Source organism: Bradyrhizobium erythrophlei (assembly GCF_900129505.1).
Lineage (GTDB): Bacteria > Pseudomonadota > Alphaproteobacteria > Rhizobiales > Xanthobacteraceae > Bradyrhizobium > Bradyrhizobium erythrophlei_D.
In genome coordinates, this window is sequence record NZ_LT670818.1 from 5,207,469 (window position 1) to 6,130,214 (window position 922,746).

Below are 922,746 nucleotides of genomic sequence, written 5' to 3' on the forward strand. Positions count from 1 at the left end.
GTTTACCGCCCCCCGAATTAGAAGATGCCCAAATCGCCGAAGCCACTTCCGGTGCAGCGATGAAAATGGTCTTGGGGCGTGAAGAGCGGGGTGCGCTGAAGAAAGATGAACGCATTTCCGACTTCGTCACCGACGCTTACGCTACCGTAGGCATTGCATACCATCGCGCAGCAGGTGTCTACACGATGGACAAAGAGATGCAGGAATTAGGAACTGCTGCTGTTCACCTTCTCACCATGGCGACCTCATACATGAGGGCGCAAAACGACTGACGGGCGAGTTCGGTTCCGAGGCCGTTCAGCGGAATCGTTGTTGATGTGCTCTAATTCCGGGTCTGGGTGTCAAGCTCCCCAATGATCGTCCTTGCCGGGCCCACTGTTCTCTCCGCGATAGGGGTGGACCCTCCGCATGATGGCGCAAGGTGACGCTGGCGGTTCAATGTTGCAATCGCGGTCGCCCTTTCAGGCGCTCGCAAAGAATCGGTCGAACTCACCATCGCCATCGTCCCGGCAGGGACGTCTTTCCCCGCCTGTTTGGCAGATCTCGCTAATGTCCTCGCTAGGCAGCAATTTCCTTCTTCGACCAGTTGAACTCGGTTCCATCGATCCACATGCGATGCAGAATGACCGCGAGCTTGCGCGCGACCGCAACCTCGGCCTTGCGGAGCCCGTTGCGCTTGGCGAGCCTTACACTCGAAGCCTTAACGGCGGACCATTTTGGGACGCGCGTCAGCAGAACCCCAGCTGCTTCAAACAGGTAACTTCGTAGCATCGCGTCGCCGCACTTAGAGATGCGACCTGTCCAATCGACCTCTCCGGACGCATGGCGTCTACTGGTTAGCCCGACGTAAGCACCTACGCTTCTCGACCGCGCAAGCCGTGCCTTGAAGGCGAGCGCAGTGATCGGACCGACCCCAGGCACGGTTATAAACCGACGGACCTGCGCATCATGGCGAGCCAGTTTCATAACCTTGCGGTCAAGCTCACTGACCTGCTGCCCGACGGCATCGCGCGCTTCGAGCCGCGGTCTGACCGCAGCTATCAGCTCAGGACGGCCCTCGATCAACTCCTCGGCTCGCACGGCGAAGACATTGAACTTGGCACGGCCGATGACAAGGCCGAGATTCTTGAGAAGGCCGCGGACATGGTTCTCGAGATCGGGCTTGATCTTGACCAGAAGAGCCCGGCTGGCCAGCAGCGCCCTGACCGAGTGGCAGTCGATATCCTTGACATGCACCTCCTTGAACCAGCCGGTCTGCATGATGCGGGCGATCCCGATAGCATCGTTGCGGTCGCTCTTGTTGATCTGCATCTTGAGCACGGCCTTGGCATGGCGCGCGTCGATGCAGATCACCGGTAGGCCAAGTTGCTTAAGCTCTGTCCATAACCAGGTGGACGTCGGTCCGGTCTCGAGGCCGATGCGTACCGCGCCCGGCGCCTTCGACTTCACGTAAACCGAGATCGTCTCAGGATCTGAATCGACCACACCCTCTCGCACGACCGACCCCGTCTGGTCCACCACGCAGATCGATGTCTGCTTCAACGACACGTCCAGTCCGACATAGTATTCCATTGCCGCTCTCCATCGTTGCGAGGCCACATGAGGCTGGCCTCATACGTTTCTGGAGAACTGATTCCCTTGCCTTTGTCTGGCTCGATCCCGGAATTACCCCATGTTGCAAAAGTCCAAAATCGAACAACCCAAAAAATCTCACGAAAGTCACGTCGCCTCGCACAAAACGCATCAGCGGCTCTGAGAATTCTCGTTCGTCACTCAAAAAAGACGTTTCAACAATATCGGCGCAATGCGGGCATCAGGTAGACGCCGGGTCCGCCGTTAATCACCTTTTCGCTTTGGTTTTTTGGGTTAACACATTAGTTATTTTTTTGCGGGCATTTTGCGCTTCCATTTATCAGGGAGGCACTATGTCTGACGTCACCATTCCCGGCGGCAAAATTCGCGCGTTCGTTGAACGGATCGAAAATCTGGACACCGAATTGTTGGAGTTGAACGAACAAAAGAAGGAAGTGTTTGCGGAGGCTAAAGGGGAGGGGTTTGACGTGAAGATCCTCAAAGAGATCATCAAACTTCGAAAGCAGGACCAGGAAGAGCGCGACGAGCGCGAGGGTCTGCTCGATCTCTATATGCGCGCCATGGAGCAGGCCGGGCCGGAGAAGGTCGCCAAGGCTGCATGATGAAGTAGGGCTGGTTCGTTCGCCGCAACTGTGGGTAATTCCATCACACCCTAGACAGGCGCCTCCACCCGCACACTATGCGCCCCGAGACGGAATCTCTGGAGGGCCTAGGGGGACAGTCTCGCAAAGGCCATGCGGTGTAATGCCCGCGTGGCCTTTGTTTTTTATCGTCTGGCGTAGGGACTCTGGGTAAAGGGCCGCTTCTGGCGCAAAGCGGTCATTGGCCAAAGCCCTAACGTCAGCCAAGTGCAACAAGAGAGACGCGCACCCGGCGATCGATCGGCTCGCACATGAACCAATCCGTACCAGAGAATTGGTAGAATCGTTGGAGGTCTGCTCGCTTGAGCAGATGTCCGTTCTACCCTCGACAGCAGACATCGCCAGGCCGCTCCGGCATGTCCGTTTCGTGCCAGTTTCGGACTCACGCACCGCAACAAAGGAGCGCCCTCTGCGTGAGGGCTGGTTTGAAACGCTGGCGACGCGCGCCGCCATCTCCGTCACGGCCCGAGAACCTGCAGTATATCCTCGGCGAAATTCTCTGCTGAGTCGACGTCGAGCACATCTCCGCCGTTCGGCTGGAACCCCACACTACCATGGCCCGCCCGGTGCAAAGGCCGGGCGGGTTTTCTGTTTTCATTCTCATCACATTGTCGCTTGATCGGGTGACAGCCTGCTTACGATTAGTCGTCGTCATCCTCGCGGTCGCGGCGCCAACCGCCGTAACCGCCCCAATAATGTGGATGTGGACCATAGTAGCCGTATCGATAGCGATAACGGCGACGCCAATCATCATCGTCGTCATATCGATAGCGATAGTCCCCTTAGGGACGATAGTAGTTCGGTTGCCACCAGCATCGTCCCCATTCGTTACAGACCCAGCCGACCTGTTCCACGCTCGACGTCGGCACCAAGGGTAGCGCGATCGGCATGGCGCTGGCGCTGGTTGCAGCAAATGAGGTGAACGCTGCGGCAGAGAGAATGCGAATAATGGGCTTTCCCATCAAAGCCTCCGGTGAGTTGATTGGTGACACAGTGTGGCGATGCCAACATAACCGTGGTTGAACAGTTGGCTCTGAAAACACGCCGACAGGGCCTGACCTTCAACAGGATATTGGCGTAGACGCCGCAACGGCAAAACATATCTGGAAGGTCCGGTCCGTAGGAGATGAGACCTCCCGCGTCCACGTGCGCAAGACAAGAGCTTTCGAACGCGGCGCGAGGCCACATTGGTTCACCAGTGACATCCTGGTCAGACAAGTCTCAGCGGTGTTCCTTTGCGAGCCGCGCGGATAATTCGCGACTCGCAAAGCAGATCGGGCCGACGCTTGATCGCTGGCCCGATCGCTCCCCCAGCCTAAGGTACATACTCGACCCAAGACGAATCTACGATCACGTAGTCGACCGGGAACCAAATGTAGGTATCGGTAAGATCGTCATAGACCCAATAGCCGTAGTAGTAGACGTCGGCCTGTGCGAGCTGCATGCTGGCAAGCGTTATCCCAGGTGTCGCCTCAGCCAGCTTCTGACGAGACTTCACTTTCTTCACCTGCATTCCGACGGCGGTAACAGCGGTTACCTTGCCGTTGTTCACTTCAGCGAACACATCGACTTTTTTTCCAGTCGTATGGATCTTGTGCTTGCCATTCTTTTTGATGTTTTCGCCAAGCAGGTCTTTTCCATTGAGATGGTGCTTCTCCTTCGCGAACGCGATGCGAGACGCGTCGATCGTGGTAGCTGCCGCGATCATTCCGAGTACGAGACGCCGATTAATCATGAACTTGTTTCCTTTGGAAAGTGGCTCTGCGCCTGACAACGTCGGCAGGATTTCCTGCAGGCGTTGCGACCAGGTGAGTTTTGTCATTTGCACTGAACCCATGATGAACGGGACGACCACAGATAAGTCCCAAAGATTTCCAACTAAGTGCGAGTGCCGAGGTCACCTTCAATCACCTTGACGAAGGCGACATTCCAATACGGCAATAAGCATGAATTTTTGCGTGAGAACCTCCCTTGCGCCGCTGATCAGAGTAATGAACTCGCGCCCCTGCATGTCCGTCCCCATGCTCTGGACACAGCATTGTATTGGCTTAAACGACTTTTTGATGGGGGTGATATCGGCATCAGAACCGTTGCCGCAGTGCACCGCGAATGTCGCAGTTGGGTCAAGCTTGGATTCTTGCTGGTCTGCAGCTCGGACTTCCCGTTCGCCGAGGGTCTTGGCCCCGACACAAAGCTCACACGCACACAAACCATCATGCAGGGCGCGAGCCACTGCGATTTTCGCTACGGGCGGCAGAAAGACTGATGGTCGCATTCGGGTCAAACTGAGAAATACTCGCACCGAGCAGATGTTGTCCGCTGTTCATCCAATAGCGGACTCACGTCGGACATCGTCCCACGTCCGTTTGGTGCCAAAAGCGCCATACGTTTGATTAAGGCGCGCGGACAAGCGATTTCGCGACTTCCCGCGTACAGTCGATGAACGCTTCAACCGCGGGGCTGAGTGTTCGATTTTTCAGGAACACGATCTCTGCCGAAATTCGCGGGCCCGGGGATTTCAGCGGCAAAGCCCGCAAAGAGGCCTGATGCGCGCTTAATGCCGCGACCGACATCGGAAGAATTCCGACAAATTCCCCGCTCGCAATGAGCGAGACCGTGAGCTGGATAGCTATGGTTTTGACCAGCGGCCTCGGTGGTGAAAAGCCGTTGGCCCGAAATACCTCAGCAACCAATGTGCCCGGCGCGCTGTCATATGGCGGCAAGACCCAATTGCCCTTGATGATTTCCGCGAGGGCAATTCGGCGCTTTCGCGCCAATTCGCCGTGCGCTCCAACAACGAACACAAACGGCTCATCGAACAGAACTTCGGAATGAAAGTCCTCCTGCTGTCCTGTGGCCCTCGTAATCAGCAGATCGATCTTGCGCTCAAGCAGTTCCTGGACCTGATGTTCACCAGGATTGGTCAATCTTACGTCCAGCTGCACGCCGGGATATTTCGCTGAAAATTTTCGCACGGTAGGCGGCACCAGACTGTGAAGAATGATGTCGGTGCATCCAAGCCTCACCTCGCCGGAGTTTGGATCGGATAGATGTTCGAGCGAGCGAATGCCTTGCTGCATCTCGTCGAAGACATTGATGCCGCAACGAAGTAGTACTTCGCTATGGGCGGTGAGCTCGGCGCCCTGCGAGTTACGATCGAATAGTCGCACGCCGAGCGTGCCTTCGATTTCGGAGATCGCCTTAGAGACGGCGGGATGTGAAATCCTCAGCCTGGCGGCCGCCTTCGCCATGCTGCCGGTATCGGCAACCGCCATCAGAACATGAAGGTCGCGCAACTTGACGCGGCGGCCAATTCGATCCGACCAGTCCATTGCGAGCCTTAACCTAGGGGTTACAGGGATGCCGCAATTTTCGGTCTACCAGATAATGCTCCGGCCGGCCAGAGTGACGGCGGTTCGGTGATCGCCGGACCGAGCCCAACATCAGGACGATCCTATGATCACGAAACGAGGGCTTGTATCGCTGGCGTGCACCGGTGGCCTCGCTGCCATTTTTCCCGACGCGATACGCACCGCTGCCGCCGAGACCGCTTCGCGCATGCTGGTGGGCTTCGGCGTCGGCGGCTCCATCGATCGCCCGGATGCTGGTCGAAGGAATGAAGGATTACGCCCCTTCGTTCATCGTCGACAATCGTCCCGGCGCCGGCGGTCGTCTCGCGCTCGGGGTGCTGAAAAGCAGCCCGGCCGACGGCACCGCCATGATCCTCGCGCCGGCCTCGAACTTCGCCGTGTACCCGCATGTCTACAAGACGCTGGGTTATGACGCGTTCGGGGATTTCGTTCCGGTCACGACCGTCTGTTCTTTTCCGTTCCTGATCACGGTGGGTCCGATGGTGCCAGCCGACGTCAGGACGCTTGCCGACTTCGTGAAATGGTGCGCGGCCTATCCCAAGCAGGCGAGCTATGGCACAGCGGCGGCGGGATCGATGCTGCATTTCACCGGTGTGACCCTGGCCAGGATCGGCGGGTTCGAATTCGTGCATCTGCCCTATGGCGGCCCGGGCGGCATCCAAGACCTGATCGGCGGTCGCATTGCCGCAACGATCTATCCGATCGGCACGGCACTTCCGCATGTGCAATCCGGCGCCATCCGGGCGCAACGATCCCCACGGCTAATCGATGTGCCGACCGTTCGGGAGGCCGGATATCCGGCGCTGGAGGCTAATGAATGGTTTGGCGTCTTCGTTCCGGCAAACACGCCTGCCGCAACGGTGAGCCGCCTCAATGTGGCAATCCTCGCGGTGGTGAATACCGACGGCTTCAAAACCGCCTTGGCCCAGCTTGCGATAGACCCCGTCGGCGAAACGCCACAGGAATTCGTGCAAATGGTCAAATCCGATTTCGATCGCTGGGGGCCGATCGTGCACGCCTCCGGCTTTACGCCGGAAGACTGAGGCGCGTCATGGTCAGCACAACGGAAACGGACGGAATGCACGCGAGCGAGAACCGGCACCGGACACCGGACCAGATTCTCGGTCCGTACTTCCCGATGGGACATACGCCGGTCACGCAAGCCGACCTGACCTGCGTCAACGGGGTCGATGGGTTTGCGCAGGGAGAAATCATCGAAGTCACGGGGAGGATACTAAATCTCGCTGGCGAGCCTGTCCGCAGCGTACCTGTGACGATATGGCAGGCCAATACTTTCGGCCGCTACGACCACGGCAATGATCCCAATCCCGCGCCGCTGGACCCCAACTTCGTCGGTTGCGTCGGGGTTCAATCCGATGAGGACGGCATCTATCGGATTAAGACGGTAAAGCCGGGCGCCTATCCGGCAGGGCCCGACTGGGTGCGGCCGCCGCATATTCACATCGAGGTCCACGGCCGGTTCGAACGGCTGATCACGCAGATGTATTTTCCTGACGAACCGCTAAATGCTTCGGACCGGCTGCTCAATACCGCGCTGCGTCCGGATTTGCTGATCGCAAAGCCGGTTTCATCGGAGGATGGATGCGGTCACCGCGTGCTGAATTTCGATATTGTCCTGTCAAGGGGCTAGAGGCTGTTTAATAGTCATACTTCGATAAGCCACACGAGTTCAGGCGAAGGTCGAATGTCCGCATCGCGTCAAAAGGCGAAATACTCGCGCCGAGCAGATGTTTTCAGCTTTACCTCCGAGAACGGACATCCGGCGGCGGCACCGCAATGACCGTTTCGTGCCAGAACCAGACGTCGCGATGTGAGCTTATTCACATTCCCGATCGACTGAGTGTTTTAGTCTTTGGCTTACGTCCGGTCTCTTGCGGGAGCAGATGGCGACTTACTCGATCGAGCGACACAATTTCATCTGTCTTGTCAGCTGATGGCTCGCTTGCCCCTCGCTCGCAGCAACCAAATCATACTTTGGCAAAATGACCGATGCCGTACCTCTTCGACTGTCGTCTATTGCGGCAGCGAGGAGGACGTAATTTCGACGCTGCGGTTCGATTTCCGCTTTTCCGCACAAGGAGGATATGGATTCGTCAAACAACGCCTCATTGGTTTGTAAGATCACGGAGAAATCAACCGGCGCAACATACCTAGTGACCGGCGATAAAGAAAATGAGCGATGGAAGCGTATCGCGGCAATCTTCGGCAGCCTCATCAAATGCGATGTCTTGGATGCCCCGCATCATGGCTCAAAGAACGGCATAACCAGCGAAGCATTTAAGCTCATGAAGCCCAACGTCGTTCTAATTAGCGCTGGTGTTGGCAATAAGTTTGGCCATCCAGACGCAGAAGCGGTCAAAATATTCGGCTCGCTGGGAGCAAAGGTACATTCCACAAACGACGGCAATGGGCAGTCAATACGGACAGAAATCACAAAGAACGGAGCACAATCTTTTTTGTATACGGTGAAATAACGGCTGACGCTTCGCGGATTGAATATTCAATCATACCAATCCTTTCGATCACGTGGCAGCGTCCTGGCCTCCTCGAACAGCTTCCTACGTGCGTACCCCGTCGAGACCGCAGCCTTTAGTTTCGCCAGACCAGTTTCGAGAAAATGGTTGGCGACGATCAGCGCCTTGACGGCCTCGCGGGCATCGCCGCCACACGCCGCGATGGCCTGATCGGCAGCGGCCTCCAGCTGGTCCGCGTCCGATTGGGGGTTGGGTGCTGAAGACATTTGGAAAACCTTGGCAGATGGGAGGCCTGAGAATGTTCACGTTTTGTTGCCATCTCAATTCGGTACTGGTCGGATAAGTGACTGGTCTGTTTTGATTTTTGTGGTGGTCCCTTTTGGTTGATGAGGCTCCGTATAACTCCGGAATGTCGTCTTAACGACATCGGAACGTTTCGGGATCGGGTGCGTATGTGTTGCCCTAAATCCGCTATGATCACTTTTATACATTCCGCCCGGAACGATCTCCCCCATTCAGCGTCAAGCGTTCGCGCTGAGCAACCACGGGGAAAGTCAGTGATCGGCAAACCGTACTTCGTGCGTCAAGCCGCGATCCTGTTTGGGATCGCCAAGGCAACCAAGGACCCCAAGATTTCCGCCGCTCTAATGGACAAGGCGGCTGATCTTAAATCGAAAGTTGATGAACCGGCCGCGACGCTCGATATAACGCCGCTGGACATTGAGCCGCCACCCGCGACATGACGCAAGTCTGATTGTACGGTCGCAGCGCTTGGCGTCGGCAAATGATTGAGAAGTTCACTTCCCCGCAGGTATTCATCCGACGCCATAAAGCGTCCAAGATTTGCGACGTCGTGGTTTCAGTTCGGGGCCAGGAGATCATCCTCCGCTGTCCGGACTATTCTCAGGCACTCAAATGGGCTCGTTTGGAATGCAAGTCTTACAAAATTTCGAAGCCACTCATTTCAGACTCTGAGATTGAGCCACATATTCCAGAGCCCGAGATTGAACCAATTGGCGGGCTGGACGATGACGAGGAGCTGCCGTTATTTTTGCGCTCTCCCCGAAACAATTGAGTGACGCCTGCTCACGACGTTTCAGCCATTCGATAAGAGCCGACGACGCCTCTTAGGAGCGCGACGATCTCATTTTCTATTCCTGTCTACAGGCTTCCGTGAATTCCCTGAGTTGGTCGTATTCCTCACTGCGCGCTTGCACGCGCCGCCTCAACTCATCGAATGTTCTGTTGGGCTCTGCATAGGCTGCGATGATCCCGCGCATTACTTCCTCGGCGCATTTCACTACCCTGCTCGACGATACCAGTCGCATGCGCTCAACCACAGAGTAAAGATTGCTGATAACCTCTGGTCCCTCGGCTTGGTGACTCCATGCTTCCGCTAAGCATCTCGACGCTTCAATAATGAATTCGGAATAGAGCTTTTGGCGCTGTCCGACATGGTGCATACGTGTCTGAGTACCGAGCAGTTTGTGCTGTGTGACCCAGGAAGCGGCAAATGTCGACAATCCGCCGATCAGTGAGCCGATTAATCCGGCGCTTGCGGAAAGGATTGCAGTATCCATTTCTAATCTCCTGGGCTGGATGCTTGACTGGTGAGCACACATTACTCTGGCAGACTTCCGGCGATCGCTTGCGCATCCGGCTGAATTCTTGCGGGCTGCTCGCGAAGTTCTAGAAGCCAAGGCGCGTTTGTGGTCGGCGAAGCGTCGTCCGAGTCCAGAAGATCGGGAGCATGATATCGCCAGCCCGACCGACCGACTGGCGCTCAACGCGACGATCGAGGCAGCTCGGATCGGTGAGGCGAGCAAAGGATTCGCCTTCGTGGGGTCAAATCGCTCGCCAGGCATAATGCGAGCGCGGCCGAAAAAGATCTTAGGCGTTATCCAAAACATCCGGGCAGCGGCGCAGCTTTAGTCGAAACCTTCAACTGCAACGCGCTGAGCGCCTTCGCGGCCGGGCATGGGCCGGAGAGTAGAGCGCGAAGACCACGAGAGCAGCACAAAACACCTGGCGCATGTCAGGCCCCCATCACGCCGCGTCGCCGACGATTTCCGCGACCAACCCGTTCGTTGTTGTCATGAAAGGCCACGCTCCTCCAGCCAGTCGACATAGAGCCGACGTTCAGCAAACAACCACACGCCGTCCATCTTCACGAACCTGTCGAGATAGCGGAGCGAGGCGACCATCAGGCGGCGGCTTCCACCATCCGCCGTCACGTGATGCGCCAGGCAGTAAGTTTCGCCAGTTCCTCTGTCGCCCGTCAGCGTGAAGATGGTGCTCTGCCCGAGGAAGTGTGTGGTCGCGTCATACTTGTTCAACTCAGCGAACACGGGCGCGAGCGCCTCGCGCGAGTGCAGCTCCTGCGAGGGCGTCGGGTCTTTGGCGTTCATGTACACCACGAAGTGGGTATCGGCAGTGAAGAGGGACATCTGACCTTTCGCATCGCGGCGATCGGCGCAGTGCGCGTAGCCCTCGATGAGCTCCCGGATCGCAAGACGGTCCGCGGCTTCCTCGGGTGAGATGGCGACGTGTTTGCTCATCCGTGTTCTGCTCAGGTTTCAAGAATGGCGCGGGTTTCGAGAAACGCCTCGATCCCGTACCGGCCATATTCCCGGCCGATGCCGGAGTATTTGAATCCACCCCAGGGCGCCTGAGGATCATCAGTCATGCCGTTGATCACGACTCGGCCGGCCCGCAACTGAGAGGCCACGCGGCGCGCGCGTTTGATGTCGGTCCCGAGGACGGCGGCGTGAAGACCGTATTTGGAGTCGTTGGCGATCGAGACCGCTTCGTCCTCGGAGTCGTAGGCGATGACGCTGAGTACAGGGCCGAAGATCTCTTCCCTCGCTATCGTCATGTCGTTATTCACGTTGACGAACACCGTGGGCTTCACGAAGAACCCCGCTTTGAGCCCTTCCGGACGGCCCTCGCCCCCCACCAGCACCTCGGCGCCTTCTTCGATGCCCTTACGGATGTAGGATTGCACGCGCTTGTATTGTTTCTGCGATGCCATGGGTCCAACAGCAATCTTCGGATCGGCCGGATCGCCGACGGTGAAGGCGCGCATGGCGTCTGCGATGGCTTGCTTGACGTCCTCGAATCGCGTCCTTGGCACAAGCAAACGCGTTCCCGCGGCACAAGCTTGGCCACTGTTCAAAAAGGCCAGGGTGAGGGCGGCCGGGATCGCCTGAGCGACATCGGCATCATCGAGCAAGATGGTGGGCGATTTTCCGCCCAGCTCGAGCGTGATGCGCTTCATCGTCGCTGCGCCATCCCGCATGATGGTTTCGCCCACAGCAACCGAGCCGGTGAACGAGATCTTGTCGACGTTCGGATTGCGGACGAGCTCCGCCCCAACGACATCCCCTCGGCCCGTGACGACGTTCAGAAGACCCTTCGGCAGGTTGGCCTCATGGAGGGCCTCGATCAACACCTGCGTCTGCAACGAGCTTAACTCGCTGGGCTTGATGACCACCGTACAGCCTGCGGCAACCGCCGAAGCCAGTTTCAGGCAAATAAACAGCGCGTTTGCATTCCATGCGGTAATCAGGCCGGCCACGCCGACCGGCTCCAAGGTCACCGTCGTCTTGTCCCAGCTACGGGTCAGTGGCATCTCCTCAAGCGCTTTTTCGGCTGCCAGAAACGCGTTGATGCCGGACTGCACGATCAATCCGGCGAACTGTACGACGCCGCCGTATTCTTCCACCATTGCGGCTGTCAGGTCATCGAGACGCGCCGAGGCGGCCGCATGCAGGCGGCGCAAGATCTTCGCGCGCTCTTCCTTCGTCGAGCGGCCGTAGGTCGCGAAAGCGCGCTTGGCCGCGGCGATTGCGCGCTGCGTATCCTGCTCGTCCGCCAGCGTGACGCGCGCGATGACTTGACTATCGGTTGGCCTGACAATGTCCATTAGCTCCCGACCGTGGGATTCAACAAACGCCCCATCAATGTAGTGGGTGATGATTGTTTTCACGCGGCTCTCCTTGGCTACCATTGCGGGAATGAAGTCGTGACAACACGCTTGGGCTAGGCGTCCCGCAGAAGGGCGCAGATGCCCACCTCGTTCACTGGCAACGCCAGGCAGCGCGTCGGCTGTCGCTCCCTGCGTCCTGTGCCAGCGGCCGCTCCGCGGCCGGTTGAAGTTAGGGGCAACAAGCTGCGCAAATCTTTTGAAAATCTGCTGCGAATTTAGTGATTCGGTCGCAAATCGGATTGCTCCCAGAACGACGGGAGAGTCGCTCTTGCCAATTCAGTTCGACGAAGCGAACTCTAGGGCTGGACTATCGGGTCAAAGTCCAAAATTGTGGCGTTGGAGTCGCGAAGGGGGGCAGATGGTGACTGAGCGCGTAGAGCGCCGGCTGGCGGCGATATTGGCTGTCGATGTCGCGGGCTATTCGCGCCTGATGGGTTCTGATGAACTTGGAACCCTTGCCGCCCTGAAGGCCGCTCGGCGTGACATCGTCGATCCCGCCATTGCCGCGCATAGTGGCCGGATCATTAAGACAACAGGGGATGGAATGCTGGTCGTATTCGCCAGCGTGGTCGATGCCGTCACCTGCGCGATGTTCGCGCAATCTCAGATGGCACAACTAAAGGGCGTGCCGCAGAGTATCGCATTTCGGATCGGCATCAACGTGGGTGATATCATTATTGAGAGCGACGATATCTTTGGTGACGGCGTCAATATCGCGGCAAGGGTCGAGAATGAGTGCGAGCCAGGGGGTGTTTGGCTATCCGACGACGCCTATCGGCAGGTGCGGGGGAAGACAACATTTGCGTTTGACGATCTCGGTGAGCGCTCGCTGAAGAACATCGAGCGGCCCGTTCGGATCTATTCCGTGCGTTCGGCCGGGCATTCCCCGGCCATGAGGGTCGCGTCGCCATCAGAATCCAAGAAGCCCCCGTTGCCTCCCGACAGGCCCTCGATCGCGGTGCTGCCGTTCTCCAACATGAGCGGAGACCCCGAGCAGGAGTATTTCGCCGACGGCATGGTGGAGGACATCATAACCGCGTTGTCGCATTTCAAGTCGCTATTTGTAATCGCTCGCAATTCGAGTTTCACTTATAAAGGCAGGGCGGTGGACATAAAGCAGGTGGGGCGCGAACTTGGCGTTCGTTATGTGCTGGAAGGTAGCGTGCGCAAGGCGGGCGGGCGGATGCGTATCACCGGCCAGCTCATCGAGGCGGTTACCGGTGCACATCTTTGGGCGGACAAGATCGACGGCGCCTTGGAAGATATATTCGATCTCCAGGATGAAGTCACAACTAGAGTAGTGGGAGCGATTGAGCCTTCCATTACGCGGGCAGAAATCACTCGGGCGCATGTGAAATCGACTTTCAGCGTCGATGCCTATGACCTCTATCTGAAAGCCCTTGCAGCCCACTATTCGCAAACTCGTTCCGACATCGACAGGGCGCTGCAATTGTTGGAGGAGGCGCTCCGCCTCGACGCGTCTTACGCCTGGATCAAAGCATTTGCTGCCTACATACTTTGCATCAAGATAGGTCAGGGCTGGGGTACCCCCGAGGATCGAGAGAAAGCGACGCGCTTTGCTCGTGAGGCCCTGCTGTCCGGGAGTGATGAACCGAAGACGAATGCATTTGCCGCTCACGCGCTCGGATGGCTTGCGGGAGAGCATGACGTCGCATTGGCTGCCATCGGAAGAGCGCTGCATTCAAACCCGAATTGTTTCGACGTTCTGATCCGAAGCGGTTGGGTGCACGCATGGACCGCCGACTTCGATCCTGCCGTCGAGCATTTCTTGCGCTGCGTTCGATTGAATCCGGTTGATCCCCTGCTGGGACATGCGTATTGCGGGCTCGCCTTCGTCCACAATCTGAAAGGGGAATACGAAGAGGGGACCGAGTATGCCAAGCTTACGGCCCACAATATGCCAGGATGGATTTTTGGTTGGGTTCACTTGGCCATTTCGTCGGCTTACATCGGCAATTTTCAGGAGGCGAGAGCAGCCGTCGGCCGCATTCTGGAGCTCAACCCGTCGTTCTCTGTGAAGCAGTACTGCGTCATTTCGTCGTCCAAGCATGATTGGATGTTGGAGAAGGCCGCCGAGGGTCTACGTCTGGCCGGGATTCCCGAATAAATACTTGTAACTATTGGTGGATCGGGAGCCCGCGTTAGGGTAGCCTCTTGCGATCGGGCAATTGCGTCTTGATACGATTGAGTGTACCGACACCGACAAGCCTCAACTCGGGAGGTCTGCTATGGCGTCGATTGAAGGTTACGGGCAAGGACTTGCCGAGCGGCTTCATATGGAGCGAGCGCCAGCGATCCTTTCGCGAGTATTGCGCACGGCCGACATGGCCGTCACGGAGACGCGATGCGATGTCCCGGTGCAAGAACTGAGCGCTTCCTTTCAACCCGAAGATGCTTTTCTGATCACTTTGACGCTTCGTGACTTTCCCAATCGAGAATATTGGGAGGAAGGGCGTCTAGTATCCGTATCCGACGTACGTGTCGGTCAAACTTGTATCCATGATCTGAAGCGCAACCCCACAGCCCGTCTCGACAAGCCTCACCACGTTGTGTTTTTTTATCTACCTCGCGGCGCGCTGGACGCGATCGCTGAGGACGCGGACGCGCGACGAATTGGCGATCTGTACTACAAGCCAGTGGCGATCGATGATGCCACGATTTCCGGTCTCGGCACGGCAATGCTGCCGGCGCTAAGCCATCCCGATCGAGCGAACCAGATGTTCATCGACCACGTCCTCTTGGGGCTCGGGATACATGTTGCTCAGACTTATGGGGGCATGCGACCGCTGTCACCGCCGATCCGGGGTGGGCTCGCGGCCTGGCAGGTGAGGCGCGCCAAGGAAATTCTCACTGCCAACCTTGATGGTCGTGTGCCACTCAATGAGGTGGCTCGGGCGTGCGGCCTGTCGGCGAGCTATTTCGCGCGTGCGTTTCGCCGTTCCGTAGGAGTCGCACCGCACAACTGGCTTCTGACGTTTCGCGTCGAGGTCGCCAAGCAGAAGCTGCGCGATGGCCGGTTGTCCTTGCGGGATGTAGCCTTGGCCTGCGGCTTTGCAGATCAAAGTCACCTGACGCAGGTCTTCACCCGCTCAGTTGGCGTGAGCCCTGGCGCGTGGCGTCGAGCGGTCGACGAATAGAGGTGGATGCCCGTACAATTCACCGGAGAATGCGACAACCAACGGAATTTGGCCGTTTTTCCGCAACCGATATCCTGTGTTAGCCGGTGCCGATGACCTTGCGGCTGCCTTCGTGCGACTCGGGCCGCGCAGGATTGCTGAACAGCCGTTTCAAGGCGCAATTTGCAGGACAGACGCCGCTCCGATCCAGGTATCGCTGGTCACGGCCACCCGGCACACCGTGCCTCGTCTTGCTTCGCACATTGCCACGAGCACGGACGATCTTTGCTTTGTCAATCTCCAGCTCGAAGGGGTGGGGCGTACCGCGCAGCGCGGTCAAGAACAGATCAGTGCGATCGGCGACGCAGGCTTTGTCGCAGTTGCGACAATCGCACGCATAACAGTCGCGTAACGTCGTAGCGCCCGTCGCTCGGGCCGAAATCAGGAAAACGGAGAAAGCAATGTTCTTTGAACATGTCGAGGCGAGCTGCATTTCCGACGAATCGATGCCTTGGATACCGCTTGGCATCGCGCCGGGCGTCGAGGTCAAATTCTTCAAGGCCGACCCGATCCGAGGCGAGGTCATCGCCCTGCTGAAGGCGCCGGCGGATGCCAAATTGCCTCGCCATCACCACAGCGGAACTGTCGTTGTCTACACCTTGAAGGGTAAGTGGAAATACAAGGAGCACGATTGGGTCGCGGGCCCCGGCAGCATCGTCTACGAAATCGCCGCGTCGACTCACGCGCCGGAAGCCGTGCCGGACGGCGGGCCTGAAGTGGTTGTCCTTAACATCGTCAGCGGAGATCTCGTGTATCTTAACGACGACGACAGTGTGATGGCCACGGCGAATTGGCGCAGCGCCGCCAAGCAATATTTTGGCTACTGCAAGAAAAACGGCATTGAGCCCCGCGACATCACGGCGTTCGGCTAAAGTCGCGCGGCATCCGACTCGACGCCTGCAGTCACCCCTCGGTAACCGATGAGGAGCAGCGAACATGGATCAGGTCACCGTCGCCGGATCAGGCGTCCTGGGCTCTCAAATTGCGTTCCAATGCGCATACAAAGGCTGCGACGTGCGCATCTACGACATCGATCCTGCAGCCATCGCGCGGCTCTCGCAGAAATGGCGCGAGCTGAGCACCGTCTATCGGAAGGATCTGAAAGCCGACGATGCTGCGATCGACGCGACCGTCGGTCGTCTCCGGGCGGGATCGGATCTTGCGGAAGCGGTCCAAGGGGCGGATCTGGTGATTGAGGCCGTACCCGAGAGCGTGGCGGTGAAACGCCGCTTCTATGAGGCGCTTTCTGTTGTCGCGCCCAAGACGACGATATTCGCAACCAATTCGTCTACGCTTCTTCCGAGCCTGCTTGCGCAATTCACGGATCGGTCCGAACGGTTTCTTGCGCTCCACTTCGCCAGTCGCGTCTGGAGAAACAACATTGCCGAGGTCATGCGACACTCGGGAACCGATGACAAGACGTTTGACAGCGTGATCGCCTTTGCCGAACGGATCGGCATGGTTCCAATCGCCCTACACAAGGAGCAGCCCGGCTACGTCATCAATACACTTCTGATCCCTTGGGTGCGCGCCGGAATGAGCCTTGTCGTGAAAGGCGTCGCTAGTCCGCATGACGTTGATCGGACTTGGATGATCGCCGGTGGTGGCGATGCGGGCCCCTTCGCCGTGCTGGACCTCGTCGGACTGCGGACGCCCCTGCAAATCCTCACGGCCGCGGCCGAAGCGGGCGACGCTGCCGCTGCAGAGGAAGCGACATGGTTGAGGCGCGAATACATCGACAGGAACAAGTTGGGAATCGAAACAGGCGAGGGATTCTATAAATATCCCCATCCCGCCTATCGCCGCGCCGACTTCGTCCGACCGCGCGCAATGAAAGCCTGAAACGGGCGTCAGACCTAACCGAAGGAAGCTTTGATGGGTCTGACTCAGTCCAAACTTGCGGTCGGCGATCTCATTTTCGACGCGCGCTTGTGCGGTGACGGTCCACCTTAAAGTCACACTTCGCCCGGATCCTCGCTCGCCCTGAGCCGCTCAAGGGCCTCTACATTCTGGATCGTGAGAGAGGTGTAGCTCGTGGTGACGATACCGTCCTGCTCCAAGCTTTTCAGCAAGCGATTGATCGTTTGACGACCAACGCCGATCATCACTGCGAGATCCTCTTGCGATAGCCGCATTTCGATGACGACTCCGTTTTTTGTCCTCTTGCCATGGCGGTCAGCCAACCTCAAAAGTTCATGCGCCAACAAATAAAGAGGCCGATGGTTGCGGTGAATGATCAGGTACTGGGTCGTGATCCGAAAATGATCGCATAGAAGCCTGACAAACGCCGAGTAATGCTCGACACTCGCGCCTGCCAGCGAATTAAAGCGCTCCTGACTGAGTTGAAAAAGAACGGTCTCGCCGATCGCGAACGCGTCGTAACCATGCGGCCTTCCGTCCAGCGCCGACGTGGTACCGATCCACGAACCCGGCGAAGTCAGTACCAGAAACGAGGGCTGACCCGACATGGAAAAGCTCGTCAGCCGAATCTGCCCCGAGATGAGCGCAATCATGCCGTCGGCGCAGTCGCTCGCCGAATAGATCAAGGTATCGTTCAGTCTGCGCACACGACCGAGCCGGAGGATGCTGTCCGCCAGTTCGGGCGGCAATCCAGCAAACCACTTGTTCCTCCCCAGAACAGTCTTCAGGACTGTCTTGTTCATCCGTCGTTCTTACCAAGAAAAAACCGGAAAAGATTGTCGTTTCAGCGACAATTTGGGTCTCTGAGGCGAACTAGCCATTGATCTCCGGCCGGCGAATGGCCGGGTTACTTTCGCTGACGATCGGCTCGCGATGCTGGAAGGCGAGCTCTGGCCGTTCCGCGACCATGGGCCGTTCGGAATGGCCTATGCGTCTCCCGAGGGAAAGTTGAGAAACCGGCCCAAATTTCAGCAGTTGGGAGTCGTCGGAAATGGCCCGAACCATCCGAAAGCTCACGGCAATCGACGCATCCTACCTCTATATGGAAACACCGGAGGTCCCCATGCACATCGGTAGCATGGCGATATTCCAGTTACCCGACAACCATCGAGAGGATTTCTTCGAGGGCTTAAAGGCGATGCTCGGACGCCGTCTGCACCTCGCGCCGATGCTGACATGGAAGCTGGCCCACACCCCGTTGGACATCGATCATCCGAGGTGGACCGAAGACGAACAGTTCGATATCGACCGCCACATATTCCGTGGCGCGCTCCCGGCGCCATCGGATCACGCGACGCTTCAACGCATCGTCGGCTGGCTGCACGCGAAGTTGCTCAATCGCGCTCGGCCGCTATGGGAGGTCTACGTCTTCGATTGCCTGCCCGACGGCCAGGTCGCAATCTACTCCAAAATGCATCACGCATGCATCGACGGCGGCGCAGGTGCTGCCATGGCGCAGCTAATCTACGACGCCTCGCCCTCGCCCAGGGAAGTTGACGCTCCGCCGCCCCGCAAGCCGTCAAAGGACGACGAGCGCGACTTTGTGTCGGCGCTAGTGGCTTCGTCGCTCGAATTTTGGACATCAGGAGAAAGAGACAAGTTGAGCGCGTCGGTCGAAGTCCCGCGGACCGGAAAGACCGATCTTGCGTCGGTGCTCGTCGACTCGGCGATTCAGGAACTTCACCAGCGAAGCAAGTTTCTCGCTAGACTTCCCCAAGTCCTGAAAATGGCGAATGAGCTTGGCAACAAGCTGATCGGTGCGCCAAGTCTCGACGATTTGAAGAAACTGGTCGCGCCGCCGACAATTATCAACGGCTCCATCTCCTCCGAGCGCAGCTATGCGGCCGTTACCCTGCCGATGTCGCGCATGAAAGCGATCGCCGCGAAATCGGGGACAAAACTGAATGACGTTGTGCTCGCCGTTTCGAGCGGCGTGCTTCGCGAGCACCTTCTCGGGCAAGACGCGCTCCCTCAAAAGTCGCTTACGGCGTTCGTGCCGGTATCTATCCGAGAAGCAGGCGACACGTCCGCGAGCAACAAGGTCATGGGCATGATCTGCAGGCTCAACACCGAGATCGAGGATCCGAAACTGAGACTTGAGGCAATCGTCGCCGATTCGGCGAAGTCGAAGGAACTAACCAGTCCCTTCAGACAGCTTACCCCTCTGGTCGAGGATTCGATCGCATTGGGCTCGCCCCTGGGAATCCAATTGATCTCGCTCGCATACAGTCGCTCGAATCTGCCGGACTTACTTCCTCCGGCCGTCAATGTCGCCATCTCGAACGTGCCCGGGCCGAAGGTGGCCCTATACGCCAATGGAGCCGAACTTTTGCACTCCTACCCTGTATCGATCGTGACGCACGGGATTGGATTGAATATTACGTTGCAAAGCTATCGGGACCATTTGGATTTCGGATTCACCGGGGCAGCGAACATTCTTCCGAACGTTAAGGCTCTTGCCGACTCCATGCCGACCGAGTTGGATCGACTGGAACGAGCGTGTGGGCTTGCTGCGTTCTGAAGGGGGACGGCTCGCGGCGGTTTTGCGGAGCGCGCGCGTGGCGCCTGCGGGTGACGAGCGGGTCCTACGCGCGCTTGGCGCTGGGAGTGTCGGCGATCGCGGTTGGCAAAGAGCATCCTGACGATTGAGGATGCGATCTCCAAAAAACGGAAAAGATTGTCGTCTCAGCGACAATTGGGGACGCCGAAGCGAACTAGCTTTGCCGATAAAAGCACCACGAGTTGATGCTGAAAAAATGCGGGACATTGCCGCAACAATCGGGAGGGAAACGCTCTGACATGGACGAGGCTGTTGACCGTTCTAAACCGTCGTCGCGGCTGCTGCTCGCGCTCGAAGTGCGCGGGATTTGGGAATTCCAGGCCTTCCTTGCTGCCTATCCGCTGCTGCGGGGCGCGCCCCGGGGCGATGGGCATCCAGTGCTCGTGCTGCCCGGTCTTGCCGCCAGTGACGTTTCGACCAAACCGCTGCGAACATACCTGAGCGCGCAGGGCTATGCCGCCCATGGTTGGAAGCAGGGTCCGAACCATGGCCCGCACTCCGGCGTCGAGGCACGAATAGACGCCAGGCTCGCCGAGCTCGCTCAGCGCTACAACCGTAAGGTCAGCTTGATCGGATGGAGCCTCGGCGGCGTCTTTGCGCGCGAGGCGGCGCGGCGATCGGCGGACCTGGTACGTCAGGTGATAACCCTCGGCAGCCCCTTCGCCAATGAGCCAAAGGCGAGCAATGCCTGGCGACTCTACGAAGTCTTAAGCGGACGCCGAGTCGATGACTGGCATGGCCGCGAAGCCATGAAGCTTCCCCCGCCGGTGCCGAGCACGGCAATCTATAGCCGGAGCGATGGCATTGTCGCGTGGCAGGGCTGTTGCGAACAGGAGAGCGCGACGACGGAGAATATCGAGGTCGAGGGCAGCCATTCGGGGCTCGGATACAACCCCATGGCCTTGTACGCGATTGCCGACCGGCTTGCACTGCCGGAAGGCGATTGGCGGCCATTCGATCGCAGCGGGCTCCGCGGCCTCTTGTACTCCGATCCGCATCGCCGCGATGGCGATGGCGATAGCGAGACCACGCCGCGACCCGATCCAACCGTTGAGCAGTTTGCTCGACACAGCGCCTGATCACTCATCGCAACCTCCAACCCAGAAGGACGAAATCCATGGAGACGGACAGCAGGCAATCCACCAGCCCGGATGCGAGCGTGTTTCCCGGGATTGAGGATCTCAAGAAGCTGATCGAGAAATTCCAGTTGCCGAGCGTTGATATCGACGCGCTTATCGACTGGCAGCGCAGGGACATGGAAGCTCTGACAGAGGCGAATCGCCAAGCTTCCGAAGGTCTCAAGGCGCTTGTGGAACGACGCAACGAGATCCTCGGCGAAACGCTGGCGGAATGGCAAGCGGCAGTCAAAGACGCCACAAGCGCCGAGGCGATCACGAAGCGGGCCGAGGCCGCAAAGCAGGGCGTGCAGAAAGCCATCGCGAATTTCCGTGAGCTTTCCGAGATGGAAGCGCAATCGCGCAACAATGCTTGGAAGATCGTGCAGGAGCGCATGCAGGAGAATATGGCAACCCTGCAGAAGCTGCTGCAACCAAAGTAAGAGTCGTAGTCGCATCAGACCGCTCACCTGAGGGCCGCCGGGCTGTCTGCGCCTCGACCGGTACGCGGCGGCACCCGTCGCTTCCGTCGACTGCATCATTACAGTCAGCTAGACGCTGCCGCGCGACGGTGAGCTTACGCGGTCTGAAACCCGATCACCAAGGAGGGAGGGAAACGTCATGAACGACAAGCCCTGGATCAACTCCTATCCCCCGGGCGTCCGCTGGGATGCCGAGATCGTGCCTGGACCGGTGCAGGGCATTCTGGATGATGCGGTGGCCAAATGGCCGGATCGCCCGGCGATCGACTTCATGGGCAAGCGGATTGCCTACCGCGATCTTGGCGACCTTGTGAACCGCGCGGCCAAGGGCTTGCAGCAGCTTGGGGTGAAGCCGGGTGTCCATGTCGGCCTGTATCTGCCGAACTCCCCGCACTATGCCATTGCGTTTTTCGGGGTCCTGAAGGCCGGCGGCACGGTGGTCAATTACTCGCCGCTCGACGCTGCTCAGGTGCTTGAGCACAAGATCGAGGACAGCCGCACCGACTTCCTCATCACGCTCGATATGACATCGCTCTATCCGCAGATGGCGGCCATGCTCGGCAAGACGCGATTGAAGAAGCTGGTGGTTGGCACTCTCGCCGAACTAACCGGCAATCCCGACGCTGTGATGACCGAGCTGAAGGCCAGCCGGCAACTGAGTGATATCGCGTGGGGCGATCGCCAGATCAGGTTCGCCCAACTGCTCGACAATGATGGAGCTTTCCAAGCCTATCCTGTCGCCGATCCCGCCGAGACGATCGCAGTGCTGCAGTACACCGGCGGGACGACGGGTCAGCCCAAGGGCGCGATGCTGACGCACGCCAATCTCACAAGCACGTGCCAGCAGTACAGGGCAACCACCGCCGGAACTCCTCCGATCCTTGTCGAAGGTCAGGAGCGCTTTCTTGCGGTGCTTCCGCCGTTCCACATCTATGCGCTCGCGGTGAATGTGCTGTTCGCTATTCTCCAGGGAGCGGAGATCATTCAGCACGCGCGCTTTGATCCGAAGGCCGCGCTCGAGGATATCTCAGCGAAACGGGTAAGCGTCTTCTGCGGTGTGCCCACGATGTTCACCGCGTTGATAAGCCATCCCGAAACTCCCAGGCACAGCTTGCGTACGCTCAAATATTGTGGCTCAGGCGGGGCTCCTTTGCCGCTTGAGGTCGCGCAGCAATTCGCCGCGATCACCGGCTGCAGTCTGAGCGAAGGCTGGGGTATGACGGAGACCTCGCCGGCAGGCACTTTCACGCCGGCCCAGAAGGATGGCACGCGAAAGGCTGGATCTTGCGGAATGCCGATGCCCGGAATCGTCATCAAGTTCCTGAGCCTTGACGATCCAAAGCAGTACGTCCCGCGCGGCGAACGCGGCGAAATCTGCATCGAGGGCCCGAACGTGATGAAGGGCTATTGGAACAACACGGATGCGACGGCCGAGGTGACGACGTTCGACGGCTTTTTGCGCACCGGCGATGTCGGTTACATGGATGAGGACGGCTTCGTCTTCATCGTCGACCGCACCAAGGACATGCTGCTGTGCAGCGGCTTCAATGTCTATCCGCGCGTGCTCGAGGAGGCCATCTACAAGCACCCTTCGGTCGGGGAGGTCGCGGTGATCGGAGTCCAAGACCAATATCGCGGACAGTCGCCGAAGGCCTTCGTTAAGCTGAAGCAGGGCGCGGCGACGCTTACGCTCGACGAGCTGCAAAAGTTCCTGAAGGACAAGCTCGGCAAACACGAAATGGTGCAGGCGCTCGAAATCCGCGATGACCTGCCGAGAACGCCGGTCGGCAAGATCTCAAAGAAGGATCTGTACGACCAGGAGGAACGGAAGACCACGGCGGCCTAGTCGGACTTTCGAAAGCCGGCGAATGCCGATCCTCCGCAACGCCGCGAGGCGCATTCGACGCAATGGCGGATCGGCTCAGCCTCGCTGCCGCGGGGAAGCAGGTCTGAAACTCGAGGGAGGCAAGAAGATGGACCAACTGAGCGGCATGGACGCCTCATTCCTGCATCTCGAAACGCCTGAGACGCCGATGCATGTCGGCAGCCTCATGCTCTTTGAGCTGCCTGAGGGTTACACGGGCGATTACTACGAGGCCGTCAAGGCGCTGCTTGGCAAGCGCCTCCACCTGTCGGCGTTTCTGAACCGCAAGCTGGCGCAGATGCCGTTCCAGCTGGCCGAGCCGGTCTGGATCGAGGACGACGACATCGACCTCGACTATCACGTTCGCACCGTCACGCTGCGCCGGCCAGGCACCATGGCCCAGCTCGAACAGCTCGTCGCGCGCCTGCACGCCTCGCTGCTCGACCGCAGTCGTCCGTTGTGGGAGATGTACGTCATCGATGGCCTGGAAGGCGGACTGGTCGCCTTTTATACCAAGGCTCATCACAGCGGGGTCGACGGTAAGGCCGGCGTCGAACTCGCGAAGGTGCTCTATGACACCTCGCCACAGATACGCGAGGTCCCGCCGCCGCGGCGCAAGCGCGCGAGCGGCCAATATCAACTCGGCGTCACCGAATTGCTGCAGGCGGCTGCCACCAATGCGGCCCAGCAATATCGCAAGCTTGCCGAGTTGTTGCCGGCAGCAGCCAAAGCGTTGGATACGGCGGCCAGAGTCGTTGCCAGCCAGCGGACGGAGAAAGGCGAGCGCTCGTTGAATCTCGGTCTCGCGCCGAGCACGATATTCAACGACTCGATCACCAATCAGCGCTCATACAGCACGATGTCGCTGTCTCTGGCCGACATCAAGGATCTGGGCAGGCGCGTTGGCGGCACCGTCAACACAATCGTGATGGCAATGTGCAGCATCGCGCTGCACCATTTCCTGAAGGAGCGGGATTTGCTGCCGAAGGAGCCGCTGATCGCGATGGTGCCCGTCAGCCTGCGCGTTGAGGGTGACGCGGCGATGAACAACCAGGTCGCCGCGGTTCGCGTGGATCTGGCGACCGACATCGAGGACTTGCCCGCCCGCTTCAGGGCGATCCACGCGTCGTCTGAAGCGGCCAAGGCCGTTGTGAGGGAGTTGAAGCCAGTGCTCGGGGTGGACATCCCGATCACAGGATCGCCCTGGCTTATGACCGGCTTGGCCTCGCTGCTCGGCCGTTCCAATCTCGTGAGCCGCTTTCCGCAGGTTGGCAACGTCGCAATCTCCAACGTCCCCGGACCACCGATGACGCTCTACATGGCCGGGGCGAAAATGGCGCACTATTTCCCGGTTTCGATCGCCTATCACGGCAGCGCCTTGAATATCACGGTGCAGAGTTACGCCGGATTGCTCGAATTCGGCCTTACGGCTTGCCGTCGCATTCTCTCGCAGGACGAGTCCTATGAGTTGATCGACCACCTGCGCGCGGCGCTGCGGGAGATTCAGGCGCTGCCATCCGTCGCTGCGAGCGCTACGCCGCCAACAATACCGTCGAACGAGCCGGCCGCGGTTTCCACGAAGGGGGCATCGATAACGCCGGCGCCTCCCGTAGCCGCGCGTCAGGAGCTGCCAGCGGCAAAGGAAGCCGCAAGCGTCCAGTCGAGCAGCGAGGTAACGACGCCGCGACAGGATTGACCCAAATATATCTCGCCGCGGCGGGCGGGCGAATGCCGCGCGCGGGTGATTAGAGTCTAAAGAATATTAGGGAGAAGAATATGCATCCGCAGCCTGCACATAATGTATTGTCGTCGGCGCTGGAAAACCCGTCTGTCAAGGCCGTATTCTTGAAGATCGACTGGCGTCTCCTGCCGCTGCTGCTCGTTGCGTACATGGTCGCCTATCTGGACCGTATCAACATCGGATATGCGCAGCTGCAGATGAAGCAGACCTTGCCGTTTGACGACGCGGTCTACGGCCTCGGCGCGGGCATGTTCTTCATCGGATATTTCCTCTTCGAAGTGCCCAGCAATCTTCTTCTGGACAGAATCGGCGCGCGCAAGACGTTGTTACGCATCATGGTGCTCTGGGGCCTGGCCGCGTCCGCCATGATGTTCGTATCAACGCCTCTCCAGTTTTACGTCGTGCGATTTCTGCTCGGCGTCTTTGAGGCGGGCTTCTTTCCGGGCGTCATTCTGTATTTCACTTACTGGTATCCGTCAGCGCGGCGCGGGCAAGTGATTGCGATCTTCATGTCGGCGACCACGATAGGATCGCTTGTGGCGGGACCGCTGTGCGGATTCATTCTGAAATACTTCGATGGTTTCGCCGGTCTTCATGGCTGGCAATGGCTGTTCCTGGCGCAGGGATTACCCGCGATTTTTATCGGCTTTTTGGTTTACCTTCTGCTGAAGGACAAACCTGACCAAGCCCCCTGGCTCTCGACTGAGGAAAAGGCGGTGGTCGAGAATGCCTTCCGGCATGACATTAAGGAGGTCGCGGGTAAGGCTGACGGGACATTCTTGCAGATGCTGCAGGATCCGAAGGCCTATTTGCTGGCACTAGTCTATTTCTTTCTGCTGGGCGCCACTTACACAATGGTGTTTTGGGTACCGACCCTGATCCAGAGCTGGGGCGTCAAGGATCTGTTCCTCATCGGAATCTACGCGAGCATCCCAAATGCCGCCGGCATCATCGGTATGATCCTGATTGGCCGCCATTCGGATAAGTGGCATGAGCGCCGATGGCACTTCGCCGTCTGCGTCGTCATTGCGGCGGTCGGTCTTTTCACAACCACCCTGTTCCAAGGGAATTTGGTCGGATCGATCCTGGCGCTCGCCGTCGCTGTCATCGGGATCGCCTCGGCGACTCCGCTCTTTTTTGCGCTGACGAGCGAGTATCTGTCGGCCGGGGCCGCCGCCGGCGGTCTTGCTCTCATCAGCAGCCTCGGAAACCTCGGTCCGGCGGTCAGCCCGTCAATCAACGGGTTAATCCTGAGAAGCACCGGCGACAATATATACAGCACTTACTTCGTGATGGCTTTGTACCTGCTGTCCGGAACGCTTCTATTGCTGGCGATGCGTCCAGCCTCGGTCAGAGGTCTACCGGCGGCCGCGTCCGCGCATTGAGCGGCACGTGGTGCACGAACACTGCGAATGATCCAAGGACTTGTCTATGGGACTGAGCGCACCGACGCGTGAGCTACACGCGAACGAACGACCACAATTGCTCACCCATTTGCTGGCCCTTGACGCGGAAGATCGCCGCCTCAGGTTCGCGCATATGCTGTCAGATGATGGTATACGCCACTACGTCGAAGGTATCGACTTGACGCGTGGCGCCGTCTTTGTCGTCACCGGCATCGATCTCGAAATCATTGGCGCGGCCCACCTCGCGCGCGAGGACGGACATGCCCAATTGGGTATTTCCGTTTTGCCGCGGAGCCGAGGCCAAGGTATCGGCGGCGCTCTGCTCGAACGTTGCGCGGCACGTGCCCGCAACTGGGGTATGCGCGTGATGTTCATGAACTGCCTGGTCGAGAATGCCGCCATGATGCATTTGGCGCGCAAGCAAGGTCTGAAGATTGCCGTGTCCGGCGCCGACGCCGAAGCATACGTGCGCTTGCCGCGCGCCGACCTGACCAGTCTGGCCGCGGAGGCAGTCGCCGAGCAGCTCGGGTTATTCGACCACGCCCAGAAAGCCTATTGGGTGGCGCTGCAGGCCCGACTTCCGCAATGAAAGATTTTCGCGGAAGAACTTCAAAACAAAACCGCGGACTACAAGAGGCCGATGTCTGCTTGTCTCCATGCCGGCGGTCTTAGCGGTGGTCGTCCGGGGCGGTGGGGTTCACGGCCGCGAGGGTTCCTCGACGGCATCGAGACCAAGCAAGGTGCCTGCGCGTAAGCAATCTGGAGAAAATCGTCGCCGCGCCATGCACCCGAGGAACCTAGGCGGCCAAGTGGCTTGGATGAGCCACGATGGATTCCGTGAAAAGATTGGAGGCGAAACGCCAGCTTTCGGCCGTAGCCCAAACGGTGGGTTTTGGTCTAGGAAGGTCGAAAATGCTTGATCTTTCAATGGCAATTGACTGACACTCTCTCCGCCACGAATGCGTGATATCATTTTGTTTTGGTTGATGTATTCTCTCCTAATAGCCGACCGGCCCCCAAATTGGACCCCAAATTGTCACCCAATATAGCGTTCCGATACGCTGAATAGCTCGTCGGAAACGGACCGATCGCTGGGCCTTCGGGCGCGAAACCGCGCCGCCGAGGCCACCAGAACCAGAAAGCGCCGCCCCGCCAAACGTGGTGAGCGCGGTGTCAGCGTAGAATACCTCAATGCCGACGCCCGTCACCGGGTGGATGTCGAAAATGGGCTCATGTCGATTGCTGGATACTGTCATGCCGCAATCTCCGCCGGCTCCGCGAGAGCCAAGCCGCGCAGGTAGTCGGCGGCCTTTGACGCCTGGCTGCAGGCTGTAAAGAATGCCCGTTTGTCAACCTTCAGAAGCTCAATCCATGAGGCGATATAGCCCGCGCTCCGCACGTCACCATCAAAGCCAAATTCCGCACATAGGAACGCGGCGCCCAACTCAGCAATCAGTTCCTCGGCTGCGTAATTGCGTGAGCCAAACCGGTTCTTCAAATCTCGATCGAGGCGCGACTTATGGCCCGACCAATGCGTCAACTCGTGGAATGCAACATTGTAGAAGTGATCCGCGCCCTTGAACCTAGCGAAGGCGGGCATCGAGATAAAATCTCGGCTTGGGATGTAGCAGGCTTCGCGGATGTCGGCGCCGGTTGAGTGTAGGAATGCGTCGGCAAGCTCGTCGCGCGTGTCAGGATTGCGAACGCGCATCGGCCTCCCGGTGCTGATGCCATCGGGAAGGTTCTCGCACTGGTCGACATTGAAGACGGTATACTCGCGCATCATTGGGATCAGGCGCGTTGCGGAGTTATCGTCCGCGCCTTGGTCCCGGACCTGCAATTGCTTCACGAAATAAACCTTGGTGCCGCGCTCGCCCTTGCGCACGTTGCCGCCCAACTCCAAGGCCTGCTTGAATGTGAGAAAACGCGGCTTGCGATAACCGGCCGCCTTCGCCATCCACAACAGAACGACGTTGCATCCGGAGTAGGGGCGGTTGCTCACGGCATTGCATGGCGTATTCGCGCCGGGAGTTGCTGACCAAGGCTTGATCCAGGGCGCCGCGCCTGCTTCTAGCTCGGCAATGATGCGCGCAGAAACCTGCGAATACAGATCGCGTTTCATGAGAACTCGCTGGCTGTGGCTGATGCGACCAAGCGAGGTCGCGTTGCCATAGCCGCGTCGGGTCCTCAGGGCGCGGGCATCGAAATTTCACCCCCCCCCCCCCCGGGGGTACATGGACAGGCCCCCCGTCTCGCGCGCGCGAAGACGGAGCTGAGAAATATCCCCGGGTCAAAAAGCAATGTTAAGAAAGTATTAAGGTTTGACGGAAGCGCAGTATCGTCATTTGATCTCAGAATGAACCCACGATCGGACTGTACCGCGGCGAGACAGGACGATGAAAAAGCCAAGCAAAACAGTTGCCGAACTTGAAGCCTCTATCAAGGTAGAAATGGAGGATATCTGCGATTGGCCTACCGACATGGCGATTTACGTTCAGGCGACAGTTGGAAGGTGGCGGATATGCAGGAAGGATCGGAAGACGATGCCGATCGTCGCGAAATGGTGGAGCAAATCGCTGAGCGGCTCAGAACCGAATATGACTTGAAGGGCTGACCTCGCCGTGCCGGCTCATGTCGCCAACGCTCCATTGGGACGGTGACACCGTTCAATCTGCCGACCAAATCGAGAGGTGTTTGCAATGCAGCTTGTCCCACTCACATTCAAATCCATCACGGCGAGAGCAGTTGTGCTCAAGCTGAAGCGTCCGGTTGTCGCCCGGATTGCAACCATCACCGACTGGCCGCTGATCCTAATCGACCTTTTCACTGAAGAAGGCGTCGTCGGGCGGAGCTATCTTGAGCCTTACACCATCAAGACGATGAGATATCTGATCCCGGCCCTTCAAGATTTCGGCGCTATGCTCAAGGGGCGCCGCGTCGCACCGGTCGAACTCTACGATCTCGCGCGCAAGGAGCACCGCATCGGCGATCTGCGCATTATCCGCCTGTCTGATTCGCCGGCAACCATTCGGACGTCGGCGGAAGCTACCTGGAAAACGAGTCCCGGCTCTCCGATATTTCGCTGAAATGGATGGTGCACGCGGCGACCGCGCTTCCGGACGAGACCGGACCGAACGGCGCCGGCATCAAGGTCAACCCGCTCCTGTTGCAGCTTCGGCCGGATCCCCTGGGACCTCAGCACGACGAGCGCGAACCCGGCTTCTGGGGCATCCGATGGCCGAAGGGGCTCAGGCACGTCGATCCGGAGGCCATCTTGCATTCATCCGTCTACGCGAGGGCAGCCGCGGAGCGAGTCCCGCATTTCTACGCCGCCGAGGAATACTCGCCCGACAACTTGGCGGACCACATCAAGTTTCAGAGGGAAAAAGCCGACCGAAACGCGCCGCCGCCGCAGGCTGCCGCAGATCACGCATCAAAGTAGCTCAATCTGTTGTCCCGTTGTTGGCGGTTCGAAATCGAATCCAGAAATCGAAACGCCGAGCAATCTGACGGCCTTTTGCATCGGGAAGAGCGGTTTTTAACAGGTCGGCCGACACGTTCTCAAATTCACTGCGGCTGTCGATCGCGCGGGCCACCGTCCGGCTCCGCGAGATCAATTCGAAGTCGGCGAATTTCACCTTGAGCGTCACGATCCGGCCCCGCGTGCCCTTGTCCTCACAATGCCGCCACACCTTGTCGATCAGCGGCTGCAGTTCTGACACCATCGCCTCCAACTCGGTGAGATCGGTGAAGAAGGTGTTTTCGGCACCGACGGATTTTCGGACACGGTCGGGCCGAACTTCGCGGTTATCCACGCCGCGCGAGATCTAGTAGTAGCTGCCGGCCTTGCCGAAATTGGCCTGCATGAATTCAAGTGACCGGTTGCGCACGTCCAGGCCGGTGTAGAGGCCGAGGGCATTCATCTTGGCGCTGGTAGCCGGCCCGATTGCAGTCAGGCTGTTATTCGGCGTGGGGTCTGACGCTCGATCGGCGTCCAAGTCGGACCCCAGTCCACGCATAGCAACGCATGGTATCACGAATTAATTGTGCGGCCGACCAGGGTCACGGTTGGGAGCCGATTAGGGGTCAAATCGCAAGCCGTTTCACAGTCGAAGGCGAAGCGTAAGCCCGCTCCAATTGCCGTCACCGTGCCTGACTGCAACATCGACCTCCTCCCGAACGAAGTCGATATGATGGCTCAATGCTGATAGGCGTCGATCTCGGCCCAAACCTGTCTGTTACGGGCTCGCTCGCGACCATCCTGTGGCTCGTCGCGCTGCGCAGGGAGAAGATCGAGATCAGCGCCTGGCGCTTCCTGTGGCTCGGTTTCCTGGTGATGCCGCTCGCACTGTGTGCTGCCTTGGCCGCAGCGATCAGGTGACGGTTATCCGCGCTATCCAGTCAGCCCGTCGTGCCGCCGATATTGAGAAGCTGCGAGACCGCGGTCACGAGCTGGGCCGGCGCGAACGGACCGGACCGATTGAACGAGCTCTGATCGAGATGTGGAATCGGCGGATGTGCTGCGGTCTTGCTCATCCGTTGACCTGAGGAAATATACACCCGCCGTCGCGGACCAGCTCTTTCACCTCTCCGCTCACCTTTTGGACGCTTCGATTCAGGCGAGCAACGAACTCCTTGCGTCGTCGCGTGTACGACTTCGGATCGTGCTTCGCGCTCCAAAGGACAATGTTGAGGAGAATGGGAATGAGGTCCAGACCCTTCTCAGTCAGAGCATAGAAGTCCTTCCGTCTGTCGGCGGAACTAGGTGTCTTGGAGAGAATTCCTTGCTCCTCGAGAAAGGCGAGGCGGGAAGCCAGGACATTTGTTGCGAATCCTTCTTCCGATTTCAGAAACTCGCCGTAGGTCTTCTTGCCAGCGAAAACGATATCGCGAACGATCAAGAGCGACCACTTGTCGCCGAAGATCTCCAGGCCGTAGTTCACCGAGCAATGGGACCGAACGTCTTCTTTGCACGTCGTCTTCATGGCGGCGTTTTACCTCACTGGTTTGTTACAAGTAAATATCCATAACTAACTTGTGTTTTACAAGTGAACTGGTAGCTCTAGCTAGGAACGGCGAGCTAGTACCTATCGAGGCGGAATCTCAGCCGGACGAGAGGCAATCGAAGTCAGTAGGAAGCCAGTACCTGAAGGAATTGAGATCGAAGAGAAGAGGGAGCTGGTCAAGGACATCTATGAAGCCATGCTCGAAGCCTATCCATTCCCGCCCGATCATCGGATCTATATGCGTGAGTGGACCTTGAGCAGCGTGAGCCAAGACAGCCAATTGGGGCTTTTGTCATGGGAATTGTTCGCTTCGCACTGAGATTTCCGTACACCTTTTACGTGCTGGCGGTGCTGGTGCTGTTCCTCGGCTCGACCTCGATTGTGTCGATGCCGACGGACATCTTTCCCGAGATCAACATCCCCGTCGTGACCATCGTCTGGCAGTACACCGGGCTGTCGACGCCCGAGATGGAGCAGCGCGTCACGACCTACAGCCAGTTCGCGCTGTCCTCCAGCGTCAACGGCATCCAGGACATCGAGGCGCAGACGTTGAACGGCATCTCGGTGCAGAAGGTGTTCTTCCAGCCGGACGTCAACCTCGACCTCGCGATTTCGCAGATCGTCTCGGCCACCAACTTCATCCGCGTGCTGATGCCGCCGGGCATCCAGGCGCCGGTGGTGGTGCAGTACAATGCATCCAGCGTGCCCGTGCTGCAGATCGGGCTTTCGTCCGACACGCTGAACGAGCAGCAGCTCTACGACTACGGCATCTACCGCCTGCGCCAGCAGCTCGCCCCGATCCACGGCGTGACGCTGCCGACGCCAGCCGGCGGCAAGTACCGCCAGATCATGGTCGACATCGACCCGCTCAAGCTGCAGGCCAAGGGGCTGACCCCGCTCGACGTCGTCAACGCCGTCAACGCCCAGAACCTGACGCTGCCGTCGGGCTTCGCCAAGATCGGCGACACCCAGTTCACCGTGCGCACCAACGCAGTTCCGACCTCCATCGACGACCTCAACAACATCCCGATCAAGTACGCGGGCGGTGCCACCGTGTTCGTCAAGGACATCGGCCAGGTGCATGACGGCAACGCCGTGCAGCAGAACGTGGTGCGCACCGACGGCCACCGCTCGGTGCTGCTCTCCATCATCAAGAACGGCAACGCCTCCACGCTCGCCGTCGTCAATGCGGTGAAGGACGCGCTCGTCACCTCGCGTGCCGCCGCGCCCCCGGGCATGACGATCAAGGAGCTGTTCGACCAGTCCATCTTCGTCAAGGCATCGATCGTCGCGCTCTTGAAGGAAGGCGCAATCGCCGGTGTGCTCACCGCGATGATGATCATCCTGTTCCTCGGCTCCTGGCGCTCGACCTTGGTGGTGATGATCTCGATCCCGTTGTCGATCCTCACCTCGCTGGTCATTCTCTATTTCATGGGCGAGACCATCAACACCATGACGCTCGGCGGGCTCGCGCTGGCGATCGGCATCCTGGTCGACGACTCCACCGTGACGATCGAGAACACGCACCGGCTGCTCACCGAGGAGCACATGCCACTGCCCTCGGCGACGCTGCACGGCGCCGCCGAAATCGCGGTGCCGACGCTGGTCTCCACGCTCGCGATCAGCTGCGTGTTCACCTCGGTGGTGTTCCTGCACGGGCCGGCGAAGTACCTGTTCACGCCGCTCGGGCTCGCGGTCGTGTTCGCGATGCTCGCGTCCTACGCGTTCTCGCGGACGCTGACGCCGATCACCATCGGGCTGCTGCTGAAGAGCGAGAAGCACGGCGCCGCGGAGGCCGGAAACGGCTTCCTTGCGCGGGCGTTTGCGAAGTTCGAGCACGGCTTCGAGAACATGCGCACGGCCTACACCGAGATCCTCACCGGCGTGCTGAAGTACCGCTTCATCATCCCTTGCATCGCGGTGCTGATCCTGGCGCTCGGCGGCACGCTGTTCTTCTTCGTCGGCCGCGACTTCTTCCCGCTGATCGACGGCGGCCAGATCCAGCTCCATGTGCGGGTGCCGGCCGGCACGCGCATCGACAAGACGGAAGCGATCTTCCAGCAGGTGGAAGACAAGATCCGCGAGGTCATCCCGGAAAACGAGCGCGACCTGATCGTCGACAACATCGGCCTTCCGGCGCGCTCCTACAACTACGCCTTCGGCGACGGCACCGCGATGGGCGTCAACGACGGCGTGATCCTGGTGGCGCTGAAGGAGGACCACAAGCCGACCGCGACTTACATCAAGAAGCTGCGACAGGTGTTGCCGACGGAATTCCCGGAAAACATCTTCTATTTCCAGGCCGCCGACATGGTGACGCAAATCCTCAATTTCGGCATCCCGGCGCAGATCAATGTGCGCACGGTGGGCTACAACCGCGCCAACAACCTGCGCATCGCGAACGAACTGCAGCAGAAGATCGCAGCCATCCCCGGCCTTGCCGACGTGCACCTGCAGCAGGAGATCAACGGGCCGGAATTCTTCGCCCAGATCGACCGCGCCCGAGCCGGCCAGTTCGGACTGACGGTGAACGACATCGCGCTGAACCTGAATACCTCGCTGGCGTCATCGGAGCAGGTGTCTCCTAACTTCTGGACCGATCCGGCCAACGGGACGCCCTACTATCTCGCCGTGCAGACGCCGGAATACCGCACCGACACCTTTAACGACCTGAAGAACACGCCGGTGACCAAGTTCACGGTCGGCAACAACGGCAACCCGGTGCCGGGGCTGCTCAGCAACGTCGCCACGCTGAAGCGCGACTCGATCGCCACCAACACCAACCAGGCCAACGTGCAGCCGCTGTACGAGATCTACGCCAATGCCGACGGCCGCGACCTCGGCTCGCTTCAGACCGGGATCCAAGAGGTGATCGACCAGTACAGGCCGCAGCTGACACCCGGGAACCGGATCGAGGTGGTGGGCCAGATCGGCAGCATGAACTCGGCGTTCCGCGACCTCGGCATCGGTATCCTGTTCGCAGCGGTGTTTGTCTACCTGCTGATGGTGGTGAACTACCAGACTTGGGGTGACCCGTTCGTGGTGATCCTGGCGCTGCCGGCGACCTTCTGCGGCATCGTCACCATGCTCTACATCACCAACACCACACTGAGCGTGCCCTCGCTGATGGGCGCGATCATGGCGATCGGCGTCGCCTCGGCGAACTCGATCCTGCTGGTGACCTTCGCCCGCGAGCAGCAGCTCGCCGGCCACACCGCGTTCGAGGCGGCGATCGCCTCGGGCCGCACCCGCATCCGCCCGGTACTCATGACGGCGACCGCGATGATCGTCGGCATGATCCCGATGGCGATCGGCGGCCCGGGCGAGGAACAGAACGCGGCCCTGGCCCGCGCTGTGATCGGCGGGCTGCTGTTCGCCACCCCGGCCACCCTTTTCGTGGTACCTTACCTTTTCGCGCTGCTGCGCAAGGGCAATGACGGCAAGCTGGCGCAGGGCGTCTTCGCAGAGGACCCGGTATGAACGAGCTCGCCCCGCCCCCGGACAACGGCGTCCCGGTGCACGAACACCCGGTTGATCACCGGTCCGTGCAGACGTCCACGCAATCGAAGGGCAAGGCCGGCCGCATCATCCTGGCCTTCCTGGTCATTGCGCTTCTCGCCGGCGCGCTCGGTTATGGCTTCTGGAAGCACTACACGCTGCACGCCGAGGTGATGGCGACCGCAGAGGCGCGGCGCGACTTCGTGCCGTCGGTGCGCAGCGCGTCGGTGCGCGCCAGCGATCCGTTCCGCATCGCGAGCTGGCCCGGCACCACCGAAGCCTTCGAGCAGGCCAATATCTATGCCCGCGCCAGCGGCTACATCTCCAAGCGCAATGTCGACATCGGCAGCCGGGTGAGAGCCGGCGATCTTCTCGTCGAGATCACTGCGCCTGAGATCGAGCACCAGATCGCGCAGGCGGAAGGCACACTGACGCAGGTACGCGCCAACCTTGAGCAGGCAAAGGCCAACCGCGACCTCGCCCAGGTGACCTGGGACCGCGACCGCAAGCTGGTGCAGCAGGGCTGGACGACCCAGCAGCAGGGCGACACCGACCGCCTGACCCTGCAGTCGCGCGAAGCTGCGGTGGGGGTCGCGACCGCCAACATCGTCGCCCAGGAGGCGCAGCTGCGGGTGCTGAACCAGCAAAGGGTGTATCAGCGCGTGGTGGCGCCGTTCGACGGCGTCATCACCCAGCGCAACATCGACGTCGGCAGCCTGGTGCAGGCGGACGCCGCCAGCGGCACCTTTCTGTTCGCACTGGCGCATGCGGACGTCATCCGCATCCAGCTCTACGTGCCGCAGGACGACGCCATCGGCGTCGTGCCGGGCACGCAGGCGGTGGTGCGCGTGCCGGAAATCCCGGGCCGCGACTTCTCCGGGAGCGTCGCCCGCATCGCCGACGCGCTGCAGCCCGGCACCCGCACGCTCCTGACCGAGATCGACGTGCCCAACCCGGACCGCGCGCTGTCGCCGGGGATGTACTGCCGGGTGGAATTGAAGATCCCGCGCAAGACGCCGTCGCTGATCGTGCCGTCGGAGGCGATCATCTTCAACCGCAACGGGCTTTCCGTTGCAGTGGTCGAGAACGACACCGCGCGGATCCGCAATGTCACGGTGGTGCGCGATTTCGGCACCTCGGTAGAGGTCAGCGAGGGCGTCGCCGCGGGCGACAAGGTGATCCTGAACCCGCAGGTCGATCTCGCCGACGGCCGCAAGGTGACGATCCGGCCGGATTCGCCGAAGCCAGACCAGACAAAGAAGTCGTAGGGTATATGGCGTCGTCCTACGGGACCAAACAAAAGCGAATCGACTAAGTCATTGATTTCTCGTCCGTTGCCAAAAATTTGCTTGGCAATCCCCGCAACCTTGGCCGCCAGTATGCTCCGCTATCGCTGTTGCGACAGGCGCGGCGTGTCGGCGCGATGCTGATCGTCGCGATCGCTGCAATCCTGATCCTGATGAAGGGCCACCGTGCGGTGTACGAGTCTATGCAATGGCCGCTGAATACCGATGGGCTCGGCGGACTGGCCACGATCGGCCCCGCGGCAGACGGTTATGCATTCGAGGTGGCGCTCGTGGTCGGTATCCTCGGTTGGCTGTATACCGTGAGCCGCCGGGCCGCGCCGACATTCAGTGTCGGCTACCAGCGTCAGTTGAGGTGCTGTCTGTCGCTGTCGGCGGCTGCCGCCGTTTTCCTGACTGGATCTGTCATTTTGGACGCGATCCTGGGCGGAGCGCGCATTGTCGGCGCCGGGATGTCACTGGCCACCCTGGTTCCGTTGTTGTCGATCGCGTTCGAAGTTGCTTTGATCACCGCAATCGTCGCAGAGCTTCGCAAGACTATTCAGCGCAAAGCCCTGGTCTCCGCCTTGTTCATCGACAAGAACGCGAGCTACTAGTGAACTTCAACAGCGCCAATATGCGACGCAATCGGGGCACGAAATGATCCGCACCTATATGAAAAAGTGAGGATGCCCGATGTCCGCTGTCGGCGGAAGTCGTTTCTCGACTCGCTTCCATCATTAAGGGTGGCTCGCTTCTTGGTCGCAAGTCCGAAAATATTTCGAACGTAGATGATGATTGTCAATGAAGGACCGCTCTTGGCACGAAGCGGACGTGCGGCCAGCGCTCTCTTCAAGTTCGCGTGCGCTGATTTCTAGAGCCAGACATTTTTGTCTTTTCGCGGCCGCAATTCATTGGTGCGTACGCGCTGCTCCACATGCGAAATCCGCCGATAAAGGCATAGGCATTGTTGCCAGCCCGGCATCCTTTCGGCAGTTTAGTCAGGTGCACGAGATTTCCGCCGCCGATGACTACATCCTCGGGTTCGGTGGCTGCGATCAATCGTTCGATCACATCCGTTGCGAGCTTCCGCCAGCGCTTTTTACCGACCCGTTCGAGGCCCCTGTCACCAACGTAATCTTCATAGGTGCCCTTCTTGTAGGGCAAATGGCCGAGCTCCATCGGTTCGACAATGCCGTTCACGATCATTGCAGAGCCGAGTCCCGTTCCCAATCCAGGAACAACATCTTGCCGCCCCGGTAGCTGCCGAGAGCCTGCATCGCTGCATCGTTGACGACCCTTACCGGCAGGCCAAATGCCGGAGCAAAATCGAACCCCATCCAACCAGGTCCGAGATGGTGAGGTTCGGCGACGGGGCGGCCGTGGAGAACCGGTCCGGGAAAGCCGACCGATACCACGTCGTAGGCCCAATCCTTCGCAAGTTTCTTAACGTCGGAGACCATTTGCCGTGCCGTCATCGTTGGTCCGGAGGCGATCTCTCGCTTCTGCTTCTGGCCGGTGGCAAGTATTTTGACGTGAGTCCCGCCGACATCGACAGCTAAGATGTTCATACACGAAGCTCGTTAACGGTCATCTGCATTGGCAGTAACAAAAACTTGTCGATCACATTTGAGGCGGCGCTAAACCACAGCCTAGGAGCGAAGTTCCTGACACCTGCCATTGTCGATGAACCTACATAAATTGAAAAAGTTCCGCCTGCGAAACAAACATTGGATAGGTCGGGGACTGCCGGCCGCTGCTGGCGCAATGCGGACATGCTGCCAGCTCCCTCTTCAAGTTCGCGTGCGCCGGGCCGCGGTTGATTGATGCGTACGCGCTGTTCCACATGCGAAATCTGCCGATAGTGATTCCTTGAACCAGACGGTTTTGTCTTTAGCGAAAGCGCCGGAATGAGTTCGTTCTTGTTGCAATGCTCAGAACTTTCGGCGCCTTGCATCGGTGGTTGCAAACCTTGTCACCGGCGGCTTATCCTGCGTGGTCCGATGGCGTTGAAGGAAGCCTTTGCGCCGGAAGCGGTCGCGCCCGATTTTGCGGTCGGCACCGGCGGACTTCTCGGTCTACGTCCGAGAGACCTCTATGCCACATCTTCTGACCTCGTCGCGATCAACAACGTGCTGCGGAGTCGAACGAAATGGTCATTGCTGCGGATTCCGCAGGAGTAGCGACTGCAATTGCACCATCACCATCTGTCGCCAGCTTGCGTGGTCTCGATGGCGTCAACCTGTTTCTCGCTGGAGCGTTGTCGGGCTTCGGTCCATACGTTGCTGCGTACCTAGCCGAACAAAAGTGGACCCAACAGAGCATCGGCTTTGCGTTGACGGCAGGTGGATTCGCCGGATTGGTGAGTCAACTACCCGGCGGTGCATTGCTCGATGCTATCCGATCCAAACGAATAGTGGTCGCGCTAGGTGCCGGTATGGTTGCAGCAGGCGCGCTGATTATTGAAGTTTGGCCCAGTTTTCCATTAGTGTTAGCAGCTCTCGTGCTCCAAGGGATCACCGGTGGCTTTCTGGGGCTGGCGATTACCGCCATCAGCCTTGGTCTAGTTGGCAATGCAGCGCTTGCCGAGCGACTAGGACGTAATCAGCGCTTTGCATCGGCGGGAGGGGTATTGGCGACCGGCTTCATGGGCTCCATCGCCTATTTCCTTTCGTATCGCGCGATATTCATCGTCGCTGCCGCACTGGTGCTTCCGCTGCTCCTTGCTCTCAGCCGGGTCCAGCCTTCAGACATCCATTTCGGCCGCGCCTCATGCATCCCGGATCATCAAGGACCGGGCCCGCCGCCGAGAGCCCAGCTCCGAAGCCTTTGGAAGATCAGCGGCCTGCTCATATTCGCCGGCTGCGTGTTCTTATTTCAGATGGCTAACGCGTCGATGCTGCCGCTCGCCGGCGAAGCGTTCGCGTACAACGAGGAACCGCTTTCCTCGCTCATCGTCACCGCGCTGATCGTAGTGCCTCAGATCCTCGTGGCGACAATGGCGCCGTGGGCTGGACGCCGGGCGGACACGTGGGGCCGCCGACCACTGTTGCTCGTCGGCTTCACAGCATTGCCGATCCGCGCGCTGGTGTTTGCCTGGACTACCAATCCAACGATTCTCATCGTCGCTCAATTGCTGGACGGAGTCAGCGGAACGATGCTTGGCGTGCTCACGGCGCTGATAGTCGCCGACCTCACAGCGGGTACCGGCCGGTTTAATCTCGCGCAGGGATTCGTCGGAACGATATCCGGGATCGGCGCTTCGCTCAGCACCACACTTTCAGGTCTCGTGGCCGGGAACCTTGGCCGTGCGGCTGGATTTCTGGGCATTGCGGCGGTGGCCCTGGCCGCTCTATTTCTCCTGTGGTCGCTAATGCCTGAAACCCATCCGTCAAATAGGAGCGAGCACCTATAACCGCTCATCACCTTCATTAGGCGCGCATGATGGACGTCAGGATGGCGAACAACCTCGTCTTATTGGGTACTATAACCATTTTCGATGAAGGACTTGCGGATGTCATTCAAGGTTCAGGTCGGCCCAGCACAGATCGCCATTCATCAGGGGCAGACGGTGTTGCTCACCGAAACCGACGGGCGGGTGCACTGGCCAAGCAACCGCGGACTTTATTTCCGCGATACCAGGGTGATCAGCGCCTGGGCAATTTATGCCAACGGCGAGCTGTGGGACCTGCTAAATGGTGGCGCTATTGCTCCCCAGGCGGCTCGCATCTTCCTGACCAACCGCGCTTTCGAAACCGAAGACGGGCCCGTCGCGGCACGCACACTGGGCTTGGTGATCGGCCGTCAAGTCGATGGCGGACTGCACGAAGACATCGAGATCACCAACAACAGCCAAAGACCAGTTCGTTTCAACCTGGAGGTCGCCGTGCGCGCCGATTTCGCCGACATTTTTGAGGTGAAGGGCGACAATATCGTGCGGCGTGGCCACATCATCACCTCGTGGTCGGCCAAGCGGGAAATACTTCGGGTGACCTATCACAACAGGGATTTTTGCCGTGAATTAATCGTACGTACTGGTGAGGGCGACGGCAGGCCGACGGTATATGCCAACGGACGTTTAAGTTTCGACGTCGCACTGAAGCCAGGGCAGGCCTGGCATCGCTGCCTGATCTACGATCTCGTGGACGGCTCGAAGCGCTTTCGAGCATCGAAGGAATGTATTCATTCCAGCGAAACGTCGGACCACTCTCGCAATATAGACGAATGGCAGCGAACGGTCCTGAAAATCGCGACCAGCAACGAGGAATTCTATCGCTGCTATAATCAGGGAGTGCAGGACATGGCGGCCTTGCGGCTTCCGTTGCAGGGTACGGATCACATGGTGTTCGTCCCGGCCGCCGGATTGCCGTGGTTCGTAGCGCTGTTTGGCCGCGATACCTTGATCGTCTCGTTGCAAACGATGATTGTTTATCCGGAATTCGCTGCGGGCACGCTGGAGGTTTTGGCGCAGTATCAAGCGACGGAGCGCGACGACTACCGTGACGCGGAGCCAGGTAAGATCCTGCACGAGCTCCGTTACGGCGAGCTGGCGCATTTTAAGCTGATCCCACACACGCCATATTACGGCACGGCGGACGCGACGCCCCTCTATCTGATCGCGCTGCATTCAGCGTGGAAGGCAACCGGCGATCAAACCCTGATCGAGCGGCATTTGCCGAATGCCGAAGCGTGCCTGATCTGGATCGACAAATACGGGGATCGTGACGGCGACGGATTTCAGGAATATCAGACGCGGTCGACAGCCGGCTACGAGAACATGGCGTGGAAAGATTCCGGAGATTCCGTGATGTATCCTGACGGTACGCTCGTGCGCGGCCCTAAAGCTCTGTGTGAATTGCAGGGCTATGTCTACGACGCTTGGCTGCGCATGGCCGAGATCTACGACGAACTCGACAACAACCGACGTGCGAACCAGCTGCGCAAGAAGGCTGCGTTGCTATTCAAAAAATTCAACGAGCTGTTCTGGGACGAAAAATCAGGCTTCTATGCCTACGCATTGGACGGAGACAAGAAAAAGGTGCTTTCGGTGACTTCCAATGTCGGGCACTGCCTCTGGTCCGGCATCATCGCGCCAAAACGTGCTGCAACCGTTGTAAACCGGTTGATGCAGAAGGACATGTGGAGCAGTTGGGGAATCCGCACGCTCTCATCGAATCATCCCTCGTTCAATCCGTACAATTATCAAACCGGCGCGGTGTGGCCGCATGACAACTCGCTGATTGCACTGGGAATGCGACGCTACGGCTTTGATGCGGAAGCGGCGGCGGTGGCACGTGACATTAGCGGTGCCGCCAGTTATTTTTTACTGAACCAATTGCCCGAACTCTATGCTGGATTGCAGCGCGATCCGACAGGTTTCCCGGTGCAGTATCTCGGTGCCAACGTGCCTCAGGCCTGGGCGGCGGGGACGCCGTTTGCGTTACTACAGGCGATGCTTGGGCTTCAGCTGGATGCCCCGCGCGGAAAGCTATACGTTGATCCAGCGCTGCCTGCCTGGCTGCCAGACATGACGTTGATCGATCTGCGGCTAGGGCGGCGACGGTTCGATATCCGGTTCTGGCGTGACGGCAAGGAGAATCTATTCGAAGTTCTTAGGGGAAATCGCAGTGCGGTAGAACGGAAAGCCGTGTCTGAACTTCGCAAAAATAATGTGAACCGCGAAGCATCTCCGTGATTGCGAGATTGTCTGCTTGGGTCTCATCGTTCCCAACGGTGATCGTCGACTACCGGCCAATGCAAGCAAGAATCTGCAAGAGTCGTTGCGTCTCCTTAACTCTAATCTACCGGATTCTAAGGTGTGATCTCGTTCGACAATGCGAGGATTGGCAAAGCCGGTCTTTGTCGAGGAATATCGGCTCGCAAAAAACGAGCGGCTGAGGAACGGCCGCTTGTGGCGCGAAGCGGCCATTCACTAGGTCTCAGGCCGCTCATAGCCTAGCGCTGAGTCGTCTATTCCGCTGAGGCTTTCGACATGAACGCAAGCTCCGGTCCTACCGGAACGATGCCACTCGGATTCAATTTGCGGTGGCTCTGATGGTAATGGCGCTTGATGTGCCCAAGATTGACAGTCGCTGCGACGCCGTCGATCCGGAACAGGGTGCGCATATAGTCAGAAAGGCGCGGATAGTCGGCAATCCGCCGGATGTTGCATTTGAAATGGCCGACATAGACGGGATCGAACCGGATCAGCGTCGTGAACAGCCGCCAGTCGGCCTCCGTGATTTCCCCGCCTGTTAGAAAGCGCCGGGATGACAGGCGATCCTCGAGCCAGTCTAGTGTCTGGAAGAGGGGGCCGACGGCCTCCTCATAGGCTTCCTGCGTCGTTGCAAAACCGGCCCGGTAGACGCCGTTGTTGACCGTCGCATAGATGCGCGCATTCAAGCCGTCGATCTCGGTCCTGAGCGCCTCGGGATAATAGTCGCCTGCCTTCGCGCCGATGCCGTCGAAGGCAGTGTTGAACATGCGAATGATCTCGGACGACTCGTTGTTCACGATCGTGCCGGTCTTCTTGTCCCACAGAACCGGAACCGTGACATGGCCCGAGTAGGTCGGGTCCGACCTCGTGTAGACCTCGTGCAGATAGTGCGCGCCGCCGATAGGATCGGGAACCACGCCATCGCCTGCGGCGAAGCTCCAGCCCTGCTCGGCCATGAGCCAATGCACAACCGAGACGTCGATGAGTGGCGTAAGCCCCTTCAGGGTGCGGAAGATCAGGGTCCGATGCGCCCAGGGGCAGGCCAGGGAAACATAGAGATGATAGCGCCCGGGCTCGGCCCTGTATCCGCCGACCCCCGTCGGGCCGGGCGTACCGTCAGTGGTAACCCAACTGCGGAAAACGCTGTCTCGACGCACGAAACGTCCGCCGCTGGCCGAGGTATCGTACCACTGATCGTGCCAACGACCGTCAATGAGCAATCCCATTTCATTCTCCTTCCAAATCGTCGCCGAGGCGTACGGCCCCCACGGCGGCGAGCCCGGGCGGTGCGACGTTGACGACTTTACGATTAGTGTCGTTCGCGAGTGCGATCGCCTCCTTCTCATTCTCGACGCGTAGAAGGACGCGACAGGACCGAATAGTTCTTGCGAGACCGGATTCCCTTGACGGTACCGGTCAGAATGGTCGGCTCGATGTAGAAACCGGGCCGGTCGATGGCTCTCTATTCCCTCTCGCGGTGGGCTTGCGGCAGCGCTCATTTACACATGAACCTGATGATTTGCTCGGCGACAGCGCGGGGGGCTTCTTCGGGCATATAGTGCCCACAGCCAGCAAACACAGCACCCTGAACATCCGCCGCGACCAAGCGCATCGTGTCGAGCAGCATGGCGCCGACTCCGCTCTCCGCGCCGACAGCGAGTACCGGCATGGCGAGCTTGCGCTCGGCGCGCGCCCGGGTGTGCGCGATTCCTTCGGGTCCGAGATTGTGTCGCTGGTAGGAAAGCGCCGCCCGCGTCGCGCCGGGGGCGGCATTGACGCGTACATATTCACCGAGATCCGCCGGCGTGATCGTCCAGGGACGAGTGGATTTGGCCCTGAACAGCCAAGTCAGGAGCTCCCGCTCGCGTCCCTGCAGCAGGATCTCCGGCAGGTCATCGAGCCGATTGAAGGCGAGGTGCCAGGTCTTCACATTCGCCTCCGCCGAGGGAATGCCGGCCGGAGGCGGCGGGGTGATGCCGGGCAGCGCCGCGTCGAACACGGCGAGCCGCTTCACGTCGCCGGGCCATTCGGCGGCATAGGCATAGCCGATCCAGGTGCCCATATCGTGACCGACGATGTCGACAGGCCCGTTCGCCGTCAGTCTCAGCGCCTCGACGAAGTCATGAAGCTCGGTGGCCACGGTGCGCATCTCGTAGCCAGAGGCGGGCCGATCGGAGTCGCCCATGCCGCGCGGGTCGAGCGCGATCACGCGCCGGCCGGCCTTGGCGAGCAGCGGCATCACATAACGCCATGCGTACCAGCTCTGCGGCCAGCCGGGCAGCAGCAGGATCGGCGCGCCGCTGCCGCCTTCGACGAAATGCAGCCGCACGCCCTTGATAGCGACGGTATCGTGATGGAACTGCGTCCAGAACGTCGCAGGGTCGAAAGGCGGCAACGTGTCCGCGGCGGAGGTTTGAACAATGTCATGCGTCATGGTGTACTCCTTGGTCGGGTCTGCCGAGTTGCGTCAGCGTCACGACGAGGCCCACCGCCGCCGGCGTGAGGCCGAGCGAGGCGCGGCGAAAGGAGCTGTGAAGGCCTGGTTTCGGTCGCGGGGTGGATTGGTATGGTTGGTTCCATATAGAAAGAGACCTCTTCCAAATTAGGCAAATGCTCAGTCGAGTAGCTTCAACGTGCTATCGACGAGGCTCGACATCTCCTCACGGGAGCGGCCGGTCTTGCCCAGGACACGCATTCCCTGCACCACGCAGAGCAGCAGGCGGGCGGTGACGGCGGCATCGACCCGCGAGGAAACGGAGCCATCTTCCTGTCCCTCTCGAATGAACTCGACGAGACGCCTTTCTTGGCTCGCGAGCACGGCGGCGACGCGCTTCGCCATTGCGGGATCGGAGCTTGCGAGATCGACAGCACAGCCCACGACGAGGCAGCCGCGCCGGCCGGTCTTGCCGTGGCTGTATTCGGCATAGACGGCGAGTGTGGCCCTGACCTTGTCGCGTCCGGTTCGTGTGTTTGCCAGCTCCTGCGCCAGCAGCTCGCTGCGCAGCATGACGTAGCGCTCGAACGCAGCCAGGAAGACGCCACGTTTGTCGCGGAAGGCCTTGTAGAGGCTGCCCTCGGCGATCTCCATCGCAGCCGTGAGTTTGCCGAGCGAGGTGGCGTGATAGCCGTTCTCGCTGAACGTGCCGATGGCCTTGTCCAGCGCGTCATCGAGATCGAACTCCCGTGGGCGTCCGGGACTGCGAGGCCCCGGAGAAGGTGTGACTGATCTGTCCATAGGCGGGATAATAGGAAGAGATCACTTCCTAATCAAGCCTGATTTAGACTTAGTTCGTCATGCGACATAACCACCGTCTATCGTCTGGCTGGAGCCGGTAATGAAACCGGCCTCGGGGCTTGCGAGATAGGCCACTAGCCCAGCGATCTCTTCAGGCTTACCCATGCGTCCGAGGGGCACCAGTGGCTTCACCATCTCGGCGTAAGCAGCTGTCATGTCTGTTTCGGTGGGTCCGGGCTGGACGTTATTGACGGTAATCCCGCGCGGCGCGAGATCGATAGCGATGCCCCGCACCAGCGAGGCAACAGCGCCCTTTGTCATCGAGTAAACGCTTGCTCCCGGGAATGCAGTTCGAACAGCCGTATTGCTGCCGATTGTGATAATCCGTCCGCCTTCCCTGAGATGGGGGCACGATGCCTGGATCGCGACGAAGACGCCACGCACATTCGTCGCCATCATACAATCGAAGTCGGCAAGATCATACTTGTCCACCGTGCCGCGTATTAAGATCCCGGCATTGACGACCAGAATGTCCAGATGGCCAAAGCGTGCGATCGTCTGTGCCACCGCATCCACGACGGCTTTTGGATCGGCGCTGTCGGCTTTGATCGCGATCACGGGCTGGCCATGCGCTTCCGCCGCGCGGGCGGTTTCAGACGCCTTCTCCGCCGAGTTGGCGTAGGTCAGCGCAACCGACGCGCCGTTCGCAGCAAGTCGCCTCACGATCGCCGCACCAATGCCCCGAGAGCCCCCAACAACAAGGGCGACCTTATCGATTAGCGTAGGTTCGTTATACATATGCTCTCTCCGTTATTGACTAATAAGTCCAAAAGTGTCCAGGCCTATGCTCGCAGCACCGCCGCGAAACTACTGATTTCTCAAACTTGCGATCGCAAAGGCGGCCGTGTCGCGCAGAGATTGAAGAGAAGCTCCTGCCTTTGCTGCGACCTGGAGTCCGAACATCGTTGTTTCCACGAAGCGCGCGGCACGCTCGATATGGACATTCGCTCCGATTTCGTTTGCCGCTTGCGCGTGCCGTAGCCGCTCGATCAGAGCCTTGTGCTGCGGGCCACCGCTCTTGGCGCGCAGTGCTGCCAGGTCGGTGTCAGTGTTTCCGAATTCGCAGATGGAGCCGACACCCATGCAGCCCCTCTCGCGCGTGGATTTATCTGAAGCAATGATGCCGATAACAAGCGCTTCAACGCCGGCCAGCGGCGAAGCGGTCGATCGCAGTCGCCTGATGTTCTCGGCAACGCTCTCTCGCTGATATCTCTCAAGCGCTTCCAGATAAAGGCGGTGTTTGTCGCCAAACGTGTCGTACATGCTCTGCCGGCCGATATTCATTGCACGCAGCAGATCGTCCGTAGAAGTTGCAGCATAGCCCTTTCGCCAGAAAACGGACATCGCCCGTTGCACGGCTGCATCGCGGTCAAATTCCCTCGGCCTTGCCATGGCCGTGATTAGCCAATTTGGACTGATCTGTCAATAACGGCGCATCCGGCAATGGAAGCATTCTAACGGCTGTTGTTGTGAAGGGTTTCGGATGCCGGCCGCATGATGGACGGCACCGCGAGTTCGGCGGCCGGCGTCCGAAAGCCTTGTGTGTACCGAAAACCTTATCCGAGTTGATGACGTGATGGAATCGCATAAGCTGGCGGAATGATCGGGCTGCTCTGTTACGTTCTGGCCGTCCTAGCCTTTCCATTCAAGTCGAAGTTGCGGCTTGAAGCTGAGAACGCGGTGCTTCGACATCAGTTGAATGTCTTGAGGCGTAGGCTGCATGGTCGTGTCCGACTCACGAACAATGATCGCTGGTTCTTTATCCAGCTGTATCACTGGTTTCCATCAATCCTGAAGGTTCTCACAATCATCCGGCCCGAGACGCTCGTGCGTTGGCACAGGGCCGGCTTTCGCTGCTACTGGCGTTGGAAGTCGCGCCCACAGGGAGGGCGACCGCAGATCGAAACGGAGCTGCGCGTATTGATCCGGCGGATGAGCGTCGAAAATCCGCTTTGGGGTGCGCCACGCATCCACGGCGAACTGCTCAAGCTCGGGTTTGAGATCGCGCAGTCGAGCGTCGCCAAGTACATGGTCAAACGACGGGGACCACCCAGCCAGGGATGGCGAACCTTCTTGCGTAACCACGCGCCGGACATTGCCGCCATGGACCTGTTCGTTGTTCCAACTATCGGTTTCGACCTGCTCTATGCCTTCGTCATCGTCCGGCTCGACCGCAGAGACCTTGTCTGGATCAACGTCACGACGAATCCCACGTCAGAATGGGTCGCACGTCAAATAACGGAGGCGTTTCCTTGGAACGAGGCTCCGCGCTACATGATCCGGGACCGCGATCGGATCTATGATGCCGTCGTCACACGCCGACAGCGTGCCATGGGTATCCGGGACAAGCCTACCGCACCAGCCTCGCCCTGGCAGAACGGCTTTGCCGAACGGCTGATCGGATCGATCCGGCGTGAGTGTCTCGATCATGTTATCATCCGGGGCGAAGCGCATTTGCGTCGGATTCTAAAATCCTATGCCGACTACTACAACGGCGTCAGAACGCATCGGTCACTGAACAAAGATGCGCCGGTCTCTCGCCCGCTTCAGCTGACTGGAATCATTCGTTCACATCCGATACTCGGCGGGCTTCATCACCATTACGTCCGGGTTTGAGGTTTCGGTACACACAGGGGCCACCTTGCGCACGTAGGCGATTTCAAGCTTGTCCGCCTTCGTCAGGGTGTCCTGCGGAACGCCTGAGCCAGCGGTCGTTTGATCCGGTAGGGGTTCGATAGCCGGAGGACGCGACGCTGCCGTCCCAGCCTTAATCGCTATTGCCGCTAGGAGGACCAGACAACCAATTGAGAGCCCCACTATCCTCATTGCCAATCCCTCAAACCGAGCAACTCGGTCATCGTAAGCTCGGGATGGATTCAGGCTGTTGAAGGGCAGGCTCGAAAAGATGGAGGAATTGGAAAAGTTGTTTGTCGTACGGTTAACGCAGCTCAGAGCTATCACCGTTTGGTGGGTGCCGGACATTAGTACCGGTTGAGGCCCTCCGGCTCCCGAGCGTACGTCCCAACTCGCCTTTCATGGTGACAGATAGCCCGCGTGCTTCGCGGTCCGCCATAGCGCGGTAGCGCATCGCGGCGGGAATGACCGGCCGTGCGGAGCCGATCGCGAATTGCGCCAAGCAGGCGGCCGCTACCTTAGGTGCAGCGCTTCGGCCAGCCGATGAGCAGGGCCATCGGAAGCGGCCGCCGGCTTTCGTCCGCTCCGCCTGCAGGCGCCGGTAGCCCGGGAGGCGGATAGCATCGACCCGAAGAAAATATTTCCACGCCTGCAGTCACCCCACGGCGATCGGTATGTTCGGGCGGCTGATTGACATCGCGCGCCTGCGGGCGCAATTTTCTGACCATTGCGCAAGGGAGTTTAAGGTGACTTCCAGCTGCTGGCTCTGCGAGCAACGCCAAGCGGGAACGCGCCCGGTGCGCGGCGGTGGTCGCGCTTGCGTTGACGCCTCCGGTTCACGCGCAGGAACACTGCGAACTGGGTGTGACGATCGCCGAATTCATGATCGGCCAGATCATTCCTTAGGGTGGGCTGGCCTCGCCTTCTTTAGCCTTTGCCTCATGCCGGACCGTACAACAGCTTGTTTTGCAGCGCGCCGTCGCGTTGCGAAGACCGGCTTCAGATATGGTTGCCCTCGGCTCTTTTAGTAGCTGGGGCCGTCGCAATGACCTTGGAAGAAGACCTTGAACCATCTGAGGGAGCAGCGATCATGAATAAAATGACTATGGCGGCAAGTCTCGGTCTCGCTTGCCTGCTCAGCACTGCAACGGTTGCCCTTGCGGCGGATCCGGGCGCCGAAGACCCCAACAATTGGCCGCAATATCATCGGACGAGCAATGCGTGGCGCTACAGCCCGCTCGACCAGATCAACAAGGATAACGTCAGCAAACTTTCAGTCGCCTGGATCGCCCAGGGCGGCGATATCACGATGGGGATTCAGGAAACCCCGTTGGCCATAGACGGGGTAATCTATTCGATAACGGCTGGCAATCGGGTGGCGGCGCTCGACGGAAAGACTGGGCGGGAACTCTGGAGCTATGAGCCAAAGCTTGATCCGCTCACGAAGAAGGTGCTGTTCTCGCCTTATAGCCGTGGCGTCGCGGTGGGCCACCGCATGGTCTTCATCGGGACTGTGGATGGGCGCGGCATCGCTCTAGATCAAAAAACCGGCAAGGTAATTTGGGAGGTCCAATTAACCGATTTCACGAACTGCCATGGCTGCAATTTCACGTCGCCGCCCGTCGTTGCCGGCGACATCCTGACTTTCGGCTCGACAGCCGGCGAACTCGCGACCCAAGGGAAAATCTACGGGGTCGACGCAAAAAGCGGCAAGAAGCTCTGGGAATTCAACACCATCAAGAACGACCCGAAGAGTTGGCCGGGCGAGAGCAGCAAATATGGGGGCGGCGGCGCCTGGATGCCGGGTACCTATGACGCGGAGACAAACACTGTCTTCTATGGCACCGGCAATCCGGGAAAGGACTTCATCAACGCAGACCGGGAAGGCGATAATCTCTACACCGATTCAGTCGTCGCGCTCGATCCCAGGACCGGTCAGCTGAAATGGCACCGGCAGGAGATCAAACAGGATGTGTGGGATTACGATTCGGCTTACGAGGTGATGCTGTACAAGAAGGACGGCAAGGACTTGATCGTCCACATGAACAAGAGCGGCTATGCTTTCGTCCTCGACAAGAATGACGGGAAAATCGAAAACATTTGGCCGCTCAGCGACGTCAAGAATTTTGTAAAGGACATCGACAAGAAGACCGGAGAATTGATCGGCCGCCTCGAACTGCCAATGAACGAGGAGACGCTGGTCTGCCCGTCGACCTTTGGCGGGCGTAGCTGGAATGCGGGCGCCTACAACCCGAAGAGCGGGTTGTGGTACAACAATGTACTGGATTTCTGCGGGTACCTAAAACCGGTCGCCCAGAAGGACGACCCGAAGGACTACGCCACTGGTCACACCGGCTCCAATGATTTCGGGCGTCTGGTGCTGGCGCCCGATGGTCGCAAGCCTGGTCGGCTCGATGCGCGCGATCCGTTTACGGGTGAGCGCAAGTGGAGCTATGAGATGGAAATCCCCGGCTTTGCTAGTGCCCTGACCACAGGCGGCGGCCTGGTGTTCAACGGCGACCCTCTGGGCACGCTGCGGGCTCTCGACGCCGACACCGGAAAGCTGCTGTGGAGTTTCAATACGGGCTCTGGAATGCGTAGCGGCATCATCAGCTACGCGATCGACGGCGAGCAGTACATCCTGGTGCCAAGTGGTTGGGGATCCTACGCCGCGATCCTGCTTCCACCGTTGTTCCCCCAACTGGCAAACATTCCAGCAGCTTCGACCCTGATCGCCTTCAAACTTCCGAAATAGGCGAGGTAAGCAACGAAGGGCGGCCGACTCCCGGCCGCCCTTCGCGCTCAACGGTCGGGGTCGTTGCCATGACGCGCGGATTCTTGATAATGGTCGTTGCCGGGATCCTCGTCAGCGAGGTGGCCTTCGCGGAAAAAGACGTTCCGAACCTCAAAGACCCGAAAATGATTGCGGCGGGCCATGATCTTTTTTTGGCCAAGCAGTGTGCCCATTGTCACGGGGCTGACGGCAGAGGCGGCGTTAATCTGACGCAGCGCGGGCTTGACCCCGAGGACATCTTCCAATCGATTGCCGATGGCCGAGAGAAGAGAGGCCTCCGTATGCCGGCCTGGCGAGATGTGCTGACCGATGAAGAGATCTGGCAAGCGACGGCGTACGTCATGTCGATCAGCCAGCAACCGAAGTAGCCGCCGGCGGACGCCCCGGACACCCGCCGAAAAATGGTGCATCCGAGCCGACCTGATCCTGTCTCTGTTGCGGTGGCCGCATGGCTCGTCATCGAGACCGATACGGTCCGCGTACACTTCGACAGCGGCCGTGCCGATCAATCCTGAGAGCGACGCGAAGTGCGACGTCCGGACGGCGGACTGAGGCTCCGGATGGCATTTCGATCAAAAACGGGTAAGATCGCATCTGCTTGTCGCTGCGGCCGGAAGCGCCGCCAGTGTAGGAGCTCATCGCTTGGCAGGTGGCGGAAGCGGCCCAACTCAGCGCGATGGCGGGCGCCCACTTGATGGGCGAGGCCAGCAGTCGACGCGATCTTCTTGGCTCGACGCTCTTGGGGATAGCAGCCGTCAAGTCTTATCGGAAGACGGTGACCTCCTCTTATGCAGAATATCGTATCGAGGCACCGATGGCGGACGCAGAGCCGTGCTGGCGGTGTTGCCCGCCTCCGAAAGCCCGCGCGCTGCCACGCTCGATCGACTCGCTCACGAATACAGCTTGAAGGATGAGCTGGACGGTACCTGGGCGGTGCGGCCGCTCGAGTTCGGGCGCAATGGCAGTCAGCACATGTTGGTGCTCGAGGATCCTGGCGGCGAGCCGCTCGATGGGCTGCTCGGCGCGCCTCTGGAGCTGGGACGCTTCTTGCGCCTCGCCATCGGCATCGCCACCGCCCTGGGTAAGGCGCACCAGCGCGGCCTGGTCCACAAGGACCTCAAGCCGGCGCATATCCTGGTGAACCGCGCGACCGGAGAAGTCAGGCTTACCGGGTTCGGCATCGCCTCGCGCCTGCTCCGCGAGCGGCAGGCGCCCGAGCCGCCCGAGACCATTGCAGGCACGCTCGCCTATATGGCCCCCGAGCAGACCGGACGCATGAACCGCTCGATCGACGCCCGCAGCGATCTCTACGCGCTCGGCGTCACGCTGTACCAGATGCTCACCGGCTCACTACCTTTCACCGCGGCCGATCCCATGGATTGGATCCACTGTCATATCGCCAGAAAGCCAGTGCCGCCAAGCGAGCGGCTGGAGAATGTTCCGGCCCCGGTCTCGGCCATCATCATGAAACTGCTCGCCAAGACCGCCGAGGAGCGATATCAGACGGCGGCTGGCGTGGCGAGTGATCTGCGGCGCTGCCTGGCCCAATGGGAAGCCCAGGATTACATCAACGACTTCCCGCTCGGCCGAAAGGACACGCCGGACCGGCTGCGGTTGCCGGAGAAGCTATACGGGCGGGCGCGCGACCTCGACACCTTACTCGGCGGCTTCGATCGCGTCATCAAGAGCGGCGCGCCGGAGCTGGTGCTAGTCTCGGGATACTCCGGGATCGGCAAGTCCTCGGTCGTCAATGAACTGCACAAGATGCTCGTTCCGCCCCGTGGGCTTTTCGCGTCGGGCAAGTTCGACCAGTACAAGCGCGACATTCCTTATGCGACGCTGGCCCAGGCTTTTCACAGCCTTGTTCGGCCTCTCCTCGGGAAGAGCGATACCGAGCTTGGCGGTTGGCGCGACGCCCTTCTGGAGACGCTGGGCCCGAACGGCCGGCTCATGACCGATCTCGTTCCCGAGCTGAAGCTCATCATCGGTGACCAGCCGCCCGTCCCTGAGCTTCCGCCGCAGGACGCGCAGCGACGTTTCCAGCTGGTGTTTCGGCGGTTTATCGGCGTGTTCGCCCGGCCGGAACATCCGCTGGCGCTCTTCCTCGACGATCTTCAATGGCTCGACGCGGCGACGCTCGACCTGCTCGAGGATCTCTTGACCCCGTCGGATCTGCAGCACTTCATGCTGATCGGCGCATATCGCGATAACGAAGTCGATGCCGCCCATCCGCTGAGGCAGAAGCTCGATGCCTTGAAGAACGCCGGCGCCAAGGTGGCGGAGATCACGCTGGCGCCGCTCGCCCAGGAGCACCTCGGGCAGCTGATCGCGGACGCGCTTCGCTGCGAGCCGGAGCGCGCGGCGTCGCTCGCGCAACTGGTGCGCGAGAAGACGGGCGGAAATCCGTTCTTCGCCATTCAGTTCGTCTCTTCGCTCGCCGAAGAGGGAATGCTCGTCTTCGACCATGATGCCGCGCGCTGGTCATGGGATCTCGATCGCATTCACGCCAAGGGTTACACCGACAACGTCGTGGACCTCATGGTCGGGAAGCTCACCCGCCTGCCGGCGGACACGCAGAATGCGTTGCGGCACCTGGCCTGCCTCGGAAACAGCGCCGAGATCACGAGGCTTTCGATCGTCCTCGATAGGTCGCAGGAACTGGTTGACGCGGCTCTGTGGCCGGCCGTGCATCAGGAATTGGTCGAGCGCCTGGCGGGCGCCTACCGGTTCGCCCACGATCGCGTTCAGGAAGCCGCCTATTCGTTGATCCCGGAGGAGCTGCGCGGCGAGGCGCACCTTCGGATAGGGAGGCGGCTCGCGGCGCACATCCCTCCCGAGAAGCGGGAAGAGGCAATCTTCGACATCGTTAGTCAGCTCGACCGCGGCGCGTCGTTGATCACCTCCCGAGACGAGCGCGAGCAGCTGGCCCAGCTCAATCTGCTCGCGGGTAAGCGCGCCAAGGCGTCTACAGCATACGCCTCAGCGTTGACATATCTGGTCACCGGCGCGACGCTGCTGCCGGAAGACTCCTGGGAGTGCCGCCACGAGTTTACCTTCGAGCTGGAACTGCTCCGGGCCGAATGCGAGTTTCTCACCGGTGCGATGGCCACCGCGGACGAGCGGTTGAAAGGGCTTTCCACCCGCGCCGCAAATACAATGGAACGCGCCTCGGTTGCCTGCCTACACATCGATCTGTACACGACTCTCGCTCAGAGCAGCCGCGCCATTGCCGTCGGGCTCGACTATCTCCGGCATCTGGGTATCGAATGGTCGCCGCACCCGACAGACGAGGATGTGCGACGTGAATACGATCGGATATGGTCGCGGCTCGGGAGCGGCTCGATCGAGGATATGCTTGAGCTGCCGTTGATGACTGATCCAGCATCCCTGGCGACGATTGACGTTCTGACGAAGGTTGCGCCAGCTGCATTCACGCTTATGGAAGCAAATTTTCATGCCCTCGCCATATGCTGGGCGGCGAATCTCAGCCTCGAGCGTGGTAACAGCGACGGTTCGTGCGACATCTATGTGAGGCTTGGCTTCATCGCGGGTGACCGATTCGGCGATTACAAGGCCGGATCTCGCTTCGGTAAGGTCGGGTGCGAGCTGGTCGAACGACGCGGGTTGAAGCGTTTCCAAGCCCGGACCTATATGTTGTTCGCGCATTTCCTGATCCCATATACGCAGCACGTCCGGGCTGCACGTGATCTCCTGCATCGTGGATTCGAAGTCGCGAACAAGATCGGCGACCTCATGTTTGTGGGGTGGTACAGCGGCTTGTATCTAATCGAGAATCTTCTGGCATCGGGAGATCCGCTCAGCGAGGTGCAGCGCGAGGCCGAGCGTGGTCTCGCTTTTGCGCAGAAGGCGCAGTTGGTACACGTCGCTTCCATCACCCGATCGCACCTCGAGCTCGTCCGGACGCTGCGCGGCTTGACGCGGAAATTTGGCTCCTTCGACGATGAAGAGTTCGGCGACGCGCGGTTCGCCAAAAACCCGAACTCAGCGTTTGCCGAGTGGCTGTACAGGATTCGAAAGGTGCAGGCGCACTTTCATGCCGGCGACTATTCCTCGGCCATCGAGGCGGCAACGAGGGCGCAACGGCATACGGCGTCGGGGTATATTTACCAGGTCGCCGATCTTCGCTTCTACAGCGCTTTGTCGCATGCCGCAGTTTGTGACACCGCCGACCAGCGGGAAGCGCATTTCGCAGCGCTGTCCGCCCATCACCGGCAACTCGAGATCTGGGCCGAGCAATGCCCGGAGAACTTCGAAAACCGCGCCGCGCTGGTCGGAGCCGAGATCGCTCGCCTGGAAGGCCGTGACGTCGATGCTATGCGGCTCTATCAACAGGGCATCCGCTCTGCCCGCGTCAATAGCTTCGTCCAAAACGAGGCGCTCGCCTACGAACTTGCTGCGCGCTTCTACGCGGCCCGTGGCTTCGATGAAATAGCGCATCTCTACCTGCGAAACGCCCGGTACGGCTACCTGCGGTGGGGAGCCGATGGCAAGGTGCGGCAGCTCGATGAGATGTATCCGCAGCTCCGGAAGGACGAGCCAACGCCCGCTCCAACGAGCACGATCGGGGCGCCCGTCGAACATCTCGATCTCGCGACCGTGCTCAACGTCTCACGGGCCGTCTCCGGCGAGATCGTCCTGGAAAAGCTGATCGACATGCTCATGCGCACGGCCATCGAACAGGCGGGTGCCGAGCGAGGTCTGTTGATCATTCTTGGCGCGGCTGAGCCCCGGATCGGGGCAGAAGCGACGACGAGTGGCGACACGGTTGTCGTGCAGCAGCGGGATCAGCCCATGACCGCGGCCGTCCTACCGGAGACGGTGGTCCATTTTGTCCTGCGCACGCGCGATAGCGTCATTCTCGACGACGCCGTGGCCCAGCCCACGTTTGCCGAGGATCCCTATTTCCGTGAGCGCCAAGCGCGGTCCGTTCTCTGCCTGCCCTTAATCACCCAGGCCAGGGTCATCGGCGTGCTCTACCTCGAGAACAACCTGAGCCCCGGGGTCTTCGCACCGAGCCGGATGCCGGTGCTGAAGCTGCTTGCCTCGCAGGCGGCGATCGCGCTGGAGAATGCTCGTTTGTACCGCGACCTCGCAGAACGCGAAGCGAAGATCCGGCGCCTGGTAGATGCCAACATCATCGGAATCTTCCTCTGGGAGCGAGAAGGTCGGCTTCTCGAGGCGAATGACACGTTTCTCCGCATGGTGGGATATGACCGCAAGGATCTCGTGTCGGGGCGCGTGCCCTGGACGGACCTGACGCCGCCGGACTCGTTCGACCGCACGGCGCGCGCCAAGGTGGAAATAGATATGACTGGGATCGCCCAACCCTTCGAGAAAGAGTACCTCCGCAAGGACGGCAGCCGTATTCCCGTGCTGATCAGCTCCGCCGCCTTCGACGAACAAGGAGACCAGGGCGTCGCGTTCGTGCTCGATTTGACCGAGCGCAAGCGGGCGGAAGCCGAGGCCCGCGAGAGCGAACGGCGCCATGGCGAGATGCAAGTGGAACTGGCGCACGCGAACCGGGTCGCAACGATGGGCCAGCTCACAGCCTCGATCGCCCATGAAGTGAAACAGCCCATCACTTCGAGCGTCCTCGGCGCTCAGGCCGCCCTGCGCTGGCTGAATCGACAACCGCCGGATATGGAGGAGGTGCGGCAGGCACTCGCTCGCATCATTGACGCCGGCACTCGGGCGGGCGACATCGTCGACCGGATCCATGGCCTCGTAAAAAAGGTACCGTCGCGGAAGGATTGCGTGGACATCAACGCAGCCATCCGCGAGGTGATTGAGCTCACCCGAGGCGAAGCCCTGAAGAACGGCGTTTCAGTGCACACAGAACTCGCGGCCGGCTTGCCGCTCATCGAAGGAGACCGCGTCCAATTGCAGCAAGTGGTCCTCAACCTCATTGTTAACGCGGTCCAGGCCATGGACGCGATCACGGATGAAGTCCGAGAGGTGCTCATCACCACCGATCCGGCGGAATCGAATGGCGTGCTCGTTGCGGTGAAGGATTTGGGGTCGGGCTTTTCCCCGGAAAGTCTCGAGCGTATTTTCGACCCCTTCTACTCGACCAAGCCCGGCGGTTTGGGCATGGGGCTGTCAATCTGTCGTTCGATTATCGAGGCTCACGGGGGACGATTGTGGGCGAGCGCGAACGTGCCTCGTGGGGCTATCGTTCAATTCGCCGTGCCCGCCTTCGCGGATCACGTATTGATGAGGTGCTGAGACCGTCACGCGGCGACATATGCAGCCAGCCAGTTAAATTAAACGTCGCCGCAGTTAAATGATGCTCGGCTGCGCACAACGCTCCGAGGTCAGTTCGGCGTCAATCGCATCATTTTAGACTGTCGGCCGCCACTTCCGGTCTTCCCTCGGAAACGGACTGTGAGGAGCAAGTCGCCGAGATCTCCGGCAAACTCATGGCCTGGCACAAGGCTGACGAATGCAGCCGGCGTCTCGCCAGGATTCCTGGCATCGGCCCGATCGGCGCGGCGTTGCTGATGATGAAGACCCCGGCGCCGGAGCTATTCCGATCGGGGCGCCAGTTCGCAGCCTGGATCGGATTGACGCCGAGGGACCATTCAACAGCCGGCAAGGTCAAGCTCGGCGTCATCACGCGAGCTGGCGATGAAGCTTTGCGCGCCGTGCTGGTGTCGGGGGCAACCGCCGTAATTAGGCATGCCGTTGGCCGCAAAGGACGCGCGTCGCCCTGGCTCATCGACCTTCTCAAGCGCAAGCCGCCGAAGCTGGCTGCCGTAGCGTTGGCCAACAAATTGGCCCGCATCGCATGGAAACTGATGGTCACAGGCGAAAACTACGCGGCGACATCCACGCCTATTGCTTCGGCGGCCGCGGTGTAAGAATCAGCCAGACACGGGGAGTAACCTAACCGCAACCGTGCTGAGCCGATGTCAGAACTTGCAAGGTGACGAGCAGATGGTGTGATCGATCGATCCTAGACGCGAGACACCCCGTGGACCCCACTGGCCGCAAAGGTCGCCGGCGTGTCTGGAACTCGCGTCGCGGAAACCATCTTGGCCAGCGTTCGTATGCGAGGGCGCCAACAGGCCGGACATATGGACGCAAGCGATCTGATCAAATCATTGCAACGACAGCCTTGCGAGGAGGGGGCCGTCCACATATGGGGTCCCGACGCCGATTGGCAAGCCAAGCTTTTGATCTATCAAGCGATGGAGGGGTCAATCTTAGACGCTTATTTACACCTTGTGCACGTGGAGACGCTCTTTGCGCGGAACCTGGGAGGTCTCATCCATGCCCGGACTCGTGTGCCGGGCCGGCTTGGGAAGGCGACAAGCCGCACGCCGAGCATGTGTACGTGGATGAGAAGTCGGATGAGGCCATAGTACTTGCGAAGCGACTGAACAAAGGGAGGCAACTCCCGGCGGAAGTCGTGGAGGGAAGGGCCTCACTCAAGGGGAACAGCCGTCAGGCGGCCGCGGTTCGGACACTGAGCCGAAATGCCGCGTCGATCCGAATGATGGCTGCACGGCGGGCGACGAGCGTGACTACATCGTTCGTTGCACGACGTCTGACCCGAGGGAGGAGCCCGGTGCGTTAGCAGCGCACGCCGGGATCTGTGCGGGTTGCGCCTTGCAAGCGCGTTGAAGTCTGCCGTCTGCGATGACGGCCGCGGCAAAGCCTAGCAAGCAGCCGCGAACCGAGTCTTGCGTGGCGTCCGGTAACGGCCGTTGCGAAGCGTAGACAGGGAGGTTGTAGGCCGGAACGACAGTGAACGGGAACATAGCCCCGAAATCGATCGTGATCGGAGTAGCCGACCCTACACAATCACTTTCCCTGCCAGACAATTCCCGCCGGTGGACGCCTTTTGGTCGGTGACTATGTATGATGGCAAAAGCCAATTTCTGATCGAAAACCCAATCAACCGCTATCTGATCAATTCGCCGATGTTGCCGGGCATGAAGAAGAACGCGGACGGCTCATTAACCCTCTATATCCAGAACAAATCACCAGGCGCCGACAAGGAGTCCAACTGGCTGCCGGCTCCGGATGGCCCGATCTACCTGGTGATGCGGCTCTATTGGCCGAAGACCGAAGCACCTTCGGTATTGCCCGCTGGCAATGGCACCTGGAAGCCGCCGGCCATCGCGGTGGCGAACTAGCACTCATACCGGCCGCCGTCATGGCGCGGATGACGCGGCCGGCGCTTTGTTGCGATTCGCAGGCCGAGACCGGATTCCATGTATCCAGATACGCCATCCGTCAGTCAGCTATCGCACGTCATTTCGCAGGCCGCGGCGCCCGCTGCCGCGTTTCCATTTCAAAATTGTGGAATGTCTGTTGCGGGTGTGCGCCGTGACAAGGCGGCGCTTTCCAGTGGGTGCGAACCCCACCCAGCAACCGCTCCAGCGGGAAGCAATCGGAGCAGTCATGGAGGCAACGAAGTGGCTGAAGCCTTCGATTAGCGTGTCACGAATTGGTGACGGCGCGAGTGTGCAGGCCGTAACGCGAGTGAGTGCGCCGGGAGACTGGCAAGGAGTATGTGGTGAAAGTCCACTGCGATGAGGGAGTAGCAATCCACGTCGGCCCCGATCTGTGCGCAGGCGTCCGCGAGGACGTCGGCGAAGCGTCAGTAGGGGAGCGTATAGGCCAGCCATTGAGCCGCGAAATCGTTAGCAACCCGGGTGCCGACGTTGTTCACTTGACGGAAGGCAAAAATCGGCAGGCGCGCTACTGCGATCGCCTGTCGGACCCGGCGTGGTCTGAGACCCTGGCATGTACGGACGCTCCTTGCGCGGGAACCGGGAGATCTCTGGATCGGCCGTAGGCCCTGTTGGGTTGGATGGTCCGTAGCGGGAAGGTGAGGAGCCGTAGCCGTTGATGCACGATTCAGAGAAGTCTGACTCCGGCATAGTAGTGTCGAAGCCGACGAACAAAACCGGGCGACCCGTGGCGGAGCCGGTTGAGCCAAGGCCGGGGACCAAGGGGAACGCGGATCAGCAAAGCACGCACCGGGCGCAGAGCCGGGCTCGCGTGATCCAGGCGCTCGGCCGCGTACGGCAAGCCGCAAGGCAGAGGAAGAAGGAACAGTTCACCGCGCTCCTCCACCATATCAGTACCGATACGCTCCGGACGGCGTTCTACGCGCTCAAACGTAAAGCCGCCCTCGGCGTGGATGGTGTGACATGGCACGACTACGAGGCGGATCTCGAACTCAGGATCGAGGATCTGCATGGACGGGTCCACCGAGGAGCCTATCGGCCGCAACCATCCCGCCGGGCCTACATAGACAAGGCGGATGGAAAACAACGGCCGTTAGCGATCGCCGCGCTCGAGGATAAGATCGTCCAGGGCGCGACCGTCATGGTGCTCAATGCTATCTACGAAGGCGACTTCGTCGGCTTCTCTTATGGGTTCCGACCCGGACGAGGACCGCATGATGCGTTGGACGCACTTTCGACAGCGATCAAAACAAGAAAGGTGAACTGGATACTTGACGCCGACATCCGGAACTTCTTTGGGGCTGTTAGCCAAGACTGGCTAGTTCGCTTCCTTGAACATCGGATCGGTGACAAGCGCATCATCCGCCTCATCCAGAAATGGCTGAGAGCGGGCATACTCGAAGACGGGGTCGTGACAGTCGATGACCGGGGAACTGGCCAAGGCTCGGTGGTCTCGCCGATCCTAGCCAACATTTACCTGCATTACTGCTTCGACCTCTGGGCTGAGCGCTGGAGACGGCAGGAGGCCCGGGGCGATATGATCGTCGTGCGATATGCCGACGATCTGGTTGTCGGCTTCGAGCATGAGGGCGACGCACGTCGCCTCCTTGATGCGATGCATGACAGGCTCGGGGAATTTGCACTGTCGCTCCATCCGGACAAGACGCGCTTGATTGAGTTCGGCCGCTTTGCTGCGAACGATCGCAAGCTGCGTGGGCTTGGAAAGCCGGAAACCTTCGCGTTCCTGGGTTTCACATTCATTTGTGGTCGATCTCGCCGCGGCAACTTCCAGCTTCAACGGAAGACCCGACGCGACCGCATGCGGCGGAAGCTCGGGGATATCAAGGCGGAGCTACTGCGCAGGATGCATCAGCCGATTCCAGAGCAAGGGAAATGGCTGAGGCAGGTCGTGGCTGGCCACTTCGCCTACTACGCGGTTCCGACAAACAGTCGGGCGCTCTCGGCGTTCCGGCATTATGTGACCGATCTCTGGCGACGAACGCTTCGGCGGCGCAGTCAGAAAGATGGGTTCACATGGGAACGCATGACGAAGTTGGTCGCCGACTGGCTTCCCCCGCCGCGCATCCTTCATCCTTGGCCCGACGATCGCTTTGACGTCAGACACCCAAGGTAGGAGCCGGATGCCTTAGTCGGGCGAGTCCGGATCTGTGCGGGGGGCGGCCAGTAATGGCCGTCCCTACCGCGATACGCTGAGCAATCCTCGAAAAGGACAATGCACAGGCCAACCCGACAACCCTTTCGGGGAAGGCTGATACGGTTGGGAGAAGCAGAGCGAAGAGTACGCCCAGCCGCTGCGCCGGGGTAGTGGCGACAGCATGTACACAAGGAAAAGCGCAGCGCATTCCGAAGGGCACTGCGGCTTGCTATGCAAGGGCATAGATAAATCTGCTTCTCACTTACGCCTTAGCCGTCCAGCGACCCAATGAAAGCAACCCGTTAGGCTTCTGTTGCGACATCGTCAAATCAGTGTTAGGCAGCGTCTTATCGCATCTGGCCTGGCAATCGCGCACCGCTTCGACGCGATAGAGCGGGCCGCCACCCCTGGGGAGGCGGTAATATCCAGCGCAGCCATCTCGTTCATCGCCCATGACAGCAAGACCTCTGGGCGGGCGAGAGCACTCGAGCGCATGTTCTATCGATAGATAGAGATTGACAGAGTTCAGCAGGAGTCGTATTAAACAACGATCTATCGATAGATAGTCTAGCTGCGCAGCGGCGCGTGGCAGTTGATCGTAGCCCGCCGCTCAGTGCTGCGCGGCGGGTCACGGTCGCCGGCGTGCGCAAGCAAGACTTCGACTCCAAGTCTGTCTGCGATTCGCCATCGTGCAATCTATTGAACGGAGGATGACCGTGAGCCAGACCAAGAAAGCTAAACAATTTGCCGCCCTTCACGTCAAAGGGACGCCAGTGATACTTTACAACGCGTGGGATGCAGGCAGTGCAAAAACGATCGTCGATGCCGGCGCGACGGCGATCGCGACCAGCAGTTGGTCTGTCGCCAGTGCGCAGGGATATGAGGACGGCGAGGACCTTCCGCTTCCTCTTGCCGAGCAGATCGTCGAGCGGATCGCGGCGGCAGTTGACGTGCCTGTGACCGTGGACTTCGAAGGCGGGTATAGCGACGATGATCGCAAGCTGGCCTCGAACATTTCCAGGCTTCTCGATCTTGGAATCATCGGGATCAATTTCGAGGACCGCGTGGTCAAGGGCAGTGGGCTCTACGACATTGTTCGACAGGCGAAACGGATCGCAGCGATTCGCCATGCTGCCGAGCGGAAGGGCGTTCCTCTCTTTATCAATGCACGGACCGATGTGTTCTTAGGTAACAGCGGCGATGTCGACGAAGCCCTGGAGAGAGCGAAGGCATACGCGTCGGCCGGCGCGTCCGGCTTCTTCATTCCCGGGCTGACCGAGGCCGACCATATCCGTCGGATTGCTGAGGAAGCGACGCTGCCGGTCAACGTCATGGTCATGGAAGGCGTCCCATCGAATGACAAGCTCGCGAAACTGGGTGTTGCCCGCGTGAGCTACGGGCCGATTCCGTTCATCGAGACGATGGAAGCCCTCCAGAAGAAGGCGGGCAAGCTCTTTTCGTAATGTGCCCGCAACGCCTGGAGGACGGCCAATCCTGCGACGCCCTTGCAAGGATTGTGAGTAAACTTGCGCCGCGAAGGATACGCCAATTCCGCGGCGCCGTTTGCCCAGATATCCTCATCTTCGTCTCGTGGACGTGGACCAGGACGCTTTCTATAGGGCCGTTTGAGCACGCAACGGCCCCCTTTTACGACGGCATGACAAGTCGTCGGTAACACGACACGGTGGGCGTTCGCCCGCTGGATCGAACGGACGCGGAGCGGCAATGAGCCACGTATCAGAAGGCATTGACCCTCACGCCGTTCCAAGTGAAACGGGATGTGTCGAGTGTCTTGCTGCTGGCCAATGGTGGCTCCATCTGCGGCGCTGCGCCAAATGCGGCCACATCGGCTGTTGCGATACGTCGCCAAACCAGTACGCCACTGCGCACTTTCGCGAGACTGGCCACTTTATGATAACAAGCTTCGAGCCTGGTGAGGACTGGTTCTGGAATTATGGAACCGGAAAGCCGTTCTACGGCCCCAGGCTGGCGCCGCCGCGATCTCGACCCCTCGACCAGCCTTCGCCTGGACCAAAGGGGCGCGTCCCTGCGGACTGGGAACATCACCTCAACGAATGAGCATCCGGTTTATAACGACGGCAGCACGCCACTAGCGCAAAGTCTACCGAAGGGAGATCCCATGTATTATCAAGTCGTTTCGCAGTGCGTCCAGTCCTTGAAGACTGTAGAGGTCTTGCTCGACAAGGCCGACCAATTTGCATCTGCCAAGCAGTTTGACGTCCGTGTGCTGTTGAACGGTCGTCTCGCGCCCGACATGAAGCCCTTGATCTACCAGGTGCAGAGCGCTTGCGACTATGTCAAAGCCGCCGCCGCCTGGCTTTCGGGGCAGACGCCTCCAAAGCACGAGGACAATGAGCAGACCCTCGAAGAGCTGCGCGCTCGCATTCGGAAAACTGTCGATTTCGCCGAAACCGTAGGCAAGGCACAATACGAAGGTGCACAAGACCGCAAAATCAGCCTTTCGTGGGTTCCCGGGAAGGTCATCGGCGGCGAAGATTATCTGCTTCAGATGACGATTCCGAACGTCTACTTCCACATTGCGATGACGTACGCGGTCCTCCGCAACGGCGGCGTCGACGTCGGCAAGATGGACTTCCTTGGGCCAATGAATTTTGTCCAAGCCTGACGAGACAGGCATTCTTTTCTTGCCCGGACCCGCTCGGCACCGGTTGGTGGCATGGTTGCTCGGGGGCGGGCCGCCCGTTCACCAGGTTCGATGCCCGTGAAACGCGCTTCAGCGAAGAAGCACACCAGCAATCCTATTAGCGGTATGGGCGACCTGTTCGGGGAGCCTGAGCTACCTGCCGGTTTCCGCTATATCCCGGATGTTATATCGACCGCCGACGAAAAGAGCCTCGTCCAGCGATTCGAAAAACTGCCTCTGAAGCCCTTCGAATTTCACGGGCATCAGGGCAATCGCCGCATATACACCTTTGGGCACGGGTATGTGTTCGCAGGCCAGGAGCCACGCGCCGATGCGAGCATTCCCGATTACCTTCTGCCGCTCACCGACGTTGCAAGCCAGATCAGTGGCGTGCCGGCCGACGCGTTTGAACAACTCATGGTGACGGAGTATGCGCCGGGCGCTGGAATCGGCTGGCACCGCGACCGACCGTCGTATGAAGATATCGTCGCAGTATCGTTTCTCGCGCCTTGCACCTTACGGCTGCGTCGGAGGGTGGAGGAGGGCTGGGAGCGCCGGTCCGCGCATGTCGAGCCACGATCGGTGTATTTGCTCCATGGCCCGGTGCGGAACAGCTGGCAGCACAGCATCGCGCCGATGGACGCTCTGCGTTTCTCCGTGACCTTGCGTACATTTCGCCCTGGCCGAAGCTCCTCGAGCGATTAGCGTTCCACCATTGCGGTTGTCAGATCGGCGAATAGATGGGCGAAGTGATCAGACAAAACGTCCGCGGCGATGGTGAGGTCGCTTCAGCCCGAAGCCGGGATCATGACAGCGCGATTTCGCGCGATCATCAGGCGACTGCGAATGTGGGCCCGGTAAGCCCGGCAGTCGCCTGATCGAACGCAGAGATGTCGCCATAGGCGCGCGCAAGAATCAAGCCTCCTTCCAAGGCCGCCATCACATGGAACGCCCGGGCCACAGCATCCGCTCCGCCAATTCTGCTCGAAAGGTCATCGATGCAGCGTCGAAAGAACATCTCGATTTCCTGCACGATCTCAGGCGGTAGACCGCCCGCTTGAGCGCCAAGCATGCCGCCTAGACACATCCGGCCATCCCGTTCGATCGCGCTGCGAAACGCGGATCGATAGATCACAATCACCTCGTCGCCGCTCTCATCATGCCGCCGCGCGACCAGTTCGAAGAAGCGATCCCCGTACCGGCGCGCGACCGCAGCGGCCATTCCCGCCTTGGTCGGGAAATGGTGGTGGACACTGGCGCTCTTGATGCCGATCTCGGCTGCAAGATCGCGGAAGCTGAACCCCCGGTAGCCCGCTTCGCGGATGCGAGCCTCGGCCAGGTCCATCAGGCGCTCTGCCGTTTCGTTCATCGCATTTCCTATCTCTACTGATAGATAGACGTTGACGGCGGAGATTTCCAGAGTTATCCCGTGCTCTACCTATCGATAGAGCAGAGTAGGGCCTCATGAGCAACGAACAGGATACGCCGGTCGTTCGCCACGTCGACACGCCGTCAGGCCGAATCGGTTACGTGGAAGTGGGATCAGGACCTGCCGCTCTCTTCGTCCACGGCGTGCTGCTGAACAAGCACATGTGGCGCCACCAGATCGGCGCGCTTTCAGATTTGCGGCGCTGCATCGCGGTCGATCTGCTTGCGCACGGCGACACGGAGATTGCAGCGGCTCAGGATGTGTCTGTGACCGCCAACGCGAAGATGCTGAAGGAAGTGCTCGACGCGCTGCATATAGATCAGGTCGATCTGATCGGAAACGATAGCGGCGGCGGAATTTGTCAGATCTTCGCCGCGCTCAACCCGGATCGCGTCCGGACGCTGACGCTCACCAACTGCGATACCCATGACAACTGGCCGCCCGAAGCGTTCAAACCTTTCGTGGAAATGGTGGCTGCCGGCGGGCTGAGCAAAACCCTCAACGCAATGCTCGGCGACAAATCGATCTATCGCTCGCCGGGTGCGCTTGGCCCAGCCTACGAGCACCCCGAAGCCGTCAGGGATGAAGATATCGAAATCTACCTCCGGCCACACCTGCGCAACGAGCAGCGTACCCACGATCTGGAGCGCTTCGTCGGCGCATTCGACAATAGGCACACTTTGGCCATCGAGCCCCAATTGCGCCAGCTCAAGGCTCCGACACTGATCGTATGGGCCACGGATGATGTCTATTTCCCGGTGAAATGGGCGCACTGGCTGGCCGAGGCGATCCCAGGAGCGAAGCCGCCCGTCGAGCTGTCCGGAGCACGGCTTTTCTTTCCCGAGGAGCGGGCGGACGCGCTCAATCAGTTGCTGCGCGGCCATTGGGCCGGCTGACCAATCTGACCCGCACGATTCAGCGTCGCACAAACCGAAATCCCCATCAGCGAGGCACTTGGTATGCTGCTGGACGACCGCATGGCTCAAATCGTTCCGACGCTGACTCCGGCTCAAATACAGTTCGCTCTTCGTTTCGCGAGCGGTCCTGAGCGGCGTTTTGCACCGGACGAAAAGCTTCTCGATGTCGGCGATCGGGACATGGCCGTGTGGCTGGTCGTCGAGGGGGGCATCGTTGCGAGCCGACGGGATGGTCTGGGCCGGGAGGGGATATTTGCCACCGGCGGACCGGGTCAGTTCAGCGGAGAAGTAAGCGATCTTGCCGGGCATGCCTCCTTGGCCATGGTCTGCGCGGGACCGGACGGGTGCACAGCCTATCCGTTCGATCTCCCTCACCTTCGAGCTCTGCTCATCAGCAGCGCGGACATCGGTGAACTGATGATGCGAGCCTTTATCCTGCGGCGCGCCGCGCTGTTGGAGGGGGACAGCGTTGGCTCGGTCATCCTTGCAGAAGCGGGATCGCCGGCGACGGTTCGCCTTCGGGGCCTGCTTACCCGGAACAGCTACCCGCACTCGCTGATCGATGCAGGTGGTACTGAAGGTAAAGCCCTTGTCGAGCGCCTCGGCGTGCAGGCGGCCGATTTGCCGATCCTGATCTGCCCGAACGGGACGGTGCTGCGGCGGCCCAGCGATACTGAGGCGGGAGTAGGGCTGGGAATCGTTCCCGATATTAAGCCTGGAACGACGTACGACGTGATCGTCGTTGGCGCGGGCCCGGCAGGCCTCGCTGTTGCCGTGTATGCGGCATCGGAGGGGCTCTCCGTTCTGGTTGTCGATAGCCGCTCGTTCGGTGGCCAAGCGGGCGCCTCCTCGAGGATCGAGAACTATCCGGGATTTCCGACCGGCATTTCCGGCCAGGCGCTTACGGCGCGCGCATTTCTTCAAGCTCAGAAATTCGGTGCTCAATTTGCAGTCCCAGTCTCGGTCGTCGAACTCGATTGCTCGCAGCCACCGTTGCACCGCGTGGCACTCGACAATGGCGTTTCAATTTATGGACGGACGGTTGTGATCGCGTCGGGCGCGCGTTACCGGCGGCCAGAGATCGAAAACCTCGACCGCTTCGAGGCAACCAGCGTCTCGTGCTGGGCGACGACGATCGAGGCGGCCCTGTGCGAGGGCCGCGATATCGTTCTCGTCGGAGGAGGCAATTCTGCGGGGCAGGCGGCTGTCTTCCTCGCCGCGCACGCGCGCCAGGTACATCTGGCTGTCCGCTCATCGGGCCTCGATGCCTCCATGTCCCGCTACCTGATCGACAGGATCAAGGCGACGCCCAACATCGACTTGCGGGTCCGCACCGCCGTCACCGGATTGTCGGGTACGGCAGATGGTACACTGGAAAGCATCGACATGACCTGCCGTGAGAGCGGCGACAGTCGCCGGGTCGACGCACGGCACATGTTCTTGTTCATCGGTGCCGATCCCAACACGCAGTGGCTCGATCGGCGTATCACCCTGGACAACAAGGGCTTCGTCGCCACCGGTAGCGATCCGCAATTGCCGTTGGCAACCAGCAGCCCCGGTGTTTTTGCGATCGGAGACGTGCGGCGCGGATCGGTGAAGCGCGTGGCGGCCGGCGTCGGCGAGGGTGCCGCGGCTGTGGCTCAGATCCATGCCTACCTCGCCACCCTTCATTCGTAGTCCATGGTGACTTAAGCGGATGGAGCGTCGGCGGCTTGTCGCAGGCAGGTGAGGCAGTCGAACTGCCTTTGGTCGGCGTACCCGGACCTCCTGCTCGACCTGCACATCGACCCCGCCACCTATGACGACGCTGCACGAAGCGCGGTGCCGGCAGGTCGGTGGCAAACATATGCTGCGTGTCCCGCTCTAGGATGAGCGCGTTCCAGCCGCCCGGATGAGCCGCCAACTCGCCAGGCTTGCAAAAACTGCGACGACCGCGGCAACGGAGAGTGCAGCACCGAAGCCGGCTGCTACGCTGGCGTGCACCGTGCCTTGGAGGGCGATTCGAATCGGATCTGATAAAGCAGACAAAGCACCGCTCGCGTCGCCGCCCACGATCCGAAGGCTCAGGTCGTGCCAATCGATCCTCTGATCGAGCACGAGGGGCTTTCCAAGCCTTCGAAGGTTGGCCTCGGCCACGCCCGCGAGCACTGCGCCCAGCCCCGCGACACCGGCGATGATGCCAATGAACCGCGTCGTACTTGCCAATCCGGAGGCCATTCCGGCGCGCTCTGGCGGAACGGAGCTGACTTGAGCTTTCGCCGTCTCGCTGTTGAGCAGGCCCGCGCCGGATCCCGTGATGAACATGCCGATCGCAGCCGTCCAATATGCGAGGTCCGCCAGCACGGCTGCTGCCGCGATCGCATTGCCAAGCGCGACCAATCCAAGACCAAAGCTCAGGATCGCACGGCTCGACATGCGCGTCGCGAGCCTGCCGCCCACGCTGGGACCGATCAGCAGCGGCAATGCGAAAGGTATCATTGCGAGACCTGCGATCGCCGGCGAAAGAACAAACGCATCCTGGAGATAGAGCGGCAGGATCGTCATCATGACCTGTGCCGCGGCCGCGTAACCCAGCATAGCGACGGCTGCTCCGGTGACGGTCGGATCGCGGAATATCGACAGGTCGATCATCGGGCGTGGGTGTTTGCGTTCGGCAAAAACGAACGCCACAAGCAGGACCGCGCCCACGGCTAATCTGATGATTGTCGGCGCACTCTCCCAGCCGATGCTATTTGCATCGATCAGAGCCCACACGACGCTGAAAAGACCGGCGCCAAAGAGGAGGATTCCCCGATAGTCCAAGCCTGACGCTTTCGGGTCGCGAGATTCCGCGACCGACGTCAGGGCGAGGACGATCAATCCGGCGCCCAACGGCAAATTGATGTAAAACGCCCATCGCCATCCCAGATAGGACGTAACGAGGCCGCCGAGGATCGGACCGAGAGGCGGCGCCATGCCCATTACGGTGCCCCAGATCGCGTAGACGCGGTCTCGTTCGTGAGGTTCGAATCCGTGTGCGACGACGGCCAGCGACGACGTCAGCTGGAGCGCGGCGCCGACCGCCTGCAATGCGCGCGCCCCGTTCAGCGTAGCGAGATTGGGTGCCGCACCGCAAAGAAAAGAGGCGAATGTGAAGATCGACAGCCCGATAAGCAGCATGCGCCGCCGCCCAAGACGGTCGGCCAAGGCGCCTGCTGGCATCAGCAGTGCTGCGAACGGAAGGATATACGCGCTGACGACCCATTCGACATCAGTGAATCCGCCGTGCAGGTCGCGCGCGATGGACGGCAGCGAGACCGCGACAATGTTGGTGTCGAGCATGATGAGGAAGGGCGCGCCGGCACAACAAAGCAACATGCGCAGCTTCCGGCCAGAGAACCGAGCCGTCGGAGACGGTGGCATAGCGTCAGTCTGCGGCTGTCCCGCTGCATTACCGAGGATATTTTCGCCATTTCTGAGCACGAAACCATCCATTCCGCTATTCCGCGACCTGCGCGATGAGCTCGGCTACGTAGATCAACTAGAAGAGGTCCTGCCGACACGCGGACGATCGGCAGGGCTTTCGAAAGCTCGATCAGGACGTGGGAAGCCGATCCTGTGCGGACGTGTCGTAGGCGGGATAGTCGGTGTAGCCGCGCGCGGTGTAGCCATAGAAGGTGCTGCGGTCATAGGGGTTCAGTGGCAGGCCGAGCTTGATCCTCCTGGGCAGGTCGGGATTCGCGATGAAGTGACGGCCGAAGGCGATCAGGCCGGCATCGCCGTTCGCGATGCTTGCCTCTGCTGTCTCGGGATTGAAACCACCGGCCGCGATCACCGGTCCCTTGAAGATCTTGCTCAATTCCTGGGCTGCGACCGGTGCCTGCGTTTCGGCAATGGTCTCACCACCCCTTACCCGCGGCTCGATGAGGTGAAGATACGCGAGCCCGAAACCGCCCAGCCCCTCTGCCACCGAGCGGAACAGCGCACGGGGATTGCTGTCGCCCATGTGATTGAACGTCCCGCTTGGCGCGAGCCGAACCCCAACCCGATCCGCGCCCCAGACTTGGATCAACGTCTGGACGACCTCGACGAGAAGACGCATTCGATTCTCGACCGTACCGCCGTATTGGTCGGTCCGCTTGTTGGTGTTGTCCTGTAGAAACTGGTCCATCAGGTGGCCGTTGGCCGCCATCAGCTCGACACCATCGAAACCCGCTTTCTTGGCGTTGCGCGCGGCGGCGCGATATTGATCGAGGATGCTGGCGATTTCCGCCGTCTCCAGCGCGCGATGCGGCGACGTCTGGCGAAACCCGTCAGGCGTATCGACGACGATGCCAGGATCAGCCCAGTAAGTCGGATCGACAGACGCCGTAACCGGCTGCGATCCTGTGATCGAAACGTGTGTCGTGCGGCCAGCATGCCAAAGCTGCGTGAAGAAGTATGCGCCCTTGGCGTGAACCGCATCCGTGATCCGTTTCCAGGCCGCCACATGGTCGTCCGCGTAGAGACCGGGCGCATGGTAGTAACCTCGCGCGGATGCCGCGATCGCCGTCGCTTCCGTGACGATCAGCCCGCCGTCAGACGCACGCTGCGTATAATATTCGAGCTGCAAGTCGCTCGGAATGCCCGTCCCTGGCTGCGCCCGTAGCCGGCTCATCGGCGGCATGACGACACGGTGTTTCAGTGTGATGGGCCCGATTTGAACGGGCGTGAAGAGTTTCTTTTGAACGTTTGTACCCACTGGGATTCTCCGTTCGTGACGGGCCTGCGCCGGAAAGGGAAGGGAGGGGCGTGATGGGGAGGTTGGCCCCGCGCGGTCAAGCGCGGGACGGATCACCGATGTCGGACGTCGACCTGGTCACGAGCGATCACTGCCTGCCAGCCATGACGCCACCGTCGACCGGAAGGATGACACCGGTGATGAAACTCGCCTGATCCGAGGCAAGGAACAGAAGCGCCTCGGCCGCGTCTGCGGGCTGACCGTTGCGGCCAAGAGGGTGCATCGCATTGAAGGTCGGCAAAACGGTCTTCACCTGTTCTGGTGTCAGGAACGTGCTGAAGACCGGTGTCTCGATCACGCCGGGCGCGATCGCATTCACGCGGATCTTGTCGTGGGCGAGCTCGATCGCGAGGTTCTTGACCAGCGCATGGACGCCACCATTGGCTGCTGAATAAGCGGACGAGGGCGTGGCACCGATCGCCTGCAGGCCCCACATGGATCCGGTCTGCACGATCGCGCCGCCGCGGCCCGCAGCCTTCATGGCCTTCGCCGCCGCCTGCGCGATGAAAAACTTGCCCTTGAGGATGATGCTCAGGAAATGATCGTATTCATCTTCGGTGACATCGAGGAATGGCTTAGGCCCGAAGATGCCGGCGTTGTTGAACAGGACGTCCAGACGGCCAAAGCGATCGAGCGCTGTCTTTACCGCTGCTTTTCCTGTCGCCGGCAGGGAAATGTCGCCCACATGGGCGATAGCGCGCTTTCCGGTCGCGTCGATTTGCTTGGCTGCGGCCTCGGCTTTGGCGGCATCGCGTCCGACGATGACAACAGAACCACCTTCTGCGACGAATCGGGTCGCCACTTCCTTGCCGATGCCTGAACTGCCTCCTGTGACGATCGCGACCTTGTCCTGAAAACGCATGGCAACTCTCCTGGGTTATTCTACCTATCGATAGATTGATGAGCTTCGGAGAATTAACTCTGGAAACTGGATGCGTCAAGCCTGATCTATCGATAGAGAGGAACAACGTCGTGACGGGCGGCGGAAGAATTGCTGAACGACTTCCCTCGATGTCGCTTCGCCGAGCTGAGAGAGGGATGCAAGCCGCGAGCACGGAACGGCCGATCCATGACTTGGGCCCTCGAATGCCTGGGTTCCTCGGACTTGCGGCAAGCTTTGTTTTTCGCGAACGACGGAGTCCTATCTGCGCGTCGTCGGGCCACGTGGAATGTCAGGATAATATTGTGGGCTTTCACGTCGATCGAACATGCCGTAGTCACGCACGATGCGCACGACGCGATGACGAACAGCGTCGGCCTCGGTAGGGAGCTGTGGTTCAAACTGCTCAGCGGAGTTGCGGTCGCGCCAGCTCGCCAACAATGCAAGCTTTCCCGCATTGTAGATGCTTGAGAAAACGTCGTGGTCGATCAGGGCCGAGTGTGTTCGATCGAGCGACAAGCGGTCAGCGAGCTCCGACGGAGCCAGTGATCCTGGTCCAGTCGGCGCCGGCAAAATCTCGATAAGCGTCGCATACTTCCCGGCGCCGACCTCCGTCTCGTCCAGACGTTGTTCAACCAGACGTACGCCCTCGGGAGGCGCCGTATCCGACACGATTTCGCCAACCCGCAAATGATAATCTTGAAAGACGTCGTCGCGCCCGCGTTGTTGAGTCTCGTGGTGTCTGGCGACGGTGCGCCATCTCACAACGGACTTTTCGTCTCGCCATGTGGAATGCGACAGAATCCACCCCGGCCGACGCGCGCTTTCGAAGCGCTCGTTGTCGATGAACCCGTCGATGCCCTCTAGGATCGGCTTCAAGTCTTTCGCAAGGGCGAGGTAAAGGTCGAATTGCTCTTTCTTGGGATGGACTTCGAAGATCACCGAGAACATCTTGATCACCCAGCTTGCTTGAGGTTCGTGCCCGAGGGAGGGTTGATGTCTTCCTGCCGCGATCGACGGGCCGAAGCCCGGCCAAGGGCCCGAAGATCAGGCTTGCGACAGACGTTCGCTGCTTTGCTTAGCATAGTGCCCTATCGATAGATAGACTGACAGGCATTGTTTTTGATCTCTGTAAGCCCTACCTATCGAGAGGTAGCCACGGGAGCAGACTCAATGAGTGACGTCGCCGCCGCCATCATGGACGCCGCTGAGCGGCGAATGCGGAAGGGCGGCTTCAACGGTTTCAGTTTTCGAGAGATCGCAGCCGACGTGGGCGTCAAGAGTTCCAGCGTCCACTATCATTTCCCGACCAAGGAGAATCTCGCGGCTGCCGTCATCCAGCGCTATACCGCACAGACGGCGGATTTGATCGAACGGGAGCTCCAGAAGGAGCCAAACCCGGTGAAGGTTTGGGTGAAAGCGTTCCGAGGGACCCTGCACTCAGCGGATCGCATGTGTCCATGCGCCGTGCTCGGCGCATCATCCGTGGATCTGCCGCCGGAAGTATCGGCGGAAGTGAAGAAGTTCTTCAAGATGTGCCATGAAAAGCTCGTGGAGGAGGGCCTCTCGTCGGATGACGCCTCCCAACTGCTGGCGACGATCACGGGCGCATTGGTGGTCGCCAACGCCGTAAATGACCTCGCGACATACGATCGAGCTACGCGTGAGTTTACCCGAGCGTGGAAACCTGCGCCGGCGAAAGTTGGTCGCCAGCGCTCGAAGTAAGCTTCGAACTCGTGCCGCGTGTATTCTGTTTCGAGATCACGGCTAACGAGGGACCGCTCGGCAGGAGTGCGATCCGTTGCCGGGCCGCGGTAGGAGAAATACCGCTCCCCTTCATATTCGCACGCCCTGTTCGGCCCGGCCGCCTGATTCTGGCTGTCTAATTCGCGGCCCATTGTCGCCACCCACTCCGTAAGAAATCTGCGAGCGACCGATACGAGAAGCCGCCGCGAAGTCGCAGATTCGGCACCACAGCTAGATTATTTTTGATGAGTTTTGGTTTCAGCCCCATCGGAGGCATTAGATCTAAGTATTTTGATTTTATGGCGCACCCGACACGATTCGAACGTGTGACCTTTGCCTTCAGGGAGCAAAACCAATCACATCATACCGATCCAACCACCTGATGAATAAGCTTTTTTGAAATCCTCCGGACGTTCAAATCGCGACTTGAAGCGAATGTCGGTATCGGTGGTTGCGTGTCCCCGCAAACAATTTCATATACCCGACCAAAAGGCCGCTCTCGTAGAGCGGCCTTTTGGTTTTTGTCGCCAACGACAGGATGCAGGCCAGATGGCTGTGCGGATCCGTGGACAGCGTTTGCGGCCGTGATCAATGCGGCTTTTTCGCCTCGTGGAAACGCTCCCAGCGATCAACTGGCTCCAGACGGTCGGCTCCCTGGAATGGCAGCACCCACCCTGGATATTCAGGGGGAAGCACGCTGACCTCATCCAACTGCCTAAACTCGTCTTGGCCGGGGTAGACCGGACGTGGCCGGCGCACTGCCAAAGTGACGTGATTGACCCATGTCGGACATAAAGACCGCGCGAAAGGAAGCCTGAGCGGCCAGTTCCAAGTCAATTCTTATCCGTGCAGCAAGCAGCTCGGCGCGTGGAGCTACGCGGGCGTGTGCACCCATGCGCCGACGAGCGGCGGCCGTGGTCATCGGCGTCGACGGCGTCTCCGACTTCAACGCGCTGCATTCCGGCAAGCACAATGAAAAGGTACAGCTCTGCGCGTTCGATGTGCTCGCGCTGGACGGCGACGATTATCTGGATGCGCTTCCGCGCCTCCGCCCCTTACCGGACCGATCGCGTGGGCCGGACTAGGTCAGCCGCGAACGGCGAGGGCGCGCTCTTACCGAAGCTGTTGATCTTTTTCCGTTACGGACAAGCCGATGCAGAGAAACGATCCAGGGCGTGCTTGGCGCCGAACCTCGGGTTGATAAGGATGGCGACGGGCGTGCGACTCGGCAATCATGCCCGGGCTGCATGGCGATGAAAGGCGGCCATCAAATGCCGTACAAAAATTTGCGCAACAGTGCATCCAGATTGTCGGCTTCCGACTAGAAGTAGCATGGCAGACGTTACAGTAACTTGCATCGAAGGAGAGCAACGTGGCGATGCCTATGCCAAATTGGTTGCCGACGGTAGTGCCTTACGGCGCTGATCAGACCGTCTACCTTGTGTTCGATAGTTTCGGAGCGTCACGCAGTGATTGCCCTGAAAAAGAGATCGAGCGGGACGACCTCGAAACGACCATCTCCGATCTCCTAACCGGCCAATTCAACGCTCCGGTTCGCGTCATGGCCTTCAACACACTTGAGCACTGGATCGAGGATGTTTCCAACCAAGTAGCCGAAGATATTCAAGCCCGCTGCGATATCGATGGCGTACCAGTACCCGAACACGTCAGGGACTTTGTTGCGAGCCACACCGGCTTGCGGCAAGCGGGGTGCTGATGTGAGGCCGGACTTCAATTGGGACAGGCAGGCGGTCGCGAGCAGCACAGCTGAATTTCCTGTGAACTCTGCGTACTCGTGATTTTGTTGAGGGCGTGCTGGAGCAGGAGCAGCCGGAGGCGATGATGATTCGGCTTCTGCTTTTCCTTTTACTGTTCTGCGGACTAGCGCTTCACCAACCATTTGTTCATTTCCACCGACCAAGCTGCCTAAGTGATTTTTCTCATTTCGGAGGCCCCCTTTGAGAGCGCTTCGCAAGGCACGATCGCGATGCCCAGATCAACTCCCAGTTTTTGAGTTGGCCTTGAAGAAACGCGGCCGAACTTGGCGGTGGCGCGTTTGCACATCTGAGGGGGCCGTCGTCATGCAGGGCTCGGAGGCCAGCCGACCCGCTGCCAAATACAAAGCTCACAGGGCGCTCTTCCTATTGCTGCTGTCCGCGCCGTATCGATCGATCCAGCTCAGCACGCCTTGGAGTCCTCAAGAAACTATTTGAAACTTAAAATATTTAGAAATAGATAGGCTCCAATCTTGAAGCCGAGGCTTAGGGTCCAAAACTGGAGTACCCGGAGGAAGAACGGGCCGCGCGCTGAAGTTGCGCTTTTTTGCCTTCGCCAATATCTAAGCAAAGTGTGAATTTGGCGGGCCTCGCCCGCGTGGTATCTTTTGTAAAAGTGGTATCTTTTGTAAAAGGTCAGTATCTAATGCCATCTTCCTCAAACAAGATTGCGCTGTTCATCGATGGCGCCAACCTTCATGCGACGGCCAAGACGCTCGGTTTCGATATCGACTACAAGCTCCTGCTCAAGGAATTCCAAAGTCGCGGAACTCTATTGCGCGCGTTCTACTACACCGCAATCATTGAAGATCAGGAATACTCGTCGATCCGCCCGTTGATCGACTGGCTGGACTACAACGGCTACACCGTCGTCACCAAGGCGACCAAGGAATTCATCGATGCCAGCGGCCGTCGCAAGGTGAAGGGCAATATGGACATCGAGCTTGCCGTCGATGCCATGGAACTCGCCCAACATATCGACCAGATGGTGCTGTTCTCCGGCGACGGCGACTTCCGCTCGCTGGTCGAAGCGATGCAGCGCCGCGGCGTCCGCGTCACCGTTGTCTCGACCATTTCCAGCCAGCCGCCAATGATTGCCGACGAGCTACGGCGCCAGGCCGATGTCTTCACTGACCTCATGGAATTTAAGTCCACGATCGGCCGCGATCCGTCCGAGCGCCCAGCTCCGCGCGAACCGCGCTATCACACCCCACAATTCCTGCAGCGCGCGACCACGACGGCACCGAGGGACGATGACGACGATTTCGACGATTGAGAGAAATGCCGCAACGCCCCAGGCATGGCTGAGGCATGTGCAGTCTAGGACAAGTCCACCAGACCTGACGACGACAGAGGGGCGGCTCGCAAGGGTCGCCCTTTTTGGCGCAGCTATTTCACCATAGGACAGCAACGCTAGCTGATAGGGCCCCTTGTGCGGATACAGGTGGCGAGAACCACATTTGTTCGGGAATCGGGTGGCTACGGTCGGTAGCGGGTGCGAAAGTGATTTTCACCTAAAAAGGAACAACACCCATGACCTTTCGTATCCTCGGGCTGCCAGCTGAAGAATTCACTCATCTTTTCGACCTGTCTGACTTCGATCTTGCGGCTCAAGGTGGAGTGCGCCGGACAGTCGACGCCAAATATCCTTGCCGAGTTAGCCTCACGGACTCGCAGCCAGGCGAAGAGCTTTTGCTGATCAATTACGAACATCATCCAGTCGAGTCGCCTTATCGGATGCGGTTTGCGATCTTTGTGCGTGAAGGCGATCAGACCTACGACAAGGTGAATGAGATTCCGGAACAGCTGCGCAACCGCATCCTTGCAGTGAGGTCTTTCGATACGAACGCTATGATGGTCGATAACCGATTAGTTGATGGGAACGAGATCGAACCGGCCTTGGAAGAGATGCTCGCGCCTTCAAACGTAGACTACCTGCATATTCACTTTGCGGCAGCTGGCTGTTATGCCGCGAAAGTGGAAAAAGCCTAGTTAACCTGCCGAAGGCAAGAACAGCAGCCGAGTGATCTGGATCATCGACATGTTACCAAACGATCTTGCCGGATTGATCGGTTCGAACTTGGACAAGGGCCTGAGGGTTATGAAGCAGACGATGGAGTGCCCAAGGGCGTGTATTCGACGAGGTTGAATCATTGGTCGGTGAACGTCGCACCTTTGATCGGTTCTGGAACGATGCCGGGCTTGGGGATTGGATCACACTGTCAAGCTCTAGAGTCAAAAGGACCCTGCCACCCGAGTGATCCGGGACAATACGATCCGAAATCACCATCGTGAGAAGTCGATCTTAGCCAGCGCTTCACCCGGGTTACGATCGGTGTCGCCCTTGCCGCAGTCGTCGGACAGCTTGGGGGCGCAATTCTCCTTCGGCAGCAGGCAGTCGTGCTTGTGCGGCTTGCAGTCGCCGTTCTTGGCGTCCTTCCAGCCACCATCGTGCTTGGAGTAGTCGCCCTTGCCGTCCTTCGAGCGGTCGTCCCTCCCGGCATGCGTCGAATAATCGCCTTTGCGGCCGTCATCGGAGCAGTCGTCGTAGCCCTCCGCGGCCTCGGCCGATTTCGCACCTTCGGCGGCAAACCCGGTGAGACCAGCATCGCACGCAGGCGCCGCTGTTGGTCTGCGGCTTGTAACTCCGACCTGCAACGGCCCGGCCGCCGGGGCAAGATGGATGATCATATCCGCTCCGTGGGTGATTTCGGGGCGGTGTGCTACACTTATACGAGTCATATTGAGATACCGGAGAGTCGCATTGATTTCTTTTTCCTTCTCGGTGTCTAGATGGGCCGTGCCCTCGTCCAGAAACAGGATCTTTGGTCGGCGATAGAGCGCGCGCGTAAGCAGTACTCGCTGTTTCTGCCCGCTAGATAACGAGCTTCCCATATCACCGATCAAGCTGTTGTAGCTCATCGGCATTGCCATGATGTCGTCGTGAATGCCGGCAATCCGCGCGCACTCGATCATCCGTTGCGGATCGAATGTTGTCTCAAAAAAGCAGATATTGTCGGCAATAGATCCCGACACAAGTTGATCCTCCTGCATCACTGCGCCGATTTGTTCGCGATAAACGCGCGGCCCGATCTGGCCTAGCGGGAGCCCGTCGATCAGAACCTCCCCGGCCGTAGGCTCGAGCAGCCCAAGCATAATCTTGACAAGGGTTGTCTTGCCGCAGCCGGAGGGTCCCATGAACGTCACGAATTGTCCCGGAGCAACGCACAGATTGACGTTATTAAGAATCAAAGGCTCTGCTTCCGCATAGCGGAAGCACACGTTGCGCAGTTCGATTGCGCCGCGGATCGGTCGCATATACGACAGGTCCTGGTCGTGCCCCCGCTCGAGTGGGGTGAGCGCAATATCGGCGAGGCGCTCCAGGTGAAGTCCGAGAATGCGCAGGTCCACCAGCTTCTCGATTAGCAGCGCTGTCCGCTCGGCGAACTGCAGCTTGTAGCTGACGAACGCGAATATCATGCCAACCGTGATGAGGTTGTCTAGTGCGAGGCGAGCGGCGAGGTAGATTGTGATGACGTTCTCCAAGCCGAAGATCGTGTCGTTCATCGCTTTGAAGCTGATCTTCGCCCGACCTAGCCGCACGTTGGCATTTACGTACGCAGCATAACGGTTCAGCCACTGGCTCTCCCGCTCGTTCTCTCGATTGAGCAACTTGAGGCTCTGCACCGCCCGCACAGTTTCGATGAAGGTGGAGTTTTCGTCTGCCTTACTGTGAATGGCCGTTTCGCTCCGTTGTCGGAACATCCTGAACAGGGCGAGCCGTAAAACGGCGTACAGCGCGAACGCGAACAGTACGACAAATCCGAGCTGGACGCTGTAGGTGAACATCAACGCCAGCATCAACACCGACATGAGACCGTCGATCAAGCCCGTGATCAGTCCCTCCGCAAGCATGTTGCGGATGGGCTCGATCGAGCCGAAGCGCGACAGGATGTCGCCGATGTGCCGCTTTTCGAAAAAAGAGAGTGGCAAACGCACCAGATGATGAAACAGCCGGGCGCCGATTTGAAAGCTCAACGTGTTCTGCAGAATAAGAATGATGAACGAGCGGGTCGCAGTCGAGGCGACTTTGATCAGGAGGAGGAGCGCGAATCCAAGCCCGAGTACGAGCATGAGATCGACGTCCCCCCTGGCGATGACCTCGTCAACCGTGAGCTGCATGTAGAAGGGGGCGGCGAGGATAAGAATCTCGGTGACCACTGACAGAACTAATATTTGCACTAGGACGTGAGTGTTTCCGCTCATTCCGCTAAAGAATTCGGAGAAGGGCAATCGCACTCTCTCGTCGGTGCGGCAGAACTCTCCGGTGGGTGAGAGTTCGAGCACGACGCCGGTGAAATGTCTCGCTACTTCGGTGATCGGAAACCATTTCTCGCCGGCGGCCGGATCGTGCACCACGATCCCGTTTTTCTTGTATGCTTTCAGGACAACGAAATGAACCATGTCCCAGTGTAGGATAGCCGGGAGGCGCAATTGGCTGAGATGATCAAGCTCGATTCGCAGCGGCCGGCCTGCAAGCCCCAGGCGAGCTGCTATTTCCATGAGGTCACGGAGAGTAACACCTTTCAGCGACACCGGGTGCCGACGCCGCAGGCTATTCATGTCAGTTCGATGGCCATGATAGGACGCTACCATCGCAAGGCATGCCAGCCCGCATTCCGCCGCTTCTGTCTGCCTGATGAGCGGGAGGGATCTGCGCCCGCCGAAATTCAATAGCTCCTGCATGAGGCTACATCCTTGCGCTAAACACGGGATCAAGCAGCCACCTCATCAGCGAGCGCTGCTCAAGAACGACGTCGGCCTTAAGGAGCATGTCCGGTTGAAGCGGCATCTTATGCCCATAGGCATCGATGTCGGGACGCTCGAGAGCCACACTCACGCGGTAGGCCGGCTCCTTGAGGGTGATCGGCCCGGTAGTTTCGTTGCCCGTCAGAATCGTGTGAGAGACGTTTTTCACGGTGCCGCGGTAGGTGCCGAATTTCTGATAGGGAAATGCATCGTAAAGTATCCTGACCTGCTGGCCGGGGCGCACGAATCCGAACGCGCGCGTCGGAAAGAACAGCTCCGCCTGCAAGGTCGCATCAAGCGGAATGATTTCGAGCTGCATATGCCTTGGATCAGCGATCTGGCCGACAGTCGCCTGCAGTGTGGACACGCGCCCACTCGTCGGCGCCTTGATAACGTAGGCCCGCCGCCCGTTCACTTCGGCGACGCGCTGTTCGATCGAGGAGAGATCATTGCGCACTACGCGAATCCTCTCTGCGGCGACGATCGGAAGTTGCTCGAGCGTATGCCGGGTGTCGGTCAATTGGGTGCGTCGCGCGGTGATCTGCTGATCGAGCGACACCAAGTTCTGCTTTTGCTCGAGTGCGGCCTGCTCGCGGCGCCTCAGCTCGATGGTTGGCAACGCCCCGCTCGCCGTTAGCTTTTCGCCCGTTGATACGAAACTCTCGGAAAGCTTCAGCCGCTGGTTCTGAATCTCTCGCTGGTCCTCGAGCTGAGCAACCTCCCCCTCAGCCCCTTTGATCGTGGAAGCGAGGCGATCGTGTTCCGAGGCGGTCCGGCGCTCCTCCGCAGCGATCTGTCGCTCGACCACATCGCGTTGCTGCGCCAGCACTGCAAGCACGGTGGCATTGACGTCGTCGCCATTGGCAGTGATTTGGGAAGTGACTACGGTCAGGAGCGGGTCGCCCTCCGCAACCTCCTGACCCTCGTTCACCTGTAGCTTATTGATGAAACCCTGTTGTGGCACGAAAATTTTGGCCGTGCCGAAGGTCGGCGTTAGATAACCGGTGACGGTTTCCTTGCGCGCGTATTGAGCAACTGAAAGAAAGCACAAAATGAGGACAACGACTCCCGCAAGAGACCAGCTAAGGATCGTGCTCGATACTGGCTGCAGCGATACAACCCCGCCCCAGCTGTGACGCTGATGCGAAAAGTCGATTGCTTCCTGGCGAAATAGAGCTGGTTGGGTCGCCATGGACGCACCTTAGTTACGCTTTCATTCGTCGATTCAAGGATTGCGCATGGTATCTCTCCGCCGCGCCACGGCTGCGGATGGATAACCGCACAATGCGTTGGAGAACCGCTCCTTGCCATGCAGAAGCGGTTCACCCACGCATCTTGCCTTTAAGCGCGTTGGGACTGGAACCCGAGGATGTTGACTCCGACGTTGACGTCGTTGATGTTGACCAGGCCGACTTGTGTGTTGCTTTCGCCCTGGTGGCCACAGCCACATTCGTTACTCCAGCCAGCGGCTACGAGATCGAGTTCCTCATTGGATAGCTCGATGGGGTGAGTGAAATTGGTCATCTCTTGCATGTTGGTCTCCTTTCGGTTTTCGATGTCAGTGGCGGGATTGCTGTAACTGCTGCCACGTTATCACTAGCTGCAAGACGCCAATCTGGATGCACTGTCGCGCAAATGTTTTTTTGAGGCACGTGCTGGGCGCTCGTTTATTCTATTGCCACGGTATCCGGGGAAGCGACTGCCGAGTTGCGCGCCGCTAACATTCTCGTCGACTCGATGCTCTGCATCGACGCCTTCCTCTGACAGGTTCTGCACCAAGCACGCATTGATTGTTTCGCAGTATCGGCCTGTCCGTGTCAAAAAATCAACTAATCGCAGTGAAAGCGCGCGCTCGGATGCGCAGGTGACACAACCTTTCGCCCGCCCGCCGCACGGCCCGAGTATGATCTCAAAACGGCCCTGCTGGCGTGCGCAGAAGACAAAACTGCATTAGAGAATATTTATGGACAGGAAGCGCCCTGGCTGCTGCGAGCGGCGTACCGTATCGTGTGCCAGCTCGACATCGCAGATGATGTGATCCAAGACCCATTCATTCAGGTCTGGCATGAAGCGCACAGCTTCGACTCCTACCGCAGGTCGGGGGGGTGGATTTACAGCGTTGTTGCAATCGCGCCTTAAAGCGTGTTCTTGCCCGGACCTATTCCGGTGACTGTATTGCGTGAATCGTGGAGATGCGAGGCATAGCGGTGCTCCTTCTTTTAATAATCCTCGCTTCTGGGGGCAAGGGCGCGCCCGATCCATCCCATTCGCATCGATAGCGCTACGTCCCTTGCGCCGGTCTTGCTTGGTGCCCAAGCGATGTCATGTAGCCACAAACCGTTTGCGTTTGGCTCTTTGGGGCACGAGTTCGCTGCACCGCCGCCAGCTGGAAAAGTTCGGGAGTGACTCACGTCGTATGGTCGAAGCTTCAAACTATGCGCCCTGCGATTGCGCTTCACGGCTTAATGATACCTCCGCCGGGGATTTGGTGAGCAAATTGAAAAAATGTTGGGAACAAAGTTCGTGTCGCTGAGTTTGACGAGCTCATCACTAGTTCGTTTCGCAATTGCCTGGAAATGCAAGTCACCAATATTCCTATTCCCTACAAGGGGAATAGTGGCCGTCTTTTTTTCGACGGGATGAATTGACTATGCCCCACCAAGGCGCCGGTTTCGCAAAGGCAGAGTTTCACTCCCGCGCAGCGCAGGGTGACACAAATCTCGAGGCGGCTCTCAACTACGAGTCAGCTCTGCTCGAGTGCGCCTCCGGATCGCGGTCGGGCGTCGGCAAGATCTACGCCCGGGAGAAGGACCAGTTACGCGCCGTAGCGCGCCGGATCGTCCACGACACGTCGCGTGCGGAGGACGTCATTCACGATGCATTCGCGCAGATCCTCCGAAATGCCAAAAACTTCGATCCTGCACGCGGATCCGCCCGGGGCTGGATCTACGCGATCGTCCGCAACACGGCACTCAAGATGCAGCGGAACGCCAAGCGGGAATTCGCGATCGAGGACGACACGCTGAACGCCATTTGCGAGCGGGAACGGACCGTCCCGAACCCCGCGTCCTGCATCCCGGACAGCATGACGCTACGGACCATGCTCGATCAACTCGAGCCAAAGCGCCGCGCGAGCCTGCTTCTGGCGATTATCGACGGACACACGCACGAGGAAATCGCTGAATACCTCCGGGTTCCGGTCGGAACCATCAAGGCGTGGATCCGGAGAGAGCTCGTGGCCATGCGCCGGCAGCTGGAATGAGGCGTGAATTTGTTTTGCGCGCTGCATCCATCGGCGTGCGTCGGCGACAGTAGGGATTAGGGATGACGGCGTGGTGATCCGGACAAGGCATGTGCCCGTCGCCAACCCGAAGCGAGGAACGAAACCATGTCTATACTGAGCAGCGTCATGAGCATTCTCGAGTTGATAAAGATTCCGGGAATCAGTGTCCCAGGCGAGGAATCCAAGCCAACCCAGCCCGACGACTGCGGCAGCGGCAAGCACTCCCAGTGGAATGACGATCACAAGGGTCGCGATGACTACTCGAAAGACGGCGACAAGGACGATTATTCCAAGCTCAGCGGAAAGGACGATTATTCGAAGCACGGGCAGGACGACTACTCGAAAGACGCCAAGGGCGACTACTCCAAGCACGATGCTGGCTGGAAGGACGCCAAGAACGACGACTGCCAGCCGCAGAAGGACTATTTCGAACCCAGGCCGTCCGACGACAGCGGCAAGGGCGACACCTATCGTAACCCGGGTGAAGCGCTGGCCAAGTTCGACTTCTCACATGGTGATTTCGGCTCGCATGGTCCGGATCATTCGGGTGACATGCAGGGTGCGCTCGCTTCGATGTCATCCGACGATGCGCTCGAGTACGCCATCGGCCAGATGGGCCCGGCGGATCACTTCGACGTGGGGCATGTCGACGGGCCGGCGGAATCGTCGCACGACACGGATGCCTGATGCGCCGAAAAGACTCGCCCCGCAGTGTGCTGTCGGGCGAGAGTTGTTTTTGAGTGGAACGAGATAGACGGTGGCGATCATGAACGAGATAGAAAAACGGGAACTGTTCGAACAAGAGCGGAAAATCTTCGAAGCCGAGCCGCAGCGTGCGGACAAGCGAACCGGCTCTTTCAGTTTCTTGACCCGGCCGTTCTTCATTGCCATGGCCCCGCTGATTGCCAGGGAAGAGTTTTTCGCTGCCACGTTCAAATCCGCGGCGGCCGAGGAGGGGGACGCGAAAGCCGCTCAGGCAGGCGCGGCGCCGCAGGCTGCGAACGATGATCCGCCGGCGAGTGATCCCTCGAAACCGGGCGCAGAGGATGAGAAGGCCAAGGGGCCGGCCGCCTCCTCGGATGCGCAGGCGGCCCAGCTCAATCAGAACGGGCTTCTGGCGCAGCCGCATGAAGACGCGCCCAAGCCGAGCACCGCCCGCAGCGAGGCGGTCGCCGACGCGAGTGCTGGGGGCGGCGGAGGCGGCGATGAGGCCGATTCCCGCCACCATGACGCTCACACTTCAATCGACGATAGCTCCGTTAACTCGCCGTCAGCGGATTCCCAGTTCGGAAGCAGTCCATTCCCGGGCGGGTCAACGCTCGAATCCGTTCAGTCCATTGCACTTGGCGACTCGTTCAGTCCGGCGATCATCGGCTCCGCTCCCCCGCTTGGAACCGTGGGCAGTCTGAGCAATGACGGGGCGGGAGGGATCGCGCCGGTCGAGGCGGCGGCGCAGCCGGTGCTCACGACGGTGACCGACACCATGGGCACGCCGACCCATGACGTGGTCGGCACGATCGCGCCGGTCGAGGCGGCAGTGCAGCCGGTGCTCGCGACGGTGACGGACACCATGGGCACGCCGACCCATGACGTGGTCGGCACGATCGCGCCGGTCGAGGCGGCAGTGCAGCCGGTGCTCGCGACGGTGACGGACACCATGGGCACGCCGACCCATGACGTGGTCGGCACGATCGCGCCGGTCGAGGCGGCAGTGCAGCCGGTGCTCGCGACGGTGACCGACACCGTGGGCACGCCGACCCATGACGTGGTCGGCACGATCGCGCCGGTCGAGGCGGCAGTGCAGCCGGTGCTCGCGACGGTGACCGACACCGTGGGCACGCCCCATGACGTGGTCGGCACGATCGCGCCGGTCGAGGCGGCAGTGCAGCCGGTGCTCGCGACGGTGACCGACACCATGGGCACGCCGACCCATGACGTGGTCGGCACGATCGCGCCGGTCGAGGCGGCAGTGCAGCCGGTGCTCGCGACGGTGACCGACACCATGGGCACGCCGACCCATGACGTGGTCGGCACGATCGCGCCGGTCGAGGCGGCAGTGCAGCCGGTGCTCGCGACGGTGACGGACACCATGGGCACGCCGACCCATGACGTGGTCGGCACGATCGCGCCGGTCGAGGCGGCGGCGCAGCCGGTGCTCACTACGGTGACCGACACCGTGGGCACGCCGACTCATGACGTGGTCGGCACGATCGCGCCGGCCGAGATGGCCGTGCAGCCGGTGCTTGCCACTGCGACCGACACCGTGAGCACGCCGACCCATGACGTGTCACATCCGGCCGACACTGGGAACTTGGCCAGCGATGCTCTTCCGAGTGCGGCGCCGATTGTTGACACCACCGAACCGGTGCTCGCCAGCGCCGGGGTCTCGCACAGCAACCCCGTGACCGACCTGTTGCCGCCGGCCGGGCCGGACACGAGCACCGGTCAAGCCCCCGGACCAGCCGACACCCTTCTCGCGCTCGCCACCGCTCCTGGATCCGCGACGACGGCTGCCCCGGCCGGGGTCGTAACGGACGTATCGCATGCCGCGGCGCCCGTCGACTCGACCGCCATCACAGGCGACGTGATCGCCTTGAACGACGCGCCACCACCGCCAGCCCATGCTCTGTTCACCGGAAACCAGTATACCGACTACGGCGTCACGCTGAGCAGCGACATCGCAGTTCCCCCGCAGCATGCCGTATCTTCGGCCGCCACCGCATCGGCTCATGACACTATGGTACCGGTGGGTGCAGACGTCCAACAACACACGCCACCGCCTCCCGACACCATAGATACGACTCATCCAACCGATCACCTTGGACATGCCATCCTGTAGCGGGGGGCCAACATGGCGGCCGTCGAGACATTGAGCAATCCGCCGCGCGGTCATTCTGCGGATCAGCTTCGTGTCGCACCCAGCGGCGAGGCCCGCGATCATGTCGGACCTGTCAACCCGCTGGCCGCCTGGCGTTCGGTCGCGCGCACGAACATGATCGCGGTCGCGGCATTTTCGCTGGTCGTGAATCTGCTGATGCTCACTTTGCCGATGTACCTGTTCCAGATATCCGACCGCGTGCTGACGAGCCGCAGCCTCGAAACACTGCTGATGCTCTCGGCTCTCGCGCTGGCGTTCATCGGCATCCTCTCGATCGTCGACATTCTGCGTCGGCAGGTGCTGGGGCGTCTTGCGACCAAAATGGAGGCTTTGCTCGGCGGCGCAGTGCTGGCGAGCAGCATCAACAACGCCAGGGCCGGCGAGGGCGGGACCATCCAGGCAATCCGCAGCCTTCACCAGGTGCGCGGATTCGTCTCGAGCCCCGTCATGCTTCTGGTGATGGACGCGCCGCTCTCGCCCCTCTACTTCGGGGTCATATTCCTCGTTCACCGAGATCTCGGCTTCATCGCCGTCGTGTCGGGCTTGGCCCTGGCGCTGATAGCACTGATCAACCAGAAAGCGACCTCGGAGCGTTTGGGCGAGGCAGGTCTGCATGCTGCCGAGGCCGATGCGGCGGCCGAGTCGCTGGCGCGAAATTCGCAGGTGATCAATGCGATGGGAATGCTGAGCGAGAGCATTCTCCATTGGGGTCGCCGGCAGGCGCCGGCCCTGACGGTGCAGAGCCAGGCTCTCGACCGGAATTTCTGGATCAGCGGTGCGTCGAAATTCGTCCGGCTCGTGACCCAGATCACGATCCTCGGCACGGGCGCCTATCTGGCCCTCCATGCCGAGATCACCGGCGGCATGATGATCGCGGCCTCAATCATTGCCGGCCGCGCCCTGCAGCCGCTCGAGGGCTTGATCGAGGGATGGCGCAGCTGCGTTCAGGCGCGATCGGCCTATGCGCGCGTCAAGCAGGCGGTCGAGTCATTCCAGCGCGAGACGCCAAAGCTGCGCCTGCCCAAACCGCAAGGGCGCTTGACCGTGGATCGGGTCTTGTATCTGCCGCCCGGCTCGAAGGAGCCGGTGCTCAATGGTGTGTCGCTCGAGCTCGCGCCCGGAGAGTCTCTGGCCATTGTCGGACCGTCCGGATCGGGCAAGTCGACCCTCGCGCGCATTCTTGTGGGCTGTTTGGTGCCTACCGCCGGTAAGGTCAGGCTGGACGGAACGGAGCTGCGCAACTGGGATCGCCGCCAGTTCGGGGAATATTCCGGCTACCTCCCCCAGGAGATCGAGCTATTTCCCGGGACGATCAAGCAGAACATCTGTCGCATGCGCGACGACCTTCCCGACGCGAGCATCTATGAGGCGGCGATGTTCTCGGGCATCCACGACATGGTCTGTCAGCTGGCGCAAGGATACGAGACCGTGCTCGACCGCGGCGGCGGGCCGCTCTCAGGAGGACAGAAGCAGCGCATCGCGCTCGCACGGGCTTTCTTCGGTAATCCGTGCCTTGTCGTCCTCGACGAGCCCAACTCGAATCTCGATGCGGCGGGAGAGCAGGCTCTGACCGAGACCCTGCAGCGCGCCAAAAAGCGGGGGGTTACCGCAGTGGTCGTAACTTTGCGCCCGGCGCTGCTGAACAGCGTGGACAAAGTGCTCATCCTGCGGGGTGGACGCGCGGAAGCATTCGGATCTCCGAGCGACGTGCTGCATCGCCTGGTTCGGTCGCCCGGCGGAGCCGGCGGAGACAAGCCGGAGCAGCCGCGACGAATCGAATCCTCGGGCGTGTGAGGTGAACAGCGCGGGAGGACAGCATGAGGGCGGAAAAGGACAGCATCGGCGAGTGGTACCGCGGCGTTCCGCTGAGCGCCAAATGGCCCATCTTCACCGGCCTCGCCACGCTGGTCGTTTGGCTCGGTTGTTTCGGTGTTTGGGCCGGAGTCGCTCCACTGAACGGTGCGGTCGTCGCCCCGGGCACGTTCGTAGCCACCGGACAGAACAAGCTGGTCCAGCACTTTGAGGGCGGCATCATCCGCGAGATTGCGGTCAAGGACGGTGATGTCGTCGAGGCGAACCAGGTCCTCGTTCGCATGAACGACACCGCTGCCAAGGCCAAGCTGAGGCGATTGGTTTTAAAGAAGTATCGACTGCTCGCCATGAAGGCGCGTCTCGAAGCCGAAATGAGCTCTTCGGAGACAATCGAAACTCCGGCCGCACTCGGCGAGAGCGCACGTGATCCGGAAATCAAAGCGATTCTTGAGCGGCAGCGTGCCGAGCTGTGGGCACGCCGGGCTAGTCTCGCGACCGAGGAAAGCGTACTTGCGAAGCAAATCGCCGGGCTGGAGGAAAGCATTCGCGGATATCAGGCGCAAGTGCAGTCCACCAAAGAGCGTATTACCCTGTTCGCCGAAGAGCTGAAGGACAAGACTTCGCTTCTTGGCCAGCAGTTGGTCCGCAAGTCGGATGTGCTGGCGCTGCGACGCTCCGAGGCGAGCCTCGGGGGAGAGCTCGGCGAGTATCTCGGCCGCATCGCCGATTCGAAGGAGCGGATCGCTCAGGCGAACGAAAGAATAGCCCAGCTCCACTCGACGGCGCTCCGGGATGCAATCAAGGAGCTGCGCGAGACCGAGACGGATCTGGACGACGTGGAGGAGCAGATTCGCGCCGCCCAGGACGTGGTCGACCGGGTCGACGTCCGTTCGCCCGTCCGTGGCATCGTGGTGAAGAAGAACTTCCATACGCCGGGCGGCGTCGTCTCTCCTGGCGCCGTGATCCTTGAGCTCCTGCCGATAGGCGAAGAGCGCATCATCGAGGCACATGTGAGTCCCAAAGACATTTCGCACGTTAGCGTAGGCCAGGAGGCGCTGGTGCGGCTGTCGGCGCTCAACCAGCGCATCACGCCCATGGTCGGGGCGAGCGTCATCTACGTGTCAGCGGACGCGTTGTCGGAGCAAGTGCAGATGAAGGCCGAAACACGCCCCGACAGTGACACGCGTCGGGAATTCTATGTCGTTCGGGTGCACCTGGACCAAGACGATATTCTCAGGCGCATGCCTGAATTCATTCCGACGCCCGGGATGCCCGCCGACGTTTACATCAAGACAGGAGAACGTACGTTTTTCGAGTACATGATGAAGCCGGTCTTCGACAGCTTCTCCCGCGCTTTCCGCGAAACCTGAATGGATGAGCAATCTGGTCTTAGTGCCGAGCACCCGCCAGTGCCCGCAATGGGGCATGTGGTTGACGAGGTTCGAGCAACTTGCTTTTGTGCGATGGTGATCAATGCTTCCGCTATGGCGCTCGCGCACCGCCGAAAACCTGAAGGGGGTCGATCAGCGGGTGTAACGCAGATTCCAATCGGACCTTGGACGCGCGCTGGCACCATTTGACCGAGTCCAACTGACCACGTCCGATTCTGGCAGAAAACAGACGTGCCGGTGCCGATGATGAATGTCCGCTATTGAGGGACGAGCGGCCTCGGAGGAGCGGGACTCGCATTGTCGATTCCCAGCTGGCTCAAGACATAAGCCGGATGCTGTTCGCATCTGGAATTAGCCGTTTGTCTGTTTCAGATTCCGCGGGCCGGCTCCGGACTGCCACATCAAGGTGTTCGGCAAAATGCCGGCCACGTAGAGCACGCCCAGTGCCGTCATGCCCGAGCGCAGCCGCGAGTCGCTGCCGTAGGCCGCGTCCATCAATCCGACGCCGCGCGGCAGGCCCGCTTCGCACGCCCACTGGATCTGCTCGAGCGCGATCTCTGGCTTGGTCTTGAACTTGACGTCCTTCGGCACGCCAGCCTTCTTCCGGCGCGCGCGATCCTTGGTCCAAGCCTCCGGTAGGTACAGCCGGTAGGCCACTGGCAGGCTGGCGGAGCGGTTGGCAATCGACAACGACACCGTCACCTGGCAATTGGCCTGCTTGCCGAGTTGGCCGCAATATTGATGGTGCACGCCGACCGAGTGCTTGCCCTGCTTCGGGAACGACGTGTCATCGATGATCCAGGCCTCGATGGGCCCGTCCTTCGTCATCGCCGGCAGCACCATCTTGCGCACCTTGGCCAGCACCCTATCGTCCGACCAGGTTGCGACACCGACAAAGTGCAGCAGCGACTGATGCTGGGCCGCCGTCCGCGCTGGCGCCGTCCTCGTCGCCATCGGCTCGACGCTCTTGCGTTCGCCAGGCAGCATCAATCCGGTGCAATAATCGCGCAGCGGACCCGTCCGGTCCGCATGACCAATAACGCTCGAAAGCCCCTCAACATACGCCGCAAACCGTGCTTCGCTGACGTCGCCGTGCTTGAGATTCATCTGGCCCTCCACGTGCCAAAATCTGAATCCCTTCAATTATTTGATTCTCAGCCTCGACGGCTGCGACCTTCTGACTCAGTAAGATTAGCGGTCCCTTCATCGCCGTTCCTTGAAACATCGAGGGAAATTGCTCATCGAGCGCCTCTCCGTACGCTTCAGTTTGTCCAGGCCGCCGAGCGGGCGACAAAAGACGGAGAATCGCGGACTCCGTTCGTCCGCGCTGAAGACGTCGTCGCCGGCCCAGCTGAAGCCTTGGATGAAAATTTCTGACCCGATGAGCGGGGCGTGAAGAAATTTCGCTCCGGCTTTCTCGACTGCTTCGAATCGTGCAACCGCTCTCGGGTCTGGAGCGGGACGCGCTTTGTCCGTTCCGGCAACGCGAGGTAGCTCAGCTTGTCTTCAAAACTGAGGCATTCGATAAAGAGCGTTGCCTCTGAAACAAACCCCGAGGCTCTACCGTCCTGGATAGCCTCGAACCTTGCGAGCGTGGTCGGGATCGACCTGATCAGGCCATCGGCCGGGATCGTGGATCGAAACGAAAAAAAGATTTTGAGTCCCATTCCGTAGATTTTCACCTCGAAAACCGGGACCGCGGAGCTTTGCGATCAATGACTTAGGAGTAACAGCTCGTTAAGGAAAACAATTTGTGAAGAGCGATCGCCATATTCAGGGCAATCCGTGCCGCAACGGGCCACAGTCCCGATGGCCCTGGCGGCGCGGTGAAATCGGAAGGCGCGCCGCCAAATTAAGATGCCGTTAACCACGTCCTGATCTTAATGATGGCATGTCGCGGGCCGGTTCGGGCTTGAGCGGCAACCAGAGAGACGAGCTAGACATGGGCACCATCATTGAATTTCCGGCGGATGCGGCGTCGCGGCGGCTGGGCTCAACCATGGATGGCGCGCCTCGCGAAGGTATGGGAACCATCCTGATCCTCCCGGTGGTCCGGATCGAACGCGAATCCGACGATACCAGCGGGGGTCGCGGACCGGAAGAGGGCACCGCCCCGGGCCGTCGCCGCCGCCGCCGCTGATTTCAGGACATTTCGATATGCCGGCGATGCGCCTTTCGATCCGGACAAGCCGGCTGAGCCGGCGTTCTTCGCCGGCGTTGGCGCTATTTCTCGTCGCGGCCGCGCTCGGCGGCTGCAGCGGCGGCGATTTGGGCCGCACCCGCCAGGATTTTCTCAACGACGACATGCACCGCTGGATCGGCGGCGAGGTGACGGGCAGCGTCGGCCTCAGGGCCTCGCAATTCCAGCTCACTGACCTTGAACGGCAGCTGCGCGATCTGGCTTACCCCCTGATCGAGCCGCCGCATTCGCGTCCCGCCTGGCGCAGCGTGTTCGGCGACTACGCCGCGCTGCCGTCGCCGTGGCGGCAGCAGGTGGTGTTCGACCGCACCGCCTACGGACGGACCCTGATCGACGAGCCGCACCGCTCCCATACCTCGCGCTATGCGCAGCTGATGGAAGACGTGCGCGACGACACCACGAGGTTCGAGCCGTTCTTCGCCGCGGCGGTGCAGGTGATCGATCTCGACAAGAAGCGCAATGCGGCGATGGCGCACATTTCCGAACTGTCGCCGCGGGAACGCGCCGACGCGGTCGCCCGCATGCAGGAGAACAGCCTGATCGTGCAGTGGGTGCAGCAATGCCTGGAGCGCAGAATCTCCTCGTACCGCTGGGCGCTGGAACGGCTGGTGCTGCAGGCCCCCGACAGTCTCGCTGCCGACGCCGATCGCCTGATCGGCGAACTCGCCGCCCAGACCGCGAACCCGCCGGTCGCCGCGCAACCCGTGATGGGGCAGGCGCTGAGCGTGCGCGGTTAGACGCGCCGTGTTATGGCGGCGGGGAACCGATGCAATTCCTGAGATGTTGTTCCCGGCCGTAGAATTTCATCTCATCCTGCTTCGCAGCAAGGGCCGGGGCAACTGCCGTGATCAAATCCGACCTCCGCGACATTTACCGGGACTACATCGCCTGCCTGAACAGGCAGGATTGGCCGAAGCTGGAACAGTTCGTCGGTGATGACGTACACTACAACGGCCGGCCGATCGGGCTGTCAGGCTATCGCGAAATGCTGGAGCGGGACTATCTTGAAATTCCGGACCTCCGTTTCAACATTGATCTGCTGATTTCCGATCCGCCTTACATAGCGAGCCGGCTGCGCTTCGACTGCACGCCAAGGGGAACGTTCCTTGGCCTCCCTGTAAACGGGAAGCGCGTCTCGTTTGCCGAAAATGTATTCTACGAATTCCGCAACGAGAGGATCGACCAGGTGTGGTCGGTGATCGACAAGGCGGCTATCGAAGCCCAGCTTTAATTACGTAATTACGGAATTACGGTGACAGTGCACTCAATTGACAGCTAGCCTCCGGTACGGCATCATGCCGCATGGCCCGCCTTGCCCGCGTCGTGTTTCCCGGTCACCCGCACCACGTCACCCAGCGTGGCAATGGCGGCGGGCGGACGTTCTTCGGCGATGACGACTATGCGCTGTACCGCGACCTGCTCGCGGAGAACTGCCGCGCCGCAAAGGTCGATGTCTGGGCCTGGTGCCTGATGCCGAACCACGTGCATCTGATCCTGGTGCCGTCCGATCCGGACGGGCTGCGCCGCGCGCTGGCGCGCGTGCACCGCGCCTATGCCGGCGTCATCCAGGCGCGGCGCAAGCGCACCGGTCATTTCTGGCAGGGCCGTTTCGGCGCCGTCGCCATGGACGAGGCCCATCTCGCGGCGGCGCTGCGCTACGTGTCGCTCAACCCGGTGCGGGCGCGACTAGTCGAGCGCGCCCAGGACTGGCGATGGTCGAGCACGCGTGCGCATTTGCGCGGCAAGGACGACGGCCTGACGGCGCTGGCGCCGATCAGGGATCGCTTTCCCCGGTTCGCCGATCTGCTGGATACCGTGCCCGAACAGGACCTGTTCGAGCCCCTGCGCGCTGCGGAGAGCATCGGGCGGCCACTGGGCAGCGATCGCTTTCTCGCCCGCATCGAGCGGCTGACCGGGCGCGCACTCAAACCGGGCAAGCGCGGCCCAAGACCGTCAGATGCCGGTACCGAAAAATCGACAAAGAAGGTCGCACGCTGAACCAGGAAGCTGAGGATAATTAAGTGCACTAAATAGCATGTCGCGCCTTCATCCTGCCGGATGTTCCGCATCGCGCGCCTCGAGTCACCGCAACCCGTTAGCTTGATTCGGGCTGCGGGTCTTCGTGCGCGCCTCCAACGGACTTGCGCGTAAAATCTAATTTCCCAAGCCGGATCAAGCTGTTTCTACCTGTCCAGTCCCATTCGAAAAAATATTCTGGTTTTCCGAAATCGCAAATCACTTTATACCCCCCGCCATCCACCCCACTCGAGGGGCGTATCGCGATCGTCACGGACGCGGGGCTGGATGCGATGGACGCGGCAGCGCTTTTGACGAACAGCGCTAAAGCGGACGGAGAAGTCGTGTGGTCCTGACGCCTCGACGCTGGCGTCAAGTTTGCGGATTCATCCGCAAGCGACGGTGACAAAAAAGCCCGATCACCGGGGAGAGCTCGAAGGAAGCCGTAAAACCATTGCGTGCGGGGATGCCGGGTGATTTCCGGTGCGACCGCTGTGAATACTCGTGTGCATCTTGAACTAACCACTTCGCACACGAGGCTGCGGGTGCGCTGGGCACCCGGCATTCCCCACGCCCTCTCTTGGGGCGCGAAGGTTTTTGCAAAACCTCGGGCGCATCGCGCCGCGAGACTTGTACTTATGTCCAGAGGCCGTCATTGCGACCCGTTGGCTCGCATTGACGCTGTCAGGCTGTTTGAAAATTGAATCAGTTTGCGTTCGCCCGCCGAGGCGGCAAGCGTAGCGCGGCTAATCACGCAAGGATCAACCCGAGCATTGTGCGCTATCGCTTGCCCCGCGGCGCTTCCGCCTGCTTGGCCGGGGCGTCGGTCTGCACCTTGCAGCTCGAGGCGGCCAATGAGGCTTGCGCCTGCGGCATCAGGCCGGGCTCCGCCGCCAGCGCCTTCAGCACGATCAGGCCGGTCGCGGTCGGGGAATCGATGATCAGGCGGTCGGCCGCGGTGACGTCCTCGTCCTCGGGCAATTCGTTGTGCTGGGCTTCGGTCATCAGATCGAGCTCGATCACCTTCTTGCCCGCGGAGCGGTCGTTGATGGCGTAATAGGCGACCTCGTTGCGGGTGTAGAACGACACCGAGGTGTAGGCCTGGCTCACCGGCACCGTCAGCTTGATCGAACCGCCGGACAAATCATAGCGGCAGACGGCAAGCGCGAAGGCGGGGTCCATGAACGGCATCGGCGCGTTGTTCGGATCGGCGAGCGGCAGCGGAGTGACGGCATTGAGTTTCGTCATCGGCGTCAGGCGCGAATAGGCGTCGTTGGTTGCGATCCGCGGCAACGCCAGCACGGCCACGAGGTGGACGATGCCGCCGAGCAGCACGCCCGCTATGATCGTGAAGAGGATGCGGATCATGGGCACCCCGCCGTCGCGATGGTGGGCATCGGCGCGTCGCGCTGCGTTCGCGTCGCAACCCCGACCGGCGTGTCGTAGAGCCGCAGCATCAGCGCGTAACGCTCGATGCCGCCGGTCGGCAGCCAGTTTCCGGCGCGCGATCGCGACGCCACGCGGATCTCGAAGGCGCCGTCGGCGCCGCGGATGATCTCCTGGCTGGTGAAGCCGTAACGCTGCAGCGAATTGGCGACCAGGCGGCCCTTCTGGTCGTACAGCGTCAGCGTCCAGAACCGCGCCGCCGGCGTGACGCCGCTGACGATGACGTCGCAGCGCCCGTCCAGCGGCTTCTTGCGGTCGTCAGTTGTGGCCGAGAAGGCGACGCCGTCGCCGGTGCCGACCGGGAGCTCGCCGCTGCGGGCGATGGTGGCGCGCGAATAGGGATCGACATCGGCGGTGCCGGTCTTGGGACGGGCGGTCCAGGCGCCGATCGTGAGCGTGCCGAGATCGGTGCCGCGCGTCGCGGTCATCCATGTCGCGCCGAGGCCGACGGCAGTGGCGATGACGAGCGCCAGCAGGGTGACGAATATCAGCCGCACCGGGTCAATTCTTGCGCGGCGCTGGGGTCGCCGCATTGCCCGGTGTCGCCGCCGCGAAACTGTCCGGGAATGGAACGGAGGTCGACGAGACCGGCTTGACTGGCTTTGCCGGGTCGCCCGCGGTCTTGGCGGCGTCGTCGAGCATTTTTTCTACCTGCACCAGGATGTCGGCGCCGCGCTTGGTGAGCACCGGCGGCGGCCCCGGCTTGATATCGGGAGCTTTTGGAACGCCGTTGGCGGCCATCGTCGCGGGAGTGGGGGCGGCGGGTTTGCCCGCCGCCGGGTAACCGGCGATATCCTTGACCTCGACGCCCTGGTGGGCCGCGACCATGATGTCGTGCCAGGTCTGCGCCGGCAGCGAGCCGCCGGTCATGCGGTTGGTCGGCGAATAGTCGTCATTGCCGTACCAGACTGCGCAGGTGAAGTTGCCGGTATAGCCGACGAACCAGGCATCGCGATAGGCGTTGGTGGTGCCAGTCTTGCCCGCGGTCGGAATGCCGTCCATCGCGGCGCGCCGCGCGGTGCCTTCGCTGACGACGTGGCTCATCATGCCCACCATGTCGGAGGCGACCGAAGCCGGAATGGCCTGCCTGGGCTTCGGACCGTCGCGGTCCCAGCGCCATACCAGGTCGCCGGCGCCGGTGCGGACTTCCAGCACCGAATGCGGGGTCACCGATTTGCCCTTGTTGGGGAAGGTCGCATAGGCCACCGCATGCTCGATCACCGTGACCTCGTCGGCGCCGATCGGCAGCGACGGCGTGTCGGGCAGCGGCGCCTTGATGCCGAAGCGGCGCGCGACTTCCACGATTTTGGCGCGGCCGACCTTGGCCGGATTGGGTGACTTGCCGCCGAGTGCGATCGACAGTTTGACGGGAACCACGTTGATCGAGCGGGTGATCGCCTGCGTCAGCGTCACCGCGCCGGAATAAGAGTGGCCGTAATTCTGCGGACACCAGTTGCCGATGCAGACCGGGCCGTCGACCACGATGGAGTTAGGCGTGAAACCGTTCATCAGCGCGGTCGAGTAGACATAGGGCTTGAACGACGAGCCGGGCTGACGGTAGGCGTCGGTGGCGCGGTTGAACTGGCTGGCGCCGTAATCGCGGCCGCCGACCATGGCGCGAATGCCGCCGTCGAGATCCGACACCACGGTGGCGGCTTGGGTGGCGTGATAGTCGCGGCCGAACTGGCGGAGCTGGTTCTCGATGGCGTCTTCCGCCGCCCGCTGCACGTTCATGTCGATCGCGGTGCGGACCACGAACACCCGCTCGGTGTAGGATTTCGGAAACGTGTCGACCAGCCTGCGCATCTCGTCGAACGCCCAGTCGAGGTAGTAGTTCGGCGAATTCTCGTCGCGGCGGTCGACCGCGGTGGCCGGGTTGCGCCGGGCGCCGAACACCTGGCCCTCGGTCATGAAGCCGGCGTCGACCAGATTGTCCAGCACCACGTTGGCGCGGGCGCGGGCGGCGGGCAGGTTGATGTGGGGCGCGAATTTGGTCGGCGCCTTGAACAGGCCGGCCAGCATCGCGGCCTCCGCCAGATTGACGTCGCGCACCGACTTGTTGAAGTAGAAATGCGCGGCACCATCGACGCCGAAGGTGCCGCCGCCCATGTAAGCGCGGTCGAGATAGAGCTTCAGGATCTCGTTCTTGGTGAGCCGGGTCTCGAGCCAGATCGCCAGAAACGCCTCGTTGACCTTGCGCTCGATGGTGCGCTCGTTGCTCAGGAACAGGTTCTTGGCGAGCTGCTGGGTGATCGAGGAGCCGCCCTGCCGCACCCCGCCGGCCTGCGCGTTGGTGACGAGGGCGCGCGCCGTGCCGGCGATGTCGATGCCGAAATGGTCGTAGAAGCGGCGGTCCTCGGTGGCCAAGGTCGCCTTGATCAGATTGTCCGGAAAATCCTCCAACGGGATGGAATCATTGTGCTTGATGCCGCGGCTGCCGATCGGATTGCCGTAACGGTCGAGGAAGGTCACCGCGAGATCGGACTTCTTCAGCCAGTCGTCGTCGGCGGTTTCGCGGAATGCCGGAATGGCGAGCGCCAGCATCAGGATCAGCCCGCCGAGGCCGATGGTGGCGGCTTCCGACAAGGGCTCGATGAAGACCCAGCGCTTCCAGCGGCCGACATAGAAGCGGTCCATGAAGGTGGAATAGCGCTCATAGAGCTCGCGCAGGCCCTTGCCGGTCGAGAACAGCGTGGAGTCGATACGCGCGTCGAAATCCAGCATCCAGTGCCGGATTTTCCTCTTCCATTCCGTTGGCACGATCTTGCGCACCGAGGCCCTTGGTCAGTTCGAAAGCCCTCAAACACCCGGCGGGGGCGCCCGTCGAGACGTCTTGCGGGAATGTTGCGGCAAACCCAAGGCGCGCTTGCGCCAATGGGGACTCGGCTTGTGTTCTAACCGAGCGGAGGCCATAAACCAATGGTCGGGCTCGCGATTTTGATCGGCAGCACTAACGCTGTCCCGGGCTTTTATTTCAATGCCGCCGCCCCACTTGCACCTTTGCCATGGCAGCCCCTAGAAGGGACGCTAGCCGAAACCGCCGGAATCGCTGGGATACATGACCGCCCGACCCAAGCCGCCGCCCTCGGGTCAAGAGGGATTCTTTTGGAAAACCAAGACGTTGGAGGAGATGTCCAACGCCGAATGGGAAAGCCTGTGCGACGGCTGCGCGCGCTGCTGCCTGGAAAAGCTCGAGGACGAGGATACCGGCAAGATCTATTTCACCCACGTTTCCTGCAAGCTTCTGGATGCGGGGCTATGTGCTTGCAAGGACTACGGGAACCGCTCCGACAAGGTTCCGGACTGCGTCAGGCTGACGCCCGAAAACGTCCGCACCCTGAACTGGCTGCCGCCGAGCTGCGGCTACAAGCTCGTCGCCGAAGGCCGCGATCTCTATTGGTGGCACCCGCTGGTATCGGGAGATCCTGACACCGTGCATGAAGCGGGCGTTTCCGTGCGCGGACGGGTGCAGGGAACGGAAAACGAGATCGCGGACGCCGATCTCGAAGACCACATCGTGCAATGGCCGGCGCTGTTGCCCAAGCGCGCGCGGCTGAAGAAGCGGCCGCAATCGTAAGAAAAGCCGATCACGCGATTGCGATTGTCACGGCGCGGGATGCACCCATGCATGTAACCCGCTGCCGTGGTTGGGATTTGCGGCCTAAAGTCGGTCACGAATAGCGATTCCACGCGAGCTTCCCTCCCGCGCAGCCGACAAAAATACACCCGCATGAACAAGTTCGAACGGCAGAGCCGTGACCCGGCCGACCAACAGGTGTTGCCGGAAGCCATCGCCGGCGAGTTGTCGAAAATCCCCACAGAGGTGCTGGAAATCGGCGATGCGCCGCCGATCGCGCCCAAGGCGCCGCTGACCCCAAGCGAGGTCCGCACCATCCTGATGAGCCTGTTGCTGACGATGTTCCTGGCCGCGCTCGACCAGACCATCGTGGCGACCGCGCTGCCGACCATCGGCCGGCAGTTCGGCGATGTCTCCAATCTGTCCTGGGTGATCACGGCCTATCTGCTGGCTTCGACCGCGGTGGCGCCGGTATTCGGTACGCTCAGCGACATCTACGGCCGCCGCGCCATGATCATCACCGCGCTCAGCCTGTTCATCGCCGGCTCGATCCTGTGCGCGCTGGCGCCGAACATGCCGGTTTTGATTCTTGCACGCGGCCTGCAGGGGCTCGGCGGCGGCGGCATCATGCCGATCGTGCAGACCGTGATTTCCGATGTGGTCAGCCCGCGCGAGCGCGGCCAGTACCAAGCCTATTTCAGCGGCGTCTGGATGGCTGCTGGGATCGGCGGACCCGTCCTCGGCGGCCTGTTCGCCGAGCATCTGCACTGGTCGATGATCTTCTGGATCAACGTGCCGCTCGGGATTGCCTCGCTGGCGATGCTGCTGCCGAAGATGGCCAAGATCCCGGTATTCCACCGCCGGCGCAGGATCGACTGGCTTGGCGGCGTGCTGCTGATGGCCTCCGCGGTCGTCTTCATGCTGGTGCTGACCTGGGGCGGCAACCGCTATTTGTGGCTGTCGCCGACGATCATGGCGATGGTGGGGGCGTCGGTGGCGCTCGCGCTGGCCTTTGTATGGCAGTCCGGGAAGGCCGACGAGCCGTTCCTGCCGCTGTCGCTGTTGGGCGGGACGGTGGTGCCCTACGCGATGCTCGCCGGCGGCTTCGCGCTGGGTGCGATGCTGGGGCTGACCGTGCACCTGCCGCTGTATTACGAGGTCGTCTATCACCTCAGCGCCAGCGAGGCCGGACTCGGGCTGATCCCTCTGGCCGCCATTTCGACTTTTGGCGCGGCGTTGGCCGGCCGGACCATGGCCCGGGTCAAGCACTACAAGCGGGTGGCGATCATCGGCACCTCCTGCGCGACCCTGATGGGGATAGCGCTCACGACGACGGTGCTGCCGCTGTGGGCGCTATTGGCGCTGCAATCAGGATTCGCGCTCGGCCTCGGCACGGCATTTCCGGTCAGCGTGGTTTCGATCCAGAATTCGGTCGCGCGCTCCCAGGTCGGCACCATCACGGGTGCCCTGAATTTCTTTCGAGCGCTGATGGCCTCCTTCACGGTGGCGGCGTTTAGCGCCATCCTGTTGATGGCGCTGGGCGCGGATATCTCGCTGGTCGGCGAGCATCGGGGACCGGTGAATTCGATTCCTGCCGCCGACATGATCATCGCCTTCCGCTACGTGTTCGGCGCCGCCACCGCGATGATCGCCTGCGCGGCGCTGTGCATGATCCTGATGGAAGAAAAGCCGCTGGCCGGCCCGCCGAAGCCGGTGGCGATGGCGGAGTAGCGCGGCGGCCCTGCGCGCAACGCTTTGGCTATCCCTGCGCCGCGATTTGATCTAAAGGCGGCGCCAGCAAGTCAGCCATTGAAATCGACAAGGAGCCGGTCATGAGCAAACCCACCATCGAGCAGACCAGGATGGGCACCGAAGGCATCGCCTTTTGCATCGCGCGGACCCTGATCGAACGCGATCCTTCGCTGAAGGCGCCGATGCGCGCCAATTTGCGCAAGATGTGGGAGCTGCTGGAGGAACGCGAGGAACATGCCGCCGCCGACATGGTCGACACCATGATCAAGGCGCTCAACGATCCCGCGTTCTTCAAGCCGTAGGTTCGAGCATGATCCGGAAAAGTGGACTCCGGTTTTCCGAAAAGATCATGCTCCAATAAAAAACGGCTCAACCGGCCTGCTGTACACGCGTATCGATTTCTTCCCGCAGCAGGGTGAAGTCGATCGGCTTGGTCAGCAGCCCGCTGGCGCCGCTTTCGAGCGCCTTGCGCCTGGTATCGGGATCGCCATAGGCGGTGATCATGATGACGGGAACGTCGGGCCGGATCTCCTTGACCTTGGGGAGCATTTCCAGCCCGGTCATGCCGGGCATGTTGATGTCCGACAGGATCAGGATCAGCGACTGCTCGATGGTATTGGCAATCCGCGCCAGCGCGTCCGCCGCCGAAATCGCGAAGTCCATCACGAAACGCTGCGCGCGCAAATCCCGGCGGAATTGCTGGCGGAACAGCGCCTCGACATCCGGCTCGTCGTCGACCACAAGAACCAAAACGCTCACGTCTGACCTCACTCCTTGTCTGAAAGTCGGCTCGTCCGCGGCAGCACGATCCGAAACTCGGTGAACTCGCCGGGTTCGGTTTCGACGTCGATCCTGCCACCGTGTTGTTTCACGATGATGTCGTGGCTCATCGAGAGACCGAGCCCGGTTCCTTCGCCGGCCGGCTTGGTCGTGAAGAACGGATTGAACATCTTTTCCTTCACCTCGGCCGGGATGCCGATACCGTTGTCGCGGATGCGGATTTCCACGGTATCGCCGAGATCTCTGGTGGCTGCGCTGAGCATCGGCTCGAAGGCTGGATCGCGATCTTCCGTCTTGCGCTTGGTGACGGCATAGAAGCCGTTGGAGATCAAATTCAGCAAGACGCGGGTGATCTCCTGCGGGAACAATTCGATCGTGCCCGCCATCTGGTCGAAATCCCGCTGCAGAGTGACGTTGAACTGCGGCTTTTCGGCGCGCGCGCCGTGATAGGCGAGGTTGAGGCTCTCGTCGAGCAGCGCGTTGATATCGGCGGGCCGATGCTCGCCGGAGCCTTCGCGCGAATGCAGCAGCATGTTCTTGACGATGGAGTCGGCGCGCTTGCCGTGCTGGACCACCCGTTCGAGATTGTCCTTCAGCATTTGCGTCAATTCCTCGACCTCTTCCCGGATCTTGCCGGTGAGCGAGGCGGAAGCGAGGACGTCCTTCAGTTCGTCGGTGAGTTCCGCCGACAGCGCCGCAAAGTTGTTGACGAAGTTCAGCGGATTCTTGATTTCATGGGCGATGCCGGCCGTGAGCTGGCCGAGCGAGGCCAGTTTCTCGGTCTGCACCAGGCGATCCTGCGCGGTGCGCAGTTCGTCGAGAGAGGCGGCGAGCTCCTTTGTGCGTTGCTGCACTTCATCGAACAGACGGACGTTTTCGATCGCGATCACCGCCTGATCGGCAAAGGTCGTAACCAGTTCGATCTGCTTGTCGGTAAACGGTTGCATCGTCTTTCGCAGCAGCACCAGTGCCCCAACCGGATTGCCCTCGCGCAGAAGAGGTACGCCAAGAAACGTGCGGGGGTCGCCGCTTAGCTTCTGGGCTTTTGTGAAAGTGTAGTCGGGGTCGGCATGCACGTCCGGAACATGGATCACCTTTCCCTCAAGCAGGGTCCGTCCGGTGATAGTCGCCTGTTCTGGCCTGACGGGAATGTTCTTCACGTAATCCATAAATTCCGACGTGAAGCCGTACGAGCCTGCGCGAAAATATTCATCGCCTTTCTGGCGCGTGATGGCCGCCATGTCCGCCTCGCACAGTCGTGCCGCCGATTCGACAAGGGTGTCGAGCACCGTTTGCAGGTCAAACGCCGAGCGGCTGATCACCTTGAGCACGTCGGCGGTCGCGGTCTGCTGTTGCAGCGACTCTTGCAAATCCTCGGTGCTCGCGCGCAGCTCGCGAAGCAACCTTGTGTTCTCGATGGCGATGACGGCCTGAGCCGCGAACTGCTTCAGCAGCGATATCTGCTTCTCCGAGAAGCGCAGCGGCTCCTGCCGGAAAATCATCACATTGCCGACGACGGCTTCGTCCCGGAGCAGGGGGACGGCCAACAGGCTGCGCGCGCCCCCGAGATCAACCAGAGCGCGGCGATTGGGCTCGCCTTTGCGATAGGCCCCCGACTCCTTGAGATCGAAAATCTCGACGATTGGCTCGCCTTGCAGCAGGCGTGCCGGAGCCGTTTCCGGACCGTATTCCAGCGGCTGGCTCCGCCGGTATTCATCGTAGACCGGAGGCAGCCCGCGCGTGGCAGCGGTATGGAACAGCTTGCCATCAAAAGTGTTGAGCACGCCGAAATCGGCCCCGCAAAGCTGCATCGCCTTGCCTAGCATCGCGTCGAATACCGGCACCAGGTCGCCTTCAGAACTGCTGATGACGCTCAGGACCTCCGAGGTCGCGGTTTGCTGCTCCAGCGACACCGTAAGTTCCTGCGTCCGCGCCTGAACCTCCTCGAACAATCGTGCATTTTCGATGGCGATCACCGCCTGGTCGGCAAAGGTCCGCAGCAACTGGACATGGTGGTCGGCGAAACTGCCGGGCTGAACGCGTGTCACCGCAATGAAGCCGATCGACACGCCATCATTTATCAGCGGTGCGAACAACATGCTGCGGAAGCCGCGCGCCCGCGAGATGCCCAGAATTTCGTCCGACAGGGCTTCGGTGTCGGGGATTTGCGTGACCTCGCCGGCTTGCGCCATTTGAAACGGCGGGAAATCGCCAACGGGCCGCGGAAAGGTGGCCTTCAATATTTCATCCGCGGCGGGGGTGGTTGGTGTGAACGCCTTGAGGTAAGCGATGCCATCGATGAAGCGGAAGACGGTGCTCGAGAAGCCGCCGATCAGCCTGTTGGCGCTGGCTGCTATGGCCTCGAAGACCGGCTGCACGTCCGATGGCGAACTGGCGATGACCTTCAGGATATCCGCCGTAGCGGTCTGCCGCTCCAGCGCCTCTCTGGTTTCGTTGAACAGCCGGACGTTCTCGATCGCGATGACAGCCTGATCCGCAAAGGTCCGGAGCAACGCGACCTGTTGGTCGCTATAGGCGCCAGGGTCGGCCCAGCCAATCGTGATCGCCCCGATCGGCTCTCCGCTGCGCAACATCGGCACGGTCACCTGGCTGCGCGTGCCCAGCGCTTCGATCATTTGCCGCGACAGCGCTGGCACGGACCCGTCGGTTTTGATGTCGGTGACAAAGTAGGGCCGCCGCGACAGGATGGCGCGTCCCGCGGTCGTGTCGTCCGCGGCCGGCCTGGGAAACACCTGCTGCACGGTGCTGAGACCGGGCGCACTCAAACCGTGCCCCGCAACCAGGTGAATAATGCCATCATCGTAGCGATAAACCCGGCCCATGCGTCCCCCGCACAACCGGACCGCGCGTTCGACGATCACATCGAACACCGGCTGCACGTTCGACGGCGAGCCGGCGATAACCTTCAGAATGTCGGACGTCGCGGTCTGCCGCTCCAGTGCCTCCCGCGTCTCGTTGAACAGCCGCACATTCTCGATCGCGATCACCGCCTGGTCGGCGAAAGTCGTGACGAGTTCGACCTGTTTGGGGGTGAACGGCTGTACGCGCCGGCGCGCGAGCACGATGGTTCCGATCGGTTCGTTTTCGCGCAACAACGGCACGCAGAGGGCGGTGCGCTGATCTGCGAGCGAAGTTGCCTCGTGAAGCGTATATTCGGGGTCCGCCGCTACGTCGAGGATTTGCACCGTATGCCGTTCGAGTACGGCGCGGCCTGTGATGGTGCCCCTGTCCACGGCGAGTGGATGTCGGTTGAGAAATTCGACGTATTCCCCGGAGAAGCCGACGGCGGCGCCGGCCCGATACACGTCGCCGTCGCGGCGCATGATGAAGGCCATCTCCGCGTCACACAGCCGCGCCGCGGTTTGGACCAATGTGTCCAGTACGCGCTGCAAATCGAAAGTCGATCGGCTGATCGTCTTGAGGACATCGCCGACGGCGGTCTGCCGCTCCAGGGCTTCCTTGGTCTCGTTGAACAGCCGTGTGTTCTCGATCGCGATCAGGGCCTGGTCGCGAAAGGATTCGGCCAGCGCGATTTCGCTGTCGCCGAAAGTATTGGCGCGCTTGCCGGCGAATCCGAGCAGGCCGATGCAGTCGCCATCGCGCAGCAGCGGCAGGTACAGCGCCGAATTGAAGCCGCGTTGCTCATGGTAGTTGCGCTCGTATTCGGGCAGCTCGATCGCCGACCAGTCCGGCAGATGCAGGTTTCTGCGAGAGACGATGGCACGCGACGGGAAGTTGACGTCTGGATCGATCGGCGCCGGCTTGGGGTTGAGGACCTTGCGCGGACCGTCCGGGCCCGCCGCGGCGACGGCCGTATAGGTAGCGCCGTCGCAGCGCAGGATGAACGAGTTGTCGCATCGGAGCAGTCGCACGGCGGTCAGCACGATGGCGTCGAACACCGGCTGCACATCGGTCGGCGATTGGCTGACGACGCGCAATATCTCGGAAGTCGCGGTCTCCCGCGCCAGCGATTCCTTCGTTTCGTTGAACAGCCGCGCATTTTCGATGGCGATGACGGCCTGTTCGGCAAATCCCTGAAGCAGGGCGATCTGCTCGTCGGTGAACGCGCGTACCTCCCGGCGTGCCGCCACAATGCGCCCGAACGTAATGCCGTTTTTCGCCAGCGGTATCGTGACCATGGTGCCGATGCCGCCGAGTTCGACCGCGGCGCGGAGGGAGGGTTCATCGGCGCGATGTCGGAGAAATTCGGCCAGGTCGATGTGCTGGGAAGGGCAATCTGCGAACAAGCCTTCCCGAATGCCCTCCGTCATCGGATACCCGCCGCGGAGAAACTCGGCAAAAGCAGGTGTCATGCCGCGAATGGCGACGGGAACGACACGGTCGTGTTCGTACAGTTGCAGACTTCCGCAGGGCGCTCCGCAGAGATCATGGGCATGTTGCAGGATACATTCGAACACCGGAGTGAGATTGCCGCCGGAATTGTTGATCACGCGCAGGATCTCGGACGTCGCGGTTTGGCGCGCCAGCGCTTTCCTTGTCTCGTTGAACAGCCGCGCGTTCTCGATGGCGATCGCTGCCTGGTCTGCAAAGGTTTGCAGCAGGCTAAGCTCCTCGACGGTGAATGGAGCAAGCCGGTCGCGATGCGCGATGAGAACGCCGATCGCACGGCCTCCATGGCGCAGTGGCGTTCCGGAAAGCGTACGCGTGCCCGCGCCGCGTGCTGGCCGCAGGCCGGGCCAGTCGGCTATTGCCGGATCGACATTGTCGATGTCGGGGAGATGGATCTGCCGGTTTTCGCTGAAGACTGCGCCGGGCAGACTATGACTCCCGATCCGGAGCTGGGCAACCGGGACTTCGGCGCCAATCCGTCGCGAGCTTGCACCGTCGTGGATGATCTGCTCCCACCGGTCACCATCAGCGACAAAGATAGTTACGCTGAATGCCTCGAAGAGGCGCTTGGTCGTCCCAGCGATGCGATACAGCGCCTGTTCGGCGTCGCCCGAGGCGTTACCGATCGCGCGCAGGATGTCGGCGCTGGCGGCCTGCCGATCCCGGGCGGCACGCAGTTCAGCCTGCAGCCAGGCATTCTGCTCGCTGAGATCGGCCGGCACTTCCGGGCGAGGCGCGGTCATTCACTTAAATCCGTTCGCGCGGACCTGGAGGCACCGCGCCCAACCAACAAAATAGGCCCGACCAGAGCCTGATGGAGGGGCCGACCAAGGGCCGGCCGGCAAATCCGACAAAATAGTATCCGAGTATTCCATCCCGGGCGGTTCCCGGCCAGCGCCATCTTTGGTCGCGGTTAAGCGGAAAAATCAGTCGGGCTCAGGTCCCGGGCCTGGAAACCTCGGTTTCCTTGGAGGTGATGAACTCCAGCAAAACCGGGATGCCTTCCCTGGTCTTCTGGATGCCGCGCTTAATCGCGGGGATGATGTCTTCCGGCTTCATCACCCGCTCGCCATAGCCGCCGAACGCCCGCGCCATCGCGGCATAGTCGCCCGAAATGTCGGTCGAGCGATATTTCTCGGTCGAAATCGGCATCACCTTCAATTCGATCGCCATGCTGAAATTGTTGAGCAGGATCGACATGATCGGGATCCGTTCGCGCACCGCCGTCTCGAAATCCATGCCCGTAAAACCGATCGCGGCATCGCCCCAGACGTTGATGCAGAGTTTGTCCGGTTTGGCGAGCTTTGCGCCCATGGCGAGTCCGAGCCCGTAACCGAGCTGGGTGGTCTTGCCCCAGCCGATATAGGACAGCGGCTCGACCGACTTCCAGAACGGCGACAGCTGGTCGCGCGGGCTGCCGGCATCATGGGTGATGATGGTGTTCTTGATGTCGACGGTGTGCTGCAAATCCCAGAGCACGCGATAGGGATTAAGAGGCGCGTCGTTGTGGGTCAGCTTCGGCATCCATTTTGCGAGCCACTCCTCGTGCGAAGCCGCGATCTCGGCGGCGACGGCGGACGAGTCACGGTCCGATGTCACGCTCTTGCCGATCTCTTCCAGCAGCGCGTCGAGCACCAGCCCGGCATCGCCGACCAGCCCGATCCTGGCCTCGACATCCTTGTTGAGATGCGCGGGGTCCAAAGTCGAATGGATGATGGTCTTGCCCCTCGGCATGGCGATCCCGAACGAGGTTTCCGTGAACGAGCAGCCGATGCCGAAAATCACGTCGGCTTCGCCCAGAAATTTCGGCACCGCGCGCGGCATTGCCAGGCCGCCCGAGCCGAGCGAAAGCGGGTGCGTCTCGGGGAAGGACGATTTGCCGCCCAGACTTAACGTGACCGGGATGGCCAGCCGTTCGGCGAGCCGCTTCAGCTGCGGCCACGCCCTGGCGTAGTGCACGCCCTGGCCGGCATAGATCACCGGCCGCCTGGCCGCCATCAACAGTGCGGCGGCTTCCTTCACATGCACGGGATCGGCGCCGTAGCGGGTGCGCAGCACCGGCGTGTAATTCAGGGGCTCCGGCACGTCCTCGTTCCACATGTCGGCCGGGATTTCGACGATGACAGGTCCGCCGCGGCCGTTTTTCAGTTTCGTGAAAGCGCGGCGGAAAATGTTGCAGACTTCGGAGGCGAGGTTGATCGGTTCGGAAGACTTGGAAAAAGCCCTCATCGCCTGGCTGGAATTGAAGTTCGGGTCGATATTGGCCAGCCGCCGCGCATAGCCCATCGGCAGCACCAGCACGGGCACGGATTCGCCGTAACATTGCGCCACGCCGCCCATGGCATTTTCCGCGCCAGGGCCGTGCTGCATGCAGAACGCGCCGATGCTGCGCCCGGACGTGACGCGCGAGATCGCGTCCGCCATGTGCAGGCCGATGCGCTCCTGCCGCACCATGACGGGGCGGATGTCGGCGTTGGCGGCGTATTCGATGAGATGATTGACCGGATAGCCGCAGAGAATTTCGATTCCCTCGCGCTTCATGATTTCCGCGATTGCTGCGCCGAGTTTCATGCCGATTCCTCCCGGGATTGGCCGATGTTGGGCTCGGCCTTTAATGGATAGTTGGAACAGGAATCCGTCGATTGGTAAAGTGTGTGCACCGCCCTCCCGGGAAGCTCTGATATGCATCCAGGGGCGTTGGCGCAATCCCGGCGTTTGACTTAGGGCGTGAACTCAGAAGTCCATGGCGTTGGCGGACGTCGGCTTTGGTACGCATTACAGAATGAAGTTGGACGTCGCGCGACATCCGAAAAGCTGCCCAACCGAGAGTCTTTCGTCGCTGCAATGACAGGGATTTGGTTTGACCATCATCTGCACGCAGCAATAGCGCGGCTGGTGTGTGACGCCAATTTCGAACTCTAACGGTTGCTGAATGGGCACATCGGCAGCCTCAGCGCCTTGCAAAATGCCGGACCGCGCGGCTGAGAAATTCAGTCTTCGCTTGAAGCGGGCGGAAATATCTGGCAAATATCCGGGTGCACATATTTATTCGCAATATATATAATCGCGCGCAGTATATACGTTAACCATTACCAATATATTCCCCCGCGCGCCGATCCAGATAATTGGCACGTTCCGATGATGCGTAGATGGCGGTCCAAGTATTGGTTTTCGACAGTCGTTTGTCTCTTCGGCATCGCCGTGCTGGTAGCGCTCGCCTACGCCTGCTTGTTGTTAGGGGTCGTTTTCGCAACGGCAGGATTCTTACTTTTGGTCGTCGTTGTCGTGCTGTCCACCGAGGGAAACTACGCCTGTTCGGTCATACTCTCGCTCGCCGCCGTAGGATGTTTGGTTTACTTCTTCAGTCCGCCGCTGTTCGACTTTCGTGTGGAGAAGCAGGAGGATTTGGTAGCGTTGCTTGCTTTTCTCACAACCTCGATGATCATCACGGGTCTTTCGGCCAAGATCCGCAGGATATCGGAGGAAGAACTCCAGCAAACCCGTGGCGAACTTGCGCGATTCGCCCGCGTGGCGATTCTTGGTGAACTAACCGCTTCCGTCGCGCATGAGCTTAACCAGCCATTGGCGGGGTTGGCGAGCAGTGGGGATGCCTGCCGGCGCTGGCTTGCAAGCCAACCGCCCAATATCGAACGTGCAAATCAATCTCTCAATCGGATCATCAGGGATGCTGACCGGGCAAGCAAGGTCGTCGAGCGCGTCCGCGGTCTTGCTAAAAACACTCCACCCCAGAAGGCCGCGGTGAGCGTCAAAGAGGCTTTGCGCGAAGTCATTGTGCTGACGCGCGGCGAGGTTGAGCAGAATCATATCAGGCTCGAAACACAATTTGCCGATGGCTTGCCGCTCATCTGGGCGGACCGGATCCAGTTGCAGCAGGTTTGCCTGAATTTAATCGTCAACGCCATCGAGTCCATCAAGACCCTACGCAGTGGCCCACGAAACCTGTTGGTGCGAGCGGAGCAAGGTGCGTCGGATGGGGTGCTCGTGACCGTCAGCGACACAGGCGCAGGGTTCGATTCTACGAGCACGGAAGACATCTTCAACGCCTTCTACACCACCAAGCCGGAAGGCATGGGCATGGGACTCGCCATCAGCCGCTCCATCATCGAAGCCCACGGTGGGCGGCTGTGGGCTTCGGGCAATGTTCCCCGAGGCGCGAATTTTCAGTTCATGTTGCCGCACTATCGTGAAGGGGTGGCGTGACTTGAGCATTGAACAGCCCCTCGTATTCGTCGTCGATGATGACACGTCCGCGCGTGAAGGCGTCGTAGATCTTCTTCAATCGGTAGGTTTGCCCGTGATATCGTTCGGATCCGCGCAGGAGTTTCTCCAAGGCCCGCGTCCCGATGCACCCGGATGCATCGTGCTCGACGTCAGATTGCCCGGCACCAGCGGACTCCAGTTTCAGAAAGTGCTGATCGAGGCCGACGTCCATCTACCCGTGATATTCATTACCGGTCATGGCGACATTCCCATGTCGGTCATGGCGATGAAGTCGGGAGCAATCGAGTTCCTCACAAAGCCGCTTCGCGAGCAACCACTGCTCGACGCCGTCAATGCCGGCATCGAGGGAGACCGCTTGCGGCGCCAGACATCGGAACATGTTTCGGAACTGCGGCGACGCTTCGAGCTATTGACGCCGCGCGAACGTGAGGTTTTCGCACGTGTAGTCACCGGCCGTCCGAACAAGCACATCGCGGCCTGTCTAGTTCCTTCGGTTGGGGACCCTTTGCATAGGCGCAGTGGCCTTCGGCGGCCCGCGACATTAGCTTCTACTTTCGGTTGGAGGCACAAATGCCGAGTCCTGTAGTCTCGATCATCGATGATGATTCGTCTGTACGAGAAGGTACGATGGATCTTTTGAACTCGGCGGGTTTCGTAGCCGAGGCTTTCAAAGATGCCGATGAATTCCTCAAATTCGGTCGGGTCGACGACGCTTTCTGTGTGGTCGCGGACGTGCGGATGCCCGGCATGTCTGGGCTCGAGCTTCATGATCACCTGCTCAGGGTAGGAAAAAGCATCCCCACCATCGTGATCACGGCCTTTCCCCGGGATAGCGACCGGACTCGCGCGCTCGAGTCCGGCGTATCCGGCTACCTTTCAAAGCCTTTTAGTGACAAGGATTTGCTTTCGTGCGTCCGTCTGGCTCTTTCGTCCCGGCGCGATAGTCGCGACGCGCCCCAGACCCTTGCGCCGTCTACGAATGCCACTCTTCACCCCTCGGGAGTTGGACGCGGGTATCTGGAGCCCTCAAACCCGATTGATGCGGCGCGGACGCCTTACGAAGCGCCACTGCGCATTGAGGAACTGAAGGGCCCCGGCGCACTCGATAAAATCACCCCCGAATGGGAGTCGCTGGACGCACAGGTATCGCCGCGCACTCCCTTTACGTCGCCACTCTGGGCCAAGCTTTGGTGGCAGCACTTGCGGCAGGTGCGATCGATGGTCCGCCAAGAGTTCTTTGCCCAAATCGTGCGCGACCAGGCCGGCCGGCTCGTGGCGATCGTTCCAATGGTGATTACCCACAGACCTGGTTACGGTCCATTGCGGATGCGTCTGGTGCAACTCTTCGGCGGGGGCGACGGAAGTATAACCGAGCATCGTTGCATAGTTTGCCGGGAGCATGACGAACAGGAAGTTATCCAGGCGCTTACCAGCTATCTGTATGATCGAAAAGACAAGTGGGACGTGTTCGTTTGGACCGGTCTCCGCCAAAGCAAGATTGCTGCCGATCGCCCCGGAAACCTGCTGCATGTCTTCAAGGATATGCCCTACTATCTCGTACCCTTACCAGATAGCTGGGAGAAATTTCGTTCAGGCCTGTCAACCAATATGAAGGAAGCGATACGCAAGTGCTACAAGAACCTTGCAAGGGATGGCCATGCTTTCACTTTTCGTGCAGTGGAGCGCCCCGAGGATATGCTGGCCTCGCTCGATCGTCTCCTTGCGTTGCATTCGGAGCGAGCTCAGTTCAAGTATGCGACCAGGCATCGAGACCTTTTCGCGAAAGCGTCGCATCGCGCATTTATTGTTGAGTTAGCCCAGCTCATGGCAGGGCGTGACCAGGTGCGGATATTTGAACTCGAGGTCGACGGCAACGTCGTCGCATCTCGAATGGCATTCCTGCTCGGCGACGAACTGTATCTCTATTATTCAGGCTATGACTTGGCGTGGCGCAAGCACAGCATCATGACCACGCTCATGTGCGAATGTTTCAAATGGGCCATCGAACGCGGTGTGAAGGTCGTCAACCTGTCGAAAGGCAAGGACCCATCCAAGTTGCGGTGGCGAGGCCGCGAAGTCATGTTTCACGACGCCCTCTTGATGTCGCCAACGCGGCGCGGGCGCCTGATCTCTCGTGCCTATAATTTGCTTAGCCGCCGACCTGACCTCTTCGTGAGGGTGACAGAGCTTCTGACAGTGGTTGGAGCCTTGGTGGATCTGTGGCGGCTGGAGGCTATCGCCATCTGATAACCGAAGAGGTCGGTAGCCGTCATGGATCTATGGAACCAAATCAATTTGGTAATCGCCCAGGCAATAGGATTCGGTAGCCAAAGATGACCCACGATATTTTCGGATCCATCGGAGCCGCTGCTCGCTCGCAGATCGTGCCCTTTCGAAGATCCGGCGCCGGGTCTCCTCTATTCTGTTTTCCTGGCTCTGGCGGGAATCCCAATATATTTCGGGAGATGGTTGCAGCTTTGCCAGAAGGCCAGCCCGTCTATGCGATCGATATGGAATGGCTCTGCGAAACGAACGAGGATTTCTCCATCGAGCAGCTTGCGGCATTTTACCTTGATGCAATTCGCAAGATTCAGAAGAGCGGGCCTTATTATCTTTGCGGATACTCTTTCGGTGGCCTCGTGGCGTACGAAATGGCAATGCGGTTAATCGATGAAGGCGACAGGGCAAGCTTGGTTGCGCTGCTGGACGCGCCCAATCCTGCTTTGATATCGAATCTTTCGGGAGCCGATTCGATGCAGTATCGCAAGGCTTACCTGATCGATAGACTCAAGAAATATGCCCTCAGCCTGGTGCGGGGCGATATCAAGGCATTCATGGGCAGGGGGCTCGCCTTCATCGTCTCCCGGGCTGGAAAGTTCTTCATGCCCGCAATCAAGATCGGGTTTCGAATGGCAAAAAGGCCGTTGCCTGGAAATTTACGTGCCAACGATCCGGGGTTCTTGAGGGCGTGGAACTTGTACATTCCAAAGCGCTATCCGGAGGGTGTAGTTTGTTTTCGGGTGCAAGATCGCGGGCCGGAACATGATCGGGATCCATCGATGGGTTGGGACGCATGTGCGATGGGGGGCGTTGAAGTTCACGTTGTGCCGGGAAGTCACGTTGATATGATGGCGACACCTTCCGTACGTGTCGTTGCCGACAGACTTGCGGACCATTTGGATTGTGGTCCGAATCGCAATCAGCTGCCGGTTGCGGGTGTGTCCTGACCCCTTCGCAAGGCGATCGCTGCCCATCGTGATAGTGCGGTGGCTCCGAATTCCGCCTTGTGGTGATCCCGCGGATCGCTTCGAACGAGGGAGACTTGCACGAAAATGATCGCGCACGTGGTGGCTACCGCGGAGAGATGTGTTTCCCCAATCCTACATGCCAGAACTCGTACATGGGCAAGCTGAGGCAAACGAACACGAGGAGCCATGACGCGAATTGAATTCGCGCTGCGCCTGGGCCGATATAAATTGTCTGCCATAAGGTGGGCTTTCGGCCAGGGCGACGGCATTGACACCAGACATTTCCCGATGCGAGCTAAGAAATTTAGCGATGCGGAAACGCTGACCGATAGTTCAAAACATCCTGAGGACGGTTCGAGTAAATAGCGCCAGAGCATAAAATTCCAGCGCTCCATGCTGCTTACGGTACTTCGCTTGCATTTGCCGGTGTCCCAGACGTTCGCCTTGCTTTTGCGCTTCTGTTGGATTGGGTGAATGCATGAGTGAGGGGCTACCGACACGGTAGCGGATCGCCGTGCGGTCTAGAAAAAGCGCACCGCATTCCCGCATGGCGCGAACGTGAAAATCGGCATCCTCCATTAAGCGGATTGACGGGTCAAAGCCGTTTAGCCGTGCCGCGCATTCGCGTCGGATGACGGATGAACTGCAAACGAGCAGGGTCTTGTCGAATAGCATTCGCCCGGTAAACGCGATACGGGGCCCAAATCGACCACTCAAGGCAGCTTTCCTCGCCGCATCGGCGAAGTACTGCCTTTCGTAATCGAGCTGTGACGCCGGTCCCACGCCGAAGGGGGCGATTCCTCCAAAAACGAGGCCGATGGCAGGATTCGCTGCAAACGCCGCCTTGACGGCTGCGTAATGTCCTTCGGTGACTACGTCGTCGTCATCCAGGAAGTGTACGAACGTGCCCTTTGCCATGGGCCATCCGATATTCCGAACCACGCTGGGAAATCCCCCGGTCGGCTTGGGATTTTTTAAATAGGTTACCCTGGGGTCCCTAAGCCCCTTTGCCACCGCTTCCGCGGATCCCTCAGGGCTGTCATCGATCACAAAGACCTCGATGGTCGCGCCTTGCTGTTGAAGCACGCTGGATATTGCTTCGATGAGCTCGCTCGGACGGCGAAAGGTCGGAATGATGACAGAAAAATCGATGGACACGTACCGACCCCTCGTATGATGCGCTATGGAATCCTACGGAAGCGCGAGATCTCAAACAAGCACCTTACCGAAGACAGCCCGCGAAGGTCACATCAGCTGATGTGAACCTCGGACGCGGTTACTGAAGGATTTGATAGTAGTATCCGGAATTTTGAATTTGGGTCCAACCGGTCGTGCTTACCCCTGCGGGCACGCCGCTCGCAACAACGATACGCGCCCCCGTTCCTCGGAGCGCCCGGAGGACTAGAGCTTGTCGATCAGGCGAGGACTGCCAAAATTGCTTCCGCTCATCACTCGTTTGGGCAACTTCGCTCACGACATGGACCCGTGCCAGGCGGGCCCAGTCGCTGATGAGTGCTGGAGGCCAATATTGATAGCCCCGCTGATAATCAATCGCAGCAACCGGTGTACCCGCTTGCACGCCTAACTTTTGAAACTCTTCCGCGACGAGCCACCTTTCGTCGCGAATATCACCGTGCGTGCGAACCAGCACGGCCGTCGCTCGAGCCAACCGTGGGCCGCATTGAAGAGCTACGCAAACGGTGAAAATCGCCACGAGTGCTGTTCCAACGTTACGTGCCGAATTCCGAACCCGAACAGCGGCAAGCGAAAGGATTGCCAATAAGGGCAGGCAGCCAGCGAGATAGCGTCCATCGATTACCACGACGAGATATATTCCGACGTTTGCGATCCCAACCAGCCAGAGCGATCTGAAATAGCGAAAAGTTGAGCCCAAGACGCGGCCCTTATATGCGAACAGCAAGACCACTAGGGGGACGACCATCCACAAAAGTTTGGCCAACTTTCCAAGGTTTCTTGCAACCGCCTCCGCTTGCTTTCGCAGGTCAAATCGTACTGCGGCTCCCGCGTTCCAATAGGTCGTGCCGAACCAGGGTGGATAAGTCGACACTATTGGCGAAGCGAATTCGTAGACGTCCGGATCCTGAAAAATTTTTCGAGTTGGATGTTCTGGGGCTCCGGATTTTGGCGGATCACCTTGCCAGTGAACATAGCCCGGGTTTTCCTGAAGTACTTCTGTCCAATAAGATAACTTGCCGGATTCCCCGTAGGTGAGATGATCGTATTTCATGGACAGAGCCGCGATCAGCGGCGACGCGATCAACAGAAACGTCGCCACACTCAATAACAGTCGCCCTTTGACCGCCCAGACCCGCGGCTCCAACGCCGCCGCGATCAGAAAGATAAATGACAGCGGGAAGAAGATGGTTTTGAACAGATAGCCAATGCCCAATACCGCTCCAAAAAGTATAAACTGCAGGCGCGAAACCCGACCATCTTTGAACGAAAGTAAGATCGCCGCCGCGGCGAACGTCGTCCCAATCACGCACATATCCGGGTTGACCCGGGAAACCATAGTCAAGCCAAAGAAGCTCCATCCAAATATGATGTAGGAGACGATGGTGAACTGAAAGCGCGACATGGGCGGCGACGAATCGGGTGTCGAGCCGAATTGCCGATAATATTGGTCGAGGAACCGCGACAAGAAGGCTTGAAACAGTAAAATTGCGACAACGAAAATTAGATAATTAATGGCGCGGACGACCGAAAATTCGAGAAATGAATCCGACTGAAAAGGTCGAATAAAAACAGACAGAATAATCGGATAAAGAGGACTGAAATGTCCGTTCACGGCGTAGCTGGGATCGCCGCCGGCTATCCCACTCGCCATATCCATGTAACTGACGGTATCGCCGGCGACGTAGCTTCTTCTGCCTGCCCAGGCATCGATAAAGCCAAGCACGAGCAGAATCGCCATAATCGCGAACGGCGGTCGTTTATTAATTGAAGTCACAATCAAATCTTGCCAATATAGTTAAATATTTGGAATTGCCAGCAGCGTAGCAAACAGTGGTGGCCTCCGAAAGGCTTTAAGTCCATTGGATCGTTGGTTTCACGTGCGTAGCCAAATTTATCGGTGGTGCTCGCAGTTATGGCGCAGACTATCCGTGACCTATCGGTTTGGGGCGGGCTAATTCCGGCCAAACGTTCCCGGGCGCGGCTGCGCTAAGGGCCTTTGGCGGGATACTGGACACCTATCCAATCCGGCGACAACAGTTGCGGTCGACGGCGACGTTCGACGTGAGGTTGCATCAACGATTGCCATCCACGCGTGCGGATAGCCGCGAATGGCCGTTGCGTGCTTGCGGAAGGTTTGATCACCCCGCACCCCGTTCCGAGGCGTCTGTCGTGTTATTGCAGGCCTTTGAAGTTGTTGCCGCGTAATATTCTTCTCGCTCACGTCGAAAACGCTGCTGGTGCTCCTTGAAGGTGGCGACACGTCTCCGGATGTCGGCAAGTTCTATGTCCAGCCGTTCTTCCGGCGAAAGCTGCCTGATAGGGGGCTGCTCCGGTAAAGACTCTGCGCTCTCCGTTGTCAGCGCGGCTGGCGCTCCCTCCAACTCTGTAGGGTGCACCCGATCAGGGGAAGGTGGTTCCACTTGGGCCAACCGTTTCAAAGAGCGCAGCGCTTCTTTTGAAACGGATTTATTAATTGGTTGCTGCAGTAGAAGCGGTTCGGTCCCACCCATGTTGGGTGGTGACTCTGCTTCAATCACATCGGTTTCGCCGATAGGAGCGGTTGCTGTTAAACAGGGCATATGATCGACTAATGCTTCGGATTGCAGAGCTCCGGTCGGAGTTCCGAGAGCGGGTTTGTCACCGGGCGATTGCAACGAATGTGACGTGGCCTCAACCCCGCTGAATTCTGAAATAGAGATCCTTTTGACGAGAAGCGTTTTTCGTTCAGAGACGACAACGCTTTTGACCAGAGTAAGTGTGTTGTCGAACAGAGCAGGCTCTCCCTGAACCGGGTGTGCTGATGGCAAAATGTCTGGGGGAGAGGGTTCGTCAATCGGCTTTCGCAACGGTCCGGCGGCTTCAGCATGATTAGCCGAAAACGGGGAGACTGCTTTAACTGGGTTGGGTTTGTCGTCGGCAGTCATCCACTTCGCTTGATCGGCCAGGGAATCAGATGGGGCATTCACAATCGGGTTTTCCAGACCCTGCTTGGGGCAGGGCTGCAACGAGGGGCGGGGAATTTGAGCCATCGTAGGCTCGGAAATGAGGAGCTGCTTGATCAGGACCGGCTTTTGCGCAGAAACAACGTCCTTGTTGACGACGAGGGAGTGCGCGTTCTTGATCGCAACGGGCGATCCCTCTCGGGTCGGTTGTCCTGGAGGCCACGCCACTGAAGCCGGCTTGGTAATTGCGCCGATGTCGGCCGTGTTAAGCGAAGGTGGCACCTTCGATTCGATGGGGACGACCGCGACCATCGATGGTGGCTGATCAACTCGCGGGTCAAATCGCTCGTCACCAGCGGGTCTTTCCATAGCATTTCTGGCAACTGACTGAGGATGATTGAGATCGATCGGGGTGGCTGTTTTCTCTTGGGTGGGACTTTCTAACGACAGCTCGTTTCTGGAAATTTGCTTGCCAACCGACTGCCTCAGCGACGCTGCGGCGCTATTAATAACGGGCAGCTGCGACGAAGGTGCGGTTTGAACCGCGGTAGATTCAAAACCGGCGATAGTCCTGGCAAAGGCAACGATATCGCCGATCAAAGAGCCTGCTCGTTTCTCCGGAGGTTTTGAGAGTCGCAAGTCTTTCCCCTCAACAGCGCAATCAAACCGCGCAGGAGGTGCAACCGCCTCAGATTCTGCTATGGCATTTTGGAACAAACGCAAAGTCTGATCTATCAGTCGGCCTTCGTCAATTTCTCGCTTTTCCACCATCGCTAATACCCATTGAATACAACAATGGCCCTGGCACGAGCCCCTCAAATCTACCGCACGGGCGAACGCAAATGCCCCATCAACTCGCTCTTAAAGCAACAGTCATCGCAATGTAAACGCCCAAGCCTATCAGCACGGGCAGAGCCAGCGCGACCGCCACGCCGATTGCAAAACGACGATCGGCCTGACGCTGAATTGTTGGATCTGACGCGTTCGACGTGTCCGCTGACAGTCCGTCGCGATTATCTAGGAATGCGACATACAATGCCGCAAAACTGGGCCCCGGGGTCGCGACATCACCTACGTTGACATTAGTTTCACGCTCAGTTCGATCAGCGCGATTTGACACGATTGCCGGCGTCCAGTTCGACCGAGGCCGCATGGCTGCAACAACTCCGCGAGCAGTCTCACCTACTTGGGCTATTCGAAAGCAACGCGATTAATTCCGAGCCGCGGCGCGGTGAGCCGAGGCCGACACGCAGGCCCCGAAATCAAGCATTTGCCCAGTTGATGGCGACAAAATGACTGCGGAGAGCAGGGGAAACGGCCCAAGGAGCGAAATTGGCTGCCGTCACGGTTCAACGTATGTGAACTCGCCGAGCGGCTGCGAGCGGACGATTTGGCTTGGGAATTGCCTTGGATAAGGCGGAAGCCGGCCACCGGACCGACGCTGAAGGGAAAGACCGCCGGCTATTCCCGTTGTCATCGGGCGATGTAATTTGCATCACGGCACAGACCGGGACGGCGCCGCATTTCTTCCGTGCCGCCGTTAAAATCTGGAGCATCAAGGTTTCGGAGACGGGGCGTGTTTGAATTAGGCGGCAGCGAGACTGGCGCCTGCCTTTCGCTGTCTGTAAAAAGTAAGTAGTCCAAGCGCAGCCAAACCTGTAGCCAACAGGGGTAGAGTGGCGGGAATCGGCGTAGCGGCTACGGTCGACCCATCGGTATAAATGGACAAATTGCCAAAGGTCAGGGGATGCCCGTCGGGGCCAAGCAAGCCCGCAATGTAAAGCCTGCTCACGATTTCGAGCGTCGTCGCGTCGGCGGGAACTGAAAGTCCGATGGGCCCGGCACCAATTCCGTGAGAACTGCTGTAGAGGCTGTAGTAGAGATAGTTGGTCTCGTTGACCGACTCCAGCAGAGCCCCTGCCTGATTGAATAAATTGACGGTATAATTGTCAGAATAGGAGCTATTGCAGCTGCCGCATAACGACGTATCGCGAGGGCCAAGAGCGTTGATATTAATTACAAGGGATGAGGTGTTTGCGCCGAGCTGAAATACGCTGTCCGAATATCCGACAGGCAGTTCGCCAAAAAAGCTCGAAGCCATGGCGGGACCATATGCCAGCCAAGCAATCGTGAAGACGACAACCTTAGTAGCGATTTTGCCGTGCCGTGTCATAACGCCCTCTCTTGTTGCCTGCTGTGTCCATGGAAGATGATTGCAGAAATCTACGCAGAACTGTCTTCCACGCTTGAAAATAGAATAGACGTGTAAATTTCAGATACGCAAGTTGGTATCCCTCGCTTTGGTCATCAAGCTTAATACTGGACGGTCGGCGGGAAGCTCGTTTTATTCACTGCCGAAAACGTGCGGATGATCGAGGTTCGCCGTTAACGTTAAAAAGTTGGTTTGCGCGCGACACAGGTCGCTTCTGGAACCGCCGGCACAAAGCTTTGACGGTCGAACCGTCGAAGAAGTCGGGCATCGCGCCAAGTGGCGGCTTCTATGGCCTGTTAACCTGGTTCGTCCTCTCCAACGAAAGAAGTCCTAAGTTATTTCTTCGTCGTTAGTCTCGCGCGCCAAATGCAAAGCCGCTCACAGGAGGCTCGCCGCGAGTTGCGCGCCAGAACATTCGCTGCATTTGTGATTTCAGTAATGCCGCGCCGGCGCCAGTTCCCGTTCGACGTCACCGCGCCCGCTGGAGACCACGGGGGAACCGGCAACGGCGTTCCGCGCAGAACGAGGCGAGAGGCTAGGTTGGCCTAGTATGGTACGCTAGGTCCTAATGGGCTAGCTGCGGTCTAGTTGTATGCTCACTACCGGTGGGCGCCTTGGCCGGCGTCGCGATGTAGCTCCAGCAAAAGAGCGACGGCACGGACGGGCGACCAACTGCAATCGGTGGATAGGTCGACCGGATGTTTCACGATTAGGCGACAACCTGCGGCATTGCGCAGCCTGTCAGTGTGACTGTCGGACCCGTCCTCGACTGTTATTTGTATTAGCGTCACTGATCAAAAATTCTTCAATTGTGTGCCCGGAATTGAGCGCGGCAGCCAGCCAGCGAGGTTGTTTCCCGCGACCCGACCAGGTTTCAGAAGGCTCCCTCGGATTGCGGTATTTCGGAAATACACGCGGATATTTGCGCTTGGTGGATTGCAGTTTTGCGGGCGAGGTTTCGCTTTGCGCCGATCGACGAATTTCATTTTCACGGCGAAGCTGCGCCAGACGATTTTCGAGTTCGCGTCTTTCCGAGGTCAAACGGACCGACAAGACGCGGCTAATCTCCTCGTGAAGGCGCCACATTTCGTCAACGGACATTCCATCGAAGTTCAATTTCCTGCTCATTCGCATCTCTGGATTGCTATGAATTAACTAATATAATAATCGTCTCACTTTGGCGTTTATTAGCAAGGGTGTCGAGAGGACCGAAACTCCTGGACTATCAGACATGCCGGCCGTGCTGAGCGTCTAAGAATCTATGGTCGCTTACGATTCGTGGAAACGCCATCCTTCGGGCCGTGGCTCCAAATCAGCTTTATTTAATTCGAAGATGAGGTCACGGGCCAAAAAAACCGCCGGGGAAATCTTGGATGACCACGGCCAAAATGAGGACGTCCCGGGCGGCGAGTCCTTAAGCGAATCTAACCCGCGGCGTCGACGAGATCGAGCTAGTTGGCGGTGACGTTGCCGGTTAAGTCGAGCATCACATTCGCAGGAATTCCGTCCTTCACCGCCTTGCCGCTCCATATTCCTTTGGCGTCTCTTCGCAGCCCAGTAACGCTCGAATATCCTTTCGCCTCTATTTGCGACTTCGCCTGATCTTCAGTGATAGCGGGGACGGCGGTTTGCACGTGCGTGGCGGCCTTTGGTGGCGGCGCCGCCGAAGGCGGGGAGGTAAGCGTGGTCGTGGTGGAACAGGGGTCGTTGGTCGCGGAGTAACAGGGATTTCGAGGGGACTTCGCCGAGTAACAAGGACTGCTTGGATTGGTAGGGTTGCAGGGACTATTGGGACTTGTCGACGAGGAGGCCGGAATGGACGAGCTGGTCGAAGCGGCGGATGGATTTGTGCGGGTCGTCTGGCCGAATGCGTAGCCGGAAACCAATACAAGGGCGGCAGTGGCCAAGAGAAGTGAATACCTGTTCACTCGCTTGTCGAAACGAATCTCCAGCGACCCGTCGTCCCGGCGTGCGAAATCCAGTTTGGACGATTCGGTCCACTGTTTCGATGCAAGCAACATATAAATTCGCTTCATTTTCATGACCTTATGGCAGCTCCGAAGAGACTGACGGTAGCGAGCAATCGGGTTCTGCGATCGATGTAATAATGATGGCAAGCGCCAATAGGGCAGTTTACGCTGGGAGCACACGGTTGGCGAGATCGGTCTTGCACGCGAACTGCCCGTGCCAGGAGCATCTCAACCGCTGACGTTGGACGAGAAACCTGTACCGGCCGCGCGCGCGAAGCGACCGGGGTGTCCGGCGTGAGCATGGATTCGCCGCAGGCGGAACGCGAAGCCGATCGGAAAGCTCCTGAAATCCTCCGAAATCGGGCTTGAGTCTGGGCGGTCAGATTGTGGTCGTCGCCGGACCCCGCACGTCGTACCTCTTGCCGGTTCCCTTTACAACTTCTGAAATGCATTAAATTGCCGAAATTAAAACATCCGATTGTCCACATTAATAGATTTTGTTGCGGATGGTCTGAGGAGTATCAAATGAAGCGGGCGTTTGTACGATTGGCTTTTTGCGCTTTTGTCGGGTTGGCGGCCAGCGCCGGGCTAATAACCCGTTCCTCTGCGGTCACATTATCCTACGAATATTCCGGTGTGGGCAATGTGAGTTTTCAGTCGAACACTACACTCAACATCGGAGGTACTTGCTCATCTCCGTGCGTTTTTTCTGCAATAATGACGATAAGCGGTAACGGCCCGGTATGGGACCCCAGCATGCCCTCCGGATGGGGAACATTTGCATCTGCAACTGTTACCGACAATCTCAATGACGTAGTGTCACTGGGAGTAAATACGGGTGACTACACAAACGGTACCAAACACGAAATATTTGGCGCCGTCTTTTTCCCTTCTGTCTTGCCAAGCACTCTTGGTATCTCAACTTCAAGCCTCGCCAGTATCCTTGGTGGTCTGGGGACCGTGGACTACTCAATAGCAATCAACCTTCCCGACGGGGCTTACGTCACGCCTCTACCTGCTGCTCTCCCGTTATTCGCCGCGGGCCTCGGTACCCTGGGTTTGCTTGGCTGGTTCAGGAGGCGGAAGGATGCGCCTGCCCCAAGGCCTACAACGATGGCGACCTAATCCGCGCTCATCAGGTTTTTGTCCCGGACCGCGGCTATTAACCCAGCCCTTACGCCAGAAACGCGGAGAAGGGGCTGCCATTTGGCGATAGCCATCGCGGTCAGTCGTCAGCGGATGGAAGTCATGTTCATGACCGCCTAATGGTTGAACAAGTTAGTTCACAGAACGCTGTAGTTCTGGCGCCAACCTCGTTTTGAGTCTCCTTCGACGCACCTCGCTTGCTACTATAACGGTGCTGATGCCGCCCATTTCTAAGACCCAATTCCAACGGAGTCCCAGGATAGTCGCACCAAGAAACCTGTCGATATGATGAAAGGACGCCGCTCGAATCAAAATAAATGCGAGAACTGTTGCTGTGCCAACAAGGGCGAGCCAGGTCGGAGGAGGGGCTCTTCTGCTCAAGGTGAGCAACACGCAGGTTATCAAAACGCAGACGACGGCCACGCCTACGATGAACCATATCTGGACTGTCTGACGTTCATTGTACCAGCCTTGATGGTTCGCAACGATGCGACCCAACTTGGTCATCGCGGTTTGAAGATCAAGTTGTTTGTTGATACCGAGCGCGCAAAACATAATTGAGATGGAGCGCCATGTGTATCTTTCTCCAGCTACGAATCGCTCCCTTGCCCGGACGATGTTTGTTGTCTTCCACGTAGTCACAACTGCAAGAAAATAAAGGACAACCGTTACCCAACCTCCTATGGTTGGATCGCCAAATCCTGGACTCCAATTGAATGCGTTCATTCGACGATAGTGCAACTAGTGTTAGTAGCTGGAAGCTGTACCGCTAGAATTAGCCAAGCTGCGCCGCGGCCCTAACGGCGTCCGCAGCTATTGTTTTCCGCTCCTGACGGTGTTTTGCCGGTGTTTAACCTTTGGATCGTTATTTGGTGTCTAAATTGGACGGTTAACGATAGCAAATCAGTAGGAAGAAGCCATGGCTGACAATCCTGAGACCAAGAAATTACCGGTTGTCCCTCATCACGAAGTTAGAGAAACGTTTGCCGACCAAGTTGGGTTTATCATCTGTGACGGTTCAACGCTTAAGCTCGATTTCGAGGCTGTTCGCATGACCGAGCCCACTTCGCAAACTCCACCGGAAAAGCAACGTCACGTAGTTGCACGTTTGGCGCTATCGATGAATTGCGCAATCGACCTAATAAACCAAATAAGCCGACTTGCAGAAGAGTTGACCAAATCAGGACTCATAAAGTCCGAGCGAGGCCAAGTCACACGGCAGAATAAGCCAAGTTAAAGCATCAGCCGTCTGCTCGCTCGGGGAGAGTAAAGCTGATGAGCCTTGCCGGTTTCATGCCGGATTCTTCCGGTTCACAGCGAGGGCAAACTGGAAACGCTCGGCGCGAGCATGTGTTTCCAGCTGTTTGCCGGCGAACGTCGCACCGCTCGGGCGCAAAAAAGCCGGTCTCTAGTCGATGCGCTTCAACCGAACAGCGACAATCGATCGACTCCTGCCGTGGGCCTACCGAAAGCAAGAACTTAAGGCCGTGGCCAACGACGCTTACGGTTGTCCGGCCCAGCCGCCCTCAGGATTTCAGCCCTTACACCGCCTGTTCCTAGGCGTCCCGAGCCGCTACGTCCCTGCTTTTTTGAGCGCAGCCCTTATCTGATCCGCCAATTCGTTATTTGGGCCCAGCTTTAGCGCCTTCCCAAGCTGCTCCGCTGCCCGGCTAGGCTGGCCGGTCGAGATGTAGCCCATGCCGAGATGGTAACGAACCGCGGCTTGATCGGGGAGGGCGGCTGCGGCCTCTTCGGACAGCGAAACGGCGGTCCTGTAGTCGCCTTGAAGATAACTGACCCAGCCGAGGGTGTCTTTGAACTGCGGTATCGGCGAATTCCGCAGACCAGCTGCCAGCGATTGGGCTTTTTTTAGGCTGGCTTTGTCGGTGCGCCGGTCCAGCAGCAAGCTGGCCAGATTATTGGCCGCGATCAAGTTAGCCGGCTGCTTGTCCAACACGAATTCATATTCCGAAATGGCGGTTTCGTAGTCCGCCTTCCGCTCCAATGCACCGGCTAGGATCATGTGCAAGTCCATCATAGCGGGCTGCTGCTGGATCGCGGTTCGGACGACGTTGATTGCCTCATCGTAATTTTTCTGACCTAGATAAAGATCGGCCAACGCTTGGTACCCGATAAGGTCCTTCGGCTGCGCTTTGACGGCCGCCAAAAAACTCGCGAGGGCCTGGTCGCCTGCGCCGCTCGCAAGCTGTATTGATCCCAGGAGAACAAGGGCATTTGCGTTGCCGGGATTTCTCGCCAGCACGGATTTCAGGAAAATTATTGCCTGATCCTTCTTGTTCACCTTCAGAAGCACGGCAACCAGAGAGTTCACTGGCTGGACAGCGGTCGGAGCGGCGTCATAGGCCTTTTGCAAGGCCGCAATCGCCTCATCATATTTCTTGCTTCCTATCAAGGCCGCGCCAAGTATCTGATCGGACGTGCCACCGTCGTTGCCAATTCGCCGGATCGACTCAGCGATTTCCAGTGCGCCGCTCCAGTTCCGGCGCGCCAACCTAACCTGAGCCAGCGTCGACAAGATCTGAATGTTGTTGGGTCGCCGCTTGTTCAATCCAGTCAGAATATCCTCCGCGCGAGCGATGCTTCCTCGACGCTGCAGGAAGGCTGCGTATTGAAGGCCGATAGCAGAATCGAAATCGGACGTCCTCATCGCATCCGCGAACTGCTTGTCGGCAAGTTCGATCAAACCGTTGCGCTCATACGCTGTCGCCAACAGCAACATCAGATCGGTCGAGCGCGGTTGATAGTTAAGAGCGTCCAGCAGGTCGGCTGTGGCCGCATCCAACTGGGCACGTTCCAGGTGGATAGACGCGCGAAGCTTCAAGGCGGGGACATTGTGAGGATCATCCCGTAGAATATCAGCAATTAACGTCTCCGCCGGATCGAAATTTTTCTCGCTCAGATATATTTGACCCAGCGCGATTTTTGCCGCCCGTCCGTGCTCTGGTGAACTGCCGGCACCGCTAAGGTTTTCAAGCAGCTGCTTCCCGTCGGTAAACTTGCCCTCGGCAAAATCCATATCGGCCAGCGCCATCTGATATGGAAAAACCTCTCCCCCGGCGCTGATGCGGGCATTGAGTTCCTGCCGTGCGGCGGCCGGGGCCTTTTTGATCGCGTACAGAAATCGGGCGACATCAAGTTCGGCCGCCGAGTCGGCGGGGTTTGCGGACGCCAAGGCTCGCATTTCCTTCTCCGCGTCGTCGGTGCGACGTTGTTCGATGTAGAAATTGATCAGAAGCTTGCGAAAGCTGTGTTCCTGCGGATTTAGCTCGACGAGCCTCTTGAGAGCTGCCTCGACGCTGTCTAAGTCTCCTGTCTGCCTGAAGAGTTTGATTTTCAGCAACTGAACACCGAGATTATTTTCGTCGGCACCGGACTTGTCTTCCAAAATCGACAATGCGCCCTTGGCATCGCCCTTTCCTAGCCGGTCAAGGGCCAGAACCATCCGAGCGTCAGCGTTGGCTGGATCGAGCTCAAGCGCGGTCTCTGCTTCGCGAACGGCGACCGCACGGTCGTCCAGCTTGAAGGATGTCGCTGCCTTCAGCGCATGAAGTTCTGCATTGCGATTGTCCAACTCGATGCCAACGTCGGCCAATCTAAGGGCCTCATCCGAGGACCCGGCAAGCAGCAAAAGCTTGCCGAGTTTCAACCTCGCAGAAATGTCGTTCGGGTTAAGCTCCACGATTGTTCGCAAGTCCGCGACGACGCCCGGCCAATTGCGATTGATCTCGTCAATATCGGCCAGTGCTTTCCACGCTCCAAGCAGCCCCTTTTTGAGCCTGACAGCATTTCTGAGTTCTATTGCCGCCTTTGCGTTGTCATGCTCTGAAAAAAGTTGCATGCCGTGCTCGTAGTAGGTCTGCGCGCGCTCATCCGGTGAACCACAGCCGGCGAGCTGAAAAGCCGTCAAAACGAGAACCGCTGACCTAATCGTGGTGCCATAACATTCGAACAATTTGAACATGATGCTTCCTACCGGGTCGTACTCTCAGGTCCATACTCTACTGTCGTGGTGTTAGGCGCGACGTCCGATGGCAAATAGCCACTCAGGCTCGGCAAAAGGTCGTGCATAAACAACCGCAAGCGGTTATCGGCATCACGCTCAAGCTCGCTGGGCGAGACTGTCGTGATCAGACGGACCAAAGCCCCATCGGATCTATTTTTGATGATAGCGTCTGAAAGTAAGTACCACTTTGATAAATATTCGTTTGCGATCTTTCTGCCGCGTTCCTCGTACCAGTAGTAGACAAGCTGCTTTGAGCCATTTCGCTCGATAATCGCCCGGTTGAATGGGTGTTCGGCGCCATAACTGGTTCGTTCGAACTTTGTTATCAACCAGCCCTCGCCAGGGATGCAAACCAACGGTGAATGAGGGGATTCACCCGTTCTCTGCGAGGCATAATAGGCCACATAGAGGTTGACCGCTTTGCCGTCGGACTTGCTGTAATCAGAAAGGACGTAATCCTCCAGAGCCAGGCTGTTTACGACTTGTGGCTCGAGCAGGGCAGCGTGCCCATGCCATTCTCCGATCGCCGCGGGAAAGGATACGAATCGGCTGCGCGCCGGAAGTACTTCTGACCGGTGGGAGATCAACGGTCCTGTGAGTACGGTCGCGCCCAGCAGAAGCAAACAAGCATACAGCGGTGTACGACCGGTCGGTTCCGATTTTGCTCCAGAAGGCAGTCGGACTGTGTCCGCTGGCACGCCGAAGGCCTCAAAAAAACGTTTACCCGATATGCGCGCGAGTAAAGAGACTTCCACGGTCAGTAGAAACACAGATGCGACGAATACGATCCAGCCTTCGAAAAAATGAAGAACTCCCTCGGCCATTCGGGGACCCCATTTATCCACGGTCACGCCAACCATGCCGATCCTGAATCCATTCATTAAAATGGTGATGGGAATGCTGGAAAACAGCACTAACGCACGCTGCCAGATTGGTGCACGAAACAAATATGCTGCCAGAAAACTCAAGCCGAGGAGGGGAAACAGGTAGCGCAATCCACTGCAGGCGTCGACAACCTGCAGCTTGTAGGTACCGAGATCGATGACGTTTCCGTCGAGATAGACGGGGATCTGAAATAACCTGATGAAGAAAACGCCGAGCTGCGACGAAATGAGCTGAAGTTGCAACGACAGGTTGGCGTCAATGAAATACGGAAGTGGAATTGCGAAAATCAAATATATAATGGGAATAAGTGTGGCGCGGAGCAGAGAGAACCCGCCGGCCGCTAATACGATTCCCAGCAGCGCTATAATGAATGCCAGCTGCGAGAGAATGAAGATCGCACTCAACAGGCCAACAACGTGCATGGCCATCGCAAGCAGCATAAGGACAGCTCCGGACCACGCGGGCCGTCCAACGCTTGCGAGCAGCGCGTCACGCCGTGTCCATAGGAGCCATGCCGTAACGAGCGGTATCAGAAAGCCGTGGCTGTACTCCTCTTGCGTGGCCCAGCGCTTGACTAGTTCAGAGAGCGCTCCGCTGAATCCAATAGCCGCCAATAGCGCCGCCAGAAATACGAATATCCACGCCCGGGTTGCAGCGGTTCCAGGGAACTCGATGGATCGTACCGGCATTACAACGCCTTGTTTGACTTTAAGATAAAAGCCTTTTGAAATGGCACATTCACCGCAGCAGCGACAAAAGCGCAAGGGATTTCAGGCCGGCGGCGCAACTGTCACTTGGCTTCATTAACGCGTCGACAGCACTGGTAAACAGAGCGTGAAGGTAGTTCGAAGGAGTTGAATAGGTGCTGTTTTCTTGGGCCGTTGTTTCACATTCAGGCGTACAGTGCTCCAAGGCCTTCGCGATGCCTTTGCAAATATTGCGGCGATTTTCAAGCAAAGGTTGTGGCGACGATCTTAGATTTTTAAAGACCTGACCCCGGGGACCCTCATGAGTTCCGCGGCTTCGCTGGCACCACGAGCGGTTCCGGGCTAGGATTGGCAAACGCGAAATTTGCGAAGTTTTAAAAGTTTAGAATGAATATTCAGGGACCAATATGGGGCGAATTTGTCGGCTGGTACGCATTGCCGGAAAAAGAGGTTCATGTCTGGCGAACCACCCTGGATATGGCACCATCCGGCTTTACCAAATTTTGGCAGATTCTTGCCCCGGACGAACGGGAGCGTGCGGATCGATTTCACTTTGAAAGGGACCGCCGGCGCGCGGTCATCGCACGTGGATATCTGAGATTGCTGCTTGGTCAATTCCTGGATTTGCCGCCGAACAAAGTGCAGTTTGAATACGATGAATTCGGCAAACCGGGCCTGTTACCAGAACAAGGTCCATCAGTGCAGTTTAACGTATCGCACTCAGGTGACCTGATTCTGATCGCAATTGGGAGGGGCCTTGCGGTGGGCGTCGATGTTGAGAGAATTCGGACCGATTTGGACGTGGCCGATATTGCGGCGCGTTTTTTTTCAGCCAATGAAAACGAGCTGCTGGCCTCGCTTGGGGGGCCGCTTCGATACAAGGCGTTCTTTAACTGTTGGACCCGCAAAGAAGCATACCTGAAGGCAAGGGGTATCGGCCTGTCTCTGCCGCTTGACCAGTTTGATGTTTCGTTTCTCCCCGGGGAAGAACCCCGGCTGCTGGCGACCAGGCCTGACCCTGCCGAGGCAAGCCAGTGGAGGGTTCGCGCCCTGGACCTATCAGGTGACTATGCGGCAGCTTTGGCAGCCCCAAATTCGAAATGGGGGCTTAAATGCTGGGATTGGGATCCGCTTATATTGGTTGATGGCGCCAAATCGGCCTAACCAGTTGATATTTCTCGGCAGTAACAGGGCTTTCCATGTGCGATTTTTTGGGGTGTGACTTAACTGATACAGCCTTGATCCAATCTAGGCGGTACAGTGGCACGAGCCGCCGGACATAGAGAGCACCTTTCCCATGATCGTTAGACACCTGAAATTGGCGATCGTTCTGCTGACCGGGCTCCAGTTGGCGGGCTGTTACACCGAATATGGGCCCGTAGAGGTCGAGACCAGGCCGGTTTCCCTCTCGTCAGGGAGCGGGGTGGCTGCGGTTCTGCAATCGGGCGAAAGGATAAAGATCACCGTTTACGGCGAGGAGGCGCTGACCGGCGAATATGACATCAATCCAAGTGGTTATGTGTCTATGCCCTTGATCGGTGCAATCAAGGCGGCGGGGCGTTCGCAGGCGGAGTTCGCACGAGACGTCGCGAGTAGATTTAGTCGTGGTGGGTTCCTGCAGGACCCCCACGTTACCGTAGCAGTCGTCCAATTCAAACCGTTCTATGTGTTGGGGGAAGCAATTAATCCCGGCGAGTACCCGTTCAGAAGCGGTCTTACCGTGCACACGGCGGTCGCAATGGCGGGCGGATTCACCTATCGAGCCAGCAAGTCTCTTGTCCTCATCCGACACACCGGAGACGAGGTGTGGAAGGAATATCCCCTGACGGAAGCCGTTCCCATCGCGCCTGGAGATTTGATTCGAGTGCCCGAAAGATATTTCTAGGCCGTGCTGGGCCTGGTTCGCCCTCAACTCCGAGGCGTGATAAGCGGGTCTCGATATTCCATGCTTCAGGATTCAATTCGATCGAGAAAGTTTGCTACGCGCCTAGCTTTTAGTGTGCTCTTTTTGATCGCGTGGATTCCGCTGGCTTTTGCCCAAGAGCCACCTTTGGATGTTGCGGGGAACGGCAGGCTCCCGGCGAGGGACCCGGATGCGATCGCTGTCAATGGGTGGTTGCTCTATCCAACGCTGCGTATCTATTCTCTCTATTCGGATAATCTGTTCCTGAGCCCGCAACGTCCGATCGCTGCGGCAGCAGTAGGCGTAACGCCGAGTATGTCGGCCGTATGGAGCAACGGAATTCATACGACGACGCTTTATGGGAATATCGACCGGCAAGCTTATCCCACCGATAATGATATCAATACCTTGGACGGGCGTGCGGGCTTTACCCAACGGTATGAGGCCCTGCGAGATCTGATTTTCACCGTCAACGGGAACTACACCCACACAACGCTGACTACCGGTCTGCAGAGTTCAATTCAGACTGCGGCGGTAGCGCCGACAACCACGCTGTTGCCAAATGGTAATACGCAATTGCCTAACGGGACAATTCTATCACCCACAGGACAGATAGTCGGACAGGCCAATCCCGCGTTTGGCGGCAACGTGCCGCTGCTGGTAAATCCCTCCGATCAAGTCGCGGGCACATTCTCCGTCGAAAAAATCTTCAACCGCGGCATGCTGAACTTGAGCGGCACGGTCAACCGCACCGAATATCAAAATACTCTGACTTTACCGAATACCAGCAGCAGAAGTTTTACGGAAAGCGCCGGAGTTTGGCTTGGTCCAGTGTTCTATGCCTATTCCAACGGCTCGATCGGGACCGTTGTGACGGATGCAACAAACGTAGCGAGCGCAACAATCCCAACAAACACCTCGACCACGTCATACCGAATTATCGGCGGATTAGGCACGCGCCAGTTCGGCCTGTTTCGCGGCTCCCTGTATTTTGGACATCAAGGCTCCGGGGGCGGCAGCACAACAGCTGGAGGCGAGGTGTATGGCGGAGCGCTCTCCTATTATCCAACCCCCAGATGGACGCTCACTGGGTCGGTCGACGAAACGGTAAACATCGCGTCACAGGGATCGGCAACGAATCTGGCGCTGACCCTTCCGGCATTCAGCCCCGTACAAGTCGCATTGGGCACTTCAACGCGTATTACTTCCGCTTCATTACAATCCGGCTACGAGATCACACCGCTGTGGTTCGCGAATTGCCAATTGGGGTACAATCGAATCCAATATTCCGGCAGCCCAAGACTTGATAACGCCTGGGTGCTTGACACGACTCTCCGATACGACATCTGGCGGAACATGTCGCTCACGTGGGAGTATCGCTATAGAACCATCCAGTCCAACGCGCCTCTAACGAGCGCTACCAGCAACTACGTCACGATGGGCACAACATACAAATTCTAATGCGGCTGGTTGGAGTGGGGCGTCCCGATTTTCTCAGCGGATGTTTCGAGTTGCAAATGGCAGTGAGCCGCGATCGGTCGAGGGACGCCTGGTGCAGCAAAATCCTTCGGCCAATGCTGGGTGCGATGTCATCGTCGAAGAGCGCCCAGCAACCGCCGGCTCGATATTTCCAGCGGCAATGATGACCTGCGCGAAGCCGGCCGGTTCGTCCTGACGGCATTGGACCAATCCGGCAAGGCGGCCTTCGCCACGAGCGCCGCCGAATCCCATGAAGCACTTAGCGGCAAGCGTCTTACATCGTGATTACTCGCCGTGTGTATCGCATGCGAGCTTCGGCGCATGGTCCTTCAAACGGCCGAAAAATGATCCACACCGGAGCAAATCCGACACCCGGCGTCGGATATTGCGGCGCAGTCGCTCAACAATAGGCATATCCCGCCTCGGATTCGGGCACCTTGTTGAGAACAAAGCGAACCACGTCTGTCGTCTGTAGATGCTTGTTGCATTCCTCAATTTCCGAGATCGTCGAAGTGCCTACGGCCGCGACGAGCAAAACGCAATCCACCTGCGGCAGGATCGTAATTACATCGTGGCCGGTGAGCAGCGGAGGCAGATCAAGGATTATGATCCGAGACGGCCCATGTCCGGTAATATCGTGCAGAAGATTCTTCATTGCACTGGAGCCAACCAAATCGGATGAATCTGATGTCGACGCAGTCGGCAGAACTTCCAGTCGGCTACCACCTGCGCGTGCGCAGATAATCGCCCTGTCCACATCTATACGTCCCTCAATGACACCAAGAACGCCTTCTCGGCACTTCAGGCCCAAACTGCCTGCGACCTGAGCTTTTCGAAGGTCCAGGTCCGCCAAAAGCACCTGCCGCTCAGGTTGCCGCGCCATGCTGAGAGCCAGGTTGATGGCAGTCAGAGTTTTTCCGCAGTTCGGTGTTGGAGACGTAACAGCCAGAGTTTTCCAGCCCTTGAGGTCCATCGACCGCAACACTTCGGTCCGCAGCATATCAAAGTGCCTTGAATGTAGGTCCTTTCCATCATAAGCGACTATGCGCTTGGAGTGCAGGTGCGCAAGATCGAGTTCGATTTCTTCAGCCCGCTCCTTCGGCTCGTTGGTATCGCCAAAACTGCGCCTGTTCGGCTGCAGCGAAGGCTCAAAGCCAACACCGCCATGCTGCTGCGGGCGTCCTTTGGCGCGCTCAACTGCTTGCCGGATGTTTTCCATTCGATCTCTCCAACGCCACAAGGGCGACTTCTAATGCGCGATCTCTCAACAGCTATCGGTCGGCCGTGCGAAAGCCAACTGCGGCCTTGTCAATCAGGGACAAATCGATCGGCAAATGTAAAACAGCGGCCGTTGCCAATCCGCCCAACACCGCCACGAGTAAAACTACACTCACAACCCCAAATATGATTTTCAATCGCGCTCGGGTAATATCGGCGCGCGTTGTCATATATGGAACGGTGACGATGAGGTGACGCGCGACCACTCCAGTCAGCTGGTGGCGGCTGCGTATCGTCCCGTCAAGAAGCTCGATCGCGATGACGGTGCCAATACCCATCATTGCGGCGGCAGCAAAGGCGATTCCGACCAACTTAAGCCTGTTCGACTTGATCGGTTTTTGCGGGAGGGGGGGCGATTCGATTACCTGCAAGCGTTCAGATTGCTGATCTCGATCCAATCTTTCACCGAGACGCGCGGTCGCAAGTTTGCCATTGGCTTCGGCAAGTCGCGTCTCGAGAGCTTCCCTTTGCCGCTTGAGAGCCTCAATGTCATCCGCTTGTGTCGATTGAGCTTTTGCTGGAGATTGTGTCGATTGCGTTAGAGTTTTTTCCATCGTGGCTATTCGTTTCTTCAGCGCAGTCACGACGGGATGCGCATCCGAATATACCGATGTCTTTTGAATGAGTTCCGCTCTGAGCGCAGCCAGTGCGGTCAATTGCGACTTCTCCTGCTCGGGAATTTCAGGAACCGCTTCGCGTGGCCGGCGCGCGATTTCAAGTATCTGCGCTTGTGTGGACTCCAGCTTGTCTTCGATGTCCTTAGTTTCGCTCGTCAATATCTTGACCGCCTCCGTCGCGCGACTGGTCCGCGAACGTGCGTCCTCGTTGACTATCAGCGTGACAAACTCGCTCGCCACCCTCATGGCGAGTTCGGGTATTCCGTATTCGAAGCCGACCGTAAACGCAATTGTGGGGGTGCCTTGCCGCGGTGGCCCATCGACCTCTGAAGGCTTGATCTGAACACTTTGGCGCATCAGGTCGAGAATTCCGGGCTGTTGGGGAAACAACCCGAACTTGTTGGCGATCGAAAGAAGATTGTCCCTGGTCATAATGCGCTGCTGGATGAGTTGGATTCGCTCACTAGCGGTGGCCGTGACGATGGGGCGGACGAGATCTGGGGCAATCACCTGAGATTCCACCAGTATCTTTCCCTCAGATAAATAACTTGGCTTCTGAATCGCCGCAAAATACAGGCCAAGAATTGAAATCAGTCCGAACGGGACCAAGAAGTAAAAGAAACGCCTCTTAAGTATATCGATATAATAACTAAAATTGAGGCTCTGAGCTTGATCCTCGCCAAAGGCGGGTTCACTGGAGCGATAGGAATCATTTGAGCCAAGTGTTTGAAGCACTGCGGTTACCTCGGTCGGATTAAATCGCGCCCCCCTTAAACCGCCGCTCCGTTAAAAAAGAGCTAGCCAAAACCCAGCCACCCAAGCCTTCTATAGATTGTCTACGCCTCAAGTACAAGGAGAAATCTATCAATGATTAACGCGACATAGGTCTCGGTCGGCACGTGGCCGAGTGGCGGCGATGGGGCGCATCCATCGTGATCTAGCGGCCAATCTTGAACCCCGTCGGAACATTACTATAATTTGCGTTGCTTTAACATTAACTGGTTCCAGGTTTTGATCGCCACGAATCTTAATCAACGTACCCGCAAAGGTTTCCCTTCAGGATGCTTTTCGTCTATTCGTCTGCGTTGCGCAGTCATATCGCATTCTTCAAGGTCTTCCGATGTATGAGGCGTTTTACAGACTTCGAGAGAAACCGTTCTCAATCCTGCCAGATCCAGATTTGATCTACTGGTGCCAAAACCACAGACTGGCGTTCGCCATGCTGGAGTTTGGCGTAATGAACAGCGCCGGCTTTACTGTAATCACTGGCGAGATCGGCTGCGGCAAAACGACGCTTGTACGCTATCTTTTGCGAAAGCTGGACGATCACGTCACGGCATGCCTGATTTCCAATACGCCGCGCAGTCAGGATGGGTTGCTGGCGTGGGTTATGATGTCCTTGAACCAACCCTTCGAAGGTTCCTATCCGGCATTGTTCAAACAATTCCAGCGGTTCCTGCATGATCAATTTTCAAGGGGGCGCCGGACGATATTGATAGTCGACGAGGCGCAGAACTTGGGTATGGAGGCACTCGAAGAGCTTCGAATGCTGTCTAACGTCAACACTGACAAGCAGCAGTTTTTGCAAATTATACTCGTCGGCCAGCCGCAGTTGAAAGACCTGCTTCGCGCGCCTCAACTGCTGCAGTTTGCGCAACGGGTGTCATCGGATTTTCACCTCAGGCCCATGAATGCTGATGAAGTCAGCGAATACATCGACTTTCGTCTGAGAGCTGTAGGATCTCACTCCGAGTTGTTTACGGCGGACGCGTGCAAGATCATCGCCGATACCAGCCGAGGGATTCCGCGCACGATCAATATCCTTTGTGACACCGCGTTGGTTTACGGATTCGCCGCCGGGGTAGACCAAATAACGGCAGAACTCGTCGACACCGTAATCCAAAACAAGGCACAGTTCGGCGTGCTTCCTTTTGGCCTGCAGGCCGTTTAGTGGAGTCGTTAGGCCGCGCAAGAATGCGAGTACTGCAGGCAATCAGGAGTCGGCACCGCCGGCACGGAATTCAATTAACAAGCACAGGGCGCCAATGACGTGAATTCTTGCGGTATTTGGCGCGAAATCGCTTATTCTGACCGTCGCGGGATAGCGCCCAAGCTTCTCGGACGATAACCATGCTCATTGAAAAATTCCGCCCAGGCGCCGCGCAACATCTAAAGGATGCTGAGAAATTTCGGTGTTGGCTAGGGTTCAGTCTAGGGTCAGCTTGTAGTAAATGCATCACATACATTAGTCTCGCGCCGCACGCTGCAATCTGAGAAGTGTGGTGCAGATACTTCGCGACCGGTACCATGGGCAGGGTGAAACACTTTTGAGTAGGCGTCTGTCCGTGCTTTTGGCGTCGGCCGCGTTCGGTGGCACCATTGCGGCTGTTCGCCATCTAGGGGCGAATAAAACCGACGTCCGCGTTGTGTCGAGCCATCGTCTTGGAGCGGCGGCGTGGTCACGTCACGTCGCCGCTGTCTTTTCGGCGCCGCCCGAGGGCGAAAGCCAACGGTTCCTCGAGCGGTTGCTTGAGATTGGGGCCGCCAATCCGGGCCAGGTTCTGCTGCCGACATCAGACGAGACCGCGTGGTTGTATACCGAGAACGCAGCCGAGCTCGGACGATACTTCTGCCTCCTTCAGCCCTCGACCGCGACACTCCTGAACATCCTCGATAAGAAGCTGTTTGCGGACGCCGCGACCAGAGCTGGGCTCGACGTCTTGCCGAGCTGGGATCCGCGAAGCATCGACGATGTCGCCGCGCTCGCGCCGATCTTGCCCTATCCGATCCTGATCAAGCCACGCACGCATGTCCACCGCCTCCGCAACGACAAAGGGGTCGTTGTTTATTCGGCAATAGAGTTGATCGATCAGTATCAACGTTTTGTTGATCGTGAGCAGGCTCGGGCCGCTGATAACTCTGTAGTGCCCGATGCCAGCCTGCCCATCTTGCAGCAGTTTGTCCGCGTGGGGAGCGAAGGCGTCCATTCGGTGACGGGCTTTATAGACCGGACGGGCGAACTGTTCGTTACGCGCTGCGCAACCAAGGTGTTTCAGCGATCCCAACCCGTGGGAGTTGGAGTTTGCTTTGAATCACGACCGTCTTCTCCTGCGCTCTCAGATGCCGTTCGCCGGCTCTGTCGAACGCTCGGCTACTTCGGCATCTTCGAAGTCGAATTTCTCTGGTTCGATGGGCGCTGGGCGGTTATCGATTTCAACCCGCGCCTGTTTAATCAGATCGGGATGGACATCCGCCGAGGCATGCCGCTTCCGCTCCTCGCCTGCCTCGATGCTGCTGGGGAGACCGCGTTGTTGCGCGATGCGGTTGCGAAGGCACAGGAGGAAGACGACGAACAAACGGTCTTTTGCGACCGGTTCACGCTCCGTGCAATCCTTCTTGCCAAGACCGCCACCGGACAGATATCGGGTGCGGATCGTGCATATTGGCGCGCGTGGATGAAGCAGCACGCCGCTAATACCGTCGATTTCACCGCCGACAACAGCGACCCCATCCCAGGGGTTGTCCACGCACTCTCGGAAATCTATCTGGGCCTCAAATCCTTTCCGCGCTTCGTGCGCTCGACGCGGCGTGGTTTACCTTCGACGCCAAACGCGCTTACACAGGAGCCGTCGTGAGCAGGGTCGCCGTCGCAATCATCGGGGCGGGACCCTATGGTCTTTCGCTCGCCGCCCATCTTGCGGCGCGGAACGTAGAACATCGTCTCTTCGGTCGCCCGATGCAGTTCTGGTCGGACGTGGCTGAGGCCGGCGGCGGACGCTACCTGAGGACCTATTGCTTCGGGACCAATATTTCGACGCCCAATCGCGGCTTTTCCTTCGCCGACTACAGCAGCCCACGCGGTCTGGAGACGTTTGAGCCATGTTCCATCGGCGATTTCGCCGCCTATGGGCATTGGTTCCAGCAGGCGAATGTGCCCTGGGTTGAGCCAGTTGATGTCGCGCACGTAGCGGGTCAGGCCAAGCGCTTCAAGGTCACGCTTGCCGACGGCCAACATCTTGTCGCGGATCGCGTGATTGTCGCGATCGGGCTGAGTTGCTTTGCTTATGTTCCGTCCGCGATAGCTTCGCTGCCGCCGCCTCTTGCCCTTCACACGTCGCAGATCACGAACTTTGCCGCCTTTAAGGGACGGGATGTCGCCGTTGTCGGAGCAGGTCAATCGGCGCTCGAGGCGGCGGCCATACTGCACGAGGCCGGCGCACGGCCGCAACTTCTGGTGCGTGAGGGCACGATAGGCTGGATGAACCGCGTCCCGCACTCGCGCAGCCTGTGGCGACGGTTACGTTCGCCCATTTCGTCGCTCGGAAGCGGACCCAAGGCCTGGGCTCTTGCTCATTTCCCGGGTGCGCTGCACCGCCTGCCGGCCGAATGGCGATCCCGTTTGGTCGAGAATCATTTGCCGCCTGGAGGGGCGTGGTGGCTTCGGGAGCGGATTGAGGATCAAGTGCCCGTCCATATCGCGACAACAATCGATGAGGCGCGCGAGGTAAACGGTCGCGCGGCTCTTCGGCTACGCGTTGGAAACAACGGGAGCGTGCGCCAGCTCATCGTCGATCATGTCGTTGCGGGCACGGGCTATGATATCGATGTCGAGCGCCTCGCTTTCCTGGATCCGAGCCTGCGGTCCGAAATCCAGCGCCTTGGGCGCGCCCCAGCGCTGAACGCCAATTTCGGGACGTCGGTGCCCGGGTTGGGCGTCATCGGCCCAGCATCTGCATTGAGCTTTGGCCCGCTCTTTCGCTTCGTAGCGGGATCCGAATACACCGCTCTGGTTGTTTCAGCGCATCTGGCGTCGCAGGCCTTGCCAACGCCATGACTGATCTCGCAGGGATGATTGCGCCTTAAATGGCGTCGAAGACCCAATAGTGATACGGCGCATAGGCATCCAGAAAGAACGGCGTCACGCCGTGTGCACGCATACGAAATCGCGCCGAACCCTCGATCACCGTGGCTGCGGCGCGTAACGCGTCCGGCATGGTTCCCGAAAGCACAAGGCACAACGGATTATTGTTGGCCTCTCGGGCCTTGACGAGAACGGGTACAAATCTCTCCCATATTTCGGCGTTGAAGGGATTAAAGGAATAGATCAGCAGCGGCATGTCTGACGGCAATACAACTGCACTAGCATCCGCATTGACGATGGACCATTTGGCAGGTCTTCGGCCAGAAAAATGGACAAGATTCTGTTCCGCGACCTGACAGATAAGGGGCGCAAACTCAATTCCGAGAATCGTGTCAAACCCTTGCAAGGCGGCTAACATTAGAACGCGACCTTTTCCGCAACCGACATCAACAAACCTGAATCCCTTCCAATCAGTCGGGAAAAAAGCCGAGAGAATCGCGTACGCGCTCGGAGACGTGGAGACGGAAGAGTATCCGCCGTCCTTGTTTGACCCGACAACGTCTATATCGATCAGATCGATCTGGCCCGAGGTATCGACGCCGTACTTGCGGTCCCACCGCGCACCGAGAAACGAACACACGTGATAGCGAAGTTGGCGCTTTATAAATTCTGACGTTCCCCGGATCCCGGCCGCCCGCACCTTTGCGAACAGCCCGCTGATCCCGTTCTGCTGCAGAAATTCAATCGATCGCCTTTTTCTCGATGCCCAGCGATCCACGGCCTGCAATTGAGCGCCCAGGTCTTCTTCAGCCATGATCCTTCTTCCTAAAAAATATCTTGGCCACGTAACAACAATAAGGTCAAGCTAGTGAGCCTGTGACAAGGCCGACGCCGCAGCAGGAATCTTGGCGTCGCTTGGGGGACAAAGCCCCGTTCGCAAGCCGTGAAGCTACAGCATGATATTGACACCAGCGATCAGCAATGCAGACAATTCGCTGCAGTCTCGCATCGTGACAACTTCATAGGGGGTACGCATGACATGCTTCGAAGCCTACGGGTTTGCCGTGATCGGGGCAGGCCAACCGGCGGCCGCGCGGCTCTGCTAGCAGCATGACGGTTTCAGCGCCTCCTATTATCTTTCTACCCGGTTCAGGCGGTGGTACGCCGGACTTTAGCGTGTTCAGAGCGGGCCCCAATGATATGACCAGTTTTGAGCCGATTGCTTATCCCGATTGGCGACGCAGTGCTGCGGAGGGTTTCTCGGCAGAAGCTCTCATTGTGGAGTTAGTGGCGGAGATCTTGACGAGGGTTCCGCGGGGACCCATTCACATTGTTGGTCTTTCGATCGGCGGGCACTTCGGGTATGCCGCTGCGCTTCGACTTCAGGCAATGGGACGGGAAATCGCGGGTCTCTGCGCGATTGACTCGTTCATGATCATATCGGCCGAGCCGTCGGCCGGTTGGCAGGGCCGTGCTCTAGCAGAGGGTCTAGAATTGTTGCGCGGGGGACGCTTGAGCGACTTCACCCGCTTTGTACGATCGAAATTCTGGCGGGCGCTGCTTAGACTTGCCGGGGATCATTTGCCGAGGTTGTTCCAAGCATTTTCGTCGTCCGGCAAGCTGCCTTCGGTTTCTGGATTGGATCCGATTCTCGAAAAAGAATTGACGATGCGCTTGTTGGTCCGGGAAACGGCACCCTGGATCGCGTCGCTTGATCGAGAGCCAGTGGTGCTAAAGGCGCCGACAGTTTTGCTCCGGACCGGAGTCACTGCCGGCGATGACGACGCGTGGCGGCGCCGATGTCCGAATATCGAGATCTTCGAAATCAGAGGTCAGCACCATACCCTTTTTGAGGCTGAAAACATCGGCTCATTGCGCGAGGCCTTTCTCACTGCGACACGTGATTGGCGAAGGTGAGCACCGCGGAATTAGAGCCTTTTTCCGTTTCGATGGAATCGAAACGGTCCTAAACTAGTACAGCCGCCAAGCCGCTCGAGGCGCCTGCGCCGTTGAAGCTCTTCATAGAGGTGGGAATGCCGAGGGCAACGGGTTTGGTTTGCGCGGGCTGGCGAGGTGGGGCATCATTTTATTCATCACGGCGTAAACGTGCGGCTTATTCATCATCGTGCCGTGATCTTGATCCCCATGAACAAAATGAACGTCAAGGCCCTCCATCGCCCTTACGTGCCAGCCAAGAGTCTGATCTTTTAACTTTCTTTCGAAGGAATCGTCTGTGCGGATGAGCATAAATCGCTTTGGATATGGCTTCGGAACGAAGGATTTTAGAACGACAATGGACTCGGCCTGTTGCATGCCTTTCGGAACAGGCTGGCTTGCCGTTCGAAAAACCCGTCTGGCTACTCGCCAACTGAACAATTTTACTCGCTTAGAGATAGCCTTCCGCACCACTGCAACGGTATCAGAAAAGTTCCCTTGAATCAGGCTGCGTGCGTTTTTGTTCAATCGATCCACAATATGCAAAAGTCGAAATTGAACTAGTTCGCCCCGCGTGAGATTACTTTCGTATCCCGGATGCCAAGTGTCGAAGAGAGCCAAGAACGATACCTCCTCGCCTTCACTTAACAGCAGTCTAGCTATTTCGTACGCAACGAGACCGGCCTTGGAATATCCGCACAATTGGTAAGGGCCGTGCGCTTGAATCTTGCGAAGCTGTTCAAGAAAAGTTAGAGCAAGTTGCTCTACGGTTGGAAAATTTGATGCCCCATCCAATCCAGTGAAATAGAAATCGTACAGCGGCTGATCTTCCGGCAAGATGTCAGCGAATTCGCTAGAACCGGGCGGACCGGGAAAAATACAAAATAGGGGAGGTCTTTCGCCGGACGTTCGGACGGGTACAAGATGCGAACGACGGCTCGCTGAATTGCCATCTTCAGCACCTGCAGGATTTAGAGGCAGCCTTGCAAGCTGCGAGCAGGAAAGGGAGGCTTCTGAAAGCGCCTGACTACACCCTGTCAATTTGCTGTTTTCGCTTATCCGATTTCGATGCATAGCGAAGTTGCTTATGTTCATAGAGAATCATCCAAAACTTTCACACTCAACGCCATCGAATAAGGTGTGCTCTCGTCGTCCAATCGGCTCGCCATCTGCCTATAAGTTTATGTCCTTGGTGTTATCGATATCTACTTACCTAGAGCTGCCGATTTTACTGCCGACAACGTTTTCCGACATGGGATCCAAACGTCCATCGCGTCCGCTTTGAAAGCATCCAGGCGAGGATGAGCGCCGGGAGGGCTAGGCTGTGCGCCTATCTTCCGCAAGTAATGGTTAAAGCCGCGCGTCCTGCTGATTTTGCGTGCCGCCAAAGTTTCGAAGAAGAACGAGTAGGAGATAGAAATATCTCCGTTTGTCTCTACCCAGTGAGGCGCATTTTGCGGCTGGTGGAGGCCCTTGCCGGCGGAGAGCTTGAATACGTGCTCCAGCTTGGGGTCGCGTCTATTCAATTCCACCTGTGCTATGTCCACCATTCCGCGAAAATAGAACTGTTCCATTTCAGGCTCGGTCAGTGCCGACGGAGGATAGAGGTGGTAAATCTTTTCGCCGGCGATCTGGAAGAAGAATACGGCGGAGGGGTCGAAGTGGAAGGGAGTCAGGGTTTTCGCGGATGTCAGGAAGATCGACGATTCCAAACGCATGATGCGGTCAGTCTTTAGTCCTCCTGATAACGAGACGACCTGCTCGGTCAGTCCGTCCAAGAGTTCTTGGAATCTTGAATCATAGTCTTGCGGGCGCTTCAGAAGTATCCGAACGGATTCGGTTTTCAGGCGGTCTATGGCCTGGGATGGATTTAGGTTGGCCGACTTTACCGAACGAAACTTTTGGTCGGGAGCAGACGCGCTCGACGCAACCATATAGTCGGAATCATGCCCTTGGTATTTTTCCGCCAGAGTTCGGAGCGAGTCCAGACCGAAAAGATCCAGTGTGCTAAGATTGTGATCGAAGCCGATCGGCTCGCGATTGAACGATCGGTCCAAGGCCTGGGGAGCCAATTCAAGTCGGCCCATGTACGAATTATTTTTCATCGCCGAAAACCCCATTTAATTAAACTCGAGGCTCTGATTAGGAAAATATACGAATAATCGTCCCGAATGTCGATGCTGCGATATCTTGGTTAAGGCCAAGAAGGCTCGTTGAGCTCAGGAGGCGCTGGTGCCGTGGTCCGCCGTCGGTCGGTCTCCGAACTATTAACCTATCCAATTTGGCCAACGGCGTCAGCTTTTACACCTTCTGGCAAAACGACAGCGAACCCTAATTCCAGATCCGGTCGCCTCGATGCCCCCTGCGAATTATCCTCCGGGCGGCTAGCGCACAGCTCATCGCGAATGACTTCGCAGCGTCCCGGGTGTGATGCAAGCCCGGTAGTGACGGCTTCAGACCAAGTTTGCGAAGGTAATAATTTGAACGGTAAAGATTAGCCCTCATTGAATCCAGAAATTGGAAGTTTACGCTCAGGGATACCGAAATATTGTCGTCATTCTGCACCCAATGCGGAAAGTTGACAGGGATGTGAACGCCGCTTCCTGGCGTCATTTTGTAGGACGTCGCGCGGTCTTGATATTCGGGCCGGAACACCGGAGCATTATTATCGACAGCCCAGAAACGTTCGATCTCTTCCTCTGGAAGTAAATCTCTATCCTCACGATCGAACACGTGAATAGTTTTCGTACCCCTAATCTGAAGCAGAAAATTGCATTCTCGATCGATGTGATACGGTGTCACGCGCTTGGGTGACGTCACGAATATTAGGATGTCCTCCTGCCGAATATGGGCATCGACGCAGTTCCCCGTGATTTCCTTGATCTCCTTGAGGCCGCGGTCAAACAGCTCCCTGTACTCGGGATCGCGTTGAGTGTGCCTGAAGAGAAACCAGGCATCGGAGCTTTCGAGCTGCTGCATCGCCTCGACGGCCGAAAATTTTGCCTCCGGGATTTGATCCCAACGCTGGCCGGTTCGGACTTGGCCCATGTCGAAGTAAAGGTCATCGGGGCGCGATCTTATCGTTCGTTCCGCAAGCTCCAACAGCTTCGGGAGCTGAAAAAGCGGATGTGACGAGAGCCGGTGTGAAACCTCAAAACTTTGCCGATTAAATTTCTCTCCGGCCACGTTCGGATCGGTTGAAATCCAGCGCGGCTCACTCTGAAAATCGGATCCAATTGCAACTTTATCCAACATGGCTTCCTCCGAAGAAGACTAAAAATTGCGCAATCTTACTTTCGAACGAGTTCGGAATCAACGTCGCCCAAGCTTGGCGGCTCCGGGACAGAGCCATCAACGTTTGGACCTTCGGCGCCACAGCACGGTTAGGCAAAAACTTCCAGGCCAATCTAGCCGGGCGAAATGGGGGAAAGCAGGTATTCCAACTCGCTAAGGCGGAAGTTTCTCTTTGTCGCGCGCGTTACACCGGTGAATATCAGCTTCGCTCCTCGGCTCTTGAGCTCCTTGCGCAACATGATCAGAAGCCCGAAAAACCGGGCGTCAATCAGGCTAGCGTTCGATAGATCGATGATGATGGATTGCTTGTTAGTTAGCGCCTCTTGGAAACATGCTGTGGCCTTCGGGACGTGCAACTCGGAAGCTGCGCCGCATAGGCTGATCAAGATCGATTGATCATCGTGGGTTTTCTTGATCAGCAGGTCTTGTTGGTGTTTGCGCCTGAACTGATGCCATCGTGTCATGACCGCCAATGGCATAACGCGAGTTAACAGCAAACGCAGCAGTACAAGACCGTCATTCCGATAGCGTTTCCAGAGATGGTGCTCCTCTTTGATGCGCCACAACCACTCCAAGCCCCAGGTGCGCAGCATTGGGGGGGCCCGTTTAACAATTCCTGCCTGAAAATTGATCGCAGCGCCCAAATGGGCGCGTATTGGTATCGTCAGACGAGCATGGTTCCGTTGCAACCACAGCTGACCCTTTTTCGCCCCCAAAGATACAGCCAAAAAATCTGCACCGCTGGAATTTACCGCGTCGATAATATGATCGTCGCTCATTTCGCTGACTTCGCAGAAGCCGGGATCCATCGTTCCCACGCATTTCAAGCCACCCGGTACTGCGTTAAGTTTATTGGCAGCCGTCTCGGCGACGCCTTTCGCGCCTCCGAACAGGAAGATGCCAAGTCGACGCGTCCCCTTTCCCCGGGCTTGGAGGCGATCAAGCAGGTCAGCACCCGCCGCTCTCTCGGTGATGGGTAAACCGAGAAGCCGGGCGATCCAGACAATCGGCGTGCCGTCCGGGGGACAAAGATCGCTGTCCAACAGCGTCTCCCTGAATTCCTGATCCGACAGGCTGTTCACCAGGAAGTTGAGGTTCGGGGTTGAGATGAGAAAAACCGAGCGGTTGGCCGCAGCGGCCTCAGTTCTCTGCACGACCGTTGCCACGTTGATCGCGTCAATCGGCATACCCAGGACGCAATAGACCGAACGGGTAAGGTCGGATTGCGAAGTCGCATCTGCGAGCGCCGGGTCGAAGGCCGGTTTTGGTGCAGTCACGTCAGCTTCCTTGTACAACGCATGGCGGCGTGGTCGCGCCTGCGACACGGAATTATTTTGGTCGATCGCCATTTCGAAATCGGCCATCAAACTGTTGCCCGATAAAACTGTCGCCCGATAAGGAGTATTTGCCGCACTATCATAAGCCCGTACGTTTTATGCACCTGCTTATAGTCGGCTTTGAGTGATGTTTCCAATGGATGCTGTCGTGACTATACAGTTCCTTTGTGATTATTTGGGGGGTATTTGGCCAATTCTTTTATGGTTTCCGGAGGCGGCATGGAGGCATGCGGGCTCCGACAGCCAGCCAAATTCGGTAGTTATTCGAGCCGCTTGTCACAGCAAACACGTCGTGCCTGAATCGCCCCGCAAACGATTTAAGGTCAACCCGTTGCCGCGGACGATATTAACAACGTCTCTTTAGGGTAAATCTAATTAATTGCTGCGCGGAGCGGCTTCGAAAATTCAGCGGCCGACGAAGTTGCGGCGCCGAAGTTCCGCGGCAACAAGTTTCGCCATCGTCGTGTTCCCCGCGGCGCTGTAGTGGCCACCACAGGGTACGGGCGAAGTGAGCAGTCCAAATCCAGAGCGCGCGTTAGTATAGAACTCGCACGCGGACCGGCCTGCGAGGTCGTCGATCATCGCCTGGCCGGGATCGAAAACTTCGATGCCTTTGGCCTGCAGAGCCGCAACGAGTGGTGCGTATTCAAATTCGCCGTAATTCGCCTTTTCACGAAAGCTGTGGGAGAGCGGAAGCATGACGATAAGGGGGCGCTGACCCCGAGCCTTGGCCAAGTCGGCAAAGGCCTGGCATATAGCGGCGATCAATTGCAACGCGCCCGAGGGATGATCCGCGGAATATAGACTACTCCACGCGGCTCGTCGCACGAGAATGTTATGCAGGCGCGGCATGAGCGCGACCCGCGCGAGGGTCATGGTGTAGGGAAAGTGGAGAGTAACCGGCCCGTCGCGTGTGTCCGGCAAGAAGTAGGAATGCGGTAGCGTCTGTGCCGGGTTCCGGTTCATGGCAATAAAACCTTCCCTGTCGAGGCGCGGTCGAGGCAGCCATTTGAGCTGACCGGCCGAATCAAGCAGGAATCGACCCTTCAGGGCAGTCGGCTCGAGTGCAGACCCCAGCAAGCCGTCATACTGATTGATGTTATCCTCCACGTTGTTCGGATTTATTCCGAGTAACGCGATAGGCGAGGCATCATGAACCTGACGAAAGCGCAAATAGGCTTGGTCGGTGCCGTAGTTGCCGACCGCGTAGTTGGTCACGCGGCAGCCTAACAAGTGCGAAAGCTGCTCAATCCAGCCCTTGTCGTTTGCGACATCAGCACCACCAACGTATGAGTCGCCATAGGCGGATCCGCAGGAATGTCTGTTATCGGGGAATTCGGAATTGTTTTTGGCGCCCGACACGCGGTAGCCGCCAATTTCATCATCCGCGACCGATGCAAGGGCATCCCAGTTTTTGCGCGCCTGCTCAAGGTCTGGATTCCAGATCAACGGCGCCACTAGAAACCGGCAGATGAGAGCCGCGCCGCTCTCGACGATTGCGACCACAAGCAACACGAGCATTAGTCGACGCCAAATTCGACCGGAACGTTTAGTCATCGACCCGAACCGTGGTTGCGGATGAACAGGTCAATGCATTTCAAAATAGCAAAGTATAAAATACGTCTATGCTTAGGGGGAGAAAGTAACGGGTATATGATCGATGGCACAACTTTAACCTGTGTAATAGGTTGCGGGGACGTTTGTGCTAGATCAACCTTGTCCCTTAGGACACTAAATGAGCCGCGATTTTAAATCGCTACCGCTGCAGGGACAAATTAAAAAATTTACATGCTACCGAAAAGTGTGGTATTCTTCAATTGTTTCAATAACCTGGGGTGTCTTAATTTTAAATTTGAGGCGGCCAAATCGCGGCTAGCAGATAAATAGCTGAAAGAGACAGATGTTAGTTCTGCACGCATGATTGATCCAAATTTCCATGGTGTCCTTTACCGTAGGGGTTAACCAGGGTCCGAAATAGTGCATCTTCTCGACGGGCGAAAGGCTGACAAGACCACAATTCGCTTGGTATAGTTTTGTGAAAAGGGCGGCCGTGGTTTGCAGAACCGTTTGGGTGAGAGCCACGAGACCGTCATAGCAGTCCCCCGAATTTAGTTGGATTGCAGAGGGGTAGTGACCGATGACGCCAGCGGACGTTAGTTTGCTCGTCGCGAGATGGAATCCGCACCCGGTGGCGTCCCTCCAGTGCGAGACGATAGGCCGCTCCTTCGAGCGGCAGGTTGAGAGTACGCCTGACGGAATTGCGATCCAGCTCGGCTGCGATTGCATGACTTACCGCGAGCTCGATCGGCGCTCGAACCAACTTGCTCGAACCCTGATGAGTTACGGTCTCAAGCCGGATTCGCTGGTGGCCGTTTGCTTCGAGCGCTCGCTCGAAATGATTGTATCGATGCTTGCAATTCTCAAGGCGGGCGCCGGATATCTCCCGATTGATCCGTCATATCCTTCCGAACGAATCCAGTTGATCCTGGAGGATGCAAATCCATCGGTCATTTTGACCCAACGAGCGTTAGCCGCAAAGCTGCAGCAGGCCTCTGTACCGATCCTCTGCGTCGACGAAGAGCGAGTTTCGATCGCGAAGGAAGACCCCGGCAGGTTAGCAAGCGTCGCGTGCGTGGATGATCTCGCATATGTAATCTACACTTCGGGGTCTACAGGGAAACCGAAAGGCGTGATGGTAACCCATCACAATGTTGGCCGCTTGTTGAAGTCGACCGAGTCCTGGTTCAAGTTCGACTCGACCGACGTGTGGACCCTGTTTCACTCCTCTGCATTTGATTTCTCGGTTTGGGAAATCTGGGGCTGCCTGCTCACCGGCGGGCGCCTTATTTGCGTGCCTTACTGGGTCGCGCGTTCACCACGAGATTTTTACGGGCTGCTTGCGAAGGAGCAGGTTACGGTATTGAATCAGACGCCGGCCGCCTTTTATCAAATCATTCAGGTTGAAGATTCAGGATTGGTTGAACCGCTGGCGCTCCGTTACGTCATTTTCGGCGGGGAGGCCCTCAATTTCGTAAATCTGCGTCCCTGGTTCGATCGTCATGGCGACCGGAAGCCGCAACTGATCAATATGTATGGAATTACGGAGACGACGGTCCACGTTACCTACCGACCCGTAACTACCCAGGACTCGCTGACCGAAACCAGGAGCTTAATAGGCACTCCGATTCCAGACCTTCGTCTCTACCTGCTCGATTCTCAATTGCGGCCGGTTCTCCCGGGCGTCGCTGGTGAGCTCTATGTAGGTGGGGCAGGCGTGGCGAGAGGCTATCTGAACCGACCCCAACTTACCGCTGAGCGATTTGTTGCAGATCCCTTTGCCGGACAGCCGGGCGCTCTGATGTACAAGTCTGGAGACCTCGCGCGCCTTCTCGATAACGGTGATATCGAATATCTCGGGCGCGGAGATATGCAGGTAAAAATCCGCGGTTTCCGTATCGAACTGGGAGAGATTGAGGCGACACTGGTAGAGCATCCGGGCGTGCAGCAAGCGGTGGTGTCGGCACGCAGGGATGGCCCAGGAGAGCAGAAATTGGTCGCGTATTTCGTAAAAGGGGCGGCCGGCTCACCAACCGCGAGGGACCTGCGGGATTTTCTTCGGGCAACGCTTCCGGAACATATGATCCCATACGCCTATGTGCAGCTCGATGCGTTGCCCCTGACGGTAAACGGGAAGATCGATCGGGCTGTTTTGCCGCCCCCGACGGTTGCCATCCCCGCTGAGCCTGACGCGACGGCAACGCAACTGGAGCGCGAGATCGTTGACATCTGGTGCCAGACCCTCGGCAAGCAGCGGATCGGGCTGGGCGATAATTTTTTCGATCTCGGAGGCGATTCCCTTCTGCTCGCCACCGTACATACCAATGTGCGAGAGAAATTGAAAATCGAGATCTCCATAACCGACTTGTTCGAGTTTCCTACGGTCCGGTCGCTCGCTCGCCACTTGGGCACCAAATCGTCAGCGGAGCCTTCTTTCATCGACGCGCAGCGGCGAGCACAAAAGCAACGTGCCGCATTCGCCCGTAAGCACGTAGGTCGCATAAGAGGTACATCGTGAGCGACCAGGAGACACAGGGCGCAGCTCTAGAAGGCGTCGCCATCATTGGTATGGCCGGACGTTTTCCGGGCGCGCGCAGCGTTGCCGAATTCTGGCGCAATCAGCTCGAGGGCATCGAATCGATTTCTCATTTCCGCGTCGAGGATCTGGAGATCTCGAATAGAGCCGGCGTCGCCAACGACCCTCGTTACATCAGGGCGCGGTCGGTTCTCGACGATGTTGATCTCTTCGATGCGGATTTTTTCGGCATCTATCCACGCGAAGCCGAATTGATGGATCCGCAACAGCGGCTCTTTCTCGAATGCTGCTGGCAGGCGATCGAAGACGCGGGTTATGTTCCAGATACATATCCCGGACAGATTGGCATATATGCCGGTTCCAGCGTCTGGTCGTATTTTCTGACCCGGCTTTGCACCGCGCCCGGATTCATCGAAAAGTTCACGTCGGGCTACCAGGTGTCGAACTACTTCGAGATGATGGGAAACAGTCTCGATTTTCTGTCGACCCGCGTTTCCTATAAGCTGAATCTGCGCGGCCCGAGTTTCACCATGGTGTCGGCATGCTCGACCTCGCTGCTTGCCGTTACTCAGGCGTGTCAGTCGCTTTTGACCTATCAGAGCGACATGGCGCTGGCCGGGGGTGTTTCGATCACGTTTCCGCAGAAGCGCGGCTATTACTACCAGGACGGTGGCATGGTGTCGCCGGATGGTCATGTTCGGGCATTCGACGCCGATGCCCAGGGTACAGTTTTTGGCAGTGGACTCGGCGTGGTACTGCTGAAGCGGCTGGACGAAGCGATACGCGACGGCGACCAGATCTACGCGGTCATTCGTGGTTTCGCCGTCAACAATGACGGCTCGGCCAAGGTCGGCTACACGGCGCCGAGCGTCGAGGGGCAGGCCAGCGTCATTGCGATGGCGCAGGAGGCCGCGGGAGTCGAGCCGGAATCCATTGGATACATCGAAGCGCACGGAACCGGGACGCCTCTGGGCGATCCGATCGAACTCGCTGGGCTAACACGGGCTTTCCGCGCACGAACCGACCGAACGCAATTTTGTACAATCGGGACGGCGAAAACCAATGTCGGACATCTGGACATCGCGGCGGGCGTGACTGGGCTGATCAATGCCACGCATATTGTGCGAGATGGCATGTTTCCGCCTACGCTCCATTTCAACCAGCCGAACCCGAATTTCGATTTCAAGAGCAGCCCGTTCCGGGTCATCAGCAAGCGCACCGAATGGAAGACGGACGGCGGGCTTCGCCGCGCTGGCGTCAGCGCTTTTGGCGTTGGCGGAACGAACGCACACGTCGTGCTCGAGCAAGCTCCCGAGCGGCATTCCTTGCCGTCAGCGCGGCCCAATCATCTTCTTGTGCTGTCTGCACGCTCACTGGCGGCGCTCGATCAGGCTACCGATAATCTGGCCGCGCATTTGAAGTCCCACCCGGACCTGAACCTCGCCGACGTCGCCTGGACCCTGCAAGCCGGCCGGCGATCGTTCGATTGCCGCCGCGCGGTGGTTGCCGCCAATGCGACGGAAGCGATTGCCTCGCTTTCAAAGCGCGACCGCGAGCACGTGCAGACGCGATCGAAGCCGAACACTGAGCCGGAGCTCTATTTTCTCTTTCCGGGGCAGGGATCGCAGCACCCGAATATGGCGCGCGAGATTTATGACACAGAGCCGGTATTTCGCGAAGCGGTCGACCGCTGCGCACAGATACTGCGTCCCCATCTCGATACCGATCTCCTGACATTGCTCTACCCGCCGGACGGCACCGGCGACGAAGTGAAGCGACGCGTCACGGAAACCGTTATCGCGCAACCGGCGATTTTCACGATCGAGTATGGCCTGGCGCAGCTCTGGATGAGTTGGGGCATCCGGCCCAAGGCCATGGCCGGTCACAGCATTGGAGAATTCGTGGCGGCCTGCCTGGCAGGCGTGATTTCGCTCGAAGATGCCCTTACGCTGGTGGCGTTGCGCGGGCGGATGATGCAGGGGCTCCCTGCGGGCGGGATGCTCTCGGTGCGCCTCTCGGAGGCCGAGGTCCGCAAACGCCTCCCCGATACGCTGTCGCTCGCGGCTGTCAACTCCCCGTCCTTGTGTGTCGTTGCCGGAGCGCTTGAACCGCTTGGACAATTCGAACACGAGATGACCGAAGCAGGCGTTGCGTGCCGCCGGTTGGTGACCTCGCACGCTTTCCATTCCGGCATGATGGATCCGCTGATCGATCCGCTGACCGATGCTTTGTCGAAGGTGCAGCTTAGCCCGCCGCAGATCCCCTATGTGTCCGGTGTAACCGGCGCCTGGATTACCGCGGACGAGGCTACCGATGCGCGATACTGGGCGCGGCATGCGCGTGAAGCGGTTCAGTTCTCCGCTGCAATCAAGGAGTTGCGAAAGAACCCGCAAGCGATCCTCCTCGAGGTCGGTCCGGGTAACGTGTTGGCGACGCTTGCGCGCCAACATGGCGGGTTTCCGGCTGATCAGGCCATCGTCTCTTCGCTCTCCGACGGGTTTTCCGGCGAAGGCGATTTCGAAGCACTTATGACGGCTTTGGGAGCTCTATGGCTTGCCGGCGAAAAGCCGGATTGGACCGTGCTTAACCGGGGCGGGGCCCGTCAGCGTGTTTCATTGCCGACCTACCCGTTCCAACGCAAGCGCTATTGGCTGGAAAGCATCGCGGTCCCGGCGGAGACACCGGTCGCGATACCATCTGCGGGCGAAGCTACGACGAAATTCGCCGTAGCGGAGTCCCAAATCAATCAGGGAACAGAATCCGTGAACATCGTGCCGAATATTCCCTCCGTTCCGCAGCCGACGTCGTCTGCAGATCGTGCAACTCGGGTCCAGGCTGCGCTCGTCGAGATGTTCGCAGAGCTGTCCGGTATCGACCTCTCCACGTTGGACAGCGCGACAACGTTTCTGGAACTGGGTTTTGACTCCCTGTTCCTCACGCAGGCTGCCCAGGCACTGCAGGAGAAATTCGGCATCAAGGTCACCTTCCGGCAGCTTCTCAACGATGTAGCCAGCCTCGACGCGCTGACCGAATATGTCGAGAGCCTTCTCCCGCCCGAGATCTTTGCCGCACCCGCGACGGCCGAGGCGCAACTGGCGCCGGTGCAGCCCGCTCTTCCTGCGGCGGGTCCCGTCGCGTCGGCAGTTGCGCAGCTAACATCGGTCCCTGCCGGGACGGCGTCTGAATCTTTGGTTGAGCGTCTGATGCGCGAGCAGCTTCAGGCGATGAACCAGCTATTCGCGAAGCAGCTCGAAACTCTCCAGGGCACCCCGTCCAGGCCGGCTACGTCCCCGCCGTCGAGCGCGGCGATCTCCGCGCCGGTGACAAAGGCGCCCGCCAAGGTGGCCGCGAGCGCCGTGGACGCGGGGGCGGCCGCCGCTGCGAGCAAGCCGCTCGGCGACGAGATCAAGCCGTTCGGGCCATATAAGCCGCCGCAAACGGCCGCGTCGAAAGAATTGACGAAAAAGCAAGAGAAGCACCTCAACGTTTTGATCGACCGTGTCACGCGACGCACGGCCAAATCGAAAAGTTTTACGCAGGAGTATCGCAAGGTATTGGCCGACCCGCGCGTCGTGTCGGGTTTTCGTCCCCAGTGGAAGGAGATGGTCTATTCGATCGTGACGGACCGTTCGAAGGGCTCGCGTATTTGGGATATCGACCGCAACGAGTACATCGATCTCGTCAACGGTTTCGGACCCATCATGCTGGGTCACCGGCCGGACTTCGTCGAAAAGGCGATCGAAGCCCAGCTTCGCGAGGGATTCGAGACCGGTCCGCAGACGCCGCTCGCCGGTGAAGTGGCAAGAATGTTTTGCGAAATGACCGGCAACGAGCGCATGGCGTTTTGCAATACGGGTTCGGAGGCCGTCCTTGCGGCCATGCGCGTGTCGCGGACCGTGACCGGCCGGAACAAGGTCGTCATGTTTAGCGGTGACTATCACGGAATGTTCGACGAGGTACTCGTCAAAGGCTTCAAGAACAAGGCTGGTGAGCCGCAATCCGCCCCGATCGCGCCGGGCATTCCGCGACAAAGCGTCTCCAACATGATCGTGCTCGACTACGGCACGGAAGAATCGCTCGAATGGATAAGGCAGAACGCAAGGGATCTGGCCGCGGTTCTGGTCGAACCGGTGCAGAGCCGTCATCCCGACACACGGCCAGTGGAATTCCTGAGGGAGGTTCGCAAGATCACCGAGGCGTCCGAAACCGCGCTCATCTTCGATGAGGTTGTGACCGGTTTTCGCGTCCACCAGGGCGGTTGCCAGGCGTTGTTTGGAATTCGCGCCGATCTCGCGACTTATGGAAAAGTTGTCGCCGGCGGCATGCCGATCGGTGTCCTCGCCGGCAAGAGCCGGTTCATGGACGCTCTTGACGGCGGCATGTGGCGGTATGGCGACGAGTCTTATCCTGAAGTGGGGGTGACTTTCTTCGCCGGCACCTTCGTGCGCCATCCGCTGGCGGTAGCGGCCACGAAAGCTGTGCTGCAGCATTTTTGGGAACAGGGTCCTGCTTTGCAGGAGCGCCTGAACGAGCGGACTGCCCGGCTGGTGCGAACGCTCAACGAAGCGGTCGAGCGGCATGGGCTTCCGACTCGTATCGAAAGTTTCGGAAGTTTCTTCTATTTCAGCTTCCCCGCAGCAGAGCGCTTTGCCAGCCTGTTCTATTTCTATATGCGCGACAAGGGCATCCACATTCGCGAAGGCTTTCCGTGTTTTCTGACGACCGCGCACAGCGATGCGGACATCGAGGCCATTGCTCGAGCCTTTGAAGAAAGCGCGGTGGAGATGTTAGAGGCTGGCTTCTTCGAGCAGGCGGGAGCAAGGGATATTGCTCTGCCGGCGCCGACGGCCACGAAATCCGGGCGTGAGGAGGCTCGGGAAGCGCCAGTAACGGAGTCCCAACTCGAGGTTTGGCTGTCTGACCAGTTGAGCGAGGAGGCGTCCTGCAGCTACAACGAGTCCTTTTCGCTGCATCTGCGCGGAAACGTCAACCAATCGGCGCTTAAGCAGGCGCTTCAGTCTATCGTGTCGCGCCACCAGGCGTTTCGCGCGACCTTTGGTAGCGAGGGTGAGCTGCAAAACTTTGCTACGGAGCTGAGGATCGACGTACCGACTGTCGACCTGACATCCCTGACGCCGAGCGAACGAGAAGGGCGGCTGCAGCAGATCGTCAGAGATGATGCACACTTGGCTTTCCAGTTGAGCAAGGGACCTCTGGTTCGCGCCCAGTTGGTGAAGATGGCGGCCGAACATCAGGTTCTGATTTTCACCGCGCACCACATCGTCTGCGACGGCTGGTCCACGAACGTCCTGCTTGATGAGTTGTCCCAGGCGTACAACGCGATAAGCGGGGGCGCGGCGTGGAGTCCGTCGGTCCCAATGCCTTTTGCGGAATATGCGAATTCGCAGGCGAAATTCGTTGATAGCCCCGAAGGAAAGAAAAACGAGCAATATTGGCTGGAGCAGTTCCGGCAGCCGGCGCCGCTGCTCAACCTTCCCGTCGATCGCACGCGGCCCGCCATCAAGGAGTTCAAGGGCGCAACCCACCGGACGAGGATTGCTGCGGAATCCTACAACCGTATCAAGAAATTCGGCGCAAGCCAGAAGTGCACTCTATTCGTGACGCTGCTTGCCGGTTTCCAGATTTTGCTCAGCCGGTTGAGTGGCCAGGACGACATCGTGGTCGGAATTCCGACCGCTGGCCAATCATTGTTGGACGACGCGGTTCTGGTCGGCCACTGTGTGAATTTTATCCCTCTACGCGGTGGACTTGCGGGAAATCCGACTGCTGCGGAATTCCTGGCGCAGATGAAGCAGACCGTCCTGGCAGGTTACGAACACCAAAATTACACCTATGGACGGCTGGTTCGCAAACTTGCGCTGCAGCGCGATCCGAGCCGTTTGCCGATCACGGAGATCCAGTTCAATCTGGAGCGAGTAGGGGGCGCGCTGGGTTTCGACGGGCTGGAGGCTGAGGTCGACCCCAATCCGAAGGGCTTCGTGAATTTTGATATTTTCCTCAACATCATGGAATCAAAGGACGGTCTTACGCTCGATTGCGACTACAACACTGGGCTGTTCGACGAGGAGACGATCGGGCGTTGGCTTGAGCACTACAAGGTACTGCTGGAAGGAATGGCGGCGCGGGCCGATCGGCCCGTATCCGTGCTTCCTCTCCTGTCGGCATCCGATGTACGGCAGTTTGAAAGTTGGAATGAAACGCGCGTCGAGCGCGCGGGTGGGCTGACGGTCCATGGCCTTTTTGAAGCGCAGGCAAAGGACACCCCCGATGCGGTTGCCGTTGTTTTTGGGCCAAGCCAGTTCACCTATGCGGAGCTGGACCGCAGGACGAACCAATTGGCGCACCATCTGCGCAAGCTTGGTGTGAAGCCGGGTGTGCTGGTCGGGGTGTTCATCGAACGCAGCCTGGAGATGCTTGTTGCATTGCTGGGAACCCTGAAGGCGGGCGGGGCCTATGTGCCGATCGACCCGACATTCCCGCCCGAACGGGTCCGCTTCGTTCTCGAGGACGCCGGCGCATCGGTCGTCCTGACGCAAACGGCGTTGACGAAGGAATGGTCCTTTGGCGATGCGCGGGTCGTGCAGCTCGACGGGGATTGGGAGTTGATTGCCCGTGCCGATACGAAGAAGCCGGATGCTATCGCCGCCCCAGAGGATCTCGCCTACGTCATCTACACGTCAGGCTCGACGGGCAAGCCAAAGGGTGTCGAGGTCCCGCATCGCGCGGTGGTGAATCTGCTGCAATCCATGCTGGTGCAGCCGGGTTTGGCCAGGACCGATGTGCTGGCGGCGGTTACCACATTATCGTTCGATATTTCGGGACTGGAGCTGTTCCTGCCGCTTTGCGTCGGCGCCAAGTTGGCGATTGTCAGCCGTGAGACGGCACAATATGCGGTCCAACTGCTGGAGTATCTGAAGGAGGTCAGCGCCACCGTCGTCCAGGCGACTCCGGTCACGTGGCAGCAGCTGCTGGAGGCCGGCTGGCGCGGCGAGCCTGCGCTCAAAGTCTTGTGCGGCGGCGAGGCGTTCCCTCGCGAACTTGCCAACGAGCTGGTGAAGCGCGCCCAGTCGGTCTGGAACATGTACGGGCCGACCGAAACGACGATCTGGTCGGCCGCGGTGGAAGTGAAGGCCGGAGATGGGCCGGTGCCGGTTGGACACCCGATCGCCAACACGCAGCTTTTCGTGTTGGATCGTGAGCTTCAGCTTGCTCCTATCGGCGTGCCGGGTGAGTTGTACATTGCGGGTCTTGGCCTGGCGCGCGGGTATCATAATCGACCGGAACTCACGGCGGAGAAATTCGTCGCAAATCCTTTCGCGAAGGAGCCGGGCGCCAAAATGTACAAGACCGGGGATCTCGTGCGGCGGCGCAGCGATGGAACATTGGAGTTCCTTGGCCGCCTGGACAACCAGATCAAGCTGCGCGGCTTTAGAATCGAATTGGGCGAGATAGAGAGCGTGCTGGGAAATCATCCCGGCGTCGCTCAGGCTGTCGTCTTGCTCCGCGAGGACGTCCCGGGGGAAAGACGGCTGGTTGGGTACCTTGTCGCTGCCAAGGGCGCGGTGCCCACGACGGCGGATCTGCGCGACTTTCTGGTGAAAAACCTGCCGGCCTACATGGCGCCAGTGGCATACGTGACCGTTGAGGCGATGCCGTTGACGCCCAATGGCAAGATTGACCGCGGTGCACTTCCTGTTCCAAACTGGTCAAAACAGCCGGAGGGGCTCGCCTACGTGGCGCCCCGGAGCCCGGGAGAGGAAGCGATGGCGGGAATCTGGGCCGAGGTGTTGCGGCTGGAGCGCGTCGGTATCAACGATAATTTGTTTGAGTTGGGGGCTGACTCGCTCCACGTGTTCCAGATCACGGCGCGCGCCAACAAGGCAGGCATTCAGGTAACGCCACGACAGGTATTACAGTTCCGGACGATTGCGGCGATCCTAGAGCAATTGGCCAGCAGCTCGCAAAATCAGGCACAGCCCCCGAAGCAGGCCATAAAGCCGGTGCCGCGGCACAAGTACCGGCTGGCGCCGCAGCCCGTCCGCCAGGTAACGTAGATGGCCACAATCATCAAACTTCCTCATGTGGGCCGGGAGGTCGATCACCGAGAATCCGGGGGCAACCAGTTCAATCTTGCTTTCCCGCTTTCGCCGGCGCAGGAGCGGGTTTGGCGAGCTGACCGGCAGGATCCGGGTGATCCGGCGTATAATTGCGCGTTCCGCTGGAGCCTTGAGGGTCCGTTGGATGTTCCTGTTCTCGAGCGTGCCTTTGATGAGATTGTGTGTCGTCACGAAATTCTGCGTGCCACCTTCACGCAAATTGGTGTTGATCCCGTTCAGCTGATCGCACCTTCGATTGATCTCAAAGTCGTTGTCAGCGACCTCCGCAGAATACCTGAGGCAGAGCGCGAATCCGAAACAGACCGCATTTGCAGGGAAGAGGCGACGCGTGGGTTCGATATTGGAACGGGACCGCTCATCCGCGTCAGACTAGTTCAAACCGGCGAGCGACGCCACTTTCTGCTGCTCACACTGCATCTTCTGATTGCCGACGGCTGGTCCATCCGCGTCATCATGGGGGAGTTACAGAAACTCTATAGCGCCTTCAGCGAAGGGCGCGATTCGCCTCTGCCCGACCTCACCATTCAGTACCCGGACTACGTCGTATGGCAGCGCGAAGGCCAAGGGGAGAGGGCGCATCGCGATCAGCTTGCTTATTGGAAATCGAAGCTCACTGACTACCGCCGGCTGGACCTACCTGGCGATCTTCCGCCATCGAGTGGGTTCACCCGCGACAGCGATATCGTCTCCCAGGAGTTGCCGCGTGAACTTACCGACGCGTTGAACGGATTGAGCAACCGGCAGGGCGGTACGATGTTCGTCACCGTCCTGGCCGCATGCAATGTTTTGCTCCGTCGCTACACCGGGGAGACCGATATTGCGGTGGGATCGGAGCTTGCCGGACGCAGCCGCACTGAACTGGAGGGGCTGGTCGGCCTTTTCATAAATCACATGGTGTTCCGGACGAATGTTTCCGGCGATCCCACGTTCCTGGAGCTTGTAGATCGCATCCGGGACACGACGTGGGACATTTTTGCCAATCAGGACGTGGCGTTCGAAGACGTGATCAAAGCACGGCGGGCTGACGGTGAGCCGTGCCCGGAACCCTTCATCCACGTCAATTTCAACTGTTACCGGGCCTATGGCGGCAATTCCAATTTTTTTCTTGAGCCGTCGAAAATTCAGGTGGTACCGGTTCCGTCGATTTCGCAGGGGGCGCTATACCGGTTGAACTTCTTCATGATCGAACGCGAAAGCGGCTGGAGATTGTCGGTCGACTACAACAAAGACTATTACAGCGCAGAGTTCGCCCTACGGCTGCTGAAGGATTTCGGGGAGATCTTGGAGGGAGTTGCGGCCAATCCTGAACGGAGGATATCCGAGTTTCAACTTTCTGAAGCATCGTCTGGAAAAAGTCTTTCGGCGGTTGTCGCACCTGCAACGCCGGCTGTGGCGGCGACGACAGCGGCCAGCGACGTCGCCCAGGAAGAGTTCTATACCCTGCCGGCGAGCGTCGTGCAGGAACGTTTTTGGCTCCTTGCCAAACTCGATCCAACCTCACCTAAATTTCACATGCGCGCGACCGTTCACCTGACGGGCTCGCTCTCAGAAGATGCACTTGAGAAGAGCTTTCAGAGTCTGGTTGATAGGCACGAGATCCTGCGTACCACGTTTGCCGAGGAGGATGGAGGCCTTGTCCAAGTCATCGCAAGCCAGACGAGATTCTCGCTGTCGATTGTTACCCTCCTCGAGACCGCCGATGCCGCTCGCGAGGAAAAGCTGCAGGAATTGTTGCTCGAAGAGGCCAGGCATCCCTTTGATCTCGTGCGCGGCGCCCTTTTTCGCGCCTGCCTATTTCGCCTGCAGCCCGACGATCATGTGCTGATCATCACGACACACCACATCATCGCCGATGGGTGGTCGCAGCGCATTGTTCAAAACGAACTATGGTCGATGTACGAGGCGCTGGCGAGCAATCGTTCACCCCCATTGTCTCCCCTGCCGATTCAATACGCCGACTTTGTGGCCTGGCAAAAGGACTGGTTGAACTCAGAGGAGGCCACCCAGCACCTGAATTACTGGCTGAAGCAGCTGGAGGGGCCGCTCAAGATCCTTAATTTTCCCACAGACCATCCACCGGCTCTCAAGATAAGCTCCAACGGGGGGATCGAGTCTCTCGCTGTACCGGGGGATTTGCTGCTGGCTTTGAAGAAATTGGGCAGATCCGAAGGCGTGACGATGTTCACCCTGACGTTGGCCTGCTTCGCGATCCTCATTTATCGGTATTCAAATCAGGTGAATATGGTGATCGGCTCGCCAGTGGCCAATCGGAAGCCGGAGACCGAGCCGCTCGTTGGGCCTTTCGCCGGCCCGGTGCCGTTCCGGTTCGATTTGTCGGACAATCCGACTCTGCACGACGTCATCAGCCGCGTCAGCCAAATATCGCTGGAAGCGCTTGACCACTCCGATCTTCCATTCGAGGCTCTGCTTCGGCAACTGCGGGTGCAGTCGGTCAACGGACGCACCGCGTTTTTCCAGTTTTATTTTCTTTATCAGACCGCTTTTCTCCAACCCCACAAATTGCCGGCACTCACGATAACCCCTATGCCGACCTTCAGCGTTGGCACACCGTTTGAATTGCAGCTCGCCATGATCGAACGGCAGGACGAAGTGCGTGTCAATCTGGAATATAATGCCGACTTGTTCGAGCCGGCGTCGATTCGAGCGCTGCTGCGGTACTACGAGATGCTGTTGCGAGAGATGGTGTCGAACCCGAATCGACCCATTGCAGATCTCGCGGCGCCCGTTGTTGGAGAAAGCTTTCGCCGGTCGTCCAATGCGACCGCGGAGGTAACCCGTGTGTATGAAGCGCCGCGCAACGATGACGAATTCAAGCTGACGGAAATCTGGCAGGCCATCCTCAAGGTACCTCAAATCGGAGTGCACGACAATTTCTTCGAGCTCGGCGGTCATTCGCTCTTGGCGGCTCAACTTGTGTCTCAGGTTAAGGCGCAATTCGGGATCACGATCGATCTATCGATTTTGATGGTCGCTCCGACAGTCGAGCGACTGGCCAGAAAATTGCGCCAGTCGCTACAGAAGGACCAGGCACACATCGTAGTGATCCGGGAAGCGGGCGCGAAGCCTCCGCTTTTTTGCGTACACGGCGGTGGCGGCCATCTGCTCGATTATCGTGACTTGATCGCGTCTTTGCCGGAGGACCAGCCTGTCTACGGATTGCGCGCTTCAGATGTGAACGAGGTTTATCCGGAGACAGTGGAGGAGTTGGCGGACCAATACCTTTTAGAGATCCAGAGAGTGCAGGAGCAGGGACCTTATCAAATCTGCGGGTTGTCGTTTGGCGGCCTGGTAGCATATGAGATCGCACGGAAGTTGATCGAAAAAGGTCAACCGGTCGAATTCGTCGCTCTTTTTGACACCGGAAACTGGGCCTATTACCGAAATCTTCCGCCGCAGAGAATGGCGCAATTCCGGCGCACCTATATAATCGATCGGCTTCAGAAGTACGGTCGAAATCTGATACAGGGTCGGTTCGATGAGTTCGCCGCGGACGCGCACCAGTTCGTGACCAGCAGACTGAATGCGGTTCTCTGGAAGGTAACTCGACAGGCCTGTCGGATGATGAACCTTCCAGTGCCAAAAATCGTGCGCAGCAATATCGTCGTATTCACTGCGGTTGGCCAAAACTATGTTCCGAAGACCTATCCAGGGCGACTGCTTCTCTTTCGCGCAGAGGGCAGAACTGCGGAATATGGAGATGACTTGACGCTCGGTTGGACTGATATCGCTCGGGATGGTGTTGTGGTTCATCAGGTTCCGGGCAGCCATCTGTCGATCATGCGAAAACCGCACGTAGACCGGTTGGTCGAACAATTGATTCCTTATCTGGCTGATGCCCGTAACGGCACCGCGGATTTAATTTCACGGGCCGCTCCTGCTATGGGCGCACAAATAAAAACCCATAATTGCTCGAAATAAAGAAGCTTGCGATGCGGCGGTTCGAAATTGCGGGGACGGTCGGTCTCTTGCTGTATGTGCCGCACCTGTTTCGTCTGTCTGTTGGCCACGAAGCGATATTCGGGTTCCTTCTAAGCCTAGCAGTGCTCCTGATCGCGTGTCACGTTTGGCTCGAAGGGTATCGCTGGCAGATGGTCCCTGCCTATTTTCTCGCAGGCAGTCTTGTTTTGTATGAATGCGTGCATTGGCTATGGGGCTTTCAGACGACCTATCTTGCCGCAGTTGCTGCCTTCCTACTGGAGCTGGCAGCGGTCGTCCTCTGTATCTTGTTGCCCGTGTTCAAGCTTCCCGCGCCGACGGGACCGTACAAGGTCGGCACGCAAACCCGCCACCTGGTGGATGAAAGCAGGCGAGATCCGTTCTCCGATAAGCCCAACGGAGCGCGGGAACTGATGATTCAAATTTGGTATCCTGTAGATCCGTCTGTGAGCGATCTGCCATTGGCGCCATATCGCGACAGAAGAATAACAACGCTAAAGAGTGCGCATCTCGCGCTGGTTAAATCAAACTCGATGCTGGGAGCGCGGCTCCTACAGTCAGAGAGCCGCTATCCCATAGTGCTGTACACGCCATCTTGGAGTGGAATACGGACGGAGTGCACCATTCAGGTGGAGGAGTTGGCTAGTCACGGTTATGTGGTGGTGGGCATCGACCATCCGTACAGTTCGGGGGTAGTGGCTTTTCCTGACGGTCGTATCGTTCGCCGAAAATTTGTGGGCAACGAAGACTATTCGTCGGACGCAGCGGTCGAAGCGTTTGCCAGGACCGCGGATCAACAGGTCAGAATCCGTGCCCAAGATGCGAGCTTTGTTCTGGACACCCTTGAACATCTGGATGCCCACGATCCCGATGGACTTCTGACAGGAAGTCTGGATCTCGCTCGTGTCGGTATCTTTGGCTTTTCCCTGGGCGGGGGAACCGCCGCCCAGGCATGTTGGCTTGATCGCAGATTCAAGGCTGGTCTCGACATGGGTGGAATGGTAGCCGACGAGTCAGCGAAGCAGGGTACATTCGTTCCCTTCTTTTTCATGTTTGAGGGGATGTACGAGTCGTTCCCGTACGCTTCAGGAGCGGATATTTCCGGAGTGGGTCCCCGCAAACGGCGCGATATTGAATTCACGCGGAAACAATTTGAGCAGATGAAAAGCTCACTCTCCAGGTTTGGAGGTTATTGGATGTTGATACACGGAATAAAGCACCTGGAGTTTTCCGACGTTCCTTTCTTCTCTCCGTTGCGCCGAGGTTCTGCCGATCCAGCGAGAATAGCGCGGATTGTCGGCCGCTACGCACTCGCCTTCTTCAATAAGCAGTTAAGGAATAAAGAGCAGTCTTTGCTGGATGCTCAATCGCCCGATATGCGGGAGGTACGCTTCGAGGTGTGGCAGGCGAAGAGGCCATCGCAGCACGCGGGGTAACAATTCAAGCTGGCAATGCGCAACGGTCCTTCATGCGATGTCCTATCGATGCGTCCCAATCGCTATTTTGAGCGATCAGTTCTGGTCCACTGTGAATCGATCTTGCCGAAGAGGAATTGACGATAGAGTTTGAGCTTCCGGAAAGCGTAGGATGGCATCAACATGAGTGCGCTGGGAGGCACAACATCGCGGCCGCACTTTAGCCACGCAAGGAAAGTGGCTGCGGTGAAAGCCAGAAGGCTGGCTGTGCTGATGGTAAATGCCGCCAAGGAATAGCCGGAAACTGCATACAGCAAGGAGAATCCAAAGATTCCGAGAACCAGCATTCCGAGCAGAGACAGTGGGGGAACCGCCAGGTCGAGCGTGATTACGAGAAGGTCCCAGTCCCGCCGCGTAATGGCGCTCGTGAGCAGTCTCGGGGCGGTTTTGAGAATCATTTCAAGATGGCCTTGCTCCCACCGCTGGCGCTGGCTTCCGGCTCCCTTGACGGATGATGCGAACTCGCTCGTTACGCGGGCGGAAGGACAGAATACCGGTGGATGTCCGGCCAGGGTTAGATCGAGACCAAGTTTTAGATCTTCCACGATTTGTCCGTTGCCAAGATCGGCCGAACGTATGACATCCCACGGGAATGCCATGCCGGTGCCCATCAACTGGCAAGGTAAATTGAGTGCGCGAAGCCCAAGCGGGCGCAACCAGTTCTTCACGCGCCAGGAAAATTCGGCGACCTGATGATTGATCTCGGAGTTAACAGGCGCAGTCATCAGATACAGCGCCTGTACCGGCCGGCCGGTCATCGCGCAGGTCGAGGCCAGGCTATCGATGGCGCCCTCTGCAAGTCTGCAGTCGGCATCGATGATGATGACGATCTCGGGCGGGTTCGAGCCAAGGTGCCGAACACCCCAGTCCAGGGCGTAACCCTTGCCTCGTTTCGTGGGATCGTTTCGCTCGACAACCTCGGCACCTCCCGCCCTCGCCAAGGCAGCCGTGTCATCTGAACAATTATCCGCAACCACAAGCAACCGATCGGCCGGGAGCAATTGGCCCTGTATGTTCGCGAGGGTCGGCAGAAGCCCTGGGCTTTCGTTATGGGCGGGCACCAATACGGCAACGGGCCGGCGAGCGCCGAGGTTCGGCCTCATTGGACGTTGCCATCGGGAGGCTGCGGATGCCGCAACGATCTCGAGAAAAAACACGATGGTTGAGATCGCGAGAAGACTTGCGACGATCACCAATAGGCAGGAGACTAACGTCCCCATTCACTATGCACCTTCCTCGTGCCCGCCACGACGCTTCCAGCCCTGAGATACTCCAGAGGCCGGATATAATCAACGGCGGATCTTGTTGCAGAACGGCTCGCTTTTCATCGGGCGTCGATGACCCAGTGTCAATCTAATGGCTAAAAGCGATCATTTAAACCACCTAAGATTGCAGGTAGCCATACCACGTTCCAGTGTGATCAACTTAAGTGTTTCGGGGGCTGAAACTGCTGTTCCGGAAACACTTTCGAGGGCTATTGCGGGAATGGTAATACGAGCCTCCGGCTGATCGGAGAAACGACATCTGGGCTGGTTAAAACGGGTCGCCAAGTTTAGCGCTGGCACTTGGCACCACCAAAGATAGCGAAAATACTATGAATGGCTGAGACACGAGTGGTTAGGATATTGACGGAGCGCGAGCAGGCCATTAACGATTTTGTCCAAACTTCAGCCGTCGATGGATGCTTCAGGGTACTTCCCATGTTAAGCCATGAAGCTGAAGTTCAATATGGCTATCATCGGCCAGCGAGTTGCCGACGCCTAGAAAACGGGCGAATGACCGAATGATGCTCTGGAGCCTGCATTGCTGTTAAGCGCGCGCCCTTCTACTCAGCCATTCGCCACGCACTTGGGGCCTCGACGTGGATCAAGTCTTACGGTCCAGGCGATGGGCAGATGTTCCGCGGGTGTCACGATATTCCTAACATAGTGATGACAGTTTTCTTAATCGTCATCTCGACAAACAATCGGCAAGGCAGTGGATGGGTAAGCTAACAGGTGTTCTAATAGGCTGCGGTGCTATTGCACGCGAGCATCTATTGGTGTTGCCCGAGCTAAATAACGTCGAAATCGTTGCCGTTTGCGACATTTCAGATGCTCGGGCTGAAGCTTCTGCGGAGCGTTTTGGAATTGCAAAATGGTACACGAGCCATCGTGAACTTCTTGCCGATCTTCAGCCTGACCTTGTCCACATTACCACCCCGCCTGCCTCTCACTTTCCGATCGCACAGGATTGCCTTGCCGCCGGCCGTAACGTCTTCTGCGAGAAGCCAATCACAATTCGGTATTCGGACTTTGGCGCTCTCAAGCAGCTCGCCCGTGACAAGGGCAGCATGCTTATGGAAAATCAGCAGTTTCGATTTCATTCATCGATTCAGCGCATCGAGGAACTCGTCAGGTCGGGGGAGCTCGGCGAAGTTATTGAAATGCAAATTTGTCTGTCACTCAATATCACGGGTGCCGGCAGCCCTTATGTTGATCAGAACGCACCCCACTTCGGACTAACTTTGTCCGGTGGCGTCATTGGCGATTTCCTACCTCATATCGCGTATCTCGTGTACATGTTCACCGGCAAAGTAATTGACGTGCATACCGGGTGGTTCAAACATAAGAGCGACTCGCCGCTGCCGGCTGACGAGTTTCGCGGCCTGATAAAGGGTGAGCGCACGACTGCGTATGTGAGTTTCAGCGGGAACGCACAGCCGGACGGATTTCTGATCAGAGTGGTTGGAACCCGAATGCGAGTAGAGGCGAATTTATTCGAGCCGCCACGTTTAATAATAAAGCGTTCCCGGTCGGGCGAGCCCGCGGTAATGACCCTTGTTGACGGCATTGCCGAGTCACGCCAGGTGCTGGCTGGAAGTGTCGTGGGATTTTTGCGAAAGCTGGGCGGTACGAGCAGCTACGACGGTCTGAAGGAAATGATCTCGAGGACGTATCGCGCTATAGAACTGCGCGAACCGCAACCCATCCCACTCGACGAAATCGATGCGGTCGCGCGTCTCGTTGAGCAACTTGCCGCTACGGAGAACTCATGAAAGTTCTTGTGTCTGGAGGGGGCGGCTTTTTGGGCCGTTCCGTCGTGGATCGCTTGTTGGAACGGGGCCATCAGGTGCGCGCCATTGTGCGACCCTCGTCACCAAGGCCTCCTTGGCCGGACACAGTCGAAGTATTTCGCGCTGACCTTCGTGTTCAGGAAGATCTTGTGTCCGCATTTGATGGCGTTGATGCGGTGCTGCATCTGGCAGCGGCGACGAGCGGCAATGAAGACATTCAGTTTGCGTCGACCGTCGTTGCCACGGAGCGTTTTTTGGGCGCGATGGCGAAATCGACCGTCAAACGACTGGTTCATGTCAGCAGCCTGGTTGTTTACGACTGGTCGAAGGCACGATCGTGTATGGATGAGTCAACACCGCTTGAAAATAATCCCTACGCGATGGGCGGATACACGATTGCCAAGATATGGCAGGAGCGTGTGGTTTCCCGTTTTGCGAAAAAGCACTCGTGGGATCTCACGATTGCTCGTCCCGGATTTATTTGGGGCCAGGGCCATGCGCAAATTGCTGGAATGGGAAGGCAATTTGGTCGAATTTACCTACTTTTCGGTCCGCTTACCCGGCTCCCGTTGAGTCACGTCGACAATTGCGCCGACTGCCTGGTAACGGCCATCGAAAATCCGGCCGCGTCGCGTGAGATATTCAACGTTATCGATAGTGATGACATTCGGGTGTGGCGCTACGTCAAGGAGTATGCGCGCCGATCGGGCCAGCGGGGTCTCTTACTGCCGCTGCCCTACCGAGTAGGGCTCGGGGTCGCCCAATTGGCGGCCCTAACCAGTCGAACTTTGTTTGGCGCCAAGGGAAAGCTGCCGTCGTTGCTGACGCCGCGCCGCTTCGAATCTCAATTCAAGCCGATCAGATTCAGCAATCGGAAGTTGAAAAGTATTTTGAATTGGAAGCCGCGCTTTAGCTTCGACGATTGTCTTACAGCATCCTTCAATGCAGAACGTCCGCATGGCGAAGGATAGTATCCTGCCTAATGTTAAATGACGGGCGGCCTAGTTAGCGTATTCCTGATACTGTCTTATAGGGGTAGATCCTGACCACGCGCCAGTCGTTTTGAAAGCGAACAAACCTCAATTGGGAAGCCGCGCCACTGTCTCAGTAGAGGCCGCATATTTGCCATGATATCTTGTGCTTTACCCGAGGTCTCCCCGGAAATACTCAATCGTATGCTTGAGGCCATCGCGGAGCGGAATCGATGGCGTCCACCCCAGCTGAGTCTGGGCGACTGAAATGTCTGGCTTGCGTTGCTTGGGGTCATCTTGCGGCAGTGGCTCGTTGATAAGTGTAGACGTTGACCCGGTTTCGGAAACAATCAATTCGGCCAGTTCCTTCATTGTGAATTCGACCGGGTTACCCAAATTCACGGGACCAGTGAACCCTGTCGGGCTAGCCATCAGCTTGATTAGGCCGTCGACCAGATCATCAACGTAACAAAACGACCGAGTCTGATTTCCATCGCCGTAAAGTGTAATCGGTTTGCCCGTTAGCGCTTGAATGATGAAATTTGAAACGACTCTGCCGTCCGCTGGATGCATTCGCGGGCCATAGGTGTTGAAAATCCGTGCAACCTTGATTTCGAGACCGTGTTGCCGATGATAATCGAAGAATAAAGTTTCGGCGCAGCGCTTGCCTTCGTCGTAGCATGAGCGAGGCCCGATTGGATTGACATTGCCCCAATAGGACTCCGTCTGAGGGTGGATAGCAGGATCGCCATAGACTTCGCTGGTAGAGGCTTGCAAAATACGGCATCCGAGGCGCTTCGCTAGACCCAGCATATTGATGGCGCCGTGCACCGATGTCTTCGTCGTCTGCACCGGATCGTGCTGGTAGTGAACCGGGGATGCTGGGCAGGCTAGATTGTAAATCTCGTCCGCCTCGACGTAGAGTGGGAACGTGACGTCATGGCGCATAAACTCGAAGCGCGGATTGGAATGAAGATGCTCCATGTTCCGCTTTGTGCCCGTGAACAGGTTATCCACGCACAGCACCTCGTGTCCTTGTTGCAGCAGGCGGTCAATTAGATGGGATCCGAGGAAGCCAGCGCCCCCTGTTACTAGTATCCGTTTGCGGCTGTCATAAAGGCGCGGCATCAAATTCGTCTCCTAGTAGGGGCGCACGATTTGCTGTTAATGTGTATAGAATTCGGCAATCCGCCGTCCAACACTCGCACGCTGATGTTTGTTCGTTGCGTTCCTGGAATTCCGATCGGCACAATCCACTAGAACTGAAATTGCTTAGACGCGGTGCTCGACCCGGAGGCCTGTCCAGTCAGCAATCCCAAATCTATCGCGAGCATATATTGAGTTTCAAATAATACAAAATCCATTCACAGAGACAGTGAATAAATACTATTAACAAGGTCACCCGGGCCTACCAGGAGTTCCTGCGATCAAGACGAATCCAGCATGCCCCTGTTTCGGCTGCAAGCAGAACTTAAGCACCCCGGACGTCCGCGTCTCCACTCGATTGGCGGCCACCAGGTCGCCAGCGGTTAATGTCAATTTGAGCTCTCAATGACCTTGACAAGCGCGCGGGCCAATTTGTCGTCCACCTCCTCTGTGAAGTGACTGTCAGGAAGATAACCACGCGGATCGTCTGGGGATACGATGGTATGCGAACTCAGATAAGGGACGTTATCTTGTTGTAACGCCGGACTGAGAGCCTTGAACAGATAGTCAGAATAGCCGAGATTGTTCGCGATAAAGATGACCGGTATCATGCCATCTCCTCTCGCCCGCTGTGCGAATTCATGGATCATCGCTCGTGCGACCTTGACCTGTTCACTGTCGGACCGAAAGCCATCTGCGGTGAGTATTGCATTTCGTGCGTTTCTTAGAACACGTTGGGCGTATGCGCGACGGATGAGCCGAAACAATGACGAATGATCGAGAATGCTCGCGCGCAGGATGAAATCGTTGTACATTGCATCATACTTGGCGAAATAATCGCGTGCAGCTGACCACTTGGCTGGATCGCTGAACGCTCCAACGTATTGCTCGAATGATGTATAGGGAGGGCGAATTACTCCGAGGTGATCGCCATCCAGATAAAATCGATCAGACGTGTAAGGCATTGGCAAGTCAAAGGTCCATGTCATCGCCGAAAGCGTCGTGATCATCGGGAAATTCTGCGACATAAAGGCGAGCACAACAGCACGGCTCTTGCCGCCGCCGCGATCTCGAAGAAACGCCCCAAAGGACCAGTTCGTGCTGGCACCTGGTGCGCCAACCGTGCGAGGTGTGAACCGGTCGGACGTCCGGCTCAACGCCTGACCGAGTCGGACCGCGTGAGACATTCCGTATATGGTAACAATCGGATTCTGGGCTTTTGCTGGATAGTCTTGGACTTCCAGCGGATCATACCAACCCGACAATGTAATTGGGGCGGTCTCGGTTCTATCCGCCCTGGTCATTCGCGCTAGCTGGCCCTCCGTCGATCTTCCGTATTCGAAATACAACCGCAAGCGAGACGGATTGGTTACCTTCGGATCGCTTGGATAGGCGAATACGAGGTTAATCAGGACATCAATGACGACGAGGCTGATGCAGACCCACAACGGCGCTTTTAGCGCGCGAAAAACGCTCCGGACACTTGAGGTTCTAGAATTGGAAATAGATGAACTGAGCTGGCTCATTGCTCATGCCTATCAAAGTAACGACGATCATGGCGGCAATCAGTAGACCCCGGATTGGTACCGGAAACCGTAGATAAAAATGTGTGTCTGCTCTCCAGTATTGCGTAACTTCCATCGCCAACAACAGACTCATGCCTAGCAGCGCAGAGAGCCGCGGTGTTCCTGCGCCATAGTTGAGGTTGCCGAAGTCGGTGGCTAACAATGAGGAAAACTTTACGATCTGGGCCAGCGAATGAGCTCGGAACAAAAGCCATCCGTAACAGGTGATTACGAAGAATGCTGCCATTGCCCCCAGATGACGGAGCGGATGTTTCCCCTCGGCGCGGGACACGGGTGCCTGTCGCGCTTGCGCGCCCAGATTGTTTTTGTCGATCCAAATCCGGTAAATGCATAAGGTTAATCCCTGGTAGAAGCCCCATAGGACGAAATTCCACGCCGCCCCGTGCCAGAGCCCGCCGAGGATCATTGTTATCATCAGATTTCGACAAACGAAGGCCACGCTGCCGCGATTGCCACCGAGCGGCACGTAAAGATAGTCGCGCAGCCAACTTGATAGGCTTATATGCCAACGTCGCCAGAAATCTTGCGGATTTGTCGCGAAATACGGTTGATTAAAATTCACGACTAGATTGATTCCGAGCAGCTTTGATATGCCGCGCGCAACGTCGGTATATCCGGAAAAGTCGCAATAAATCTGCATGGCGAACAGCACGGTCCCGATGACCACATCGATCCAGGATACATGGCCACTGGTCGCAAAGATCTGATCGACGATCGGCGAGACGCCGTCGGCGATTGCTACTTTTTTGAAGAAGCCAAGTACAACCAGGTACAATCCGCGGGAGGTTTGATCCAGCGTGATGTGCCGCGGATTGGAGAGTTGAGGTATGATTTGACGAGCCCGCTCGATTGGCCCCGCCTGCAACTGAGGAAAATAGGCAACGAAAAGCGCAAAATCGAAAAAGCGATCGGTGGGTTTAAACTGCCGACGATAGATGTCGATGGTATAGCTAAGCGATTGGAAGGTGTAGAAGGAAACGCCGACCGGAAGCACGATATTCAGATGCAGCGAACTGCTTTGTATGCCGATGGTGTCCAATGCAGCGCCGAGACTTTCAGCGAAAAAATTGAAATATTTGAATACGCCGAGCAACCCGAGTTGAGTAACGAGGCTGACCATGAGGCAGTAAGTTCGGCGCGCCGGCTCAGCCATTCGCGTAAAGAGCCAGAACAGGAGGGATATCACGGCGATGAATGCCAGAATTCCCGCGAACGACCATCCGATCAAAGGAACTCTTATAAATTCGCTCAGATCGAAGTGCCGACCGTGCAAGAGATCCAGCATCGGTGAAGGGTTCAGACCTAAAAACACAACCGCGGATATAGTCAAAAACAGCGACGGTAGGATCCACTCGCCTGACCGCAAACGGCCGTTTTGAATCATCAATCCGACCCAGAAATCAATCGTCGTCGAAAGAGCAACCAAAAAGAGAAAGCGAGTATCCCACCATCCGTAGAAGATGTAACTCACGACCAAGAGCATGTAGTTTTGGAGTCTAAACGGGAGTGCCAGATAAAGGGCATAAACCAGCAGGAAAAAAACTATGAATTCCGGAGAGTTAAATAGCATCTGGGTACCAAAATATCCTGCGGTCCGGACGGTTCACAATTTCTTATATTCGATTAGTTTAAACTCTTGTTGGCGCCAGTTGCGCCAGTAGAATTTCACTATCCCCTGTAGCTCAGCGAATTTCGCAGCAATGGACAGAATGGCGTACCACCAGTTCTTGGAGGAGGTGGGACCGCGGCGAATAGCGAGCCTGACTACGTGAAGAGGATAGGCTAGCACGAGCAAGAGTGCGATCGGATGGATCAAAGCACCCACCACGATGAACAGCGGCAGAAACCCTGCCCAAACAAGTGCTCTAGCGATCTCTCGTCCCCAAGTGACGTGCGGTGATGCGCGATGGAGTCGAGACACCTCGGCAAAACCGTAACCGCTTCTGACGGAGCGCATCCACCACTGACTAAAAGTGTGCATGGCAGCGTCGTGTTGTGTCATTTCCTCATTCAGGCGCCAAATCTTCCATCCGTGCTCTCGTAGCCGAAGGCACAGTTCCGGTTCCTCACCAGCCATCAATCCGGGACGAAATCCGCCGACGGTTTCGAACGCCGCTGTTCGAACAAGTGCATCACCACCGCATGCAGCGGCATCACCGATGGGCGTATTCCACTCATCGTCAATAAGCCGGTTGTAGATTGATGCTGTCGGATCCCGCTCTCGCCGACGCCCGCATACGATCGCGACGTCTGTTCGCTGCTCCATGAAAGCGAGCGCTTTTTCAATCCAGAGGTGAGCTAATGAACAATCGCCATCGATAAATTGAACAAACCGAATATTCGGCCTGAGGGTGATGAGGGTCGCAAAGCCTTCATTTCTTGCGCGTGCTGCCGTGAAAGGCCGCGTCAGATCAAGCTTCACGACGCGCGCCCCGATTTTTTCTGCCGTAGCGACGCTACTATCGGTGGACCCTGAATCGACATATACGATGTTGGCTGTCGCGGATCGTACCGATGTCAAGCAGTCGACGAGACGCGACCCTTCGTTCCGGCCAATGGCGACAACGCCGACGTCAAGTGAGGCGACTTGGGCCATGGGTCGCCTGTCTAGGGATGCCAAACCTTACTGGATCGCATTCAATTAACATTCTAGAGATCGCTGCAAGAAGGCTAAGCCAAGCTTAGATTGCCACAGAGATCATGATTTCTTGCCTCTGATACCCACAAGCCAATATATCATGGGCGATAGCTTGGCAATCTGCCTTCGCAGGTAACCATATGAGTTCTTCGGGGTAACCATAAGAGGTTTGACGCGGCTAAAGGGCTCTGACAAAGTCTAGCTAATTATTAGGTTTTGTTTTAATTTGCCGCCCGCTCGCTTGTTTCGAGTGGCAAATTCTCAGCTGATCGACATGACTAGCACTCAGCTGGCATTTGGCCAATTTTCACCCCGGCTCGCGATGGCGCGGAAATGCTTGTATGAAAGTGTTGTTCGCTCTGCCTGGCCTGCATCGATATAACCGCGGGGCCGAGACGGCATTCATTTCTGTCGCGAAGGAACTCGTCCTTGCCGGCGATTCCGTGACACTTATCGGCTCGGGAGACTCGCAATCACTAGTCCCTTACCGGTTTTTGCGCGCGGATAGCGTGGCGCGGGAAACTTTTGAATCCTTTCCGGCAATGCCCCTTTTGCGAAATGAATGTATCTACGAAGAGCTGACCTTTGCTCCAGCGCTGCTGCGTCGCTATCGGCCGTCAGAATACGATGTTACGGTGACGTGCAGCTATCCATTCGTCAATTGGGTGTTACGCCGACCCTCGTTACACGGTCGGCCTCCCCACGTTTTTGTGACCCAAAATGGTGACTGGCCAGTTCATGCCAACAATTATGAATACCGGTTTTTCGGCTGCGAAGGCGTTGTCTGCACAAATCCAGATTTTTATGAGCGGAACAAGGACCATTGGTTCTGCCGAATGATTCCTAATGGGGTCGATTGCGAGCGTTTTCGGCCGGGCGAGCCCCAAAGGTCGGAATTCGGTCTTCCGACAGATCGTCCGATTATCTTGATGGTTAGCGCCCTTATCGCCAGCAAGCGTGTCGAATGTGGGATTGAGGCCGTCGGTCGAATTCCAGAGGCGCACCTGGTGATTGCGGGTGATGGTCCTCTGAGAGGCGCTATCGATGCGTTGGCCGACCGTGTGCTTCCTGGCAGATACACGCGAGTGCAGGTCAGTCCGGGGCGAATGCCGGCTTTGTACCGATCGGCCGACGTGTTCCTACACCTTTCAAAGGAAGAGTCCTTCGGCAATGTTTTTGTTGAAGCAATGGCTTGCGGTATCCCCGTCGTTGCACATGACTCGCCGAGGTCGAGATGGCTTGTTGGCGAGACCGAGTTCCTTCTCGATACGGATGATCCAAAGATGCTCGCGGAACATATCGAGCTCGCATGTCGTGCGACTGAAGCCCAGCGGGAAGCCCGCGTGAAAAGGGCTCAGGCATTTTCTTGGCCGACGATTGGAAAAATGTACCGGGAGTTTTTGGGTGACGTTATTGCTAATTCAAAGTCTAATGAATCCAAAAAAACCGGCAGAATCTGATAAGGTCGGTGCGAGGAATTTCTCGGAATACCGTCGTCGCCACAACGTTCGAATAACACCATCTTGAACAATTCGAAAAGACGCTTGGTGCAGTTTTGATCGCGACCCGTCGTCTGCGTGCCACTCTCGAAGGCGCAAGGTTCAAGTATGACAGCTGATGAAGATTTTGATGCGGATCTGTCTCGCTATCCGCCGAGACCGTTTCTGAAGGAGCAATCGATCTGGGCTATTTGCATATACCGCTATGGACGACGTGTGCTAAACCGGAAGCGAGGAATCCTGCGGACAACCCAATTGAAGTTCTATTGGCTGTTGTCTCGCATTGTCGAAACGCTCACCGGAATAACGCTTCCTTTGGAAGCGCGAATTGGACCGGGATTGAGGATCTTTCATTTCGGGAATATTGTCATTCATTCGCAGGTAGTCATTGGTCGCAATTGTACACTTCGCCACGGTGTTACAATCGGAAATCGAGTGCCAGACGGTCCGGCGCCGGTGATCGAGGACAATGTGGACTTCGGGGCATACGCCCAAGTATTGGGTGGGGTCCGGATCGGAAACGGTGCGAAGATTGGTGCAATGACGGTGGTGCTTTCTGATGTACCGCCAGGTGCGACGGCGGTGGGGGTTCCGGCCCGAATTTTGCAACCAAGAGGAGCGGCCGGATAAGCCGCCGTGCGCGCTGCACTCGGCTGAAGAGCTTTTGCCATGCCCGATCATTTGACGATCAAATCTGCCCAGCTTGCCAGCGCAAAAGGCCCGATTGAGGCGGCAGATGGCGGGGTGCGCCTGCGCGTGGCATATATGACAGGAGAATATCCGCGGGCGACAGACACGTTCATCCAGCGCGAGGTGGCAGCTTTGCGCGCGCTTGGTCACCACGTCCAGACTTTCTCCGTCCGGACGCCGCCCGCGAGCGAAAATGTGGAAGCGGAGATATTGGCAGGGAGAAAATCGACGATCTACCTGCTGCCTCCACAAGGGTTGATAATCGCGCACCTTGCTCAGGTGTTTTCCTCCCCAGGACGGTATTTCGCCGCTTTGGCGTTGGCTTGGAATATCTGTCCTCCAGGCATCAGAGCAATGGCGCGACAGGTCGCGTATTTTGCCGAGGCGGCGATGCTGGTGCGGCTGATAAGGAAACACGACCTCTCTCATTTGCATAACCATTTTGCGGATTCGAGTTGCTCCGTCGCCGTGATCGCTGCGGCAATGGGCGAGATCACGTACAGTTTTACTATCCACGGGCCGACTGAGTTTTTTGAGCCGAAATATTGGCGTATCGACGAGAAAGTTCGCAGGGCCCTGTTTGTGAATTGCATTAGCCACTTTTGTCGCAGTCAGGTCATGCTATTCGCTCCGCTGGATTGCTGGAAAAAATTGCGGATCGTCCATTGCGGCGTCGATCCGGAGGCTTTCGAGGTCAAGAGACATCAGGGGCGGGGAGGGCGGTTGCTCTTCGTGGGACGGCTGGCAGCCATTAAAGGTCTGCCGATCATTCTGGAGGTGCTTGCCAGATTGGAAGACGTGACTCTCGATATTGTGGGCGACGGACCGGATCGGCAACTTCTAGAGGAGCAAGCTCGGCTCTTGAACATTTCCTCTCGCGTTAGGTTTCTCGGCTATCAATCGCAACAGCATATCCGCGGTTTATTTAAGCAGGCCGACGTGTTTGTTATGAGCAGCTTTGCCGAGGGGGTGCCGGTGGTGCTGATGGAGGCCATGGCGGCTGGTATACCGGTCGTCGCCCCGCGCATTGCTGGCATTCCGGAGTTGGTACGGGATGGTCAAAGCGGGTTACTGGTGGCGCCAGGGGACGTGAATGAGATGGCGAGCGCCGTCGATAGGTTGCTCCGAGACGCTGGATTGCGAAATCGGTTTGCGATCGCCGCGCGACACGACGTTGAGCGCGATTTTAATATTCAGACGGAGTCGCGCTGGCTTGCAGAAATTGTGAGCAGCGCGATCGCCGGGCGAAGCATAGGGATTCGGCCATGAGCGAGTGTCGCTCGCCTTGGCGGAGCCAGCTTGGGGACCCTCGGGGAAGATCGCGTAGACATCGCGCGGCACTGACGCTATCGCATCTGCTTTTCCCATTAAGGAGTGGCTGGTGGCTGTCGCCTATCGATTGAAGAATTGGCTAAAGGGGTTGTTGAGGAAGCCTCGGAAAGCCCTTCTGCGTATGCCGGATCGCCTGAGGCTGATTGTTGGGCGCGTAGCAGTTCGAATTGTGCCCCAAATAAGGATCGATCGGGATATTTTATATCCACCGACGGGTGTCTGTGCTTCAACCGCCGAGTGGGTTTCGGGCATTGGGAAGACGTTGAGTGCAGAATTCCGGCCAGTGGATGCCTGTTACACCGCCGACCATCTGCTGCCGAGGACAGTTCATCAACAGGTCCGTCGGCAGTTCTTGATGGACGAGGCTTATCCCTGCCCGGCGACTTTTGTCGCCCGGATTCCTGGGGGGCGGGTTCTCAATGAGGGCCTCGTCATCACGCCTGACAACGTGTTGCTTGACGACGTATCGATCAATTTCGGCGAGCCCTTGGAGGCGAAGTTGGAATATGTTCGTCGTGAATGGACATGGCGCCCGCTTACCGATGTCAAGGGTACCGTCGCGGTCCTGTCCACGACCGGCGCAATGCTCTATTATCACTGGTTGTTTCAACTTCTTCCTCGGTTCGAGTTGATGAAGCGCTCCGGCGTTGATCTGAATTCGATCGACTATTTTCTCGTCAACAGCAGGAAGGCTCCGTTTCAACGGGAGTCGCTGGCAGCGCTCGGGATTGATCAGCGCAAGATCATCGAATCGTCGATGGTGCCTTACCTGCGGGCAAGCACTTTGGTAGTGCCTTCGGTGCCGCTATCGGGAGGCTGCTACGCGCCCTGGATGCGCGAGTTTCTCAGGAACACTTTTCTTCGAGGCGTCGACAACGAGATGGAGCCAGCAACCCGGCGGCTTTACATCAGCCGCGGAAGTGCCGGTTACAGACGCGTTCTTAATCAGGGAGACGTTGTTCGGTTACTAGATCAATTTGGTTTCGAAGAAGCAAAATTTGAGACAATGTCCGTCCGACAGCAAGCTGCGACAATTGCGTCGTGCGAAGCTATTGTCGCTCCCCACGGCGGTGGACTTAGCAATCTTATATTCTGTAGACCGGCAACGAAAGTGATCGAAATTTATTCTCCCGAACTTGTCGCCGGTTACTTTTGGAAGATTAGTGCATTGCTTGGGTTGGATTACTATTACCTGTTGGGAAAAGGACCGTCTTCGTCCACCGACGTAGATTACCCCCAAAGTTGGAATGCTAGCGCTGACATCGAAGTTGATTTGGATCGTTTGAGAGAGACACTTGAACTAGCAAACGTTCGTCCGATCAAGGATGATCGCACGCAGTCTCTTAAGGTCCGATCTCGATGAAGCAACTTCTATCGATTGGCCATTTTTCGTCTCAGCGGGGTTGGACACCGAAGATCTCGTTCCGCGAGGGCCTCAAGCCGACGATCAAGTATTTCCAAGCCAACCTCGGAAATTGAGCTCCAACATCAGCCGGATTTTGGAGGCATTAACCCAGACCTGATGTTGAAACAAAACACACTTCAGTCGCGAGACTGCGACTGCCAATCCGGATTGGACCTCTCCGGGAATACCACGAAACGTCGCCCAGCGAAGTTCAGAACTAAACCAATACCCGTAGCGAAAATTTTTGCTAGCGCAGGACTCATTCCGATGGCGACAAACGAGCGGGTGATAAACACATCGACTAGGCCGATCACAATAACGACTCCGATGTAGATAAGAGGTTCGGTGATCGTGCTCCATTTTGCCTTATGTTGAAAAATGAACGTGACCGAAAGATAGTAGTTGACGCCTGCGGCTATGAAGAACGCCAACAGGGCCGACGGCACAAGTCCCGCTCCGAGCCCAAGAAGCCCCAAAAAGCTCACCAAATTCACGATCGCGGAGAGGCCGCCGATGAACGTGTAGAAGACGAACTGTATCGGTATCGGGACCGCGTGCAGGTTGTATTTGAGAATGCAATACAAAGCCCGCCAACCGTCCTTCATAGAGATTTTTTTTCCCTCAGCATACGTACGGCCACGATAGGATATTCCCATTTCGTAAATACGCAGTCGCTTTTGCGCAATTTTTGCAACCACCTCTGGCTCAAAACCGAAACGATTTTCCTCAATCGCGATACTTTGAATTATCTCGCGCCGGAAAACCTTGTAACAAGTCTCCATGTCGGAAAGGTTCAGATCGGTGAGCATATTGGAGAGCGTGGTAAGGAATCGATTGCCAAGCGAATGCCAGAAGTAAAGCACCCGACGCACGTCCGATGATAAGAAGCGAGACCCCAGAACAACGTCCGCCACACCGTCACGAAGTGGAATCAATAACTTCCTTAGGTCCATCGGATCATATTCGAGATCCGCGTCCTGAATGGCGACAAAATCACCAGTTGCATGCGCGATGCCGGTCCGGAGGGCCGCTCCTTTGCCCCTGTTCACCTCGTGCTGCAACAAGACTAAGCCAGGTGTGCGCTCCGATATTCGACGCGCGATTTCCGGGCTCTTGTCCTTTGAGCAATCATCAACAATGACAAGCTCTAACTCCAATGTCTCGTCTTGAATTGCAAGGACACGGTTTACACATTTTTCAAGAGTTTTTTCTTCATTGTAACACGGGATAACGATACTGAGTTTTACCCTCGTTACTTTACTAAGAAGCGATAAATCTCTCGGCAGCTCTCCAGGGAGAGAGAACTCGTGGGCTGAACGGTCAGACATCAAAAATTCCGACTCCAAAAGCAAGATCAATTAATTTCTATAATAACCGGATAAATGCCAAACTACACGACGAACAGTACAAATTGCAAGCGGGCAATTCGGAATTATTTAAAGCAATTAACTGTTGCGCGAAGCGCTTTGCCTGCTACCCAATGGGGTGCTAAATTTGATTTCCGAGAAACCAGTGGTTAGTGCTGAACTTGTTTAGCACCTGCGGGCTGTCATTCCCTTGACATTTATCATGCGGAGCAAAGCTTTGGGCAGTAATCAATCGTTGCTAGAGAAAGAATGCGTTGATGCCAGATCGATGAAGTTCTTTTTGTACGTACCGCTCTTAGTTCCAATCATCTTGTTTTTGGTATCATTGCAAATTCGACCGACAGTCGGCCAAGATAGCGGCATCGGTTTCGTCACACTTCGCAGCATGCTGCAAGGTGGGGGGGTCAATTATTTTATATCACCTGACCCAGCAAATATTGCGAATGATTTATCAACGTTTCTAACTTGGTTTAGTCCAGGACAATATCTCGTTCCAGGCGCTTTTGTTTGGCTTGGTATAGATTATAAGTCCGCGATCTCACTGACCGTGTTGATTTCATCGGTTGTCGGCGTCATTGGATGGGCTAAGGTCGCGCAAACGTTTGCGGCGCGTCCTTCTGTTATTTTCATCTTTTTGTGCGGACTCGTTTTGTTTCGGTACGGCACGCTGCCCTTTCAAATGTATACAGGCGGCGAAGTCCTCCTATTTGCGGCGGCGCCGTGGAGTTTTTGTTGGCTCTGGTCCGCAATCGAAAAACCGCCTGTGGCGTGTTTTACTTTCGCTCTAATGTCGCTCGCGATTTTATTCTTCGCAAAGTTAACCGGTTTAGTCGTTTTCGCTGCCAATGTCTTGGCCATAAGTCTATTGGAATTGCTACGGAAGCGCCGTGTGACTTCGGCGATGCTCGCTTTATGGACAGCCAGCGGCGTTGGCGTGATTTCCTTTATATTCTTTTGGCATTCGCATGGCGGCGTTCCAGCAGATGGCTCACGTTTTGCTGTCACTTTGCCCGCAGTCTGGTTTCCTCTGGCCGGTGCGGCCCTTTCGGGCGTTTCCGGTGTCGATCTCCTAAATTGGATTTTGCACCATCGATCGACTCCGATGCTCTTAGCTCTCGCAATTTTGGTGGGGCTGATTGGTGTGCTGGTGGTATTCTGGAAATGGAATCGAATACCCGAAGCGCGCTACAAGGTGGCGGCCATCATTGGACTGCTTGCCGTTGCTACGCTTTTTTCGGGCGTGTTCGCCGCATTCTATGTCTGGCACAATCCGTTTTCGTTTGACCAACGTAACCTTCGGGATGCAGGGCTTCTCGCCTCTGGATTGTTTGGCCTGGTACTAACGCTCTGGGTGTGGGGTCAACTGCGGAGCACCCGTTATCGACCGATGACGATCTGTTTTTTTGCGATCATAGCGTTTTATACGATCGCATTTATCCTAATGTATAGCGGGGGATCATCTATTTCACTCGAGGAACGTCACCTCCGCTACGCGGGAATCCTATTCTTTCTTATGATCTTAGTCGCTCTTGATCTACGGCGTGAATTTTTAGCTAAGGGTCTTACGTTGATGATTTTTTGTGGCTCTGTGATTTATAGCTTAGCTTCATATGTTGTCGATGCTCGTGAACTCACAAAAGGCCGCTATTATGAGCAACTTAGCTTCAACTTGTTGCAGATGGTGCCGTCGAGCGTTCTGGAATACTTACGGTCACAAGCAACGGAGAACAATTGGCGGCGTCCAGTTGTCGTGATTTCACCCCAGGTCGCCCTTGATCTCCCAAGCTTCCGCATCATCGAAGCTGATCTCGATTTCATTCCCATTGAAACAATTCATGATTTTAAGTGGGCCGGCCACGCCGAAAAGATAATAATGGTCGTACCAGATCAGATGGCAGCTAACGGTAAGGCAGAAGCCCTATTGAAGCGTTTTGTCGATTACGATCAAAGCAAATGGAGCCAAATGCGGGTTGATGGCATGGTTATCTATTCACAATAATAATCTTCCTGAGGCCGCTAAGAACGCGCACATCGCCAATCGGCAAGCCGCCAATAACATTTCCGAACCATGATGACGCAGCCAGCCCGGCATCGTGAGAGAGCCGGAAAACTCTAGCTGCCGGCGATCGAGAGTTCGGTCTCAAAGCACTTTGTCCATCGCTGGATGAGTCGAGCGCCTCAGGTCGGGAACACCGAAAGGGGGCAATCTGGCGGTTTGTTCTCAAAGTTTGGAAGATTGTCCCGCTTGGCATACTTTGCAAATGCGCCACTTGTCAGTGCCTTCAAGAAGGGACAATATCAACTTTATAATTAGCCATATTGTTCTAAACGCAAGCTGAGAGCGTCGGATGCAAGTATTCCAGGTAGTGCCTCCCGTATTGAGAGACATCGGGAATGGTCTGGAGATCGACATCGATTTCTTGGAGAGCCTCAGAGTTTATTTGGATCATTTCGACAGTTTCGCCGTCGCCTGTCCGGTCAAAACTTCGCAGATCAAAGGGTCTGGGTTAGAGCACTGCCTTCCGGTGCGCGATTTGCCGTGGGGTCGAGATCGCCTTAAACTCATTCCATTGCCAACCACCTACAATAAGCCCATCGAATTCGTACGACAGCTTTCCGTTGTGCGACAGATGCTTCGCTCAGAAATTAGAGATGCTAAGTACTTGTTATTTTCTCCCTACTCGCTGATCGGCGATTGGCCTACCGTAGCGTTACGTGAAGCAGTGAAGCTTAAGCGCCCCTACGTTATCGAAGCTGACGGCGTTCACGGCAACATTATGCGGATGCGTTCAAATACTGGCGCGGCATGGAGGCGGTTCATCAAGAAGAATGTGTTGCTTCCATTATTCAACCGCTCTTACAAATATTGTCTTGTACATTCCAGCCTGGCAGTATTTCAAGGTCAAGATGTTTACGATGCCTACGCACCGTTCTGCAATAATCCATACAAGCTGAACCATCATATTCCAGTCTATGCTGGCGACCATATAACCGAAACACAATTGCAGGCGAAGCTTGGCAGCCTCGAGGAAGGTGCACCCCTAAGGCTGTGCTATGCAGGCCGGGCAATCGACATGAAGGGCCCGCTGGATTGGGTAGAAACGCTGCATGAGCTGACTAAACGTGGTATAAAATTCCATGCAACGTGGCTCGGCGACGGGCCTCTGCTCGATGCGATGCGTAACAGAGCCGTGGCGCTCGGCATATCTGGCAGCATCAAATTTCCAGGTAACACATCGGATCGAAATATCGTTCTAGATGCTCTGAAAGAGTCGCATATCTTTTTGTTCTGTCACACGACGCTAGAATCAGCGAGAGTTTTAGGAGAAGCTTTAGCTTGTGGGTGCCCTCTCGTAGGTTATTGGAGCGCCTATCCATCTGATCTTATCCGAGAACATGGTGGCGGAGTTTTCTCGAAGATGGGCGATTGTGGCGCCCTAGCTCAGAATGTCCAAGATTTAGACAAAGACAGACAGAAGCTACGTACCCTCATTCGTCACGCAGCAAGATCAGGACAAGATTTTGATCGTGGCGCCGCATTGTTGAAGCGCGTCAATTTGGTGAGGCAGCAGCCCCTTGCGATGGGCTATCCTCTTGAAGAGAGTGTCTCGAGCCCAATTAATTCGTAAATCTTGGCCACCAAAAAGCGCGACGCACCTTGATCTTACTCAAAGAGGCAAGTATGGCCGCATCAAGGTCGGCGCGAAAATTAGCGTGCGGGTCCGGCTTGAGGTTAAAACACCTGCCAAGGCCAACGTCGTTTCTACATCACGTTAATCAATTTTATTCCACTGCATCTCAAGGTACTTGCGGTATCGCATCGGGTCAATGCGGTCTTTGGAGTGAATCATAACCGCCACGGTTCTTGGGTCAAAATCGGCGAAAAATGCTTCGATGTCCGAATCCGTTAGCAGCGGTATGTGCCAAGAAGGCTTGACAAGCGGCACCGACGACGGCGCATGGTCGACGCGATCGTATCCCAGCACCTCACAAACGAAAATTCCATAAATCATATACTCAGAGAAATGTGTTGTCCGCGCGAGAGCAAGTTTCCAGTCTAGTCCTGTGCTTTGTTCGATTCTTTGCTGCATCGCCTTTATGATTTCGCGGTTCCAGCAGATCATATTGCCGACATGGGTACGAGAGCCGATACCGTGGTTTTCGGCAAGGCCTAACAAGCGGCGGGCCGTAGCGGTCCACTGGCGTTCTCCGGCGAGGTCTACATCAAGCAAACCGACCTTCCCATCGACAAGAAGGTCCTCGCGGCTAAATTTACGAAAGAATGCCGTGTCAGAGTCGCAAAAGACCAATATTTGTTCGGGAACGGCCTCAATCACCGCGATCTTTAAAATCTGCTGGATGATCCAACCCCGCACTGGCGGTGCCTTTAGACTTAGCCAGAAACTCTTTCGACCCGGCATTCTCCAAATCCATTTACCCAATAAAGTCTCGGACTCTATGAGGTGTCGCCTGTGCCCCTCTAAATGTCGGAAGGCTGCGAGATCTCGTCGGTCGACTATGAGGTAGTGTGGTACATCTGGCGTGGTACGATCGAGAGATTCCGCAAGGAGTTCACATCGCTTAAGATCCGGCAGGTAGGTTGGGGTCACGATGGCAACACTACTTATCTGGGTTTGAGCCAAGAGCGTATCTCTCTAATTAGAGTCATTCGACATGACGACGAATTACCTCCGTTGCGGCTTGAAATATACCTCATTGGTTCGGACGATCTAGCGCGATGTCGCACAGCAATGTGGGTAGACCTCGTGATCGGCGGGTCTTCTACCGGGGCCGAGCGCCGTGATGAATGCATTGCATTATCTTTTGTCCTCGCTCGTGATGGTTGCGCCAGCCTGCCATGCACAGCACCAACGTATTTCGTGGGCGAGCCACAGAGCGGGTATCGGTTCTGACGTCGCCCCCCGCGAACACCGCGTTCGACCAAACAACTTAGTCACAAATGCCGAGTCCATTTTAAAAATTCGAAGTGGCTCCAGTCGATAGGCAGGGTATCGAACGAAGTTCCAAAGCCGGAAATCCAACGTAACCATTCCAATGACCCGACGATCAGGACGACGGCCATCGTCAAAAGCAGATCTTGCATTCCGAACGAAAACTTCTGCCGCCTTTGTCCGATCAGGATAGGAAAATATCTGGCCAGATCGGCGAGGGCGACCACCATGACACCCCCAAGCAGGCCGAAGAGCCCGACCATTAGAGGCAGGCCAACGGCTAGAAAAGCGAGCTTCGTTCCATTCGAAGCTGCACCATAAGAGGGTTTCCCCAAACCAAGGACTATCGATTCATTGACGTAGGCTAAGACTGAGAACCATGACCCCATGACAAGGAGCGGCAATATCCAGCTGGCTGATTGATAGCGCTGGTCGTAAAAAATCCGGATTGCAAAATCCGCTGTGGCGACAAACACCGCGAAACCACTGGCGGCTAGGAGGAGAAATTTTACGCGAAGTGGAGCTAGCAAATCGTGTAGCTTGGCACGAGGTGTTTGCGCATGGGATGAAACAAACGGGAATAGCACGATGTTTCCAAATCGCATGGTCAAGTTCCCCGTCAGATCGGAGATCGATCGTGCAATTCCGTAGACGCCCAGTAGCTCGACGGGAATAAATTTTCCAAGATAAAGGCGGTCAACATACATTGAGAGAAAGAAGACGATAGAGGAGGCGAAAATCCACTTCCCGTAGCTCAGGATCTCTCTTGCAAAATGCTTCGAGATATAAAACCTGTGCCTGACGTTGGTGAGAAGAAAGTAGCTTCCGACCATGGAGGCCGCCGAGCTAAAAAGGCCGCCGAAAACCAGAGCCCATATCGTAGGGTCGAGATAAGCGAATATAATCGTGGCGCCTGAGCCGATGACCGTCATGATTAGGTCGTAGACATTCAATTTTGCAATCCGCATTCTCTTCTGAAGCAGAGATTTGCTTAGGGATGTAAGGCCGGAAAGTACGAGACTGAATGATGTTATAGGCACGACCACGGCCAATATCGGGGAATTATAAAACGAGGCTATTGGCACTGCTGCAGCGATGAACAAAAGCCAAAGAGCTATGCTGCGCAAAAGCTGCAGAGTCCACGCCGTATTGTAGAATTCAGGATTGTCCGCGTTTTTGTTGTAGACGATGTTTTGGTTGATGCCGACATCCGAAATCAATTCGATACCCATCCTCAGGGTATAGACGATCAACATCGTGCCGAAGATGTCGGGCGCCAACAAGCGCGCCAGGACGATGTTTGTTACGGTTCGGAGGACTGTACCTACGCCGTAGGCGCCGATCGTCCAGACGGTGCCCTTAACGAGAGTTCGTGTCGAAATAGTCATGACTGGTGATTCAACGCCTATCCGGTTTGGAGTTCATCTCTTGCTAAAAGGCCTGGCGCCTCCCGACGTCACATTTATTTACCCGCCAAACTATGCAGGCTTGGCAGCCCGAAAACGATCACTCCGACTGTTTCATAGAGAAAAAGCGTAATGAGGGAAGCCAAAAAAACTCTCATTAGTCATAGGGTCCTTTGTAACATGCGCCCACTGCCCAGTTTTCTAACAAGCAAACCCTGCTCACCAGCCTTCGTCATTTCGGAAGGTTGTTTCGCGAATAAACCATAGTCGGCTTAAGCCCATCGACCAATCGGATCCCCAGGAGAGCGGCAGCTTCTTTCGCGAGAACGCGTTTGGCGCTGTCATAGGAAGTAGGCATCAAGCCATCTTCCGTGGACTTTCGGTTAGGTTGCAATCTTAACGGGCGCGCGTTGACGTTCGATCGGTAGATGTTTTGCGCGAAGCGAGCTCGGATTGATTGAGGATCGAGTGAAATAACCCAGTTGGACCGCGAGGCCAGCCACCAATCCCAAGTCCAGCGCGAACATATACTGGGTTTCTTCCAGTACGAAGATCCATTCGAAGAAATTGTGGACGTATACAGTTAATAGGGCCACCCCCAGGCCAATCAAAAGATCTCCCCTGCGGTCGTTGCGATGATCCCAACCACAAAGCATGGCCACAACAAGGGGGCGCAACAGCATTAGAATGAAAGCGATCAATCCGGGATATCCAGTCTCAGCAGCGACAAGAAAGTAAACATTATGGACATTGGCGCCCTCGCTTCCGGTGGACATTGCGACACCCGCGCGGTTGTTGTATCCGCCGAGGTTGGCAGCGATGACATAATGATTGGCGCCTTGGCCCAGCGGATTGTCGGACAGCATCATTCTCGCGGCTTTCTCAAAGGCGGCGCGTTCGTCATAGTCAGAGGTTATTGCCTCAGCTTGGTAGTCAAATCGCTTGTCTAACGACATGATCGCGACAGGAATAATCACCGCTAGCCCAGCGGCTCCAAACATGAGAATTTTGCGCTTCCGAGCCGTCCAACTGCGCAAGCTGGAAAGAACGAAAAGGATCGCATATCCGAGGAGTGAAAAGCCAAGTGTGCCCCGCGATCCCGTCAATACGGTGACTGCGAGACCCGCTGGGACGGCGGCCGCCAAGAGGCGCCCGGACTGCCCGCTCATCAGCAAAGCAAATGCTGGGAGATCAACGAAGTGGATGATCATACCGAGAAGATTTTGGTGATACATGGTTCCTGGCGCTTGCACCATCCCGAGTGCCAAACGCTGCCACGACGAAACCACGAATTCCAAAAGAAGACCAGCAGCCATGCCTTTAAGTACCGCCACGGGGACGCGTGGGTCGGCAGACCCTCTTGCGACTGCAGCGAAGACCAGAAACATCCGCAATAGCTGCCACGAATAAAACAGCGCTCCCATCGGCTCCGCCGATGTAAATGCTGAGATCACGGTAGCAAGGATATACAGTCCTATGACAAATCGGAATGGGATGGGCCCCCGTGTTCCCGGCGAGCCGCGATAGAGAGCAATTGCAAGGGCGTCCACAACAGAGAACTCGGCTCCCTTTACATAACCAGGCCAGCCAAGCCAGGAAATAAACGCCATGTTCAAGTGCAAAAAACTCAGCGCGAAGGGAAGAAATCCTAGAAGCATCCAAAGTATCGGCGCTTTGCTTGGATTTCGGCGCAACCAATTCGAAAGAGGGAGTACGGTGGCCAAAACGATAGCCAAGCTAACCCATTTCACAGATTTACGTCCTCAGATGAGCGTTTGATAGATTAATCCGCCGCGGCGCGGAAAGCAGCTTTATGCTCTGGAGATTCCAGCATCGTTATCTTAGCATGTCCAATGTCGGTATGCATCTGATCTCACGCTGAATCAGAGAGTTAGGCTTTTAAATGTTGCGAAGGCATTTCATGATGGGCGCGGCGGCGGCCGCGCTGTTTCTTCCTGACGTTTCGCAGTCGCGTTTATTGCGCGGCTCGGCTGCTGCTGTCTCCGCTTCCACCTGGAATACCCTGCTAGTCGGTGGTGGCGGGTTCATGCGCGGGATTGATATCGTCCAGTCCAATAACACCCTGTTGGTCCGAAGCGATACGTACCCCGCGCTTTGGCTTTTCAACAACAGTCAAAATAAGTGGCTGCCGCTGATTAGTGCGTATTCAATGCCGCGTGCCTTTGTCACGAACCCTTTCGGCGCCAAGCCGGTTGTAGGTGTTTGGGAAGCACGGATATGTCCCAGCCTCACCACCAAACTTTACATGATGTACTGCAACGCTGCATTCGTTTCTACGAACAGCGGCGGCACTTGGACTCAGTTGACCAATTTCCCTTCGGTCACTTTCGATGCGAATGCCAGCGATGCGAACAAGAACTACAAGATGGCCGTCGATCCGGTCAACGACACCATCTGTTTCGTAGGTACTCCGGGAACAGGGCTTCAAAAAACAAGCAACAGTGGCACGTCGTGGACCACCGACAGAACAGTTCCTTCTGCCGCCACCCAGGGTATCGCAATTGCATTCGACCCGACATCCCCAACAACCGGCGGGTTCACGGAAGGAGTTTTTGCCTGCTCGAATGGCCACGGAGTTTTTCATTCCACCGATGGCGGCACCACCTGGACCTTCCTGAACACCGCGAATATGCCAACTACTTTTTATCAAATGATCGTGGACCAAAACGGCAAGTTGTGGATCACAGACGGAAGCCACATCACCACTTGGACGTCTGGCAAAGGTTGGTCGGTTAATTCATTAAGCGACAATCCGGGGCCTATAGCTGTCGATCCCAACAATGCTTCGAACGTGGCCACCAGCAGCTCGCAAGGCAGAACCTACCTTTCCACAGACGGCGGCTCCTCTTGGACGGTAAGGGAGATATCGACCACCGTCACCACAGCCAATGACGCCGCATGGATGGGTTGGGGGCCGACACAGGGATGGAAAGCTGCTGGATACGCGCCGCCGCCGACGGCAGGGTATTCTCCAGGATCCTACGGAATTTCGATGGGGGCTTTTGCATTTGACTCGTCATCAAATCTGTACGCGTCGCACGGCTTTGGGATTCTGAAATCGACCAGTCCGTTCGCGACCCCATCTAGTGCGATAACGTGGCAAAGTTTCTCACGCGGAACCGAGGCTCTCGACACCACTTACATCATCCACCCACCGGGCGGGAATCCGATCGGTACCGCATGGGATTTGCCGATCTGGAACTTCCCGAACTACTCGTCCAACCCTTCTGCCTACCCCGCGTACTATGGACCCACCACCGATTTTAACGGACCGATGCCGAATTATGGCATCAACGGCGTTCGCGGCTGGAATATAGAATACGCATCTGGCACCACTTCCTTCCTGACTGCCATCACTTCCGTCGGAGGTTTTTGGTCATCTGACGGCGGAGTTAGCTGGACCATATTCGCGAACTCCAGCGGCGTGAATCCGTTTACGAACGTCCTCAACGGCGGGTGCATAGCTTCGTCCACCACGACGAACCATGTCGTGATGTGTTCCAGCACTTCGCCCGCCTACACCACGGATAATGGAAACACATGGACCAGTTGCACCTATGCCGGTAGGGGGTTTAGCAATTTCCCGTTCGACAACAGTATTTTCGTTTGTGCGGATCGGGTGACTGCCAACAAGTTCTATATGTATTCAACTACTGATGGCTGGTATTCTTCAACTAACTCCGGAGCAACATTTACCAAAATTTCCAGCTTTAAGGCTCGTATTGGGACCGGATTAAGCCGTGCCAAATGCGTCCCCGGAAATCCTGGACACATTTTCTGGGCAACTGGTTTTGGTGAGATCCCGTACCCCATACCGGGGGACCAATTGTTCTGGTCCACGAACTCGGCGGTTACCTGGAGTTCGGCACTCCATGACTTCAATACCATCAACGATTTCGGCTTCGGCACGGTTGTTTCGGGGCAATCGTACCCGACGATCTATCTCGCTGCTTATCGGGTTAGCACAGGTATCTTCGGCGTTTACAAATGCATCAACTTCAATCCGGCTACCGGATCGGGAACGTGGACGCTCATGACGAACGCAGATGGCACAAACTATCCCGAGGGATGGTTTGCTCCCATTGTTGGTGTGGCTGGTGATCCGGCGGTTGACGGGCGATGCTCGATATCCTTCATCAATGGAGGCTTCAAGAGGTATGTGTAAAGTTCCAGTCACGGCGCATTAAGCGCTTGATCGATGGCTCCCATAATGCACAAACTATCCAACTGATGGCGATGGCTGAAAGCACGCTAACAACAAGAGCGAACCATTTTCCGGCAAAAAGGAAATGTCGCTCAATCGTAAGCCCGACGATATGGTGAACGAGATATAGTGGATAAGTCATCAAGCCAAGAGTCCGGATGCGCCGTGAGGCTGCCTCGGAAATGGGCTTACCCGGTCGGGAGAATATGAAGATGCAGGCGACGGCTGCGAACCACACGACGACCGGGGATAGCATCCACTCCATTTTGCCGGCAGGAAGAAATTCCCGCCCACGCAAGTAAATTTCGCCGATGCAGGCGACAATCGCGACCGTCAATGCAATGCGCTCCCAGGGTAATAATCGTCGCGTAGTCGATATCCAGATCCATGCTCCCAGCGCAAAAAAGCAACCGTGACGTGCTAGCAATACGTTACCGCGTTCGACCAATCCAACCGGGCCATATTTCGTCGCGAGGATTATGAGCGATATTGAGCTGAATAGCGTGAGTGCCAATGCCGCGCGACTTAACTGCGAAAACATGCGCGCCAATAGCAGTAGGAAGACCAGGCAGTAGAAGCCGACTTCTACTGCAAGAGTCCAATAGACATCGTCGATCCATGGCCCCTTCGGAATCAGCATTATTGATCTAAGATAGGCTGGCAGTAAGTCAGTTTCGCTAAACGACCTCACTATCAGCGTCAGCGTCGCACAGAACCAGACAGCCGGATAAAGCCGCAGCGCTCGGCCTCTCAGGAATTGGGCAGGTGTTTTGCCGTTCGCAGAATTGGCAATGACAAAACCAGAGATAACGAAAAATACCTCGACGCCGATCCAGCCGAACCATGTGACGAGCCAGACCGGCGTGAAGTCCGCAATGTCGTTCAAGTAACCGAGATGAAAACCGGCGACTAAGAACGCCGCAAGAAAGCGCAGAACGTCGATGCCGTAAAAGTAGTTTTTCACCGTGCGGAAGTGCCCGGGGGAGGTCTCATGTCATCATTTTCGGAACATCGCATCCACAACCGCGATCAACATGGCGTTCGGGAATATATGCGACAGCTTGTAATCCATCCTGAAGAAACTACCCTACGTCCCATCCTCCGCCAAGCCCCCAATCCCAAAAAGGTTCAATTAATCAGGAGCCATGAATAGCGAGCTATTGTAACCCTCCGGTGAGGGCCGCGGTGGCGATCAATTGAGCCCGCAGCATTTCTTGTATTTCTTGCCTGAGCCGCATGGGCATGGCTCGTTGCGACCAACCTTTTTTCTCGGGGATGCGATGACCCTTGGGTCGCTGCCCTGCACTGGTTCGGTGTTGGCAAGGCGCCATTCGTTGAGGATGACGACCCAGTCGGCGATCTTGTCGGGTGCGGCCGCCATGAGCGCATCACAGTCGTCCACCTCCTTTTCTCCTCGGGCGATGTCCGCGAGCAGAAGCATTCCGCTCATTGCCGCCGCCGTATCCACATCGGCGTCGAGCAGCTTCGTCCAGGCTGGCGGGCGTAGCGCGACGGCCTTCTCGAAGCCCTCGATCCACAGCTCCCAGAGGATATCGCCGTTGCGAGTGTCGACGGAGAACAATGGGCTATAGCGGTCTGGACGCTCCATCAGTGTGCGCGCGACGTTGTTGTAATGCTCCATGACGAGACCGAGAACACGGTTGGCATGGTCAAGGTCTTCGAAGACCGGCTGCTGGTCAGCGCCGTCCTCATGCCACACGAGCGGAAGCCAGTCGCCGGGCATGATCAGCTCCGGGCACGCCAGCAGGCCGGCGATGAAGCCATCAAGCTCTTCGAGCAGCATCGTTTCCTCGCCGAGGGCGAGCAGTTCCTCGTCAAGCTGCTTGATGTGGCGCGACAGTCCGGACATGGGCGTTCCAATTCCATGGCAGCAGTTCATGAAGCCGTCCCTGAGGGAGGTTGGCGATCCGGGCAAGCACGTCGGCAAGCCAGGCCTGTGGGTCGATGTCGTTGAGCTTGGCCGTCATGATCAGGGTCGCCATGGCGGCAGCACGCTCGGCACCACGATCGGAGCCGGCGAACAGCCAGGATTTGCGGCCCAGGGCAAAGCCGCGCAAGGCCCGTTCGGCTGCGTTGTTGGTCAGGCAGACCCTGCCGTCATTGATAAAGTGAGCGAACCGATCCCATCGCTTGAGCATATAGTCGATCGGCTCGGCAACCGAGGCCGAGCGCGACAGGCGGCCACGCTGCTCGCGCAGCCAGGCTTCCAGAGCCTCCAGGAGCGGCGCGCTCTGCTCCTTACGGATGCGCAGCCGCTCGGCAGCGGCAACCCCGTTGATGCCGCGCTCGATCTCGAACAGGGCGTCAATCCGCCTGACTGCCTCCAGCGCGATCGGCGAGATCGCTCCTGCATTCTTGCCCCGCCTTGCATTGGCACCGATGTCCGCCAGCTCGAAGAACTGCCTCCTGGCATGAGCCCAGCACAGCGCCGACGTGATCGGCCCCTTCGCGCGCGAGGGATCGTACAACTCGTTGTAGCCGTTGTAGGCATCGGCCTGCAGGATGCCGGCGAAGCCCCGAAGATGCCGCAGGGGATGTTCGTGCCGCCGGTCGCGTGAGGCATAATACAGCGCCGCCGGCGGCGCCCGGCCGCCAAAGGGGCGGTCGTCGCGGACATAGGTCCAGATGTGTCCCTTGATCGTCTTGCCCTTCGCCAGGATCGGTACATGTGTGTCGTCGCCGTGCAGGCGCTCGGCACCGAGCACATGTGCCTCGATCAGTGCGTGCAGTGGCTGCAGCACGGTCGTGCAGGCCCCGACAAGGTCGGCCAGCGTCGACAAGCTCAGATCGACGCCTTCCCGGGCATAGCGCTCGCTCTGCCGGTTCAAGGGCTGATGCTGGCCGTACTTCTCGAACAGGATCATCGCCAGCAGGCTCGGCCCGGCGAAGCCGCGCGGCGTCACATGGAACGGCGCCGGAGGCTGGGCGATCGTCTCGCAGGCCCGACAGGAGAACTTCTCGCGCACGGTCCGGATCACCTTCCACTGCTGCGGAACAACTTCCAGCGTCTCGGTGATGTCTTCGCCAAGCTTCGACAGCCGGTCCGAGCCGCAGCAGGGACAGCTGGCCGGCGCCGGAATCACCACGCGCTCGCGCGGCAGGTGGTCGGGGAACGGCCTGCGCGATGGCCGCTTGCGCTGGAACGACTGGACGGCCTGGGATCTGGCCGCCGCCTGCTCGGCCGCCAGTTCATCCTCGGTGGCGGTTGCTTCCAATTCCTCAAGCTGAAGCTCCATCTGCTCCAGCAGGCGTGCCGTGCGTTCGGAACGGGTGCCATAAAGCTGGCGACGCAGCTTCTCGATCTCGAGCTTGTAGTGGCTGATCAGCGCTTCCGTGCTCGACAGGTCCGCTCTCGCATTGGCGGCCTCGGCCTCGGCATTCACCGCCGCAGCCTGCGCCCTTGCCGCCAGCGCTTCCGCCTCAACCCGTGCGGCGCGCTCGGCGATGATCATCGCATGCGCAGCAGCAAGATCGGTGGGGAGCGATTCAGATGTATCGGTCACGGTCCGATGGAATCACATCCATCGGCCGCCGCAAGCAGAATCCTCATCCCATCGAGGTCGGACGCCAGCTCTCCTGCGGATGACGCCAGTCGATCCCGGACAACAGATAGCCGAGTTGTGCCGGTGAGATCGTCACGACGCCGTCGGCCACGCTCGGCCACAGGAACCGGCCGCGTTCCAGACGCTTGGTGAACAGACAGGCACCCTGGCCGTCATGCCAAATCACCTTCAACAGATCGCCGCGCCGGCCCCGGAAGCAGAACAAATGGCCGCTCAGCGGATCGCGCTTCAGCACCTCCTGCACCAGAAGCGCCAGGCTGGCGAAGCCCTTCCGCATATCGGTATGGCCGGTGGCAAGCCACACCCGAACCCCGCTCGGCAACGGGATCATCGGGCCCGTCCACCCGACAGCGCAGCCACCGCCGCCGTCAACGTCGCGGGATCGACCGCGCCCGTGATCCGAAGTTGCACCCCGCTGGCAAACGCGATCTCGATCGTCCCGCCAGTTCCGGCACAAGCCGCCCATGCCGACGGCTCCGGCGCAACCGAGACAGCCGCAAATTGCACCTCGCTCTCCTGCCGCGGCGCCCCCACGGCTCCTAATGAACCCGTTCGGGCCTGTCGCCGCCAAACCGTCAGCAAATTGGGATGCACATCATGCTGGCGTGCCACTTCGATAACGCTGGCACAAGGCGCAAGACTTTCCTCGACGATCCGACGTTTCTCGGCCGGCGTCCAACGCCGCCGTCGCTCCGGACCCGACAGAATCGAAACCTTGCTCACGTTTGCTCATTTGCTTGCAAATCAATCAGCAAACTATCGCAGGCAAAGTGCAGCCCGGAAGGCGGCCCTCACCGGAGGGTTACGAGCTATTTAAGATACGTGGCGATTGTGATCGTAGCCATCCTAACAGGGAGGATAGAGATGGAGATATACCACGGGCACGCCACAGGAGATGGAAATCTATGAGAAGTTCTACAGCACGTGGATGATGGCGAGTAATCGCGATTTCCGTGCTGCCATAACGAAGATTGCTCGCCAGCGGAATCCAAATTTGAGAACGGTTATTGGATGGCGTGCAAGGCAGAACAACCCGAAATCATGCCCACGCCCGATGCGGCGGCGATGACGCCGCCATGCGTGCAGTCCGAAAAGTTCGGGACCGTGCTGAAGCGGCTGCGGCCGCGTGGGGACAAGGTCGCTCCGGCTTGCTCAAGGGGATAATTGGGCTGGCCCATGCGCTGCGGAGGGCGCTACCGGTTGCCAACTGCGAATGCAACTTTCCTCCTCTGATCTCAGCGAAAAAGTAAAGCTAAAATTAGCGATATCGGCATGAAGGGCGCCGCATTAATTTGGTTTATTCTTCGGGATGACTTGGCCGTCCGCCACCGAAGTGAGCATGACGGGTCGAGCTTGTGATGTATCACCATGCGGACTGCCAAATGGAGTTAGATCCGTCAGAATCACGCTTCGCCGCCGATGGCGGAGCGATAAGATTGGCCGCTCGACAAAGTAATGTATGCAGATCCCTCCGACGATCGACAATGTCAGCGCGATGACGATGTAGGTTGCATCAAACGCCTTGCTCACTCCAAAGAGCGACAGACGTTGCCCAACTAGTTCCGTCGCTCTCAAGAAAAACAGGTGGCTCAAATAAATCGAATACGACGCGCTTCCAATGGCGAGAAACACCAAATTTGGACGGCGCTTTGCGCCTGCCTCCATAGCAAGTGCGCCAGCGACAATTGACGTTGCCGAGAAACCTAGCAAGTCATCGAGCCTGGCAAAGCTGCTGGTGGGAGCCGCAAATAAGGAAAGGAGAATACCCGCTGCGATCAAGGCGGATCCCAATTTTGGAAAATTCAACCAGCCGGCCCGGTAGATGACTGCAAGGACAATACCATCGAGGAACTTGAGCAGGTCGGGGTTGGTATAGGTTGAAAGCAGGGCGCCCGTCGGCTGAAGTGCAAAGCCCAGCAAGACAAGACCTGAAAGACAAAGTCCGAGGATAGTGGCCCGAAGCCCCCGCGACGGGAGGAACATGACAAGTCCAAACACGAGATAAAAAAACATTTCGTAGTCGAGCGACCAGCCGGGAATAAGGATTGGTGCGATCAATCCTGTCTGCACGACGTGAAAGTGTGGAATGAATAAAAAAGATTTCGTCACGTTCTCCGGCGTTATCGCCGTTGAGTGGAATAGTTGGGGAAACAGCAGCGCAGTTAGCACGAGTAGGGAGAGAAAGAACCAGTACAGCGGTACAATGCGAACAACCCGGCGACGCCAGAATTCGATCGACGAAATGTCCGAAGTGGCCGTTGTGTGCCACATGATGAACCCGCTGATGACAAAGAAGATCTCGACGCCAAATCGTCCCAGGCCTGGAATGGCGATATAGTCGATCTCGGTGGTCGGGCTTAGCATATGATGGAGAACGACCATGATTGCCGCGCCCCCCCGCAAATATTGGATCGTGACGACTTCTTTGCTCATAATACTTTATCCTGGACCATCGTCCGATTTGCTGTCCGGCCCTAGAGGCACGCGCGAGTAGATCTTCCGCGCTGCGCTAGTCCAAATCAAAAACAGGAAATCTACATTTCGTAATCACTAGCGTTACGTCTGAGTATTCTCTGGTCTCGATATTCCATCCAAAGACGATATTCCAGAATCGGGCCGAGATCGACGTAACGGATTCAATTTGCGTGCCGGATTCAGGTCGGCATCGAAGATGAGTCGCACTACTGTCGACGCATAAATGCCCTAAACCCTGGCGCCTCACTTCTCTGCCCCAACATTGGTCATTCTTTTCAACCGCTTAATGGGGTGTGGCCAATCAGCTGACAAGTCAAGAAAAAGCCTTAGGCTGTCGTTAACCGTATTGACTAGGGCCGTGCGGGACGGCGCTATGGGGGCGGACGGTTTCGGGGACTTCACGAGACTTATCGGTTTTTGTCGATTTGCGAGCCGCAGGACTTATCCGCCTGGCGTGTTCGACGATTTTTGACAAATAGCTTTTGAATCGGATCAAACTTGGGGAAAGTAGGTCTTATTTTGCATCGGAGCATCACCAGGTCGCGCCTAGGCCGCGGAGACACCCGGGCTGACAAACCGGCCGGTTTGCTCGCGAAGGACAAGGTAATATTGCACCTCTATTACCAAGATGCCAACTATCGCCTTAAAACTACTCATCAATTCTTCGGTTCCATCCGAACCACTCTTAAACACGTGCTCTCTAGCGTCGGCCGTGGTCTGAAGGCATTCGCGCCAGCAGGCCCCGGACATCTCCGATCGATGAGGCCATCGTGTTGAAGCTGCCATCTAGCAATTTCTCCCAGCGGCTGAAAAATCAGCAAGCGCTCGACGACGGCGTTTCTGATAGCGATCCGCTGGCGTGGTATGAACAGGCCATAGCGAACAACCCCGTAACTGTCGGCGCTCCGGCCGGTTCCGCTTTGGTATCGCCCAATGGTGCTTCGGCCGCGCTCAATAATCGCGATGCGACTGCGGTTGATACGTTGGAAATCGTCCAAGCCGCAATGACATCGCCCAGCGTCGAAATCGCACCCGCGGTGACGATCGCGGACGGCGCCAGCGTCGAAATCGCCGGAGTTAGCGCGCAGTCCGTGAATTTCACGGGGACGACCGGCACTCTCAAGCTCGATAACTCACTCGCCTTCACGGGTGTAGTCACGGGACTGGCGGGATCTGACGGGATCGACCTTGCCGACGTGAACTATGGAGTACAGACCCAGGTAACGTTCCTGGGTAACACCGCTGGTGGTACCCTCACGATTACGGATGGAATGCACACCGCCGACGTCGCGTTGCAGGGCGACTACCTGTCTTCGACATGGACTCTCTCGAGCGACGGCAATGGCGGCACGATCGTTGTCGATCCAGCAGTGAACACAAACTGGCAAACGCTTAAGGTGGGCGCGGGCGGTTACATTCGAAACTTTGACATCGCGCCCGACGGAACCATGGTTGGCCGCACCGATTCCTACGGCGCCTATCTTTGGAACGGCACCCAGTGGGTGCAGCTCGTCACCGCCACGAGCATGCCAGCGGCATTTGTGGCGGCAACTCAAAATACCGGAGACACCGCGCAAGGGGTCTACGAAATTCAGATTGCCGATAGCAATACCCAAGTTCTTTACATGATGTACGACGGCTACGTGTTCAAGAGCACGAACCGGGGAACGACATGGACGCAAACTTCATTTGCTCAGGTCAATGCCTATCCAAACGGGGGTACTGCCCAATACGGGCAGAAGATGGCTATCGATCCAAACAACCCAAATATCGTTTATGTTGGGACACCGTCGAACGGCCTGTGGGTGACCACAAACGGAGGAACCACCTGGCAACAGGTAAGCCAGTTTCCAGCCGCGACCGGGCTGGACAGCGGCAATTCTCCTATCGGGATCACAGGTATGTTGTTCGATCCTGCCGTCGGCGGCGTCGTTAACGGCGTCACCCAAACGATCTTTGCGGAGAGCAACGGCAACGGCGTCTATATGAGCACCAACGGGGGTGCCTCATGGACGCTGCTCAGCGGCGGACCGACGACCGTAACAGACGCGGCTGTCTCGTCGACCGGCATTTATTACGCTTCTGACGGCAATAACCTTTGGAGTTACGCGAACGGTCAGTGGACTGAACAGCCAACCGGGATGAACGGGCAGGGCATTCAAGCAGTTGCCGTGAATCCCTCAAATCCCAATGAAATCGTTGTGGTGTCGCCAGGAGGAACTCTCAGTGTAACTTACAATGGCGGCGCAACCTGGAGCGGCATTGATTGGAACAGTAACCAGGTCAGCGCCACCGACATCCCCTGGTTGCAAGGTGCTAATACAGGCCCCAATTTCAATTTTCTGACCATTGGCGGAGTGTCTTTTAACCCACTGGTACCGAACCAGCTCATCGCATCGGCCGGCACGGGCGTCTGGAATACGACGATCCCGGCCAACGTTGGAGGCTTTACGCCGATCACCTGGATTGACCAAAGTGTCGGTATCGAGCAGCTGGTCGCCAATGAAATCATTGTGCCGCCAGGTGGCAATCCGGTTCTGGCGTCCTGGGATCGTCCTTTCTTTTACATCAGCAATCTCAACGCCTATCCCTCGACCTACGGCCCTGTCGACAGCGTCAATATCGATGCTGGATGGTCGGTCGATTATGCGTCGTCAAATCCGAGCTTCGTCACGGGTCTCGTCCAAAACGGAGTTGCGGTCTACTCGACCGATGGCGGCCAGACCTGGAGCAACTTTGCAAGTGAGCCGGTATTTCCGGGCCAGGCAAATGGAGGAACCATCGCCGCTAGCACGCCACAAAACATTATCGACGCGCCAGGGGATGGAGTCCAACCTTATTACACCCTCGACGGTGGCGTGAGCTGGCACCCCATCACTTTGCCGGGGGTGAGCAGCTGGAGCGGTTTTGAAGGCTCCTATTACCTCGACGAGCGCTCCGTCACCGCCGACCGCGTGTCTCCCAATACGTTCTATCTCTATTATCCGGGAAATGGCGTCTACAAATCCACCGATGGTGGGGCATCATGGACCCAAGTCTATAACGGCAATGATGGATTTGGCAGTCAGTGGAACGGCTATATCACCCCGTTTAACTGGTACAATAATGAGATCATGTCGGTCCCCGGTGAGGCCGGCAACCTGTTTTTTACCGGCGGAAACCAAGGTACTGGCCCAGGCACACTAAATCCCTTTATGGTTTCGACCAACGGCGGCGCCGCCTGGACAGCCGTTCCCAACGTGATGAACGTTACTTGCTTCGGATTCGGCGCGCCGGCAACCGCGGGCGGATATCCCGCCATATATATCGTTGGCTATGTCAATAACGTCTATGGCATCTGGCAATCCGTCAACAACGCCCAGTCCTGGACCCAGATCGGAACCTACGCGAACAACAGTCTCGATACCATCAAGACGATTTCAGGCGATCCCAACATTTTTGGTCAGGTATATGTCGGCTTTGCGGGCTCAGGTTACGCAGTATTGGAGGCGCAACCTACCGGGCCTGCGGTCACCGCCATCGTTACCACGCCAACAACTGGACATCTGAACGCCGGAAACACCGTCACATTGACGCTAGATATGAGCGTGGCAGTGACTGTCGCTGGCGGCACCCCGACGCTCTCGCTCAACGATGGCGGCATCGCAACTTATACGGGTGGTTCCGGAACCAATGCGCTGAGCTTCACTTACACTGTTGGGGCCGGGCAAAATACGGCCTCCTTGGCCGCGAGCGCGATCAACCTCAACGGCGCGACGATCCAGGACAGCGGAGGAAATGCCGCCTACCTGCCACTGAACTCCGTAACCCAGACCGGTCCGCAGATCGATACGACGACACCAACGGTAGCGTCCGTATTGGAATCTCCTTCAACCGGCCACCTTAACACCGGCACCACGGTCACGCTGACGCTCGCCATGAGCGAGATAGTAACGGTCAATACAACAAATGGCACCCCGACGCTGACGCTCAACGACGGCGGTACGGCGACCTACGCCAGCGGCTCCGGCAGCAACAACTTAGTCTTCACCTACACGATAGGAGCCGGTCAGGTCACTACGTCGCTGGCAGCGACGTCTTTTAATCTCAACGGTGCCACGATTGCTGACGCAGCTGGCAATGCCGTCAATTCCTCGCTCAGTGGCCTGACCGAGGCTGGCCCGCAAATCAATACCACGGCGCAACCGTTGGGAGTGGACGGAAACGGCTTCTCGAATGCGCTTGGCGTGTCTTCGGCCCAGGTTACGTTGACCACGACGAACGCCAACGACGTTTTAATTTTGAACATTCTCGAAAATGGCACGTCGATCAGCTCGATTTCCGACACGGCTGGTCTGACTTGGACGCTGAAGGCGGTTGCCGGTTCGGCGAGCGGCCCGCTGTATCAATATTATGCGATTGCGCCGAACGCTCTTCCATCTGATGCGATCACAGTCAACTTTGCGGCCGCGGCCGCTTACGTCGACTTGAATGCGTTTGGCATTAGCGGCGCGAACACATCTTCACCGTTCGATACCAACGCCTCACTACCGGGGACCTCTAACAGCTCGACCGTCTCGGCGACCACTAGCAACGCCAACGATTTCATATTTGCTACCTATCGTTTTGGATCGACCTCGAGCCCGACCGCGGGCTCTGGATGGAACACCATCAATGCGACCGGTAATTACTACCTGTCGGAATACCAAGTCGTATCGGCGACCCAGGCTGGGCTTGTGGCAGGGGCATCAGCGGCGGACCAGGACGGAGGGATCATTACTGCAGTCGTGGCCGCAACTTTGTCGACTGGCACGACGCCAACCTCAATTGTCGAATCGCCGTCATCTGGCGATCTGAAAGCCGGCAACTCCATCACGCTCACGCTGAATTACAGCGGTGCGATGACGGTTGCGGGCGGCGTCCCGACGCTCACGCTCAATGACGGCGGCACCGCGACCTACACAGGTGGCTCCGGCACCAGCGCGCTGACCTTCAGCTACACGGTTGGGGCGGGCGAGAATACGGGATCGTTGGCGGCGACGGCGATCAGCCTCAACGGAGCGACGATACAGGACAGCGGTGGGCACGCCGCCAGCGTTTCGCTGTCTGGCGTTACTCAGACCGGCCCGCAAATCGATACCACGACGCCGACGGTGGCGTCGCTGGTAGCGTCCGGGAGCGGCATCACCGCCGGCACCGGCGACCTCGGGGTGGGCAAGGTTGTAACGCTGACCCTCAACCTCAGCGAAGCAGTGACTGTAGCGGGCGGGAGTCCGACGCTGACGCTCAACGACGGCGGCACAGCGACCTATACCGGCGGCAGCGGAACCAATGCGCTGACCTTCAGCTACACGGTGGCGGCCGGCCAGAACACCGCCGATTTGGCGGTGACGGCATTCAATCCGGGCACGGCCACCGTCAAGGATGGCGCGGGCAATGCCGCCGACCTCACTGGCGGGGTGACCAACCCGGGTGGCACGTTGCAGATCGACACCACGGCCCCGACGGTGGCGTCGCTGGTGGCGTCGGGCACCGGCATCACTGCTGGATCAGGCGATCTCACGACTGGCAAGGTTGTCACGCTGACGCTCAACCTCAGCGAGGCGGTGACGGTTGCGGGCGGCACGCCGACGATGACGCTGAACGACGGCGGCACCGCGACCTATACCGGCGGCACCGGCACCAATGCGCTGACATTCAGTTACACGGTAGCGGCCGGCCAGACCACCGCCGACCTGACCGTGACGGCGGTCAATCTCGGTACTGCAACCGTCACCGACGGCGCCGGCAATGCCGCCAATCTTGCCGGTGCGGTGACCAACCCATCCGGCACCCTGCAAATCGACACCACGGCGCCGACGGTGGCGTCGGTGGTGGCATCTGGCACCGGCATCACCGCCGGCACCGGCATCCTCGGGGCTGGCAGCGTGGTGACGCTGACCGTGAACCTCAGCGAGGCGGTCACGGTTGCGGGCGGCACGCCGACGCTGACCCTCAACGACGGTGGCACCGCGACCTATACTGGCGGCACTGGCACCAACGCGCTGACCTTCAGCTACACTGTAGCAGCCGGCCAAAATACCGCGGATCTGGCGGTGACGGCGGTCAATCTGGGCACGGCGACCGTCAAGGACGGCGCCGGCAATGCCGCCAACCTCACCGGTGCTGTGACCAATCCGGCCGGCACGCTGCAGATCTCCTCCACGGGGCCGACCGTGTTGTCGCTCGTGGCGACGGGCACTGGCATCACGGCCGGGGCGGGCGACCTGGCGGTTGGTAGTGTGGTGACCCTGACGGTTAATTTGAGCGCGGCGGTGACGGTTGCCGGCGGCACTCCGACGCTGACCCTTAACGACGGCGGCACCGCGACCTATACCGGCGGTACGGGCACCAATGCACTGACCTTCAGTTACACGGTCGGGGCAGGCCAGAACACCGCCGATTTGGCGGTAACGGCGGTCAATCTGGGCACAGCGACCGTCACGGACGGCGCCAGCAATCCCGCCAATCTCACGGGTGCGGTGACCAACCCGACCGGCACCTTGCAGATCGACACCACGGCGCCAACCGTGGCGTCGCTGGTGGCATCCGGCACCGGCATCTCGGCTGGTGCCGGCGATCTCGGGGCTGGCAAGGTTGTCACGCTGACGCTCAACCTCAGCGAAGCAGTGACGGTTGCGGGCGGGACTCCGACCCTGACCCTCAACGACGGTGGCACCGCCACCTATACCGGCGGGACCGGCACCAATGCGCTGACCTTCAGTTACACGGTGGCGGCCGGCCAGAACACCGCCGACCTGGCGGTGACGGCATTCAATCCGGGCACGGCGACCGTCAAGGACGGCGCCGGCAATGCCGCCGACCTTACCGGCGCGGTGACCAATCCATCCGGCACGCTTCAGATCGACACCACGACGCCGACAGTCGCTTCGGTGGTGGCATCGGGCACCGGCATCACGGCCGGTGCTGGTGACCTTGGGGCCGGCAGCGTGGTGACGCTGACCGTGAACCTCAGCGAGACAGTGACGGTCGCGGGCGGCACGCCGACGCTGACGCTCAACGACGGCGGCACCGCGACCTATGCCGGCGGCACCGGCAGCAACGCGCTGACTTTCAGCTACACCGTCGGGGCCGGCCAGAACACGGCCGACCTCGCGGTGACGGCGGTTAACCTCGGCACGGCGACCGTCAAGGACGGCGCCGGCAACGCCGCCGACCTCACCGGCGCGGTGACCAATCCATCCGGCACGCTTCAGATCGACACCACGACGCCGACAGTGGCTTCGGTGGTGGCATCGGGCACCGGCATCACGGCCGGCGCCGGCGACCTTGCGGCCGGCAGCGTGGTGACGCTGACCGTGAACCTCAGCGAGGCCGTGACGGTTGCGGGCGGCACGCCGACGCTGACCCTCAACGACGGCGGCACCGCGACCTATACCGGCGGCACTGGCACCAACGCGCTGACCTTCAGCTATACGGTGGCTGCCGGCCAGACCACTGCCGATTTGGCGGTTACGGCATTCAATCCGGGCACGGCGACCGTCAAGGATGGCGCCGGCAATGCCGCCAACCTCAGCGGTGCTGTGACCAATCCGGCCGGCACGCTGCAGATCGACACCACTGCGCCGACGGTGGCGTCGCTGGTGGCCTCCGGCACCGGCATCACCGCCGGGGCGGGCGACCTCGCGGCCGGAAGCGTCGTGACCCTTACGCTTAACCTCAGCGAGGCGGTGACGATTGCGGGCGGCACGCCGACGCTGACGCTCAACGACGGCGGCACCGCGACCTACACCGGCGGCAGCGGCAGCAATGCACTGACCTTCAGCTACACGGTGGCTGCCGGCCAGAACACCGCCGACCTGGCGGTGACCGCGGTCAATCTAGGGACGGCCACCGTCAAGGATGGCGCCGGCAATGCCGCCAATCTCACCGGTGCGGTGACCAATCCGACCGGCACTCTGCAGGTCGACACCACGGCGCCGACGGTAGCATCGCTGGTGGCATCGGGCACCGGCATCACGGCCGGCTCCGGTGATCTCGGGGCTGGCAAGGTTGTCACGCTGACGCTCAGCCTCAGCGAGGCAGTGACCGTTGCGGGCGGCACGCCGACGCTGATCCTCAACGATGGTGGCACCGCGACCTATACGGGCGGCACCGGCACCAATGCGCTGACCTTCAGCTACACCGTCGGGGCCGGTCAGAACACGGCCGACCTGGCGGTGGCGGCGGTCAACCTGGGTACGGCGACCGTCAAGGACGGCGCCGGTAATGCCGCCAATCTCTCCGGCGCGGTGACGACCCCGGCCGGCACGCTGCAGATCGACACGACAACCCCGACGGTGACGCAGGTCGTCGCCTCACCGGGGAGTGGCATTGCAAATCCGGGTACAACGATCACGCTGACGCTCGACCTGAGCGAGGCGGTGACAGTTGTTGGCAGGCCGACGCTCACCCTGAATGACGGCGCCACAGCGACCTATATCGGCGGTTCTGGCACCAATGCGCTGACCTTTATTTATACAGTCACGCCGACAGACGCCACCGTTCCAACTCTGGCAATTACCCAAGTCAATTTGCCGGGCGGAGCAACTGTAACTGACGGCGCTGGAAACGCAGCCGATCTTTCGGGCGCCGTGACCTCGTTCCCAGGGTTGGGAATCGACCCACCGCCAAGCTTTATTTCGCTCGCGATCTCGCCGTCGACCGGTGACCTGCGCGCCGGAAACACGGTTACGCTGACGCTCGGCCTGAATGATGCCGTGACGGTTGTAGGCGGCATCCCGACGCTGACGCTCAACGACGGCGGTACCGCGACTTATACCGGCGGCTCCGGTACCAACGCGCTGACCTTCAGCTACACGGTTGCAACTGGTCAGAATATCGCGGCTCTGGCGGTGACGGCAGTCAACCTCAACGGCGCGACGGTGCAATTCAGCGGTACTGACGCCGACCTGTCGTTGGCCGGACTAACCCAGACGGGTCCGCAGATCGACACTACGACGCCGACAGTGTCCTCCGTGGTCGCGTCGGGCAGCGGGATCACAGCCGGGTCCGGCGACCTGCCAACCGGCCGCGTGGTAACGCTGACGCTCAATTTGAGCGAGGCCGTAACGGTTGCGGGCGGTACCCCGACGCTGACCCTCAACGACGGTGGCACCGCGACCTATTCGGGCGGCACCGGCAGCAATGCGCTGACCTTCAGCTACACGGTGGCTGCCGGCCAGAACACCGCCGATCTGGCGGTGACGGCCGTCAATCTGGGCACGGCGACCGTCAAGGACGGCGCCGGCAACGCCGCCAACCTTTCCGCTGCGGTGACCAATCCCACTGGAACGCTGCAGATCGACACCACGACGCACCTTACGCAAGCTGGGAATACCTATTTCCTTTACAACAGCGTTGGATCGGGACCTCCGCTTAGATATGGTGGCACGCTCGTGACTCCCGGCGAGTTTGGCAGCTACACGCCGATCGGCGCGGTGCAGGTGGCAGGCGGTTACGACGTCGCGTGGAAAAACACGAGTACCGGTCAGTACACGGTGTGGAGCACTGACAGTAACGGCAATTACCAGTCGAATCTCACGCCCGCCGTATCGGGAAACACCACCGCGTTAGAAGCGCTGGAGACTACCTTCCAGCAGGACCTCAATGGCGATGGTACCATCGGTATTGTCACTACCGTGATCCGGACCGATGGATCGACCGCGCTCACGGAAGTCGGGAATAATTTCTATCTTTACAATGGTGGCACGGGCCCCGAACTGACATATGCCGGCGCGGCCGTCACCGTTGGACAGTTCGGCAGCTACACGCCGATCGGCGCGGTGCAGGTGGCGGGCGGTTACGATGTTGCGTGGAAAGATCCTAACAGCGGTCTGTACACGGTGTGGAGCACCAACAGTAACGGCAAATACCAATCGAATCTTATGCCCGCCGTATCGGGAAACACCACCGCGTTGGAAGCGCTGGAGACTACCTTCCAGCAGGACCTCAATGGAGATGGTACCATCGGTGTTGTCACTACCGTGATCCGGACCGATGGATCGACCGCGCTCACGGAAGTCGGGAATAATTTTTATCTTTACAATGGTGGCACGGGCCCCGAACTGACATATGCCGGCGCGGCCGTCACCGTTGGCGAGTTCGGCAGCTACACGCCGATCGGCGCGGTGCAGGTGGCAGGCGGTTACGACGTCGCGTGGAAAGATCCTAACAGCGGTCTGTACACGGTGTGGAGCACTAACAGTAACGGCAAATACCAATCGAATCTGACGCCCGCCGTATCGGGAAACACCACCGCGTTGGAAGCGCTGGAGACTACCTTCCAGCAGGACCTCAATGGCGATGGTACCATCGGTGTTGTCACTACCGTGATCCAGACCGATGGGCCGACCGCGCTCACGGAAGTCGGGAATAATTTCTATCTTTATAATGGTGGCACGGGCCCCGAACTGACATATGCCGGCGCGGCCGTCACCGTTGGAGAGTTCGGCGGCTACACGCCGATCGGCGCGGTGCAGGTGGCGGGCGGTTACGATGTTGCGTGGAAAGATCCTAACAGCGGTCTGTACACGGTCTGGCGCACCGACAGTAACGGCAATTACCAGTCGAATCTCACCCCCGCCGTATCGGGGAACAACACAACGCTGCAAGCGCTGGAGACCACCTTCCACCAGGATCTGAATGGCGATGGGGTCATGTTCACGTCCGGCACCGGGAGCACTGTTAGCGCTGGCAACCTCTTAATCGGGGCGGGTGCGAGTGTGGAACTGACCGGTGCATATTCGGGAACAATTACATTCGCAGGCTCAGCCGGCACGCTCAAGATCGATAATTCCGCGAGCTTCACTGGTTCGATCGGCGGGCAGCTTGCGATTGGTGACGTGATCGACCTGCCGAACATCACCGCTGGGGCGGGTGCCACACTCGGCTATTCAGGCAACAACGGGCCCGGCACGCTGACGGTCAGTGATGGAACCCACACGGACAGCATTGCTCTTCTCGGCAATTATTCGTTGGCGAACTTCACCGCTTCGAGCGATGGCAATGGTGGAACATCGTTCATCGACCCGCCGCTGCCAACGAGCCAAAGCGACACCGCATTGAACCAACAATTGGCGCTATTTTCGCAACACATCGCCTCGGCATTTCCGTCTTCGGCGTTTAGTGACGGTAGCCCGTCCACACTTGGCATTTCTGAATCGGGAATTGGCCAGCCGCCGCCATTGACCCAACCGGTTGCAACCCAGCAGCATGCCTGAGTAAATCAATAATCCCGGACAGCCGAGCTTCGTCACAGCAGCGTTGCAGTCGGTGGCCCGCAGGTACGCGGGATGGCAGCCTGACCAGACGGAGATCACTTATCGACAGGGAACGTCGGTTGGGGTAGCGCTATCGAATGCAGTGGATCTCCTTGCGGCCAGCGGCCTTTAGAGCGATGTTGCGCATTTTCGCATGAGAGCCTGAAGATGCAGGGTCCGGTACGCCGCATTTTGAAGATGCCATTATTTTTTCTGGCCTTCCTCGCCGCGCTGTCCTTGTCTCCAGCAGGCGCAGCGCCGTCGGAAAAGCGTTTGGCGCTCGTCATTGGGAACGCCTCGTACAAGACTGGAACTCTAGCTCGCCCGGCGAACGATGCGGCCCTCATCGCCCAAACGTTGCAGGCTGCGGGTTTCGATGTCATCGGCGCCCGCGATCTGGATGGAGATGGGTTGGGCCGAACTTTTCGCGATTTTATCGACAGAGTTAGAAGCGCGGGACCGAACGCGGTAGCTGCCGTGTATTTCGCCGGCTATGGGCTGCAGCTCGAAGGCGAGAACTATCTGGTCCCGATCGACGCCGATATTAGTAAGGCTTCAGACGTGCCCCTGCGGGCTGTGCGGCTGTCCGAACAAATGCTTGCGCTGGCGATGCTTCATTTGAAGGCGAGCTTCATGATCCTGGATGTCGCCCGCGCGAGCCCGTTTTTATTGTCAGGTCAGCCGCCGGCTGGGGGCCTCGCCTGGATCGAGCCCGAAACCAATATGCTGATTGCGTTCAGTGTCGCGCCAGGCACGGTCTCCCCCGATGCAGGGGACGGTTACGGCCCCTATGCCAAGGCGCTCGCCGAGACAATTCGAGAGGGTGGCCTGACGCCTGCCCAGGTGTTTGACCGCGTGCGCTTGCGTGTCAATGAATTGACGAAGGGCGCACAGGTGCCTTGGGACGTCTCGAGTATCGAAGCGCAATTCATGTTTTTCGAACGCGGGCCGGGCGCGCCGCCTCGGGCGGATTCGCCTGAGCGGACTGCCTGGATGCGCTCCCAGCCGATGCGCAAGCTCGGCCCCAACGATGCCTATATGGTGGCTTTGATCCGCGACACTTTCGATGCTTACACGGATTTTCTAGCGGACTATTCGCGTGACCCCATGACGAAGCGCGTCCGTGCCCTCCTTACGGTGCGGCGCGAGGCGATCACTTGGCGACGGACTTACCAAGCCAATACCCCCGATGCCTATTGGTCATATTTGGAGCGCTATCCACGCGGATCTCATGTGGCAGATGCCCGCCGCCTTCTGACGCGTTTGGGCGCCACGACCGCGCTGCCTCTAAAATTCGCAAGGATGGATTACGACATACCCCCGCCTTTGCCCGACGAAGCGGAGTACGTCGAACGGACGGTGTTAATGTTCGACGATCCGGCTTTCGCGTTCGAGCCGCCACCACCGTCGCCAGTTCATTTCCTGGAGCCGCAGCCGTCCGAAATCGTGGCCTTGGCGCCGCCGGCAGCTCCATCTGGAGCACACACTCTTCCGACGCCAATGTTCGTGTCGTTGCCGGACTATGTCGATGTACCGGCTTACGTCGTGATACCGCCGAACTCGTTCATCTTCAACAACGCCCACAAAGCACCGGCCGTGAATGCCACCACCAACGCCCCCAACAAGCCAGACGGGAAGGCCATATCCTCGTCAGCGTCGGCACCCGGCACGGCTGGCAAGAATAACCTTGCAGAAATTTCCCATCTTCCGCCCTCGGTCGCGACAACGAATATGCTGAACGACGGTCCGAACCCGCCACCGCTTCCCGCCAGTCCGGCGGCGCGGGAAGTGATCAAGGTGCCTCAGAGCCCTGCAGTATCGGCGGCTTCGACGCCTCTCTGGGCCGACCTGAATCCGGCGGCACGGCAAGAGATCAATGAGCCTCCGAGCTCGCCTTTGCCGCCGATACCTTTGTTGCCTCTCTGGGCAACTGACTACAAGACATCGGCAAAGCCAGGCATGGTCCCCACAATGCTCGCGCCGCAGCCAACCGGCGTGCCGCTGAGAAGTCGAAGCGCCGCAACCCAGTCGCCGATTCCCCCGGCGCAAACGTTCCCGGCGCCAACGGCCAGCAACCGGCCTACGCCGATTGCGCACCCGCCGCCGAAAGCAGCTGATCGATCAGGACAACCTCTTGCGTCTTCGGTCGATGGGCTCGCGCCATCGGTCCAGCGCCGTCCCCAGATCGCGCCCGGCGCAGCTTCGCCGAAGCCGCTGGCAAAAAAACCATGCCCCATCGTGAACGGACAACCAGGCTGCAGCTGACGGATAGGTCGTTCGCAGGGGAACGCAGCGGCCGCGAATGCTTGCGACCCTTCCGGTCTATCTTTCGCGCAGGCTCTCTTGCTTGTACTTCATCAACGGTGACAACAGATAGCTGATGATCCGCCGGGAGCCTGTCTTGATCTCGGCGGTGACCGCCATGCCGGGCGAAAGATTGACGACCTTGTCCTCGACCTGCATCTGCGTCTGTTCGACCGAGATCCGCGCCGCGTAGCTCAATTCCTGTCCTTTGGGTTCGCTCGTGGCGCTGGGGGAGCCGGCCGGATTGTCGTTCGATTTTTCGCTCGAAGCATCACGCGCGATTGAATCCGATGAGATGCTACGGACCTTTCCGTGCAGCAGCCCGTATCTGGTGAAATCAAAAGTATCGACCTTGATTTCGACTTCATCGCCGGTGTGCACGAAACCGATGTCACGGTTGCTCACCGTGGCTTCGATCTCGAGTTGACTGTCGCGGGGCACAATCACCATCAGCGCCTGCGCGGGCGTTACGACGCCGCCGACCGTGTGTATGGCCAACTGCTGCACCATGCCCGACACCGGCGCGGTCAGCTGTTGAAGCTTGGTGCGCTGCTCGGCCTTCGACAGATCGGCCGCAAGGCCGGCGGCTTTCCGCTCGGACTCGGCCAGTTCGCCAAACAGTGTTCGACGATACTCGGCCTTGGTCTGGGCGCGCGTCTCGATGATAGCGGCAACTGCCGCCTGTGCTTCCTTCAAATGGCTTTTCTGGACCAACCGTTCCTGCTGGCTCTCGGTCAATTGCTGTAGCACCTCGAAATATTGCAGCCTGGAGCCGTATTCACTGAGCGTCTTGCGAATGTTGACGCGCTCCTCAATCGTAGGAATGACCGCCTCCAGCTTATCGACAGTCGCCGAGATTGTAGCGAGTTCAGCCTCCTTTTGGGCCCTTTGTCCGTCCAGGGCCGCGATCTTGGCTTTGTGCTCCGATACCTGCGCCTGCAGAAACTGGCGCTGCATGGCGACCAGCGCTCGGTTGGCTCCTTCCGGAGGATGGAATGCCGCCATCGGATCGTCGGTATCGGCGAGCGCCGCACGCAGTCGAGCGGTATCGAGCTGCGCGGATTGCAAGTCACCCTGGAGATGATTGGCCTCGCCTTCGTTGATGGTTGGGTCGAGTTCGACGAGTACATCGCCGGCATTTACGTTCTGGCCGTCAGCGACCCGTATCGCGCGCACGACGCCGGTCTCAAAGGGTTGAATCACCTTGCTGTGGCCGCTTGGGATAATCTTACCGGTCGCAGTCGCCACGATATCGACATGGCCGAGGCTCGCCCAGGCTAAGGCCAGCACAAACACCGCAATAAGGGTCACGCCGATCGCCCGACCGATGGGGGAAGGCGGAGTTTCGACGATTTCCAGCGCGGCCGGCAGGAAGGCGAGTTCCTCCCGGTCCCGCAGCTTGGTCCCTGCAGGAAAGGGAATAACCTTCTTGTCCGGATTGATGAAATCCTGCGCAGAACGCAAAAGAGATCGCTTACCTCCTGCGTCCTTCCGATCGACTAACAAGACATCTCCACTTCGTTGGCAAATTGTTCGACTAAACGCCTGATTCTGGAGGATATCCGAGGGCGTAGCCGGCGTTTGCTTATATCTGCTGACCGTGAATTTTTTGCCATTCCAATGTGAAAGTTGTGGCGCCAGGACATTCCTTAAACTATGGCTAACAGCATCAAAAGTATAGAATATTAATTCGATTAGGATAGGTTTCCCAGGCGCCCGGTAGTGGCAGGATGACAGGACGCTAGTTGAATGACGGCACAGCCGGAAATACCCGGGCCGAATGATCCAGGTCTCACGGCGTTGGTCATGCTGCTGCGCTTTCACGGCGTCGGGGCGGACCCTGCCCAAATTCGCCATCAGTGCGGGACTGCGGCGATCGGTACTTCGGACATGATCCGATGTGCCAGAGAGTTCGGCCTCAAGGCGCGGGAGCTGAAAACAAGCTGGGGCCGCTTGGCGAATACCCCTTTGCCGGCCATCGCGGGGCTCAAGGATGGCGGATTTCTTCTGCTCGGCAAGTTCGGCGGCGACAAGGTCGTCGTGCAGTCGACGAAAACGCCGCGCCCCGAACTGATGACGAGGGACGACTTCGACGCGGTCTGGGACGGCCGCATCGTTCTGATGACCCGCCGCGCCAACCTGGTGGACCTGGCGAGCCGCTTCGATATCACATGGTTCATCGGCGCGATTCACAAATATCGCCACCAATTGGTCGAGGTGCTCGTCGCATCTTTCTTTCTTCAGCTGTTTGCGCTCGCCTCGCCGCTGTTCTTCCAGGTGGCCATCGACAAAGTTCTGGTCCATCGCAGCATCGGTACACTCGATGTACTGATTATCGGGTTGCTCGGGATAGCGGTTTTCGAAACCATTCTTGGCATATTGCGGACCTATCTCTTTTCGCACGCCACAAACCGCATCGACGTAGAACTCGGTGCACGATTGTTCCAACATTTGCTGGCGTTGCCGACGGCCTATTTCCAGGCTCGCCGCGTCGGCGATTCTGTGGCGCGCGTGCGTGAGCTGGAGAGCATCCGGACTTTCCTGACCAGTTCAGCGCTGACACTTGTGATCGATCTCTTCTTCACCTTTGTCTTTCTTGGGGTCATGTTTCTCTATTCGCCGCTATTGACGGGTGTCGTCCTTGCCGGATTTCCGTTCTATGTGGGGATTTCCGCCGGTGCGACGTCGCGGTTCCGCCAGCTGCTCGACGACAAATTCAAGCGCGGCGCGGAGAACCAAGCATTTCTGGTTGAATGTGTAACGGGGGTCGAGACCCTCAAGGCGATGGCAGTCGAGCCGCAGATGCAGCGACGCTGGGAAGAGCAACTTGCGGGCTATGTGGCGTCAAGTTTCCGGGTCTTGCGGCTCGGCAACACCGCGAGCAACAGCGTGCAACTCGTCAACAAGCTCGTTATGGCCGGCATTCTGTATTTCGGCGCCCGGCTGGTGATCTCCGGCAGTCTAACCGTGGGCGAGTTGGTTGCATTCAACATGCTCGCAGGACGTGTGAGCCAGCCGGTGTTGCGGCTCGCCCAGATCTGGCAAGACTTTCACCAGGCAAAGCTCTCGGTGGACCGGCTCGGTGACATTCTCAACACGCCGCCTGAGCCCAGGTTCAATCCGGCCCGTGCCGCACTGCCGTCCATTCGCGGCGACGTCACCTTCGATCATGTGGTGTTTCGTTACCGCATCGACGGACCCGAGGTGTTGCACGATGTCAGTTTTAGTGTGTCTGCTGGACAGGTCGTCGGCATCGTTGGACCATCGGGCTCCGGCAAGAGCACCGTCGCCAAGCTCATCCAACGCCTCTACATTCCCGAACGCGGGCGTGTGCTGGTCGATGGCGTCGATCTTGCCATGGTCGATACGTCCTGGCTGCGCCGCCAGATCGGAGCGGTGCTGCAGGAGAACGTGCTTTTCAATCAATCCATCCGTGACAACATTGCGTTGCCGGATCCGGCCATGCCGATCGAACAGGTCGTGGAGGCAGCCAAGCTCGCTGGCGCCCACGACTTCATATTGGAGCTTCCGGAAGGTTATGACACGGTTGTAGGCGAGCGCGGCGCCAGCCTTTCAGGGGGACAGCGTCAGCGTATCGCTATCGCGCGGGCGCTGGTGACCAATCCAAGGATTCTGATCTTCGACGAAGCCACCAGTGCGCTGGACTATGAAAGCGAGCGCATCATTCAGGATAACATGCAGCGCATCGCGCAGGGGCGAACGGTATTCATCATCGCGCACCGCCTTTCGACCGTGCGACGAAGCCATCGAATCATTACAATTGATCGTGGCCGGCTGGTGGAGGATGGGACGCACGATGAACTGATCAAGAAGGGCGGCCGCTATGCAACGCTTCACCGGGTGCAGGCGGATATCCATGAAGTTCGTTAGAGGCCGTTCGGAAAATGTCACGCTGCAAGGAGTAGCTGAGTCCGGTCCAACCGTTTGGCGATTTTGACGGGTTGACCTTGGCAAGCCAACTGTTGCTGGTCCTTCAAGAGCGTCGCAACCTGCAGGCGCGCGCTTGAGCGTAGATATCGCTCAATGTGCTCAATGTAACGTAGAGCCGCGATAGGCGATAGCGTTCAGCGTGCGTTAAACCGCGCCGACGTCGTCGAGGGGAGGTGCGACGACCTGCTTGATATGACGCCCGCCCATACATGACGAACGCCGCTTCCAATAATAAGGTAGCCGATCTGCATGCTCGTAGCGGCCGTGCCAACCGTCAAGATCGTCGTCCAGGCGGTATGAGCGTGCGTCACTCCGGTGCCGAACGCAACGCCAAGTACAATCGCGGTTGCCGGGATCAAGACCAAAACTTTGAAGCGCTGCGCCAGTAGGGCACCGACCAACAGGCTAACCATGGCGAGTAAAATCACGGTTTCACGCTCCCTACGCTCAACCTATACTCAATGGCCGCGTTGCAACTAGTTTCCGGGCTCACCGGTTAACTTTCCGTGAAACGGATAAGCAGCTTATTTGCCCTTTACGCTGCATCGCAGTCTTCCGAAGGGCTTCAAGTCCCTTCATTCCCGTCTCACCTTGGTTGTCGCGTTCCGGCAGAATTCGGGTCCCGAGGGGGGAGTTTGTGATCCCGCCGTTCGAAGTCGATGCATGAGTCCCCTGGACGGCCTATCGCGGAGCCACGTGGACGCAGGGATCGCATCCCGGGCCAAGCATAAATCCCGTTGAGCTAAATAATGAAGACCAGCAGCGCACCAGCGCTATTGAAGCGTTTTCGAAGAGGTTTTGCTTCGCACGCCATCCAGTTAAAAATTAAATGCCACCGAATCGGAATCGCGGGAGCTCCCGAAACGGGAAGTAAGAGCAAGCGATACAACCGTTCTAAAATTGTGCGGTCTAACAGATTAATATTGCGCTGCGGCCTTACCCGGCATATAACCGCCGTTGGTTAACGAAGCTTAAATTGACGCACGGGGATAAATTGGGCAATTTAGCTCAAAAAATAGTTAATGTTTAATTGGAGCAGGAACGGGGTAAGTTAGCGCATTCGGTCGATCTTTCTAATCCAAAATAAATAGTGAAAAAATCATAACCGAAAGTTGGCGTAGAAAATTATGTCTATCGGCTCCGATATTCGCGACGAATTGCACCAGCTTGGTGACTCCTCGAGGCAGCCGCCCGCGAGTTTTTCCAGCGACGCGATTTCGCCTCTTTTGGCGACGGTCGACGCATTAGTTATTCTGTTGTCGAGCCTGGCAGGCGGGATTGGCTACCAATGGTTGGTGGGTTATCCGATATCCAGTATCCTGCCTTATTGTGCTGTCGGCTTGCTCGCGAGCTTCATCCATATATTGCGCATGAATCGGAGCGGTTATTACGATTTTCCAGACTGCGCAAAACCACGAGTCGAGGTTGTCGAAGTGCTGGTCTGCTGGCTGACGACCGGGTTGTTGCTCGCGTTTCTCGCTTTCCTCCTCAAGGTTGGCCTCGACTATTCTCGCGGTGCCTTTGTCTTGTTTTACTTTATTGCACCAATCGGCTTGCTGGGGGTGCGCAAGTTTACCAAGACCGCTCTGGCCGCAGCTGTTTCGCATGGAGCAATCGGACGCCGCGACGCTGTGCTGATTGGCGAATTCAACGAGCTGGCCGGGTTGGGGCCGCAATCTCTGCTAGCTCTTTTCGGTTCGGCTGAAGTCAATCGCTTCGTGTTGAGCAGAGAAGATGACGCTTCAGCGCGCACGGCGGCAGACGCCCGGATCATTGATTCCGTCGCTAACTTTGTGCGACGTCATGATTGCCGAGAGATCCTGCTCGCGCTGTCTTGGGGCGATGAATGCCGCCTTGAGTTCATCCGGGATCGTGTCAAGACACTTCCCGTGGCCGTTCGGCTATTGCCGGACATCCGTGTTCGGTCGTTGACGAATCTTTCTTCGTCAGCGCGCCCGCGAGTATTGGCCATCGAAATCCAACGGGCGCCGCTCGGCGGAACTCAGCGTTTCGTCAAGCGAATGATCGATATCGCCCTGGCTTCTCTGGCGTTCATATTTTTCTTGCCGATCATGACTCTTACCGCGATCGCAATCAAACTTGATAGTCCAGGACCGGTGATTTTTCGGCAGAACCGGAAGGGATTCAATGGCAAGCAATTCGTCATATTCAAGTTCCGGACGATGGCGGTCCAGGAGAATGGACCAGCCGTTGTACAAGCGACCCGCAACGATGCGCGAGTGACAACCATCGGGCGGTTGTTGAGGTCGGCGAGCATCGACGAGTTGCCTCAACTATTGAATGTGTTGAAGGGCGACATGTCGTTGATCGGGCCGCGTCCTCACGCGTTGGCCCACGACAACTATTTCGAAAGCGTCTTAAGCGATTATGCTTTTCGTCATCACGTCAAGCCGGGGATCACCGGTTGGGCTCAATGCAACGGCGCGAGAGGCGCGACGCCGTCAATCGAACATATCTCGGAGCGTGTGAAGCTTGATCTCTGGTACATCAACAATTGGAGTCTTTGGCTGGACATCCACATTCTGATCAAGACGTGTTTTGAGGTGCTGCGAAAGCGCAATGCCTATTGAGCATCACGCTGCAATGTTGCGGAAACCGGAGGATGTAGAATTAACACCGTCCGGTCTATCGAGCATTGGATTAGTGGGGCCAAGTCCAAGTTGCCGGTGATGTCTTGATAAATTCATTCTTGAGAACAGTTACTTAAGCTATATTTGGCGAGACGGCGGCCAGGGTGGCCGAATTAGAAAAGTGCCTCCGCGGCATTGACGCTGGAAAACCTCTCAATCTCACGTTTATATAGTTGGCTTACCGAATCGCGAATGCCTGAAAGCTGACGGATGAGCAAGAAGTCGAGTTTTGACGCCATGTCGGTTGACGAGATGTGGCGGCTGCATGAGGAGATCGGCCGGATCTTGTCCGTCAGGCTGACGTCCGAAAAGCGCGAGCTCGAAAAGAGATTGGCGCAGCTTCATCACGAGGAAGAGTCCCAGCCGAATTTGGCGGATAAGCAATTGGGAACTCGACAGGCGCGCAAGTATCCGAAAGTATTTCCAAAATACCGAAACCCGAACGAGCCTACGGAAACCTGGTCGGGTCGGGGAAAACAGCCGCGCTGGCTGACGACCGCTCTTGCGATGGGTCACACCATTGAGGAATTCGTGATTGGCGATGCCGAAGCCGCCAAGAACAATCCGCGCCGTAATGGGCATAAATGGCAAGCCGAGAAGTAGATCTCCATTGGTGAGTCGTGCGCAGTGGCGACCGAAACTCGAAAGTGGGATTTGCTTTCAGAGGGATGATGAAGCTGACTTCATCGCGAAGCCATGGCATACTTCTTCGGCAGCCTGCAAAGCCCCGGAACCAGGAGCAACTTCATCGCCGGCCCTTCGTTCAGGTGAACGACGCCAAAGACGGCGACTTGATCCGTTCCCGACCCATGACTTGCCCGGACTCGGCGATTTTTACCCTTTGCCTAAGGCATTGTAGATCGAAGTAGCGCTGGGCAAGCTCTTGCGAGGACGGTGTCGGTTTGGCGCCCGTCTTACGTTTCGTGCTTTCCACCGTGATGATGCGGCTATCCAATTGCCGGGCCATCTTAAACCCCTCTGTTCGCGGTTGCCTTCAATGCCGAGCATGCAACGGGCATGCCACTCCCCAATCGCAAGGCATGAATGCCAATTTGCCTGCATTGGACGTCCGTGGCTCGCAAAAGGTTCAAACCAATCGGCCACGACCATTGATCCCGACCGGCCACTAACCTGTATCGAGCTGACGTGTCCGGCGTATGAACTCGATCACATGTCTTGCTAAAAGCTTGGCTTCTCTCCGCCGCCGGTCCAATCCCCTTACAAATGAACGGTTTTTTCTCCAACGCTCATTCTTTGACATTGCTGGGGTATCCAGCGAGGGGCGTCGCTTGGGACGGTCGGATTGCGCAGCCGGAGCGCATTTTCGTCAGCCTGCGTGACGACCGGCTCACCTAGTGCCCACGCCACGATCTGAATCCGATGCCACCCGCTAACCGGGTTGGCCGCACGCTTGTTCGACGCGCACGACTCAGAGAACGTCGTTCGTAACCCTTGGTCCACGTCGGAAGTTTTCGTCGCGCCAGTTTCTCGGCGCAGGGCTCCAGCACGCCGTGCGTTGCACAACAGATGCCCAAAACTTTAGCTAGAAATTCATTTTAGTCACAACCATACTAGAATCGGTTGCTCCAATTAACGAGGGCAAACTTGGGGAGACACGCGATGGCGGTTGCGTTGGAAATCAACTTCGCTCTTTGGATCATGATCGGCTGCGCGGCCATGAAAGCTGTGCAAGCCGCGATCTGACCTCGAAAGAGGAGGCAGTTTCCTGCCGATATAGCTGCCTGACCAAAATCACCGGGCGCCGCTAACTACTTTCGTAGGTCGCCGACGCGGTTGAAAATGGCAGCCAGCAGACCGAAAAGGGATTTCGTCGTGAGGCGAACGGATTTCGCTGCCGAATCGATGGCGCGGTGTTCGTCGGTCTTGTCAGAGACGATGCCAATGTAGTTCTTGTTCAATTCCCGCGGCCTTGGTGGCATCTGCGCTAACTCCAGGGGACGCCGATCGAACCACCATGTTGGGGCAATCCGGAATCGAAGGTTAATTTTTCGTACCGTAGGAATACTGGCGTGGCGGAAGATCCGCCTCTGCGAGGGGCATGCCGCACACACCATAAATCTCGACCTCAGGCTTAATCGATCGTTGACCGCGTCTGTGAACACGGCGGCAACCAATCCACTCTAGATTTCGTGCTTTAGCGTCGGTTGGGGTTGAGGTCCGGGGCAACGTCAAAGGAGTTTTGAATGCGGCAGCTTTTTTCAAGGTTCCTGGCCGATCAATCCGGCGCTACCGCCATCGAATATTGCCTGATCGCGGCCGGGATCAGCATCGTTATCGTCACCGCCGTCAATGGCATCGGATCCGCCCTCAACACCAAATTCACCTCGGTGAACTCATCGCTGAAATAGCGGCGGGCCGGAAGGACGCCATGCAGGAGATATTTGGCACCTGGGGTCCCGAACTGATGGCCTACAGCCATCAGTTCCCGTTGCGCGTGGTTACCGCCGCGCTGGGCGCAACCTCCCTCGTACTGACACTGGTATTTGGAGAACTGTCGTCGTCGGGCGACGGTGGCGAATCCGGTGGATTTTATTTTGGCGATGGCGACGGCGGGGATTGAAGTCTTCGCGGCCGGATTCCTTCATCTCCGTTCAGCGCCCGCAGCACCCCGATCCGCGCGAACATCAGCCAGCCGTTGCCGGTCTCCGCGGCATTGATCAGGTTTTCGACGGCGATTTGCCAGCGGTCCTGTTGCTGGACGTCTTGCGGCAGTTTCATGATGTAGTCGGCGGCGTCTTGCAACGTTAACAGTCTGCGGCCGCCGCGCAGCCGGATCGGCTCCTCGAACGGCGCCGTCCACGGCATTTCAGGCGTCGCCCGGGATGTTCGCGCGTCGCCGCAACGGCTGTTGCACTATCCCGCCTTTTTCGAACGGGCGGCCGTCGTGCGCACCGGCTTTTCCGCCTTCTTCGGCTCTTGCACCCTTGGCTCTTCCTTGGCGCGCTTGCCGCTGATCGGTAGCAGCATCTCGCGCTGGCCGGAGGCGACCTTGCGCGGCTTCTTGCCCTTTGCCTTGGCAGCGGCGGGGGGAGCGGCCTGGCGCTCGCTGGCGAGGCTCTTTTTCAGCGCGTCCATCAGGTTGATGACGTTGCCGCCCGTTTTCGGCGCGGCCTTGGCGGTCAGGCGAACGCCGCTGCGCTTCTTGTTGATCAGATCGACCAGCGCGGATTCGTAATGATCCTCGAACTTGCCGGGCTCGAACACGCCGGATTTCTTCTCGACGATGTGCTTGGCGAGATCCAGCATGTCCTTGGTGACCTTCACGTCCTGGATGTCGTCGAAATATTCCTTTTCGCTGCGCACCTCGTAGGGGTAGCGCAACAGCGTTCCCATCAGGCCCTTGCCGAGCGGATCCAGCGCGATGATGTGCTCGCGATTGGTCAGCACCACGCGGCCGATCGCGACCTTGTTCATGCTGCGGATGGTTTCGCGGATCACCGCGAAGGCGTCATGGCCGACCTTGCCGTCGGGCACGAGATAATAGGGGCGGATCAGATAGCGGCTGTCGATGTCCGTTTTCGGCACGAACTCATCGATCTCGATCGTGTGCGTCGATTCCAGCGCGATGTCGTCGAGTTCGTCCTTCGACACCTCGATGTAGGTGTCGGTATCGACCTTGTAGCCCTTCACGATGTCGTCGGAGGCGACTTCCTCGCCGGTGTCGGCATCGACCTTGGCGTATTTGATGCGATGGCCGGTCTTGCGGTTGATCTGGTTGAAGGAGACCTTTTCGCTATCCGACGTCGCCGGATAGAGGGCGACCGGGCAGGTCACGAGCGAAAGGCGCAGGAAGCCTTTCCAGTTGGCGCGGGGGGCCATGGGATACTCCGAAACGCAACAGACGACAGGCGAGGATACCACCGGGGAAGGCGCTTTCAAAGCTGATGGGCGGGGGAAACTTCGGACGGAGTTAACCGTGGCGGGAGCGGGCAGGGCGGAGTCCGTCAAACCGCTCGGACGGCGCGACCGGGCGCGGCAGGTCCCCAAGAACCCGGAACACCCGGAACATCGCACGGAATCAGACGTTGCCACCGACATGTTGACGCCGCGAGGACTTGGCAGGCGTTCTCCCGCGGCGGTGCAAGGAAACGAGGACCCCCCATGGCGACAAGGCGTCCGCAGATCATCGAAACCCCGACCGAGGCCCGGCAGGCCGAACCCGGACCGTCGGTGCTTGCGCTCTTGGCGGTTTCTACCGGGCTGGCGATGCTCGTCCTGGGCGTCGTCTGGTTCGTGTTCTTCCGCACCTGACGCGAAGGACAGGGTCGGCCGCCGCATGGGAGGCAGAACTACCGCGAAAAAGAGTTGCGGGAACGTTTGGCTTGATGGCGGAGATCGATTGGACTAGGACCCATGTAAGCCCGCCGGGAATGCAGCCGTCCTATGAGCCTGACCTACGTCATTCCCGACATTCATGGGTGTTCCGATCTGCTCAGCGAGGCGCTCGCCGAGATCAAACTGCGCTCCGGCAGTGACGCGGGCGCGATTGTCACGATCGGCGACTATGTCGACAAGGGTCCCGACAGCAAAGGCGTGATCGATCGGCTGCTGGCGGGCGTCGACGCCGGGTGGAAGTTGGTGACGCTGAAGGGCAACCATGATGACATGATGGTGGCGGCGCTGCGGGATCCATCGAAGATGGCGGCATGGATGGGAAAGGGCGGCGACGCGGCGCTGGCCTCCTACGGCGGCGACCCTGCAGCGGTGCCGCCGGCTCATATCGACTGGCTCGATCGACTGCAACTGATGCATGTCGACGCGCACCGGGTCTACGTTCACGCCGGCGTCGATCCCGGGATTCCATTGGGGCAGCAGCGCGAGGTGACGCTGCTGTGCAAGCGTTATCCCACAGAATTTTCAGACGGCTTCGGTGCGCTCCACGTCGTCCACGGCCATGACAATCACCCCGACGGCCCGCTCCTGTACAAGGGCCGCACCAATCTGGATACGCTCGCCTGGCGCACGGGGCGGATGATGGTCGGGGTGTTCGATGATGACCGGCCGGGCGGGCCGATCGATTTTATCGAGGTGAAGCGATCGCCTGCCGGACGCTAGCCCGGCCGCGCCTCGTCAGATTGCCGTTGGATGCTGATCGAGTTTGCGACCGTCGGAACCACTCACGGGTGCAAATGGATGCCGGTGCGTTAACGGGTTGAGGAACAACGGCACTGGCAGCATAGCGGGGATACCAATTGAGATTTAGCTATCGATGTGGTCTACTGGTGCTGTTCCTCGGTACGCGTTTTTGTTGAGGAGTCTTGGTCTTGCAAGGTATTCTGGCTGCCATTTTAGTGGGCGTTATTGTTCTCATTTTGGGCAGGCTTCATAGCTATTATCTCGACGAGAACGAGAAGATCGCAAAAGGCTTGCGTAGATTCGATTGCTGAACTCGCCTGTCGCGCGTGTGACCAATCGCCGATACCCTCAAGCGCATGCTGGTAACGTTGACCGGTTAGGTTAAGGCCCGCTTGGCATTGCGGGATCGCAATCCTCTCTTATTATACCCGAAATATCCACTCGCGCGGCATTTGCAGTTGGTCCCTCAAATCGTCACTGGAATTTGGGTCGGGTGTGATTGGGCTAGGCGTATTTCGGGGAATATTTAATGGGCTGGTTCCTGTTTCTGTTTTTAATCGTGATCGGCGTTCCGGTCTTTATGCGCGTCTACGAGCGGCGCCTCGATGTTCTGACCGGGCCCTGGATCGCAAACGAAACATCGCAAAATGAATGATCCGGCGCACCACCTGCCGCGGCGTTATTTTGTCGACGAAAACGGTCGACGCGTTCTCATTGGTCTATCGATCGAGGAGACCTTTGAATTCGAAACCCTCGACAATTTGCCGGCAGTCAAGGAGGGCGGCGAGCGAGCCGCTTGGGAGGAAAACGGAAGCCCGACGACCACGCGGGAACGGCGCTGGCTGGAACTCTACGGCAAGCACGATCGGGCCTGGCGGCAATGGATGGTCGAAACCGAAGCGGACCGTCGCGTAAGTTTACCCTTTGTTAACCAACTTAGAGTGACCTAAAGCCTGGATTGCGCCGATGACCGTGACTTTGGACCGGACATACCCCGATGTTTCAGCTTTTTCTGCCGGCCCGCGCGCATAGTTATTTCAGGAGCAAGCTGGGCAACCAGCAATTTAAAGCCCGCTCGGCCGATCGCGACGCGGAAACCGATCAGTTGCGCGTTAGCTCCATTTTGGGGGCGATCGAAAACGCGCTTCACGCGGCGGAACTCGAACAATCTGGCCTCAACCGGCGGGTCGAAGACGTGCTGGCACGCGCAGCGGTAACGATGGGCAACGGCACCGATGAATATCTGGAGCGCGAACCGCTCGACAGCCACCATCAAGACTTGTTCAGCGCCGAGATCTCCAACGGCCAACGGCGCCTGAAAGAACTCGCCACCGAGATCACGCATTTCAAGTTTATGAAGGCTGCAGTGCTGAGCAGGTTTCCGGACATTAGGCCGCCAGCGGCGAGCGATAGTCGCCGCGGTGCCTAAATCGCGCCGCCGTCCATTCAGTCCCTCAGAATTCGTCGCTCCACTCCGTCTATGGAATTATTGACGAGGATGCGCGACGCGCATGTGAGGGCCGCAGATAGCCGGAAAGGGATCGAAAGCACGAACGATCAGGGCGCGTTGCTTCGCGTGCGTCCGACGCTCTCGTATAGAAATCCGTGTCCAGTCACTTCCTCGGGCCGATAGATGTTGCGGAGGTCGATAATGACAGGGCAAGCCATGGTTTGCTTCAGGCGCTCCAGATCGAGCGCACGGAACTGCTCCCATTCTGTCACGATAACCAAGGCATCGGCGCCCTCGGCACAGCTGTAAGGCCCGTCGCAATAGCTGATTTCCGGTAGTTCGGTCTTTGCCTGCTCCATGCCCTCCGGATCATAGGCTTGTATTTTCGCGCCCATATCCTGAAGCGCCGTGATAAGCGGGATCGAAGGCGACTCCCGCATATCGTCGGTATTCGGCTTGAAGGTCAGACCGAGCACCCCGATTGTCTTGCCCCGCAGATTCCCACCGAACGCTAAAGCGACCTTCCGAGCCATTGCGCGCTTGCGGTTCTCGTTGACCGCGAGCACGGCTTCGACGATGCGCATCGGGGCTTCGTGGTCCTGCGCGGTTTTGATGAGTGCGCGGGTGTCCTTGGGAAAGCACGATCCTCCGAAACCCGGCCCGGCATGGAGAAATTTCGAACCGATGCGATTGTCGAGACCAATGCCGCGCGCGATCTCCTGCACGTCTGCGCCGACCTTTTCGGCAAGATCAGCGATCTCGTTGATGAAGGTGATCTTCGTGGCCAAAAAGGCGTTGGCAGCGTATTTGATGAGTTCCGCTGTGCGGCGGCCCGTGAACATGATCGGCGCCTGATTGAGATAGAGCGGCCGGTAGATCTCGGAGATAACCTTCCTTGCGCGTTCGTCGTCGGTGCCGACGACGATCCGATCGGGCAGCTTGAAGTCGCGGATGGCTGCGCCCTCGCGCAAAAATTCTGGATTGGAGGCGACAGCTACATCGGCGTTTGGATTCGCTTCGCGAATGATTCTCTCGACTTCGTCGCCGGTACCCACCGGTACTGTCGACTTCGTAATGACCACGGTAAATCCATCCACGGCTGCCGCGATCTCACGCGATGCGGCGTACACATAACTCAAATCTGCGTGGCCATCGCCGCGGCGGGACGGTGTTCCGACCGCGATGAACACGGCGTCCGCATCGCGCACCGGCGCATTCAGATCTGTATCGAAATCCAAGCGGCCGTTCTTTGTGTTGTTCTGGACAAGTCGATCAAGGTCCGGTTCGAAGATCGGGATTTTGCCATTCTGAAGTGCTGTAATCTTGGCGGCGTCCTTGTCGATGCATGTGACCTGATGACCAAAATCAGCAAAACAAGCCCCTGATACAAGACCAACGTATCCTGTTCCAACAACTGCGATGCGCATTAACGCGTAGCTCCCTTAGTCTAGCCCTGTCTGGTGTTTCGTTGGTTGTTTAGTACGGCGGAACTTGATAGTCCATAAAGTCATTTAAATACCTGAATAATATGATTTAAAGGCGTTTTATTGCGATTTTTGATTAATTTTGGGGCTTAGTTGATCGTGACCGGATACGGCAAGTAATTTAGCAACACCCCCCGGCCGTTAGTCGGGCAGCGTAAACCGAAATCCGAGCCGCTGCCGGCCCACTCAGGAGGCTGCCGTCGGCGTGCGAGAGGCATCGATGTCGCTCACAAAGAGAACCAGAACGGCAGCCGAACTGGCGCAGACGATCGTGACCGATCCAGCTGCATCTGCCGCGCGAAGACTTCGCCGCGACGGTCTATGGCGCCGCGCTGTGGCGCGCGTTGCTTACCATTACGCCGGCTGCAGGCATGGTGCCCAATCCCCAGGAGTGGCGCGACCCCACTGAAGAGCTCGCGGAGCGACTGCCGGGTTTGCGGGGCGCGCGTTAAGCTTGATCATTCAGCTTAACGGCGAGCTTTCGTTGAAGAAAGGTCAGAGCTAGGCTTGCCTTGGGCGACGCCACAGGCAAATCGGTTTCCATTCGCTTGCGGTGCTTTTCGTCCCGATGGAGCGCAGACACCGATGGCTGAACGGCGGCAGGTTGACAGGATCAAGACGGCGAACGGCACGCTGATCTTTTCCGACAGGCAGCGTGGGGTGCGCTCCTGTGCGGTGCGCGACATCAGCGATGCCGGCGTCGGGCTTCGGCTCAATGACCGGGATGTCATCACCCCGATTTTCAAGATGACACTGGACAATTTCAGGAACGTCCGGACCTGCCAGGTGATCTGGTCGCGCGGCCGCTACGTCGGCGCAACCTTCGACGCGGACACCGAGCGCTAGTGTCCTGAACCAAAAGTTCGTGCCATTTTAGGCCTTTTTTGCATGGCGCTGAGAAGCCGGTGCGAGCCGATCGCATTGTAATCGTAATATTTCAGCAGGCCGGTGACCGATTCCCGGACTGACTTCAGGCCGGCGAAATGCATGACGGCGGTACACCCGTATTGGGTCAGAACGTGCTCGAGGGCTGCTTGGGCGCGGTTACCGCCATCGACGAAAACCAGCGACTTGCCACAAATCGTTTGGACGCGTGGGCTAGCCGGCGCGCCTGATCTGCGTCCGCAACACCAGCTGTGCCAGCTGACCAATGCCGATCCCGCAGACGCCGCCTGCCGCCTTCACCAGCGCATCGAACAGGCGGGCATGGCGGTCGGGTGTCAGCAGTTGCAGAGCTTCAAGCCCGAACGCGCTGGTCAATATGAGGGCGGCCACCAGGAATACGCGCTTGGGATAGGCCAGTCCGAACGCGAGTCCGACCAGGGCAAAAGCCGCGAAATGTTCGTGGTGCGGGCCCGCTACGACGGGACGGTCGTCGATCGGGGACAACGTCGCGTAGACGATGAAGGCGAGCGCGAGCCAGCCGGCTATGGCGGATACCCTTTGAACCATCCCCGCTAGATAGGCTACTACGCCACTGATCTCAACCTGTTCGCGGCCGCACGAAATGGCTCGATGGCGCGGTTGTTGAACATCGTTAACCCCCCGGGGCGTTCTAGCCCCGAGGGTGGCGCCCGTTTGCACCGATTCAGGCGCTTCGGTGGCCGGTGCGCCGGCTGGCCGAAAGGCGAGTCAAAACGCCCATGACGAAAAAGTAACATTGCGGTATGTGCCTGTTCATAGCCCGTTCACGCCGGCAGGGATCAACTTGACGGAACTCGTACAGCTCTCATGCGGAGGCCAATGTGCGCCTGCTCGTCGTTGAAGATGATCCCGATCTCAATCGCCAGCTCACCACGGCGCTGAGCGACGCGGGCTATGTGGTCGACCGCGCGTTCGACGGCGAGGAAGGGCACTATCTCGGTGACAGCGAACCCTACGACGCGGTCGTCCTCGACATCGGGCTGCCGAAAATGGACGGCATTTCGGTGCTGGAAGCGTGGCGCCGCAACGGGCGCACGATGCCGGTGCTGATCCTCACGGCGCGTGACCGCTGGAGCGACAAGGTGCAGGGCTTCGACGCCGGCGCCGACGACTACGTTGCAAAGCCGTTTCATCTCGAGGAAGTCCTGGCCCGGATCCGCGCACTGTTGCGCCGCTCTACCGGCCACGCCCAGTCCGAGCTGACCTGCGGCCCGGTTTCGCTGGATACCCGCACCGGGCGGGTCAGCGTATCCGGCAATCCGATCAAGATGACCTCGCACGAGTACCGGCTCCTGGCCTATCTCATGCATCACACCGGGCGCGTGGTGTCGCGCACCGAACTGGTCGAGCATCTCTACGACCAGGACTTCGACCGCGACTCCAATACCATCGAAGTGTTCGTCGGCCGCATCCGCAAGAAACTCGACGTCGACATCATCCAGACGGTACGGGGCCTCGGCTACCTGCTGACGCCGCCGTCGCCTCCGAACTGACCGGCCGATCAAGGGTGTTGATCGGGCAGCCTTCTTGCTCTTTGGTGCGGGCATGATCTCGTCCGGTCAGCGGCATCCATTCGGCGGGCCTTCGTCCGGGGAGATGCGTTTTAGGATCCCGCTTTGATGCGCGCCAGCTCGCTCGCCACCCGGCTGTTTCTGTCCGCGACCGCCTGGGTGGTGGTGATCCTGCTCATCACCGGGATCGTACTGTCGTCGGTGTACCGCGCCGCCACCGAACGCGCCTTCGACCGGCGCCTCAACCTCTATCTTCGCACGCTGATCGCCGAAGTCGCGACGCCCGACGAGCCGCCCGACCACCAGTTCCAGTCGCTGGGCGAGCCGTTGTTCGAGCTGCCGCTGTCCGGCTGGTACTGGCAGATCACCCGCACCGACTCCGAAAAGCCCGACATCCGCGCCTCGCGCTCGCTATGGGACAAAAAGCTGCCGAAACTCGAAGAGCAGGGCGCCGACCTGACCGCCGCCGGCATCCGGCTCGGCTATGTCGAAGGTCCCGAGGGCCAGAGCTTGAGGATGGTGGAACGGCCGGTCGATCTCGGCGCCGACGGCAAGTTCCTGGTCAGCGTGGCCGGCGACGCCAGCGAGATTTTCGACGAAACGCGCAGCTTCGACTACTATCTCGGCGGCACCTTCGCCGCGCTGACGATCGTGCTGGTTCTGACCACGATCTTCCAGGTCCGCTTCGGCCTGGCGCCGCTGAAACGCATTTCGGAATCGATCGCCGATATCCGGTCCGGCCGCGCCGAGCGGCTGGAGGGCGAATTTCCGGTCGAGATCGCGCCGCTGGCGCGCGAGACCAACGCGCTGATCGACGCCAACCGCGAGATCGTCGAGCGCGCGCGCACCCATGTCGGCAATCTCGCGCACGCCATCAAGACGCCGTTGTCCGTCATCGTCAACGAGGCCTCCGCGCACGGCGCCGATCCGTTCGCGAACAAGGTCCTCGAGCAGGCGGACGTGATGCGCGACCAGGTCACCCATCATTTGGAGCGTGCCCGCATCGCGGCACGGCTCACCATCATCGGCACGGTTACCGAAGTCGCGCCGGCGATCGAGGCGCTGCGCCGGACCATGGAAAAGATCCATCGTCATCGCGGCATCGCCATCACGGTCGACGCAGACCCGAGGGCGAAGTTCCGGGGCGAGCGGCAGGATCTCGAGGAGATGGCCGGCAACCTGGTCGACAACGCCTGCAAATGGGCGGCTTCGCAGGTCTTCATCGAGGTGCTGGTGGAGCAGCCCGCCGAACCCCGCGCCGGCCCGATGCTGCGGATCATCGTCGACGACGACGGGCGCGGGCTGTCGGCGGCGGAGCGCGCCCAGGTCTCGCGCCGTGGCCAGCGGCTGGACGAGTCCAAGCCCGGCTCCGGCCTTGGACTGTCGATCGTGGTCGATCTCGCCGCACTCTATGGCGGCAGCCTGAGCCTCGGCAGTGCCCCTATCGGCGGTTTGCGGGCGGAATTGGTACTGCCGGGGGTTTGAATGCGGCCGGACGAGCCCGTCGGGATTGTTCCTAAACGACTTCTTAACGGGGGCGCTTCTATGATGATCGGTGGATGGTTTTGCCGTCCTCCGACACAAGCACGCCTACCGGACGCATGAGCCAGACATCGATCGAGCGGCTGAGGGATTATCTCGCACAGCTTCCGCCGCAGTCGCAGGCGCTGCTGATGCGGGAGTTCGAGCGCGCCATCGAACGCGGCGAGGAGACCACGATCGCCACGCTGGTGCTCGAACAGTTGCGTCGCGTGGTCCGAGGTCCGGAGCCTGCCGCCCCGAAACCCGAGGAAGTCGAAGATCGGGTGGAAGGTGTCAGGCGGCGCAGCGGCGAGGCAGCGCGCCTGGTGTACCGCCCATTGGATCCATTTCTTGTCGGAGGCAATTCGACGCGGCCGGGCCAGGTTCGTCGCTCATCGCTGTTGCCGGTATGGCAGTGGCTGGCCCGCGACGGCGCGCCCGAGCAGGTGCGTGAATATGAAGCGACGCTGGAGCGGTCATTCCAAACGGGTAGTTCGCACGAGGTGGAAGCGTCCGTCCGAAAATTGCAACTCGCCGCCGCAGACGTCATTCTCAAGATCGCTGGCCCGTCGCCCGGCGGCGACAAGCAGCGCGCGCTGTCGCGGGTTGGCGCGCCCAATGTGATCGAGGATTTACTGCCGATCGGTGCCGTCCTTCAGGCCCGCGAGGGGCTCGACAACTTGAACGGCAGGCTGCCCAGTCAGTTGCGGGTTTTCGCAGATTCGCAGATCGCCTCGGTCAGTTCAGCTCTTAACGCTCCCTCGCTGCAAACCCCGCAAGTGCTGCCCTTCGCGTTGTCGCTGATCATGCAGCGATTGTCGGCGCCATGGCAGATTATCCGCCTCGCCATCAAAATGGCGGCGTCCGACGACGAAATCCGCGTTGCTGCAACTCCTTACGGAATTGCCGTCACCATCGCGCTTCACGATCTGTCCAGCCTGGCCGCCGACTTGCGGATGGATATCAAGCGCGGCCATTTCGACAACGTCGCCGAGCAGCTCAAGATTCTCCATGACGGCGTTCGTGGCTTGCGGACCGAACTCGATCTGCGCAATGATTCCGCCTGGGGCCGGCAACTGACTTCGATTCGGGCCGACATTTCCAACTCCCTGCAATCGGAAATCGACAGCGTGCCGGGTCGGGTACGGCGCATCCTGCGTCAGCGCTCTGACAAGGACATCCCGTCCGCCCCCAGGATCGACGCCGGCGAGGTCGACGAAGCCGCCGCCTTGATCGATTTCGTCGCGGTGTGCCGCACCTATGCCAGCGAGCTCGCGATCAACGAGGTCACGCTGCGGACCTATTCGGACCTGCAGCAATATGTCGAACATTCCACCGAAGCGCTGGTGCAATCGCTGCGTGGCGGCGACGCCAAGGCGCGTGCCTACCGGCAGGCGCAGGTCGCCGCGGCAATCCGCTTCTGCGACGTCTTGTTCGGCCATGACTACGCGCAGTTGATGAGCCGCGCGGCTGAAAATGCGGTGACGGGCGAGCGCAAGCCTTCGCGAGCCGGCTGAAAATAGTGCAGCGCCCTGATCACAATTTATAGTTGACATCGATCGGCGAGGGAACATACCGTTTTGGCGCGAACCCGATCATTACTTTTGTGATTTTGAAATGAACCCAGTCATTAATTTTGTTGAATATGAAAACCGCGTCATCTCAGCGATATATCGAAACCTGATGGTTAAGGCGAAGGTCGTGCTTGTCAATAAGACGAGCGGAGAGCCGTTGCCCGATCCGGTGGTCACGATTTCATCGCCTCTGCCCAACGGCTCGCTAAGGATGAGGCTGCCGGACTCCGTCAGACCGGGAACCTATTATCTGAAAGCGCTGAACGGGCACGGCCAACACGCCGCGCAAAGTGTCGATTTCGACGTCGCCTAACACTTCCGGCTGACAGCGGTTTTCGAAGATTCTCAGGCTTCCCCGGCCGTACCGGCGAGCCCTCGAATTGTCGATTGCCGGGCTCGGCGCCGGTAGTGTAAAGCGGCGGGTCGGCGCTTTTCTCGAGCATGGCGCCGTTTGGTCGGAACCTGCTGGATGATGTTGTGGTTTGTGTTCGCGCTAATGACGGCCGCGGCGAGCTTCGCCGTGCTCTGGCCGCTGCGCCATCGCGACCGCCAGCCCAGCGGGGGCAGCGAGGCCGCCGTCTACAGGGATCAGCTCGCCGAAATCGATCGTGACGCGGCAGCCGGGCTGATTGGTCCGGCCGAAGCGGATGCCGCGCGCGTCGAGATCAGCCGCCGTCTGCTGGCAGCAGCGGACGACCGCCGCGCGCCGCCCGCGGCATCGTCGAGTCTCAAATGGCGCCGCTCGGTGGCCGTCGTCGCGCTGGTTGGACTGCCGCTCCTGGCGCTTGCGATCTATCTTCCGCTCGGCTCTCCGCAACTCGGTGATTTTCCGCTTGCCCAGCGCGCCCATACGCCGGTCCTCGCGCAGCCGCTCGATAGTCTGGTGGCGCAGGTCGAAGCGCACCTTGCCAAAAATCCAACCGATGGCCGCGGATGGAACGTGCTGGCGCCGGTGCTGGCGCGGCTGGGCCGCTACGACGAAGCGGCGAAAGCCTATCGCAATTCGATCACTTATAACGGCGACAGTGCCGAGCTGAGGGCCGATCTCGGCGAAGCCATCGCCGGCGCCGCCGGAGGCGTCGTCACCGCGGAGGCCAAAACCGAATTCGAGCGCGCGATCGCCTTGAGTGCCGACGACGCCAAGGCGAACTACTTCCTTGGGCTCGCGGCCGAGCAGGACGGCCGCAGCTCCGACGCCGCGTCGATCTGGCGAGCGATGCTGGCGAAGGCGCCGCCGGATGCGCCGTGGCGCCCATTGGTTCAGGATGCGCTGGCGCGGGTTGGCGGATCCGGCGCGCCGGCGCTGTCGGATGATGCGGTGGCAGCGGCAAGGGAGATGAACGGAACCGATCGCGACGCGATGATCCGCAGCATGGTCGAACGTCTCGCCGGTCGATTGAAACAGAATGGCAACGATGTCGATGGATGGCTGCGGCTGGTCCGGGCCTACATGGTCTTGGGCGATCGCGACAAGGCAAGAGGCGCGCTCATCGAGGCCCGTCAGGCCGTCGCCAATGACGCCGAGCGGCTGCGCCAATTGAACGATGGCCTGAAAAATCTCGGGCTCGACGGATGAGCGATAATGCCGAAGGTGTGAAGCGGTTTTCTGATCATATTGTGCGAAAAATTGCGGCGCATGATGGCGAGGGAGCGGACCGGGTTTCGCGCTCGTGGCGACCGCAAGCTCGTCGCGCTCGCAATCCGCAATCCGTTGCGCTCGCAATCCAGAGGCTACACATGACGCGCAAGCAGCGGCGTTTGACGATGATCGGTGGCTCGCTGGTCGTGCTTGCCTGCGCGGCGGCGCTGGTGCTGTACGCGATGAGCGACTCGATCGTATTCTTCTCGACACCCTCGATGGTGGCCGAGAAACATATTGCAGCGGGCCGGCGGTTCCGCCTGGGGGGCCTGGTGCAGCCGGGCTCGCTGGTGCATGGCGACAACCTCGCGGTCAGCTTCAGGGTTGCCGACGGCAGCGCGACGCTGCCTGTTTCCTATGACGGAATTCTCCCGGACCTGTTTCGCGAGGGGCAGGGCGTCGTCGCCGAGGGCGCCCTCGATGCCTCCGGCGTGTTCCGGGCCGACACGGTGCTCGCCAAGCATGATGAACGATACATGCCCAAGGAAGTCGCGGACGCGTTGAAGCAGCAGGGGCGCTGGAAAGAGGGATACGGCAAGGAACCGGATCGCAATGCAAGGTCCGCGAGTACCGAGGGAGCGTTGCGGTGAGCGCACAAGCCGGACATCGCGTGCCGGTGCCAGTGCGGGCCGCGGCGTCGATCCAGTCCATCCTCGAGCGGCGGAGTGATCGATTGAAGAAAATCCTGGTTCTCGTCTTTACCGTGGCCGTGATGTCGGCATCGTCACCCGCTTATGCCGTGCAGCCCGACGAGATCATGGCTGATCCCCTCAAGGAGGCGCGGGCGCGCGAGTTGTCACGCGAACTGCGCTGCATGGTGTGCCAGAACCAGTCAATCGACGATTCCGAGGCGCCGCTGGCGCGGGATCTGCGGCTTTTGGTGCGCGAGCGGATATCGGCCGGCGATAGCGATGCCCAGGTGATTGATTTCCTGGTCGCGCGCTACGGCGAATTCGTGCTGCTGAAACCTCGACTGGAGCCCCACACGCTGCTGCTGTGGCTGCTGCCGCCACTGGTTCTGGCCGGCAGCGGACTCGCGCTGTGGATGCACGGCCGGCGATCCAGACCGGCGGCGCCGGACGTTACCCTGACCCCGGACGAGGAAGCGCGGCTGTCGGCGCTGATGGCGGACGAGGCGTCTCCGGAGAAGCCCGCCTGAAGCTCCGTAGCGTTACGGAGTTCGTTACAAATGCGAGTGAATTGCAGGGTCGACGATGCGGGAACCGGTAGCGGGACCCGGGTCGGACCCTAACCCGTTGGCACCCTGCGATAAACTGCCGCATTGGCTTACCCCTTCATTACAAAAGTTTAATTCCGCCGCCAGCGCGCGGTAAGGCGGAAATACCCATCTTCAGGCCTAATGCCGCCCGGCATATCAATTCAGGCTTTGGAGATTTTTGAATGAACGACCGTCAGACCGACCTTTCCTCCCGTCCGCCTGTCCAGGCGGCCCGCCGTTCGCTGTTCTCCGCACGCAAATTCGCGCTGATGGCCTCCGTCGCCGCCGGCCTCGGCGTCGCCGTCTACGGCTTCGGCCCCTCGAAAGGCCCGGTCGACATTTTCAGCTCGGCCGCGCATGCGCAGGTTAACAACGAGGTCAGCAAAGTCGAAAAGCCTGTCGGCTTTGCCGACATCGTCGAGCGCGTGAAGCCGTCGGTGATTTCGGTCAAGGTCAACATCAACGAGAAGGTCGCCAAGGACGATAGCGGGAACGGCAACGATGACTCGCCGTTCCAGCCGGGCTCGCCGATGGAGCGCTTCTTCCGCCGCTTCGGTGGACCTGATGGGTTGCCCCCGGGCATGCGCGGCATGCCGAAGGGACGCGGCGTGGTGACCGGCCAGGGTTCCGGCTTCTTTATCTCCGCCGACGGCTACGCCGTCACCAACAACCATGTCGTCGATGGCGCCGACAAGGTGGAGGTGACGACCGACGACGGCAAGATCTTCAAGGCCAAGGTGATCGGCACCGACGCCCGCACTGACCTGGCGCTGATCAAGGTCGAGGGCGGCTCGAACTTCCCGTTCGCCAAGCTTTCCGACGGCAAGCCCCGGATCGGCGATTGGGTGCTGGCGGTCGGCAATCCGTTCGGCCTCGGCGGTACCGTGACCGCCGGCATCGTCTCGGCCCGGGGCCGCGACATCGGCAACGGCCCCTATGACGATTTCATCCAGATCGACGCGCCCGTGAACAAGGGCAATTCCGGTGGCCCGGCCTTCGATACGTCTGGCGAGGTGATGGGCGTCAACACCGCGATCTATTCGCCGTCCGGCGGCAGCGTCGGCATTGCGTTCTCGATCCCGGCTTCCACCGTGAAGAGCGTGATTGCCCAGCTCAAGGACAAGGGCTCTGTCAGCCGCGGCTGGATCGGCGTCCAGATTCAGCCGGTCACGCCTGACATCGCCGAAAGCCTCGGGCTGAAGAAGGCGGAGGGCGCGCTGGTTGCGGAGCCTCAGGCCAATGGTCCGGCGGCCAAGGCCGGTATCGAGTCCGGCGACGTCATCACCAAGGTCAATGGCGAAGCGGTCAAGGATGCCCGGGAACTCGCCCGCACCATCGGCGGTTTTGCGCCCGGCAGCGCGGTGAAGCTCGACGTGGTGCATAAGGGTCAGGACAAGACCGTCAACCTCACCCTCGGCCAGTTGCCCAATACGGTGGAAGCCAAGGCCGACACCGACGACAACAGCGACAAGGGCAGCGCGACCCGCGGTACCGATGTGCCGAAGCTCGGCCTCACGGTCGCGCCCGCCAACAGCGTTGCCGGTGCCGGCAAGGACGGTGTTGTGGTGACCGAGGTCGATCCGAACAGTGCGGCAGCCGACCGCGGCTTCAAGGAAGGCGACGTGATTCTCGAAGTCGCCGGAAAGAGCGTCGCCAGCGCCGGTGACGTACGCGATGCGGTCAACGCGGCGCGCACCGACAACAAGAACAGCGTTTTGATGCGGATCAAGAGCGGCGGTTCGTCGCGCTTTGTCGCAGTCCCCCTGGCGAAAGGCTGAACGTTTTACCAGATGGAGGGTGTCGCCGGCATCAGTCGCCCCCGCCGACGGCTCTTTCCGGGGGGCGGGCCAAAGGCCCGCTCCCACGAGTTCCTTCCGGTGGAACACGCCCCCCTCCGTCGGAAGGTTCAAAGGGCGGTGAGGTCCCCCCAGCTTCACCGCCCACTTTTTTTGCCGAGCGGAAAGACGGCAGGTCGCCTTGCATGAGTATGCCGACCGCGCCATGGTGATGGAAGGCCAGCCCATTTGAGTGCACCCGACCCAAAAATGCGCCTGTTGATCATCGAAGACGACCGCGAATCGGCCGACTATCTGGCAAAGGCGTTTCGCGAAGTCGGCTATGTCGCCGATCTCGCCGGCGATGGCGAGGAAGGGTTGTCGCTGGCCGAAACCGGCGATTACGACGTGCTGGTGGTCGACCGGATGCTGCCGAAGCGCGACGGCCTGTCGCTGATCGGCTCGCTTCGCGACAAGGGCAATCGTACGCCGGTGCTGATCCTCTCGGCGCTCGGACAGGTCGACGACCGCATCAAGGGCCTGCGCGCCGGCGGCGACGATTATTTGCCAAAACCATATTCGTTTGCCGAATTGCTGGCGCGGGTCGAAGTGCTGTCGCGCCGCCATGGCGGCCCGGCGGAGGAGACCACCTACCGCGTCGGCGACCTCGAACTCGACCGGCTTTCGCACCGGGTAGCGCGCGGCAAGGACGAATTGACGCTGCAGCCGCGCGAGTTCCGGCTTCTGGAATATCTGATGAAGCACGCCGGCCAGGTGGTGACGCGAACCATGCTTTTGGAAAACGTCTGGGATTATCATTTTGATCCCCAGACCAATGTCATCGACGTGCATATTTCAAGGTTGCGCTCCAAGATCGACAAGGGGTTCGAACGGCCCTTGCTGCATACGATCCGCGGCGCGGGATACATGATCCGTGACGGCATTCGGTAAGCTGATCCGCACCACCGCGTTTCGGCTGACGCTGGTTTATCTATTCCTGTTTGCACTCTTTGCCGCTTCGCTGCTCGGCTATTTCGCCTGGAACACGCGCCGCCTCATCACCGAACAAATCGCCACCACGGTCGCCGCGGAGACCGGCGAGTTGTCCGATATCTTCACGCGCCGGGGCTTGCACGGGCTGGTTTTCAACATCGAGAACCGGGCGCTGCGGCCCGGCGCCAACCTTTACCTCGTGACCACGCCGGCGGGACAGGCCATCGCCGGCAATGTCGGCTCGCTGGGGCCGGGCGTGATGGCAACCATCGGCTGGTCGGAGACCGCCTACCGGCGGCTTGACGAGCAGGACAGCGCGGATCATCGCGCGCTGGTGCATGTCAGCGAGCTCAGCGGTGGCTTCCGGCTGTTGATCGGGCGCGATCTGGAGGAACGGCGGCGGCTGTTCGGCATCGTCGCCAAGGCGGCGCAATGGTCGGTGTTGATCGTGGTCGTGCTCGGCCTCGGCGGCGGCATCTTCGTCGCGCGGCGGGTATTGCGGCGGATCGATGCCATGACCGGCACCACCCAGCGCATCATGGCGGGCGATCTCAGCGGGCGGCTGCCGGTTGGGCGCAGCGGCGACGAGCTCGATCGCCTCGCGGGAAATCTCAACGCCATGCTGGAGCGGATCGAGGCCCTGATGATGGGGTTGAAGGAAGTCTCCGACAATATCGCCCATGATCTGAAGACGCCGCTGACGCGATTGCGCAACCGCGCCGAGGAGGCGCTCGCGAAATCCGCCAGCGAAGCCGAATACCGCAGCGCGCTGGAACGCACCATCGAGGAATCCGACGGCCTGATCCGGACCTTCAACGCGCTGTTGATGATCGCGCGCGCTGAGTCCGGGCAGGCGCGCGGCAATATGGACGATTTCGACGCCGCCGAGGTCGCCAGCGGCATTCACGAACTCTATGAACCGCTCGCCGAAGACGATGGCATGACCTTGCGTGTCAAGACCGCCTCGGCGCCGCTGCACGGCAACCGCGAGTTGATCAGCCAGGCGCTGGCCAACCTGGTCGAGAACGCGATCAAATACGGCAAACCGAACCCGGTCGTGCAGCCGCTGAATGCCGCTGCCGACGCCAGGGAAATCCTGATCGAAGCCCGCCGCGAGGGCAGTTCCGTGCTGCTCAGCGTCACCGACCACGGCCCCGGCATTCCGGAAGGCGACCGCAAGCATGCGGTGGAACGCTTCGTGCGTCTGGAGGCGAGCCGCACCCAACCCGGCTCCGGCCTTGGATTGAGCCTGGCATCGGCGGTGGCGACGCTGCATGGCGGCGAACTCAGGCTCGGCGACGCCTGTCCCGGCCTGATTGCGACGCTGAAGATACCGGCGGCGGCGGGTGTCGCCGACAGGCTTGCGGCTCAAACGCCGGATGTGCCACAGAAGGTGGCATGACCCTATCCGCGACGGGCGACGCGGACCGGCATTGTCTGGCCGCGGGGTTCGTGGACGGACCGCATGTGTCCGCTCCCGAAAATGCCGAGCAGCGACTGGCAGACTGGCTGAGCGATCTGGCGCCGGAGCAGGCGGCTGCGCTCGATGGTCTCCTGACCCGATTTCCCCGCGCCAAAACCATTCTCTTGGGCATCGCGGAAGCCTCTCCATATCTATTTGACCTCGTACGCGCCGATGTGGCGCGGTTGATCCGGCTGCTGCAATGCGAGCCGGAACCGTATCTGGCCGCGCTGATCGAAACGACCTGTCGCGACGTGTCGGCGCTCACCACCGAAGCCGACGCGATGCACCGGCTCCGGCGCATGAAATCGGAAGCCGCGCTGCTGATTGCGCTCGCCGACATCGGCGGCGTCTGGCCGGTGGTGCGGGTAACGGCGGCGTTGACCGATCTCGCGGTCGCTTCGGTGCAGACGGCGCTGCGCTTTGTGCTGCGGCAGGAGGCCGCGCGCGGGCGGCTGTCGCCACCGGACCCCGACAACCCTGAGGACAATAGCGGCCTGGTCGTGCTCGCCATGGGCAAGATGGGCGCAGGCGAGCTGAACTTCTCCAGCGACATCGACCTGATCGTGTTTTTCGATCCCGCGGCGCCGACGCTCGCGCCGGACATCGAGCCCGCGCCGTTTTTCGTGCGCGTCACGCAAGGCATGACGCGGCTGTTGCAGCAGCGCACCGGCGACGGCTACGTGTTTCGCGTCGATCTGCGGCTGCGCCCGGATCCATCCTCGACGCAGGTGGCGATCTCGACCGACTCCGCGCTGCATTATTACGAGCGGGAAGGGCGGACCTGGGAGCGCGCGGCCATGATCAAGGCGCGGCCCTGCGCCGGCGACGCCGAGGCCGGCGAGGCGCTGCTCGCGGACATCGCGCCGTTCGTCTGGCGCAAGCATCTGGATTTCGCGGCCCTTGCCGACGTCCACGACATGAAGCGGCAGATGCAGACCTATCGCGGGCAGAGCGAGGTCGCGGTCGAGGGCCACAATGTCAAGGTCGGGCGCGGCGGCATCCGCGAGATCGAGTTTTTCGCGCAGACCCAGCAACTGATCGCCGGCGGCCGGCATCCCCAATTGCGGGTGCGGCCGACCCTCGAAGCTCTGAACGTGCTGGCCTCGAGCAACTGGATCACGTTCGCCGCGCGCGACGAACTGACCACCGCCTATGAGTTCCTGCGGCGGGTCGAGCATCGGTTGCAGATGGTCGCGGATGAGCAGACCCATAGCCTGCCCGACGATGTCGAGGCCGTGGAACGGTTTGCCCGCTTCTTCGGCTACGACAGCCGCGCGGCCTTCGCAAACGACCTGCTCGGCCATCTCAATACCGTGCAGGGGCACTACGAAAAGCTGTTCGAGGGCGATCCGACCGGCACCGCGCAACTGCCGGCGGTGGACTTTCGCGCCGGCCCAGACGACCCGCGGCTGCTCGAGTATCTGGCGACGCTCGGTTTCAAGAAGCCGATCATGGTGGCGGAAACGGTGCGGCACTGGATGACCGGCGATTACCGCGTGTTCAGGTCGGACTCCACGCGCAGCGCGTTCGTTGAGTTCGTCCCGGCGCTGATCGACGGCCTCGCGCATGCCGAGGAGCCGGACGGCGCGGTGGCGGCATTCGATCGCTTCCTGCAGGCGTTGCAGCGCGGCGGCCGGCTGATCTCGCTGCTCAGCCAGAACCGCGACCTCGTCGCGCTGGTGGCGCTGATCCTCGGCGCCGCCCCCCGGCTCGGCGACATGCTGGTGCGGCAGCCACAGATCATGGACGGCCTGATCGATCCGCGCTTCTTCGGCGCGATGCCGGACCAGCGCGAACTTTCCGCGCGGCTGGCCGCGACGCTGTCGGATGCGCATTCCTACGAGGAGTTCCTCGACCGGTTGCGGCTGTTCGGCCAGGAAAGCCTGTTCCTGATCGGCACCCGAATCCTGTCCGGCACGGTTTCCGCGCAACAGGCCAGTATTGCGTTCGCCGACGTCGCCGAGGGTATCGTCCATACCGTGCATGGCCTCGTCACCGAACGTTTCGCGGACCAGCACGGCCGGATCAGGGGGCAGCAGACCGCGGTTGTCGCGATGGGCCGGCTGGGCAGCCGCGAGATGACGGCTTCCTCCGATCTCGATCTGATCCTGCTCTACGATTTCGATCCCGAGTACCCGGATTCCGGAGGCGCCCGGCCGCTGCACGGTGCGCATTATTTCGCGCGCTTCACCCAGCGGCTGATCAGCGCCTTCACGACGCGGACCAATTACGGCGTGCTCTACGAGGTCGATATGCGGCTGCGCCCCTCGGGGCGCGCGGGTCCGGTGGCGTCCCACATCAAATCCTTTGCCGAATACCAGGAGCATGAAGCCTGGACCTGGGAGCACATGGCGCTGACCCGCGCGCGCGTGATTTCGGGATCGCCCGGCTTCCGCGCGCATATCGAAAACATCATCCGCGAGGTGCTGACGCGGCCGCGCGACGCCGCAATTGTCGCCAACGATGTCGCGGAGATGCGCCGCGCCATCGCGCTGGAAAAAGGCGAGGGCGACGTCTGGCAGCTGAAATATGCCGCGGGCGGCATGGTCGATATCGATTTCATCGCGCAGTATCTGCAGCTGGTCCACGCCGCCGACAAGCCCGGCATTCTCGACGTCTCGACTCTGCATGTGCTCGACAACGCCGCGCGGCTCGGTGTGCTGGCGCCGGCTTCGGCCGAAATCCTGCGCGCGGCGACGCATCTCTATCACGACCTTACGCAAATTCTGCGGCTCTGCGTCAGCGACCGGTTCAAGCCGGAAAGTGCTGGCGAAGATTTGCTGCGCGTCATGGCACGCGCCGGCGACGCCCCGGATTTCTCCTCGCTGCAGGCGCGGGTGAAGGAAACGCAAGCCGAGGTGCGGCGGGTGTTTTTCGAGATCGTCGAGGGCAGGGTGGCGTAGCTCTGGTGAAGGGGCTTCGTGCATATCCCGGTTCAACTTTCGAAGAGCAAGCAAGGTCCCTCGGGTCGTCATTGCGAGCCAACGGGTCGGCGCGAAGCGCCGCCCGATGACAGGCTCCGCGAAGCAATCCATTCTTTCTTCATGCCGCGAGATGGATTGCTTCGCTTCGCTCGCAATGACGGTTTCAACAGCCGCATGACGACCTCTAGGCATGCTTTTAACTCCCGCCGCGCAATGCGCCCGAGGCTTTGATAAAATTTCCGCCCCAAGAGAGGGCGTGGGGAATGCCGGGTGCCCAGTGCACCCGCAGCCTCGTGTGCGAAGTGGTTAGTTCAAGATGCACACGAGTATTCACAGCGGTCGCACCGGAAATCACCCGGCATCCCCGCACGCAATGGTTTTAACGGCTTCCTTCGTACTCTCCCCGGCGATCGGGCTTTTTTGTCACCGTCGCCCGCGAAAACTTGTTTTCGCGAACTTGACGCCAGCGTCGAGGCGTCAGGACCACACGACTTCTCCGTCCGCAAGCAAAACGCTCTCGTCAGCAGCGCCGCTCGCGTCCATCGCATCCAACCCCGCGTCCGTGACGATCGCGATACGCCCCTTAAGTGGGGTGGACGGCTGCGGATATAAGGTGATTTGTGATTTCGGAAAACCAGAATATTTTTTCAAAGGGGGACTGGACAGGTAGAAACAGCTTGATCCGGTTCAGGAAATTAGATTTTAGGCGCAAGTCCGCCGGGCGCTCTTGAAGCCTGTAACGGGCTTGCGCGCCATTGCGAACCAGCGGGTCGGCGCGACGGGGTAATCGAGTGCACTTTTCACCGTAATTCCGATGTCGGCATTGCAGTCACTAACGGGGGTAAACCGGACACGCTGCGTACAGCCCAATTCGGTCGCCAGTGACCCACAGGAACCAAATGAGGGTTGCTTTCAGCAGGCCCGCGGCGTCGCGGCATTCGGCAAGGGCCTCGGGAACTTAGGCGTGCTTGCGGTCCGTCGAGGCCGTGAAGCGTTGTTTGGTCGGCGCGGGCAGGTTCGTATTGTCTTCCGCAAAGCAGGATAATGTCCTAGGCTTGGCACCCTCGCGATGCGGAGGGTGCCACGATGCAATTCCGCGTAAGAAAATTTGCCCATGTCCTGGAACGTATTGGGCTTGGGATGGCTGGAGCGTCAAGCGGATTGTTTGTTGGCGCCCATGTGGGGTCGATCTTCGCGGCGCTCACTTCTCAGGGGTTTTTAGTCGTCATGATGATTGGTGGCGCAATTGGATATTACTTGGGAATTGATACACCGCCGCTAGCTTTTCAGGGACCAAATGGTGAGCCTTCAAGAGGCCGCTCGGGTGGAAAGATTGATGCTGCAGAATTTCTCAGTGCCGCCGGCACATTTCTCGCGACGTTGACGGCTTTTGTATCGGTCGGTGTGATTGTGCTTCGTGAAAATCCGCATACATTTTGGACAATAATAATAATGCTGGGATGGGTAGTTGGCGTAATGATGCAAATCGTTGCCGGAGCTATTGCACGCACTCGCACTTGATATGCCATCGCTTTCGCGCCATGCCCGCTTTGCTTTTGTGCGCTGACTTCACGCAAACGGATCCTGTGTCCGCTTATTCGGCAAGGCCGGCAACTCGGATCGGCGAGTTTAATTCAACCGAGAATGATGCGAGACCCGCCGGTTCACCGCCGGCGGGCTCGTCTCTCAATCGGCTGTGGTGCTCAATAGCACGCTTTGTTGCGGGCGTAAGTCCCGCAGCCGCCTGAATTTCCGGTCACCGGGAAAGATTTCCCATTATATGGGCCTACAAAAACGTTCGATTTTGAGCAACTATCTCCGGCGGCCGTGCATTTCGCGACCTTGTCCGGAGCGGTGTTATTCTTAACGCAATTGCTAGTCATAGCGGCGCAGCTGGCTGAAAACGCGGGCGAGCTAAGCGCCAGGGAGGTCGCAATGGGAACGCCCACCATTAGAATTGCCGCCAGAAACGTGCGCTGAGATTTTATCATGTTACCCTCCGAAATTGTTTTAGGAATAAGGGTGAGGCTATCAGCGCCACCGGACGCATTCAACGGGGAGGTTTCAAGCGGGCCAATGCGCACACCTCTTGCTGGCACAAACCGAACCAGCCGGGCCGGTTCGTTGATGTCCGTTCCTCGGGATAGGCCGGAAGTGGCGTTCGGAGTCGGTGAGCACCGGTTTTGACCCAACGCAGGTATTCAACGCTTGGATATCTCCCTTAAAGGTTCTACGTTGTAGTGATATACAGCAGAGGCACGCACCGATGCGGCGGCGGTACCTCATTGCGATAATTGCTGGCATTGCGACTTTGCCGCTCGCGGCGCTCGCGCAGCAGGCCGTTCCCTCGATCGCGCCGCAGGTTCACGAGGAGATGTGGGCGATTCCCTCCTCGCCTGTCCCGATGCTGGCCTATTTGATCCGACCCATTGGGGGCGGTCCATTCCCACTCGTTGTGATGAACCATGGAGTTTCGCTTGACCCGACAGGGCGAAGCTACTTTCCCGTAATCGAATTTCGTGACGCCGCACTTTGGTTTGCGCGACAGGGCTACGTTGTGGTCGCGCCAGTCCGGCCTGGATACGGTGCGACGGCGATCGAAATCCCCGAACGAGGCCTGTTCGGGGTTTTTTTCTCGGGCGTGGGAAAGTGTTCGGACGCTGAGTTTCGCGAGGCGGGGCTTGCCGTCGCGTCGATTGACAAGTGGATCATCGACTACATGTCAACTCAGTCATTTATCAAGCGCAATGAGGTCATCATCGTCGGCCAATCGGGGGGTGGATGGGGGGCGATTGCGCTTGGCAGTCAAAATCCGAAATCTGTGCGGGCGATCATCGGGTTTGCAGCCGGCCGGGGTGGTCATCTCAATGGCAAACCTAACAACAACTGTGCCCCCGATCAGCTCGTCGATGCCGTGGCCGAGTTTGGCCGCACGGCGCGCATTCCAATGTTATGGATCTACACCCATAACGACAGTTATTTTGGACCTGATCTATCAAAGCGGATGGTCGAAGCATTTCGGGCCGCAGGCGGCAATGTCGAGTATCGTCTGTTATCTGATTTTGGGGCGGACGGCCATTTTTTGATTGACTCGGCCGATGCCGTTCAACTCTGGGCGCCTCTTGTCAGCGAATTCCTGGCCAAATATCCATGAAAGGAATTGGTATGAACATTCGGCTTCTGGACTCATCGGCAAGGTCAACCTGGGATCCATTACTGGCAACTGGACTCCTTGCGGTGTTCATGGCGACCGCAGCAATGAGGGTCGATGCGCAACAATTAGTGCCATTTGGCGACGTCCCGGCGACCGGTAATTTTTCTGAGGCAGAGATCGCTACTCGGGGACGACAGCCAGATCGCCCGCTAACGTACGCGCCGTGGCGCAAGGTGTGTTTCAAGGCCACCCAAGAGACCGGGTCGAAAATGGTTTGTCGCACGACCATCAACGGTAGATGGGACACGGGTCAGATTGCACTCAGAGTCGATCTGATCGAACGAGAGGGCGATTCCGTTGCTCGTCTGCAGATTTTCGTGACCCCCGGATCATTCCTGCAGCCCGGCATCAAATTGACTGTTGACCAAGGCTCGCCCTTGCAAATCCCCTATGTCATTTGTCTCACTAATGGTTGCGTAGCCGGAAGTGTAGCGAATGCAGGCCTGGTTCATGACCTGGAGTCAGGTCAGATGCTGGTCTTGGAGACCGTTAATTCCAATGTCGTGGGTGTAACCACCTCGCTGCCGCTCAAGGAGTTTGCCAAAGTTTACCAGGGGGCACCGGCGCAACTGTTTGAGCAGAGGCTTGAAGGAGATTGGGAACAATTGGGTCGATGAAGCGTGCCACGTTCAAGTTGCGCCGGGCTTCGGCTTAGTCGTCGGCTTGATCGACCGATCCACCAGCCGAACATCCAACAGGCGCGGCTGTAGCCGCGAGAGTCCACAAGTGGCACTTTTCGGACCTCGTGCGATGTCCGACATGAGTCCGTTATGCGCAGCAAAGCGGACGCTGGCTATTTCGAACCTGTTGCCTGGTCCGAGTCGCGCAAATCCGCTGGGCGCTATTGAAGCTTGTAACGGGCTAACATCATTGCGAGCCAAAGGCTCGGTGCGAAGCGCCGCCCGATGACAGGCTTCGCGAAGCAATCCATCGCGCGACAAGCAAGAAAGTATGGATTGCTTCGCTACGCTCGCAATGACGGTTCCAACCGACGTGCATAATTCCCGCGGCTCCCGTCCTATGGGCATACGGGGAAGCCCTGTTGGCAACGCACACGGCGCTCCCTGAACTTGCGTTTATGTTAGGGCTGCGTCTCTACGCTCCTGAGCGTTGCGAGAGCCTCGCGCACCTCGGGATCGAGCCCCGTTCCACCGGCGTCGAGGTGCGCCAGAATCTTCGTCCGCATCCTCGGGTCCCAGAATTTCCTGATGTGCTCGGCGATGCCCGGCACTGCCTTGTCATGGCCCTGGCTCTGAAAAAATTTGCCGATCTGGTTGGCCATGTAGATCAGGCGGTCAGGCGACATGGACGGCTCCTTCCGCGGCAGTCTCGGCGACAATTCGCGTCGCATGTGTAAAAACCTCAAAGCCGTCGGCGCGGGCGATGGCGGCCAGCGTAATGCCGGCGGCGTCCGCCATCCGCACCGCCAGCGCGGTCGGCGCGGAGACCGCGACCATCAGCGGTGCGCCCATGGCGGCGGCCTTCTGCACCATCTCGACCGAGACGCGGCTGGTCAAAAGCACCATGCCGTCGCCGGCGGCGACCTTGCCCTGCGCCAGCGCGCCGGCGAGCTTGTCGAGCGCGTTGTGGCGGCCGACATCCTCGCGAAGGGCAGCGATGCCGCGTCCCGGCATCCAGAACGCCGCCGCGTGCACCGCGCGGGTTTCGATGTTGATGGTTTGGAGCGGGGCGATGGCCTGCATCGCGGTCATGATCTGTTGTGGCGAGAACGACCGGCCTTGCCGGACGATCGCGGCGGGACGAACCGCCTCCGCGATCGAATCGATGCCGCAGATGCCGCAGCCGGTGGGACCCGCGATATGCCGCCGCCGCTCGTTCAGCCGGTTTGCCAGCGAAGGTTCCAGCCACATCCGCAGCTCGATGCCGTCGTCGAGAGGCACGATATCGAGCGAACGGATATCATCAGGGGATTGCACGATGCCTTCGCTGAGGCTGAATCCAATTGCAAAGTCCCGCAGGTTTTGCGGCGTGCCCATCATCACGGCATAGGTGCCGCCGTTGTAGGTCGGGGCCAGCGCGGTCTCCTCCGGAATCGTGCGCAGGCCCTCGCTGGTGCCGCTCTCGCGCCAGACCTGACGGCTAACCGTGTGTACGGGGGCGTGCATGTCGGCTACTCCGCGGCTTCCACCGGCCGTGCGATGCGCCGGGAATGGCGGGCCTGCTCGTCATAGGCCTTCTGCCAGTCCGATGGACCGTTCGAGGGCGAGATCTGCACCGCCGTGACCTTGTATTCCGGGCAATTGGTCGCCCAGTCGGAATATTCCGTGGTGATGACGTTGGCCTGCGTGTCCGGGTGATGGAAGGTGGTGTAGACCACGCCGGGCGCGACGCGGTCGGTGATCAGCGCGCGCAGGGTGGTTTCGCCGGCGCGGCTGGCCAGCCGCACCCAGTCGCCGTCGCGCACGCCGCGCTGCTCGGCGTCGTGCGGGTGCATTTCGAGCAGGTCTTCGCTGTGCCAGACCACGTTTTCGGTGCGGCGGGTCTGGGCGCCGACATTGTACTGGCTAAGGATGCGTCCCGTCGTCAGCAGCAGCGGATACCGTGGGCCGGTGCGCTCGTCGGTCGGGATGTACTCGGTGATGACGAACTTGCCCTTGCCGCGGACGAAGCCGCCGATATGCATCACCGGCGTTCCCTCCGGCGCCTTCTCGTTGCAGGGCCACTGCACCGAGCCCAGCTCTTCGAGCTTGGCGTAGGATACGCCGGCGAAAGTCGGCGTCAGCGCCGCGATCTCGTCCATGATTTGCGACGGGTGATCGTAGTGCATGTCATAGCCCATCGCCTTGGCGAGGCGGATCGTCACTTCCCAGTCTGCCAGGCCATTGCGGGGCGTCATCACCTTGCGGACGCGCTGAATACGGCGTTCGGCGTTGGTGAAGGTGCCGTCCTTCTCGAGGAAGGTCGACCCCGGCAGGAATACATGCGCATAGTTCGCGGTCTCGTTGAGGAAAAGATCATGCACGATGACGCATTCCATCGACGACAGCGCCGCCACCACATGCTTGGTGTTGGGATCGGACTGCAGGATGTCTTCGCCCTGCACATAGAGGCCCATGAAGGTGCCTTCGATCGCGGCATCGAACATGTTGGGAATGCGCAGGCCCGGCTCCGGGTTGAGCTTGACGTTCCACATCGCCTCGAACTGATCGCGCACCGCGTCGCCGGAGATATGGCGATAGCCGGGAAGCTCGTGCGGGAACGAGCCCATGTCGCAGGAGCCCTGCACGTTGTTCTGGCCGCGCAGCGGGTTCACGCCGACGCCGGGCCGGCCGATATTGCCGGTCGCCATCGCAAGGTTGGCAATCGCGATGACGGTGGTTGAGCCCTGGCTGTGTTCGGTGACGCCGAGGCCGTAATAGATCGCGCCATTACCGCCGGTGGCGAACAGCCGCGCCGCGGCGCGCAATTCCTTCGGCTCGACGCCGGTCATGATCGCGGTCGCCTCGGGGCTGTTCTTCGGCAGCGACACGAATGCCGCCCAGTCCTGGAATTCGCTCCAGTCGCAGCGTTCGCGCACGAAGGCTTCATCGACGAGGCCTTCGGTGACGATGACATGGGCCAGCGCCGTCAGCACGGCGACGTTGGTGCCGGGCATCAGGGGCAAATGGCTCGCCGTGAGGTGCGGCCCTTCCACCATTTCGGTGCGTCGCGGGTCGACCACGATCAGCTTGGCGCCCTGGCGCAGCCGCTTCTTCAAACGCGAGGCAAACACCGGATGCGCGGCCGCCGGATTGGCGCCGATGATCATGACGACGTCGGTATGTTCCACCGAGTCGAAATCCTGAGTGCCGGCCGAAGTGCCGAAGGTCGTCGACAAGCCGTAGCCGGTCGGCGAGTGGCAGACCCGGGCGCAGGTATCGACATTGTTGTTGCCGAAGCCGCCGCGGATCAGCTTCTGCACCAGATAGGTTTCTTCATTGGTGCAGCGAGAGGAGGTAATTCCGCCGACGGCATCGCGGCCGTATTTTTCCTGGATGCCCTTGAACCTGGCTGCGGCGAAGTCGAAGGCTTCGTCCCACGTCACCTCGCGCCAGGGTTCGGCGATGTCGTCGCGGATCATCGGCTTGAGGATCCGCTCCTTGTGGGTGGTGTAGCCCCAGGCGAAGCGGCCCTTGACGCAGGAGTGCCCACGGTTGGCCTTGCCGTCCTTGTAGGGCATCATGCGCACGACTTCCTCGCCGCGCATTTCCGCCTTGAACGTGCAGCCGACGCCGCAATAGGCGCAAGTGGTGACCACCGAATGCTCGGGCTGGCCGATCTCGATGACGGATTTTTCGGTGAGCGTCGCGGTCGGGCAGGCCTGTACGCAGGCGCCGCAGGACACGCATTCGGAGCCCAAAAAGCTTTCGCTCATGCCGGGCGAGACGCGGCTGTCGAAGCCGCGGCCGGAAATGGTCAGCGCAAACGTGCCCTGCACCTCCTCGCAGGCGCGGACGCAGCGCGAGCAGACGATGCATTTGGAGGGATCGTAGGTGAAATAGGGGTTGGATTCGTCCTTCGGCATCCAGGCATCGTTGGCCGCGCCGCCTGCTTTGGCGAACACGTGATTCTCGCCCTCATAGCCGTAGCGTACGTCGCGCAGGCCGACCGCGCCCGCCATGTCCTGCAGCTCGCAGTCGCCATTGGCCGCGCAGGTCAGGCAATCCAGCGGATGGTCGGAGATGTAAAGCTCCATCACGCCCTTGCGAAGTTTTTTCAATCGCTCGGTCTGGGTGTGGACCACGAGGCCTGCCATAGCCGGCGTGGTGCAGGACGCCGGCGTGCCGGCGCGGCCCTCGATCTCGACCAGGCACAGGCGGCAGGAGCCGAAGGCGTCCACCATGTCGGTGGCACAGAGTTTTGGGATTTGCGTGCCGGCCTCCATCGCCGCGCGCATGATCGAGGTGCCCTCGGGCACCGTGACGCTCTGGCCATCGATGGTCAGCGTCACCATGGCTTCGGATCTGGAGCGCGGGGTGCCGAAATCGGTTTCCTGGATCAGCGACATGGTGATCTCCTTTGTTATTCCGCGGCTTCGAGCCGCGTCGGCGCGGGGCCGAAATCTTCCCGAAAATGCTTCAGGGCGCTCATGACGGGGTAGGGCGTGAAGCCGCCGAGCGCACAGAGCGAGCCGAACTTCATGGTGTTGCAGAGGTCTTCGACCACACCGATGTTTTCCGCCACGCGGTCGCCGGCGCGAATCTTGTCGATCGTCTCGACGCCACGCGTGGAACCGATCCGGCAAGGCGTGCACTTGCCGCAGGATTCGATGGCGCAGAACTCCATGGCGAAGCGGGCCTGGCGGGCCATGTCGACGCTGTCGTCGAACACGACGATGCCGCCATGGCCGATCAGGCCGTCGCGGGCGGCAAACGCTTCGTAATCGAACGGCGTGTCGAACAGCGCACGCGGGAAATAGGCGCCGAGCGGCCCGCCGACCTGCACCGCGCGGACCGGGCGCCCGGTAAAGGTGCCGCCGCCGATATCGTCGACCAGTTCGCCGAGGGTGACACCGAACGCGGTCTCGAACAGGCCGCCATACCGGATATTGCCCGCAAGCTGGATCGGCATGGTGCCGCGCGAGCGTCCCATGCCGAACTCGGCATAGGCCTTGGCGCCGCCGGCGAGGATGAAGGGGATCGTCGCGAAGGACAGCAAATTGTTGATGACGGTCGGCTTGCCGAACAGGCCCTTGTGCGCGGGCAGCGGCGGCTTGGCGCGGACGATGCCGCGGCGGCCTTCCAGGCTTTCCAGCATCGAGGTTTCCTCGCCGCAGACATAGGCGCCGGCGCCGACCCGGACTTCCAGATCGAAGCTGTGATGGGAGCCGCCGATGCGCTCGCCGAGATAGCCAGCGCGCCTAGCCGCCTGGATCGCGGCGTTCATGGCCGCCACGGCATGCGGATATTCCGAGCGGACGTAGATGTAGCCCTTGCCGGCGCCGACGGCGATGGCCGCGATCGTCATGCCTTCGATCACCACGAAGGGATCGCCCTCCATGATCATGCGGTCGGCGAAGGTGCCGCTGTCGCCTTCGTCTGCGTTGCAGACGATGTATTTGCGGTCGGCGGAAGTCTGCGCCACGGTCTTCCACTTGATGCCGGTGGGGAAACCGGCGCCACCGCGGCCGCGCAGGCCCGAGGCAGTGACGTCGGCGATAATGGCATCCGGCGTCAGTTCCAGCGCCCGCTCGAGGCCCTTAAAACCCTGATGGGCGCGGTAATCCTCGACCGAGCGGGGATCGACCACGCCGCAGCGGGCGAAGGTCAGGCGGGTCTGGCGCTTCAGCCAGGGAATATTCTCGGTGACGCCGAGCCGCAGCCGATGCGGGCCGTCGGTCATGACAGCCTCGAGCACGGCAGATGCGTCGGCCGGGGTCAGAGGACCGAACGCGACACGGCCTTGCGGGGTTGCGACTTCGACCATCGGCTCCAGCCAGTACAGGCCGCGCGAGCCGGTCCTGACGATATCGACGGCAACGCCGCGTTGTGATGCCGCCTGTTCCAGAGCGACCGCCACTTCATCGGCGCCGACCGCAACCGCGCCGGCGTCGCGAGGGATGAAAATCCGTAAATTCATCGCTGCGCCTCCGCCACCAGCGCATCGATGCGCGCTTCGTCCAGCCGTCCGACGACCCGGCCGTCCAGCATCGCCGACGGTGCCGTCGCGCACAGGCCGAGGCAGTAGATCGGCTCCAGCGTCACGCGGTTGTCGGCCGTGGTATTTCCGATTCCGATGCCGAGCTTGGCTTCGGCGCGCGCGGCCAGCGCATCGCCGCCGGCGGCCTGGCAGGCCTCGGCGCGGCACAGTTTCAGCACGTGCCTGCCGGCCGGCTCGCGGCGGAAATCGTGGTAGAAGGTAAACACACCGTGAACTTCGGCGCGCGATAAATTCAAGGCGGAGGCGATCATGGGAATGGCCGGCTCCGGCACATAGCCGAAGGCTTCCTGCAGCGCATGCAGCATCACCAGCGTGGCGCCTTCGAGATGCGTGTGTTCGGCAATGATTTCAGCGCCGCGCGCCGCATCCCAGGGTTCGTAAACGGCTGTCATTCCTGCGTCTCGCTGAACGTCAAACTAAGAACGAATGAAAGTTGGAAAACCTCAAAAGATCAATAAAGCAGTCCCGTGCGGCGATACTGAAATGCAATCAATAGGCGTATGAAATCGAACGATATGAAAATACAATCAGCTGCGCGGCAGCCGTCAGAAGCGGCGCCGCGCGCATCGGACGCGCCCCTTTGGCATACGTGTCCGGCGCGGACCGTGATATCTGTGGTGCTGGAATTGTGAGATGTCTTCGTGATCGACAAGCTTGAACTGCTGCTGGCTCTGGCCAAAGAGCGTCACTTCGGACGCGCCGCGGAAGCCTGCGGCGTCACCCAGCCGACGATGTCGACCAGCCTCAAGCAGCTGGAAGAAATCCTCGGCGTCATGCTGGTGCAGCGCGGCTCGCGGTTCCAGGGCTTTACCCCGGAAGGCGAGCGCACCCTCGACTGGGCCCGCCGCATCGTCGGCGACGCCCGCGCCATGAAGCAGGAAATCAACAGCCTGAAGGACAAGCTATCGGGCGAGATCCGGATCGCGGCGATCCCGACCGCGCTTGGCATGGTGGCGTCGCTGACGACGCCGTTCCGCGGGCGCTATCCCGACGTGCGCTTTCGCATCCAGTCCTGCACCTCCGCCGACGTGCTGGGCTTGTTGGAAAATCTCGAGGTCGATGCCGGGCTGACCTATATCGAGAACGAGCCGATCGGCAGGGTCCGCACCATCCCGCTCTACAACGAGAGCTACCGCCTGCTGACCTCGCCCGACGCCATGTTCGGCGATCGCGACGTCGTCACCTGGAAGGAAGTAGGGCAGGTGCCGCTGTGCCTGCTGACGCCCGACATGCAGAACCGGCGCATCATCGATCGCGCGCTGCGCTCGGTCGGCGCGGAGGCCACGCCGACGCTGACGTCGAATTCGCTGCTGGTGCTCTATACCCATGTGAAGACCGGACGCTGGGCCAGCGTGATGCCGGCCAAGCTCGCGGAAACGCTGGGCCTCGCCGATAAGGTGCGCAGCATTCCGATCGTCGATCCCGAGGTCAATTACAGCATCGGGCTGGTGGTTCCGCAGCGCGATCCGATGACGCCGCTGATTGCGGCCCTGACCCAGGTCGCGCGCGAAGTCGCCCCGACGCTGGAGAGCTGAGCGCTCTACGCGGCGGCCGAAATCTTCGCGGCAGCGTTGCTGGCGTCGCGCGGCAGCGACACGCAGACGACGGTGCCGGCGCCGAGCTTCGAGCGCAGCCGCATCGAGCCGCCATGCAGCCTGGTCAGCGAGCGCGCAATCGCCAGCCCCAGCCCCGAGCCGTGATAGGTCTTGGTGAGCTGGCTCTCGACCTGCTCGAACGGCCGGCCGAGCCGCGTCAGCGATTGCGGCGCGATGCCGATGCCGGTGTCGGCGATCAGCAGCAGGATGGAATCGTCGAGCACCCGGCTGCGGACCACCACCCTGCCGCCGTCAGGGGTGAATTTGACGGCATTGGACAACAGGTTGACGATGATCTGCTTGATCGCGCGGCGATCGGCCACCACCGGAATGCTGCCCTCGATATCCGCGTTGAGCACCAGGTTCTTGTACTCGGCGCGGCCCGACACCACGCGCAGCGACTCCGCCAGCGTCTTCGACAGGTCGAGCTGCTCCATGTCGAGTTTCATCCGGCCGGCCTCGATCTTCGACATGTCGAGGATGTCGTTGATGACCTCGAGCAGATAATGACCGCTGGTCAGGATGTCGTGGCAATATTCCTGGTACTTCTCCGAGCCGAGCGTGCCGAACATGCCGCTTCCCATGATCTCGGAGAATCCGATGATGGCATTGAGCGGCGTGCGCAGCTCGTGGCTCATATTGGCGAGGAATTTCGACTTGGTCTGGTTGGCTTCCTCGGCGCGGGTCTTTTCCCTCGAGTATTTTTCCGCGAGGTCGGCGAGTTCCCCGGCCTGCCGTTCGAGTTCGGACTGCGAGCGTTTCAGGTCGATCACGGTGGCGCGCAGGCGCAGGTCGTTGTCGATCAGTTTCTGCTCGTGTTCCTTGATGCGGGTGATGTCGGTGCCGACCGAGACGTAGCCGCCGTCCTTGGTGCGGCGCTCGCTGATGTGCAGCCATTTGCCGTCTTCGAGCTGCGCCTCGAAGGTGCGCGCGCCCTGCGCCTGCGCACCGGTTTCGTGCAGCCGGGTACGGACCTCCGGCATGCTGCCGACCTCGATCACGGTCTCATAGGAGGTGCCCGGCGTGACCGCCGAATCCGGCAGCTTGTGCAGGCGCTGGAAATGCGAGTTGCAGAGCACCAGCCGGTCGCCGGCATCCCACAGCACGAAAGCCTCGGGGATGGTCTCGATGGCGTCGCGCAGCCGCAAATCGGCTTCCACCGTCTTCTCGGCCAGGCTCTTCTGCTCGGTGATATCGACGGCGATGCCGATCAGATGCAGGCCGGAATCGGCGCCGCCCAGGCTGAGCTCGCAGCGGACCCGCAGCCAGATCCAGTGACCGTCGGTGTGCTGCATGCGGAAGGTCTGGTCGATGTGATTGATCTGCCCGGAGATCAGCTGGTCGGCGATCGCGAACAGGTCGATGTCGTCGGATTTCACCAGCGCGTTGACCTCGCCGAAGGTGAGGAGGTCGCTGCGGTTATCGAGGCCGAGCATGGTGAACATCGACTGCGACCAGAAGATCCGGCCGCGCGACAGGTCCCAATCCCACAATCCGCAGCGCCCGCGGTTGAGCGCGGTATCGATGCGGCCGCGCACGGCGTCGTTGATCAGGTCGCCTTCGCGGGCGCGCGTCGATTGCCAGTGGAAGGCGAAGCCGAGGATCAGCACCACAAAGCCTGTCGTCGCCGACAGAGTCACCGACAGCGCCGCGTCGGATTGCCAGAGCGAATCGACCCTTTCCTGGATGATGATGACCTGGCCGGGCAGCGCCCTGACGATGTGCGCAATGGCCAGCGCGCTGCTGCCGTTCGGCAGGATGATGTCGGTCACGCCCTGGAGCTGCCCGGCCGAGGACACCGGCAGCGCCGCGCTGACGACGTCGAGAATGCGGCTGGTGTCGCCGATCCCGGCATCGATCGGCACGCGGGCGAGCACGCGCTGGTCGGTGCCGACCACGATGACGTGGCGGCCGGCGGCCGTGCCCCAGGATGGAATGAGGCCGGGCAGCAGCAGCTGCAGGCGCTCGAACGGCACGTTGCGATTCTGCCGGACTGACGCGACGCGGTCGATGCGCTCGGCCAGCACGTCGGCGAGGGCGGCGAGGTCGCGCTTCATCGCGGCGCGTTTTTGCCGGTTCTGGTCGACCACCTGCACGAAGGCGCCGAGGCAGATCGTGATCAGGAACGCAATGATAAGGGTGGGCACCGCGCGGCGAAGCGCGGGCTCCGCGATCAACAGCCGATGGTAGGCCGGTTTTGCGATCGATTGCGCCAATCCCTTGATCGAATCGGATTGGACACACGCGTTCGCCGCGTGAGCACGCGCCATGCCTTAAGCCCCCTCGGATACTTGCTTGCATCCTGTTCGGAAGGACCCCAGTCCCTTTCCGAATCAAGGCGATTTGAATCCAGTTTTCGCGGGCTGTCGAGAGTCAACAATTCCTTAAATCAAATAAAACTTGTCCAGCGAGAATCGCAGCCCCGAAATCTCCGCCGAAATGCCTGCCAGACGAGTCCGAAACGGGAACGCGTGACGTTCGGATTGAGCTCAGGCGTCGGGCGGCTCGGCGTGACTGATGACGCGCTTCACGGTCGGAAACGCGCGGCGCAGCGCGCGCTCGATCGCGTCGACGTTCTCGTGGACCTTGATCACGCTCATCGAGGGCGCGGCGCGGCAGTGGAAATTGACGATTTCGCCAGCGTCGGTATCGCGCACCCGGACGTTATGGATGTCGTGGATCGCGGTATCGGCGGCGTAACGCGACAGCGCGCTCTTGATGGTTTCGACGCGGTCGGCCGCGGCATCGGTGCCGTGCGGCAATCCCGGCTCCAGCGGTTCGATGTGGGTATCCACCTCGACATCCTCGCCGAACTCGTCGCGGATGTTCCGTTCCAGCTCCTGGGCGATGTCGTGGGCGGCGTTGAGGGCCATCTCGCCGTCGACCTCGAGGTCGATCGAGACGGTGAGCTTGTCGCCGAGATCGTGCACGGTGACATGGTGGATGGCGAGACCGGAGTTGCGCGCGATCACCATGATGCGTTCGCGCACGCTCTCATTGTCGCGCGCGACCGGCACGGCGGTAAACGTCAGGTCGGCATCGTCGAGCGCTTTTTCGACCGCGGCCTGCGCCTTGCGCTTGATCTCCTCGACGCGGTCGATCGGAAAAGTGCGGGGAACCTCGACGATGGCGTCGATGAAATGGGTCGCGCCGACCATCCGCACCCGCAGGCGTTCGACGCCGACCACGCCGGGCACCGACCGGATGGCGGCGGTGGCTTTCTCCGACGCGCCCTCGGGCGCGCGGTCGAGCAGGGTCTCCACCGTCGAGCGCGCCATCCGCAGGCCCAATAGCGCGATCATGACCGCGACGGCGATGGCGGCGGCGGCGTCGCCCCAGGCATAGCCCAGCGCGGAAAGCGCAAGGCCAACGATGACCGCGATCGAGCCGAGCACGTCGGAGGCGAAATGCAGCGCGTCGGCGGCGAGCGCCTGGCTCTTGGTGTCGTGCGCGGTACGATGCAACGCCCGGGCGCGCCAGAAATTCACGGCGATGTCGATCAGCAGGACAACGAACGGGATCGCCGAGATGGTCGGCGGCGGCGCGCCTTCGCGCAGCCGGCTCCAGGATTCCACCAGAATGCCGCCCGCCAGCACATAGAGCAGGGCGATGACGCCGAGCGCCGAGATGCTTTCGAACTTGCCGTGGCCGTAATGATGTTCCTCGTCGGCGGGGCGGTCGGAGACCCGCACCACCATCCAGGTGATGATGGTCGCCACCACATCGACCGACGAATGCAGCGCCTCCGAGATCAGGGCGAGACTGCCGATGGCGATGCCGACCACGAATTTGGCCGCGGCCATGCCGGCGCTGGCAAAGACCGAGATCGCCGCGACGCGGGCTTTGAGGGTGTGGGCGGGTTCGCTCATGGGCGGCGGTTTAGCAGCCCGTCCGTTAACATCAAGCGCCGATCTCAGGCGCAATCGCCACTCACTTGCAGCAGCGGTTTGAGCACGCGCGATTTGTTGCGAATTGTTCCGAATTAAGGGCTCGTCATTGCGAGGAGCGACAGCGACGAAGCAATCCATTCTTCCTTTTGCGCGGAAGAATGAATTGCGTCGCTTCGCTCGCACTGACGCGGCTTCCATTGAATACAGCCCCGCGATCTCGCGGCGCGATGCGCCCGAGGTTTTGAAAAATCATTCGCCCAAAAAGTGAGAGGGCGCAGGGAATGCCGGGTGCTCGCTGCACCCGCGGTCTCGTGCGCAAAACTGTGCAGAAAACGCACACGAGCATACAGGTACAGACGGGGGCATCCCGACATTCCCTGCGCAATGGTCTTACGGCTTATATCGTGATCTCCCCGGAGAATCGGGCTTGCTTGCCTCCGTCGCCTTCGGATTGAGGCCCTCCGCGCCCGGTCGGGCCGACAGACCTCCGAAGACTTGACGCCAACCATTGAGGCGTCAGGACCACACGGTTTTGCCGTACGCAACAGCGCCGGTCGTCTGCGCGCTGTGTTCGCTCACGGACCGAAGCCCGCCCTGCCAACACGACACGCGCCCGACGCTGCCGCGTCCACCGCATCCCGCCCCAACGTTCGTGACGATGGCCAACGCCCCTCTAAGCGGGACGGGATGGCGAGCGATATAGTTTTGATTTGCCCGACGGCGAAAGCGAAATATTTTTAATTCTGGGGCTTGACGCGATTTCTGAAAATCCGAATTGATTTGCCCGTCGGGCTAGATCTTGTGGTATGTGGCACGACAGAGCAGCGCGACGTCCGGGTATTGTGTCGCGCTGCCCTCACGTCGCATGCGCTCATACGGGCTCTCGCTTACCGCCTGCGTCCACGTCCAACCGTCTTTCCCACGATGCGTTTCACCCGACCAGCTAGCTTTTCCGGATTATTCTTAATGTCATGCTCCCAGAAGCGGATGACTATCCATCCCTCGTCCCGCAACGCCGCCGCAACTCGCTCGTCCCGCGCCCTGTTTTTCCCGATTTTTGTTTTCCAGAAAGAAGCATTCGTTTTGGGGCTCACGCTGTGGTGCGGACAGCCGTGCCAGAAGCAGCCGTCACAGAACACGGCCACGCGGGACCCTGGGAAGGCAATATCGGGCCGTCCCGTCACGCTGTGGTGCAGGCGGTACCGGAGACCCGCAGACCAGAGGGCCCGACGCAGGATCAGTTCGGGCTTGGTGTCTTTCCCCCGTATCCGCGACATACAGTGGCTTCTTTGCCGCGGTGTCAAAACATCCATCATCCGGCTCCATTTAGTACCTGGTCAGGCCGAATCGGACCTGGTAGCCTGGCCCGCGTTCGTAGGATGGGGCGCGCGAATGACCAGGACTCTTGACATTTTCAGCGGCGGCGGCGGCAGCAGTTACGGCGCTCGCAACGCCGGAGCAGAAATTGTCTGCGGCATCGACCTTTGTGAAGTGGCCACCGCCACTTATAAAGAGAATTTTCCAGAAGCCACCACGATCACAAAAGCCCTGGAGAACATCAACCCCAGAAAGCTTCACGACTCTATCGGCGACATCGATCTGTTGCTGGCGTCGCCGGAATGCACCAACCACACATGCGCCAAGGGTTCTGCCCCAAGGTCCGAACAGAGCCGCGCCACGGCTATGCAGGCCCTCCGTTTCGCCAAGGAGTTCAAGCCGCGCTGGCTGATCCTTGAAAACGTCGTTCATATGAGGCCGTGGTCCCGCTACGGCGAACTCAAGGAAGCGCTGGAAGACCTCGGCTACAACGTGTCGGAATTTGTGCTCGACGCCTCGGATTTCGGGGTCGCCCAGAGCCGCCGCCGGCTCTTCGTTGTCTGTGACCTCGAAGACGGAGTGGAGGAAATCAAACGCCCACGGCGCACACGCAAGGATGTCACCGACATTCTGGATCCCCCTGGAAAGTGGGGGACAACAAGCCTCTACAGTCCGAAAAGGGCCAAGCCGACTCTGGAGCGGGCCGAAAGAGGGTTTGCCGAAATGGGTAAACGTGCGAGCTTTCTGCTCGTCTACTACGGAACAGATGGCGGTGGCGGGTGGCAGCGTCTGGACCGTCCTTTACGCACTATAACGACGGTTGACCGTTTCGCCCTGGTCGAGCCGGGCGATGACGGCCATCAGATGCGCATGCTACAGGTACCGGAACTGAAGCGCGCCATGGGCTTCAAAACCGACTACATGATGAACCACGGCACGCGGCGGGAGAATATCAAGATTTTCGGCAATGGAGTCTGTCCGCCCGTGATGGAGGCGATTGTCGAGACGATAACTTCAGGATGACCATGGCCGTTACGGCGCGAAAGAAATCCGGCAGTGAAAAACTGATCTTCAAGGTGCGGCCGCGCCTGCTCACCCTTCTTGGCGATCAGCTTATCAAGGACGCCAATCTCGCGGTCTTTGAACTTGTCAAAAACGCATATGATGCGGACGCCACAGTTTGCGCTGTCACGCTTGAACATCCCACCGATCAGTCAAAGGCGCGTATCACCGTTGAAGATGACGGTGTCGGGATGGACGAAGAAACGTTGCGCGACGTATGGATGATGATCGCCACTGACTTCCGCGCCTTGCAGCGTAAGGAGGATAGGCGGACGAAGAAATTCAATCGCTTTCCGCTCGGGGAAAAGGGTCTTGGGCGGCTTTCGGCGCACAAGCTGGGGCGTTCGATCAAGCTGATCACACGCAGACGCGGGGGCGAAGAACTCGTTCTTGATTTTGATTGGGACAAGATCGAGAGCGCGGAAGACCTGGAAAGCGCCGGTATTGAGCTGGAGGTCCGCGACCCGAAGACATTTACCGGCAACGGGCACGGTACGTGTTTTGAAATAACACGGTTGAGAGAGACCTGGAGCCGCGGCCAGGCACGACGCCTTCACCGCGCGGTCAACAGCCTTTGTTCACCTTTTAAGGGACCCGAAGATTTTGAAGTCATGCTGTCCATCCCCGGTCACGAGGAATGGCTCAAGAATCTTTTTACCGCCGAGGATGCCAACAAGTGCGCCCTCTATCACATACGGGGATCGTTCGAGGCAAAGTCCGGAACGTTTGACTACACATTCACACCTCCACCCGGCCATTCAAAGCAGCTCACGAAAGCGACAGAAAAGGGGAAGGAGGTCGCACTTCAGAAGAAAGTTGAGAACAGCAGAAAGAGCGAAGCGCTCGACCTTTCAAAGCACAAGATCGGCAAAGTGAGTTTCGACTTCTGGCTCTTTGACCGCGATCCCGCGGTGCTGGGCGATGTGACTGATGACGTGAGAGGCCTCAAAGACTACCTCGATGAAAACGGCGGCATCCGGATTTATCGCGACGGCATCCGCGTCTATGACTTTGGAGAACCTGGAAATGACTGGCTCAACCTCGACCTCCGACGCGTCAACACCCCGACCGCACGCACCAGCAACAATCAGATTCTAGGCGCATTATGGCTTGATGCGACCAAAAGCGGTGATCTGCGGGAAAAAACTAACCGCGAGGGTTTCATCGAGAATGACGCCTTTGAGGATTTCCGCGCGGCGGTCATAAGCATGCTGACCCAGGTCGAGGCGGAGAAGACCAAAGACCAACGAAGGTTGCGCGAAGTTCTGGGAAAAGGCACGGGAAAGCGGGTTTTCGCAAAACTGGCAGAGGTCCGCGAAGTGCTGGAGCGGAAGGGCGTCCTGGCGGAGGTCGAGCCGAGGCTTCGGGAAGCGGAAAAAGAGATGGAAATCTACCGCGACCAGCTTTTGCACGCAGCCGTTCCAGGCCTCTCAATCGGTATGATGCTGCACGGCGCAGAAAAGATTTTGGACGAGTTGCGGGCCGCAACGAACAAAGGTGCCAGCGCTGAGAAGATAAAGGGGCTCGTGGAACAGCTCTATCGCGCCATGCGTCCGGTTACAAATCTTCTCAAGAACCCGACCCCAGGAAAGACCTCGGCCAGTGTCCTGATCAAGGAGGCGATCTTCAGCGCGGAGTTTCGGCTGAAACGGCACCACATCATCCTGATAAACGGCATGGACAAGGGCTGTCTCGATTTTAGAGTCGAGGGCTCCAAACAGATGCTGATTGCATCGATCAACAACCTGATCGACAACAGCATTCATTGGCTGGAAACAAGAGACCCGAAGCAAAAGTACATCTACATCGGTACGACAAAAGAAATTGAAGAGGGGCCCGCTATTGTCGTTGGGGACAACGGACCGGGATTTGGAAAGGACGACCCCGAAGACCTGACAGCGCCTTTCTTTACACGCCGTGCAGGCGGTATGGGTTTAGGTTTGTATATTGTGAGCGAAGTGATGCGCGTGAATAGAGGACGGATCGTTTTTCCCAGCGACGGCGATGTCGAGCTTCCCGATCAGATCAGCGGAGCAGTCGTCGCCCTTCAATTTCTGGAAACACCATGATCAACCAACTCGCCTCGCCGTCGGTATGCGTAATCGATGATGATGAAAAAGACTATGTTCACATAGGTAACGCACTAAACGAGCTCTTTGTGAGCTTCATCTGGCTTTCAGGTGCCGTCGACCAACTGCCGGCACGGCCCTTTAACAGAGTTCAACTGGTGTTTCTTGATTTGCACCTGACGAGTTCGTTAGGCAAAGACGCCGCTTCTTACACCGCCAACGTTTTTACTAAAGTTGTTTCTGCCGATACCGCGCCCGTCGTCGTCGTCATCTGGAGCAAATACGCGGATGACAAAGTTGCCGAAGCCGGTGTTCCTCCTGAAGACCAGGAGACTGAAAGCGAATTGTTCAAGCGGACTTTGTTCGAGGCCGAGCCAAAATTCAAGAACAGGCTTATTTTTCTTGAAATGGACAAACCGAAGAAGGACCGGCCCGCCGACTGGAGCGACCGACTTCAAGAGGAGATCAAAACCGCGCTCGGTGACCAATCCGCCATCGGGCTTTTGTGGACGTGGGATGGCTTGGTCAAGGATGCGAACGCGGCCCTTACGGCAAGCCTGACCGATCTTGCAGAGGAAACAGCGGGGGGCGCTGATACGCAACTGACCGACGGTCACTTGAAAGAAGTGCTTCAACGTCTGTCGAAAGCGCAAGGCGAGTCCGATCTATCGGAAACCACTGCTCCCGGTCACCTCGTGGCAATCCTTTCGCAGCTTCTGATGGATCAACTCGAACACGCGGGCGGGCGGCAGGCTCTTGCGGCTCATGGTGCTTGGCTCAACGCAACACCGGCCGGCAGAACCAAAGCCAGCGTCAGTTCGAAGATGAATGGTTTCCTTCTTACGGCCAGCTGTCCGGACGGTGCGATCCCGTATTTGCCAGGTACTGTTTATGTCGCAAACGACATTGGATCATTTCTCTCAGTGTTCGGTTCGGATCGGGAACATCTTGAAGAGACCTTCTGCAGTGTAACGCGATCTGCAACCAATTCGGCACAGATGGACGAGTGGTACGCCGCAGTTCGGCCGGTACTGCTCGAAATATCGCCGGTCTGTGATGTTGCCCAGAACAAGAGGCGCAACGCGCGTCTTGTCGGAGGACTGGTTATCCCGGCTGCAAAAATCGGCGCGATGAAAAAAGGCGGTGACGCCTGGATCGTTCTTCCGCCGGGGAAGGCAACCGTTGCCCTCAGATGGCCTTTAGACGGATTTGCAGCCGATGAAATCAAATTGGTTTTTCATCACAGCCTTAAGGTCACGCTGAACGCTGCCGCGGAACGGCAGTGGTTTTCACCCTGGTTCAGATTGCGCGAGCTGCCAACCACCGCGATCAGAAACCCGCACATGTCGCATGGATCGCGCGTGGGCTATGTTTCTGTCGCGTGACCCCCTCGCATCGCGTCCGCTGCACGCACCACGAAATTCCACTAGATTGCGCTTATGACCGGTGTTGCCGAACCGATTTTGCAGGCGAAGGTCATGTATCTCCCTCACGGATTTCCCGCACCGGCCACTTCCACCTCGACCACATCAATACGCGACGATGACTTCCGTTGCCGCAGTTCTTCGTACGACGTCGCGGCGCTGAGGCAAAACAGCGTCCGCCGCTCGGGGCCGCCGAGCACGCAGGCGAGGGCGCGGCGGCCGGGTATTTCGATGCGCTGCAATTCGCGCCCCTCGCGGTCCAGCCGGATGAAGGCGTCTTCGTCGAAGGAGGCGACCCAAACGGCCTGCTTCTGATCGAGGCAAATGCCGTCGGGCGATTTCATGGTTCCGAAGCGGCGGCGAAAATTCAGGCCGCCGTCGGCCGCAATGTCATACTCGGCCAGGCCATCGCCATCCATTTCGGCCACGACCAGCCGGTTGTTGTCCGCCGAAACCGCAATGCCGTTGGGAAACCGCAATCCATCCGCGACGACGCGGGCCGCGCCGTCGGGCATCACCAGAAGGAGGCGACCGACTGCGCCCCGATCCGGCGGCGGCGGTAAATCGAAACCGAGATCTCCGACATAGGCGCGGCCGAGGCCATCGACGATCATGTCGTCGATGGTACCCGTCGCGATCCCTGACAGGTCGGCGTAGAGTGAGAGCTTGCCTTCGCTGTAAGCCAGCAGGCGCTTCCTAGACATGGTCAGCACGATGATGCTGCCGTCCGGCAGGACGCCGAGGCCGCACGGCGTGTCGTCGTCGAATTTCGCGTGCTGCTCGCATTCGCCTGACGGCGCGAGGCTCAGCAGCGTCCGCGCCATGCAGTCGACGAACCAGAGCCGGCCCGCGTGCCAGCGCGGACCTTCGAAATAACGTCCGCCGTCGTGTACGGTATTTGGCTTGGGTGAGGTCATCGTTGCGGTCGCCTTCGCTTCACCTCTCCCCGACGGGGAGAGGTCGATTTGCGCAGCAAATCGGGTGAGGGGACGCTGCTCTAACGAGAGACCGTAACCCCTCACCCGGCGCGAGCTTGTGCTCGGACGGCGCGAAGCGCCGATCCGGGTGTGCCGACCTCTCCCGCCCAACTCGGGTTTACCCGAGTTGGGCGTCTAAAATCGTCGAAGTCGGATAAATCCGACTTCGATGGGAGAGGTGGAGTTCCCGATGCCGTTCCTTCTCAACCCAACACGAAGCTACAGCGTCACCACGATCTTGCCGAGATGCTTGTTGGCTTCCATGTGCTCGAACGCCCTGCAGATGTCGTCAAAGGCGAACACCTTGTCGATCGGCAATTGCAGTTTGCGCGATTCGACCGCCCCCCAGATATCCTTCCGCACCTCGTCGAAGATCTCGCGGATCTCCTCGATGGTGCGGGTGCGGAAGGTGACGCCGATATAATTGATGCGGCGCGCGGCGTGCAGGTCGAAATTGAAATCGCCATGGGTGCCGCCGAGCCGGCCGACATTGACGATGCGGCCCTTTATCCGGGTGGCGGCGAGGTTCTGGTTGGCGACCTTGCCGGAGACCTGGTCGACGATCAGGTCGACGCCTTCGCCTCCCGTGGCCTTCAGCACCTGTTCGACCCAGCCGGGATCGGAGGAATCCACCGCCAGATCGGCGCCGAATTCCTTCAGGCGGCCGCGGCGCATCGCGTCGGTCGAGGATCCGATCACGAGTTTTGCGCCCTTGAACTTCGCGATCTGCATCGCCATCAGGCCGACGCCGGAGCTCGCGCCCTGGATCAGCACCGACTGGCCCGCCTGCAGCGCGCCATTGGTGACGACGGCGTTGTGCATGGTCGCGAGCGCCACGGGGAGGGTGGCCGCCTCCTCGAAATTCATGTTCGAGGGGGAACGAAACAGCCGGCCGTGATCGGCCAGCGTGTACTCCGCGAACGCAGCGGCGCCGGAGCCCATGACCTTGTCGCCGACCTTGACGCCTTTGGCGTCGGGGCCGAGTTCGGCGACTTCGCCGGCCCATTCCATCCCGAGCACGGTGCCGACGCCGCCGGCGCTGCCGTGCACATGGCCCTTGGTCATGCCGAGGTCGGCGCGGTTGAGGCCGCAGGCGTGCACCTTGACCAGCACCTGGGTGCCCTTCGGCGCGGGTTTTGCAACGTCGGCGATGGCGGCGCCGTTGGCGCCGTAGACATAGGCTTTCATGAGCTCTTCTCTTTTTCTCCCTCTCCCGCTCGCGGGGAGGGCTGTTGCATATGATGGAGCCGTTTGTTCGACGCAGCTATCTCTCCGCGGCTCACGTGCGTTCCTCTCCCCTCCCACCCGCGCAGCGGTGGGGAGGGGTCGGGGGTGGGAGGGGACGACTCTCCGCTTGCGGCGCGCGAGCATTTATTCGGCGGCTTCACGCTGGGCGCCGGACATCATGCCTTCGAGCCGGCTGCGAATGATGGTTTCCGCCTCGCGCATGATGCGCGACACCAGTTCGGCGCAGGAGGGGATATCGTGGATCAGGCCCTGCACTTGCCCAGCGGACCAGATGCCTTCATCGGCATCGCCTGACGCATAGACCATCTTGCCGCGCGCGCCGGCCACGAGTTCGCGGACGTCCTCGAATTTCGCGCCTTCCCTTTCCATCGCGACCACCTTGCTGCTGATGGCATTCCTGGCGACGCGGGAGGTGTTGCGCATGGTGCGGAAGATCAGCTCGGTCTCGCGCTCGTCATTGGCGACGATGCGTTCCTTGACGAGCTGGTGGATCGGGCTCTCCTTGGTGCACATGAAGCGCGTGCCCATGTTGATGCCCTCGGCGCCAAGCGCCAATGCGGCAACCAGGCCGCGGCCGTCGCCAAAACCGCCGGAGGCGATCATCGGGATCTTCACCTTGTCGGCGGCGACCGGAATCAGGATCAGGCCGGGTGTATCGTCCTCGCCGGGATGGCCGGCGCACTCGAAGCCGTCGATCGAGATCGCGTCGACCCCCATGCGCTCCGCCGACAGGGCGTGGCGGACGCTGGTGCATTTGTGCACGATGATGACGCCGTGCTTCTTGAACTCGGTGACGTGTTCCTGCGGCTTGTTGCCGGCGGTCTCGACGATCTTGATGCCGCTCTCGATGATCGCCTGGCGATATTCCGCGTAAGGCGGCGGCTTGATCGAGGGAAGAATGGTGAGGTTCACGCCGAACGGCTTGTCGGTGATGCCGCGGCAGCGCGCGATTTCTTTTGTCAGATCCTCCGGCGTCGGCTGCGTCAGCGCGGTGATGAAGCCGAGCGCGCCGGCATTGGCAACGGCTGCGACCAGTTCGGCCCGGCCGACCCACTGCATGCCGCCCTGCACGATCGGGTGCTCGACGCCGACCAGTTCAGTAAACCGCGTCTTGATCATGGTTGGCCCTCTTCCCCCGGTGCGGACTTTGCGCGCCACGTCTTCTGTGTGATTTCGAGGGGCAGGATGCCGTCACCCCCCGCAAATGTCCACGGGGGGCGAAGCCGGTCGGGGCAGCGCGATCATGCAAAAACGGGGGTTTTTGTTTCCGCCGGGCGGACAATTCCCTCATGCAGCGTAAGGGATGCGCCGGACTTGAGCGGCAGCTCAAGACCAGGGCAGTCGTGGGGGCAGGGCGCGCGGGTCAGGCGACGGATCGCGTCGCGGCGGTGGTCTCGTCATCGAACGCGCTCGAAATGTCGCGCATGCTGATGACGCCGATCAGGCTGTAATTGTCGATCACCGGCAGATGGCGGATGTGGTGCCGGTTCATCAGGTGGCGCACATGCTCGACCGTATCGATCGACTTGCAGGACACCAGCTGCTGCACCGAGATCAATTGCGAGACCTTCAGATTGACGCCGGCGGCGCCATGCTCGGCAATGGCGCGCACCACGTCGCGTTCGGTGAACATGCCAACCGCGGTGTTGCCTTCGGTCCGCACCACGTCCTTGACCACGAGCGCGCTGATATTGCTGGCGCGCATCAATTGAGCCGCAATGCCGACCGTCTCGTTCATTCTAATCGTCGCAACGCGGGCAGTTTTCTTGCGCAGAATGTCTCCAACTTGCATCGCAACCTCCGTCAGATGAGGACGTCTCTAGTCTAGATTGGTATACATTATGCCAATTGTCAATTTGGTCCCGGAAGAAATCGGGGGATCTCGAAATCAAGGAAATGGGCAGTATTATTGACCTTCTCGGCGATTCGACTTTGCAAACCATGGACCTCTGCGTGGAGATCGCAACAGGAAAATACGTCGTGGTATGCCTGAGCCTTGCCCGCTTCAGGCAAAAAAGAGGCGCACCGGGGTGCGCCTCTTTGGCCGTCATAGGGAGAGATGGTCTGTTTTCGCCTGTGGCGAACCGCGAGCGACCCGTCACTCCGCCGGGTGGGCGTGCTCGACCGCGGCCTTGTTCTCCGACGCGCTGATCGAGATTCGCATCGGCCGCACCACGAACAGCGCCATCGCGACCACGATGAAGTTCATCACCGCGGCAACCGCGAACACCGCATACCAGTTGCCGGTGTAGGCCTTGAGAAGGTTGGCCAGCGGCACCACGAAGGCCGACAGTCCCTTGGCGGTATAGAGCAGGCTGGTGTTGGTGGTGGCGTATTTCGGACCGAACATGTCGGTGCAGGTCGACGGAAACAGGCTGAAGATCTCGCCCCAGGTGAAGAAGATAAGCGCCGCGCAGATCACGAAGGTCCATGGCGTCGTGCCCGCCGTTCCCAACAGCCAGTAGGCGATGCCGCCGGCGGTGAAGGCGATCGCCATGGTGTATTCGCGCCCGATCTGATCCGACACCCAGCCGAAGAACGGCCGCGCGCCGCCGTTGGCGAGGTTGTCGATCACGCCGGCCACGATCAGCGTGGAGGCGCCGAACAGGATCACGGTCTGCGAGACGCCGTAGTCCTTGGCGATCAGCGCGATCTGCGCCGCCACCATCAGGCCCGAGGCGGACACCAGCACGAACATGACGTAAAGCAGCCAGAAGATCGGGGACGCGAGCATCTGGCCCGGCGTGCTCGAGTTCCTCGATTGCAGCACCTTGACGGCGGATCCGCTCGGAACCTCGCCGGGCTGCGGCGAGCGCAGCAGCCATGCCAGCACGAAGATGATGCCGCCCTGGCCGAGCGCGAACCAGAAGAAGGTGTCCGAATATCCGATCGAGGCGATCATCATCTGGATCGGGATAACGGTGACGGCGGCGCCGGCGCCAAATCCGGCCGCCGTCAGGCCGACCGCGAGACCGCGGCGATCGGGAAACCATTTCACGGCATTGCCGACGCATGTCGCATAGATGCCGCCGGCGCCGATGCCCGACACGATTGCGCCGACATACAGCATCTCCAGCGATCCCGCCCAGGCATTGATGAGCCAGCCGAGTGCGACGAAAACGCCGCCCGCGGCAACCATCAGTTTCGGGCCGCGGTTCGGACCGAGCGTATCGACGATCCATCCCTGAAGCGGGGTGAGCCAGGTTTCCAGCGCAACGAAGATGCTGAACGCGACCTGGATGCTGCCGACGTCCCAGGAATGGGCCTTGGCCATTGGGCTGACGAAGTAAGTCCAGCCGTACTGGAGATTGGCGATCATCCCCATGCAAACGACGCCGATGATGAGTTGCATCCAGCGGTAGCCGTTGGATGGTGCCTGAACTTGCGCGGTGGCTGCGTTGGTCATCGTTTCCTCCGAATGCGCGCTTTTTTGAAACTGACCCTCAAGGCCGCCGGCGCTGCATTGTTAAAATTCTGGTATATTATATTCCAATGCGCAAGCACGATTTTGCCGCAAGTTGGTTTATGTGCACCCGGGCCGATCTGTGGGCGGACATTGTGGGACCGCGTGCTGAGAGCGGCAAGAACGTTTCGCACGCCTGACGTGAGCAATTCGTCGCAGACAACTCAACGGCAAGGCGTTTCGCAGCGCAGCGCGACGCTCGGCCGGAAACGGGCAAAAAAAATGGCCCCGAAGATCGGGGCCATACCGGCTTGTTTGGACCGTGCGCGCTCGATCGGCGCGGCTTTGACGGGGGAAGATCAGACGCAGCAGCGGGAAACGTCACCGTTGCGGATGGTCGATTCCGCGTAGGCCAGCAGCAGGCGGTCGACCGATGCAAACAGGCGGCCGAACAGGGTGCTGGTGGGCGCGAAGGCGATGGAAGCAGTTCTGGACATTGGGTTCCCTTTCCTGGAAAGCGGCCAGCCGCCGCCTCATGATCTGGGAAGAGATTATGTATACCAGATGCCACTCACAACGACTTTGTTTGCATAGCACCATTTTTTATTTTGCATTGCAACATATGGTGATAGGGATCGCCTATCAAAGGTATTCAAGTAGCGAAAGAGGGCCGCCCGGACGGGTGGCCCTCGAAATCTGCCAGCGAGCGGGAACCCTTATTCGGCCGCCTGTTTGCGCGGCGGGTCGAGTGCGCCGGAATCGTGGATCTCGGCGACCTGATGATCGCTGAAGCCCAGCACCTGGCGCAGGATCTCGTCGGTATGTTCGCCCAGCAGCGGCGAGCGCAACACGTCGGAGGGGCTGTCGGACATCTTGATCGGATTGCCGACCGAAAAATACTTGCCGCGGGTGGGGTGGTCGACCTCGACCACGGTGCCGGTGGCGCGCAGCGACTCGTCCTCGATGATCTCCTTCATCGACAGGATTGGGCCGCAGGGGATGTCGTCCCTGTTGAGGATCTCCATCGCCTCGAACTTGGTCTTGGTCATGGTCCACTGCTCGATGCGCCCGAAGATCTCGTTGAGGCGCGACAGCCGGGCAGGCGGCTTGGCGTAGTCGGGATGGGTCTTCCAGCCGGGCTCGCCGATCACGTCGCAGATCTTCTCCCAGACCGGGGCCTGGGTGATGAAGTAGATGTAGGCGTTGGGATCGGTCTCCCAGCCCTTGCACTTGAGAATGCGGCCCGGCTGGCCGCCGCCGGAATCATTGCCGGCGCGCGGCACCGCGTCGCCGAACGGAATACCCTCGCCATACTGGCTGTATTCCTTGAGCGGGCCGTGGGCGAGGCGCTGCTGATCGCGCAGCTTTACACGCGCGAGATTCAAGACCCCGTCCTGCATCGCGGCGGTGACCTTCTGGCCGCGTCCGGTCACGGTGCGCTGGTAGAGCGCGGTGACGATGCCGAGCGCCAGATGCAGGCCGGTGCCGCTGTCGCCGATCTGCGCGCCGGTGACCAGCGGCAGTCCATCGCGAAAGCCCGTGGTCGACGCCGCGCCGCCGGTGCACTGCGCGACGTTCTCATAGACCTTGCAGTCTTCGTAGGGGCCGGGGCCGAAACCCTTGATCGAGGCCACGATCATCTTCGGATTGATGCTCTGGATCTTTTCCCAGGGAAATCCCATGCGGTCGAGCACGCCGGGCCCGAAATTCTCCACCAGCACGTCGCAGGTCTTGATCAGCGCGGTCAGGACTTCCTTGCCCTTGGGGTTCTTGGTGTCGAGCGTGATCGAGCGCTTGTTGTGGTTGAGCATGGTGAAATACAGGCTGTCGACATTCGGGATGTCCTGCAGCTGACCCCGCGTGATGTCGCCGACGCCGGGGCGCTCGACCTTGATCACGTCGGCGCCGAACCATGCCAGCAATTGGGTGCAGGTCGGTCCCGACTGGACGTGGGTGAAATCGAGAATTCGAACGCCGTTCAGCGCCTTGGTCATCAGTTTTCTCCATAGATAATGTTGTCGTCATGCCCGCGACGGCGGGCATCCAGCAATCACCGTAGATTCAGTTGGGCACGGTCTTTGGTCTCACGATAGTTCGGTGGCTACTGGATTCCCCGCCTGCGCGGGGAATGACGCCGATGGGTTGTCTGGTCACTTCTTCTTCAGAACGCTTTGCGGGTTGAGGTTGCCGATGCGGCCGCTCTCGGAACCGGCCGCCGGGTCGATCACCGCGTTGATCAGCGTCGGCTTGCCGGAATCCATCGCCGCGTTGACCGCGCGCTTCAGTTCATCCGGCGAGGTCGCGTTGACGCCGACGCCGCCGAAGGCTTCCATCATCTTGTCGTAGCGCGACCCCTTCACGAACACGGTGGGCGCCGGATCGGAACCCGCCGAATTGACGTCGGTGCCGCGATAGATGCCGTTGTTGTTGAAGATGACGATGCAGATCGGCAGATCGTAGCGGCAGATGGTCTCGACCTCCATGCCGGAAAATCCGAACGCGCTGTCGCCCTCGACGCAGAGCACCGGCTTGCCGGTTTCCACCGCTGCCGCGATCGCGGTTCCCATGCCGATCCCCATCACGCCCCAGGTGCCGACGTCGAGCCGCTTGCGCGGCTGGTGCATGTCGATGACGCCGCGGGCGAGGTCGAGCGTGTTGGCGCCCTCGTTGACCAGGATGGCGTCGGGCCGTTCCTTGACGATGGTGCGCAGGACGCCGAGCGCGCCGTGATAATCCATCGGCGAGTTGTTGTTCATTAGTCGCGGCGCCATCTTCGCGACGTTGTCGTCGCGCTTGGCCTTGACGGAATTGAGCCAGTCGGCCGGCGGCGCCGGCCAGTTGCCGCCCATGGCATCCAGGAGGGCGGCGACGCAGGAGCCGATGTCGCCGACCAGGGGCGCCGCGATCTCGACATTGCTGTCCATTTCCTTCGGCTCGATGTCGACCTGGATGAATTTCTTCGGCGCTTCGCCCCAGGTCTTGCCCTTGCCGTGCGACAACAGCCAGTTGAGCCGCGCGCCGATCAGCATCACGACATCGGCGTCCTTCAGCACGGTCGAACGCGCAGCACCGGCGCATTGCGGATGCAGGTCGGGCAACAGCCCCTTGGCCATGCTCATGGGGAGGAACGGCGCGCCGCTCTTTTCGACGAAACTCTTGATAGCGTCGTCGGCCTGCGCGTAGGCCGCGCCCTTGCCGAGAATGATCAGCGGGCGTTTTGCGCTTTTCAGCACGTCGAGCGCGCGCTTGACGGCGCTGGGGGCGGGGATCTGTGCCGGTGCGGCGTCGATCACCTTGACCAGCGATTTCCTGCCGGCGTCGGCGTTCATCACCTGCCCGAACAATTTGGCCGGCAGATCGAGATAGACGCCGCCAGGGCGCCCCGAGACGGCGGCGCGGATCGCGCGGGCGAAAGCGATGCCGATATCGGCGGCGTGCAGCACGCGGAACGCGGCCTTGCAGAGCGGTTTTGCCACTGCGAGTTGATCCATCTCCTCATAGTCGCCCTGCTGCAGGTCGACGATCTCGCGCTCGGAGGAGCCGGAGACCAGGATCATCGGGAAGCAGTTGGTGGTGGCGTGGGCGAGCGCGGTCAGGCCGTTCAGGAAGCCGGGCGCGGAGACGGTGAGGCAGATGCCGGGCTTCTTGGTGAGGAAACCGGCGATCGCCGCGGCATAGCCGGCGTTCTGCTCGTGGCGGAACGACAGCACGCGGAGGCCTTCGGCCTGCATCATGCGGCCGAGGTCGGTGATGGGGATGCCGGGCACGCCGTAGACCGTGTTGAGGCCGTTGAGCTTGAGCGCGTCGATGACGAGATGAAAGCCGTCCGTCAGCTCCTGCGGGGCGTCGGCCGCCTCGGTCTTGGTCGCAGTGTTCAGCATCGGCATGGTCTCCCTGATCGTTTCTCTGATCGTTTCTTGGCGAGACGAGTTCGTCGTCCTCGGGCGTCGCCCAAAGCAAGGGCTGTCGCGGTTAAAACAATTCCTGCCCGTGGGCCTCGACATAAGCGGCGAGGCCAAGGGTGTGATCGCGCGCGCGCTTTTCGGCGAGCTCGGTGTCACGCTCCTCGAGCGCCTCGATGATGGCCAGATGCTCGGGCAGCGATACCGCGGTGCGGTCGACCCGTCCGATGGTCAATTGCCGGTAGCCGCGCACATGCAGCAGGATGTCGTTGGTCATGTCGACCAGCACCGGTGACTCCGAAAGCGAGATCAGGGCCTGATGGAAGGCGATATTGGCCTTCGAATATTCCTCGACGTGATCCTGCGGCAGGCGGTCCTTGCCGAAATTCTTGAAGAAGTCGCGCAGCGCCGAAATGTCCTTCTTGCGCGCGGTGGTGGTGATCAGGCGGGCGGCCATGCTCTCGAGGGCAGCCCAAGCGCGGATCATGTCGACGATCTCGGTCTTGGTGCGGCGCACGACGACGATGCCGCGGCGTGGCACGGTCTTGACGAAGCCGTCCTGCTCCAGCATCGCGATCGCCTCGCGGATCGGGGTGCGGCTGACGCCGAGGCGCTCGGACAGTGCGCGCTCGTCCAGCATCACCGGTTCCGGCGTGGCGTAGATGTCCATCTTGAGAATGGCTTCCTTCAAGGCCTCATACGCCTTGTTCTTGAAGCTCGTCTCTGGGGCAATCCGGACGATTGCAATTTCTGCCTCGGCCATGATGGGATGCGCCTTGGTTTGTTTCCGTGACGGCACGATGATCTCCTCCAAAGGGAGACCCCTCTTATCAGATAATATCGACATTATTTTTGGCATACCAAATGCCAGAATGTCAAGTTGCCTATATTTTCAGGGCTTCCAGCCGTTACCGCGCCTTGACAAGTTCGTTTCTGGCATACCAAATGCCATGCCGAACCAATCAGCGGTCGCAAGGAGCGTTGCGGCGGACGCGGGCCCCGCGTTAGCCACACCGATTGAGAGCGCAGGTCAACGCGGTCGTGAAGCCCGCGTACGTCGCCGCGATTAAAAATAGACGTCAAGGAGGAAGCTAATGTCGAATTCCAAAGATGCGGTCCGCAAAATCCTCGATTCCGTCAAGGCGGACAAACGCACGAGCCTGACCGCGCCGGAAGGCAAGCTGGTGTGCGATGCCTACGGCATCCCGGTGCCGAAAGAGGGCGTCGCGAAATCCGCGGCCGAGGCGGCGAAGATCGCGACCGACATGGGCTTCCCGGTCGTGATGAAGATCGTCTCGCCGGACATCCTGCACAAGACCGAAGCCGGCGGCGTGATGGTGGGCGTGAAGACCGCCGCCGACGTCGAGAAGAATTATGCGACCATCCTGGCGAACGCCAGGAAATACAAGGCCGACGCCAAGATCGAAGGCGTCCAGGTCCAGCAGATGCTGGCCGGCGGCACCGAGGTTATCGTCGGCTCCATCACCGACGGCTCGTTCGGCAAGCTGGTGGCCTTCGGCCTCGGCGGCGTGCTGGTCGAGATCCTGAAGGACGTTACCTTCCGTCTCGCGCCGGCCACCAAGGACGACGCTTTGTCGATGCTCGACGGCATCCAGGCCCATGACATGCTCAAAGGCGTGCGCGGCGGCGACCCGGTCAGCCGCGATGCGCTCGCCGACATTATCGTCAAGGTATCGCAGCTCGTCAGCGACTTCCCGGAAATCGTCGAACTCGACCTCAACCCGGTATTCGCCACCAGGAAGGACGCCATCGCCGCCGACGTCCGCATCGTCGTGGACTTCGACTACAAGCCGCGCCCGGCGCCGCGTCCGACCGAGGAAATCGTCACCGCGATGAACCGCATCATGCAGCCGAAAGCGGTTGCCGTGATCGGCGCCTCGGCCGAAGACGGCAAGATCGGCAACTCCGTGATGAAGAACCTGATCAACGGCGGCTACAAGGGCGATATCTATCCGATCCACCCGAAGGCACCGGAGATCCTGGGCTACAAGGCCTACAAGAGCGTCAAGGACGTTCCCGGCGTGATCGACACCGCGGTGTTCGCGATCCCGGCCAAATTCGTCGCTGGCGCGCTGATCGAGTGCGGCGAGAAGAAGATTCCCGGCGCCGTCCTCATTCCCTCCGGCTTTGCCGAAGCCGGCGCGCCGGAATTGCAGGCCGAAATCGTCGAGATCGGCAAGAAGTACGACGTCCGCCTGATGGGGCCGAACATCTACGGCTTCTACTATACGCCCGCCAATCTCTGCGCCACGTTCTGCACCGCCTACGACGTCAAGGGCCATGCGGCGCTGTCGTCGCAGTCCGGTGGCATCGGCATGGCGATCATCGGCTTCTCGCGCTCGGCCAAGATGGGCGTCTCCGCGATCGTCGGTCTCGGCAACAAGTCCGACATCGACGAGGACGATCTGCTCGCTTTCTTCGAGCAGGACCCCAACACCAACCTGATCGCCCAGCACTGCGAAGATCTGAAGGACGGCCGCGCCTTCGCGGAAGCCGCCAAGCGGGTTTCCAAGAAGAAGCCGGTGATCGTGCTCAAGGCCGGCCGCACCTCCGCCGGTGCCAAGGCCGCGTCGTCGCACACCGGCGCGCTCGCCGGCAACGACAAGATCTACGAGGACGTGCTCAGGCAGTCCGGCGTGATCCGCGCCCGCAGTCTGCGCCAGTTGCTCGAATTCGCGCGCGGCATCCCGGTACTGCCGACGCCGAAGGGCGAGAACGTGCTGATCATCACCGGCGCGGGCGGCTCGGGCGTGCTGCTGTCCGACTCGGTGGTCGACAACGGCCTGTCGCTGATGGCGATGCCGCCGGACCTTGATGCTGCGTTCCGCAAGTTCATCCCGCCGTTCGGCGCCGCCGGCAACCCGGTCGACATCACCGGCGGCGAGCCGCCGATCACCTATGTCAACACCGTCAAGCTCGGCCTGTCGGACGAGCGGATCCATTCGCTGATCCTCGGTTACTGGCACACCATCGTCACGCCGCCGATGGTGTTCGCCCGCAACATGGTCGAGGTGAAAAAAGAGATGGAGGCCAAGGGTTTCGTCAAACCGATCGTTGCCTCGCTTGCCGGCGACGTCGAGGTCGAGGAGGCCGCCGAATATCTCTACCAGAACGGCATCCCGGCCTATGCCTATTCGACCGAACTGCCGGTCGAAGTGCTCGGCGCCAAGTACAAATGGGCGCGCGGCGCGGGGCTGCTGTAAGAGCGAGAGCATCTCTCCATAAGATTCGTCATTCCGGGGCGGCGCGTAAGCGCCGAACCCGGAATCTCGAGATTCTCCGAAGTGCAATTGCACATCGGAGTTCGATGCTTCGCATCGCCCCGGAATGACGGGCCTTAAATCACATCGCCTCGCGCACGCCCATGCCCAGCATGAATCGTTCGCGGATCTGCACGGGGTCGCGGCGGGTGGCGCCGACGCCCGGCTTGTCGTCGATGCGGACGCCGATCAGCGTCGGCTCCGAGGCCGACATCGATTGCTCGACCAGCCGCTCGAAATCCTCTTCGTCGGCCGCCCAGGCGCTGCTGGACAGGCCGCAGCCGATCGCGACCGCGACAATATCCGTGGTCGCGGCGGCCGGCGTCGGCTGCGCGCCGGTGATCTGGTAGACGCCGTTATCCATCACGATCATGGTCAGGTTCGCAGGCTTGAGCGTCGCGATCGTCGACAGGCACCCCATCTGCATCAGCAGCGAGCCGTCGCCCTCCAGCGCGAACACGCGGCGCTTCGGCTGCGCCAGCGCGACGCCGAGCGCGATCGGAAAGGCCAGCCCCATGCTGCCCAGCATGTAGAAATTCTGCGGGCGGTGGCCGGCGCCCCACAGGTCGAAATTGGTGTTGCCGATGCCGCCGATCACGGCTTCCTCGTTCTTGAGTTTTGCCACCAGCCGTGAGGTGAGATCGAACCGGTTCATCACCTTGGTGTTGCGGGCAGGGGTCGTGCATGCGCTGTTCATGGCTGATCTCACTTGTCGAACACTTTGCCGCCGGTCAACAGCGGCGACAGGATCAGCGCCACCGGCGCCTGGGTGGTGACGGCCTGCTTGATCGAGCGATCGACGATGAACTCGAACTCGTCGAGCCGGGTGCAAGTGTGATGCTCCACGGCGAGCGAGTCGAGCACCGGCCGCATGGTGCGGCAGACCAGCGCCTGGCCGTAATTGAACTCACCGAGCGTGCCGCGTTCGGAGACGAACATGATCAGCGGGATCTGATAGGGGACCGCCAGCGAGGCCAGCACATTGGCGAGTGTCGCAAAGCCCGAGGTCTGCATCAGCACCGCGCCCTTCATGCCGGCCATCCAGGCACCGGAGACGATGCCGACCGCTTCTTCCTCGCGCGCGGTGGGAAAGCAGGTGAAGAACGGGTCGGCGTGAATGCTCTTGATCAGCGTCGTGAGCACGCGGTCGGGAACGTAGGGCACCAGCCGGATGTCGTTGCGCTTGAGGGTTTGGCGCACCACCTCGTGCCAGCTTTGGGTCGAGGTTCGTTCCTCGGCAGCCGTCATCAATCACTCCCCCTGATAGGCGTTCGGCTTTCGCAGTACGTCATCGCTGACGGTCGTATCCGTAGCAGCCAGCCTTGACCTGATCAACAAAATTGTTAACAATATTGGACATTAAAGATCCGGCCCCGCGGGGCGGCCACACTGGCAAAGTCGCAACGGTGGTTGATGGAGGCGCACGTACTCAAGCAGAATGACAAGAGCGATGTGGCGGTGCGTCTGCGCGAGTTCATTGCGACTGGACGGTTCGTGCCCAACGAGCGTTTGGTCGAGGCGGATCTTGCGACGGTGCTGCAAACCAACCGCGCCAACGTTCGGATCGCGCTGGCGATGCTGGACCAGGAGGGTCTGGTCATTCGCGAGCGCAATCGTGGCGCGCGTGTCCGCCTGGTGTCCGATCGCGAAGCGATGGAAATCGCCGATGCGCGCCGTGCGCTCGAAGGCGTCGTAGCACGGCAGGCTGCTTCGTGTGCCGGCAAAGCGGATGCCGGGAATCTGCGCAAGATCGTCACCGCCATGCGGAAGGCGTACGCCGCCTCGGACTTCATCCAGGTGTCGCGGTTGAACGGGCAGCTTCATGCTGAGATTCAACGCATCGCAGGCAACAAGACGGTGGCGAGATTGCTGGAGACGTTGAAATCGCAGATCGTTCGACAGCAGTACCGCGCCATCCTGCTGCCCGGCAGGGCCAAGGCTTCAGTGCAGGAGCATGCAGCAATCGTTGCAGCGATCTGTGCGCGTGACGAGGCGGCCGCCGAAGCCGCGATGTTGCGACACATGGACGGCGTGATTGCAGCGCTGAAACAGGCGATCGCGTTGAATGCGGGAATGGTATGAGGGGCGGGGACTTCGGGAGTACGGTTCGGGACAAGATATAGACGGCATAATCATAATCAAAAGACTGTAAGGGAGAGGGATCATGGGCAAACGGCTCAGGATGTGTGCGGTAGTCGCGGCGGCGGTGTTGAGCTCGGGCGCTGCGTCGGCGCAGAGCGGATTTCCGTCAAGACCCGTGCATATTTACGTGCCTTATCCCGCCGGGGGTGCGGTGGACGTCCTGGCGCGCACGCTGGGCGATGCGGTCTCCCGGCAATGGGGGCAGGGCGTCGTCGTCGAAAACCGGCCCGGCGCGGGCGGGGTGGTCGCATCGCAGGCGCTCGCCGCGGCGGCGCCCGACGGCTACACCCTGATCGTCGTCGCCAGCGGCCACGCGACCAATCCATTCCTGTATGAAAAGCTTCCCTACGATACCCTCAAAGACTTCACACCGATTTCGCTGCTGGCATCGTCTCCGAATATCCTGCTGGTGAAAGCCGACTCTCCGTTCAAGACGCTGGCCGATCTGATCGCGCAGGCGCGCGCCAAACCCGGTAGCCTCGCCTATGGCCATGCCGGCAACGGAACCTCGACGCATCTTGCCGGCGAACTCCTGAAGAATCTCGCGAAGATCGACATCAATCCCATCCCTTACAAGGGCGGCGCGCCAGCAATCAACGATCTCCTGGGCGGGCAAATTCCGATGTCGTTCAACAATGGGCCGGAATCGGTCGGCCAGCTTGCGGCGGGCAGCGTCCGGGCGCTAGCGGTCACGACGGCGTCGCGGGCGTCGTTCCTCCCCGACGTGCCGAGCATGTCCGAGACCGTGCCGGGCTACGACACCGAAGTGTGGTGGGGCCTGCTCGGACCGACCGGCATGCCGCCCGATCTCGTTGAAAAACTCTCGCATGATTTCGTCGTGGCGTTGAACACCGACGCCGTCAAGCAGCGCCTGGGCAAGCTCGGCGCTTCCCCGATCGGCAGCTCGCCGACAGCATTCGACGCCAAGATCCGCGCCGACTACGACAAATGGGGGCCGATCATCAAGGGCGCCGGCATGAAAGCCGAATGAACCCGATGATTCCCGCCTGCCTTGCGCCGCGCGACGTCAGCCGGCCGAAAGTACCGCCGCCGCCCGGCGCCTGCGATACGCATGCCCATGTGTTCGGACCCGCGGCGCGCTTCGCGTACGCCGACGATCGCAGCTATACGCCGCCGGACGCGCCGTTGGAAAAATATCTGGATATGCTGGATGCAATCGGCTTCGCGCGCGGCGTGCTGGTGCAGGGCAGCGCGCATGGCCACGACAATTCCGCAATGCTCGATGCGTTGAAGCGGCGGCCGGACCGTTTGCGCGGCGTCGCGGTGGCCGATAGCGAGGTCTCACCGGCGGTCTTGCGCGAATGGAACAGCATTGGCGTCCGCGGCCTGCGCTTCAATCATTTCTTCCGCGACGGCCAATTGCATTATCGCGGCGGTGTGCCGCTAAAGGAGGCCGAGGCGCTCGCGCCGGTCATGGCCGAACTCGGATGGCATCTGCAGCTCTGGATCGATGTGAAGGACCTGCCGGAGACGATGCCGGAGCTGAAATCGCTCGGCTTGCCGGTGGTGATCGATCACATGGGCCGCACCGACGCCCGCGCCGGCACGGGCACCGCGGGTTTCCAGAGTCTGTTGCGCGCGGTCGGCGACGGCTGGTGCTGGGCCAAGCTGTCGGGCGCGCATCGCCTCAGCCGCAACGCGCCGGATTATCCGGATGCGCGGCCGTTTCACGAAGCGCTGCTGCGGGCCAACCCCGAACGGCTGGTGTGGGGCGGCGACTGGCCGCATCCGCGCGTCGAGGGCGAGATGCCCGACGCCGGACATCTGTTCGAATTGTTCCAGTTGTGGACGCCGGACCTGCCGACGCAGCACCGCATCCTCGTGACCAATCCCACCAACCTCTATGATTTCCCGAACTGAAAGCACGTCAAAAATGTCCGTCAACAACAAGCGCGTGTTCTACGTCAAATATCTTGCGAACCCGATCTATGCCGACATCCTGCGGGCGCGGCCCGACGTGCGGCTGGATCGGCTCGAGAATGAAAGCCCCGACGATATCGCAGCACCCATTCTCGCGGCGGCGCATGCCTATCAAATCGGGGCGGCGCGCGACGAACTGGCGCCGCACTTTCACGTTCATGCCGATTTGCTGCGCCGCGCACCGAACCTGTTGATCGTCTCGAGCAACGGCGCGGGCTTCGACCCGGTCGACGTCGAGGCCTGCACGGCGGCAGGCGTGCTGGTGGTCAACCAGTCTGGCGGCAATGCGCATTCGGTCGCCGAACACGCGCTCGGCATGATGCTGACGTTGTCAAAGCGCATCATCCAGTCCGACCGCGCGCTGCGGCGCCAGGCGAATGTCGACCGCAACGCCCTGATGGGGACGGAAGTGCAAGGCAAGACCATCGGCATCGTCGGGCTCGGTAATGTCGGCCGCCGCATCGCCGCGCTTTGCCGGGGCCTGCTCGGCATGAACGTGCTGGCCTATGATCCCTATCTGTCGGCGACCGAAATGGCGGAGCGCGGCGGCGAGAAGGTCACGCTGGACGATTTGCTGCGCCGTTCGGATTTTGTCTCGATCTCGTGTCCACTGACGAAAGAAAGCCGTGGCATGATCGGCGCGCGTGAATTCGCGAGCATGCAGCCGCACGCTTTTTTCATTACCACGGCGCGCGGTTTCATCCACGACGAGGCGGCGCTGGAGGAAGCGTTGCGGGAGAAGCGCATTGCGGGGGCCGGGCTCGACGTCTGGGCCAAGGAGCCGCCGCCGCCGGACCATCCGCTGCTGCAGTTCGACAACGTGCTGGCAAGCCCGCATACGGCCGGCGTCACAAAAGAAGCGCGCGAGAACATGGGCCGGATCGCCGCCGAGCAGATGCTGGACGCGCTCGACGGCAAGCGGGCGCCGCGCATCATCAACCCGGAGGTCTGGGGCGACTATGCGAGGCGTTTCGAGCGCACCTTCGGGTTTACGCCGGGATAACAACTGTGACGCGTGGATGGAGGCCTGCGCGCCGATTTTTGGCGGAGAAGATTTCGACCGCCAGCGGCGCGATCACGGCAATAAATCCACTGCCAAATCGCGACCAGACGACGCGCGCGTTGCTATTTTCGCACGCGTCTCGACACGTTCGCCCGGCAGGCCCATTTTTCCGGAAGCGCTACTTGCGCGGAGCATTGTTCCGCCGGCGCGGAAGGAACTGGCGATATGCGAAAACTCGGTTCATTGCTGCGCGCGACGCCATCCCGGCTTCGACGCCGGCTTGCCCAGATCGTCGCCATCGCGGCCGCGAGCCTGCCGGCCGCCGGCGCTTAAGGGCAATCCACACCCATCGCCGACGCCGTGACAGGCGTGCGCCTCACAGGCAGGATTTCGGCAGCAACATGTGGATGCCCTTGTTGCCGTCGACGAGCTGGGTCACCCGCAGATTTCCGGCAAGCGAGCACAGCATATAGGCCTGGTTGCGCGACAGGTTGGTTCGCGCACAAACATGCTTCACCATCTCCCTGACCGCCTGCTTGGCGGCGTCGTCGAGATCTTCGTCCAGACCAATCGACATCAGATGGGTTGCGCTCTCGGCAAACGGCCAATTGAGCTCCATATCCTTGCGGACGGTGAGACGGAAGGTGCCGGTGACGCCGGTTTCCAGTGCGGTAATGCACACCTCGCCGTCGCCCTGGACGGCGTGACCATCGCCCGCGAAGAACAATGCGCCTTCATTGAAGACCGGCAAGTAGAGGGTAGTGCCGGCCCGCAGCTCCTTGTTGTCCATGTTGCCGCCGAATGCGCGCGGCACCGGCGATCCGCAGCGTCCCCAACGTGGCGGCGGGGCCGTCGCGATGATGCCAAAGAAGGGATCGATCGGGATTTCCGTACCCCAAGGCATCACGCAGACGTTGCGTTGCCGATCAATGGCCGGATGGATCGTTTCGTAATCGGTGAACTCGTCGGGCAGCGTGCCGAGCAGCGGCAGGATGGATACGAAACCCCAATCCTGCCGCACCTTGACGTCGAGAATATCGATCTGCAGGGCGTCACCGACATGCGCTCCCTTCACATAGACCGGTCCGGTGATGAAGTGTGGGCCCGGCCCGGGCGGCAGCGTCTCCAGCGCCTTCATGTAATCGGCGGCAACCAGGCTGAGGTCGTCCGGCAGGGTTTCCTTTCCGCCGGCCGGGAAGCTGTGCAGGGTAACGGTGTCGCCCGAGCTGACCTCGAGGATCGGCGGCGTCGAACAATCGAGGTATCCCCATACCATAGCTTCAGGCGTGCTTGGAATTTCATGACGACGCGGCATGGCAATACTCCGGAAATTTGATCAAGCAAATCAGCTCCCAATCATGCGGGCAAGGCCGGGACCATTGCGTCGCGGTTCGGACTGCCTTGCGACGAGACCTGTTTCGAAATTCTAGAGGCCGGTTCGTATTCAGGCTATCATCTCCAGTGCGTGGGTAGGCATTGGCGCATGCCGCGCCGCCAGTGGCGCGTCGCCGGTGTGTGTCGGACGTTCGAAAGGGGCACCTGATGAGACGTTCCCAATTCACCGAAAGCGAAATTCTGCATCTGCTCTATGAAGCGAGCGCGGGCGTCTCGGTGGCGGAGATCTGCCGCACCGCGGGGGTGTCGCTGCGAACCTTCTATCGTTGGCGCCGGCGCTTTGGCGGTCTCAATGCGCCCGCGGTCATGCAGATGAAGGAACTGGCGGCGGAGAATGCGCGGCTGCGTGGATTGGTGAGCAACCTGTTCGAACGGTTGCGGGATCCCGGCGAAAAGGAGCTTTCGCAGGCCGCGCCCGCGGTCGCTTCGTCCGACGACAGGGAACGCAAGCAGAAGCAGGCGATCCGAAGTGCTGCGGAAAAATGCGGCGGCGCCCTGACGGGACGCTTCGCTTCGCTGCGGGTCAATCCCTGAAGAACACGACCGCTCAGGCAATCAGCCGCTCCATGTGAAGGAGCCGGATTTCCCGCGACGGCGAGAAGCGACGTTTCTTTGGGCGGCCATAATGTCAAAAACGACATAATGATATTTGGCATGACGCGCGATTGTTCATCGAGGCGTTTCCTGAAGCATGCAAACGGCAAATTGCAGTCACCGATTGAATTATTGTGGCAAGCCGGTGACACAATGAATTGCCTTTCGCTGCACCGAGCAATTGCTGTCGCTTCTTTCAACTTGCTGCTTGTTGAATGAGCGGACTACTCTTCCCTCCATCCGTTGCCGGGTTATCAGTGGAGGAGATAAGAATCATGACCGATCGTGTTCGCCATCGCTTCAATTCACTGACTCGCCGAAACTTCCTGACGACAACGATGTCCATCGCGGGCGGCATCGGTGCCTCGTCACTGATCAGTTCGAGCGGCGCGCGTGCGGCGGAGCTGAAGACCGTGCGTTTCAGCGAAGCCGTGCACAATCTCGGCTACATCAATCTGTATGTCGGCATGCACGCCGGCATCTTCAAGAAGAACGGGCTCGACATGCAGGTGAGTGCCGCCGGCGGCGACACCCAGACATTCGCGGCCGTGCTCGGCGGCTCGGCGGATTTCGCCATCGGCGATGCGACGATGGCGCAAATTTCGCGCGAGAATGGCGGACCCGGCGTCGTGGTGGGAACGGTCGTCCAGCGCGCGCATTATTTTGGCGTGTCGAAGACGCTGCAGCCGATCACCGATCCCAGGGGTTTCAAAGGACTGAAGATCGTCACGTCGCCCGAGCCGAACACCAATTACAGCGTCGCCAAGCGGCTGCTTGAAAAGGCCGGCCTCAAGGTCGGTGTCGATGCCACCATCGTTCCCGTCAATCCGGGCACCGAGATCGCCGCAATGTTGGCCGGCCAGGCCGACATTGCCATCGCCTATCAGCCGAGCGTGGCGGCGGCCGAAGCGCAGGGCGCCATGGTCGTGTTCGATTTCTCGAGCTACATCGGCCCGTTCTGCAACACCGGGATCATGGTGCTGCCCTCGACGATCCAGAAGGATCCGGAGATGGTGCAGGCGCTCGTGACGTCGTTCGAGGAGGCCTCGCGCAAGACCTATGCGGATCCGGCTTTCTCAAAGGAGGTCGCGCGCAAGGAATTCCCGGATCTGCCGGGCGATGTCGTCGACAAGGCGATCGATGCGGAGCTCAAGTTTCTGATTCCTGCGCAGTCGGTGGTGACCAAGGAAGATCAGTGGAAGAACCTGATGGACATGCAGATCTATCTCGGCAATGCCAAGGGCAGCATTCCCTTCGATCAGATCATCGACAATTCATTCGCCAACAAGGCGGTTGCTAGCCTCAAATGACGGGTGCCGGCGTCGTTCAGAACGCAGGGGATTCAGGGAACGTAGTCAGCGGCGCACCGGTTGCGCCGCTCGTCGTGGAGCATGTCGCCAAGAGCTATGAGGTCGGCGGCCTGATGGTGCCGGTCATCGGCGACCTCAGCCTGACCTTGCGGGAAGGCGAGATCGTCAGCATTGTCGGGCCGTCCGGCTGCGGCAAGACGACGCTGCTCAATACCCTGTGCGGGTTGCTGACGCCGGATTCCGGGCGTATCCGCTGGCATGGCCGCGAGGTGTCCGGTCAGCCGCAGAATGTCGGCTACATGCTGCAAAAGGATTTGCTGCTGCCCTGGCGGACGGCGCTCGGCAACGCCATGCTGGGGCTCGAGATTCGCGGTGTCGCCTCGGGTGAGGCCGAGGATCGCGGCCGCGCGATGCTCGACCAGCTCGGACTTCATGGCTTCGCCGACCACTATCCTTCCACGCTCTCGGGCGGCATGCGCCAGCGGGTGGCCCTGGCCCGCACCCTGGTCCACGAGCCCGACGTGTTGTTGCTCGACGAGCCCTTTGCCGCCCTGGACTTCCAGAGCAAGCTTTTGATCGAGAGTGATACGGCGGCGCTGGTCCGGCAAAGCCGGCGCTCTTTGCTGCTGATTACGCATGATATCGAGGAGGCGGTATCGCTGGCCGATCGGGTCATCGTATTGTCCAAGCGGCCGACCCGTATCAAGGCCAGCTACGACATCGAGCTGGGCGCCGAGCGCACCGACATGATCGGCCTGCGCCAGAGCCAGGAATTCAGCCAATATGTCCGGCGCATCTGGGCCGACCTTGACGTGGTCCTGCAATGACTGCGGAAGTGGATACCGGCGTGGTCCGATCAACGACTTCATCGCAACCGGCGCTGGTCCCGGCCGCGAGCCAGCGATGGAAGAGGCTGCGCCGGACGGCGCTCGTGGTGGCAACGCAGATCGCGATCCTCGCCGTATTCCTCGCCTTCTGGGAGTACATGACGTCGCAGAGCCGCGCGGCCGCCTTCATGTTCGGATCGCCTTCGGCGATCGCAGGCTTCCTGCTGCAGATGGCGCGCGACGGCAGCCTGTGGCGCGACACCTATGTGACCGGGATCGAGACCCTGCTCGGTTTCTTCGTCGGCAATTTGTTCGGCACGGTGTTCGGCCTGTCGCTGTGGTACTCGCACTTCGTGTCCCGCGTCGTCGAACCCTTCGTGATTGCGGTCGGCTCCATCCCCATTATCGCGCTGGCGCCGATCATCATCATCTGGTTCGGCACCGGCCTGATCTCGAAGGTCGCGATGTCGACCCTCTCGGTGGTCATCGTTGCCCTCGTCACGTCCTACAAGGGCGCGGTCGGCGTCGATCCGGACCAGATCAACCTCATGCGGACGCTGGGGGCGTCGAAGTTCCAGATCTTCCGCAAGCTGGTGGTGCCGGCCTCGCTGACCGATATTTTCGCCGGGCTGAAGCTCACCGTCGGCTTCGCGCTGATCGGCGCCATCGTCGGCGAGTTCATGTCGTCGTCGGAAGGGCTCGGCCACGCCATCTTCAAGGCCGGCTCTCTCTACGTGATTCCGAAAGTATTCGCGGCACTGGTTGCCACCATCGCGCTGGCGCTGATCCTGACTTTCATCGTCGGCAAGGTCGAGCGGCTGCTGATGCCGTGGCGCCGTCATCTCTGAATTCCTGAAACGGTCATGAATAACCCGGGAGCGAACATGTCCAAGCGCGTCAGCAAGGCCAACAACATCAAATACGCGCTGTCAGGGGACGATCGCTACATCGCCGCCGTCGATCCAGGCGAGACCTTCGTGGTGGAATGCGCGATCAACGTCAATGACGGCACCATCCGCCATCTCGGACAGCAGTTGACCGAGGCTGACGTCACCATGCCCTTCGTCAACGGGGCCACCGGACCGATCGAGGTCCGCGGCTCGAAAGCCGGTGACATGCTGAAGGTGGAAATCGTCAACATCGAGCTCGACAAGCTCGGCTTCACCGCGCTGTGGCCGGGCATCGGCATGTTTCCCGATTGGGTCCGGCGCAAGGAATTCGGCATCCAGACCCGGGTGGTCGAGGTCAAGGACGGCCGCGTGCACTGGAACGATCATCTCAAGCTGCCGGTAAAGCCGATGATCGGCGTGCTCGGCGTGGCGCCGGTTCATGGCGCGGTGCTGACCGTCGACAACGGTCCGCATGGCGGCAATCTGGACGTCCAGGAAATCACCACCGGCAACACCGTGATGTTCCGCGTCAACAAGGACGGCACGCATCTGTTCATGGGCGATTGCCATGCGATTCAGGGCGACGGCGAATGCAACGGGATGGGCGCGGTCGAGATCGCGACGACGCTGACCGTGAAGGTTTCGCTCGAGAAGGCGCCGCGGCGGTTGAATCATCCGCGCATCGAAACGCCGACCCATATCTGCACGCTCGGCTGCGCCCGCCCGCTCGAGGACGCTATGCGCATTGCCTTCGAGGAAATGGTGTACTGGATGGAAGACGACTGGAAGATTCCGGCGCCGGAAGGATACATGCTGCTCGGTCAGATCGCCGAAGCGCGTTGCACCCAGGTGGTCAATCCGAAGTACACCTATATATGCAAGGTCGATAAGGGCATCCTGAGCCGTTACTTCGGCTGATGCCGCGGGAAGATCGGAAAATCATGCTCGGTATTCACGAACTCTGGCTCTTCATCGTGTCCGGGCTGCTGCTCAACGTCACGCCCGGACCCGACACGGCCTACATCATCGGCCGCTCCGTACAACTGGGATGGCGCGGCGGCGCGGCCGCGGCGCTCGGCATCAGCGCCGGCTGCCTCGTTCACGTGTTCGCGGCGGCGATCGGACTGTCGGCGCTGCTGGCGGCGTCATCCGCCGCGTTCACGTTGGTGAAATGGGTTGGCGCGGCCTATCTCTGCTTCATGGGGGTGAAAATGTTGCTGTCTCGCCCGCAAGCGCGCGCGGATGATGCGGTAGCCCCGAGCGGCGCGATTTCGCTGCGTCAGGTGTTCGTGCAGGGCGCGCTGACCAACGTCCTGAACCCGAAAGTGGCGCTGTTCCTTCTCGCCTTCCTGCCGCAATTCGTGACGGCGGATTCGCCGCACAAGGCCGTTGCGTTCCTGCTGCTCGGGCTGATTTTCATTTTCAACGGCACGCTCTGGTGCCTTGGCGTCGCGGCGTTCGCCGCCAGCGCCGCCGGTCGCATCAGGCAGTCCGGTCGCGCGCTGGCCTGGATCAATCGCGCGCTGGGCGGGCTGTTCGTCTATCTCGGCGTTCGCGTCCCCATGCTCGCGCGCTGAAACGGGCAATCACATAAGCGCCGCCGCCGCGGCCTGCGCGTCCGGCACCACGTCGTGGTCGTAGAGCCGCTTGCGGAATGCGGCGTGCGCGGTGATCTCGGCGTCTCTGACACCGAGATCGGAATGGGCGGAATCATACCGCAGCCCGTTCTCGCGGGCGCCGCGCTGGACCTGGGCCACGCGTTCCCGGCGCAGCCGCTCATAGGCGAGCAGGGCGGACGGCGCGGTCGTCCGATCCGCGCGCGCCAGGATGGTCGCCAGCGCGATGCCGTCTTCGATCGATTGGTTGGCGCCCTGGCCGAGATGCGGAAGCATCGGATGCGCGGCATCGCCGAGCAGGCCGAGCCTTTGCCTGGTCCAGACCGGCAAAGGCTCGCGGTCATAGAGTGCCCAGCGGAACGTCACCTCAACTTCGCTCAGCAGTTGATGGATGCGCGGATCCCAGCCCGCAAAGGCCTGCCGCAGCACGTCGGGATTGCCGGGCGCGGTCCAGGATTCCTTCATTTCCTCGTCGGTGGGAACGAATCCGACATAGTTGATGAGCTTGCCGGCGCGCACGGGAAAGGCGAGGAAATGCCTGCCCTTGCCGAGCCACATCTGCCAGCGGTCGGTCGGCCAGTCCGGAACGCGCTCATGCGGCACCAGCCCCCGGTAGGCGACCGATCCTGAAAACACCGGCTGCGACGCCGCGAAGACATGGGGCCGAAGCTCCGAGTGGATGCCGTCGGCGGCGATGACGATATCGCCCTCGGCGGTGGCGCCATTGGCGAACGATACAAGGGCGAGCTCGCCGTCCTGCTCGAAGCTTGTGGCGCGATGTCCGGTACGAACCGTGCCGGGAGGCAGGGCGCCGGCCAGCATCTCGACCAGATCGGCGCGGTGCATCCCGAACGTCGCGTTCCAGCCCGAGGAGTCCGTGACCTGGACCGGCGCGATCGGCGCCCCGTCGTGGCGGAAGTAGTGGGAACCGGGGCCGACCCGCGCGCCCCATTTTTCCACAGCAGGCTCCAGTCCGATCCGCTGCAGGTGCCGCACGCTGTTGGGGGTGAGAAACACGCCGGCGCCGACCTCGGCGATCGCAGGCGCCTGCTCATAGATCGCAACCCGCATGCCCTGGGCCGTGAGCGCATTGGCCGCGAACAGGCCGCCGATGCCGCCTCCCACGATCACGACATCAAGACGAGAGGGCACCATTCAACTCCTTGGCACGTGCGGCTGAAAACTGCGCGATTGTAGTCTCCCACAGACCAAGGCATTTTGCCATCAAGCACGGGTCAACCGTGGACTAATCGGGGAAGGAATCGGATGCCCGGCGCGTACACGCATTTGTTGAGTCTACTCGGCCGAACCGTGGCCGCACTGGCGTTTGTGGCGCTCCTTTCCACGCCATCAGCCACGCCGGCGCGTGCCGAAGGCTATCCGGACCGGCCGGTCAGGATCATCGTGCCGTTCGCCGCGGGCGGCACCGCCGACGCCGTCCCGCGCCTGGTCGCGGACTGGCTGTCGCGCAAATGGGGCCAGCCGGTCATCATCGAGAACCGCACGGGAGCGGGGGGAAACATCGGCGCCGATTTCGTCTATCACGCCGCACCCGACGGTTACACGCTGCTGTCGTGCCCGCCGCCGCCTTTGGTGATCAACCAGAATCTCTATCCCCAGCTCGGTTTCGAGCCGGCCAAATTCGAACCCATCGTCGTGATGGCCCATGTGCCGAACGCGCTGATCGTCAATCCGAAGAAGATCAAGGCATCAAGCGTGCCCGAACTCATCGAATACCTGCGGAACAACCCCGAGCAGGTGACGGCGGCCACCCAGGGCAATGGCACGACCTCGCATCTCACCGCGGAACTTTTCCAGGTGATGGCCAAAGTGAAGATGCGTTCGATTCCCTATCGCGGATCGGCCCCGGCGCTGGCCGGCCTGCTCGCCGGCGACGTCGACCTGATGTTCGACAATCTCGGCGTCTCCTTGGCCCTGGTCGAGGCCGGCAATCTCAAACTGCTTGCGGTCGCCTCGAGGCAGCGGCTGCCGTCGCTTCCCGACGTGCCGACCATCGCGGAAACGTTGCCGGGCTTCGAGGCCGTAGCCTAGTATGCGATCGTGGCGCCGCCGGCCACACCGAAAGGCATCACGGACAAGATCAATGCCGACGTCAATGAAGCCCTGCGCCAGCCGGAAGTGCAGGATCGTCTGAAGAAATTGTCGGCGGAGACCTTTGGCGGCTCGGCGGCCAAGGCCGCGACCTATATGCACGAAGAGGTAGAGCGGTGGGGCAATGTGATCAAGGCGGCCGATATCAAGCTGCAATGATCCCCACCGCGCATCCGGGCCGCCGTGGGCCGACGGGCGGAGAACGACGGCGCGCTACAGACAGACGCAGGTTTTGATATCAATCAAGACCCATTCCGTGCGATAGATTTAGATGGGCCGGCCGGGGGGGCGCTATCGAAGCTGGAGGAGCTTCCATGTCACACTATGTCGTTCGGTTCCTGAAGGATGTGCTTGGCGAAAACGGCCACGAGATCGAAGCCTGCCAGGGCACTCTGGAAGTCGATGCTTCAAGCGAGGGCCACGCCGCGGAACTCGCCAAGAAGAAATTCTGCGAAGCGCAAGCGCTCCGCGACTGGTCGCTGCACGCCGACCGCATCCATATCAGGGTCGCCGACTTTCCGTCCTGAGCCGCAGATCGTTTGTTTGACGTGTTTTCGTCCCGTGGACCGTATCCGCCCCGCTATCCCCGTGCGGGGCAGGTTTTCGCCGGAAAACGCTATTGCCTGATGCTCACGCGGCGAGCGGACCCTCCAACGGCGGGAAGGACAGGCCGAGGCTTTCGGCGACAGCCTTGTTGGTGATACGGCCCCGGTGAACGTTGAGCCCCGCGCGCAGATGCGGATTCTGCGTCACCGCCGCGAAGCCGAGGTTCGCCAACGCGAGGCCGAACGGCAGGGTGGCGTTGTTGAGGGCATGGCTTGAGGTGAGGGGAACCGCGCCCGGCATGTTCGCCACGCAATAATGGATGATGCCGTCGACCTCGTAAGTGGGGTCGGCATGCGTGGTGGCATGGGAGGTCTCGAAGCAGCCGCCCTGATCGATCGCCACATCGACCAAAACCGCGCCCTTCTGCATCGATTTCAGCATCTCGCGCGTCACCAGTTTCGGGGCGCTGGCGCCGGGGACGAGAACCGCACCGATCACGACGTCGGCGGCGAAAACCTCGTGTTCGACCGCCTCGATAGTGGAAAACCGCGTGCGCGCCCGGCCCTCGAACAGCTCATCGAGTTCGCGCAGCCTCGGGATCGAGCGGTCGAGAATCGTGACTTCCGCGCCGAGCCCGACTGCCATCCGCGCCGCATGGGTGCCGACAACCCCGCCGCCGAGCACCACGACCCGGGCGGGGACCACGCCCGGTACGCCGCCGAGCAGTAGGCCGCGGCCGCCGGCACTGCGCTTTAAGGCCGAGCCGGCCGCTTCGATCGAGAGCCTTCCCGCGACTTCGCTCATGGGAGCAAGCAGGGGCAGGCCGCCCTTGTCGTCGGTCACGGTCTCATAGGCGACGGCGGTGCAGCCCGATTCCATCAGGCCCTTGGCTTGCGCTGGATCCGGCGCCAGATGCAGATAGGTGAAGAGGATCTGGCCTTCGCGCAGCTGGCTCCATTCGCGCGGCTGCGGCTCCTTGACCTTCACGACCATGTCGCAGGTCTTGAAAATCTCGGCGGCGGTGCCGGCAATGACGGCGCCCGCCTTGCGGTAGGCCTCGTCGGTGGCGCCGATCCCGCCGCCCGCATCGGTCTCGACGACGACATTGTGGCCCGCCGCCACATATTCGCGCACCGCGCCCGGCGTGAGGCCGACCCGATATTCGTGGACCTTGATCTCCTTCGGCACTCCGACGCGCATGGCTGGTCGCTCCCTGTTCAAAACCTGCTGTTAATTGTAGGGAAGATTCGGGTTTGAAACCTTGCGATCTTGCTGCTCTAATCTGTTTTCTCGCCGGAAATCGGCACAAATCTGGGTTTTTGCGCAGAAATCGAAGCCGCAGGGATCGGACCAAATGAAACTCGACCAATTCGATACGACCATCCTGTCGGAACTCACGATCAATGCCCGGGCGAGCCAGGTCGACCTCGCCGAGCGGGTCGGGCTCTCCTCGACCGCGATCGCCCGGCGGCAGAAGGTGCTGGAGGAGGAAGGCTTCATTCGCGGCTATCAGGCCGTGCTGGATCTGGCGCGGTTCGGCCTTTCCACCACCGTGCTGGTCAGGGTCACGCTCGAAAGCCAGAATGAAGACGCGCTGAAATCGTTCGAGGCCGCGGTCATCAACTGTCCGTCAGTGGTGCGGTGTTTCCTGATGTCCGGCAGCGACGACTACATCGTCATTGTCATGGCGCAGGATATCGAGGACTTCGAGCGCATCCACCGCACCGAATTGTCACGGTTGCCGCGGGTGGCGCGCATTCAATCGAGCTTCGCAATGCGCGAAGTGGTCAACCGCGCCGTGCCGCCGGTGATCTTCGGTGCATCGCGAAAACAACGCTCCGGTCACGCTGCGCGGTAGCGGCGACCGTATCGGTTGGTGTAAAGCCGCTAGTGTCTGCCAGAGCGGAATAGTCCTCGGGGAGCGGTTTGAAGATGAGCGATGATCCCTGCTTCCTCTCCGCCGGCGAACTGCGACGGCAAATCGGCGCTAAGGAGATTTCGCCGCTCGAAATCACCCGCGCCGTCCTGGCGCGCGTGGAGCGATTGCAACCCCTGTTGAACTGCTTCATCGAGATCTGCGCCGACCGGGCGCTGGCTGAAGCAAGGGATGCCGAACGCCGGATCATGGCGGGCGATCCGCTTCGCGGCCTGGAAGGCATCCCGTTTACCGTCAAGGACATCGTCAATACCAAGGACGTGCGCACGACCTTTGGGGCCATTCCCTACCGGGACAACGTTCCCGACCATGACGCGGTCGCCGTGGCGCGGCTGCGCGCGGCCGGCGCAATCCTAATCGGGAAGACCACGACGCCGGAATTCGGCACCAAGTGCCTGACCGATTCACCCTTGTTTGGCCGCACGCGCAACGCCTGGAGCGCTGAGCGGTCCAGCGGCGGCTCCAGCGGAGGCGCCGCGGTGGCCGTCGCCAGCGGCCTGGCGCCGCTCGCGGTCGCGACCGATGGCGGCGGATCCACCCGCATTCCGGCGGCGTGCAACGGCGTCGTCGGGCTGAAGCAGAGCAATGGCGTGATCCCCCACAGCCAGGTGCAGGACGCCTTCGGCAATCAAACCTATGTCACGCCGATGACGCGCAACGTTGCCGACACCGCGCTGATGATGCAGGCGATGGCCGGGGAGGATGCGTCCGATCCTTGGTCGATCGGAATTCCGCCGGCGGATTTCATCGCCGGTGCCCTGCCGCGCGGCGACCTCAAGGACAAGAAGATTCTGTTCTGCCTCGCGCCTCCCGGCCGCAAGGCTTCCGCCGATGTGGCCGCGGCCTTCAAAGCCAGCCTGAAGACGCTCGAGGCCCTCGGTGCGGACTGCGAGGAAATGGCCGGCGACGGCTTCGATGTCGAGCCGATCTGGCGCGCGATCAATCACACCGTCTGGCGGACTCGGTTTGAAAAGCTCGCGGCCGAGCATCGCGACGCGTTGAGCGAAACCTTCCTGCGGCAATTGGGGCTGGCGCAACGGATCAGCGGTGCCGATTACCAGCAGGCGATGTTCGATCGCACCATCCTGTTCCGGCGCGTGCAATCGCTGCTGCAGCACGCCGACCTGCTGGTCATGCCGACGATCTCGCGCACCGCGCTTCCGATCGGGCAGGATCTGTTCGGCACCATCGACATCGACGGTGAGGTATTTTCGGACGTTCGCCCCAACTGGTTTCCCTGGACCATGCCGTTCAATATGACCGGGCATCCGGCGGTGAGTCTTCCCTGTGGATTCGGCGCCGACGGGCTTCCCATCGGCCTGCAACTGGTGGGGCGCTTTCGCGGCGATGCCGAATTGTTGCGCGTCTGCGCGCTGTTCGAAGCGGCGCAGAATGAGCTCGATCGGTGGCCGGCTGCGGTTCCGACGCCGACGGCTTCATGCACCAACCGCGATTGATCTCCATCGAAGCGCCAACGTGGGCAATTAGTCATACTAATATGATTATCTGCTATACAAGAATTGCGAGTTATGGCATGGATATCCCGCCAGCTCTGATCTTGCCCGAAGAGGCAGGACGGCGGTCCGCAAACAGTTTGGGAGCGAAACCAGCCATGATTCTCCAAAAACTACTTCCCGAAGCGTTCATTGCGCTGACGCCGCTCAACGCAAACGGCGCCTCCGCCGCCGCTCTGACAGTCGGCTGACCGCGGACCGGCTGGTCTCGCCGCAGTTCTTCGACATACGCCCGCAGGACATCACCTTCGACGGTAATCTGTCGAGCTGGTGGACCAACATCGTGACCGGGTTTTCTGCTGTTTGCCTTCATCGCCTTGCTGCAAATCCTGCTGCGGCCCGCAAAGCGGCCAGTCGCTCTAACCGCGGGAGGAGTGCCATGAGATCCGATCTCGTCGTGATTGCGCCGGGCCGCGGCCATTCCAGCCAGCTGGAGGTAACGCGGACGATCGGGATCGACATCATCGTCGGCCGCTATCCGGAAGGCACTGCTTTGCCGCGCGATGCAGAGCTAACCGCTATGTTCGAGGTTTCGCGCACCGTGCTGCGCGAAAGCATGAAGACACTGTCGGCCAAGGGGCTGCTCATTTCGAAGGCGGGCGTTGGCACGCGGGTGAGGGAACGGTCGGCATGGAACATGTTCGATCCCGATCTCCTCGGCTGGCACCTTGAGGCTGGAATCGACAAGCGGTTTCTTCGCGATCTCGCCGATATCCGCCTTGCCGTGGAGCCGCGCGCGGCCGCGCTCGCCGCCGAACGATGGTCTGGCGATGCCATCACTGTTCTGCGCGACAGCATCGTCAAGATGCGGAGCTTCGCCTCGGACACGATTGAATTCGCCGATGCCGACCTCCGGCTGCATCTTGATGTCGCGACGATTTCGGCCAACCCGTTCATGCGGTCGATCGGCGCCGTAATCGAGGCCGCATTACGCGCGTCTTTCCGGCTGAGCGCGCCCACTGAGGAACAGGAGCGCGAGATCACCATCGCTGCCCACGAGCGCATCGTCGATGCGATCGCTGACCGGGACGCCGAGGCGGCCTCCGCGGCGATGATGAATGTGATCTTCAACGGTCTTCGCCGGCATGGCGCGGCCGGCTGAAGCCCTCGGTCTGGATGACAATCATCGTACCGCCGAGGGGTGGAGGAGAGCAGAGGATGGTAATAGCAAACTCCAGTGTACCGCAGCCCTATAAGGGCGTATTTCCGGTCGTGCCGACAGTGTTCGATGGCGACGGCCGGCTTGATCTCGATGGTCAGAAGCGCGCCGTCGACTTTATGATCGATGCCGGCTCGCATGGGGTGTGCATTCTCGCCAACTTCTCCGAGCAGTTCGTGCTGACCGACGTTGAGCGCGACCAGGTACTCGACATCGTGCTCAATCATGTCGCCGGCCGCGTGCCCGTGATCGTCACGACGACGCATTTTGCTTCGCACATCTGCGCCGAACGCTCGCGGCGGGCCGAGCTGGCGGGCGCCGCCATGGTGATGGTGATGCCGCCCTATCACGGCGCGACCATCCGGGTCGGAGAAAATGCCATCTACGAGTTCTATCGCACGGTTTCGGACGCGATCTCCATTCCCGTCATGATCCAGGATGCGCCGGTCGCCGGCACGCCACTGTCGGCAGCCTTCCTCGCCCGCATGGCGCGCGAGCTCAAGAACATCGCTTATTTCAAGATCGAGACGCCCCAGGCCGCGGCCAAACTGCGCGAGTTGATTGCGCTCGGCGGCGCCGCGATCGAGGGCCCGTGGGACGGCGAGGAGGCGATCACGCTGATGGCCGACCTCGATGCCGGAGCGACTGGCGCCATGACCGGCGGTGGTTATCCCGACGGGATCCGCCAGATCACGGATCCGTATTTCGCCGGCCGCCGCGGCGAGGCTGTTGCTGCCTATGAACGCTGGCTGCCGCTGATCAACTATGAAAATCGCCAGTGTGGCCTCATCGCATGCAAGGCGCTGATGAAGGAAGGCGGCGTCATCAAGCACGAAACAGTCCGTCTTCCCTTGCAGCCGCTGCATCCGGCGGCTCGGGCGGGGCTGATCGAAATCGCGAACCGTCTCGGTCCGCTCGTGTTGCGATGGGGCAGGTAGCCGTGGTGACTTCGATTCGCGTTGCCATCGTCGGTCTCGGCAAGATCGCCAGGGATCAGCACATCCCGGCCATTGCAGGCACCGAGGGGATTGAGCTCGCCGCGATCGCCAGCCGCAATGCGTCCATCGAGGGCATTGCGCATTTCGCGACGCTCGATCAACTGCTTGCTGATGCACGTGACATCGATGCCGTTGCGCTCTGTACACCGCCTCAGGTGCGTCAAACGCAGGCGGCGGCCGCATTAAGGGCCGGCAAGCATGTGCTGCTCGAAAAGCCTCCTGGCGCGACCGTCAGTGAATTAGGCCCGCTGGTCGCGGCTGCGCGGCAAACCGGGCGAACGCTGTTTGCGACCTGGCATTCCCGTTTCGCGCCGGCCGTCGAACCCGCGAGGAGTTTCCTCGCTGGCCGCCAGATCAAATCGGTCGTTGTCGAATGGAAGGAAGACGTCAGAGTCTGGCATCCCGGCCAGGCCTGGATCTGGGAGCCGGGTGGACTTGGCGTGTTCGATCCCGGCATCAACGCGCTCTCGATTCTCACCCGCATCCTGCCGCGGCCTTTCTTTCTGATCCGGGCCGAGCTGTGCTTCCCGCGCAATCGCGCGGCCCCCATCGCAGCCGATCTCGCCTTCTCGGATGACACCGGTATGGCGATCCGCGCTGAATTTGATTGGCGCCGGACCGGTCCGCAAACCTGGGATATCCGCGTCGAGAGTGATGCCGGGCGGCTGACGCTTTCGTCCGGTGGCAGCCGCCTCGTCCATGATGACCGTACCCTGGTTGACGAGAAGCAGGCGGAGTATCGCGGTATCTATCGGCGTTTCGTCGAACTGATTGCGAGCGGTGTGTCCGATGTCGATCTGTCGCCGCTGGTCCATGTCGCTGATGCCTTTATGCTCGGCCGGCGCCGCGAGGTCGAACCATTCATCGAGGATTGAACTTGGCGCAATTGGAAAAATCAGAGATGCCGAAGGTCGTACGCGAGATTTTCGGCCGCCTCCCGGACGGCACCGCGATTGAAACCGTGCGGCTGCGTGGTGATAATGGTTTCGAGGTACGCCTCATCACGTATGGCGCGGCGCTGCAATCCATCTTTGTACCGGATCGCGCCGGGCGCCTTGCCGATGTCGTGCTTGGCCGCGTTGATCTTGCGGGCTATCTCGCGGTTCGAAGTTTTCTTGGCGCAACGATCGGGCGCTACGCCAACCGGATCGCGAACGCCGCGTTCGAACTGGATGGCGAGCGCTTTCAGTTGCCTGCCAATGACGGGGCCAACGCGCTGCACGGCGGATTGGCAGGCTTCGATCGCAAACCATGGACCATCACCGCCGTGGGCGAAACTCCCGCGCCTTTTGTCACGCTGTCCCGTGTAAGTTCGGACGGCGAAGAGGGCTATCCCGGTCAACTCAGAACCGACATCACCTACCGCATTTCCGGCGGAGCCGAGCTTTCGCTTGAGTTCTCTGCGGTGACGGACAGGCCGACCATCGTCAATCTGACAAATCACAGCTTCTTCAATCTCGCAGGCGTCGAGACCGGCGGAAATATTCTCGACCACCAGCTTATGATCGCGGCGGATACCTATTTGCCGGTGAGCGCGGCCGGTATTCCGTTGGGCGCGGCGAGCAAGATCGAAGCAACGCCATTTGATTTCCGCGAGCCCCATCGCGTCGGCGCCCGGCTGCGTGACGCGGATCAACAGGTGCATATCCGGCAGGGGTATGATCACAATTTCTGCCTCCCCGGAGGCGTTACCAGCGCGCCACGCCTTGCCGCTCGCCTGGAAGATCCGGGATCGGGCCGAGTTCTCGAACTCTGGACCAACCAGCCGGGCGTTCAGTTCTATTCCGGCAATTTCCTCGATGGAACCGTGACCGGAAAGTATGACCGCGTCCATCGTCAGTATGACGCGCTCTGCCTGGAGCCACAGGTCTATCCCGATACGCCAAACCGTCCGGATTTTCCGTCGGCGCGGCTCGATCCCGGGCAGGTCTATCGCCACGCCTCGCTGTATCGATTTTCCGCAATCTGAGGCGCAGAAGAACAAGGGAGACCCGCGTGGAGGAAGTCGGCACCAAAACCTTAAGCGATTGGCATTGCCATCTCGGTGAGGGCTGCACCTATGATCCGGCGAGCGATACCGCATGGTGGTTCGATATCATCGAGCGCACCTTGTTCCAGGCCGATCTTGCATCCGGCGCGGTCGCCTCGCACGCGCTTCCCCTGATGGCAAGCGTGCTTGCTTTCATCGACGACCAACGCCAGCTGCTCGCGACCGAAAATGGCCTCTATGTCCGCGATATCGCCGACGGTCGCCTTGCGCTTCACGTGCCGCTCGAAGCGGACAACCCGGCAACCCGTTCCAACGACGGGCGGGTGCATCCCTGCGGCGCGCTCTGGATTGGAACCATGGGCCGAAAGGCCGAAAAAGGAGCGGGCGCAATCTATCGCTTTGACGGCGACGAATTGCGTCGGCTCTATGCCAGCATCACCATTCCGAACGCGATCTGCTTTTCGCCCGACGGTGCAACGGCCTATTTCACCGATAGCAGCGAGGGCATCCTGTATCGCGTCGCCATCGACCCCACAAACGCTCTGCCGACCGGAAATCCCGCGCCGCTCTTCGACCACCGCGGCGGGGCAGGCGATCTCGACGGCGCCGTGGTCGATGTCGAAGGGCTGATCTGGAACGCGCGCTGGGGCGGATCCTGCATCGACGTCTATTCGCCGGAAGGTGATCGCGTCCGCACCATACGGGTTCCGGCGACGCAGCCGAGTTGCCCGGTCTTTGTCGGCCGGAATTTCGATCGGCTGCTGGTCACCACGGCCTGGCAGGGAATGGACGAGCATGCCAGGGCTGCCGATCCGCACCATGGCCAAACGTTCATTCTCGACATCGGCGCGCGGGGGCGGCCGGAACCTCGCGTCAGGCTCGGCCCGACATGACGGGCCGCCTCACACCATCGCGCATGAGGTCGTCATGACACTTGCAGAACTGCAACCTGTGATCGATCATCCTTTCCGTTTCCGTCGGCCAGCATGGTGTCCGACGATGCGCCGGTACGCCCCGGCGCCAACAGCAAACCGCGACAACGCGGCGATTAAGGCTCAAAACCCTGGGAGCGAAACATGAACTTACTCAAAGCTGCTCTATCCGCCATCGTGCTCGGTGCGGTCGGCCTTGCTGGCCCCGCGTTCGGGCAGGGCAAGCCCACCGTTGGCATCGCCATGCCTACCAAAGCCTCGGCGCGCTGGATCGATGACGGCAACAACATCGTCAAGGTGCTGAAGGAGCGCGGTTACAACACCGACCTGCAATACGCCGAAGACGATATTCCGAACCAGCTCTCCCAGATCGAGAACATGGTGACCAAGGGCGCCAAGGTGCTGGTCATCGCTTCGATCGACGGCACCACCCTGTCCGATGTGCTCAAACAGGCCAAGGACAAGGGTATTACCGTGATAGCCTACGACCGGCTGATCCGCGACACGCCCAACGTCGACTACTATGCGACCTTCGACAATTTTCAGGTCGGCGTGCTGCAGGCGCAGTCGATCGAGCAGGGGCTGAACCTGAAGGAAGGCAAGGGCCCCTTCAACATCGAGCTGTTCGGCGGTTCACCCGACGACAACAATGCCTACTTCTTCTACAACGGCGCGATGTCGGTGCTGCAGCCCTATATCGATAGCGGCAAGCTCGTGGTCGTGAGCAAGCAGATGGGCATGGACAAGGTCTCGACGCTGCGCTGGGACGGCGCCACGGCGCAAGCCCGGATGGATAATCTGTTGAGCGCGTTCTACACCACCAAGCGGGTCGACGCCGTGCTTTCGCCCTATGACGGGCTCTCGATCGGCATCCTGTCATCGCTCAAGGGTGTCGGCTACGGCAGTGGCAACATGCCGATGCCGATCGTCAGCGGACAGGATGCGGAAGTGCCTTCGATCAAGTCGATGCTGCGCGGCGAGCAGTACTCCACGATCTTCAAGGACACCCGCGACCTCGCCAAGGTCACCGTCGACATGGTGGACGCGGCGCTCAGCGGCAAGACCGTGACGGTGAACGACACCAAGACCTACAACAACGGCGTGAAGGTGGTGCCCTCCTATCTGCTGAAGCCGGTAGTCGTGGACAAGACCAACTGGGAGAAGATCCTGATCGACGGCGGTTACTACAAGAAAGCCCAGATCAACTGAGGCGGACGGTGACCGGGCGTGGAGCGTTCCTGTCGCCATATCCGGGAAGAGCGTCATCGGGTTGCGCAGAGCGCGGCCCGATGGCGGGCTCCGGCGTCTTCGCGCTGGATGTCCCGTCCGTCCGCGTCCTGACGTTACCATGCTCCGGGGAGTCTGAATGACCACACTGCTCGAAATGCGCGGTATCAGCAAAGCCTTCGCCGGCGTGAAGGCATTGAACGATGTCAATTTCACCGTCAGGCAGGGTGAGATCCATGCGCTCGTTGGCGAGAACGGCGCCGGCAAGTCGACATTGATGAAGGTGTTGAGCGGTGTCTATCCTCACGGCAGCTATGACGGCAGCATCGTCTATGAAGGCGAGGACAGGCACTTCCGCGACATCAATGATTCCGAGGCGCTCGGCATCATCATCATTCACCAGGAACTGGCGTTGATCCCGCTGCTCTCGATCGCGGAGAATATTTTCATCGCCAGCCCGCCGTCGCGGTTCGGCGTTATCGATCGCGACGCGGTCTACAAGCGGTCGCGGCAGCTGCTCGCCAAGGTGGGACTCAACGAAGCGCCGGACACGCTGGTCACCAATATCGGCATCGGCAAGCAGCAGCTGGTGGAGATCGCCAAGGCGCTGTCCAAAGAGGTGCGCCTCCTGATTCTCGACGAGCCGACCGCGAGCCTCAACGAAAGTGACAGCGCGGCGCTGCTCGATCTCTTGCTCGAGTTTCGCGCCCAAGGCATGTCCGCGATCCTGATCTCGCACAAGCTCAACGAGGTGGCGCGCGTCGCCGACCGCATCACCGTGCTGCGCGATGGCCGTACCGTCGATACGCTGGATTGCGAGGCCGGCGCGGTCGAGGAAGATCGCATCATCCGCAAGATGGTGGATCGCGACCTCGAGCATCGTTTCCCCAAGCGCGAGCCCGAGATCGGCGAGGTGGTGTTCAAGGTCGAGAACTGGTCGGTCTATCATCCGCAGCATTCGGACCGGCAAGTCATCAAGAATGTCGACTTCCACGTTCGCCGCGGCGAGATCGTCGGCATCGCAGGTTTGATGGGCGCCGGGCGCACCGAGTTCGCCATGAGCCTGTTCGGCCGTTCCTGGGGCCGCAAGATCACCGGCCAAGCCATGCTGCACGGCCGCGAGGTCGACCTCTCGACCGTGAGCCGTGCCATCGACGCCGGTCTTGCCTACGTCACCGAGGATCGCAAGCAGCTCGGCCTCCTGCTCGCCGACGACGTCCGCAAGAACATCACGCTTGCCAATCTCGGCAGTGTCGCGGCCGGCCGCGTCATCGACGACATGAAGGAATTGCAGGTAGCAAGCGATTATCGCAACCGCATGCGCATCCGCTGCTCCGACGTCTATCAGACGTCCGGCAACCTGTCCGGCGGCAACCAGCAAAAGGTGGTGCTGTCGAAATGGCTGTTCACCGATCCAGAAATCCTGATCCTGGACGAACCGACGCGCGGTATCGACATCGGTGCGAAGTACGAGATCTATTGCATCATCAACGAGCTGGCCGACGCTGGCAAGGCCGTCATCGTGATATCGTCGGAGATGCCGGAACTGCTCGGGATCTGCGACCGCATCTACGTGATGAACGAAGGCGCTTTTGTCGGCGAGTTCGGGAGAGCCGAGGCGACGCAGGAAAAAATCATGCGCGTCATCGTGCGCAAGGGCGAGCGGCTGGTGGATAGAAACCTGGAAGAAAAGTTGTTGGGAGAGGCGCATTCATGAGCGACAAGACCGTGGCGCTTCCCGAAGCGGGCAAGCATGCAGGCTTTCTCAAGGCCAATTTGCGCGAATACGGCATGCTGTTGTCGCTGTTCGCGATCATGCTGTTTTTCGAATTCGTCACCGACGGCACGCTGCTGCGCCCGCTAAACCTCACCAATCTGGTGCTGCAGAACAGCTATATCGTGATCATGGCGCTCGGCATGCTGCTGGTGATCGTCACCGGGCACATCGACCTTTCGGTCGGCTCGGTCGCAGGCTTCATCGGTGCGATCGCTGCGGTGCTGATGGTGCGCTACGACGTGCATTTCATTCCCGCCACCATCGCCTGCCTCGCGCTCGGCGGGCTGATCGGCGCGGCGCAGGGCTACTGGGTGGCGTATTTCAGGATTCCGTCCTTCATCGTCACGCTGGCCGGCATGCTGGTGTTCAAGGGGCTGGCGCTTGCGGTGCTGCAGGGCCAGTCGGTCGGCCCGTTTTCGCCGACCTTCCAGAAACTCTCCTCCGGCTTCATTCCCGAAATGTTTCCCGGCGCCGGCGCGCTTTACCCCACCTCGATCCTGATCGGCGCCGTGCTGGCGCTTGGTCTGGTCTATCTCAGCGTCAAGACCCGCGCCCGGCGCGCAAGCCATGGCGTCGAGGTCGAGCCCACCGGCTTCTTTGCGCTCAAGAACGCAATCCTGTTCGGCGTGATCATCTATTTTACCTATCTGATCGCTTCGCATCGCGGCCTGCCCAACGTGCTGGTGATCATGATCGCGCTGATCGCGCTCTATGGTTTCGTCACCGCGCGCACCACCATCGGCCGGCAAATCTACGCGGTCGGCGGCAACGAGAAGGCGGCAAAGCTTTCCGGCATCAAGACCGAGCGGCTGACCTTCCTCACCTTCGTCAATATGGGCGTGCTGGCGGCACTTGCCGGCCTCGTATTCGCTGCGCGGCTCAACACTGCAACACCGAAGGCAGGCGCCGGCTTCGAACTCGACGTCATCGCCGCCTGCTTCATTGGCGGTGCCTCGGCCTATGGCGGCGTCGGGCGGGTGGCCGGCGCAGTCATCGGCGCGCTGATCATGGGTGTGATGAACAACGGCATGTCGATCCTCGGCATCGGCATCGACTACCAGCAGGTGATCAAGGGGCTGGTGCTGCTCGGCGCGGTGTGTCTGGATGTCTACAACCAGCGGCGCTGAGGCGCCGATTGATTGATCCCTCCAGCACGGTCAAGTGCTGTCCGCAGGCCCCGCGTTGCGAAAAATATGCGAGTGAAGGCCACCATGGATGTGTACTCGGGCTTTGGTGTGTACGCTGTTTGCAGATGCGCATCGGTGCGGTATACCGGAATCTGCGTAAGGTCTGTTGAATGATATTCGCAAAGATCGGATGATCGACATGCGATATCTTCGGACCAATCATTTCCGCGCGAAGGGAACCTGCGGTGAGCGTCTTCATTCTCCGGCGCCTTGTGACCCTGGTTGCGACGCTTGCGGGCGCCTCGCTGATCATCTTTCTCGTCCTCGACGCGTTGCCGGGAAACGCGGCCGAGATGCTGATGGGCGCGGACTCATCGCCCGAGGCGATCCACGCCATGACCATCAAGCTCGGGCTCGACCAGCCGCTCGTCGTTCGCTATCTAAACTGGATCGGCGGACTTCTGGTCGGCGATCTCGGCAACAGCTATTCTTATGGTACGCCGGTGGCGGATCTGATCGCCGAGCGGCTGGCGCTGACCATTCCGCTGGCGGTCCTCGCGATGCTGCTTACGGTGGTGCTGGCGCTTGCCGCCGGCGTCTACACCGCCGCCAATCATAACAAGGCCGGCGATGTCGGCGTGATGGCGGCGACGCAATTCGGCATCGCCATTCCGAATTTCTGGTTCGCCATCCTCTTGATCCTGTTGTTCTCCGTGAAGCTGCAATGGCTCTCGGCCGGTGGATTCGCAGGCTGGGACGAGGGCATTCTTCCCGGCCTCCGCTCGCTGCTGCTGCCGGCGATTTCGCTCGCGGTGGTGCAGGCCGCGATCCTGGCACGGGTCACGCGCTCGGCGGTGCTCGAGGTGCTGCGGGAGGATTTCGTGCGCACCGCGCGCGCCAAGGGCCTCAACCGGCGCCAGGTGATGTGGGGGCACGTGCTGCGCAACGCGATGATCCCGGTCATGACGGTGATGGGGCTGCAGTTTGCCAATCTGCTGGCAGGGGCGATCGTGATCGAGAACGTCTTCTATCTGCCGGGACTGGGGCGTCTCATTTTTCAGTCGATCTCAAATCGCGATCTCATCGTGGTCCGCAATTGCGTGATGCTGCTGGCGGCGATGGTCGTGATCGTGAATTTCGTGGTCGATGTGCTCTATGCGGCGATCGATCCGCGCCTCAAGGCCAGCGAATTATGAGCGGCAGTCAACCAGCAGCGGCGATGCCATCGAATGCCGCTCCTCCGGGCGCCGCGGCTCCGTCGCCGTCGCGCCGATCCGTCAACAATTTCTGGCAACGCGCGCTTGGTCATCGCAGCTTCGTGGCCGGCGGCGCGCTCACCATGGTGATGATCTCGGCGGCGCTGCTGTCGCTGGTCTGGACGCCGTGGTCGGCCTACGAACTCGACATGACGCACAAGCTCAATGCGCCTTCCGCGCTGCACTGGCTCGGCACCGACATGCTCGGCCGTGACATCGTCTCGCTGCTGCTGGTGGGCGCCAGAAGCTCGATCATGGTCGGAATCATCGCGGTGGGCATTGGCCTTGTGTTCGGCGTCTCGCTCGGACTTGTTGCGGCCGCCCGCAGGGGATGGGCCGAGGAGGTGATCATGCGGCTTTCCGACTTCACCTTCGCGTTTCCGGCGCTGCTTTCGGCGATCATGCTGGCCGCGGTGGCCGGGCCGGGCATGCTGACCTCGATCACGGCGATCGGTATCTTCCAGATCCCGCTTTTCGTGCGCATCAGCCGCGGCTCCGCCAACGCGATCTGGGCGCGGGAGTTCGTGCTGGCGGCGCGTGCCTCCGGCAAGGGCAAGTTCCGGATCACGCTCGAACACGTGCTGCCCAATATTCTCTCGATCCTGATCGTGCAGGCGACGATCCAGTTCGCGCTGGCGATCCTGGCGGAGGCGGCGCTCTCCTATCTTGGGCTCGGCACCCAGCCGCCGCAACCTTCCTGGGGAAGGATGCTCAATGACGCGCAGAGCCTGTTGTTTCAATCGCCGTCGCTGGCGGTCTATCCGGGTGTTGCGATCGCAACCGCCGTGCTGGGGCTGAATCTCCTGGGCGACGGATTGCGGGACCTGTTCGATCCGCGTCTGTCGCGGGAGCGGTGATGGCCGACACAAAGCCGCTGATCGAAGTCGACAATCTGCGCGTCCGGCTCAATACCAGCCGTGGCCCGGCCGACGCGGTGCGTGGCGTCGGCTTTTCGCTGGCGCGCGGCGAGACCCTTGGCCTGATCGGGGAGTCCGGTTGCGGCAAGTCGGTGACCGCGATGGCGCTGATGGGGCTGTTGCCGGACAGTGCCGAGGTTAGCGGCAGCGTCCGGCTGGACGGCCAGGAGCTTATAGGCCTTGACGAAGCCGACTACTGCAAACTGCGCGGCAATCGCGTCAGCATGATCTTCCAGGAGCCGATGACCGCGCTCAATCCCATGCACACCGTTGGCCGCCAGGTCGGCGAGCCCTTACGTCGGCACAAGGGTTTTTCGGCCGCACAGGCGTACAGGGAAGCGATTGCACTGCTCGACCGCGTCGGCCTTCCCGATGCGGCCAAGCGGGCCGATGCCTACCCCCACCAGTTTTCCGGCGGCCAGCGCCAGCGCATCACCATCGCCATGGCGCTCGCCTGCGAGCCGGACCTTCTGATCGCGGACGAGCCGACTACCGCGCTCGACGTCACCATTCAGGGGCAGATCCTCGACCTGATTGCCGACTTGGTGGCCGAACGCGGCATGTCGATGATCCTGATTTCCCACGATCTCGGCGTCATCGCCGAAAATGTGCAGCGCATGATGGTGATGTATGGCGGCACGGTGGTGGAGAACGGGACCATCGAGGGCCTGTTCGCAGGCCTCGGTCATCCCTACAGCCAGGGCCTGTTTCGCGCCAGGCCGCGGCTCGGCGCGCCGAAGGGGACGCGCCTGAAAACCATCCCCGGCACGGTGCCTGAGCTTGCGGACCTTCCTTCCGGATGCGCGTTCGCCGACCGTTGCGCTATCGCCGAAGAACGCTGCCGCGCGGTCTTTCCGCCACCCGTCACCGTCAATGCCGGCCACACCGTGCGCTGCCTGCGTACCGATGTCGCGATGGCGAACCGGGTTGGGGCCGTGACCGCATGAGCGCGACGGCAAACGCAACGCCCGAGCCGATGCTTCTCGAGGTCGATGACCTCGTGCAGCGCTACAAATTGCCGCGTGAAAACCTGTTCAAGCCCGCCCCCGAGGTGTTGGCGCTCAATGGCGTCAGCGTGCGGCTGGCGGCGGGCAAGAGCCTCGGCGTGGTCGGTGAATCCGGTTCGGGAAAATCAACCTTTGCGCGCGTGGTGATGGCGCTGGAGACGCCGACATCCGGCTCGGTGCGATTGCTCGGGCGTGACCTGCATCGGCTGCCCGCCGGAGAACTGCGCCACGCCAGGCGCGATTTCCAGATGGTGTTCCAGGATCCCCAGGGTTCGCTCGATCCGCGCCAGACAGTTGCGCGCATTGTTGCCGAACCGCTGACCGCGCTCGGTCGTATCGACCGCGCCGAGCAGCGCGGCCGCGTCGCCGCGGTGCTGAAGCAGGTCGGCCTGCGCGATGCCGACATGGACAAATTCCCGCACGAATTCTCCGGCGGCCAGCGCCAGCGCATCGCCATCGCGCGGGCCCTGATCACACAGCCCAGACTGATCGTCGCCGACGAGCCGGTCAGCGCGCTGGACGTCTCGGTGCAGGCGCAGGTGCTCAATCTGCTGGAAGACCTGCAGGACGAATTCGGATTGAGCTACGTCCTGATCAGCCATGACCTCGCGGTGGTGGAATATCTGTGCGACGAGATCGCGGTGATTTACCTGGGGCGCATCGTCGAGCAGGGGAGGCCTGAGGATCTTTTCAATCGCTGCGCGCACCCCTACACGCGCGCGTTGCTCGAAGCCGTGCCGCGCGCCCGTCCGGGCCGCGACCGCCGACGACGCGGCGCGCAGGTCATCGCGTCGCAATCGGCGGGATCGACGGGCTGTGCCTATGCCGGACGATGTCCCTTCGCCGATGCGCATTGCCGCGCGGTCGTGCCGGTGGCGCGCAGCGTCGGTCCCGGCCATTCCGCTGCCTGTCACCACGCCGAGACCGTCATGGCGCTGGCTCCCTTGGCGGACGAGCCGTGATAGTGTTATGCGGATGCTGGATCGACGCGACGTTCGATTAGCCTGTTCCGGGAGTCTTTACATGTTCAGAAAGCTCGTTCTGCTCACTGCTGCGATGGCAGCGCTCTCCCTTCTGCCGCAACAGGCTCTGGCGCAGGGCAAGAAGGACAGCGTCACCATCGGCATGACGCTGGAGCCGCCCGGCCTCGATCCGACCAGCGGCGCCGCCGCGGCCATTGCCGAGGTCACGCTCTACAACGTCTATGAGACGCTCACCAAGGTGAAGGAGGACGGTTCGGTTGCGCCGTTGCTCGCCGAGAGCTGGGAAGCAGCACCCGATCTCAAGACCTACACGTTCAAGCTCCGCAAGGGCGTGACATTCCAGAACGGCGAACCGTTCAACGCGCAGGCGGTGAAGTTCTCCTATGAGCGGGCGGTGGAACCCACCAGCACCAACAAGGACAAGAGCCTGTTCCAGAGTATCGCGGCGATCGCCTTGCCGGACAACGATACGGTCGTGATCAGCATGAAGAATCCCGAGCCCAATCTGCCGTTCCTGCTTGGGCAGGCCTCGGCTTCGATCGTCGAGCCGAAGAGCGCGCCGACTGATGCCACCAAGCCTGTCGGCACCGGGCCGTTCGTGCTTGCGGCCTGGGCCAAGGGGTCGTCGATCACGCTGACCAAATGGCCGCAATACCGCGACGCGGCGGCGATCAAGCTCGACAAGGTCGTGATCCGCTTCATCAGCGATCCCTCAGCGCAGGTGGCCTCGCTGCTTTCAGGCGACGTCGATGCCTTCCCGCGGGTGGCCGCCGCGCGCAGTCTCGCCCAGTTCAAGGCAGATCCGAGATTCAACGTCATGATCGGCGGGTCGCGGGCCAAGACCATCGTCGCCATCAACAACAGGAAGAAGCCGTTCGACGATGTGCGGGTGCGGCGCGCGATCCTCGCGGCGATCGACCGCAAGGCCATGATCGAGGGGGCGGCCGACGGCTTCGGCGTGCCGATCGGCAGCTTCTACACCCCGGGTTCACTTGGCTACGTCGACACCACGGACATCAATCCCTTCGATGTCGAGAAGGCGAAGAAGCTCCTCGCGGAGGCCGGCGTGACCACGCCGCTGGAAGTGAGCCTGAAGCTCCCGCCGCCGTCCTATGCGCGGCAGGGCGGCGAGGTTCTGGCGGCGCAGCTCGCCAAGACCGGCATTATCGCCAGGATCGAGAATGTGGAATGGGCGCAGTGGTTGTCCGCGGTGTTCAACGCCAACGGTCCGCACAATTACGATCTCACCATCGTCTCCCATGTCGAGCCGTTCGATCTGGTGAAATATACCGAGGACAATTACTATATCGGCTACAAGTCGGAGGCCTTCAACGCGCTTTACAGCTCGATTACGCAAGCCGCCAACGAAGCCGATCGCGCCAAACTATTGGGCGACGCCCAGCGCATGCTCGCAACCGACGCCGCCGCCGGTTTCCTGTACCAGCCGCAACTGATCAGTATCGCGAACAAGAAGCTGAAAGGCGTGTGGACCCAGGTCCCCCAGTTTGCGAACGATTTCTCCGGCTGGTCGTGGGAATGAGCCTGGAGACATCCGAGCGCTGGAAGGAACGATCCGCGGGTTCAAGTCTTCGGTACACACAAGGGATGGGTTAGCCGGGTTTCCGCTTTGCCTTCTTTCGTGTAGCATTGTCGTATGAACGAAGCTGAGACTTTGTTTGTGGCCCTGCGCCAGTCGGCCGACGACGAGGTGGTGGACATGCTCGAGCGCATGGTGCGGGATGCCCCGGATCATGCCTTGAACAAAATGAACGCGCTTGATCTCGCGGCTAAGGAGGGCGTCGGCGAGGAGCGGGTCATTGCCGCGTTCCTGAATGCGGTGGGGCTCGGCATGTTCGAGATGACATGGAACGTCATGTGTCCGAGCTGCGCCGGTGTTCTCTCAGCTAATAAAAGCCTGAAGACTCTGGATAGGGGGCAGTATAATTGCGCTTTCTGCGCCGCGGGCTATGAGACGACGCTCGACAACCTGGTCGAGGTGACCTTCACGGTAAGCCCGCGCGTGCGGAAGATCGCTGCCCATAGTCCCGACGAATTGTCCGTGGCCGAATATTATCGCCAGGTATTCTGGAGTTCGGCCATCGATCTTCCAGCCGATCTGGAGAAGCTGCTACGGGAGGTCACGCTCGAAACTGTTGACTTGCCGCCAGGAGAAAGGGCTATCCTTTCGTTGCAATTGCCGAAGGGCACGTTGATCGTGTTTGATCCCGTGACGCATATGGCCCAGTTCCTTAATGTCAGCGGCGAAGAGGCGAGCGAGCGCCAGAACCTGTCCGTGATCTTCAACAAGGTCCAGGTTCCCGTCGACTCCGTTGCCTTGCAGCCCGGGCCACTGCGCCTGGCTTTGGAAAACCGCACCGAGAGTCGCGTGCTGCCGGCTGTATGGGTCGCGAACCAGGCGCTCGACGACGTCCTGAAGCGACGCAAGCCCATTCTTACTGCAAAGCGTCTCCTCACCAATCAGACCTTCCGCGACATCTACCGGACCGATACGCTCGCCATCGGCCAGCGCCTCAAGATCTTGAGCCTGACTTTCTTATTTAGTGATCTCAAGGGCTCCACTGAACTCTATGAGCGCGTCGGTGACCTCATCGCCTTCGATCTCGTCAACGAGCATTTCAGGCTGCTGCAGGAGATTATCGCGTCCGAAAGAGGTGCGGTTGTGAAGACCATTGGCGATGCCGTGATGGCGACCTTCGAGACACCTGACCGCGCCATTGCCGCTGCGATCCGCATGCGCGAGGCGATGAGCGATCTTGGCGCCCAACGTCAGCATCAGAGCCTGCGCCTGAAGATGGGCATCCATGAGGGATCATGCCTAGCGGTCACACTCAATGGCCAGCAGGACTATTTTGGCCAAACCGTGAATATCGCGTCGCGCGTCCAGGGCCTTGCTGTATCACGCTCGATCGTGGTGACGGAATCGGTCGTGGAGAACGCGCCTGCCCGGGCCCTGCTTGAGGCCAACGGGCTAAAGCTATCGCTCAGACGCGTGGCGTTGAGCGGCATCGCTGACAAGGTGTCGGTCCACGAGATCTCTTGAGCACGGCGGTACTCAGGGTAAAATAATGCGTAGCAGGATCGTCATCCTTGCTCTTATTGACCCGATCGATCAGGTCGGCAGGGCCTCGAAAGCGCTCAGAGGCGAGCGCTCCCGCAACGTGGGGTCCGCACCATGGAGATTGGACGTTCCAGTCTAGCCAGGCCACCGCTGCCTTATTCTGCGGGACTTTCGACCACCAAGCCCTGGCCGGCATTTTCGCGGGCGAGGATCATCAGCAGTGCAACGATGATCAGTTCGATGACCGCAAAAGCGACGAAGGCGCCGGTGAACGAGCCACCGGAAGCATTGATGATGGCGCCCATCAGCCAGGGCGCCACGAACGCCGAGAAGATGCCGAACACCTCGGCGTAGCCGATCGCGGCCGGAGCCAGCGCGTCGGAATACTTCTCGCTCAGCAGGGCGAAAATCGCGCCGCCGCCGAGCAGGGCGATGCCGCTGAGCGCGGCGAACAGCACGAGCAGCGCGAACGACATCGGCGTGACGACGCTCCACAGGAACATGAGCGCGGTCAGGAATGAGAGGAACGCGGTGAGCTTGATCATGAAGAGCTTGCCGAGCCGGTCGGACATGTAGCCGCCGATCACGAGAAACAATACCTGCGACAGTCCCATCACGGTGCCGATCACGGCGCCGGACGGGGGCGGCATGTGCTGGACGGTGATGAAGGCCGGCACCACCCAGGTGGCGGTGCTGGCAATCGCGAACGTGCAGGCGACGATGCCGAAACCGCCGACCGCGATCCATTTCGAACGGAAGATCTCCCCGAGCGGCAGCGACTCACGAGCCGGCTCGTTGCCCCAGCTGAAATTGGCAATGCCGAGTTCTCGCGGGCCGTTTCGTACCACGAGGGCGTCGACTGCGGCGACGATCAGGGTGCCGACCGCCAGCACGGCGAAAAAGGTCCGCCAGCCTGTGGCGATCGTCAGCGGGATCCCGAGTGCGAAATCCATGGTGATGGCGAGGCTGTAGGCCGCGAGAATGATGCCGACCGCCGAGCCGCGCCTGTTCTGCGGAAACCAGCCGAAGATCAGCTTCATGTTGCCGATGAAGATGCCGGCATCGAAGAAGCCGATCAGCAGCCGCAGCGCGACGAGCTGGACATAACTCTGCACGAACACCTGCAGCACCATTCCGATGCCGGTGCCCGCAAGCCCGATCAAGAGCATGTTGCGTGCCGACAGCGAGCGGCTGACCGGTGACCAGACCACCATCCCGACGCCATAGGTGAGGGCGAAAATCCCCTGCGCAAAGCCGGCCTCGGCGGGATTGAGCTTGAGGGACTCCGATACGAACGGAAGCACGGCAGCGAACGCGTACCAGTCCGCGGCGAGGAAAATCTCGCACAGAATCGCGAGCCCAAGCATCGCTTTTTGCCAGCGTGCAATCCGTCGGCGATCGATATCGGAAATCGTGGTCCAGGTCATCTGTCGGTCCTTCGTGGTTTGAGCTTCGACGGTGAACGTGGCATCAGGCGGGAGGCGGCAGGAAATTGACCTCGTGTTCCGCGGCGATGCGCACCACCTCCTGCGGATCCGGAACGTTGTGGATGCGTGCGAACAGCTCCTTGAGCGAACGCGTCGGCGCCACCCAGAACAGGCTGGTTGCGGTCTCGCCGGACTTGTTGAAGATTCCGTGCGGCAGTCCCTTGGGCATGCGGACGAGATCGCCGGCCTGGGCAACGAATTCCCTGCCGTCGAGCCAGAGGTCGTAGCGGCCGCTCAGGACGTAGACGAATTCGTCCTGGGTCGGATGCAGGTGCGGCGGCACGAACGTGCCGCTCGGGAATACGGCGTGCCAGGCCATCGACGCGTCGGAATGCTGCTTGAGCGTGTAGGTCTGGCCCAGAATGCTCCAGACCACGCTGTCAAAACCTTCGGTGGCTGTGGTGACGCCCGGGGGCATGTCGGTCATGGTGCGGTCCTCTGTTGCGCGTGAGTTGATCGGCTGGATCAGCCGGCGAGAAAGTCGGTGACGTGGCGGGCTGCGGCGGGTGTTTCCTCGAACACGAGGTGTCCGGTCGCCGGTACCAACTGGAGGCGTCCATCGGGAAGGCTGGCTATCCAGGCCTGCGCCTGGGCGGTGGGACGCAGACGATCCTCGGCGCCCCACAGAACGAGTGTCGGTGCGCTGATCCGGTGCAGCCAGTTGGCGAGCCTGGGATTGCCCTGCGGGTCGTTGCGGATCAGCTTCATGAAGCCGCCTACCTCGCGTCCGAGGCGGGCGTCGAACGCCGGGTCCGGCGCTTTCGGGAAATAGCGCAGCGCGGCCGCCGGATCATGCGCGAGATAGGACGGCAGGTCCGGCGGGGCGATCTCGAACATTCCCGGCGCCGGAGCGCTGGCGACGACAAGGCCGGCGGGCGCGACCAGCACGAGCTTGCGCACGCGTTGCGGCTGGCGGATCGCGAACTCGGCGGCAAGCCATCCGCCGAGCGAAAATCCGGCGAGGTCGAAGTGCTCGAGTCCGAGCCTGTCGAGCAGGTCCATGTAGTGCAGGACATGATCTTCGATGGTGTCGATCGCCTCGGCATCGCCGGAGTCGCCGAAGCCGGCGTGATAGGGAATGATCACGGTGTGCCGCGCGGCCCAGTCGCGCGCCATTTCGAAGCCCGTGAAGGTCCCGGTGCCGTGCAGGAACACCAGCGCCGGTCCGTGTCCGATGGTGTGGACGACCGTTCGCACGCCGTTGATGTCATATTCCGCGCGGGTGAATCCGGTCAGATCGGGCGATAGCGCGGCGGCATCAGGCATGGTCGAAGTCTCCGGTTGAAAACAGGTGAGCCGCGTGGAGGGGCAGGGTGAGGAGATGCATCACGCCGTCGCCGCCTGGGGGCGCTCCAGAAGAGCGGCAAGCTGCTCGACGGCGTTGACGACGCGCGCGGCGATGAGCGGTGGGAGCGGTTCGCCGGGGGCCATCTCCGCGGCGCTCGCGTAGATCGCGGTCGAGACGGTGCAGGCCTCGAAGAATCCAAACAGCGGCCGCAACTGATGCTCGAGCACCAGCGAGTGGCGCAGGCCGCCGCCGACCGCGGTCAGCACCACGGGACGATTACGCAGGGCACCGGGCTCGATCAGATCGAACACGTGCTTGAACAATCCTGGATAGGATCCCTGGAACACCGGACAGCCGATCACGAGGGCGTCGGCGCCCTCGATCGCCTCGACGACCGCGCGGGCGCTGTCGTCGAGCCTGTCGCGGGTGAATGCTGCGATGCCAGGCCCGGCATCGACCAGGTCGAGAACATCGATGCCGAGCGCGTATCGCTGGCGCAGGCCGGCGCCGATGGCTTCCACCAGCGTGCGCGATTTGGCTGGGCGCCAGCTGCTGCCGGAGAAGCCGACGATAAGAGGTCTGGTCATGTCTCGTCCTCGCGTTCCGAGCGGCGATTCAGCCTGTCACCCCGAACACGGTCCATTGCGACCCCGGAGCGGGCAGGCCGAGCAGGGCGCGGCCGCACTCCTCGACGATCTGGTCGGCCATCAGGATGTGCTGGGTGCCGGAGTGGATGTCGCGGTAGAAGCGCTGCATCGGCGTGTTGTGCAGCGAGGCGCCGCGCGCGGCGCGGTGTGCGAAGGTCCCGACATCGGAAATCACGTCGTGGATGTGACGCAGCGACAGCTTGATCATGGTCATCTGATCCAGCGTCGGCGTTTCGCCGCGCGCGCAGGTCTCCGATACCTCGCGCCAGGTTTCGTGTACGAGCGCCCGCGCCGCGCGGAAGCGCGCCTCGACCTGCGCGAATTGGAACTTGAAGCTCGCGCTATCGCGTGATTTGCCGAACGGGTCCTGGCGCTGCACGATCACCTTGACGAGTTCGTCAAGGATGCGGCGCCCGGCGCCGACGGCCCAGCCGGAATGGGCCCAGGCGCTGTACCCGGCAAGGCCGAGCGCGCCCTGCACGCCGCCGCGGCGCGGCGCGCCGATGTCGAAGTCGTAGGTCATGTCGGTGGGCACGAATAGCTCGTCGCCCTCGCTGAGCGTGTAGTCGAAGCTGCCGGTGGCGCGGAGGCCAAGTACGTCCCAGTTACCCATCAGCTTGATGGTCGAGCGCGGGTGGTGGGTAACGACGATCCTGGGCTGGCCATTCTCGCCTATCACCATGTCCTTGCCGGAAGGGTCGGTGACGAAGCAGCCCGAATGTACCCATTCGGCGTGCTGGATGCCGCTGCCATAGGCCCAGTTGCCGCGGATCATGTAGCCACCGTCGACCGGGCGGGCAAAACCGCGGGGCACGCCATTGCCGGCGATCGTGATGTCGGGGCCGCCGGCGAACACCTTCTCGATGCCGCCGTCCTCGATGTAGATGGCCAGCGTGGTGCCCTCCATGTTGTTGCCGATGACACACCAGCCAGCCGAGGCATGGACATAGGATAGTCGTTCGACGACCGTCATCGCATCGAACGGGGACAATTCCGGACCTCCCACGTCCCTGGGAAAAAGCATGGTATAGATGCCGGCCTCGCGCAGCGCGGCCACCACGTCGTCGGTGAGGTAGCCCTGACGCTCGGCCTCGCTGGCTCTGGATTCGATCAACGGCAGCAGCGCGTCGAGACGTGCGTGGAACTCGGCGGCCGTTGGCGTGGCCAGGGGCTTGGCGGCGCGCTGCACAAACAGACTCATGATCGATATCTCCACGTCAGATTGATAGACCGAGGCCTCCGCCGATCGCGGGCGCACGGTGGAAAATTCAGGTTGATGGCAGCAACTCGCCGGCGGCGCGCAACTCATCCTTTGCGTCCGGTGGGTAGCGACAATGGCCGCCGTCATTGGACATCGCGCAACCACGATGTCCGGATGCTAGAGGGGGGCTCGGGAACTCAGCAATCCCCCATCATGGGGGGTGTTCGCGGGCGTGCCTGCCGCAAAGCTGAGCTGGGGACGGCCGCCGGTGCCACTTCTTTTCGCTTGACCAGTTCGCAGGCAGGGAAGAAATTTTAAGCCTATAATATTCGTCAACAGCGGAGCGTGCGGGTTGGAGGATCTGTCCGAGCGCCGGCTTGCAGATCGGCTGATGTCGATCGCGGAGACCCGGTCGGTGCGGGCGCTCGGCATCGCCTGTTGCTCCGCAATCGGCGAACTGACGAGATCGCCGACCGTCGGGCTCTATTTATTCGACGGGGCGGAGCCGGAACTGGTCTACAGCAGGTACGTCGCGGAAGGCTTGCTTGACAACTACAAATCCGGCTTCTGGAAGTGCGATCCCGTGCTGGATTGCATTCTGACCGAAGGCCGTACCGTCGATGGCGCCTCGCTAGTCGGTCCGGAGCACTGGCGACGCAGCCCATCCTTCGAGATGTTGCGCGAGTGGGGGTTCAGCTACAACATGGGCGGGCCGCTCTGGTGCGGTCGCAAGATGATTGGCGTGCTGTTCACGGCGACCGTGGACGCCAAGGCCCCCTATACCCCGCTGTTGCGGCAGCGCATGGATTTGCTGTGCCGCGCCGGCTCGCTGGCCCTGACAAACATGATGAATTCGGGTGAACTCGAAGCCGACCGCAATGCCATCCTGCTGCGCACGCGTCCTGCGCCGCTGCCGTCGTCAATGCTCTCGATCCGGCTACCGCCACGTTCGGCGGATGTCGCCATCCGCGTCTGCCGCGGTCAGACCAACAAGGAAATTGCGCGCGAGATGGGTATCTCGGATCAGACGGTCAAGGAGCACGTGGCCAATTTGTGCCGGCGGTTCGGCGCGCATAACCGGACGGAACTCGCAGCGTGCCTGCTGCGCGGCAGTTCAACCCAATAATCGCGACAGCCGGGCGACCCCGCTGGATGCGGATGCCGCGGTGACCGGCTTGGCCTAGGTAAAGGGATGCTCAGGAACGATCTGGTAGGCTGGCGGTTCCAGGTCGCCCCGATGCTGGACGGGTTTGACGAGAAAAACCAATACGATCAGCACTTAGGTGTGGTCTTGGTGGCCATGTTATAGCAAATGAAGTACCACGTGGCTGGCCAAACGGTCCGGCCGGTCAGAAGGCGGCTGCGCGCCCACATCTGCACCGGGCAATCAAACAGAGTCTGAACCAAGACGCCGCTTCGAGCCAGACCGGGCTTTCCGTCTCTGGCTCGTCAGCTGGCAGCCTGTAGGACATCACTATCGTGACCAATAGTCAGTCTCAACCGCAATTCTCGCTGTCGAAAGACAAGATCCGGGTCCTGCTGCTCGAAGGCGTCAACGACAGCGCCGTGCATACGTTGACGGTCGGCGGCTATTCCAGCGTGACGCGTTTGTCCGGGGCACTCGATGGGGAGGAACTTAAGGAGGCCATCAAGGGCGTCCACCTGCTCGGCATCCGGTCGCGAACGCAGATCACCGCGGACATTCTCGAAGCCGCCGACAGGCTGATCGCGATAGGGTGCTTTAGCGTCGGCACCAACCAAGTGGATGTCGACACCTCCAGGCGCAACGGGATTCCGGTCTTCAACGCGCCGTTCTCCAATACGCGAAGCGTCGCGGAACTGGTGATCGGCGAGATCGTATTTTTGCTGCGCCGGATCGTCTCGCGATCCAACGCCGCGCACGAAGGCCGCTGGGACAAGTCGGCGACCGACAGCCACGAGGTGAGGGGCAAGACGCTCGGCATCATCGGTTACGGCAATATCGGTTCGCAACTCTCCTATCTCGCGGAAGCGATGGGGATGAGGGTCGTGTTCTACGACCATACCGACAAACTTCGCCACGGCAACACGGAGCCGACCGCAAGTCTGCATGAGTTGCTGGCGCAGAGCGACGTCGTCAGCATGCATGTGCCCGAAACGGCGGCGACGCAGGGAATGATCGGGCCCGCCGAGATCGAGGCGATGAAGCCCGGCGCCTATTTCATCAATAACAGCCGCGGCACGGTCGCTGATCTGGACGCGCTCGCCGATGCCCTGCGCCAGGGCAGGCTGCGCGGGGCCGCGGTCGACGTCTTTCCGGTCGAGCCGGGTTCGAACAAGGAACGCTTCACCTCGCCGCTGCAGGGGCTGGACAACGTCATCCTGACGCCGCATGTCGGCGGCTCGACCGAGGAGGCGCAGGAGCGGATCGGGGTCGAAGTCGCACGCAAGCTCGTGGAATACAGCGATACGGGATCCACGATGGGCGCGGTCAATTTTCCGCTGGCGCAATTGCCGGCGCGACCGTCGGGCACGCGGTTTATCCAGGTTCAGCGCAACCTTCCGGGCATGCTCGGACGGCTGAACGAAGTGCTCGCGCGCCACGCCATCAATATCGCGGCTCAATATTACGAGACCTACGCCGATGTCGGCTATGTGGTGCTGGACGCCGACACTTCGGCGGCGGACAGCCAGCGCGTTCTCGCCGACATCCGGGCGCTGGAAGGAACCATCCGCGCCCGATTGCTGTATGAACACAAGGCTTGACCCGAAGGCTCTGGCGGTTTTCTCGTCGCGCACCAAGACGTCGAAAGCTTGCCAGGAACAAAGTTTAGCAGTCCAGTGTGTTGAACCGCCTATTTTTCCATAGCACCGATGATGGATTGGACAGGAGCATCTCCAAAAGCCATGCTCTTTCGCACTCAAGCACGGAAAGGCCCGCGGCGGCGGTGGTGGAAGCCATGATCGAAGCCGCCACTTGTGTCTCGCTCGACCTCCTCAGGTATCTGATGGCCAGTAATCGCCATCTGCCGGTGTTGCAGGCAAGCGGTATCAACCAACCTCCGGTCACCCGCTGGATTAGTGCAATCCTACAAATCCAGCAGCGCCCATTGGACAGGGAACGGTTCTATCCATTAGCTTGACAGGTTGTGTTGTTGAGCGCCTCCAAATGAGACCGAAGGGATGAAAGAGAAAAAGGACATCGTGGCGGACTGGCTGCCGCGTTACACCGGCACGCCGCTTGCTGAATTCGGAGAATGTGTTCTCCTGACCAATTTCGACAATTACGTCGAATGGTTCGCCGCCTTGCACGGCGTTTTGGTGAAGGGCGTAGATCGGCCGATGCCCAACGCGACGGCCGATGGGATCACTCTGATTAACTTCGGCATGGGCAGCCCGAATGCCGCGACCGTGATGGACCTGTTAAGCGCCATCGCGCCGAAAGCCGTGTTGTTTCTTGGCAAATGTGGCGGGTTGAAACGCAAAAATCAAATTGGCGACTTGATTCTGCCGATTGCGGCCATTCGGGGCGAAGGTACCTCGAATGATTACCTGCCAGCGGAGGTCCCAGCGCTGCCCGCGTTCCAGTTGCAACGCGCGGTGTCAACGATGATCCGCGATCTCGGCTACGACTATTGGACCGGTACTGTGTACACGACCAATCGTCGTGTCTGGGAACACGATGATCGCTTTAGGGATCTATTGCGTCGCACGCGAAGTATGGCGATCGACATGGAGACTGCAACGATCTTTGCTGCAGGATTTGCCAACCACATTTCGACTGGCGCGCTGCTTCTTGTGTCCGATCAGCCAATGATCCCCGAGGGCGTGAAGACTGAAGCGTCGGATCGAACGGTGACCGCGAACTATGTCGAAAGGCATATCAAAATCGGGATAGAGGCCTTGAAGCTTGTGCGGCGTCGTGGCCGCAGCGTTAAGCATTTGCGTTTCGAAGACGATTTCGATGGAAGGCATGAGACGTAAAGAGGCGTCGCGCCGCCGCAAGTCGAGGGTCGCGAAGGCGGTCGTTAATCCCTCGACCATTTCCTGCGTTGCACTGCGCGCCTGCTATTGACCGCGTCGGCCGGCCTCGGCACGATCACCCATGCGCCACATCGCGGCATCGTTTACCCGGATTGAGGCCCACTGCGCGGTCCAGCGCATCGCCAAAAGAAGCGCATCGCATCCGTCATGGTGGGCGCCGCGCCAGGTTCAAGTTCCAGGCCTTGTCCAGATTGCGAGCCTCGGCGAGCGCGGCCGCGCTCGGCAAGAGGGTCGACTCGAGGTCGGTTTCGGTGAAATCGGCGCCGGCGAGATTGGCGCTGGAGAGGTCTGCTCCCGCAAGGTAGGCGTGGTTGAGGTTGCAGTTCGCCAGATTGGCGTTCTGCAGCTTCGCGAATTCGAGATTGGTGCGCGAGAGATTGGCGCCGCTCAGATTCGCATTCCTCAGATCGGCGGACTTGAGCACGCCACGCATCAGGCCCATCGATTGGTTGCGCATGTCCGCACTGAGATCGGCGCCCGCAAGCTTGGCCCCGATCAGACTGGCACCGGAAAGATCTCCGGTTATGCGCGCGCCGCTCAAATCGGCACCGCCAAGCTTGGCGCGTTGCATCTGCGTGCTGAGCAGCGATGCCTTGACGAGGGACGCCTCCGTCAAATTCGCGTCGATCAGCCAGGCCTGGTTCAGGATGGCCCGATCGAAGCGCGCGCCTTTCAGATCCGTCCCATTGAGCCTTGCCAGGCGAAGATTGCTGCCGGAGAAGTCGAGCCCCGAGAGATCGAGGTGCGACAACCGCTTTCCTTCCAAATCTGCAGAGCGTTGGTCCCCGGGGCCTTGAGGCGCCGCCTTGAGAAGCGCGTCGACCTCGGTGCGCGTCATCTCCGATGTCGACATTTCCGGACTGTTGAGGTCGACATAGCGCAGTAGATCCTGCGACACGGCGTCATGGGGATGAACCAGCAGCGCCGCCATCGACACAAAGGCAAATACGAGACGAAACAGCATCGCGTCTCTCGGCCTGCCCAGCTTAAATTATAGCATGAAAAATCGGCACCGTCTCTTGCAGATTTCGGGTTGGCGGCACTGTCACGTTAACCTGTCGTGACGAGCCTCCGGCTTATGCGAGAGCATGAAACCGATCATGATCCTGAGGGAAAGCCGCCGTTTTTGCGCTCGAAACTACGAATTTAGTGTTCAGGAGTTCGAATCTCTCCGGACGCGCCATTCTTCGACGGGTCCGTTCGGGGCAAGATTGCGTTTCGATCCCGCGCCTAACTGCGCGCGCATGCCGGGGCGCACAACGGCGGTCTTCCCCCCGCCGAAGGTTATCCGTAACATTCTCGACGACTGCTCCGCTTTCGGGTTTATGTCCCACCAGCAACGTCGCTACCGGTCAGCGTTATCTTTCCCTGATCCTTTGACCTCGCTAACCGCTAACCGTGGCGCCTCTTGCTGCGGGCGGACGGCGCTCGGAAGTGTTCGCGGCCGACCTTCCGGCAGCAGCATCATCTGCGCCGTCAGCAGCCACGGCATCCACATCAATCGCGCGGCCTGCACCCAAAGCGTGAAAGGGTCGGCTGCCTCGAACGAGCGCCCGAGCGCTTCGAAAGAGGGCATTGCACGTAGGTTGATTGACATCTGCTCCCAATCGCCGTTTGGCGAATGTCGATGAATGATGTCGATGTCGAGACCGGGCAGACGAGCGCTTGCTTTGGTGGCATCGATCTCGCTCTCTCGACTGTATGTCCCTTCAGGCATGAGGCCCACCATCTCTATGCAAACAATATCAATCCCGCTGGCCATCTGCCGCGACGGGCTTGCTGATTATCGCGCATCATTCCCCATAACGAAAGTTCGCAGACCGCTGCCACTGCCAATCCTTGCGGTAAGGCCGGACATGGTCGCTTGGCCGGGAACTCGACGGCTCCCCTTGGCGAGACATAGATGCCGCCCGCATTATGAGTGCGAGCGGCTCAGTCTTTCAGAGCTATTCTGCCCGCGCTGATGCACATAACGGACGCCCTCCACACGGGCACGTCCGTTATGTCATCCCTGCTAAGTTTGCCGCGCCGTCTCAGGCACAGCACGAGACGAGAATGCTAGAAGTTAGGCTCGATATTGTGCTGGGCGCAAATGAGCCGGGGCCAAAATCGCAGGCAATCGCAGATTTTGCTGATTTTAGCGCATGACGGGCCACTCCATCATAGCGCCACGGCGAAAGAATAGTGCCCATCTTCATCGGCCGTGGCGCGCCAGTTCGGTGACGACGCCGTCGCAGATCAGCGTGTAGACTCTACATTCGGTCAGTCGCCTTCTTTTCCACCCGGCCGAATCAATACGCCTGCGGAGGTCCCAAGCCACTCATGCAGGCGGCGGATCATTTCCAATCGAAGTCCAGCACAAATGCTTTGTATTCCCGGCCAAGCGGGCGGCGCCCGCGTCTATCTTGCCGTCCTGGTCGGTCGCGATCTCCTCGCCTTTCTCGCAACGGCCCTCTGATAGGCCGCGTCCAGTTCGGTGCGCACGCACGGGCCGGGTGGCAGGCCGTCGCCGAGGTGCTCCTGTCGGAGTTCGGCCATGAACCGCTCCCAAAGAGGCGGTCCGCCCGCCTCAATAAGCCGGGCGCGGATGCTGAGCGCTTCGCTCACCGGCAGCCAGCGACTGCCCCAGGCGCCGATCTGGGCGAACACCGGCACGAGCGTGACCGCCCTCTCTGTCAGGCTGTAGACCGCCTTCTGCTTGTGATTGGGATCATCGCTACGGGTCAGCAGGCCTGCCTCGACGAGCATGCTGAGCCGATCGGCCAGGATGTTGGACGCGATGTGCTCTTCCGAGCGCAGCAGCTCGCGGAAGTGCCGCACGCCGCCAAAAATGATGTCGCGCAGGATCAATAGACTCCACCGGTCGCCCAGCAACTCAAGCGTCAGATTGATAGGGCAGCCGGACCGATGACCCTTTCGCATTCACCGCCCTAGCTCAAAACCGTTTGCCTCATGGTGCCGCTAGTGTTAAATAACAGATCGCTTGCAAAATGCAACCACTCAGTCCTGAGCCAGTCTCGAGGAGGAGGTCGTTCATGCAGCCGTCCAAGATCGTATCCCGGGAGGAATGGATCACCGCTCGCAGGGCTCTCCTTGAGAAGGAGAAGGCCCATATGCGCAACGGGGACGCGCTTGCGGCCGAGCGGCGCGCGCTGCCCTGGGTTAAGGTCGAGAAGGCTTACGTGTTCGACACGAAGAGCGGACCCAAGACTTTGGCCGAGCTGTTCGACCGCTGCGGGCAGCTCGTCGTGCATCACCTGATGTACGCTCCGGAATGGAGCGCCGGCTGTCCCAGTTGCTCCTTCCAGGCCGAGCACATCGATGGACCTGCGCCGCACCTCGAGCGGCACGATGTGCGGATCATTGCAGTGTCGCGCGCGCCGCTGGATAAGCTTCTCGCCTACAGAGCGCGCATGGGGTGGCGCTTCGAGTGGGTGTCCCCGCAGGGCGAGGACTTCAACCGCGACTTCAGGGTCTCTTTCACTGAGGACGAGATCGCCGAGGGTCGCATCGATTACAACTTCGGTACCATCGTAACCGACCCCCGCTACCTCAGCCGCGAGCTGCCCGGCGTGAGTGTCTTCTACAAGAACGAGGCGGACGAGGTGTTCCACACCTATTCGACTTATGCGCGCGGCCTCGACATGCTGCTCGGCGCTCATCACTATCTCGACATCACTCCGGAAGGCCGCAACAAGGGCGCCTATCCGAACTGGCCCCGCCGGCGCGATGAATACGACGAGGTCGCGTCGTCGCATCATTGAGCTTGCGCCCGTTACACGTAGCGCAAAATCGCTGGAGGTCGCAATTTTGCTGATTGGAGCGCGTGGCGGGCCGCGGCATCATAGCGCCACGATGAGAGAATAGTGCCCATCTTCATCGGCCGTGGCGCGCCATCTCCCTTACCTGTCATCGGGAGCGGGTTCAGCTTTTGGGTTGGCTTGGAAACCAGTCTTTACTCGCTCGCGCAACCGCTGAAACATCACATAGAGCATCGGTACCATGAAAATCCCGATCGAGCTTGCGGCCAGCATGCCGGCGAACACGGCGGTACCGACAGCTCTGCGGCTGAGCTCTGCGGCACCGGTTGCGACCACCAGCGGCAGCAGGCCGAGGATGAAGGCGACCGACGTCATCATGACCGCGCGGAAGCGCATATGCGCCCCCAGGACGGCGGCATCCGCAATCGCAACGCCCGCCTCGCGTTGCTCCTTTGCGAACTCGACGATCAGGATGCCGTTCTTGGCGGCGAGCGCGATCAGCACCACGAGTCCGATCTGGCCGTAGAGGTCGAGATTGAGCCCGGCGATCTTGACGCCGATGTAGGACCCGAGCACCCCGACGACGACCGATAACAGCACCGGTATCGGGATCACCAAGCTCTCATAGAGTGCCACCAGGAACAGATAGGCGAACAGCAGGGCGAGCATGAGCACAATGCCGGTTTGGCCCGCGGCCTGTTGCTCCTGAAAGGCCGTACCGGTCCATTCAAAACTGTAGCCGGGAGGCAGTACGGCATTGGAGATTTCCGCCATGGCCGCAATTGCTGTGCTCGAGGAGACACCCGGCGCCGGACTGCCGTTCACCGTCACCGACCGATAGTTGTTGTAGCGGGTGATTATCTGGGGGCCGGTCACGATCTTGATGCCGGCCAGAGATCGGATCGGCACCATCTGGCCGCCACTGTTGCGAAGATAGATACGCCAGATGTCCGAGATATCGGCGCGATCGAACGCCTCGCCCTGAACATTGACCTGCCAGGTGCGGCCGAACAGATTGAAGTTGTTGACATAGATGCCGCCGAGCGTCGCCTGGAGGGCGGTGAAGATATCGCTGATGGTCAGTCCGAGCGCCTGCGCCTTGCGTCGATCGATGTCGAGATAAACCGACGGATTGGTCGCGGTGAAGGTCGAAAAGACTCGGGCGAGCCGTGGATCGGCATTGGCGGCGCTGATCAACGCGCCGGTGACGCTGGAGATCGCGGCCGGGTCTTGGCCCTCCAGTGCCTGGAGCTGGTACTCGAAACCGCCGGTGGTGGAGAGCCCGATGATCGGCGGCAGATTGAACGGCAGCACATTGGCCTGTTGGATTTGCCCGCCGGCCTCAAAGGCGCGCCGGATCAGCGCCTGGGCCGAATCCCCAGCCGCCTTGCGGTCGGCAAACGGTTTCAGGCGCGTGACCACCAGCGCGCTGTTCGGCTCGGATGCGCCGTCGAGCAAGGAAAAGCCGATGATTGCGAGGGTGTGATCGACGGCAGGCATCTGTTTCAGCAGGTCTTCGATTTGCTGGGTGACCTGGCTCGTGCGCGCCACCGACGCACCGTCTGGCAGCTGCACCGTGGTGAAAAAGGCTCCCTGGTCCTCTTCCGGCAGGAACCCGATCGGCGTCACGAGCGACATGCCGAAGATGCCGCCGGCGAAGGCGGCCACAAGCAGGACCGACAGTCCGGCCACGCGGACCAGCCGGCGCACGCCGCTGGTATAGCGGTCGCGCAGCCAGTCGATGCCGCCGAGCACACGGCCCATGATGCCGCGCCGGGGCCCGGTGTGGCGCAGGAATAGCGCGCATAAAGCGGGCGACAGCGTCAGTGCGTTCAGGGCCGAAATCATCATAGCGCCGCTGATCGTCACCGCGAACTGGCGAAACAGCGTGCCGGAAATGCCGGGAATGAAAGCGATCGGCACGAACACGGAGAGGAGCACCAGCGTGATCGCGATGATCGGCGCCGTGATCTGCGTCATGGCCTTCTTGCTGGCCTCGACGGGAGAAAGATCCGGCTCCTCCTCCATCACCCGCTCGACGTTCTCCACCACGACGATGGCGTCGTCCACCACGATGCCGATGGCGAGCACCATCGCCAGCAGCGATACCGTATTGGCCGAATAGCCGAGCGCGAGCAGGATGGCAAAGGTGCCGATCAGGCTCACGGGAACAGCGACGGCCGGGACGACGGTGGCGCGGAGGCTGCCGAGGAACAGGTACACCACGATAACCACCAGGACGAAGGCCTCGCCCAGCGTCCTCAACACTTCCGAGATCGTATCCCGCACGAAGCTCGTGGAGTCGTATTGTACGAGATAACTCAAGCCCGCGGGGAACCGATCGGACAGCCGTTGCATGACGGCGTGCACCGCCTGCGCCGTCGTCACGGCATTGGCGCCCGGCGCCAGATAGATCGCGATCGGCACGGCGGCGCGTCCGTCGATCCGCGCTTCGCTGTCGAGACTTTGTGCACCCATCTCGACGCGGGCGACGTCCTTGACCAGGAGCGTCGAACCATCCGGATTGGCGCGCAGCACGATATTGGCGAATTGATCCACCGTGGCCAGCCTGCCCAGGGTCTGCACATTGAACTGGAACTGCTGCTGATCGCTGATCGGGCGCGCGCCGATGCGACCCACTGGCGCCTGCACGCTCTGGGCACGGATGGCGGCAATGACGTCCGATGGCGTCAGGCTGAGGCTGGTGAGCCGCTGCGAATCAAACCAGATCCGCATCGAGTAGTTCAGCCTCGCGAGCAGGCGGGCCTGGCCAACTCCCGGCGTGCTGGCTATCGCATCGAGCACGTTTATGATCGCATAGTTGGTGATGAAGAGCGGATCCTGCCGACCGTCGGCGCTGTAGAGCACCAGGAACTGCAGGATCGCAGACGACTTTTTCTGCACCGTCAACCCCTGCTGCTGCACCTCGGTCGGCAACTGCGACAACGCGCTTTGAACGCGGTTGTTGACGTTGACGGTGTTGATGTCGGGATTGGTGCCAAGCGCAAATGAAACCGTAAGCGTGTAGCTGCCGTCATTGCCGCTGGTCGATTTCATGTAAAGCGCCTGGTCGACGCCGATCACCTGCGCTTCCAGCGGCTGGGCGACGCTGGTCTCTACCACTTCCGCAGAGGCGCCGGGGAACGTGCCGTTGACCGTGACCTGCGGCGGCACGATGTCCGGAAATTGCGCCACTGGAATCTGCGTCAGCGCGAGCCCGCCGGCGATGGCGATGATCAATGCAATCACCATCGCCAGACGCGGTCGATCGATGAAGACGGCGGACATCATGGCTTGTTATCCGCCGAGGGTGTTCCACCGGAGACGCCATGATCTGTTTGCGGTTCGGCCTCACCTGCGGCGGCCTTCATGCTCGACAGAATCATCGGACTCGCCGGTCCGGGCGAAACGGTCTGACCGGGACGAACCCGCTGCAGACCCTCCACGATCACCTTCTCGCCGGCCGCAATGCCGCTGATGACAGCGGCGATGGCCGGGGTCGACTGCCCGAGTTGGATGCGGCGCTGTTCGGCCTTGTTGTCCGCGCCAAGCGTGAAAACGTAGTTGCCCTGCTGATCGGAAAGCACCGCGGAGCGGGGGATCGCAAGGACTTCGACCGGCTGGACGCCCTCGAGCAGGACCGTGACGAATTCGCCGTCGGTCAGCTCGTGCACGGTAAGGCTTGCCGTGGAAGCGGCATGCAGGATCGGATTGGCGACCTCGCCGCGCACGGTGATCGTGTCGGTGTTTTGCGCAATGGTGTTGTCGACGAAGTTCAGCTTGCCGGACTGGCCATACATGCGGCCATCGGGCAGCCGGAGCCTGATCAAGACCGCCTCAAGACCCCCCTGCGGTCCGTAACGCTCGCGCAGCGCGAGCCCCTGCCGCAGCGGCACCGGAAAGGTGACATACATAGGGTTCTGACTGACGATCGTGGTGAGCACGCCGGAACTTGGACTCACGACGTTGCCTTCGGTCACCGCAGTGCGTCCGATCTTCCCGTCGATCGGTGCGCTGATCACCGTGTAGTCGAGATTGATCTGGGAAGACTGGACCTGTGCTTGTGCGGCCTGCACCTGCGCTTCCAGGCTGCGCTGGTTCGCGATGGCGGCATCGTAGGTCGATTGTATGCCGGCCGGCCCTCCGAGCAGGGTGCGGGCCCGTTCGGTCGTCAGCTTGGCGTTTTCCAGCGTCGCCTGCAGCTGCACCACCGTCGCCTGCTTCGACGCAAGATCGGCCTCGAAAGGTCCCCGCTCGAGTCGGTAGAGTTGATCGCCCTTCTTGATCTCGGCGCCTTCCGCGAACAGGCGCGCCTCCAGAAACGCGGTGACGCGCGCGACCACGTTGACCCGGTTGATCGCTTCGATCCTGCCGAGAAATTCACTGGTCTCGGTAATCGGTCGCCGGGTCGCCTCGACGATGCCGACCGCGGGTGCTCCGCCCGGGGCAGACTGCCCCAGGGCCGCTCCGCCGGCGCCGGCCGTGACGAGGCCTGCCAGAAGCAGTCTGATCGTGGCCCCGGCAAGATCCATCTTGCGCTCCTCGCTTCAAGCTCAGGGGACAGGGACTGCGGGCAGTGCTCAGGAGCGCCCGATCGCGGCGGGCGGGCTCGTGACCCGCTCTTGCGGCGGCCCAGAGGCATCAGGGCGATCAGTCCGCCTCCCACCAGCGCCAGCCCCGCGACCAGCTGCAGTCCGGTTCTGGAATCGTCACCTCCAAAGGAGGATTGGGTCAGCCCGTGATGGCGGCCGTGTCGTCTAACCGGTCAAGCAGCGCTGCTCGAACGGCGCCCGATGACCGGATCGTTCTGCACCGCCGCCTCGCACGGTCTGCGTCATGCAAGTGGCAACTATTGCGTCTAACGATGCCGACGGACACAAGTCCCAGCTCTTCCGCTGACGGACGCGCGGCATTGCTCATGGGTGGCGTACATGCAATTGAGTGTGTGGTGAATGTTCGAACACCACTTGCCGCCCTGCGCGTTCCCCGGCGTAGCCAGGGCCGTCAAACCCAGCGTCGCCACGATTGCGGCTGCTACCAAAATCAACTGTCGCATATGAAATCCTCCTTGGTCAGGTGAATCAGTTGGAGCTGCGGGGCAACCGGAAAGATCTGCTTCAAGTCGTCCTTTGCGTCCGGAGAATGCGCTCTGGATATGACTTCGGATATCAGGGAATTTCCTGAATCAAGGACGGGAAATCCCTACGGAAATCCCTACAGTAATCGCCCGAGTATTGGATCCCGCTATTGCGCACCTGCTGCCTCAAGGATCGGGCAACCTCGTCGCCCGGCTTGGCACGCGCCACGACACAACGCTGTGCTTGCAGGGCGAGTGCGAGCACTGATTGTGTTCGTCTCGATTGTTACGCAGTCCTGCTCACGGACTGAAACGCGTAAAGCAGCCACGCCACGCCGTGCGAAAGCAGATCGACGCCAAGGAGGAGGCCGAGGGCCCAGAGGCTGATGGTGGGGAAGCCGAACAGGATCAGCACGCCGGCGAGCAATCCGAAGGCGCCGGAGATCAACATCATCCATCCGTTCTGTCGCCAATGGGCGAAACTCAGGACGCATCGAATGATGCCCGATGCTAGCAGCAGCGCGCCCAGGAAATAGGTCAGGATCAGGGCGCCGGAAGCCGGCTGGGTGAGCAATACGAGTCCAAAAGCCAGATAGAGCGCGCCTAACAGGAGTTGCCACAGAAGCCCACCCCATCCCTTGGTCCAGAAGGCATGAAGGATTTCGAACGCGCCGGCGGCGATGGCCGCAAGCCCGATCAGTTTGACGCTGATGATCGTGGCGAACACCACGTCGCTGAGGGCGAAGATGCCCGCGGCGATCATCACGATGCCAAGGAGCGCACAGACCCATAGCGGCGGAGGGCGCAAGGTTTCGATGTCGGACCGGCTGTCGTAGACTGTCATGCCATCCTCCTCGATCCGCGCGACAACTATTGACGCATGGGAAGGTAGCCTCCAGCCCGGATCGCCGGCATCCGACGAAACCCTGAGCGCGGGGACGGGGATATCTGCTGCAGGACGAGAGTTCGGCGAACCGCGATCAGAACGTTGGCCCCGAAGCGGCGAGGAACGTGCCGAACACCGGGGGCGTCAAGAACACCAGGCTGGTTGCGAGCTCAACTTGGCGCTCGCGCAATTAAAATTAATAAGGCTGTTCTCGGAAAGCTGGCGACGTTGCTGCTTGAGCTTGCTTATGTGGGCAGTCGCCAGCCCAAGCAGTATTACCGCCACCAACAAGCTTATGACGAAAATCACCATGGTCGGCCAGCTGAACTTGCGCATCAAATCATCCAAACAAACTCAGCGACCGGACCTCGCCCGGAGAGTGCAGGGCGGCTCTCTTTGGGCGGAGTCCGCGACCAAATGGCGCCACTACCTTTGACGTCTCAACGGCGACCTTGTCTATCGTCGGATCACGTGTTGCGCCAACTACGCGCAGTTCTTGCTTCGTTACTCTTTCGGCAGAGAGTCCGGTTCGTACGAACCGCGGCTTGCGTTTCACGCTCGCTTATAAGGCTCCTCTGCCGCGACCTGCGATATCAGGCGATTACCTTAGTGCTCGAAAGGGAATCACCTCAACCGTCAAAACATCGATTTGTACCGTGTCCACCTAGTGAGCCCTTCCAAACGCCAGCACTGCCAAACCCCAGCACAGCGATTCGTCACATCGCATGGCCGCACCAATGATTAGTTGGCGCGGGTTAGGGTAAGACCCGATGGGAGTTGAGGCTTCGCCCCGTTAGGTTTTCCGTCCTTGCAACCGTCCATGAGAGGGTGCGATGGAAGCCGTCCCTTCCGGTCGCTCTGACCGCGCGAGCGTTTTGGTCGATCTTGCCCTGCAGGGTGGCGGCTCTCACGGCGCCTTCACGTGGGGCGTGCTCGATCGGCTCCTCGAGGAATCATGGCTGCGAATCGATGGTATCTCGGGCACTTCTGCAGGCGCGATGAATGCCGTGGTATTGGTTGATGGCTATGAAAGGGAGGGACCCAGGGGAGCGCAGGCTGCGCTGGAAAGTTTCTGGCGGCGCGTCTCGTATTCCGCGCGATTCAGTCCGATCCGGCGGAGCCCTATGGATATTCTCTTGGGCCGCTGGACGTTGGACAACTCGCCATTCTTCGTTGTGTTCGACCTGGCCGCGCGTTTGTTCTCGCCCTATGACCTGAACCCGCGCGGCGCTAATCCGTTACGCGACATACTTGCCGAATGTGTTGACTTTGGCCGAGTGGCGAAATCTTCAATCCGCTTGTTCGTGACTGCGACTAACGTTCGCACTGGCCGGGGGCGTGTGTTCCGAAATGCCGAGCTCTCGCCGGACGCGCTGCTCGCCTCCGCCTGCCTGCCGACATTGTTTCAGGCGATAGAGATCAACGGCGAGGCCTATTGGGATGGCGGCTACTCGGGCAATCCGACCATCACCCCATTGGTGCGTGAGTGCACGTCGCACGATACGTTACTCATCGCAGTCAATCCCGTCGAACGCCAGGGCACGCCGCGTTCGGCGCGCGAGATCCTCGACCGTTTGAACGAAGTTTCCTTCAATGCGACCCTGCTGAAGGAATTGCGCATGATTGCCTTATTGCGCCAGGTCGCGGATGTCGGCACCGGCGAGGGAGCTCTGTGGGCAGGAATGCGAATTCATCTGATTGCAAGTACAGCGATCGACGAGCTTGGAGCGTCTTCAAAGTTCAATGCAGAATGGGACTTTCTGAGCATGCTGCGAGACGAAGGCCGGCGTTGCGCGGAATCCTTTCTGGCGTCGCATGGTGCGAGTGTCGGTAAGAGGTCCACACTCGACCTGGACGTTCTCCTGGAGCAGGTCTGATGACATGGGCCTCCTAGGCATCCTGCTTGCTCTGGGTCTGCTTGTTTGGCTGGCTTATCGCGGCTGGAGCGTGCTTCTGTTGGCGCCTGCGGCGGCGCTTATAGCTGCCGCCGTTTCGCGCGAGCCGCTGCTCGCGCATTGGACCCAAACCTTTATGGGCAGTGCTGCGCAATTTCTCGCGCAATTCTTCCCGCTGTTCCTGCTCGGGGCGCTATTCGGCAAGCTCATGGATGACAGCGGCTCGGTCGCAGGCATCGCGCGCTTCATGACCGAGCGCATGGGTGCGCGCCGGGCGATACTGGCAGTGGTACTCGCCGGTGCGCTGGTGACGTATGGCGGCGTGAGCCTGTTCGTTGCCTTTTTCGTTTTGGCTCCGATGGCGCAGGCGCTTTTTCGGGCCGCCGGTATTCCGCGGCGGCTGATGCCGGCGGCGATCGCACTCGGCACCTCGACGTTCACGATGACGGCATTTCCGGGCACGCCCGCCATTCAGAACGCGATTCCGATGCCGTTCTTTGGCACGACGCCCTTTGCCGCACCTGGCCTTGGCGTCGTCGCCTCCGCAATCATGCTGGGATTTGGATTGTGGTGGCTCACCCGTTCCGAAGCCGCCGCGCGGCGAGCGGGTGAAGGCTATGGCGACGGCGCCGATATTGCGCCCAGCGCGGTTGCTGATGATCCGGTTGTTCGAGAACTGGCGACGGTCGCGCGCGAATTTGATCCCGCAGAGATCAACCACGGACGCCACGGCGATGCTGCGGTGCCAATCGGTGTTGCCGTGCTCCCGCTGGCCGTGGTCGTGAGCGTGAATCTCCTGATGTCGCTGGTTATTCTGCCGCGTCTCGACTTTTCCTTTCTGGCGGAGGAGCGCTGGGGCGCTACGTCCCTGTCGGCTGTTGCAGGCGTCTGGTCGGTGGCGGTGGCACTCGCGGCCGCTACTCTTGTGCTTATCGTCTCCAATCGTCAGCGGTTACCGACGTTGCGCGAGAGCATGGATGCCGGCGCCAATGCCTCTGTCTTGCCGGCGTTCAGTGTTGCCAGCCTCGTAGGCTTCGGCGCAGTCGTCGCCATGCTGCCGGCGTTTGCAACGGTACGCGATTGGGTGCTTTCAATCGAGGGGGGGCCATTGGTCTCGCTAGCGATGGCAACTAACCTGCTTGCCGCGCTGACCGGGTCGGCTTCGGGCGGCATGACGATCGCGCTCGATGCGCTCGGTGACACCTATATGCGTATCGCTGCAGAGCAGGGTATCGACCCCGCCTTGATGCACCGGGTAGCCGCCATTGGCTCCGGTACCCTTGACAGCTTGCCGCACAATGGCGCGGTCGTGACGCTGCTCACCGTCTGTGGCTCGACGCATCGCGAAAGCTATCTCGATATCGTCATGGTCGGGATTGTGGGCGCACTCATCGCCCTCGTGGCGGTTATCGCCCTGGGCTCCGCGTTTGGCTCCTTCTAGAAATGCTGCGGGCGCAGGCAGAAACGATGGGCCGGAGACCGTTCTCGCTTACCAGGACGGTCTTCCACAGCATCATCGCGGTTAGAGAAAGCCGATCATGCGAGCGAAAATATTCAGATCTGCAAGACTTGCGGGGATTCTGCTGGGCATGGTCCTGCTGACGTTTCTCGTCGTCCGGATCTACGACACGCAGAGGGGACCGCCGCTCAAACCGTGGCACACATACATTCCGCACGAACTGCATGCGGAAAAGCTCGAAACGGCGGATTGGAAGCAATATCTGGCGGCCGAGGCAGCGATCTTCGACGACGTTGAGCGCGAGGTCTCCCGGAAGCTCGAGGTGAGCGATCGCGTGCCGTCCAACCGGTATTTTGACGGCAGTCCGGTCTATCCGGCGCACTTCGTCCAGGACTTTAATCGCTCATTCGTGCTCCAGCCGAAGGAAAAAGCGGTCGGTGCTGTCGTGCTTTTGCATGGCCTGACGGATTCCCCCTACAGTCAGCGCCATATCGCGCGTTTCTATCGTGATCACGGGTTTGTGGCCATTGTGCCGAGGCTCCCGGCGCACGGCACCGTTCCTGCCGCCCTGACCGATGTCGAATGGGAAGATTGGATGGCGGCGACGCGACTCGCGGTGCGCGAAGCACGCAGCCTCGTGGGGCCGTCCGCGCCATTGCATCTGGTCGGTTTCTCCAATGGTGGAGCGTTGGCTTTGATGTATGCGCTCGATTCCATCGGCGACGAAAGACTGTCTCGGCCGGATCGCCTTGTATTGATTTCGCCCATGGTCGGCATCACACGCTTCGCAGGCTTTGCTGGTCTGGCGGGCTTACCGGCGATCCTGCCGGCCTTCGCCAAGGCCGCGTGGCTCGGCATAGTGCCCGAGTTCAATCCGTTCAAATACAATTCGTTTCCCGTCAACGGCGCACGCCAATCCCATCGCCTGACCCGGGCTTTGCAGCAACGAATCGCTCGTTATGCCCGCACAGACAAATTAGGCCAGCTGCCGCCGATCCTCACCTTTCAGTCGCTGATTGACTTCACGGTGAGTACGCGGGCCATCGTATCCGCGCTCTATGCCTATCTTCCCGCGAATAACAGCGAGTTGGTGCTGTTCGATGTTAACCGTACAGCCAGGTTCGGTCCCTTGCTCCGCCCGAGCACCGACACCGTACTCGCGCGCATCATACCGAGCGGCCCACGGCGCTATCGCCTCACCATCATTACCAACGCCGATGACGAAAGCGACAATGTGATTGAGCGCGTTACCGAGGCCGATAGTGATGCCGAGACGTCGCATCCCCTCGGGTTATCGTATCCGCCGGCATTCTACTCCTTGTCGCACGTTGCGTTGCCATTTCCGATCAGCGACGCTCTGTACGGGATCAAACCGGACCGGTCCGAGAATTTCGGAGAAAATCTCGGTACTCTGATGCCGAGAGGTGAACGCAACGTCCTGATCGCCAGCCTCGACTCGCTGATGCGGGCATCGTCGAACCCGTTCTTTCCCTACATGATTGATCGGATCGGCGAGGGTATTCCCGCCGTGGCCAACCAGCCCGCCCAATAGGGCAGCGCCAGGTCCTAATGCGCCCGTTGCGCGCCGGGCGCAGGTATTCTTGCACCGAAATACTGCTCCGAAAATCAATCCGGCATATCGATTCGCGCGCCAGCACGCGAGAGTCGGTCCGAAAAAACCCGAAATGCCTGGGTGAATACCCTGATTGCCCGACGAGGCATGCGAATTTAGATGAGCGGAAGGTTCAACCCGGAGGGCGATCCATGTTCTCGTGTACTTCGAATGATGACGCAGATGTGGTCAAGCACACGGGTTGCCTCTGCCACAGGCCGGAAATCCAGGTCCTGACGCGTCGCGTCAATACGGGTCTCTCGCGACGCGGCTTTGTAGCGGGAATGACGACCTCAATCGCATCGCTCGGGCTATCCCGACATGCCACCGCACTGGCAGTGCCCGCCCCGCCATCGCGTCCGATCCTGTTCGCGAATTTCCGGCTATTCGATGGAAAATCGAGCTCCTTGCGCGAGGGGGTTCGTCTGCTTGTCGAAGGCAACCGGATCAAGGCTATCTCGACCGGTAATCCGGCGGCGCCCGATGGGGCGCAGGTGATCGATTGCGGCGGCCGGGTTCTCATGCCCGGCCTGATCGACGCGCACTGGCATTCCATGTTTGCCAGTCTGCCGCTTTCAAATTTGCTGACCGGAGATATCGGTTTCATTCATCTGGCTGCCGGCGCTGAGGCCGAGCGTACACTGATGCGCGGCTTCACCACGGTTCGGGATCTCGGCGGCCCCGTCTTTGCTTTCAAGCAGGCGATCGATCAGGATCTTGTGTCGGGGCCGCGTATTTATCCATCAGGCGCAATGATAACCTCCACGGGCGGGCACGGCGACTTGCGTCCGTTATCCGATGTGCCAAGGAGTCCGGCCGGCCCGCCGAGCGCTTTGGAGAAGTCCGGCGCCTCGAATATTGCCGATAGCCCGGATGAGGTTCGCTTACGTGTGCGCGAGCAGCTCTTTCAGGGGGCGTCGCAGATCAAGCTCGTGGGCGGCGGCGGCGTATCTTCACCGCGCAGCCCGCTGGACATGTCCACGCTCAGCGAGGCCGAATTGCGTGCGGGGGTGGAAGCGACCGAAGACAGAAACACGTATGTCGCGGTACATGCATACGCGCCGGCCACGATCCAGCGTGCGATCGCCGCGGGGGTCAAGTGCATCGAACATGCGCATCTGATGGACGAAGCAACGGCGAAGCTGATGGCCGACAAGGGCATATGGCTGAGCATTCAGCCCTTCCTCACAGACGATGACACGGGTGTCTTGGCGGGACCGAGCCGGATCGCCCAGCTTCAGGTCTTCGGCGGAACGGATAACGCGTACAATCTGGCAAAGAAGTATGAAATCAGGACGGCATTCGGTTCGGATATGCTGTTCTCGGAAAAACTGGCGGCGCGCCAGGGCACGATGCTGACCCATCTGACCAAATGGTACTCGAACGCCGAAATCCTGACGATGGCGACCGCCACCAATGCCGAGTTGCTCGGCTTGTCCGGTCCTCGTAATCCCTATCCCGGAAAACTGGGAGTCGTGCAGGAGAACGCGCTTGCGGATCTGTTGCTGCTCGACGGCAATCCCATCGAGAACATCAGGCTTATCGAGGATCCGGCCAAGAATCTTCTCATCATCATGAAGGACGGAAGAATCTACAAGAATGCACTCCAACCGTGAGGCCTGGGGGCCGTGCTGGTCTTCTCCAGGATGCTGCGATGGTTTCCCATCGTTTTGATGACCGTTCCCGGGAAACACCCGTCGTGATCGCTACGTTTCCCGCTATCGCCAGCCACAGACGCGGCGGCCCCTGTGCCACCAGCAGACCCATCGGCGACGACGGCGACGACGGCGCGGATTTACAACTACGACCCGTACCTCTTTTATCAGTTCGTCTAATTCAGCGCCCGCCGGTTTGGGGATGCCTGTTGGGGCCGCTTCGAGGGCTTTTGGGGCCACAGCCCAGCCGACCGTCGTCACGCCAACCGCAGCAACAGCGGCGCCCGCCAGCACATCAGTGAGCATCGCGCGGCGACTCATATCCATATGTCTGCTCCGTTTCTCAAGACACCAAACGGCAAAACGAATCTTGCCGACTTGCAATTGGGATAGCCGTACAGATTCAAGTGCACCGTTGTCGCGGTGACGCAATTTGTCGGCCCATCCGGCGTCAAGAAGAATGCATGGCCGCTCCGACGTCCGCTATCGGGTGATCACCTTAGGGCACGAACGATATCACCTCAGCGGCAAGGCGTGGGGCTTGGTCGGCTCTCGCGCGATACATCCATCGCCGCTTGTGGCCTGCGCGGGCTCGCCGAAAGTTCCGTTATGAGCGCAGCAACCTCAGTCAGCAATCTGCCGGAAGACCTGTGGCTCACGGCCGAATTAACCGAGATTACGATGCGTACATCATTACATGATTGTCACTGGAATTCCCGGCATGCCGAATTATAGACAGCCGATGCGTTACTTTTTCCACATCTTTGACGGTCCGAAAGTGTTTCCGGACGAGGGCGGGAGCAGCCTCTCGGGTCCCGAGATCGCCGTGATTCAGGCCAAGGCCCTTGCGCGCGAATTGACGAAGGCTGGCGCGCTCTGTCGATCCAATCTGGTTCTGGTGCTGGATGAGACCGGCAGCATTGTTTTCAAATGTTGGGCTGCGTGCCATGAGCCACGGCCCACCAACGCTTGGCAGGCAGGGTAAGACCAGATGGCTGCCGAGGCGTCTTTTCGCTAGCGACCGGCTGCCAGCGTGCGTTTCAGAAGGCGCAAACACCCTGACCGCGCCGCCGCTCATGCTGGAGCGGGCGCCGGTAAACCCGGTTTTCCGACTTCATTGAACTATCAAAGGCGATTCCCAGGCGCGGGCAGCCGGGCCGCAGTCCATTGAGCGAACCGTTTCCGAGCGAGACCATGCGCTACTTCCGCAGTCTTCGGTCGTTGTGCGCGTCGTCGTCGTATCCTCGACGATTGCTGTGAAACATCAGAGCCATCAGCCCAACTCCAATCGCGATGGCCACGATGGCGCCCAGTCCCATTGCAACATAGCCGTATGTTGGCATCGATGGCGTTCGTGCCCAGACATTGACACCATACCAAACGACGATGGCCAGGATGCCCAGCAATGCCGCGATGATAATCCAGTGACCCGCGCGCATGATCTTCCCTGATGCAATTCCTTGAACCGAGAAACGAGTATGCTCGCCGCGAGCACCCGTCTTGACTCGATCACCGCAGAGTCAAATTCGCCACACCCAGGGCCAGATTGATTCCAATCAGGCCTTCAACCGACAGCGGCTGGAGGACTACGGACCGTCGGGAGCCGCCGATCAGCAACTTGGCCCCCAGGCCGAGGCCGAGAGCAACGTTGCCGCTGGCACCGACGTAGCTCCCTCTTAGCGTCCCCCTGCCGATTTGACTGTTTCGCGCAAAAACGCGCCAGAGCAGCGTTCCGCCTCGGGTGATGCCGATATCAAGACCCAGCCGTCGAATGAGGCCCGTGTAAATGTATTGTCGTCCGTCACTGGCGAGGAAAACGCATCGCATCTCCTGACGCGAGCCGAGAACCAGTCCCACTCTCGCACTCGTATCGCATGTCAGTGTGCCCACTCGGAAAGGCTCGCGTGCATCGGCAGCTGCCGACGCCAGAAAAGCGATCGAAAACACAAACAGGATGGTCCATATGCGAGGCGTAGACATTGCACACGAGCCTGCGGCGCGAGGAACCGCTTCAGCGTCTGCTCCCGACTAGCCGGAGCATCAGCATGAACAAATTGATGAAGTTGAGATACAGCGACAGAGCGCCCATGACGGCCTTGCGACCCGCGGTAGCTTGGTCATCGTTTGGATCATGCATCCCCTTGATCCGCTGGGTATCGTAGGCAGTGAGGCCCGCAAATACGCCAACGCCGATAATGGAGATCACCCAGTCGAGTCCGCTGGACCTCAGGAACATGTTTACCAGGCTTGCGATCACGACACCGATCAAACCCATAAACAGGAACGTGCCGAATCCCGATAGGTCCTGCCGCGTAGTATAGCCAAACAGGCTGAGGCCGCCGAAGGTCGCTGCCGAGATGAAGAACACACGAGTAATCGAGGAGTTAGTATAGATATGAAATATCGTCGAAAGCGACACCCCGACCAACGCCGCATAGATGAAAAACAGGTACCGCGCAGTTTGCACCGAGAGGGTGTTTATGCGGGCACTGATAAAGAACACCAAGCCGAGTGGAGCCAATATGAAGATCCACATCAGCGGACTTTGAAGCAGCTCCGGACCGGTGAGCCGATATGTCAGCATCGCAGCGAGGGCGGTCAGGCCAACGCCAGCAGCCATGTAATTGTAGACGCGTAACATGTGAGCGCGAAGGCCCACATCAGGTTCCGCGACAGCTCCGCGGAGGGTGCCGGGCGCGGCCGGGTTTTGATCGAAATTCGACATGGCCGTTATCCTCCTTGACCAGAGTTGCTTCACGGGAGGCCACGAGCTTGCCTGCGTTGCTGGCCCTAAGGACCGCCGCGACATCGCGAATTGGACCAGATATCCGAAGCTGCCACCATCGGGGAAAACCCTCGGCTCCGGCGGTAGGGTGTGGCCTTGCGCTCCTCGCTGGTGTTTTCGATTCGGCAGCAAATTCGCTCGAGAATTTCTGTTTAGGCAAGTTTGCGTCAAATGGAGTTGCCGTCGATTCCATTTCGCGCGGAAGCGCGGCTTCTTGTTGGCGCGCGCTGTTCCTTGCTAGGATGTTTCGACGAGGGCACGGCAATACGACCAACCTCTGCAGCGAGGCCGCCCGGACTGGAACTCCATGCATCGATTGTTAACGTGGAAGAAGGAGGCCGTGATGATCCGTAAGACAATGCTCTGCATCTTGGCTGCCGGTGGTCTCGTCGGTCTGGCAGCTCAGCCATCGGGCGTCAGAGCACTCACGTCAGGTGACGGGAATCGAATCGTGGCTTCATCCGAGAAGACGGCCGCCGAAGTACCTCCGCCGCATCCTCGTGCCCGGGCGGGTCGTCACTGGCGTCATCGAGGCGGGAGGCACCCTTTCTACGGCAGTGGACATTAGCCAGGCTACAACAGGCGAGGTCGCCTGACCTCTCGAGATGAGATATCGCTTCCTCAATCTGTATCATCGGCGGGTCGGATCGGCCAAACAAGGTTCAATGGGCCGGCGGAGCGTCTGAGCGCCCGCGGTTTGCCAATCACCTATACGACTGGCTGAACAGTTTTCCGGGCCCTTACGGACAGGTGTTGATCAACCTTGTGCGGCTCTATCCTGGGCAACTCGATGACCGCGGCTCGCGATGCCGCTCGCCGCAGGGCATTCCTCTTCTTGATCATTTGTGAGGGGGGCTTCCCACGGTTACTCCGGCGATCCCGAATATGAGGCGTGTCTCTCCTCGGCTTTAGTGTGATGCGTCGGGCCTCGGCGCGACCAGTAGGCTATGACGAGGCCAATGAAGGCTATTACGGCCAAAACCAAAAAAAGCGCAGACTGCTTGACCCAGGAGATCGCCGGCACGGCCAAGACCAACGCGAAGCCGAGAAAGCAGATTGGTATTGACGGCAGGTTGAGGCCGGCCAGAAATGTGCCGAGCGCAAGCAATATCAGGAGCACGAGGCTGGTAGCCATCGCCGGGAAAAGCTGTTGAACTCCGGACAAGAGCAGAACATTCATCGCGACCAGGACGGCTGCCCAATGAATCGCTTGCGTCCATATCAGCCGCATACGGGCGTTTCTATCGTCAGTTTCCCCCCAGACTGTCAGCACGCATGCGAGCCCGGTCATAATCCCCAGGAACTCCCAATAACCCACCAGAGGCCGATGCGAAATGTTGGTGTAAGCCACGCCGATAATCGCCAGCGCAAGTATGGCCAGGAAGGGTAACTGAGAACGAAGGAAGCCACCTCTCGAGGTGCTATCACCGGAATCACTTTGACCTGGGGGCGCATCAAGGTCGCTCATGGATGGACCATTCGATCTTTTGGCCGCCGCCTCTCTCGTCCTGCTGTGCTGCACGGATGGACGACGAGCCGTTCCCGACGGGCTAATGCAAGTTGCAGGCGCAGAGAATGCGTCTCTCGTGCAGCAACATACTGCGCCTTTGCCGCACCTTGTGTAATCAGGTGAATCCCGGACGAGCAGGGAATCACCCGGACGACAGGGCTCCCAGCGAGTTCGCCGCCCGAGTTTGGGGATCCGGCGGGAGGGCCACGCAGACGAGGGCTCTTGCCGCGCAGCACGATGACCACTCCGCGAGCGCGGGCGTTGCGCAATTGATTGTATGTGGTGCCACAGCGAGCGAAAGCTCGCGATGCATCTCTTTGATCAAGGCGTTTTCGCGTGGCGCATGCCTAACGACCCTACTGGTTGAACAATCTTCCGCAGACTAGGGATTAACCCTGACTGACAGGGCGTCGCGACCGATCTAGAACCAACTATTCCTGCGTTTCTGCTGCCGTCCGCGAATGTCGTCATCGAACTGGGCCCCAACGGTATGGCGGAACCTCAATCGAATTCTTCGGAACAGAAACTCTCTCTCGGCGCACTCATCGCCCTCGTAGTGGGCTCGATGATCGGATCCGGCATCTTTGCCCTGCCGTCGTCGTTCGGCCGCGCTACCGGAGCTCTCGGTGGCTTAATTGCCTGGAGCATCGCGGGTGTCGGAATGCTGTTCCTGGCCTTCGTCTTTCAGACGCTCTCTCGGCGCAAGCCCGAACTGAATTCCGGCATCTATGCCTACGCCAAAGCAGGGTTTGGGGAATATGCCGGGTTCGCGTCGGCGGCGGGATACTGGATGGGCTGCTGTCTTGCCGATGTCGCCTGCCTTGTTCTCATCAAGGCGACGATGGGGCAGTTCTTTCCGATCTTTGGCGATGGCACTACCCCCACCGCGATCGCCGCTGCATCGGCGCTGCTGTGGGGCGTTCATTTCTTGATCCTGCGCGGCATCAAGGAAGCGGCAGCCCTCAATACTATTGCCACGTACGCCAAGCTTGTACCAATATTGCTCTTCATCATCATCGTCGTATTTGCATTCAAAGCCGATGTTTTCGCACAGAATTTCTGGGGCGGCGAAGACGCGACTTTCGCCAATGTGTCGAGCCAGGTTCGCAATACCATGCTCGTCACCGTGTTCGTTTTTGTCGGTATTGAAGGCGCCAGCGTCTACTCGCGCTATGCAAAAAACCGGAACGATGTTGGAATTGCAACCGTAACCGGCTTCCTTGGCGTGCTTTGTCTGCTCGTTCTCGTCACCATGCTGTCCTACGGAATCCTGCCGCGCCCGGAGCTGGCTGCGCTCGCCAAGCCTTCCATGGCAGGTGTGCTGGAAGCGATCGTCGGACATTGGGGCAAGGTCTTCATCAGCGTTGGTCTTCTGATTTCCGTTCTCGGCAACTATCTATCCTGGTCATTGCTCGCTGCCGAGGTTGTTCACTCTGCCGCGGTAAATCACACGATGCCGTCGTTCCTGGCCCGCGAGAACAACAAAAAAGTTCCCGTGGGCGCGCTTTGGCTGACAAACATCGCGATTCAAATGTTCTTGCTTGTTACGTATTTCGCAGAGTACGCATTCAATCTCGCGCTGAAGATGACGAGCTCAATGACGCTAATCCCATATTTGTTGGTAGCGGCGTATGGGCTGAAATTGGCGTGGACTGGGGAAACCTACGGAACCGATTCACGGAGTCGCTTCCTCGACTGTATACGTGCCGGCATAGCGACGATCTACGCGGCCGGGATGATCTACGCTGGTGGCCGAGCACTTCTGCTCTTGGCGGCGCTGCTCTACGGGCCCGGAACGGCGTTGTTTGTCATTGCCAGGCTGGAGCAGAAAAAGACGGCGTTTACGATCATTGAGGCGATAATGTTCGGCGCCATCCTCGTTGCGGCCGGTATCGGCCTGTATAGCCTCGCGACTGGCATCATCTCCATATAGTGCGCTGTAGTTCCAGGACGGAGAGGCAGATCGCGCGCGCCGGCCAGAGGCTGGCGAACAGGGCCGGTGAGGCAGCCTTTACTCGCGCGTCGTTTGGCCGTCCACATCGACCCGCTCGGGACGCAACACGACCAGGGCGCCGTCTTGTTGCAGCGCCAAAGTGTGGATGTAAAAATAGGCATCGGCGTCGTTGGCCGCCTCCATCACAGGGGAGGGCGCCGAAATGATCGAAAGGCCGGCGCATTGTCCGATCCAGTCGATGTGGCGATGACCGTGCATCAGGACGGCGCGGCCTCCCAGGGCCTGGAGGCGCCGAATGAACCAGTTTCCATTCACCAAAGCCGTGCCGATCCGCTCAGATAGCATCTTTGCCATTTTGGGATACTCGATCACGTGGTGGTGAAGCGCAATAATCCAGGATGCTTGAGGATACTGAGCCGTCGCGATGTCAATTCCTCTCACCTGCTCCACAGGAATCATTCCGAGCGCATTGGTGAAGGAAAAATGAGTGTCCGCGTTCGAGTTCAACAAGATGATTCCAAGACCGTCATCTTGCTCCGGCGGCAGCACCATTGGGAAGACCATCGACCATAGTTCATCCAGGCTCCCCGAGAGTCGCGGCTTTCCAAGGTCGGCAAACCGAGCCATTTCCGCTCGGTGCGGTTTCAACGCCGCCGAGAGAGTGCCTGCCAGACAACGTCGGGGGTGGTCGATCAAGCGAACGCGTTCACCATGGAGGGCGTCCACGGCGGATAAAAACCGGAGTCGACGCAGCTTCCTGTTCGGACTTGTCGGGAGGTCGAGGCGAGCCGGATTCGCACGGTCGACGATATTGAGATCATGATTCCCCGGCAAGATAAGAAGCCGTTCGGCAATCCGTGGATAAGACGCCAATGCGTCGAAGATTTCCGACCACTCCGCCGAACGGCCCGCATCCGTGACATCGCCAGTGATGAGAATGGCGTCGAGAGGATCGTTCCGGTGGATGGAATCCGTCAAGGCGAGCAGCCTGTTAAAGCGCATATTTCCGCGCGGACCCGCTCGGCCACTTTCGATACGAAAACCGTAGCGTTCGCCCACGACATGGATGTCCGATAGATGGGCCACACGCCACGTCCGGACCACCTGCAGGTTCGCCGGGAACTCCCTGAAGTCGCGAGGCGGAGCCATGGTTGCGTCGGCCCAGGCCCAGATGACTGCAGCGCCAGCAAGATAGGCTGCCATGAGCACCGTGCTGTTGGCCAGCGCGACGGAAATCAACTGGCCCGGTGAGGCAAGATCGGTGAAATCGCCGAGCCAGCGCGATGTTGGCCAGGCAACGATTAATAGCATCGAAGCCAGGGCAAAGATGACGATGCCGGCGACCCCGGCGGTTCGGGCCCGCAGAACGGCAAGCTGAGAGCCTTCAATCCGCGATTGCAGAAGTGTTTCGGAGAGGTGCCTCAAGCCCTCCCGGAAAAACAAATATAGTGGTTCGACGGCAAGCGAATTCAACGACCAGAAGCTGCTTTCGGCGACACGAAGCAGGCTTCTGATGCCGAACAATCCAATTGCAAGGACGGTCACAAGAACCAGCGCAGGCCAAATGCCGAGGAGAGGGGACACGATTTTGCGTGAGACCATGCCCACCCACGCCGAAGCAACGAGTGGTGTCAGACCGAGGAGTAGACCTGGGAGGATGAAAAGAGCCGTGCACGACCAAATGAGCTTCGGAAAACTGATCTCAGCCAACATATTCCCCGCAAGCGAATACAGAGAACGAGCCTTGGTGCTTGACGCGTCATCTTCGACGTCTCCGAGACGAGGATCAATCACGGGGCTCATAACGGGCTTCTGATCACGACCATGGCTGCGCTACCTTCTCTCCGAAGTTATCAGGCCGATCCGGTCGCGCGCGCTTATCCCCGAGCTTGGCGGATGAGGCGTCGGCTGAGATCATCTCCCAGCCAGTCTTCGACATAAAGCCGAAGAACGGCGACGCGGCCGACCGCAAACAGAGGCAGCGCGAGTGCAATTCCCATCACGCCGAACAGGGATCCGCACAGGACGATGGCAACCAATGTCCATGCGGGAGACAATTGCGCTGCTTGACGCTGGATCAGAGGGCCGATCACATAGCCTTCGATAGATTGTATGGCGGTATAGATCCCAATTGCCCAAATTAGCTTTGAAAGACCAAGGGGCATGGCCACCAATGCGACCGGGATGCCGGCTACAATTGGGCCGAGATACGGGACGAAGTTTGACGCGCCGGCCTGCGCGCCAAGAAGAAAGGCACCTGGGATACCCAGCAAATAAAGCGCGAGCCAGACACAGGCGCCCATCAGCACGATCCTAATAAGTTGACCGACAAGCCAGGAGCGAAGAACGCTACCCATTTCATCCAGAACGGCAACCACGCGTTGCCGAGACGAAGGCCTCACCAACAGCACCAGGCCGTCGCGGTACACTCTGGGGTGCAAAGAGAAAAGAAGCCCCAGGAACATCACCACAAGCGTGTTGGCCAAGACGCTGGCCGTTGTTCCGACAGCGGTTTGGGCGTGACCGAACAGTTTGTCGTGATCGGGAAACCAGCGGGAGAGATCGCGGCTGCCCTCCGGACCGAACAAATCAACACCAACGGCCAGCATACGCTGTTGCAGGACCTCAAGCTGGGTATCCATCACGCGGATCAGGAGACTGGCCTGTTCGGGGATTTTCCGCGCACCCCACATGGCACCGACGACTATCAGTCCGGTCAGGATAAGAATCACCAGACTCAATCGCCAGATGCGGCCAATGGGCAAAACCTGGCTGAGTGCGCGAGCACAGCTGTCGAGAAAAGACGCAAGCAGAATGCCTGCGAATATGATGAGAAGGCTCGAAGACGTTCGCCATACGATCAGGATGCCGAGGGCGACGCCCAGTACTGTGAGGGCGTCGGCCAAGGTGAACCGCGGAACAGAATCCTCCGCTCTCGACGAGATCCCACCACGCGAGATGACTTCGGCCTCTTTGCCATGCTTTAGTTCAGTCACTTGGCCCTCGACGTCTGCTTCGTTTCGAGCGGTTGAATGCGATGCTCCGTGCTGCCTCGAGCCAAGTGAAGCGCAAGAGGGCCGGAGCTCCTTTGCGTCGCCCACTCATCGAGGGTCACTGCGCTCCTGCCATCCAGGCGGGGTTTGATGAGACGAATATATCTACGTTTCAAAGCCCGACCAATTTCGCACGGATCGCGTACCGCACCAGCTCGGCGGTCGATGAAACCCCAAGCTTGCGCATCGCCGAGGCGCGATGAGTTTCAACGGTCTTCACGCTGAGGTCCATGACGGCCCCTATGGATCTGTTGGTGTGTCCTTCCGCAATAAGTTGAACAACGTTATGTTCCCGGGAAGATAATTCGATCGCCGGCCTGTCCCTCTTGCTGAGTTGATAATCGTGGAGCAATTTCTCCAATACCAGACTGGAGAAATACGGACGATGTTCAAGAAGCGCCTCGACGGCCGCGATGAGATGGCCCCTTGCGTCTGATTTCAGCAGAAAGCCTCGTACTCCCGCCATGAGGACTTCAGCGAGAATCGCCTCGCTGTCATGCATTGTGAGAATGAGAACTTCCGTGCGCAGATGACTGGATCTAATTCGCCGGCTGACTTCGACCCCGGTCATAAGAGGCATTGAGTAATCGAGAATCGCTACATCCGGTTTCATTTCCTGAGTTCGCACAAATGCGTCCTTGCCGTTGACGGCTTCTCCGCTGACGGCCCAGTCCGCGCGGCTTTCGATGATCGCGCGAAGGCCGGATCTCACGACTTCATGATCGTCTGCAATCAGGATTCGCTTCACAGTGCTGTTTCCGTGGATCCGCTGGCCTCTGATCGACAATTACTTACTGCCCGACGGGTGATCTATTATAAGGGCTTATCCTCGTGGCGATCACCCCACAAAACCCTGAAGCTCCAGGGATGAATATCCCGAGTGATAGTCGGCGCTTGATCCAAGAATCTGCGAGGCTGCATGCGGACGTCCGTCCTGATTAACGCAGCCGGAGTTGGATCGAACCGTGCTTCCAATGTCCGAACTAAGCGGTTTCATGCCTCCAAGAGCTTGTTGCGAACGGCGTATCGGACCAAGCCAGCGGTCGAGCGTACGTTGAGCTTGCGCATGGCGGTAGCTCTGTGCGTTTCCGTAGTTTTGATGCTGAGGCTTAGCAGCGCACTGACTTCCTTGTTGCTGTACCCTTCGGCAATCAATCTGACGATCGTCTCCTCGCGCGGCGAGAGCAGTTGATGCCGGCCGCCATTGCCGCCCGCGATGCCCTTCAATTCGCTCGAAAGCGCGCTGGTGTAAAACGGCTTATGTTGCATCAACGACTCGACGGCAGCCAACAGCAACTTGTTCGCATCGGATTTCAGCAAAAAAGCGTAGGCGCCGGCTTGTACCGCCTGCAATGCCAACTCATGCGAGTCATGCATCGTGAAAATCAGTACTTCCGTCGCGAGTTGACGTTCCCTGATACGCCGTGTGACTTCTACGCCGGTCATGAAAGGCATCGAATAATCGACGATCGCCACGTCCGGCCGCATTTCGATGGCGGCAGCGAGGGCTTGATTGCCGTCGTGCGCCTCAGCAACGACCTCCCAGCCTGGACGCCCTTCCAGCAGGGCACGCAGCCCCGATCTCACCGTTTCATGATCATCAGCTACAAGAATCCGTTTCATGATCCTGCAAACTCCTGGCCGATAGCACTATCGCCGATCGTCGCGGCGGTTCGGATTTCTCCAAATTCCGACCGGCGGGCTCAATTTAGTAGTCTCGCGCACTGGATAGTGATGGCCTGGACGGTTGTGGGGTGGCTGTGGCGTGTGCGCCTCCCTTGGCGCAGGGTAGGGGAGCAGGGCACAGACCGTGGTGCCTCGGCGCAGTCCCGTCGAGGAATGGATTTCGAAGGTACCTCCCAACTGGCGCACCCTGCTTCTCATCCCCGGAATTCCAACACCAAACGAAACGGCCTTGGGTCCGGATTTTGCCTGACCGGTCGGAATCCCGCAGCCATCGTCAATTACACGGAGCCGAACATCATTCCTCCTGGCATCAATGGCGATCGTGACCTGTGTCGCGTGCGCATGCCGGAACACGTTTGTGAGCGCTTCTTGAACAATTCTGAGCAGCGAGCACTGCGTCTCGTAAGGAAATCTGCAGACCTCAGGAGTGATGTCGACAATGCTCCTCAATGAAGTGCGCGCCGAGAATCCGTTTGCGTATTGCTCGATTGTGCTCTTCAAGCCGTCGTTGAGCAGATCTTGGGGGTACAACAAATACGAGAAGGCACGAATTTCCTGAAGCGCCTGGTTAATTGAGGCGTCAATGTCGTCAAAGATTTGCTTTGCTGTGCCTGCATCGCCCGTCGCGTGCCTCAGCCGCAGCAGGTTCAAGCTCGCGGCAATCAAATGCTGGCATGTCGAATCGTGAAGGTCGGACGCGATCCGCTGCTGTATATCTTCCTGAAGCGATAGTAGGCGGACGGCAATATTTTCGTTCGCACGGATTGCCGCGCTTCTCTCTCTATCACCGGTAGTCCTGTCACCGGCGGTCGCGCTCTTCGCCCGAGCGAAACTTCGGCAAGATCCGTATCCGTCTGGGCTCGGCTTTGTTTCCTTCATTGTTTCCGCCAGACAATTGAGACAGGGGAAGGCTGCGTGATCTCCCTAAGGGCAATTGCTCATCGGTCGTCCTGACGAGATGAGTAGAAAACCCCCTCGCCGTCGAGTCAAGCGAAAGGATTGTGGCAACTACTGCGAGTAAGCTTCGGATTTAGCTAAAACAACGCGGCATTTCCGTGGGGTCCGGCATGCTGTTGGCCGCAGCATATCGATGCGGCGGAAGCCGCTCGGGAAGCCCCTAAGCAGTATTATCACTATAGCTGCGGTCAGTACATTTGCTGATAACGGAGGCGCTTTTCCAGGTCCAGACTGATCGCGGTGAATTGATGTATTTCGCCAGGCGACCGGACCACCTCGTAAGCAGGCCGATGATTTGGTGTTGGTCAATCTGGCGATGCCGCAGACCGAAACATTCGCGGCTCACCAAGGGTGGAACCATGCCTACAGGCGTCTGCCGGTCGGTTTTGAATGAAAATCGTGCAAACAGGCAAAATCGTGCAAACAGGTTCGCGTGCATAGCGGCCGCCGCGTTGTCGCTTGCGGCGTGTCAGCGAGAGCCCGAGCCCGCGGTTGCGGGAGCCCGCCCCGTCCGAACCACGACGATCGAGCGCAGCAAGGCTGGCGTGCCGCTCTCGTTTACCGGCCACGTCGAAGCGGAAGACGAAGTAGCATTGGCATTTCGTATTTCGGGCCGGCTCCTCAAGAACGACGGCAATCTCGGAGATCGGGTACAACCGGGGCAAGTGCTGGCGAAGCTCGAACCACAGAACGAGCTGAACACATTGCGGCAGGCGCAGGCGGGTCTGGCGGCCGCGCAGGGGCAGTTGACCCAGGCGCGCAATCATTTCGACCGTCAGGAGACGCTGCTTGGCCAGGGGTGGACGACCCGTGCCAATTTCGACGTTGCAACGCAGGCGCTACAAACCGCTCAATCACAAGTCGATGCAGCCGAGGCGCAGTTGAAGAGCGCACACGATCTGGTGAGCTTCACCGAACTCAAAGCGGACGCGCCCGGTGTCATCACGGGAATCGGTCCGAGCGCCGGGGAAGTTGTCCAGGCCGGGCAGATGATCGCCAGGCTCGCGCGCCAGGACGGCCGCGACGCGGTCTTCGATGTGCCGGCTCAATTGATTCGGTCGGCACCGACTGATCCGCAAATCACGGTGAGCTTGACGGATGACCCCACCGTAACGGCACGTGGGCGTGTCCGCGAGGTTGCAGCGCAAGCCAACGCAGTTACACGGACTTTTGAAGTCAAGGTCGGCCTGACTGATCCGCCGCCTGCGATGCGGCTTGGCGCCACGGTTACCGGACGCATGGAAACGGATGCCGTACCAATCATCGAAATTCCCGCGACGGCGCTGACGAAATCCAATCAGCAGCCCGCCGTCTGGATCGTCGATCCGTCAAGCCGTACGGTTTCAATACGAAATGTCGAGGTATTACGCTTCGAAGAGGCGCAGGTGGTCGTGTCGCAGGGGGTCGACACCGGAGAAATCGTCGTTACAGCAGGCGTGCAGGCTCTGCACCCCGGGCAAAAAGTCCGACTACTTGGGTCAGAGCAATGACCGGCTTCAATCTTTCTGAATGGGCGCTCAACCACCGTTCGCTCGTCGCTTACACGATGATTGTTGCCGTCATTTCCGGTGCTTTGTCTTATTCGCGGCTCGGCCGTAGCGAAGATCCATCCTTCATCATCAAGACGATGGTGGTCCAAGCCAGCTGGCCCGGGGCAACCGTGGAGGAGACCCTGAAGCAGGTCACGGAACGGCTCGAACGCACGCTGGAGGAGACGCCGCATCTGGATTTCCTGCGTAGTTTCACGCGCGCAGGCGTCACGACGATCTTCGTCAATCTGCAAGGCAGCGCGAGCGCGAAGGAAGTCGCCGACACCTGGTATCAGGTCCGCAAAAACATCGGCGATATGCGCCACACGCTGCCGGCGGGCGTCGTCGGTCCGGGCTTCAATGACGATTTCGGCGATACATTCGGAATCATCTACGGTTTCACCAGCGACGGATTTACCCTACGTGAGCTTCGGGATTACGTCGAAAATGTTCGCTCGAGGCTTCTTCTCGTTCCCGACGTATCGAAGATAGAACTGTTAGGAGCCCAGGACGAAAGGATTTTCGTCGAATTTTCGATGAAAGAGCTGGCGAGCCTTGGCATCGACCGTTCGGCGCTGATTTCAGCGCTACAAGCGCAGAACGTAATACGGCCGTCGGGCACGATCCAAACGGGGAGCGAAGATCTTTCGCTTCGGGTATCGGGCGCTTTTCAGTCCGAGCAGGATGTCGCCAATGTCAACTTCGTCGTTGGCGGACGGATACTCCGCCTCAGCGATATCGCGCAGGTACGGCGCGCTTACTCCGATCCTCCTCAACCCCAGTTTCGCGTCAATGGGGAACCCGCCATCGGCTTGGCCATCGCCATGCGCGACGGCGGCGATATTCTCGCGCTCGGCAGGAGCCTCAAGCGCGCTATGGCAAAGATCACCGCAGATCTGCCGATCGGCATCGAGCCGAAGCTCGTCGCGGACCAGGCCGTCACCGTTGAAGCCGCGATCTCCGAATTCATGACGTCGCTGTTGCAAGCGATCGGTATTATCCTGGTTGTGAGTTTCATCAGTCTTGGCATCCGACCGGGATTGATTATCGCGCTTTCCATTCCACTGACACTCGCAATTGTCTTCCCGATCATGAAAATGGCGGGAATCGATATGCAGCGCATATCGCTTGGAGCGCTTATCATAGCTCTGGCGTTGCTGGTTGATGATGCAATGACCACCACAGATGCCACGCTCAGCCGCCTGGCACTGGGTGACGGCAAGGTCGAGGCCGCGACATTTGCTTTCCGAACCTACGCGTTCGCCATGCTGGCGGGCACCCTGGTGACCATTGCCGGCTTCGTGCCGGTTGGCTTTGCGGCAAGCTCCGCGGGGGAATACACGTTTTCGCTCTTCGCGGTGGTCAGTATCGCACTGGTCGTGTCCTGGTTCGTTGCAGTCGTCTTTGCGCCGCTGTTGGGTATCCTGATTCTGAAACCGCCAGAGGCGGCGAATACCGCAACCCCCGGCAAAGTGTTTCTCTTTTATCGCGGTTTCCTGACTTTCGCCATGCGAGCGAAGTGGCTGACGATCGTACTCTCGCTGGCGCTGTTCGCAGGATCCATTCTGGCGCTCCCGCTCATTCCCCGGCAATTCTTCCCGTCGTCGGATCGCCCGGAGCTACTGGCCGACATAAGCCTCCCGCAGAACGCATCGATCTATGCCAGCGAAACGGCCGCGCAGAAGTTTGATGCGTTTCTCAAGGGGGATCCGGACGTAGCGCGGTGGAGCACTTATGTCGGACGCGGCGCAATTCGTTTCTACCTGCCGCTCGATGTTCAATTGCCAAACGACTTTTTCACCCAGTCGGTGATCGTTGCAAAGGACGTAGCGGCACGGGAACGGCTGCGCAAAAAACTGATAGAGTTTCTGGCCGACGAATTTCCGAGTGCGATCGCCCGGGTGTCGCCGCTTGAACTTGGGCCGCCGGTCGGTTGGCCGGTGCAGTATCGCGTCAGCGGTCCCGATGTCAGTGCGGTCCGGGAGATTGCGTTCAATCTGGCCCGGATCGTCGCGTCCAATCCCAAAATTGGAGATGTCGCTTACGATTGGATCGAGCCGGCACGCCAGGTGCGCATTCGCGTCGACCAGGATGAGGCGCGTTTGCTTGGCCTGAGTTCCCAGGCGGTGGGCGCCGTACTGAATGCGGTCCTCTCGGGTATCTCGGTGACCCAGGTGCGCGATGATATTTATCTGGTCGATGTCGTCGTACGAGCGACCGACGAACAGCGTGTCTCGCTTTCAAACCTACGCAGTCTGCAAGTCCCGGTGCCGGGAGGGCGGACAGTGCCGCTCAGTCAGTTTGCGACCTTCGAATACGAGCAGGTACAGCCATTGATATGGCGGCGCGACCTCGTGCCCACGCTGACCGTGCTGGCCGACATCGTTCCGGGGACTCTGCCGGAGACCGTGGTCACAGTACTTTCCCCGTCGGTAGAAACCCTGACAAAGACCCTTCCGGAATCGTACAGCATCGTTGTTGGCGGAACGGTGGAAGAGAGCAAAAAATCGCAGGCGTCTGTCATTGCCGTCGTGCCGATGATGCTCCTCATCATGTTCACCATCCTGATGGTCCAGCTTCAAAGCTTTCACAGGCTGTTTCTGGTCCTCAGCGTGGCACCTCTCGGGCTTATTGGCGTCGTCGCAGCGCTGCTGATATCTGGCAGACCGCTCGGGTTCGTTGCGATCCTCGGCATTCTGGCTCTGGTGGGCATGATCACAAAGAATGCCGTGATTCTGATAGGCCAGATCGATGCCGAGCGGGAGCAAGGCAAAACCGTCTGGGAATCAGCGATTGATGCGAGCAGTTCGCGCTTCCGCCCCATCATGCTGACGGCGGTTTCGACGGTGCTCGGAATGATTCCAATTGCACCAACCGTGTTCTGGGGACCGATGGCGTTTGCGATCATGGGCGGCCTGCTGGTCGCAACCATTCTGACGCTGATCTTTCTGCCCACGTTGTATGTTGTCTGGTTCAAAGGAACTGAGGGCTCGTCAGGGCCCTCCGTCGAGACCGGCATCGATGCCAAACGCGCGTTGCACCAGGCCGCATCCAGGCTCGATTCGGATCTTCAGAAAACATAACCAAGGACGGCTTTGCTTATTTGCCATCGGCTCGGCCAGCCCAATCTGATCCGCTATGAAGGTGCGGTTAAGGTGATTTCCCACCTTTGACCGGGTGATTACCCGATATTCGCGTTCACCCTGAACGTGCAGTCTGCGGATGCCATTTCCAATGCGGTTTCGTTGGAATTGCAGCCGGCCGGCTTTCGTCGGGGTCATCGCCGACCGACAGAGACACCCTCCGAGAGGAGGAACGTCGCTCCTGACCGGCACGGTTCTTCTGCAGACCATCGCGAGCGCGCAGGTTGGCTCCGGGCCGCGCATGGGAGGATTGGAAGGCGCGGCCATGAGCAAGGATGCAGACGAACAAAAGCTGCCGTTGACGACGCTGACCGCCATGGTGGTTGGTGGCATGGTCGGGGCCGGGGTGTTCTCGATACCGCGCAACTTCGCGCAGGCGACCGGCATTTACGGCGCGCTCATTGCCTGGGCTATCGCCGGAGCGGGCATGTTGATGCTGGCGTTCGTGTTTCAGACCCTGGCCAATCGAAAGCCGGATCTCGATGCGGGCGTCTATGCGTATGCGCGGGCCGGCTTCGGGCCTTACGTCGGCTTCTTCTCCGCTTTCGGTTACTGGGCGAGCGCCTGTGTCGGCAACGTATCGTACTGGATCCTCATCAAGTCCACGCTCGGCGCATTTCTTCCCGTTCTGGGACAAGGCAACACGGTCGTCGCAGTTGCGATTTCTTCCGCGGGTGTCTGGGCCTTTCATTTTCTCGTGCTACGCGGAGTCAGGGAAGCCGCAGCAATCAACAAGATCGTGACGATTGCCAAGGTCGTCCCGCTGCTGTTGTTCCTGGTGCTGACGATTTTCTTCCTCAAGCCGGATGTGTTCGTGGCCAATCTTTGGGGAGGCTCGGCTGGAGATTACGGGAACCTCTTCGAACAGGTGAAGTCGACGATGCTTGTGACCGTTTTCGTGTTCCTGGGCATTGAGGGTGCGAGCAATTATTCACGGCTCGCGCAAAGGCGCGAAGACGTAGGTATCGCCACGGTGAGCGGGTTCCTGGGTGTACTTGCCCTGTTCGCATCCGTGTCGATCCTGTCCTACGGTATCCTGCCGCGAACGGAACTCGCGCAACTCCGCCAGCCGTCAGTCGGTGGCGTTCTTGAGGCTGCGGTCGGTCATTGGGGTGCTGTGTTCATCGGCGCCGGGGTTATCGTTTCGGTACTAGGCGCCTACCTGGCCTGGACCCTGATGGCCGCCGAGGTGCTGTCCGTTGCAGCGAAGCGGCAGGACATGCCGGCTTTCCTGGCGCATGAGAACGCCAATCAGGTGCCGTCGTCCGCGCTGCTGATGACCACCCTGCTGATTCAAGTGGTGCTCGTCGCCACATTGTTCTCCGACGATGCCTTCACTTTCGCCTTGTCGTTATGCAGCCACCTGTCGCTGATTCCCTACTTCCTCTCGGCTGCATTTGCATTGATGCTTGTGTTTCGGAAAGAGACTTACGAGAAGGATCCCGGCGACCTCGGCAAAGACGCCATCATCGCGATCCTGGCGACGGTCTACACGATCTTCCTGCTGTTTGCTGGCGGGACGAAGTTCCTGTTGCTCGGATTCATTATCTACGCGCCGGGGACAATCCTCTACTACATCACCCGGAAGGAACTGGGCAAACAACTCTTTACCCCCGCGGAATGGATATTGTTTGGCGTTGCAGTCGTGGGATGCCTTGTCGGCATCCACGGGCTCGTCACCGGTTACATCACGATTTAGTCCAATGCCTGGGAGTCCATCATGGCGAGTACAAAAGACGTCCAACTGGGTGTGCACTCCGAGGTTGGTCAGCTACGAAAGGTAATGGTCTGTGCGCCGGGCCTCGCTCACACCCGCCTGACGCCGTCCAATTGCGATCAGTTGCTGTTCGATGATGTCCTGTGGGTGGATAACGCCAAGCGCGACCACTTCGACTTCGTCACCAAGATGCGCGACAGGGGAATTGAAGTGCTGGATATGCACAACCTGCTCGCCGAAACAGTGGCGGTGCCTGAAGGCAAGAAGTGGATTCTCGACAACCAGGTCGTGCCAAATCAAGTAGGGTTAGGCTTCATCGACGAATTGAAAAGCTATCTTTCCGGCCTCGTCGACCGGAAACTAGCGGAAACGCTGATCGGCGGTCTTTCGACACATGACTTTCCGGAAACGCATGGCGGCGCAGCACTCAAGATGGTCAAGGAGGCGGCAGGTGCGACCGAGTATCTGCTGCCACCGCTGCCCAATACCTTGTATACACGCGACACGACGTGTTGGATCTATGGCGGCGTGACACTCAACGCGCTCTATTGGCCGGCGCGACACGAGGAAACGATCCTCACCACGGCGATCTACAAGTTCCATCCTGATTTCGCAGGTAAGGTCAACGTTTGGTGGGGCGATCCCACGCAGGATCATGGACTAGCCACGCTGGAAGGTGGCGACGTGATGCCCATTGGCAAGGGTGTCGTTCTCATTGGTATGAGCGAACGCACCTCTCGCCAGGCTATCAGCCAGCTCGCGGCGACGCTATTCAAGAAAAAGGCGGCAGAACGCGTGATCGTCGCGGCCATGCCCAAGATACGCGCCGCCATGCACCTCGACACCGTGTTTACTTTCGCTGACCGCGATTGCGTGCTCCTCGCGCCCGACTTTATGAAGCAGACACGCACATTTTCGTATCGCCCAAGCAATGAACCGAGCGGCGTCGAGTTGCATCGCGAGGAAAAGCCTTTTGTCAGCGTTGTTGAGGAAGCGCTTGGGCTGAAGAAACTTCGCGTTGTTGAGGCCGGTGGCACCGACTACCAACGCGAGCGGACGCAATGGGACAGTGGTGCCAACCTTGTTTGCGCGTCGCCAGGTGTCGTGTACGCCTATGATCGCAACACCTATACCAACACGCTCCTGCGCAAGGAAGGCATCGAAGTCATAACTATCGTCGGCGCAGAACTGGGTCGCGGGCGCGGAGGTGGACACTGCATGACCTGCCCGATTAGCCGCGATGCGGCGGACTACTGAGGTTGGGTTGATAATTGACCGGCTGGACAGCGATGACATGGCGGTCACTTCGTCTGCTGCGGGACACGGAGATTCCTGACTATGACGAAGTTCCCGTTTAAGCTGACTTTCGTTCCCTCATTCGCACCTCGACCAGATCTACCAATCGGTGGCATCTCCGGTGACCCGCGCAGGCGCGCGAAGCATGACGAAGTTTGCGAACAGCCGGTTGAAAAAGGGTTCCGCCCGGGACGACCGCTGGGGATGTGATTTGTTTGCAACGCAACCTGGCGAATTTGGTCATGAGTCGCCCTTATTGTTTGACAGGCGACTCGCTGGGCGTAACGTAAACAAACCTCGGCAACCACTGGTGGTTCCAATGCGGGGATCTAGAGGTCTGCTACCGATTTTGGGGTTGTTCTGCGCGAGCGGGGCGTTTGCCGCTGACTTGGATCTGACCGAGGCCAAGGGCATCCCTTACACGGCGATGACCCCGACCTGGAGCGTCGTTGGATCGTTGTCGCCAACCTATACCGACAACGCTCTCTTCAGCCGTGATGACCGGCGCCGAGATGTCTTTTATGAGCCCGACGTAAGTGCGAGGCTGGACGGAAATTTGTCTCCCGACCTGTCCTACCGTCTCTACGCCAGAGCGCAATTCGAATCATTTGCAACAGAGCATGACGGCAATGCCGCGATCGCTCGTCTGGGAGCGCGACTAACAGAAAATCTCAACGGCTGGAGAATAACCGGTATCTACGAAAACCGGTATGACTACGACGGTATCTTTCGCGATCTAGCATTCATCTCTAACGACGTGAGCGGTTCGGTATCGCGCGACTTCACCTTTGGCAGGGTGACGTTATCGCCGCTGGTCCTGCTGACTTACCGGTTCTCTGATCTCGCCGAGGCCCGGCGCTGGAGGCTCGATGGGTTGGTCGGCATCGAGGTGCACCTTGATTCGAAGTGGTCCGTCGTCAGCACGCCGTTCATCGAAGCGTTTTGGTTCACCGACGGCCTGAACAGGGGCCGGCAAGATCAAATCTATTCCACATCTCTTGGGTTGAAATACAATATCAGCAGCAACGTTTCCCTTACTACCAGCACCATCTATGAAGTGCGATCATCGAACGTGGCCGTTCGTCGCTACACCGATTTCCAGATCGGTCCCAGGCTCGACTTCGCCTTTTGAATTGCCAGCAACAGGAAATGCAAATGAAAACGTTGAGTGTTGTGATTGGCGCCCTAGCGTTGTTGTGCTTGGCGTCCCCCGTTACGGCGGATCCCCGTGATTCCGTCGACCGTGGTGACAGACTGGACAGAGATGCCATCCGGGACGATGTCCGTATCAACCGCCTCAAGGTGCCCCAGCATCCCTTGTCCGCCGAACAGCCGCAGGTGCAGCAGGAACCCACCGCGACTTCCAGGGCGAAGCAAAAAAAATCAAGGAAAGACGGAGAAGTTCATTAGCTCGGCGGCCGTTGTGCTCGTCTGATGCCGTCAGCATGTGACAAGCGCCGTCGCGAAGCAACCGCAGGCCGGTAGCGATAATCGCGCAATGGGGCCAGGCAAGCGTTCGGAGTCGATCGTGAGCGCTCCAGGAGCCGAAGTTCGAAATGTTGGCGCGCCAAGCATGCTTGCGAGTGCGCTGTCCCGGGCTGTCGCATTTTTTAGTCTCTGGCTGCTGTTAACCTCTGCCGCCCCCGCCGATCTTGTGGCCGGATTACTGGCTGCTGTTGCGGCAAGCTGGGTAAGTCTACGATTGATGCCCGCGGAGCAGGGGGGTCTGCGTCCCGTTTCCTTCGTCAAATTTCTGTTGCACTTTCTGCGCCAGTCGATCGGTGCCGGGACGGAGGTCGCGTTGCTGGCGCTTCATCCTCGGCTGTCGTTGCGCGCCGGCTTTGTGATCTATCAGCCTCACCTTCCGCCCGGCACGAGGAGAAATGTGTTCTGCGCCATTACGAGCTTGATGCCGGGCACACTTCCTTGCGGTTCGGCCGATGACAACGGGCTTACCATCCATTGCCTTGACGTGACGCAGCCGGTGCTCGAGCAATTGTCTGCGGAGGAAAGGTTATGCATCCAAACACTCGGGGAGGGACCAAGGGATGGATAGTTTCCTGTTGCTCGTCGCCAGCTTCGTTTTCGTGATGGTCGCAAGCGGTTTGATCATAATTCTTCAGCGGCCAGGCGAGGTTGACCGCCTCATGGCAGCGCAGTTGCTGGGCACCGGCGGCGTGGCCATACTTCTAATACTGGCCATTGCGACGAAGGTCGCAGCAATCGTGGATGTTGCATTGATGCTAGCCCTGTTTGCCGCATTCGCGGCGGTCGCGTTCGTCCGGGACCTATCCGATCCACAGAATACCGCGCAAAGGCAATGAGCGACACATGGACCTCGTGCTTGACTTATTCACCATTTTCACCCTCTCGGCGGGAGCGCTGTTCTTCCTGGCCGGGACGTGCGGCTTGATCCGCTTCCCGAACCCGCTGACACGTCTGCACGCATTGACCAAGGTGGACAATCTCGGTCTCGGTCTTGTGGTTCTGGGATTGTTGCCACAGGCGGATGGGCCGGTCGGCGCTTTGAAGCTGGTGAGTATCTGGCTACTCGTCCAATTGTCGGGCGCTATTGTGACACAGCTCATCGCAGGTGCCGTTCGAGAACGGGGACCACGTGAATGACAATCCTGTTTTTCACCGATGTTGGTCTTGTCGTGCTGGTCTTGGCGATCGGCGCTTCGACGATCTTTGCCCGAAAAGCGTTTGACGCCACTATCGCGTTCGTCGTCTATGGATTGCTGCTGGCCATTGTCTGGGTCAGGCTCGCCGCAATCGACGTAGCGCTGACGGAGGCGGCAATCGGTGGCGGAATGACCGGAATGTTGCTGCTGGGTGCGGTCGCGCGCTCGCGCTCTGCCGAACCCGACAACAGCCGGATCGGTCTGCCAGTTCGACTGGCAGCAGCTTTTTTCTGTGCACTGGTCGGGGCCGGCCTCGCAGGGGCGCTGCTGCTGCCGCCCAAGGTCATCCCCACGCTCGCACCGGCGGTGATGGAAAACCTGGTCCATACCGGGCTCGGGAATCCAGTCGCCGGCGTTCTGTTCGCTTACCGTGCGCTCGACACGATGCTCGAGAAGGTGGTTCTGCTGCTCGCCTTGCTTGGTGTGTGGTCGCTGACGCCGAATCATGCGTGGAACGGGATACCCGGTCTGCGTGTCTATGAATGGCCAAACAGCACGCTGAGGTTTCTTGCTCAACTCTTGCCGCCGGTGGGAATGGTGGTGGGAATTTATATGTGCTGGGTCGGAGCGAACGACCCCGGAGGCGCCTTTCAAGGTGGCACCATACTCGCCGCGATGTGGCTCCTCGTTATCATCGCGCGCCTGAAGGAAGCGCCTTCAATCGGGCAACCCTGGTTGCGCTTTGGGCTCGTCCTTGGACCGATCGTCTTCCTCGCGGTCGGGCTTGCCGGGGTCGTGCTGGCCAATGCCTTTCTCGCTTATCCGCCGGGCTATGCCAAACCATTGATTGTCGCGATTGAAGTCGCACTGACGGTCTCGATCGCCGGCGCACTCGCCATGTTGGCCGCAGGCCCGCCGAAACAGGTGCAACAATGAGTGACGCAACGTTGTTCGGGTTATGCGGTTCAGCGCTGGCAAGCCTCGGGCTGTACGGGCTCGTCACAAATCCCGAGCCGTTGCGAAAGATACTTGCGTTCAATCTGCTGGGCAGCGGGGTTTTTCTGATATTTGGCTACATATCCGGAAGGGCCGCAGCGGCTGGATTTCCGGGCGATCCGGTCCCTCAGGCGATGGTCATTACCGCAATCGTTGTCGCGTTCGCGGCAACGGCGTTGGCTGTCGCTTTGGTACTGCGCCTTCTGGAGGAAGCAGGCCGCGCGACGCTCGGCTCGGACATTCCCGTAAGCGCAAGTACGGACAGAGACAACTCCTGACCGCGGACGAAATAGCTTGCCCGACGCGACAACGAGCGGTGGATACCTCCTTATTCTGGCGATCGTATTGCCGGTTGCGGCAGTCCTATCGTCGCTGGTCGTCGGCGGTCGGCAGGTTGAACGGGTTGCGTTGATCGTTCTCCCCTGCAACCTCATCGTGGCTTCCGTCATCTTTGCTGATTTGTGGCAGAGCGGCCGTCCGCTGGTTTACGTCGTGGGAGACTGGCAAGCCCCGCTCGGCATTACGTTGCGCGCGGACGGACTTTCGGCGGCGATGATGGTAACGATGGCCGTCGTCATCTGCGCAATCGGCATATTTGCGCACGCCGACTTCGATAGCCGCGCCCAGCCCTTCGAGACACGTGCGCCATTCGTGTTCTGGATACTGCTGATGGCGATCGGGTGCGCGATGAATTTGATTTTCCTGGGCGGAGATCTGTTCACGTTGTACGTCGCGCTGGAGCTGTTGACCTTTGCCGCGGTACCGCTCGTCTGCCTCGATGGCCGCGTGGAGACATTGCAGGCCGCGCTGCGATATCTGCTCTTTGCCCTGCTCGGCTCCATTCTGTATCTGGTTGGAACGGCATTGCTGTACGGCAGTTATGCGACCCTGGACATCGTTCTGCTGTCTCAACGCGTTCATATGGAGACCGCGACGCTCATCGCTGCAGTGCTGATGACTGTTGGGCTCTTCGCCAAAACCGCACTGTTCCCGCTTCACCTTTGGCTTCCGCCGGCCCATGCCGGTGCTCCGGCGTCCGCAAGCGCCGTTCTTTCCGCGGTCGTAGTGAAGGGGTCATTTTTGCTCGTCGTCCGGCTTTGGTTCGGCGTGATGCCAGGCATGCTCGGTTTCGCCGGCGCGCAACTCGTCGGTGCCATGGGCGCAGGTGCGATTGTATTCGGCAGTGTCGTCGCGCTGCAGCAGAAGCGACTTAAACTCCTGGTCGCCTATTCCACGGTCGCGCAGATCGGCTACCTTTTCCTGATGTTTCCTCTCGCTTTCGACCCGGTCTCAACGCAACTTCAAAGTAACGAGGCTCTAACCGGCGGCATGCTTCTGGCGATATCGCATGCGACGGCGAAAGCCGCCATGTTCATGGCGGCCGGACTTATCTACGCTGCGCTCGGACATGATCGCGTCGCTGAGCTCGCAGGAGCCGCGCGCGCGCTTCCGATGACGATATTTGCGTTCGCGCTTGGTGGGGTGTGCCTGATCGGCTTGCCGCCGAGTGGCGGCTTTTTGGCGAAGTGGCTGTTGTTGGACGCGGCAGTCGCAAGCGGCGGATGGCCATGGGCGCTGGTGGTGCTTGTGGGGGGCTTATTCACAAGCGGGTACATGTTCATCGTTCTTTCTCGTGCCTACCGATCCCCATGCGAACCGCTGAAGCTGCGCGTAGCCGTGCCGAAGTATCGAGAGGCGGCAGTGCTGACATTGGCCGTGTTCTCATTGTTGCTGGGCCTCGTCGTGCTCGGCCCGGTTGATGTGTTGCAGGTTCGCTCTGGGGCAATGATGGCAGCACTGCGATGATGGATTCACGGATCTTTCTGGCGGGGGCGTTCGTGGTTCCGCTCGGAATGCTGCTGGCATGCGTCTGGCCAAGGGCGCTGGACAGAATGCTCTTTTGCCTGCCGTTCGCCCCGATGCCCGCGCTTGCCGCCGTATTTATTGTAGCGGACGATTCTCAGCTACTGATGGGTTCAACGCGCCTGCACCTGAGTTTCGCCCTCGACCTTCCTGGGGCTCTGCTGCTTGGGGCTGCGGCGCTGTTGTGGATCGCATCAGGTGCTTACGCCCAGCCCTATCTTAGATCCCGGCCCAACCAGGGACGATTCGTTGTGTGCTGGCTGATGACGCTGACAGGCTGTATCGGCGTATTTCTGGCAGCCGACATGGTGGGCTTTTATTTCCTTCTTGCGCTGATGACGCTCGGAGCCTGTGGTCTCGTCATCTACCGCGAAACGCCTCGCGCGTGGCGCGCCGGCGCGATCTATATCGGGCTCGGGCTGCTGGCGGAATCATTGCTGCTCACGGCATTTGTGATGCTGGCCGCACAAATCCCGGGTGATAGTCTGTTGATCCGCGACGCCGCTGCAGCGTTGCCGATCTCGCCTCATCGTGACCTGATACTTGCGTTGTTGATAGCCGGCTTCGGCATGAAGGCGGGTCTCGTACCATTTCATTTTTGGATGCCACTGGCGTACCGAGCGGCGCCGACGCCGGCCTCCGCGGTGTTGAGTGGTGCGGTTGTCAAAGCAAGCGTTCTTGGAATGATCCGCTTTCTGCCGTTCGAATCTGCGATAGCCGGCTGGGGTACGGTGCTTGCTGCCGCTGGGCTCTTCTCCGCCATCTACGGCGTTGTCATCGGGATCACGCAGCGCAATCCCAAAGTCGTGCTGGCGTATTCGAGCGTGAGCCAGATGGGCTTCATGGTGGCGGTCCTTGGCATGGGAATGATCGCAGGTGATGGCCGCGCGGCGCTGGCAACCGCCTTCTATGCTACGAACCACATTCTGGTCAAAGGTGCGCTGTTCCTCTCCGTGGGTGTGATCGCCGCAACGGGAAGAAAATATTTGTGGCCGACGCTCTTGCCGACGGCGCTAATTGCCTTTGGCCTTGGCGGGTTGCCGCTTACTGGCGGCGGCTTGGCGAAACTCGTGGTCGACGGTCCGCTGGGCGACGGCACTGCAAACAAGATTGCAACTGTTTCCGCAGTCGGCACGACGGTGCTGATGCTGCAATTCTTGCGCAGCTTACGGAACAGCATGTCACATGATCCGGAGGCGAAAGCGGCCGCAGCGCTCGTCGTGCCCTGGCTGGCGATCGCCGCGGGATCGATCATCATGCCCTGGACCCTTCTTATGGCGATCCCGCGCGGGACGCTGCCCGACCCGCTTGCGCCGGCGATGGTCTGGAAAGCGCTTTGGCCGGTTTTGGTCGGCGCTGCACTGGCGATCGCGCTATGGCAGCGGGCGCGTTGGCTAGAGCGCATGCCTCAAGGAGAGATCATGGTGGCGGAAAGCCGCACGGCGAAGGGAGCGGCTGCGTGCGGCAGCGCAGTGGAGCGAATGGACAGAGCTCTTCGGTCCTGGCCGGTGGCCGGCGTATCGCTGCTTATTCTGGTGATAGCTTTAGGGGCGGCCGTCTTGGTGCGGTAGAGAGTCGTTCGCAGATCGGGAAATTTGAGCGCAATACCGCGGAAGTGCGAAGCGGCCGCGCCAGTGTAAGCACGTCATCATGCGCTTCTGACGACGAGAAGGCTCTTGGCCGGGTTCCGAATGCTTGTTGCTCTGAAAGAGCTCCCGCCCCCGGCCGAAGTCGGAGGCGGGAGCAAGTCTGGGAGGAGCCGCGGAAGGGCATCGGGCTAGGCGCGACCACGAATCTATCGAGCACCCTCTGTGATGAGACTCGCGACTGCGCCGTATATCGTCCTTGGACGTCGGTGTCGTCCGTCGTTATCAAGGTATCGCTTTCGGTGCAGTCCCAGGGCAGCTCGACGCTTCAGCGCCGGCCGCAAGCCTGACGTCACCTGTCGCGGCTCTCCGAATTAACGTCCGGCCGTCTCGTCGAACAATCGGGTTATTCATCCCGGCATTTCAGGGTAATTCCGGATCAACTTTCGCGTGCCTGGCGCTAGGTTATGTGTGCAGCATTGCAGGTGCGCAGCGGTAACATCCCGCCGCCTTGGCGTTAGGTGCCAAGCATTTCGATCGGCGTATCACGTCGGACAACCTTGGAGCCGTTATCGGTCGAAGCCCAAATCGGATGAATTGGGCGTCAGGGGCAACGAGCGCTGCTCCGAGATCGATCGAAGCGGTGCTGCACGAATTTCGCTTTTGACTCGTAGCGGACGGATACAACTCGGAAAAAGGAAAACGATCGTGCTGTTTCAAGGCGGATTCACATTCACCAATTTCGTGGCCGACGCATTCGCGGTGTTTATGTTGGTCTTGTGGTTTTGGTTGTTCATAACCGTCGCCGGCGATCTCTTTCGCCGCGATGACGTCTCGGGAATTGGCAAGGTGTGTTGGGTAATCCTGCTTATCATCCTGCCTTACGTCGGCATTTTCGCATATCTGCTGACGCAAGGGCGGGGCATGGCGGGGAGGGATCAGGCGCGAGCCAGGCAGATCCAGGAAGATTTACGCAAGACCTTCGGCTTCAGCGTGGCCGACGAGATCGAGAAATTGAATCGATTGAAATCGGCTGGATCGATTTCGGCGGAGGAATACGGGCGCCTCAGAGCACGCCTGGTACAGTAACAACATCTGACTCTTGACGTGCCGGATATCGCTCTGGTCGACAGCAGCGTTTGGGCTGCAAGCCCGCGAACGCCCGCTAAGGCCTGCGTTTCCACCGTACCGGGAGGGCGGAGGCTGTGGCGATCGGCTCCTGTTTGTCAGGATTGCCATGCTCATTTCGGAGTCGGGCGTCAGGATGGACCGGCAAGTTGCCGAGGGTTTTCCCCGATGGCGCAGGTTGCAAAAAAAGCGTTTCATCAAAGCTGCTGCCGATGATCGTTATCGGCCGCCCAATTCCATTCTCAGCGCGCGAGGAGTAATCGTATGTCCGATCTTATTGCGATCGTTTATCCGTCGGAAGCCAAAGCCGAGGATGTCCGTCAACGACTGTTGAAAATGCAGAAGGAGTATCTGATCAAGGTTAGCGACGCTGTGATCGCCGTAAAAACGGAAGCGGGGCCGGTCAAGTTGAATCAGCTTGTCAATACGGCGGCCATGGGCGCTGCCTCGGGCAGCTTTTGGGGGCTCCTGATAGGTGTCCTCTTCCTAAATCCCATAATTGGCGTGGCGCTGGGTGCAGCGTCCGGCGCCCTTGGCGGGGCGCTGACAGACTACGGCATCAATGATGCCTTCATGAAGGAACTTTCGGAAAACCTTCAGCCCGGTAATGCAGCGCTTTTCGTGCTGATCCATGAAATGACCGCGGACAAGGTGCTCAAGGGAATTCAGGACGCCGGCGGCACTGTCCTGAAAACATCGCTCAACGACTCCAAGGAACAGGCTCTTCGCGACGCGCTTGCAAAAGCGACGTCGGCAGCGCCCGAAGCTGCAAGTCCGGCCTAACGCGCGCGAGCGCGCTTCCGGACCAAGTTGGGCAACGAGGCCAATGGACGATGACCAGGTTTCATCGCTGCTTGCCTTCTTCCCGTCTGGATTACAAGGCCAGCGCCGCCTTGCCCCTCAGCCGTTTACTTCGGAGCGAAACTGAACACTTTCATGGCTTGGTACACGCCGATGACGCATTTGTCAGAAACTGCCTCGCCGATCCGAAGGCAATTAGAAGATGCGCTCCGACACGCGCGCCAACTGCCGGTCGGCCCAAATCGAAACGATCTGAGGCAATTGGCGAAAGGCCTTCGCTGGCTTGAGAAGCATGGCCGTGATGAACGAGTAAGAAGGTTGGTACGCTCGCAGACGAGAAATCGACGCCCGGACCATTGCAACCAGGCAGAGGTGTTCACTGCTGATCAAGAAACTCTTCGCCATCAGGGTCCGGACTTGGAAGAACGCGGTAACGGCGATCGAAAAGGCCCGTGCCATGCCGCACGGTCCGGACTGGAGCAAGACCGTGCGCCGGGCGCTCACTCTTCGGAACGCGGCTGACTTGCTCACCATTGTTTTCCCGAGGCTAAAAAGGGCTGCCAAGGCTCTGAATGGAGCGAAGTCACCGGGGCTCGGCCCGAAGGCCTCGATGCACGTTTCTTTCTCACGGTAGCCACACATCCCCGAAGCCGTGTGCGTTCCGCACAATCGCGCATCTCGCCGCGCGCAACTTTCCATGGGACATGGTCGCCGAATCCACGATCGGCGCGTTGGGGGGCCTAGTCGTGCGTCAAGCGCAGCGCGACGTTGCTTCTGTCCTTGATGGCCTTTCTAATCGCTTGTTCGACGCCGGTGGAATCAAAGCGATTGAGGTCTTAATGAGTGATCGCAGATGCTGTCACGGCGCATTTGACGACGGCAGTTTCAATGGAGAATGGGTCCCAGATGCGCAGTTCAAAATGCAGGATGCTTACCTGCAGTCCGGCCCGCGTTAGATTTAGATGATGTGTCCATGGCGCGCCTCCTCCTGTCAATCGGCGTTCAAAGTTGACCACGGGTCGTATCGTTGCCGAGGATAGTGCAGCAGGGCTAGTGAAGAACCCGGATTTGCTGCGTGCCTATCTCGCCGTCTGCTGGCTGATATCGAAGACCGACGGTTCGACCCAGATCTTTGCGCGCGAAGAATTCCAACGGCTCAATCGAGGCGTGGGCGCTGCGAAGCCAAAAGTTCCGATTGCCGGGCAGGTTGCCGCTTTCTGTGGCCACTAAGGCGCATGATCCTCCGAAGGGGCTGATACTCGGGAGGTCGTGCTCCAAATCGGACAGAGGTGAACTCGTCCTTTAGGAGGCGAACGTCAGACTCGCTCGGCTGACCATGGAGAGGCTGACTATGTTCGCCAAATCGGCACAGCCGTATCCGACCCATTGTGAAAGTGATTGGCTTTAAGGGCGAGCGCCATAAACCTTCGTATCGTTTCCGTGACGCCTTTGGATGCCGGACGATTACCTACGTGCAATTGAGCCGCTGACCGCGATCGTCTTAGGCTGTACGGGTTGGAAGAGCGCACAGGCTCATGAAGTGCGATGGTAAAAAGGATGATCGACGAACAGCGACGATAATACCAAGAGGAGATTGCAATGCCAAACTGCTCCGAAAGTCTAAGATCTGGCAGAGCCGCGCGGTGCGCGGTTTGCGATGGTAAGTTTGGTCTCGTCCGGCACTACTCGTGGCGAACCCCGCTTTGTTCCAGGAAGTGCGTCGATCGCTTCAGAGCTCGCAGGGAAAGTGACCGCAATTGGGTGGGTTGGCTCCAAATCGCCTTCGACCAGTTGCCAGAGAACCGCGCGAGGGCTCTATGACGGTCCAGATCTCACAAAGGGGCAAGGAATATCTGGAGACAGCACGGACTTTGCTCCGCGCTGCCCAAACCATGACCGACTCAGCGATTGCGGGTCAGCTTAGGGCCCTTGCCGACGACTACCAGCAGCGCGCTGAGAGAGCGTCGCACGTTGATGCGGCCAAAGCATCCGCGCGATCGGCTGCTAGCGCTGAACGCGAATGGACCTGATGGGGGGCTTCACAGCCTCCCTGCGGAAGGAATGCCTGGTGACGTTGGGATACCGGGCGCGGCCCAGTCACGAGCTTTTTATCCATTCGTTACCGCCTGCGGAGCTTCAAAGTTGGAGGTGAGATACTAAGTCAGGATGGGATGATTGTCGTCATCTAATGGCGGCCTTGTTCTCCGACCGTGGACTCGTTCTCTAACTAGAGCTTGGAGCGAATATGGGCGAAGTTATCCGTTTTGTGCCAAAGTCCGAGCGCGAGCGAGCTCGCCTAATTCGAGAGGCCCGCGCGGTATACGACAGCATCTTCCCGCAGGCTGATCCAGTCAGCGAGCAGCGGGGCGAGGCACCGATAAGTCATAGGGTCATCGGGGTTCTCCTGTCGTGATCAAGATCATCGCTGTGCTCTGCAGTCTCTCCTCGCCGGCAAATTGTCACGAGCAGACCGTCACCACCTCGGACTTCGCTGACGTTTCGATGCAGTCCTGCCTGATGGGCGCGCCGCAGCTCGCCGAGTGGATGAAGCAGCATCCGGCCGAGCGCCTGGCAGCATGGCGCTGCGTGATTGGCAAACGGGATGGCAGGGGAGCCTAGGGTGAAAGCAGCTTTCCTCGCGGGAGTTCGCGGCCAGTCGGGTCGGCGTGTTCTTCGATCCAGATAGTGCATGCGACGCTTAGAAAGCGGCAGCGAACGAAAGTCTTCGCGTGTCGCTGGGGAAACGCGGCTTTTTTGTCGTGCATGGCACCATGCATGAAAGTATCATCCTGCGATCCGCTAAATCGCACGTTTTCTGGCTCTATCGCTGCCAAAACTACGATCGGGCCCGTCCAACCCTGGCCGCCGGAAGTGCCGCACGCTACTTTGTGTCTGACCTTGAAAAGGTGACACGTGTTTCTGCGGTAGGTGCACAAGCTCGTCTGGTCCTGCGACGCTGCGCCAAGGAAGGAGCGACGCAATCGAGGACGAGCAAGCCATTTCATCTAAGCGCTTGAAACGAAAGGAAAACGCTTTAGCTCTAAGTCTCTGATCAATTATCGGTCCAACGATTAACTGTTCCAGGCGTGACGATAAAGCGGAATACCATTAATATGTTAGCGCCTCGATTTTCCATTGCCCCGATGATGGATTGGACCGGGAGATCTCAAAAAGCAAAAGTACAATCAGTACTTAAGAGCGGTCGTCGCTCGCCGTGCAGTACCGAACGCAGTACCGCTCCATTGAGATGAGTGCCATGTAGCGAACAAAATTCGGCTTCCTGCTGCGCTCGGCGGCTGCAGAGCGCGCGATTGCATCTCCGGCCCTCATACGCTTGTCGCAACTTCATCCTGAAGATTGGCAGAGACGTTGCAGGCTCAGCCGGCGTGGGTTGGTAGCGGATCCCGCTACGCCATCCCACTAACCTCTATCCCAAACTACGATTTTTCGCGATTTTGCGCGCCTGATGGCAGCGTCTAACAGCGCGTTAGATTTTGTGCAATGAGCGGTTATGGAATGCTTGCGGCCCCCCGCTCGGCCACATCGCCACGCGCGGCATCAATGGTCGTTCAGATGGCGAGAAAGTCTGCTCGTTAGGCAACATCGTAATCTACCAGGGACGATTGGCACGTGATCCAGAGATCGCTTTACTGCCGAGCGGCCGTCGGCGGTTCGACGGACCGCGTGAAGCCGCTTCTTTCAATTTCAAGACAAGAACCGGAGTTCTGCTCGGGGGGACGATGCCTAGTGATTGCAGCGATCGCCAGTCGATCTGTAGTTCCTGCAAAACAAAGGTGTCTTTCAATGAGCAAACAAGATGATAACAAGGCCGTCGTTGGTCGTTGGTTCACGGAATTCTGGGGCAAGACCGTCAATCTTGGTGTCATCGACGAGATCGCCGCCCCCGAAATGCTGCTGAAATATTCGCTGCATGAGCCCCGGCGCGGCCGCGCCGACATCAAGGCGTTCATGACCGGCTTCCGCGCGGCGTTTCCCGATCTGAACTTCTGGGGCACCGCGGATCTGATCGCCGAAGGCGACTATGTCGTGGGTCAATGGGAAGGCGGCGGCACCCACACCGGCCCGGCATTCAACGATTTCCTGATCGGCGGCCTTCCGGCTGCGACCGGCCGCAAGATGCACTTCACGGGCACCACGGTGCTCAAGGTCGTCGACGGCAAGATCGTCGAGGAGATCGGTCTCGATGACGGCGTCACCGCGCTGACCCAGCTCGGGTTGCTTAAGGCGGCGGCCTGATCGGAACGCATCCGTACCATCAGTATGTCCGATGTCTTTGAGCGAGGCTCGCACGTCGTGCGAGCCTCGTCTGCTTTTGCAGCGGCAAGAACCAGCATCTCGGCGAGCGATGTTGGATTGCATCGCAGGAAGCGGAGCGTGCCGCTGCCATCGTCACGGTAGCGTCTGCCACGCTGAAGTCCCGATGAGAACAGGACCACTCACATGATCCGCATTGGTTACGCGCCGGGCGCATACGATCTCTTTCACATCGGCCATCTCAATTTGCTCCGTCGCGCCAGGGAGCACTGCGAATATCTGATCGCTGGCGTCGTGGCAGACGAAGTGCTGATCCGGCACAAGGGGGTGGCGCCGGTGATTCCCCTCGCCGAACGGCTCGAGATCGTCCGCAACGTTCGTTTCGTCGACGCCGCGGTCCCAGCACTGACGAACGACAAGGTCGACATCTGGAAGGATCTTCGCTTCAATGTTCTGTTCAAGGGAAACGACTGGCAGGGCACCGAAAAGGGCAACAAGCTCGAGCGCGACTTCGCGGCGCTCGGCGTCGAGGTCGTCTACTTTCCCTACACGCTTTCCACGTCGAGCAGTGCGCTTCGTCGCACCCTGCAGAACATCGACGCTCTGGCCGGCCATACGTCCAGTGGCTCCGATCTTGAGCGCGCGGCCTGAGCGGCTCGCCGACCCCAGCAAAGGAGGACACTCGCCATGTCAGCGTTGGGAGTGGACGCGCCTGTCCGAAGCCGCCGTTCATGGGCTTTTCTGAGCAATATCCGCGCGATTGGCGCCACCAAGCGCGCCGATGTCGTTCGTATCCGCCAGCGAGGAGGGGAACGCGTGTCGGGGGGCCGCGCACACGCATCGCCTCGCCGAGACGCGCCGCTTGGGACGACTCGGCGACGCGTCGTTCTCGGCCCGCGACTTGAATCGTCGCCGGCGCCTTCGATTTGAAGGCAAGGACCGGAGTGCGCCCTCGGAAATCGGGTGGCAACGTCTCTGGTATCGTGGAGACTGGAAACCGATGACCGCAGCGCTCGTTCAATTCCGGAAACAGATGCCCCTACCGGTCGCGGATGATCCTCGATGGGCCCGCGTCCTCGCGCGCGACAAGACGGCCGATGGTCACTTCTGGTATACGGTTTCGACGACGGGGGTCTATTGTCGTCCGTCGTGCCCCTCGCGGACGGCAAACCCGACAAACGTACAGCTTCACGACAGCCTGGCAAGCGCCAAGGCGACGGGCTTTCGCCCCTGCAGGCGTTGCAATCCGGACGGGCCCTCTGTCGAAGCCGAGAATGCCACCTCGGTCGCCAAGGCGTGCCGCATCATCGAGACGAGCGAGGAGGAGCCTTCGCTGGAGGATCTGGCTGAGGCAGTTGGCATGAGCTCTGGCTACTTTCATCGCATGTTCAAGGCCGCAACTGGACTCACGCCGAAGAGCTATGCCGCCGCGCACCGTGCCAAGAAGGTCCGCGAAGGTCTGGTTTCCGGCAATTCCGTCACCGAGGCGATTTACGACGCCGGCTTCAATTCGAGCGGGCGGTTCTATGAGAAATCGACCGACATGCTCGGCATGACGCCATCGCAGTATCGCGCCGGAGGGGCGAACGAGGAGATCAGGTTCGCGGTCGGTCAAACTTCTCTCGGCGCCATTCTGGTCGCATCGAGCAAGAAGGGCGTCGCCGCTATCCTTCTCGGGGACGACGCGGAGGAGCTCGTCCACGACCTTCAGGATCGCTTCCCCAAGGCGCGTCTGATCGGCGCCGACCGTGACTATGAGGCGATGGTCGCGCGGGTGGTCGGCTTCGTGGAAGCGCCGGAGATCGGTCTCGATCTGCCGCTCGACATTCGCGGCACTGCGTTCCAGCAGCGGGTCTGGCAGGCGCTTCAGGAAATTCCCGTCGGCGCGACGGTCTCCTATGCCGATCTCGCGCGGCGGATCGGGGCTCCCAAAGCGGTGCGCGCGGTCGCCGGCGCTTGTGCGGCGAACAAGCTCGCGGTCGCCATTCCGTGCCACCGCGTGATCCGCAACGACGGGTCGGCATCCGGATATGCCTGGGGAGTGGAACGCAAGCGCGCCCTGTTGGACAGGGAAGCCTCGCAAGCCAGCTGAACCGCGCCGCAATCGACCCCGAGTCCCGATGACGAGTTCGCCATGCGCGTCCCGAGAGGTTTCACGCGCCGGACCGCGCTACGCGTTCCTCGCGGCAACCTCGCTAACCTGCTGAAGCCTCTGCTTCGAAGGGCGTTGCGGCCCATCGCCGGCCGTCTGTACGAAGCGGGCGTCACCGCCAATCAAGTAACGTCGACGTCCCTCATCGGCTCCGTCCTGGTTGGCGCGATCCTTTGCCGCTTTGCGGACTATTTCTCGTCGTTCGCGATGCTTCCGGCCTGGCTCGTGGCGCGTACTGCATTCGCGGCCGTCGATGGAACGCTCGCCATCGAATTCGGGCAAAAGAGCCGCGTCGGCGGCGTCTTGAACGAGGTAGGCGATGTCGTTTCGGATATCGCTCTCTTCTCGCCGCTTGCGTTTGTTCCTCCGTTTTCGGGCGCCTCGATTGCGTTGGTCGTCTGCTTTGCGGCCATGTCCGAGTTCGTCGGTGTGGCCGGGACGATGCTGAGCGGCACCCGCCGGCTCGAAGGCCCGCTTGGAAAAGTAGATCGATCGATCGTGCTCGCGCTTGTCGCGATAGCGATCGCCGCGTGTGGCCGGCTTCCCGAAGGCGCGTGGCTCGTCGTGCCGGCGCTCTGCCTTGGGCTGGTCATCACCATTTGGAATCGCTTGCGCTTCGCGCTGGTCGAGCGGGGGACGCAAACCTGGTAATTCCATGGATTTTGACGACAATAATCGGAGTGTCGGGTCGCTCTCTCGCGGCTACTAGGATATGGTCGCGGTGATCCGGGCGGGCGTCGGTACCGAAGTCGCTGTTGATCGCCCCCGCGAATCGACGGGCGCAAGGAACCTGCTCCGATCATGACGGCATGGTGCGCATTGAAGGCGAAGAAAAGACACGGGAAACGTGTTCGCGCCCAGGCGAGGTCCGCCGCGCTCGTAGATGGCGTCGAGGCAAATTCCGACAAGGCTCGCGTCATGGCTCATTTCCGGGGGCTAGTCGCCGACGGACTGGCCGAGTGGCAGACGCTCGATGACGGAACCATCCGGCTCTGTCTCAGCTCCGGCGAAACCTACCTTCTCAGGAAGACGACCGTCACGCGCTTCGCGTGACTTTACCGGACCTTTAGGCCGTCAAACGCGGCCGGATGCCATCGCGTCCGGCCGCGTTTGATTCGCGCGGAAGGTCTTCGGAGATTTTCTCGGTTTGAAAGCAAACATCGGAGTTTGGGTAAGAGCGCGTGCGCGTAGCTTCGATCACGGGGACAACGAAGGAGTGACACCATGAACCTCATGACATCCGAAGCCGCCTTGCGGCTGCTACCCGCGGCCGAGCCCGCCAACACGGCGACCGACGTCCTCCTCTTCGGGGTCGGTGACAGCGCGTTGGGCAAGGTTCTGCTCGCCCGCAGCGCCAAGGGCGTCTGCGCGATCCTGCTCGGCGACGACGCCGGCGAGCTAGAAGCGGACCTCGCGGGTCGTTTTCCCGAAGCCACTCTCGTCGCGAACGAGGTCATGGTCCGCGACGACCTGGCGAAGGTGGTCCGCTACGCGGAAAAGCCCTCCGAGGGACTCGACCTCGCGCTCGACATGCGCGGGACGCCGCTTCAGCGCCGGATCTGGCAGCAGATCTGTGCGATCCCCGTGGGCAATACGATGAGCTACATGCACCTGGCTCGGTTGATCAACAACGTCTATCCGAAGGTCGCCGCTCGCGTGGTGGCAAACGCTTGCGCCGCCAATATGATCGCGCTCGCCGTTCCTTGCCACCGCGTCATCCGCACGGATGGCGAGCTCGCAGGCTACCGTTGGGGTATCGAGCGCAAGCGCGACTTGATCGAGAAGGAGGCGCTGGCATGAGGCCGAACACTTCCATCGTCACGACGGCTTTCGCGGGCGTGCCCGCGGAAGCCCGGGTCGCGGCCTACGACTGGCAGGCGCTCGCGCAGGATCTCGACGGCTTCGGCTGTGCCGTCCTGCCGAAGCTCCTGTCGCCCGTCGAGTGTCGCGCCATCTCGAGCCTTTATTCCGAGGAGGTGCATTTTCGCAGCCACGTCCACATGGCGCGGCATGGCTTCGGCAAAGGCGAGTACCGCTACTTCAAGTATCCGCTGCCCGACCTACTCGGCGGCTTGCGCACGGCGCTCTATCCGCGCCTCGTGGACGTCGCCAACGAGTGGAACGATCGTATGGCAATCGACGAGCGGTATCCCGTCGAGCACGCTTCGTTTCTGAAGCAATGCCATGAGGCCGGCCAGGCGCGGCCGACGCCGCTTTTGCTGCAGTACGTGCCCGGCGACTTCAACTGTCTGCATCAGGACCTCTATGGCGATCTTTTCTTTCCGGTTCAGGTCGCGATCCTTCTCTCGGAGCCCGGCGCTGATTTCACCGGCGGGGAGTTTGTCCTGACAGAACAACGGCCGCGGATGCAAAGTCGCGCCGAGGTCGTCCCGCTTCGACAGGGTGATGCGGTGGCCTTCGCGGTTCATAACCGACCGGTGCGAGGGACGAAGCGCAATTACCGCGTGAACCTCCGGCACGGCGTCAGCCGCTTGCGCTCCGGCATGCGTCATACCGTCGGCATCATCTTTCACGACGCGAAATAGCAAAGCTTGGGCGGCGCGCCGTCGCCCCGCTCCAGATTCAACGACCTGTCAACCCGACCGCAGGAGCTCCTCATGACTCATGCGCGGAGAGGCAATTCTCTTTTCGAACGGTGAACGTCATGAAACTCGTCAGAATGGCCGATGGAAAGATTGGGCTCTTCGTGCTGTTGCCCAAGGGAGCCTACGCGATCGATATCGCGAGCAGCTTGGGCGTCTTCTCCCACGACCCGCTGTCAAACGGTCTCCTCAACGGCGTACTGAAAGACGGCCATCACTGGTCGCTCCTGGTAAACCACTGGGCCCACTTGCGCTCGCCCCTCAAGAGGCTGCAAAATATCGCGCTGCGAAGTCCGGATCATCCGAGCCTGGTCTTGCAGCCCCTCACGAGCGGCCCGCCCGCCGCCTGTGTCGGCGATCCGATCATCGCCATCGAAATTACGGACATCGAGACCTTCGAGGAGCAAGATCCGACGGGTCGGCGCGCAATGGAGCGGCAGTTCATGCCGCCTCCGGAGAGCAATTCGCCACGCGGCTCGATGGCGACAGAAACTGCGCAGGTGATCGACTTCTCTTCTATTAGAGGCGATTCCTCTCGGAGGTAGCTAAGCCCGCATCGGCAGTGGTCTCGCTAGATCGATACAAAGACGCGTTGGCGACGACGCTCGACTCGAGCGGCGCCGCCATTTGCGTTCGCTTCGAAGTTTACTGTCGGTCGGCTTCGCTTCTTTCCGATTTGAAAGCAAGGATCGGATCGGCTCCGCCGATGTCACTTCGTATCTTCGGTACAGACGATGCGAAGGAGCGAAAGATGCGCGAGGTAATCCGTTTCGCCTGGGGGAATAGTTCTCTCGGCGAGTTCATGGTGGCGATGTCGGATAAGGGCCTCGTGGCCTTAGAGCTCGGCTCGAGTCGTGACTCGGCGGAAGAGGCGCTGCGAATCCGTTTCCCGGGCGCTGAAGTCGTCAGCAGACAGCTTGAACTGATCGATATTCTCGACAAGATCACGCGCGTTATCGAAGAGCCGAGGTTCGATCCCGAACTCCCGCTCGATATGCGTGGAACGGCTTACGAGATCGAGGTCTGGTCGATGCTGCGCGTGCTAACCGTCGGCGAGACGATCAGCTACGGCGCGTTCGCGGCCAAACTCGGCACGCGCGACGCCCGAGACGTGACCAAGGCAATAGCGTCCAACCCGATCGCCGTGCTTGTGCCATGCCATCGTGTCATCAAGAAGGACGGATCGATCTCGGGCTATCGCTGGGGCGTCAAGCGCAAGCGCGAACTGCTGGCGCGCGAGCGACGGGCCAAACCTCTCCCGACTTCGGAGGGAGATGGATGAAAAGTCATTCGAGTCTATCTTTGCAGGCCGGCAATCGGCAGTGATCCGACTCTGCCACCGGCGTAGCCGGTCTTCCATTGCCGTTATTTCCCGTCAGCGACCCCACGGACGAAGCGGTGGCGGATCGCCCAGCGGATCCGCAAGATCATCGACGTCGGGAAACAGATCGCGTGTCTCCAATAGCTTTGTAAGTTCCGTGGGCAGGAGGAAGCGTTCCATGTCCAACAGGGTTTCTCTCGCCCACTTTATCAGGCGTCGAATTTCCGGTGAGGCTGCCTCTCCGTTCATCTCCCATTGCGCAACCCACCCGCGCAACTCAAGCGCTTTCCGCTCGGTTTCGATGAGCTTTTGCAGCAGAGCTTCCCGCTCGGTATTCCTCGATTGACGGGCAGCCGCGAGCCCGCGCCGGTGAGTAAGTTCCTCGACATCACTTCTGGCAGCACGAATGTCGCTCATGGGAGTTTCCTGATCGTTAGGTGATCAGGCGAACACTGGGCGTGGGCCAAGGTTTCGACACTCCGTTTCTTGCTTTCGAATTCTAATCGATCTCGAGGTCTGCCCCGGCTGCCAGGGTCGCTGACGAAGTGGTTCACGACCGCGGCTCGCGGTAGCGGAAATCGAGTACAGCGCGCATCACCGGCCAGATCCGGGACTCCTTGATCTCGTTCAGTTTGATGCACAAGCGAGCTATAAGCGATCGCCGCACTGCAAGCGCTTTACCGCGTAATGTCGCGCCGGCTTGGCGACTTCTGGCGACACTCGCGATTGCATCCCTCTTGGCGGGTAAACGAACGTCAAGCGATGCTACGACGCCGGCGAACGATCGTCAGGGCGGGGCGTTCGGTCTGGGCCGGGCGCGATGGCTCGCCAAAGAGCAGGGCATCCAGTTGCTTCCGGAGAGCTGCGGCCTCTCGGCGCAAAACGGGGGCATGTGGATTGGCGAAATCGAAATAAAGGCCGACCGACGCGCTCTTGAGAAGGGCCTGGACACCCGGCCGCAAGAATTGCCCGCGCGCGGCCGCAAACGTGTAGAGATTGAGGGGAGGAAAGCTCATTTCGCGGTCTCCTACTGCCAAGGAGCTTCCAGTTTGCATGGCGTCAGGGTCGCGGCACTCCGATCCTTCTCTGATATTCGCGTTTTGCTGAGGGCGTACTCGCGGGGGCGGAGCCTCACGGCTAGTGCGTTTTGGCGCGATGTCCACCGCCTTCGAGATGTGCCTTGCCCAGTTCTTGCGAGAGTTCCTCGGTGAGGCTGAAGGAGACCGTGAATCCGTCCGGTGTCCCGATCGTCAGAATACGAAGATTGTCGGGACCAAGCTCGATCTCAAATTCCCGGAGAGGATATGTGATCCTCATGCTGGGATCGTTGTGCGCACGCTTGACGGCGCTCGATGCGATCGCCGGCAGTGTCATCAGCAGCGCCGACAGCGTCTCGATCGTCAGGATGATGCCGATCTTGCGGTTCGCGACGTCGCAGACGACAAGCTTGACCGCGGTGCCATCGGTCGCAGTCTCGAAGTTGATCAATCTCTGAACCTCGATTTCGTTTGTCATCGTGCGCCCTTTCCTTTCGGGCACGTAGCGCATCGGCGTGGTACCGACACTCCGCTTCTTCGCTCCAAACTCCAGCCGCTCCGAATGACGACTTAGATTTGAAAGCAAGATCCGGAGTGGCGACCGACCTTCGCCGATGCAAGCTACCCGACATGTAAGAGGACTCGGGAGTGCAGGAATGATGTCTCTAGGCAATTTCAATGCGATTGCGGCCTCGCGTGGTGAGGGTCTCCATCCGAAGCTCCGCGAATTGCTCGATCGCTCAGCCGCCTCTCCATATTCCGAAGTAGCCGTGCGCTACGATGGAATGCTCCAGGCCGGACCGAGCCCGCAGTCTGAGAAGGGTAGGGTCTCCTCCAGTCAAACTGGGCCGCGACTGATCTACGAGGCTCGCGTATCCCAAATGGGAAAGGCGTCAGAGCGCGCTTAGAAACTCGGCGGCTTTCGCCCGATACTAAGGTTCGTAGCCCTTCAACGTATGTCTTTTAGAGCGTAAGAGCCGAGCTCGCTGCGGCCCTCACGAACTGCCTCATGCGAGGGATTGGATGAGATGTCGTAGGTTTGGTTGGTGAAAGGCGGTGGCGCTCCAGTGACTCGAACCCCCGACCAGAGAGTTCGATAGAAAGGAATTGCTCCATCTGCGCACGGGCGCGCCCGACACGATTCGACGTGTGACCTTCGGGCAACGCTCATTCTTCGAGCCCAATATTGGCCGAAGCTTTCGCCAGCCCGCGGTTCTCGTAACGAAAGCGCCCACTTGCGGACCGCAGCCCCCAAGTTTTCTTGCTCTATCGCCGCCAAAACTACGACTGCACTTGTTCTACGCTAGGCGTGGCCAGAGCGGCGCATTACTTTGCGGCCGAAGCGAACGGGATCTGTAAGGAGCGCCCAAACCAGCACGGTACTGCGGGAGCTCATCCGGTACTGCGGCGTCGTACCGAGAAGGGGAGCCGTGTTCTAGGGGCGAGAAGCCTTCCGAATAAGCACTTGAACTGAAAGGAAAATGCCTCAACTGTCAGCCTGCGATTTCTGTCGGCCCAAAAATCAGCTATACCGGACGGGATGATAAAGCGAAATAACATCAACATGTTAGCGCATCGATTTTGCATTGCCCCCATGATGGACTGGACCGACTGAACGAGAAAAGCGAAGCACGGTCAGCATTTAAGTGAGGTCGTACTCAATGATGCTGGACCAAATGCTGTACCGCTGCTGTCCGGAGCTTCGATGAGCAGGCAATTTCGCGCTCGTGCGTTTGCATAGCGGCAGGAGCGTAACGCAGCGTAGGATTTCGGCCGCCCTAAATTGCATCCTCGTCGCCGATTGTGAGTGTTGGTGACTCGCTCACTATCGTGATGCCGTCGACGATGTTGAACGGTCTACGATAGGGAACTGATTCCGCCCACATTTTTTTCACCGCTCCTTCGCGACTACGGTGCGTCACTCGCCGGACCAAGAAAAAGCCGGACCGATCAGCACATATTCGCATCGCGGTCCGGCTTGATATTTGGTGTCACTGAATCACATCAAACCGCGGCAATATCGGCTCGCGATCGGCCGCGCACGCGCCTTGGTGTGTCTCAGCAAAGATACCGTGTGTCGGCGAAGGCTACTTCTTTTTCTTGCCATTCTTCTTTTTCGCCTTCTTTGCCTTCTTCGCTTTCTTAGCCATGTTGCCCTCCGCTACCCCAAAGTTGGTTCAATGCAAGTCGACCTCGACATGCATAGACGTAGAGTACAGCACAATTGCAAATTTAACAGTGCGCGCTTCGAAGAAGGTAAACGACGGTCACATCAAACGCCTTTCGGCTAGACGAAGTAGTCTCACGCTGTGGCGACGCGATGAACACGGCTTGTGCTCAGCTGGAAGCCGAGCATCAAATAAGCTCTCACCCTGTCTCGTTCCCGTTGATCAGTTGCCGGTAAGTTTCGGCCACCCGTGCGAAAAGAGACGATTGGCCACCAGATAGACCGGAGGCTAGAAGTGGCCAGCTGCTTCCCGCTGCCGTGGGTTCTTCAATGAGCGTATACATCGGGTTGTTCGGGCGGCGTAACTTAGCCCACGGACTAATCAGTCAGATTTCATGCGCATTCAAGAGCCAAAGTGGAACCGGTTGCACCTTCGATACACAGGATCGCTGCGGCTCAAGGCTACCTTCACAACGTACTCAGGTCCTCGGGCACATCGCCGAAATTTCGAATCAACTTGGCTTCGCCGAACTCGCCGGTCGCCGGATCTCCGGTTCGACTGAACGCGATCGAGGAGACGATGTTCAAGTTGTTAGAGCGGTCATTTCGCGCCTTGCGGCCTCGACCCGCGCGTCAAGATAAGAAGCCAAGTCGGTAAGATGGACTCCTTTCGCGCATTTTTGGCTGGCTTCAATCCGCACCAGGGGAATGGCGATCTCGCCCGCTGAAATCTTCTGCACCAATTTGGGTGGGGTGAGATGCGAGAAATAGTCTCGGCAAACAAGTTCGATTGGGATGATGGCCCTTCCATCGTACTGCGCCATCAAGAGAAACGCGGTGTTCATTGTACGGGACGTCCATATTTTGCAGAACTAGCAAACCGACTCCAGTAGTCCTTGCCGCGCACCGACCGCTGCAAAGGAACGCGGCTGGATTCAGCTCATATTGCCCGGGATACACGCACCCCGTTCTGAACTAGCACCGGCCAATTAAGACCGTTGGACCTGGCTCATGGAAGAGAGATTGTGCATCTATACTGCACAAGAAGGCCATGGCGTAGAAATCGGACGGTCGGGCGCTTGCCGTCCGCGAACTCCAACACCAGACATGCAGAAGCACGCCAATATTTGTCGGTGTCGATCAGCGTCTTCTGCCGAGCGAACGCGCTAATGAGCGCGGACACCTAGGTAGATCGCGAAGAAGCAGACGTTAAGTCACTTTCATCCCGCAGGAACCTATTGGTCGGGCACCTCTACGCGAGGATCGTCAGCCCGCACGGAAGTTTGCAGCCGAGCGGGATCGACTTTCTTGCGGCCTGCCCATTCGACGAGATTGTCCGGGCGATACGTCGGATCAGCACGCCACCGCTTGAACACGCTGGCGTCGATCGTCTCGTTGATGTTGATGTGACTTCCGTCGTCCCGAACATCCGGTTCTCGTCCAATGGTGCGATAGAGAGGCGGAAAGACCTTGGCGTACCATCCTGAGAGAAAGGACCCGTAGGAGTCGGTTGTCGGCGCTGTCACGGCATCTCCGTCCAGGTCGACCTCCGAGCGGAATGAAAGGCCGTGTGATTCCGCTTTCTTCATCATCCAGCGCAGCGGGGCCTGATTCAGAAGATCGGTTTCATAGCCGCCGCCGACATTGGCATGGGCGCCCACAAACCAGCGTTGCTCTACGCCGGACAAAGGTCGCGGTTGGGCGATGACTACGTTCGGATCTTTCGGGTGATGGACGTCCCAGAGAGTGGGAGCGAAGTCTGGCCGATGCTCGTCGACGGCAAGGGCGTGATATCCGTTCAGAATGTGGATGCGTAACCCTGTCTGCAGATAGTCAAACTGAGAACGGCTGATGCCCGGAATGTTTCCGGCCGCCACGCCGACGGATCCGACGGTATCCCAGACGCCGATCACCTTCACGTTCGCCGGTTGGGAGTATTTAAGCAGCCACCTTTCCTGTTCCGTCAGCTTGCTGGTGTCTCCGGACGCTTCCATTTCCTTCAACTTCCAGATCGTCTCCTCGTTTCCCTTCCGGTAGCGCTCGAACAGCTCGGAGACGCCTATGGGCGAGCCTGCTTTCAGGATGCCGTCGATGGCGACCAAACCAGCCAGAGCTCTGGCCGTAAACGCGCCTCGGCTGAACCCGAAAATGAAGATCTCGTCGCCGTCGCGGTAATTTTCCACGAGCCATTCGTAGGCGAGGCGAATGTTGTCATCGAGCCCTTGGCCGAAAACGCCGCCCAGAAAACCGTTGACCCCGATTTCGTAGTAGACGAGCTGAGGCTCGCCATCCTGGCTTTTCGCCGCGCAAAGGGCTCGCATGCGCCAGACGTTCGTATTGCTGTTGACGCTATTCCACGTGCCGTCGAGAAAAATCGCAAGGCGTTTCTTCTGCTGCTCCGCGCCGGAAAAGGTGGGCTGATTTCCGCTCTTTTCCGGGGGGCGACCGATAAACACACCGATCCAGACTATGGCAACGACGGCAAGCAAAAAGCCGATCGTATGCGCAATCCGCTCGATCCATCTCAGAACCTTCATGACTTGGCTCCCAACTCCATGGCACTGACCGAGTGAAGATGCGATCTGCGAACTTGCCTAACAGTAAATCATCGACCGATTCGGCGCACGTCGTGCGGTTAAATAAATCGTCCTCTACCTGCGCGCGTTTCCTTCCTATCTAGCGGGTATTCGCATTAGAGAGATCAAATAAAGGGCGTATCGTTGATTTCACGCCAGACTTCGCTGCAAGTGCGCCTGGGCAATCGCATCTGTTTTGCTATGTCGGCGGCGCGTCCGGTTAGCGGGTCAATCTTGGAAGAGGCTACCGATCCATCTCGCCTCACGCTCAAATGGGCCTCACCGCGATGCCCTCACACACAATATTACTCGCGCATCGTGCAGATGACGCGGATTGGATCAGGCAGGTCGCCCGGCCGCATCGAGCATGGGCAAACATACCGCCGACGCCTAATCGTAAAGAGCCGATCAACCTCGCTTGGCTACGCAATGAGACCGCGTCCTAAGCCGCTTGTTTCGCTGAAACGGTTGAACGACATTCTGTCTAATGGCTTCGGCCGAAACCCTCTGGGCTTGATTCTCGCATTCGACAGCGTATGCCTCTGCGACCTTGGCGTCCCGCGGAGACAGCATCGTTGCGATCCGACGAGCCTGGCCCGCCCGAGCCCACCAGGCTAAACCGTCAGACAGGTCTTGATTGCTCACCATGAGAATCACCCAGCCATTGACGCGCAGATGCTGGTAGGCGAGGGACAAATACTCAATTCTTGAAAATATTCGCGAATCGAGTCCGTGTGATTTGATTCTCTGCAAACGTCTGTTCAGCCTAATTTTGACGACCGTCTGCCGCTGGCAGCGACCTCGGAGGGGAATATGCTTACGATTGGGCCGACGCCAGATATGGTCATTAGCCGGCTACAAACCTCATCTTTACGTGCCATCTGCGAGAGCTTCCGGTCTAGGGTGGTCTTTTGCTTGCGCATCATGTTGCGCGCTTCTAGCAAGGGTTCGATTGCTATCCGCAGATCCGGGGCATCGGCAAGTATCGCCTCAACCTTAGCTGCGAACTGGCATCGATGTAACGCGCCTTTTTCAGACCGTGGACCTTCAATAGCCCACGAATCGTGATTTCGATCGCCAGCAACTGATCCACAAACTTTTGACGGGCGACCAGAGTCGTCCGCATGAGTTGGGAGGCCTTGCTCTTCACATGAACCGGCCGGTAGTGGCCCAAGCGCATCATGTCGGCAATGCCGCGTGCGTCGCTGCGGTCGGTCTTTTTTGGTCGCGATGACAGGAACCGCTGCGCGTGCCGAGTCTCAATGCACACGGTCTGGAATTGGCTCTCAACCAAAGCTCCGTACAACCATTCTGATAGCGGACAGGCTTCAATGCCAACAAGTGCGATACTCTGGCGCCAGCCGATCAAAGCCTTGATGAGGGCGATCGGTTCACTCTCTGCTTTTCCTTCCCAAACGATCGAGCCTTCTGCGCTAACGATGCAGATGGAAGTGGTCTTCAGTGATACATCCAGTCCGACGTATAGGGCCATGGCGCGTCTCCTTTGCTGGGCCGAATCAACCCAGCGCAAGACTAGCGGGAGGCGGGGATCGGATTACCCCAGCTGACGCGGACCGCCGCCTTCATGGATGACGCCAAGCGCAAAGCCGCCGAAGCCGAAGCGGTCGATGAAGAGTGCGGCCGCGCCATCGGCGCCGGTCAGCTCACCTTCCAGCACATCCACGTCGAAGGTCAGCTTGTCGCCCTCGAGCTTCGCCGTCTTCAGTGTGACGACGGCATCGCGGATTTTCGACCCGTCCGTGTTGCACACCGAGACGGTGCCGTTCGGCGGATCCTTGGTAAAGCTCTCATCGCTTTCATTGCTCGGCGCCCATTCCTCCAACAGGTGCGCCGTAAGTGTGTGCCCTGCCGCCCGCACCGGGCGGTCTGCGAAAACGATCGAGTTGGGCGACACGCCGGTGAGGGTCAGTTTCCCGCCCTGCAGGCTGGCGCCGCGGGCGTTCATGACGATCAATGACGGCACGATATCCGGGCCGGCTTGGCCGATCGTCTTCTCCAGCGGCACGTGCGGCGGCGCAGAAGTCGTATTCTGGGCCAGCGCTGGCGCCGCTCCGCAGAGCAGGAAGGCGATGATGATGCAGCCATTTCGATTCTTCATGGTCATGAGCAACTCCTTGCTTTCACTGCCATAGCGCATGGGTCAGGTTGACGGTCTCTCGAAGGGGATTGCACGGGAAACGCATTCATCGTTTCACCTGTCGTGTGCGGACGCCCCGGACGCTTTGCGAACAGGAACTTGGTCGAAGCGCCCTGGACGCGCTATGCGCTTCCGGCGACCTGCGCCTATGTTTGCGGATCGCGTTGCAGCGTGGCTGAAGGTGATTCACCGAAGGTTGTGCGGTACGTCACCGCAAAGCGCCCAAGCTCAAGGAATTGATGACTTCGGGCGACCTCCGCGACGCTCGCTGTCGAAGGATCGGCCCGTCGCAGCGCCCGGCGGGCCTCGTTCAATCGTTGCAACAAGAGATATCGCATGGGGCTGACGCCGAGGAATTCGGCGCAGCACGTCCGCAGCGTTCGGGCTGGCACACCGAGTTCGGCACAAAGCGCGGGCATGTTGAGTGTTTGGTCAATGCGTTTGCGTAGCGCTTCTTCGAAACGAACCACGACAGCTGCGTGATGGTGTCGCGTTTTGGGATTGTCGTCCGTCTCGTTGGCGGCCAGGCAATCGATGATCGCGTGAAGCAGTTCCTGCTCCAGCGCTCTTGCGACCTCAGGGCGGCCGATCAATTTTTGAACGAACAAAAGAAGGAAGTGTTTGCGGAGGCTAAAGGGGAAGGGTTTGACGTGAAGATCCTCAAAGAGATCATCAAACTTCGAAAGCAGGACCAGGAAGAGCGCGACGAGCGCGAGGGTCTGCTCGATCTCTATATGCGCGCCATCGAGCAGGCCGGGCCAGAGAAGGTCGCCAAGGCTGCATGATGAGGTAGGGCGGGTTCCTTCGCCGCAACTGTGGGTAATTCCATCACACCCTAGACAGGCGCCTCCACCCGCACACTATGCCCCGAGACGGAATCTCTGGAGGGCCTAGGGAACAGTCTCGAAGGCCACGCGGGTATTACACCGCGTGGCCCTTTGTCTTTTGTTGTCTGACCGCAAAAATAGGGACCGTGGATGAACGGCCGCATCTGGCGCGAAGCGGACATTCGACGAAACACCGACGTCAGCTAAGTGCCCCATTAGCAGAAATGCGGCGCGATTCCGTCACCAGATCAATACGGGCGAGGTTTTCGGCACACCTAGGCGTCGGCGGCGAAGGCGGCCGGTCGTTCAAGGTCGCGCAATCAGCAACGGCTGCACGTTTGCGCCGCCGGCCATTCGGGGACTCGACGGCTCGAAGTGCTCTCGCAGCTCTCGCTTCTGGACGAGCGCGCGCGCAACAACAAAGGCGTCCTTCAGGCCTTTAGCTTGCCGGAGTGCGACGTTGAAAAAGGCATCGCCGAAATAGGTCCACTTGGCCTTGTCCCGGCAGCCGAACGATGGATGGTCGGCATCGGCCGCAGTGATGACCAGCATATCGGGGTTCGCGAGACGAGGGATGAAGACTCCTGAATAGCAGGCCGAGATGACCACCACCTTGTGTCGCACGCCCGTCCGCGCCAGCATGTCCGCGAGATTAGACGGCGTGAGCGTTTGCGTGCGCCGCCCTGCTTTGACTGCAAGGCCGGCGGTGGAGCCGTGCGAGGTGAGTATCAAAAACAGAACATCGTTCTCGGCGTCCATCCCCTTGGCCGCCACTTGCAATGACATGGCCAGTGCTTCGATCGTTGCACCTCCGCCCCTCTTCGAATTGTACTGCACGTTGATCGGGCCGTTGCCGAAGCGGCTCGCTACGACCTGAGCTGCGCCGGTCGCCTCACTTTTAAACACGCTTTGATCGCCGAAGAGGCCGAAGGACACTACGCTCACCTTGCGAGCATCCTCAACGGCGTGCGCCGGCGGAACCGACGGCACGACGGTCAAAACAAAAGCCGTCAGCGGCGCGCCGAGCCGGCTGATCCAAGACTTGGACATCATGGCGAGCCTCGTTTCGTGATCGCCACCATAGCAGAGCAGCGTAAACGGAATTGCGGAATTCGGTCAGTCTCCATTCCTCGGGACGGCACTTCTCACGCGCCAAGCAGACCTTCTTGTATCTTTTCACGGCGAGTCACTCCAGGGCCGGCAGGGAGGCCTCTGGTTGTTTCGGTGTGGGTCGACGTGGTCCTCCACGCCGCTTCGAATCGGATCCAGCAGCGGCGCTTCTGAATGGCGCGCCAATTTAAATCAGGTATTTCTGACATTTTTGGCTGCGCGACGCGTGTCTCTATTTGTGGGGGGCACGTCGGGACGCAAAGTGTTCCTGTGCTGCCGATGCAAACTGGGGGCGATAGAAAACCCCTTTGGGGTCACTATCAAAAGCAGCCGGCGCTACAGCCACCCGCGCTCGCCAAATGCAGAGAGATCAACTCCAGGCGGAGCGTACCATCCCGTCGAGCCATAACGGGCGCCCAGCTTCATAGCGACCTCTTTGTTGCCATAAGGAATTCGCAGTGGTGTACCTGTTCCGAGATTTGGCAGAGCAGGAGTCGCTTCGACGGCATCAGCCTTGCATTTCAGAGATCTCTTCGTCGGCGACGTCGATTGAGGTGAAATTGATCTCGCCGGCTTGTAGGCGGTCTTGCGACCGCTCTTGCGGCGCTTCGTGCCCTTGTTCGAGTCAATCCACGCGGCCATTGCAGCCGAGTTGGCCTTGGCCTCGTCGGGAATGACGACGCCTTTCCCGAGCGCGATCTTCGTAGCGTACAACAACTGTGCCGGGCTTGCCGGTTTAGGGTCGAGCCTCCCAGCCGCTTGACCGTCGGCTTTCTTGGGCGCGTGATCGCTGAGAAATTTTCGGCAGATCGAAATCGACGTCTTGTAGCCAGGCGGCGGTTTGATGCCCTTCCGGCTAAGGCTGTCGGCAAAGCGCTTCATCGCAGCCGTCGGCGGATACGCCGCCGCGCCGTTGCCGACTACGTCGCCACGCAACGGAGTTCCTCCGGCAGTGGCACTCTCCTTCAGTCTGCCGATGATGCGTTCGGCGACATCGCACACGGCGTCAATAGCACCGACCATCTCCTGTTTGCCGACGACGACATCGTCGAGCAGGCATTCGAGTTGCGCCGTCACACCCGGATCGACCAGTGCCGGATCAGCTTGTTTGAGAATACCGAACAGCGACAGGCCGGTTTCGGTTGGCACAATATTCTTTCCCTGGGCAATAAGAAAACCCTGCTTCTTCAGCCCGCAGATGATTTCGGCTCGGGTTGCCGGGGTGCCAATACCCTTGGCTTCCTTCAGGCGGTCTCGCAGAATCTCATCTTCAACAAAGCGCCAGGCATTTTGCATCGCCTCGATCAAAGTGCCTTCGTTATAGCGCGGGGGCGGTCGGGTCTCCTTGTCCTCAATTTTGGGATCCTGCAGTTGCGCGGTCTCGCCGTTGTGCAACAGCGGCAGTAATTGCGCCTCGTCGCCCTTCTCGTCGGCGGGTTGCCACTCCGGGAATGCTGCTCGCCAGCCGAGATCGATAGGCTGGCGTCCGGCGGAGCGGAATTCGAAGCCGCGCACGTCAAGCGTTGCGGTCGTCTGCCGGTAGCGGAAGTCAGGCATCAGCGCGGCCAGATAGGCCCGCGCGATGACGTCGAACAGTTTCTTCTCGTCGGACGACAGACGCGGCCAAATCTCCGGCAATTTGTCGATCGTGTTGACGTTGGGAATGACGGCGTGATGGCTCGCGCCCTCCAGCCCCTTGTCGTAGAACGTGCCGCTCGCGCCCCTGCGGATGACCGGCGGGTCGGGCAGGGGTATTGCGCTGAATGATTGGCGGGCCCGCAGTCCGGCCAACATCCGTGGTACGTCCGAGATAAGGCTCTGCGGCAGGTAGCGCACCTCGGCGCGAGGGTAGGTGATTATCTTCTTACCCGGGCCATCATAGAGCTCCTGCGCAACATCGAGCGTTTTGCTGGCCGGCCAGCCGAACCGTGAGCTGCATAGTTTCTGAAGCGACGGCAAATCGTGCAGCTTGGGCGGTCCTTGACGCTTATCTTCGACGCGCACGGCGAGCGCGCCCTCGAAGCCTTCGGCTGCTTTGAGGACCTCCTCGGCAATCTCGCGCCGAACGATCCGGTCCTGCGGCGCGTGCCGCATCTGGAATCGCCCTCCGTCAACTTTCGCGGTGGCGACAATTTCAAAATAGGCGAGTGGAACGAAATCGCGGATTTCCAACTCACGCTTGCAAACGATTGCCAACGTCGGCGTCTTCACGCGACCAACACCTATGACCCTCCGCGCACCTTTTCCCAAGAGGACGGTCGCGGTGCGGGTAAGTGATAGATTGTAGATCTGGTCGCCCTGCCGCCGCGCGACGGCGGCTGCGTAAAGACGAGCGTACTCAACATTTGGCTTTGCTCGGCCGAATGCATCGCGAATGGTCTGCGAGTCCTGCGCAGTAAACAGCACCCGCATGACCACGCCGCGGTACTTGTAATGCTCGAGAATTTCCTGACCGATGAGCTGACCTTCGCGATCGCAATCGGTGGCGAGCCAAACTCGTTTGGCGCTGCGGAGTGCCTCGCGAATGGCTTTGAGCTTGGCGGCTTTGTTCCCTCCCGTTGCCGGGCAAGTGTCGTAGAGACCTTCGGGACGCAAAAGTATCGGCGACCACCGCTTCCAGGCCGGCACAACATCCTCTGGCTCAAGCAGGTCGAATAAATGGCCCTCAGCCGGGAGAATCTCTCCGTAGCGAGGACCAACAGCGGCGCGGACGTCTTTTGCCTGACTGGTCTTCTCAGTGATGACGATCTGTTCAGGCACGTCGGGCTCGTTTGGGAGAATAAATTCGACAGTATGAGAACATATAGCGAACATCGAAAGTGCGCAAGCTGCGTTTGATTTGAAGTGTGTACCTGCCTCGGTCACCGACGCACCGCGTTTGAGCGAGCATTCGTGATCGACCGCTCATGGCGCAAAGCGGACCCACACGTCCGCTGTCAAAGGCCGTTGTCGGTTCTTGCACTCGCTCTCACGGCAAGGACTGCAGCTATGCCTCGTTCAAAGCCTGCGCGATGTCCGCGATCAGATCAGACGGGTGTTCGATGCCGATCGACAGCCGGATCGTGGAGTCGAGAACGCCTATTTTACGGCGGATGTCAGCCGGAACGCCGGAGTGGGTCATGCTTGCGGGCAGGCTGGCAAGCGATTCGGTTCCGCCCAGGCTCACCGCCAGCTTGAAGATTTGCAGCGCGTTCAAGAATTTGAATGCGGCGGCTTGGCCGCCGACAATGTCGAAGGAGAACGTGGAGCCAGCGCCGGTGCATTGCCTCGCGAACAGACGGCCGGCGGGGGAGGCCTCTTCGTGGTGAGCAAGGTAATGGACCTTCGCGACCTTGCCGTGGTCGCGCAGGTAATCCGCCACGAGCCGCGCGTTTCTGTCAGCTTTTTCCATGCGGATGCTCAGTGTTTCGAGCGACCGGCTGATCATCCAGCAGGAATGGGGGTCCAGTTGGGTGCCGATGGCGCCTCGCAACGCCTTGATGTCTTTCATGAGGGCTCTTGAGCCGAGCGCAGCGCCCGCGATCAGGTCGGAATGACCGCCGATATATTTGGTTAGCGAGTACAACGAAAGATCCGCGCCGTGTTCGATCGGCCGCTGAAACACCGGCCCCAGTAGCGTATTGTCGCAGGCGACGATCGGCGCGTGCCCCTGAGCCTGGCCGATGATCTCAGCAACGCGGCGGACCATCGCGATATCAACAAGGCCGTTGGTGGGATTTGCCGGGGTTTCGATGAAAATCATCGCTACCCGGCCTTTTCGCAGGGCGTCCCCCGCCGCCAGCCTGACTGCGGCTTCGTCGATGCCGTCGGCAAAGCCCACCGCTCCGATGGAGAGGCCCGCAAGCGTCTTTGCAAACAGAGTTTCCGTCCCGCCATAGAGCGGTTGAGAGTGCAGAATGACGTCGCCAGGGCGGGCGAACGCGAGGATCGTGGTCGCAATCGCCGCCATGCCGGACGAGAACAGTGCGCATTTCTCGGTGCGCTCGTAGACAGAGAGCCTGTCCTCGACGATCTCGCTGTTGGGATGATTGAACCGCGAATAAACCAGGCCCGCACCCATCCCCTCGGGAGGCTCGCGCCGACCGGAGACGAAATCGAAGAAGTCCTGTCCGTCTTCGGCGGTCCTGAAGACGAAGGTCGAGGTCAGAAAGACCGGTGGTTTGACGGCTCCTTCCGACAGTTGTGGATCGTAGCCGTAGTTCAGCATGAGCGTTTCGGGATGCAGCATGTGGTTGCCGATGTGCGTCTTCGACGGAAACGGTTTCACCATGGCTTGCCTCGCTGTCTGGATTCGGAACGTCGCCGTGCGTTGGGGGCTTTCCGCAATGACGGTGCGATCAGGAGCGTGGATGCGACGGCATCCAACGGCTCCAGTCAACGTTGCAAGGATCAGCGTAGCAACATCCGGAACTGATTTCACCGCGCCCGCATCGCACCTTGCGGGTCACAAACTCTCAACGCGGCTTTCGAAGTCTCTCACCGCGCCAGCGCTCCTCTCCGCTGCTCCGGGAAGAATCGCGCAAAGCTGTCCACTTAAGATTGTAGTCCGGTTCCCGAATTGGAACCTAAACGCGACTCGTAACTGAGACAAATGTGAGGCAGCATAAGTGCTTGTACACAGGGGAGGGGAGCATGGAGGACATCGTTCGTTATCGTGCGTTGGAAGCTTTCTGCAGACAGCGTGCACAAATGGAAGGTGAAGGCTCCGCATTCTGGTTGGAGGAAGCCGATATTCTGGCACAGCTGATCATCATGGAGAGCCGGTTGAAAATCCTGGCGACATCACACGAGGAAGAAAAAAGGCGCCCAAACCTGGGAGCCTGAGTTTCACCAGTCCTGCGCTAAGCCGATGGTCATGATGCGCTTGGTCACCGGCGGGTCGGTCGGATCCGGTGATGCCTGCTCTAATGTTAAGTCGAAGTAATCGATTTTGAATCACACCTTGCGGTCGCAGTGGTCAAACGAGCCGTAGTCGTGCTCCAAGCGGCGGTGCCGCCATAACGCGGTAGCAGCCGTTTTCGCGCGGCGTCTTTGCTTAAACTACGGTCTGCTGCGGTGCGGCAATCCGGTCTAGTATGGGGGATGACCAGTAGCCCCAACGACCATTTCGTCGTTACCTACCAGCAAGGTGAGCGCCCCGATCGCTGGACCTGGGAGATACGCCGCAAGAGCAAACCGTTGGGTATTAAGATGACCGGAGACGGATACCAATCCGACTCGGCCGCGAGATTTGCGGGCAAGCAAGCGCTGGCGGATTTTCTGTCCGATTTATTGAAAGAAGAAAAACGGAAGTAAGGCCGCCTCAGTTGGCGCGTGGCAATAAGTACCGGATCGTCATCCCTGCACCATTGGTCCGGTCAAGAAGCAGCGTATCTCCGATCTTGAACTCTTCTTGCATTGCATCACAGCAAGAACCGGGGCCGGAACCGTCCCTAGTGGTGGAGCGACAGAGTTCTCCCGAATTGATGAGAATATCTATGCGCCCCCCGTGTTGCTGCGCGGCCCAACTGGGCGAGCAGCTCTTGTCGGAAGTGATCGGTCGAAACCATCTGCGGCCTCCAATCCGTCTCCAGCCTCCAATCCGACTACGCGCCTAATCCGCTCCGATAGCGAGAAGTTAAATCGCTATGTCAAAACCGGGCACTTAATTCCGGCTCGACCCGGGCAACCCTCTCCGGGTCCCGCTCTTTGGTTTTGCTGTGCGGAATTGACTCGCTCTTTGGAGCGATAAGGGCTCACAGTCAAATCATCACCGCCCCGTAACGTGACTGAGAGTGTTGCGCTCCCGCCTAGTATAGGGGGCGATCATTATGGGCCGGCTCGCGAAAACGACCTATTTGTCCCGGATGCCAGCGTGCAATGACGTTGGAACTGCAACCCGGCGGAAAGTCACCCCGCACCTATCAGTGTCTCGACTGTGATCGGCCTGACCCGCTTAAATCAGATGCGCTACGTTGGCTTTCTGGTGAACTAGGCCGGGACGAGTAAGCAGCAGGCGAATTCAACGGTGGATCTTAGCGATCCAGGATGACGATCGCCTCACGGGCGGCTTTCGCGCAGGTGAGCCCAGCGTAATTTGAGGTTGTAGCGCTCCGGCGGGACCAGCATCATCGTCGGGCAATGCGACCCGATACGCCCCTTGTGAAAGCCATGAAAGCCAAGCTGTTCGCCCTCGGTTACCCTTGGCCTGAGTACCTGAACGACAAGACACTTGAATGGCTGGAGAGTGAGATCAGGGCCATGACGCCGAAACGAGATCATCCCAAGGCTGAGGGCTGATGCGCCGGAGCGACGCTCGTCATTGCCCAAGCCCGTCGGGGCGGCTTTCGCGCCCGCGAGCTATTTCGCTCCACAAATCCCGAGCGGTTGCTTTCCAGCTACTTGCCCTCCGTACGGTCTCAGAACGAATAAGTTGTGATCTTAGGCAGTTTGCCCGGTTCTGCTTGCCTCTTGGCATTTGTCAGCGCTTGGAATCGTTGGCTTGGTCTTAGATTTTCCCAGCCCTCCGAAGCGCGTACTGACCCAGCTATTCCGTAATCCCCACAGGTTACGCAGTGAAATCCATCGCCATCGAAAGTTCTCGGCAGGGGATCAGCGTGGTTTCCGCAGATGGCACAGTTCATTCGGAGCTCATTTAGCTTGGGCATAAAGGGCGTGCAGCGCACCAACGAGGGCAGCCCGGCAAGGTGGCGGCTGCATACCAACTGAGGCTGGTTTTCTAAACCATAATATAGGTGGGAATCGGAGCCTCGCAGCCCATATCGAGATTGTGTCGGATTCCTCCCGTCCCGGCACTTCCGTACTGCGGCTCCAGCTTCCCCCGGGCTGGAGCCGTTTCTCTTTGCGATTGCGAAGCCCCTTCGGAGCGGCTTTGCGATACCCGACTGGAGCAAATGCGATGCGATATGTTTTAGCGTTATGCCTTTTGGTCACTTTATGTGCTTCCGCCGACGCCCGGCATCGGGGCTATGGAAACAACGGCGACGCATCCGCGCACGGCGGCGAAAGCGCCACACATCCGTAGGCTGCCGTCGCCCTTTCGCCTCAGATATGGCGTGATCTGGCGGGTTTCGGTCATGCGCCCCGGGCCGCGCAGACGCGGCTCGATCAGAACCCGCAAGCCATGCGTGTGCGCCGCGAAACCGTCGAGCATCCGTTCGCCACACTGAAGATGCGGATGGGTGCGACGCACTTTCTGATGAAGCGATTGCCCAATGTAGCGACCGAAATGGCGCTGAACGTACTCAGCTACAATCTTACGCGTGTGCTGAACATCGTCGGCGTCAAGCCATTGCTGGCAGCCATGCGGGCGTGAAGCGCGCACCGACGACCGCCCCACGTTGCACGGAGGTGCAAGGAGGTTGACGCGAGACGCAGAACAGCAAAAATACTCTGAAATCGCCGCGTTGGTGTCAGTCACGGTTAGTCGAGAGCGGCATTCGGAATGCGGAGCCGCGTTTTTACACAGCCTGGACCCATTCCGGACCTGCGGCAGTCGTCGTAGTCTCGGACTGTCGGGGTTACCGTGAAGCGGTTCTGTTCTCGTTGACCCCAAGCGAAGCGAGAACGGGTCTAGGCCGGATCCATGCCCTTGGAGTTGAGCACGGCAGCGCCCGTCGGACTGGTCAGGAGCTCGATCAGCGATTTGGCCGCTGCCGGATCCTTGCTCATGGATCCGATGCCGACCGCGAAGACTATCGCACTGTTCAAATCACCGGGCAGAGGGCCGACCACCTGAGCCCCCGGAACCGCGGCAATTTCCGAGGCCTGTGCGATCCCCATTTCGACCTCGCCCTTCGCGACGAGTTCGCCCGCTTGGGCACCCGGCACCAGGACGGTCTTGGATTTCACCTGATCGGCGATGCCGAGACGATCGATGACCTTGGCGAAATAGACGCCACTAGCACCGCCCTTCGCTGGATCGGCGTAGGAGATCGATTTGGCCTCGAGAAGCGCACTCTTCAGTTTCTCCGCCGTGCTGATATCCGGCTTGGGCGCACCCGTACGTACCCCGATGGCGACATAAGAGCTCCCCACGTTGACGATGCTGCCCTGGGCAACCTTGCCCTGAGTCTGCAGACCGTCGAGGACAGGGCGCGACAGGATCATCACATCTGCGGTTTCGCCCGCCTCGATCCGCTTCTTCAGATCCGCGATCGTGCTGTAGACGACCATTAGCTTGTTGCCGCTGCTGCTCTCGTACCTCGGTGTGAGCTCGTCGAGTGTAGGGGTGAGCGCGACCGTGCTCATGACCTTGACTTCGGCGGCATGGGCGGCGGGTGCTGCAGCTCCAAGAGCTAACAGGAACGAACACTCTATCACCGCCGCAAGCGTGGCCCGTCGCGAGAAAAACCGTCCCATCATGGCTTTCTTACCTCCCGGTTGGCTTGATCCCGAGCATAACCGAAACGCGGTCGGACTAGTAGGCGTCGGTAGAAAGTGGCGTCCGGACGACTGATCTTGGCCCTGAAGCGACGAAGCGCCAAGTGCGCTGTTACGTCTGGTGTTCGGGTCGGAGCGGACTAGTTGTACTCACTATGAGTTCTTCGGCGTTTGACCCTTATAAGACATGGGCGAAAGAACCAACACGCCGACGTTCTGTCGTCATTTCGGAAAATATGTATTTCCTGGGGCTCACGGCCAACCGTCGAGTGGAACGAGACGGACTACGACGTGGTGGGCGAGGGCCCGCCGCTTGGCCGGATATCGACTATGTCGGGAGCGAATTTTAGTTTAGATTGATGGCCGCGGGCGCGATTATTCGGCAGCCTGAAACGACTCTGTCTGCGCTCCGTGATTGATCCAGGAGAACAGTCATGCGATTGTTTCAAGGAGTTGCGGCGAGCATCGCATTCTCGGCGCTGATGGCGGCAGGCGCGACCTGCGCCGGCGCCGAAGACGAGCCGCTTGGCGTTCGGCTGGTCAATCAAATGAATGCGCTTTACGGCCAGCATGCGGGCGTTCGCGCAAACCACGCCAAGGGCGCCGTGTTTGAAGGCATGTTCACGCCGGCACGAGGCGCCGACACCCTCAGCTCAGCTGTCTTTCTCAAAGGTGCTCCCACGCCGCTGGTCATTCGTTTTTCCAATGCGGGCGGCGTGCCGGACGCGCCCGACACCCACCCTTCGACCGACCGTGTCCGCGGCATGGCAATCAAGTTCCGTCTCCCGGATGGGAGCGAGCAAGACATAGTCTGCATATCGGCAAACGGGTTTCCGGTGGCGACCGGAGAGGATTTTCTGGCTTTGCTCCAGGCGGTCGGCGCAAGCGGTCCCGACGTGCCCAAGCCGACGCTGGTCGAGAAATTCTTATCGACCCACCCGGCCGCATCCGCGTTTGTCACCACGCCGCGGCCTGTGGCGGTCAGTTACGGCACGCAGCCGTTCTTCGGCGTCAACGCGTTCAAGTTCACTAATGCCCAAGGAACAAGCAAGTTCGGCCGCTACCGCATCGTGCCCGAGAGCGGGCCCGCCTACGTGAGCGACGAGGAGGCGGCGAAGCGTCCTCCGAATGCACTAGCCGACAATCTGCGGGTGTCGCTCGAAAAAGGACCGGTCAAGTTCCGCCTCCTGGTGCAGCTTGCCGCCGCCGATGATCCGATCACGGACGCCACGAAAGTTTGGCCGGACAGCCGGCCGACGGTGGAGCTCGGCGAAATCGCGGTCATCAAAGCGTTGGACACGAAGAAAGTCGAGAACGAGTTGCTGTTCTTGCCAACCAACGTGACGAGCGGCATTGACCCCTCGGATGACCCGATCATCAACACGCGCACCGAGGCCTACGCGGAATCGTTCGGCCGCCGTACCAAATAGATCGTCCGCCTGAGACACACGTCCCTTCGTCTCATTCTGGATGGTCAATGGCTGCAGATCGGTGAGCCGAAGCCAGTTGCAAAGCGGATGCTACTCTACCGGGTCGGAAGCGGCAGGTGCGACTCACCAAAGATCAGTAGTCGGTCGACAATACCGCACGCGGAGACGGCAATGCTGAGGGACGACAACGGTAATGGAGGCGGTCGGCCGAGCACACCTAACGTGCTCGGTGAGCGGCTCGAAGTCTGCTCGATAAGCCCAATGACGGGGTTCTTTCGAGACGGCTGCTGCGACACTGGGCGAGAGGACATCGGTAGCCACACGGTCTGCGCCGTCATGACCGCCGCGTTTCTCGAGTTTTCCAAATCCCGCGGCAACGATCTTTCGACACCGATGCCGGAATTCGGCTTTCGCGGCCTGAAACCCGGCGACCGTTGGTGCCTCTGTGCTCCGCGTTGGCAAGAAGCACTCGAGGCGGGCCAGGCGCCCCGCGTGGTCTTGCGCGCCACTCACGAAGGCGCTCTGGGCCACTGCTCGCTCGCCGATCTCAAGCGCCTCGCAGTGGACCTAGCCTGACTCCTGCACTTGCCGACGAGGTGATCGGATAGGCGAGCCGATGTCGGGCACGAAACAGACATACGGCAGCAACGGGACGATGTCCGCTTCTGAGGGTAGAACGGACCTGCCGTTTAAATGGGGCCACGTCTGAGTTTGACCCCTATCGGAAGTCGGTTTCTGGGCATGGGTGCGTCTGGAAGTTCACAATTTGGCCGTCCACCGTTGGCAGATATCGGGCCCATTCGGCGGATCGGATGCCTCGCGGGTCGATACCTCGGTTCGAGGCGACGTAGTCGATCTCGCCGCGCGTAGTACCGATGTCCATTAGCTCCCTGTCACTAAGGTCGCACAAGGTGGCTCGTAACCTTTGGCGTTTGCGCCACTCCAGAAACGCATCCCAATATTTCTCAAGAGGGCTGTAGTAGACCTGCCGCTTGGCGGCCGCCTGTCCCAACCGTGTTGCACCATAGGTCGTGCTCATCGCGGCATCTCCTGGGTGTTGTTCTACCCAGACGAGGATGCCAAGGCATGAGGGAGCGCGCTTGACATCCGGCTTACATTTTCCTCACCGGCGGCTTATTCTTTGCGTTGCAACCGGTACTGGAGCCCCGATGATCGGAGGCCGCCTGAGGAATTGGCAGCTTGCGCTATCTCTTCGAGGAGTACGCATTCGACACCAACCGGCGCGAGCTGCATCGCGGGGCGGAGGTCGTCCCCATCGCACCGCAGGTGTTCGATCTGCTCGATTACCTGATCCGGAACAGGGAGCGCGTCGTCAGTAAAGACGACCTCATCAATGCCGTTTGGAATGGGCGCAGCGTTTCGGATGCAGCACTGACGACCCGGCTGAATGTCGCCCGAAGCGCAACCGGCGATTCCGGGGAGGAACAGCGACTGATCAAGACGTTACCGCGTAAGGGTTTCCGTTTCCTCGGACAGGTGCGGGAGGCGCAAGAAGTTGCGGGCCCAAATCCGGGCGATGCGCTCGAGAGCGCTCCTGCAGTTCCCGACAAGCCCTCCATCGCCGTGCTGCCGTTCGCGAACATGTCTGGCGATCCCGAGCAGGAATACTTCGCGGACGGAATGGTTGAGGAGATCACGACGGCGCTTTCGCGGTTCAAATCGCTGTTCGTGATCGCCCGCAATTCGAGCTTCACCTTCAAAGGCAAAGCCGTCGATATCAAGGAAGTCGGGCGCAGGCTTGGCGTGCGCTATGTCCTTGAGGGGGCGGTGCGCAAGGCGTCGGGGAAAGTTCGCATCACGTGCCAGTTGATTGAAGCGGCTACGGGCGCACACATTTGGGCGGACAGGTTCGAGCGTGACATGACAGACATTTTCGCGTTGCAGGACGACGTCACGCTCGCCGTTGTCTCAGCTATTCAGCCAAAGTTGTTTCAAGCAGAAATTGCAATATCGACGCGGCGGCGACCGGAGAACCTCACCGCATATGATTATTATCTCCGCGCCCTGCCGCAGTTTTACGTAGCGACCCGCGAAGGGTTGGCCGAGGCGATCAGGCTGGCTCACTGCGCCTTGGAGCTGGACCCCCGGTTCGGCTTCGTCGCGGCTCTGGCGGGCATCGGTCACATGCGCAACGTCGTTTGGGGCTATGCTATCGATCCCCAATTCGAACGCAGGGAAGCAGTTCGGCTTCTTCGCCTGGCGCTGAGCACCAACGACAATGATCCGCACACGTTAGCAACGGCTGCTGTAATCTCGGCGTTCATGGTTGGCGATTGTGAAAGCGAGATCGAAATGGCTGACCGGGCGGTCGCGCTCAACCCAAATTCATATCTCGCATGGAACTGCAGAGGCCATGTCTATAGAATTGCGGGCCTGCCGGAGGAAGCGGTCCGGAGCTTTGAACGTGCCATTCGCATGAGCCCGGTAGACGCGCAGCTATACACAACATTTGCTCAGATCGGGTCGGCTCTTATTGAGCTTCGTCGCTTTGACGAGGCCATCGTCGCGGGAAAGAAAGCCCAACGTCAGAACCGCTCCTTTGCGACAGCTTACCGGTGTCTCGCGTCCGCGTTCGCCCATCTCGGACGTGACGCTGAGGCGCGTGAGGCGGCGGCGCGTGTGCTTGAGACGGATCCCACCTTTACAATATCTGCGTTCATCGCCCGGGGCGGGTATTCAAACTCGAAGCTGCTGATTGAGGGCCTTCGGAAAGCGGGGTTGCCGGAATGAGCACGCGCACCCCGCGAGGTGATTGAATAAATGCCCTCTTTGCTGCGGTGCATGAGTCTGCTGTTGGCACTTTTCGGACATGCCACGATTTCCGAGTTGAGTCTGCTTTCGGGGGTAAAGCGGAAGTTGGATTTCGAGCCTGCCAAGGGCAGCTTTTGGCGCAAAGCGGCCGTTCGTACGCAAACGGCATCCCGTGACTGATAAGAAATAAGTCAGAGAGTCTATCAGTTTGGAATCAGGCTCGGGGAGGGCGCGCTTAGGCGGCTGTCGCGGCGGCGGAGACGCCCCCGTGTCAACAACGCCAACGAAGCCGCACCGGCCGATGGAGAGAAACGATGACCGACCGCAAGACCGAAACGAGTGTTACGCTTCCCTGGAAGGCCGACCCTCGCCGATTTTGATGTGCCGGGCCAGAAACTCCAGGAAGACGCGGATCCGAATCGGCAAGAGCCCGCCCTGCCCAAGATAGACAGCATGCAGTTCGTCGATGTCGCCGGGGTTGAACTTTTCAAGTATGGGGACAAGCCGTTTGGCGACGATATCATCCCTGACTATGAAAGAGGCCAACCGAACAAGCCCGACGCCGCTGATGGCAAGCGCCCGCAACGCGTCGCCGTCACTCACCTGAATATTGCCGGAGGGCGGTATCGTTTTCAGCACGCCTTTGTCCATCAATGGCCAGCCCTTTGCCGCTCGCGCGTAGCTAAAGCCAAGACGATTATGCTGCGTCAGCTCGTCCGGCGTTTTCGGAATGCCGTATCGAGCGAAATAGCCTGGTGAGCCGACGATTATCATCCGCGCAGCGCCAAGCTTGCGGGCGATGAGCTGGGAGCTTTTGAGCGGACCGCTGCGCAGCGCAACATCGGTCCGCTGTTCCAGCAGGTCGATCACCTGATCCGTCAGGGATATCTCCAAAGAGAGTTTCGGGTAGGCCTCCAGGAAAGCAGGCACGATCGGCAACAGTAGCTGTCGCCCGACCGGGATGTTGGCGCTCACTCTGATCTTTCCCTTCGGGATCTCGGCTTCCGCCACGGACCGCTCGACCTCGTCCATGTCGGCAAGCAGTCTTATGCTCCGCTCGTAGAACAATCGCCCTTCTGCTGTGAACTGAAGAGTCCTCGTTGAGCGATTGACCAGCCGCGCGCCGAGTCTGGTCTCGAGCCGGCCGACAAGCTTGCTGATCGCCGAAGGCGTCATGCGAAGCGCGCGCGCCGCGGCGGAAAACCCCCCGAGTTCGAAGACCCGCGCGAAGACTTCCATCTCGCCGGAGCGATTTACATCCAGTCGGGCCACTGTGATTTTATTTCACAAATGATGTTCCAGACCAAAGTCTACTGCATGCTCCCGGGCGCGTCCAATTCTCTGAAACCAACGCTTCTACAGACAGACCCGCAAGAGACCGCCTTAACCAAGAGACCGCCTTAACAATGGGTCCCAAGTTGAAAATCAAAATTAATCATGGAGATGATCATGGATAAGTCCGTTGTTTTGATCACCGGTGGCCTCACCGGTATCGGACGCGCCGCGGCCGTCGCATTCGCCAGGAAGGGCGCAAAGGTGGTCGTTGCGGGTCGGCGTGATGAGGCCGGCAAGGCGCTCGTCAAGGAGCTGCGCTCGCTGGGTTCGGAGGCCGAATTCATCAACGCCGATGTCCGCAAGGAGGACGATGTACGCGCCATGGTCGATAAAACCGTCGCACGGTTTGGCCGGCTCGATGTCGCGGTCAACAATGCCGCCACCGAAGGCCAGGTTGGTCCGATCACGGACCAGACCGCCGAAAGCTTCGCCGCGACGTTCGAGACCAATGTTCTCGGCGTGGTTCTGAGCATGAAGCATGAAGTGCGCGCCATGCAGGCCCAGGGGAGCGGCAGCATCATCAACATCTCCTCGACCTACGGCCACAAGGGCGCGGCTTTCGCCTCGATCTACGTCGGCGCCAAGCACGCCGTCGAAGGCATCACCAAGTCGGTAGCGCTCGAAGTCGCCCAATCCGGAATTCGTGTCAACGCTGTTGGACCAGGCCCCACGGACACCGGGATGCTGACCCGCTTCACCGGCACCGCCGAGAACAAGGCGGCCCTGGCGGCACAGGTTCCGTTGGGTCGGCTTGGACTCTCGGAGGAGGTCGCCGGCGGTATCGTCTTCCTGGGATCGGACGAAGCCAGATTCATGACGGGTCACGTCCTCAACGTTGACGGCGGACACAGCGCCAATTGATCCGTCGGCGAATCTTCAAGGGGATTGGTCATATGAGTACAACCGCGACGAAACGAACGGCCGAGGCCGAGACCGAAGAACTCGATGTCATTATTGTCGGCGCGGGATTTGCCGGTTTCCATCTTCTGGATCGTCTGCGTGGCATGGGTATGTCCGTCCAGGTGTTTGAGGCTGGGAATGGTCCTAGCGGCGTCTGGTATTGGAATTGCTATCCGGGAGCGCGAGTCGATTCTCCCGGCCCGATGTATCAATTTTCGCGCGACGATCTGTGGCGAGATTGGAAGTTCAGCGAGCTATATCCCTCGTGGCAGGAGATTCGCGCGTATTTCCATTACGTCGACAAAAAACTCGACCTTAGTCGGGATATTCGTTTCAACAGACGCGTGAACGAGGCGGAGTTCGACCCGGCGCACAATCGCTGGTCTGTCCGCTCCAGCGACGGCTCTATCACGAGGGCTCGCTATTTCGTGCTGTGCACCGGCTTGGGTTCGAAGCCCTACGTGCCGGAGTTGCCAGGCCTCAGCGATTTTGCGGGGGAGCACCATCACACCGCGCTTTGGCCGCAGCAGGGTCTCGACCTGGCCAGCAAGCGGGTTGGGGTGATCGGTACGGGAGCGAGTGGCGTGCAAGTGGCTCAAGAGGCCGCTGCCGTGGCGGCCCATCTCACCGTCTTCCAGCGCACGCCAAATCTGGCTCTGCCGATGCGACAGAGGAAACTCGACGACGACACGATCCGCCGCATGAAGGAGGGTTATCCGCTCGCATACCAGAAGCGCAGAACGTCGTTCGGCGGGTTCGACTACGATCCCCTCGAAAAGTCAGCGTCCGAGGTGTCCGAAGACGAGCGGCGAGCGACGTTCGAACGTGTTTGGGAGATCGGAGGCCTTGCGCCCTGGGTTGGCTCGTTCAACGACTTGCTTGTAAACGAACAATCGAACCGCGCCGCCTATGACTTCTGGCGCGACAAAACTCGGGCGCGAATTAAAGATCCTACTGTTGCCGAGACTCTCGCGCCGACAGAACCGCTTCATCCCTATGGCACCAAGCGACCCTCCCTCGAACAGAACTTCTTTGATATCTTCAATCAGTCCAACGTGAGCCTTGTCGATCTCCGCAAAACCCCGATCGAAAGAGTGACGCGTAGCGGGATCAAGACGACGGCTGGCGAGCATGACCTGGATATTCTTGTTTTGGCCACCGGCTTTGATGCCGTGACTGGCGGGCTGACCAGCATCGATATCCACGGCACGCAGGGCGAGACGCTGAGGGAGAAGTGGGCCAAGGGTGTGCGCGCCCATCTCGGAATGGCTGCAGCGGGCTTTCCTAATCTTCTTTTCGTCTATGGCCCGCACAGCCCGAATGCTTTTGCCAATGGGCCGACTTGCGCAGAGCTTCAGGGTGACTGGATCGCTGGACTGCTGAACCACGTTCGACAACGCGATTGGAAGCGGTTCGAGGCAACGGCCCCGGCGGAAGAAGAGTGGCGCGCGGAAGTGCATGCCCTTGCCGACGCGACACTCTTCCCGCGTGCCGACTCTTGGTATCTCGGCGCGAACATTCCCGGCAAGCCACGCGAGATGCTGTCCTTCGCCGGTGGGCTCTCGACCTACATGGCGAAATGCAACGAAAGCGCCGAACGAGGGTACGAGGGATTCACAATCGGCTGAGTTTTGCTTTTCGTCGCGACAGTCGCATGTCGGCTTGAACCACTGCAACAGAGAATCTCAATGACCCAGCACAATCACCAGACCGTGCCGACGCAGTTCGTCGAAGCCAACGGCGTCCGCTTTGCCTATCGCCGCTTTGGCAAGGCCGCCGGCGTGCCGCTCGTCTTCAACCAGCACTTCACCGGCACCATGGACCATTGGGATCCGGCCGTGACCGACGGTTTTGCGAAGGACCGCGAAGTCATCCTGTTTAATAACGCCGGTGTATCCAGCTCCTCCGGAGAGGTGCCTAGCACGATCGAGAAAATGGGCGACAACGCAGTGGCGTTCATCAAGGCGCTCAGACTGAGCAAAGTCGATGTGCTCGGCTTTTCAATCGGCGGCTTTGTCGCGCAAGAAATCGCCGTTCGGGCGCCCGACCTCGTGAGGCGGCTGGTCCTGGTCGGCACCGGCCCGCGCAGTGGCGAGGGCATGGCCGCGCTCACGCCGGAGGCGCAGGAAATCTTCGGCGCCATCTATGACAAGCCCGATCATCTCTGGCTTCGCGTGCATTTCACGAAGTCAGAGCAGAGCCAGGCCGCGGGCCGCGAGTTCCTCACGCGCTTCCGGCGACGCGCCGAGAACCGCGATCCCGAGGTCAACGAGAAAGTCGCACCCGCCCAGATTGAGGCGATCGGCGAATGGGGCGCGCCGCGGGACAAGCCGTTCGAATATCTGAAGTCGATCCGTCAGCCGACGCTCGTCGTCAACGGCGGCAAGGACGTGATCATCTATGCCGTGAACTCGTTCATCCTGCAGCAGCACCTGCCCAATGCCCAGCTTGTCCTCTATCCCGACGCCAATCACGGCTCGCAGTATCAATATCCCAAGTTATTCGTCCGGCACGTTTCCCTGTTCCTGTCCGAGGAGGAAGCGCGATGAAGCTCGACCACTCAGTTCCGGTGAAAATCGTCGTCGTCTATCACAGCGGATACGGTCACACCGTAAAGATCGCCGAGGCCATCGCGCGCGGTGCGGCCACCGTTAATGGCGCGAGCGTAGAGCTTGTCACCGCGGAACAGGCGCCCGGCCGATGGGAGCTTCTCGATGGTGCAGACGCCATCATCATGGGAGCGCCCACTTACATGGGTAGCCTGTCGGCACCATTCAAAGCGTTCATGGATGCGACCTCGCACCTCCAATATGCTGAGAAGCGCTGGGAGGGCAAGATCGCCGCAGGTTTCACCAATGGCGCGTCCCGCGGCGGCGACAAGCAGAACTCGCTGGTCCAGCTCATGACATTTGCCGCCCAGCACCAGATGCATTGGGTCAATCTCGGGATGAATTACGGGAATAATCGCTCCTACACCAACGAGGATATCATCAACCGCGACAGCTACACGCTTGGAATGGCTGGCCAGGCCGACATGGACCAGAGCGGCGCCGTCGCGCCGCCGTCGTCCGATCTTCGGACTGCGGAGTTTCTCGGTCGCCGGGTGGCCGAGGTCGCGCAGGAGCTATCGGCTGGCCGGGCGATGCTCGGCCGGCGAGCCAACCGCGGCGTTTCCGGTGGTGCCGACAATCAGGATCCGGAAGGCCGGGGCGTGATGGCATCCAAACGCAATCGAGGCACCACTGGACTGGTCACCGCCTAAGGATTGGCGCCGATCCGATTCCAAATCAGAAGGACACAGACGATGGCTGACAAGCTGATAAAGATACCGGGGCCCGACCACCCGATTTCGGTCGAAGCGAACCCATCTCGCGTCGTGGTCAAAGTCGGCGGAAAGATCATCGCCGACACCCACGATGCGTTGACGCTTCGCGAGGCGTCCTATCCACCCGTTCAATATATCCCCCGCCGCGACGTCGACATGGCCGCACTCACACGCAGCGAGCATACTACCTACTGCCCCTACAAGGGCGACGCGTCCTACTACAGCATTCCAGCGGGCGGGGATCGTTCACGCAACGCAGTGTGGACGTATGAGATGCCGTTTGAAGCGATGGCGCTGATCAAGGATTACGTCGCGTTTTACCCGGGCCGTGTCGACGAGATCAGTTAAGTGGCGCTCCCGACCTTGCTTTGACGGCATGTCGATGCACGTCGTGAGGAGTCGTTCGGAGTGAAATTGCGGCTCCCCTCTCACGCCGGGTGACCCAAAGGAGAAAGAACAGATGACGATGGCAAAGCGTACCGCACTTGTCACAGGAGCCTCCGGCCTGGCCGGCGGCTACATGCTGGCTCACCTGCTTAAGCAGGGCGGCTGGGATGTCATCGCGGTGTCGCGCCGCAAGCCGCGGATTGGTGGCGACTACAGGCACATCGCCGTGGATCTTCTCGATCCGGCCGACTGCCAGGCCAAACTTGGGCCGCTCATGAACATTACGCATTTGTTCTATCTGGCGATCACGGAGCGGGCGGATCCCGGTGAGACGATTTCGGCGAACGCCAACATGTTCTTCAACCTCGTCAAGACCGTCGAGGCCGCTTCACCCATGCTCGAGCATGTTCATCTCTCTCAGGGCACCAGGTGGTACGGAAATCACCTCGGCCCCTACAAGACCCCGACCAGGGAGGATGATCCGCGGCACATGCCGCCGAATTTCTATTACGACCAGCAGGACTTTCTCGAAGAATTCCAGCAAGGAAAGCGCTGGACCTGGTCGGTCGGGCGTCCGCACGCGGTCTGCGGTTTCTCCACGGGAGGACCGATGAACCTGACTCTGGCGATCGCTGTCTATGCCAATATCTGCAAGGCGCTGAGGCTGCCTCTCAGTTTTCCGGGCAAGCCAGGCGCGTACACCGCGCTCTATCAGTGCACCGACGCCGCTCTTCTGGCAAAGGCCGTCGAGTGGATGGCGACCGATCCGAAATGCGCCAACCAGGCTTTCAACATCACCAACAGTGATCTCATCAGGTGGCAGAACCTGTGGCCCAGATTCGCCAACTTCTTCGGAATGGAGCTGGCGCCGCCACGACACATCAACCTTGCGCGGACCATGGCCGACAAGGGGCCGGTCTGGGAAAAAATCGTCGAAAAGAACGGATTGCAGAAATTTCGCTTCGAAGAGATCGCGGCCTGGGGCTACCCGGATGGCGTGTTCGCTTCCGACTACGATATCGTCTCCGATACCAGCAAGGCCCGCCGTTTCGGATTCCACGACCTCGTGGACACCGAGGAAATGTTTTTCCGGATGTTCTCGGATTTTCGGCGTGAGCGGATCATTCCGTGACCCGCCAAACCCTCTCGCAGAAGAGGCGCAACCGCGGAACAAGTGGCCCGCCTTTTGACGAAAGATCTGGCTTGCCCTCGATGGATGGTATCGTGGTGTCACTTGTGCCGGAGCGGCAGATGTTCCGGGGAGGCCGCGTTCAGCATGCTTCCACGCGCGATCAACTCGTCCAAGAGAAATGCCTTGAGAAGCGAGGACGTGTTTGCCCTGTTGTAGCCGATCACCAGATCGATCGTCGGCGCTTCGCCTCGTAGCGGGCGGCTGACGACCGACGGCGGAAGAAGATTTCGCGCATACAGCGGCAACAGGGCGAGGCCGCGCGTGGAGACGATCATTGAGACCGCCATTGAAATATTATCAACCTCATGGTCGGGAGTAAGATCGAGTCTGGCGCGCGCCCCGTAGCCGTCGATAACGGCCCTGAGAGCAGGTGATGTCGTCTTGGGAACACTGATGAAGGTTTCACGCGGAATGTCTCGCGGGCGAATAGTATCGCGTGTGGCGAGGCGATGATCGCTGGGCAGAAAGACGACGAGGGGCTCCTTGGTCAACAGCTTGAATGCCAGGCCAGGCACGTGGTCTTCCCGCCGGAGAAAGGCCACGTCAAGTTTGCCCTGCAGCAGCCCCCTCGCAAGGTCAGGCGATAGTTGGCTGTGCACGATGACTTCGATGTTTGGTTGATCGTCGCGGAGAATCCTCAGGGCTTCGGGAAGCCACGTCACCTCGTGCCCGGTCAGAAATCCAAGCACGAATGATTCCTTGGCGACCTGGGACGCTCGCCGGGCCGCTTCGCCAGCAACCTCGACCTGCGACAGCACCAGACGGGCATGATCGAGAAAAACGCGGCCTGCCGGGGTCAGTTCAATTCCACGCGGACCGCGGATCAGTAGTTGGGCGCCGTCCTCCAGCTCCAGATCGCGGATCTGCCGGCTGAGTGACGGCTGGGCGGTGTGAAGCCGCCGCTCGGCCGCCAGCGTCAGGCTGCCTTCCTCAGCCACAGCAATGAAATAGCGCAGATGACGCAGTTCCATGTTTAACTCATGCTTTCAAAGTATGGCATGGACCCTACAAAGTCTTTCTCCATTCCGCCAGAGCCACCTACATCACCCAAAGCCTAACGAGCGGAAATACGCCGCTGTCTCCCAAACCCTTGGTCGGAATGACCTGCCGAGCAAGGCTTTTCAGCAATCTCTCACTCCAGGAGAAACTGCATATGACCGCCCCCGTTGTCCTGATTACCGGCGCCTTGACCGGCATTGGCCGTGCCACGGCGCTGGCCTTCGCCCAGGAGGGCGCCCGGATTGTTGTCTCCGGCCGCCGCGACCAGGAGGGACAAGCCCTGACCCAGGAGCTCCGCGCCCTCGGCGTTGAGGCTGAATTCATCCGCGCCGACGTTCGCCATGAAAACGATGTCCGCAACCTGCTCGACAAGACCGTGGCCGGCTTCGGCCGGCTTGACGTCGCGGTCAACAACGCCGGCACCGAGGGCAAGCCCGGGCCGGTGACGGAGCAGACCGCCGAAAGCTACGCGGCCACGTTCGACACCAACGTGCTCGGCGTGCTGCTCAGCATGAAGCATGAGATGCGGGTGATGCAGGCGCAAGGCAGCGGCAGCATCGTGAACCTGTCGTCGACCATGGGACATCGCGGCGCGCCGGGCGCCTCGCTCTATACCGCGAGCAAGCACGCGGTCGAAGGGCTGACGAAATCCGCGGCGCTCGAAGGAGCGGCATCAGGCGTTCGCGTCAATGCGGTCGCGCCCGGTCCCGTCGAAACCGGAATGCTGGACCGGTTCACCGGCTCTGCCGAGCGAAAGGCCGGACTTGTCGCAGGCGTGCCGCTCAAGCGTGTGGGCACGCCTACGGAGATCGCCGATGCTATCGTGTTCGTCGCTTCTCCCAAGGCGTCATTCATCACCGGCCAGATCATTGCCGTGAACGGCGGCAAGACCGCTTCGTAAATTCTGCACCCCGAAAACAGCACCATCACAAAGCTCGCAATGATCAAGGTATCATCGGCGTCCGTTCGTCATACCGTGGCGGGCTGGACCGAGCCTCCGGCGGGCGGGCGGTTCGCCCTCGGGCGCCGCGCGAGTCTGTTCGTGTCGGCGGGCGTGGTCGGTCATACGCTATGGACAAGTGCGGCGCCCGCGCTCACCTACGGGCTTTATGCCGAGGAGTGGCATCTCACCCATACGGCGATAGCGGCGATCTTCGCCATCTATCCGATCGCCGTCGTCGTCATGCTGCTCGGCTTCGGCGGCATTTCCGACCAGATTGGCCGCCGCACGACCATGTTGGCGGGGCTCTGGGCTTCGCTCGCCGGCGCGCTGCTGTTTGCGGTCGCACCCGACGTGTGGTGGGTATTCGCAGGACGTGCGCTGATGGGCATCGGCGTCGGCCTTGCTGCGAGCCCGTCGACTGCCGCGATCCTGGAGTTCACGAGCCCGGAACGCGCGAAGAGCGCGGCCTCGGTCACGATGGGGGCGCAGGCAATTGGCTTCGCCACGGCTTTGCTGCTCGGCGGCGCCTTGACGCAATACGGGCCATGGCCGACCCGCCTTTGCTTCTGGGTGCTTGCGGTCTTCCTCATCGTCCTTCTGATCGGGACGTGGCTCTTGCCGCGTCATACGCCCGGCGGTAGGGGCGGCGACTGGCGCTCGAGAATGCCATCCGTTCCGAAGCACGTGCGTCGGGCTTTCGCGATGACATCGACTGCGATGGTCGCGGCCTATGCGTTCGGCGTCCTGGTGCTCTCGCTCGGCGGCCAGGTCGAGCATGATCTGATCGGTTCGCCCAACGCCCTTCTCAACAGCGCCGTCCTTTCATTGTTTCCCATCGTGATGGGCGCGATCGGGATCGTGGCTCGGCCGCTTTCGCCGCGGCGGGCGCTGATCGTCGGCGCGCTGATCTCCGGTGCGGGCATGGTGCTGCTCATCCTGGCGGTCAGCTTGCGCGATCTAGTTATCTATTTGCTGGCGACGGCCGCTGCGGGTGGCGCATACAGCCTGTTGTTTGTCGGCGGTCTGCAAGTGATCAGCGTGACGGCTCCCGAGCGTCACCGCGGCGGCATCCTCGCCGCGCTCTATCTCCTGAGTTACCTGTCGATGGGCGCGCTCGCGCTCGCTCTCGGCGCGCTCGCGACGGCGAGGGGGCTTAGTCTGGCCGTCGATCTCGGTGCGGCAGCGATCATTCTGATGAATGTTGCCACGCTCGTATTCGCAACGACGAAGCCCACCATAACCCCATCCGCGGCCTCGCCTGCATCGACATGAGGACCACGCGAACGTTCGCGCGTCCGTCGGAATCACGACGGACCTGAGGTCCTGTCGGGCAGGAGGAGAAGCAGCCCGACGACTGCGAGCAGCATCAGTACGTTCCAAAAGGCGACCGCACCAAACGCCTGGACATAGGATGCCGTCTGGCTGAGGCCTCTTGATCCGGCACCAGAAAGGGTCAGAAAAAAAGGAACCTCCAGTGCTGCTACCCCCAATGCATTGCCGCCGCGCTGCATCGTCGTCAGGACCCCAGCTGCGGATCCGACGTGGCGGTCATGGATGCCGCTCATCACCGCATTCAGTATTGGCGTCATGAAGAGGCCCATACCGATACCAACGAGCAACAAGGACGGAAGAAGCCATGGGGCTGGAAGCGGATCGACTGTCCAGCACAGGACTAGCGTAAGAAGCATCCCGACCAGGTCCACGAGGACGCCTGCCATCATGATACGGCGCACCCCGAACGACGTTAGCCGACTTGCAATCGGCGAAACGATTCCGAACGCCCCACCGAGGATTGCCAGGCTTCCCGCCGTGGCCAGCGGCGAGTGCCCATATCCCGTCTGCATCAGCAACACGTAGGAGAAGCTGAAGGGCGTCGTGGATCCCCAGAAGAAAAGGATCAGAAGTGCGCCGATATTGAACGCACGGTCGCCAAACAGGTCGGTCTCGAGCAGGGGAGAGAGTCCGTGCCGCGATTTCCAGCGCTGGTGGAGATAGAACCCCACGAAAGCAACCGGGGACGCAGCCAGCATCGCGACCGGCCAGCCGGCCCAGCCGCGCTCCGGTCCCTCGACCAACGGCAGCATCAATAGCAACATGGCGAGTGTGCTTAGCGCGACACCCGTAAGGTCAAGCCGCTTGCGCTCGCCGGAACGCACGTCTGCCAGCACCAGCGGCGTCAGGAAAATGGCCACGATCCCAATTGGGAGGTTCACCAGAAAGACCGTGCGCCAAGCAAGGCCGAAGAGGTCAGCTTGGATCAGGACTCCCCCAAGGACAAGCCCTGCGACGTTGGCAAGGCCTATCGCTACGCCCATCGCGCCGAACGCCGCCCTACGCTCGCCGCCATCGGCAAAGGACATTCGCACCAACGCAAAGACCTGGGGCGAGAGCATCGCCGCGGAGGCGCCCTGCAGCAGCCTGCCGACAATAAGAATCTCGATGTTCGGCGCGACCCCGCAGATGAACGACGTCAGCGTGAACGCTCCAAAGGCCGCCATGAACACACGACGCTGGCCGTAGATGTCGCCAAGTCGTCCCCCGGTGATCATTCCGGCGGAAAAGGCCAGTGCGTAGGTTGCTACCGTGAGTTCGGCCTCGCCGAAGCTCGCGTCTAGCGTAGTTCTGATTGACGGAATCGCAATGTTGACGATCGAGTTGTCCATGACCGTCACAAAAATGCCCGAGAGGACGACGGCGAGGGCGACCCAGCGGCGGGCGCCGATGCCCGGGCTGGCGACCTCTGCGCTCGGTTCGTGGTCGCTCAAAGAGTGACGACGATCTTGCCGAATTGGCCGCTGTTCTCCAGATAGCGATGCACTTCCACCATATCGTCGAACTTGAATATGCGATCGATGACCGGCTTGAGCGCGCCGCTCGCAAGACCCCTGGTAACGTAATCCACCGCCGCTTTCCGGCGAGCCTCGTCGCCAGTGACCAGCCGGATGCTGTACCCTTTGACGATCGTCATCTTGCGGATCATCTCCAGCACCGGGATCGGGGTGTCATCCTCGCTCAGCGCGCCGTAGATGTAGACGATGCCCTCATTGGTCAGCGCGGCGATCAGCTTGGCCAGGTCCGCGCCGCCCACGGGATCGAAGGCGACCCGTGCGCCATGGCCGTTGGTGATGCGCATCACCTCGGCGACCATGTCTTGCTCCCTTGTTGCAACGACATGGGCTGCGCCGGCCTCGTGCAGCCGCTTTTTCTTGTCCGAAGTGCGGGTCAGCGCGATGGGGGTCGCGCCGGCTTGGTTGGCAATTTGAATCGCCGCCAGGCCGACGCTGCTCGAAGCTGCGGGAATGATGACGAAGTCGCCAGTCTTCACGTGGGCGTCGAAGACGAGCGCGCCGTAGGCCGTGATGAACATCATCCAGACCGACGCCGCTTCGACGAACGAAAGCGACGCTGGATGCTTCACGATGGCATGATCGGGGGCGAGGATGACCTCTCCGTAGGTGAAGTACCTGTTCAGGGAGAAGGCCGGAATCGTGCTGACGCTGTCGCCCACGGCAAAATCGGCGACATCCTTGCCAGCGGCATCGACCACACCTGCGCAATCATATCCGAGACCAGCCGGAAATATCGGGGATTCGACGTATTTATCGTTACGCCACATCGACTCGGCGCGGTTGATGCCGATTGCTTTCACCTTGATGCGAACTTCGTGCGGGCCGGGAGCGGGCACTTCCATTTCAATGAATTCGAGAACTTCAGGCCCTCCGGCCTTTGCGAATTTGATGGTGCGGGACATGATGCCTCCGGCAAGTCGGGTAGGAGTTAAGCTATTCGGCACGCGCGCGAACGGCAGTCTGCGTCGAGCCGGTGACGAGGGCGCCTTTAGAGAAGGTGTCCGGAAAGGTGGAGGATCTGTTCCGTTCCGGTCAGGAGGCACACGAAGCCCTTGCTCGCTTTGAGCCGGATCGGCTGCACCGCCTGATAGGCGTCGGAGTGATAGAAGTTCTTCACGGCCTCGGGGCTATCGAACTCGACGATAACCCGGCGGCGCTGCGGGATGACGCCATCCAGCGGTTGCGCGTCTTCGCCGCGCACGAGAATCCTGCCGCCGTGCGCTGCGATGATGCCCGGAACGCTCGTGCGGTAGGCCTCGTAGGCCGCCGGATCGGTGATCTCGATTTCGACAAAGAAATACCCTTTGGGCACGGTTTAACTCCTGTATTGGCCGGCAATCAGTCGCGAGGCTGCTTTCGCGCTATGCGCTCATACTGGATCGCGACGAAACCACATCCTTCCAGCGCGTTAGCGCCCGGTGCCCCTCCGGAATCGAGACGTCGAGCGCCTTCGCGAAATCGATGGTCACCAGTGCAGTGATGTCTGCCGCCGAAAACCGCTCGCCGGCGACGAAGGGCACCTGTTCGAGCCGTGCGTTCAGATCGGCGAGAAAGTTCTGCACGCGCAGCACGCTGCGGTCGACCAACCCCGGGATTTGCTCATAGCCATGCGGTCCGGCGATGGCGCGGCCCTTGAGCCTCTCCATCTTGTTGCGCACGCCTTCCATCACCGCCGCAAAGCCTTCGAGCTCGGCGAACCGCTCCCACATCACGACCAGGCCCTTGTCCTTCGACGTGGCGCCCAATAGGGGCGTGTCGGGAAAGGCTTCATCGAGATACCGCATGATGGCCGGTACCTCTACGATGGTGGTGCCATCTTCGAGCACCAGGGCCGGCACCACGAGGCGGGGATTGATGGCCCTGTAGGCTTCCGAGTGTTGCTCGCCCGCGCCGAGATCGACAGAAATCAGCGTCGGCTTGAGTCCCTTCTCGGCCAGGAAAATTCGGACACGCCGCGAATTGGGCGAGTTGATGGCGTGGTAAAGCTTCAACATGTCTGACATCTCGTGACTCCTTGTGTTCGATCAGGATGGCCACCGTGAGCAATCGTGATCATCTCTCGTTCTCGCGTTAGACCTGCGCTCTGCCGCCATCGGCGAACAGTTCGATCCCTGTGACGAAGCTGGAGTCGTCCGAGCCCAGAAACAGCGCGACCTTGGCGATCTCTTCGGGCTCCGCCATGCGGCCCATCGGGACGGTCGTGACGATGCGCGCGATGGCCTCAGGCGGCTGCAGCGCCACCTGCGGGGTGACGACAGGTCCGGGGCTGAGAACGTTGGCGCGGATGCGCCGGTCCTTCAGCTCCGCGGTCCAGGTGCGCACGAATGAGCGAATGGCCGCCTTGCTCGCGGCGTAGACGCCGAAACTCGGGGTGCCTTTGGTCGCCGCGGCTGAACCGGTCAGGATGATGGAGGCGCCATCGTTCAGAAGCGGCAGTGCCTTTTGAACCGTGAAGAGCAGTCCCTTGACGTTGGTGTCGAAGGTCTTGTCGTAGTACTCCTCGGTGATGCTTCCCAACGGGACAAATCCGCCAAGTCCTACATTGGCGAAGAGGACATCGATTCGGCCCTTCGCTTTGACGCGCTCGTAGAGACGATCGAGGTCGGCGAGCTTCGCGACGTCACCCTGAACGCCCGTGACGTTGCGGCCGATGGCCGCTACAGCTTCTTCGAGCTCCTTCTGGCGACGGCCAGTAATGAAGACGTGAGCACCTTCACTGGCGAAGAGCTTTGCCGTGGCGACGCCGATACCCTGGGTACCGCCGGTAATGACAGCCACTTTCCCTTGCAATTTACCCATGGTTCGTTGCCTCTCCGCGCCTCTCTGTGTTGTTGTCGAATGCCCCCTGTCCCAGTCATGGAGACCTCGGGCCGGGCGGCGTCACCCCTGCGGGCCCTGCACGAAGCGCCGTGTGACCTCATCCCGCGTCTGGTTGACGGCACCGATTCTCTCGATGAGCTCCGCGGTCCGGCTGCCTCTCAAACCCGCAGTGGTGATCACGCCATCGCGGACATAGGTGTAGACACCAGTCAACAGGAATGCGCCGACCGAGCGGAGATATCTGCGCTGGTCCTCAATGGTTGAGCGATAGGTTTCGCTTTCGTAGAATTCTCGTGCCGTGAGCGCGCTTGCGAAACCGATCTCGATGACGCCGATGTCCTTGCGTTCGTCGCTGACCCGATGATCGCCATGGGGCGAGGGCGGCGATGGGCGCGCGTTGTCGTACGGTTCGGGCAGATGCAGGCGCAACTTCTGCACCGCCGGCGCGGATGCCAGATATCGCGCCCACTCCGACAGCCAGGGCCGGAATCCCTCGGCAGATCCGCCGTTCAGATGCAAATGCAGGCGGTACAACCGGTCCGGCCCGTTTGGAATGCCGTCGGGCTCGCGATCAACCAGCGTATGTGACCCCCGTGGCAGATTGTAAGCGACGATGTGCTCGAACAGATGGAACACGTCTCCGAACAGCACCGGGCTTGCCTCGGCGTAACGGTTCAGGTCGTCGATGTCGGCGAAGCCGATTTCCGCGGCGCCGTCGAGCACGACGTCCATGCGGTGAACGCCGTCCGGCAGAGGCCAGAGATTGGCCCAGTGGTCCTGTGAAAAGTGGTGCTGCACGTAGTAGCTGATGCCGGGAAGTCGCGCGCACAGCGTCCCGAGGACATCGCGCCAATAGTCTGCGAACAGATCTCGCGGAAGCCCGGCAAGCTTGCGCAGGACGCCATAGGAAAGGCAACGGATGTTCTCATCGCGCGGTGCAAAGTTGGCAGTGTCCACGACCTTCGTCGCGTTCGGGTGGCTGTGCTGGGTCATGGAAAATTCCTTCCCGCATTGGTTCGGGCCAACTCGTCGGGTGATGTTTTCTTTGGGGGCCTTTGCAACAAGGGCCAATTGCCGAGCATTCAATCGGCAGCGCCGATTGATCGCTCGCAAGCTGATGGTCCAGGCTGGGCCAGATGCCGAGCACGGTTGAGTACCCGCTTCATCCAGATTGCAGGCCGCATCGCCGGAGCGTAGGCTCGCATTCAATCGGCCCGTCCGATCAATCGGTTGACGCGGGGATAGGCGGTGGAACTGCGGCAGATCGACTGCTTCCTGGCAGTCGCAAAGGATCTCCATTTCGGAAAAGCGGCGAAGAGGCTCTCTCTCGCCCAATCCTCCGTCTCCGAAGCGATACGCTCCCTGGAGCAGGAAGTGGGCGGACCGCTGCTGGTCCGAACGAGCAGGCGCGTCCAGCTGACCTCCCTTGGCGAGAAGTTTCGTCTCGGCGTCGAACCCGCCGCCCTGGTGCTGCACGCCACGTTGGACGATTGCAGGAAGACCGTCCTTGGTCAGCCAAACCGGCTAAGGATCGGCTTCCTCGGCGGCGGACTCTATGAATTAACCCTGCCATTCGTCAGGCACCTCAGGAGCAAGTTCCATATCGATGTCGAGTGGGTGGAGCTTTCGCTGCTGGACCAGTTTGAGGCGATTGCAGCGGGCAAGGTCGACGCGGCCATCTGCAGACTTCCGCTTTCCCATGACGGCTTGGTACAATGCACGGTGCTCCTTGAGGAGAAGAAGAAGCTGGTGGTGCCGGCCGATCACAGGCTCTCAAGCAGAGACTGGATTGATCCTGAGGAGCTCGCGCTCGAGACCGTCCCGACATTGCCCGACAATCACCAGTTGGGAGCCTGGGCAGCGATCCATTTCCCTGATCACACTCCTTCGGGACGGCCGATCGCGCGAGGGCCAGTCGTCACAACGATCCGAGAATCTCTTGCGGCCGTCGAATCCGGCGAGGCCGTCGTCATCGTGGGAGCGCATCAGATTTATCGACAAGCAGAGCTCTATTATTCCAACCATCGGCGTTCCTCCCGTCGGTACCGCTCTCGTCAGGCGCCGAGCCGATCGCCGGCGCGTGATACTGGATCTCGAAGAATGTGCGCGCGATGTCGCGGCCGGGTTGGTCGAAACTGTAGAGCATTGATCGTCACTGAACTGGTTTTTCAACCAAGCGCAAGAATTGAGTACGGCGTAGCATCGTTTTGAGCTGGCGCTCGGCCGCAGGAAAGGGTTCACGGGATTATCGTTTCGCCGGACAAAGAGTGACGCATGCGGTGCGAGCCAATGTTTCCGAACGACATTGCCGCGTGAGCACCGTGCTGGACCTGCAAGACAGCAGCCTTTAAGTAAGCTCCATGGACGCAGCAATCGACGCGCCGCAATCGCGCTATTACCACTCCCAGGGGCTAAGGCTTCATTTTACCGACTGGGGTAACCCGCAGGCCCCGCCGTTGCTCCTGGTTCATGGCGGTCTCGATCATTCCCGCAGTTGGGATCATCTGGCGCGCGCGTTGCGGCGCAACTTTCATGTCCTGGCGCCCGACCTTCGCGGGCATGGCGAGTCTGAATGGGCGACCGGCAGCAGCTACAGCCTGGCTGACCATGTTTACGATCTTACTGGCCTAGTGAAGGCTGCAGGCTTCGAGAACGTGTCGATCGTCGGCCATTCCATGGGCGGTATGGTCAGCCTGACCTATGCCGGTGTGTTTCCGGAAAAGGTATCCCGGCTGGTCGTGCTCGACGGCGTGACCAATTATCCGGCGAGACAAGTCAAGCCCGCCGACGTCAGAATCGCCGAGTGGATCAGCGATCTGGACAAACTGGCGCAACGGAAAATCCACCGCTATGCGTCGCTCGCCGATGGCGCCGAGCGGATCCTGCGTCGCAACCGGCATCTGACGCGCGCGCAGGCGCTGCATCTGGCGACTCACGGCCTGAAGCAAAATCCCGACGGCACCTATAGCTGGAAGTTCGATCCGTACTTGCGCGCCCGCGCGCCCTATCGGTTATCGCTGGATGACCACATTGGGCTGTGGTCGCGCATCGCGTGCCCGACGCTCCTCGTCAGCGGTAGCGAAAGTTTCCTGCCCGACCCTGCGACGGCCGGCGTAATGAAGCATTTTGAGAACGCCGAATTGGCAAGGATCGAGGGCGCGGGTCACTGGCTGCAACACGACAAGCCGGATGAAGTCCTCGACCTTCTCAAGAAATTCTTCGACCAGGCAGAATCGAAGTAGGCGGCCTTGAAAATTCGCCGCTGGCTAGTTGCGACGCCCGACCAATCGCTTGCCGGTATCCTTGCCGCGATAAAGGCCGGCGATACCTCTTCCCGGTAAACTAGGCGCTAGCAGCTTGCGGGCGGCATCGACAAGGTCGCCCCTCAGGTCAGCCGGTTCTGCGAAGAGGCCGGTAGCGTACGCGCCGTTGATGATTAGCGCGAGTTGAGATGCAACACGGCTGGGATCAGAGACCCCAAGCCTGGCAACGATGGTCGCAAGCCTCGCCCGCAGTTCCTCCTTGTTGCCCTTGGCGACAACACGGCCGGGATGGTTCTGGTCGGGGAACTCCGTCACCAGATTGAGGAACGGACAGCCGCGATAGGCGGGGCGCCCGATCCGCTCTGCGATGCCCGATAGCAGTGCGTCCAGCAAAGCATGCGGATTATCGGCGTGTTGCGCCTCAACGTGATCCCACCATTCCCAGAACGACCGATCCCGCTCCGCGGCGAAGGCGGCAATCAAGGCGTCCTTGGATTCAAACACGCGATAGAGGCTCGTCTTCGACACGCCGGATCGGTCGACGACGGTATCGACGCCGATGGCGCGGATGCCCTCGCTGTAGAACAGCTCGTTTGCCGTCGCGAGAATGCGCTCGCGGGCACTCGCTTCGCCCTTTGCCGGGGCGCCCCGCCGGGGGCGGGCTGCCGCCTTCATACCGCAAGCTCCTCACGTTTCGGTGTCACCGTTGACAAAGTAACAGACCTGTCTGTAACGTCAAGTGGCGTACAGGTCTGTCACTTTATGGAGGATGGCGATGCGGACGATCGAAGCGAGCACTTTCTCGGGTTACGAGGGGCTGCGGCAGACCGAATTTCCCAACCCACAACCGACACCTGATCGGGTGCTGGTCCGAGTCACCGCAGCCGGTGTCACGCCGCTCGACTACACGATCCTGTCGGGAGGACATCCCCGAGCGAGGGCGCCGCTGGTGCTCGGCAATGAAGGCGCGGGCGTCATTGAGGATGCCGGCGAGAGCGGGCTCGCGGTCGGAAGCCGCGTGATGTTCACAGGACCCTACGGCGTCGCTGAGAATGGCACGTGGCAAGACTGGCTGCTGGTGAGGCCCGAACATCTGGCGCTCGTACCAGACACAATTGATGACCTCGTCGCCGCGAGCCTTCCGGTGGCCTATTTGACAGCGCAGGTCACGCTGACCCTCGCCGGATTCAAGCCAGGCATGACGGTGCTGGCTCCCGGGATCGGTGGGTCGGTCGGCAACGCGACCTTTCAGCTCGCGCGCGCGCAAGGTGCGGGCAAGGTGATTTCGACCGCCGGCAGCACGGCGAAAGCCGCCAAGGCGCGTGAGCTTGGCTTCGAAGACGTGATCGACCTGTCCGCGGAAGGCCTCGCCGAAGGCGCTCGTCGGATAACGGGAGGCAAGGGCGTCGACATCGTCATCGAGAGCATCGGCGGGTCCGTAACCAGTGAGGCATTGAGCAGCCTTGGCCTCGGCGGTGTCTTGATCACGCTGGGCTATTCCGCCGGACGCAAGACCACAATCGACGTGACCGACCTGATCTGGAAGCGCGCGCGGATGGCCGGCTTCTCTCTATTTGCCCAATCGCCGACGGCGATCGCCGCAGCGTGGCGGGACATCACCCCACTGATCGTCGGCGGATCCGTCAAACCGATCGTCGAGCGGGTCTATCGTCTCAACGAGGCGGGCGAAGCCTTGCGTCATCTGATCGAGGATCGGCCATTTGGTAAAGTCGTCCTGGCAGCCTGACCGAAAGGAAACGTTGCTTATGAAAATCGCCGTTATGGGGGCAGGTGCAGTTGGCTGCTACTACGGCTTCAAGCTGGCGCGGGCCAGACACGAAGTGGTGCTGATCGGGCGCCCTCAACACGTCGAGGCGATCCAACGTCACGGGCTCCGGCTCGAAACACAAACCGTCGACGAACGCATTCGCGTCGCTGCCAGCACCGAAGCCAGCGCGGTGCAGGGCGCACAGCTTGTGCTCTTTTGCGTGAAGTCCACCGATACCGAAAGCGCTGCAGCTGCTATCAAGCCGCTTCTTGCGCCGGATGCGGTGGTGCTGTCGTTGCAAAACGGCGTCGAGAATGCGGACCGGCTCCGCGCGCTGCTGCAACAACAAGTGCTCGCAGCAGCGGTATATGTCGGGACCGAAATGGCCGGGCCGGGGCATGTCAGGCACCACGGGCCGCGGCGAACTGGTCATCGAACGGTCGAAGGCCAGCAACGACATTGCACGCGCGCTGATCGCCGCCGACGTGCCGACCGAGATTTCCGACAACGTGCGCGGTGTGTTATGGGCGAAGCTGATCACCAACTGCGCGTACAACGCGCTATCGGCGATTACACAATTGCCCTACGGCCGGCTCGTGAAGGGTGAGGGCATAACTGCCGTCATGCACGACAACGTCGATGAATGCGTGGCAGTTGCGAAAACCGATGGCGTGACGCTTCCAGGCGATGTCGATGTGGCCGTCCGTAAAATTGCCGAGACGGCCGCAGGCCAGTACGCATCGACCGCGCAGGATCTGGCGCGAGGCAAGCGCAGTGAGATCGATCATCTGAACGGGTTCATCGTGCGGCGCGGCGAAGCGCTGGGCGTCGCGACGCCTGCCAACCGGCTGCTGCATGCGATCGTCAAGCTGATCGAGAGCAAGTAGCCGGTTCGCATGCTCCGAAATCGTCGACTCAAAGTGAAGTTGAGTCATGTATCGCTTGAGCGAGCGTTGCCTGGAAGATTTTGCAGTGGGTCAGACGTTCGGTTCGGGGCGGCCGCGCATCGATGAGGACCGGGCCCTCGCATTCTCGGCCGAGCTCTGCCCCCACCCCTTCCACCTCGAGGAGGCGGCGGCGCACTGCTCGATTTCCGGAGGACTGGCCGCCAGCGGCTGGCGTTGGTCAATGCACACAGGGTTCCGGGCGATGATGTTACTGCTCAGTCACCTCTCGATAACGTGAGTATATGATATGCATCATTCTATTGATGGTCGAAGACTCGCGACTAGTTCAATAGGTAGTCAAATTACTGATGAGGAGAATTTCAGTAATGAACAGATCAAATATTCAATCGATTCTTATCGCTATGAACTCGTGCACGGCGAAGATGCCGACTTCATCGCCTATCAACGGAAGTTTGGCGATGGCCTTTGGCAGACGGTTTCAACATGGATGATCCCGCGCACGGAGTGCCGGTAAAGCCGATCTCTCTTAGAAACCCGGCTGCCGTTGTGAGGGACCCTGTCCCGGAGACCAACCGATTTCTGCAGCCTGCTCCAACGAAGCCGAGGCAGTAGTGAAGATCGCAATCCTAGATGATTACCAGAATGTCGCGCTGAGCATCGCCGATTGGTCCGCGGTCGCCAAAAAGGCAGACATCACTGTCTTCAACGATCATATCGACCAAATCGATACATTGATCGAAAGGCTCCGGCCGTTCGACGCGATTTGCGTCATGCGCGAGCGCACGCCCTTGCGCCGCGACGTCATCGAACGTTTGCCGCGGCTGAGGTTCATTGCCTCGACCGGCCCGCGCAACATCTCCATCGACATGGCCGCCGCCAAAGAGCGCGGCATTTTAGTTGCCAACACGGGATATAGATCGACACCAACGATCGAATTGACTTGGGCGCTGATCCTGGCCAGCGCCCGTCATCTTGTCAGAGAAAGCAACTCGATCAGGGCAGGCGGTTGGCAAACCTCGATCGGCCATGAAGTCGACGGCAGAGTCCTTGGAGTGTTAGGTCTCGGAAACGTTGGCGGACAGGTCGCGAGGATCGGCCGCGCGTTCGGCATGAAGATCATCGCTTGGAGCCAGAACTTGACCGCGGAAGCGGCGGCAGCGGCTGACGCCGAATTCGTGACGAAGGACGAACTTTTTCGGCGGGCGGACGTCGTGACCATCCACCTCATCCTGAGCGAGCGCACCCGCGGTCTCGTCGGCGCCGCCGAACTGGCACTCATGAAACCGACGGCGCGATTGGTCAACACGTCGCGCGGTCCGATCGTCGACGAGCAAGCGCTCATCGAGACCTTGCGCACGCAGGCTATCGCGGGAGCGGCTGTCGACGTTTTCGATACCGAGCCCTTGCCAGCGACGCATCCATTCCGATCGCTCGAGAACCTGTTGGCGACGCCGCATATCGGATTCGTTGCAGAAGACCTCTACCGGACTTTCTACAATGATGCGGCGGCTGCGATCGGAGCATGGATAGAGAACCAGGCTCCGAGCCCGTGAGGATGAGGAACGAGGCATAACGGCCAACCCGTCCCGAATGATCGCCCAAACGGCGCAAGATCCGACATTTCGAAAGCCGCGGAAGGTGGCCGGCCACCGGGGCCGCAACCGCTGCGGTGATGAGCTTTAGCTGCAAAATGGAGCGACGATAAATGGGCAAGTTGCAGGGAAAGGTTGCCGTGGTGACCGGAGGCACCACGGGAATAGGCTTCGCCACGGCGAAGCGGTTCGTGGATGAGGGCGCCTATGTCTTCATAACGGGTCGCCGCCAACAGGAACTCGACGAGGCCGTCAAGGCGATCGGCAGCAACGTGGCAGGAGTTCGGGGAGATGTCTCCAAACTGCAGGACCTCGATCGCCTCTACGAGACCGTGAAGGCAAAGGGGAAGATTGACGTCCTGGTCGCTAATGCCGGCACCGGCGAATTCGCTCCATTGGCAAGCCTCACGGAGGAGCATTTCGACAAACTTTTCGATCTTAATGTGAAGGGCACGCTGTTCACCGTGCAAAAAGCGTTGCCCCTAATAAATGATGGAGGGTCGATCATTCTCGTCGGCTCCGTCGCGAGCGTCAAAGGCACAGCCTCCTTCGGTACCTACGGCGCGACCAAGGCGGCGGTTCGCAATCTGGTGCGAACCTGGACCATGGAGTTGAAGGACCGTCGCATTCGCTCGAACGTCCTAAGCCCGGGTCCGATCAAGACGCCGCTGGTGGATCTGCAACCACCGGAAACCATCGCGAGGATGGTAGCCACCATTCCGATGGGACGGATGGGAGAGCCGGACGAAGTCGCTAAGGCAGCGGTGTTCCTGGCCTCAGACGATTCCAGCTTCGTCACGGGCATCGAGCTATTCGTCGATGGGGGCCGAGGTCAAGTTTGAGCAGCGGAAGGCGCGGCGCGTACCAGCCAGCAAGCCGTTTCGCCTGCGGTCCAGTTCGAAGGACGGACTGGTAGCCACTGCATAAACATCCCTCAGGAAACCCCTTGCCGCACGAGATGGCACGTGGTCGTCCCGTGGGCGAGAAGCCTGCCGTTCGCGTCGATTAATCTGCCTTCAGCGATGGCCGTCTGCCGACCGACATGCAGGGTCTTGCCCTCGCCGCGGACGACCCCGGTATCGGCGGACATCGGTCTTGTGAAGTTAATCTTGTATTCGAGCGTCACGGAGGAAAGGCCTGGCGCGAGCGAGGTCACGATGGCTGCTGCCATGCAGGTATCGAGCAGGACGGCCGCATAACCACCATGGACGAACCCCAGGGGATTGTAGTGCTCTGCTGTCGGTTTCGCGGTTAGCACGACAAGCCCAGGCTCGGCAGCCTCGATGTTGATATCGAAAAGCTCGAGCATCGACGAACGCGCAACGGAACCCTCCATCAGCGCCCGAAAGTACTTAAGACCGGAGAAAGCGGAAACGCCATCGTTTGCGGTACGATCCATGCCCTTAGCCTGCAGTTCGTTTGTGCTCGATCATCGCTGTATTCAGGAGCACTCGCACGGGACGAGGTCTGCCTAGTTTTTCGTTCGCGGTTTGGGAGCCTGGCTCGACCGCTCATCGAGAGACGCCAGTACATGTCGCCGAGCGTTCTCCAGAATTTCGTTCGAAAACGCTGGCGCAGCCTGTGCGACAGACCGTGACAGGACCAGCGCACCCAGCATTTCGCAGTGCAAGTTGATTGCCCGTTCGCGTAGCGTCCTACGCTCGCCCGCCGCAGCCAATCCACTTTCTGCGATCAGTCCGGCCAGGATCGTTATCTGATCGTCTAATCCGCCGGCGAAGTGCGACTGCGCTCCGGCGCCCAAGCGAGGGGCATCGCCAGCAAATCCGGTGACAGGACAGCCGTGATCGATGTTGTCGCGGTGGGCTTGCGACAGATACCAGTTTATGTAGCGCCGAAGAGCAGTGGTGGACTCATCGACGGGAGCCCTTGCCATTTTGGCGAACTCGGCGTTGCCCTCGGCGATCGCCGAAGCAAGTACCTCGGCCACTAGGTCGGCCTTCGACTCAAAGTGGTTATAAAAACCACCTTGCGTAAAGCCGGCATGCTTCATCAGTTCGCTCAGCCCGACGGCCTCCACTCCCCGTTCTCTGAATAGCCGCGTCGCCGCCGCAACAATCGCGCGGCGGTTTTCCGCAGCCTGTTCTCTCGACACGCCCAAAGCCTGCTCCTCGATTCGTTGCCGCCAGAGGCATGGATTTAATATATCACGATTTCGTTTACAATCAACAATCACGGTCAAGATTCCGGTTCGAAGGTCGGCGCGAAGAAGCAGGAGAGGCTCCGCCATCGAGCGCAAATTCAATAAGTTAGCTGAAGCGAGGTGTTACACTCAACCCCCGATGGGTTAACTGCTTGGTCTTTTGCCTCGGAATGAGTTGACAAATACAATTGTGATCGACATTGTGTTCATCGAACATTACCGCTCCCGCGCTGCACACAGCGCCTTCACCTTGGAGATCGACATGATTAAGCCTCCGACGCTCACCCGCCGCAGCGTATTTCGTGCCGGCGCCGGCCTGGCCGTTGCTGCAACGGCAACACCGGTGCTCACCGCTTCCTCGGTCCGGGCGGAGACCGCCCGTCAAGCCGACGCGGAAGCCATGAACGGCGATGGCTTCTATCGCTTCAAGATCGGGGACTTCCAAGCCACCGTGATCTCGGATGGCTCCGGGCAGATACCGATACGGCCGATCCTCGCCATGAACGTGTCTGAAGCTGAACTTGCTCCGGTGTTGAAGGCAAACTTCATGCAGCCGGTGATCCATATCACCAACAACATCTTGGTGGTCGACACCGGACGGGAGCGTATCCTTGTCGACACCGGCTTTGGCGAGAAACTCGGCCCATCCTACGGTAGCTTTCCCGAGCTCGAGGCGAACCTGCGCCGGGCCGGGATCGCGCCCGAGAGCATAGATCTGGTCGTGACGTCGCACGGTCATTTGGACCATATCGGCGGCTTGGTGACGAAATCGGGCGCGCTGGCGTTTCCGAAGGCTCAGTTCGTCTTTGTCGATACGGAGTGGAACTACTGGACCGGCAGCCGTTACGAAAGCGAGGTCAACAGTTCGCCGATGCCCGACGGGTTTAAGAAGGGCACGATTGGGGCGGCTCGAGATAACCTGCCGCCGGTCGCCAACCGAACCCGGTTCGTGAAGCAGGGCGGCGAAATCACAGCTGGCGTGCACTATGTTGCGGCGCCGGGACATTCGCCGTCCCATGCCACGATCCTGTTCACCTCGGGCAACGATCAATTCATGCATATGGGTGACATCGCCCATAACCCGGTGACGAGCCTGCAGCATCCCGACTGGTCGCCCATTTTCGACTACGATCCCGCGCAGGCGATCAAGTCGCGCAAGGCCATCCTAAGCCGCGTCGCGACCGACCGGATCATGGTGATGGGCTATCATTTTCCGTTCCCGGCTCTTGGGCATGTCGTCCGACGCGACGCGGCATACCACTGGGAAGCGGCGCAATGGATCTGGTAGCGAGCGGATGACATCGCTCCTCATTTGGCGACCACCTCGCGGATACCGACGCCGTCGTGGCGCTCATCCATTTTTTCCGGATGTCTGGACAAGGGAGAAGGGAAATGCCGTCAAGTAACTCCGGCTTTCAGCGCTTGTCGCAAGCCGCTCTGTCCCGTTCACGGTTTCTCCGTCTCACCGCGGGCGCGCTGCTCCCATTCGTCGGCTTACCCCCGTCGGCTGCCGCCAAAAACCCCGAACTGGCGCAAAACAGTGGCGCGCCCGGGACCAGGGATGCAGCGGCGTCGGGCCGCATGGGGGCCATCCTCGTAAGCCGGTTCGGGCCCGTCAAAATTCATTCGTACCTCAGTCCCCTTGACGGCTTTCACGTCAATACGCAGATGATCGAGGGGCCAACGGCGGCCGTCATCTTCGATGGTCAGCTCCTGCTGCCGTATGCCGACGAAGTTGCGTCATACGTGCAGACGCTCGGCAAGCCCGTCGATCGGATCATTCTCTCGCATGCGCATACCGACCACTGGTCCGGTCTTCAGGTTCTGACCGAGCGTTTCCCCGACGCCCGTGTGTTCGCTCTGGACGGGATTGCCGACCAGCTCCACGCAAGAGGTCAAGCCAGACTCGATAGCTTCCGCCCGATATACGGTGACCGGATCGCGACCAAGGTCACCGTCCCGACGGAGATCATCGCCGAAGGTGTGCAAGGGATCGATGGCATCACCTATGACTTCAGGCGGTTCGTCGACGCTGAATCGGATTTGCAGCTCGCCGCTCTGCTGCCCGAGCAAAAAGTGTTGATGGCGTTCGACCTGGTGTTTTCACCGAACGAACACGTCTTCACCGTCGTGGATCATTTCGATCACTGGATGATCGTTCTCGAGCAGCTCAACGCGCTTCAAGGCTACGACACGATCACCATCGGGCATGACGCGCCCGTCCACCGCTCCGCGATCGACAGCACGATTACCTACGTCAAGCGCGCCAGGGAGATCCATGCGGCATCGGCCGACGCGAAAACCTACAGCGAGAGCCTGAAAGCCGCTTTCCCCGACCGGCAGCTGGCCAGCATAGTCGATTTCTCCGCCAGGCTTCTTTACGCCGCGCGCCGTTGAACGGCGCGAGCCAGCAAGGCTTCGGCCGCCTGGGGCGGGATCTTCGCGCGTGGCGCCAGGCACCGCCGTCGCCGCAACCGCGAACCGGTTCGAAGCCCATCCCTGAACATTCTGGACAGCGTGAAGCGCCAATGAAAACCACGGATTCCCGAAGCCAGACCCTTCACTGGGAGCTCTTCATCAGGCAGCGCGGCAGCGCCACCCAGGGCGTGCCGCCCGGCAAGGAAGCGCTGACCTGGGTTGCGAACACCGTCACCCTCATCTGGGGTGAGCGTGATGCGTTGCTGGTCGATACGTTTCTGGGCGAGGCGCAAACAACCGAGTTGGCCGATTGGATAGAGGCCAAGGGCCGAACGCTGCGGACGATCTATCTGACACACGGCCATCCAGACCACTTCTTCGGTCTGACCCTTCTGTTGCAGCGTTTTCCGCAGGCGCGCGCCATAGCTCGACCCAACGTGGTGCGGGCGATGCGCACGGCGGCGGCCCCGGACGTGGTCGCGAATAATTGGTCCCGTCGCTGGCCGGGACAGATTCCAGAACGTCTGACGATCGCCGCCGAGTTGCTGGCTGAGCGCTTCGATCTGGAGGGACACGAGATCCGCGTGATCGACACCGGTCACACAGACACCGACGACACGACCGCGCTGCATATCCCGTCGCTCGGCCTCTTGATCGCCGGCGACGCGATTTACAACGAAACACATCCGTTCCTTGTGGAGTCTGACCGAGCCGGCCGGCAGGCCTGGCTCGCAGCCATCGACCGGCTGGCCGCGATCAATCCGCAAGCAGTCGTCGTGGGCCATGGCCCGCTCAAGCCGGATTGTAGCCCCCGCCACATCGATGCGACGCGCCGATATATCCGCGATTTCGATCGGGTGGACCGCGAGACCGCAACGGCTCGCGACCTCTACGACCGGATGCTCGCCCTCTATCCCAATCGCATCAACCCGGGATCGCTATGGGGCAGCGCCCTGGCCGCGAAAAGCGCAACTTGAAAGGAGCCTCGCCGCTCTCGATCATACCTGCCGATGCAGCGCCGTTCCTGAAGTCCGACTATGGAGATGAGTTAATCCGGTCACCACGCTTTACCGGCACGATCGCCGAAGAGTCCATGTGTCAAGAAAAATGAGGAGAGCTGCAATGAAACTCTACGACCTAAGGACCGGCACCAATACGAGACGTGTGCGCATCTTCTTGGCCGAAAAGGGAGTGAAGCTACCGACCGTTGAGGTGGACATGATGAAGGGCGAGAACAAGGATCCGGAATATCTATCCAAAAACCCGATGGGAACGATGCCTCTCCTCGAACTGGATGATGGAACGCAACTCGCCGAGTCTGTAGCGATCTGCCGGTATATAGAGGAGCTTCACCCGGACCCGCCTCTTTTCGGCACAACGCCGATTGAACGGGCTCTGATCGAGATGTGGAATCGGCGAATGGAGTTAGAGTTGCTGATACCGATAATTGATCATTTCGTGCATTCGTCCACGTTCTATAAGGAACGCCTTTCGCAGGTAGCGGATATTGCGCACCGCGGTCACATGCACGCACAGGCGCGGATGCGCTGGCTCGATGGCGAGTTGGCGATGCGGCCCTTTATAGCCGGTAATCAATACACGATCGCCGACATCACAGCCCAGTGCGCTCTCATACTGGGCAAGAATACCGGAACGCCAATTCCCAACGATTCACAGCATCTTGCGCGATGGTTCACTGATGTATCGAAGAGACCAACCGCTCGAGTGTGAGGAGGCAAAATTTCCGTACGTTGGCCGATTACATCAATGTGTCGGTGCAGCCGATTATGCAACCGGTGGAAACGCCCCGAGGGCTGGGGCGTCTGGCACCACGATCAAAAGGCGAAATCAATGACAACAATAAAGGCGATGCGGCTAGCTTCGCTGGTCACTGCAATCAATGTCCTGGTCGCGAGCGGCTTTTCTATCGCGGCGATCTTCCGTCCGGAAGCCGTGGTGCCTGCCGGCTCCATTCCAACAGAGGCGTCGCTGCTATTAGCCATGTACGCGGCGGCGCGCACAATTCCGCTGGCTTTGTTTGCATTGGCGGCAATCTACAAACAAGCGACGTCTGCGTTGCTGATCCTGGGCACGCTCGCGGGCGCCATGCAATTGCTGGATGCCGGAATCGGTCTGTTTCAGCATGATCTGGGGAAATTCGCTGGGCCGCTCTTTATTGCCGTCCTCCAATTCTTCGCGGTGTATCTGCTTCACAGATCCGTGCGGATCACGCCGCAAACCACGCGCCCATGAACGCCCGCTAGGGTGTCCGAGTCGGTGAATCAGGAGTTAACTTTCCAGCAAATTTCGCCGCTCGGCGACTTCGCGACTCAGTCTATGACGTCTTCGTCGCACGAAAAGTGGGTGACACACAGATGCCAAATTCAAATGACGTCGCAAGCAACGAGATGCTTTGGAAGCGCGTCCTGTCACTGCTCGTCGTAGGTGCCAGCGCGTTGGGTGGAAGCGCAGTGTTGCTGATACAGGCGTTGCCACCAATACTTCACGGATTTCCATAGAGCCGGAGACGGGTCTTGAGTGACACGGGCCAAGTTGAGCGGCAAAGGAGTGTGCAATGAAACGTCCAACAAAACGTCCAACAACGAAAGTTGGTCGGAGTCGTAAAGCATTGGTATTGCTTGAAAAAATTGCAAGAAAAATTTGAGTCGGAGCGCTTCACCCGCTCTACGATTTTCCACGCCACTCTACGATTTTGTGCGATTTGGCACGCTCTTAAGCGCCCGTCTTCTCGCCGACGAGCCGTTTGAGATCAACCTCTCCTAGAAACCTATCCCGCTGTCTGCTTCTCCTTCGACGGAGGGGACGAGGTTCGCGGCGAGAAAGTCCACGAATGCTCTGAGCTTGGGAGCGAGATGCCGACTCGACGGCCACATGACCCGAAGCGGTCCGGAGCGATCGGTGTAGTCGTCGAGCACAGTGACGAGCAGACCTTCACGAAGTTGCCTGCCTATGGCGAAGTCGGGCAGGTAGGCGATGCCCAGGCCTTGCTCGGCCAGATGGATCAGCGGCTCAAGCGTGCTTGCGACCGCCGTTTTCGGAAGTTCAATCTCGACGCCGGCTTGCTCGGGCGGCACGGGCCATTGCTCGAACCGTCTGCTGGTCGGAAACTTGCGGAAGAGAGCGGGAGTCTAGACGTCCGTCGCATGGCTGCGAGGACCGCGATTTGGACGCAACCTAATCTCAAGACAGCTCAAAGTGAGCGGCCACGCCGCATGTCCAAAATTGTCGAAGGCGTTTTTGTGCCGAGGCTTAATTCGCTGAATGAGTGGTTACGGAATGACCGCTTCTGGCGGATTGTGTTGAAAAACTCGGACGCAAAACGCGCATTGCGATCTTCCTTATCCCCGCAGGCTTAAATGGCTTATCTGGCGCCGCTCTCAGGAGGTAACTCGCTTACCGTGACATCAGAAGCGGAACAGGCGCCAGTTTCAGCAACGTCCGGGTTACGCCGCCGAACAGCATCTCGACAGAGCGGGCGTGGCTGTAGGCGCCAATGACGATCAGATCCATGCCGTGAGCTGCGGCACACGACAGGATGACGTCGGCGACCGGGGAGCCTTGCGACAACACCTGCTCTATTTCGACGCGGGCACCGTGCCGCGTGAGATACAGGGCGATATCAGCGCCGGGCTCCTCGCCGTGCCGGCCTGCTCTCTGTTCCGAATCGACAACCAAAAGAGTGACGGAACTAGCCGCGACGAGGAAGGGGAGCGCGTCTGCGACTGCGCGCCGGGCCTCACGGCTGGCGTTCCAGCCGACCAGTATCTTGTTGCCGATAGATTCGGATTTCCAGCCGCTCGGTATGACGAGAATGGGAGCGCCGCTGGACAGCAGGAGCTTTTCAGGAGATGTGTAGCCGCGCAGCTCTTGCAGCTCACGCTGACCGATCACCACGAGATCGGAATGAAGCGAGTTGAGAGTGAGATCGTCGTCAGGTCCACCTCGACGGATCACCCGGAATTCTGCACGGAGATCGCGCTTCGCGGATATGGCCTCGAAGCGCCGGCGAACATCGGAAGTCACAGCCTCGTCGGCCGCCTTCTGCGAGGCGAGCGCGGCCCGGATCGCCTTCTCACCAATCACATAGTAATCGGATCGATACTCCGGGCGAACCGCAGATACGACGTGGATTCCGGCAAGGTGGGCGTCGCACCGGTGAGCGAGCGCAGCTGCATAGTCGATCCGCTTCTCTCCTTCGGGGGTGGCGTCGACGAACACCCCAATGCTTTTCAAAGTCATGGCATCCTTTCCTATCGGCAGTTTCTGACGTCATTCAGCGTGTCGCGAAGCTCGGCTCGGCGACATGGATCGGTTCAACAAGGCATCTGCGATCAATCGGCTCACCGCCTCGCGCGTAGAGGCGTCGTACCTGTCCCGGTAGGACAGGACGACGTCCGGCTCGACCAGAGCACAGGCTGCCGCCTTTATGCGCCTTGCTTCTTGTTCGGCATCACCGGCCAGCCCGAAATCTCCCGATGCGCTCGCTGCAGCGAGTATCTTGGTGATGTGGCGGACGAGGCGCGCGTCGTAGTGCCTGTAGCAGGGCCATTGTTCTGCCGTGGCATCGGCGAGCAACTCGCTGACCCGCGGCTCGCGATCAGCGAAGATGATCAGAGCCGTGTTCAAGCCGGTGAGAAACCCACTGAGCCGATCGCGCGCCGAATGGCCGTTGCAGATCGCGCAAGCAAGGGCTGCGCGTTCGGTCTCGTGCAGGTAGTGGGACGCAAGCGCTCCGAGGATCGCGCGGCGGCTTGAGAAATACCGATAGACGTTGGCGGGGGAGAAGCCGCAGGCGTCTGCCACGTCCGCCACAGTGATTTTGCGATGGCCGTAAATTCTGAGAAGCCGTTCCGTTTCGAGGAGGATGCGTGTGGCATTTTCCCGAGGGGCGCGTCGCAAGTCACCGTACAGCCGTGGGCTGGCATCAGGCTTGTCGACAGCTTCCACTGACGATGATCGAACTCGCCGGGGGTCTGGGAGGGCGGCGAAATGATGCGCGGTCGCCGACTCCGTCCGGGGGTGGGCGAGGGGCCCGATCGTATCGGTCGCGGGCGGGACCGGGCATGTTGCCGAAGTAAGGGGCCGACTTGACATAGCGACCTTCAGTGACAATGAGAGTTTTCAGTTTTTGCGGATGGCCGCGGAGCATTTGTCGCCCATCACGAGAAGGCGTAGCGCGCGACTGCGTGCTCGTCCCAATCCAGCCCGAGCCCGGGCCCGCGCGCGGTGACCGTGCCGTCAACGAGCAGCAGCCGTTCGGTCAGAACAGCGCCGGCAATGTCCAGATATTCAAACCAGGCAGCTGTCGTCGCAACGGCCATCACATGCGCGCTCGGCTCGACAAAGGTGTGATTTGACAATGGCAACGCCGCGGCTTCTGCCTGTGCCGTTGCTGAAAGCCAGCCGGTGACACCGCCGATCTTCATGATGTCGACCATCGCAAGATCGGACGCACCGGCGGCGATGGCGTTCGCCATCCCGTGAGGAAACCACCAGTTCTCCCCTGTCTGAATCGGTACTGGCCGGACGCGCTCGCGAACCTCGCGATGGCCCACAAGATCTTCGGCCGCAACCGGCTCTTCCACCCAGGTCAGATCGAAATCTTGCAGCCGACGGATGCGCTCGACCGCGCCGGCAGTGCTTTGCGACTGATTGAAGTCGAGCATCAACCGCACACGGTCGCCGATCGTTCGCCGCACATCGGCGACGATAGCCACGTCGCTCTCCACAGCTCCTGCGCCAAGCTTGATCTTGATCGCCTTGAAGCCGCTCGCGACGGACGTCTCGAGCCAGGGCAAATCGGTTCGCCGATCAAGTACGCCGAAACTGTCGTATGCCGGTAGCGGCCGTAGCTCGCCACCGAGCATCACCACAAGGGGAACGTCCATCGCGCGCGCAAGCGCGTCCCATAACGCCATATCGAGAGTGCCGACCACCATGCCGGCGAATCCCTGCCAGCCGACCAGCTTGAGACGCTTCTCCACCTGCCGCATCCGCGCACGCGGGCTGACGGATTTTCCGAGGAGTTCAGGGGTGATGTCGCGCACGAACTGCGTGAGCGAACGCAGGGTGAGCTGCGTATAGGCGAACGCATAGGCTCGTCCCGTCACCCCCGCGTCCGTCAACACATCGATCAGCAGGAGTGGGGCGTCGAGCACGTCACCTGAAGCTGTCCTGATCGGGCGTGGCAGCGGCGCGACCACCGGTCGGACTCGAATCTCCTGGATCACGAGATCGGGAATGCTCATGTGCGTTATCCTCTTTATCGGTATTAACCGTTTGTCTGGCGTTCGAGCAGATCCATTCCAACCGATCGTCGCGGCGCGGTCGCAGGCATCGATCCGTCGGCCATGACATAGTCGGGCGACAACTGGCCGATCGATGGGCATCCAATCTGCGCTAACGTCCGGTCGACTTCGTCCTTGAGCAAGCGAAGGACGTGGTCGACGCCGGCTTCACCAGCCGCTGCTAGGCCGTAGAGCGTCGCGCGTCCAAGCACCACCGCGTTCGCGCCGAGCGCCAACGCTTTCACGATGTCGGTCCCGCGGCGATAGCCGCTGTCGATCAGGATCGGCGCCGAGATCCGCGCCCGGCTCTCCGCGAGGACATCGAGCGGCGAGACGGCTGCATCGAGCTGGCGAGCTCCATGGTTGGAAAGGATCACCCCATCGGCGCCGGCCGAGATGCATCGCTCAGCATCGTCGGGACGCATGATGCCCTTCACCAACAACTTGCGCGGCCAGAGTTTGCGCAGCCAGCTAAAGTCGTCCCAGTTGAAGCTGGAATCCATCTGTCGGCTCATAACCGTGGCCTGGATCTCGCCATCCGAGGAATCGGCGGTCACGAAGTTCCCGAGCTGAGGCATGCCACTGAGCATGAAGCCGAACGACCATCGAGGGTGCGTGACGCCGTCATAGATCAGCCCGGGCGTATAACGCATCCGCAGACCGAAGTTGTTGCGCAGATCGCGCTCGCGGTTGCCGTTCACCCCGACATCGGTCGTGAGCACAAGGGTAGAATAGCCAGCCGCCTCGGCGCGACGAACCATCTGCTCCGCGAGCTTGCGCTGAACGATATAGAGCTGGAACCAGAGGTCGGCCTTGGATGCGGCTGCCACCTCCTCGATCGAGGCATTCGAGGCAGTCGACAGCACGAAGGGAATGCCCGCCCTCCCGGCCGCACGGGCGAGCAAAAGGTCGCCCTTCGGCCAAAGCGCGCCGTTCAGGCCGGTGGGCCCGATCATGAAGGGAGCAGACTGATGTCGTCCAAACAGTTCGATGCCGCTGTCGCGCCTGCTGACGTCGACGAGACGGCGCGGCATCAATCGATAGCGTTCGAAGACCTCTCGATTGTGTTTCATACCGATTTCGTCTTCGGCGCCGCCTTCGAGATAATCGAATATGATCTTGGGCAGGCGGCTTTGCGCGAGGATGCGGTAGTCTTCGACGTTGACAGGCTTCATGGACATGGCGATCTCCGTCAGAATCCCTCAGCGAGGGTAGGCACCTCGATCAGGGTTGGGGCTTGCGAGCCAAGCGCTGCTGCCAGCGCTTGCTTGAGGTCGTCGACCGTGGCGGCGCGCACGCTCTCCACGCCATAGCCCTTGGCCAGCGAGAGGAAGTCGATGCCGGGCACGTCATCGACCTTCAGCACCTCGGCGAACCAGCGCAGCGCGCCGTAGGTGCCGTTCTTCATGATCAGGAAGACCACCGGGATTTTATAGCGCGCGGCGGTCCAGAGCGCGGTGATGCTGTAATTGGCCGACCCATCGCCGATGATGGCGATGACGCGCCGCGATGACTCGGCGAGCTGAACGCCGAGCGCTGCCGGCATAGCAAAGCCAAGACCGCCAGCCGCTCCGAAGTAATAGCTGCCAGGATCCTGCATAGGTAATCGGCGTCACAGGAAGTCGGTCGTTGAGGTCGACTCGTTTACGTAAATCGCATCGCGCGGCGCGATCGCAGCGATGACGTCAAAAACCGCTTCTGGCGACAACGGCGCCGGGCCGACTTCCGCTGGCGCGGGTCTTGCCCGCGGCGTGGGTAACGGGCGGCCGGACTGGCCTACATTGTCGGCCAAAGCTTGAAGCGCAGCATGGATGTCTCCGACGATCGCATCACCCACTGGCGCGCGAGCCGCCTCCTGCGCATCGGACGTCAGCGCAATAAGTTCGGCTCCCTCGGGGAGATACGCCCCCGGCTCGTATTGGTGGTAGCGGAAGACAGGTGCGCCGACGACGAGGATCAGGTTGTGCCCGCTCAGCGCCGCCGAAATCCCCTTGATCGCGGCCGGCAGCAGACCCCGGGAGGATGGATGCGTGGTTGGGAACGGACAGCGCGGTGCCGACGGCGCTACCCAGACCGGCGCGTGAAGCTTCTCAGCCAGACGAACCGCATGAGCATTGGCGCGACACGCGTCGACCTCCGGTCCGAGGATAAGCACGGGATGTTTGGCGGCATTCAGACGTTCGACGATGCGCGACAGCGACGGTCCATCAAACGACTTGACCGCATGAACCTGGCGGTCGAGTAGAGCCGACGATTGCGGATCTGCTTCAGCCGCCCAGTCGTCATAGGGCACTGAGAGATAGACCGGCCCGGACGGTGGCAACGCCGCCATGTGCAGCGCCCGACTCATCGCCAGCGGCACATCCTGAGCGATCGGCGGCTCATAACTCCACTTCACCAGCGGGCGTGGCATTTGCGACGAGTCCAGATTGGTCAACAACGGCTCGACACCCATCATGGCGCGTGTCTGCTGCCCGGCCGTCACGATCAGCGGCGTATGAGAGTTCCACGCATTGGCGAGCGCTCCCATGCCGTTGCCCGTGCCGGCGGCGGAGTGGAGATTGACGAGGGCTGGCTTGGCTGTCGCCTGGGCGTACCCGTCAGCCATGCCCATTGCAACGCCCTCGTGCAGGCCGTGGAAATATCGGAAGTCTGCCGGAAAATCCTTCAGGAACGGCAACTCGTTTGATCCAGGATTGCCGAAGATTGTAGTGACGCCATGCCTGCGCAACAGGTCATATGTCACGTCATGAACGCTCGTCATGATTTCTCTCCTGTCTTGCGATGGGACTGGCGCAGCTCCGGATTTGCGCGGGCCTCGTGATTGTTGTTGTCTGCGGTCTTGGCGTCGCGAGACATTTCCAAGCAGGTCAGCAAATCGACATAGCTCGTAAAATCGCCGATTGTCGCCTCGACCGTGCAGGTCTTTCTGTCCGCACCGGCATATTGCGCCCACGCCTCCCGGAGCTGCCGAAGCGCGGCAGCTTCGTCGCGAGAGCAGCGGGCCACATCGACGCTCGGTCCACCCTCAAAACTGCACTCCCTCACGGTGTCGAACTTCGGCACCGTGTCGGAGACGGCGATTGGCGAAAACGCGGCCAGGATTGCGATCGGTAGATGAAGGAACATGTCAAACTCCTTTTGAGGATGTGTGTTCGAAGGCCGCCCCCTGCGCGGAAAGCCCGTGCAGAACAGAAAGCGGTTCTAGGTGGTCGGACCGGTGCCCAGCGGGCGCGGCTGTACTTTGCTGCCATTGACGAGCGTGACTGGCGGATTGAGGATCACACGCTCGCCAGCCCTCAATCCGGCGTCTACTTCCACCCGGGTGCCCAAGTCGCGTGCGACCCTGACGGTGCGGATCTCGGCTTTGCCATCCTTGACGACGGCCGCCTGCAGGCCATTGCGGTTGAAGAGCAGGGCCTCCGCCGGAATGGTGAAGGACGGCGTCTTGCGCGGTACCTTGAGCTCGACCGAGCAATAGATGCCGGGCGGCAGCGCGCCGTCGGGATTGGGGATATCGATTTCGGTCAAGAGCGTGCGGGTGCCGCTCTGCAGCGCGTCGGCGATCCGGGTCACCTTGCCTTGAAACTCGTGATCCGGCAGTTCGGGCACTCGCACGATCGCATCAACGCCCGGGGCAACACCGAATGCTGCGTCCTGCGGTACATAGACCCACACCCGGATCACGTTCCTTTGCATGATCTCGAACATGAAGGTGCCGGTGTTTGCGTTGCCCTGCGCCAGCGCGCCGACATCGACATTGCGTTGGGTGATGACGCCATCGAAGGGCGCGAGGACCAAGGCATAGGCTCGGTTCTGACGCAGCACCGTGAGCAGATGCTCTTGCGCCGCGACATTTGCTTGCGCGACGCTGACGGCGGCCTCGTCAGCTTTGACTGTTTGCAGGTCGATATCGCCCTGGTGCCCGGTCACCCATCCATCCTTGAGCAACGGTTTGTCGCGGCCCCAGGTCGCTTCTGCGAGCTTCGCGTTGGCTTCCGCCTTCTGCACCGCGGCCTTTAGCTGCTCGAGGGTGGCCTCGTTCTGCGAAATCTGGTCGTCGAGCTCGGGTACTGCGAGCTCTGCGAGCAGTTCGCCCTGCTTGACGTGATCCCCGATATCGACATTGCGCTTGGCAATATAGCCGGTTGCCCGGGCGTAGATGTTGGCAGCGGCGTAGGCTGCGGTGGTGCCCGGCAACGTGACGGGAACAACGGCCGGACTCGCCTCGACAGGCGCGATAAGGACGGACGGCGCGAAGCGACGCGTCTCATCAGCTGTCAGAAGAGCCTGCCGTTGCTGCGCATGGTGGCGCGAGGCACCGAGCGAGATGCCAGTGGTCAGCAACAGGAAGGCGCCGAATGCGAAGATGCGTCCGCCCCAGCGGCGCCGCGCTCGCGAGCGAGGTTTGGATGAGGTTTGATAAGCCTTGCCGGTGTGCACGTCGGTTTGGTCGAGATCATTCATGGGACAACTCCTCAAAGACGCCATATGCGGGAACGCCATCGTTGCGCTTGCGCAGCAAGGCAAAGAGATAGGGGACGATCAGCAGGGTGGTTGGAGTGGCAAACAAGAGTCCGCCGATCACAGCGCGCGCCAGCGCCGCATTCTGCTCCTCGCCTGCGCCGCCAATCGCCATCGGGATCATGCCGACAATCATCGCCGCGGCGGTCATCAGCACCGGGCGGATTCGGGTGCGGCCCGCTTCAAGGGCAGCTCGAAACGCGCTCTTGCCTTTGAGCTGTTGCTCGCGCGCAAACGTCACAAGCAGAATGGAGTTCGCCGAGGCGACGCCGACCGCCATGATCGCGCCCATCAGGGAGGGGACGTTGAGCGTCGTGCCTGTCATGAACAGCATCGTGACGATGCCGCAGAAGGTCGCCGGCAGCGCCAGGATCACCACAAGAGGATCGCCGAAATTCTGGTAGTTGACGACCATCAAGAGGTAAACGAACACGGCTGCAAACAGCAGTCCGATGCCAAGATCACGGAACGCATCGTGCATGCTCTGGATCTGTCCGAGAACCTGGATGCGGTTGCCGGGCTTGAGCTCCCTCTGGAATTGGGCGACGAGCTTGCCGATGTCGGCGGACACACTGCCGAGATCGCGTCCCTGAACGCTGGCATAGATATCGTAGACCGGCTGAATATTGGTCTGGTTGAGATTGGTCGGAACGCTGTCGCGCTTCAGCGTAGCCACGTTGCTCAATAGCCCCGGTACCGGCGGGCCGTTGGCGGCGAACGCGGTGGACACCGGCGTGTTGCCAATGTCGTTGAGCGAGCTCACCAGGTGCTCCGGCGTCTGGACCGCAATGTAATAGGGAATCCCGGCGACGGGATCGGTCCAGAAATTGGGCGCGACCTGCTCCGACGAGCTTAGGCTGGTATTGACATCATTGGCGATGACTTGCGCGTTGAGACCGAGCTGCAGCGCGCGCGATCGGTCGATGTCCACCATGAAGGCCGGCGCATCAAGCTCCTGCTGAAGATGGGCGTCCGCGATGCCCGGAATGCCAACGAGGCGGCGGCGCAGCTCCTCCGCGACGCGCCTGTTGGTCACACGATCGCGACCAACAACCCGTACGTCGATCTGCGCCGGCAAGCCGAAATTGAGGACCTGCGTGATCATGTCGGCGGCCTGGAAATAGAAGGTCGTGGACGGAAATGCAGCCGGCAGCACCTCGCGGAGATTGCGCACATAAGCGGCCGTCGGCGCGTGGCCCTCTTTGAGCGATATTAGAATCGTGCCGTCGTTGACGTTGATGGTCGAGCCGTCGGTGAAGGCGAGGTTGTACACGCGTTGCGGCACGCCAATGTCATCGACGATGAGGTCGCGATCTCGCTCCGGGATGACCTCGCGGATCTTGTCTTCGACCTCGTCGAAGATGCGTTCGGTGGCTTCGATGCGGGTTGCTGCCGGGGCTCGGACATGAAGCTTGATCTGTCCGCCATCGATGTCGGGGAAGAAGTCACGGCCAACCAGCGTCGCCATTGCGCCGCCCAGCGTGAGCATCAGCGCGGCGGCGACCGGGATGATGAGGCGCCGCTTGAGCAACATGGTCAGCACGCGGACATAACCCCGGCGAAACAGCTCGAATCCATGCTCGAAGCGCTGGTGCAAGCGCGCGAACGGGTTGCCGGAGCCGCTCTCCCCGCCGTGATGCTCGCCCTTGAGCAAGAGCCCGATCATGACTGGCGTCAGCGTGCGCGAAAGGCCGTATGACGCCAGCATCGCGAACACCACCGCGAGCCCGAGCGGGGTGAACAGGAATTTTGCGGGCCCTTCAAGGAACACCACCGACGTGAACACGCAGCTGATCGCGAGTGTCGAGACCATGGTCGGCACCGCAATGCCGGCGGAGCCGTGCAGGGTCGCTGCGGCCAGAGTCATGCCTTCGCTGCGCAGCCGGTGGGTGTTCTCGATGGTCACCGTCGAATCGTCGACCAGGATGCCCACAGCAAGCGCCATGCCGCCGAGCGTCATGGTGTTGAGCGTATGGCCCATGAAATAGAGGATGACGATTGAGGTGAGGATCGAGAGCGGAATCGAGATCAGCACGATCAGGGTCGACCGCCAGGACCCGAGAAACAGCAGGATCATCAGCCCGGTGAGGCCGGCGGCGATCGCCCCCTCGCGGAGCACGCCGGCGATCGAAGAAGTAACGAGCTTCGATTGATCGAACAGCTCGTTGATGGAGAGACCAGGAGGTGCCGCCGCCCGGGCGACGTCGAGGACCTTTCGGACCCCTTTGACGACCGCAACGGTCGAGGCATTGCCGTTCTTGAGAACGCTCAGCAAGACGGAACGCCGGCCGTCGTTGCGGACAATGTTCTGCTGCACGGCCCAGCCGTCATGCACCTGGCCGACATCCCTCAGGAACACCGTCTGGCCATTGATATATTTGATCGGAATGTTGTTGAGATCGGTGATGCTCACAGGCATCGCGTTGGTGCGCACCGTGTATTGCGTGTCGCCGATCTTGGCGAGACCGGATGGCAAAGTCAGATTCTGAGCGCTGACCGCGTTCACCACGTCCGCCGGCGTCAGGCCTCTGGCATGAAGCTTGAGCGGATCAATATCTACCATGATTTGCCGATATTTTCCGCCATCGGGAGCCGGAAACGTCACACCCGGAACTGGGGCAAGCTGCTGGCGCAGGTTGTAATAGCCGTAATCGTAAAGCTGTTGCTCGTTGAGCCGATCGGACTTGAGGCTGAGCTGCAGCACAGGAACGCTGGAGGCATTGTACTGCACAACGATCGGCGCCTGGATGCCGGCCGGCATCAGCGCGCGGATGGCGTTCGTCGCCGCGACGATCTGCGAGATGGCGAGGTCGAGGTTGACGCCGGGCTGGAAGTAAATCTTCTGCACCGAGATGCCATTGAGCGTCTGCGCCTCCATGTTCTTGATGCCACTGACGCTTGTACTGATCGAGTACTGGCTATAGGTCGTGACGCGCTGCTCCATCTCCGGCACGCTCAGGCCCGTGTACTGCCAGATCACCGACACCACCGGGATGTCGATCTCGGGGAAGATGTCCTGCGGCATGACCATGATGGCCGAAATGCCGAGAAACAGAATGAACGCGGCGACGACGTAGAAAGTGTACGGAAATCTCAGTGCAAAACGAACGATACCCATTTCGATCTCCTGATCAGGGGTGTTTCACTTGGCGCCGCGCCGACGGTGCTTTTGCGTGCGCGGCAATCATTGCCTTACCCCCGAGAAAAAAGCGGAAGCTGATATCGATACGACCTGCGACGCTCGGTGCCGTGATGCAGGCGCCGTCGAACAGCAGGAGCAGCGCGTGCGCGAGTATGGACGGATTGCGGAGCCCGGCGGCGCGGCACAGCCGCGTGAGCCGTTTGCGTTGAAGGGCCTTGTATGCCTTGATCACACGCTGTGCCGGATGAGATTTTTCCTTCAACTCCGCCGCTGCATTGGCGAGGTGGCAGGCCCATCCGTTCACAAGTCCGTCCGACATCTCCGTGAGCCAGGTGCCGAGTTGAACAGGAGCGCTGGCAGAGCCTAGCGGTCCGATTTCTACCCAACAGGCATCGAGCCGCTTGGCGGACTCGCGCAAATATTCTGCAACGAGTTCGTCCTTTGAGGCGAAATGACGGTAGAGCGTCGGCTTGGCGGTGGCAGCTGCCTTGGCTATCGCCTCGACGCTGACGCCGGCAATGCCGTGCCTGAGAAACAGGTCCGCCGCTGCAGAGAGAACGCGTGTTCGAGGCGGGATTTTGCCGACCTTTTGTTGTACGCGGCTTTCGCTGCTGACGTTGTTATTGCTGCCGAAGTGCTCGCCGTCTCGTGCGTCGAACCCGGCGTGCCGACTTATTGCGGAAAGCTTGTCATTGCCGGAACTTGCCGCGGCGAGAGACACGACGCTGATGGCGGCTGCAACTTCGTTATTGACCCGATGGTTCAACTCCTGCATCAGCACGCTTTCTTCCAGTGATGGCCGCTGGGCGGTCTGTTCTGTCATGATGTTCTCCTGATAGACGCGCGGGCAGCATGCGGGCCTGTCGGTCCCACGCATCAGTGATCGGCGCGACTGTTCGACGGCACCGGCTCGTCTTCATCGGGATGCTTCCAGGTAGTTTCCTCGTTACAGCCACCGGAGCGCAGCCGCGTCGGAGTCGTCGGGCTTCGAGTTGAAAGCAATCTTCGTCCTAGGCGCTTTCTCGTGAAGGGCATTGATCAGGCGCTCAAAATGCGCCGCCATCGGCGACAGAGTGCGTAGACCGACTCCGACGACGGTCACGTCGTAGCTCCTTTCCTTCAAAGCGTCGGAAACCTGCTGCTCGACGGTTTCCTCATTCTTGGTGAGCAATACCTGGACGCAGTAGCCAGCGTCAGCCAGGCGATCGCGTGCGCCGTCTACGCCGGCGATAATCTTCTCCGCGCTCATACCCGGAGGAAGATACGGAGCAGAAAAATCGATGTACCGAGGATCCGGTCCGATGATCAGCACGGATTTGGCCGTGGCGCGCGCTCCTGGACCGAGGTTGGTGAGGGTGGTCGAATTGACAGGCAATCTAACTGGCTCAATCGCGTACGACCGCTGGTCTTCGCCGGCTGCCGCTAGATCGTAGAGCTTGGGATCCATTGTCGCACTCCGTGTCATGGGTAGAAGGGCCGCCACCCGACCGCGCCTTGCGGGACGGGCAGCGATTTGCTATACGCTTACGTCCACAAAATAATTAAGTGGACGAGAATGTCCAGTAATTCATGAGTCACGAGTCAGTGATGTCTATTGAACGCAAACCTGGGGGCCGCGGCCGGCCTCGCGATCCCGCCAAGCTCGAGGCGATTCTCGATGCGGCGTATGATCTCTTCCTTGATCGCGGTATAGCTGCGACGCCCATGGACTTGGTCGCCGAGCGCGCCGGCGTGTCGAAGATGACGGTGTATGCAAACTTCCAGGACAAGCCGACCCTACTTGCCGCCGTCTTCGACCGCAGAAGGAAGACCATGCGCTTGCCGGACCTCCCGGTTGAGTCGCACCTGAATCTCTCGCTGGACCGGCTCGCCGAATTCGGAGAACTGGTCGTATCGGTCGTCACGCGCCCGGAGGTCGTTAGAGAGACGCGGCTGATGGCGGAATGCGCCGCGGACCAGCCGCGTTTAGCGACCGTGTTCTACACCGCAGGCCGCGGTGAAATTCTGAAGCGGGTCGTTCTGTTCCTGAAGGGGCTGACCGAGCGGGGAGTTCTGGCGATCAATGATCCAGAGCTTGCGGCCGACCAGCTGATCGGAGCGTGGCTTGGAATGACCGAACTGCGTCAGAGCCTGGGCGTGGCTGGTCCTCCATCGTCGAGCGCGATTGCAAAGCGGGTCCGCTACGCCATCGACACGTTAGTCCGCGCCTGGTCGACTGATGCCGAACCTCGTAGCGCTGATAAGAAGTACACAGCAGCTGGATCTAGCCGTCGACCCAGGAGCACTTTGAACCTCCTCCGAATTGATGGACACCTGTAGTAGGCTCGTGGAGCTAGGAGGTGTCGGATGGAAGCACGTCAACGCCGGTCGTTTACGGACGACTACAAGCGGCAAGCGGTCGATCTGGTGGCGTCGAGCGGCCGCTCGATCGGATCGGTGGCCAAGGAGCTTGGCCTGCGCGATTCCGTACTCCGGCGCTGGGTGGAGCAGCGTGGGGCCGGGCTGGAGCCGACGGCGGCGGCGCGGCGCCCCACAACGCAGGCGACGCTGCCGTCGGCGGACCACGCGGCGGAGATCGCTCGTTTGCAGCGAGAGAACGAGCGGCTGCGCATGGAGCGCGACATTTTAAAAAAGTCGATCGCGATCTTTGCTGGGACGCGGACATGAGATTCCGCTTCATCGAAGATCGCCGCGCTGACTACCCGGTGACGATCCTGTGCGAGGTACTCGGAGTCTCGCCGGCCGGTTATTATGCCTGGCGCGCGCGCCCGGAGAGCCGGCGATCCATAGCCAATCGTGCGCTCATCGACGACATCGAACGGGTCCACCGCGAGGCGTGCGGACGCTATGGCAGCCCGCGCATCCATGCCGAGCTGAGGGCCCAGGGCCGCGGGGCGAGCCGCGGTCGCATCGAGCGACTGATGCGCCGTCACGGGATCAGGGCCATCATGGCGCGGCCACGGCGGGTGGGCACCACCGACGGCCGTCACGACTTCCCGATCGCCCCGAACCTGCTCGAGCGGAACTTCAGCGCCGCCGCGCTGAACCAGATCTGGCTCGCCGACATCACTTATGTCGAGACTGTTCAGGGCTGGCTCTATCTGGCCACCGTCATGGACCTGTACAGCCGCAAGATCGTCGGCTGGGCGATGGCGGATCATTTGCGCGCCGACCTGCCATTGGCGGCTTTGCGGATGGCAATCTCAGCGCAGCGGCCTAGTGCCGGCCTGATCCACCATTCCGATCGGGGCGTTCAATATGCCTCGGCGGAGTATCGCAAAATGGTGCAGTCCGCCGGCTTCAAGGCTTCGATGAGCCGTAAAGGCGACTGCTATGACAACGCCCCGATGGAGAGCTTCTTTCACACCCTCAAGATCGAGCTCGTCCATCACCGGCAGTATGCAACACGGGAGCAAGCCAGACGTGATATCTTCGCTTACATTGAAGGCTTCTACAATCGAACGCGGCGTCACTCGGCCATCGGATATATCAGCCCGATCGAGATGGAGCTAAAAGCAGCTTAACCTTGTCCATTTTTTCGGGGGAAGATCACTTAGCAGTGTTAGCGGCGGAGCAGGGAAGGGCCGCACGTAACCCCCTTAGCGACGTTACGATCGGTCGCTAAAGGGGGCATGGGCAGCCCTTTGCTGCGGAACGCGACGCTCGTGACCCAAGGCAGAGCTCCCAGAAAGTCTTGCCCTGTCACGTTCCGGTCACTTCGCCTCATTCACTCGATGCCCGTTCCCAGTCACTCCCGACTGTCCTGCACGAGGTCGAAGGTGAAGAGCCCTTCGAGATTTTTGGGCCGCTCCAGCACCTCGGGGTGCGGCAGAGTGCGTCGCGCATCGTAGCTAAAATTGCGATCGGCAGATGTAGCAGCATGTCAACCTCTTCGTTGGTTTGGTCGGCCTCAATGGCCCATGTGGACGGGACCGCCAAGCTTGACCTTGCGGAGCGCAAGCGCGAGCGGCACTGCCGAGAGCGAGATCAGCATCAGCACCCAGAACGCATCCATGTAGGCAAGGAAGGACGCCTGAGCCTGCACCTGTTCCCCGATCCATTGGATAGCCTGATCGTGCGCCTGCGCCAGCGAACTGCCGTGGGCAGCGAAGTAGCTCGTGATCTGTTGCAGCGTGTTCTGATATTGCGCGCTCGACGGGACCACCTGCTCGACGAGCCGGCTCTGGTGGAACTGCTCACGATGCGTCAGCACGTTGGACACGATGGAGACGCCGATCGAGCCCCCGGTATTGCGGGCTGCGTTGATCAGGGCCGAGGCCTGATCAGTCATGGACGGCGGAATGCCATCGTAGGATGCGGCCATGATCGGCACGAAGACGAGCGGCAGTCCAACACCAAGCAGCATTCGCGACCGCGCCATGAACCAGAAACCGAGATCGCCGTACACGTTGGTCATGTCGTACATGGAGAGCGCGATGATCACCGCGCCGGCGATGATCAGATATTTGGGCTGCACCTTGGCCGCCACGCGACCGACCACGAACATCATCACCATGGTGACCACGCCGCCCGGCGAGAGCACGAGGTCGGCCCAGGTGGCGGTGTAGCCGAAGTCCTGCTGCACCAGTTGCGGCAGGAATTGCGTGGTCGCGAGCAGGATAGCGCCGGTCGCCAGCATCACCAGGAAGCAGGCGCCGAACTGGCGTGTCGCCACCATCCGCAGATCGATGATCGGATTGCGGCGGGTCAACCCCCACGGAATCATCAGCACGAATGCCAGACCCGAGATGACCGCGAACGTGACGATGAAAGGTGAACCAAACCAATCGTCCTCGAGACCGCGGTCCATCACGACCTCCAGCGCACCGAGGAAAGTCGTAATCAGGATGAAGCCGACGACGTCGAATCTTTCGTCTCCCTGCCGTGCCTGCGCCTTTGGAGTCTCATGAAGGAGAAGCGCAATCAGCGCCATCGCGATCAGGCCGACCGGTACGTTGATCAAAAAGCACCACTGCCAGGAGACATTGTCGGACAGCCAGCCACCGAGCGTCGGCCCGACCACCGGGGCAACCACGACTGCGACGCCGAACAGCGCAAAGGCCTGGCCGCGCTTTGCCGGCGGAAACAAATCCGCCAGGATCGACTGCGCGACCGGTACCATGCCGCCGCCACCAACGCCCTGCATAATACGGAACAGCAACAGCGCGTTCAGATTCGGGGCCAAGCCGCTAAGCAGCGAGCTGAGGGTGAACAATCCAAGAGAGATCAGGAAGAAGGTCTTGCGGCCAAGCATTCGCGCCAGATAGCTGCTGGCCGTCAGGATGATGGCATTGGCGACCAGATAGGTGGTGACCACCCAGGACGCTTCGTCCTCGCTCACCCCCATGCCACCGGCGATATAAGGCAGCGCCACGTTGGCGATGGTGGTGTCGAGCACCTCCATGAAGCTCGCGAGCGCGACCAGCAAGGCGATCACCCAGGGGTTGACCGCGCCGGCGCCGCTCGTGGATGCGGGAGGGTCGGCCTGGATGGCTGCGGCACTCATACGTACCTCCTCAACCGCTCATACAGCGATGGCGTGGAATTGATCCGCACAGTCGGGACCACCGACATGCCTGGGCCGAGCGCGACGTCGGACGGCGGATTGTCCATGATGAGCTTGACCGGCACGCGTTGGACGATCTTGACGTAGTTGCCGGTGGCGTTCTGGGCCGGCAGCAGCGAAAACGCTGTCCCGGATCCGGGCTAAACGCTGTCAACATGGCCGCGGATCGTGCGCTCCGGATAGGCGTCGATCTTAAGCGTTACCGGATCTCCGCGCCGCATTTGATCGAGCTGAATCTCCTTGAAGTTGGCCGTGACCCAGATTTCATCAGGCACAAACATCGTCAGGCTCGTGCCCGCCTGTGCGAACTGGCCGACTGCGGCGCCGAGGTTGACAACACGCCCCGGCTGGGCTGCCGTCACCGTCGTGTAGGAGAGATTGAGCTCTGCCTGTTCGCGTTGAGCCTGGGCTTGCGCGAGGCTCGCGACGGAGCTGTTGCGTTGCGCCTTCAGCGAATCGACTTGCCGCTGGGCCAGCTTGAGGGTTGCCTGCGCGCTCGCAAGCGCTGCCTGCTGCTGGTGGAGTTGCGAGGTATATTGCTGTTCGTTCTGAACGGTGCCATAGCCGGTTTGCCCGAGGTGCTCGTACCGCGCCGCCTGCTGCCCGGCGAACACTAGCGCGGCCTGCGCCTGGTCCACCTGCGCCTGGTTGGCGGCGATCTGGGCCTGCTGCACATCGAGCTGCGCGTCGATGTTCTCGATGCTGGCGTGCGCGGCCGCGACTTGTGCCTCTGCCTGCGCCAGCGCGGTGCGATAGTCACGGTCATCGATGCGGGCGATCACGTCGCCGGCTTTGACGTGCTGGTTGTCGGTGACAGGGACGGTGGTGATGTAGCCGGACACCTTCGGGGCGAGCGCGAATTGCCGCGCCGCGATGAAGGCATCATCGGTGGACTGAAAACTCGTGATGTGATCAACGTAGAGGTAACCGCCGCCCAGTGCAGAGGCGAGAAGCAGCGCGCCGATAGCAGAGACGACCGGGCGGCGGCTCAGCAGGCCACGCCTGCTCGGCTTCAGCTCCTCTCCTGACCCAGTCGGCGACTCGGGTTGCTTGTCGGCAGGACCCGCAGGCGCCCGCGCCTGCTCGTTCCGGGCCGGCGTCGGATCTCGCTGCAAGGCTGGGGCAGATTGCAGGCTTTCGACGTGCTTAAGTGCGGGCCCGCGCTGTTCTAGGACATCTTCGTCAAACATGACTACTCTCCTTTGCGGCCGCGGCAGTCCAAGCTGACGAGGCTCGCGCGAAATAGAACTAGACCGGAAGGGCCGCCACCCGACCGCACCTTGCGGGATGGGCAGCGATTTGCTATACGCTTTCGTCCATAAAATAATTAAGTGGACGATAATGTCCAGTAATTAATAGGTCACGAGTCAGTGATGTCTATCGAACACAAACGTCGGGGCCGCGGGCGGCCTCGTGACCCCGCCAAGCTCGAGGCGATTGTCGGTGCGGCGTATGATCTTTTCCTTGATCGCGGTATCGCTGCGACGACGATGGAGTTGGTCGCCGAGCGCGCCGGTGTGTCGAAGATGACGGTGTATGCAAACTTCCAGGACAAGCCGGCTCTGCTTGCCGCCGTCTTCGACCGCAGGATCAAGACGATGCGCCTGCCGGACCTCTCGGTTGGGTCGGACCTGAACCTCTCGCTGGAGCGGCTCGCCGAATTCGGAGAACTGCTCGTGTCGCTCCTCACGCGCCCAGAGGTCATTAGAGAGACGCGGGTGATTGCGGCGGAATGCGCCGCGGACCAGCCGCGTTTGGCGGCCGTGTTCTACACCGCAGGCCGCGGCGAAATGCTAAAGCGGGTCGCTGCTTTCCTGAAGGGGCTGACCGAGCGGGGAGTGCTGGCGATCGATGATCCTGGGCTCGCGGCCGAACAGCTCATTGGAGCGTGGGTTGGAATGACCGAACTGCGCCAGAGTCTAGGCGTGGCTGGTCCTCCATCCTCGAACGCCATCACAAAGCGGGTCCGCTACGCCATCGACACGTTAGTCCGCGCCTGGTCGACTGGTGCCGAACCTCGTAGCGCTGACAAGCCCCACAAAGGGGCTCGATCGGGCCGCCGAGCCAGGGGCACTTAGCAGTGTTAGCGGCGGAGCAGGGAAGCCGCCAGCAGCATCCTGGTTACCCCTTTTCACCAAAATAGGATGCCCAAAACCTCGGATTGGACAATCATGAATGTTCGCCACGTGAACAATATCAATTTCTTCGTTTAAGCTAGCGAATGAATGGCGAAGCTTTTCAGACCTTGCACGAGCCAGCAGGCCACGACGAATCTCGGGAATCCTCGCAAAAGAGAAGTTGTCTAGGTGAGACTCTTCCGACCGAGTTAGGGATTGGATTTCTGACAGTCGGGGCAACGGCGGAACGTACGAATCGGGCGCCCGACGAAGCGCCTCGAGCTTGATCTTCGCATTCTGTAGCATACGCCTCCGCCAACTGAGCGTCTCGGGGAGAGAGCATGCCAGCGACACGGCGAGCCTGAGCTGCGCGCGCCCACCAAGCCAGAAAAGGAACCGCGCATTTAGACGGCCACTCGCCGAAGGCGAGATTGGTGGTGACGATGATCGAAGTCTGCTCGCAGAACTGGCTGATCAGGTGGAAGAGGAGCTGGCCATCCGATTGCAGATAGCGTCTTCGACAATGACAAGATCAAGGCGGGCGAGATGCCGCGTCAGATCGCCGCCATCTATGATGCGCAACTAGACAAGACCAAGCTTGTCGAGTTCGGCGACCAGATAGCGGCAGAGTGCAGGACCTTCCGCACCTTCGTCGATCCCCAACATGGTTAGTCCGGGGGACAGGCGGATGGCCGTCCTGCCCGCGTGGAAGGCCATTCTTCGCTCAGTTTCGCCTTCAGAAATTCAGCGAAGACCTCTACCGCGGGTGGTACCGGTAGGCGGCTCGTGTATACGAGCTGCAGGCCGAGATCGTTGCTCGCGCGCTGATAGTTCGGCAGGACGCGCACGAGTTCCCCTTGCGCGATGGTTTGCTCAGTCATCAACTGCGGCAGCAATGCAATACCCAGTCCAGCCTTGCAAGCCTGCATCAACACGCGCATGTCGTTGAATGCGAACCGGCTATTGACCGATACCTCCTGACGGCCCCGTGGACCATGAAGACGCCACGTGTTGCGGCCATGGCGATTGGAAATCGTCAGACAGTCGTGTTCGGCCAGTGCGCGCAGCGTGCGCGGCGCAGGACGCCGTTCTAGATAGGCCGGACTCGCCGCGAGGATCATCGCATTCGGCGCCAGCCTACGTACTCTAAAGCCGCTACCGGTCTCGATACCACTGCGTAAGGCGAGATCAATGCGCTCTGCGATCAGGTCGGTCGGCGTGTCGTCGAGCAGGAAGTCGATGCTGATGTCCGGATAGCGCATGTGAAACTCGACCAGCCACTCCATCCGGAGGAATTCGAACAGGGCGGCCATCGCAGTGACGCGAATCGAGCCGGACGGCGCCTGTCTACCTGCGTTGTGCCGTTCGATCTCGAAGAGTTGGTCGAGCGCCGACGCACAGCGCTCGAACAGTGCTTGGCCTTCAGAGCTGGGCGCAAGCTTGCGCGTAGAGCGATGCAGCAGACGCGCGCCAACTTGCCCTTCGAGTTGATCTATACGACGGCTCAACGTAGCCGTGGGCATGTGTAGACGTCGCGCTGCTTCGGTGAAGCTCCCGGCGCGGACAACCTGGACGAACATCGCCAGCTCGTTGAAATCGAGCATGACATTACCTCTAAAAATGGAACAATCTAATTCTATTTTACCGTCTAGTGCTTGGCATTCAATCCCCATACTTGTTTCGTTGCGTAGACGGCGGCCATTTCCAGGTCGCCGAAATGGCAAGCTAAATACTTGAAGTAGCAAGATAAATACTTGGAGAGCGTCCAATGAGTGCCAACGTCCTCGCTCAACCCGCCCCCGATGTCGGGACAGGTCGCAGCATCGTTTTCCGCACGCGTGGCCACACGCATGGTCCGGTTGTTCGCATGGTCAGCCCCCCCGACGTCGGCGAGATGATCAAACCTTTCGTGTTTCTCGATTTCGTCAACACGCAAGCGCCAATTAGTCAGCAGGGTTCCGGTTGGCACCCGCACTCAGGCATCGCCACGCTATCCTTGCTGATAGAAGGACAGGCGCGTTACGCCGAATCCAACGGCCACGCAGGATCATTGGAAGCAGGTGACATCGAATGGATGAGCGCCGGTAGCGGCATCTGGCATACCGGTACTGCCGAGCCGCCGGTCAAGGGTTTCCAGCTTTGGATTGCGTTGCCAGCAGAGCTCGAACTGGCTCCTGCATTCAGCCACTATCTTTCCATCAATGAAATTCCGTCCGATGGCCCAGCGCGTGTGTTGCTCGGACGCAGCGGCAAAGCGGTCAGTCCGATTGATGCACCGCCGGGCATCAACTATTTCGACGTACAACTCAAGGCTGGACAGTGCTGGACCTATGAGCCGCCGCAGGGCTATCAAGTCGGTTGGATCGCGGTGATGGATGGCGGCCTGCGCACTCCCGATCCAGTCGGAGAGGGCGAGTTGGTCGTATTCGACCACTCCGATGCAGTGATTGAGTTCGAAGCTACGGCCGATGCGCGCTTCGTGTTCGGCACCGCAATTCCGCATCCACACGATCTACACCTCGGCTACTACTCGGTGCACACGAGCGACGCTGCACTGATCGAAGGCGAACGGGAGATCGCTCGCATCGGCAACGAGCTGCGCGCCAAGGGCGTGCTGGGCTGATCTGCCTGTGCGCGAGTACCGATTCTTTTCCCACCCAACAGGAGCAGGTCATGACCGTTATTTCCGTCATCGTCGGCAGCGTTCGTCAGGGACGTTTCGCGGAGAAACCCGCACGCTGGATCCTCGATCATTTGAAGAAGCGGGAAGGCGTCGACGTGCGCTTACTCGACCTCAAGGACTACCCGATGCCGTTCTTCGATGAGCCAATTCCGCCGGCGATGCCGGGCCTGCCGCCATACGAGCACGAGGTCGTGAAGCGTTGGACCCAGGCCGTCGCGGCGTCCGACGGTTTCATTATCGTCACCCCTGAGTACAACCACGGGCCGTCCGCGGTGCTGAAGAACGCGTTCGACTGGGTTTATCCGGAATGGAACCGCAAGGCTGTCACCTTTGTCGGCTACGGCAGCGTCGGCGGCGCGCGCGCGATAGAGCAACTGCGCGAGGTCGCGGTCGAAATGCAGCTCGCGCCGATCCGGTCAGCGGTCCATGTGCCAGCCTCGGCGCTATTCGCGCATTTTCAGGGCCAGGACGTCACCACACACCTAGCCGAGCAGGATGCCAATGCCAACCAAACGATCGACGACTTGTTGTGGTGGACCAATGCGCTGAAGACCGCGTGCTCAAGCTGATATCTAACTAAAGGAGCAATAACGTGCCCTCGCAAACGATCACTTCTGAACCGAAAAATCCAACCGCTCGCTGGAAAACTATCGGCTTTCGCGTTCTGAGATTCGTGATTGCCATCTTTCTGTTGCTTGCCGCGGGTGGGAAACTTGCCGGCGTACAGCAAATGGTCCAGTTGTTCGACACAATTGGCCTGGGCCAATGGTTCCGAATTTTCACGGGGCTCTGCGAATTGGCAACCGCCGCTCTTCTGCTGTTCCCCGCAACGATCGGCGTCGGCGCCCTGCTAGGCTTTTGCATCATGGTTGGGGCCACCATCGCCAATATGTTCGTCCTGGATCATGATTTCATCCACTCCTCGATACCAGCCTTCATCTTCGCGGTGATCGCATGGACATACCGACGTCGGATTTTGAAACTCGTCGAACTCGAAGATCGCCATCGTTGATCGAACGGGCGAGAACAACGTAATGAAGACGCTTAAACTTTTAACGCCCCTCCTCAAGACACCCGAACTGAGTTTCAAAAATCGAGTGTTCTACCGGATACGATTTTGTGAGGACAAAAGGAGGAGTCTAATGAAGGCGTCTATTTTGAGCTTCCGCGCCGCCGTACTCATGGTTCTTGCTGGGCTGATCTGGGGCATCGTGATGGGTATCACCGAAGATCATTCGAACTCGTCTGCCCACGCGCACCTTAACCTTCTTGGGTGGGTGTCGCTCTTCCTATTCGGAATATACTATCATTTGCATCCAACAATCGACCGAGACCGGTTAGCTTCTTTACAGGTCTGGATTTGGGTGGCGGCGACGCTCAGCCTTGTCGTAGGCATAACCTTGGTTAACTCGGGACGGACTGTCGGCTATCCTTTCAACGTCGCTGGTTCGCTGACCCTTGTTGCCGACATGCTGCTATTCGGGTGGTTGGTTTACAAAACGGAACGGGTCGAAATGCCCGGTCGGACTGCTGCCGCCGAATAACTCCGCGTTTTTTCTCAAATCGGCAGTAGCCAAAAGGGTGGGATCGAGTGACGCGAAAGATTGGAGAGCACACGCTGAGACCATAGCTTCCGCCGAAGTGTGAGGCGATAGCGGCCCGGAGTATTGCGTTGACGGACGCGAGCAACTTGTCCAATTGATAAACGAACCGGGTCCCATTGTCGCAAGCGCATTGTCAAGAAGAAGCGTGTTTGCAACGTCCATGTACCCTGCAAGAAATTGCAGCGGGTTCATCATCAGACTTCTGATGGCCGCTAATGGCGCGAAGCGGTCATTCCAGCTTGAGATTGTTGAGTCATGGATTGCATAGCGCCCGCCAATCGGGTTTTTTGGAAATAGCAAGGTTGTCTCCAGATACCCAATTCACCCCACTCTGGAGCGAAATCGCCGACAGCCTCCGGCGGGCATTTAGGAGATGGCGGCCGGAGACTGGGTTGATCTACAAATGCGTAGCCGGCGCGGCAGTTTTAATGCGCACGACGACATCCCTGATCGGCTTCTTCATGCTCGCCACGTTCGATTATGCTGGCTGCAGGCCGGTCGTGCCGAACGCGGGCGCATCCGGCCGCATCGCCGACGCGCCCTCGGCAATGTCACCAGCCCCTCGCGCGGTGAGGGATGTCGAACTCGCCGCCCTTGAACATGTGAGACCAGTAGAGCCAGGGCAGCAGCTTCGTCTTCAGGAGCCACATGCTGCGGCGGGGAACGCGCGGGTCGAGCGGGAAGCTCGGCGTCACCTTGCCACCATAGGCGAACTCGGCGAGCACGATCTTGCCATAGGCAACGGTGAGCGGGCAGGACCCGTAGCCGTCATAGGCTTTCGGCAGCGGCTCGCCCTTCATGGCGGCGAGCAGATTGGCGACCACGATGGGCGCCTGTATGCGCACCGCCGCTGCAGTCTTGGTGTTTGGCGTGGAAGTCGCATCGCCGAGGGCGAAGATATTCGGATAGCGCAGATGACGCAGGTTGGCGGGATCGACCTCGATCCAGCCGGCGGCGTTTGCGAGCGGACTTGCTCTGATGACATCGAGGCCGGTCTGCGGCGGCACGACATGGATCATGTCGAAGCGCTTCTCGACATCGGAGACCTTGCCGTCCGCGCCGGTCACGGAAAACAGCGCCGTCTTCGCAGGCCCGTCGATCGCCTTGAGATTGTGCTTGTAGGCAACCTTGATGCCGTAACCGTCGACCGCCTTCTGCAGCGGCGGAACGAAGAACGGCACGCCGAACAGGACGTCGCCCGCCAGGTTGAATTCGAGCGAGGCGGACGAAAGCTTGCGATTGCGCCGCAGGTGATCGGCCATGAGATACATGATCTTCTGCGGCGCGCCGGCGCATTTGATCGGCATCGCCGGCTGCGTGAACAAAGCATTGCCGCCGCGAAAGCCCTTGATCAGCTGCCAGGTGTACTCGGCGGTGTCGGGCCGATAATTGCTGCAAACGCCATTGCGTCCCAGCGTTTCCGTCAGGCCCTCGATGGCGTCCCAATCGACCTTGAGGCCGGGGCAGGCTACCAGGAAGTCGTAGCGGATCTGCCGGCCGTCCGAGAGCCAGATCATATTCTCTTCCGGATGAAAGCCTGCCGCCGCGGCCCTGATCCATGTCACGCCTTTCGGGATCAGCTTTTCTTCACGTCGTAAGGTTTGCTCGCGGCGGAAAACGCCGGCGCCGACCAGCGTCCAGCCCGGCTGGTACCAGTGAAGCTCCGACGGCTCGACAATCGCGATGTCGAGGCCCGGGTCGTGGCGCTTCAATTCCGCCGCGACGGTGATGCCGGAGGCGCCGCCCCCGACAATCACGATGGCATGTCTCACCTCTGCGATGCCCGCCGCTCCTCTTTGCACCATAGCGTCCATGGAAGTCTCCTTCGTGATCTGCTCGCCCCTTTGTCACTTACATTTTTTCATATATCATTATATCTAATTATATAGTGACGTTGGGCAAGGTCAAGGAGCCCCTGATGAAACCTATTGCAGTCACGGAAAAGCTCGCGGTCGCCCAGCAACCGAAACTTTCGGATTTTCAAGAGTTTAAGCGGCAAGGGTTCACGACAATCGTGAACAACCGGCCGGACGGCGAAGACCCAAACCAGCTCGGCTCGGCGGCAGAGGAGGCGGCCGCCCACGCGGCCGGGCTCGGCTACGTCCACATCCCCGTAACGAGCACGGCCATGACCGAGGATGACGCCCGACGTCTCAAGGAGGCGATCGAGCAGGCGCCCGGCCCCGTCGTCGCGCACTGCAGGAGCGGCGCGCGATCCTTCCGCCTTTGGGTTCTGTCAGGGGATCTCGATTCACACACGGATGCCGAGCTGCTTGCCAAAGCGGCAGAACTCGGCATCGACCGGTCCTGGCTTGCCGCACATCGCAACAGCTCCGGAGGAGACAAGAAATGAACGAGCCCGTCCTTGAACGATCGACGCCGGCGATCGTGACCCGCCCGCTCCTGATAGGCAACCCTGCGCCACGCTTTTCAACCCGCACGACCATGGGTAACCGATCGCTGGACGATTATCGCGGCCGCTGGCTGGTGTTTTTCTCGCACCCGGCGGATTTCACGCCCGTCTGCACCAGCGAGTTCGTCGCCTTCTCGAAAGCCTACGGCCGCTTTCAGGCGCTGGGTTGCGATCTCCTGGCCCTCTCCGTCGACAGTCTGTACTCGCACATCGCCTGGGTGCGCTCGATCCACGAACGCTTCGGCGTGACGGTGCTCTTCCCAATCACTGAGGATCCGTCGATGGCGATCGCCGCCGCCTACGGCATGATTCATCCGGACGCGGCCGACAGCTCCACCGTGCGGGCGACCTTTGTTATCGATCCCGGCGGCCTGATCCGCGCCATGGTCTGGTATCCGATGTCGACTGGCCGCTCCGTTGAGGAAATTCTCCGTCTGGTCGAAGCGCTGCAGACCTCCGACAAGGAAGCCGTGTCAACGCCCGAAGGCTGGCGCCACGGCGACCCCGTCATCGAGCCGGCGCCGATCACCGTCGATGCCCTCAACGATCAAGACCCGTCCGGTGACACGCTGGACTGGTATTATCGCTTACGAAAACTGTGAGGTGGATGATGAACCGGATCACGCTCGTCAAACCCGACGTCAAAGGCTTCTTCGACCGGCGCACGTCGAGCATCCAGTACGTCGTCAGCGATCCGTCCACCGGTGCCTCCGCTATCATCGATCCCGTGCTCGACTTCGACGAGAAGTCGGGAGCGACCGGGACCATCAATGCGGATGCAATCCTTGGCTATGTGGCCGAGAATGACCTGACGGTCGCATGGATTCTCGACACCCATCCGCACGCCGACCATTTTTCGGCCGCGCATTATCTGCAAGAGAGAACCGGCGCGCCGACGGCGATCGGCGAGCATGTCGTCGACGTGCAGCGCCTCTGGAAAGGTATCTACAACTTGCCGTCGCTGCCATCCGACGGGTCGCAATGGGATCGACTATTCGCGCATGGCGACCGCTTCAAGATCGGCTCGCTCAACGCGCACGTGCTGTTTTCGCCCGGACACACGCTCGCCTCGATCACCTATGTTATCGGCGATGCCGCCTTCGTCCATGACACGCTGTTCATGCCGGATGGCGGCACGGCGCGCGCCGATTTCCCCGGCGGCAGCGCCAAGACGCTGTGGGCATCGATCCAGGACATTCTCGCTCTTGCCGACACGACCCGGGTCTTTACCGGTCACGACTATCAACCCGGCGGGCGAGAGCCGCGCTGGGAAAGCACGGTTGGCGACCAGAAACGCCTGAACCCGCATCTGGTGGGCAAGAGCGAGGCAGAGTTCATCGCGCTGCGCGAGGCCCGCGATCGGACGCTCCCGATGCCGAAGCTGATCCTGCATGCTCTGCAGGTGAACGTCCGTGGTGGGCGTCTTCCCGAGCCCGAGGACAATGGTGGACGCTATCTCAAATTTCCACTCAATGCCCTTGCGGGCGCAGCCCGGGAGTGATCATGCGCAAGCCACAGAAGCGCAACTCCAGGATTACGCGTGAAAAGGCGGAGGCCGCCGGCGCGTTCATGAAGAGCCTCGCCAATCCGAACCGGCTCATGATCGCTTGCGCGCTGCTCGACGGCGAACGCTCCGTCGGCGATCTCGAAACCGATCTCGGGCTTCGCCAGCCAAGCCTGTCGCAACAGCTCGCCGAGCTGCGTGAGAGCGGCGTCGTCGAGGCGCGTCGCGAGGTCAAGCAGGTCTTCTACCGGATTTCGGATCAGCGTGTGGTCGCCTTGCTTGCGACCCTGCACCAGATTCTCTGTGGAGAAATGTCGGGCCTCACGTTTGCGGTCCCACCGCCACCAGCGGCACTGACTCGCAAGAAGTTCACGGAAGCTGCCATGTTCGCCCGCGTCGAGCCAGGTGGCACAACGGTATGAGGGAAGGTCGATGTTGTCGTCCCCGCTGAGCCCGTGAAAGGAGCGCCAGCATGATCGCGATGATCAGCGTCGCACTGGCTTCCGGAGCCCTTGTCGGGTTTTCGCTAGGACTGATCGGAGGCGGCGGCTCCATCCTGGCAACGCCGCTGTTGCTCTACGTTGTGGGCGTGGCTCAGCCCCATGTCGCAATCGGAACCGGCGCGCTTGCAGTATCGGTGAATGCTTTCGCCAGTCTCGCCGGCCATGCCCGCGCTGGAAACGTGCGCTGGCGATGTGCGCTCGTGTTCGCCATCGTCGGCACGCTCGGCGCCTTCGCCGGATCGAGCCTCGGCAAGCTCGTCGACGGTAATCGGTTGCTGTTTCTGTTCGGACTCATCATGATCGCCGTTGGTGCGATGATGCTGCGGCCGCGCCGCGAAAATGCGGCGGCCGAGCGGGAAACCAATCTCGCAACCTGCCTGCTGACCGCGGCGGTCGCGTTCCTGGCCGGCATGGCGTCGGGATTCTTCGGCATCGGCGGCGGATTCCTGATCGTGCCGGGCCTGATGCTGGCTACCCACATGCCGATGATCAAGGCAGTGGGCTCCTCGCTACTGGCAGTAGGCAGCTTCGGGCTCGCCACGGCGATCAACTACTCGCTGTCCGGTCTGGTCGATTGGCGGATCGCCGGTGAGTTCATCGCCGGCGGCATCGTGGGCGGGCTCGCCGGCATGATGCTGGCTAATCGGCTGTCGCGCGGCAAAGAGACGCTGAAGCGCGTCTTTGCGGTCCTGATCTTCATGGTGGCCGCCTACGTCCTCTATCGCAGCGGACAAACGATGATGAGTTAGCCGGCCCCTCTTTCCTGCGCCGCGCTTGAGCACTGTTTGCCCACCGGCCGCTATGCCGCGGCAACGGCCGAACATCGCGAGCCGTATGAATCGAGAGGTTCACGTCCGGTTCTGGGAGCGCCCGAGGGTGAAAGTCCCTGACCCGACCTCGCCAGGAACGTCCCCTTCTGGCGCAAAGCGGTCATTGAGCAAAGTGCCGACATCCGCTAGGCGCGAGCGCTCTGACGAAGCGCTTCAACGGTCTGCAGTCGCTTCTTGTCGGACATCAAGGTCTTCGCGGGGTCGGACGGCCCGCCAAGCCTCGTTCCGCGATCCTTCTCGCCGCACGACTGATGCGGATTCGCATTTTGTAGTCCCCGAAGTCGATACCTTCGCAAAGATAGAAGGGGGACGAATTTCGGAGCCTTACCATCTCTCGATCGCGACTGATCAGCCTCGAAGTGAGTTCGTCTGGCGGTAGCGACAGCAACTCGTCCCATTCACGCACGAAAGTCCATTCAATCCACATCGAACGTGACGCCTTGGGCGAGCGGCAGCGTGCGGCCATAGTTGATCGTGTTGGTGGCGCGGCGCATGTAGGCTTTCCATGCGTCCGACCCGGATTCACGCCCGCCGCCGGTTTCCTTCTCGCCGCCGAATGCGCCGCCGATTTCTGCGCCCGAGGGGCCGATGTTCACATTGGCGATCCCGCAATCGGAGCCGCGCGGCGACAGGAAGGCTTCAGCCTCGCGCAGATCGTTGGTGAAGATCGAAGACGACAGGCCCTGCGGAACGGCATTGTGCAATTCGATCACGGCATCGAAGTCGCTGTATTTGATGACATAGAGGATCGGCGCAAAGGTCTCGCGTTCGACCGGTCCGGTCTGGCCGCCGATCTCGACCAGCGCCGGGCGGACGTAGAAAGCCGCATCCGCGCCTGCGACGGTGACACGGTCGCCGCCGACAATGGCGGCACCCGCGGCCTTGGCTTCGCCGAGGGCGCGCTGCATCGATTCGTAAGCGAGGCCGTCAATGAGAGGGCCGACCAGATTGCCGGTGAGGGGATTGCCGACTGAGACGGACGCGTAGACATTCTTCAGGCGCGGCACGAAGCTGTCGTAGATGCTCTCGTGAACGAAGAGGCGGCGCAGGGTGGTGCAGCGCTGGCCGGCCGTGCCCATTGCCGCGAAGGCGACTCCGCGCAGCGTCAGGTCGAGATCGGCCGTCGGCGTGACCACCGCCGCATTGTTGCCGCCGAGCTCCAGAATGGCACGGGCAAAGCGCTGCGCGAGCTTCGGAGCGACGGCGCGTCCCATGGCGGTCGAACCGGTCGCCGAGACCAGGGGAACCCTGGGGTTGTTGACGAGGGCCTCACCGATCTCGCGCCCTCCGACCAGCACGGCGGACAACCCGTCGGGCGCCGAGCCGCCATCGGCCTTGAAGCGCCTCAGAGCGCGTCCGAACAGCGCGTCCGCCGCCAAGGCGGTGAGAGGAGTCTTCTCTGACGGCTTCCAGACGACGCTGTTGCCGCAGACCAGTGCCAGCGCGGCATTCCATGACCAGACCGCGACCGGGAAATTGAACGCCGAGATGATGCCGGCGACGCCGAGCGGATGCCAGGTCTCCGCCATGCGGTGCTCGTGGCGTTCCGTGGCGATCGTCAAACCGTAGAGCTGGCGGGAAAGCCCCACGGCGTAGTCGCAAATGTCGATCATCTCCTGGACTTCGCCGAGACCTTCGGACTCGATCTTGCCGGCCTCGATGGAAACGAGCCGGCCGAGCGTGCGCTTGTTGCTGCGCAGCTCTTTGCCAAGCAGCCGCACCAGTTCGCCGCGCTTGGGACTTGGGATCAGGCGCCATCCGAGGAAAGCCGCATGAGCCTTTTCGATGGTCGAGGTCGCGCCGGCGGTATCGACCTCCCTGACATGCGCCACGGTTTCGCCGGTGATCGGGGTCTTCGCAACCAGCGTGCCACCGGTATAGCTGACGGGTTCGACACCGAGCTCAACCAGAAGCGCGTCGACCTCGGCCTTGAGCGAGAGGTTTCCGGCCTGGGCGGATGGTTTGATCGTATTGACTGACATGAGGGGCTCTTTCCAAGGGTTCGCGTTAATTTCAAAGGGGCTGCTGTCAGCGGTTGGCTGGAGACTTCACGATCGTTCTCCGTCAGGCGCTGGCCTTGAAGGCGATCTGCGGCGACCCCAGCCGGATCAGCGCCCGCTCCAAAGAGGCGCTTTCCGAGAAAGCCGGGTGCGGCAAGACCAAGCCTTAGCTGGAGTGAAGCCGGCTTGTCTGTCAATGCAACGAGCATTCGATCCGCGCCGGCCGCGCCAATCAAAGAAACGCCAAGCGCTCTAGTCTTCGTCCGGCTCGCGCACGACCGGCGGTTCGTCGGCGCGGTCCCCTTCCTCTTCGTCCTCGTCCTCTTCGTCTTCATCAGGACCTCGGGGCGGCATCATGTTGCCCATGATCACCAAGGGACTCCAGTCGATCAACCTGGTGGAAAATTCCTCGGGGATGTGTGGGGTCATGTTGTTGCTCCTCGGGTGTGGACCCTAGGGGATTTTACCCCTTCTGCTGTCATTCGGCATTGACCCCTTCACCGTTGGGTAGATCAATAGCTTAGCTCGTCGATCGGCGTCGGGACCCCAGGCCGCCGATTAACATCCTCAACCCTGGCACGCAGTTTCGCGACCGGCGTCTGATGGCGCTACGGCGTCTCCACTGCCTCCGAGGGACGCTCACGTCCTCTCGGGGCTGCGAGCGCGCGCCGTCGGCCGGTCTTCAGGCTTAGGCGTCTGGCCCAGCGCTTTCTCCAGGATCCAGCGCGCAGTTGCTCGCACCTGTTCCAGGTTGATGGCGTCACCTTCGAGCAGCCACTGGATCGCGATCCCGCGGAGCATTCCCACGAGAACGAGAGCAATTGTTTCGGTGTTCACTTCGCGCGGGTGCTTTCCGATCCTGGTTTCGTCGATGCTTTGCTCAAATGCTTGTCTCAGCTGAAGATTGTGCTCGGCATAGTCGGCGCGATCAGGCGATTCCAGGGTCAAGGCTTCGGTCAGCAAGATATAGAGCGCGCGTCCGCCCTCGTCGGCGTGGGAGACCCAGTCCAGATAGGCATCGAATGCGTCGATCGGGCGTCGCGCCGAGGCATGTGGCTCCCATGTGTCGTAGGACTGCTGGCGTATGGTCATCCTGACGTTTCGGATGAACTCGGCGCGTGAGCCAAACCGGGCCCCGGCCATCGCATGGCTGAAACCGGAACATCGTCCGACTTCCGCCAGCGAGAAGTTCGAGCCCCGTCTGGCAATCAGGCCAACGGCGCCCTTCAGCAGCTGCTCGTCCGAGGCGGCCCGCCGCTCCTGCTGGGTGCGCTTCGATTTGGTGGTGCGCGCGGCGCGCTTTGGCGGTTGAGTTTTTTTGCGTGCTGTCATTCCGGGCGTCACCTGCTTTGGCCGACGTCGTTACTGCGAGCCTTAGAGCGCTTGCGAAGGCGAGTCAAACATGATAGTAGTTGATAAACAACTAAGATAATTGTGCATCCGCTGCTCCACTCGCCGTCGGCGATCTGAGGGGTTGCGGTGAGATGCGGAGAGCGACCAACGCGAAGCGGAGAGGAAAATGTCCAAGAGTACGAACGGCGCGACGCAGCGCACCGCTGTCTACGTCAGCGGGATGAGTTTCAGGGGAATGCCGGTTCCGTTCGGGAGTCGTAAGGGCCCGCTGTTCGCCTCGAGTGGCATTCCGGGCAGCGATCCAGAGACAGAGCTTTTTCCTGAAGATGGGGCCCTTCAGGTCAAATTCCTGTTTGCAAACATCAAGCGCGGGATCGAGGCCGCCGGTGGCAGCCTCGAGGACATCATCAAATGCACCTTCCATCTTCGCGATGAAGAGATCCGCCAGCATCTCAATGCAAGCTGGGAGGAGTCGTTTCCGGACCCGGCCAGCCGTCCGGCACGCCACACGCTGATGCTGCATAATTTCCCGCGAGAGATCGCCGTCATGGCCGAATTCCTCGCCGTTCTTCCCGCGAACTGACAAGGAAAGGTCAAGGCGATGAGTGCGATTTCCGGCGCGCGGACGACCGGTCCGGCGAATGCGAAACCCTGGATCTTGGAAAACAAGGGCGAGGGGCGGTTTGACGTGCGAAGGGCGGCGTTTACGGCTGATCTCGTCGAAGCGGAAATGAGAGGCATCTTCGACCACTCCTGGCTTTACGTCGGGCACGAGTCCGAGATTCCAAACAGCGGCGATTTCGTCACGCGCACCGTTGCCGGGCGGCCGCTGGTGCTGGTGCGGTCGTCGGATGGGATGATCCGCGTGCTGCAGAATTCGTGCTCGCACCGCGGAGCAGAGGTGTGCCGCGAGCGGCGCGGAAATTCGCGGCTGTTCGTTTGCCCGTACCACGCTTGGACCTTTCAGAATGATGGCCAATTGCGGGGCACGTCGTTTCCGGACGGCGTCTCGAAGGGCTTCGACCGCAAGCGGATGGGGCTGAAGACGCCGCCGCGGACGGAGATCTACCGCGACCTGGTGTTCGTTAGTTTCGATCGCGACATCGTCGACCTGCAAACCTATCTGGGGCGGGCGAAGGACTATCTCGACCAGATTCTCGATCAGGGGGAGTCCGGCACCGAGATCGTCGAGGGCACCCACGAATATTCGATCGATGCAAACTGGAAGCTGCTGATCGAGAACAGCATCGATGGCTATCACGCGCCATCGACGCACCAGCGCTATTTCGACTATCTGAAGCGGAATTCCGGCAGCATCGACCGGGGGCCTCAGCGCTATTCGCGCGGAATGGACCTCGGCAACGGGCATGCGCTCATGACGGGTGAAGCGACGTTCCCGCGTCCCGTGGCGCTGTGGGCGTCCATGTTGGGAGACGAGGCACAACCGGAGCTCGATCGGGTGATGAAGAGGCTGGTGGAGCGGTTTGGTCCCGATCGCGCCGATCGGATCGCGACCCACTCGCGAAATCTCTTCATTTTCCCCAACCTGATCATCAACGACGTTCAGGCGATCACCGTCCGGACCTTCTTTCCGATCCGGCCAGATCGGATGAGCGTGATTTCATGGGCTCTCGCGCCAAGGAACGAGCCGGAGGGCCTGAGAAAGGTTCGACTGGACAGCTATCTGAGCTTCCTTGGCCCTGGCGGCTTTGCAACGCCTGACGACATCGAGCTTCTGGAAAGCTGCCAGCGCGGCTTCGCCAATCGCGAGGCCGAATGGTCGGACTTGTCTCGTGGCATGAGCGACGCGGAGCCGGACATGTTGAGCGAGGAGCAGATGCGGGCCTTCTGGCGGCGGTGGGACCACATGATGCGTGACGACGGAGCGCCGGCGTCGACAGTGGCAGGAGAGCGCATATGAGCACGGCGTCACTGCGGTCGGAGATTGAGGATTTCCTCTATCGGGAAGCCTCGCTCCTGGATGGTTGGCAACTCGACGAATGGCTCGGCCTGTTCGCGCCGGACACCTTCTACGGCGTGCCGTCGCCGGATGCGCCGGATTCGAATTCCGATCGCTCGCTGTATCTGATCGCTGATGATCAGACCCGGCTCGCCGATCGGGTCACGCAGCTTCTGGGGAAGGAGGTCTGGGCAGAGCGGCCGCGCTCGAGAACGCGACGGATGATCACGAATGTCGTTCCGAACGAGACGGCGAACGGCGACATCGAGGTATGGTCGAACTTCGCGCTCTACCGAACGAGGCTCGACAAGATCGGCGTCTTCTTCGGACGGCACAACCACCTCTTGCAGCGTGTCAAGGGCGGCTTTTCGATTCGCCGAAGGCTTTCGGTGCTGGACCTCGAGTCGCTGCAATCCGTCGGCAAGATCAGCTTCATCCTGTAGGCGATCAGATGAGCAAGCAAACCCGGCGATGGGTGCTGGCACAACGACCCCATGGCGTCGTTCAGTCCGACGATTTCCGTCTCGAGACCGTGCCTCTTGGCGCTCTGCAGCCCGGGCAGGTCCATGTCCGGGCGGTTGCCTTCGGCAATGCGCCAGCCATGCGCGAATGGATGGATGAGTACAGTGAGGGAACGGCACCTCCCATTCTCGTCGGGGAGCCGCTGCGCGGAGGCGGGGTCGCGGTCGTCGTCCATTCGGCCCATTCCGAGTTTCGGGAAGGCGACATTGTCACGGGGCTGATGGATTGGTGCGAGGAGGCGATCATCGATCCGCACCAGGTCTGGCCGCGTGATGCGAAAGCCTGGGCGGGCGCCAGGAGATATCGGCTGCTGGATGCGGGCTCAGATCCAGGGTTGGCGCTGGGTGTCTTGGGCGGCAATGGGTTGGCCGCGTATTTCGGAATCATGGATGTCGCGCAACCAAAGGCGGGCGAGACCGTGGTCGTTTCCGCTGCAGCCGGGTCGGTAGGATCAATTGCGGGTCAAATCGCGCGGATTTGCGGTGCGCGCGTCATCGGCATTGCCGGCGGCAAAGGCAAGATCCGGCAACTTGTCGAAGATCTGGGATTCGACGCGGGTATCGATCGATCCGCGCCTGACTTCGCCCTGCAGCTTCGGAACGCCTGTCCCGAAGGCATCAATGTCTATTTCGACAACGTGCAGGGCGAAGTGCTCGACACTTGCCTCGAGCACCTGGCCAAGGGTGGTCGCGTCGCGATGTGCGGCGGCGTTTCGGTGCTGAACGAGGACGGGGGGCGCGCGCGCTATAATTTGATGCGCGTGGTGTGGAAGCGCGCGCGACTGCAGGGATTCAGCATCTTCGAATATTCCGAGCAAAAGCGGCATGAAGCGCTTGAGCAACTCGGGCAATGGATCCAGCAGGGCCGACTTCGCATTATCCAGGAGCACAGGCACGGCTTCGATCAGCTGCCCCGGGCGTTCATCGATCTATTGGCGGGCCGGAGTTCCGGCAGCCAGGTCGTCTGGATGCGCGGGACCGATCTCAAGTAACCTCAGCCACTCAGGCCGGCAACAGGAAGCGCCATGAACCCGACCATGACCCCGGAAGAAGCGGCCGATCGCCTCGCTATCAGGGAACTGATCGACGCCTATGCCCATTGCGCCGACCGGCGCGACGCAAGCGGGCAGATGGCGCTCTTCACTGAGGACACGGCGTTTCACGTTTTCATGGACAGTCGCTCGTCCGAGCCGACCTACGTCCTCCACGGCCGCAGCGCGCTTGCGCCTGTCTTCGCTGATTTGAACCAATATCAGGCGACGACGCATTTCAACGGCCAGAGCACCATCCGCCTCGATGGTGACGGAGCGACCGGTGAAAGCTACTGCATTGCCCATCACGTGAGCCTGGACGGCGACAAGCGCACCCTGATGATCGCGTCGATCCGTTACCTGGACAAGTTCGTGAAGCAGGACGGCGCTTGGCTCTTCGCCGAGCGCAAGCTCATGGTCGACTGGACCGAAACACGCAGCTCGGCTCCCAAGCGCGGCGAGACAGGAAAGGCGGCAGCAATGAAAAACCGGCAAGTATGGCTATGTTCACGCCCCAACGGAATTCCGCAGCCGACGGACTTTGCGCTACGCGAGGCGGAGGTGCCGAGGATTTCGGACGGCGAGTTCCTCGTTCGCAACATCTTCCTGTCGGCAGATCCGGCAATGCGCGGTTGGATTGCCGACAAGAGCACCTATTGGCCGAGGATAGAAGTTGGCGACACCATGCGCGCATTCTCGGTCGGGGAGGTGATCGAATCGCGAAGTCCTGGCTATGCAGCTGGCGACAAGGTCATGGGTATATTCGGCTGGCAGGACTATGCCGCAGCCAAACCGCAGCAGGTCATGCGGAAGGTCCTCGAAGATGATCTTCCCCTGTCGCTCTCGCTCGGCGTGCTCGGACTGAACGGCCTGACGGCCTATTTTGGTCTGCTGGACGTCTGCCGGCCGAAGACCGGGGAAACCGTCGTGGTCTCGACGGCCGCCGGTGGGGTTGGCTCTGCCGTGGGCCAGATCGCGAAGATCAAGGGGTGTCGTACCATCGGGTTCGCCGGTGGTGCGGAGAAAGTCCGGCAGTGCATCGAAGAGTTCGGCTACGATTCCGCCGTCGATTACAAGTCGACGGCGGATCTTGATGGAGCGATCGCCCGGCTTTGCCCCCATGGCATCGACGCGTTCTTCGACAACACGTCCGGTGCAATTCACGATGCCGTTGTCCGGCAGATCAATGTCGGAGCGCGCATCGCTATTTGCGGGACCGCCTCGTATGCGAGCTGGGATCCCTGGAACGAGGGACCGCGGCCGGAGCGGCATCTGCTCGTCAAGCGCGCAATCATGCAGGGCTTCCTCACCACCGATTTTGCTCCACGGTATGAAGAAGCCATTGCCGCGCTGGCTGGCTGGATTCGTTCCGGCAAGCTTCGGTATCGCGAGGACATGCAGGAAGGCATCGAGGCCGCTCCCGCATCGATTGCGATGCTCTACGTCGGGGAGAACCGGGGCAAGCTGGTCATCAGATTGTAGCGACACCCGGTTTGCCCATGCCGGGCGGGAGCTGGCAGGTCGTCAGGCGGATGCCGTGCTGCGCTTGCGTTTTAGACCTGGGCCTTCAGACGTATTAGTCTCGCCTGGTTTTGCCCTGGAGGATCTCGCAGGCAGCTCGCCCTGAGACGATACGGCGTCGAGAACGACCTTTGCGGTTTTTTGCAAATGCGCGTTCATCAGTGCGACCGCGTGTTCGCTGTCCCGCGCCAAAGCGGCCTCTGCAATCTCGCGATGTTCCTTATCGAGGTCTCGATCCACCTTAGACAAGGGACCGGTAAACCACCGGTAGCGTGCAGAATGATTGAAAAGAACCGCTCGCAGATGAAGAAGCCACGGGCTTCCGCATCCCGCTGCGAGGGCTTCGTGAAAGATCTCATGGGCCTTCGCATATTCGTTGCTATAGCGGCGCGCGGCCTTGTCTGCCCATACCGGCGTATTCGTCAGGCGATGCAGCGCGGCGACCACCTGCGACTGCCACTCGATTCCACCTTTCTCGATCGCGCCTTGAAGACAGAGCGCCTCAATGCTGCATCGAACGTCGGTCAGATCGCGAAGGGCATCGACCGACAGTGGCGCGACGCGGAAGCCTCGCTGCGGTTCGCTGACGACAAACCCCTCCGATGCGAGGCGCGACAGCGCCTCACGCACGGCGCTCGAGCCGACCGCAAAGCGACGGCACAAATCGTCGATCTTCAGTTTCTCTCCGGGCGCGAAGTTGCACGCGAGCAGTTCAGAGCGAAGCTCCGCATAGGCTCCGTGGGTGAGGCTTGTGGGTGATTCCATGGTGCTCATAGCCATACCGGACGGAATGACGAGAGTCACTTGTAAATATGCATACTTTAGAAATTATGCATTTTCTATTGTAATATGCATTTTATGTGATATAGGAGATCGCACACGGAGGAAAACGCCCCATGCGCTTCATCGCCTATGAAAGAAACGGAACGCGCGGCCTCGCGGTGGCCGATCAAGCCGGCCGGCACTGGGGGCTTGATGACGGCGGAGCGCATGGCAGGCTCGAAAGCGCCCTTGCCGGCGGACGGGACGGATTGAAGGATCTCGCAGCGGCTCTCCTCAAGGGCGAGCCGATCGATCCCGAAGCGGTGAGCTTCCTTCCGCCGCTGTCCGCACCCGGCAAGATCATCTGCGTGGGATTGAATTACGCGGACCACACCGCCGAAAGCAGCATGCAGCAGCCGGACTACCCGACGCTCTTTGGCCGGTTCGCGTCGAGCCTCATCGGGCACGGTGCGCCGATCGTGCGACCGACTGTCTCGGAGGCGCTCGACTATGAAGGGGAGCTTGTCGCTGTCATCGGGCGCGGCGGCCGTCATATCCCCCAGTCCGCGGCCCTCGACCATGTCGCCGGATATTCGATCTTCAACGATGGTACGATTCGCGACTATCAGTTCCGAACGCCGCAATGGACCATCGGCAAGAATTTCGACAGCACGGGAGCATTCGGGCCCGCATTTGTAACGGCCGACGAACTTCCGTCAGGTGCGAGCGGCCTGAAACTCGAGACGAGATTGAACGGGACGGTGATGCAGAAGGCATCGACCTCCGATCTGATCTTCGATGTCGCAACGTTGGTCGCGCTGATCAGCGTGGGCATTACGCTGTTTCCGGGAGACATCATCGTGACCGGCACGCCGTCCGGCGTCGGTGCTGCACGCAAACCGCCTCTCTATATGAAGCCCGGCGACGTCTGCGAGATCGAGATCGAGGGATTGGGCGTTCTGCGCAATCCGATCGAGCTTGAAGCCAAGGACGCGGTGCGTGCGGCCGCCTGACCCCGGGGTGATCCTGTCACTCGCGGATTCGAGCGGACATCATATCGGTTGCCGTGGAGGCGAGGTCTTGACCAGAGTCGATTAGCGCACTGCCTTGGCTCAACGGAGTTGATCAGGCCGGGCCCTGATCGGGCGACATTCGGTGGCGGCAGCACGACGTAGATCGTTCGCCGCTCGTATTGGGAGGAAAGAATGAAATCGGTTCCGGTTTTGATTGCAGGGGGTGGTCCTGTCGGGATGACGCTTGCGAACGTCCTGGCCCATTTCGGAATCCGCTTGATGCTGGTCGAGAAGAATGCGACCACGACCCGCCACCCGAAGATGGACATCACCAACAGCCGCAGCATGGAGCTTTTTCGCAAGTTCGGCCTCGCGGACGCATTGCGACATGTCGCGGTGCCGGAAGATCATCCTTTCGACGTTTCCTGGATCACAAGTCTCGCCGGATATGAGCTGCATCGTTTTCGATACATGGCACCGAGCGAGTTTCGAAAACAAATCCGCATCAAGAACGACGGCACCCAACCGCTCGAGCCTCCGATGCGCGTCTCACAGATCGAGATCGAGCCCGTTCTGAAGAAATCCATCGATGCTCGTCCGGAAGCCGAGGTGAGGTTCGGCGTCGCCTTCGAAAGCTTCGAGGAGAAGGATGATCGTGTCGTCGCCAATCTGCGGGAGCAGGGAAGTGGCGCCCAGGAGCAGGTCAGCTGTCAATATCTCATCGGTTGCGACGGCGGTACCAGCCGCGTTCGGGCGGGGCTGGGCATCCAGCTGGAGGGACAGGCGCGCGTCGGCGAACTCTACATGATCCACTTTCGATCGACCGAGCGAGATCTGCTGCAGCGCTGGGGCGTTGCCTGGCACTATCAATCGCCGATCGGAACGATGATCGCTCAGAACGATGATGATATCTGGACCGTTCACGTGCCTGTATTTCCCGGCCAGGACGCGACCAAGCTCGATCCACGCGCTCTCGTCGAGGCCTATGCGGGCCGGCCATTCCCCTTCGAGATTCTGGTCGCGAATGTGTGGACGCCGCACCTGCTGGTCGCCGAAACGTATGGCAAGGGACGCGTCCTGCTCGCAGGCGACTCCGCGCATCAGTTCATCCCGACAGGCGGCTATGGGATGAATTCCGGGGTCGGCGATGCCGTTGACCTCGGTTGGAAACTGGCGGCGACGCTCCAGGGCTTCGGCGGACCCGGCCTCCTCGCGTCGTATGAAATCGAGCGGCGTCCCGTCGCGGCACGAAATCGCGACGCATCCGGTCGCCACATGCAGGTGCGAATGCAGATTGCTGAAGCCTATGGAGGCCTGCTGGAAGGCGATAACAGCGAAGATCCCGTGCGCCGGGCGGAAGTCGGTGCAGGGATCGCCAAGCTTGGCAACGCAGAGAACGAATGGTTCGGAATCGAACACGGCTTTATCTACGAGGGATCGCCGATCGTCGCCGACGGGTCGGTCGCTGCCTTTCCGTTTGATCCGGCTGTCTACAAGCCGATGACCACGCCTGGCGCCCGCTTGCCCAGCGCGTTCCTGAAGGACGGGACGGCGCTCTACGATCGACTGGGCACATATTTCACGCTGATCGATTTCCGCGGGGGCGATCCGTCGCCCTTTATCGATGCTGCGGCGCGACGACGGATACCGCTGTCGGTCTTGCAACTCGACGAACCCGATCTGAAGGGTGTCTATGGACAGGACATGCTGCTCGTGCGGCCCGACCATCACATTGCCTGGCGCGGAACGGGCAGCAAGATGCCAACTGCCGACGCGATCCTCGCGGCGGCTCTCGGCTGGGGGGCGGAACGGTGAAGCCGCTTCATGCCCTGGTGATCGGCGCTGGTATCGGCGGTACGGCCGCTGCCATCGCGTTGCGTCGGGCCGGCCTCGACGTTTCCTTGTTCGAGCAGACGATGGCGCAACGCGAGGTTGGCGCGGGCATTCAGATCAGCCCCAACGTCTCCCGGCTGCTGGGCCGCTACGGGCTCGGCGACGCCATGGCGCGGGCCGCCGTTCGCCCTTCCTCGGTCGTGTTTCGTCGCTGGCAGGACGGCCGTGTCCTGGGGCGCGAAGAACTGGGTGACTCGATCGAGACTCGCTATGGGGCGCCGTACTACCATTTCCACCGAGCTGACCTCATCGCCCTTCTGGCGGACGCGTTCGGTCGCAAGGAGATCAAGCTTGGACGACGTCTGGTCGATGTCGCGCAAGACGAAACGGGCGTGACCGCCCGCTTCGAGGATGGCTCGTCCGAGCGCGGCGATCTCCTTATCGGGGCGGACGGAATCCACTCCCAGGTTCGCGAGCGGCTGTTCGGCGTGGAAAAGCCGCGGTTCTCGGGGCAGATCGCGTACAGGGGGCTCGCGCCTGCCGAACGCGTCGCGCATCTCGGCCTTCCGCTCGATGTCACGAACTGGGTGGGGCCGGGCGGACACTTTGTCCACTACTTCGTTTCCTCAGGTCGATTCCTGAACTTTGTGGCGGTCAGCGAAGAGGCGAGCTGGACGCGGGAACAATGGTCCGACCGCGGTTCGGTCTCCGATGCGGCAAAGATTTATGAGGGGTGGCATCCGCAAATTGCAACGATTCTCTCGGCGGTCGATGAGACGTTCAAATGGGCGTTGTTCGATCGCAGTCCACTCCCGGAATGGACGCGGGGGCGCGTCGCGCTGCTGGGGGACGCGTGCCATCCCATGCTGCCTTACATGGCGCAGGGGGCAGCGCAGGCCATCGAGGACGGTGCCGCGCTGGCGGCCTGCCTGAAACACGTTGCCTTCGACATTCCGTCGGCGTTTCGGGCTTACGTCGCATTGCGCAAGCCGCGCGCGACCGAGGTGCAGGAAAGATCTCGCGCCAATTCCACGAGCTTCCACCTGCAGGACGGACCACAACAGCTCGAGAGGGATCACGTCTTCGCCACGCGAGGCGTGCGCGGCAGCCCTGAGGCAATGAACAGACTTTATGGCTACGACGCAGAAGCCGTCGCGGCGACGCTGGAGGAAAAACGATGACCCGCGCTTTCCAAATCGCCTATGTCGATCTCGATACGCCTGCTGCGGAGCAGGAGGTCGCATATTACGACCGCGTGCTCGGAGCAACTCCTGCCGAGCGTGGATCCGACGGCCGCGCGTATTTCAGCCTCGGTCTCGATCACCACAACATCACCATCAAGCCGGCGCCCCAGAAGCGCCTCACGGCGCTCGGCCTGAGGATCGAACAAGAAGCGGCCGACGAGACTGTCCGGTCACTGCGCGGCCTCGGTCTCTCTCCGGAAAAGAAGAGCGACGCGCGGCCGGGCGTTCCCGCCCTGGTCGAGGTCGTCGTTGCGGGGCACACACTCCATTTGTTGCCGGAGATGGCCATGCCTGGCCCCGGCTTCCGTACCTCGGGCGTCGTTCCAACGCGTCTTGGACACGTTGCCCTGATAACGCCGGAGGCTGACAAATTCGTGGAATTCTGTTCGGCCATCGGGTTCCGCACGACCGATTGGTTCGAGGGAATTGCGACGTTCCTGACCTGTAACCACGATCACCACGTCCTCAACGTCATCGGTGCGCCAGAAACCCGGCTTCATCACCTTGCGTTTGAGCTGCGCAGCCGCGCCGCGCATCATGATGTGGCCGATTTTCTTGCAAAGGAAAACCATCCCATCCTCTGGGGGCCGTCGCGGCACACTGCGGGCCACAACCTCGCTTCCTATCACTACGACCCGAGCCGTTTTCTGATCGAGCTCTATTCCGACATGGACGTACTCGTTCCGGAGCTCAACATTTTCGAGCCGCGGCCCTGGCATGAGGCGTATCCCCAACGTCCTCGGGTGTGGACGATTGAGCAGTTGACGACGTGGGGAACTCGTTTCGACTTCGACTTGAAGACGGCTTAACGGCCTGGCCGATTGTCGATCGAATACCAAAAATTGCGAGGCGAGAGATGTCCCGGCACGCGCGCGCAGCGAGGTTCGCTTATTTTGATATCGCTCTGACGATGCTGATCGGATTGGCCATTGCAGCGCCCAGCACCGCCCAAGAGAAGCGGTACGATCCCGGCGCATCCGATGCGGTCATCAAGATTGGCAATACTGCTCCCTACAGCGGGCCGCTCTCCTCGAATGGCATTATCGCCAGAACGGAAGGCGCCTTCTTCAAGATGATCAACGAACAGGGGGGCGTTAATGGACGCGAGATCGAGTTCATTTCTTACGATGATGCGTATAGTCCTCCCAAGACGGTGGAGCAGACGCGCAAGTTGATCGAAAGCGACGAGGTTCTGCTTCTCTTCAATCAACTTGGCACGCCGACCACCATGTCGGTTATCAAATATGTCAACGCCAAAAAGGTACCGCAGCTGTTCATCGCGGCCGGAGGAACCATCTTCGGCGATCAGAAGACATACCCTTGGTCGATGGGCTTCCAGCCAAGCTACCAAAGCGAAACCCGCATCTACGGCAGGTACCTGCGCGAAAACTATCCCACTGGAAAGATTGCCGTTCTCTCGTCCAATGACGACTTCGGACGGGACAATATCAAGGGCTTGAAGGACGGTCTCGGCGATGCGGTCGGCAATATTGTCGCCGAAGTCACGTATGAGACGAGCGCGCCGACGATCGATTCCGAACTTGTGAGGCTGAAATTCTCGGGCGCGAGCATCTTCGTCAATTTCGCCTCGGCGAAATTTGCGGCGCAAGCCATTAAGAAAGCGGCGGAGATCGGCTGGAAGCCCGTGCACATCCTGCATGGAAACTCGCAATCGATCAGCGCCGTCCTAAAACCCGCCGGCCTCGAAAACGCAAGGGACATCATCACAGCGAGTTACAGCAAGGATCCTGCCGATGCGGCCTGGAAAGATGACCCCGGTTTGAAGAGATTCTCCGATTTCATGGCCAAATACATGCCGGGAGAAGACAAAAACAATTTCTATGTGGTCTATGGATACAATGCCGCCCAGGCGCTGGTCGAAGTACTCGGGCGGTGCAAGGATGACCTTACACGCGCTAACATCATGAGGCAGGCCGAGGCGTTGAACCAAGTTCATCTCGACATGCTGCTTCCGGACGTTACGTTGAGCACATCGCCAGCCGACCACTACCCGATCGAACAGATGCAATTGCAGAAGTTCGATGGCCAGAACTGGGTGAGGTTTGGCTCTGCCATGAAGGGACGCTGAGCGAGAAATGATGGCTCTAGTTAGCTCAAAGTGACTCTAGTTAGCTCAAACTAGCCCATGATGGATTGGAACGAGAGTTTAGTTCGTTCAATAGGTTAGAGGGCGGCGTGTGCACGATGTGTGCACCGAGAGATCAAAGAAAATCTAGAGACAGCTAACCAGAGCAGCGTTCTAAACGCTCATTGGTGTCGGCGGTGTCTTTGTGAGAGGGTTTGATCTCGTTCGCGAGGCGGATATTGACGAGACCAATCTATGCCAAGTCCCAATTCGCGGAATAAGCGCTTATCGAACGGCCGCTGTTGGCGCAAAGCGGCCGTTGGGAGACAATCATTCATTCATACCCCACGTCCGTTCGGACCTTTCCGCGGAACACCCAATACGACCAGCTCGAATAGGTCAGAATGACAGGAAGCAGGAATAGCGTTCCGACCAGAAGGAAAGCCTGGGTACGCGGCGACGAGGCAGCCTCCCACAGCGTCAGCTGGTAGGGCACAATCATCGGATACAGGCTGATGGCTATGCCGGCGTACGCAAGGACGAAGAGGCCGATGGCCCCAAAAAAAGGCGCCGCCTCGGCCTTGCTGCTGAGTGACCGCCATGTCCCGACCGCGATTGCGCCGGTCAGCACGGGTACCGGGGCGAACAGTGCGATGTTGGGCCAGGTAAACCAGCGCTCCGCCACCGCCGAGCTCATGATTGGCGTCCAGATGCTCACGATGGCGATGGCGGTCACTACACCGATGAGGCAGATCCGGCCTTGGCGACGTGCCGCGGCCTGAATACCAGCCTCGGTTTTCAGAATAAGCCAGCCAGCCCCGAGAAGGCCGTAGCCGAACAGCAACGCCACGCCGGTCAGAACGGAAAACGGTGTGAGAAACGCAAACGACGTTCCAGCGAATTGGCCGTCACGAACTGGAAACCCCTGGATGAATGCGCCAAGCACAAGGCCCTGCGCGAATGTGGCTGCGGCGGATCCGTAGCAGAATGCGTGGTCCCAGAACGTCCTGTTTTCAGCGTCGCGAAACCGGAATTCGAATGCGAGGCCCCGGAACACCAGCGCGAGCAACATGACCATAATGGGGAAGTACACCGCCGGAATGATCACGGCGAAGGCTGTCGGGAACGCCGCGAAAAGGCCAATGCCGCCAAGCAGCAGCCACGTCTCATTGCCGTCCCAGACCGGTGCGATCGAGTTCATGATGGCGTTGCGCGAACACGCATCTGGTGCGAAGCCATAGAGCATGCCCACTCCGAGATCGAAGCCATCGAGCAGTACATAGAAGAATACGGCTAGTGCCAGGATCACCGTCCAGATCGGAACCAAATCGAGCACCTGGGTCATCGCACCTCTCCTTTCATGACGTTGATTACCGGTGCCAGAACTGGCGCCGCAGGTCTCCCAGCCTCGATTGCCGGAGCCGCTGCGCTGGTCTCAACCGGGCCCTTGCGAACGAGGCGAAGCATCAGGATGAGGCCCCAGGGATAGATCAGCAGATAGACTGCCATGTAACCCAGCAGCGACAGCGTAACGTCAGAGCCTGTCAAAGACGGCGACACCGAGGCCGCCGTGCGCAACAGCCCGTAGATCGTCCATGGCTGCCGGCCGACCTCGGTCACGAACCATCCAGCGATCACCGCGATAAAGCCAAGCGGAATTGCACTCTGACATGCTCGCTAGAGTAGTCATCTTTCGCCGGCGATTCGTTCGACGGTACGTCGCCGCCGTAGATGTTTGCACGCATAGAGGGATGGGCTCAGCACTCGGAATGCGGGCTCTCGGGTTATCATTAGGTTGGTTGCAGCAGATGCAGTCGTCTGCACCGATGGTGAGGCGCCGGCACGTTCCTACCGATCGCGAGGCGCGCGGGTGGTCAATCCTAAACCCAAGTATCGTTCACTCAAACAAATGTAGGGCGCTGATGAACGTCCGTGCAATAGTCCGATCCGTCTCCCTGTGATTGGTTGTAGTTCGAGGGCGTCATGCCGTTCGAACTGGAATTGTGGAGGCGACATGCTGAGCAAGCAATATTTGGAGACGGCACGAACCATACTGCGGGCGGCCCAAACAATGACCGACCAACACATTGCGGGTCAGCTTAAGGCGCTTGCCGGGGACTATGAGCGGCGAGCTCAGAAAGCCGCACACGCTGATGCGGCCAAGGCCTTGGCCCGGTCAGATGCTCGTGAATGTGAGGTGTTGTCATGAACGTTACCATCCAGAAGGTTAACGGCTTGTGGCACCTCATCGTAGGGTCGTGTCGGATCCGGACTCCGTTCTTGGAGACGCAGAACCGCGGGTTGGTCGTTGCGTACGCTCGCCGGATCTACCCGGGTGCCAGGGTCTTCGAACGGGACTGACCGTCAAGAAGGGAATGAGGCAGCAGCACTCACTGCAGTTGTCAGCAAACACACACCGCCGGAGGTCAGGCTGTGCGCCCCAAGAAGCGGTCTGCGTTAATCAAACCTTCGCTGCTGCTGGAGGCTACCAGCCACACAGCGATGGGCGTTGCAGTTGGTCTCGCCTTTGCGTTTCTCGTAACTCACATCGCCGCGTTTGGCATCGCGACGTTGATCAACTACAGCCCAACTCCAGATGTCATTATGTTAAATGTTCGTGGACACATGCGCGATAACCTTTGGTATCGGAGCGACCCTGACGGGGTTAGCAATCACGTTGACTGAAGATACCGATACCGCGGAGCGCGAATAGCCCTGCGGTTGTTGTTAGTCGCCGCCCCACTCGGAGGCGCTCCTTCCGTTCCACAAGTATCCGCCCGCGGACATGCTGGTTGCACCGTCTGGATTGCCGTAGTTCGGATGCAATGACCGCGACCGAACCAGCGCTGCACCCTCAACGCCATGAATCCGTCTGGTGGCATAGCGAAATCCAGAACACCGCCCGTTAATGTAGAAGCGCAATCCTAAGCGAGGACGCTCTAGGTGGTGTGGACTCTAGGGATTAGGGGAGCTAACGCGCGATTGAGGTCGATAGATGCCGATATCGAAAGATTGCCCAGCCGAAGAAATATTGCTGTGGATTCATAAGCGACAGGTTGTGACGGTCTGGTCGTCGGTGCTTTGGACTAAAATCAGAACGATAGGTCGATGCAAGACAATCGAGTGGGAGTAGGGGACGTATAAACGGCAGGAAACCGAGGCGAATGGCATCCGGTTGCGGTTTATAAATTCACGAAACAGACTCCCATCCTTCTCTGTCGAAAGCGCATTCCTCGTTCAGGAATCTCATGAAGTCTTCCACGATTGAAAGTTGCGCGGAGTCTATACTGATTGGCGACCAAGCGCTTTTGCGACACCGGGGAAGCGATCTCGGACACAGTGAAAAACCACTGATTTCACTGATCTGGTCTCCGGTAGCTATGACGAAAACGCGGGGCTCTGGCGGTGTCTAGGTCGACAGGATGTGTCTGGCGGCGACGGTTCGACTCCGCTAACCTCCAAAACGCTTACGGCCCGCCGGGTCTCCCCGACGAGCCGCTTGCTGGTCCCTGGTGGGGATCGCCCGAGATCGATAGCCGGGTTACTGTGGTAGGTGAGCCGGCTGTCATCTCTAGTGCCGATGTCGCTGTCGCCACGTTTCCGTGAATCAGCACCTGCACATGCCCCTATTGAACACGCGACCGACTCAGCCGCGCAATGATTCGTATCGGCAGTGACCGGGCTGTAGGCGGGAAAATTGCCAAATAATTAGGCAAGCCGGCCTCCATCGCTGATGTTTGAGACGATTTTTGCGGGTGTTAGCGCGCTACAACATCGATTTAACGCACAAACCAACGGCGCGGACCGAGATGGCTCGCGATGCCGTTGCTGATTTGCGGCGCGTTGGGTGAGGTTTTGGAGCGACCAGACACAAACGCCTATAAGGAACAAAAACTTTCCACTGTAAAGATCGAGCCGCCATCACGTCCGCGTGCCTGGCCGGTGACGTCGGCGATCGACGACCTCATTTGTTTGGCAGGCTGTGCGCTTCGGTCGCCCCGTGCGCGCGGCCGGCGAGGCCTCGTAGCCCCCCTATCATTGCGAGGCCTCGCTCAAAATACATCGCGACCACCGCTTCGCGTCCGCACCCCCGTGCCGGCGCCCGTCTCGGACATGCTTGGAACCGGCGACCGAACGGCCTAGTTTCTTCAAGGGCCAGACTTCTAGATCCCCTGGGCGCCTGGCTCGCGCGGCTGGTTGTGATCCCCCTCAGATTGAGCGATTGAGCGGCCAGCCGCGCTCTTGGGGCGTTCGTTCCCGTCTGCGGTACACTGGCGATCCACCTTGGCGAAGGCGCGCGATCATCGGGCTAGGAGGGAAGGCCCAAATACTTCAGCGCAACATAGAAGACCCCGTTCGAAACCACGCCCAGAGCCAAGGCTCCAAGAAACGAGCCCAACAGGACATACCAACTGTTCTTTAGACGGGCGATCTGAGCTGCACCCGGTTCCGAAGACACCGAGTTAGGCAAGAAGGGCGTTCCACAAGGCGGAGTCATCTCGCCCTTGCTCAGCAACCTTTACCTCAATGAGGTGGACAAGATGCTGGAGCGAGCGCGGGAGGTCACGCGAAATGGCAAGTACACCTACATCGAATATGCGAGGTTCGCTGACGATCTGGTGATCTTGATCGACGCCTACAAGCGACATGACTGGCTGGTCGGGGCTGTGGACAAGCGGCTTCGGGAGGAGTTCGGCAAGCTGCAGGTTGAAATCAATGATGAAAAGAGCCGCACAGTGGACCTTGAGCGCGGGGAGTGCTTCGGGTTCCTGGGCTTTGAGTTCCGCTACCTGCGCGGTTTAAGCGGAGCGATGCGGCCGCATTACACGCCCAAGCTCAAAAAGCGGACGGCGCTGGTGCGGGCGCTCAAAGAGGTGTTCCGCCGACACCGGTCGCAACCGATTGAACGGGTGATAGGCCTGATCAACCCGGTGCTACGGGGATGGGTGAACTACTTCGCGGTGGGGCATTCCAGCGAGTGCTTCAGCTTCATCAAAGACTGGGTGGAGAAGAAGGTCAGGCGCCATCTGGTGCATGCTCAGAAACGAAAGGGCTTCGGCTGGGAACGATGGAATAGGCGGTGGCTGTACGACACTCTAGGGCTGTTCAACGCCTATCGAGTGCGACGCGACGGGCCGAAAGTCGCCCCAGCAGGATAGGTCCCATACGCGTTGGCGTGAAGCAAATGGGGGCGCGCAATGCGGGAAATCCGCACGTTGCGTGCGACGTGGAGGGGGCTGGAGACGTGGTGTGGGTCGGGACCCCCGGGCCACAACGACGCGCCAGCCCTCGACCCTACCTGTGGGAACCGGGGGCGGGCGACCGCCTCCGGTGACCCGGTGGGATGGGAAACGGAGCGTTGCCGAATGGCCCAAGCTACCGCGCCCATCCTCGACTCTACCGAACCGGACATGCCGCAGCAGTCGCTGTATCTCCGTTGTCGGGGCCAGAGCGAACGTCATTTGCTCGCAGCGAGTATTTCGCATTTTGACCCAATGCGGACCTGGCTGCGACCGCGGTGGTTGCCAATTCCAACGGTGTTCGCGTATCTATTCTGTGCAGGATCATCGAGCGTGAGTAATTCAAATGGCGATGGAGCTCAGAGGCGCGAGCGGCGAGGGATTTGCCACAATAACCCGTGACGGTCGCGTGCTGGATTCGTGGTTTCTTCAGCTGCGCTTGACCGCGGAAGCGGACAAGGTAGCAACGGCGCCGCTGACCAAGCAGGAGATCGTAAGATCGTTAGGTGGTTCGCCGGATGGATATGCGCGATTCGACAGTATTCGCGACGTCGACATCGTTCCAATCCATACCCAAATAGAGTCCCTGGCATCCGCGCCGACTGGTGTGCACGACTCGTATCTTCGACTCCATCTGCTGAGCCGCCGGCTCGTCCAGCCCAATCGCTTGAACCTTGAAGGAATTTTCAGCCTGTTACCCAACATCGCTTGGACGACTCTCGGTCCCTGCGAGTGCTCTCGTGTGCCACAAGCGCGAATGGAGGCACGAAAGCGCGACCTCGCGTTCGAGGTGACCGCCGTCGACAAGTTCCCGCGCATGACCGATTATGTGACGCCAGCAGACGTGAGAATTGCGGATGCCGCTCGTGTAAGGCTCGGAGCTTACCTCGCGCCGGGCACGACCGTCATGCATGAGGGCTTTTGCAATTTCAATGCAGGCACGCTCGGTCCCTGTATGGTCGAAGGTCGGATAAGCGCAGGTGTGGTTGTTGGTAGTGGCAGCGACGTTGGTGGCGGGGCGTCGATCATGGGCACCCTGTCCGGAGGAGGGAAAGAAAGGATTACAGTTGGCGAGCGCTGCTTGATCGGAGCGAACGCAGGTATCGGCATTTCATTGGGTGATGATTGCGTCGTCGAAGCAGGCTGCTATGTCACAGCGGGTGCCCGCATTCTTCTGGAAGATGGCCGAGTCCTGAAAGCTAAAGAACTCTCGGGCCAGAAGGGCCTTCTATTTCGGCGCAATTCCCAAAGCGGTGCCCTCGAGGCAACCCGGCGCGCCCCAAATTGGGACGGCCTCAACGCGCAGCTTCACGGTTAGACAGCGAACTCTAGGAGTCACCGGCGACGGGCGTGGCGCGCCAGCGATGTCGCCTTGTGGCACTTTTCGGACGTGCCGGGCCGGCCTGACGATGTCCGCTCACCGGGGCAAAGCAGACATCCCGCCGCAAGGCCGCGACTTCCGTTTTTGAGTGGCCTAATTTGGAAAGGGGAGGTCAATTGGTCCGCACGGTAAAGGCCACAGAAGCCGCGACAATCAGAACCGCTATGGGCATCCAATACTGAAATTCAACGCCCAAGACGCTGAAACCCTCGACGAGGATGTGCAAGGTTGTCTTCCCCCCGGTTGCGCGGAGGAAATGACCTGCAAGTCAAGTGCCAGACTAATTCGATAGGTTCACTTTTGTACATTTGGCCGGAACCAAATCCCGAGTCCCGCGTGATGTATTGGGCTGGGGAGTGATTGATGGGAAAACAAGCTCGGCCGAAACCGATTTCACCACGCTGCTTAAAATGCGGCGAGCAACCCAAGTTCATCACCAGCATGCTGGACCCGCCGACCGGGCGCACCTTCCACATGTTCGAATGCCAGTGCGGCAACAGAACTTGGGTTTCCGAAAAGATGTAATATAAGGCCGCCTCAGCGGGCGGTCTCCGGTCGCTGGGTGACCTATGTTGGAAAGAGTTTATCCCTGATGTAGCGCGACGTTGGCGTCAGACGAATGCCACGCGGCTTGCGCCATGTCGCTTTGTCGATTTCCTTTTTGTCGCCGATTGTCAGGCGACCGGACGCTTTCGCTGTGACGAAGATCGCGTCACTCATTTTCCGGCCCGAACGACGGTTCTTGGCTGTAACTTCCTTCCATAGCCTAAGGCGACCAAGTTTGAGTTTCGGAAGCTCTTCTTTGATCTCCCTGCGCAGGCAATCTTTATGGCTTTCTCGCGCGAGCTTGCGCCCTCCGGGAAACATCCAACGCCCATCGCGCTTCCGTCTTACGAGAAGCACCCGTCCACGTTTCGCAGCCACCAGTTTCGAGGACTTCGCCATTCCTAAACCAACATATGTCTAATCACCTATAGTTTAAGCCGCGAGCCTAGGCCCGAAACCTTACAAATCCGCAACGTTGTTTCCTAAAGTTGAAAACGAGGCCATTTCGACACGATCATGTGACGGCATCTCTGTTCTTGGCAATTCCGACTCGGCACGACGTCCGACTTGAGTCCGTAATGCGCTCCAGAGCGCACCTTGGCGAGCGCAAAGGCCAAACCCGCCGACCGCAAAATTTGCGGCGTTGGAGCACAAGCACGAGAAACGTCGCCTCAGGTGGCGGCCTCTCTCATGACAGCCTTGACAACGGGCCACGCGGCGCATGTCGAGCCATTCCCCGCAGCCCCGACATTTCATGAAATGATCGGCCTCGGTTCGAGGAGTGCCGTGAGGATCGATGCCGCCACAATACTTTTCGGTCGTTGTCATCGATCCCGCGCCAGCTTCCGGCGTCCCCAATGCTCGTCTTTCCGCGACGGGTCGAACACGCGCTCGACGTGACGGTTTAATGCCCGCATGACGCCGATCCGGGCGAACATCGTCGGTTCGTCATGTTCTGCAATCAGTAACAACGCCTGCATCGCCGCCTGCCATTCTTCGGCGTCGTGTTCGGCCTTCGGCAGCTTGGTGATGTAGAGCGCGGCGTCGCGGAGCGTGACCAGCTTCTTGCCCTTGGGCAATTCGATAGGCTCGGCAAATGGACGGTCCCACGACACGGTCCTGACCATATCGGCCCGTCCGGAAAAGGGAAGGGCGACCGGCCGGCCTCAAACGGAAAACCCGGCATGAAAGCCGGGGCCTGTGATGCCGCAGCGTACATCCGGCCCGCGACCACGGGCACAAGGTACCCATCACACGCAGCAGCGCTGATCCAGAAAAAACTCAATCCAGATTGTACTGCGACATACTCATGAGCTTACCGTTGCCGAACACGAGAGAGACGCTCGATCTGGGCGCAGCGCCGTCCCACATATACTCGTAGGAAACCATACTGGGGTCGTCCTTGCGATCAAAAATATGTTCGCCCTCGCATCCGAGCGTTTTGACAACGTCGGAATAGGCCATCAGCATCTGGAGCGCGGCGTAACTAGCCCTCGTGACGCCGCATGTCGCGCGCGCGTTTCCCGGCACGCAGGCAAGTACCATTGAAACCACCAAGATAAGTTTCGCTTTCATAGGCTAAAGATTACCGGAAATTACGGAAAAGCCGATCAATACTTTTGGTTGTATTTTACGGAACAGCTCCTTACTCAGCGTCAAGCTGCTGCCTTGTCTTCCTTATCGGCACCACGCGCCGCAATCTTGAGCGCGTCATCCGACAGCGGTCGTTGCAGCACCTTCTCCTCATCCCACGGCGCGCGCATCCAGACATCGCGCTCCTCATCGGTCGTGAGGATCACCGGCATCGCCTTGGGATGGATCGGCTCGGCCACCGCGTTCGGCGAGGTTGTCAGAAACCCGTAGACCAGATGCGGTCCGGGGATTGGCTTGGACTTAGTGCCCCGGTCGCCCTTGTATTCGGTCCAGATGCCAGCGAACGCCGCCAGTGGCCGGTCTTCATTGAGAGCGAACCACACCACGTCCTTCTTCTTTGTCTCCGGGTTCGGCTCTGGCGCGTATTCAGCGAAGCTATTGAACGGCACCAAGCACCGGTTCTCAGGCTTGAGCCAAGCCCGCCAGTGCGGCGATGAGGTGTTGCGGATATTGGTGACGGGCGGCCCGCCAGTGCGCGGCGGTGGTGGCTCGCCGCTGATCTTTTGTCCGACGATCGCCGGCCCGGGCGGATCGATGCTGCCAACTCGCACATCGAACACGCCTTCCCAGACGGAAGGCTGCATGAGAAGCGCCCACACGACATCGACAGGCGCATTGACCACGGCGGTTGGACAGCTCACATAGCGCATCGGCGCCTCTTGAAGCGTCATCTGCGAATGCCTCTTAGTTGAAACTGACGCGAACTCTTTGCGACTTCCTTGCAACGCCTGCAGGGCGATCCGCGCCTTAGCGCGCTACAGATACTTCGCGATCAGCTTGAAGTCCCTGAGCGCGGCCTGACCTTTCGAGCCGGACGCCTTGAACGATTGCTCCAGGCTGTGGCTCACGTGATCGTGTATCAATGCCTTTTTGGCGCTTTCAATTGCGCTCTCCACGGCCTGCAGCTGTTGAGCGATTTGAGCGCAAGGCCGGCCTTGTTCAATCATTTCAATGATTGTTTCGAGGTGGCCATTGGCACGTTTCAGACGTCGGGTAATCGCAGAATGCGGGTGGTCCATGAAATCCTCCTAACCTCCGGGGAGGATATCAGCCATCCTCCCAGCAGGATACAGAAAATCGCTTGACACCGTGAAAGGTCAGGCGTACGTGCCAATCGTCGTTTGGAACACATGTTCCAGACGAGGCTTCAACCCTAACGACGTGCATTCTCGGACAACACATGGGCAGTACCACCTTTGGCAACGCCAACTCGGCGACGATGATCGGGTTCGCGATGCCGCAAGACATCAGGATCAATCGCGACGGCTGTGGCCGCGTGAGGGTTGTTGGTCGCGTCTAGCTGACCGTCTGCTGCTCACTCGCCTGCCGCGCAAAGCGGACGTGGAGGTGAGCGATGTTCAAAAGACTCGCTAAATTCCGGCTTGTTCAGCCATGGCGCATCGCGCTCGGGCCGCGCGAAGCCGTATTTTCCAAAGACATGTTCTCAGCAGGCGTGTTTTCCAGAGACATGCATTCCAATGACAACCTGCCGGGCTTTCGCCGTCCGGCGGCAACGGGCAAGCGTCGGTCTCCACCCCCGGCGCTCGCCTGTCATTGGTTCGATCGCAACGGCCGACTGGAATGCCGCTGGCTGGCCGAGCCCAACGACGATGCGCCACTCGGCGATGTCGTCGAATACGAACACCGCGCGACAGGCCGCGTGTCCGGCCAGCAGTCGATGCAACCGCGTGGCCGCGCCCAGACGCTGGCCGGATAAGCAAAGGACCAAACATGGACGAAGGACCTAGTTGTCCCGCCGCCCACCGGTCCGGTGCCGCGACGGGAGCCCCTTCGGGGAACAATCACACTGAGTTTCGCAAGGCCGTGGTTCAATCCGGCCGAGGTGGCGTGGGCGTCTAGCTCCTCCGCTCACCTCGTGCCGCGGATTGCCGGCATCGAGGTGACTATCGGAGGCAGAGGATGACCGACGCCGCTAAACTTTCTGATCTGAAATATCCCGATTTGCAGGGCGATGGGTCTCGCCGCAGCCAGACACGCCGTCACAGTGGCGGCCCGCGCCGCACCCGCGCCGTGCGCGCGCAAGCCTCCGAATCGTCTCCGTGCGAGACCGAAAGCCCGGTGGCGCCGGATTCACTTTCCGCCATCGCGCCGCCGAGCCTTCAGCCGGGCGAACTCGATCGTCTCTACCGATCGCTTGCAGAGGTAACGCGGGAAAATCATCCACGCACGGCGCGACTGCTCGCATCTAGCACCCGCAAGACCGCTCAGAAGGTCATCGAGGAGGCCGGAGAAGTGGCGCTCGAGGCCGTCAAACATCGCGCCCGCGGCATCGTTCGAGAGAGCGCCGACCTGCTCTACCACCTCGTCGCGCTGTGGCATCGCGCCAGCATCGATCCCGATGATGTCTGGACCGAGATGCGCTACCGCGCCGGCGCCCTCGGCATTGCCGAAAAGCGTCCCAAAGCCCGCAGCGACCATCGTCGCCGCCCAATCCAGAACGTCAAGCCACCAGCCAAAACTCAACAGGAATAGACCATGACCGTCATGAACGAAGTGGATGCACAAGCGGCCGACCGCGCAACAAGCGCACAGACAATTCTTACGGCCGTACTGGACAGGGCCCATCTCGGCGACATCCACGGCGCCCTCGGCAGCATTGCGGAAGACGACTTCGCGCCGAGGTCAAACTTGAGAGCGCGGCTTCAGACCCTGCTCGCCATTCTGGGACCTGGCCTCATCGTCATGGTCGGCGACAATGACGCTGGCGCTTTCGGTACCTATACGCAAGCTGGCCAGAACTACGGCACGACGCTGCTGTGGACGCTGGTGTTGCTGATCCCGGTTCTTTACGTCAATCAGGAGATGGTGCTGCGCCTCGGAGCAGTCAGTGGCGTCGGCCATGCCCGGCTCATCTTTGAGCGCTTCGGCAGATTCTGGGGCGCGTTCAGCGTCATCGATCTGTTTATTCTCAACGCCCTTACGATTGTCACGGAGTTCATCGGCATCACGCTGGCGCTCGACTATCTCGGAGTGCCAAAGCTGTGGGGGGTGGTGGCAGCCGCTGCGCTCGTCATGTTCGCGGCGAGCACTGGCAACTTCCGCCGCTTCGAGCGGTTCGCGCTGATGCTCGTCCTGGGAAGCTTCTTGGTCTTTCCAGTGCTCCTCTTCATCCACCCGCCGGCGGGTCAGATGATCCAGGACATGATGGTGCCGAAGATGCCGCAGGGGGCGGCGTTGAATGAGGTGATGCTGCTGATCATCGCCATCGTCGGCACCACAGTGGCGCCCTGGCAGCTCTTCTTTCAGCAGAGCTATGTCGTCGACAAAAGGATCACGCCGCGTTTCATCAAGTATGAGCGCGTCGATCTCATGATCGGCATCGCGATCGTGATCGCGGGTGCAATGGCGATCATGGCGTTCACCGCTCAGACATTTGCTGGCCAGCCCGAATTCGGAAATTTCGTCAATGCAGGCGCCGTCTCCGCCGGCATGGAGAAGTATTTCGGGAAAGCTCCCGCGATATTCTTCGCGCTGGCGCTGCTCGATGCCTGCATCATCGGTGCCTCCGCGGTGTCGCTGTCCACCGCCTATGCCCTCGGCGACGTATTCTCGTGGCGGCATTCTCTGCACCGCAAGCCGACCGAGGCGAAGGGATTCTATGCCATCTATTGCGGCCTCATCGTTCTCGCCGCTGTGCTCGTCCTGACGCCCGGCGTCCAGCTTGGGCTGCTGACCAGCGCCGTCCAGACACTTGCCGGCGTATTGCTGCCAGGCGCCACTGTGTTTCTGCTCCTGCTTTGCAACGACAAGGCGGTGCTCGGTCCATGGGTCAATTCGCGCAGGCTCAATCTCTTCACCGGCGGCGTCGTCGCGGTGCTGGTGATGCTCTCGGTTATTCTCACCGGATCGGTTCTCTTTCCCGGCATTTCCGACACGGTCATCCTGAGCATCCTGATCGGGGGCAGTGCCGTCGGGCTTGTGACCGCTCTTGGGGTCTCGTTTGCGCAGCGTCGCTTGAGAAGGCAGGAGGCTGGGAACATCGGGTCGATATCCAGGCCAGCGATCGTCGCCAATGACAAATGGCGCATGCCGCCTCTGGACCAGTTGCCGCCCGCGCGCCTTTCGCTTGCATCTCGCATCTGGATGATCGTGTTGCGCGGCTATCTCATCATCGCCGGCAGCCTTGTCCTGTTCCGCATTTTCCAGCTTGCGACGTCGGGCACGTGATCAGGGCCTCGATTGCAGGCGCGAGACGATGGGGCGCCATCGGACTATTCCGGCTGGCGAGCAGCCTCCTGCGCTACGCGATGATTCTGCACCGGCAACGCCGGATTTCACCTAACGGTCTTCGAACCGTTTTATCGGGAACGCGATTGCCGGAGCGGCTAGGAGCATTGTTGGCTCTGGGGCGCCGCCGACGAAAGCGCCAGGAAGTCGAGAAGGATTTTCACCGTGAACGCATCGATTGATCAGGCGGCTATCGGCCTGGCAGCGGCGACGCTGCTGGGCGCGAGCATCGGGTTCGAACGCCAATGGCGCCAACGAATGGCGGGCTTGCGAACCAACACGCTGGTCGCAATCGGTGCCGCAAGCTTTGTGATCTTCGCAGGTTTGTTTCCCGATGAAGGAAGTCCCACAAGGGTGGCGGCGCAGGTTGTTTCCGGGATCGGCTTCCTGGGCGCCGGCATCATCTTCCGTGAGGGACTTCAAGTCACCGGCCTCAACACCGCGGCCACTTTGTGGTGCTCGGCGGCGGTTGGAATGCTCGCAGGCGCGGGACATCCGCTGCATGCGGCGCTGGCGACGAGTTTTGTCATCCTCGTCAACCTGCTGCTGCGACCATTGGTCCGGCTCATCAACCGTCAGCCGATCACGCAGACCGAAACCGACTTTCATTATCGCGTTCGCGTCGTCTGCCGAAATCCGGAAGAGGCGCATGTTCGAGCCCTGCTCTTGCAGAGTACGAGCAACGGACAACTCAGCTTGCGGCGCCTCGACAGCACCGATCTTGCGGACAGCGGACGTGTTGAAGTCAGCGCGCAGCTGACGGCGCACGCGAAGAGCGACGCCGTTCTGGAGCAAGTCGTTGGTCGCCTCAGTCTTGAACCAACCGTTTCGGCCGCGAGCTGGAGTGTCGAACCAATCGCTGAGTGAGCAATCGTAAACTTGAGTGACCAGACCGAGGTAATGGGGGAACGTTATGAAGCGGATTTGCATGTTTGGTAGCAGCATGGCTGTTCTTGCGCCTTGTTCTTTGGCGATCGCGGCCGATCTGCCTACAAGTCTTCCAATCAAGGCGCCGGTTCGCGCCGCAATCTACGATTGGACCGGGTTTTACATCGGAGGGCACGCCGGCTACGGCGGAGGCAGCTTTGGTTCTGGCACCAATCCTATTCCTGACCAGGCGGTATTTTTTCCACACAGCCTCACGGGTTTGATCGGTGGGTTTCAGGCGGGCTATAATCTTCAACTGCCAAATCGAGTGGTGCTCGGCGTAGAGGCGGATGTGTCACTCGCAAGTCCAATTGATCGCCCGAAGCTTGATCTTGCGCCACTCAATACGACGCTGGAATACGCAGCGACGGCGCGGGGTCGGATCGGCTACGCTTTCGGAACGATTCTTCCCTATGTCACCCGCGGATTGGCGTGGGGTCAAACCAGGGTCAATATCAACGCGGATGACGGCAGCCTGCTGTCGTCGCGGTTGCTTCCGCACGTCGGCTGGACAGCCGGCCTCGGCATGGAAATGGCCGTCGGCGGCAATTGGACTGCGAAGATTGAATACGACTATATCGACTTGGCGCGCAGGACCTATGGTCTCGGCGATGCAATGCTTCCGGACCTCAACGTCGATCCCAGGATTCACGTCATCAAGGTCGGACTGAACTATAAACTCGGGGACGCGGCGCTCTGGGCTCCGTCCGCCACGTCCCCCATGAGCGGGATGCAAATACCGGAATCGCCTGATTGGAATATTCACGGACAAACCACGGTCATTGAGCAAGGGTATCCCCGTATCCACTCGCCCTATGAGGGTGCCAACAGCCTTCCGGGAGGCGGCCAGGGTCGAGAGACATTAACGGCGGATGCGTTTCTCGGCTGGCGGTTGTGGGACGGCGGCGAATTGTATTTCAACCCGGAACTGGCGCAGGGCTTCGGCTTGAACACTACGCTCGGTCTGGCAGGCTTTTCGAATGGTGAAGCGCAAAAGGGTGGCACGGACTTTCCGAAGCTCCGCCCGCAACGCTATTTCATCCGGCAGACATTCGGCCTCGGCGGCGAGCAGGAAGAGGTTGCGGACGGCCCGCTTCAACTCCCCGGAAGGCGCGCGAAAAGTCGCTGCAGCGCCGCCATTTCTCTATCAGGTTTGGGGTCCTAGAGCCTCAAAATCGCAAAATTCCCTGTAAAATTCCCTGTTAGCAGGGAATTAGCCCGGAAGACGGGTGCGATCAGCACTGCGTCGCCAGCCAAGCAGTCCCGGAGGCGGAGAAACTGACTGGGACAGCGACAGAAAGGCCCGCCAATGGCGGGCTTTTGCGAATTGGCCCTGGTCTCCAGGCTCCGGATTTTTACCCTTTCAGGGCGAAAACGCCGAAAGTCTCCGGCCGGACACCGGAATATTCCCATTTTCGGGAGACGGGGACCGGAGACTGGGTTTCGTTCGGCACTACGTGGCAGGCGCTGCGGCCCGCACTGAGGGGTTTGATCCGCGACCATGCCGACTTCGCCGGCAAAGATTGGGAAGCGCCGATCTGTGCCATGCCCTTCTATGCGGGCTAAAGCGCGTAGGGCGGCGACAAAACCCGCCGGTTCACGCCGGCGAGGTTGCTAAAGGGGCTTCAAAACTGAGCTAATTTGGTTGGGACTCGTTAATACGTTCCGTCTATGCCTTCCACCGCGCTAACTCTCAGTAGCGCACCCGACCCCAATAAGAGAACCCCGCTGGGCCTGCCTCCAGCGGGGTTTTTCATTGAGCCGAGGCTTGGCTAAGATCGCGGGCCGCCGCCCGCTTCAGACCCGGGGCGACCCGATTTCTGAAGGGCTCTTCGGCGAGCGGGAAGCCTCATACCCAATAGTTTCCCTCTCCGTGTGTGAATTGCGACACATAACGCTGCCGCGAATCGACTTACAAAACATTTCCTCCCAGACTGCGACCCGTCGCCAATGACGGGTCCTTTTTCGAGAAGCGCCCTTGCGCAGGGGCCGCTTTCAACGTCCGGGACCGAACCGACAAACAAGCCAAACGCTTTTATTATCCCGGGCCATGTCGATGACCGACGAGTGGAACGAGAGCCTGCTGTGTCCCAGGTGCGGCAAGACGGGTATGGCTAGCCTGTCTCAAGTCGACGCCGACACGCCGACCGTTCACAGTGTTCCCGACGGCTTCGAGGTCATCACCACCATGCATGGCGCCGATTTCCGATGCGCGACGTGCAACGTCGTAGTGCCATAGACCGCCTCAGTGGGCATGCAGCAGCGGCGTTCCCAAGGCAAACCAGATCGCAAGGCCGATGAAGGAAAGGGATACGATATAGGGAATCGCTTGACGCATTCCCTTACAAAACCACAACCGAAGGTTAATTCAAGGCCGCCTCAGTTGACGGCTCCTTCACCCGCGCCAGCGTGGCGTCTGTACGGTGCCACCGATCGGCCGGCACAGGACAGCCCGCAGAAATCGGACGCACCAGCGGGCTTCCTCGCCAGATCGGGCAATGATTTTTTACACGAATCAGTCAGATTGCCCCGCGTTTAATTATTTTCTTGAAGGATCCTTATGTCACAACAAATGGCTTCGAAGGTTGAACCACACGCCGGCAACGATGGGTTGAGTTTGGGGAGTGACGACGAGTGCGTTCAAAAACTCGCCGCTCTGATCGAACACAGGGACAATAGAAATCTCGACGAGATCGCAAGGTTGATTGGTCGCCTAGCTGTACCCGTGGAGTAAGCAGCACTGCGGTGGCCGGGCTAAACCCGGACCATGACAGCCCGCGAGCCGGACCCGCACCAGCGACGTTCCTGGAGTCATGGAGGGGCTATCGCTGCCGCGCTAGCCGCCGGGCACGCTCGGCGGCTTTTTCTATTGCGACTCTCTTGGTCTCGATCAATATCGCCGTCGTTGATCGCGCCGCGAGGTTGCTTTCATGAAGATCGTTCTTCGGGTCGTTGGCCCGCTATTTGTCGCTGTTGGGCTTTTCTGGTTCGCGCAAGGGACAGGATTGCTCACACGGCCGCACAATGCTGCAATGGTCCACTTCGGCGCTGGCATCGTAGCCGTAGGTTTCGGCCTTGTCTGGTTCGCATGGCAGTAGGTGCTCGCGCTCACCTGGTTCACGCCGGCGGGTTTTTCTTTGGAGGTAACGCCCGGACCAGGATCAACTAGGCGCCAGCATCTTGGCCTTCATTTGCAAATAATAGTCCTCGCGCTCCCGGGCCACTTTTTGCTGATGGGCCTTAAAATTGTTCACGCGTTGTCGAATTTCGTCGCGTTCTGACGCTGGCGTAATAGCAGTTGGGAGCGGGATCGGTTTCGATGTGTCGGCAAGCGTTTGCTCAGCTGTCCTGACAGCAACGGGCAAGTCTGGAAGCCGCTGACGCTCGACGTCCCTTGCAAAGGCCATCGTGCTCTCAACCAGTGCGTCGAGCTCCAGCTTCCAATTCATCAGCCCACCCTCATAAAAGAGCCGCCGGGAGTATGACCAGCGGCCCCACCGGGCTCAAAATAGATTGGAAAATAAAAGCGAGCTCTCAGCCCCGGTATGCGAGCCTATCTGCGGTTCGTCGTCGCTGTAGAGTCGAAACCACTGTTCCATGTGAGGAACAAAAAAGTTGTTGCAGTAATGATACAGATGGGCCCCGCACGATCATTCCGCCGGCGGGAGTCATCGATCCCGCGCTAGCTTGCGGCGTCCCCAATGCTTGTCTTTTCCGCGAACACACGTTGGACTTGCCGATTTAGGGCCCGCATAAATGCGATAGCGAGCAAGCCCGAGCAAAGCAGCAGCACGAAGCTGGCTGCGATTACCGCGATGAAGACATCCGACATGGTACACCTTCCGCTCTTCGGAAACGCTGCGCCCTCCTCGAACAAAACGACATCTCACGTCGCACAGTCAAAAAGGATTTCGCGCGGTACCGAAAATCGGAATCCGACTGATGCTTTAGAGCAACAATGACCAATCATAAGAGAACAGTCGGTCCTCTCAGAGAGGGACGATGAAAGCGGCGCCGGGAAGAGGGTGGTTCCCCTTGGGTCACCGGCGACCCAGGCGGTCTGCATGCCGCAATTGGTGAGAAACCCGGATGTCCTAAACTGCGAATTTCAGCCAAGAAGAAGGAAGAGTAACAAAAGGAGCAATCCGATTCCGCAAGCGATGATGTCGGTTTGGACTGTTTCGTAGTCGACATTCCGTCCTGTTGCGCGGGAAAGAAAATTCAAAATAGCATCCATTCTGCGACCTCCAATGCCCGTTGCCCGGAGCGCTTGGTAGCTCAACCCTCGCTCGGCGAAAGTGAAGCAGTTCACAAAAGGTGCCGTCGAATGGCTACACTTGTAGTCCGAGCAATAGACCAGGAGACCGCGAACGCCGGCGGCGCGCATCTCTGCGAAGGTGATCTTCTTCTGGGTGAGTTCGGGCATCGCCCATGATCCCGCCGATCGCGCCGGGAGTGAAGCCGTAGGGCTTGGGGCGGTGGCCGCGCGTGCGCACACGATCAGCTCATGCTCTTGGCAGCCCTCCACGAGTCGCAGGGCCGTTCGGTGGCGCGGCGGCGACCATCTGACGCATGGTGGCGTTCCGGCTGCTGGCGCCACGCGTGGCGCGTTTGATGGCGTCGCGGGCTCTTTGGGACGCCGTTCGATTAAGCCGTTCGATTGCGCGGCCACCACGAGCGCGTGAAGATCGACCGCGCGGGTCTCACGTTCGCGCGACTGCCCGATTGTCAACTCTTCGTAAAAACAGTGTTTCCCCGTTCTGCTCTAACGATTCCGTAGGTGCAGACCTACGTCTAAGTTCGTGCATGAAAGGAGACCGCGAACATGAGCAAGAGCGGCATCATCGGAACTTGGGTCGGCATTTTCGCTTTGGTGGCGATAGTGCTGGGCGAGGTTGAGCACGCGTCTAAGACGGACCCGAGCTTCGTCGAAACGGCGCACGTTTCCGTGAGAGGGAATGCTATTGTCCCGCCATTCCGCGGCCCGTGACGGGCGCCGCGCGCAAACGGTTACCACCCCGATCAGCCGCACAGTCAGGACGGTCGACATCGAAATTCGCTTCTGGGACTTCATGGCTCTCAGGCCGGATGAGAAGCTGTTTCCGCATTTCGGTGAGGCGCGCGCGGCAATATTCGCGATACAGAAGGTCGAAAATGGAGGGCATGATCGAACCCCGTCTTTGAATCACGATCGCGCGAACGTAACCGAGCATCGTTTCAAGCCGACGTCGCCGCTCCGCCAGAAATGGCTTCGTCGCTAAGAGATTGGTTTCGTCGGAACCGCTCCCACGAAATGATCCACTGAAGAGGCCATCTAACGCGGCCGGCGCCACGGTGGGCGCGTTTGATTGGAAGCACCGCTCGAAACCCCAGCCGTAGTTAAACCGCTTCCCCGTGGCCCCGCGCCGCGATGGCGGTCTCGCCAAAGCGCTCAGCATCGGCCGCGCCAGCGCCTACAGGGCACTGGCGGAATCCTAGGCCAAGGAAAAACCCCGCCGGAGGCAGCCAGCGGGGTTCTCTATAGGTCGTCCGCGCCGCTGAGAACGGCACCGGAGGATCATAGCCAAAAGTATTAAAGGGCTATAGCCGAGCCGGAATGCTCTGCACTGGCATGGTTAGCAACCTTTGAAGATCGAACGTCGCCTGCGTTCCTTTCCGGACGATAGCCCCGACTTTATGAGACCGGGACGCGCGGGCCGCCGTATGCCGATTGGGCCCGAGGCGCTGGGGCCGCTCGCGCCTCAGACGCGGCGCTATCTCGCGACGAGGGGCGCAGCCATTGGCAAACCAGAACGCCAGTCCGATCAGGCTTATGGCCACAAGGTAGGGAATCGCTGCGCGCATTGAACGACAGTAGCATCGCGCAGGCGCGGCAGGCGTTCGCTTGGCGGAACACCCCGTTCGGGTGTTCTTTTTCGCAGTCCTCTGCGGTGCGCTGGATGCCGTGCTTGGCGTTTGCCCACGCGCCGCGTCAGCGACCGCAGGCGGGACTATCAGCGCGAAGAGGCACGACGTTTGTGGGCTCTGTCTCGGAGGCGGGGTCCGGACCGGCTTGGACCATGCCGTCTCTCACGAAGAATACCGGGCGTGGATCGATGGCGATGCGATCGAATAATGCCTGCAGTTCGGGCCGGAGTCCGTCGCCGCGCAGACTAGCGATGGAGTGGAATTTGCGCATGATGTGCTCCCATGTGGCACGGTAGAACAGCGTCAGCTCTTTCGATTTAGTGCCCAGAGTGAACATGCCGCTGCAAGCGCAATTACTGCGCCTGCAACGGCGGTAACGGCAGCGATCTCTTGCATTTCCTATAATCCGTCCGTTTCCCAGCCCCGGAAGGTGCCGCACGTATCGGCACGATCCTGATGTAGTTCGCAGGTCGGCCGATCCTACTAAATTCGGTTTTAGTTCAATCGTGATGACGCCTTCGGCTGGTTCGCACGGAAATTCCATTTGAGCGTGCGGCACGGTTTTCGAACGATTGTTGCCATCGCACAACGTTTTCAACTCAAGTTCGCAAGGAAGTCGTTTCGTTGCGTCCTAGACCAGCCGCCGGCCACTTTTCTTTTGATGATTCACTGGCATCATTCGCTGATGCTTAGCACCAACAAAGCACCGACTCGTGCTACGGCCCGCAGCAAGATCAGCAACGGGACGCGGCTGTTTACGAACATCGACGGTCGCACCAGCTCAGCCCGTCGGTTCCGCGATCTCGTTCAAAGTTTTGAGGCCGAATTCGAGGGCAATCTCTGCGAGGCCGACCGCTCGCTAATCCGGCAGGCCGCAACCTTGCTCCTGAAGTCGGAGCAGATGCAGGAAGCGGTGGTGCGAGGCGAGCCAGTCGATTCTGATGCGCTCATTCGCATGGCGAGCACAGCCAAGCGTGTTCTCGCTGCCATCAGCGCTAAGTCAGTAAAGCGGAAGCCCGCGGCACCGACGATCGCCGATTACCTGGCGCGCAAGGCGGCTGAGAAGGCCGCCAGTGCGGCGGAGGATGACGCTGCATGAATGCGCCTGTCGTCAACATCATCGACGCCATTAACGGTAGGGACCTGTTTGAGCCATGGTTTCCGGGACCGTCCTGGAACGCCTGGCGCGTGATCCTGAAAGCCGCGTTCTGTATTCCACTTGACGGTGGCGAGCTCGAGATATTTCGCGCGCTGGCGGGTGACCGTGCGCCACCGGAACGCCAGGTCAAAGACTTTGGGTCATCGCCGGCCGCAGGGCCGGTGATGTCGAACATCGAGGCGACTTCATTCGACGGCCAGGCGCCGGCCTTCGACGGTCTCGGCAGCTTCCCCAACGGGGATCATCACGGATAAATGATGATGTTGACGGATCGCGACATCGAGGAATGTATCTCCGCGGCCGCTAATCTCGCGCTGTTTTTCGCTGGCGTGCCGGATGAAGAAGTGCGTATCAGCCATCTGAATCGCTCGGACGTACAGCGATTAAGGACGGCCCGACTGCGCCGACAGCAGTTGGGCCACGCTTCCGCATCACGAACGGCGCTGGCCTCATGGATTTGTTTGCGGGTTAGGCCGATAGCCGCTGCTAATCATGTTTTCCGCGTTTGCTTGTCCCATTGTAAGTTTCATACCCGTACGGATAGGGAAAGTTGCAGGGAGCCGGGCTGTACATAAGGCCGTGATCAAACCCGTAGCAGCCGATTATCGGACTAGTAATCGAACCGAATGCCACGAACGGCGGTGCCAAATAGGTAGCTGTTGTTTGCTGTAGGGGGCGATTTGCGACAGCCGCGCTGCGCGTCGCAGTCATTGGCCGAGGCTTTCTGCGGCGACAAAACGGCAAGCGCGAAAAACAGTATAGTCCAACGCATTGCGGCAATGTACTCCATCAAACTGGCTCCCATCATCAGGCCCTCGTCTGCCGGGATCTGGTGCTCATGGTTGGGCATTACAGCGAACTTGGCGCGGCTACGCAATGCCACTAAGATTTGAGGCTGGGAACGGATCGGCGACGCTACAGGTACGGGCTGTGTGTAACCTTCGTCAATGGCGGGACTCTCCATGGCTATCGCACCCGCAACGTCGTGCATATCACCCCATAGCTTCACTAATGCACGAAGCGATTCGGTGACTAATGGCGATCAAAAAGCAAATCAGTTTTGACCCAAAAGTCCCTCTCGCTAAGGAGAATGCCGCCTTTGCCGTAAAACTAGCTTCAATGGCGTACAAAACTAGATCGGAAATCGAGGCAGGTCTTGATGATCTCGGGTTCAAGGACGAACAGGCTGCCTTCGTTCGAAGCCGTCTGTGCTCCTGCTTTATCATTCGGTGCGAAGATGTAACCGCAATCGCATTCAAAGGTACAACAAATTGGCGCGAGCATCTTAACAATGCAAATGTATGGCCCGAGGTCACGAGCCATGGCCGGGTCCATTCCGGATTACTCTATACTATGGAACGCTTGAGTCCGTTGCTTCAACAATTAATCGGTGCCGACGTGCTATCGGGCAGAAAGATACTCTTGACCGGCCATAGTCGGGGTGGAGCGCTTGCTCAAATATTTGCCTCTTCGCTCGTGGTCGGGGGGCACATGCCACACTCGGTTTGGGCCTTTGGGTCACCCATGGTTGGTGATCATACATTCGCATCACTGCTAACAAACGTTCCCGTCGCCATTTACCGCAATGGAAATGATCCAATATCGCTATTTCCTCCTAGCATCAGTCCCAATAGCGCTATCGCAAAATGGATTTTGAGTTTTAAGGTAGTCTATATTCCCGTCATTCTCATACGGTACGTCGGAATCGTCATTTCGAACTATTTCTCGCCGGTCGCTCCGAGCTAACGACGGCCCGCTCGTCACGCTCCGGGATGTGGCAGAGTTCATCACCAAGCTGCCCAAGGCCGCGCACGACGCCCCGGAATCGCAAGCCGCGATGGAAGCGCTACTATTGGTCGCGGAGCTTGGCGGGCCGACGATGTTCGCCCGGATCGGTGTGATGCGGGCGTTGAATCACGGCAAGCCTGACCTACCGGCCCGCAAGCGCGCAAAATGCTGTAGGATCGTTCCGATAGATCGAGGCGACCAATGACCATTAGAAATGGACTCTATTCTATCAGCACAAAATTACTGGATGGCGTGCACGGCGGCCAAACTGGCGTTTCGGTGCTGCGCGACGGCAAAATGCTTGGAGGCGGCTCAGTACTTTATCATTTTGGAACCTATCAAGGTTCCGGAGGCAAGTGGAAAGGCGAAGTAACTTCTCAAGAGCATACGCCGACCATTAATATCCGACCCTTCACGGGATACATCGCCAGCATGGGATTTTCCGGAACGTACACTGATGAGGGCGCGGAATTCGAAGCGACAGCGCTCGTGGGCAAGCGAAGCATTCGATTAAAAACAGTCTTTCGGCTGCTGATAGCGGATTGACCTAGAACGTAGTGCGAATTTAGTTCGAGGAAAGAAACACCTTGGGGACGGCGGAAGCTGGCGCGGGATCGGTGATTGCCATTTTGCGCGGCAACTTTGCCAAAACAAACGAAGACTCAGTTTCCGATTGGGCGTACATACACAAGCTAGGCGCCCGCCCATCCGGAGGCTTCAATGCGAGGCATGGCACACATTGTTATTAATGCTCGGGAGTTGCATTCATCGCTCGGCCACTTTCCTCGTAAAGCACACTGATCGCATGGCCAAATTGTCACAATTTTCGATTGTTACTTACGAACGCAGACCAGGGCAATGGCGCGCAGCCATTACCCCTTATGCGATTTCCAGAGCTTTCATCCGAGGTAAGACGACAACTAGCTTTGTGACGCCGGAAGACTCCGCGTCCGAGCCTGACGCTAGGTTTGCATCCGAAAAGATCATCGGGAAACTGTGATATCTCCATCAAGGACGGGAGTGTCAATTCGCCCCTTGCCCAAACATTCCTTGCAGCGCGGCGGAAATATTTTGCGATCCGGCCGCGATGGTTGTTGGACACTCTCAAAGCCGGTGCCTCCACAAGCCGGGCATTTTGTTTCTGTAACAACCTCTTTTGGCTTGAGTCTCGTCATATGCGTTCTTTCAAATAAGGAGCAAATATCCCTATAGATACGCCGGTCACCTAAATCGGTTTCACCGGCACGCGTTCGACCTGCCCCATGTCGTTATGTTGGGTGGCCTGCTGGCTGCGATTGTCCCATTTGATGGTTACGCCTGCCCAATTCGTCTCAGTGACGGTGCCACGGTCGGCTTGATCGTTTCGCCAACAAACGCGGTCGCCGATGCCAAGTGTTCTTGATTGTTCGCCAGTCATCGGTTCAATCCGCCCCCCGCAGACGCCGCATCGTGAATTCGATTTGTCCGTCTGGTAGCTGCCGCCATTGTTCAACAATCGTCAGGTGGCCGCCCTGCGGTAACTGGTCGAGAATTTCACACGCCTTGACGCGAGCCGCTTCGACCGGCAGCCTGAACGTCTCGCGGGTGGATATGTCATTCGCCTCGCGCCGGTTGGACATGCGCGCGGCAAGATCACTCGGTCGATTGGCCATAGTGGTAACTCCAAACGTAGCCGCCGTCCCAGTATAGCGGAAAGTCAATTCATATTTCGAGGAACGATGGACTCTTCCCACGATATCCACTGGTACGGTGGAGGTATCAGGAGCTTGTTGACGCATAGTTACCGAAACATCGCTTGCACGACGCGTCACCTCTTGGTCGGCACAAGAGTCAGTTTCTTGATTGTCTTTCTTGTGCCAACCGCCTTCTCTAGCCGTACGGGGCGCGGCATCTTCTGCTTAATCCCAGTCGGCACGTAAGGTCGGGCAGGCCACTTACGAAATTCCACGCCGCGCTCGGTGAAGACGATTCCGGCTGCGGCCAGTTCACTCATCAGCACCGACAGCGTGGCCGGATGTGGTTCCCGTTTGCCTGATTCGAAATCCATAATTGTTGGTCTGCTGACCCCAACACCCTCTGCTAGATAACCTTGTGTCCAGCCGAGCAAACCACGGGCCGCCCGAACCTGGGCGGCTAAGAGCGAGAAATCGCGCATTTCCGCCATTTTCATCCCAAAAAGAAAGTTTGACAAATTGTCAAACATGCCTATATGATTTCTACCGGCCTGGTCAAGTATTATGGCGCGGCGTAGAGGGCCGCGTCTGGTGAGCAGGCCGGAAAAAAAATGCATTGCGGTGCGCAGACACCACACGGCGAACAGCGCGATCCCGCCGTGACCTTACTGAACGGGTTATCCACTCTCACCTTCAATCGCTGAATGGCAGAAACGGAGTTTTGTCGATAAGCTCGGTATTAGGAGAGATTGCCATGCTCAATTTGAAAGCCGATCTCGATACATTCATTGAAGAGACGACGGCGTTTGCGAACAGCATTCGTGTCGAACCGATGATACCGCGCACCGTCATGGAACCGAACCGCAAACCATCGGCGGATTGGGTGCAGTCTGAGCGTGAAGAGATAGCGCGTCGGATAGCCAACCTCAGGGCGCATCAGCAGCGCTTGAAAAGAGAGCGGGAGGACTACGCCGCGTCCGAAATTAAGCGGATGCTGGCATCGCGGTAATAGCGCGGCCGGCGGAAGATAGGGCCCCGGAGCAATCCGGGGCCTTTATCTTTTCTCCGGAATCTATTTGATCCCGGGCTATTTTGAGTCCCGGTTGTAGGGCAGAGGATCAGGTCCGCAGGCGGCTAAAGCAGCTCGTGCATGCCGCCGGGCGATGTCCGCTTTGGTGCGCACAGCGGACCCGAATCGGACATCGCGTGAGGTCTGAAATGTGCCAAGAGGCGACTCCAACAGAGTTGCCACAGTTCAGCGCTTTTGCCGATTATCGCGGGTGCCGTGCGGATGGCCATGGCCGCCATGCGGCTCGATCGGCATCATCACGGCATGGCCGTGGCGTACGCCCCCCGGCCGAAGGTTTCCCTTGGGCACGCACGGCGGCCTGATGATTGACGGACGTGGCGAGGACAACCTTACCATCGCCCCAAGGGCGCGCAAACGGTTCCAAGGGTTCCGCAACGCTATAACATTACGTATTTCAATTTGACTTGCCTGCACTTGGGGTGCTGGTCCTCGCAATTATTTCTATGGTGGAGAAGCGATCGAGAGGAAACCACTAGTCAGAAGGAGCATTGCCGATGGCCACATGTACCGAGAAACACCACGCCAACCACACTCATAAGCATGGCCCGAACTGCGGACACACTGCGATTCGCCATGACGGTCATGCGGACTATCTGCACGATGGCCATCTCCATCATATGCACGAGGATCACGTGGATGAGCATGCCATCGCGGTCAACGCCACAAATCCCGTGCAGTGCACGCCCGAAGTCCATTGCTCGCACACGCACGGTCCAAACTGCGGACACGAAGCGGTGCCGCATGGCGACCATGTCGACTATCTCGTAGACGGTCGGCTGCACCATCCGCACGGCGATCATTGCGATGATCACGGGCCCGTGCAGTTAGCGTAAGAGGGCGTCCACTATGGTGATCGAACCGCACGGCTGTGTGTACCGAAAACTTAAATCGGGACGTAGTGATGGTGAAGCCCGCCGAGGATCGGGTGTGAACGAATGATTCCGGTCTGATGAATCGGACGGGAAATCGGCGCGAAACGCGTGAGCAGGGGTTCGCGCAAAGGTTCCTAGTTGGTTTGAAGTTAGGCTGATGGTATTGGCTGCCCGCGTTCTCCACGTACTCATGCTTCCTTGTTGGGGGTAACTGCATACGGAGCGCCTCGGCTATGCCTTTCGTCGGAGCGCATGAACTGACCTCGTTTTTCGAACGTTTGCAGAGTATCCGTTCGGCTGTTGGGTCTCGCCGAACACTCAAACGTGATGGGCAAAGTGCTCGTTTCCTCCTACCTCCATGAGAGAGGCGCCTGGCTCGTGTTCCGACGCACCGGAATCCCAAAGGCGGGACGCACGCGTATCGCCGGCGGTGCGAACACTCTTGGGGGACTGAAGTTCTAACGCCATAGGCCTGATGAGTACGGCTGTTATGAAATCTGACGCGGTGGAGGATCCTGGCCGTACCGCAAGTGCACAGAACAGGAGCACCTGATGCGGGATCACGACATGCAACCATCGGGGCTGACGCGACGGCGCATGCTCGGCGGGATGGGAGTCGCGAGCCTGGCGCTAATATCCTCGGCGGCATCAGCGCAAGAGACGGTCGATCTGCATGTGCCGGGCGGCCCGAGCACGCGGGTAATCACCACATCCTATCCGCAAAAGGGCCGAATGATCCTGCAACGTACGAGTCCCCCATGGCTTGAGACGCCCTTCGAAGTCTTCGACAAGGGCGTGTTCACGCCAAACGACCAACACTATGTAAGCTGGCACTGGGCGAATTTTCCGAGCGACATCGATGTGGATAGCTTTCGTCTGACGGTGCGCGGCCTGGTCAATCAGACCCTTTCGCTGTCGCTCAGGGATATTTTGCAGGGCTTCCCGAGATTCGATACCGCCGCGGTCAACCAGTGCGCCGGTGCGTCGCGCATCTACGCCGTTCCACGCGTTGCCGGCGCTCAATGGGCAAATGGTTCGATGAGCAACGCGATCTGGACCGGTGTGCGTCTCAAGGACGTGCTTGACCGTGCCGGGATAAAACCTGGCGCCATTCAGGTCCGCTTCGGCGGCCTGGACGAGCCGGTGATGCAGGACGCGCCGAAATTCCTGAAGTCGCTGACCATCGATCACGCCCGCGACGGCGAAGTGATGATTGCTTTCGGCATGAACGGCGAACAGCTTCCGTTGTTGAACGGATTTCCGCTGCGACTCATCGTGCCCGGCTGGTGCGGAGTTTACTGGATCAAGATGCTGAACGACATCGAAGTGCTAGATCAGCCCGACACCAATTACTGGACGGCGACTGGCTACCGCGTACCCGATACGCCGCACAATACCGTCAAGCCTGGTGAGACCGGATTCAAGATGGTGCCGGTGACCCGCAACGCTCCGCGGTCGTTCATCACCAACATCCACAACGGCGACAGCGTGCCGGCGGGGACGCCGGCTACGGCGCGAGGCATCGCTTTCGGCGGCGATTGCGGCGTTGCCCGCGTCGATCTATCGATCGATGGTGGCAAGAGCTGGCAGCCGACCCAGCTCGGTGCCGACCAGGGGACATACGGGTTTCGGCAATGGCAAACGCAATTTACGCTGCCTGCGGGCGGCGCGCAAACTCTGATGGTTCGTTGCACCAACACCAGGAACGAGGCCCAGCCCGATTTCCCGATCTGGAATCCCGCCGGCTACATGTACAACACCATTGAAACGACCCATGTGGTTGCGGCCTGAGGAGGAACCACGAATGCTACGTGTTTTTCTGCCGACGGTCGCCGTTCTGGGTCTCGTTGTCTTGCCGCATCTCGGTCAGGCTGCAACGCTGACGACGTTGAAGTCGCTGAAGCTCGATGTCCCCACCAGCGACGCGATGTTCCCCGCCGGTCCGGGATCGGATGCGATCAACAACAACTGCCTGGCCTGTCACTCGGCCGACCATGTGTTGAACCAGCCTTCGTTGTCCAGGGAGACCTGGCAAGAGGTCGTCAACAAGATGATTAAGGCCTACAAGGCTCCTGTCAGCCCTGACGACGCCAAAGCGATCGTGGACTATCTGGCTCGCACCAAGGGCGATTCATAGACCCGGCAACGCAAGCGCAGCGACAGCATCCTCGCATCGCCAAACTCTACCGAAACGAAATCAGTTCGCCATGACGAAACTTGGAATGGCGAAACATTCGCTCGCGGGCATCCTGCGATCTTCGCGTATCCTCCATAACGTTTGTGCACGATAATGACAGCTCAGGGTCAAAGCCACATCTTAGGAACGTCCCGTTTTGGCAGCGCAAAGCGGACATTCGCCAATCTGTCCATGTCGGCTAAGTGCTGATTTTGTTGCAAAAGTCTTTTTGGGGCGGCGAACGACAATTCTTAGAGCCGCTGATGCGTCTTACGCGTGGCGACGTGAGAGACCATATCGTTTCACCCAAAATCGATCACGGACCTCCGTAGTGGCGTTGAAAAGCGACGCAACAGCAGAGAAGTCCAAAGATCAACTTTCGCGAGATTTTTAGGGTTGTTCGATTTTCGACTTTTGCAACAATATCTGCTACAAACAGACTCATGCACCGCAGCAAAACTATTCGATCACCTCGTCGGCGCGGGCGAGCAAATGGGGCGGCACGGTGAGGCCGAGCGCCTTCGCGGTCTTTAGATTGATGTCTTTGATCAGTGCGCGCTTCTGCTCCGCGTGATGGGTGAATGGGCGACCGAATTGCTCGAGAGCGCAGGAGGGCTTGCAGCGCGCGAAATCGGCGCGACAAAACTGTAGCCGCGGCCCGACACGTTGGTCACATAGTGTCGACCCGATCGCCGTTCACCGAGGGCCTTGCGCAACGCCTGGCACGGAATTCTATAGCGCCGTTTTCCTTAGGAACGATGTCTACGACATTTTGCTATCGCAAACGCCGGACCGTGGAAAGGACAGCATTGCGCTCGTTGACTGGAACCAACCGGCGTTGATGCGTCAGATGATCCGGAAACGGCTCATGTTCAACTCGACAGACAAAACGCTTTCGGTCGAACATCTTTGGCACAACATCGCAGTGCCAGTTCTCAACGGAGAGGACACGCTTCAATTCTTGATCAGCCGCTCCATGATGCGACCGCGCTATCTGCTTCGGCTGATAAATCACTGCAAGGGTAGCGCGATCAATTTTGGTCGCGATCGAATAGACAAGAGCGATATCGAGGTCGGACTTTCTACCTATTCGACTGACGTCGTCACTGAAATAGGGCTCGAAATGCGGGACGTGCATCCTGCGAGCGAGGACATCCTCTACGCGCTTGTCGGGGAAATGCGAGAAATGAAGCGCAGCAAAATTGAAGCCCTACTTTCTGCGAAGTTCACAAATCCGAGCGACCTTGCTGCAACGATAACGCTGCTGTTCTGGCACGGCGTGCTTGGCTTCCGCCGGAGCGCTTCTGAGGTGACATACATTTACGACGTCAACTATGACCTGAAGCGCCTCTTGGGCGTCATGGATAAGGCCGGCGTCGATCCGATGATTGAGGTGAACCCGGCTCTATGGGCCGGACTGGAGCTCTCTTGATGCGGAGTGTAGCATTTCGGCCGCTTGTGTCGGCGTTGTTTTACGATGGAGAATTCGGTTATTTTCTTTTAGGGCAGCAAAAAAGGCGAACCTCCAAAAAAACCGCGCCATCGGCCGTCGCCTAAAGCTTAACTGGTAGGGTTAAACCCCGGACGAGATTGCAACCATCCGTTGCCTGAATATCGTCATTCGATGACTACCAAAATTGACTATGACGTGTATCGCGGAACGGCCGATGGAACTTTGCGCTTGGCGACATTGCCCGGCGCTGGCTTGCCGGCACACGTTATATCAAGCGCAAGGATTGGGTTCTAATGCCCCAGGGGAAACCGCCTTTCCCTTATGATATCGATCGCGACGTCGCTGCCAAGGGTTACTGCTTTTTCCAACTCGTCGATTGACACCAGATCGTCCATTCACCGACCGGGCGACGTCGGTCGCCAAGACAAATCATCGGACCACACGTAGATAACAATCGCTGCCAGACATAGGGCGACGCCGATCCAGAAAGTCATTGTGTGATGGATGTGTCGCCAGTCGCGTGCGTGTTTCATTCGGTCACCTATCTTCGTCCGGATGCACCCAGGCATAGGGCGTAATCTCGCGTTCAGCAGTCAACTTGATCATATGCACCGGCGGCTTGTAGCGACGCGTTCCGCACGAACGGCATCGGAACGATCCCTCAAGCTTCCAAATCGACGTATCGCGGGCGCGTCGTATGGCATCTAGCGGGATGCTGGCGCGGGTCTTACAGCGATTGCACTCGATTTCCATCCAGCCCAAGCCGCCGTTGAGGCTTTGGGCGATCGTAGGCGACGGCTGCGCCGGGCCGCCGTACCCTTCCATTCGGATTGACCACGCTTCCGCCTCAGCGCGATCCGCGGCGCGGATGGCTTTCTTGGCGGCTTCTCGCGCGCTTTCAGCTCGTATCCGGGCGCCCATTATGGCGCCGCCATAGATCGTCTGGCGCGATTTGGTGCTCATGGCGGGCCGATTAGAACGACCCTTGCGGGCGCGGGCAATGCCACTAGGATTTGGGGTCGAAACCCTCGATCCCATACCACCTCTTTACGTATGCGTGTTTTCCACAGGTTCCCACACAATAGAGCCCGCATCGGCGGATGCTCGTTAGCGGTCGCGCTCGTGCTGGCGGCGGGTATCGCCGCCGCGGCTGACGATTTGACGGGCCAGGCCAGTATCATCGATGGAGACACGTTGGAAATTCACGGAAACCGTATTCGGCTGTGGGGCATCGATGCCCCGGAAAGCAGTCAGCTATGCCGGGGGGATGACAGCATTCAATATCGGTGCGGAGCGAAGGCAGCAAACGAGCTTGACAGCTTCATTGCAGGCAGGCCGGTGAGCTGCATACCGATTTCGCTCGATCGGTACGGGCGGACCGTGGCCACGTGTTCAGTGCAAGAAGCCGACCTCGGCGAATGGCTCGTTCGCAACGGTCTTGCCCTAGACTGGCCGCAGTATTCAAAGGGACGGTTCGGGGCCATCCAGCGCGAGGCAGAGCAAGCGGGGCGCGGCATATGGGCGGGCAGCTACGTTAAGCCGTGGCTATACAGGGTGTGCATTCGGGCGGGCGGCAAGCCCGGTGACTGTTCTGACGATGCCAATGCTCATCCTTGAGACAAACCCGCAGGGGGCGATCTTTATAAATATCCCAAACCAAGCTGCGATCCCACACCTTTAGTGCGCTCGAACAGATCGCTTCTGGCCCGTTTTAAGTGAATAACCTTGTTGAATGGGAAAACCTACTCACCTAGGGTGGAAGATTTCGATGCGTGATGCGCGAATTGCGGATGTCTGTGATCTAGCTTCTTTGCTCGCTTTGTTCGACGCCTCTGACGTGAGTAGCTATGCCGAACCACATGGAAGAGCCGAGCACATTTGGGATCGGATATTGGCGCGAGACGGTCTAACCGTTTTCGTTTCTGACGCCGATAATCGAATTGTCGCGACATGCATGTTAGTGACGATCCCCAATCTTCTGAGGGGCGGTCGTCAGCATGCGTTCATAGAGAACGTGGTGACACACCCGGATTATCAGCGGCAGGGGTATGGGCGTGCGGTCGTCGGCGCTGCTCTCGATGAAGCGTGGCGACAAGACTGCCACCACGTTCTCCTTCAGAGCGGTAGAACTGACCCGCGCGTTCATCGCTTCTATGAAAGCTGCGGTTTTACACCCGGGCTTAGGACCAGCTATGCGGCTCTCCGGCCTACGGGTGCGTCGTGATAGTCTCGACCGTCGCCGAACTCGATACGACGAGCCGCGTGTCCCAAAGAAGACCTAACTACGAAGACCGGACCGCGTTGCTATGCCGATAATCAGGCTAGATGAAGCTCAACAGTTGGCCGCCAAAGACGAATTCTGGGCGGTTCGCGGCAAGGCCATCCAATCTTACGCAGGCCTTGAGCAAGCCCTTGCCCGGCTGTTCTCGGCATTAGCCGGAACAACTCAAGAAATCGGCGGAGCTATATTCTTTCGTATCGCCAGCGCTGACGCGAGACGCAATCTGATCGGCAAACTATTTCAAATTAAATTTCGCGACCAGTACCACCTATTCCGTAATTCTCTTATAAAACAGCTCAGGCCTATCGATAATGAACGCAACGAAATTGTTCATTGGAACGTGGTTAATAACGTAGCCGCGGATGATGCAGGCAAAACAACGAGTAAGCTTGCCCTAATGCCACCGTCGACGTTCCCGTCACCCAATTCTGTGTCAAAAGACACCGATGGGATGAAGGCATTCGCGAACAAGTGCGGCTTTTACACCTCTCTTGTCAGTATGTTTCCGGTTATTGCAATGGAGGGCTTCGCCGCAACTCCGATCAGCGAAGCCGATATGAGGCCGTGGTTGAATGCCTATTCGAGGCCAATCGAATACCCACCGCCAGTTGGCCATGTGCTGGACCGGTATGAACGCTCCGATAGTTAATCTTGTCGCTACCGAGGCTCGGGCTCCTCGGCTACTCTACTCCGGGCCTCGCGCATTTTCGGCGCTACATCATCAAGACTGACTAGCTTCCACTTGCCCCGGACCCGATTTGGCTTCGAGAAGGTCGCCGAGCGACAAACGGCGATGTTGTTATTTTACTCGGCAGCGAGTTGCTGACGTAGTCTGCGCCAATAGAAGCCATCTCTTTGAATGGCAGACTTGATCTCGTCGCTTACAGCTACAGTTGCTTTCTTCTTCCGCCACCGTCCTGCGTTCTCGACGACAGGGATCGGTTGCCCTCTCGCGATCACCAAAAGGCGATCACGCTTCTCGTTGAGATACACGTTGAACATGCAGCCTCCCTCAGCCCGCACCAAACATATCGCTTTCTCGCGGAAAGGGAGTTACTAAAATGCAACAACTAGCGCCGGATGAAGTGCGTCAGACCGCTGGGCTCTACCTTTGCACCTTGCTACCGAACGGGCGCGAGGACGTGACGCTCACGGCTCTTTTCCGCGCGATTGTTCCGGGTCGCTCACCGTCGCCTGCAAAACGAGATTGAGATGCTCAGACGCGCTGGCATCAGCACGGCATCCGCAGAATTATTACTTGCAAGGATGCGAGCCAAGGTGGACAATCGTTGTAATCGAAGAGCGAAGCTACGAGCTATCGCCCTGGGGAATGACGCGCGAAAAGCTATCGACTGTGCAGTTCCCCACGCGCCGCCAGTGCAAATGATCGAGCTGCTGCAAGTGCGGGAGATCGGTTATCCCGAAGAATACGACAAAAGCTTGGAACTTGATCTGACACGAAACGGTGCGCAAGTGGGTTGTTGGAGGGGCTGGGGCCAAACCCAAGGAGCGAAGCAATGGCAACTCAGATCGTGATGGACCAGAGTGGCGATACCCGGCATCATTTCGACGCGACTGACCGGGAGGCCGTCGCCAAGGCCGAAGAACGCTTTCGACAATTGACCGGCGCTGGCTTTACGGCAGCTGTCCGCACCGCTCCGGGTGACGCAGCAGTAACTCGTTCGTTCGACCCAACTGCGGAAGAAACATTGTTCTTTCCGCGGCTCGTCGGCGGCTGATTGTCCTCGCTATGTCCGCGCGGTCTCTGCTGATCGCGTCGCGGCGCGTTGGTGCTTCGCTGGCTCAATATATCCGTGAAGTCCAAGCCGCGCGCGAGCGTTACCGAGCGCGCTTCGCTACTCGTGAAGAGCGCGGCGTAAACCTACTGCGCGAGTGGTTATCGCCTGAGCAACGAGCGCAGTTCGATGCCAAAAGATATTTCGACGTAATCGGTTGTGACAGCGGGAAGCGATACCGCATTCACTATGGAGAGACCACAAACGTCCACGAGATTGGCGATGATGACCTTCCCGCGGTCGGTTGGTGCTTCATGCCAGTAGGTTCATTAGTCGTGGGCGACGTAATGCTTGCACAAAAAATCGCTCTCGAGACCTACGAGTACGGCGCGCTGGCAGTGGCTAACAGGTGCCCGATCAGGTTCTCGCGCTTCCGTTGAATATTGCGTCGACTTTGCGCGAGCTTAAGTAAGCCAGAGCAAAACAAAATGACCCGGCAACGGTAACGGCACGAAAGCCAAAAAAAGCAGGCAGCCACCCGTTTATGAAAAGGCCTCGTGACAATTCGGAGGTTTCGCGACGCGAAGGCTCTACCTTTGCTCCTTGCTAAAGGCCATTTAGACGCGGCCCGTTTGGCCTGACCGCCGAGCCGCTTGGCGTACGAGCTTTCCCTGATTGATGTCAGCTATGGGCGCTGAACCGGACGTGGCGCGAACATGCCGGTTTGTCGGAAAGTGACCCAGGCTGTGTGAAAACCCCATCGATGCTATGATTCTCTTGCTGAATCGGCGGGGGACGCGATGCAAGGTTTCGTTCAAGGGGCGGATCGCCAGCAGACCACGCTGTTGCCGGAATGCCTCGATGATTGGATCGACGAGAGCAATTCTATTCGTGCGGTCGATGTGTTTGTTGAGGCACTGGATTTGCGCGATCTGGGCTTTGAAGGGGTCGATCCTGCAGCGACCGGCCGGCCAGCGTACCATCCTTCGCCGATGCTCAAGCTCTACATTTATGGCTATCTCAACCGGGTCCAATCGAGCCGGCGGCTGGAGCGTGAGGCTGGCCGGAATGTTGAGGTGATGTGGCTGACCGGACGGCTGGCGCCGGATCACAAAACCATCGCCGACTTCCGCAAGGACAATGGCCCCGCGATCAAGAAGGTTTGCGCCCAATTCGTCGAGTTGTGCCGCAAGATGGTCCTGCTGGCAAAAGCCAGCGTTGCCATCGACGGCAGCAAGTTCAAGGCCGTGAACAGTCGTGACAACAACTTCACGCAAGGCAAGATCCAGCGTCGCCAGAAGCAAATCGAAGAGAGCGTGGCGCGCTACATGAGTCAACTGGACACCGCCGACCGCCAGACTGCGGCAGGAGAAGAGCCGTCGGAAACGGTGCTGCTCGCCAAGACGCGGCTTAAGGAAAAGCTGGCGAAGCTCGACGAAGAAGTGAAACGGCTGGCCGCGATTGAAAAGGCATTGCTCGCCTCGCCCGATAAGCAGATATCGCTGACCGATCCCGATTGCCGCTCGATGGCAACGAGCGGGCGCGGCTCAGGGATGGTTGCCTATAACGTGCAAAGTGCGGTCGACATCACGAACCATCTGATCGTCGCGCATGAGGTCACCAACGTCGGCACCGATAGATCGCAACTGGCGACGATGGCGCAGGCCGCGAAGGCCGCGCTGCGCAGCGATAACTTGGAAGTCGTTGCGGATCGGGGCTATTTTAAAGGTGAGGAAATCCTGGCCTGCGAACAGGCCGGCGTCGCGGTCACGCTGCCCAAGCCGCAAACCTCGGGCGCCAAGTCGGCAGGCCGTTTTGGGAAACCTGATTTTGTTTATTTGGCCAAGGACGATGTCTATCGCTGCCCGGCCGGCGAGAAGCTGGCGCACCACTTCACCGCTGATGAAGATGGCCAGAAAATACGGATCTACTTGACCAAGGCGTGCCGCACTTGCCCGCTCAAGGATCGGTGCACAACGGCCAACGAGCGCCGCATCAAACGCTGGGAACACGAACACGTCGTCGAGGCCGCGCAGACGCGGCTCGATCAGAACCCGCAAGCCATGCGTGTGCGCCGCGAAACCGTCGAGCATCCGTTCGCCACGCTGAAGATGCGGATGGGTGCGACGCACTTTCTGATGAAGACGCTGCCGAAGGTGGCGACTGAGAGGGCGCTGCACGTGCTCGCCTACAACCTCACGCGCGCGATGAATATCGTCGGTATCAAACCGTTCCTCGCGGCGATCCGGGCATGAGGAGTGTCGTGTTATACGCGCTTTGTGACCGTTCATCTCGCTCAGCGCGGACCTCACGTTGACTCCGGATTCGATACAGCAAAAATGGGCTCAGACGGTCGCGTCGAGGCCCATCGCGCCCGGTTGCGGGGGAGACGAAAAACGTTTCCACACGGCCTGGACCCAAACCGGACATGGCGTGACTACCGACAAAATCGCCTCGGCGGCACGGCCCCAAAAAAGCACAATCAGGCTGGTGGAAGGGCTGCGCGCTCAACGTTTCGGGTTGCGCCCGCGGATGTGGTCAAAGCCTTGCTTGATTTCGGCGAAGCGCGCTTCGATCATCGGCTCAAATTCGAGGTCGGTGAAGATATATGGCCAGTCCTTTTCAACGCCTTCGCGGACGAGTTCACCGGCATAAATGGGATCTATGCCCTGAGAGACGCGTTCCCGGATCATATTGATGTGTTCGGCAAATGGGCCCGAAGTCGGCAAGGCACGGACCGCCCCCTCGAAGCGCTTGGGGAGATTGCGTGTTGAGTTCATGATTTGAGTGCGGATGTACCCTGGACACAGCACCGATACGCCAATCCCGCGGGGCGCGAGTTCACGCCGCAGGCCCTCGGACAACGCGACAACGCCATACTTGGAAACGTTGTATGCATTGCTCTGCCCTGAAATAAGGCCAGCGATCGAGGCTGTGGAGACGATGTGTCCACCCTCGCCATGCTGCTCGATCAACGGCCCGAAAATCTCGATCCCCCAAATGGTCGCCATCAGGTTGACGCCCATGGTCCAATTCCACGACGCCTCGGTCCAGGTGCCATAAGGCCACCGCCGCCGACGCCCGCGTTGTTGACGAGGATATGCACCTTGCCGTAGCGGGCAGTCGTGGCTTCGGCGGCCGCCACGAGTTCGGCTTTGAGTGAAACGTCCGCTTTCACGCCGTCGACATCGACGTTGGTGAGCCTCAATTGCTTGAGCGCTGCGGACAGAGCCGCTTCTTCAATGTCGCAAAGCATGACTTTCGCCCCCGCCTGTGCGAAGGCTGTAGCGATCCCCAGTCCAATGCCTGACGCTGCACCGGTCACGAACGCGGTCTTTCCAGCGAGTTCCTTCACGCGCCTTCTCCTCCGTGCAAGCGGACACCCCCAAAACGCCAAGTGTCCCCGGACGGCATATGACCGCACTTTCGATCGATTGGGAAGCGTGCCGGATGTCCGCTTCTGGCACCAAACGGACATGCTGCCATAGTCGCCTCACGTCTGTTGTTGGGGGAAGAGCGGACCTAGCTCGGATAGGCCCCGAGGTCTCAGTTTGACCCTTCTCGGACATCGAGCTGTTACACCCGAGATGCAAGATGACACTAGCGAATGCCAGTTGCACGTTACGCAGCTTTTCTGACGTTCCTCACGGCGCTTCTCCCAACGTCCCGCGTTACGGCGGTAACTCCTCAAGCAAGGTGCGGGCAGCCTGCATGTCTGCGGTCGCAAAGCCTTCGGTGAACCGATCATAAACCGACGCAAGCGGTGCTCTCGCCTCATGGTGACGACCCTGGCTCACCGTCAAGCGGGCAACGCTGAGGGCGACCCGCAGCTCCCAAAAGAGAGCGCCCTGCTTGCGGGCCATTTCGGCCGCCTGGTTAAAGCAATCTTCGGCCGCCGGGGTGAACTGATCCGCGGCTTGCTGGAGCAGCACTTCGCCTTTGATGCGGAGCAACTCAGGCGCAAACCACCCGTGCCCGTTCTCGCGCTCGGCCGCCAGCGCGTCTTCCAGGGCAACGAGAGCCTCGTCGAGCCGCCCCGTTCCCGCAAGTCCTAACGCGAGAGTGCCCTTGAACTCCGGATACGACAGGCGCCAGGTTCGGCCGCCCGTCTCGAAGGCATCGCGCAACACCCGCAGGCCTTGCGCGAACTCGCCGCGTTCGACCAACAACTTCCCTTTCAGGAAGCGACCCGCGGTCTCCCAGAGGTGCGCGTTCAAACTTTTGGCCACCTCGATCAAGTGCGCGATCTCCCGATCGGCGGTTGCGAAGTCACCTGTCATCGTCGCGATGCGGCAGATGCCATGATACAGTATTGGACAAAGCTGCAGTTGGTGATCTGTGTCTTGCAGCTCTTTCAGGCTGAGGCGAGCTTCATGGAGCGCCTGGTCCGTCAAACCCTGCATCCAAAGCGCCCGAGCCAACATCGCCCGGGCCACCGCATGGTCATTCGAATTGTAATAAATCACGCTACGGCGCCCCCCCGGCGTGCCGGGAGATCGAAGAATGCGTTCCAGATATTGCTGGGCCTCGCGAGGTCTGCCGCTCGTGAGAAGCGTGGCGCCCAGTTCTCGATAGGCGGCAAGGAGGCTTACCGGGTCGTCAATACGATGGGCGATTTGCTCGATCCGTTCCGCCACGATCCGCGCCCTGGCGTATTCTCCTGGAAGGACGTAAATGGCTAACAGCGTCGACAGAGCTGCCGCCTGCGCATTGAGATCATTCAGCGCATCGGCGGTTTCGACTGCCTCGGTCAGGAGAATTTTTGCCTGTTCTGGGGGGCCCATGGTGATGAAGATCGCAGCCGCGAGGGCGATCTGCAGCTCCATTCGGAGCCGCATGTTCGCGGTCACATGCGGTTCAAGACCGAGCAGCGCGCGTTCGCAGCGCTCGCGGCATTCACGCATCAGCGACATGTATCGCCAGACCGGCGCGTAGGCGACTGTGAGGTCGATGCCAATCGCCTCGTCTCCGGCCGACGAGAAGGACCAGTCGAGCGCCGCGCGAACGTTGTCGATCTCTCGAACCCAGCGCGCCGGGTCCTCATCCGATAAAGACGGTTTGGCGCCTCGCGCCTGCGGCATGAAGAGATCGCGAAAATACAATGCATGGTGCTCCGCGGCGATGTCGGCCTCGGCGTGCTCGGCAAGCTTCTCGAGCGCGTAGGCACGGATCGTTTCCAGCAGAGTCCAGCGGGCGCCAGCGCCCGATTTGTCCAGCGCCACCCATGATTTTGCGGCGAGATTGGCAATGCCGTCCAGCACCGCCGACGCATCGAATCCGGTATCCGTCATGACGGCGGTGGCGGCATCGATGGTGAATCCGCCGGGGAAGACGGCCAGGCGCCGCAGCAACCACCGCTCCGCGTCCGGCAGCAGCTCATGGCTCCAATCGAGCGTCGCGCGCAGTGTCCTCTGCCGTGGGAGAGCCGTACGGCGGCCGGCCGTCAACAGCGCGAAGCGATCGCGCAAGCCTGCGGCTACCCCCTGAACGCTGAGAACCGCGGCGCGAGCCGCCGCTAACTCGATAGCGAGCGGTATGCCGTCGAGGTGCCGACAGATCGTGGCAATCGACGCGAGGTCTTCAGCGTCCGGCGAGAATCCAGCGTTCAGCGCTTTTGTCCTTGCGACGAACAGCTCCACCGCGCTGTATTGCATGATGTAGTCCGGCGCCGCTTGCCCGGGAGCAGGCACCTCGAGCGGCGGAACGCGATAGACGGACTCGCCGTCGATCCGCAGCACTTCGCGGCTCGTTGCCACAATCGCAGTGCGGGGGCACACGCGCGTCAGGGTCTCGGCCAGGTTCGCCACCGCGTCGATGACGTGTTCGCAATTATCGAGCACAAGCACGAGATGTCTGCCACCAACGGCGCGAGCGACAGACTCCGCCGAAATCTCGCCGGCGAGCTTCAGCCCGAGCGTGCTGGCTACCGTTGACGGGACGAGGCCGGGGTCGGACAGCGAGGCCAGCTCGACGATCCACCCTCCGTCTTCAAAGTCGGGCAGGAGGTAACGGACGGCTTTGATGGCGAGCGAGGTCTTCCCGATGCCACCGGGGCCCGTCAAGGTCACCACCCGATAGGCAGAGACGAGATCTCGGACGAACTGGCAAGCCGCGGTCCGGCCCACCAGGCGCGTAATGAGCGGGGGAAAATTGTTCGGCGGCGGCACTCCCGATGTGCGGGTCGGGGATGCATAGACCGGTGCGGCGGTCGTCTCTCGCTGCTGAGGAGTCCAGTTCCCGAGCAGGCGATAGCCGCGACCGGAAGCCGTCTTCAGCAGGGCTCGATCCGAACCCAGTGCCTTGCGGACCGCGGAGATGTGAACGTGGATCGTACCCTCGCCGACGGTGGCGCCCGGCCACACACGCTCCATCAAATGGTCCTTGGTGACGAACTCGCTCGCCGATTGCACCAGGACCGTGACGACCTCGAAGGCCCGGCCGCCGAGCGGCACGGCAATCCCGCGCGACCGGAGCTCCCGCCGGCCGAGATCGATCTCCCATTGATCGCAGGCATAGACCAGATTGGCGCTTGCTTCAGACACCCCGGCCTCGCGGATTAGACAGGCTGAAGTTTTGCCTTTCATATGGCCTGCGGATACTGCGAAACTGAAGGGTATTGTCAAACGCACGACTACCGTCCACGGTAATCATGCACCGCGATCATCCGCACCAGTCGCGATCCGAGCCCCACGGTTGGCAGGCGTGGACGACACGTGTGGTCTTTGAGAGACAGCCAGGCGACCTCACCCGGACAGCCAATTTAATAATTTTTAAGATCGGCCCTAAGGAATCGCCCTTCGGGAGCGGCTACACCACCTCAATTCGGAGGTGTCCCATGCCTCAGACCGAGTTGGCGTCCGCGAACAGGGTCGCGTTCCTAGAGCAGCTATCGGCGTCGATTGCTGAAATCAACCAGCCGATCTGCGCTGTCGTCATGGGCGCCGAAGCCGCTCTGAGGCTGCTCTTCGTCCAGCCGACAGATACGGAGGGAGTCCGGCGGTTGCTCGCTTGTATCGTCAAGGACGGAATGCGCACTGGCGACATCGTTCACCGCACCTGTGCGCTGATCAAAGAAAGCGCCGCTACGGAGGGGAATGCTGGAGATCAACGCTGTGACCCTCGAGGCCACAGACATAACCTAGGATGAGCTGTGATGAACGGCGTCTCGTGCGCAGCCAGCTCAAGAATCAACTTGAATTTAATGGGCAAGTCCGCATGGGCCGCTACCTCTGAAGTATCGCACCCAGAAGGCTGCGCGATCCGTAGAGCCGGTGAAGTTGAAATGGATATGCCCATCAAAGCGAAGCCAGTAGCTGACCTGCGGGACTATCTGGCGGAAGAGCGAACGTTTCTCGCCTGGACTCGCACCGGCATCACCTTGATGGGATTCGGGTTCGTGGTGGCGCGCTTTGGGATTTTCTTGGAGCAGTTCCACCTACCGCAACAGTTCTCCGCCGCTCAGCCCCACGAGTTTTCACCCTGGTTTGGAGCCGCGCTCATCACGACCGGCGCACTCGTGAATCTGCTTTCCGCGCGGCGTTTTATGCGCCTGGCTGGCGAAGTGGACCGGAACCAGTTCGCAGATCGCTCGCTCTCCAGGCAAGGCGTGTTCATCGCCTCGTTCCTAGCGCTGGTCGGCATTGCCATGACGATTTACCTGATCTTGTTTCTGGCGCAGCCGCCCGACGCGACATTCGCCAGCATCGCAATCGGCAAATAGGGAGAAGATCATGGAAGGCTCGGAAAGGCGTTGCGTCGAAAATACGATTCAGTTCCCTTCGGCGGGTCTCACCATCCGGCAAAAGGAGCCAAAGAATCTGGAGGCTCCCTTCGACCAGATCGACTCATATCTCACTCCCACAAAGCTTTTCTACATCCGCAGCCATTTTCCGATACCAGCCTTGGACCGTGCCTCCTATCAACTACGCATCGACGGTGCGGTTGGGCGCCCATTCACATTGAGCTACGACGAGCTGCGCAGCATGCCGTCCGAGACCCGGATGGCGACTTTGGAGTGCGCCGGTAATAGCCGAGTCTTTCTCGTCCCGCAGGTGCAAGGCGCTCAGTGGGAGCTCGGGGCCGTCAGCAATGCAGAATGGACTGGTGTGCCCCTTAAAGCATTGCTGGAGCGCGCCGGACTGGAGGAAGACGCTTGCGAGATTGTGCTCGAAGGCGCGGATCGCGGAACACCTAAAGAAGAACCTGTGCCTCCCGAACCGATATCATTTGCCTGGAGCCTGCCCCGGGCCAAGGCAATTCAGCCGGAAGTCCTGATCGCCTACCAGATGAACGGTCGCGATCTTCCGCGGGATCACGGATTTCCGGCCCGCGCAATTGTTCCTGGGCACTATGGAATGGCGTCCGTCAAGTGGCTGACGGGTATCCAGGCCGTACGCGAACCGTTTCACGGTTACTGGCTGACATCGGATTATGCCTACTGGGCTTCGATGGATGGAAAGCCCGTGCGGCGCCCGTTGGGAGAAATGCAGCTCAAGTCCGAAATCGCGCGACCACGTGTCTACGAAACCCTGGCCCCGAACCAGATCTACACGGTTTCCGGCGCTGCATGGACGGGCGAGACCGACGTGACCGAGATTGCAGTGAGCACCGATGGTGGCCGGACCTGGGCCCAGGCAGAATTCCTGGACCCTGTGCGACGGCATGCGTGGCGACGGTGGAAATTCGATTGGCTGACACCGAAAGAACCGGGGCAGTACACCTTGCTGGCTCGTGCCAAGGACGCGGACGGCCTGATCCAACCTGACAAGCACGACCAGAACTACGGCACCTACGTGATCAATCACCCTCTCCCAATTGACGTGTTCGTAGACGGTTCTGAAGGCCCGCGACCGTGACGCCGGAGCACGCAAGCGCGACGGGTTCTTTGTATCGCTCGCCGCTGGCCATCATGGCCCAGTTCGGTCGCTATCGGGGGAAAGCGGACATGCGGCGGGGGGCCCATTTCGGTAGCGATTGACCCCCACAGCAGACGTCAGACATCGCGGCCGAGGTGGAAAGCACTGCGGTCCCCGTGTCTCAACGCGGACCCCAAGTCGCGGCGGTCGCTTACGACCCGTTGCAGGCGGAGTGGGTGACCGGTAAGGGGCGTTCGTTCGAACCTCCCTATCGAACCAGGCACATTACACCGGGGCTGGCTCGATTGAGCCGCGGCGATATCGCAGTCCGCGCGGGCAGGCCAACCGACTGACCGGCGCTGATCGAGGGCGTAGCTCTCCGTGCGCGCGCGAGATTAGCCCGATTTCGAGTGGCGGCTGGAGCGTGAATCCTGTAGCGTAAATCCGGTCGGAGAATACGCGCCGAACATTGTGACCAGGCGTGGCTGGCTGCGAGTCAGGGCCCGTGACGCTATCGGCACCGGCCGTGGTGGCGATCGGGGTTGATGCCGGCGATAAAGCGGCTGCCGAAGCGAAGGATCCTCGGATGGAGCTTTCGGCCTACGACCTTCATGAGGACGCTGCGTTGGTCCTTTGCCGGGGCCGCCACGGAACGTGTAAAAGTCCGCGGTGTCTTGACGAGACGGACCACGGTTACATTCTCACATCGGTTGGCCGCCGCGTTGCGCCCGCTGCCGGCAGAGCCATCGGAAGCAAAGTGTCATAATGACCGAGCTTGCGGAAGGACCCACCCATGTCGCAGTGAGGCGTAGCTTGGGGTATTGGAACCAAGAATTTCAGAGAATCCACTCACCGATCCTGCGCTACGGCTTTTCAGTGGTTTCCGTGGGGATGGCGCTTGGGGTGGGGTTCGCATTGCAACATTACCAGTTCCGCGACGTGGAGCTGCCGGTTCTCACCTTGGCCATCGCGTTCACCACCTGGTATGCCGGAGCCGGGCCTTCCGTGCTGGCCGTTCTATTGTCCTCGGCCTTCTTCGACTACTTCTTTATTGAGCCGCTTTATTCCTTCGACATTTCCAGTAGAGATCTACCTTACTTTTTCATTTTCGTAGCATGGGCGGTCATCGTCGCCTCGTTCAGCGCTGTCCGACGCAGGATCGAGGACAACCTTCGTCAAGCCCGTGACCATCTTCAGGTCGAGGTGGTGCAGCGCAGACAACGAGAGGACGAAATTCGCAAACTCAATCTGGAGCTCGGCAAACGGGCCCTGGAACTCGAGGCAAGCAACAAGGAATTGGAATCTTTTGCCTACTCCGTCTCCCACGACCTGCGGGCGCCGCTTCGCCATATGGTCGGTTACTCGGAGCTGCTGCAACGACAGGCCTCGTCCTTGCTCGACGAAAAGAGTCAGCGATTCATACGAACGATCCTCGACTCGGCGAAAAGAATGGGCAACCTGATCGACGACCTGCTGTCGTTTTCCAGGATCGGGCGGGCCGAGACCAAAAAGACGCAGGTCGATCTGGGGCAACTCGTCCAGGAGGTCGTCGCGGAAATTAAGCAGGACACAAAGGGCAGGGACATTGCCTGGAAGGTCGGCGCGCTTCCGGTCTGTTACGGAGACCGTTCCATGCTGAGGCTGGTCGTTGTCAACCTTGTTTCCAACGCGGCCAAATTCACACGCCTGCGAAGGCCGGCCGAAATCGAGATTGGCTGTGTCGACCGCAATAAAAAAGAAGTCGAGGTGTTCGTGAGGGACAACGGCGCTGGCTTTGACATGCAGTACGTAAACAAGCTGTTCGGCGTCTTTCAACGTCTGCATCTGCCTGAACAGTTTGAAGGCACCGGAATAGGACTGGCCACCGTTCAGCGCATCATCCACCGCCATGGCGGGGAGGTCCGGGGCGAGGGAGCGGTAGATCAAGGCGCGACCTTCTACTTCTCGCTTACGAAAGCACAAGATGCAGCGGAAAGGACGGCGAACGCTCCATGACCACACTGGGACGCATTTTAATTATCGAGGACGACCCGAACGACGTGGAGCTGACCTTGACGGCGCTGACGGACTATAACCTGGCAAATGAGGTCGTGGTTACCCGCGACGGGCAACAAGCTCTCGATTACCTCTACTGCCGGGGGGAATTCAACACGCGCTCCACCGGCAATCCTGCTGTCATGCTGCTCGATCTAAAACTGCCGAAGATCGGTGGATTGGAGGTCTTGCAGCAGATCAAGTCCGACGAGCGCCTGAAGATGATACCTGTGGTGGTGCTGACGTCATCCCACGAGGAAAAAGACATGATGAGAAGCTACAGCCTCGGGGTGAACGCCTATGTCGTAAAGCCGGTCGATTTTCATGAGTTTGTCAATGCGGTCAAGGAACTCGGCGTCTTCTGGGCGGTCATCAACGAGCCGCCGCCGGGCAGCGTGAGAAAGCCAACGTGAAGACTCCTCTCCGAATTTTGTTGCTGGAGGACGATGCCCATGACGCGGAGCTCATTCAAGAGTTCCTTGAAGCCGATCATTTCGTCTGTGAAATAACCCGCACCCAGACTCGCGCCGAGTTCGTGGCCGCTCTCGAAGACGTTGAAATTGACGTGATCCTCGCGGATTACACGCTTCCTTCGTTCGACGGCCTTTCCGCATTGATGCTTGCGTCAAGCGCCCGCCCCGACCTGCCTTTCATCTTCGTATCCGGCACGCTCGGCGAGGAAGTGGCGATTGAAGCGCTTAAAATCGGGGCGACCGATTATGTTGTGAAGACGCGACTGTCGAGACTGGTGCCCTCAGTGCAGCGCGCGCTGCGCGAGGCCGATGAGAGAGCCGAACGCAAGACGGCCGCGAAGGTCGCTGCCGGGCGTGAAGAAGCCAGCATAAGGACTCCTCTCCGAATTTTGTTGCTGGAGGACGACGCCCATGACGCGGAGCTCATTCAAGAGCTCCTTGAAACAGATCATTTCGTCTGCGAAACAACCCGCGTCCAAACTCGCGCCGAGTTCCTGGCCGCTCTCAAGAACAGTGGAATCGACCTGATTCTCGCGGATTACCAGCTTCCTTCGTTCGACGGTCTTTCCGCATTGAAGCTTGCGCAAAGTGAACGCCCCGATCTGCCTTTCATCTTTGTTTCCGGCACGCTCGGCGAAGAAGTAGCGATCGAAGCGCTCAAAATCGGGGCGACCGACTACATTCTGAAGACGCGGCTGGCGAGGCTGGTGCCCTCGGTGCAGCGCGCGCTGCGCGAAGCCCGTGAGCGAGCCGAACGCAGGATGGCCGAAGAGATCTCCCGCCGGAGTGAAAAAGAGCTGCTCGATGTGATCGAGGCGATACCCATCATGGCATTTACCAGCCTTGCCGACGGAAGCAACGTTTGGGCAAATCGACGATGGGTGGAATATACAGGATTGTCAGAGCAAAACACTTCAGGATCCGGTTGGCGGTCTACGCTTCATCCGGACGACGTCGATGGACACGTGACCAAGTGGCAGGAGGCGCTGGCCAGCGGTGAGCCGTTCGAGAGCGAGGCACGCCATCGTAGTGTCAACGGCGAATACCGGTGGTTCCTGGTTCGAGCTGTGCCGCTGCGCGATGAGAACGGCAAGATCCGCAAATGGTATGGAACACTGACCGACATAGAAGATCGCAAGGGGGCAGAGCAAGAGCGCGAGGGGCTGCGGCAATTAGAGGCGCACTTGGCCTATATGAGTCGGGTAATGACCATGGGTGAGTTAGCGGCGTCGCTGGGTCACGAAATCAAGCAGCCGATCGCTGCTGCGGCCATCAGCGCCGAGGCTTGCATGCGATGGCTCCGTCGTGACACACCCGACGTGACGGAAGCATCGGAGGCTGCCTCGGCAACGGTCGCGGCCGTGACGCGCGCTGGCGGCATCATCGACCGCGTTAGCTCACTCTATAGGCGAGGCAGGCCGGAGCGAGAATCGGTCGACCTCAACGAAATCGCTCGAGAAATGAGCTTGTTGCTGGGCGATACGGCGAATCAGAACGCCGTTTCAATCCGCACCGACCTCGATCCGGAGCTTCCGATGACGACAGCAGATTGCGTACAACTGCAGCAGGTTCTGATGAATCTCATGCTCAACGGCATTGAAGCAATGCGAGACACGGGTGGTGAACTGACTGTCGCATCGAAGGGGAGCGAGGATGGTCAATTGTTGATTTCGGTCAGTGATGCGGGCACCGGGCTTCCCGTCAACGAAAGCGAGCGCATTTTCGAGGCATTCTTCACCACGAAAGCGCAAGGCACCGGCATGGGACTTTCGATCAGTCGGCGGATCATCGAATCACATGGCGGCCATTTGTGGGCGGGCCGCAACACAGGACGGGGCGCGATTTTTCAGTTCACGCTGCTGCCGACTTGATTAGGTGTCCTTATCCTAGACCGTTTGACGCCGCGCCTTGTGCGCTTTTGCGCGGTGGCGACTGGGGCGGCGGAGAACTGTTCTAGGGATCTTGCTTCGTCGGCCAAGGCGCGCAAGTACAGCGGTACGGACCTCGGCGTCGCCATCAGCCGCACTTCTGTCAAATGATGGTCGGCGGTATCACGGTCGACGGCCTGGTCGCGGATTTACCTTCACGATCCGGAATTGTGGACGCTAAGGAAGTATACTGCCAATCCGGCTTATACAGCAGAGCTTGGACCCCGGATTGCGACTTCCGGGTAGCCGCGCAATGTCTCCTCCTGGCACTTTTCGGACATGCTGCCGCAGTCGCCTCATGTCTGATGTTTGGGGAAGAACGGACCTAGCTTTGATGGGCCCCGAAGTCTGAGTTTGACCCAACTCGGACAAGGTACTTCTCCCAACTTTCCTGCCGCAGCTAAATGTTAGGTGTGTTAGCGTCCGCCCATGCCGTCGATGTGGAGCATAGGAATGAAGCGGCGCGAGTTCATCATACTTGTCGGCGGCGCGACCGTGGCCGTTACCTGCTTCGCGGTGATAGACCCGAGCGAAGCGCAGACGGTCCGCCGCAGGAGACTGGGTTACCTTTCTGGTGGAAGACAGGGCACGGGAAATGAGTATACCAGCGGCATCTTGAAGGCATCACTGCGCGACCTTGGTTGGCGTGCAGACGAGACGATAGACATCGATGAACGGTGGGCCGACGGCGACGTTTCGCGCCTGGCTCGTTTAGCAGGTGAACTTGTTCAGCTTCGCCCTGACGTGATTGCTGCAACAGGTACTAGCGAAGCTAAAGCGCTCCAGTCCGCAACCCGGGACATTCCTATCGTCTTTCTTCAGGTAGCTGACCCAATCTCTAGTGGACTGGTCGGGAGTATCTCGCACCCGGGCGGAAACATCACTGGCTTCGCGCAGGGACCTCAGATCCTCTGGAGCAAGCGGCTTGGCTTGTTGACGGAAATGCTCGGGCGACAGCCCCGCCATCTTGCGTGGCTTGGCAATCCCGCAAACTCGGGAACTGCATCGAACTGGGCCGATGCCAAGGACGTGGCGGCCCGCGCAGGTGCTGACATTGCCAGGATCGAGGTAAGCCGAGCAGAGGAGCTTGAATGGGCCTTCAAGGGCCTTAGAGGTCTGGATGGCCTGTTCGTTCAGTGGGATTTCCTGTTCTCCATTGTGAGTAATCAGATTGCCCAGCTTGCCGCGCAAGAACGTGTGCCCGCCATTTATGAGAACCGTGTTCAGGTATTGGCGGGCGGGCTGATGTCGTATGGCGGCGACTTGCGAGAAAACTTCCGGCAGGGAGCAGCGTACGTGGACCGTATCCTGAAGGGCGCTCGTCCGGCCGACCTGCCCGTCGTTCAGGCTAGCCGATTTGAACTTGTTCTGAATAAAGGCGCCGCCAAAGCGCTCGGGCTGACCATTCCTGATTCCCTCCTAGCACGCGCCGACGAGGTGATCGAATAGAGATGTTATTTGCTGCGGTGCATGAGTCTCCTGTTGGCACTTTTGAGACATGCCGAGGTACACTGAGAATGTCCGGTTGTTGGGCAAGACCGGAAGCAGCTGACGCACGGTCAAAACGGCGCTTTTGACCGGAAGTCGGCCTCTGGGCAATGGTCACCGCGGCGCCGATGTCCCGCCGCTCTTTGAGCCGAACCTCTTGGAGCCCCGCGTGACGCATGTTTAAGGTCCCCCCATAACCTCACAAGCTCATAGACAGAAGGCCCCGCTTTGGCGGGGCTTTCGCTTTTGGTCCCGGCAACGAAAAGCCCGGCAACCGGCCGGGCGATCGCGGTAGAACTCGGGAGCCCGCGGCCGGCGCCAATCGCAGTGACACGTTTCACATGGCTGCGTCATCATCGAGACGTGAGGCTTTGGCCTACCGCCGCGCTGCGAGCCAGTTCGAGGGTGCCCGCTTGCAATGCCGCACGCCTCTCGACGGTGGCGTGACTGAACAGTTCGAGCACTAGGCCAAAAGCCGCCAGTTCCTCTTCCTCGATGGCGCCGTCATCGTAGCATTTGAGCGTTTCACCGATGATGGCGTCGACCTCGCGCTGCATCGCCAGCAGTTCCTGGTTGGATTCCGCGGTGCGCACCCTGGAAACCATGGCCAGGATTCTGTTGCGATGGCTGGTATTTTCCTCCCTTTCGTCCCGATTCAAGTAGTGACGCAACCAGGCGCCGGCCGAACCGATTCCGGAGAGAAGCAGGAGCGCAAACCAGAAGTAATCGCCGTACCTGTCGAGAAAGGTGCGTTCGGTGCCATCGATGACGGCTGCCGCTCCCCGATGTACCGGCAACTCGGCGTCTTTCTCGGTGTCCGGCTTGGTGATGTGCGCAGCGCCAGGCACTTGCCTGGCAATCGCCTGACGGACAGCGAAGAGTTGCCGGAAAAATGCCGCCACCGTCGTTTCAGACAAAGCCTTCCGCGCCACGATCAGGTGGCTGACGCTAACCGTCTCGACCTTGTCATCCGGCCAGGCCGGATTCGCATTGAAGACGCTGGGTGGAATTTCCTCGGATTCATAACGCGGGTGCTTCAGGGCGATGGCTTCCGATGCCTCGATCGCGAGAAACTTCGGCTCGCCTCGCGCCCGGGCCGTCGCGGCGATGGCGTCGGCGGTGATTTTGCTGTCGAGTGGACCGACCGCCATGAATGCATCGAGGGTCGGGTCGCGCGCCAGCTCCTCGATTTGGTCCGTGCCAAATTGCGTAACCGCGACCTTGTTCGCCTCCACGCCGGAGGCGCTCAGGATGACCCGCAGCAACGCGGCGTTCGCCGGCGTCCGGCCGATCACGCCGACCCTGTGCCCTGCGAGATCGGCGATCTCCTCGATTTTCGGCGCGGACTTTCTTTTGGAGTTCTTGCCCGCAAGTCCGGAAGACGACCACAGCACAACGAAGTTCTTGCGCACGGTGGCGACGGTCTGCGCGTCGGCCGGCATCTCCAGATCGCCACGACCGACCGCAAGGTCGGCCTTGCCAGCACCAAGCAGGGCGAGGGCTTCGACCGCTCCGTCGGACGTGATCGGAGACAGCCTGACAGTCCTGCTTTCGCTGGCGAAGGCCTCGGCCATCGCCTGAATCACTTTGTGATCGTCGCTTCCCGGCGGTCCGACGGCAATCCGGAGAGTTACCGGCCGCAACGCATAATACAGTGCGCCCGCGGCGGCGCCAAAAACAAGAAATCCAACGGCCAAGACCAGCAGTAAGGAGTTGCTCCTTTTCCGCCGTCGGCGGGCTGCGTCACTGGTTTCATTTGTACCATCGGACGAGGACATTGCTACTGCCAGTCGGAGATCAAAAGCGCTTCCTGCTTTGCAGGAATACCACGTTGTTCCAATGGTAACGTCGGTGCAGCGGCCCTGGTTTCAAGAGCGGAATTCCACCTGGCGGCAGGAAAAATGCGATCCAGGTGCCAGCTCTCTTGGTGAAGCAGCACATTAGCCTCGCGTGGATGGCCGACGTGAGCCAGTTTTACTGTGGTCGCTTTAGCGGCTCAGATGGCTTTGCTGATTGAATAGCTTTAAAACTATACGCATGTTGGTATCCAACCTCAGTGGCGCGGCCATCCGCTGTTCAACTGCATTCTCCCCTGGTTAGCCACTGGTGGGGAACTGGTTGGCTCCAGGTGCGGAACGGGTTCGCACGTGACAAGCCGTTCGGAATGCGACAGCAAAACGGAAATGGCGCTTCCGTTGTTGGCACAAAACCGACGTTGATCCGGCGATCATTGATGTCTGTTATTGGGGGATACAGCAGACATTGCGGCTGCGCCCGCCGAGGTCCGAGTTTGACCCAACTCGGACATTGGCCCTAGCCCAAGGGCAACGCCCTATGCTTTGATATGTCCGACGGATCTACCGATCTCGGGGAGGCCGTTTTGACTGACAATCGCGTTGAACGGCGGCTTGCAGCCATCCTTGCGGCAGATGTGGCTGGATATAGTCGCCTGACCGGATCGGACGAGGAAGGGACACACGTCCGGCTGAGGGAGCGTTTGCGTGGACTCGCTGATCCCAAGATCAGCGAACATCGTGGCAAGGTCGTCAAGCACACGGGCGATGGCGTGCTCGCTGAGTTCGGCAGTGTCGTAGATGCGGTACGCTGCGCCATTGAGGTCCAGCGCGGTATGGCTGAGCAAAATGCTACGATGCCGCAGGTCAAGCGGATCGAATTTCGCATCGGCATCCACGTTGGCGACATCATCGTCGATGACAACGATATCTTTGGCGACGGCGTCAACATCGCCGCTCGCCTTGAAGGGATTGCGGAGCCGGGTGGCGTTTGCATCTCTGACGACGCACAACGTCAGGTCCGCGGGAAGGTCGATTTCGCCTTTGAGGATATGGGTCCGCAGAACCTGAAGAATATTGTTGAACCGATGCGAGCGTGGCGGTTGAGGATGAATGCGAGCGGTTCTGCGGCAGCGCCGATAGAGCCGCCTGTCGAGAGCACGCAAGCTCTGGCACTCCCCAACAAGCCGTCTATCGCCGTGCTTCCGTTCCAGAACATGTCCGGCGATCCCGAGCAGGAGTATTTTGCAGATGGGATGGTTGAGGAGATTATTACCGCGCTGTCGCGTTTCAAATGGTTGTTCGTGATCGCTCGCAATTCGAGCTTTACGTTCAAAGGCCAAGCCGTCGATGTGAAGGAGGTCGGACGCAGGCTTGGCGTGCGCTATGTCCTTGAGGGGTCTGTGCGCAAGGCTTCGGGGAAGGTTCGCATTAGCGGGCAATTGATTGATGCGGTGACGGGCACGCACATATGGGCGGATAGGTTCGAGCGTGACCTAACAGACATTTTCGCGCTTCAGGACGAAGTCACGGTCGCCGTCGTCTCGGCCATTCAGCCAAAGTTGCTTCAAACAGAAATTGCACTGGCGGCGCGGCGGCGACCGGAGAACCTCACCGCCTATGATTTGTATCTTCGAGCAATGCCGCAGTTTTACCTAGCGACTCGCGAAGGTTTGGCTGAGGCGATCAAACTGGCTCATCGCGCTTTGGAGCTGGACCCTCGGTTCGGCTTGGTCGCGGCTTTGGCAGGTGTCTGTCACATGCAAAGCGTCCTTTGGGGCTACGCCATCGATCCCAAATTCGAACGCAACGAAGCAGTTCGGCTTCTTCGCTTGGCATTGAGCCTCGACGACAATGATCCAGACATCTTAGCATTGGCGGCCGTAATCTCGTCCTTCATGGTCGGCGATTGCGAGAGTGAGATCGAATGGACTGACCGGGCGGTCGCGCTCAACCCAAATTCATTTCTGGCATGGGGCTGCAGAGGCCAGGTCTATCGAATTGCGGGGCTGCCAGAGGAAGCGGTCAGGAGTTTTGAACACGCCATTCGCATGAGCCCGGTAGACCCGCGGCTACACCTGACGTTTGCTGGGATGGGCACGGCCTTTATTGAGCTTCGTCGCTTTAATGAGGCCATCGTCGCAGGGAAGAAAGCCCTGCGTCAGAACCCCTCTTTTTCGGCAGCTTACCGCTGTCTCGCGTCCGCCTTCGCCCATCTCGGACGTGATGCTGAGGCCCGTGAGGCGGCGGCGCGTCTGCTTGAGGTCGATCGCGCGTTCACAATTTCCGAGTGGACCGCTCGGGGCGGGCAATCAAACTCGAAGCTGCTGATTGAGGGTCTGCGTAAAGCGGGATTGCCCGAATGAACCCGGGTACGCTGCCGAAGACGGGATAACCGGAATGACCGCTTCTGGCACCAAACGGACATGCTGCCGCAGTCGCCTCATGTCTGTTGTTGGGGAAAGAACGGACCTAGCTCGGATAGGCCCCGAGGTCTGAGCTTGACCCTCATCGGACGTGGCATTGTGTGATAGATTGAACGCACTTCGCATATGCAACTTTTTATGTGCCTCAAAGTGGATGCGTGAAGCACCTCCGCAAGTAATCGCAAACATGGGAGAACGCTAATGATTAGATTGATCGGTTTTGCTGCGTTCGCCTTAGCCATCACAACCTCAGCACAGGCAATGACAATTGCGCCGGTTCACGAGCCGAACGGCATGATCACGCAAGTTGCCTTCGGCTGCGGCCCATTCAGGACACGAGTTGGTGGTGTCTGCGTCGCCAGGACCACCATCCGCCATGTGCGCCGACAAGTCCGGAGGTGTGCGCTATGGCACGGAGGCGTTTGCGCTCGGTGGGTTTACTGACACGCTTGGCGGCATCCAAGCCGCTATTCTTAAGGTCAAGGTCCGTGCTTCGGCAGCCGTGACGGATATCTCAATTGCCGAATTGCGGTCGGCCCCCGCTCGGGTTACTCGGAGGTCCGCTCTTGGGTATCTTTGATGACGCGCCCGCGGCTCATCTCCAGATTCTTTGGGTCTTGTGGAATTTAGCATGACACAAGCTAAAGCACCTCAGCGCGAACCTGGGCCACGCCACGATCCGTAATCGCTAGGCTGCGCGCAGCGCCGAGCGAAAGGTCGAGGACGCGGCCGCGAACCCTCGGTCCGCGGTCGGTGATGCGAACTACTACCGACTTGCTGGTCGCTAGATCGGTGACGCGAACTCTCGTGCCGAACGGCAGGCTGCGGTGGGCCGCGGTTGGCAAATTCCGATCGAACGAGGAACCGCTCGCTGTTTTTCCTGTCCTATACGAATAGTATGAGGCCTTTCCGGAAAAAAACTCGGTTGAAGGATCGAGGGGCTGAGCGATCTTCCGAACCACGTGTCGGCTCTCCTCCGAGCTGAGGTTGCGTGTGCGGATCCTGCTTAGTTTGGCCGGGTACCTCGGGAGCCGGCTCTGCGTGTGCCTTCGGAATGATGGACCATCTCTCATTGAAGGTCTGTGCTGCAGCAGGGTCCACATGTATCCCCATCCAAGCTGGGACTGTCGCAATCGCGACTATTCTTGAAAAAAGACGCATGATCGCCTCACAAGCAAATGGAGAAGCAAATGGACAATGCAAAGTCATGCGGCTGTGTTCCTGCACATGGAGAAATTCCCGTGCCGGAAAAGGTGAATAAGTACCAAGAGTTCCGAACTATGATGTTTAGGAGCACCGCAGCAAGAAACTAGAACTGTGGGCCGATATAGCGAAATCGATTTCCGCTCATGGCACCAATGCGAAGTGCAGCGATGTCCGCTATTTGGTCGCTATCAAGGGAAATGCGGACGTCGCGGGCATCGCGTTTTTGTAGATGCGGAGGTCATTCGAGGCGGGGCCGCTGCTAGTGGTGGCGGGGCACGGCGGAGAAGGTTGGCGAGCCGCCCCAGGTTCCGCGCGGTTGCTGTGAGCAGCACTTCGTGCCCGCACACAATCCGCGGGCCGTGTTACTGCGTTAGAAATCTATATGCGACAATCAGAGCCACCATGCTCGCGAAAATCAGCAGTGCCGGGATGGAGAATGGCGCGCAGCCGATAGACCGGGCTGAGGTTTAGGCCGTCTCTGGAACCGCACGACTTTGCCCTCTGCCGTTGGTGTGCGAACCTTTGGTTCCGGCGCCGCGCCCACGCCTCCGATCTCGCTGTAATAAGCGCTGTAGACCTCGCGAACGGCCAGGGCCGTGGACTCTGCCTCGCTCATCGTCTCGAGTCGGGTTCGATAGTTAGTCAGAAAGCTCTGTGCGTTTGACGGAAGGTCATCGAAACCACCGAGCTTGGCCATCATGAGCCAAGTGGCAAAATCCGCCTCGGCCTTCGTGCGAGCTTTCTTGGCGATAGGCGCGAGAGGTGAACGCGGCGATGCTGGGTTGGCTAAGGAAAAACGAAGTCCTCGCCTTGGACTGCAACGAATATCGGTCAACTAAAGTTTCTAGCAAAGCAAAAGCCGGCGCCCAGAAAATCGCAAAGGCATTAAAACGCGCTCCGGGTGCAAAACGGTAAAAGCGCATATGCCTATGTTGGATTTGTCGCTCAGCACGAGGGGGTAACTGAAGGCAAAGGTCGCGATAAATTAGCAAGTAGTCAGCCACATTTGAATGGAACGGCTTTCTTTTTGATCTGCCGGAACGAACCACCGTATGCTCGGTTGTCATATGTTCCCCACCATTGAGGAGACGTGATGACAAACAGAATGATCCCAACAAGTATGGTCAACAGAATCGACAGGGCGATTAGTCCGCTAAGTCCGGCCAGAACCCGAGTCAGACGCCTGGCCAACAGACGCAAAATCCAAACCAGGACGGCCAGCAGGGCGGCGGCCAACAAAGAGATCCGCAACGCTGATGGAAACGAATTGCTCGCTTCGACGGGCAGCTTTGTCTAGCAGAGTTCTTCCGGCTCCCAATCCACCTTCTTCGACGCTTCCCATGGTTAGGCGCACGATGCCCTTCGGTCCATGCCCGCAGAGGAAGTAGCTATGGAACATCAATTTTTCATTCGCCAGCAAAACCTAAGGCTCTATCGCAGTCTCGTGGCTGCATCGGAAGGGGCGGCAGCGAAAGCTGACGCGCGGCAGGAGAAGCTTTTAAAGCTACTGGCAGAGGAAGTAGCGAACGAACCGCCGCCCAGAAAGAGCTAAGGTGTTTGCTAAAGAGGCTCACCGTAAGCGCAATCTGCCGGATCAGCTTCGTTTGCGCCCAAGCTCGGATCGAAGCGGAATAGCGTGGAGCAGTAGGGGCAGACGATCTCACTGGCATCGCCTATCTTGAGGTAGATGTGTGGGCGATCTTGTGGTGGCTTATCCCCAATGCACTTGAACTCGCGGCAGCCAATGCGCACGATCGGCACCCCCACTTCATTATGAAACTTCGGATAACTTTCCATCTGCAGCGCGCGGCTTAGGCGCCCGATCGATGATGCAAATTGCCGTGCATGGATCGTCGAGCGAGGGCTCGATCAGGCAGTCACAACCTCGAGACTTGGATTAATTTTTCGAGCTCATGGCGACCGTCCGCGTGAGCTTCCTGATCGGTGGCGAACGATTCCATGGAAGACTGAACAGGTCTTCCGTTCTCTCTGATGTCCCAGCGAAAGCGGCCCGCGTGAATCGTGCAGGGCCGGGTTACAAGGTCATATGGTTGCGGCGATTGAGCCAAACCCGACAGGCGTTGTAGAGCAGTTATCCGCGCCCGAAATCTCTTGATCTCCTGGAGCGCGTTGTGGCGGTCCTGCCCCGATGGAAGCTTGCGGGCAGTCTCTAGTAGCTTCGCGGCCATCGCTTCCAGGTCTTGCATGTCTTTTCTCGTTCGACCGGCCGATTTGATCGGGATCATTTTCCCTGCGCATTCAGCAATCAGATTTGGCGAGATCTCCCTCTGACAGGGAACAGCCCGTCGGTGGAGCGATCGAGCCGCCTCTCGCTGCCGTGCGCGCTGTTTAGATGCCCGACCAACTCGCCGGACAGCCGATAGAGGTTGATCCCTTTTAGCTCGTAGATTTTTTTGCCGTCGAGGTCGAAGACTTCCGCGCCGTTCAACACGGCAACGCGGGTACCATTGCTATTGAAAATATTACCACTCACGACCGGCCTCCTATGGAGAGGCCCCGCGGCAAAGGCTGCGCCTACTGGCCGGGGATAGCGAGACAAATCGTGCGGGCTAGTTCGACTTTGCCTTCAGCCCCAGCGGCAGCTCCACCTGAAGATCCGTCCGAGACCGGCTTCAGCTCGAGGCGGGCGGAGTGGTTAAACGGGCTCTGCTACGATTGGCTTCTCAGGGGCTGTAAGCGGACTTTCAGCCCATTTCGCCGCGGGGTCGTCACAGCTTATGCATTGGAGGTCAGTGCGGCCGGAGAGGGTGACAACCGGGACCATTCGTTTTCCGCATTTCGGGCAGCGCGTTGTTCGATCCATGAGATCCTCCCGTTCTTTCACCCGTAACTCGGAACTGGAGTTTTTGTTCCATTCGAGCGTTTCGGCGAAACGGGAGGATTCCATGGAAGCTACTCTGGTCATGCCGCGCTCGCGATGTCTTCCTTGTCGGCCCCGCGCATGACGATCCTGATCGCGTCGTCCGGCAGCGGCCGCTGCAGAGCCTTCGCTTCGTCCCACGGCGCGCGCATCCAGACGTCGCGCTCCTCCTCCGTAGTTAGGACCACCGGCATCGCCTTAGGATGGATCGGCTCGACGACCGCGTTCGGTGAGGTCGTGAGGAAACCGTACACGAGATGCGGCCCGGGGATCGGTTTGGACTTGGTACCCCGGTTGCCTTTGTATTCGGTCCAGATGCCAGCAAACGCGAACAGCGGTCGATCTTCATCAAGCGCGAACCACACCACGTCCTTCTTTTTGGTCTCGGGGTTCGGCTCGGGTGCGTATTCCGCGAAGCTGTTCGCCGGAACCAAGCAGCGGTTCTCCGGCTTGAGCCAGCCTCGCCAGTGCGGCGAAGCGGTGTTGCGGATGTTGGTGACCGGCGGGCCGCCTGTGCGCGGCGGTGGCGGCATTCCCCACCGCATCATGACCAACTCGCGCACGCCACCATCATTGCGCACCACCGGAGCCGGGTAGTCGGGGAACACGCCGGGCATCGGCGGGAGATTGCCGACGTATTGGTTGACCGCGCGAAACAGCGCAATGATGGCGGCCTGGTTCGTGGTGATGCTATAGAGGTTACACACAGGCCGTACCTATTGGGTCGCCGATCCGTTTCCTAGCCTCAAATCCTAGAGGCATAACCAGCGGCCGCAAGGGCCGCTTCATGAGCACGAAGACGCGCCAGACGGTCTTCGGAGAAAAGTACATGCGCTATGCTTTGATCATCGCGATGTTGCTTGGGTCAATGCTTCTTGCTCAGGCCGTCGACCGCGACAAGTGGGTCGGGCAGATTGGACGAGCGAATAAAACTTGTCTCGCCAAATTTCGACAGAAGTTCGGGGAAGCAAAGGACCACAACTACGCCGATTGTGTAACGGATCAAACCAACAAAGAAATCGATACCTGCATTGGTAATAGTGAGTTTTCCAACTGTGTTCTCGATCGATCATTGAAGGTATTGGAGGTGTGCGACCTATCTAAATGTTGAGGCTACGCATTGCTCGTTCTCGCGCGGGCTGTGGGATTAGGCCGCGCAATTATTTCCAATATCGCGCGACAAGAGCGGGCACTGCCATCGACGCAACAATGACATACCAGGGCAGGATCGAATCGCCGCCGGGCAGCTCGCGCCAGACCAGCAAAACGAAAAAGAGCCCGTAGAGAACAAAGGATCGCCAGATTTCACGGATGCTCGTCAGCGGCTATCTCTTCAGCCATGCCCAATACCGCGCTCCTAGCGCTGGTAAGATCATTGCTGCGAGAAACACGAAAAAGAATGCCCCCGCCATCAACTCTAAGTTCTTTGCAACGTAGCGCCACGTGATCCGTTCACCGCTTTCATAGCGTCCGCCTGCGTGCAGATCGCTCAGCAAAATCGTGCAAATTGCCTTGCTGAGTTCAGTCTCCGGCGGTGGAAAGTGAGTGCAGTTATCGGTCTCTGTGGCCATTTTCGCGATGCGCTCGCGCTCGTCGGCGGGCAAAGGATGCCACCCGCCAGGCTTCAGTTTCCATGCGCCCATCACCGGCGGGCCAACTAGGGCAGCTACAATGGCGAGCGAAATTGCCACCTTCCAGCGCTTCACTTTCCTCGCCCTCACTACGAGCTCGACCAGGCCAGCGGATCGTTTCGCAACCTGAGGGCGCACGCAAGCTAAAAGCCGCCGCAAGGGGCGTCTAGGAGCGTTTGGCGGCCGCCTTGCCGCGCTGGGTGACCTGATACATGACGTCGCTCATGTTGGTGGGGAATGCATTCAGCCAGCCCAGATCAACAAGGCGCCGATATCTGGAACGGTCGACGTTGCCGTTCGTATACCTGCGGCCACCTTCCGCCAATATTTCGCGGACCAGTTTGAAATCATCAGATTCGGCCATAGCGACTCTCTCCTGAAAGGAGGATAGCCGAACTCGGCGCTCTAACTGAGTCCTACTAAGAATAGTGTTTACCCCCCAAAGCGGCTAGTGCGGCCCAACCGCCCTGCAATTGGTAAGCCGAAAAAATGAAAATGGCGGCGCCGATCGGTACGGACGCGATCCGAAAAAATAGCCAATAGAGGTCGTCGTTCATTTGAAAGTCCCCCCAGGACAACAAAGAGCTCAGCACAAGAGCTCAGCACTCCCGGTGAAAGCGCACTCTTATTCGCAGGGCCTTATCGGACAAACTTTTCGCTTAATGTTTTAGCGAGCGCCGCGGGGACATTCGGACATGCTCGAAGAATGTCACCGTCGCTGAGGTTGACGAAATTCTCGCTGGTTTGTCGAATTCGCTGAACGCCGTCCGGGCAAATAGCGAGAAATTCTTTTAGTGCCTTCTCTGCGCTCAGATATGACCCGTCCGAGATCTTTCCCAACCCGTGCTTCGTGCTCATCTCGTGTGCGAACAGGGTTGCTAATCCTTCTTCAAACACGGTGGTCGGAGTAATGCGACACGGCTCCAAAAGATGAACGACTTCATGCGACAGTTGAAAAAGGGCTCGGTTCGGCTCCAAGGCGGCGGATTCGGTGAGCATCACCGACACAAGGTTTTCGTTATTTGGAAACCAAACGTGCGGGATAGTGCCTGAAAATTCGATTCCAAGAATTGTCCATTCCATATTGCGCTGGCCATACGTGCGCTCAGCTTCCCGCAGATACTCACCTAACATTGTTGTCAACGTGTATGCGCAGCCGCCCGCAGGGAGCGGCTGCGTCCAGAATCCGATCGCGGGGTTCTTATAATAAATGATGCTCACTATGCGTGTCGCTTTCAATGTGGAGTTGATTATATTTCGCCTTGAGCCCGATCTCGACCAGGCGGCGACGTCGGCGGAGCCGGTCGCGCAACGGGAGGCGGCGTCGGCGATGTCTCATGGCATGGATCCGCTCGTGCAATCTCATTGCTTTTTCCACTTCGCCTTCAGCCCATCTGCAATTGTTCCAGCCTGATTTTTCTCAAAATTACCTGCAGCTGTCTGGCACGTGAACGGACGGCAGTTTCGGTCCGGTTCATCCGGATGCCGATCGCCCTCGAGCTGAGTCCCGTGAGCGCCAACCTCCGCAGTTTATCATCGTCGGCCTGCGTCCATGGTCGAGAGAGAAGCGCAGTCTCTGTCATTTCCAGCCGGTCTCCGATTGGCGTCGAGCGCGGCGACGCTGAAGCGCTTGGCGGCGCGGCTCACTTCATACTGGAAAGCAACACGTGAACGCGCGAAAACCGCCCGTCAGGGTTTGGCAATTCAGCAATTCCGAGACTGCCGGCGGCGGAGTGACGAGCTTCCGACCGGTCGATGAGGACGAGGGATTTGATTGTCAAATAGACGGCGCCGATCGAGATCCCCAGCGCAATGACGGCTAACACCGCCGGAACGACGAATTGCAAAGTGATCGCCTTGCGGGTCATCGCGGATGCTCGCTTTGACCTACCCCACAGCAAGATGCCACCTTCTGCTGAGTCGGGGAATTGGAAAAGCGGAACACCCAACTCATATTCGCGTAATGGCCGCTTAACGGTCTGTGCGGGGATTTCAACAAAACCGCTCTTCACCCCTTCGCCTTCAGCCCAGCGCATCTCGGGTTCGGCGGAATAGTCGCACACGCTCAATTCTGTCGCACCGCCCGCACCGATATTGAATGATGTCCATGCCGTCAGCGTCGGGAGAGCTTTTCTCGATCTTCATTGTCTGACTACATACGATGCAGTTCAGCAGATCGATGAGAGGGCTTTTGTCGTCGTTGGAATAGTGTTGGCGGTTCCTCATTTCTTCGCCTTCAGCCCGAGTTCGACCAGGCGGCGGATGGCTTCGGGGCGATCCAGTTTCTCGCCCTGACGCGCGATCCACTCATCGACTGACTGCATTTCGTACTCAGTCCACTGTGGGTTTGGATTTGGGGATAGAGCTTTTTGAGCCATCGCCTTTGCGATCGCAACGGATGTAACCGTCGCGGCTGGCTGCTCACGCAAGACTGCTGAAGCGCTAACGGGCCAACAAAGGGGCGCCAACTGAGGCGGCCTTACTTGCGTGGGAGTTTTTCTTCCTTCGATAGTTCGGCCAGAAAATCCGCCAGCGCTTGCTTGCCCGCAAATCTCGCGGCCGAGTCGGACTGGTATCCGTCTCCGGTCATCTTAATACCCAACGGTTTGCTCCTGCGGCGTATCTCCCAGCTCCAGCGATCGGGGCGCTCGCCTTGCTGGTAGGTAACGACGAAATGGTCGTTGGGGCTACTGGTCATCCGCCATACTAGACCGGATTGCCGCACCGCAGCAGACCGTAGTTTAAGCAAAAAGGGCCACTCTAGAATCAAAAGGAACCATTCACCTTGTCAGGGGATGGAGAGGGCTAGTACCGCCTTATGGCCGCGCGACCGCCTGGTACAGGCAGCCAAGGCGCCCCCTGCGCTGGCGCCGATCGATCAGGAGCAACCGCCAGCGGCTGGCCGCTCACTTCCGACGGCTCAAGCGGTAACGGCCACCGGGGCACGGGGTCCGCGCTCGCGAGCCCGCCGGTCACCCCGGTGGGTTTTTCTTGTTGTATTAGTCAAGACGCGACCCATCATCGGGTCACTTAAACTCCCGGCCCATCGCTGTCAGCCTGTGGGGCCCAGCAAACGCCCTCGGGATGAACAAACTCGGCACGGTTACGCTCGGCTGCGGTAGCGTGGCTGTCTTGGAAGCATTTCCCGGCCTCGCTAGAACCGATGTTTCGCGTTGCCGCCAAGCCTCCGTGTCGCGCAAATGAAGCGGCAGGGTGGGCAAAGACCACTAATACCAACGGCCCTAATTATTGACTGTTGCCCATGTTCGGGTGGTTATTGACGCGATGCGCTTTGGATCTTTTTCAAAGAAGTTCCAAGCGTCGCAGGCTTTATCGACGATGCCGTCGTAGTCGTCGAAGACGGTGATCGCGAGTTTGTTGCCGCGCAGATATTCCCAGACGTTTTCGATCGGATTGAGTTCAGGCGCGTAGGGTGGCAGACGCACCAGGGTGACGTTTTCGGGGATCGTGAGCGCGACAGCAATGTGATAGCCGGCGCCATCGAGGACAAGAGCGGCGTGGCTACCTGCCGCCACCTTGCGGCCGATCGCTGTGAGATGCAGCGACATGGCCTCGGCGTTCGCCGCCGGCATGACCAGACCTGCTGCGACGCGACGCTGCGGACAGGCCGCGCCGAACAGGTAGGCCCAGTCGTAGCGCTGGTCGTGCGGTGCGCGGGGCCTCGTTCCACGCTTGGCCCAGACGCGGGTCAGCGTGCCCTGCTGGCCGATCCGGGCCTCATCTTGGAACCAGATTTCGATCGGCTTGTCTTTGGCGTGCTCGGGAATTTGCGCCCTGACGGTCGCGGCGAAGTTTTTTTAAACGTCTGCTGGGCTTCTTCGTCAGCCTGCGGGTGGCGGGGCCTTACCGACAGTTTGCGGTAGCCGAGCTTGGCTAGAACCTTCCCGACCGAACGCTCGTGGAGCGTGACACCGAAGCGCCGCTGCAATTCGTCGCGCAGATCGACCCGCCGCCAACGCACTACCCCGTGCACCGCGGGGTCGGGGCCGGCCTCGACAAGCTCGGCCAATTCGGCCTGCTGCCGCACCGTGAGTTTTGATCCGGGACCTGGCGATTTGAGATTGCGAAGCCCGGCCAGTCCCGCGGCGTTGTAACGGTGCACCCAGTCCCGCAAGGTCTGACGGTCCATGCCGCAGGTTTCGGCCGCCGTTTTGCGGTCCGAGCCATCGAGCACCAGCGCAAGCGCGAGTATCCGACGCGCCGCGGCGCTATCCTTCTCTCCTGTCGCTGCCTTGCGAAGCTCCCAAGCCGTCAGATCAAACCGGGTGATCGATACCGCCGCTCCCATCGATGCCGCTCCTCTCAAAAGCCAGCATCGAGTCAGAGTTTCCCTGATTCGGGAATCCCTAACGAGTCACAGTTTCGGGCCGTTGGTATAATAGTGCGAAAGCGAATTTTGCCGAGATGTTCCACATGGGGAATAGCTCCATAATCAAATTCACAAGAACCCGAATGCGTGTTTGACCGATCTAGGTTCGCAATCGAAGCGCACCAGCGCTGCTGACAAGAATCGGGTTACAGTCGTAACAAGCTGGATTGGCGCTGGCCCTTGCAAGCTCACCCGCGAGCGCGAGATCACGGCCTTACTTCTGGGTGCATCCGGACGAGGAAAGGTGAGGACGGCCAGTTTTAGCAACCGCGGCAAATGCCTTTGACCATTCGGTCAAGCGCCGCGTTCTCGCGATTGATTGGATCATTCGGATCACCCAGGTTCTTCTCGTCGGGCACTTGATCGACCCGCGGTTGGCGGTGGCCGACTGGTGCCCGCAGCAATCGGCTGTCCGGGTTCGTCGATTGAGGAGGTGGTGCGGATGAATTTCCCAAACCAACCGTTTGCGCAACCGCCACCGAAGTATCGATCACGGCCAGCAACGCTATCGTCGCGATCAGCTTTCGCATGATGGATCTCCCGAGTTGGGACACCCCCTCTCACGATTCATGGTAGCGGGGAGATTCGACTACAAGGTGCCCAAACCTCACGTTTCGTTCAGATGTTCGAAGCGCGCCGGCGCCGAACGGCCAGAAAGCGGAACCGTCAGCGGCAGGCGTCTCACGCAAGACGACTGAGGCGATAGCGAGTTCGCACTTATCCACAGCTTCCGCGGCGTCCGGGACTTTGTTCTGGCACCGCGGAGGTCCAAACTCACCCTATGGTTGAGTGGAGGCCGTGATGGTAAATCTCGACGAACTGTATCGCAATCTTGAGGGAAAAGAGCAGGAGATCGCCGTTGTGTACGCAAGCGCCACGGGTCGAAACATTACTAATCTCTCCGAAGGCGAACGCTTTAGGTTGGAAGCAGAGGTCGGCGAACTGATCGAAGAGGCAGAGGAAGCCCTCATAGATGACGAGATGGTGGAAGAGTGGAGAGCACGCGACGAGAGGCTTGCCGCCACGCCGATTGGTCGGCTCATACTTGAGCGCCACGAGATTGAAGAGAAGATTTTGGACGAGTTAGAAGACCAAAACTGAAAATAGCGGTCGACGGGGCTGCCTCGCTTCGTGCCGGGCTGCCTTTTCGCTCCCCAGGCGGGCCCGCAGCCACCACGCTGGCGAGCCCTGCGCTGGCGCCGTTCATGCTTCGGGCCTAATCCGTTTGCTGTTTCGAGGTGATGGTGCTGCAAATACGCACCGCCCTGAACATGTTGCGCGGATTAGCGCTCGCGGTCACAGCGCATGAGCGGGCTTTTCTCTCGCCGTCTCGGACCGGTGTTCTCGTGGTGGAACACCCGTTTCCAATGGCGTGTCTTTAATCGTCAGCGGGAATGCGAGATGGTTCTCGGACTAGGCGTCATGAGTAAACCCCGGCGCTGCCAGCCCCGAGCCGGGGCCATTTTCGTTTGAACCTTTCTCTGGTCTGCACAGACAGATCATCGCCGGGGGATTGCTCGTTCCGGACCCAAACCAACGCCACCAGGCATTATTCGGCTCGGTGGCGTTGTGCATTTCGGTGGCCTACGCATTTGCGAGCCAATAGAAACGGCCCCAGCTGGGGGAAGCTGAGGCCGCCTTAATAGAGCTACCTTGTGCCGGTGGTCTAAGCCGGCACGGTTCACCAAGACGCCAACCGGCGATTCGTTCCCGGAACCTCAAATCGTGAGTGGCACTGGCGAGTCCTAGCGGTGTCTCGATTCGTTTTGAGAGACCGGCCGGCCCATGACGGCCCGCAACTCCAGGACTCACCAGCGGCCTTCGTAGAGTCGGGGAGGGCTGATCTGCGGCGAGGGTGGAAGTTCAAATTCCTGGAACGCGATGACTGCAACCAGTTCGCATTCGTCGCAAAGGAAAAATCCAGAGTCGGTCTCGATCGTCGCGCAAGCGATCTGGCAGGCGTCGCAAACCCTACATCGCATGATCATCAGCAAGTCCGGTCACAGTGCTCTAAATGGCTAACGCATTGCGCGTGCGCAGGTTCAAACTCGCGGCAATCGATTTGCAGACACGGCCGGTTTGGGGGAATTTAGGTTTATTCGCTAAGTGATTGATTTGGTTGGCTCTCCGGGCTGGATTCGAGAGATGCCCTTAACGTGTTGAAATAGCAGCATTATATCCAACGGCACTTCTCAGAAGGCCCACAAAAAGGCCCACAGGGACCGTCGAGGGCAGGGCGCTTTCTGAAAATATATTTTTGATTCCGGCCCCGCCCGCGCTTCAATGGCCACATGCCCGTCCCCCCAACTCACCCGCCGCCGATCTCCGGACCACCAACACGAACGGTGGGAGATTTATTTCGGCGACATTCGCGCCGGGGTGATCTCGGTGCGCAGCGGCAATCCGCGTGACACCGATCTATGGGAGTGGTGTTGCGGGTTCTATCCCGGCTCGCATCCGGGCGAGTGCAGTGGCGGCACGGCGGCAACCTTCGACCAAGCCCGCGCGGACTTTGAAGCCGCTTGGCGGCTGTTCCTCGCCAACCGGACCGAGGCGGACTTTCAGGCGTGGCGAGATCATAAGGCATGGACAGCGGAGAAGTATCGGCGCTTTGATCGCGGCGAGCGTATGCCGCATGACTGGCGGCCGGGCCAATGAAAGGTTGTTGAGCCCACAAAAAGGTGAGCGATGACATGGCACACCAATGAAATAGAAGCCGCGACCGTCATGATTCAGGATGGCGACCGCGACATCGGATCGATCCATCGCAGAGCCGGGCGATGGCACGTCGAGGTGTTATGGCAAGGCCCCGGCGGCGATCTCAAAGGCGACTTCGCGGAGTATGCCTCGGCGCTCGCGTTCGTCGAAGGTGTGCAGAAAACCATCACCGCAGTCGAATCGATGCTGGCAAAATACAAAGAGCGACGGCGATGACCATGCTTCCGATCTGGACCCTGCCGGAACCTATGTGAATTTCACGTCTGCCGGTGCGGAGCTGTTCGCCTGATGGTGAAGGGGTGGCGACGGCCTTTTGAGGACCCGATCCCCTTGCCGCGCGGTCGGGCGCTCGTCACGCTCAGGGACGCGGCGGAATACATCACCAAGCTTCCGAAGGCTGAGCACGACGCCCCGGAATGGCAGGCGGCAATGGAAGCCCTGCTCTTGGTCGCGGAGTCTGGCGGCCCGACCATGTTCGCCCGGATCGGCGTCATGCGGGCGCTAAATCGGCAGGTCGAGCGGGTGTTCATTCCCGAACGGAAAGAAACGCATTGGGGAAAGCGGAAGCTGGCGCGGGATCAATGAGGGGCCGCGCCGCCCCTGACCGCGACGTTCTTTCTGGCGTGTCTTGCGGCTATGGAAGGGTGTGGCGCTGGAGGAAATCTAGTGGTGCTGGCGCGCAAAGATACTGAACAAATATCCTGCGCGGTAGACGGCGGCTGCGGTCCAGCACGAAGCCGCCAACCAAATCGCGATGTATATCGCGTGCAAGGAATGAGGCTCTGGCGCCTCTTTGATGACCATTCCCGGCACAGAAGCGAGTGCCAAGCCCGCGCTCAACCCGGCAGCAATAACCACGTAGGTCAGCATCTGCCGATAATAGATGCTTTTCTTTGCCCTGCCGATAAATCCAGATTCCGTGGTGAGGAGAAAGGTATAAATGGCGAGTCCAAAACCTGCGGTCACCGTGGCAAGCGTAAAAACAGCAACGAAAATATTCTCGATTGCCCATTCTTTGGCGTGCAATTGGTGCAGCCAATTAGGAGCATACAGATACCCCACCGCTAAGCCGACGGCGCAAGCCGCGAGCGGGTAAACCCGCTCCCATTGGAGCGCTATACGGCCAACCAAGGCGGTCATTTTCATGATCCAAAGTGCTTGAGCAAATACGGCAGTCGAGTATCAAATTCAGACTTCAGAAATTCGCGGCGGATATTGTAGTTCTTTTCAACGCTGACGTCAGAAAGCTCTAACTCCGCGCGGCACTTCAGGTGCTCTTCCAGAAAATCAATGTTCCGGCCTTCGTCATCGTTGGTCGGATCGGCCTGAACTTCCAGCTTATCTATGTCGGCGCCCGAGTTCAGAAGCGCGTTTATCTCACGCTTGGTATTTTCGAAGTCGAGAAACCGCTTCTTTCTCTTTTCCCTGCCAGCCTTCACTGTGATGGATAATTCTAGGCCATTGAAGGCCTCTGCCAGCAGTCGCGCTCCTCGCGCCGAAGCTAATCCTTGATCGTCCAGAGCTTCAAGGTTTGGAGGTGACGCAAACGAAACTGTGAAGCCTCTCAGTTTCCGATCCTTGAAGCGATCCAGCGCGTCCTGACGCAGGATAGGCTCAAAGAAATAGGTCCCGGCACCATTCAGCAGAGTTCGAATGTACAGCGTGACCCGGTTCGGGGTTGCTGAAAGAATATTGGTTTGCAGTAGCATAATAGAGGTCGGTCGATGGAACCTGAAAGCACAGATATGCCCAAGACCTTGATCCCTGTCGAGTTTGATCGGTTCTAGACCTAACGGGCCGTCCTGAGGCGGGATGTTATCCATTTGCTTTCGGCTGAATTGCCCGTCAACGTATTCGCCGTCTGCTTCACAACGTTCAACACGGAGCATCACGCCACCGCCCAAGTCCCGCTCCCGACTAAGAACGGGCTGGCCCATCTGTGCCAGCAACGTATCGGCAAAATCCGGCAACATCCCCTTCTCAGGCGTAGCCCGATAAAATCGAGCTGAAACAATTGCGTCCGTGGCCATCTCTCCCCCAAGCCCTTTCGGGGAGCATGCCACAACTGCCGCGAATTCAACAGAGTTGTTACAACCTAACATACGGATTTGTGGCGTTTGCGCCATAATACGGGTGGAAAGTGTCCCCGATCCCGCCCGGCGCAAGGAGATCATCGGGCGGGACCGAAGACCAGCAAGGGCCGTTGATGTCCGCCCGATCTCCACAGACAGCAAGCAGCCGACAGTTCCCTTTCCCGCCGATCCTGCTATTCCGACCCGATGAAATTCGTTTCGCCGAGCCACTTCGCTGATCCCGACAGCGCCGCCCGTAAGCTGGTTGAGATCGCCAACGCGGCCGAGGCGGTACAAGATGGCCGCATTTACATTGAGCTGATCAACGGCCCCTTTCTCAAAGAAGGCGGCACGCCGGACCAGTTCCGAGCCGCCCTCGCGCGCGCAACCACGTTAGGTTGGCTGTTGCGGCACGAATCCGGGACCTATGTGAAGTTCACGCCTGCCGGTGCCGAGCTGTTTGCCTGATGGCGGCCAAGGGATGGCAGCACCTGTGAATAGCCGGGAGAAGGTCGCAATCCCCGTATCACCACCCTGCATTGTGTCATCTTGGGTGAAACCCCGATTCGCAGGAGCGCAGAGTGGCTAACGACGGCATCAATTTCGACTGGAACGATCAAGCGGGCATTGCTGTAGGTCAGCAAGACGCCATCGCAGTGTATGCAAACGACAACGGTGATCTCGTCCTCCGCCGACAAAAAGATTGGAATGAGGAAGAGGATAGCGTGATCGTCGTCGCCCCGGCCTTCGCGCGCCAACTCATTGAAGCCATGGAGCGCACCTTAAAGGAAATGCAATTGAAGTAGGTGGCAATATGGCCAAGTCAGTGCGAGAGGTACCTACCGATCTCTTTATCCGCGCCAACAACGCGGCAGCCGACGGCCCCCGTGGATTCGAGAATGCTACGATCTCAATCATCAAGGCGCTTTCCAAAGAGGCAAGTGCCGATGATCTGCTTGCAGTGACCTACCGTCTGCAAGCCTTGGCTAAACTTACTCAAGGCGGTGACATCTCTGGCCTGACAATGAATTTGCATGGTCGCGAGTATAAGCTGATCAACGAAGCAGCGCTCAAGGCCGCAGCAACCTGTCCGCTGGCCCTGCGCGGTAAATTCGGAGAAGTTGAATTTGATCGCGAGAAATTTTTGCAGCTTGCCCTGTCTTTTGCGGAGCCCGAAGGCAACGGATAGACGCACAGGTATTTTGTGGCGACCAACGGAGCGATGAGTGAAAATTCCCACGGGAACAATCGAGCTGCTGACGTTAGCACTTGTCGTCACCACTGCCATCTATGCCTACTTCAACTATTTAATGGCGAAACGAAACGGTGAAATGGTTGCGCAAATGAAGGCGCAGCATGAGAGCTTTCTAGCTCCGGTGATCGCCGTTGCAATCAAAATCAAACATCGCAGCATGATGTGCCTCTTGGTAAACAACCGGGGCCAGTCTCCTGCAAACAACCTGAGGCTTTCGCTTGATCAAGACTTTCATCAGTTCGGGAACTCGCCGGCAGAAAGCAACCTTCGCAACTTTCCAATGTTTCAAGAGACGATACCGTCATTCTCGCCCGGTGAAGAATTGTTTACGTTCATGGTGCAGGGCCATGAGCTTAATGATTTGACCCCCAAAAACTTTTTTGTCCGCGCCAAGTATGAGTTCGGCGGCAAGACCTACGACCAATCGCACAGCATTAATTTGGCGGCCTACTTTCGCACTTCACAAGATCGCGATGAATTGCTGGACGAAGCCCAGAAGATCAGCAAAGCCCTGGAAGACATTGCTAGAAAGTGATCGGGGCGCCGTGCTATCCGCGATCTGATACGGAGAGGACGCCTAACGCCGCGATGCGGCGCGTTTGCGCTTAATGACACATCACAGGCATTGCGCTGCCTCCGTTTGTACCAGAAGCGGCCCTGAGGATAGTCGGTAGGATTACTTTGCCGCTTGAGGAGTTCGCGCCATTCGCAATCCGCGGCGCTCTCCCTCGGGACGCCAGCTTTCGTGCAGGCACAAGGAGCAGCACCCTCGCAATCCGGGGCACAGAAACCACCCGCTCAGTCCAGCACGGTCATACGGAGCATACAGGTTGTCGACGTCAAGGACCTGCAACCGGCCGTGCGCTCGAAGGTCGATGAGATCGTTGCGCAGACAAGCGAGAAAGATATTCAGGCACTTCGCAAGTCTATTGACGCGAGCCCTGAGGTGGCAGCCGCCCTCAAGGCCAAGGGCCTGAATTCGTCACACGTCGTTGCCATCAACGTCGCTGACGGCGTCCTGACGATGTTTACGAAGACAGCTTGAAATCAGGATTACTAAACTAACGTGGAGAGCCACATGCGGGATAGTCGGGCAGGCAGCTTTCGAAAGTTCGCCGTTATCGCTGTGGCGTTCATCCTGGCGGTTGCTATCCTCACTTGGGGACCGTGGAACAGTACCCATGTTGCGCCTAATCCCGGACCGAGCGGAACACCGGGATCGACGACGCTAGACCAGACCCCACCGCCAGCCGACGGTCCCTCAGAGGCCACCACAGGGGCGGCGCGCTGACCGCACCTTTATCAGCCACTTGTCAGATGCTTCTCGGCTTCGCGGGCGTAGCTTCCATTCATTCGAGCATTTTAGGAGCATTTTGCCGAGCGGTCCTGATGGGACGTTGCCTGGTATTCGGCCGTCTCGCGCCAGAGCTTAACGGCTGTGCCTTGGGCTTGACTCTGGGTCAGGGCTCCGAACTGAGGGCAACGCCATGTTAGACAAACAAAAGCAGGGTCCGCAGTGCACCGCCTGCGGTTCTCCGATGAAGTTGTCGGCAATCGAGCCGAGCGCGCCGGGCCAAGACTGCGAACGTTTACTTGCCCACAATGTAAAAGCGTTCAGCGGCACATCGAAAGTACGGTGACTGGGGCTTGGTTAGCGCCAAAGCAGTAAGGTCGCCTCGCTGAAACCAAGAGCCTGGTTCATATGTCTCTGGTCCAGAGCGCTGCGGCTTTTTCCCGAGGCCCATACCAAATCGTTGCGCCGCAACATCCGTATCCCGGGAAGCAGCCGGCATCCTGCAACCGGATCGGGAAGGTTGACCTCCGTCATGCACACTAAGCGCGCCGTGCCCTCCGATTACTTTTGCTGATCGACTTGGTGTACCCGCTACGTGGACACCAAAGGTGACCTCATGCTGTTGTGGCTTCTGCCCAGCCTCATCCTCACATTCAACCGCGATGTCGCGGCACTTTTGCGAAGTGCCGGCGGGCTCTGAAACTATCTGCTTATCGGGGTAAATTGGAAGTGATATCCGTCCATCGTCGCACGGAGACGTGAATCATGACCGACCTTGACGTCCAGGATGCTGCGGCGAAGGCCGACGACATGGCCAATCCGGCGTTCCTCGCCGCAAGCATGATCGAAGAGCGCGCGGCTGACATCGTTGAAGCCCTCAACGACATGCCTCCGGAACTCGCGGTCGCGGTTCTGCTTCATCTGCCGCCCGATCGCGCCATTGAAGGCCTCGACCAGCCAGGGCTGGAACGCGAGCCTGAACTCATCACGCTGATGCCGCGGACAGTAGCCGCAAAGCTGCTTGCCGGCGTGTCGGCCGACCGCCTCGCCGACATCTTCCGTCAGGTAACAGAGCCTCACTGCTCCGAGCTGCTCGATCTTCTCGACCCCGACACCAGGGTCAACATCCGCCGCCTGCTGGAGTATCCCAAGCACACCGCCGGATCGATCATGACGACGGAATTCGCCAGCGTTCCCTCGACCTACACCGTCGGGCAGACGCTCGACTATATCCGTCACGTGGAAAGCAGCCGGGAAACCGTCTACGCGATCTACGTGCTGGATCCCCTCAGCAAGAAGCTGGTCAAAACGATCACCCTGCGCCGGCTGATCACGGGAGATCCGGAAGCACCGGTGCTGTCGGTAGCCCGTCAAGGCCGTCTGATCACCGCCACTCCCCTGATGGACCGGGAAGATGTCGCGCGCCTGATCTCGAAGTACGACCTCCTCGCGGTGCCGGTCGTCGACCATGGTCGCGTCATTGGAATCGTCACGGTCGACGACGTCATCGACGCCATCGTGCAGGAATCCACTGAGGACGTACAGAAGTTCGGCGGCATGGCGGCCATCAACGAGCCGTACATGGAAGTCGGCTTCTGGCAGATGATGAAGAAGCGCGGCGGCTGGTTGTGCGCGCTGTTCCTGTCCGAAATGCTGACGGCATCGGCGATGCAGGGCTACGAAGGTGAGCTGGAGAAGGCGATCGTGCTGACGCTGTTCATCCCGCTCATCATGAGCTCGGGAGGAAATTCCGGATCGCAGGCCACGTCCCTTCTGATACGCGCATTGGCCTTGCGTCAGCTTGAGATCAAGGACTGGTGGCGCGTGGCGTTGCGGGAAATCCCGAGTGGACTGGCTCTGGGGGCTGTGCTGGGCCTTGTCGGCATCGTCCGCATTGCGCTTTGGCAGTATCTGGGCTTCTACGACTATGGCGAGCACTGGATGCTGATCGCGCTGACGGTTGCCGCCACCCTGGTCGGCATCGTCATGTTTGGCTCGCTGACCGGATCGATGCTGCCGTTCGTTCTGCAACGGATCGGGTTCGACCCGGCCAGCGCCTCGGCGCCGTTTGTTGCAACCCTGGTCGACGTCACAGGATTAGTGATCTATTTCACCGTCGCTTCCCTGATCCTGCGGGGAACGCTGCTGTAAACATCAGTAAGCCGCCCGGTCGAGCGAAGGGGCAGGGCCCTGGCTCAACAATTAGGGTCGAAGGTCACTCGCCTGGGGGAGGCGGTTCGACCGGAAGTAGCGATGGTTCAGGGCGAGCAAAAGATTCAGGCACGTGATGCACCGCTGTTGGATCGGGCCGAGAGCACAAAACTCTCAGTCACCAGTGAAGCCGAAGGTCGGGGCGGGTACTGGCCGAAATAAGCCAATCGCTGATTCAAATAGTCGCCACCAAGCGGAGTATGATCGCGCGGCGGCGCTGGTATTTCCCTGGCCGGGCCCTCAAAATCCCCAGCAGGCTAACGTAAAAGTACCATGTCACGGTCGTATGACAAGCGCGCCCTATCAGCTCGCCACGTTTCTGGCTGTCTCACCCATTCAGGGGATTGCTCCCGGACTCACCTGCTGTAGGTGTTGCGCGCGATCGAATACATGCGGCGCGGCGGCCGAACGCGGCGGAGGCGCTGACATCCTGGGCCGCAGGTTCTGTTCGGAAGCTTTGGCAACGTCGCGGGATATTTGTCGCTGGCTGGCCTTGAGCTGCTCGATCTCTTGCCCCTCGCTCGCGAGATCGCGCGCCATCGACTGGAGCAACTGCCCCGAGTCGGGAGACAGGGCGGCGGCGGTCGGCGCGACGCCTTCGGTGCGGTCTGAGCCGGAACTGCCGGTTGCGGAGGTACTACGTTCGCGTCGGCCGCCTGAACGGTAGGTGGGCTCGGTTGCTCCGGGGGGCCCGGGTTTTCCAGCAGCGGCGATGAAGTAAGGACGAGCTGCGGCGCCCAACTTGCGACAATCTGTTTGGCCGCGTCGCCATAGAACTGCCAAGCGACGCCCGCGCCACCGATGCACGCTGTCAATAGGAAGCCAGTGAAGGCGCGTACCGCCCGCCTGCCAATCGAAGGCCGGTCGCCCGGGACTTGGACATTGTTGACGGCAGCAGGGCGAAACGGCATATCGACCGGGAGAATCGGGGGGCCAGCGGAGAAGTCGGACCCCATGCGGGTCTGCGGATCCGAAGAATAGCGCATGGCGTCGTGCGCCAGATTGGAAAGCCCTTTATCCTCGGGCGCGACCAGAAGTATATCGCGCGGATTTGTTTCGGGTTTAGCGTGGAATGCATTTGGCGCTCCGTGCTGCACTCGGGCGAGATAATGGGAGGGCGGGCTGGCTTCATCGCGACGGGCAGGTACACCAGGGGCTGAAGAAGGGGAATGACCTGGTGCGAGTGGCCTCGGGACACCATGCGATCGACGATAGAAGCCCGCTGATGGCATCAGCTAAAAAACCGAACAAAGAGATTACGAAAATCCGAAATAAGTAAGCCTAGGATGGCTCCAGCGATGGTGCCACCAATTAATCCGCCACCGGCTTGCCCGTACATATCGGGATGTGTCCAAATCCCAATCTCCAGAGAGGCTGCGTAGACCAGTCCTAGGCAAGCTCCGTACATCGCAACTCTAGGCGTGTACCATTTGTTCATTTGGCTGCTCAATCGTCTTGGGGTCGATATGGAAATTCACGTGGCATCGACGCTACGTGTCGGTGATCTGAGCGTCCGGATGCGAAATGATCGTCATGAACCAAATGGCGCTGAAAAACAGCGACCAGAACGTATCCCAGTAGATCCAGACCATCGCAGCTGCTCACACAACGCCGCTGGGGCAGCGGCCATCGATCCGCTGCTTCGGAATGGCCGGCGGCGGCTTACGATCACGCGGAGAAATCGTCAGCTCGGTGCCGGTCTTCGGGGTACGGCCGATACGCTCACCTTTCGAGTGATTTTTCGTCATGGCTCTGTTTCCTTGTCGCGTCGGAATTCCCGATCGTCAGGAAATGCGCATGACGGCATAGGAATGCGAGCATGATTCAGCGGTTCGTCCATAAACGCGATATAGGAATCGAGCCGAATGGTGGTGGCGGGGAATCGGGGGAGGGGGCCAATGTTTTCACCGGTCTGCACAGAATTTGGTTCCATTGGCCGGGCGGTGCCTGGCCATTGGGAAAACGATTTATTGTCTGGGCCGAACAACAGCTATGCCACCTTTGGTCGAGCGTCATACGCGTTATGTCATGTAGTATCGTCCTTGAGATCGGTCAGGATCTGCTCATCAAGGCCACAGACTTCGAGATGGGCGTGCCGTCGATAGTTTTCGAGGATTGCCTTGCTGGCACGGGTTCATCAGGCGGTCGATGGTTCGATCGACAACTTCCATTCCGCCTCGTGATGTCGAACTTCATGGCTGTATCTCGCGTACGTAATCGCCGCTGTCCGGCTGCTGCTATTTTGGGGCCGTTACCGGTTTCAGATTTGCCCCAAGCCGCCGTCGACGCACAGATCGATGCCGGTCACGAAGGAGCTCTCATCCGATGCGAGGAAGACCGCTGCCTGCGCAGTCTCCGCCGGCGATCCCAGCCGTCCAAGCGGGATGGCCGCGAGCAATTTCTCCCTGGCAAATGCAGCCTGGGCGATGGGCACGCCCTCGTTCATCTTGGCGCCCATCGGGGTTTCCGTCGGTCCCGGGCTCAAACTGTTCACGCGAATCCGGCGCTGCTTCAGGTCGCTGGTCCAGCTGCGCGCGAACGACCGAACGGCAGCCTTGGTCGCACTGTAAATGCCTAGTCCTGGCGAGCCTAGAAAGTTGGCCACCGACGAGGTCAGGATGATCGAAGCGCCGTCCTTCAGCAGCGGAAGCGCCTTTTGCACGGTGAAGAACAACCCCTTGACGTTGGTGTTGAACGCGTTGTCGAAGTGCTCCTCGGTGCTAACCTGAAACGTCGCGACCTTAGCTATGCCGGCATTGGCGAACACGACATCGAGGCGATCGAAGGTTTTCGATATCTCGGCATAGAGGTTGTCCAGGTCAGCCATCCGACCGACATCCGCGGTAATGCCGACTGTTCCCCCGCCAACGTCGCGCACCGCGGCGTCGACCGCTACCCGATCGCGGCCGGTGATCACGACCCTGGCGCCCTCAGCTGCGAAGGCCTTGGCGGAGGCAAGGCCGATCCCGCTATTGCCGCCGGTAATAAGTGCGATTTTCCCGTTCAGTCGGCCCATTCGCCAATCTCCTTGGTTGTGAAGCGCATTTAGGGCGACGTATACTGTTTAACAATTCGCTGCTTTTGATACAGGGTGTTCAGGTGTCCTTACCAATCCAACGGGCTCATCTTGATGGACTCGTGGTGTTTGTCGCCGTTGCTGAGCTGCGCGGGTTTCGGGCGGCTGCACGACAATTGGGTGTCACTCCGTCGGCGATCAGCCAGACCATTCGCGCGCTCGAGCAACGGGTCGGGGCGCCGCTCTTGTCACGCACCACCCGCAGCGTCGGCTTGACCGAGGCAGGCGAACGGCTGCTGGTTCATGCGCGGCCGGCAATGGAAATGCTGTCGCTAGGCTTGGACGCGGCGGCCAGCCTCGGCGACGACGTCAGCGGCCGGCTCCGCATCAATCTTCCGCGCGCGATTCTGCCGCTGCTGGCTAACCGGCTGCTGCCGGATTTTCTCGAAGCTTATCCTAATGTTCAGTTAGAGCTCTGCGGTGACGACAACTTTATCGATATTGTCGAGCAAGGTTTCGATGCTGGGATTAGAATGGCGCGGTCGGTTCCGACGGATATGATCGCCGTACCAATAACGCCGCGCATACGCTTCGCCGTCATTGCGGCCCCATCCTATGTCCGCAAGCGCGGCCGACCGTCTCGCCCGAGAGAACTTGTGCAGTTCAACTGCATTCAGCTGCGGCGCTCGACAGGCGGCATCTTCGACTGGGACTTCGTCGAGGACGGAAAGCCGGTCAAGGTCCCAATCAACGGATCGCTCATCGTCAACGATGTCGAGGTATGCCTGCGCGCCGTTCTGCGAGGAGTCGGTTTTGCCCGGCTGCCGATTTCGCTGGTGATGAGCTACATCGAGAAAGGCGAGATGGAAACCGCTCTCGATGAATACGCCGTCGAAAGGCCGGGTTTGATGCTCTACTATCCGAGCCGAAGCCAGTCGCTCCCGAAGCTTCGCGCGTTTGCCCACTTCGCGCAAAAGCGAATGCGGCGCGACTTTCGCGCGGGAGACTATCTGCCGACCGTCTTGCATTGAGTAAGAAATGACATCCAACCGGCCTCAGACCTGATCAGGCCCGATGTCTCAGATGGGTCAAAAGGCGAAATACTCTCGCCGAGCACATGTTTTCCGCTTCGACCCCAACAACGGACATTGCTCAACAGGATCGGCATGTCCGTTCGGTGCCAGAAGGCGACCTTGTGCTGATGGTGGGTTCAGCGCAAACGCACGCTCCGAAGCTTTGACGACCGTCGATGGGTGTTCGACGAAACAGGCGCATGGCGCAGTCTAGCTTTCATGTGCCAGTCAGCGATCCGGGCTTGAAGAGCGTGTCATGGTGCGCGCCGTGAGACCGCTAAGGTCGCTCAGCACGGCCCGAGGCTGCGCCCGGATTGACTCCAGACTCGATACAGCAAAAATAGGCTCAGCCGGTCGCGTCGAGGTCCGTCACGCCCGGTTGCTTGCAGTTATTGGGGTACGAAAAACGTTTCCACACGGCCTGGACCCATAAGAGACATGTCGAAAATGTTTCCATCTGATATCATTCACGCCGTTCCAGAGTTCATTTGGGGAATGTCGGGTTATGACCCTCAAAACAGACATCCGGCGGGCGGGCTCTCATGTCAGCTATGAACGCCGTGCCGATGCTTTCTTGAGCGGCTCTATCAGTTCTTGAACTGAGAATGGCTTTGTTAGAAACGCGATGCATCCAGAGTCCAGCGCAGCCCTTGCGGACGGCAGGGTTGTCATTCCCGGTTATGTAAATGACCGGCACAGAATTTCCAGCCGCTTTCAGGCCATACCTCAACTCAACGCCCGACCCGTCCTCAAGGCTGATGTCTAAAACAACGCAACAAGCATCTTCGAAATCGACTTGTTCTTTAAATGCCTTCGCTGAGGAAACAGCAAGCTGTCGTACCCATTTGCGCGAAGCAGCCGCTTCACGCTCATAAGCATGCCGGGGTCGTCATCGACGACAAAGACGACATTTGGAGTTGTGCAAGTCATGAAATGGCGACGATGATGCTTTCAGTCGCGGCACACATAAGGCACGCGTAAGTGCGCAAATCGGAGCCGGGTTTATCCGGTTCAAGGCGCGAAAGGACCATCGGACACTCGCAGTCCTCACAGAACGGACGCTCGCTAGTGGGTTTTCCAAAAAACGAGGGAACCGAACGATTGAACATAACACGCTTCCCTGGTTGGGCGGGAGCGCGACACTCTCAGTCACCGATAGATGCCGGGACGGGGCGGTGATGTACCCATCATGTGCCTCGGGATTCCCGCGTTCTGATCAATATTGCTCACATCGTAGATTTTTATGGAGGTGGCTCACACCGCAGGCGGAACGCTTGCGGGTATTAAACATTGGCTCAATTGGAGGTGGCCGATTTCATGCTGAAAATCGCGACGCCTCTATCGGAGTACACCATGAACATCTTCTACATCATCGGCGTCATCGTCGTCGTTCTCTTTGTCGCAAGCCTTTTAGGGCTGCACGCTTGAACAAATCGGCACACGCTTTGCGTTTTACTGGGTGCAACTGAGTTTTCGCAGTCCGAATTGTCGCACTAAAAAAATGTGAACCATTGCGACTGCTCTCTCGTCTAACCGAGAGGGAGTGTCGCCGTGGATGAAAAGAGCGAACGAGAAGAGCTGCAGCGGCGGCTGGGACAGGCCAAGCGGATGGCTGCCGTCCCTAGCGACCCCGTTACCATGGATACCATGGAGCGCCTGCAAACGCTGGTGCAGCAGTTGGAAGAGCAGCTTCGGAAATCGAAGTAGGCACGCGCAAACCTTGGAACCAACCTAAAACGGTCGTGACGCCCTTGGCCGAATTGCACGGCGCATTGATCTTTATCGATCCGGGACAGCATCATCCGGCCTTGACACTTAGGGCAGCGTGGCCGTTGGATGGGAAGCGGGGATGGGTAGGAATGACTATGGGCTTCAGGCACGATGCTTCCCCTGCGTTGGGCGGGGGCGCGACACCCTCAGTCACCGGTAGGTGCCGATATGGGACGGTGATGGAACCAGCATGCTCTTCCGGTTCGCGGAGTCGGTGGTCAATATTGCTCACATCGGAAAAGTTCACTGAAGACGAAATCGCACACTCACCTCACAACGCATTCATCGCCGGACTTCCTGATCGATCAGCCTATGCGATGAATTTGATCTGAGTATGGAACGTTAAACTACACAGCATGTTGTCGCTGCACGGGAATGACCGTTGTGGTCGCCCAATCATCCCTCGGAGTGTCAGATGATCAAACGTAAACCGGCAACGGCGTCAAAGCACGCCCACAGCACGAAAATAGCCGCCCAACGGGCCAATCAGGCTGTAATTAGAAGCCCGAAAGACAGCCCCCTGCGCTCGGTTCCGGCAGGCTTTACTGAATCGCCCCCTGAGCGTCATAACGAACAAGAGGCTCCCCTTGTTGAGAAACCGGCGACAACCTTACAAGATGACTGCAAACAGACGATGACGGATAACGATTCAAAGAAAGGGTTTGTTTTTTCTTCAGCCACGGCAAACGTGCGGGCTTATCAAGCAAAGCTGCTGGAAATGGCACAAGCCAACATGCAATTGGCTTTTGAATTCGCCCAGAGGCTTGCGACGATTAGGTCGCCCGTTGAAATTATCAGCGTCATTGCAGAATTCACAAGCAAGCGGATCGCCATGTTACAGAAGTATTCGATAGAAATGGCTGAACTAAGTACCAAGCAGTGAAAAGCCTTAAGACCAGGGCTGCCTACTTGCCGATACAGACCCTTGATGATTTTCATTCCGCTCTCGGCGTCCGCTTGAGTCATGTGCGTTGCGTGACCGACGATCCTCGGTTTTAGTCTTCGGCTTTCTGTGGGCAACGGTGCATGTTTTATTTTGGTGTCTAGAACGACGAAATATTCGGTCGAGGACCTTGTTTCCGCAGCTGCGGCAACGCAAGCACCGAGGCGGAAATTGATGACACGATATTCTTCAAAAAGCGGAGCGGCGCGCTCCTAATAGGCACCCACGCGTTCTTTACCAACGCCGAACCTGCACTGGCGATCCGCCATTTGGTGCCTGCGATCTATGCGGCGTAACAATCGACGCGCGCTATGGAACAAGTGATCCGGATAGCAGTTGCCCAGCGACGAAGCCGGAGTTGACCTTTGATTTAGACGCCGCCGCCGGAGGTGCGAGTTTCACGACGGTGTATTTGAACCGACATAGGTTCTCAAAGCGAAATCATTGAGAGACTGCAAGATCAGGGAGGAATAAGCCATTGCGTGTCTTCATCCTCGCATTGTCGGTCTTGGGAATTCTCGTCAGTGCAAATTTTGCCAAAGCCGGTCCAAGCACGGCCAACCGCGACCTGTTGGCATCCGTCGATCCGGCGGCCTTTGCCCAAGAGGCAACTCAGGAAACCGAAGATCAGATAGGCCTCGACAAGGGAAAGCGTCGCGACGTGCAGCGCTGGCTAACCGGTCTCGGCTTCGATACCAAGGTCAGCGGTCGGTTCGACGAGTCGACCCGCGCCATCATCATTCGCTGGCAGGCCGTACGCGGCTATCCCAAAACTGGCTTCCTCAACACTGCGCAGTATCAGGCGGTACAGACCGAGTCAGTCTCAGCGGCGCACGCCAGCTTCAGCAGCAGCGACAAATCCGATGACGACCGTCCGGCCCGTCGTCGCGGCGGGGGTAGTGCTCACCATCACCGCAGCGGCGGCGGTCCTGGTGGACTGATTGGCGGCGTGGTTGGCGGACTGTTCGGGCGCAGGTGACCGACAAATTGTACGAAGCGTGAGTTCTCAAACTTCTTCGGTCTACGCGATCAGGAGTTCCTCGGGGCGCCGATGCGGGCTGCGACTTGATCGTATGACATAGATGCCCCCAATCGCCGACTGGGGCGGGCCAGTAGTTTTTTCGAAACCAATAGACCCGCCCCTGTACTCGCGCCCTCACTCCATTACTTGGTGCAAGTCTTGTCGGCCGTCAAAGCTGTTTCCGCTGATGCATGCGTCGGATGAGCGGCACCGATAACCTTCATGTTGCCACCAGCGGCAGGCTGGGCATTGACAACTTGACATTTCATCGTCGCGGTATCCTGAGCCACGTAGAACGAGGAAGCACCTGATGGCGGCGCTTGACCGACAGTTTTGTCCTGCGCGAACGAAGGTGCAGTGAATGCGAGAATAGCAGCTGTCGCTAAAAGAAAGTTCTTCATGGTGTCTACCAGTTGACGTGCGTCCGGTATTGGACAGGAGGCAAAGAGAGCCAGCCGATAAAGGTTCCAGCGATAATGGATTTGTTTTTTGTCGCCTCACCGAAGACTGCAGTCCTTTTGCTGAGTGGATTACTGCTACGATCCAATCCAACCGCAAGCTCGAATACGGCCTATTCGGGAATTGCGCGCCGCGTGATCAGGGGTGAGGTCTCAATCTGCGCTTTCTTGAATAGACGCGCATCACGCGATTAATCGCATTTGCGGGTCGGCTCGTGGAACCATTTGCTCATGAGCCTATTGGCTTCCTGACGCAATCCCTTTTGGAGAGACACCATGAAAAATCTCGCAATCTACCTAGCAGCCGGCGCAAGTGCGCTCTTCATGACTGCTGCTTCGGCTGCACCGCTTTCCGCTGATGTGTCAGTCGCACCGGAGAGCAACATTCAATACGTTCGCATGGTCTGCAATGAAAATGGCCGTTGCTGGCGCGAACGTAGTGAACGCCGTGTCATCATCCGTGAGCCCGATGATTCGTACGCATACGCCCCTCGTGAGCGTTATATCGAGCGCCGTGGCTATGAAGGTCGTGGCTATGAAGAACGTGGCGGTATCGGCTTCCGCGCTCCCGGCGTGAGCGTGGGCATCGGCACCGACCGCTATTGAAGAGGTCACGCGCAAAGGCCGTGGAGGATTCTGCGGCTTCTTGTGGTTACGCGCGGCTAAACAACCAGAAACCCTTCATGACCAGCGCAGCTGTTCGGGAATGATATCCAAATCGACCGCGTTTGTAGCGCCGCTATCTACGAGGAAATAGGGGATCGGCTGCGTATCGCCCTGACAAGCGAGCGCAGCCGATTGCCACAACGTATGATGATGTTGGTCGAAGAGCTTCGTGGCCGATTGCATCAGCCGTACTTCGCGCCAAAACCGAAATCGCAGTAAACTTATCGAATTTATGCAGACGGCAGCAGATCCTGCGTTTGTCAAAACGCCGAGGTGACGAAATGAATATGTCGAGTGAAGGCCTGTTGGTGATATTGTTTATTGGTCTCATCGCAGGCTGGTTGGCAGGTCAAATCGTACGTGGAACCGGCTTTGGGATCGTTGGTGACCTCCTTGTGGGGATTGTGGGCGCCTTTATAGGAAGTTGGTTATTGCCTCAGCTAGGCATCCATCTCGGTACGGGAGTGATCAGTGCAATCGTCAACGCTACCATCGGTGCGATATTGCTCCTCCTCGTGGTGCGACTCTTTCGAGGTGGTGGCGGGTGGGGAAGCAGGTGGAGCGGCGGCTGGGGTCGGCACTGGTGACGTAAACCCCCGGCTGGCCGGAATCGATCGGGGACGTGGAAAACTGGGGTCAACTTTGGCTGACCAATTGGGTCCGCGGTACCCATCGAGCTAATCGCTCCATGTCGTCTATTTGGCACTTTTCGCATCTATTGTGTGTCGCTCACCGTGCATACTGGGTATACAATCAGAACTATCTCCCGGCAGCGGTTGGGCACGCCCGAGACTGAGAGTTCGGTAGATTCCCGCCCCTACGAGGGGGGCCACCCATGTTCAGAAACATGTTCAGAAAGCAGTTCCCCAAGGTCCAGGATGCCTGGACACTTGCGCACGCTATCGTCGACACGGTTCGAGAACCTCTCATTGTGCTTGATCAGGAACTTCGTGTCGTTGCCGCGAGCCGATCTTTCTATCTGACGTTCAAAGTCAATGCCGCCGACACGCAGGGCAAACTTCTGTATGACCTCGGAGACGGTCAATGGGATATTCCGAAGCTTCGTTTGTTGCTTGGAAAAATCCTTCCCGAGCAGGGAGCCATGGAAGACTATGAAGTCGAGCACGATTTTCCGCGCATCGGCCAGCGCACGATGCTCCTGAATGCCCGTAAAATTTTCTCTGAGAAGGGCTCACACACCACAATCCTGCTTGGCATTGAAGACGTTACCCAAAAACGCGCACTGGAAAAAGAAAAAGATGATTTGATACGTCAGAAGGAGATGTTGCTGGAAGAGCTGGAACATCGTGTAGTCAACAGCTTGCAAATCATTGCCAGCATAATCATGCTGAAGGCAAGAGCAGTAGAGTCAGAAGAAACGCGCCGTCACCTAGAAGACGCTCACAACCGGGTCATCTCCGTTGCCACCGTTCAAAAGCACCTCCACGGCTCTGCTGCCAACTCGATTATCGAAATGGAGCCGTATCTTGCGACGCTCTGCAAGGCGCTGGCGCAATCGATGATTGGTGACAATCGGCCGATTTCGATCAAATTCAACGGTAAAGGGGGAAGTTGCAAAAGGCGAGATGCTGAGAGCATCGGTCTAATAGTCACCGAGCTCGTCATCAATTCTCTCAAGCACGCATTCAACGCATCAACAAAGGACGGCGAGATCAAGGTTTCCTACGACGTATCGGGCACCGATTGGCAGCTTGCGGTCTCTGACAACGGCTCCGGCAAACCTGACGGCGTGTTCGCTCAACCGAAAACCGGACTCGGTACCGGCGTTGTTAAAGCGTTGTCAAAGCAGCTTGATGCTCAAGTGCTGACCGTGAGCGGAGCGTTGGGGACAAAAGTTTCGATTACTCACGCCACTTTTGCAGCTGCGTAATTTAGCTTTTCATTCTCCGCCCACTTCCGAGCCCTGCATGCTCCCCGTTCAGCCTCGCTACCGTCCGACCGTCGGCCAACTGGCCAAAGCCCACACGTTCCGCTTTCTGACAATGATCGCGGCGTGGGCGCTGATCTTCGCCGCCTTCATCTACCATCCAGAGTGGATCCGCGGGTCGCTGCGCTTCTTGACGCACTCGATCGAAACCGTCGGCGATCAAGTGCCAGAACCTTGGGGCGCGCGGCTCGAGATCATGCTCCGAGAGCTGGGCGGAATTATCTGGCTTCAAATTGCGGTTGCAATCGTGGTGCTTCGGCTGATCATCTGGGTGCCGTTCCACCTTTGGCGATTGAGCCGAGATCGCAAGCATTACTGATTGCTGATCGGCGCGGCTCGGCGCGGGCCACGACCTCGCGGACGCATAGTTGAACAGCGTCAGCTCTTTCGATTTAGCGCCCAGAGTGAACATGCCGCAACAAGCGCAATTACTGCGCCTGCAATGGCGGTAACGGCAGCGATCTCTTGCATTATCAGCCCGGAAGGTGCCGCACATATCTGCACGATCCTTGTGTAGCTCGCGGGCCGGCAGATTCCATTAAATTCGGTTTTAGGACCACGGCTCTTCCATCCGCGGAGTCCAAGACACCGAGTCCCAAGCCGATTTGATGAAAAGCGATCGGCCGGCCGGCGCCTATTCGGAATCGACAATTGCAGACGTTCGATGTGGCATGTCGGTCGATATTGAATGTTGGATGCTGAATGCCGGCCTTAGTTCGCTTCACTACCTCGCAGACGCATCGCACGGCTACGCGGCTAAGGGTAGGCGATCTTCGCGGTGGGGAATGAAGGTCGGGTGGGATCCGGACAACGGCCACGCTCAACACGGCGCGGTTTGGGAGGCGACACTTTGCAAGAAAATGCAAAAGTCAGCCATCACGCCGCGAAAGGCAGCTGACGAAAATAAAGACGAGCGGCGGGCCCGGCCAGAAGTTGGATCGGCTCTAAACGGTCGCGGGCCAAGGGCGCGCAACGTTATCTTTCCCGCACCAGCTTGCGGCGGCCCCAATGGTGCTCTTTCCGATCGGGATGAAATAGGCGCTCGACGTCGCGATTGAGGGCTCGCATGACAGCTATCCGCGCGAACATGGTAGGTCCGCCGGACGTCGCGACCAGGATCAGCGCCTCCCGGCCTCAAATCCTAGCCGCATTGCCCGGGCGCGCCCAGCCCGTTTAGCTCTCATGCTTGTCGCGCATCCGCCATGTGGGCGGGGCATAGACATGATTTTCGGTGCCGCCGATATCGATCGTTTCGCCACAGAAGCACCGCGACCGGCCATCCGCCGATTGCGTCGGCATCCTGCAGCCCTTGTCCCACATGGCATATTTCCAAGAGGTCCAGGCGACCGAGCGGCGGTATTCGTCGAAATCGGTCTGCGAGCACTTCGGAAGATATTCGTTCCAGGCGGCTTCGAATTCAGTTCGTGCTGTTCGAAGGTTTGGGCCGTGCCGGCGACGTGGCGGCCATGGTGCGATGGCGGATAATGGCCGTAGTCCCAACGCCACTGGTCGACATCGACCGGGACGCCGGCGCGGATCGCGATCGTGCCCACGTGCACGTCGCCGTAATGGACGTGCCGGCAGTCTTGGCGTTCTCGATATCGGCGGCGGGTGAGAGCGAGCATGCGTGCAGCGCTACCAAGCATTATTCAGTTTGGGGGCGCTGTGCGTTTCGGCCAGCTGGCAAGGGCGCCCGGCGCCGATCGGCCTTTCAAGATCTGGTGGGGGTCAGTTTGATTGTGGCAGACTGACACATTGGAAAACGGGCGAGTCGGGGCGCATATTTGGATTAATTGGCGGCAGGGCGTCTTGAAGGAGGGGACCAATGTCTAAGTCGGACGATCTTAGAAAAGAAGCAAAGGAAGCCGGAAAGCGCGGCGACAAAACTAAATCGCTAAAAGAAGGCGCGCGCGAGCGTAAGCGCGAGAAGGCCCTAAACGATATGGCGGACAATGAGGATTGGCTAGACGGGAAACCGAAGCCGAAAGCTTCCAAGTGACACACCCCAAAGCGTTCTAGGGAACCCCCAACCAGTTCGCCAACTCTTGAGCCTGGGTAGCAGTGTAGAGCACCCTGATAACGAAGAGCGCGGGCTCAGGTCCGCGCCTCAGTTGTTTGGTGGCCTGTCGTGCTTTGCAAAGAACAACCCGCGCAGGTCAGTCGCATTACGCAAAATGCCGGCTTTCTTCAAAGCCTCCGATCTCTCTTGCCCTGGCGGCATCAAACGAGCCTTTTCGAGAGCCTCGATAGCTCTAGCGTCCCAACTTATGGCGTCGTTGGAGGGCTGATCTTTTTTCACGGGAGGCGCCCTATTCCGGAGAACAAAGCGGGTGTCTCATCCGCAAGGCGACGGCACTTGATGATCTGACCTTGAACCCCGATAAGGTGGTCTAAAACGTTCATTGGTGGGCTCCATCGTCAGGCGGGAGCGCAACATTTACGCTGGCGCCGACCGTCGGATCATTGGTGTTTGTGCCGCGCGCCGCTGGCGACCACTTCGAGGCGGACTTTTTGTTCCAACAGTCTTGGGAGTGCTCGACGCAATTGGTAGATTGAAGCGAGAGGCCCATCGCTGCTCGAAGCGCCTTTGAGGGTGAATTGGAATAATACTCATTGGGCTGAAGCTCCCGCTCCGGATCGCCCCAACACCAAATGAACTCAAGGGCTAAAAGGTCCCCCGCATCACGCCGATGTGCGGATCCCAACCTTTCGGTGGCCGCGCACTTGAGTCAGTTTTACGGAGTTCCGGTCCGGGACCGAACCCACAAACAAGCCAAACGCTCATATTGTCCCGGGCGATGTCGATGACCGACGAGTGGAACGAAACACTGCGGTGCCCCAAGTGCGGCAACACGGGGATGGCTAGTCTGTCCCAGGGCGACGACGCCGACATTCCAGCGGTTCAAAGCGTTCCGGATGGCTTCAAGGTCGTCGCCACCTTATACGGTCCCGATTTCCATTGCACGACGTGTAACATCCCGGTGGTGCCATAGGTCGCCTCAGTTGGCGGCCGTACCCGGCAGCAGCTTGATCGGTCCCGTCATCGGTGCCGAGCAGTCGCGCGACAGGCCGTCGGTCAGCGCCGCGGCGATATCCTCCAGCGGCGGATTGTGCTGACTGGCCAGAATCGTCGAGCCCGTGGTCGCGAGGTAACCCGACCCTGATTCCGTTCAAATTGGTCTCATGCCCGACCGCCGCCACCGGCCTACACGATGCTCGGGCACTGGATCCCCCGCGATATCACAGCGGGTTTGGATTTCGGTAGCGATCTCCTCCGAAACGTCATCCGACCAATGTTCAAGCGTGTTGAAAGCGATTACGCGAACCGGGTCGTTAAATTGCCCAGTCAAGAAGTCATTGATGATGGCTTCGACGTCCGCGCGCTCGACCTCGGTTTCGCGGTAGACACGGCCAGTGCGAAAGCGATCAACCACTAGGTAAACGGTTTGATCCGCGCCATAGGGCACCATTCTTGGAGACCAGCCAGAACTCGGCATAACGCGCACTCCGCAACAAAAACCGAACAGGGTTCCAATTCCGCGCCGAGCATATCGTTCCGGTCAAAAAAGTAAGGCCCCGAATCGCTCCGGGGCCTCGTGACTGCTGCTGACGTACATCTGGCCAGGCGCGGCTGGCGGTGCCTTGCCACTTAGTTGTCGACAAAAATTGATGCCGGACCTCGACGATGGGCGGCGCAGGCCGATCATATCGTTTCAGCCGCGTTCGGACTTTCTCGCGGGGCCTCCCACAATCAGCCGATAGTTCGGGATCCAAGCCGTATTCCAGCTCTCCAAAGTCGCCTCGCAGACAGCGCATTCAAAGCTGCTCATCTGCCGATTAGGTGCCATCACCTGTGTTCGGCGATAGATCGCCCCACAACTGCATGACCGATGGCCCGTCTCTGACATGCTGGTTCGGCTAATATCGACGCGCAAGCATTCGCTTCAATTCGGACGCGGCGTAGTCCTCCCGCTCCCTTTTGAAGCGCTGCTGATGCGCCTTGAAGCGGGCAACACGACGCGCGATCTCCTCGCGCTCCGATCCCGTCCAATTCATCGATGGCAGGCGGTTGGGTTCGACGACGGTACGTGGCACCAACGGTTCAACGCGAACGCTCTTCGCAAACGCCATCGTCTCTTCGACGAGCGCATCGAGATTGGCTTTCCAATCGAGCATGGCAATTTCCCCCAAAACCCGACTCTACCGGCACAAGTCGAATGTTGCCATGCGGCAAGTTAGAGGTGTGGATAACTTTGGAGACCCGACGGCGGCGACAGCCGAGCGCATGCAGCGCGGCTCGTTGGGCGTTCGGCGTGCCCACCCTACCTCCTCCGACTGGCACATCAACGCGGGGGGCGGCGGCTCGCGCCAAGGCTTGGCGACAGCGCCATTGGTGGCTGGTCGCTAGGAACTTTCAGGGCGGCTCATAGGTCTTGGGCCAATGGCCAACAGGCCGAACAAAGCTCGGTTGCCCTGATATCTGGCCTCAGCGCGACTCTTTGCCTGGCCCTGCATTACGCACACGCCGTCCCTCTGGTACACTTGCCACTCCCAATCGGCGGGGCGGTGCTCAATGATGACAACCTCGAACATTCAAAAAGCATATCGCCACCCCCAAAACATGCCATTGAGATGGATCAAACACGTTTACCCAAGGCTGCGAGGCCCCCGGGGTCCGAAGTTGGGGACATGGCGGACATGGCCGGTCGGGTCGGCGACTTCGCCTTTTGAACCGATTCGGACATCCGGGGGGCAACAACTTTGCTTGGGAAGTTTGCAGATCATGTGTTTCCGGGAAGGCTGTTCTCTAAATTTTACAAAACCGACGGAACCATTCGCTCCGGCGCGAATATGCATTTACCCGGATAGTGTTCGGAGGGACTCCTTTAGCCGTGGTCCCCGGGAAGAAGAGGCTTCGATAGCCGCGGTTCTCGCGCGATCGATCAGCTAAGCTGGGAGCTACCGGGGAGACGCCGTGTTCAATAGAAATGACGAGACGGGCGCGCGGATTGGCGCGCTGCAAAGCGCGATTTTCAACAGTGCCAACTTTTCCAGCATCGCCACCGACGCGAAGGGCGTTATTCAGATCTTCAACGTCGGTGCGGAGCGGATGCTTGGCTATACGGCCGCCGAGGTGATGAACAAGATCACACCGGCCGACATTTCCGATCCGCAGGAGCTGATCGCGCGCGCCAAAGCGCTGAGCGTCGAACTTGGAACCTCGATCACGCCGGGCTTCGAGGCCCTGGTGTTCAAGGCCTCGCGCGGGATCGAGGACATCTACGAGCTGACCTATATCCGCAAGGATGGCAGCCGGTTTCCGGCGGTTGTGTCCGTTACGGCCTTGCGCGACGCGCAGGACGTCATCATCGGCTATCTGCTGATCGGCACCGAGCTCAAGGCGGGAGCCCTGCAGAGCGCAATCTTCAACAGCGCTAACTTTTCGAGCATTGCCACCGACGCGAAGGGGGTCATTCAGATCTTCAACGTCGGCGCCGAGCGGATGCTTGGCTTTACAGCCGCCGAGGTGATGAACAAGATCACGCCAGCCGACATTTCCGATCCGCAGGAGCTGATCGCGCGCGCCAAAGCGCTGAGCGTCGAGCTCGCAACCCCGATCACGCCGGGCTTCGAAGCCCTGGTGTTCAAGGCCTCGCGCGGGATCGAGGACATCTACGAGCTGACCTATATCCGCAAGGATGGCAGCCGATTCCCGGCGGTAGTGTCGGTCACGGCGCTGCGCGACGCGCAGGACGTTATCATTGGCTATCTGCTCATTGGTACCGACAACACTGCGCGCAAGCTGGTCGAAGAAGAGCAGAAAAAGTCCGATCAACGCTTGCGCGACCAACAATTCTACACCCGCTCGCTGATCGAATCCAACATCGATGCGATCATGACCACCGATCCCTCCGGCATCATCACCGACGTCAACAAGCAGATGGAGGCACTTACCGGCTGTACGCGCGACGAGTTGATTGGTGCCCCGTTCAAGGGTTACTTCACTGATCCGGAGCGAGCCGAGGCGGCGATCAAGCGCGTGCTGAGCGAAAAGTCTGTCACCGATTACGAGCTGACGGCGCGCGCCCGCGACGGCAAGCAGACGGTGGTGTCCTACAATGCGACCACCTTTTACGACCGGAACCGGACACTGCAGGGCGTCTTCGCAGCGGCGCGCGACGTCACGGAGCGCAAGCGAGTGGAGGCGGAATTGCAGCAGGCAAAGGCCGCTGCCGAGAGCGCGAGCCGGACCAAATCGGATTTTCTGGCGAGCATGAGTCATGAAATCCGAACGCCGATGAATGCCATCATGGGCATTTCGGACCTTCTCGCGAAGACCTCTCTCACCCCGGAGCAAGACAAGTATGTGCAGATCTTTCGCCGCGCCGGCGACAACCTGCTGAATCTCATCAACGACATCCTCGATCTCTCCAAGGTCGAAGCATCGCAGCTGGAGTTGGAGCGGACCGGGTTTTCCTTGAATGATCTTCTGGAGAAAGTGACGGAGATGGTGGCGGCCCGGGCCCATGAAAAAGGATTGGCCATGGTGTATGAGATCGCGCCGAATGTGCCCAACGACCTGGTCGGCGACCCGACACGGCTGCGTCAGGTGTTGCTCAATTTGCTTGGCAACGCGATCAAGTTCACGCAATCGGGCGAAGTGACCCTGCGAGTTGCACCAGATGCGAATCCCTCCGTCCCGACCGCATTGCGGTTCACAGTATCGGACACCGGCATCGGTATTCCCCGCGAGAAATTGGGCCAGGTGTTTGAACGCTTCACACAAGCCGACTCATCCACCACGCGCAGGTTCGGCGGCTCGGGGCTGGGGCTCACGATTTCGAAGCGCCTGGTGGAATTGATGGGTGGGCGCATCTGGGTCGAAAGTGAAGTCGGGAAAGGCAGCGTGTTTGCTTTCGCCGTACCATTCGAGATCTCGGCTACGGTCAATCGGCCGGCGGCCCTTACGGTCGGCACGGATCCTGAGGTGCCGCTGCCGGCGCTACGAATTCTTCTGGCGGAGGACTCGCCGGACAACTGCATCATCACGATGGCCTATCTCGAGGACACGCCGTACCGGGTTGAAATCGCCGAGACTGGGGCCATCGCCTGCAAAATGTTTGAACTCGGTCATTACGACCTTGTCCTGATGGATCGACAGATGCCCGTCATGGATGGCTTGACCGCGACGCAGACGATTCGAGCGTGGGAGCAGGCGAACGATCGGCCGCCCACACCGATCGTTGCACTAACGGCCTCCGCCTTGAAGGGCGATCGAGAAATGTGTCTGGTGGCCGGGTGCACGGCTTTTTTGACGAAACCAATCAAACAAGAGGTGTTGCTGCAAGCGATCAGGGAGCATTCCATCGTCGCTCCTTCGTCATCAAAAGAAGAAAGCAGCCGGATGGACCTGATCCGTTTGCGGGTCAAATCCAAATCCGCAAACCGCATCCCCGCGTATCTGCAGAACTGCAGGCGGAATGTCATCGTGATGTCGGACGCCTTGGATCGAGTTGACTTTGAGACCGTGACGAGTCTGGGGCACCAGATGATGGGCTCCGGGGGCATGTTTGGATTCCAGGCCATCACTGACATCGGTGGCGCCATTGAGCTGGCAGCGGGGAGCGCCGACACCGATGCATCGCGCAAGTGGTTGGGCGCATTGTCCATCTATCTGGATGGTGTTGAGACCATTTCCAACTAGCCTGCACTCAATCCCAAAAACCAATCCGGCCGATGCAAAAGATTGAGACATAAATGCCGATATTGGATCAAAGGAGTATTTCGGTTTAAACGATGCCGCTCGTGCCGCTTCGTCTGACGCGGGTCACTCACGTTGTCCAGAGTGCGACTGGATTGAGGTTTGGTTACTTCCGTTGTTGGCACCGAACGGATATGCCGATCCTGTTGAGCGATGTCCGTTGTTAGGGCCAAAGCGGAAAACATATGCTCAGCGCGAGAATTTCGCCTTTTGACGCGCAAAGCGGCCATTGAGATGTGATGTCGTCGACCGATCGCTCTCGGAACCGACTAGGAGGGCCGCCGGCCCGTGAGTTCGCGAGCCCCTTCGTTCACGACTTCGTTAGTCGAGAATAGGACGTTCGACCCGGACGCCGCCCTCAGAAAGTTCTTCCAAATTTTCTGCCGGTGAGAAGGGCCGCGTTGCTATTTCGTGCGCTGACTTGTCTGGAGAGCCGCTCGGGCCAAGATTCTAGTTCTAAGACTTTGGAATTCGGAGATCACCATGGGCCTGCAGCAGTCAAACATCGAAGCGCTTCCGTTCGTGACAGCCGAGCTAAACTATCTGGCTCCAACATTGGGCAGACCGCGAACCTATGCATTCGATCCCCCGGCGGGCGAACCTAAGACTACGGCCTTGCCGGATCCACGCCAGGTCCCCATTTTCGATGCGCGTTTGATTGCCGAAAATATTTCACTGGACCGTGAAGGTTTCGCGCTGGTTCGTCACCCGACCAGGGTGAGGGACTTCTACGACGATAAAGAGGTTAGGGACGTCTACTATCCCGCCGCAGAAGCATTCCTCAAGGCGACGCTCAAGGCCGACCGCGTTTTTATTTTTGACCACACCGTGCGGAAGAGGGTCGAAGGTGCGGCGGATGTACGTGGCGGCGGTCCACGGCAACCCGCGACGCGTGTCCATGTCGATCAGACCGATGTCTCTGGTGCAAACCGAGTGCGCGAGCATTTGCCTGAAGAAGCCGACGAACTCCTGAAGGGACGCGTGCAGGTCATCAACCTTTGGCGGCCGATCCGTGGACCGTTACGCGATGCGCCGCTGGCCATGTGCGACGGGCAGACCGTAGCACCGGGTGATCTCGTCGCTTCCGACCTGATCTATCCCAGCCGAAAGGGGGAAACCTATTCGGTGAAGTACAACCCCAACCATCGCTGGTTCTATGTTCCGGAAATGACAGCGGACGAAGCGCTGCTGCTGAAGTGTTACGATTCGGCAACCGACGGACGGACGCGATTTGGGCCGCATACAGCGTTCGTCGATCCGACAACGCCGGCCGACGCGGCGCTGCGTGAGAGCATCGAACTGCGGACGCTGGTGTTTCACAAATCTTGATATTTGCTACGGGTCGGGACGTTCGGCCATGATCATATGGCCGGCGTCAGGCAAACCTCCTCGACGAAATCCTGATCCAAGCGGCGCGTCGACCGGTTGAGACCAACACCAATCTCGGACATTTCTCGCTAGTTGAAACCCGTGTTTGGACGCATACAGCGTGCACCTGAAGCGCCCGTGAACTGGTCCGGAGTTCAGGCTGGCGGCGTGCTGAATGACGCGACCGCTTTATCAAGTTCAAATGAAAAACCGGGCAATCGCTCCGGGAGGGGCCAAGTTGGTCCATGCCTAACTGATGAGGCCCATAGGCCGCTCCCGGAACGCCGTTCGTGTGTTAGCCGCTACGCTAGTGCCCGAACATTGCAGTAGCGGTCACTGCGGCGAGCCTTTGCAGGTGGAGCCATGGTATCTCCTCTGCTAGAGGCCAACGCAATTGTTGGCCTGAATTCAAGGTGTGTCGCGCTTTCCAATCTGTCAAGGCTGGCTGGCGAGGTAGGCGGGCGGACTCCGTGAAGCGGTCGCAAGAAGTTGGGACTGGTTTTGATTACGTTGTGCTCAACGATATCCCATGCTTGGCTGCCATGACGCTCGTTGCGCCCGGGGTTCTCTTTAATGATTTTGCTATTTTGGCGACGCCAGCTTTGGCTTTTGCCATCGTCTTCAACGTACGCAAATCTTCTTTCGACCACGCGCGACGAACTACTTTTTTCTTCTTGGCCATCTTAGCTCCTGTTGTGGGAGCGGCCCTATAGCACACCGATTCAATTTAGCAACATGTACACCGCGCGGCGAGCCCGCGTTGGCCGCGTAACGGTTTCACTGGCAAGGCGGATGTACGCTTGCCAATGAAGACGGCCCGGCGTTACCTACATGACGTAGGGCCACGTTACTGCATCACGAACGGCGCGGGCTTCGTGGATTTGTTTGGCTGTTACACCTATTTCACCCGGGTCAGCGTTTTCCGTTTTGGAATAAGCTTGATTATCAGCCTGTCTTCTTATCTCCCCACGCTCCTGTGCCGCGTCGTATGCCGACGCCGGGCCGGTGGTCAAAGCCGCTGCTAATCATGTTGTCCGCGTTTGCTTGTCCCTTTGTAAGTTTCATTATACCCGTACGGATAGGGAAAGTTGCACGGAGCCGGGCTATACATAGGGCCGCGATCAAACCCGTAGCAGCCGACTATCGGACCAGTAATCGAACCAAACGCCACGAACGGTGGTGGCAAATAGGTAGCTGACGGCGGCGGTCCGATCCGCCCGGCCAAGGGAGTTCCTTCAGGGCTGTTCCGGTTCGACCGAAAAATCGACAGTAGCAACGAGCGTGTCCGCTGGTGTCGACGGAAGTTTTGCATTCGTCGCAACAGCTTTCACCCTGAATTTCGCCGGCTTGGCACCGTCGGGGATATTCCACGTTATCGAAACGTCGAAAGAGAAGGGGTCCGACTTCGATCCGGGCGTGTCGGGCAATGTTGCTACAAAGAACATTGCCGCTTCGTTCCAGACATCCAACGGCGGAAATGTTTCAGAAGTCCGAGTAATGAACGGCATGGGTACAGTGGTCGAAGGTTGCAGATTATATATCGTATTGCCGAGATTGAGCCTTCTGGAAGCGAACTGCGGTTTTAGGGGCTTAAGCCGGTCCGACGCGGCCAATACGGCCGCTTCGTCGTGCGGACGCGCCGACCACTTAACATTCACATCTTGGGCGTTAATCGAACTGCGGTTAACGATTGGAAAGACGGGCAACTTCCAATTGCCCGGCGGAAGGGCTTCATTTTCGCCGCGGAACGTCATCAGGGTAAATCCGTCCGCTTTAAATTCGATGACCGAGCGCTGGACGGGATTTTGCATTTCTAGTTGGGGCTGAAGGATATTCGCGCTGACATATTGCTGAAGCTGCAACGTAAAAGTGAGCAACAGAAAAACGTTCCCCACAAATCCAAGCCAGATTGCCGGAAGCTTATCGCCGCCGTACCATGCACCGGTCGCGATGGTACCCAAGACAACGCTCGCGATCAGCGGAAGCCAATATATCGCGAACTCAATGGACTTGTTCATCACGGCTTAATTCCCCGTCCACTTCGACCGGATGACCCGCGGCGCGGCCGGCGCCGCGACCGTCGGACGTTCGGCAACAACGGCTTGCCGTTCCGCCTCACGATCAAGGTCTAGCCCATACGACCTTAAGCCGTGCAGCGCGGCAAGGGCATAATCCCTGCAATCCAAAGCTTCATTTCGGGTATGCGCCGCCGGAACGTAGCTTCAATAGGAGCCGCTGACCATCCCGGCCGCGACGCACCGGCGCATGGCATTTGGAGCCCACCGGGACTAGCCTCCGGTCATGGAATTGTTCGTGTGGCTTAAGGGCTGGCTTGTGCCCGCGCTGCATTGGTTGGAAGCGCATCCGGGCTCGGCGAATTGGTTTGAAGCGATCGGCAGCATCGCCGCGATCGTCTTCGTCGGCCTGTTCGCCCTCTCACAGGCACGTCGGGCAAGATCGCACGATGACCTTGATCGGATCAGACGGGCGCAAGGATTAGCGCTGATCCTCGTTCCTGTGCTGCGAGAGTTTAAACCGAAGATCGAAGCAGCGATCATCCAAGAAAGCAAACTCGAACCGCCGGATGAGGTCTTGCACCTGCTGGATCAGCTTTACGTTTTAGGCGTAGCCGGTGGCTTCGTCCTGCAGATGGTCGCCATCCTTCAGGCCCACCAGCGGGCCCTAGCACCGCCGAATGACGAAAATAGCGACGCGCGATCCTCTTACAATTCAATGGCGAGGCAGCGGTTGGGCGATGCGCTTCGATACTGCAGCGATGCAATCGACGCATTGTTGAAGCTGACGCGGGCCCGAACGGTCTGATGTCTCCATGCACCGGTTCCGGAATTAACCCGGAGGGCTGGCATCAATGTTAACACGCGAGTTTCGTTGCGGGCAAAAACGAAAGCGCTAGTCTTGTGTCACCGGGCAATTTCCCTCGTCCGGGTCTCCCAGTGCAAGGCCGACGGGCGATCATATTCCGCTCGCGGCCTTGTTCTCTGACTGAGCCGAAAGATGTCAGCCGATCGCGCCAAAACCCAAAAGCTGCTTGGTCTAAGTCCTCAGCCCGAGTGGGCCGAAACATGGCATCTTTGGAAGGTGTTGATCCCGCGGCGCTCGATTACAGGCCGGATGGTCTATGGCCAGGTATGGCGCCGACATGATGGTCGCCGCTGGATTTACAAGAAATTCGTTGAGTATGCGGACGATCGGGTTGGATCAACATCGCGTGCGAGCGGCGATCGATAGGCGGAACGGTGGCGTAGGCATTCGCTTGGAAGGTGAACGTCTCGCACGATCCGGAAATGCAAGATGGTCTGGCACGAAGGTGACTTCGCCGGCGTCCAATTCGGCAATTGACGCTTCCTACTTCAGGAGCCAGATGATTGCGAGAGCCATCGGTAAGCCCAGGACGAAAGCCCCGGCAATCGCCATCGTGAATTCGGTGAGCAAATTCGGTTCGGCGCGCAACCTACTTACGGACATTTTTCACTCCACAGAAGCAAAAACCGTCGACAGGACGACGCGGTGACGGCCTTTAGCGCATACCCCCAGCAGTGCAGGTTGCCCGGACATGGTTAACGAATGGTTAACGGACTGATTTGAGAGTGCTCCTCATGAAGCTAATTCAGTAGCCAGCCTTCTGCGTTGGCGGCCGCTCGAAAAGTTCGCCAAGCCCGAGTTTCGCAATCCTCCGATGCGGCGGCAAAGCTAATCGCCTGCTTTGCCGCCTGCCAATGCGGCTTATTCAAATAGGAGAGCCGCATATGCATCATGAAGGAATAAGCATCATCGGCACTCTTGATCTGCTTGGCGCTGGATACTGGCTTCAATTTTACCGCGGTGAACGGCATGTTTCGGCCTGACGGTCTGAGGCTATCCGACAACATCGTAGAACATCTTGACGGGACTGGGGCCTCAATCTGTCACCGTTTTGCACAGGCTGGAACATTGTCGGAACCCAAGCTCATTGCGATCATGAGCTGAGATACGATCTGATTTCCGGGAGTTTTGCCGATGATCGAAGAGAGGTTTGATAGTCGAACAATCGCAAATATGAACGTTGCGCTCGAACGAGTTTGTCGGAGACGGGCGGACGGCGCGGATCACAAAGTCCGCAAATTGATTGCCCAGCGGATCATCCAGTGCGCTAAACGGGGTGCAAAAACTTTAGGCGCACTTACAAAGGCGGGTGAACGCTTTTGTAGTTGGAAGAAATAACTTGTAGGTCAGCCTATCCGGTCCTTGTTGCGAGGCCGGGTATGAAATTCAAGGCTGCCCAGCATCTGCGCGGCAAGTCCCGCTTTTCGCTTCTGCGAGGACGTCGTGTCGCTTTCCCTCGGCAACGAGTTGCTGACGTAGTCTGCGCCAATAGAAGCCATCTCTTTGAATGGCAGACTTGATCTCGTCGCTTACAGTTACAGTTGCTTTCTTCTTCCGCCACCGCCCTGCGCTCTCGATGACAGGGATCGGTTGCCCTCTCGCGATCACCAATAGGCGATCACGCTTCTCGTTGAGATAAACGTTGAACATGCAGCCTCCCTCAGCCCGCACCAAACATATCGCTTTCTCGCGGAAAGGGAGTTACTAAAATGCAACAACTAGCGCTGGATGTGAGAATGAAACGCGAAGCGCGTACTTTCGCTGGGCTAGTTGACTACCGGGATGCTTAATTCGCAACGGACGGGCGGTGCACGGATGTTGGCGAAGCATTGTTGGTGCCGCAGCCTGCAGGGGCTATAGTACTACTACCGCGCCGAAGAGGTTTGCGTGCGCCATGGTGCAAGAGCGGCCAAGTCGGGTCGAACGCAGATTGTCGGCTATATTGGCCGGCGACGTGGCTGGCTACTCGCGGCTCATGCACAATGACGAAGAGGCTACGCATGCCAAACTGAGCGCACTCCTACTGGAGGCGGTCAACCCAGCAATCGCCGAACACGGCGGCCGCATCGTGAAGAACACGGGGGACGGGTTCTTGGCCGAGTTTCCGAGTGCGGTCGAGGCCGTTCGGGCTGCCATGCAGTTTCAGGCCCGCGTCAACGAGATTACAATCGGCGATGCGGAAGACCGGCGCATTGCTTTCCGTGTGGGCATCAATATCGGTGACGTAATTGTTGAACCGCATGACATCTTTGGGGATGGGGTGAATATTGCGGCACGGCTTGAGAGCATCGCAGAACCCGGCGGTATCTGCATCTCGTCTTCTGCCCACGATCATGTTCAAGGCAAGGTCGGGGTTGAGTTTGCCGATATGGGCGAGCAGAAGCTAAAAAACATCCCCCGTCCGGTCCGGGCCTATGCCGTGGTCGGGGAAAAACCGGGCGAAGCTACCCACGCTGAACGCGGAAGGTCGGGTGCGCCTTCAGCACCTCGTCTTTCTATTGTTGTGCTGCCTTTCGCCAATCTCAGCGGTGATCCGGAGCAAGACTACTTCGTCGATGGAGTGACCGAGAGCCTGACCACGGACTTGTCCCGGATCAGCAGCTCGTTCGTCATCGGCCGACACACCGCATTCACGTACAAAGCCAAGGCGGTCGATCTCAAGCAGATCGGCCACGAGTTGAACGTTTGCTACATTCTCGAAGGGTCGGTGCAGCGGAGCGGCAATCGACTTCGCATAAACGTTCAGCTCGTAGACGCAGAAACCGGCACGCATTTATGGGCCGAACGTTTTGACAAGCTTTTCGCCGATTTGTTCGATGTACAGGACGAGATTGTATCAAGGCTTGCCAACACGCTAGATGCTCAGCTCACTGATGAGGAGGCGAGGCGATCCGAACGATCACTTCATCCCAGTTCAATGGACTTGTATTTCCAAGGTAGAGCTTCGTGGAACAAGGGGTGGACGCCCGAAACCATGGCACAAGCGCGCGGCTTTTTTGAACGAGCGCTAGCGCTCGATCCCGGAAATATCGAGGCGATGGTCGGCACGGCGGTTGTCGATACGGTCGTTGGAACGAACTTCTTCACCGACGACCGGGCCGCGTATCTCGCCGCGGCCGAAGCAACGGTGGTGAAGGCGCTATCGCACGCGCCGTATCATGCCTTCGCCCACTTGGTCTTGGGGGCCGTGCAAATTGCTACGAACCGCGCGGTCGATGGTATTGCTGAGTGCGAGAGAGCCTTAGCGCTGGACCGTAATTTAGCTGAGGCGCACGCGCAAATCGGCTTCGCTAAGTATGTTATGGGCCGCGGCGCCGAGACTGAGGCGCATATCAACGAAGCATTTCGCCTTTCGCCTCGCGATGTCTCCGCTTACCGCTGGATGTCGATGGTCGGCTTCGCCAAGATGCAGCTTTCGGAGGATGCTGAAGCGGTCGGCTGGTTCCACCGCAGCATCGAAGCGAACCGAAATCATCCATTCGCGCATTTCTGGCTCGCCGCTGCGTTAGCGCTGCTTGGCTCGCTGGATCGGGCGAGCGCCGCTGCAAAGGCAGGGCTTGCTATTCTTCCAAGCTTTACCATCCGCCGCTTCCGCGACGGCGCACAGAGTGACAATCCAACCTTCCTCGCCAAACGCGAGCGCGCCTATCAGGGCATGCGTATGGCCGGGATACCGGAGGGGTGAGCGGTCCTTTGACCGTGGCAGGCGGCTTTTGCTAGGAGCGGCCCGCAACGTCAATGCCCTCATTCTCTGTTCGTCGCGCGGGAGGGCGTTCTACCTTTGCACCTTGCTAAAGGCCATTTAGGTGCGGCCCGTTTGGCCTAGCCCGCCTAGCCGCCTGGCCGCGGAGCCGCTTGGCGTGCGATCTGTCCCAGATTGATGTCTGTTATTGGGGTGAACCCGGACGTGACGCGAACATGCCAGTTTGTCTCAGTTTGACCCTTATCGGAAGTCGGCCCCGAGGAATGGTGCGGCTGGGCATGTCCGATTCCGGTCATCCACGCGGTGCCAGATATCAGACAGTCATCGAACCGGCGGACCGGACTCCTCGCGGTCGAAGGACCGATTCGAGACGACATATTCGATCTCACCGCGCGTCACGCCGATATCCGTGAGCTCCCAGTCGTTCAGGCGGTACAACTCGGCGCGTTCCCCCTGTCGTTTGCGCCGTTCTTTGCGCCGTTCCTGAAACGCATCCCAATATCTCTTGAAGAAGCTGGAGACACGCCGCGTCGATGCGGCCGTCTGTTCCAACCCTGTCGCACTATATGTCGTGCTCATCGCGGCATCTCCTGAATGGTGTTTCCACCGACACGAGGGTGCCAAGACAGCGGCGCGCGCGCTTGACATTCGGCTTACATTTTCCTTACCGGCGGCTTATTCTTGGTGCTGCAGCCGTTGCTGGAGCCCCGATGATCGGAGGCCGCCTGAGGGATTGGCAGCTTGCGCTATCTCTTCGAGGAGTATGCATTCGACACCGACCGGCGCGAGCTGCATCGCGGGGCGGACGTCGTCTCCGTCGCGCCACAGGTATTCGACCTGCTCGACTACCTGATCCGCAACAGGGAGCGCGTCGTCAGCAAAGACAACCTCATCAACGCCATTTGGAACGGGCGCAGCGTGTCCGATGCAGCGCTGACCACACGCCTCAATGTCGCCCGGAGTGCAATCGGCGATTCCGGCGAGGAGCAGCGCCTCATCAAGACCTTGCCGCGCAAGGGCGTTCGTTTCGTTGGACAAGTGCGGGAAGCGCAGGGACCTGCAGGCCCGGCAACGGCTGACAACGCGATAGAACCGCCGAGGCCGGCCCTCACGCTGCCCGATAAACCCTCGATCGCCATTCTCCCCTTCACCAACCTGAGCTCCGATCCGGAGCAGGAATATTTCGCGGACGGAATGGTCGAGGACATCATCACGGCGCTGTCCAGGTTCAAGGCGCTGTTCGTCATCGCCCGCAATTCGAGCTTCACCTACAAGGGGCGCGCCGTCGACGTGAAGCAGGTCGGGCGAGAGCTAGGGGTGCGTTACGTGCTGGAAGGGAGCGTTCGCAAGGCGGCAAACCGGGTGCGCATCACGGGACAGCTCGTCGATACCGCCACTGGGGCACATCTTTGGGCAGACCGGTTTGATGGTGGGCTCGGCGACATCTTCGATCTGCAGGACCAGGTCACTGAGAGCGTTGTCGGGGCGATCGGGCCGGTGGTGGAGAAGGCCGAGATCGAGCGTGCCAAGCGCAAGCCGACCGAGAGTCTCGACGCCTATGCCCTCAATTTACGCGGTTTGGCCGCGTTCTATCAGCTTGGCAACCGGCAAGCGAACGACGAGGCATTGCGCCTGTTTAACAGCGCAATCGCACTCGACCCAGATTTTGCGTCCGCCTACGGCCGTGCTGCCTTTTGCCACGCCTATGCGAAGACCAATGGCTGGATTTCAGTCACCCCGAACGAGATTGCCGAAGTGGCGAGGCTCGCTCAGCGGGCGGTGGAGTTGGGCAAGGATGACGCGATCGTGCTCACCGCCAGCGCATGGGCGCTAGCTTATGTTGTTCACGATCTCGAGGCAGGTGCCGCCTTAATCGATCGCGCGCTTGTGCTCAATTCCAATTTGGCCGAGGCATGGTTTCGCGGCGGCTGGATGAAAATCTGGCTTGGCGAGCCGGAACCGGCGATCGAGCGCTTCGCGCGTGCCATGCGCCTGAGCCCACTTGATCCGTGGGTGACAGGTATGCGAAACGGGACCGCGAATTCATATTTCTTCCTGGGCCGCTATGACGAGGCGGCATCGTGGGCGGCAATGGCATTGCAGGACAATCCGGACCATCAACCTGGATTACGCATCGCCGCCGCAAGCAACGCAATGGCCGGACGGCCGGAGCAAGCACACAAGGCAGTGGCTCGGATGCGGCAACTCAATCCCGCGCTACGTGTTTCCACTCTTAAGGACGTGGTGGGCCCTTTTAGGCGCGCCGAAGACCTCTCGCGATTGGAAGAAGGATTGCGGCAAGCCGGGCTGCCCGAATGACGACGTCATCGAATTACCACGACTTCCGCTAATGGCACTTAGCCGACATCGTGTCAGCACGCGGCGCAGGAAAGGAGACCAATCATGTAGCGCAAGACGGTGTGGCTCATCGCGACCCTGACCCTCAGCATCTTCGTCGCGTCGGTCGCCGCCAGAGAGAGCTGGGCGCAGAAACCTGGAAAGGTATATCGAGTGGGCGTGGTGGTTGTCCTCCCGCCCAATCTTCTCCCGCCTAATGCTCCGCGGCCGTCGTTTCCAGGCGGTCCGTTGGGCCGCGCGCTTCTGGATCGGCTGGCCAACCACGGCTACATTGAGGGAAAGAACCTCGTCATCGAAGCGCGGTTCGGAGGATACGAGCGATTGGCGGAACTTGCAGCGGAGTTAGAGCGCCTCCACGTCGACGTCATCTTCACTGGCGGCACGAAGGCGAGCCGGATCGTCAGCGACGCGGTGAAGGAGACGCCGCTGGTGATCCACTCTTGCGACCCGTTCGAGCATGTCGCTCGGCTCGCGCGACCAGAGGGCAACCTTACCGGAGTGACCTGCATGACCACGGAGCTGAGCCCGAAAAGGCTCGAGTTGCTCAAAGAGGTGGTCCCGAACGCGGTCCGGGTGGACTACCTGTCCGACCCGGACGACGCCCCGCCCGGGCTCAAACTGACGCAGGACGCTGCTCCGCGCCTGGGGATCAAGCTCCACGTCACCGACGTGCAGGCCGCGGACCGCCTGCAGACCTGGGGCGAGTCGGATCTTAGGATCGCCTTGAGCGCGGTCGCGAAGGAGCACCCCGACGCGTTGTTCGTCTACCCCGACCCGATCCTCATAGCGGAGCGGAAGCAGATCGCGGAGTTCGCGGTGACGAATCGCTTGCCCACGATGTTCGCGTTCCGTGAGTTCGTCGACGCCGGCGGCCTCATGTCATACGGGTCCAGCCTCCGCGAGATGGGAGCCTCGGCCGCCGAGCTGGTCGCGAAGATTCTGGACGGCACCAGACCGAGTGAGCTGCCGGTGGAGCAAGCGACACGGTTCGAGCTGGTGATTAACCTCAAGACCGCAAGCTCGGCCTCACCATTCCACCCTCGCTGCTCGCCCGCGCCGACGAGGTGATTGAATAAAGCTGGTAATGCTGCGGTGCATGAGTCTTGTTGGCACTTTTCCGAAGTGCCTCCATGTCCGCAGTTCGGTCGCTATCGGGGGGAAAGCGGACATGGCGCTGACAGCCCAATTCGGTCGAGATTGACCCGTACCGGTTCTCGTGAAGAACGGTCGTCGCCAGGTCGCAAAATATTGGGCCGCAAAACTTACATATACCCGGTTTGCGGTAGGGAGTGGACAGTCTTGCGCTAAGGTTTTGCCGGTTCAACCCGCAGTTGATGGGCGAGGTCAACGCTCTATCGCATCTTGGCGACTTGCATTGGGGCGTGAGGCGTCGGATGATCAGGCGTATCGTAGCGGCCGACAGGGATGCCGCTCAACAGGTGGAGTAGTAGTATCTAGACAGTAGGAGGGCGCGATGGTTCGCACTGCTTGGCGTACGGTAATACCCGGCTTTCTGCTCCTGCTCGCGACATGCTCGGAAGGATGGGCTGCCTATGTCGGAGACCGCTACTTCCCCTCAACCTTGGCCACCACTGTTCCCACTCCGGCCGACTTCTACAATCCGCCCTATTTTGTGAAGCTGCCTGACACCGCCACCACTCGCGAATTCGACATTCCCACCACCTACAGCAGGCTTATCACCAAGGACTGGGCGGTGTTCTTCACCGAGACGTTTCGCGTCATCGAAGACGCAAACAGGGGCACCCGCTCGGGCTTCGACAATCTCGTGATCGGCACCCAGTATCAGCTCTATACCAACCCCGAACACCAATTCGTCGTCACGGTGGGCGGCACGGCGGCGATCGGCGGCACCGGAGCGCCCGGAATCGCCTCTACATTCTCCACGCTGACGCCGACCGTCTATATCGGCAAGGGCTTCGGCGATCTGCCGGATTCGGCGGCGTGGTTACGGCCGCTCACGATCACCGCCACGGCCGCGGTCGCGGTCCCAACCGATGCGTCCACCTTGACTTCGACTTCATTAGGTTCGGTCAATCTCCCCGTAGAGACAGGCGCTTTCAATAGTCTGACGACGCTGCCCACCGGCCCGACCACACTCGCCGCGACGATCAACCCGAAGATCCTGCAGTTGGGATTTGCGCTCGAATACAGCCTGGTCACCAATGAGTATACCGGTCCCAACCGCACCGGGACCCGCTACCCGGAGGGATGGGTTCCCCTGGTTGAATTCACAACGGCGACGCCGCTCAATGGCCCACTGGCGGGGAGGACCACCGGCACCGTCAATCCGGGCGTCATCTGGGTGAGCCGCTATCTCCAGGTCGGGGTCGAGGCGATCATCCCGATGGATGCCCATTCCGGCCGCGACCTCGGCGCGCGCGCGCAGGCCCACCTGTATCTTCCCGCGATCTTTCCTGGTTTGAAGCCGATCTTCGGTGACTGAGTGCGCATCGCGTGAAGCTCGCCGGATAAGAGCGGCGGTTTGGCTATGCAATAGGTGCGAGCTCACCCGCTGCTCGCTTGGTGTCACGCGGGCTAAAGCGCGCGTAGAGCAAACGTGTTGGCGAGCGGTCACAGTAAAAGTAGTTGTCAGTCATTTTGTGAATGGGGGGTAGAGGAGCGCGCGCCCACGCCGTTCAGCATACTCGACCCTATAGAACTGAGTGATCTGACCCGCGCGGATTGCGCTCCCATACATACCTGACGCCAAGCTCCGTTGCTCTTACCGCCTTCCGGGGATCCGATCTTTGCAAGTGCGCACATTGACCAGGTCTGGATGTGGCACGAAACGGACCTCCAGCGATGTCCGTCTTGAGTCCGCTTTCAGGGGCAAAGCAGACTGTATGTGCTCGGAGCGAGTATTTCGCCTTTTGACCCAGGCCGTGTGGAAACGTTTTTCGTACCCCAATAACTGCAAGCAACCGGGCGTGACGGACCTCGACGCGACCGGCTGAGCCTATTTTTGCTGTATCGAGTCTGGAGTCAATCCGGGCGCAGCCTCGGGCCGTGCTGAGCGACCTTAGCGGTCTCACGGCGCGCACCATGACACGCTCTTCAAGCCCGGATCGCTGCGAGGAACGGTTTGATACCGACGATGTTCATCACGCGCGTGAGGTTGTAGGCGAGCACGTGCAGCGCCATCTCATACCAACGGCCCGAAACTGTGACTCATTAGGGATTCCCAAATCAGGGAAACTCTGACTCGATGCTAGCCTTTGAGAGGAGCGGCATCGATGGGAGCGGCGGTATCGATCACCCGACTTGATCTGACGGCTTCGGCGCTTCGCAAGGCGGCGAGCGGAGAGAAGGATAGCGCCGCGGCGCGTCGAATACTCGCGCTTGCGCTGGTGCTCGATGGCTCGGACCGCAAAACGGCGGCCGAAACCTGCGGCATGGACCGTCAGACCTTGCGGGACTGGGTGCACCGTTACAACGCCGCGGGACTGGCCGGGCTTCGCAATCTCAAATCGCCAGGTCCCGGATCAAAACTCACGGTGCGGCAGCAGGCCGAATTGGCCGAGCTTGTCGAGGCCGGCCCCGACCCCGCGGTGCACGGGGTAGTGCGTTGGCGGCGGGTCGATCTGCGCGACGAATTGCAGCGGCGCTTCGGTGTCACGCTCCACGAGCGTTCGGTCGGGAAGGTTCTAGCCAAGCTCGGCTACCGCAAACTGTCGGTAAGGCCCCGCCACCCGCAGGCTGACGAAGAAGCCCAGCAGACGTTTAAAAAAACTTCGCCGCGACCGTCAGGGCGCAAATTCCCGAGCACGCCAAAGACAAGCCGATCGAAATCTGGTTCCAAGATGAGGCCCGGATCGGCCAGCAGGGCACGCTGACCCGCGTCTGGGCCAAGCGTGGAACGAGGCCCCGCGCACCGCACGACCAGCGCTACGACTGGGCCTACCTGTTCGGCGCGGCCTGTCCGCAGCGTCGCGTCGCAGCAGGTCTGGTCATGCCGGCGGCGAACGCCGAGGCCATGTCGCTGCATCTCACAGCGATCGGCCGCAAGGTGGCGGCAGGTAGCCACGCCGCTCTTGTCCTCGATGGCGCCGGCTATCACATTGCTGCCGCGCTCACGATCCCCGAAAACGTCACCCTGGTGCGTCTGCCACCCTACGCGCCTGAACTCAATCCGATCGAAAACGTCTGGGAATATCTGCGCGGCAACAAACTCGCGATCACCGTCTTCGACGACTACGACGACATCGTTGATAAAACCTGCGACGCATGGAACTTCTTTGAACACGATCCAAAGCGCATCGCCTCAATCACCACACGAACATGGGCAACAGTCAATAATTAGGGCCGTTGGTATCAGTCGCCACTTTGAGCAGCGTCTTCATCAAAAAGTGCGTCGCCCCCATCCGCATCTTCAGCGTGCCGAACGGATGCTCGACTGTCTCGCGGCGAGTACGCATCGCGTCCGGATTCTTGTCCAGGCGGGCCTGCACAGCATCGACAACGTGCTCGTGTTCCCAACGCGTGATGCGGCGTTGCGGTCCCTTCGTGCACTGAGCCTTCAGCGCGCAGGTCCGGCACGTGTTACTCCAATAGCGGTGCAGGACCAAAGCGGTGGATGAGCGTCTCACCGGCTGGACAAACGTAAATGTCCTCTTCGGCCACATAGCGGAAATCCTGCTTGCCGAAGCGGCCTTCGGACTTTGCCCCCGATGTCTGCGGTTTTGGCAGCGTGACCGTGATGCCAGCCTCTTCGCATGCGAGGATCTCCTCGCCTTTGAAGTAACCGCGATCGGCGAAGGCTTCGAGGTTTTCTGCCTCCAATGCCGCCTTCGCTTGGTTGGCCATGTTCGCAAGATGCGACTTGTCGGTGCCGACGTTGGTCACCTCATGCGCGACGATCAGATGGTTCGTCGTATCGACGGCCGCTTGTACGTTATAGCCGACCATCCCAGAGCCGTGCCCGCTGGTCGCCATCGAGCGGGAATCAGGATCGGTGAAGGAGACCTGCTGATCGGGCGCGGCAAGCATCTCCTTCTCAATCGCTTTGAGGCGCTTGACCTCCTCTTCGAGCTTGATCAGCTTCTCCTTGAGCCGAGTGGTCCTGGCCACAAGCTCCTCCGACGGCACCTCACCGGCAGCTGTCTGGCGATCGGCTGTGTCAAGTTGGCTCAGATAGCGCGCAACGCTCTCCTCGATCTGCGCCAGACGCCGCTCCATCTTTCCCTTCGTGAAGTTGTTGTCGCGCGAGTTAACCGCCTTGAACTTGCTGCCGTCGATCGCAACGCTCGCTTTCGCCAGCAGACCCATCTTGCGGCACAAGGCAACGAATTGCGCGCAGACCTTCTTGATGGCGGGGCCGTTGTCTTTGCGGAAATCGGCGATGGTTTTGTGATCCGGAACGAGCCGTCCCGTCAGCCACATCACTTCCAGATTGCGGCCAGCCTCACGCTCCAGCCGCCGGCTCGATTGGACCCGGTTGAGATAGCCATAGATATAAAGCTTGAGCATCGCCGAAGGATGATACGCGGGCCGGCCGGTCGCCGCCGGGTTGACGCCATCGAACCCCAGCTCGCGCAGTTCCAGCGCATCGACGAACACATCGACCGCGCGAACAGGATTGCTCTCGTCCACCCAATCATCAAGGCATTCCGGTAACAGTGTCGTCTGCTGGCGATCCGCCCCTTGAACGAAACCCTTCATCATCCCCCCGCAATTCAGCAAGGGAATCATAGCATCGGTCAGGTTTTCACACAGTCTGGACCCAGAACGGACCTCGCGCTGCTTTGGCTTAGGTGCGGACATCAAGAATTTTGCACCAGAATTGCGGTCGAACAATTCGAGCGGGTTGCTCAGCGGCATCGTGTGTTGGTGGGTTGCGCCGCCGCATCAATGCGTAACCACGATGAAATCCGTGTCTTTTCCCGTCTCGTCGCTGTATCCGTTGTCTGAAACAATCAATGAAGAGGTTGGCGTCAGCAGTTCAGAAATCCTCTCAACCGTATCCCGGGGTATTTCGATGCGGTCGAGGGCAGCATTGGCTTCATCGGGCAACGGTACCGGCAGGGCGGTTTGCCTCGCGGGCACTTCGCGCTCTTTCGGGCCCCCCTTGGACACGCGAGGAAATTCCTCTGGTATAGACACGACCGTCCAGCGAACAGCCGCTCCCTCGTTCTGGAATTCCATTGCGGTAAACACATGCGTTCCCAGCGGCTCCTCCGGATTTTCGATCTTGACCGCGACATCAAACAGCGGCGAGAAGCCCCGGCGCACGAACAGCTTGCCCAACTTGCGACTCACGAAGACGGAGATCGGAACGATCTTCTTGGGTGCGCTTCCAGCGGCGGCCGAGCCTGGAACCTGGAGACTGGTGGTTTCCGGAGTTTCGGCGTTGGACACTGGTGATCCACCCGTTGCCGCGGCTGCGACTGTGGCAGCCTGAAATTCCGGCGAACCGGACATGGCTTTCGGCTTGAAAAGGTGCGGATTGGTTATCTCGACCGGCTGGACGTTGTCGTGCGCAATGATCACGCGCGTGCCGCGCTTCGTGAGATGCCAGAGTCGAACGGCAAAGTCATTTTTCAAACGGATGCAGCCGTGTGACGCTGGATGCCCAGGCACGACACCCGCATGCAACGCTATCCCTGACCAGGTGATGCGCTGCATGTAGGGCATGGGGGCAGCGCTATAAATATTCGAACGGTGCCATCGTTGTTTGCTGATCACGCTGAACACGCCGAGGGGCGTAGGATGCCCCGGAATTCCCGTGGACACCGGTGAGCGCGCGATCAGGGTCCCGTTGTCGAAAAGCGAGACCCGTTGGTCTTCGATCGAGACGATGATCTGGAGCGGGCCCTTCGAAAGCTCCTCGGGCCGGGCGTTCTTCGCCGATTCAGAGTCTGTCTGCCGGTGATGGTGCTTGTGTTTGAACGGAGCGTAATGGCCTGGCCAGAACGTGTCCCGGGGCCAAAACAGAAATTGAGCGTGTGCGATCCCTGCAGAGAGCATGAAAATGGCGAAAGCTATTATTGGAGTGTGCTTCCTCATCCAGTGCCTCATGCAGTGAAGTTGCATGCGAGGTCCAACCAAAAAGCGTGGCGTTACCGACCATAGCCTCGTCTTCAAATCTGGTCGCAGTGGGTCGAAAATTGGACCAATTCCAATGACGAGGCCAATAGCCGTCGCGCCGATCGCCGGGCCGATCAATGTACGGTGTGAGGGCCGTTGCGACGGACGCTTTGATCTCGGGCAATGGGTTCGGTTCGCTCAGAAGATCCCATAAATCGTCAACGACAGACCGCTCGCGGGGACGGCATCCGCGACTACGGCCATTCAAGCGCGCCTGTTGGTCCGACATTAACCACGGCGGGCTCGCCCCGAACCGGCCGCATGCGTCGCATGGGCCCAAAACTTCCCCACACGCTTAAGTCGGAGAACAATTGCTTGTCGGCGACGCGTTGCATTCAGGCAACACTTCGTGGAAAAGATGATGAGCTGCGGTTTGCGCCATTGCGCGGCCATGTCTTGACCCGAAAATCAACCCGTCGCGTGCTTGGCTGTGCATCATGGCTCTGGAGGCGACGGGATCATGAACCCGCGGCGATTTACGACAGTGGCGCCGACGTTTTGCGGAACGGTCGTTCTCGCGGGGTGGATCGCTGGCTGGCTGGCTGGCTTCGGTTCGGCCGGCACCGAGAACACCCGCGCAGTGCCAACCGAGGACCGGGCAGCATCTCTCGCCGCCAACGCCAGGCTCGCCGATGAACCGCAGGCAATCGCAATGGGCAACGCCGTTGTCGCTAACACCGTTGTTGCGAACGCCGCTGTCGCCAGCGCCGAAGTGGCGACGGCCGCCGAACCCGCGGCGGGGACGGCCACCGACACGACGGCGGCCTCGGATAAGCCGGAATCGATCGTCGTGGCCGCGTTGCCCGATCCGTCGCAGACGCTGTCGGCCGATTTACCGCCTGTGCAGGAATCGGTGGACTTGGGCCACCGTGATGCCGCGCAACTGGCGCCGACAACGTGCGGTGCATCCGGCGGTGCCTCCAACTCGGGGCCGCAGGATTTCCGGTATCTCATTTGTTATGTCTGGTCCGAACTGCCGCCTGCCGAGAAGCCGGCTGCGATCGTCTTGCGTTCGTTCAAGGACATCCCGGTCGGAACGCCGGTGGAAGAGATCAAGCGCGCGTCCGACGCTTTCGGTCTGGATTTCACTTTCATGAAGGCGGTGGCCAAGGTCGAGTCCGGTTTCGACCCCAAGCAACGCACCGGGTCGTATATCGGGCTGTTCCAGCTGAGCAAATACGAGTTCGGCAAATTCGGCTCCGGAGACATTCTCAATCCCCGCGATAATGCCGTTGCGGCAGCCTACAAGATCATTACCGAAGGCATTCTGTTCGAGTGGGTGACGCACAGGAAGCCGGACTTGAACGATCTCTACCTGATCCATCAGCAGGGCTGGGAAGGCGCCGCGGAGCACCTCAGCCAACCCAATCGCATCGCCTGGAAATCGATGTGCGCCACCAGCGAAGGCAGGGAGAAGGGCGAAAAATGGTGCCGGCGCGCGATCTGGGGCAATACGCTTCCGGCCGTCAAAGAGGCGTGGAAATCGGTGGAGAAGCTGACGTCGGAGGCGTTCGTCGGAATGTGGCGCGAGCGGGTTGTTCATTTCCAATCGAAATACATGGGCACCGCGACCGCCGACGCCGAGCGGGCGCACCAGTAAATTTCCGTTGAGTGGTTGGCAGGAGTTCCCGCACCCGCGGGCCGAGCGGGGCCTCACCGCCGCTGAGGCATGTGGTGCCGCTCATCGCTTAGTGGTCGCGCGGATGCACTTTACGTCGTCGACGACGCGCTTCGGATCGTTCCTACTGCGCGCTAACGGGGTGATCGATCAGGTGCCGATGTCCGCTTGTGGCAGTGCGCCCCGAAGGCGCGGATCACTAGTGGAGGAAGATTCCACCCAGAGAGTTGTCGATTGATCTGGTAGCTGACGAGCGGTTCGGCCGGGTAACCGGCAGGGCTGGAGCCTCGTGACAAAGGCCGCTTTTAGGCGGTTGAGCAATCCGGCGGGCCGTAACGTGAGTGAAGCCTGAGCAGGCCTCGAAAGTGACAATGCGGATGCCGACCCTCCTGCCATTTGGGGAAGGCTGTATGAGCGGGGAAGCAATCGACACGCGCACCCGCTTGATCCGCCGGGGTAGTGGGCACGGCACGTCGGAAAGGTGGTTCGGGTAATCGGGGGAGACCCGTCAAGGGTGAGGGTAGCGGCCTCAACGTCGCGAAAGGCGGCGGCCATGGCGGGAGTCGGACGGGGTCGTATGACCGTTGAAGCCGGGTAATGCTGGCTGAGGAAAGGGCCCCGACTTCTGGTGCGCTTTCGAAGATGGCTAGGTCGTGGTGATTGGCGATGAGCCTGCAAACACCATCAAAGACAGGAGCCGCCGGAGATTGCTGTGTCGAGGGGCGAAGGAGAGTTACTCACTGCGCGGAAGCCGCGTGCGGTTAGTTTGCTCTCCGTGTGCCTCACGGTGAAGCCAGTCGGAGAGCCGGATGCCTTAATCGGGCACGTCCGGTTCGATGAGCGGGGATGGGAAACGGAGCGTTGCCGAATGGCCCAAGCTACCGCGCCCATCCTCGACTCTACCTTAACGGACATGACCAGCCGCGCTGCCGACGTCCGCTCGTGGGGGCAAAGCGGACATCGCGGCTGTGTCCAAGGAAAGCAGCTCGATGAGATCGTTCATGCGGCAGGTGCCTCGGCGGTGTTCTATCACCTGGTCGGTATTCTTTGGCGGAGCATTCCTCACTCAATCGTCGACGACCTTATGATGTCGATCCCAGGTGCGCGCGACCTGCGGTCCGATGCGCTCGTCGGATCCGGCCCAATCGGGAGAATCTGCGATCCGCCCGGTTAGGGAAGGGATTACCTGCGAGCCCCGGAGCTGAACGGCGCAGTACCGATTGTCGGCGCACCGGGAGCGAGAGCGCTAGGCCCGGTGTTGCTCCAGGTGGGGACTGCATTTGTCGTGCCCACCGACGGCCAAGTGTACGACCCCACTGACGGAGCGGTGACTGTTCCAACGGAAGTTACGGATTGTCCATAAGTTGTTTCGGGTTGCGCCAGGGCGGCCGTGCTCGAGAGAGCAAATGCGGTTGCTAGTGCTATTGTCCTAAGTTTCATGGTTGGTCCTTTCTCGTCATCTTCACATTAGATAGGCACAACCAGACCATCTGCGATCACGCTTGTTTCAATCCAGCGCGAGCGGGGTGATGCCCCCTGACCGCGTTCGCGGGGCCGTTCGATTCGCAATTCCGCGCCGATTGCCTGTATTCAGGCCAGTTACTGAGTACCCCGCCCCACCGATGTCCTGGTCCCTGACATTCGACGAGCCGATCGAACTCGCGGAGCAGCTGGCACTGGGCCAAGCCTATTGGCCGAATAGGCCGGCTTTCGGCAAAGCCTTCTGTGCTTTGTTCGGCCGCAATGGTGCATCCGCGCGGGTGGCGAGCTGCTCGCGCAAGCTCGGCGGCTTGTAGAAGTGAAGTAGGCCCTAACCGATTTCGTCAACGCGGGTCGTGGACTTTGGCAGCGTCCGCCGTTCGCATCCAGGGATGATAATCTGTAGTCCGGCCGAGGTGCGTTCGACTTCAGACGTGTTGCGGCTCCAAGTGGATCAGCTAGAGGTGACATATCCGTCGACGCTCACCTATGGCGGACCGACGTAATCGATCCCTATCTGAAGGAAGATATCGGGCCTCGGATTTTATTCACCACTCGATCCCGTCATCGCCCAGACGCCAAACGACGAAGCAGCGGCCTCCACTGACCTCATGGTGTGCCGTATTCCGGCGAGGCGGCGACTGATTGTCGCTGCCCGTTTCCGCCGTCTCTCGCGAAGGTGATTTGCGTCCGATGGACAAGGGGAAAACCCTGCGACCACTAAAACTCAGCGTTCGGGGGCTCAAACCGGGAGCTGTCCATGCCGATTACGAGAACAGTGACCATGCTCGCCTTGGCGAGGGAGGCTTTGGAGCGCTTTGACAATAACGCCGATGCCGCTCAAGCCTATCTATCGGAACGATTGGTCAATGACGGGCAGCTTCGCGAGGCTCTAGTTAAAGCTGCGATCGAATATGAGAGGCTCGAAATGATGGAGGCGCCGTCCTAAAGGGGTTGGAGGGCGGCGCTCCTTTACGCGGCCGCGTATGCGGCGGTCCGGGACGGGATTTCCTTTTACCTGCGAACCCCAGAGCTGAACGCTGCGCTACCGACTGTAGGCGCGCTAGGTGCGGGAGGATTAGTGCTACTCCAGGTGGGGACTGCAAGTGTCGAGCCTACCGGCGGCCAGTAGTACGACCCCACTGACGGAGCGACGATCGATCCAGCACACGGCGGCTATGGTCATGGCACCATTGCGGTTGGGGCAGAGGCCGGGGCCACCAATATTGGTGGTGGCATGGCAGGCATCGCGGATGGCACCACTAATCGACAGTCTGATGGCGCCGTGGTGCAGGCTGCGTGTGTGCTGATCCGTCTGACGATGGACTCTTTAGGGGAATAGCCACCGACGCAAACTAAAAACCGCGCCGCCGGCTGGCGCCGAGCTGCCGAGCATACCGACGCATAGGGTGTCAACCCAAGAGCCCCGGGTTGATCAGCAGCGATGGCCGATGTGAGGCGACGCCGCCGGTGCGAAAACGGCGGCTCTTTTGGCATCCGCCATATTCATCAATCGTTGTCGTCGTCTCTGCGGCGGTGCCAGCCGCCCCAGTAATTTGGACGGTCATAGTAGCCGTCCCAGCGATGAGAGCGATAGTAGCGAGGCTCGTCGTCGTCATACTGATTCCCGTAGTACCCGTAGTAAGGGCGATAGTAGTTCGGGCGCCACCAGCACCGTCCCCAGGAATTACAAACCCAGCCAACCTGGTCGACATAGGATGGCGGTGCCGCGGGAGGCTCGATCGGCATGGCGCTGGCGCTGGTTGTGGCAAGCAAGCCAATTGCAGCGGCCGATGTAATGGCAAGGATGGCATTTCGCATTTAGTGCTCCATCGGATTGAAGACGCCACGGCGCTACTCCACACGACACTAAACGAGCGCGAATGGTTGCCGGCGCTTCGACCGAAACGATGACTGACCTAAGGCAATTTTGTAGCCGTCATGCGGCTCGCTTTTGGCCGGTTCAGGTAGGCCACGAAGCCCACGCTCCCGAATCCGAGAAGCAGCGTTGCCCATGCGGAGGCTTCGGGGACGCCCGCTGTGATCGTGTCAGTAGCAACAAAGTTGAACACGACCTCCTGGGAGGGACCGAATTTATCCGCGAAGGCGGCAGGATCGCCGGTCCGCACCAAAATGTTCGTAATAAGTTCGAGGTGTGTTGCGGGCTTCGAGGAATCCATATTGATCCACTGTGCGGTCAGTTATATTAGTCGGCACTTCGCATTTGTGCCACAAACGGACAGTGAGCTTTCAAACACTCGGTGGCTTTTCGCTGAGGAGCCGCTCACGGATAGCCTCTTCTACCTTAAGAAGCTCCTGCTTAGCTTCATGCAGCTGTGCTTCGGCTGACTGCGCACGGAACTCCAAAGCTGTCACTTTGTCTTCAGCCGCCGCTATACGCGCTTCAGCACTCGTCAAGGCTTTCGAAGCATCTTGCAACTTTCGCTCAGCCTCATTGATAACTTCACGCCGCGCCGTTTCAGCGACTTCGAGGCGCCTTTCGGCAAGCTGCGCTCTCTCAACTGCGCTTTTGCACACGGATTGCGCGCGAGCTTCCGTCGCCCGGACCTGCTCTTCCATTCCACTAAAAAGTTCGGCAGCCTGAAACACGAGGTTCAGCACCGTTCTGCCGGGATCACCTGGCAAAGACCGAGTGAAACTCAGCAGATTGTCGTCGCTGCCGAAGGTTGCGTTCATTTGCAGGGCTGTTTTCCCGGAACACTGTCCATCTAAAGATATGGCAAACATGGTAAAGGGACGGTTAACCGGGGCGAATTGCCGTTCCGGGTCAAACTCGGGAGTGGCCCGGTACGAGGCGCATGTCCGTTCTACCCCTCAAGAGCAGAAATCGTCAGGCCACCCCGGCATGTCCGAAAGGTGCCATGAGCGGACTCATGCACCGCGGTCTGGCAGTGCGAGGAAATGAGCCTGCCGTTTGAGGTCGCTACCGTTTGCTGTCCGCCGAGCGCGTCGCCGCCTTTTTGACGTTCTTCGACCATAACCCTGCTTAGGGTACGGGTTAGCTCGGCGTCCCGCCGTGGAGATCGCACGATGAGCATCATCGTTGAAGTTGCCAAGGAGCTCCTCGGCATGTTCCTCGCCGATGCTAGGCTCACGACGGCAACCCTAGTGCTTGTGGCAATTGTGGCCGGCCTCGTCGTCGCTCTGCGAGTCGAACCGCTCCAGGGCGGATGTGTGCTCCTTCTTGGTTGTCTCGCGATCCTCGTCGAGGCAGCCGTTCGCGAAGCAAGACGTCGGAGTGCCTCATGAAGGCGATCGTTCGGTCAGGCAGCCGTGCCGGGAGAGCGGCGCGGACGATCGGCGGCGGCGTGTTGGTCCTCGTCCTGTCCGTCGGTGGATATCTCGGAGTGCTTCATCTCACGGGCAATTTCCATTCGGTCGTGGCCGGCGCACTCTACCGGTCAGCGCAGCCGACGACATTCGACATCGCCCGTTACCAGAAGACCTACGGCATCAAGACGATCATCAATCTGCGCGGAGAGAACCGCGGTTCGTCGTGGTACGACGCGGAGATTGCCGAGGCCAAACAGCTCGGTATCATCCATGTCGACTTCCGTATGTCGGCGAGACGGGAACTCACGCAGGCGGGGGCAGCCGACCTCATCGGAATTTTCAAACGAGTTGAGAAGCCGGTCCTCATTCACTGCAAGGCGGGCGCCGACCGAACCGGTCTGGCTGCCGCGCTCTACGTCGCCGCTGTGGCCAAGCTTGGCGAAACCGCCGCCGAGAACCAGATTTCAATCCGCTATGGGCACATTTCGCTTCCGGTGAGCGCCATGGACCGGACGTTCGAGGCCCTTGAGCGGTGGCTCGGTTTCCCCGATTCGTGAGCACCAGACGAACAGCCAATGTGATTGACCATACTCTCTTCAGAAATGGGATGGGGTCCCTCGAACCGCCGAAACTAGCCGGCGTGCTCTCGTTCATAGGGAAGTAGGACATCCTAAGCAAAGAGAGTCAGATGGCCGAGCACCAAATCCGCTTCGACGACGGGGTAGCCTACGAGCGGATGATGGGAGCCTGGAGCAGGCTCGCGGGCGGAACCTTCCTTGATTGGATAGCGCCTCGCCCCGGCTTACAATGGGTCGATGTCGGCTGCGGCAACGGCGCCTTTACCGAGCCGGTCTTTTCAGGATCACCGTTGCTGGCGGACGATAGTTCCGCCATTGGAATTGTATGCATAAGCGCGGGCAACGACGGTTCGGATCACCCTCATACCGAGGGTGGGCCTAACCCGCGATTGATAGGCAATCTCCCGGGCTTGGTGAATAAAAGTCTCTCAAATCCAAATAATTTGGATTGCGTTTGGTCAACCCGCCGGGCCTGCGCTCGGCGGGCTTTTTTTGGTTATGCCATTCTATAGGGCAGAAGCGGGCGTGTTACGCTTTGAGTGCTCCTCGGCAGTGGGGGTCGCGTGTTCGGGCTGATGTGAGACCGGCAACTGCAATACGGTCGCGCGCTGGCCGCTTGAGAGATGCGTCACGAGAATGACGTTTCCGTCCGGCAATTCGAGTGCATCATGATGTCGGTGGGGATTGTCCTGATCTATTTTGCGAAATCGAGCAACTCTGAAGTTGGTGGTCTTTTTCCAAATCCAGCTCTGATCGTATTTCACGTCCTGATCAAAGGCCAATTCGGTCCCCGGAAGCAGGCAAACCGCGACCTTTGGTTCCCCTTCCGCCGCAAAGCCGCGGGTCCCTCCTGAAAACGACGTTGCAATAAGTCTCTCGCCAACCTTTGCGGGACGAGACGCGACAGCGTGCAGACTATAGTCACACATCGGATTTGCCTCCTCGCTTGAGATAGGTCACCCGCACCCAAGCAGAGGCGCAAGCCACTATCAGAGTGGTAAGAAGGCACAAATTCTACGTCCGCCTTGGCGGTTTAGCCACTCACATTATTTTTGAAAAGATTTCGAGGTCCTGCATCGACCAGTCTCAGCACACTGCGCCGCGGCTCATCCGGACGATGATCGGTAGGCCGCCGGCTCACGTCAGTTTACTGCGAACGCTGTCGATCGCCGAATAATCCCGCTGCGAAAGTGTTGTATGCCTTAAGAGCGACCTCGTCCAAGGGAGGGAAGACATGATGCGGAAAACGATTATAGCCCTGTTCGCACTGGCAGCGGTCGGCTTGGGTCAGCCAACTGCGGCATTCGCTCGTGGCGGCGGCGGTGGTGGTGGCGGCGGTCACGGAGGTGGCGGCGGCGGTGGACACGGAGGCGGCATGGGCGGCGGAGGCAGCTTCCATGGCGGTGGATTTGGTGGTGGTGGGGGCTTCCACGGCGGCGGTGGTGGGTTCCATAGCAGCGCTGGTTTCCACGGCGCCGGTTTAGGTGGAGGAGGCTTCCGCGGTGGCGGCTTTCATGGAGGTTTCGCGGGCCGTGGCTTCCACGGTGGAGGATTTCACCGAGGCGAATTTCACCGACGTGCGTTTGTAGGGTTCGGCTACGGCTACTATGACGGATACTATCCCTACGCATACAATGACGACTACTACGATGACGGCGGTTGCTATTAAAAATATGTCGAAAGCCTTGCTGGCGGCCCACTGCATTCAAGTGCGCCGGTTTGCCGAGAAGAACGGCTTCATAAAGTAGCGCCGTCACTGATGGATTGCTAGTTCCAACCGCCTTCGGCGGTAGCGACGAGTGGTCATTACGTCTGGATGCGAGACGTTTCCCTAGGCGAGCCAGCCCGGCCGGAATGGGCAAAGGTTTCAGAAGGGGCTTCGCGGTCCAATCTGATTTCGATAAAATTGGTCTTCTTCCTGCAGCAGTGACAGCTGACCTGCCTTTTCTTGGTACCACTTGGGCGCGTCGAGGATCGCTCTATCGCTATGCGAAATAGAGAAAAACCATCCTCTCTTGCCCGTCTCCTTTTGGTGAGCCCGACAAAGCAAGCGGAGACCTGCGCAAGGTCTTGTTCCGTCAGAACCCTCTTAGCAGACCACAGATAAGCGGGCCATCAGGCTTTCTGGCCGTCATTGCCATTCTCATCGTTCATAAGTGAGATTGGACAAGCTTTCGTTACCGGAGACCCAATTGCAATTTTACTATATGATGAATATCATGTAACGGAGTTGACCAACGGCGATTGTTAGCCTCTGCTGTGAGGCTGCCTTCGGGTCCTGGCTCTGGTAACGGGAAGGGGCCGTTGCGTCCCGGGCACAACGACCAGATGAGATCATGAGCATCGAGCAATTCATCGAGAACGAAGTAAAGTCAAACGACAAGCGGTTCGCAAACCAAGCTGAATCCTTCGGCGGTCGGACCGTCGTCATCACCGGGGGCACCTCCGGCATAGGTCTTGCCACAGCTCGTGAGGTAATCGGTCGTGGGGGCAACGTCATCCTCGTGGGCCGCACTTCGGAGCGGCTGACGGCGGCTCGAAAGGCACTGGGATCAGCCGCTTCGACCGTCCAAGTCGATGTGACCGACGAGGATGCGCTCAAAACCGCCTTCGCCAACATCGATCGCATTGACCATCTCGTTACCGCTGCCGCAGGAACACTTCGCGGGCGTGTTGTCGATCTCGATACCCGGCATGCCCGCCAACTATTCGAGTCCAAGTTCTGGGGGCAGCATCACTGCCTCAAATACGCGGCGCCGCGAATAGCCGCGGACGGATCCGTCGTGCTCTTCTCGGGTTGGGTTAGTCGTAAGCCTGCTGTCGAAATGTCGACGTTGGCTGCGATCAATTCCGCCATTGAGGCGCTCGCTCGCACTATGGCGCTCGAGTTGGCGCCGGTTCGTGTTAACGCGATCACACCTGGTCAAATCGATACACCGCTCTGGCGTTCGCGTCTCTCGGAGACGGAGGTGCGAGCTCATTTCGACCGTGTTGCCAGCGCACTCCCGGTTGGCCGCGTCGGCACTGCCGATGACGTCGCCCATGCGGTCCTTTTCCTGATGACGAACGGCTTCATGACAGGTGCCGTCCTGGATATCGATGGCGGCTGGCGTTGACGCATGGGCTCGAATTACAGGATGACCGTAACCAACCATTCGCGGGCAAATCCAGCACACTAGCGCCGCATGTTGGCATGAAAGGACCTGCAATTTGGCAGAAACACCCCAGTCGATTTTCAAGCTCGGGCGGCGTTCAACGGCGATCGGTCTATGCGTCTCAAGATCCTCGATGCTTTACATAATAGCGGCTAATCTGCTCGGGCATACGCCACCACCAAAAGCCCATTGTTCCTATATTCAGGGCCACGACGAAATGGCGGGCAAGGCCCCAGCCGAAAAACCATAAAGCCTCGACCGGCACATTGTCCCGCAGGATGAATTCAATAATGAGCTCGTAATTCTTTGAACTAACCAGCTTGATCCACTCCATCTGAGCATTCCATGCCGAGAGCGCTTTCGGTCTGATGCAATGAGAAGCGCATAAGATGCGGACGCGAAGCTTCCATTTGTCCTTGGACCCCCCTGTGGCAGATCACGGCTTCTGCGTAGCTCCTGTTCCGCCGCAGCGCGAGCCTCGGCCTCAGCCGTATCGAACTGTTCCCGAAGCCAAAGACCCCACGCGCGAGCGTCGCCCAGTTCGGCAAGTTTCATCGTCCGCTGAGTCATCGAACACTCGTTGACGCGCACAGGTCGAGAGCCTGATCGATGATAGTCTTGATGGTGCGAGCGCATCGGCCGCATTCGGCGCTGCAGCCTAAGCAGCCATAGACCTGCTTGGCATTGCATGGCAGATCTTCCGATGCGCGGACAGCACTGCGGACGTCATGATCGCTAAGGATATTGCAGGAACAGACAATCATGAAGACCGATCCTTGTGGCTCTTAGTTCGTTCTCCAAATCGCCAAGATATCGACAACCACATGGTGATGAGACTCCCGCGTGATGCCGGCATCCAGGTTCTCAAAAAACCTTGATCGTAGGCCTGCTGGATCCGGATAAAATCGGCCATGCTGGATCGATCTCGGTTTTCGGCCATAACCGCAACCTGAGTATTGGACGCGGGCTGGCTCTGTTGCCAAACCCGCAGTAGGAGATCGGCGATGTTTTTCATGGCGTACTCTCTGCAGCCGACTGTGGCAGTGGACACTAATTACTGGAGCGGCAACGCGCCGCTCGATCAAGAGAAAGGCCGGCGGGCGCTACGCCGCCGACCTTGTCCTGCAACTGCCGGCTCAGGGGACCGGTTCCGCTGCTTTGCACTCCGCATGTTCTTCACTGGTAGGAAGACTCAGGTGAGAGCCTGAATATTCCCTAACAGGCAATCCCAGAATTTTGCGAATGATAGCGATGGGCTGCTGCTGTGGTCAGGATCACACCTAAGGTGATCGAATAAGAATGCCATTTTTTTGCTGCGGTGCATGAGTCTTGTCATGGCACCAAACGGACATGCTTCCGCAGTCGCTTCATGTCTGTTGTTGGGGAAAGAACGGACCTAGCTCGGTTCGGCCCCGAGGTCTCAGTTTGACCCGAATGCGACCATCAGTCTTTCTGCCGCCTATAGCGAAAATCGCAGTGGCTCGCGCCCTGCATGATGGTTTGTGTGCGTGCGAGCTTTGTGTCGGGCCACGACCCTCGGCGAACGGGAAGTCCGAGCTGCAGACCAGCAAGAATCCAAGCTTGACCCAACTGCGACATTCGCGGTGCACTGCGGCAACGGTTCTGATGCCGATATCACCCCCATCAAAAAGTCGTTTAAGCCAATACAATGCTGTCTCCAGAGCATGGGGACGGACATGCAGCGGCGCGAGTTCATTACTCTGATCAGCGGCGCAAGGGAGGTTCTCATGCAAAAAGTCATGCTTATTGCCGTATTGGAATGTCGCCTTCGTCAAGGTGATTGAAGGTGACCTCGGCTCTTGCACTTAGTTGGAAATCTTTTGGACTTATCTGTGGTCGTCCCGTTCATCATGGGTTCAGTGCAAATGACAAAACTCACCTGGTCGCAACGCCTGCAGGAAATCCTGCCGACGTTGTCAGGCGCAGAGCCACTTTCCAAAGGAAACAAGTTCATGATTAATCGACGTCTGGTACTCGGAATGATCGCGGCAGCTACCATGATCGACGCGTCTCGCATCGCGTTCGCGAAGGAGAAGCACCATCTCAATGGAAAAGACCTGCTTGGCGAAAACATCAAAAAGAATGGCAAGCACAAGATCCATACGACTGGAAAAAAAGTCGATGTGTTCGCTGAAGTGAACAACGGCAAGGTAACCGCTGTTACCGCCGCCGGAATGCAGGTAAAGAAAGTGAAGTCTCGTCAGAAGCTGGCTGAGGCGACACCTGGGATAACGCTTGCCAGCATGCAGCTCGCACAGGCCGACGTCTACTACTACGGCTATTGGGTCTATGACGATCTTACCGATACCTACATTTGGTTCCCGGTCGACTACGTGATCGTAGATTCGTCCTGGGTCGAGTATGTACCTTAGGCTGGGGGAGCGATCGGGCCAGCGATCAAGCGTCGGCCCGACCTGATTTGCGAGTCGCGAATTATCCGCGGGGCTCGCAAAAGAACACCGCTGAGACTTGTCTGACCAGGATGTCACTGGTGAACCAATGTGGCCTCGCGCCGCGTTCGAAAGCTCTTGTCTTGCGCAAGCGGACGCGGGAGGTCTCATCTCCTACGGACCGGACCTTCCAGATATGTTTCGCCGTTGCGGCGTCTACGCCAATATCCTGTTGAAGGTCAGGCCCTGTCGGTGTGTTTTCAGAGCCAACTGTTCAACCACGGTTATGTTGGCATCGCCAAACTGTGTCACCAATCAACTCACCGGAGGCTTTGATGGGAAAGCCCATTATTCGCATTCTCTCTGCCGCAGCGTTCACCTCATTTGCTGCAACCAGCGCCAGCGCCATGCCGATCGCGCTACCCTTGGCGCCGACGTCGAGCGTGGAACAGGTCGGCTGGGTCTGTAACGAATGGGGACGATGCTGGTGGCAGCCGAACTACTATCGTCCCTACGGGGACTATCGCTATCGATATGACGACGATGATGATTGGCGTCGCCGTTATCGCTATCGATACGGCTACTATGGTCCACATCCACATTATTGGGGCGGTTACGGCGGTTGGCGCCGCGACCGCAAGGATGACGACGACTAATCGTAAGCAGGCTGTTACCCGATCAAGCGACAATGTGATGAGAATGAAAACAGAAAACCCGCCCGGCTTTTGAACCGGGCGGGCCGATGGTAGTGTGGGGTTCCAGCCGAACGGCGGAGATGCGCTCGACGTCGACTCAGCAGAGAATTTCGCCGAGGATATACTGCAGGTTCTCGGGCCGTGACGGAGATGGCGGCGCGCGCCGCCAGCGTTTCAAGCCAGCCCTCACGCAGAGGGCGCTCCTTTGTTGCGGTGCGTGAGTCCGAAACTGGCACCGAACGGACATGGCGATCCTGTTGAGCGATGTCCGTTGTTAGGGCCAAAGCGGAAAACATGTGCTCGGCGAGAGTATTTCGCCTTTTGACCCATCTGCGACATTGCTGTGCGCTGCGGCACGATTTTGACGCCGATTTGGCCCCTATCCAAGTGCTCTTGAGCCGCTAAGATGCTATCCTCCTGGGCTTAGGGTTGGACATGCAGCGGCGCGAGCTCATCACGCTTCTCGGTGGCACAGCGGCGACGTGGCCACTCACCGCGCGCGCACAGAACGTCAAGAAAATCCCAAAAATTGGAATTCTCTGGCACGCCAGTAAGGAAGAGGAGGAAGCGATTTTTCTGGGTGCGGTTCGGCAGGGCTTTACAGAGCTCAGCTATGTCGAAGGCCAGAACATAAAGTTGATAAATACTTTTGCCGCTGAGCAGTATGAACGTTTCAACGCCAACGCTGCCGAGCTCGTCGCCCTTCCAGTAGACGTTTTAGTCGCTGTGACAACGCCTGCAGCCCTAGCAGCCCAACGGGCAACCAAAATCATTCCTATTGTTTTCGTTGGCTCCATCGATCCCGTTCAAATGAAATTAGCCGACAGCATCGCACGACCGGGCGGCAATATTACTGGACTAACAAATCTCGCTACCGACCTGACCGCCAAGCGGCTGGAAGTGCTGAAGGAGGTTCTCCCTAATGCGTTGCGCGTCGGCCAGCTCGTGAATTCAAGCAACCCCGCAAATGCTCGTCGCTTTATCGCCGAGAGCCAAGTCGCAGCGGCTAAGCTAGGATTAGCCGTTCAGCCGGTTGAAGTTCGCGCACCCGACGAGCTTGATCGCGCGTTCTCGATGATTGAAGGGCAAGTTGATGCGATGTCCGTGCCAAATGATGGAATGTTCTACAATGAGCGACGGCGAATTGCTGAATTGGCGCTGGCACATCGAGTGCCGTTAATGGTGGCATATAAAGAAGCGATGCAGTGTGGGGCGCTGATCTCATATGGGCCATCACCAACTAAGATTTATGGTCGTGTTCCATATTATGTCGATAAAATCCTTAAGGGTGCGAAGCCCGCTGATCTTCCCATAGAACAGCCTACGCTTTTTGAATTATTCATCAACGCCAAGACCGCGAAGTCGCTCGGTATCACAATTCCGCCGACAATACTTTCCCGCGCCGACGAGGTGATCGAATAACAGCCGTTTGCTGCGGTGCATGAGGCTCCTTTTGGCACTTTTCGGACCTGAGTCGCCGGTCGGTCATGTCGGTTATTGGAGCCAAAGCAGACTTGGCGGTTGCGCCGCCCGCAGCGTGGCCTCTCTTCACGAGAACGCACGATGTCCTTGCGCGGCGGTAACTTTGACCGGTTAGGTTAAGAAGCGAGCTGCGTTGCGCGGTTGCCGCTAGAGTCGCTATCTTCGCTCAAATGAAAAAACCGCGTAAGAGTGTGGCCGAAGCTATTTGCCCCGCCTGTGATGGTACAGGGTTTCAGAAGGTCAAACAGCCAACACAGCCGGGCCGCAAGATATATCCTGCCAAGTGCGCGGAGTGTCTTCGGTAAAGGCCGAATATCCACTAAGCCAGCCGCAACGTGAGCTGACTGAACCGCTTTATGTTAGCCGCAACGCGAGTTGACGTCCGGTCCGAGATGCCGACGAATATCTGCAGCCGGTTTTTCACGGTCAGGTCGTCGTTCGGGTGGGGGCCTACCCGGTACAGCCAGGGCTCGACATAACTGCCCGCCCACATGCCTTGCCCCGCGTGCTCCGCTTCGCGCTGGATCGTTTCGAATTTGCCTTTCGAATATTGCGGCCAATCGAGTGCAAGGCGATTGCGCACAATTCGCCCAGGTCGACCCCGCCGACTGAGCACGTCGCCACCGTCCGCCCGCATTGATCCAGTGAGATCGGGATGCAGCTTACCGGCCGGCCAGCGATGAAGGCGTCGAGGTCGTTCGCCGCTTTCGCTCCGCATCGGTACTGCAAGCTATCCTCGCCGCGACACAGCTGACTACTTTCGGGTGCGTCCATCCCCCACAGGCGGATGCGCGTTCCGTGGATTTCCAGTGTGTCTCCGTCGATGACGCAAACGCAACCGGCATCAACGCGAAGATTAGCATCATTCAGTGCGCATGATGCCGATGCGCGCCCTGAACCGACGACATTTATTGCGACGAAAACGACCGAATGCGCAATGTTATTCTCTGTCGTTCACACAAAATGGAATGGACGGTGATCGGCATACAGACGCACAATGCGACGATGGGCCAGGTATTTCCATCCGCCGCCGTCAGGTGCGAGCGCTGCGATGCGCTCAAGGTGATCGTGAAGCCGATCAATGGCAAAGGCCCCTGCGCGCTGCGTTGCCCGAAATGCAACGATCTGGACCCATTGCAATTGCCGACGATCGCCGGCTGGATGGACGGCGAGCTGCGGCCCCCCAAATAAAATCTCGATTGACACTTGTGAGGTCGGGCATGCGCCATCATCGCGCCGACCGAACTGGGAGTGAAGCTGCTAGGGCGCGCGGGGAGCGGCCGTGGACGCGTTGCGGCGTTCGCCTGCATTCGACACAGCCCCGAGCCGCAAACTCGCACCTGGTGATCTGCTTCACATTTTCGACATTGATCCAAACGTATTATCCAAGGATGCGTGGCGGCCTCGCAATCACAATTGTTACCGTCTTGGCGCTCTCGGCCATGGTGCGGGGGCATCCCCATTTCGTGCCGCGGCCGACCTCGCCAATGCCGGCTGTGAACCTGCCCTGATGCTGGCAGCGCCCGCGCGGCGCGCCGGACATCAATCCTGCTGCGTTTTTGGGGACGGCACCGCACCATTCGAGGGCGGTGAGGAGATGCCGATGCGCATTCCCTCGACAATGGTACGTGCCAGTGCTTGGGCGTCGACGTGCTTCGGTGAGATAGGCATGACGCGCAAACGCGGATCGACCGGCATGGGGACAGTGAAGGCGGGACCTATAGGCATTCGGACCATTTATGAGCACGCATCCAGTGTGGAGACCGACAGAACATAGTACGTGCCCGCATCGGGGGTCTGTACGAGTGCGTCCGAATGGTTAACGGAACGCTGTAAATGGAAGCGCGCGGGCCGCGCGGCAATTGTCCGGCATTCAACCGATCCCGATTGAAGACGTGCACCCAGAGACATTTAGACCGGGGTGACGAAGCTCTGGGTGCTCCGGCATCGCCTGCATTCATAAATGTGATGCACGAAGCCCGGCTTTTCCCCCTCGGTGCATGAAAACAGCATCTTCTTCCCGCATTTGACGCAGGTGGGCTCGTTCAGGAGCGGAGTCGGCGGCATTACTCGCGTGTCACCCTATTGCAGCTGCAGCATCGGAAAACGAACACAGCTGGTTTTTGTCCGATTGGGGGAAGCATACCGAGGTAAAGCATTTGCGCGCCGCAGCCTTCGCAGATTCGAACCTTGGCTTGCTCCGAATCACCCATGTTCGAATCATTGGGCTATGCGACCGCCACCGCTGCACGAAAACCGTCAGTCAACATGAAAAACAGAACAGGGTGTTACGGATTGAGTCCTCACACGACGTGTCGGTTCAACGCCCGCAGCATGCCGACGCGCGCATGCAACAGCGGACCTCGATCTTCCGCCGCCATGATTTGGGCCTCGGTCGCCGCCTGCCACTCAGGGAGGTTCTGCTCGCCCTTCGGCAGCTTCATGATGTAGGCGGCAGCCTCATCGAGGGTTAGAAGTTGCCGGCCTTTTGGCAGCGCGATCGGATCCTCGAACGCGCGCGACCATGGCATCAGGCGAACAGCTCGGCGCCGGCATACGTGAAACGGACATATGTTCCCGACTCGTGGAGCAACAGCCAACCGTTGGCGATCGCCGCTTTGAGGCCGGCGCTGTATTCGGCCGGGCTGCCACCGGCGGCGAGGAATGGCGCGTTGACGTTTTCGATGTAAAGCCGGCCATCCTGCACGGGCTCGATTGTGCTTGCGATCTCGATCAGCTTTCGCGCGGCGTTGTAGGGGTCAGCATAGGGACGGTCAGCGATCAATTTCATCAAGCGATTTCCATGTGGGCGGCGTAGACATGCTGATCCACGCCAGCGGTATTGATCGGCTCACCACAAAGCACCGCGACCGGCCATCGGTCGATTGCGTCGGCATCCTGCAGCCCTTGTCCCACATGGAATTTCCAGGCGGTCCGCGCTCGCTCGCAGCGATGTTCTTCGAATTCGGCCTGTGAGCACGTCGGGAGATATTCTCTCCAGGCAGCCTCGAAATCGGCCCGGGTCTCTTCGAAAGTCTCGGCCGTACCCTGGACCTGGCGGCCGTGGCGCGAACCCGGATAGAAACCGCAGTCCCAGCCCCACTGATCTACATCCACCGGGGCACCGGCACGGCTCGCGATTGTCCCCACATGCACGTCGCCATAGTAGACGTGCCAGCAGTCGGGGCGTTCGGGATATCGGCGGCGGGTGAGAGCGGGCATGCGCCATTGAAGCGCGGCCGCGCGGTTAGAACAATCCGCTACCGGTTGGGGCCGGGCGCCGCCGGTGCACATGATCAAGCTCGCTGAGACGTGCGAGATCACGCCGTACCTTCGGGTGTATCCGGCACCTAGAGAGGCCCGTCCGCTTTATCCTCAACCTCGCTCCAGAACAGTCGAGCCTTTGCATCAGTCTTCCGGTACAAAGTAAGAAGGCCTGCCAGAACGATTATTAGAGAGCCGCGCAAATAAATTCGATAACGAAAGGCAGCAATCAGAAGCGCCACCGCGAACACTATTACCGCGCCGCCAAACGTCCGTTATTGGGTGAACAGCGGAAGACATTTGCTCAATTCGAGTTCTTCCGATTTGGACCCAAGGCGGAAATCAGCCCTTGCAAGCTTCCTGGGTAAGAGAGCCGATTTTCTCGGAAAAAAAACGAAGACGCCTGTGCAAGTTGGGGTAAGATTTTGGACGATTGTGAACGCCTCGGCGAACCTTTGGGGCGTTCCTTTTCCAAGGTTCCCAAATAATGGTTCCTGTCGATCGCACATCTGCTCACCTCGTCGGCGACGAGGAAAGTTCGAAACGACGCCAAATCCTAGACGGTGCCTGCAAGGTATTCCTAGATTTGGGGTTTGACGGTGCGAGCATGGGCGACATCGCCCGCGCGGCGGGCGTCTCCAAAGGGACACTTTACGTTTATTTCGCAGATAAATGCCGCCTATTCGAGGCTATCGTCGAGGTGGACGCGCTCGAAAGGCGCCAGCTAGCGTTCTATTTCGATCCCGCATGCGACATCGAGACAACATTACTGAGGTTCGGCGAGGCCTATATTGGCAGGCTCTGCCGGCCGGGTGGCGGATCAGCGGCCCGCATGGTTTTCGCGATCGCCGAGCGTATGCCGGAAATTGGCCGGCGGTATTACGAACTTGTGCTGCAGAAAACCGTTAACCGCCTCTCCGAATATCTCGATGGGCGCGTTAAGCAGCGGGAGCTCGTGATCGACGACTGTCAGCTCGCGGCCATGCAATTCATGCTCATGTGCCAAGCTTCGCTGTTTCTGCCCTATATCTTCCAGGTGGCGCCGGCCCCATCCCAGGAGCGTATCACGCGGGTAGTCAACGACGCGGTACGGACATTTCTCGCGGCACATGCTGTGAAGGCAATTTAAACGCTGGTGCCGTCTATCTTGGCACACGTTCTCAACACGACGCAGGTGAGCGCGCGCCGCTGAGCGCCGCCAGTGACGTTGCTAACGGCTCCTTATCCCTCGCGGCCTGCACTTACGGCAATGTGTACTTGCCGGAATGGCCATTGCAGACAGCGAAGATTCCGTCGGGAAAGTCTTTGCCGCGGCTCACAGGGTGAAGAGCAGAGGCCTTGGTGAGCGCGTTCGTCAACGTCGACCGACGATCCTGCGCCGCGCGCAGCGCGTTCTCGGCATCGGTCAATTGATGATCATCAGCGCCGTCGAGCGCGAGCTGTTCGGCCTTCGCCCGGCAAGCGATGATCGAGGCCTCGGCGTCGCTCAGTCTGGCGTCGGCGACCGGATGTCGACGGAGATGGAACCGTTGCCGCTATTTCCAAATATCGACAAGTATCCAAGCGCGGCGTGGGCATCGCTCGTCAACTGTAGGCAGCTTCAAGGACTATCTGTTGCTCGCGGAGCATCCGACCGAGAAGCGAAAATATCTCTATCTGCTTGGCGCTGGGCACGCGCTCAATGCCTGCGGGCCTAGCTAGGCTAAAGACAATTGAGTGGGGATTGTGCTGGGTTTCGCGCCGAAACTCGCCTTACGTTTCAGCTTTTTGCGCTTGTCACGCGCTGGAGCCACTTCCAACCAGCATATTTGTCGCCAGTCTGACGTAGGTGACTATATCGCTTCAGGCTACTCCAGCTCCTGTGACCCGAAACGCTTGCCGCTTGCGGTATCGTTTTGCCCATTTCGAATAGGCGCGAAATCCCATCATGTCTAAGATCGTGGAAGTGTAGATCATCAATGCCTAGCAATTTGCACGCACGGGTGAACGCAGCGCCAATTGCGTCTACTGAATAGGGGAATATTTCTTTCGCTACACGCGGCATGCTTTCGATAACCGCAGTCGCTTCAGGGGGCAGGTCGCAAAAAACGTCATTCCCTTGCTTGTCGCCCGGATGTTTCATATCGCGAATGAGAACGCGAGCATCCGGATGGGTTGGGGGCGTGGCCGCTTCAAAATCTGTCCATGCGATGCGCGTGATCTCTTCCTGCCGCCGCGTACTAAAGATAGCAAACACGATGATCTGCTGCATCGGGGAGGATCGGGGCCGATGAGTTTTGACCTTGCCGAAATGGTGCATGAGAAGGTCGAGTTCGGTCAACGTCGGTCGCCGATCGCGCTCCTTGCTTTTCGAAGTGAGGCCAAGATTTCTTGTTACTACCAATGCATCATCCATCGCTTGGGGATTCAACGGATAGCCCCAGGCAGGCCGTGCAATGGTGAAAATTGAGCTGAGATGGCTGAAGTAGTTTCCGACCGTTTGGGGCTGAACCGGCAGCTCCTTGGCGAATGAGACCAAGTGTTCACTGGTTACTTCGCTGCATTTAAAATCTGCTATGTCATGGGTTTTGATGGTGGCGAGCACCTGAGCTTTGGTTCGGCCGATTTCCTTGATCGATTCCTCGATGTAGCGGTCAATCACGGCGGCCAACTTTGGGTCTGGTACGCTCTGTCGCTCGAGCGCGCCTGGCTTAGCAAGCTCAGTCTCTCGCTTTTCCATCCACGCTGAAGCAGCCTGTCTGCGGTCGAATGTCTTCGTCTCGCGGTGCACGATTTTGCCGCTGCGCTTAATGGTGACTTGCGCGTGATAGCCGGTGGAACCATCTTTGCGCTTGCGAGAGAGGATTGTCCCCATTTGCTACGCCATCCGTGGTACAGCATTGACCTTCGTGGTACAGCATTGCTGTACTTTGGAGCGAAAAATGGGCCTAAATCGAAGGAAACTGGCCTAAATGAGAATGGTCGGAAAGCGCTTGAAGTGACTGATATCCTTTCCAAAACAAAAGAAAACAAGAGGATAGCATTTTCCGTCGCCCCGATGATGGACTGGACCGACCGGCATTGCCGCGTGTTCCATCGCCTGATGACGCGACGGGCGCTGCTCTATACGGAGATGCTGACCACCGGCGCCATCCTGCGTGGCGACCGGGCACGGCTACTCGGTTTCGATTCATCCGAACATCCCGTCGCGCTGCAGCTCGGCGGCTCCGAACCCAGCGATCTCGCGGCGGCAGCCAGGATCGGCGAGGATTTCGGCTATGACGAGATCAACCTCAATGTCGGCTGTCCGTCGGACCGGGTGAAGGACGGGCGCTTCGGCGCCTGCCTGATGGCCGAGCCGGCGCTGGTCGCCAGAGGCGTCGCGGCCATGAAGCAGGCGGTCGGCATTCCCGTCACCGTTAAGTGCCGGATCGGCATCGACGACCAGGATCCGGAAATCGCGCTCGATGAGCTCGCCCGCAGCGTCGTCGCTGCCGGGGCCGATGCGCTGATCGTCCACGCCCGCAAGGCCTGGCTCAACGGATTGTCGCCCAAGGAAAATCGCGACATCCCGCCGCTCGACTATCACAGGGTCTATCGGCTCAAGGCCGCGATGCCGCATGTGCCCATCGTCATCAATGGCGGCATCGGCGGCCTTGCCGAGGCCAAGGCGCATCTTGATCACGTCGATGGCGTCATGCTGGGGCGCGCGGCCTATCAGGAGCCGTGGCGGTTGCTGTCGGTGGATCCCGAACTGTTCGGCGAGGCGGCACCTTTTGCCGCGATGAAAGACGTGTTCGAGGCCATAATGCCGTACATTGAGCGCCAGCTCGCGCGGGGCACGCGGCTGCATTCGATCACGCGGCATTTCGTCGGCGCGTTCCACGGCGTGCCGGGCGCCCGCGCGTTCCGCCGCCATCTCGCCGAGAACGGCGTCAAGCCGGATGCCGGCGCGGATGTGCTGCGCGAGGCGATTGCGCTGGTCGAGCACCGCGCGGCAGCGCCGATCGCCGCGTAAGAAACGGCGCGGCTTACGGATAGCCGTGCAGCATCAGCCGGTCGGCGTGCACTTCCCAGCTTTCCAGCCGGTCCAGAAAACTCATGCCGAGCAGGTTGGTTTTCATCTGCCCATGCGGCACCACCAGCGCCGGCACCGAGCGTTCGACCAGCTTGCCGATCGCGAGGCGGTCGAGCGTCAGCCGCGCCGCCTTGGTGTGTCCGCCGGCTGTCTCGACGTCGACATCATATTCGAGCAATTCGAGCGGCAGCCCGGCGGCCTTGGCGGTCTCGTAGGTCAGCACCACCGAGGTCGCGCCGGTGTCGATCACCATCGGGGCCGTGATGCCGTTAATCCTGGCCTTGAGCGCGAACTCGCCGCTCTGTCCACGCGTGATCTGCACCCCGCGGGTCGGCGCCCGCTTGCGCAGCATGTCCGAGACGGTGTCGGTGGCGCGCGCCACCTGTTCCGGGTCCTTGTAGGCAACCACGGCGCCGGCGGTTACCGCCAGCATCAACAGGACGAGCAGGAAGCGGCTCACGGCCTGCCTCCCATGGCAATCGCCGTCAGAGTCTTTTCCGTTTCGATGGAATCGAAACGGGACTCCAGATTTTTGAGTTGACGCGTTTTCTCAACGCGAACCGGTCTCCACTTCGCTTGAAAACGCTCTAATCGGCCTTTGGACGGGCGGCGGACTCGGGTGGCACCAGCCCGGCATCGGCCATGCGCGCTGGAAGCTGCGTCATCACGGCCTGCCGCTCCGGGCTTTCCATCCGGTGCCAGCGCGCGATCTCCGGCAAGGTGCGGCCACAGCCAAAACAGAGGCTGGTTCTGGGATCGATCATGCAGACTGCGATGCACGGCGTTTCTATGCTCATTCGTCAGGTGTGAAGCGTATCCGGTGGTTTTGCGCAAGCGCTCCCAATCACAATCCGGTGCCAGCGCTCATGATCGGCTTGTTGCGGGTCCGGCGTTTCTCGTCGGGCGATGTGGTGGTTTCCGGCTGCAGCGGCGGAGCCTCTTCCGCCATCGGCGCCAGCGCCGACATCACCCGCTCCGGCGGGAAGGTGACGATGACCTCGGTGCCGATGCGCAGCTTCGACTTCAGCGTGAAGGTGCCGCCGTGCATGTCGATCAGGCTCTTTGCGATCGGCAGGCCCAGTCCTGCGCCCTGTTCGGCGGACTTGATCGAGTTGGATCCCTGGCCGAAGGAGGCGAGCACGACCGGGATTTCATCCTCGGCAATGCCGGAACCGGTATCCTTGACGCTGAGATACTGGCCGCCCGAGGCGGTCCATCCCACTTTCAGCCAGATCTCGCCGCCCTGCGGGGTGAACTTGATCGAGTTCGACAGCAGGTTGAGCACGATCTGCCGGATCGCGCGCTCGTCGCCCCAGATGCGCGGCATGCCCTGCTCGAACACTTCGTGGATGGTGATGCCGCGGCTGGAGGCCCGCAGCTTCAGCAGATGGTGGCAGTCGGCGACGACGTGCACCAGCGACACCGCTTCCTCGTTGAGCTCGTAGCGTCCGGCCTCGATCCGCGACAGGTCGAGAATTTCGTTGATCAGATTAAGCAGATGTACGCCGGAATTATGGATGTCGGCGGAATATTCCTTGTAGACGGGCACCGCGTGCGCACCGAAGATTTCGCTCTTCATCACCTCGGAGAATCCGAGGATCGCGTTCAACGGCGTGCGCAATTCGTGGCTCATCTGCGCCAGGAACCGCGACTTGGCGACATTGGCCGCTTCGGCGCGATGGCGCGCCTCGTCCGATATCGCCTTGGCCTGCTCCAGTTCGCCGATCAGTGCGTCCTTTTCGGCGCGCGCTTCCAGCGTCGCCAGGGTCGTCGAATGCAGGCGATGGGCGAGCAGGGCGAAATAGCCTTCTGCCGCCAGCGCCAGCACCGCGAGCACGTAATTGTCGAAGGTGCCGCTCAGCACGAAATTCAGCGCGATCGCCACCGTGACCGGCGCGGTCGCCGCCAACGCAGCGATCGGCAAATTCGCCGCCAGCATGCTCGACACCGCGATCACCAGCAGCATCAGGAACATCATCAGCGTGTTCGAGACCATGTCGAGGCCGGCGGGGTGGACCAGGATCGCGGTCCAGCTCAGGCCGTAGAGCAAATCGAGCAGCACAAAGCGCGTTCGCCATTTGCGGGTCGCGGCCAGGTTCGGCGATTCCGCGAGGAATCTTGCGCAACAACGGATGATGGCAAAATGGATGCACAGCATGCCGCAGGTCCATGCGGCGGCCGAAATCGGCTGCATCCAGAACCCGAAAAACAGGCCCGTTGCCACCACCAGCAGCATCACGACATAGGACGCCGAGATCCGCGTCTGGGCATATTGGCGGAGCAGTTCGCGGTCGAAGGCGGGACGGGTTCCCGAGGTCGACGTTAACCGATCGCGGGCCTCGCGCACCCGCTGCGAGGCCGCCCGGCGTTGACTGGCCGGCGCTGCGACGGGCGTTTCAGCCGGAAGATGGACAACTTCAGGCCTATCGGCGGGTTTACTCATCAAACAACACAAATCCTGCCCGCGAACGGCGCGGGCTTTTGCATTGTCTATCTGTGGCGCCAAATCGTTAAGAGCTGCCTTAAAGCACTAAAGAATCACCTTAACGGGAGGTTAAATTAACCTTTGGGGCAAGCTCCAGCGCCAGCGTTCCAGCCTCAGCGCTCCAGCCTTGCCAGCAGGCTCGACGTGTCCCAGCGCTTGCCGCCCATCGTTTCAACTTCCGAATAGAAGGCATCGACCAGCGCGGTCACCGGCAGGCTCGCACCGTTGCGGCGGGCTTCGGCGAGACAGATCGACAGGTCCTTGCGCATCCATTCCACCGCGAAGCCGAAATCGAACTTGCCCTCGTTCATGGTCTTGTAGCGGTTCTCCATCTGCCAGGACTGCGCCGCGCCCTTGGAAATGGTATCGATGACCGCCTGAACGTCGAGGCCGGCTTTCTTCGCGAAATGAATACCTTCGGAGAGGCCCTCGACCAGCCCGGCGATGCAGATCTGGTTGACCATTTTTGTCAGTTGCCCGGAACCGGCTGGCCCGAGCAGCTTGCACATCCGCGCATAGGCCGCGATCACCGGCTCGGCGCCGGCATAGGCGTCGGGGCTGCCGCCGCACATGACGGTCAAAACACCGTTTTCAGCACCGGCCTGGCCCCCTGATACCGGGGCGTCGACGAACTTGAAGCCCGCCTTGGTCGCTGCCGCGTCGAGTTCGCGCGCGACCTCAGCGGAGGCGGTGGTGTGATCGACGAAAGTCGCGCCCTTTTTCATGCCGGCAAAGGCGCCATCGGCGCCGAGCGTGACCGCGCGCAGGTCATTGTCGTTGCCGACGCAGCACATCACGAAGTCTTGTCCCTCGGCGGCGGCCTTCGGTGTCGGCGCTGTTTTGCCGCCGAATTTCTCGGCCCAGGCCTTGGACTTGGCCTCCGTCCGGTTGAAAACCGTGACGTCGTGGCCACCTTTTTTCACCAGATGTCCCGCCATTGGAAAACCCATCACGCCGAGACCGAGAAAAGCGACTTTAGCCATGTGTGCAACCTTGTTTCTGACCTTGGGGGTCGGCCGGCATTGAACCTGCCGGACCGTGTTCTGGAGAGGGGCGGCAGACTGCTCCGGTGGGGCCGAAACAGGTTCCGCTCGGGATGTGGAGCGGGCACAATAAACCCTGGGCCATGAAGGGCAACGTCTCCGTTTGGCGGCTGGCCCGGGTTTTGTGCTAAGCTGAGCGGTATCAAAGACTTCAACAAAAAGGGAGTGACACCACATGAACATGAGCGTTGGCGTGCTCGACCATTTCAATATCCGGACCCGCAAGCTCGCGGATACGGTCCGATTCTACGAAGAAGTGCTGGGGCTGGAGAAGGGCGCCCGGCCGAATTTCGCATTCCCCGGCGCCTGGATGTACTCGGAGGGCAAGCCGGTGGTGCATCTGGTCGATATTTCCAAGACCGATGAGCCGCAAAAGCCGGATTCCGGCGTGGTCCATCACGTCGCCTTCGCCAGCCAGGGCTTTGCCGGCATGAAGAAGCGGCTGGAGTCCAAGGGGACGGAATTCGACTCGCGCCAGGTTCCCGGCGGCGATCTCTGGCAGATCTTCGTCAACGATCCCAATGGCGTCATGATCGAACTGAACTACGAGGCCGCCAAGGAGCAGGGCGGATCGGCGCCGCTGGAGCGGGCGGACGACGTCGGAGCGAGGTAGCCTTTTGGGCTGCTACGCTCTATGGGTCGCATCCGGAAGTCATGAGGAGATGCGCTTTTGAGCGTCACGCAGCAACAGGTTCTCGAAGCTCTCGCCAAGGTGGCCTCGCCCCGCGGCGTCGCCTTGACCAATGCCAATGTCTTGTCGCCGGTCTCAGTCACCGACGGCAAGGTGTTTTTCTCGATCAATGTCGACGCCGCCGAGGCCCGCGCCTGGGAGAGCGTGCGCGCGCAGGCCGAAGCCGCCGTGCGCGCCATTCCCGGCGTCACCGCCGCCATGATCGCGCTGACCGCCGAACGCAAGCCGGGCTCAACGCCGCCGCCGCAGCGCCCCGCGCCGGGCGGTGTGGCGCCGGTCGCGTCACACCGGCCGCCGCACAGCCCCGCCTCGCCAATGGCAAAACAGGCGGAAATTCCCGGCATTGCCGCCGTCATCGCCGTGGCCTCGGGCAAGGGCGGCGTCGGCAAATCGACCACCGCGCTCAATTTGGCGCTGGGCCTGCGCGATCTCGGTTTGCGGGTCGGCCTGCTCGATGCCGACATTTACGGCCCGTCGGTGCCGCGACTGACCGGGATCAGCGTGAAGCCGCAGCTCGACGACAACAGGAAGATGATTCCAGTCCAGCGCTTCGGTCTTGCGATCATGTCGATCGGTTTTCTGGTCGAGGAGGATACCGCGATGATCTGGCGCGGGCCGATGGTGATGTCGGCGATCACCCAGATGCTGCGGGACGTCGCCTGGGGCACGCTCGACATTCTTGTGGTCGACATGCCGCCCGGCACCGGCGACGCGCAACTGACACTGGCGCAGAACGTGCCGCTCAAGGGCGCGGTCATCATTTCGACTCCGCAGGACCTTTCGCTGATCGATGCGCGGCGGGGGCTTGCGATGTTCAAGAAGGTCAACGTGCCGGTGCTCGGCATTGTCGAGAATATGAGTTATTTCCAGTGCCCGCATTGCGGCACGAAATCGGACATTTTCGGCCATGGCGGCGCGCGGCACGAGGCTGAGCGGCTGGGGGTGCCTTTCCTCGGTGAAATCCCGCTGCATATGTCGATTCGCACCACCTCGGATTCGGGGACGCCGGTGGTGGACAGCGAGCCGGACGGCCCGCATGCGGCGATCTACCGCGCGATCGGGGCCAAGGTCCGCGACCAGCTCCAGGGCGCGATTGCCGCGGCTTGAGCGGTTTTTTAGCCATATTCGACTTTCGTTTAATCGGTGCTGTCATGCCTTCGTCGCCTATTCGAAGGCCGAAAATCCGTGTTAAAGACCGCGCGTCAGAGCGCCTTCGGCTGACGCGAAATCGGCCTCGCTGGGAGAACTGCTCAAGGAAATAGGGGAAACGCCCCAACAAGGAGATGCCTTAGATGAAGCGTCGTGATTTTTTGAAAGTTTCGGCGACGGGTGCCGCGATGGCCGCCGTTGCCTCGCCGGCGATCGCGCAATCCTCGCCCGAAATCAAGTGGCGCATGACGTCAAGTTTCCCGAAATCGCTCGACACCATCTACGGTGGCGCCGAATATTTCGCGAAACAGGTTGCCGAAATGACGGACAACAAGTTTCAGATTCAGGTCTTCCAGGCGGGCGAACTTGTTCCGGGACTGCAGGCGCTCGATGCGACGTCCAAGAACACCGTCGAGATGTGCCACACCGTTTCCTATTATTACGTCGGTAAGGATCCGACCTACGCGATCTATGCATCGGTCCCATTCGGCCTCAATGCGCGCATGCAGAATTCCTGGTGGTACCAGGGTGGCGGCATGGAGATCGGCAACGAGTTCTTCAAGAAATCCGCCAACGTCATCGCATTCCCCTGCGGAAATACCGGCACCCAGATGGGCGGCTGGTTTCGCAAGGAGATCAAGACGGTGGCCGATCTCTCCGGCTTGAAGTTTCGTATCGGCGGCATTGCAGGCCAGGTGCTGCAGAAGGTCGGCGTGGTGCCGCAGCAGCTCGCCGGCGGCGACATCTACCCGTCGCTGGAGAAGGGCACCATCGACGGCGCCGAGTGGGTCGGCCCCTATGACGACGAGAAGCTCGGCTTCCAGAAGGTCGCCAAGTACTACTACTACCCTGGTTTCTGGGAAGGCGGCCCGACCGTTCACGCCTTTGCCAACCTCGACAAGTGGAACGAGCTGCCGAAGGGCTACCAGGCCATCGTCAGCAACGCCTGCGCCAACGCCAATAGCTGGATGGCTGCGCGTTACGACATGCAGAACCCGTCCGCGCTGAAGCGTCTGGTCGCCGGTGGTACGCAGCTCCGCCCGTTTACCAACGAAGTGCTGGAAGCCTGCCTGAAGGCGACCAACGAATTGTGGGGCGAAATCTCCGCGAAGAACCCCGACTTCAAGAAGTCGATCGACGCGATGCAGGCCTATCGGTCCGATCAGTATCTGTGGTGGCAGGTTGCCGAATACACTTTCGACAGCTTCATGATCCGCTCGCGCACCCGCGGCTGATAATTACGCCTTAAGTCTTGGAGACCTCGAAAGCCCGGCCTTCTCAAAGGCCGGGCTTTTTGCATTGCGGCACGGCGATTGGTCGTGGAAATCCGGAACGGGATGTTCCATGCTGGCGCCAAGCCTCGACAAGAAGGCTCGCAATCACATCATCAGGGGAGGAAGAGCTCAATGAAGCGTCGCGACTTTATCAAGGTCACTGGAATAGGCGTGGCCGGCGCCGCCTCGATCGCCGCGCCGGCGATCGCGCAATCGATGCCGGAAATCAAATGGCGCATGCCGACGAGTTGGCCGAAATCGCTCGACACGCTCTATGGCGGCGCCGAGATGATGGCCAGGGTCGTCGGCGAGGCGACCGACAACAAATTCCAGATCCAAACTTTCGCGGGCGGCGAAATCGTTCCGGGCTTGCAGGTGCTGGACGCCGTGCAGAACGGCACCGTCGAGATCGGCCACACCGCGTCGTATTATTATTTCGGCAAGGACCCGACCTTCACCTTCGGCTCGTCGGTGCCATTTGGACCCAACATGCGCGTCAACCAGGCCTGGTACATGCTCGGCGGCGGCAAAGAAATCCTCAACGAATTCTACAAGAAATATAACGTGATGTCGCTGCTGGCCGGCAACACCGGCTGCCAGATGGGCGGCTGGTTCCGCAAGGAGCTCACCAGCGTCGACGACTTCAAGGGTCTCAAATTCCGCATCGGCGGCTTTGCCGGGCGCGTGCTGCAGAAGATGGGCGCGGTGCCGCAGCAGATCGCCGGCGGCGACATCTATCCCGCGCTCGAGAAGGGCACTATCGACGGCGCGGAATGGGTCGGTCCTTACGATGACGAGAAGCTCGGGTTCTACAAGGTCGCGCCGCATTACTACTATCCCGGCTGGTGGGAAGGCGGCCCGATGCTGCTGTCCTTCGTCAACCTCGATAAATGGAACGCGTTGCCGAAATACTACCAGAGCATTCTCGAGCAGGCCGGTCACTACGCCAACAACTGGATGATGGCGAAGTACGACCAGTCCAATCCGCAGGCGCTGCGCCGCCTGCTCGCCAACGGCACCAAGCTGCATGCCTTCTCGCCGCCGATCATGGAAGCCTCGCTGAAGGCGGCGAAGGAACTGCACAGCGAAGTCGCCGCGGGCAACGCGGATTTCAAGAAGGTCTATGAATCGCTGACGACGTTCTCGAACAACAGCTATCAGTGGTTCCAGGTCGCCGAAGTCGGCTACGACAACTTCATGGCACGTCACTCGCAGAGCTGATCGCGCTGGAAGCTCCCACGAACGCAAGAACCCCGGAGCGAAAGTCCGGGGTTCTTTGCTGGTGGTCGTAAACCAGACTATGGCTTCGCCGGCGGACCGAAATCGAGTGGGGGCAATTCCATCTGCGGAATCTCGATTTTGATGGTGTTGGGATCGACCGTCGACAACGCGCCTTTGTAATGCATCACCATCGAGGGGAACATGATGACCAGCAGCACCATGGCGACCTGGATCACGACGAACGGCACCGCGCCCCAATAGATCTGACCGGTCGTGACCGGCTCCATGCGCTTGCCGGTGACGCGGTCGAGATAGGGTTCCTTCGGCGCCACCGAGCGCAGGTAGAACAGTGCGAACCCGAACGGCGGATGCATGAACGAGGTCTGCATGTTGACGCCGAGGATCACGCCGAACCAGATCAGGTCGATGCCGAGATGTTCGGCGGCCGGCCCGAGCAGCGGAATGACGATGAAGGCGAGCTCGAAGAAATCGAGGAAGAAAGCGAGCACGAAGACAAAGGCGTTGACGAAAATCAAAAAGCCGATCTGGCCGCCGGGCAGGGAGGTCAGCAAGTGCTCGACCCAGACGTGGCCATTGACGCCGTAGAAGGTCAGCGAGAACACGCGGGCGCCGACCAGAATGAACACCACGAACGCCGACAGCTTCGCGGTGGATTCGGTGGCCTGCCGGATCAGGTCCCAGCTCAGCCGTCGCTTGGCGGCGCCGAGAATGATCGCGCCCGCCGCGCCCATGGCGCCACCCTCGGTCGGCGTCGCCAGCCCGATGAAGATCGTGCCCAGCACCAGGAAGATCAGAAACAGCGGCGGCACCATTACGAAAGTGGTCTGCTGCGCCATGGTGGACAGAAAGCGGAAGCCGGTCAGCTTGTCGATGATCCAGTTCAGGACCGCGACGAAGAATGCGAACAGAATGCCGAAGAACATGCTGAGCACGACGAAGTCGGCGCCATGCGTCTCGGAATTCCGCATCATGAACCAGCCGAAGAAGCAGCTGGCGATGAAGAGCACCAGCAGCGACCACAATCCGCGGCTTCCATCCTTCTGGCGGAAACCGATCGCCTCCGGCGGCAGCCCCGGGGCTGCCTTGGGGAATATCAAGGTGACGAAAAACGCGTACAGGGCATAAAGGCCCGCCAGCACCAGTCCGGGAATGAAGGCGCCCTCGTACATGTCGCCGACGGACTTGCCGAGCTGGTCGGCCATCACGATCAAGACCAGCGACGGCGGAATGATCTGCGCCAGCGTGCCGGAGGCCGCGATGATGCCGGTGGCCATCCGGCGGTCGTAGCCGTAGCGCAGCATGATCGGCAGCGAGATAAGGCCCATCGAGATCACGGATGCCGCGACCACCCCGGTGGTGGCGGCGAGCAGCGCGCCGACGAACACGACGGCGTAGGCGAGGCCGCCACGGATGGTGCCGAACAACTGCCCGATGGTGTCGAGCAAATCTTCCGCCATGCCCGATCGCTCGAGCACCAGTCCCATGAAGGTAAAGAACGGGATCGCCAGCAGCGTGTCGTTGTTCATCACGCCGTAAACGCGCTCCGGAAGCGCCTGCAGGAAGTCGGGCCGGAATTCTCCGAGCTGGATGCCGACGAATGCGTAGATCAGCCCGACCGCGCCGAGCGAGAACGCCGCCGGATAACCGAGCAGCAGCACCACGACCAATGACGCGAACATGATCGGCGCCATATTGGCGATAAGAAACGCAGACATCTATTCCCCCCAGCGACCGCGTCCGGCGATCAGTTCTTTTCGATCGCCTCGACGAGGTGCTCGACCTCAGCCTCGATCGCATTCACCTTTGACGCATGTGGATCCGGAATGAGCCCGCGCATCACGGCGATGCGTTTGATCAGTTCGGATATGCCCTGAACCAGCAAGAACGTGAATCCGATGATGATCAGTGACTTGGTGGGCCATTGCGGCAGTCCGCCGGCGTTGCCCGATTGCTCGTTGATCTCGACCGAGCGCATGAAGAACGGGCCGCCGGTGATGATCATGACGATGCAAAGCGGCATCAAGAAAACCAGATGTCCGACGACGTCGATGCCGTCTCGTACCCGCTTCGGCAGCATCTGGTTGACGATATCGATCCGGATATGTTCGTTGTCGAGCAGCGTCCAGGGCGAGCACAGCAGAAAAACAATGCTGAACAGCACCCATTGAAGCTCGAGCCAGGAGTTGGACGAGGTGTCGAAAACCTTGCGCACGATCGCATTGAGCGCCGAGACGATCACCGCGACCAGGATCAGCCACGCCAGCCGCTTGCCGGTCCAACGTGTGAACGCGTCGATTCCGCGGCTCAATTTAAGGAGCGATTGCAACGATAGTCCTCCCCAGTTACGCCTCTGCCGTCTTGACTGCACCGATCGGGCGCAGGGGGCCTGTTCAGCCGGGCGAGCATGAAGCCGCCGCACCATCCCAGCGCCGGAAGTCCCCGTCAATCGGAAGTTTGTTGATATTGAAAGGGAAATCCGGCCCGCCGATAGCATCGCGGAGGCCGCGCTTCAACCCCCGGTGACGCTCATATGGCGGCTGACGCTGGGGCGGTTGTGGCGGCGGTCGATGATGAAGTCGTGCCCCTTCGGCTTCAGGCCGATGGCGCGGTCGATCGCGGCGCTGAGCAGTTCGTCGTCGGCGGAGGCCCGCAGCGGTTTGCGCAAATCGGACGCATCCTCATGGCCGAGGCAGGTGTGCAGCGTCCCGGTACAGGTAATCCGGACCCGGTTGCAGGATTCGCAGAAATTATGGGTCATCGGCGTGATGAAGCCGAGCTTGCCGCCGGTCTCGCTGACGCGGACATAGCGCGCAGGTCCCCCGGTATCATCGTCGAGGTCGGTCAGGGTGTATTGCTGGGCGAGGCGGGCGCGAAGCAGGGACAGCGGCACATACTGGTCGATCCGTCCGGCGCCGATGTCGCCCATGGGCATGACCTCGATCAGCGTCAGCGCCAACTCCCTGGCGTGGGCCCATTCCATCAGCGCGGGAATTTCATCCTCGTTTAGATTCTTCAGCGCCACGGCGTTGATCTTGACGGCGAGGCCGGCCGCGCGCGCGGCCTCGATGCCGGCCAGCACCTTGTCGAGATCGCCCCAGCGGGTGATGGCCCGGAATTTCACCGGATCAAGCGTGTCCATCGAGACGTTGATGCGCCGGATGCCGCAGTCGGCCAGTTCGCCGGCGAAACGCGCCAGTTGCGAGCCGTTGGTGGTCAACGTCAGTTCGTTGAGCGCGCCGGTCTTCAGATGGCGCGAGAGCGAGCGGACCAGCGACATCACGTTGCGTCGGACCAGCGGTTCGCCGCCGGTCAGCCGCAGTTTCCGCACACCCTTGGCGATGAAGGCCGTGCAAAGCCGGTCGAGCTCTTCGAGCGTGAGCAGGTCGGCCTTGGGCAGGAATGTCATGTCTTCCGACATGCAATAGAAGCAGCGCAGATCGCAGCGGTCGGTGACCGAAACCCGCAAATAACTGATGGTCCGGCCGAACGGGTCGGTCATCGGACGGGACGTTGATGGGCTTAGTGCGGATCCGTTCATTCAATACGCCTTGCAAAACGCAACCGCGGCAGGAGCCACCGCCTGTGGCACAGTGTTGCGTAGTCACAATCTATGCATGATGCAATCCGCCTACAATCCGCGGACGATGCTGCGGTGCAAGCGATCAGCGGCTGGGCGTGGCCTGCGCAGCGCCTTGGCCCGGATCGGGAAAGGGCGATCCCCCCGCGGGAGCGGCGGCCGTGCCCTTTGGCGCTTTCGGTTTCTTTGGCTTCTTGCGGGCGGCAGCCCCGGGCAGCGGTCCGGCCGGCTGAAGTTCCGCGACCACTGGATTGGGGTCGACCGTCGTCGTGGCGGGCGTGGTCAGATCGCTGGGGGTGCGAATGATCTGCACCGGGATGGTCGTCGGCTGGAACTTGTTCAACGTGTAGGTCACCGAGAACCCGGAGGCGGAGGTCTGAACGGCGACAGAGCAGGGAGTCTTGCAGCTCGGCCCCACCGAGGTCACGGCATCGGCGCCGGGCGGTACCGAATCGAGCTGAACCTGCACGGTCGGCGGCGTCGGTTTGAAGGCGTCCAGCGAAAGGGAGGAACAGCCGGCCATACTAGCCCCTGCTACGGCAATCACGATGACACGACGCATGTCCCATCCGTCATTCTAAGTGCGGCTAACTGCCACAATCCCCAATTTCGACCATAGGGGGGTCAGGACAGCCACGCAACGGGGCCGGCCGGTATAGTTAACTGATGGTTAACGCGAGGCGCCACATGGCGCCCTGAACTGTCCAGACAGGGGCGGCAGGGGCGGGGAAAGGCGTGATCCGCCTCGAATTACGGTGGTTTGCTACCGGTTCTTGCTAACTTCGCAGAGATATTAGGATAATCAGGAGCGGATCCATCGCCAGACCGGCCGGATCCTTTACGTCTACTGATCGGCTACCCGGTGGAAACTTCAGCCTCGATTGAGATCGCCAAGCACACGCTGCTTTCCTGCGGTCTCATTCTTGCTATTGGAACCCTCACTGGTCTGCTGGCGCAAAAGATCCGGATTCCCGATGTCGCGGTGTTTCTGGTCGTTGGGATGGGGATCGGCCCGGAAGCGCTGGGTCTGATCGATATCAAGGCGGATTCGGCGCTGAATCAGATCATTCTCCTGTTCGGTGCCAGTTACATTCTGTTCGATGGCGGCGCCTCGCTGCGCTTCAACGTCCTGAAGCAGGTCTGGATCACCATTGTCGTCATTGCGACGGTCGGGGTGATCATCACAGCCACCATAACGGGGCTGGCCGCCCATTTTATCCTCGGCGCGCCCCTGATCGTGGCGCTGCTGCTGGGAGCGACATTGGCCTCGACCGATCCGGCGACCCTGGTGCCGATTTTCCGGCAGGTCCGGATTCGCGACCGGGTCGCGCAAACCGTGATGAGTGAATCCGCCTTCAACGACGCCATGGGCGCGATCGTCACCTTCGGCGTGCTCGCAGTGGCAATGGGGACCGGCGAGTTCTCCCTGGCGTCCTCATTGTTCGATCTGCTCAAGCAATCCGCCGTCGGCATTGTCGCGGGCATTACGCTCGGATACCTGGCCGCACTGCTGATCGCGCATGAGCGGCTTGCATTCCTGGCGGAATACGCACCTGTCGTGACGCTAGTGGCCGTGATCGGCGCCTATTTCGCGGCCGACGGCCTGCAGGCCAGCGGCTTCATGGCGGTTTTCGTGTTCGGCATCGTCCTCGGAAACAAGGAATCGTTCGGTTTCGCGATGGAGGCCGGCGAGTCGCGAAAGCTCGACGAATATGTCGCGACCACGGCGTTCATCATGCGGCTGTTCATCTTCATGCTGGTCGGTGCCCAAGTCGATTTCAGCCTCATGGGCCGGTATCTGTGGGGTGGCGTGGCTGTCGTCACGGTCTTGATGCTGGTTGCCCGGCCGGTGACCGTTTTCGCATGCGCGCTGCCCGATCGGCGGGCGCGGTGGAGTTTCCGCGAGATGCTCTTCATGTGCTGGACGCGCGAAACGGGCGTGATCCCCGGTGCGCTGGCTGGCCTGCTCCTGGGCATGAAGGCACCCGGCGCCCAGATGATCGCGTCGGTTACCTTTATTGCCATTTTGATGACGATCCTGATCCAGGCGCCAACCACTGAATGGCTTGGCCGCAGGCTGGGGGTGATGCAGGATGGCCAAGGCTAGGAGTCATAGCGACTGAGATAGATTATATAAATATATCAGATAGTTATATTGATTTTCAAATCTTGAAGCTCTGCACGGCCGCAGGCAGTTCGCTCATGTGGTTGATCAGGCGGTCGGGCTTCAGTTCAGCCATCGGAACCTCGGTATAGCCGAATTCGACCCCGATCACCGGGATACCGGCACGGCGGGCCACCCCTATATCCGGTCCGGCATCGCCGACCATGATGGCGGATGCCAGATGACCGCCCGCGCGCGCGACCGTCTGCTGCAGGATGACCGGGTCGGGCTTGGAGACCCCGAAGGTGTCGGCGCCGCAAATCGCGGAAAATCGCGAGCTCAATCCAAGCTGTTCGAGCAAAAGCTTCGACAACCACTCGAGCTTGTTGGTGCAGACCGCAAACCGGTATCCGGCTGACTGGAGATCGTCGAGCGCGGCCTCCAGGCCGTCGAACGGGCGCGAAGCGTCGGCGATATGAGCGGCGTAATAATCGATGAAATCGACGGTCAGCCGGCTGACGTCCTCGACGCTGGCGAAACGGCCCTCCAATTCCAGGCCGCGTTCGATCAGCTTGCGGGCGCCGGCGCCGATCATATTGCGGGCGGCATGAAGCGGGACCGGAGGCAGGCCCTCCCGATCGAGAACATAATTGAGCGCGTTGATCAGGTCGGGCGCCGTATCCACGAGCGTGCCGTCAAGATCGAAAACAACGATGCGGGCTGAGGTCATCTGCGAAGCGCTACCGGTCTCGGTGCGATCGTGCAAGGTGTGGCACGGGCCGAAAGTCATCAATTAGGGCTACAGCCGGGGTAAAGCGCTGTTCCTTGTCCGAAAACGACGCTAGATATGCCTCCCGCCGGACATCCTCGCTCCGGCGGCTTCTCCCGGGGCATCCTTTGCAAGCCAATATGGACGATTTGAAGCGGCAGGCCGCGGCGCGAGCGCTCGAACATGTGCGCGACGGCATGAAGCTCGGCCTTGGCACCGGTTCGACCGCGAAGCATTTCGTCGAGCTTCTTGGCGAGCGGGTTCGCGCCGGACTCCGCGTCATCGGGGTGCCGACCTCGGAAGCGACCCGCGCCGACGCGGTGAGGTGCGGCATACCGCTGACGACGCTGGATGAAATCGATCGGCTCGATCTGACGGTCGACGGCGCCGACGAAATCGACCCTTCGCTCAATCTCATCAAGGGCGGCGGCGGTGCGTTGCTGCGTGAAAAGATCGTTGCCGCGGCGTCGGATCGCATGATCGTGATAGCCGACGACTCGAAATGGGTCGAGGTGCTCGGCCGCTTTCCGCTACCGGTGGAGGTCATCCCGTTCGGCCTGGCGGCGACGCTGCGGGCCATCGGCAACGCGTTCGCGGAAAGCGGCAATTCCGGCCAAATGGTGGTCCGCAACGGCAAGGAAGGCCACGTTTTTGTCACCGATGGCGGCCACTGGATCGTCGATGCCCATCTGGGGCGAATCACCGATGCCCCGCGTCTGGCAGGTCTCTTGACCGCGATTCCGGGTGTCGTCGAGCACGGGCTGTTCATCGGTCTCGCCAGTACCGCGATGCTGGCCAGCCCTCAGGGAATTCGCGTTGTTGAACGGCGCTAAAGGCGCAATCTTGGGAGAATTGGAATGAAGAGCCTTTCGGGAATTTTGTCGGTCGCGTGCCTGGCGCTGGGACTGGCTCTGACGGCCTTGCCGGCCGTGGCCCAGCAGCCCAAGCCGGCTTCGCCGGCCGCGATCGCGGCGGCCAAGGAGATCCTGGCGATGAAGCACGCGGACGCGATGTATGCCAACGCCGTTCCGAACCTCGTCCATAAGACCAAGGACCAGTTGTTGCAGTCCAATCTCAACTACCAGAAGGATCTCAACGAAGTTGAGGTCATCGTCGCGCAGAAGCTCGCCGGTCGCCAGAAGGAAATCGGCGATGGCATGGCCGCTGTCTACGCCCAGGCATTCACCGAGCAGGAGTTGAAGGACCTGGTGACGTTCTACAGATCGGCGCTCGGCCAGAAGCTTTTGACGGCCGAACCGGTGGCGATCCAGCAGAGCATGGCCTTCATGAATCAATGGGCCCAGGGTTTTGCCGAAATGATCAATGGCGAATTCCGCGCCGAGATGCGCAAGCGCGGCAAGGAGATATGATCCCCTGATCGTCTTCGATCGGGACTGGCAACAGGGGCTTTGATGGCCGAGTTCGACGTCGATCTGTTCGTCATCGGAGGAGGTTCGGGCGGGGTTCGCGCCGCCCGGATCGCCGCCGGCCATGGCGCGCGCGTGATGATCGCGGAAGAATACCGGATGGGCGGCACCTGCGTGATCCGCGGCTGCGTGCCGAAAAAGCTTCTGGTCTATGCCTCACACATCCAGCACGAGATCGAGGACGCGGCAGGCTTCGGCTGGACCATTCCCCAAGCGACCTTCGACTGGCCGACGCTGATCGCCAACAAGGACAAGGAGATCGCCCGGCTGGAGACCGCCTATACTGCCAATGTGGAAAAATCCGGCGCCCGCATCGTCAAGACCCGCGCGGTGTTCGAGGACCCGCATACGCTCAGGCTCGCTACCGGCGAGACGGTAAAGGCGAACCATGTGCTGATCGCCACCGGCGGCGCGCCGAATCACGGGCGGGCGATACCCGGCATCGAACACGTGATCTCGTCAAACGAGGTGTTTCATCTGGACAAGCTGCCGAAGCGCATCGTGATCCAGGGCGGCGGCTATATCGCGCTGGAATTCGCCTGCATCTTTGCCGGTTTCGGCACCGACGTGACGCTGATCTATCGCGGCGAAAATATCCTGCGCGGCTTCGACGAGGACGTCCGCACCCATGTGCGCGCTGAGATGGAGAAGGACGGCATCACCATCCTCACCGGCTGCACGGTCGACAAGGTCGACAAGCACGTCAAGGAATTCACCACGCATCTGTCCAACGGCTCGAGCATCGCCTCCGACCAGGTAATGTTCGCGATCGGACGGCATCCCAATGTCGCCAATCTCGGGCTGGAGAAGGCCGGCGTCGCCATCAATCCGGCCAATGGCGGCATCGCGGTCGACCATTTCTCGAAGACGTCGGTCGACAATATCTACGCGATCGGCGACGTCACCCACCGCATCAACCTGACGCCGGTCGCGATCCGCGAGGGTCACGCGTTTGCCGATACGGTGTTCGGCGAGCGGCAGGTCAAGGTCGATCATGCCGACATTCCCACCGCGGTATTCAGCCAGCCGGAAGTCGGCACCGTGGGGCTGACGGAAGCGCAGGCGCGCGCGCAGTTCAGCCACGTCGATATCTACAAGGCCAATTTCAAGCCGATGAAGGCGACGATGTCGGGCCGCGACACGCGGGTGCTGATGAAACTCGTGGTCGACGCCACCAGCGACCGCGTGGTCGGTTGCCATATCGTCGGCGACGGCGCCGCCGAGATGGTGCAGCTCGTCGGCATCGCCGTCAAAATGAAGGCGACCAAGGCCGATTTCGACGCCACGATGGCGCTGCACCCGACCGCGGCCGAAGAACTCGTGACCATGCGCATCCCGAGCGCGCGCCATGTGCGGCAAGCGGCGGAGTAGGGCCGTTTCGAACGAACGCGCGGCACTGACCCGCGGCGGTTTCGATCCCAAGGCCGTCAGGCTTGCTTCTTGGCGGCATTCGCGCCGCTCCAGAGCGAGCCCGGATTGGCGCGATCAAGATAGAGTTCCAGCATGGCTAGATAAAGCTCAAGCGCGGTCGTCGTGATTTCGTCGAGGCGATTGAAATCCTGCAGATATTGCCTGGTCGCAGCGATGTTCCCGGGATCGTCGTTGCTGTCGGGCTTCTTGTGTCCAGCGATCACAGCGCGGGGCTTCAACGCCTCGAGCCTGTCGAGCGATGAAATCCATTCCCGCCGGCTCTGCGTATTGGTCTCGGCCAGATAAGGGTGAATTCCGTTATAGACGGTGTCGCCGGCAACGATCAGATCGACGGAGGGGACGTAGACGCTGGTGGAGCGCTCCGTATCGGTGCGCCCCATATCCACGGCGACGAGCTTGTTGCCTTCGAGTTCCAGTTCATTGCGTGCCAACGGCTCGGCTACCAGCAGGCGGTCGAGGATCTGGCCGGGATAAAGTCTGCGCCAAAAGCCGTCGATCGATGCCGGTGCCAGCTGTGCCTGCATCGCCTCGACGACCGCGGGTATCGCGACCGCCTTTGCGCGCGGGAAACGCTCAAGCAACGGTGCGAGGCCGAAAAAATGGTCGCCGTGCCCATGGGTGATGTAGATCGCGGTGAGGTTCTTGCCGCTCGCAACCACCCAGTCCAGCAATGTCTGTGACTGCTCCGCGGTGAGGAACGTGTCGACGAGGACGGCGTCCACTTCGCCGTAAATCAGCGTCGAGGAATTCGCCACCCACATCAAGGCCTCGTTGCCGGCCGGCAAATCGCGACTGAGTCCGGGACGCTTGGTCGTGAGCACGTCCCAATTCAGATCGGTGCTCATGGCTTCCACGGCACTCATCGGGGATCTCCAATTTTGTCAGCGCGTTCGCGCGCCGGCTGCGGCTGCGTCGATCTTGCGGTCCAGATCTGCGGCGATCTCCGTCAACTCCGGCCGTCCGAGGGTCGCGAGAAAGGAAGAGGGGCGGTCGTAGGCGATCACCGCTCCCTCGGGGTTGCCATCGTCGTACAGCGCCACACGGAACGGCACGTAGAAGCAGCCTCGCAGATCGATGCTGATGATTCGGTTGGCGATCACGGGATTGCCCACGAGATAGAGCAGGCACCGCTTTTCGCGGCCCGAGAGCGACGCGACCCGCCCGAGATCGGCACGCTCGATGATCATCAGATCATGCGAACCTCCGATCTTCTCGATCTCGCGTTCGATTTCGCTCCATGGGGCCTTCCGTTCGACGAGACGCTGGGTCATCGCCGGGTCGAGATGCCCAACTTCGCGCTCGAAGGCGCGAATTGCCGCGTCGTAGCTCAAGCCGGTGGGGACGCAAGTGTGCTGGATGGTGTCGCTTCGGCGTACGGCGCTTTGCGATTTGATGGATGTATTCAAGGCGAACCTCCGCTAGGCGCTGTGTTCAGGTTTCAACGAGTGGGTGCCTTTCCAGGTCGCCCACATTTTCACCTCGCACGCCGGTAAGACAACGGCTCCGTCAGCTCCAGGCTTCCGGAACCGCCGCTTCAGCCGTTGCGCCTATTCCTGAGCATGGGCCGCGTATTTTTCGACTTTTCGGGCGGCGTCGGTGATCACCGCCGCAACCTCCTTGGCGTGCGATTCATACACGGAGTGGCTGGCGCCCTTGATTTCGGTCGTGTGGCTCTTGGCCCTCGTGTAGTACCAGCGCTCGAGATCCGGGTTGATGATCTTGTCGCCGCCAGCGACGATTCCCCAGCTGGGCTTGGACTTCCAGGCGGCTGCGGTCAGTGGCGCGCTGAAGACCTTGGCCGCGGCCAGAACCTGGGAGCGGGCGACGAACTCCGCCCGCTCACGCGGCAGGTCGGGTGCAAACAGTCTTGGAAACTCCGCCGGGTTGAGATAGGTGAATTCATCCGGCGTTTTCCTGATCGCGCCGTCGGTCTTGGCCAGGATGCTCGGCGTCTTCTTGCCGAGCGTTCCCTCATCTTCTCCGACATCGGGGGCGTGGGCGGCGACGTAGACAAGGCCCGCCACGTTCGGATGAACGCCGGCCTCCGTGATGATCGAACCGCCGTAGCTGTGGCCGACGAGCAGCGTCGGCCCGTCCTGAAGGTCGAGAATCCGTTTCGCCGCGGCGACATCGTCCGCAAACGAGGTTTCGGGCTCCTGCACCATGGTGACCCTGAAGCCCTCGTTGACGAGAATTTCATAAACCGGCTTCCAGCCCGACGCATCCACCCAGGCGCCGTGGACCAATACGATGTTCTTGAGGGCATCGGCATTCGCCGGCGCCGCTATCGCGGCAAGGGCGAGAGCGGCCGCGACCGCCAGAGAGGCTTTGAAATTTTTCATGTCGAGGTTTCCAATTGATCGGGGCGAATGTTGTACGGTCGGGGATCCGCCGAAATATTTCTGCAAGCGACCAAATTTGCGGGTTCGCACGCTGCTCACTGGTTTTTTGGCCATCCGCTTCTGCATTCGCCGAGTATTCAGCACCTCCGCCTCACAAAGCGTTGTCTTGACGTTAGGTATGACGTGCATCATGCCTAAACCGGTGATGATGATCGTCATCCCGCTTGCGTCCGAGGTGCGATATGAATCGTCGCGATATGATGAAGCTGGCGTCACTGGTCGTGCTTCCGATGCCGGGAGCGGCGAGAGCGGGTTCGGATGGCGAGATGCGTCCGTTGACATACAAGGTATTTACCGTCACGCGCCCCGGCCTCAACCGTGATGTGCCGCCCGGCAAGGAGTCGCTGCAGTGGGTGGCGAATTCAGCCACGCTGATCCATGGAGAGCGGGATGCGGTACTGGTCGATACTTTCCTGACGATCGAGCAGTCCAGTGGCCTGGCCGACGCAATTGCCGCGAGTGGAAGGACGCTGAAAGCGATTTACGTGACCCATGCGCATGGGGATCACTTCTTCGGCATAAAAGTCCTGCAGGATCGATTTCCGGACGCGAAAGCGCTGGCGACACCCGAGGTCGTCGCAAGAATGAAGCTTCAGATCACGCCGGAAAAATTGAACGGGCGATGGCGCAAGCTGTTCCCAAACCAGATTCCGGACGTCATCTCCATCGCGGATCCGCTGGAGGGCGACGAAATTGATCTGGAAGGCAACAAACTGGCCGTTGTCAGAGTGGGGCATACCGACACCGATGATTCGACCTGTCTTCACATCCCTTCCATCGGATTGGTCGTCGCCGGGGACGCGGTCTACAACGGCATCCATCCATTTCTCAACGAGTCGAACCGGCGGACGCGGCTGGAATGGATCGCCGCACTCGACAAGATCGACGGCCTGAAACCGTCCGCGGTCGTCGCGGGACACAAGATTCCCGGCAACGATGACAGTCCGCGCAACGTGGAGGAAACGCGCCAGTATATCCGCGACTTCATTCGGTTGAACGACGCGACGAAAACCGCCCGCGAACTCTATGACAGGATGCTGGAGCTCTATCCCGATCGTGCCAATCCTGGTTCGCTCTGGAGTTCGGCGGCTGCTGCCAAGGCGGAGACGTAGCGCTGCCGTCCATCGTGCTGCGTCATTTCGACATCATCGAGGGCAATTTTGCGCCTGGAGCGTTGCACCTCACCTCGTGCCGAAACGCGACTCCAGCAGATCAAGTTCTCTGACCAGCTTGCGGGCCGTCACGTCGGAGAGCTGGCGTGCCCGCGCCATGCGGTAGAGCTCCGCCCGCTCGGCGCGAAGCCCCACAAGCCAGAGCTTCCGCTCGATCTCGTCGATCTTGCGCGCCAGCGCCGCCTCCTTGCCTGTTTTGGACCGGCTGTCGATGCGCTGGCGATAGAGCGTCATGATCGAGACCCCGGCGTCGCTGTAAAGGTCGGCGTCGCTGCGGCCTTCGCCCATGTCGTGCTGCGCCTGCTCGACGGCCCTTATCGCGACTTCCGCCGCCGCGACGCGCGCCAGATCCTCTTCCTCCTGCTGCGACGGCTCGGGCGGCAGCTCCAGGTTTCTGAGAAGGTACGGCAGGCTGACGCTTGCCGCGAGCAGCGAGACGATGATGACGCCGGCGGCGAGGAAAACGGCGAGGTCGCGCGCCGGAAACGCGGACCCGTCATTCATCGTCAAAGGTAACGTCAGCACGCCCGCAAGCGTGATGGTTCCCCGCACGCCGGCGAGCGATGTCGCCGCGATGAGACGCCAGCTTGGGATGTAGGGCTTTTCGCCTTTCAGCGCGGCCCGAAACAGAGTGAACCGCAGCGACGTCCAGACCCAGAGGAAGCGCAGCGCGGCAAGGGCGAGGGTGATGACGACCACATAGGCCATCAGCCAGAGCGGTTCATAGTGTCCGGTCTCGCGCACCACGCGTGCCGCACCTGTGAAGAGCTGTGGAAGCTGCTCGCCGAGCAACACAAAAATGATCCCGTTGGCGGTGAACTGGACCAGATCCCAAACCGCGCTGCGCCGAACCCGGGTCACGGGAAGCGCCTGGCCTCTCTGTTCCACGTAGCTCATGGTGATGCCGGCGGCGACGGCCGCGAGAATACCCGAGCAATGCAGATGTTCGGCCAAGAGGTAGGCGCCGAAAGGGATCAGCAGGCTGATCAATATTTGCGAACCGGTCTCCTCGCCAAATCGTTGCGAAAACCAGTTCTTCGCAACACTTGCCATCCAGGTCACGCCGACACCGATGGCGATGCCGCCGGTCGAAATCCAGAGGAACGTGCCGAAGGCGTCAAGGAGAGAGAACGTTCCGGTCAGGGCGGCGGCGACGGCAAAGCGCATGCACACCAGACCCGACGCGTCGTTGAGCAGCGACTCGCCTTCGAGAATGTGCATCAGCCGCCTCGGGATCGTCACACGGGAAGCAATCGCGGACACGGCGATCGGATCGGTGGGAGAAACGATCGCCGCCAGCGCGAAGGCGACGGCGAGCGGCATCGCCGGGATCATCCAGTTGACGAAGTATCCGACGCCGACGACCGTGAACACGACAAGGCCGAGCGACAGCTCCAGGATCGTTCCCTTGTCGCGGAACAGTCCTTCTTTCGGAATACGCCACCCATCCAGGAAAAGCAGCGGCGGCAGGAACAGCAGGAAGAAAATATCCGGCTTCAGCTCCACGCCGAGATCGGCGACCGAAGCGATGGCCGCGCCGAGTGCAATCTGCACCAGAGGACGCGGCAGGCGCTGGCGAGACATCCGCGCCAACGCGCCGCTGATCACCACGGCCAGCAGCAGAATCAGGGCAACCGTAATCGTCTGCACGCTCTGTCTCGCTAATCCTGTTGTCGACAGGGATATCGGTGATCAATCTACGGCACCATAGCCATGCCGACCGATTCATTCCACCTGCCGATCGGTTCCGGCTCGCTGGTTGCCGGCCGCCGACCGGGATCTCGATGCTATTTTGCAGTGATCAGCGCCATGGCGGTCTGCAACGCCGAATCGAGCGCCTCGTCTGTCTCCCGGCCGTCAGGCATGGCCCGTGAGATCGCAATCGCGCCGACCATGACGGCAATGATGCTCCAGGCCCGCTTCTTGCGATCAGGCCTTGCCGCGTCCAGGACATCGGACATTTTACGCACCAGCGTCGACATTTTGCGTCCGTAGGCGGCACGTATTTTCGGATTCGCGCGCGCAACGTCCGCACTCAAGGTGGGCATGACGCAGCCGGATGCGGGGTCTGCGCGATGCTCGGCGCTGATATACACCGCCAACCATTCCCGAAGGCGATCCCGCCGTTCGGCGAGACTCCCGCTGTCCGAACCGATGTAGGGCTCGCCTAGGCAGGCCGCGATGACCTCTTCCAGCAGCGCCTCCTTGTTTGAAAAGTTCGAATAGAAGGCGCCGGACGTGACGCCGGCCGACGCCGCCAGGGCGTCGACCCCGATCCCATTGAAACCGTTGGTTCTCAAAGCTTTTGCTCCGGCCTGCAGGATGGCGTCCTTGGCCCTCGCTTTCTGGTCCGACGGATATCTCATCACCAGCCTCTCAAAATATCTTGATGGCGCTTGCTCGATAGAATGACGTACGACATATAACGATCGTTATTCCAACAGCAACCCTCGCGAACGTTAGCCAACTTCGCGATCAACCAAGAGAGAAAAGCGATGAGCACGACCTTTGAAAATGCGGCGACCAAATCGGTCGATGTGAACGGCACGAAATTCGTGTTCCGTGAGCTGGGCAAGAAAGGCGGCGTCCCCGTGGTGCTGCTTCACCACCTGACGGCGGTACTGGATGATTGGGATCCGAGGGTAGTGGATGGCCTGGCGACGGCGCACCACGTCATCGCGTTCGACAATCGCGGGGTTGGCGGATCCGGAGGGGCCACCCCCAAGACGGTCGAGGAGATGGCGCGGGATGCCGTTGCCTTCATCGGCGCCCTAGGGTTTAGCAAAGTCGATCTGTTCGGCTTCTCGCTCGGCGGTTTCGTCTCCCAGGTTGTCGCGCAACAGCAGCCGGGCCTTGTCCGCAAGATTATTCTTGCAGGCACCGGTCCGGCAGGCGGCGAGGGCATCGTGAATGTCGGCGCCGTTCTGCAGGACGCGTTCGGCAGGGCGGGCCCCGCCAACAAGCATCCGAAGCATTTTCTGTTCTTTACGCAAAGCAGCAACGGCCAGGCCGCGGCCGACGCCTTCCTGGGACGCCTGAAAGAACGCACCGGGGATCTTGACACGGCCGTCAGCAACGAAACCGTTCAGGCCCAGATCGCGGCGATCCAGGCCTGGGGACGGGGGGATGCCGCCGCACTTGGGAAAGTTCAGCATCCCGTCCTGGTCGCCAATGGCGATCGCGACGTGATGGTGCCGACGTTCAATTCCTTCGAACTGGCCCGCAGGCTGCCGAACGCGCAATTGAGCATTTTCCCTGACGCCGGCCACGGCGGCATCTTCCAGCACCACGCCGCCTTCGTTCAGGAGGCGCTCACCTTCCTCCAGCAGTAGGCCGGGCGCGGCCCATGGTCCGGCGCATTGCCTGCGCCGGACCGTGTTTATCGGGGCACAGCCCAGGCTCGAAGCGGTCCCCGACCGCAGCGACAGGATCGCCACCGCTTCGGCCTCGCTAACCCGTCTTTACTTCAACAATAACCCGACCGTTCGATCGTGAAACACCGGTGAAACATGGAGGGTCTATCGGTCGGCGCCTGTTCGGCCCAGGATAAAAAGAAATTCGCCGAACAAGTCACCGCGATGTATTCGAGGATTCCGATCCCGAAATTTTACGTGGTGATGATCTTCGAGGAGGTCGTTGCTGATTCGGTCTATGTCGGCGGCGTCTCGTACGGCAAATTCGTTCGCCTCAAGCTCGAGCACATGGCCAGGACCTTGCCCGGCCCCGTCGTCAGGGAATGGTGGGTGAAGACGGTCGACCAGTTGATCGCGCCCTACGTCAAGGACCGAGGATTTGACTGGGAAGTCACCATCGACGAGGTGCCGGCCGACCTTTGGTCGCTTCAGGGTGAAATTCCCCCGCCCTTCGAATCCCACGCCGAGAAACGATGGGTCAAGGAGAACCGGGCCAGTCCATACGTCCTGCAGGAAAAGCCGCCGGTCGGAGCCCTGTTCACGCCTGGAGTCACGGAAAAGTCCGCAGGCTAAAGCCGCAGGGCTATCGAACGATGCGAGGCGCCGTTCCGGTCTCCGGGGCGGCGCCGCCAAGGCAGCAGGAGGTCAATATGGCGTCACCGAAGCAATCGACCGAAGTTTTGCCGATTGATCATCCAGGCAGCGGTGAGTGGCTGGAAACGACTCCGGGCGAGCGTTTTGCGATCCGCACCTCCGCGAGGGAGACGAAGGGTATCTACACCGTGATTGAGGTCGTCGCGGATCCTCGCAATGGAATGCCGATACATGTTCACAAGAACGAGGATGAGCATTTGCTTGTCCTGGAAGGGACGCTCCATATCGTCGTTGGAGATGCGGCGCTGGACGTTCCTGCCGGGACAGCGTTTACCGTGAGCAGAGGCGATCCGCATGCCTGGTGCAATCTGACGGAAATGCCGGTTCGAATGCTGCTGATTTTTTCACCCGGGCATATCGAGGGACTGTTCGGTGAACTCGCGGCCCGGAAGAGCGATGACGACCTCGCGGCCATTACGGCCAAATTTGGGTGCCTGATTGTAGGACCGCCACCGCTGGAGGATATCAGCACGATTATCTCGCCCCGTTCCTGAGAAGACAAACACGGTGCTACGGCGTCGTTTGTCGCAGCATTTGACTCTGACTGCTGCACATCGATGCCGTGACCCGGTCGGAACCGTAGCTCAGGATTGCCGCGCAGGCCGGCGCCACACCGACCCAGATCGCGCTCTCATCTCACGCAACCATCAGCAAGGCCGCGTCGGCTTACTCGGTTTCAACGGCAGCCTTAACGCCAGGATATGAAACACAAGTGAAACAAAAGCCCGTCATGCTCAGGTTGAATGATGATCATAATATTAAAGTGCACCCGGCAAGCCACCGCCGCCGGTTACACCGTGAGGGAAGCGACATGAACGACAGTTCAGCCGACTTTATCGAGCGTGTCCGCGCAAACCAGCGGCAGCTCTGCTCGAACCTGAAACCGCGATACGACTTTATCGTTTGCGGGTCGGGATCCTCGGGATCGGTCGTTGCCCGGCGTCTGGCGGAGGAGGCCGATGTGAACGTGCTGCTGCTCGAAGCGGGCGGCGACGACGACCACCCAAGCGTCATGGAAGCGGGCCAGTGGCCGACCAATCTCAGCAGCGAGCGGGACTGGGGATTTGTGGCCGAGCCCAACCCGCATCTCAACGACCGCGCCGTTCCCTTGTCGATGGGAAGGTGCTTGGCGGGGGCTCAAGCATCAACGTCATGATCTGGGCTCGTGGACACAAGACCGACTGGGATTATTTCGCCTCCGAGGCTGGAGATCCGGCCTGGAGCTACGAATCGGTCTTGAGGATCTATCGTCAAATCGAGGATTGGCACGGGATTGCCGAGCCGAAGTACCGAGGCACGGGCGGTATGCTCTTTGTCCAGCCAGCGTCCCCGCCGCATCCCATCGTTCCCGCCGTGCTCGAAGGATGTCGATCGAACGGGATTCCGGTCTTCGCGCACCAGAACGGCCGCATGATGGAGAGCAAAAGCGGCGCCTCCGTCATCGATATGAGGGTGAGCGACGGAAAGCGGCAATCCATCTTTCGATCCTACGTATTTCCCTGCATGGACCGGCCGAACCTGACGGTCCTGACGCGGGCCGTGGTCGATCGTATCGTCTTCGACGGCAAGCGGGCCGTCGGCGTCGAGATTTCGCATGTCGGCGGGTCCCATCACATCAAGGCAGCGCGGGAGATCGTTCTCTCGCTGGGTGCGTGCCACACGCCGAAACTTCTGATGCAATCCGGTGTCGGAGATGAGGCCGAACTAGCGCGCTTCGGCATCCCGGTGATCCAGCATCTTCGTGGTGTCGGGGCGAACTTCCAGGATCACGTCGGCTTCGATTGCGTCTGGGAAGCCCCGGAAATGCTGACGCCGCATCACACCGGCGTAGAGGTAACCTATTTCTGCCAGAGCGAGCCGGGTCTGGACCACCCGGATATTCAGGTTTGCCTCGCCGAATTCACCAAGACGAGCGTGGAGAACGCGACGAGATTTCAACCCCCAGCAAACAGCTGGACGTTGTTCGGAGGCCTGGAGCGGCCGAAGAGCAGGGGCAGGATTCGACTGACCGGTCCCAAGGCCAGCGACGCGATTCAGATTGAAACCGGTTTCCTGTCCGACCCGGACGATATGAAGACCGCCATTTTCTGCGTGGAAATGTGCCGGGCGGTCGGCAATTCCGCGGCGATGAAGCCCTTCAGGAAAAGGGAAGTCATGCCGGGCAAGCTGAGCGGCGCAGACCTCGAGAATTTCATCCGGGATGCTGCGGTCACGTACTGGCATCAAACCTGTACCGCCAGGATGGGTCAGGATTCGATGTCCGTTGTCGACGCCTCCCTCAAAGTACACGGCATTGAAAACCTGCGTATCGCGGACGGCTCCATCATGCCGCGCATCACCATCGGTAACACGATGGCGCCATGCGTCATCATCGGAGAGCGTGCCGGTCAGATGATTCAGGCCGAGCACAAACTCAAGGCGTACGCACCCGCTTCCAACGATTTCTGAAATTGTCTTTTAGCCCACCTCACCAATCGAGATCCCGCAAGACCAACCAGATGAAGGAACAATACCGATGCCCGTTTACGCTTGGACTTCGCAGGAAGGCACTTTCTCTCAAGCTCAAAAAAAGGCGCTGGCAAGCGCCGTCACAGACATTCACTGCGCTGCGACGGGGGCGCCAAGAAATTTTGTACGCATCATCTTCAACACGTATCCGGAGGGAAACGGCTTCTTGGCTGAGATGCCCTCGGCCACGGTGTTTCTGCTTTGCCATATTCGGGCAGGGAGGACCATGGAAACGAAGCATTCGATGCTGAAGCAACTCAACGACGCGGCGGTGAAGATCGGCGGTATCTCGAGCGATGCGCTCGCGATCATTCTTGAAGAAATCCCGACCGGCCACGGAATGGAATTCGGTGTGGTCCTGCCCGGAACCACTCCTGAAGAAGAGAAGCAGTGGCTCGAGGCGCACGGGCAGTGAATTTCCGGGGGGGTGAGTCAATCCCGCCGGCTGCGGAGCAGCGGAGAATCCGACTTCCCGGATCTGCCTTGGGAGGCACGACGTCCGAATCGCGCAGGAAACGGCGAGGATGGAACTGGTGGTACCTGCTCCTGCTCGTCCCGTTCGTCGCCGTGCTCTGGCCGCCTTTCTATAACCGGGCGGAGCCCGCATGGATCGGCATGCCATTCTTCTATTGGTACCAGTTGCTCTGGGTGATCGTCGGCGCCGCTCTCACCGCGATCGTCCACTTCGCAACCGGCGACTAGCGGCGGAGCACGAGGCTCGGGGCCGGCGCGTCACAGAGAAACCCAGACCGGAAAACATGATGTCAGACGTCAACTGGACTGCGCTTTCCATCTTCGTCCTACTGTTTGGCTTTGTTACCTGGCTGGGTTTCGTCGCGGCCAACTGGCGCAGGGGCGATCTCGACCTGCTGCATGAATGGGGGCTCGGCGGCCGGCGTTTCGGCGCCGTCATTACCTGGTTTCTCCTGGGCGGCGATCTCTATACCGCCTACACCTTCATTGCCGTTCCAGCGCTTGCCTTCGGCGCCGGCGCCATCGCGTTCTTCGCGGTGCCTTTCACGATCGTCAGCTATCCAGTCTTCTTCCTGGTGTTTCCGCGACTCTGGCAGGTCTGCCACAGGCACCACTACATCACGGCGGGCGATTTCGTGCGTGGCCGCTTCGGCAATCGCTGGCTCGCTTTGGCGGTGGCTGTCACCGGTATCGTGGCGACGATGCCTTACATTGCCCTTCAGCTCAGCGGCCTCCAGGTCGTCATCAGCGCGCTCGGTATTTCCGGCACGGGGGTTGCGGCCGATCTGCCGCTCCTCATTGCCTTCCTGATCCTGGCCGCCTTTACCTATTCGAGTGGCCTGCGGGCGCCGGCATCAATTGCGATCGTCAAGGACATCCTCGTTCTGGTCACCGCGTTCGCCGCGGTGATCGTCATTCCGATCCAACTCGGTGGTTTCGGCAGGATCTTCGCGGCGGTGCCGTCGGCGAAGATCCTGCTGGCGGCTCCAGGAGCCAATACGACGGGCGCCTACAGCGCCTATGCGACGCTGGCATTGGGATCGGGGCTCGCCATCTTCCTCTATCCGCATTCGCTGACGGGAATTCTGAGCGCGAGCAGCGGCGGCGCTGTTCGTCGGAATGCTGCGCTGCTGCCGGCGTATTCATTGCTGCTGGGATTGCTGGCGCTGCTCGGCTTTTTTGCCATTGCCGCCGGAGTAGCCACACTGCCCGAATACGCCGACGGCTTCCGGCGGTTCGGCAACAATTTTGCGGTGCCGGCGCTCTTTCTCCACAGCTTCCCAGCCTGGTTTGCCGGCATCGCCTTTGCCGCGATCGGTATCGGCGCTTTGGTGCCGGCGGCGATCATGTCAATCGCGGCCGCGAACCTTTACACGCGCAATATCCACCGCGAGTTCATCCGCAAGACCCCGACCGACAGGCAAGAAGCGCAGATGGCAAAGCGGGTGTCGCTGATCGTTAAGTTCGGCGCATTGGTGTTCATCGTCTTCGTACCCACGCAATATGCCGTCTACCTGCAGCTCCTTGGCGGGATCTGGATCATCCAGATACTGCCCGCGGTGATGCTGGGTGCCTATACGAGCTGGTTCAACGGGTGGGCGCTGTTGGTCGGCTGGGCCGCCGGAACCGCCGTCGGCACGGCGATGGCGGTTGCGGTGAACCTTACCCCGACCTTTCCTCTTCACGTCGCCGGCTATGTGTTCCCGGGTTACGCCGCCCTCTACACCGTGATCCTCAACATTGCGCTGGTCGTGGTCCTGACCCCGCTTTTCAACGCACTGGGCGCGCGCGGGACGATTCTCGATGCAACCGTCAGCTCGGATTACCACGCCTGAGGGCTGTATTGCAGATGGCGGGATGAAACACGTCAAAATCAAAGAAAGAGAGTGCGGAACAATGAAAGGCTTGATGCAAAATCAGCCGCTGTTGCTGTCGTCTTTGCTGCGGCATGCAGAGCGATTCCACGCTGACACCGAAATCGTTTCACGCGTGGCCGAAGGTCCAATACATCGCGAGACCTATGGGGACGCCGCACGCCGCGCCGGAAAGCTTGCCGACGCGCTGCGGCAATTCGGGATTCGCGCCGGCGATAGGTAGGGACGCTGGCCTGGAACAATCATCGCCATTTTGAAAATCGAATATGCGGTCACCGGGATGGGCGCGGTATGGCACGCGATAAATCCGCGGCTGATACCGGCCCAGATTTCATACATCGCCGGCCACGCCGGGGACAAAGTGCTGTTCATCGAAAGCGCGTTCGTTCCAATGATCGAGCGGCTGGCTGGCGAGCTATCGACGGTACGCCTTTTTGTCCTGCTTGCGGACGGTGTGTCGATGCCTTCGACATCCCTTCCCAATGTCCGCAGCTATGAGGGGTTCCTTGGCGAGGGCGATGAAGATTTCGCGTGGCCGTTATTCGACGAATTGTCGGCCTCGTCGCTCTTCTATACGTCGGGCACTACTGGCAATCCCAAGGGCGTGCTCTATTCGCACCGCTCGGATGTGCTGCATTGCCTTTCGATCGCCGGTGCCTCATCGGGCGCCTTCACCGCGCTGGATACAATCCTTCCGATGAGGCCGATGTTCCATGCAAACGGCGCCTGGGGATTCACGCATGCTGCTCCGATGGTCGGCGCCAAGCTGGTGTTGCCCGGTCCGAAAATGGATGCGGCGAGCATCGCCGAACTAATCGAAGCCGAATCGGTCACGGTGACCGGCGGCGTGCCGGTCCTGTATGCCAGGCTGCTTCCGCATTTCGAGGCCGCCGGTCGTGGCGCAGGTTCCCTGAAGCGAATCGTGGTCGCAGGTTCGGCGCCGGCCCCGAGCATGATCGAGGGCTACGAGCGTATGGGCGTCTCGGTCAAGCACGTGTGGGGCATGACCGAGACCAGTCCGACCGGAACATGTCCGGGGCCCTCGCGGAAAACCGCGCGGCTTTCTCAGGACGCTCAATGGCGGCGCAAGACCGGACAGGGTCACCCGATGTATGGGGTGGACGTCAAGATCGCTGACGAGAACGGCAACGAAATGCCGCGGGACGGCGTGTCGAGCGGACGGTTCATGGTCCGCGGCCCCTGGATTGCGAGCGGCTATTTTCGCGACGAAAAGCCGCTGCTGGAGGACGGATGGTTCAATACCGGCGACCTCGCCGTCATGGACGAGGACAGTCACATTCATCTCACCGACCGCGCAAAGGACGTGATCAAGTCGGGCGGCGAATGGATCAGTTCGATCGACATCGAGAACCTGGTTGCGGGCTGTCCGGGGGTTGCGGATGCGGCGGTCATCGGAATTCCCCATCCGCAATGGGAAGAGCGGCCGCTACTGGTGGTCGTCCCGACGGTAACGAGCCCGGCGTCGGCAAAATCGATTCACGCCTTTTTCGAAGGCAGAATCGCGAAATGGTGGACGCCGGATGACATCGTTTTCGTCGAAGCGCTGGTGTATGGGGCGACGGGAAAGGTACAGAAAATGGATCTGCGCCGCCGTTATGCCGAGCACTACGCAACGCGAGGCGGCATTTCGCTTGACTGACACGCGGCGACGGCGTGGTCTGGCCATGCCGAACTCGCGCGGCTTGGGCGCGTCGTTTATGGTATCGTGGAGATCCCGCATCTACCGGGAACTCTCCAACAAACGACATGAAAGCGCCGCGACACAATATCATGACCAGCACAGAGACGATCGGCTTTGAACTCAGTCAGGGCGCCCTGCGTGCGCGCCGCAACGCCAAATGGAATCAATACGGCCCGGACGTTTTGCCCGCGTTTGTCGCCGACATGGATTTTTCCGTTGCAGCCCCGATCCAGGCGGCGATCGAGCGGATCGTCCGGGATCGCGACTATGGCTATCCGCTGCGCAACGGCGAAAGGGCGGACCGGCTGGTCGCCAGGGTTTTTGCCGAACGGATGAAATCTCGCTACGGATGGGAGCTTTCGCCCGACCTGGTGCTGCCGATGGCGGATCTGGTGCAGGGCACCTGCGCATCGATTCTGGCTTTCTCGGACCCCGGCGACGGTGTGGTTCTGCAAACCCCGAACTATCCGCCATTCCGCGATGCCATCAACAGCGTGGGACGCAGGCTGCTTGCGCTGCCGATGCGCGACGATGGCACGCGCCACGTCTTTGACATGACCGAGCTTGAAAAGCTGGTCGACCGGCAAACCCGCATCTTTCTGCTCTGCAATCCGCAAAATCCGACCGGGCGGGTGTTTTCCCGTGACGAACTCACGGCGTTGGGCCAATTTGCTGTCGAACGCGATCTCATTGTCGTCTCCGACGAGATCCACTCCGACCTGGTCTATCCGGGGCACCAGCATATTCCCTTTGCCTCGCTCGGCCCCGAGTTCGCCGCCCGCACCGTGACCCTCACTTCGGCGACCAAGAGTTTCAATATTCCGGGCCTGCGCTGCGCGCTCATCGCCTTCGGCACCGAAGATTTGCGCAATCGATTTCACAAACGCATCCCGTCGAAACTCACAGGTTCAGCGAATATCGCCGGCGCCGACGCGACGGTCGCCGCCTGGAGCGAATGCCAGCCCTGGCTTGATGCGGTGATGCAACATCTTCTCACGGCGCGGAACAGGGTCAGGGACGTGCTCGCGGCGGAAGCGCCGGAAATCCGTTTCCATGCCCCGGAGGGGACGTATCTGGCATGGCTCGATTGCAGCAAGCTCGGGCTCTCGACCTCGGCCTTCCAGTTTTTTCTCGATCATGCCCGGATCGGATTCAGTGCCGGCGAGACGTTTGACCCGGATTGCACGCAGTTTGTCAGGTTGAACTTCGCGACCTCGATGCCGATCCTCGATGACATCCTGGCTCGCATGATCGGTGCAACCCGGCAGAACAACCGGTAGTGCCGGCGTCCCGGTGAGGGAGCGAAAAGTGCGCGCCATGGGTCTGACCGCGATCGTCCTGTTACGGCTGGTATCCCCCGAGAAGCTCCAGGTAACGCGCGGCCGATTGTTCCACCGCCCCTGCGCCGCCGCTTTTCACCTGGCGACCGGGGAAGGCCCCATAGATCCGATCGAACTTCCAGGCGGCGAGCGCGTTGGCCATGCGCCCGACGGTAGAGGCGGAAAGCGGCATCATGTTCGGATAGCTCCACAGGAACGAGACCCGGCGGAGGTCCGCCGCCACCTGCACGATATCGCCGCTCAGAATCGCGCCGCGTCCTTCCGCACCCTCAGCCCAATGCAGCACGGTGCCGCCGGCAAAGTGGCCGCCGAGCCGGATCAGCGTCACGCCTTGCGCGAGAGTATGCGTCTCGCCCTGCCAGTGCCGTAGCGCGGGATCCGGACGCATGACCCAATCGGTATCGGCGGCGTGCAGATGGACCGGGCAGCTGAACCTGCGCGCCCAATCCTGCATGCAGGTGTAATAGTGCGGGTGCGAGATGGCGATCGCTTTGAGTCCGCCCAGGGCGCGGATGAGCGCCTCGGTCGCATCGTCGAGCAAGGCGATACAGTCCCACAGCACATTGCCGTCATCCGTCTGCAACAGCAGCGCGCGCTGGCCGATACCAAATTGCGGTTGGGTGTGGATTTCGAACAGGCCGGTCTCCAATTGCCGCCACGCGTTGACGTGTCCACTGCCGAGCTGTTCCGGTGTAGTCCAACGCTGTCCGCCGGCCGGCACGAATTGGCGTTCATCTTCGCAAATCGCGCAGCCGGAAGGCGGCTCGGGCGCGTCGGGATAGGAGGTGCCGCACGTGCTGCAGATGTGGATCGCCATCGAAAATCTCCTTGTCCGCGGGCGGTTTGCCTTTGACGCGTACGGTCCTATTCTTCTGCTTCAATTCCGGACCACGAATTGGTCTGATGAACGTTGGCGAGGCAAGGAATGAAAGCGTATCTGGTGCTCGACCTGACGGTGAATGACTTCGGCGGCTTCAGAAAATACATCACCGAAATCCCTGCATTCATCGCAAAACATTCAGGGAGATACATCGTTCAGGGGGTTCAGCCAATGACAATTGAGGGTGACTGGAAACCCGAACGCCTGGTCATCATCGAATTCCCGGAACGCGGAAAGGCAGAAGCATTTCTGGGTGACCCTGAGATTCAAGACCTGTTCAAGGTGCGTCATGATACGACGACGAGCAGGCTGGTGCTTGCCGATGGGTGCACGTAACCGCCCGCCTTCCAGGTGAGATATGGGGACGAACGCTCCGACACTTCTGCCGAGGGCCGAAAGTGATCCACCAGGTTGCACGACAAGCCAAAGCGCCCCTTGCAGACTTCATAGGCTGCATCGGTGGCGGATAGGCTATTTTGGCCCCGGCGCGATCATCGCCGCTTTCTGCTCCCAAGGCCCGGGATTCAGGATAAGCCCAGAGACTTTGCCTGCTGCATCCCTGACGAAAGCGATCCGGGTGTGATCCTCGTCGTCTACGGTGAATTCGTTGCTTGATGTCGCCACGAGCGGCGTCGCCTTGCCTTCCTCGAATTCGAGGATCGGCCAAGCTCCCGTCGCTTCTGCGACGAGCTTGCCTTGCTCGACGCGAACCTGAAGTTGGACCGCATTGACACGGCGGGCGGCTCTCACGACGCTGAGATCGCTTGCGCTGTCTTGACCCTTGTGGACGATTTTCATCTTTATCGTCGTGTTGGCCGGCCCTCGCAGCCTGGCCAAAACGTCGGCGAGCGAGAGGCCTTTGAGCGGCGCGTCGTCAAGTTCAGTGATGAGATCGCCCGCCGTCACGCCGGCCTTGGTTGCCGGGCCGCCAGGGTACGGCCTGTTGATCCTCAGGCCCTCTTGCTCCATGGCGCCGAACGCCTCGATTCCAAGCCATCCGGTTTTGCCGTCGGCCAGGCCCTGCCTGTCACGCGAACTCACCGAGGCGCCGAAGTCATAGGTCGCGACTTAATCGGCGAGCGTTTCGGGGCTGACGATCGTCGGCACTGCCGGCGGGGCGAAAGAGGGCGGCTCGGCAATCGTCAATGCGCCATAGGCCAGATGATTGATCCCCGCGAACGGCACCGCGTCGCGCCCTTTGCCGGGCGCCGCTTGGATCATCTGCAACCCGACCAATTTCTCCGCCGGATCAATCCAGAAGTACGTGCCCCAGAGCCCAGCCCAAGTAAAGCTTCCGACCGCTCCCGGCGTCCAGCTGGAGACGGGATCGGTGCGGATGGCAAAGCCAAGTCCAAAGCTTCTTCCAGCGAGGGGGCCAACCTCGTTTCCAAAGATCCGAATATCGTGCGGCAGCGCGTTCGTCGTCATCTCCTTCACCGCCTGCGGTGTGAGCAGGCGCACGCCATCGAGTTCGCCGTCATTCAGAAGCATCTGGCAAAAGCGGAGATAGTCGGGCGCGGTCGATACGAGGCCGCCCCCTCCGGAGAACAGTTTCGGCGGCTTCGTAACATCCCAGATCCGCGGCCGTTCCGGCATTGGAGAATCGACGAGGCGGCCGAGCTTCTCTTCCGGCACATAGAAGCCGGTGTCGACCATCTGCAACGGCGTGAAGATGCGGTTCTGCAGGAATCGGTCCAAAGGCTCGCCGGAGGCCACTTCGACGACCCGGCCAAGGACGTCTGCGCTCAACCCATATTCCCAGAATTCGCCCGGCTGATGGGCGAGCGGCAAGCGCGCCAGAACGGAAGCGAAATCCGCCAGCGTCGTGTCGCGTCGGTATGCGGTCGCGTCCGCCCAGCTGTAAAGCATATGGACATACCGAATTCCGGCCTCGGAGGCGGCATCCGCAAGACCGCGCTCCGGAAACGCAAAATCCAGTTCCGGATAGACGATGCCGGAGGTGTGGCGCAACAGATCGCGAACCGTCATCGGGCGTTTTGGTAGATCGAGCCCGTGTTCCGTCTTGCCGGTCGCCGCGTCCGTCTTTTCGATCGCGACCCGCATATCCCCAAGCTCGGGCAGATACCGCGCGACGGGTGCGTCGAGGTCGAGCTTGCCGTCGTCCACCATGATCATGGCGGCGACGCTGGTCACTGGCTTGGACATCGAGGCGATCCAGAAGATGGAATTCGTCTTCATCGGAATCGTCTTGGCGCGGTCCTGAAATCCGATGGCTTGCAAATAGGCGAGCTTGCCGCCCTTTGCGATTGTGACGACGGCGCCAGGTACAATGCCGTCTGACGGCGAGAAAGAATCGATGCGCGCCTGATACCACGGCGCGATCCGCGCCAGACGCGCAGCCGAGAATCCCAGGCTTTTGGCATCGCCTGATGTCGTGAGTTCATCGGCGAACGCCGCCCCCAACAGGCAAAGCGCGATTGCAATCGTCCACATCGATGCGATGAGTTTCATTCCGACATCTCCGCATGAACACAGCCGTCCTGAATTGTCGCTTCAGGTCAATTCCGGCCGCTGAACCGCTGGTCGGGCCGGGTACTAAATGTCGGATTTGGACCACTAGTAGTACCGCACAGTGATTATGATTCATTGGGCGAGGGCGTTTTAGAGCCTTCCGAGGGATAGGCACGGCCCATTTTGGCGCGGGCTTTCTCGGTTGTGAACATCCATTTGATGCGGGCGCGTGAAGCGTTGCGCTGCCGCTCCCAGGCGGCGATCTCGGATACGAGTTGTTGCCGGTTGTCGATGCGTCTGTCCAGACACTGACTGCGCAGCACGCCAATCTCGATCTCCACCATATTCAGCCAGCTGGCGTGCTTGGGGACGTAGTGGAACTCCAGCCGGCGCAAGATGCGTCGCGCCTCGGCCGGCGGGAAGGCTTGGTAAAGCGCGCCGACTGAGTGGGTCGATAGATTGTCCAACACGACCCGGATGCGCTCTGCCTTTGGGAAGTGAACATTGGCGAGTTCGCGCATGCAGGCGGCGAAGTCGACCGCAGCGCGGCTGTCAGTGACTTTGACCTTGCGCCAGGGCCGGTGCACGTCGAGGAAGATGAACAGGTTGACCGTGCCATTGCGCTTGTACTCACAATCGTAGCGCTCAAGTTGGCCCGGCGCGGCTGGGATCGGCTGGCGGACTTCGCCGATGAGCTGGGTTGGGCTCTCGTCGAAGCAGACCACCGGGCGCTTCGAATCGGGCTGTTCGGCATAAAGGTCGAGCACATCCTCCATGCGGGCGACGTACTCGCCGTCGACCTGCGGAATGCACCACATGTCCTTGCGCCAGGGCTTGAGGTCGTTTTCAGCCAGGCGCCGGCGCACAGTCTCTCGGGAGATGTCGTCGTGCTCGGTGAGCCTGACCAACTCGCCCGCCAGGAGTTCCAGGGTCCAACGCGCCCGGCCTTTGGGTGGGCTCGAACAGGCCGTCGCAACCAGCAGGGCTTCCTCCTTCCCTGAGAGCTTGCGGGCCGCTCCGGGGCGCGGCTCCTCGCTCAGCGCCGCCTCCAGGTTGCCGAGCACGAAGCGGCGCTTGGTCCGGTAGATAGTCGAGCCGCTTGCGCCGACACCGGTGGCGATTGCTTCGTCGCTCGCGCCTGCATCGGCAGCCAGTAAAATCTGCGCTCGCTTGAGCTTGCGCGCGGCGTGCTTGCCGCCACTCAAAAGCGCTGTGAGTTCTGCCCGCTCGGTTTGGCTCAGTTCGACCCGATAGCGTACATTCATCCCTGCCTCCTCGCTCGTGTGAGGCTTGGACGAACAGCTGAATCGGATGGCCGGCGTGAGTCCCGCTGCAAAAAACTTCACGCCCAAGCAAGGGCAGTATCTGGCGTTTATCCACCTCTACACGCGGCTGCATCGCAGGCCGCCGGCGGAAGCCGACATGCAAGAATATTTTCGCGTCAGCCCACCATCCGTTCATCAGATGGTGCTGACGCTCGAACGGGCAGGTTTCATCAGACGGCAGCCGAGGGTCGCCCGCAGTATCGAACTCCTCGTTGATCCTCAGCAGCTTCCCGAGCTACTTTGATCCAGTATTCAACCCGTCAAATTCACCGTGCAGCGGTACTAGGTTCGAATGAAACCCTTTGTGCGTCCGGGTTGCGAGGTGGCGGGAGGGGTTTCGTGCCGGGGGTCGCAGGGGGTGTGATCCTCTTCCAGGAGGCGCGCGAGCTCGTTCCAATAGAGCCTGCTCCAGCTTGTCCTCAGGCTGGCGAGAAATTCGAGTTCGCGCGCTGTAAGAATCGACACGCCAATCCACCTCCGGGCCAACGACGAGACGCCGGGCCGTTACATCCTTTGCATGCCGGCGAATCGCCAGCCGCTGTAAGGTCCAACATAAACTCCCGTCCACACACATTGCGCCTTCGCTGCCTGGCACGCCTGTAAGCCGTATCCGCGCTCGTTGGACCAGAACACACACGAGGCCGCATAGCTGCCGCAGGTGCGGGGGTGGGAGCCCGTGGCCCGCCACATCGCCATCCTGTATCGATAAGAGCGCCCTCCATCGGACGACGCGCAGCATTTGCCATCCATTTTGTTGGCTGCCGCAGGTGTGACTCCGGACGACAGGGCGATGCCCGCGATGGCGAGCGACAGGATAACGGCCAGAGGCTTCATGACTGATCTCCTTTACCTAACCGACCAGCCCGGCCGTCGGCGTGACGTCGGTGCTGTCGGGAAACACGTTGCTTACGAGCGCGCGCTCCTCGGCCCTCAGGTGATCCCTGAGCAGACCCTTGAGCACCGCACGCAAATCGGTGGTCGGCTTGAGATCGCGCCCCTCATAAAGCTGGGCGGTCTTCAGTCCTGGCCAGTCGGCGACCACGCGTCCGCCCCGCAATGCGCCTCCGGCGAGAAAGGCGACGGTGCCCGTACCATGGTCGGTTCCGTCGGTCCCGTTGATGCGCGCGGTGCGTCCAAACTCCGTGATGACGGTGACCACCGTCTGTTGCCAGGCGTCGCCCATGTTGGTCTCAATGGCCGCGAACGCGCCGTCGAGCGCTCCCAGCAGATTGGCGAGCTGTCCGGAGGCGGCGCCTTCATTGATGTGCGTGTCCCAGCCGACGAAACCCAGTGCGCCGACGCGCGGGCCGTCCGGCCTGGCCAGAAAGCGGGCCGCCGCGCCGGAGGCTTCCGCGAAATAGGCGCGCACGCGCGCGATGCCGGCCGGCGGAAGCGGGGTATTGCCCGGCTCGGTTGCGCCCATGCCCGCGGAGGGTGCAAGTGCGGCGAGACGAATCCGGGCGTCGAGCGCTGCCGCAAGCACGGGATCGGTGTGCTGATAAAGGTCCAGCAGGCGAGCCTGGGTGTCGTCGCTGGCCGGCAGCAGTTGTTGCGGGACCCACGACATGACAGGGGCCCTGCCGCGCACCACCAGGGGAGTAACCGCGCCCACGCCAAGGGCGCGGCTGCCGCGCAAATCCACCCGGCCCTCCGATGCCAGCTCGACCAGCGCGCGATTGAGCCAGCCGGTCTCGACGGCACCCGGCCGCGCGATCCCGCTCTCGAGAACGTCCTGGCCATCGAAATGCGAACGCTCGCGATAGGGCGTCGCCGTGGCGTGCACGATGGTTGCCTGCTCCTTCTTGTAGAGGCGGTGCAGGTTCGGCATCGCGGGATTGAGCGCGAAGAAACCGTCGAGCGGCAACGCCGGCGTTTTGCCGTCGAGGACCAGCGCCCGATCGCCGCGCATGCCGATCCAGTCGGGGTCGCCGACAGGCGCAACCGCACCCAGTCCATCGAGAGCGCCCCTCAGCACGATGACGAGCATGCGTGGATCGCGGCCCTCGGCGCGCGCCAGCCTGGGCATTTGGCTCCATGCAAAGAGAGCGCCGGCGCCGAGCAGGGCTTCGCGACGGCTGGGCAAATGGCGGTAAAGGGGCATCCTCACCTCCTCTGGAATTCGGCTGACATGAACAACAGTGCGAGCGCCTGCTGGCGGCTCTCGGCGCGGCCCACGGCCTGCTTCACCTCGGCAGATACGGAGGATCCGAGGACGGTCTCGATCACCTCCTCGGGATCAACCTTTCCCGACACGCGCTCGGCGAAGTTATTGGCAACGTCCAGCCGCCGTCCCATTCCGTCAATCCAGGATGCCTGGTCGTCCGGATAGCCTTTCGGCGAGGATGGACGCCACAGCGGCTCGCCGAGCAGGGCCTGTCCCGCCGTGAACCGCGCCGGATCCGCCTGCATGACGCCGGTGGCGCGCACCATGCCGATGACCCATTCGCTCGGCCGCTTGAGTTTGCCGGGCGGCTGCGCCCAGGATTCGTCGGACGAGACCATGGCCTTGGCGGTCTCCTTGAGGTCGCCGTTGGTATCGAGGAAAACCTTTGCCATCCGCTCCACCAGCGGCGGGGGAGGGGTATCGGCAACGAAGTAGCGCGCCAGCTTGTCGGCCAAATGCGCGGCAGTCGAAGGATGCGCGGCCAGATCGCGGAGCACGGCGCGTCCTTGCTCCACGCCTTCGTCCTCGTAGACCTTTCCCATCAGCTTCTGCGGGCCGGGCTCGTGCAAACGGGGATTGAACGTGAATTCGCCCCCATGCTCGGGATTGTCGCCGGCCGGCAGCAGCGTCCATCCGGTGAGCACGTTGGCGAAGCTGATGACGTCGTCCTGGGTGTAGCCGCTCCGTACCCCCAGCGTGTGCAGCTCCAGGGTCTCGCGCGCGAGGTTCTCGTTGAGGCCGCGGGCGCGGTTGATGCCGGCAATCGAATCGGCTCCCATCGAACCAAGGTTGTCGAGATAGAACAGCATGGCCGGATGGCCTTCGACCGCCAGCAGCATATCCGTGAACCGGCCGAGCACATGGGGACGAATGGCCTCGCGCTCATAGGCCCCGGACATGCTTTGAATCTTGTCGGCCGAGATGCAGAAATGGTTGGACCAGAACCAGACCAGTCGCTCGGCAAATCCGATGTCGGTGCCCAGCGCGGCGTCGATGCGAATCCTCGCCTCTTCGAGATAGATCGGCCGCCCCGGATCAGGGACGGCTTCGGCGGCGATCTTTGCCGCCATCGCACCAGACGCTTGCTCGGTTGCCTCCTGCATCGAGGGTGCATCCTGCATCTGCTGTTTTTTCGCTTCCTTCTGCTCGCGGGCGGCGATGTTCGCCTTGGCTTGCCGCTTCGCGTTCGCATCGGCAACCGTGCGGAAGGCCTTGGAACTCGAAGGTAACGCGGATGCCGCGAGTTGGCCTGCGGAGGGCCGCTCGAGTTCGGCGATCAACGCCCCGCGCGGGTCCGCCTCGATCGCGGCAATTGATCCCGGGCGCGGCCCCATCCCAAACCGGTGGAGGGCCAGCACTGCTTCGGCCTTTGCGGAACCGCTCATCGCAACGCTCCGAAGGATCAGGAAGCTCGTGCCGCGCCGAACTTCTGAAATTTGCTACATACCGTAGTGCTACGAACTGTAGCATTCAGGGATCTTCGATGCAAGTACCGATTAATCGCCGCGGAGCTTTACTGCGGACCGAGCGCAATTCGTCCGATCGCGCCGTCCTTGACCAGGGCAATCCGCCATTCCGCCGTACCGTTGACGAAGTGTGCCATGTAGATGTCGCTGCCCATGGCCGATACACCCCGAAACGACACGGCGCGCAGCGCGCCAAGCCGGCTCAGGATGGCCCGGTTGAAGGGAAGCTGCTGGCGCGTCTGCGTGGCCACTTCGGGGGTCATGCGATCGTAATTCGGTTCACCGCGGCCCAGCGCCTCGATGTACTGGCGCAGCACGTCTTCGCTTTCGGCGAGGGGAGCCGTGCGCCGCGGCGGGGGATGCCCGGGGTGACCATCTGCCGCCTCGACCGTATGATAGCGCGTGCGCTCTCCGGGCAGTACGATCTCGAGGCATTTTCCCGACGTGTCGGCGACAACCCAGGGATCGTCGACGGAGGTCAGGATCGAGGACGACGTGTTCTCGCCGATCGTGCCCTGGGCCATGCGTTTTCCCTCGGCGTCGAGCTTGTAGAGCTGGATGCCCGTTCCGGTCGCGTTGTAAAACAACAGGTGGATCGGCGCGGTGCCGGCTCGGGATTTCAACGCCTGCTCTTCGGAACAGCCGACAATTCCGCCGGCCGCATCATTGCCGTCTGCCCGGAAGATGACATCGTCGGCCTTGCCATCCGCCCCCAGCAACAGCCGAAACTCCGCTGTGCCATTCGCGAACTTCACGCCGTAGAAGTCGTAACCGCCGGGGCCGACTCCGCGAAAGAAGATCGACTCCACCGCGCCGAGCGCGTTGAACATGGCCTGCAGTTCAGCCGCCTGGCGGCGGATTTTCGTCCCCAGCGCCGCGCTCATCCGGTCATAGTTCGGAGTGCCCTGGCGCAGGTCCTCGATCCCTCGCAGGATAGCTTCTTTGCTGCCCGGCAGCGGGGTTTGTTCTCTAAACCGATCCGGGACTTCTGAAATTCGCCGCGCGAACTCCTCCTCGATCGCTTTTGCTTTGGCAGTGCCGACCCGCGGCGCGAGCCGGGCTCCGAACACCGGCTCGTGAAGCAGAACCTGCGTCACCCTTGCCTGACCATCGCGCAGGAAGATCGCGAGGTCATCGTGCTCGCCGGTGAAGGCGTCGGCGCTGCGCGGCTTGACCTCGAGTTTCGGTCGTCCGGTCTCCTGGACATAGAGCCGTTCACCGTCGCGGGTGACGTTAAGCACGCGGCCCGGCGTCAATTGGTACCAGCCGACATAGGAATCGAGCAGCCGCGCGTCGGCCTCGATGCCGTCCCACGACATTTCGGCGATCCGCGCGGCGCGCAGGTCGCGACCGTTCTGGTTCATCGTCAGTTCGGACGGCTGGCGTTCGCTGCCGATGGCGAGGGTGATCTGGCCGGCCGCCGCCGGATAGGAATAGGCCCCATCGCCCGCCGCCGCCAATCGGACTTTCCGCTGCCCGCTGAGTTGTCCGAACACATCGTCGTCTTCGCGGAAAATAGCGAAGATCGATGCGCGGTCCAGTGAATAGAAGGATACGTGCTGGGGCTTGCGCGCCGTCGTCGCGTCTTGCGCACCCTCGATGGCCAGCGGCGATACCGCTGAAATGGTGTAGGTGATGCTGCCGGCGGAGATGACGACCACCGGCAGGATGGCCGCCGCCGTCCAGATCCGCTTCGGCCAGCCCAGCTTCGCAGGGGCGGTGGCTGTAGCGAGAATGCGCTCCACGCGCGCCCCTACCGTACCCGCCCTCGCCATTTCCAGTCCCGCCGGCGCCCGCCGAACGTGCTGCACGAGATCGAGGAGAATCTCGGCGTAAGACAACCTGTCTTCCAGAACTTCGAGCGCAAAGGCGTCGCTGATGATCTCGGCAAGCTCCGCCAACCGGCTCAGGTGCCACCACGCGAAGGGGCTGAACCAGAACACCGCACGATTGAGCGAGGCGAGCAGCAGGATGTAGAAATCGCGATTGGCGACGTGGGCACCCTCATGCGCCAGCACGGCCCGGCGCTTCGGCAAATCCCAATCGACACATTGCGGAGGAAGCAGGATGGTTGATCCGAACGTGACCGGACCGGCGATAACGTGGCTCACGCGCACGCTCCAGTCGGTGGTCCATGGTTCGCTCATCGGCCGTGCGGCGCGTACCAGACGCCAGGTCAGATAGATGCCGGTCGCCAGTCGCAGCAGCAACAGGCCGGCAACAGTCACGTAGATCGCGGTTGCGACAGCCAGCCAATTGACGACGGCGTAATTCACGCGAGCCGCGACCGGCATTGTGAGATCCGATGGGAGCGACGGGCTCAGCTGTTCCGGCAGCGGGCTTGCGGCAGACCACAGGGCTTCCGGCGTCGGCAGCGGCAAGGCGTCCACGGTGACGCTCACGGTGGTCCAATGCATCCGCAGCGGCATCGACAGCGACGCCACCAGCACCATGACCCAGGATGTCATATGCACGTGTGGATTTCGTACGCGAAGAAGATTCAAGCCAATCCACACGACGCTTCCGAGAATCAGGGAGCGCAGCGCCGAGTCCGCCAGAATCGCCAGTATCATTTTCTCCCTCCCTTCGCCTTGGCCTTCGCAACCTGGTCGGCAAGCATCCGCAACTGGCGTTGGTCGAGCATCGCCGTATCCACCATGCCGACCAGAACCTCTTCGATCGAACCGTTACAGAACCAATCGACGATGCGTTGAACGGCTTTTGCCGCGACGCGCCCGCGTGGCTCGGCCGCATGGTAGACGTAGGTGCGTCCGTCCACGGTGTGAGTTGTGTAGCCCTTGTCTTCCAGCCTTCGCAGCACGGTCCGGACGGTCGATTCCTTGAGACGGCGGGAGAGCCGCTCGCGCACGGCCTCTGCCGTCACCGGACCATCGGCCCAAACCAGTTGCATTACCTCTCTTTCGAGGTCACCCAGTTCGGGCAGGCTGTCGTCCATGTTTTGCTACCTTGCGATTTTCGGCCTTCTTGTAACGCTACAGAGCGTCGCACACGAAGCCGCCATCCGCAACGACGATTCCGGTTACCAGGGGCGTGAACCCATGAATTTGGAATGGTCGGCCGAAGTCCGGTTTGATGCGCAATCCGGACTCAGGCCGGACGTCGCGGGTGATCCGAAAAGGGTCACATAACCGCAGAAATCCGCCAAGCCCATAGACCGAAGCGGACGCGACAGATGACGACGAAGGTACAGCGAAGGGCGAGACGCAGACATCAGCGCTTCGGATCTGCCAATGCTTCCAGGCCGTGGAGCTGCGACGCAACTGTCAACTCGCCGATCTTCCTGCCCATATCCTTGCCCACCTCCGTCGAGAAGCGGTAATGAAACCCGGCATAGATACGCGCATTGGCAACCTCGTCGCTGTAGTCCTGGAGCCGGGTCCATTTGCGCACGACGCCCGGTGCGGTCGGGCTGGTGAGCGAAAACTCCCCGAACTCGTCGCCGACGATGTTCCGAAGTACCGTCGAGATCGCAGCGGAAGTGATGCAATGCGCGCACGGATACTCTGGATGCATCGGAGTATCGCCCAGCGGCAACCACGATTCTTCCCGCGGGGTCGCCGCATTCTGCGTAATATCCGCGTTGCGTATTGCCGTAATCGGCCGCCAGAAGTTGTACTGATATTTCGCATCGAACACCGCGACGAGAGCATCATTGCCGGCGATCGAGGTAAGTGCGAAGAGGCGAGCGCAATCTACCACATCCATGTTCTTGGCCATCGCGGCTTGTCGGACGATTGGATTGTAAGTGCGAGGTCCCACCAGGAACCAGAATCGTCCAATCGTCGTCTGCTCTGCCGTTCGAACGGTGCTGGTGCGACTACCAATTTCACGAATTTCGTTGACGTCTCGGGTCCACGTCTCGGAATCCAGTGCGGGGGGCGGGCCCGGACGGAATTGCGAGCCCGATGACATAACCCAAGGCGTTGAGGCTCCAGTTGTGGACGCGAGGGGTATGATGGTCGGCACGTAGACGCCGGCCTTCGTGTAAGGGCGGTAAATCTCCTGTGCGGCGGCGCCGTCGCTTGCGCGAAACGCGATCACGCCGTCAGCGGCTTCTTTCCCCAGCGCAATTCCTTTCGCCTTTCCGTCACTCTCTGGAATGCCGGAAAGCGAAGCCGAAAGTGCTGCATCAAGCATCGCTTTCTGATCCGGATAAATCGTAAGGAGAACGTCATGGGCAGCCGTAGCCGCGGCCGCTTCCTTGGAAGTGGAGCGATCCGCGGCGAGCGTTAGCTTGTATGGTGCATATCTTCGTTCTATCGCGTTCACTGCTTCGAACATGGCAACGTGAAGCATTGACATTGCGCGGCTTTGCTGCGCGGGCACGACCTGCTTTTCCGCGGCAATTGCATCGCCCTTCGCATTCCAGTCCATGATCACGTCGGCATGCGCGGTTCTGGCAAAAACCGCAGTGAATGCAATTACGAACAATAGTTGGAGCTTCATTGCAAAAAACGTCTTCATCTTCGTACTCCTCCTGTTGGCACGTGCGGAAGAACCGAGGAAAAAGAATTGAAGGATACCAGACGACTTTGAGCTTGTACTGTGAAGTCGTTTACAATCGCCGTCGCTTTCAACCGCAACAGCTTTCGCGGCTCAGCTCGGCCAAATGAGTAAGCTTCCCTGACTTGCCGGAGAAGGGCAGCGGTGGCGGCTAAACCTCAGGCGCATCACGACGGGAAGGACGACACTATGCCGCCGTCTGAATCCATTCGGCAGCACCTCGCCATAGCGTGTCGCGATGCTCGGGGCGGAAAAAACCGAGATGGCCGATTGCAGCGACGCCTGCGTCGGCCGGCGTGATGGTCAGGATTTCCGGTTCGATCGCGGTAAATCCCGAACACAGGAGTCCGACCGCCGGCCGCGTCGCCCAGGGATCGTCGGACAGGCACAGCGCGCGCATCGCTCCCTTGTAGTTTGCAAAATTCGACAGGGCGGGAAGGTTCGGATCGTCAAACAGATAGCGTTCGCTCATGACCCAGCGCACCCATTGCTCGACCACGCCCTTCGGCAGGTCCTCGCCGAGGCCGCTCCAGGCCGGCGCATACCCCCTCAGCCGGGTGAGGGGGAGGAGAACGAAATTCAGCAGGGCATAAACGCGATAACGCTCCGGCGAGGTCATGAGCTTCCAGTAGGCGGCTTGCGCTGCGATCAACAGCGCGCGCGACACCTCGGTGTTGTTGGCCAGCAGTCCCAGCGCTTGGCCGCCGAAGGAATGGCCGACATAGTTGAGCGGCAGATTGTGGTAGCGCTCGCGCATCCAGGCGACCGCCGCCGTGATGTCGAGCGCGGCCCAGTCCGCCATCGAGGCCTTGAAGCCGACCAGCGATTTGGCCTGGTTGTAGCCGACCATCGCCCGTTGCCTGGAATCGCCGATGCCGCGGTAGTCATACGTCAGGACCGCGCAGCCCCGGCGCGCCAGATAGCCGGCAAAGCCGCGGTAGATCTTGCGCGGCACCGCGGTCGCCGAGTTGATCAGGACGGCATGCCGCTTCGCGCCGCGCGGCAAGAACAGGCTCGCCGTCAGCAGATATCCGTCCGCCGCGGAAAGGTGATGTCATCGGTGAAAACGTCGCCCAGCGCAGCCTCTGCCACCGCTTCTTGCCTCGTGCCTTCGATCTTCCCAGCAAATGCGAATTCGGCTATTGCCGCAAGGGCTTGTCCGGGTTTGCGGATTTCCAACTGGCGGTCCGTGGTTTGCGTGTGTATAACGCGGCTCCGCTACTTTGGATAAGTAGCGGTTTTTGCTTGAGGAGTTGACGTCATGTCCGAGCGGTGGACACCCGACAGCTGGCGTACCAAGCCGGTGCTGCAGATCCCCGACTATCCCGATGCCAAGGCATTGGCTGATGTCGAGGCGCAGCTTGCCACATTTCCTCCGCTGGTTTTCGCGGGCGAGGCCCGCAACCTGAAAAAGGCGCTGGGGCGGGTTGCCACGGGCCAGGCCTTCTTGCTGCAGGGAGGTGACTGCGCCGAGAGCTTTGCCGAGCACGGCGCCAACAATATCCGGGATTTCTTCCGCGTACTGCTGCAGATGGCGGTGGTCCTGACCTATGCTGGCGCGGTGCCGGTGGTGAAGGTCGGTCGCATCGCCGGACAATTTGCAAAACCGCGCTCCTCGTCGATCGAAAAGATCGATGGCGTCGAGCTGCCGAGCTACCGCGGCGATATCGTCAACGATATCGCGTTCACGGCGGCTGCGCGCATCCCCGATCCGCAGCGCCAGCTGATGGCCTACCGGCAGTCGGCGGCGACGCTCAACCTGCTGCGCGCGTTCGCCACCGGCGGTTTTGCGAACCTTGGCAGCGTTCATCAATGGATGCTTGGCTTCCTCAAGGATTCCCCGCAGTCGCGGCGCTACAAGGAATTGGCCGACCGCATCTCGGACGCGCTTAACTTCATGCAGGCCTGCGGCCTCGACCTCGAAAGCCATCCCGAACTCCGCGCCACCGACTTCTATACCAGCCATGAGGCGTTGCTGCTCGGCTACGAGCAGGCCTTCACGCGGGTCGATTCCACGACCGGCGACTGGTACGCGACCTCGGGGCACATGATCTGGATCGGCGATCGTACCCGCCAGCTCGATCACGGCCATGTCGAATATTTCCGCGGCATCAAGAATCCGATCGGATTGAAATGCGGTCCGTCGCTGAAGCCGGATGAACTGCTCAAACTGATCGACGTGCTCAATCCGGACAATGAGCCCGGACGGCTGACGCTGATCAACCGCTTTGGTTCCGACAAGATCGCCGATCACTTGCCGGGGCTCATCCGCGCCGTCAAGCGCGAGGGGCGGGTGGTGGTCTGGTCGTGCGATCCGATGCACGGCAACACCATCACCTCGACCAGCGGGTACAAGACGAGGCCGTTCGACCGGGTGCTGTCCGAGGTGAAGTCGTTCTTCACCGTCCATGCGGCCGAAGGCACCCATGCCGGCGGCGTGCATCTGGAAATGACCGGCCAGGACGTGACCGAATGCATCGGCGGCGCACGCGCCATCACCGATGAGGATCTCAACGACCGTTATCACACGGTCTGCGATCCCCGGCTCAATGCCGAGCAGTCGATCGACATGGCGTTCCTGATCGCCGAATTGCTCAAGCAGGAGCGTGTCGGCAAGGTCAAGCCGATGCCGGCCGCGGCGGGCCTTTAGAATTGCTGCGGTTCTGGCGAGCCACCATCAATACGCGCAACGGGCTTGCCTTTGCGATTCGCTCGGAACAGGCCATTCGCGAGGAGATCGCAGCACTTGCGCTGGCGCTGCCGCTGGCATGGCTGTGCGGGGCGACCATGATGCGTCGCGTCGAGCTGGTCGCGGCGGTGGTTCTGGTCCTGATCGTCGAATTGCTCAACACCGCGATCGAGAAGCTGGCCGACCGGCTGACCACCGACCATGATCCGCAGATCGGCCGGGTCAAGGACATGGGCTCCGCGGCGGTCGGCGTGACGCTGGTGATGGCCGCGCTGTTCTGGCTGTTTGCCATCGCCGAACGCATGGGCGCGCTCTGAAGCATGCGTTTGTAGTTTGGCCTTCTCGTCGGCATCTGGTGAAGGCCGCGGGGACATGCTATATTTGATTTGCTCATTATGAGGATAAGACTCGCTCCATGACCGAACGAGCCGATCAGTTTGCCATCACGCTGGCCCAGTTGAACCCGACGGTGGGCGATGTCACCGGCAACGCCGCCAAGGCGCGCGCCGCGCGCGCACAGGCGCGGATCGAGGGCGCCGATCTCCTAGTCTTTCCCGAATTGTTCATCGCCGGCTATCCGCCGGAAGACCTGGTGCTGAAACCGGCGTTCCAGGCGGCCTGCCGGGCCGCCATCGAGGAACTGGCGCGCGAGACCGCCGACGGTGGCCCGGCCGTGCTGATCGGCAGTCCCTGGGTCGAGGACGGCAAGCTCTACAATGCCGTCGCGTTGCTCGACGGGGGCCGCATCGCCGCCATTCGCTACAAGGCCAATCTGCCGAATTACGGCGTGTTCGACGAAAAGCGCCTGTTCGCGCGCGGCCCTGCCGCGGGTCCCGTTACTGTCCGCGGCGTCCGGGTCGGGGTGCCGATCTGCGAGGATATCTGGCTGGAGGAGTCGGAAGACTACGAAAACGTCGTCGAATGCCTCGCCGAGACCGGTGCGGAAATCCTTGTGGTGCCGAACGGCTCGCCTTACGCGCGTGACAAGAACGATGTGCGGCTGTCGATCGCGGTCGCCCGCGTCACCGAAAGCGGACTGCCGCTGATCTATCTGAACGAGGTCGGCGGTCAGGATGAACTGGTGTTCGACGGCGCATCGTTCGCGCTGAACGCCGATCTGTCGGTGGCGGCGCAACTCCCGGCCTTTGCCGAGAACATCACGACGCTGCACTGGCGCAAGGGCGAAAGCGGTTGGCACTGCGCCGGACCGGTGGCCTCGGTCCTCGAAGGCGACCAGGGCGACTATGCGGCCTGCGTGCTGGGCCTGCGCGATTATGTCGGCAAGAACGGATTTCCGGGCGTATTGCTCGGGGTGTCCGGCGGCATCGACTCCGCGTTGTGCGCGGCGATCGCGGTCGACGCGCTGGGGGCGGAGCGGGTGCGCGGCGTGATGCTGCCGTTTCGTTTTACCGCACAGGTTTCGCTCGATGATGCAGCGAGGCTCGCCGAGGCGCTCGGCATCCGCTACGAAGTGCTGCCGATCGCCGCCGCCGTCAACGGCTTCGAGGAAATCCTGTCGAAGACGTTCGCAGGCCTGCCGCGCGACATCACCGAGGAGAATCTGCAGGCCCGCGCGCGCGGCACGCTGCTGATGGCGATCTCCAACAAGACCGGCGCGATGGTGGTCACCACCGGCAACAAGTCGGAAATGTCGGTGGGCTACGCCACGCTCTATGGCGACATGAACGGCGGCTTCAATCCGATCAAGGATATCTACAAGACCGAGGTGTTCCGGCTCTCCACCTTGCGCAATTCATGGAAGCCGGATGGTGCGCTCGGTCCATCCGGTGAAGTCATCCCGGTCAATATCATCACCCGGCCGCCGACCGCGGAATTGCGCGAAAACCAGACCGACCAGGATTCGCTGCCGCCCTACGACATGCTCGATGCCATCCTGGAGCGGCTGGTCGAGCGCGAGGAGCCGCTGGCCGCTATCGTGGATGCAGGTTTCGACCGCGAGGTGGTGGCGCGCATCGATCGCCTGCTCAATATCGCCGAATACAAGCGGCGCCAGGCTGCACCCGGCGTCAAGGTGACGACCCGGAATTTCGGGCGCGACCGCCGCTATCCCATTACCAACCGCTTCCGCGATTCCGGCAAGCCGTTGCCTGAACCGGACGACACGCTGCTGTCGCGCGCGCGGAGTGGATCGGCCGAAGCGTTCGAGGGGTAGAGAACGCGATCCTGAAAACGGGTGCTAGCGCGGGGGGATGAAGGTCGGGCCGACCGACCGGATCTGTTTGTCGCTGGTCGCACCGGTTGAGGCGGTCGCAGGCGCCGAGGAGTCCGGCGCAGGCGTGGCCGGCACGATGGCGGTGGCGCCTGTCGTGCCCTTCTTCGAATTTGCCGCCGCGCCCTTCGTCGTCGGCGGCCGCGACATCTTCTTCGCGCTGTCTTCGGTGACGATGATGTCGCCCTGCTGTTCGGCGGCGGCCTTGTCGTCGATGTTCTTCAGCGCGTCCGACCAGGTCTGTCCGGTGGCCTTGCAGGAGCAGGACGGGTTGAATTCCTGGCGGAAACGAAAGGCGTTGGGTAACGCGCTATAGGGTTGGCCGCTGATCGACACGGCCTGGTTCATGTCCTCGCCCGGGTTGCGATAGGCGTAGAGCGAGGCCTCCGCCGCCGGGCAGAGCGCCTTGCAGGTCCTGTCGTCGTCGGGAAAGCGGGCCGGGACCGTCGCGAACGAGATCGGAAAATAAGCGCCGTCGCAGGAGCGGACGCAAACGGTGCGGAAGGTGCCGGACTGCGGACCGAGATCGGCGCCGGGTACATTCGGATTGCTGTTGTTGTTGTTGCCGAACAGATTGTCCAGGAAGTTGCCTGGGCCGCGCGCGGCGTTGGCGTATTGGGGACCGCAATTGTTCTGCGCCAGCGCGGTCAGCACCGAGCGGCGCTGGTTTTCGCGATCGGCGCCGCCGAGGCCGCCGCTGCGCAGCCGTTCCAGGCTCGTCGTGATCTGTTCGAGATTGGCCCGCATCTGCTGGATCTGATTGTTGACAGGACCGCATTGCGCCGACTGGCCGGAGAACAGCGAGAAAAAGCCGGAACTGTCGCAGCCCATCCGCCTGGCCTGTTGCGTGACCCGATCAAGTTCGGCCTGCTGCTTGGTAGCGGCATCCTGGTAGCGGCGGATTTGATCGTCCTTGGCCGGATCGCCGGCGCCGCCGCGGTCGATGGTCGCCAATTGCGCTTCCAGCCGCGGGCACACCGGATTGACCGGGGCCGCGCCGGGTGCTGCCGGCACAGCTTGCGGAGGTTGCGGCGGACCCGGCGGATTCAACTGTGCGGAGGCGTCGACGCTCAGCGCACTCACGCCGATGAGCGCGGCGCAGGCCAAGATCCAACGGGAAAAAGGGGCAATCAGCGTTTCAGGCATATCCGGCCGATGAGGGGCTCCGCGCAGGCTCGAGCTTCCGAAGGCGCGGCCGACGCGGCCTCCCATAGCCGCTTCTCGGGGCAGCGTCACGTCGTTTCCGGGGCGGCGGTGTGACCGGACGATTCTGTCGCGGTTGCCGGGGCTTAGCGCTGGCAGGTGATCGCAACATATTCGTTGCAGCCGGCATGGGTACAGTTCCCGCCCGCCTTGGGAACCGAGCCGGTAATTTCGTCGGGATCAACCCGCCGATAGGACGAGGCTTCGGCGAAATCGCGCGACTGGCAGTAGGAGCGGGCGGCAGAGGCGCCGCATTTGTCGCCTTTGGCGAGGCACTGGTCGACGCCGTAGCCGTCGGCCTGGTTGGCGACGATGAACAGGCGGCTGTCGGCCCATGCCGCCGATGCGGCAGCCAGGGAGACACAGGCGAGAAGGGCGGAAATGGAGCGCATGCGGCACCGGGAAAGTGAGGGGATCTCCCGCATTGGATAGACCCAAAACCTTAAGAATGATTAACCATGGCGGGGGCGGCCGTTTGGTGTCGCAAACGGGCTTTTCTGTGGCGCATGACGCAATCACTTGACGCAGTCCCCCCGGCTGCCCCATTGTGGTTCCATGAACGGTTTCCTCGCCATTTGTGGCATTTGCCGCGAGATTACGAGCTAGCGATTCGCTGGCTGAGGCCGTCTTTTCTCACACGAGATCACTGGACGCCCGGCCGGCAGTGCCCCGGCTCTCACGTTCGCATCCTGTTGCGGCGAGCGTGTTTGCGAACGTGAGAGCCGGGGCACAAGAAAATACCATTGTAGTGCCGCTGATCGATTTGAAGTTCCAGATTGGATTTGCGGCCTGCAGTACTGGAACTTCAAATCGGCGGCACTACCGACGGGATATCCATGGAATTACGCCTCTACGATACGTTGACCCGCGAAAAGCGCACCTTTGTGCCGCTCGATCCTGCGAACGTGCGCATGTATGTGTGCGGTCCGACGGTCTATGACTTCGCCCATATTGGCAATGCGCGCCCGGTCATCGTGTTCGACGTACTGTTCCGCCTGCTGCGGCACCTCTACGGTGAAAAGCACGTCACCTATGTTCGCAACATCACCGACGTCGACGACAAGATCAACGACCGCGCGGCGCGGGATTTTCCAGGCCTGCCGCTGAACGAGGCGATCCGCAAGGTCACCGAGACAACGGCCGCACAATTCGCGTCCGACGTGGCGGCCCTCGGTTCCTTGCCGCCGACGTTCCAGCCGCGCGCGACCGATTTCGTGCTGCCGCGCGCCGACGGCAAGGCCGATATGGTGACGCTGATCAAGCAGTTGATCGCGCGCGGCCATGCCTATGAAGCCGGCGGCGAAGTCCTGTTCGATGTCCAGTCGATGCCCGATTATGGCGCGCTGTCCGGCCGCAAGCTCGACGAGCAGCGGCCGGGCGCGCGCGTGGCTGTCGATGCGCACAAGAAGAGTCCGCTCGATTTCGTGTTGTGGAAGCAATCGTCCGGCGACGAGCCGGGATGGGAAAGCCCGTGGGGCAGGGGCCGTCCGGGCTGGCACATCGAGTGCTCGGCCATGAGTGCTGCCTATCTCGGCGACGTGTTCGATATTCACGGTGGCGGCATCGACCTGATCTTTCCGCATCACGAGAACGAACTCGCGCAGTCGCGCTGCGCGCATGGCACGCGCGCCATGGCGAACTACTGGCTGCACAATGAATTCGTGCAAATCGAAGATGCCAAGATGTCGAAGTCCCTGGGCAACTTCGTCACCATCCGGGATTTACTGGCCGATTGGCCGGGCGAGGTGCTGCGCCTCAACATGCTGAAGGCGCATTACCGCTCGCCGATGGACTGGACGTTGAAGGGCCTGGAGGAGAGCGCCAAGACGCTCGACGACTGGTACTGGGTTGCAGCCGACCTCGGGGGCGAACAGCCCGCCGATACCGTCATCGAGGCGCTGCTGGACGATCTGAACACGCCGCAGATGATCGCCGGGTTGCATGGTTTGCGGAATAAGGCGGCCTTCGGAAACGAAACCGATCGCAGCCGGTTTGCTGCTTCCCTGCGGTTTCTGGGTTTCCTGTCGGAGACTGCGGTGCAATGGAACGGCCGAAAGCAGCACGCGAGCGGCGTCGATGCCGGCCTGGTCGACAGTTTGATTGCTGCTCGCGCCGCTGCCCGCGCCCGCAAGGATTTTGGGGAGTCCGACCGTATCCGCGATGAACTGGCGGCGATGGGCGTGGTGATCAAGGATTCCAAGGACGGCACCACCTGGGAGATTGCGCGATGACCAAGCCCGACACGCCTTTTCCAAAGCATTGGCGTTATTACATCGTGCTCAAATGGGCCGTGATCGCGGCTGGCATCGTGCTGGCATTAAAACTGTTCGGAGTGTTTTGAGGCGATGGGACAGGCGCTGCCCAAACCCGGCTTGCGGCCGTTTTTGCCTGCGGATACCCCCGTGCTGGCGGCGATCTTCATCGCCGCCATCGAGCAATTGACGGGCGACGACTATAGCGAGGCGCAGCAGCAGGCCTGGGCCAGCGTCGCTGATGACGAGGAGGCATTCGGCAGGCGCCTGGCAGGCGAACTCACGCTGATCGCCACGCTGCAGAATTCGCCGGTCGGATTCGCCGCGCTGAAGGGCGCCGACCATATCGACATGCTCTATGTGCACCCCGGCGCGGCCGGGCAGGGCGTGGCGAGCGTGCTGGTCGAGGCGCTGGAGAAGCTCGCCGGCGCCCGCGGCGCCAAGAGCCTCAACGTCGACGCCAGCGACAACGCGGCGGAGTTTTTTGAAAAGCGCGGCTACGTCGCAAACCAGCGCAACACCGTAACCGTCAATGGCGAATGGCTCGCCAACACCACGATGCAGAAGACGCTTGGTGACGGCGCCAAGCCGGGAGCTCCTACATGAGCCGCGAACGCCTCTATCTGTTCGATACCACGCTGCGCGACGGCGCGCAGACCAATGGCGTCGACTTCACCCTGCACGACAAGCAGCTGATCGCCGGCATGCTCGACGAACTCGGCATCGACTATGTCGAGGGCGGCTATCCCGGCGCCAATCCCACCGATACCGAATTCTTCGCCGAGAGGCCGAAGCTCAGACACGCGCGCTTCACGGCGTTCGGCATGACGCGGCGGCCCGGCCGTTCGGCCTCCAACGATCCCGGGCTGGCGGCGCTGCTCGAAGCCAAGGCGGATGCGATCTGCTTTGTCGCCAAATCCTCGGCCTATCAGGTGCGCGTGGCGCTGGAGACCACCAACGAGGAAAATCTCGCCTCGATCCGCGACAGCGTCCGGGCCGCGAAATCCGCGGGCCGCGAGGTCATGCTCGACTGCGAGCATTTCTTCGACGGCTACAAGGAAAATCCGGAATTCGCGCTGGCCTGCGCGACGGCCGCCTACGATTCCGGCGCGCGCTGGGTGGTGCTGTGCGACACCAATGGCGGCACCATGCCGCACGAGATCGAGACCATCGTCACCGAGGTGGTCAAGCATATTCCCGGCGATCACGTCGGCATTCATGCCCATAACGATACCGAGCAGGCGGTGGCCAATTCGCTGGCCGCGGTGCGCGCCGGCGCCCGTCAGATCCAGGGCACGCTGAACGGGCTCGGCGAACGCTGCGGCAACGCCAATCTGTGTTCGCTGATCCCGACCTTGCGTTTGAAGCGCGAATTGTCCGATCGGTTCGAGATCGGCGTTTCGCCGGAGCGGATGGCGACCCTGATGAAGGTGTCGCGCACACTCGACGACATGCTCAACCGCGCCTCGAACCGGCACGCGCCCTACGTCGGCGAAAGCGCCTTCGTCACCAAGACCGGCATACATGCTTCCGCCGTGCTGAAGGATCCGCAAACCTACGAACATGTGTCGCCGGAAGCGGTCGGCAACCATCGCAAGGTGCTGGTATCCGATCAGGCCGGCCGCTCCAACGTCATCGCCGAGCTCGATCGCGCCGGCATTGCCTACGACAGGAACGATCCGAAACTGCTTCGCCTGGTCGACGAAATGAAAGACCGCGAGGCCGCAGGCTACGCCTATGAATCCGCCAACGCCTCGTTCGATCTGCTGGCGCGCCGCACGCTCGGAAAAGTGCCGGAATATTTCCGGGTCGAGCAGTTCGACGTCAATGTCGAGCAGCGCTACAACGCCAACGGCCGGCGCGTCACGGTGGCGATGGCGGTGGTGAAGGTCGATGTCGACGGCGAGAAACTGATCTCGGCCGCGGAGGGCAACGGCCCGGTCAATGCGCTCGACGTCGCGCTGCGCAAGGATCTCGGCAAGTACCAGAAATACATCGAGGGCCTGAAGCTGATCGATTACCGCGTGCGTATCCTCAATGGCGGGACGGAAGCGGTGACGCGGGTGCTGATCGAGAGCGAGGACGAAGAGGGCGAGCGCTGGACCACGATCGGCGTGTCGCCCAACATCATCGACGCCTCGTTCCAGGCACTGATGGATTCGGTGATCTACAAGCTGGTGAAATCAGGCGCGCCGGCGTGACCACTCTCCGTCATTCCGGGGCGACGCGAAGCGTCGAACTACGATGTGCAATTGCACATCGGAGAATCTCGAGATTCCAGGTTCGCGTCTTCGACGCGCCCCGGAATGACGCTTCAAAATCCGGGAGAATCATCCCCCATGATCGACCACATCTCCCTCGGCGTCGCCGATCTCGAACGCGCCGCGCGCTTCTACGAAGCGACGCTGGCGCCGCTTGGGCTTTCGCGGCTGGTGACGCGACCGGCGACGATCGGCTTCGGCAGGAACTATCCCGAATTCTGGATCAATTTGCGCGCCGCCATGCCTCCGGTCGCGCCGGAGAGCGGCGTCCATATCTGCCTGCGGGCGAAATCGACCGGTGAGGTCGATGCGTTCCATGCCGCGGCGCTTGATGCCGGCGGCCGCTCCGACGGCGCGCCGGGCCTGCGGCCGCATGATCGCGTGCGTTATTACGCGGCGTTCGTGCTCGATCCCGACGGCAACCGCATCGAGGCCGTGACGTTTCCCGCGGAGTGACGCCAGTCTTCAGAGCCGGCTGGCGATTTCAGGCGCAAGCCCCGCGGCGCGTTCCGGGACGCGGGCGGCGGCGGCACGCAGCCGCGGCAGGATGTCCTCGACCCGTTCGGCCTTGAGAATATCGACCGCCAGCGAAGCCCGAATGAATTCGGTGGCGCGCATATGCGCGAGCAATGCGAGCAAGGGTTCCCAGAAGCCGTCGATATTGGCGAGCAGCACCGGCTTGGTGTGGCGGCCGAGCTGCTGCCAGGTCAGCTGCTCCACCAGTTCCTCCAAGGTGCCGACCCCGCCGGGCAACGCCACGAACGCGTCGGAGCGCTCGAACATCAGCCGCTTGCGTTCGTGCATGTCGGGCGTGACGATCATTTCTTGAACGCGCTTCAGGGCGTTTTCGCGGATGGTGAGGAAATCGGGAATGATGCCCGTCACCGTGCCGCCGTGATCGAGCACCGATGTCGCCACCGCGCCCATCAGCCCGATCGAGCCGCCGCCGTAGACGAGGCGGATGCCGTTGTCGGCGAGGGCTTTTCCGAAGCCGATGGCGGCTTCAACAAAGTGGGGATTTGTGCCGGGGCCGGAGCCGCAATAGACACAGACAGTCCTGATTTTGTTCGTCATGTTTTTCATGTGGCACTGCAGCGTAAAAGCGTCAAGCCTATCGGATTCGCTCGGGTGGGTGAATCTATCCGCAAATGCCCGGGATTCGCCAAAGAATCGCGCCTAATAAGGGTGCACGCAGCGTTTAAACGCTCTATATGACGGGCAGAATGCAGAAAAGCGGAAAACGCGGGACCGCACCTCTCCAGGCTGTTGATTGATGGCTTATCACCACTCGGCCCCCGGCGCCGAAGACACGCTGCCTGCCTCCCAGAATTCGGCCGAAAAAGCGACCCTGATCGGGACGCTGGTGCATCTGTGGCCGTATATCTGGCCCGGTGATCGCGCCGATCTCAAGATGCGCGTGGTCTGGTCGGTGGTCTTGCTGCTGGTCGCCAAGGTGGCGACGCTGGCGGTGCCCTTCACCTTCAAATGGGCGATCGACGCATTGACCGGCGCGGATACCGCTCCGGCCGCGTCGTCGAACTGGACGTTGTGGCTGATCGCCTCGCCCTTCATCATGACCTTGAGCTATGGCGGCCTGCGCGTGCTGATGGCGGTCCTGACGCAGTGGCGCGACGGCATCTTCGCGGGCGTGGCGATGCATGCGGTGCGCAAGCTCGCCTACCGCACCTTCGTCCACATGCATGAGCTGTCGCTGCGCTTCCATCTGGAGCGCAAGACCGGGGGACTGACGCGCGTGCTGGAGCGCGGCCGCTCCGGCATCGAGGTCATCGTGCGGATGGTGATCCTGCAGCTGGTCCCGACCATCGTCGAGGTCACGCTGCTGATGGGCGTGCTGTTGTGGAAGTTCGACTGGCGCTACGTGCTCGCGACCATGATCACCGTCGTGATCTTCATGTATTACACCTACCTCGCGACCGAATGGCGGATCGAGATTCGCCGCAAGATGAACGAATCCGACACCGAAGCGAACACCAAGGCGATCGATTCGCTTCTGAACTACGAGACGGTGAAATATTTCGGGTCCGAGGAACGCGAAGCGGTCCGTTACGACCGTTCGATGGCGCGCTACGAACAGGCCAGCGTCAAGACCTACACCTCGCTCGCGGTTCTCAATACCGGGCAGGCGATCATCTTCACCGGCGGCCTGACCGCGACCATGCTGATGTGCGCGATCGGGGTCCGCAGCGGACACAATACGGTCGGCGATTTCGTCATGGTCAACGCCATGATGATCCAGCTCTACCAGCCGCTGAATTTCATGGGCATGGTCTACCGCGAGATCAAGCAGGCGATCATCGACATCGAGAAGATGTTCAGCGTGCTGTCGCGCAATCCCGAGATCAAGGACGTCGCCGGCGCCAGGCCGCTGGTCGTGACCGCCGGCAATGTGCGCTTCGAGGATGTGCGCTTCTCCTACGATCCCGAACGTCCGATTCTGAAAGGCCTCAGCTTCGAGGTGCCGGCCGGCAAGACGGTGGCGATCGTCGGACCGTCCGGCGCCGGCAAGTCGACCATCTCGCGCCTGTTGTTCCGACTCTATGACGTCTCCGGCGGCCGGATCCTGATCGACGGCCAGGATATCCGCAATGTCACGCAGTCATCGCTGCGGGCATCGATCGGCATGGTGCCGCAGGATACCGTGCTGTTCAACGACAGCATCCGCTACAACATCCGCTACGGCCGCTGGGACGCCACGGACGCCGAAGTCGAGCAGGCGGCAACGCTCGCCCAGATCGATCCGTTCATCCGGATGTCGCCGAAGGGATACGAGACGCAAGTGGGCGAGCGCGGCCTGAAACTGTCGGGCGGCGAGAAGCAGCGCGTCGCGATCGCGCGCACGGTGCTCAAGGCGCCGCCGATCCTGGTGCTGGACGAGGCGACTTCGGCGCTCGACAGCCATACCGAACATGAAATTCAGGAGGCGCTCGAGCGGGTGTCGCGCAACCGCACCTCGCTCGTGATCGCGCATCGGCTGTCGACGATCGTCGGTGCCGACGAAATCATCGTGCTCGATCAGGGCCGCATCGCCGAGCGCGGAACCCACGCCCAGCTTTTGGCAACCGGCGGACTTTATGCCAGTATGTGGAACCGGCAGCGCGAGGCTCAGGAGGCGCGCGAGAGGCTGGCGCGGATCGCCGACGAGAACGAGGCGCCGAACCGCGAGCCGCCACCGGTCGACGACGTGCTGGTGACGCCCGCCGCCGCCGAATGACCGAAATCCAATCCGCCCTCTCACGCCGCCGGGAGTGGATACAAATGACAGTGAAGGCTTGATGTCGATCGCCCAATCCATACGCGCGCAAATCCCGCCGATCCATCCCGAGGGCTATCCGTTCATCGGCGGCTTTGCGCTTGTCAGCCTGATCCTGTTCTGGATCTGGTCGCCGCTCGGGTGGATCGGCACGCTGCTGACGGTCTGGTGCGCGCTGTTTTTCCGCGATCCGGTGCGGGTGACGCCGGTGCGCGAGGGCATCGTGGTGGCGCCGGCCGACGGTCGGGTCTCGCTGGTGACAGAGGTGCTGCCGCCGGCCGAACTCGGCCTCGGTGACCAGCCGCTGCCGCGGATCTCGATCTTCATGAGCGTGTTCAATTGCCACGTCAACCGCAGCCCGGTGGCGGGGCGGATCGATCGCATCGCGTATCGGCCGGGTGCCTTCATCAATGCCGAACTGGACAAGGCGAGCGAGGACAATGAACGTAATTCGCTGGTTATCTCGACGCCCCATGGGCGCATCGGCGTGGTCCAGATCGCGGGGCTGGTGGCGCGGCGGATCGTTTCGTTCGTTCGCGAGGGGCAATCGATCGGCGCCGGCGAACGGTTCGGCCTGATTCGTTTCGGCTCGCGCCTCGACGTCTACCTGCCTGAAGGCACCAAATCGCTGGTCTCCGAGGGCCAGACCGCGATCGCCGGGGAGACCATCCTGGCCGATTTCCGGATCAGCGACGGCGGCCGCACCTACCGGACCGATTAACCGTTGCCAACGGTCGACCGGCCGGCGGCGCGCCGCAATGGCGGAACGGGCTTAAGCTTGCTATATGTAAGCCATGCAGATGCCCTTCGATCCCAACTCCCCGGAACTGCGCCGCCGCCGGTTTCGCCCGATCCCGGTGCGGATGCTGGTGCCCAACGTCATCACCCTGCTTGCGATCTGCGCTGGGTTGACGGCGATCCGGCTGTCGACGGAAGGGCGGATGGACATCGCGGTATACGCGATCGTATTTGCCGCCTTCCTCGATGGCGTCGACGGCCGCGTCGCGCGCATGATCAAGGGGCAGTCGAAATTCGGGGCGGAACTCGACAGCCTTGCCGATTTCGTCAATTTCGGCGTCGCGCCGGGCCTGATCCTGTATTTCTGGCAATTGCACGAACTGAACAATGGCGGCTGGATCGCGGCGATGGTGTTCGCGATCTCGGGCGGCCTGCGGCTGGCGCGTTTCAACGCCACCATGGACGATCCAAACAAGCCGGCCTTCGCGGCGAACTACTTTACCGGCGTTCCGGCGCCCGCTGGCGCCATCACCGTGCTGCTGCCGATCTATCTGGCGTTCCTGGGGCTGCCGAAGCCTCCAGCCGTGTTGACTGCCGTCTACACGCTGTTGATCGCGTTCCTGATGGTGTCGCGACTGCCGGTGTTTTCAGGCAAGACCTGGCGCATGCGCGTGCCGCCGGAAATGGTGCTGCCGGTTTTCGTGTCGGTGATTTTCTTCATCGCGCTTCTGATCGGCTATCCCTGGTATCTTCTGTCTGTCGGTTCGGTGCTGTACCTGCTGAGCCTGCCGGCCGGATGGAAGTCCTATCGCGACCAGAAGCGCAAAGCGGATGCCTTGGCGGCAACGACACCCGCCCATGATGCGCCCGCTGGTCCGGCATCTCCGTTCTTGCCCGTCGTTTCCGAAGCGGACGAGGACGAGCGGCCGCCGCGGCTGAACTGAGCGGGCCTTTCGCTCCACGCCGCCTCGGATATCTGCCATGAGCGAACACCGAGTTGGGTTCGATCCCGATCTCGGCTATATGGCTTTCCGTGCACGGTCCGCATAAACCGGCCGGCCCCTAAAATCCTGGAGAAAACGCCGTGACGGATTCCGCAAAAGCGCCGCTGCCTGCTTCCCTTCTGGAAGCGTTGGGGCGCTATGATACGCCGACGATCTGCAACGCGATGGAAATCGTGGCACCCGAACGTCGCCTGATCGGCTACACGACCAAGCCGCTGGTCTGTCCGTTCCCGGATCTGCCGCCGATGGTCGGCTATGCGCGCACCGTGACGATCCGCTCCGTGCTCAAATCCGGTCTTGCGGCCGATGAACAGGCCAAACGGCGCATCGACTATTATGAATATGTCGGCACCGGCTTCGGTCCGCGCATCACCGTGATCCAGGATATCGACGGGGCGGATGTCGGCTATGGCGCGTTCTGGGGCGAGGTCCAAAGCTCCGTGCACAAGGCGCTCGGCTGTCTCGGCGTCATTACCGACGGATCGATCCGCGACATCCCGCAATGGGCGCCCGGTTTCCAGGCACTCGCCGGGTCGATCGGGCCGTCGCATGCCTGGGTCCATGCCGAGAATTTCGGCGGCGAGGTGCGCGTGGCCGGGATGACGGTGCGTTCCGACGATCTCATCCATGCCGACCAGCACGGCGCGATCGTGATCCCGATCGACATTGCCGCCAAAATCCCCGAGGCCGCCGAGCTCTGCGGCCGCCGCGAGACGCCGATCCTGGAAATCGCCCGAGCCAAGGATTTCAGCCTGGAAGAGCTGAAAGAGGCGCTGAAGCGGTCGGCCGAGATTCACTGACGTCTTACGCGCCGGGAGCACATCGCGATGAAGTTGGACGGCAAGACGGTATTGGTCACCGGCTCGACCGATGGCGTCGGCCGTTATGTCGCGGCCAAACTCGCCGCCGCCGGCGCCAAGGTGCTGATCCACGGCCGCGACGGCGGCAGGGGCAGGGCGCTTGCCGATGAGATCAAGCGCGCAGGACGCGGCGAAGCCGTGTTCTACCAGGCCGACCTGTCGTCGCTGGCAGGCGCCGGGGGGCTCGCCGAAGCCGTGCTCGCCGATAACACGCGGCTCGACATCTTCATCAGCAACGCCGGCATCGGATCGCAGAATGACGGGCCCGCGCGGCAGATCAGCGCGGACGGCCACGAACTGCGTTTCGCGGTCAACTATCTCGCCGGCTTCCTGCTTGCCTATCGCCTGCTGCCGCTTTTGAAGGCAAGCGCGCCGTCGCGCATCGTCAATGTGGCTTCGCTCGGCCAGCACCCAATCGATTTCGACGATGTCATGATCACGAAGGGCTACAGCGGCAGTCGCGCCTATGCGCAGAGCAAATTGTCGCAGATCATGTTCACCATCGATCTCGCCGAAGAGCTGAAAGGGACCGGAATCACCGTCAATTCGCTTCACCCCGCGACCTACATGAACACCACCATGGTGCGGGCCGGCGGCATCACGCCGATCTCGACGGTGGAGCAGGGCGGCGAGGCGATCCTGCATCTGGCGGTCGACGACGATATGGCTGACAAGAGCGGGCTGTTCTTCAACGGCATGAACCAGGCGCAGGCCAATCCGCAGGCCTACGACGCGGCCGCCCGCAAACGGCTGCGCGCGCTCAGCCTCGAACTGACCGGCCTGACGCGACCCTGAGTCTCCCCCGGATCCCGGCACAGCTCTTCGCGCCGCCGGTCACGCAGCGGCACAGCCTCCGGTATGGTTAGCAGAATATTGAGACCTGGTTTTGCCGCCGGTTGATGGCTCCGTTCCGACGGCAATCGGTTTAACCTTTACGCGTCTTTAATGGCGGGTACGTAGGGTTCACGTTGCGCAGCTCGGGGTGGGCCGCGCCATCGTCCAGAACGGCCGGTTGTTCGCGTACGCGTTGGAGTTCCCATGGATATCATGACGGGCGTTGGGCTCGTGTTCGGGATCATCGTCATTGCAACGATGGTCTTCATGGGCGGCGATCTGCACATGTTCGTCAGCGAACATGCGGTTATCATCATCTTCGGCGGATCGATCGCCGCCACCATGATAAGGTTTCCGCTCAGCGCGATTCTGCATGGGCTGCCGCTGGGAGCCAAATTTGCTTTCACGATGAGCCGGCTGTCGGCGCGTGATCTGGTCGACGAATTGGCCCGCATCGCGGAGATCGCCCGCAAGCAGGGCCCGGTCGGCCTGGAAAAAGTCGAGACCGACGAGCCATTCCTGGCCAAGGGAATTCGCTATGTCGCCGACGGCTACGATCTTGAATTCATCCGCGACAATCTCGAACGGGACCGCGACAATTTCCTGATGCATCTCGACGAAGGCGGCAAGATCTATCGCGCCATCGGCGATTGCGCGCCGGCCTTTGGCATGATCGGAACCCTGATCGGCATGGTGCAGATGTTCGCCAACATGACCGACCCCTCGAAACTCGGCCCGTTCATGGCGACCGCGCTGCTGGCGACGCTGTACGGCGCGCTGGTTGCGAACCTGTTCTGTCTGCCGATCGCCGACAAGCTGCACGGCAAGCTGCTCGACGAGGAGACCAACCGCACGCTGATCATCGACGGCATTCTGATGATCCGCGATTCCAAGAGCCCGACGCTGGTCCGGGAAATGCTGCTGGCTTACCTGCCGGAAAAACACCGCCACGAAGAGGGCGAACCCGTCCCGGCCTGATCGGGCAACTGACGGCGATCCGGAAAGCAGGCGATGGCCAAGAAGAAACGCGGCGACGCACACGGAGGAGGCCACGGCTGGTTCGTGACCTTCGCCGACCTGATGGGCCTGATGATGAGCTTCTTCGTGATGCTCGTCGCCTTTTCCACCATGGACAACAACAAGCTCAAAGTCGTCGCCGGCTCGATGCGGGATGCCTTCGGCGTGCAGACCGAGGCACGCTATTCCGGCATCATCGAATCCGACGGCCTGCCGACGCGGGAGAAGCTGAAGAATACCGACCACATTCCGCCGGAGGAAGCGTCCAACAGGCCGACGCCGGATGACGAGGAGCGCAGCGTCGCCCGCGGCGCCCGGCTGAAGATCGACCGCGAATTCGCGCTCGCTTCGGCGTCATTGCGGCAGGCGTTGCAGGACATGCCGGAACTGACCGAAGTCTCGAAACACATCATGTTCGAGGAAACCAAGCAGGGCCTCAATCTGGAAATCGTCGACCAGGATGGCCGCTCGATGTTCGCCGACGGCTCCAAGGAGCCCTACGAGCGCACCCGCCGGCTGGTCGAGAAGCTGGCCGTTCCGCTCAAGGCGACGCCGCTGCGCATCTCCATCGTCGGCCACACCGCCGCGGGCTTCGTGCCGACGCGAAGCGATTACGGCGCATTCGACCTGTCGGCGGACCGGGCCAACGCGGTGCGCCAGATTCTGGCGCGGGAAGGCGTGCCGCCGGCGCACTTTTTTGGGGTGTCCGGCAAGGCCGATACCCAGCCGCTGTTTCCCGACGATCCCACGCTGGCAGCCAACCGCCGCGTGACCATCACCTTGATGCGCGAAGATCCGCCGCTTCCTCCCAACCTGACGCCGTAATTGCCGCTACTATTTTACCAATCCGGATCCGAGCGGGTGTGACGCTGCGGAGACATCCGGTTGCCGCCCCCGATGCTACGCTCGCGCGTTGACAAGCCATCGGCGCGAGCGTCGATAGCCGACCGGATCAAATCAACCGTGTGAGCGTTTTTTTCATCATCATGGCCGTCAGCGTCACATCAGCCGAAGCCCGCGACGGGCCGGTCACGACGGGTTTTTGGGCCCTGACGCTGGGAAGTATCGGCGTGGTGTTCGGCGATATCGGAACCTCGCCGCTCTATGCCTTTCGCGAGGCCGTCGCCGGCGCCGCGCAGGGCCAGCCGGTTACCCGGGTCATCGTGCTCGGGGTGCTGTCGCTGATCCTGTGGGCGCTGTTCATCGTCGTCACCGCGAAATACGTGCTGCTGCTGCTGCGCGCTGACAATAACGGCGAGGGCGGCACGCTGTCGCTGATGGCGCTGGGGCAGCGGGCGCTTGGCCGCAGGAGCTGGCCGCTGATGGCGCTGGGAGTTGTCGGCGCCTCGATGTTCATCGGCGATTCCATGATCACGCCCGCGATTTCGGTGTTGTCGGCGGTCGAGGGTCTCAAGCTCGCCACGCCGGCGCTCGAGCACTATGTGGTGCCGCTGACGGTCTTCATCCTGGTCGTGCTGTTCGCGGTTCAGAGCGGGGGCACCGCGCGCGTGGCGTCCGCCTTCGGGCCGGTCATGGTGGTCTGGTTCTCCGTGATTGCGGTGATGGGTCTCATTCATATCAGTGACGACCCTTCCGTGCTGGCCGCAATCAATCCCTGGTACGCCCTCGATTTCCTGCTCACGCACGGGACTATCGGACTGGTGACGCTGGGCGCGGTGTTTCTGGCCGTGACCGGCGGTGAGGCGCTCTATGCTGATTTGGGCCATTTCGGCCGCAAGCCGATTCAGGCCGGCTGGCTTTATTTCGTGCTGCCATCGCTGCTGATCAATTATTTCGGCCAGGGCGCATTGGTGCTCTCCAATCCCGCCGCGATCGAGAATTCCTTCTACCGGATGGTGCCGGAAATCCTGCTGTTGCCGTTGGTCGTGTTGGCGACCGCCGCGACCGTGATCGCGAGCCAGGCGGTGATCACGGGCGCCTATTCGCTGACCCGCCAGGCGGTGCAGCTCGGCCTGTTGCCGCGCTTTGAGGTCCGCTACACCTCGGAGACGCACGCCGGCCAGATTTATCTGCCTCGCGTGAACCGGCTGTTGCTGATCGGCGTTTTGCTGCTGGTGCTGCTGTTCCGCACCTCGAGCAATCTGGCTTCCGCCTACGGGATCGCCGTCTCCACCACCATGGTTGCCGACGGCATCATGGGTTTCGTGGTGATCTGGAAGTTGTGGAACTGGCGCGCCGCCAGCGCCGCGGCGTTGATCGTGCCGTTCGTCGTCGTCGACACGACTTTTTTCAGCGCCAATCTCTTGAAACTGCTCGAAGGCGCGTGGGTGCCGCTGCTGTTCGGGATCGCCATGGCGGTCATGATCTGGACCTGGCGCCGCGGTTCGGGAATCCTGATCGTCAAGACCCGTCGCATCGAGGTTCCCCTGAACGACCTGATCAAAAGCCTCGAAAAGCGACCGCCGCACATCGTCAAGGGCACCGCGGTGTTCCTGACCAGCGATCCGAGTTTCGTGCCGACGGCGCTGCTGCATAATCTCAAGCACAACAAGGTGCTTCACGAGCAAAACGTGATCCTGACCATCGAGACCGCGCAGACGCCGCGGGTCGACCAGACCGAGCGGGTCCGGATGGAAAAGATCAGCGACCGGTTTTCGACCGTCCGGCTGCGCTTTGGCTTCATGGAATCCCCGAACGTTCCCAAGGCGCTGGTGATCGCGCGCAAGCTCGGCTGGCAATTCGATATCATGTCGACGTCGTTTTTCGTGTCGCGGCGCGCGCTGAAACCTTCGGCGCAGTCTGGAATGCCGTTATGGCAGGACCATCTGTTCATCGCGATGAGCCGATCGGCCAACGACGCCACCGACTATTTCCAGATTCCGACCGGGCGGGTGGTTGAAGTCGGCACCCAGGTGACCATCTAGCGACTTATTATGCAATTTTGCATGCCGTGGTCGCAAAATCAGGCTAGGCTATGCTCCAAGCGCAGGTATAAGCCGCCTCGCTTTGCTACCATGCAGTGAAGCTTTTTGAGGCCTCCATTCCAATGACCAGCGATGTTGTAGTTCCCGCCCCGGAAACGGCGGCGGCCAATGCGCGTGGCGATACCCATTCGACCGCCGGCTTCAAGGCGCTGATGATGGGAAGCATCGGCGTCGTCTATGGCGACATTGGCACCAGCCCCCTTTATGCGCTGCGCGAGGCTGTGATCGCGGCCAGCGGCCCGGGCGGCGTCGCCAGTCCGCAGGCTGTGCTCGGGGTCGTCTCCCTGATCCTGTGGGCGCTGATCATCGTGGTGACGCTCAAATATGTGGTGATCCTGCTGCGCGCGGATAACCACGGCGAGGGTGGAACGCTGGCGCTGATGGCGCTGGCGCAGCGCGCGGTTACCTACGGCGGCAGCGCCATCGTGCTGCTCGGCATCATCAGTGGCGCGCTGTTCTACGGCGACGCCGTGATCACCCCGGCGCTGTCGGTGCTTTCGGCGATCGAAGGTATCAAGCTCGTCACCGATTCGTTCGAACCCTATGTGGTGCCCCTGACGGTGCTTATTCTGTTTGTGCTGTTTGCGGTTCAATCGCGCGGCACGGCCCGCGTCGCGGCGTTCTTCGGGCCGGTGATGTGCGTGTGGTTCGCCGTCATCGCGATCGCGGCGATCACCCCGATCATGCGCCATGCCGAAATTCTGTATGCGCTCAATCCGCTGTATGCCGTTTCGTTCATGCTCCATCACGGCATCATCGGCTTCGTCACGCTCGGCGCCGTGTTCCTCGCCGTCACCGGCGCCGAGGCGCTCTATGCCGACCTCGGCCATTTCGGCAAGCGGCCGATCCAGACCGCCTGGCTCTTTATCGTGCTGCCGTCGCTGGCCCTGAACTATCTGGGGCAGGGCGCGCTGGTCATCGGCGACCCCAAGGCGGTCGAGAACCCGTTCTTCCTGATGTTTCCCGACTGGGCCCTGATTCCGATGGTTGCGCTCGCCACCCTGGCGACTGTGATCGCGAGCCAGGCCGTGATCACCGGCGCCTATTCGCTGACGCGTCAGGCCATTCAGCTCGGCCTGTTGCCGAGATTTGAAATTCGCCATACGTCAGAAGCCCATTCCGGCCAGATCTTCATCCCGCGCATCAACATGCTGCTGCTGATCGCCGTGGTTATGCTGGTGTTGATGTTCCGCTCCTCTAGCGCGCTGGCGTCGGCCTATGGTATTTCCGTGACCGGGACCATGGTCGTCACGGGCATGATGGGTTTTGTCGTCATCTGGCGGGTCTGGAGATGGTCGCCGTTCGCGGCCGCGGCGCTGATCGCGCCGTTCCTGTTTCTTGATCTCACCTTCCTGGCGGCGAACCTGTTGAAGGTGCTGGAGGGCGGCTGGGTGCCGCTGGCGCTGGGCGCCGCGGTGATGCTGCTGATGTATACTTGGCGGCGCGGCAGCCGGCTGCTGTTCGAGAAGTCCCGCAAGCTGGAGTTTCCGCTGGCCGATCTGGTGGCGATGCTGGAAAAGCGCCCGCCGCAGCGGGTGTCCGGCACGGCCGTGTTCCTGACCAGCGACCCCGTCAGCGCGCCGACGGCGCTGATGCACAGCCTGAAGCACTACAAGGTGCTGCATGAGAAGAACGTCATTCTCACCATCGAGACCGCGCCGACGCCGCGGATCGACCCGGCCGAGCGGGTGAGGCTGGAGGAGATCAGCAAGACCTTCTCCAAGGTCACGCTGCGGTTCGGATTCATGGAGTCGCCCAACGTGCCCAAGGCGCTGGCGATCGCGCGAAAGCTGGGCTGGCAATTCGACATCATGTCGACATCGTTCTTCCTGTCGCGGCGCGCGCTCAAGCCGGCCGCGCATTCCGGCATGCCGCGCTGGCAGGACCATCTCTTCATCGCGCTCAGCCGCACCGCCAACGACGCCACCGACTATTTCCAGATTCCGAGCGGACGGGTGGTCGAGGTGGGAACCCAGGTCACGGTGTGATCCCGGGCCTCATCAAATTGCCTCCCGGAGCTTGATTTTCGCCGCCTGAGAGGCGAGGTTGGCTGTGAAGGCGAGGCCTCGGAAATCGTTGCTGAATTCGCTCTAACCGTCGCTGGGAGGAATTGCGTGGGTCAACAGGTCACCGATTTGACGCCGGAGGAAGTCTCCAGGGGCATGGCCGAGGGACGCTATCTCCTGGTCGACGTCCGCGAGCCGAACGAGGTTGCCGCCGAGGCCTATCCCGGCGCCGTCGTCGTTCCCCTGTCCAGCTTCGATCCCAAGGCGATCCCCGATCCCGGCGCCAAGCAGGTGGTGTTTGCCTGCCGCTCGGGGAAGCGGTCGGTCACCGCCTCGCTCGCGGCCCAGGCCGCGGGCCTTGCCTATGACAAGCATCTTGCGGGCGGAATGCTGGCCTGGAAGGCTGCGGGATTGCCGACCAAGACCGGCGGCTGACGGCCGCCATGACGTCCATGAACAAGGTGTTTGCCGAGCTTCCGGTCACGATTTTCGAGGCCATGTCGCAGCTTGCGCGCGACAACAATGCCATCAATCTCGGTCAGGGTTTTCCCGACGATCCCGGCCCTGAGGACATTCGCCGCGCGGCGGCGGATGCGGTGATGGACGGCTACAACCAGTATCCCTCGATGATGGGCCTTCCGGAGCTGCGGCAGGCGATCGCGGCCCATTACGGGCGCTGGCACGGACTTGAGCTAGATCCCATGAGCGAGGTGATGGTGACCTCGGGCGGCACCGAAGCGCTGACCAGCGCCATCCTGGCGGTGGTCGAGCCCGGCGACGAAGTCATCGTGTTCCAGCCGGTCTATGATTCCTATCTGCCGATCATCCGCCAGGCCGGCGGCATTCCGCGCCTGCTGCGCCTCGAACCGCCGCATTGGCGGCTCTCCGAGGAGATGCTGCGAGGCGCCTTCAACCACAAGACCAAGGCCGTGCTGTTCAACAATCCGCTCAATCCGGCGGCCGTGGTCTATCCGCGCGAGGACCTCGAATTGCTGGCGCGGTTCTGCCAGGAGTTCGACACGGTCGCGATCTGCGACGAGGTCTGGGAGCATGTCGTGTTTGACGGCCGTGAGCATATTCCGCTGATCACCATTCCGGGCATGCGCGAGCGCACCATCAAGGTCGGCTCCGCCGGCAAGATATTCTCGCTGACGGGCTGGAAGATCGGCTTTGTCTGCGCGGCGCCGCCGCTGCTGCGGGTCGCCGCCAAGGTGCACCAGTTTCTCACCTTCACTACCGCGCCCAATCTTCAGGTCGCGGTCGCCTACGGACTCGGCAAGACTGCGGAGTATTTTTACCAGATGCGCAACGATCTGGCGAAGAGCCGCGATCGTCTCACAGCCGGCCTGGAGAGCATCGGCTTCCCGGTGCTTCGTTCGCAGGGCACCTATTTCCTCACCGTCGATTTGTCGCCGCTCGGCCTCAACGAGACCGACGAGGCGTTCTGCAGGCGCATCGTGACCGACTACAAGGTGGCGGCGATTCCGGTGTCGGCGTTTTACGAACGGGATGCCGTGACCTCGGTGGTGCGGTTCTGCTTCGCCAAAAACGATAAAACCCTCGACACCGCGCTGGAGCGTCTGCACGACGCGGTGCATCGCCGATAAGAGGTCGAAAGATGGGTGACCCCTGCCGCTTCCGACCGCGATATGCCGTCGCGATGGCCGTGCTGCTGGCGGCGCTGTCGCCGGCGCGGGCCGCGGAGCGCACCGTCAATTTCTACAACTGGTCGAACTACATGGCGCCGGGGGTGCTGGAGGACTTCACCAGGGAAACCGGCATCAAGGTGGTCTACGATACGTTCGACGCCAACGAGACACTGGAAACCCGGTTGCTCGCCGGCAAATCCGGCTATGACGTCGTCGTTCCCACCGCCTATTTCCTGCAGCGCCAGATCAAGGCCAGTATTTTCCAGAAGCTCGACAAGTCGAAGGTGCCGAACCTCGCCAACGCCTGGCCGGTGGTGACCAAGCAGCTCGCGATCTACGACCCCGGCAATCAATACGCCGCCAATTACATGTGGGGGACGACCGGCATCGGCTACAACGTCAAGATGGCGCAGAAGATTCTGGGTCCCGACGCCAAAATCGACAGCTGGGACATCGTGTTCAAGCCGGAGAACCTCGCCAAGTTCAAGGACTGCGGCATCCACATGCTGGATTCCGCCGACGACATCTTTCCTGCCGCGCTGGGCTATCTCGGCCTCGATCCCAATTCGACCAAGCAGGCGGACCTCGAAAAGGCCGCCGATCTCGTCACCAGGATCACGCCCTATGTCCGCAAGTTTCATTCATCGGAATATCTGAGCGCGCTGGCGACCGGTGAAATCTGCTTCGTGGTGGGCTGGTCGGGCGACATCATGCAAGCGCGCAGCCGCGCCGCGGAGGCCAAGAGCGATGTCGAGATTGGCTACGCCATCCCGAAAGAGGGCGCGCAGATGTTCTTCGACAATCTGGCGATCCCCGCCGACGCCAGCAATGTCGCGGAAGCCTATGAACTGATCAACTATCTCTACCGGCCCGAGGTCGCTGCAAAAAATTCCGATTTCCTGTCCTACGCCAACGGCAATCTGGCGAGCCAGAAGCTGGTCGATCCGAAGATTCTCGGCGACAGGAACATCTATCCGGACGAAGCGACGCAGCAGAAGCTGTTCGTGATCACCGCGCGTGATCCGGCGACCCAGCGCATCATCAACCGGCTCTGGACCAGGGTAAAGACGGGCAGGTAGGGGCACCTCTTGGCCCCGAGCCTTCAGTTCGTCATGCCCCGCCAACGGGTCGGCGCGAAGCGCCGCCCGATGACAGGCCCCGGCGGGGCATCCAGTACTCACGATCTGCGTTTGATTCGAAACGGCGGCGTTTACTGGATCACCCGCCTGCGCGGGTGACGACAAACTCGCTTGTATTTCCGCTACCGCCAGCGGCGGTGCAGCCACAGCCATTGATCCGGATATTCGCGGATCCAGCCCTCGACCACCGAAGTGACCGCCTGCGTCGTGCCCTGAATGTCGATCTGGCCGGAGGCGTCGCGCACCGGCTGTACTTCTTCCGATAATTCGGCGCGAAACCTGTGGCCGGGCAGGCGGATGATGCGCACGCCATGGATCGGGCAGTCGACCTGCCGCAACAGCCGCGCCAGCATCGGATTGGCCCTGGTCTTGCGGCCGAAGAAGGTCACCTCGACGCCGTTGGTCAGGTACTGGTCGACCAGCATGGCGACGTGCTGGCCGTTTTGCAGGGCCTCGGCCAGCCGCAGCGGCGCGTCGCGGCCGGCCGGAATCAGCGTTCCCATCTTGACGGCGCGCAGCTCTTCGATGATGCGGTTGGCCGACTGGCTGTTGGGCCGGCGAAACAGGATCGTGGCGTCCAGCCCATGCGCGACCGCGGCCACGGCCGGCAGTTCCCAGTTGCCGAGATGGCTCGCAAAGATCAGCGCCGGCTTGCCGTCGAGCCGCAGCTGGGCAAACAATTCGTGGGTGCGCAGCGGAATTTCGATCCGGCTGGCCTCGGGGTGCGCGGGATCGTGATGCCAGACGTGGTCGAGATGGGCGAATTCGGCGCCGAGCCGTCCGAGGTTATCCCAGACGCCCGCGAGAATGGTCTCGATTTCCTTTGGCGATTTTTCCGGGAAGGCGGCGGTCAAATTGGCGCGGCCGATCTTTTGCTCGCGCGTCAGCGGTCCGATGGTGCGCAGAATCCGGCCGAACAAATTGGCGGTCTTGATCGGATCGAAATAGCGGGTGGTGCGCAACAACGCGATCGTCAACGCGCCGACCGCGGCGTCACCGAGCGGCTTGGTCGCATCGCGGATGCGGGCTTTGGTACGAAGCAGCTGCGGATGCATCAGAAGCCAACGGCGATTTCGGTCGCGCTCGTATCGCCGCCTGGCAACGTGGCGTCAATCGTCCGCATCGGAATGTCCGAGCCGGTCAAACCGGCTCGCCGGTCAAAACCAGCACGGCATTCTGGCCGCCGAAGCCGAATGAATTCGACATCACGGCAGTGACGCGGGCGTCGCGGGCCTTGTTGGGGACCACGTCGAAGGGGATCGCCGGATCCGGAACGTCGTAATTGATGGTCGGCGGAATCCGCTGATGCTCGAGCGTTAGCAGCGAGAAAATCGCTTCGACCGCACCGGCCGCCGAGAGGGTGTGGCCGACCATCGACTTGTTGGAGGATACCGGGATCGCGCCGGTGCGCTCGCCGAACACGGTCGAGATGCCCAGATATTCCATCTTGTCGTTTTCCGGCGTGCCGGTGCCGTGGGCGTTGATGTAGTCGATCTGGTGGGGATCGAGGCCCGCATCCGACAAGGCGTTGCGCACGCATCCGATGATCGGCTTGCCGTCGGGGCTGGAGCGGGTGCGGTGGAACGAATCCGCCAGTTCGCCGCAGCCGGCGACGACTCCGAGGATCTTCGCGCCGCGCGCGGTGGCGGCCTCATAGCTTTCCAGCACCAGCGCGCCGGCGCCTTCCGCCATCACGAACCCGTCGCGGTTCTTTGCAAACGGGCGCACCGCGCCCTGCGGCGGGTCGTTGTGGGTCGACAGCGCCGACAGCAATGAGAACCGAACCAGCGCCTCCGGATTGACGGAGCCGTCGGTGGCAACGCACAGCGCGGCGTCCGCCTCGCCACGGCGAATGGCCTCGACGCCGAGCTGGATCGCGCTGGCGCCGGAGGCGCAGGCGGTCGACAGCGAAATCGGCGACCCCTTGGTGCCGAAGGTCTCGGCGAGATGATCGGCGACCGAGCCGAACATGAACCGGTGATGATATGGGACGAATTTTTCGCGGCCGCTGACGCGCAGCAGGGCGTCGTAGGTGAATTCAGGCTGCCCGACCGCGTGTGCCAGCTCGAACCGCTGCGGCCACTCGACCTCAACCGGCGCGACCGCGAGAAACAGCGGACCGGGAAAGTCACCCTTGCTGCCGATGGCGGCCTGGGCGATGGCCTCCTCGGTTGCGATATCGGCCAGCCGTTCCGAAAGATCGGTCGATGAAAAGGGCTCGACAGCGACAAAATCGACCGCACCGGCCATTGTCGTCTTCAGGCCGTCGGTGGGAAAGCGCGTGATGGTCCGTATGCCGGATTCGCCCGCGGTGAGCTTGTTCCAGTTGTCGGCCTTGCCGGCGCCGAGCGAGGTGACCACGCCCATGCCGGTAACGACGACGATCGGCCTTCCCTGTTTATCGCGTGGTGCTGTCATGTTTTCCCCGCCCGTCGCCAGCATGATCCGGAAAAGCGCAAGCCGGTTTTCCGAAAGACCATGCTCAAACAAAAGGATAGCGCCAGACTCTGATTCAACGCGTTGAATCGGAGTTTGGCGCCGTGTTCACTTGATCGCTTCGACCAGGGCCATGCCTTCGCCCCGCCAATGCCCGGCCCCAACCACCACAATCTGGGACGGCGGTGTCGGCATTTCAACCTCCAGCCCGGTGGGATCGTTGGGCGAAAACAGCGCTCCGCGGGAGATCGAGAGCGCGGCGAGGCCAATTCCCAGCGGAAACTGGGTTTCCATGGTGTGGCCGAACACAGTGCCGGTCGCTCGCACCGCAAACCCGCGATGTTTGCCCAGGAAGGCCCGTTCTTCCGATGTGACCGGCTCGGCGCCGGTCGCCCCGGTAATGATGGCGCCCTGGCCGTCGATCTTCCCGAGCTTCGACCACAGCTTTTCCAGGGTCGTCGTGACGTCGCCGGGGTGTTTGCGGAGCGCCAGATCGGCGACCACGTTGGTCAGGCGCGCATAAGGCCTGGCGCCGCGGGCCTGCGCGTGGGCCTTGGACTCGATGACAAGGAAGGCACCGGCGGACCCGAGCGCGAAGCCGGCATTGTTCTGGCGCGCCCAAACCGGAGCGAACTTGTCCTTGAGGTTGAAGCCGCCGAATTCGTAGAGCACCAGCAGGTCCTTGCGCTCCCCGTTTTGCGAACCGCCGATCAGCGCGATGTCGCTCTGACCGGCACTGATCCGCGCGAGAGCGATCCTGGCCGCGTCGACGCCGGCGGCTTCCTCGCCCATGAAGGTGCGCGACGATCCGGTGACGCCGTGCACGATGGCAATATTGCCCGCGAGCAGGTTCGAAAGCTGCGCCAGGAACAGCGTCGGACGCAGATCGTTCATCAGCCGTTCGTTGAGAAAGCCGGGAGCGGCGTTGCCCAGCGCCGCCAGATTCAGGATGTTGGAGTCCACCGCGAGGTCGCGTTCGCCGCCGCCTGCGGCGACGATCATGTCCATCCGGCCCAGGATTTCCTTGTTGCCCTTGACGCCAGCGGAATCCAGCGCAAGTCCGGCGGCATAGGTCCCGATGCGCTGCCAGGCTTCCATCTGGCGCTGGTCGCCCTTCTTGGGGATCTGGGCGTCCAGGTTTACCAGCGCAAAGGGGTGAACGACGTAGGGCGCAAAACCCTTTTCGTCGACATTGATGCGCCGCGCAGTGAGCGCGTCCCAGTTTGCGTCCAGCCCCTCGCCGAGCGAGGTCGCCAGACCAATGCCGGTGATCCAGACTTCCGCCGCCTCACTCATGCGTCATTGCCTGCTGCGGAAAGCCGATCTTGTGGGCCATCGCGTCCATGTGCACGCGCAAATCGGGATGAGGGAAGGGGATATGGCGGAAGGTCAGATCGGCGCTGCACTTCAGCTCGGTGCCGACGCGTACCTTCGCCGAGGTGACCGCAAATCCCGAACCCTCATACTCGACCTTGGCATCGATCGTCAAAAGCTGACCGGGACTGACGAATCCGCGCATCTTAGCTTCCTTGATCATCGCCAGGAACGGCATGCGTTCGAACTTCATCAGGCCGAGCAGAAGCCAGCCGGAACTCTGCGCCATCGCTTCGGTCAAGAGCACACCGGGCATGATCGGATAGCCGGGAAAGTGGCCCTCGAAGATCGTGCTCTTCTCGGGAACCTGGGCCTCGACCGTGATGGTCCTCTCGCCGATGTTGAGGTCGACGATGCGATCGATGAGCTGGAAGGTTTCGATTTGCATGACGGGCGATTACGCGCCCTTGGCCGCGACCAATTCGTCGATGCGGGCGGCGAGGTTTTTCAGGACGAAATACTGTTCGGTGGTCGCCTTGCCGTCGTTGACCTCCTGAGTCCATTTCTCCAGCGGCAGCTTGATCCCGAACGCCTTGTCGATCGCAAACGCGATGTCGAGAAAATCGAGGCTGTCGATCCCCAAATCGTCGATGGCATGGCTCTCGGGCGTGATCGTGTCGCGCGGGATGTCGCAGGTTTCGGCGATAATCGTGGCGACCTGATCGAATGTTGAGGACATCACTAAGCCTTTGATATATTGATGATAAATTCCGAGGTGGGGCCGGAATCGGGCGCAGCGCCCCGAAATGCCCGATCCGCCGTCCGGAGTCGAGTGCCCGTATATCGGAGCGCTGCCCTGAGTTCAATGGAGGCGGGCAGTGGCTGCGGATTGGATTTGAGGCCCGGACAGCCCGTCCCGGCCCTCAAAAAAGCTTAAAAATGCGGCGTGGAAATGCGCGCGCAATCGCGCCGTCCCATCAGCACGCAATCCTGGGTCTTGCGCATGTCCGCGATGCTCATGGCGAGCCAGATTCCGACCGCCGTCAGCGCGACGGTAAAGGCAAAGGCCGCGATGTTGGCGAGCATGCGATGGCGGAAATCGTCGGGCTCGTCCCGCGGCCGCTCGTAGCGCGCAAGGTCATCAGGCTCGCGATCGAGATCCTGCTTGAGCGCCGGCTCGGCCGGATATCCCCGCCGTGCGAGCGGGTGCGCAGCGGTGCGCGGCCGGAACTTGAGCACGCGGTGCTCCTCTTCCGACACGATAGGTTGCTGGGTTTTCACTGCTGCCAGCTCCGGGACATCCAGAAGTTATCTAACACAGGGATGCACGCGTCTCACGGAAAATGTTGACATGGCGGCGATGCGAGAATCTATCCCTCCAAAGTCTCATGGAACCGGCCGTAGTCGATTCTGATTCGTCCGTCCTCCGAAGTATCGAGGATATCGGCATAGCGGTGGCCGAAGCGAATGTCGGAATGGCGGTAGGTCCGTCGGGCGTGGACGGTTTGCGCTGCAACAACGTCATATCCGGAAACCACCACCATCAATGAAACCTCCTGTCCATTGAAGTCGTCGGCGTCGAGCCCGTAAAGCGGGCTTTGCTCGTCCAGCACGTGATAAAGCGTCCAGCTCAGGGCGAGCGCCGGGTGCTCGTGTCGCAACAGCGGCAATTCGTAAAACCGGCGGAACGGGGTGCCCTCCAGGCTCAATTCATTCCGGAGCATCCACACCCTGGCGGTGGCGTTGCCGATGATGTTGTGGCGTTCATTCGCGAAGCGAACCATCAGAGAGGGCTTGCCCTCATGGCTTGAGATCACCGGGTTTTCGGCGAACAGCAGCCGCGCTCGCGGCCGGGAGAACCGCGCGAAGATCAATCCGGTCATCAGCGACATCGAGAAGATGCCCGTGAACAGCTCCACCGCGGCGACGAAATGCCCGTAATGGGTCTGCGGATGCATGTCGCCGTAGCCGGCGGTCGACAGCGTTTCGATGCTGAAATAGAGATAGTCGATATAGGCGCCGCCCGGCACATTGGCGATCGGCTGGTTGCCGATCCAGTAGAACACGGCGAAAACCGCGTTGAAGACGACGAACACCAGCGCGGCGCCGCCGATGAACGCCGGCCATGAGGCGGTCATGCAGCGGTGGCTGATATCGGCCCAGAAACTGAGACGAAGGCCCTCGGCGATGACCTCGCGGCCGCCGAGCCGGACGATTTGGGGCTTCGATGTTCGCTCGCTTGGGTTCTTTGCTGAAAAGATCATGCTCTCCTTCGATAATTCAGAGCGCGATCGGACGCAAAACCGGTCTCTACCCGTGCCCATCTCGCTCCAAAGCCCATTTCACGGCCTGCGCCATCATGGCATAATCGTAGGCGTTTCAGAGCAATTTTTGCCAGTTTGTCAGGAGTTTCCATCATGGCGAATACGCGCGAACCGATGCTTCAGCCGATTCCGATCCTGTCGCTGCGGCCGACCCAGATGACGGTCGGAATGATCGAGGTCAAGGAAAAGCGCAAGCGCTTGCGGGAATACTGGAAGGAACACAAGTCGCACAAGAAGCAGGACGAGTTTCTCGGCCGGCACATGATCCCGGTGGTGCTGGGACCAGGCAAGCTGCATTATGTCGTCGATCATCATCATCTGGCACGCGCGCTCCACGAAGAGGACGTCGGGGACATTCTGGTTACCGTGATCGCCGATCTCACCATGGTCGAAAAGGACGCGTTCTGGGGCGTGCTCGATAATCACAAATGGGTTTATCCCTACGACGCCAAGGGCGAGCGTCACCACTTCAAGGATATTCCGAAGACGGTGGCGGATCTCAAGGACGATCCGTACCGGAGCCTCGCCGGCGAATTGCGCCGCGTCGGCGGTTTCGCCAAGGATACGACGCCGTTCAGCGAATTCCTGTGGGCGGATTTCCTGCGCCGCAAGATACCGCGCAAGAACGTGGAGGCCGATTTCGAAAAGTCGATCGAGAAGGCGCTGGCTTTTGCCAAGGGCAAGGACGCGGTCTATCTGCCCGGCTGGTGCGGAGCCGCATCGGACGACTAGGAAGGGGTGAGTGGCGAATGGTGAGTAGCGAATGGCGAATGTATAAAGCTGATCGCAGTGGCGACGAACGTGCTTCGCCACTCGCCATTCGCTACTCGCCATCCCCTTGTACTATTTCGGCAATCGCCCCATCAGGTAAAATTCGTCGTTCGGGCGCATCGCGGTGACGTTCGCCATCCGGTTCGACAGCGCGAAGAAGGCCGCGATCGCGGCGATGTCCCAGATGTCGTCGTCGGAAAAGCCGCAGGCAGCGACCGCCGCAAAATCCCCTTCCGATATCTTGTGGGCTTCCGCGCTCACCTTCATCGCGAAGTCGAGCATGGCGCGCTGGCGCGGCGTGATGTCCGCCTTGCGGTAGTTGACGGCGATCTGGTCGGCGATCTCTGGGTTCTTGGCCCGGATGCGCAGGATGGCGCCATGCGCGATCACGCAATACTGGCATTGGTTGGCGCTTGAGGTCGCGACCACGATCATCTCGCGCTCGGCCTTGGTCAGCCCGCTGTCCTTCTCCATCAGCGCATCGTGATAGGCGAAGAAGGCGCGGAATTCGTTCGGCCGGTACGCCAGCGTCAGGAACACGTTCGGAACGAAGCCGGATTTTTCCTGCACCGCCAGCAGGCGGGAACGAATATCCTCCGGCAGGCTGTCGATCGCAGGGGGCGGAAAGCGTTTTGCGATGGGCTGGGTCATGGGTGGTTCCGGTGTTGGGCCGCCGTGTGCGGCTGGCCGGAACATAGTCGATGACGGTATTTCCCGCAAAGCCGGCGATTCAGGCCGCTTTCGTGGCGATCGGCTCGATCTTTGCGAGCTCTTTGCCGATCTGCCGCTTTGCCGTCTGAATGTCGTAATCGGTCTGGAGGTTCAACCAGAGTTCGGGTGAAGTACCGAAGGCCTTCGACAGGCGCAACGCAGTATCCGCGGTCACGCCGGTTGCCTCATTGGACAATCGCTCCATGCGCGTCCGCGGCACGCCGCAGGCTTTTGCCTACGCGCCGGAGGAGAGATCGAGCGGCAGCAAAAACTCTTCCCGAAGAACTTCGCCGGGATGCATGTAATTACGGTGACAGTGCACTCAATTGTCACGGCGCGTGCGCCAACCCGTTGACTTGATCCTGGCCGCAGGTCTCCGTCGCGCCCTGCGGATTTGCGCGTAAAATCTAATTTCCTGAACCAGATCAAGCTGTTTCTACCTGTCCAGTCCCTTCCGAAAAAATATTCTGGTTTTCCGAAATCGCAAATCACCTTATACCGCCGCCGTCCACCCCACTTGAGGGGCGTATCGCGATCGTCACGGACGCGGGGTTGGATGCGATGGACGCGGGGCGCTTTTGACGAACAGCGCTAAAGCGGACGGAGAAGTCGTGTGGTCCTGACGCCTCGACGCTGGCGTCAAGTTTGCGGATCTATTCGCAAGCGACGGTGACAAGAAAGCCCGATCGCCGGGGAGAGTACGAAGGAAGCCGTTAAAACCATTGCGTGCGGGGATGCCGGGTGATTTCCGGTGCGACCGCTGTGAATACTCGTGTGCATCTTGCACTAACCACTTCGCACACGAGGCTGCGGGTGCACTGGGCACCCGGCATTCCCCACGCCCTCTTGGGCGGAAGGTTCTTGCAAAACTTCGGGCGCATCGCGCCGCGAGAGTTAAACGTATGTCTAAAGTCCGTCATTGCGAGCGAAGCGAAGCAATCCATCTCGCCGCACAAAGAAAGAATGGATTGCTTCGCTGCGCTCGCAATGACGTTGTCAGGGATCGCTAAATAACTGGTAGTATCGGCAATCGAACGAGTAGACCCGTGCAGGGACCGACTTTAATGCGTCAGCGCAGCGGTTTTTTCAGCAGCGTAAACCGGTCGGGGTCGAGACCCATCGACGGCTGCAGCATCGGCGCTTCCACCGACATCGGGCGCGCGCCGGGGCGGTCGTTGATGCCGGGATCATTGGGAACGTCGCGATGCGAGGTGGCGCCGCGCCAGCGTTCCAGCACCGCGGCGACGAAATGCATGTCGTGGCCGGCGGCGACCGAGGGCGCCGTCGAGATGGTGGCCTCGCTGCGCGGCAACTGATGCGGCGGCACTTCCTTGAAGCGCAGTCGGGTCGGGAGCGCGACGCCTTCGCCGAACGCCAGCACCTCGCGGGTGCCGAGCGAGGGCACGAACGACAACAGGTTTGCCGCGGCGTCGGACACCGCCGAGCGCAGCAGCGCCTGGTCGCGGTCGTTGGCCAGCCGCATCGTGAACAGCGTGTTGCACTGGGAGATGATGGTGGCGTCGAGTTCGGCCGGGCGCTGCGTGACCAGCCCGAGATAGACGCCGTATTTGCGGCCTTCCTTGGCGATGCGCGAGACCGCCTTGCGGGTCGGCCCGAACCCGATGTTGCGGTCGGCGGAAGCGTAGCGATGCGCTTCCTCGCAGACGAACAGCAGCGGCGAGACGCCGTCGCTCCACAGCCCGAAATCGAACGCCATGCGGCACAGCACCGAGACCACGGAATCGATGACTTCGGCGGGGAAGCCGGCCAGCTGCATCACGGTCATCGGCCGGCCATTGGCGGGCAGCCGGAACAAATGGCTGATGACTTCCGCCATGGTGTCGCCGCCGACATTGGCGTTGTCGAACATGAAGGTGTAACGCGGATCGTTGCGCACGGTCTCGATGCGCGAAATCAGCTTGTGGTAGATGATGCGCGAGGAGCGGTTCTCGAGCCTGCCCATGCGCTCGTCGATCAGCGAAATCAGGTCGACCAGCCGATAGGGGACCGGCGTATCGACGGTAAAGCCGACCGCCTTGGTGTCGCTGCGCTTCAACCCGAGGCGATCGGTGCTCTGGTACTGGGTATAGGCGGCCTTCGCCATCGGAATGACTTCGGCGAGGATGTCGAGCTCTTCGGGCACGCCGGGGCGGCCGGCGAACAGCACGTCGACGATCTCCTCGAAATTGAACAGCCAGAACGGCAGCTTGAGATTGCGCGGATTGAGCACCAGCGCGCGGTCGCCGAAACAGCGGCCGTACTCGTTGTGCACGTCGAGCAGGAAGATCCGCAAATTCGGTCGCGCCTTGAGGATCTCGTTCAACAGCAGCGATACGCCGGTCGATTTGCCGACGCCGGTCGAGCCAAGCACCGCAAAATGCTTGGACAGCATTTCCTCGATATCGACATAGGCGACGACGGAGGGATCCTGCTGCAGCGTGCCGACATTGATCTGGTCCGATCCGCTCGGCGCATAGACCGTGCGAAGCTCGTCATGGGTGATGAGGTCGACGGCATCGCCGATGGTCGGATAGTTGGTGACGCCGCGCTGGAATTTCTGGCGGTCGGGCCCGCCGAGGATTTCGCCGAGCAGATCGACGGAGGCAGTGGCGATGTACAAGTCGGAAGTCGGCAGATTCTCGCAGGAGACTTCCGTAATCATGGCGACGATGATGGAATTGGCGCAGCGGATGCTGACGAAGCGGCCGACGGTGGCCCGTACCTCGGAGATGCCCATCTTGCTTGCCGCCAGAAGCCCGACCCGCGCGAGCGAGCCGCGCACCGAAATCACACGTCCGAGGGATGTCACAGTGGTTGAACCTGGCAAGTCATGAATGTGGGTCAGGACACCATTATGGGAGCCGGGGGTTGGAGAAACGGTTAAGCGGGGGCAGTTCGGGATGTCTCAAATCCGCGGCATCCTGGCCGGGATCGCGTTTCGTCGCATCATCCGCGCCGGCGTGCAGGGCCCGATTCTGCTGCAAAATCGGGGAGTTCCGGCAACCGGTCGTTAACGGCGGTGCCGGCACCGGCTTAACGTTTCGTTTACCAAGGCGGCAAAGGACAGGGCTTGCCGGCCTATATCGCGATCGTCGGCCTTTATGTCGCGGCGACCCTGCTCACGCTCGGCGTGGTGGCGCAGTCGAAGCCGCAGCCCGTGGATGCGGCCGCCGATGGCGCGCTGGTCCGTTCGCCGCTGCGCGACCTCAAGGAGGGCGTGGCCTATGTCTGGACCACGCCGCGGATGCGCGCTGCGGTGTGGATCGCGTTCCTCGCCAACCTCACCGCCTATCCGGTGTCCAACGGATTGCTGCCCTACATCGCCCGCGAAATCTACGGCACCAGCCAGACCGGGCTCGGCTATCTCTCGGCCAGCTTTGCCGTGGGCTCGCTGGTCGGCTCGATCCCGTTGAGCGTGATCGGCGGCATCCGCCGGCTGATGATCGCCGCGACCATCCTGTGGTACGCAGCACTTCTGGTGTTCGCGCAGGTCCAAAGCTTGCCCGCCGCGATCGCCTGCCTGTGCCTTGCGGGCTTCGCGCAAAGCTTGACCATGATCTCGATCGCGGTGATCCGGATGCGCACCGCGAGTGAGCACTTACGCGGCCGGGTGATGGGCGTGCGCATGCTCGCGATCTACAGCCTGCCGCTCGGCCTCCTGGCCGCCGGCAGCCAGATCGACAGGATCGGCTTCGCGGCCACCGGCACGCTCTATGCGGCCGCGGGGCTGGCGCTGATGCTCGCCATCGTGCTGCACTGGCGCGCGGATCTGTGGCACCTGCACGCGCCAACTAACGAAAACATTTGGTAAATTCAGTCAACCCAATTCGTCGTGAGTGACTTCGGCGGACTGGTTTCGCCGAGCCGGGCGGCATGGATGGTTGGAGCGGAACTTTTCCCGGCGTGCAGCATTGACATCTTCGCTTTGGTCTGGCGGCCAATAACCTGGAGCGTAGCGATGGCAATCCAAATCATCATGGACCACAACGGCGACACCCGGCACAGCTTCGATGCAAACGACGAACAAGCCCTCTTGAAAGCCGAACGCCGGTTCAAGGCGCTGACGGGTTCTGGCTTCACCGCGGCAACCCGGACCGCTTCCGGAGAGCCGGTCGTGACGCGCACGTTCGATCCGGCCGCAGAGGAGACTTTGTTCTTCCCGCGGCTCGTGGGCGGATAACCGTCTCGGTTCAGTCGTGAAGCTGCTGTATATCGCGTCCGATCGGCTTCGAGGCTTCGCATCGGCCTGTTCAGGCTGGGTAGGGGCTTGGCGTGATTGGCTCTATGATCCCGGTCCCGTCAACGAACGGGAGCGGCGGGGCCGAAAGCTTCTGCTTGAATGGCTGTCCGTGGCGCAACGGATACAGTACGAGCAGTACAATTATTTCGATGTCACGGGCTGCCATAGCGGAAAGCGGTACCGAATACGCCACGGCATGGGGACGAATATCTATGAACTCGACGACAGGGGCCGCGCGCTGACCGGCTGGTGTTTCGTGCCAGAGGGTTATCTCGTCGCGGGCGACGTCATGCTGGCCCAGAAAATTGCGCTGGAAACGGACGAGCGGGGTGCGCTGGCACTGGCGAACAATTTCAGCCTCAGATGATCCGGCGGCGTTCTCTCTCCGACATCGGGTGTTCCGTGAGCCGGCCAGGCAAGCGATCAGCCTGCGGCTTTCGGATCGGCCAGGTCGCGCTCCCAGCCGAACACCGAGCGGCCGTCCAGGTCAGGCGAAGCCGCGCGCTCGGTGGCGATGAAGGAATCCAGTGAGGGTCCTTGCGCGGTGCGCTCGAGCCGGCGCGCCTGGTCGTCGAGCCGTTGCAGGGCGCCCATCTCCTCGTCGCGGCCAAGCCTTGCATGTTGGACGGCCGATTTCAGGACGCGGATGGTTTCATCGTAGACCTTGATCGGAACGGGGTAGGGATGCCGGTCCTTGCCGCCATGCGCCAGGGAGAAGCGCGCCGGATCGCGAAAGCGGTAGGGCGCGCCGTGAACGACTTCCGCGACCATCGCGAGCGAGCGCACCGTGCGCATGCCGACCCCCGGCGTAAGCAGCAATTCCGGAAAGTCGACCGGGCCGCGCTCGGCGGCGGCGGCGAGCGTGCCGTGGAGGCGGCGCGAAAATACGTCGGTCGATCGCACGTCATGGTGATCAGGCATCACGAGATGCGGCAGCATTGCTTGCGCGGGGGTTTTTCCCGTCAGCGCCTCCAGTTCGCTCACGATGCGGTCGGGGCCGAGGCCTGTCAGCAACTCGAGCTGGGCGGCGCGGGACATTTCCGCGCGCTTGTCGGTCAGGTTGACGATCTCGCCCTGAGCCGGTCCGTCGATCGCCGTGTGGGGCTCATCGACAAAACTCGCCAGGTTTTCCGAATGCCAGTGGTAGCGGCGCGCCTGCCGCTTGTCGCCGTTCATGCCCTGCTGCACGACGGTCCACTTGCCGTCGTCGGTGACGAAGAAGCCGTGCAGGTAGAGGTCGAAACCGTCCTGCACGGCGGCGCTGTCGACCTTGGCGACCAGACGGCTCGCGCGCGTCAGCCTGGCGCCGTCGAAACCGATGCGTTCGCCGAGCAGCCGCAACTCGTCGGGTGTTTTTCGGGAATGCTGGCCGCGGCCGCCGCAGACATGGATCCCCAGTTCTTCCTGCAGCGGCCCGAGGCCGCGTTTCAGCGCGCCGATCACGCTGGTGGTAATGCCGGAGGAATGCCAGTCCATGCCCATCACGGCGCCGAACGACTGAAACCAGAACGGATGCGACAGCCGCTGCAGGAATTCGTCGCGGCCATAATGGTGCACGATGGCTTCCGTGATGATGGCGCCGAGCGAGGACATGCGCGTCGCCAGCCATGGCGGGACGCGTCCGCCATGGAGAGGGAGATCGGCGCTGCCGGTACGTCGTGCCATTCGATCCTTGCGAGCCGGGAATCGACCGAACTCTATCAGGTCCTCGGCTCGGCCATGGTCCGGAACGTGATGGAATATCTGGGCGCTTCGACGGCGGGGATGCTGTGCTCCCAGACCTGACGGGACGCACCCGACATCATGTAGAGCGACCGCGGCGCGGCATCGAGCGTGAAGCGCTGCCATTTCTCGCCGGCGGAGCGCCGGAAGCGGAACTTGCAGGCGCTGCCCAATGAGAGCCCGAATATCCGGTCGAAATGCGGTTTGTCCCGGTGCCAGCCGATGCCGACGCCGACGTCGTATTCGGTACAGAGGACCTGCCGGATCAGGGTCCCCTGGCCGCCGAAGGCCTCGACCTCCTTGATGGTCGGCGCCAGCCAGTCCGGGATAGGCTTGGCTTCGCGGAGTCGCCGCAGCGTGTAGTCGTAGCTGAACCCGAATGACGCCACCCGCCGCTTGCCCTCGTATTGGCCGAACTGAAATGGCTGCAGCGGTAGGGCCGCGACGTGCCGGATGAGTTCCTGCTCGGCTTCGGGCGAGACGAAGTCGGCGGCGTAGCGCAATCCCTCGGGCTCGGGGGACGGCCCCATAAAGAATGCTAATTGCTCGGTCAAACCTGCGCTCTGCTTCGATCATGGCTGGATTGATTTCCAATATGGGAGCGCCGGCGTCTCCAGGGAAGGTGGCCAGCGGCCGCGCTGAAATCGGGCGCTGCCGTGCAGATCAAGAATCTTTGACCGGAATGATTGCCTATCCTCAGCGAACCGAGTGTGCGAGCCACCGGTCAGATCGCGGCCTGACGGGAGTGACGAGGAGCATTCATGGCCAGGGTTGTTTCGGTCAATGTGGGCATGCCGCGCGACGTGCCTTGGCGTGGCAAGCCAGTCAGGACCGCGATCTGGAAACGCCCGGTCGAGGGTCGGGTGTTTGCCGGTCGTCTCAATCTCGTTGGTGATGGTCAGGCCGATCTCGCCGCGCACGGCGGCGAACAGCGTGCCGTGATGGTGTATCAGCTCGACTCGTATCGATACTGGTCGGATTTCCTCCAACACTCGGATTTCGAATTCGGTCAGTTTGGTGAAAACCTCACGGTCGAAGGAATGGCGGACAGCGACGTCTGCATCGGAGACCGATACCGGATTGGCGGCGCCATCTTTGAGGTAACCCAGCCGCGCGTCACCTGCTGGCGCCTCGGCATCAGAATGGGCAACGAGCGGATGCCCGCGCTGGTCGTGGCACATCGAAGACCCGGCTTCTACCTTCGGGTCCTCCAGCAAGGCGAGATCGGGGCGGGGGACGCGATTGAAAAGATCGCGGACGGTCCCGAGCGCATGACCGTCGCGGAGATCGATCAGCTGCTTTATTCGGCGGACCACCCGGTGGATGCGCTGCGCCGGGCGGTGCGGATTTCCGCGTTGAGCCCGGGCTGGCAGGGTTCGATGAACTCCCTGCTCGATGCCGTGCTGGCGGGGAGGCGCAACGGAAATGCCGGTCTTTCGGCCGCGCCCGCGGCAGCGCCCGCCTGGAACGGCCTGCGCCGGCTGCAAATCGTCGCCAGCAAGCGCGAGAGCGACGACGTCCGGTCGTTCGATCTTGCGGCCGCAGACGGATCGCGTTTGCCGGATGCGCTGCCCGGGCAGTACCTCGTTGTGCGACTGAAGCCCCGGGCGGATTCGGCGCCCGTCATGAGAAATTACTCGCTTTGCGGGCCGCCGGGCACCGGCATCTACCGGATCGCCGTCAAGCGCGAGCACGACGGGATCGCAAGCGGCTATCTGCACGAGCGCGCCAGGGTCGGAGACGTGCTGGAGGTCTCCGCGCCGCGTGGATCGTTCGTGCTTCAACCAAAGGCGTCGCCTGTCGTACTGATGAGCGCCGGAGTAGGCATCACGCCGCTGCTGGCGATGCTGCAGACGCTGGTCGAAGCGGAAGAAGCTTCGCCGCGTGAGGTCTGGTGGATTCATTCCGCGCGCGACAGCGCGCACCACCCCTTTGCCGATGACGTGCGCCGCCTGATCGCCGGCCTGGACAAGATGCGCTCGTTCGTCTTCTACACGCGTCCCGCTGCCGGCGACCGGCCCGGTTCGCAATACGATGCCGCGGGACGGCTCGACCTGGCGCTGCTGCAAAAGGCGGGGTTGCCGCTGTCCGGGACCTTTTATCTCTGCGGCCCCGCGGGTTTTATGGGCGCGATGACATCCGGGCTCACGGAGCAGGGCGTGCCGGGGGTGCGCATCCGGACCGAATTATTTGGTCCGGCCGCCGCTCCGTCTGACGGCGCTGCACGGCCAGCCCCACACAAGCCGAGCGGCGAACCGGGCTCGGGTCCGATCGTCACTTTCGTCCGCAGTGGTTTGGCCGTGCTCTGGGATAGCCGTTTCGGCAGCCTGCTCGAACTTGCTGAAGCTTGCGATGTCCCGGTGCGCTGGTCCTGCCGTTCCGGCGTTTGTCACAACTGCGAGTGCGGCATCGTTGACGGCGAACTTTTGTACTCACCTGATCCGATCGATCCGCCGGGCGCGGGCCTCGCCTTGATTTGTTGCTCCACGCCAAGGACGAGGGTTGATTTGGATCTTTGAGGCGGGATCGGGCAAGCTAGTTTCTTCCGACTTTCGGTGACGCGGCTGAGGATTTCCGATTCAATTGTCAAACAGCGAGAGGATGTGCGTCCGCGATCTCGCGGCGCGATGCGCCCGAGCCTTGCGTCGGCTGGCCGCCCTCTCGAGGCGAGAGGGCGCAGGGAAAGCCGGGTGCGCGCTGCACCCGCGGTCCCGTGTGCAATTGTTATTGGCAAAAGGCACACGAGCATACAGGTTCAGCGGAGGCAATCCGGCTTTCCCTGCGCGATGGGTTACGGCTTATTCCGCGCTCTCCCGGGTGACCGGGCTTTCTTGCCACCCTCATCCGCGAAAAGTTTTGCTTCCCGCGAACTTGACACCAGCGTCGGGGTGTCAGGACCACACGGCTTCACCGTCCGCCACGGCAGCACTCGTCATTCGCCGCCATCGCGTCCACCGCATCCCACCGCACGTTTGTGACGATCGCGAGCCGCCCCTCTCATCGGGTGAGACGGTTTTGAAATAGACTGATTTGCGGTTTCTGAAAATCAGAATATTTCTTCCCGGGGGCTTGACCGGCGTTGGGCGATTTGCCCGTCGGGTCGATTTGTCGCGGGTAGCGCGCGAGATTTCGCTTGCGCGCAAGACGAAGCAGAGCGCGCGCCGAAGTCACAGACGAGCACGAGGCATGGCTGCAGGGCGATGACAGGGCATCTGGATTTGTCCAATACGCACCGAGCGAAGAATTAGCCGGACTTCTGGTCAACTGCCGATCAAGAGCGGTCCCGGGCCGCTGTTCAACTTCACCATTTCATTGCGGAAGCGTTCAGCCTGCCGCACCTGTCCGCCGCTGCTGTTGAGATTTTTCAATCGGCAACAACGGCATCCATGCATCTGAACAGTCGTGTTAGTCGACCGTGCCGCTGCGGGGTGCCGATTCTAAGCATAGAAAAATCCTTTGTAAAAACTGTGATTGGTTTTGAATTGCTAAATAAGTTTGGTGTGCTACACGCTCGACTCCCGAAAAAGGAATCAAACGTTGGCCAAGAAGAAAACATTAGCCCGTCGCCCATGGACTAAAGAAGATTTGCGTACGTTGAAGACGATGGCGCGCGATAAGCAGGGCGTGAAGAAAATCGCCAAGGCATTGAAGAGAACCCCCGGCGCAACAAGCGTGATGGCAGTTAAGCGTGGTGTATCATTGAGTACGCGGGGATAATGGCCACATTGTAATCCAGCCCAAACCTGAATTATTTGTCACTAACTGACTAATTTGTCACTAGATGCCAGCCATCGCTCGCACTATTGCGACGCGATGGTTTACTTCTTTCACATCGTTGGTGGTTCAGAACTGTATCCCGATGAACTGGGACGTCGTCTGCCCACGCTTGAATCCGCAAAACGTCACGCTAAGGTCCTTGCTGACGAATTGAGGACGGGCGGCGACTTCTTCGGATCAAGTTTCGTTCGCGTCGTTGATGAGCACGGCAATACAGTCTTCGAATGCCCGGTCTCATCGCCGAAGTCGGACTAACCCGCAAGCAAATTCACGACGCTCGCGCCGTGCATATAACGTGGCCCTTCGCGCCGTCCCGTTGCTCCGTCGTAGATACTGCCTCAGGTTCCCAATCAGCTTTCTTCAATCGCCGTTCCTCACCGCGTAACAAGAAGCCGTGACGCTTTAGATATGTTGCCTGCGGCTCGAAAATCGGCGGGTCGTGGCGCTTGAACTGGGTGAAGCCGAGGAAGACGCCCGCATGGCGCGGGCGATGATCGACGCTCCCCCCGGGGTTGCGGCGAAGTTCCCGAAACTGGAACAGTCCTAAGCTCATACTCCCAGCCCGGACAGAGACGCTGCGTTTTCGCTCCCATTCTGATTCTGCGTGATGGCGAACGGCCGGTGCTGTGGCGCCGGCATCGCTGACGGCGACCGGCGAGCGCAATCAGGTTGGCGTTGACACATCAGGCCATCGCAGGATCTTGAGAGGCCGCGGCTGGATGCGAGCTTGGCCGGATTGCAGGGACAGGTCCGCACAGCGCGTGCGACGATGGGGTGGCGTCCTTGCAAGCTGAGCCTGTGCCTGACGTCGGTAGAGGGGGCCGCAGGAAACTAGGAAGGGCCGTAGATGGCATCCCGTCGCGCCGACCTCTTTTGCTTCCTGGCGAGGCTCTGCGCCTGCGGATGGAAAGCCTCGCCGATCTTCTTCGGCCCATCGAGCACTAAGCTGTAGTTTACTCGGCATAATCGACGCTTCGATCGAGCCGTGCAGGTATCTGGCGATCAGTTCACGCTTGCCAGGAAGCCAGCCAGAATTGTCCGGCTCTGGCTGAGCGTCTCGATACGTTCATCGATCAGGCCGACCTGTCGAGCGAGTATTCTGCGCAGGTCGTTGCACGGCTTGAATGCTGGATCGTCGTTCGTCACGCACGGGAGCAACCGCTGGATCGTTTCAAGCGTCAGCCCGGCAGCGCCAAGCATTTTGATCCGCCGCACGGTTTTCTCTTCCGCCGGGCCGTAGTCGCGATAACCGGAATCGGTTCGTTGCGGCGCAAGCAACCCTTCGCCTTCGTAGTAACGCAGCATTCGGACGCTGACTCCCGTCCTCCGGGAGAGTTCACCAATTTTCACCTGAAAAACCTCTTGACCCTGACATCGCTGTCAGACCTTACAGACTGTGCTCATCCAAGTGAATACCCCTTGCGAAGGAGCAACGATGAAAGCCTACCATTTGAATGGCCATGCTGGTGCTGGTGGCCTTGTGCGAGCCGATGTCAGCAAGCCCGCACCCGCCAACGGCGAGGTCCGCGTCCGGGTCGAAGCGGCAAGTCTCAACTACCGCGACCTCCTGATCCTCGACCGCGCAAGCCAAGGCGGGTTCAACGGCCGCGTGCCGCTCTGCGACGGTGCAGGCGTCGTTGACGCCATCGGCTCCGACGTCGTGCAATGGCAGCTGGGCGACTGCGTTGCCGCATCGTTCTTTCGCGATTGGGTCTCGGGGCCGTTCAAGGCCAGCTACGTTCCGTCAGCCCTCGGTAGCGGCACGATGGACGGAATGCTGGCAGAGTATGTCGTGCTGCCGGCAACGGCGCTAGTCTCCGTGCCGGCGCACCTGTCCTCGGTCGAAGCAGCGACCTTGCCCTGCGCCGGCGTCACGGCCTGGCACGGCCTCATCGCACGCGGCGGGATGGGCAAAGGCGACACGCTGCTGGTCCAGGGAACAGGTGGCGTCGCGCTGTTTGGCCTTCAGTTCGCAGCGGCGCTGGGGGCGCGTGCGATTGTGATATCCTCCTCGGATGAGAAACTCGCCCGTGCCAAGGCGCTGGGCGGCTCGATCCTCATCAACTACCGCGACACGCCTGACTGGGATGTCGCCCTGATGAAAGCGACGGACGGCGAAGGTGCCAGTCATATCCTCGAACTCGGCGGTCCTGGTACCTATGACCGATCGCTACGATCGGTCGCCTCGGGTGGCAAGATCGTTCAGATTGGTGTTTTGACAGGGTTCGGCCCGAAGCCCGACCTCGCGCGCCTTCAGTGGGAGAATGCCGACATCATCGGTATCACCGTCGGATCGGGCGAACATTTCGCCGCTATGAATCGTTTTTTGACCGACAACGCGATTCACCCAATCGTCGATCGGGTGTACGGCTTCGACGAGGCACCCGAAGCGTTCGCCCATCTCCGGACCGGCTCACACTTCGGCAAGATCGTTGTGAAGCTGTAGGCACGACGGCAAATTGCCGAGATCATCGTGATCCGAGCGGAAAAGAGCCAAAACTCGGATTTCTGAAGATTCCCCGCATCCATTTGCAGGAAACTGAACAGCGAGCCACCGCGCTCGAGGAGCGTCGGATCCGAGCACCGGTCGTGCTCAGATCGCCATCAGCCCAGCGCGCGCCGAAGTGTTACGCCCGTAACCACTTCGCACCGAAAGGAAAGAAAAGCGTAACAGGCGGCTGCGACACTACCTTGAGGCATCTGCCCCTCAAGATAACGGGTCATTGCCGCGTATCAGACGTAACAAAGATATGACGCTGGCAGTCAGAACGAATCTCCCGGCCGGCGCGGCCCATCGTACGGTTGTGAGCTCGCTAAGCGACGTGTGAAGGTCGATTGGCAGTAATCGGTGGTTTGACGAATGATGAGCATGATCTCCGGCGATCTCAGAGGCGGCTGGCAAGTCAATCGCCGCAAGGCCTTGGCGGCGACGGTCGGCGGCGGCTTGGCGCTCTCAGATCTGACTCGGTCCGCCGGGGCCGCATCCGGCGTCCGCGTACTCCAATCACCTGAACAGCTTCATTCGGCCTACGACTACGTTATTGTCGGTGCGGGCTCGGCCGGCTGCGTTCTGGCGCATCGGCTCGGTCTGGCTGGACGACGGGTCCTCCTTATCGAGGCCGGCAGCCAAGCGAAGCTGGCAGCCATCGCAGATCCGCCAGAATGGCCCAAGCTCCAGGGCAGTCAGGTTGACTGGTGCTATTTGACGGTCCCGCAATCGGGGCTGGGAGGCCGCATTATACGCTGTCCGCGGGGCAAGGTCGTGGGCGGCTCAAGTGCAATCAACGCCCTCGGCTATCTGCGCGGCCACCCGGCCGCTTATGATCGCTGGCCCGATGGGTGGCGTGCTGCGGATCTTCTGCCGTACTTCAAGCGCGCCGAGACTTTTTCTGGTGGTGCCAGCGCATGGCGGGGTGGCAATGGTCCTCTGCACGTCCTCTCGCTCGCGAACGTCACGGATCGCAATCCTGTGGCATCCGCCTTCATCAAGGCGTCGCAAGACCTTGGGTTCTCGATGACGCCCGATATCGGAGGGGAGGTCACAACAGGCGTTGGCTGGAACCAACTCAATATCAAGGGACGGATTCGCCACGATGCGGCGACGGCTTATCTCGGGAGTCTCGAGAGCGTAACCGTCGATCTGCTGGTGGACACGGAAGTGCTCGGCCTTGTGATTGAAGACGGACGGTGCATCGGCCTGCGGCTTGCCGAACACTTCGTGCGGGCCGACAATGAGGTCTTGCTTTGTGCCGGTGCAATCGATTCGCCGCGCCTTCTGATGCTGTCGGGAATCGGTTCGGCCGACCAACTCCGAGCTCTCGGCATTCCCGTTGTCCTGGATCTGCCGGATGTCGGCCGCCATCTTGAGGACCATCTGCTGGTCGCGGGCGTGGCGTATGCGGCACGGCGCGACGTGCCGCGCTCGCACTACCAACATGCCGACGCTCTCCTGTACGAGCCGTGCACGGACCCGAATGACAGCCCGGAGCGCGTTGTGATGTGCCTTTCCTTGCCGTTCGTCCTGCCGAGCGTCGGCCCGTTGCCTTCACCGGTTTACGTTCTTGTGCCTAGCCTGATGCGACCCCGGAGCCGCGGCAGCGTGAAACTTGCCTCCGGCGATCCACGGGTCCCGGCTCTGATTGATCCGAACTATCTCTCCGAGCCGGCCGATCTGGACCTTCTTGTTGAGGGCGTTTCTCTCGCCCGCGAAATCGGAGCCGGTGCTGCCTTTGCCGACTGGCGTGCGCAAGAAGTCTATCCGGGGCCCGAGGGAACAAACACCACCGACATACGCAAGTTCGTTCTTCGCGCGGCAGATTCGTTCCACCACCCCGTCGGCACTTGCCGCATAGGGGCTGTCGTCGATGAGGCCTTGCGCGTTAAAGGCGTGGCGGGTCTGCGCGTCATCGACGCCTCGGTGTTTCCTGGAATCCCGCAGACGTTCACCAATGCCCCCACAATTGCGGTAGCCGAGAAGGCGAGCGATTTGGTGCTCGCAGGGTAAAGCACCGTCAGCTGTTTTTGTGCTCCGACATGCGGCCGTTGAGCGGAGAGCTTGTGTTCTGAACTAAGGTTGGATCCGTGCATCAATTGGCGACGGCAGTGCTTCTCTGTTGGCTAAGGACGGGCCGTTTCTCCACGGCCAACGCCATGCAGAGCATCGCACGCAGCGGCGGTCAATGATCGCGCAAGTGACCGCAACGCGGCGCTGAAGACGTCATTGATGGCCGCGACCACGGTGATTCAGTGCGGAGTTGCAAGCCAGGGCAGACCCGTCTCGCTGACGTCGCCGCGCGACGGCGCCGGCAGGGCACGGGGAGAGGCCGGCGCTGTGATCTCAGGCTCGACGTTGAGGATATCGAACAGCCGTTCCGCCGCACCTGACGTGGCCGAGACCTCGCCCCAGATTTTGCTGAGCTGGCCGAGGCCAGCGACAGCGAACGCCGCATACATCGACTTTGGGACTGAGTCGATGCCGGAATTAGGACCGGGCACAAAACGCCGTGCTTCGGTTATGCGTGCGCCGCCCTGGTCGGCAGTTTTGTGGGCAGCACCTTCGCGAGCTGGTCCGAGGCATAGCCGAACAGGGCTCCGATCACCATCGAGACAATGAGCAAGACCAGCGGGTTGGCGAACGAGGGCGAGACCAGGTTGTGCAATGGGCCCGTGGCCGGCGCGGCGGATGGCTGGTGCAGCGAGTATGCCACAAGCGCAGCGTAACCGTAGACGTTGGCCGGTACCACGGACAGCAGATCGATCGAGGCGACGATGACGAGGCAGAAAACAGTGACGCCGACGACAATCGCTGGCCAGACCGCTCCCAAACCAGGGACCGGGACGTTGACGATGATCAACAGTGCGACCCATGCGACCAGCGCACCATAGGCATTGCCGATAATCGTCTTAACAAGTGCATTGGTGTTGGCACCGCTGTGGAAGAAGCACCCCCAGCCAATGAAGCCCGCCCACACGAGGACGAAACCGCTCAAGGGCCCGAGCGCGAGAAATGCCCAAATGCCTCCGAGAACGGCGATACTCAAAGAGAGAGCAATCACCTGTGTCATGACATACCTCCCATGTGATGCTTTGTGGTGGAGCGGCACTGCGGATGACCTGCATCGTCGCTGTGCTCTCGCTCCAAACCCAAATATAGCACAATTCCGGTGAGTCGTTCGGGAGATACTGTAAATCGGCGTCCAATCGTGACCTTGGGAGCCGGTGGCGCGGGTCGCTGATTTACACCAGTTTCTGCCGATATGGACTCTTCGAGGACCACATCGCGACCGCGCCGCATGACATCGACCGGGTTCCGGATCGCCGCCCTAGTCTGGACGACTACGCCGCCGGGCTCTCCTATATGACCGGGCTCGCTCATGACGCTGGGCAATCAGCCTGCGATCTGTTCAAGGACTACCCGCAGTCCCTGGCTTGAAGAAAGTGACCGCCGACGCCTCCGGCTTCGTCGCGCTGATGCCAGAAAGGCACGGCCGGAACTTCGCAGGACCTGCCGGCGGCCGAAGCTGCTGCTGCCGGTGTGCTTCCGTGCTCCTCAGCTTTTGTGGTGCGCTCCGACATCTGATGGAAAACTGGCAATTGCAGCACAGTCGCTCGCTGGCCTTCGACGAGCAGCGTCACCAGCACATTGCTTCCATCGGGAAATTCGATCGCGTCGTGATGGCGATGCGGCACAATTGGTTCAACCACACCAAATTTGGCAACTCGGAAGCTGGTCGTTCTCGTCCAGATCCATCCCTGGTCGTACTTAACGTTTTGCTCGAAGGCTAACTCGGTTCCGGGAAGCAGGCAGACCGCCACACCGGGTTCGCCTTCCGCCGCAAAGCCACGGGTCGAGGTCCTGGGGAACATTGTGGTGACGAGCGTCTCTCCAACCTTGGCGGGACGCGATGCCATGGCATGCAGACTATAGTCACACATCAGATTTGCTCCTCTTTCGAGATAGCGCACCCGCACCCGCGATGGCGCGAGCGTCTATCAGTGTGGTCCAGTGGTGAATATTACCCAGCTTGCGGGCAATTCTACGGCCCTCCTCAATTCAAGTATTACAGAATCCGCCGGTTCACGCCGGCGCGCCTTACCTCGGTGAGTGCAAATCACCTTGAAGCCAGCGTCCAAGACCCTTGGACTTCATAGGATCTTCATACGCGGCAAGGATCTCATGCACGCGATTGCAGATAGCGCATTCAAACCTATGCAAGTCGACGCCCGGGCGTGCTAGCTCGATACTGACGAGCATCATCGGGGCCTTGCACTTCGGACAAGCCGGGCGCTCAATTGCAACGAATGGAATGACGGGCGATAGACGTTGAGCCTGGGGCATGATGCTTCCCTCGAATAGGCGGGAGCGCAACACTCTCTGTCACCGGTAATGCCTGGGAGGCGGAGCGGTGATTGTTTGAGTATGCGCCTCCGGGGATCTCAAACGCCAGTTAATTCTCGGATATTTGGAAGGAAGGTAGGCAACAGCCCATACTCCGGGCCCGCCGGCTCACCCCGGCGGGTTTTGCTTGCCTTCCAAATCGGCACGAGGTTGTCTTGAGGTTCTATCGGGATATGGGAGACGACCAAGGTGGCAACTGGAACGGTGAAGTGGTTCAACGCGACAAAGGGCTATGGGTTCATTCAGCCCGATAACGGCAGCAAGGATGTGTTCGTGCACATCTCCGCGGTCGAGAAAGCTGGGCTCAGCACACTCAATGAGGGTGCAAAGGTGAGCTATGAGGAGGTGCCCAACAAGGGGAAGACTTCGGCGGAGAATTTGAGGGTCGGGTGACTTCGGAAGGGCATGACGAAGCGCCGGCTCACGCCGGAGGGGGCGCGCGCGGTTCGCTGCGCCGGGTCTCTTGTGCATCGCATCGAGGTTTTGGAACCTTTGAAGGTATTCTATGCCGAGATATCCGCCACTGGCGGATGATTCATGGGGCTTCGCACCCAAACGCTGGTAGTGGATTAGTTTGATTGTGGCGGCGGGTTTCCACTTGTTTCGGCGTGCCCTAGGCGCATATTCCGAGAACGGCGACAATTATCCGATGCAATTGCGGCGCTGGGTACAAACGCACCGATGCCAAGCTCTTGGTACCGCACACCGGTCACGCATCCTGTGAAGTCTGCGGGGCCACGCTAGAGTCTTGGTTGGAAAGCACCCACGTTGCCACATTCGAACTGTTCAAACCTCCGGGCGGAAAGCCCGGTAGTGGTCAGTTTGATCGTGACAGGATGACTGGCTTGAACGGCAGCGCCTGAGGCGCATATTTGAAAAATGAACTCCGATTTGTCTGCGCCGTTGACCCACGAAGAATTCGTCTCGTTGCGGGACTGCGCTAAGGGTTTGATGCACCGGACAATCCCGGCCGAACACAAAGACCGACTGATCCAACTAGGGTACATACAGGAGTTGTCGGGCGGACTTCGACTAACGAACGCTGGCAGACTGAGGATTGCGGAAGGCAAATGACCGACAAGCATCCCAAACGCCCTAGGGACCTTGAGGGCCCCTTGTGGCGTTTGCGCCATAATACCGCGCAGATGGCTTGCGCGACATTCGCGCTGGACGTTCCACTTCACCCCAACCTCGGCGTCCTGGCTCAACGCCGTGGAAGGCTTCTTCGCCGAGCTCACAAGGCGCCGCCTCAAGCGCGGCGTCTTCCGCTCCCCTCGTCCTGCGACATGCCAAACATCATTGGCAGATTCCACTGAGGGCTGAAAAAAGCCCGCGATGCGACCGAATGGCGATGATCAGGGGTTTCTCGCGTCCTATCTTGAATTCGTAGACTGCAATTTCATAAAGGAGCCGCGACCCAGCGTAGCCAAGGGTCACGAACGCGTTTTCTTGCGAACCTTTTTGAGCAACTTCCCATCGATTTGCAGCCGACAACGCATCGCCGACAGCATTGCCGGTTTCTTTGTCGATCGATACTTGGCGTTTAAAAGGCGCACTCGGCGCGGGCCGAACGAGTCCCTCGTCATTTACCCGCACCCATTCCTTAATTTCACACGAATAGATCTCGGCCACGGCTCCGGTCGGGCACACAGCAAGGGCCGCCATAATGGCTGCAAATGTGGTGTTGAGTTTCAATCAAATGACTTTCCGAACTGGCTTGTTACTCTCCCTTAGCGGCACAAGAATCCATCATCGCAAGCATTGCAGTGGCAAGGTTACCGTCGTGCGTACTCCCGTGCAATAATCAGCACTCGCGTTGGACACGCCTTAAGTGTGCCACGTGAACGACCACATAAGTGCTAACCGGGTTGGGATTGCGGTTTTTTCCTCGGGTCAGCTATCGCTCAAGCACCGTCAACAGCGACTAGGGGGCGAATATGTACGAAGTTCTGATATTACTGGCGGTCGCCAGCATTCCTGATAATCTCTGCTTTGCGAATGCATCGGGCTTGTCTTCCACCATGGGTGGGTGCTGGCATGTTGGCATTTCATGAGCGGCTTTCGGCGATCGCGGCCGGGTTTGTCTTGCTGTTACTTTGCAATCCCGCGCCGGGCTTCGCTCGCGGCAGCCAGGTTGGCCACGACGATCCCTGGAATCCGGAACATATCGAACGTCTGCCTCCCGAGGTTCGGAATGCTGTCATCCGCATGTGCCGAGACTCACCGCGCGCCGGCCACTACTTTGCGACCTATTTCAACAATTCGCACCTGATGAAACTACACTTCGAACATCTGCACTGTGACGGGCAGGCAGCATTTTGCAGGGGAGATAGTTGCCTCCACGAAGAATACGGCTCTACCCGAGGCCATTATAGGCTTTTGAAGAGCTACTACGGCAGCAAGAACGACTGATCCAAGCCTATAGAAATTTTAGCGCGCCCGCGAACGATCAGAAATCCGAAACGAATAGCCGACTTAGCTATCGTTTAGCGGTCCTCTCGTCGCATTTCTCCGCGTCACCGTCGACTAATGCTACATTGTAACGCATCGACTCGCTGATCATTCTGCGGCCCGCCGTATGAGTTCGAGATGGACCACTTCCTCCAGCCGCTTGCGTCCGAACAAGGCGTAGAGCGCCGGTAACACGAACAGCGTGAGCAAAGTAGCGCTGATAAGGCCGCCGATGACGACGGTCGCGATTGGCCTTTGCACCTCCGCGCCCGTGCCAGTGGCCAACGCCATCGGCACGAAACCAAGTGAAGCCACTAGGGCCGTCATTGCGACCGGCCTCAGTCGGGTCAGTGCTCCCTCATAAATCGCATCCAACTTTTCTTGGCCTTGCAGCGCACGCCGGGATCTGCGCGGGGGGCGGGGAGAAATCCTCGTCCCTACCGCGACCATCGCGGCTCGAGCGTGACTGCTGAATCCAACCATTTTCATCGGACAATCCAATAGGCTTCGGCGCGCTTCGGGGCGCGGCGCAAATGTCGCTTGCGGCTTGCGCCGGTAAAAGCGCTCGAATCACGCTGATCCGGGCGAGGGCCTAGTTATCCCGTATTCGTGCCAAGCCGGCCCGGCGAGCACGATTTAACGCATGAGGATTCCACCGTAACCAAAGTGGTGTATTAAGTTTGGTGTCGGCGGCTCAGGTTAATTCGGGGGCCGTTAGTGGGTTAATTTATTGGCGTAACCCGTTTGGGCTATTGAATAAGCTGCGAAACCACCGTAACCAATTGCCGAGCGACGGTTCGATATGGGAGCAATTAATGGCCCCACGTTCCGTCCCTCCATTGCCAGCGGTTGCTTTCGAAGTCGCGGTCATCGGCGCGACCATTACGACCGCACAGCAAAAGAAACTGTCCGCTTCGGCACACTCCGCAACTCGCGCCGGCCAGCCTTGATCGGGCGGCTGGACCAGTTCTAGGGGATATGAACATGAAACCCGACGATCTTGAATTGATGTCCGTTGACGAGCTTTGGGCTCTTCACATGGAAATCGATGCTGTTCTGACGCGCAGGATATCTGCGGAAAAAAGGCAACTTGATCAGCGACTGCGACAACTCGGGTCAGGTGCATTTGAAGGAAACGTTCGGCGAGAACGGCGTCCCTATCCGCGAGTCCTCCCTAAGTACCGAAACCCCGACAAACCCTCAGAGACTTGGGCGGGCCGTGGTAAGCGGCCACGCTGGTTGACTGCAAAGCTCAGATCCGGAAAAAAGCTCGACGATTTCCGGATTCAACCGTCCTCAAGTCGGAAGCAGCGCGCAGCGAGGCGGTAACCTAACCTTTTACCTTTTGGCGCGGCGCCGATACCGCCTTCGGCTGATGCCTTTGCAGCGCTCGCATCACGCTTATTCCATCATTTGAACGCAATTTATTCGGCGACCGATGACGGACATTCCGCGCTTACCGCCTTCGAGCGGTCTTTGTGTGTTTGGCGGTTCCAGAATTAACCCGCAGCGCGGGTATTCAGCTTAACAAGCGAGTTTCGTCGCGGGGCGCGGTCGCGATTGTATCGTCGTCGCAGTCGCGCGGTGTCCCAAGGTCATGCCACCACTGACCGCGCGATCAGGGGTCGACGCTTAGCCAAGTGGGAGCGGCCGCCCCGCCCAAACGCGGCGGATGTTCAATGACACAGCGCCGGAGTTTAATTCTCTCGACCGTGTCAGTCCCATGCTGGATCCTATTGCTCGCAAAAATTTGAACTCTGTCTCTTCCGCCACCAACCGGTCCGAAGCAAGGACCGACACGGCGCTCATGGATTAAATTCGGAGTAAATGTTGCCCTCTAAATCGAGGATGACGGCGACGGACCTGCCATCTTTCACTGTCGCTTTTCCGCGCCAAACTCTGCGGTTGTGCTTTTGCAATCCAGAAATTGAATACTCTTTTGCTTCGATGTGCGACTTCGCTTGATCTTCGTTGAGGCCGTTGTCGCCCATCAACGCAGGTTGCGGATTTGTCCTATTGGGAAATTCGGTAGGCATGATCGCAGAGTAGGACGGATAAATGGTCCCAGAGAAACAAGGGCTCGTGGGATTAATTTGACGACTAGCAACGACTTGTAGCGCTAGTCGCAAAGGCAGAGGGCCTAGTCGGGGCAATCGCATAGGCTGCTGGTGGCGGCGATCCGCGGCGCTGATTGCAACCGGGACAACACAGTCACCATCAATCGTCGTGACTTGTTCAGTTTGAAATCCGTTGCGGCCGGCGAAGAAAGTCAGCGGAATGCCGCGCCCGCTGGCTATTTGCCGGGCCCGGCCGCGCCATGAGCCCTTCGGTTGATGCCCTTGCGGATCAGGCGGTCGATGCGAGGCACGTCAACGTGATTTGCTTCGTGCTCGATCGCGCCTAGCGGTACCGATGCGCCGATTTGCTTTATTTCTGAGATAACCTCGACGGGCCTTGGAAGCTGCTTGCTCACATCGGAACCTGAGGGCGGCGAGATGTCGTTCGCCGGTCGCGTTAATGTCCCGTTGTTCATCCCCCAAATCGCTGCCTGTGTCCGATTCTGGACGCGGATCTTGCGAAGGATCGCCTTGACGTGGACTTTCACGGTCGCCTCGGCGATATCGATCTTTCGCGCGATGCATTTGTTGGAGTTGCCTTCGATCAGGCAGCGCAAGATTGATTTCTCCCGCGCTGAAAGCTGAGGCGTGAGCGTGTCCTCGGTCGTGAAGAGCATCGCCTCGTTCTTTTCGCCGCGCGGCGCCGTTTCGCCGAGTTGCTCATCTTCGGGACCGAGAACGAATGACAGAAAGGCCGGCGGGAAAATTATTTCACCCATTATCACCAGTTCCATGGATCTGATGAATGCATCGCACGTCATGATGTCGACGAAATAGCCGTGAGCTCCTGCCCGAAATGCAGAAACCAGCTCGTCTAGCCGATAGTGATCGGCTACGATCGCGATGCGCCCAGCCGGTTGCTGATCCCTGAGAAGTTCGATTTGTTCGACCGCAGCGTCAAAATCGTCGCCGGTATGAACGACGAGAAACAGAGGCTGGTGTGATTGAAGTTTGCTCGGCTGCAAATCATCGGCGCATGATACCGAGGCTAAGATGCGAAAATTTGCCGAGCGCAGGATTTTGGCAAGTCCTTCTCTAAGTAAAATGCTTTTTCCAACAAGTATGGTTGCAAACGATTGTCGCCTCCTCATGGTGACCCTCCGAGCGTGGACGCATCTTCACACTGGACCGGATCATCAAGCGCCGGCCCTCTGGCTTTGTGATTGTCGACGGGTTCAAGACCTCTTCTTAAGGCGGAAGTCTTGGTATCGAATATTCCTGGCTTGTTCAGTCGGTGGGGCTCTCCGCTTTCATAGGGAAAAATTTCGTGGTTAAATTTCGAAAAGCTCTGCGGTCGAGTTTTGTGTCATTTTTTTGAATGTTAGATTCGAATTACCGATATCCCTATATACCTTTGGTTATAGGTGACGGGCGAGCGCAACCAAGCTGGCGGTCGGCGACGAGATGTCGCAGTGGCGTCGCGCCGTGATCTGTGCAGATCGCATTCTCTGATCGAGCTGCACGTTACTAGCGGCCAGACGTTGTAAGAAATTTGCCAAAATGGTAAAATTAAAATGCGGTGCAAGCAAAAGTGCATCCAATGGCGCGGCCGGCGGGTGGAAACCATTTTGCGAAGATCACATCGGCGCGAATTATCAAAGATACAATTTGTAATTGTTGCACGCTATGATAGAAATTCTCTTGATAGGAAAGAAACGACGGGCAAGAAAGTCTTCAAGGACGAGCAGAGGACTCGCCGGTCTGCAAAGTGCTGCCGAGAGAGAGTCGGCGAGCGGACACACTAGAATACCAACTGCTCCTAAGATTGGTTGTTTGGGTAACGTTGGTTGTTCGTTGGCTTTCAATTTTTGCACTGCACTTCGGCGCAAGTGACTTCGGGAAAATTGTAGATGAAATATATTTAGGCGCGTAGGGTTTAAAGAGAACTGGGGGGCGGATTCCCTGAGGGCCCGCCCATGCGGTGTACCAGCGTGGTGATCGCAGACCGGCATCCTGTGGTTCTGCAAGGTCTGACCAAACTACTCGGAGCCCAGAGTGGCTTCGAAGTTGTTGCGTGTTGCAGTGACGGTACGAACTGCATGGAAGCGATTCGGAGTTTGGCGCCGGACATCGCCGTTCTCGACATGTCAATGCCTGGCTTGACTGGGCTGGAAATCCTCGCCATCGTCAACTCCGAGAATCTTACCACACGCTTGGTCTTTTTTACCGCATCTATTGAACACCACGAACTCGTTATATTTGCGGCAGCCGGTGCCTACGGTGTTATTATAAAAGATGTTTCGCCCGAAGTTCTGCTGCGGTCTCTGCGGCAGGTTGCCGATGGCCAGAGGCTGCGGCCGCTGCTTTCCTCCGACCATGAGCTAGCTCGGGAGCAAAGCGACGTCGCTATCACGGAGAATGTGCTGGCGGTGCTGACGGAGCGAGAGCGCCAGATCATGCGCCTGGTGTCGGAGGGATTGTCGAACAAGCAAATTGGGCGCCGGTTGAAGATTGCCGATGGCACGATCAAAGTGCACCTCCATAACATCTATCAGAAGCTTGAAATCAACAACCGAACCGTGCTCGCGGCGCTGGCCATATCGCACCATGATCGTGCGGGCTTCCATTCCGGAGATCAAGTCGCAGGACTTGCCCCGGTTCAGCAACGACCTGAGAAGAGCGAGGCGCCGCTGCCGAATCCTCCGCATCGAATCCATCGGTAAGGTCGGGGCCACGGGGCGAGTGAAGAGGAGAGCCGCCGCGGTCGTTCCGCATATCTTTGTCGGACAGTTCCGGGACGGAGACGACCTGTCACTGAATTTCCCTCCAACGTCGATTGCCAACGCCGCCATCCGGGCCTGCGCGGCGAGGTCCTGTTGAAGCCGTTAGGGTCGCAGGTAACTCCAGCCTCGCTCTTGCAGTTCCATGAGCCGGACCACTCCAGCTTTGACGACCTTCGCCTGCGAGATCAGAGGAATGTCCTTCGCTTCAGCTCTTGTCATGTTCTCGCGAGTATTCCCGCAAGCGGAAAAGGCGAGCTGTGGCATGGCTTCGCTCATTGATTTGATGCGCGCTTTGACGGGCGAGGTGTCTTCTCGCAGCATATGCAGTCCGGGCCCATAGGCGACCACCTCGATCTCAACCTTTTGGCCGAGCGCACCGTAATGCTTAGCCACATTGTTCACGTTATTAAGGGCGAGATTCATAACGGCGGGGTCATTGACGTCGACTTGCACAACTAGCTGATGCGGCTGCTTTTGGTTGGCGGCGGTGCTGATTTTGGCCGGAGCCCTGAATTGGGCAGAAATGCCGGGCTGCGTGCTCAGCGCTAAGGCGAGTGCAATGGAGGCCGCTTCGGCGAGGATGAAAAATGATCTGTTCATGGTGTTATCCTTGATGGGGCTGGCTCAAGTGTACGCTCAGCGTGGTTACGCCCGAATGTGCGGCTCAAGAGCGTTCCACCAAACGCAAGAGCGTTCCACCAAATGATCGGGTGATCTACTTAATTGCTGCGACTGGCATAGTTACTCCCTTCTGACTACCTCAATTGCGACATCGACAAGCGAACGGTGAAGGCTGTGTCATGTGAGCCCGACTTGAGTTATCCTGATGGGCTTGCAGGCAATTGAGACGACAGCCAAGAACCGAAAACCGGTTTTCCTGGTCAACCAAGATCCTGGTGACGCGACGACCACTGCCCATTGGACAGCGCACCAAGGCGTTTTGTTTCAAACCGAGGGCGCGTCGATTGTTTCCGCAATCCGTTCGCTATTGCGACCCAAACCGATCGAGGACATGCGCGGAGCCATTGCACGTGCATCTGTCATTGCAGAGGTGTGTTTTCTGTGGCTTTTCATCGGAGCCACGTTGGACAAGGGGCTATGCGGTGAAAGCAAGACCCGCGTCCAGGCTTTCGTTGCACCAACCGAAATGGGACCTAAGCTCGCGCAGCCCAACGTCATGCGGGGCGAAGCCTTGCTGGTCTCGCAGGTTGTTGAAACAACGGTTATCGAGCAAAAGCAGATTCCCGAACGCGGCCGTGAAAAAGTCGACATTCTCGCAGGCCGGCTGACTCCCATTCGACAGTTAGATGCAGCACAGGGCAAAGCCGCGCAATCCGCCCCTGCGCGGGAGCAAAATCAGGCGCTTGAACACGAACAGGAGCCGGACGGGGCTGAAGCCCGTGCACGTGCGACCGCGTCGCTCAGAGGAGAGCTCGATGCGGTGCGGTCAGCGGCTGAGGCGGCGAGGATCAAGCAAAGGCAGGCGCTTGATCAAGAGCGAGACAGGGCAGACGCCCTTGCGCGTGAACTTACCTCCCTCTGGGCGGAACTCGATGCGGCGCGGATCGTAGGTTCTGAGGCCGTGCAAGTCCCCGAGGCGGAGGTCCAGCAAAGGCAGGCGCTTGATCAAGAGCGAGGCAGGGCAAACGCCCTTGCGCGTGAACTTATCTCCCTCCGGGCAGAACTCGATGCGGCGCGGATCGCAGGTTCGGAGGCCGTGCAAGCCCGCGAGGCGGAAATCAAGCAAAAGCAGGAGCTCAAACAGGAGCGGGGCAGGGCGGACACCCTTGCGCATGAACTTACCTCCCTCCGGGCAGAACTCGATGCGGCGCGGATCGCAGGTTCGGAGGCCGTGCAAGCCCGTGAGGCGGAGATCAAGCAAAAGCAGGAGCTCGAACAGGAGCGGGGCAGGGCGGATACCCTTGCGCATGAACTTACCTCCCTCCGGGCGGAGCTCGACGCCGCGCGGAATGTAGGCCCGGAAGTCGCGCAAGCCGCCGCGGCAGAGGTCGAGGAAAAGCAGGCGCTCAAACAGGAACGAGACAGGGCAGAGGCCCTTGCGCGTGAACTTACCTCCCTTCGGGCAGAACTCGATGCGGCGCGGATCGCAGGTTCGGAGGCCGTGCAAGCCCGCGAGGCGGAGATTAAGCAAAAGCAGGAACTCGAACAGGAGCGGGGCAGAGCAGACACCCTCGCGCGTGAGCTTACCTCCCTCCGGGCGGAACTCGACGCCGCGCGGAACGGAGGCCCGGAAATCGCGCAAGCCGCCGCGGCGGTCGAGCAAAAGCAAGCGCTCGAACAAGAGCGAGACAGGGGCGAGGTCCTTGCGCGCGAACTAACTTCCCTCCGCGCAGAACTCGATACGACGCGTGCCGCGGGTCTGGAGGCCGCGCGAACCGCTGAGGCGGCGAAAATCGAACAAGACCTGGCACTTCGGAAGGAAGGCGAAAAGACCGAGACGCTTGGGCGCGAGCTTGCCTCGGCGCGGAAAGAGGCCGAGAAGCGTTCCTCACTTCTCGCCGCCGCGCACGCCGAGGTGTTACAGGCGACGGAGACAAATACAGCCATCGCAGCGGAGCAGAAACTGGCTCTCGCGAGCGAGCACGATCGCGCCGACGCCCGCGCGCGCGAGCTTATCGCCGTCAGGAACGAACTCGAAGCCGCTAACCGGCAGATCGCTAACTTGAATGCTCCTGGTGCCGTGCGCTCACGCGAGCCGGCCGTTGATAGCTCGCAGGAGCGGATGGCCGAGTCCTCTTCGAGGACGATCGAGGGAAAGGAGCGCTCACCGGAACAGATTCGTGGCGAAGCCGTCGCCTCGACCTCGGGACGGTCGTCCGCTTCGGAATTGCCGCGTCCGCAGCCGCAGTCGACCGCGCGCGAAGCCGCGTCGGATTTGGATCCGAAAGTCGCTGTGAGGACAGAGCGATCTACATCGGCGAGCGCCGCTTCCCGCTCGCTCGCAGACGAACAGAGGCTGCTTGCTCGGGCAAACGCATTGCTTCTGCAAGCTGATATTAGCGGCGCTCGCCCATTGCTTGAACACGCTGTTGAGCGTGGCAGCGCGCGAGCTGCCTTTATGCTGGCCGAGACTTACGACGCGCGCGTGCTGCAATCTTGGCGCGCACGCGGAATCTCCGGTGATCTCACGAAGGCGCGTGAACTATATGAACGGGCGCAGGCAGGCGGCATTGAGGATGCGAAGGAGCGGATCGAAACTTTGAAATAGGGGTCGGCTCGTAGCTCGGCCGGCCCCACGTTAGCCAGCTGGAGGAGGGAGATGCCCATGTCGCCCATGAAGCATTCTACGATGGCATCAGCTACGATGGCATTAGCCGTGCTTGGCCTCCAGCTGCCCGCCGATGCTCAATCCCACCCGACGCGGGAGACGCCGGCGGCCGCGGCGGCGCGGAGGGCGGACCTAGCCGCGAAAGAACGGATCAATGCATGGACCGTCGGTCTCGCCGGCGGGTTCATCGAAGGTGCTCCGCTTCGGCTCGCGGCAGAGATCGCTCGCGTCGTGAATGAAGAGGACAAGCTTCACGTCATTCCGATCGTGACGCAAGGTGCAACTGAAAATGTCAACTCGCTGCTATATCTCAGGGGTGTTGATGCGGCCATCATCAACACCGATGCTCTTGACGAGTACAAGGCTCAGGTGCCGTTCATTGAACGGCGCCTCGTCTACATTCTGAACCTCTTTCCGTCCGAATTGCACATCTTCGTCCGTCCCGAGATCCGGTCACTCGAAGACCTCAGGGGCAAAAAGGTCAACTTTAACACGCAGGGCACGGCAGCCGCCTATTCGGGTCCACTGATCTTCAGTCGGTTGGGTCTAAATGTGGAAAAGATGTTCATTCCGCATCAAGTGGCACTGGGGCAAATGAAGCGCGGTGAAGTCTCGGCCGTCGTGTTTGTGACGTCAAAGCCCGTTGACGCTTTTCTGAAGGGACGTTGGGATCCAGGGTTCAAGTTTCTCCCGATCGAATACGACACCAAATTCGAGGACTACTATCTTCCGTCATCGATCGAGGCGGCCGACTATCCGAACCTGGTGCCAAAAGGTGAGCGGATCGCGACCATCGCCGTCCCCACCATCCTGGCGGCCTACAACTGGCCTCAACAATCCGACCGCTACCAGCGCGTAGCGCGCTTCGTGGATTACCTGTTCGGTCGCCTCGACAGGTTGCAGTCCCCCGGATTCGATCCGAAGTGGAAGGATGTCAACCTGCGCGCCAAGGTGCCGGGTCTCGAGCGGTTTCGGCCGGCGCAGGATTGGCTCGATCGTCCGCAGGCCGTAACAGCGGCGCCATCACAATGAAGGGCGTGGGCGCACTCATTGTAGTCGTGCTCTCAAGCCTGAGCCACGCCTTGTATGCTCAAACCGGTGATGCCGTCGATCGCCTCAAGGCATGCTCACGATTTGAAGGCCTTGAGCGGTTGAAGTGCGTCAATGAGCTCTTGCAGGAAATGACGCCAGACGAGGCCGCGCAACCTCAAGGCCCGAACTGGACCATCAGCGAGACGACCTCACCGGTTGACTATAAGCCGCAGATCGCCGCGCAGACGATGGCGCGCGCGCCGCAGCAAGACGCCCCGTCAGCGCTCGCCATTCACTGTCGCGCCCAGCGCACCGAGCTGACAATTTCCACGACCGGCTCTTGGAAACAGGCTACGGATGGTGAGGTGAAGGTCGTGTACCGGATCAACGAAGAGCCGCCTGTCGAACAGCGCTGGATGCCTGCGGTGACGGGTAAAAACCTCAGCTTTCGGGGCGACGTTGTGCGCTTCTTGCGCTCGATGCCGGATCGCGGCCAGCTTCTCATCAAGGTGTACGCCGGAAAAGCTACGCCGTCTGAAAGCACGTTTCAATTGGTCGGGCTTGATCAAGTCCGGCGCAAGATCGCGGCGGCATGCAAGTGGCCGCAGCCCTGATCGAAAGTCTGTCAATAATCGAATGCGGTCGCATCAGCACCGCCCCAAAATTCCGCCATTTAGCGATGTGACTCATCGAAAGGAGTTATCGAATGACGATACTGATCACGGGGGGCGCTGGGTTCATTGGCGGCCATACAGTTCTCGCTCTTATCGATCGGGGCGAAATTCCAATTGTGTTGGATGATCTATCGACCGGTAACAGGGCAGCAGTTCCGTCAGGCGTCCCTTTCTTTGCCGGCGACATCGGAGATACGGAGTTAGTATTGCGTCTTATACAAAACCATAGGATTGACGCTATCGTACATTTCGCGGCCAAAATAGTCGTTCCGGAATCGGTAGCCGATCCGCTTAACTATTATCTCAACAACACGGTCAAAACACATACTCTGCTACAAGCAGCAGTGAGAGGAAACGTAAAGCATTTTGTTTTCTCTTCGACTGCGGCAGTTTATGGCAACCCAAGTTCTACGCCTGTAAGTGAGACAGCTGATCCAGCGCCGCTTTCGCCTTATGGAAGGTCAAAGCTAATGTCGGAGTATATGCTGGTTGATGCAAGCGCGGCATATGATCTGCGGTATGTGACCCTGCGTTACTTTAACGTCGCGGGAGCCGATCCGGCCAGACGCCTTGGTCAATCGACACCTGGGGCGACGCATCTAATCAAAGTGGCACTTGAGACGGCACTCCGCCGGCGCTCCTACATGAATATTTATGGCAGCGACTACCCAACGCCTGACGGTACATGCGTGCGGGATTACGTGCATGTTTCCGATTTGGCTCGTTCGCATCTTGCGGCGCTCGATCATCTGCGGGACGGCGGAGAGTCCCGAACGCTTAATTGCGGCTATGGACGGGGGTATTCAGTAAGACAAGTTGTTGACGCAGTAAGGAGGGTCGCGGGAGTTGATTTCGAAATTCGCCAAGCGCCCCGGCGAGCGGGAGATCCCGCCTCAATTGTGGCAAATAGCGATGAACTCATGAAACTGGGGTGGGAGCCAGAATTGAATGATTTGCCAACAATGATTGAGCACGCCCTCGAGTGGGAAAAAAAGTTGACAGCGGTTACATAAGGGCGGGTCGACCCTCCGCCCAGTGGAAATGTTTAGTTTAATAAGTGGAGGTTGAGCCGACAGTGAAATTTATTCTCGTTCTCGATGCTGCTCTTGCACTCGTTAGATTGATGTTCCCAATTTACTTTCGCTACCCAGCTTGTTTGGAAACTCGGCATGCGGGATCAGCTGCGGAAAGGGCGTCGTCCGGTCCGTAACCTGGCCAGCTTGCTCGGTGCATCCGGATCGGCGTCCATCGGCGAGGCCACTGATCCGCCAGTCTTCGTGCGAAACGGCTCTTTAACACTCACTGAACTGCCTATCGTCAATACGGCAACATCGCTTTCTCTTGTTGCGACGGCTGCGCGCGGATAGGCTATCCAGCGCGGTCGCCTACGATGGCGAGTTTGTCCGGCCGGGGCTGTCTGCGCAGTGCGAGCCGCAGAGCCAGCCATATCCCGACGCTGAGCGCCGCGCCCGCCGTAAGCCCAAGAATCAAAATGATACGGGGGCCGGAAGGGAACAAGGTCTTTTCGGCCGCAACAAATGACTGCCCTGTGACGAATCTGACAGTATCATCGTCAGGTGGCCCGTTACGCAAGGCGGTCAAGCGATTTTGCAGAGTGTCGAGCCGCGTGTGCGCGAGAACGTAGCTCGGGTGACGTACACCGTATACCGAGGAAAGCTCAGTTAATTCTCCTTCAGCGACGGCCTGGGTATCAGCCAACTGTTGCAACATCTGGCCGCGGAGGTATTCCAAAGCAACCGCGTTGGCAAGCCTGGCGGCCCGTTCCGGATCTCCTGCTGTAGCCGCGACCGAGATCAAATAGGAGCGCGTCTCGCTAGTCACGGTGATCTTCCGCATCAGCTCGTTCACGGCAAGGTCGCGCTGCGAGGGTTCCACCGCCGCTAGTCCGAGCCCTGTTCGCATGATCGAGAACACGCGCCACACAATCGACTCACGCGCAAATTCAGGATCCTTATCGAGACCGAGCCGAGCAACCACGGCGCTGGCCGTTGCACGCGAGCGAATGCCACGTATGGCACCGTCCACGAGCGCAACAGGGTCGATCGAGGCGATCGGTTGGATTTTCGTCCCGGTGGTCCGCTCTTCACGGGTGAAATTGAGATGGATGGTGGCTGCACTCGTATAGCGTGGCCCGATCAGAACGAGAAAAATTGACGCGAACAAAAGAGCCGCGAGAAGGATCCCCACAATAAGTAGCTTTTTATGCCAGAGAATTCCTAGCGTGTCGCGTGCGACCTCCTCGTAATAGGCTCGCAGAAGGGTGGCCTCATTCTCCTTTATCTTTAACTGCGCTGTCATTCTCGACTTTCCGGACTCCAGGGTTGTGGCCATGCGGCTTCCGCTACGAGGCCTGCGATCAACGCAGGAGCTGCCCCAAACTCCCAGAGTGAACGCCGGATCAGGCACGATGAAAAGGATTCCAGTCGGGGTAATCCATAAGACCTATGCCGGCTGGCCCTCGGGCCGTTTCGCCCCGGTGCGCCTGGGGCACCGCGCGCGTCGATTGCATGAAGTCGACAGATCGCTAACGCACGAAAATCTTGAAGACAGCGGGGTCGAATAGGCCGCGGAACAGATTTCTGGCCCGGCTCTCGTCCGCGGCTTGCAGAAGCTCCAGAAACAGAGTCGGGCCGCCGGGCCGCAGGGCTTTACCCTCTGCACAGTGTTCGCATGACCCACCGTCCGGATGCACAAGCGAGTGTGCGATCTCGAGCAGGCCCCGCTGGTAAGGATGTCGAACGATCTGGCAGCCGAGGAGCCGGGCCTCACGGACACAATCGATATTGGCTGGGGCAAGGCTATGTGTGGCTGCGCGAAACATCGGCAGATCCCCTTCCGAGTCGCCGGCCGCGATCGTCTCGGCGTCGGGCCTCAAGACCCAATCGCGCAGGACCGACAAGCCTGTACCCTTGTCGACATCCTTGGCCACGATCGTCGTATCGATTGTGGTGTGATGGAAGGACAGCCGATCCAGCCCCAAGGATTTCATCAAATGATGCATGACGAGCGTCGGGAGCGGCGCCGGAGCGCCGCCCCCGATGCTGAACGAGCGCGCCGACTTCAAGAGAGAGGAGAGAAGGCCGCGCGGCTTGTCGTGGTAGGTGAAAGCCCGAACGGAATATTGATGGCGGTCATCGAGAAATACCCCGGGGAGCAGCCGCAAATGACTTCTCAGCTCGTCCAACTGGACCATAGCCTCGGGGTTGATGAGAATTCGCTCGCGCTGACCTACAGCGTCCCACAGATAGCTGCCGTGCTCGGCGACGCCTCCGGCCAAATGATAGGCGTGGCAGTAATCCTTCACTTCAGCGGCCGACCGGGCCGTGTTCAAGGCGACCGAGAATCCATGGGCGTTCAACAGAGACAGGGCCTCGATGCCGGCCGCCGAGGTGCATGGAAAGCCGAAGAGCCGACGGTCGAGCAGACCGTCGAGATCGAGCGCGACAAGCGGCGAACGCCAATCCAGCGCTTGCGGCGGCCGACAAAAGCTGCCGCAATAGCGCGCGGTATGGACCGTGAGAAAATTCCAGGCGCTCATGAGTTGGTGATGGAATTCCTGCTGCCTGTCGGCGACAAGCGGCTTGCCGAAGAGGTGCTCTTGGGCCGTGTTCATTGCCCAAAAGCCTGCGAGCAATTTGTGCATGAAGAGCCGTTGCTCTACGCCTGCGTCTTCCGACTGCTCGACATAGCGCCGGATCAGCCTGCTCTCCTCATCGGGTGAGAGTGCCAGGGTCAGGATGGTCTCCGCCAGGTCGTAGGCAGGATCGACCACGTTCAGCTCGGACTTGCCCATGCCGTGATGCTCGTAGTCGGTCTTGAGCAATCCCGGTGACCCGGTGATCCATTCGTCTCGCCCCATCTTGCCGTCAATGAGTGTGGGAAACGGACAAGGCTGCTCGCACAATCGCCGCTCGAGGCGTGGCTGCATCAGCGTGTCCGTGACAATCCGACCGTAGGCTCTGCTCAGCACCTTCTGTAGCAACCGAAAGCCGTTTTCGTCCCGTCGCAGACCCTTGCGCGATGCGGGGCCTGTTCCCAATCCGAGATGCCGGACTCTCGCAGCCACATAAGAGGCGGACCTGTCGATCCGCGCCTCGCGCGCCGTATGGTCGTCCTCCGCGATATGCATGTCCTGAGGCAGCGGGGACTGCGGCAGCCATTCCATGTAGAGAATCCCGTCGCGCAACCCGAGGATCGGCGGAACAAAGCCAGAAAGCCGCTGTCCGGCCAGAAACGCGTGATAGCCAAGCCACCCCCAACCGACGCTTTTTGCCAGGACGTACCGCGTTTCCTCCTGTCCTTGAGGCGTCTTCAAGTGAACTTCGTAAATCCGCTTAAGCCGGGTGCCGCGATCGCCGCGCGACGAATCCTGCAAGCGAGCGTTGAACTCCCCAGCGCTTTTGCTGGCGACAAGCCCTATGTTGGCGAAATTCTGATGCTGAAAGTACTCAGCCAATCGGCCTTCCACCAATCTCTGGTCGAGCAGGCGATGCTTATGCCATTGCTCAGCTTCGAGCGACACGACAAGATTCTCGGATAGAGGGCCGAAGCAGTCCCTTCTCGCCGGGTGAGCAGGGACGAGGGCTCTGAGCTTATCGGGGGCAAATCCGGCTCGGCGAGCCATATCGAGACCCAAGACGACCGTACCACCGGTGTGTGGCGCGTCGTCCACAATTAGGGCCGTGAAGCCCCGCTGGGCGCAACGCCGGAGTTCCTGACGCTCCCACCGCCCCAGTCCTTTGTTCGGCTGAACCGTCAGTGAGGACACCGTCTGATAGCCTTCAGTCTTGAGAAATGCTCGCAGCAGCGGAGCGAAATAGGAACCCGAGGTGCGCAACCCCAGGACCAGGATCGCTTCCGAGCGATTCGGGAAGCGCTGCGCAAAGCGTTGTCCGAGCGCGACCACATCGAAATGCGTCAGGTCGAGCCGGCGAAATGGGGTTGGGACACCGACGTGCTCGGTTTGCAAATCGGGTGGCAAAGGCGAAAGCAGAAGCTTAGCCAACTTGCTGCCTGTCTCAGCGAAGGGGGTCGGGTCAGAGAGTTGCCCAGCAACGACGATTGTAAGAAAATCGTCCAGCCCTGCCCGCCAGCGCTCCCGCCAGCGACGTGCCTGCGCCCGATGGCGCTGCGGCAGGATACCCGTCAGTCTTTCCGTCGCCCATCTGGCGCTATGCCCAAGGCGTGTTGCGGCCAACGGCCTGGGCATGCGCAGGGTTGGCCCGCGCAGGTATTCGTCAACAGCGTTCAACAGGGCGCAGGACAGCAGAAATACGTTGTTGACGACCTCTCCGGCCCGCCAGTCATGCGGCACGGCCTTAAGTTTGTCGATCTCGCCGCGAAGGTGGTCGGTCGCTTCAAGGACCGTCGGAAACGGGTTCAGACACCAATTGTAGGCTTGATAAAATTCGCACTCGGTCGGCAGCAGACATTGTTGCGGCGGCACGGCATCGCGGACCTGGCGCAGGCGCTTTGTACTTACCAGCACGCGTAGCTCCTTAAGAGTGGGGGTGCGCGATCAATGGGGCAGCGCGCTCAACTTGGTCGCGACCCCTGAGAGCTTGCTCGTAGATCGCCATGAGAGCCTTGTGGTTGGCGTCCGCGGTGAAGTTCCGGTCAAATTCCAGACGTGCGGCTCGTCGCATCCGCGCCAGTTCCAGCGGATCCGCCAGAATTTGTCGCACCTTCGCAGCCAGGTCGACGGGGTCCCCCGGTCTAAAATGAAGCCCGGTGCGTCCGTCGTCGACGATTGCGGCCATTGCCCCCAATTTTGGAACGATTACCGGCGTCCCTTTGGCGAACGCCTCCACGATCGTCATGGAAAAATTTTCGTAGCAACGGGACGGCAATACCAGAAACATCGCCTCTCCGACCAATCCATAGACCGCCTCGCGCGATACATGCCCTAACCATTGGATTGAGGAATCCTTCGTCGCGGCATCCTGTACCGCCGTCGCCATTGGACCATCGCCGAGGAGCTTCAGCGACACATCGCCGCCGAGATAACGCCAAGCCTTGAGGAGCGTGTCTAGGCCTTTCTCCGCTGACAATCGACCGACGAATACCGCGTGGCCACCCTTTCCCTTACCCGCGCCAGGATCGGGATAGGCGAAGTTGGGTTTGATTGCGATCTTGTCTGCGGGCAGGCCCCCTTCGACGAGCTTGCGTCGACCGAATTCGGTGAGAGCGATATACATGTCGACTGCCGTCGACCAGGTTCCTAGAACTCGGTGCGTCGCGAGCATCGTAGCGACAGTGGTGCTGGCGGCACGGCTGCCTCGGTAGCACCTGTGCACAATGCCAGGCCAAGGAACCAGCTTTCCAAGACAGTTTTCGCAGACCTCGCCATCGCGAAGAAGAAGACCGTTAGCGCAGAGAAGGCGAAAGTTGTGCAAGGTCTGCACCACACGAACATTTTCAGCCCGTGCGGCGTAGTAGGCGGCTGGCGAGATTAGTGGAAACGTGTTGTGGAAATGAGCAATTTGTACACGGTGCGCTCGGAGCAATTTTCTAAGCTCCCGGTACGCTGAGTGATTCCAGATCGTTCGTGATGCAAGCCGAATGCGATTCATCCCATTAATCGAGTCATTGTGTAGACAGTATTGCGTCACCTCATGCCCATGCGCTCTGAGCGTCGCAACCTCGGCCGCTACGCACTGATCCTCGCCGCCTGGCTGCTGGTAGAAGTTGTGCGCCACCAGAATGTTCATCGCAATGAACTCCCAACTCGGACGAAGTCGACCTTGAGCAAGCCGCATCCGCTATACGATCGTTCTAAACCGCCTTTTCACAGTTCGCTTCGGATCGCGTTTACTTTTGGTGCCGTTTCTTCAACATGCGCGCTCGCCGACAATGCGCGTTGACAAATCTGTCCGTTGGTGAGTGAGGGTGCTTGGCTTGCGAATTCACTCATGTATCGCAAGGCTTCATCCAAACGATGCCACTGCTCGGTTTCCTGCAGCTCCCATGAATGTCCCCACAGATGGAACACGCCGCCGTATCTGAGGGATTCGTGCAGCAAGGATCGCGCCAACGCAGGCCAATCAGTCGAACGACCACGAGTCGTAAGCCGCAAGAGGTTCTTGAGGGCTAACCGCTTGACCGCGTTCTTCGCGAACGCAAGGGAGCCGTGCGGATAGGCTTGGATCGTGGTCGGCAGCAGCATGATCCCCGCATTCTTGCGTGGGAAGTCGAGCGACAATAATTCGACGTTGCGCACACCGAGATAACCTGCCTTTCGAGCTATGTCCAAGTGCCTATTTGTGTATTTGCCTTTCGGCGGACAAAACATCAGGCATGGCAGGCCGGTATTGCTTTCGAGCCACGATTTAGATCCGGCAATCTCTTGCCACGCCTTCTGCTCGGTGGCCTCGGTCAGGACAGCGTGATGCAGGGTATGTGCACCAATTTCGAAAGCGAGACTGAGCTCCCGGATCTGGGCTGCCGGCATCGTCTCATTCTCGGCGGTCATCGGGATGTAAAATGTGCCGCGCAAACCATGCTTCGAGAGCAGCTCGGCCACACGCAAATCCAGCGGATGGCCGTCGTCCCAACTGGTCGTGATGAAGGTCGCCGGTTTCACGATCGTCTTTCCATCTATTGCGCTCCGAGCAGAAATCGTCACATCGTTTCGGAATTCCTCAATTGGTTCGATCGAGGTGAGACAATTGAGCTCTCAGCCTCAGAAGTATTGCATCTATACGACGGGCGGCGATCTTTTTGACTATCATGCGCCACAGCTCAAGCGATGACGACGAGCACAGCGCCTTGAGGTGTACCCGAGCGCACGCCTCAATTTCGTCCAGCAACCGCTGTTTCTCTTCGAATGAACCGATCGTCTCGATGAATGCTCGTAGGATGCTCTCGGCGAACAATTTCTGGCGCAAGCGGGCTTTGGGATTACCGACAGTGCTCTTCACCCTCACTCCCGTGTCATACAGCATGTATGCCAGGTCGTGTGATGCCGGATACCAGCGTCGAGGGACGTCATCGCCAAGAAGAAAGGAATTCGTCCGCGGGCCGAGGTCGACGAAGGAGAGGCTTCTGTTGGCGATATCGCAGAGGGTGTTGTCGAAGTTGAGGTCTCCGTGAAGTTGCCCGACTGACCAACACCTCTCCATCGCGGCGACGATTGCGCGTGGGGCGGTATCCAATACTTCCGTTGTCATATTGTCGGCGTCACACAGGAGTGAGGTGAGCGGTCTTCCCGGTACCATGGTCATCACCAGCGCGAGCGGTGACGCACAGACATACAGCGGCGCGGGGGTAGAAATCGTCCAGCCATTGATGGTGCGACCGTCCACCACTGCATGGAATCGAGAGAGCGCCTCAAGCTGCGTGCGCACCAGCTCGACATTTGGCGCTGCGGATGGTTTGTACAACTTGATCACCAAACTGCGGTATGCTTGCCAGACCGGCTGCTGGCTCTGCGATGTGACAGCATAAACAATCGCCTGGACACCCTCATCAAGCTGTTGAACTACCCAGCCGCTGTCTATGGAGCTTTGGGTGAACTGCTGGACCACCCGGGTCGCCATCGCTGAATTGGAATTCGAGCCAATCTGCGTGGGACTTGCATTTAGGTCAAAGTGCGGTACGAGCGCTAAGAACGCTACCCACCGACCCACCGACCCGGCCACGTTACCCGCCAAGAAACCGTAAGCGGCTCCCAACAGGCCCCACTCGATCATCAATAGCCAGACGAGAACCCCGGTGATAACGGCCCCAACTAAACCGGCCCAGACGATTGCACGAGCGCGCTCCATGCTTGCCAGCGCGACGGAAGCTGGATTACCTACGGCCGACGCGAGCAGCGCTACGGCGAGAACGGCGACGGTGCGACCCTGTCCCTCGTACTCCTTCCCGGGATAGAGCAAACGCATCACGTCGTCGCCGACGAACAGGGCCACTATGCAGAACAAGGTCATTGCCGCACCGAGTAAAAGCGCGTCATGAACCATCTGACGCCGCAGCAGTGCGCCGCCCCCCTCCTTCAACGCCAAAACTGCTCTTGGCGTCATGATATTGCTAATCCCCGTGATCAGGGGGTTTGCAAACATCACGACGCTCATGCACGCGGCGAAGACACCTGTCGCGATCGTGCCGACGACCAGGGCCAACAGCCAGTAAGTTATGTATCCCTGCACGGACACGGTGATCTGGCCGGCGAAAAGCCATCTGCCCAAGCCCCAACTTTGTCTCGCTGTTGTCAGCACCTGAGTCCAGCGGAACGCAAATTTGCCGCGGGAGAAGCACAGCCATATGATCGACGTGGAGGCGCAGGCAAAGCCAAGCGCGGCACAGGCGGTAGCGCCGGACATCCGCCCGACCCAGCCTATCCAGCAGAGTCCGGCCAGCTGGATCGTCGCTACCGCCGAATCCAGGATCAGAGCTTGGCCGGTGTGCAGGTGCGCCAAGGAGAACTTGCGACCGAATTCCCGCAAAAGTGCGAAAGGCAGCACCCCCGCCAGCGTCCAGGTCATTGCGCGGAGCCGCGGATCTGCGCCAGTTGCGGAAAGAGCCAACGCGATCACGAGCAGGATGACAATGCCGAGCGCCGACAATAGAGCGCTGTGTGTCAGCGAGCTGCCCGCATGTTCAGCTGGAGTTCCCCGAGCGCGGTGCTGTTGGATCGTATAGGGCAGTGAGATCAGCGATTCCTGGATGGAAAGCGACGATACCAGCAGAGAGATTCCGATCGAGTAAAGTCCGAGTTCGTTTGGAACAGTCCAGCGCGCGATCACTACCGTTGTCAGAAAACTGGCAGCGCTGACTACCGCCTGATCTGCGAGCGCCAAGGCGTGCGTTCCCCAAGTTCCCCAGGCGGTGCGCAGTAGCGTGACCCACCGCCATCTCATCTCTTCTTGAGCTGTGCACGGGTCAGCAGTTATAGCGACACATCTCTGCCCGAACGGCGGCGCCGACGATTGGGCCGGTGCTCTTTCCGTGATCGGCAAGCTGCTTTTCAAATCGTAGTCCAACGCTCCTCCTTCCCGCGTGGTGTTTCTCGGGTGCCATAAGGTGCGTGATCGAAACCAACGACGTTGGGCGTCAACGGCGGGCGCATTTAGCCGTCATGCGAGCGGTGGAGGGACACGGCAATCGTTCTGCGTGCTGTCCTTGGATGGCCGTAGCGGTGCATGGACATTCCGGGCAACCTCCTATTTGCGAGATGGTGCCCCGACGGGCGCTTGTTTGGAGCGCCGGATGCCGCGGCGCGCGAGATCACCGACAGCGAGAATAATGAAGCCGGGCACGCTGTAGGCGTAGCGGCGCCACAGGCGCCGCGGTTCCGAGCACAGCCGAAACAGCCACTCCAGCCCGTTTCGCTGTATCCAGCGTGGCGCCTGACGTTTCGTTCCTGCCAGGAAGTCGAACGCAGCCCCGACGCCGATCATGACCGGGGCCTCGATGCGTCCGAGATGCCGCGCCATCCAGAATTCCTGCTTGGGCGTGCTCAGCCCCACCCAAATGATGTCAGGTCGAGCCATATTGATGGCGTCAATGTCGGCCTGATCCTCGTCGGGCGTCAACTCGCGGAAGGGAGGGCAGAGCGTGCCCGCCACCTCGAGGTTGGGATGAGCATTCATCAGGACCTGCTTCAGCTTGTCGGCCACACCTTCTGCACCCCCGTAGTAGAATTGCCGGTAGCCACGCAGGCTCGAGACGGCCGTCATTTTCCGCATCAGATCGGGGCCATACACGCGGTCCACATTCCCCTTGCCGAGAAGGCGTAAGAGCCAAACCAAGGGCATGCCGTCAGGCGTTACCATGCCGGCTTCGTTGTGAATGCTGCGCAGGCGCTGGTCGCGCCGGCTCTCCATGACGCCGTGGACGTCGCGGATGCAGACGTAATTGCGGCTGCGCTCGCTGATCCAGCGCTCAATCGTTGCGATAGCGTCGTCCAGGTTGATGGGACTGACACCGACACCAAGAATGTCGACCCGGTCGTCGCGGATTGGGCCGGCGGACCTTAACTGGCGACTTTCCATACGATCTTCTTTGCTTCGTTGGGGCTTGAGAGCAGGCTATCGAAATAGCGGATGGTCCGGCTCAGGCCTTCCTTGAGCGGCACCGCAGGCAGCCAATGCAGAATCTGTTTGGCGCGGGTGATGTCGGGGCAACGCTGTCGCGGGTCGTCCTGTGGCAGCGGTCGGAACTCGAGCCTCGAGCGCGAGCCAACAAGGGAGATGATAAGCCCGGCCAGCTCCGAAATGGTTGTTTCGAAGGGATTGCCGAGATTGACCGGTCCGTCGACGTCGCCCTCGACATTCATCAGACGCGTGAGGGCGTCGACCAGATCGTCGACATAGCAGAACGATCTCGTCTGCGACCCCGAGCCATAGATGGTGATCGGCTGGTTGTTAAGTGCCTGGATGATGAAACTGGAAACGACGCGCCCGTCCTGCGGGTGCATGTTCGGCCCGTAGGTATTGAAGATGCGCGCGACCCTTATGGCGAGCCGGTGCTGGCGCTTGTAATCGTAGAACAGCGTCTCGGCGCAGCGTTTGCCTTCGTCGTAGCAGCCGCGCGGGCCCGCCAAATTAACGTGACCGCGGTACTCCTCGGTCTGCGGATGGACATCGGGATCGCCGTATACCTCGCTGGTGGACGCTTGCAGAATGCGGGCGCGCAGGCGCTTGGCGAGTCCCAGCATGTTGATCGCACCAATCACGCTCGTCTTCGTCGTCTGAACCGGATCATGCTGATAGTGGATCGGCGAGGCTGGGCAGGCCAGATTGTAGATCTCGTCGACCTCGACATAGAGAGGAAAGGTTACGTCGTGGCGCATGACCTCGAAGGCGGGCTCGCCGAGCAGTGGTTCGATGTTGCGGCGCGTACCTGTGAAATAGTTGTCGACGCAGAGAACCTGGCACTCCTGCTCGAGCAGCCGTGCGCACAGATGCGAGCCCAGAAACCCTGCACCACCTGTAACAAGAACCCGCTTTTTCATAGCGTACTTCCCACTTGCTGTTTTCGGCAGCTCTCCCCGCCAGCGGCCAACGCCATCTCGGGATGGTGACCGGTGCGACGAAGAATGAGAAATGCGCATTAGGGGCAGCGCAGAAGATAAGTGATCCAAAGGGGTACTCACGAAGAGCGGGTTCGTAATCACTGTTCGCGCCAGGCCACGCGCGTGCGGCCGCTAGCCTGTGTCGGCGACGCGCCGTTCGGTTCCGACGGCGGTCGGTCGGAAGCAGTTGGCGCGAAATCACGAGAACGCGCGACGTTGCGGGGAGAACGCCATGAGACCTGGCCGGAGGGCAATTGCCGCCACGCTCGGGCGCAGGCGCGCAAGTGCGTTACGTCAATTTGTACGAGCAGCCGTTTTGCTTGGTGCGCTCGTATTTTCGTTCCCCGTATCTGCGGAGGCTGCGGGAGACAGCCGCGTCTATAGGCTTGCGCCGGGCGATCGGATCGCCGTGATGGTATTTGGCCAGGCGGAACTGTCGGGCGATATTCTTGTCGACGGCGCGGGCAATATACTCCTGCCGTTCATCGGCCCGATCGAAGTCAAAGGCCTTACGGTTGACGAGTGCCAGCAACGCATTCACGATCAGCTCGCCAATGGCATTCTCAAGCAGCCGTCGGTAAGCGTACGCGTCAGCGAATTGAGGCCGCTATATGTACTCGGCGATGTGCGAGTACCTGGTGTCTATCCCTTTCGATACGGGAGCACCGTAAAAAGTGTCGTGGCTGCTGCCGGCGGGTTCGGACTGGCCGAGCAGGGCGCAACCATTTCCGATTTCCTTCTAGCCGACGAGCGCGTGCGTCAGTTGAGCCTCCAGAAGCAGTCTTTACTCGTGCGCCGCGCGCGTATCGAAGCGCAGCGCGACGGCATGAACGCGTTCTCTCCGTCTGCCGCGCGGAAACCCGCGGAAGAAGCTGATTTCGCGGAGACGGTAGCAGGCGAAAAGGAAACCTTCGACTCTCAGCTCGCAATGTTGCAGAGCCAACTCGACCTTCTGCGCTCGCAAAAGCCGCGCATCCAAAAGGAGATCGAGGCCCACAATGGTCTGATTGCGACCAATAAACGGCAGCTCGAAGACATCAAAGAGCATGCCGAACAATACGGCAAGCTGGTCAAACAGGGCCTCGGCCTTGCCAACGCAGAGCTGCAGCTCAGGATCACTGAAGCGAACTACGAAAACGAGCTTTGGAAGCTGACAGCGCAAGTCTCGCGCCTGGAGATGGATAACGGCGACCTCGATCTCAAAATTCAAGAGACTGAAGTGTCTTTCAAGAAGCAGATCCTTGTCGAGTTGCGGGATGTGCGGGAGCACCTCAGGGAGCTGGACGTGACACTGCCATCGGCGCGCAAGATCCGCGCGGTGAAGCTGCAGCAGATCAGCGGCTTCGCGGGAAACGAAGCGGCTCGCTCCATCAGTGTGACGCGTGCGCGCGATGGCGCGGCCACGGTCTTCCAGGCAACTGAGACGACATCGTTGGAGCCCGGCGACGTCATAGATGTCAAAAGACTGCTTCCCCCTGAACTGACGTACCAGGGACCCTCAGCCTCGGAGTCCGGTCTGCGACCTTCTCAAACGGGAGAAGCGGGGCCTGAGAGGCCGGTCGCTTCGGCTTCGCGGTAGTAGCTGGTGCGGGATAGCCGCGGTCGCGGCTGCCCGGAAGAATAGTGGCGTCGGCCATGGGGATAAGGGGTAAGTCCAAATGACCATGATCTGTGCTTCAAGGCTGAGTTACTTGAGCGACCATGGTCGCTTGCTGCCCGCAGGCGGCGACTCGCACCGCTCAACTGGATCGCATTTCTGGCCGCGAGGGCCCGAGGACCAAGGCCGGGTCGACGGCCGACGGTCCCGACCGCATTTCGATCACGAGCTATTTCTTGCAATCCAGTTTAGGCAGTTATCATGACCGCGACGAGCGTCGCAGATCAAGCATTGAACCGATTCGTAGTTTCGATTGCCTGCGCCGTCTATCTTGTCGGCTATGCGGGCTATTGCTTTGCCGAGAGCCTAGGTTCGCTTCGGTACGTCGTTTATGCCGTGCCGCCAATCCTCGTTGCATCCCTCATGCTCCAGCGCACCCCGACAAGCAACAAGGCCGCCATGGTCTTCTTTCTTACGTACCTGTCATTGGCTCCCCTGGGATATTTGATTGGCGTCAAAGATACTGATTTCTTCTTCAATAATTTTATAATTATGGTTTTGATTATTGTCAGCTTTGTTCCGACGATTAATGTTGGCGTCGAGCACATCCGTTTCGTTTTTCTGTGTTCCGTGGTTTACTTTGTCTTGGCCTATTCGCTCACAGAGCACGGAGGAGTTCGCCTCTTCCAAATATTGGAAAGTGGTACTGGTTCAGGTCTCGAAGACGGCTATGACAATCACCAAGGGGGTCTTCTTGGTCCTATATATGCGGTTTTTTTGTACGCTATTGGCGCCAAGATCCAGTTCCTCCTAGCTCTCGTTATGAGCCTCTTGGGTGGAAAGCGTATAGGCGTCGTCGCCATTCTTGTCGGCCTGGCTTCTATCTTCTTGTTCCGGAAAGCCGCGGCGCTCAAAAAAAGGCGCAATCGCTTTATCTTCCTTTTGGCGACCCTGGGTGTCATCAATATAGCGGGATCAAATATGTTCTATCTCTCTCAATATACTTATGAGAGTCTAAGCATGAGCGTCCCGATTGAAGAAATCATGCTGGGTCGGTACGTGATCGGCTCCGAGATGGCCCGCGTGATCGACAGCAGGTCTGCGGTCGAGTCGCTTATTGGATTCGGTCCGGGCGGCGCCGACGCTCTGGCAACGCTCGTATCGTCGGGAACTCTCAAAGAGCCACACAATGATTGGTTAAAAATACATTACGATTATGGGATTTTGGGATCTATCGCCATAACCGTGTTCATCGCCCTTGTTTTTTCGACCTCCGCGACCGGGGCCGTAATCGCGATCGCGAGCGCGATTTTAATGACGACGGACAACGTCGTCATGTACTTTTTTTATCAGTTCCCGATCGTCCTGATGGTCGGCTATTCCGCGCTGAGGGAATCCCGTGTGCAGGGGACGGCATAGCGTTCAAGTCGCTGAAGTGGAAACTCTGCTGCTCCAGGAGCCCTGCGCCGTCCTACCTGTCCTTGCTTCGGGATTTTTCTGAAGGTTCGTCGCGATGATAGCAAGGCTAATAATCCTCGGAGGCATTCTACTGACGTCGCTTCCCGGCTGGTCGGCAGAACCGCTGGCTGACATCTACGTGTCCACCGCCGGAAACGATAGCTGGTCGGGGCGTCTCGCGGAACCCGTGGCGGACGGCATGGACGGACCGGTGGCGACGCTGGAGCAAGCCAGACTGCAGGTTGCGCAACTGCGCCGGCGACAGCCCGGACGCGATCGGCCGGTTTTGGTCTCCATTCGCGGCGGCGTCTACTATCTCGATCAGCCGCTCAGGTTCGGGCCGGAGGACTCCGGCACGGAAAGATCGCCGACAATCTATAAGGCGTTTGGTGACGAGCGGCCGGTGCTGAGCGGCGGCGTTCGGATCACCCATTGGCAAGTCACCGCCGAAGGGCGTTGGCAAACAACGCTGGATGATGTGCAGGCCGGAAAATGGTCGTTCGCCCAGCTGTTCGTCAACGATCAGCGGCGCTATCGTCCACGCCTACCCAAGCAGGGTTACTACTATATTGCCGAGCAACTCGGCCAGCGCGAATTCGGCTTCGCGGCTGACGAGATCCGCGCCGATTGGGCCAATCTAAGTGACGTGGAGGTTATGTCGTTTCACGACTGGGCGGCGTCACGTATGCGGATCGGCTCAGTGGCCCCCGCGCAACACCGCGTGGTGTTCACCGGCCAGAGTTGGGAAATGTTTGCCAAGGGGCATCGCTACCTGGTGGACAACGTGCGCGAGGCGCTGAGCGAACCCGGCCAGTGGTATCTGGACCGGCCGCTCGGCCGATTGACTTACATTCCGAAAGCCGGTGAGCAACCGGACCAAGCCGAGGTGATCGCACCGCGGGTCGAACAGGTGCTGGTGTTGCAGGGTGACCTTGCCAGCAAGCGTTGGGTCCAGCACGTCCAGTTCAGTGGCCTGACCTTCGCCCACACCAACTGGACCATGCCCCCCGCCGGCCAGGCCTTCCCCCAGGCCGAAATAGGCCTCAACGCGGCGATCGTCGCGATCGCCGCTCGGCAGATCGTGTTCGAACGCTGCGCCGTGCGGCATGTCGGCGGCTATGGCATGGCCTTCGGTTCTGGGTCACAGAACAATCGTGTGGAGAGCTGTGAGCTAGTCGACCTGGCGGGCGGCGGCGTGAAGATCGGACACGCGGGGTTTGGGACCTGGGATCAGATCAAACAAATATCGGACGATCCCGAAATGCACGTATCCCACCACGTAATCCGGAACTGTCTTGTCGCGCACGGCGGACGCCTGCACCCGGGAGCAGTGGGAGTCTGGATCGGACAGTCTTCGTACAACACGATCGAGCACAATGACATCTTCGATTTCTACCAGACCGGAATTTCCGTCGGTTGGACCTGGGGCTACGGCCCTAGTGACGCCCATCACAACGATATTGGCTTCAATCACGTGTACACTATCGGCCAGCTCGTGACGTCGGATATGGGGGGGATCTACACGCTTGGCGTTCAGTCCGGCACCGTTGTGCACGACAACCATGTCCATGACATCCAGTCGTTGGACTATGGAGGCTGGGGTCTGTACGCCGATGAAGGTTCGACCGACATCGTGATGGAAAGAAACCTCGTGCACCACACGAAAACCGGTGGCTTCTTCCAGCACTTTGGTAAGGAGAACCGCATCCGGAACAACATTTTTGCCTTCGGGACTCAGTTCCAGCTGGAAGGGACCAGACCCGAATCGCACGTGTCATTCCATTTCGAACGCAACATCGTCTTCTGGGATAATGACAGCCCGTTGATGGGCGGGTGCCATTCGGCTTCGGTACCGTGCGAGATCAACTTTAAACTGGACCACAACGTGTATTGGAACGCCGCTGGCAAGCTGCCTGTGTTTCCGGGCAATCTCAACCTGGATCAGTGGCGGGAGAGGGACCAAGACAGGCACTCACTTGTCGCCAATCCGCTCTTTGCGGATGCCAAGAACGGCAACTTCCAATTGCAACCGGCTTCGCCGGCGCTGGAGGTCGGCTTCCGGCCCTTTGATGCGATGAAGGCGGGCCGGCAAGGGCCTCCCTTGCTGACCAAGGACTTGCCGACTGTGCCTCCGGCATTCCCATAAGAACATATCGTTTTCACGGTCTAGTCGGCACGCCAGAGCCCGGGCCAAACCGGATTACTCCATCGTTGCGTTATTCAATTGGCGTCGATCCCGAGTATCGTGAGGCGCGAGGCGCTGAAGAGAGATGCTTTTTGGGAAGCGATTGCGATGTGAAACAAGCCGACGATTTTGGTGACCGGCACGGGCGGATTTATTGATAGGGCGTGCGCGGCCGCAACGGTGACAATTCGCGGCTAAGAATCGTCCTCGGCTGGGAGCCCAAGACGCCGCTATCTATCGGGTCAACTGCATCAGCCTGTGGAGACCGCGGCCGGACGGGCCGGAAGTCGCGTTGGCCAATCAAACAGGATGCGTTCACGCGAACATGTGTCGCGGAGACACTGAGAACCGGGAAGAGGGCGAGAATGACAGATGCGGGCGCGATTCTTCCGCGGAGCGAAACGCCGAAGAGCCGCTATCCTGGCCGGCGTAGGGGTGATGCGGGAGATGCGGGATTTGCCGATCGATTTCGAAAGCCCATTGTCGCCGCGACGTTGATGTTTGGCGATGTCGTTGCCGCCATTGCCGCCATTTCACTCAGTCGAGCGTTGATCGGGATGACCGGCGCGCAACCGCCGAGCCCCAACCACCTCCTGATAGCATTGCTCATTTTGACGTTTTTCTGCGTTCGCCTCTACACCGGATGTGGGCCTAGCCCCTATGAGCGATTTCGGCTTCGTACAATCGGTATTGTGGGTTTCGTGGCGATCGAATTACTGATCGGAGCCCCGAATGGCCAGTTGGGCCTGCTTCTTGTGACCGGATTTAGCGACGCGCTCCACCTGGTGATCTTCGGTCACTACGTTGAGGCGATGATGCGGACTCTATTGATCCATCTCGACCTGTGGGGCGCTTCGGTTGTCCTAGTCGGCTGTGGTGACAACAGCCGAAAATTGGCGCAGTTGCTGGCGCATCAGCCCTCCCTCGGGTTGAGACCGATCGGATTCATCGAGACTTCTCGTGACCGAGATTTGCGTGACGCGGCACTTCCGTTGCCGCTGATCGGAGCGATAGCGGATCTGGGCCGAATCGGTCCTCATGTCGAATTCGCAATTTTCGACTCCGCGGATGAACTCTCCGCGCTGACATCCACCCCGCAGGCATGGATGTCGTCTTGCCGCCTCTTGCTGGTCGAGGATGTGCACGATTTGCAGAGCTTGTGGTTGCGTACGCGGATGCTCGGCGGGGCAATCGCAATTGAGATCAGGCGCGACCTCTGTTTGCGACACAATCAGGTGCTTAAGCGCGCCATCGATATTGTCTTCGCGATCCCCATTGCGCTGCTGGTATGTCCGATCACCGCCGTTCTTGCGGTTGCCATTAAGCTCGTCGATCCGGGCCCCGCGTTCTACGTTCAGGAGCGTGTCGGGCGCAACTCGACGAAATTGCGGGTTTTGAAGCTTCGCACGATGTATGCTGACGCCGAGCAACGGTTGGAGGAACATCTGTGCCGCGATCCGCAGGCGCGGGCGGAATGGCAGCGCTTTTTCAAGCTCGCCTACGACCCTCGGGTGCTGCCGATCATCGGAAACTTCATGCGGCACACCAGCCTCGACGAGCTGCCGCAGCTCTGGAACGTAATCCGTGGCGATATGAGTCTCGTCGGTCCGCGGCCTTTTCCCGCGTATCATATGAACGGCTTTGATTACGAGTTTCGCGTCATTCGTGTCAGCGTTCCGCCTGGCATCACCGGCATGTGGCAGGTCTCATCGCGGAGCAACGGCGACTTGCAGGTTCAGAAGGCGCAAGATCTCTTCTATATTCGAAACTGGTCCATGTGGCTCGACGTTTACATCCTGTTGCAGACAGTGATTGTTGTTCTGAACGGCAGAGGCGCCAAGTGAATTCGCTGGGATTGGGAGAATCGATCATCGCCGTGCGCCTAGCAATTGCGTATTTTCATCGGGGCGTAAACAATGAACATGGCACCATGGTCGTGGACTGTGGGGCGCGCGGCTAATGTCGTTAGCCCTGCGCCGCGTGACGTGACCTGTGGTGCGCCGCGCTTTCGGCCGATCCCGGTGCACTGCTGTCCCACACGCCTGAATGGATCGACATGATATGCGCGGTGGATGGATGGATGGACGGACGCGAGCCGCCTCTACGTGGGGCCATCGGGGCGCCACGTCGTCCTGCCGATGGTCGCGAAGCGTATATGTAACCTTAATATCATCGAGGAGTCTCTCCCACAGGGATGGGGGGTCGGGGGGCTTGTCATCCCGGCATCCGCACTTTGCTGGTCGAGAAAACCGACCGTCTTTATCGTAACCTTGAGGATTGGGTGCTCCTCGACGAGCTTAACATCGAAATCCACCTCGTGAAGGAAGGTGTTGTTCTCTCGCAAGATTCAAAATCGTCCGAGAAATTCTTCCACGGCATCAAGGTTCTGATTGGCAAAGAATTACATCGACAATCTTCCGGAAGAAGCTCGCAAAGGCCAGCAAGAGAAAGCCGAGCAGGGCATCTGGCCGACCAAGGCTCCGCTCGGCTATCTCAACGTACCGGGCGCGGACGGCAAGCGCATTATCGCGCCCGATCCCGCCGTCGCATCCATCATCACCAAGATGTTCGAATGGTACGCGCCGGGCGTCCTCTCGCTAGAGGAAATTGCCGACAAGGCTCACGCGGCGGGCCTTTCGTATCGGCGGACGAGTGCCGCCGTTCCCGTGAGCGCCGTGCATACCATCCCACACAATCGCATCTATACTGGTGAGTTTGTCTCGAAAGGCCGCATCTTTAAGGGACGCCACACGCCTTTGATCTCTTTGGACCTGTTCGAGCGGGTTCAGGATGCGCTTAACAGCCGCCAGAGGAAGAAGCTCCGCCGTGTGAAGAATGACTTTGCGTTCTCGACGCTCGTGCGCTGCGGCCATTGTGGCTGCGCCCTGACCGGAGACATCAAGAAAGGCCGCTACATCTACTATCGCCGCACGGGCTACAAAGGGCGCTGTCCGGAGCCCTATCTCCCCGGAAGCCGTTCTGTCTAGGAAGTTCTCGGAATTGTTGCGCCAACTCGACATTGGCGAGCCCGCTCTTCAGTTCGTCTCGGAAGGCCTTAAGTCCAGCCATGTGGATCAAGCCAAGGAGCACGTGGAAGCGATCAAGGGGTTGCAGGCAGAATACGACCGAATCCAGTCGCGCATTCAGGACGTCGATAAGCTGGACGCAAAAGTGGACCCCGGCATGTTCGAGCGCCTGTCTGCCGACTGGCGCAAGCAGCAGGACCGGTGCTTGCGCGAGATCGAGCGCCGCTAATCAGCCGATCAGCACTACCTTGAGGAAGGTGTCACCGTCCTTGAGATGGCGAGGAACGCCCAACGCCTGTTCGATAGCGAGGAACCGATGCAGAGGCGGCGGCTCCTCAATTTCGTGGTTTCGAACTCCACATGGGCGAATGGAGAGCTGAATGCTGACTTACGCGAACCATTTGGATTTATTGCTGAAATGGCCAAGTTTACTTCCGGCGGCAGTTCATCAAACGGGGCAAACTTCGCCGATCGTGCTGGTTGGCTGGGGAACTAGGATTCGAACCTAGACAAACAGAGTCAGAGTCTGTTGTGCTACCGTTACACCATTCCCCACCGAAGCGACTGATTTGACAGCACTTTTTTCGGAAGTTTTCCAAGATCGCCAAGGAGTTTTCCAAATCGGGCGTCTGGCAGCGGTGATATAGCCGTCCAAACGTTCGCGGTCTAGTCCTCCTTCGAGACCAGCCGAAGCCGCTTTTGCCCTTGGGCCGCGACCTGCATCTGATCCTTCAAGCGCATGTAGTGCTCGACGTTCTGCCTGGACATGCCGATGTCGTTGGCGATCTGGTCGACCTCGTAGGCTTGCTCGGCGCGCGCCAGGATGCCGGTGCCGCGCAGGCCGTGGATGGTCGGATGGTCAGCGTCGTCGGGCTCTATGTCCCAATCGTACTTCTTGACTTGGGCGGCGACCCATTCTTTCCAGCGGCGACATATCTCCCGGCCTTCCGGGGTGTCGGCAAGCCAGCGACCCCAACGCGCGCGCAGGCCGTGAGCGGCGTATTGCGCGCCCTTCGGCGAATAAAGGTAGAGGTCTTCGCGGAAGCGATCGATCGGCTTCAGCCAGCGTGAATTCGTGAAGGTCACCGGCGTCTCGGCCCACTGGTCGATCTCGAGCGCGTCGGCGGCCGCGAGGGGAATGTGAAAGGACCTGCGGCGCGTTCTGGTCTTGAGCGGGCGACACCAGAGGCCGTTGTGGTCGCGGTGCTCGGGCCCCATCCTGATGAGATCGCTGCCGCGCTGGCAGGTCATCACGCCGAGCCGCATCATACGGACCAGATCCGGCCAAGCGTGCGTTCGGACATAGTCGATCACCCATGACGGCCACGGCACATGCCCGCGGTCTGGGATGTCGAAGTCTCTCACCTTGTCGAACGGATTGAATTTGGCGAGGTCCAGCGGAATCGCCCAATCCCAGATAGTGCGGCCGACCGACAGCATCTGGTTTGCCATCACCGCGGTTTCTTTCATTGCGTCGCGTGCGGTCTGGACCGTGATCGGCGCCAGGTCGCGAACCGCCACCATGCCCCAAGTATCGTGCGCCTCGAAGCGGCGCATGTGCACTTCGTAATTAGTTTGTGTGCCTTCGGAGAGCCGTTTGAATTCGTCGCTTGCGCGGTATCGGGTGATGAGATCGCCGATCGAGCCGGCCGGATAGCTGGTAGGAGTCGAGTTCCGGCGCCGCTCGACTTCGGCGAAAAACCGTGCCGGGTGCTTGACCGCATCGGGCAATTTGATCCGCTCGCCCTCGCGGTCGGTGTTTCGTCCGGGATTCCAATAATAGTAGGTGTAGACCTTTCCGCTTTTTTTGCGGATGGTTTTGGTCTCTACCCCTTCAGGCAGCGCCACGCCGGTTTCCCTTTTTCTGGCCAAATCTCAACGCTCCACGCATGGCCGCATCGGTGGTGTCCGATGCCGTGCGGCCGGAGAGTTTACGGTCTACGTCTTCCCAGCGCCAGCGGGGAGTGCCCGAAGGGAACGTGTCGCACGGTGGGGCAGGCGGCCTTCCTTCACCCATTGATCCCATGTATCTGTCGAAATTAGCAATTCGGCCGCGCCGGTCTCCCGGTCGACATAGGACGGGGTTCGATCGCCGCGAAGCAGAGTCTCAGACTTTCGAACCGTCATTGTCGCCGCACCCGTGATGCTTCATGTCGCACCTGATTTCGAAAACCGAGATCCGGAATCTCACACGCTCAACTTCGAGAAAATAGGTCAATGTTCGGGGTTCGCCCCATGGGTCACCTCCTGGCCTTTCGCGACGTGAACTTCCGTCCTCCACCAACCTGTGCACCTCTTAGTTCGTTCAATCACGGCGCCAAGCATTCACCCCTCTGAAAGGAGGGAAGACTTGGAGGTGTCATGAGATGGTTGGAATGGCGACAGATCCCTTTCGTCCAATAAGATCGAAAGAGATGACGACGATCATTTTTCGTTGACTTGAGTTCGATCGGCGGCCTTCGGCGGTAAGTAGTTCGCAAATTTCGCTAAATTGGTCACGCTGGCGGGCCGCGAATCGACGATGATGATGAGCACAATGCGTACACTGCCGCTCTGCAAGCGCCCGGCCGACGCCCGGATGCCCTCGCGGCCCAGAAAGCGCAGGGCGTGAAGTTGGGCGGCCTCAACGCGAAGGGCATTGCCAACCGACAGGAGGCGCTGGAACGGGCCGAGCAACTGCGCCCGGAGTTCGCCGAGCTCGCCGGCATGTCGCATCGGCAGATGGCTGTCCGAGCTGAATGCCAAGAAGATCCCAACGCTGGCGGGCGGACAATGGCACGCCGAGACGGTCAAGCGGGTGTTGTCGCGCCTCGCATAGGCGGGCAGGCTTAAGGCAGCGACTTCCTCAGGTCGACGATTGATGCATCCGCCTGAGCCGGGGTGCCGCTTCGCAGAAGGATCGCGCCCAGCGATCCGATAATGGCGAGAACGAGCACGACGACGGCTATCGTAAGATGCCGTTTTGACGCCGATGATGATTCGTAAACAGACACAGGCCAGCGAAACGACACGTGCGTTGATCCTCCTGAGAGTACCCCGCAGATGCCCTCCACGAGTCGCAGGGCCGTTCGGTGGCGCGGCGGCGACCATCTGACGGCATCATGGTGGCGTTACGGCTGCTGACGCGGCCGGCGCCACGGTGGGCGCGTTTTGAGCGGGGGCGCCCCTCGAAACCCCAGCGGTAGTCAAACCGCTTCCCCGTGGCCCCGCGCCGCGATGGCGGTCACGGCAGATCGCTGACCACGCGCTCTAAAACAGCCGCGTCGCAGGTCGGCACAGTAGTTCCCATGTCGAATTGTCTCCGACCCGCTCATGCAGAAACGTCACGCTCGCCGCTCCGGTCACCCTATCGACTGAGCCGTCGACCGTGACAGGCTTCAGCTTAGTGCCGGCATAGCTCATCGCCTGGGTTCCGTGGAACACCATCGTGCTGTCGGCCCTCTCGAATGGGATGTGGTACGATTCGAAACTGACGGTCCGCTCCGCGAAATTAACGATCATTCCGAGATTCGTGACCGGGTCGGGCTTGGTATCGTCGCCGGCCGTCATCAGCTTGCTAGTCCCGTTGCATGACAGCGTGATCGAGGTCGGCTGCTGAGCTCCTACCGCCGCTATGGGCAATGCTACCATCAGAACCACATAGGAAGGCCTCATTGTTTTCCCTCGGTCGCCGACCTCGCCGCAGAACGCCTCGCAACGGCGCGTAGGCGAGGCAATGATCTTGCCGGCTAGGTCTGGCAAGGCGGCGTAGTCTCGCATGGTGGCCGCCTGACGCGGCCGGCGCGACGGGGGACGCGCTAAATCACGTAGGGGGTTCTTCGGCCCGCTGCCTGGCGAGCCGTTTCCCGTGCTTCGCGGCACCTCATTTCGCCGTTTGAACGACCCCACGGCAACCGCCGGACCATTGCTGTCGCGCCAGAGGACTTTGCGCTAGATCATGGTCGCCTTCGTAAGTGGGCGCATACTGACTGATGGCCCATTTCATTTTCGGGTGCCCTGCGACCGGATTAAACGTCCAGCACCAACTGGACGATGATGAAGACGTGCCCGAAACGAGTTTGAAGCAGTCATCTGTCCGGCTTGCACCAAAGTGCACCTAACAAATCGGAAGACCCGGAAGTTGTTGGGTCAGCCCGACGCGTAAGGCGGCGCTGACGATCTCACCGGCCGTTTGCCGCGCGGCGGTGGCCAGACCGACCCACTAATTCGGGTGGGTCATTTGCGTCCACTTAGCGCCCAGAGTGAACAGGCCGCCGCAAGCGCAATTACTGCGCCTGCAACGGCGGTAACGGCAGCGATCTCTTGCATGTCCTATAATCCGTCCGTTTCCCAGCCCGGGAAGGTGCCGCACATATCGGCACGATCCTGATGTAGTTCGCAGGCCGGCCGATCCCATTAAATTCGGTTTTAGTTCGATGGTGATGACGTCTTCGGCTCGTTCGCATGGGACCATTTGAGTTTTGAGGTACGGTTTTCGAACGACTGTTGCCGTCGCGCAACGTTTTTAACTCGAGCTCGCAATGAAGTCGCTTTGTTGCGTTCCCGACTATCCAGGAGCAACTTTCCTTTTGGTGATTCACGCGCATCATGTGTGAATGCAATGTATTCGCCCCAACTTCTCCGCCGGTCGCGCGACAAGTCGCAGCCGTATCAGCAATGGCTCGTGGCTGCTTCCTGGTGTTGATGGTCGAAGCGCCACAGCGCGCCGATTCCGCGACATCTGTGCCGCCTATGAGGCTGAGGCGGGCGGCAACGTCACCGAGGTAGAACGCGATCTGATCCGCCAGGCGGCAGGTCTTACGCTTCGCGCCGAGCAGCTGCAGGGGGCAATCGTCGCGGTGAAGCTGTCGACAACGACGAACTGATCCGTCTCTCCAGCACCGCCAAGCGCTTGCTCGAGGCGATCCGCGCCAAGGCGGCGAAGAACAAGCCGGCGGCAGTCACGCCGCTCGAATACGCGGCCAAGCGCGTGGCAGAGAAGGCCGCTGGCGCGCCGGACGGTGACGCGGCATGAACGCACCGGCCCTCAGCATCATCGATACCCTTGACGATCACGCGCTCATTGCGCCGTGGTTTGTTGGTCCATCCTGGAACGCCTGGCGCGTGATCCTGAAAGCCGCGTTCGCCATCCCGCTCGACGACCGCGAGATGGAGACATTTCACGCGCTGGCGGGCGACCGTGCGCCGCCGGAACGCCAGGTAAAGGAGCTGTGGGTCATCGCCGGCCGCAGGGCGGGCTTCGGTCACGCTGACCGGTTGCGGCCCGGCGAACGGGCGCTGGTCCTGAACCTCGCCACCGACCGCGACCAAGCCAAGATTTGCCTGAATTACGTCCGGCTGCAACTGCGGCGCGCCGGCGAAGCGCAAGAGTATGGTCGTTGCGGAGGTTTTCGCAAACGCCCCACAGTTTATTCGCCTTCCTCCCTTTTTTGCCGCTCGCGCTCGTGAAGGCGCTCCACGATCGCCGTGCGCCCTGGTATTAGCGCGGCCTCATCCGAAAACCGCTGCGCAAGATCGGAGTTATACTGTTGAACGACGTCGAGCACCGCTTCCTTGGCGAGCCTGCGATGGTACTCGGCAAGTAACCTGTGCATCGCTGCGAGCTGTTCATCTGTCATTGGCGTCCCGCCTTGGCCGCAATACCAGGCTACAACAGCCTACTGGTCCCGCGCCTGTTTGCGGCGTCCCAATGCCGCTTGGATATGACCTTCGCATGCGCCCACTATGGACGCGCGGCGCGGCCGTGGATGCGTTCCGAGCCGTCTAAAACGCGCCGGCGCGGGCCTATTCAGGCAGCTTTCTGCCCGTAGCCTGGAGTATCGGCGTGTCGTCCGGGAGTTCGAGGCGTTGGATTGAGCAACTTCAGTCCCGCGTCGCTACCGGACGCTGTGAGACATTGACCGAAGCATGCTGCCCAATCCGTCCGAGAGGACGCCGTTATTGTAATTGGCGTCCCAAAAATAAACGACGCCGAGGACGATCAGAAAAGCCAGGAGCATTCGCATGTCACTTCCCTGGGCGGGCGACCATTCCATCATCTATCAGGCTTCATCTTCCGCCGACCAATGTTCGAGGTTCTGGGGTAGGGCACTCGTCCTGATAAATTACGCGCATGATGCCGATGCGCGCGAAAACGCTTGGTGGTCAATCCAGCGCGCGACCGGCTGCAGCCGTGCCACGATCGCGGAGATTGCCAAGCGCCTTAAGGATGCCGCCTGAAGGCCAATGTCCCAAGCGGGTTTGATTATTGGGTAATGCGTCCGATGCTCTCGCGCACGATGAAGGCGGCTTGGGGAAGGGCAAGGGTGACAGCATCGCCAGCCGACGCCGCCAGGGCTGCGTTAACATCGATAGCTTCCCTTCAAGCAAGGCCGCCCTCTCCACAGTTGCCATAGTTTGAGCGCTGGCCTTGAGCAGTTCGGCCAAGAGCTTGTTCGTCCGCTCGCACTCTCTTTCAAAGTCAGCCCGGTGGCCGCTGGCTATGGCCTCCATCTCGATCAGTTCGGCCTGCAACGTCTCAATTTTTCGGTTTAAGGCGGTGACCACCTGGTGACCGGCCTGTGCTTGCGGTCCACGGGAGACTGGGGAATGGCTGATTTCGGTGAGATCGATCTGTACCAACGTCTTGCCGTCGTTGGAGCGGGAACGCGGCAATCTTTGTCGCTTCACCAGCGCCCTTGCCGCTTCAGGGGAGATTTTGAGCCTTTCGCCTAGTTCGGCATACGTCAGCATCTCGACGGGCATGATGTCCACTCCCGTTTAGCCGGGCGGTCACCACCCGGACACGACAAACGATATCAACACCCAGTTAAGGGTTGGTTTACTACACCTGACACGGCCCAAGCTACCGGCTGATACCGCGGTGAGCAAAAACGGCTCCAGCCCGGGGGAAGCTGGAGCCGCACTTGGGATGTGCCGGGAGGGAGGAGTCCGGCACAATCTTGATATGTGCGATGGGCGGACGATTCCCATTATATTATGGTTTAGGAAACAGCTTCAGTTGGTGTGTGGCACAGCCATGACACCTCCGCGTGCGAAAGCCGCCGCGACGCCCCCAGCGCGCGCAGTCAGCCAACATCACGCGGCGAGGAGGGATTTTGTTCCCGCCCAAATGTCCAAAAGTGCACCTAACGGGATCCATCGCAACATGGAACCTGCTTAGAGTTCCGCTAACGGAACACCCCAGCCTCTAAACGTGCTCATGTCAAAGTTGGCTCAGTGCGCAACAGCTTGCCATTGAGGTGGAAACAGCGCAGCAGCGGTGGACGCGCAGACGCCCGCCGAAATAAAAATCCGCAGCGGTCCGGTGCAGGCGCTTAGTGGTTCAAGATGGCTATGACGGCACCGGCGAAGCCCAGCACCAACAGGCCCGAAGCTGTTACGGAGACCAAGTCAATTGACCAAGGGTGACCGGCTCCGCCGACCAGATCGCAATGTCCCGACCGGCTTTCGTCGCGATACGTGTGAATGCGCATAATCGTCCCCGCTAGTGGCTGAAGATTGTGAAGGCAGCGAACGCGACCGGCAACTCGACCAAGGCCGTGCCGATGGCCAACAGCCAAATCTCACGCTTTGTCTGGGTATCCATAATCGCCTAACGCTCAGAGGCACGGCCGGTTCCACACGGCGTCCGGCAGGCGTGGCGCCGGCTGCCGCGCGCCCGATGGCCAGGTCGGCCAGTTCAGCGCCGCCGACCTCTGACCCATCACGAACCCGTTCCTGAACAGTGACTTCGACTACCGGGTCATCACTTAAACGCTCGGATCGTGTCCGCCGGCGCCGCGGACATGGTCTGCGCGGCCTCGCATGCCCCCCATCGAGAGCGAGGCCGCGCCCGCCGGGGCAGCCCGTCCGGCCATGGCCACAAACAGCGGAAAATTCGTCTGCTACTACCGGGTCAGTAACGGCCGCCAGGGCAAATCCGGGCTGGGCCTCGGTGCCCAGCGGGCCGCGGTCGCCACCTATCTCAACGGCGGCGACTGGCAGATCCCCGCACAAATCGGTGGACACCCTGCGGGGCTATGTTCGGGATGCAGAGTTATTCAAGGATCATGCAGGTACCGGTTTGCTCTAAAGCGGGCTCTGTCAGATGCCGCGTTGGCAAGGTGCAGCGTCACTTCCTTGACGTCTAATCGAGCCAACCGAACTTTCGCTCGGGCCACGATGCCTGGACATTGTGCACGGACCGGTCCTGTGCCCGAGAATTTTGCTCTGCCCGGGCATTTTTCATAGGCCGGACGTGTACCCGTGCATTATGCATGCGCCGGACCTTAGCTCGGACCTTATGCTGGGACCGTACATGTTCGCGGGCATTTTTCACGGGTCGGACCTCGGCCCTTGCATCTTTCTCGGCCGCCCAAGCCTGAAATTGCTTCAACAAGGCTTCGGCTGGCGGCTGATTGATTTCGGTCTGGCTCCGATCGGCAGGCTCAATAGCGCCGGTAATTTCGTCGCGCGTCTCTTCCTCGGCCGCCCAAGCTTGGAATTGCTTCAACAAGGCTTCTGCTAGCGGCTGACTGATTTCGGTCTGGCTCTGATTAGGAGTTTTAAAAGCGGCAGCAATTTCGTCGCCCGTCGGCGCTTCGCTTGCTGTCGGCAACAAAGCCGGGGCGTGTGCGGTTGATTGAATTTTTGGCATCGACTGGGTGCCATCCTGAGGCGCCGATGTGCCGACCAGGGAAGCCGTGGCGCTCGCAAGCACGATTGGATTTTCCGCCGATAGAACTGCGAAGACGATCCCTGCGGTCGTTACGCCCAAAATACTCATCTTCATGATTTGTGACGCAGTAACCGCTCTGTCCCAAGCTTTCAAGATGCCCACCTGCTGGGGTTCTTCAGTATGAACGGAGAGACGGAGGGAAATAAGATCGTTCGTCGCCATCGGTGATGTCCCCACGCTAAACGCAACATCGAGCATCCTGGCATGAGCTTCTTAACGGGATCCTGCTCCCGAGGCCTAAATAGCGAGATCGTCGGCGCGATTTGGGAGAAATCTTGATTCCATTGGGTGAGACCGCACGATCTTTCGTTGGTTTTTGCGGCGCTTGTGGCCCGTGATCGTCGAGATGACAATTCAGTTTGGCCAGAAATCGGCGGAAACCCTGCGGTGCTCCAAGGATCATGCGGGAGCCGGCATGCTTTGAGCAAGCGCGCTACGCCAACGGTGCGTCCATCTTCAAAATGATGGACCAGTCTGGGCACAAGTCGATCGATACCCTGCGGGGCTATGTGCGCGATGCGGAGCTATTCAAGGATCACGCCGGGACCGGATTGCTTTGAGCGTTAGTGACCAAAGCACGAGCACATGAACGAAGCGATCGCATTCGTCGGCTCGCTGTCGGCTGGCAGTAGCGACACCGCATCGCTCGGATCGGCTTGGGGCTCGCAACCCGCGAGCCCCACTTGGCAACCTCAGGCCTTGTGATAGACGGCTTGCAGGCCATAGACCGGCGTCGGGATGCCCTCGTAGCGCGCCTTCAATTGCAGGGAAAGGAATTGCGAATAATGGCGCGACTGGTGCAGATTGCCGCCGTGGAACCATAGGCCTTCCTGCTGCGTCGGCTTCCATATGTTCCGCTGTTCACCTTCCCATGGGCCGGGGTCTTTTGTCGTGTTCGAGCCGAGACCCCAGACCTTGCCGACCTTGTCAGCCATTTCCTGACTGATGAGATCTGCGACCCAGCCATTCATAGAGCTGTAGCCGGTGGCGTAGACGATCACGTCAGCCGGCAATTCCTGGCCGTTGTCGAGTCTGACGCCGTTGGGCGTGATCTCTTCGACCTGCCCGCTGACGAGCTTGACCTTGCCTTCGATGATGAGCTGGGAGGCACCGACGTCGATGTAATAGCCCGAGCCGCGGCGCAAATACTTCATGAAGAGGCCGGAATCGTCGTCGCCGAAGTCGAGCCGGAAGCCGGCTTTCTCCAAACCGGCATAGAAATCGGCGTCGTCCTTGCGGATCTTATCGTAGACCGGCTTCTGGAACTGATGCATGATCTTGTAGGGTAGGGACGCGAAGATCAGATCTGCTTTCGCGGTGGTCATGCCGCCGCGAACGGCGCGCTCGGAATAGAGATCGCCGAGGCTTTCCATCAGCGAATCCGAGCGCACGATATGGGTCGTCGAGCGCTGCACCATCGTCACGTCGACGCCAGCCTCGTAGAGCGCGGCGCAGATGTCATGCGCGGAATTGTTCGAGCCGATGACGACGACCTTCTTGCCCTTGTAGCCGTCGGGACCGGGATGGCGCGAGGAATGATGCTGCTCCCCTTTGAAGGTTGCCATGCCCTTGAATTGGGGCATGTTCGGCTTGGCGGACATGCCGGTAGCGAACACAATCTGCTTGGGCCGCAGCGTAATCTCCTTGCCATCGCGCTCGACAACGACGGTCCATTCCTTTTTGGCGTCGTCCCAACTGGCGTGTTTGGCCGTGGTGTTCGTCCAGTAGTTCAGCTCCATGACCTTGGTGTACATCTCCAGCCAATCGCCGATCTTGTCCTTGGGCGAGAAGACAGGCCAGTTCCTGGGGAAATCGATGTAGGGCAGGTGATCGTACCAGACCGGATCGTGCAAGCAGAGCGACTTATAGCGGTTGCGCCAGGAATCACCCGCACGTGCGTTCCGTTCGACGATGATCGTGGGCACACCGAGTTGGCGTAGCCGTGCGCCGAGCGCGATGCCGCCCTGGCCACCGCCGATGATAAGCACGTAGGGCTGCGTCTCGAAGCCGAGCTTCTCGACTTCCTCGTCGCGCAATTCCTTCCAGGTTTTCGTGCCGGGGTTGACGCCGTGCTTGGCGCCGAGCGGTCGGGTGAAGCCGGCCTTTTCCTCATTGCCCTTCAGCTCGACGATCGTCGTCAGCAGCGTCCATATCTGGCCGTTCTGCAGGCGGATGAGTCCATATCCGCGAGCGACCTCGGTCTCGAACGAGATCCAGGACTCGGTCACGCCGCCAGCTTCGGTTGCAGTCTCACCCTCGGCGATTTTCCAGTTGCGCGGCTTCACGCGCGCGACGCAATGCGCGAGCATGTCGCGGACCTGATCGCGGCCTTCCATTGTCTTGATGTTCCAGGTGAACGCAACAAGGTCGCGCCAGTAGCATTCCGGAGCGAACATTTCCACGGCGGCGTCGAGATCGTCTGCCGCAAGCGCGGCTTCGAATTTGTCGAGAAAAACTTTGACGCGCGCGTTAAGCGTGGTGTCGAGCATCATTTCCTCCCGGGATCGTTTTCAATTTTTTTGCGCCGGTAGCGCAACCTTATCCTAATTATCGAACGAAACCAGACTTCCGTGGTCCGATTTCCCCGTCGGCCTCAGCAGCCTTGAGCGCTCGCCCACAACGACGCTGTCCCCCCGACGGTATAAAGAGTTCCATTTGCTGCGGTGCATGAGTTCGGGGGTGGCACCATCCGGGCCGCCCGCGCCAGTTCGGCGATGTCCGTTGTTTGGGAAAGACCAGAAGTTGTCGGCTGAGGGCCGAACCGGCGCGATTGACATACGTGCCGTACGCTCCCGCTGATAGAGAAATCGACAGCGGTTATCGGTCAAGTCTTAGAAGAGAAAATCGTCTGAATAACATCTTCGCTGATGGGCGATAGATCGCGCGCGGACAGGGGCGGCAGCATCGCGCGCAAACTCTCTGGACGAAGCAGAGTTAGTCCATGATGTACCGAGGGTGCCCGTTGGGCCGCCTCAAGACTCTCTCATCCGATAGTTTCGTGATTTCTCGCGAGACGGTCTCAACCGTAACGCCGACATCTGTCCGGCTCATCGGTAGTTCTATTCCCCGTTAACACCGATGCGATTGTTCATCTGTAGTAAGAAAGCGGCCACCCGTTCCCTTGCCGTAAGTTGCCCAAGCAGGATGCGGTGATCCTCTGCGTGCAGGAGGTCACGCTCCGCGATGCTCCGAACGCCGCGCGAACGACAATTTCGACGACGCTTTCCGGAGAAGCGCCTCTCGTTTCACCCGACGGACTGTTGTTGCCTCGACGATTGCCTCCGCGCTCCAGCGATAGCGCATCGAGGGGTCTAGTCCGAAGACGTCTCCGGGAAAATAGATAGAATGCGCCAATCTGACGCCGTCCGTTGGTGAGCTTGCTTGAAATGCAGATCGCACCGTTGACAACCTGATAGCAATAGGTTGCGGCCTTCTTGGCCGTAGATTTCCTCGTCTTTCTTGTAGGAATAGGTGCTTTTCAAGATTGTGCTCTTTTGGCGTCCGAGACGCCAAAGTTCCTCCATTGCTTGAGCTAGATCAAGATGGGAAGGCTACCGCTTTAGTTGTTCCCCATACTAACCGGCCACTGCCCGATCAGGATCGGGCATCGCGGACTCAACCCCACAGCAATGCCGCAGCGAGCAACACAACGCACAGCAGCGCCAATACCACCCAGATTTTCGTAACGCTCACCGCAGCCATGGGGGTCGGCTCCGTGTTGGTTTGGAGACGGAAGAAAGAGGGAACCAACGGCTGTCTCCCGTCGCTAACTAACCAAGGGATCGCCGAGGGACCATCACGGCACCGGCTGACGGGGTTTCTATAACGCGCTACTCGCCGTCCTTCGCGCCGAAGGGAAATACGCTTGCGGAACCATCGCCGCTTTGATGGAGAAAGCGGCCGATCTCAAATTGCAAGTGGACGAATCCGGTGGTGCGCGACCGGACATGACACCTCAAGCGCCGGACGTTGAGCTGCCGACTGCGAAGTGAATGGTAAGGCCGCCTCAGTTGGCGGCCTCTTTCAGACTAAATCTGGGACTTAGCACAAGCGGCACGCTCCCCAGGATCCGCAGCACGCGCCACCCGCGCAGGCCACCCAGCCGGCGCAGGCACCGAACCAGATGCCACCGAACCCGCAGCCGCCGCAACCACGGCAGCCGCCGCAACCTCGGCAGCCAACAAACCCGCCACCGCCGCAACCACGGAAGCCGCCGCACCCGCCGCACCCGCCGCAACCTCGGCAGCCGCCGCAACCACCGCATCCGCGGGCCAGCTGCACGCCGCTGCCAACGTTTTCCCTATCGAAGACATAGAACGTGGCGAGACTGACGTCGGTCATTTCCTCTTCGCTAAGAACGAAGCGCTGATTGGGCGAGGTATTGTCAGATTGCGGGATACCGGCAGTGGGCATCGTGGATGCGGATGCATTACCCACCAACGAGAAACTCAGTCCGGCGGCACCCAGCACCTTCACGGCGGCGGCTTTGGTTCTGCGTTTCTGCTTCGAAGCTTGCTTGACCCGTGACATGGTCGCATCCTCCGTAAGTCCTTGTGAAATCGCTTGGCAAGCGTGCGCTCGGCGAAACCGGCGCGCAAGGGTCACTTTTGCTATAAAACGCGAAACATCTCATCGAGTTCCATTCATCTTCATGAGCGAGATCGACACATAACCGCTTTTGGTTGAGCAGATTCCCGCCATCTGTGGGCAGCAGCATGGACCTGTATGTCTCGGCATGGCACGAACCGGACCAGCCTGACCGGTCCGACGATGTCCGTTGATTGGGGAAGACCGGAAGTGTCTGCCAGACGGTCGAAACGCGCGATTGATCCGTCGCAGATTCTCTTCGGCCAGCTCGAATCAATGCTGCGCTACATACCCGCTCCGAACAGGACCGCTATTACTGACGCTCGATACTAACCATTGCCGTACCGGCGCTGATCATATCGAGTTCCCGCGCGGCAGCACGGCTCAAATCTATAATGCGACCACGGCCATACGGCCCGCGATCTACTATGCGCACTACAACCGTCTTGCCGTTACGATGATTAGTAACCAGCACCATCGTACCAAATGGCAATGTCTGGTGCGCTGCAGTAAGCCCGTTTGGGCCAGTGATCTCACCACTTGCGGTACGGCCGCCGCTGTAGAATGCGGCGCGGCCGGACTCGGCAAGTGCCGGGCAGACCGCTGCAGAAGCCAAAACAACAGCAAGGAAAAACTTGGAACTAATCATCAGGCCTGAACGCGGGATGATCGATTAAGTTCCAGGCTCAGCTGAGAGTTGCGGGCGTTGCTTTCGAGTATTGAGGTTCTGTGAGCCGCATCGGCGGCGGTCCTGACCGGCCGCAATGCGCCGACGCCGCCGAGCGTTGTCGTTCTGACCGCGTCGGTATTATGCTCGCCGCATCGCAACTCAAAATGATTTTGAATCGATCAATTTGCGGAAGTTATAACCTCCCGCGAGCGTCGCTCATGCAATCAGCACGGCACGACATGGCATGAGATCATGGAGGCCGGAAAATGCTTACGGCGGTCTCATCCGCATTTATTGGCATTTGGGTAGCTGTTCTCGATAATCAGAACCGATACATCTTACCCCTTCTCATTTCCGGCATCCTCATCCTCGCCGTCAGTTCCGCCATAGCGCAGGAACATCTCCATCCGCCGCAAGATCAGACCATCCATGAGCAGTTTTATTCCACCTGGATGATGCCAGACAATCGCAACTTGTCATGCTGCCGCAACGTTGACTGTTCGCCTGTGGCGCAGAGCCGTCATCCGCCGAGATATCGGAACGCCATGACGAACCCGGCCAGCTTTCGCTCTCGAAGCTCAACCGGAAGAACGTAGACGCCGGTCCTGGACAAATTCGATGATCGCAAACATAACGATTACGACGATGAGGACGACGACTGACGCCGCGGCGATGACCGGGCTGACTTGAAGGAGAATCCCGTCCCACATCTGCTTGGGCAATGTTGTCTTGATCCCGCCGCCGATGAAGAGCGCGACGGTCAATTCCTCGAAGGATTGCAGGAATCCGGTCACGAAGCCCACCGCCAGGCCGCTTGCGACGAGCGGAAGTGTGACGCGCCAGAAAATGCGCAGACGTCCTGCCCCGAGCGTCGAGGCGGCCGCATCAAGATTCCAGTCATATCCTTTGAAGGTCGCCAGCATCACCATGAACACGACCGGCATGGCAATGACGGTGTGGCCGATGATGATGCCGATGTCGCTCGCCACCAGCGATATCCGCGCGAACAGGTAGAACAGGGCGATCGCGATCACGATCGATGGAACCATCATCGGGGACAGGCACAGCAGGAACGCGACACTGCCAAGCCGGCTGCGCGTTCGTGCAACGCCGAGGGCCGCCATTGCCGCGATCAGCAACGTAATCGCGGCGGCGGCAAAGCCAATGCTGAAGGATCGGATCATCGCGCCGAGCCAGAGCGGCGAGGCGGCAAACTGCTCGAACCAGCGCGCACTCCAACTCGGCGGCGGGAACGATAGAAAGGTCGACCCGGTAAACGCCATCGGAACGAAGGCGATGATCGGAACCAGCAGCATTGCGATCATGGCCCAGGCATAGATGGAGAGGAGGGCGCCGCCGCGGAGGCCTCGAATGTTGCGGTTCCACACCTCTTCGACGCGCCCGCAGATCACCCCTAAGAGATTGACGATTGCAAGCCCCGCCCGGCGTACCAGGCCATCCGGCCGCGTCGGCCGTTCGCCGCCTGTGGTGGCGGACGACAGGCCGAAGATCCAGTCATAGGCGAAGCAGGTGGCTATCGTGGAGATCAGCAGGATCGTGGCCAGCGCGCTGCCGAGCTGCCAGTTCTGCAACTCATTGATCTGCAAGATGATGAGCTGCCCGATCATCGTATCCTTCGCGCCGCCCACCAGCGCAGGCGTGATGAAGAAGCCGAGCGAGGCGACCAGGACCAGAAGGCCGGCCGCCGCCACGCCGCGCATCGAGAGCTGGAAAAACACCTGCCAGAACGCTCGCGCGCTGTTGGCGCCCAGGGTCGATGCAGCCATCATGAGGCGGCGATCAATCTGGTTCATCACGGGCAGCATCGTCACGACCGCGAGCGGCAGCAAGGTGTGCACCATCGCAAACACGACGGTCGTGCGCCCGAAGAGCAACTGGTCGCCGCCCTTGACGCCGATCTCGGCCATGGTCTTTGCGATGATCCCGTTGCGTCCGAGCAGGACAAGCCAGGAGAAGTTCTTGATCAGTGCACTGGTCCAGAACGGCAGCAGCACGAACAGTGCGGCTATTCGCTGCTGCCGTGGCGGCTTGCGCGACAGCCAGTACGCCAGGGGATAGCCGAGCCCGACGCACAACGCGGTCGTCCAGAGCGCGACCGAGAAGGTCGTCGACAGCACGGCAAGATAGGGGCCTCCGTTCCAGATCCTGGCGAAGGCCGAGAAGCTCAACGCGCCCGTAATCCTGTCGAAGAAGCTAAGCGACAGCATCTGCGCCGTCGGCAGGATTAGAAACAGAGCCAGGAATGCGAGGCCGGGCAGGGCAAGCCACAACGGATCAAGCTTCAGCTTCCGACGCCTCGACCGTTCGGCCATTCCGAGGGAAGCAATCTCGGCCATCGGTCAGTGCCTCTGTTCGATCCGTTGCAACAATTGGACGTCGCCGGTTACGCGCGCTTCGCGACCGGCGATGCAGGTGTGGATGAGGCGTAGCGATTATCCGGACGCGACAGGCCCAGGTGCTCCCGCAGCGTGCGGCCTTCATAGTCTTGGCGGAAGACGCCGCGGCGCTGCAGCTCCGGCACCACCTTCTCGACGAAATCAGAGAGCGTGCTCGGCAGGGCGACGAACGAGATCATGAAACCATCGCAAGCGCCGGCCTCGATCCAGTGTTCCATGTGATCGGCGATCTGCTTGACGGTGCCGCAGAAGGTCGCCTTGTTGCGATTGTAGCGTTTCGCGATCTCGCGCAAGGTCAGACCCTCGCGGATCATCCCGGCGATCTCGTTGAAATAGGCCTGGTGGTGATTGGACGATGTCGGAACTCGATGTTTCGGCACTGGCTCATCCAGCGGCAGATCCGAGAGATCCGTTTCGAGGTCCATCCCCAGCCGCATCACGCCAACGTCGGGATGAATGAGATCCTGCCAGCTCTCGAGCTTGTCGCGGGCTTCCTGCTCGGTCTCGCCGATCACGACCGAAATGCCCGAGGCGATCTTCAGATCCTCCGGCCGACGGCCGAACTTGCCGATCCGCTCCTTCAGTTCGCGATAGAATGCCTTGGCGCCTTCGAGATTGCCGCTCGATCCGAACACCACTTCGGCGTATTCGGCCGCGAAATCCTTGCCGGTATCGGATGCGCCGGCCTGGATGATGACCGGCCGGCCTTGCGGCGACCGTTCGAGGTTGAGGGCGCCGTGCACGGTGAAATATTTGCCCTTGTGGTCGAGCAGGTGTTGCTTCTCGGGCAGGAAGCTCAGGCAGGTCGTCTTGTCGTAGACGAAAGCGCCGTCTTCCCACGTGTCCCACAACGCTTCGACGACATCGACGAATTCCTTTGCCTTGGCGTAGCGATCGGCATGCGGGGGCAAACGATCGAGCCCGAAATTGCGCGCCGCGTAGTCGTTGGCGGAGGTGACGACGTTCCAGGCGGCCCGGCCGTGTGAGATGTGATCCAGCGAGGCGAACTGCCGGGCGAGGTTATAGGGCTCGAAGAAGCTCGTGGAAGCGGTCGCACCGAGGCCGATACGAGTGGTGGCGCCGGCGATCGCCGACAGCAGGGTGATCGGCTCCAGCACGTTCATGAACAGGGGGGAGCGGCTCCAGACCTTGAGGTTCTCAGTCCGTGCCGCCGGGGTGTCGGCAATGAAGAAGAAGTCGAACTTGCCGCGTTCGGCCAGTTGCGCCATCTCGCGGTAATAGTCGATATCGGTCGAGGCGTGTGGCCGCGCCTCGTCCATCAGCCAGGACGCCGCGTGCGATCCATTGGCGTGAATCAATGCACCGATCACCATCTGCTTCTTGCTCATGATCATCTCTCGACCTTTGTTTGCATGCCCGCCTGACGCCGTTCGTCAGCGCTTTCCGCCCATCAAGAGCCATTCCTGGAAACGATCGGAGACCGCGGCGTAGTTCTTGCCCCAATAGGCGTAGTCGCGCACGGTGAGGCCGGCGAGATTTTCCGGAAGAGTCGGAAGCACCTTCGCGCGCTCCGGCGCAATGAATTTGTAGGCCTTCAGATTGCTCGGACCGTTCGCGACGACGGTCGAATAGGCCGCCTGCCGCTCGGCCTGCATGCAGAACTGCACGAACTGGCGGGCCTGCTTGAGCTTCGGCGTGCCGCGCGGGATCGACCAGCCGTCGATCGAATAGAGCCCCTTCCAGACGATGTTGACGGGAGCGCCGGCATCGATCGCGGCAAAGGCGCGCGCCGACCATGTATCGGCCATGTCGACTTCGCCGCTTTGCAGGATCTGGGTGTTCTGGGCGCCACTCGTCCACCACACCGCAACGTCCGAGCGAAGCTTGTCCAGTTTGGCGAAGGCGCGATCGATATCCAGCGGATAGAGATCCGTCGGTGCCACGCCGTCCGCCAGCAGTGCTGCTTCCATCACGCCCTTCGGACTGCGATACAGGCCGCGGCGCCCGGGAAACTTGGCGGTGTCCCAGAAGTCCGCCCATCCGGTCGGGGCATCCTTCTTGTAGACGTCGCTGCGATAGGCCATGACGATACCGTAGGCCGAAAAGCCGAACCAGTTCGGCAACAGCGCGCCCGGAATGAGCTCGTCATCCGGGCCTTTGGATATCTCAAGCGGCTCGAGATAGTTCTTGTCCGCGGTCAGCCGCGCCACGTCATCCGGCGTCACCATGCAGACGTCCCAGATCTTGCTGCCGGTGTCGACGACCAGCTTGAACTGGGTCACGGGATCGGATTCATGGGCGACGCCTTCGACGCGGATGCCGGTCGCCTTCTCGAAAGGATCATAGAAGGCGGTCCGCAGCGCTTGTCCCGGCGCGCCGCCGACGTCGGCGACCGTGATCTGCTCGGTCGCGCCAGCTCGTCCGCTCCAGACCGCCGGGAGTGCAACGCCCGATGCAGCCGCGCCGGCAGCCTTCAGAAGCTTGCGTCGCGTGATCGTGGTGATGGCAGACATTTATTGTTCTCCGTGATACAGGTGTCGGTTTTCGCAATCGAAAGCCGCGTGGCGGCGCTCGCAGGCCTTGCTCATGTGATCGCCGCGGCTGAGCCGCCCTCGAGCAGGCGGGCCTGTTGGCGGTCCCAGCGCAGGAAGACATTTTCGCCGATCGCAACCGGCGGCAAACCGGCGTCACGGCGTACGGTCAACACGGTGTCGCTGGGAAGCCGGACCAGAAGTCTCGTCTCCGAGCCTGCATAAATGCTCTCCTCGACGCGGCCGGACAGGAAGCCGTCATCATTCTTGCAGAGCAGGAGCTTTTCAGGGCGGACGACCAGTGCGGCCTGTTCGCCCACCGGCGCGGAGCAACCGTCGGGCAGCGGCAAGACGCCATCGGCAGTCTCGATGCGACCGCCTGCGGCGATGGTCCCGTAGATAAGGTTGGACGCACCGATGAAGTCGGCAACAAACGTGTTGGCGGGCCGCTCGTAGATGTCCTCAGGCTTGCCTAGCTGCTCGATCCGCCCGTCGTTCATCAGGCAGATGCGGTCGGCCAGCGCCAGCGCCTCCTCCTGGTCGTGCGTCACGAAGATGATGGTCGCGCCGGTCTCCCGGTGCAGCCGCTTGATCTCGATCCGCATGCTATCCCGCAGCTTCTTGTCCAGCGCGGATAGCGACTCATCCATCAGGATCAGCGATGGCCGGTAAACGAAGCAGCGGGCAAGCGCCACGCGTTGCTGCTGGCCGCCTGACAGCTCCCGGGGGAAGCGGCTGGCGAACTCCGACAAGCCGACCATTGCGAGCGTCGCCTCGACCCTGCTCCGCACTTTGTCTGCCGGCGTTCCGCGCATCTGCAGGGGAAATGCGACATTCTCCCGCACGGTGAGATGAGGGAACAGCGCATAGTTTTGAAAGACAACGCCGATATCGCGCTTGTCGGCGGGATTGTCGGTCTCATCACGACCGTCGATGACAAGACGGCCGCTTGACGGCTCGACCAGCCCGCAGATGATCTGCAGCAGCGTCGTCTTCCCCGAGCCCGATGGGCCGAGAACGGCCAATAGCTCGCCGGCAACGACCTTCAATTCGAGCGGCTTGAGCACCATCGAGGTGCCGTAGGCCTTCGCGATGCCGCGGACATGCAGTTTGACCCGCGAGGACTGCTCCGCGGGCTCACCTGCCGGAGCCCGGTCGGATGCCACATCGTCGACCTCCGGACCGAAGTCATTACGCGCCAATCGCCACAACATCCGAAACGCATCGCTACGGCGGCTTCGAAGGGGTGGAAAGGCGCGGATCGCGTCCATTACAGGTCCTGTCGGGTCAACTTGCGCAAAGTAAGCCGTCCGGAGCCGCAATGTGTAAATTACGAAATCCGGGCCCTTTGCTTAGACGAGGCCTAATCGGCCGGAGTGCGGAATTATTGGGCAGTGATTGACTATGCATTGATCTTTGCGCCCGATGCGGCGGCACTTGCAGCTATAGTTTCACAGTAATCACCGGCCACGATTTTCCTATTTTACCCCTTGGAGCGGAGTCCGTAAATCTCAGCTGGCCCATTCGAGACGCCTTCAGATTCCTTGGAGCGACAGATGAACCACTCCACCGCAGCGCCGGATGAACAGCAACTCCGCATTGATCTCGCTGCGGCGTTCCGCATCGTCGCCAGGCTCGGCATGCACGAGGCTGTCGCGAACCACTTCAGCGCCGCCGTCTCGGCTGACGGCCGAAAATTCCTGATGAATCCGAAATGGCGCCATTTTTCCCGCATCAAGGCCAGCGACCTCGTGCTGTTCGATCTCGATGACGCGAGTGGTGTGAAGGACAGGCCCGATGTCGATCCGACTGCATGGGCGATCCATGGCCAGATGCACAAGCAACTGCCCCAGGCCCGGGTCGTGATGCATCTGCATCCGCCCTTCGCGACGACGATCGCGTCGCTGGCCGATCCGAGCGTCAGGCCGATCGATCAGAATACGGCGCGCTACTTCAACCGGCTCGCCATCGACGAAAGCTACGCCGGAATGGCCGACAGCGAGCAGGAGGGCGCCCGCCTGGCCCGGCTGCTCGGCAACAAGTCGCGGCTGATGATGGGGAATCACGGCGTGCTCGTCACCGCGAGCAGCATCGGCGAAGCCTTCGATGACATCTATACGCTTGAGCGCAGCTGTCAGATCCTGGTGCAGGCCTACGCAACCGGCCAGCCGCTCAAGGTTCTGCCCGACGAGGTCGCCGAAAACACCGCGCAGGATTGGGAGCGGATCACCGACTTCTCGATCGCTCATTTCGAGGAGATGAAGCGCATTCTTGATGCCGAAGATCCGTCCTACGCGCACTGAGCTGCGGCTGAGGCATGGACGCCTCGGAGCGCCGTGGTTCGGCTGCCGCTAAGCAGAGCGCCGGAAAGTTCTATTTTTTCTTTGCTTACCGACACGCGATAGTGCCAACCAGGCCACCGAGAAGACGAAACAGGAGCGGACATGATACGGACCGGTGAAGAATATAAGGCCTCCATTCGGGACAGTCGCGCCGTCTACATGAACGGTGAGAGGATCAAGGACGTCACCGCTCATCCATCGTTCCAGCCCCTGATCGATATTCGCGCCCGCATCTACGACCTCCAGCATGATCCGGCGACCCGTCACCTGATGACCTATCGGGAGGATGGCGAGGTTCATGCCATCAACAACAAGTTGCCGTTCAGTCAGCAGGACTGGTGGGACAAGCGCCGCGCGACCGACACGGTGCTGGAAGATATAGGCGGCGTGGTCACGCGCGTCGGCGACGAGACTGTCGGCGAAATGTGGTCGCTGTTCGACGGGCAGGACGTGCTCAACGAGGTCGATCCGCAATTCTCGAAGAACATTCGTAACCATATCTTCAAGGTTCTTCATACCGATCCGTTCCACGTCTCGGCGAACACCGATCCCAAGGGCGATCGTTCGAAGGCGCCGCAGGACCAGGATCCGGACATGCTGCTGCATGTCGTCAAGGAAACGGATGCCGGCATCATTGTGCGCGGGGCAAAATATGAAACAGCCGCGGCTTATGCCAATCAGGCCTTCACCAAGCCGACAATCGCTAATTGGGGAGATGCCGCTTATTCGGACTATGCCGTCGGCTTCATTTGCGATCTGAGCTCGCCCGGACTGAAGTTCATCTGCCGCACCGGTTTCGCGGGCCGCGCGCCGATCGACGACTATCCACTGTCCAACCGGTTCGACGAAGTCGATACGCTCGTCATTTTCGATAACGTCCTAATCCCCTGGGAGAACGTTCTGTTCTACCGGCACACCAAGGCCGCGGTGTTCATCCGCGCGACGCTGCATCGCTATTCGGCCTTTGCTTTCGTGCAGCGCAACCTCAAGCTCGCCGACATGCTGATCGGCGCGGCGCTTTTCAACGTCCGTCAAACCGGGCTTGAGAAGCAGCAGGCGGTGCAGGAGAAGCTCTCGCGGCTCGCCATCTATCGGGAGGGCATCAACGCCCATCTCACCGCGGCGATTGCACTGCCCGAGCGCAGTCCCGGCGGCCTGATGATGCCGAACCAGTCGCTGCTCTATACCGGACGCGTGCTGGCCTGCTCGCAACTCCACGAGATGATGCATATCGCACGCGAATTGTGCGGAGGGCAGATCTGCGTGACGCCGGACAAGGCGGCGTTCGACGACGCCGAGACCGGGCCATGGCTCGACAAATTCTACACGATCAATGATCAGTGGGTCGCCGATGACAGGCGGCGGCTGCTTGCCTTTGCCCGCGATCTCCTGAACTCGGACTATGCCGGTCATCGCCTGACGTTCCAGTTGTTCGCGCAATCGGCGCCGTTCGCGCATCTTGCCGCAGTCTATCGCAATTTCGATTGGGACGGTCCGCTGGACTTCGTCCGCAGGTCCGCAGGGCTGTCCAGAAAGGTCCTCGACGCGAAGGGTGGCCGGACCGGCGATCGCGCCGTGAGCCAATGGTTCGGTCAGGTCAGGGACGCCGCCGAATAGTAACGCACGCAGAGGAGGTCTTTCGTGTCAGCCATCAGCTTGCAACAGGCCGCGCCGGAACTTCGTGCGCAATTCCTTGATGGAATGAGCCGTGCCGCATTCTGCGTCAACGTCGTGACGACCGACGGCCCGGCAGGCCGCGCCGGTGTTACGGTCTCGGCAATGTCATCAATTTCCGCCGACGGCAACAGCCCAACGGTGCTGGTTTGCATCCATCACCAGAGCAAGACGGCGGCGGCGATCGTCGAAAACGGCGTGTTCTGCATCAACATTCTGCGCGACGATCAATCCAGCATCGCCGACTGCTTCGGCGGGCGCAAGCTCGGGGATGCCGACAAGTTTGCTTATGGCAGATGGGTCGAGGGTGACACGCGGGCGCCGCGTCTGGCCGACGCGGTCGTGGCGTTCGACTGCCGCGTGCTGTCAGCCGAACGGGTCGGCACGCATCGCATCTTCATCGGCGCGGTGGGCTCGGTGACGATGGGATTGGGCACGGCGTTGATCTACGCGGACCGCACCTATGGCAGGGCCCAGCGCATCGTCTCACCCGAGCCAAAGTAACCATAACCGCCTGCGGCACGAGGTCGTGCCGCTGGTCAAGCCTCATCGCTCCAATGACCACCCGGGACAGCCCGATGACCCACACGCGCATCCGTAAGTTCAACACCAGGGACACCTATCCTGAGCAGAAGCTCGACAATGATCTGTGCCAGGCCGTGGTTGCTAGGGGCAGCATTGTCTTTGTCCGCGGACAGGTCGGGCAGGATCTCGACACCGCGGTGAATGTCGCCATCGGCGATCCCGTCGGTCAGACCGACAAGGCGATGGCCAACGTCAAGATGCTTCTGGAGGAGGCAGGCTCGCGGCTCGAAGACATCTGCAAGATCACCATCTACATCACCGACCCGCGTTATCGCGAGCCGGTCTATCGCAGGATCGGTGAATACCTGAAGGGCGTCTTTCCGGTCTCGACCGGTCTCGTGGTGTCGGCGCTGGCGCGGCCAGAATGGCTGGTCGAGGTCGACGTCACCGCCGTCATTCCCGACAACCGATGAGGCCGGCATGACGTTTTCTCTGACGGCCCGGTGTCCAGACACCGGGATGTTCGGAATAGTGATCTCGTCCTCCTCGCCGGCAGTTGCGGCACGCTGCGTTCATCTGCGCGCCAAAGCCGGCGCGGTCGCGAGCCAGAACATCACCGATCCTGTGCTGGGCCAGATCGGTCTCGACCTGCTGGCGCGGGGCCTGAGCGCCAGTGAAGTTCGCGATGCGGTCGTCGCATCGACCCCCTTCATCGCCTATCGGCAGCTTGCGTTTGTCGACGCAGTTGGGCGCGTGGCGTTCCATTCCGGCAGCAACACGCTCGGCATCCACGCCATCCATCCCGGCGATGGCGTGATTGCTGCCGGCAACTTGCTGGCCAATGACCAGGTGCCGGCCGCGATGGTCCAGAATTATCAGGCCACCGCCGGCAAGCCGTTTGCCACGCGGCTGGTCGCAGCCCTGCAGGCGGGGCTCGACCAGGGCGGGGAGGCCGGCCCGGTCCGCTCCGCGGGTCTTTGCGTGGTGCGAGATGTGTCCTGGCCGATTGTGGACTTGCGGGTCGACTGGAGCGACCGGCCGATCGCCGCGCTCGAGGAGGCCTGGACCTGCTACGAACCCCAGGTCGAAGACTATGTCCGGCGCGCGAGCAATCCGTCCGAAGCGCCCCGCTTTGGCGTGGCCGGTGAAAGCCGGATCTGAACGGCCGATGGGCGGGTTCAGCCCGGTCAATCCTGCTATATTCAGGCCGAAGAAACGCGATCGGCGCCCATGCCAGCAAGAGGGTGTGGTCGCTATCGGCCATGTTCCGCAGGGATCAATAGCGCCACATGAGATACACGCTACGCCAGATCGAGTACTTCATCGCGACGGCCGAGACGGGAAGCATCACTCTGGCCTCCGAGCGCGTCAACATATCGCAGCCTTCGATCTCGACGGCGATCGCGCATCTGGAAGAGGAACTCGGAACCCAGCTTTTCATCCGTCGCCATGCGCAAGGGCTCTCGCTCACATCAGCCGGCCGGCTTTTGCTGGTCGAGGCAAAGCAACTGATCGAACAGGCCGAGCATGTCTATTCAGTCGCCTCCGAGGTCGGGGAGCGCGTCCGTGGACAATTGTCGCTGGGCTGCTTCATCACGCTCGCGCCGATGGTGATGCCGGAGCTGTCGCATTCGTTCACGTCGACCTATCCGGAATCGCGCATCGTCCAGACGGTCGCCGACCATGAGCAGTTGCTGGAGCGTCTGCTAAGTGCCGAACTCGACGTTGCGATCACCTATGACCTGTTGATTCCCGACGAGTTCGAGTTTCTGCCGTTGGCGAGCCTGCCGCCACACGTCGTGGTCAGCGAGGCGGGGCCTTTGGCGCGACACTCTGCCGTCAGTCTGCAGGAACTGGCACGCGAGCCGTTGATCCTGTTGGATCTGCCGATCAGCCGCGAATATTTTCTCAGCATGTTCATGAAGGAGGGCCTTGAGCCCAACATTGCATCGCGCTCGACGCACCAGGATGTGATCCGGACGATGGTAGCTAACGGCTACGGCTACACGCTGGCGAACGTTCGCCCACGTTGCGAGCTCGCGCTGGACGGACGGCGCGTCTCCCGGGTTCGCTTGTCCGGTGACCACAGGCCGATGGTGATTGGCGTGCTGACGTTGTCGCAAAGCCGCAAGCCTCGCCTGGTCACGGTTTTCGAGGAGCACTGCCGCCGCTTTGTCTCCGACGCATACATCCCGGGCATGGTGGCGCCCGTCATGGAGCGCCGCACCTTTCTGGGGCAGATCGATGGCGACGGGTCGCTGCCCGGCGACGGCTCGTCGAGTTGATGCGCCGGACGGCCGTTGCGGGTCGGCGAAGCCGTTGCTTCGTCCCCGTGCGGGCGACCCGTTATCAAGTCGTGTCCATCCAGGTCGCGGCCCTCGATCTATAGCGGTGATGTGGGTGCTCAGTAGAGCAAAGCCGTCCGCACGGGCGAACTCCGGTATCGGACGTGAGAACCGCGTCTTCGGAAAACGCATCCGGTCGCGCTTGTCGCTCGCGGCTGAGGATGGGCCTCGCTGCGCGTGCGAAATTGCTCGGGAGCGAGTGGCAGCTCTTGGCGCAAAGCGGACCACTCTTGGTTAGCCTCGATCTGCTTGGCTCTAGCTAGCTCAAGCTAGCTTATGATGGATTGGAACGATAATTCAAGTTTTTCAAAAGAAGGTTGTGTGTGCACGATGCGTGCACCGGCAGATCAAAGTAAATCTAGAGACAGCCGACGTGAGCGGCTGAATTGACAGCGCTCTGGCATCAGCGGGGCAGATATTCAGGAAGATGTGAGCTTGTTCGGCAAGTCGGGAATTGCTGAAGCCGAACTTTGCGAGGGCCCAATTCGCAGAATGGGCTGTTATGGAATGCTAGGTTTGGTGAGGCCGATACTCTCAGTTAAATCAATGGCGGGACCGGCGTTGGCGACGAGGCCTCCAGCGCCTACGGCGGTCGATGGGCGTTGATCGCGCCGCGATCGCCGAAGCGTCTCGCGACGTAGTGACGTCTATGATGACGGTTGGTTGAGCCCGTATCATTTCATCGCCGGCGCGCTGGCCTATGGTTTCGTGCGCAAACTCGCCGCGTTCTACGTTGTCGCTGGGTTGTTCGGCTTCATCTATGCCGGCGTCATGCCGTTCTATTCGGTGCCCGCTGCGAGTATCTTTCGACTGCAAAATGGCTATGAATCAGCCTGATCACGCTGAGCAGATCGAAAGTTCCGCGCTTTGGCGGAAAGCATTGAATCGGACAGTTGATCGCTTACAGATAGAGAGTTCATACAGAGGGGGTGAGTCGGCCGTGACTCCTATCATTCCGACAAGGTGGTAAGGAGTTCGACTATGCAAAAAATCTATGGGCTCATAAAAATAGGATTAAGGGCGTCCGCATCATACATAAGCCCCACTAGATGCAGTTCAGTTCGGTGAAGATCTATCTCTAGGATCGTCAAAAGAAGCGCCAACACGGCCGTGGCGAAAACGAGTGAGGGCGAGGTCTCTGTTGTGACACTCTGATCGTGCGGCGACATTAGATCGCGGAGCGACCGGCAAATTGAAAGGAAGTGCCCATACGCCTTGAATCGTATATGCATCTCGCCCTCCTTCTGACGAAGGAAGTGCACGATAGGTTGCCGGGCGGCTACGGCTCAAGATGATAAAAGCGCGCAGCCAACGCCCCACCGGACGGGAAAACCTGCGCTCTGCCGCAGTGCAACATGGAACTGAAGGCGGGTTTGCCTTTGAACCTGGACAATCGACAACGAGGCGGAAAACTCCGGTGCGGTTCGTCGCGGCCTCACTATGCCTTGCTTGGCCTTGGCCTGCGGATTGGCGGAGGCGCAGACGGATCAAACGAAGGGAATTTCGCTCAATTCGACAACCGGCCGCACGTCTCCCGCCGAGGGTCTTCAAGGGCAAAGCCCGCCCAGTATGCAAGCCGCACCCGAAGGCTCAAGCAAGACCGTCGTGAAGCCTCACTAATAGTTCGATGGATCCGGTTTGACCTCGCGCCGCGAGGTCCTTTACCGTCTGGTCGGATTGAGGCACGATCGCGCTTCGCGTGCCAGCACGACAGCGATGGATGAGCGATGAACTTGCGCCTGTATCTCTGCGCAATCGCTGCAGCGCTGTCGCTGGATGTCGAAGCTGCCTGGGCTCAGCTCTCCGGCCATGGTGGACCGGTTCGAGCGCTGGCCATTTCAGCCGACGGGAAGAGCGTCCTTTCCGGCAGTTTCGACACTTCCGCCATCCGATGGTCGCTTGCGACCGACTCCGCGGAGCAGGTTCTTCGCTTTCATTCTGACGCAGTGAATGCGGCCGTCTTCCTGCGGGACGGCCGCATGGCAACCGCTGGAGCCGATGCGCGGATAGCCATCTGGACGGCGGGCCGGCAACAGCCGGACGAGGTCTTTGAAGGCCATCGCGCACCGATTTCGGGACTTGCCGTCTCGCCCGACGGTTCGATGCTGGCATCCGCATCCTGGGATCGCAGCGTGCGGCTTTGGCCGCTTGGTTCCGGTGCGAAGCGCGTGCTGGAGGGCCACTTGCAGAACGTCAACGGCGTTGCCTTCATGCCGGACGGAAAATCGCTGGTCAGCGTCGGTTACGACCTTGCGGTGAGCATCTGGCCGCTGCCGGACGGACCGCCGGATGTCATCACGCTGACATCGCCCCTCAACGCGGTGGCGATCGCGCCTGACGGAGAAATCGCAGCGGGCGGTGCCGATGGGAAAGTACGCTTTCTGACCGTGGGGGCGAAGGAGGCCGGCGAGGTTCAGGCCGGTCCGACACCGATTGTCGCGCTGGCGATGTCTCGAGACGGGACGTTGATCGCGGCGGCCGGCATAGGCGGCGCCGTAGCGCTCATCGATCGCAAGGCGCGAAGCGTGCTGCGAACGCTCGGCGGTCCGGGTTTGCCGGTGTGGTCCGTGGCATTCTTGCCCGATAACGCGACCGTGCTGACGGGCGGCGCAGACGGTGCGATCCGACGCTGGAATGCACTGACCGGTGACCCGATCGGATCCTCGCTGAGCGGAACGCCGGCCGATCCGCTGGCAGCCTTTGTAGGGGACCACGGCGCGGAAATATTCAGGGCCTGCGTTGCCTGCCATACGCTGTCAGAGAAGGACAATGCGCGCGCCGGCCCGACCCTTGCTGGATTGTTCGGCCGCAGGATCGCGTCGTTGCCCGGCTATCGCTTTTCCGATGCGCTGAAAAGCATGTCCATCGTATGGACTCCGGAGACCGTCGCAAAACTGTTCGAGGTCGGCCCGAACGCCTATACGCCCGGCACCAAGATGCCGGAGCAACGGATCGGGTCGCCCGAGGACCGCAAGGCGCTCACCGACTTTCTCGCACGCGCGACCGCCAAATAGCTATCCCTTGCTCTCACGTTCGCGCAGATAATCGTCTGTCGTACGCGACGGCGCGCGCTCGGGAACGCCGGCGAACGGATCGAATTGCTGCTCGCTCATCGTAATGACGCGGCAGTCGGCGCACATCCTGATTGCATCCAGCCGCTTGTCGCCCGCGGGAAACATCCAGTGCCGGCCTTCGAGCTTCGCCGCGATCTTGTCGATCGTGCTCTTGACGCCAAACGGCTTGTTGCAACGGATGCAAAGCGCCGGCTCTTCTTCCTTGATGATCTGGGTTCTTGCCCTGGCGGCGCGGAAGTCGATCTGCGGCTTCAGCGTGATGACCTTTTCCGGGCATGTGCTCTCGCACAAGCCGCACTGCACGCAGGCGTCTTCGACAAATTTGAGCGAAGGACGTTCGGGATCGTCGAGCAGCGCGCCGGTGGGACACACCGATACGCAGGACAGGCACAGCGTGCATCCGTCCACATTGACGCTGATTGCGCCGAGCGGTGCGCCCTCGGGCAGCGCAATCACGTCGGTCGGAGCGGGCGCGACGCGGTGCAGTTCGCTCAGGGCGAAACGAAGCAGATCGGGCCGCTTGCCGACCGTCCTGAACGTTGCGGGGTGCTGCACGGTCGGCGCCGGTTCTATCCCCCGCAGCGCCTCGCCGAGCGCATCCGGATCGTCCGTTTCGATGGTCGAAACACGGCGCCCCGAAAATCCCAGCCCGGAAAGAATGGCATCGGCCATCGCCAGCGTCTGCGAAAGTCCGGCGATGTCGTGCAGGGGTTTTGCCCGCAGAAGGAAACGCACAGCTGCCGTGCCGTAGGCGAAGGCCGCCGCGATCGCCTCCAGGCCGACCTGCGTCACCTCGTTGACGGCTAGCGGCAGCACGTTGGCCGGAAGGCCGTCGCCATGGCGGGCGAGCGCATCGATCAGCGCGCTGCCGTGTTGGCCGTCGTGGAACAGCACGATGGCCCCGGAGCCGCCGGCGTCGCGATAGGTCAGCAGCATGGCGCGCAACTTGTGCAGCAGCGTGTCGGCAGGCGGCAGCGCATAGGAGGCCGCTCCGGTCGGGCAGGCCGCGGCGCACTGGCCGCATCCGGCGCAGATTTCGGCGCTGATCCTGACGTGATCGCCGTCCGGCGTAATTGCGCTGGTCGGGCAAAGATCGAGACAGCGGTGGCATCCCGTCAGCTTTGAACGCGAATGGGCGCAGAGTTCCGCGGCGAAATTGATGTATTTCGGCTTGTCGAAGCTTCCGACGAGGTCACGTGCTTTGAGCACCGCGCGCAGCATCGCCGCCGGGTCCCGCGGATCGGCGCGGAGATACCCGTCGCGCAGATCATGGGCGGGAAAGAGTGGCGGACCGCCAGAGAGATCAAGAACGAGATCGCAACGCGAGGTCGCGCCATCGCGGGAAGTTTCGAAGATCAAGGTATCGCGCGAGGAGGGGCGGAGTGCCGCGTAATCGTCGATGACGAGCTCGAAGGCCCCGAAATAGCCCTTGGCGTTGCGGATCGTTCCCTTGACGATGGGGAAGGAAGTGACAGCCGGCGGCGCGATCTGCACGGCCCCAGTAATCATGACCGTGACATCAAGATGATCGGCCAGCAGTCTGCCGGCTTCGACCGCGCTCTCGTCGCGACCATAGATCAGGATCACCCCCTCACTCGACAGGTTGACGAGCGGGAAATCAGGCGCCGGCTCGGCGGTGGCGGCGAGCAGGGCCGCCATTTTCGGTCCCGCCTGGGCCCCTCCCGTGGACCAGCCTGCCGTCTCGCGCACGTTGACGAAATCGATACGCTCCGCCCGCTCGCCTGCCTCATCCGAGAACAGCGGCGCCTCCTGGGTGCAGCCGACGGTGAGCGATCCCTCTGCCCTGGCGGCATTGCGAAACTGATCAAGCTCGGCCCGGCACAGCTGGTGAAAGGTCGCGATCTCGCTGTTGCGGCATCCCCGCTTCACGGCGGCCGTATCGAGGCGCATCGTGTCTTCGCACGAGCACATCAGGATCGTTTTGGGAGGACGTGCCATGCCTTGCCCAACACTCCGACTAAAGAGGCGCGGAACGGCTGCGAGCAGACTCGCGTCGGCGGTCCGTCTCGTATAGTTATGCTCATTGGAGCGGAAAAGGAAGCTGGAGCGACAGCTGTCACCGACCCTACGCACGGACGCGTTCGCATCGGAACCCATCGATTTGCCTCCGCCGTTCACGCTGGTGAGGCTGCGCGAAAGCCGTGACGCCTTCACCCACGCGCTCGATATCGCCGAAGCGAGCGGCGCAGGTACCCTGGTCTATGTCGGGCGGTTCGATCTCGCGGAATTTGCGGTGGTGCTCGAACCCAACGAGCCATTGCACACCGCGCGCCGCGCTTTCTATGCCGGAATGGTGGCGCTGACCGACGCCTTGCGCGCCTATGCGCCGCCGAACAAGTCGGTCAGCATCGATTGGCCGGACGCGATCCGCATCGACGGCGGCCTGGTCGGCGGTGGGCGGCTCGGTTGGCCTTCGTCCGCGAAAGAGGACGAGGCGCCGCCGTGGCTGGTATTCGGGGCCATGATCCGAACCGTCGCGATGACTGACCAGGAACCAGGTGTTCATCCGCTTGCCGCCGCCTTGGAGCAGGAAGGATTTGGCGAGGCGGGCGCGGTTCAGGTGACAGAGAGCTTTGCGCGACATCTGATGCTGGCCGTCGACGCCTGGCAGATTAATGGATTTGGCAACCTGGCACGCGAATTCTTGGGCAGGCTGTCGCGCGAACGGCAGGTCAGCCGGCGGATCGAAGAGAACGGGGATCTCGTCATGCACCGGATCAGTACTGGCAAAACCGAACGGTATGACCTGGTGAAAGCCCTGGCCGTGCCTTCCTGGCTCGATCCGAAACTCGGGGGACCGCGCCGGTGAAGCTCTTGCGTACCATCGCGCTTGATCGATCCGACACGTTCGTCTTCGACGCGGCGGCGGAGCCTGGCGACTGGGCTGTGTCGGGCGCCTTCCGCTTTTGCGATCGGGATCGCGGCAAGCTCACGGGCAAGGACCGTTCGGCGTTCCGCAGCGGCTTTCTCGGGGTGCAATCATGGGGCTGGTCGACGCTGGTGCAGATCGTCCCGGCGACGGCGGCCGATCGTCGAGCCCTGGTGGAACTCCTTGCCGCGCAATTGGTCGACCGGTTCGGCGCGCCCGATCTCGCAACCGCACAGCTTGCCGCCGAAGAGGAAATCGCCTTTGCGGAACAGCTCTGCACGCATCCCGTCGGCAGTCTGATTGCGGTCCACCGCACGGCGACCGATGGCGAGGTCAGGGAGTCATTCCGGAGGTTGAAGTTGCGGGAAGGGATGGGTCACAGCAGGGCGTTCTCTTTCATGGAGGTCGAGGATGACACTGAGCCCGACAGTGATGTCAATCTTGCCGATAGGACTTCGGAGCCGCCGCGCCGATGAAGGATTTCTGGATTTCCTGCGGCCATCATCTGCTCGATCGCAATGCGAGCGGCGGGCTAGTGGTCACAGATGAGCTTCTGAAAGCCTATTTTGCGCGTCCCGAGCTGATGCCGCCGGAAGAGGCCTGCGCGGTCGAACGCAGATTGCATCCGGAATTGCTCGCTATTCCGTCTCAGCTTCGCCGAGGCTACGCTCGTGGCTGACACGATCGCGCGCGAGCCGGTCTATCTGATCCTTGCGATGACGCCGGATCAGGGCGTGCGGATGAAGCCGCAGAATCTTCTGAGGGGATTGCCAGTCAAACACCTGGAGGCGGCAAGTTGAGCCCCGCTGCGACACCCTTGCTGCGCATTCTCGTCGGCGTCGTGGTCGAACGCCGCAAGGCGGACTCGCCGTGGGTCGATTTCGTCTGGCGCGGCGTCGGCGTGTTGCCCGACGAGCCGGAGATGAAGCCATGGACGGTGCTGGGCGAGCAGGACGAGGCCACGCTGTATTATGCCGGCAGCGCTACGGTCGATCTCTATCGCTCCGAAACCCAGCTCTATCGCGACAATATTACCTCCGGCGCCCCCGGCATCTGGATCGTGTTGAGCCCATCGGAGGGCCCCAGGCCCTATGCGATATCGGCGGTCACGGCCGATCCCGCGGAAGGGGAGGCGTTCACGGAAGCAGGCGCCAATCTGGTCGAAGCCGTGCCGATGCCCGAAGCTATCCGCGGCGCGATTGAAAATTTCATCGCCGAACACCACGTCGAAAGGGAGTTTGTCAAGCGCAAGCAGAGCCGCGCCGATCCCGAGGCTCTGGCACGACGTGATCATGAAGGTGAGCACGAATGAGCGACAAGCAATTCCTTGCGCGCTGGTCTCGCCGCAAGCGCGAGGCGAGGGCAGCCGCTGACGCTCCGCCGCAGACGGAACCCGGTGAGACGCCGAATGTGGCACCGATCACGGCAGCCGAAAGTTCGGTGGATGCTGAGGTCGATCTCTCGCGTTTGCCACCAATCGATTCGATTGACGCTGCAACGGACATCTCGGCGTTCCTGCGCAAAGGCATTCCGCAGGAGCTGAGTCGTGCGGCTCTTCGTCGCGCCTGGACCGCTGATCCCGCCATCCGGGACTTCGTCGGCCTTGCGGAGAACGCCTGGGACTTCAACGATCCGAATGCTATGCCCGGCTTCGGGCCGCTTGATTGCTCGGCAGAGCAGATTGACGCACTTGTTGGCCGGATTGTCGGGGGCGTGCGTAGCGCCGCGGACAGCCTTGCGACCGCGGTCGCAGAAGGGAAGCAGGATCGCCAATCGAACGATTCAGGGCGCGCCGCTCTATCGGAGTCGCATCCCACCGAAGCGGTTGCTGATCTTGCCACCGGAGGGGAGCTTTCACGGGACGAACCGTCAGAAGTTCCCGCTGCGGTGCAACCGGAACCTTCCGAGACCGATCGCGCTGAGGCAGCGCTTCGGCGGCGCACACATGGAGGCGCACTGCCGCGTTAGGCTGCGACGAAAGGCATAGCCTCAGGCTATGTCGAATCGATTGACGACCTGGGGAGCCACGCTTAGTCTCTGTACATAAATAATAATTAGGCGCTTGGCCCTTTGGATGGGGGTCCACGTGCGCGATGCAGGCCTCAATCGTGCCATCGATGCTGCGGGCGGCATAGCCCAGCTTGCCCGGAAAATCGGTATTGCCCAGCCTTCGGTTTCGAACTGGAGCAGGGTGCCTGCAGAGCGGGTGATCGCCGTCGAAGCCGCGACCGGCGTGTCGCGCAAACAACTTCGTCCTGATCTCTATACCGAGCTGGCTGTGCCGCATGATGGCGTTGATCCCGTCGACGCCGGGCGCGCGCAGGAATATGCGCTGCTCGGTGCCTTGCTGTCATACGCGCCGTCGAATGCGCTGCTTAGCCAGATCGCGCGGCTGCGCGACGATGCGACTCCGCTTGGGCACGCCCACGCCGCCGTGGCAGAGGCCGCATCGATCGCGGTCGCAGGCGAAGTCGAACGCGAATATCTCGATTTGTTCGTCGGCCTCGCGCGCGGCGAATTGTTGCCCTACGCATCCTATTATCTGACTGGCTTTCTCAACGAGCGCCCGCTGTCGCGCTTGCGCGAAGACCTTGCCGCACTCGGCATCGAGCGGGCCCAGAAAAATTTCGAGCCGGAGGATCACGCGGCGACGCTGTGCGAGATAATGGCGGGGCTTGCCTCTGGCCACTTCCCGGCCGCGCCGGGAGTACAGCGCGTCTTTTTCGAAAAGCATATGGCGTCCTGGATGGGCCGCCTGTTCGCCGACATGGAGAGCGCAGCGAACGCCAAATTCTACCAATCGGTGGGATCGCTTGGTCGCCTGTTTCTGGAAATCGAAGCTGAAGCATTTAGGTTCGCGAACTGACCAATGACGATTGGTCTGGGAGAGAAACGATGAAGAACGAAAAGAAAGCAACCGTCGACCGTCGTGATTTCCTTCGCAAGGTCGGGGTCGGCGCGGTTGGCGCCGGCGCGACGCTGGCGTCACCGCTGATTGCACCCGCGCGGGCCGACAGTGAGAACGACGATGAGAAACGCAAGGTGCGCTACAAGGAAACCGACCACGTGAAGGCGTACTACCGCGTCAATCGTTATCCCGGTTGAGAGGGAGGCGGCCGTGCTGATCAAGAGAACACAAAGCCAGCGTTCCGAATTTGCATCCCGGGGTTCAGTTGCGGACTCCCTGGCAGGACAAAGCGGCGGTCTCGACCGCCGCACCTTCCTGCGTCGATCCGGTCTTGCCAGCGGCGGTCTGGCCGCACTGACCACCTTGCCGGTCGGCAGCGTCCGCAAGGCGGAAGCAGCAATGGCAGGTCCGCTCACATCGGGAGCCACTGTCCGCAAAAGCATCTGCACGCATTGCGCGGTCGGGTGCACCGTGACCGCGGAAGTCCTAAACGGGGTGTGGATCGGGCAGGAGCCAAGCTGGGATTCGCCGATCAATCGGGGATCGCATTGCGCAAAGGGCGCCTCGGTACGCGAGCTCGTCCACAGCGACCGCCGGCTTCGCTATCCGATGAAGCTCGTCAACGGGCAATGGACGCGCGTCTCTTGGGATACCGCAATCAACGAGATCGGCGACAAACTGCTCGAAGTTCGCGAGAAGTCGGGCGGAGACTCCGTCTACTGGCTCGGATCGGCCAAGATGACCAATGAAGGCGCCTATCTGTTCCGCAAGCTTGGCGCCTTCTGGGGAACCAACAACACCGACCATCAGGCGCGCATCTGCCATTCAACGACCGTGACCGGCGTAGCCAACACCTGGGGCTACGGCGCGATGACCAACAGCTTCAATGATATCCGCAATGCCAAGACCCAGATCATCATGGGCGGCAATCCGGCCGAGGCGCATCCGGTATCATTGCAGCATTTGCTCGAAGGCAAGGAGCTTCAAAGGGCCAACTTTGTCGTCATCGACCCGCGCCTGACGCGAACCGCGGCGCATGCGACCGAATATGTGCGCATGCGGCCAGGCACCGACATCCCGGTGCTCTACGGAATGATGTGGCACATCCTCCAGAACGGCTGGGAGGACAAGGAGTTCATTAAACAGCGCGTCTACGGTTTCGACGACCTCCGCAAGGAAGTGGAGAAGTGGAATCCAGAAGAAGTCGAGCGCGTCAGCGGCGTTCCTGGCGAACAGCTTAAGCGCGTCGCCAAGATGTTTGCCACGGAGAAGCCGTCAACGCTGATCTGGGCCATGGGCCAGACCCAGAAGACCGTCGGCACCGCCAACGTGCGGGCGAGTTGCATCGCACTGTTGATGACCGGCAATGTCGGCAAATCCGGCGCCGGCGCCAACATCTTCCGTGGCCATGACAACGTGCAAGGAGCGACCGACGTCGGGCTCGATATTGTCACGCTGCCGTTCTATTACGGCCTCGCCGAAGGCGCCTGGAAACACTGGGCGCGGGTCTGGGAAGTCGACTATGACTTCTTGCAGTCGCGCTTCGACTCCAAGCAGATGATGGAAACCCCCGGTATCCCGCTCACCCGCTGGTTCGAAGCGGTGACGCTGTCGAAGGATCAGGTCGCGCAGAAAGACAATGTGCGGGCGGTTTTCGTGCAGGGACACGCTAGCAACAGCATCACGCGCATTCCCGAATCTCTGAAGGGCCTAAAGGCGCTCGAACTGTTGGTCATCGCCGACCCGCATCCGACCACCTGGGCCTCGCTTTCCGTGGAGGCAGGGCGCAAGGATGGTATTTACATTCTCCCGGTTGCCACCCAATTCGAGTGCAAGGGTTCGCGCGTTGCCTCGAACCGCTCGCTGCAATGGGGCGAACAGATCGTCAAGCCGGTATTCGAATCCAAGGATGACCTCGAGGTCATCTATCTGATGGCGAAGAAGTTCGGATTCGCCGACAAGATGTTCAAGAACATCAAGGTCGAAAACAATCTCCCGGAAGCAGAGGATGTCCTTCGCGAGATGAACCGCGGAAGCTGGTCGACCGGCTATTGCGGGCAATCGCCCGAGCGCCTCAAGGCGCACATGAAGAACCAGGCGAAGTTCGACATGCTGACGACGCGCGCGCCCAAGGACGATCCCGAAGTCGGCGGCGACTATTATGGGCTGCCATGGCCCTGCTGGGGCTCGCCAGAGGTGCGACATCCCGGCACGCCGTTGCTCTACAACACCAATCTCCACGTGATGGATGGCGGCGGCACGTTCAGGCCGCGCTTCGGCATCGAACGTGAGGAGAAGCTGCCCGACGGCACCACACGCAAGGTCAGCCTGCTGGCGGACGGCTCCTATTCCAAGGGTTCGGCGATCCAGGACGGCTATCCGGAATTCACGCTTGCCGTGCTGAAGAAGCTCGGCTGGGACACGGACCTGACGGAAGCGGAAATGGCCACCATCACCAGGGTCAATTCCGCCAATCCCGATGCGGTGTCGTGGTCGCTCGATCTGTCCGGCGGCATCCAGCGCGTGGCGCTGATGCACGGCTGCGTTCCCTACGGCAACGGCAAGGCACGCATGAACGCCTTCGGATTGCCAGATCCGATTCCGGTTCACCGCGAGCCGATCTACACGCCGCGCGTCGATCTGGTGTCGAAATATCCAACGCTGCCCGATGCCAAGCAGTTCCGCATGCCCAATCTCGGCTTCTCGGTGCAGAAGGCCGCGGTGGAGAAGGGGATTGCCAAGCAATTCCCGCTCATCCTCTCCTCGGGACGTCTCGTCGAATATGAGGGCGGCGGCGAGGAGACGCGGACAAACCCCTGGCTTGCCGAACTGCAGCAGGACATGTTCATCGAGATCAGCACCGCCGATGCCGCCGATCGCGGCATCAAGGACGGCGGATGGGTGTGGGTCACGGGCGCCGAGAGCAATTCCAAGGCCAAGATGAAGGCGCTCGTTACCGAACGAGTCGGCAAGGGCGTCGCTTGGATGCCCTTCCACTTCGGCGGCTGGTTCGCAGGCCGGGATCTTCGCGGCAACTACCCGAAGGGCACCGATCCGATCGTTCTCGGCGAAAGCGCGAACACGATCACCACCTATGGATACGATCCGGCGACCGGCATGCAGGAGCCCAAAGTCACTCTCTGCCAAATCGCGGCGGCATAAGGAGCAACGACCATGGCACGTATGAAATTCCTCTGCGACGCCGACCGTTGCATCGAATGCAATGCCTGCGTCACCGCCTGCAAGAACGAGCACGAGGTGCCGTGGGGCATCAACCGGCGCCGCGTCGTCACCATCAACGACGGCAAGCCGGGCGAGCGATCGGTCACCATGGCCTGCATGCACTGCACCGACGCGCCTTGTGCGGCGGTCTGCCCGGTGAACTGCTTCTACACCACAGCCGACAGCGTGGTGCTTCACTCCAAGGACCTGTGCATCGGCTGCGGCTATTGCTTCTACGCCTGTCCGTTCGGCGCGCCGCAATATCCGAAGGTCGGCAACTTCGGTTCGCGCGGCAAGATGGACAAATGCACATTCTGCGCCGGCGGCCCTGAGGCCGACGGCAGCAAGGAAGAGTACGAGAAGTATGGCGCAAACCGCCTCGCCGAGGGCAAGCTGCCGCTCTGTGCCGAAATGTGCTCGACCAAGTCGCTGCTTGCCGGCGATGGCGAGATCATCGCCCAGATCTACAAGGAGCGGGTCACCAAACGCGGCTACGGCTCCGGAGCCTGGGGCTGGAAGACCGCTTATCGCGAGACGATCGAGTCGTGAAGGCGGCGCGGCGGCGAGCGCGTAGATATCGGGGAGGAGCTCATGGCGTCTTTTGCAAAGTACATACGCTTGGTTCTAGGCGCCCTGGCGTTTCTGCTGGTCGTCGGCGCGTCGGCGCCTTCCAAAGCCCAGCAGGTTAATCCGACGGCAAGCTCCGTGAAGGAACAGCAGCTTCTGCAGGAGCTCAACCGGATCGAGGGACGCGTCAGCATTCCCGATCAGCGCTCCGGTGTTCTCGTACAGCCGGCGGGCCGCGATTGGCGGGAATTCCGCAACGTCACGCTGCGCTGGACCGGCGGGATTGCCATCCTCGGCATGCTGGCCGTGCTCGTGATCTTCTATCTCCGCCGCGGCATGGTTCGGCTCGTGAGCGGCCGGTCCGGCCGTACCATCGTCCGCTTCACGGCATTCGAGCGTTTCGTACATTGGATGACCGCGACCTGTTTCGTCGTTCTCGCAGTCTCCGGACTGAACGTCACCTTCGGCCGTCCGCTGCTGCTGCCGCTGATTGGTTTCGAGGCGTTCTCCGAATGGTCGCAATGGGCAAAATACGCACATAACTATCTGAGCTTTCCTTTCACTATCGGCGTTGTGCTGATCTTCCTGATGTGGATCGGCGGCAACATTCCGAACAAAGTGGATGTCGACTGGATGAAGAGGGGTGGCGGGCTCGTCGGTCACGATCATCCGCCGGCCTACCGCTTCAATGCCGGCCAGAAGGCGGTCTATTGGATCGTGGTCATCGGGGGCACCGCGGTTGCGGTCACCGGCTATGAGCTGATGTTTCCGTTTTACATATCGGGAATTGAAGGAATGCAGCTTGCCCAGATCGTGCACTCGGTGGTCGCGGTACTCTTCGTTGCTGCGATGCTGGCGCATATCTACATCGGCACCATCGGCATGGAGGGAGCTTTCGAGGCGATGGGCAGCGGCACCGTCGATATCAATTGGGCCAGGGAGCACCACAGCCTTTGGCTCGAAGAACAGAATGCCCGCGCCAGTGCCAACGACGCGCGACCGCGGGCCACTGCAGCGCCCGCCGAGTAGGCCGCACGTGATTCGGAGCGTTGGGTAAGGCGATTGGTAACGCCCGATCGGCGAATGCCTGGTCGCGGCCAACTTTACTCTTATCGGCCCTGTGTCGTTGAACGACGTATCATATCAGACGTCGATGACGCGCAAAGTCCCAGCTCGGTAGACACCTAGAGCTTTTTCGAGCGAGGTGGATGCCGGTTCGCGTGAAGAAATCTCGCTCAAACAAAAGACCTAGCTAGTTCTTCGGTTCTGATTCAATCAGAACCGAAGAACTCTAAACGCGTTCGGATTTGTTCCGGCCGCTTGCTTCTACAGATCGTGCATTTCGTAACACGACGACGTTTAGAGCCGCACGCCGGATGTCGCAAATGCCTCTTCGACAGGTTGTTGAACCTTGTTGAGGGCGGCCATGCCGAGCGCGGCGATGACGATGGCGGCGGCACAAGCCAGCAAAAAAGCTTTCATCGTATTTCACCTCGCAGGATTGGCAAAATGCGAAAGTAATATGATGCCTGGATACGTCTGGTACAAGGGCGCCGATCGTCATGATAGCAGTTCGCTGACCGGGCCTTACGTGTTCTTCGCGATGGGAAGGCATGGCGACACAATCCAATCGGCCCTACAGAAACGCACGACGTGCCGGGCGCGCCGACCAATGTCCGCTAGTCGGGTGAAAGGACAAGCCATCCAAGTTGCCACATGTGAGGCAGGTCACACTCATAATCTCCCGCTGGGTCTAGACACGTGTTCGCCGGAGCGTCAACCGGCGCGTTAAACGCTGGACAAGGGAGTCATCCCATGAAGCGCATCGCATTTCCGACATTCGTGAAACGCATTGTATTTCCAACGCTCGCTGTAATGGCTGCTGCGATAATTGTGCTAAGGTCTCATGCGGTCCAGATTTACGGCGTGCCAAATCCGTCCGCGATGATGTCCATCCAAGAGGTGCACGAAAAAACTGACTTGAAAAAACTTCCTGCAGAGGAATTCGAGGATCAGTCGCTCGTCTTCCCGAGAGTCGCAAGGCATTAGAATCGGGACCGGCCGCGTCATCCTTTATTCTAACATCATCCGGAAGGAGGGGCGGGTTCGCGCCCGGCGAGTCTTCCGGTCGAGCGGGCCACCAAATTCGACCTTGCCATCGACCTCAAGACCGTGAAGGCCCTCGCCGCGGGGTGAGGTGGATCACGTCTGTTTGTCGAAGCCCGGCGAATATCGCTGCCGCTGCTATCGTAGGATTTGTCGATGTACCCGCCCATCGGCCGGGCCGCTGTCGACACACCGTGCCGCGGCCAGCAGGCCGCCATGATTGAATCCCGACCAACCAATCTGCGGACTTCAGCGACGGTCGCTTGCGTCGGGCTGTGTTCGATTTAGCCAAAAGTCTCATAAAGTAGAGTCCTATTGGGGATTACACTGCTTTCACCGGTTTCGCTCCCTGATGGATGGGACGGAGGCAAGCGGTGGCTTGCGGTACCGAAGGTCGTTGGAGCTCTCCTCGGGTGGTTCAAAGTTCCCCTGAGGCTAGGCGTTGCGGACGCAACTCGCAATTCGCGCCGTAACGTCGCGCATGAACCTTGCTCCGCGTGAAAATAAAGCGCTGAAAAATTGGAGACAATGCCTTGAAATAATAGGAGCCGCACATGGCAATTCAAATCCAGAGCGACTTCCGCCGCGTGATTGTCGCCGCGTCGGTGGGAAACGTCATCGAATGGTATGACTTCTATATCTTCGGCAGCTTGGCCGCAGTTCTGTCGGTCAAGTTCTTTGAACAATCCCACCCGGTCGCAGCCTTGTTGAGTACGATTGCGCTGTTCACCGCAGGATTCCTGATCCGTCCACTGGGGGCGTTCCTCTTCGGATGGATGGGCGACCGGGTCGGCCGCAAGTATACGTTCCTTGTTACGCTCAGCGGAATGGGATTGGGCACAGGGGCCATCGGGTTGATCCCGACCTACCAGTCGATCGGTCTGACCGCCGCGTTCCTTCTCTTCGGCTTGCGGATGATCCAAGGCTTGTGCCTGGGCGGCGAGTATGGCGGCGCCATCACCTATGTTGCCGAGCATGTGCCGGACGAAAGCCGCGGCTACTACACCGGCTGGCTGCAGACCTCTCCTACTCTCGGGATCGTGGTGTCACTGGCCGTGATCATTGCGACGCGGACGTATTTCGGTAATCAGGTATTTGAAGAATGGGCGTGGCGCGTTCCGTTCCTGGTTTCCTTCCTGCTGGTAGCCATTGCGATCTACATCCGGCTCCAGCTCCAGGAGACGCCGATCTTCCAGGAGATCAAGGCTCGAGGGCAGATGACCAGGAACCCCTGGAAGGAGGCCTTCCTTAGCTCGAACGTCAAATACATACTGATCGCCATCGTCGTGCTGATCGGGCAGGGAGTGGTTTGGTACAGCGGTCAGTTCTGGGCGTTGTACTTTCTGCAGCAGGTTTCCAAGGTGGACGCGCTGACCTCGGCCTACATCGTGGGAGCCGCGTTGCTCATTGCCACGCCGAGCTTGATCTTTTTTGGCTGGCTGTCAGATCAGATCGGCCGCAAGCCGGTGATCCTGGGAGGCATGCTACTCGCCGCGATCACGTACTATCCGCTGTATTTGTGGCTGGGAACGGTCACGCAGCCTGGCAACATCAACTATCCGATCTCGATCTTCATCATCTTCATCCTCGTTTGCTACGTCGGGATGGTGTATGGGCCGGTCGGGGCGTTTCTGGCGGAATTCTTCCCCGGCAGGATTCGGTACACGTCGGTGTCGGTGCCGTATCACATCGGCAACGGCTGGGGTGGCGGATTGGTGCCGTTCATCACTTCGGCATCTTTCGCGGCCACCGGCAGCATTGGCTACGCGCTGATCTATCCCATCGCGGTTCCCGCGGTGTGCTTCGTGCTGGCCCTCTTCATAATGCCGGAGACCCGTAAAATCAGCATCTGGGAACCGATAGAGCCTAGAACCGCGTCGTGACAAAGTCATCTATGTGCGGGGCCGCGAGACCCCGCACCAAGGGCGCGACCTATAGCCCACGTCGCCACAACAATCCCTCTCCTCCGACCGCCAGCAGATAACGGTCGGGCGAAGGGATCGGGCAACTCTTCTTCTCAGCTGGCTCGGTGATGCCAGCGATCGTGCCACCAGGCGATGACATCGCGATCCGTCATTAGTTCCCAGACCGCAAGCAAGATCACCAATATGCCCGCTACCATGCTGCTTACCGTGGCCGATACCGACTCGTAGCCGACCGTCAAAGGTGCCACCACCAGAGCCAGACCGAGGAGAATCTCTCCCCATTCCTCCAGATAGGACGGAATGACAAATCCCTCGACGGCAAACAGAATGACGAACAACCCAAGCACGATGGTCATCCAGACAGCCGCCCCGGCGAAGCCTAGGGCGAACGGCGACAAGACCAACCACACGCCCAGCAACAGGCTGGCGGCGTCTTGCCAATGTTGAATGCGCATGACGCTCACCTCCCTTCCTTCTCCATATATAGTAATGCCTCGATGACGATGCATCCGGCCAACGTCCACGCTTGACGATGAGGCGAGGATACAGCGAGCGTTCGGCTGCCGCTGCTCCTGATCCGGCGCCGAAGAATTACGGCAATCCCGTCGTGGAGTCGTTGCTGGTGCCTTTGGCGGCCCATGATCCGGAATGGGCTCTTGCAAACGTCCCGCGCCAGGATGCAAACTGCGGGGGGCTTGATGGGTGTCAACGTCTACGGCTGCCCGACTGGGGTTCATGGTCGCGCGCGGAACGAGAGGAGTATGACGCCATGCGAGAAATCGAAATCCATGATTATGCGCGACAGTTGCTGGAAGCACACGGCGCCCAGGCCATTGCGGAAGCTGCCCGGAACGCCATCGACCTTGAAGCAAAGGGCGAGGTGGAATTGGCCAGAGACTGGCGGCATATCGAAGATGCCATGAAGCTTATGCGCGGGCCACACCAAAGCTGAAGTTGCCAGCTCGCAGGTGACAAGGCGTGCCTGAATGCGCGCGCCGCCATGCCGGAACGAGGCCGGTGCGGCGGCGGCGCGGAAGGTGGAACGTGGACCAAAATCCGTTCCAGGCCACTTGGGCGCGGACGAATGGAAGTGCGATCTTCAAGGCCTCCCTTTCGGTTACAGGAGTGAAGCCATGGTTCCGAATTGTGCGACAACCGAAGATCTCCTCAAGGCGATCAAGGACGAGAAGGTCCAGATGATCGATCTGCGGTTCACCGACTTGCCGGGTGCCTGGCAGCATTTTTCCGTCCCGCCCAGCGCGGCGAATGCCAATGCGCTCGACGAAGGCATCGGATTCGACGGCTCATCAATTCGCGGCTTCCAGGAGATCCAGGAAAGCGACATGCTGGTCGTCCCGGATCCGACGACGGCCTTCCTGGATCCGTTTGCCCCCACAACGACGCTGGTCCTGATCTGCAACATCAGGGATCCGGTTACCGGTCAATCTTATAGCCGCGACGCCCGCTACGTCGCCCAGAAGGCTGAGACCTACCTGAAGGGCACTGGCCGCGCCGATACGAGCTATTTCGGCCCGGAGGCGGAGTTCTTCGTATTCAACGACGTACGCTACGGACAGGGCATCAACTACGCCTTCCACGAAATCGATTCCAGCGAGGGCAGCTGGAACACCGGCAAGAAGGAAGCGCCGAATTTGGGCCACAAGCCGCGCCCGAAAGAGGGATACTTTCCGGTTCCCCCGACTGACAGCATGCAGGATCTCCGCACCGAAATGGTGCTGACGATGGAGTCGCTGGGGATCCAAATCGAAGCCCATCACCATGAAGTCGCGACCGGCGGTCAAAACGAAATCGACATGCGCTTCACCACGCTCACCCGCATGGCCGACAACCTGATGATTTACAAATACGTGGTGAAGAATACCGCCCACCAAAATGGCATGACCGCAACGTTCATGCCCAAACCGCTGTTCGAGGACAACGCCTCGGGAATGCACGTTCATCAGAGCCTGTGGAAGGGCGAGACCAACCTGTTCTACGACAAGGCGGACTACGCCGAGTTGAGCGAGCTTGGCCGCTACTACATCGGTGGGCTGCTGACCCACGCCTGGGCGTTGTGCGGGCTTTGCGCCCCGACCACCAACTCCTATCGGCGTCTGGTGCCGGGTTACGAAGCTCCGATCAACCTTGTCTATTCCCAGCGCAATCGCTCGGCCTGCTGCCGGATCCCGATGTATTCGCCGAACCCGCGGGCAAAGCGCGTTGAGTTTCGTTCGCCGGATCCTTCGTGCAATCCCTATTTGGCCTTCTCCGCGATGCTGATGGCCGGCCTCGACGGTATTACGAACCGTATCGATCCGGGCAGCCCGATCGACAAGAATCTTTATGACCTGCCGCCCGCCGAGGCGAAGGCGGTGAAATCGACGCCCGGATCGCTGGACCAGGCGCTTGATGCGCTCGAACGCGATCACGCCTTCTTGCTGCGCGGCGATGTGTTCACTCGCGACGTGATCGAAACCTGGCTGGACTACAAGCGAAAAAAGGAGATTGATGCCATCCGGCTGCGCCCCCATCCTCACGAGTTTCATCTCTATTACGACATCTAGTCGCGCGTGGTCGGGTTACGAAAATGGCCGTGGCGCGCCGGCGCTGCCGCACCGCAACCAACCTAGGGTTGTCGGGTTCGCGATTCGCTGTGTTGCCGCGGGGCCCATTCGACACCGTGGTGACCGACTACGATGCCCAGAATGAATGGGTTCGCGCAACGAATCAAAGAGAAAGATCCGAAATTGCCGATCGTCCTGGCGACCGGATACGCCGAATTGCCGGCCGATCGATCGATTGATTTCGAACATTTATCCAAGCCTTACACGTCAAAGGATTTGGCGTCAGCATTGGAGAGGGCGGTCAATTAGCAGTGAATGCTCGTTCCGCCGATGAATCTTGAGCGCCGCCGATTGGGCCAGCCCGAGGAGTGTCCCTGATTGCATGCTCATAGCCGGCGTCGCTAGGCCTATAACCGCACGACTGCTTTTGGTATATGAGCGACCAGCGGCATGCTACCGGTGGTCAAAGTTCTAGAGCTGGATCTGCTCGTAGTGGGCGGCGTACCCTTCGGGTGCGGACAGAAGCCGGAGAATTGCGGATCGAGGTTCCGGCGCTTGCTCATCCCGAGGTCGGAGAGACCATCGAAATCGGCGCCGCCAAGTTTGTACTTTGGGCCTTCGCTGGCGCTGTTTGAAGGAAGGCGATGGCTTCGATCCCGCCATTAAGGAGTTGAACAACTTCGCATTCGTCTTACTGGCGAGCAACCGGTTCTAATGCACAGCTCGCGCCTGGCAAATCCTCTGCCGCACCGGGCACGGCCTAGAACACGGGTTCGCGTGACGCGAACGCCGTCAGCACATTGGCGGTCAGCCGAGAGAGGCCGTTGTCGCAGCCGTTCCAGGCCAGCGCACCGCCATAGGTGATCGAGCCCACCGAGAACACGCAGCCACCTCCGTCGATTGGAAACAGCACCATGTCGGCGCGGACCATGTCGGGGCGCTGCGCGCCGCCCTGGTCGGGCATCGACAGCGTCATGTCCTCGATCACGAGCTGATATTCGTTGCCGAGGCCGGTCGACGTGCCGAGTACATAGGCATGTTCCGGGCTGCCGAGCGCGATGTCGAAGCGATCGACTTCGTCGCCGACGGCGCCGCCCAGCACGTGGCCATAATCGCCGACCACATCTTCCGGCACGCCATCGAAGAATTTCGCGGCGGGCGAATCGTAGCTGGCATCGAGCCGGCGGTAGCCGCACCCCTTCGACCAGCCTTCCGAGGCGAAGCCGACGCCGAGCATGCGGTTGGGCCCGCGCCCGCGCGAACGCCAGATGCCGCCGAGTTCGCTGGTCGCCACATGCGTGCGCTCGCCATAGGGGGCATCCCAGCAGCGCGTGCCGCTGTTGTCGCGCCTGACCTCGATGACCGACGGCTTGTCGGCATAGCGGCTGGTGACCCAGTAGAAGCCGTTGCCGCCGAGATACATGACGCGGCCGCCCTCGTTGAGATAGCCGTCGACAATGTCCAGCCCGGCACGGGTCCAGTATTCGGGATGCGATCCGGTGACCACGACGGCATGGCGATCGAGCAGGGCACGGCCTTCGCGCTCAAGGTCCTCGTCGGTTGCCACCTCATAGCCGATGCCGACATGCTCGAGCCACTCGATGATGTACATATCGACCGGGAAGTGGCGATAGGATCCCGTCAGCCAGTTGGGAAAGCCCGGCCGGACATTGAATAGGGGCCGTCGGCGGCTCGAATAGCGCACCGGCGTGCCGTCGCCATGCCTGTCGTAGCAGGACCGGCCGGGTTCACGGTGCGCGAACAGGTATTCCTCGTCCGCTGGCACCACCTTGTCATGCGGCATGACGGAGGAGAAATCGAGCGAAGCCAAATGGTCATTGGCATAGGCTAGGTAGGTATTGGTCGGAGCGAGAAACAGTACGGGCGCGCCGCCGCCGGTCTTTCCGCGGACGAACAGGGGAAAGTGATTGCGGCTGCCGCCGGCGTCCACGCGAACGGCGTAGACGCCGCTCGACAGCGTCTCGGGAAGCTGGAATGCAAGATCATAGTCCCAGTTCGAATCCACCATGTCGTCGTCGTGAAACTGAAGCGCGCAATATTGCCCGGGCACTTCCAGAAATGAATCGCTGCGACCGTCCCAGTTGCGTCCGGTCACGCCGCGTTCGGCGCCGTTGAACAGCCGGCCCGGCCGGCCGCCGGGGAACGCCGGTGCAATTGCCTCGGCGGCGAAGTCGCGATCAAGCGCCCATGACGCCCATGGTTTCGCCTCCGGATGCTTGCCGGCGTGAAGCGCTGCCACGATCTGGCTGGCGAGACCCGTGAGGTAAAGCGCAGGCGAATCGATCTTGCCGTTATAGGGCTTGAGCGGCGATCCGATCGAATCGATGCCGGAGCCCGCTAACGTCAGCGTCGTCGCCGACACTTCCGCCGATGTCTTCGCGGTCGCCACGCGATGCGCGCCGACCTTGCCGCCGATGCGCTGCAGGTCGATCAGGGCTTGCCCGTTTGCGATCGTCGCGACGATCGAATACCAGTTCCGGGCGACCAGCGCCTGCTCGATGGATAGGATCGTTTCGTCCCGGGAACGCAGCTGAATAGCGCCGCTGGCGATCAAAAGGGCAATCTCGCCGAGTGACCAGATGGTTTGCGGCGCCTCGCGTTCCGGCACTGTCGGCCAGGCCCAGCAATGCACGCTCACGGCGCCGCCGGCGATGGCGGCGCGCAGCGGAAGTTGCGCATAGGATCCGATCGCGGTGCTTTGGACACGGCCTGGCACGGTTGCATCCAGAGCGGATGAAAAATCAACGGTACGTCCCTCGACGGTTTCTCCTTGCCCGGGTCCCGACACCAGCCGCACCAAGGTCGCGCGTACCGACGGATACGGCGTGCTGATCGCCATGCGTACGGTTTCGCCGGGGCGGCGCGACCATTCCTCGAAATAGGCTTGAATATCCATCGCTCTCGTTCCCACTTTGTTGTCGCAGATGCGCGGCAGCCCGCGTTCGCGTTGGGCGGCGCGCAACGATACTCGGGAGCGGAATGCAAGCACGCGCTATCGCGGTTCCCTGGATTCGCAGAGCAATGAAAGTGGACAGTGAGGCCTCAACTGGTCATTCGGCCGGTCGCTACTTCGTCACGTCATCGACGAGCTCGAGCAGGCTGGACACCACGCGATCCGGGGTGACGCCGGCGACCGCGATGTAGGGAAGGCCGGTCGTAACGAGGACCGAGCGCAGGCCCGCGCTCTGGCCCGCCACGATGTCGGTGGCGATCTGGTCGCCGATCATGATGGTCTCGGAATTTGCGGTCGCCACATGGGCGAGGGCCTCCTCCACCATGAAGGGTTGCGGCTTGCCGACGACAATCGGCACGGCCGAGGGCACGGCGGCCGTGACTGCGGCCGCGAGGACGCCGACGCAGGGCTCAAATCCGCTATCGGCGGGAGTGAGCGTGTCCGGATTGGTGACCACGACGGCCGCGCCGTTCAGCGCGGCGCGGACGGCGGTTCGCAACTTGTCGTATGTCAGGGCATAGTCGAATCCGAGCACCACGACTTCGGCGTTCTCGCCGGCCGAGGTGAAGCCGCCAGCTTCGAGTTCTTCCAGCAGCGGGTTTTCCCCGATCGCGAAAACGCGCGTTCCAGGCGGCCAGCGTCGCCGCATCAGACTAGCCGTCGCCGAAATGGCGTTGAAAACCTGTGCTGCCGATACCGGCACACCCATGGCCGTCAGTTTCGCCGCGAACTGCGCTGCGGACTTGGTCGCATTGTTGGTCACGAACGCATAGGGCACGCCGCGGGCCTGCCAGGTCTGAAAGGCCTTTACCGACTCCGGAATCGATTGGCTGCCGCGATACACGACGCCGTCGAGATCCGAGATGACGCCGCGGATCGGCGTCACTCCATGTCCGCCAGGCTGTGCCAAGAACAATTCCTCTTTGCGGGGGTGTGCGCGGATCATAGGCGGAGTTCGCGCGATACCGCCATTTCTGCCTATGCACCATTCATGTCCTGCACGCAGAAAAGGCGTCGTGCGTGCGCGCTGTGCCGTGATTTCCCCTTGCGCGAACGCGCATGTCGATACGCGCGATCGAGAGAAGCGTCAGCAACGGAATCGTGGAGGAGCAGGTATCAGGCATGGTGCGCAATTGGTCTAGGCTTTGCTCGATCCGTCACGGGAGATGATGGAGCGGCCGATATCCTCGCTCACCCGGACGAGGAGCGAAGACGGTTCGCGGGATTTGGCGTCTCCCATTATCAGTCGAGGGGAATGACACGATGATCAATCGCAGAGACTTGTTGCTGGGCGGAGCCGCAGGTGCGGCGGCGCTCAGTTTTGGCCGGGTCGATCCCGACTTCCTGATGAATTCCGCATTCGCGGCCGAAGGCCGGACGCTGCGGTTCCTCGGTGCCGAAGCTTTGACCGGCAACTGGGATCCGACCACGCACACCAATCTGGGTCAGATCATCGCCGAAGGCTTCGTTTTCGGCTATCTGACGCGCGCGCCGATGAAGCCGGAAAAGCCCGGCGAACTGGTGTTCGAACTCGCGGAGTCGCTGACCCCGGTCGACCCCTTCACCATGGAAGTGAAGCTCAGGAAGGGCATCAAGTTCCACAACGGTGCGCCGTTCACCGCCGCCGATGTCAAGGCAACCTATGAATACGGCTGTCTGCCCGATCGTCCGGCGCAGTGGTATCCCGGCCTCGTCACCGTCGATGTCGTCGATGACTTCACCTGCCGGATCAACACCAAGGCGCAGGGCTATCCCGCCACGCTGTTTTACTACCTGTCCTCGTTCCTGCCGATCCTGTCGGCCAAGGACGTCGCCAACAAGGCGCAGCTTTCGGCGCGCATGAACGGCACCGGTCCCTATATGTATGTCGAGCAGAAGGGCGATACCACAGTCCTCAAGGCCAATCCGGATTTCTTCCTCGGCGCGCCGAAGATCCCCGGCGTCGAATACAAGTTCGTCGGGGACACCACGACGCGGACGCTGTCTTTGTTGAACGGAGAGGCCGACATCATCGAGCGCCTCGAGCAGGAACAGGTCGAGACCATCTCGAAGGATGCGCGCTTCGAGATCCACAAGGCGGTGTCGGTCGAGAACAAGTACCTGTTCTTCCGCTGCTCGAAGAAGCCGTTCGACGATCCGAGGATTCGTCTCGCGGCCTGCCACTCGATCGACCGCAAGCAGATCCTGGAAATTCTCGGCATGTCCGGCACGGCCTCGAAGGCCCATATCTCGCCGGTCAAGTTCGGCTACACCGACGTCGCCGAATATCCCGAATACGATCCGGCCATGGCGCAGAAATTGCTGGCCGAGGCCGGCTTCCCGAAGGGCGCCGGCCTGCCGGAACTGACCTACTATACCTCGGTCGGTTTCTATCCGAAAACCAAGGAATATGCCGAACTGATCGCCGGCATGTTGCAGGAGCAGGGTTTCAAGGTGAACCTGCAGACGCTTGAAGTCGCGGCCTGGGGCAACCTGCTATACGACAAGCCTGGCGGCGGCGAAGGCCACATGATCGATTGCGGCTGGTGCACCGGATCGCCGGAGCCGGATCTGGTACTGCGCACCCACTTCCACTCCTCGTCGAAACGCATCTGCGGCATCGTCGACCCGGAACTCGACGCGGTGCTCGACAAGGAACGCAATGCGCCGTCGATCGAGGAGCGCAAGAAAGTGTTGCAGACGGAAACTCTGCCGACGATCGCCAAGAAGGCGCCGGCGCTGGCGCTGTTCACCTCGGTGTTCATCCACGCCTACAGCAAGAAGCTGGAAGGACTCTATATCTACCCGAACGGCCAGCAGGACGGGACCAAGGCGACGTTGGCCTGACGCGATCGAAACACGGGCCGGGGCTGTCGCCCCGGTCCGTCTTTTCATTCCGGTGACGCACAGGAAGCTCCATGTTGATCCTCGAATTTCTGGTCAAGCGGATCGCGCAAGGCTTCCTGATCATCGGCATCACTTCGTTCATCATCTTCACGTTGCTGCGGGTCGTGCCGGGAGATCCGGTGCGCCTGATCGTCGGCGGCATGGCGCCTCCCGACGTCGTCGAAAAGGTCGCGACCAAGATGGGGCTGCGCGATCCCATCGTGGTTCAATATGCGCGCTACATGGGCGGCCTGTTGCGGGGTGATCTCGGGCAGTCCTATCTGCGCCCGCGCAGCGGCATGATTGCCACCGGCGGTCAGTATATCGACCCGACCAAATCCGACATGGCGCCGGTGATCGACCAGATTCTCGAGCGTCTGCCGTTTACCCTGCAACTCGGCGGCATGGCGCTGCTGTTCGCGCTGCTGATTTCGTTTCCGGTCGGCATTGCCGGCGGATTGCATCAGAACGGCTGGCAGAACCAGCTCGCCTTCGCGGTGCAGTCGCTGTTCGTGTCGGTTCCGAATTTCTGGCTCGCCATCGTCCTGATCCTGTTCCTGTCCGTGAAGCTCAAACTGCTGCCGGCGCTGGGCTATCAAGGATTCTCCTATGTCCTGCTGCCGGCCCTGGTGCTGTCGGTCGAGATCGCCCCTTTCATCATCCGGACCTTGACCACGTCGTTCGGCGAGGTGATGCAGGCGTCGTTCATCGACGAGGCGCGCGTCCGCGGGCTGTCGCGACGGCGCATCGTCTACGCCCATGCGTTGCGCAACGCCGCGGTGCCGCTGGTCAACCTCCTCGGCATCCAGCTTTCCACGCTGATCGGCGGCGTGCTCGTGATCGAATACATCTTCGATTATCCGGGGCTCGGCAATCTGACCGTGGTTTCGGTGGTCGGCCGCGATTTCCCGGTGATTCAGGGCATCGCGATCACCACCAGCGCTGTCTTCGTCTTCATCAACATCATCGTCGATCTGGTGGCCTATCTCATCGATCCCCGCGTGGAGCTGTGACATGACGGTTACCACGATCGCCGCCATCGCCCCCGAGGTCGCGCCGACCGGGCAGTCGGTCAATCGCCGGATCCTCGGCGCGGCCTGGCGGATGACGAGCTTTCGCATCGGCCTGTTCATCTTCATCGCCTTGCTGCTGGCTTCGGCGATCTATCCCGAATTGTCGTCAATGAGCGCGACCAAGATGGTCGTGAAGGACAAGTTTCTGCCGCCGCTGTTCATCGGCGACAATTGGAGCTGGGGGCATCCGCTCGGCACCGACCAGCTCGGCCGCGATATGCTGCTGCGCTGCCTGATCGGGCTGCGCTATTCACTGATGATCGGCATCATCACGGTGGTGCTGATCTTCATCATCGGCTGCGGTCTCGGCCTGTTCGCGGGCTTCAAGGGCAAGTGGTGGGACACCATCATCATGCGGATTACCGACGCGCAATTGTCGGTGCCGATGATCATCCTGGCGATCACCATCCTCGGCGTGTCCCGACCGACCGTGGAGACCATCATCATCGTGCTGGCATTGTCGGGCTGGCCACTCTATGCGCGGGTCGCGCGTAGTGCCGCGGTGACCGAGCGCGGCCTGGAATATGTTCGGGGACTTCGCGTGCTCGGCGCAGGAGACTGGCGACTCCTGCTGTTGTTCGCGGCGCCCAACATCCTGCCACCGATCGCCTTTGTCGCCGTGCTGGACGTCGCGCGGATGATGATCTTCGAGGCCATCCTCGGCTTTCTCGGCCTCGGCATCCAGCCGCCGACACCGAGCTTCGGCAGCATCATCGCCGATGCCCGCAAATACCTGATCAACGCCTGGTGGATAGCTACCAGCCCGGGCGTGTTCCTGGCGGTGGCGCTGACCTCGATCAATCTGATGGGTGCGGCGCTGGAGAAGGCGCGCAACCGGATCTACGGAGGCCTGTGAGATGGATCTGTCGCTGATCCTCGAAGTCGACAACCTCACCGTCGGGCCACTCGCCGCGGGATCGGCGCCGATCCTCGACGGCATCAGCTTTCGCCTCCACGCCTCGGAGATCTTCGGCATCTATGGCGAAAGCGGCGCCGGCAAGACGGTACTCAGCCGTGCGCTCGCCGACTGGCTTCCGGACAGCCTGCAGTACCGCGCCGGGCGTGTGATGTTCGCCGGGCAGGATACGCTGAAGAAGTCCGCCAACGGCACGTTCCGGGTCGGCCGCGACATCGCCTATATCGGCTCGAAGCCGCAGAGCTCGCTCGACCCGACCATTCCGGTCGGCAGCCAGATCGCCGAAAAACTGCATAGTGTACGACCGGAATGGAATCCGTCGGAATGCCGCGATCGGGTGGTTCAATTGCTCGGCGAGGTCCGGATTCCCTCGCCCAGGGAACGCTACTGGGAATATCCGTCGAAATTTTCCGGCGGCATGATGCAGCGCGCCATGATCGTCGATGCGATCTGCGCCGAGCCTGCCGTTTTGATCGCCGACAACATCACCCAGCCGCTCGATGTTACCATCGCCGCACAGATCGTGACGCTGTTGCACGATCTCTGCCTGCGCCACAAGATGGCGACCATCTATCTGACCTCGTCGCTGCCGATCCTTGGCCAGTTCGGAAACCGCACGGCCGTGCTCCACCACGGCCGCTTCGTCGAGCAGCAGCCGTTCAACGAACTGCTGAAGGCGCCGCAGACCGACTACGCGCGGAAGGCCATCGACAGCGTGCCGCGAATCTGGTCGACCGGGGAGGGCCCGCTGGCGCGCCGCAAGGCGGTTGATGAGGCGCCGCTGATGCGGATCGAGAACGTGCATCGCACCTACCGGCAGCGCAAGCGTGGCACCTTCAACACCTACCGCAACATCCAGGCCGTGCGCGGTGTCACCCTCGACATCATGCCGCGCGAGAATTTCGGCATTGTCGGCGAATCCGGCTGCGGCAAGTCCACGCTGACGCGGCTGCTGGCATGGCTGGAGACGCCGGATGAGGGAACCATCGTGCTCAGCGGCACCGCGCTCGCCAGCCTGTCGCCGCGCGAACTGATCCGCAAGCGCAACGAGTTCCAGTTGCTGCTGCAGGATCCCTACACGGCGCTCCCGCCGCGGACCACGGTCGGCCGGATGATCGAGGAGAGCCTGCGCATTCGCGGCGAAGTGCCGCGCAAGGAGATGCGCGCCCGCGTCATCGCGGCTATGGGCGAGGTCGGCCTGGTCGCCGGTCTCTACGACCAGCTGCCCAACGCGCTTTCCACCGGCGAGCGCCAGCGGATTTCGATCGCGCGCGCCCTGATCCTGGATCCGAGACTGCTGATCCTCGACGAGACGCTCTCGGCGATCGACCAGCGCGAGCAGGGCAAGCTGATCGAGCTGTTCTCGCGGCTTCAGGAGAAGAACGACCTCACCTATGTGTTCATCTCCCACGACCTCGCCATGGTGCGGAAGGTCTGTACCCGCATCGCGGTGATGTATCTCGGCGAGATGGTGGAGATTGCGGACAATCGCGATCTGTTTTTCGATCCGCAGCATCCGTACACCAAGGCGTTGCTGTCGGCCGCGCCGACCCTGGAGGTGAAGCCCTTCAACGCTGGCGATTTCCTGCTCGAGGGCGAGCCGCCGAGCCCGATCGATATTCCGGCCGGCTGCAGCTTCGCGTCGCGATGTCCGAAAGTGTTCGGCCGTTGCCGCGTCGAAACCCCGCGGTTGCTGGAGCACCTGCCGGGCCGCTACGCCGCCTGTCATCTGCTCGATAAAGCGGAAGCCGAGGTAACGGCGGCCTGACGCCGTCGACGCGTCAGGGAAATCTACGGCGCCGTCACCAGGCGCCACAGCGTCTCGATCAGCACCGCGAGTCCCTTGTCCAGCGCCGCCGGCTCGGTGAATTCGCGCGCGTTGTGGCTCAATCCGTTCCGGCTCGGCACGAAGATCAGCGTTGCCGGCACGCGCTTCTGCAGCGCGAGGGCGTCATGGCCGGCTACCGTCTTCATGACCAGCGAGGTGAAGCCGAGATCGCCGGCCACGCTTTGCACGAGTTTCACCCCCTCGGGATCGAGCGCTGCCGTCGCCCGCTTTTCGTCGATGGCGATCGTTGCGGTAACGCCGAGCGGCGCAACGGCGGCGCCGATCCGGCGCAGGAAGCGGTCGGCGATCGCCGCCGTGACCTTCTCGTCTTCATGACGGATTTCGAACCAGACCTGCGCCCGGGACGGAACGACGTTGGGTGAGTTCGGATAGAGGCTGATGCGCGCGGCCGAGGCATGGGCGCCTTGCTCGACTTCGTCATAGAGGGTCTCGATGCCGCGCGCGGCGGCACGCAAGGCGTCGCGGCGTCGCGGCATCGGCATCGGGCCGGTATGCGAAGCCTCGCCCTCGAACACCACCGAGATCTTGCGCGCCGCCCAGGCGCCCGCAACGATGCCGATGTCGGTGGAGCTCTCTTCTAGCCTGGCGCCTTGTTCGATATGAAGTTCGACGTAGCGCCGCGGCGTCAGAGTCAGCGCCCCCGCGCCGCGATAACCGATGGCGCCGAGCGCGTCGCCCAGCGTCTGGCCGTCGCCGTCCAAGAGCGACAGCGCGCTCTCTAGCGGCTGGACGCCGGCAAAGACCGAACTGCCGGTGAGGCTCGGCTGAAAGCGGGCGCCTTCCTCGTTGGTCCAGTTGACGACGACGAGGTTGCGCCGCGCCGCGCCGGGCTCGGCAGCGGCCCGCGCGACGATCGCCTCCGCGGCGAGCAGGCCGGCCAGCACGCCGTAGACGCCGTCATAGCGCCCGCCGGTGGGCTGGCTGTCGAGATGCGAGCCGACCAGCACGGCGTCGCCCGAGGCCTGATTGAGCATTGCCGTGGCGAACATGTTGCCGATGCCGTCGATGTCGAGCCTGAGGCCGCGCCCGCCGATCTCGCCGGCAAATAGGTCGCGCGCGGCCTTGTCTTCCGCGGTCCCGCTCAGCCGGCAAACGCCGCCATCGTCGGTAGCGCCGAAGCGCGCGAAAGTGGCGATCAGATCGTGCAGGTCTTGCCGCAAGATGGTTTCCTCAGGCACGCGGTTTCACCGGCCAGTCCATTTTCACTTGGCGCAGCTGTTCAAGGGCCCGGGTTACCTGCAAGACGCCGAGATCGTCGCAGCGATGGCCGATCACCTGGACGCCGATCGGCAGATGTCGCGCGTCGAACGCCGTGCAGACCGTTGCGGCGGGCTGTCCGGTCTGGTTGAACATCGCGGTGAAAACCGTATGGGCAAGCGGAACATCGCGGAACACGCCCGGCTCCTCGGCGGGAAAATTCACCACCGGCAGAACAGGCGCGATCACGTAATCCCAGTCCTCGAAGGCGGCGAGCAGCGTGGCCTTCATTTTGCCGATCTGGCCGAGCGCCCGATAGACGTCGGCGCCGGAATGCTGCGCACCGCCGAGGCACCATCGCTTGACGTAAGGATTGATGCCGCCTTCGCCATGCGGAGGCAGGCCGCTGAATTCGACAAAGCCGCGCACCTGCAGATAGAGGTCGATCGGCGCGTAGGCGTCGTGGTCGAGCGGCGAGGTGAAGGGCTCGACGATGGCGCCGGCGCCGGCCAGCATTCGACCGGCCTGCTCGACCGCCTCGCACACCTCGGGCTCGGGCTTGGGACCGAAGCCCATATCGGTGAGTACGCCGATCCGCAGTCCTTTGAGGTTTCGGCCGAGGCGCTCGTGGTACTGGATGCCGTCGTTCGGAAAGCTCCAGGTGTCGCGTTCGTCGGCGCGGGTCAGTACGCTGAGCAGGCGGGCGATGTCTTCGACGCTGCGGCCCATCGGTCCGGCCATCCGCATCGTATCCGCCGGCAGATGCGGGATCCGGCCATGGGTCGGCTTCAGCGAGGCGAGCCCGCAATGGCCCGCGGGCAGCCGCACGGAGCCGGCAATGTCGGTGCCCACCGACAGCATTCCCGCGCCCGCGGCGACCGAGGCGCCGGCGCCGGCGGAGGAACCGCCGGTGTTCCAGGCGAGGCCCCACGGGTTGCGGGTAATGCCGTGCAGCGAACTCAGTCCGGCCGCCAGCAGACCGCAATCGGGCATCGTGGTTTTTGCGAAAATCACCGCGCCGGCTTCTTTCAACGCGATCGCGGGCGGCGAGTCATAGGTCGATGGCGGCAGCGAACGGTTGGCCGCGATGCCATGCAGATAGGGCCAGCCGACCATGGCGACGCTGTCCTTCACGGTCATCGGCACGCCGTCGAGCAATCCGGCGGGCGCCTTCGCCTTCCACCGCGTCTCCGATTCGCGCGCATTCGCCATGGCTTCTTCGGAACGGATGGAAAACAGCGCGTTGATCTCGGGATTGACGGCTTCGGAATGCGCGAGGGTGGTCTTCAGCACCTCGACGGGCGACAGCGTCCGCGCGGCATAGTGGCCGGTCAGTTCGCCGACGCTCATTCCAACCAGTTCTTCGATCGACATCGACATCTCCGACAGCTGCCCGCATTGTGTATCGGGCGCAGGCTCGGATAGCGAACTTTGCTGGCCCATTGGGGGACGGAGATTTCAACGGCACGAATTGGTGGAACGCCGGACATCCCCTTTGCGGCAATCCTGATGAAACTGCCGGATCGAGGTGCGTCGCGACGGGCTATCGCCGTGACACGTCTGTCAGATTCGGGGATTTGATGAGCAGTTTCGACGCACAACTGGAACATGTTCGGAGCAGTGTCAGCGTCTTGCCGGGCTGGGCCGGACGAAGCCTGGTCGTCGAGCCAGCGATCTCCGTGCTGGCCTCGCCGAGTTGGCGCGGCGTCGATGGCGCGCCCTGGCGTGCCATGGACAAGGCCAGTGGCGAAAGCCTGTTCGTCAAGGTCATGGATGACGACGCCGCACTTTATATCGATGTGGCCTGTGCCTTCGAGGCAGCGCGGCGGGCTTCCGACCTCGGCATCGGGCCGAAGGTCCATGCGGCCGATGTCGCAACCGGCACCCTGGTGATGGAGGATCTCAACGCCGGCTGGCGGGTGGGAACGCTGGAGCGGATGCTCGAGCCTGCCATCGTCGACGCGGTCATCGCCGCCCGGCGGCGCTTTCAGGAGGGGCCGCCGCTGCCCCGGACGAGAGGCGTGTTCGACGAGATCGAGCACTTTTACGCCGCGGCGAAGGCGGCGAACGCGCAGCTTCCTTCGGATACCGACTGGATGATGTCCGAGTTGCGCTATGCCGCCGCGGCACTGTCCGGCATCGAGGTGAAAGCCGTTCCGATCCATGGCGACGGTAATGTCTCGAACCTCCTGATCAGCGACGCCGGCGATGTCCGCCTGATCGACTGGGACCGGGCGACGACCGCCGATCCGCTGGAGGATCTCGGCAGTTTACTGGTCGAGGCGTTCGACCGCGAACCGGAAGCCCGCGACGCGTTCATTCGCGCGACCGGATCGTTCGACGAAAAGGCCTTCAACCGGATGCGTATCTACGGGATCGCGGACGACCTGCGCAGTGGGCTGATCGGCGCCCTGCTGGCCGCCAGATCGCCCCGCAACACGTTCGAATTCTACAAGTTCGCCAGCTGGCGCTTCCTGCGCTGCGGCATGGCGGTGCGTGAACCGCGCTTCGGCGACACGCTGCGGAGGGTCTGATGTCGATCAAGCGGCGCGCCGGCGAAGCGACCACGGTTCATGAGCGCGACCTCGAAAAAGCGGTGGGGCGCGTGCCGCAATGGCGCGACAGCGGATTCCGCTATGCGGCGCTGGTCGGCGGCCTGACCAACCAGAACTGGATCGTCGAGGTGGACGGCGAACCGCGCCGATACTTCATCAAGGTGCCGGGCGAAGGCTCCGAGATGTTCATCGACCGGGTCGTCGCCAACGAGGCCGCCCGCAACGCCCACGCCATGGAGCTGGCGCCCGAGGTGGTGTTCTTCGATCCGCAGGACGGGCTGGAAGTCAGCGAATTTCTCGAGGGCTATCGCGCCTGCACCAACGCGGATTTCGGCGATCCCTCGATCCAGTCCGACGTGCTTTCGCTGTATCGCCGGCTGCATTCCGGCCCGTCGCTGGGCCTGACCAAGACCATCTTCGACATGATCGAGGAGCACATCCGGCAGGGCCGCGATCTCGGCTCGCACTTTCCACCGGACATGCCATGGATCGAGCATCGCTACCGGCAGGCCAAGGCGGCGTTCATGGCGTCGGGTCTCGATCTGGTGCCCTGCTTCAACGATCCGATGCCCGGCAATTTCCTGATCAGCCAGGACCCCGTCGCCGACCCGAAGCCGATGCGGCTGATCGACTATGAATTCGCGTCGAACAACGAGCGCAGCTACGAACTCGGCGTGCTGTTCGCCGAGATGTTCTACGACGAGCAGCTCACGCTCAGCCTGATCGAACAGTATTGCGGCACCGTGCGTCCCGCCATGGTGGCGCGGGTGATCGTCAACCGCGCGCTGGCCGACATCAAATGGGCGTCCTGGGCGGTGGTCAACCGCAAGCTCAAGGAATGGGACTTTGACTATCAGAAGTATGGCGTGTGGAAGTACATGCGCGCCCGCAGCCTGATGTACGATCCGCGCTGGGACGGCTGGCTTCGGATGGTGTGATCGCGGCTAGCCCGCGCCGGGCGGCAGAGTCTCAGGCGCGACTGCCGAGAACCGCCAGCGCCTGGTCGAGCAGCCGTTCATTCGCGGCGGCAATCACGCGGCCGTCCGACATCGGATTGAGCGGCCGACCTTCCCAGTCGCGCATCACGCCGCCGGCGCCTTCGACGACCGGCACCAGCGCCATGAAGTCAAAGGACTTCAGCGACGCTTCCACCACCAGATCGCAATAGCCCGACGCCAGCAGCCCGTACTGATAGCAGTCGCCGCCAAAGCGCCGGAACATCGCCTTGCGGCTGAGCGTGTCGTAGCACCGCCAGTCCTCCGGGGTGAAGAAATCCGGCGAGGAAGTATAGATCTGCGCGTCCGCGAGGTCCGCCGTTGTGCTGACCGAGACTCGCTTGCCGTTGAAGGTGGTACGCCCGGCCGCCCCGTACCATCGCTCGGCGAGCGCCGGCATGTCGATCATGCCGGCGACGATGCTGCGCTCGCGTTCGTCGCTGAGCGCAATCAATGTTCCGAACAGCGGCATGCCCGAGATGAAGCTCTTCGTTCCGTCGATCGGATCGAGATACCAGGTATAACGGTCCCCCGGCGTCGAGCCCATTTCCTCGCCAAGGATGCCATGATCGGGAAAGCGGATCGAGATGCGGCGGCGCAGCTCCCGCTCGATGGCCTGATCGGCGATTGTGACCGGTGACGAATCCTGCTTGCGTTCGAAATCGAGCGGCGAGCGGAAATGATGGAGCGCTACTATCCGCGCCGCGTCGGCGAGATCGTTGAAGAAGGGCGCGAGTTCAGCGTCGAACGAGGCCTCTTGCGTCGGCACGTCAGCCAAGGAAATCTCCGGAAGTCCGCTGAGCGGGTGGCGGGAGGGCGGCAGGGCCGCGCAGTGAGGGCTGGCGCGTTATGCCGTCTCGTGCAGCGCACGCCGCTTGTCGGTTTCCCAATAGCCGGCGCCGAAGCGAGGCGAGGCCGCGACCTTGCCGCGAACGATCGCATTCTTGCCGGGCTCCGCCGCAGGCCCGGCACCGATGACAGAGGCCTGACCGAGTTGTCGCACGTCGCGCGGCGCAACGCTGAAATGGCGGCTGAAACTGCGCGAGAAGTGCGAGACGTTCTTGAAGCCGACTTCATAGGCGACCTCGGCCACCGTCCGGTGGCCTTTCGGGTCGGCCACAAGAATCTCGTAGGCCTTTTGCAGCCGCTTGACCTGCACGAACTGTCCGACGGTGGTCTCGTCGTCGTTGAACAGGCTGTAAAGATAGCTCATCGAGATACGGCTGCTTTCGGCAATCTTCTTCGGCGAGAGGTTCTGGTCGCCGAGATGCTTTTCGATGAAATCGAAGATCCGGCGGCGCAGCTGGTAGCGGGTGTTGCGGACGTCGGTGGCCGCGCCACGATCCTCGGTGCCGATCGTCAGCGCGACGAAACTGACGATTTCGGTGGCGAGCGCCTGCGGATTCGGCGGGGCGCGGTCGGCGAACAGCTCCGCAATGCCCTTGACCAGGTCGACCAGCAGGCACGTCATCCGCTCGTTGGCGCCGAAGCGGCCGCCGACGTGATCCTCGATCGAGACCAGGCGGCCGCGGAGTTCGGTAGCGGGGATATGCACCATCAATAGCTGCGAACGCGGCGCCGATGAAAGCTCATACGACCCAAGCTGACTGAGCAGGATGTATTCCCCGGTGCTGGTCACTCGGATCTGGCCGTTCTGGGTGAAGGTGACGCAGCCGGAGACGGGAATGGCCAGAATGTAGAATGCGTCGCGCACGGCCTCGACGCGCTCCCAGCTCCATACAAAGGGCTGCTCGGCGGCGATATTGTCGATGATGAGCCGGCCGATCTGGATCCGCCGGGTCGTGGTCAGGTTGCTTCGGATGACAGTGTCGTGCATGGCATTTTACTCGTGTTGGGTGGCGATCGAACCGTGGTGGATCGTGCTGGCAAGGTTAGCGCTGGGCGACGATGACCTCCGTTCCGGCGTCGCGGAGCGCTTTCGCCAGCGCTCCCTCGGGTTGCCGGTCGGTGACGAAGCGGTCGATCTCGGTCCATTGCGCGAAGACGGTGAGGGCGCGCTGCTCGAATTTGCTGTGATCGGCGACGATGATGGCCTCGGCCGCGCGCTTGACCATCGCGCCGTAGATCGCGCCGGCCTCTTCATCGGCGTCGTTGATTCCCCGGCCACCGACGCCCGTCGCCCCCACGATGGCGCGGTTGGCCTCGTAGCTGTTGATGCTGGCGATGGTCTGGGTGCCGAAAACATAGCCTTCAGTCGAGTGATAGCGTCCGGGGCAGCACAGAATCCTTATCGAAGGATTGGCCGCCAGCGCGCCGGCGATCGCAAAGTCGTTGATGATGACGGTGATGTCCCTCGCCTTCGCGGCAAGGCGGCGCGCGACGTGAAATGTCGTGGCGCCGGCGCCCAGCATCAGCACCTCGTTGGGCTGCACAATGTCGGCGATAACGGCGGCAATGGCTTCGCGCTCAGCGATCATCAGCCGCTTGCGATCGACCAGCGAAGGCTCCAGCGCGAACGGTCGCGACGCGCCGCCATAGGTACGGTTGATCAGCTTCTGGTGCTGCAGTTCCATCAAATCACGGCGGATCGTCTCGCCGGATACGCCGAGTACGGCGGCGAGCTCCGAGGCCCGCAGGGTAGGTGCTGCGGTGAGTTGCGAGATAATGTGCTTGTGGCGCGCCGTCTTGGAGAAGCGGTCGCCGTCCTGACGCCGCGATTTCCTCATCGCGACCGTGTCGGTGTCGTTGTCAGGCGTGGGCTCGCTAACCATTGATCCTCGAACGAACCGAAATCCGGCGGCGCGGTTTCGCAAGTAAGAGCTTCCTGCGGAACACGTTGTAAGTCCACATCAATGATGTGGCACTTTCCCCATTTGTTGGGCAGCAGAATGCATACGAGTTAGGCAGATGCCACAAATTGCCATGAATGATGATTTTCTGTGTGGGATTCCGTGATAGTGGCCGTGCTCCTCTAAAGCATTGCCAGGGTTGTGGTGTTGTTGTGGAAACTCCCACCTTGGATCAAGGTATTCGCGCCGCGAAGAAGCGATGATCCCCGTGTGCTGCGGGAGGCGCGCCGCGGGTCGGCGAGCTGTGCCGGGAAGGAGACGTCGTGCCGCGCGACAAGGAGATTCTGGCTTTGAATGCCTTCGACCCGAAGGCGCCGGCATCCGCGAAGCCGGAATTGCGCGCGGCACTGGAACGCCGGATGCGGTTGTTCGGTTCGAACTCGGTGCTGTTCTATCAGGAGCCAATCCGGATGCTGCGCGCCGAGGGCGTGTGGATGCTTGACGCCGATGGTCGCCGCTATCTCGATGTCTACAACAACGTTCCGTCGGTCGGGCATTCGCACCCGGCTGTCGTCGAGGCGATCCGTCGGCAAGTCGGTGAGCTCAACACCCACACCCGTTACCTGAACGATGTCGTCGATAGCTATGCGGAGCGGCTGCTCGCGACGTTCCCCGCGCAGATCGGTCGTCTCGTTCTGACCTGCACCGGCAGCGAGGCCAATGATCTTGCGCTGCGGATCGTGCAGGCGACCACCGGCGGCACCGGCTTCATCGTCACCGAGGCCGCCTATCACGGCAATACCGCGGCGGTGACCAATGTGTCGCCCTCGTCGCGCGCGGGCCGCCCGCCGCCACATGTGCGGCTCGTCCCCGCGCCGGAGTCGTTTCGTTCCCCGGGCAAGGATCTCGGCGCACGCTTCGCAGCAGCCGTGACGGATGCGATCGCGGATCTCGAGAGCAGCGGCGTCAAGTTCGCGGGGCTGCTGGCCGACACGATCTTTTCGAGCGACGGCGTTTATGCCGATCCCCCGGGCTTCCTCGCTCCGGCGATCGAGGTCGTGCACGCCAAGGGCGGTCTGTTCATCGCCGATGAGGTGCAGCCCGGGTTCGGCCGGACCGGCACGGCATTCTGGGGTTTCGCGCGGCATGGCGTGAGCCCCGACATCGTCACCATGGGCAAGCCGATGGGTAATGGCTTTCCGATGGGCGGCGTGGCGACGCGGCCGGAGCTAATGGACACCTTCACCGCCGAGGTGAAGTATTTCAATACGTTCGGTGGCAACCCCGTCGCCGCAGCGGCGGGCCTCGCCGTCCTCGACGTCATCCGCGATGAAGGCCTGATGGAAAATGCCCGCACGGTCGGCGGCTATCTGATGGACGGGCTGCGTGAGATCGGCAATCGTCACATCCAGATAGGCGACATCCGCGGTTCCGGCCTGTTCGTCGGGCTCGAACTGGTGCGAGATCGCGAATCGAAGGAGCCGGCGCCCGAGATCGCCAGCCGGATGATCAACGGATTGCGTGATCGTGGCATCCTCATCGGCGCCGCTGGTCCTTACGGCAGCACGCTGAAGATCCGCCCGCCGCTCTGTTTCACCAGGGAGAACGCCGACATGGTGGTGTCGGCCTGCGACGCGGTGCTGGGCGACATCTCCGCGGCGTGATCCCGCCGGCGATCAAAGCAGCCGCCTCGTCATACAGAGATGTACGGCTCCGCTCCGCCAGGACATGCTGACGGAGCGGATCGCGGTCAGGTGCCGGCAGCGTGGGCGCAGCAGCTCGCCTCGTTCACCTCGGCGGGCAGGTCGATGCAGGGGTTGCCGTCGAAGAAGCCGTGCGGCACCAGCTTGAATCCGGTGGAGATACAGGGCTGGACCGGGAAGTCCTCGAGGCGAACCGGGTGATGCAGTCCGAACACGTGCCAGAGCACGATATCGGCATTCTTGATTCCGCGGTCCTGCTTGACGAAGTCGGCGATTCCACCGGCGCCGTCCGAATGATTCATGTATTCGCCGCCCGGATAACGCTCGTCGGGATCGAAGGCGGTGACCCAGACGTGGTTCTGGACGAAGCTCGAGCGCTTGCCCGACGGCGAATTCGGGCTGACGAAGGGCGTCACGCAATTCATCGCCTCCAGCTTGTAGCTGACCGGCGTGCCCGCATAATTGGTCTTGTTCGGGTTGACCACCTTCCAGTAGCGCTGGCTTGCCGGATTGGCCCGGCGCGCCGCCTTGAGCTCGGTGTCGAGCACCGTTTCGCTTTCATAGAACGCGTTGCCGTAGGGATTCTCCGGTCCTTCCGGCTCCGCATAGGTGTTGCATTCGACGAAGCTGTTCTGGTCGCCGTCGACCGCCATGTCGAGGCGGGCGCAGAAGATATGCTGATGGATATGGCCGACCACGCCGGGCAGCACTTCGCGGGCGTATTTGCCGGGCTGGCCCGGCAGGCAAGCGGCGGTGTTGATGATGCCGGTCGCCTTCATTTCGAATTCGATCGAGCCGTCGATGTGGAAATACCAGTACAGCGCGTACTCGTAGTTGCCGACGGTGCAGATGGTCGAGACTACCAGCTTGCGGGCGCGCCGGATCTCGGCGCGGTCGGTGCGGAAATCCCAGTGCTTCCACAACAGACCGGAATCCTCCTCGTGGATGCAGATCGCCTTTTCGATCGTCATCACGTCGCCGTTCATCGTGTTCAGATACACGTCGAGATATTCGATGACGCCAAGGCAGTCGCAGCCGAGCTTCAGCGAATTGGCTAGCTTGCCGATGCCGTATTCGCCAATGTCGAACACGTTCTTGCGGAAGTGGCCGTTGACGGGGCTGCCATAGGGCACCACCATCTCGACCAGCGAGGCGCGGTGCGCCACGTGGCGGCCGTCATACTTGATATCATGCAGCGTCAGGGCCTCGCGGGCATTGAAGCCGACCAGGAAGGACCATTTGTCCCAGGTCAGATGGCTGCCCTCGACCTTGAAGTTGACGCCTTCCGGCTGGACCACGTCGATCGGCTTCAGCGGCTTGCGCTTGGACTTGATAAATTCCTTTTCGTAGTTGGCTTCCCTGGTCGGGATCGGAATTGCGCCGTAATCGTCGACGCGGATGACCTCCCAGGTCTTCAGGTCGATCACGGCGTTGAGGCCCTCGATCGGATGGGCGTAGAAATTCTCGTTCTCGAGCAGGCGCTGCCAGGCGAACACGTGGCACAAGTGCCGCCCCTCTTCGCCGGGGATCGAGAAGTTGCCTGCCGACCACGGATCGACGCAGACCGTCTTCATGTCGGTGATGCCGCGACGCTTGCAGCCGGCGATGAACTCCGGATGCTCGCGCACGAAGCCTTCGATGGCGAGGAACTGCTCGAGCTGGATCATCGGCCGCGCCGCCGGAAATTCCCTGCGCGAGGTGATCACGCCCTTGTCGAGCGAGACGAACAGCCGCGTCACGCCGACGGTCTTGGTGCTGAAGACGCTGACCCGCGCGTTCCGCGCGATCGGGGCCCCCGGCTTGAACGATCGGACCACTTTCTTTTCCGGTTCCAGAAGTTCGATCGTCTCGAACCTCGTGTCCACGCCATAGGGCGGATCTTTGTTGACAATGGCGGCGACCTTGGCGATCTCCGCAGGCGTCAGGGCCTGCAGCGGATGCAGGACGGACAGCGCGTCCGCCTTTGTCGCCGTATGGCAGCAATCGATGTCTTCCGCGATGCTCATGGTTTCTTCTCCTGTTTTTGACCGTGGTTGCTGCGAAAGGGACCCTTCGGTCCCGTTGTCTCATTCAAAGGCGCGGCCGAGTCTCGCGTAGATCTCGGGTCGGCGCGACCGCACCCAGATCGCGAAAGCGAACCCGATCGCGCCGATCAGCGCGAGCAGGCTCGGGAAGGCATTGACGATGCGGGAGTCCGACCCGCTCACCAGCGACAGATTGAACGCCATCAGGACCAGGCAGGTGCCGAGGCCGGCGGTGCTCAGCGCCGGCGCGATCAGCCGATGCCAGAGACCGATGCCCTGGGCATTCCTGCTGAAGAAGGCGATGACCGCGATCGACACCATGATCTGGATGACGAGAATGCCAAGGCTGGCAAAGGTCCCCATCCAGGCGAACACCACCGCATAAGGGTCCTGTCTGGTCAACGCGAAGGCAGCCGTGGCGCCCATCCCTATCAAGGTTTGCACCGCGCCGGCGACATGGGGCGATTCATGATCGCGATGCGTCCTTGCGAATCCGCTCCACGCCAGGCCTTCGCGGCCGATCGCGAAAAAGTAGCGGTTGATGGTGCTGTGGAACGACAGCCCGCAAGCGAACAGGCTGGCGAGCAGCAGCACGTTCATCACCAACGCCGTGCCCGGGCCGAGCAGTCTGTCGATGGCGTTGAGGTAGAGCGTCGCGGTGTTCTTCGTGGCCTCGGCAAGGATATTCGACGGGCCGTAATAGACCGAAATCGCCCAGGTCGAGAAGGCGTAGAAGATGGCGATCAGCAGCACCGAGACGTAGGTCGCCGTGGGGATGGTGCGCGCCGGATCGCGCGCCTCCTCGCCGAAGATCACGGTGGCCTCGATCCCGATGAAGGATGAGACCACGAACACCAGCGCGACGCCGAAGCCGCTCGAGAACATCGCATGCGGCCCGAACGGCGCGACGCTGATGTGTTCGGGGCCGCCGCCGGTGACCAGGATGGCGATCCCCAGCAGCAGCAGGATCGCGATCTCCGCGATCATGCAGAACCCGAGCACTTTGCCGCTAAACGCGATGTGCCGCTTGCCGCACAGATAGACGGCTGCACCGAGGCAAAACGCGTAGACCCACCAGGGGATGTCGGGACCGCCATGCGAGGTCACGATGGCGTTGGAGAAGAAGCCGAACATGCCGTACACCGCGATATCGATCGCGTTGTAGGTGGCGAGCGCGATCAGCGCGCCGGCGACGCCGAGCGGGCGGCCGAGCCCCGCGGTGATATAGGGATAGAATCCGCCGGCGCTGGCGACGAAGCGATTCATGGTGGTGAAGCCCACGCTGAACAGCAGGTACAGCAAGCCGACAAGCAGAAACGTGCCGGGCACGCCCGGGCCGTTGCCGAACGCGAAGGCCGCCGGCGTGACGCCGACGACCGCGGTGAGCGGAGCGGCGGCGGCGACGACGAAAAATACCACATGGGCAACTCCGACGGCATCGCGCCGCAACTTGTTCGGAGACTGTCCATCCATTGACGCCTGGCCTTCCATGTTCGCGGCAACACCGGTGTCGCACGAGATCTGATCGGCGCAGTTTGGCTGCGGCACCCGGGCCGCCGGCGGGCTGACGAAGCTCCTGCTGCGGAAGCCGCGGTTGCCGTCCCGCATTGCGGGACAGGTGCTGCTCGCCGATCGCGCACGAACGACGCATGGTGGAGCAAAAGCGAGCCACAAGATTGACAGTAGACGCCAATTGCGGTCCGCTCGTGAAGATCGGGCAAAGCGCGCTAGGGAATGCGAGCGTTCGTCTGGGGGAAACTTGATGGGTCGCAGCGGCCGGCCGAACTCTGTGCCACGGGTCCAATTCTTTGTGTCTTTGCCTTTGCGTTCCATCGCCTGAGAACGCTCTGGCGTACTTCTTGCTTAAAAAGATGGGCTTCTCCCCTCTCAAGGTGGTGGCAATGTCTCAATCAGGAACGATTGCCGCGGGCCCAGTGCAGGAATTGCTCTCGGGCCTGGTCAGATGGCGGCCGGAATCCGCGGGGATCAATGCCCGCGCGGGAATTCCGCGCGCGGCCTTGGATGACCCCCAGGAAATGCTGCCGTTGGCGGCCTTCACGTCGATGCTCGAGGCGGCCGCATATGAATCCGGCAATCGCACGCTTGGGCTGGAACTGGGCAAGGAGTTCAAGATTTCGGCGCTGGGACCGATCACCCATGTCATGCAAACCGCCCAAACCGTGGGCGACGCGCTGGAGAGTTTCAACCGCTTCTTCGAGAGCGTGCAGACCACCACGCGCAGTGTCCTGTCGGTGAGCGACGGCACCGCGCGACTGGTCTATTCGATCCAGGATCCCGCCATCCGCTTCCGCGAGCAGGATGCCGGTTTCACGCTGGCCATCGAATATTCGATGCTGGCGAGTTTTCTAGGGCCGGCCTGGCAGGCGAGTAGCGTCGATTTCGAGCATTCCGCCGGCGACGATCTGCCGTTCTATCAGCAGCACTTCGCATGCGCGCTGCGGTTCCGAAGGCGGGAGAACGCGCTGCTGTTCCCGGCGCGCTTTCTCGACGTCTCGCTGAAGCAGGCCGATTGCAACCTGCATGCGCGGCTCAAGGTCGATCTGGCCGACTCGATCCGGCAACGGACCTTGCGGCTCGATCTGGTCCGCGGCATCGAGGCCTGGATCGCGGGCTCGCTGTGCCGGTCTGCCGCGACCGACATCGAGGTGGCAGCGGGCGATTTCGGCATGAGTACAAGGTCGTTCCAGCGCAAGCTCGCCGACCACGGCGTCAACTATCTCGACATTCGCAACCGGGTTCGATCGCACATCGCCAAATGCATGTTGGCCGAAACCAGTATTCCCGTCACCTCGATTGCCCTCCAGCTCGGATATAGTGAAACCAGCGCGTTTTCGCGCGGCTTCAAGATCCAGGTCGGGGAGACGCCGGCTGAATTTCGCAAGCGCGAGAAACTGGCCATCTTGCTTTCTTGAGACCGGTCCGGGTTGCCGCGACCGGCGCGCGTTCGCCAGCTACAACCCGCGGCCGGGTAGGAGCTATGATTTCGAAGGTCGGAGTGAATTGTCCTGGAGACCAATGATGACTTCGCGAGCGGGCATCGATAGGTTTAGTTCCTTCGTGATGGAGTTGCACGAGCGCAGCCTGACGCATCATCCTGTCGCGTTGTTCCAGTGGAGTCTCGAGGAACTGGCGCTAGCCGTCGATGCCGATTGCAGTTGGGGCGGCTGGGCCGATCTCCACCGTGGCGAGGTCGATCTCTGCGCGAGCCTTTCCTATAATCTTCCCGATGATTTCGACTCGTTCTGGTCCGAAATCAAACATGAGGATCTGCTGGCCCGCGATGTCATGGATACCGGGAGCTGCGCCGCCCGGTACGATCGTTATGGGAGCCGGCATACCGCTGGGATGGTGGCGCTTTCGGATCGTTACCACATCGACAAGCTGGCGGTGGTCGTTGCCGACCGGCCGGGCAACCCGATATCACTGTTCATGTCGCCTTACCGCAGCGGGCGGGCAGCGGACGAGGTCGATGCCGGCGAGATCATCTTCCTGCGCGTCGCGCTTGATCATGTCCGCTATCTGGTCGAACGCGGCGTGAACGGCGCATCGGGCGGCGCAAATCTTCTGGTCAATGCCCAAGGGCGAATTCTTCATGCATCGCCCGAGGCGCTGCGTTTGATTGGCGATCGCTGCCGGGGCTGGAACGCGGATTACCTTCCTGCTGAACTCAATGGATCGACGCCGCATCCGGGGAGACGCAGCCTTCCGGAATGCGGGATTGTCATGGACCGGACCGAGCTTGCGTATAGGTCCGGTCAGCCGTTGTTCGGCGTTGCGCTGCGTCAAGTGTCGCTTTCCGATCGTCTCACCTTGCGCGAGCGGCAGATTGCCGAGGAAATCGCAAACGGTTCCACACACAAGGAGATTGCCCGGTTGCTCGGACTGTCCCCGGCCACGGTGCGCAACCACACCCAGACGATACTCACGAAGCTCGGTGTGCACCGCAAGGCCACGCTGTCGAAACTGCTGTATGGCCCGGAGCCGTCCTGAGGCGGCGGCCGGTTTCTGACGGGGATGCATTTGCATCATACCCGGCGGGTCAGCACGGCCGTAGGCTGGCACCTTCTTTTTGAGGGGGTGCGCAAATGGTTTCCAGCATCAAGCGTCGCGAATTCCTGGGAGGCGCCGTCGGCACGGCGCTGCTGACAGCCTTCCCGCCACGGGCGGAAGCGGCGGATGATATCTTGATCGGCGTGCCGACCGCACAATCCTCGCCGGTCGGGGTTGGCGATCACAAAGATTGGCTGAATGGCGTGACCGTTGGCATCGACGAGGTCAACGCCGCCGGCGGCGTCAAGGGGCGCAAGCTGCGCATCGAGGTCGTCGATATTGACGTGCTGACGCCGGAAGGAACGGTCGGTGCGATCCAGTCGCTGAACGGAAAGAAGGTTCACGCGATCGCGTCCGCCTTCGTGCTCATTCCGCAGCCGGCAATGGACGCCGCGGCCGCGACCAAGGTGCCCTATCTGCACGGCAACACGGCGCTTTCGTCGCTCGAACTCGTCAAGTCGAACCCGGCGAAGTACAAGAATATCTTCCAGATCGACGGCGCCGAGACCTGGTACGGCTACGGCTTCGTCCGCTATCTCGACAAGATCGTCGCGGCCGGCTCGTGGCAGCCGAAAAACAACAAGATCCACATCGTGCAGGAGCAGATCGCCTATACCCAGGTGATCTCCAAGTCGGTCCAGCAGGCGATCGCCGAATCGAAGGGCAAGTGGGCGGTCGGCGCGATCACCGACATCCAATTCCCTGTGCAGGACTGGTCGCCGGTGCTGCGCGCGCTGCACGACACCGACGCCGGCGTGATCTTCATCGACCATTGGGTGGCGGCCGAACTGGCGGCCTTCGCGCAGCAATTCTCAGGCGATCCGGTCAAGGGTTCACTGGTTTACCTGCAGTATGGTCCGAGCCAGCCGGAATTTCTCAAGCTCGCCGCAGGCAGCGCCGAAGGCATGATCTGGGGCACGGTGGTCGGCACCCACGCCGATGCCGCCGGCCAGGCCTTCCGAAAGACCTATACCAAGCGCTTCGGCGACAACATGGGCATCGTCTATACCGGCAGCGGATACGACACCGTCAAGATGCTGGCGGGCGTGTGGGGAACGGTCGATCCGTCGGATTTCGACGGCGTCGGCGCGGCGATCCGCAAACTCCGCTACGAGGGCGTCTGCGGCACCTATACGTTCGATCGCCCCGAGCAGGCGCCGCTGGTTCATCCCTGGCAGACGGAGGACGTCAAGGCCGGCATCAGCCACCTTCTGCTGCAGGTGCAGGGCGGACAGCACAAGATCATCGCACCCGACGAACTGGCGGAAGTGAAGATCAAGCCTGCACCCTGGTTCTGAGCGGGCAGTCCGCGCCGATGATCGACAACACGCCATGTTTTGGGTGCGTCGGCGTTTGCCTGTCGCTCGGTGGGCGCCAGATTCTCAAGGATGTTTCGCTGTCGGTTCAGCGCGGCGAACTGCTTGGCCTCATCGGGCCGAACGGCGCCGGCAAGACCTCCTTGTTCGAGGTACTGTCCGGCCGTTACCACGCCCAGCAGGGCGAGGTGTTTCTGGACGGCAAATCGCTGGCCGGTCTCGATATCTTTCAGCGCGCCCGGCTCGGCATGGCCCGCACCTATCAGAGCCCGGTGGTGCCGAACGCGCTCTCCGTCGGCGAAACCTTTCGCGCGGTGCGAAAAGCCTATGCCCCCTATATGTCGGTGCATGACGCCGAATGGGCGGCACGACTGGTGCATCTCGAAGTGCCCTGGGACCGCGTCGCGGGCTCGCTCGACACTTTCGATCGCCGCAAGCTGCTGCTGGCCTGTCTGATGATGCGGCGACCGCGTTTGCTGCTGATGGACGAGCCCGCGTCGGGCCTGATCAACACCGAAATTTCGGAACTCGACCTGTTGCTGCGCAAGCTGGTCGACGAGTACCACATCGGCGTCATTCTGATCGAACACCGGCTCGAACTGCTCGGCGCCATCGCCGACCGGGTATGCGTGCTCGATCTCGGCGCGGTCATCGCCGAGGGCGATCCGAAGGGCGTGTTCAGCGACCCTGCCGTCCGCGCCGCCTATTTCGAAGGAACGGCATGAGCGACAAGCTGCTCAGCATCACTGGTCTGTCTGCCGGCTATGGTCCGTTGCGGGTGCTGCATGAGATCGACTTCGCGGTTGCCGCCGGCGAGCGGCTGGCGATCGTCGGCCTCAACGGTCACGGCAAGACCACGCTGTTCCGCGCGATCATGCATCTGGTCGGCTGGCAGCAGGGGTCCATCGTGTTCGACGGCGTTGAGATCGGCGGCACCCGCTCGCTCGGCGAGGGCCGGCGCACGCCGGGCATCGTCCGTCTTGGCGTCGCCATGACGCCGCAGGGCGACGCGATCTTTCCCGGCCTCACCGTGAAACAGCATCTCGACTGCGGAGCCTATACAAAGGCGTCGTGGCGCGACCGCGCGCTGCGTCGCGACCACATCTACAACATTTTCCCGCAGCTGAAGGCGCTGGAGCAGGCCTATGTCGGCAAGCTGTCGGGCGGCGAGCGGCGCATGGTTTCGGTCGGTCGCGCGCTGATGGCCGATGCCCGGCTCTATCTGATCGACGAGCCCTCGCTCGGGCTCGCGCCGAAAATCTCGCAGCGCGTCGTCGACGCGCTGATCGATATCGGGCTCGACGGCAAGGCGATGGTGATCGCCGAACAGAATGTCGCGCTGTTGTCCGGCAAGGTGGATCGCATGATCGGAATGCATGCCGGACATCTGCGCGGCGACGTCGGCCGTGTGGATCTCTCCTGATGGACGCCGGTCTCGTCGTTTACGCGCTCTATCTCGCGGCCATCTATGGCCTGATGGCGATCGGCATTTCGCTGCTTTGGTCGAGCGTCGGCATGGTCAACATGGCCCACGGCGCCACATTCGCCATCGCCGGCTACGCGGCCTATTTCGCAGCGATCTGGGGCCAGCCGGTGGCAAGAGATTTGCTCGGCACGACCGGCTGGGATCTGCCGGCGCTTGCCGTTTTCATCGGCCTCGTCGCCATCGCGGCCGGCGCGCTGTTCGGCATCGTCATCTACCTGATCGCCTTTCTGCCGATCCACGACAAGCAGAATTTCGCGGTGCGCAGCCTGATCATTACGCTCGCGCTCAACCTCGCCACCGTTCAGACGCTGCTGTGGGCGTTCGGGCCGCAGCAGAAGGCGCTGCCGAGGGTATTCGGCACCGGGCGGTTCACCGCGCTGGGCATGTCGATCCGGGTCGATCAGGTCGTCACCATCGCCGCCACGACGTTGCTGCTTGGCTCGGTGCTGGCGTGGCTGCGCCACAGCCGCAAGGGCCTCGAGATCCGCGCGGTAATGCAGAACGCCGAGGGCGCGGCGCTGTGCGGCATTTCCACCCGCAAGACCGCGCTGCCGATCATGATGCTCACCGGCGCGCTCGCCGGTCTCGCCGCGGTGCTGCTGTCGCAGAACGTGTTCGTCAGCCCTACCGCGGGCGTCACGCCGCTGATCAAGGGCCTGACCATCGCGCTGCTCGGTGGGCTCGGCTCGGTGCCCGGCGCGGTGGCCGGCGCGGTGCTGATCGGATTCATCGAGGCGGCGACCGGCGCCATCCCTTTCCTCGGCCAGCGCTACGTGCTGTTTGTGCAATTCACCTTCATCGTTTGCGTGTTGCTGATCCGGCCGCGTGGGCTCGGCGGCCTTCTCGACGAAACGCGGGAGTAGACGATGGCGCCGCAACAGCCTGAAAAACGCTCCTTCGAGGTCGGCCGTCGCCCGCACGAGATCACCATCAGGGCAGACGGCAGCGAGGTCTGGCGTCGCGCGCGGGTGCCGCTGACCAAACGCCACTGGCTCGCCTGGCGCGGTGTCAGCAATCCCAAGTCGCTGCGCCGCGAACGCAGGCTGTTCGACAAGCGGCCGCTGTGGTGGACCATTGGGCTCGGCGGCCTCCTGGTGGTGACGCCGTTCCTGTCCGATCAGGCGATCAACATCGCCGCCATCTTCTGCATCTTCTCCGCCATCAACGTGATCTGGACGCTGATCATCGGTACCGCCGGCATCTTCTCGCTGGCGACCATGGCGGTGGTCGGCATGTCAGGCTATGCGGCGGCGGCAGCCAATGTCTATCTCGGTGTACCCTGGCTGCTGATGATGCCGGTGGGTGCGCTGGTCGGACTTGTGCTCGGCGGCTTTCTCGCGCTGCCATCGACGCGGCTCGACGGCCTGTATTATGCGCTGCTCACGCTCGGTGTCGCCGAGATCTGCCGGGTGTTCGTCTCGCAAATCAAGGTGCTGGCGCCGACCAATGGCAGCATCAACCAGGTCGGGTCCTTCATTCCGGCGGACTGGTTGCTGCAGCGGCCGGGATTGCTGCTCGGCTTCTTCGCCGCCTTCGCGTTGCTGCTTGCCGCACTGCTGGTGTTTCGGCTCATCAACAGTGAGCGCCTTGGCCTCTTGCTGCAGGCCGCTCGCGAGGACGAAGCTTTTTCCGAGGCCAATGGCATCGACTACCGCCGTGCGCGGCTCTGGGTGTTCATCCTGTCGTCGGCCGCGCTGGGTGCGATCGGCGCCTTCTACGTGATGTTCTACCGCTCGATCTCGCTCGCGGTGTTCTCGCTCGACCAGTTGCTGCTGCTGTTCGCAATGATCGTGATCGGCGGCCTCGGCCGATCGGAAGGCGCGGTGCTGGGCACCGCAATCGTCGTCCTCATCGACAAGGGCATGCTCGATCTCGGTCCGCTGCGCATCATCCTTGTTACCGCGGTCATGATTGCGGTCGCGCTGACGGCGCATAACGGCCTAACCGGCGTGAGGCTGCAGTTCCGAAATTTCCGCAATCGCAAAAAAAGCGAAAGCCGCGCCGCTCGAACCAAAAAAGGGGGTGAGGTTATGCCCGAAGAAGCCACGGAGATTGCCGACAAGCAGCAAGTCTATTACCGTCTGTTCGACAAGCGCATCCGCGACCAGCTCAAGACACAGATCACGCCGGAGCTGATCGCCGAGCACAAGGCCAGGCCGCTCGGCCAGCATTCGGACGCGCTCGACCGGGTGCTCAATTATTTCCGCCGCGGCGAGATGCCGGACAAGTACGCCATCCTGCGGGTCGGTGCCTACACCTCCAGCACGTACAAGGTGCTGGCGTTCTCGGGCCGCCCGGGCCATCCGCCGCGCGTCGTCGACGACAAGCTCTACGCCAGTATGGATGAAGCGTATCACGCCGTCTTCCTACTGCGCGTCAACGATCTCCTCGCAAGCTGATTTTCCGAAGGACCGCCATGGCAACGCAGCGCATCTACGGTTACGCCGATCCCTGGTCGATCAAGGCGGGCGAGACGCTCTCCTTCATGGTTTCGGGCGAGGGATTGGAGGCGGTCGATGCGCAGCTCGTCCGGCTGATCCACGGCGACGAAAATCCGGATGGGCCGGGCTTCGTCGAGGAAGAGGTGGCGAGCGCCATCCCGGCCAGGCTTCCGGTAAAGCGGCAGTTCACCCAGGTCGGCGCGCACGCCGTGGTCGGCGATCCCGACCAGCGGCTCGCGATGCCGGGCGATTTTACGATCTACGCCTTCATCTATCCGACCAAGCCTGGCGTCGCGCGGCAGGCGATCCTGTCGAAATGGGACATCATGTCCGGCAAGGGCTATGCACTCGGCATCAGTCCCGAGGGACGCCTCGAATTCTGGGTCGGCGACGGAGCAAGCATCGATCACGTCGCGGCCGAAGTCCCGCTGATAACCAAGGTCTGGTATTTCGTCGCGGCGAGCTTCAACGCGGCGACGCGCGAGGCGAAGCTTTACCAGATCGGGGTGATCAATCGCTACAACTCGCTGACCGGGCCGGTGGTACCGTTCGACTACGGATCGCGCGTGGTCGAGATGCTGCGCGTGGCGCCAGCCGATCCCGGCGTCGCGACGCCGTTTCTCTGGGCGGGCGCCAGCGAGGAGAACGACCGCCGCGGCCGCTTCGTCGGCATGCTCTATTGCGGCAAGATCGATCGCGCCGGTGTCATCGGCGAGGTTCTGATGCCCGAGGCCATCGAGGCGTTGGCGGGTTCGGGCGAGATGCCGACGGGCGCGGTAATCGCACATTGGGACACGACGGCGGGCTATACCGACAGCGGCATCGGCGACACCATCGTCGATGTCGGTCCGCATGCGCTGCATGCCGAAGGGATCAACCGGCCGGTACGCGCAATGACCGGTTGGAACTGGAAGGGGCGTGCCGACAGTTTCCGGCTCGATCCATTGCAATACGGGGGAATCGTCTTCCACGACGATTCGCTGATAGATTGCCGCTGGCAGCCTGATCTCACCGTGGCGCTGCCGGCCGATCTCAAGAGCGGCGTCTATGCACTCCGGCTACGCTCGGCTGAGGCGGAGGAACATGTGCCATTCTTCGTCCGGGCGCCGAAGCCCAAGGCGCCGCTGGCGGTGCTGATGTCGACCTTCACCTATCTGGCTTACGCCAATGAGCGGCTGGCCTATGACGCATTGATCGCGCAGGCGATCACCGCGCACACGCCAATCCTCACCGAGGCGGACATCGAGTTCAACAAGCTGCAGGAATTCGGCCTCTCGACCTATGACCATCATTCCGACGGCGCCGGCAACTGCTATTCGTCGTGGCGCCGGCCCATCCTCAACATCCGTCCGAAACACCGCATGAGTTCGATGGGAATGCCATGGGCGCTGCCGGCCGACCTGTCGCTGATCTGGTGGCTCGAGCATTCCGGACTCGATTACGAAATCCTCACCGATCACGATCTCCACGCCGAGGGTATCGACGCGCTGCGGCCCTATCGCGCGGTGATCAACTGCACACATCCGGAATATTATTCGGAGCAGATGCTGGATGCCACCGAGGATTTTCTGTGCGAGGGCGGTCGGCTGATCTATTCGGGCGGCAATGGCTATTACTGGGTCTCCGGCCTGCGCAAGGGCGAACCGCATTGCATGGAGGTCCGCAAGCTCGATACCGGCTCGCGAGCCTGGCAGGCCGATCCGGGCGAGGGCTATCTCGCCTCCACCGGCGAGAAATCCGGCCTGTGGCGGTCGCGTGGCCGTGCGCCTCAGAAGATCGTCGGCGTCGGCTTCACCTCGGAAGGCATGGACGAGAGTCAGCCGTTCGAGCGCATGCCGGATTCGTTCCACCGCCGCGTGGCTTGGATCTTCGACGGCATCGGGGCAAAGGAAAAGATCGGCGATTTCGGTTTCGGTCTCGGCGGCGCGGCCGGCATTGAAATCGATCGCTACGATCTTGCGCTGGGTACGCCTCCGCACGCTCTGTTGCTGGCCTCATCGCACGGACACTCGGACAATTATCCGCTGGTGTCGGAAGAGGTCACATACGCCTTTCCCGGTCGCGGCGGAACGCAGGATCCGCAGGTGCGCGCCGATATTACCTATTTCACGACGGCCCATGGCGGCGCCTGTCTTTCGATCGGCTCGATCGCCTGGAGTCAGGCGCTGCCTTACAGGAACGGTGACAATAACGTCGGGCGGATTATGCGGAACGTTCTGGACGCTTTCTTGCGACCGGGACCGTTGCCTGGCAGCGAGTTTGTCGGCGAGGAAAAACTGTGGCGGTGATTTGGCGCACCGCGCCCTTTGGGTTCCGCCTCGATGCCACTAAACCAGCGGCCGACACATCCCAAGTCCTTCGCTTTGCGGATGTAGTTCAATCGCAGAACGGCTGCAGCTGTATACGAGGGTTCGATTCCCTTCGCCCGCTCCAGTCTAACAAAGCCCTATAATCCTATAATCCGGGCACTTTCGCAGTTCTTGGAAGGCCATTCGGCCGTCTTGTACAGAGGCCTGTTCGGGATCAAGGCACAGTTTCGCAACTGGCGAGACAAGAAGAAGAGCGAACGCCGTTCAACGCGAGCAGAGAAAGGAGGCGAGATGTTGCCCGAGGAAGCTACCGAGACGCAGGACAAAGACATCGTCTACATGCGTCGTTTCGACAAGATGCAGCGCGATTACCTGAAGACGCTGGTTTCTCCCGAGGTCATTATGGAACACCAGAGATCTCCGCAAGGCCAGCACAGCGAGGCGCTCCAGCGGTTGCTTATCTATTTCCGCGGGCGGCCACAGGTCGACAAATATGCAATCAGTTGCGTCGAGGTGAACAGGGCCTATCGCATCGTCGCGCTGTCTGGACACCGGGGGGTGCCGCCGCGGCTGGTAGAAGACAAGATCTATCCGACTCCAAAGGAGGCCTTCCACGGCGTGTTTATGCGCCGTGTCCAGGACTTGCTCGAGTCGTGAACCCCGAAAGGGACCTGACCGGGCAGCCTGGTCGCATCCCCTTTGGCCAATGATGCGCGTTTGAATTTCGGGACGAATTAATGGCACAGATCAAGATCTTTGGTTACGCGGACAAGATTTCGGTGAAGCCGGGAGAAGTCATCCAGTTTCACGTCAATTCCGACGGCGCGAATATCGCCGATGCCCACCTGGTCCGCTTGATCCACGGTGACGAGCATCCGGATGGACCGGGATTCATGGAGGAAGAGGTCGACTGTGCCGCCAACGGCGTCTGGCAGGTGGAAAAGCAATTCACGCAGGTCGGATCGTTCCTGGAAGTGGCCGATCCCCGGCGCGAACTGGCGTTGGAAGGCAGCCTTACCCTTTTCGCCTTTGTTCATCCGATATGGCCTGACGTCGGGACGTTTCAGGTGTCGATCGAGAAGCAATATGTGGTGCTGGAAGTGTAGCGACGGCCAGGCCGACAGATCCACAAAGAAAAGATTTCGGGAGGAATGACGTGTTGTTGAAGCTGAGGATGGCGGCGCTCGTCGCCGGTCTGGCCGGCCTTTTAGGACCCGCGCACGCCCAGGACGCGTCCTGGGAAGGCGTCGTCGACGCCGCCAAGAAGGAAGGCAAGGTTGTCGTTTACAACATGGCCCTGGGTGCGCCGTATTTTACGGCGGTCCTCAAATCGTTCGAGGCGAAGTACGGAATTTCGGTCGAAAGCCTCGATCCGCGTGCCAGCGAACTCACCGAGCGTATCCGCACCGAGCAGTCCGCCGGCCGATATCTCGGCGACGCCGAGATGGTGACGACGACCATGATCGAGGAGCAGCTCAAGAACGGCGATTTCGTGCAGAAGCTCCCGCCGATTCCAAATGCCGCCAACCTGCGGCCGCCATTCAAGGCCGCCGAGTACAGCGTTCCGGCTTTCATCCAGCCGATGGGGATTCTGATCAATACGAGGCTGGTCAAGGATCAGGACGTTCCCACCAGCTGGAACGATCTGAACGACCCCAAGTGGAAGGGCAAGATATTGTCGGACGACATGCGTCCGCTAGGGAGCGGCAACACGATGTTCGCCATCCTGCAGAACAACATGGGCGACGACTTCAACGCCAGGCTGGCCGAGCAGAAGCCCGTGTTCAGCCGCGACATGAGAAACGATGCCCGTCGCGTGGCCCGCGGTGAATACGCGATCTATATCCCGCAGATATTCGCCTTTACGTCGGATCTGAAGGGGCTTCCGGTCAAGGTCGTCATTCCCAAGGAAGGTGCGCCTTACGCGGAAATGGATCTTGCGGTGTTGAAGAACGCGCCGCACCCGAACGCCGCCCGGCTGTTCATCCAGCACTTCCTCGACGTCGAGCCGCAATTGATCTACGCCAACGCCTGGATGCTGCCGGTGGTGGGGGCCGCCGCCCAGCGCGCCAATCCCGACGCGCAGCCCTTTGCGAACGCCAAGCTCGTCGGCCCCGCAAAACTGTCAGAGCGGGCTTCGATGATGGCGCTGGCGAAAAAGCTGTATCCATGAGCCTTTCAGCGGGAGACCGGATCGATGGCCTTGGCAGGACGAATTCGGCGAGCCTGAGCGGGCTCGGGCGATGGCTTCAGGCGACGTCCGCGGGGCGCCTTGCTGCCCTCGCTTTGCTTGTCGTCATCCTGGCCTTCCTCTCCGTCTATCCGTTGTCGATGCTGCTCTACGGAAGCCTGCATTCGACGCCGCCGGGAATGGCGGGGACCTTCAATCTGGACGGCTATCGCGACGTCATCACGCTACAGAGCGCAGTGACTTTGCTGAATACGGTCGGCATATCGCTGGCGAAGACCATTCCCTCCGTGGTTCTGGCCGTTCTGCTGGCCTGGATTCTGGCTCGGACGGATACGCCGTTCCGCGGCTCCCTCGAAGTCCTCGTCACGCTGCCGTTCTTCATCCCGCCGATTCTCACCGCCATGGCATGGGGCATGCTCGGCAATCCGCAGGTCGGATTGCTCAACCAGTTGTATCAGTGGATCACGGGCTCTGACACAGCCCCGATCAACGTCTATTCCTATGGCGGCGTGGTCTGGCACATGATGCAATATTCGGTGCCGTTCCTCTTCCTGCTGATCGTGGACGCCTTCCGCGCGATGGATCCCAGTCTCGAGGAAGCGGCCAGGATGTGCGGCGCTTCGCGTCTGCGGACGTTTGGTACGGTGACCTTGCAGCTGATGCTGCCGGCGCTCACGGGCGCGGCCATCCTGAGCTTCATCCGCGGGATCGAGAATTTCGAATCGCCGCTGTTCTTCGGATCGCCCGCGGGCATCCATGTCATCACCACCGACATCTACGACTCGATCAATCAGCGATCGCCGCCACAGTACCAGTACGCGACCGCAATCAGCTTCGTCATCATGGCCTTGCTTTTCGTGATCGTGCTGCTGCAACGGCGAATGTTGCGGGGGCGCAGCTTTCAGACGGTCACGGGCAAGGGCTATTCGCCGTCGGTGATGAAGCTGGGGGCGTGGCGGTGGGCGACTTTCGCCTTCTGCCTGCTGTTCTTTTTCGTGACGGTGGTTCTGCCGGTCGGGCAGCTCATCATCGGATCGTTCTTCAAGTTCTTCGGATTCTATCAATGGGACATGTTGACCCTCGAGCATTATCGGGCGGTCTTTGGCAGCAGCGAATTCTGGAGGGGGTTCGGCAACACGATGCTGCTGGGACTGGTCGGCGCCACGCTCACCATGCTGCTGGGCAGCACGGTCGCCTACATCTCGGTCCGCACGAAGTGGCGCGGCCGCCTTCTGATCGAGTCGATGGCCTGGCTGCCCTGGATGATGCCCGGTATCGTGCTCGGCGTCGGTTTCCTCTGGGGCTTTGCACTGTTGCCTCATGCATTTCCGATCTACGGCACGATCTGGGCGCTGCTGCTTGCCTATGTTTCGCTGGGAACGCCTCTCTCGGTGCGAGCCATGTCGAGCGCCTATGCGCAGTTGTCGTTCGACCTCGAAGAGTGCTCCCGCGTGCATGGCGCGGGCTGGCTGCAGACCATGTGGCGAATCGTCCTTGCGCTGGCCTGGCCCTCCTTCGCCGTCGGCTGGGTTCTCGTATTCTTTGGGATCATGCGCGAGCTGAGCGCGTCGGTCCTGCTGTATTCCGTCGGCTCCGAGGTCCTGTCTGTCGTGCTATTGAAGCTCTGGGCGAATGGAAACGCGGAACAGGTCAGCGTGATCGGATTGATCATGATGGTGCTCGTGATCCTGTTCCGGTGGGTGCAACTCAAGGTCATGAAAACCCGCATGGGTGCAATTTGATCGAGCGTGGATAGCGTCATGTCGAACGTCGTGCTTGATAAGGTAAGCCGGAATTTCGGCGAGTTCGCCGCCGTCAGCGGTGTGGATCTGCGTGTGAACGAAGGCGAGTTCGTAACGCTGCTCGGCCCGTCCGGATGCGGCAAGACGACGACCCTGCGGATGGTCGCCGGCCTCGAGCAGAACACAGGCGGCCGCATCAGCATCGACAAGGAGGTTGTCAGCGACGCTGCTCGCGGCATTTTCGTTCCGTCGGAGCGCCGCAGGCTCGGGATGGTGTTCCAGTCCTATGCGATCTGGCCCCACATGACCGTCTTCGAGAACGTCGCCTATCCGCTTCGCGTGCGCCGCAAGCCCACCTCCGAAGTCCGGGATCTCGTCGCGAAGGCGCTGCGGCTCGTGGAGATGGAGGGCTTCGCCGACCGGCCGGCCCCGGCGCTGTCGGGCGGTCAGCAGCAGCGGGTGGCGATCGCGCGGGCTCTCGTGTTCGAGCCGAAGGTTCTGTTGCTCGACGAGCCACTCAGCAACCTCGATGCCAAGCTGCGCCTGCAGATGGGAGACGAATTCCGGTCGATTCAGAAGCGGCTCGGCATGACCAGCCTCTATGTCACCCATGACCAGTCTGAAGCGATGGCGCTCTCCGACCGCGTGGTCGTAATGGACCGCGGCCGGATCCAGCAGATCGGTGCGCCGGAGGAGATCTATCGATATCCCGCCAATCGGACCGTGGCGGCCTTCTTCGGAACTCCGAATCTGCTCGAGGCGAACGTCGAGGGCTGCGCGCGAATCGACGGTCGTCGGGTACGGCTCGACGTGGTCGGGCGAGGCTGGCGCGGCGCGTGCGAGTCGGCAAGTGAAGTCAGGCCGGGGCAGATGGTGACGGTGATGGTCCGCCCCGAAGACGCGCGCATTGCCGCGGCCGGCATCGCGACCGCAGAACATGAACTCAGATGGTCCGGGCGGATTGCGTATACGATCTTCAGAGGTCCGACGCGGTCGGTCATCGTGCAGACCGATGACGGTCGGCTTAGCGTCGATGCGCCTTCGTTCGGCGACTATTCCGTCGGCGACAACGTCAGCGTCGTGGTTTCGCAGGGAGCGGCGTGGGCCGTGACGGAGCAGGCCGCTGCCGCGCAAGGAATATTGCGCGGCACGGCGTGATCGGGGATGTCTCGGTTCAGCGATAGATCTGCTGGGCGAGAGCGAGCATCTCGTTCATTCTTTCCGGATCGGTAGTGCCGAGGAGTTTGCTCTTCTCGATTTCCGCCACCGCCGGGTCGACGTCGGTCAGCGCATCGGTCGTGGTCGGCAGCAGGCCGAGCCTGGCAAAGTTCTGTTGAATCTGCTTGCCCAGGTAATGCTCCATGAGCAGCCGCGCCGCGTTCGGGTGCTGCGCGTTCTTGAGCAGCGCGAGATCGTATCCGATGTAGGGCAACCCTTCCATCGGCGCGATGAACTTGACCGGCAATCCCTTGAGTTCGAGCAACGACGTCAAACTGTCCGGGATGTAGAGCGGTAGTTCGCCACGGGCAATGCGTCGCTCGTTTGCCGGGATCTCGCGGCTGAATTTGAGTTCCTGTTTTGCCAGCTTCTCGTGGAACTCGCGTCCGAAATGGTCCTGAAGGACAGAGAAGAGTACGCCTCCGCCGCCCAGCGTTCGCAAATCGTCGCTCAGGATCTTGCCCTTCCAGCGCGGATCGGTGAGGTCGAGCCAGCTCTTGGGTTCATCCGCCGGCTTTACCAATGTCGTGTTCGCCAGGATGCCGTAGACGATGGCAAACACCGGAAGCCGTATGCCATCACTGGGAAATTCGGGCTTCAAATGACCAAGGCTGGGGAGAGGGCCGTGGGGCTCGAAAACGTGGTCTTCCTTGATCTGCAGCGTGGTCGTCGTTCGCCCGTTCTCCGACACATCCGCCGCGTTGCGGCCCGCCGCCTGTTCGATGCGGATGCGTTCCCGGACTTCACTCGCCCGCGCTTCCAGAATGTCTACGGTGATCCCGTAGGCCGACTCGAAGTCCTTCTTGAGGTCCTTATGGGCGGCAAGGCCGACAAAGGCGCTATAGAGCACCACCCGACCTTCCTTCCTGGCCGCGGCGACGAGCTTGGCCCACTCGTCATCCGCGCGCGCCAATGCCGTCATGGACAGCATCGCGGACCCGGCCGTCAACCCGAGCAAAGCAGCCCGGCGCGTGATCAGCGCGCGCTCATCCCGATCCTGAGCGGACATCCGCGTTACTCCGCGGCCTGCTGGCTGGGCGCACGCCAACGGATCGCGGACTTCAATTTTTCTTCGTAGGCATCAAGCCAGTCAAGCTTGTTGTCGGCATAGAACGAACCGGCGCGAGCCCTCCAGAAGACTTCGGCGTCGTCGACGCCCGGCGGCACAGTGCCGTTATTGGCCAGCGCCCGGGCCACGGTCAGCAGTCTTCGCCTTGTTCGCGAGATCATGACGTCGCTTGGGGCGAGGTGCTCCTTGGTGTGATCCACGATCGGCCCCATGCTCTCGGTGACGGCCTGGTCCTGCATCACGATGTTGCGAATGCCAGTGTAGACGCGGTTCGTGCGCTGCGCCTCGCGGTCGATCTGCCAATCGTTGGCGATGTTCTGAACCGCCCGCCAGCGTCCGTACCAATCCGTGGTGTTGGGAAGGTATTCGAGGGCATCGGCTCCGGGGATGCCGTCCCCCGATTTCAACTTCGACGATGAGTAGGTCGCCCCCTTGGCGCGGCCGCCGTAGATGGAAATCAACATCGTATGGGTGTCGTCCATCGGCACCCATGCCTTCGCGACGACATGGTCGGCGAAGTCGGCGTTTGGCGTCTGGGTCCAGAACGGAAGGCTGAAATGCGCCATGCGCCAGTGCGTCTGTCCGTTCGCTTCCGGCCGGAAGGCGCCGTACATGGTGCCCCAGTCGGTTTCGGTGACCTTGTACTCCGGCGCGCGGTTGGACACGGTGTGGCGTGCCGGGTGACCTTCCTCGAAATACTCGGCCTTGATGTGGCCGGCGTGAAGAAAGCCGAAATGCGACGTGTCGATGTCGCCTTCAAGGCCCTGGAGCCAGTTGCTTTCGCGCTGCAGCACCGTGACCGTCAGATCCTGCTCGGGAACGAACAGCGCCTCATGCATGGGCATGGGCGGCGCCTCGGCGCGCGTACCCATATATACCCAGATGAGCCCCGCGCTTTCGCTCACCTTGTAGCTCTTGGCGCGGACCTTCTCCTTGAAGTCCTGCGGGGGCGGCACGTTCGGCATTTCGAGGCAACGCCCTTCGACATCGAATTTCCAGCCGTGATAGACGCACCGAATGCCGTTTTCCTCGTTGCGGCCGAGGAACAGCGAGGCACAGCGGTGCGGGCATTGATGGTCGAGCACGCCGACCCGGCCCGCGCTGTCCCGAAAGGCGATCAGTTGTTCGCCGAGCAGCATGAGCCGCATCGGATCGCCGTCTGCCTTCAATTCAGAGGAGAGGGCGGCTGGAATCCAATATTGCCGCATCATCTCACCCATGACGGTGCCCGGGCCGATGAGTGTGAGATCCTGGCCGTCGGTCGACTTCGACATGTCGCTTCCTCCTTTTTTCGTGGCGCCAACCTTTTCGCTGCGCTGATTTTAATTATTTGCATTCTGCAACTAAATTTCGTTGGCGTCAACACGGCGGCTTGTGGAGGTTGCGCGGCACGTTGAGTCCTGCAACGAGCGTCCCTATAGTCTGGGCCGGTTTTGGGGGACTGCGCAGCCGATGAAGAGCAAAAAGGGTTCCGTTCCACTCGAGGACTGGATCGGCTACAGGTTCAGCCTCATCTCGGCGCGGTTGGGCAATTTCGTCGCTCCGATGTATGCGAGCCGTCATGACCTGACGATGCCTGCGTGGCGCAGCCTTGCGGTCATAGCCCGATATCAACCACTGACCGCCACGCAACTCGCCACGTTGACGTCATCAGATGCCTTCAAGGTGGCGCGGGCGATTGAGTTGTTAGTTCGGCGGGGATTGATCCGCCGTGACGTAGACAAGAATGACCGGCGCCGCGCGAGTCTGTCCCTCACGGCGGCTGGCCGCAGGGTTTACAGAGACGTCGAGAAGTTTGTGGTCCGTGTCGAGAAGGAACTCACTGCAGCACTTGATGTGAACGAGCTTGCGATGCTGCGACGAAATCTCGACAAGCTGGACCAGCAATTGGAAGTCGGCATCAAGCCTCGCGGCTGGGAGGCGTTTGTGAGGGACTGAACAGCCTAAGCTCGAACGCGCCGTTCCGCCCGAAAAGCCGCAACGAATTGGGTGAAACGCCGTGCAAAACGTGGCGGAAACACCTGCCGCAGTGAGAAAAATCAATAACTTAGAGAATATTCATTGCGTTCGGGACGCTGAGATTGTCCACGTCAGACGGCCACCGCTAGCGAATGTCGGTATCGGTGGTTGCGAGTCCGTGATTTGAACCTACTCAGCGGTTCTTGGCAAACTTTGAAGATGCCGCGTAGCGAGTTACGCTGCCCGCCGAAAAGAAAACAGGACCCCCACGGTAGTGGTCGCGACGTAGCGGACCACTGACTCGAATCTCCGACTGCTCACCCAGCCCCCGCAAGTACACGCGCATCGAAAGATCCGAATGCTGCAGCGAGCCGTTCTCGCTGAGAACGCCGCAATGAAATCGCAACGAATTGGGCCTCTCTGTCCACCCCGCTGGGCAACGCGGGACTTGAAATGCAGCTTGACCGATTACGTCGGGCGCAGGGTCGCGGCGAGCGTGCTGCGACGGGCCAGGGCAGGAGTTTTGCAAACGTTTCAGAAGTGGCCGGAAATAGCCGGATTAAAATATGGGGACCTTGCAAAACCAGGTGAGAGATTTCAAAGGCTTAGCCCGAAAGCCGTTATGCTACCGTTACACCATTCCCCAATTACTTCAGATACTTAATAGGCATTCTTATAGTTCCGGGTGCGGACAGAGCTTCCCCGGCGCAAGCGTGGGTTCTTCCACTAGTTCAATCCCGGCCTTGGCAAGCGCGCCGGGATGGGCTTGTTGCGATTGGGCTGCGGCCGGGCCGCCGTCATTTGCGCCGCGGTTTTGCGTGGCGGTCAGGGGCGGGCGGCCATGAGCGTGTATTTCGAGGAGCTGGATTTCCGCCCGACGCCGATGGGCGTGCTCAGCCTGCGCCGGCGACGACAGCTTGCCTCCGGTCTCGACGTCTACGAGATCAAGCTCGGCGACGAGTTCCTGATGTCGAGCCTGTTCACCGTCGCCGAGATCGCGTTGGCGCGGATCGGACTGGAGGCGCTGGAGCGCGGCGATCTCGATGTGGTCGTCGGTGGCCTCGGGCTCGGCTATACCGCGCTGGCCGCGCTGGAAAACCCGGCCGTCAAATCATTGATCGTGGTCGATGCGCTTCCTGAAGTGATCGAATGGCACACGCAGGGCCTGCTGCCGCTCGGCAAACAAATCACCGGCGATCCGCGCTGCCGTCTCGTCCACGGCGACTTCTTTGCGATGTCGGATTCGCCGGACGGATTCGATCCGCTCGCTGCGGGCCGCCGTTTCGATGCGGTGCTGGTCGATATCGATCATTCGCCGCGCAACCTGCTGCATCCGAGCCATGCCGCACTGTACGAGCCGGCAGGCCTGAAAGGGCTCGCCGAGCATCTGCATCCCGGCGGCGTGTTCGCACTGTGGTCGAACGATCCGCCCGATCCCGTCTTCGAAAATGTGTTGGCCGGCGCCTTTGCAGCTTCCGCTGCGCATGTCGTGAGCTTCGAAAATCCGCTCCAGCATCGCGACGCCAGCAACACGATCTATGTCGGCGTCAAAGCGGCTCTGCCTATCCCTGAGGCAATTCCCGGCACGAGCCATCGGTCGATTTGATACTTTAGAATGCCCCTCGCGCTCGCGGCGGCGGTCAACTTGCCGATGCCAATCGGGCATGCAATGCTGGCCGCGCCAATCAACAAGGAAGTAGCGGGCGGCGACGTGTCCTGCATTCCAAGCCTTCAGAGCCAGGCAATCGGGTGGGACCTTTCGGAGACGATCAACATGAAATTCAAGCATATGCTCGCGCTGCTTTGTGCCGTGTCGATTTCCGTTGTCCTGGCCGGCCATGTGTCGGCGCAGGACAAGACCGTCAAGATCGGCGGGATATTTCCGCTGAGCGGCAACGCCGCCTCTACCGGCGTCCACACCAAGGCCGCGCTCGAAGTCGCGATGGATATCATCAACAACGCCCATCCCGAACTCGGCAATTTCCCGCTGGCCAAGAATGCCGGGCTCGCGGGCCTTGGCGGTGCCAAGGTCGAAGTCGTATTCGCCGATAACCAGGGCAGCCCCGCGACCGGACAAAACCAGGCGCTGCGGCTGATCACCGAAGAGAAGGTGGTGGCGCTGACCGGCGCCTATCAGTCGGGCATCACGCTCACCGCCAGCGCGATTGCCGAAAAATACGGAATTCCCTTCCTCAACGGCGAGTCGGTGGCGGCCAATCTGACCGAGCGCGGCTTCAAATGGTTCTTCCGCACCACGCCGGTCGCCTCCGATTTCGCCAAGATCTATTTCGACTTTCTGGGGGATATGAAGGCCGCGGGCGCCAAGACCGACACTGTGGCCATGGTTCATGACAACACCGAATACGGAACCTCGGTCGCAACCGTGATCACCAATGTGTTCAAGGCCAATGGACAGGCTGCTCCGATCGATATCGCCTACGCGCCCAATGCCACCGACGTGCAGGCCCAGGTGCTTCAGCTCAAGGAGAAGAAGCCCGACGTCGTGATCATGATCAGCTACACGTCGGATGCAATCCTGTTCGCCAAGACCATGCAGTCGCTCGACTACAAGCCTGCAATGCTGATCGCCGACGACGCCGGATACTCCGATCCGTCCTTCATCAAGGCGGTCGGCAAGATCTCGCAGGGCGCCTTCAATCGCTCGTCGTGGAGCGTTGGGCCTGCGGGCTCGCCGACCGCGCTGATTGCCGACATGTACAAGAAGAAGAGCGGCGACGAGATGGATGACACCGCCGCGCGGCAGATGCAGGGCTTCTTCGTGCTGTGCGACGCGATCGACCGTGCCGGCTCGATCGACCCCGCCAAGATTCAGGCGGCGCTCAAGGCCACCGACCTCAAGCCCGATCAGCTCATGATGGGCTACAAGGGCGTCAAGTTCGACGACAAGGGCCAGAACACCCTGGCGGCCGGTGTCATCATCCAGCTGCAGGACGGCGAGAACTACGTCGCGGTATGGCCGAAGACCAATGCCGAAAAAGCGCCCGTGCTGCCCTACAAGGGCTGGTGAGATCGAAACGGCGGGGCAGGAGTCCCGCCCTCATCGTTCGTGTTTAGTTGTATCCTTTGATCCCTAACCGGCAAGACTTGACCCCGGCATGTCCGTTATCCTCGTTCAGGTGATTGTCGGCGGGCTTCTGCTCGGCGCCGTCTATGCGTTGTTCTCATCAGGCCTCACGCTGGTCTGGGGCATGATGAACATCGTCAACTTCGCGCATGGCGATTTCGTCATGCTCGGCATGTATGTCGCGTTCGTGGTCTATACGCTGCTCGGCGCCGGTCCCCTGCTGGGCGCGCCGATCGCCATGCTGGTGCTCGCGACCGTCGGGGTCGTCGTCTATTTCGGGCTGATCCGCGACATCATGAAGGGGCCGATGCTGGCCCAGATCCTCGGCACCTTCGGGCTCGCGCTGTTGCTGCGCTATTCCGTGTTCTGGTGGTTCGGCGCCAATTTCCTGTCGCTGCCGGAAAACATCGTCGGTGGCACCTTCGAGATCGCAGGCCTTCGCCTCCAGGCCTCGCGGCTGTTGGCCGGCGCCGTCGCTTTGCTGGTGACGCTCGGGCTGCATCTTCTGCTGACGCGCACGTCGCTCGGATCGAAGATGCTGGCAGTGGCGGAGGATTCCACCGCGGCGCAGCTGATGGGAATCCGGCCCGATACCATGCAGGCGATCGCCTGGGCGATTGCGGCGGGCGCGACCGGGCTTGCCGGCGCGCTGATCGCGACCTTCTTTTATATCGTGCCGACCGTCGGCGAGACCTTAGGCATCGTCGCCTTCGTCACGGTGTCGCTCGGCGGCTTCGGCAGCGTGCCCGGAGCGCTGATGGCGGGACTCCTGATCGGGGTCATCGAGTCCTTGTCGGCGTACTGGATCGGCGCCGTCTACAAGGACATGGCGGTGTATTCGCTGTTCCTCGGCTTCCTCTGGTTCCGGCCGCAGGGCCTGATGGGCAAGACGTGATGCGCCGCTGGCTTTGGCTCTCGGTGGTGCTGGCGCTTTTCATTGCTTTTCCGCTGCTGTTCTCGACGCCGTTCGAACAGCGGCTCGGCGCGCTGGTGCTGCTCTACGCCATCGCGGCGTCGGCCTGGAACATCGTCGGCGGCTATGCCGGCCAAGTGTCGGTCGGGCATGTGGTGTTTTTCGGCTGCGGCGCCTATGCGGCGATGGGGGCCTACACGCATTTCGCATTGTCGCCGCTGGTCGGGATTCCCGCCGGCATCGTCGTCAGTGTCGGGATCGCGGCTGCGATCGGCGTGCCGACGCTGCGGCTGTCCGGGCACTATTTCAGCATGGCAACCATCGCGGTCGCCGAACTCTGCCGCCTGATCGTGACCAATACCGATTATCTCGGCGCAGCGGTGGGGCTGAGCGGCCCCACCGTGCCGCGCAATGTGTTCGATCTCTCCTTCATCTCGGCGCTGCCTTATTATTATCTGTTCCTGGCCATCCTCGGCCTGACGCTGGGAATCACCTGGTGGATGACCAACAGCCGGATGGGATTTTATCTGCGCGCCATCCGCGATTCCGAACGCGCGGCGCGCTCGCTCGGCGCACCCGCCAGCCGCACCAAGCTGTACGCCTTCATGCTGAGCGCGGGGCTGACCAGCGTCGCCGGCGCGCTTTACGCGATGATGTTCGGCTTCGTCGATCCGGAATCCGGTCTCGGCATCCTGATCTCGGTGAAGATCCTGATCATGGCGGCGCTCGGCGGCGCCGGGCTGTTGTTCGGACCGCTGGTCGGGGCGGCGATCCTGGTGCCGCTGGAGGAAATCTCCAACAATCTGCTGGGCGGCAAGGGCGCCGGCCTCACCTTTGTCGTCTACGGCGCGATCATCGTGCTGATCGCGCGGTTTCAGCCGGGCGGCATCGTGACACTGATCAAGCGGTTGTGGGCCAGGCGTACGAAGGCGCAGGGCGCGTCGGTCGCGGCAGGAGCCGGCCATGCTCCTTGAAGCGCGCGCGGTGACAAAAGCCTTCGGCAGCTTCAAGGCCGTGGATGCGGCCTCGGTGACGCTGGAGCAGGGCGACATTCTCGGCCTGATCGGACCGAACGGCGCCGGCAAATCGACCTTCTTCAATTGCCTGACGGGCGATCTTGCCGCGACATCGGGCAAGATCATCTTCGAAGGTCACGACATCACCAATCTCGTGCCGGAAGCACGCGCGCAGCTTGGCATCGCGCGCTCATTCCAGGTGCCGCAGACCTTCGAGAGCATGTCGGTGCTGGAAAACGTGATGATCGGCGCGTTTCTTCGTACCTCCCATCGTGCCCTGGCCGAGACCCGCGCCCGCGCCGTGCTGGAGCGCGTCGGCATGAGCCGGCTTGCGGACGCGCCGGCGCGCTCGCTCGGGACGCCCGGCCGCAAGCGGCTGGAAATCGCGCGGGCGCTGGCGACCCAGCCAAAGGTGCTGCTGCTCGACGAGGCGATGGCCGGCCTGACCCAGCGCGAGGTGCAACTCGCGATCGATCTGGTCCGCGACATCCATCGTTCCGGCGTCACGCCGGTCATCGTCGAGCACATCATGGAAGTCATCATGTCGCTGGCGACACGGGTGGTGGTGTTTCACCAGGGCCGCGAGATCGCGCGCGGCAGTCCGCGCGAGGTCACGGGCAACCCGGCCGTGATCGAAGCCTATCTCGGCAAGCGCGCGGCCAAGGCCGCCGCCAGCCACACGCCGATCGAGCTGATGGGCGGACCCGCGACATGACGGCGCCGCTGCTCAGGATCGAGCATCTCGAGGTCCGCTACGGCGACCTGATCGGCGTCTCCGACGTGTCGCTCGATGTACCCCAAGGCAGCGTGGTGGCGCTGCTCGGCTCCAATGGCGGCGGCAAGACCACTACGCTCAACGCCATCGCCGGCCTCATTCCCGTGCATTCCGGCAGCATCGCCTTTCACGGCGAGGAGATCGGCGGCGAGGCGGCGTTTTCGATCGTACGCAAGGGGCTGGCGCTGTCGCCGGAGGGCTGGCGGTTGTTCGTGCAGCAGAGCGTCGAGAACAATCTGCTCCTGGGAGCGACGCCGTTGCGCAACAAAGCGCGCGCCGCCGAGCTTCTGGGGCGCGTCTACGAGATCTTTCCGCGGCTCGCCGAACGGCGCGGCCAGCGCGCCGGCACCATGTCGGGCGGCGAACGGCAGATGCTCGCGGTCGGCCGAGCACTGATGAGCGATCCCAAACTGTTGATGCTGGACGAGCCGTCGCTGGGCCTGGCACCGGCCGTGGTCGAGTCGATGTACGAGACCTTCGAGCGGCTGCACAAAGAAGGCCTGACGATCCTGCTCGCTGAGCAATCCATTGAGCTCGCGCTCGAGGTTGCGGATTTTGCCACCGTGCTTCAGGTCGGCAAGAGCGTGCTGTCCGGCACCGCTTCGGCGCTCGCTGACGATCCGCAGGTGCAGCGGGCCTATCTCGGCACCGCCTGAGGGGCGGGTTATTTCTTGCGCCTGCCGGTTGTCGACCGCTGCATCTCGGCTTCGAGCAGCAGCAGCAGGCAACCACTCAACCGATCCTCCATCTCACGGTCGTGAAGCGACAGCGGACCGGGATCGTTGAGGATGGCGTTGACCAGTGTTCCCAGCACCACCTGAAAGCCGAAGGCGATGCCGCGGGTCTTGGCGGCGGCGCGGCCTTTGCCCATGGCGCGGAGCAGGGCAGGCGTGGCGCAGGCGACGGACGCGCGCGCCAGACCCTTGAACGTCGTCCAGCGGTCGGGCCGCGTATCGTCGTGCTGCAGCGCGGCGCGCAGCACGCCTTCGTGGTTTCGGATCCAGCCGATGATTCCGCTGACCAGCACGCGGCAGAGTTCGGCAAGTGAGGTGTCCTTCAACGCCGCATTGGCGGTCATCGCCGACAGCCTGCGCGCGCCGTCGCGCGCGGCCAGTTCGATCAAGGCATTGAAATAGGCCTCCTTGCTCTCGAACCGGCTGTAAAACGCGCCGACCGTGGCGCCGACCTTCGCGCACAACGCTTCGATGGACAATTCGGCGAGGCTGCGCGTCCGCAGCATGTCGGCGCCGGCCTCCAGCAGTGCCGCCGTCATCTCGCGGCTTCGCTTCTGCCGCGACGGCGTGACGCCGGGAAAGTCCAGATGGTCCGCCTGGCGCGGCATCCGCGGTTGCACTCCGACGTAAAATAATCATAATCATAATTCGGATTACGGTTTCTGGCAATGCCTGGCACGGCGGCGGCGCCGGCCGCACGAGCGCCGGCAAGATTCGGGGCGTAGGCCCCGGTGAGACAGCGGCGAACGGCGGATCAACTGCCGCGCCATCACACGGGGAGGGAACCCATGAGCGCAGGCAGCGACGAAGGTTTTCGCGGCACCATCGGCAAGACCATCGCGAGTTCAAAACCCTGGTGGCCGCCGGCGCCAAAGCCGCCCGCTGGCGCGCCCAACATCCTGGTGGTGCTGTTCGACGACGTCGGCTTTTCCGATTTCGGCTGCTACGGCTCGCCGATCAAGACGCCGACCATCGATACGCTGGCGACGGAGGGCCTGCGCTATTCGGGTTTCCACACCACCGCGATGTGCTCGACCACGCGCGCGGCGCTTCTGACCGGACGCAACCACCATTCGGTTGGCGTCGGCTGCCTCGCCAATTTCGATTCAGGCTATCCCGGCTATCGAGGCAAGATCGCGCGCGAGGCCGGAACGCTCGCCGAGATGCTCAGGGCCCACGCCTATCGCAATTACATGGTCGGCAAATGGCATGTCACGCCGCTGACCGAAAGCGGTGCGACCGGGCCTTTCGACGGCTGGCCGCTCGGCCGCGGTTTCGATCGCTTCTACGGCTTTCTCGACGCCGAGACCGACCAGTTCGCGCCGGAGCTGGTGTCCGACAACACCCATATCGATCCGCCCGCAACCTTTGCCGAAGGCTATCATCTGACCTCGGACCTGGTCGATCAGGCGATCCGCTTCATCGGCGACCACATCGCCGACCGGCCCGATCTGCCCTGGCTGACCTGGGTTGCCTTTGGCGCCTGTCACGCACCGCATCAGGCGCCCGCCGACATCATCAAAAGCTACGACGAGGTGTTCGCGCACGGCTGGGATGTCGAGCGCGAGCAGCGGTTGGCGCGGCAGAAGGCGATGGGGATCGTGCCGCACGATACCAGGATGCCCGCGCGCAACGATGGCGTGAAAGCCTGGGAGGAGCACAGCGCCGACGAGAAGCGGCTGTTCACGCGGCTACAATCGGCGTTTGCCGGCATGCTCGATCATGCCGATCGGCATCTGGCGCGGCTGATCGCGTTTCTGGAAACCGCTGATATGCGCGACAACACGCTGATCCTCGTGCTGTCGGACAACGGCGCGAGCCAGGAAGGCGGACCGTCTGGTTTCGTCAATGCGATGGGGCCGTATAATTTCCGCCCCGAGCCGATCGCGGAAAAGGTGCGGCGGATCGACGATATCGGCGGACCGGATTCGCACAATAATTTCCCGCATGGCTGGGCGATGGCGTCCAACACGCCGTTGCGCCGCTACAAGCAGAACACCCATGGCGGCGGCATCCGCGATCCCTTCGTCATTTCATGGCCGAAGCGGGTGCCGGCAAGGGGCGAACTGCGCCATCAGTTCGTGCACGCCAGCGATCTGGTGCCGACCTTGCTCGAACTGGTCGGCGTCGAGGCCCCGAATGAAATTGCCGGCTGCCCCCAGATGCCGATCGAGGGCGAGAGCTTTGCGCGTTCCATCAAGGAAGCGTCGGCGCCGTCAAAGAGCTCGCCGCAATATTTCGAAATGTTCGGGCATCGCGGCATCTGGCGGCAGGGCTGGAAGGCGGTCGCGTTTCATCCGCCGGGCACGCCGTTCGAGAATGACAAATGGGAGCTGTTTCATCTCGACCGCGACTTTTCGGAGGTCGACGATCTGGCTGAGAAAGAACCGGACCGCCTGGCCGGCCTGATAAAATTGTGGTGGAGCGAGGCGGAGAAGCGCAAAGTGCTGCCGCTCGACGACCGCTTCGCGGCGCGCTTTGCCGAGAACGCCGCGCGCTTTCAGGGCGCTCGCAACCATTTCGTCTTTCACGCCGGCATGGGTCATGTGCCCACCGATGTCGCCCCGGACGTACGCAGCCGCAGCTATACCATCGAAGCCCATGTCGAGATCGACAATGCCGGCGCCGAAGGGGTGCTGATCGCGCATGGCGACGCGACCTCCGGCTACAGCCTTTACATCAGGGACGGGCACCTCGTTCACGATCTCAATATCGGCGGCGGCCACGAAATCCTGCGTTCGGATCGCAAGGTCCCGGCAGGCGCGCGTCGATTGGGCGTGCGCGTCGAACGGCTGGTGCGGGAAACCCCGCCGGCCAAGGGCGCCCGCACCGGATTCAGCGCCTATACGCTATTGATCGACGGCGAGCCCGCGGGCTCACTGCAGACCCAGCTGGCATTCAATAATTTCATCTCCTGGTCCGGCCTCGACATTGGCCGCGATCGCTCGAGCCCGGTGTCGCATTACCAGGCGCCGTTCGAATTCACCGGCCGGTTGCTGCGGGTCACGGTTGCCATGCATGACGACCAGAAACTCGATGGTGATGGCGTCGGCAACGCGGAAATGGCGCGGCAGTAAATGGCGAGGGGCCGAAGCCCGATTACTTGATCTTGTCGTAGGCGGGCGCAAAATCGGCAAGCGGCATCGGAATCGTGATGGTTTCCTTGGCCATGTTCTGAAACGATACTTTCATCTGCTTGCCCGATTTCATGGCCGCCAGCAAATCCGGGGCGATCGGGGTGCTGGCGTAGCAGCCCCGCGCTTCGCAGGTCTGGATCTGTAGGTCGATGACCTTGCCGTCATCGACCTGCAATTTGGCGCCGACAGGCAAGTTAAGTCCCAGCGGCAATTGCACCAGCAGAACCGGCGCGTGGGTATCGCTGGGCACGCGAACGTTGACCAGCACGATCAGCTGTCCGGTCTTGGTGAGGACGGCGGTCTGCTCGATCGCGCATTCCAGCGGCGCTTCGCGGCTTGCGCTGGTACAGCGCGCGATCCAGCCGGGCTGCGGCGCTGCGCCAGCGACCGGCGTTTCGGCTGGAGATGCCAGGGGCGCCGCGTTGCTCTGCGCCGTGTGCGGCGCGGATTTGGATTTAGGCGCCCGGGCGTGGCCGGATGATCCCAGAGCGGCGAGGGCGACCACAACGGCGAGCCTGGCGAAGATCTTCACTGAACCGGCTCCGAAATCTGGTTCGGATGTGCCTGTACGCGGACAAAGTCAAGTCACTCGGCAGCTTGCTTGATCGAGCCTTGCTCGCTTTCGCCGTGATCCTGATCGGCATCTCCCGATCGTCCCCAGCCTGCAAACCAGTTCGAGAGCCGGTCGAGATAGAGATACACCACCGGAGTCGTGAACAGCGTCAGCGCCTGGCTGACGATCAGGCCGCCCACCATCGCATAGCCGAGCGGCTGGCGGATTTCCGATCCGGTGCCGGTGCCCAGCATCAGCGGCACGCCGCCGAGCAGGGCTGCCATCGTCGTCATCATGATCGGACGAAACCGCAACAGCGCCGCCTGCCGGATCGATTGCTCCGGGGTGAGATGATCGTCGCGCTCGGCGGAGATCGCGAAGTCGACCATCATGATCCCGTTCTTCTTGACGATGCCGATCAACAGGATGACGCCGATCAGTGCGATCAGGCTGAAATCAAATCCGAATGCCATCAGGATGGCGAGCGCGCCGACGCCGGCCGAAGGCAGCGTCGAGAGAATGGTCAGCGGATGGATGTAGCTCTCGTAGAGAATGCCGAGGATGAGGTACACCACGACCAGCGCCGCCAGGATCAATAGCGGCACGGTGCTCAGCGATTGCTGGAACGCCTGGGCGGTGCCCTGGAAGCTCGAATTGAGGGTCGGGGGCGCCCCGAGTTCGACCATCGACTTTTGCACGGCATCAGTGGCCTGGCCGAGCGCGACGCCCTGCGCCAGGTTGAAGCTGATGGTGATCGCCGGGAACTGGCCCTGGTGGCTGATCGAGAGCGGCCGGACCGGCACGCTGGTCCAGCTCGCGAATGTCGCCAACGGCACCTCATCGCCCGTGGTCGGCGACTTGATGTAGATCTTGCTCAGCGTGTCGAGGCTGCCCTGCAGGTCCGGCAGGATTTCCAGGATCACGTGGTAGCTGTTGAGCTGGGTGAAATACTGGGTGACCTGGCGCTGGCCGAACGCGTCGTAAAGCGTGTCGTCGATCAGCTGCGGTTGGATGCCGTAACGGGCCGCGGTGTCGCGATTGATCTTCAGCTCGAGCGTCGTGCCCTGGGTCTGCTGGTCGGTGGCAACGTCGCGCAGCTCCGGCAGGGTCTGCATCTTCGCCAGGATCTTCGGCGCCCATTCGTTCAGCTCGCCGAGATTGGCATCCTGCAGCGTGAATTCGAACTGCGTGCGCGTCGGCCGGCCGCCAAGCCGTACGTCCTGCGCCGCCTGCATATAGAGGCGGGCGCCCTCGACCTTTTCCAGTTTGGGACGCAGGCGGGCGATGATCTGCTGGGCGGAGGCGCTGCGCTCGTTGCGCGGCTTCAGCGTGATGAACAGGTTTCCGTTGTTGCCGGCCCGGCCGCTGCCGCCGATCGCCATCGCCACGCTGGCGACGTCGGGATCGGCCTGCACGATCTTGCCCAATGCCTCCTGGTGCTGCTGCATCGCCACGAAGGAAATGTCCTGCGAGGCCTCGGAGGTGGCGGTGATCAGGCCGTTATCCTGCTGCGGGAAGAAGCCCTTGGGAATGACGATGAAGAGGTAGACCGACAGCGCCAGCGTCGCGAAGAAGACCAGGAGCGTCATCTTGCTCCAGCGCAGCGCGAGGTCGAGGCCGCGCTCATAGGCGTGCAGCATCGCGTCGAACCCGCGTTCGCTCCATTGATAGAATTTTCCGTGTTTGGATTCGCCATGCGCGCGCAGGAAGCGCGAGGCCATCATCGGCGTCAGCGTCAGCGACACCACCATCGACACGAAGATCGTCATCGCCAGCGTCACCGCGAATTCGCGGAACAGGCGGCCGATGATGCCGCCCATCAGCAACAACGGGATCAGCACCGCGACCAGTGAAATACTGATCGACACGATGGTGAAGCCGATTTCCTTGGCGCCCTTGAAGGCGGCGGCCATCGGCCTTTCGCCTTCCTCGATGTATCGGGTGATGTTTTCAAGCATCACGATGGCGTCGTCGACCACGAAGCCGACCGCGATGGTCAGTGCCATCAGTGACAAATTATCCAGCGTATAGCCGAACACCCACATCAGCGCGCAGGCGCCGAGCAGCGCCAGCGGCACCGTCACGGTCGGAATGACCGTCGCCCAGAAACTGCGCAGGAAAATGAAGATGACCATGACGACCAGCGCGATGGTCAAGAGCAGCGTGTACTGGACGTCCTCGACGGCGGCGCGGATGGTCTGGGTGCGGTCGCTGATCAGTTCGATCTTGATCGCCGGCGGGATCGCCGCGACCAGTCGCGGCAGCATCGATTTGATCTTGTCGACGGTCTCGATGACGTTGGCCCCGGGCTGCTTGAACACCACCAGGAACACGCCGCGCTTGCCGTTGGCCCAGGCAGCTTGCTTGGCGTCCTCCGGTCCGGTGACGGCCTGACCGATATCCCGGACCCGCAACGGCCCGCCGTTGCGGTAGGCGATGATGACGTCGTTCCAGTCCTTTGAGTCCAAGAGCTGATCGTTGGCGTAGATCGTATAGGCGCGCGTTGCGCCGTCGATGTTGCCCTTGGGGCTGTCGACCGTCGTGATCGCGATCTGGCTGCGGACGTCTTCCAGCGACAGGCCCTTGGCGACCAGTTTCGCCGGATCGACCTGGACCCGGATCGACGGCTTCTGCTGGCCGCCGATGACGACCTGCGCGACGCCGGAGATCTGGCTGATCTGTTGCGCGAGCTGGGCGTCGACGGCGTCGCTCACGGTGGTCAAAGGCAGCGTGTCCGAGGTCGCCGACAGCAGCAGGATCGGCGAATCCGCCGGATTGACCTTGCGGTAGGTCGGCGGGGAGGGAAGGTTTTTCGGCAGTTGGCCGCTGGCGGCGTTGATGGCGCCCTGGATGTCATTCGCCGCGCCGTCGATGCTGCGGTTGAGATCGAACTGGATGGTAACGGCCGCCGTTCCCAGATAGCTCGTCGAGGTCATCTGGGCGATGCCGGGAATCTGCGCGAACTGTCGCTCCAGCGGCTGCGCCACCGAGGTGGCCATGGTTTCGGGGCTGGCGCCCGGTAGCGTCGCGGTGACCTGGATGGTCGGGAAGTCCACCTGCGGCAGCGGTGCGACCGGCAGCAGCGGATAGGCGACGAGGCCGATGAAAAGAATACCGGCCATCATCAGCGAGGTGCCGATGGGATAGCGGATAAAAGGTGCGGAAATGCCCTCGCTCTCGCTCATTCCTGCTTGACCCCGGCTTGAGCTGGATCCGAACTGGCCACCGTCGTGGAAACGGGGGTGCCCGGCTGGACCTTGTACACTCCGGCCGTGATCACCTGGTCGCCCGGTGACAGGCCCTCGTCAACGACCGAGCGTCCGTCGATCGATTGGCTGACCTTGACCTTGCGCAGTTCGGCCTTGTTGTCCTTGCCGACGGCGTAAGCATAGAGACCGTCGGTACCGTGCTGGATGGCGTCGTCTGGAACCACGGTGGCATCCTTCAGCGTCTTCACCAAAAGCCGCGTCGAGACGGATTGACCCGGCCACAAGGCATGGTCCTTGTTGTCAAACACCGCCTTGAGGCGAATAGTCCCGCTCGTCGTGTCGACCTGATTATTGACCACCGCCAAGGATCCCTGCGAGAGGGGTTTCTTGCCGTCCGTCGTCAGCGCGATGACCTTGAGGGGCTGAACCGACTGCGCCTCGTTTATATACGGTAATTGCTCTTCCGGCGCGGTGAAGATCACGGCAATCGGCTCGATCTGGGCTATCGTCACGACGCCAGTCTGGGTGGACGCGTTGACGATGTTGCCGATATCGACCTGACGCAGGCCGGCAACACCGGAAATCGGCGCTTTCACCTGGGTATAATCGAGCTGGGTCTGGGCGTTGAAGATGTTGGCATCGTCGGCGGCGAGCTGTGCGTTCAGCTGCGCCACGGTGGAGCGCTGGGTGTCGGTCTGCTGCCGGGTCGCGAACTCGCCGAGCTTGGTGTAGCGCTGCAGATCGAGATTGGCGTTGGCGAGATTGGCCTCATCCTGCGCTTTTTTGGCCTTGGCCTGATCGAGAGCTGCCTGATAGGGCCGGGGATCGATCTCGACCAGCAGGTCGCCCTGGTTGACGAGCTGGCCTTCCTTGAAGGCGACCTTGTCGATCTGGCCGTCGACGCGGGTACGAACCACCACGGTATTGAAACCCTGAACGGTCCCAAGGCCGGTTAGATAGACCGGAAAGTCCGTTTTCTGGACCGGCGCGATGGCGACGCGGACCGTAGGCCGCGCCGATTTTTGCGCGTTGTTAGCGGTGGCTGCCTGGTTGCCCTGGAACCGCTGCCAGCCGTAATACCCTGCCGCGGCGAGCACGGCAGCCAGCAAAATCCAACGGATCATCCGCGCTACGGTCATGTGAGCTCATGTGTTCAAAATTAAGTCATGGGTCTTCAAAACGTTTCCCACCGTGCAGATATAATATGCGTGCACTTTATGTGTAAACACACTATAGCTTGAAGAAACCTAAACAATTGGAAAGCTTTGGGGGGCGGAAACTACGGTATGTCTCTCGATCTGAAACGCCAGCTCGTTGCGCAACTTGTCGAAAGCTCGCGTCTGTTACGCAACTATATCGATCATCGCGCCAAGGGCCGCGGCACCACGCGCGCGCAGTGGATCGTGCTGTTCCGGTTGCGGCAGCAGGAGGGGTTGTCCCAGGTCGATCTGGCCGAGGTGCTGGAACTGCAGCCGATCTCGCTGGTGCGCCTGCTCGATCGCCTGGTCGAGCATGGTCTGCTGGAACGGCGGCACGATCCGAAGGACCGGCGCGCCAACCGTCTATTCCTGACCGCGAGCGGCCGACAGCTTGTCGACGACCTCGACAGCCTGCGTGATTCCATCGCCTCGGATGTGCTGCAGGAAATCCCTGATGGCGCGATCGAGACCAGCCTGCAGACGCTCCGCGACATCAAGGAGCGGATGAAGGGTTTGGCCGAACCTTCCGGCACCATCGCAGCCAAGTAAGCGAACGGGTCATCCGGCAGCTCGACACACGCCGTGCGTTTGCCGCGACTTCGCATCCGCATTTCTCGAAATTGAACGTTTCCAATCTGGCTCATGCCGCGGCGCGTTGTCACCGCGGCGGGGGTCGTCCATACCACGGCGCGTGCGACTGTCGCGCTCCGATGGCGGAGCGCCATAGTTTGGGGAACACACGATGGATGAATTGAACGGACGCATGATCGCCTGCCAGATTCTGATCACTGGCCTGATCGCGCGGGTTGCCAACAATTCACCCGATCCGCTGCGATTTCTCACCGACTTTCGCGATGAAATCAGAGCCGTGGTGAAAGGCGTCAACATCGCCGGAATGGACAACACGGATCGCGTGCGGCAGGTCGCGCAGCGGACCGTCGATGAATTGTTTGCGCTGATGAAGCCGCCCAGCGTCGACTGAACGATGCAAGAAAGCCCGATTCGCAGCCACTTTTTGCATCAGTTTAGAGCGCTTACAAGCGTTGCTTTAGAACGATTCAAACTTCGATCTTAGAATCGTTTTGATCTGGACGTATTCAAGTAAACCAAAGCCGTAATCGCATTGACCCAAATTTTTGCGCTCGATACCAACACTCCATCGCTCGTTTGCAACTGAACCGCGTGAGCGAATGGGGATCTGGTTCGAGGGGCAAGTGGATGGGTCAGGCAATAGCACCGAGGTCGCTGCGTTCAGTCGCCGCAGTGAACCTCGTCAACGAAACATTTGAAAATTATTCGGGACGAAAAGTCTCGGCGGTTGCCGGCCTGATCGCAGTCGCATCGTTCTCGGGCGCCGAAGCCCAGCAATCCAACCTGCCGCCGGTGACGGTCGATGCGCCGGTCGAACGGCCGCGCCCTGCGATGTCAAAGCCTACCCCGGATCAGATTCGGGCCCGCAACGCGCTGCGCCGCGCCGCGCGGCGGACGCAGCCGGCACAGGTCGCGCCGGTGCCGTTTCCCAACGCCGGCGCCCTGAGCGCCGACCGCAACCCCTACGCGGATGCCGCGGCGCCCTACAAGGTCGATCACCTGCAGGCATCGGGAAAATTCCCCGAGCCACTGCTGAACACGCCGAAGACCGTCACGGTGCTAAGCAAGGAGGTTCTGGAAGACGAGAACGCCACCACGCTGAAGCAGGCGATCCTCAGCACCGCCGGCGTGACGCTTGGCACCGGCGAGGGCGGCAACGCCTTCGGGGACCGCTTCTTCATTCGCGGCTTCGATGCCCGCAACGATATCTTCCTCGACGGCGTGCGCGACGCCGGCGTTAGCGTCCGCGAGAATTTCTTCACCGAGCAAGTCGAGATCCTGCGCGGACCGGGCTCGTCCTTCGCTGGCCGCGGAACCACCGGCGGGGCGATCAACATCGTCTCCAAGCAGGCGACGAATGAAAAAAGCTTCTACAACATGGACACCACGTTCGGCACCGACAGCACCAAGCGCGTCGTGCTCGACGTCAACCAGGTCATCAGTCCGACGCTGGCGGTGCGCGCCGGCGGATTGTTCCAGGATGCCGGCGTGGCGGGCCGCGACTATATCAAGGACGACCGCAATGGCGGCTTCGTCACGGCGAAATGGACGCCGCTCGACACCGTCAAATTAACCGCGGGCTATATTCACACCGAGCTGCACGGATTGCCGGACTTCGGCGTGCCGTATTACCGTCCGAGCACGTCCACTACCGCCGGCGGTCCGTTCCCGGATTTCGGCGCCAACCGCAACAATTTCTACGGCTTCGTCAATCGCGATTTCTACCGGGTCGGGCAGGACATCGGAACCATCAACGGTGAAGTCCAGATCACCCCGGACCTGACCCTGAGCGACAAGGTCAGGGTTTCCCGCTCGACGCTGAACTATATCGGCACGATCCCGGAGTCGCCGGTGCTTGCCAATCCGCTTTCGGCCTCGACCTTCACCGCCAATCCGCAAAGCCGTTATCAGATCACCGACGTCGTCGCCAACCAGACCGAAGCAACCTACAAGTTCGCCACCGGCGGCTGGAAGCACACGGCACTCGGCGGCGTCGAAGTCTCGCGTGAAACCGCCAGCATCGACAAATATGTCGGCCTGAGCTCGGAAGTGACCATCGGCACGCCGTTCACCGGCAGCGGATCGCTCAGCGGCATCAGCGTCTTCAATCCGCAAGCGACGTTTCTGCCGTTCGGATCGGCGGCGCTCTCGGGTTTGCCCACCAATCTCGGCATCGACACCAAGAGCGTCTATCTGCTGGACACCGCCAACTACAACGATCTCGTCATTCTCAATGGCGGCATCCGTTATGACGACTACAGCATCTCCACCAGCGGCTACGGCACGGTGAACGGGAAGGCGAACGTGTTTGGTTCGCAAGCCGCGGAGTTCGGTTTGCCGAACTTCAACCTCGGCCTCGTGCTCAAGCCGCTTCCGATCGCCAGCGTCTATGCGGCCTACGCGACCTCGTCGAATCCGGTCGGCGCCGAGTTCGACGGCACCAGCAGCGCCTATGGCGGGCTGGCGCCGACGCTCAACGGCGCCGCGAACCAGATTTTCGGGCCTGAAAAAAACACGGCGATCGAGCTCGGCACCAAGTGGGAGCTGTTCGACCGGCATTTGCTGCTGACGGCCGCGCTGTTCCAGACCGAAAAAGACAATGCGCGCGAATCGCAAAACGTCACTGCCGCTACCGCGACGGCGGCTTGCCCCTATCCGGCCAACACGACGGGCTCGGTGTCCTGCATCAGCGCCGGCGCGGCCTATCGCATCCGGGGCATCGATCTCGAAGCTGGCGGCAAGATCACCGACAAATGGAGCGTGTTCGGCGGACTCGTGCTGATGCAGTCGGAAGTGACGAAGTCGCTGATTCCGCCGGGCAATACAGCGCTGTACACGACGAACGTGGGGCTGCCGCTCGCCAACGTCGCGCACCAGTCGTTTAGCCTGCTGAGCAAATATCAGCTCACCGATGTCTGGGAACTCGGCGGGCAGGCGGTCTATCGGTCGAAGATGTATGGCGGCACCTATCTTGCCGCGAACCAGGGTACGTCGCTGCCGAGCTACTGGCGCTTCGATGCGTTTGCCGAGGCCAAGATCGACAAGAACTGGACCGCAAAACTGTTTGTCGCCAACATCTTCAACAAGCTCTATTACGACGCGTTTTACCAGAGCGCGGCGCCATTCGTTCTGGTGGCGCCAGGCCGCAGTGCCTCGCTGGTCATCTCGGCCAGGTTCTGACCGCCATGATGATCTGTGTCCCCCAGGTCCTCAGCAAAAACGAGGTGGCGGATTTCCGCCTCCTGATGGATGGCCACGCGTGGGAAGACGGCCGTTCCACCGCGGGCGCGCAGTCGGCCGATGTCAAAAGTAATGAGCAATTGCCGCCGGACAGCGAACTGGCACGCAAGCTCGGCAACCGCATCATCTCGGCACTGACGTCCAGTCCGCGGTTCGTCTCGGCGGCGGTGCCGCTGCAGATCTTTCCGCCGCTGTTCAATCGTTATGCCGCCGCGGGCGGGCACCATTTCGGCATCCACGTCGACAACGCCGTGCGCGGGGATCGTCTCAGCGGCTTGCGGATCCGGACCGATCTGTCGGTGACGCTGTTTCTGTCGGAGCCTTCGGAATATGACGGCGGGGAACTGGTGGTCGAAGACCTCTACGGCTCCCACGAGGTCAAGCTGCCGGCCGGCGATCTCGTGCTTTATCCCTCGTCCAGCCTGCATATGGTGACGCCGGTCACCCGCGGCATGCGCGTGGCGTCGTTTTTCTGGCTGCAGAGCATGATCCGGGATGCCCACGCCCGCAGCATGATCTTCGATCTCGATACGGCGATTCAGGAACTGGTCCAGCGTCTCGGCCGAAATGACCCTGAAACGGTCAAATTGACGGGTATCTATCACAACCTCATTCGCTACTGGGCCGAAGTATGAACACTTCGCTAGGCGCGATCCCCGAGATGTTATACTGTAACAGTCGGAGCAGCTGCGGCGGGTTTCCAGATGTTGCTGTCAAGGCGCGTGCCGACATGAAATGGTTCCGATCAAACATCAGAATGGGATCGCAGCTCGCGTTGCTCGCGCTGGCGATCCAGTTTCTGTTGTCGTTCGGACATTTCCACGGCGGCCACGCGTCAGTTGCATCGGCGGATGCGACGCGGCAGGGACTGCACGACGGCATTGCTTTCGCGGCTGATGCATCGGACCAGGCCGTTTCACCTGCGAATATCCCTGGCCCGAAGGTCTTTGGTGCGAAGATCGTGGTCCCGGTCCGGCTGAAGACCTCTTCCGATCATGCGCCCTTGGGTCATGCCGGCGACGATTGCGCGATCTGCGCCGTCATGGCGCTGGCCAATACCATGCTGGACGCGGCACCACCTTTGCTGCCGTCGCCGCATGCGACCGCATTCTCCTACAAGCCTATCGCCGCACGCTTCGCCGAACCGGACCCGGTACGCGTCGCCTTCCAGCCGCGCGCGCCGCCGACCGCCTGACATCGGTGGCCGGCATGACGTGTTCACGTCCATTCGGCCGCATCGCGATCTCCGCGGCATTCCGCAAGCGCTTTGGCTGGCCGGATGCATGCGTCACATTCTGATCCGCAACTGGACCGCACTATGAAACGTTTTTCCCTTCGAGCGACTCTTGGCGTGATGAATCTCGGCTTGATGTCGGCGCTCGCGACACTGTTGCTTGCGTCGCCAGCATCCGCGCAGCAGCAGGGCGCAGCCCCCGCGGCGCAACAAGCTCCCGCGCTGTCGCAACCCGCGACCGTTCCGGCGCAAGCCGCGCCGGCGATGCAGGCTCCGGCGACATCGGCGGCCATTCCATCCGCGCCGGTGCCCGCAGCCTCGGACGCGCCGGTTTCCGCCGATACCGGCGGCAAGGCGCTGAAATCGACCGGGCTGCACGAGCTGTCGCCGTGGTCGATGTTCCTGTCGGCCGACGTCCTGGTCAAGGCCGTGATGATCGGGCTGGCCTTCGCCTCGCTGATGACCTGGACCATTTTCATCGCCAAGATGGTCGAGCTGTCGGTCGTGCAGCGCAAATTGCGCGGGGCCCTCAAAAAGATCGGCGATGCCCGCTCGCTGGCGGAAGCGCAGTTCGCGCTTGGCGCCAAGGACAGCGTGCTGTCGTCGTTGCTGGCCGCCGCAATGCGCGAGGGCAGGCTGTCGGCGGGAATTTCCAGCGACGCCGGCATCAAGGAGCGGGCGGCCTCGAGCTTTGCCGAGATCGTGCGCGCCGAGGCGCGGCGGATCCGGCTCGGCATGGGCGTGCTGGCGACCATCGGCGCGACGTCGCCCTTCGTCGGACTGTTCGGCACGGTGTGGGGCATCATGAACAGCTTTATCGGCATTTCGAAATCGCAGACCACCAATCTGGCCGTGGTCGCACCCGGCATCGCCGAGGCGCTGCTCGCCACCGCCTTCGGCCTCGCCGCGGCGATTCCGGCCGTCATCATCTACAATCACTTTTCGCGGGTGACGAAGGGTTACCTGGAACTGATCGGCCGGGCTTCGGGCGCGGCGGCACGGCTGTTGTCGCGCGATCTCGACCGCACCCATGTCAGTTCGCTCGGCAGCATCAATTCGCGCGCGGCGGAGTAGGCGATGGCCATTTCACTCTCAGACAGTGACATCGACGACGACCATGATTTCGCGGAAACCCACGAGATCAACGTCACGCCGTTCATCGACGTCATCCTCGTCCTTCTGATCATCTTCATGGTGGCGGCGCCGCTGTCGACCGTCGATCTTCCGATTGACCTGCCGTCCTCGACCGCGACCCCGCAGAAGAAGCCGGACAAGCCGACCTATCTCACGATCAAGCCCGACCTCGCGCTGGCGGTCGGGGAGAACCCGGTCAAGCGCGGTGATCTCGTGCGCACGCTGGATGCGATGGCAGACAGCAGCAAGGATCGCTTCATCTTCCTGCGCGCCGATCGCGCGGTGCCTTACGGCGAGATGATGGACGTGCTGGAGATTCTGCGCGCCGGCGGCTATTCGAAGATCAAGCTGGTGGCGCTGGAAGGTGTTCCGAACGCGGACCCACCGGCGCTGGAAACTCCAAAACCTTGAGCGCAAGACTTGAGCGTATCAAGACCTTGAGCATATGACGTGATCGCGATGTCCGACCTCGATACTGAATCAAGATCGTCCCGGCGGCTGTGGATCTTCGCAGGCCTGGGCGCGCTCACGCTTCACTTGGGCGGCGCGGCGCTGGCGATCGCGCATCTCAATAGCGTGGACCTAGATGAGGACCTCGGTGCGCCTGCGATCGAGATCGGCTTGGAGATGACGTCGCCCCATCTGGAACCGACCGATCTGCCGCCGGGTCCGGACACCGAGGCGTCCGTGGCGTCGCCGGCGATCGCCGAACAGAAGGCCGAGCTGAAAGAGACCGACCTGCCAAAGGACACGCCGACGGAAACCGAGGATCCGGATCGGGTGGTGACGCCGAACGATTCCAAGAAGCCGGTGGAGGACGATACGAAAATCGCCGCGGTGCAGGCGGCGGCATCCACGGAATCGGTCGCGGCGGAGGCGACCGCGACGCCGAGTTCGGAAAATATTCCGGAAGGGACGCGCTCGGTCGCTCCGGCGCAGGGAACCGGCGAAAGCGCGCGGCGGATCCGCGCGACCTGGCAGAAGGAACTGATCGCCCATCTGGACAGGCACAAGCGCTACCCGGCGGAGCGTTCGCTGAAGAGTGCCGAGATACTGGTCAGCTTCGTGCTCGACCGGCTGGGACATGTATTGTCGGCCAGTGTGGTCAAGGGATCCGGTGACGCCGCGTTCGATGAGGCGGCGCTGGCGATGGTGCGAAAATCCGATCCGGTGCCGCGGCCACCGCCGACGGTCGCCGACGAGGGATTGAATTTCACCTTGCCGGTGATCTTCCGGGTCAAGGGAAAGAGCTGATTTCCGGGCGGCGTTGACCCGCCTTCAAAGTTTCGGCCGTACGTCAGCGCAGGTAAAACTGGATGCCGACATAGACGACGACCAGGGAGGCGAAGATCAGCGCCACCGGCAGCCGGGGTTTTGCGTCCGTCCCACCCATCGCCTTCCGCCCGGCGGCTTTCTTCGGCGCCGGCGGACGCTTGAAGGCGGTGACGTTGTCTTTCTCTTGAACGGGCGATTGGGCGGGAAGCTCGGGCGGTGTGCCGGCGCCGCCCATCTCGCCGTAATAGGCCTGGTACATCAGCTTGATGGTCGCCTCGGTCGCCTCGGTCTCGGGCATCTGCTTGAGCAGGCCCTTGTAGCTTTTGAGGAAGGTCTGGGCCTCCTGGGGCAGCGCAGACGCGCCGTTCAGCTTGGCCATCATCTTCCAGGTCGCGAAATCGGCTCTGGCCCTAGTGTCCGCGCGTCGCGCGATCAGCATATCGGCAGCCTTGATCACCATGCCCTCGGCCTTTTCCGGCGGTTTATTTGCATTACGCGTTCCCGGTGACCACCAGAAGCAGTTGGATTACATAGCCGGTCATCGTTTGCAGTATGGTTGAGATAATATCAAGATTTAGACCGAACTGCGAACCGGCAAGCGGAAGCAGGATCAGAATTCCGATCAGGATCAGCATTCCGAACGGTTCCAAGCGGGCGAGGGACGCGCCGAGCGCCCGCGGCAGCAGCCCGACCGCGACCCGGCCGCCGTCCAGCGGAGGTATCGGCAGCATATTGAAAACCGCCAGCACGACATTGATGAGAAGTGTGTTTTTGAGGTTGTCGGCGACCCATTGCGCCGCATTCGCAGGCAGGAAGCCCAGGATATGGAACGCCAAAGCGGCGGCCAGAGCCAGCGCGATATTGGTGGCGGGGCCGGCCAGCGCCACCCAGACCATATCGATCCGGGGATTGCGAAGTGCGCGAAAGTTCACCGGTACCGGCTTGGCATAGCCGAACAGAAACGGCGAATGGGCGAGCAGCAGCATCGCCGGCAGTATCAGGGTGCCGAAGGGATCGATATGGACAAGTGGATTGAAGCTGACCCGGCCGCGGTCAAAGGCGGTGTTGTCGCCGAGGGCATGGGCGACGAAGCCGTGCGCGGCCTCATGGAAGGTGATGGCGATGATGAGCGGCAGTACCCAGACCGACAGGTCGTAGAGGCTGATATTCACGGGCGTCCTGACCGGTTCGATGGCTGGGCTGGGCTAACATGTATTCATGAACCAACGCCGCCAACAGGGGGCTTGCGGCTCAGGCCGGCACCGTCCCCTGATATTGCGGCAGGCCGTCGTCGAGCTTCACCCAGTCCATCTTTTCCGCGAACCAGATGTGGTCGGTCGGCGCAAATGCGTTGCGGTCGTCGAAGGTGGCCAGTGCCACGCCCGCAGCGGTTCCGTTCCGCCGCCAGGAGAACAGCCGCGTGCCACAGCTCTTGCAGAACACCCGGTCGAGCGCCTCCGACGAGGCATAGCGGGCCGTCTCGCCTTCGCGGTTTGCGGGAACAGCGCGCGGGCAAAGAAAGGCGATCCCATCGCCTTCTGGCAGTTGCGGCAATGGCAGATGCGGACATTGATCGGCTCGCCCTCGGCCCTGAACCGCACCGCGCCGCACAGGCATCCACCTTCTCGGATCATGATGTCGCCCATGCTCTAATACGTCGCGCGCCCGCCGGAAATATCGAACACCGCGCCGGTCGAGAACGAGCAATCCTCCGACGCCAGCCACGCCACCATCGCCGCGAGCTCTTCCACCAGGACAAAACGGTTCTTCGGGATCTTCGACAGCATGAAGTCGATATGCGCTTGCGTCAGCTGGTCGAAGATCGCGGTCTTGGCCGCGGCCGGCGTTACCGCGTTGACGGCGATGTCGTAACCGGCGAGTTCCTTGCCGAGCGATTTGGTCAGCGCGATCAGGCCGGCTTTCGACGCCGAGTAATGCGCCGCGTTGGGGTTGCCTTCCTTGCCGGCGATGGAGGCGATGTTGACGATGCGGCCGTATTTCTCCTTGACCATCGAAGGTACGATCGCCTTGCAGCAGATGAAGGGTCCGTCGAGATTGATGCGCAGCACCTTGCGCCATTCGTCGAGATCGGTTTCCCACACCGTCTTGTTGACCCCGGCGATGCCGGCATTGTTGACGAGGATGTCGATCTTGCCGAACGCCTTGAGCGTCGCGTCGCGGGTCTGCTCGACCGCGGCGATATCCGACACGTCCACCTTGAACGCGATAACGGAGCTGCCGATTTCCTTGGCCGTCTTCTCGGCGTACGGCAGGTCATGATCCCAGATCGCCACCTTGGCGCCGGAACTGACAAAGCGTTCGGTGATCGCGCGCCCAAACCCTTGCGCGCCGCCGGTGACCACGGCGCAACGGCCGTTCAGATCGATCTTGTTCATTGGGGAGGGTCCTTTCGTTTGGTGGTCCTCATGGTGAGGAGCGCGCTTTTGCGCGCGTCTCGAACCATGATGCCCGTGGCCCATCTTTCGAGACGCGGCCAAGAGGCCGCTCCTCGGGATGAGGAGTTATTTCACATCTCCTACAGCGTCCAGCCGCCGTCGATGATGTGGGCGACGCCGGTGGTGAACGCGCTTTCGTCGCTGGCGAGATAGACCGCGAGGGCTGCGATTTCTTCGGCGGTGCCGAGTCGCCCCATTGGCTGGCGGCTGACGAACATTTCGCGCCCCTGCGGACCCGCCGCCGCCGCGCGGTCCAGCATCGACGGCGTCTCGATGGTGCCGGGGCAGATGCAGTTGCAACGGATGCCCTTGGTGATGAAATCGACGGCTACCGCGCGCGTCAGTGCTGCGACCGCCGCCTTGGTCGCGCCGTAGACGTAGCGGTTGGGGGCCGCCTTGAACACGCCGGCGGCCGAGGAGACGTTGACGATCGAGCCGCCGCCTTTTTCCAGCATGCCCGGCAGGAACGCCCGCAGCGTGCGGTGCATCGACTTGACGTTGAGGTCGAAGGAAAAATCCCAGTCTTCGTCCGAGCATTCCAGCACAGTGCCGTGGTGCACGAAGCCCGCCGCGTTGAACAGGATATCGACCGGGCCGACACGCTTGGCCATCGCATTCACGGCGGCGGTATCGCACACGTCGAGCCGCGCCACTTCGGAGACGCCTTCCTTGGCGAGCGTGGCGAGGCCCTTTTCGTCGATGTCGGTGGCGAACACGGTGGCGCCTTCGCGCGCAAAGGCGATGGCCGTGGCACGCCCGATGCCCGCCGCACCTGCGGTGACGAAGGCGCGTTTGCCCTTGAGGCGGTCTGACATTTTTTTCTCCCGAATATTATCGTCGAATTTTGCTCGTCATACGCGGGCTTGACCCGCGTATCCATCCTCTTCTGAAGAGATGGATTGCCGGGTCAAGCCCGGCAATGACGACAGGTTCTAATGATTATCCCTCGCCACGCCGACTTTCCCGGCGATGTCGTGATAGCGGGTGGCGAACTCCATGCAGGCGCCGGTGGCCTGCTGGCCGACGGTCGAGCGGTAGAGTTCCTGCCACGGCGTCTGGTTGGCGGGATAGGGGAAGCCGCCTTTGGCCTTCAACTCCGCGCGACGCTTCTTGATCTCCTCGTCCGAGATCAGAATATTCGCACTGCCCTTGTTGAGGTCGATGCGAACCTTGTCGCCGGTCTTGAGGATCGCGAGCCCGCCGTCGGCAGCGGCTTCCGGCGTGGCGTTCAGGATCGAGGGCGAGCCCGAGGTGCCGGACTGGCGGCCGTCGCCGATGCAGGGCAGGGACAGGATGCCGCGTTTGATCAGCGCGGCCGGCGGCTGCATGTTCACCACCTCGGCGCCGCCGGGATAGCCGATCGGGCCGGTGCCGCGTACGAACAGGATGCAGTGCTCGTCGATATCGAGCGAGGCATCGTCGATCCGCGCGTGATAATCCTCCGGGCCCTCGAACACGATGGCGCGTCCCTCGAACGCGTTCGGATCCTTGGGATTGACCAGATAACGGTCGCGGAATTCCTTCGAGATGACGCTGGTCTTCATGATCGCGGAATCGAAGAGATTGCCGCGCAGGACCAAAAAGCCCGCGTCCTTCACCAGCGGCTTGTCGTATGTCCAGATCACGTCGCCGTCGGGCCTGGGCGCATCGCGGCAGTTGTCACCCATGCCGCGGCCGTTGACGGTCATGGCGTCTTCATGGATGCGCTTGTGCCGCATCAATTCGCCGACCACCGCCGGCACGCCGCCGGCACGGTGATATTCCTCGCCGAGGTAGAACCCGGCCGGCTGCATGTTCACCAGCAGCGGCACGTCATGGCCGTATTTCTGCCAGTCGTCGATCTCGAGTTCCACGCCGACATGGCGGGCGAGCGCGTTGATATGGATCGGCGCGTTGGTCGACCCGCCAATCGCCGAATTGACGACGATGCAGTTCTCGAATGCCTTGCGCGTCAGGATGTCGGAGGGTTTGAGATCCTCCCAGACCATGCCGACGATACGGGCGCCTGTTTCGTAGGCGATCTGGCCGCGCTCGCGGTAGGGGGCGGGGATCGCGGCGCAGCCCGGAAGCGACATGCCCAAGGCCTCCGCCAGCGAATTCATGGTCGAGGCGGTTCCCATGGTGTTGCAATGGCCGACCGAGGGCGCCGAGGAGGCCACTATATTCATGAACTCCTCGTAGTCGATCTCGCCCGCGGCGAGCTGCTCGCGGGCTTTCCAGACCACGGTTCCCGAGCCCGAGCGCTCGCCCTTGTGCCAGCCGTTCAGCATCGGCCCGCCGGACAGCACGATCGCCGGTAAATTGACGGTCGCCGCCGCCATCAGGCAGGCGGGGGTGGTCTTGTCGCAGCCCGTGGTCAGGACCACGCCGTCCAGGGGATAGCCGAACAGGATTTCCACAAGGCCAAGATAAGCGAGATTGCGATCGAGCGCCGCGGTCGGACGCTTGCCGGTCTCCTGGATCGGATGGGTCGGAAACTCCATCGCGATGCCGCCAGCGGCGCGGATTCCCTCGCGGACGCGGTGCGCCAGTTCGAGGTGGTGGCGGTTGCACGGCGAAAGATCGTTACCAGTCTGCGCGATGCCGATGATCGGCTTGCCGGATTGCAGTTCGTGGCGGGTCAGGCCGTAATTGAGGTAGCGCTCGAGATAGAGCGCGGTCATCCCGGGGTTATGGGGGTTGTTGAACCACTCGCTGGAGCGGAGTTTGCGCCTAGTGACGCCGGTAAGCGGCTTATTCATTGTTGTTTCCTCCGCAATGCATTCTTTGGAACGTAGCCTACCGCGCGATGGCAGCTTTCACCACGTTCAGCAAACGCATCTTCCGTCATGCCGGGCTGGCCCCGGCTTGTTCTAGAGATTTAGTATTAGCCCTGCCCAAAAGGTAGCGCTACCATTTTTTTCGCTACGATCATTTGATTGGGGCGCGAGCCTCAAGGGCTTCGCGCCGCCGAGCTTTGCCGGATCATGAGTTCGAAACCGAGGTCGACCACCGGCTTCGGTGGGTGATTACCGTCAATCGCCGCCGTCACCATGGTGACGGCGCTGCGGCCCATTTCGTAGCGGTTGGTTCGCACGCTGGTCAGGGAAGGGACCGCGGCAGCCATGAACTCCAAATCGTTGAAGCCGACAATCGCCATGGCGTCGGGGACCGATATGTGCCGGCGCTGGCATTCGAAGAGCACGCCGAGCGCGAGGTCGTCATTGACGCAGAGCACCGCCTCGACGTCCGGCGTCCTTGAGAGCAGGTCGGCGAGCAGTGTCCCGCCCAGCGTCACGGTGGTCGGTACCGGGGTGGTCAGGATGATGCGCGGGTCGAACAGCGAGGCCGCCTTCATGGCGTCGCTGTAGCCCTGCAGGCGCCGCTGCACGCGGGGATCCATTTGCGCGCCGAGAAATCCGACGCGCTGGAAACCCTGCGCAAGAAGGTGGGAAACCGCTGCAAATGCGGCATCATAGTGCGAAAAGCCAACCATCATGTCGACCGGGTCGGATCCGATCTCCATGATCTGCGCGATCGGGCAATTCATGGCTTCCATGACCGCGCGGGATTCCGCGGTCTGGTCGATGCCGGTCACGATCAGCCCGGCCGGCTTCTGTGCCTGGAACAGGCGCAGCAGCTTTTCCTCCTGCAGGATGCTGTAGCGCGTATTGGCAAGCTGAATGCTGTAGCGGCTTCCTTCCGAGGCGTCGTAGATGCCGCGCAGCACGTCGGAAAACACATTGTTAGTCAGGGACGGGATCATGACGCCGATCACCTCGGTGCGCTGCGAGGCGAGCGCGCGCGCCGCCAGGTTCGGCACGTAGCCCAGCTCCTTGGCCGCGCTGGCGACCCGTTCCCGCTTGCTCAGGGACAGCGCTTCGGGCTTCCTGAAAAACCGCGATGCGGTGATCGGACTGACCCCGGCGAGCTTGGCAACCTCGGTGAGCCGGATTTCGCCGGACTTCGCTCGTTTCCTCTCCATGGAGCGCTCATATCACAGGAGTTCCCGAAGTTAAACGAAGATTGACAGCGCTACCAGTCGATTGCTAATGGTCGTCGAATTGCGGACAATGGCAATCAAGTTCGACTTCCACATCGAAGTTGAAAAAAGCAGAGCAGCGACGGCTTCGCCGTACGACGCCGGGAAACACGGAGAGGAAGTATATGGCGTCGGTGCAGATTAGCGACGTGCGGAAGTCGTTCGGGGGCTTTGAGGTCCTGCACGGGGTGACTGTTCCAATCGAGGACGGCGCGTTTGTCGTGCTGGTCGGGCCTTCCGGCTGCGGCAAATCCACGCTCTTGCGCATGCTTGCCGGGCTGGAAAACATCACCTCCGGAACCATCTCGATCGGCAACCGCGTGGTGAACAACGTCCAGCCGAAAGAGCGGGACATCGCCATGGTGTTCCAGAATTATGCGCTCTATCCGCACATGACGGTCGCCGACAACATGGGATTTTCGCTGAAGCTGCGCGGCGCCAGCGCCGACGAAATCGGCAAGGGTGTCAAGCGCGCCGCGGAAATCCTGGATTTGACGCCGCTGCTCGATCGCTATCCGCGGCAATTGTCCGGCGGACAACGCCAGCGCGTCGCGATGGGGCGGGCGATCGTACGCGATCCGCAGGTCTTCCTGTTCGACGAACCGCTCTCCAACCTCGACGCCAAACTCCGCGTCGCGATGCGCACCGAAATCAAGGAACTGCACCAGCGGCTGAAGACGACCACGGTCTATGTCACCCACGACCAGATCGAAGCCATGACCATGGCCGACAAGATCGTGGTGATGCATGACGGCATCGTCGAGCAGATGGGATCGCCGCTCGAACTCTATGACAAGCCGGACAACCAGTTCGTCGCCAGCTTCATCGGTTCGCCGGCGATGAATTTCCTCAAGGGCAAGGTCAAGGCGAACGGCAGCGCGAGCTTCGAAGGGCCAAACGGCCTGAAGCTGCCGCTGGCGTCAGCCCCCGCCAATTCCGACGGCCGCCCTGTGGTTTACGGTGTCAGGCCGGAGCATTTCACCATCGCGGATGATGGCGCCGAAGCGGAGATCGTGGTCGTGGAACCGACCGGATCGGAAACCCAGGTCTTCGCCAAACTCGGCGGCGAACAGGTCGTTGCCGTGTTCCGCGAGCGTCATCAATTCAATCCCGGCGACAAGATCCGGCTGAAGCCGGATCCGGGCGTCATTCATCTGTTCGACGAGGCGACGGGCAAGCGACTTTGAACTATCGATGAGGCAATTGGTCGATCAAAGAGCCAATAAAACAGCAATAAAACAGGGAGACGACTTCAGATGAGTCATTTTACAACCGACCGGCGCTCGCTGCTCAAGGGTGGTGCGACCATGCTGGCCGCCGCGGCAACCATGTCGAGCGACCAGTTGCTGGGCTATGCCAAGGCCTGGGCGCAGACCGCGCAATGGAAGCCGGAGGCCGGCGCCAAGATCAATTTGCTGCGCTGGAAGCGCTTCGTCGAATCCGAGGACGTCGCCTTCATGAAGATCGTCGATGCCTTCCAGAAGGCTACCGGCGTGACGATCAACGTGTCCAACGAATCCTATGACGATATCCAGCCCAAGGCGTCGGTTGCAGCCAACACCGGGCAGGGCCTCGACATGGTCTGGGGCCTCTACACGCTGCCTTTCCTGTTCCCGAACAAGTGCACCGACATGACCGACGTCGCTGACTATCTCGGCAAGAAGTCCGGCGGCTGGTTCCCGTCGGGCGAAGCCTACGGCAAGCTGGACGGCAAGTGGATCGGCATTCCCGTGGCGGCCACGGGCGGGCTCGTGAACTATCGCATCTCCGCGATGGAGAAAGCCGGCTTCAAGGAATTTCCGAAGGATCTCGCCGGCTTCTCCGAACTCGTGAAGGCCATGAACAAGAACGGCACGCCCGGCGGCATGGCGCTCGGACACGCCTCGGGCGACGCCAACGGTTGGACGCATTGGGCCTTGTGGGCCCATGGCGGCAACCTGATCGACAAGGACAACAAGGTCGTCATCAACTCGCCGGAGACGGCGAAGGCGCTCGAATACGTCAAGGGTCTCTACGACAATTTCGTGCCCGGTACGGCATCCTGGAACGACAGTTCCAACAACAAGGCTTTCCTGGCGGGCCAGCTTTTCCTCACGGTGAACGGCATTTCGATCTACGTCACGGCGAAGAAAGAAAATCCGCAGATCGCCGAAGACATGAACCACGCCCATCTGCCGGCCGGCCTGGACGGAAAGACCCGGGAAATGCATCTCGGCTTCCCGATTCTGGTCTACAACTTCACCAAATATCCGCAGGCCTGCAAGGCGTTCACGGCCTTCCTGCTCGAGCCTGAGCAGTTCAATCCGTGGATCGAGGCGGCGCAGGGTTACCTGTCGCACTTCCTTAAGGCGTATGATGCCAATCCGATCTGGACGGCTGACCCCAAGAACACGCCCTACCGCGAGGTGGCCGCAACGGCGACGACCCCGGCCGGCGTCGGCAAGCTGGGCGAGAATGCCGCGGCCGCGATCGCCGACTTCGTGCTGGTCGACATGTTCGCGAACTACTGCACCGGACGCGAGGACGTGAAAACCGCGATGGCTTCGGCGGAGCGTTCCGCCAAGCGCATCTTCCGGGCCTGAACTGCCGGCGCGGTTCGCCGCGCCGGATCGTTTCCTGATGACGCTCGGCGCCGGGCAAGCCGAGCGCCGGGCGTCATCTGAAATACATCTGAAATACCTGGAGCCCAGCGCCTTGGAGTTGAGAGCGGAATGAGTACCGTCCAGACATCGATGCCGGTGCCCGCAGCGGGGGCTGATGCGCCGTCGCTTTGGATGCGGTTGCGGACCAACCGTAACTGGATGGCGCTGTGGTTCATGCTGCCTGCGGCGGCGTTCCTGATCCTGTTCCTGGCCTATCCGCTGTTCCTCGGCGTCTGGATGAGCTTTACCGACGAGCGCATCGGCCGTACCGGTGTTTTCATCGGCCTCGAGAACTACCAGTGGCTGTGGGATGATTCCATCTTCTGGCTCTCGGTGTTCAACACGCTGCTCTATACGATCGTTGCGAGCGCCATCAAATTCGCGGTCGGTCTCTATCTCGCGCTGCTGTTGAACCAGCACATGCCGTTCAAGGCGCTGATCCGCTCCATCGTCCTGATCCCCTTCATCGTGCCGACCGTGCTGTCGGCGATCGCGTTCTGGTGGATCTACGATTCGCAATTCTCGATCATTTCATGGTCGCTGATCAGGCTCGGCCTGATCGATCACAACATCAATTTCCTCGGCGACACCAACTGGGCGCGCGGCAGTGTGATCTTCGCCAATATCTGGCGCGGCGTGCCGTTCGTCGCGATCACGCTATTGGCGGGTCTGCAGACGGTATCGCCCTCGCTCTACGAGGCGGCGACGCTGGATGGTGCCACCAGCTGGCAGCGCTTCCGGTTCATCACCTATCCGCTGCTGACGCCGATCATCGCCGTGGTCATGACCTTTTCCGTGCTGTTCACGTTCACGGACTTCCAGCTGATCTGGGCGCTGACGCGCGGTGGCCCGGTGAATGCCACCCATCTGATGGCGACGCTGAGCTATCAGCGCGGCATCATCAGCGGAAGGCTCGGCGAGGGCGCCGCGATCGCGACCGCGATGATCCCGTTCCTGGCGGCGGCGATCGCGATTTCCTGGTTCGGCATGCAGCGCCGCAAGTGGCAGCAAGGATCGAACAATGACTGATTCAGCATTGCCGTCGAAAGTGCCGACTTCCGCCCGCAGCGACGAGAGCGAGGGCATGAGTTACCTGGAGTCGCTGCCGCGCCGGCTGGTGACGCTCTATCTGCCGCTGTTCGTGATCCTGATCGTGCTGCTGTTTCCATTCTACTGGATGGCGCTGACGTCGATCAAGCCGGACGAACAGCTGATCGACATGGACAAGTTCAACCCGTTCTGGGTGATCCATCCGACCTTCAAGCACATCAGCAAGCTGCTGTTCGAGACGCAGTATCCGCGCTGGCTCTGGAACACGATGTACGTGGCGGTCGGCGCCACCGCGCTGTCGATCTTTGCCAGCGTGCTGGCGGCCTATGCGATCGTGCGGCTGAGGTTCAAGGGCGCCGAGGCCGTCGGCGTACTGATCTTCTTCGCCTATCTGGTGCCGCCGTCGATCCTGTTCATTCCGCTGGCCTCCGTCATCCAGGCCTACGGCCTGTTCGACTCGCCGCTGTCGCTTATCCTCGTCTATCCCACGCTGCTGATCCCGTTCTCGACCTGGCTCCTGATGGGATATTTCAAGACCATTCCCTATGAGCTGGAGGAATGCGCATTGATCGACGGCGCGACGCGCTGGCAGATTCTCGTCAAGATCATCCTGCCGCTGGCGATCCCCGGGCTGATCTCGGCCTTCATCTTCTCCTTCACGCTGTGCTGGAACGAATTCATCTATGCGCTGACCTTCCTGCAGTCGACCCCGAACAAGACGGTGCCGGTCGCGATCGTCAACGAGTTCGTCGACGGCGACATCTACAAATGGGGGTCGCTGATGGCCGGCGCGCTGGTCGGTTCGCTGCCGCTGGTCATTCTCTACGCGTTCTTCGTCGAGCACTACGTGTCGGCGATGACGGGGGCTGTGAAAGAGTAGCCCTGTCGGGGCCTCGTGCACCGCACCGACGAATTAATCGGTTCGAGGATCCGCACTCTCAAGTCTCATCCCCGGGGAGCGCGCACTTGGCGCGCGTCTCGAAGGATGGCAGCTTGCACCGTCTGTAGGCGGTCCTTCGAGACGCATCGCTTTCGCGATGCTCCCTGGGGATGAGGTAAATAAGAACAACAAGGAGTTGGGTCTTGCATATTCTGGTACTGGGCGCCGCCGGCATGGTCGGCCGCAAACTCACTGAACGGCTGTTGCGCGACGGGCGTCTTGGCAAGAGCGACATTACCCGCATGACGCTGCAGGACGTGGTGGCGCCGGCGCAGCCCGCCAATTCAGGTTTTCCGGTCGACACCGTGACCTGCGATTTTGCAGTTGCCGGCGCCGCCGAAAAGCTGGTGGCCGACCGTCCTGACGTGATTTTCCACCTCGCGGCGATCGTGTCCGGCGAGGCCGAGCTCGATTTCGACAAGGGCTATCGCATCAACCTCGACGGCACGCGGATGCTGCTGGATGCGATCCGGCTGATCGGAAACGGCTACAAGCCCCGCGTGGTGTTCACGTCGTCGATCGCGGTGTTCGGCGCGCCGTTCCCGGACAAGATCGGCGACGAGTTCTTCAACACCCCGCTGTTGAGCTACGGCACCCAGAAGGCGATCGACGAACTGCTGCTGGCCGATTACACCCGCCGCGGCTTCATGGACGGCATCGGCATCCGCCTGCCGACCATCTGCATCCGTCCGGGCCTGCCGAACAAGGCCGCGTCCGGCTTCTTTTCCAACATCCTGCGTGAGCCGCTCGCGGGTAAGGAGGCGATCCTGCCGGTCTCCGAGGACGTCCGCCACTGGCATGCCACGCCGCGCTCGGCCGTTGGTTTCCTGTTGCATGCCGCGACACTGGACTCAGGCGTCGTCGGCCCGCGCCGCAATCTCACCATGCCCGGCCTGTCCGCGACCGTCGGCGAACAGATCGCCGCGCTGAAGCGGGTGGCGGGCGATAAGGTCGCTGCCCGCATCAAGCGCGAGCCGGATCCGTTCATTGTCGGCATCGTCGGCGGCTGGCCGCGTGATTTCGAGCCGAAACGGGCGCTGCAACTCGGCTTCACCACGGCCGAAAAGACCTTCGACGACATCATCCGGATTCACGTCGAGGACGAACTTGGCGGCAAGTTCGTGGCCTGAGCCCGGGGATGCAGCCATGACCAAGGTGGCCTGCATCGGCGAGTGCATGATCGAACTGAAGCAGGCCGAACGCGGCCTGTATTCGCGCGGCTTTGGCGGCGATACCCTGAATACAGCCGTCTATCTCGCCCGCCTTGGCGCCGCGGTCGACTACATCACCGCGCTCGGGGACGATACCCTGAGCGACGAGATGATCGCGGGCTGGACCGGGGAGGGTGTCGGAACCAGCCGGGTCGCGCGGTTGAAAGGCAAATTGCCCGGCCTCTACATGATCCAGACTGATGAATTCGGCGACCGCCGGTTCTTCCATTGGCGGGAAAGCGCGGCCGCGCGCAGCCTGATGGATTTACCCGAGACCGACGAGATCCTGGATTCGCTCGCGACCTATGACATCGTCTATCTCTCGGCCATCTCGCTGTCGATCTATAGCACCCAGGGGCGGACCAAATTGCTGGGCGCACTCCACCACGCGCGAAAGCTTGGCGCCCGCATCGCCTTCGACACCAACTTCCGCGCACGTGGCTGGCCCGATCCCGACATTGCGCGCGCCGTCTTTGACGAAGCGTTTGCGGCATCGGATATTGTGCTGGCCTCGACGGAGGATCTGCTGCCGCTTTATCCCGACGAAAGCGACGAGCAATTGATGGCACGCATACCCTGCAACGAGGTTGTCCTGAAACTGCTCCGGCCTGGGAGCCTGGTGCGGTTTGAAGGGGTTTCGCGGGCGGTGAACGCGGAGCCCGCGATACGGCCCGTTGTCGACACCACCGCGGCCGGCGACAGTTTTTCGGCCGCCTACATCGCCGCCCGCCTGGCGGGCGCGGGGCCAGTCGAAGCCGCGCAGGCGGGACATCGCCTTGGCGGCGTCGTGGTGGGCTATCCCGGCGCCATCATCCCGCGCTCGGCCATGCCGGCAAATATGTTGCCCGATCCTCAATCCTCTCGGAAAGCCTCGCGATGACGGCGAAACAGGAAACACTCGCTGCGCTGTTCGGGCCGGCCCAAGTCATCCCCGTCCTGACCATCGAACGGCTCGAGGACGCGGTACCGCTCGCCAAGGCGCTCGTTGCCGGAGGCGTGCGCGTGCTGGAAGTCACGTTGCGTACGCCGGTTGCGATTCCGGCCGCAAAGGCCATCATGGCCGGCGTGCCCGAGGCGATCGTCGGAATCGGCACGATCCTGAATGCGGGCAATCTGGCGCGCGCGGAGGCGATCGGCGTCAAATTCGGCATCAGTCCGGGCGCAACGCCTGAGTTGCTGAAGGCCGCCGCCGCGAGCGGGTTGCCGTTCGCGCCGGGGATCGCGACGGCCTCCGAACTGATGCAGGCGCTCGCTCATGGCTTCAACCTCGTCAAGTTCTTCCCGGCCGAGCAATCCGGCGGTATCAACGCCCTTCGCGCGCTGGCGGGTCCGTTTCCGGATGCCCGGTTCTGCCCGACCGGGGGGATTGGCGAAGCCAACGCCAAGGGGTGGCTGAGCGAGCCGAACGTGGTGGCGGTGGGCGGATCCTGGCTGTGTCCGGCGGCGGAAATCCGCTCAGGCAACTGGGCCGGCATAACTGCCATTTGCCAGCGGACGATGAAATCGCTGAAACCGGCGTGAATTCCTCCAGCCAATAGACTAGATATCGATCAGAGCCAGACAGGGAGAGCCGCCATGACAGCCAGCATCGTCGGATGGGCGCATACACCATTCGGCAAACTCGATATCGAAACCGTGGAAAGCCTGGTCGTCAAGGTCGCCAACGAGGCGCTCGCCGACGCCGGCATTTCCGCGGGCGATGTCGACGAGATCGTGCTCGGGCATTTCAATGCCGGCTTCTCGCCGCAGGATTTTACGGCCTCCCTGGTGCTGCAGGCCGATCCGGCGTTGCGGTTCAAGCCGGCCACAAGGGTCGAGAATGCCTGCGCCACCGGCTCGGCGGCCGTGCATCAGGGCATCCGCGCCATTGCCGCCGGTGCCGCAAAAATCGTCCTGGTGGTTGGCGTCGAGCAGATGACGCGGACTCCTGGCCCCGAGATTGGCAAGAATTTGTTGAAGGCGTCCTATCTGCCGGAGGACGGCGACACCCCCGGCGGCTTTGCCGGCGTGTTCGGCAAGATCGCGCAGGCCTATTTCCAGAAATATGGCGACCAGTCCGATGCGCTGGCGATGATCGCCGCCAAGAACCACAAGAACGGCGTCGCCAATCCCTACGCGCAGATGCGCAAGGATTATGGTTATGAATTCTGCCGCTCCGAGAGCGAGAAGAACCCATTCGTGGCGGGCCCGCTGAAGCGCACGGACTGCTCACTGGTCTCCGATGGCGCAGCCGCGCTGGTCCTGACCGATGCCGAAACGGCAAAGACCATGGGCAAGGCGGTTAATATCCGCGCCACCGCCCATGCCCAGGATTTCCTGCCGATGTCCAAGCGCGACATCCTGCAGTTCGAAGGCTGCACCGTGGCCTGGCAGCGCGCGCTGCAGTCGGCCGGTGTTACGCTCTCCGACCTGTCCTTTGTCGAAACCCATGACTGCTTCACCGTCGCCGAACTGATCGAATACGAGGCGATGGGCCTGACGCCGCGCGGGCAGGGCGCGCGCGCGATTCTGGAAGGCTGGACCCAGAAGGACGGCAGGCTGCCGATCAATCCCTCCGGCGGATTGAAGGCGAAGGGCCACCCGATCGGCGCCACCGGCGTGTCCATGCATGTGATGACCGCGATGCAGCTCTTGAACCAGGCCCCCGAGGGCATGCAGATCAAGGACGCGAAACTCGCGGGCATCTTCAACATGGGCGGCGCGGCGGTCGCCAATTACGTCTCGCTGCTGGAGCCGGCGAAGTAAGCGGCGTTACTGTTAGGAACCGTCATGCCCTGCCACCGGGTCTCGCCTTCGGCGAGCGCGATGACAGGCTCCAGCGGGGCATCCAGTATGCCGCGCTCTTTGAGATTACGCTGCGACGCCCCGGAATACTGGATCGTCCGCCGGAGCCTGTCGTCCGGCCGGCCAAAGGCCGGACCGGATGGCGGACGATGACGGCTGATGTTGGGGCGATATCCCGGACGATGCCAAGCGGCCCTCCCGCGCATACGCCCATACGCCTGGCGCCCTTGATCTTGGCTCTGGCCTGCCGTTACTAGTTCCGAGAACAGGTTGCGAACCAGCGCGCCATCGATCGCCGGGAGCGAAACTTAGCCATGGGACCACTAGAGGGCATCAAGGTCGTCGACATGACGACCGTGCTGATGGGGCCCTATGCCACCCAGATGCTCGGCGACTACGGCGCCGACATCATCAAGATCGAGTCGCTCGAGGGCGACGTCACCCGCCTGATCGGCCCCACGCGCCATCCCGGCATGGGCCCGGTATTCCTCAACACCAACCGCAGCAAACGCTCGATCTGCCTCGATTTGAAAAAGCCGGCCGGGCGCGAGGCGGTATTGCGGCTGATCGCCTCGGCTGACGTGCTGGTCTACAACGTGCGGCCGCAGGCGATGGCGCGGCTGCAGCTCGGTTACGACGTGGTCGCAAAAATCAATCCGCGGCTGATCTATGCCGGCGTGTTCGGTTTCGGCCGGGACGGCCCTTACGCCGCAAAACCCGCCTATGACGATCTGATCCAGGGCGCGACCGCGTTGCCGGCGCTGATGGCGCAGACCAGCGACGGCATTCCGCGCTATGTCCCGAACGCGCTGGTCGATCGCATCGTCGGCCTCACGGCGGTCGGCGCGATCTGCGCCAGCCTGGTGCATCGCGACCGCACCGGGCGCGGCCAGCGCCTGGATATTCCGATGTTCGAGACCATGGCCGGCTTTGTCATGGGCGACCACATGGGCGGACTGACCTACGAGCCGCCGCTCGACAAGGGCGGCTATGCGCGGCATTTGTCACGCGACCGGCGGCCCTACAAGACATCCGACGGCTATATTTGCGTGATCGTCTACAACGACAAGCAGTGGGAAAATTTCTTCGAGGCCACCGGCCGTGACGACCTGCGCCGCGATCCCCGGTTTGCGACCTTTGCCGGGCGCGCCGTCAATATCGACATGGTCTACGCGGAACTGGCTCGCAACTTCGAGACGCGTACCACCGCCGAGTGGACCGAACTGCTCGACAACGCCGACGTGCCCGTAATGCCGATGCACGATCTCGAAAGCATGCTGCAGGACCCGCATCTGGTCGCGACCGATTACTTTCCGGTGGTCGATCATCCGACCGAAGGCAGGATCCGCAATATGAAGGTGTCCGCGACCTGGTCGGAGACCACGGCGGGGCCGTCGCGGCTGGCGCCGCGCCTCAACGAGCACGGCGCGGAAATTCTGCGCGAGGCGGGATTTTCCGCTGACGAGATCGCGACACTGGTGCGCGACGGCGTCACCCGGGCGGCGCCTGACAGCAAGAGGGATTGAGCCCCATGGATTTTGCGCTTTCAGCCAATCAGGAGTCGATCCGCGACGCGATCGGGAAAATCTGTTCGCGCTTTGACGATGCCTACTGGTTGAAGAAGGACAAGGAGGGCGGCTACCCCGCCGACTTCCACCGCGCGCTGGCCGATGCCGGCTGGCTCGGCATCTGCATCCCCGAGGAATTCGGCGGTTCTGGTTTGGGCATCACGGACGCCGCGATCATGATGCGGACCATCGCGGAATCCGGCGCCGGCATGTCCGGCGCCTCCGCCGTGCATATGAATGTGTTCGGACTCAATCCCGTGGTCGTGTTCGGCACCAAGGAACAGTGCCGGCGCATGCTGCCGCCGATCATTTCCGGCGCGGACAAATCCTGCTTCGCCGTCACCGAGCCGAATACCGGGCTCAACACCACCCAGTTGAAAACCCGCGCGGTGCGCAACGGCGACAAATATATCGTCAACGGCCAGAAGGTCTGGATTTCCACCGCCCAGGTCGCCAACAAGATCCTGCTGCTGGCACGCACCACGCCGCTGGAAGAGGTGAAGACCGCGACCCAGGGCCTGAGCCTGTTCTATACCGACTTCGACAAGAAGCGCGTCGCGGTGCATGAGATCGAGAAGATGGGCCGCAAGCCCGTCGACTCCAACGAATTGTTCTTCGAGAATTTTGAAATCCCCGTCGAGGATCGCCTCGGGGAAGAGGGGCGCGGTTTCGAATACATCCTGCACGGCATGAATCCGGAGCGGATTCTGATCGCGGCGGAAGCGATCGGGCTCGGCAAGATCGCGCTGTCGCGCGCTTCGGCTTACGCGAAGGGCCGCATCGTCTTCAACCGCCCGATCGGCATGAACCAGGGCATTCAGCATCCGCTGGCGAAGAACTGGATGGAACTGGAAGCGGCCTGGCTGATGGTGCTGTCGGCGGGGTGGCAATACGATCAGGGCCTGCCCTGCGGGCCCGCCGCCAACGCGGCGAAATATCTGGCCGCGGAAGCGGGTTTTCACGCCTGCGAGCAGGCGGTGATGACCCATGGCGGGTTCGGCTACGCCAAGGAATATCATGTCGAGCGATATTTGCGGGAATCCCTGATCCCCCGCATCGCCCCGATCAGCCCGCAGCTTATTCTCAGTTTCATTGCCGAGAAGGTGCTGGGCCTGCCGAAGTCGTATTGAGGGTTTGGCGATGACGGAGGTCGTCACTTTCAATGCCGTCATTCCGGGGCGCTGCGTAGCAGCGAGCCACGATGTGCAATTGCACATCGGGGAATCTCGAGATTCCGGGTCTGGTCCTTCGGACCATCCCGGAATGACGGAATCCAACGAAGTCGTATTGCCATGAGCTTCATCACCGGCGTCGGCCTCACGTCCTACGGCAAGCATGAGGGCTCATCCTCGCTCGATCTCATGAGCAAGGCCGCCGAGTTCGCGATAGCGGATGCCGGACTCAAGCGCGCCGATATTGATGGCGTGCTCTGCGGCTATTCGACGGTTTCGCCGCACATCATGCTGGCCACCGTGTTCGCCGAGCATTTTGGCATTCGCCCTTCCTACGCCCATGCCGTGCAGGTCGGCGGCGCCACGGGTCTCGCCATGACCATGCTGGCGCATCATCTGGTCGAGGCAGGCGTGGCCCGGCACGTGCTTGTCGTGGCGGGCGAGAACCGGCTGACCGGACAAAGCCGCGATGCCTCGATCCTGGCGCTGGCGCAGGTCGGCCATCCCGACTACGAGGTGCCGCTGGGGCCGACGATCCCGGCCTATTACGGTCTGGTCGCCTCGCGCTACATGCATGAATACGGCGTCACGCAGGAAGATCTCGCTGAATTCGCGGTGCTGATGCGAAGCCATGCGTTTAGTCATCCCGGCGCGCAGTTTCGCGACCCGATCACGGTCGCCGACGTCATGGCGTCGAAGCCGGTGGCGCTGCCGTTAAAACTTCTGGACTGCTGTCCGGTGTCGGACGGCGGTGCCGCGTTTGTCATCAGCCGCGAACGGACCGGCGCGACCGGCGTGCGCGTCCGCGGTTGCGCGCAGGCGCACACCCACCAGCATGTCACGGCGGCACCTGCCTTGAGTGAGCTCGGCGCCGAGATCGCCATTGCGCGGGCGAAGCAGGCGGCCGGCGTTGCGATCTCGGACGTACGCTACGCCGCGGTCTATGACAGCTTTACCATCACGCTGGCGATGTTGCTGGAAGACCTCGGCCTGGCCGGGCGCGGCGAGGCGGCCGCGCGGGTGCGCGCTGGATATTTCGGCCGCGATGGCGAGATGCCGCTCAATACCCATGGCGGCCTGTTGAGCTACGGCCATTGCGGCGTCGGCGGCGCCATGGCGCATCTGGTCGAAACCCATCTGCAGATGACCGGACGGGCTGGAAGTCGCCAGGTGCGCGACGCCTCGATCGCGCTGCTGCATGGCGACGGCGGCGTGTTGTCGTCGCATGTCAGCATGTTTTGGGAGCGGGTGCGATGAGCGAAAGCAAGCAGACGCCAGCGGACTGGACCACGGGCGCGGAAGCGATCGTCTATCAAGCCTGCGAGCCTTGCGGAAATATGCAATATTTCCGCCGCAGCTTCTGCTCTGCCTGCGGCGCGCCGGACCCGGTCGAGAAGCGCGCTAGCGGGGAGGGCACGGTCTACGCGACCTCGCTGGTCTGCCGCGCCGCCACGCCGGAAACCCGCGCGCATATTCCCTACAATATCGTTCTGGTCGACACGTCGGAAGGCTTTCGCATGATGGCCCATGGCGACCACGATCTTGCGATCGGCGACAAGGTGACCGCGCGGTTCGTGCCGTTCGCCGGACGCCTCGTTCCCTATTTCGCGAGATGATGGCGCAAGGCGCCGTCCGCCAGAAAGCGCCGGGGTGGGGTGATACACAAACCTGCCCTTCACCCCACCCCGTCTCGGGTCACGCTATGCGTGATGCGCCGCGACCCGAGAACGTCAGCCGCTCGTCTTGCCGCGCCGGGGCAGGGTGACGAGCGGGCTTTATCGTGCGTAGAATACGAAGCTGGCGATGACCAGCATGGCCGTCACCGCCAGCAACTGCGCAAGTGCTTCCGAGGCCGCCCTCTTGCTGGCCACCTTCATGCCGACCTCCCTAGACTTGGGCATGACTCATCGCTGCGCGAAGGCGCGCATCGACGGTCAGAATTTTTACTCGGAACACCCCACGACGATATTCGCTTTGATGAGTCCCCACTCGGCGAATGTCGATGGTCTCAAGGTCGGCCAGTAATGCGGCGGCATTTTGGCTCGGTTGCAGCCGGTTTGTGCGCGCCGGGTGGAATTTTAAAGTGCGTCCCGCAAGGCGCGCTCGCAGACCGGGAATGCCGCGCGGTTGCCCGGGCTCGGGTGGGCGGATACTGTTGCCGACGAAACCTGCCGCTTGTTGAAGCAGCCCGCCATAAAAACCGCTGGGGAGAACCATGGCCCGTATCGACTATTGCGATACTTCGAAATCCAACGAACGCACCCGTGAAATCCTCGGCAAGAACCGCAACGCCAACATCTTCCGCATGATGGCGCATTCGCCGAGCTATTTCGAACAATATTGCCGGCTCGGCGGCGCGATCCGCCACAAGGGCGAACTCGATCCGGTGGTGCGTGAACTGGCGATCACGCGCACGGGGATCCTGTGCGAAGCGCCTTACGAGGTGGTCGCGCACAAGCGCATCGGCAAGAATGTCGGCGTCACCGACGAGCAGAACGACGCGCTGCAGGACTGGAAGTCCGCGACCTGCTTCAGCGAAACCCAGCGCGCCGCGCTCGCCTTCGCCGACGAGATCGTCACGCTGCGCCGTCCGACCGACGCGACCTTCGACGCGATTGCGTCCAGGCTGACGCCGGCCGCGCTGGTCGAGCTGCAGCTCTCGGTCGGCTTCTACATCATGACCTCGAAATTTCTGGAAACCTTTGCGATCGACATGCAGCCGGTGTCGGAAGTGGTTTGAACGGGCGGCGTTAAGGCGCCGTCAGCAAATCCACCTTGGTGTTGGCCACGATCAGCCGTTCGGCCAGCAGCTGCGCCAGGTTGCGCATGATGCGCTCGCCGACGCGCGGGTGTTTTTCGCGGTAGCGCTCGAACGCGTCGAGCGGGATTTCCAGCGCGGTGGCGGACATGTCGGCGAGCACGTCGGCGGTGCGGTAGGTTTCCAATAGCGCCATTTCGCCGAACGCCGTTCCGGCCGTCAGGGTCGCCAGCCGCACGCCGTCGGGCAGGCTGACATGGACCACCCCGCTGACGAGGAAAAACAGCGATGTCGAGGGATCGCCGGCGGCAACGATCCGCTCGCCCGAGCGATAGCTTCGCATCGCGCCGAGAGCTGCGATCTCTTCGATTTCGCTGGCCGAAAGCCCCGCCAGCAGCGGCTGTTCAGAAAGCCCGGTGGTCTCGTGGAAGTCGATCGCGCCGCCATGGCGGTAGACCACCTGGTCTTCGGCCCATTCGATCGCGGTGTCGAGCAGATAGAAGTCGCGCAAATTGGTGAGGCCTTTTGCCTGTTCCTTGATCAGTTTCCAATCTGCGGAAGAACGCCGGACGCCGGACAGAATCACCGTGACGTTGAACGCCGCCAATTCCTGGAATTCCTCGGCGAGGAGCCGGACGCCGGCGCGCGTCATCGCCGCGACGCGGCGCAGGTCGAAGATGACAAATTGCGGGCGCGGCTTGGCCGCGAGCTGCCGGGAGATGTAATCGACATTGGAGAAGGTCAGCGGGCCCACCAGCTCGATGATGCGCACGGCCTGATGGTGGGTGGCGAGAATGTGCCGCTCATGCGGCCGGCGGCTGCGCCGCGACGGGCTCTTTCCGATATTGTAGTCGGCGATGATGCTGTTGCGCGCATCGTCGCTGCGGTTGAGCATGTGCAGATCGTAATGCGCCGACAGCGCCTCGCAAACCCCGATGCCGCGCACGCTGTTGCCGTGGCTGTCGAGCTTCGGCGAGTAGCTGCCGAGCCCGAGCCGCGCCGGCAGCGCCGCCAGAATGCCGCCGCCGACGCCGCTCTTAGCGGGAATGCCGACGCGATAGATCCATTCGCCGGCGTAGTCGTACATGCCCGACGAGGTCATCACCGACAGCGTCCGCGAGATCGCGTAGGGGGTCATCACCTGCTCGCCGGTGACAGGATTTTTTCCGCGATTGGCCAGCGTCGCGGCCATCACGGCGATGTCGCGCGCGGTCACCAGGATGGCGCATTGCCGGAAATACACCTCCAGCACTTTGCTGACGTCCTCTTTGAGGACGCTGTTGGTGCGCAGGAGATAGCCGATGGCGCGGTTGCGGTCGCCGGTCGTGCTCTCGGAAGTAAAGACCGCCTCATCGACCCCGAGTTCGCGCCCGGCGAAGCGGCCGAGTGCTGAGCGGATATATTCGAAGGCGCCGTCGCCCTTGGCTTCGCGGATCAGCCCGGAGCAGGTGATCGCGCCGGCGTTGACCATCGGATTGAACGGATGATTGTCGGCATTGAGCCGGATCGAGTTGAAGGGATCGCCCGACGGTTCGACGCCGATCGCGTTTTCCACCCGTGCCGCCCCCAGCGTGTCCAGCGCCAGCGCGAACACGAACGGCTTCGACATCGACTGAATCGTGAAGGGGATCCGGCTGTCGCCGACCTCGTAGACATGCCCGTCGAGGGTGGCGAGGCTGATGCCGAAATGATCGGGGTCGGCCTTGCCGAGTTCGGGGATATAGTCGGCGACGTTGCCGCCGGTCTCCGCCGCAAAATCCGCGTGACAGGCGTCGAGGAACCGCAGCAAGGGCGGTTTCAGGGCGGCCCAGTCCTTTGCGCGCAAATGATTCATGTGAGTCCTGCCGTGCGAAAATTGTTCGCGCGATCCGACATTACGTTGCATCGGCGCAAGCTGAAACCGGCCTGGTGGCCTTTTATCAGGCAGGCTTATCAGGAAGGCTTGACTTGTCAGGAAGGCTTGGCGCCGGAACGGCGCATCAGGTTTCGATGATCGCGACGAGTTGCCCTTCGGCGACGACGTCGTCGATGCTGACGAGGATCGATTTGAGGGTTCCGGCAGCGGGAGCGGCAACCGGGATTTCCATCTTCATCGCTTCGACGAAAGCGATGTCGTCGCCATCGCCAATGTGACCGCCGACTTCGGCGGGAAGCGCGCAGACGCGACCGGCTACCTCGGTCACTACCTTGATATCTGGCATACCACACTCCGGGGACAGCCGCCGCGCGCACTGCGATCGAGATGCGCGCATCATGAAGGGCGGACGCCCTCGGCTTTTTGTTGTGAGCGCAGATTGCCTGAGGTAGCTTGTTCTGCAAGTGGAATTTTATTCCGCACAGCGAAATTAGTGGGCAGGAAACCGCATGGGACGACGCTCGGAGCGCCTTAGCCGGCAGGGAATGCTCGCCAGCGATCTTGCAGGCGAGGGGGACGTCATCCAGGTGGTGTCGCGCGCCTTCGACGTGTTGCGCTGCTTCGAGAGCCACGAGGCGCGGCTCGGCAATCTCGAGATTTCCAATCGCTGCGGCCTGCCACGCTCGACGGTGTCGCGCCTGACGCACACGCTGACGCGGATGGGCCAGCTCGTTTATCTGCCGCGCGACCAGAAATACCGCATCGGCCCGAGCGCGGTGGCGATGAGCACCTCGATGATGCGGGGCCTGCAACTGCGCAATTTGATCCGGCTGCGATTGCAGGACGTCGCCGAGCAATTGCCGGGAACCGTGGGCTTCGTGATTCCCGACCGCTTCCAGCTCGTCTATCTCGAGTTTGCCCGCGCCGCCAACGCGCTCGGCCTGCATGAAAGCACCGGCAGCCGTATCGCGATGGCGAGCACCGCCGCCGGTCACGCCTATACCGCAGCCCTCGACGAGGAGGTCGGCGACGCCCTGCTGGCGGAAATGGGTCGCGAAATCCCCGAGGCCGCCAAGCTGCTGCGGCCCCGCTTTGAGGCCAACCGCCGCTTCCTGCGCGAGCACGGCTATGTCGTCGCCTGCGGCCTGTGGAGCCCGCATATCAACGGCCTCGCGGTGCCGCTGTGGTCGCCGCAATATCAGACCTTCGTGGTGGTCACGATCGGCCTGTTGTCGGCGATGTATGACGAAAAGCGGCTGCACAAGGAAGTCGCGCCGCAGATGCGTGAACTGGCCGGCGCGGTCGGTGGCCTGCTCGAGGGCGCCGACGGAGAGCTGTTCGGCAATCGGCTGGAGCGCAAGACGCTTCCGGTGCCGCCCCATAACAACAATAAAATCATCAAGCCGGAGGATACGAATGAGCTGGAAGCCGGAACTCGACGATCTCGCTCGGCGCGAAGCCTTCGCGCGCGAGATGGGAGGCGTTGACAAGGTCAAGCGGCAGCGCGACCAGGGCCGGCTCACCGTTCGCGATCGCATCGACGGCCTGGTCGATCCGAAAAGCTTCCATGAGATCGGCGCGATTTCCGGCACGGCCGAATATGACGCGCAGGGCGAACTGAAGAACCTGACGCCGGCGAATTGCGTGTTCGGCCGCGGCAGGATCGACGGCCGCACCGTGGTCGTAGTCGGCGACGATTTTACCGTCCGCGGCGGCTCGGCGGACGCGTCGATTTCGGCCAAGCCCCTGATGGCCGAGGAGATGGCGCACGACTTCCGGCTGCCGATCATCCGGATGATCGAAGGCTCCGGCGGCGGCGGTTCGGTGAAAACCATCGAAACCAAGGGTGCGGCCAATCTGCCGGGCGGCGTCGGCGGCACGCGCTGGTACTGGTACACGATCGCGAACCTGGCGCGCGTGCCGGTGGTGGGCCTCGGGCTGGGTTCGGTCGCAGGGTTGGGCGCGGCGCGGCTTGCCGCCAGCCATTATTCGGTGATGACCAAGAACTCCGCGATGTTCGTCGCGGGACCGCCTGTCGTCAAACGACTCGGCCAGGATCTCACCAAGCAGGAACTCGGCGGCGCCGATATCCAGACCCGCGCCGGGGGCGTCGACGATGCCGTCGACACCGAGGAGGAGGCTTTCGAGCGCGCCCGGCGTTTTCTGTCCTATCTGCCGTCGTCGGTCTACGGGCTGCCGCCGACGGTGGCCTGCGACGACGATCCGGAACGCGCGGAGGAATCGCTGATGAAGGCGGTGCCGCGCAACCGCCGCCAGGTCTACAAGATGCGGCCGGTCATCAACGCGGTGGTCGACAAGGGCTCGTTCTTCGAGATGGCCGCGAATTTCGGCCGCCCGGTCATCACCGGCTTCGCTCGGCTGGAAGGCCGTGCGGTGCTGGTGCTGGCCAGCGATCCCTTCCATTACGGCGGGTCGTGGACGGCGGAGGCCTGCCAGAAGGTGGTGCGGTTCGTCGATCTCGCCGAGACCTTCCACCTTCCGGTGGTCTATCTGATGGACTGCCCGGGCTTCATGATCGGGCTCGAGGCCGAGAAGTCGGCGACCATCCGCCACGGCGTGCGCGCCATGGCCGCGGTCAACCAGTCCACCGTACCCTGGTGCACGATCATCATACGCAACGCCTTCGGTGTCGCCGGCGTCGTGCACCAGCCCTCGAACCGTTTTTCCATGCGTTACGCCTGGCCGTCGGCCTATTGGGGCTCGCTGCCGCTGGAGGGCGGCATCGAGGCCGCCTACCGCGCCGACATCGACGCTTCGGACGATCCGCAGGCCAAGCTGAAGGAGATCGAGGACCGCCTCAACAAATTGCGCTCGCCGTTCCGCTCGGCTGAAAAATTCTGGGTCGAGGAGATCATCGACCCGCGCAAGACCCGTTCATTGCTGTGCGAATTCGCCCGGCTCGCCGAGCCGCTGCGCACGCCGGGCCCGCCGTTCAACATGGCGACGAGGCCGTGAGAGGAGGCGAATGGCGAGTGGCGAATAGCGAATGGTAAGTAAGACCTTTCTATTCGCCACTCGCCATTCGCTACTCACTACTCGCCACCTTCACGCCGCCACCGGCTTCGGCACCCGCGCGATCATGAGCACGATCAACGCCGCGACGATGCACAGCGCGCCGGCCGCGAAGAACGCCGGCAGGTAACTCAACAGCATCGTGCGCGAAAGCCCGGCGCCGAACGCCGCGGTTGCGGCCCCCAGTTGATGGCCAGCAAAAATCCAACCGAACACCAGATTGGCGCGCTCCGGCCCGAACCGCTGCGCGGTCAGCCGCACCGTCGGCGGTACCGTGGCAATCCAGTCCAGCCCGTAGAACATCGCAAACAGCGACAGGCCATAGAACGAGAAATCGGTGAACGGCAGAAACAGCAGCGAAAGACCGCGCAGACCGTAATACCAGAACAAGAGATAGCGGTTGTCATAACGATCCGACAGCCAGCCCGAAACGATCGTGCCGAAGAAATCGAACACGCCCATGGCCGCGAGCAGGCTCGCGGCCTGCACCTGCGGAATCCCGAAATCGAGGCACATCGGAATCAGATGCACCTGGACCAGGCCGTTGGTCGAGGCGCCGCAGATGAAGAAGGTCGCGAACAGGATCCAGAACACCCGGGTCCTGGCGGCATCGCGCAACGTGCCGAGCGCGGCGGCCATGATCGGCGCGGTGTTCGGCGGCGGCGGCGGCAAGGGTTGCGTGCCCTCGTCGCCGAACGGCCGCAAGCCGACATCACCGGGACGATCGCGCATCACCATCAGTACCGCGAACGCGGCAACGCCGAGCATCACGCACATCAGCGCCAGCGCCACCCGCCAGCCCATATGATCGGTGAGGCTGGCCAGCAGCGGCAGGAATACCAATTGCCCGGTCGCCGCACTGGCGGTGAGAATACCGATCACCAGGCCGCGCCGGGCCGCGAACCAGCGGGCGGCGACGGTCGCGCCCAGCACCAGCGCGGTCATGCCGGTGCCGACGCCGACCACGACGCCCCACAGCAGCATCAATTGCCAGACCTGGGTCATTGCCAGCGAGATCACCAGCGCCGACACCACCGTCAGCAGCGCCGCCAGCGTTACGTTGCGCAGGCCGTAGCGGTTGAGCAGGGCTGCTGCGAACGGCGCCATCAGCCCGAACAGCACGAAACGAATCGACAGCGCCGAGGAAATCTGCGCGGTGCTCCAGCCGAATTCCTTTTGCAGCGGCACGATGAACACGCCGGGTGCGCCGACCGCGCCGGCACTGATAAGCGCGGTGAGAAAGGTTACGGCGACCATCACCCAGCCGTAATGGATATTGCGGCGGGCGAGGGCGGCTGACAGCCAGTTCGAGATCATGAAGGTTCCTTGCCGGAATTCTGGAATACGATGAGGTGTGATGAGGTGTGATGAGTCGAAGTTTGTTTGATCGTGACGATTCTGCTGATCGGAGCCTTGTCAGAAATGCCGTATTTCCCTCAATTCAGGACATAACATAGTTTTCTTATCAGCGATTGTTTCCGGCCGCCGCAATCACCTTGCGAACCCAATGAATGAGCGTTTCACCGCCCGTCGCCTATCCAGTTCGCGACAAGGCTATCCCGGGCGCGATAGAATTCATGGCCGGCGATGCGCCTGATGGCGTCAGTGTACGATGCGCTCGATCGCAATCGCGGTGGCTTCGCCGCCGCCGATGCAGAGTGCTGCGACGCCGCGTTTGAGGTTGTGCGCCTCCAGTGCATGCAGCAGCGTCACGATCAGGCGGGCGCCGGTGGCGCCGATGGGATGGCCGAGCGCGCAGGCGCCGCCGTTGATGTTCAGCTTGTCGCGGGGAATCCCGAGATCGCGCTGCGCGGCCATCGCCACCACCGCAAAGGCCTCGTTGATCTCGAACAGGTCGACATCGCCGACGCTCCAGCCGACCTTTTCGAGCAGCTTGCGGATCGCCGGGATCGGCGCGGTGGTAAACCATTGCGGTTCCTGGCTGTGGGTGGCGTGGCCCTTGATTTCGGCGAGCATCGGCAGGCCGTCGCGATCGGCCAGCGACCGCTTGGCCAGGATCAGCGCCGCGGCGCCGTCGGCGTTGGCCGAGGAGGCGGCCGGCGTGATGGTGCCGTTGGCGCGAAACGCCGGCTTCAGCCCGGGAATCTTGGCCGGGTCGACCTTCAGCGGATGTTCGTCATTGGCAATTTGGCGCGGGCCCGCTTTTTCCTTCACGGTGATCGGTACAATCTCAGCCTTGAATGCGCCGCCTTCCACCGCCTTGCGGGCGCGTGTCAGCGTCTCCATCGCGTAGGCGTCCTGGGAGGCGCGGGTGAACTGGTAGGCCTCCGCGGTGGCTTCGCCGAAATCGCCCATCGAGCGGCCGGTCTCATAGGCGTCTTCGAGCCCGTCCATGAACATGTGGTCGATGATGCGGTCGTGACCGGCGCGGTAGCCACCGCGCGCCTTCGCCAGCAGGTACGGCGCATTGGTCATGCTCTCCATGCCGCCGGACAGTACGATCTCGGCGGAGCCGGCGTTGATGATGTCATGCGCCAGCATGGTAGCTTTCATGCCGGAGCCGCAGACCTTGTTGACGGTGGTGGCGCCGGTCGCGTCGGGTAGTTTGGCGCCGCGCGCGGCCTGCCGCGCCGGGGCCTGGCCTTGTCCGGCGGGCAGCACGCAGCCCATGAAGACCTCGTCGATCCGCTCCGGCGCCAGTTTGGCCCGCTCGACGGCGGCGCCGATCACATGGGAACCGAGCTGATGGCCGGAAAACGGCGATAGCTCGCCCATGAACCGGCCGAGCGGCGTGCGAGCGGCGGAAACGATGACGACGGGATCGGGAGTAGCGGCCATGGCGGGTTCCTCGAATTGATCGGATGCGTTCTATTACATGATGTTAATCATATGATGCGCCGCGAAAATTGCAACGGAGGAGAGGGGGATAATTGTCGTAATGGCCGGCTCCGTGTTGAACGGGGTTCAATCGGTATAACCGTCATCATCCGCGAACGCGGATGATCCAGTAAACGCAACCGTCCCGATTCCCGCAAACGTCACGGCGTACTGGATGCCCCGCTGGAGCCTGTCATCGGGCTCGCCGAAGGCGAGACCCGGTGGCGGAGCATGACGGGTTTATCCATCCAAACATTACCGCTTCCGATCGACAAATGCCTGCATCAGCCGCTGCGGCTCGCCGGTCAGATAGGATTGCCCGAACACGGATATCGAGAGGTTGACGGATTCCTTCAGCGGCAGTTCCTCCCATTGCCGCAGCAGGTCTTTTTGCGCGCGCAAGGCTTCCGGCGCGCATTCCAGCAGCGCGGACACCGTTTTCTCGACCGCGGCATCGAGCCCGCCTTCCGGGGCAACGACGTCGATCAGTCCCCACGCCAGCGCGGTGGGGGCGTCGATATTCTCGGCCGTCATCAACAGCCAGCGGGCGCGGCCCCAGCCGATCAGCCGCGGCAACAGGGCTGCGTGAATCACGGAGGGAATTCCGACCCTGACCTCCGGCATGCCGAATTTGGCGTCGTGGGCGGCGATGCGGAAATCGCACGCGGCGGCGAATTCGAGGCCGCCGCCGAGGCACCAGCCCGGCATCCGCGCGATCACCGGCGCCGGAAACGCCCGCACCGTCTCGCAGAGATCGCGCAGGCCCGTAATGAATTTCTCCGCCGAAGCCTGATCGAGGGTGGCCATTTCCTTGATATCGGCGCCGCCGATCATGCTCTTTTCGCCCTGGCCCGCGATCACCAGCACGCGGATGTGCCGTTCCGCCGCCAGCACTTCCAGCCCCTGGCGCACGCCGTTGATCACGGCCGATCCCAGGATATTGAGCGAACCGGCATTCGAGATCGTCAGGCGCACGACGCCGCGCGCGTCACGGTCGACGCCGCAATGGGGATTGAGCATTTGCATGGACGGTCTCGGCTGTTGCGAATGGATGTCGAATTCGGGCAGGGGTATTCCCGGTCAAATTGGCGGGATGTCAAGCAGGCGTGAACCGGTTTGCCGCCATCGCCGGGCGGCCGTTGGTTAACCGCGCCGCAATGTCAGGCGGCAGACTTGCAGATTGCTGCAGCTTTTCCCGGCAAGTTCAGCTATTATATGACTTCAAACATCCAATGGGACTGCGAATGCGTTACTCCAGGGAACACAAGCTCGAAACCCACGCCAGGATCGTGAAGCGCGCCTCGGTGCGGCTGCGCGAAAAGGGCGCGCACGGGATCGGGGTCGCCGACCTGATGAAGGACGCAGGGCTGACCCATGGCGGGTTCTATGCCCATTTCGATTCCCGGGAAGCGCTGGTGATCGAGGCCTTTGCCTATGCGATGGATCGCTCGATCGAGCGTTGGCGCAAGCTCGCCGAACAGACGCCCCCGGACAAGCGGCTGGCGACGATCGTGGATTCCTATCTGACCACCGTGCATCGCGACGATCCCGGCCATGGCTGCGCCGTTCCGACGCTGGGCGCAGAAATCGCCCGCGAAAGCCTGAAAACCCGCAAGGCTTTCGCCGCCAAGCTGGAACAGATGACCGACATCCTCGCCGAGCAGATTCCGGCCCTGCCGCGCAAGACCGCGCGCAGGCAGGCGATGGCGACGCTGGCGACCATGATGGGTACCCTGGTGCTGGCCCGCATCGCTGGTAATGGCGAGTTTTCCGACGAGATTCTCGCCGCCGGGCGCGAGGCCGTGCTCGATCGCGCCGCACCGGCGAAACGTGCGCCGAAGAAATCCGTCGCCAAAAAGGCCGCCGCGCCGGCCCGGGCATGAGGGAGGGCGTACGTCGTCCCATGCGACATTGGTCGTAAGGGTGCGAAAACGGGGGTAGCCCGCATTTTCGCAAATCCGCCGCGCGTCGAGACCCTTTCCAAACGCCTCAAAGACTGCAAGATGCCGCCAAAACCCGCACCCGGTCTTGGAGGAACGCATGCGTATAATCGGACATTTTATCGGCGGCCGTGAGGTCAAGGGCACTTCCGGGCGCTTCGCGGACGTCTTCGAGCCGATGACCGGCGACGTCCAGGCCCAGGTGGCGCTGGCGACCAAGGCCGAACTTCGCGCCGCGGTCGAGAACGCCAGGGCCGCGCAACCGGAATGGGGCGCCACCAATCCGCAGCGCCGCGCCCGCGTGATGATGAAGTTCCTCGAACTGGCGCGGCGCGACTACGATAAGCTCGCCGAGCTTCTGGCCCGCGAGCACGGCAAGACCGTTCCCGACGCCAAGGGCGACATCCAGCGCGGGCTCGAGGTGGTCGAATTCGCCTGCGGCATTCCGCATCTGATGAAGGGCGAATATACCGAGGGAGCCGGTCCCGGCATCGACATCTATTCGATGCGGCAGCCGCTGGGAGTGGTTGCCGGCATCACGCCGTTCAATTTCCCGGCCATGATCCCGATGTGGAAGTTCGCGCCCGCGATCGCCTGCGGCAACGCGTTCGTGTTGAAACCGTCGGAGCGCGATCCCGGCGTGCCGATGGCGCTGGCCGCGCTGATGATCGAGGCGGGATTGCCACCAGGCATCCTCAACGTCGTCAACGGCGACAAGGAAGCGGTCGACGCCATCCTCGACGATCCCGACATCAAGGCCGTCGGCTTCGTCGGCTCCTCGCCGATCGCGCAATATATCTATGAGCGCGCGGCTGCCACCGGCAAACGCGCGCAGTGTTTCGGCGGCGCCAAGAACCACGCCATCGTGATGCCGGACGCCGACATGGACCAGACCGTCGATGCGCTGATCGGCGCGGGCTACGGTTCGGCCGGCGAGCGCTGCATGGCGATCTCGGTCGCCGTCCCCGTCGGCAAGACCACCGCCGACCGGCTGATAGAAAAGCTGATCCCGCGGGTCGAGGCGCTCAAGATCGGCACCTCAATCGACCCGTCGGCGGATTACGGTCCGCTGGTGACGAAGGACGCGCTCAACCGCGTCAGGAACTATGTCGAGATCGGCATCAAGGAAGGGGCAAAACTCGCGGTCGACGGCCGCAGCTTCAAGATGCAGGGCTACGAAAATGGCTTCTACATGGGCGGCTGCCTGTTCGACAACGTCACCAAGGACATGCGGATCTACAAGGAAGAGATCTTTGGGCCCGTGCTGTCGGTGGTGCGCGCCCACGACTACAATGAGGCTCTCGCTCTGCCGTCCGACCACGACTACGGCAACGGCGTTGCGATCTTCACCCGCGACGGCGACGCCGCGCGCGATTTCGCGGCCAAGGTCAATGTCGGCATGGTCGGCATCAACGTGCCGATCCCGGTGCCGATCGCCTACTACACCTTCGGCGGCTGGAAGAAGTCCGGTTTCGGCGACCTCAACCAGCATGGGCCGGATTCGATCCGCTTCTACACCAAGACCAAGACGGTGACGGCGCGCTGGCCCTCCGGCGTCAAGGAAGGCGCGGAGTTCTCGATTCCGACGATGAATTGATCGCGCCGGGTCAGATGCACTTCGCTCTCAATGAGGACCAGATTGCGGTTCGCGAGATGGCGCGGGAGTTTGCCGCGGAAAAGATCGCGCCGCATGCGGTCCGCTGGGACGAGGAGAAGCATTTCCCGGTCGACGTGATGCGCGAGGCGGCCAGGCTCGGCATCGGCGGCATCTATATACGTGACGATGTCGGCGGCTCGGCCTTAAGCCGGTTCGATGCCGCGCTGATCTTCGAGGCGCTGGCGCAGGGTTGTCCGACGGTGTCGGCCTTCATCTCGATCCACAACATGGCCTCGTGGATGATCGACGCCTTCGGCAACGACACCCAGCGTCAGAAATGGCTGCCGAAACTCTGCACCATGGAACTGTTCGCAAGCTATTGCCTGACCGAGCCCGGCTCCGGATCGGACGCCGCGGCGTTGCGCACCCGCGCGGTGCGCGACGGCGACCATTATGTGCTCAACGGCCAGAAGCAATTCATTTCCGGCGCCGGCGGCAGCGATCTCTACGTGGTGATGGTGCGCACCGGCGGCGACGGGCCCGGCGGTATTTCCACGCTCGTCGTCGATGGCGAGACGTCGGGGGTCTCGTTCGGCGCCAATGAGCGCAAGATGGGTTGGAACGCGCAGCCGACCCGTGCGGTGATTTTCGAGAACGCGCGCGTGCCCGTCGCCAACCGGCTCGGCGAGGAGGGCATCGGCTTCAAGATCGCGATGGCAGGCCTCGACGGCGGCCGCATCAATATCGCGGCCTGTTCGCTCGGCGGTGCACAATCCGCGCTCGACAAGTCGCTGGCCTACATGAAGGAGCGCAAGGCGTTCGGAAAGCGTCTCGACGAATTCCAGGCGCTGCAGTTCCGCCTTGCCGACATGGCGACCGAGCTCGAAGCGGCGCGAACCTTCGTATGGCGCGCCGCCGCCGCGCTCGACCGTAAGGATCCGGATGCCACCATGCTGTGCGCGATGGCAAAGCGTTTCGGCACCGATGTCGGATTCGAGGTCGCCAACCAGGCGCTGCAGCTGCATGGCGGCTACGGCTACCTCAGCGAATACGGCATCGAAAAGATCGTGCGCGATCTGCGCGTGCACCAGATCCTCGAAGGCACCAACGAGATCATGCGCCTGATTGTCTCGCGGAAACTGATCGAGGGCGCGCGATGACCGCCCAGGCAGCCGGCGTGGCGGCCGAACCCGATTTGATCGTACGCCGCGAAGGCGCCGTCGGAATTATCCGGCTCAACCGGCCGAAGACGATCAACGCCATGACCTTCGAGATGTCGGTCGGCATCGACAAGGCCCTGGACCAGTTCGAGGTGGATCCGGCGATTGCACTGGTATTGCTGGAGGGCGCCGGAGAACGCGGATTGTGCGCGGGTGGGGACATCCGCGGGCTGTACGAAAGCTCGCGCGCCGGCGGCGACCTCGGCAAGCGGTTCTGGCGCCAGGAATACATCATGAATGCGCGTATCGCGCATTTTCCGAAGCCGTATGTTGCCTTCATGGACGGGCTGGTGATGGGCGGCGGTGTCGGGCTGTCCGCGCACGGTAGTCATCGCGTCGTGACCGAAAAGACAAAACTGGCGATGCCCGAAGTCGGCCTCGGTTTCTTTCCCGATGTCGGCGGCACCTTTCTGTTGTCGCGCTCGCCGGGCGAGATCGGCACCTATTTTGGGCTCACCGGGCAGACCATGAACGGCCCGGACGCGATCTATGCCAAATTCGCCGATGCGGTCGTACCATCAGGCAAACTTGCCGCGCTGCGCGAGACGCTGGTCAACCTTCGCGTCGGCGCGCGCGCCGCCGAGGTGAAAGCCGCGATCGACGGTTTCGCGACCGGCGAGACCGAGGGGCCCGTCGCCGCGCAGCTGGCGACAATCGACCGTTGGTTTGCCCATGACCGGATGGAAGATATCGTTGCCGACCTCGAGCGGGACGGATCGGATCTCGCGCAATCGACGCTGAAGGCGTTGAACGAGAAATCGCCGCGCGGCATGGTGGTCGCATTAAAGCTGCTGCGGCTGGCGCGGCCATCGTCCTCGCTGGAACAATGCCTGGTGCGGGAGTATCGCGCCGCGCTGGAAGTATTCCGCAGCGACGATTTCCGCGAGGGCGTGAGGGCGGCCGTGATCGACAAGGACCGCAATCCGCGCTGGTCGCCGGCGCGGATCGAGGACGTGACACCGGAGATGGTCGCGCCTTACCTTGCCGAGATCGGCGCCGATGAACTGGTGTTCGACACAACACAATAGAAACGGCTGAGTGGAGGGAATTGGCATGGCAAGCATCGCATTCATCGGCCTCGGCAATATGGGCGGGCCCATGGCGGCCAATCTGGTCAAGGCCGGCCACAAGGTGATCGCATTCGATCTGGTGGCGACTTCACGCGATCAGGCCAAAGCCGACGGCGCCGGGATCGCCGACAGCGCGGTCGGCTCGGTGAAAGGCGCCGATATCGTCATCACCATGCTGCCCGCGGGCAGGCATGTGCTGTCGGTGTGGACCGACGTCATTCCCTCGATGAAGAAGGGTGCCTTGATCATCGATTGCTCCACCATCGACGTCGAGAGCGCCAAACAGGCCCACGCGCTGGCGGCGAAGCACAACGCGCTCTCGGTCGACGCGCCGGTGTCCGGCGGCACCGGCGGCGCCAAGGGCGCGACGCTCACTTTCATGTGCGGCGGCGAGGACAATGCGTTCGCGGCGGCAAAGCTGGTGCTGGAGAACATGGGCAAGAAGATCGTGCATTGCGGCGGCGCCGGCGCGGGACAGGCGGCCAAGATCTGCAACAACATGATCCTCGGCATTTCCATGATCGCGGTCGGCGAAGCCTTTGCGCTTGCCGAAAAACTGGGACTGTCGCACCAGGCGCTGTTCGACGTCGCCTCGACCTCCTCTGGGCAATGCTGGTCGCTGACCACCTATTGTCCGGTGCCGGGCCCGGTGCCGACCTCGCCGGCCAATAACGGTTACAAGCCGGGTTTTGCGTCGGCGCTGATGGTGAAGGATCTCACGCTGGCGCAGGATGCGGCCAATGCGGCTGGGGCGGCGACCCCGCTCGGCAAGCACGCGCAGGAGATCTACAAGGCGTTCGACGCCGCCGGCAATGGCGGCGTGGATTTTTCGGGGATCATCCAGCATGTGCGGGGGTTGGCGGGAAAATAGCGGGAGAGCCGATGACCACATTCCAGGAAGCGCGCGCGTTCCTCCTCAAGCATCGCACCGACTACGATGCCGCAGTTAACGGATTCCGCTGGCCGGATCCCGTGCCGTTCAACTGGGCGCTGGACTGGTTCGACGCGGAGCTGGCGCGCAATGCCGACAGCAAGGACCGTCCCGCCCTGTGGATCGTCGATGCCGGCAGCAGCAAGGAAACAAAACTCTCGTTCACGGCGCTGTCACGCCGTTCCAACCAGGTCGCAAATTTCCTGCGCGCGCAGGGACTGAAGCGCGGCGATCATCTGTTGCTGCTGCTCGGCAACGTCGTACCGCTGTGGGAGACCATGCTGGCGGCGATGAAGCTCGGCGTGGTGGTGATCCCCGCCACCACGCTGCTGACGCCGGACGAACTGCGCGACCGGCTCGATCGCGGTCGCGCCAAAGTGGTGGTGGCGTCGCAGGATCAGGTGACAAAATTCGCTGGCCTCGGCGGCGACCAGCTCATCCGCATCGTCGTCAACGCGCCGTCGAGGCAGGACGGCTGGCTGGCTTTTGAGCAGGCGGCGGAGTTTCCCGAGAGTTTTGCGCCGGATGGGCCGACAAAAGCCGAAGATCCGATGCTGCTGTATTTCACCTCGGGCACGACCGCAAAGCCAAAGCTGGTGCGGCATAGCCAGCGCAGCTATCCCGTCGGCGGGCTGTCGACGATGTACTGGCTCGGCTTGCAGCCGGGCGATGTCCACCTGAACATTTCCTCGCCGGGCTGGGCCAAGCACGCCTGGAGCTGCTTCTTCGCGCCCTGGAATGCCGGGGCCACCGTGTTCGTGCTCAATCAGCCGCGCTTCGACGCCAAGGGATTGCTCGCGACCATCGGCCGCTGCGGCGTCACCACACTGTGTGCGCCGCCGACGGTGTGGCGGCTGTTCATCCAGGAGAAGCTCGCGACCTTCAAGGTCAGCTTGCGCGAGGTCTGCGGCGCCGGCGAGCCGCTCAATCCCGAAGTGATCGACCAGGTGCGCGCGGCCTGGGGGCTGACCATCCGCGACGGCTACGGCCAGACCGAAACCACCGCACTCGCCGGCAATTCGCCGGGGCAGAAGGTGAAAGTCGGATCGATGGGCCGGCCGCTGCCGGGCTATCGCGTAGAGATCACCGACATCGACGGGCATATTGCCAACGAGGGCGAGGTCACGCTGGTGCTCGGCGCCGACCGCCCCGCCGGCCTGATGCAGGGCTATCAGGGCGACGACGGAAAACTCAGCGGCGCGGACGGCGCGCTGTATCGCAGCGGCGACGTGGTGTTTTCCGACGAGGATGGCTATTTGACCTTCGTCGGCCGTTCCGACGACGTCTTTAAATCGTCCGACTACCGGATCAGCCCGTTCGAACTCGAGAGCATTCTGCTGGAGCACGAACAGGTCGCGGAGGCCGCCGTCGTGCCCAGTCCCGATCCGATCCGCCTTGCCATCCCGAAAGCCTATGTGCTGCTGGTCGCGGGCGCGGAGCGCTCATCCGAGACCGCGCTGTCGATCTTCAGGCATCTGCACACGCGCCTCGCGCCGTTCAAGCGCATCCGGAAGATCGAACTGGTGACGGAATTGCCGAAGACGATTTCCGGAAAGATCCGCCGCGTGCAGTTGCGCCGGCTGGAACACGACAATGATCGCGAAGATTCGCTTCGGGGTGCGGAATTTCGCGAAGAGGATTTCCCGGAGCTGCAAAAGATGCGGCATGCGGGTTCGACGGAGAATGGTTGAATGAATGAAGTCTGGAAGAAGCCGCCGGTCTCGCTGGAGACATACCAGGGGATGGTCGGCAAGGAAATCGGTGTGTCCTCATGGCACCTGATCGATCAGAAGCGGATCAACCTTTATGCCGACGTGATCGAGGATCACCAGTTCATCCATGTCGATCCCGAGCGGGCCAAGCGCGAGACTTCATTTGGAACGACCGTGGCGCACGGCTTTCTGACGATGTCGCTGATGAGCATCATGTCGTATGAGGTGATGCCGGTGATCGAGGGCACCACGATGGGCGTCAATTACGGCTTCGACAAGCTGCGCTTCATCTCGCCGGTGCGTTCGGGCAAGCGCGTCCGCGGCCGCTTTACGCTGGCGGAGGCGAAATTGCGCAAGCCGGCCGAACTGCTATCGCGCACCAGCGTGACCGTGGAAATCGAGGGCGAGGAAAAGCCCGCTTTGGTCGCCGACTGGATCGGTTTGATTTATTTTGCTTAAACGTCATCCGTCATTGCCGAACCAGGCATGACGCAAGAAAAATCTGGGAACCGCAATCATGACAATCAGGTTTGACGGACGCGTCGCGATCGTGACCGGCGCAGGCAATGGTCTTGGACGCGCGCATGCGCTGGGTTTGGCGAGCCGCGGCGCCAAGGTCGTGGTCAACGATTTCGGCGGCGCCCGCGACGGCACCGGCGGATCGCTGACCCCGGCGGAAGCCGTGGTCGAGGAGATCCGGAAAGCCGGCGGAGTGGCGATGGCCGACGGCGCCGATGTCTCGAATTTCGAGCAGGTCACGGCGATGGTCGCGCGCGCCACCAAGGAGTGGGGCAGCGTCGACCTGCTCTGCGCCAATGCCGGCATCCTGCGCGACAAGTCGTTCGGCAAGATGGAAGCCGCCGACTTCTCCAAGGTGCTGGACGTGCATCTCACCGGCACCTTCTATTGCTGCAAGGCGGTGTGGGACGGCATGCGCGAGCGCAATTACGGTCGCATCGTTCTCACCACGTCCGCGTCGGGCCTGTTCGGCAATTTTGGCCAGGCCAATTACGGCGCGGCCAAGACCGGCATGGTCGGTCTGATGAACGTGCTGGCCGAGGAAGGCCGCAAGAACGACATCCGCGTCAACACGATCTCGCCGACCGCGGCGACGCGCATGACCGAGGAATTGCTGCCGCCGCAGGCGCTGGCCCTGATGAAGCCGGACGCGATTACGCCGGCGGTGCTGTATCTGCTGGCCGAGGATTCGCCGACCCGCACCATCATGGGCGCGGGTGCCGGCTCCTTCGCGCTGATCAAGATACTGGAAAGCGAGGGCATCAATTTGCCCGAAGCCGACTGGACCCCTGACGCGGTCGCAGCCCACTTCGCCGAGATCAGCGACATGTCGAAGGCGAAAGCGCTGCAGGGCGCGTTCGAGCAGACGCAAAAATATGTCGGCCAGGCAGCGGCGCGGGCGGGGGTCAAGCCGTAATCCCGTCATTCCGGGGCGATGCGAAGCATCGAACTCCGATGTGCAATTGCACATCAGAGAATCTCGAGCAACAACGTCTGGATTCCGGGTTCGCGCTGACGCGCGCCCCGGAATGACGTAAACCGCCCCAATGCCGCAATCACAAACCCAAATCGCCGTCATCGGCGCCGGCCCTGCCGGGCTGATGGCGGCCGAGGTGCTGGCGCAAGGCGGGGCGGCTGTCACGGTCTATGACGGCATGCCCTCGGCGGGGCGCAAATTCCTGATGGCCGGGCGCGGCGGGCTCAATTTGACCCACAGCGAGACGCTGCCTTCATTCCTCACCCGCTACGGCAAGGCGGCGCCGCAACTCACTGCTGCAATTGAAGCATTTCCGCCGGAGCGCTTGCGCGCCTGGAGCGAGGCGCTGGGCCAGCCGACCTTTGTCGGCTCCTCGGGCCGGGTGTTTCCGCAGGCGTTCAAGGCCTCGCCATTGCTGCGCGCGTGGCTGCGGCGGCTCGACGCCATGGGCGTGCAATTCAAATTGCGCCATCACTGGACCGGCTGGGACGAGAGCGGACAGTTGCGGTTTCAGACTCCCGACGGCGCAATTGCGATCGAGGCCCGCGCGACCATGCTGGCTCTCGGCGGTGCGAGCTGGCCACGGCTCGGCTCCGACGCGGCATGGGTGGAGATGCTCGCGGCCAAGGGTGTGGCGATTTCGCCGTTAAAACCCGCCAATTGCGGGTTCACGGTGGCCTGGTCGGACATCTTCCGCGACCGATTTGAGGGCCAGCCGCTGAAAAGCGTGGCGCTGTCGTTCGGTCCGCGCACCGTGCGCGGCGAGGCGATCGTTACCCGCACCGGCATCGAGGGCGGCGCGATCTACGCGCTGTCGGCCGATCTGCGTGACGTCATCCTGGGCTCGGGACAGGCGACGCTCCACATCGCCTTGCGGCCGGATCTGGAAACCGACGCGTTGATCAAGCGGCTGTCGGCGCCAAAGGCAAAACAGTCCTTTTCAAATTGGCTGCGCAAGGCCGCGCAGCTTTCGCCCGTCGGCATCGGGCTGTTGCAGGAGGCGGCGGTCGCCTCGGGTTCGTCCTTATCGTCGCTGCCGCCGGAAAACCTCGCTGGGTTGATCAACGCCGTACCGGTCCAGCTCAATGGTGTCGCGCCCATCGCGCGGGCGATCTCGACCGCGGGCGGAATTGCGTTCGACGAACTCGATCCGGGTTTCATGCTGCGCCGCTTGCCCAGCACCTTCGCCGCCGGCGAAATGCTCGACTGGGAAGCGCCGACCGGCGGCTACCTGCTGCAGGCGTCGTTTGCCACGGGGGCGGCGGCGGGGAAGGGGGCGTTGAAATGGCTGGAGAGCCAGGCCTCGGGCTCGTGACACCCGCTTCGAAGGTGCCGTGGGACACCAAAAATGCTAGCAAGCGCCAGCGCACACGCTGCACGCCAGGGGTTATCCAGATGGATCAAGGCAACGCGATCAAGAAGGACGTTCAGGAATTCTACGACAATGTCGGATGGGACAAATCCGATGACGGCTTTTCGGACGCCTCGATTTACGAGGATTTGCGGCCGGTCGCCGCCGAATATATCCATCGATGCCATCAGCGCGTGAAACAGCACCTGCCCGACAGCGGGCGCTATCTGCTCGATGTCGCCTCCGGCCCGGTTCAATATGACGATTACGTCGCCTATTCCGCGGGCTACGAGCGGCGGGTCTGCGCGGACATCTCCCTTCGGGCGCTTGTGGAAGCTCGCAGGAGGCTCGGCGACAAGGGGTTGTACGTCGTGGCGGATATCGCGAATTTGCCGTTCGCCGACAATAGCTTTGACGGCGTTGTTTCCCTGCATACGATCTATCACGTCCCGGCCGCGGAACAGGAAAAGGCGTTCAACGAGATCCACCGGGTTCTTGCTGCGGAGCGGCCCGCCGTCGTGGTTTACTCATGGGGCGCGCGGTCGCCCCTTATGCTGTTGTCGCTGATGCCGTTTCAGGTTTGGAACTGGCTCAGCCGCCGTATGCGCGCGCGGACGGTTTCGCAGGGGAGATCTGACAGCCCGGCGCTCTATGGACATCACTACGGCTATTCGTGGTTTGCCAATCGCAAATGGCCCTTCAAGTACGAGTTGTATAGCTGGCGCAGCGTCAGTCCGGATTTCACCAAGATCTACGCCAGGCGCTGGCTGTTCGGACGGTCCCTTCTGAGTTTACTGTTTGCGATGGAAAATGCGTGGCCTCGCTTCTTCGGCAGGTTCGGTCAATATCCGATGATCGTCTTTAGAAAAGATCCGCCGGCCTAGGCGGCGGTGTTTCTTCAGCAACCCCCATGCTCGTTCCAGAGCAGACTCGTCGGTCTGTGACCGACGATCTTGCCTTGGCAGAGCTTTGCTCGATGCCCGCTGCGCCCAGGTAGCGACCGAATTCTGCGGCGCAATGAAATGACGCTATGCGCCATGAGCGGAAGCGAGCACGCTCATTCGAATACCTCGTCGGCGCGGGCCAGCAACGTAGGCGGCACGGTGAGGCCCAGTTCCTTTGCTGTCTTTAGATTGATCGACAGCGGGAATTTAGTCGGGAACTCGATTGGCAGGTCACCGGGGACGGCACCGTGCAGTATTTTGTCCACAAAATACGCGGAACGATGATAGCACCAGCGCAAATCGACCCCATAGCTGATCAATCCGCCTGCGATCACATGCTCACGATATCCGTAAACCGTTGGCAGCCGCATCGCTAAGGCCGCTACGGCAATTTGTGGGCTGTTGACAATGAGCATGCTGGTCTGCAGCACGATCACCACATCGACGCGTTGTTTGCCAGTTCCCGCAATGCGCCTTCTATATCTTCCGGCCGGTTCGCATCCGCCCCCACGATCTTTAGACCGACGGCTCGACCTGCAACCTCAAGTTCAGGGACCTGGGGGGCTCCCTTTGGGTCCTTCGAATTTGTAAGCAGCCCGATAGTGCTCGCACCCGGCACTATTTCTCGTGCGACTTCGATCTGTTTCGCAGGCAATCCCGCAACATAGGGTTCTATTCCGGTGACGTTGCCTCCTGGTCGCGCCTCGCTCGCTATCAGGCCAAGGCTAACGGCGTCGGCGAGAGCCGGGCAGACAATCGGGATCGTTGAGGTCGCCTTCCTCGCGGCAACCGCCTCCACGGTGGCAAACGCATATATGACGTCGGGCTTTAGCTGAACGATTTCTTCTGCAATTATCGGCAATCGATCCCAATCACCGCCAGCGCTGCGAGCCTGTATGTCGAGATCGCGGTCCAAGACGTAGCCCAGGTCCTGTAGACCCTGCCGGAAAAGGTTGCCGAACGATTGGCCTATTTTCGACGGGCCAAGGAAGATCGGAATGCCAATGATCGGACGCTTGGGCGATGTTCCGGCACGCACCGAGCCGGGCCCAATCACTTGTGTCGCCGCCGCGCCGCCGAGAATTGTGATGAAATCCCGCCGCCTCATGCTGTCCCCCATGGAAGCTTGCCGCGTGCAATAGCCAAAGCGTAGCACTTTGCGACTGGCTAGCGAGGAACAAATGGCACCAACCAGCCTCCGACGCGATGTCTCAGTTTGGTTATTCCCGACCGGGTCGAGCCGGCAGGCAGTCTGCCCAATTCCGCTATGCCGCCATACTCGGAAACAACTTCACGGCATCAACGCAGTTTCCCCCGTGCCGCGACCTTCAGCGTGCCGATGATCTCGTCGCCGCGCACCATCACCACCTCATCCATCATGTTGACGACGACGCAGACATGGTTCGGGACGATCCGCACCACGTCGCCGACATCGGGGCGGGTGTTGCTGCGGGCGAGATCGAGGAAGCCGTGCTCCTCGGCAAAGCGCGCAATTCTTGCCTCGGGATGTTCCAGGATCAGCCCATGGCCGTCGAGGCCGCCGCCGGTATCCGAGGTCAGCGTCTTCGAGCCGGCGTCGAGAATGCCGCGGTCGGGGCCGGCGCGGCTCACCACGGTCGAATAGATGTTCAGCGCGCAATCGTCCCAGCTCGCGACGCCGGCCGCGACCTGCATGCGGTCGTTGTAGATATAGGTGCCGGGCCGGTGCTCGGTGGCGCCCTTGAGTTTCCCGACGTTCTTCAGGTTCGGCGTGCCGCCGGTGGAGACCATCGCGGCGTCCAGCCCGAGCACGCGCACGCCGGCCAACGCCTCATCATAAAACTTTTGCGCCTCGGCCCAGCCACTCTCGGTCGGATAGAGCATAAAACCCGTAAAGGTCAGCCCCTTCGACGCGGCGATCTCGCGCGCCAGCGCAATGGCCTCAGCGGGCGTTTCGACTCCCGCGCGCTTGCGCCCGGTATCGCATTCGACCACGACCGACAGCGGTCGGCCGGAGATCGCCGCCGCTTGCGGCAGGCCCGCGACGACGGTCGAATTGTCGGCGGCGACAGTCATGTTGGCTTTTGTCTGTAGCGCGCCGAGTCGCGCCATCTTCTCTTCACCGATCAGATTGTAGCTGATCAGGATGTCGTCGATCCCTGCCTCCGCCATCACCTCGGCCTCGCCGAGCTTCTGGCAGGTGATGCCGTGGGCGCCGGCCTCGATCTGCAGCTTTGCCAGCATCGGGCTCTTGTGGGTCTTGATATGCGGCCGGTTGGCGACGCCGGCGGCGTCGCAGGCGGCCTGGATCCGCGCGATATTGCGTTCGACGCGGTCCATGTCGATGACGGCGCAGGGCGTGCCATATTCGCGGGCGATCCTGGCGGCAAGGGGTGTGGTCATTAATTCACTCCGGTTCAGCGTCGTCGTCATTGCGAGGAGCGAAGCGACGAAGCAATCCAGCTTTGCAGCCGGTATCGCTATGGATTGCTTCGCGGAGCCTGTCATCGGGCGCGCATTCGCGCGACCCTTTGGCTCGCAATGACGGCAATAAAAGCCTCAAGCCTGTTCGATCTCTTCGCGCAGCACCTCGAGCTCCAGCCATCTGTCTTCTGCCTGCTGCAATTCCTTCTGCGCTTTGGTAAGCGCATCTGAGGCCTGGTTGAATTTCTTGCGATCCTTCTGGAACAGATCGGGGTCGTCAAGATACCGCTGCTGCTTTGCGATTTCGGCCTGCAATTTGGCCATGGTCTTGGGCAGGGTTTCCAGCGCGTGCTTGTCGTTGAAATTGAGCTTGCGCTTCGGTGCGCCCGAAGCGGTGCTGCCCTTCGGCTCCTTTGCGGTTTCGACCGAGGCGGTTTTCACCGCCTCGCGCTTCAAGTCGGCGCCGCGCTGCGCCAGCATGTCGGTATAGCCGCCGGCATATTCGATCCAGCGGCCATTGCCTTCAGGGGCGATCACCGAGGTCACCACGCGATCGAGGAAATCGCGGTCGTGGCTGATCAGCATCACCGTGCCCTCGTAGTCGCCGAGCATCTCTTCCAGCACGTCGAGGGTTTCCAGATCGAGATCGTTGGTCGGCTCGTCCAGCACCAGCAGATTGGAGGGCTTTGCCAGCGCGCGCGCCAGCATCAGCCGGCCGCGCTCGCCGCCTGACAGCACTTCCAGCGGCGTGCGCATCTGCTCCTGCGCAAACAGAAAATCCTTCATGTAGCTGACCACGTGCTTCGGCTTGCCGCCGACCATCACATGGTCGCCGCGGCCGCCGGTGAGGGCTTCGGCCAGCGTCGATTTGGGATCGAGGCTTTCGCGATGCTGGTCCAGCGTCGCCATCTCGATATTGGCGCCGAAGCGGATCATGCCGCTGTCCGGAGGGCTGGCGCCGGTCAGCATCTCGATCAGCGTGGTCTTGCCGGCGCCGTTCGGACCGACGATGCCGATGCGGTCGCCGCGCTGGACGCGGATCGAGAAGTCGTCGACGATATTGCGGTCGCCATAGGTCCGGCTGATGTTCTTGGCCTCGATGACCAGCTTGCCGGATTTGTCCGCTTCGGCGGCGGCGAGATTGGCATTCCCCGCGGCGCCGCGATAGTCGCGCCGCTGCTCGCGCAAGGTGTAGAGATTGCCGAGCCGTTTGACATTGCGCTTGCGGCGGCCCGAAACCCCGTAGCGCAGCCAGTGCTCCTCATTGACGATTCTGCGGTCGAGCTTGTGCTGGTCGCGCTCTTCCTCCGCCAGCACCTCGTCGCGCCAGGCCTCGAACGCGCTGAAGCCGCGGTCGATCTGCCTGATCTGGCCGCGATCGAGCCAGGCGGTGGAGCGCGACAAATTTGAAAGGAACCGGCGGTCGTGGCTGATGATGACGAGCGCGCAGCGGCGGCTTGCGAGTTCGCTTTCCAGCCATTCGATGGTGGTGAGATCGAGATGGTTGGTGGGCTCGTCCAGAAGCAGGATATCGGGCGAGGGCGCCAGCACATACGCCAGCGCGGTGCGGCGGGCCTCGCCGCCGGACAAATGCGCGGGGTCCTCGTCGCCGTGCAGCCCGAGTTGCTCGAGCAGATAGCGGGCCTGGTAGTGGTCGTCGCCGGGGCCGAGGCCGGATTCGACATAGGCCAGCGTGGTGGCGAAGCCCGCGAAATCCGGCTCCTGCGGCAGATAGCGGATGGTCGCGCCCGGCTGCACGAAGCGGCTGCCGCTGTCGGGCTGGACCAGGCCGGCCGCGATTTTCAGCAGCGTCGATTTGCCGGAGCCGTTGCGCCCGATCAGGCAGACGCGCTCGCTTGAGGAAACCGACAGCTCGACTCCTGACAACAGCGGCGTGCCGCCAAAGGTCAGCTTGATGTCTTTCAACTGGATCAGTGGAGGCGCCATGTTTCTCTGTTCAATTCTGGTTTTGCGCGGATTGATCCGCGCGCTGGCGCTGGATGCGGCGGATGGTCTGGTCGAGCGCCGACAGGAAGGCCGAGCGGTCGCGCGGCGAGTAGGATTTGGGACCGCCGGTGACTTCGCCGGAGGAGCGTAGATCGGTCATGAGATTGCGGACCGCAAGGGTCATCCCGATCGATTGTTCCGTGAACGGCTTGCCGTTCGGGGCGATCACCTCGGCGCCGGATTTCACACAGCGGCTCGCCAAGGGGATATCGGAAGTGATGACGATATCGCCCTTGCCGGCGCGTTCGGCGATCCAGTCGTCGGCGGCATCCATCCCGGAACCGGCGGCGACGCGCTCGATCAGCGGATCCTGCGGCACCCGGATGAAGTTGCCCGCGACCACGCTGACGGGTAGCCCATGGCGCGCGGCGACGCGGTAGATCTCGTCTTTGACCGGGCAGGCGTCGGCGTCGACATAGATGCGGATGGCGTTCAAATTCATATCATCGGTTGAGATCGGGACCGGGGCACGGGAGGTGCGTTCCCCGAATGCGCGTGGTACCCCAACGGAAGCCGAATTGCGAGCAAAACACCTGACGGAACATGCTTGCCACGGGTGTTGGTTCGCGTACCATTAAAGCCGCCAAAGGCGACAAAAATCAGGGAAAACCGGGGATATGACCAGCCGGCTCGAAACCTACCGCGTCGAGGCCTACAACACGGCAAAACTCTCCGAAAACAAGATGCATGACGACACTGTGGCCAAGCGCTTTGGCTTCAGCGGCGGGCTGGTGCCGGGCGTCGACGTCATGGCCTACATGATGCACCAGCCGGTCGCAAAATGGGGCCGAGCGTTCCTGGAGCGCGGCCTGATCGAGGCGCGGTTCGTCAAACCGGTCTATGACGGCGAGATCGCCGAAATCAGGGCTGAGAAAAGCGACGGCGTGCTCACCATCGAGGTCGAAAGCCGCGGCCAGCTCTGCGCCATCGGCACCGCGTCGCTTCCCGCATCGGTGCCGCCGGTCACGTTAACGGATTTCTCGGCAGTCGCCGCGGTCGCCGAGCGCAAGCCGGTCAGTGCTGCGTCCTATGAGCTCGGCCAATGGCTCGGCACGGTGCCGCGCATTTGGGCCGGCGAGGCCGCGCTGGAATATCTGGCCGACGTGCGCGAGCGCGATCCGATCTATTTGGCCGAAGGACTAGGCCACCCCGGCGTGATCCAGCGGGTCATGAACAAGGTGCTGGTCGACAACGCCATCCTCGGTCCCTGGATTCACGTCGGCAGCCGGATGCAGCTTCTGTCCGCCGGCAACGCCGGCGACGCGATCACGGCGCGGGCGAAAGTCACCGGCAATTACGAGAAGAAGGGCCACCGCTTCGTCGAACTCGACGCACTCGTCGTCGCCAACGGCACCACCCCGCTGGCGCATTGCCAGCACATCGCGATCTACCAGCCGCGCGAGCAGGCGGCGGCGTAGCTGCAGAGGCGGAGCGCAGTGCGCTTTGCCCACAGCTGTCATCCTCCGCGAAAGCGGAGGATCCAGTACGCCGCGGCTTCACGGCTCAATCACAACTGCCTCTGGAATACTGGATCGCCCGCCTTCGCGGGCGACGACAGTTGTGTGTGGTGGGCGACTCTATTTTTCGACGTCATGGCCGGGCTTGTCCCGGCCATCCGCGCCTTTACCCAAAAAAGAAAGACGTGGATGCTCGGCACAAGGTTGGGCATGACGGCATTGAATACGGCGGTGCGAACTCAGCCGCTCACGCCGCCTTCGTCTTCGCGTCCTCGATCGCGCGCCAGACGCGCTCCGGCGTCAGCGGCATGTCGATCTCTTTGATGCCGTATTCGGACAGCGCGTCGAGCACCGCGTTGACGATGCAGACGAGGCTGCCGGCGCAGCCGGCTTCGCCGCAGCCCTTGGTGCCCAGCGGATTGGATTTGGCGGGCGAGGGGTGATCGCCGGTTTCCATCAGCGGAATGTCGCCTGCGCGCGGCATCGCATAGTCCATGAACGAGCCGGTGATCGGCTGGCCGCTTGTGTCATAGCTGACTTCCTCCATCAGCGCCTGGCCGATGCCTTGCGCGACGCCGCCATGCAACTGGCCGGCGACGATCATCGGGTTGACGATGGTGCCGAAATCGCTGATGCCAGTGTAGCGCACGATCCGCGTCACGCCGGTCTCGGGATCGATCTCGACCTCGGCGACATGGCAGCCATTGGGGAAGGTCGACGGCGTGTCCTTGGTGGCGTGGTCGACGTCGAGCGATGACGGAACGCCTTCGGGCACCTTGCCCTCGCGTAGCCGCTGCGCCAGTTCCATGATGCCGATATTGCGGTCGGTGCCGGCGATGGTGAAACGGCCATTGGCGAATTCGATATCGCCCTCGGCCGCCTCCATCAGATGCGCCGCGGCCTTCTTGCCGTTTTCGATGACGAGCGCCGAGGATTCGACGATCGCCTGACCGGTCGCGGTGATCGAGCGCGAGCCGCCGGTGCCGTTGCCGAACCGCACGAGATCGCTGTCGCCCTGTTCGAGCGTGATCTTCTCGAAGGGCACGCCGAGCTCTGCGGAAAGCACCTGCGCGAACGGCGTGGCGTGGCCCTGGCCGTAGTCGAGCGTGCCCGTGGTCAATTTCACCGACCCATCCGGCTCGAAGGTGATCTTGCCGAGTTCGCCGCTCGGGGGTGCGGTGACCTCGAGATAGCAGCCGACCGCGATGCCGCGCAGCTTGCCGTTCCTCTTGCTCTCTTTCTTGCGTTTCGCAAAATTGGCGTGATCGGACATCTCCAGCGCCTTGCTGAAGACGCCCTGGAAATCGCCGCTGTCATAGGTGACGCCGGACGCGGCAGCGTACGGCAGTTGCGCCGGCTTGATGAAATTGCGCTTGCGCAAGGTCAGCGGGTTGATGCCCATCTCGTCGGCGGCGCGATCGATCAGCCGCTCCATGTAATAATTGGCTTCGGGACGGCCGGCGCCGCGATAGGCGCCCATCAGCGTGGTATTGGTCAGCACCGTCTTGATGTCGACGCTGAGCAGCGGCGTGCGGTAGACGCTGGCGAGGTTCTTGCCGGTGTTGAGCGACAGCGGGCCCGGCGACACGCCGGTGATGTAGGCGCCGAGATTGCCGTAGCCCTTGAGGCGCACGGCCAGGAATTTGCCCTCAGCATCGAGCGCGAGCTCGGCATGCATGGTCTGCGCACGGCCCTGGCTGTCGGACAGGAAACTGGTCGAGCGTTCATCGGTCCACTTCACCGGACGGCCCAGCGCCTTCGCGGCATGCGCAATGCAGGTGTATTCGGGGTAGTTCATGTTCTTCATGCCGAAGGAGCCGCCGACATTGGCGGTCAGGATTCGCACCTTGTCGTTCGGCACGTTCAGGATCTTCGCGAAGGTAACCTTGTTGCCGGAAACGCCCTGGGTCGGAACCTGCAGCGTGAAGCGCTCGCTGGTCTTGTCGTAGGACGCGAGCGCCACGCGCGGCTCCATCGACACCACGGCGACGCGGGTGTTGACGATATCGACTTTGGTGACGTGCGCGGCGCTGGCGAAGGCGGCGTCGATCTTGGCGGTGTCGCCATAGTGATAATCGAGCGCGACGTTGTTGGGGATGTGGTCGTAGAGTTGCGGCGCGCCGGGTTGAGCCGCTTCCTCGGCATTGGTGACGGCGGGGAGCGGCTCGATATCGAGTTCGACGGCTTCGGCCGCGTCGCGCGCCTGCGCTAGCGTTTCGGCGACCGCGAAGGCCACGGGATCGCCGACAAAGCGCACTTTGTCGGTCATCAGCGCCATGCGGTTGGTCTGGATCAGCGGCGAGCCGTCCCGGTTCTTGAGCGGCAGGCCGCAGGTGAAGGGGTTGTAGCCGGCATCGGCAAGGTCCTTGCCGGTCCAGACGCCGAGCACGCCGGGCATGGTCCTGGCCGTCGCGGTGTCGATGCCGCGGATGATGCCGTGGGCGTGGCTGGAACGCACGATCCAGGCATAGGCCTGTCCGGGAAGGTTGAAATCGTCGGTGTATTTGCCCTTGCCACGCACCAGGGTGTCGTCTTCCTTGCGCCGGACCGGCTGGCCGACCCCGTATTTTTGCAGTGCGATAGCGTTTTCCAGAGAGGAAGGTGACGTATGATCTTGCATTGAAATGTCCCTGAAATGCCCGTTTTCGCGCGATTTTGGCGGCTTGGCCTGAGATAACGCACCGATGTCCCGGCGACAACGCCTGATTGGGCATAGTCCTATGTGAGAGCTGTTGCGCAACCGCTTGGCGCTGCTAAAGTTTCCGTGAACGGAAATTCCTCGTCGGCCCCTTGCGGCCACGGAAAGACATTTTGAATGAATGATGACACGCGGCTCCACGACGGCCCTGCGCCGCGTGGAGAAGTCGGCCGGGGGCCGCCGCGTAGCGGCGACGATCACGTGCCCGGCGGCGGCCTGCCCGGCGCGGTCCTTTCGCCGGCCGCGGCAAGCGGCGTCTATGCTGCGCTCGACCTCGGCACCAATAATTGCCGGCTCTTGATCGCCTGTCCGTCCGGCGACAGCTTCCGCGTGGTCGATTCCTTCTCCCGGATCATCCGGCTCGGGGAGGGGATCTCGACGACCGGCAGCATCAGCGATGCCGCGATCGACCGCGCCATCGCGGCGCTGAGCATCTGCCGCGACAAGATCCAGTCCAAGAAGGCAAAACGGCTGCGGCTGATCGCGACCGAAGCCTGCCGCGCCGCCTCCAACGCCGACAATTTTCGCGACCGGGTTGCGGCCGAAACCGGCATCGAGCTCGAGGTGATCGACCGCGAGACCGAAGCAGCCCTTGCCGTGATCGGCTGCTCGCCGCTGCTCGACCCGAAGGGGCGGGGCGCCATCCTGTTCGACATCGGCGGCGGCTCGACCGAACTGGTCCGGATCGAGCGTGATCCCGACGAGCCGGACGCCTTGCCGCGTATCAAGGCGTGGATGTCGATCCCGCTCGGCGTCGTCACGCTGGCCGAACATTTCGGCGGCAAGGACGTCACCGGGCAATCCTATGCGCGGATGGTCGAGGAGGTCGCCCAGCACGTTACGCCGTTCGCGGCCGAGCACGGCGCTGACCTCACCGACATGCACCTGCTCGGCACCTCCGGCACGGTGACAACGCTGGCCGGCGTGCATCTCAATCTGGTGCGCTACGATCGCCGCCGGATCGACGGGGTCTGGCTGAGCGATGCCGACATCACCGAGGTGATCGCGCGCCTGCTCGCCATGAGCTACCAGGAGCGCGCCGGCAACAATTGCATCAGCATCGAGCGCGCCGACCTGGTGCTGGCGGGCTGCGCCATCCTCGATGCCATCCGCAACGCCTTTCCGCTGCCTCGGTTGCGTGTCGCCGACCGCGGCCTGCGCGAGGGCATGCTGGTGGAGATGATGCGCGAGGACGGCGCGATCGGCGGATGCCGGTAGGCGCGGCGATTGCCGATGTGTTAGGAGATCGTCTCTTTAGTTAAATCGGTGCATCCCCGAATTCGGTCACCTCGCCCCGCGCAAGAGCGGGGAGAGGGAGCAGTGATCGACCGCTGCTACACCTGAACCTGGTCTCAAGAGCAAGCAAACCGATATGGCGAAAGATACCACGGGGCGGCTGCACGTCACGGTCAAGACCGGCGGCAAGCGCAAGCTGTCCTCGAAACTGTGGCTGGAGCGCCAGCTCAACGATCCCTATGTGGCGCAGGCCAAACGCGAGGGATATCGCTCGCGCGCGGCCTACAAGCTGATCGAGATCGACGACAAGTACCATTTCCTCAAACCAGGCCTCACCGTGGTCGATCTCGGCGCGGCACCCGGCGGCTGGAGCCAGATCGCCGCCAAACGCATCGGCGCGGTCAACGGCAAGGGCAGGGTCATCGCGATCGATCTTCTGGAGATGCCGGAAATACCCGGCGTGAGCTTCGCGCAGCTCGATTTTCTTAGCGACGACGCGCCGGCAAAGTTGCTGGCGATGATCGGCGGCCGCGCCGATGCAGTGCTGTCCGACATGGCGCCCAACACCACCGGCCACCGCAAGACCGACCAGTTGCGCATCCTGGGCCTGGTGGAAGGTGCCGCTGCGTTTGCCGCCGAGGTGCTCAATCCCGGCGGCACGTTTGTCGCGAAAGTGTTCCAGAGCGGCGCCGATGCCGAACTGGTGACGCAGCTCAAGCGCGATTTCGCCAGCGTGCGCCATGTCAAACCGGCCTCGAGCCGGCAGGATTCCTCCGAACGCTACGTGCTGGCGACGGGATTTCGCGGCGACGGCAGCACGGCTCAGCGCGGCGCCTCCGCCTGATTGTTCTGAACGGCCGACTGCATCCGCGCCAGCCGTGCCAGGATGTCCGGATTGGACTGCGGGTGGGTGAGAATCAGGAAATCATCCTGTTCGATTCCCGCGATCACCCTGTCCGCCAGCTCCGTCGCCGGCATCGGCGCGACCATCCGAGCGACGAAGGCCGCCCTGAGCCGCTCGAGAACCTGAGGTGGGGTTTTCGACTCCGCCCGCAACTCGGCCGGACGGTTTCGCTCCGACTCGAGAATTCGGGTCTGCACCACGCCGGGGCACACCACCGAAACCTTGATCGGAGAGTTCGCGGCCGCGAGTTCCCCCGCAAGGCTTTCGGACAGCGCCACCACCGCATGTTTCGAGGCGACGTAAGGCGCGAGGAACGGCGGCGAGGTCAACCCTGCCAGCGAAGCGACGTTGACGACGTGGCCTTGGCCGCGCGCCACCATCGCCGGCAGGAACGCCTGAAGCGTGTGGACCGCGCCGAACAGGTTGACGCCGAACGTCCAGGTCCAGTCCTTGGGATCGCTCAACCAGATCGGACCGAGCGATCCGCCAACCCCGGCGTTGCTGACCAGCAGGTCGACATGCCGAAATCGATCGACGGCGGCCGCCGCCAGGCGCTGCACCGAGGAGGGATCCGTCACGTCGGTGGCGTGAGCCGCCACGCTATGGCCCGCCTGCGACAGCCGCTGTTGGGCGGCTTCCAGCGCGCCGATCTCGACATCCGCCAGCATGACGCTCAGACCGCGCTGGCACAGCGCCTGGGCGAGCGCGAAACCGATGCCGCTCGCGCCGCCCGTCACGACCGCGACCTGTCCATGAGCGAGTTTCATCGTAACTCCCTTGAATCTGATTGCGCCATGGTGCCGTTCGGGCCGCCGGCTCGATCGCACCGGGACAAAAAAGGCCCCGGGGCACACGTCGAATACCTTTTCTTAACGCCTGCCGGGCGATCGTTCAAGATTTACTTCTGTACAAAATTAGACTGATGTAAAAAAATGAAGCCGCCCAAACGAACCGACCGCTCCCGCTATCTGATCCTGGACGCCGCCGAGACCGCGTTCCGGGAAGCCTCTTTCGCCGACATCTCGGTGGACGAGATCGCGCAGCGCGCGGGGCTGACGCGCCAGACCGTCTACAACCTGTTCGCGTCGAAGGAAGAGATTGTCGGGCAGCTGATTTTCCGCGCCGAGGCCCGCCACGATGCAGGCTTGCGTTCCCGCATCGCGGCGGGCGAGGACGCCCTCGCGATTCTGGAGGATGCCCTGCTCGGAAGCGCGCGCTGGTGCCTGGCAAATCCGACCATCGCGCGGCTTGCCCTGACCGGACCGGCGGCAAGAGCCTCGGCTGCGCCGCCGGCAGGCCGGGCCTCGTTTCAACTGCTGGTTCGGGATCTCCTGGCGCTGGGGCAGGGGCAGCACCTGATCCGGAAGGACGAGGATCCCAACATCATGGCGCTCGTCCTGCTCGGGACCTACGCCCAGGCGATCCTGCATGCGTTGCCGGACGGCATCTTTCACGAGAAGAAGCTGAAATATTTGCTGCGCCTGCTGGTCGAGGGGATCGGTGAAAAGTCGTCGAGGCGCAAATCCCGTCGCAAACCCGCGAAGAAGGTCAAAACGGCGAAGAAGGCCCGATCGAAGAAAACGTCCTGATCGAGAGGCAACGAAACAATTGCCGTCGCACGAAACCATTTTCCGCATCCGACGAAGGTTTCCGGAAACAGACGGCTGTTACCGGTAAATGGTGGACCGACCGGGTCCTGCCGATGTGGGATAGCCCGCGGCTTCTGTTTGCAACGTTGGACGCCAAGTGCTGCCATGAAGGCAAAATCAAAATCAAGAATCGACGGATATGTCGGCGCTCGAATCCGCCAGAGCCGGGTCGCGCTCAATCTCAACCAGGAACAGCTTGCCAAAGCCCTGGGCATCTCGTTTCAGCAGATTCAAAACTATGAAAAGGGCGCCAACGGCGTCAGCGCGGTGCGCCTGTTCGACATCTGCAAAATCCTGAACGTCTCATTGGCTTCGATGTTTCCGCAGGATCGTTCGGAGAGTTCGCCGCGTGCCTTGACTCACTTCCCCGCGGATAATCGGACGAACGCGGCCTGACGAACACATGGATCGCCGACGGCGCCGGTTACCCCAGCCGCTGGTCCCGCGCGTCCTGCGTACCTTCGCTGGCGGCCTTGACCGCGGCCTTGGCCGCGCCCTTGCGGCTTGAAATCTCGACCGCCTTGCGGCCGGAGATTTCGTGCCCGGCGTCATCGGGCATCTGCCAGAAGAACCAGGCCGACATCGCCGAGATGATGGAGACGACCAGGAACGCCGGCGCGAAAACCGAGGCGTCCAGCTCCTGCACGTGGCGCACCAGCATGGTTGATTCCACCGAGAAGGCGCCGACCGCGACGCCGGCGGAGATCGCCAGCTGCTGGTTGACGCTGACGAGCGTGGTGGCGCGGCTCATCTGGCCCGGCTCGACCTCGGCATAAGCGACGGTGTTGATCGCGGTGAACTGCAGCGAGCGGAAGAAACCGCCGACCACCAGGATGATCATGATCAGCAGCAGCGGCGTCGTCACCGTGAACAGCGCGCAAGCCGCGAGGAAGACCGAACTGACGACGGCGTTGATGGTCATCATGTTGCGGAAGCCGAAGGTCCGGATGATGCGGGAGGCCAGCGTCTTCATGCCCATGGCGCCGACCGCGGAGGCAAATGTCACCAGCCCGGACCGGAACGGCGATAGCCCGAACCCGACCTGCATCAACAGCGGCAACAGGAACGGCAGCGCGCCGATGCCGAGGCGGAACATAAAGCCGCCGATGATGCTGGCGCGCATCGTCGCCAGCCGCAGCAGCGAAAAATCCAGCACCGGCGAAGCGGTTCGCCTGGCGTGGATGACATAGAGCGTCATCGAGATGATGCCGATCGCGATCAGCGCGACCACGATGGTCCACGGCAATAGATTGAGACCGGCGACCGAAAGCCCGAAGGCGATCCCGCCGAGCCCGATGCCGGCCAGCACCAGCCCGTAGAGGTCGAAGCGCTCGGGATCGTCGCTGCGGATCGGGTCGATGTAGCGCATCGCCATGAAGATGCCGAGCAGGCCGATCGGAATGTTGATCAGGAAGATCCAGTGCCAGGAGAAATAGGTGGTGATGAAGCCGCCGAGCGGCGGGCCGATCACGGGCCCGACCAGCGCCGGCACCGTGACCCAGGCCATCGCATTGACCAGCGCGCTCTTGTCGATCGAGCGCAGCAGCACCAGCCGCCCCACGGGCGTCATCATCGCGCCGCCCATGCCTTGCACGATGCGCGCGATCACGAAATCGGTGACGGAGGAGGACAGCGCGCAGCCGATCGAGCCCACCATGAACACCGCGATCGCGATACTGAACACCATCCGCGCGCCGAAGCGGTCGGCGGTCCAGCCGCTCGCCGGAATGAATACCGCCAGCGACAGCAGATAGGAGGTGATGGCGAGCTTCAGCGTCAGCGGGTTGGTGCCGATATCGACGGCGATCGCCGGCAGCGAGGTCGCAATGACCGTCGAATCCATGTTCTCCATGAACAGGGCGGTAGCCACGATGAGCGGGATCAGGCGTTGTTTGTTCATGAATTTTCGGAAAGGAAGGGATGCGGCGGGAGCAGGGGCTGTAGCACCCTGTTGTTCCGCAGGCTATTGCGGAACCGGGCAAACCACCTAAATCCTCCGTGACATCAAACCTCTGGTGATCCCCGCGAAAACGGCCCTCGCCGGATTATCCGCGCAGAAACCGGATTCGATCCGCTAGCCCCCTTTGATTCGTCATGGGGCCATGCTATCGACCGGCGCCAACCCTACCGATGGGCGATTCGACGGCGATGCCAAAAGCGTCGCGGCAGGATCTTTTCATCCCTCGGGTTCCAGCGCGGCGATTGGGCCGCTGAACGGAGTTGGCAATGGCGGTTGTAACGGGACTTCAGGGTATTCGCGAAGCCTATACGTTCGACGACGTGCTTCTGAAGCCCGGGCTTTCGGACATCCTTCCTTCGGAAGCCGATATTCGCTCCCACGTCACCCGCTCGATCCCCCTCAATATCCCGATCATCGCCTCGGCGATGGATACCGTCACCGAAGCGCGGATGGCGATCGCCATGGCGCAGGCCGGCGGCGTCGGCGTCATCCATCGCAACTTCGACGTCGAGGGCCAGGCCGCGCAGGTTCGGCAGGTCAAGAAGTTCGAATCGGGAATGGTGGTCAATCCCCTGACCATCGGCCCCGATGCGATGCTGTCGGACGCGCTGGCGCTGATGAACGATCACGGTTTCTCCGGCATTCCGGTGGTGACCGGCGCCGGCAAGGGCATACCTGGCAAGCTGGTCGGGATTCTCACCAACCGCGACGTGCGTTTTGCCACCGACCCCCGGCAAAAAATCTCTGAACTGATGACCCACGAGAATCTCGTGACGGTGCGCGAGGGCGTCAGCCAGGACGAAGCCAAGCGGATGCTGCACCAGCACCGCATCGAGAAGCTGCTGGTGGTCGACGAGCAGTACCGCTGCGTCGGCCTGATCACCGTCAAGGACATGGAGAAGGCGGTCGCCCATCCGCTGGCCTGCAAGGATGCGCAGGGCCGCCTGCGCGTCGCGGCCGCGACCACGGTCGGCGAGGGCGGCTTCGAACGCACCGAGCATTTGATCGACGCCGGTGTCGATCTGATCGTGGTGGACACCGCGCATGGCCACTCCTCCCGGGTGCTGGAAGCGGTCAACCGCATCAAGCGGCTTTCTAACGCCGTGCAGGTGATCGCCGGCAACATCGCGACCCAGGAAGGCGCGCAGGCGCTGATCGATGCCGGCGCGGATGCGGTCAAGGTCGGCATCGGCCCGGGCTCGATCTGCACCACCCGCATCGTCGCCGGCGTCGGCGTGCCGCAATTGACCGCGATCATGGATGCGGTGGAAGCCGCGAAGAAAGCCAATGTGCCCGTGATCGCCGATGGCGGCATCAAATATTCCGGCGATCTCGCCAAGGCGCTTGCCGCCGGCGCCGACATCGCCATGGTAGGTTCGCTGCTCGCCGGCACCGACGAGACGCCGGGCGAAGTGTTTTTGTGGCAGGGCCGTTCCTACAAGGCCTATCGCGGCATGGGTTCGGTCGGCGCGATGGCGCGCGGCTCGGCCGACCGCTATTTCCAGCAGGACATCAAGGATACGCTCAAGCTCGTGCCGGAGGGCATCGAGGGCCAGGTGCCCTACAAGGGCCCGGTCGGCAACGTCATGCATCAGCTCGCCGGCGGCCTGCGCGCGGCGATGGGATATGTCGGTGCAAGAAATCTCGCCGAGTTTCATGAGAAGGCGCAGTTCGTGCGCATTACCGGCGCGGGCCTGCGCGAAAGCCACGTCCACGACGTCACCATCACCCGGGAAAGCCCGAATTACCCGGGCGGGGTGTAAACCCGACTGGCCTGAATTGCCCCCACAAGCCGGGAGAAACGGGGTACTGTCCGGGGATCGCTGAGCGGTCCCGGCAATCCCTGCGGTTGCCCCTTTGGGAACTCCGGGAATCCCTCAACAACGTTGAAAAGAGAAGTTGGTTTTTATGGTCGATTGGTCGGACGACAGGATTGCCGCGCTTTCAGATGCGGATTTGAAGAACCTTCTTGTCAATGCGGAGCGGAAATCCGCCGCCGCCGTCGTCGCGCTGTGCAAGGCCGAGATGGAAAAACGCGATGCCGCAAAGCCGCGCAAGACCGCGAAACCGCGCACCGAACTGAAGGAATTCGAGCACGATATGTCCGGACAGCTTGCCGCCGTCGGCAAGGAGATGGCGGCGAAATACGATCTGTCGGAAGAAACAGCGAAGGCGAAATCGGAAGGCGTCAAGGGATTTCGCTCGCACAAGCTTCTGGACGCCAAGGGCTACGCCAAACTCGGCGGCCATCAGCGCGACGGCACGGTCGCGGTCGATCGCTATATCTCCTACCGGCGCGGCAACGACATCGTCTCGCTCGGTGTCTGGCTGTTGAAGGACACGCCGCTCGAGGATCATGAATTCCATGTCGGTGCACCGCCCGCGATGATCGAAGGCGGCAAGCCCTTTGCCGAAGTCCGCCCCGGCATCTCGGAAAAGGATGCGCAGGAGACGCGGCACCTTCGCGCCTTCAAGGACCTGCCCGCTGCTGCCGCCGCATTCGACGCAGCGTTGGCGAAAATCACGGCTTGAGATTTGCGCGCAGGAATCTAAAGCCGTCATTGCGAGCGAAGCGAAGCAATCCATCTTTGCTACAACAAGAATGGATTGCTTCGTCGCTTCGCTCCTCGCAATGACGAAATCAAAAACAATCGGAGGAAACCATGTCTCAGCCTGCAAAACGCGTCGTTCTCGTCTCTCGCCCCGTGGGTGAGCCCAAGGCCACCGACTTCCGCATCGAGGAATATGCGCCGCCGGTGCCGGGAGAGGGCCAGGTGCTGCTGCGCACCATCTGGCTGTCGCTTGACCCCTATATGCGCGGGCGCATGAGCGACGGTCCGTCCTACGCGGCGCCGGTGCCGATCGGCGGGGTGATGGAGGGTGGCACCGTCAGCGAGGTGATCGCCTCGAACAATCCCGATTTTGCCAAGGGCGACGTCGTGCTGTCGCGCGCCGGCTGGCAGACCCATGCGCTCTCCGACGGCAAGGGGCTGGCGAAAATCGATCCGAAGCTCGCGCCCATATCGACCGTGGTCGGCGTGCTCGGCATGCCCGGCATGACCGCCTATACCGGCCTGCTCGACATCGGCAAGCCGCAGGCCGGCGAGACCGTGGTGGTCGCCGCGGCGTCCGGCGCGGTCGGCTCGGCGGTCGGGCAGATCGCGAAAATCAAGGGTGCGCGGGCGGTAGGCATCGCCGGCGGCAAGGACAAATGCGATTACGTCAAAAAGGAACTCGGCTTCGACGAGTGCCTCGATCACCGCGATCCCAATCTGGCGGCAAAATTGAAGGAAGCCTGCCCGAAGGGCATCGACGTCTATTTCGAGAATGTCGGCGGTGCGGTGTTCGAGGCGGTGTTCCCGCTGCTCAACGCCTTCGCTCGCGTTCCCGTGTGCGGCCTGATCGCGCATTACAACGACACCGAGGCAACGGCGCCGAAATGGGCGTCGGCGATGATGCGCAATGTGCTGACCAAACGCCTGACCATCCGCGGCTTCATCGTCAGCGATTTCGCCGCGCGTTATGGCGACTTCCTGCGCGATATGTCGGGGTGGGTGCGCGAGGGCAAGGTCAAGCACAAGGAGTTCGTCACCGAAGGGCTCGACAGCGCGCCCGCCGCGTTCATGGGGCTGTTGAAGGGCGCCAATTTCGGCAAGCAGCTGGTGCGGGTCGGACCGGACAGGACATAAGTCAGCGAGAACCGGCGTCCGCTGGATACCCAAGCGGATGCCGGAACCCGCAATCGTTAGAATTCGACGCATCGCCTTGCGGGTGAGCTAACCAGTCTGCTTTACGTGACCGCAAGACTTGCCGCGTAGCAAGAAGGCAGAGGGATTAGCGCTCTCCTTGCGGGCTTGTAAAAATGCGTATCATTGCAGCACTCGTTCTGTTCGCCGCCAGCGCCTCGTCGGCATCGGCGCAACAAAGTCCGGCACCGGCGCCGGCGCCCGCCGCACCACAGATATCGTTTTCGATGGACCATGGACGCGCCGCCGACGCCGCGGCCGCGACGGCCGCCGCCAACGCCAAGGCGGCTGCAATCGCCGCCGGTGTCCAGCCCAGCCCGAGCCAACCCGCCAGCTTCAGCGTCAATGGCGACAACGTCATTGATGCCGCGCCGCCGCTGACGGCAGAGCAGCAAAAGGCCGATGAGGATGGGCGCGCCGCCTGGCAGGCGCGCTGCCGTCCGGCCGTCGTCGTGGACCGCGACGGGATGCGGCGGACGAAATATGCCGAGCCCGATTGCGACCTCTCCCGCTTCAATACGGCCGGGCAATAGGCGAGCAGTTTCCGTAGCCGCCACGCTGCCACCAAACAGGCCTTGTCCCTAGCTCGAAGCCGCCAGCAGGGAATCCAGATCGACATCGACCTGGCCCGGCGCCCGCAGGTGACGCACCTCGAAGCTGTTGGGCTGGAAGCGGTATTCGACGAGGCCAACCTCCTTGATTCCGATCACTTCCTGCCGCTTGTCCGAGATGACAAAACCGGCCGAAGGCGCCCAGATCTGCCTGACGCGGGACCAGGTAAAATCCCGGCGCTGGTGAACATGGCCGCTGGCGACCAGCCGCAGGTCGACCGATCCCAGCATCTCCACCAGGCGGCTTCGCGCCGGCATCGGCACGTAGCGGATCGCGGAAGCCGCGAGTTCGGGATCGCCGGGTGCATTCACGAACAGCGGTTTGTGCAGGAACAGCGCCACTGGTCTGCCGTTCGTGCCCGCAAGTTGCGCGGCCAGCCAGTCGAATTGTTCGGCCTCGCTCGGAAGCCCCGTATTCATGACCAGCGAATTGAGGCCGATGAAGCACCAGCCGGCCGCCTCGAAGCGCCAGCGGTCCTCGCCGAAGGCCGCCATGAACGTCTGCCGCCTTTGCTCGGTGGCAAGCTGCGGCGGCACCGGACCAAGCGACGTCGGGTTGTCGCCGATGTCGTGATTGCCCGGCAGACAGCGGCAGGGCACCGGCAGCGCCGCATGCAGCGATCTGGCAAATTCGAGATCGTCGGGGCTGGTTGGGGCGTCGAAGGCGAGATCGCCGCTGTTGATGACGAGATCGGGCCTCCTCGCGTCGATATGCTCGCTCAGGCGATGAAAATTGCCGGTCAGATCAGGCAGGCGGCGTGCCAAATGGGTGTCGGAGATTTGGGTGAGGCGAAATTCGGACATGCGATCCCTCCAGCCGGATCATCCCTTTACCTCTGAAACGTGACCCAAAAATCACAGCCGTTCCGAAACCGGTCTGGTCCGAACCCCGGGGTGCGTGACCGGGTCCGGACGCCATTGATTTGATGGAGCAATTTCAGGGTGTGCCGATGTTTGAGTTCATTATTTTATGCGTATTCGCATTGGTCGTCGGTTACTGGGCGACCCTCTGGCTGATGGGCCGCCGCGACGACGTGCTGCACGGGCATTTCGTCCAGACTGACGCGGGGGTGGAACCCCGGCCGGAACAATCGTCGGCAGGGGCAGCCGGCCGCGCCGACACGCTGCAAGCGCTTCTCACTTCCATCAAGCAGGACTTGAAGAACGCCGCCCGCTTATGAGCAGCGCCTGCTCTTTTGCGGCAGAGACGGCGCCGCTGGCGCAAACCGAACGCCCATGTCGCAATACGGGCCAGCAGATTCTTAACAGCTAATTTATAGGTGTTTCCTAGCATCGTTTCACCGGTGCGCCGCGATTTTGCTGCGCCGCCCGAATCCGCGATCAAGGATGCCGCGATATGAAGTCTAGGATCACGATCTCACGCGCAATCTTCGCATTCGGTATTCTTACGATCGCCGGTCTCGTTGCCGTCATCCTGGCCAGCAACTACGCGCTATCGCAACTCAAGGTCGGCGGCCCGCTTTACGAAAAGATCAAACTCGGAAACGACCTTGTCGCCGACATTCTTCCTCCGCCCGAATACGTGATTGAAGCCTATCTGGAAGTGACGCTCGCGCTTCAGGATCCATCGTCCCTGGCGGCGCGCCGCGACCGGTTGGCGCAATTGAAGAAGGATTATGACGAACGTCGCGACTATTGGTCGAAGTCGGACCTCGATCCTGCGCTCAAGACCAAGCTTGTTGAAAAATCCCACGCTGAAGTTCAGCGCTTCTGGAATCTGACCGAACAATCATTCCTGCCTGCATTGGCCAGGTCCGATACCGCCGCGGTGGCGAAATCATATGCTGACATCACAGCGGCCTACACGGCGCATCGAGCCGTGATCGACGAAATCGTCAAACAAACAAATGATGACAATTCTGCTGCCGAAGCCGAAGCCACCAGCCGGGTCAAATGGTTCACGGCCATCCTCTGGAGCATTTCCGCGTTGGTGTTTCTCGTCATCGGCGCTGGAATTGTCGGTTTCGCGAAAGGCGTCATTCAGCCGATCGTAGGGATGACCGACGTGATGCAGCGTCTCGCCGGTGGCGAACTGGAGAGCGAAATTCCCTCCCGGGGCCGCGGCGACGAGGTCGGGGCCATGGCTGGCGCCGTACAGATTTTCAAGGAAAATGCCTTGCGCGTTCGGGCCATGGAGGCCGCGGAAGCGGTTTCCGCGAAGCAGGCCGAGCAGGATCGAAAAGCCACGATGCAGCGAGTGGCCGACGGCTTCGAGAAGGCGATTGGGCGGATCATCCGGACCGTCACATCCGCCTCCTCCGATATCGAAGCGGCAGCCGGGAGCCTGACCAGGACGGCGGAAACGACGCAGGGGTTGTCGGCGACGGTTGCGGCGGCATCGGAAGAGTCGTCGTCGAATGTGCAGTCGGCGGCCGCAGCATCGGAGGAAATGGCCTCTTCCGTCGGCGAAATCAGCCGGCAAGTTCAACAATCCCGCGGAATCGCGCAGGCCGCCGTGGAGCAGGCCGAGCGAACCAATGTCCGGATATCCGAGCTCTCCCAGTCGGCGAACCGCATCGGCGAAGTCATCAAGATGATAACGGCGGTTGCCGAGCAGACCAATCTGCTGGCTCTCAACGCCACCATCGAGGCCGCCCGGGCGGGTGATGCCGGCCGCGGGTTCGCCGTCGTGGCATCCGAGGTCAAGGCGCTGTCGGCGCAAACCGCGAAGGCCACCGAAGAGATCGCTGCCCAGGTCACCCAAATGCAGTCCGCTACCGAACATTCGGTATCCGCGATAAAGGAGATCGGGAGCACCATCGCTCAAATCTCCGAAATTTCGACCGCGATCGCGGCCGCCGTCGAAGAGCAGGGGGCGGCGACACAGGAAATTGCCCGCAACGTGCAGCAGGCCGCGCGGGGCGCGACCCAGGTGGCCGGAAGCATCGTGGACGTCAATCGTGGCGCAGCAGATACGGGTTCGGCGGCCGAACGGGTTCATGGCCTCGCCGTGTCACTGCTCTCGGAAAGCAATCATCTCAACACCGAGGTTGAAAGCTTCCTGCACACGGTTCGTGCCGCCTGACGCAAAGGGCACGGAAGCTGGCGACGGACGATCCCTACAGCACCCGGTAGCGGATCGCGAAGGCGTCGTGCTGCTGGCCGCGGGTTTCCTCGCCTGATGTCGGCGACGCCACGCGGTCGGCTAGATGCCACGGCCCGAACTGCTCGGACGGAGACGGGCTCGCCGGCAGCCGCAGCTTGAACTCGCATTGCGCCCGGCCGGGCAGGTTCAGGATCACGACGCGGTCGGTGGTGCGGTAGGCCAGCGGCACCGTCCCGCGGAGCAGGCTGGAGCCGTCGGCTTCGGCGGCGAGCGCGCCCTGCACCTGGGCCAGCGTCTGGTTGCGGTCGGTATGCAGTTCGACCTGGGTGTCGGCGATGGCGGGTACGGAAGCGTTCGGCAGCCGGATCTCGAATTCGACCGCGGGGCTGGTCGGGTTGATGCCGAGATAGGCCAGCGCGGCATGGCGCATGTCGTAGACCACGAAGGTGACCAGGCTGAACACCGCGGCGGCGGCAACGCCGTGCCGCAGCACATCGCGGGCGCTGCGGTGGCGGCTGCGGAAAGACACGGTCAGGACGATGATCACCGCCAGCGCCATGGCGACGCCCGCGAGCCCCGACATCAGCATGCCGAGCACGCCGTCCGAGCTGTCGTCGGCGAACAGGCCGGTGGTGTCGGCGATGATCTTGAGGAACGAGGCCAGGGAATCGCCGGGGAGCGCGGCCGCATGGGCAGCACCTTTGAGGATCGGGGAGGTGATGTTCATCGCAATTACAGGGTTCGCGGAGACGCTGATACCGGTTCGGGACTGAAAATCGCTGGAACTGTTGCGGGTTGGTCACGGCAACCGCGATTCTGGTTCAACGGGCAGGGCGCTGATTTATTGCGAGGACCGGGCGCGGTCGCTATAGCGGGGGCTTGGCGCTCAGCCGAGGGGGGAAATCCGATGTCGCTTCAGATGGTTTTGCTGCCGGTTTTCGTGATGGTGGGGCTGACCTTCTTCCTGCTGCTCTGGATGGCCTCGGCGCGGGGGCAGGCGTTCAAGGCGCGGGCAACCAGCTACAAGGACGTCGCGCTGGGCGAGGCCAAATGGCCGGCCAGGGCGGCCCAGGTCGGCGATTGCTTCAGCAACCAGTTCGAAATCCCGGTATTGTTCTACGTCCTGATCGCGCTGGCTTTGCCGCTGCGCCACGCCGATCTCTTTATCGTGTTGATGTCCTGGGTGTTCGTGGTCACCCGTTTCGCCCATGCCGGGATTTTCGTGACGTCGAACAACGTTCGGCAGCGCGGGCAGGCGTGGTTCGCCGGCGTGCTGGTGCTGCTGGCGATGTGGATCTACATCGCGCTGAAGATTCTGCTGCTGATCTAACCTCAATCGAAAGCTTCATATGACCCCCGCCGCGCGGCTGTCCGCCGCCATCGAACTGATCGACACCATCGACAAGGAGCGCGTTCCCGCGGCGAAGGCGCTGAAGGAATGGGGCACCGCGCACCGCTTTGCCGGCTCCGGCGACCGCGCCGCGATCTCCGGCCTGATCTGGGACGTGCTGCGCCGCCGCGCCTCGAGCGCCTGGCTGATGGATTCCGATACGCCGCGGGCGCGCCTGTTGGGCATGCTGAAGCTCGAGCGCGGGATGGATGCCGATGGCATCGCCGCTCTGTGCGACGGCGGCCGTTTCGCGCCGGAGCCGCTGAGCGACGCCGAGCGCGCCGCGCTGACCAGTCGGTCGCTGGCCGATGCGCCCGCGCCCACGGCCGGCGATTACCCGGAATGGCTCGACGGCTACCTCGAGCAGGTATTCGGCGATGACCGCGTCGCGGAGGCGGTCGCGATGGCCAGCCGTGCGCCGCTCGACCTGCGCGTCAACACGCTCAAGGCCAAGCGCGAGAAGCTCCTGCACTCGCTGGCCCATCTCGGCGTAACCCCGACGCCGTGGTCGCCAATCGGCCTGCGCATCGAGCTCGGCGCCGATGCCCGCAATCCCGGCATCCATGCCGAGGAGGATTTTATCAAGGGCGCCGTCGAAGTGCAGGACGAGGGTTCGCAACTGGCGGCCCTGCTGTCGGGCGCAAAACCCGGCGAGCAGGTGATCGACCTCTGCGCCGGCGCCGGCGGCAAGACGCTGGCGCTGGCGGCGATGATGGGAGGCAAGGGAAGGCTGATCGCCACCGATCACGACAAGCGCCAGCTCGCGCCGATCTACGAGCGGCTGTCCCGCGCCGGCGTCCATAACGCCGATATCCGCACCCCCAAGGGCGAGGGCGATACGCTGGCCGATATCCGCGCCTCCGCCGATCTCGTGCTGATCGACGCGCCCTGCACCGGGACCGGCACCTGGCGGCGCAATCCCGACGCCAAATGGCGGATGCGCCCGGGCGCGCTCGAGGTGCGGCTGAAGGATCAGGCGACGGTGCTCGACCGCGCCGCCGCATTGACAAAACCGGGCGGCCGCATCGCCTACATCACTTGTTCTGTATTGCCGCCGGAAAACGGCGAGCAGATCCGAAGCTTTGTCGCCCGCCATCCGGAATTCGCCGTGGTGCCGCCTGAGCAGACCGTGACGGCGCTGTGGGACAGAGCGGAAGAATTTTCGGCGGCGACGCTGCAGTCGGCGGAAGGGCTGTTGATGACGCCACGCCGCACCGGGACGGACGGGTTTTTCGTGTCGATCCTGCGACGGCAGGTGTCATAATAGTGAAGCCGATTCGAGCGCTGAATAGGCCGAATAAACCGGGGGGCAGCATGAAGCGACACCAATGGATCGTCTGTTTGGGCGTTGCGGCAATGCTGCTCAGCCTCGTCAGCGGTTCGGCTTTGGCCGACGAGACCGTGACCATCGGCGGCTCTCGCGCCGTGCTGATAAAGCCCGCTTCACCACGAGCGAGCGTGATCCTGATGCCCGGCGGCAGCGGGGCGATCGCGGCGGGCGACCACGGCGATATCCACGGCCTCAACTTCAACCAGCTGGTTCGGACGCGAAACGCCTATGCGGCGCGCGGGCTGGCGGTACTGGTCCTCGATGCCGGTACGTCGCTTTCTGCCGCGGTTCAGTACATGGCCGCGATCAAGCGCCCGGTGACGGTGATCGCCACCAGCCGCGGCACGATCCGCGCCGCCGAGGGCATCGCAGGCGGGGCCCGGCCCGACGCGCTGGTGCTGACATCGGGACTGCTCAGCCCCGAATCCGGCAGCGGCCAGAACGTGGAGTCGATTTTGGGCTCGCCGGCGGCGCTGCCGCGCACGCTGGTGATCCATCACCGCCAGGACGGCTGCAGGCTCACTCTGCCGGCCGGCGTCGATCCGTTCGTGAAGTGGTCCGCCGGCCGCGCGCGGGCGGTCTGGGTGAGTGGCGGGACCGATCAGGGCGACGCTTGCGAGGCCGGCGCCCATCACGGGTTCAACGGCCAGGATGGCCAGGTCGTCGGGATCGCGGCGGGGTTCCGGTGAGGTCGGGCGGCGCGCGGCGGCGAAGATACGCCGTCATTCCGGGATGGTCCGAAGGACCAGACCCGGAATCTCGAGATTCCGGGTTCGATGCTTCGCATCGCCCCGGAATGACGGCTTTGGTCCAAAAAGGGCGTGGATGGCCGGGACGAGCTCGGCCATGACGGTTCGGGAAGGGTTGCGACCCTGCCTCCCGTCGCGTATCTGCTTGCCATGACAGCAGCACAGCCAGCAGCAGAGTCGACGCCTTCAGTGGCCTCGGCGCATGACAAGATTCTGATCGTCGATTTCGGCAGTCAGGTCACGCAACTGATCGCGCGCCGGGTGCGCGAGGAGGGCGTCTACTCCGAAATCGTGCCGTTCCACAAGGCGGAAGCGGCGTTTCTGGCGATGAAGCCGAAGGCGGTGATCCTCTCGGGCGGACCGGAATCGGTCCACGAGGAGGGCTCGCCGCGGGCGCCGCAAGCGATCTTCGATTCCGGCGTTCCCGTGCTCGGCATCTGCTATGGCCAGATGACCATGGCGGCGCAGCTTGGCGGCACCGTCGAGGGCGGCCACCACCGCGAGTTCGGCCGCGCCGATGTCGAGGTCAGGTCCGAAAGCTGCTTGTTCGATTCGACCTGGGGCGTCGGCGAAAAGCATCCGGTCTGGATGAGCCATGGCGACCGCATCACCCGGATGCCGCCGGGTTTTGTGGTGGCCGGCGTCTCGCCGAATGCACCGTTCGCCGTGATCCAGGACGAGAAGCGCAAATATTACGGCCTGATGTTCCACCCCGAGGTCGTGCACACGCCGGACGGCGCAAAGCTGATCCGCAATTTCGTCCGCAAGGTCGCCGGCCTCACCGGCGACTGGACCATGCGCGCCTTCCGCGAGGAGGCGATCGAGAAGATCCGCGCCCAAGTGGGCAAGGGCAAGGTGATCTGCGGCCTCTCCGGCGGCGTCGATTCCGCCGTAGCCGCAGTCCTGATCCACGAGGCGATCGGCGACCAACTCACCTGCGTGTTCGTCGATCACGGCATGCTGCGGCTCAACGAGGCCGAAACCGTGGTCGATTTGTTCCGGCATCACTACAACATCCCGCTGGTTCATGTGGACGCGTCGAAAGTATTCTTAAGCGAACTGGCCGGCGTCACCGACCCCGAACAAAAGCGCAAGACCATCGGACGCTTGTTCATCGACGTGTTCGACGCCGAAGCGAAGAAGATCGCAAATAAAGGTGAAGGATCGGCCGATTTCCTGGCGCAGGGCACGCTGTATCCTGACGTGATCGAGAGCGTCTCCTTCACCGGCGGCCCCTCGGTGACGATAAAGTCGCACCACAATGTCGGCGGCCTTCCGGCGCGCATGAACATGAAACTGGTCGAGCCCCTGCGCGAGTTGTTCAAGGACGAAGTGCGCGTGCTGGGGCGCGAACTCGGCCTGCCCGAAATCTTCGTCGGCCGCCATCCGTTTCCGGGGCCGGGCCTCGCCATCCGCTGCCCCGGCGACATCACGCGCGAAAAACTCGACATCCTGCGCAACGCCGATGCTGTTTATATCGACCAGATCCGCAAGGCCGGCCTCTACGACACCATCTGGCAGGCCTTTGCCGTGCTGCTGCCGGTCAAGACCGTGGGCGTGATGGGCGACGGCCGGACCTACGAATACGTCGTCGGCCTGCGCGCGGTCACCTCGACCGACGGCATGACGGCGGACTTTTATCCGTTCGAGATGAAGTTTCTGGGCGAGACGGCGACGCGGATCATCAACGAGGTCAAGGGCGTGAACCGGGTGGTGTATGACGTGACGTCGAAGCCGCCGGGGACGATCGAGTGGGAGTAGGGGGAGTACCGGGGTAGTATCGGATAGCAGAGGACACTCGAGCGAATCCTGGGCCATCGATAGCAGCCGATAGATTCTAGGCGACCCGCAGATCTGCCGCTCTGTCGGGCGTCTCCCCGCTCTTCGAACGGCGCCCATACGCCGTCAGGCCCACCCCAATCTTCGCGGCTTTGTGGCCTTCAAATATTCGGTCGCGCGCTGCTCGAAGAAGTTAGCGCGCGCGACCAGTTCTCGGCGTCGATCACACGGTCGTAGATCGATTACTGCTCCTTCTTGAACAAATCCTGGAAGATGAGCTGGCCCCAAGTGCGGCCGCGTGCGTGCACCAGCGCGCCACCCTCGTTGAGCTTTCCCAGCTTGACGGGTGCGAACCCGAGTTGTTTGGCCAAGGCCGCCACGGGAGCGATCGCGTCCTCGTCGTCACCAGACAGAAAGACGACCCGGTGCCCGCCCTCGACGATCGGATCGGCAGCCAGGGTGGCCGCAACCAGGTGATTGAAACCTTTCACGAGCTTGGCGCCGGTGAACGCCTTCGCGACGAAGGCGGAGGACGGGAGGCCGTCCAGCTCTTCAAGGAGAACTCCAAACGCGTTCGTCGCGTCGATGACTGTCTTGCCTTCCCAGCTCGGCAGGGCCTTCGCAACCTCGCGATACTCCCCGAACGGGACCGCCAAGATGATTGTGTCGGCCTCGAGTGCATCCCGCAGCGACTTGGCGACGATCGTGGGTCCAATCGCCCGAGCCTGCGGCGCCAACGCCTCGGGCGGCCGGCGGCTCGCGACGGCCACCTTGATGTTCTTACGGGCGAAGGCCCGGGCGAGAGCCTGGCCTACCGCACCGAATCCTACAATCGCATAGCTCATAATACTTCTCCCATCCGCGTTGATATTGATTCCCCGGCCCTTCAGATGGCCGAGAAGCCGCCGTCGACAGACAACTCCACTCCATTCACGAAGCTCGAATCGTCTGAAGCAAGGAACAGTGCGACCGCCGCAATTTCCTCAGGACGACCCATCTTTCCCCGCGGGATCAGGGATTCGAACATCCGCTTCGCTTCCTCGGTGAGAACTTGGTCCTGCATCGGTGTGGCGATCGGCCCCGGGCTCAGCACGTTCACCCGGATATTCCTGCCTTTCAGTTCGTTGAGCCAGGTGCGTGCGAATGAGCGCAACGCCGCCTTGCTCGCCGCATACACGCCGTAACCAGGAAAACCTTTCACCGAAGCAACTGACCCGGTCATGAAGATCGATCCGCCATCGTTGAACAGCGGCAACGCCTTCTGAACCGCAAACAGCGTGCCGCGCGTATTCAGGCCGAAGGTCGCATCGAAATGTTGCTCGGTAATCTCGCCCAGTGGGACGGCTTCGCCCGTGCCGGCGCTCGCGTACAGGACGTCGATCCTGCCCTTTTCCCGCTTGACCGTGTCGAACAGGCGGTCGAGGTCGTCGAGATTGGCCGCGTCGCCGCGCACGCCGGTCACGTTCCGGCCAATCAGCTTGACGGCCTCGTCGAGCGCCTCCTGCCTCCGGCCCGTGATGAAAACATAGGCGCCTTCTTCAACGAACCGCTTGGCGCTCGCCAGCGCCATACCGCTCGATCCACCCGTGATGACTGCAACCTTACCCTCAAGCTTTCCCATGACTTCTCCTTTCGTGGTCGGGACAGCATCTGCCCCCGAGAACCTCGACATGGGTCTGCCGGCGTCAGGCGTTGAGTGCAGAAGCGCGCACATCGGTGGTGCAAAATCGATCCGGCTGGACGACTGACGCCAGCCGCGACGATCGGTGTCCGCCGTTCGGAATTGGGCCGCGCTCGTCGACATAGGCTATGATGACCGCCCGTACTGCTGTACGACGCGTTAGATACGGGCTTTGGAAGGCGCACCGCGCGGTGCTAGATTGCACCATGATCGAGTGGGACGACGTTCGCTACTTTCTTGCCGTCGCGCGTGGGGGCTCGGTCCGAGCCGCCGCCGAGCGCCTCGGGGTGAACCACACCACAGTGCTGCGGCGCATTGCCCAACTGGAGGAGCGGCTGGGGGCGCAGATGTTCGAGAAGCTGCCCTCGGGCTACCGCCTGAGGGCTGCGGGCGAGGAGGTCCTCGAGTTCGCGGAGCAGATGGAGGCGTCGTCGAACCGGCTCGAGACGCGAATCTTCGGGCGCGACCACGGCGTACGCGGACTCCTGCGGGTGACACTGGCGCCGACCCTCGCGACGCACTTGCTCATGCCCGACTTCGCTGAGTTTGCGCGTCTGCATCCGGACATCGAGATGGAAATCCTGTCGTCCGGCGAGCTGGCAAATCTGACCAACCGAGAGGCCGACGTGGCGATCCGCGTCGTCTACGACCGCAAAACCCTGCCGCTCAATCTTCACGGCCTGAAGGGACCGGAGCTGTTCGGCGGCGTCTACATGTCCCGCGATCGACTAGCCGCATGGCGTGCGGGCGCGCCTGATCCCATCCGGTGGATCGTCATAAGCATTCATGGAATTCCGGACTGGGCCAGCGAGGGTGAGGTTCGCACCACGGGGGTTCCGTTCAGGACCACGGACGGCGAGGCGCAGATCGTTGCAGTACGGCAAGGGCTCGGGATGACGACACTGCCGTGCTTCGTCGGAGATGCCGACCCCCTACTGGTGAGGGTGCCGGGCACCGACCTGCACATGCATGGCACGCTCTGGCTTCTCACGCAGGGGGAGACACGCAAGACGAAGCGCGTGCGGCTCTTTACGGAGTTCGTATCCCGCAGGCTCGCCGCGTACGCTCCGCTTCTCGCGGGGCTGTCCATATCGCGCGACTGACGCGCGGCAGGTAGCCGGCAACGCTTGCCGTAATCTGGTCGGAAGCCGAACTGCGATCGCTTGAAGCGGCGTCGTTCAATCCGCGAATGTTGCGCCGTATCGCAATCGGCGCGAGGGCCACACTACTGACGGCGACGGACTTCACCATCGCTGACGGGGCAAGCTCGAGACGCCGCTTTTGCGGAGAACTCCGAGGAAAATAGACCAACCGATATCGATAGTCTTTGAAACCGAGCAAATCGCGGATCGCCGAAGTTAGCCCATCGGGTGCGCGCAAAGCGCGGCTTGATGACAGCCTCTGGCGTAATCCGCCACGATTCATTGGTTTATATCCGTCTTTTGACGTGCTTGAATCATGACGTAAATTAATGTTTGTTGGAGGATGAGCTAAGTCGCTGATTATTTGAGGATTGGTGCCCGCTTGAAGCTGGCTGACAGCCTAAGGACGCCTGGATGGACGGCGTTGCTCGCCGGCGCTTTGATCTGGTTCGGCTTCATCCTTATCAGGCGCGTGGCTGACCAACTGACCAGCATCATCTGCTTCGCGATCGCATCGCTGATCCTGTTCCACGTCCTGTTCTGGCTTCTGCGCGAGGCGACCGACGACAAGGCACTCAAGATCATCGACTACATGTACCTCGGCCTAGCCTTGTGCGGCGTCTTCGGAATCATCGACCTCCAGTCGAAGATCGCCAAGGACAGGTACCAGTTCGTCGTCTCCTATTATTTGCCGGACCTGCAGAAGGTGAAACCCTGTAGGAACCCCAAGGGCAAGGAATGCGATTTCGCTACGTCGATGTTGAATATCATCACCACACCTGACCCCACGTATTTTGCAACGACCAAGCAGCTCTTCACGATGCTGAAGGGGTGGCAGGACTACAAGCTGAATGATGAAGACACGACGAAGTTCGTGAGCAAGTTCAGCGAAATGACAGCGGTGCTCGATGAGGACGTAATGCCCTACCTACGTCTCGCCCGATCCGGCGAAAACCAGTTCATCTGGTACTACATCCTCGCCGCAAGTCTTGCGCTGCGCTTGACCAAGGTGACGGTCGAGCTGTTCAAGTGGCATGTGCCCAAAGAAGATAAGGTAGCGCCTGAGCCAGCCGCGGAAGCCATCGCAACATCTTGAGCTAGAAGCTGTCGGGCTTAACTCCGTAGGCGCGCTCCAGCAGGTAGTCTATCAACTCCTGCCCATCGGTCGCAAAGAGGTCGAAGCCTTCATTCGAAAAGATGTCGTGGTCCTTGTAGGTAACTGCCTTAGTCTCCCGGTAGCTCTTGCGGTTCTCGGGAAAGAAACTATGAGCGAGCGCGTTTCTGAGCGCGTTTAGCCTATTGAGGGTGTCCCTGATGTTTTTAGGGACAGGCTTGATCTCATGGATAAGGCTCATCTTCTGTAGCGGGTAAAGGTTATCGAGGACATGGTAGGCGAAAGCTGAAAATTTTTTGGTTCGCCACAGAGCCTTGTATGAAAAGCCTTTACCGGGCTTTTTGAAGTACACATGGCAGATGACGTTTGAAAGCAGTTCGTCGGCAAGTGTGTACAATGCGACCACGTCTCCGATTATCATCTGTTTCTTGATGATTCTGAGCTTCGGAGTACGTGCGGCTTCTTCGTACTCTTCGATGTGTCGATAGTCTTGTCCTGCGGACGATGCGATGTGTTCAATTTCGGTGATGAGCTTGCGTTGCAATTTGGTCAGTGCCACGGGACTTACCTACATCAATGGTGCGGTGAGCATAATCAGCGGGTGAACAGCGGAAAAGCAGTAGTGAAGAAACGATCGGAGGGTATGCCAAGTGACGGCTGCTTCGCTAGGCGCTGTCTTGCGCAGATATGCGGCTGCTCTCCAGTGCGTACTCGATGCGTCCGTGCCAAGTGTCGGCTATGGCCGCGATCTTCTCGTTGTGAGCTTTCACCGTAGGCAGATTGATGGTGGACCATTCTTCAAGGTGCCGATTGCCCTTGATGCTCTCGGGGTATCGAAAGGTCTGGCCGTTGGTCTGGTCAACCTCGTCGATGCACGTTACGACCTTCTCGAAATAGGCGACATCCTCGTCGGTCGTCTCGATGTTCTTGAGGAGACTCTTTGCCGCGACCCAGTTTTTCCCGAGCGTATGGCCACCCGACTTGAAACGGTGGCCCGTTCCCTTGGCCTCCGAAAGGTCTTTGATGACGTACTTGAGGTAAAGCTCCATAGCGTGGCGGAAATTGAAGCAGATCGGGTATACGATAAGGTCGACGTGATTCCCATCATCCCGCACGTGGGCCAGTAGCGTTTTGGTCGCGTCAAAATAGCCTTTGGCATAATCGTAAAGGTCGTATGGACCGCCGTTGTTACCGACACAGGCGTTCAACTGGTCAAAGTCGATGTGTTTGAACACGTCGTTCTGTTTGAAAGGCGGCTTCATGCTGCGGTGCCGTTGGTTGTGTCCCTGACAAAGGGCTACCTGACGGGACCTTAAGCGTTCGACGTGAAAACGAAAAGCGACAGCTCGTAGGGTGGATTAGCCGCAGGCGTAATCCACCACCTCTTCTGATCAAGTCGTGTTTGCAATGGTGGGTTACGCTTTCGCTAACCCACCCTACGATCCCGGTTATCCGTCACACCGACATGGCGGCGCGCAGTTTATGGCCGACCGCACTTCTGCGTAGCGGCGGCTCATGCTATTCTGAAAAACCTGGGGCGGAGATTTTGCAGCGTGGCGAAGCTCGTCTTCGGATTGAACCAGTCCCTGGACGGCTATGTCGACCACCAGGAATTCGCGCCTGGTCCAGCGCTGTTTCGTCACTTCTACGAGCAAGTGCGCGACCTGACCGGCAGTGTCTACGGCCGCTGCATGTACGAGGTCATGCGCTATTGGGACGAAGACCATCCCGAGTGGGATGCGGAGGAACGCGACTTCGCGGCAGCGTGGCGGAGACAGCCGAAGTGGGTGGTGTCGCGCTCGCTGAAGTCGGTCGGCCCCAACGCCACACTGGTCGGGGATGATTTCGAGGCGGTGATACGCGGGCTGAAGGCTCAGCTCGTTGGGGAGATCGCCGTTGCCGGACCAGAGCTGGCACGAAGCCTGACTGATCTTGGCCTCATTGATGAGTATCGACTCTACTTCCGCCCCATCGTGTTGGGTCGCGGCAAGCCCTTCTTCGCCGGCCCCCGGCCGCCGCTCCGCCTTGTTGCCAGCGATCTCATTGGCGAGGACGCGATCAGGTTGACGTACGTTCCTGCTTGATCACGCCACTGTGGCGGCCGGGTTGCAGCCTGGATCGATGATCAGGGCAATCACGGATTCCATTATTCGCCCTGCCTCGGGAGGCCGTTATAAATGCAGTCGGTAATTGTTGGACGCGGATGGAGCTAGCGCTGCCTCCGCGCAGTTGTTCGGTCACCCCGAGCGCCGGTGCTCCGGTTTTTGATGTGCTCGATGAATGCGCGCAGTTTCGGCAAGACCTGGCGTTTGCCCGGGTGGTAGAGAAAAACCCCGGGTGTCGTGACGGCGAAGCGCGTCAGGAGCGCTTGCAACCGGCCGTCGGCAATCGGCGCTTTGGTGAGCGGCCCAGGCACCAGCGCCAGCCCGACGCCTTGCATCGCCGCCCCGAGCAGGGTCGGATAGTCATGCGCGATCAGCGGCCCCGAGACGATCGCCTCGATCTCCTTGTTGCCGTCGATGAAGGACCAGGGCGCAATGGCGCCGTTCGAGCGGCGCAATCGCAAGCAGGCGTGGTGGCGCAATTCTTCGAGCCGCGCCGGGCGGCCGTGGTTCGCGAGATAACCGGGGCTGCCAACGACCACGAACGGGAACGGCCGCGTCAACGGCACCACGACCATATCAGGCGCTATGAACTGGCCGAGCCTGATACCGGCGTCGAAACGGCCCGCGGCGAGATCGACCATCTCGTCGCTTGCGGCGATCTCCAGTTCGATTTCGGGGTGGGCCTGGCAGAACGAGGCGATCACCGGCTCCAGAATCAACGGAACGACCCCGCGTGGAGCGGCAAGGCGCAACAGGCCGGTGGGACGTTGCCCCAGTTCGCGCGCAGCCTCGCCGGCGGCGACAAGCTCGTCAAAGGCGGCTGCGGTGCGTTCGAGGAAGCGTTGGCCGGCCTCGGTCAGGCCGACGCTGCGGGTTGTGCGGATGAAGAGCGCTGCGCCGACGCGCGCCTCAAGTGTGCGTATCGTCTGGCTCATGGCCGATGCGGTCACGCCAAGTTCCGCCGCCGCTTTGCGGAAATTACGGTGATGGGCAACGCTGAGGAACGCCTCTACGCCGTCGAGCGCGCCCCGCCTGACTGTGAAGTTTCGCTTCATAGTCTATCGACATTATCGCGGATAGTCGGCGGCGGGAAGCGGTAGTACATCGGGCTCGGAAATCAGGAGCCACAGTGATGTCGAGCCCCAACGTTCGCGACATCATGAGCTGTCCCAAAGAACAAAGGTGATCGCCGTGATTCGAGAAACGAGACCGATGAGAACAATCCGAAATGCCGTCCTGGCACTCCCGCTGACTTTGATAGGTGTTACATCCATGGCCCATCCATCCGTTGCCCAAACACAGGCCACCTCGCCCACGGTCACCGGGGTGATGGTCATCCTCACGGTCAAGGCGGGCGTCACCCGCGAACAGGTTATGGCCGTCATGCCGGGCGAAATCCGGCAGACCGTGCAGCTTTATCTCAATGGGAAGGTTCGTGAATGGTACTCGCGTGGCGATGGGCGCGGAGTCGTCTTCTTGCTGGATTCCAGCGATGTCGCCGAGGCGCAGGCGATCATGGAGGGCCTGCCGCTGGCGAAGCAAAATCTGATGGACCATGAATACATCGCAGTCGGTCCGCTTTTGCCGCTCCGCTTGCTCATCGCCAATCCCTGAGCGCCCGCGAGCTGAACGCGTGCAATGCCCGCTTCCTTACTTCCGCATCTGGCGGGGTTCTCCCTGCGGCCGGAGGATCGGCGAGGCCCGGTGCTGATCGGACATATCACCCAGGGAGGAACGCATGACGCTCGAACTTAAGCTGCTGGTCTGGTCGATGGCGCTGGCTTTGGTTCAAATGCTCATCGCCCTCCTGGCCGCAATTGCGCAGGTTGGGATTTTGCCGCTCGTCGGCAACCGCGAAAAACTGCCGGCTTTTGACGGATGGGCAGGTCGCGCGCAGCGAGCGCACCGCAATATGCTGGAAAGCCTGACCATCTTCGCGGCACTCGTTCTGGTGGCACTGGTTGCGGGAAAGTCCAATGTCGTGACGGCGCTCGGTGCCCAATTGTTCTTCTGGAGCCGCCTGGCCTACGCGCCGGTTTACGTCATCGGGATTCCGTGGCTTCGCACCGGCTTGTGGGGCGTTTCGTTCGCAGGGTTATTGCAAATCCTCTCGCAACTTCTGTAGCAACACCAAATGCCGTCTCGCCTCCGACCAATCGACCCGACGGGCAAATCACTTCTGATTTGCCGAAATCGTGTCAAGCCCGGAAATCGAAAAGAATCAAAAATATTTCGCTTCCGTCGTCGAGCAAATCACCGGCATGACTCCGGTTGTCTCACCCGAGAGAGGGGCGGGTCGCGATCGTCACGAACGTTGCGGTGAGATGCGGTGGACGCTGAGGTCACGAAGACGAACGTGGCCAAGGCGGACGGCGAAGTCGTGTGGTCCTGACGCCCCGACGCTGGCGTCAAGTTGCGTGGAAATATCCGCGCGGCGATGGTGGCAAGAAAGCCGGTCACCAGGGAGAGCGCGCTATAAGCCGTAAAACCATTGCGCAGGGAAGGCCGGATTGCCTCCGCTGGACCTGTATGCTCGTGTGCGCTTTCTTGTTTCCATTTGCGCACGAGACCGCGGGTGCAGCGCGCACCCGGCTTTCCCTGCGCCCTCTGCCATTAGGAGGCGCAAAATATGGGCATAACTCGGGCGTCTCGCGCCGCGGGAACAAGCGCGCACATCTGTCAGCTGTTGAAAACTGTGACCGGCGCGATCCCAGGCGACGCATGTCTTGTCCGGCGTTTATCGGGCGGGCTATGATGGGACCTCGGAACCGCCGGGAACGACCAGTGGGCGTGATTTCGCAGCCTCGAATATGACCGGAGGGTTGCCAGATGGCGACGCCTGTTCCGCAGCCGCGCACTGGATCGCGTGACATGCGGTCGAACATCCTGAGACAGGACGATCTTGTCGATTTCTTCAGCCGTTCGGCCTGGAGCAAGGGCGGCGTCTATCAGGCCCAGGGACGCGTTTTGGCGCTGGAGGTCAGCGACGACCTCACGGAGATGCATGCCAGCGTCCGCGGAACGGAGCGGAAACCCTATTTGGTCGATATTTCCCTGAGCTACCGGGACGGCGAACTCGACGATATGGCCAGCGACTGCACGTGTTTCATCGGTTCCAGTTGCAAGCATGTCGCGGCGACCCTGCTCGAAGTCCTGCACGGGAAGGGAACGCTGACCGACGCGGCGCCCGCGTCGAAGCAGGGTACGCTTCCAGGTTTCGCCCGGCCTGAACCGCCGCCGGTGTTGGCGCCCGAACTAAACGACTGGCTGGAAAAGATCGGCAGTTCGATACGCGGCAACGACTACCCGGCGGATGTGCGCCAAAGGCTGCTCTATCGCGTACAACCTCATGCGCGGGAAGACCGGATGCCGCATCTGGCCGTGTCGCTGTTGTCGGTCAAGCTGCGCAAGGACGGTACGCTTTCCGACCATGTATCGCGTTCGAATCCAGGCACCAATATGGATCGGGCCCCGGCCTTCTACCGCGACGCGGACCTGGAGATCGTCAGTGGGCTGTCGCGGATATACCAGCCCTACGGACATGATGACCTCTACCTCATTGGTTCGGCCGGGCTGTTGCGTCAAATTGTGGATACCGGGCGCGCCTATTGGCGCGACCATAGGAGTTCGCCGTTGCAATGGGGCGGGATACGCGAAGGCCGCATCGAATGGCGTCAGGCCAGCAAGGCCGGCATGGCTTCATCCCTGGTCGTCGACGGCGCGGCCGCGCTGGGCGCCGAGCCGCCGGTCTATGTCGATGAAACATCCGGCACGGTCGGCACCGTCGAAACCGGTTTGCCGCCGCGTCTGGCGCACCGGATGCTGTCAGCCCCGCTGATTCCTCGCGCGCAGGTCGCGGAAGTGGCGCGTCGCCTCGGTCAGAAATTGCCGGCCGTCCATCATGGCGTCCTGCCGGCGCAGCCGGTCGCCGCGACGCCGATTGACGAGGATCCGACGCCGGTGCTCCGCCTGAAGCTGGCGCAGCCCGAGGTGAGCGGTTACTACTATTACACTCACGACAAACTCAAGCCGATGCCGGTCGCGCATCTCAGCTTTCGTTACGGCCCGGTGGAAATCGAGCTTTCCGAACGGGCCACCAAGGTCGAGGTATTCTACGCCGGAAAGGTCTTTGCGGTCTCCCGGCGGCGCGCGAGGGAAAAGGAAGCGCTCGGCCGCTTGTCCGATCTGGGCTTCGTCGCGGCGATATCGGCTCATCCATTTCTCGACGCCCGTCATCGCCATGATCTGACATTTCCGGAACCGTACGACTGGCTGGATTTTCTCAAGCTGGATGCCGGAGATTTGCGGGCACAAGGCTTCGAGATTCATGTCGACGATGAATTTCCGTACCGCTTGGCAGAGTCTGCGAGTGCATTTGATGCGGAATTCGAGAGCAGCGGGATCGATTGGTTCGAGCTGGGGGTCGGCATCGAGATCGACGGCGAGCGGCGCGACCTGACATCGATTTTGGCCGCCCTGGTCTCGACCCCAGGCTTCACCCCGGACCAGATCAGGTCTTTGGCCGAAAGCGGCGATCATTTTTATTTGCCGCTGGCTGATGGCCGGCATCTGTCACTGGCGGCGGATCGCTTCCTTCCGCTGGTGCTGGCGTTGCACACTTTGAATTTGAGCGGAGTTTTCGCCGGCGAGAGCGGCAAGATCAGGCTCTCGCGCGCGGATGTCGTGCCGCTTCTCGGCCTGGAAGGTCGGGACTTCGCTTTTAAAGGCGCCGACAATCTTCGCCGGATGGCTGGTTTGCTCCGCACCCAGGGGTTGGCCGACATCACTCTGCCACAGGCCTTCAAGGCCGAACTGCGGCCCTATCAGGCGCGCGGGGTGGCCTGGCTCGATCTGCTGCGTGAGAGCGGCCTGGGCGGTGTCCTGGCCGACGACATGGGTCTCGGCAAGACTATACAGACGCTGGCCTTGCTGGCGCTGGAAAATGAGCGGGGCAATCTGACAAGTCCGGCGCTCGTCGTGGCTCCCACCAGCCTGATGTCGAACTGGCTCAACGAGGCGCAGAAGTTTGCGCCCGAATTGAAGGTTCTCGTGCTTCATGGTGCCGGCCGCAAGCAGACCTTCGCGGCCATTGCCGAGCATGATGTGGTGCTGACCACTTATCCCTTGATCGCGCGCGATCACGAGGTTCTGCTGTCCCGCGAATGGCACATCGCCGTCCTCGACGAAGCGCAGACCATCAAGAATCCGAATGCCGCCACGACCCGCTGGCTGCGCGATATCAAGGCGAAACACCGCTTCTGCCTGACCGGGACTCCCATGGAAAATCATCTGGGGGAACTCTGGTCGATCATGAGTTTCGCCAATCCGGGTTTTCTCGGCGAAAAGGCCGCGTTCGCCCGCCAGTGGCGTACGCCAATCGAAAAGCGCGCCGACAAGAGCCGCGCGGCGGCACTGGCCCAGCGGGTCAAGCCGTTCCTGCTTCGCCGGACCAAGGCCGAGGTGGCGACCGAGCTGCCGCCCAAGACCGAGATCGTCGAGCGCATCATCCTGGAAGGCAGCCAGCGCGACCTCTACGATTCCGTTCGCCTGTCGATGTCGGCCAAGGTACGCGCGGCCATCAGGGAGCGCGGCCTCGGAAAGAGCCACATCGTGGTGCTCGAAGCCTTGTTGAGGATGCGGCAGGCGTGTTGCCATCCCGCGCTGCTGAAACTCGATGACGGGGTCGAGCGCCCGGCGGCCAAGCTCGACCGGCTGATGGAAATGGCGGACGAACTCCTGAGCGAGGGCCGCAAGATCATCATCTTCTCGCAATTCACGTCCATGATTGCGCTGATGCGCGTCAAGTTCGATGCAGCGAACGTCCGCTACAGCCTGCTGACCGGAGAAACCAAGGACCGCAAGCGCGCCATCGACGACTTCCAGAATGGCGTGAGCGACGTTTTCCTGATCAGCCTGAAGGCGGGGGGAGTGGGTCTCAACCTGACGGCGGCCGACACCGTGATTGTTTTCGATCCCTGGTGGAATCCGGCTGTCGAAGAGCAGGCGATCGACCGCGCGCACCGTATCGGGCAGGACAAGTCGGTGTTTGTCTACCGGCTGGTAGCTGCGGAGACCATCGAGGAGAAGATGGACGAACTCAAGGCCAGAAAGCGGGCGCTGGCCGACAGTCTGTTCGATCGCGACGGAGGCATCGGCTCGGCTCTCACGGAGGAAGACGTAAAGGCATTGTTCGACGTCTGAGGCGATGGACCTCGATGTTGCTTTCGTGATGGGCAGCCCGTCACACCGCCCCGGAGCCTCCCGCCACGATCTTCTCGTTCAGTTTCTGATCGACGATTTCGACCGTGCGATCGATCTCGGCGTTGGGCATGCCGAGCTGCTGCGAGATCAGTTTTACCAGGAGGTCGACCCGCTCGATGAAGGGCGCGCCGCCGGCGACCGCGCGGGCCGCCGAGGAGGGTTTTAGGAGGCTTTCCGCCGCCTTGGCGTATTTTGCGAAGGGCACCTGGTCCGCAGGATCAGCGCCCAGGCGCCGGGCGATGGTGTCGACATGGTCATAGATCGACTGCGAGAGCGTGAGATCACTGTGCACGGCGTCGCGGATCGGCCGCGGCTCGTGCAGCGTGATGCAGCGGTAATTCCCGGTCAGCAGCATCGACCATTTTGCCAGCGGCACGAACAGCGAATCGAATACCTTCAGCTTCACCGGAACGTCATGGCCGTCGAGCTTCACCGTATCGATGTCGGCTTCCAGCTCCCGCAGCAACTGGTTGTGTTTCTCGTCTTCGAAGGCCGCCGCCTTGAAGTTGGTCGGCAGGCCGACATGAAGCACATTCGCCGCTTCTTCCGGCGGACGGAAGGCCTGCGGATCGGGCGAGCACAGCGTCACCAGTCCCGGCTTGAACCGCTCCCAGATCTGGGCATTGGTGTAGGCCTCCTCGAGGTCCATGTCCGCCAGCGCCGGGATGCGCTTGAGATAGGGCAAAGGCGGCATGTTCATGATCGAAAGACACGGCAGCTTGGCCTCGGCGATCTTGATCATCAGCACCCGGATCGTGTGGTTGGTGTATTGCGGCTCCTGCATGGCAAGACCAACCAGGTCATAACGGGAAATGTCGACGTCGCCGGGCACAACCGCGTCCAGTTTCCCGGGCAGATCGCGCGAGAAAATCGCCCGGTGCATCGCCTCGTCCCGCAGCTTGATGCGAACTTCGGTGCCGTCGCGGTTGATCAGTTCTGCGGTCTTCGTCCGGCAAACCAGGGTCACGTTGTGACCTGCCATCAGCAGCTTGGTCGCCAGCAATGAGCCATACGAGGCTCCGAGGATCAGGATGTTGCGCGCCATATTGTCTCTTTTCCACCGACGATCCAACGTCCCGACCCAACGGCAGGTTGAAAATTTCAAGGATCCGCGTCGGTGCCTAGCGCAAATTGATAGACATGACAATCACGTAGCGGTTCTCCTGCGGATCCCTCAGCCGCTCGCGCTCGAGGCGGGACAGCCGCTTGATCCAGAACAGGCTGACGTCATGCGCGCGGCAGACGTGGGTATCCGTCGAGCGACGTCAGGGTTGGCCGATCGATCTGCAGCGTTCAGCGAGAGCGGTGCGAAACCTTTTGTTAACTCTCGCAAACTTGAAACGGCCTGAGGAACGACCAACGGCGGCAGCGATTTCTCCGCGGTGCATCCCAGAAATGGAGACTCCCCATGACGCGTTTGAATCTACTGAGCGCGGTCGCCTTGCTGGCCGTGATTCTGCCGCTCTCCACATCGAGCAGTCTTGCCCAGGGACCGGGCCCGTGCACCCGACCTGGCAATTCTGCCGTTGGTCCGGAAGGGCCCGCGATGAACAGCGGCCAATTGATGGCCGGCGTCGGCCAATGCCGGCGCATTGGAGGCTGGCACGACGCGCGGCGTCCGTACTGGAGGGGTGCTTATGGCGCGTATCGCCGGGGGCCCGCGCCTGGCTGGGAGACAACGGGTTTCGAGCGGGATTACTGAATAAACGGGGCTACCCTGTCCCGCCGGCTGTCCACGACGCGGCCGGTGCTCCCGGTAACGCCTTTAGCAAAACGAAAGTCGTGATCCGGGAGCAACCGGCTCGGAGGGTGGATTAGATCAGTAGCCCAACGGGTCCGTGCAAGGCGCGGCCTGATGGCAGGCTGCGGCGTGATCCACCGCGTCCTCTCATCGGGTCGTGCCGGCAATGGTGGGCTACGCATTCGCCAGCCCGCCTACGGACTCCGCGACACCTTCTCGAAGCGCTTGATCAGCCGCTCGCGCTTGAGGCGGGACAGCCGCTTGATCCAGAACAGGCCGTTCAGCTGATCGATCTCATGCTGGTGGCAGACCGCGCGCAGGCTCTCCGATTCCTCGGTCTGCAGGTTGCCGTGGAGGTCGCGATAGCTGATGCGGACGCGCGCATGACGCGTGACGTGGTCGTTGACGCCGGGCATCGAGACGCTGCCTTCCTGATGCAGGATCATCTCGGGCGAAGCCCAAACGATCTCCGGATTGACATAGGTCCGCGCATCGTCGACGGGGTCGAGGTCGAGCACCACGACCCGCAGCGAAATGCCGATGTGCGGCGCGGTGATCCCGATCCCCGGCGCGGCGTGCAGGGTCTCCAGCAGGTCGTGCGCCAGCTCGCGCAACGCGCCGTCGAACGCGGTCACCGGCTGCGCCGGGAGCGCGAGCCGGGGGTCGGGATAACGGATAATGGCGCGGATGGTCATGATCTCTGCGATGGATGTCCGCGATGCTGGCTCCGTGCCGATGTACACGCAGGACCGACGTATCGATCACAGGTTTCCGGCAGATCGCGGCCGAGCGCAACACCAAATCCGTACATTGTCGGGGGCTTCCCACGGGCGTATCCTCAAGCCAATCCCCAATCGCCTGCAGCGTGGGGCGACACCGGATTGGCGCGATCGGCAATAGCGCCCTACATTTTAGAACAGCGTACAGCATAGTGAACTCAGTGGTCCCGAAATGACAGCCGGAAGCGTAGGTGGGAGATTGAGATGGATGATCGAACCGTGTGGGCGGCGCTGGAGCGCCATTGGAATGCGTCGGACGCAAGCGATTTCGAGGTCGAACATGAAATCTACCGCGAGGATGCCGTGCTTGATTATCCGCAATCGGGCGAGCGGATCCGCGGACGGCACAACATTCAAGCAAGCCGGTTCGTCCAGCCGAACAAGAAGCGCTTTACGGTCCGGCGGATGATCGGCAGCGGCGATCTCTGGGTCACTGAGTTCATCCTTGCCTATGACGGCACACCGTCCTACGCGGTGAGCATCATGGAATTTCGCGAAGGACTGGTGGCCAACGAAACGCAATATTTCGCCGATCGGTTTGACCCTGCACCGTCGCGTGCGCATCTCGTTGAGCGGGTGGACGAAATCAAATCATTCTAGATGCATCGCCGGGCAGAATCCGGATCGACGTTGATATAGACGAGATGTCGTTGGGGCTTGTCCCCCCTGCCTTCGACGACTGCTCGTGGCAAAGTTGAGACTGATGCGCAAGTCCACCACGCCCTCTCGTCGAGCAGGAGTTGTGTTCGTCTCAGAACACGTCGATCGTCGGGAAACGAGGCTCCCCTGTGATGCAGTCCCAAAGGTAAATGGCAAGGCCGACGTCCCCGGTCCAAAGGGAATACCGCCCGCGGCCAACGACGAGCTGAGAGCCGCGATACTGGACGATGGCCGTCATGGCGAATTGGCGTGCGCGGTCGAGCCAGATCGGGTCTTTGGTGCGGCGGTAGAGCTTGAGGAATGCGTAGCCGTTCCCACCCGTGCCGTGGCAAAGGTTCGAGCCCTTGGTCAGCGGTCCGGCGGCCCAGCTGAAGCGACCGGCATCCAAAAGAAGTGCGTCAAGCTCGGGGCTAGCGAAGGGCGCATCCGCAAAGGTCGTCACCATACCGGGCGCACCGTGACAGTGCTGGCACATCCTTGGCGGTGTCGCGCGCTTGCTTCTCGCGCCCCACGTGGTCCCAACTTCAGACCGCCACGCATTCGCCGCAAGGGTCTTCGGCACAAACTCGGCCACCTGCGCTTGCTGCGGCGGCGTCAACCAATTCCACCCGCGCAACAACGGGATGACATTGCCGGCAAAACCGTGAACGGGCCCGAGCCAACGGTCGCGCTCACCATAAAGATCCTGCGTCCATAATGGACCTTGCCGCGTGTCCTCCAGATCGGCCAACAGGCGCGCCGCCTGCACTTCGAACAGGCCGCGCCATCGCGTTTCCTGCGTCATCTCGGCCATGTGGATTGCGGCGACCATGGACCCGGGCATGCCCCACATCAGCTCCCGGATCGGCAGTCCAATATTTGCTTCGGCGCGCCGATGCACGAGATCAGCGAGGCTCGATGTGGGCGCAAGGCGCATCGCGAGAAGGGCGGCGCCCATGTCGCCACGGAGCAGCGAGCCATGTTTCTCGTAATCGGCCGGCGAATTGGTTTCGAAGTCGGCGATCGTCCGCTCCAGAAGCTTCGGCAGAGCTGGGCGAAAGTCTTCAGCGACGCGGGTAGCACCGACGCGATGTAAATAGTCCAGCGCCCAAATGACACCGGCCGCGCCCTTGTAGAAACTGGGGTCACCGTCGCTGCCGCCATCGTCACTGGGGTGAGCCGGCCAGAACCTGTCGGGATCGAAATGGGCGATTGCATCGGCCGCGATTTCTTCGATCGCAGCCCGGACAGCCGATTCACTCCAGGCGTCATGGACAAGCGGACGATGACGACCGAGGACGATCATGCCTGAGGGCTTCCTGAGCTTCAGACGAGGGAAGTGAAGATCGCGCGATTGAACGGAACGTACGAGCGGGCCGTCGGGCCCTTTCTCGGACGGTCGCGGCCCAACCGATTTAATGCTACGAATTGTAGCAGTGAACTTTTCACACCGCAAGGACCGCCGGCTTCGGCGTGCGTGTCGGCTGAACGGGCTGGTGTTGCGCGGGGGTTTGAAGTGAAGAGCCGCTTACGGGCGTTTTTTTGTTGGGCAAGAATGCTTGTAAACAACGTTATGTCTGGAGGTGGGCCGTGGAGAGACATTGAACTATGAATATCCGCGCGCAAATTGCCCAGCGTCATGACCATCGGGTTCCTCGCGATGGCTTTCACTAGCGTGATCCGGGGCGCCTTGTCCGACCGGCTGGGGCCGCTGCCATTGGACCTGGAATGGACCTAGGTCCTCGGAGCTTCGACAATCAAGATTCTGCCGAAAACGCCGGATATCTATAATGGCGTGTCAAAGAAAGAAAAATGGCATGTCAAAGGACGAAAACCCCTTGGTGCCTGACGTTGTTGCTTTGCGACCTTTCGTGCCCGCCAAGGACTTTGAAACAAGCTTGCGCTTCTTTGTCGACCTCGGCTTTCGCGCCTATCGGCTTGGCGATCTGCTCGCCTCGATGCACATCGGACCGTTCGCGTTCCTGTTGCAGGGACGACCAAATGACGATGAGCGCTTCGCTACCAATTTCATGATGCACATGCTTGTAGATGACATCGATGCTTGGTGGTCGCGCATTGCTTCTCTTGACCTCTCAGAGCGCTACGGTGTGAAGGCTCCGAGTGCGCCTGCGCTGCAGCCATGGGGCCTCGTGGTCACTTATGTCTGGGATCCGTCGGGTGTGCTTTGGCATATCGCGAAAAAGCCAACCGACTCTGACAATTGACAGCCAATCCACGGTTATCGCGCAGTTCACGTGCAACAGGCTCCGGTTCACTTCCGGTCCGGCACATTTCGGATCTCGTGCGATGTCCGGCTTCAGTCCGGAATGCGCACCAAAGCGGACGTCCGACGACCATTCCGAATTTATGGGTTCATATCCTGGCATGACCGGGGGCTGGGTGCTTCACTATTGTGCGATCCGCGCTAACATTGGTCGCAGCGACCCGTGCCCGGAAAAATAATCGGGCACGCCGATCAACCTGTCGGTTCCATCCCATCCCGTTCGTCTTGCATTCGGAAAGACGCATTGGAGATCAGGAATGACCAATTCTCTCTATCGGTGGGTGATTGTCGCGGCCGGGGGTCTGCTCGGCTGTGTCGCAATCGGCGGCATGTTCTCGTTGCCGGTGTTTCTGCAGCCGATCGCGCGCGATACCGGCTGGTCGGTCACCGGCGTGTCCAGCGCCATGACCATCGGCTTCCTTGCCATGGCTTTCACCAGCATGATCTGGGGCACCTTGTCCGACCGGCTGGGGCCGCTGCCGGTGGTGCTGACCGGCTCGGTGGTGCTGGCGGCGAGCCTGGGGCTCGCGAGTCTCGCGACATCGCTGGTCGCGTTTCAGTTCATCTTCGGGCTGATGGTCGGTGCCGCCACCGCCGCGATCTTTGCGCCGATGATGGCATGCGTCACCGGCTGGTTCGACACCCATCGAAGCCTGGCGGTGTCGCTGGTTTCCGCGGGGATGGGTATGGCGCCGATGACCATGTCGCCGCTCGCCGCCTGGCTGGTCTCGCACCATGACTGGCGCACCTCGATGCAGATCGTGGCCCTGGTCGTCGCTGCCATCATGATCCCGGTCTCGCTGCTGGTGCGCCGGGCGCCGGCGCTTGAAAGTGCGCCGTCCGCGCCATCGGGCGATCCGGCGAATACGGAGATGTCGCTGGCGCAGGCGCTGCGCTCGCCGCAATTCATCATCCTGCTGTTGACCAATTTCTTCTGCTGCGCCACCCATTCGGGTCCCATCATCCATACCGTCAGCTACGCCGTCAGTTGCGGCATACCGATGATCGCCGCCGTCACCATCTACAGTGTGGAAGGCCTCGCAGGAATGGGCGGCCGCATCGCCTTCGGCCTGCTCGGCGATCGCTTCGGCGCCAAGCGGGTGCTGGTGCTGGGCCTGCTGGCCCAGGCGTTCGGTGCGCTCGGTTACGTCTTCGTGCGCGAACTCGCCGCGTTCTACGCCGTGGCGGCGGTGTTCGGCTTCATCTATGCCGGGACCATGCCACTCTATTCCGTTTTGGCACGTGAGAACTTCCCGCTGCGGATGATGGGCACCGTGATCGGCGGCACGGCCATGGCCGGGAGCCTCGGCATGGCGACCGGACCGCTGGCCGGAGGTCTGATCTACGACACCTTTGCCAGCTACGCTTGGCTCTATATCGGCTCATGGATCATGGGATTAGGCGCTTTCCTGATCGCCTTGACGTTCAGGCCGGTGCCGACGGCGCATCCTGCGGCGGTGAAGTCCGGCGAAGCCTTGGCGTAGCCGGGTGACGGCGTGAGCTTGGCGCTCTTAGACACCGCTGATGCAGCTGTCATTGCCTGCGACCTACGCCAAGCGTTTGCGCAGGGGAGCGATAGCGACGAAGCAATCCATGTTTCCGCCAGCTGCGCTATGGATTGCTTCGCGGAGCTTGTCATCGGGCGCGCGCATTCGCGCGACCCGTTGGCTCGCAATGAAAAAGTTGAAGCTTCGGTGCGACAAAACAACCCGACGGGCAAATCACCAAAAGTCTGTCCATCCCCTCGCGCAAAAATATTCCGCTTAACACGTCGGGCAAATCAGTGATTTTAATCCGCGCGTCTCACCCGAAAGAGGGGCGGCTCGCGATCGTCACGAACGTTGCGGTGAGATGCGGTGGACGCTGAGGTCATGAAGACGAACGTGGCTTAAGCGGACGGCGAAGTCGTGTGGTCCTGTAGTCCAGTGATTTTTTCGACGTGCGAAAAGTGATAGAAGCCCGTAAAAATCAGGTACTTATCCGACATGTGCTGAAAAACAAACGGCACGCTCTTTTCCGGGCAGGCCCCAATAGGCCCTAGACCGCTTGACCCTTGAAAGGGGACATCGAACGCTCGCACGGCGATGTCTGCTTTGTGCCATCACCGGACTCCTGCATCGCAGCAATTGTGTCCTCTTCGATCACCTTGCCGGGCGCGCCTGACGAGCAGTGCTGGAACGAGATCAGGCGTCGCCGACGGTTACTTTCCCCGCGCGTGCTGTCGAACACGCTCAGCACGGCAAGTGTCATGGCCTCAACACCGGTTTCAATGGTCGGCTTCGGCACCGGCGCGAATAAGGGCGAGTTGGTTGCCCGGCAATTGCAGGCCGTCGCCCTCGCGGGCCGCGCGGCGACGCGCTCCGGCTCATAGACGCCGGAAGAACATCGAGGGCACGCCGCCCGCATCTCGGCAGCCAATTTAGCCGCGCGGTCTTCTCTTAGACCGGACGCAACAGCGGACATCGCGCTTCGTAACCCGCTGCCCCCTATGCCGCCAGGGCAAAAAACCGGAAACCGGCTACCGCGAGGTTGTCGGGAGATACCTGAACCGGCTCGCTAACCGTCTCTGACTCTGCCAACAGAAGGCAGGTCGGACAGTTGAACAGATGCAGATTGGTTGCCGGGATAAATCTAACAAGCTCCGACCGACACCACTGCATCTCGATGCCGCAGGTTGGGCAGGTTGGCGCTTCACGGTCTTCCAGCGAGTGCTTCAGTCTGTCCATCACAACCCTCCCCAGGTCGAGTGATGAAAGCCCCAAGCCCAACAGGCAAAGCCTTGAGTCGCAGGTTTGACGCGTTATCTGCTACCTTGTTCACGACTTTTTCTAGGCGTCTTCTAGGCATCACTCGGACTGACCGTCGCCTGTTCCGGGAGGAGAACCCACGGTCTATGCAGCGAAAGTGCGTAGTGCGGCGGTCATCAACTTCACATAGGCAACACGACTCTTCTTGTTGGCGAATGCTACGGCCGCCGCTCGACGCCGAGCTTGCGCACGTGGCGGATGACTAGCCTTTACGAACAAATTAACTTCTGGTCAGGGTCAAAAGGCGACATTCCAACGTGACCAGCGCATGTCTGCTTCGCCCCAAAAGCAGAAACGGCTGGTTTTGGCATAAGCCCACGACGGACTAGGCGAAGCAGCGACGGCCTTTGCCCCGGCCACGGTTCGGATTGAATTCATCGACCGCGTGCTGCCACGCGATGATCTCATCCTCAAACCAAACCCTGCGGTTCGGCGAGATGTAAGTCGATTTGGGAAACCGGCCTGCCTTTTCCATCCGGTAGAGCGTGGTGCGGCCGACCGGGACGATCTCCAAAACCTGCTTTTCGCTCAGCATGCGACGCGGCGCTGATTTATCCGGTGCCACATCTTCCGTTTCGGCCTTCGGTTGTCTCGCAGCGATCATCGCAACTCCTTACCGTCAACCTATCAGGCCAACCGCAAAATCTCATTCGACCGTGTTATTTGGATTTGTGCATCCCACGCCACTCCGCGCAATCCACCTACAGAACGCCGCGCGCAAATTCCGTTCGATAACTACGTCGCAGGCCAGCGTTGCAACTGCCGATGCTCCTGATCTGTGAACAGCAATCGCGAATAGGCAACTTATCAACGGCAATTGCGCCAAATAGCGTTCGATAACTA

At 60.5% G+C, this 922,746-nt stretch carries 813 protein-coding genes, 2 tRNA genes and 29 pseudogenes (1 of these 844 cut by a window edge); 489 read left to right on the plus strand and 355 right to left on the minus strand.

Annotated features, from left to right (window positions below; all coding sequences use genetic code 11):
* On the plus strand, positions 1–272 hold the 3' portion of the coding sequence (locus B5525_RS44325; RefSeq protein ID WP_154073396.1) for a hypothetical protein. It extends 184 nt beyond the left edge of the window; 272 of the gene's 456 nt are visible here — the last part of the coding sequence; its start codon lies off the left edge, out of view; the stop codon is at positions 270–272.
* Between the two features lie 286 nt (positions 273–558).
* Here B5525_RS44325 and B5525_RS24120 read toward each other — a convergent pair whose 3' ends face one another.
* Positions 559–1,572 (minus strand): IS110 family transposase, encoded by a 1,014-nt coding sequence (locus B5525_RS24120; RefSeq protein ID WP_079568237.1) that lies wholly within the window; start codon positions 1,570–1,572, stop codon positions 559–561.
* A gap of 353 nt (positions 1,573–1,925) precedes the next feature.
* On the opposite strand from B5525_RS24120, the gene B5525_RS24125 reads away from it, so the two are divergent.
* A complete protein-coding gene (locus B5525_RS24125; RefSeq protein ID WP_079568238.1) occupies positions 1,926–2,195 on the plus strand; it encodes a DUF2312 domain-containing protein in 270 nt (89 codons plus the stop codon).
* Positions 2,196–3,016: 821 nt separating this feature from the next.
* On the opposite strand, the gene B5525_RS44330 is transcribed toward B5525_RS24125, so the two are convergent.
* Positions 3,017–3,196, minus strand: coding sequence for a hypothetical protein (locus tag B5525_RS44330; protein WP_154073397.1), 180 nt, complete (start codon positions 3,194–3,196; stop codon positions 3,017–3,019).
* Positions 3,197–3,549: 353 nt separating this feature from the next.
* Positions 3,550–4,056, minus strand: coding sequence for a hypothetical protein (locus B5525_RS24135; protein ID WP_154073398.1), 507 nt, complete (start codon positions 4,054–4,056; stop codon positions 3,550–3,552).
* Between the two features lie 303 nt (positions 4,057–4,359).
* Here B5525_RS24135 and B5525_RS46545 point away from each other — a divergent pair.
* Positions 4,360–4,500: pseudogene (locus B5525_RS46545) on the plus strand (L-2-amino-thiazoline-4-carboxylic acid hydrolase); the annotation flags it as partial.
* 127 nt (positions 4,501–4,627) lie between these two features.
* On the opposite strand, the gene B5525_RS24145 reads toward B5525_RS46545, so the two are convergent.
* Positions 4,628–5,509 carry a LysR family transcriptional regulator gene (locus B5525_RS24145; protein ID WP_172899955.1) on the minus strand — a complete coding sequence of 294 codons (882 nt, stop codon included), beginning with the start codon at positions 5,507–5,509 and terminating at the stop codon, positions 4,628–4,630.
* Between the two features lie 326 nt (positions 5,510–5,835).
* On the opposite strand from B5525_RS24145, the gene B5525_RS24150 reads away from it, so the two are divergent.
* The 3 genes from B5525_RS24150 (at position 5,836) to B5525_RS44335 (ending at position 8,100) form a co-directional block, all read left to right on the plus strand.
* Entirely contained in the window at positions 5,836–6,648 is an 813-nt protein-coding gene (locus tag B5525_RS24150; protein WP_079568242.1) for a tripartite tricarboxylate transporter substrate-binding protein, read from the plus strand.
* Positions 6,649–6,656: 8 nt separating this feature from the next.
* Positions 6,657–7,256 carry a protocatechuate 3,4-dioxygenase gene (locus B5525_RS24155; protein ID WP_079568243.1) on the plus strand — a complete coding sequence of 200 codons (600 nt, stop codon included), beginning with the start codon at positions 6,657–6,659 and terminating at the stop codon, positions 7,254–7,256.
* 454 nt (positions 7,257–7,710) lie between these two features.
* Complete coding sequence (locus B5525_RS44335) at positions 7,711–8,100, plus strand: ComEC/Rec2 family competence protein (RefSeq protein ID WP_154073399.1); 390 nt, start codon at positions 7,711–7,713, stop codon at positions 8,098–8,100.
* A gap of 26 nt (positions 8,101–8,126) precedes the next feature.
* On the opposite strand, the gene B5525_RS24165 is transcribed toward B5525_RS44335, so the two are convergent.
* On the minus strand, positions 8,127–8,366 hold the full coding sequence (locus tag B5525_RS24165) for a hypothetical protein (protein ID WP_079568245.1): 240 nt from the start codon (positions 8,364–8,366) through the stop codon (positions 8,127–8,129).
* A gap of 291 nt (positions 8,367–8,657) precedes the next feature.
* Between B5525_RS24165 and B5525_RS24170 the strand changes: the two genes are divergently transcribed.
* Positions 8,658–8,843, plus strand: coding sequence for a hypothetical protein (locus B5525_RS24170; protein WP_079568246.1), 186 nt, complete (start codon positions 8,658–8,660; stop codon positions 8,841–8,843).
* A 408-nt stretch (positions 8,844–9,251) separates the two neighbouring features.
* Here the strand turns inward: B5525_RS24170 and B5525_RS24180 are convergent, their stop codons facing one another.
* On the minus strand, positions 9,252–9,680 hold the full coding sequence (locus tag B5525_RS24180) for a hypothetical protein (RefSeq protein ID WP_079568248.1): 429 nt from the start codon (positions 9,678–9,680) through the stop codon (positions 9,252–9,254).
* A gap of 169 nt (positions 9,681–9,849) precedes the next feature.
* Between B5525_RS24180 and B5525_RS46550 the strand changes: the two are divergent.
* Positions 9,850–9,943: pseudogene (locus B5525_RS46550) on the plus strand (methyl-accepting chemotaxis protein); the annotation flags it as partial.
* 250 nt (positions 9,944–10,193) lie between these two features.
* On the opposite strand, the gene B5525_RS24190 reads toward B5525_RS46550, so the two are convergent.
* Both B5525_RS24190 and B5525_RS24195 read right to left on the minus strand, forming a co-directional pair.
* On the minus strand, positions 10,194–10,658 hold the full coding sequence (locus B5525_RS24190; RefSeq protein ID WP_079568250.1) for a nuclear transport factor 2 family protein: 465 nt from the start codon (positions 10,656–10,658) through the stop codon (positions 10,194–10,196).
* Between the two features lie 11 nt (positions 10,659–10,669).
* Positions 10,670–12,088, minus strand: coding sequence for an aldehyde dehydrogenase family protein (locus B5525_RS24195; RefSeq protein WP_079573727.1), 1,419 nt, complete (start codon positions 12,086–12,088; stop codon positions 10,670–10,672).
* Positions 12,089–12,446: 358 nt separating this feature from the next.
* On the opposite strand from B5525_RS24195, the gene B5525_RS24200 reads away from it, so the two are divergent.
* Positions 12,447–14,216 (plus strand): adenylate/guanylate cyclase domain-containing protein, encoded by a 1,770-nt coding sequence (locus tag B5525_RS24200; protein ID WP_079568251.1) that lies wholly within the window; start codon positions 12,447–12,449, stop codon positions 14,214–14,216.
* Between the two features lie 121 nt (positions 14,217–14,337).
* On the plus strand, positions 14,338–15,246 hold the full coding sequence (locus tag B5525_RS24205; protein ID WP_079573729.1) for a helix-turn-helix domain-containing protein: 909 nt from the start codon (positions 14,338–14,340) through the stop codon (positions 15,244–15,246).
* Between the two features lie 79 nt (positions 15,247–15,325).
* Here the strand turns inward: B5525_RS24205 and B5525_RS45455 are convergent, their stop codons facing one another.
* Positions 15,326–15,565, minus strand: coding sequence for a hypothetical protein (locus B5525_RS45455; protein WP_172899957.1), 240 nt, complete (start codon positions 15,563–15,565; stop codon positions 15,326–15,328).
* 121 nt (positions 15,566–15,686) lie between these two features.
* Here B5525_RS45455 and B5525_RS24215 point away from each other — a divergent pair, with 121 nt between their 5' ends.
* Both B5525_RS24215 and B5525_RS24220 read left to right on the plus strand, forming a co-directional pair.
* Positions 15,687–16,157: a 2,4'-dihydroxyacetophenone dioxygenase family protein gene (locus B5525_RS24215; protein WP_079568253.1), complete on the plus strand. Its 471-nt coding sequence runs from the start codon at positions 15,687–15,689 to the stop codon at positions 16,155–16,157.
* A gap of 64 nt (positions 16,158–16,221) precedes the next feature.
* A complete protein-coding gene (locus tag B5525_RS24220) occupies positions 16,222–17,127 on the plus strand; it encodes a 3-hydroxyacyl-CoA dehydrogenase (RefSeq protein ID WP_079568254.1) in 906 nt (301 codons plus the stop codon).
* A gap of 113 nt (positions 17,128–17,240) precedes the next feature.
* Here the strand turns inward: B5525_RS24220 and B5525_RS24225 are convergent, their stop codons facing one another.
* On the minus strand, positions 17,241–17,948 hold the full coding sequence (locus tag B5525_RS24225; RefSeq protein WP_079568255.1) for a Crp/Fnr family transcriptional regulator: 708 nt from the start codon (positions 17,946–17,948) through the stop codon (positions 17,241–17,243).
* A 248-nt stretch (positions 17,949–18,196) separates the two neighbouring features.
* On the opposite strand from B5525_RS24225, the gene B5525_RS24230 reads away from it, so the two are divergent.
* From B5525_RS24230 to B5525_RS24260, 7 genes are all read left to right on the plus strand, one after another.
* Positions 18,197–19,726 carry a WS/DGAT/MGAT family O-acyltransferase gene (locus tag B5525_RS24230; protein ID WP_079568256.1) on the plus strand — a complete coding sequence of 510 codons (1,530 nt, stop codon included), beginning with the start codon at positions 18,197–18,199 and terminating at the stop codon, positions 19,724–19,726.
* 278 nt (positions 19,727–20,004) lie between these two features.
* Positions 20,005–20,844: an esterase/lipase family protein gene (locus tag B5525_RS24235; RefSeq protein ID WP_079568257.1), complete on the plus strand. Its 840-nt coding sequence runs from the start codon at positions 20,005–20,007 to the stop codon at positions 20,842–20,844.
* Between the two features lie 38 nt (positions 20,845–20,882).
* The gene (phaP, locus tag B5525_RS24240) at positions 20,883–21,323 is read left to right on the plus strand and encodes a phasin family protein (RefSeq protein WP_079568258.1); all 441 of its coding nucleotides are present in this window, start codon (positions 20,883–20,885) and stop codon (positions 21,321–21,323) included.
* Between the two features lie 178 nt (positions 21,324–21,501).
* A complete protein-coding gene (locus tag B5525_RS24245) occupies positions 21,502–23,208 on the plus strand; it encodes a long-chain-fatty-acid--CoA ligase (protein WP_079568259.1) in 1,707 nt (568 codons plus the stop codon).
* Between the two features lie 127 nt (positions 23,209–23,335).
* A complete protein-coding gene (locus B5525_RS24250; protein ID WP_079573731.1) occupies positions 23,336–24,922 on the plus strand; it encodes a WS/DGAT/MGAT family O-acyltransferase in 1,587 nt (528 codons plus the stop codon).
* An 80-nt stretch (positions 24,923–25,002) separates the two neighbouring features.
* A complete protein-coding gene (locus B5525_RS24255; protein WP_079568260.1) occupies positions 25,003–26,352 on the plus strand; it encodes an MFS transporter in 1,350 nt (449 codons plus the stop codon).
* Between the two features lie 46 nt (positions 26,353–26,398).
* Positions 26,399–26,962 (plus strand): GNAT family N-acetyltransferase, encoded by a 564-nt coding sequence (locus B5525_RS24260; protein WP_079568261.1) that lies wholly within the window; start codon positions 26,399–26,401, stop codon positions 26,960–26,962.
* 409 nt (positions 26,963–27,371) lie between these two features.
* Here B5525_RS24260 and B5525_RS44345 read toward each other — a convergent pair whose 3' ends face one another.
* A complete protein-coding gene (locus tag B5525_RS44345; protein WP_154073400.1) occupies positions 27,372–27,629 on the minus strand; it encodes a hypothetical protein in 258 nt (85 codons plus the stop codon).
* Entirely contained in the window at positions 27,626–28,495 is an 870-nt protein-coding gene (locus B5525_RS24265) for an ArdC family protein (RefSeq protein WP_079568262.1), read from the minus strand. Before B5525_RS24265 ends, B5525_RS44345 begins: the two co-directional genes overlap by 4 nt.
* A 345-nt stretch (positions 28,496–28,840) precedes the next feature.
* Between B5525_RS24265 and B5525_RS45460 the strand changes: the two genes are divergently transcribed.
* From B5525_RS45460 to B5525_RS44350, 3 genes are all read left to right on the plus strand, one after another.
* Positions 28,841–28,987, plus strand: coding sequence for a hypothetical protein (locus B5525_RS45460; protein ID WP_172899780.1), 147 nt, complete (start codon positions 28,841–28,843; stop codon positions 28,985–28,987).
* 133 nt (positions 28,988–29,120) lie between these two features.
* Positions 29,121–29,459 carry a hypothetical protein gene (locus B5525_RS24270; RefSeq protein ID WP_079568263.1) on the plus strand — a complete coding sequence of 113 codons (339 nt, stop codon included), beginning with the start codon at positions 29,121–29,123 and terminating at the stop codon, positions 29,457–29,459.
* The gene (locus B5525_RS44350) at positions 29,423–29,815 is read left to right on the plus strand and encodes a hypothetical protein (RefSeq protein WP_244568074.1); all 393 of its coding nucleotides are present in this window, start codon (positions 29,423–29,425) and stop codon (positions 29,813–29,815) included. The genes B5525_RS24270 and B5525_RS44350 overlap by 37 nt, the downstream gene beginning before the upstream one ends.
* Here B5525_RS44350 and B5525_RS24280 read toward each other — a convergent pair.
* Positions 29,807–30,341, minus strand: a pseudogene (locus B5525_RS24280) (DNA polymerase IV); the annotation flags it as partial. The gene B5525_RS44350 and the pseudogene B5525_RS24280 sit on opposite strands and share 9 nt — an antisense overlap.
* 233 nt (positions 30,342–30,574) lie before the next feature.
* Between B5525_RS24280 and B5525_RS24285 the strand changes: the two are divergent.
* Positions 30,575–30,754 (plus strand): annotated as a pseudogene (locus B5525_RS24285) (ArsB/NhaD family transporter); the annotation flags it as partial.
* 20 nt (positions 30,755–30,774) lie between these two features.
* Here the strand turns inward: B5525_RS24285 and B5525_RS47250 are convergent.
* Both B5525_RS47250 and B5525_RS24290 read right to left on the minus strand, forming a co-directional pair.
* Positions 30,775–30,909 (minus strand): hypothetical protein, encoded by a 135-nt coding sequence (locus tag B5525_RS47250; RefSeq protein WP_276328793.1) that lies wholly within the window; start codon positions 30,907–30,909, stop codon positions 30,775–30,777.
* Positions 30,906–31,358, minus strand: coding sequence for a winged helix-turn-helix transcriptional regulator (locus tag B5525_RS24290; RefSeq protein WP_079568265.1), 453 nt, complete (start codon positions 31,356–31,358; stop codon positions 30,906–30,908). The genes B5525_RS47250 and B5525_RS24290 overlap by 4 nt, the downstream gene beginning before the upstream one ends.
* A gap of 315 nt (positions 31,359–31,673) precedes the next feature.
* Here B5525_RS24290 and B5525_RS24295 point away from each other — a divergent pair, with 315 nt between their 5' ends.
* From B5525_RS24295 to B5525_RS24305, 3 genes are all read left to right on the plus strand, one after another.
* On the plus strand, positions 31,674–34,859 hold the full coding sequence (locus B5525_RS24295; RefSeq protein ID WP_079568266.1) for an efflux RND transporter permease subunit: 3,186 nt from the start codon (positions 31,674–31,676) through the stop codon (positions 34,857–34,859).
* Positions 34,856–36,145, plus strand: coding sequence for an efflux RND transporter periplasmic adaptor subunit (locus B5525_RS24300; RefSeq protein ID WP_079568267.1), 1,290 nt, complete (start codon positions 34,856–34,858; stop codon positions 36,143–36,145). Before B5525_RS24295 ends, B5525_RS24300 begins: the two co-directional genes overlap by 4 nt.
* Positions 36,146–36,300: 155 nt before the next feature.
* A complete protein-coding gene (locus B5525_RS24305) occupies positions 36,301–36,777 on the plus strand; it encodes a hypothetical protein (protein WP_154073401.1) in 477 nt (158 codons plus the stop codon).
* Between the two features lie 235 nt (positions 36,778–37,012).
* On the opposite strand, the gene B5525_RS47540 is transcribed toward B5525_RS24305, so the two are convergent.
* From B5525_RS47540 to B5525_RS44355, 3 genes are read right to left on the minus strand one after another with little or no spacing between them, the layout of a single operon-like run.
* The gene (locus B5525_RS47540; RefSeq protein ID WP_338075109.1) at positions 37,013–37,369 is read right to left on the minus strand and encodes a hypothetical protein; all 357 of its coding nucleotides are present in this window, start codon (positions 37,367–37,369) and stop codon (positions 37,013–37,015) included.
* Positions 37,366–37,731 carry an ROK family protein gene (locus B5525_RS47545; protein ID WP_338075110.1) on the minus strand — a complete coding sequence of 122 codons (366 nt, stop codon included), beginning with the start codon at positions 37,729–37,731 and terminating at the stop codon, positions 37,366–37,368. Before B5525_RS47545 ends, B5525_RS47540 begins: the two co-directional genes overlap by 4 nt.
* Positions 37,728–38,117 (minus strand): hypothetical protein, encoded by a 390-nt coding sequence (locus B5525_RS44355; RefSeq protein ID WP_154073402.1) that lies wholly within the window; start codon positions 38,115–38,117, stop codon positions 37,728–37,730. The genes B5525_RS47545 and B5525_RS44355 overlap by 4 nt, the downstream gene beginning before the upstream one ends.
* Positions 38,118–38,163: 46 nt before the next feature.
* On the opposite strand from B5525_RS44355, the gene B5525_RS24315 reads away from it, so the two are divergent.
* The 3 genes from B5525_RS24315 to B5525_RS24325 all read left to right on the plus strand — a co-directional run bounded on the left by B5525_RS24315 (position 38,164) and on the right by B5525_RS24325 (position 41,855).
* Complete coding sequence (locus B5525_RS24315; protein ID WP_079568269.1) at positions 38,164–38,343, plus strand: hypothetical protein; 180 nt, start codon at positions 38,164–38,166, stop codon at positions 38,341–38,343.
* Entirely contained in the window at positions 38,313–39,575 is a 1,263-nt protein-coding gene (locus B5525_RS24320) for an MFS transporter (protein ID WP_079568270.1), read from the plus strand. The genes B5525_RS24315 and B5525_RS24320 overlap by 31 nt, the downstream gene beginning before the upstream one ends.
* A 99-nt stretch (positions 39,576–39,674) precedes the next feature.
* The gene (locus B5525_RS24325; protein WP_079573733.1) at positions 39,675–41,855 is read left to right on the plus strand and encodes a glycogen debranching N-terminal domain-containing protein; all 2,181 of its coding nucleotides are present in this window, start codon (positions 39,675–39,677) and stop codon (positions 41,853–41,855) included.
* Positions 41,856–42,130: 275 nt separating this feature from the next.
* Here the strand turns inward: B5525_RS24325 and B5525_RS24330 are convergent, their stop codons facing one another.
* The 5 genes from B5525_RS24330 to B5525_RS24350 form a co-directional block, all read right to left on the minus strand.
* Complete coding sequence (locus tag B5525_RS24330) at positions 42,131–43,102, minus strand: glutathione S-transferase family protein (protein ID WP_079568271.1); 972 nt, start codon at positions 43,100–43,102, stop codon at positions 42,131–42,133.
* Between the two features lie 269 nt (positions 43,103–43,371).
* Positions 43,372–44,310, minus strand: a complete 939-nt coding sequence (locus tag B5525_RS24335) for an alpha/beta fold hydrolase (RefSeq protein ID WP_079568272.1) — start codon at positions 44,308–44,310, stop codon at positions 43,372–43,374.
* 180 nt (positions 44,311–44,490) lie between these two features.
* Positions 44,491–45,111, minus strand: coding sequence for a TetR/AcrR family transcriptional regulator (locus B5525_RS24340; RefSeq protein ID WP_079568273.1), 621 nt, complete (start codon positions 45,109–45,111; stop codon positions 44,491–44,493).
* 57 nt (positions 45,112–45,168) lie between these two features.
* Positions 45,169–45,909 (minus strand): 3-oxoacyl-ACP reductase family protein, encoded by a 741-nt coding sequence (locus tag B5525_RS24345; RefSeq protein WP_079568274.1) that lies wholly within the window; start codon positions 45,907–45,909, stop codon positions 45,169–45,171.
* A gap of 69 nt (positions 45,910–45,978) precedes the next feature.
* The gene (locus B5525_RS24350; protein ID WP_197687836.1) at positions 45,979–46,515 is read right to left on the minus strand and encodes a TetR/AcrR family transcriptional regulator; all 537 of its coding nucleotides are present in this window, start codon (positions 46,513–46,515) and stop codon (positions 45,979–45,981) included.
* A gap of 255 nt (positions 46,516–46,770) precedes the next feature.
* Between B5525_RS24350 and B5525_RS46555 the strand changes: the two genes are divergently transcribed.
* The 11 genes and pseudogenes from B5525_RS46555 (at position 46,771) to B5525_RS24420 (ending at position 64,346) form a co-directional block, all read left to right on the plus strand.
* Positions 46,771–47,787 (plus strand): integrase core domain-containing protein, encoded by a 1,017-nt coding sequence (locus B5525_RS46555; RefSeq protein ID WP_079568276.1) that lies wholly within the window; start codon positions 46,771–46,773, stop codon positions 47,785–47,787.
* 1,063 nt (positions 47,788–48,850) lie between these two features.
* Complete coding sequence (locus tag B5525_RS24365) at positions 48,851–50,560, plus strand: pyrroloquinoline quinone-dependent dehydrogenase (RefSeq protein ID WP_197687837.1); 1,710 nt, start codon at positions 48,851–48,853, stop codon at positions 50,558–50,560.
* Positions 50,561–50,628: 68 nt separating this feature from the next.
* Positions 50,629–50,967, plus strand: coding sequence for a c-type cytochrome (locus B5525_RS24370; protein ID WP_079568279.1), 339 nt, complete (start codon positions 50,629–50,631; stop codon positions 50,965–50,967).
* Positions 50,968–51,394: 427 nt separating this feature from the next.
* A complete protein-coding gene (locus B5525_RS24375) occupies positions 51,395–56,845 on the plus strand; it encodes a trifunctional serine/threonine-protein kinase/ATP-binding protein/sensor histidine kinase (protein WP_154073872.1) in 5,451 nt (1,816 codons plus the stop codon).
* Positions 56,846–57,030: 185 nt separating this feature from the next.
* Positions 57,031–57,480, plus strand: a pseudogene (locus B5525_RS24380) (transposase); the annotation flags it as partial.
* A gap of 921 nt (positions 57,481–58,401) precedes the next feature.
* Positions 58,402–58,761, plus strand: a pseudogene (locus B5525_RS24390) (DUF1214 domain-containing protein); the annotation flags it as partial.
* 718 nt (positions 58,762–59,479) lie between these two features.
* Positions 59,480–60,955, plus strand: a complete 1,476-nt coding sequence (gene ltrA, locus B5525_RS24400; protein ID WP_079568282.1) for a group II intron reverse transcriptase/maturase — start codon at positions 59,480–59,482, stop codon at positions 60,953–60,955.
* Positions 60,956–61,692: 737 nt separating this feature from the next.
* A complete protein-coding gene (locus B5525_RS24405) occupies positions 61,693–62,439 on the plus strand; it encodes an isocitrate lyase/PEP mutase family protein (protein ID WP_079573735.1) in 747 nt (248 codons plus the stop codon).
* A gap of 262 nt (positions 62,440–62,701) precedes the next feature.
* Positions 62,702–63,055: a UBP-type zinc finger domain-containing protein gene (locus tag B5525_RS24410; RefSeq protein ID WP_079568283.1), complete on the plus strand. Its 354-nt coding sequence runs from the start codon at positions 62,702–62,704 to the stop codon at positions 63,053–63,055.
* A 61-nt stretch (positions 63,056–63,116) separates the two neighbouring features.
* Positions 63,117–63,623 (plus strand): DUF1993 domain-containing protein, encoded by a 507-nt coding sequence (locus B5525_RS24415; protein ID WP_079568284.1) that lies wholly within the window; start codon positions 63,117–63,119, stop codon positions 63,621–63,623.
* 96 nt (positions 63,624–63,719) lie between these two features.
* Positions 63,720–64,346 (plus strand): alpha-ketoglutarate-dependent dioxygenase AlkB, encoded by a 627-nt coding sequence (locus B5525_RS24420; protein WP_244567564.1) that lies wholly within the window; start codon positions 63,720–63,722, stop codon positions 64,344–64,346.
* A gap of 127 nt (positions 64,347–64,473) precedes the next feature.
* On the opposite strand, the gene B5525_RS24425 is transcribed toward B5525_RS24420, so the two are convergent.
* Positions 64,474–65,010 carry a TetR/AcrR family transcriptional regulator gene (locus B5525_RS24425; protein ID WP_154073403.1) on the minus strand — a complete coding sequence of 179 codons (537 nt, stop codon included), beginning with the start codon at positions 65,008–65,010 and terminating at the stop codon, positions 64,474–64,476.
* Between the two features lie 203 nt (positions 65,011–65,213).
* On the opposite strand from B5525_RS24425, the gene B5525_RS24430 reads away from it, so the two are divergent.
* Both B5525_RS24430 and B5525_RS24435 read left to right on the plus strand, forming a co-directional pair.
* Complete coding sequence (locus tag B5525_RS24430; protein WP_244567565.1) at positions 65,214–65,966, plus strand: alpha/beta fold hydrolase; 753 nt, start codon at positions 65,214–65,216, stop codon at positions 65,964–65,966.
* Between the two features lie 63 nt (positions 65,967–66,029).
* On the plus strand, positions 66,030–67,664 hold the full coding sequence (locus B5525_RS24435; RefSeq protein ID WP_079568287.1) for an FAD-dependent oxidoreductase: 1,635 nt from the start codon (positions 66,030–66,032) through the stop codon (positions 67,662–67,664).
* A 186-nt stretch (positions 67,665–67,850) separates the two neighbouring features.
* On the opposite strand, the gene B5525_RS24440 is transcribed toward B5525_RS24435, so the two are convergent.
* The 4 genes from B5525_RS24440 to B5525_RS24455 form a co-directional block, all read right to left on the minus strand.
* Positions 67,851–69,344 carry an MFS transporter gene (locus tag B5525_RS24440; RefSeq protein ID WP_197687838.1) on the minus strand — a complete coding sequence of 498 codons (1,494 nt, stop codon included), beginning with the start codon at positions 69,342–69,344 and terminating at the stop codon, positions 67,851–67,853.
* A gap of 217 nt (positions 69,345–69,561) precedes the next feature.
* Positions 69,562–70,803, minus strand: a complete 1,242-nt coding sequence (locus B5525_RS24445) for an alkene reductase (RefSeq protein ID WP_244567566.1) — start codon at positions 70,801–70,803, stop codon at positions 69,562–69,564.
* 31 nt (positions 70,804–70,834) lie between these two features.
* On the minus strand, positions 70,835–71,608 hold the full coding sequence (locus tag B5525_RS24450) for an SDR family NAD(P)-dependent oxidoreductase (RefSeq protein ID WP_079568290.1): 774 nt from the start codon (positions 71,606–71,608) through the stop codon (positions 70,835–70,837).
* A gap of 279 nt (positions 71,609–71,887) precedes the next feature.
* Positions 71,888–72,577, minus strand: coding sequence for an antibiotic biosynthesis monooxygenase family protein (locus B5525_RS24455; RefSeq protein WP_079568291.1), 690 nt, complete (start codon positions 72,575–72,577; stop codon positions 71,888–71,890).
* Positions 72,578–72,799: 222 nt separating this feature from the next.
* Between B5525_RS24455 and B5525_RS24460 the strand changes: the two genes are divergently transcribed.
* From B5525_RS24460 to B5525_RS24480, 5 genes are all read left to right on the plus strand, one after another.
* Entirely contained in the window at positions 72,800–73,351 is a 552-nt protein-coding gene (locus B5525_RS24460) for a TetR/AcrR family transcriptional regulator (protein ID WP_079568292.1), read from the plus strand.
* 935 nt (positions 73,352–74,286) lie between these two features.
* Positions 74,287–74,457: a hypothetical protein gene (locus tag B5525_RS47550; RefSeq protein ID WP_338075117.1), complete on the plus strand. Its 171-nt coding sequence runs from the start codon at positions 74,287–74,289 to the stop codon at positions 74,455–74,457.
* A gap of 293 nt (positions 74,458–74,750) precedes the next feature.
* Positions 74,751–75,089 (plus strand): hypothetical protein, encoded by a 339-nt coding sequence (locus B5525_RS24470; RefSeq protein ID WP_079568293.1) that lies wholly within the window; start codon positions 74,751–74,753, stop codon positions 75,087–75,089.
* Positions 75,090–75,793: 704 nt separating this feature from the next.
* Positions 75,794–76,423 (plus strand): NYN domain-containing protein, encoded by a 630-nt coding sequence (locus B5525_RS24475; RefSeq protein WP_079568294.1) that lies wholly within the window; start codon positions 75,794–75,796, stop codon positions 76,421–76,423.
* A gap of 257 nt (positions 76,424–76,680) precedes the next feature.
* Positions 76,681–77,139: a DUF1203 domain-containing protein gene (locus B5525_RS24480; protein WP_079568295.1), complete on the plus strand. Its 459-nt coding sequence runs from the start codon at positions 76,681–76,683 to the stop codon at positions 77,137–77,139.
* Positions 77,140–77,430: 291 nt separating this feature from the next.
* Here B5525_RS24480 and B5525_RS24485 read toward each other — a convergent pair whose 3' ends face one another.
* The 3 genes from B5525_RS24485 to B5525_RS24495 form a co-directional block, all read right to left on the minus strand.
* Complete coding sequence (locus B5525_RS24485) at positions 77,431–79,893, minus strand: peptidase domain-containing ABC transporter (RefSeq protein ID WP_079568296.1); 2,463 nt, start codon at positions 79,891–79,893, stop codon at positions 77,431–77,433.
* Positions 79,894–79,897: 4 nt separating this feature from the next.
* Entirely contained in the window at positions 79,898–81,148 is a 1,251-nt protein-coding gene (locus B5525_RS24490) for an HlyD family efflux transporter periplasmic adaptor subunit (protein WP_079568297.1), read from the minus strand.
* A gap of 149 nt (positions 81,149–81,297) precedes the next feature.
* On the minus strand, positions 81,298–81,489 hold the full coding sequence (locus B5525_RS24495) for a hypothetical protein (protein ID WP_079568298.1): 192 nt from the start codon (positions 81,487–81,489) through the stop codon (positions 81,298–81,300).
* Positions 81,490–81,963: 474 nt separating this feature from the next.
* On the opposite strand from B5525_RS24495, the gene B5525_RS47925 reads away from it, so the two are divergent.
* The 6 genes from B5525_RS47925 to B5525_RS24525 all read left to right on the plus strand — a co-directional run bounded on the left by B5525_RS47925 (position 81,964) and on the right by B5525_RS24525 (position 89,299).
* A complete protein-coding gene (locus tag B5525_RS47925) occupies positions 81,964–82,095 on the plus strand; it encodes a hypothetical protein (RefSeq protein WP_425305211.1) in 132 nt (43 codons plus the stop codon).
* A 511-nt stretch (positions 82,096–82,606) separates the two neighbouring features.
* Positions 82,607–83,218, plus strand: coding sequence for a sigma-70 family RNA polymerase sigma factor (locus tag B5525_RS24505; RefSeq protein ID WP_079568300.1), 612 nt, complete (start codon positions 82,607–82,609; stop codon positions 83,216–83,218).
* Positions 83,219–83,344: 126 nt separating this feature from the next.
* Complete coding sequence (locus B5525_RS24510; RefSeq protein ID WP_079568301.1) at positions 83,345–83,926, plus strand: hypothetical protein; 582 nt, start codon at positions 83,345–83,347, stop codon at positions 83,924–83,926.
* A 79-nt stretch (positions 83,927–84,005) separates the two neighbouring features.
* Positions 84,006–86,078: a hypothetical protein gene (locus B5525_RS24515; RefSeq protein WP_154073404.1), complete on the plus strand. Its 2,073-nt coding sequence runs from the start codon at positions 84,006–84,008 to the stop codon at positions 86,076–86,078.
* A gap of 12 nt (positions 86,079–86,090) precedes the next feature.
* Positions 86,091–87,911, plus strand: a complete 1,821-nt coding sequence (locus B5525_RS24520; RefSeq protein ID WP_079568303.1) for a type I secretion system permease/ATPase — start codon at positions 86,091–86,093, stop codon at positions 87,909–87,911.
* A gap of 23 nt (positions 87,912–87,934) precedes the next feature.
* The gene (locus B5525_RS24525) at positions 87,935–89,299 is read left to right on the plus strand and encodes an HlyD family type I secretion periplasmic adaptor subunit (RefSeq protein ID WP_079568304.1); all 1,365 of its coding nucleotides are present in this window, start codon (positions 87,935–87,937) and stop codon (positions 89,297–89,299) included.
* Positions 89,300–89,674: 375 nt separating this feature from the next.
* Here the strand turns inward: B5525_RS24525 and B5525_RS24530 are convergent.
* Both B5525_RS24530 and B5525_RS24535 read right to left on the minus strand, forming a co-directional pair.
* A pseudogene (locus tag B5525_RS24530) lies at positions 89,675–90,427 on the minus strand (IS701 family transposase); the annotation flags it as partial.
* Between the two features lie 155 nt (positions 90,428–90,582).
* A complete protein-coding gene (locus B5525_RS24535) occupies positions 90,583–91,002 on the minus strand; it encodes a hypothetical protein (RefSeq protein ID WP_154073405.1) in 420 nt (139 codons plus the stop codon).
* A gap of 260 nt (positions 91,003–91,262) precedes the next feature.
* Here B5525_RS24535 and B5525_RS24540 point away from each other — a divergent pair, with 260 nt between their 5' ends.
* The 4 genes from B5525_RS24540 to B5525_RS24555 all read left to right on the plus strand — a co-directional run bounded on the left by B5525_RS24540 (position 91,263) and on the right by B5525_RS24555 (position 93,518).
* A complete protein-coding gene (locus B5525_RS24540) occupies positions 91,263–91,460 on the plus strand; it encodes a hypothetical protein (RefSeq protein WP_079573739.1) in 198 nt (65 codons plus the stop codon).
* Positions 91,461–91,486: 26 nt separating this feature from the next.
* On the plus strand, positions 91,487–92,257 hold the full coding sequence (locus tag B5525_RS24545; RefSeq protein WP_079573741.1) for a hypothetical protein: 771 nt from the start codon (positions 91,487–91,489) through the stop codon (positions 92,255–92,257).
* 107 nt (positions 92,258–92,364) lie between these two features.
* Positions 92,365–92,751: an ester cyclase gene (locus B5525_RS24550; RefSeq protein ID WP_079568306.1), complete on the plus strand. Its 387-nt coding sequence runs from the start codon at positions 92,365–92,367 to the stop codon at positions 92,749–92,751.
* 71 nt (positions 92,752–92,822) lie between these two features.
* Positions 92,823–93,518 carry a transposase gene (locus B5525_RS24555; RefSeq protein WP_079568307.1) on the plus strand — a complete coding sequence of 232 codons (696 nt, stop codon included), beginning with the start codon at positions 92,823–92,825 and terminating at the stop codon, positions 93,516–93,518.
* A gap of 798 nt (positions 93,519–94,316) precedes the next feature.
* Here B5525_RS24555 and B5525_RS24560 read toward each other — a convergent pair.
* From B5525_RS24560 to B5525_RS24570, 3 genes are read right to left on the minus strand one after another with little or no spacing between them, the layout of a single operon-like run.
* Positions 94,317–94,904: a DUF1254 domain-containing protein gene (locus tag B5525_RS24560; protein WP_079568308.1), complete on the minus strand. Its 588-nt coding sequence runs from the start codon at positions 94,902–94,904 to the stop codon at positions 94,317–94,319.
* A complete protein-coding gene (locus tag B5525_RS24565; RefSeq protein ID WP_079568309.1) occupies positions 94,901–95,479 on the minus strand; it encodes a DUF1214 domain-containing protein in 579 nt (192 codons plus the stop codon). The genes B5525_RS24560 and B5525_RS24565 overlap by 4 nt, the downstream gene beginning before the upstream one ends.
* Positions 95,480–95,483: 4 nt before the next feature.
* Complete coding sequence (locus B5525_RS24570) at positions 95,484–97,754, minus strand: transglycosylase domain-containing protein (RefSeq protein WP_079568310.1); 2,271 nt, start codon at positions 97,752–97,754, stop codon at positions 95,484–95,486.
* Between the two features lie 286 nt (positions 97,755–98,040).
* Between B5525_RS24570 and B5525_RS24575 the strand changes: the two genes are divergently transcribed.
* The 3 genes from B5525_RS24575 to B5525_RS24585 all read left to right on the plus strand — a co-directional run bounded on the left by B5525_RS24575 (position 98,041) and on the right by B5525_RS24585 (position 100,613).
* Positions 98,041–98,559, plus strand: a complete 519-nt coding sequence (locus B5525_RS24575) for a YcgN family cysteine cluster protein (protein WP_079568311.1) — start codon at positions 98,041–98,043, stop codon at positions 98,557–98,559.
* Positions 98,560–98,712: 153 nt separating this feature from the next.
* A complete protein-coding gene (locus B5525_RS24580) occupies positions 98,713–100,290 on the plus strand; it encodes an MDR family MFS transporter (RefSeq protein WP_079568312.1) in 1,578 nt (525 codons plus the stop codon).
* Between the two features lie 101 nt (positions 100,291–100,391).
* Positions 100,392–100,613: a hypothetical protein gene (locus B5525_RS24585; protein ID WP_079568313.1), complete on the plus strand. Its 222-nt coding sequence runs from the start codon at positions 100,392–100,394 to the stop codon at positions 100,611–100,613.
* A 67-nt stretch (positions 100,614–100,680) separates the two neighbouring features.
* On the opposite strand, the gene B5525_RS24590 is transcribed toward B5525_RS24585, so the two are convergent.
* The 3 genes from B5525_RS24590 to B5525_RS24600 all read right to left on the minus strand — a co-directional run bounded on the left by B5525_RS24590 (position 100,681) and on the right by B5525_RS24600 (position 108,033).
* Positions 100,681–101,070 (minus strand): response regulator, encoded by a 390-nt coding sequence (locus B5525_RS24590; protein WP_079568314.1) that lies wholly within the window; start codon positions 101,068–101,070, stop codon positions 100,681–100,683.
* Positions 101,071–101,078: 8 nt separating this feature from the next.
* Positions 101,079–106,205 carry a GAF domain-containing protein gene (locus tag B5525_RS47555; protein ID WP_079568315.1) on the minus strand — a complete coding sequence of 1,709 codons (5,127 nt, stop codon included), beginning with the start codon at positions 106,203–106,205 and terminating at the stop codon, positions 101,079–101,081.
* Positions 106,206–106,398: 193 nt separating this feature from the next.
* Positions 106,399–108,033: a thiamine pyrophosphate-requiring protein gene (locus B5525_RS24600; RefSeq protein ID WP_079568316.1), complete on the minus strand. Its 1,635-nt coding sequence runs from the start codon at positions 108,031–108,033 to the stop codon at positions 106,399–106,401.
* 567 nt (positions 108,034–108,600) lie between these two features.
* Between B5525_RS24600 and B5525_RS24605 the strand changes: the two genes are divergently transcribed.
* The 4 genes from B5525_RS24605 (at position 108,601) to B5525_RS24620 (ending at position 112,931) form a co-directional block, all read left to right on the plus strand.
* Positions 108,601–109,683: a sensor histidine kinase gene (locus B5525_RS24605; RefSeq protein WP_079568317.1), complete on the plus strand. Its 1,083-nt coding sequence runs from the start codon at positions 108,601–108,603 to the stop codon at positions 109,681–109,683.
* Between the two features lies 1 nt (position 109,684).
* A complete protein-coding gene (locus tag B5525_RS24610) occupies positions 109,685–110,290 on the plus strand; it encodes a response regulator transcription factor (protein ID WP_244567567.1) in 606 nt (201 codons plus the stop codon).
* A gap of 41 nt (positions 110,291–110,331) precedes the next feature.
* Positions 110,332–111,951 (plus strand): GNAT family N-acetyltransferase, encoded by a 1,620-nt coding sequence (locus B5525_RS24615; protein ID WP_244567568.1) that lies wholly within the window; start codon positions 110,332–110,334, stop codon positions 111,949–111,951.
* A gap of 86 nt (positions 111,952–112,037) precedes the next feature.
* Positions 112,038–112,931, plus strand: a complete 894-nt coding sequence (locus B5525_RS24620; RefSeq protein ID WP_079568319.1) for an alpha/beta fold hydrolase — start codon at positions 112,038–112,040, stop codon at positions 112,929–112,931.
* Positions 112,932–113,285: 354 nt separating this feature from the next.
* On the opposite strand, the gene B5525_RS24625 is transcribed toward B5525_RS24620, so the two are convergent.
* The 3 genes from B5525_RS24625 to B5525_RS44360 form a co-directional block, all read right to left on the minus strand.
* Positions 113,286–114,110, minus strand: coding sequence for a glycosyltransferase family 2 protein (locus B5525_RS24625; RefSeq protein ID WP_172899958.1), 825 nt, complete (start codon positions 114,108–114,110; stop codon positions 113,286–113,288).
* A 118-nt stretch (positions 114,111–114,228) separates the two neighbouring features.
* The gene (locus tag B5525_RS24630) at positions 114,229–115,887 is read right to left on the minus strand and encodes a hypothetical protein (RefSeq protein WP_079568321.1); all 1,659 of its coding nucleotides are present in this window, start codon (positions 115,885–115,887) and stop codon (positions 114,229–114,231) included.
* 400 nt (positions 115,888–116,287) lie between these two features.
* Entirely contained in the window at positions 116,288–117,862 is a 1,575-nt protein-coding gene (locus B5525_RS44360; RefSeq protein WP_154073406.1) for a hypothetical protein, read from the minus strand.
* Between the two features lie 636 nt (positions 117,863–118,498).
* Here B5525_RS44360 and B5525_RS45465 point away from each other — a divergent pair.
* A complete protein-coding gene (locus B5525_RS45465; RefSeq protein ID WP_172899959.1) occupies positions 118,499–118,675 on the plus strand; it encodes a hypothetical protein in 177 nt (58 codons plus the stop codon).
* Position 118,676: 1 nt separating this feature from the next.
* Here the strand turns inward: B5525_RS45465 and B5525_RS24640 are convergent, their stop codons facing one another.
* From B5525_RS24640 to B5525_RS44365, 3 genes are all read right to left on the minus strand, one after another.
* Positions 118,677–119,264: a hypothetical protein gene (locus B5525_RS24640; RefSeq protein WP_079568323.1), complete on the minus strand. Its 588-nt coding sequence runs from the start codon at positions 119,262–119,264 to the stop codon at positions 118,677–118,679.
* Positions 119,265–120,044: 780 nt separating this feature from the next.
* Entirely contained in the window at positions 120,045–120,431 is a 387-nt protein-coding gene (locus B5525_RS24645; RefSeq protein ID WP_079568324.1) for an H-NS family nucleoid-associated regulatory protein, read from the minus strand.
* A 323-nt stretch (positions 120,432–120,754) separates the two neighbouring features.
* Positions 120,755–121,339: a hypothetical protein gene (locus B5525_RS44365; protein WP_154073407.1), complete on the minus strand. Its 585-nt coding sequence runs from the start codon at positions 121,337–121,339 to the stop codon at positions 120,755–120,757.
* Between the two features lie 1,999 nt (positions 121,340–123,338).
* Between B5525_RS44365 and B5525_RS44370 the strand changes: the two genes are divergently transcribed.
* The gene (locus B5525_RS44370; protein WP_154073408.1) at positions 123,339–123,656 is read left to right on the plus strand and encodes a hypothetical protein; all 318 of its coding nucleotides are present in this window, start codon (positions 123,339–123,341) and stop codon (positions 123,654–123,656) included.
* 336 nt (positions 123,657–123,992) lie between these two features.
* Here B5525_RS44370 and B5525_RS24660 read toward each other — a convergent pair whose 3' ends face one another.
* Together B5525_RS24660 and xrtD are read right to left on the minus strand one after the other, a co-directional pair.
* Positions 123,993–126,401 (minus strand): tetratricopeptide repeat protein, encoded by a 2,409-nt coding sequence (locus B5525_RS24660; RefSeq protein WP_079568327.1) that lies wholly within the window; start codon positions 126,399–126,401, stop codon positions 123,993–123,995.
* 8 nt (positions 126,402–126,409) lie between these two features.
* Complete coding sequence (gene xrtD / locus B5525_RS24665) at positions 126,410–128,017, minus strand: VPLPA-CTERM-specific exosortase XrtD (RefSeq protein WP_079568328.1); 1,608 nt, start codon at positions 128,015–128,017, stop codon at positions 126,410–126,412.
* Between the two features lie 405 nt (positions 128,018–128,422).
* Between xrtD and B5525_RS24670 the strand changes: the two genes are divergently transcribed.
* From B5525_RS24670 to B5525_RS24680, 3 genes are all read left to right on the plus strand, one after another.
* The gene (locus B5525_RS24670) at positions 128,423–129,199 is read left to right on the plus strand and encodes a 4'-phosphopantetheinyl transferase family protein (protein WP_079568329.1); all 777 of its coding nucleotides are present in this window, start codon (positions 128,423–128,425) and stop codon (positions 129,197–129,199) included.
* 133 nt (positions 129,200–129,332) lie between these two features.
* Positions 129,333–129,920 carry a polysaccharide biosynthesis/export family protein gene (locus tag B5525_RS24675; RefSeq protein ID WP_079568330.1) on the plus strand — a complete coding sequence of 196 codons (588 nt, stop codon included), beginning with the start codon at positions 129,333–129,335 and terminating at the stop codon, positions 129,918–129,920.
* 60 nt (positions 129,921–129,980) lie between these two features.
* The gene (locus B5525_RS24680) at positions 129,981–131,399 is read left to right on the plus strand and encodes an outer membrane beta-barrel protein (RefSeq protein ID WP_079568331.1); all 1,419 of its coding nucleotides are present in this window, start codon (positions 129,981–129,983) and stop codon (positions 131,397–131,399) included.
* A 418-nt stretch (positions 131,400–131,817) separates the two neighbouring features.
* Here B5525_RS24680 and B5525_RS24690 read toward each other — a convergent pair whose 3' ends face one another.
* Both B5525_RS24690 and B5525_RS24695 read right to left on the minus strand, forming a co-directional pair.
* Positions 131,818–132,636 carry a CpsD/CapB family tyrosine-protein kinase gene (locus tag B5525_RS24690; protein WP_079568333.1) on the minus strand — a complete coding sequence of 273 codons (819 nt, stop codon included), beginning with the start codon at positions 132,634–132,636 and terminating at the stop codon, positions 131,818–131,820.
* 52 nt (positions 132,637–132,688) lie between these two features.
* On the minus strand, positions 132,689–134,047 hold the full coding sequence (locus tag B5525_RS24695; protein WP_079568334.1) for a GumC family protein: 1,359 nt from the start codon (positions 134,045–134,047) through the stop codon (positions 132,689–132,691).
* Between the two features lie 484 nt (positions 134,048–134,531).
* Here B5525_RS24695 and B5525_RS24700 point away from each other — a divergent pair, with 484 nt between their 5' ends.
* The 3 genes from B5525_RS24700 to B5525_RS24710 all read left to right on the plus strand — a co-directional run bounded on the left by B5525_RS24700 (position 134,532) and on the right by B5525_RS24710 (position 138,146).
* Positions 134,532–135,263, plus strand: a complete 732-nt coding sequence (locus B5525_RS24700; RefSeq protein ID WP_338075124.1) for an ExeA family protein — start codon at positions 134,532–134,534, stop codon at positions 135,261–135,263.
* A gap of 394 nt (positions 135,264–135,657) precedes the next feature.
* Positions 135,658–136,947 carry an ATP-grasp domain-containing protein gene (locus B5525_RS24705; protein WP_244567569.1) on the plus strand — a complete coding sequence of 430 codons (1,290 nt, stop codon included), beginning with the start codon at positions 135,658–135,660 and terminating at the stop codon, positions 136,945–136,947.
* On the plus strand, positions 136,944–138,146 hold the full coding sequence (locus B5525_RS24710) for an NAD(P)-binding domain-containing protein (RefSeq protein WP_079568336.1): 1,203 nt from the start codon (positions 136,944–136,946) through the stop codon (positions 138,144–138,146). Before B5525_RS24705 ends, B5525_RS24710 begins: the two co-directional genes overlap by 4 nt.
* Before the next feature lie 25 nt (positions 138,147–138,171).
* Here B5525_RS24710 and B5525_RS24715 read toward each other — a convergent pair whose 3' ends face one another.
* A complete protein-coding gene (locus B5525_RS24715) occupies positions 138,172–138,987 on the minus strand; it encodes a class I SAM-dependent methyltransferase (protein ID WP_079568337.1) in 816 nt (271 codons plus the stop codon).
* A 296-nt stretch (positions 138,988–139,283) separates the two neighbouring features.
* Between B5525_RS24715 and B5525_RS24720 the strand changes: the two genes are divergently transcribed.
* A complete protein-coding gene (locus tag B5525_RS24720) occupies positions 139,284–140,090 on the plus strand; it encodes an alpha/beta fold hydrolase (protein ID WP_079568338.1) in 807 nt (268 codons plus the stop codon).
* Positions 140,091–140,192: 102 nt separating this feature from the next.
* Here the strand turns inward: B5525_RS24720 and B5525_RS24725 are convergent, their stop codons facing one another.
* The 5 genes from B5525_RS24725 to B5525_RS24745 all read right to left on the minus strand — a co-directional run bounded on the left by B5525_RS24725 (position 140,193) and on the right by B5525_RS24745 (position 146,260).
* Entirely contained in the window at positions 140,193–141,203 is a 1,011-nt protein-coding gene (locus B5525_RS24725) for a thioesterase domain-containing protein (RefSeq protein ID WP_079568339.1), read from the minus strand.
* Between the two features lie 110 nt (positions 141,204–141,313).
* Complete coding sequence (locus B5525_RS24730; protein ID WP_172899960.1) at positions 141,314–142,213, minus strand: cupin-like domain-containing protein; 900 nt, start codon at positions 142,211–142,213, stop codon at positions 141,314–141,316.
* Positions 142,214–142,439: 226 nt separating this feature from the next.
* Positions 142,440–143,363 (minus strand): cupin-like domain-containing protein, encoded by a 924-nt coding sequence (locus B5525_RS24735; protein ID WP_079568341.1) that lies wholly within the window; start codon positions 143,361–143,363, stop codon positions 142,440–142,442.
* Positions 143,364–143,515: 152 nt separating this feature from the next.
* Positions 143,516–144,766, minus strand: coding sequence for a WecB/TagA/CpsF family glycosyltransferase (locus tag B5525_RS24740; RefSeq protein ID WP_079568342.1), 1,251 nt, complete (start codon positions 144,764–144,766; stop codon positions 143,516–143,518).
* 378 nt (positions 144,767–145,144) lie between these two features.
* Positions 145,145–146,260 (minus strand): hypothetical protein, encoded by a 1,116-nt coding sequence (locus tag B5525_RS24745; RefSeq protein WP_079568343.1) that lies wholly within the window; start codon positions 146,258–146,260, stop codon positions 145,145–145,147.
* A 763-nt stretch (positions 146,261–147,023) separates the two neighbouring features.
* On the opposite strand from B5525_RS24745, the gene B5525_RS24750 reads away from it, so the two are divergent.
* Genes B5525_RS24750 through B5525_RS24765 form a run of 4 tightly spaced genes read left to right on the plus strand, consistent with a single transcriptional unit; the run spans position 147,024 to position 162,363 of the window.
* Complete coding sequence (locus B5525_RS24750; RefSeq protein ID WP_244567570.1) at positions 147,024–148,814, plus strand: amino acid adenylation domain-containing protein; 1,791 nt, start codon at positions 147,024–147,026, stop codon at positions 148,812–148,814.
* Positions 148,811–156,907: a hybrid non-ribosomal peptide synthetase/type I polyketide synthase gene (locus tag B5525_RS24755; protein ID WP_079568345.1), complete on the plus strand. Its 8,097-nt coding sequence runs from the start codon at positions 148,811–148,813 to the stop codon at positions 156,905–156,907. The genes B5525_RS24750 and B5525_RS24755 overlap by 4 nt, the downstream gene beginning before the upstream one ends.
* Positions 156,908–160,909 (plus strand): condensation domain-containing protein, encoded by a 4,002-nt coding sequence (locus B5525_RS24760; protein ID WP_079568346.1) that lies wholly within the window; start codon positions 156,908–156,910, stop codon positions 160,907–160,909.
* Positions 160,910–160,920: 11 nt separating this feature from the next.
* Positions 160,921–162,363, plus strand: coding sequence for an alpha/beta hydrolase family protein (locus B5525_RS24765; protein WP_079568347.1), 1,443 nt, complete (start codon positions 160,921–160,923; stop codon positions 162,361–162,363).
* 62 nt (positions 162,364–162,425) lie between these two features.
* On the opposite strand, the gene B5525_RS24770 is transcribed toward B5525_RS24765, so the two are convergent.
* Complete coding sequence (locus B5525_RS24770; protein WP_079568348.1) at positions 162,426–163,622, minus strand: glycosyltransferase family 2 protein; 1,197 nt, start codon at positions 163,620–163,622, stop codon at positions 162,426–162,428.
* Between the two features lie 761 nt (positions 163,623–164,383).
* On the opposite strand from B5525_RS24770, the gene B5525_RS24775 reads away from it, so the two are divergent.
* Both B5525_RS24775 and B5525_RS24780 read left to right on the plus strand, forming a co-directional pair.
* Positions 164,384–165,439 (plus strand): Gfo/Idh/MocA family protein, encoded by a 1,056-nt coding sequence (locus B5525_RS24775; protein ID WP_079568349.1) that lies wholly within the window; start codon positions 164,384–164,386, stop codon positions 165,437–165,439.
* Positions 165,436–166,428, plus strand: a complete 993-nt coding sequence (locus tag B5525_RS24780) for an NAD-dependent epimerase/dehydratase family protein (RefSeq protein WP_079568350.1) — start codon at positions 165,436–165,438, stop codon at positions 166,426–166,428. The genes B5525_RS24775 and B5525_RS24780 overlap by 4 nt, the downstream gene beginning before the upstream one ends.
* 171 nt (positions 166,429–166,599) lie before the next feature.
* Here B5525_RS24780 and B5525_RS24785 read toward each other — a convergent pair whose 3' ends face one another.
* The 4 genes from B5525_RS24785 to B5525_RS24800 all read right to left on the minus strand — a co-directional run bounded on the left by B5525_RS24785 (position 166,600) and on the right by B5525_RS24800 (position 171,756).
* Complete coding sequence (locus tag B5525_RS24785; protein ID WP_079568351.1) at positions 166,600–167,556, minus strand: UDP-glucuronic acid decarboxylase family protein; 957 nt, start codon at positions 167,554–167,556, stop codon at positions 166,600–166,602.
* A 407-nt stretch (positions 167,557–167,963) separates the two neighbouring features.
* Entirely contained in the window at positions 167,964–169,100 is a 1,137-nt protein-coding gene (locus tag B5525_RS24790) for a hypothetical protein (RefSeq protein WP_154073409.1), read from the minus strand.
* A complete protein-coding gene (locus B5525_RS24795) occupies positions 169,066–170,631 on the minus strand; it encodes an MBOAT family O-acyltransferase (protein ID WP_197687839.1) in 1,566 nt (521 codons plus the stop codon). Before B5525_RS24795 ends, B5525_RS24790 begins: the two co-directional genes overlap by 35 nt.
* A gap of 132 nt (positions 170,632–170,763) precedes the next feature.
* Positions 170,764–171,756, minus strand: coding sequence for a glycosyltransferase (locus B5525_RS24800; protein WP_079568354.1), 993 nt, complete (start codon positions 171,754–171,756; stop codon positions 170,764–170,766).
* Positions 171,757–172,139: 383 nt separating this feature from the next.
* Between B5525_RS24800 and B5525_RS24805 the strand changes: the two genes are divergently transcribed.
* The 4 genes from B5525_RS24805 (at position 172,140) to B5525_RS24820 (ending at position 176,682) form a co-directional block, all read left to right on the plus strand.
* Complete coding sequence (locus B5525_RS24805; RefSeq protein WP_079568355.1) at positions 172,140–173,258, plus strand: glycosyltransferase family 4 protein; 1,119 nt, start codon at positions 172,140–172,142, stop codon at positions 173,256–173,258.
* 147 nt (positions 173,259–173,405) lie between these two features.
* Positions 173,406–173,927 (plus strand): serine O-acetyltransferase, encoded by a 522-nt coding sequence (locus tag B5525_RS24810; protein WP_079568356.1) that lies wholly within the window; start codon positions 173,406–173,408, stop codon positions 173,925–173,927.
* 39 nt (positions 173,928–173,966) lie between these two features.
* On the plus strand, positions 173,967–175,256 hold the full coding sequence (locus tag B5525_RS24815) for a glycosyltransferase family 4 protein (RefSeq protein ID WP_079568357.1): 1,290 nt from the start codon (positions 173,967–173,969) through the stop codon (positions 175,254–175,256).
* Positions 175,257–175,368: 112 nt separating this feature from the next.
* Positions 175,369–176,682 carry a glycosyltransferase family 61 protein gene (locus B5525_RS24820; RefSeq protein WP_079568358.1) on the plus strand — a complete coding sequence of 438 codons (1,314 nt, stop codon included), beginning with the start codon at positions 175,369–175,371 and terminating at the stop codon, positions 176,680–176,682.
* 179 nt (positions 176,683–176,861) lie between these two features.
* On the opposite strand, the gene B5525_RS24825 is transcribed toward B5525_RS24820, so the two are convergent.
* The gene (locus tag B5525_RS24825) at positions 176,862–178,052 is read right to left on the minus strand and encodes a bifunctional glycosyltransferase family 2/GtrA family protein (RefSeq protein WP_079573747.1); all 1,191 of its coding nucleotides are present in this window, start codon (positions 178,050–178,052) and stop codon (positions 176,862–176,864) included.
* A gap of 256 nt (positions 178,053–178,308) precedes the next feature.
* On the opposite strand from B5525_RS24825, the gene B5525_RS24830 reads away from it, so the two are divergent.
* Both B5525_RS24830 and B5525_RS24835 read left to right on the plus strand, forming a co-directional pair.
* Positions 178,309–180,090 (plus strand): hypothetical protein, encoded by a 1,782-nt coding sequence (locus B5525_RS24830; RefSeq protein ID WP_154073410.1) that lies wholly within the window; start codon positions 178,309–178,311, stop codon positions 180,088–180,090.
* 349 nt (positions 180,091–180,439) lie between these two features.
* Entirely contained in the window at positions 180,440–181,720 is a 1,281-nt protein-coding gene (locus tag B5525_RS24835) for a glycosyltransferase (RefSeq protein ID WP_079568360.1), read from the plus strand.
* A gap of 144 nt (positions 181,721–181,864) precedes the next feature.
* On the opposite strand, the gene B5525_RS24840 is transcribed toward B5525_RS24835, so the two are convergent.
* From B5525_RS24840 to B5525_RS24850, 3 genes are all read right to left on the minus strand, one after another.
* The gene (locus B5525_RS24840) at positions 181,865–182,701 is read right to left on the minus strand and encodes a DUF6492 family protein (protein ID WP_244568076.1); all 837 of its coding nucleotides are present in this window, start codon (positions 182,699–182,701) and stop codon (positions 181,865–181,867) included.
* Between the two features lie 344 nt (positions 182,702–183,045).
* Positions 183,046–184,431, minus strand: a complete 1,386-nt coding sequence (locus tag B5525_RS24845; protein ID WP_079568362.1) for an oligosaccharide flippase family protein — start codon at positions 184,429–184,431, stop codon at positions 183,046–183,048.
* A 401-nt stretch (positions 184,432–184,832) separates the two neighbouring features.
* Positions 184,833–186,107, minus strand: coding sequence for an O-antigen ligase family protein (locus B5525_RS24850; protein ID WP_079568363.1), 1,275 nt, complete (start codon positions 186,105–186,107; stop codon positions 184,833–184,835).
* 263 nt (positions 186,108–186,370) lie between these two features.
* Between B5525_RS24850 and B5525_RS44375 the strand changes: the two genes are divergently transcribed.
* Positions 186,371–188,635 carry a hypothetical protein gene (locus B5525_RS44375; protein WP_154073412.1) on the plus strand — a complete coding sequence of 755 codons (2,265 nt, stop codon included), beginning with the start codon at positions 186,371–186,373 and terminating at the stop codon, positions 188,633–188,635.
* On the opposite strand, the gene B5525_RS24860 is transcribed toward B5525_RS44375, so the two are convergent.
* From B5525_RS24860 to B5525_RS24885, 6 genes are all read right to left on the minus strand, one after another.
* Positions 188,619–189,638, minus strand: coding sequence for an acyltransferase family protein (locus B5525_RS24860; protein ID WP_079568365.1), 1,020 nt, complete (start codon positions 189,636–189,638; stop codon positions 188,619–188,621). The genes B5525_RS44375 and B5525_RS24860 overlap by 17 nt on opposite strands.
* A gap of 228 nt (positions 189,639–189,866) precedes the next feature.
* Positions 189,867–190,544 (minus strand): UPF0149 family protein, encoded by a 678-nt coding sequence (locus B5525_RS24865; protein ID WP_079568366.1) that lies wholly within the window; start codon positions 190,542–190,544, stop codon positions 189,867–189,869.
* Positions 190,510–192,147, minus strand: coding sequence for an IS66 family transposase (gene tnpC / locus B5525_RS24870; protein ID WP_154073874.1), 1,638 nt, complete (start codon positions 192,145–192,147; stop codon positions 190,510–190,512). The genes B5525_RS24865 and tnpC overlap by 35 nt, the downstream gene beginning before the upstream one ends.
* Positions 192,148–192,241: 94 nt before the next feature.
* On the minus strand, positions 192,242–192,589 hold the full coding sequence (gene tnpB / locus B5525_RS24875; RefSeq protein ID WP_079568368.1) for an IS66 family insertion sequence element accessory protein TnpB: 348 nt from the start codon (positions 192,587–192,589) through the stop codon (positions 192,242–192,244).
* Entirely contained in the window at positions 192,586–192,981 is a 396-nt protein-coding gene (tnpA, locus tag B5525_RS47930) for an IS66-like element accessory protein TnpA (RefSeq protein WP_079568369.1), read from the minus strand. Before tnpA ends, tnpB begins: the two co-directional genes overlap by 4 nt.
* Before the next feature lie 564 nt (positions 192,982–193,545).
* Positions 193,546–194,691: an acyltransferase family protein gene (locus tag B5525_RS24885; RefSeq protein WP_079568370.1), complete on the minus strand. Its 1,146-nt coding sequence runs from the start codon at positions 194,689–194,691 to the stop codon at positions 193,546–193,548.
* Between the two features lie 812 nt (positions 194,692–195,503).
* Here B5525_RS24885 and B5525_RS24895 point away from each other — a divergent pair.
* Both B5525_RS24895 and B5525_RS24900 read left to right on the plus strand, forming a co-directional pair.
* Entirely contained in the window at positions 195,504–205,973 is a 10,470-nt protein-coding gene (locus B5525_RS24895; protein ID WP_154073413.1) for a beta strand repeat-containing protein, read from the plus strand.
* A gap of 207 nt (positions 205,974–206,180) precedes the next feature.
* Entirely contained in the window at positions 206,181–208,277 is a 2,097-nt protein-coding gene (locus B5525_RS24900) for a caspase family protein (RefSeq protein ID WP_079568373.1), read from the plus strand.
* Positions 208,278–208,334: 57 nt separating this feature from the next.
* On the opposite strand, the gene B5525_RS24905 is transcribed toward B5525_RS24900, so the two are convergent.
* Positions 208,335–209,780 carry an HlyD family type I secretion periplasmic adaptor subunit gene (locus B5525_RS24905; RefSeq protein WP_425305323.1) on the minus strand — a complete coding sequence of 482 codons (1,446 nt, stop codon included), beginning with the start codon at positions 209,778–209,780 and terminating at the stop codon, positions 208,335–208,337.
* A gap of 285 nt (positions 209,781–210,065) precedes the next feature.
* Between B5525_RS24905 and B5525_RS24910 the strand changes: the two genes are divergently transcribed.
* The 3 genes from B5525_RS24910 to B5525_RS24925 all read left to right on the plus strand — a co-directional run bounded on the left by B5525_RS24910 (position 210,066) and on the right by B5525_RS24925 (position 215,521).
* Complete coding sequence (locus B5525_RS24910) at positions 210,066–212,207, plus strand: type I secretion system permease/ATPase (RefSeq protein WP_079568374.1); 2,142 nt, start codon at positions 210,066–210,068, stop codon at positions 212,205–212,207.
* Positions 212,208–213,394: 1,187 nt separating this feature from the next.
* Positions 213,395–214,858, plus strand: a complete 1,464-nt coding sequence (locus tag B5525_RS24920; RefSeq protein ID WP_079568376.1) for an undecaprenyl-phosphate glucose phosphotransferase — start codon at positions 213,395–213,397, stop codon at positions 214,856–214,858.
* 270 nt (positions 214,859–215,128) lie between these two features.
* Positions 215,129–215,521 carry an H-NS family nucleoid-associated regulatory protein gene (locus B5525_RS24925; RefSeq protein WP_079568377.1) on the plus strand — a complete coding sequence of 131 codons (393 nt, stop codon included), beginning with the start codon at positions 215,129–215,131 and terminating at the stop codon, positions 215,519–215,521.
* Positions 215,522–215,681: 160 nt separating this feature from the next.
* On the opposite strand, the gene B5525_RS24930 is transcribed toward B5525_RS24925, so the two are convergent.
* Positions 215,682–215,885 (minus strand): hypothetical protein, encoded by a 204-nt coding sequence (locus tag B5525_RS24930; protein ID WP_079568378.1) that lies wholly within the window; start codon positions 215,883–215,885, stop codon positions 215,682–215,684.
* Positions 215,886–216,687: 802 nt separating this feature from the next.
* A complete protein-coding gene (locus B5525_RS44380) occupies positions 216,688–216,837 on the minus strand; it encodes a hypothetical protein (RefSeq protein ID WP_154073414.1) in 150 nt (49 codons plus the stop codon).
* A gap of 285 nt (positions 216,838–217,122) precedes the next feature.
* On the opposite strand from B5525_RS44380, the gene B5525_RS24935 reads away from it, so the two are divergent.
* Both B5525_RS24935 and B5525_RS24940 read left to right on the plus strand, forming a co-directional pair.
* A complete protein-coding gene (locus B5525_RS24935) occupies positions 217,123–217,287 on the plus strand; it encodes a Flp family type IVb pilin (RefSeq protein WP_079568379.1) in 165 nt (54 codons plus the stop codon).
* Between the two features lie 20 nt (positions 217,288–217,307).
* On the plus strand, positions 217,308–217,499 hold the full coding sequence (locus tag B5525_RS24940; protein WP_079568380.1) for a hypothetical protein: 192 nt from the start codon (positions 217,308–217,310) through the stop codon (positions 217,497–217,499).
* Here the strand turns inward: B5525_RS24940 and B5525_RS24945 are convergent.
* Together B5525_RS24945 and B5525_RS24950 are read right to left on the minus strand one after the other, a co-directional pair.
* Positions 217,469–217,744 carry a hypothetical protein gene (locus tag B5525_RS24945; RefSeq protein WP_079568381.1) on the minus strand — a complete coding sequence of 92 codons (276 nt, stop codon included), beginning with the start codon at positions 217,742–217,744 and terminating at the stop codon, positions 217,469–217,471. The two genes, B5525_RS24940 and B5525_RS24945, sit on opposite strands and share 31 nt — an antisense overlap.
* 48 nt (positions 217,745–217,792) lie before the next feature.
* Positions 217,793–218,758, minus strand: a complete 966-nt coding sequence (locus tag B5525_RS24950) for a Ku protein (RefSeq protein WP_079568382.1) — start codon at positions 218,756–218,758, stop codon at positions 217,793–217,795.
* Between the two features lie 282 nt (positions 218,759–219,040).
* Here B5525_RS24950 and B5525_RS45470 point away from each other — a divergent pair, with 282 nt between their 5' ends.
* From B5525_RS45470 to B5525_RS24965, 5 genes are all read left to right on the plus strand, one after another.
* Positions 219,041–219,190, plus strand: coding sequence for a hypothetical protein (locus tag B5525_RS45470; protein ID WP_172899961.1), 150 nt, complete (start codon positions 219,041–219,043; stop codon positions 219,188–219,190).
* 132 nt (positions 219,191–219,322) lie between these two features.
* A complete protein-coding gene (locus B5525_RS24955; RefSeq protein WP_079568383.1) occupies positions 219,323–219,994 on the plus strand; it encodes a metallophosphoesterase in 672 nt (223 codons plus the stop codon).
* 550 nt (positions 219,995–220,544) lie between these two features.
* Entirely contained in the window at positions 220,545–220,670 is a 126-nt protein-coding gene (locus B5525_RS47255; RefSeq protein WP_276328794.1) for a hypothetical protein, read from the plus strand.
* Positions 220,663–220,965 carry a hypothetical protein gene (locus tag B5525_RS24960; RefSeq protein WP_079568384.1) on the plus strand — a complete coding sequence of 101 codons (303 nt, stop codon included), beginning with the start codon at positions 220,663–220,665 and terminating at the stop codon, positions 220,963–220,965. Before B5525_RS47255 ends, B5525_RS24960 begins: the two co-directional genes overlap by 8 nt.
* Before the next feature lie 47 nt (positions 220,966–221,012).
* Complete coding sequence (locus B5525_RS24965) at positions 221,013–221,444, plus strand: hypothetical protein (protein WP_079568385.1); 432 nt, start codon at positions 221,013–221,015, stop codon at positions 221,442–221,444.
* Positions 221,445–221,572: 128 nt separating this feature from the next.
* Here the strand turns inward: B5525_RS24965 and B5525_RS24970 are convergent, their stop codons facing one another.
* Positions 221,573–222,892, minus strand: a complete 1,320-nt coding sequence (locus tag B5525_RS24970; protein ID WP_079568386.1) for a UDP-glucose dehydrogenase family protein — start codon at positions 222,890–222,892, stop codon at positions 221,573–221,575.
* A gap of 642 nt (positions 222,893–223,534) precedes the next feature.
* Here B5525_RS24970 and B5525_RS24975 point away from each other — a divergent pair.
* Positions 223,535–223,795, plus strand: coding sequence for a hypothetical protein (locus B5525_RS24975; RefSeq protein ID WP_079568387.1), 261 nt, complete (start codon positions 223,535–223,537; stop codon positions 223,793–223,795).
* Here B5525_RS24975 and B5525_RS24980 read toward each other — a convergent pair.
* Together B5525_RS24980 and B5525_RS24985 are read right to left on the minus strand one after the other, a co-directional pair.
* The gene (locus B5525_RS24980) at positions 223,792–224,100 is read right to left on the minus strand and encodes a GDP-mannose 4,6-dehydratase (RefSeq protein WP_079568388.1); all 309 of its coding nucleotides are present in this window, start codon (positions 224,098–224,100) and stop codon (positions 223,792–223,794) included. The two genes, B5525_RS24975 and B5525_RS24980, sit on opposite strands and share 4 nt — an antisense overlap.
* Entirely contained in the window at positions 224,048–224,401 is a 354-nt protein-coding gene (locus B5525_RS24985; protein ID WP_079568389.1) for a VanZ family protein, read from the minus strand. Before B5525_RS24985 ends, B5525_RS24980 begins: the two co-directional genes overlap by 53 nt.
* Before the next feature lie 293 nt (positions 224,402–224,694).
* Between B5525_RS24985 and B5525_RS24990 the strand changes: the two genes are divergently transcribed.
* From B5525_RS24990 to B5525_RS25055, 14 genes are all read left to right on the plus strand, one after another.
* Positions 224,695–225,366, plus strand: coding sequence for a response regulator transcription factor (locus tag B5525_RS24990; RefSeq protein WP_079568390.1), 672 nt, complete (start codon positions 224,695–224,697; stop codon positions 225,364–225,366).
* Positions 225,367–225,492: 126 nt separating this feature from the next.
* Positions 225,493–226,869: a sensor histidine kinase gene (locus B5525_RS24995; protein WP_079568391.1), complete on the plus strand. Its 1,377-nt coding sequence runs from the start codon at positions 225,493–225,495 to the stop codon at positions 226,867–226,869.
* Positions 226,870–226,985: 116 nt separating this feature from the next.
* Positions 226,986–228,422: a hypothetical protein gene (locus tag B5525_RS25000; protein ID WP_079568392.1), complete on the plus strand. Its 1,437-nt coding sequence runs from the start codon at positions 226,986–226,988 to the stop codon at positions 228,420–228,422.
* A gap of 100 nt (positions 228,423–228,522) precedes the next feature.
* Positions 228,523–228,792, plus strand: a complete 270-nt coding sequence (locus B5525_RS25005) for a hypothetical protein (protein ID WP_079568393.1) — start codon at positions 228,523–228,525, stop codon at positions 228,790–228,792.
* A 156-nt stretch (positions 228,793–228,948) separates the two neighbouring features.
* Positions 228,949–230,055, plus strand: coding sequence for a c-type cytochrome biogenesis protein CcmI (ccmI, locus tag B5525_RS25010; RefSeq protein ID WP_079573750.1), 1,107 nt, complete (start codon positions 228,949–228,951; stop codon positions 230,053–230,055).
* Between the two features lie 161 nt (positions 230,056–230,216).
* Complete coding sequence (gene ccmE / locus B5525_RS25015; RefSeq protein ID WP_079568394.1) at positions 230,217–230,708, plus strand: cytochrome c maturation protein CcmE; 492 nt, start codon at positions 230,217–230,219, stop codon at positions 230,706–230,708.
* Positions 230,709–230,830: 122 nt separating this feature from the next.
* Positions 230,831–231,277 carry a cytochrome c-type biogenesis protein gene (locus tag B5525_RS25020; RefSeq protein WP_079573752.1) on the plus strand — a complete coding sequence of 149 codons (447 nt, stop codon included), beginning with the start codon at positions 230,831–230,833 and terminating at the stop codon, positions 231,275–231,277.
* A 242-nt stretch (positions 231,278–231,519) separates the two neighbouring features.
* Positions 231,520–233,115 (plus strand): Do family serine endopeptidase, encoded by a 1,596-nt coding sequence (locus B5525_RS25025; protein WP_079568395.1) that lies wholly within the window; start codon positions 231,520–231,522, stop codon positions 233,113–233,115.
* Between the two features lie 267 nt (positions 233,116–233,382).
* Entirely contained in the window at positions 233,383–234,063 is a 681-nt protein-coding gene (locus tag B5525_RS25030) for a response regulator transcription factor (RefSeq protein WP_079568396.1), read from the plus strand.
* Positions 234,047–235,507, plus strand: a complete 1,461-nt coding sequence (locus B5525_RS25035) for an ATP-binding protein (protein WP_079568397.1) — start codon at positions 234,047–234,049, stop codon at positions 235,505–235,507. Before B5525_RS25030 ends, B5525_RS25035 begins: the two co-directional genes overlap by 17 nt.
* A complete protein-coding gene (locus B5525_RS25040) occupies positions 235,504–238,473 on the plus strand; it encodes a bifunctional [glutamine synthetase] adenylyltransferase/[glutamine synthetase]-adenylyl-L-tyrosine phosphorylase (RefSeq protein WP_079568398.1) in 2,970 nt (989 codons plus the stop codon). The genes B5525_RS25035 and B5525_RS25040 overlap by 4 nt, the downstream gene beginning before the upstream one ends.
* A 1,107-nt stretch (positions 238,474–239,580) precedes the next feature.
* Positions 239,581–240,015, plus strand: coding sequence for a hypothetical protein (locus B5525_RS25045; RefSeq protein ID WP_079568399.1), 435 nt, complete (start codon positions 239,581–239,583; stop codon positions 240,013–240,015).
* A 745-nt stretch (positions 240,016–240,760) separates the two neighbouring features.
* On the plus strand, positions 240,761–241,648 hold the full coding sequence (locus B5525_RS25050) for an alpha/beta hydrolase family protein (RefSeq protein WP_079568400.1): 888 nt from the start codon (positions 240,761–240,763) through the stop codon (positions 241,646–241,648).
* A gap of 11 nt (positions 241,649–241,659) precedes the next feature.
* The gene (locus tag B5525_RS25055) at positions 241,660–242,325 is read left to right on the plus strand and encodes an invasion associated locus B family protein (protein WP_172899962.1); all 666 of its coding nucleotides are present in this window, start codon (positions 241,660–241,662) and stop codon (positions 242,323–242,325) included.
* A 464-nt stretch (positions 242,326–242,789) separates the two neighbouring features.
* On the opposite strand, the gene B5525_RS25060 is transcribed toward B5525_RS25055, so the two are convergent.
* Genes B5525_RS25060 through B5525_RS25080 form a run of 5 tightly spaced genes read right to left on the minus strand, consistent with a single transcriptional unit; the run spans position 242,790 to position 248,760 of the window.
* Positions 242,790–243,014, minus strand: coding sequence for a formate dehydrogenase subunit delta (locus tag B5525_RS25060; RefSeq protein WP_079568402.1), 225 nt, complete (start codon positions 243,012–243,014; stop codon positions 242,790–242,792).
* Complete coding sequence (gene fdhD, locus B5525_RS25065; protein ID WP_079568403.1) at positions 243,004–243,834, minus strand: formate dehydrogenase accessory sulfurtransferase FdhD; 831 nt, start codon at positions 243,832–243,834, stop codon at positions 243,004–243,006. Before fdhD ends, B5525_RS25060 begins: the two co-directional genes overlap by 11 nt.
* 5 nt (positions 243,835–243,839) lie before the next feature.
* Positions 243,840–246,716 carry a formate dehydrogenase subunit alpha gene (fdhF, locus tag B5525_RS25070; protein ID WP_079568404.1) on the minus strand — a complete coding sequence of 959 codons (2,877 nt, stop codon included), beginning with the start codon at positions 246,714–246,716 and terminating at the stop codon, positions 243,840–243,842.
* A gap of 14 nt (positions 246,717–246,730) precedes the next feature.
* Positions 246,731–248,287: a formate dehydrogenase beta subunit gene (locus tag B5525_RS25075; protein WP_079568405.1), complete on the minus strand. Its 1,557-nt coding sequence runs from the start codon at positions 248,285–248,287 to the stop codon at positions 246,731–246,733.
* The gene (locus tag B5525_RS25080; protein ID WP_079568406.1) at positions 248,284–248,760 is read right to left on the minus strand and encodes a formate dehydrogenase subunit gamma; all 477 of its coding nucleotides are present in this window, start codon (positions 248,758–248,760) and stop codon (positions 248,284–248,286) included. Before B5525_RS25080 ends, B5525_RS25075 begins: the two co-directional genes overlap by 4 nt.
* 249 nt (positions 248,761–249,009) lie before the next feature.
* Between B5525_RS25080 and B5525_RS25085 the strand changes: the two genes are divergently transcribed.
* Complete coding sequence (locus tag B5525_RS25085) at positions 249,010–249,903, plus strand: LysR family transcriptional regulator (protein WP_079568407.1); 894 nt, start codon at positions 249,010–249,012, stop codon at positions 249,901–249,903.
* 5 nt (positions 249,904–249,908) lie between these two features.
* Here B5525_RS25085 and B5525_RS25090 read toward each other — a convergent pair whose 3' ends face one another.
* The 3 genes from B5525_RS25090 to B5525_RS47935 all read right to left on the minus strand — a co-directional run bounded on the left by B5525_RS25090 (position 249,909) and on the right by B5525_RS47935 (position 255,169).
* Complete coding sequence (locus B5525_RS25090; RefSeq protein ID WP_079568408.1) at positions 249,909–252,233, minus strand: PAS domain-containing sensor histidine kinase; 2,325 nt, start codon at positions 252,231–252,233, stop codon at positions 249,909–249,911.
* Between the two features lie 219 nt (positions 252,234–252,452).
* The gene (locus B5525_RS25095; RefSeq protein ID WP_079568409.1) at positions 252,453–253,832 is read right to left on the minus strand and encodes a cation diffusion facilitator family transporter; all 1,380 of its coding nucleotides are present in this window, start codon (positions 253,830–253,832) and stop codon (positions 252,453–252,455) included.
* A gap of 908 nt (positions 253,833–254,740) precedes the next feature.
* Positions 254,741–255,169 (minus strand): very short patch repair endonuclease, encoded by a 429-nt coding sequence (locus B5525_RS47935; protein ID WP_425305212.1) that lies wholly within the window; start codon positions 255,167–255,169, stop codon positions 254,741–254,743.
* A gap of 76 nt (positions 255,170–255,245) precedes the next feature.
* On the opposite strand from B5525_RS47935, the gene B5525_RS25105 reads away from it, so the two are divergent.
* Genes B5525_RS25105 through B5525_RS25115 form a run of 3 tightly spaced genes read left to right on the plus strand, consistent with a single transcriptional unit; the run spans position 255,246 to position 259,686 of the window.
* Positions 255,246–256,193: a DNA cytosine methyltransferase gene (locus tag B5525_RS25105; RefSeq protein ID WP_079568410.1), complete on the plus strand. Its 948-nt coding sequence runs from the start codon at positions 255,246–255,248 to the stop codon at positions 256,191–256,193.
* Complete coding sequence (locus B5525_RS25110) at positions 256,190–258,301, plus strand: sensor histidine kinase (protein ID WP_079568411.1); 2,112 nt, start codon at positions 256,190–256,192, stop codon at positions 258,299–258,301. The genes B5525_RS25105 and B5525_RS25110 overlap by 4 nt, the downstream gene beginning before the upstream one ends.
* The gene (locus tag B5525_RS25115; RefSeq protein WP_079568412.1) at positions 258,298–259,686 is read left to right on the plus strand and encodes a hypothetical protein; all 1,389 of its coding nucleotides are present in this window, start codon (positions 258,298–258,300) and stop codon (positions 259,684–259,686) included. Before B5525_RS25110 ends, B5525_RS25115 begins: the two co-directional genes overlap by 4 nt.
* 104 nt (positions 259,687–259,790) lie before the next feature.
* Here B5525_RS25115 and B5525_RS25120 read toward each other — a convergent pair whose 3' ends face one another.
* From B5525_RS25120 to B5525_RS25155, 9 genes are all read right to left on the minus strand, one after another.
* Positions 259,791–260,642, minus strand: a complete 852-nt coding sequence (locus tag B5525_RS25120) for an SMP-30/gluconolactonase/LRE family protein (RefSeq protein ID WP_079568413.1) — start codon at positions 260,640–260,642, stop codon at positions 259,791–259,793.
* Positions 260,643–260,921: 279 nt separating this feature from the next.
* Positions 260,922–261,890, minus strand: a complete 969-nt coding sequence (locus B5525_RS25125; protein WP_079568414.1) for a zinc-binding dehydrogenase — start codon at positions 261,888–261,890, stop codon at positions 260,922–260,924.
* 183 nt (positions 261,891–262,073) lie between these two features.
* Positions 262,074–263,069, minus strand: coding sequence for an NAD(P)H-dependent flavin oxidoreductase (locus B5525_RS25130; protein ID WP_079568415.1), 996 nt, complete (start codon positions 263,067–263,069; stop codon positions 262,074–262,076).
* Between the two features lie 244 nt (positions 263,070–263,313).
* Positions 263,314–263,742, minus strand: coding sequence for a CBS domain-containing protein (locus B5525_RS25135; protein WP_079568416.1), 429 nt, complete (start codon positions 263,740–263,742; stop codon positions 263,314–263,316).
* Positions 263,743–264,048: 306 nt separating this feature from the next.
* Complete coding sequence (gene oxlT, locus B5525_RS25140; RefSeq protein WP_079568417.1) at positions 264,049–265,356, minus strand: oxalate/formate MFS antiporter; 1,308 nt, start codon at positions 265,354–265,356, stop codon at positions 264,049–264,051.
* A gap of 356 nt (positions 265,357–265,712) precedes the next feature.
* Entirely contained in the window at positions 265,713–265,850 is a 138-nt protein-coding gene (locus B5525_RS45475; RefSeq protein ID WP_172899963.1) for a hypothetical protein, read from the minus strand.
* A 219-nt stretch (positions 265,851–266,069) separates the two neighbouring features.
* On the minus strand, positions 266,070–267,347 hold the full coding sequence (gene frc / locus B5525_RS25145; RefSeq protein ID WP_079568418.1) for a formyl-CoA transferase: 1,278 nt from the start codon (positions 267,345–267,347) through the stop codon (positions 266,070–266,072).
* Between the two features lie 156 nt (positions 267,348–267,503).
* The gene (gene oxc / locus B5525_RS25150) at positions 267,504–269,234 is read right to left on the minus strand and encodes an oxalyl-CoA decarboxylase (RefSeq protein ID WP_079573756.1); all 1,731 of its coding nucleotides are present in this window, start codon (positions 269,232–269,234) and stop codon (positions 267,504–267,506) included.
* A 91-nt stretch (positions 269,235–269,325) separates the two neighbouring features.
* The gene (locus tag B5525_RS25155) at positions 269,326–270,018 is read right to left on the minus strand and encodes a GntR family transcriptional regulator (protein ID WP_425305324.1); all 693 of its coding nucleotides are present in this window, start codon (positions 270,016–270,018) and stop codon (positions 269,326–269,328) included.
* A 331-nt stretch (positions 270,019–270,349) separates the two neighbouring features.
* On the opposite strand from B5525_RS25155, the gene B5525_RS25160 reads away from it, so the two are divergent.
* On the plus strand, positions 270,350–272,479 hold the full coding sequence (locus B5525_RS25160; RefSeq protein ID WP_079568419.1) for an acetate--CoA ligase family protein: 2,130 nt from the start codon (positions 270,350–270,352) through the stop codon (positions 272,477–272,479).
* A 139-nt stretch (positions 272,480–272,618) separates the two neighbouring features.
* Here B5525_RS25160 and B5525_RS25165 read toward each other — a convergent pair whose 3' ends face one another.
* Complete coding sequence (locus B5525_RS25165; protein ID WP_079568420.1) at positions 272,619–273,233, minus strand: thiamine pyrophosphate-dependent enzyme; 615 nt, start codon at positions 273,231–273,233, stop codon at positions 272,619–272,621.
* 8 nt (positions 273,234–273,241) lie between these two features.
* A complete protein-coding gene (locus tag B5525_RS25170; RefSeq protein ID WP_079568421.1) occupies positions 273,242–273,784 on the minus strand; it encodes a thiamine pyrophosphate-binding protein in 543 nt (180 codons plus the stop codon).
* A gap of 165 nt (positions 273,785–273,949) precedes the next feature.
* Between B5525_RS25170 and B5525_RS25175 the strand changes: the two genes are divergently transcribed.
* The 4 genes from B5525_RS25175 to B5525_RS25190 all read left to right on the plus strand — a co-directional run bounded on the left by B5525_RS25175 (position 273,950) and on the right by B5525_RS25190 (position 277,622).
* The gene (locus B5525_RS25175) at positions 273,950–274,618 is read left to right on the plus strand and encodes a GntR family transcriptional regulator (protein ID WP_079568422.1); all 669 of its coding nucleotides are present in this window, start codon (positions 273,950–273,952) and stop codon (positions 274,616–274,618) included.
* An 82-nt stretch (positions 274,619–274,700) separates the two neighbouring features.
* Positions 274,701–275,669, plus strand: a complete 969-nt coding sequence (locus B5525_RS25180; RefSeq protein ID WP_079568423.1) for a Bug family tripartite tricarboxylate transporter substrate binding protein — start codon at positions 274,701–274,703, stop codon at positions 275,667–275,669.
* Complete coding sequence (locus tag B5525_RS25185; RefSeq protein WP_244567572.1) at positions 275,666–276,559, plus strand: amidohydrolase family protein; 894 nt, start codon at positions 275,666–275,668, stop codon at positions 276,557–276,559. Before B5525_RS25180 ends, B5525_RS25185 begins: the two co-directional genes overlap by 4 nt.
* A gap of 13 nt (positions 276,560–276,572) precedes the next feature.
* Complete coding sequence (locus B5525_RS25190; protein ID WP_079568424.1) at positions 276,573–277,622, plus strand: hydroxyacid dehydrogenase; 1,050 nt, start codon at positions 276,573–276,575, stop codon at positions 277,620–277,622.
* Positions 277,623–277,998: 376 nt separating this feature from the next.
* Here B5525_RS25190 and B5525_RS25200 read toward each other — a convergent pair whose 3' ends face one another.
* The gene (locus tag B5525_RS25200) at positions 277,999–278,937 is read right to left on the minus strand and encodes an acetamidase/formamidase family protein (protein ID WP_079568426.1); all 939 of its coding nucleotides are present in this window, start codon (positions 278,935–278,937) and stop codon (positions 277,999–278,001) included.
* A 227-nt stretch (positions 278,938–279,164) separates the two neighbouring features.
* On the opposite strand from B5525_RS25200, the gene B5525_RS25205 reads away from it, so the two are divergent.
* The 6 genes from B5525_RS25205 to B5525_RS25230 all read left to right on the plus strand — a co-directional run bounded on the left by B5525_RS25205 (position 279,165) and on the right by B5525_RS25230 (position 284,215).
* On the plus strand, positions 279,165–279,551 hold the full coding sequence (locus tag B5525_RS25205; RefSeq protein ID WP_079568427.1) for a transposase: 387 nt from the start codon (positions 279,165–279,167) through the stop codon (positions 279,549–279,551).
* A 335-nt stretch (positions 279,552–279,886) separates the two neighbouring features.
* Positions 279,887–280,921 carry an ABC transporter substrate-binding protein gene (locus B5525_RS25210; protein WP_079568428.1) on the plus strand — a complete coding sequence of 345 codons (1,035 nt, stop codon included), beginning with the start codon at positions 279,887–279,889 and terminating at the stop codon, positions 280,919–280,921.
* The gene (locus B5525_RS25215) at positions 280,918–281,748 is read left to right on the plus strand and encodes an ABC transporter ATP-binding protein (RefSeq protein WP_079568429.1); all 831 of its coding nucleotides are present in this window, start codon (positions 280,918–280,920) and stop codon (positions 281,746–281,748) included. Before B5525_RS25210 ends, B5525_RS25215 begins: the two co-directional genes overlap by 4 nt.
* Positions 281,745–282,596, plus strand: a complete 852-nt coding sequence (locus tag B5525_RS25220; RefSeq protein ID WP_079568430.1) for an ABC transporter permease — start codon at positions 281,745–281,747, stop codon at positions 282,594–282,596. The genes B5525_RS25215 and B5525_RS25220 overlap by 4 nt, the downstream gene beginning before the upstream one ends.
* 36 nt (positions 282,597–282,632) lie before the next feature.
* Entirely contained in the window at positions 282,633–283,556 is a 924-nt protein-coding gene (locus B5525_RS25225) for an acetamidase/formamidase family protein (protein WP_079568431.1), read from the plus strand.
* 23 nt (positions 283,557–283,579) lie between these two features.
* Positions 283,580–284,215 carry a LysE family translocator gene (locus tag B5525_RS25230; protein ID WP_079573761.1) on the plus strand — a complete coding sequence of 212 codons (636 nt, stop codon included), beginning with the start codon at positions 283,580–283,582 and terminating at the stop codon, positions 284,213–284,215.
* Positions 284,216–284,224: 9 nt separating this feature from the next.
* On the opposite strand, the gene B5525_RS25235 is transcribed toward B5525_RS25230, so the two are convergent.
* Entirely contained in the window at positions 284,225–285,406 is a 1,182-nt protein-coding gene (locus tag B5525_RS25235) for an FAD-dependent monooxygenase (protein ID WP_244567573.1), read from the minus strand.
* 114 nt (positions 285,407–285,520) lie between these two features.
* Between B5525_RS25235 and B5525_RS25240 the strand changes: the two are divergent.
* Positions 285,521–286,525 (plus strand): annotated as a pseudogene (locus B5525_RS25240) (Bug family tripartite tricarboxylate transporter substrate binding protein).
* 155 nt (positions 286,526–286,680) lie between these two features.
* Positions 286,681–286,893: a hypothetical protein gene (locus B5525_RS25250; RefSeq protein ID WP_079568435.1), complete on the plus strand. Its 213-nt coding sequence runs from the start codon at positions 286,681–286,683 to the stop codon at positions 286,891–286,893.
* 103 nt (positions 286,894–286,996) lie between these two features.
* Here B5525_RS25250 and ald read toward each other — a convergent pair whose 3' ends face one another.
* Positions 286,997–288,112 carry an alanine dehydrogenase gene (ald, locus tag B5525_RS25255; RefSeq protein WP_079568436.1) on the minus strand — a complete coding sequence of 372 codons (1,116 nt, stop codon included), beginning with the start codon at positions 288,110–288,112 and terminating at the stop codon, positions 286,997–286,999.
* Positions 288,113–288,266: 154 nt separating this feature from the next.
* Between ald and B5525_RS25260 the strand changes: the two genes are divergently transcribed.
* The 17 genes from B5525_RS25260 (at position 288,267) to B5525_RS25335 (ending at position 306,796) form a co-directional block, all read left to right on the plus strand.
* Positions 288,267–288,770 carry an Lrp/AsnC family transcriptional regulator gene (locus B5525_RS25260; RefSeq protein ID WP_079568437.1) on the plus strand — a complete coding sequence of 168 codons (504 nt, stop codon included), beginning with the start codon at positions 288,267–288,269 and terminating at the stop codon, positions 288,768–288,770.
* A gap of 74 nt (positions 288,771–288,844) precedes the next feature.
* Entirely contained in the window at positions 288,845–290,305 is a 1,461-nt protein-coding gene (locus tag B5525_RS25265; protein WP_079568438.1) for an amidase, read from the plus strand.
* A gap of 77 nt (positions 290,306–290,382) precedes the next feature.
* Positions 290,383–290,553 carry a hypothetical protein gene (locus B5525_RS44385; protein WP_154073416.1) on the plus strand — a complete coding sequence of 57 codons (171 nt, stop codon included), beginning with the start codon at positions 290,383–290,385 and terminating at the stop codon, positions 290,551–290,553.
* Between the two features lie 188 nt (positions 290,554–290,741).
* Positions 290,742–291,464 carry a FadR/GntR family transcriptional regulator gene (locus B5525_RS25270; protein ID WP_079568439.1) on the plus strand — a complete coding sequence of 241 codons (723 nt, stop codon included), beginning with the start codon at positions 290,742–290,744 and terminating at the stop codon, positions 291,462–291,464.
* A 56-nt stretch (positions 291,465–291,520) separates the two neighbouring features.
* Entirely contained in the window at positions 291,521–292,459 is a 939-nt protein-coding gene (locus B5525_RS25275; protein WP_079568440.1) for a dihydrodipicolinate synthase family protein, read from the plus strand.
* Between the two features lie 5 nt (positions 292,460–292,464).
* A complete protein-coding gene (locus B5525_RS25280) occupies positions 292,465–293,394 on the plus strand; it encodes a Gfo/Idh/MocA family protein (RefSeq protein ID WP_079573763.1) in 930 nt (309 codons plus the stop codon).
* 26 nt (positions 293,395–293,420) lie between these two features.
* A complete protein-coding gene (locus B5525_RS25285; RefSeq protein ID WP_079568441.1) occupies positions 293,421–294,488 on the plus strand; it encodes an aldose epimerase family protein in 1,068 nt (355 codons plus the stop codon).
* A gap of 26 nt (positions 294,489–294,514) precedes the next feature.
* The gene (locus B5525_RS25290; protein ID WP_079568442.1) at positions 294,515–295,402 is read left to right on the plus strand and encodes an SMP-30/gluconolactonase/LRE family protein; all 888 of its coding nucleotides are present in this window, start codon (positions 294,515–294,517) and stop codon (positions 295,400–295,402) included.
* Positions 295,403–295,585: 183 nt separating this feature from the next.
* On the plus strand, positions 295,586–296,650 hold the full coding sequence (chvE, locus tag B5525_RS25295) for a multiple monosaccharide ABC transporter substrate-binding protein (RefSeq protein WP_079568443.1): 1,065 nt from the start codon (positions 295,586–295,588) through the stop codon (positions 296,648–296,650).
* Positions 296,651–296,807: 157 nt separating this feature from the next.
* Positions 296,808–298,385 (plus strand): multiple monosaccharide ABC transporter ATP-binding protein, encoded by a 1,578-nt coding sequence (gene mmsA / locus B5525_RS25300; protein WP_079568444.1) that lies wholly within the window; start codon positions 296,808–296,810, stop codon positions 298,383–298,385.
* Positions 298,382–299,572 carry a multiple monosaccharide ABC transporter permease gene (gene mmsB / locus B5525_RS25305; protein ID WP_079568445.1) on the plus strand — a complete coding sequence of 397 codons (1,191 nt, stop codon included), beginning with the start codon at positions 298,382–298,384 and terminating at the stop codon, positions 299,570–299,572. Before mmsA ends, mmsB (B5525_RS25305) begins: the two co-directional genes overlap by 4 nt.
* A gap of 245 nt (positions 299,573–299,817) precedes the next feature.
* Positions 299,818–300,768 (plus strand): ABC transporter permease, encoded by a 951-nt coding sequence (locus tag B5525_RS25310; RefSeq protein WP_079568446.1) that lies wholly within the window; start codon positions 299,818–299,820, stop codon positions 300,766–300,768.
* A 23-nt stretch (positions 300,769–300,791) separates the two neighbouring features.
* Positions 300,792–301,685, plus strand: coding sequence for an ABC transporter permease (locus tag B5525_RS25315; protein WP_079568447.1), 894 nt, complete (start codon positions 300,792–300,794; stop codon positions 301,683–301,685).
* The gene (locus B5525_RS25320) at positions 301,685–302,692 is read left to right on the plus strand and encodes an ABC transporter ATP-binding protein (protein ID WP_079568448.1); all 1,008 of its coding nucleotides are present in this window, start codon (positions 301,685–301,687) and stop codon (positions 302,690–302,692) included. The genes B5525_RS25315 and B5525_RS25320 overlap by 1 nt, the downstream gene beginning before the upstream one ends.
* Entirely contained in the window at positions 302,689–303,714 is a 1,026-nt protein-coding gene (locus B5525_RS25325; protein WP_079568449.1) for an ABC transporter ATP-binding protein, read from the plus strand. The genes B5525_RS25320 and B5525_RS25325 overlap by 4 nt, the downstream gene beginning before the upstream one ends.
* A gap of 61 nt (positions 303,715–303,775) precedes the next feature.
* Positions 303,776–305,275, plus strand: a complete 1,500-nt coding sequence (locus B5525_RS25330) for an ABC transporter substrate-binding protein (protein ID WP_079568450.1) — start codon at positions 303,776–303,778, stop codon at positions 305,273–305,275.
* A 114-nt stretch (positions 305,276–305,389) separates the two neighbouring features.
* Entirely contained in the window at positions 305,390–306,796 is a 1,407-nt protein-coding gene (locus B5525_RS25335) for an adenylate/guanylate cyclase domain-containing protein (RefSeq protein ID WP_079568451.1), read from the plus strand.
* Positions 306,797–306,969: 173 nt separating this feature from the next.
* Here B5525_RS25335 and B5525_RS25340 read toward each other — a convergent pair whose 3' ends face one another.
* From B5525_RS25340 to B5525_RS25360, 5 genes are read right to left on the minus strand one after another with little or no spacing between them, the layout of a single operon-like run.
* Positions 306,970–308,241 (minus strand): MFS transporter, encoded by a 1,272-nt coding sequence (locus tag B5525_RS25340; protein ID WP_244567574.1) that lies wholly within the window; start codon positions 308,239–308,241, stop codon positions 306,970–306,972.
* Between the two features lie 43 nt (positions 308,242–308,284).
* Positions 308,285–308,728 (minus strand): cupin domain-containing protein, encoded by a 444-nt coding sequence (locus B5525_RS25345; protein WP_079568452.1) that lies wholly within the window; start codon positions 308,726–308,728, stop codon positions 308,285–308,287.
* A gap of 38 nt (positions 308,729–308,766) precedes the next feature.
* Positions 308,767–309,567, minus strand: coding sequence for an alpha/beta fold hydrolase (locus B5525_RS25350; protein WP_079568453.1), 801 nt, complete (start codon positions 309,565–309,567; stop codon positions 308,767–308,769).
* A gap of 60 nt (positions 309,568–309,627) precedes the next feature.
* The gene (locus B5525_RS25355; RefSeq protein WP_079568454.1) at positions 309,628–310,176 is read right to left on the minus strand and encodes an NAD(P)H-dependent oxidoreductase; all 549 of its coding nucleotides are present in this window, start codon (positions 310,174–310,176) and stop codon (positions 309,628–309,630) included.
* A 28-nt stretch (positions 310,177–310,204) separates the two neighbouring features.
* Positions 310,205–311,437: an acyl-CoA dehydrogenase family protein gene (locus B5525_RS25360; RefSeq protein WP_079573767.1), complete on the minus strand. Its 1,233-nt coding sequence runs from the start codon at positions 311,435–311,437 to the stop codon at positions 310,205–310,207.
* A 352-nt stretch (positions 311,438–311,789) separates the two neighbouring features.
* Here B5525_RS25360 and B5525_RS46575 point away from each other — a divergent pair, with 352 nt between their 5' ends.
* The 4 genes from B5525_RS46575 (at position 311,790) to B5525_RS25380 (ending at position 315,400) form a co-directional block, all read left to right on the plus strand.
* Positions 311,790–312,563, plus strand: coding sequence for a LuxR C-terminal-related transcriptional regulator (locus B5525_RS46575; protein WP_079568455.1), 774 nt, complete (start codon positions 311,790–311,792; stop codon positions 312,561–312,563).
* A 353-nt stretch (positions 312,564–312,916) separates the two neighbouring features.
* A complete protein-coding gene (gene serA, locus B5525_RS25370) occupies positions 312,917–314,182 on the plus strand; it encodes a phosphoglycerate dehydrogenase (RefSeq protein WP_079568456.1) in 1,266 nt (421 codons plus the stop codon).
* 194 nt (positions 314,183–314,376) lie between these two features.
* Positions 314,377–314,559: a hypothetical protein gene (locus B5525_RS44390; protein ID WP_154073418.1), complete on the plus strand. Its 183-nt coding sequence runs from the start codon at positions 314,377–314,379 to the stop codon at positions 314,557–314,559.
* Positions 314,560–314,599: 40 nt separating this feature from the next.
* A complete protein-coding gene (locus B5525_RS25380) occupies positions 314,600–315,400 on the plus strand; it encodes an AMP nucleosidase (protein ID WP_079568458.1) in 801 nt (266 codons plus the stop codon).
* A gap of 205 nt (positions 315,401–315,605) precedes the next feature.
* On the opposite strand, the gene B5525_RS25385 is transcribed toward B5525_RS25380, so the two are convergent.
* From B5525_RS25385 to B5525_RS25395, 3 genes are all read right to left on the minus strand, one after another.
* Positions 315,606–316,424 carry a pentapeptide repeat-containing protein gene (locus B5525_RS25385; RefSeq protein WP_079568459.1) on the minus strand — a complete coding sequence of 273 codons (819 nt, stop codon included), beginning with the start codon at positions 316,422–316,424 and terminating at the stop codon, positions 315,606–315,608.
* 381 nt (positions 316,425–316,805) lie between these two features.
* The gene (locus B5525_RS25390; RefSeq protein WP_079568460.1) at positions 316,806–317,222 is read right to left on the minus strand and encodes a hypothetical protein; all 417 of its coding nucleotides are present in this window, start codon (positions 317,220–317,222) and stop codon (positions 316,806–316,808) included.
* Positions 317,223–317,860: 638 nt separating this feature from the next.
* Entirely contained in the window at positions 317,861–318,382 is a 522-nt protein-coding gene (locus B5525_RS25395) for a winged helix-turn-helix transcriptional regulator (protein WP_079568461.1), read from the minus strand.
* A 113-nt stretch (positions 318,383–318,495) separates the two neighbouring features.
* Here B5525_RS25395 and B5525_RS25400 point away from each other — a divergent pair, with 113 nt between their 5' ends.
* Entirely contained in the window at positions 318,496–319,224 is a 729-nt protein-coding gene (locus B5525_RS25400; protein WP_079568462.1) for a DUF899 domain-containing protein, read from the plus strand.
* A 138-nt stretch (positions 319,225–319,362) separates the two neighbouring features.
* On the opposite strand, the gene B5525_RS25405 is transcribed toward B5525_RS25400, so the two are convergent.
* The 5 genes from B5525_RS25405 to B5525_RS25425 form a co-directional block, all read right to left on the minus strand.
* The gene (locus B5525_RS25405) at positions 319,363–322,512 is read right to left on the minus strand and encodes an efflux RND transporter permease subunit (RefSeq protein ID WP_079568463.1); all 3,150 of its coding nucleotides are present in this window, start codon (positions 322,510–322,512) and stop codon (positions 319,363–319,365) included.
* The gene (locus tag B5525_RS25410; RefSeq protein ID WP_079568464.1) at positions 322,509–323,753 is read right to left on the minus strand and encodes an efflux RND transporter periplasmic adaptor subunit; all 1,245 of its coding nucleotides are present in this window, start codon (positions 323,751–323,753) and stop codon (positions 322,509–322,511) included. The genes B5525_RS25405 and B5525_RS25410 overlap by 4 nt, the downstream gene beginning before the upstream one ends.
* A gap of 326 nt (positions 323,754–324,079) precedes the next feature.
* Entirely contained in the window at positions 324,080–324,277 is a 198-nt protein-coding gene (locus B5525_RS25415; RefSeq protein WP_079568465.1) for a DUF3551 domain-containing protein, read from the minus strand.
* A 307-nt stretch (positions 324,278–324,584) separates the two neighbouring features.
* Positions 324,585–325,142, minus strand: coding sequence for an HdeD family acid-resistance protein (locus tag B5525_RS25420; protein WP_079568466.1), 558 nt, complete (start codon positions 325,140–325,142; stop codon positions 324,585–324,587).
* A 186-nt stretch (positions 325,143–325,328) separates the two neighbouring features.
* Entirely contained in the window at positions 325,329–325,520 is a 192-nt protein-coding gene (locus B5525_RS25425) for a hypothetical protein (RefSeq protein ID WP_079568467.1), read from the minus strand.
* Between the two features lie 497 nt (positions 325,521–326,017).
* Between B5525_RS25425 and B5525_RS25430 the strand changes: the two genes are divergently transcribed.
* The 5 genes from B5525_RS25430 to B5525_RS47940 all read left to right on the plus strand — a co-directional run bounded on the left by B5525_RS25430 (position 326,018) and on the right by B5525_RS47940 (position 332,790).
* Positions 326,018–327,061 (plus strand): patatin-like phospholipase family protein, encoded by a 1,044-nt coding sequence (locus B5525_RS25430; RefSeq protein WP_079568468.1) that lies wholly within the window; start codon positions 326,018–326,020, stop codon positions 327,059–327,061.
* 4 nt (positions 327,062–327,065) lie between these two features.
* Complete coding sequence (locus tag B5525_RS25435) at positions 327,066–328,520, plus strand: GntP family permease (RefSeq protein WP_079568469.1); 1,455 nt, start codon at positions 327,066–327,068, stop codon at positions 328,518–328,520.
* A gap of 97 nt (positions 328,521–328,617) precedes the next feature.
* Positions 328,618–330,090 (plus strand): alpha/beta hydrolase, encoded by a 1,473-nt coding sequence (locus B5525_RS25440; RefSeq protein WP_079568470.1) that lies wholly within the window; start codon positions 328,618–328,620, stop codon positions 330,088–330,090.
* A gap of 212 nt (positions 330,091–330,302) precedes the next feature.
* Entirely contained in the window at positions 330,303–331,766 is a 1,464-nt protein-coding gene (locus tag B5525_RS25445) for a metal-dependent hydrolase family protein (protein WP_079568471.1), read from the plus strand.
* A gap of 781 nt (positions 331,767–332,547) precedes the next feature.
* A complete protein-coding gene (locus B5525_RS47940; protein ID WP_079568473.1) occupies positions 332,548–332,790 on the plus strand; it encodes a DUF6894 family protein in 243 nt (80 codons plus the stop codon).
* Between the two features lie 214 nt (positions 332,791–333,004).
* Here B5525_RS47940 and B5525_RS25460 read toward each other — a convergent pair whose 3' ends face one another.
* The 4 genes from B5525_RS25460 to B5525_RS25475 all read right to left on the minus strand — a co-directional run bounded on the left by B5525_RS25460 (position 333,005) and on the right by B5525_RS25475 (position 336,058).
* Positions 333,005–333,244, minus strand: a complete 240-nt coding sequence (locus B5525_RS25460; RefSeq protein WP_079568474.1) for a hypothetical protein — start codon at positions 333,242–333,244, stop codon at positions 333,005–333,007.
* Positions 333,245–333,314: 70 nt separating this feature from the next.
* Positions 333,315–333,752, minus strand: coding sequence for a DUF992 domain-containing protein (locus B5525_RS25465; RefSeq protein WP_425305325.1), 438 nt, complete (start codon positions 333,750–333,752; stop codon positions 333,315–333,317).
* A gap of 64 nt (positions 333,753–333,816) precedes the next feature.
* Positions 333,817–334,530 carry a Bax inhibitor-1/YccA family protein gene (locus B5525_RS25470; protein WP_079568476.1) on the minus strand — a complete coding sequence of 238 codons (714 nt, stop codon included), beginning with the start codon at positions 334,528–334,530 and terminating at the stop codon, positions 333,817–333,819.
* 925 nt (positions 334,531–335,455) lie between these two features.
* The gene (locus B5525_RS25475) at positions 335,456–336,058 is read right to left on the minus strand and encodes a hypothetical protein (protein WP_079568477.1); all 603 of its coding nucleotides are present in this window, start codon (positions 336,056–336,058) and stop codon (positions 335,456–335,458) included.
* Positions 336,059–336,590: 532 nt separating this feature from the next.
* Between B5525_RS25475 and B5525_RS25480 the strand changes: the two genes are divergently transcribed.
* A complete protein-coding gene (locus B5525_RS25480) occupies positions 336,591–338,033 on the plus strand; it encodes a basic amino acid/polyamine antiporter (protein ID WP_079568478.1) in 1,443 nt (480 codons plus the stop codon).
* Between the two features lie 78 nt (positions 338,034–338,111).
* On the opposite strand, the gene B5525_RS25485 is transcribed toward B5525_RS25480, so the two are convergent.
* The 5 genes from B5525_RS25485 to B5525_RS25505 form a co-directional block, all read right to left on the minus strand.
* Positions 338,112–339,857 carry a metallophosphoesterase family protein gene (locus tag B5525_RS25485; protein WP_079568479.1) on the minus strand — a complete coding sequence of 582 codons (1,746 nt, stop codon included), beginning with the start codon at positions 339,855–339,857 and terminating at the stop codon, positions 338,112–338,114.
* Between the two features lie 74 nt (positions 339,858–339,931).
* Entirely contained in the window at positions 339,932–341,050 is a 1,119-nt protein-coding gene (locus B5525_RS25490) for an AI-2E family transporter (RefSeq protein ID WP_079568480.1), read from the minus strand.
* 169 nt (positions 341,051–341,219) lie between these two features.
* The gene (locus tag B5525_RS25495; protein ID WP_079573769.1) at positions 341,220–341,855 is read right to left on the minus strand and encodes a response regulator transcription factor; all 636 of its coding nucleotides are present in this window, start codon (positions 341,853–341,855) and stop codon (positions 341,220–341,222) included.
* A 245-nt stretch (positions 341,856–342,100) separates the two neighbouring features.
* Positions 342,101–342,730 (minus strand): response regulator, encoded by a 630-nt coding sequence (locus B5525_RS25500; protein ID WP_079568481.1) that lies wholly within the window; start codon positions 342,728–342,730, stop codon positions 342,101–342,103.
* A 27-nt stretch (positions 342,731–342,757) separates the two neighbouring features.
* A complete protein-coding gene (locus tag B5525_RS25505) occupies positions 342,758–343,672 on the minus strand; it encodes a sensor histidine kinase (RefSeq protein ID WP_079568482.1) in 915 nt (304 codons plus the stop codon).
* A 437-nt stretch (positions 343,673–344,109) separates the two neighbouring features.
* On the opposite strand from B5525_RS25505, the gene B5525_RS25510 reads away from it, so the two are divergent.
* From B5525_RS25510 to B5525_RS25580, 15 genes are all read left to right on the plus strand, one after another.
* Positions 344,110–345,240 carry an efflux RND transporter periplasmic adaptor subunit gene (locus B5525_RS25510; protein WP_079568483.1) on the plus strand — a complete coding sequence of 377 codons (1,131 nt, stop codon included), beginning with the start codon at positions 344,110–344,112 and terminating at the stop codon, positions 345,238–345,240.
* Positions 345,237–348,362 (plus strand): efflux RND transporter permease subunit, encoded by a 3,126-nt coding sequence (locus B5525_RS25515; protein WP_079568484.1) that lies wholly within the window; start codon positions 345,237–345,239, stop codon positions 348,360–348,362. The genes B5525_RS25510 and B5525_RS25515 overlap by 4 nt, the downstream gene beginning before the upstream one ends.
* A gap of 325 nt (positions 348,363–348,687) precedes the next feature.
* Positions 348,688–350,121, plus strand: a complete 1,434-nt coding sequence (locus B5525_RS25520; RefSeq protein ID WP_079573771.1) for a basic amino acid/polyamine antiporter — start codon at positions 348,688–348,690, stop codon at positions 350,119–350,121.
* A 21-nt stretch (positions 350,122–350,142) separates the two neighbouring features.
* On the plus strand, positions 350,143–351,396 hold the full coding sequence (gene arcA, locus B5525_RS25525) for an arginine deiminase (RefSeq protein WP_079568485.1): 1,254 nt from the start codon (positions 350,143–350,145) through the stop codon (positions 351,394–351,396).
* 184 nt (positions 351,397–351,580) lie between these two features.
* Positions 351,581–352,567, plus strand: coding sequence for an outer membrane beta-barrel protein (locus tag B5525_RS25530; protein ID WP_244567575.1), 987 nt, complete (start codon positions 351,581–351,583; stop codon positions 352,565–352,567).
* Positions 352,568–352,590: 23 nt separating this feature from the next.
* Positions 352,591–352,845, plus strand: coding sequence for a hypothetical protein (locus B5525_RS25535; protein ID WP_154073419.1), 255 nt, complete (start codon positions 352,591–352,593; stop codon positions 352,843–352,845).
* 163 nt (positions 352,846–353,008) lie between these two features.
* Positions 353,009–353,491: a Na+/H+ antiporter subunit E gene (locus B5525_RS25540; protein WP_172899965.1), complete on the plus strand. Its 483-nt coding sequence runs from the start codon at positions 353,009–353,011 to the stop codon at positions 353,489–353,491.
* The gene (locus B5525_RS25545; protein ID WP_079568489.1) at positions 353,484–353,759 is read left to right on the plus strand and encodes a monovalent cation/H+ antiporter complex subunit F; all 276 of its coding nucleotides are present in this window, start codon (positions 353,484–353,486) and stop codon (positions 353,757–353,759) included. The genes B5525_RS25540 and B5525_RS25545 overlap by 8 nt, the downstream gene beginning before the upstream one ends.
* 7 nt (positions 353,760–353,766) lie before the next feature.
* On the plus strand, positions 353,767–354,060 hold the full coding sequence (locus B5525_RS25550) for a monovalent cation/H(+) antiporter subunit G (protein WP_079568490.1): 294 nt from the start codon (positions 353,767–353,769) through the stop codon (positions 354,058–354,060).
* Entirely contained in the window at positions 354,057–354,995 is a 939-nt protein-coding gene (locus B5525_RS25555; protein WP_079568491.1) for a Na(+)/H(+) antiporter subunit B, read from the plus strand. Before B5525_RS25550 ends, B5525_RS25555 begins: the two co-directional genes overlap by 4 nt.
* Positions 354,992–355,333, plus strand: coding sequence for an NADH-quinone oxidoreductase subunit K (locus B5525_RS25560; RefSeq protein ID WP_079568492.1), 342 nt, complete (start codon positions 354,992–354,994; stop codon positions 355,331–355,333). The genes B5525_RS25555 and B5525_RS25560 overlap by 4 nt, the downstream gene beginning before the upstream one ends.
* Positions 355,334–355,349: 16 nt before the next feature.
* Positions 355,350–356,861: a complex I subunit 5 family protein gene (locus B5525_RS25565; protein ID WP_079568493.1), complete on the plus strand. Its 1,512-nt coding sequence runs from the start codon at positions 355,350–355,352 to the stop codon at positions 356,859–356,861.
* Positions 356,862–356,893: 32 nt separating this feature from the next.
* Positions 356,894–358,489, plus strand: a complete 1,596-nt coding sequence (locus B5525_RS25570; protein WP_172899966.1) for a complex I subunit 5 family protein — start codon at positions 356,894–356,896, stop codon at positions 358,487–358,489.
* Between the two features lie 723 nt (positions 358,490–359,212).
* Entirely contained in the window at positions 359,213–359,593 is a 381-nt protein-coding gene (locus tag B5525_RS25575; protein ID WP_154073421.1) for a PLD nuclease N-terminal domain-containing protein, read from the plus strand.
* A gap of 303 nt (positions 359,594–359,896) precedes the next feature.
* Entirely contained in the window at positions 359,897–360,415 is a 519-nt protein-coding gene (locus B5525_RS25580; protein ID WP_079568495.1) for a DUF1269 domain-containing protein, read from the plus strand.
* Positions 360,416–360,628: 213 nt separating this feature from the next.
* On the opposite strand, the gene B5525_RS25585 is transcribed toward B5525_RS25580, so the two are convergent.
* Positions 360,629–360,964, minus strand: a complete 336-nt coding sequence (locus B5525_RS25585; protein WP_154073422.1) for a hypothetical protein — start codon at positions 360,962–360,964, stop codon at positions 360,629–360,631.
* 522 nt (positions 360,965–361,486) lie between these two features.
* Between B5525_RS25585 and B5525_RS44395 the strand changes: the two genes are divergently transcribed.
* The 11 genes from B5525_RS44395 to B5525_RS25650 all read left to right on the plus strand — a co-directional run bounded on the left by B5525_RS44395 (position 361,487) and on the right by B5525_RS25650 (position 370,745).
* Positions 361,487–361,663: a hypothetical protein gene (locus tag B5525_RS44395; protein ID WP_154073423.1), complete on the plus strand. Its 177-nt coding sequence runs from the start codon at positions 361,487–361,489 to the stop codon at positions 361,661–361,663.
* 1,179 nt (positions 361,664–362,842) lie between these two features.
* Complete coding sequence (locus tag B5525_RS25605; RefSeq protein ID WP_079568500.1) at positions 362,843–363,052, plus strand: hypothetical protein; 210 nt, start codon at positions 362,843–362,845, stop codon at positions 363,050–363,052.
* 1,185 nt (positions 363,053–364,237) lie between these two features.
* The gene (locus tag B5525_RS25610) at positions 364,238–364,690 is read left to right on the plus strand and encodes an ester cyclase (RefSeq protein ID WP_079568501.1); all 453 of its coding nucleotides are present in this window, start codon (positions 364,238–364,240) and stop codon (positions 364,688–364,690) included.
* 204 nt (positions 364,691–364,894) lie between these two features.
* Positions 364,895–365,359, plus strand: coding sequence for an adenylyltransferase/cytidyltransferase family protein (locus B5525_RS25615; RefSeq protein ID WP_079568502.1), 465 nt, complete (start codon positions 364,895–364,897; stop codon positions 365,357–365,359).
* A gap of 349 nt (positions 365,360–365,708) precedes the next feature.
* Positions 365,709–366,800, plus strand: a complete 1,092-nt coding sequence (gene ada, locus B5525_RS25620; RefSeq protein ID WP_079568503.1) for a bifunctional DNA-binding transcriptional regulator/O6-methylguanine-DNA methyltransferase Ada — start codon at positions 365,709–365,711, stop codon at positions 366,798–366,800.
* A 42-nt stretch (positions 366,801–366,842) separates the two neighbouring features.
* Complete coding sequence (locus B5525_RS25625) at positions 366,843–367,511, plus strand: CDP-alcohol phosphatidyltransferase family protein (protein WP_079568504.1); 669 nt, start codon at positions 366,843–366,845, stop codon at positions 367,509–367,511.
* A 267-nt stretch (positions 367,512–367,778) separates the two neighbouring features.
* Positions 367,779–367,913: a hypothetical protein gene (locus B5525_RS47260; RefSeq protein WP_276328795.1), complete on the plus strand. Its 135-nt coding sequence runs from the start codon at positions 367,779–367,781 to the stop codon at positions 367,911–367,913.
* A 171-nt stretch (positions 367,914–368,084) separates the two neighbouring features.
* Entirely contained in the window at positions 368,085–368,660 is a 576-nt protein-coding gene (locus tag B5525_RS25635; protein ID WP_079568506.1) for a methylated-DNA--[protein]-cysteine S-methyltransferase, read from the plus strand.
* Positions 368,657–369,406, plus strand: a complete 750-nt coding sequence (locus B5525_RS25640) for a 2OG-Fe(II) oxygenase (protein ID WP_079568507.1) — start codon at positions 368,657–368,659, stop codon at positions 369,404–369,406. Before B5525_RS25635 ends, B5525_RS25640 begins: the two co-directional genes overlap by 4 nt.
* Positions 369,407–369,525: 119 nt before the next feature.
* The gene (locus B5525_RS25645) at positions 369,526–370,008 is read left to right on the plus strand and encodes a hypothetical protein (protein ID WP_079568508.1); all 483 of its coding nucleotides are present in this window, start codon (positions 369,526–369,528) and stop codon (positions 370,006–370,008) included.
* Between the two features lie 47 nt (positions 370,009–370,055).
* Entirely contained in the window at positions 370,056–370,745 is a 690-nt protein-coding gene (locus B5525_RS25650; RefSeq protein ID WP_244567576.1) for a methylated-DNA--[protein]-cysteine S-methyltransferase, read from the plus strand.
* Between the two features lie 93 nt (positions 370,746–370,838).
* Here B5525_RS25650 and B5525_RS25655 read toward each other — a convergent pair whose 3' ends face one another.
* From B5525_RS25655 to B5525_RS25695, 8 genes are all read right to left on the minus strand, one after another.
* Entirely contained in the window at positions 370,839–371,201 is a 363-nt protein-coding gene (locus B5525_RS25655) for a hypothetical protein (RefSeq protein WP_079568509.1), read from the minus strand.
* Positions 371,202–371,539: 338 nt separating this feature from the next.
* Entirely contained in the window at positions 371,540–371,800 is a 261-nt protein-coding gene (locus B5525_RS25660; protein ID WP_079568510.1) for a hypothetical protein, read from the minus strand.
* A gap of 121 nt (positions 371,801–371,921) precedes the next feature.
* Positions 371,922–372,299: a hypothetical protein gene (locus B5525_RS25665; RefSeq protein WP_154073424.1), complete on the minus strand. Its 378-nt coding sequence runs from the start codon at positions 372,297–372,299 to the stop codon at positions 371,922–371,924.
* Between the two features lie 2,273 nt (positions 372,300–374,572).
* Positions 374,573–374,833, minus strand: coding sequence for a pyocin activator PrtN family protein (locus tag B5525_RS25670; RefSeq protein ID WP_079568512.1), 261 nt, complete (start codon positions 374,831–374,833; stop codon positions 374,573–374,575).
* Between the two features lie 390 nt (positions 374,834–375,223).
* Positions 375,224–376,525 (minus strand): DUF2235 domain-containing protein, encoded by a 1,302-nt coding sequence (locus B5525_RS25675; RefSeq protein WP_079568513.1) that lies wholly within the window; start codon positions 376,523–376,525, stop codon positions 375,224–375,226.
* Between the two features lie 994 nt (positions 376,526–377,519).
* Entirely contained in the window at positions 377,520–378,056 is a 537-nt protein-coding gene (locus B5525_RS25685) for an IS110 family transposase (protein ID WP_079568515.1), read from the minus strand.
* 63 nt (positions 378,057–378,119) lie between these two features.
* Positions 378,120–378,689: a hypothetical protein gene (locus tag B5525_RS25690; RefSeq protein ID WP_197687841.1), complete on the minus strand. Its 570-nt coding sequence runs from the start codon at positions 378,687–378,689 to the stop codon at positions 378,120–378,122.
* A 179-nt stretch (positions 378,690–378,868) separates the two neighbouring features.
* Entirely contained in the window at positions 378,869–379,192 is a 324-nt protein-coding gene (locus B5525_RS25695) for a helix-turn-helix domain-containing protein (protein ID WP_079568517.1), read from the minus strand.
* A gap of 12 nt (positions 379,193–379,204) precedes the next feature.
* Between B5525_RS25695 and B5525_RS25700 the strand changes: the two genes are divergently transcribed.
* Entirely contained in the window at positions 379,205–379,507 is a 303-nt protein-coding gene (locus B5525_RS25700) for a DUF2312 domain-containing protein (RefSeq protein WP_079568518.1), read from the plus strand.
* 348 nt (positions 379,508–379,855) lie between these two features.
* Here the strand turns inward: B5525_RS25700 and B5525_RS25705 are convergent, their stop codons facing one another.
* The 3 genes from B5525_RS25705 to B5525_RS25715 all read right to left on the minus strand — a co-directional run bounded on the left by B5525_RS25705 (position 379,856) and on the right by B5525_RS25715 (position 384,929).
* A complete protein-coding gene (locus B5525_RS25705; protein ID WP_079568519.1) occupies positions 379,856–380,602 on the minus strand; it encodes a C13 family peptidase in 747 nt (248 codons plus the stop codon).
* Positions 380,603–380,995: 393 nt separating this feature from the next.
* The gene (locus B5525_RS25710) at positions 380,996–383,419 is read right to left on the minus strand and encodes a type IA DNA topoisomerase (protein ID WP_079568520.1); all 2,424 of its coding nucleotides are present in this window, start codon (positions 383,417–383,419) and stop codon (positions 380,996–380,998) included.
* A 226-nt stretch (positions 383,420–383,645) separates the two neighbouring features.
* Positions 383,646–384,929 (minus strand): cystathionine gamma-synthase family protein, encoded by a 1,284-nt coding sequence (locus B5525_RS25715; protein WP_079568521.1) that lies wholly within the window; start codon positions 384,927–384,929, stop codon positions 383,646–383,648.
* Positions 384,930–385,291: 362 nt separating this feature from the next.
* Between B5525_RS25715 and B5525_RS25720 the strand changes: the two genes are divergently transcribed.
* Positions 385,292–385,483 (plus strand): hypothetical protein, encoded by a 192-nt coding sequence (locus tag B5525_RS25720; protein WP_154073425.1) that lies wholly within the window; start codon positions 385,292–385,294, stop codon positions 385,481–385,483.
* 3 nt (positions 385,484–385,486) lie between these two features.
* Here B5525_RS25720 and B5525_RS47945 read toward each other — a convergent pair whose 3' ends face one another.
* Positions 385,487–385,588 carry a DUF3768 domain-containing protein gene (locus B5525_RS47945; RefSeq protein ID WP_197687970.1) on the minus strand — a complete coding sequence of 34 codons (102 nt, stop codon included), beginning with the start codon at positions 385,586–385,588 and terminating at the stop codon, positions 385,487–385,489.
* 153 nt (positions 385,589–385,741) lie between these two features.
* On the opposite strand from B5525_RS47945, the gene B5525_RS25725 reads away from it, so the two are divergent.
* From B5525_RS25725 to B5525_RS25735, 3 genes and pseudogenes are all read left to right on the plus strand, one after another.
* Positions 385,742–385,954: a hypothetical protein gene (locus B5525_RS25725; protein WP_079568523.1), complete on the plus strand. Its 213-nt coding sequence runs from the start codon at positions 385,742–385,744 to the stop codon at positions 385,952–385,954.
* An 855-nt stretch (positions 385,955–386,809) separates the two neighbouring features.
* Positions 386,810–386,938: a hypothetical protein gene (locus B5525_RS47265; RefSeq protein WP_276328796.1), complete on the plus strand. Its 129-nt coding sequence runs from the start codon at positions 386,810–386,812 to the stop codon at positions 386,936–386,938.
* Between the two features lie 808 nt (positions 386,939–387,746).
* Positions 387,747–387,974: pseudogene (locus B5525_RS25735) on the plus strand (IS5/IS1182 family transposase); the annotation flags it as partial.
* A 257-nt stretch (positions 387,975–388,231) separates the two neighbouring features.
* Here the strand turns inward: B5525_RS25735 and B5525_RS25740 are convergent.
* Positions 388,232–389,020, minus strand: coding sequence for a molybdate ABC transporter substrate-binding protein (locus B5525_RS25740; RefSeq protein ID WP_172899967.1), 789 nt, complete (start codon positions 389,018–389,020; stop codon positions 388,232–388,234).
* A gap of 503 nt (positions 389,021–389,523) precedes the next feature.
* On the opposite strand from B5525_RS25740, the gene B5525_RS25745 reads away from it, so the two are divergent.
* Both B5525_RS25745 and B5525_RS25750 read left to right on the plus strand, forming a co-directional pair.
* Positions 389,524–390,471 (plus strand): catalase family peroxidase, encoded by a 948-nt coding sequence (locus B5525_RS25745; RefSeq protein WP_154073426.1) that lies wholly within the window; start codon positions 389,524–389,526, stop codon positions 390,469–390,471.
* Positions 390,472–390,642: 171 nt separating this feature from the next.
* On the plus strand, positions 390,643–391,047 hold the full coding sequence (locus B5525_RS25750; protein ID WP_079573777.1) for a DUF2237 family protein: 405 nt from the start codon (positions 390,643–390,645) through the stop codon (positions 391,045–391,047).
* A gap of 142 nt (positions 391,048–391,189) precedes the next feature.
* Here B5525_RS25750 and B5525_RS25755 read toward each other — a convergent pair whose 3' ends face one another.
* Complete coding sequence (locus tag B5525_RS25755; protein ID WP_079568528.1) at positions 391,190–391,510, minus strand: DUF1127 domain-containing protein; 321 nt, start codon at positions 391,508–391,510, stop codon at positions 391,190–391,192.
* Positions 391,511–391,671: 161 nt separating this feature from the next.
* On the opposite strand from B5525_RS25755, the gene B5525_RS25760 reads away from it, so the two are divergent.
* Complete coding sequence (locus tag B5525_RS25760; RefSeq protein ID WP_079568529.1) at positions 391,672–393,222, plus strand: winged helix-turn-helix domain-containing tetratricopeptide repeat protein; 1,551 nt, start codon at positions 391,672–391,674, stop codon at positions 393,220–393,222.
* Positions 393,223–393,585: 363 nt separating this feature from the next.
* Here B5525_RS25760 and B5525_RS25765 read toward each other — a convergent pair whose 3' ends face one another.
* Positions 393,586–394,515 (minus strand): LysR substrate-binding domain-containing protein, encoded by a 930-nt coding sequence (locus B5525_RS25765; protein WP_079568530.1) that lies wholly within the window; start codon positions 394,513–394,515, stop codon positions 393,586–393,588.
* Between the two features lie 177 nt (positions 394,516–394,692).
* Here B5525_RS25765 and B5525_RS25770 point away from each other — a divergent pair, with 177 nt between their 5' ends.
* The 6 genes from B5525_RS25770 to B5525_RS25795 all read left to right on the plus strand — a co-directional run bounded on the left by B5525_RS25770 (position 394,693) and on the right by B5525_RS25795 (position 400,322).
* Positions 394,693–395,439, plus strand: a complete 747-nt coding sequence (locus B5525_RS25770; RefSeq protein WP_079573779.1) for an SDR family NAD(P)-dependent oxidoreductase — start codon at positions 394,693–394,695, stop codon at positions 395,437–395,439.
* 32 nt (positions 395,440–395,471) lie between these two features.
* Positions 395,472–397,106 (plus strand): flavin-containing monooxygenase, encoded by a 1,635-nt coding sequence (locus tag B5525_RS25775; RefSeq protein WP_079568531.1) that lies wholly within the window; start codon positions 395,472–395,474, stop codon positions 397,104–397,106.
* Between the two features lie 60 nt (positions 397,107–397,166).
* Complete coding sequence (locus tag B5525_RS25780; protein ID WP_079568532.1) at positions 397,167–398,027, plus strand: alpha/beta fold hydrolase; 861 nt, start codon at positions 397,167–397,169, stop codon at positions 398,025–398,027.
* Positions 398,024–398,740, plus strand: coding sequence for a flavodoxin family protein (locus B5525_RS25785; protein ID WP_079568533.1), 717 nt, complete (start codon positions 398,024–398,026; stop codon positions 398,738–398,740). The genes B5525_RS25780 and B5525_RS25785 overlap by 4 nt, the downstream gene beginning before the upstream one ends.
* 42 nt (positions 398,741–398,782) lie before the next feature.
* A complete protein-coding gene (locus B5525_RS25790) occupies positions 398,783–399,151 on the plus strand; it encodes a DUF427 domain-containing protein (protein WP_079568534.1) in 369 nt (122 codons plus the stop codon).
* 112 nt (positions 399,152–399,263) lie between these two features.
* Positions 399,264–400,322, plus strand: a complete 1,059-nt coding sequence (locus B5525_RS25795; protein ID WP_079568535.1) for an SDR family oxidoreductase — start codon at positions 399,264–399,266, stop codon at positions 400,320–400,322.
* Between the two features lie 98 nt (positions 400,323–400,420).
* Here the strand turns inward: B5525_RS25795 and B5525_RS25800 are convergent, their stop codons facing one another.
* Positions 400,421–401,353: a LysR family transcriptional regulator gene (locus tag B5525_RS25800; protein WP_079568536.1), complete on the minus strand. Its 933-nt coding sequence runs from the start codon at positions 401,351–401,353 to the stop codon at positions 400,421–400,423.
* A 182-nt stretch (positions 401,354–401,535) separates the two neighbouring features.
* Between B5525_RS25800 and B5525_RS25805 the strand changes: the two genes are divergently transcribed.
* Both B5525_RS25805 and B5525_RS25810 read left to right on the plus strand, forming a co-directional pair.
* Complete coding sequence (locus B5525_RS25805; protein ID WP_079568537.1) at positions 401,536–402,282, plus strand: SDR family NAD(P)-dependent oxidoreductase; 747 nt, start codon at positions 401,536–401,538, stop codon at positions 402,280–402,282.
* 39 nt (positions 402,283–402,321) lie between these two features.
* Positions 402,322–403,596, plus strand: a complete 1,275-nt coding sequence (locus B5525_RS25810) for an MFS transporter (RefSeq protein ID WP_079568538.1) — start codon at positions 402,322–402,324, stop codon at positions 403,594–403,596.
* 32 nt (positions 403,597–403,628) lie between these two features.
* Here B5525_RS25810 and B5525_RS25815 read toward each other — a convergent pair whose 3' ends face one another.
* From B5525_RS25815 to B5525_RS25840, 6 genes are all read right to left on the minus strand, one after another.
* Positions 403,629–405,089, minus strand: coding sequence for an MFS transporter (locus tag B5525_RS25815; protein ID WP_079568539.1), 1,461 nt, complete (start codon positions 405,087–405,089; stop codon positions 403,629–403,631).
* A complete protein-coding gene (locus B5525_RS25820) occupies positions 405,086–406,075 on the minus strand; it encodes a zinc-dependent alcohol dehydrogenase family protein (protein WP_079568540.1) in 990 nt (329 codons plus the stop codon). The genes B5525_RS25815 and B5525_RS25820 overlap by 4 nt, the downstream gene beginning before the upstream one ends.
* A gap of 86 nt (positions 406,076–406,161) precedes the next feature.
* Positions 406,162–406,485 carry a DUF1330 domain-containing protein gene (locus B5525_RS25825; RefSeq protein ID WP_079568541.1) on the minus strand — a complete coding sequence of 108 codons (324 nt, stop codon included), beginning with the start codon at positions 406,483–406,485 and terminating at the stop codon, positions 406,162–406,164.
* 49 nt (positions 406,486–406,534) lie between these two features.
* Positions 406,535–407,176: a glutathione S-transferase family protein gene (locus B5525_RS25830; protein WP_079568542.1), complete on the minus strand. Its 642-nt coding sequence runs from the start codon at positions 407,174–407,176 to the stop codon at positions 406,535–406,537.
* Between the two features lie 67 nt (positions 407,177–407,243).
* Positions 407,244–407,972, minus strand: a complete 729-nt coding sequence (locus B5525_RS25835) for an SDR family NAD(P)-dependent oxidoreductase (RefSeq protein ID WP_079568543.1) — start codon at positions 407,970–407,972, stop codon at positions 407,244–407,246.
* Between the two features lie 81 nt (positions 407,973–408,053).
* A complete protein-coding gene (locus B5525_RS25840; RefSeq protein ID WP_079568544.1) occupies positions 408,054–408,986 on the minus strand; it encodes an EthD domain-containing protein in 933 nt (310 codons plus the stop codon).
* Between the two features lie 255 nt (positions 408,987–409,241).
* Between B5525_RS25840 and B5525_RS25845 the strand changes: the two genes are divergently transcribed.
* Complete coding sequence (locus B5525_RS25845; protein WP_079568545.1) at positions 409,242–410,204, plus strand: LysR family transcriptional regulator; 963 nt, start codon at positions 409,242–409,244, stop codon at positions 410,202–410,204.
* A 149-nt stretch (positions 410,205–410,353) separates the two neighbouring features.
* Positions 410,354–411,235, plus strand: coding sequence for an alpha/beta fold hydrolase (locus tag B5525_RS25850; RefSeq protein WP_079568546.1), 882 nt, complete (start codon positions 410,354–410,356; stop codon positions 411,233–411,235).
* Between the two features lie 24 nt (positions 411,236–411,259).
* Here the strand turns inward: B5525_RS25850 and B5525_RS25855 are convergent, their stop codons facing one another.
* A complete protein-coding gene (locus B5525_RS25855; RefSeq protein WP_079568547.1) occupies positions 411,260–411,931 on the minus strand; it encodes a TetR/AcrR family transcriptional regulator in 672 nt (223 codons plus the stop codon).
* Positions 411,932–412,031: 100 nt separating this feature from the next.
* On the opposite strand from B5525_RS25855, the gene B5525_RS25860 reads away from it, so the two are divergent.
* From B5525_RS25860 to B5525_RS25885, 6 genes and pseudogenes are all read left to right on the plus strand, one after another.
* Complete coding sequence (locus tag B5525_RS25860) at positions 412,032–413,003, plus strand: quinone oxidoreductase family protein (protein WP_079573781.1); 972 nt, start codon at positions 412,032–412,034, stop codon at positions 413,001–413,003.
* A 34-nt stretch (positions 413,004–413,037) separates the two neighbouring features.
* Positions 413,038–413,391: pseudogene (locus tag B5525_RS47560) on the plus strand (ketopantoate reductase family protein); the annotation flags it as partial.
* A 1-nt stretch (position 413,392) separates the two neighbouring features.
* Positions 413,393–413,911, plus strand: coding sequence for a ketopantoate reductase family protein (locus B5525_RS47565; protein WP_338075314.1), 519 nt, complete (start codon positions 413,393–413,395; stop codon positions 413,909–413,911).
* Between the two features lie 307 nt (positions 413,912–414,218).
* The gene (locus tag B5525_RS25875) at positions 414,219–414,446 is read left to right on the plus strand and encodes a hypothetical protein (RefSeq protein WP_079568549.1); all 228 of its coding nucleotides are present in this window, start codon (positions 414,219–414,221) and stop codon (positions 414,444–414,446) included.
* Between the two features lie 97 nt (positions 414,447–414,543).
* A complete protein-coding gene (locus tag B5525_RS25880) occupies positions 414,544–415,485 on the plus strand; it encodes a D-2-hydroxyacid dehydrogenase family protein (RefSeq protein ID WP_079568550.1) in 942 nt (313 codons plus the stop codon).
* 152 nt (positions 415,486–415,637) lie between these two features.
* Positions 415,638–416,366, plus strand: a complete 729-nt coding sequence (locus tag B5525_RS25885) for an SDR family NAD(P)-dependent oxidoreductase (protein ID WP_079568551.1) — start codon at positions 415,638–415,640, stop codon at positions 416,364–416,366.
* Between the two features lie 92 nt (positions 416,367–416,458).
* On the opposite strand, the gene B5525_RS25890 is transcribed toward B5525_RS25885, so the two are convergent.
* Positions 416,459–416,923, minus strand: a complete 465-nt coding sequence (locus B5525_RS25890; protein ID WP_079568552.1) for a PaaI family thioesterase — start codon at positions 416,921–416,923, stop codon at positions 416,459–416,461.
* A 72-nt stretch (positions 416,924–416,995) separates the two neighbouring features.
* Positions 416,996–417,718, minus strand: coding sequence for a TetR/AcrR family transcriptional regulator (locus B5525_RS25895; protein WP_244568080.1), 723 nt, complete (start codon positions 417,716–417,718; stop codon positions 416,996–416,998).
* Between the two features lie 229 nt (positions 417,719–417,947).
* Here B5525_RS25895 and B5525_RS25900 point away from each other — a divergent pair, with 229 nt between their 5' ends.
* The 5 genes from B5525_RS25900 to B5525_RS25920 all read left to right on the plus strand — a co-directional run bounded on the left by B5525_RS25900 (position 417,948) and on the right by B5525_RS25920 (position 422,356).
* Positions 417,948–418,973 (plus strand): MBL fold metallo-hydrolase, encoded by a 1,026-nt coding sequence (locus tag B5525_RS25900; RefSeq protein WP_154073427.1) that lies wholly within the window; start codon positions 417,948–417,950, stop codon positions 418,971–418,973.
* Between the two features lie 56 nt (positions 418,974–419,029).
* Positions 419,030–420,082 (plus strand): MBL fold metallo-hydrolase, encoded by a 1,053-nt coding sequence (locus B5525_RS25905; RefSeq protein WP_079568554.1) that lies wholly within the window; start codon positions 419,030–419,032, stop codon positions 420,080–420,082.
* 131 nt (positions 420,083–420,213) lie between these two features.
* Complete coding sequence (locus B5525_RS25910; RefSeq protein ID WP_079568555.1) at positions 420,214–421,080, plus strand: MBL fold metallo-hydrolase; 867 nt, start codon at positions 420,214–420,216, stop codon at positions 421,078–421,080.
* A 145-nt stretch (positions 421,081–421,225) separates the two neighbouring features.
* Complete coding sequence (locus B5525_RS25915; protein ID WP_172899968.1) at positions 421,226–421,834, plus strand: glutathione S-transferase family protein; 609 nt, start codon at positions 421,226–421,228, stop codon at positions 421,832–421,834.
* Between the two features lie 120 nt (positions 421,835–421,954).
* Complete coding sequence (locus B5525_RS25920) at positions 421,955–422,356, plus strand: hypothetical protein (RefSeq protein ID WP_154073429.1); 402 nt, start codon at positions 421,955–421,957, stop codon at positions 422,354–422,356.
* Between the two features lie 527 nt (positions 422,357–422,883).
* Here B5525_RS25920 and B5525_RS25930 read toward each other — a convergent pair.
* From B5525_RS25930 to B5525_RS25980, 12 genes are all read right to left on the minus strand, one after another.
* Complete coding sequence (locus B5525_RS25930) at positions 422,884–423,198, minus strand: LysR substrate-binding domain-containing protein (protein ID WP_079568559.1); 315 nt, start codon at positions 423,196–423,198, stop codon at positions 422,884–422,886.
* Between the two features lie 319 nt (positions 423,199–423,517).
* Positions 423,518–424,363 carry a universal stress protein gene (locus tag B5525_RS25935; RefSeq protein ID WP_079568560.1) on the minus strand — a complete coding sequence of 282 codons (846 nt, stop codon included), beginning with the start codon at positions 424,361–424,363 and terminating at the stop codon, positions 423,518–423,520.
* Between the two features lie 30 nt (positions 424,364–424,393).
* Entirely contained in the window at positions 424,394–425,071 is a 678-nt protein-coding gene (locus B5525_RS25940; RefSeq protein ID WP_172899969.1) for a TetR/AcrR family transcriptional regulator, read from the minus strand.
* Between the two features lie 212 nt (positions 425,072–425,283).
* Positions 425,284–426,372, minus strand: a complete 1,089-nt coding sequence (locus tag B5525_RS25945) for an enolase C-terminal domain-like protein (RefSeq protein WP_079568562.1) — start codon at positions 426,370–426,372, stop codon at positions 425,284–425,286.
* Positions 426,373–426,395: 23 nt separating this feature from the next.
* A complete protein-coding gene (locus tag B5525_RS25950; RefSeq protein ID WP_079568563.1) occupies positions 426,396–427,592 on the minus strand; it encodes an alpha-hydroxy-acid oxidizing protein in 1,197 nt (398 codons plus the stop codon).
* 11 nt (positions 427,593–427,603) lie between these two features.
* The gene (locus tag B5525_RS46580) at positions 427,604–428,011 is read right to left on the minus strand and encodes a thiamine pyrophosphate-dependent enzyme (protein ID WP_244567577.1); all 408 of its coding nucleotides are present in this window, start codon (positions 428,009–428,011) and stop codon (positions 427,604–427,606) included.
* Between the two features lie 12 nt (positions 428,012–428,023).
* A complete protein-coding gene (gene mdlC, locus B5525_RS25955; RefSeq protein ID WP_244567578.1) occupies positions 428,024–429,175 on the minus strand; it encodes a benzoylformate decarboxylase in 1,152 nt (383 codons plus the stop codon).
* Positions 429,172–429,540: a hypothetical protein gene (locus B5525_RS25960; protein ID WP_079568564.1), complete on the minus strand. Its 369-nt coding sequence runs from the start codon at positions 429,538–429,540 to the stop codon at positions 429,172–429,174. The genes mdlC and B5525_RS25960 overlap by 4 nt, the downstream gene beginning before the upstream one ends.
* Positions 429,541–429,615: 75 nt before the next feature.
* Positions 429,616–430,878: an efflux RND transporter periplasmic adaptor subunit gene (locus tag B5525_RS25965; protein WP_172899970.1), complete on the minus strand. Its 1,263-nt coding sequence runs from the start codon at positions 430,876–430,878 to the stop codon at positions 429,616–429,618.
* Positions 430,871–434,053, minus strand: a complete 3,183-nt coding sequence (locus B5525_RS25970) for an efflux RND transporter permease subunit (protein WP_079568566.1) — start codon at positions 434,051–434,053, stop codon at positions 430,871–430,873. Before B5525_RS25970 ends, B5525_RS25965 begins: the two co-directional genes overlap by 8 nt.
* A 13-nt stretch (positions 434,054–434,066) precedes the next feature.
* On the minus strand, positions 434,067–434,900 hold the full coding sequence (locus B5525_RS25975) for a TetR/AcrR family transcriptional regulator (RefSeq protein WP_172899971.1): 834 nt from the start codon (positions 434,898–434,900) through the stop codon (positions 434,067–434,069).
* A 123-nt stretch (positions 434,901–435,023) separates the two neighbouring features.
* Entirely contained in the window at positions 435,024–435,524 is a 501-nt protein-coding gene (locus B5525_RS25980; RefSeq protein ID WP_079568568.1) for a hypothetical protein, read from the minus strand.
* A 140-nt stretch (positions 435,525–435,664) separates the two neighbouring features.
* Between B5525_RS25980 and B5525_RS25985 the strand changes: the two genes are divergently transcribed.
* Together B5525_RS25985 and B5525_RS25990 are read left to right on the plus strand one after the other, a co-directional pair.
* Positions 435,665–436,396 (plus strand): TetR/AcrR family transcriptional regulator, encoded by a 732-nt coding sequence (locus tag B5525_RS25985; protein ID WP_172899972.1) that lies wholly within the window; start codon positions 435,665–435,667, stop codon positions 436,394–436,396.
* Positions 436,397–436,423: 27 nt separating this feature from the next.
* Positions 436,424–437,601, plus strand: a protein-coding gene (locus B5525_RS25990) for an IS3 family transposase (protein ID WP_425305213.1) whose coding sequence is annotated in 2 segments (ribosomal slippage) — positions 436,424–436,715 and positions 436,715–437,601 — 1,179 coding nt in all. Because the reading frame shifts where the segments join, the coding sequence is not laid out codon by codon here.
* A gap of 386 nt (positions 437,602–437,987) precedes the next feature.
* Here B5525_RS25990 and B5525_RS25995 read toward each other — a convergent pair.
* Positions 437,988–439,583 (minus strand): DHA2 family efflux MFS transporter permease subunit, encoded by a 1,596-nt coding sequence (locus B5525_RS25995; RefSeq protein WP_079568570.1) that lies wholly within the window; start codon positions 439,581–439,583, stop codon positions 437,988–437,990.
* A pseudogene (locus tag B5525_RS26000) lies at positions 439,580–440,833 on the minus strand (HlyD family secretion protein). The gene B5525_RS25995 and the pseudogene B5525_RS26000 overlap by 4 nt, the downstream one beginning before the upstream one ends.
* Positions 440,834–441,016: 183 nt before the next feature.
* Here B5525_RS26000 and B5525_RS26005 point away from each other — a divergent pair.
* On the plus strand, positions 441,017–441,721 hold the full coding sequence (locus B5525_RS26005; protein ID WP_079568571.1) for a TetR/AcrR family transcriptional regulator: 705 nt from the start codon (positions 441,017–441,019) through the stop codon (positions 441,719–441,721).
* 445 nt (positions 441,722–442,166) lie between these two features.
* Here the strand turns inward: B5525_RS26005 and B5525_RS45890 are convergent.
* From B5525_RS45890 to B5525_RS26010, 3 genes and pseudogenes are all read right to left on the minus strand, one after another.
* Positions 442,167–442,324, minus strand: a pseudogene (locus B5525_RS45890) (ATP-binding protein); the annotation flags it as partial.
* Positions 442,325–442,348: 24 nt separating this feature from the next.
* Positions 442,349–442,465, minus strand: a pseudogene (locus tag B5525_RS46585) (alkene reductase); the annotation flags it as partial.
* Entirely contained in the window at positions 442,429–443,433 is a 1,005-nt protein-coding gene (locus B5525_RS26010) for a LysR family transcriptional regulator (protein ID WP_338075158.1), read from the minus strand. The pseudogene B5525_RS46585 and the gene B5525_RS26010, both read right to left, overlap by 37 nt.
* A 95-nt stretch (positions 443,434–443,528) precedes the next feature.
* On the opposite strand from B5525_RS26010, the gene B5525_RS26015 reads away from it, so the two are divergent.
* The 4 genes from B5525_RS26015 (at position 443,529) to B5525_RS26030 (ending at position 445,987) form a co-directional block, all read left to right on the plus strand.
* Positions 443,529–444,383, plus strand: a complete 855-nt coding sequence (locus tag B5525_RS26015) for a pirin family protein (RefSeq protein WP_079568573.1) — start codon at positions 443,529–443,531, stop codon at positions 444,381–444,383.
* Between the two features lie 50 nt (positions 444,384–444,433).
* On the plus strand, positions 444,434–445,012 hold the full coding sequence (locus tag B5525_RS26020; protein ID WP_079568574.1) for an NADPH-dependent FMN reductase: 579 nt from the start codon (positions 444,434–444,436) through the stop codon (positions 445,010–445,012).
* Between the two features lie 23 nt (positions 445,013–445,035).
* The gene (locus B5525_RS26025; RefSeq protein WP_079568575.1) at positions 445,036–445,455 is read left to right on the plus strand and encodes a DoxX family protein; all 420 of its coding nucleotides are present in this window, start codon (positions 445,036–445,038) and stop codon (positions 445,453–445,455) included.
* A 130-nt stretch (positions 445,456–445,585) separates the two neighbouring features.
* Positions 445,586–445,987 (plus strand): hypothetical protein, encoded by a 402-nt coding sequence (locus B5525_RS26030; RefSeq protein WP_079573786.1) that lies wholly within the window; start codon positions 445,586–445,588, stop codon positions 445,985–445,987.
* A gap of 611 nt (positions 445,988–446,598) precedes the next feature.
* On the opposite strand, the gene B5525_RS26035 is transcribed toward B5525_RS26030, so the two are convergent.
* Complete coding sequence (locus B5525_RS26035) at positions 446,599–447,861, minus strand: NAD(P)/FAD-dependent oxidoreductase (RefSeq protein WP_197687843.1); 1,263 nt, start codon at positions 447,859–447,861, stop codon at positions 446,599–446,601.
* An 80-nt stretch (positions 447,862–447,941) separates the two neighbouring features.
* On the opposite strand from B5525_RS26035, the gene B5525_RS26040 reads away from it, so the two are divergent.
* The 5 genes and pseudogenes from B5525_RS26040 (at position 447,942) to B5525_RS26060 (ending at position 451,216) form a co-directional block, all read left to right on the plus strand.
* Positions 447,942–448,400, plus strand: a complete 459-nt coding sequence (locus B5525_RS26040) for a TIGR01244 family sulfur transferase (RefSeq protein ID WP_197687844.1) — start codon at positions 447,942–447,944, stop codon at positions 448,398–448,400.
* Positions 448,397–449,062 (plus strand): peroxiredoxin, encoded by a 666-nt coding sequence (locus B5525_RS26045; protein ID WP_079568577.1) that lies wholly within the window; start codon positions 448,397–448,399, stop codon positions 449,060–449,062. Before B5525_RS26040 ends, B5525_RS26045 begins: the two co-directional genes overlap by 4 nt.
* Before the next feature lie 32 nt (positions 449,063–449,094).
* A pseudogene (locus B5525_RS26050) lies at positions 449,095–449,961 on the plus strand (MBL fold metallo-hydrolase); the annotation flags it as partial.
* A gap of 2 nt (positions 449,962–449,963) precedes the next feature.
* Positions 449,964–450,269 (plus strand): annotated as a pseudogene (locus B5525_RS26055) (ArsR/SmtB family transcription factor); the annotation flags it as partial.
* A 167-nt stretch (positions 450,270–450,436) separates the two neighbouring features.
* Positions 450,437–451,216, plus strand: coding sequence for a sulfite exporter TauE/SafE family protein (locus B5525_RS26060; RefSeq protein WP_079568578.1), 780 nt, complete (start codon positions 450,437–450,439; stop codon positions 451,214–451,216).
* A 497-nt stretch (positions 451,217–451,713) separates the two neighbouring features.
* On the opposite strand, the gene B5525_RS26065 is transcribed toward B5525_RS26060, so the two are convergent.
* From B5525_RS26065 to B5525_RS26070, 3 genes are all read right to left on the minus strand, one after another.
* The gene (locus B5525_RS26065; protein ID WP_244567580.1) at positions 451,714–453,279 is read right to left on the minus strand and encodes an L-piperidine-6-carboxylate dehydrogenase; all 1,566 of its coding nucleotides are present in this window, start codon (positions 453,277–453,279) and stop codon (positions 451,714–451,716) included.
* 270 nt (positions 453,280–453,549) lie between these two features.
* Complete coding sequence (locus B5525_RS45480) at positions 453,550–453,726, minus strand: hypothetical protein (protein WP_172899973.1); 177 nt, start codon at positions 453,724–453,726, stop codon at positions 453,550–453,552.
* Between the two features lie 210 nt (positions 453,727–453,936).
* Positions 453,937–454,629 (minus strand): TetR family transcriptional regulator C-terminal domain-containing protein, encoded by a 693-nt coding sequence (locus B5525_RS26070; protein WP_079568579.1) that lies wholly within the window; start codon positions 454,627–454,629, stop codon positions 453,937–453,939.
* 256 nt (positions 454,630–454,885) lie between these two features.
* Between B5525_RS26070 and B5525_RS26075 the strand changes: the two genes are divergently transcribed.
* Genes B5525_RS26075 through B5525_RS26095 form a run of 5 tightly spaced genes read left to right on the plus strand, consistent with a single transcriptional unit; the run spans position 454,886 to position 459,644 of the window.
* The gene (locus B5525_RS26075) at positions 454,886–455,233 is read left to right on the plus strand and encodes a RidA family protein (protein ID WP_197687845.1); all 348 of its coding nucleotides are present in this window, start codon (positions 454,886–454,888) and stop codon (positions 455,231–455,233) included.
* A gap of 18 nt (positions 455,234–455,251) precedes the next feature.
* The gene (locus B5525_RS26080; protein ID WP_079568581.1) at positions 455,252–456,571 is read left to right on the plus strand and encodes an aromatic ring-hydroxylating oxygenase subunit alpha; all 1,320 of its coding nucleotides are present in this window, start codon (positions 455,252–455,254) and stop codon (positions 456,569–456,571) included.
* Positions 456,568–457,053: an aromatic-ring-hydroxylating dioxygenase subunit beta gene (locus B5525_RS26085; RefSeq protein ID WP_079568582.1), complete on the plus strand. Its 486-nt coding sequence runs from the start codon at positions 456,568–456,570 to the stop codon at positions 457,051–457,053. Before B5525_RS26080 ends, B5525_RS26085 begins: the two co-directional genes overlap by 4 nt.
* An 8-nt stretch (positions 457,054–457,061) precedes the next feature.
* The gene (locus B5525_RS26090; protein ID WP_079568583.1) at positions 457,062–458,123 is read left to right on the plus strand and encodes an NADP-dependent oxidoreductase; all 1,062 of its coding nucleotides are present in this window, start codon (positions 457,062–457,064) and stop codon (positions 458,121–458,123) included.
* A 33-nt stretch (positions 458,124–458,156) separates the two neighbouring features.
* Positions 458,157–459,644 carry a nuclear transport factor 2 family protein gene (locus B5525_RS26095; protein WP_079568584.1) on the plus strand — a complete coding sequence of 496 codons (1,488 nt, stop codon included), beginning with the start codon at positions 458,157–458,159 and terminating at the stop codon, positions 459,642–459,644.
* Between the two features lie 42 nt (positions 459,645–459,686).
* Here B5525_RS26095 and B5525_RS26100 read toward each other — a convergent pair whose 3' ends face one another.
* Positions 459,687–460,457, minus strand: a complete 771-nt coding sequence (locus tag B5525_RS26100) for a GntR family transcriptional regulator (protein WP_244567581.1) — start codon at positions 460,455–460,457, stop codon at positions 459,687–459,689.
* 122 nt (positions 460,458–460,579) lie between these two features.
* Between B5525_RS26100 and B5525_RS26105 the strand changes: the two genes are divergently transcribed.
* The 5 genes from B5525_RS26105 (at position 460,580) to B5525_RS26125 (ending at position 466,624) form a co-directional block, all read left to right on the plus strand.
* Positions 460,580–461,458 carry a fumarylacetoacetate hydrolase family protein gene (locus B5525_RS26105; protein WP_079568585.1) on the plus strand — a complete coding sequence of 293 codons (879 nt, stop codon included), beginning with the start codon at positions 460,580–460,582 and terminating at the stop codon, positions 461,456–461,458.
* A 192-nt stretch (positions 461,459–461,650) separates the two neighbouring features.
* Positions 461,651–463,273: an FAD-dependent monooxygenase gene (locus tag B5525_RS26110; RefSeq protein ID WP_079568586.1), complete on the plus strand. Its 1,623-nt coding sequence runs from the start codon at positions 461,651–461,653 to the stop codon at positions 463,271–463,273.
* Complete coding sequence (locus B5525_RS26115; RefSeq protein ID WP_172899974.1) at positions 463,270–464,472, plus strand: FAD-dependent monooxygenase; 1,203 nt, start codon at positions 463,270–463,272, stop codon at positions 464,470–464,472. The genes B5525_RS26110 and B5525_RS26115 overlap by 4 nt, the downstream gene beginning before the upstream one ends.
* The gene (locus B5525_RS26120) at positions 464,469–465,344 is read left to right on the plus strand and encodes a VOC family protein (RefSeq protein ID WP_079568587.1); all 876 of its coding nucleotides are present in this window, start codon (positions 464,469–464,471) and stop codon (positions 465,342–465,344) included. Before B5525_RS26115 ends, B5525_RS26120 begins: the two co-directional genes overlap by 4 nt.
* A 47-nt stretch (positions 465,345–465,391) precedes the next feature.
* Positions 465,392–466,624, plus strand: a complete 1,233-nt coding sequence (locus tag B5525_RS26125; protein WP_154073433.1) for an ABC transporter substrate-binding protein — start codon at positions 465,392–465,394, stop codon at positions 466,622–466,624.
* A 331-nt stretch (positions 466,625–466,955) separates the two neighbouring features.
* On the opposite strand, the gene cydB is transcribed toward B5525_RS26125, so the two are convergent.
* Positions 466,956–467,966: a cytochrome d ubiquinol oxidase subunit II gene (gene cydB / locus B5525_RS26130; RefSeq protein WP_172899975.1), complete on the minus strand. Its 1,011-nt coding sequence runs from the start codon at positions 467,964–467,966 to the stop codon at positions 466,956–466,958.
* Entirely contained in the window at positions 467,963–468,241 is a 279-nt protein-coding gene (locus B5525_RS26135; RefSeq protein WP_244567582.1) for a cytochrome ubiquinol oxidase subunit I, read from the minus strand. The genes cydB and B5525_RS26135 overlap by 4 nt, the downstream gene beginning before the upstream one ends.
* 813 nt (positions 468,242–469,054) lie before the next feature.
* On the opposite strand from B5525_RS26135, the gene B5525_RS44415 reads away from it, so the two are divergent.
* From B5525_RS44415 to B5525_RS45490, 4 genes are all read left to right on the plus strand, one after another.
* Positions 469,055–469,306, plus strand: coding sequence for a hypothetical protein (locus B5525_RS44415; protein WP_154073434.1), 252 nt, complete (start codon positions 469,055–469,057; stop codon positions 469,304–469,306).
* 1,820 nt (positions 469,307–471,126) lie between these two features.
* Positions 471,127–471,780: a group II intron maturase-specific domain-containing protein gene (locus B5525_RS47950; protein WP_197687847.1), complete on the plus strand. Its 654-nt coding sequence runs from the start codon at positions 471,127–471,129 to the stop codon at positions 471,778–471,780.
* 427 nt (positions 471,781–472,207) lie between these two features.
* Positions 472,208–473,179 (plus strand): DapH/DapD/GlmU-related protein, encoded by a 972-nt coding sequence (locus tag B5525_RS26150; RefSeq protein WP_079568590.1) that lies wholly within the window; start codon positions 472,208–472,210, stop codon positions 473,177–473,179.
* Positions 473,180–473,605: 426 nt separating this feature from the next.
* Complete coding sequence (locus B5525_RS45490) at positions 473,606–473,767, plus strand: hypothetical protein (protein WP_172899976.1); 162 nt, start codon at positions 473,606–473,608, stop codon at positions 473,765–473,767.
* Between the two features lie 42 nt (positions 473,768–473,809).
* Here the strand turns inward: B5525_RS45490 and B5525_RS26155 are convergent, their stop codons facing one another.
* The 5 genes from B5525_RS26155 to B5525_RS26175 form a co-directional block, all read right to left on the minus strand.
* Positions 473,810–474,187, minus strand: a complete 378-nt coding sequence (locus B5525_RS26155; RefSeq protein WP_079568591.1) for an NUDIX hydrolase — start codon at positions 474,185–474,187, stop codon at positions 473,810–473,812.
* A 425-nt stretch (positions 474,188–474,612) separates the two neighbouring features.
* A complete protein-coding gene (locus tag B5525_RS26160) occupies positions 474,613–474,915 on the minus strand; it encodes a hypothetical protein (protein ID WP_079568592.1) in 303 nt (100 codons plus the stop codon).
* 154 nt (positions 474,916–475,069) lie between these two features.
* A complete protein-coding gene (locus tag B5525_RS26165) occupies positions 475,070–475,363 on the minus strand; it encodes a hypothetical protein (RefSeq protein ID WP_079568593.1) in 294 nt (97 codons plus the stop codon).
* Between the two features lie 80 nt (positions 475,364–475,443).
* Complete coding sequence (locus tag B5525_RS26170; protein WP_079573804.1) at positions 475,444–476,091, minus strand: SOS response-associated peptidase family protein; 648 nt, start codon at positions 476,089–476,091, stop codon at positions 475,444–475,446.
* Positions 476,092–476,196: 105 nt separating this feature from the next.
* A complete protein-coding gene (locus tag B5525_RS26175) occupies positions 476,197–476,460 on the minus strand; it encodes a metal-sensing transcriptional repressor (protein ID WP_079568594.1) in 264 nt (87 codons plus the stop codon).
* 335 nt (positions 476,461–476,795) lie between these two features.
* On the opposite strand from B5525_RS26175, the gene B5525_RS26180 reads away from it, so the two are divergent.
* The 5 genes from B5525_RS26180 (at position 476,796) to B5525_RS26200 (ending at position 481,781) form a co-directional block, all read left to right on the plus strand.
* Positions 476,796–477,158 carry a hypothetical protein gene (locus tag B5525_RS26180; RefSeq protein WP_079568595.1) on the plus strand — a complete coding sequence of 121 codons (363 nt, stop codon included), beginning with the start codon at positions 476,796–476,798 and terminating at the stop codon, positions 477,156–477,158.
* A 203-nt stretch (positions 477,159–477,361) separates the two neighbouring features.
* On the plus strand, positions 477,362–477,934 hold the full coding sequence (gene hisE, locus B5525_RS26185; protein ID WP_079568596.1) for a phosphoribosyl-ATP diphosphatase: 573 nt from the start codon (positions 477,362–477,364) through the stop codon (positions 477,932–477,934).
* Between the two features lie 12 nt (positions 477,935–477,946).
* Positions 477,947–479,629 carry an NRAMP family divalent metal transporter gene (locus B5525_RS26190; protein WP_244568082.1) on the plus strand — a complete coding sequence of 561 codons (1,683 nt, stop codon included), beginning with the start codon at positions 477,947–477,949 and terminating at the stop codon, positions 479,627–479,629.
* Positions 479,630–479,854: 225 nt separating this feature from the next.
* Positions 479,855–480,556, plus strand: a complete 702-nt coding sequence (locus B5525_RS26195) for an MgtC/SapB family protein (RefSeq protein WP_154073435.1) — start codon at positions 479,855–479,857, stop codon at positions 480,554–480,556.
* A gap of 46 nt (positions 480,557–480,602) precedes the next feature.
* Entirely contained in the window at positions 480,603–481,781 is a 1,179-nt protein-coding gene (locus B5525_RS26200) for an outer membrane protein (RefSeq protein ID WP_079568598.1), read from the plus strand.
* Between the two features lie 1,996 nt (positions 481,782–483,777).
* Here the strand turns inward: B5525_RS26200 and B5525_RS26210 are convergent.
* Together B5525_RS26210 and B5525_RS26220 are read right to left on the minus strand one after the other, a co-directional pair.
* Positions 483,778–484,065 (minus strand): hypothetical protein, encoded by a 288-nt coding sequence (locus B5525_RS26210; protein ID WP_244567583.1) that lies wholly within the window; start codon positions 484,063–484,065, stop codon positions 483,778–483,780.
* Positions 484,066–484,724: 659 nt separating this feature from the next.
* Complete coding sequence (locus B5525_RS26220) at positions 484,725–485,042, minus strand: hypothetical protein (protein ID WP_079568602.1); 318 nt, start codon at positions 485,040–485,042, stop codon at positions 484,725–484,727.
* Between the two features lie 399 nt (positions 485,043–485,441).
* On the opposite strand from B5525_RS26220, the gene B5525_RS44420 reads away from it, so the two are divergent.
* The 3 genes from B5525_RS44420 (at position 485,442) to B5525_RS26240 (ending at position 487,936) form a co-directional block, all read left to right on the plus strand.
* On the plus strand, positions 485,442–485,606 hold the full coding sequence (locus tag B5525_RS44420) for a hypothetical protein (protein ID WP_154073436.1): 165 nt from the start codon (positions 485,442–485,444) through the stop codon (positions 485,604–485,606).
* Between the two features lie 1,461 nt (positions 485,607–487,067).
* Positions 487,068–487,622 (plus strand): hypothetical protein, encoded by a 555-nt coding sequence (locus tag B5525_RS26235; protein ID WP_079568604.1) that lies wholly within the window; start codon positions 487,068–487,070, stop codon positions 487,620–487,622.
* Positions 487,619–487,936, plus strand: a complete 318-nt coding sequence (locus tag B5525_RS26240) for a hypothetical protein (RefSeq protein WP_079568605.1) — start codon at positions 487,619–487,621, stop codon at positions 487,934–487,936. The genes B5525_RS26235 and B5525_RS26240 overlap by 4 nt, the downstream gene beginning before the upstream one ends.
* A 356-nt stretch (positions 487,937–488,292) precedes the next feature.
* On the opposite strand, the gene B5525_RS26245 is transcribed toward B5525_RS26240, so the two are convergent.
* Positions 488,293–488,646 (minus strand): hypothetical protein, encoded by a 354-nt coding sequence (locus B5525_RS26245; RefSeq protein ID WP_154073437.1) that lies wholly within the window; start codon positions 488,644–488,646, stop codon positions 488,293–488,295.
* 71 nt (positions 488,647–488,717) lie between these two features.
* Between B5525_RS26245 and B5525_RS26250 the strand changes: the two genes are divergently transcribed.
* The 3 genes from B5525_RS26250 to B5525_RS26260 are packed head-to-tail and all read left to right on the plus strand — an operon-like array spanning position 488,718 to position 490,016.
* Complete coding sequence (locus B5525_RS26250; RefSeq protein WP_079568607.1) at positions 488,718–489,428, plus strand: lipase family protein; 711 nt, start codon at positions 488,718–488,720, stop codon at positions 489,426–489,428.
* A 28-nt stretch (positions 489,429–489,456) separates the two neighbouring features.
* Positions 489,457–489,675 (plus strand): hypothetical protein, encoded by a 219-nt coding sequence (locus B5525_RS26255; RefSeq protein ID WP_338075165.1) that lies wholly within the window; start codon positions 489,457–489,459, stop codon positions 489,673–489,675.
* Positions 489,672–490,016, plus strand: a complete 345-nt coding sequence (locus B5525_RS26260; protein WP_079568609.1) for a hypothetical protein — start codon at positions 489,672–489,674, stop codon at positions 490,014–490,016. The genes B5525_RS26255 and B5525_RS26260 overlap by 4 nt, the downstream gene beginning before the upstream one ends.
* Positions 490,017–490,695: 679 nt before the next feature.
* Here the strand turns inward: B5525_RS26260 and B5525_RS26265 are convergent.
* The 3 genes from B5525_RS26265 to B5525_RS26275 form a co-directional block, all read right to left on the minus strand.
* On the minus strand, positions 490,696–490,887 hold the full coding sequence (locus B5525_RS26265) for a hypothetical protein (RefSeq protein ID WP_079568610.1): 192 nt from the start codon (positions 490,885–490,887) through the stop codon (positions 490,696–490,698).
* Positions 490,888–490,891: 4 nt separating this feature from the next.
* A complete protein-coding gene (locus B5525_RS26270; RefSeq protein ID WP_079568611.1) occupies positions 490,892–491,122 on the minus strand; it encodes a hypothetical protein in 231 nt (76 codons plus the stop codon).
* Positions 491,123–491,277: 155 nt separating this feature from the next.
* Positions 491,278–491,673 (minus strand): helix-turn-helix domain-containing protein, encoded by a 396-nt coding sequence (locus B5525_RS26275; RefSeq protein WP_244567584.1) that lies wholly within the window; start codon positions 491,671–491,673, stop codon positions 491,278–491,280.
* A 224-nt stretch (positions 491,674–491,897) separates the two neighbouring features.
* Here B5525_RS26275 and B5525_RS26280 point away from each other — a divergent pair, with 224 nt between their 5' ends.
* A complete protein-coding gene (locus tag B5525_RS26280; protein WP_079568612.1) occupies positions 491,898–492,152 on the plus strand; it encodes a hypothetical protein in 255 nt (84 codons plus the stop codon).
* Positions 492,153–492,709: 557 nt separating this feature from the next.
* On the opposite strand, the gene B5525_RS44425 is transcribed toward B5525_RS26280, so the two are convergent.
* Positions 492,710–493,045 carry a hypothetical protein gene (locus B5525_RS44425; protein ID WP_154073438.1) on the minus strand — a complete coding sequence of 112 codons (336 nt, stop codon included), beginning with the start codon at positions 493,043–493,045 and terminating at the stop codon, positions 492,710–492,712.
* Between the two features lie 612 nt (positions 493,046–493,657).
* Between B5525_RS44425 and B5525_RS26290 the strand changes: the two genes are divergently transcribed.
* The 3 genes from B5525_RS26290 (at position 493,658) to B5525_RS26300 (ending at position 496,713) form a co-directional block, all read left to right on the plus strand.
* Positions 493,658–494,896, plus strand: a complete 1,239-nt coding sequence (locus B5525_RS26290) for a molybdopterin-dependent oxidoreductase (RefSeq protein ID WP_079568614.1) — start codon at positions 493,658–493,660, stop codon at positions 494,894–494,896.
* Between the two features lie 13 nt (positions 494,897–494,909).
* Positions 494,910–495,242: a sulfite:cytochrome C oxidoreductase subunit b precursor gene (locus tag B5525_RS26295; RefSeq protein WP_079568615.1), complete on the plus strand. Its 333-nt coding sequence runs from the start codon at positions 494,910–494,912 to the stop codon at positions 495,240–495,242.
* Between the two features lie 616 nt (positions 495,243–495,858).
* A complete protein-coding gene (locus B5525_RS26300; protein WP_425305214.1) occupies positions 495,859–496,713 on the plus strand; it encodes a P-loop ATPase, Sll1717 family in 855 nt (284 codons plus the stop codon).
* Between the two features lie 558 nt (positions 496,714–497,271).
* Here B5525_RS26300 and B5525_RS26305 read toward each other — a convergent pair.
* A complete protein-coding gene (locus B5525_RS26305; RefSeq protein ID WP_172899977.1) occupies positions 497,272–497,697 on the minus strand; it encodes a hypothetical protein in 426 nt (141 codons plus the stop codon).
* Positions 497,698–497,787: 90 nt separating this feature from the next.
* Here B5525_RS26305 and B5525_RS26310 point away from each other — a divergent pair, with 90 nt between their 5' ends.
* The 3 genes from B5525_RS26310 (at position 497,788) to B5525_RS26320 (ending at position 499,664) form a co-directional block, all read left to right on the plus strand.
* Positions 497,788–498,351, plus strand: a complete 564-nt coding sequence (locus B5525_RS26310; protein ID WP_079568617.1) for a thermonuclease family protein — start codon at positions 497,788–497,790, stop codon at positions 498,349–498,351.
* A 151-nt stretch (positions 498,352–498,502) separates the two neighbouring features.
* A complete protein-coding gene (locus tag B5525_RS26315) occupies positions 498,503–498,958 on the plus strand; it encodes a GNAT family N-acetyltransferase (RefSeq protein WP_079568618.1) in 456 nt (151 codons plus the stop codon).
* A gap of 115 nt (positions 498,959–499,073) precedes the next feature.
* Entirely contained in the window at positions 499,074–499,664 is a 591-nt protein-coding gene (locus B5525_RS26320; protein WP_154073440.1) for a hypothetical protein, read from the plus strand.
* Positions 499,665–499,819: 155 nt separating this feature from the next.
* Here B5525_RS26320 and B5525_RS26325 read toward each other — a convergent pair whose 3' ends face one another.
* On the minus strand, positions 499,820–500,017 hold the full coding sequence (locus tag B5525_RS26325; RefSeq protein ID WP_079573814.1) for a hypothetical protein: 198 nt from the start codon (positions 500,015–500,017) through the stop codon (positions 499,820–499,822).
* A gap of 515 nt (positions 500,018–500,532) precedes the next feature.
* On the opposite strand from B5525_RS26325, the gene B5525_RS26335 reads away from it, so the two are divergent.
* The 3 genes from B5525_RS26335 (at position 500,533) to B5525_RS26345 (ending at position 503,006) form a co-directional block, all read left to right on the plus strand.
* A complete protein-coding gene (locus B5525_RS26335) occupies positions 500,533–500,754 on the plus strand; it encodes a hypothetical protein (RefSeq protein WP_079568621.1) in 222 nt (73 codons plus the stop codon).
* Positions 500,755–500,783: 29 nt separating this feature from the next.
* Entirely contained in the window at positions 500,784–501,191 is a 408-nt protein-coding gene (locus B5525_RS47570) for a hypothetical protein (protein ID WP_425305326.1), read from the plus strand.
* Positions 501,192–501,551: 360 nt separating this feature from the next.
* The gene (locus tag B5525_RS26345) at positions 501,552–503,006 is read left to right on the plus strand and encodes an IS1182 family transposase (protein WP_079568622.1); all 1,455 of its coding nucleotides are present in this window, start codon (positions 501,552–501,554) and stop codon (positions 503,004–503,006) included.
* Between the two features lie 252 nt (positions 503,007–503,258).
* On the opposite strand, the gene B5525_RS47280 is transcribed toward B5525_RS26345, so the two are convergent.
* The 3 genes from B5525_RS47280 to B5525_RS26355 all read right to left on the minus strand — a co-directional run bounded on the left by B5525_RS47280 (position 503,259) and on the right by B5525_RS26355 (position 507,203).
* A complete protein-coding gene (locus tag B5525_RS47280; RefSeq protein WP_276328797.1) occupies positions 503,259–503,777 on the minus strand; it encodes an SDR family NAD(P)-dependent oxidoreductase in 519 nt (172 codons plus the stop codon).
* Positions 503,762–504,106, minus strand: a complete 345-nt coding sequence (locus B5525_RS47285) for an SDR family NAD(P)-dependent oxidoreductase (protein ID WP_276328798.1) — start codon at positions 504,104–504,106, stop codon at positions 503,762–503,764. Before B5525_RS47285 ends, B5525_RS47280 begins: the two co-directional genes overlap by 16 nt.
* Positions 504,107–504,422: 316 nt before the next feature.
* The gene (locus B5525_RS26355; protein ID WP_172899978.1) at positions 504,423–507,203 is read right to left on the minus strand and encodes a winged helix-turn-helix domain-containing protein; all 2,781 of its coding nucleotides are present in this window, start codon (positions 507,201–507,203) and stop codon (positions 504,423–504,425) included.
* Between the two features lie 701 nt (positions 507,204–507,904).
* Between B5525_RS26355 and B5525_RS26365 the strand changes: the two genes are divergently transcribed.
* The 6 genes from B5525_RS26365 (at position 507,905) to B5525_RS26395 (ending at position 515,490) form a co-directional block, all read left to right on the plus strand.
* The gene (locus tag B5525_RS26365; protein ID WP_079568625.1) at positions 507,905–508,471 is read left to right on the plus strand and encodes a YidH family protein; all 567 of its coding nucleotides are present in this window, start codon (positions 507,905–507,907) and stop codon (positions 508,469–508,471) included.
* A gap of 10 nt (positions 508,472–508,481) precedes the next feature.
* On the plus strand, positions 508,482–509,606 hold the full coding sequence (locus B5525_RS26370; protein ID WP_079568626.1) for a sulfite oxidase: 1,125 nt from the start codon (positions 508,482–508,484) through the stop codon (positions 509,604–509,606).
* 765 nt (positions 509,607–510,371) lie between these two features.
* Positions 510,372–511,601, plus strand: coding sequence for a sensor histidine kinase (locus tag B5525_RS26380; protein WP_079568628.1), 1,230 nt, complete (start codon positions 510,372–510,374; stop codon positions 511,599–511,601).
* Positions 511,598–512,053 (plus strand): response regulator, encoded by a 456-nt coding sequence (locus tag B5525_RS26385; protein WP_079568629.1) that lies wholly within the window; start codon positions 511,598–511,600, stop codon positions 512,051–512,053. The genes B5525_RS26380 and B5525_RS26385 overlap by 4 nt, the downstream gene beginning before the upstream one ends.
* On the plus strand, positions 512,050–513,984 hold the full coding sequence (locus tag B5525_RS26390; RefSeq protein ID WP_079568630.1) for a response regulator: 1,935 nt from the start codon (positions 512,050–512,052) through the stop codon (positions 513,982–513,984). The genes B5525_RS26385 and B5525_RS26390 overlap by 4 nt, the downstream gene beginning before the upstream one ends.
* A gap of 510 nt (positions 513,985–514,494) precedes the next feature.
* The gene (locus B5525_RS26395; protein ID WP_172899979.1) at positions 514,495–515,490 is read left to right on the plus strand and encodes an ABC transporter substrate-binding protein; all 996 of its coding nucleotides are present in this window, start codon (positions 514,495–514,497) and stop codon (positions 515,488–515,490) included.
* 392 nt (positions 515,491–515,882) lie between these two features.
* Here B5525_RS26395 and B5525_RS26400 read toward each other — a convergent pair whose 3' ends face one another.
* Positions 515,883–517,307 carry a TAXI family TRAP transporter solute-binding subunit gene (locus B5525_RS26400; protein ID WP_079568632.1) on the minus strand — a complete coding sequence of 475 codons (1,425 nt, stop codon included), beginning with the start codon at positions 517,305–517,307 and terminating at the stop codon, positions 515,883–515,885.
* Positions 517,308–517,909: 602 nt separating this feature from the next.
* On the opposite strand from B5525_RS26400, the gene B5525_RS26405 reads away from it, so the two are divergent.
* A complete protein-coding gene (locus B5525_RS26405) occupies positions 517,910–519,688 on the plus strand; it encodes an adenylate/guanylate cyclase domain-containing protein (RefSeq protein ID WP_244567586.1) in 1,779 nt (592 codons plus the stop codon).
* A gap of 701 nt (positions 519,689–520,389) precedes the next feature.
* Here the strand turns inward: B5525_RS26405 and B5525_RS47575 are convergent.
* From B5525_RS47575 to B5525_RS26425, 3 genes and pseudogenes are all read right to left on the minus strand, one after another.
* The gene (locus B5525_RS47575; protein WP_079568635.1) at positions 520,390–520,851 is read right to left on the minus strand and encodes a septal ring lytic transglycosylase RlpA family protein; all 462 of its coding nucleotides are present in this window, start codon (positions 520,849–520,851) and stop codon (positions 520,390–520,392) included.
* Between the two features lie 465 nt (positions 520,852–521,316).
* Positions 521,317–521,705, minus strand: a pseudogene (locus tag B5525_RS46595) (hypothetical protein).
* Between the two features lie 245 nt (positions 521,706–521,950).
* Positions 521,951–522,190 carry a hypothetical protein gene (locus B5525_RS26425; protein ID WP_154073441.1) on the minus strand — a complete coding sequence of 80 codons (240 nt, stop codon included), beginning with the start codon at positions 522,188–522,190 and terminating at the stop codon, positions 521,951–521,953.
* A 154-nt stretch (positions 522,191–522,344) separates the two neighbouring features.
* Here B5525_RS26425 and B5525_RS26430 point away from each other — a divergent pair, with 154 nt between their 5' ends.
* On the plus strand, positions 522,345–522,506 hold the full coding sequence (locus B5525_RS26430) for a hypothetical protein (protein ID WP_154073116.1): 162 nt from the start codon (positions 522,345–522,347) through the stop codon (positions 522,504–522,506).
* A gap of 8 nt (positions 522,507–522,514) precedes the next feature.
* Here B5525_RS26430 and B5525_RS26435 read toward each other — a convergent pair whose 3' ends face one another.
* The 4 genes from B5525_RS26435 to B5525_RS26450 form a co-directional block, all read right to left on the minus strand.
* Positions 522,515–522,751, minus strand: coding sequence for a zinc-finger domain-containing protein (locus B5525_RS26435; protein ID WP_079568637.1), 237 nt, complete (start codon positions 522,749–522,751; stop codon positions 522,515–522,517).
* Between the two features lie 80 nt (positions 522,752–522,831).
* Positions 522,832–523,161, minus strand: coding sequence for a hypothetical protein (locus tag B5525_RS26440; protein ID WP_154073442.1), 330 nt, complete (start codon positions 523,159–523,161; stop codon positions 522,832–522,834).
* A 59-nt stretch (positions 523,162–523,220) separates the two neighbouring features.
* Positions 523,221–523,448, minus strand: coding sequence for a hypothetical protein (locus B5525_RS26445; RefSeq protein ID WP_079568639.1), 228 nt, complete (start codon positions 523,446–523,448; stop codon positions 523,221–523,223).
* A 428-nt stretch (positions 523,449–523,876) separates the two neighbouring features.
* Positions 523,877–524,542, minus strand: a complete 666-nt coding sequence (locus tag B5525_RS26450; RefSeq protein ID WP_079568640.1) for an SOS response-associated peptidase — start codon at positions 524,540–524,542, stop codon at positions 523,877–523,879.
* Positions 524,543–524,622: 80 nt separating this feature from the next.
* Here B5525_RS26450 and B5525_RS26455 point away from each other — a divergent pair, with 80 nt between their 5' ends.
* A complete protein-coding gene (locus tag B5525_RS26455) occupies positions 524,623–524,946 on the plus strand; it encodes a hypothetical protein (RefSeq protein WP_079568641.1) in 324 nt (107 codons plus the stop codon).
* A 214-nt stretch (positions 524,947–525,160) separates the two neighbouring features.
* Here B5525_RS26455 and B5525_RS26460 read toward each other — a convergent pair whose 3' ends face one another.
* The 3 genes from B5525_RS26460 to B5525_RS26470 all read right to left on the minus strand — a co-directional run bounded on the left by B5525_RS26460 (position 525,161) and on the right by B5525_RS26470 (position 526,687).
* On the minus strand, positions 525,161–525,541 hold the full coding sequence (locus B5525_RS26460) for a hypothetical protein (protein ID WP_154073443.1): 381 nt from the start codon (positions 525,539–525,541) through the stop codon (positions 525,161–525,163).
* A gap of 91 nt (positions 525,542–525,632) precedes the next feature.
* Positions 525,633–525,830 (minus strand): hypothetical protein, encoded by a 198-nt coding sequence (locus tag B5525_RS26465; RefSeq protein WP_079568643.1) that lies wholly within the window; start codon positions 525,828–525,830, stop codon positions 525,633–525,635.
* 275 nt (positions 525,831–526,105) lie between these two features.
* Positions 526,106–526,687 carry a hypothetical protein gene (locus tag B5525_RS26470; protein WP_079568644.1) on the minus strand — a complete coding sequence of 194 codons (582 nt, stop codon included), beginning with the start codon at positions 526,685–526,687 and terminating at the stop codon, positions 526,106–526,108.
* A gap of 1 nt (position 526,688) precedes the next feature.
* Between B5525_RS26470 and B5525_RS26475 the strand changes: the two genes are divergently transcribed.
* Positions 526,689–526,880 (plus strand): hypothetical protein, encoded by a 192-nt coding sequence (locus B5525_RS26475; RefSeq protein WP_154073444.1) that lies wholly within the window; start codon positions 526,689–526,691, stop codon positions 526,878–526,880.
* Positions 526,881–527,109: 229 nt separating this feature from the next.
* On the opposite strand, the gene B5525_RS26480 is transcribed toward B5525_RS26475, so the two are convergent.
* The 4 genes from B5525_RS26480 to B5525_RS26500 form a co-directional block, all read right to left on the minus strand.
* Positions 527,110–527,529, minus strand: coding sequence for a hypothetical protein (locus tag B5525_RS26480; RefSeq protein ID WP_154073445.1), 420 nt, complete (start codon positions 527,527–527,529; stop codon positions 527,110–527,112).
* Positions 527,530–527,945: 416 nt separating this feature from the next.
* On the minus strand, positions 527,946–528,164 hold the full coding sequence (locus B5525_RS26490; RefSeq protein WP_079568648.1) for a hypothetical protein: 219 nt from the start codon (positions 528,162–528,164) through the stop codon (positions 527,946–527,948).
* Between the two features lie 544 nt (positions 528,165–528,708).
* A protein-coding gene (locus B5525_RS26495; RefSeq protein WP_197687848.1) for an IS630 family transposase occupies positions 528,709–529,775 on the minus strand; the annotation gives its coding sequence in 2 pieces (ribosomal slippage) (positions 528,709–529,286 and positions 529,286–529,775; 1,068 coding nt in all).
* A 341-nt stretch (positions 529,776–530,116) separates the two neighbouring features.
* On the minus strand, positions 530,117–530,386 hold the full coding sequence (locus B5525_RS26500) for a hypothetical protein (protein ID WP_079568649.1): 270 nt from the start codon (positions 530,384–530,386) through the stop codon (positions 530,117–530,119).
* 271 nt (positions 530,387–530,657) lie between these two features.
* Between B5525_RS26500 and B5525_RS26505 the strand changes: the two genes are divergently transcribed.
* From B5525_RS26505 to B5525_RS26525, 4 genes are all read left to right on the plus strand, one after another.
* Positions 530,658–530,957: a hypothetical protein gene (locus B5525_RS26505; protein WP_079568650.1), complete on the plus strand. Its 300-nt coding sequence runs from the start codon at positions 530,658–530,660 to the stop codon at positions 530,955–530,957.
* Between the two features lie 1,287 nt (positions 530,958–532,244).
* The gene (locus B5525_RS26515; protein WP_154073446.1) at positions 532,245–532,514 is read left to right on the plus strand and encodes a hypothetical protein; all 270 of its coding nucleotides are present in this window, start codon (positions 532,245–532,247) and stop codon (positions 532,512–532,514) included.
* Between the two features lie 30 nt (positions 532,515–532,544).
* Positions 532,545–532,790, plus strand: coding sequence for a hypothetical protein (locus B5525_RS26520; RefSeq protein ID WP_079568653.1), 246 nt, complete (start codon positions 532,545–532,547; stop codon positions 532,788–532,790).
* Positions 532,791–532,904: 114 nt separating this feature from the next.
* Positions 532,905–533,159, plus strand: a complete 255-nt coding sequence (locus B5525_RS26525; RefSeq protein ID WP_425305215.1) for a hypothetical protein — start codon at positions 532,905–532,907, stop codon at positions 533,157–533,159.
* 78 nt (positions 533,160–533,237) lie between these two features.
* Here B5525_RS26525 and B5525_RS26530 read toward each other — a convergent pair whose 3' ends face one another.
* Together B5525_RS26530 and B5525_RS26535 are read right to left on the minus strand one after the other, a co-directional pair.
* Complete coding sequence (locus B5525_RS26530; protein WP_079568655.1) at positions 533,238–533,714, minus strand: hypothetical protein; 477 nt, start codon at positions 533,712–533,714, stop codon at positions 533,238–533,240.
* Positions 533,715–533,716: 2 nt separating this feature from the next.
* Positions 533,717–534,604, minus strand: coding sequence for a DUF6731 family protein (locus tag B5525_RS26535; protein WP_154073447.1), 888 nt, complete (start codon positions 534,602–534,604; stop codon positions 533,717–533,719).
* 249 nt (positions 534,605–534,853) lie between these two features.
* Here B5525_RS26535 and B5525_RS26540 point away from each other — a divergent pair, with 249 nt between their 5' ends.
* The 6 genes from B5525_RS26540 to mgtE all read left to right on the plus strand — a co-directional run bounded on the left by B5525_RS26540 (position 534,854) and on the right by mgtE (position 539,346).
* The gene (locus tag B5525_RS26540) at positions 534,854–535,114 is read left to right on the plus strand and encodes a hypothetical protein (protein ID WP_079568657.1); all 261 of its coding nucleotides are present in this window, start codon (positions 534,854–534,856) and stop codon (positions 535,112–535,114) included.
* Positions 535,115–535,227: 113 nt separating this feature from the next.
* A complete protein-coding gene (locus B5525_RS26545) occupies positions 535,228–535,452 on the plus strand; it encodes a hypothetical protein (protein ID WP_079568658.1) in 225 nt (74 codons plus the stop codon).
* A gap of 8 nt (positions 535,453–535,460) precedes the next feature.
* Positions 535,461–535,835 (plus strand): hypothetical protein, encoded by a 375-nt coding sequence (locus B5525_RS26550; protein WP_079568659.1) that lies wholly within the window; start codon positions 535,461–535,463, stop codon positions 535,833–535,835.
* A gap of 37 nt (positions 535,836–535,872) precedes the next feature.
* Positions 535,873–536,436: a hypothetical protein gene (locus tag B5525_RS26555; protein ID WP_079568660.1), complete on the plus strand. Its 564-nt coding sequence runs from the start codon at positions 535,873–535,875 to the stop codon at positions 536,434–536,436.
* Between the two features lie 210 nt (positions 536,437–536,646).
* Positions 536,647–536,946 (plus strand): hypothetical protein, encoded by a 300-nt coding sequence (locus tag B5525_RS26560; protein WP_244567587.1) that lies wholly within the window; start codon positions 536,647–536,649, stop codon positions 536,944–536,946.
* Between the two features lie 1,014 nt (positions 536,947–537,960).
* Positions 537,961–539,346 carry a magnesium transporter gene (gene mgtE / locus B5525_RS26565; protein ID WP_079568662.1) on the plus strand — a complete coding sequence of 462 codons (1,386 nt, stop codon included), beginning with the start codon at positions 537,961–537,963 and terminating at the stop codon, positions 539,344–539,346.
* 1,661 nt (positions 539,347–541,007) lie between these two features.
* Here the strand turns inward: mgtE and B5525_RS44430 are convergent.
* Positions 541,008–541,136, minus strand: a pseudogene (locus B5525_RS44430) (integration host factor subunit alpha); the annotation flags it as partial.
* Between the two features lie 530 nt (positions 541,137–541,666).
* A complete protein-coding gene (locus B5525_RS26580) occupies positions 541,667–542,422 on the minus strand; it encodes an SDR family oxidoreductase (RefSeq protein WP_079568665.1) in 756 nt (251 codons plus the stop codon).
* Positions 542,423–542,544: 122 nt separating this feature from the next.
* Between B5525_RS26580 and B5525_RS26585 the strand changes: the two genes are divergently transcribed.
* The 5 genes from B5525_RS26585 to B5525_RS26600 all read left to right on the plus strand — a co-directional run bounded on the left by B5525_RS26585 (position 542,545) and on the right by B5525_RS26600 (position 547,187).
* Entirely contained in the window at positions 542,545–543,453 is a 909-nt protein-coding gene (locus B5525_RS26585; protein ID WP_172899980.1) for a LysR family transcriptional regulator, read from the plus strand.
* Between the two features lie 1,332 nt (positions 543,454–544,785).
* A complete protein-coding gene (locus B5525_RS44435) occupies positions 544,786–544,923 on the plus strand; it encodes a hypothetical protein (protein ID WP_154073449.1) in 138 nt (45 codons plus the stop codon).
* Between the two features lie 123 nt (positions 544,924–545,046).
* Positions 545,047–545,202, plus strand: coding sequence for a hypothetical protein (locus tag B5525_RS44440; RefSeq protein ID WP_154073450.1), 156 nt, complete (start codon positions 545,047–545,049; stop codon positions 545,200–545,202).
* A gap of 478 nt (positions 545,203–545,680) precedes the next feature.
* Positions 545,681–546,148 carry a phasin family protein gene (locus B5525_RS26595; protein ID WP_079568667.1) on the plus strand — a complete coding sequence of 156 codons (468 nt, stop codon included), beginning with the start codon at positions 545,681–545,683 and terminating at the stop codon, positions 546,146–546,148.
* Positions 546,149–546,686: 538 nt separating this feature from the next.
* Positions 546,687–547,187 (plus strand): peptidoglycan-binding domain-containing protein, encoded by a 501-nt coding sequence (locus B5525_RS26600; protein ID WP_079568668.1) that lies wholly within the window; start codon positions 546,687–546,689, stop codon positions 547,185–547,187.
* A 185-nt stretch (positions 547,188–547,372) separates the two neighbouring features.
* Here the strand turns inward: B5525_RS26600 and B5525_RS26605 are convergent, their stop codons facing one another.
* On the minus strand, positions 547,373–547,630 hold the full coding sequence (locus tag B5525_RS26605) for a hypothetical protein (RefSeq protein WP_079568669.1): 258 nt from the start codon (positions 547,628–547,630) through the stop codon (positions 547,373–547,375).
* A gap of 333 nt (positions 547,631–547,963) precedes the next feature.
* Here B5525_RS26605 and B5525_RS26610 point away from each other — a divergent pair, with 333 nt between their 5' ends.
* Positions 547,964–548,293 carry a hypothetical protein gene (locus tag B5525_RS26610; RefSeq protein WP_079568670.1) on the plus strand — a complete coding sequence of 110 codons (330 nt, stop codon included), beginning with the start codon at positions 547,964–547,966 and terminating at the stop codon, positions 548,291–548,293.
* Positions 548,294–548,368: 75 nt separating this feature from the next.
* On the opposite strand, the gene B5525_RS44445 is transcribed toward B5525_RS26610, so the two are convergent.
* Entirely contained in the window at positions 548,369–548,536 is a 168-nt protein-coding gene (locus tag B5525_RS44445) for a hypothetical protein (protein ID WP_154073451.1), read from the minus strand.
* Between the two features lie 98 nt (positions 548,537–548,634).
* On the opposite strand from B5525_RS44445, the gene B5525_RS26615 reads away from it, so the two are divergent.
* From B5525_RS26615 to B5525_RS44455, 5 genes are all read left to right on the plus strand, one after another.
* Complete coding sequence (locus B5525_RS26615) at positions 548,635–548,940, plus strand: GlsB/YeaQ/YmgE family stress response membrane protein (protein ID WP_079568671.1); 306 nt, start codon at positions 548,635–548,637, stop codon at positions 548,938–548,940.
* Positions 548,941–549,188: 248 nt separating this feature from the next.
* A complete protein-coding gene (locus B5525_RS26620) occupies positions 549,189–550,244 on the plus strand; it encodes a sensor histidine kinase (RefSeq protein WP_244567588.1) in 1,056 nt (351 codons plus the stop codon).
* Positions 550,245–550,281: 37 nt separating this feature from the next.
* Positions 550,282–550,620, plus strand: coding sequence for a hypothetical protein (locus B5525_RS26625; protein ID WP_079568672.1), 339 nt, complete (start codon positions 550,282–550,284; stop codon positions 550,618–550,620).
* Between the two features lie 1,506 nt (positions 550,621–552,126).
* Positions 552,127–552,300, plus strand: coding sequence for a hypothetical protein (locus B5525_RS44450; RefSeq protein WP_154073109.1), 174 nt, complete (start codon positions 552,127–552,129; stop codon positions 552,298–552,300).
* Between the two features lie 1,213 nt (positions 552,301–553,513).
* Positions 553,514–553,738, plus strand: coding sequence for a hypothetical protein (locus B5525_RS44455; protein ID WP_154073452.1), 225 nt, complete (start codon positions 553,514–553,516; stop codon positions 553,736–553,738).
* 481 nt (positions 553,739–554,219) lie between these two features.
* On the opposite strand, the gene B5525_RS26645 is transcribed toward B5525_RS44455, so the two are convergent.
* Positions 554,220–554,492, minus strand: a complete 273-nt coding sequence (locus B5525_RS26645; protein WP_244567589.1) for a hypothetical protein — start codon at positions 554,490–554,492, stop codon at positions 554,220–554,222.
* A 784-nt stretch (positions 554,493–555,276) separates the two neighbouring features.
* On the opposite strand from B5525_RS26645, the gene B5525_RS26655 reads away from it, so the two are divergent.
* The gene (locus B5525_RS26655; RefSeq protein WP_079568678.1) at positions 555,277–558,006 is read left to right on the plus strand and encodes a PAS domain S-box protein; all 2,730 of its coding nucleotides are present in this window, start codon (positions 555,277–555,279) and stop codon (positions 558,004–558,006) included.
* 540 nt (positions 558,007–558,546) lie between these two features.
* Positions 558,547–559,392: a CmcJ/NvfI family oxidoreductase gene (locus tag B5525_RS26660; RefSeq protein WP_079568679.1), complete on the plus strand. Its 846-nt coding sequence runs from the start codon at positions 558,547–558,549 to the stop codon at positions 559,390–559,392.
* Positions 559,393–559,936: 544 nt separating this feature from the next.
* On the opposite strand, the gene B5525_RS45495 is transcribed toward B5525_RS26660, so the two are convergent.
* Entirely contained in the window at positions 559,937–560,113 is a 177-nt protein-coding gene (locus tag B5525_RS45495; protein WP_172899981.1) for a hypothetical protein, read from the minus strand.
* Between the two features lie 553 nt (positions 560,114–560,666).
* Positions 560,667–561,449, minus strand: coding sequence for a hypothetical protein (locus B5525_RS26670; RefSeq protein WP_079568681.1), 783 nt, complete (start codon positions 561,447–561,449; stop codon positions 560,667–560,669).
* A gap of 283 nt (positions 561,450–561,732) precedes the next feature.
* Here B5525_RS26670 and B5525_RS26675 point away from each other — a divergent pair, with 283 nt between their 5' ends.
* Positions 561,733–562,254 carry a hypothetical protein gene (locus B5525_RS26675; RefSeq protein ID WP_079568682.1) on the plus strand — a complete coding sequence of 174 codons (522 nt, stop codon included), beginning with the start codon at positions 561,733–561,735 and terminating at the stop codon, positions 562,252–562,254.
* A gap of 800 nt (positions 562,255–563,054) precedes the next feature.
* On the opposite strand, the gene B5525_RS26685 is transcribed toward B5525_RS26675, so the two are convergent.
* Positions 563,055–563,285, minus strand: a complete 231-nt coding sequence (locus B5525_RS26685) for a hypothetical protein (protein ID WP_079568684.1) — start codon at positions 563,283–563,285, stop codon at positions 563,055–563,057.
* Positions 563,286–563,700: 415 nt separating this feature from the next.
* Positions 563,701–563,964 carry a hypothetical protein gene (locus B5525_RS26695; RefSeq protein WP_079573820.1) on the minus strand — a complete coding sequence of 88 codons (264 nt, stop codon included), beginning with the start codon at positions 563,962–563,964 and terminating at the stop codon, positions 563,701–563,703.
* A gap of 244 nt (positions 563,965–564,208) precedes the next feature.
* Here B5525_RS26695 and B5525_RS26700 point away from each other — a divergent pair, with 244 nt between their 5' ends.
* Positions 564,209–565,999, plus strand: a complete 1,791-nt coding sequence (locus B5525_RS26700; RefSeq protein WP_079568686.1) for an adenylate/guanylate cyclase domain-containing protein — start codon at positions 564,209–564,211, stop codon at positions 565,997–565,999.
* A 339-nt stretch (positions 566,000–566,338) separates the two neighbouring features.
* Here the strand turns inward: B5525_RS26700 and B5525_RS26705 are convergent, their stop codons facing one another.
* A complete protein-coding gene (locus tag B5525_RS26705) occupies positions 566,339–566,569 on the minus strand; it encodes a DUF1127 domain-containing protein (protein ID WP_244567590.1) in 231 nt (76 codons plus the stop codon).
* 189 nt (positions 566,570–566,758) lie between these two features.
* On the opposite strand from B5525_RS26705, the gene B5525_RS26710 reads away from it, so the two are divergent.
* The 4 genes from B5525_RS26710 (at position 566,759) to B5525_RS26725 (ending at position 572,696) form a co-directional block, all read left to right on the plus strand.
* A complete protein-coding gene (locus B5525_RS26710) occupies positions 566,759–568,336 on the plus strand; it encodes a winged helix-turn-helix domain-containing tetratricopeptide repeat protein (protein ID WP_079568687.1) in 1,578 nt (525 codons plus the stop codon).
* Between the two features lie 99 nt (positions 568,337–568,435).
* Positions 568,436–569,443 carry an ABC transporter substrate-binding protein gene (locus B5525_RS26715; protein WP_079568688.1) on the plus strand — a complete coding sequence of 336 codons (1,008 nt, stop codon included), beginning with the start codon at positions 568,436–568,438 and terminating at the stop codon, positions 569,441–569,443.
* 406 nt (positions 569,444–569,849) lie between these two features.
* Positions 569,850–570,839 carry a hypothetical protein gene (locus tag B5525_RS26720; protein WP_154073453.1) on the plus strand — a complete coding sequence of 330 codons (990 nt, stop codon included), beginning with the start codon at positions 569,850–569,852 and terminating at the stop codon, positions 570,837–570,839.
* 790 nt (positions 570,840–571,629) lie between these two features.
* Positions 571,630–572,696 (plus strand): IS630 family transposase gene (locus B5525_RS26725; RefSeq protein WP_197687849.1). Its coding sequence is split into 2 segments (ribosomal slippage): positions 571,630–572,119 and positions 572,119–572,696, totalling 1,068 coding nucleotides; the frame shifts between segments, so codons are not numbered across the junction.
* A 10-nt stretch (positions 572,697–572,706) separates the two neighbouring features.
* On the opposite strand, the pseudogene B5525_RS26730 reads toward B5525_RS26725, so the two are convergent.
* Positions 572,707–574,054, minus strand: a pseudogene (locus tag B5525_RS26730) (IS1182 family transposase); the annotation flags it as partial.
* A gap of 186 nt (positions 574,055–574,240) precedes the next feature.
* Positions 574,241–575,398: a L,D-transpeptidase gene (locus B5525_RS26735; RefSeq protein WP_079568690.1), complete on the minus strand. Its 1,158-nt coding sequence runs from the start codon at positions 575,396–575,398 to the stop codon at positions 574,241–574,243.
* Between the two features lie 541 nt (positions 575,399–575,939).
* Here B5525_RS26735 and B5525_RS26740 point away from each other — a divergent pair.
* Both B5525_RS26740 and B5525_RS26745 read left to right on the plus strand, forming a co-directional pair.
* A complete protein-coding gene (locus B5525_RS26740; RefSeq protein ID WP_079568691.1) occupies positions 575,940–577,079 on the plus strand; it encodes a transglycosylase SLT domain-containing protein in 1,140 nt (379 codons plus the stop codon).
* 886 nt (positions 577,080–577,965) lie between these two features.
* Positions 577,966–578,271 carry a hypothetical protein gene (locus tag B5525_RS26745; protein WP_154073455.1) on the plus strand — a complete coding sequence of 102 codons (306 nt, stop codon included), beginning with the start codon at positions 577,966–577,968 and terminating at the stop codon, positions 578,269–578,271.
* An 8-nt stretch (positions 578,272–578,279) separates the two neighbouring features.
* Here the strand turns inward: B5525_RS26745 and B5525_RS46600 are convergent.
* Positions 578,280–578,474 (minus strand): annotated as a pseudogene (locus tag B5525_RS46600) (hypothetical protein); the annotation flags it as partial.
* An 862-nt stretch (positions 578,475–579,336) separates the two neighbouring features.
* On the opposite strand from B5525_RS46600, the gene B5525_RS26760 reads away from it, so the two are divergent.
* A complete protein-coding gene (locus tag B5525_RS26760; protein WP_079568694.1) occupies positions 579,337–579,525 on the plus strand; it encodes a hypothetical protein in 189 nt (62 codons plus the stop codon).
* A gap of 560 nt (positions 579,526–580,085) precedes the next feature.
* On the opposite strand, the gene B5525_RS26765 is transcribed toward B5525_RS26760, so the two are convergent.
* From B5525_RS26765 to B5525_RS26775, 3 genes are all read right to left on the minus strand, one after another.
* The gene (locus B5525_RS26765; RefSeq protein ID WP_079568695.1) at positions 580,086–580,397 is read right to left on the minus strand and encodes a hypothetical protein; all 312 of its coding nucleotides are present in this window, start codon (positions 580,395–580,397) and stop codon (positions 580,086–580,088) included.
* A gap of 98 nt (positions 580,398–580,495) precedes the next feature.
* On the minus strand, positions 580,496–580,756 hold the full coding sequence (locus B5525_RS26770; protein ID WP_079568696.1) for a hypothetical protein: 261 nt from the start codon (positions 580,754–580,756) through the stop codon (positions 580,496–580,498).
* 70 nt (positions 580,757–580,826) lie between these two features.
* Positions 580,827–581,273 (minus strand): hypothetical protein, encoded by a 447-nt coding sequence (locus tag B5525_RS26775; RefSeq protein WP_172899982.1) that lies wholly within the window; start codon positions 581,271–581,273, stop codon positions 580,827–580,829.
* A gap of 354 nt (positions 581,274–581,627) precedes the next feature.
* Here B5525_RS26775 and B5525_RS26780 point away from each other — a divergent pair, with 354 nt between their 5' ends.
* Positions 581,628–581,846 (plus strand): hypothetical protein, encoded by a 219-nt coding sequence (locus B5525_RS26780; protein WP_079568697.1) that lies wholly within the window; start codon positions 581,628–581,630, stop codon positions 581,844–581,846.
* Entirely contained in the window at positions 581,843–582,427 is a 585-nt protein-coding gene (locus B5525_RS26785) for a tyrosine-protein phosphatase (protein ID WP_079568698.1), read from the plus strand. The genes B5525_RS26780 and B5525_RS26785 overlap by 4 nt, the downstream gene beginning before the upstream one ends.
* Before the next feature lie 527 nt (positions 582,428–582,954).
* Here the strand turns inward: B5525_RS26785 and B5525_RS26795 are convergent.
* The 3 genes from B5525_RS26795 to B5525_RS45500 all read right to left on the minus strand — a co-directional run bounded on the left by B5525_RS26795 (position 582,955) and on the right by B5525_RS45500 (position 584,153).
* Positions 582,955–583,377, minus strand: coding sequence for a hypothetical protein (locus B5525_RS26795; protein WP_079568699.1), 423 nt, complete (start codon positions 583,375–583,377; stop codon positions 582,955–582,957).
* A gap of 218 nt (positions 583,378–583,595) precedes the next feature.
* Complete coding sequence (locus B5525_RS45900) at positions 583,596–583,901, minus strand: hypothetical protein (RefSeq protein WP_079568700.1); 306 nt, start codon at positions 583,899–583,901, stop codon at positions 583,596–583,598.
* 27 nt (positions 583,902–583,928) lie between these two features.
* Positions 583,929–584,153, minus strand: a complete 225-nt coding sequence (locus B5525_RS45500; protein ID WP_172899781.1) for a hypothetical protein — start codon at positions 584,151–584,153, stop codon at positions 583,929–583,931.
* Positions 584,154–584,784: 631 nt separating this feature from the next.
* Between B5525_RS45500 and B5525_RS26805 the strand changes: the two genes are divergently transcribed.
* Positions 584,785–585,564 (plus strand): SDR family oxidoreductase, encoded by a 780-nt coding sequence (locus tag B5525_RS26805; protein ID WP_079568701.1) that lies wholly within the window; start codon positions 584,785–584,787, stop codon positions 585,562–585,564.
* 160 nt (positions 585,565–585,724) lie between these two features.
* On the opposite strand, the gene B5525_RS26810 is transcribed toward B5525_RS26805, so the two are convergent.
* From B5525_RS26810 to B5525_RS46610, 3 genes and pseudogenes are all read right to left on the minus strand, one after another.
* Positions 585,725–585,937, minus strand: a complete 213-nt coding sequence (locus B5525_RS26810; RefSeq protein ID WP_079568702.1) for a hypothetical protein — start codon at positions 585,935–585,937, stop codon at positions 585,725–585,727.
* Between the two features lie 244 nt (positions 585,938–586,181).
* A pseudogene (locus B5525_RS46605) lies at positions 586,182–586,367 on the minus strand ((2Fe-2S)-binding protein); the annotation flags it as partial.
* A gap of 679 nt (positions 586,368–587,046) precedes the next feature.
* Positions 587,047–587,186, minus strand: a pseudogene (locus B5525_RS46610) (L-2-amino-thiazoline-4-carboxylic acid hydrolase); the annotation flags it as partial.
* A 303-nt stretch (positions 587,187–587,489) separates the two neighbouring features.
* On the opposite strand from B5525_RS46610, the gene B5525_RS26830 reads away from it, so the two are divergent.
* The 3 genes from B5525_RS26830 (at position 587,490) to B5525_RS26840 (ending at position 590,131) form a co-directional block, all read left to right on the plus strand.
* Positions 587,490–587,996 carry a hypothetical protein gene (locus tag B5525_RS26830; RefSeq protein ID WP_154073456.1) on the plus strand — a complete coding sequence of 169 codons (507 nt, stop codon included), beginning with the start codon at positions 587,490–587,492 and terminating at the stop codon, positions 587,994–587,996.
* Positions 587,997–588,349: 353 nt separating this feature from the next.
* On the plus strand, positions 588,350–588,670 hold the full coding sequence (locus tag B5525_RS26835; protein ID WP_079568707.1) for a hypothetical protein: 321 nt from the start codon (positions 588,350–588,352) through the stop codon (positions 588,668–588,670).
* A 474-nt stretch (positions 588,671–589,144) separates the two neighbouring features.
* Positions 589,145–590,131: an ABC transporter substrate-binding protein gene (locus B5525_RS26840; protein ID WP_079568708.1), complete on the plus strand. Its 987-nt coding sequence runs from the start codon at positions 589,145–589,147 to the stop codon at positions 590,129–590,131.
* A gap of 379 nt (positions 590,132–590,510) precedes the next feature.
* On the opposite strand, the gene B5525_RS47580 is transcribed toward B5525_RS26840, so the two are convergent.
* Positions 590,511–590,909, minus strand: coding sequence for a hypothetical protein (locus tag B5525_RS47580; RefSeq protein WP_338075179.1), 399 nt, complete (start codon positions 590,907–590,909; stop codon positions 590,511–590,513).
* A gap of 212 nt (positions 590,910–591,121) precedes the next feature.
* On the opposite strand from B5525_RS47580, the gene B5525_RS26850 reads away from it, so the two are divergent.
* The gene (locus tag B5525_RS26850) at positions 591,122–591,382 is read left to right on the plus strand and encodes a hypothetical protein (protein WP_154073457.1); all 261 of its coding nucleotides are present in this window, start codon (positions 591,122–591,124) and stop codon (positions 591,380–591,382) included.
* 1,112 nt (positions 591,383–592,494) lie between these two features.
* Here the strand turns inward: B5525_RS26850 and B5525_RS26855 are convergent.
* The 3 genes from B5525_RS26855 to B5525_RS26865 are packed head-to-tail and all read right to left on the minus strand — an operon-like array spanning position 592,495 to position 593,515.
* Positions 592,495–592,722, minus strand: a complete 228-nt coding sequence (locus tag B5525_RS26855) for a hypothetical protein (RefSeq protein ID WP_079568710.1) — start codon at positions 592,720–592,722, stop codon at positions 592,495–592,497.
* Positions 592,722–592,982: a hypothetical protein gene (locus tag B5525_RS26860; protein WP_079568711.1), complete on the minus strand. Its 261-nt coding sequence runs from the start codon at positions 592,980–592,982 to the stop codon at positions 592,722–592,724. Before B5525_RS26860 ends, B5525_RS26855 begins: the two co-directional genes overlap by 1 nt.
* Entirely contained in the window at positions 592,982–593,515 is a 534-nt protein-coding gene (locus tag B5525_RS26865; RefSeq protein ID WP_154073458.1) for a hypothetical protein, read from the minus strand. The genes B5525_RS26860 and B5525_RS26865 overlap by 1 nt, the downstream gene beginning before the upstream one ends.
* Positions 593,516–593,942: 427 nt before the next feature.
* Here B5525_RS26865 and B5525_RS26870 point away from each other — a divergent pair, with 427 nt between their 5' ends.
* Positions 593,943–594,584 carry a TetR/AcrR family transcriptional regulator gene (locus B5525_RS26870; RefSeq protein WP_079568713.1) on the plus strand — a complete coding sequence of 214 codons (642 nt, stop codon included), beginning with the start codon at positions 593,943–593,945 and terminating at the stop codon, positions 594,582–594,584.
* Between the two features lie 136 nt (positions 594,585–594,720).
* Positions 594,721–595,152 (plus strand): hypothetical protein, encoded by a 432-nt coding sequence (locus B5525_RS44465; protein WP_154073459.1) that lies wholly within the window; start codon positions 594,721–594,723, stop codon positions 595,150–595,152.
* A gap of 62 nt (positions 595,153–595,214) precedes the next feature.
* Here B5525_RS44465 and B5525_RS26880 read toward each other — a convergent pair whose 3' ends face one another.
* The gene (locus B5525_RS26880; RefSeq protein ID WP_079568715.1) at positions 595,215–596,309 is read right to left on the minus strand and encodes a tyrosine-type recombinase/integrase; all 1,095 of its coding nucleotides are present in this window, start codon (positions 596,307–596,309) and stop codon (positions 595,215–595,217) included.
* Positions 596,310–596,492: 183 nt separating this feature from the next.
* Between B5525_RS26880 and dusA the strand changes: the two genes are divergently transcribed.
* Positions 596,493–597,452, plus strand: a complete 960-nt coding sequence (dusA, locus tag B5525_RS26885; protein ID WP_244568084.1) for a tRNA dihydrouridine(20/20a) synthase DusA — start codon at positions 596,493–596,495, stop codon at positions 597,450–597,452.
* Between the two features lie 13 nt (positions 597,453–597,465).
* Here dusA and B5525_RS26890 read toward each other — a convergent pair whose 3' ends face one another.
* From B5525_RS26890 to B5525_RS26905, 4 genes are all read right to left on the minus strand, one after another.
* Positions 597,466–597,972: a TIGR02281 family clan AA aspartic protease gene (locus B5525_RS26890; RefSeq protein WP_079568717.1), complete on the minus strand. Its 507-nt coding sequence runs from the start codon at positions 597,970–597,972 to the stop codon at positions 597,466–597,468.
* 127 nt (positions 597,973–598,099) lie between these two features.
* Positions 598,100–598,309 carry a DUF1289 domain-containing protein gene (locus B5525_RS26895; RefSeq protein WP_079568718.1) on the minus strand — a complete coding sequence of 70 codons (210 nt, stop codon included), beginning with the start codon at positions 598,307–598,309 and terminating at the stop codon, positions 598,100–598,102.
* 47 nt (positions 598,310–598,356) lie between these two features.
* Positions 598,357–599,955 carry a sensor histidine kinase gene (locus B5525_RS26900; RefSeq protein ID WP_079568719.1) on the minus strand — a complete coding sequence of 533 codons (1,599 nt, stop codon included), beginning with the start codon at positions 599,953–599,955 and terminating at the stop codon, positions 598,357–598,359.
* Positions 599,956–600,110: 155 nt separating this feature from the next.
* Complete coding sequence (locus B5525_RS26905) at positions 600,111–600,980, minus strand: NAD(P)-dependent oxidoreductase (protein ID WP_079568720.1); 870 nt, start codon at positions 600,978–600,980, stop codon at positions 600,111–600,113.
* Positions 600,981–601,215: 235 nt separating this feature from the next.
* On the opposite strand from B5525_RS26905, the gene B5525_RS26910 reads away from it, so the two are divergent.
* The 4 genes from B5525_RS26910 (at position 601,216) to B5525_RS26925 (ending at position 605,375) form a co-directional block, all read left to right on the plus strand.
* Positions 601,216–601,653 carry a VOC family protein gene (locus B5525_RS26910; protein ID WP_079568721.1) on the plus strand — a complete coding sequence of 146 codons (438 nt, stop codon included), beginning with the start codon at positions 601,216–601,218 and terminating at the stop codon, positions 601,651–601,653.
* Between the two features lie 57 nt (positions 601,654–601,710).
* Entirely contained in the window at positions 601,711–602,838 is a 1,128-nt protein-coding gene (locus B5525_RS26915) for an Mrp/NBP35 family ATP-binding protein (protein ID WP_079568722.1), read from the plus strand.
* 185 nt (positions 602,839–603,023) lie between these two features.
* The gene (locus B5525_RS26920) at positions 603,024–604,115 is read left to right on the plus strand and encodes a TRAP transporter substrate-binding protein (RefSeq protein ID WP_079568723.1); all 1,092 of its coding nucleotides are present in this window, start codon (positions 603,024–603,026) and stop codon (positions 604,113–604,115) included.
* A 171-nt stretch (positions 604,116–604,286) separates the two neighbouring features.
* Complete coding sequence (locus B5525_RS26925) at positions 604,287–605,375, plus strand: TRAP transporter substrate-binding protein (protein ID WP_079568724.1); 1,089 nt, start codon at positions 604,287–604,289, stop codon at positions 605,373–605,375.
* Positions 605,376–605,452: 77 nt separating this feature from the next.
* On the opposite strand, the gene B5525_RS26930 is transcribed toward B5525_RS26925, so the two are convergent.
* From B5525_RS26930 to B5525_RS26945, 4 genes are all read right to left on the minus strand, one after another.
* Positions 605,453–607,111 carry a TRAP transporter large permease gene (locus B5525_RS26930; RefSeq protein WP_079568725.1) on the minus strand — a complete coding sequence of 553 codons (1,659 nt, stop codon included), beginning with the start codon at positions 607,109–607,111 and terminating at the stop codon, positions 605,453–605,455.
* 29 nt (positions 607,112–607,140) lie between these two features.
* Positions 607,141–607,722, minus strand: coding sequence for a TRAP transporter small permease subunit (locus tag B5525_RS26935; RefSeq protein ID WP_079568726.1), 582 nt, complete (start codon positions 607,720–607,722; stop codon positions 607,141–607,143).
* A 183-nt stretch (positions 607,723–607,905) separates the two neighbouring features.
* The gene (gene moaA / locus B5525_RS26940) at positions 607,906–608,934 is read right to left on the minus strand and encodes a GTP 3',8-cyclase MoaA (protein ID WP_079568727.1); all 1,029 of its coding nucleotides are present in this window, start codon (positions 608,932–608,934) and stop codon (positions 607,906–607,908) included.
* A 124-nt stretch (positions 608,935–609,058) separates the two neighbouring features.
* Positions 609,059–609,535, minus strand: a complete 477-nt coding sequence (locus B5525_RS26945) for a hypothetical protein (protein WP_079568728.1) — start codon at positions 609,533–609,535, stop codon at positions 609,059–609,061.
* A gap of 300 nt (positions 609,536–609,835) precedes the next feature.
* Between B5525_RS26945 and B5525_RS26950 the strand changes: the two genes are divergently transcribed.
* Positions 609,836–611,080: a cation:proton antiporter gene (locus B5525_RS26950; protein WP_079568729.1), complete on the plus strand. Its 1,245-nt coding sequence runs from the start codon at positions 609,836–609,838 to the stop codon at positions 611,078–611,080.
* A gap of 55 nt (positions 611,081–611,135) precedes the next feature.
* Here B5525_RS26950 and gph read toward each other — a convergent pair whose 3' ends face one another.
* A complete protein-coding gene (gph, locus tag B5525_RS26955; protein ID WP_079573824.1) occupies positions 611,136–611,807 on the minus strand; it encodes a phosphoglycolate phosphatase in 672 nt (223 codons plus the stop codon).
* Between the two features lie 179 nt (positions 611,808–611,986).
* Here gph and rpiA point away from each other — a divergent pair, with 179 nt between their 5' ends.
* Genes rpiA through gor form a run of 3 tightly spaced genes read left to right on the plus strand, consistent with a single transcriptional unit; the run spans position 611,987 to position 614,644 of the window.
* Positions 611,987–612,679, plus strand: a complete 693-nt coding sequence (gene rpiA / locus B5525_RS26960) for a ribose-5-phosphate isomerase RpiA (protein WP_079568730.1) — start codon at positions 611,987–611,989, stop codon at positions 612,677–612,679.
* Positions 612,680–612,703: 24 nt separating this feature from the next.
* A complete protein-coding gene (locus B5525_RS26965; protein WP_079568731.1) occupies positions 612,704–613,216 on the plus strand; it encodes a DUF2059 domain-containing protein in 513 nt (170 codons plus the stop codon).
* A gap of 42 nt (positions 613,217–613,258) precedes the next feature.
* Positions 613,259–614,644, plus strand: coding sequence for a glutathione-disulfide reductase (gene gor / locus B5525_RS26970; RefSeq protein WP_079568732.1), 1,386 nt, complete (start codon positions 613,259–613,261; stop codon positions 614,642–614,644).
* A 56-nt stretch (positions 614,645–614,700) separates the two neighbouring features.
* Here the strand turns inward: gor and B5525_RS26975 are convergent, their stop codons facing one another.
* From B5525_RS26975 to B5525_RS26985, 3 genes are all read right to left on the minus strand, one after another.
* Positions 614,701–615,567: an MBL fold metallo-hydrolase gene (locus B5525_RS26975; protein ID WP_079568733.1), complete on the minus strand. Its 867-nt coding sequence runs from the start codon at positions 615,565–615,567 to the stop codon at positions 614,701–614,703.
* Between the two features lie 18 nt (positions 615,568–615,585).
* On the minus strand, positions 615,586–616,110 hold the full coding sequence (locus B5525_RS26980; protein ID WP_197687852.1) for a DUF302 domain-containing protein: 525 nt from the start codon (positions 616,108–616,110) through the stop codon (positions 615,586–615,588).
* A 141-nt stretch (positions 616,111–616,251) separates the two neighbouring features.
* Entirely contained in the window at positions 616,252–617,046 is a 795-nt protein-coding gene (locus tag B5525_RS26985) for an alpha/beta hydrolase (RefSeq protein ID WP_079573826.1), read from the minus strand.
* 242 nt (positions 617,047–617,288) lie between these two features.
* On the opposite strand from B5525_RS26985, the gene B5525_RS26990 reads away from it, so the two are divergent.
* Positions 617,289–618,218 (plus strand): MBL fold metallo-hydrolase, encoded by a 930-nt coding sequence (locus B5525_RS26990; protein WP_244567591.1) that lies wholly within the window; start codon positions 617,289–617,291, stop codon positions 618,216–618,218.
* A 69-nt stretch (positions 618,219–618,287) separates the two neighbouring features.
* Here the strand turns inward: B5525_RS26990 and B5525_RS26995 are convergent, their stop codons facing one another.
* Both B5525_RS26995 and B5525_RS27000 read right to left on the minus strand, forming a co-directional pair.
* Complete coding sequence (locus B5525_RS26995; protein ID WP_079568735.1) at positions 618,288–619,928, minus strand: Na+/H+ antiporter; 1,641 nt, start codon at positions 619,926–619,928, stop codon at positions 618,288–618,290.
* Positions 619,929–620,065: 137 nt separating this feature from the next.
* Positions 620,066–620,644: a TetR/AcrR family transcriptional regulator gene (locus B5525_RS27000; protein ID WP_079568736.1), complete on the minus strand. Its 579-nt coding sequence runs from the start codon at positions 620,642–620,644 to the stop codon at positions 620,066–620,068.
* A gap of 129 nt (positions 620,645–620,773) precedes the next feature.
* On the opposite strand from B5525_RS27000, the gene B5525_RS27005 reads away from it, so the two are divergent.
* The 10 genes and pseudogenes from B5525_RS27005 to B5525_RS27045 all read left to right on the plus strand — a co-directional run bounded on the left by B5525_RS27005 (position 620,774) and on the right by B5525_RS27045 (position 630,183).
* Positions 620,774–621,610 (plus strand): alpha/beta fold hydrolase, encoded by an 837-nt coding sequence (locus tag B5525_RS27005; RefSeq protein ID WP_079568737.1) that lies wholly within the window; start codon positions 620,774–620,776, stop codon positions 621,608–621,610.
* Positions 621,611–621,787: 177 nt separating this feature from the next.
* Positions 621,788–622,264, plus strand: a complete 477-nt coding sequence (locus B5525_RS27010; RefSeq protein ID WP_079568738.1) for a tautomerase family protein — start codon at positions 621,788–621,790, stop codon at positions 622,262–622,264.
* Between the two features lie 77 nt (positions 622,265–622,341).
* The gene (locus B5525_RS27015; protein WP_172899983.1) at positions 622,342–622,839 is read left to right on the plus strand and encodes a cupin domain-containing protein; all 498 of its coding nucleotides are present in this window, start codon (positions 622,342–622,344) and stop codon (positions 622,837–622,839) included.
* Between the two features lie 317 nt (positions 622,840–623,156).
* A pseudogene (locus B5525_RS47585) lies at positions 623,157–624,793 on the plus strand (GMC family oxidoreductase).
* 67 nt (positions 624,794–624,860) lie between these two features.
* Positions 624,861–625,268, plus strand: a complete 408-nt coding sequence (locus tag B5525_RS27025) for a tautomerase family protein (RefSeq protein WP_079568740.1) — start codon at positions 624,861–624,863, stop codon at positions 625,266–625,268.
* Positions 625,269–625,393: 125 nt separating this feature from the next.
* Positions 625,394–625,555 (plus strand): DUF3311 domain-containing protein, encoded by a 162-nt coding sequence (locus tag B5525_RS27030; protein ID WP_172900115.1) that lies wholly within the window; start codon positions 625,394–625,396, stop codon positions 625,553–625,555.
* Between the two features lie 59 nt (positions 625,556–625,614).
* Positions 625,615–627,162 carry a monocarboxylate uptake permease MctP gene (gene mctP, locus B5525_RS27035; protein WP_079573830.1) on the plus strand — a complete coding sequence of 516 codons (1,548 nt, stop codon included), beginning with the start codon at positions 625,615–625,617 and terminating at the stop codon, positions 627,160–627,162.
* 22 nt (positions 627,163–627,184) lie between these two features.
* Positions 627,185–627,424 carry a hypothetical protein gene (locus B5525_RS46625; protein WP_244567594.1) on the plus strand — a complete coding sequence of 80 codons (240 nt, stop codon included), beginning with the start codon at positions 627,185–627,187 and terminating at the stop codon, positions 627,422–627,424.
* A 30-nt stretch (positions 627,425–627,454) separates the two neighbouring features.
* A complete protein-coding gene (locus tag B5525_RS27040) occupies positions 627,455–628,861 on the plus strand; it encodes an AMP-binding protein (RefSeq protein WP_244567595.1) in 1,407 nt (468 codons plus the stop codon).
* Between the two features lie 131 nt (positions 628,862–628,992).
* A complete protein-coding gene (locus B5525_RS27045; RefSeq protein WP_079573831.1) occupies positions 628,993–630,183 on the plus strand; it encodes a MalY/PatB family protein in 1,191 nt (396 codons plus the stop codon).
* A 61-nt stretch (positions 630,184–630,244) separates the two neighbouring features.
* On the opposite strand, the gene B5525_RS27050 is transcribed toward B5525_RS27045, so the two are convergent.
* Complete coding sequence (locus B5525_RS27050) at positions 630,245–631,060, minus strand: MBL fold metallo-hydrolase (RefSeq protein ID WP_079568742.1); 816 nt, start codon at positions 631,058–631,060, stop codon at positions 630,245–630,247.
* 108 nt (positions 631,061–631,168) lie between these two features.
* On the opposite strand from B5525_RS27050, the gene B5525_RS27055 reads away from it, so the two are divergent.
* Entirely contained in the window at positions 631,169–631,459 is a 291-nt protein-coding gene (locus tag B5525_RS27055) for a DUF1330 domain-containing protein (RefSeq protein WP_079568743.1), read from the plus strand.
* 135 nt (positions 631,460–631,594) lie between these two features.
* Here B5525_RS27055 and B5525_RS46630 read toward each other — a convergent pair whose 3' ends face one another.
* The 3 genes from B5525_RS46630 to B5525_RS27065 all read right to left on the minus strand — a co-directional run bounded on the left by B5525_RS46630 (position 631,595) and on the right by B5525_RS27065 (position 634,860).
* A complete protein-coding gene (locus B5525_RS46630) occupies positions 631,595–632,164 on the minus strand; it encodes a S41 family peptidase (RefSeq protein ID WP_244567596.1) in 570 nt (189 codons plus the stop codon).
* Between the two features lie 27 nt (positions 632,165–632,191).
* A complete protein-coding gene (locus B5525_RS27060; RefSeq protein ID WP_244567597.1) occupies positions 632,192–633,595 on the minus strand; it encodes a serine hydrolase domain-containing protein in 1,404 nt (467 codons plus the stop codon).
* A 125-nt stretch (positions 633,596–633,720) separates the two neighbouring features.
* Complete coding sequence (locus tag B5525_RS27065; RefSeq protein ID WP_079566206.1) at positions 633,721–634,860, minus strand: IS630 family transposase; 1,140 nt, start codon at positions 634,858–634,860, stop codon at positions 633,721–633,723.
* 46 nt (positions 634,861–634,906) lie between these two features.
* Here B5525_RS27065 and B5525_RS27070 point away from each other — a divergent pair, with 46 nt between their 5' ends.
* Complete coding sequence (locus tag B5525_RS27070; RefSeq protein WP_154073816.1) at positions 634,907–635,164, plus strand: LexA family protein; 258 nt, start codon at positions 634,907–634,909, stop codon at positions 635,162–635,164.
* A 260-nt stretch (positions 635,165–635,424) separates the two neighbouring features.
* On the opposite strand, the gene B5525_RS27080 is transcribed toward B5525_RS27070, so the two are convergent.
* The 7 genes and pseudogenes from B5525_RS27080 to B5525_RS27115 form a co-directional block, all read right to left on the minus strand.
* Positions 635,425–635,754 carry a hypothetical protein gene (locus B5525_RS27080; RefSeq protein ID WP_079568745.1) on the minus strand — a complete coding sequence of 110 codons (330 nt, stop codon included), beginning with the start codon at positions 635,752–635,754 and terminating at the stop codon, positions 635,425–635,427.
* Between the two features lie 16 nt (positions 635,755–635,770).
* The gene (locus tag B5525_RS27085; protein WP_079568746.1) at positions 635,771–637,021 is read right to left on the minus strand and encodes a DUF1501 domain-containing protein; all 1,251 of its coding nucleotides are present in this window, start codon (positions 637,019–637,021) and stop codon (positions 635,771–635,773) included.
* A 2-nt stretch (positions 637,022–637,023) separates the two neighbouring features.
* Positions 637,024–638,469 carry a DUF1800 domain-containing protein gene (locus B5525_RS27090; RefSeq protein WP_079568747.1) on the minus strand — a complete coding sequence of 482 codons (1,446 nt, stop codon included), beginning with the start codon at positions 638,467–638,469 and terminating at the stop codon, positions 637,024–637,026.
* Between the two features lie 128 nt (positions 638,470–638,597).
* Complete coding sequence (locus tag B5525_RS27095; protein ID WP_244567598.1) at positions 638,598–641,123, minus strand: M56 family metallopeptidase; 2,526 nt, start codon at positions 641,121–641,123, stop codon at positions 638,598–638,600.
* Positions 641,120–641,506: a BlaI/MecI/CopY family transcriptional regulator gene (locus B5525_RS27100; protein ID WP_079568748.1), complete on the minus strand. Its 387-nt coding sequence runs from the start codon at positions 641,504–641,506 to the stop codon at positions 641,120–641,122. The genes B5525_RS27095 and B5525_RS27100 overlap by 4 nt, the downstream gene beginning before the upstream one ends.
* A gap of 275 nt (positions 641,507–641,781) precedes the next feature.
* Positions 641,782–643,035 (minus strand): vanadium-dependent haloperoxidase, encoded by a 1,254-nt coding sequence (locus tag B5525_RS27110; RefSeq protein WP_079568750.1) that lies wholly within the window; start codon positions 643,033–643,035, stop codon positions 641,782–641,784.
* 226 nt (positions 643,036–643,261) lie between these two features.
* Positions 643,262–644,166, minus strand: a pseudogene (locus B5525_RS27115) (alpha/beta fold hydrolase).
* 169 nt (positions 644,167–644,335) lie between these two features.
* Here B5525_RS27115 and B5525_RS27120 point away from each other — a divergent pair.
* The 3 genes from B5525_RS27120 to B5525_RS27130 all read left to right on the plus strand — a co-directional run bounded on the left by B5525_RS27120 (position 644,336) and on the right by B5525_RS27130 (position 647,936).
* Positions 644,336–645,724 carry a class II 3-deoxy-7-phosphoheptulonate synthase gene (locus B5525_RS27120; protein WP_079568751.1) on the plus strand — a complete coding sequence of 463 codons (1,389 nt, stop codon included), beginning with the start codon at positions 644,336–644,338 and terminating at the stop codon, positions 645,722–645,724.
* 2 nt (positions 645,725–645,726) lie between these two features.
* Entirely contained in the window at positions 645,727–646,080 is a 354-nt protein-coding gene (locus tag B5525_RS27125; protein WP_079568752.1) for a diacylglycerol kinase, read from the plus strand.
* Positions 646,081–646,178: 98 nt separating this feature from the next.
* Positions 646,179–647,936, plus strand: a complete 1,758-nt coding sequence (locus B5525_RS27130) for an NAD+ synthase (protein WP_079568753.1) — start codon at positions 646,179–646,181, stop codon at positions 647,934–647,936.
* A gap of 24 nt (positions 647,937–647,960) precedes the next feature.
* On the opposite strand, the gene B5525_RS27135 is transcribed toward B5525_RS27130, so the two are convergent.
* Entirely contained in the window at positions 647,961–649,139 is a 1,179-nt protein-coding gene (locus B5525_RS27135) for a DUF2865 domain-containing protein (protein WP_079573835.1), read from the minus strand.
* Between the two features lie 143 nt (positions 649,140–649,282).
* Positions 649,283–649,588 (minus strand): hypothetical protein, encoded by a 306-nt coding sequence (locus B5525_RS27140; protein ID WP_079568754.1) that lies wholly within the window; start codon positions 649,586–649,588, stop codon positions 649,283–649,285.
* A 444-nt stretch (positions 649,589–650,032) separates the two neighbouring features.
* Between B5525_RS27140 and cysS the strand changes: the two genes are divergently transcribed.
* From cysS to B5525_RS27160, 4 genes are all read left to right on the plus strand, one after another.
* Positions 650,033–651,427 (plus strand): cysteine--tRNA ligase, encoded by a 1,395-nt coding sequence (cysS, locus tag B5525_RS27145; protein ID WP_079568755.1) that lies wholly within the window; start codon positions 650,033–650,035, stop codon positions 651,425–651,427.
* A gap of 114 nt (positions 651,428–651,541) precedes the next feature.
* On the plus strand, positions 651,542–652,054 hold the full coding sequence (locus B5525_RS27150; protein ID WP_079568756.1) for a GNAT family N-acetyltransferase: 513 nt from the start codon (positions 651,542–651,544) through the stop codon (positions 652,052–652,054).
* The gene (gene cimA / locus B5525_RS27155; protein WP_079568757.1) at positions 652,051–653,649 is read left to right on the plus strand and encodes a citramalate synthase; all 1,599 of its coding nucleotides are present in this window, start codon (positions 652,051–652,053) and stop codon (positions 653,647–653,649) included. Before B5525_RS27150 ends, cimA begins: the two co-directional genes overlap by 4 nt.
* A 138-nt stretch (positions 653,650–653,787) precedes the next feature.
* Entirely contained in the window at positions 653,788–654,165 is a 378-nt protein-coding gene (locus B5525_RS27160) for a VOC family protein (RefSeq protein ID WP_079568758.1), read from the plus strand.
* A gap of 9 nt (positions 654,166–654,174) precedes the next feature.
* Here B5525_RS27160 and B5525_RS27165 read toward each other — a convergent pair whose 3' ends face one another.
* On the minus strand, positions 654,175–654,783 hold the full coding sequence (locus B5525_RS27165; RefSeq protein ID WP_425305327.1) for a TIGR00730 family Rossman fold protein: 609 nt from the start codon (positions 654,781–654,783) through the stop codon (positions 654,175–654,177).
* A 199-nt stretch (positions 654,784–654,982) separates the two neighbouring features.
* Between B5525_RS27165 and B5525_RS27170 the strand changes: the two genes are divergently transcribed.
* The 12 genes from B5525_RS27170 (at position 654,983) to B5525_RS27225 (ending at position 669,112) form a co-directional block, all read left to right on the plus strand.
* The gene (locus tag B5525_RS27170; RefSeq protein ID WP_079568760.1) at positions 654,983–656,941 is read left to right on the plus strand and encodes an ABCB family ABC transporter ATP-binding protein/permease; all 1,959 of its coding nucleotides are present in this window, start codon (positions 654,983–654,985) and stop codon (positions 656,939–656,941) included.
* A 61-nt stretch (positions 656,942–657,002) separates the two neighbouring features.
* Positions 657,003–657,701 carry a phosphatidylserine decarboxylase gene (locus B5525_RS27175; RefSeq protein WP_079573837.1) on the plus strand — a complete coding sequence of 233 codons (699 nt, stop codon included), beginning with the start codon at positions 657,003–657,005 and terminating at the stop codon, positions 657,699–657,701.
* Positions 657,702–657,780: 79 nt separating this feature from the next.
* Positions 657,781–658,662, plus strand: coding sequence for a CDP-diacylglycerol--serine O-phosphatidyltransferase (gene pssA, locus B5525_RS27180; protein ID WP_079573839.1), 882 nt, complete (start codon positions 657,781–657,783; stop codon positions 658,660–658,662).
* A 140-nt stretch (positions 658,663–658,802) separates the two neighbouring features.
* Positions 658,803–659,522 (plus strand): RraA family protein, encoded by a 720-nt coding sequence (locus B5525_RS27185; RefSeq protein WP_079568761.1) that lies wholly within the window; start codon positions 658,803–658,805, stop codon positions 659,520–659,522.
* A gap of 27 nt (positions 659,523–659,549) precedes the next feature.
* Positions 659,550–660,377, plus strand: coding sequence for an SDR family NAD(P)-dependent oxidoreductase (locus tag B5525_RS27190; RefSeq protein WP_079568762.1), 828 nt, complete (start codon positions 659,550–659,552; stop codon positions 660,375–660,377).
* A 243-nt stretch (positions 660,378–660,620) separates the two neighbouring features.
* On the plus strand, positions 660,621–661,394 hold the full coding sequence (locus tag B5525_RS27195) for a motility protein A (RefSeq protein WP_079568763.1): 774 nt from the start codon (positions 660,621–660,623) through the stop codon (positions 661,392–661,394).
* A gap of 33 nt (positions 661,395–661,427) precedes the next feature.
* Entirely contained in the window at positions 661,428–662,258 is an 831-nt protein-coding gene (locus tag B5525_RS27200) for an OmpA/MotB family protein (RefSeq protein WP_079568764.1), read from the plus strand.
* A 161-nt stretch (positions 662,259–662,419) separates the two neighbouring features.
* A complete protein-coding gene (locus tag B5525_RS27205; protein WP_079573840.1) occupies positions 662,420–664,318 on the plus strand; it encodes a potassium transporter Kup in 1,899 nt (632 codons plus the stop codon).
* 122 nt (positions 664,319–664,440) lie between these two features.
* On the plus strand, positions 664,441–666,366 hold the full coding sequence (locus B5525_RS27210) for a potassium transporter Kup (RefSeq protein WP_079568765.1): 1,926 nt from the start codon (positions 664,441–664,443) through the stop codon (positions 666,364–666,366).
* Between the two features lie 126 nt (positions 666,367–666,492).
* Positions 666,493–666,819 carry a rhodanese-like domain-containing protein gene (locus B5525_RS27215; protein ID WP_079568766.1) on the plus strand — a complete coding sequence of 109 codons (327 nt, stop codon included), beginning with the start codon at positions 666,493–666,495 and terminating at the stop codon, positions 666,817–666,819.
* A gap of 8 nt (positions 666,820–666,827) precedes the next feature.
* Positions 666,828–667,991 (plus strand): aminotransferase, encoded by a 1,164-nt coding sequence (locus B5525_RS27220; protein WP_079568767.1) that lies wholly within the window; start codon positions 666,828–666,830, stop codon positions 667,989–667,991.
* A 53-nt stretch (positions 667,992–668,044) separates the two neighbouring features.
* Entirely contained in the window at positions 668,045–669,112 is a 1,068-nt protein-coding gene (locus B5525_RS27225) for a polyamine ABC transporter substrate-binding protein (protein ID WP_244568086.1), read from the plus strand.
* A 182-nt stretch (positions 669,113–669,294) separates the two neighbouring features.
* Here B5525_RS27225 and B5525_RS27230 read toward each other — a convergent pair whose 3' ends face one another.
* The 7 genes from B5525_RS27230 to B5525_RS27260 form a co-directional block, all read right to left on the minus strand.
* Positions 669,295–670,227 (minus strand): lipid A biosynthesis lauroyl acyltransferase, encoded by a 933-nt coding sequence (locus tag B5525_RS27230; RefSeq protein ID WP_079568769.1) that lies wholly within the window; start codon positions 670,225–670,227, stop codon positions 669,295–669,297.
* A gap of 85 nt (positions 670,228–670,312) precedes the next feature.
* The gene (locus tag B5525_RS27235; RefSeq protein WP_079573842.1) at positions 670,313–671,590 is read right to left on the minus strand and encodes a beta-ketoacyl-ACP synthase; all 1,278 of its coding nucleotides are present in this window, start codon (positions 671,588–671,590) and stop codon (positions 670,313–670,315) included.
* 126 nt (positions 671,591–671,716) lie between these two features.
* On the minus strand, positions 671,717–672,904 hold the full coding sequence (locus tag B5525_RS27240) for a beta-ketoacyl-ACP synthase (protein WP_079568770.1): 1,188 nt from the start codon (positions 672,902–672,904) through the stop codon (positions 671,717–671,719).
* A complete protein-coding gene (locus B5525_RS27245) occupies positions 672,897–673,370 on the minus strand; it encodes a 3-hydroxyacyl-ACP dehydratase FabZ family protein (RefSeq protein ID WP_079568771.1) in 474 nt (157 codons plus the stop codon). Before B5525_RS27245 ends, B5525_RS27240 begins: the two co-directional genes overlap by 8 nt.
* A 9-nt stretch (positions 673,371–673,379) precedes the next feature.
* A complete protein-coding gene (locus B5525_RS27250; RefSeq protein WP_079568772.1) occupies positions 673,380–673,661 on the minus strand; it encodes an acyl carrier protein in 282 nt (93 codons plus the stop codon).
* A 194-nt stretch (positions 673,662–673,855) separates the two neighbouring features.
* Positions 673,856–674,203 (minus strand): hypothetical protein, encoded by a 348-nt coding sequence (locus B5525_RS27255; protein ID WP_079568773.1) that lies wholly within the window; start codon positions 674,201–674,203, stop codon positions 673,856–673,858.
* A gap of 89 nt (positions 674,204–674,292) precedes the next feature.
* On the minus strand, positions 674,293–675,186 hold the full coding sequence (locus B5525_RS27260) for an ion channel (protein ID WP_079568774.1): 894 nt from the start codon (positions 675,184–675,186) through the stop codon (positions 674,293–674,295).
* Between the two features lie 153 nt (positions 675,187–675,339).
* On the opposite strand from B5525_RS27260, the gene B5525_RS27265 reads away from it, so the two are divergent.
* Positions 675,340–675,978 carry a ParB-like protein gene (locus B5525_RS27265; protein WP_079568775.1) on the plus strand — a complete coding sequence of 213 codons (639 nt, stop codon included), beginning with the start codon at positions 675,340–675,342 and terminating at the stop codon, positions 675,976–675,978.
* A 111-nt stretch (positions 675,979–676,089) separates the two neighbouring features.
* On the opposite strand, the gene B5525_RS27270 is transcribed toward B5525_RS27265, so the two are convergent.
* The 3 genes and pseudogenes from B5525_RS27270 to B5525_RS27280 all read right to left on the minus strand — a co-directional run bounded on the left by B5525_RS27270 (position 676,090) and on the right by B5525_RS27280 (position 679,537).
* Entirely contained in the window at positions 676,090–676,668 is a 579-nt protein-coding gene (locus B5525_RS27270) for a peroxidase-related enzyme (RefSeq protein WP_079568776.1), read from the minus strand.
* A gap of 79 nt (positions 676,669–676,747) precedes the next feature.
* A pseudogene (locus B5525_RS27275) lies at positions 676,748–677,029 on the minus strand (HigA family addiction module antitoxin).
* 768 nt (positions 677,030–677,797) lie between these two features.
* Complete coding sequence (locus B5525_RS27280; RefSeq protein ID WP_172899984.1) at positions 677,798–679,537, minus strand: ATP-binding protein; 1,740 nt, start codon at positions 679,535–679,537, stop codon at positions 677,798–677,800.
* A 261-nt stretch (positions 679,538–679,798) separates the two neighbouring features.
* Here B5525_RS27280 and B5525_RS27285 point away from each other — a divergent pair, with 261 nt between their 5' ends.
* From B5525_RS27285 to B5525_RS27295, 3 genes are all read left to right on the plus strand, one after another.
* Complete coding sequence (locus B5525_RS27285; protein WP_079568778.1) at positions 679,799–680,539, plus strand: MFS transporter; 741 nt, start codon at positions 679,799–679,801, stop codon at positions 680,537–680,539.
* Positions 680,540–680,686: 147 nt separating this feature from the next.
* Positions 680,687–680,908, plus strand: coding sequence for a hypothetical protein (locus tag B5525_RS27290; RefSeq protein ID WP_079568779.1), 222 nt, complete (start codon positions 680,687–680,689; stop codon positions 680,906–680,908).
* A gap of 151 nt (positions 680,909–681,059) precedes the next feature.
* The gene (locus B5525_RS27295) at positions 681,060–681,335 is read left to right on the plus strand and encodes a hypothetical protein (RefSeq protein ID WP_079573844.1); all 276 of its coding nucleotides are present in this window, start codon (positions 681,060–681,062) and stop codon (positions 681,333–681,335) included.
* Between the two features lie 56 nt (positions 681,336–681,391).
* On the opposite strand, the gene B5525_RS27300 is transcribed toward B5525_RS27295, so the two are convergent.
* Both B5525_RS27300 and B5525_RS27305 read right to left on the minus strand, forming a co-directional pair.
* Complete coding sequence (locus B5525_RS27300) at positions 681,392–682,633, minus strand: DUF763 domain-containing protein (protein ID WP_079568780.1); 1,242 nt, start codon at positions 682,631–682,633, stop codon at positions 681,392–681,394.
* Between the two features lie 35 nt (positions 682,634–682,668).
* Entirely contained in the window at positions 682,669–683,244 is a 576-nt protein-coding gene (locus B5525_RS27305) for an alpha-ketoglutarate-dependent dioxygenase AlkB (protein ID WP_338075185.1), read from the minus strand.
* 207 nt (positions 683,245–683,451) lie between these two features.
* Between B5525_RS27305 and B5525_RS27310 the strand changes: the two genes are divergently transcribed.
* The 3 genes from B5525_RS27310 (at position 683,452) to B5525_RS47955 (ending at position 686,722) form a co-directional block, all read left to right on the plus strand.
* Positions 683,452–685,209, plus strand: a complete 1,758-nt coding sequence (locus B5525_RS27310) for an MOSC and FAD-binding oxidoreductase domain-containing protein (protein WP_079568782.1) — start codon at positions 683,452–683,454, stop codon at positions 685,207–685,209.
* A 1,018-nt stretch (positions 685,210–686,227) separates the two neighbouring features.
* On the plus strand, positions 686,228–686,407 hold the full coding sequence (locus B5525_RS27315; RefSeq protein WP_079573846.1) for a hypothetical protein: 180 nt from the start codon (positions 686,228–686,230) through the stop codon (positions 686,405–686,407).
* Positions 686,408–686,503: 96 nt separating this feature from the next.
* The gene (locus B5525_RS47955; RefSeq protein ID WP_425305216.1) at positions 686,504–686,722 is read left to right on the plus strand and encodes a DUF6894 family protein; all 219 of its coding nucleotides are present in this window, start codon (positions 686,504–686,506) and stop codon (positions 686,720–686,722) included.
* 747 nt (positions 686,723–687,469) lie between these two features.
* On the opposite strand, the gene B5525_RS27320 is transcribed toward B5525_RS47955, so the two are convergent.
* A complete protein-coding gene (locus tag B5525_RS27320; protein WP_079568783.1) occupies positions 687,470–687,817 on the minus strand; it encodes a MerR family transcriptional regulator in 348 nt (115 codons plus the stop codon).
* Between the two features lie 85 nt (positions 687,818–687,902).
* On the opposite strand from B5525_RS27320, the gene B5525_RS27325 reads away from it, so the two are divergent.
* Together B5525_RS27325 and B5525_RS27330 are read left to right on the plus strand one after the other, a co-directional pair.
* Positions 687,903–688,913, plus strand: a complete 1,011-nt coding sequence (locus B5525_RS27325; RefSeq protein WP_079568784.1) for a zinc-dependent alcohol dehydrogenase family protein — start codon at positions 687,903–687,905, stop codon at positions 688,911–688,913.
* Positions 688,914–689,327: 414 nt separating this feature from the next.
* Complete coding sequence (locus B5525_RS27330) at positions 689,328–690,971, plus strand: GMC family oxidoreductase (protein WP_079568785.1); 1,644 nt, start codon at positions 689,328–689,330, stop codon at positions 690,969–690,971.
* Between the two features lie 239 nt (positions 690,972–691,210).
* Here B5525_RS27330 and B5525_RS27335 read toward each other — a convergent pair whose 3' ends face one another.
* The 3 genes and pseudogenes from B5525_RS27335 to B5525_RS27345 all read right to left on the minus strand — a co-directional run.
* Positions 691,211–691,462: a hypothetical protein gene (locus tag B5525_RS27335; RefSeq protein WP_154073460.1), complete on the minus strand. Its 252-nt coding sequence runs from the start codon at positions 691,460–691,462 to the stop codon at positions 691,211–691,213.
* 17 nt (positions 691,463–691,479) lie between these two features.
* Positions 691,480–692,031, minus strand: coding sequence for a DUF1097 domain-containing protein (locus tag B5525_RS27340; protein WP_079568787.1), 552 nt, complete (start codon positions 692,029–692,031; stop codon positions 691,480–691,482).
* Between the two features lie 484 nt (positions 692,032–692,515).
* Positions 692,516–692,902, minus strand: a pseudogene (locus tag B5525_RS27345) (hypothetical protein); the annotation flags it as partial.
* A gap of 652 nt (positions 692,903–693,554) precedes the next feature.
* Between B5525_RS27345 and B5525_RS27350 the strand changes: the two are divergent.
* Positions 693,555–693,758, plus strand: coding sequence for a cold-shock protein (locus B5525_RS27350; protein WP_074278830.1), 204 nt, complete (start codon positions 693,555–693,557; stop codon positions 693,756–693,758).
* Positions 693,759–694,505: 747 nt separating this feature from the next.
* Positions 694,506–694,637, plus strand: a pseudogene (locus tag B5525_RS44470) (IS630 family transposase); the annotation flags it as partial.
* A gap of 24 nt (positions 694,638–694,661) precedes the next feature.
* Here B5525_RS44470 and B5525_RS44475 read toward each other — a convergent pair.
* Positions 694,662–695,060, minus strand: a complete 399-nt coding sequence (locus B5525_RS44475; RefSeq protein ID WP_154073461.1) for a hypothetical protein — start codon at positions 695,058–695,060, stop codon at positions 694,662–694,664.
* Between the two features lie 342 nt (positions 695,061–695,402).
* Between B5525_RS44475 and B5525_RS27360 the strand changes: the two genes are divergently transcribed.
* The gene (locus B5525_RS27360) at positions 695,403–695,777 is read left to right on the plus strand and encodes a hypothetical protein (RefSeq protein ID WP_079568789.1); all 375 of its coding nucleotides are present in this window, start codon (positions 695,403–695,405) and stop codon (positions 695,775–695,777) included.
* 147 nt (positions 695,778–695,924) lie between these two features.
* On the opposite strand, the pseudogene B5525_RS27365 reads toward B5525_RS27360, so the two are convergent.
* Positions 695,925–696,194, minus strand: a pseudogene (locus tag B5525_RS27365) (efflux RND transporter permease subunit); the annotation flags it as partial.
* Positions 696,195–696,854: 660 nt separating this feature from the next.
* Here B5525_RS27365 and B5525_RS27370 point away from each other — a divergent pair.
* Positions 696,855–697,145 carry an H-NS histone family protein gene (locus B5525_RS27370; RefSeq protein WP_338075317.1) on the plus strand — a complete coding sequence of 97 codons (291 nt, stop codon included), beginning with the start codon at positions 696,855–696,857 and terminating at the stop codon, positions 697,143–697,145.
* A 476-nt stretch (positions 697,146–697,621) separates the two neighbouring features.
* Here the strand turns inward: B5525_RS27370 and B5525_RS27375 are convergent, their stop codons facing one another.
* On the minus strand, positions 697,622–697,807 hold the full coding sequence (locus tag B5525_RS27375; protein ID WP_079568791.1) for a hypothetical protein: 186 nt from the start codon (positions 697,805–697,807) through the stop codon (positions 697,622–697,624).
* Between the two features lie 302 nt (positions 697,808–698,109).
* Positions 698,110–699,024 carry a LuxR C-terminal-related transcriptional regulator gene (locus B5525_RS27380; RefSeq protein ID WP_079568792.1) on the minus strand — a complete coding sequence of 305 codons (915 nt, stop codon included), beginning with the start codon at positions 699,022–699,024 and terminating at the stop codon, positions 698,110–698,112.
* An 840-nt stretch (positions 699,025–699,864) separates the two neighbouring features.
* Here B5525_RS27380 and B5525_RS27385 point away from each other — a divergent pair.
* A complete protein-coding gene (locus B5525_RS27385) occupies positions 699,865–700,596 on the plus strand; it encodes a LuxR C-terminal-related transcriptional regulator (RefSeq protein WP_244567599.1) in 732 nt (243 codons plus the stop codon).
* A gap of 162 nt (positions 700,597–700,758) precedes the next feature.
* Here B5525_RS27385 and B5525_RS27390 read toward each other — a convergent pair whose 3' ends face one another.
* On the minus strand, positions 700,759–701,256 hold the full coding sequence (locus tag B5525_RS27390) for a DsrE family protein (RefSeq protein WP_079568794.1): 498 nt from the start codon (positions 701,254–701,256) through the stop codon (positions 700,759–700,761).
* Positions 701,257–701,482: 226 nt separating this feature from the next.
* Between B5525_RS27390 and B5525_RS27395 the strand changes: the two genes are divergently transcribed.
* The 4 genes from B5525_RS27395 (at position 701,483) to galE (ending at position 706,664) form a co-directional block, all read left to right on the plus strand.
* A complete protein-coding gene (locus B5525_RS27395) occupies positions 701,483–703,885 on the plus strand; it encodes a hypothetical protein (RefSeq protein WP_079568795.1) in 2,403 nt (800 codons plus the stop codon).
* Between the two features lie 66 nt (positions 703,886–703,951).
* A complete protein-coding gene (locus B5525_RS27400; protein ID WP_079573848.1) occupies positions 703,952–704,977 on the plus strand; it encodes a TAXI family TRAP transporter solute-binding subunit in 1,026 nt (341 codons plus the stop codon).
* Positions 704,974–705,591 (plus strand): type VI secretion system-associated protein TagO, encoded by a 618-nt coding sequence (locus tag B5525_RS27405; protein ID WP_079568796.1) that lies wholly within the window; start codon positions 704,974–704,976, stop codon positions 705,589–705,591. The genes B5525_RS27400 and B5525_RS27405 overlap by 4 nt, the downstream gene beginning before the upstream one ends.
* Positions 705,592–705,683: 92 nt before the next feature.
* On the plus strand, positions 705,684–706,664 hold the full coding sequence (galE, locus tag B5525_RS27410; RefSeq protein WP_079568797.1) for a UDP-glucose 4-epimerase GalE: 981 nt from the start codon (positions 705,684–705,686) through the stop codon (positions 706,662–706,664).
* A gap of 355 nt (positions 706,665–707,019) precedes the next feature.
* Here galE and B5525_RS27415 read toward each other — a convergent pair whose 3' ends face one another.
* From B5525_RS27415 to B5525_RS27445, 7 genes are all read right to left on the minus strand, one after another.
* The gene (locus B5525_RS27415; RefSeq protein ID WP_172899985.1) at positions 707,020–707,970 is read right to left on the minus strand and encodes a Wzz/FepE/Etk N-terminal domain-containing protein; all 951 of its coding nucleotides are present in this window, start codon (positions 707,968–707,970) and stop codon (positions 707,020–707,022) included.
* Positions 707,971–708,196: 226 nt separating this feature from the next.
* On the minus strand, positions 708,197–711,160 hold the full coding sequence (locus tag B5525_RS27420; protein ID WP_079568799.1) for an HAD hydrolase family protein: 2,964 nt from the start codon (positions 711,158–711,160) through the stop codon (positions 708,197–708,199).
* A gap of 10 nt (positions 711,161–711,170) precedes the next feature.
* Positions 711,171–712,382, minus strand: coding sequence for a glycosyltransferase family 4 protein (locus tag B5525_RS27425; RefSeq protein WP_079568800.1), 1,212 nt, complete (start codon positions 712,380–712,382; stop codon positions 711,171–711,173).
* A gap of 77 nt (positions 712,383–712,459) precedes the next feature.
* Complete coding sequence (locus B5525_RS27430) at positions 712,460–713,254, minus strand: polysaccharide deacetylase family protein (RefSeq protein WP_172899986.1); 795 nt, start codon at positions 713,252–713,254, stop codon at positions 712,460–712,462.
* 58 nt (positions 713,255–713,312) lie between these two features.
* Positions 713,313–715,469: a polysaccharide biosynthesis C-terminal domain-containing protein gene (locus tag B5525_RS27435; RefSeq protein WP_079568802.1), complete on the minus strand. Its 2,157-nt coding sequence runs from the start codon at positions 715,467–715,469 to the stop codon at positions 713,313–713,315.
* A 363-nt stretch (positions 715,470–715,832) separates the two neighbouring features.
* Positions 715,833–716,663: a WecB/TagA/CpsF family glycosyltransferase gene (locus B5525_RS27440; RefSeq protein ID WP_079568803.1), complete on the minus strand. Its 831-nt coding sequence runs from the start codon at positions 716,661–716,663 to the stop codon at positions 715,833–715,835.
* Entirely contained in the window at positions 716,645–717,625 is a 981-nt protein-coding gene (locus tag B5525_RS27445; RefSeq protein WP_079568804.1) for a UDP-glucuronic acid decarboxylase family protein, read from the minus strand. The genes B5525_RS27440 and B5525_RS27445 overlap by 19 nt, the downstream gene beginning before the upstream one ends.
* 376 nt (positions 717,626–718,001) lie before the next feature.
* Between B5525_RS27445 and B5525_RS27450 the strand changes: the two genes are divergently transcribed.
* From B5525_RS27450 to B5525_RS27480, 6 genes are all read left to right on the plus strand, one after another.
* Complete coding sequence (locus tag B5525_RS27450; RefSeq protein ID WP_172899987.1) at positions 718,002–719,264, plus strand: polysaccharide biosynthesis/export family protein; 1,263 nt, start codon at positions 718,002–718,004, stop codon at positions 719,262–719,264.
* Between the two features lie 279 nt (positions 719,265–719,543).
* A complete protein-coding gene (locus B5525_RS27455; protein ID WP_079568806.1) occupies positions 719,544–720,701 on the plus strand; it encodes a hypothetical protein in 1,158 nt (385 codons plus the stop codon).
* Positions 720,702–720,939: 238 nt separating this feature from the next.
* Positions 720,940–722,886 (plus strand): right-handed parallel beta-helix repeat-containing protein, encoded by a 1,947-nt coding sequence (locus B5525_RS27460; protein WP_172899988.1) that lies wholly within the window; start codon positions 720,940–720,942, stop codon positions 722,884–722,886.
* Between the two features lie 404 nt (positions 722,887–723,290).
* Positions 723,291–724,769, plus strand: coding sequence for an exopolysaccharide biosynthesis polyprenyl glycosylphosphotransferase (locus B5525_RS27465; protein ID WP_079568808.1), 1,479 nt, complete (start codon positions 723,291–723,293; stop codon positions 724,767–724,769).
* A 546-nt stretch (positions 724,770–725,315) separates the two neighbouring features.
* A complete protein-coding gene (locus tag B5525_RS27475) occupies positions 725,316–725,912 on the plus strand; it encodes a recombinase family protein (RefSeq protein ID WP_079568810.1) in 597 nt (198 codons plus the stop codon).
* Positions 725,913–725,925: 13 nt separating this feature from the next.
* On the plus strand, positions 725,926–726,180 hold the full coding sequence (locus tag B5525_RS27480) for a hypothetical protein (RefSeq protein ID WP_154073462.1): 255 nt from the start codon (positions 725,926–725,928) through the stop codon (positions 726,178–726,180).
* A gap of 252 nt (positions 726,181–726,432) precedes the next feature.
* Here the strand turns inward: B5525_RS27480 and B5525_RS27485 are convergent.
* The 4 genes from B5525_RS27485 to B5525_RS27500 form a co-directional block, all read right to left on the minus strand.
* Positions 726,433–726,506 (minus strand) — tRNA-Gln (locus B5525_RS27485).
* A 111-nt stretch (positions 726,507–726,617) separates the two neighbouring features.
* Positions 726,618–727,799, minus strand: coding sequence for a hypothetical protein (locus tag B5525_RS27490; protein WP_079568812.1), 1,182 nt, complete (start codon positions 727,797–727,799; stop codon positions 726,618–726,620).
* Positions 727,800–728,375: 576 nt separating this feature from the next.
* Positions 728,376–728,696: a hypothetical protein gene (locus B5525_RS44480; protein ID WP_154073463.1), complete on the minus strand. Its 321-nt coding sequence runs from the start codon at positions 728,694–728,696 to the stop codon at positions 728,376–728,378.
* Positions 728,697–729,200: 504 nt separating this feature from the next.
* Positions 729,201–729,605, minus strand: a complete 405-nt coding sequence (locus B5525_RS27500; protein WP_154073464.1) for a hypothetical protein — start codon at positions 729,603–729,605, stop codon at positions 729,201–729,203.
* A gap of 941 nt (positions 729,606–730,546) precedes the next feature.
* On the opposite strand from B5525_RS27500, the gene B5525_RS27505 reads away from it, so the two are divergent.
* From B5525_RS27505 to B5525_RS27510, 3 genes are all read left to right on the plus strand, one after another.
* On the plus strand, positions 730,547–730,816 hold the full coding sequence (locus B5525_RS27505) for a hypothetical protein (protein WP_079568814.1): 270 nt from the start codon (positions 730,547–730,549) through the stop codon (positions 730,814–730,816).
* 26 nt (positions 730,817–730,842) lie between these two features.
* Entirely contained in the window at positions 730,843–730,965 is a 123-nt protein-coding gene (locus tag B5525_RS47290; RefSeq protein WP_276328799.1) for a hypothetical protein, read from the plus strand.
* Between the two features lie 89 nt (positions 730,966–731,054).
* Complete coding sequence (locus B5525_RS27510; RefSeq protein WP_154073465.1) at positions 731,055–731,399, plus strand: hypothetical protein; 345 nt, start codon at positions 731,055–731,057, stop codon at positions 731,397–731,399.
* Here B5525_RS27510 and B5525_RS27515 read toward each other — a convergent pair.
* From B5525_RS27515 to B5525_RS27570, 10 genes are all read right to left on the minus strand, one after another.
* On the minus strand, positions 731,360–731,569 hold the full coding sequence (locus tag B5525_RS27515; protein WP_079568816.1) for a hypothetical protein: 210 nt from the start codon (positions 731,567–731,569) through the stop codon (positions 731,360–731,362). The two genes, B5525_RS27510 and B5525_RS27515, sit on opposite strands and share 40 nt — an antisense overlap.
* Positions 731,570–732,095: 526 nt before the next feature.
* Positions 732,096–732,695: a hypothetical protein gene (locus tag B5525_RS27520; protein WP_079568817.1), complete on the minus strand. Its 600-nt coding sequence runs from the start codon at positions 732,693–732,695 to the stop codon at positions 732,096–732,098.
* Between the two features lie 1,384 nt (positions 732,696–734,079).
* Complete coding sequence (locus B5525_RS44485; protein WP_154073466.1) at positions 734,080–734,832, minus strand: hypothetical protein; 753 nt, start codon at positions 734,830–734,832, stop codon at positions 734,080–734,082.
* A 530-nt stretch (positions 734,833–735,362) separates the two neighbouring features.
* Positions 735,363–737,159, minus strand: coding sequence for an NAD(P)/FAD-dependent oxidoreductase (locus B5525_RS27535; RefSeq protein WP_079573850.1), 1,797 nt, complete (start codon positions 737,157–737,159; stop codon positions 735,363–735,365).
* A gap of 1,552 nt (positions 737,160–738,711) precedes the next feature.
* The gene (locus tag B5525_RS45905) at positions 738,712–739,200 is read right to left on the minus strand and encodes a hypothetical protein (RefSeq protein WP_197687854.1); all 489 of its coding nucleotides are present in this window, start codon (positions 739,198–739,200) and stop codon (positions 738,712–738,714) included.
* Positions 739,201–739,570: 370 nt separating this feature from the next.
* Positions 739,571–739,906 carry a septal ring lytic transglycosylase RlpA family protein gene (locus tag B5525_RS27545; protein ID WP_079568819.1) on the minus strand — a complete coding sequence of 112 codons (336 nt, stop codon included), beginning with the start codon at positions 739,904–739,906 and terminating at the stop codon, positions 739,571–739,573.
* 599 nt (positions 739,907–740,505) lie between these two features.
* Positions 740,506–742,284, minus strand: coding sequence for an ABC transporter permease subunit (locus B5525_RS27555; protein ID WP_079568821.1), 1,779 nt, complete (start codon positions 742,282–742,284; stop codon positions 740,506–740,508).
* 47 nt (positions 742,285–742,331) lie between these two features.
* Entirely contained in the window at positions 742,332–743,693 is a 1,362-nt protein-coding gene (locus tag B5525_RS27560; protein WP_172899989.1) for an LLM class flavin-dependent oxidoreductase, read from the minus strand.
* 45 nt (positions 743,694–743,738) lie between these two features.
* Positions 743,739–744,818, minus strand: coding sequence for an ABC transporter substrate-binding protein (locus B5525_RS27565; protein ID WP_079568822.1), 1,080 nt, complete (start codon positions 744,816–744,818; stop codon positions 743,739–743,741).
* Positions 744,819–744,889: 71 nt separating this feature from the next.
* The gene (locus B5525_RS27570) at positions 744,890–746,038 is read right to left on the minus strand and encodes an ABC transporter ATP-binding protein (RefSeq protein WP_244567600.1); all 1,149 of its coding nucleotides are present in this window, start codon (positions 746,036–746,038) and stop codon (positions 744,890–744,892) included.
* A 354-nt stretch (positions 746,039–746,392) separates the two neighbouring features.
* On the opposite strand from B5525_RS27570, the gene B5525_RS27575 reads away from it, so the two are divergent.
* The 8 genes from B5525_RS27575 to B5525_RS27610 all read left to right on the plus strand — a co-directional run bounded on the left by B5525_RS27575 (position 746,393) and on the right by B5525_RS27610 (position 754,736).
* Positions 746,393–747,139 carry a class II aldolase and adducin N-terminal domain-containing protein gene (locus B5525_RS27575; RefSeq protein ID WP_079568824.1) on the plus strand — a complete coding sequence of 249 codons (747 nt, stop codon included), beginning with the start codon at positions 746,393–746,395 and terminating at the stop codon, positions 747,137–747,139.
* 141 nt (positions 747,140–747,280) lie between these two features.
* The gene (locus tag B5525_RS27580) at positions 747,281–748,795 is read left to right on the plus strand and encodes a 4-hydroxyphenylacetate 3-hydroxylase family protein (protein WP_079568825.1); all 1,515 of its coding nucleotides are present in this window, start codon (positions 747,281–747,283) and stop codon (positions 748,793–748,795) included.
* Positions 748,796–748,819: 24 nt separating this feature from the next.
* Positions 748,820–749,356, plus strand: coding sequence for a flavin reductase family protein (locus B5525_RS27585; protein WP_244567601.1), 537 nt, complete (start codon positions 748,820–748,822; stop codon positions 749,354–749,356).
* A 74-nt stretch (positions 749,357–749,430) separates the two neighbouring features.
* A complete protein-coding gene (locus B5525_RS27590) occupies positions 749,431–749,850 on the plus strand; it encodes a RidA family protein (RefSeq protein WP_079568827.1) in 420 nt (139 codons plus the stop codon).
* Between the two features lie 7 nt (positions 749,851–749,857).
* Positions 749,858–750,538, plus strand: a complete 681-nt coding sequence (locus B5525_RS27595) for a DUF1028 domain-containing protein (protein WP_079568828.1) — start codon at positions 749,858–749,860, stop codon at positions 750,536–750,538.
* Positions 750,539–750,666: 128 nt separating this feature from the next.
* Positions 750,667–751,662, plus strand: a complete 996-nt coding sequence (locus B5525_RS27600; protein ID WP_079568829.1) for a LysR family transcriptional regulator — start codon at positions 750,667–750,669, stop codon at positions 751,660–751,662.
* Positions 751,663–752,385: 723 nt separating this feature from the next.
* Positions 752,386–752,559 carry a hypothetical protein gene (locus tag B5525_RS44495; RefSeq protein WP_154073469.1) on the plus strand — a complete coding sequence of 58 codons (174 nt, stop codon included), beginning with the start codon at positions 752,386–752,388 and terminating at the stop codon, positions 752,557–752,559.
* A gap of 890 nt (positions 752,560–753,449) precedes the next feature.
* A complete protein-coding gene (locus tag B5525_RS27610; protein ID WP_079568830.1) occupies positions 753,450–754,736 on the plus strand; it encodes a c-type cytochrome in 1,287 nt (428 codons plus the stop codon).
* Here B5525_RS27610 and B5525_RS27615 read toward each other — a convergent pair whose 3' ends face one another.
* Positions 754,737–756,707, minus strand: coding sequence for a 4Fe-4S binding protein (locus tag B5525_RS27615; protein ID WP_079568831.1), 1,971 nt, complete (start codon positions 756,705–756,707; stop codon positions 754,737–754,739).
* Between the two features lie 211 nt (positions 756,708–756,918).
* Between B5525_RS27615 and B5525_RS27620 the strand changes: the two genes are divergently transcribed.
* The 11 genes and pseudogenes from B5525_RS27620 to B5525_RS27665 all read left to right on the plus strand — a co-directional run bounded on the left by B5525_RS27620 (position 756,919) and on the right by B5525_RS27665 (position 765,412).
* A complete protein-coding gene (locus B5525_RS27620; RefSeq protein ID WP_079568832.1) occupies positions 756,919–757,626 on the plus strand; it encodes a biotin/lipoate--protein ligase family protein in 708 nt (235 codons plus the stop codon).
* Positions 757,623–758,162 carry a DUF6505 family protein gene (locus tag B5525_RS27625; protein ID WP_079568833.1) on the plus strand — a complete coding sequence of 180 codons (540 nt, stop codon included), beginning with the start codon at positions 757,623–757,625 and terminating at the stop codon, positions 758,160–758,162. Before B5525_RS27620 ends, B5525_RS27625 begins: the two co-directional genes overlap by 4 nt.
* A pseudogene (locus tag B5525_RS27630) lies at positions 758,159–758,332 on the plus strand (DUF6352 family protein); the annotation flags it as partial. The gene B5525_RS27625 and the pseudogene B5525_RS27630, both read left to right, overlap by 4 nt.
* 25 nt (positions 758,333–758,357) lie before the next feature.
* Positions 758,358–758,486, plus strand: a complete 129-nt coding sequence (locus B5525_RS47295; protein ID WP_276328800.1) for a hypothetical protein — start codon at positions 758,358–758,360, stop codon at positions 758,484–758,486.
* Positions 758,483–758,998: a DUF3305 domain-containing protein gene (locus B5525_RS27635; protein ID WP_079568835.1), complete on the plus strand. Its 516-nt coding sequence runs from the start codon at positions 758,483–758,485 to the stop codon at positions 758,996–758,998. Before B5525_RS47295 ends, B5525_RS27635 begins: the two co-directional genes overlap by 4 nt.
* Positions 758,995–759,654, plus strand: coding sequence for a DUF3306 domain-containing protein (locus tag B5525_RS27640; RefSeq protein WP_079568836.1), 660 nt, complete (start codon positions 758,995–758,997; stop codon positions 759,652–759,654). The genes B5525_RS27635 and B5525_RS27640 overlap by 4 nt, the downstream gene beginning before the upstream one ends.
* Positions 759,655–759,772: 118 nt before the next feature.
* On the plus strand, positions 759,773–760,552 hold the full coding sequence (locus tag B5525_RS27645) for a molecular chaperone TorD family protein (RefSeq protein WP_154073470.1): 780 nt from the start codon (positions 759,773–759,775) through the stop codon (positions 760,550–760,552).
* Positions 760,553–760,581: 29 nt separating this feature from the next.
* Positions 760,582–760,791, plus strand: coding sequence for a twin-arginine translocation signal domain-containing protein (locus B5525_RS27650; RefSeq protein ID WP_079568838.1), 210 nt, complete (start codon positions 760,582–760,584; stop codon positions 760,789–760,791).
* Positions 760,792–760,804: 13 nt separating this feature from the next.
* Positions 760,805–763,756, plus strand: a complete 2,952-nt coding sequence (locus B5525_RS27655) for a formate dehydrogenase subunit alpha (RefSeq protein ID WP_079568839.1) — start codon at positions 760,805–760,807, stop codon at positions 763,754–763,756.
* Positions 763,757–763,768: 12 nt separating this feature from the next.
* Positions 763,769–764,365: a formate dehydrogenase FDH3 subunit beta gene (fdh3B, locus tag B5525_RS27660; protein ID WP_079568840.1), complete on the plus strand. Its 597-nt coding sequence runs from the start codon at positions 763,769–763,771 to the stop codon at positions 764,363–764,365.
* Positions 764,366–764,407: 42 nt separating this feature from the next.
* Positions 764,408–765,412, plus strand: a complete 1,005-nt coding sequence (locus tag B5525_RS27665; RefSeq protein ID WP_079568841.1) for a formate dehydrogenase subunit gamma — start codon at positions 764,408–764,410, stop codon at positions 765,410–765,412.
* A 330-nt stretch (positions 765,413–765,742) separates the two neighbouring features.
* Here B5525_RS27665 and B5525_RS47300 read toward each other — a convergent pair whose 3' ends face one another.
* Positions 765,743–765,865, minus strand: coding sequence for a hypothetical protein (locus tag B5525_RS47300; protein ID WP_276328801.1), 123 nt, complete (start codon positions 765,863–765,865; stop codon positions 765,743–765,745).
* Positions 765,866–766,198: 333 nt separating this feature from the next.
* Between B5525_RS47300 and B5525_RS44500 the strand changes: the two genes are divergently transcribed.
* Entirely contained in the window at positions 766,199–766,432 is a 234-nt protein-coding gene (locus B5525_RS44500; protein WP_154073471.1) for a hypothetical protein, read from the plus strand.
* Positions 766,433–767,043: 611 nt separating this feature from the next.
* A complete protein-coding gene (locus tag B5525_RS27670) occupies positions 767,044–768,372 on the plus strand; it encodes an MFS transporter (protein WP_079568842.1) in 1,329 nt (442 codons plus the stop codon).
* A gap of 134 nt (positions 768,373–768,506) precedes the next feature.
* Here the strand turns inward: B5525_RS27670 and B5525_RS27675 are convergent, their stop codons facing one another.
* Positions 768,507–768,869, minus strand: a complete 363-nt coding sequence (locus B5525_RS27675) for an SPW repeat domain-containing protein (protein WP_079568843.1) — start codon at positions 768,867–768,869, stop codon at positions 768,507–768,509.
* Positions 768,870–769,183: 314 nt separating this feature from the next.
* On the opposite strand from B5525_RS27675, the gene B5525_RS27680 reads away from it, so the two are divergent.
* The gene (locus tag B5525_RS27680) at positions 769,184–769,366 is read left to right on the plus strand and encodes a hypothetical protein (protein WP_079573856.1); all 183 of its coding nucleotides are present in this window, start codon (positions 769,184–769,186) and stop codon (positions 769,364–769,366) included.
* A gap of 181 nt (positions 769,367–769,547) precedes the next feature.
* On the plus strand, positions 769,548–770,978 hold the full coding sequence (gene glnA / locus B5525_RS27685) for a type I glutamate--ammonia ligase (RefSeq protein WP_079568844.1): 1,431 nt from the start codon (positions 769,548–769,550) through the stop codon (positions 770,976–770,978).
* A 760-nt stretch (positions 770,979–771,738) separates the two neighbouring features.
* On the opposite strand, the gene B5525_RS27690 is transcribed toward glnA, so the two are convergent.
* On the minus strand, positions 771,739–773,895 hold the full coding sequence (locus B5525_RS27690; protein ID WP_154073472.1) for a N,N-dimethylformamidase beta subunit family domain-containing protein: 2,157 nt from the start codon (positions 773,893–773,895) through the stop codon (positions 771,739–771,741).
* 169 nt (positions 773,896–774,064) lie between these two features.
* Positions 774,065–774,862, minus strand: coding sequence for an HAD-IIA family hydrolase (locus B5525_RS27695; protein WP_244567602.1), 798 nt, complete (start codon positions 774,860–774,862; stop codon positions 774,065–774,067).
* A 353-nt stretch (positions 774,863–775,215) separates the two neighbouring features.
* On the opposite strand from B5525_RS27695, the gene B5525_RS27700 reads away from it, so the two are divergent.
* From B5525_RS27700 to B5525_RS27715, 4 genes are all read left to right on the plus strand, one after another.
* The gene (locus tag B5525_RS27700; RefSeq protein WP_079568847.1) at positions 775,216–776,778 is read left to right on the plus strand and encodes an ABC transporter substrate-binding protein; all 1,563 of its coding nucleotides are present in this window, start codon (positions 775,216–775,218) and stop codon (positions 776,776–776,778) included.
* 71 nt (positions 776,779–776,849) lie between these two features.
* On the plus strand, positions 776,850–777,830 hold the full coding sequence (locus B5525_RS27705) for an ABC transporter permease (RefSeq protein WP_079568848.1): 981 nt from the start codon (positions 776,850–776,852) through the stop codon (positions 777,828–777,830).
* 1 nt (position 777,831) lies between these two features.
* Positions 777,832–778,746, plus strand: a complete 915-nt coding sequence (locus B5525_RS27710) for an ABC transporter permease (protein WP_079568849.1) — start codon at positions 777,832–777,834, stop codon at positions 778,744–778,746.
* Between the two features lies 1 nt (position 778,747).
* Positions 778,748–780,574 carry an ABC transporter ATP-binding protein gene (locus B5525_RS27715; protein ID WP_079568850.1) on the plus strand — a complete coding sequence of 609 codons (1,827 nt, stop codon included), beginning with the start codon at positions 778,748–778,750 and terminating at the stop codon, positions 780,572–780,574.
* 23 nt (positions 780,575–780,597) lie between these two features.
* On the opposite strand, the gene B5525_RS27720 is transcribed toward B5525_RS27715, so the two are convergent.
* Complete coding sequence (locus B5525_RS27720; protein WP_079568851.1) at positions 780,598–781,833, minus strand: Zn-dependent hydrolase; 1,236 nt, start codon at positions 781,831–781,833, stop codon at positions 780,598–780,600.
* Entirely contained in the window at positions 781,826–783,226 is a 1,401-nt protein-coding gene (locus tag B5525_RS27725; protein ID WP_079573858.1) for an amidase, read from the minus strand. Before B5525_RS27725 ends, B5525_RS27720 begins: the two co-directional genes overlap by 8 nt.
* Positions 783,227–783,432: 206 nt before the next feature.
* Here B5525_RS27725 and B5525_RS27730 point away from each other — a divergent pair, with 206 nt between their 5' ends.
* Positions 783,433–784,386, plus strand: coding sequence for a phosphotransferase (locus tag B5525_RS27730; protein ID WP_079568852.1), 954 nt, complete (start codon positions 783,433–783,435; stop codon positions 784,384–784,386).
* Entirely contained in the window at positions 784,386–785,345 is a 960-nt protein-coding gene (locus tag B5525_RS27735) for a choline/ethanolamine kinase family protein (RefSeq protein ID WP_079568853.1), read from the plus strand. Before B5525_RS27730 ends, B5525_RS27735 begins: the two co-directional genes overlap by 1 nt.
* Positions 785,346–785,376: 31 nt before the next feature.
* Here B5525_RS27735 and B5525_RS27740 read toward each other — a convergent pair whose 3' ends face one another.
* From B5525_RS27740 to B5525_RS27750, 3 genes are all read right to left on the minus strand, one after another.
* Complete coding sequence (locus B5525_RS27740) at positions 785,377–786,186, minus strand: inositol monophosphatase family protein (RefSeq protein ID WP_079568854.1); 810 nt, start codon at positions 786,184–786,186, stop codon at positions 785,377–785,379.
* A 63-nt stretch (positions 786,187–786,249) separates the two neighbouring features.
* A complete protein-coding gene (locus tag B5525_RS27745; protein WP_079568855.1) occupies positions 786,250–787,239 on the minus strand; it encodes a helix-turn-helix domain-containing protein in 990 nt (329 codons plus the stop codon).
* A gap of 55 nt (positions 787,240–787,294) precedes the next feature.
* Positions 787,295–788,134, minus strand: coding sequence for a DeoR/GlpR family DNA-binding transcription regulator (locus tag B5525_RS27750; RefSeq protein ID WP_079568856.1), 840 nt, complete (start codon positions 788,132–788,134; stop codon positions 787,295–787,297).
* Between the two features lie 341 nt (positions 788,135–788,475).
* Between B5525_RS27750 and B5525_RS27755 the strand changes: the two genes are divergently transcribed.
* Positions 788,476–789,816 (plus strand): aspartate aminotransferase family protein, encoded by a 1,341-nt coding sequence (locus B5525_RS27755; protein WP_154073473.1) that lies wholly within the window; start codon positions 788,476–788,478, stop codon positions 789,814–789,816.
* 86 nt (positions 789,817–789,902) lie between these two features.
* On the opposite strand, the gene B5525_RS27760 is transcribed toward B5525_RS27755, so the two are convergent.
* Complete coding sequence (locus B5525_RS27760; RefSeq protein ID WP_079568857.1) at positions 789,903–791,861, minus strand: primary-amine oxidase; 1,959 nt, start codon at positions 791,859–791,861, stop codon at positions 789,903–789,905.
* A gap of 60 nt (positions 791,862–791,921) precedes the next feature.
* Positions 791,922–793,370, minus strand: coding sequence for an APC family permease (locus B5525_RS27765; RefSeq protein WP_079573862.1), 1,449 nt, complete (start codon positions 793,368–793,370; stop codon positions 791,922–791,924).
* A gap of 410 nt (positions 793,371–793,780) precedes the next feature.
* Between B5525_RS27765 and qhpR the strand changes: the two genes are divergently transcribed.
* The 14 genes from qhpR (at position 793,781) to B5525_RS27835 (ending at position 808,593) form a co-directional block, all read left to right on the plus strand.
* A complete protein-coding gene (qhpR, locus tag B5525_RS27770) occupies positions 793,781–794,812 on the plus strand; it encodes an AraC-like transcriptional regulator QhpR (protein WP_244567603.1) in 1,032 nt (343 codons plus the stop codon).
* Between the two features lie 148 nt (positions 794,813–794,960).
* On the plus strand, positions 794,961–795,890 hold the full coding sequence (locus tag B5525_RS27775; protein ID WP_244568088.1) for a helix-turn-helix transcriptional regulator: 930 nt from the start codon (positions 794,961–794,963) through the stop codon (positions 795,888–795,890).
* Positions 795,891–795,985: 95 nt separating this feature from the next.
* Complete coding sequence (locus B5525_RS27780; protein ID WP_079568860.1) at positions 795,986–797,248, plus strand: ABC transporter substrate-binding protein; 1,263 nt, start codon at positions 795,986–795,988, stop codon at positions 797,246–797,248.
* A gap of 17 nt (positions 797,249–797,265) precedes the next feature.
* Positions 797,266–797,991 carry an ABC transporter ATP-binding protein gene (locus tag B5525_RS27785; protein WP_079568861.1) on the plus strand — a complete coding sequence of 242 codons (726 nt, stop codon included), beginning with the start codon at positions 797,266–797,268 and terminating at the stop codon, positions 797,989–797,991.
* Positions 797,988–798,689 carry an ABC transporter ATP-binding protein gene (locus B5525_RS27790; protein WP_079568862.1) on the plus strand — a complete coding sequence of 234 codons (702 nt, stop codon included), beginning with the start codon at positions 797,988–797,990 and terminating at the stop codon, positions 798,687–798,689. The genes B5525_RS27785 and B5525_RS27790 overlap by 4 nt, the downstream gene beginning before the upstream one ends.
* Entirely contained in the window at positions 798,689–799,615 is a 927-nt protein-coding gene (locus tag B5525_RS27795; protein ID WP_079568863.1) for a branched-chain amino acid ABC transporter permease, read from the plus strand. Before B5525_RS27790 ends, B5525_RS27795 begins: the two co-directional genes overlap by 1 nt.
* A 3-nt stretch (positions 799,616–799,618) precedes the next feature.
* Positions 799,619–801,151 (plus strand): branched-chain amino acid ABC transporter permease, encoded by a 1,533-nt coding sequence (locus tag B5525_RS27800; protein ID WP_079568864.1) that lies wholly within the window; start codon positions 799,619–799,621, stop codon positions 801,149–801,151.
* A gap of 17 nt (positions 801,152–801,168) precedes the next feature.
* The gene (locus B5525_RS27805) at positions 801,169–803,481 is read left to right on the plus strand and encodes a N,N-dimethylformamidase beta subunit family domain-containing protein (protein WP_079568865.1); all 2,313 of its coding nucleotides are present in this window, start codon (positions 801,169–801,171) and stop codon (positions 803,479–803,481) included.
* A 77-nt stretch (positions 803,482–803,558) separates the two neighbouring features.
* Positions 803,559–803,626, plus strand: a tRNA-OTHER gene (locus B5525_RS27810).
* A 68-nt stretch (positions 803,627–803,694) separates the two neighbouring features.
* On the plus strand, positions 803,695–804,159 hold the full coding sequence (locus tag B5525_RS27815) for a hypothetical protein (protein WP_244567604.1): 465 nt from the start codon (positions 803,695–803,697) through the stop codon (positions 804,157–804,159).
* Positions 804,160–804,239: 80 nt separating this feature from the next.
* Positions 804,240–804,608: a hypothetical protein gene (locus B5525_RS27820; RefSeq protein ID WP_079568866.1), complete on the plus strand. Its 369-nt coding sequence runs from the start codon at positions 804,240–804,242 to the stop codon at positions 804,606–804,608.
* Between the two features lie 50 nt (positions 804,609–804,658).
* Entirely contained in the window at positions 804,659–805,675 is a 1,017-nt protein-coding gene (locus tag B5525_RS27825) for an ABC transporter substrate-binding protein (protein WP_244567605.1), read from the plus strand.
* Positions 805,672–807,435 (plus strand): ABC transporter permease, encoded by a 1,764-nt coding sequence (locus B5525_RS27830; protein WP_079568868.1) that lies wholly within the window; start codon positions 805,672–805,674, stop codon positions 807,433–807,435. Before B5525_RS27825 ends, B5525_RS27830 begins: the two co-directional genes overlap by 4 nt.
* An 18-nt stretch (positions 807,436–807,453) precedes the next feature.
* Positions 807,454–808,593 (plus strand): ABC transporter ATP-binding protein, encoded by a 1,140-nt coding sequence (locus tag B5525_RS27835; RefSeq protein WP_079568869.1) that lies wholly within the window; start codon positions 807,454–807,456, stop codon positions 808,591–808,593.
* Positions 808,594–808,609: 16 nt separating this feature from the next.
* Here B5525_RS27835 and B5525_RS27840 read toward each other — a convergent pair whose 3' ends face one another.
* Both B5525_RS27840 and B5525_RS27845 read right to left on the minus strand, forming a co-directional pair.
* Positions 808,610–809,662, minus strand: coding sequence for an ABC transporter substrate-binding protein (locus B5525_RS27840; RefSeq protein ID WP_079568870.1), 1,053 nt, complete (start codon positions 809,660–809,662; stop codon positions 808,610–808,612).
* Between the two features lie 5 nt (positions 809,663–809,667).
* Positions 809,668–810,996: a Rieske 2Fe-2S domain-containing protein gene (locus tag B5525_RS27845; RefSeq protein WP_079568871.1), complete on the minus strand. Its 1,329-nt coding sequence runs from the start codon at positions 810,994–810,996 to the stop codon at positions 809,668–809,670.
* A gap of 178 nt (positions 810,997–811,174) precedes the next feature.
* Between B5525_RS27845 and B5525_RS27850 the strand changes: the two genes are divergently transcribed.
* The 7 genes from B5525_RS27850 (at position 811,175) to B5525_RS27880 (ending at position 818,126) form a co-directional block, all read left to right on the plus strand.
* Complete coding sequence (locus B5525_RS27850) at positions 811,175–811,660, plus strand: MarR family winged helix-turn-helix transcriptional regulator (protein WP_154073475.1); 486 nt, start codon at positions 811,175–811,177, stop codon at positions 811,658–811,660.
* 862 nt (positions 811,661–812,522) lie between these two features.
* Entirely contained in the window at positions 812,523–813,287 is a 765-nt protein-coding gene (locus B5525_RS27855) for a spermidine synthase (protein WP_079573864.1), read from the plus strand.
* A 9-nt stretch (positions 813,288–813,296) separates the two neighbouring features.
* Positions 813,297–814,709 (plus strand): ABC transporter substrate-binding protein, encoded by a 1,413-nt coding sequence (locus B5525_RS27860; protein ID WP_244567606.1) that lies wholly within the window; start codon positions 813,297–813,299, stop codon positions 814,707–814,709.
* Positions 814,710–814,797: 88 nt separating this feature from the next.
* Positions 814,798–815,661, plus strand: coding sequence for a branched-chain amino acid ABC transporter permease (locus B5525_RS27865; protein ID WP_079568873.1), 864 nt, complete (start codon positions 814,798–814,800; stop codon positions 815,659–815,661).
* The gene (locus B5525_RS27870) at positions 815,661–816,653 is read left to right on the plus strand and encodes a branched-chain amino acid ABC transporter permease (protein WP_079568874.1); all 993 of its coding nucleotides are present in this window, start codon (positions 815,661–815,663) and stop codon (positions 816,651–816,653) included. Before B5525_RS27865 ends, B5525_RS27870 begins: the two co-directional genes overlap by 1 nt.
* Positions 816,643–817,410 (plus strand): ABC transporter ATP-binding protein, encoded by a 768-nt coding sequence (locus B5525_RS27875; RefSeq protein WP_079568875.1) that lies wholly within the window; start codon positions 816,643–816,645, stop codon positions 817,408–817,410. Before B5525_RS27870 ends, B5525_RS27875 begins: the two co-directional genes overlap by 11 nt.
* Positions 817,407–818,126 carry an ABC transporter ATP-binding protein gene (locus B5525_RS27880; RefSeq protein ID WP_079568876.1) on the plus strand — a complete coding sequence of 240 codons (720 nt, stop codon included), beginning with the start codon at positions 817,407–817,409 and terminating at the stop codon, positions 818,124–818,126. The genes B5525_RS27875 and B5525_RS27880 overlap by 4 nt, the downstream gene beginning before the upstream one ends.
* A gap of 8 nt (positions 818,127–818,134) precedes the next feature.
* On the opposite strand, the gene B5525_RS27885 is transcribed toward B5525_RS27880, so the two are convergent.
* Positions 818,135–818,812 carry a TetR/AcrR family transcriptional regulator gene (locus B5525_RS27885; protein WP_079568877.1) on the minus strand — a complete coding sequence of 226 codons (678 nt, stop codon included), beginning with the start codon at positions 818,810–818,812 and terminating at the stop codon, positions 818,135–818,137.
* Between the two features lie 180 nt (positions 818,813–818,992).
* Between B5525_RS27885 and B5525_RS27890 the strand changes: the two genes are divergently transcribed.
* Complete coding sequence (locus B5525_RS27890) at positions 818,993–821,281, plus strand: arylsulfatase (protein WP_079568878.1); 2,289 nt, start codon at positions 818,993–818,995, stop codon at positions 821,279–821,281.
* Positions 821,282–821,303: 22 nt separating this feature from the next.
* Here B5525_RS27890 and B5525_RS27895 read toward each other — a convergent pair whose 3' ends face one another.
* The 3 genes from B5525_RS27895 to B5525_RS27905 are packed head-to-tail and all read right to left on the minus strand — an operon-like array spanning position 821,304 to position 826,242.
* On the minus strand, positions 821,304–821,873 hold the full coding sequence (locus tag B5525_RS27895; RefSeq protein WP_079568879.1) for an invasion associated locus B family protein: 570 nt from the start codon (positions 821,871–821,873) through the stop codon (positions 821,304–821,306).
* 53 nt (positions 821,874–821,926) lie between these two features.
* Positions 821,927–825,079 carry an efflux RND transporter permease subunit gene (locus tag B5525_RS27900; RefSeq protein WP_079568880.1) on the minus strand — a complete coding sequence of 1,051 codons (3,153 nt, stop codon included), beginning with the start codon at positions 825,077–825,079 and terminating at the stop codon, positions 821,927–821,929.
* On the minus strand, positions 825,076–826,242 hold the full coding sequence (locus B5525_RS27905; RefSeq protein ID WP_079568881.1) for an efflux RND transporter periplasmic adaptor subunit: 1,167 nt from the start codon (positions 826,240–826,242) through the stop codon (positions 825,076–825,078). Before B5525_RS27905 ends, B5525_RS27900 begins: the two co-directional genes overlap by 4 nt.
* Before the next feature lie 147 nt (positions 826,243–826,389).
* Between B5525_RS27905 and B5525_RS27910 the strand changes: the two genes are divergently transcribed.
* The 8 genes from B5525_RS27910 (at position 826,390) to B5525_RS27945 (ending at position 833,755) form a co-directional block, all read left to right on the plus strand.
* Positions 826,390–826,851 (plus strand): MarR family winged helix-turn-helix transcriptional regulator, encoded by a 462-nt coding sequence (locus B5525_RS27910; protein WP_079568882.1) that lies wholly within the window; start codon positions 826,390–826,392, stop codon positions 826,849–826,851.
* A gap of 193 nt (positions 826,852–827,044) precedes the next feature.
* Entirely contained in the window at positions 827,045–827,284 is a 240-nt protein-coding gene (locus B5525_RS27915) for a hypothetical protein (RefSeq protein ID WP_079568883.1), read from the plus strand.
* 236 nt (positions 827,285–827,520) lie between these two features.
* On the plus strand, positions 827,521–830,073 hold the full coding sequence (locus B5525_RS27920; protein ID WP_079568884.1) for a TonB-dependent receptor: 2,553 nt from the start codon (positions 827,521–827,523) through the stop codon (positions 830,071–830,073).
* 5 nt (positions 830,074–830,078) lie between these two features.
* Complete coding sequence (locus B5525_RS27925; RefSeq protein WP_079568885.1) at positions 830,079–830,768, plus strand: Fe2+-dependent dioxygenase; 690 nt, start codon at positions 830,079–830,081, stop codon at positions 830,766–830,768.
* Positions 830,769–830,890: 122 nt separating this feature from the next.
* Entirely contained in the window at positions 830,891–831,328 is a 438-nt protein-coding gene (locus B5525_RS27930; RefSeq protein WP_244567607.1) for a DUF2946 domain-containing protein, read from the plus strand.
* Positions 831,329–831,451: 123 nt separating this feature from the next.
* The gene (gene exbB, locus B5525_RS27935) at positions 831,452–832,441 is read left to right on the plus strand and encodes a tonB-system energizer ExbB (RefSeq protein ID WP_079568887.1); all 990 of its coding nucleotides are present in this window, start codon (positions 831,452–831,454) and stop codon (positions 832,439–832,441) included.
* Positions 832,442–832,444: 3 nt separating this feature from the next.
* Positions 832,445–832,912 carry a TonB system transport protein ExbD gene (exbD, locus tag B5525_RS27940; protein WP_079568888.1) on the plus strand — a complete coding sequence of 156 codons (468 nt, stop codon included), beginning with the start codon at positions 832,445–832,447 and terminating at the stop codon, positions 832,910–832,912.
* A 48-nt stretch (positions 832,913–832,960) separates the two neighbouring features.
* Positions 832,961–833,755, plus strand: a complete 795-nt coding sequence (locus B5525_RS27945) for a cell envelope integrity protein TolA (protein WP_079573868.1) — start codon at positions 832,961–832,963, stop codon at positions 833,753–833,755.
* 43 nt (positions 833,756–833,798) lie between these two features.
* On the opposite strand, the gene B5525_RS27950 is transcribed toward B5525_RS27945, so the two are convergent.
* The 7 genes and pseudogenes from B5525_RS27950 to B5525_RS27980 all read right to left on the minus strand — a co-directional run bounded on the left by B5525_RS27950 (position 833,799) and on the right by B5525_RS27980 (position 840,196).
* On the minus strand, positions 833,799–834,215 hold the full coding sequence (locus B5525_RS27950; protein ID WP_154073888.1) for a hypothetical protein: 417 nt from the start codon (positions 834,213–834,215) through the stop codon (positions 833,799–833,801).
* A 52-nt stretch (positions 834,216–834,267) separates the two neighbouring features.
* Positions 834,268–834,948, minus strand: coding sequence for a site-2 protease family protein (locus B5525_RS27955; RefSeq protein ID WP_079568889.1), 681 nt, complete (start codon positions 834,946–834,948; stop codon positions 834,268–834,270).
* A gap of 79 nt (positions 834,949–835,027) precedes the next feature.
* A pseudogene (locus B5525_RS27960) lies at positions 835,028–835,410 on the minus strand (GFA family protein).
* A gap of 15 nt (positions 835,411–835,425) precedes the next feature.
* A complete protein-coding gene (locus tag B5525_RS27965) occupies positions 835,426–836,172 on the minus strand; it encodes an SDR family NAD(P)-dependent oxidoreductase (protein ID WP_079568890.1) in 747 nt (248 codons plus the stop codon).
* A gap of 140 nt (positions 836,173–836,312) precedes the next feature.
* Positions 836,313–837,047: an SDR family oxidoreductase gene (locus tag B5525_RS27970; protein WP_079568891.1), complete on the minus strand. Its 735-nt coding sequence runs from the start codon at positions 837,045–837,047 to the stop codon at positions 836,313–836,315.
* 117 nt (positions 837,048–837,164) lie between these two features.
* Complete coding sequence (locus B5525_RS27975) at positions 837,165–838,973, minus strand: IlvD/Edd family dehydratase (RefSeq protein ID WP_079568892.1); 1,809 nt, start codon at positions 838,971–838,973, stop codon at positions 837,165–837,167.
* A gap of 191 nt (positions 838,974–839,164) precedes the next feature.
* Positions 839,165–840,196 (minus strand): LacI family DNA-binding transcriptional regulator, encoded by a 1,032-nt coding sequence (locus B5525_RS27980; RefSeq protein ID WP_079568893.1) that lies wholly within the window; start codon positions 840,194–840,196, stop codon positions 839,165–839,167.
* A 182-nt stretch (positions 840,197–840,378) separates the two neighbouring features.
* Here B5525_RS27980 and B5525_RS27985 point away from each other — a divergent pair, with 182 nt between their 5' ends.
* From B5525_RS27985 to B5525_RS28040, 12 genes are all read left to right on the plus strand, one after another.
* Complete coding sequence (locus tag B5525_RS27985; protein ID WP_079568894.1) at positions 840,379–841,440, plus strand: ABC transporter ATP-binding protein; 1,062 nt, start codon at positions 840,379–840,381, stop codon at positions 841,438–841,440.
* A 69-nt stretch (positions 841,441–841,509) separates the two neighbouring features.
* Entirely contained in the window at positions 841,510–842,835 is a 1,326-nt protein-coding gene (locus B5525_RS27990) for an ABC transporter substrate-binding protein (protein WP_079568895.1), read from the plus strand.
* 129 nt (positions 842,836–842,964) lie between these two features.
* Complete coding sequence (locus B5525_RS27995) at positions 842,965–843,924, plus strand: carbohydrate ABC transporter permease (RefSeq protein ID WP_079568896.1); 960 nt, start codon at positions 842,965–842,967, stop codon at positions 843,922–843,924.
* Positions 843,917–844,825 carry a carbohydrate ABC transporter permease gene (locus tag B5525_RS28000; RefSeq protein WP_079568897.1) on the plus strand — a complete coding sequence of 303 codons (909 nt, stop codon included), beginning with the start codon at positions 843,917–843,919 and terminating at the stop codon, positions 844,823–844,825. The genes B5525_RS27995 and B5525_RS28000 overlap by 8 nt, the downstream gene beginning before the upstream one ends.
* Positions 844,826–845,028: 203 nt before the next feature.
* Positions 845,029–846,015, plus strand: coding sequence for a D-erythronate dehydrogenase (denD, locus tag B5525_RS28005; RefSeq protein ID WP_079568898.1), 987 nt, complete (start codon positions 845,029–845,031; stop codon positions 846,013–846,015).
* A gap of 16 nt (positions 846,016–846,031) precedes the next feature.
* Positions 846,032–846,976: a sugar kinase gene (locus B5525_RS28010; RefSeq protein WP_079568899.1), complete on the plus strand. Its 945-nt coding sequence runs from the start codon at positions 846,032–846,034 to the stop codon at positions 846,974–846,976.
* Positions 846,973–847,617: a bifunctional 4-hydroxy-2-oxoglutarate aldolase/2-dehydro-3-deoxy-phosphogluconate aldolase gene (gene eda / locus B5525_RS28015; RefSeq protein ID WP_079568900.1), complete on the plus strand. Its 645-nt coding sequence runs from the start codon at positions 846,973–846,975 to the stop codon at positions 847,615–847,617. Before B5525_RS28010 ends, eda begins: the two co-directional genes overlap by 4 nt.
* Before the next feature lie 54 nt (positions 847,618–847,671).
* On the plus strand, positions 847,672–848,841 hold the full coding sequence (locus B5525_RS28020) for an acetyl-CoA acetyltransferase (RefSeq protein ID WP_079568901.1): 1,170 nt from the start codon (positions 847,672–847,674) through the stop codon (positions 848,839–848,841).
* A 353-nt stretch (positions 848,842–849,194) separates the two neighbouring features.
* Complete coding sequence (locus B5525_RS28025) at positions 849,195–850,406, plus strand: CaiB/BaiF CoA transferase family protein (protein ID WP_079568902.1); 1,212 nt, start codon at positions 849,195–849,197, stop codon at positions 850,404–850,406.
* A gap of 5 nt (positions 850,407–850,411) precedes the next feature.
* Positions 850,412–851,578, plus strand: a complete 1,167-nt coding sequence (locus tag B5525_RS28030) for an acyl-CoA dehydrogenase family protein (protein ID WP_079568903.1) — start codon at positions 850,412–850,414, stop codon at positions 851,576–851,578.
* A gap of 162 nt (positions 851,579–851,740) precedes the next feature.
* The gene (locus B5525_RS28035; protein ID WP_079568904.1) at positions 851,741–852,877 is read left to right on the plus strand and encodes a thiolase family protein; all 1,137 of its coding nucleotides are present in this window, start codon (positions 851,741–851,743) and stop codon (positions 852,875–852,877) included.
* Positions 852,874–853,236, plus strand: coding sequence for a Zn-ribbon domain-containing OB-fold protein (locus tag B5525_RS28040; protein WP_079568905.1), 363 nt, complete (start codon positions 852,874–852,876; stop codon positions 853,234–853,236). The genes B5525_RS28035 and B5525_RS28040 overlap by 4 nt, the downstream gene beginning before the upstream one ends.
* A gap of 159 nt (positions 853,237–853,395) precedes the next feature.
* On the opposite strand, the gene B5525_RS47305 is transcribed toward B5525_RS28040, so the two are convergent.
* Positions 853,396–853,521 (minus strand): hypothetical protein, encoded by a 126-nt coding sequence (locus B5525_RS47305; RefSeq protein WP_276328802.1) that lies wholly within the window; start codon positions 853,519–853,521, stop codon positions 853,396–853,398.
* The gene (locus B5525_RS44505; RefSeq protein WP_154073476.1) at positions 853,508–853,837 is read right to left on the minus strand and encodes a hypothetical protein; all 330 of its coding nucleotides are present in this window, start codon (positions 853,835–853,837) and stop codon (positions 853,508–853,510) included. Before B5525_RS44505 ends, B5525_RS47305 begins: the two co-directional genes overlap by 14 nt.
* Here B5525_RS44505 and B5525_RS28045 point away from each other — a divergent pair.
* Entirely contained in the window at positions 853,836–854,360 is a 525-nt protein-coding gene (locus B5525_RS28045; RefSeq protein WP_079568906.1) for a carboxymuconolactone decarboxylase family protein, read from the plus strand. The two genes, B5525_RS44505 and B5525_RS28045, sit on opposite strands and share 2 nt — an antisense overlap.
* A 10-nt stretch (positions 854,361–854,370) precedes the next feature.
* Here B5525_RS28045 and glsA read toward each other — a convergent pair whose 3' ends face one another.
* Positions 854,371–856,212 (minus strand): glutaminase A, encoded by a 1,842-nt coding sequence (glsA, locus tag B5525_RS28050; protein WP_079568907.1) that lies wholly within the window; start codon positions 856,210–856,212, stop codon positions 854,371–854,373.
* 145 nt (positions 856,213–856,357) lie between these two features.
* Positions 856,358–856,579: an acetyl-CoA carboxylase biotin carboxyl carrier protein subunit gene (locus tag B5525_RS28055; RefSeq protein WP_079568908.1), complete on the minus strand. Its 222-nt coding sequence runs from the start codon at positions 856,577–856,579 to the stop codon at positions 856,358–856,360.
* 163 nt (positions 856,580–856,742) lie between these two features.
* Between B5525_RS28055 and B5525_RS28060 the strand changes: the two genes are divergently transcribed.
* Positions 856,743–857,720, plus strand: coding sequence for an IclR family transcriptional regulator (locus B5525_RS28060; protein ID WP_079568909.1), 978 nt, complete (start codon positions 856,743–856,745; stop codon positions 857,718–857,720).
* Complete coding sequence (locus tag B5525_RS28065) at positions 857,650–859,209, plus strand: acyl-CoA carboxylase subunit beta (protein WP_079568910.1); 1,560 nt, start codon at positions 857,650–857,652, stop codon at positions 859,207–859,209. Before B5525_RS28060 ends, B5525_RS28065 begins: the two co-directional genes overlap by 71 nt.
* 90 nt (positions 859,210–859,299) lie before the next feature.
* Here the strand turns inward: B5525_RS28065 and B5525_RS28070 are convergent, their stop codons facing one another.
* From B5525_RS28070 to B5525_RS28080, 3 genes are all read right to left on the minus strand, one after another.
* Positions 859,300–860,583 carry an MFS transporter gene (locus B5525_RS28070; protein ID WP_079568911.1) on the minus strand — a complete coding sequence of 428 codons (1,284 nt, stop codon included), beginning with the start codon at positions 860,581–860,583 and terminating at the stop codon, positions 859,300–859,302.
* 285 nt (positions 860,584–860,868) lie between these two features.
* Positions 860,869–862,065, minus strand: a complete 1,197-nt coding sequence (locus B5525_RS28075; RefSeq protein ID WP_079568912.1) for an acetyl-CoA C-acyltransferase — start codon at positions 862,063–862,065, stop codon at positions 860,869–860,871.
* Positions 862,066–862,359: 294 nt separating this feature from the next.
* Positions 862,360–863,130, minus strand: a complete 771-nt coding sequence (locus B5525_RS28080) for an enoyl-CoA hydratase (protein WP_079568913.1) — start codon at positions 863,128–863,130, stop codon at positions 862,360–862,362.
* 218 nt (positions 863,131–863,348) lie between these two features.
* On the opposite strand from B5525_RS28080, the gene B5525_RS28085 reads away from it, so the two are divergent.
* The 10 genes from B5525_RS28085 (at position 863,349) to B5525_RS28130 (ending at position 874,304) form a co-directional block, all read left to right on the plus strand.
* Positions 863,349–863,987, plus strand: a complete 639-nt coding sequence (locus tag B5525_RS28085; protein WP_079568914.1) for a TetR/AcrR family transcriptional regulator — start codon at positions 863,349–863,351, stop codon at positions 863,985–863,987.
* Between the two features lie 157 nt (positions 863,988–864,144).
* A complete protein-coding gene (locus B5525_RS28090) occupies positions 864,145–865,641 on the plus strand; it encodes a CoA-acylating methylmalonate-semialdehyde dehydrogenase (RefSeq protein ID WP_079568915.1) in 1,497 nt (498 codons plus the stop codon).
* A 14-nt stretch (positions 865,642–865,655) separates the two neighbouring features.
* Positions 865,656–866,801 (plus strand): isobutyryl-CoA dehydrogenase, encoded by a 1,146-nt coding sequence (locus tag B5525_RS28095; protein ID WP_079573871.1) that lies wholly within the window; start codon positions 865,656–865,658, stop codon positions 866,799–866,801.
* Positions 866,798–867,889, plus strand: a complete 1,092-nt coding sequence (locus B5525_RS28100) for an enoyl-CoA hydratase/isomerase family protein (protein WP_079568916.1) — start codon at positions 866,798–866,800, stop codon at positions 867,887–867,889. The genes B5525_RS28095 and B5525_RS28100 overlap by 4 nt, the downstream gene beginning before the upstream one ends.
* A 25-nt stretch (positions 867,890–867,914) precedes the next feature.
* Positions 867,915–868,802, plus strand: coding sequence for a 3-hydroxyisobutyrate dehydrogenase (gene mmsB / locus B5525_RS28105; protein WP_079568917.1), 888 nt, complete (start codon positions 867,915–867,917; stop codon positions 868,800–868,802).
* Between the two features lie 11 nt (positions 868,803–868,813).
* Positions 868,814–870,553, plus strand: a complete 1,740-nt coding sequence (locus B5525_RS28110) for an AMP-binding protein (protein WP_079568918.1) — start codon at positions 868,814–868,816, stop codon at positions 870,551–870,553.
* On the plus strand, positions 870,554–871,033 hold the full coding sequence (locus B5525_RS28115) for a MaoC family dehydratase (RefSeq protein ID WP_079568919.1): 480 nt from the start codon (positions 870,554–870,556) through the stop codon (positions 871,031–871,033).
* Between the two features lie 58 nt (positions 871,034–871,091).
* Entirely contained in the window at positions 871,092–872,009 is a 918-nt protein-coding gene (locus B5525_RS28120) for an SDR family NAD(P)-dependent oxidoreductase (protein ID WP_079568920.1), read from the plus strand.
* 130 nt (positions 872,010–872,139) lie between these two features.
* Positions 872,140–873,384 (plus strand): NAD(P)/FAD-dependent oxidoreductase, encoded by a 1,245-nt coding sequence (locus tag B5525_RS28125; RefSeq protein WP_079568921.1) that lies wholly within the window; start codon positions 872,140–872,142, stop codon positions 873,382–873,384.
* 80 nt (positions 873,385–873,464) lie between these two features.
* Entirely contained in the window at positions 873,465–874,304 is an 840-nt protein-coding gene (locus tag B5525_RS28130; RefSeq protein ID WP_154073477.1) for a class I SAM-dependent methyltransferase, read from the plus strand.
* A 173-nt stretch (positions 874,305–874,477) separates the two neighbouring features.
* Here the strand turns inward: B5525_RS28130 and B5525_RS46640 are convergent, their stop codons facing one another.
* The 5 genes from B5525_RS46640 to B5525_RS28150 form a co-directional block, all read right to left on the minus strand.
* Positions 874,478–874,780 (minus strand): ABC transporter substrate binding protein, encoded by a 303-nt coding sequence (locus B5525_RS46640; protein ID WP_244567608.1) that lies wholly within the window; start codon positions 874,778–874,780, stop codon positions 874,478–874,480.
* Positions 874,781–874,797: 17 nt separating this feature from the next.
* The gene (locus tag B5525_RS28135) at positions 874,798–875,484 is read right to left on the minus strand and encodes an ABC transporter substrate-binding protein (protein WP_244567609.1); all 687 of its coding nucleotides are present in this window, start codon (positions 875,482–875,484) and stop codon (positions 874,798–874,800) included.
* Between the two features lie 179 nt (positions 875,485–875,663).
* The gene (locus B5525_RS28140) at positions 875,664–876,746 is read right to left on the minus strand and encodes a D-TA family PLP-dependent enzyme (protein ID WP_079568923.1); all 1,083 of its coding nucleotides are present in this window, start codon (positions 876,744–876,746) and stop codon (positions 875,664–875,666) included.
* Positions 876,747–876,902: 156 nt separating this feature from the next.
* Positions 876,903–878,714 carry an ABC-F family ATP-binding cassette domain-containing protein gene (locus B5525_RS28145; RefSeq protein WP_079568924.1) on the minus strand — a complete coding sequence of 604 codons (1,812 nt, stop codon included), beginning with the start codon at positions 878,712–878,714 and terminating at the stop codon, positions 876,903–876,905.
* 10 nt (positions 878,715–878,724) lie between these two features.
* On the minus strand, positions 878,725–879,216 hold the full coding sequence (locus B5525_RS28150; RefSeq protein WP_079568925.1) for a YaiI/YqxD family protein: 492 nt from the start codon (positions 879,214–879,216) through the stop codon (positions 878,725–878,727).
* Positions 879,217–879,391: 175 nt separating this feature from the next.
* Here B5525_RS28150 and B5525_RS28155 point away from each other — a divergent pair, with 175 nt between their 5' ends.
* Positions 879,392–880,192 (plus strand): hypothetical protein, encoded by an 801-nt coding sequence (locus B5525_RS28155; RefSeq protein WP_079568926.1) that lies wholly within the window; start codon positions 879,392–879,394, stop codon positions 880,190–880,192.
* A gap of 286 nt (positions 880,193–880,478) precedes the next feature.
* Here B5525_RS28155 and B5525_RS28160 read toward each other — a convergent pair whose 3' ends face one another.
* Positions 880,479–882,851: a xanthine dehydrogenase family protein molybdopterin-binding subunit gene (locus B5525_RS28160; protein ID WP_079568927.1), complete on the minus strand. Its 2,373-nt coding sequence runs from the start codon at positions 882,849–882,851 to the stop codon at positions 880,479–880,481.
* A gap of 195 nt (positions 882,852–883,046) precedes the next feature.
* On the opposite strand from B5525_RS28160, the gene B5525_RS28165 reads away from it, so the two are divergent.
* Positions 883,047–884,147, plus strand: a complete 1,101-nt coding sequence (locus tag B5525_RS28165; protein WP_079568928.1) for a Ppx/GppA phosphatase family protein — start codon at positions 883,047–883,049, stop codon at positions 884,145–884,147.
* Between the two features lie 154 nt (positions 884,148–884,301).
* The gene (locus B5525_RS28170; protein ID WP_079568929.1) at positions 884,302–885,009 is read left to right on the plus strand and encodes an RlmE family RNA methyltransferase; all 708 of its coding nucleotides are present in this window, start codon (positions 884,302–884,304) and stop codon (positions 885,007–885,009) included.
* Here the strand turns inward: B5525_RS28170 and B5525_RS28175 are convergent.
* The gene (locus B5525_RS28175; protein ID WP_079568930.1) at positions 884,988–885,836 is read right to left on the minus strand and encodes an SDR family NAD(P)-dependent oxidoreductase; all 849 of its coding nucleotides are present in this window, start codon (positions 885,834–885,836) and stop codon (positions 884,988–884,990) included. The genes B5525_RS28170 and B5525_RS28175 overlap by 22 nt on opposite strands.
* Before the next feature lie 165 nt (positions 885,837–886,001).
* Here B5525_RS28175 and B5525_RS28180 point away from each other — a divergent pair, with 165 nt between their 5' ends.
* The gene (locus B5525_RS28180; protein ID WP_079568931.1) at positions 886,002–886,658 is read left to right on the plus strand and encodes a TetR/AcrR family transcriptional regulator; all 657 of its coding nucleotides are present in this window, start codon (positions 886,002–886,004) and stop codon (positions 886,656–886,658) included.
* A 165-nt stretch (positions 886,659–886,823) separates the two neighbouring features.
* On the plus strand, positions 886,824–887,114 hold the full coding sequence (locus B5525_RS28185) for a helix-turn-helix domain-containing protein (RefSeq protein ID WP_079568932.1): 291 nt from the start codon (positions 886,824–886,826) through the stop codon (positions 887,112–887,114).
* Between the two features lie 28 nt (positions 887,115–887,142).
* On the opposite strand, the gene B5525_RS28190 is transcribed toward B5525_RS28185, so the two are convergent.
* The gene (locus B5525_RS28190; protein WP_079568933.1) at positions 887,143–888,618 is read right to left on the minus strand and encodes an MFS transporter; all 1,476 of its coding nucleotides are present in this window, start codon (positions 888,616–888,618) and stop codon (positions 887,143–887,145) included.
* Positions 888,619–888,944: 326 nt separating this feature from the next.
* On the opposite strand from B5525_RS28190, the gene guaB reads away from it, so the two are divergent.
* The 4 genes from guaB to B5525_RS28210 all read left to right on the plus strand — a co-directional run bounded on the left by guaB (position 888,945) and on the right by B5525_RS28210 (position 892,957).
* Entirely contained in the window at positions 888,945–890,441 is a 1,497-nt protein-coding gene (gene guaB / locus B5525_RS28195) for an IMP dehydrogenase (RefSeq protein WP_079568934.1), read from the plus strand.
* Between the two features lie 145 nt (positions 890,442–890,586).
* Entirely contained in the window at positions 890,587–891,210 is a 624-nt protein-coding gene (locus B5525_RS28200; protein WP_079568935.1) for a hypothetical protein, read from the plus strand.
* Between the two features lie 131 nt (positions 891,211–891,341).
* Entirely contained in the window at positions 891,342–892,367 is a 1,026-nt protein-coding gene (locus tag B5525_RS28205) for an NADP-dependent oxidoreductase (RefSeq protein ID WP_079568936.1), read from the plus strand.
* 173 nt (positions 892,368–892,540) lie between these two features.
* Complete coding sequence (locus tag B5525_RS28210) at positions 892,541–892,957, plus strand: hypothetical protein (protein ID WP_079568937.1); 417 nt, start codon at positions 892,541–892,543, stop codon at positions 892,955–892,957.
* A 48-nt stretch (positions 892,958–893,005) separates the two neighbouring features.
* Here B5525_RS28210 and B5525_RS28215 read toward each other — a convergent pair whose 3' ends face one another.
* Positions 893,006–893,839: a metallophosphoesterase family protein gene (locus B5525_RS28215; protein WP_079568938.1), complete on the minus strand. Its 834-nt coding sequence runs from the start codon at positions 893,837–893,839 to the stop codon at positions 893,006–893,008.
* 122 nt (positions 893,840–893,961) lie between these two features.
* On the opposite strand from B5525_RS28215, the gene B5525_RS28220 reads away from it, so the two are divergent.
* Entirely contained in the window at positions 893,962–894,216 is a 255-nt protein-coding gene (locus tag B5525_RS28220; RefSeq protein WP_244567611.1) for a hypothetical protein, read from the plus strand.
* A 176-nt stretch (positions 894,217–894,392) separates the two neighbouring features.
* Positions 894,393–896,081 (plus strand): methyl-accepting chemotaxis protein, encoded by a 1,689-nt coding sequence (locus tag B5525_RS28225; RefSeq protein ID WP_079568939.1) that lies wholly within the window; start codon positions 894,393–894,395, stop codon positions 896,079–896,081.
* Positions 896,082–896,115: 34 nt separating this feature from the next.
* On the opposite strand, the gene B5525_RS28230 is transcribed toward B5525_RS28225, so the two are convergent.
* Positions 896,116–896,829: an acriflavin resistance protein gene (locus B5525_RS28230; RefSeq protein ID WP_338075205.1), complete on the minus strand. Its 714-nt coding sequence runs from the start codon at positions 896,827–896,829 to the stop codon at positions 896,116–896,118.
* A gap of 180 nt (positions 896,830–897,009) precedes the next feature.
* Between B5525_RS28230 and B5525_RS28235 the strand changes: the two genes are divergently transcribed.
* The 4 genes from B5525_RS28235 to guaA all read left to right on the plus strand — a co-directional run bounded on the left by B5525_RS28235 (position 897,010) and on the right by guaA (position 901,332).
* Positions 897,010–897,432 carry an MAPEG family protein gene (locus B5525_RS28235; RefSeq protein WP_079568940.1) on the plus strand — a complete coding sequence of 141 codons (423 nt, stop codon included), beginning with the start codon at positions 897,010–897,012 and terminating at the stop codon, positions 897,430–897,432.
* A 19-nt stretch (positions 897,433–897,451) separates the two neighbouring features.
* Positions 897,452–898,756 (plus strand): RsmB/NOP family class I SAM-dependent RNA methyltransferase, encoded by a 1,305-nt coding sequence (locus tag B5525_RS28240; RefSeq protein ID WP_079568941.1) that lies wholly within the window; start codon positions 897,452–897,454, stop codon positions 898,754–898,756.
* Positions 898,757–898,848: 92 nt separating this feature from the next.
* Complete coding sequence (locus B5525_RS28245; RefSeq protein WP_425305328.1) at positions 898,849–899,511, plus strand: alpha/beta hydrolase; 663 nt, start codon at positions 898,849–898,851, stop codon at positions 899,509–899,511.
* A gap of 210 nt (positions 899,512–899,721) precedes the next feature.
* The gene (gene guaA, locus B5525_RS28250) at positions 899,722–901,332 is read left to right on the plus strand and encodes a glutamine-hydrolyzing GMP synthase (protein ID WP_079573877.1); all 1,611 of its coding nucleotides are present in this window, start codon (positions 899,722–899,724) and stop codon (positions 901,330–901,332) included.
* 260 nt (positions 901,333–901,592) lie between these two features.
* Here guaA and B5525_RS28255 read toward each other — a convergent pair whose 3' ends face one another.
* Positions 901,593–902,195 carry an NADPH-dependent F420 reductase gene (locus B5525_RS28255; protein ID WP_079568943.1) on the minus strand — a complete coding sequence of 201 codons (603 nt, stop codon included), beginning with the start codon at positions 902,193–902,195 and terminating at the stop codon, positions 901,593–901,595.
* A gap of 41 nt (positions 902,196–902,236) precedes the next feature.
* Positions 902,237–902,971, minus strand: coding sequence for an SDR family NAD(P)-dependent oxidoreductase (locus B5525_RS28260; RefSeq protein ID WP_079568944.1), 735 nt, complete (start codon positions 902,969–902,971; stop codon positions 902,237–902,239).
* A gap of 266 nt (positions 902,972–903,237) precedes the next feature.
* Here B5525_RS28260 and B5525_RS28265 point away from each other — a divergent pair, with 266 nt between their 5' ends.
* Entirely contained in the window at positions 903,238–904,134 is an 897-nt protein-coding gene (locus B5525_RS28265; protein ID WP_079573879.1) for a LysR family transcriptional regulator, read from the plus strand.
* Between the two features lie 421 nt (positions 904,135–904,555).
* Positions 904,556–905,269 (plus strand): hypothetical protein, encoded by a 714-nt coding sequence (locus B5525_RS28270; RefSeq protein ID WP_154073478.1) that lies wholly within the window; start codon positions 904,556–904,558, stop codon positions 905,267–905,269.
* Position 905,270: 1 nt separating this feature from the next.
* Here B5525_RS28270 and B5525_RS28275 read toward each other — a convergent pair whose 3' ends face one another.
* Both B5525_RS28275 and B5525_RS28280 read right to left on the minus strand, forming a co-directional pair.
* A complete protein-coding gene (locus tag B5525_RS28275) occupies positions 905,271–905,846 on the minus strand; it encodes a hypothetical protein (protein ID WP_079568946.1) in 576 nt (191 codons plus the stop codon).
* Between the two features lie 106 nt (positions 905,847–905,952).
* A complete protein-coding gene (locus B5525_RS28280) occupies positions 905,953–906,549 on the minus strand; it encodes a hypothetical protein (RefSeq protein ID WP_079568947.1) in 597 nt (198 codons plus the stop codon).
* 291 nt (positions 906,550–906,840) lie between these two features.
* On the opposite strand from B5525_RS28280, the gene B5525_RS28285 reads away from it, so the two are divergent.
* Positions 906,841–907,371, plus strand: coding sequence for a dihydrofolate reductase family protein (locus B5525_RS28285; protein ID WP_079568948.1), 531 nt, complete (start codon positions 906,841–906,843; stop codon positions 907,369–907,371).
* A 125-nt stretch (positions 907,372–907,496) separates the two neighbouring features.
* Here B5525_RS28285 and B5525_RS28290 read toward each other — a convergent pair whose 3' ends face one another.
* Positions 907,497–908,447, minus strand: a complete 951-nt coding sequence (locus B5525_RS28290; RefSeq protein ID WP_079568949.1) for a LysR family transcriptional regulator — start codon at positions 908,445–908,447, stop codon at positions 907,497–907,499.
* Positions 908,448–908,664: 217 nt separating this feature from the next.
* Between B5525_RS28290 and B5525_RS28295 the strand changes: the two genes are divergently transcribed.
* The 3 genes from B5525_RS28295 (at position 908,665) to B5525_RS28305 (ending at position 913,593) form a co-directional block, all read left to right on the plus strand.
* Entirely contained in the window at positions 908,665–909,006 is a 342-nt protein-coding gene (locus B5525_RS28295) for a hypothetical protein (RefSeq protein WP_244567612.1), read from the plus strand.
* Positions 909,007–909,130: 124 nt separating this feature from the next.
* Entirely contained in the window at positions 909,131–909,517 is a 387-nt protein-coding gene (locus B5525_RS28300) for an MAPEG family protein (RefSeq protein WP_079568950.1), read from the plus strand.
* A 704-nt stretch (positions 909,518–910,221) separates the two neighbouring features.
* On the plus strand, positions 910,222–913,593 hold the full coding sequence (locus B5525_RS28305) for a DEAD/DEAH box helicase (RefSeq protein WP_244567613.1): 3,372 nt from the start codon (positions 910,222–910,224) through the stop codon (positions 913,591–913,593).
* A gap of 40 nt (positions 913,594–913,633) precedes the next feature.
* Here B5525_RS28305 and B5525_RS28310 read toward each other — a convergent pair whose 3' ends face one another.
* A complete protein-coding gene (locus B5525_RS28310; RefSeq protein ID WP_079568951.1) occupies positions 913,634–914,698 on the minus strand; it encodes a ketopantoate reductase family protein in 1,065 nt (354 codons plus the stop codon).
* 890 nt (positions 914,699–915,588) lie between these two features.
* Complete coding sequence (locus B5525_RS28315) at positions 915,589–916,089, minus strand: peptide deformylase (protein ID WP_079573885.1); 501 nt, start codon at positions 916,087–916,089, stop codon at positions 915,589–915,591.
* Between the two features lie 288 nt (positions 916,090–916,377).
* Here B5525_RS28315 and B5525_RS28320 point away from each other — a divergent pair, with 288 nt between their 5' ends.
* Positions 916,378–916,773, plus strand: a complete 396-nt coding sequence (locus B5525_RS28320; RefSeq protein WP_079568952.1) for a nuclear transport factor 2 family protein — start codon at positions 916,378–916,380, stop codon at positions 916,771–916,773.
* Between the two features lie 151 nt (positions 916,774–916,924).
* On the opposite strand, the gene B5525_RS28325 is transcribed toward B5525_RS28320, so the two are convergent.
* The gene (locus B5525_RS28325) at positions 916,925–918,118 is read right to left on the minus strand and encodes a lanthionine synthetase C family protein (RefSeq protein WP_079568953.1); all 1,194 of its coding nucleotides are present in this window, start codon (positions 918,116–918,118) and stop codon (positions 916,925–916,927) included.
* A gap of 511 nt (positions 918,119–918,629) precedes the next feature.
* On the opposite strand from B5525_RS28325, the gene B5525_RS28330 reads away from it, so the two are divergent.
* From B5525_RS28330 to B5525_RS44510, 3 genes are all read left to right on the plus strand, one after another.
* Positions 918,630–919,037, plus strand: coding sequence for a VOC family protein (locus B5525_RS28330; protein WP_079568954.1), 408 nt, complete (start codon positions 918,630–918,632; stop codon positions 919,035–919,037).
* A gap of 316 nt (positions 919,038–919,353) precedes the next feature.
* A complete protein-coding gene (locus B5525_RS28335; protein ID WP_079568955.1) occupies positions 919,354–920,580 on the plus strand; it encodes an MFS transporter in 1,227 nt (408 codons plus the stop codon).
* 569 nt (positions 920,581–921,149) lie between these two features.
* The gene (locus B5525_RS44510) at positions 921,150–921,467 is read left to right on the plus strand and encodes a hypothetical protein (protein ID WP_154073479.1); all 318 of its coding nucleotides are present in this window, start codon (positions 921,150–921,152) and stop codon (positions 921,465–921,467) included.
* A 115-nt stretch (positions 921,468–921,582) separates the two neighbouring features.
* On the opposite strand, the gene B5525_RS44515 is transcribed toward B5525_RS44510, so the two are convergent.
* Entirely contained in the window at positions 921,583–921,822 is a 240-nt protein-coding gene (locus tag B5525_RS44515) for a hypothetical protein (protein ID WP_154073480.1), read from the minus strand.
* Between the two features lie 406 nt (positions 921,823–922,228).
* Positions 922,229–922,507 (minus strand): helix-turn-helix transcriptional regulator, encoded by a 279-nt coding sequence (locus B5525_RS28345; RefSeq protein ID WP_079568957.1) that lies wholly within the window; start codon positions 922,505–922,507, stop codon positions 922,229–922,231.
* Positions 922,508–922,746: the final 239 nt, after the last annotated feature.

What these genes read in the sequence shown, in the direction of transcription:
- B5525_RS27025 (WP_079568740.1), top strand. Translation starts at nt 624,861, where the DNA reads ATGCCCGTTTACGCTTGGACTTCGCAGGAAGGCACTTTCTCTCAAGCT.
- B5525_RS25175 (WP_079568422.1), top strand. Translation starts at nt 273,950, where the DNA reads ATGGAGGCGCACGTACTCAAGCAGAATGACAAGAGCGATGTGGCGGTG.
- B5525_RS24190 (WP_079568250.1), bottom strand. Translation starts at nt 10,658, where the DNA reads ATGAGCAAACACGTCGCCATCTCACCCGAGGAAGCCGCGGACCGTCTT.
- B5525_RS24845 (WP_079568362.1), bottom strand. Translation starts at nt 184,431, where the DNA reads ATGACTATTTCGACACGAACTCTCGTTAAGGGCACCGTCTGGACGATC.
- B5525_RS25685 (WP_079568515.1), bottom strand. Translation starts at nt 378,056, where the DNA reads ATGGCCCTATACGTCGGACTGGATGTATCACTGAAGACCACTTCCATC.
- B5525_RS45475 (WP_172899963.1), bottom strand. Translation starts at nt 265,850, where the DNA reads ATGTCCAGAACTGCTTCCATCGCCTTCGCGCCCACCAGCACCCTGTTC.
- B5525_RS28010 (WP_079568899.1), top strand. Translation starts at nt 846,032, where the DNA reads ATGACCAAGGTGGCCTGCATCGGCGAGTGCATGATCGAACTGAAGCAG.
- B5525_RS27110 (WP_079568750.1), bottom strand. Translation starts at nt 643,035, where the DNA reads ATGAAGACGTTTTTTGCAATGAAGCTCCAACTATTGTTCGTAATTGCA.
- chvE (WP_079568443.1), top strand. Translation starts at nt 295,586, where the DNA reads ATGAACTTACTCAAAGCTGCTCTATCCGCCATCGTGCTCGGTGCGGTC.
- B5525_RS26775 (WP_172899982.1), bottom strand. Translation starts at nt 581,273, where the DNA reads ATGAACGCAACCTTCGGCAGCGACGACAATCTGCTGAGTTTCACTCGG.
- B5525_RS27590 (WP_079568827.1), top strand. Translation starts at nt 749,431, where the DNA reads ATGACCCACACGCGCATCCGTAAGTTCAACACCAGGGACACCTATCCT.
- B5525_RS44370 (WP_154073408.1), top strand. Translation starts at nt 123,339, where the DNA reads ATGGCTGACAATCCTGAGACCAAGAAATTACCGGTTGTCCCTCATCAC.
- B5525_RS47540 (WP_338075109.1), bottom strand. Translation starts at nt 37,369, where the DNA reads ATGATCGTGAACGGCATTGTCGAACCGATGGAGCTCGGCCATTTGCCC.
- B5525_RS26530 (WP_079568655.1), bottom strand. Translation starts at nt 533,714, where the DNA reads ATGACCGCCTTGGTTGGCCGTATAGCGCTCCAATGGGAGCGGGTTTAC.
- B5525_RS27065 (WP_079566206.1), bottom strand. Translation starts at nt 634,860, where the DNA reads ATGAATGTACGCTATCGGGTCGAACTGAGCCAAACCGAGCGGGCAGAA.
- B5525_RS47545 (WP_338075110.1), bottom strand. Translation starts at nt 37,731, where the DNA reads ATGAACATCTTAGCTGTCGATGTCGGCGGGACTCACGTCAAAATACTT.
- B5525_RS24295 (WP_079568266.1), top strand. Translation starts at nt 31,674, where the DNA reads ATGGGAATTGTTCGCTTCGCACTGAGATTTCCGTACACCTTTTACGTG.
- B5525_RS26265 (WP_079568610.1), bottom strand. Translation starts at nt 490,887, where the DNA reads ATGACTGGCGAACAATCAAGAACACTTGGCATCGGCGACCGCGTTTGT.
- B5525_RS24815 (WP_079568357.1), top strand. Translation starts at nt 173,967, where the DNA reads ATGCCCGATCATTTGACGATCAAATCTGCCCAGCTTGCCAGCGCAAAA.
- B5525_RS27780 (WP_079568860.1), top strand. Translation starts at nt 795,986, where the DNA reads ATGGTTTCCAGCATCAAGCGTCGCGAATTCCTGGGAGGCGCCGTCGGC.
- B5525_RS44515 (WP_154073480.1), bottom strand. Translation starts at nt 921,822, where the DNA reads ATGGACAGACTGAAGCACTCGCTGGAAGACCGTGAAGCGCCAACCTGC.
- exbD (WP_079568888.1), top strand. Translation starts at nt 832,445, where the DNA reads ATGGCCATTTCACTCTCAGACAGTGACATCGACGACGACCATGATTTC.
- B5525_RS27670 (WP_079568842.1), top strand. Translation starts at nt 767,044, where the DNA reads ATGGCAATTCAAATCCAGAGCGACTTCCGCCGCGTGATTGTCGCCGCG.
- B5525_RS27325 (WP_079568784.1), top strand. Translation starts at nt 687,903, where the DNA reads ATGAAAGCCTACCATTTGAATGGCCATGCTGGTGCTGGTGGCCTTGTG.
- B5525_RS27310 (WP_079568782.1), top strand. Translation starts at nt 683,452, where the DNA reads ATGGCCAGGGTTGTTTCGGTCAATGTGGGCATGCCGCGCGACGTGCCT.
- B5525_RS24250 (WP_079573731.1), top strand. Translation starts at nt 23,336, where the DNA reads ATGGACCAACTGAGCGGCATGGACGCCTCATTCCTGCATCTCGAAACG.
- B5525_RS27850 (WP_154073475.1), top strand. Translation starts at nt 811,175, where the DNA reads ATGAAGAGCAAAAAGGGTTCCGTTCCACTCGAGGACTGGATCGGCTAC.
- B5525_RS27975 (WP_079568892.1), bottom strand. Translation starts at nt 838,973, where the DNA reads ATGAATAAGCCGCTTACCGGCGTCACTAGGCGCAAACTCCGCTCCAGC.
- B5525_RS26305 (WP_172899977.1), bottom strand. Translation starts at nt 497,697, where the DNA reads ATGAGCACCAAATCGCGCCAGACGATCTATGGCGGCGCCATAATGGGC.
- B5525_RS27240 (WP_079568770.1), bottom strand. Translation starts at nt 672,904, where the DNA reads ATGAGTGAGGCGGCGGAAGTCTGGATCACCGGCATTGGTCTGGCGACC.
- B5525_RS26010 (WP_338075158.1), bottom strand. Translation starts at nt 443,433, where the DNA reads ATGGGGATTGAATGCCAAGCACTAGACGGTAAAATAGAATTAGATTGT.
- B5525_RS26240 (WP_079568605.1), top strand. Translation starts at nt 487,619, where the DNA reads ATGAATGCGCCTGTCGTCAACATCATCGACGCCATTAACGGTAGGGAC.
- B5525_RS24230 (WP_079568256.1), top strand. Translation starts at nt 18,197, where the DNA reads ATGGCCCGAACCATCCGAAAGCTCACGGCAATCGACGCATCCTACCTC.
- B5525_RS28335 (WP_079568955.1), top strand. Translation starts at nt 919,354, where the DNA reads ATGACCAATTCTCTCTATCGGTGGGTGATTGTCGCGGCCGGGGGTCTG.
- B5525_RS27290 (WP_079568779.1), top strand. Translation starts at nt 680,687, where the DNA reads ATGGCAATCCAAATCATCATGGACCACAACGGCGACACCCGGCACAGC.
- B5525_RS26685 (WP_079568684.1), bottom strand. Translation starts at nt 563,285, where the DNA reads ATGCCGTTCACCGCGGTAAAATTGAAGCCAGTATCCAGCGCCAAGCAG.
- B5525_RS26075 (WP_197687845.1), top strand. Translation starts at nt 454,886, where the DNA reads ATGCCGGTTCCGTTCGGGAGTCGTAAGGGCCCGCTGTTCGCCTCGAGT.
- B5525_RS26005 (WP_079568571.1), top strand. Translation starts at nt 441,017, where the DNA reads ATGTCTATCGAACACAAACGTCGGGGCCGCGGGCGGCCTCGTGACCCC.
- B5525_RS27845 (WP_079568871.1), bottom strand. Translation starts at nt 810,996, where the DNA reads ATGTCGAAGTCGACCGACGGCCAGGATCTCACACTCATCGGCCCGGGC.
- B5525_RS24930 (WP_079568378.1), bottom strand. Translation starts at nt 215,885, where the DNA reads ATGGCCCGGCAATTGGATAGCCGCATCATCACGGTGGAAAGCACGAAA.
- B5525_RS26455 (WP_079568641.1), top strand. Translation starts at nt 524,623, where the DNA reads ATGAGCACGAAGACGCGCCAGACGGTCTTCGGAGAAAAGTACATGCGC.
- B5525_RS27760 (WP_079568857.1), bottom strand. Translation starts at nt 791,861, where the DNA reads ATGAGCATCGCGGAAGACATCGATTGCTGCCATACGGCGACAAAGGCG.
- B5525_RS25520 (WP_079573771.1), top strand. Translation starts at nt 348,688, where the DNA reads ATGAGCAAGGATGCAGACGAACAAAAGCTGCCGTTGACGACGCTGACC.
- B5525_RS27800 (WP_079568864.1), top strand. Translation starts at nt 799,619, where the DNA reads ATGGCGCCGCAACAGCCTGAAAAACGCTCCTTCGAGGTCGGCCGTCGC.
- tnpB (WP_079568368.1), bottom strand. Translation starts at nt 192,589, where the DNA reads ATGATCCCGTTGCCGAGCGGGGTTCGGGTGTGGCTTGCCACCGGCCAT.
- B5525_RS26945 (WP_079568728.1), bottom strand. Translation starts at nt 609,535, where the DNA reads ATGCGTCGTGTCATCGTGATTGCCGTAGCAGGGGCTAGTATGGCCGGC.
- B5525_RS25545 (WP_079568489.1), top strand. Translation starts at nt 353,484, where the DNA reads ATGGATAGTTTCCTGTTGCTCGTCGCCAGCTTCGTTTTCGTGATGGTC.
- B5525_RS28205 (WP_079568936.1), top strand. Translation starts at nt 891,342, where the DNA reads ATGTCTCAGCCTGCAAAACGCGTCGTTCTCGTCTCTCGCCCCGTGGGT.
- B5525_RS24810 (WP_079568356.1), top strand. Translation starts at nt 173,406, where the DNA reads ATGACAGCTGATGAAGATTTTGATGCGGATCTGTCTCGCTATCCGCCG.
- B5525_RS24580 (WP_079568312.1), top strand. Translation starts at nt 98,713, where the DNA reads ATGAACAAGTTCGAACGGCAGAGCCGTGACCCGGCCGACCAACAGGTG.
- B5525_RS24235 (WP_079568257.1), top strand. Translation starts at nt 20,005, where the DNA reads ATGGACGAGGCTGTTGACCGTTCTAAACCGTCGTCGCGGCTGCTGCTC.
- B5525_RS26805 (WP_079568701.1), top strand. Translation starts at nt 584,785, where the DNA reads ATGAGCATCGAGCAATTCATCGAGAACGAAGTAAAGTCAAACGACAAG.
- B5525_RS25270 (WP_079568439.1), top strand. Translation starts at nt 290,742, where the DNA reads ATGAGATCCGATCTCGTCGTGATTGCGCCGGGCCGCGGCCATTCCAGC.
- B5525_RS26110 (WP_079568586.1), top strand. Translation starts at nt 461,651, where the DNA reads ATGAAATCGGTTCCGGTTTTGATTGCAGGGGGTGGTCCTGTCGGGATG.
- B5525_RS24735 (WP_079568341.1), bottom strand. Translation starts at nt 143,363, where the DNA reads ATGTTGGATAAAGTTGCAATTGGATCCGATTTTCAGAGTGAGCCGCGC.
- glsA (WP_079568907.1), bottom strand. Translation starts at nt 856,212, where the DNA reads ATGAATCATTTGCGCGCAAAGGACTGGGCCGCCCTGAAACCGCCCTTG.
- B5525_RS26625 (WP_079568672.1), top strand. Translation starts at nt 550,282, where the DNA reads ATGCTCCCCGTTCAGCCTCGCTACCGTCCGACCGTCGGCCAACTGGCC.
- B5525_RS27750 (WP_079568856.1), bottom strand. Translation starts at nt 788,134, where the DNA reads ATGGTTAGCGAGCCCACGCCTGACAACGACACCGACACGGTCGCGATG.
- B5525_RS26795 (WP_079568699.1), bottom strand. Translation starts at nt 583,377, where the DNA reads ATGTGTGACTATAGTCTGCACGCTGTCGCGTCTCGTCCCGCAAAGGTT.
- B5525_RS27165 (WP_425305327.1), bottom strand. Translation starts at nt 654,783, where the DNA reads ATGACGAACAAAATCAGGACTGTCTGTGTCTATTGCGGCTCCGGCCCC.
- B5525_RS25215 (WP_079568429.1), top strand. Translation starts at nt 280,918, where the DNA reads ATGACGGGTGCCGGCGTCGTTCAGAACGCAGGGGATTCAGGGAACGTA.
- B5525_RS25000 (WP_079568392.1), top strand. Translation starts at nt 226,986, where the DNA reads ATGAGCCAGACATCGATCGAGCGGCTGAGGGATTATCTCGCACAGCTT.
- B5525_RS28190 (WP_079568933.1), bottom strand. Translation starts at nt 888,618, where the DNA reads ATGAACAAACAACGCCTGATCCCGCTCATCGTGGCTACCGCCCTGTTC.
- B5525_RS25355 (WP_079568454.1), bottom strand. Translation starts at nt 310,176, where the DNA reads ATGACCAGACCTCTTATCGTCGGCTTCTCCGGCAGCAGCTGGCGCCCA.
- B5525_RS26580 (WP_079568665.1), bottom strand. Translation starts at nt 542,422, where the DNA reads ATGGGCCGACTGAACGGGAAAATCGCACTTATTACCGGCGGCAATAGC.
- B5525_RS24200 (WP_079568251.1), top strand. Translation starts at nt 12,447, where the DNA reads ATGGTGACTGAGCGCGTAGAGCGCCGGCTGGCGGCGATATTGGCTGTC.
- B5525_RS26085 (WP_079568582.1), top strand. Translation starts at nt 456,568, where the DNA reads ATGAGCACGGCGTCACTGCGGTCGGAGATTGAGGATTTCCTCTATCGG.
- B5525_RS27930 (WP_244567607.1), top strand. Translation starts at nt 830,891, where the DNA reads ATGGGATCGCAGCTCGCGTTGCTCGCGCTGGCGATCCAGTTTCTGTTG.
- B5525_RS25075 (WP_079568405.1), bottom strand. Translation starts at nt 248,287, where the DNA reads ATGAATTTACGGATTTTCATCCCTCGCGACGCCGGCGCGGTTGCGGTC.
- B5525_RS25995 (WP_079568570.1), bottom strand. Translation starts at nt 439,583, where the DNA reads ATGAGTGCCGCAGCCATCCAGGCCGACCCTCCCGCATCCACGAGCGGC.
- B5525_RS28170 (WP_079568929.1), top strand. Translation starts at nt 884,302, where the DNA reads ATGGCGAAAGATACCACGGGGCGGCTGCACGTCACGGTCAAGACCGGC.
- B5525_RS26870 (WP_079568713.1), top strand. Translation starts at nt 593,943, where the DNA reads ATGGTTCCTGTCGATCGCACATCTGCTCACCTCGTCGGCGACGAGGAA.
- B5525_RS47565 (WP_338075314.1), top strand. Translation starts at nt 413,393, where the DNA reads ATGTCGGGACCGAAATGGCCGGGCCGGGGCATGTCAGGCACCACGGGC.
- B5525_RS25340 (WP_244567574.1), bottom strand. Translation starts at nt 308,241, where the DNA reads ATGACCTGGACCACGATTTCCGATATCGATCGCCGACGGATTGCACGC.
- B5525_RS27990 (WP_079568895.1), top strand. Translation starts at nt 841,510, where the DNA reads ATGAGTCATTTTACAACCGACCGGCGCTCGCTGCTCAAGGGTGGTGCG.
- B5525_RS26490 (WP_079568648.1), bottom strand. Translation starts at nt 528,164, where the DNA reads ATGACCAGTAGCCCCAACGACCATTTCGTCGTTACCTACCAGCAAGGC.
- B5525_RS25160 (WP_079568419.1), top strand. Translation starts at nt 270,350, where the DNA reads ATGTCGAATTCCAAAGATGCGGTCCGCAAAATCCTCGATTCCGTCAAG.
- B5525_RS45900 (WP_079568700.1), bottom strand. Translation starts at nt 583,901, where the DNA reads ATGGAACCCACCACCGCCGCCGTGGAAGCCCCCACCACCACCAAATCC.
- B5525_RS25430 (WP_079568468.1), top strand. Translation starts at nt 326,018, where the DNA reads ATGGAAGCCGTCCCTTCCGGTCGCTCTGACCGCGCGAGCGTTTTGGTC.
- B5525_RS25110 (WP_079568411.1), top strand. Translation starts at nt 256,190, where the DNA reads ATGACCATGGCCGTTACGGCGCGAAAGAAATCCGGCAGTGAAAAACTG.
- B5525_RS25820 (WP_079568540.1), bottom strand. Translation starts at nt 406,075, where the DNA reads ATGTCCCGCACCATCAAATTCGCAAAGGCCGGAGGGCCTGAAGTTCTC.
- B5525_RS27860 (WP_244567606.1), top strand. Translation starts at nt 813,297, where the DNA reads ATGCCCCTCGCGCTCGCGGCGGCGGTCAACTTGCCGATGCCAATCGGG.
- B5525_RS25670 (WP_079568512.1), bottom strand. Translation starts at nt 374,833, where the DNA reads ATGAACACCGCGTTTCTCTTGATGGCGCAGTACGATGGAAGGGCCATC.
- B5525_RS28100 (WP_079568916.1), top strand. Translation starts at nt 866,798, where the DNA reads ATGACCGCCCAGGCAGCCGGCGTGGCGGCCGAACCCGATTTGATCGTA.
- B5525_RS26435 (WP_079568637.1), bottom strand. Translation starts at nt 522,751, where the DNA reads ATGGAAAGTTATCCGAAGTTTCATAATGAAGTGGGGGTGCCGATCGTG.
- B5525_RS26975 (WP_079568733.1), bottom strand. Translation starts at nt 615,567, where the DNA reads ATGAGTGCCGTGGAAGCCATGAGCACCGATCTGAATTGGGACGTGCTC.
- B5525_RS26910 (WP_079568721.1), top strand. Translation starts at nt 601,216, where the DNA reads ATGAACATGAGCGTTGGCGTGCTCGACCATTTCAATATCCGGACCCGC.
- B5525_RS27775 (WP_244568088.1), top strand. Translation starts at nt 794,961, where the DNA reads ATGGAGTTGCACGAGCGCAGCCTGACGCATCATCCTGTCGCGTTGTTC.
- B5525_RS28125 (WP_079568921.1), top strand. Translation starts at nt 872,140, where the DNA reads ATGCCGCAATCACAAACCCAAATCGCCGTCATCGGCGCCGGCCCTGCC.
- B5525_RS25220 (WP_079568430.1), top strand. Translation starts at nt 281,745, where the DNA reads ATGACTGCGGAAGTGGATACCGGCGTGGTCCGATCAACGACTTCATCG.
- B5525_RS24145 (WP_172899955.1), bottom strand. Translation starts at nt 5,509, where the DNA reads ATGGCGGTTGCCGATACCGGCAGCATGGCGAAGGCGGCCGCCAGGCTG.
- B5525_RS28040 (WP_079568905.1), top strand. Translation starts at nt 852,874, where the DNA reads ATGAGCGAAAGCAAGCAGACGCCAGCGGACTGGACCACGGGCGCGGAA.
- B5525_RS28020 (WP_079568901.1), top strand. Translation starts at nt 847,672, where the DNA reads ATGACAGCCAGCATCGTCGGATGGGCGCATACACCATTCGGCAAACTC.
- B5525_RS24330 (WP_079568271.1), bottom strand. Translation starts at nt 43,102, where the DNA reads ATGGGATTGCTCATTGACGGTCGTTGGCACGATCAGTGGTACGATACC.
- B5525_RS27765 (WP_079573862.1), bottom strand. Translation starts at nt 793,370, where the DNA reads ATGGAAGGCCAGGCGTCAATGGATGGACAGTCTCCGAACAAGTTGCGG.
- cydB (WP_172899975.1), bottom strand. Translation starts at nt 467,966, where the DNA reads ATGACCCAGGTGCTCGATTTGGTTCCGATCTGGACGGTGATCCTGGCA.
- B5525_RS24920 (WP_079568376.1), top strand. Translation starts at nt 213,395, where the DNA reads ATGTCTATCGGCTCCGATATTCGCGACGAATTGCACCAGCTTGGTGAC.
- B5525_RS25635 (WP_079568506.1), top strand. Translation starts at nt 368,085, where the DNA reads ATGAACCTCATGACATCCGAAGCCGCCTTGCGGCTGCTACCCGCGGCC.
- B5525_RS27555 (WP_079568821.1), bottom strand. Translation starts at nt 742,284, where the DNA reads ATGGCCGAGATTGCTTCCCTCGGAATGGCCGAACGGTCGAGGCGTCGG.
- B5525_RS26880 (WP_079568715.1), bottom strand. Translation starts at nt 596,309, where the DNA reads ATGGGGACAATCCTCTCTCGCAAGCGCAAAGATGGTTCCACCGGCTAT.
- B5525_RS24675 (WP_079568330.1), top strand. Translation starts at nt 129,333, where the DNA reads ATGATCGTTAGACACCTGAAATTGGCGATCGTTCTGCTGACCGGGCTC.
- B5525_RS28135 (WP_244567609.1), bottom strand. Translation starts at nt 875,484, where the DNA reads ATGGGGGACAGCATGAGGCGGCGGGATTTCATCACAATTCTCGGCGGC.
- B5525_RS24540 (WP_079573739.1), top strand. Translation starts at nt 91,263, where the DNA reads ATGGGCACCATCATTGAATTTCCGGCGGATGCGGCGTCGCGGCGGCTG.
- B5525_RS25445 (WP_079568471.1), top strand. Translation starts at nt 330,303, where the DNA reads ATGTTCTCGTGTACTTCGAATGATGACGCAGATGTGGTCAAGCACACG.
- B5525_RS25665 (WP_154073424.1), bottom strand. Translation starts at nt 372,299, where the DNA reads ATGACAAACGAAATCGAGGTTCAGAGATTGATCAACTTCGAGACTGCG.
- B5525_RS27580 (WP_079568825.1), top strand. Translation starts at nt 747,281, where the DNA reads ATGATACGGACCGGTGAAGAATATAAGGCCTCCATTCGGGACAGTCGC.
- arcA (WP_079568485.1), top strand. Translation starts at nt 350,143, where the DNA reads ATGGCGAGTACAAAAGACGTCCAACTGGGTGTGCACTCCGAGGTTGGT.
- B5525_RS25790 (WP_079568534.1), top strand. Translation starts at nt 398,783, where the DNA reads ATGGCTGACAAGCTGATAAAGATACCGGGGCCCGACCACCCGATTTCG.
- mmsB (WP_079568445.1), top strand. Translation starts at nt 298,382, where the DNA reads ATGAGCGACAAGACCGTGGCGCTTCCCGAAGCGGGCAAGCATGCAGGC.
- B5525_RS24785 (WP_079568351.1), bottom strand. Translation starts at nt 167,556, where the DNA reads ATGCCGCGCCTTTATGACAGCCGCAAACGGATACTAGTAACAGGGGGC.
- B5525_RS28290 (WP_079568949.1), bottom strand. Translation starts at nt 908,447, where the DNA reads ATGAAGCGAAACTTCACAGTCAGGCGGGGCGCGCTCGACGGCGTAGAG.
- B5525_RS26670 (WP_079568681.1), bottom strand. Translation starts at nt 561,449, where the DNA reads ATGAACAAGTCCATTGAGTTCGCGATATATTGGCTTCCGCTGATCGCG.
- B5525_RS26400 (WP_079568632.1), bottom strand. Translation starts at nt 517,307, where the DNA reads ATGTCCTCGTCCGATGGTACAAATGAAACCAGTGACGCAGCCCGCCGA.
- B5525_RS26780 (WP_079568697.1), top strand. Translation starts at nt 581,628, where the DNA reads ATGAGCATCATCGTTGAAGTTGCCAAGGAGCTCCTCGGCATGTTCCTC.
- B5525_RS26860 (WP_079568711.1), bottom strand. Translation starts at nt 592,982, where the DNA reads ATGAAATTGATCGCTGACCGTCCCTATGCTGACCCCTACAACGCCGCG.
- B5525_RS27575 (WP_079568824.1), top strand. Translation starts at nt 746,393, where the DNA reads ATGAACCACTCCACCGCAGCGCCGGATGAACAGCAACTCCGCATTGAT.
- B5525_RS25860 (WP_079573781.1), top strand. Translation starts at nt 412,032, where the DNA reads ATGCGGACGATCGAAGCGAGCACTTTCTCGGGTTACGAGGGGCTGCGG.
- B5525_RS24645 (WP_079568324.1), bottom strand. Translation starts at nt 120,431, where the DNA reads ATGAGCAGGAAATTGAACTTCGATGGAATGTCCGTTGACGAAATGTGG.
- fdhF (WP_079568404.1), bottom strand. Translation starts at nt 246,716, where the DNA reads ATGTCGCTGATCCAGGAAACCGATTTCGGCACCCCGCGCTCCAGATCC.
- B5525_RS26930 (WP_079568725.1), bottom strand. Translation starts at nt 607,111, where the DNA reads ATGTCTGCGTTTCTTATCGCCAATATGGCGCCGATCATGTTCGCGTCA.
- B5525_RS25045 (WP_079568399.1), top strand. Translation starts at nt 239,581, where the DNA reads ATGCAATTCCGCGTAAGAAAATTTGCCCATGTCCTGGAACGTATTGGG.
- B5525_RS25060 (WP_079568402.1), bottom strand. Translation starts at nt 243,014, where the DNA reads ATGTCGCCTGACCGCCTGATCTACATGGCCAACCAGATCGGCAAATTT.
- B5525_RS26220 (WP_079568602.1), bottom strand. Translation starts at nt 485,042, where the DNA reads ATGCCCGAACTCACCCAGAAGAAGATCACCTTCGCAGAGATGCGCGCC.
- B5525_RS25475 (WP_079568477.1), bottom strand. Translation starts at nt 336,058, where the DNA reads ATGAGCGACCTTGATGCGCCCCCAGGTCAAAGTGATTCCGGTGATAGC.
- B5525_RS28320 (WP_079568952.1), top strand. Translation starts at nt 916,378, where the DNA reads ATGGATGATCGAACCGTGTGGGCGGCGCTGGAGCGCCATTGGAATGCG.
- B5525_RS27175 (WP_079573837.1), top strand. Translation starts at nt 657,003, where the DNA reads ATGTCGATCGCCCAATCCATACGCGCGCAAATCCCGCCGATCCATCCC.
- B5525_RS28265 (WP_079573879.1), top strand. Translation starts at nt 903,238, where the DNA reads ATGATCGAGTGGGACGACGTTCGCTACTTTCTTGCCGTCGCGCGTGGG.
- B5525_RS27925 (WP_079568885.1), top strand. Translation starts at nt 830,079, where the DNA reads ATGATGATCTGTGTCCCCCAGGTCCTCAGCAAAAACGAGGTGGCGGAT.
- B5525_RS25050 (WP_079568400.1), top strand. Translation starts at nt 240,761, where the DNA reads ATGCGGCGGCGGTACCTCATTGCGATAATTGCTGGCATTGCGACTTTG.
- B5525_RS28345 (WP_079568957.1), bottom strand. Translation starts at nt 922,507, where the DNA reads ATGATCGCTGCGAGACAACCGAAGGCCGAAACGGAAGATGTGGCACCG.
- B5525_RS26740 (WP_079568691.1), top strand. Translation starts at nt 575,940, where the DNA reads ATGAACCCGCGGCGATTTACGACAGTGGCGCCGACGTTTTGCGGAACG.
- B5525_RS27235 (WP_079573842.1), bottom strand. Translation starts at nt 671,590, where the DNA reads ATGACAGCACCACGCGATAAACAGGGAAGGCCGATCGTCGTCGTTACC.
- B5525_RS26395 (WP_172899979.1), top strand. Translation starts at nt 514,495, where the DNA reads ATGAAGCGGCGCGAGTTCATCATACTTGTCGGCGGCGCGACCGTGGCC.
- B5525_RS28330 (WP_079568954.1), top strand. Translation starts at nt 918,630, where the DNA reads ATGTCAAAGGACGAAAACCCCTTGGTGCCTGACGTTGTTGCTTTGCGA.
- B5525_RS25345 (WP_079568452.1), bottom strand. Translation starts at nt 308,728, where the DNA reads ATGACCGACATGCCCCCGGGCGTCACCACAGCCACCGAAGGTTTTGAC.
- ccmI (WP_079573750.1), top strand. Translation starts at nt 228,949, where the DNA reads ATGATGTTGTGGTTTGTGTTCGCGCTAATGACGGCCGCGGCGAGCTTC.
- B5525_RS27855 (WP_079573864.1), top strand. Translation starts at nt 812,523, where the DNA reads ATGAGCGTGTATTTCGAGGAGCTGGATTTCCGCCCGACGCCGATGGGC.
- B5525_RS24490 (WP_079568297.1), bottom strand. Translation starts at nt 81,148, where the DNA reads ATGGCGACCCAACCAGCTCTATTTCGCCAGGAAGCAATCGACTTTTCG.
- B5525_RS24940 (WP_079568380.1), top strand. Translation starts at nt 217,308, where the DNA reads ATGCAGGAGATATTTGGCACCTGGGGTCCCGAACTGATGGCCTACAGC.
- B5525_RS27595 (WP_079568828.1), top strand. Translation starts at nt 749,858, where the DNA reads ATGACGTTTTCTCTGACGGCCCGGTGTCCAGACACCGGGATGTTCGGA.
- B5525_RS24480 (WP_079568295.1), top strand. Translation starts at nt 76,681, where the DNA reads ATGACCTTTCGTATCCTCGGGCTGCCAGCTGAAGAATTCACTCATCTT.
- B5525_RS24560 (WP_079568308.1), bottom strand. Translation starts at nt 94,904, where the DNA reads ATGATCCGCATCCTCTTCACGATCATAGCGGGCGTGCTGCTCGGCGGC.
- B5525_RS27270 (WP_079568776.1), bottom strand. Translation starts at nt 676,668, where the DNA reads ATGACCCAGCCCATCGCAAAACGCTTTCCGCCCCCTGCGATCGACAGC.
- B5525_RS24615 (WP_244567568.1), top strand. Translation starts at nt 110,332, where the DNA reads ATGGATCTTTTGAACTCGGCGGGTTTCGTAGCCGAGGCTTTCAAAGAT.
- B5525_RS24600 (WP_079568316.1), bottom strand. Translation starts at nt 108,033, where the DNA reads ATGAAACTCGGCGCAGCAATCGCGGAAATCATGAAGCGCGAGGGAATC.
- B5525_RS27560 (WP_172899989.1), bottom strand. Translation starts at nt 743,693, where the DNA reads ATGAGCAAGAAGCAGATGGTGATCGGTGCATTGATTCACGCCAATGGA.
- B5525_RS27265 (WP_079568775.1), top strand. Translation starts at nt 675,340, where the DNA reads ATGGCGAATACGCGCGAACCGATGCTTCAGCCGATTCCGATCCTGTCG.
- B5525_RS25090 (WP_079568408.1), bottom strand. Translation starts at nt 252,233, where the DNA reads ATGGCGCGTGCTCACGCGGCGAACGCGTGTGTCCAATCCGATTCGATC.
- mmsA (WP_079568444.1), top strand. Translation starts at nt 296,808, where the DNA reads ATGACCACACTGCTCGAAATGCGCGGTATCAGCAAAGCCTTCGCCGGC.
- B5525_RS27790 (WP_079568862.1), top strand. Translation starts at nt 797,988, where the DNA reads ATGAGCGACAAGCTGCTCAGCATCACTGGTCTGTCTGCCGGCTATGGT.
- B5525_RS26700 (WP_079568686.1), top strand. Translation starts at nt 564,209, where the DNA reads ATGGTGCAAGAGCGGCCAAGTCGGGTCGAACGCAGATTGTCGGCTATA.
- B5525_RS25715 (WP_079568521.1), bottom strand. Translation starts at nt 384,929, where the DNA reads ATGGTGAAACCGTTTCCGTCGAAGACGCACATCGGCAACCACATGCTG.
- guaA (WP_079573877.1), top strand. Translation starts at nt 899,722, where the DNA reads ATGACAGCAGCACAGCCAGCAGCAGAGTCGACGCCTTCAGTGGCCTCG.
- B5525_RS24680 (WP_079568331.1), top strand. Translation starts at nt 129,981, where the DNA reads ATGCTTCAGGATTCAATTCGATCGAGAAAGTTTGCTACGCGCCTAGCT.
- B5525_RS25225 (WP_079568431.1), top strand. Translation starts at nt 282,633, where the DNA reads ATGTCCAAGCGCGTCAGCAAGGCCAACAACATCAAATACGCGCTGTCA.
- B5525_RS28030 (WP_079568903.1), top strand. Translation starts at nt 850,412, where the DNA reads ATGGATTTTGCGCTTTCAGCCAATCAGGAGTCGATCCGCGACGCGATC.
- B5525_RS28095 (WP_079573871.1), top strand. Translation starts at nt 865,656, where the DNA reads ATGCACTTCGCTCTCAATGAGGACCAGATTGCGGTTCGCGAGATGGCG.
- B5525_RS26500 (WP_079568649.1), bottom strand. Translation starts at nt 530,386, where the DNA reads ATGCGAAAGCTGATCGCGACGATAGCGTTGCTGGCCGTGATCGATACT.
- B5525_RS24450 (WP_079568290.1), bottom strand. Translation starts at nt 71,608, where the DNA reads ATGCGTTTTCAGGACAAGGTCGCGATCGTCACAGGAGGCAGTTCAGGC.
- B5525_RS27045 (WP_079573831.1), top strand. Translation starts at nt 628,993, where the DNA reads ATGACCAGCACAGAGACGATCGGCTTTGAACTCAGTCAGGGCGCCCTG.
- B5525_RS25185 (WP_244567572.1), top strand. Translation starts at nt 275,666, where the DNA reads ATGAACCCGATGATTCCCGCCTGCCTTGCGCCGCGCGACGTCAGCCGG.
- B5525_RS25415 (WP_079568465.1), bottom strand. Translation starts at nt 324,277, where the DNA reads ATGCGACAGTTGATTTTGGTAGCAGCCGCAATCGTGGCGACGCTGGGT.
- B5525_RS27380 (WP_079568792.1), bottom strand. Translation starts at nt 699,024, where the DNA reads ATGAGGAGGCGACAATCGTTTGCAACCATACTTGTTGGAAAAAGCATT.
- B5525_RS25530 (WP_244567575.1), top strand. Translation starts at nt 351,581, where the DNA reads ATGACGAAGTTTGCGAACAGCCGGTTGAAAAAGGGTTCCGCCCGGGAC.
- B5525_RS26990 (WP_244567591.1), top strand. Translation starts at nt 617,289, where the DNA reads ATGAATCGTCGCGATATGATGAAGCTGGCGTCACTGGTCGTGCTTCCG.
- B5525_RS28215 (WP_079568938.1), bottom strand. Translation starts at nt 893,839, where the DNA reads ATGTCCGAATTTCGCCTCACCCAAATCTCCGACACCCATTTGGCACGC.
- fdhD (WP_079568403.1), bottom strand. Translation starts at nt 243,834, where the DNA reads ATGCACGCCCCCGTACACACGGTTAGCCGTCAGGTCTGGCGCGAGAGC.
- B5525_RS26070 (WP_079568579.1), bottom strand. Translation starts at nt 454,629, where the DNA reads ATGACAGCACGCAAAAAAACTCAACCGCCAAAGCGCGCCGCGCGCACC.
- gph (WP_079573824.1), bottom strand. Translation starts at nt 611,807, where the DNA reads ATGACCTCAGCCCGCATCGTTGTTTTCGATCTTGACGGCACGCTCGTG.
- B5525_RS27195 (WP_079568763.1), top strand. Translation starts at nt 660,621, where the DNA reads ATGGATATCATGACGGGCGTTGGGCTCGTGTTCGGGATCATCGTCATT.
- B5525_RS27070 (WP_154073816.1), top strand. Translation starts at nt 634,907, where the DNA reads ATGGCCGGCGTGAGTCCCGCTGCAAAAAACTTCACGCCCAAGCAAGGG.
- B5525_RS24605 (WP_079568317.1), top strand. Translation starts at nt 108,601, where the DNA reads ATGATGCGTAGATGGCGGTCCAAGTATTGGTTTTCGACAGTCGTTTGT.
- B5525_RS26045 (WP_079568577.1), top strand. Translation starts at nt 448,397, where the DNA reads ATGAACGAGCCCGTCCTTGAACGATCGACGCCGGCGATCGTGACCCGC.
- B5525_RS27920 (WP_079568884.1), top strand. Translation starts at nt 827,521, where the DNA reads ATGGGTCAGGCAATAGCACCGAGGTCGCTGCGTTCAGTCGCCGCAGTG.
- B5525_RS25540 (WP_172899965.1), top strand. Translation starts at nt 353,009, where the DNA reads ATGCTTGCGAGTGCGCTGTCCCGGGCTGTCGCATTTTTTAGTCTCTGG.
- B5525_RS25945 (WP_079568562.1), bottom strand. Translation starts at nt 426,372, where the DNA reads ATGAGCATTCCCGATCTCGTGATCCAGGAGATTCGAGTCCGACCGGTG.
- B5525_RS27680 (WP_079573856.1), top strand. Translation starts at nt 769,184, where the DNA reads ATGCGAGAAATCGAAATCCATGATTATGCGCGACAGTTGCTGGAAGCA.
- B5525_RS27520 (WP_079568817.1), bottom strand. Translation starts at nt 732,695, where the DNA reads ATGCCCGTCGAGATGCTGACGTATGCCGAACTAGGCGAAAGGCTCAAA.
- B5525_RS24220 (WP_079568254.1), top strand. Translation starts at nt 16,222, where the DNA reads ATGGATCAGGTCACCGTCGCCGGATCAGGCGTCCTGGGCTCTCAAATT.
- B5525_RS25205 (WP_079568427.1), top strand. Translation starts at nt 279,165, where the DNA reads ATGAGACGTTCCCAATTCACCGAAAGCGAAATTCTGCATCTGCTCTAT.
- B5525_RS27095 (WP_244567598.1), bottom strand. Translation starts at nt 641,123, where the DNA reads ATGATACTGGCGATTCTGGCGGACTCGGCGCTGCGCTCCCTGATTCTC.
- B5525_RS24985 (WP_079568389.1), bottom strand. Translation starts at nt 224,401, where the DNA reads ATGGTTCAAAGGGTATCCGCCATAGCCGGCTGGCTCGCGCTCGCCTTC.
- B5525_RS24740 (WP_079568342.1), bottom strand. Translation starts at nt 144,766, where the DNA reads ATGGCCGATTTCGAAATGGCGATCGACCAAAATAATTCCGTGTCGCAG.
- B5525_RS27870 (WP_079568874.1), top strand. Translation starts at nt 815,661, where the DNA reads ATGCGCCGCTGGCTTTGGCTCTCGGTGGTGCTGGCGCTTTTCATTGCT.
- B5525_RS24760 (WP_079568346.1), top strand. Translation starts at nt 156,908, where the DNA reads ATGGCCACAATCATCAAACTTCCTCATGTGGGCCGGGAGGTCGATCAC.
- B5525_RS24640 (WP_079568323.1), bottom strand. Translation starts at nt 119,264, where the DNA reads ATGACACGGCACGGCAAAATCGCTACTAAGGTTGTCGTCTTCACGATT.
- B5525_RS25165 (WP_079568420.1), bottom strand. Translation starts at nt 273,233, where the DNA reads ATGAACAGCGCATGCACGACCCCTGCCCGCAACACCAAGGTGATGAAC.
- B5525_RS27160 (WP_079568758.1), top strand. Translation starts at nt 653,788, where the DNA reads ATGATCGACCACATCTCCCTCGGCGTCGCCGATCTCGAACGCGCCGCG.
- B5525_RS26605 (WP_079568669.1), bottom strand. Translation starts at nt 547,630, where the DNA reads ATGAAGAACTTTCTTTTAGCGACAGCTGCTATTCTCGCATTCACTGCA.
- B5525_RS44360 (WP_154073406.1), bottom strand. Translation starts at nt 117,862, where the DNA reads ATGGTGGAAAAGCGAGAAATTGACGAAGGCCGACTGATAGATCAGACT.
- B5525_RS26430 (WP_154073116.1), top strand. Translation starts at nt 522,345, where the DNA reads ATGGAACATCAATTTTTCATTCGCCAGCAAAACCTAAGGCTCTATCGC.
- B5525_RS27885 (WP_079568877.1), bottom strand. Translation starts at nt 818,812, where the DNA reads ATGCCGCGCCAGGCGGACCATCTGGACTTTCCCGGCGTCACGCCGTCG.
- B5525_RS27250 (WP_079568772.1), bottom strand. Translation starts at nt 673,661, where the DNA reads ATGTCCTCAACATTCGATCAGGTCGCCACGATTATCGCCGAAACCTGC.
- B5525_RS25750 (WP_079573777.1), top strand. Translation starts at nt 390,643, where the DNA reads ATGCTGAGGGACGACAACGGTAATGGAGGCGGTCGGCCGAGCACACCT.
- B5525_RS27965 (WP_079568890.1), bottom strand. Translation starts at nt 836,172, where the DNA reads ATGAACAAGATCGATCTGAACGGCCGTTGCGCCGTGGTCACCGGCGGC.
- B5525_RS26310 (WP_079568617.1), top strand. Translation starts at nt 497,788, where the DNA reads ATGCGTGTTTTCCACAGGTTCCCACACAATAGAGCCCGCATCGGCGGA.
- B5525_RS25980 (WP_079568568.1), bottom strand. Translation starts at nt 435,524, where the DNA reads ATGGATCCCAAGCTCTACGATCTAGCGGCAGCCGGCGAAGACCAGCGG.
- B5525_RS24690 (WP_079568333.1), bottom strand. Translation starts at nt 132,636, where the DNA reads ATGGAAAACATCCGGCAAGCAGTTGAGCGCGCCAAAGGACGCCCGCAG.
- B5525_RS24345 (WP_079568274.1), bottom strand. Translation starts at nt 45,909, where the DNA reads ATGTATAACGAACCTACGCTAATCGATAAGGTCGCCCTTGTTGTTGGG.
- B5525_RS26745 (WP_154073455.1), top strand. Translation starts at nt 577,966, where the DNA reads ATGGCCCAAGCTACCGCGCCCATCCTCGACTCTACCTTAACGGACATG.
- B5525_RS26165 (WP_079568593.1), bottom strand. Translation starts at nt 475,363, where the DNA reads ATGAAAGCGAAACTTATCTTGGTGGTTTCAATGGTACTTGCCTGCGTG.
- B5525_RS26190 (WP_244568082.1), top strand. Translation starts at nt 477,947, where the DNA reads ATGAACGAAGTGGATGCACAAGCGGCCGACCGCGCAACAAGCGCACAG.
- B5525_RS25400 (WP_079568462.1), top strand. Translation starts at nt 318,496, where the DNA reads ATGCAGCCGTCCAAGATCGTATCCCGGGAGGAATGGATCACCGCTCGC.
- ltrA (WP_079568282.1), top strand. Translation starts at nt 59,480, where the DNA reads ATGCACGATTCAGAGAAGTCTGACTCCGGCATAGTAGTGTCGAAGCCG.
- B5525_RS26900 (WP_079568719.1), bottom strand. Translation starts at nt 599,955, where the DNA reads ATGAGTAAACCCGCCGATAGGCCTGAAGTTGTCCATCTTCCGGCTGAA.
- B5525_RS24475 (WP_079568294.1), top strand. Translation starts at nt 75,794, where the DNA reads ATGCCATCTTCCTCAAACAAGATTGCGCTGTTCATCGATGGCGCCAAC.
- B5525_RS25440 (WP_079568470.1), top strand. Translation starts at nt 328,618, where the DNA reads ATGCGAGCGAAAATATTCAGATCTGCAAGACTTGCGGGGATTCTGCTG.
- phaP (WP_079568258.1), top strand. Translation starts at nt 20,883, where the DNA reads ATGGAGACGGACAGCAGGCAATCCACCAGCCCGGATGCGAGCGTGTTT.
- B5525_RS47265 (WP_276328796.1), top strand. Translation starts at nt 386,810, where the DNA reads ATGAAAGCCAAGCTGTTCGCCCTCGGTTACCCTTGGCCTGAGTACCTG.
- B5525_RS26080 (WP_079568581.1), top strand. Translation starts at nt 455,252, where the DNA reads ATGAGTGCGATTTCCGGCGCGCGGACGACCGGTCCGGCGAATGCGAAA.
- B5525_RS26675 (WP_079568682.1), top strand. Translation starts at nt 561,733, where the DNA reads ATGGAATTGTTCGTGTGGCTTAAGGGCTGGCTTGTGCCCGCGCTGCAT.
- galE (WP_079568797.1), top strand. Translation starts at nt 705,684, where the DNA reads ATGACGATACTGATCACGGGGGGCGCTGGGTTCATTGGCGGCCATACA.
- B5525_RS47280 (WP_276328797.1), bottom strand. Translation starts at nt 503,777, where the DNA reads ATGGGCGTCAACCTGATGGCGACCATTTGGGGGATCGAGATTTTCGGG.
- B5525_RS25230 (WP_079573761.1), top strand. Translation starts at nt 283,580, where the DNA reads ATGCTCGGTATTCACGAACTCTGGCTCTTCATCGTGTCCGGGCTGCTG.
- B5525_RS26385 (WP_079568629.1), top strand. Translation starts at nt 511,598, where the DNA reads ATGACCACACTGGGACGCATTTTAATTATCGAGGACGACCCGAACGAC.
- B5525_RS25970 (WP_079568566.1), bottom strand. Translation starts at nt 434,053, where the DNA reads ATGGGTATCGTTCGTTTTGCACTGAGATTTCCGTACACTTTCTACGTC.
- B5525_RS27405 (WP_079568796.1), top strand. Translation starts at nt 704,974, where the DNA reads ATGAAGGGCGTGGGCGCACTCATTGTAGTCGTGCTCTCAAGCCTGAGC.
- B5525_RS28160 (WP_079568927.1), bottom strand. Translation starts at nt 882,851, where the DNA reads ATGCAAGATCATACGTCACCTTCCTCTCTGGAAAACGCTATCGCACTG.
- B5525_RS25705 (WP_079568519.1), bottom strand. Translation starts at nt 380,602, where the DNA reads ATGATGTCCAAGTCTTGGATCAGCCGGCTCGGCGCGCCGCTGACGGCT.
- B5525_RS24800 (WP_079568354.1), bottom strand. Translation starts at nt 171,756, where the DNA reads ATGGCCCAAGTCGCCTCACTTGACGTCGGCGTTGTCGCCATTGGCCGG.
- B5525_RS27980 (WP_079568893.1), bottom strand. Translation starts at nt 840,196, where the DNA reads ATGGAGAGGAAACGAGCGAAGTCCGGCGAAATCCGGCTCACCGAGGTT.
- B5525_RS46640 (WP_244567608.1), bottom strand. Translation starts at nt 874,780, where the DNA reads ATGCTCATTGTCAACAGCCCACAAATTGCCGTAGCGGCCTTAGCGATG.
- B5525_RS24630 (WP_079568321.1), bottom strand. Translation starts at nt 115,887, where the DNA reads ATGGCGATTCTGCTCGTGCTTGGCTTTATCGATGCCTGGGCAGGCAGA.
- B5525_RS25510 (WP_079568483.1), top strand. Translation starts at nt 344,110, where the DNA reads ATGCCTACAGGCGTCTGCCGGTCGGTTTTGAATGAAAATCGTGCAAAC.
- B5525_RS27950 (WP_154073888.1), bottom strand. Translation starts at nt 834,215, where the DNA reads ATGCTGATCGCGCGACGCGCGGACACTAGGGCCAGAGCCGATTTCGCG.
- B5525_RS26295 (WP_079568615.1), top strand. Translation starts at nt 494,910, where the DNA reads ATGCTACGTGTTTTTCTGCCGACGGTCGCCGTTCTGGGTCTCGTTGTC.
- B5525_RS27615 (WP_079568831.1), bottom strand. Translation starts at nt 756,707, where the DNA reads ATGCGCCTCGATACGGCCGCCGTGAAGCGGGGATGCCGCAACAGCGAG.
- B5525_RS27060 (WP_244567597.1), bottom strand. Translation starts at nt 633,595, where the DNA reads ATGAAACTCATCGCATCGATGTGGACGATTGCAATCGCGCTTTGCCTG.
- B5525_RS47940 (WP_079568473.1), top strand. Translation starts at nt 332,548, where the DNA reads ATGCGTTACTTTTTCCACATCTTTGACGGTCCGAAAGTGTTTCCGGAC.
- B5525_RS28115 (WP_079568919.1), top strand. Translation starts at nt 870,554, where the DNA reads ATGAATGAAGTCTGGAAGAAGCCGCCGGTCTCGCTGGAGACATACCAG.
- B5525_RS47255 (WP_276328794.1), top strand. Translation starts at nt 220,545, where the DNA reads ATGGGCTGGTTCCTGTTTCTGTTTTTAATCGTGATCGGCGTTCCGGTC.
- B5525_RS28035 (WP_079568904.1), top strand. Translation starts at nt 851,741, where the DNA reads ATGAGCTTCATCACCGGCGTCGGCCTCACGTCCTACGGCAAGCATGAG.
- B5525_RS25785 (WP_079568533.1), top strand. Translation starts at nt 398,024, where the DNA reads ATGAAGCTCGACCACTCAGTTCCGGTGAAAATCGTCGTCGTCTATCAC.
- B5525_RS25425 (WP_079568467.1), bottom strand. Translation starts at nt 325,520, where the DNA reads ATGCGCAAGTTCAGCTGGCCGACCATGGTGATTTTCGTCATAAGCTTG.
- B5525_RS24470 (WP_079568293.1), top strand. Translation starts at nt 74,751, where the DNA reads ATGCCTATGCCAAATTGGTTGCCGACGGTAGTGCCTTACGGCGCTGAT.
- B5525_RS27820 (WP_079568866.1), top strand. Translation starts at nt 804,240, where the DNA reads ATGGCACAGATCAAGATCTTTGGTTACGCGGACAAGATTTCGGTGAAG.
- B5525_RS25390 (WP_079568460.1), bottom strand. Translation starts at nt 317,222, where the DNA reads ATGGCCAGCGGGATTGATATTGTTTGCATAGAGATGGTGGGCCTCATG.
- gor (WP_079568732.1), top strand. Translation starts at nt 613,259, where the DNA reads ATGGCCGAGTTCGACGTCGATCTGTTCGTCATCGGAGGAGGTTCGGGC.
- B5525_RS28180 (WP_079568931.1), top strand. Translation starts at nt 886,002, where the DNA reads ATGAAGCCGCCCAAACGAACCGACCGCTCCCGCTATCTGATCCTGGAC.
- B5525_RS27210 (WP_079568765.1), top strand. Translation starts at nt 664,441, where the DNA reads ATGACCAGCGATGTTGTAGTTCCCGCCCCGGAAACGGCGGCGGCCAAT.
- B5525_RS26925 (WP_079568724.1), top strand. Translation starts at nt 604,287, where the DNA reads ATGAAGCGTCGCGACTTTATCAAGGTCACTGGAATAGGCGTGGCCGGC.
- B5525_RS25080 (WP_079568406.1), bottom strand. Translation starts at nt 248,760, where the DNA reads ATGACAGCCGTTTACGAACCCTGGGATGCGGCGCGCGGCGCTGAAATC.
- B5525_RS24765 (WP_079568347.1), top strand. Translation starts at nt 160,921, where the DNA reads ATGCGGCGGTTCGAAATTGCGGGGACGGTCGGTCTCTTGCTGTATGTG.
- B5525_RS24300 (WP_079568267.1), top strand. Translation starts at nt 34,856, where the DNA reads ATGAACGAGCTCGCCCCGCCCCCGGACAACGGCGTCCCGGTGCACGAA.
- B5525_RS26335 (WP_079568621.1), top strand. Translation starts at nt 500,533, where the DNA reads ATGGCAACTCAGATCGTGATGGACCAGAGTGGCGATACCCGGCATCAT.
- B5525_RS27055 (WP_079568743.1), top strand. Translation starts at nt 631,169, where the DNA reads ATGAAAGCGTATCTGGTGCTCGACCTGACGGTGAATGACTTCGGCGGC.
- B5525_RS25830 (WP_079568542.1), bottom strand. Translation starts at nt 407,176, where the DNA reads ATGTCAGACATGTTGAAGCTTTACCACGCCATCAACTCGCCCAATTCG.
- B5525_RS28080 (WP_079568913.1), bottom strand. Translation starts at nt 863,130, where the DNA reads ATGCAAATGCTCAATCCCCATTGCGGCGTCGACCGTGACGCGCGCGGC.
- qhpR (WP_244567603.1), top strand. Translation starts at nt 793,781, where the DNA reads ATGTCTCAATCAGGAACGATTGCCGCGGGCCCAGTGCAGGAATTGCTC.
- B5525_RS26315 (WP_079568618.1), top strand. Translation starts at nt 498,503, where the DNA reads ATGCGTGATGCGCGAATTGCGGATGTCTGTGATCTAGCTTCTTTGCTC.
- guaB (WP_079568934.1), top strand. Translation starts at nt 888,945, where the DNA reads ATGGCGGTTGTAACGGGACTTCAGGGTATTCGCGAAGCCTATACGTTC.
- B5525_RS24415 (WP_079568284.1), top strand. Translation starts at nt 63,117, where the DNA reads ATGTATTATCAAGTCGTTTCGCAGTGCGTCCAGTCCTTGAAGACTGTA.
- B5525_RS44445 (WP_154073451.1), bottom strand. Translation starts at nt 548,536, where the DNA reads ATGCAATCGGCCACGAAGCTCTTCGACCAACATCATCATACGTTGTGG.
- B5525_RS24720 (WP_079568338.1), top strand. Translation starts at nt 139,284, where the DNA reads ATGACGGTTTCAGCGCCTCCTATTATCTTTCTACCCGGTTCAGGCGGT.
- B5525_RS44385 (WP_154073416.1), top strand. Translation starts at nt 290,383, where the DNA reads ATGGATATCCCGCCAGCTCTGATCTTGCCCGAAGAGGCAGGACGGCGG.
- B5525_RS25855 (WP_079568547.1), bottom strand. Translation starts at nt 411,931, where the DNA reads ATGAAGGCGGCAGCCCGCCCCCGGCGGGGCGCCCCGGCAAAGGGCGAA.
- B5525_RS44330 (WP_154073397.1), bottom strand. Translation starts at nt 3,196, where the DNA reads ATGGGAAAGCCCATTATTCGCATTCTCTCTGCCGCAGCGTTCACCTCA.
- B5525_RS25470 (WP_079568476.1), bottom strand. Translation starts at nt 334,530, where the DNA reads ATGTCGAATTTCGATCAAAACCCGGCCGCGCCCGGCACCCTCCGCGGA.
- B5525_RS24945 (WP_079568381.1), bottom strand. Translation starts at nt 217,744, where the DNA reads ATGCCGTGGACGGCGCCGTTCGAGGAGCCGATCCGGCTGCGCGGCGGC.
- B5525_RS25795 (WP_079568535.1), top strand. Translation starts at nt 399,264, where the DNA reads ATGACGATGGCAAAGCGTACCGCACTTGTCACAGGAGCCTCCGGCCTG.
- B5525_RS25025 (WP_079568395.1), top strand. Translation starts at nt 231,520, where the DNA reads ATGAACGACCGTCAGACCGACCTTTCCTCCCGTCCGCCTGTCCAGGCG.
- B5525_RS26290 (WP_079568614.1), top strand. Translation starts at nt 493,658, where the DNA reads ATGCGGGATCACGACATGCAACCATCGGGGCTGACGCGACGGCGCATG.
- B5525_RS27010 (WP_079568738.1), top strand. Translation starts at nt 621,788, where the DNA reads ATGGAGGGTCTATCGGTCGGCGCCTGTTCGGCCCAGGATAAAAAGAAA.
- B5525_RS27840 (WP_079568870.1), bottom strand. Translation starts at nt 809,662, where the DNA reads ATGTCCGCTCAGGATCGGGATGAGCGCGCGCTGATCACGCGCCGGGCT.
- B5525_RS24150 (WP_079568242.1), top strand. Translation starts at nt 5,836, where the DNA reads ATGCTGGTCGAAGGAATGAAGGATTACGCCCCTTCGTTCATCGTCGAC.
- B5525_RS24825 (WP_079573747.1), bottom strand. Translation starts at nt 178,052, where the DNA reads ATGTCTGACCGTTCAGCCCACGAGTTCTCTCTCCCTGGAGAGCTGCCG.
- B5525_RS24885 (WP_079568370.1), bottom strand. Translation starts at nt 194,691, where the DNA reads ATGAGCAAAGAAGTCGTCACGATCCAATATTTGCGGGGGGGCGCGGCA.
- B5525_RS25480 (WP_079568478.1), top strand. Translation starts at nt 336,591, where the DNA reads ATGGCGGAACCTCAATCGAATTCTTCGGAACAGAAACTCTCTCTCGGC.
- B5525_RS25265 (WP_079568438.1), top strand. Translation starts at nt 288,845, where the DNA reads ATGAGCGATGATCCCTGCTTCCTCTCCGCCGGCGAACTGCGACGGCAA.
- B5525_RS28255 (WP_079568943.1), bottom strand. Translation starts at nt 902,195, where the DNA reads ATGAGCTATGCGATTGTAGGATTCGGTGCGGTAGGCCAGGCTCTCGCC.
- B5525_RS28140 (WP_079568923.1), bottom strand. Translation starts at nt 876,746, where the DNA reads ATGACCACACCCCTTGCCGCCAGGATCGCCCGCGAATATGGCACGCCC.
- B5525_RS26060 (WP_079568578.1), top strand. Translation starts at nt 450,437, where the DNA reads ATGATCGCGATGATCAGCGTCGCACTGGCTTCCGGAGCCCTTGTCGGG.
- B5525_RS27565 (WP_079568822.1), bottom strand. Translation starts at nt 744,818, where the DNA reads ATGTCTGCCATCACCACGATCACGCGACGCAAGCTTCTGAAGGCTGCC.
- B5525_RS26760 (WP_079568694.1), top strand. Translation starts at nt 579,337, where the DNA reads ATGCCGATTACGAGAACAGTGACCATGCTCGCCTTGGCGAGGGAGGCT.
- B5525_RS25250 (WP_079568435.1), top strand. Translation starts at nt 286,681, where the DNA reads ATGTCACACTATGTCGTTCGGTTCCTGAAGGATGTGCTTGGCGAAAAC.
- B5525_RS26250 (WP_079568607.1), top strand. Translation starts at nt 488,718, where the DNA reads ATGGCGATCAAAAAGCAAATCAGTTTTGACCCAAAAGTCCCTCTCGCT.
- B5525_RS25405 (WP_079568463.1), bottom strand. Translation starts at nt 322,512, where the DNA reads ATGATGTCCGCCGTCTTCATCGATCGACCGCGTCTGGCGATGGTGATT.
- B5525_RS26475 (WP_154073444.1), top strand. Translation starts at nt 526,689, where the DNA reads ATGCGTGTCGCTTTCAATGTGGAGTTGATTATATTTCGCCTTGAGCCC.
- B5525_RS26370 (WP_079568626.1), top strand. Translation starts at nt 508,482, where the DNA reads ATGGAAGGCTCGGAAAGGCGTTGCGTCGAAAATACGATTCAGTTCCCT.
- B5525_RS25960 (WP_079568564.1), bottom strand. Translation starts at nt 429,540, where the DNA reads ATGTTCCTTCATCTACCGATCGCAATCCTGGCCGCGTTTTCGCCAATC.
- B5525_RS28220 (WP_244567611.1), top strand. Translation starts at nt 893,962, where the DNA reads ATGGAGCAATTTCAGGGTGTGCCGATGTTTGAGTTCATTATTTTATGC.
- B5525_RS27745 (WP_079568855.1), bottom strand. Translation starts at nt 787,239, where the DNA reads ATGCACGACACTGTCATCCGAAGCAACCTGACCACGACCCGGCGGATC.
- B5525_RS26660 (WP_079568679.1), top strand. Translation starts at nt 558,547, where the DNA reads ATGGGCCTGCAGCAGTCAAACATCGAAGCGCTTCCGTTCGTGACAGCC.
- hisE (WP_079568596.1), top strand. Translation starts at nt 477,362, where the DNA reads ATGACCGACGCCGCTAAACTTTCTGATCTGAAATATCCCGATTTGCAG.
- B5525_RS26150 (WP_079568590.1), top strand. Translation starts at nt 472,208, where the DNA reads ATGGCGATGGAGCTCAGAGGCGCGAGCGGCGAGGGATTTGCCACAATA.
- B5525_RS26020 (WP_079568574.1), top strand. Translation starts at nt 444,434, where the DNA reads ATGACCGTTATTTCCGTCATCGTCGGCAGCGTTCGTCAGGGACGTTTC.
- B5525_RS25180 (WP_079568423.1), top strand. Translation starts at nt 274,701, where the DNA reads ATGGGCAAACGGCTCAGGATGTGTGCGGTAGTCGCGGCGGCGGTGTTG.
- B5525_RS26540 (WP_079568657.1), top strand. Translation starts at nt 534,854, where the DNA reads ATGAAATTCGTTTCGCCGAGCCACTTCGCTGATCCCGACAGCGCCGCC.
- fdh3B (WP_079568840.1), top strand. Translation starts at nt 763,769, where the DNA reads ATGGCACGTATGAAATTCCTCTGCGACGCCGACCGTTGCATCGAATGC.
- B5525_RS25515 (WP_079568484.1), top strand. Translation starts at nt 345,237, where the DNA reads ATGACCGGCTTCAATCTTTCTGAATGGGCGCTCAACCACCGTTCGCTC.
- B5525_RS27100 (WP_079568748.1), bottom strand. Translation starts at nt 641,506, where the DNA reads ATGGACGACAGCCTGCCCGAACTGGGTGACCTCGAAAGAGAGGTAATG.
- B5525_RS25935 (WP_079568560.1), bottom strand. Translation starts at nt 424,363, where the DNA reads ATGACTTTGAAAAGCATTGGGGTGTTCGTCGACGCCACCCCCGAAGGA.
- B5525_RS24410 (WP_079568283.1), top strand. Translation starts at nt 62,702, where the DNA reads ATGAGCCACGTATCAGAAGGCATTGACCCTCACGCCGTTCCAAGTGAA.
- B5525_RS46580 (WP_244567577.1), bottom strand. Translation starts at nt 428,011, where the DNA reads ATGCAGGATCCTGGCAGCTATTACTTCGGAGCGGCTGGCGGTCTTGGC.
- B5525_RS25135 (WP_079568416.1), bottom strand. Translation starts at nt 263,742, where the DNA reads ATGCAAGTTGGAGACATTCTGCGCAAGAAAACTGCCCGCGTTGCGACG.
- B5525_RS24745 (WP_079568343.1), bottom strand. Translation starts at nt 146,260, where the DNA reads ATGCTCGTGTTGCTTGTGGTCGCAATCGTCGAGAGCGGCGCGGCTCTC.
- B5525_RS27340 (WP_079568787.1), bottom strand. Translation starts at nt 692,031, where the DNA reads ATGACACAGGTGATTGCTCTCTCTTTGAGTATCGCCGTTCTCGGAGGC.
- B5525_RS24315 (WP_079568269.1), top strand. Translation starts at nt 38,164, where the DNA reads ATGGCGTTGAAGGAAGCCTTTGCGCCGGAAGCGGTCGCGCCCGATTTT.
- B5525_RS27190 (WP_079568762.1), top strand. Translation starts at nt 659,550, where the DNA reads ATGAAGTTGGACGGCAAGACGGTATTGGTCACCGGCTCGACCGATGGC.
- B5525_RS27005 (WP_079568737.1), top strand. Translation starts at nt 620,774, where the DNA reads ATGAGCACGACCTTTGAAAATGCGGCGACCAAATCGGTCGATGTGAAC.
- B5525_RS27200 (WP_079568764.1), top strand. Translation starts at nt 661,428, where the DNA reads ATGGCCAAGAAGAAACGCGGCGACGCACACGGAGGAGGCCACGGCTGG.
- B5525_RS25910 (WP_079568555.1), top strand. Translation starts at nt 420,214, where the DNA reads ATGAAAACCACGGATTCCCGAAGCCAGACCCTTCACTGGGAGCTCTTC.
- B5525_RS25810 (WP_079568538.1), top strand. Translation starts at nt 402,322, where the DNA reads ATGATCAAGGTATCATCGGCGTCCGTTCGTCATACCGTGGCGGGCTGG.
- B5525_RS27535 (WP_079573850.1), bottom strand. Translation starts at nt 737,159, where the DNA reads ATGCTCGACACCACGCTTAACGCGCGCGTCAAAGTTTTTCTCGACAAA.
- B5525_RS28235 (WP_079568940.1), top strand. Translation starts at nt 897,010, where the DNA reads ATGTCGCTTCAGATGGTTTTGCTGCCGGTTTTCGTGATGGTGGGGCTG.
- B5525_RS27880 (WP_079568876.1), top strand. Translation starts at nt 817,407, where the DNA reads ATGACGGCGCCGCTGCTCAGGATCGAGCATCTCGAGGTCCGCTACGGC.
- B5525_RS44390 (WP_154073418.1), top strand. Translation starts at nt 314,377, where the DNA reads ATGATCGAAGCCGCCACTTGTGTCTCGCTCGACCTCCTCAGGTATCTG.
- B5525_RS44505 (WP_154073476.1), bottom strand. Translation starts at nt 853,837, where the DNA reads ATGGTTCTCCCCAGCGGTTTTTATGGCGGGCTGCTTCAACAAGCGGCA.
- B5525_RS24975 (WP_079568387.1), top strand. Translation starts at nt 223,535, where the DNA reads ATGGCTGAACGGCGGCAGGTTGACAGGATCAAGACGGCGAACGGCACG.
- B5525_RS24910 (WP_079568374.1), top strand. Translation starts at nt 210,066, where the DNA reads ATGACGGCACAGCCGGAAATACCCGGGCCGAATGATCCAGGTCTCACG.
- B5525_RS44420 (WP_154073436.1), top strand. Translation starts at nt 485,442, where the DNA reads ATGAGCAAGAGCGGCATCATCGGAACTTGGGTCGGCATTTTCGCTTTG.
- B5525_RS28150 (WP_079568925.1), bottom strand. Translation starts at nt 879,216, where the DNA reads ATGAATTTGAACGCCATCCGCATCTATGTCGACGCCGACGCCTGCCCG.
- B5525_RS24700 (WP_338075124.1), top strand. Translation starts at nt 134,532, where the DNA reads ATGCTGGAGTTTGGCGTAATGAACAGCGCCGGCTTTACTGTAATCACT.
- B5525_RS24515 (WP_154073404.1), top strand. Translation starts at nt 84,006, where the DNA reads ATGAACGAGATAGAAAAACGGGAACTGTTCGAACAAGAGCGGAAAATC.
- B5525_RS27785 (WP_079568861.1), top strand. Translation starts at nt 797,266, where the DNA reads ATGATCGACAACACGCCATGTTTTGGGTGCGTCGGCGTTTGCCTGTCG.
- B5525_RS26695 (WP_079573820.1), bottom strand. Translation starts at nt 563,964, where the DNA reads ATGTTCAACGTTTATCTCAACGAGAAGCGTGATCGCCTATTGGTGATC.
- B5525_RS47580 (WP_338075179.1), bottom strand. Translation starts at nt 590,909, where the DNA reads ATGCGGAGCGAAAGCGGCGAACGACCTCGACGCCTTCATCGCTGGCCG.
- B5525_RS26260 (WP_079568609.1), top strand. Translation starts at nt 489,672, where the DNA reads ATGACCATTAGAAATGGACTCTATTCTATCAGCACAAAATTACTGGAT.
- B5525_RS25610 (WP_079568501.1), top strand. Translation starts at nt 364,238, where the DNA reads ATGAGCAAACAAGATGATAACAAGGCCGTCGTTGGTCGTTGGTTCACG.
- B5525_RS24715 (WP_079568337.1), bottom strand. Translation starts at nt 138,987, where the DNA reads ATGGCTGAAGAAGACCTGGGCGCTCAATTGCAGGCCGTGGATCGCTGG.
- B5525_RS27835 (WP_079568869.1), top strand. Translation starts at nt 807,454, where the DNA reads ATGTCGAACGTCGTGCTTGATAAGGTAAGCCGGAATTTCGGCGAGTTC.
- B5525_RS27640 (WP_079568836.1), top strand. Translation starts at nt 758,995, where the DNA reads ATGAGCGACAAGCAATTCCTTGCGCGCTGGTCTCGCCGCAAGCGCGAG.
- B5525_RS28130 (WP_154073477.1), top strand. Translation starts at nt 873,465, where the DNA reads ATGGATCAAGGCAACGCGATCAAGAAGGACGTTCAGGAATTCTACGAC.
- B5525_RS26245 (WP_154073437.1), bottom strand. Translation starts at nt 488,646, where the DNA reads ATGGAGAGTCCCGCCATTGACGAAGGTTACACACAGCCCGTACCTGTA.
- B5525_RS25950 (WP_079568563.1), bottom strand. Translation starts at nt 427,592, where the DNA reads ATGTCCATGAAGCCTGTCAACGTCGAAGACTACCGCATCCTCGCGCAA.
- B5525_RS25560 (WP_079568492.1), top strand. Translation starts at nt 354,992, where the DNA reads ATGAGTGACGCAACGTTGTTCGGGTTATGCGGTTCAGCGCTGGCAAGC.
- B5525_RS25325 (WP_079568449.1), top strand. Translation starts at nt 302,689, where the DNA reads ATGAGCGCGACGGCAAACGCAACGCCCGAGCCGATGCTTCTCGAGGTC.
- B5525_RS25655 (WP_079568509.1), bottom strand. Translation starts at nt 371,201, where the DNA reads ATGAGCGACATTCGTGCTGCCAGAAGTGATGTCGAGGAACTTACTCAC.
- B5525_RS24245 (WP_079568259.1), top strand. Translation starts at nt 21,502, where the DNA reads ATGAACGACAAGCCCTGGATCAACTCCTATCCCCCGGGCGTCCGCTGG.
- B5525_RS24965 (WP_079568385.1), top strand. Translation starts at nt 221,013, where the DNA reads ATGTTTCAGCTTTTTCTGCCGGCCCGCGCGCATAGTTATTTCAGGAGC.
- B5525_RS25410 (WP_079568464.1), bottom strand. Translation starts at nt 323,753, where the DNA reads ATGGATCTTGCCGGGGCCACGATCAGACTGCTTCTGGCAGGCCTCGTC.
- B5525_RS25890 (WP_079568552.1), bottom strand. Translation starts at nt 416,923, where the DNA reads ATGGATCGTACCGCAAACGATGGCGTTTCCGCTTTCTCCGGTCTTAAG.
- B5525_RS26735 (WP_079568690.1), bottom strand. Translation starts at nt 575,398, where the DNA reads ATGAGGAAGCACACTCCAATAATAGCTTTCGCCATTTTCATGCTCTCT.
- B5525_RS44465 (WP_154073459.1), top strand. Translation starts at nt 594,721, where the DNA reads ATGGCCATTGCAGACAGCGAAGATTCCGTCGGGAAAGTCTTTGCCGCG.
- B5525_RS28175 (WP_079568930.1), bottom strand. Translation starts at nt 885,836, where the DNA reads ATGAAACTCGCTCATGGACAGGTCGCGGTCGTGACGGGCGGCGCGAGC.
- B5525_RS27610 (WP_079568830.1), top strand. Translation starts at nt 753,450, where the DNA reads ATGAACTTGCGCCTGTATCTCTGCGCAATCGCTGCAGCGCTGTCGCTG.
- B5525_RS24955 (WP_079568383.1), top strand. Translation starts at nt 219,323, where the DNA reads ATGAGCCTGACCTACGTCATTCCCGACATTCATGGGTGTTCCGATCTG.
- tnpC (WP_154073874.1), bottom strand. Translation starts at nt 192,147, where the DNA reads ATGATCATCGCCGAGCGCGCCGCACGGGTTGAGGCGGAAGCGCTGGCG.
- B5525_RS27910 (WP_079568882.1), top strand. Translation starts at nt 826,390, where the DNA reads ATGTCTCTCGATCTGAAACGCCAGCTCGTTGCGCAACTTGTCGAAAGC.
- B5525_RS24440 (WP_197687838.1), bottom strand. Translation starts at nt 69,344, where the DNA reads ATGTTGCTTTGTTGTGCCGGCGCGCCCTTCCTCATCATGCTCGACACC.
- B5525_RS25835 (WP_079568543.1), bottom strand. Translation starts at nt 407,972, where the DNA reads ATGGGTAAATTGCAAGGGAAAGTGGCTGTCATTACCGGCGGTACCCAG.
- glnA (WP_079568844.1), top strand. Translation starts at nt 769,548, where the DNA reads ATGGTTCCGAATTGTGCGACAACCGAAGATCTCCTCAAGGCGATCAAG.
- B5525_RS26210 (WP_244567583.1), bottom strand. Translation starts at nt 484,065, where the DNA reads ATGAATTGGAAGCTGGAGCTCGACGCACTGGTTGAGAGCACGATGGCC.
- B5525_RS47305 (WP_276328802.1), bottom strand. Translation starts at nt 853,521, where the DNA reads ATGCCCAAGTCTAGGGAGGTCGGCATGAAGGTGGCCAGCAAGAGGGCG.
- mdlC (WP_244567578.1), bottom strand. Translation starts at nt 429,175, where the DNA reads ATGACGAGCGTTCATGACGTGACATATGACCTGTTGCGCAGGCATGGC.
- B5525_RS24205 (WP_079573729.1), top strand. Translation starts at nt 14,338, where the DNA reads ATGGCGTCGATTGAAGGTTACGGGCAAGGACTTGCCGAGCGGCTTCAT.
- B5525_RS44450 (WP_154073109.1), top strand. Translation starts at nt 552,127, where the DNA reads ATGTCTAAGTCGGACGATCTTAGAAAAGAAGCAAAGGAAGCCGGAAAG.
- B5525_RS24670 (WP_079568329.1), top strand. Translation starts at nt 128,423, where the DNA reads ATGAATATTCAGGGACCAATATGGGGCGAATTTGTCGGCTGGTACGCA.
- B5525_RS26345 (WP_079568622.1), top strand. Translation starts at nt 501,552, where the DNA reads ATGCAAGGTTTCGTTCAAGGGGCGGATCGCCAGCAGACCACGCTGTTG.
- B5525_RS28075 (WP_079568912.1), bottom strand. Translation starts at nt 862,065, where the DNA reads ATGGCCGCTACTCCCGATCCCGTCGTCATCGTTTCCGCCGCTCGCACG.
- B5525_RS44500 (WP_154073471.1), top strand. Translation starts at nt 766,199, where the DNA reads ATGAAGCGCATCGCATTTCCGACATTCGTGAAACGCATTGTATTTCCA.
- B5525_RS24335 (WP_079568272.1), bottom strand. Translation starts at nt 44,310, where the DNA reads ATGACGCATGACATTGTTCAAACCTCCGCCGCGGACACGTTGCCGCCT.
- B5525_RS44355 (WP_154073402.1), bottom strand. Translation starts at nt 38,117, where the DNA reads ATGCAAGGCGCCGAAAGTTCTGAGCATTGCAACAAGAACGAACTCATT.
- B5525_RS27515 (WP_079568816.1), bottom strand. Translation starts at nt 731,569, where the DNA reads ATGACAGATGAACAGCTCGCAGCGATGCACAGGTTACTTGCCGAGTAC.
- B5525_RS27505 (WP_079568814.1), top strand. Translation starts at nt 730,547, where the DNA reads ATGCAATGTATTCGCCCCAACTTCTCCGCCGGTCGCGCGACAAGTCGC.
- B5525_RS25975 (WP_172899971.1), bottom strand. Translation starts at nt 434,900, where the DNA reads ATGACAGAACAGACCGCCCAGCGGCCATCACTGGAAGAAAGCGTGCTG.
- B5525_RS25755 (WP_079568528.1), bottom strand. Translation starts at nt 391,510, where the DNA reads ATGAGCACGACCTATGGTGCAACACGGTTGGGACAGGCGGCCGCCAAG.
- B5525_RS27080 (WP_079568745.1), bottom strand. Translation starts at nt 635,754, where the DNA reads ATGAAGCCTCTGGCCGTTATCCTGTCGCTCGCCATCGCGGGCATCGCC.
- B5525_RS28315 (WP_079573885.1), bottom strand. Translation starts at nt 916,089, where the DNA reads ATGACCATCCGCGCCATTATCCGTTATCCCGACCCCCGGCTCGCGCTC.
- B5525_RS26365 (WP_079568625.1), top strand. Translation starts at nt 507,905, where the DNA reads ATGAACGGCGTCTCGTGCGCAGCCAGCTCAAGAATCAACTTGAATTTA.
- B5525_RS26905 (WP_079568720.1), bottom strand. Translation starts at nt 600,980, where the DNA reads ATGGCTAAAGTCGCTTTTCTCGGTCTCGGCGTGATGGGTTTTCCAATG.
- B5525_RS25625 (WP_079568504.1), top strand. Translation starts at nt 366,843, where the DNA reads ATGCGCGTCCCGAGAGGTTTCACGCGCCGGACCGCGCTACGCGTTCCT.
- B5525_RS26095 (WP_079568584.1), top strand. Translation starts at nt 458,157, where the DNA reads ATGAACCCGACCATGACCCCGGAAGAAGCGGCCGATCGCCTCGCTATC.
- B5525_RS26120 (WP_079568587.1), top strand. Translation starts at nt 464,469, where the DNA reads ATGACCCGCGCTTTCCAAATCGCCTATGTCGATCTCGATACGCCTGCT.
- B5525_RS26065 (WP_244567580.1), bottom strand. Translation starts at nt 453,279, where the DNA reads ATGTCAGTCAATACGATCAAACCATCCGCCCAGGCCGGAAACCTCTCG.
- B5525_RS26090 (WP_079568583.1), top strand. Translation starts at nt 457,062, where the DNA reads ATGAGCAAGCAAACCCGGCGATGGGTGCTGGCACAACGACCCCATGGC.
- B5525_RS44335 (WP_154073399.1), top strand. Translation starts at nt 7,711, where the DNA reads ATGGATTCGTCAAACAACGCCTCATTGGTTTGTAAGATCACGGAGAAA.
- B5525_RS26125 (WP_154073433.1), top strand. Translation starts at nt 465,392, where the DNA reads ATGTCCCGGCACGCGCGCGCAGCGAGGTTCGCTTATTTTGATATCGCT.
- B5525_RS25745 (WP_154073426.1), top strand. Translation starts at nt 389,524, where the DNA reads ATGGCGGCAGGCGCGACCTGCGCCGGCGCCGAAGACGAGCCGCTTGGC.
- B5525_RS25120 (WP_079568413.1), bottom strand. Translation starts at nt 260,642, where the DNA reads ATGACCTCACCCAAGCCAAATACCGTACACGACGGCGGACGTTATTTC.
- B5525_RS24780 (WP_079568350.1), top strand. Translation starts at nt 165,436, where the DNA reads ATGAAAGTTCTTGTGTCTGGAGGGGGCGGCTTTTTGGGCCGTTCCGTC.
- B5525_RS25260 (WP_079568437.1), top strand. Translation starts at nt 288,267, where the DNA reads ATGAAACTCGACCAATTCGATACGACCATCCTGTCGGAACTCACGATC.
- B5525_RS26030 (WP_079573786.1), top strand. Translation starts at nt 445,586, where the DNA reads ATGAAGGCGTCTATTTTGAGCTTCCGCGCCGCCGTACTCATGGTTCTT.
- B5525_RS24770 (WP_079568348.1), bottom strand. Translation starts at nt 163,622, where the DNA reads ATGGGGACGTTAGTCTCCTGCCTATTGGTGATCGTCGCAAGTCTTCTC.
- B5525_RS28325 (WP_079568953.1), bottom strand. Translation starts at nt 918,118, where the DNA reads ATGATCGTCCTCGGTCGTCATCGTCCGCTTGTCCATGACGCCTGGAGT.
- B5525_RS25965 (WP_172899970.1), bottom strand. Translation starts at nt 430,878, where the DNA reads ATGAATGATCTCGACCAAACCGACGTGCACACCGGCAAGGCTTATCAA.
- B5525_RS25420 (WP_079568466.1), bottom strand. Translation starts at nt 325,142, where the DNA reads ATGACAGTCTACGACAGCCGGTCCGACATCGAAACCTTGCGCCCTCCG.
- B5525_RS27015 (WP_172899983.1), top strand. Translation starts at nt 622,342, where the DNA reads ATGGCGTCACCGAAGCAATCGACCGAAGTTTTGCCGATTGATCATCCA.
- B5525_RS26550 (WP_079568659.1), top strand. Translation starts at nt 535,461, where the DNA reads ATGGCCAAGTCAGTGCGAGAGGTACCTACCGATCTCTTTATCCGCGCC.
- B5525_RS27875 (WP_079568875.1), top strand. Translation starts at nt 816,643, where the DNA reads ATGCTCCTTGAAGCGCGCGCGGTGACAAAAGCCTTCGGCAGCTTCAAG.
- B5525_RS25360 (WP_079573767.1), bottom strand. Translation starts at nt 311,437, where the DNA reads ATGAGTCTGTTTGTGCAGCGCGCCGCCAAGCCCCTGGCCACGCCAACG.
- mgtE (WP_079568662.1), top strand. Translation starts at nt 537,961, where the DNA reads ATGACCGACCTTGACGTCCAGGATGCTGCGGCGAAGGCCGACGACATG.
- B5525_RS27900 (WP_079568880.1), bottom strand. Translation starts at nt 825,079, where the DNA reads ATGAGCGAGAGCGAGGGCATTTCCGCACCTTTTATCCGCTATCCCATC.
- B5525_RS27000 (WP_079568736.1), bottom strand. Translation starts at nt 620,644, where the DNA reads ATGAGATATCCGTCGGACCAGAAAGCGAGGGCCAAGGACGCCATCCTG.
- B5525_RS27710 (WP_079568849.1), top strand. Translation starts at nt 777,832, where the DNA reads ATGACGGTTACCACGATCGCCGCCATCGCCCCCGAGGTCGCGCCGACC.
- B5525_RS26830 (WP_154073456.1), top strand. Translation starts at nt 587,490, where the DNA reads ATGACAAAACTCACCTGGTCGCAACGCCTGCAGGAAATCCTGCCGACG.
- B5525_RS26280 (WP_079568612.1), top strand. Translation starts at nt 491,898, where the DNA reads ATGCTCAATTTGAAAGCCGATCTCGATACATTCATTGAAGAGACGACG.
- B5525_RS25780 (WP_079568532.1), top strand. Translation starts at nt 397,167, where the DNA reads ATGACCCAGCACAATCACCAGACCGTGCCGACGCAGTTCGTCGAAGCC.
- B5525_RS24155 (WP_079568243.1), top strand. Translation starts at nt 6,657, where the DNA reads ATGGTCAGCACAACGGAAACGGACGGAATGCACGCGAGCGAGAACCGG.
- B5525_RS25105 (WP_079568410.1), top strand. Translation starts at nt 255,246, where the DNA reads ATGACCAGGACTCTTGACATTTTCAGCGGCGGCGGCGGCAGCAGTTAC.
- B5525_RS27120 (WP_079568751.1), top strand. Translation starts at nt 644,336, where the DNA reads ATGTCCGAGCGGTGGACACCCGACAGCTGGCGTACCAAGCCGGTGCTG.
- B5525_RS25850 (WP_079568546.1), top strand. Translation starts at nt 410,354, where the DNA reads ATGGACGCAGCAATCGACGCGCCGCAATCGCGCTATTACCACTCCCAG.
- B5525_RS25285 (WP_079568441.1), top strand. Translation starts at nt 293,421, where the DNA reads ATGCCGAAGGTCGTACGCGAGATTTTCGGCCGCCTCCCGGACGGCACC.
- B5525_RS26770 (WP_079568696.1), bottom strand. Translation starts at nt 580,756, where the DNA reads ATGGATTCCTCGAAGCCCGCAACACACCTCGAACTTATTACGAACATT.
- B5525_RS25700 (WP_079568518.1), top strand. Translation starts at nt 379,205, where the DNA reads ATGGTGTCGCGTTTTGGGATTGTCGTCCGTCTCGTTGGCGGCCAGGCA.
- B5525_RS44345 (WP_154073400.1), bottom strand. Translation starts at nt 27,629, where the DNA reads ATGACAGTATCCAGCAATCGACATGAGCCCATTTTCGACATCCACCCG.
- ccmE (WP_079568394.1), top strand. Translation starts at nt 230,217, where the DNA reads ATGACGCGCAAGCAGCGGCGTTTGACGATGATCGGTGGCTCGCTGGTC.
- B5525_RS24225 (WP_079568255.1), bottom strand. Translation starts at nt 17,948, where the DNA reads ATGAACAAGACAGTCCTGAAGACTGTTCTGGGGAGGAACAAGTGGTTT.
- B5525_RS27985 (WP_079568894.1), top strand. Translation starts at nt 840,379, where the DNA reads ATGGCGTCGGTGCAGATTAGCGACGTGCGGAAGTCGTTCGGGGGCTTT.
- B5525_RS45500 (WP_172899781.1), bottom strand. Translation starts at nt 584,153, where the DNA reads ATGCAGTGGGCCGCCAGCAAGGCTTTCGACATATTTTTAATAGCAACC.
- B5525_RS27545 (WP_079568819.1), bottom strand. Translation starts at nt 739,906, where the DNA reads ATGATTAGTTCCAAGTTTTTCCTTGCTGTTGTTTTGGCTTCTGCAGCG.
- B5525_RS27150 (WP_079568756.1), top strand. Translation starts at nt 651,542, where the DNA reads ATGGGACAGGCGCTGCCCAAACCCGGCTTGCGGCCGTTTTTGCCTGCG.
- B5525_RS27330 (WP_079568785.1), top strand. Translation starts at nt 689,328, where the DNA reads ATGATGAGCATGATCTCCGGCGATCTCAGAGGCGGCTGGCAAGTCAAT.
- B5525_RS25395 (WP_079568461.1), bottom strand. Translation starts at nt 318,382, where the DNA reads ATGCGAAAGGGTCATCGGTCCGGCTGCCCTATCAATCTGACGCTTGAG.
- B5525_RS45495 (WP_172899981.1), bottom strand. Translation starts at nt 560,113, where the DNA reads ATGGCCAAGAAGAAAAAAGTAGTTCGTCGCGCGTGGTCGAAAGAAGAT.
- B5525_RS24435 (WP_079568287.1), top strand. Translation starts at nt 66,030, where the DNA reads ATGCTGCTGGACGACCGCATGGCTCAAATCGTTCCGACGCTGACTCCG.
- B5525_RS28200 (WP_079568935.1), top strand. Translation starts at nt 890,587, where the DNA reads ATGGTCGATTGGTCGGACGACAGGATTGCCGCGCTTTCAGATGCGGAT.
- B5525_RS46555 (WP_079568276.1), top strand. Translation starts at nt 46,771, where the DNA reads ATGATCGGGCTGCTCTGTTACGTTCTGGCCGTCCTAGCCTTTCCATTC.
- rpiA (WP_079568730.1), top strand. Translation starts at nt 611,987, where the DNA reads ATGGACGATTTGAAGCGGCAGGCCGCGGCGCGAGCGCTCGAACATGTG.
- B5525_RS26105 (WP_079568585.1), top strand. Translation starts at nt 460,580, where the DNA reads ATGCGCTTCATCGCCTATGAAAGAAACGGAACGCGCGGCCTCGCGGTG.
- B5525_RS27650 (WP_079568838.1), top strand. Translation starts at nt 760,582, where the DNA reads ATGAAGAACGAAAAGAAAGCAACCGTCGACCGTCGTGATTTCCTTCGC.
- B5525_RS28310 (WP_079568951.1), bottom strand. Translation starts at nt 914,698, where the DNA reads ATGGCGCGCAACATCCTGATCCTCGGAGCCTCGTATGGCTCATTGCTG.
- B5525_RS28070 (WP_079568911.1), bottom strand. Translation starts at nt 860,583, where the DNA reads ATGATCTCGAACTGGCTGTCAGCCGCCCTCGCCCGCCGCAATATCCAT.
- B5525_RS26965 (WP_079568731.1), top strand. Translation starts at nt 612,704, where the DNA reads ATGAAGAGCCTTTCGGGAATTTTGTCGGTCGCGTGCCTGGCGCTGGGA.
- B5525_RS24135 (WP_154073398.1), bottom strand. Translation starts at nt 4,056, where the DNA reads ATGACAAAACTCACCTGGTCGCAACGCCTGCAGGAAATCCTGCCGACG.
- B5525_RS28120 (WP_079568920.1), top strand. Translation starts at nt 871,092, where the DNA reads ATGACAATCAGGTTTGACGGACGCGTCGCGATCGTGACCGGCGCAGGC.
- B5525_RS26180 (WP_079568595.1), top strand. Translation starts at nt 476,796, where the DNA reads ATGTTCAAAAGACTCGCTAAATTCCGGCTTGTTCAGCCATGGCGCATC.
- oxlT (WP_079568417.1), bottom strand. Translation starts at nt 265,356, where the DNA reads ATGACCAACGCAGCCACCGCGCAAGTTCAGGCACCATCCAACGGCTAC.
- B5525_RS26100 (WP_244567581.1), bottom strand. Translation starts at nt 460,457, where the DNA reads ATGAGCACCATGGAATCACCCACAAGCCTCACCCACGGAGCCTATGCG.
- B5525_RS25330 (WP_079568450.1), top strand. Translation starts at nt 303,776, where the DNA reads ATGTTCAGAAAGCTCGTTCTGCTCACTGCTGCGATGGCAGCGCTCTCC.
- B5525_RS27455 (WP_079568806.1), top strand. Translation starts at nt 719,544, where the DNA reads ATGACCGCGACGAGCGTCGCAGATCAAGCATTGAACCGATTCGTAGTT.
- B5525_RS24120 (WP_079568237.1), bottom strand. Translation starts at nt 1,572, where the DNA reads ATGGAATACTATGTCGGACTGGACGTGTCGTTGAAGCAGACATCGATC.
- B5525_RS24505 (WP_079568300.1), top strand. Translation starts at nt 82,607, where the DNA reads ATGCCCCACCAAGGCGCCGGTTTCGCAAAGGCAGAGTTTCACTCCCGC.
- B5525_RS27140 (WP_079568754.1), bottom strand. Translation starts at nt 649,588, where the DNA reads ATGCGCTCCATTTCCGCCCTTCTCGCCTGTGTCTCCCTGGCTGCCGCA.
- B5525_RS25550 (WP_079568490.1), top strand. Translation starts at nt 353,767, where the DNA reads ATGGACCTCGTGCTTGACTTATTCACCATTTTCACCCTCTCGGCGGGA.
- B5525_RS28110 (WP_079568918.1), top strand. Translation starts at nt 868,814, where the DNA reads ATGACCACATTCCAGGAAGCGCGCGCGTTCCTCCTCAAGCATCGCACC.
- B5525_RS45905 (WP_197687854.1), bottom strand. Translation starts at nt 739,200, where the DNA reads ATGTCACGGGTCAAGCAAGCTTCGAAGCAGAAACGCAGAACCAAAGCC.
- B5525_RS24575 (WP_079568311.1), top strand. Translation starts at nt 98,041, where the DNA reads ATGACCGCCCGACCCAAGCCGCCGCCCTCGGGTCAAGAGGGATTCTTT.
- B5525_RS27130 (WP_079568753.1), top strand. Translation starts at nt 646,179, where the DNA reads ATGACCGAACGAGCCGATCAGTTTGCCATCACGCTGGCCCAGTTGAAC.
- B5525_RS27400 (WP_079573848.1), top strand. Translation starts at nt 703,952, where the DNA reads ATGAAGCATTCTACGATGGCATCAGCTACGATGGCATTAGCCGTGCTT.
- B5525_RS26015 (WP_079568573.1), top strand. Translation starts at nt 443,529, where the DNA reads ATGAGTGCCAACGTCCTCGCTCAACCCGCCCCCGATGTCGGGACAGGT.
- B5525_RS27085 (WP_079568746.1), bottom strand. Translation starts at nt 637,021, where the DNA reads ATGCCCCTTTACCGCCATTTGCCCAGCCGTCGCGAAGCCCTGCTCGGC.
- B5525_RS25580 (WP_079568495.1), top strand. Translation starts at nt 359,897, where the DNA reads ATGTCCGATCTTATTGCGATCGTTTATCCGTCGGAAGCCAAAGCCGAG.
- B5525_RS28300 (WP_079568950.1), top strand. Translation starts at nt 909,131, where the DNA reads ATGACGCTCGAACTTAAGCTGCTGGTCTGGTCGATGGCGCTGGCTTTG.
- B5525_RS25775 (WP_079568531.1), top strand. Translation starts at nt 395,472, where the DNA reads ATGAGTACAACCGCGACGAAACGAACGGCCGAGGCCGAGACCGAAGAA.
- B5525_RS25640 (WP_079568507.1), top strand. Translation starts at nt 368,657, where the DNA reads ATGAGGCCGAACACTTCCATCGTCACGACGGCTTTCGCGGGCGTGCCC.
- B5525_RS44455 (WP_154073452.1), top strand. Translation starts at nt 553,514, where the DNA reads ATGCTCGGGCACTGGATCCCCCGCGATATCACAGCGGGTTTGGATTTC.
- B5525_RS28260 (WP_079568944.1), bottom strand. Translation starts at nt 902,971, where the DNA reads ATGGGAAAGCTTGAGGGTAAGGTTGCAGTCATCACGGGTGGATCGAGC.
- B5525_RS26440 (WP_154073442.1), bottom strand. Translation starts at nt 523,161, where the DNA reads ATGCAAGACCTGGAAGCGATGGCCGCGAAGCTACTAGAGACTGCCCGC.
- B5525_RS27830 (WP_079568868.1), top strand. Translation starts at nt 805,672, where the DNA reads ATGAGCCTTTCAGCGGGAGACCGGATCGATGGCCTTGGCAGGACGAAT.
- B5525_RS27395 (WP_079568795.1), top strand. Translation starts at nt 701,483, where the DNA reads ATGGGCTTGCAGGCAATTGAGACGACAGCCAAGAACCGAAAACCGGTT.
- B5525_RS24340 (WP_079568273.1), bottom strand. Translation starts at nt 45,111, where the DNA reads ATGGACAGATCAGTCACACCTTCTCCGGGGCCTCGCAGTCCCGGACGC.
- B5525_RS24805 (WP_079568355.1), top strand. Translation starts at nt 172,140, where the DNA reads ATGAAAGTGTTGTTCGCTCTGCCTGGCCTGCATCGATATAACCGCGGG.
- B5525_RS27415 (WP_172899985.1), bottom strand. Translation starts at nt 707,970, where the DNA reads ATGACAGCGCAGTTAAAGATAAAGGAGAATGAGGCCACCCTTCTGCGA.
- B5525_RS24555 (WP_079568307.1), top strand. Translation starts at nt 92,823, where the DNA reads ATGGCCCGCCTTGCCCGCGTCGTGTTTCCCGGTCACCCGCACCACGTC.
- B5525_RS27905 (WP_079568881.1), bottom strand. Translation starts at nt 826,242, where the DNA reads ATGACCGTAGCGCGGATGATCCGTTGGATTTTGCTGGCTGCCGTGCTC.
- B5525_RS26895 (WP_079568718.1), bottom strand. Translation starts at nt 598,309, where the DNA reads ATGAGCATAGAAACGCCGTGCATCGCAGTCTGCATGATCGATCCCAGA.
- B5525_RS26850 (WP_154073457.1), top strand. Translation starts at nt 591,122, where the DNA reads ATGCGCAATGTTATTCTCTGTCGTTCACACAAAATGGAATGGACGGTG.
- B5525_RS44365 (WP_154073407.1), bottom strand. Translation starts at nt 121,339, where the DNA reads ATGAAGCGAATTTATATGTTGCTTGCATCGAAACAGTGGACCGAATCG.
- B5525_RS28025 (WP_079568902.1), top strand. Translation starts at nt 849,195, where the DNA reads ATGGGACCACTAGAGGGCATCAAGGTCGTCGACATGACGACCGTGCTG.
- B5525_RS28165 (WP_079568928.1), top strand. Translation starts at nt 883,047, where the DNA reads ATGAATGATGACACGCGGCTCCACGACGGCCCTGCGCCGCGTGGAGAA.
- B5525_RS24950 (WP_079568382.1), bottom strand. Translation starts at nt 218,758, where the DNA reads ATGGCCCCCCGCGCCAACTGGAAAGGCTTCCTGCGCCTTTCGCTCGTG.
- B5525_RS27205 (WP_079573840.1), top strand. Translation starts at nt 662,420, where the DNA reads ATGGCCGTCAGCGTCACATCAGCCGAAGCCCGCGACGGGCCGGTCACG.
- B5525_RS27260 (WP_079568774.1), bottom strand. Translation starts at nt 675,186, where the DNA reads ATGATCTTTTCAGCAAAGAACCCAAGCGAGCGAACATCGAAGCCCCAA.
- B5525_RS24370 (WP_079568279.1), top strand. Translation starts at nt 50,629, where the DNA reads ATGACGCGCGGATTCTTGATAATGGTCGTTGCCGGGATCCTCGTCAGC.
- exbB (WP_079568887.1), top strand. Translation starts at nt 831,452, where the DNA reads ATGAAACGTTTTTCCCTTCGAGCGACTCTTGGCGTGATGAATCTCGGC.
- B5525_RS24455 (WP_079568291.1), bottom strand. Translation starts at nt 72,577, where the DNA reads ATGTTCTCGGTGATCTTCGAAGTCCATCCCAAGAAAGAGCAATTCGAC.
- B5525_RS28085 (WP_079568914.1), top strand. Translation starts at nt 863,349, where the DNA reads ATGCGTTACTCCAGGGAACACAAGCTCGAAACCCACGCCAGGATCGTG.
- B5525_RS25385 (WP_079568459.1), bottom strand. Translation starts at nt 316,424, where the DNA reads ATGCTGTTTCGTCTCGTATTTGCCTTTGTGTCGATGGCGGCGCTGCTG.
- B5525_RS25115 (WP_079568412.1), top strand. Translation starts at nt 258,298, where the DNA reads ATGATCAACCAACTCGCCTCGCCGTCGGTATGCGTAATCGATGATGAT.
- B5525_RS26155 (WP_079568591.1), bottom strand. Translation starts at nt 474,187, where the DNA reads ATGGCGAAGTCCTCGAAACTGGTGGCTGCGAAACGTGGACGGGTGCTT.
- B5525_RS25535 (WP_154073419.1), top strand. Translation starts at nt 352,591, where the DNA reads ATGAAAACGTTGAGTGTTGTGATTGGCGCCCTAGCGTTGTTGTGCTTG.
- B5525_RS24790 (WP_154073409.1), bottom strand. Translation starts at nt 169,100, where the DNA reads ATGAGCCAGCTCAGTTCATCTATTTCCAATTCTAGAACCTCAAGTGTC.
- B5525_RS28065 (WP_079568910.1), top strand. Translation starts at nt 857,650, where the DNA reads ATGAGCTGGAAGCCGGAACTCGACGATCTCGCTCGGCGCGAAGCCTTC.
- B5525_RS28145 (WP_079568924.1), bottom strand. Translation starts at nt 878,714, where the DNA reads ATGGCGCCTCCACTGATCCAGTTGAAAGACATCAAGCTGACCTTTGGC.
- B5525_RS26160 (WP_079568592.1), bottom strand. Translation starts at nt 474,915, where the DNA reads ATGGTCAGGACCGTGTCGTGGGACCGTCCATTTGCCGAGCCTATCGAA.
- B5525_RS27705 (WP_079568848.1), top strand. Translation starts at nt 776,850, where the DNA reads ATGTTGATCCTCGAATTTCTGGTCAAGCGGATCGCGCAAGGCTTCCTG.
- B5525_RS24725 (WP_079568339.1), bottom strand. Translation starts at nt 141,203, where the DNA reads ATGAACATAAGCAACTTCGCTATGCATCGAAATCGGATAAGCGAAAAC.
- B5525_RS24365 (WP_197687837.1), top strand. Translation starts at nt 48,851, where the DNA reads ATGACCTTGGAAGAAGACCTTGAACCATCTGAGGGAGCAGCGATCATG.
- B5525_RS27375 (WP_079568791.1), bottom strand. Translation starts at nt 697,807, where the DNA reads ATGGGCGACAACGGCCTCAACGAAGATCAAGCGAAGTCGCACATCGAA.
- B5525_RS25335 (WP_079568451.1), top strand. Translation starts at nt 305,390, where the DNA reads ATGAACGAAGCTGAGACTTTGTTTGTGGCCCTGCGCCAGTCGGCCGAC.
- B5525_RS27300 (WP_079568780.1), bottom strand. Translation starts at nt 682,633, where the DNA reads ATGGCACGACGTACCGGCAGCGCCGATCTCCCTCTCCATGGCGGACGC.
- B5525_RS27445 (WP_079568804.1), bottom strand. Translation starts at nt 717,625, where the DNA reads ATGAAAAAGCGGGTTCTTGTTACAGGTGGTGCAGGGTTTCTGGGCTCG.
- ada (WP_079568503.1), top strand. Translation starts at nt 365,709, where the DNA reads ATGACCGCAGCGCTCGTTCAATTCCGGAAACAGATGCCCCTACCGGTC.
- B5525_RS27170 (WP_079568760.1), top strand. Translation starts at nt 654,983, where the DNA reads ATGGCTTATCACCACTCGGCCCCCGGCGCCGAAGACACGCTGCCTGCC.
- B5525_RS26035 (WP_197687843.1), bottom strand. Translation starts at nt 447,861, where the DNA reads ATGGACGCTATGGTGCAAAGAGGAGCGGCGGGCATCGCAGAGGTGAGA.
- B5525_RS26380 (WP_079568628.1), top strand. Translation starts at nt 510,372, where the DNA reads ATGACCGAGCTTGCGGAAGGACCCACCCATGTCGCAGTGAGGCGTAGC.
- B5525_RS24290 (WP_079568265.1), bottom strand. Translation starts at nt 31,358, where the DNA reads ATGAAGACGACGTGCAAAGAAGACGTTCGGTCCCATTGCTCGGTGAAC.
- B5525_RS27500 (WP_154073464.1), bottom strand. Translation starts at nt 729,605, where the DNA reads ATGAGGCCTTCCTATGTGGTTCTGATGGTAGCATTGCCCATAGCGGCG.
- B5525_RS25155 (WP_425305324.1), bottom strand. Translation starts at nt 270,018, where the DNA reads ATGGCCGAGGCAGAAATTGCAATCGTCCGGATTGCCCCAGAGACGAGC.
- B5525_RS28240 (WP_079568941.1), top strand. Translation starts at nt 897,452, where the DNA reads ATGACCCCCGCCGCGCGGCTGTCCGCCGCCATCGAACTGATCGACACC.
- B5525_RS47260 (WP_276328795.1), top strand. Translation starts at nt 367,779, where the DNA reads ATGGCTCATTTCCGGGGGCTAGTCGCCGACGGACTGGCCGAGTGGCAG.
- B5525_RS25505 (WP_079568482.1), bottom strand. Translation starts at nt 343,672, where the DNA reads ATGAAGGAAACAAAGCCGAGCCCAGACGGATACGGATCTTGCCGAAGT.
- B5525_RS27225 (WP_244568086.1), top strand. Translation starts at nt 668,045, where the DNA reads ATGGCCGTGCTGCTGGCGGCGCTGTCGCCGGCGCGGGCCGCGGAGCGC.
- B5525_RS27465 (WP_079568808.1), top strand. Translation starts at nt 723,291, where the DNA reads ATGACAGATGCGGGCGCGATTCTTCCGCGGAGCGAAACGCCGAAGAGC.
- B5525_RS27425 (WP_079568800.1), bottom strand. Translation starts at nt 712,382, where the DNA reads ATGAACATTCTGGTGGCGCACAACTTCTACCAGCAGCCAGGCGGCGAG.
- B5525_RS24350 (WP_197687836.1), bottom strand. Translation starts at nt 46,515, where the DNA reads ATGTCCGTTTTCTGGCGAAAGGGCTATGCTGCAACTTCTACGGACGAT.
- B5525_RS24460 (WP_079568292.1), top strand. Translation starts at nt 72,800, where the DNA reads ATGAGTGACGTCGCCGCCGCCATCATGGACGCCGCTGAGCGGCGAATG.
- B5525_RS26325 (WP_079573814.1), bottom strand. Translation starts at nt 500,017, where the DNA reads ATGTTCAACGTGTATCTCAACGAGAAGCGTGATCGCCTTTTGGTGATC.
- B5525_RS28060 (WP_079568909.1), top strand. Translation starts at nt 856,743, where the DNA reads ATGGGACGACGCTCGGAGCGCCTTAGCCGGCAGGGAATGCTCGCCAGC.
- B5525_RS27675 (WP_079568843.1), bottom strand. Translation starts at nt 768,869, where the DNA reads ATGCGCATTCAACATTGGCAAGACGCCGCCAGCCTGTTGCTGGGCGTG.
- B5525_RS27245 (WP_079568771.1), bottom strand. Translation starts at nt 673,370, where the DNA reads ATGCAAATCGAAACCTTCCAGCTCATCGATCGCATCGTCGACCTCAAC.
- B5525_RS27220 (WP_079568767.1), top strand. Translation starts at nt 666,828, where the DNA reads ATGACGTCCATGAACAAGGTGTTTGCCGAGCTTCCGGTCACGATTTTC.
- B5525_RS24835 (WP_079568360.1), top strand. Translation starts at nt 180,440, where the DNA reads ATGCAAGTATTCCAGGTAGTGCCTCCCGTATTGAGAGACATCGGGAAT.
- B5525_RS25005 (WP_079568393.1), top strand. Translation starts at nt 228,523, where the DNA reads ATGAACCCAGTCATTAATTTTGTTGAATATGAAAACCGCGTCATCTCA.
- B5525_RS28155 (WP_079568926.1), top strand. Translation starts at nt 879,392, where the DNA reads ATGACCAGCCGGCTCGAAACCTACCGCGTCGAGGCCTACAACACGGCA.
- B5525_RS24485 (WP_079568296.1), bottom strand. Translation starts at nt 79,893, where the DNA reads ATGCAGGAGCTATTGAATTTCGGCGGGCGCAGATCCCTCCCGCTCATC.
- B5525_RS26275 (WP_244567584.1), bottom strand. Translation starts at nt 491,673, where the DNA reads ATGTTTGACAATTTGTCAAACTTTCTTTTTGGGATGAAAATGGCGGAA.
- B5525_RS25320 (WP_079568448.1), top strand. Translation starts at nt 301,685, where the DNA reads ATGGCCGACACAAAGCCGCTGATCGAAGTCGACAATCTGCGCGTCCGG.
- B5525_RS27360 (WP_079568789.1), top strand. Translation starts at nt 695,403, where the DNA reads ATGTTGGCATTTCATGAGCGGCTTTCGGCGATCGCGGCCGGGTTTGTC.
- B5525_RS27090 (WP_079568747.1), bottom strand. Translation starts at nt 638,469, where the DNA reads ATGAGCGGTTCCGCAAAGGCCGAAGCAGTGCTGGCCCTCCACCGGTTT.
- ald (WP_079568436.1), bottom strand. Translation starts at nt 288,112, where the DNA reads ATGCGCGTCGGAGTGCCGAAGGAGATCAAGGTCCACGAATATCGGGTC.
- B5525_RS28000 (WP_079568897.1), top strand. Translation starts at nt 843,917, where the DNA reads ATGACTGATTCAGCATTGCCGTCGAAAGTGCCGACTTCCGCCCGCAGC.
- B5525_RS27725 (WP_079573858.1), bottom strand. Translation starts at nt 783,226, where the DNA reads ATGTCGATCGAAGAACTGGTTGGAATGAGCGTCGGCGAACTGACCGGC.
- frc (WP_079568418.1), bottom strand. Translation starts at nt 267,347, where the DNA reads ATGACCAAGGCGCTGAACGGCGTTCGAATTCTCGATTTCACCCACGTC.
- B5525_RS24265 (WP_079568262.1), bottom strand. Translation starts at nt 28,495, where the DNA reads ATGAAACGCGATCTGTATTCGCAGGTTTCTGCGCGCATCATTGCCGAG.
- B5525_RS25190 (WP_079568424.1), top strand. Translation starts at nt 276,573, where the DNA reads ATGTCCGTCAACAACAAGCGCGTGTTCTACGTCAAATATCTTGCGAAC.
- B5525_RS25615 (WP_079568502.1), top strand. Translation starts at nt 364,895, where the DNA reads ATGATCCGCATTGGTTACGCGCCGGGCGCATACGATCTCTTTCACATC.
- B5525_RS27795 (WP_079568863.1), top strand. Translation starts at nt 798,689, where the DNA reads ATGGACGCCGGTCTCGTCGTTTACGCGCTCTATCTCGCGGCCATCTAT.
- B5525_RS24850 (WP_079568363.1), bottom strand. Translation starts at nt 186,107, where the DNA reads ATGCTTCTAGGATTTCTTCCCTTCGCGCTGAGTTTTTTGCACTTGAAC.
- B5525_RS25200 (WP_079568426.1), bottom strand. Translation starts at nt 278,937, where the DNA reads ATGCCGCGTCGTCATGAAATTCCAAGCACGCCTGAAGCTATGGTATGG.
- B5525_RS27460 (WP_172899988.1), top strand. Translation starts at nt 720,940, where the DNA reads ATGGACGGACCGGTGGCGACGCTGGAGCAAGCCAGACTGCAGGTTGCG.
- B5525_RS25645 (WP_079568508.1), top strand. Translation starts at nt 369,526, where the DNA reads ATGAAACTCGTCAGAATGGCCGATGGAAAGATTGGGCTCTTCGTGCTG.
- B5525_RS24865 (WP_079568366.1), bottom strand. Translation starts at nt 190,544, where the DNA reads ATGTCCGGACTGTCGCGCCACATCAAGCAGCTTGACGAGGAACTGCTC.
- B5525_RS28245 (WP_425305328.1), top strand. Translation starts at nt 898,849, where the DNA reads ATGCTGCTCAGCCTCGTCAGCGGTTCGGCTTTGGCCGACGAGACCGTG.
- B5525_RS44375 (WP_154073412.1), top strand. Translation starts at nt 186,371, where the DNA reads ATGATGGGCGCGGCGGCGGCCGCGCTGTTTCTTCCTGACGTTTCGCAG.
- B5525_RS26520 (WP_079568653.1), top strand. Translation starts at nt 532,545, where the DNA reads ATGACATGGCACACCAATGAAATAGAAGCCGCGACCGTCATGATTCAG.
- B5525_RS24510 (WP_079568301.1), top strand. Translation starts at nt 83,345, where the DNA reads ATGTCTATACTGAGCAGCGTCATGAGCATTCTCGAGTTGATAAAGATT.
- B5525_RS26810 (WP_079568702.1), bottom strand. Translation starts at nt 585,937, where the DNA reads ATGGAGTGGATCAAGCTGGTTAGTTCAAAGAATTACGAGCTCATTATT.
- B5525_RS24165 (WP_079568245.1), bottom strand. Translation starts at nt 8,366, where the DNA reads ATGTCTTCAGCACCCAACCCCCAATCGGACGCGGACCAGCTGGAGGCC.
- B5525_RS24125 (WP_079568238.1), top strand. Translation starts at nt 1,926, where the DNA reads ATGTCTGACGTCACCATTCCCGGCGGCAAAATTCGCGCGTTCGTTGAA.
- cysS (WP_079568755.1), top strand. Translation starts at nt 650,033, where the DNA reads ATGGAATTACGCCTCTACGATACGTTGACCCGCGAAAAGCGCACCTTT.
- B5525_RS26840 (WP_079568708.1), top strand. Translation starts at nt 589,145, where the DNA reads ATGCAGCGGCGCGAGCTCATCACGCTTCTCGGTGGCACAGCGGCGACG.
- B5525_RS24970 (WP_079568386.1), bottom strand. Translation starts at nt 222,892, where the DNA reads ATGCGCATCGCAGTTGTTGGAACAGGATACGTTGGTCTTGTATCAGGG.
- B5525_RS24255 (WP_079568260.1), top strand. Translation starts at nt 25,003, where the DNA reads ATGCATCCGCAGCCTGCACATAATGTATTGTCGTCGGCGCTGGAAAAC.
- B5525_RS25315 (WP_079568447.1), top strand. Translation starts at nt 300,792, where the DNA reads ATGCCATCGAATGCCGCTCCTCCGGGCGCCGCGGCTCCGTCGCCGTCG.
- B5525_RS25040 (WP_079568398.1), top strand. Translation starts at nt 235,504, where the DNA reads ATGACCCTATCCGCGACGGGCGACGCGGACCGGCATTGTCTGGCCGCG.
- B5525_RS24520 (WP_079568303.1), top strand. Translation starts at nt 86,091, where the DNA reads ATGGCGGCCGTCGAGACATTGAGCAATCCGCCGCGCGGTCATTCTGCG.
- B5525_RS27665 (WP_079568841.1), top strand. Translation starts at nt 764,408, where the DNA reads ATGGCGTCTTTTGCAAAGTACATACGCTTGGTTCTAGGCGCCCTGGCG.
- dusA (WP_244568084.1), top strand. Translation starts at nt 596,493, where the DNA reads ATGATGGACTGGACCGACCGGCATTGCCGCGTGTTCCATCGCCTGATG.
- B5525_RS27440 (WP_079568803.1), bottom strand. Translation starts at nt 716,663, where the DNA reads ATGGAAAGTCGCCAGTTAAGGTCCGCCGGCCCAATCCGCGACGACCGG.
- B5525_RS47575 (WP_079568635.1), bottom strand. Translation starts at nt 520,851, where the DNA reads ATGTGGACCCTGCTGCAGCACAGACCTTCAATGAGAGATGGTCCATCA.
- B5525_RS27600 (WP_079568829.1), top strand. Translation starts at nt 750,667, where the DNA reads ATGAGATACACGCTACGCCAGATCGAGTACTTCATCGCGACGGCCGAG.
- B5525_RS45470 (WP_172899961.1), top strand. Translation starts at nt 219,041, where the DNA reads ATGGCGACAAGGCGTCCGCAGATCATCGAAACCCCGACCGAGGCCCGG.
- B5525_RS45480 (WP_172899973.1), bottom strand. Translation starts at nt 453,726, where the DNA reads ATGACCCCACACATCCCCGAGGAATTTTCCACCAGGTTGATCGACTGG.
- B5525_RS25805 (WP_079568537.1), top strand. Translation starts at nt 401,536, where the DNA reads ATGACCGCCCCCGTTGTCCTGATTACCGGCGCCTTGACCGGCATTGGC.
- B5525_RS24620 (WP_079568319.1), top strand. Translation starts at nt 112,038, where the DNA reads ATGACCCACGATATTTTCGGATCCATCGGAGCCGCTGCTCGCTCGCAG.
- B5525_RS27805 (WP_079568865.1), top strand. Translation starts at nt 801,169, where the DNA reads ATGGCAACGCAGCGCATCTACGGTTACGCCGATCCCTGGTCGATCAAG.
- B5525_RS24260 (WP_079568261.1), top strand. Translation starts at nt 26,399, where the DNA reads ATGGGACTGAGCGCACCGACGCGTGAGCTACACGCGAACGAACGACCA.
- B5525_RS27890 (WP_079568878.1), top strand. Translation starts at nt 818,993, where the DNA reads ATGAGCGCAGGCAGCGACGAAGGTTTTCGCGGCACCATCGGCAAGACC.
- B5525_RS28090 (WP_079568915.1), top strand. Translation starts at nt 864,145, where the DNA reads ATGCGTATAATCGGACATTTTATCGGCGGCCGTGAGGTCAAGGGCACT.
- B5525_RS28210 (WP_079568937.1), top strand. Translation starts at nt 892,541, where the DNA reads ATGCGTATCATTGCAGCACTCGTTCTGTTCGCCGCCAGCGCCTCGTCG.
- B5525_RS24545 (WP_079573741.1), top strand. Translation starts at nt 91,487, where the DNA reads ATGCGCCTTTCGATCCGGACAAGCCGGCTGAGCCGGCGTTCTTCGCCG.
- B5525_RS25275 (WP_079568440.1), top strand. Translation starts at nt 291,521, where the DNA reads ATGGTAATAGCAAACTCCAGTGTACCGCAGCCCTATAAGGGCGTATTT.
- B5525_RS26465 (WP_079568643.1), bottom strand. Translation starts at nt 525,830, where the DNA reads ATGGCCGAATCTGATGATTTCAAACTGGTCCGCGAAATATTGGCGGAA.
- pssA (WP_079573839.1), top strand. Translation starts at nt 657,781, where the DNA reads ATGCCCTTCGATCCCAACTCCCCGGAACTGCGCCGCCGCCGGTTTCGC.
- B5525_RS25660 (WP_079568510.1), bottom strand. Translation starts at nt 371,800, where the DNA reads ATGAGCTTTCCTCCCCTCAATCTCTACACGTTTGCGGCCGCGCGCGGG.
- B5525_RS25675 (WP_079568513.1), bottom strand. Translation starts at nt 376,525, where the DNA reads ATGAAGGTTCTGAGATGGATCGAGCGGATTGCGCATACGATCGGCTTT.
- B5525_RS26170 (WP_079573804.1), bottom strand. Translation starts at nt 476,091, where the DNA reads ATGCGCTATGTGAGCTGTCCAACCGCCGTGGTCAATGCGCCTGTCGAT.
- mmsB (WP_079568917.1), top strand. Translation starts at nt 867,915, where the DNA reads ATGGCAAGCATCGCATTCATCGGCCTCGGCAATATGGGCGGGCCCATG.
- B5525_RS25875 (WP_079568549.1), top strand. Translation starts at nt 414,219, where the DNA reads ATGCATCATTCTATTGATGGTCGAAGACTCGCGACTAGTTCAATAGGT.
- B5525_RS27050 (WP_079568742.1), bottom strand. Translation starts at nt 631,060, where the DNA reads ATGGCGATCCACATCTGCAGCACGTGCGGCACCTCCTATCCCGACGCG.
- B5525_RS26855 (WP_079568710.1), bottom strand. Translation starts at nt 592,722, where the DNA reads ATGCCATGGTCGCGCGCGTTCGAGGATCCGATCGCGCTGCCAAAAGGC.
- B5525_RS28305 (WP_244567613.1), top strand. Translation starts at nt 910,222, where the DNA reads ATGGCGACGCCTGTTCCGCAGCCGCGCACTGGATCGCGTGACATGCGG.
- B5525_RS26535 (WP_154073447.1), bottom strand. Translation starts at nt 534,604, where the DNA reads ATGGCCACGGACGCAATTGTTTCAGCTCGATTTTATCGGGCTACGCCT.
- B5525_RS24305 (WP_154073401.1), top strand. Translation starts at nt 36,301, where the DNA reads ATGCTGATCGTCGCGATCGCTGCAATCCTGATCCTGATGAAGGGCCAC.
- B5525_RS24925 (WP_079568377.1), top strand. Translation starts at nt 215,129, where the DNA reads ATGAGCAAGAAGTCGAGTTTTGACGCCATGTCGGTTGACGAGATGTGG.
- B5525_RS27690 (WP_154073472.1), bottom strand. Translation starts at nt 773,895, where the DNA reads ATGGATATTCAAGCCTATTTCGAGGAATGGTCGCGCCGCCCCGGCGAA.
- B5525_RS28280 (WP_079568947.1), bottom strand. Translation starts at nt 906,549, where the DNA reads ATGAAGCCGCCTTTCAAACAGAACGACGTGTTCAAACACATCGACTTT.
- B5525_RS25485 (WP_079568479.1), bottom strand. Translation starts at nt 339,857, where the DNA reads ATGAGCCCCGTGATTGATCCTCGTCTCGGAGACGTCGAAGATGACGCG.
- B5525_RS47955 (WP_425305216.1), top strand. Translation starts at nt 686,504, where the DNA reads ATGGTTTACTTCTTTCACATCGTTGGTGGTTCAGAACTGTATCCCGAT.
- B5525_RS24325 (WP_079573733.1), top strand. Translation starts at nt 39,675, where the DNA reads ATGTCATTCAAGGTTCAGGTCGGCCCAGCACAGATCGCCATTCATCAG.
- B5525_RS24730 (WP_172899960.1), bottom strand. Translation starts at nt 142,213, where the DNA reads ATGAAAAATAATTCGTACATGGGCCGACTTGAATTGGCTCCCCAGGCC.
- B5525_RS24900 (WP_079568373.1), top strand. Translation starts at nt 206,181, where the DNA reads ATGCAGGGTCCGGTACGCCGCATTTTGAAGATGCCATTATTTTTTCTG.
- B5525_RS28185 (WP_079568932.1), top strand. Translation starts at nt 886,824, where the DNA reads ATGAAGGCAAAATCAAAATCAAGAATCGACGGATATGTCGGCGCTCGA.
- B5525_RS25555 (WP_079568491.1), top strand. Translation starts at nt 354,057, where the DNA reads ATGACAATCCTGTTTTTCACCGATGTTGGTCTTGTCGTGCTGGTCTTG.
- B5525_RS26920 (WP_079568723.1), top strand. Translation starts at nt 603,024, where the DNA reads ATGAAGCGTCGTGATTTTTTGAAAGTTTCGGCGACGGGTGCCGCGATG.
- B5525_RS24495 (WP_079568298.1), bottom strand. Translation starts at nt 81,489, where the DNA reads ATGCAAGAGATGACCAATTTCACTCACCCCATCGAGCTATCCAATGAG.
- B5525_RS24320 (WP_079568270.1), top strand. Translation starts at nt 38,313, where the DNA reads ATGGTCATTGCTGCGGATTCCGCAGGAGTAGCGACTGCAATTGCACCA.
- B5525_RS25020 (WP_079573752.1), top strand. Translation starts at nt 230,831, where the DNA reads ATGTCGGCATCGTCACCCGCTTATGCCGTGCAGCCCGACGAGATCATG.
- cimA (WP_079568757.1), top strand. Translation starts at nt 652,051, where the DNA reads ATGAGCCGCGAACGCCTCTATCTGTTCGATACCACGCTGCGCGACGGC.
- B5525_RS47555 (WP_079568315.1), bottom strand. Translation starts at nt 106,205, where the DNA reads ATGACCGCGCCTCGCCCGGAAGTGCCGGCCGATCTCAGCGAGCAGAAT.
- B5525_RS45490 (WP_172899976.1), top strand. Translation starts at nt 473,606, where the DNA reads ATGGGAAAACAAGCTCGGCCGAAACCGATTTCACCACGCTGCTTAAAA.
- B5525_RS25920 (WP_154073429.1), top strand. Translation starts at nt 421,955, where the DNA reads ATGACAACAATAAAGGCGATGCGGCTAGCTTCGCTGGTCACTGCAATC.
- B5525_RS46625 (WP_244567594.1), top strand. Translation starts at nt 627,185, where the DNA reads ATGAAACACGTCAAAATCAAAGAAAGAGAGTGCGGAACAATGAAAGGC.
- B5525_RS25690 (WP_197687841.1), bottom strand. Translation starts at nt 378,689, where the DNA reads ATGACCATGAAGAATCGAAATGGCTGCATCATCATCGCCTTCCTGCTC.
- B5525_RS25435 (WP_079568469.1), top strand. Translation starts at nt 327,066, where the DNA reads ATGGGCCTCCTAGGCATCCTGCTTGCTCTGGGTCTGCTTGTTTGGCTG.
- B5525_RS24180 (WP_079568248.1), bottom strand. Translation starts at nt 9,680, where the DNA reads ATGGATACTGCAATCCTTTCCGCAAGCGCCGGATTAATCGGCTCACTG.
- B5525_RS27730 (WP_079568852.1), top strand. Translation starts at nt 783,433, where the DNA reads ATGAGCAGTTTCGACGCACAACTGGAACATGTTCGGAGCAGTGTCAGC.
- B5525_RS24525 (WP_079568304.1), top strand. Translation starts at nt 87,935, where the DNA reads ATGAGGGCGGAAAAGGACAGCATCGGCGAGTGGTACCGCGGCGTTCCG.
- B5525_RS25500 (WP_079568481.1), bottom strand. Translation starts at nt 342,730, where the DNA reads ATGAAACGGATTCTTGTAGCTGATGATCATGAAACGGTGAGATCGGGG.
- B5525_RS26175 (WP_079568594.1), bottom strand. Translation starts at nt 476,460, where the DNA reads ATGGACCACCCGCATTCTGCGATTACCCGACGTCTGAAACGTGCCAAT.
- B5525_RS26595 (WP_079568667.1), top strand. Translation starts at nt 545,681, where the DNA reads ATGATCAAACGTAAACCGGCAACGGCGTCAAAGCACGCCCACAGCACG.
- B5525_RS25740 (WP_172899967.1), bottom strand. Translation starts at nt 389,020, where the DNA reads ATGGGACGGTTTTTCTCGCGACGGGCCACGCTTGCGGCGGTGATAGAG.
- B5525_RS27945 (WP_079573868.1), top strand. Translation starts at nt 832,961, where the DNA reads ATGTCCGACCTCGATACTGAATCAAGATCGTCCCGGCGGCTGTGGATC.
- B5525_RS27715 (WP_079568850.1), top strand. Translation starts at nt 778,748, where the DNA reads ATGGATCTGTCGCTGATCCTCGAAGTCGACAACCTCACCGTCGGGCCA.
- B5525_RS26620 (WP_244567588.1), top strand. Translation starts at nt 549,189, where the DNA reads ATGTTCAGAAACATGTTCAGAAAGCAGTTCCCCAAGGTCCAGGATGCC.
- B5525_RS26200 (WP_079568598.1), top strand. Translation starts at nt 480,603, where the DNA reads ATGAAGCGGATTTGCATGTTTGGTAGCAGCATGGCTGTTCTTGCGCCT.
- B5525_RS24660 (WP_079568327.1), bottom strand. Translation starts at nt 126,401, where the DNA reads ATGTTCAAATTGTTCGAATGTTATGGCACCACGATTAGGTCAGCGGTT.
- B5525_RS26615 (WP_079568671.1), top strand. Translation starts at nt 548,635, where the DNA reads ATGAATATGTCGAGTGAAGGCCTGTTGGTGATATTGTTTATTGGTCTC.
- B5525_RS25720 (WP_154073425.1), top strand. Translation starts at nt 385,292, where the DNA reads ATGGAGGACATCGTTCGTTATCGTGCGTTGGAAGCTTTCTGCAGACAG.
- B5525_RS26505 (WP_079568650.1), top strand. Translation starts at nt 530,658, where the DNA reads ATGGTAAATCTCGACGAACTGTATCGCAATCTTGAGGGAAAAGAGCAG.
- B5525_RS28230 (WP_338075205.1), bottom strand. Translation starts at nt 896,829, where the DNA reads ATGAACATCACCTCCCCGATCCTCAAAGGTGCTGCCCATGCGGCCGCG.
- B5525_RS27230 (WP_079568769.1), bottom strand. Translation starts at nt 670,227, where the DNA reads ATGCATCCGCAGCTGCTTCGTACCAAAGCCCGCATCCGCGATGCGACC.
- B5525_RS26270 (WP_079568611.1), bottom strand. Translation starts at nt 491,122, where the DNA reads ATGGCCAATCGACCGAGTGATCTTGCCGCGCGCATGTCCAACCGGCGC.
- eda (WP_079568900.1), top strand. Translation starts at nt 846,973, where the DNA reads ATGACGGCGAAACAGGAAACACTCGCTGCGCTGTTCGGGCCGGCCCAA.
- B5525_RS27995 (WP_079568896.1), top strand. Translation starts at nt 842,965, where the DNA reads ATGAGTACCGTCCAGACATCGATGCCGGTGCCCGCAGCGGGGGCTGAT.
- B5525_RS25030 (WP_079568396.1), top strand. Translation starts at nt 233,383, where the DNA reads ATGCGCCTGTTGATCATCGAAGACGACCGCGAATCGGCCGACTATCTG.
- B5525_RS28045 (WP_079568906.1), top strand. Translation starts at nt 853,836, where the DNA reads ATGGCCCGTATCGACTATTGCGATACTTCGAAATCCAACGAACGCACC.
- B5525_RS24960 (WP_079568384.1), top strand. Translation starts at nt 220,663, where the DNA reads ATGAATGATCCGGCGCACCACCTGCCGCGGCGTTATTTTGTCGACGAA.
- B5525_RS44485 (WP_154073466.1), bottom strand. Translation starts at nt 734,832, where the DNA reads ATGGCGACGAACGATCTTATTTCCCTCCGTCTCTCCGTTCATACTGAA.
- B5525_RS25460 (WP_079568474.1), bottom strand. Translation starts at nt 333,244, where the DNA reads ATGCGCGCGGGTCACTGGATTATCATCGCGGCATTGCTGGGCATCCTG.
- B5525_RS25800 (WP_079568536.1), bottom strand. Translation starts at nt 401,353, where the DNA reads ATGGAACTGCGTCATCTGCGCTATTTCATTGCTGTGGCTGAGGAAGGC.
- B5525_RS27865 (WP_079568873.1), top strand. Translation starts at nt 814,798, where the DNA reads ATGTCCGTTATCCTCGTTCAGGTGATTGTCGGCGGGCTTCTGCTCGGC.
- B5525_RS27135 (WP_079573835.1), bottom strand. Translation starts at nt 649,139, where the DNA reads ATGCCTGAAACGCTGATTGCCCCTTTTTCCCGTTGGATCTTGGCCTGC.
- B5525_RS25170 (WP_079568421.1), bottom strand. Translation starts at nt 273,784, where the DNA reads ATGACGGCTGCCGAGGAACGAACCTCGACCCAAAGCTGGCACGAGGTG.
- B5525_RS47935 (WP_425305212.1), bottom strand. Translation starts at nt 255,169, where the DNA reads ATGATGGATGTTTTGACACCGCGGCAAAGAAGCCACTGTATGTCGCGG.
- B5525_RS25900 (WP_154073427.1), top strand. Translation starts at nt 417,948, where the DNA reads ATGATTAAGCCTCCGACGCTCACCCGCCGCAGCGTATTTCGTGCCGGC.
- B5525_RS27735 (WP_079568853.1), top strand. Translation starts at nt 784,386, where the DNA reads ATGTCGATCAAGCGGCGCGCCGGCGAAGCGACCACGGTTCATGAGCGC.
- B5525_RS28295 (WP_244567612.1), top strand. Translation starts at nt 908,665, where the DNA reads ATGGCCCATCCATCCGTTGCCCAAACACAGGCCACCTCGCCCACGGTC.
- B5525_RS27390 (WP_079568794.1), bottom strand. Translation starts at nt 701,256, where the DNA reads ATGAACAGATCATTTTTCATCCTCGCCGAAGCGGCCTCCATTGCACTC.
- B5525_RS24935 (WP_079568379.1), top strand. Translation starts at nt 217,123, where the DNA reads ATGCGGCAGCTTTTTTCAAGGTTCCTGGCCGATCAATCCGGCGCTACC.
- B5525_RS25380 (WP_079568458.1), top strand. Translation starts at nt 314,600, where the DNA reads ATGAAAGAGAAAAAGGACATCGTGGCGGACTGGCTGCCGCGTTACACC.
- B5525_RS26720 (WP_154073453.1), top strand. Translation starts at nt 569,850, where the DNA reads ATGGTTCGCACTGCTTGGCGTACGGTAATACCCGGCTTTCTGCTCCTG.
- B5525_RS25055 (WP_172899962.1), top strand. Translation starts at nt 241,660, where the DNA reads ATGAACATTCGGCTTCTGGACTCATCGGCAAGGTCAACCTGGGATCCA.
- B5525_RS25840 (WP_079568544.1), bottom strand. Translation starts at nt 408,986, where the DNA reads ATGACCCAGCACAGCCACCCGAACGCGACGAAGGTCGTGGACACTGCC.
- B5525_RS25095 (WP_079568409.1), bottom strand. Translation starts at nt 253,832, where the DNA reads ATGAGCGAACCCGCCCACACCCTCAAAGCCCGCGTCGCGGCGATCTCG.
- moaA (WP_079568727.1), bottom strand. Translation starts at nt 608,934, where the DNA reads ATGAACGGATCCGCACTAAGCCCATCAACGTCCCGTCCGATGACCGAC.
- B5525_RS24775 (WP_079568349.1), top strand. Translation starts at nt 164,384, where the DNA reads ATGGGTAAGCTAACAGGTGTTCTAATAGGCTGCGGTGCTATTGCACGC.
- B5525_RS26785 (WP_079568698.1), top strand. Translation starts at nt 581,843, where the DNA reads ATGAAGGCGATCGTTCGGTCAGGCAGCCGTGCCGGGAGAGCGGCGCGG.
- B5525_RS25130 (WP_079568415.1), bottom strand. Translation starts at nt 263,069, where the DNA reads ATGATCAAGACGCGGTTTACTGAACTGGTCGGCGTCGAGCACCCGATC.
- oxc (WP_079573756.1), bottom strand. Translation starts at nt 269,234, where the DNA reads ATGCTGAACACTGCGACCAAGACCGAGGCGGCCGACGCCCCGCAGGAG.
- B5525_RS27700 (WP_079568847.1), top strand. Translation starts at nt 775,216, where the DNA reads ATGATCAATCGCAGAGACTTGTTGCTGGGCGGAGCCGCAGGTGCGGCG.
- B5525_RS26610 (WP_079568670.1), top strand. Translation starts at nt 547,964, where the DNA reads ATGAAAAATCTCGCAATCTACCTAGCAGCCGGCGCAAGTGCGCTCTTC.
- B5525_RS25350 (WP_079568453.1), bottom strand. Translation starts at nt 309,567, where the DNA reads ATGCCTGATGCCGCCGCGCTATCGCCCGATCTGACCGGATTCACCCGC.
- B5525_RS26765 (WP_079568695.1), bottom strand. Translation starts at nt 580,397, where the DNA reads ATGCGAAATGCCATCCTTGCCATTACATCGGCCGCTGCAATTGGCTTG.
- B5525_RS25770 (WP_079573779.1), top strand. Translation starts at nt 394,693, where the DNA reads ATGGATAAGTCCGTTGTTTTGATCACCGGTGGCCTCACCGGTATCGGA.
- B5525_RS27915 (WP_079568883.1), top strand. Translation starts at nt 827,045, where the DNA reads ATGGATGAATTGAACGGACGCATGATCGCCTGCCAGATTCTGATCACT.
- B5525_RS24585 (WP_079568313.1), top strand. Translation starts at nt 100,392, where the DNA reads ATGAGCAAACCCACCATCGAGCAGACCAGGATGGGCACCGAAGGCATC.
- B5525_RS24995 (WP_079568391.1), top strand. Translation starts at nt 225,493, where the DNA reads ATGCGCGCCAGCTCGCTCGCCACCCGGCTGTTTCTGTCCGCGACCGCC.
- B5525_RS47250 (WP_276328793.1), bottom strand. Translation starts at nt 30,909, where the DNA reads ATGAGCAAGACCGCAGCACATCCGCCGATTCCACATCTCGATCAGAGC.
- B5525_RS24215 (WP_079568253.1), top strand. Translation starts at nt 15,687, where the DNA reads ATGTTCTTTGAACATGTCGAGGCGAGCTGCATTTCCGACGAATCGATG.
- B5525_RS27970 (WP_079568891.1), bottom strand. Translation starts at nt 837,047, where the DNA reads ATGTCAGACCGCCTCAAGGGCAAACGCGCCTTCGTCACCGCAGGTGCG.
- B5525_RS26985 (WP_079573826.1), bottom strand. Translation starts at nt 617,046, where the DNA reads ATGAAAAATTTCAAAGCCTCTCTGGCGGTCGCGGCCGCTCTCGCCCTT.
- B5525_RS24750 (WP_244567570.1), top strand. Translation starts at nt 147,024, where the DNA reads ATGACTTACCGCGAGCTCGATCGGCGCTCGAACCAACTTGCTCGAACC.
- B5525_RS25885 (WP_079568551.1), top strand. Translation starts at nt 415,638, where the DNA reads ATGGGCAAGTTGCAGGGAAAGGTTGCCGTGGTGACCGGAGGCACCACG.
- B5525_RS27370 (WP_338075317.1), top strand. Translation starts at nt 696,855, where the DNA reads ATGGAAATCGATGCTGTTCTGACGCGCAGGATATCTGCGGAAAAAAGG.
- B5525_RS25915 (WP_172899968.1), top strand. Translation starts at nt 421,226, where the DNA reads ATGAAACTCTACGACCTAAGGACCGGCACCAATACGAGACGTGTGCGC.
- B5525_RS26835 (WP_079568707.1), top strand. Translation starts at nt 588,350, where the DNA reads ATGGGAAAGCCCATTATTCGCATTCTCTCTGCCGCAGCGTTCACCTCA.
- B5525_RS25125 (WP_079568414.1), bottom strand. Translation starts at nt 261,890, where the DNA reads ATGAAAGCCTATGTCTACGGCGCCAACGGCGCCGCCATCGCCGACGTT.
- B5525_RS24425 (WP_154073403.1), bottom strand. Translation starts at nt 65,010, where the DNA reads ATGAACGAAACGGCAGAGCGCCTGATGGACCTGGCCGAGGCTCGCATC.
- B5525_RS25985 (WP_172899972.1), top strand. Translation starts at nt 435,665, where the DNA reads ATGTCTATTGAACGCAAACCTGGGGGCCGCGGCCGGCCTCGCGATCCC.
- B5525_RS25725 (WP_079568523.1), top strand. Translation starts at nt 385,742, where the DNA reads ATGACCAGTAGCCCCAACGACCATTTCGTCGTTACCTACCAGCAAGGT.
- mctP (WP_079573830.1), top strand. Translation starts at nt 625,615, where the DNA reads ATGTCAGACGTCAACTGGACTGCGCTTTCCATCTTCGTCCTACTGTTT.
- B5525_RS28055 (WP_079568908.1), bottom strand. Translation starts at nt 856,579, where the DNA reads ATGCCAGATATCAAGGTAGTGACCGAGGTAGCCGGTCGCGTCTGCGCG.
- xrtD (WP_079568328.1), bottom strand. Translation starts at nt 128,017, where the DNA reads ATGCCGGTACGATCCATCGAGTTCCCTGGAACCGCTGCAACCCGGGCG.
- B5525_RS28225 (WP_079568939.1), top strand. Translation starts at nt 894,393, where the DNA reads ATGAAGTCTAGGATCACGATCTCACGCGCAATCTTCGCATTCGGTATT.
- B5525_RS25210 (WP_079568428.1), top strand. Translation starts at nt 279,887, where the DNA reads ATGACCGATCGTGTTCGCCATCGCTTCAATTCACTGACTCGCCGAAAC.
- B5525_RS47300 (WP_276328801.1), bottom strand. Translation starts at nt 765,865, where the DNA reads ATGAAAGCTTTTTTGCTGGCTTGTGCCGCCGCCATCGTCATCGCCGCG.